The following is a 900549-nucleotide window of genomic DNA, read 5'->3' as shown; positions in this document are numbered from 1 at the left end:
GGTGCCCGGCCTGATGGCCGTGGGCGAGGCGGCCTGCGTCTCGGTGCACGGCGCCAACCGCCTGGGCTCCAACTCCCTGACCGACCTGGTGGTGTTCGGCCGCGCCGTCGGCCTGCGCTGCGGCGAGGTGGTGGACAAGGCGTCCGCCGTGCCGTCGGCCTCCAAGGCCCAGACCGACGCCCACCTGGCGCGCCTGGACCGCTTCCGGTTCGCCGACGGCTCGACCCCGACCGCCGAGCTGCGCCTGTCGATGCAGAAGGCCATGCAGGCCGATGCAGCGGTGTTCCGCACCGGCGAAACCCTGCAACAGGGCACCGACAAGCTGCGCGCCATCGAGGCGGCCGGCGCCGACATCAAGACCACCGATCGCGGCCTGATCTGGAATACGGACCTGATCGAGACGCTGGAGTACGACAACCTGATCGCCCAGGCGATGGTCACCATCGAGGGCGGCCTGAACCGCACGGAATCGCGCGGCGCCCACGCCCGCGAGGACTTCCCGGACCGCGACGACGTCAACTGGATGAAGCACACCCTGGCGTGGAAACGTCCGGGCGAGCAGGTCCAGATCGATTATCGTCCGGTCCACAACTACACCATGTCCGACGACATCGCGTATATCGAACCGAAGGCGCGGGTTTACTAAGATGGTCCAGCTTACTCTCCCCAGAGGCTCCAAGCCGACGACGGGCAAGGTCCACAAGGCCGCGCCGGGTTCCAAGGACGTCAAGACCTACAAGGTCTATCGCTACGATCCCGAGGTCGATGCGGACCCGCGCTGGGACAGCTATGAGGTGCCGACCGGCGACCACGGCCCGATGCTGCTGGACGCCCTGATCCACATCAAGAACACCATCGATCCGACCCTGTCGTTCCGGCGGTCCTGCCGCGAGGGCATCTGCGGTTCGTGCTCGATGAACGTGGACGGGCGCAACGCCCTGGCTTGCACCAAAGGCTGGGACGAGTGCGCCTCGCACAACATCACCATCGCCCCCCTGCCCCACCAGCCGGTGGTCAAGGACCTGGTGACGGACCTGAGCCTGTTCTACGCCCAGTACGACTCCATCCAGCCCTATCTGCAGTCGGACGAGCCCGACCCGGAGAAGGAACGCCTCCAGACCCCGGCCGAGCGCGAGAAGCTGGACGGCCTGTACGAGTGCATCCTGTGCGCCTGCTGCTCGACCTCCTGCCCCAGCTACTGGTGGAACCAGGAAGAATACCTCGGCCCGGCGGCGCTGCTGCAATCCTATCGCTGGATTTCCGACAGCCGCGACGACGCGACCGACAAGCGCCTGGACGACCTGGAAGACCCGTTCAAACTGTATCGCTGCCACACGATCATGAACTGCGCCCAGGTCTGCCCCAAGGGGCTGAATCCGGCCAAGGCCATCGCCGAGACCAAGAAGCTGATGGTCGCGCCGAGCCGCAAAAAACAAGCGGCCTGACTTAGAAACCCCCGAAGCGCCGCTTCGGGGGTTTTTTGTTGTCCTCTAGTCGGCCAGCTTGAGCCCGCAGTGGGCGGCGAAATGACGAAAGTCGGAATCGCCGGAGATCAACGGGATACCCGCATCGATGCAGGACTGGGCGATCAGGGCGTCGGCCAACCGCGCCTTGAGGCCGCGCATCGCAAGCGCGCGGCGATTGAGCGCCGCCCTCTCCCAATAGCCGTCGATCACCGGCACGAGGGGCGCCGCGCCCAGCAGGGCGTCGAGATCGCTTTCGGGCGACGGGGCCGACAGCAGTTCCGTCAGGACCAGGGGCGGCAGCACCAGTCTCTCGTCACGAAGGGCGCGGCGAACTGCGAGTCGCGCCGGTCCGTCGAAGCCGTGCAGGAAATGCAGGACCGCGTTGGTGTCGGCGGCGATCAAACCGTGCGATCCGATCCGTCCAATGTCCGATCCTGGCGCAGGTCGTCGAGATCGACGTCCAACGGCGCGCGCCCTTCCAAGGCCAGCATGCGACGGCTCCAGTCCGAATGCGCCAGGGTTTCGAGCGCCCGACGCAGGGTTTCCGTCACACCCTGGCCCGTCGCATCCTGAGCCGCCGCCAGGAGGCGGGCTGGCAGGATGGCGGTGATCTTTCGCATGTCGTTCATGGGTCGATAATGCCATACCGAGATGCTGGCGCCAACTTACGGTCTTGCGCGGGCGGCATGGCTTGATATGAGCGGCGCATGGCCAGCATCACCTATATCGAGCATGACGGAACCGAGCACGTCGTCGACGTGAAGCCGGGGCTTTCCGTGATGGAAGGCGCGATCCGCAACAATGTACCGGGCATCGACGCGGACTGCGGCGGGGCCTGCGCCTGCGCCACCTGCCATGTCTATGTCGATGAGGCCTGGCGCGAAGCGACAGGCAAGCCCAGCGCCATGGAGGAGTCGATGTTGGACTTCGCCGAAGAGGTCGAGCCGAACAGCCGGCTGTCATGCCAGATCCGCGTTTCGGACGCCTTGAGCGGCCTAGTGGTGCGGTTGCCGCAGAACCAGCACTGAGATGGGCGAGACGGGGCTGATCGACAGGATCGGCCTCTGGATCGGCCGCTGGATCAAAGAGGCCGACCCTGCCGGACCGCCGCCGATCCTGGGGATCGCGGGGTCGCAAGGGTCTGGAAAATCCACCTTGGCGCATGAGGTCGCCGAGCGGTTCGGCGGGGCGACGGTGTCGCTGGACGATGTCTATCTGACCAAGGCGGAACGGATGGACCTGGCGGTGCGTGTGCATCCGCTGTTCGCCACGCGTGGGCCGCCGGGGACGCATGACCTGGGTTTGCTGCATCGGCTGTTGTACCGGCTGGGGCGCGCCGGGCCGGACGACCTGACGCTGCTGCCCCGGTTCGACAAGCTGGCCGACGACCGCGCGCCCGAGGCGGACTGGATCGTCGTGAAGGGGCGGCCGAGGGTGATCGTGCTGGAGGGGTGGTGCCTGGGGGCGACGGCGCAGGTAGCGATGGCTTTGGTCGCGCCGATCAATGGGCTGGAAGCCGAGCAGGATGCCGACGGCCTGTGGCGGGGCGCGATCAACGCGGCCCTGGCGCGAGATTATGCGCAGTTGCGCGCGGGGCTGGACGCTTTGGTGTTTCTGAAGGCGCCGTCGTTCGATGTCGTTCTGGACTGGCGCTGCGAACAGGAGGCGGGGCTGATGAAGCGCGACGCCGTGCCGCCGGAGCGGCGCGCGGCCCTGGCGGTCTTCGTCCAGCACTATGAGCGGCTGACCCGGCATATGATCGAAGGCGGCGTGGCCGCCGACCTGATCGTCGATCTGGACCGGGATCGCCGGGTCGTGGGCCTGAAGGGCGGGGATTTCCTCGCGGCGACGGCGGCCGTGGCGCCGGAGGCGGCCTCGCGCGTTATCCAGCCATGAGCCTGTTTGGATCCAAACCCGCCGCCACGGAAGACAGACGGTCGGCGGCCCGTCGACCGGCCAATGCGCGCGGCGTCGTCTGTGCGCCCGGCTTGGAGACGGCGTGTCTGATCGTGGATCTGTCGGACGGCGGGATGAAGGTGCGGATGGACCGGGGCGCCGCCCTGCCGCGCGAGGTGGTGGTGGTCGATGTCGCGCAAGCCGTGGCCTATCCCGCGACCGTCGTGTGGCAGAGGACGAACGAGGCGGGGCTGAGACAGACCGGCGCCAAATCCCTACGCGGCCTGGCGCCCGCCCGTCTGGTCGGGGCGCGTGAGGCCTGGCTGAGAGCTGGGGGCCGCTAGAGCCCGGCGGGCATGGAGCCGGCGTTGATGGCGATCCGGCCCACCAGACCCTTGACGATCAGGTCGAGCGCCGAACCCTCGCGGTAGTCGGCGGCGGCGACGAAGTTGACCCGGTCTTCCGAGATCAGCGAATAGACCTTCTTCTGGTCCTTCTCGTTCGAGCGCGGATCATAGACGGCGATGGAGAAGCCGCCCTTGGTGTGCATCATCTTCATGGTCGGCACGTCGGTGTCGCCATCGCCGATGAAGATCATCCGGTCGAACGGCACTGCGCGCTCGTCGTCAGGGATGAAGTGGTTGATCCGCTCATGCTCCCAGTGGTTCTTCACCCCTTTGTTGATGCGGAACAGATATTGGGTCTTGGTGGTGTAGTTGACGCCGACCGCCGGCCAGGCCGCCTCGCCCTTGTCGTCATAGACATAGTGGGAGGCGAAGACGTGGTTCAGGGCGGGGCGGATCGGCGTGCCGTCGATCATCTCTTCCAGCCCGGCCGAGATGATGTAGTGCTCGATCTCCAGCCCGTATTTGGCGCCGAAGGCGTTCATCCGGTCGAACCAGCTGAGATCCTTCAGACCCTCGAACAGGGCCACGGCCTCGCCGTGCTGGCGCAGGGTCTCGCGCGTCACCGGGGCGCCGTTCTGGCGCGCGTGATGCAGCATCAGCTGCATGTACATCAGGATGCCGTCGCCATCGGCGTCCTTGGTCAGGCGCTCCGCCTCTTCCCAGAAGGCGCCGATGCCCATGCCGACGGAGGGAATGAACGACACCTCCTGCATGTTGCCGCGCGCCAGGGTGCCGTCGAAATCATAGATCAGGGCGGTCTTCAGCAGCGGGGTCTTGGGTTCGGACATGAGGGCGAGATCCTTGGTGGAACCCGCCCTCTATATCAGCCCGCCGCGCCCGTCGATTGGCGACGCTGGCCGAAGGTGGGGGCGGCGGCCTTCTGCTCGGCCCAATAGTCCGCGCCCGTCGTCGGCTTGAACATGGTGCGCGGCGCGCCGTTGCGGGCCACCACGGCGAAGGTGTTGGTCGAGGCCTGATAGATCAGGGTGTCGCCGTTGGGCCGTTTCACCGTTTCCGCGTCGCTGGGCGGCTTGGTGGTGAAGGCCGTGACCTTGTCCAGATAATCCTCGGCCGAGCCTGCGCCGAAGTCGGCGCCATTTCGGTCGTAGAGACGGGTGATCTTCGCATCGACGGTCTCGCGCCGGTTGGCGGTCAGGACCGGTTTCTCCTGCGGCGTCGCGGCGTCCTCCCCGCTCGTCGCCATGGACGTCAAGGCTACCGGCTCGGCCGCCGCCGTTCGGTCCCGCGTCTCCACCGCCGAACTGTTGTCGCAGGCGCTAAGCCCCAGCAGTCCGCACAGGACCAGCGCGGCCCCTCCCCTCGTCAGCGTTCTCATTCTTCCCTCCAGATACCCGCTGGGCGCGACGAAAGCACAACTTTATTGTTCGTGCAATGTTCTCGTCTCGACGGCGTCACGCGGGGCGGCTAGACGAGGATCATGGACAATCGCTCCCTCTCGAACCGCAAGATCTTGCTGATCGTCGGCGGCGGCATAGCGGCCTACAAGGCGCTGGAGCTGGTGCGGCTGATCGCCAAGGCGGGCGGACAGACGCGGGTGATCCTGACCGAATCCGGGGCCGAGTTCGTGACGCCCCTGTCGCTGGCGGCGCTGAGCGGCCATCCGGTGCGCTCGGGCCTGTTCCATCCCGACGACGAGACCAGCATGGGCCATATCGAGCTGTCGCGCTGGGCCGACCTGGTGGTCGTGGCGCCGGCGACGGCGGGGTTGATCGCCAAGGCGGCGAACGGCTTGGCCGACGACCTGGCCTCGACCACCCTGATCGCCACGGACAAGCGGGTGCTGCTGGCGCCGGCGATGAATGTGCGGATGTGGGAGCATCCGGCGGTCCAGACCAATATGGAACGGCTGAAGGCCTTTCCCGGCTTCCACGGCGTGGCGGTGGTCGGGCCGGACGAGGGCGAGATGGCCTGCGGTGAATATGGCTTTGGCCGGATGGCGGAACCGACGGCGATCCTGGAGGCCATCGAGGGCCTGCTGGCCGGGGCGGGCGGACGGCCGCTGGCAGGTCGCAGGGCCGTGGTCACCGCCGGGCCGACGTTCGAGCCCATCGACCCGGTGCGAGGCCTGACCAACCGCTCCAGCGGCAAACAGGGCTACGCCATCGCGGCGGCTCTGGCCGAACTGGGCGCAGAGGTGACGCTGGTGTCCGGGCCGACGGCGCTGGGGGCGCCGACGGGCGTGACGCGGATCGACGTGGAGAGCGCGCTGGAGATGCAGGCGGCGACGCGTGCGGCCCTGCCCGCCGACATCGCCGTGCTGTCGGCCGCCGTCGCCGACTGGCGCGTGGACACCATCGCCGGCGGCAAGATCAAGAAGGGACCGGGCGGCCCGCCGACCCTGGCCCTGATCGAGAACCCCGATATCCTGGCGGGCGTCGCCGCGCCGGGACCGAACCGGCCGGCCCTGGTCATCGGCTTCGCCGCCGAGACCACGAACCTGGAAGCCAATGCGCGGACCAAGCTGTCGAGGAAGGGTTGTGACTGGATCATCGGCAACGACGTGTCCGACGACGTGTTCGGCTCAGACGGCAACGCCGTGCTGCTGGTCACGGCCGACCGGACCGAGACCTGGCCGCGCCAGTCCAAGACCGCCATCGCCCGAGCCGTCGCCGCCCGTATCGCCGACCATTTCAAGAGTGCCCAATGACCGAGACCGCCATCCAGATCCTGCGCCTGCCGCATTCCGAGGGCCTGCCCCTGCCGGCCTATGAGACGGCCGGTTCGGCGGGCATGGACCTGCGCGCGGCCGTGCCGGAAGACCAGCCGATGACCCTGGCGCCGGGCCAGCGGGCGCTGGTGCCCACAGGGGTGAAGATCGCCTTGCCGCTGGGTTACGAGGCCCAGGTGCGGGCGCGCTCGGGTCTCGCTTTGAAGCACGGCATCATCTGCCCGAATGCGCCGGGCACCATCGACAGCGACTATCGCGGCGAGTGCGGGGTGATCCTGGCCAACATCGGCGCGGAACCCTTCGTTATCCGCCGGGGCGAACGTATCGCCCAGCTGGTGATCGCCAAGCACGAACGCGCGGACTGGGTCGAGGTCGAGACGCTGGACGACACCGCGCGGGGGACCGGCGGGTTCGGATCGACGGGGCGTTGAGACGCGGCCACGCATCAAGCAGGGTGGCGAAACAACCGACGGTCGCCTAGGCTCTGACCCTAGAGATGAGGGCATGATGGAAGAGGCGCTTCGGGTCCTGAACGAGCGGGAGAAGGAGGCGTTGCGCCTGCTGGCCAACGGCCATGACGCCAAGTCCGTCGCACGCCATCTGGGCTTGTCTGTCCACACAGTCAACGAGCGGCTGCGATCCGCCCGGCGCAAGTTGGGTCTGACCAGCAGCCGTGCGGCCGCCCGGAGACTGGCCGTCGCGGAGCGCTCGGACCGGCCCAAAATTCTTGGATACAAGGATTTCGGGGAGGACGCGCCGACGGAGAGCGTGACAGAGGTCGCGCCATCGCAAAGCCGCCGCGGCCCGGGTTCGGGACGGTGGATCATTGGAGGACTCCTCGTGATGCTGTCGCTCGCCGTCGCCGCCCTCATTTTCACCCAGGCCGCTGTCGCCCCTGCGCCCCCCATCGTGTCGCCGACAGGCCAGGCCGCAACCGTCCCGGCCGCGACGGTTGCGGCGGCCAGACCAGGCGAAGAAGCGGCCCTGATCTGGGTCGGCCTTGTGGACCGACAACAGTGGGCCGACAGCTGGAGCACGGCGGGGAGCTTTTTCAAGGCCCAAGTGACCGAGGCCGATTGGGCGTCCACGGTCCGATCGGTGCGTGAATCCGTCGGTCCCCTTGTCTCGCGCACCCAGAGCAGCACGACCCCGGCGACCATTCTGCCGGGGCTTCCTGTCGGCGACTATCAGATCATCCAGTACCGGACAGCCTTTCGTGACAAGCCCGCTTCCGTTGAAACCGTCACTCTGGCGCGTGAAGGCGAGACCTGGCGCGTGATCGGGTACTTCATTCGCTGAGGGCGGCCCCTCCCCGGATGCGGTCATCCTCGCCCTTGTGGCGAGGATCCAGACTCCCGGCGGATCTGCAAGACGCGCCACCGTTGGACACCGGGAGTTTGGATCCCAGGGACAGGCCTTGGGATGACGATTTGAGGGATGGGGAAGCGGCTCGCGATCAGATGAGGCGCCCCCCTACGCTCCCTCACCCCTCCAGCGGCAGGACCACCACCCGGTCGTAGCCGAAGGCGCCGTCGGTCACGGGCAGGGCGACATATTTGTCGGTCGAGGCGTCGATGACCTGGCGGACGAAGGCGTTGAAGGCGTCCCGATCAGCCGAGGTCGCGCGCACCACGACGAAACCGTGCGACATGGGCTCGATGACCCGGCCGCGGCCCCGTTCGCGAAGTTCGGACAGTTTGACAGGCATTTCGACCTCCCAAAGAAGGCCATTGATGGCGCGGCCGGGCAGGCGTGTCCTTCACATGTGTTAAAGACCGGCGATTCTCGAAGAAGCGGTCGGCCTCAGCCTTCGACGTGGGGCGGGCAGACCGGCGTCGCGTCGTCGGAGCGTTCCAGACCGCCGATGACGACCTGAACGACCGGCTCGGGCCAGTGTTCGAAGTTGGCCATGCCTGCGGGTACGGTGCAGACCGAGGTCGGTGCGGGCGGCTGGGCGCGGCCGCCGGCGTAGCGGACGACGAAGCCGGCGTATTTCAGCCCCTGGTCCTGGCTGTTCTCGACCTTGAGCAGCGACCCCACGTCCTGGCGGGCGTGCAGGGCGAAGCGGATCGTGCCCGGCTCGGCCGTGTTGAGCGGATCGCGCGAACCCTGGGCGGGCGGCAGGACGTCTGCGACCTGGATCCGGTCGACCCGCGTCAGATCATAGGTCCCGTCGGCGTTGCGGCGCAGGATGGCCCGCTCGCCCGCAGCGACGTTCAGCGTGCCCTGCACATAGCTGGATCGGCGGCCGGAGACCTGCTGAGGCGTGGCCGGATGGGGCGGTTGCGGGGCCGCCTGAACGACGAACCCCGCAATCAAGGCGGTCAACAGCATGATCAGCTCCGGTTGTTCGAAGCCTCAGTTCGTCCGCCTGGGGGACGTTTCGTCAAGCCGGAAACGTCCGGGGCAGTCCTTACGCCTGGCCGGTCTCGACCGGCTGTTGGGCGATCTGCTGCTGGCGGGCGATGTAGATGGCGGCGAAGTCGATGGGGTCGAGCTGGAACGGGGGATAGAAGCCGCCGTCGGCCGTGGCGCCCGAGATGATCTCGCGCGCGAACGGGAACAGGTAGCGCGGGCATTCGATCAGCAGCAGCGGCTCGATGTCCTGCTCCTGGACGTTGGCCAGCTGGAACAGGCCGCCATAGACCAGTTCGACGTGGAAGACGGGCTGGTTCTCGTGGGTGGCCTTGATCGACAGCTTCAGGTCCAGCTCGAACAGGCCGTCCGGGCGACCCTGGGCGGCCATTTCGACGCCGAGGTCGATGGCCGGCTTGCCGTCGATACGCAGGGATTCCGGGGCGCGCGGGTTCTCGAACGAGAAGTCGCGGACGTACTGGGCCAGGATGCGGAAGCCGGGGCCGGCAGGCTGGCCCTGTTGGGCCTCGCCTTGCTGGGGCTGTTCGGCGGGGGGGCGACGTCGGTCATGGAACGGTCTTTGGCGCAGTTTGAGGCCGATGAGGCCGGAATGAGGCGCCGCGACTACCATGCCGGGACGCTTGGCCGCAACGTCGCGCGCGCGATTGGGGGGCGCGCTTCGCCTTGCCTCGCCCTATATGACACCGTAATCACGCCAGACATACGTTTGACGCGTCCGTCGTTCGCTACAGGAATCTCCCCTTGAACATACCTGTCCAGTTCCAGGTCGTCGTCTTCGCCTTCATCGCCGCCTTCGTGCTGTTCCAGCTCTATAACGTCCTGGGCAAGCGGGTCGGCCGCCAGCCGCAGGAAGACGCCAAGGCCGTCCTGCCCGGCCCGGCGCCGGCCGAGACCGCCAAGATCCCGGCCATCGACCCCGCGACCCTGGCCTCCATCGCCACCCTGAAGGCGCGCGACCCGGCATTTGATCCGGCGCGGTTCCTGGACGGCGCGCGTCAGGCCTATGAGACCATCGTGCGCGGATACGCCGCCGGCGACCGCGCCGCGCTGAAGCCGCTGTTGAAGCCGAACGTCTTTGCGTCGTTCGAGGCCGGCATCGCGGCGCGCGAGACGCGCGGCGAGACCGAAACCGTCGAGTTCCTGTTCCCGCCTCGCGCCGATCTGGAAGGCGCCGTGGCCGAAGGCGACCGGGCCGTGGCCAAGGTGCGGTTCCTGGGCGAACTGCGCAGCCGCGTGACCAAGGCCTCGGGCGAAACCGCCGATTCCGAAACCGGCGAGCCGCTGGTGGAAGAGCGCCGCACGGCCGAGCATTGGACGTTCGAGCGCACCCTGGGCGCGGCCGATCCGAACTGGGTCCTGGCGCGCGTCGAGCCGGCCAACGCCTGATGTCGGTGCTAGGCCGGTCGGGCGGCTGGTCGCTGATGCTGGCGAGCCTGCTGGCCGTCGGCGCCTGCTCCACCGGGCCGATGACGCCGGGCGCGACGGGTTCAACCGGACCGCAGACGGGGCCCGTCCCCTATACGCCGTCACCGACGACCGTTCCCCAGCCCACGCCGTCCAACGCGCTCAGCCCCGCCGTCCTGCCGGGCTGGAGTGAAGAAGACCATCTGGCGGCCTTCCGCGCCTATCTGGACGGATGCGGCGCGGCGCGTGACACGGCGTCGCGCGCCGTGTGCGGGCGCGCCAAGGCGATGGCGACGACCACCACCGTCACCCCGTCCGACGCCCGCGCCTTCTTCGAGGCCAGTTTCAGCGCGGTTCCGGCGACCACGGCCGACGGTCGTCCCGGCCTGCTGACCTCCTATTTCGCACCCGAGTATCCCGCGCGACGTCGGCCGGACGCCGTGTTCACCGCCCCTGTCCTGCCCAAGCCCGCCAATCCGCGCGGCGCCGGCGACCGCGCCTATATCGAATCCAGCGCCCGCCCCGAACAGGCCCTGGCCTGGATGCGGGCCGAGGACCTGTTCTTCCTGCAGATCCAGGGTTCGGGCTATCTGACCTTCGAGGACGGGACGCGCGGCCGTGCCGCCTATGCCGCCGATAACGGCAAGCCCTTCGTCGGCATCGCCCGGCCGATGGCCCAGCAGGGTCTGCTGCCGCAGAACGGCACCTCGGGCGATGCGATCCGGGGCTGGCTGGCCGATCACCGGGGCTATGAGGCGCAGGCCGTCATGGCCTTGAACCCGCGCTACATCTTCTTCCGTCTGGATGGGGACGACGACGGTCATCCGGCGGGCGCAGCGGGGATTCCCCTGACCGAGCGGCGCGCCATCGCCGTCGATCCGGCGCACTGGCGCTATGGCGAGCTGGTCTGGCTGGAGGCCGACGGCGGTAATCTGCGCGGCGCCACGGCCAGCTATCGCGGCCTGGCCATGGCGCTGGACACGGGATCGGCCATTCGCGGGTCTGTGCGGGCCGACCTCTATATGGGGCGCGGCGACGCGGCCGGGGCCGAGGCCGGGACCGTGCGCCATCCTTTAAGGATGTGGCGGCTGGTCCCGAAGGGTTAGTCCCCGCCCCTCAGGCCAGGTCCTCGATCTCTTCCTCGGTCAGTTCGCCAGGAACGATGGTGACGGGCAGTTTTCGACCGCCCAGCTGAGCGCCTTGTTTGATGATGGCCGATACCAGCGGGCCGGGGCCGCGCGAGCCGGTTCCCGCCGCCAGGACCAGGATCTTGATGTCGGGATCCGCCGCGACGACCTTCTTGATCGCGGCCTGGGCCTCGCCGCGTTCGATCAAAAAGATCGCGGCGGCGCCAGAACGGGCCATGGCGTCTTCGCCTAGCCGGTTCAGCAGGATTTCCGCCTCCTCGCGCTGCTGGCGTTCGATCTCTTCGCGCACGCCCGACCAGTGAGCGTCGCTGTCGGTGGGTAGGACGCGCAGCATGACCACGCGCCCGCCCGTCGATTTCGCCCGGCGCGAGGCGAACCGCAGGGCGGCCTCGAACTCGGGGCTGTCGTCGACGACGACGAGGAATTTTCTCGGCATGGCGGCCTCCCCAGCCAGATTAACGAATGAAGAGGCCGTGAGACGCCCGCTTCGTCAAGCGCCGAAGACGTTCCCGCCCTATCCGTTCACCGCCGCCGTCGCCAGGTCGCGGATCGTGGCGTTGGCGATGGTCAGTTTGGCGAAGGTCCAGCCCGCGCCGGACTGTTCGATCTCGTCCACCGAGGCGCGCACGCCTTCGACCGCCGCCTGTTTGGAGCCGATCCACGCGTCCACGGCGCCCTCGGCCGCATCTTCGCTGACGCCCACCGACGGATCGGAGGCGCGGGCGACGGCGCGGGTCAGGGTCGCCTGCTCGTTCATCAGATCCTCAATCAGGCGACGGACGGCCAGGCGATCGAAATGATCCGCAGACGGAATGGAGCCGGCGGCGGCGCGCAAACGGTCGAAGTCGAAGGCGGCCCCGACCTGGTGATACAGGCGCGCCATGGCCGCGACAGGCCAGTTCGCTTCCTGCGCCAAATCCCCGATGTCGGAGGCGGCGACCAGCGGACGCATGATGGCGATGCTGCGGGTCAGGTCCTCGGGCGCGCCGTGATCGGCGAACTTCTTGACCCGCGCGTCCAGACGTTCCTGTTCGAAGCGCGACAGGACCAGCGAGCCCTCGGCCTGAAGGGCGTCGGCGATCGGGCGATAACGGTCGATCAGGGCCTGCACCGATACGCCGCCCTTGGCGCGACGGGCCAGCCAGAAGGTCTGGCGGCGCAGGACGACGGCGATCTCCTGATAGAGGGCCGTCTGGGCCTCGGCCGAAATCTTCAGGTCCAGGGCCGAGACGGCGTCCCAGGCCTGGTCCAGGCGGAAGACGCGGCGCGCGGCCTCGAAGGCGATGATCAGGGCGGTGGTGTCGCATTCCGCCGAACCGCGCAGGCGGTCGGGGAAGGTCGGGCCGCACATGTTGACGACTTCGTTGGCCATGACGGTGGCGATGATCTCGCGCCGCAGCCGGTGGCTCTTCATCTCCGGCTCGAACCGGGCGAGGGCGTCGGGGAAGTAGCGGACCAGGATCTGTTCGAAGAAGGGATCCTCTGGCGCCTGCGAGGCGACGATGTCGTCCGACAGCTCCAGCTTGGCATAGGCCATCAGGACCGCCAGCTCGGGCCGCGCCAGCGGAACGCCGGCGGCCATCAACTCCTTGACGCGGAGGTCGTTGGGCAAACCCTCGACCTTGCGGTCCAGCTTGCCGCGCGCCGACAGGGCCTGCATGAACCGCTGCTGGGCGTCCAGAGCGCCGACGCCTTCGGCCTGTTGCAGGGTCAGGGCCAGGGTCTGGTCGTAGTTGTGGGCCAGCACCTTGAGGCCCACCTCGTCGGTCATGGAGGCCAGCAGGGCCGGACGCTGCTCGACCGGCAGTTCGCCGTTGGTGACGGCCGAGCCGACCAGGATCTTGATGTTGACCTCGTGGTCGGACGTGTCGACCCCGGCGGAGTTGTCGATGGCGTCGGTGTTCATCCGGCCGCCGGCCTGTCCGAATCCGATGCGACCCGCTTGAGTGAAGCCCAGATTGGCGCCCTCGCCCACCACCTTGACCCGCAGTTCGTCGGCATTGATCCGCAGGGCGTCGGTGCCCTTGTCGCCGACCTGGGCGTCGGTCTCGGCGGCCGATTTCACATAGGTGCCGATGCCGCCCAGATACAGAAGCTCGGCCGGCGCCTTGAGGATGGCGCGAATCAGGCTGACAGGGTCCAGCACGTCGTCGGTCACGTCCAGCGCCGCCTTGATCTGGGGCGTCAGCTGGATCGACTTGGCCGAGCGCGAGAAGACGCCGCCGCCTTCCGAGATCAGGGCCTTGTCGTAGTCCTGCCAGGACGAGCGGGGCAGGTCGAACAGGCGCTTGCGTTCGGTCCAGCTCGTCACATGATCCGGGCTCGGATCAATGAAGATGTCGCGGTGATCGAAGGCGGCGACCAGACGCGTCGCCTTGGACAGAAGGGCGCCATTGCCGAAGACGTCGCCCGACATGTCGCCGACGCCGACCATGGTGAAAGGCTGGGTCTGGATGTCCTTGCCCATCTCGCGGAAGTGGCGTTTGACCGCCTCCCAGGCGCCGCGCGCCGTGATGCCCATGGCCTTGTGATCGTAGCCGATGGAGCCGCCGCTGGCGAAGGCGTCGCCCAGCCAGAAGCCGTAGGAGGCCGAAACGCCGTTGGCGATGTCGGAGAAGGTCGCCGTGCCCTTGTCAGCCGCCACGACCAGATAGGGGTCGTCACCCTCCCACGCGACCACATTGGCCGGATGGGTCACCGAACCGTCGGCGGCGATATTGTCGGTGATGTCCAGAAGGCCGGACAGGAAGGTGCGATAGGCGCGGATGGCCTCGCCCTGGATAGCCTCGCGGTCCGTCGTGCGGGGCAGTTGCTTGGGATAGAAGCCGCCCTTGGAGCCGACCGGCACGATGACGGCGTTCTTGACCTGCTGCGCCTTGACCAGGCCCAGCACCTCGGTGCGGAAGTCGTCGCGACGGTCCGACCATCGCAGACCGCCACGCGCGACCGGGCCGAAGCGCAGGTGAACGCCTTCGACGTGGGGCGCCCAGACGAAGATCTCGCGATAGGGTTTGGGCAGGGGCAGGTCTTCAAGCTCGCGCGAGGCGATCTTGATCGCGATATGCGGCTTGGGCTCGCCGTCGGCGTTCAGCTGGAAATAGTTGGTGCGCTTGATCGCGCCGATCAGGGCAGCGATACGGCGTAGCGCCCGGTCGTGATCCAGGCTCTTCACGTCCTGAAGCAGGGCGACGATCTTGGCGTCCAGCTCGGCGACGGCGGGGGCGCGGTCGTCGGCCGAGCCGCCGGTCGGCTCGAACTTGGCCTTGAACAGCGACAGCAGGGCGCGGGCCGCGTCGGGATATTCGCGCAGGGCCTCTTCCTGAACCGTCTGCGACGGATCCAGGCCGGTCTGCTGGCGATAGTGGGCCAGGGTGCGGATCAGGGCGGCCTCGCGCCATTCGACGCCCAGTTCGATCACCAGGCGGTTGAAGCCGTCGCTCTCGTTGCGGCCGGTCCAGACGGCGGCGAAGGCCTGTTCGAACGGCCCCTTCACGTCGTCGAAGATCAGCGCCTCGCCGCGCGGATCCTCCATCAGGAACTCGTGGACGTGTATCTCGGTCTCGCCTGTCGGCCGGATCGGATAGCCGTACTCTTCCAGCGTCTTCAGGCCCATGTCCGCCAGGATCGGCAGAACGTCGGACAGCGGCACGGCCGGACCGCGACGATAGAGTTTGAATCGGAACTGCAGGCGGCTGTCGTCGTCGGTGCGGAAGGCGCGCACGGCGACCGCCTTGCCTTCGCCGGGCAGACCGGTCTCGTTCAGCCGGTTCACATATTGCAGATCGATCGCGGCCTCATCGGCGTCATAGCGGTCGCGATAGGCGGTCCCGAAGGCGCGGGCCCATTGAGCGCTCAGCGGTCCGACAGCGACTTCCTCGACGCCCGAGCGACGCAGGGCGCCTTCGAAACGATCGATCCAGCCGCGACCGGCCTCGGCGACATCGGCCTCCAACTGAGCGGCGTCGGGGATGGGGTGGGCGCCGGGCTCGACACCGATGATATAGTGGATCCGCACCAGGGGCGCGTCCGACAGTTGCGGATACCAGGCCGAGATCCGGCCGCCCCAGGCCCGGGCGACGATCTGGCCGATACGTTCGCGCACGGCGGAATCAAACTTCTCGCGCGGGACGAAACACAGGACCGAAACGAAACGATCGAAGGGATCCTGGCGCGAGAACAGGCGGATGCGCGGACGGTCGTAGAGGTGAAGGATGCCCAGGGCGATGGACAGCAGCTCGTCCTCGCTGATCTGGAACAGTTCGTCGCGCGGGTAATTCTCGAGGATATTCTTGAGGCGTTTTTCGTTGTGGCTGCCCGGCGCCTTGTCGGCGCGCGCCAGGGCGTTCGCCACCTTGCGACGCAGCAGCGGCACTTCGGTCGCCAGCTGGTCATAGGCTTCCGATGTGAACAGGCCGACGAAACGGGTCTCGCCCGTCGCCTTGCCGTCCGGGCCGTAACGCTTGACCCCGACATAGTCCATGTAGGCGCGGCGATGCACGCGCGAGCGGGCGTTGGCCTTGGCCACTGTCACAGGCTCGCTGAGGTCCAGCTGGCGGCGCATCTGACGCGTCAGGACCGCCGGCTCGGACGCGCGGCGCAGCACGGTGCGTTCCGGGTCGGCCAGAATGCCCAGGCCGTCGGTGGACTGGCCCAGGGGCGCCTCGGCCTCATAGTCGCCGTCGGCGTTCAGCGGATAGTCGTAGTCGCGCGCGCCCAGAAAGACGAAATGGTCGCTCTTCAGCCATTTGAGGAAGGCGATGTTCTCGGCCAGCACGGCGGGATCGACCGACGGCGGGGTCGCCTCCAGCCGCTGCACGGCCTGGCGCATCAGGGCCGTCATGGCCTCGTGGTCGGCGACGGCGGCGTGGACGTCGGACAGGCTCTGGGCCAGGCCCTCGCCCAAGACGTCGCGACGCTCCTGCGGCACGCTGTCGATGACCAGCATGATGATCGACAGGCGACGGCCGTCCAGCTCCACCACCGGGTGGAACAGGGCGCGCACCGAGACCCCGGCCTCGGCCAGAGCGCCCATGACGCTGTCCACCAGGAAGGGGGCGTCCGCCTGGACGATGCGGACCAGATCGTAGTCGAGCGCCTTGCCGTCCGCGCCCTGCAGCGGGCCGACGGTGATGGCGGGCGCCGCGGCGTCGTTCGGATAGGTTTTGGCGGCGGTCCAGGAGGCGGCGAGCAGGGCGGCCAGATCCTCGCCGCTCAGCTCAGGCGTCTCGTCGGCGGCATAGTCTTCGTGCGCCTGGGTCAGATAGGCCTGCTCGACTGCACCGGGCCCGGTCCCAACGATCTTGGCGAAGGCCGCCTCCAGCGCGGCCTTGGTGATCGGCTGAACGGAGGTTTGGCGCAGATCGGGGGCGGTCATGGACGAGCAGTCTCGAACAACGCGGCAGGGCCGCAAGAAATGCGGCGCGACGCGGCGCCACCCCGCTGACTAGGCCAGGTCCGGTCGCTCGGGAAGCCCCTGGCGACCGATCCTTGTAATGATCAGTGATCAGGTTGGAATTATTGTGCACCGCCACAAAGCAGAAAGCCGCCGGACTGGGGGAGTCCGGCGGCCTGCGCGAGCTGCGCCTGGAGGGGAGGGAGGGCGCCGGCTTCGCTTCGCTGCGGTTCGGAGGGGGGTGTCCCGCAGCGTCGAGACAGAAATGGGAAGCCCGTTTCGCCGTTCAAGAGCGAACCTCGGCGATTCTTAGCGACATTTTGGCCTCTGTCCGGGGCCGACCACTGGCATGGACAACGGATTTCGATGCTATGCGTTGTGAGGGGTCAACGGTGAAGCTGGAGCACCCGATCATATGCGTCGCTTTCTTATAGGGTCCATCGTGGCGGCCGTTGTCGGCCTGTTGCTCGCGGGCGCGGGATACTGGGCTTATTGGAACTTCTATTCCCGGTTCCAGCCGGTCACGATCAGCCGCAACCAGGCCGAGGTGCAGCAGTTGCTGGACGAAGCGTCGTGGGTGTCGGACGGAAGCGGCGGGCAGCCCCTCTATATCGTCACCTATCGCGACAGCGCTTCGGCCCATCGCTACGAACGCGACGAGGTCGCCAAGCTGAAGGCGGCGGGGATCGAGACCCGCTTCATCCTGTTCGCCCGCCCCGATCTGGAGGGCGCGGCGCAATCGACGGCGGCGGAGCGCGCGACGGTCGCCGAACTGTGGCTGACGCGCGACTGGTCTTTGTACGAACGCTGGATGGCCACCCCGGCGAACAGCTGGACCGCAGCCGGCCTGCCCCAGGCCGACGGTAATTTGACGCGCACATTCATCGTCGAGGGGACACGCCAGTTCGACGAACGGCTGAGCCGGCTGCTGAAGGAGTCCGGGGTTAAGATCAGCTATCCGCTGATCCTGTGGCGCGATCAGAACGGCTTCCTGAAGGCGTGCGGCTGCACCGACCGCCGCGCCTGGGCCTTCATCCGTGACGATGTCGGGGCGCCGGATCGGCTGGGCGAGACGCAGGGCGACATTGCGCCGCCCGAGGACGAGACCGGGGTTCCAACGCCGCAAGGCGAGGCGCCCGCCATGCCCTATCCGGCGCTTCCGGCCATCCCGCCGGTCGATGCGCCGGATGCGAACACGACGCCGACGCCGGGATCGCCTCAGGCCCAGCCCGCCGCGCCGTCTCGACCGAACCGGCCGACCACTCCGCCGCGCGCAGCGCCGGCCCCGACCAAGCAGGACGACACGACCTTCTATTGATCAGAGGGTGCGGCAGGCGGCGATCAGGCGATCGACGTCCTCGGCGTCCTGATACAGGCCGAAGCCGAAGCGGATCACGTCGTCGCGCACATCGGTGACCACGTCCGCCTGGCGAAGACCGGCGCACCAGGCCTGCGCGTCGGGATGGCGCAGGGCCAGGAAACGGGCGCGCGGTGCGTCGCCGCCCACCGGATTGAGAATTTCGGCCTGGCCCAGAACCCCGGCGCGACCGTCCTGTACCGCCGCCTGGAAGCGGTCTGCCAGATCGCGAGCGTGGGCGGCGACGGCGGCGGTGGTCAGACCCTGCTCCTCAAGCATCCGCCGCGCGGCGTTAAATCGATAAAGCGCCGAACAGTCGAAGGTCGCCCCCCAGAAACGGCCGCCGTCGCTGCGATATTGAACCCCGCCGGGCGGTCCCGACAGATCGCCGAACTCCGCGAACCAGCCGGTCACCACGGGGCGCGGACAAAAGCCGGGCGGGGCGTGCAGGAAACAGGCCCCCTCGCCCGCCATGGCGTATTTGTAGCCGCCGGCGACATAGAAGACCCGGTCCGCCACCGCCGACAGGTCGGTCGGGGTCGCCATGAAGCCGTGATAGCCGTCGATCAGCACCCAGGGCCCTTCGGGCCGGGCCAGGGCGGCGAGATCCTGGATCCGGTCGAACAGCCCCCCGGTGCGGAAGAAGACCTGACTGACCACGATCCAGTCGTAACCGCCCTTGGCCGCCTCGGCGACGAAGCGGTCGGCGAAGGTGTCGAAGGGGGCGAGGGGAACGCGGGTGACCACCGCCTCACCGATTTCTTCCCACCGCTCGGCCTGGCGGCGGAAGGAATGGAACTCGCCGTCCGTCGCCAGGATGCGAACCGGCGTCGTCTCCACACCCGAGAACAGGCGCAGTAGGAAGTCGTGGGTGTTGGACGAGAAGACGATGCTGTCCGGCGAAGGCAGACCAAGCTCGGCCGCGACATGGGCCTGAGCCTCGGGGATCACCTGGCCGAAGACCAGATCCCACTTGTGGTCGGCGTGCAGATTGGCGTCCAGCCAAGCCTGCTGCTGCGCCTCGAAACTGGCTTCGGGCCACAGGTGATGGCTGTGCGCCGCGAAATGCAGCCGCTCCGGGGCTGCCGACAGGGCGCGGGAGAAGAGGGACTTGTAAGTCATCCCTTTTCTTACCGGCCTAACCGACGTCGCGCCAAGCGCTCAAGCAGCGAGCCGCCGCGCGGCGAGCGATAGCGCCGCGCGTAGCGTGCCTCTAAACGAGCGCCCCGTGGCAGTGTTTGAACTTGCGGCCCGAGCCGCAGGGGCAGGGGGAGTTGCGGCCGGTCATTTCCCAGCCGGGCGGCAGCATCTCGATCGGCAGTTTGGAGCGGTCGTCGCCGATCAGCGTGCCTTCCGGGTTCTGGGCCGACGGATTGGCCATCTCGTTCTCGCCGGTGCCGGGGTTCAGGTGGATTTCCTGGAACTCGGGAAGTTCGGGCGGGGCCTGGAAGCGGAACTCGACCGTCATCAACCACCGGGTGACGTTGTGGCGCAGATCGTAAAGCAGGCTCTCGAACAGGGAGAAGGCCTCGGTCTTGTATTCGTTCAGCGGGTCGCGCTGGCCATAGCCGCGCAGGCCGATGACGCCGCGCAGATGGTCCAGGTGGACCAGGTGCTCGCGCCACTGCATGTCGATCATCTGCAGCATGAACTGCTTTTCGAGGCCGCGCGTCTGGTCAGCGCCGATCTGCTCCAGGCGTTCGGCCGCACGGGCGTCGGCGGCCGCCAGCAGCCGGTCCTCGATCTCCTCGTTCGACACGCCTTCCTCGGCGGCCCAGTCGTGCAGCGGCAGCTCCAGACCCAGGGTCGAGCGGACCTTCTCGTCCAGACCGTCGATGTCCCACTGTTCGGCATAGGCCTTGGGCGGCATGTAGCGTTCGACCAGATCGGAGACCACGTCGCGGCGGAAATCGCCGACCAGTTCCGACAGGTCCTCGGAGTCCATGAACTCCTGGCGCTGCTCGAACACGGCCTTGCGCTGATCGTTCACGACGTCGTCGTATTTCAGCAGGTTCTTGCGGATGTCGTAGTTGCGGGTCTCGACGCGCTTCTGGGCGGTCTCGATGGCGCGGTTCAGCCAGGGGTGGGTGATGGCCTCGCCCTCGGCCACGCCGAAGGTCTTCATGATCGAGTCCAGCCGATCGCCAGCGAAGATGCGCAACAGGTCGTCCTCGCAGGACAGGTAGAACTTCGATGTGCCGGGGTCGCCCTGACGACCGGTGCGGCCGCGCAGCTGGTTGTCGATACGGCGGCTCTCGTGACGCTCGGTGCCCAGAACGAACAGGCCGCCGGCGTCCAGGGCAATCTTCTTCTGGACGGCGATCTCGGCCTTGAACTCGGCTTCCTTGGCGACCTCCATCTCGTGGGTGACCTCGACCGCCATGTTGCGCTGTTCGAGCATCCACTTCTGCATCTTCATCTCGAGGTTGCCCCCGAGTTGAATGTCGGTGCCGCGGCCAGCCATGTTGGTGGCGATGGTCACCACGCCCGGCAGACCGGCGTCAGCGACGATATAGGCTTCCTGCTCATGCTGTCGCGCGTTCAGGACGCTGTGCGGAATGCCGCGCAGCTTGGTCTCGTATTGAATGTCGTAGGCGGCGTCGCCGATCTTCTCGGCTTCCTTGGCCTTGCCTGCATATTCCGGCTTCAGCGCGCGCGAGACCTCGACCTTGTATTCGTAGCGGCTCAGCAGGTCCGACAACTGTTCCGAACGCTCGATCGACACGGTGCCGACCAGGATGGGTTGACCCGCCAGGTGGCATTCAGCGATCTGTTTGGCGATGGACTGGTTCTTCTCGTCGTGGGTCCGATAGACCTCGTCGTCGAAGTCCTTGCGCTGGATCGGGCGGTTGGTCGGCACCTCCAGCACGTCCATCTTGTAGATGTCGCCGAACTCCTGCGCCTCGGTCGCGGCCGTGCCAGTCATGCCCGACAGCTTTTCGTAGAGGCGGAAATAGTTCTGGATCGTCACCGAGGCCAGGGTCTGGTTCTCGGGCTGGATCTTGACGTCTTCCTTGGCCTCGATGGCCTGGTGCAGGCCTTCGGACAGGCGGCGTCCGGTCATCATGCGGCCGGTGAACTCGTCGATCAGAACGATCTCGCCGTCTTTGATGATATAGTCCTTGTCGCGCTGATACAGGGTGTTGGCGCGCAGGGCCTGGTTGGCGTGGTGGACCAGGCTGATATTGGCGGCGTCATAGAGGCCCGTGGTGTCGGCGGCGAAATGCCCGCCGCTTTCCAGCGCCTCTTCGATCCGCTCGGAGCCGAGCTCCGTCAGCAGAACCTGCTTCTGCTTCTCGTCGAGCTCGAACGCATCCTTGTCCTTGATCAGTTCCTTGATCAGGCCGTCGAGCACCTTGTAGAGGTCCGAACGATCTTCGGTCGGACCCGAGATGATCAGGGGCGTGCGCGCCTCGTCGATCAGGATGGAGTCGACTTCATCGACGATGGCGAAGTTGTGCGGACGCTGCACCATCTCGCGCCGGTCATAGACCAGGTTGTCGCGCAGATAGTCGAAGCCGAACTCGTTGTTGGTGCCGTAGGTGACGTCGGCGTTGTAGGCCTGCTGGCGCTGCCCCTGGCTGAGGCCGTTGACGATGACGCCGACCTCGAGGCCCAGGAAGCGATAGACCTTGCCCATCGTCTCGGCGTCGCGGCGGGCCAGGTAGTCGTTCACGGTGATGACGTGGACGCCCTTGCCGGGCAAGGCGTTCAGATAGACAGGGGCGACGGCGACCAGGGTCTTGCCCTCGCCGGTCCGCATCTCGGCGATGCCGCCTTCGTTCAGGATCATGCCGCCGGCCAGCTGGACGTCGTACTGACGTTGGCCCAGCACCCGCTTGGAGGCCTCGCGAACCACGGCGAAGGCCTCGGGCAGGATCTTCTCCAGCGTGTCGCCGTTGGCCAGACGATCCCGGAAGGCGTCGGTCATCATCCGTAGTTCGTCGTCGGACAGGGCGGCGAACTTGGGCTCCAGCGCATTGATGCGCTGGGCGTGGTCCTGGAAGGCCTTGACCTTGCGGTCGTTGGAAGAGCCGAAAAGTTTCTTGGCGAAGCCGAGCATGTCAGATCCGGTAAAGGTCGAGCGTCATTAGAGGAGCGGCTCTGAAATCCCGTGAGGGGCGGCGATACGGACGCCGCGAGAGAGGCCCGAACCGGTGACGGCCCCGGAGCGCCGCAACAGGCGCGCGCGAAGGGCCGCGCAGACGATCAAAACCCCTCGACTTGGGCGCAGGCGGGACTTAAGCACCGGCCTAACCCCTGTCAACGCGAGGGGCTTTCGGCCGCCTTCGACGGAGCGCCCTCTTGACCCCATTCCGGCGACCTTCCAGCATCCTGACGACGGCGCTTTTGACCGCAGTCCTTTCGACGGCCGCCTGTTCGCGATCCGGCGACGACCGGCCGCCCGAGCAGGGCGATCAGGCCGTGGCGACGGTGCAAGACGAGACCATATGGGCGTCGGACGTGAAGCGCGAGGCGGTGGCTCAGGGGTTGATCGGCGAGGGCGAGGCGCTGGATGCGACCTCGGATCTTTTCCGTCGCGTGCTGGACGAGGTGATCGACCAGAAACTGCTGGCCGGCGAGGCGCAACGCCGCCACCTGGATTCCTCGCCCCTGGCGCAACGGCGGCTGGAGGCGACCCGCGAGCGTATACTTGGCGACATGCTGGTCGAGAGCGTGGTCAACAAGGCCGTGTCCGATCAGGCGGTGCAGACCCTGTACAATGAGCAATTGCGGCTGGCGAAGACCTCTGAGGAGATCCGGGTGCGCCTGATCCTTTCGCGCACCAAGCCCGAGGCCGACGCCGTGATCGGCATCCTGGGCCAGGGCGCCGGGTTCGAGGCGGTGGCGGCGGAGCGGTCGGTGGACGAGGCGACGCGGTTCTCGGGCGGCGACCTGGGCTATTCGACGCTGGACGTCATGCCGCAAGCCTATGCCGACGCCCTGCGCGACAAGCCGGCCGGTTCGACCGTCGGGCCTTTCCAGACCGAGGGCGGCTGGGCCGTGCTGCGGGTCGAGGATCGGCGCAAGGAAAACCCGCCGACGCTGGAGCAGGCCCGGCCGCAGATCGTGCGCTATCTGACCTATGAAGGCGTGCGGCAGTTGCTGGAACAGTTGCGCGGCAAGGCTGAGGTCGATGTGCGCCTGCCGGCGCAGTCGCCGCCCGTCGCCTCCGCGCCGGCTCCGTCGTCCACCCCGTCTCCCGCACCGGCCGCCTGACATGACCAAGCCCCCCTCCACGACCGGCCAGAAGATCGAGCATGCGTTCGAAAAGGCGCTGGACCCGTTCGCCACGGCCCTGAAGCGCGCGACGCGCACCCCCGGCTCGGACACAGCCGCCACGACGCCAGCGCCAGCCGCCGGCAAGCCCGGCCTGGCCATCTCGCCGCTGGCCGTGCCTTTTCCGACCATTCCGCCCATCGGGGGCGTCGAGATCGCCACCGCGCGGGCCGGTTTCTACAAGCACGAGCGCGACGACCTGGTGGTGTTCCATTTCGCGCGGGGCACCAGCTGCGCCGGGGTCTTTACCCGCCACAAGATCGGCTCGGCGCCCGTAGACTGGTGCAAGAGGCATCTGGCCGGCCCCGACGGGGGCAAGGACGTGCGGGCCCTGGTCATCAACGCCGGCTGCGCCAACGCCTTTACAGGCAAGGCCGGCGCCGACGCCGCGCGCCGCACGGCCTCGGAGGTCGCCAAACGGTTCGGCTGTCGCCAGCGCGACGTCATGCTGGCCTCGACCGGGGTGATCGGCGTGGTGCTGGATGAAAAGAAGATCGTCGCCAAATTGCCCGAGATCGAACAGGGGCTGGACGCCGACGCCTGGGCCAAGGCCGGGCAGGGCATCATGACCACCGACACCTTCCCCAAAGGCTCCTACGCAGAGGCCGAGATCGAGGGCTACAAGGTGCGTATCGCCGGCATCGCCAAGGGGTCCGGCATGATCGCGCCGGACATGGCGACCATGCTGGCCTTCATCGTCACAGACGCCGACATCCATCCGGCGGTGCTGCAGGCCCTGCTGGGATTGCACGTGCGCACGACCTTCAACAGCGTGACGGTGGACGGCGACACCTCGACCAACGACACGGCGTTGCTATTCGCCACCGGAACCTCGGGCGCGCCGCGCATCGGTCGGCTCGGGGATCGCAGGCTGAAGAGCTTCTCGGCCGCCCTGGACAAGGTCATGTTGGACCTGGCGCATCAGTTAGTGCGCGACGGCGAGGGCGCGACCAAGTTCGTCAAGGTGACGGTGGACGGCGCGGCTTCGCCCGCATCGGCCCGCAAACTGGCCAAGTCCATCGCCGACAGCCCCCTGGTCAAGACCGCCATCGCCGGCGAGGACGCCAACTGGGGCCGGGTCGTCATGGCGGTCGGCAAGACCGAGGAGCCAGTGGATCGCGACCGCCTGGGCATCAAGTTCGGACCCAACGTCGCCGCCGTGGATGGCGCCCCGTCCGCGACCTACGACGAGGCGGCGATGAGCGCCTATATGAAGAAGCCGGAGATCGACATCACCGTGGACGTCGGCGCGGGCCGGGCTTCCGCCACCGTCTGGACCTGCGACCTGACCAAGGGCTACATAGAGATCAACGGCGATTATCGCAGCTGATGGTCAAACGGCCGGACAAGCTGCGTCGGCAGATGGCTGCGCGCGGCTGGACCGACGATCAGATCGCCGAGGCCGTGGCGGGCGGCGCCCGCGTCGCAGCGGCGAACCGCGAGACAGACCGCCCTGCGACGCGCTATATTCATCCCGAGACGGGACGCTCGGTGGTGATCGAGGACGAGTCCGGAGAGATTATACATGTCGGCGGCGATGGCTTCATCTACTGACTGGACCGATGTCCACGTCCGCATCGTGGACGACGCCGTCGATGTCTGGCGTCCGGTGAAGGCCCGCGCCGTTAGCGACCATGTCTTTCACCTCAGCGACGACCCCGCGCCCGAGGACGAACGCTGGGCCTTCGACCCCGGCGACGAGGTCGTGGTCGAACGGCGCGCCAACGGCGAGGCGGACGTGCTGGTCGCCGTCGCGCGAGCTTCGGACATGGACGAACGGTCAAACCTGTGGCTGCGGAAGGCCGGGTGAGCGGGGCGTCGCTTCCCACCGTCTTGGTCGTCGCCGTCGCCTTGATCGATGTGGACGGGCGAGTGCTGATCGCCAAGCGGCCGCAGGGCAAGAAACTGGCGGGCCTGTGGGAGTTTCCGGGCGGCAAGGTCGAGCCGGGAGAGCGGCCCGAGGCGGCCTTGATCCGCGAGTTGAAGGAAGAACTGGGCATCGACGTCAGCGAAAACTGTCTGTCGCCGTTCGTTTTCGCCAGCCACGCTTACGATTCGTTTCACCTGTTGATGCCATTGTATCTGTGCCGACGGTGGAACGGCGTGGTCACGCCGCATGAACACGACGGCCTGGCCTGGGTGAAGCCGAACAAGCTTTCGGACTATCCCATGCCGCCGGCCGACGAACCCCTGGTCGCCTGGCTGCGCGACCTGCTCTGATCACCGCCGACCAGGGAGGCGCGATCAGCGGCTAGTCCGGCTCCTCGCCCGTCATTTCCTTCACACCCAGGACATCGGCCAACCGCGTCTTGGCCGACCCGCGCGGCAAAGGCTTCTGCTGACTCTCGTGCGGTTTCCAGCCGGCCAGGTGAATGATCTCGAACGTCGCCGGGATCCGGCCGTCGGCCTGGGCATGACGTTCGGCATAGAGGGCGGCGGCGCGGGCGACGATGCGGCGGTTCAGCGGTCGGACCGATCCATGCAGCACATTGGTCTCGCCCATGGCGCGCAGGTCGCGGATCAGGGCGAAAAGATCGGCATAGCGGACGGTGAACCGGTCCACGTCGGAAACGGGCAGGGCGAATCCCGCCCGCTGAAGCAAGGCCGCGCCGTCATAGCCGTCGGCGAAGGGCGAGACGCGCGCCTGGGCGCCGCCGCGCTCCTCGAGTTCAGCCTGGGTCAGGACACCGCGCAACTCTTTCAGGGTGCCGGCGCCAAACAATGTGCCGATGAACAGGCCGTCCGGCTTCAGCGCGCGCCGGATCTGGGCCAGGGCGCCGGGCAGGTCGTTGGCCCAGTGCAGGGTCAGGAGCGAGACGATCAGATCGGCCGATCCATCCTCCAGCGGCAGGCCTTCCGCGCCCGGCGCCGCGCGTTGGGCCAGGGAGACGGGCGTCAGGATCGGACCGACACGGTCGGCGGCGTCGCTGGACGTGACCGCACGCTCGAACACCCCTGGATGGGCAGACAGATCGACCGCAACGGGAAAATCGCGCAAGATGGCTTCCAGGCTCTCGGCGGCGTTCGCGGCGGCGCGGGCGTGCAGGAAGTCGGCCTGGTCGAACCGTGCGGCGGACCGCACCAGACGCGCCTGACGCCGGGCGGCGTCGAAGATGCGCGGGGGGCCTTCGGACGAGGATGGGGGGACGGTCATGGACGCACAGGATGGGGGTTGGCGGCGCGCCTGGGAAGGGGCGGGGCGACAGTTGCGCGGCGCCGGACGCGGATTGGCGGATCTGATCCTGCCGCCGATGGCGCACGACAGTCGTGAGGCGACGGCCGCCGCCGGCCTGACGCCCGACGCCTGGAGCCGCATCCGGTTTCTGGAGGCGCCGGTGTGCGACGGATGCGGCGCGGCGTTCGAATATGACGGCGGCGTCTTCGCCGAGGACCGCTGCACCGCCTGTATCGCCCAGCCCTATGTTTTTCAGCGGGCGCGGGCAGCGTGTCTGTATGACGAGGCGTCGCGGGGGCTGATCCTGCGGTTCAAGCACGGGGACCAGCAGCAGTTCGCGCCCCTCTTCGCCCGCTGGATCGGCCGGTCCGCCGCCGATCTGGTCGAAGAGGCGGATGCGGTCGTGCCCGTCCCGCTGCATCCCTTTCGCCTGCTGTCGCGCCGCTTCAATCAGGCGGCCGAGATCGCCCGACCGCTGGCCCGCGACGCAGGCCGCGACTATCTGCCCGACGCCCTGGTCCGCACGACCCACACCACTAGCCAGGGCGGCAAGAGCCAGCGCGGGCGGCGTCTGAACGTCAAGAAAGCCTTCGCCGTAACCGAGACCGGGCGGCGTCGCATCCGAGGACGGCGCATCCTTCTGATCGACGATGTGTTGACCACGGGCGCGACCGGAGAGGCCTGCGCGCGCGCCCTGCTCGACGCCGGAGCGCGCGGCGTGGACCTGGCGGTCATCGCACGGGTGCGAAACGCCCGTGAACTGACTATGTAGAAAGCGCCCTATCGCTCGCCGCGCGGCGGCTCGCTGCTTGAGGGCGCTGAATTCTGATTGGAGAATACCCTTTGGCTGACGTCGTCATCTATACCAAGCCCGGCTGTCCCTATTGCTTCAGCGCCATGTCGCTGTTGAAGAAGAAGGGCGTGGACTACACCGAGATCGTCGCCTCGAACGATCCAGACAAGAAGGCCGAGATGGTCGAGAAGTCCGGCGGCCGCATGACCTTCCCGCAGGTCTTCATCGGCGGCCAGCACGTCGGCGGCTCCGACGACGTCCACGCCCTGGATCGCGACGGCAAGCTCGACGCGCTTCTGGCGGCCTGATCCCGTGAGCGGCGGGCTCGACATCGCCCTGATCCAGACCCGCACGCCGGCGACGGCTGAGGCGGCCCTGGCCCATGTCGAGCCCCTGATCCGCGAGGCGGCGGCGGGCGGAGCGAAGTTCATCCTGACGCCGGAAGGGACCAATGTCCTGGAACAGCGCCGGGAACGACGCGACGCCGCGATCACGACCGAGGACGCCGACGTCGTCGTTCTGGGCCTGCGTCGTCTGGCGGCGGAACTGGGCGTCTGGCTGCTGATCGGCTCAGCCATCGTGAGGTCCGGCCATGCCGGTGACGGCCGCGCCGCCAATCGCTCGCTGTTGATCGACGCGTCCGGCGGGATCGTCGCCCGCTATGACAAGCTGCATGTCTTCGACGTGAACCTGCCCAATGGCGAGACCTATCGCGAGAGCGCGACGGTGCGGCCCGGCGACGGGGCGGCGTTGGCGGATACGCCCTGGGGCCGGCTGGGCCTGACCATCTGCTACGACATCCGCTTTCCCCATCTGCATCGCCAGCTGGCCAAGGCGGGGGCGTCGATGATCGCGGTGCCGGCCGCCTTCACCGCCCCGACCGGCGAGGCGCATTGGGAGACCCTTCTGCGCGCCCGCGCCATCGAGACGGGGGTCTTTGTCCTGGCGCCGGCGCAAGGTGGCCTGCACGAGGATGGTCGCCGCACCTGGGGTCGGTCCACCGTCGTCGGACCCTGGGGCGAGATCATCGCCAAGGCGGATCACGACGAGCCTTGCATCGTGACGGCGAAGCTGGACATGGAGGCGGTGGCCAAGGCGCGTGCGGCGGTGCCCGCCCTGACCCACGATCGCGATTTCCTGCCCGCCGTTTGATTGTTCCATGATCCGCTACGCCCTGAAATGCGACTTGGCCCACGAGTTCGAGGCCTGGTTCGGCTCCTCGTCCGACTTTGACGACCAGGCGGGGCGTGGTCTGGTGGAATGCCCGTTCTGCGGCTCGCATTCGGTTCAAAAGGCGATCATGGCCCCGGCCGTCAGCGGGGCGCGCAAGGCCGATCCGGCGTCGGATGTCGCCGCCAAAATGCAGAGCGTGATGATGGCCGCCGCCCGCAAGGTGCGCGCCCATGTCGAGGCCAACTTCGACTATGTCGGCGACACGTTCGCCCGCGAGGCTCGCGACATTCACGAGGGCAGGTCCGAGAAGCGCGAAATCTATGGCGAGGCCACGCCTGCCGAGGTCAAGAAGCTGAAGGACGACGGGGTGCCGGTCTCGGCCCTGCCTGACGCCCCTCCGGACCCGTCCAAGGTCAACTGAGGTGGCCTCGGGAGAGGAGCGCTATCAGGAGTTCGCGCCGCCGCCGTCCTTGCGACCCTTCGTCCGCGTGATCTGGACCTATGCCGCACCCGATCCCTCGCCGACCATCCAACGCATTGCGCCCGATGGCTGTCCCGAACTGATCTTCGACCTGGGCGCGCCTTATGCGGAACAGGGCGACGACGGTGTGTTTCACCTGCAGCCCTCGGCCCTGTTCGCGGGGCAGATGACCCGGCCCCTGGTCATGCGACCGACCGGCCCGACCGAACTGGTCGCCGTGCGGTTCGAACCCGATGGCGCACGCGGCTTTCTGGAACGGCCGCTGAGCGAGGCGACCGACCGGCGTCTGGACATGGTCGAGCGGCTGGCCGGGCTCACCGCTCCGGTCGGGGATCCGTCAGGCCAGGTCGCGGCCATCGCCGCCTGGCTGGAGGCGCAGAGGCGGGACGCGGACTGGACGATCGACCCGGCAGTCCGCGGCGAGATCGAGGCCGCCGCAGCCGAACGCCCGGCGCCGGTCCGGTCGCCATCCGAACAACGCGCCGTTCAGCGCCGGTTCGCGGATCGGGTGGGGGTGTCGCCCCGCCTGCTGCGTTCGATCTTTCGCTTTCGTCGGGTGTTCGATCACGCGGCCCAGCCGGACAGCGAGACAGAGGGCTGGCTGGCGGCGGGGCTGGAGGCCGGCTATTTCGACCAGCCGCAGATGGCGCGCGACTTCCGACGCTTCCTGGGCTGCACCGCCACCGACTGGGCGCGCGAACAGCATGAGTTGGCCCGCGCCATCGCGTCGCAAACCTACAAGCCGCCGGGGCCGCATCCGGTCTAGCCTGCATGCCTCGACTGGAGAGGGATGACGACCATGCTGACCCCGCTGCTTCTCGCCGCTGCGCTTCACGCGGACTTGCGACCCGACCTGGGCTGGATGTCCGGGTATTGGCTGTCGTGCGAGGCGGAGCGTGAGGCGTCCGAGACCTGGACCGATCCGCGCCTGAACCTGATGCTGGGAACATCCCTGACGGTGCGCGGCGGCCGGGCGGGGTGGGAGCTGTCGCGCATCGCGCCTGCCGATCCGACCCCTGCCGCGCCTCTGGCCTATTTCGCCCATCCCGAGGGGCAGGCTCCGACCCTGTTTCCGGTCATCGCATCCGGTCCGAGCCGCGTCGTGTTCGAACAGGCGGCGGACGACGACTTTCCCAAACGCGTCGTTTATGAACGCGAGGGGGATGTCCTGAACGCCCGGATCGAAGGCGTGATGGACGGTCAGGAAAGGATGATCCGATGGCGCTTCCAGAAGGCGGAACTGAACTCCCGCTGCCCGACCTAGTAACGGGGCTGGATTGGCGGCCCATGCGGCCGACCGACATCGACGCCGTGGTCGAGGTCGCGCGCCTGTCCTTCCCGGATCATTTCGAAGGTCGGTCCTGTTTCGAAAATCGGCTGGCGCTGTATCCGCGCGGCTGTTTCGTGCTGGCGGATGGGGATGGCGCGGCCAGGGGCTATCTGATCGCCTATCCGTGGCGGGCCGAGAGCGCGCCACCGCTGAACACGGTGATCGAGGGCCTGCCGGCCGAACCGGCCCTGATCTATCTGCATGACCTGGCCCTGCATCCCGAAGCGCGGGGCGGGGGCGTCACGGGCGGGATCATAGAGCGGCTGGCCGAACAGGCGGCTGAGGACGACTGGCCCGCCATCGCCCTGGTCGCGGTCAACGACGCCGTCGGCTTCTGGTCCCGGCACGGTTTCGTCGAAAAGCCGGCCGAGGCCATGGCGGCGAAACTGGCCAGCTACGGTCCGGACGCCCGCTATATGCTCAGGCCGCTCTAGGAACGATTCAGCGCCGTCCGACCGCCCGCTCGCACGAAGTCCAGGCGATTGGACCGGGTCAGGGCATGCCGACGCCTCATCTCCCGCTCGCACATCAGGGAGTCGCCCACAGAATTCGGGGTGAGAAAGGCGCGGTGCGCGGCGCACCAGTCATGACTGGCGACCCGAATGCGTCCCGCCAACATCAGCGCATCTCTTGGTCGAGCCATCTGCAATCCTTGGGCATCGACATGCATGTCCGGCGCCTCGCCAGCGAGCAAAGCGCCAGCCACCATCAATTCCAGCATCAGGCCCATCGTCACAATCTCCCGCGTTAGAAGGGCCTGCCTTCAGGCCCTCGCTGGAGAGAGAAGACGTCCGACATCATCGGATGCGGCCGCGCGGATGAAATATCGGTAAGCTTGGAATAATCGCTGCGAACGCCCGCTATGGTGTTTCTGTCCACATGCCTGTAAGAGGCGCGCGCCTCCCGCATGCCTTTTCATGACCAGCGGCCGCCCGTATGCCGGCCGCGCCTTTTCGCGATTATCAAATGAACCTGCGCAACGTCGCCATCATCGCCCACGTCGACCACGGCAAGACGACCCTGGTGGACCAACTGCTCGCCCAGTCCGGCGTCTTCCGAGCCAACGAGGCGCAGACCGAGCGCGCGATGGACTCCAACGACCAGGAAAAAGAGCGCGGCATCACCATTCTGGCCAAGTGCACCTCGGTGCTCTGGAACGGCAAGGCCGGTGAAACCCGCATCAACATCATCGACACCCCCGGCCACGCCGACTTCGGGGGCGAGGTCGAACGCATCCTGGGCATGGTGGACGGTTGCGTCATCCTGGTCGACGCCGAAGAGGGCGTCATGCCCCAGACCAAGTTCGTGCTGACCAAGGCGCTGAAGATGGGCCTGCGCCCGATCCTGTGCATCAACAAGGTCGACCGCGCCCACGCCGATCCGGACCGCGTCCACAACGAGACCTTCGACCTGTTCGCCGCCATCGGCGCGACGGACGAGCAACTGGACTTCCCGCACATCTACGCCTCGGGCCGCAACGGCTGGGCGACGATGGATCTGAACCAGCCCAACGACAACCTAGCCCCGCTGTTCGACCTGATCGTCGATCACGTTCCGGCGCCCAAGGTTCAGGAAAACAAGGACAAGCCGTTCCGCATGCTGGACGTGCTGATCGAATCCGACCCCTTCCTGGGCCGCATCCTGACCGGCCGTATCGAGAGCGGCAAGGCGATCCCGGGCATGGCGATCCACGCCCTGGACCGCGACGGCAAGGAAATCGAGCGCGGCCGCATCACCAAGGTCCTGGCCTTCCGCGGCCTGAAGCGCACGGCTCTGGACGAGGGTTCGGAAGCGGGCGACATCGTCGCCATCGCCGGCATGTCCAAGGCCACCGTTGCCGACACCCTGTGCGCGATCGAGGTGACCGAGCCTCTGCCCGCCCAGCCGATCGATCCGCCGACCATCTCCATGACCGTCTCGGTCAACGACAGCCCTCTGGCCGGTCGCGAAGGCGACAAGGTCCAGTCGCGCGTCATCCGTGACCGTCTGCTGAAGGAAGCTGAAGCCAACGTCGCCATCCGCGTGACCACGACCGAAGGCGGCGACGCCTACGAAGTCGCCGGCCGTGGTGAACTACAGCTGGGCGTCCTGATCGAGAACATGCGTCGCGAAGGCTTCGAGGTCTCGATCTCGCGTCCGCGCGTGGTGTTCCAGGAAGGCGAGAACGGCGAGAAGCTGGAGCCGATCGAAGACGTCATGATCGACGTCGACGACGAGTTCTCGGGCATCGTCATCGAAAAGCTGTCGGCCCGTAAGGCCGAAATGACCGACATGGGCCCGTCGGGCGCCGGCAAGACCCGCATCAGCCTGAAATGCCCGTCGCGCTCGCTGATCGGTTATCAGGGCGAGTTCCTGACCGACACGCGCGGTTCGGGCGTGCTTAACCGCGTCTTCAGCCACTACGAAGGCTACAAGGGCGCGATCGCCGGTCGTCTGAAGGGCGTGCTGATCTCGAACTCGGACGGCGACACGGCGGCCTTCGCCCTGTGGAACCTGGAAGATCGCGGCGTCATGTTCGTCGGCGCCGGCGAGAAGACCTACCAGGGCATGATCATCGGCGAGAACGCACGCTGGGACGACCTGGACGTCAACCCGATCAAGGGCAAGCAACTGACCAACGTCCGCGCCTCCGGCAAGGACGAGGCCGTTCGCCTGACCCCGCCGCGCCAGATGTCGCTGGAACAGGCCATCGCCTATATCGACGACGACGAGCTGGTCGAGGTGACGCCGAAGTCCATCCGCCTGCGCAAGCAGACGCTGAACCCCTCGTTCCGCAAGAAGCGCGTTCGCCCCGAGTAATCCTCCACTGACGCGAAGGGGGATGCGGCCTATAGGTGGCTGACATGATCGCTTCGCCCAGTCTGGATGACCGCCTTGACGAGGCCGCCCGCGCGGGAGATCCGCGCGCGGCGGTCTCTGTCGTTCTGCGCGAGATCTATGACGCCGCCCGCGCCCGCGCCGAGCGCAAACTGGACGGCGGCATGAAGGGGCGCGAGGTCGCCCGCATTTACGCTGCGGCCGCCGACGACATGCTGGCGGGCCTGTGGCGGGTCGCAACCCAGATGCTGTTCCCCGTCTCCGCCGTCGAGAGCGAGCGGCTGTCCTTGGTGGCGGTCGGGGGTTACGGCCGGGGCGTCCTGGCGCCCTTTTCCGACCTGGACCTGCTGTTCCTGCGCCCGGCCAAGGCCACGCCGCGCGGCGAGAGCGTCATTCAGTTCATCCTCTATGTGCTGTGGGACCTGGGGGTGAAGGTCGGGCCGGCGGTGCGTTCGGTCGAGGAATGCCTCAGCCTGTCGCGCACCGACATGACGGTGCGGACCACATTGCTGGAGGCCCGGCATCTGGCGGGCGACGAACGGCTGTCGGACCTGATGATCGGCCGGTTCCGCGACATGGTCTCCAAGTCCGACCCCCGCCCCTTCATCGCCGCCAAGCTGGAAGAACGGGCCGTCCGGCACCAGAAGGCGGGCGTGACCCGCTACAAGGTCGAACCCAACGTCAAGGACGGCAAGGGCGGGCTTCGCGACCTGAACACCCTGTACTGGATCGCGCGGTCCCTGGCGCCCGACAGCCGGCTGGGCGCGACGGTGATGGACGAGATGTTCACCTCGCGCGAGCGGCGCGCCTCCGACGACGCCTTCGACTTCCTTTGGCGCGTGCGGATCCATCTGCACCTGATCGCGGGGCGGGCCGAAGAGAAGCTGACGTTCGACATGCAGCCCGAGGTGGCCCGGCGCATGGGCTGGCAGGGGCGCGGCGACGAGCCGGCGGTCGAGCGGTTCATGCGCCGATACTTCCTGGTCGCCCGCGACGTCGGCGCCTTGACCCGCGCCATGTCGGCCAAGCTGGAGGCGCGACACCAGAAGACGGCGCAGGGCCTGTCGCGTCTGATGACCTCTTTCCGGTCCACCCGACGCAAGCTGGAGGTCGAGGGGTTCTGGGTCGATCAGGGCCGGTTGTCGGTCGAGGGGCCGGAGGTGTTCGCCGCCGATCCGGTCAAGCTGCTGACCCTGTTCGTCTGCGCCGACAAGCACGACCTGGATCTGCACCCGGACGCCTTTTCCGCCGTGACCCGGTCGTTGTCGCTGGTGACGCCCCGGCTAAGGCGCGATCCGGCGGCGACGCGGGCGTTCCTGGATGTGCTGGCGCATGGGCAGCGGCCCTATCGCGTCCTGACCATCATGAACGAGACAGGGCTGCTGGGTCGGTTCCTGCCCGAATGGGGGCGAATTGTCGGCCAGACCCAGTTCAATATGTACCATGCCTATACGGTGGACGAGCACACGCTGCAGGCCATCGGCATCATCAACGACATCGCGCGCGGCAAGCTGAAGGGCGACCACCCGCTGGCCACCGAGATCGTCCAGCTGATCTCGGACATGGAAGCCCTGATGTTGGGGATGTTGCTGCACGACGTGGGCAAGGGTGGCGAGCGCGGACAGCTGGAGGACGGCGCCATCGCCGCGCGCCGGGCCTGCGAACGTCTGGGCGTCGATCCACGCCGCATCGAACTGGTCGTCTGGCTGGTGCGCAGCCATCTGGCGCTCAGCGACTATGCCCAGAAGCGCGACCTGTCCGATCCCGCCACCATCCGCGCTTTCGCCGAACTGGTGGGCGAGCCCGAGCGGCTGCGAATGCTGCTGGTCCTGACCGTCGCCGATATTCGCGCGGTTGGGCCGGGGGTTTGGAACGGATGGAAGGGTCAGCTGATGCGCACCCTCTACAACCAAGTCGCCGCCCTGTTCCGGGGCGAGGACATGGCGCGCGAGGATCCGCTGGCGGCCCATCCGGCCCTGGTCGAACGCGCGCGCCAGACGGGCGCCGCCGCCGAGGCCGCGCCGACCGCCCCGGTCGCGGGGCTGGCGGTCCAGACCACAGAAATCTCCATCGCCGCCGCCGACCGGCCGGGCCTGTTCGCGGACCTGGCCCAGACCATGGCCGCCCTGGGCGCCGACGTGACCGACGCCCGCGTGGCGACCACGTCCGAAGGTCTGGTGCTGGACGTCTTCCGCATCCAGGACGGAGCGGGTCTGCCCTATGGCCAGGCCGAGCCGCGTCGAATCAAGGCCCTGGTCGAGGCGCTGGAAAAGGCCGCGCGTGGCGACGGTCGCATCGGCAAGGCGCCCGACCCGACCGGCAACGCCCGAAAGGCCGCCTTCGAGGTTCGGCCCGTGGTCATGGTCGATCACCACGCCAGCGAACTGGCCACCGTGGTCGAGGTCTCCTGCGCCGACCGACCGGGCCTTTTGGCGGCCCTCTCGCGCGTGTTCAACGACGAGGGTCTGAACATCCGCTCGGCGCACGTCGCCTCCTATGGCGAGCGGGCGGTCGACAGCTTCTATGTGGTGGACCGCAAAGGGCGAAAGGTCACCTCGGAACAGAGCATCGCCGAACTGCGCACGGCCCTGGAGGGGGTGCTGGACAGCCGCGCGCCCGCGCCGGCCGGTCGCAAGGTCGCCTCGGCCCGCGCCAGCGCCCGCGACGTCTCCGACCTGGGTCGCCGCAGCCCACGCGCGAAGCCCGTATCGCCCGCCGGGGAAGCGCGCTAAGCGAAAGTCTTCTTTTCGCGCCCTGTCGAATGTCCGCATGAGCCTCGCCCGCAATACCCTGGTGCAGTCGACCCTGACGCTGGGCAGCCGCCTGCTGGGCTTCGGCCGCGATCTGGCCCTGTCGGCGAACTTCGGCCAGGGACCGATGATGGACGTCTGGTCCACGGCCCTGATGCTGCCCAACATGTTCCGTCGCCTGTTCGCCGAGGGCGCCTTCGCCCAGGCCTTCGTGCCGGTCTATGGCGGGGTCAAGACGCGCGAGGGCGACGAGGCCGCAGCCGTCACGGCGTCGGAGGCCATGTCCTTCATGTTTGCCGTGGTCGCGGCCTTCTGCATCCTGCTGCAGATCGCCATGCCGTGGATCGTGCCGCTGTTGCTGTCGGCCTGGAAGGACGACGCCGAGGTCATGCGCGTGGGGGTGATCGCCACCCAACTGGCCATGCCTTACCTGGCCTGCATGACCATCGCCTCCCTGTTGTCAGGAGTGCTGAACACCGGCGGCCGGTTCGCCCTGTCAGCGGCCGTGCCGGTCTTCCTGAATCTCTGCACCCTGGCGCCGCTGTTGGGCGGCTTTTTCCTGCCAGTCTCGCCCGCGATGGTGCTGTTGGCCACCAGCGCGGCGGTCACTGTTTCGGGCGTGATCCAGGCCGGTCTGTTGTGGTGGGGCGTGCGGCGTCTGGGCGTGAAGCTGAAGCTGGGCCTGCCGCGCCTGACCCCGAACGTGAAGCGCGCCCTGGCCCTGGCGGTGCCCGGCGCCATGGCGGGCGGGGCCATGCAGGTCAACTCGGTCGTGTCCCAGGTTCTGGCCGGGTCCGACGCCGGCGCCCGCTCGGTGCTGTACAACGCCGACCGCCTTTACCAACTGCCGCTGGGCCTGGTCGGGGTCGCCATCGGGCTGGCCCTGGTGCCGCGCCTGACCCGAGCCTTCGTTTCCGGCGATCACGAGGGCGGGCAGAAGACGCTGGATGACGGCATCAACCTGGCCATGGCCTTCACCCTGCCGGCCGCCATCGCCCTGTTCGTCATTCCCTTCTTCATCATCGACGCGACGGTGACGCGCGGCGCCTTCACAAGCGCCGACGCCGCCCGCACCGCCGACGTGCTGCGTCAGTTCGCCTGGGGCGTACCGGCCTTCGTCCTGGCCAAGGTTCTGACCCCGCCCTTCTTCGCGCGCGAGGACACCCGTCGGCCGATGTATTTCGCCGTCACCGCGGTGGTCATCACCGTGGTTCTCGGGTCTGGCCTGTTCTTCTGGTTCCGCTCCCAAGGCTGGGACGGGGTGCTGGGCCTGGCCATCGCCACCAGCGTCTCGGCCTGGGTCAATGTCGGCCTGCTGGCCGGCGTCCTGATTCACGAGAACGCCTGGAGACCGTCGCCGGCCTTCGTCTCGCGCATTGCACGCGTCCTGGCCGCCAGCGCGGTTATGGCCGGTCTGCTGCTGCTGGCCAGCATCAACTATGGGCTGCTGAGCCGGATCTTGCTGGCCAAGGAGATCGCCGTCCTCGTCGTCTGCGGCCTGGGCGCTGCGGCCTATGGCGTGTGCCTCTTCGCCTTCCGCGCCGTGACCTTGTCGGAACTGAAGGCGACCTTGCGCCGCGAGCCGGGCGGCGGCGCGGTCTCCGGTCTGGACTGACCGACGGGGAACCGATAAGCGCGAGGCCATGACGACCTCGGGCCTGATTTCCGACCGGCGATGGCGCGGCTGAACCGCCGCCGCCTTCACCACGCCTGCCTTTCGACCTTCCGAGACCCGACCCCATGACCGACCAGACCCCAGCCGTTACGACATACGACGGTCCGCGCCGCATCCTGTCCGGCATCCAGGCTTCCGGCGCCCTGCACCTGGGCAACTATCTCGGCGCCCTGAAGCGGTTCGTCGAACTGCAGGACCAGGGCGCGCCAGTCTTCGTCTTCGTCGCCGACATGCACGCCATCACCGTCTGGCAGGATCCGGCCAAGCTGGCCGCCCAGACGCGCGAGATCGCCGCCGCCTATCTGGCCTCGGGACTGGATCCGGCAAAGTCGATCATCTTCCCTCAGTCGGCCGTGCGCGCCCACGCCGATCTGGCCTGGATCTTCAACTGCGTCGCCCGCCTCGGCTGGCTGGATCGGATGACCCAGTTCAAGGAGAAGTCGGGCAAGCACAAGGAACGGGCCTCGGTCGGCCTCTATACCTATCCCGTGCTCCAGGCCGCCGACATTCTGCTCTACAAGGCGACCGAGGTGCCCGTCGGTGAGGACCAGAAACAGCATCTGGAACTGACCCGCGACATCGCCGCCAAGTTCAACAACGACTTCGGCGTCCCCGGCTATTTCCCCGTGCCCGAGCCGATCATCCAGGGCCCAGCGACGCGCGTCATGTCGCTGCGCGACGGGGCGGCCAAGATGTCCAAGTCGGATCCGTCCGACAATAGCCGCATCAACCTGACCGACGACGCCGACACGATCGCGTCCAAGATCAAGCGCGCCAAGACCGATCCCGAGCCGCTGCCGGAAACCCTGGACGGGCTGAATGAGCGGCCCGAGGCCAAGAACCTGGTCGCCATCTACGCCGCTCTGGCGGGCCTGACCCGCGAACAGGTGATCGAACAGTTCGGCGGCCAGGGCTTCGGCGCGTTCAAGCCGGCCCTGGCGGACCTGGCGGTGTCATCGCTGGCCCCGGTCACGGCCGAGATGCGCCGCCTGATGGACGACCCGGCCGAGATCGACCGCGTGCTGAAGGACGGCGCCGAACGCGCCGCCGCAGTCGCCGACCCGGTGGTGGACGAGGTCAAGAAGATCGTGGGCTTCTGGCGGGTCTAGGTCGGAGGCCATGAGCCATCCTCTCGACCGCGCCGTCTGGAACGCCATGAACACGCGGCTGTCAGCGTTCGCCACCGCCGATTCCGATGCCCGCGCCGTGCGGATCGATCCTCAGGTCGGGGTCTTCCTGTCCGCCGCCGACAGCACATCCGAAAGCCGCGCCCATCTTACCGACTTGGCCCGCCGGCATCCGGGCGCCGGCCTGGTCGAGCGTGCCGACGGGCCGATGGTCGACGTTCTGCCTGAGGGGATCGCGGTCGAGCGCCGCATTCGCCTGGTGCAGATGACCTCGACCGTTCCGACACCCGAAAAGTCTTCGGGCCGGGTGTCCGATCTCGTCTTCGAGACCCTGACCGAAGCCGACGCGTCCGCCATGCTGGCCCTGGCGACCCTGACCAAGCCCGGCCCCTTCCGGTCGAGAACGCGCGAACTGGGTCCCTTCGTCGGGGTGAAACAGGACGGTGAACTCGTCGCCATGGCCGGGCGACGCCTGCGGATCGACGGCTTCACCGAACTGAGCGGCGTCTGCACCCATCCGGATCATCGCGGCAAGGGTTATGCGGCGGCTTTGTCGCGGATGGTGGTCAGCGAAATCCATGCGGCGGGGGACGCGGCCTTCCTGCACGCCTTCGCCGACCACGACGCGACCATCGCCTTCTATCGCACGTTGGGCTTCGAAGTCCGTGCGCCGATGACCTATACGATCCTGGCTGACTGAGGAGAGACCGACATGGGCGTTTACGAGGCGAAGATCATCTGGAGCCGGGGCGACCAGCCCTTCCTCGACAAGCGCTACAGCCGCGCCCATTCGTGGACCTTCGACGGCGGCGCGGTCGTGCCGGGGTCGTCGGCCCCGTCCAGCGTCCCCTTGCCGATGTCCGACGCCTCAGCCGTCGATCCGGAAGAAGCGATGATCGCCTCCCTGTCCAGCTGCCACATGCTGTGGTTTCTGGCCTTCGCCGTCAACGCCGGACTGGTGGTCGACACCTATGTCGATGAAGCGTCCGGCAGGATGGGCAAAAATGAACAGGGCCGCGGCTATATCGCCGAGGTGACCCTACGCCCCTGCACCCGTTTCACCGGCCGCGTCCCCTCGCAGGAGGAGTTGGACGCCCTGCATCACCAGGCCCATGAGCATTGCGAAATGGCTCACTCGGTGCGCGCGACCATCACCACCGTGGCGACGATCGGTTAGGCAGCGCGCCCCGTCTCCTCCTCGACCAGCGACCGGAACAGGGCGTGGGCGGCCAGCATTCCGTCCGATGTGGCCAAGCCGGCGGCGAAGAAGCCCGGCTGGGTCGTCTGTTGCATTGCGTCCACCTTGATCACCCGGCACATCGGCGCGCCGGTCAGGGTCGGCGCCTCGTCCTCCAGCCTTCGATCGGTGTCGTCTCGATGGTCAGGATTGGTCGACAGGCAGCCAGCCAGTTGGTCCGAGTTCATGGGCGCGCCGGTCCACACCTCATGCTCGGGCATGTGAAGAAGAGCGCGGAGGATGTTGGAGAGGCGGGAATTTCTTCTCATGAAACGACGGCTGTCGCCGTTGTGTGCTCAAGCCCTCTCTTAATGAGGGTCAAGTCGACCTATTGCTGAGACTAACGGCCTCGATCTTTAATGACTTAACCGGCCGCAGCGTCCGCCTCCTGACGGCCCTTAAAACCGCGCGTATAATCGCCGCCAGCCACGGGAAGGACGCTCACCCACGACAAAAGTGCACCAATTGCACTCAACTTTTGGATCGGCGCTACACCGTCCAATCAGACAGGTAAGACACTTTAGGCGGTGTTTTTTCTTCGACCATCTCAACCCATCGGGTCGGGCGTCAGATCGATCCCCGCCAGCTTCCAGGTTAAGGGCGTTCGGCGTTCGAGGATCAGCACCAGCGCATCGTCCGGCCGGTCGTCGCGCGTCAGGGTCACGACGAAGGTGTTGATGCCGCGATAGGCCCAGGACTGGTGGATCTTGTCCTTGGGCACGGCGGGCGTGTCGTCGGCGGGGACGGGGCGTTCCGGCTCGGGCGTCTCGCCTGAGCGCACCATGGCGGCGATGCCCTGGGGCGTGACGAAGTTGTCGACTGCGCCTTCGACCAGCGACGGGGCCAACAGCATCCCCAGCGCCGCCAGACCGCGATCCCCCTTGGTTCGGCTGCGGATTTCCAGCGCCGCCCGCGCGTTCAGTTCGCTTTTCAGACTGGCGCGAAAAGTCGGGAAATCCACCTGCCGTTCAAGCCCCGCCGCATCCCCCGTCCGCGCCGCCCGCACCAGGGCCTGGGCGGCGATGAAGGGCGAGGCGAACAGGGCGACGACCACGCCCACGACGACGGCGATCAGGGCTCCGGTGACGATTTTGCGGTTCATTCAGTCTCCTTGAAATGCCAACGCGGCGCCCGACCGCCCGGTTGCTTACGGCCGGGGCGTCACCGTCACGGCGGACGCGGTTCCATCGGGCAGGCCGATATGGACCAGCTTCCATTCGAACGGCCCGCGCCGCTCGAAGGTGAACAGAGTGCGCGATCCGCCCTGGTCCGTCACCGCCATCCGCGCCCGGTTAACGCTCCAATAGGCCGGAGTGGGCCAGGGCTTGCGCGCCTGAGCCGACGCAGGCGCCACGCCCGCCGTCGTCCTCTGGCTGGCGTACCGGCCCTCGCCGCGCAGCAGGGCCGTCAGGGCCGACGGCGTCAGATAGGCGTCTACGTCCGGCTGGCGCAGGATGGGGTTCTGTTCAATCTGACGCCGGAAGGCGCCGATGGGGTCTTCCAGGAACGACGGCGCGGGCGCCATCGCCTCAGGCCGTCCTGCCAGCTGCGGCCGCAGCGACTGACGCACGGCGTTGAAGTCGATCAACCGCGCCAGCCCCGCCACGTCGTTAGCCTCGGCCGCCGACCGAATGGCGAAGAAGGCCACGGCGGGCGCGGCGAAAAACGACAGCACCGCCGCCACGACCGCCGCCAGCACCAGATTTCCGAACAGACGCTTCACGACCGCTTCCTCATTATCGCCGATCATGCACGCCCCGGCCGATCACACAACGAAAAGCCCCGCCGGATCGCTCCGACGGGACTCATTCTTGTTTGTCCTATCGCCCTTCGGGCTACTTGAGGACATTCCTCCCCCATTGGGGGAGGGGGACCGCGTAGCGGTGGAGGGGCCGGACGCCTCGCGACGTTTCCGGCTCCCCCTACCTTCAGCCCACGTCAGGCAGAGCGGTCTTCAGGTTCTCGGCGACCTTGTCGAGGAAGCCCTCGGTGGTCAGCCAGCCCTGTTGATCGCCGACCAGCAGCGCCAGATCCTTGGTCATGGCGCCGCTCTCGACGGTGTCCACGACCACCTTCTCCAGGGTCTCGGCGAAGGTCGCCAGGGCCGCGTTGTCGTCCAGCTTGGCCCGGTGCTTGAAGCCGCGCGTCCAGGCGAAGATCGAGGCGATCGAGTTGGTCGAGGTGGCCTCGCCCTTCTGATGCTGGCGATAGTGGCGGGTCACGGTGCCGTGGGCGGCTTCCGTCTCCAGCACCTTGCCGTCCGGCGTCATCAGGACCGAGGTCATCAGGCCCAGCGAGCCGAAGCCCTGCGCCACCACGTCCGACTGCACGTCGCCGTCATAGTTCTTGCACGCCCAGACGAAGCCGCCCGACCACTTCATGGCCGCCGCGACCATGTCGTCGATCAGACGGTGCTCGTAGGTCAGGCCCTTGGCCTTGAACTCGGCGGCGTAATGGGCGTCGAACACTTCCTGGAACAGGTCCTTGAAGCGGCCGTCATAGGCTTTCAGGATCGTGTTCTTGGTCGACAGATAGACCGGATAGTTGCGCTGCAGGCCATAGGCGAACGAGGCGTGGGCGAACTCGCGGATCGAGTCATCCTGGTTGTACATGGCCATGGCCACGCCGGCGCCGGGGGCCTTGTAGACCTCGTGCTCGATCACGGCGCCGTCTTCGCCGACGAACTTGATCGTCAGGACGCCCGGTCCGGGCATCAGGAAGTCGGTGGCCTTGTACTGGTCGCCGAAGGCGTGGCGGCCGACGACGATCGGCTGGGTCCAGCCGGGCACCAGGCGCGGCACGTTCGAGCAGATGATCGGCTCGCGGAAGACCACGCCGCCCAGGATGTTGCGGATGGTGCCGTTGGGCGACTTCCACATCTTCTTCAGGCCGAACTCGGCGACGCGCGCTTCGTCAGGCGTGATGGTGGCGCACTTGACGCCGACGCCGTGCTTCTGGATCGCGTGGGCCGCGTCGATCGTCACCTGGTCGTCGGTGGCGTCGCGGTGCTCCATGCCCAGGTCGTAGTAGTCCAGTTCGAGATCCAGGAACGGGAAGACCAGCTTGTCCTTGATCATCTGCCAGATGATGCGGGTCATTTCGTCGCCGTCGATGTCGACGATGGGGTTTTCGACCTTGATCTTGGCCATGCGTGCGGTCCGCCTGTGACTGTGGGGAAGGAATGTCGTGGCGGGGATATAGCGGGGCGGGCCGCTCACGCAAACCCCGTGGTCCGCTAAGCCTGCCGCGAAAAAACCTTCTGCGGCCACGCTGAACCCATCCGGGCCTTTCGGCTTGTTCCTGGCCCTGCAATGACGATGGACGGCCCAATGACGGATGAAGAGCGTGACATGGTCGAGCGGTGGGTCCGGACCTTCTGCGAGCCGCCGCCCGTGATCGATGCGGAACTGATGGGACGGCTGATCGCTGAACAGCAAGCCAGACCGCAAGGAGCCCAGCCATGCCAGACAAGACATTCAAGGCCGGCGACCGCGTAAAGTGGGACCACAGCCAAGGCACGACGACCGGCAAGGTGGTCAAGAAGGTCACCGCTGAAACCCACATAAAGGGTCACAAGGTGGCGGCGTCGCCCGACAATCCCGAGTATATCGTCGAGAGCGCCAAGACCGGCGCGCGCGCGGCGCACAAGCCGTCGGAGCTGAAAAAGGCATGAGAACTCCCGGCCTGTCTGGCGACGTCGCCCGCACTCCGCTTGTCATGGCGGCGCTCGCCGTCTCCGCCCTTGCGGTCGCCGGGTGCGGCGACAAGGATTCGGCCAAGAAGACCGTCGCGCCTCAGGCCGCCTCGCCCGCCGCCCTGGCGTCCGCTGCTGCTGCGCCGGTGCTGCAGATCACCAGCGAGACCAGACAGTTCCGCGACTGGAGCGCCACCTGCAGCAATGACGGGACGTGCTGGGCGTTTGGGTTCACATCGGGGAACAATGGAGGCTGGGTTCGTATCGCCTTGGCGCCCGGCCCGGACGTCCAGCCCGAGGTCATGTTCGGCTATTGGCCTGACGACGCCGTCAAGGCGTCAAACCAGATCGCACTGACGATCGACGGTCGCGCCTTTGCGGCGACGCTGGGCGACGCCAGCCAGGACGATGCGCCGATCGGCGAAATCCGCACGGACACGCGCCCTGTGATCGACGCTGTGGCGCAGGGCAAGGTCATGACCATTCGCGGCGCCTCGACCCAGGATGTATCCCTGCACGGCGCCGCCGCCGCCCTGCTGTGGATCGACGAGAAACAGGGCCGTCTGAGCACGACCACGGCCCTGATCCGGCGCGGCGACAAGCCCGCATCTATCGTGCCCGTCGCCCCGCCCCTGCCTGTCGTCACCGCCGCGCCGGCCGTCAGCCAGGCGGGCTTCGGCGATGTGAACCAGACCGTGCCCGCCGCCCTTCGCAGCCGCACCGAGGTCGGAAACTGCCTGAAGGAGTCGGCCATGCCGGCGGTCAGCGACATGGTCATGTCCGCCCGACTGGACGCGCGCACAGAACTGTGGGGCGTGCCTTGCGGCTCGGGCGCCTATAACCTCAGCCACAACTGGTATGTCACGGGGCCGGGCGGTCGCGATCCTCGGCCTGCGGTTCTAGCCGGAACCAGCGGACCCGGCGCCGATCCGGTGCGACCGGACAATGTGACCGTCAACGGCGAATACGACCCCACCAGCCGCACCCTGTCCGCCTTCGCCAAGGCGCGCGGCATCGGCGACTGCGGCACACACCAGACCTGGGCCTGGACGGGGGATCGCTTCACCTTGACCGAGGAAAGCTCGATGGGCGAATGCGCCGGCGTCCCCTCCGACTTCTGGCCGGTCGCCTGGCGCACGCGGTGAACGACCCCGAGGTCCTGATCGTCGGCGCCGGGCCGGCCGGCCTGACGGCGGCGACCTATCTGGGACGGTTTCGCAGGCGCACCCTGGTGATCGACGCCGGCGAACCGCGCGCCTGCTGGATCCCTGTCAGCCACAATATGCCGGGCTTTCCCGCGGGCATCGGCGGTTCGGACATTCTGAAACGGATGCGCGAGCAGGCCGAAGAATACGGCGCGCTCGTCACGCCGGGCCGGGTCGAGACCCTGGCCCATGACGGCGAGGGCTTCGTCGCCCAGGTCGAAGGCCGCACCATCCGCGCCCGCGCCGTCTTGCTGGCGACCGGCGTCGTCGATCATCATCCTGATCTGCCGGGCGTCGAGCGCGCCGTGCAGCGGTCGCTGGTCCGGGTCTGTCCCATTTGCGACGGCTATGAGGCGACCGGCAAGACCGTCGCCGTCATCGGCCACAGCGACAAGGGCGCGCGCGAAGCGGCTTTCATGCGCACCTATTCCGACCGGGTGACGCTGATCCATATCGGCCCGCCCGACGCGCTGAGCCGCCGCGACGAGCTGGAACGGCTGGACGTCGAACTGATCTTCGCGCCGCTGGAAGCGGTTGCAATCGAACAGGACCGGGTGACCGCCCTGACCTGGGGCGGCCAGACCCGGGCCTTCGACCTCGTCTATTCGGCGTTGGGAACCTCGCCCAATGCAGAGCTGGCGAAGGGGCTCGGCGCCGGTCTGTCAGACGACGGACGGCTTGAGGTCGATCTGCACCAGGCGACCAGCGTGCCGGGGCTCTACGCCGCCGGCGACGTGGTGCGCGGCCTCAACCAGATCGCCGTGGCGACGGCAGAGGCCGCCGTCGCCGCCACCGACATCCACAACCGCCTGCGCCGCATCGACGGCCTGACCGTCGCTGACTAGGCCTTCCCACTCACGATCCGTTCCAGCACCGCCAGCGGGAGCGAGCCGTTCTCCAGCACCTTGTCGTGGAAGGCGCGTAGATCGAAGCCGGGCTTGGCCTCCGCCTCCTTGCGCAGGCGGGCTATGACGGTGTGTCCGACCTTGTAGGAGCAGGCCTGACCGGGCCAGACGCAGTAGCGGTTGATTTCGCTGTTCGACGCGTCCAGCGGCTTGGCGCCCGAGGCCGCCATGTAGTCGACCGCCTGTTCGCGGCTCCAGCGCTCGGAATGCAGGCCGGTGTCCACCACCAGACGCACGGCCCGGAACAGATAGGACATCAGGAAGCCGACCCGGCCCAGCGGATTGGTCGCATAGACGTCCAGATCGTTGGCCGCCACCGCCTCGGCATACAGCGCCCAGCCCTCGTTGTAGGCCGAGAAGCCGCCCGCCCGCCGCCACTGAGGCAGCTCGCCGGACTCGCGCTGAAGCGCCACCTGAAGGTGATGTCCCGGCGACGCCTCGTGATAGGTCAGGGTTGGCAGGGCGAAACGCGGCCAGTTCCCACTGTCGCGCAGGTTGATGTAATAGGCGCCCGGTCGCGAGCCATCCAGCGGCGGTCCCTGGTAATAGCCGCCCGGCGCGCCCGACTGAATCGACACCGGCACGCGCCGGATCTCGACGTGCGACTTGGGCAGGCGGCCGAACACCTGCGGCAGCTTGGGCTCCAGATCGGCGACCAGCTGGTTCAGCCAGGCCAACAGCTCCGCCTTGCCCGCGTCGGTGTTGGCGAACAACTGGGCCGGCTCCTTGTTCAGGGCCTGGATGCGTTCGCCGACGGTGCCCTGGGTATAGCCCTGCGCCTTCAGTATGGCGTCGATCTCGGCGCTGATCTCGGCGACCTGTTCGCGGCCCAGGGCGTGGATCTCCTTGGCCGACAGGGTGGTGGTCGTATTGGCCTTCAGCCCGGCCGCATAGAAGGCCTCGCCGTCCGGCAAACGCCAGACCCCCGCGTCATGGGTCGCACGGGGGCGTAGGGCTTCCAGCGCCGCGATCTGGGCGGTCAGGGCCGGCTTGACCTTCTGGTCCACGATGGCGGCGGCGCGGGCGTCATAGCCGGTCAGGTTCAGCCCGCCCGTCTTGCGCGCCAGCGACTTCAGCATGGCCATGTCGGCGGCGGGCGTATCGCGCAGGGTGCGGATCTGCGGCAGCATCCGGTCGATGATGAAGTCGGGCGGGATGACGCCGAGCGCCGCGTCTTCCTGGACCTTGGCCGTCTCGCCCTCCAGCACGCCCGAGAAGGCCTCCAACCGCGACAGGAACGCGTCGCCGCCCGCCGCGTCCCCGATCCGGTGCTGGTTGTCCAGGAAGTCCGGCGTGCTGAAATAGGCGCCCGACAGCTGGGTCACGATATAGGGCGACGGCCGTCCCGGCCCCGCCCCATAGTCGAAGCGCGCCGTCTGGGCCGCCGTCTCCGCGCCAAAGGCGGCGATGGCGTAGTTCAGCGTCCCGGCCGGCGACAGGCCGGCCTGATCAAAGCCGCTCAGCTGGCCCCAGCGGGTCACGGCCTTCGCGCGATCCTTGCGAATGGCGTCCGGTCCCGCCTCGCTGAGTTTCGACGACAGGCCTGCCCGCGCGCCGCGGTCCAGGCCCAGGTTGGTGGCGCGTTCGGGGCTCTCGTCGATGTCCGCCTCGAACCAGCCGTCCAGCAGGCTGTTCAGCCGCCCATCCGCATCGGTCGAGGCGGTTTGGGCCTGGGCCAGAGAGGGCGCGACTGCGGCTGTAGCTGCGGCGGTCAGCAGAAGGCGGCGACGATCGATCATGCAACGGACTTTCTACGGAGGGGATCGCGCCGCGCCGACGCGTCCCTGCGGATCTTGGACTTCGGCCCGGCGCAGCCGGCGGCGTCTTCGTCAGGCCTGGGTCGTGACCCAGCCGTCCACGATCCGCTCCAGCACCGACAGCGGCACGCCGCCGGCGGCCAGGGCCGTGTCGTGGAAGCCCTTGATGTCGAACTTGGACCCCAGGCTCGTCTTGGCCTTTTCGCGCAGGCGGACCCATTCGTTGTGCCCGACCTTGTAGGCGCAGGCCTGGCCTGGCCAACCGCAATAGCGTTCGACCTCGGACGTCGCCGCGCCTTCCTGATCGCCATAGGCCTCCATCATGTAGCGGATGCCCTGTTCGCGGCTCCAGCCCTTGGAGTGGATGCCGGTGTCGACCACCAGGCGGGCGGCGCGGAACATCAGCGATTGCAGATAGCCGATCTGGCCCACCGGATCGTTCTCATAGGCGCCCAGCTCGTCGGCCAGCTGTTCGGCGTACAGGCCCCAGCCCTCGACATAGCTGGAGAAGCCCAACAGGTTCATCAGCAGGGGCGCGGACGGGCTCTCCTGTTGCAGGCTGATCTGCAGATGGTGGCCCGGCGTGGCCTCGTGGTAGGTCAGGGTCGGCAGGGTCCAGGACGGCCATTCCGCCGTGTCCTTCAGATTGATCCAGTAGATGCCGGGCCGCGTGCCATCCAGGCTGGGCGAGTTGTAATAGCCCATGGGCGCGCCGGCCTCGATTTCGGGCGGGACGCGCTTGATCTCGACCTTGGCCTTGGGCAGGCGGCCAAAGGCGTTCGGCAGCCGGCCCTGCATGTCGGCCATCTGGGCGTTCAGCTTGTCGATCAGCTCGGCCTTGCCGGCGTCGGTGTTGGCGTAGACATATTTGGGATCGTCCCCCAGGGCCTTGATCCGCTCGGCGACCGAGCCCTGCGTCAACCCTTGCGCCTTCAGCAGCACATCGGCGCGCGCCGTCAGATCGGCCATCTGCTCGACGCCGGTGCGGTGGATCTCGTCGGCCGTCAGCCGGGTCGTGGTGATATAGTGCAGGCTGTTGGCGTAATACTGCTCGCCCTGCGGCAGGCGGCGCACCGAGGCCTCGTGGACGGCGTTCGGCTGGGCGGCCTTCAGCACGGCGTTCTGGGCGGCCAGGGCCGGATAGACCCGCTCGGTCACCAGGCGCTCGACCTGAGCGCCCCAGTCGCCGGTCAGCCCCTTGGCGCGAGCCCGATCGACGACCGACTGCACCAGGGGCGAGGTCGCCGCCGGGGTCGCCAGGAAGCCCTCCTGCTGGCGGATCGCCTTGGCCAGGATGAAGTCGGGCGGGATGACGCCGAGCGCATATTCCTCCTTCACCCGGTCCGTCTCGGCCAGCAGCACGTCGGCGAAGGCGTTGACGCGCGCCACATAGGCATCGGCGTCGGCGGCCGTCTCTATGGTGTGCTGGTTGGCCAGAAAGTCCGGCGTGGACTGATAGGCGCCGCCCTGTTGGCTGACCCGATACGGATTGGGCCAGCCGCCCTGGCCATAGGGGATGTCGAAGGTGGCGATCACCCCGTCCAGGTTCTGCGCCAGGCTGTCGTAATAGTTGGCGTTGCGCGCATCCAGCTTGGTGCGGTCGATCCGGGCCAGTTCGGCGCGCTGGCGACGCATGAAGGCGCGTTGGTCGTCTTCCTCAGCGCGGGTGGGCGCGGTCAGTTTCGACTTGGCTGCGGCGCGGTCGCCCTTGTCCAGGCCGAACATGGTGACGACCTCGGGGCTCTTGTCCAGCGTCTGCTCGAACGTGGCGTCCATGAAGGTCTTGAGCTGGGCGGCGGCGTCACCCTGAGCAGCGGACGCCTGTCGGGCGAAGGCGGGACCGCCCACGGCGACGAGACCGGCGCCCAGCGCGGCGGACTGAAGAAGACGACGACGATCGAACATGGAAAGGCCCCTAGAAATTGGATGGGGCAATGGAGACCGCAGGCGCGGGCGCGGCAAGTGAAATTCCAGACAGGCCCCGATCTCTGCATGGTGTGGCCAAAGAAAAAGGCCCGGCGGAGCGATCCGCCGGGCCTCTTCAGTCTTGGTTGTGAGGTCGCTTAGTCGCGACGACGACGTCCGCGATCGCCACCGCGATCACCGCCGCCTTCGCGCTTGGGACGGCCGCCGGTGTCGTCCGACAGAGGCTCTTCGCCACGCTCGGCGCGTTCGGCGTTGATCTTGTCGGTCAGGTCTTCACCCGTGGTCTGATCGACGATCTTCATCGACAGCTTGGTCTTGCCGCGATCGTCGAAGCCCAGGAACTTGACCTTCACTTCTTGGCCTTCCGACAGGACGTCGGCCGGGTTGGCGACGCGTTCCAGAGCGATCTGGGACACGTGGACCAGGCCATCCTTGGCGCCGAAGAAGTTCACGAAGGCGCCGAAGTCGACGACCTTCACGACCTTGCCGGAGTAGATGGTGCCGACTTCCGGCTCCGAGGCGATGGACTGGATCCAGGCCTTGGCGGCGTCAATCTTCTCCTGGTCGTTGGCGGCGACCTTGATGGTGCCGTCATCGCCGATGTCGATCTTGGCGCCCGTCTTCTCGACGATCTCGCGGATGACCTTGCCGCCCGAACCGATCACTTCACGGATCTTGTCGACCGGGATCTTGACCGTTTCGATCTTGGGAGCGTGCTCGCCCAGTTCGGTGCGCGGCGCGTCCATGGCCTTGGACATCTCGTCCAGGATGTGGAGGCGACCAGCCGAAGCCTGCGTCAGAGCCTGTTCCATGATCTCCTTGGTGATGCCGGCGACCTTGATGTCCATCTGAAGGCTGGTGATGCCTTCCGACGTGCCGGCGACCTTGAAGTCCATGTCGCCCAGGTGATCTTCGTCACCCAGGATGTCGGACAGGATGGCGAACTCGCCCGACGGCTCCAGGATCAGGCCCATGGCGATGCCCGAGACCGGACGGATCAGCGGAACGCCCGCGTCCATCAGAGCCAGCGAAGCGCCGCAGACCGTGGCCATCGAGGACGAGCCGTTCGAACTCGGTGATCTCGGAGACCAGACGGATGGTGTAGGGGAAGTCTTCCTTGGTCGGCAGCATCGGACGAACCGCGCGCCAGGCCAGCTTGCCGTGACCGATCTCGCGACGGCCGGGCGAACCCATGCGGCCCGCTTCACCCACCGAATAGGGAGGGAAGTTGTAGTGCAGCAGGAAGCTCTCTTTGTACGTGCCCGACAGGCTGTCGATATACTGTTCGTCCTCGCCGGTGCCGAGCGTGGCGACGACCAGGGCTTGGGTTTCGCCACGCGTGAACAGGGCCGAACCGTGGGTGCGCGGCAGGACGCCGACTTCCGACACGATGGCGCGGACCTTGTCGAGGGCGCGGCCGTCGACGCGGTGTGCGTTCTCGATGATGTCGCGACGCAGGACCTCGGCTTCGCATTCCTTGAAGGCGGCCGAGAACTTGGAGCCGTCGACGCCGTCGGGGTTCTCGTCGGTCTTCACCAGCTTGGCGGCGGCGGTCTTCTTGGCCGCGTCGACGCCCGAGCGGCGGTCGTACTTGCCGGCATGGGTGTAGGCGGCCTTGATGTCTTCGCCGACCAGCGACTTGATCGAGGCGACGACGCCCGAGTGATCTTCGGCCTGGAAGTCGAAGGGCTCCTTGGCGGCGTGTTCGGCCAGTTCGATGATGGCGTCGATCACCGGCTGCATGCCCGCGTGCGCGAACATCAGGGCTTCCAGCATCTTCTCTTCCGACAGCTCCTTGGCTTCGGATTCGACCATCATCAGGGCGTCCTGGGTGCCGGCGACCACCAGGTCGAGGTCCGAGGTCGCGATCAGGTCGATGTGCGGGTTCAGCACCAGCTCGCCGTCGATCAGGCCGACGCGTGCGGCGCCGATGGGGCCCATGAAGGGCACGCCCGAGATGGTCAGGGCGGCCGAGGCGGCAACCAGGCCGACGATGTCCGGGTCGTTCTCCATGTCGTGCTGCAGCACGGTCACGACGACCTGGGTCTCGTTCTTGAAGCCCTTGACGAACAGCGGGCGGATCGGACGGTCGATCAGGCGGGAAACCAGGGTTTCCTTCTCGGTCGGACGGCCTTCACGCTTGAAGTAGCCACCCGGGATCTTGCCGGCGGCGAAGGTCTTTTCCTGATAGTTGACCGTCAGGGGGAAGAAATCCAGGCCGGGCTTAGGCGAGCGGCCATAGACGACGGTGGCCAGAACCACGGTCTCGCCGTAGGTCGCCAGCACGGCGCCGTCGGCCTGGCGGGCGATGCGGCCCGTTTCCAGGGTCAGCGGGCGGCCGGCCCAGTCGATCGTCTTGCGTTTGATGTCGAACATATTTCGTCTTTCGTATCCCGGACGGCGTATTCCGCGCGGGGTCCCATCATTGGGGGTGGATGCGTCGGGCGTTCAGTCCTCGGCTCCGGGGGTCGCCGCGCCATCGCGGAAGACCCGATTGAGAGCCGGCATGGCCCTCGCATCTGCGCCGGCAAATTCCGCGGCGCGCGGCAGTCTCTAGTCGCACAACGAGGCGCGGACGTGACCGTCCGCGCCTCGAAAGCGTATTCTACACTGATCCGACGCCTTAGCGGCGCAGGCCCAGCTTGGCGATGAGCGCCTGGTAGCGACCGGCGTCGACCTTGGTGAGGTGGTCGAGCAGGCGGCGACGTTGCGACACCATCTTCAGAAGGCCACGACGCGAGTGGTTGTCCTTCTTGTGGGTCTTGAAGTGTTCGGTGAGGTTGGCGATGCGTTCCGACAGGATCGCGACCTGAACCTCGGCCGAGCCGGTGTCGCCAGCGGTGCGGGCGTTATCGGCGATGATCTCGTGCTTGCGTTCAGCAGTAACCGACATCGAAGAGTCCTTTCTTGGCCTATCGCGCTTTGCGCTACTTGAGGCCGTGAGGTCTCGGCCCTTGCCGAATGGCGCGGGCCTAGAGGTTGAAAACGCGGTCGGGTTCTAACCGGCCGGCCCGCAACTGACAGAGGGCGACGAGGGTCTGGCCCTGAAAGGCTGAAACCGTGCGCGAACCGCCGATAAGGCGATCCTTGAGGGTTTCCACCTGACGGGGGAGCAGAACGATCGGGCGTCCCTGCCGAAGCGAGAAGGCGTCCTGTTCCGTCACGGCCAGCTCCGGGATGTCGTCCAGGGCGGTCGCAACGGCAAGCAAGCCTTCCGAGGCGGCGCCCCTATGCACCATTTCCTCCAGAGAATCCAGAGTGACGGCGTTTTGCGTGCTGAACGGCCCGACCAGTTCGCGCCGCAGGGCCGACACATGACCCTCGGCGCCCAGCACGACGGCCAGGTCGCGCGCCAGCGAGCGGACATAGACGCCCTTGCCCGTGCGGATGGTCAGTTCGACATGGTCGGCGTCCGGCGCATCCGAAATCTCGGCCGAATGGATGGTCACGCGCCGCGCCTGCAGCTCGAATTCCACCCCGTCGCGGGCCAGGTCATAGGCGCGGGCGCCGTCCACCTTGATTGCCGAGAAGCGCGGCGGCGTCTGATCGATTTCGCCCACGAACGCCGGCAGCGCCGCCTTCACCTGATCGACCGTGGGCCGCACGTCGGAACGGCCGATGATCTCGCCCTCGCGATCCACGCTGTCGGTCGAGACGCCCCAGTTGATGGTGAAGCGATAGACCTTCTGCGCCTCCATCATCATCGGCACGGTCTTGGTCGCCTCGCCTAGAGCGATGGGCAGGATGCCGCTGGCCAGTGGGTCAAGCGTTCCGGCATGACCGGCCTTCTGGGCGTTGAACAGGCGGCGGATGCGGCTGACCGCCTCGGTCGATCCCATCTCGAACGGTTTGTCCAGGCAGACCCAGCCGTCGACGATGTCGCCCTTCTTCTTGCGGGCCATCTAAATCCTCCACCGCGCAGCGGGGGAGGGGGACCGCGAAGCGGTGGAGGGGGCGGACGCAAGGCCGGTGTCTGGGGTCGCCCCCTCCACCACACTGCGCGCGGTCCCCCTCCCCCGTGAAGGACGGGGGAGGATCATTAGGCGTCGTCCCCTTCGTCGTCGCGGGCCGCCAGGTCGGCCTGGATGCGCGGATCGGCGAACAGCTTGTCCATGTGGTTGGCGGCGCCGAAGCTCTCGTCGTGGCGGAAGCGCAGGTCGGGCGTGAACTTCATGTCCAGCCGCCGGCCCAGCTGACCGCGGATGAACTTGGCGTGGACGTTCAGGGCCTTGATGATCTCGCTCTCATGGCCGTTGGTCGGCGCGGCCTCGACGCCGGCGCCCAGGGGTTCGACGAAACAGGTGGCGTGTTTCAGGTCCGGCGACAGGCGAACCTCGGTCACGGTGATGGACACGTCGGCCAGGGCATCGTCGCGGATGTCCTCCTCGCGCAGGATGTCGACCAGGGCGTGACGGATCAGTTCGCCGGCGCGCAGCTGGCGCTGGCTGGGCGCTTTTCCTGCCGGGCTGGCGCTGAAGGAACTGCGGGTAAATTGCTTGTGGGCCATCGGCCTCTCCTTCTTGTTCGCCCGCCGGGGCTCGGACCCGGCCGGATAAGCGAAAGTCGGGCGGTCTAGTCTCGTGGCGGCCTCATGTCCAGTTTTCGCTCCCGTTCGGCCGCCCGCACGGATCGCATCACCTCGGCCGAGGTGATCGACTGGACCGGGCGGACAGAAACCCCGCCGGCGTTCAGCACTCCGGCCGTCCAGTGGTTGCACAGATGCAGGATGGAAAAGGTCTCGCGACTGGCGAAGAAGCGGGCGTCGTCGCCCGGCCGGGCCGCCGCTACGCGCGGCGCGCCGTCCGACAGGTCGAGCGACGCCTCCACGCGGGCGGCCAGGCGGTCGAACTGAACCCGCGTCAGGGTCAGGGTGGCGCTGTCCTCGCCATAGCTGAGGCGTGGATCGGCAGCCACGGGATCCAGCATGACGACGGAAGGGTTGCCGGGGCGAAAGAAGGCGCGGACCCCGTCGGGCAGCCGATCTGCGATCGGGCTCTGGTCCACATAGAACCGAGCGTCGCCCCAGCCGATCAGAACCCAGTCGCCGGGCGCCAGCCCCGCAACCGTGCGCGCCAGAGGACCGCCGCGTCGCACCAGCGCCTCGCGCGGCACGGCCAGATCGGTATGAAATCCGTTGTCGAGCACCTGAACAACGACGGTCTCCGGCGCGTCGGAGGGCGTCGCATCGCCCGGTTTCGTCCAGGTCAGCAGCGCCGCCACTGCCCCGATCATTGCGGCCAGCACCAGCCCCCGCATCACCGGCTCAAGTCCATAACCGCGCAAAGCCGATCATCGGGCGTCAGTGCGCCCGGCGGCGGCCCCTGCCGGACAGGCATCATGACGACGCCGTCGCGCCGCACCGCCAGCGCAAGCCAGCCGACGGGATGACCCGCGCAAAGCCGGGTGTCGTCTTCGGCCGTCACGCGACGGATCTCGATCTGCGCCTGGGTCGGCACGATCATAACGTCGGCGAAGAGGGTGGAGACGCTGGCCCGCCGATCTGCCGCGACCAGTCGATGCGGCTCCGATGTCAGTGTCCCGCCCGTGCCGGTCGACAGCGCGCCGCCCTCGATCTCGATCACCAGCGTCGATCCGGCCGTGGCGTATCGGCCGGCCAGCACCGCGTCCCCGACCTCGACCCGGCCGGACGGGCGATGCGGCGTGGGGTCATCCGTCGGTTCGATCAGGCGATGCACCGCCGGCTCCACCACCAGCGCCCCCAGCATGAACAGGGCGAAGGCCCCGAAGCCGACCGCCACGATCCATTTCAGCGATGGCGGGGCGGTCACGCTCATGCGGCCAGTCTAGAGGAACAGGGGTTGAGGAATGGTCACCCGCTCCTCAGGGTCTTTAGTTGCGGCTTGGACGACGCGTCGGGTCGGTCAGCTGGAACAGTCGCGCCGACAGGTTCGACGCCGGCTGCAACGCCGTCAGCTGGGTGCGGGTGCGCGCCCCTTGCGGATCGGTGATGGTCCATTCCTGCAGGCGCATCGGATTGCCCGCAAAGGCCAGGATCACCTGTCCGTCGTTCGGACGATTGGCGTCGCGCGCGGTGATGGCGAAGGCGCCGGACGCCATCCGCGTCACGCGCTCGATGCGGACGCCCTGGTCCAGCCGGACGTTGCGCGCCAGGAAGGTGGACAGGGGCGTGCGGCCCAACGGCACTTGCTGGAAATTGTTCAGGCGTGGGTCGTAGCGTTTGACATTATAGCCGTCCGACACGACCAGGAGGCCGGCCGGGTTGGTGTATTCGAACCGCATCTTGCCCGGACGCTGCAGATAGAACCGCCCCTGGCGGGTCTGGCCGCCCGGACCTGTCTCGGTGAAAGTCCCCTGCGCCGAGGTCAGGGCCTGCAGATAGCCCTGCGCCTGCTGAACCGCCGCGCGGTCTTCGGCCGAAAGGTTTGATTGCGCCTGCGCGGCGTCGAACACGCCCAGGGCGGCGAACCCGGTCAGCAGGCCTGCGCCCAGCAGCAGGCTGCGGCGCTGAAGGTCGGTCGGAGCGATGGCGAGCGTCTTGGAGGTCATGAAGTCCGTCTCCCGTTCGGGATGGTTGTCGATCCTGCCGTCTTGCCCGGTCGGCTTGGCGTCGGAATGACGCGAGCCTGACCATATTCCGGCGCTGCGATGAAGCCTTGTTCATCGAAATGCTGAAGCTTGGGAGAGATAGCGGGGTGGAGAACGGACATTGGCGAGGACGGTTGCATGGCGTCTCCTCCCCATCTCGATGGGGAGGGGGACCGCGCGAAGCGGGGTGGAGGGGCTCTTGACGTCCCACAGGCGACTGTAATGCGGTGAAGAGCCCCTCCGTCACAGCGCGAAGCCGCGCCGCGCCACCTCCCCGCAAAGCATGGAGGAGACGGGTGTTCTCACACCATCGGCGGCGGGCCGGCCAGCACGTCGCGCTTGCCGGCGTGGTTGGCGGGGCTGACCACACCTTCCTGTTCCATCCGCTCGATCAGGGAGGCTGCGCGGTTGTAGCCGATCTGGAGGCGCCGCTGGACGTAGGAGGTCGAGGCCTTGCGGTCGCGGGTGACCACGGCGACCGCGCGGTCATAGAGGTCGTCGCCCGAGCCGCCCGCGCCGCCGTCATCCATGGCGCCGTCCGCGTCGCCGTCCGGCTCGTCGGTGATCAGGTCCAAATAGTCGGGCTCGGCCTGGGCCTTCAGATGCTTGCAGACGTCTTCGACCTCCTTGTCGTCGACGAACGGGCCGTGGAGGCGGGTGATGCGTCCGCCGCCGGCCATATAGAGCATGTCGCCCTGGCCCAGCAGTTGTTCGCCGCCCTGCTCGCCCAGGATGGTGCGGCTGTCGATCTTGGACGTGACCTGGAAGGAAATCCGGGTCGGGAAGTTGGCCTTGATGGTCCCGGTGATGACGTCTACCGACGGGCGTTGCGTCGCCATGATCAGGTGGATGCCCGCCGCCCGCGCCATCTGGGCCAGGCGCTGGACCGCGCCTTCTACGTCCTTGCCGGCGACGAGCATCAGGTCGGCCATTTCGTCCATGACCACGACCAGGAAGGGCAGGGGCTCGGGCCGGATCTTCTCGGACTCATAGACCGGGCGACCCTGACCGTCGAAGCCGGTCTGAACCGTGCGCTCGAAATGCTCGCCCTTCGCTTGAGCTTCGCGGGCGCGCTCGTTGTAGGAGGCGATGTTGCGCACGCCCAGCTTGGACATGCGGCGATAGCGATCCTCCATCTCGCGCACCGTCCATTTCAGGGCGACGACGGCCTTCTTCGGATCGGTGACGACGGGCGCCAGCAGGTGCGGAATGCCGTCATAGACCGACAGCTCCAGCATCTTGGGGTCGATCATGATGAAGCGGCATTCGGCCGGGCTGTGGCGATACAGGATCGACAGGATCATGGCGTTGACCCCGACCGACTTGCCCGAGCCGGTGGTGCCCGCGATCAGCAGGTGGGGCATCCGCGCCAGGTCGGCGACATAGGGTTCGCCGCCGATGGTCTCGCCCAGGGCCAGGGGCAGAAGATGGCCCTTCTTGTCGTATTCGGCGCTGGACAGCAGGTCGCGCAGATAGACGGTCTCGCGCTTGGCGTTGGGCAGTTCGATGCCGATGGCGTTGCGCCCCTGGACCACAGAAATTCGGCAGGCGCGGGCGGACATGGAACGGGCGATGTCGTCAGCCAGGGCCACCACGCGGCCGTGCTTCACGCCGGGCGCGGGGACCAGTTCATACAGAGTGACGACCGGGCCGGGGCGGATCTGATCGATCACGCCGCGCACGCCGAACTCCTGCAAGACGCCTTCCAGCATCTTGGCGTTCTGCTTCAGCGAATCCTCGTCGACCGCACCCACGCGCTGGGGGGGCTTGGTCAGTATGCCCAGCGGCGGCAGGTCGAAATCGCCCTCGGGCCGCACGAAGTCGAAGGCCTGCTGGTCCACGTCGTCCTTGCGAGCCTTGGGCGCCTTGACCGCAGCGACGCGCGGCTCGACAGGGCGGGCGGCCGACGGGCGCGGCGCGGGCTGGATGGCGTCGTCTTCCCAAGGCGGCAGGTCGTCATAGGCCGTCTGAGGTGTATCTGCGGGCGTGGCTTGCGAAGCCTCCTCGGGCGGGGGCGCAGCGCGGGGCGTGCGGGCCTTGGCCGGCGCCTTTTCGCGGGCAGGCTGGGCCGAAGCGCTGGGTGCGGCGGCCGGGCGCAGAGACTTGCCCCAATGCAGGGCGTCGATGAAGTCCATGGCGCGCAGGCCGATGGCGAACCCGACCAGCCAGAGGCCGACAATCAGAAAGATGACGCCGGCGATGACGCGTCCGCCGGGAATATGCAGGGCGCCGATCCCGCGCGCCGCCAGACCTGTGACCGCATCCCCCCACAGGCCGCCGAGGCCGGCCGCCAGGGGCCAGGCGGCCGGCGCGGCCAGAGCGGCCAAGGCGCTGGAGAGCAGAAGCACCCCGCCGGTCGCGGCCAGAGCCTTCAGCGGCGTGGGCTTGAGCCTTTGCTGGATCGCATCGCCGACCGCGCGGGCCAGGCCGAAGGCGACCAACAGCAGGGCGGCGGGCCAGGCGGCGAGGCCCAGCGACTGCATGAACAGATCGGCGAACAGGGCGCCGTTCGTTCCCAGCCAGTTGGTGGTCGGCAGGCTTGAGGCCGCATTCAGGCTGGCGTCCGCCGGATTCCACGACACCAGGGCGACCAGCAGCAGGGTCGCCAAAAGCGCCTGAAGCACCCCCCTGAACCGCACCACTAAGGGCGCGTCCCACAGGATGCGGGCGCTGATCCAGGCCTGACGGCCGATGACGAGGGCGGTGGACATGAAAGGCGTGACCTTCCGGGCGGCTGACGTTCAGCGGCCCTTGTCGCACCCTTAGGGTTAAGAGCGCATTTACCGGCTTGGCCTTGGACGTGCGGCTGCTGATATGACAGATTGCCGGACATGAAGCTTTGGATTGTTGTCGCCGTCATCGGCCTCGGCCTCGTTGGATGTTCGTCCCCAGTGGATCGCGTACCGCCACGCGAAGCGTTTCAGAAGGACGGGGCGACCTACGAGTGGGGGCTCGCGCATGGTGTGACGGGCAGCCTGTCCATACTCCGCATGGATTCCGCAGGCCGAGGAGTCCCGTACGTCATGATGACGTGCGACAATCGACGGCGCGGCGCGGTTCAGCTTCGTGGCGATCTGGCGCATGCCGGGCCGGTCCAGATCAAAGCGCGTGGCGTGACCTTTTCAGCGGAAACGGCTCTGGCGGACCCTTCGAACGGCGTTGAGCCGATCGCAAAGGGCGAGGGTTACTTCGATCCCGACTGGTTCCGGGCTTTGTCTGCAGCGGATGTCGTCACCGTCTCGTCGGGCGGCCGGGTTTTCGAGGCGCCTGGACCGGGCGCGGCGGCCGACCACTACAAGCGCTACTGCACGACGTTGGAAAAGCGTCAGAGGACCTGACGCGATTCGTCCTCTGGACCTTTCCGCCTCCTGGCGCGACAAGCCTCTTATGGCTGACACCGAACGCTACGACATCGTCATCGCCGGCGCGGGGCTGACCGGGGCGGCGTTCGCCTTGGCGGCGGCGCAGGGTGGGCTGAAGGTCGTCATGGTCGATCCGCAGCCGTTCAGCGCCCAACTGGCGCCGACCTTCGACGGGCGTTCGACGGCCGTCGCCTTCTCGACTTTCCGCATGCTGGACGCCTTGGGCCTGGGAGAGACCTTGCGTCCCCATGCCTGTCGGATGGACCATATTCTGGTGACGGATGGACGTCGGCCGGGCGCGGCCAGCCGCTCCGCCTCGCCGGCCTTCCTGCGCTTCGACGCCGACGAGATCGGCGGGCGCACCGGGGGCGAGCCGCTGGGATACATGGTCGAGAACCGCCGCATCCGCGTCGCCTTGGCCGAGGCTGTCACGCGCGCGGGGATCGAGGTGCGGGCGCCGGCCGCCGTCGCCAGGGTCGAGACCGATGCGGGCAAGGCGACCGTGACCCTGGCGGATGGATCGACGTTGATCGCGCCACTGGTCGTGGGCGCCGAGGGTCGGGGCTCGACCGTGCGCCGCGCCGCAGGGATCGAAACCGTCGGCTGGGGCTATGGCCAGAGCGGGGTGGTGGCCACGGTGCGTCTGGGTCGCGATCACGGCAATGTCGCCCACGAATATTTCCTGCCCAGCGGCCCCTTCGCCATCCTTCCCCTGACGGATCAGCGCGCTAGCCTGGTCTGGACCGAGACGACGCGGCGGGGCGAGGCCTTGCGCGACGCCTCCGATGAAGCATTCCACGCCCATCTGATGCGGCGGTTCGGCGAGTTTCTGGATGGGGCGACGGTCGAGGGACCGCGTTTCGTCTATCCGCTGTCGCTCAGCCTGGCCGAAAAACTCGTCGCACCGCGCATCGCCCTGATCGGAGACGCGGCGCACGGCGTCCACCCCGTCGCGGGCCAGGGGCTCAACATGGGCCTGAAGGACGCCGCCGCCCTGGCCGAGGTGCTGGCCGAGGCTGCGCGCCTGGGCGAGGACCTGGGCGCCGAGACAGTGCTGGAGCGCTACGCCCGTTGGCGTCGGTTCGACAATGCGGCCCTGGCGGCGGGCTTCGACGCCTTCGTGCGGTTGTTCTCCAACGACATCGCGCCGGTGCGTCTGGCGCGCGATCTGGGCATGGCGGCCGTCAACCGGATCGGGCCGTTGCGCCGGGCCTTCATGCAGGAGGCCGGCGGCGCGACGGGCGACCTGCCCCGCCTGCTGCGCGGCGAGGCCGTAGTCTAGTTCAACTGCATCCGCACGCGTTCAAACGTCGTGAACCGCCGCGCTTCTTCCGCCCCGTCCAGACCATGCGCGCGGGACAGGGCCTGTAGCGAGCCGGCCAACGCGCCCTGTTTCTCGCGCGCCGAGGCGACGTCGAGCCAGGGCCGGTGGTCCTCGGGATCCAGCAGGGCGCGGCGCAGGGCTGAGCGTTCTGCGGCCTCATAGTCCCGGCCCCGGATGGCGCGGCTGAACAGCACGTTCTGCAGCCGGATCAGGGACTGTCGATCGGTCACCGGCGCCATCAGGATGTCCAGCCGATCCGCGACGTGCGGCATCAGCCCGGCGCGCAGGGCGCGGCGGGTCAGTTCGCTGGGCAGGATCAGGCGCCCCTGGCTGAAAGGGTCCAGAGCCACCGGCCCTTCCGGCGTCTCGACGCGGATCATGAAATGGCCGGGGAAGTCCACGCCCGCCGCCGCGATCCCGGCCTCGCGCGCGGCATGCAGGTAGAAGACGGCCAGGGCGGCGGACAGGCCGCGCCGCCGCTCGGCCACCGCGATGATGTCGGTGTTGCCGGGATGATCGAAGTGGATCAGGTCGCCGTTCAGCCTCAGGTCGGCGCACAGGGTTTCGGACAGGGCGTCGTCGGGGCTTTCGCCGCCGATCCGTTCCTTCAAGCGCTCACAGGCGTTGCGGGCCAGGGCGCGCACGGGTTCGGGATCACGAAGAGGGTGGTCGTGGATCGCGCAGGCGATCGCGGCCTCCAGCAGGGGGAAGACGTCGTCTTCGGCCTGACCGGCCGCGGTCAGGATGGCCTCGGCCTCCTCGCGCGTCATGCGATCCCTTCGTCAGCGCCTTTCGACGTTGCGAAGATGACGTGGAACGCGCCACGGAGCCAGCGCCACCATATCAATTCTCAAATCAAGACGTTGCAGCCCCGGCCGATTGCGCCGGATCGCCTCGCCCGCCGCGATCAGCCGGTCGTGCTGGTCGGGTTTCAACGCCAGCATCGCCGCCTCCATCGTCGCGCGGCGCTTGACCTCGACCACGGCCAGCACCGGCCCGCGACAGACCAGCAGATCGATCTCGCCGGCCCGGCTCTTGAGGCGAAAGCCCAGCACCCGATAGCCGCGCATCATCAGCCAAAGCGCCGCGATCCATTCGGCGGCGTGCCCGGCCTTGAACGCCGCCCCGCCCTTCGCCTGACGCCACGCCGCCTTGGGGCGACGGACCGGCGCGGGCCGAGGTAGACGCGGGCTCACTTGCCCTTTAGCTCCAGGGCGCGGCGATAGAGGGTCTTGCGGTTCAGCCCCAGGGCCTTGGCGACCTCCGAGGCGGCGTCGCCGGTCGACAAGTTCTGCAAGGCGTCGATCAGGGCGGCGTCCGCATCGGCCTCGGTCGCCTGAACCTCTTCGCCGGGGCCGACGACCACGACGATCTCGCCCTTGGGGCCGTCCAGGCGCGGATCGACAGCCAGTTCGTCCAGCGTTCCGCGCACGCACTCTTCATAGAGTTTGGTCAGTTCGCGGGCGACGGCGGCAGGGCGCGGACCCAGCACGGCGGCCATGTCGGTCAGGCTGTCCTTCAGGCGCGGCCCGCTTTCGAAGAAGACCAGGGTCTGGCGCTGACCCTTCAAGGCCTCCAGCGCAGCGGTGCGACCGGCGGTCTTGGGAGGCAGGAAGCCGGAGAACAGCACCCGGTCGGCGGGCAGGCCGGCGATGCACAGGGCCGCCAGCAGGCTGGACGGACCGGGGATCGGATGGACGGGCAGGCCCTCGGCGATGACCGCACGGGCGACGACGAAGCCCGGGTCGCTGACCAGGGGCGTGCCCGCATCGGACACCAGGGCCACGACCTGGCCTTCGCGTAGGCGGGCGATGGCCTGTTCGGCGGCGCGGCCCGACGCGTGATCGTCGCAGCGTTCCAGCTTCGCCTTCAGCCCATAGGCCGCCAGCAGTTTGGCGGTGACGCGGGTGTCCTCTGCCAGCACCAGATCGGCAGCGGCCAGTACGTCCAGCGCCCGCAACGTCATGTCGCGCAGATTTCCGATCGGCGTGGCGACCAGATATAGGCCCGGCTCCACCCGCCGGGGCGGCGGGGCGGCGGGTGGAAAGGGCGAGGTTTTGCTCAACGCTCGACCACGGCCGCCGGCGGGCGCGGCGCCGAGGTCAGGCCCGACCCCTGGAAGGCGGGACCAGCGTCATAGGCGGCGAAGGTGGCGGCGGTGATGATCTCGCTGACCGAGGCGCCCAGCGAGACAATCTGCACCGGCTTCTCCAGACCGACCAGCAGCGGGCCGATCACGGTCGCGCCGCCCAGGGCCTGGACCAGTTTGGTCGAGATGGCGGCCGAATGGATGGCGGGCATGACCAGGATGTTGGCGGGCTTGGTCAGGCGGTTGAAGGCGTAGGCCGGGTGACCCTTGGGATCCAGGGCGACTTCCGGCGGCATTTCGCCCTCGTATTCGAAGTCGACGCCCTTCTTGTCCAGAATGCGGATCGCCTCGCGCACCTTTTCGGCGCGGTCGCCGGGCGGGTTGCCGAAGGTCGAATAGGACAGGAAGGCCACGCGTGGGTTACGGCCCAGCTTGCGCACCGTCTCGGCCGCCTTGACGGCGATGTCGGCCAGTTCTTCGGCGTTGGGCAGTTCGTGGATGGTGGTGTCGGCGACGAACAGGGTCCGGCCCTTGGCCAGAAGGATCGACAGGCCGATCAGCGTGTCCTCGACGTCCAGCACGCGCTGGACCTCCTTCAGCGCCATGTTGAAGTTGCGGGTCACGCCCGCGACCATGGCGTCGGCCCGGCCCTTGGCGACCAGGGTGGCGGCGAAATAGTTTCGGTCCTGATTGATCATCCGCTGTACGTCGCGGCGCAGATAACCCCGACGTTGCAGCTTTTCGTACAGCCAGTCGGTGTCCTCGACATTGTGGTCCGAGACGCGGGCGTTGATGATCTCGATTCCCAGTTCGTCGAAGTTCAGACCCGCCTCGGCGGCGTTCTGACGGATCAGGTCCTCACGCCCGACCAGGATCGGCGTGCCAAGATCGGCCTGTTTGAAGCCCCAGGCGGCGCGGATGACGGCGGGTTCTTCACCCTCGGCGAAGACGACGCGCTTGTTCGGCCCGCCGCGCACGGCCGAGCTGATCTTCTGCATCAGGGCGGCGGACGGATCGACGCGCGAGCGCAGGGCGTTGCGGTAGGCGTCCATGTCCTCGATCTGGACGCGGGCCACGCCGGTATCCATCGCCGCCTGGGCGATGAAGGGAGGGATGTACCAGATCAGGCGCGGGTCGAACGGGGTCGGGATGATATAGTCCGGCCCGAACTTCAGCTTGCGCCCGCGATAGGCGGCGGCGACCTCGTCCGGCACGTCTTCGCGCGCCAGAGCGGCCAGGGCCTGGGCGCAGGCGATCTTCATTTCGTGGTTCACGCGGCGCGCCCGCACGTCCAGCGCGCCCCGGAACAGATAGGGGAAGGCCAGGACGTTGTTGACCTGGTTCACATAGTCCGAGCGACCGGTGGCGATGATGGCGTCCGACCGCACCGACTGGACGTCCTCGGGCGTGATCTCGGGATCGGGGTTGGCCATGGCGAAGATGATCGGATTGGGGGCCATCGACGCCACCATCTCCTTGGTGATCGCGCCCTTGGCGGACAGGCCCAGCACCACGTCCGCGCCGACCATGGCCTCGGCCAGGGTGCGCAGCGGCGTGGCGGTCGCGTGGGCGGCCTTCCACTGGTCCATGCCGTGGTCGCGACCCTTGTAGACCACGCCGTCGCGGTCGCAGATCACGGTGTTCTCGGCCTTGACGCCCGCCGCCTTCATCAGCGCGATGGAGGACAGGCCCGCCGCGCCGGCGCCCGCCAGCACGACCTTGACCTCATCCAGTTTCTTGCCCGCCACATGGCAGGCGTTGATCAGGCCGGCGGTCGAGATGATGGCCGTCCCGTGCTGGTCGTCGTGGAAGACGGGGATGTCCAGCAGGTCCTGAAGTTCGCTCTCGATGACGAAACATTCCGGGGACTTGATGTCTTCCAGATTGATGCCGCCCCAGGTGTCGCCGATATTCTTGACGACGGTGATGAACTCGTCCGGGTCGGTGGTCTTGACCTCGACATCGAAGCTGTCGACGTCGGCGAACCGTTTGAACAGGACCGACTTGCCTTCCATTACCGGCTTGGAGGCCATGTGGCCCAGGTTGCCCAGGCCCAGGATGGCGGTGCCGTTCGAGATCACGGCGACCAGATTGCCCTTGGAGGTGTAGTCGTAAGCCTTGTCCGCATCAGCGGCGATGGCCAGCACCGGCACGGCCACGCCCGGGGAATAGGCCAGCGACAGGTCGCGTTGGGTCGCCATCGGCTTTGTCGGCGCCATGGAGATCTTGCCCGGCGTGGGAAGGCGGTGGAAATCCAGGGCCTCCTGGTCGGAGAAGGTCTGTTTTTCGGTCTGATCGGGCATGACTTTGGGCGTTTCCGGGCGCGTCGTTTCTGATTGGCTTGTCTGTTCCTAAAGCGGCGGGCGGTAAGGGACAACCGCCGACGCCCTATCCGGCCCTATCCCGCAGCATCAGGACGCGAGGGCTGTCACGGCCGCAGCAGTCTCAACGGCTGTGCGGAAAAGGTGACCCGACGGAATGGCTGGGTGCGGTTTTCCGCAAAACGGCCGGTGTTCAGATCGCCAACACGCCCGTGCGCTCGATCTCGACCGGCCCGGTCATCAGGACGTGATCGCTCTCAGCATCCCAGTCGATGACCAGTTCGCCGCCGTCCACGACCACGGTCGCCTTGCGATCGGTCAAGCCTCGCCGGGCCGTCGCGACCAGGGCGGCGCAGGCGCCGGTGCCGCAGGCCTTGGTCAGGCCGGCCCCGCGCTCCCAGACCCGCAGGCGAATGTGGTCGCGGCCCAGCACGTTTGCGAAACCGACATTGACCCCCTGCGGGAACAGCGGGTGATGCTCGACCAGCGAGCCTGATCCGGTGACGAATCCATCATCCTGGCGGTCGGTGAAGAAGACCACGTGCGGATTGCCCATGGAGACGGCGCCCGGCGTGTGCAGGATCGGCGCGTCGATGGGACCGACCTGAAGCTCGATCCCGCGCGTGTCCATCTCCTCGGCCAGCGGCACCTGGGTCCATTCCAGCCGAGGCTTGCCCATATCCACGGTCACGCGGTGGTCGCCGGCGCGGGTGGCGGTGGTCGGGCCGCCTGCCGTATCGATCACGACGCGGTCCGCGCCATTGGCCTGCATCAACAGCCAGCCGACGCAGCGCAGGGCGTTGCCGCAGGTCTCCACCATCGAGCCGTCGGCGTTCCAGACCCGCATGAAGGCGTCGGCCGTTTCTGACCGTTCGATGGCGATCAACTGGTCGAACCCCTCGCCGGTCTCGCGGTCGCCCAGCGCGCGAATCTGGTCCTCATTGGGAGCGAACGGCTGTTCCAGCGCATTCACGACGACGAAGTCATTGCCGGCGCCGTTCATCTTGACGAAAGGACGTGTCATGCAGGCCATATAGGCCGCGCGCGCGGTTCGCGAAATCTCCCGCTCGGTTCGCTGTGTTGGAACCGTTGGACATGCCGAGCCGTAAGCGGTTGAGTGCCCGGTGCACCAAGCTCGGCTTCGCCCGGGCGAGCGGAAGGTTGATTTGTCTCAGACCGACACCGAATCCCGGCAGGACGGCCTGCGCCTGCGGGCGCGGCTGCGCTATCTGTATCATGGCTCGCAGCCTCCGGCGGTGCGGTTCCGGCTGACGGTCATCGTGATCGACCTGGCCATCATCGCCTTCTTCCTGGCGGCGCCGATCCTGAAGAATATGGGTTGGGCCTTCTATGCGCTGGACTATCTGATCGCCACCGTTCTGGCGTTGGACCTCGCCGCGCGCGCCTATGCCTATGCCGACATCAAGGACTGGCTGAAGCGGCCCATCGTCTGGGTCGATCTGTTTGTGCTGGCGACCCTGCTGTTCCCGGCCTGGCTGTTCAACCTGGGCTTCCTGCGGATGTTGCGGCTGTGGACCTTGTTGAACTCGGATTTTTTCTGGCGAACCATCGGGGCTCGATTCGACGATACGCGGGTCGAGGGGATCGCGCGCGCCCTGGCCAACCTGATCACCTTCGTCTTCGTGGCGACCGGCTTCGTCTATGCGACGTTCAGAGGCCACGACGGCATTTCCGGCTACGTCGACGCCCTGTATTTCACCGTGGCGACTCTGACGACGACAGGCTTCGGCGACGTGACGCTGCCCGGCCCTTGGGGGCGGCTGTTGTCGATCGCCGTCATGCTGGTAGGGATCACGCTGTTCCTGCGTCTGGCCCAGGCCCTGATCAAGCCACACAAGGTGCGCTATCCGTGCGAGCGCTGCGGCCTGCAGACGCACGATCAGGACGCCGTCCACTGCAAGGCCTGCGGCAATCTGCTCTGCATCCCTGATGAAGGATCATGACAAAGCCGTAAGCTTCGGGCGGCGCGCTTGCCGCCCGAGGTCTTGCCGCTAAGGTGCCGGCGTCGTTTTCGGGGACTGTCCATGATCCGTTCTTCCGCCGTCGCGCTCGCGGCCCTTCTCGCCTCCACCAGCCTGACCTCGGTATCCATGGCCCAGACTCCTGCCTCTTCTTCCGCCCCCGTTTCTGGCGGCTTCGCGACCAGCGACGCGACCGATCCCTACCTGTGGCTGGAGGAGGTCGAAGGCGAGCGGGCGATGGAATGGGTCAAGGCCCACAACGACCGCACCTTCGCCGTGCTGCAGGGCGATGCGCGTTACGAGCCGCTGCATCAGCAGGCGCTGGAGATCGTCCAGGCCCAGGACCGCATCCCCTCGCCCGGCTTCACCCACGACGGCCATATCGACAACTTCTGGCAGGATGCCCAGCACGTGCGCGGCGTCTGGCGCCGGACCACGCTGGACAGCTATCGCACCGCGACGCCGGAATGGGAGACCATCCTGGACATCGACGCCCTGGCGGCGGCCGAGGGCCAGAACTGGGTCTATAAAGGCGCGACCTGCCTGGCGCCCGAAGAACGCTATTGTCTGCTCAGCCTGTCGAACGGCGGCAAGGATGCGGTGACGCTGCGCGAGTTCGACAGCGTCGAGCGCAAGTTCGTCGAGGGCGGCATCGTCCTGCCGGAATCCAAGGGCGGAGCCTCGTGGATCGACAAGGACACCCTGCTGATCTCGCGCGACTTCGGCCCCGGCACCCTGACGGACTCGGGCTATCCGATGGTGGTCAAGCGGATGAAACGCGGTCAGGGCCTGGATCAGGCAGAGACCCTGTTCACCGGCAAGTCAACCGATGTTGCCGTGTCCGGCTATACGCTGCGCGACGCCGACGGGGTGGTGAAGGCGACGCTGATCAACCGTTCGGTGGACTTCTATTCGTCCGAGACCTGGCGGCTGACCGACGACGGCGCCCTGACCCAGCTTCAGTTGCCGGCCAAGTCCGATATCACCGGCCTGGTGGACGGCCGACTGCTGGTGTCGCTGAAACAGGGCTGGACCGCGCCGTCGGGTCAGGATTTCAAGACCGGCGACCTGATCGCCTGGCCGCTGGAGGCCTGGCTGGCCGATCCGGCGACCCCGGCCCAACTGGTGCTGCGCCCGACCGAGCGTCAGGCGATCGAGGGCGTCAACGTCACGCGCAATCGTCTGGTCGTCGCCCTGTATGACAATGTGCGCGGGTCGGTGCGCGTTTACACTCCCGGTGAAGGCGAGTGGGCGCACACGACGCTGGACCTGCCACAGAACGTCTCGGTCGGCATCGGCTCGGCCTCCGAGAAGGACGACAAGGTCTTCGTCAGCGTCACCGGCTATCTGAACCCGTCCAGCCTGTGGCTGGCCGATGCGGCGACCGGCGCGGTCGATCAGGTCAAGTCCATGCCGGCCAAGTTCGACGCCGCCGGCATGACGGTGGACCAGCACGAGGCCCGCTCGGCCGACGGCACGATGATCCCCTATTTCGTGGTGCATAAGGCGGACATGCCGCTGGACGGCTCGAACCCGACCCTGCTGTACGGCTACGGCGGGTTCGAAAGCTCGCTGCTGCCCGGCTATTCGGCGACGGTCGGCAAGCTGTGGCTGGAGCGTGGCGGGGTCTATGTCATCGCCAATACGCGCGGCGGGGGCGAATTCGGCCCACGCTGGCACGAGGCGGCCCTGCAGCAGAACCGCCAGCGCGCGCATGAAGACTTCCAGGCCGTGGCCCTGGACCTGACCCAGCGCAACATCACCAGCCAGCCCAAGCTGGGCATCATGGGCGGCTCGCAAGGCGGCCTGTTCATGGGGGCGATGCTGACCCAGCGGCCGGATCTGATAAACGCCGCCGTCATCCAGGTGCCCCTGTTCGACATGTTGCGCTTCCACAAGCTGCTGGCCGGCGCCTCGTGGATCGGCGAATACGGCAACCCCGACATCCCCGAACAGCGCGCCTGGATCGAGCAATATTCGCCGTATCAGAACCTGCGCGCGGGCCAGCCCTACCCGGAAGTCTTCATCCACACCTCGACCAAGGACGACCGCGTCCATCCGGGCCATGCCCGCAAGGCGGCGGCGCGTCTGGAAGAGCTGGGCTATCCGGTGCTGTTCTACGAGAACGTCGATGGCGGCCATGCGGCCGGGGCGAACCTGCGCGAGACCGCGCGCCGCCTGGCGCTGGAATACACCTATCTGTCGCGCCGACTGATGGACACGCCGGCGCAGGAATAGCGTTCAATCCTCCCCCGTGAGCGCTTGCGAACGGGGGAGGGGGACCACGAAGTGGTGGAGGGGCGACCCCATGCACCCTGTCTGGTTCCGCCCCTTCCACCGCCTGCGGCGGTTCCCCTCCCCCGCGATGCGGAGGAGGATTAGTTTGCGGAGTTTTCGAATGCGTCACCTGATCCTGTCCGCCTCCATTCCGGCCCTTCTGATGGGGGCGACGCCCGTGCTCGCACAGACGTCGACTGCTGCGGCGAAAGACAAGCCGGTCTGTTATGACTGTTCTGGGCCAGATGGCGCAGCGTTGACGACGCAACTCCACCCTCCACACTTCCCGCACGACCTGACCCCTGCAGGCGTCGCAGCCGCCGACGATCATCTGGCGTTGGAACAGGTCGATGGGGCGCAGGCCATGGCCTTCGTCGCCGAGGAGAACCGAAAATCCCTCGCCGTCCTGACCGGCGACCCGCGCTACGAGACCTTCCGCGCCGAAGCCGAAGCCATCCTGACCGCAACCGATCGCATTCCCACGCCCAGCTTCCTGGGCGACGGCGTGGGCAACTTCTGGCAGGACGCGACCAACCCCAAGGGCGTCTGGCGCCGCACGACGCTGGACAGCTACCGCACCGCGACGCCCAAGTGGGAGACGCTGCTGGACATCGACGCCCTGTCCAAGGCCGAGGGCAAGGACTGGGTGTTCAAGGGCGCAGACTGCCTGGCGCCCGACGAGACGCGCTGCCTGATCAACCTGTCCGACGGCGGCAAGGATGCGGTGGTCGTGCGCGAGTTCGACCTGACCACCAAACGCTTCGTGGACGCCGGGTTCAACTTGCCCGAGGGCAAGCACCGCATCGAATGGCTGGACCGCGACACGCTTCTGGTCGCCACCGACTTCGGCGCCGGGACCATGACCGAGTCCGGCTATCCCTTCATCGTCAAGACATTGAAGCGCGGACAGGCCCTGGCCCAGGCGACCGAGGTCTATCGCGGCGAACAGGGCGATGGCGGCTACGGCGTCAGCCCGGCCGTCTATCGCGACAAGGACGGCAAGGTCACGGCGGTGATCATCACCCGCCCGCTGGACACCTTCCGGTCAGAGACGTGGCAGTTGGCGCCTGACGGCGGCACGGTTCGGCTCCAGTTGCCAGCGCGGGTATCGATCTATGGCGTGCTGGACGACGCTCTGATTTTCTCTCCTGAGGAAAACTGGAGTCTGCAAGATCGCGAGCCATTCAAGGGGGGTGACCTTCTCTCTGTTCATCTGGAGTTACTTCAACCGCTGCCCGAGGGCGAGATTGTTGTAAGTAACGCCGCGCCTTTAATATTCTCGCCCAACCCGCGGCAAGCGATAGGCGACGTGCGCGTAATGTCAGACAGGGTGATTGTTTCGTACACCGACAATGTTCGGGGGCGTGCGTCGGTCTTCTTGGATCGAGGCGAATGGGGATGGCCGCGCACGGACATCGCCGTGCCCGACAACCTCGCGGTCGGCTTGGGCGACTCGTCCAAGTCGCGGGGCGAGGTCTTCGTCTCGACCCAGGGCTTCCTCGTTCCGCCGACCCTCAGCCTGGCCGATGCGGATGCGGCGACCCTGACCACGCTGAAGTCGGCGCCGGCCAAGTTCGACGCCTCGCGCGACGTGACCGAGCAGTATGAGGCGACCTCGACCGACGGGACGAAAATTCCCTATTTCATCACCCGCCCGCGCGACATGAAGCTGGACGGGTCGAACCCGACCATCATGCTGGGCTACGGCGGTTTCCAGGTCAGTCTGAACCCGGCCTACAAGCCCGAGATGGGCAAGCTCTGGCTGGAGCGGGCCGGCGTCTTCGTTCAGGCCAACATCCGCGGCGGGGGCGAGTTCGGGCCGGATTGGCACCAGGCGGCGCTGGACGGAAATCGCCAGAAGGCCTTCGACGACTTCGCCGCCGTGGCGCGCGATCTGGAACAGCGGGGCGTCACCAGCCCGCGTCGCCTGGGCATCTATGGCCGCTCGAACGGCGGGGTTCTGACCAGCGTGTCGATCACCCAGCATCCCGAACTGTTCAACGCGGCGGTGATCGAGAGCCCGCTCGTGGACATGCTGCGCTATCACGAGCTGCCGGCCGGCGCCTCGTGGATTGGCGAATACGGCGACCCGCGCATCCCGGAAGAAGCAGCTTGGATCGCCCGATATTCGGCTTACCAGCAGCTCCGCCCCGACGTGGCCTATCCGCGCGTCTATCTGACCACCAACACTCGCGACGACCGGGTCCATCCCGGCCATGCACGCAAGTTCGCCGCCCGCCTGGGGGATCAGGGCCACGACCATCTCTACTACGAGGACACCGCCGGCGGTCACTCCAACGACGCCGACCCGGTGGCCAACGCCCGCCGCTGGGCGCGTCACTATGTCTATCTGTCGCAACAGCTGATGGATTGAAGCTGAGGAAAAGTAAGTCACGCGATTATGAGGCGTTCCGCATCGGGCCTGGGGTAAGAACGACGCCATGAACACCAAGGGCTGGATCATCGCGGGCACGGTCATGGCGGGCGCCCTTGTGTCCGTCGCCTCGGCGGCCCAACCGGCTGCCGGCCGTCCGCCGCTCGCGCCGCGTCACGCCGCGGCCAACGGCCCGCCGGTGGTGGTCGAACTGTTCACCGCCCAAGGCTGCGGCGGCTGCATCGAGGCCAATGCGGCGGTCGAGAAGGCGGCGGCCCAGCCGGGCGTCATCGCCCTGACCTATGGCGTCGATTACTGGGACTATCTGGGCTGGACCGACACCTTCGCCCGGCCCGAGTTCGTTCAGCGCCAGCGCGCTTATCGCGCCGCCCTGCATCAGCGCGGCGTCTCCACGCCCCAGGTGGTGATCGACGGCCGTCGTCAGGTGTCGGGCGCCCGCAGCTTTGAGCTTGAAACCGCCATCGGCCAGGAAGCCGTTCGCCAGGCCTGGCCGCCCCAGATCGAGTTCCGCGAGAACGGAAACGGCGTCGGCGTCGGCTCGGGCCGCGCCCCCGTCGGCGGCGCCGAGGTGGTGGCGGTGACCTATACGCCCGGCCCTCAGGTCGTCGAAGTCCGCCAGGGCGAGAACCGTGGCCAGGCCGTGCGGCACATGAACGTCGTACGCGGCGTGACCCGCCTGGGCGAATGGCGCGGCCGCCCCATGCTCTACGTCCTGCCCCCCGCCCGCTCCGGCGAGGCGGTGGTGGTGCTGGTCCAGGGCAAGACCGACAAACGCATTCTCGGCGCCGCCGTCAAAGATTAGGCGCCGGCCTTTTTCGCGAACCCCCAGGCCGCGTCGCTCAGCGGGCCGACCTGGGCGGCCATAGTCTTGGCGTGGGCGCTGGCGGCGGTGCCGTCGCGGACGCGGCCCGCGATGCCTTGGCAGATGGCCGCCAGACGGAACAGGTTGTAGGCGTAGAGCCATTCCAGATTGGCGGGCCGCATTCCCGTGGCGGCGGCGTAGCGTTCGACGGTCTCCTCGACGGACGGGATGCCCAAGGCCTCCAGATCGGCGCCGGCGAGGCCGTTACGCAAGGACGCCGGAATGGCCCAGGCGATCAGCAGATAGGAGAAGTCGGCCATCGGATCGCCCAGGGTCGACAGCTCCCAGTCCAGCACAGCGCGGACCTCGGCCCTGTCCGGGGTCAGGATCATGTTGTCGAGACGGAAGTCGCCGTGGACGATGCGGCTCGGTCCCTCCGGCGGCAGGCTGTCGGGCAGGAAGGCGATCAGTTGGTCCATGGCGGCGACAGGTTCGGTCTCAGAGGCGCGGTACTGTTTGGTCCAGCGGCCGACCTGGCGGGCGAAATAGTTGCCGGCCTTGCCGTAGTCGCCCAGGCCGATGGCGGCGGGATCGAAGGCGTGCAGCCGGGCCAGAGTATCCGTCTGGGCTTCATAGACGGCGCGGCGTTCGGCGGGTGACAGGCCGGGCAGTTTCAGGTCCCAGAAAATCCGCCCCTCGACCTTGTCCATCACATAGAAGATCGAGCCGATGACGGCTTCGTCCAGGCACAGGGCGTGGGGTTTCGCCACCGGGAAGCCTTGGGCGGCGAGGGCGGAGATGACCTGGAACTCGCGGTCCACGGCGTGGGCGCTGGGCAACAGGATGCCCGGCGGTTTGCGCCGCAGGACATAGGCGGCTGTGGGCGTGGTCAGCTCATAAGTCGGGTTCGACTGGCCGCCCTTGAACTGGCGCACCGCTAGCGGGCCTGCGTAGCCCGCGACATGGGCGGCCATCCAGGCGTCCAGCGCCGCCTCGTCCAGCCGGTAGCGGGGATCGACCTCGCGCGTGCCGGAAAACGCAGTCTGGGCGTCGAGGGAAGAGGCGTCGGTCATGGGCGGCCCAGTCAGTTCTTTGGTGTTTCCTTTGAGCCGCCCGGATCTTAGGCCCGGTCCGGCGCGGCGATGATGGCGGCCTTCACGGCGCGGCGCCAGCCGGAAAGCAGACGCTCGCGCTCGTCAGTCTTCATGCGCGGTTTCCAGCAGGCGGGCGCCTCCGCCGGGCGGGCCTCCAGATCGGGCAGCAGGCCGACGCCCAAGGCGGCCAGGCGCGCGGCGCCCAGGGCGGTCATCTCCTGGAAGGCCGGGCGTTCGACCTCGACCTCGCAGATGTCGGCGACGAACTGCATGGCGAAACTGTTGGCGGTGACGCCGCCGTCCACCTTCAGCGTCTTCAGCGGCGGGGCACCGTCCTGGGCCAAGGCGTCCAGCAGATCCCGCGTCTGATAGGCCAAAGCCTCCAGCGCCGCGCGGACGAAATGGGCAGGACCGGAATCCCGCGTTAGCCCGACCACGGTCCCGCGCGCCTCCGGCTCCCACCAGGGCGCGCCCAGGCCGGTGAAGCCGGGCACCATATAGACCCCGCCGTTGTCGGGCAGTTCCTGCGCCATCGCTTCGGACTGACGCGATTCCGAGATCAGCTTGACCCCGTCCCTCAGCCACTGGATCGCCGATCCGGCCGAGAAGATCGACCCCTCCAGCGCATAGGCGGTCTGGCCGTCGGCCCGGTATCCCAGCGTGCCCAGCAACCGGCGCGTCGAGGCGACGGGCTCTGCGCCGACATTGGCGACCAGGAAGGCGCCGGTGCCATAGGTGATCTTGGCGTCGCCGGCCTTCAGCGCGCCGTGGCCGACCAGGGCCGCCTGCTGATCGCCGGCCGATCCGGCGATGGGCAGAGGGCGTCCGAACAGCGCCGGATCGGTCTCGCCGATGACGCCGGCGCAAGGGACGATGACGGGCAGAGCCTCGCGTGGGACGTCGAACAGGGCGCACAGGTCGTCGCGCCATTCGACCGTCTTCAGATCCATCAGGGCTGTGCGAGCGGCATTGGTCGCATCGGTGGCGTGGACCCGGCTGCAGGTCAGTTTGCAGATCAGCCAGGCGTCGATCGTGCCCAGCTTGACCTCACCCTTCGCCGCCCGCTCGCGCGATCCCGGCACGGCGTCCAGCAGCCAGGCGAACTTTGTCGCCGAGAAATAGGGATCCAGGATCAGGCCGGTCGTGGCCTGGACCTTGGGTTCATGGCCCTCGGCGGTCAGGCGAGCGGTGACGTCGGCGGTGCGGCGGTCCTGCCAGACAATGGCGCGGTGCAAAGGCTCGCTGGTCGCGGCGTCCCAGATCACCGCCGTCTCGCGCTGATTGGTGATGCCGATGGCGGCGAAACGGGCGACGCCGCCCGCCTTGCGCACCACCTCGCGGCAGGTCTGGAGGGTCGCGGTCCAGATTTCGGCCGCATCATGCTCGACCCAGCCGGATTTGGGAAAGTGCTGCGCCAGTTCGATCTGGCTGACGGCGATGGGGCGCAAATCCTGGTCGCGGACTTCGAAAGCGATGGCCCGCGTCGAGGTCGTGCCCTGGTCGATGGCGAGTATGAGGCTCAAGACGTTTCTCCCTTGGACGCCTTACGCGGCGCTCGGACCTTGGGCTAAGGGGAGCATATGACGACGCACCTGCCCAGCTATGAAGGCGTCCTCGACGCCGCCCGCCAGATCGACGGCGTCGCCGTTCGTACGCCGCTGCTCGAAAGCCCCGCCTTGAACGCCGTGGTCGGCGGGCGGGTCCAGATGAAGGCGGAGAACCTGCAGCGGGCCGGCGCCTTCAAGTTCCGCGGCGCCTACAACCGCATCAGCCGGCTAACGGATGACGAGAAGGCGCGCGGCGTGGTCGCCTTCTCGTCCGGCAACCATGCGCAAGGGGTGGCTGCCGCCGCCGCCCTCCTGGCCACGCCCGCCATCATCGTCATGCCGTCGGACTCGCCCAAGGTGAAGGTCGAGGGGGTGATCGGTTTCGGCGGCGAGGTGCGCTTCTATGACCGCTGGACCGAAAGCCGCGAGGCGATCGGCGCCGCCATCGCCGCCGAGCGGGGATCCATCCTGGTCCCCCCGTTCGACGATCCCTTCATCATCGAGGGACAGGGGACGGTCGCGCTTGAAATTCTGGATCAGGCCGACGCGCCTTTCGACCAGATGCTGTGCGGCGCTTCGGGCGGCGGATTGATGGCCGGGGTCAATCTGGTCATGGCCGAACGCAGCGCAGCGACCCAGGTGTTCGTGGTCGAACCCGAAGCGTTCGACGACACGGCGCGGTCGTTGGCGGCGGGCGAGCGGGTCGGGCATCCACAGGGCGCGCCGTCGATCTGCGACGCCCTGATGTCGCCGATACCGGGCGTCCTGACCTGGCCGATCAACCGGCGGCTGGCGGGCGCCATCACCGTGTCCGACGCGGAGGTGGCCGAGGCCATGCGCTTCGCCTTCCGTCACCTGAAACTGGTCATCGAGCCTGGCGGCGCGGTTTCGCTGGCCGCCATGCTGGCCGGAAAAATCGGGACGCAAGGGCTGACGACGGCGATCATCCTGTCGGGCGGCAATGTCGATCCGACCTTGTATGCCGAGATCATCGAAGGTCGGTTCGGCGGCTGAGGGGCTTTCATTCGGCGCGCCGGTCGGCCAACCTCGCCTCAAAGCAAAAGAGGAAGGACGCGATGACCAAGGCCAGTGAACTTCAGGGACTGATCGGCCAAGAGCTCGGGGTGTCCAAATGGTTTGAGGTCACCCAAGCGCGTATCGACGCCTTCGCCGACTGCACCGAGGATCACCAGTTCATCCATGTCGATCCCGAGGCCGCCAAGGCGACGCCGTTCGGCGGAACCATCGCCCATGGTTTCCTGACACTGAGCCTGGCCTCGGCCATGAGTTATGACGCGGTCGCGCCGTTGGACGGGGTGGTGATGGGCGTCAACTACGGCTTCGACAAGTTGCGATTCCTGACGCCGGTCCCGGCCGGATCGCGCATTCGCGGAAGGTTCAAGTTGCTGGCGGCTGAGAACAGGGGCGACGGACGCTGGCTGTTGAAACATGAACTGACCGTCGAGATCGAAGGCGGCGACAAACCGGCCTTGATCGCTGAATGGTTAGGAATGCAGGTGACGCAGGCGCGACGCGCCGACATACCGCCGGCGTGATTGCTCGGATGGGTTATTGTCCGCACGTTCGTCGATTGTGACGAGCGAACGGCTGAATCTTAACAATTCGTAGCCACGACGCCAAAATTACCTGTATCATCAACGCCACGGTGTGCGATTGTGCAGCGTGTGTGGTCACGTTTCCGCCTCGACCTTCCACAGCAAGGCTGATAAGACCCGCTTAGGCGGTAGACCCGCCCCTACTATAACAAAGGCGGAGGGCCACCCCCTATGCGTATGAAGACTTTCGTGCTGGCCTCCAGCGCAGCGGCCGCCCTGGCCCTGTCGGCTGGTGCTGCGTCGGCAGAACCGAACGGCTGGTACGGCGCGATCGACGCCGGTTACCACATGATCGACGACATCAACGCCGAGTCGTCGACGACGGGCGCCAACTGGAACTATGAAGTGAACGACGGCTGGGCGGCGTTCGCCCGTCTCGGCTACCGCTTCAATCCCAACTGGCGCGTTGAACTCGAAGGCGGCTACCGCTCGGGCGACATCGGCACCGTCCGCGCCGTGTCGGGCACGCAGGGCCTCTGCAACTTCACCCCGGCGACGGGCGGTTGCTTCTCGCCTGAAGGTGACATCGAATCTTACACCCTGATGGCGAACGTCCTCTATGACTTCGGCTACGAAGCCTGGGGCATCCGTCCGTTCGTCGGCCTGGGCGCCGGTGTGAACCAAGTCCGCACCCAGACGATCGGCAACCTGCGCGGCAACCGCGGCGCCACTTTCGCCATCGACGACGACTCGACCAAGTTCGCCGCTCAGGCGATCGCCGGTCTGGCTTGGGCCATCGGCGACCGCGCCAATGTCGATCTGACCTACCGCTATCTGACGGGCGACGCTTCGTTCGCCTCATCGACGGTCGGCACGGGCGTCGGCGCGACGCCGTTCGGCGAATGGGACGGCGACTACGATCAGTCGCACACCGTGACCCTGGGTCTGCGCTACAGCTTCGGTGCGGAAGATGCGCCGCCGCCGCCGCCTCCCCCGCCGCCTCCGCCCCCGCCGCCTCCTCCGCCCCCGCCGCCCCCGCCGCCGGTCGCTCAGACCCCGGTCGCTCGCCAGTTCGTGGTCTACTTCGACTGGGATCGCTCGGACCTGACGGCGGAAGCCCGTTCGGTGGTGACGCAGGCCGCCAACTACGCCAAGTCGGGTCGTCCGACGCGCGTCGTGATCGTCGGTTACACCGACACCTCGGGTTCGGCCGCCTATAACCTGGGTCTGTCCAACCGCCGTTCGCGCACCGTCGCGGACTCGCTGGTTGCTGCAGGCGTCAACGGCGGCGTCATCGCCCTCGACGGCAAGGGCGAAACCAACCTGGCCAAGCCGACCGCCGACGGTGTGCGCGAACCGCTCAACCGCCGCGCGACCATCGACATCAACTTCTAAGACCTCTGAGGGGTCGGCCCGGACTTATCTCCGGGCCGACCTTCGGATGTCGAAGTCGTCGAAAGACAGAACGCCGCTTCCGAAAGGAGGCGGCGTTTTTCTTTGCCGGAGGTCTTCAGGATCAGGGTGGCAGCGTCAGTCGACAGATGCGTGCAAGCCGACGGTCGCTTCTGGAGCGACGATCGGTTCGGAGTTGCGCAGAAGCGCTTGGCCGGCGCCGATGACGAGGGTCGCCGTCAGGACGGCGCTGATCACCGCGATTGCGACCAGCTTCAGGCTCTGCCCGAACTCCCGATCCTCAGGCATCACTGCATCATTCCCTGATCAGATGAGGTCGAGAACCATGGTGTGCGACTGCGCGCAAATCACGAAGCCTGTGATTGAACAACAAAAAGGGCGACGCCTCGCGACGCCGCCCGTCTCTAGGACTTGAGAGAAAGCCGTCGATCAGCCGGTGAACGGGCGGATCAGGATTTCCACGCGGCGATTCTGCGCCTTGCCTTCCGCCGTAGCATTCGACGCAATCGGATTGCGCGCGCTGTTGCCGGCGACATAGAGGCGCTGGGCGATCACGCCACGACGCACCAGTTCGGAAGCGACGCTGCCGGCGCGGCGCTCCGACAGCGGCTGGTTGATCGCATCGCCGCCGGAGGAATCGGTATGGCCGATCACGTCCACGGTCGATTGGTCGTACTGCTGCAGCACACGCGCCACGTCGTCGAGGACGGGCAGGAAGCGGGGATCGATCGAGGACTGGTTGGTGGCGAAGGTCACGTCCGACGGCATCCGCAGAACCAGCACATCGCCCTGGCGCGCGACACCGACGCCGGAGCCGGACAGTTCAGCCTCCATCGCCCGTTGCTGGCGATCCATATACTGGCCCACGGCCGCGCCGCCCAAGGCGCCGACGCCGGCGCCGATCAGGGCGTTCTTGCGGCCCTGCTCGCCGTTCGAGGTGTTGGTCAGATAGCCCAGGAGCGCACCGCCCAAGGCGCCGGCGATGGCGCCGGTTCCAGTGTTGTTGCGGACGGGGCCGGAGCGATAGGGGTCGGTCGTGGTGCAGGCGGCAGCGCCCAGCAGGGCGGCGATCGAAACGCTGGCGACGATGATCTTGGCGCGCATGGAATGTTCTCCTCGTGAATGTGATCTGGCGCGGAAACGTATGCTTACTGTGAAGGTTCCAAGCTGTACGGCGCGTGAACGGCCTTGACGACCCATTCGACGATGAACTGACAAGGGCGTGGATTAGGCGTATGGGAACCGCCGCACATTCCCAGATCGAGGACGTCCGTGAGCACGACCCTGAACGACAGCCCCGCCGGCCGCGCCATCACACCGGTCTCGATGACCCAATACGACGCCGATTTTCAGGCGTTCAGCGACGCCCTGGGCGCATCGTTTTCCCGCTACGGGTTCGCCGTCCTCGCCGACCATGGTCTGGACGAGACCCGCATCGCCGCCGCCATCGACGACGCCAAGGCCTTCTTCGCCCTGCCGGAAGACGTGAAGCGCCAGTATCACCAGCCGGGCACGGGCGGCGCGCGCGGCCTGACGCCGTTCGGGGTCGAAGCCGCCAAGGACGCCAAGACGGTGGACCTGAAGGAGTTCTGGCACGTCGGCCGCGAACTGCCGCAGGATCACCCTTATCGCCGCTACATGCGCGACAACGTCTGGCCCATCGAGATCGAGGGCTTCAAGCCGCACCTCTATGGCATGTTCGAGGACCTGGACGCCCTGGGCGCCAAGATCCTGCGCGCCATCGCCCGCTATCTGAAGTTGGACGACGACTTCTTCGCGGACAAGGTCGAGATGGGCAACAGCGTCTTGCGGATGCTGCATTATCCGCCGGTGCCCGCCGATGCGCCGGGCGTGCGCGCCGGCGCGCACGAGGACATCAACGTCATCACCCTGCTGCTGGGCGCTGAAGAGGCCGGGCTTCAGCTAAGAGAAAAGGATGGCAGCTGGCTGGACATCGCACCCCCGCCCGGCGCCCTGGTCGTCAACATCGGCGACATGCTGCAGCGCCTGACCAACCACGTCCTGCCGTCAACGACCCACCGCGTGGTCAACCCGGCGGCTGAGCGTCGCGGCTTCGCCCGCTATTCGACGCCCTTCTTCCTGCACTTCAATCCCGACTTCCCCATCGAGACCCTGCCCAGCGCCATCACGCCCGACAATCCCGACCGCTATGCCGGCAAGACCATTCTGGCCGAGGATTATCTGACCGAACGCCTGCGCGAAATCCGACTGCTTTAAAGCGTCAGCGGGAAATACGTAGTCGGGTAATGTCGCGGCCGATGTCTGCGAAGGATTTTTCGAGGTCATCGCCGCTGGTGGGGAAGAACGCTTGGCTGGTGGAGCTGGCGCAGTTTTCAAGCAACTCTCTGGCTGTGTCGATACCGGCGCCGCCACGGTTTGTACTCACGCTGAAGCCGACCGTGTAGATGGTGATTGCAGGCGTGTCCCCCCCGACGGCCTTCATGGCATTGCACAATGCGAGGGCCTGAGCAAACGGCTTGCCATTGGGTGCGTCGCACGCGATGCGAGTGCTGCTGTTCGTGTCTGCATTGCGAGCCATGACCCCTGAACAATGAGACATGTTGAACTCGCCGTCGGTCATCAGGATCACGGCTTTCAAAGTCTTGCGAGGATTGTAGTCAGCGGGCGCCGTCGGCCAGAAACTTTTGAAGCTGGGGGAGACCGCGTACCAGCCCCACGCCAGGCCAATCTGGCCTGCGGTGAACCCTCCAGCCTGAAGTCCGCTTGAAACAATCGCTGACGTTCCGATCAGATCGTACATGTCTGCGCGATCGTGCGTCAAAGGCAGGATGGGAGATCGCGTGCACATGTCGTCGCCCGAACCGCTGGGATAGAGACGCCCTACGTGCGAATCTGCGGCGCTGACATCCTTGTACCTATCAGAACCGACACGTTCGGTTGCGCACTCGCTGAGGGGATAGGAGAGCAGGGCCCCATTTACATTTCGGTACACGCGATAGTCGCAACCGTCGGCACCGCAGTAGGATTTTCCGCCCGACGTGTAAGGGTCAACATCAAGCCCGATCAGATTGATGGAATATGTGTTCGCCGTGACGTTGGCGATCTCGAATCCCTTGTTGATCTGGGTCATGCCACGCACGTCCGCGATGTAGACGGTGCCTGGGAAGTTCGTCGCCGCGTCTGTAGCGCGAAGCCCGTGGCCATTGGCGGTGATCACGATTGTGCAATCCGACAGTTGGCAACGCTGAACCGACCCCCGCCGACCATATTGGTTGTAATTAGACGTGTTGACGCGCTGCCAGGTCGAACCGTTCCAGGCTTCAAGCGAGAACGTGTCGGTTGACGCATTGGCGACGCGATAGGCTTTGCCGTTCAACTGGGTCATGCCCTCAACGCCCTTGATCCCCACAAATTGTCCGTTTTGGAAGCCATGACCATTGGCGGTGACGTATCCAGTATTGGCGCGGGTCACAGCGGTGATTGTCTTGGCTGCGCCCAAGGCCCAAGAGGCGCCGGAAATCGTCTTAGGACCGACGGGCGCTCCCCGCCCGCTACTGCGGTAATCGCCAAGCCCGTCGGCGCTTGCGTTTAGATTTACCCCCGACGAATACGGAATAATCGCCATGCGGGAATAGTAGGGCGACTGCTTTTCCTGCACGACGATCTCGACCAGTTTACGCGCTGCATCCTTGAGGCTGGCGATCCGCGCGCCTCTCATCGACCCTGTGACGTCCAGCACCAAGGCGACTTCGACGTCCTTCGATGACCGATTGACCTCCGAGTGGACGTCGACTGGGAGAGTCTTGTCCAGAAGCTGGCCGTAGGGGGGCAGGATGATGTTGGCGACCAGGGTCTTCACCTGGATCCTCAGGTCGGCGATCACCACCTGATTGGGCGACAGTTCGATTTTCAGATCAGTGTCGGCGAACGGTTCCATTGAGGCGTTGCGAAGGTTGGCCCTCAACGTCACCAAGGCCACGTCCCTGAGGTCATCCGATGCCGTGTAGGATGACCGCGCGGCGGCCAGTGCAGCGGCATCCAGCGCGTCCTGCACGCGGGCCTTCTCGGTCGTGATGCGGCTGATGTCGATCCCGCCCAGGATGATCAGAACCAGAGCCGGCATGACCAAGGCGAAGATCAACGCGACATTGCCGCCGCGATGGGACGCTAGCCGCGCCGTCAATTGGCGTAGGCCCTGGACCGTTTTACCGATCAGAGTGGAAGTCTTCACGATGACCATTCCCCGAGGGCGCAGATCGCCCAGTACCGCCCGAATAGCGCTCAGTTTGCCATCCGGCGGTTAAGGGAAGCCTCAAAGGGAACGGTTAACCCGCCCCAAAGCCTTGTCGGGCTTAGGCCGCGCTCCAGCCGCACTGATGGCCGCGGTTCTGCTCTTCCAGCCACACGTTCAGCGGCGCGAAATAGTCGGCGATGGCCGAGGCGTCGTTGCCGTCGTCGCCGGTGAAGGCCTTCATCGCCTCCTGCCAGGGCTGGGACTGGCCCATCTGCAGCATGGCGTTGAAACGCTCGCCGACTTCCTTGTTCCCGTAGACCGAGCAGCGGTGCAGCGGCCCGGTCCAGCCCGCTTGTTTGCAGGCCGCCCGCTGGAACTGGAACTGATAAATCGCGGCCAGGAAGTAACGCGTATACGGCGTGTTGCCCGGCACATGGTATTTTGCGCCCGGATCGAAGGCATTGGCCGGACGCGGTCCGGGCGGGACCAGACCCTGGTATTGCAGCATGTCGGCGGTCCAGGCCGTGTTGTAGGCGGCCGTCGCCGTCTCGCCCGAGAAGACGTCCCAACGCCAGCGGTCGACCATCAGGCCGAAGGGCAGAAAGGCGATCTTGTCCAACGCCATCTTCAGCAGGAAGGGAATGTCCTCTTCCGCGCCCGGCGTGTTCTGCAACAGGCCGATCTGATTCAGATAGGTGGGCGTCAGCGCCGACAGGCCAACGAAGTCGCCGATGGCCTCGTGGAAGCCGTCGTTGGCCCCGTTGCGGAACAGCATCGGCTGGTTCTTGTAGGCGCGCTGATAGTAGTTGTGACCCAGCTCATGGTGGACGGTGTAGAAGTCGTCGCCGTTGACGTTGGTGCACATCTTGATGCGGATATCGTCGGCGTTGTCCAAGTCCCAGGCCGAGGCGTGGCAGACGACTTCGCGGTCGCGCGGACGGGTGATCTGGCTGCGTTCCCAGAAGGTCTGGGGCAGGGGATCGAGGCCCATCGAGACGTAGAAGCCCTCGCCCGTCTTGACCATCTTCGTGGCGTCGTAATCGGCGGTCTTCAGCAGTTCGGTCAGGTCGTAGCTGGAGGCGCCGCCGAGCGCCGGGGCGACCACGTCGTAGATATTGCCCCACTGCTGGGACCACATGTTGCCCAGTAGGTCGGCGCGGATCGGGCCATGGTCGGGCTGGACCGCATCGCCGTACTTGGCGTTCAGCCGAGCGCGCACATAGCAGTGCAGGTTCTCGTAGAAGGGCTTCACCTGGGCCCACAGCCGGTCGGTCTCGGCGGCGAAATCGTCGGCCGGCATGTCGTAGCCCGAACGCCACAGGGCGCCGGTGTCGGCGAAGCCGAGCTCGCGCGAGCCTTCGTTGGCGATCTCGACCATGCGGGCGTAGTCGTCTCGCATGACCGGCGAAATGGTGCGCCAGCCTTCGTACAGCGCCTTGGTTTCTTCTGGATCGCGGCTGTCGGCCAGGATCAGCGAGGCGTCGTCCAGCGTGATCTGACGGCCCTTAAAATCGAACTTGCCGGTCGAATAGGTCGAGTCCAGCCGCGTGGTGATTTGAGCCAGCTCGTCGGCCGCGCCGGGGCGGTTGGGTGCGGGCAGGACCAGGCTGAGCCGCAGCAGGTTCAGCTTGCGGCGCACGACGGGATCGACCTGGACGTCGTTGAACTTCGCCGCCTGATTGGCCAGCTGGACCTGAAGCTCGGTCGCCTCGGCGTTGGCCCTGGATTCCAGCCACATGGTGTCGAAGGTGATGTTGGTGGCGCGCGCCCACTGGATGCGGGCGACATATTCGCTGACCTCGGCCCATTTCGCCTCGGCGTCGGCGACGAAGGCGGTCGCGCCCTCGGCGGTGATCGGATAGTCGGCCCTGACGCCAGTCGCGGGCGGCGCAGGTGCGGTGGAGGCCGTCTGTTCGGCCCCTTGGGCGCCAGTGACGGGCTCGCTAGTGCTGGCGCAACCGGCGGCGAAGGCGAGGGCGCAGACCGCGACGGCGGTCATCATCTGACGCTTCATGGTGGATCTCCTGGAACAGCGCGGGCAGGAGAGATCAGGCGTCGCCGGCCGTCAAGCGAGACGGTTCAGCGCCCGACGACGCAGGCATTCAGACCCTCGTTGCGCACCGTGCCCATGGCCGCCTGGATGCGCGACGCGCGGCGCCGAACGTAGGGGCCGGGCGCGGCCGCCTCGTACCGGCGCGGGGCCGGCAGGATGGCGGCCAGGCGCGCGGCCTCGCGCGGGCTCAGGTCGCGGGCGTCCTTGCCGAACCAATGACGCGACGCGGCCTGAGCGCCATAGACGCCCGGCGCCCACTCCACCACGTTCAGATAGACCTCCATGATCCGGCGCTTGGACCAGACCGTTTCGATCAGGACGGTGTAGCCCGCCTCCAGCCCCTTGCGAATCCAGTCGCGGCCCGGCCACAGGAAGACGTTCTTGGCGGTCTGCTGGCTGATGGTCGATCCGCCCCGGATGCGGCCGCCTTCGGCGTTGTGGTCCAGCGCCTGCTGGATCGCCTCCATGTCGAAGCCGTGGTGGCTGCAGAAACGGGCGTCCTCGGCGGCGATGGCGGCGTTGACCAGATTGGGTGAAATCTGGTTCAGCCCGCGCCATTGGTAATCCATGCCCTCGCCGCGCGCGAGCTGGCGCAGCATCAGTATGGTGGGCGGCGGCGGCACGACGGCGACGATCAGCACCCCGGCGACCGGGATCAGGGCCAGAACCAGAAGGGCGGTCAGCACGACGCGACGCCAGCTCTTGCGGCCCTTCGCCATCAGAGGATGAACACCCCGGCGGCGCCGTCCTCGTCGGCCCAGGCGACCTTGTCGATGGCGGGGCTGAGCGACAGGGCGACGATGGCCGGCCCCTTCTCAGCCTTGACGAAGTTCAGCCCTTGGGCGGCGGGATGCGCCACCCAGACCCGGCCATCGGTCAGGCCGGCGGCCAGCAGGCCTTGATCGGCGCGGGCCGAGACCAGATTGACCAGGGTGGTGTCGTCATAACCGATTTCGGTCGCCTCGCGGCCCATCGGCCCGTTCGACCCGATGAAGGGCCACAGCACCGCGCCCTGCGCACCCGAGGTCGCCATCAACTGACCATTGGCCAGGAAGGCCATCGACCGCACCTTGCCCGGATAGCCGCCCATGCGCAGGTTCTTGGCGTCCTTGATGCGCCAGCCGTGCATCTGGTTGTCCTGCATGGTGGTGACGACGAAGGCGCCGTCCGGCGAGAAGGCGACGCCGGTGTGCGACCCGGCCCAGGCCAGTCTCACGGGTTGTTGTTTCTCGATCCGCGCATACCACAGGGCCGCCCCGCCATAGGTCGAGGTCGCGATGCGCCTGCCCTTGGGCTCGAAGGCCACGCCGGAGACGGTGCGCTCGTGCTGGAAGTCGCGGCGAAAACCGACCTCGTTGGGATCGATCACCGACAGGGTGCGGCCGAACGAGAAGGCGATCAGACCCGAGGCCGCTGAGGCGTCGATGGCGTCGATCCACTGGTTCTTGGCCGTGGCCAGGACGACCGGGTCCTCGTCGCGGCGCGTCCAGACGACCTTGCCGTCGTCGCCGCCGGTGACCACGCCGTCGCCGGACGGATGGACGCAGGCGCACAGCACGGCCCCGTCGTGGGCCTCGACCCGCGTCCGGTCCTCGAACCGGATCGAACCGTCGCCAAGGGCGAAGACGGCGCCGGAGTTGTCGAACAGGGCGGCGGTGACCTGGGCGTCGAAATCGAAGTTCATAGGCCGCATGTAGCGATCCGGCCTCGCCGCGTCACCTTCTGCGTGATGTGGTCGCCCTATACCGGGTCGGTCGGCTTGGGCTCGACCGGCGCCGGGGCGGCCTGAGCCTTGGTCGGCTCGTCGGGCAGGGGGATGAACTCCAGGTCGTCGGCGTGGGGCAGGGTCATGCGGCCGGCCTTCCAGTCCGCCTTGGCCTGGTCGATGCGGGCCTGGCTGGAGGCGACGAAGTTCCACCAGATCAGCCGTTCGCCCACCGGCTCGCCGCCCAGCACCATGACGGTCGATTGGACCAGGGCCTTGACGGTCGGTTCGGCCGTCGGCTCCAGCACGATCATCTGACCCTCGTGGAAGGTGCGGTCGCCAACCTCGATGGAGCCCTTGGCCACATAGAGGGCGCGCTCGCTCATGCCTCCCGTGCCCTTGCCGGACGGCGGCGCGGTGCGAACGCCGGGCTGAAGCTCCCAATGGATATAGAACAGCGGCGACGAGACAGGCACGGCGGCCTTGGCGCCGTAGGCCTCGCCTGCGACCAGACGCGCGAACAGGCCGCCGTTCTCATAGGCGGGTTGGGCGTCCTCGCCCAGGTGATGGAAAGCCGGATCGATCTCTTCGGCCTCGTCGGGCAGGGCGACCCAGGCCTGCATCCCGTGCATCGGCCCGCCGGTGCTCTTTCTCAGCGGATCGGTGCGTTCGGAATGGACGATGCCCTTGCCGGCCGTCATCCAGTTGACCTCGCCCGGCCGGATCGCCTGATCATAGCCGAGGTTGTCGTGGTGCATGATCTCGCCCTCGAACAGATAGGTCAGGGTCGACAGGCCGATATGCGGATGCGGCCGCACGTCGATGGCCGTGGCGCCGGCTGCGAACTCGGCCGGCCCCATCTGGTCCAGGAAGATGAAGGGCCCGACCATCCGGCGCGAATGGAAGGGCAGGACGCGCCCGACCTCGAACCCGCCCAGGTCCTTGCGCCGCGCGTCGATCACCAGTTCGATCATGACTTTGGTCCCTTGGCGAACGCAGTCGCCTGAGACCTCTTATCCGACGTGAGGCGTGATGATGCCAAGAGGCAGGGCGGTCACATTCTTTACGCCGCGGGTGACGATGTGGCTTTCACAGTCCGAGACGATGCCCAGAGCCAGCAGTTTCTCGCGCAGGAACAGGTCGAAGGCGTGCATGTCCGAGGTGATGATGCGCAGCACATAGTCCTCGCGCCCGGTGATGGTCGCGCACTGGACCACCTCTGGCCATTTGGCCACGGCGGCTTCGAACAGGTTCAGATTGTCGGCCGAGGGCAGCATCAGCTTGACGATGGCGTAGACCTCGAAATCCAGGCCCAGCAGCTGCGCGTTCAGCAGGGTGACCCGCTTGGTGATCAGGCCGGAATCTTCTAGCCGCTTGATCCGCCGCCAGCAGGGCGAGGCCGACAGTCCGACGCGATCCGCGACCTCCGCGACCGACAGCCCGGCGTCTTGCTGCAGGATATCCAGGATGCGGGCGTCGATGGGGTCGAGTTCGTCGGCCAATGCGTTTCTCCGATGGCGATTATCGCGAAATAAAATACCCGAAATCGGGATTTTGCAAGGTCAATTTGAGCGAGCACCTGCTTAGGGGCCGTGTTATCACACGTCCAGAGGAAACACGGACGGACCCCGAATGGATATGGACGCCCGCATGAACGACGAAAACGTGAAAAAGAACAGCCAGCCCCTGTCATTGCGTGTGCCGGAACCGTCCGGCCGACCCGGCGATGCGCCGGACTTCAGCCACCTGCTGATGGATCCCGCCGGCGTGGTCGAACGGCCCGAGGTCGGATCGACGCCCTATGAGATGCGCGATCTCGCCTTCCGCCTGATTCGGGTGCTGGACGACGATGGCGCCGCCGTCGGGCCGTGGAACCCGCGCCTGGACGCTGAGACCCTGCGTCGCGGCCTGAAGGCCATGATCCTGACCCGCGCCTTCGACGACCGGATGCACCGCGCCCACCGTCAGGGCAAGACCAGCTTCTATATGAAGTGCACCGGCGAAGAGGCCATCGCGGTCGCCCAGGGCATGATCCTGAGCCGCGAGGACATGGGTTTCCCGACCTATCGCCAGCAGGGGCTTCTGATCGCGCGCGGCTATCCGCTGGTCGAGATGATGAACCAGATCTATTCGAATGCGGCGGACCCGATCAAAGGCCGCCAGCTGCCGATTATGTATTCGGCCAAGGACTACGGCTTCTTCACCATCAGCGGCAATCTAGGCACCCAAGTGCCGCAGGCCGTCGGCTGGGCCATGGCCAGCGCCTACAAGGGGGACGACAAGATCGCCATCAGCTGGATCGGCGACGGCGCCACGGCTGAGGGGGATTTCCACAACGCCCTGACCTTCGCCTCCGTCTATCGCGCCCCGGTCATCCTGAACGTCGTCAATAACCAGTGGGCCATTTCGTCCTTCCAGGGCATCGCCGGCGGGCTGGAGACCACCTTCGCCTCCAAGGCCATCGGCTACGGCCTGCCGGCCCTGCGGGTGGACGGTAACGACTTCCTGGCGGTGTGGGCGGCGACCCAGTGGGCCGAGGAGCGCGCCCGCTCGAACCAGGGCGCGACGGTGATCGAACTGTTCACCTATCGCGGCGCCCCGCACTCGACCTCCGACGACCCCAGCCGCTATCGCCCCGGCGACGAGCACGAGAAATGGCCGCTGGGCGATCCGCTGGAACGGCTGCGCCAGCATCTGACCGTCATCGGCGAGTGGGACGACGAGCGTCACACGGCCGCGCTGAAGGATGCTGTGGAACAGGTCCGCGCCGCCGGCAAGGAATCCGAAGCCATCGGCACCCTGGGCCAGTCGCGCCCCAGCGTGAAGACGATGTTCGAAGAGGTCTATGCGACCGAAGACTGGCGGCTGATCGAACAGCGCCGCGAGGTGGGGGTCTGACCATGGCTGAGCAAACCACCTTCACCGACGCCGATCGCAACGACGGCGTCGAGCCGGACATGATCGACCAGAACGCAGCCCCTGCATCGCAGACGACCGGTTCCGGCGTCGTTCCGATGAACATGATCCAGGCCCTGAACTCCGCCATCGACGTCAAGATGGCCGAGGACGCCAATGTCCTGTCGTTCGGCGAGGACGCCGGCTATTTCGGCGGGGTCTTCCGCGTCACCGACAAGCTGCAGCAGAAGCACGGCCTGACCCGCAGCTTCGACGCCCCGATCTCGGAATGCGGCATCGTCGCCGCCGCCATCGGCATGGGCGCCTATGGCCTGCGCCCCGTCGTCGAGATCCAGTTCGCCGACTACATCTACCCGGCCTACGACCAGATCGTCTCGGAAGCGGCCAAGATGCGCTATCGCTCAGGCGGCCAGTTCACCTCGCCCATCGTGGTGCGCAGTCCCTATGGCGGCGGCATCTTCGGCGGCCAGACCCACAGCCAGTCGCCGGAAAGCCTGTTCACCCATATCGCGGGCCTGAAGGTCGTCATCCCGTCCAACCCCTATGACGCCAAGGGTCTGCTGACCGCCGCCATCGAGGACGACGACCCGGTCGTCTTCTTCGAGCCGAAACGCCTGTACAACGGCCCGTTCGACGGATGGCACGAGAAGCCGGTCAGCCCGTGGAAGGCCCAGGATCTGGCCCAGGTACCGACCGGCAAATACGTCGAGCCCATCGGCAAGGCGCGCGTGATGCGCGAAGGAAACGACGTCACCATCCTGGCCTATGGCACCATGGTCTGGGTCGCCCTGGCCGGCGCGGAACACGCAGGCGTGGACGCCGAGGTCATCGACCTGCGCAGCCTGGTGCCACTGGACATCGAGGCCATCGAGGCCAGCGTCAAGAAGACCGGCCGCTGCGTTATCGTGCACGAGGCGCCCAAGACCTCGGGCTTCGGCGGCGAGCTGTCGGCCCTGGTGCAGGAGCGCTGCTTCTATCACCTGGAGGCGCCGATCGCGCGCGTCACCGGCTGGGATACGCCTTATCCTCACGCCTTCGAATGGGAATATTTCCCTGGGCCGCAACGGGTCGCAGACGCCTTGAAGAGCGTCATGACGGGAGGTCGTTAAGATGGGTCGTTTCGTCTTCAAACTGCCCGACGTGGGCGAAGGCACCGCCGAGGCCGAACTGGTCGGCTGGCACGTCAAGGTCGGCGACATCGTCGCCGAGGACCAGATCGTCGCCGACATCATGACCGACAAGGCCACCGTCGAGATCACGGCGCCGGTGTCCGGCAAGGTCATCGCCCTGCACGGCGAACCCGGCGCCATGGTGCCGGTACGCGGACCCCTGGTGGAGTTCGAGGTCGAGGGTGGCGGGAATGCGGAAGAGAACCCCTCCGTCTCTCCGCTGCGCTCCGAGCCACCTCCCCCCGCCGCGCGCGGTGAGGAGACCGCCGTCGCCGCATCGTCTCCTCCCCACGTCAGTGGGGAGGGGGACCGCGCGAAGCGTGGTGGAGGGGCTCCTGAAGCCCCCCAGACCTCCACCGGCAACTATGTCTTCAAGCTGCCCGACGTGGGCGAAGGCACGGCCGAGGCCGAGCTTGTCGGCTGGCACGTCAAGGTCGGGGATGTGGTCGAGGAAGACCAGATCATCGCCGACATCATGACCGACAAGGCCACGGTCGAGATCACCTCGCCCGTCGCCGGAACGGTCGTCGCTCTTTACGGCGAGGCCGGCAAGTCCGTGCCCGTCGGCGGCCCGCTGGTGGCGTTCGATGTCGAGGGGCGCGGCAATGTCGCCAAGACCCCCTCCGTCTCTCCGCTTCGCTCCGAGCCACCTCCCCCCGCTTCGCGCAGGGAAGAGACGGTCGCCGCATCGTCTCCTCCCCGTGAAACGGGCAGGGGGACCGCGCCCGTCGGGCGTGGTGGAGTGGCTCTGTCCGCCGCCCCCGCCCTGACCGGCCGCGCGTCCGGCGAACGCCCGTCCGCCTCGCCGGCCGTTCGCAACCGCGCGCGCGATCTGGGCGTGGACCTGACCTTCGTGCCGGGTTCCGGCCCGGCCGGTCGGATCACGCACGAGGATCTGGACGGCTTCATCGCGCGCGGCGGTTCGCAGCCTGCGTCCGCTCCGTCCGGCGGCGGCTCGACCTATGCGAAGGCCGAAGGAACGACCGAGGTCCGCATCATCGGCCTGCGTCGCAAGATCGCGGAGAAGATGGCCGAGAGCGTGCGCCGCATTCCGCACATCACCTATGTGGAGGAGATCGACGTCACGGCGCTGGAAGAGCTTCGCGCCCACCTGAATGCGACGAAGCAAAAGGACCAGCCCAAGCTGAACCTGCTGCCCTTCATCGCGCGCGCCATCGTGGTCGCCCTGCGCGATCAGCCGCAGATCAACGCCACCTATGACGACGAGGCCGGCGTCCTGACCCAGCACGCCCCGGTGCACTTAGGGATCGCCGCCCAGACGCCGAACGGCCTGATGGTGCCGGTGGTCCGCCACGCGGAAGCACTCGATCCCTATGCTGCGGCGCTGGAGATCGCCCGCGTCACCGGAGCCGCCAAGGACGGCGTGGCCAAGCGCGAGGAACTGTCGGGCTCGACCATCACCATCACCTCGCTGGGCACGCTGGGCGGGGTGGTCCACACCCCGATCATCAACCACCCCGAGGTCGCCATCGTCGGCCCCAACAAGATCGCCGAACGGGTCGTCGTCCGCGACGGCCAGATGGTCGTGCGCAAGATGATGAACCTGTCATCGTCGTTCGATCACCGGATCGTCGACGGGCATGATGCGGCGGTCTTCGTCCAACGGATCAAGGGGCTGCTGGAACATCCCGCGACCTTGTGGATGAACTAGACGACACCCTTCTCCCGTTGGAGAAGGTGGCCCGAAGGGCCGGATGAGGGTTCTGCCGGTGGGCCAGTCCGCACCGTCCGACCCTCACCCTTTCGCGCAAGAACGACGCGGAGGCGTCGTGCGCTCAAGCCCTCTCCCCCTGGGAAAGGGTCGGCAGGATGAGACGGAAAAGACGATGCAGCAGCTCAAGACCAAAGTCCTCATCATCGGCGCGGGCACCGGCGGCTATGTCGCAGGCATCCGCTGCGGCCATCTCGGGCTGGACACCGCGCTGGTGGACGGCGGCGACGGGCTGGGCGGAACGTGCCTGAACGTCGGCTGTATTCCGTCCAAGGCCATCATCCATGCGGCAGGCAAGTTCGAGACGGTGGCCAAGGCGGCCGGTGGCGGGACGCTGGGGATCACGGCGGCGGCGCCCGCCATCGACCTGTCGCAGACGGTCGAATGGAAGGACGGCATCGTCCGTAAGCTGAACGCCGGGGTCGCGGCCCTGCTGAAGAAGGCTAAGGTCAAGGTCATCAAGGGCTGGGCGAAGTTCGAGGACGCCAAGACCTGCATCGTCCAGACGGACGACGGCGACATCCGCATCACCGCCGAACACGTCATCCTGGCCACGGGGTCCGAGCCGGTCGAACTGCCCTTCCTGCCGTTCGGCGGGGACGTCATCTCCTCCACCGAGGCGCTGAGCCTGTCGGAGGTCCCGAAGAAGCTGGTCGTGGTCGGCGGCGGCTATATCGGGTTGGAGCTGGGTATCGCCTTCAGGAAGCTGGGCGCCGAGGTGGCCATCGTCGAAATGGCCGAACGCATCCTGCCCCTCTACGACAAGGCCCTGACCGATCCCGTCGCGAAATGGCTGGAGAAGCATGGCGTCGAACTGCACCTGGGCGCGCGGGCCGGCGGGTTCGGGGACGGCAAACTGTCGATCACCACGCGCGACGGTGAGCCACTGCAACTGGACGCCGACAAGGTGCTGGTGACGGTCGGCCGTCGTCCGCGCACCTCGGGCTGGGGTCTGGAGAATATGGGCGTGGCCATGGCCGGCCCGTTCGTGAAGATCGACCAGCGTTGCGCCACTTCGATGAAGAACGTCTGGGCCGTCGGAGACCTGACCGGCGAACCGATGCTGGCGCACAAGGGTTCGGCCCAGGGCGAGGTGGTCGCCGAAATCATCGCCGGCCATGACCGGGTGTTCGACCCCGTCACCATCGCTGCCGTCTGTTTCACCGAGCCGGAGATCGTCTCGGCGGGTCTGGGTCCGAACGATGTCGCGGGCCGTGACGACGTGATCCAGTCCGTCTTCCCCTTCGCCGCCATCGGCCGCGCCCTGGCCATCGAGGCGGGCGATGACGGCGGCTTCGTGCGGGTTATCGCGTCTAAGGCCGACCATCGCATCCTGGGCATCCAGGCCGTGGGTCAACACGTGTCGGAACTGTCCAACAGCTTCGCCCAGATGATGGAAATGGGGGCGGTGCTGGAAGACGTGGCCGGGACCATCCACGTCCACCCGACCCTGGGCGAGGCCTTCCACGAGGCGTCGCTGCGCGCCCTGGGGCACGCGATCCATATTTGAGGCCGTTGCCCGAAGTTCGGCGCCTTCTCTCTAAAGTTCGTCATCCTAGGCCTTGTGCCTAGGATCCATACGCTCGCTATCGAAGACGTCGCATTCTGTCCCTAAGGCCTAGGATGACGGGGTGTGGGGTGGGAGGCTGCCCTTAAAGCCTCTCCAGCCGTTTGGCGTGGTTCGCCACCATGCGCAGCGCCAGGCCGTCCGGCAGAAACCGCGCCAGGCCGGCCATGACATTGTTCATGACCCCTGGCGTGACGCTGGGTCGATTGGCTTCGCAGGCGTCGTAGCCGATCTGCGCCACGCGAGCGGCGTCCATCCACATCCAGGCCGGATAAGCGCTGGACACCTGGTCTCGCGAGCCGTTGACGTCGTGGAACTCGGTCAGCGTATAGCCGGGGTTCAGCACCGTGACGTGGACGCCGGTCCCCTGCGTCTCCAAATACAGACCCTGAGACGCCTTGATCAGGAAGCTCTTGATCGGACCGTACAGGGTGTCGCCGCCGGTCGCCGGCATCTGGCCGGCGAGAGACGCCACATTCAGCACCCGGCCGAAGCCGCGCTGGATCATGCCGGGCAGCAGCAGGCGCGACAGCTCGACCGGCGCGGTCAGCATGACCTGGATCATGGCGCGGTGGGCGCCGAGGTCCGTGTCCAGAAAGCCGGTGACCCGGCTGAAACCCGCGTTGTTGACGAGGCCGTCGACGGTCAGGCCGCGCGCGGCGATGGTCGCGACCAGTCGTTCGGGCGCCACGGGATCGGACAGGTCTTCGGGGATGGCGGTTGCGGTGACGCCGTGGGCGGCGGCCAATTCGTCGGCCAGGGCTTGCAGCGGCCCTTCACGGCGCGCTGTCAGGATCAGGTTCCAGCCCTTGTCCGCATAGGTTCGAGCGAGCGCCGCGCCGATGCCGGCCGAGGCGCCGGTGATCAGAACGGTTCGTCTCATGGGACGATCAGGCTGCGACGGGGCAGGACGTGTGGGGCGCAAACGCCGCCAAGGACACCGGATTTTGCGCCAGCAGGTCCGCGATGGTGATCTTGGACAGGGCCTCGGTCGCGGCCTCGTCGGCGGCGGTCAGGGCCTTGGCGACCTGGCGCGGTATATGTTCGCTGATCGGGCAGCCCTTGGCGCCGGCGGGGGGCGAGCCGATGTGGGCGCAACCGTTCACCGCCTTCAGCACCTCGTCCAGCCGGATGTCCTCGGGCCGGCGCAGCAGCCACGACCCGCCGGTCGCGCCGGGACGGGTGGCGATCAGCCCGGCCTTGGCCAGCAGAGCCGTCACGCGCCGGACCACGACGGGGTTCGTCGGGATCGAGGACGCCAGCACGCCACTGGGCGCGGCCTGGGCAGGTCCATAGGCGCCCTTGTGGGCCATATAGGCCAGGGCGTGGGCGGCGACGGGGAAGCGCTGGCTGTCTGACATGGTTTTGTTCCTGATGTGAAAATAGGCGCTCATGGCCCGAATCACAAATCGGTCCGCAGAACGCCGAAACCGAATCCCCTTCGGCACGATTGAAGACCGCGCGGAATGAGCCTAAAGGCTCGCCGCTTTGAAGGGACCGACGCCGCGTCGGAGACCCGGAGGATACGCATGGCCGGGGATACTCCCCACGACGCGAGCGCTCCCTCGCCCGCGTCGAACACGCCGGACACGCCCACCCACGCCACGGGACCCGAGTCCCACGCTCCAGGAGGCCAAGTCGCCAAGCACGGCGGCATGTTCGCCTTGACTATTGGCGCGATCGGCGTGGTGTTCGGCGATATCGGCACCAGCCCGCTGTACGCCCTGCGTGAAGCGATCGGTCATGCCCAGCGCGGCGTGGGCGGGGACCTCGCCGTGGTCGGCGTGGTGTCCCTGGCTTTCTGGGCGCTGATGGTGGTGGTGACGTTCAAATACGTCTTCTTCCTGATGCGCGCCGACAACAAGGGCGAGGGCGGCACCCTGTCGCTGATGGCCCTGGCCCAGTTCGCGGTCGGTCGGCGCAGCGCGTGGATCTTCATCCTGGGCGTCTGCGGTGCGGCGCTGTTTTATGGCGACGGCATCATCACGCCCGCCATTTCGGTGCTGTCGGCGGTCGAGGGGCTGCAGGACGCGCCGGGCCTGTCGGGCAAGCTGGACGCCTTCATCGTGCCGATCTCGGCCGGCATCCTGATCGCCCTGTTCATGGTCCAGTCGCGCGGCACGGCCAGCCTGGCCAAATATTTCGGCCCGATCACGGCCGTCTGGTTCCTCAGCCTGGGCGCCCTGGGCCTGGTCCATATCTTCGACGACATCAGCATCCTGCGCGCCCTGTCGCCCTATTACGGCGTCAGCCTGCTGCTGCACGACGGCTTTTTGGGCTTCATCATCCTGGGCAGCGTCTTTTTGGCGGTGACGGGGGCCGAGGCCCTCTATGCCGACATGGGCCATTTCGGAAAGGCGCCGATCCGCATGGGCTGGCTGGCCTTCGTCCTGCCGTGCCTGACGCTGAACTATCTGGGTCAGGGCGCCTTGATCCTGGATAACCCCGCCGCGGCCGAGAATCCGTTCTGGAACATGGTGCCGCAGTTCGCCTACTGGCCCATGCTGATCCTGGCGACGATCTCGACGGTCGTGGCCTCGCAGGCCGTGATCACCGGCGCCTTCTCGGTGACCCAGCAGGCGGTGCAGCTGGGCCTTCTGCCCCGCATCGACATCAGGAACACATCCGAGACCCAGGCCGGTCAGATCTTCGTGCCGGCGGTGAACACCTTCCTGATGATCGGTGTTCTGGTGCTGCTGTTCGTGTTCCAGAGCTCGCACAACCTCACCGCCGCCTATGGCGTCGCGGTGACGGGGACCATGCTGGTCAATACGCTGATGGCCTATTCCGTCATCCGCAAGGGCTGGAAATGGCCGATGTGGGCGGTGGCCGGGACGCTCATTCCGTTCGCCTTCATCGACAGCGTCTTCCTGACCTCCAACCTGCTGAAGATCCCCGACGGGGCCTGGATGCCGCTGGTATTGGGCGCCTGTCTGGTCGTCATCATGTGGACCTGGGTGCGCGGCACCCAGATTCTGACGGCCAAGACCCGCAAGGACAGCCTGCCGCTCAGCGACCTGATCGAGATGCTGCAGGCCCGTCCGCCGCACCGGGCGCCGGGCATGGCCATCTTCCTGACCAGCGACCCGGACGTCGCCCCCGTCGCCCTGATGCACAATCTCAAGCACAACAAGGTGCTGCACGAGAAGAACGTCATCCTGACCGTGCGCACGTCAGAGCGGCCACGCGTCAAGGAGGCCGACCGGGTCAAGATGGAGCCGATCAACGACGACTTCAAAAAGGTCACGGTCACCTATGGCTTCATGGAGACGCCGAACGTGCCGCGCGCCTTGGGCCTGTGCCGCAAGCAGGGACTGAAGTTCGACATCATGTCGACCAGCTTCTTCCTGGGTCGGCGTTCGCTGATCCCGTCGGCGCGACAGGGCATGCCGCTGTGGCAGGACCGGCTGTTCATCTTCCTGATGCGCAACGCCGCCAATCCGACCGACTTCTTCCATATTCCCCCCGGCCGCGTGGTCGAGTTGGGCGCGCAGGTGGCCGTATGAGTGCTGAGGGACGAGGCGGACAAAGTTCGCAGGCGCGTGGACGCCGCATGGCTGTCAAGGGTCGCCCGCGCCCCGCTCCGGCCGTGGATACCGCCGCCGCCCCGTCGCAGGACGACATAGGCGTCGAGGCGCGCGTCGTCGCCGGCATTCTGCTGAATGCGGCTCTGGAAAAGCGCAACGGTCTGGACGAGGCCCTGTCCCAGCCCGCCGCCCGCGCGCTGGAGCCGGTGGACCGCGCCTTCGCCCGCGCCGTGGCCATGGCCGGCCTGCGCCGCCTCGGCGAGATCGACCAGATTCTAAATCGTCGTCTGAAGAAGTCGCCACCTGAGGCTGTCCGCACACTGATGCGTATCGCCCTGGCCCAGACCCTGGTGCTGGAAACGCCCGCCTTCGCCGCTGTTTCCACGGCGGTGAAGCTGGCCGAACGCGATCCCAAGACGCGCCCCTACAAGAATCTGGTCAACGCCGTGCTGCGCGGCGTCGGCCGCGAAGGCCCCGGCCTGACGACGGCCGAGAGCAATCTACCCGACTGGATCGCGGCCCGCTGGAAGGCGACCTATGGCGAGGCCGCCTTGGCCGGTTTGGCCCTGGCCGCCCGTGAGGAGCCGGCGACCGACCTCAGCCTGAAGCCCGGCGTCGATCCCGCCGCCGTGGCCGCCGCCGTCGAAGGTGAAGCGCTGGCGGGCGGCACGGTCCGCACCGGCCGTCGCGGCGATGTCGCCTCCTGGCCCGGTTTCGAGGATGGGAACTGGTGGGTGCAGGACGCCGCCGCCGCCGTCCCCGGCCGCCTTCTGGATGTCAAACCCGGCGAGACCGCCTTGGACATGTGCGCTGCGCCGGGCGGCAAGACCCTGCAACTGGCCGCCGCCGGCGCCTCTGTCGTCGCCCTGGACCGTTCGGCCTCACGCCTGAAACGCCTGACCCAGAACCTTGAGCGCACCGGCCTGACCGCCGAGGTGATCGCCGTTCCCGCCGAAGACTGGGAAGACGTCCGCAGCTTCGACGCCGTGCTTCTGGACGCGCCCTGCACCGCCACCGGCACCTTCCGCCGCAACCCGGAAGTTCTGCGCGCCACCAAGCCCGCCGAGGTCGCCAAACTGGCCGACGTCCAGCACCGTCTGCTCGACGTCGCCGCCGAACGGGTCAAGCCGGGCGGCCGGATGGTCTATTGCACCTGCTCGCTGGAGCGCGAGGAGGGCGAGACCCAGATCATCGCCTTCCTGCGCCGCAACCCCGCCTTCCGCACCGTCGCCGCCGACCCCGCCGCGCTGGGCGCCCCGCCAGAGGCCCTGACGCCCGAAGGCTGGCTGCGCATCCTGCCCTCCATGTGGGCCGAACACGGCGGCCTGGACGGCTTCTTCGCCGCTAGGCTGGAACGGGTCGCCTAGGTTTTCAAGGTGCGCGTCTCGACCCGGGCAGAGCGTCGGCGGCCTTTCGTAGGTCGGCGTACTCCTGCTCCACACGCGCCTTTTCAAGCGATCGTCGTTGGGCGTCGAAAGACTTGTAAGCCGCCTTCGCATGGCGGTCGGCGTCGTCCTTGGACACACGACCGCCGTGGGACAGAACCACGCGGCCCAACCCTTTCAACTGGGCGTCCAGAAGTTCGGAAGCTTGCGCCATCGTCGTCAGGCGGCCGGTTTCCAACTGGTCCTCGAAGATGGTCAGCAGCAGGTCGGTCAGACGGTTCAACTCGCGGACTTCCGCCCGCGCCAGGAAGTTCTTGGCCACGGTCACATCGGCCGCAGCGATCCGCTCACCCTTCCAGTTCTGAAGGCCCATGTCGGGTTCCGCCGCGTCGGCGCGCGTCATCAGCAGCTCGGCGGGCGTGTGACTGGTCACCGCGTAGCAGAGCTTGGCCTGGGTGTTGCGGTAGAAGGTGCGCCAGGCGTCCGACTTGGGATCGTAATCCTGGCACAGGCTGCAGATCTGACGGATTTCCGCATAGAGGTTGGCTTCCTCGCTGCGGATGTCGCGAATGATGTCGCGCAGTTCGCGGATGCGATCCTGCTCGCCGCCCGCCTTCATCCGCTCCACATCGACCACGAAGCCGCGCGTGGCGAACCGGATCAGCACGGCGGTGGCCCAGCGGCGGAACAGGGTCGCCTGCGCCGAACTGACCCGGTAGCCGACCGAGATCACCATATCGAGGCTGTAGAGGACGCTTGGCCGGCCCCGACCGTTTGTTTGCATTTTCTGCAAAGAAATCGACTCGTCGAGTTCGCCTTCTTCTAGAATGCTGCCGATGTGGCGTGAAATCACGGACAAGTCGCGGCCGAAAAGGCTCGCGATCTGCGCCTGGCTCATCCACAGCGCATCGCCATCGAAGCGGATTTCGACCCTGGCTCCGTCATGGGCGCCGTAGATCAGAAAGCGGTCGCCGGAGCCGTCCTCGAACACGCGAACGGGCTCGGCGACGGACGGGTCTTGCATCGACATCAGGACTTCCTGCGCAAGTTTGGCGTGAACAAGAGTAGAACATGTCGGGGCTTCCTCGCCAAGCCGGTTGCTCCCGTCGGCGCCGCGCCTTATCCGGAAGGCCATGGCCGTCACCCCTCTGATCTGTCCGTCGATCCTCGCCAGCGATTTTGCGCGGCTGGGTGAAGAAGTTCGCACGCTGGAGGCGGCGGGCGCCGACTGGATCCACGTCGATGTGATGGATGGGCATTTCGTGCCGAACATCACCCTGGGCCCCGACATCGTGAAGGCGATCCGGCCGCATACGAGCCTGCCGTTCGACGTGCACCTGATGGTCGCGCCGGTCGATCCGTGGCTGGAGGCGTTCCGAGAGGCGGGCGCCGACGTCCTGACCGTCCACCCGGAAAGCGGGCCGCACCTGCACCGCACCTTGGGCCGTATCCGGCAGCTAGGCGCCAAGGCGGGCGTCGTATTCAATCCGGCGACGCCGCTGTCGATCCTGGAAGAGGTCGTCGATCTGGTCGATCTGGTGCTGATCATGTCGGTCAATCCGGGCTTCGGCGGCCAGAAGTTCATCGACAGTTCGCTGCGCAAGATCGCCGGCGCGCGGGCCATTCTGGACCGGGCCGGCTCATCGGCGCACCTGCAGGTGGACGGCGGCGTGACCTCGGCCAACGCAGGCGCCTGCGTCGCCGCCGGCGCCGATGCGCTGGTCGCCGGGTCGTTTGTGTTCAAGGGCGACTACGCGACCAATATCGCTGCCCTGAAAGCTGCTCCGGCCGTATCGTGAGCCCGCTCGGCCCCTTCGCCCCGCGCGGGCAGGAAACGACGCTGGACGTCGCCTCGGGCCAGATTCCCGGCCTGCCCGGCGCGCCTGTGCGCACCCCGGTGCGCTCGGGCGACACGATCGCGGGGCCGGGCCTGTGGCCCGCCATCGCCGGACGGCTGGCGACGCGACAGCTGTGGATCGAGCTTTATGGCCTGCCCGGCTATGGACTGACGCTGGGATCGCCGCTGGGGGGCGGCAAGGTGACGGCCTTCGCCGCCACGCCGCGTGACTTCCGCCCCCATGATCCGGCGCCGGGCCGCAATGTCCTGGCCGGACGCTTCATGCTGGCGGGGGCTTCGATGGAAGTCGAACCGCCGTCCGATCCGTGGAATCGGCCCAGCCCCTCGCGGCCGTTCGCGGTCGAGCTTCACGCCTTCGCCTGGCTGCCGGGATTGATGGCCCAGGGGGATCGGGGCGCCCGTGAGGCGCTGCGTCTCACCCTGGCCTGGGCCGACGCCTTCGCGCGGTGGTCGCCCTTCGCCTGGGGACCGGAAATCCTGGCCCGACGGGTGGTCAATCTGGCATGCGGCGCGCGGCGGATGGGCGCTGTCGCGACCGAGGCCGAACGGCTGAGACTGGCCGACAGCCTGGCGCGCCAGACGCGTCAGCTGCTGCGTCCCCCCGGCGGTCTGGCCAGCCGGGCCGAACGGCTGACGGCGGCGGCCATCGGCGGATGCGTCCTGGCCGGGGCGCCGGGACAGGCCTTGCGTCGTCGCGCCCTGTCGCGGCTGGACGGCGCCCTGAAGACCACGGTCCAGAACGACGGCGGTCATGCCTCGCGCAGTCCCGAGGCGGGGCTGGAGCTTCTGCTCGACCTGCTGACGCTGGACGACGCCCTGTCGCAACTGTCCGAGCCGACGCCAGACGGCGTTTCGGCCGCCATCGCCCGATTGACGCAGGGCTTGCGCCTGCTGACCCTGCCTGACGGTCGCCTAGCCAGTTTCCAGGGCGGCGGACCCTCCAGCGCCGAACGGGTCGCTGCGGCCCGCGCCCATGACGATGAGGCCGCCCCGGCCAAGGGCGATTCCGCCCATTCGCCCACCGGCGCGGTCGCCGGCCTGACGCGCATCGCCAGCCCGCTGCTGACCATCATGGCGGACGCCGCACCGCCGGCGCGTGGGGCTTGGGGCGCGGCCTCCTGCGCCCAGCCGATGGCGCTGGAGATCGCCTGCGGCAAGGACCGGCTGGTGACCGGCTCGGGCTGGACCCCGGCCTCGACGGATCGTCAGGCCTTGCGGCTGACACCCGCCCATTCGACCCTGACCCTGGGCGAGCGGTCGCTGAACGAGCCGCTGGGCGGCTGGAAGGGTGACCTGCTGGGCCCGCGCCTGGTCGGGCCGCCGATCCATGTGACGACGGACCTGCGCGACGGCGACGGCGCCGTCTGGCTGGAGATGGAGCACGACGGCTGGAACGAGCTGTTCGGCCTGAACCATCAGCGGCGGCTGTATCTGGATCAGCGGCTGGACGAGCTGCGGGCCGAGGAGAAGCTGTTCCCGACGCCGGGCCGCAAGGAGATGGTGCGCCAGATCGCGGCCCCCTACGCCATCCGTTTCCATCTGGAGCCGGGGGTGCAGGCCTCGCTGGCGCGCGACCGCCGCTCCATCCTGCTGCGCGGCGCCTCGGGCCGGGGCTGGTGGTTCAGGACCGACGGTCCCGACGTCGCCATCGAACCCAGCGTCCACATCGACGCCGGCCTGACGCGCCGCAGCTTGCAGATTGTGGTGCGCGGCTCGGCCCGCACCGACAGCGAAAGCAAGATCCGCTGGAAGCTGAGTCCGGCGGGCGCGAGCGGCGAACCGACGTAGAAGGGTGACGTGACGCCGGTTTGGGTCTAGAGGGCGCGCCATCCTCCCCCAGCCTTCACGGACGCCGCCTCATGCCCGCCGCTCCCGACTTTCCGCCTGCGCCAGATCATGTGAAGCCGCAACGCGCCCTGATTTCCCTATCCGACAAGGCGGGGCTGGAAGATGCGGCTCGCACCCTGCATGACCTGGGCGTCGAACTGGTCTCGACCGGCGGCACCCGCGCAGCGATCGAGAAGCTGGGCTTGCCGGTCAAGGATGTGGCGGACCTGACCGGCTTCCCCGAGATGATGGACGGCCGGGTCAAGACCCTGCACCCCATTGTTCACGGCGGCCTGCTGGGCGTGCGCCACGCGGCCGACCATGCCAAGGCCATGACCGACCACGGCATCGGGCCCATCGATATCGTCTGGATCGACCTCTATCCATTCGAATCCACCGTCGCGGCAGGCGGCTCCTTTGAGGCCGCGGTCGAGAATATCGACATCGGCGGCCCGGCCATGATCCGTTCGGGCTCCAAGAACCACGGCTATGTCGCCGTCGCCGTGGACGGCCCGTCCATCGGCCTGATCCTTGAGGCGCTGAAGGCTGAGGGCTCGACCGATCTGGCGCTGCGCAAACGCCTGGCCGCCCGCGCCTTCGCCCGCACCGCCACTTATGACGCCGCCGTCTCCGGCTGGTTCGCGAGCCAAGTCGAGGACGTCGCCCCGGCCCGCAAGTCGATCGCCGGTTCCCTGGCCCAGACCCTGCGCTATGGCGAAAACCCGCATCAGACCGGCGCCTTCTATCGCACCGGCGAGCGCCGTCCGGGCGTCGCCTATGCGACCCAGGTCCAGGGCAAGGAGCTGGGCTACAACAATATCGCCGACGCCGACGCCGCCTATGAGCTGGTCGCCGAGTTCGAGGCCCCGGCCGTCGTCATCGTCAAACACGCCAACCCCTGCGGTGTGGCGGTCGGCAAGGACCTGTCCGAAGCCTACGCCCGCGCGTTGGAATGCGACGCCGTCTCGGCCTTCGGCGGGGTGATTGCGGTCAACCGCCCACTGAACGGTGACGACGCCCGCGCCATCACCGGCATCTTCACCGAAGTCGTCATCGCCCCCGGCGCGGACGACGAGGCCAAGGCCGTCTTCGCCGCCAAGAAGAACCTGCGCCTGCTGATCACCGACGGCCTGCCCGATCCGCACGGCGTGGGCGAGGTGTTCCGCTCGGTCGCCGGCGGCTTCCTGGTGCAGTCGCGCGATCGGTCGTTGATCAAGCCGGAAGACCTGAAGATCGTGACCAAGCGCCAGCCGACGCCGACCGAGATCCAGGACATGCTGTTCGCCTTCACCGTGGCCAAACACGTCAAGTCCAATGCCATCGTCTACGCCAAGGACGGCCAGACGGCCGGCATCGGCGCCGGCCAGATGAACCGCCGCGACAGCGCCCGCATCGCCGCCATCCGCGCCAAGGAGGCCGGTGAGGCGAAAGGCCTGGCCCATTCCCTGGCCGAGGGTTCGGCCTGCGCCTCGGAAGCCTTCTTCCCCTTCGCCGACGGCCTGTTGGAAGCGGTTGCGGCCGGCGCAACGGCGGTGATCCAGCCGGGCGGCTCGATGCGCGATGCCGAGGTCATCGCCGCCGCCGACGAGAAGGGCATCGCCATGGCCTTCACCGGCGTGCGGGTCTTCAGGCATTAATCTTGGAAGGAAGGGCGCTACCGCTCGCGACGCGGTCGCTCGCTGCTTGAGCGCCCTTCTTCTCGTTTGTGGAGGTCGTCGAGACTTCAACAGCGCGCCTTAACGTGACTGGACGCTCGGCGCCGGGCGTGATGCTCTGACCGCTTCCCGCGTTGGAGCGTCCCATGACCGTCCTGATCCGTCCCGAAGGCCAGACCGCCGACGATCTCAAGCTGAGCCGGCGAAGCCTGGGGGCGCTCGGGGGGTTGCTGTTCTCCGGCTATGCCGCCGCGGCCCTGGCGAAGGAGGCCAAGCCGATCACGACCGACGACGCGGGTTTGGCCACGGAGACCGTGACCTATGCCGCGCCGGACGGATTCCAGCTTCCGGCCTATGTGGCGCGGCCCGCGGGCGAGGGGCCCTTCCCGGTTGTCGTCGTGGTGTCCGAGATTTTCGGCGTCCATGAATACATCCGCGACATCTGCCGCCGCCTGGCCAAGCAGGGCTATGCCGCCATCGCGCCCGCCTTCTTCAATCGTGTCGAGGATCCCGCGCCGCTGTCGGACATGCAGCGGATCATGCAGATCGTCGGGGCGGCCAACTATGAGCAGGTGATGGGCGACCTGTCGGCGACGCTGGAATGGACCAGCCAGCAGGCGTGGGCCAAGGACGGCAAGGTCGGGATCACCGGCTACTGCTGGGGCGGCAAGGTGGTGTGGCAGGCGGCGGCGCGTTTCGCCGCCATCGGCGCGGGCGTGGCCTGGTATGGCCGTCTGGCCCCCGCCGCCGATGCCACGCCGGTGCAGGTCTCGTCTGGCCAGCCCTGGCCGGTCGATCTGGCCGCAGATCTCAAGGCGCCAGTGCTGGGCCTGTATGGCGGCAAGGACCAGGGCATTCCGCTGGCCAGCGTCGAGCGGATGCGGGAGGCCTTGGCCCGCGCCGGCCAGACCGGCAGCGAGATCGTCCTCTATCCCGACGCCCAGCACGGTTTCCACGCCGACTATCGCGCCAGCTATTCCGAGAGCGACGCCAGGGACGGTTGGTCCAAACTGCTGGCGACCTTCGATAAAGCGTTAAAGAATTAGGGCGTTACTGATGTGAAGGCTGCGGAGGGCGGCCTGGGTTTTGGAGGGTTTGGCGTGAACGGATTGCGGCGTCGCGGGGCGATCGTCCTGGGTCTGGGTCTGCTGTTTCTGCCGCTGGCCGGTTGCGGCGGCGGGGGAGGCGGCGGCGGGGGCGGCGCGATCACGCCTCCTGTCCCGCCCCCTCCGCCCCCTCCCCCTCCGCCTCCGCCCCCTCCGCCTCCGCCTCCGCCTCCCTCGGTGACATCGAGCGAGTATCTGCGGAACTATGGCCTGGCCAATATGAAGGCTGAGGTCGGCTGGCGGGCGGGTGCGACCGGGGCAGGCGTTACCGTCGCCGTCGTCGATTCCGGGGTCAGCAATAGCCAGGCCGATCTGGTCGGGCGGATATCCAGCGCGTCGACGGACGTGGTCGGATCGCGCAACACGCCCTATGTCGCGAACGACAGCCACGGCACCCTGGTCTCGGGCGTGATCGCCTCGAACTTCAACGGACTGGGCACCATCGGGGTGGCCTATGAATCGACGATCCTGTCGATCCGCGCCGACATTTCCGACTGCGAGGACGAAGACGACGACATCTGCTTCTCCAGCTCGGATCTGGTGCGTGCGCTCGACTATGCGGTGACGCATGGGGTCAAGATCATCAACATGTCGCTGGGCGGCGACGGCAGGCTGGGGTCGGGCTTCGAGGCCGCCTTGCTACGTGCGGTCAACGCCGGCGCCGTGATCGTGGCGTCGTCCGGCAATGACAGCGAGGCCAATCCCGGCTGGCCCGCCCGCTACGCCATCGATCCGCGTTTCGCCGGCGGGGTGATCGCCGTGGGCTCGCATGGCGCGAACAACCTGATGTCGGACTTTTCAAACCGGGCCGGCGACACGGCCGCGGCCTACATCTCCGGGCCCGGCGAGGACGTCATAACCGGCTGCGATGGGACGCAATGTTACCGGATCAACGGCACATCCTTCTCGGCCCCACATGTCTCCGGCGCCTTGGCCCTGCTGATGGACGCCTTCCCCAATCTCACCGCGCGGGCGGCCCTGGCCATCCTGGTCGATACGGCGCGGGACGCCGGAGATCCGGGCACGGACATCGTTTATGGGCGCGGCCTGCTGGACATGGCCGCCGCCTTCCGGCCGGTCGGCGCGACCTCCACCCCAATGGCGGACGGCGGCTACATCGTCAGTATCAGCGAGCCGGGCAGTTTCGTCGGCGCGGCCTTCGGCGACGCCTTCAACCGCCAGACCGCGCTGAACACGGTGTTGTATGACGCCTATGACCGGATGTTCGCGGTCCAGCTGGGCGCAGCCTATCCGACCGCGCCCAGCCGATCCTATCAGGCCGCGCCGTTCGAGCAGAACACCACCGCCACCACCACCCTGGCCCTGCCCGGGGGTGGGCGGCTGAACCTGATCGCGGCCCAGCCCAGCCCGACGCCCGAGCCGATCGCGCCGCGCCACGACCTCTATGATGCGCCGTGGATGGGTGACGAGCCACGCCAGGAGGCGATGCTGGACCTGGAGACCGGGCGGATGAACTTCTCGGTCTGGCAGGGCAAGGGCGGGGCGGCCTCACCGTTCGATGGCGCAGCGGGCGACGGTTTTGCGGCTCTGGCCCAGGCCGATCATGCGGTTCGCGGTGCGATGCGGTTCGGCGCCGTGACCGTTTCCGCCGAAAGCGGCGGCGGCGATCGTCGAATGCCGCTGCGCCAGGTCGAGCAGGACGCCTCGACCTATAGCCGGGCGGCGATCGGATGGCGGGGCGCCGAGGGCGGCCTATCGTTCAGCGTCGGCGCCCTGGACGAACGGCTTGGGCCCTTGGGCGCCTTCCTGCCCGGCGGGTCGGATTTCGCCCTGCCGTCACGGACCGCCTTCTATGCGCTTGGCGGGGACTGGACGCTGACGCCCGGTCTGCGCCTGATCGGCGAGGGGGGCATGGGATCGACCCGGATCGAGGGGCGGTTCTTGTCGATGGATCAGGCGGCGATCAGTTCGAACTGGCGGCTGGGCCTGCTGACCGGCTGTTCGATGATCTGCGATCGGATCAGCTTCACCCTGTCGCAGCCGCTGCGGATCGAGAGCGGAACCTTCTCGGCGCTGCTGGCCGATGTGCCGGTCGAATATTTCGATCCTCTGACCTATTCGCGCCGAAGCTTCTCGGCGACGCCCAGCGGTCGTCAGATCGATTTCATCCTGGGTGGTGAGCGTCGGTTGTGGGACGGCTCCAGCATGACGTTGCAGGCCGTCGCCAGCCGTGAGCCACGCCATGTGGCGGATGCGCCCCCGGAGTTCGCCCTGATCGGAGCATGGCGGCGTCAGTTCTGACCGACGCCGCCTCCTGAACCGGGATCAGGCCTTGCCGTCGAAGGCCTGACCTTCGGGCGCCTGTGCGGCCCCATAGGGGTTGGAGCCTTGCGCGCCAGAGCCCTTGGCCGCGACCACGACCATGGCGGGCCGAACGGTGCGGCCGAACAGTTCGAAGCCGGACTGCATGGTCTGGAGCACCGATCCGCCGGGCACGGTGTCTGACGGCTGTTCCATCATCGCCTGGTGCAGGTGCGGATTGAAGGCCTCGCCGGCTTCCGGCGCGACGCGCTTCAGGCCGTTGCTATCGAAGGCCTGAAGCAGGGCCTTCTGGGTCAGTTCCAAGCCGGTCACCAGGCCGGCGGTGGCGCCCTCGGCGTCCTTGGGCGCGGCCATCAGGGCGCGTTCCAGATTGTCGGCCACGCCCAGCAGGTCCTTGGCGAAGCGCTGGATGGCGAAGGCGCGGGCGTCGTTCTGCTGCGTCTCCGAACGGCGCTTCAGATTCTCCATCTCGGCGGCGACGCGCAGGGCGCGATCCTTCCACTCGTCGCGTTCGGCGATGGTGGCGTCCAGCGGCGCCAGATCATCGCTCCGAGTTTCAGAAGGATGGGCGTCCAGGCCGTGTTCGGCGTCGGTCTCGGCCGCGTCCAGGGCGTCGAAGTCGTCATTAAGGGGTTTGTCGCTCACTTGTCGTTCCCGTCCAGCATCCGGCCCAGCACTCGGGCGGTATAGTCCACCAACGGAATGACACGGGCGTAGTTCAGTCTTGCGGGGCCTATGACGCCGATGGCGCCCAGAACCCGTTGTCGGCCGCTCATATAGGGCGCCGCGATCACGGCGGAACCCGAAAGTGAAAACAACCGTGTTTCTGCGCCGATGAAAATGCGCACGCCCTGGGCCGCATCGACGCCGTCCAACAGGCCGATCAGCTGTTCTTTCTGCTCCAGGTCATCGAACAGGACGCGCACCCGCTCCAGGTCGGCCAGGCCTTCGGTGTCCTGAAGCAGGTTGGCGCGGCCGCGCACGATCAGGGCGCGCTCGCGGTCGGGTCCGCCCGACCAGGCGGCGAACCCGTCCTCGACCAGGCGGGCGGCGGTCTGATCCAGTTCGCGCCGAGCGATCTCCAGCTCGTGGGTCATCTCGCGCTTGGCGTCGGCGAAGGGGCGGCCGCGTAGGCGCGCGTTGAGGAAGTTGGAGGCCTCGACCAGGGTCGAGGGCGTGACCCCCGCCGACAGGGTCATGATCCGGTTCTCGACCGTGCCGTCGTCGGCGACGATGACGGCCAGGGCCTGATCCCCGCCCAGAGCCACGAACTCGACGTGTTTGACGCCGGAATCGCGCACCGGACTGGACACCACCCCTGCGCCGCCCGCCAGGCCGGACAAGAGGTTGGACGCCTCGTCCAGAGCGGATTCGAAGTTCCGGCCCCGCCCGGCCAGCCGCCCGTCGATCTCGCGCCGCTCCTCCTTCGTCAGGTCGCCAACTTCCAGCAGGCCATCGACGAACAGCCGCAGGCCTGCGTGGGTGGGGATACGCCCTGCCGAGGTGTGGGGCGCGGCCAGCAGACCCGCCAAGGTCAGGTCCTGCATGGTGTTGCGGATCGAGGCCGGCGACAGGGCGATGCCCCCCAGCGACAGGGTGCGCGACCCGACCGGCTCGCCTGTCTCCAGATAGCTCTCGACGATGCGGCGGAAGATGTCGCGGGCGCGAGCGTCCAGCCCCGCCAATCCTGCAAGGGACTGGACGCCATCGAACGGCGGGGTTTTGGGGGCATACAGGCTCACGGTTTCAGGATAAGCACCGCCGCCACGGCTTCCAAGGCCAGACTTCCAAGGAGTGCTCTCAATGCGCCATTCGCAACGCACCGACGACCAACTGCGTCCCGTGACCATCGAGACCGGCGTCAACCGCTATGCCGAGGGCTCGTGCCTGATCACCTTCGGCAACACCAAGGTTCTGGTGACGGCTTCGGTCGAGGAGAGCATTCCCGGCTGGATGCGCGGCAAGGGCCAGGGCTGGGTCACGGCCGAATACGGCATGCTGCCCCGCGCCACCCACACCCGCGGCCGCCGCGAGGCTGCGGCGGGCAAACAGTCGGGCCGGACGCAGGAGATCCAGCGGCTGATCGGCCGTAGCTTGCGCGCCGTCGTCGATCTGAAGGCCCTGGGCGAGCGTCAGGTCGTGCTGGACTGCGACGTGATCCAGGCCGACGGCGGCACGCGCACGGCCTCGATCACCGGCGCCTGGGTCGCCATGGCCTCGGCCCTGAACTATCTGCGCGACGAGGGCGTGCTGAAGGCTGACCCGATCCTGGACCAGGTGGCGGCCGTGTCGTGCGGCATCTGCAACGGCGTGCCGGTGCTGGATCTGGATTACGAAGAGGACTCAGAAGCCGAAGCGGATTCGAATTTCGTCCTGACCGGCTCTGGCCAGATCGTCGAGGTCCAGGCTACCGGCGAGAAACGCGGCTTCTCGCGCGCCGAGTTCGACCGGCTGTTTTCGCTGGCCGAGGTCGGCTGCACCGAACTGTTCGCCCTGCAGAAGGCGGCGCTGGCGGCGGTGAAGCGATAGGGGGTTTCGCCTCGGGTCGCCGGCGGGCATCCTCGCCGGGTTGGTCCTGATCGGAGACAAGTCGATGCGTCGATCCCAATGGCTTTCGCTGGCCGCCTGCGCCGTGCTGATGGCCGGATGTCAGCCCTCTGGCCCCGGAGCGCCCGCGTCCAGCGATTCGGCGTCGAACCCCGACGTGATCGATGCGGTTCCTCTACAGCCGGAAACCACGCCGGTCGCTTCGCCTGCCAAGGCGGATGCTCCGGCTAAGGCGCCGGCCAAGCCCGCCGAGGAGCCCCAGGCCAGCATCCCCGAGGGGCCGGACATGGCGCCTCAGCCGGTTCCGGTCAGCGAAGTTCCGTGTCGCGAAGCCATCGGGGCCGCCGCCTCGGCCCGGCTCGTCGAGCGCTGCATCCAGGTCAGCCCGGCGACGCGCCCGCCCTGCAACGCCGCCAACCCTTGCGACCTGATCCAGGGCGAGATCGACCGGTCCTGCAAGCTGTGGGAACGCGACGGCGATCCGCCGGCGGCGTGCAAGCCCTGAGGGCCGATCCTCAGCCGGCGGCGCGCACCGCGCCGGCGACATCGGCCACCACCCGCTTGACCAGCGCGTCGTCGTCGCCTTCGGCCATGACGCGGATCAGCTTTTCCGTGCCCGACGGCCGCACCAGCAGGCGCCCCTGACCGCTCAGCGCGGCCTCGGCGTCGGCGATGGCGGCCTTGACCGCAGTGGTCTCCAGCGGCTTTTCGGCGGTGAAGCGGACGTTCTCTAGCTTTTGCGGCACCGGATCGAACTGGCGGGCCAGTTCGCTCATCGGCTTGCCGGATTCGACCAGGACCGCCAGCACCTGCAGCGCCGCCATCAGGCCGTCGCCGGTCGTGGCGTGGTCGTGCAGGATGATGTGGCCCGACTGTTCGCCGCCGATGTTGAAGCCGCCCTCGCGCATCCGCTCCATGACGTAGCGGTCGCCGACCTTGGTCCGCTCCAGCGTCAGGCCCTCGGCGGTCAGCCGGCGCTCCAGGCCCAGGTTGGACATGACGGTGGCGACCACGCCGCCGCCGGTCAAGATGCCGCGCCTGGCCCAGTCCAGCCCGACCAGGGCCATGATCTGATCGCCGTCCACCACCCGCCCCGTCTCGTCGCAGATGATCAGCCGGTCGGCGTCGCCGTCCAGGGCGATGCCGATGTCGGCGCGGTAGCGTTTGACGGCATCGGCTAACGTCGCCGGATGGGTCGATCCGCACTCGGCATTGATATTGGTCCCGTTCGGGGTCACGCCGACCGGGAAGACCTCGGCCCCCAGCTCGAACAGGGTGGTGGGCGCGACCTTGTAGCCGGCGCCGTTGGCGCAATCGACGGCGATGCGCAGGCCTTGCAGCGTCAGCCGCTTGGGGAAGGCCTGTTTGGCGATCTCGATATAGCGGGCCTGGGCGTCGTCGATCCGCTTGACCCGACCCAGCTTGTTGGACGGCGCCAGGCCTTGGTCCAGGCCCTGGTCCATCATGGCCTCGATCTTCAGCTCGATCTCGTCCGACAGCTTGTAGCCGTCCGGTCCGAACAGCTTGATCCCGTTGTCGGCATAGTCGTTGTGCGAGGCCGAGATCATCACGCCCAGGTCGGCGCGCATCGACCGCGTCAGCATGGCCACGCCCGGCGTGGGGACGGGGCCGAAGGTGCGCACGTCCATGCCCACCGACGCAAACCCGGCCACCAGGGCCGGCTCGATCGTATAGCCGGACAGGCGGGTGTCCTTGCCGATCACCACCAGATGGCGGCGGTCGTCGTCGGTGCGGAACAGTTTCCCGGCGGCCAGACCCACACGCAGCGCGACCTCGGCCGTCATCGGATAGGTGTTGGCGCGCCCGCGAATCCCGTCGGTGCCGAAGTATTTTCTGTCGCCCAAGGCCTGGTCCTTTGTTTCGGGTAACGTTCCGAAACCCCTTTTTTGATGCGGCCCGCCTTAAGATTGCATAGACGGCCGGTGGGGCTTGATGTGTGGCTTAGCCCCGGATCGCCGCCAGTGCAAAGCGGCGTACATATTCACCACCATTCTGCGGAGTCTCTGCCATGTGCGGCATCATCGGCATCACCGGCAACGGACCTGTCGTTCCCCGGCTGATCGGCAGCCTGAAACGGCTGGAGTACCGCGGCTATGACTCGGCCGGCGTCGCCGCCGTGGTTGACGGCGCGGTCGAACGTCGCCGCGCCCAGGGCAAGATCCGCAATCTTGAGGCCGTTCTGGCCGAACAGCCGATGACGGCGACGGTCGGGATCGGCCATACCCGCTGGGCCACGCACGGCGCGCCGACGACGGCCAACGCCCACCCGCACAAGGCTGGGCGCGTCACCCTGGTCCACAACGGCATCATCGAGAATTTTGCCGAACTGAAGGCCGAGTTGGCCGCCGAGGGTCATGTCTTCGAAAGCCAGACCGACACCGAGGTTATCGCCCATCTGCTGGACGCCGAACTGAACACCGGCCGCAGTCCGCTGGAGGCGTTCAAGATCACCCTGGATCGCCTGACCGGCGCCTATGCTCTGGCGGTGCTGATCGATGGGACAGACGATCTGATCCTGGGCGCCCGGCGCGGCAGCCCGCTGGTGGTCGGCTGGGGCGAGGACGAGATGTATCTGGGCTCCGACGCGCTCGCGGTCGGTCCGTTCACACAGAAGATTTCCTATCTGGAAGAGGGTGATTACGTCGCCGTGACCAAGGCCAGCGCCCAGATGTTCGACGTGAACGGCAAGCCGGTCGATCGGGCGGTGGTCCAAGTCTCGGCCTCCTCGGCCATGGTCGAGAAGGGCGAATATCGCCACTTCATGGAAAAGGAGATCCATGAACAGCCCGACAGCGTCCAGCACACTCTGTCGGAATATCTCGATCTGGTGACCGGCAAGGCGAAGACGAACACCGTCGATTTCGCCGCCATAGACCGCATCCAGATCGTCGCCTGCGGCACCGCCTTCTACGCGGGCCAGATCGGTCGCTACGCGTTCGAGAGGCTGGCCGGCCTGCCCTGCGACGTCGAGATCGCCTCCGAATTCCGCTACCGCTCGCCGGCGGTGATGCAAAAGACCCTGGCGGTCGCTGTCAGCCAGTCGGGCGAGACCGCCGATACCCTGGCCAGCCTGACCTGGTGCAAGGCGCAAGGGTTACACACCGCCGCCGTCGTCAACGTCCATTCGTCGTCCATGGCGCGCGAAGCGGCCGTGCTGTGGCCCACCCACGCCGGCCCTGAAATCGGCGTCGCCTCGACCAAGGCCTTCACCGCCCAGGTCGCGGCCCTCCTAGCCTTGGCCGTCGCAGCGGGCGTGGCGCGCGGCCGGATCGATGCGGCCCAAGAGGCCGAACTGGTCAAGGCCCTGTTCGAAAGCCCCCGCTTGATCGCCGAGGCCCTGACGATGGGCGACAGCATCCGCGCCGTCGTTCAGGACCTGGCCAAGGCCGACGACGTCCTGTTCCTAGGCAGAGGCGCCATGTTCCCGCTGGCTATGGAAGGCGCGCTGAAGCTGAAGGAGATCAGCTATATCCATGCGGAAGGCTATGCCGCAGGCGAGTTGAAGCACGGTCCCATCGCCCTGATCGACGAAGAGACCCCGACCATCGCCCTGGCCCCGCTGGACGAGGTGTTCGAGAAGACGGCCTCCAACCTGCAGGAGGTCGCCGCGCGCGGAGGTCCGGTCATCATGATCGCGCCGGAAAAGGCCCCCGACCCGCACGGCGCCGGCATCCGCCGCATCCATGCGCCTGACTGTCATCCCCTGATCGCGCCCCTGGTCTATGCGGTGCCGGTCCAGCTGCTGTCCTATTACACCGCCGTCCAGAAGGGCACCGACGTGGATCAGCCCCGCAACCTGGCCAAGTCCGTCACGGTGGAATGAGGCGCGGCCGCCATCTCGCGCAGGGCCTCGACATCGGCGATCTGGATCGCGCCGCGTCGCAGGCGCAGCGCACCGGCCGCGCACAGTTCGGTGCAGGCGGTCGAGACGCTGGCGCGCCGCACCGCCATCAGGTCGGCCAGGTCGCTCTGACGCAATGACACCGTATCGCCGCCGCCCTGGTCGTGAACGTCAAGGATCAGGGCGGCCAGGCGCTGGCTGACCTTGAGGGCCGCGTGACGACCCAGTTCGGCCCGAAGCGCGGCGTTGCGGCGGCGCAGATCCGTCAAGGTCGCCTCAACCAGGGTGTCGCGATCGATCCGCTGGGCCAGCCGCCGCGCTGGCACGGTCAGGAACCGTCCCGCCGTCAGCCACAGGGCGACTTCTTTCTCACCGCATCCCAGCACGGCGTCGAAGTTGATCAGGTCGTCGCTGGAGGCCAGGCCGTGTGACAGGGTTTCGTCCGACCCAAGCCGCGCGGCCACGCCTTCGAGAATGAAGGTGACCAGGGGTTCACCATCGCGCGTCAGGGCGGTGCGTTCGCCGGGCGCCGCGTTGAAGGCGTCGCCGTCGTCCAGACCCTGTACCGCCAGCAGGGAGAGCAGGGACCGCGCGAGGTTCGACTTGGACATGCGCCGTGTAGACCGCCAAACGGCGTTCTGCGCGATAACATGCGTTAAGGGGTCAGACCGGGTCGCTCTGAAGCCTCAGATAGGTCGGGTCGAACTCGGCGATCGCCGCCAGACGGCGCCAGTCGAGGATGTCGATCCGACCGCCTGACCAGTTGACTACGTCCTCGCCGCGCAGTTCCGAGATCAGGCGGCTGACATGGACCGTAGACAGGCCCAGAGCGTCGCCCAGGACGGCCTGCGTCAGGGGCAGGTCGAAGCTTAGGTCGCCGGTTTGGCCGACGGCCTGAAGACGCAGATAGAGCTCGCAGACAAGATGCGCGAGATGACCCAGACCGCTGCGCCGACCCATGGCGACCAGCCATTGGCGGTGGATGGCGGCGTCGATGATCGTGTCCAGCCATAGCAGGCGTGTCAGGTGAGGATGGCGCTCGGTGATGTCGATCAGGCCGCTGTGGGGCGCCTCGGCGACGACGCACTCCGTCAGAGCGACGACCCCGTGATCCATCTGCTTCATCAACAGGCTGTGCAGGTCGATGAAGTCGCCGGGCACATTGATCTCGGTGATCTGGCGCGCGCCGTCTTCCAACGTGGAGTAGCGGGCCGAAAAGCCGGAAATCAGCAGCGTGCTGTGCAGCGGCCGGGTGTGTTCGCGCACGATATCGGAGCCAACGGCGACGGTTTTGGGCGGCTCCAATGCCTTCTGCAGAGCCTCGATCTCTTCGGGCGAGATGCGGTCGCGCAGGGACAGTTTCTCGACCAGTGTGGTGATCTTGGGCGCGGCGCGAGGTCTGCTCATGACGCTGTTTCCACCAGGCTCCATCCGTCAGGCGCGTCGTCCGAGGCGGCGGCCGTGATGCTGACGACCGTCTCCCCGTCTGCATCGGTGACGATGACGCTGAACGCTCCTGTGGTCCAGAAGGACGACCCGCGATAACGTAAAATCTCGCCCAGAACGGCGACGGCCTCCTCCTTGGCGGCGTCGATGCCCTTCAACTCTTCGCCCTGGTCGTCGCGGACGCAATCGCCGTTCTGGGTATGGAAAAAGTAGCGCGGCAATCATTCCTCCTGGCAGCAGGCAAGGGAGGAAGTGGTCGGCGGGCCGATTGGTTCAGCCCTCTGTGATCTTTCAGATTTCCTGGTTGAAGGCGCCGATTTCCGGATAGGCAGCCAGGCGCGGTTTGATCTCCTTGCGGAAGAGATCGCGCATGTCGTCTTCGGACCTCATACTTTCCACCACGACCACCAGTTCCGGCTTGTTCGATGAGGCGCGAACCAGAACCCAGGATCCGTCGTCAAGGTGAACCCGAACGCCGTTGACGGTGATGGCTTCAAGGATCTTGCGGCCCAGGATTTCGCCGCCTGCGTCGGCCAGATCGCAATACTCTTTCACGATCCGCTCCAGCACGCCGTACTTCAGCTCGTCGTCGCAGTGGGGCGACATGGTCAGGCTGGTCCAGGCGTCGGGCAGGGCGGCCTTCAGCTCGCTCAGCTTCTTGCCCGGATTGCGGTCCAGCATGGCCAGGACGGCGCCGGCCGCGACCAGGCCGTCGTCGTAGCCGTGGCCCAGGTCGCCGGCCATGAAGAAGTGGCCCGACTTCTCGAACCCGGCCAGGGCGCCCAGTTCGGCGGTCTTGCGCTTGATGTACGAGTGGCCTGTCTTCCAGTAGACGACCTCGGCGCCGTTGGCCTTGAGGATCTCGTCTGTCTTGTAGAGGCCGGTCGACTTCACATCGACGACGAAGGTGCTGTCCGGATAGACCTTGGACAGGTCGCGGGCCAGCATCAGGCCGATCTTGTCGGCGAAGATCTCCTCGCCCGTGTCGTCCACCACGCCGCAGCGGTCGCCGTCGCCGTCGAAGCCCAGGGCCAGGTCGGCGCCCGTCTCGCGCACACGCTGGGCCATCTGTACCAGCATGGCGTGGTCTTCCGGGTTCGGATTGTATTTGGGGAAGGTGTAGTCGAGGTCGGTGTCCATCTCGATCACCTCGACGCCCATGCGGCGCAGGGCATCGGGGGCGAAGGCGCCGGCCGTGCCGTTGCCGCAGGCGCAAACGACCTTCAGCGGCCGCTTGATCTGAACCTTTGAGGCCACGTCGGCGACATAGGTCTCGCGGAAGTCCTCGACCCGAACCAGCTTGCCGCCCGGTCGTGCCACGCCCTCGCCGTTCAGCACGATCTCTTTCAGCCGGCTCATCTCCTCGGGGCCGAAGGTCAGCGGCTTGTTGGCCCCCATCTTCACCCCGGTCCAGCCGTTCTCGTTATGGCTGGCGGTGACCATGGCGACGCAGGGGGCATCCAGTTCGAATTGGCCGAAATAGGCCATGGGCGACAGGGCCAGCCCCACGTCCAGAACCTCCATCCCGCCTTCCAGCAAGCCCAGGATCAAGGCCTGTTTGACGCTGAGGCTGTAGCCTCGGAAGTCATGGCCGGTGACGATCTTCGGCGGTACGCCGATCTCGTGGACATAGGTCGCCAATCCGAGGCCCAAGGCCTGGATGCCGAGAAGGTTGATCTCCTTTTCCAGGATCCAGCGCGCGTCGTACTCGCGAAAACCGGTCGGCTTGACCAGGGCCTGCGTCTCATAGGCGGCCGTGTTCGGCTTCAGGTCCTGGCGGGGCTTCAGCATGGATTGTCCTTGGTGTCGGCTCGACGGCCGGCCGATCATGCTGCGGCGCGCTTGCGAATACGGGCGATGCGGCGCAGGCGGCGCCAGAAGCGGCCGCGCTCCGGCTCGGGATAGGGCTGCAGGTTCTCGACAAACTGATCGGCCGAGGCGCGCCAGCTGAACTTCTCCGCATAGGCGCGCACGACCTTACGGTCGAGTTCAAGGCATTCTAGGCAGGCGGTCCTGAGGTCCTTGTCGATTGCCCCGGCGTTCGAGCCGGGAATGATGTCGATCGGGCCGTGCGCCGGATAAGCGGCGACCGGTGTGCCGGCAGCCATGGCTTCCAGGATCACCAGGCCGAAGGTGTCGGTCCAACTGGGGAAGACGAAGACATCGGCATCGCGGAAGCATCTGGCCAGATCGTCGCCGAACCGGGCGCCGAGAAACTTGGCCTCTGGATACTTCTCCTGCAGCTCCGCGCGGGCGGGGCCATCGCCAACGACGATCTTGGTGCCGGGCAGATCGAGCTGAAGGAAGGATTCGATGTTCTTCTCGACCGCCACACGGCCCACGTTCAGGAAGAAGGGCCGGGGCCAGTCCTTGCCCCCAAGCTCATCGTAAATCCGTTCCAGGTCGGGGTTAAATACGTCCGTATCCACGCCGCGCGACCAGGGGGAGACATTCTTGAAGCCATGCTCGACCAGTTCGTCGCGCAGGGTCGGGGTCGCCACCATCAGACGGCCCGACGGCTTGTGGAACCATTTCATATAGGCGTAGCCGACCTGGACCGGGATCGGGAAACGGGCCGAGACATATTCGGGGAATTTGGTGTGGTAGCTGGTCGTGAACGGCAGTTTCCATTCCACGCAGATGCGGCGCGTGGCGATGCCGATCGGACCCTCGGTGGCGATATGCACGGCCTCGGGCTCGAAGGCGCGCAGCATTTCACGGATCTCTTCCTCCGCCCCGAGCGCCAGCCGGATTTCCGGATAGGTCGGGCAGGGAATGGTCTTGAACAGGCTGGGCTCGATGACCTCGACCTCATGGCCCATGCCGCGGCATTCCGCGACCGTGCGGGTCAGGGTGCGGACGACGCCATTGACCTGAGGTTCCCAGGCGTCGGTGGCCAGAACGATGCGCATTGAGGCGGGCGGACCCTAAGCCGTTAAGTAAGGGCGGAACTTCTAGACGGTTCGAATGACGAAGGCGAGACGGCGATTATCATGTCGCCGGGCCGTGAATGCGGCTCAGGACAGTTGAAGGCCATTGTCCCCATCGTGAGCCAAGGCCCCAAGCGTTTCCCGAAGCTGGATATGAGCCGTCATGATCGAGTGGAGCGACAGCGCCGGTGCTGGCTCATCGATAAAGTCGCCGTTTTCGAGCAGAGCGTCGCGCCAGAGGCCTTGAGGCGTAAGGAAAAGCCACACGGCGCGCAACGCGTAGCCTGCCTGTTCCAGCGAAGCCGCGCAGGGACCGTCGTCGGCCATTGACGCGAGGATCAGGGAGGCCTTGAGCCATTGCGTCTGCGACCAGAGCCGGGCGCGACCACTCTGGATGAAGCCTTGATCGTTCACGGCCTCCACGACGACGCCACGTTTCAAGTCGATGCCTTGAAGCCCAGCCTTGAAGAGCTTGCGGGCGTTCACGAGCGCAGCGATATCGGACGTCAATCGGCTGTAGCGGGCCAGCAGCCAGGCCCGATGGAACAGGTCGCCAGGCGACGCCGGATGATCGATGTCCGATCCGTCTTGTATCAGGCTGACGATCTGATCTGCAGCCCGGCGCCAGCCTGGGTCGGCGCTTATGCCTGCCCAAGCAAGCGCGCCTTCCAGCAGGACGAGAGACTTCGCTTGGTCGGGTGGTTCGTTCTCGTCCCCTATAAGACGGTCGCGAAGGGTTGTGGCGTCGCGCTCCACCGAGGAGGCGCCTGTCGCTGCGAAAATAGCGGCCAAGGCGACAGGCAAGCAGCTATGATCGCCTTGTTCAGGTTGATCGCCGTCCAATGGTAGGTACGGCAGACCTTTTTCGATCACGGCCCGCCATGGCCCAGGCCAGTCCTGGCGACCGGCTTGGGCGTAGGCTTCTAGCTGGGCCGCCTGAACTTGAAGAAGGTGCGATGTCGCAATGCGACGCCCGCTCGTGCTCAGAAGTGTTTCGAAGGCTCCGGACGTCCCCTGTCCCAACGTGCACCAAACGGGAAGCGCGGACTGACGCAACCATGTCGCCAGCCGTTCAGCGCCGCTTTTCAGCGACTCCGGGGCGGGCGTCGGAAAATCGAGATGCGTCGGTGACAGTTTCCCGAGCCGCTCGACGACTTTTCTGACGTCCTGGCTGCGCCTCAGGTCTGTGACCAACACGGCATCGCGTTCCACGATGACGCCCACATCTCGCAGACCGATAACGGCGACCATGACGCCGTCGGATGACCGTACCAGACAGCCCTCGGAGTCTTCCAGAAGATGCAGCCCGACGCTGCCTTCGCCAGAGGCCTGTACGGCGTCCCAGGCCCCGAGGTCGGACCAGGAAAACCGCACGGGAAGGACCGACGCTCGGCTTGTCTTTTCCATCACCGCATAGTCGATCGAAATCTTGGGTGCGTTGGAGAACTGCGGCCCAAGCAACCGGTATCGCCCGTTGATTTCCGCATGCTCAAGGGCGTCCCTGGCGGCTGTCATGACTGCGGGCGCCTGTTGGGAAAGTTCCTCGATCAGCACATCTGCGCGCACGATGAAGTTGCCGCTGTTCCACAGATAGCCGTTGTGAATGTGGCGTTCGGCCGTAACCGCATCTGGCTTTTCGACGAAGGCCGCTACGTCCGAGAGGCCGGGGCCAGACGGTGCGATGTAGCCGTAGGCGGAGGACGGTTCTGTGGGCACGACTCCCAGGGTGACGATGCGGCCCTTGTCTGCTGCTGTGGCGGCTTCCTGCACTGCTGCGTGAAATGCGCCATGGTCGGGAATGTGGTGGTCGGAGGCGACGAAGAGATTGACGGCTTGCGGGTGCTGTTGGGCGGTCCACAGGGCTGCGACAGCCATTGCGGCGGCGGAATCGCGGCCCTCGGGCTCCAGGAAGATGGTGGCCGTAGCGCCGACCTCGTCCAGTTGGGCCAGAATCTCCAGGCGATGCTGCTCTCCTCCCACGACGATCAGTTCGCCGCCCTTCTCCATCAGCGGAAGGGCGCGCTCCACCGCGTCTTGGAACAGGGACCGATTGCCGGCCAGCGGAATGAACTGTTTGGGCCGCGAGGGCCGAGAGGCGGGCCAGAGCCGCGTGCCGGCCCCGCCGCACATGATAACCGGATAAATCATCGCCATGGTCAAAGCTGCTCCGATTGGATCGTGCAAGTCCAGTAGGACGCGTCTTTAGTTTGCCGAATGGTCCAAATCCATCGTTGTGAAAAGTAGCGCTGAGGTTGCTGCGGGCTCTGTCGATCGCGCTTACAGCGGCAGCACCGTCGTCGACTTCACCTCCTCCAGCACCGCATAGGTCCGCGTCTCCCGCACCCCCGGCATCCGCACCAGCACGTCGCCCAGGAAGGCGCGATAGGCGTCCATGTCGCCGACGCGGGCCTTGATCAGATAGTCGAAGCCGCCGGCGACCATGTGGCATTCCAGAACTTCGGGCTGGCTGCGGACGGCGGCAGCGAAGGCTTCGAATACGTCGCCGGTGGTGCGGTCCAGCAGCACCTCGACGAAGATCAACAGGTCGCGGCCGACTTGGGTCGGGTCGATCATGGCGGCGTAGCCGGTGATGATCTTCTTCTCGCGCAGCCGTTTGACCCGTTCGAAACAGGCGGCGGGCGACAGGTTGCAGCGCCGCGCCAGCTCTGCGTTGGAGATGCGGGCGTCGGTCTGAAGCACTCGAAGGATGCGGCGGTCGACGGTGTCGATGTCGATCATCGGTGATCATGACCTTGCGCCGAACGATCTTCGGCTCGGGTTCGTATCATACGAAGCACCTTCAATGAACTCCGGCATATAGGGCGTGAACCCACAGGATTTGTCGCCGATGACTACCCCCGCCTTAACGCCTTCGAGCCTGGCCGTCTGGGACGGCCTGGACGCGTACAAGTTCCGCGACGAGCGCGAGGCGGTCGCCGCCAACCTGGCCCGCATGCCTCTGGACGCCGCCGAGCGCGCCGCCGTGGTGGCGGAGGCGACGGCCCTGGTCGAACACGCCCGCCGCAGCCAGAAAAAACAGGGGGTGGTCGAAAGCTTCCTGCAACAGTTCTCGCTCGGCACCCGCGAGGGTCTGGCGCTGATGTGCCTGGCCGAGGCCCTGCTGCGTGTGCCGGATGAGGAGACGCGCGATCGACTGATTGCGGAAAAGATCGGATCCGCCGACTGGGCCAGCCATCTGGGTCAGTCCGACAGCCTGTTCGTCAACGCCTCGACCTGGGGCCTGATGCTGACCGGCAAGCTGGTCGACGTCGACGACGAGGCGCGGAGCGACCTGCCCGGCTTCCTGAAGCGGATCGCGGGTCGTCTGGGCGAGCCGGTCATCCGCCAGGCGGTGGCCACAGCGGTCAAGATCATGGGCGAACAGTTCGTGGTCGGCCGCACCATCCAAGGTGCGCTGAAGCGGTCGAACAAGGAAGGCTGGCTGTGCAGCTTCGATATGCTGGGCGAGGGCGCACGCACCGTCGCCGACGCCGACCGCTACGAGAAGATTTACGCTGACGCCATCGAGGCGGTCGGCAAGACGTCCAAGGGCCAGGGGCCGGAACGCGGTCACGGCGTGTCGGTAAAACTGTCGGCCCTGTCGCCCCGCTACGAGGCGACGCATGAGGACGACGTGTGGGCGACCCTGTATCCCCGCGTCCTTCGTCTGGCCCAGATCGCGGCCAAATACGACATCAACTACACGATGGATGCCGAGGAGGCGGACCGTCTGGCCCTGTCGCTGAAATTGCTAGACCGGCTGGCGCATGAGCCGTCACTGGGCGGCTGGACCGGCCTGGGTTTGGCTGTTCAGGCCTATCAGAAACGCGGTCTGGAGACGATAGAGCGGGTCGCCGACCTTGCAAGCCGCTCGGACCGGCGTCTGATGGTGCGCCTGGTCAAGGGCGCCTATTGGGACACCGAGATCAAGCGCGCCCAAGTGTTCGGCCGCACCGACTACCCCGTCTATACGACCAAGGCGGCGACTGACCTGAACTACCTCATCTGCGCCAAGGCCATGATCGAGGCGGCGCCGGCGATTTACAGCCAGTTCGCCAGCCACAACGCCCATACCCTGGCCGCCGTGCGCAGCATGGCGCGGGATCGCGGCGTCTCCGTCGAGCACCAGCGCCTGCACGGCATGGGCGAGGCCCTATACGATGCGGCGCACGAGGCCTGGGCCGATGAGACCGTCATCGTCCGCGCCTACGCCCCCGTCGGCGGGCACGAGGAACTGCTGCCCTATCTGGTGCGGCGTCTGCTGGAAAACGGCGCCAACTCCTCCTTCGTCCACGCCCTGCTGGACGAGCGCGTGCCCGCCTCGGCCGTCGCGGCCGATCCCATCTCCCTGGTCGAGCAAGCGCCCGACCGTCACCCCAAGATTCCGGTTCCGCAAGACATGTACGGCGATCGTCAGAACTCCCTCGGCCGCGATTACTCCCAGGCCGCCGACCGCGAAGCCCACGCCAAGGCGCTGGAGGGCGTCGATCGCGAGAAGCTGACCTCCGGCCCCATCGTCGGGGGCAAGCTGCGCGCCGGGATCGACGCCCAGGCCGTGACCAACCCCTTCGACCGGTCCCAGGTGCTGGGCCATGTCTCCGAGGCTCAGCCGGCCGACATCGACGCCGCCGTCGAGGCCGCCGGCAACGCTCAGGTCAAATGGGATCGCCAAGGCGGCGCTAAGCGCGCCATCGTCCTGCGGGCCATGGGCGATGCGCTGGAAGCGGACATGGACCGCCTGGTCGCCCTGCTCAGCCGCGAGGCTGGCAAGACCCTAAACGACGGCGTCGCCGAGGTGCGCGAGGCGGCCGACTTCTGCCGCTACTACGCCCTGCTGGCCGAACGCGACTTCACCGCGCCCGAAACCCTGAAGGGCCCGACGGGCGAAACCAACCAGCTGTTCCTGCACGGACGCGGCGTCTTTGCCTGCATCTCGCCATGGAACTTCCCCCTGGCCATCTTCACCGGCCAGATCGCCGCCGCCCTCGCCGCCGGCAACGCCGTGCTGGCCAAGCCCGCGGAGCAGACGCCGCTGATCGCCGCCGAGGCCGTGCGCCTGTATCACAAGGCCGGCCTGAACCCCGACCTGCTGGCCCTGGTCCCCGGGCGTGGCGAGACGGTTGGCGCGGCCCTGGTCACCCACCCAGGAATCGACGGCGTCGCCTTCACCGGCGGCACCGACACGGCCGCCGCCATCAACCGCTCCATAGCCGCCCGGGCCGGCGCCATTATCCCCTTCATCGCCGAGACCGGCGGCCTGAACGGCATGTTCATCGACACGACGGCGCTGAAGGAGCAGGTCATCGACGACGTGATCCAGTCGGCTTTCGGCTCGGCCGGGCAGCGCTGCTCGGCGCTGCGCGTCCTCTATGTGCCCAAGGATTCGGCCGACGCCCTGATTGACGGTCTCAAGGGGGCGCTCGCGGTCCAGACCGTCGCCGACCCCGCCGATCCCAAGACCGACATCGGCCCCGTCATCGACCCGGAATCGCGCCGCGCCCTGGAAGCCCACGTCGAACGCTTGTCGAAGGAGGCGAAGATCATCGCCCGCGCCGACCTGCCGCTCGGCGCCGAAAAAGGCGACCTGTTCGCCCCCACCATCGCCGAAATCCCCACGCCCGACTTCCTGGAGCGCGAGGTGTTCGGTCCCATCCTGCACATCTATCGCTATGCCCCGTCCGACCTGAAGTCGGTCGCCGGCAAGCTGGCCGCGCGCGGCTACGGCCTGACCCTGGGCGTCCACAGCCGCATCGAAGCCTTCGCCGCCGAGGTGGCCGAACTGGTCCCGGCCGGCAACGTCTATGTGAACCGCTCGATCACCGGCGCGGTGGTCGGGGTGCAGCCGTTCGGGGGCGAAGGATTATCCGGTACCGGTCCCAAGGCAGGCGGGCCGAACAGCCTGATCCGTTATGCTGCGGAAAAGGCGATCAGCGTGAACATCGCCGCGCAGGGCGGAGATCCTGCGCTATTGAACCTATAATACCCGATGTCCCGAACGTTGGGACAAAGTCTAGAAACGAACGCGGCCTAGATCATCATGGTCGACTAGCGCGCCCATTCTTAGGCTCTGAGCTAAGACGTGCATCAAAGACTGGTGGACGTCTTCTATAACGCCGTAGTTATTTGCAGTGACGTGCAGGGAAACGTCCGCCTCTGCAGCGGCGGGACCGCCGTCAAAGCCGGTTAATGATAGCACCTTCATGCCTTGGCTGCGTGCAGCCTTAATAGCTGCCACAATATTGGGTGACGTTCCGGACGAACTTATGGCCACTAGGACATCGCCGCGACGACCTAGTGAGCGCAGCGGCAATGAGAAAATCTCATCGAAACCGATGTCGTTAGCAATAGCACTCATCAACTCCGGAGTTGAAGACAAGCTTTGCACGCGCGGCTTAATGGATGTTCCAGCCTGCACGCCCTTCAGACAGTCGCACAGCAGATGGTTGGATATCGCCGCCGATCCACCATTCCCGCAAGAGAAGATCGTGCCTTCTTCTGAAACGGTTTTCCGGAGAAGGATTTCTGCTGCCAGTATGGCTTCCCGTGAGACCGATTCCCACGCGGTCGCGAGTTCCTTGAGATAGGCCTCGAGATAACTATCGGCGCCCGAAATCAAACGGCTAGGGAACAGCTCCATATTATTTCGGCTCATTGTATGTCTTGGAGGAAAGCAGAATTATTGATCCAGATGGCTCGAAATTGAAAACTACGCGCCGCAGGCCGACAGCTTTCTCGATAGCGTCGTGACGATCACGGGGTGCGAAAAAGGCTAAAAAGCCGCCCGATCCGGCGCCTAGCAACTTGCCGCCCTCGGCCCCCGCGGCGATTGCAGCGTCATGCCAGTCATCGATGTGACCGTTGCTGATGCCGCTCACTAGTCCCTTCTTCAAGGACCAGTTCTCCCGCAGAATTTCGCCGAACCCATCAAGCTGTCCTGCGCAGAGTTCATCGCGCAACACATAGGTTAGTTCGACCATTCGCCCTAGCTGCGCGCGCACTCTCGAGTTGTCTATGACCTGTTCGGATTGCCTGGCCAGTATGTCGGACGCGCTTCGCGTCACGCCGGTGTAGAAGACGATCAGTTTCGAAAAGAGTTCTGCCTTTGTCTCATTCCGAACGGCCAAAGGTTCTACTATTACGCTGTCGTCGGAGTTGAAAGCGATCAGGTTGAGGCCGCCATACGCAGCGGCATACTGATCCTGTTTACCTATCGGTGCGCCGCAACGCTCAATCTCGATCTCGCTGGCCTTTGCTCCCAGCCATTCGGCCGAGGAATGCTGGTTCTTATATGCATTGACAGCATTCAGGAGGCCCACGGTAAAGCTGCTCGACGAACCCAATCCCGTTCCACGTGAAGGGATGTCCGCCGTGGTCGTCACCTCCACACCGCCCGTGACATTCAGAGCTTCTAGAGCGGCGCGGAAAAGCGAGTGCTGGATTTGATCAAGTGAGGTGACTTCTTCGGTTTGAGAGTATGCTAGGCGAATACCACCATCAAACTTGGGATTGATACTCACGTAGACGTATTTATCGATAGTCGTGCTGAGAACAGCCCCAGGCGCTGTCTTATAGTATGCGGGTAGGTCGCTACCGCCGCCCACGAAACTCATCCGCAGCGGCGTCCTAGATATAATCATACTGCGGAAATTTCCGATGCTGTGGGCCGTTGTTTCATCGCGGGGGACGCCGCGATGGTTTTTTCGTGAGGCTCAGCCTCGCTGCTCCGGGTGTACGATTTCCTCGACGGCGCGGACGATGGTCTGGGCCGAAGAGCGAGAAGGTTTCCAGCCCGTGTCCATCAGGCGCTGGACCGAATACCGGAAGGAAGGCACATCGCCGACCCAGCCGCGCGGGCCTTCACCATAGGCGATGGCGGCCTTTGGAGAAACCCGATCACGCACCGTCTCGGCGATGAAGCGAACCGTCACGCCTTCGTCGCTGGGGCCGATGTTGAAGGTCAGGCGACGCCCGTCTAGGGTCGAAATATGCAGCATCGCCTCGATTAGGTCGTCGACGTGGAGGTAGGACTTGCGTTGGGTGCCGTCCCCCAGAACCTCGAGCCGCTCAGGCGTGGCGCGCAACTTGTTGACGAAGTCGAAGATGACCCCATGGGTCGCCGGCGCGCCGACGACATTAGGGAAACGATAGATTTCGGCCCGCGGAAGATAGGCTTCGACCGCCGCATTGATCTGGGCCTCCGAAGCCAACTTCATGGCGCCATAGTTCGAGATCGGCGCTAGCGGGCCGATGTCTTCAAAAATGGCGACCTCGCCGAAGGGCCCGTAGATAGCGGAACTTGAAGCAAACCTGAGGGTGTGAGCCCCGGTTCGTTTCATGAGGTCTAGCACGCCGAAGGTTGTCTGGAACGTCCGGTGCAGATCGATACGAGGATCTTCGACGCCTGCGGGAATGTCGGAGTTGGCGGCCAAATGCCAGACGTCGCTCAGCCGGCCGCCGACGGAGGCCAGGGCTTCGGCCATGGCGTCGGCGTCGGCGCAGTCGACCTGGCGAAACTGGATGCGGGGATCCTGAACGAGCGCGGCGACGCGATCTTGGCCGCCGCGTGACAGATCGTCCAAAATCAATACGCGACGGTCTGAGGCGGCGAGACGCTCGACAAGGTTTTTGCCAATGAAACCGGCGCCGCCGGTGATGATATCGATCTTGTCGGAATCCATGGTCGCTCCCTGCGGCTGGCCTTATCGACAAAAAATGACGATCACAACCGCTTGCTGTTCGGAGGTCGAGGACCGCTTTCAAGCCCTTGTCCTTTCCTCTATTCAACCGCTCTCGGGATCAATCCTGTCCGAATGGCGAGCAGTGAAGGCGTCGTGTCATCCAGACGGACCATATGTCAGCGGCTGCAACCATCGAGATTTCAGGCATGACCACACCGATTCGCCAGGCCGTCATCCTTTGCGGAGGGTTGGGCACGCGTCTGGGCGGACTGACGCGCGACACGCCAAAGCCTCTTCTGCCGGTGGACGGCACGCCGTTTCTGCAGATGCTGATGCAGGAGATCACGCGTTACGGCATTGATCGGTTCCTGCTTCTGGCGGCCTACAAGTCCGAACAGTTCCAGGATTTTGCGGACCAGGCGGCCCGGAGCCTCGGACGCCCCGTAACGGTCGAAGTCGCCGTCGAGCCCGATCAGGCGGGTACGGGCGGCGCCCTGTTTCACGCCCGCGAAAGACTGGACGACGCCTTTTACCTCTTCAACGGCGATACTCTGCTGGACGCGCCGCTCGACGCGCTCGCCCGGCAACTGGAGAATCCGCGCACTATCGGTTGCCTCGCCCTCAGATATGTGCCGGACGCTTCGCGATACGGCGTGGTGGACGTCGAGGGGGATCGGATCGTCCGCTTCGGCCGAGCGCCGCTGCCCGGAGAGGCGGCGTGGATCAACGGCGGCGTGGCGGCGTTTCGTCGTTCTTTCGTCGATCGACTGCAGCCTCAGGGTGCGTTCGAGACCCAGGCCCTGCCCGACCTCGCCGGCGAAGGGGCGCTTGCTGCGGTCAAGGTTCAGGGCTTCTTCATCGACATCGGAGTGCCGGCGGATTTTGAACGCGGGCAGATCGAGATTCCCGACTATCGGCGTCGGCCGGCGGTCTTTTTCGACAGGGACGGCGTGATCAACCGCGATCATGGCCACGTCGGTCAAGTCGAGCGATTCGAATGGACCTCCGGTGCGAGAGAAGCGGTCGCCATGGTCAATTCGAAGGGGTTCTACGCCTTCCTGGTGACCAACCAGGCAGGCATCGCCAAGGGGCTGTATTCAGAAGCGGATTATCTCGAATTGACCCGGTATATGCGCGCTGAATTGTCGCAGTCGGGCGCGCGGTTCGACGACGAGCGGTACTGTCCCTTTCATCCGGACGGCGTTGATCCCGCCTATCGGAAAACGTCGGACTGGCGCAAACCAGAGCCGGGCATGTTGTTGGATCTGATGCGCTTCTGGCCGGTTAATAAGGCCAGAAGCGTGATGATCGGAGACCGCGAAAGTGACATGAAGGCGGCCGCTGCAGCAGGAATCGTCGGCCGTCTCTTTAACGGTGAAGTTCGTCTGGACGACTTCGTTTCAGGAGTTCTGGACGATCTCTTGGATGGGGGCGGCGTGAACGCGTGAAGTTAAGTCGTCCGCAGTGATTGCGCTGCGAAGGCCATAAGCGCAAATGGCGTGAAAGACTGAAAATTGCCTCCGAGCCGATCTGTTTCATGAATAATAAGATGCTGATGATCGCAGACGGCGCCAATCTGCCTCGGCCCCTGCGGGTGTTGAGGAAGCGTCTTCGAGCGTTGGGTCTCTGGTCGAGCGCCAAGGGGCGTCCCAAGGCATCTCGGGGTTGGAATTCGCTAAGTGATATGGGCAGGGTCGCTCCTCGCGCCCTGCAGCCCTGGTTCGAGCCTATGGACCGCTATTCGGCGTGGCGGGCAGTCAATGTCCTGACGCCGGCCGCACTGGCGGATTTGCAGCACGCGATAAAGGCCACTAAGCCGAAAGTCCGATTTTCGATCATAACGCCAGTCTACAACACGGGTGCGGAGCATCTGCACGAAACCGTTCAGTCTGTGCTTGCCCAGGTGTACGGGGATTGGGAGCTTTGGTTGTCCGATGACGCCAGCACCGACCCCGACACGCGTCGCGCCCTGGTCGAGGTAGCGGGTCTCGACAAACGTATCCGTACCCTCACTACGTCGCAGAACGGGGGGATCAGCGTGGCGACGAACGCTGCGGCGGCCAAGGCAAAGGGCGAGGTGCTGGTCTTTCTCGACCATGATGACTTGCTGACGCCCGATTGCCTGGCGGAACTAGCGCTCTACTATACGGCGCATCCGGACGCGGATATCGTCTACAGCGATGACGACAAGGTCGACGACGAGGAGCGGTTCTATGCGCCTCAGTTCAAACCTGATTGGTCGCCCGCACTCCTGACCAGCTTCATGTACATGAGCCATGTCTTCACGGTCAGGCGTTCGCTGTTTGCGGAGCTCGGCGGTTTCCGTTCCGATTTCGACGGTTCCCAGGATTATGACTTCGCTCTGCGCGCCAGCGAGCGGGCCAGGCATGTCGGCCATATCCCCCGTGTCCTTTATCATTGGCGCGCCGTCCCCGGATCAACGGCTGTTTCAGGCGAGGCCAAGCCGCACAGCTTTGAGGCGGGACGGAAAGCGGTGCAGGAGCACCTAGACCGAACGGGTGTGGCCGGGCAGGTGGTCCACCCCGACTGGGCGCAGGCCGCCAAGGTGGGGATGTTTTCGATCCGGTTCCCGGACGAGGGGCCGTCGGTTACGATCATCGTACCAACATACAATGCGGCGGATCTGCTGTCCGTCTGCCTGAAGTCGCTCGAGGCGACGACCTATCGCAATTATCGGGTGATGGTCGTGGACAACGACAGCGATTGCCCGGACACTCTGGCCTACCTTGACGGTTTGTCTCGGGAGCCTCGTGTCTGGGTCGAGCGGATTCCGAAGATTGATGGCAGGTTCAACTACTCGGCTTTGATGAATGAGGCGGTGGCTCATGCGGACGGCGATCTGATCCTGTTCCTCAACAACGACACCAAGGTCATCGAGCCGTCCTGGCTCAGCCAGATGGTTGGACTGGCGGGGTTTGGAGGCGTCGGTTCCGTAGGCGCGCGGCTACGATTTGCTGACGACCATATTCAGCACGCTGGCATCGTGCAAGGCTACCGCGAAGGGTTGGTGGGGCACGCTTTCCGAGGGCTTCATGCCAGCCAATGGGGGTATCTCGGCCTGATGCGTGCGCCTCACGAGCGCATGGCTGTAACGGGCGCCTGTATGCTGACGCCTCGCGCCCTTTTTCAGGAAATGGGCGGGTTTGACGCAATCACCTTCGCCGTCGCCTATAATGATGCGGACTACGGGTTCCGGCTGCACCAGGCAGGCTACAGGAACTTGTATTGTCCCGACGCAGAACTTTATCACTTCGAAGGTCGCACCCGCGCAAAGACCGATGATCCCCGCGAGGTCGCCTCAATGCGCCGGATCTACGGCCGCGCTACAGATCCGTTCCATAATCCAAACCTGTCGCTGGATGATGAGAAGTTCAAGGTTGCCGCGCGACGACTTCCAATGCGAGCCAAGCGGCCAGTGAAAGTAGGTGTATTTAGCCATAATCTTCGGCACGAGGGAGCGCCCAAGACCCTGTGCGATCTCATAATCGGACTTAAGAGGACTGGAGTGATTGAGCCGGTTGTCTATGCACCAGCCAAAGGTCCTCTTGGGTCTGTCTACGCTGACGCAGGCATAGAAGTCCGTCTTGTCGCCGAGCCGTCACCAACATCCAACTTGGCCGACTACGTTGCCGCGCAGTCGGTTCTCGCAACCGAATTTCGGTCAGCAGCTCTTGAGGTGATTATTGCCAATACGCTGACCGCCCATCACGCAATCGGTGCGGCTAATCTCGCGGGACTGCCTTCCCTCTGGTGTCAGCACGAGAGCGAGCCTTGGTATAACTATTACGATTGCTATGATTCGACAATACAATTTCATGCTTATGCAGCTTTCGCGCAAGCATATGCCGTCACCTACGTTGCGGATGCTACGCGAGAAGCTTGGCATCCTGTCCAGACAAGGCACAATGCAGTCACAATCCGGCATGCCATCCCCGATGCTGTCTTGTCACAAGAAACATCGCGCTGGAGTCGTGAAGAGGCTAGACGACGTCTTGGTCTCCAAGATCGCGATGTAGTCGTAATGTTGCCGGGTACGGTTTGCGCTCGCAAAGGTCAGCAAGACATCGTAGATGCAGCATTGATTTTGGCTGCCGAGGAGCTCGAGCAGATTAAAATTCTGATTGTCGGCGCGCTAGTTGAGCCGGAATACGCCGTGCATCTAGCGAGTACGATCGAGTCTTGCACGCCAGAGGTATCTTCGCGTATCGAGCTGGTCGGTGCTGTAGACGACATGAGCCTTTACTATGCGGCTGCCGATATAATGGCATGTACGTCGCGGATCGAAAGCGCACCACGCGTTCTAGTCGAAGCCATGGCATTTGGCCTGCCAATTATAACCACTCCAGTCTTCGGCATTCCCGAAGTCGTGGAGGAAAACGTCAACGCTATGTTCTATCGTCCGGGAGATACAGCGGTGCTGGCTGAACACATTTCTATCTTGGCGAAAAACGTGGAGCGTCGAGCCGTAATGGCTGACGCGGGGCGGGCGGTATTGGAGGCGCGCGCCACCTATGACGACATGCTTCAAAAATACGCTTCGCTGATCCGTGAAGCGGCGCTCGCGGCCTCTTGGAAAGTAGCTGATGTTTGATGTTGAAACGACCGCGGCTCACTGGGATGCAAAATATGCCACCGCTACCCGATCAGCTTGGGTCCAGAACCCTCTGGTAGAGCAAGCCCTATATCAGCGGATGACTGGTCAGCGGGGCTACTGGTTGGACTGGGTTTTCACCCATCTGTTGTCGCCGGTTGGTAGCCTCCTATCCATTGGGTGTGGCGACGGTTTCCACGAACTCCTCATCGCCCGTCGCGGCTACGCTCGAAACATTTCAGCTTTTGACGCCGCGCCTGGCGCTGTCCAACGTGCTCAGGAAGTGGCCGCAGCGGAGGGTCTGGCAATAGATTTCCGCAATCGCCTATTTGAGGAGTTCGTTCTGAATCCCGGCGCTGAGGATCAGCACGACGTCGTGTTTTTCTCCGGCTCCCTGCATCACGTCACCGATCTCGAAGGCATGCTTTCGGCCGTCCAACGTGTCCTGAAGCCGGGCGGAAAAGTGATCGTGAACGAATATTGCGGCCCCTGTTATCAGCTGTATCCACCCAGCCAAGTAGCGATCGTCGATCGAACGATTGCTGCTTTACCAGAAGAATTTCGTGCTTCCGACCGGCTGGAGATGCCGAGCATGGAGATGATAAAGGCGTCTGATCCTACCGAAGGCGTACGGTCGGCATTGATACCGCAACTCGTGCCGATGTACTTCAAGCCGGAGTACGAGCGGTTTGTTGGGGGCGCGCTGCTTCATCCGCTCTTTGGCTGCCTCAATGCGAGCCGAGTGAATGACGGATCGCCTGAGAGCCGAGTTTTGGTCGAAATGTTGATTCATCTTGAAGATGAACTAACGCGCTCCGGCGCACTGCAGCACGACTTCATGCTGGGAATTTATGCCAACACCGTCAAGGGTTAGGTTTCCTTGAGGCTGAACCATCGAGGAGTGGCTTCTGCCCGATACCCTTCGGGTCCCGTTGACCCTCAATAGACCTTCCCTTATGCAGCCCTGAATCAGGCGTGGTGATATTTTGGCGCGCAGGCGCGCCTTAGACGCCTGATGTTGTAAAACAATGACGAAAACATAATGACGGACCACCCGGATATAAGGTCCATGTCAGAAAGCAAGATCGGCCCTCGGGGGCCATATAACCAAGCCGCTGCATTTGTATCATGGGGGTTCTCTTTGCCATCACTGCTGGATGCTGTGAAACACTTAGGGACTTCCCTTAAGCGCCGCCGACGTTGGCGATCGTCGATGGACATAGCCCGGACTTCCTACTTTCACTCGCAGTGGTACCGACGGATGCATGCAGGCTCCTTGGTGGCGCAGCTTGACCCGTGGGGTCATTACAAGCGCCACGCGCGAGTGCCCGGATACGATCCTAATCCGGCATTTGATAGCGCATGGTATGCAGAGCATTATCTGCCGAACAACACTCAGGAGACGCCCATAGGTCACTATGTGCGTCTCGGTGTGTCGTTGAACTTGCGCCCATCGCCGATTTTCGACCGCGGTTGGTATTTGACAAGCAATCCGGATGTCGCAAACGCTGGCGTAGAACCGCTCAAGCACTTCTTGGAACACGGCTCATCGGAAGGGCGCTCTCCTGGTCCCTACTTCGATGCCTCTTGGTATCGCGAGCAACACAAGTCATCCGGATTCGCCCGCTCAAATCCTCTGGGCCACTACTTCAGGAACGCGCGGCGGCTCGGGTTTGATCCCAATCCGGCTTTCGCGAGCGCGTGGTATGCGGGCAGGACGCCGGATCTGGGCGAGGGGAATCCGCTCGCCCACTATGTTGCCAGAGGGGCCGGAGCGGGGGCTAATCCCCACCCGCTCTTTGACGCCGCCTGGTACCGCGAGGAGTTGGGCCGAGATACGACCGAACCGTTGCTTCATTATCTGACGCAGGGCGGGAATGAGGGGCGCAATCCACACCCTCTGTTCGATTCCCGATTCTATGCAGAACAGGTGGGTCTCAAGGATCAACACCCGCTCACGCACTATATGAGCGCAGGCAGGACTTCTGCGGCATCGACCCATCCGCTGTTCGACGCCGACGAATACGCGGCGGCGATGCCGCCCAAATCCGGGTCTCGAACGCTCCTTGAGCATTTCCAGGAGCATCCCGTGGGGCAGGCGGGCATAAGTCCGCTCGTCGACGTTGACTGGTATCTCGATTCCCTGGGGCTTCCCGGGGGGACGAATGCGCTGGTCCACTACCTGACAACGGGCTCACGCAATAACCGCAACCCCAACCGGCTGTTCGACCTGAAGTCTTACACCGCACGTTACCCAGATATCCGACGCGCTGGCTTGGAGCCCCTCAGCCACTATGCGCGTTGGGGGTGGGCCGAAGGGCGTGAGCCTCATCCGCAATTCGATGGTCGGTTCTACAGCCTGACCCAAAAGCAATGGCCGGCCTTGGGCGATCCGCTGACCCGTTTCCTCATTGAAGCCGCAGACGAGTCCGCGAGCCATCCGTCCAGGGCGGACACGTTCGTCTCCCGTCACGTCAGGGGAGCCCTGCAGGCCCCTGGGGAAATCGCCGCCATGATCGGCGTCGTTGTTTACAACGAATCGAAGGAACAGATTTCGCGCATCGTCGAAACGTCGCTACTTGCGCTTACGAGAGCGGGGTCTCGGTCGCCCAAGGTCATCATCTTCGACAACGGCGGCACCATCCCGGACGCGCATATTCCGGCCAACGTTCAGTTCATCCGCCGCGGCCTGGACCAGGGATTCAGCGTTGGGCACAACACGCTGATGCGCACCGCCTTCGATCAAGGCGCGGAAGTCTACATCGGGGCCAATCCAGACGGCGCTTTCCACCCGGATGCAGTTACGGAATTGTTGAAAATGGCCGCCGCCCAAAACGCGGGCGCGATCATTGAAGCTATCCAGTTTCCGGACGAGCATCCCAAATTCTATGACCCATCCACGCTGGAAACAGACTGGATCTCTGGCGCGTGCTTCCTGATTCCGCGCAAGGCCTATGACCGCGGCGTCATGTTTGACGAGCAGTTCTATCTCTACTGCGAAGATGTGGACATCTCCTGGAACGCCCGGCGCCTCGGCTTCAAGACCCTTATTTGCCCAACGGCGCTCTTTTATCATGACGTGTCCGATCGAGCTCACGACCCGTATCGATACGGCCTTATGCTGACGGGTGCGCGGTACCTCGCCCACAAGTGGGGTAGTCCGGCTTTCGGCAAGTGGGCCGAGCTGCAACTTCTCGAAACGGGAATGGCCAGCGCTCTTCACGAGCTACCTGATCTGTCGCAACTTCCCTCGATAGACAATCCCGACGAGTTCACCGATTTCGATCACTACTTCCATTTCACGGGTGTCCGATGGGACTGAGCAGCGCTTCTGATCAAGAGAGGCCGACCGGTGACTCGAGACCCTCCGGTCTTGATGTCATCATCCGGGTCCACGATGCTAATCGGCTCTTTGAACTCGACCGTGCAATCTTCTCCCTAATCAATCAGGCCTTCACGCCCGTTCAACCGATCATCGTCATGCAACGCTTTGGGGCGGACGAGGCGGAGGCGGTCAGGCGGGTTGTAGAAAAATATGATTGGGCTCGCCATCAGACGCCCGTCATCCTTGCGGTTGATGGCGAAGGCGACCTTCGATCAAAACTTTTGAACGTCGGTCTGGCGGTCAACCGCAGCAGATACGTGGCCATCCTAGATAGCGACGATTACGTATACGAGAACGCATACTCGCGCCTTATCGACCAGTTGGAATCCAGCGGGGCCGCGGTAGCGTTTGGAAACATCAAGGTGAATCACGTCGTCGTCTACGACGGTGAGTGGATCTACAATGCATCGTCCAAGTCTGATGTTTATCAGGGGGAGAATTTCGACGATCTGGTCCGAGAAAACTTCTGCCCCATCCACAGCTTTGTTATAGACCGGTCCATCGTCATTGCATCGGACCTCTATGTAGACGAAGCGCTAACGCGACTGGAAGACTACGATCTTCTGCTTCGGCTAGGCCGAAAATACATCTTCGATTTTTCTCTCCGTGACCAGTACGTGGGTGTTTATAACTGGCATGTCGATGGAAGAAATAGCATTCAAGTCTTTGACCAGCCCGAAGATGTCGCCCTTCACAACCAGGGGCAATGGGCCAGTGCGAGACAGATCATTTGGAATCGAAAACTCTTGCTTCGTACAAAACCCAACGCAAACGATCGCACCGGATAACACGCAAATGTCAGACTACGATGAGACGGCTAAGTTGTTTGTACCCGCGGGACATTATTATAGCCCTATCCCAGAGCCTGCTGTAGCCGGTAATTATGCCGATTGGCTGAGGGATATTTATAAGCCGGGCGTCGATGTTCCGGGCATCAACATCGACCCAGAGCGTATGCGTACGTTCTGGACAGAAAAACTGGCTCCTCACGCGGCGGATCTGACTTTTCCAGACAGTAAACAAGAAGGAAAGCAGTACTACTACGAAAATGACTTCTTTTCGTACGGAGATGCTGCAACCTATTCACTGATGATCCGTCATCTGCGCCCAAACAAGGTGGTAGAGGTAGGGTCAGGATTCTCTTCGGCCTGCCTTCTCGACACACTGGCTGAGAGCGGTCAGTCTCCGGAGCTAGTCTTTATCGAGCCTTACGCCGACAGGCTTCGTCAGGTTATCGGTTCGGAACTTCAGTCCAAAACGACGCTGATGGAGCAGTCCGTTCAGTCTGTTGACATGGCGGTGTTCGAGGCACTTGAATCCGGCGACCTTTTGTTCATCGACTCGACGCATGCGTTCAAGGGCGGTAGCGATGTAACCCACGAACTTCTGGAAATACTTCCCCGCCTCAAGCGCGGCGTGATCGTTCATTTTCACGATATTTTCTATCCGTTCGAATATCCGAGAGAATGGATACGGGGAGACCAGCGCGCCTGGAACGAGTGCCACGCCATGCGTGCATTTCTGATGTATAACTCGAGATTTGAAATCGTTTTCTTTAATGACTACTTTGCACAAGTCGGTCGAGATCTTCTGGAAACCGATTGCCCTGTTATCCTGCGCAATGCAGGAGCCGGGCTCTATCTGCGCGTGACGGGCATCTAGTATGGATCCCGCTAAAACACCCGTTTTCATCCTGGCTGGCGGTCTTGGCACGCGGCTGAAGGAGCACACCGAGTTCCGTCCGAAACCGATGGTCGAGGTCGGTGGGCGACCGATTTTGTGGCACATCATGCGCTGGTACGGAAAGTTTGGCTTCCGCAAATTCGTGATCTGCGCCGGCTTCAAGTCGGAAGTGATCAAGGATTACTTCCTGAACTACGACGCCATGAATTCGGACTTCACCACCAATCTGGCGGACAGAAGTATCGAAGTTCACGGTGCTCACCACGACGAGGATTGGGAGGTCACGGTCGCCTACACGGGCGAACTGACGATGACGGGCGGCCGTATCGGCCGGGCGGTAAGCAAATATCTGGGTGACGCCGAGCATTTCGCCGTGACCTACGGCGACGGCGTCACCGACGCCGACCTGGAGGCCGAGTTCGCCTTCCACCTGAACCACGGCAAGGTGGGCACGGTGCTCGCCATCAACCCGCCGTCCCGCTTCGGCGAACTGCTGACGGATGATGACACCGTTACGACCTTCGCTGAAAAGCCGGAACTGTCGAACACATGGATCAACGGCGGCTACTTCTTCTTCCGTCGGGAGTTCGCCAAATATCTCAATGAGAATGAGGCGCTAGTTCTCGAGAAGGAGCCCCTGATCCAGCTGGCGGTTGACCGCGAGCTGAATATATTCCGCCACAAGTCGTTCTGGGCCTGCATGGATACGCAGCGTGACCGTGACGAACTGGACGAGCTATGGCGATCGCGCAAAGCGCCGTGGGATACCCGCGGCAACTGATCGCCGTCATACACTTAACGCTCTGAACCTCAAGGAAAGCCATGGCCAACCCTATCGTCCTCGAAGACCTCGAGCGCATGTATTCTATCGTTGGTCGTCGTGATCGCTTCGAAGGCTCGACGATCATCGTCACAGGCTGCGCGGGTTTCCTCGGCTTCTACTTCCTGCAGTTTCTCGTGCGTAAGGCGGACGATCTCGGCATCAAGAAGGTGGTCGGTCTCGACACCTTCCTGCTCGACAAGCCCAAGTGGCTGACCGATTTGGTTGACGAGTTTCCGTCAATCCTGGATTTGCGCGCGTTCGATATTTCCAGGGACGACATCGCCACGGTAGACGGCGCGGCCGATGCGCGCTTCGTGATCCACGGCGCCTCGATCGCCTCACCGACCTTCTATCGCCAGTATCCGGTGGAGACGATCGACGCCAACATCTGGGGGCTTCGCCACCTCCTCGATTTCTATCGCGGTCGTGACACCCTCAAGGGCTTCCTGTTCTTCTCATCGAGCGAAATCTACGGCGACCCCGACCCCCAGTTCATCCCCACGGACGAAGAATATCGTGGCAGCGTCTCCTGCCATGGACCGCGCGCCTGCTATGATGAGTCCAAACGTTTCGGCGAGACCATGTGCTGGGTCTACGCCAAGCAGTACGGCATGCCTGTGACGGTCGCGCGGCCGTTCAACAACTATGGTCCCGGGATGCGTCTGGGCGACAAGCGTCTGCCTGCCGACTTCGCGACCTGCGTGACCGAGAACCGGGACATCGTGATCCTGTCCGACGGCACGCCGACCCGGACTTTCTGCTACGTGTCAGATGCGGTCACCGGCTATTTGCTGTGTCTGCTGCACGGCGAGTACGACTATTTCAACATCGGCATCGAGAAGCCCGAAATCATGGTCAAGGATTTCGCCAAGCTCTACCAACAGGCTGGCGCCGAGGTTTACCGCTATAGCGGTCAGGTCTTCTACGAACAGAGCGACGATCCTGAGTACATGACGGACAACCCCAACCGTCGCAGCCCGATCATCACAAAGGCGCGTACGATTCTGGGCTATGATCCGCAGATCCTCGTCGAGGAAGGCATCGGTCGTTACCTCCGCTTCCTCAAGCACGAAGGTCAGTAAGCATGAAGCTCGCAGTCGTCGGCACCGGATACGTCGGTCTCGTTTCGGGCGTATGTCTGGCCGCCAAGGGTCACGACGTCACCTGTGTGGACATCAACCCCGCGATCGTGGATCGGCTCAACAGGGCTGAGCCGACTATCTATGAAGTGGGTCTGCCAGAGTTGCTCAGGGAGGTCCGCGACAGCGGGCGTTTCCGCGCGACCACCCATATCACCGAAGCGCTGGACGGATCTGATCTGGTCCTCATCGCGGTGGGGACGCCGTCCGAAAACGGCGTGATCGATCTCAAATATATCCGCCAAGTCGCCGGCGAGATCGGGGCCTATATCAAGACCGCCCGGCGACATATCTCGGTCGTGGTCAAATCGACCGTCGTGCCCGGAACGACGGATACTGTGGTGCGGGAGGAAATTGAAGCCGCGTCGGGCCTCAAGCATCCGGCTTTCGGTCTCGGCATGAACCCCGAGTTCCTGCGCGAGGGCGAAGCGATCGAAGACTTCGCCGAACCGGATCGCATCGTGCTCGGCAACGAGGATCCTGAGACGCTTACCCGGCTGGAAGAACTCTACGCCCCTTGGAACGTCGACAAGGTTCGGGTCAACACCCGCACTGCCGAGATGATCAAATACGCCAATAACGCCCTGCTCGCGACGCAGATTTCGGCCGTGAACGAAATCGCCAACCTCGCGGCGGCCTTGGGCGGGATCGACGTGCTGGACGTTATGGGCGGCGTGCACTTGGACAAACGCTGGAATCCGATCCTGGAGGGCGGCGCGCGCGCCCAGCCCCCGATCCTGACCTACCTCGTGCCGGGCTGCGGCTTCGGTGGATCCTGCTTTCCCAAGGACGTTCAGGCGCTCCGAAGCCAAGGAGAGCAGAAGGGGCTGCCCATGCGGATGATGAACGCCGTGCTGGACGTAAACGACGCCCAGCCGTCGCAGGTTCTGGATATCGTTGAACGCGACATGCCGGACCTGTCGGGGAAGCGCGTGCTGTTGCTGGGGCTGGCCTTCAAGCCCGGCACGGACGATGTCCGCGAGTCCGCCTCTTTGAAGATCGTCGATCAACTCGTGGCGAAGGGCGCGGACGTGGTCGTCCACGACCCCATTGCCGTCGACCACTTCAAGAAGGCAGTCGGACCGGCAGGCGAACAAATCCGCTATGTCGAGGACTGGGAAGCCGAAGTTGCGTCGGCCCAGGTCGTCATCGTCGCCACCAAATGGCCGGACTACGCCAGGCTGACATCTCAAGATCTCTCGGGCAAGCTGCTGTTCGACGCTCGTAGAATGTTCCCGCCGGCTCAGGTCGGGGGAGCCCAGTATCTTTCCATCGGCCGACGGATCGCTTGAGATGAAATATCAGTCCACGGCCGTCGAGGGTTGTTTCATCGTCTCGCTGGAGCCGCGCGGCGACGATCGCGGCTTCTTCGCCCGGATGTTCGACTCAGACGAGTTCGCCAGCATGGGGATGGACAGCGTCTATCCGCAGATCAACACTTCCTTTAGCGCGTTGGCTGGCACTTTACGGGGGTTGCATTACCAGGTCGCGCCCCACGGAGAGTCCAAGCTGGTAAAATGCTTAAAGGGCTCGGCGTTCGATGTCGTGGTCGATCTTAGGCCGGATTCCCCAACTTACGGTCGGTGGGCAGCCCAAACATTGACGGATGAAAACCGTCTGATGATGTACGTGCCGAAGGGCTGCGCTCATGGTTTCATGACCCTCATGGACGAAACCGAGATGCTTTATCCCGCCTCCGGCCCCTACAACGGTCCGGCAGAGCGGATATTGCGGTGGAATGATCCACTTTTCGCTATAACTTGGCCGCTACTTCCGGTCGTCCTGTCGGATAAGGATCACGACGCCCAAGACTATGATGCGGCTTGGCACAGACCGGGTTATTAAATCCGTGCGGCGTTAAACCAAAACTCGAAGGACGTTTGACGTCATGAGGTGGAACGTAGGCCGCAACATCTATGGATTCCGGAGGCTGATTAGATATGACTAGTGATGGTTGGCGTAAAGATCTTTGCTGGCGGGCGAGTAGATGAATATCCTTCTTACCGGCGCTAGCTCCTTCACAGGTTCTTGGTTTGCCTTGGCTCTAGCGCGAGCCGGCCATGTCGTGACCGCGACTTTCCGGGGGGGGCATGATTCTTACGCCGACACTCGTGGCAAGCGGGTTGCGAGTATTTTGGATAAAGTAGAACCGATCTGGGGGGTCAGTTTCGGCGACGAAGCCTTCTTCGATGCGTTGGGAGATCGGTCTTTTGATCTGGTTTGCCATCACGCTGCGGAAATGACCGAATATCGCAGTTGGGATTTCGACGCAATTGAAGCGACGGCTAACAACACTCGTGGCGCGCGCCGCTTGCTGACCTTGTTGGCCGAGAGGGGGGGGGGCAAGTTGATGCTTACCGGCAGTGTTTTTGAACCTTACGAGGGCGTTGGCGATCTTAGGCAGCGGTCATTCAACCCCTATGGTTTGTCGAAACACCTATCTTTCGAGGTGTTCCGTCTTGAGGCGGAGCGCTTAGGACTTTCTCTCGGAAAATTTGTTATCCCTAATCCGTTCGGTCCTCGAGAAGAGTACAGATTCACGTCGTACCTTGCAAAGGAGTGGTCGATGGGGAAGAGACCTATTGTGGGTACGCCAGCCTATGTTCGCGACAACATTCACGTCTCCTTACTTGCGGCCGCTTACCTAGAGGCGTGCACTACCCTTCCGCAGTCAGCCGGGCTGACTAGGGCGGCACCCAGCGGCTATATTGAACAGCAGGGCGCGTTCACGCATCGTTTTTCTCGAGAAATTGCCGCGAGGACCCCGTGGGAATGCGATTTCGGCAACGCTGACCAAAAAGAGTTTCCCGAACCGATGTTCCGTACAAACTCTAACCCAAATCCGGTTAACGGACACTGGTCGGAAGCGGAGGCGTGGGATGCACTTGCCGATTACTATCTTGAGATGTTCGCTGGTAAGTAAAAAAACGACCGGGGCTATAGCGGTCGCTAACAAAACTTTACCGTGTGTTTCGGATGTCCAGAAGGTTAGCCGCATCGTCTCCAGCGAGGCAGCTTTGAAGGTGTATTATGAGAATAAGGACGGCTTGGTCGCCATTAGGTACAGAACGAGGACGAGCAATTTAAGGTCTAGAATTTGACCTCCTACCGCAGCATCTCTCAGTTCGACTAAAGAGACTTCATAGACCTCAATCATTTCATTTTCATTAGGAAGTCCCCCGCCTGGTCCCTTCCGATCCGCCAGAGTGTAAGGGGCGACGTAAAGACACGATCGTTCCGTGGAGACGCCTGGCATCGTCCAACAATCTACGACGAGTTCAAGCGAAGCCAGCGCAATGCCCACTTCCTCGAAAGCCTCCCTTCGTGCAGCCTGTTCAGATGTTTCGCCGGGATCGATCAGTCCCGCGGGGCATTCGAAAATGCGTGTTTCCTCGCCGCGATGAAGGAGAGAACTCCTAGGCATTGAGATAACAGTCGCCACGCCTCGATCTGGGTCGAATGGCAACACGACGGCCGCATCTCCGTGATGCTCCACATGCCGCGTTCCCAAAGATTGACCCGCTTGGATCAACGTGACGCGATGTACTTCCAGCCAGCCCGTATAGACAGCTTCACCGTGCGCTATCCGGGCGGTTTCGATAACTGCCCTCATGGCTGGGGCCGAACTATGCAGGCGAATTGATAAGGCACAAACCCACTATAGCATTGCGTCGGAGCCAAGTTCAGCGCAAATGTCCGCACGCCGACCCTCTTTCGACCTCGGCTCAATCTCCTAAGATCAAGCTCGGGATTAAATGCGAGGGATCAAAAATCAGGCGCGGATCATCGGCGCGCTAACGATGCGTGAGTTGATCACGCGTTACGGTCGTGAGGGCCTGGGGTTTTTGTGGTTGGTTCTGGAGCCGCTGTTTTTCTGTTTCGGCGTCATGGGTTTGTGGACCCTGATCAAGCCTGAGTACGAACACGGTGTCCGCATCGCTCCCTTCGTTATGACAGGCTACATGGGCTTGTTGTTGTTCCGCCACATGGTGAGCGCTTCGATGGGGGCGATTCAGGCAAACATCGGACTTCTCCATCATCGACCGGTTAGGCCGCTCCATGTTTATCTTACGCGAGCCTTACTCGAGACCGCCGGCGGAGCCCTCGCGTTCGCGATTGTTTATGTGACGCTTTTGATCCTTGGTGTGGTTGAGTTGCCCTCAGACTATTTGACGCTCTACGCTGGCTATCTGTTGATGGCTTGGGTTGGCATGGGTTTCGGTATTACGCTTGCCTCGCTGGCGCTGAGATTCGAAGTGTTGGAACGGATCGTGCCTGTAACGATGTATCTGATGATACCGTTGTCTGGGGCCTTCATTATGGTGGATTGGGTACCCTCCGCCTATCGAGACCTATATCTCCTCGTGCCGCTCCCACATACGATCGAAATGATGCGGTCATCAGTGTTCGGTGAATTTGTACCCACCCATTATAATCCGTACTATCCGCTCTATTTTGGTGCCGTGATGAATACTATTGGCCTGCTCGCCTTGAGTGACGCTCAGAAGTTCATCGAAGTCGATTGAAGTCCAGGTTGCGAAACGATGTCTGAAGCCAATATACGCTTTTTGGGGCCGCTTTTACGCCCGCATTCACCCGGCGCTTCGGCCCCTAGACGGCGGCGCCTGCCATGGGTCTTCATTATCTTGGTGGTGATTCCAACCCTGATCTCAGCTGTTTATCTGCTATTTATCGCTTCTCCTCGCTACGTGTCGGAGGCACAGTTCATCGTTCGCTCCTCTGACGAGGGAACTGTGACTTCCCTTGGTTCGGCACTCGAGGGGGTCGGTATCGGCGGGAAGTCAGCCAACGCTCACGCGGTGCTAGAATACATTAAATCGCCCGATGGTCTTGATGAACTGTCTCGGACAGTAGACGTGAAGAAGGCCTACGGCCGTCCTGGGGTAGATGTCTTCTCGCGTCTGCCTCGACCATTTTCGGATTCGTCCAACGAAAGTTTCAGACAACAATTCAACTCCTACGTCACCGTCGGTTATGATTCACAAACGGGAATCAGCACGTTGCGGGTTCAGGCCTTCGACGCACGCGACGCGCAACGCATAGCCGACGGCCTCCTTCAAGGTGGTGAGGCGCTTGTCAATCGCTTGAGCGAACGGTCTTCGGCGGATGCAGTGGCTCAGGCCGAACGCAATGTTGTGGAAGCTCAAGTGCGCCTAGACCGATCGCTTAATGCGCTAACGGAATTCCGCAATCGGGAAGGCCTTATTGATCCGACAAGCAGCGCCAGGTCCGGAGGAGAGCTCGTAGGCCAGTTGAGCTTGAACCTCGCTACGATGCAAGCCGAACGCAGCCAAGTCGCCACGGACACTCCAAATAGCCCTCAGTTGCCCGTCATTGACAGCCGCATTCGCGCTTTAGAGCGCCAGATCGCCATAGAGCGCGGAAAAATTGTCGGTGGCGCTGCGTCCTTGGCTCCCCGGATTTCAAGTTACGAGAATCTTCAGACAGAACGCGAGTTTTCCGAACGATTGCTTGCGTCGTCGACGGCGGCTTTGAACGCCGCTCAACTCACTGCTCGCAGTAAACGGCTCTACATTGATAGGGTTGTGAACCCGAACCGGCCTGACCGTGCCGTCGAGCCCAAACGCTTCTTGTCTCTGCTAGCTGTCTTCGCCTCGTTGATGCTCGCTTATGGGCTCGGTTGGTTGGTGCTAGCCGGCGTGCGTGAGAGCCACGTCCACGGATGACTGCGGAGACCGGTATCGGCCTGCAGGTTAGGGGCTTGGGGATGACGTATCCGGTCCACGGTGCTCGCCCTGTTTTCAAGGATTTAGAGTTCAGCCTGGGCGCGCAGGGGCGCATGGGCATTCTGGGTCGAAACGGCCAAGGCAAGTCCACGCTTATCAAGATTCTAGGCGGTATTTTGCGTCCGACATCTGGTCGTGTGCAGTGGAACATGAAGGGGTCTTGGCCGATCGGGTTCGGCGGAGGTTTCCAAGGCAGCCTGACGGGTATTGATAATATCCGCTTCATTACCCGAATATACGGCAAAAGGTTCGACGCTGTGTTTGATCGCGTCGAGGGTTTCGCGGAACTGGGCGCTGCGTTGAACCGGCCTGTGAAACACTATTCGTCGGGCATGCGAGCGCGATTGGCCTTCGGCCTTTCTCTGGCAATTGAATTTGACTGCTATTTGATCGACGAACTTGTCGCCGTGGGTGACGCTCGATTCCAGCGACGCTGCAACGAGGAGTTATTCGAACGCAGAGCGGATCGCGCCTTTCTCATGGCGTCGCACGACACCCATATGATCGCCCAATATTGCGAACGAGCGCTCGTTATCGAAAGCGGTAGGGCGAGAATTTTTGATGACGTGGACGAGGCCATTGATGTCTACAAATGGCTGAGATCTGTCTGATGGACGCTGAAGAGCTCGTATGGCTTGTGCAAACGCCATCCTCGTCTGCGCACGTGTGGCGCGATATCTTGGCTCAGGCATGTTTGGCGCGCGGATGGGATTTTGCGGTCCATGATCAAGGTCATCCGCTCCCCGCGCCTGTGTCGGGTCGCTCTCTTTTGGTCGTGGCTGGGTTCGATGAGCCTGAAAGCCCGCATATTACGCACCGCGCTGTGCAATTATCACCCCCATTGGAGGCCGTTTCCGTCCTCAAGTCTCAATGGAAGTTAAATGATCACGACGCCTTTTACGCAGCATCTTCAAGGCTTGCAGCGGCGTGGGAGCTTGTTGAGCGGGGAGCGTCGGTCAGTTGGTCTGACGAACCAGAGCTTGAGATTGCTGGCTTGGGCAAGGTTGCTGGACAGGTAGCTCAATCGTCATCTTATGCTCCGCGCACCGACCACCCACTCTTTATGTTTGAAAGAGGTTCTGCGGCAGGCGTGGGGGCAACAAGATGGAATCCCGACCTTTTTCTTTATCCCGACGCGCGGCCCAGCGAAGGACCGGTCGGTTCATTTCCATTGGTCGGTCGGCGCCGGCTGCTTTTGAACGGACCGAATATCTTCCTTCCCGCGGGCTCTTGGAGCTTCGTGGCTGAAATCTCGATCGATCCGCCTGGCAGGACCGAGTTGCTGATAGAATGGGGGCACGGTCACGATGTCGCGTCTCTGCTCACGCCCATCGACGTCGCCGGACGATATGAGCTTTCGCTTGAGAAGCGGTGGACAGCATTTCAACCTGCCGACTTCAGGATCAGTCTCATGATCCCTGCGCTGGAAGGGGAGTTCTGCTTTCATGGAGGCATGCTGACACGCACATTTGGTTGAGAACTTAGCGTGTCGTCCTCAGTTGCGTTGTAAATCCCGCAGGCGAAGTTGAAGGTATTCGCCGTATCCGGATTTGCCCAAGGCGTTAGCAAGCCGCTCTAGCTGAGATGTATCGATGAACCCCCTGTCGAAGGCGACTTCTTCTGGGCAAGCGATCTTAAATCCCTGCCGCTTTTCTAGCACACGGACGAATTCCGCAGCCTCTAGCAGGCTATCTGGGGTGCCTGTATCGAGCCAGGCGTAACCGCGGCCCATTCTTTCGACCGATAACGTGCCGCGCTCGAGGTAGGTGCGGTTGACGTCGGTTATTTCGAGTTCGCCGCGGGGCGAAGGCTTAAGATCGTGAGCGATCCCGACCACATCTGCGTCGTAGAAATAGAGACCAGTGACTGCCCATTTGGACTTCGGAACCTTTGGCTTCTCCTCGATCGATAAGGCGCGCATGCTTTCGTTGAACTCGACCACGCCGTACCGTTCAGGATCGTTGACGTGATAGGCGAATACCGTCGCCCCCTCCGGTCGGCTCATGGCGGAGGTGAACAGGTCGGTGATGCCGTGGCCGTAATAGATGTTGTCGCCCAGGATCAACGCCGACGGATTGTCGCCGACGAAGTCCGCGCCGATGATATAGGCTTGGGCCAGCCCGTCCGGGCTGGGCTGGACCGCGTACTGGATATCCATTCCCCACTGCGAGCCGTCGCCGAGCAGGGCTTGGAAGCTGGGTACGTCGCGCGGGGTGGAGATGATCAGCACCTCACGGATGCCGGCCAGCATCAGGGTCGATAGCGGATAATAGATCATCGGCTTGTCGTACACCGGCATCAGCTGCTTCGACGTGACCAGGGTCATCGGATGCAGGCGTGTGCCCGATCCTCCTGCCAGGATGATGCCCTTCATGCCGCGTTTCCTCCGACCTTCAGTTGATGCGCTTCGCCGACGTATTTTTGCATCAACGATGTCTTGGGATGACGGCCTTGGAAAAAATCAACCATTGGCCACCCCCAGACGCTGGGTCGAATAGCGGGCGTCCAGAATGTCCTGCCACCAAGTCTGGTTCTTAAGATACCAGGTTACCGTCTGTTCGATGCCCTGTTCGAAGGTCACCGACGGGGTCCAGTTCAGGTCCGAACGAATCTTCGAGGCATCGATGGCGTAGCGCTGATCATGGCCGGGGCGGTCGGTCACATAGGTGATCTGGTTGGCGTATTTGCCGTCCGCCTTGGGCCGCAGCCGGTCCAGGATGGCGCAGATGGTCGTGACCACCTCGATGTTCTTCTTCTCGGCGTTGCCGCCGACATTATAGGTTTCGCCCGGCGTGCCGGTCTCGAACACGGCCTGCAGGGCGCGGGCGTGGTCGTCGACGAACAGCCAGTCGCGCACGTTCGAGCCGTCGCCATAGACCGGCAGGGGTTCGCCATTCAGGGCCCGGATGATGATCAGCGGGATCAGCTTCTCGGGGAAGTGATAGGGGCCGTAGTTGTTGGAGCAGTTGGTCACCAGAACCGGCAGGCCATAGGTGTGGCCCCAGGCGCGCACCAAATGGTCCGACCCCGCCTTGGACGCCGAGTAGGGCGAGCGGGGGTCATAGGGGGTTGTCTCGGTGAAGAAGCCGTCCTCGCCCAGCGAACCGAACACCTCGTCGGTCGAGATGTGGTGGAAGCGGAAGGCTTGCTTGGCCAAGTCGTCCAGTCCGCGCCAGTAGCCCAGGGTCTGGTTCAGCATCACAAAGGTGCCGACCATATTGGTCTGGATGAATGCGCCAGGGCCGTCGATCGAACGGTCCACGTGGCTTTCCGCCGCCAGGTGCGCGACCGCATCCGGTTTGAACTCTTGCAGGGCTTTGGACACCGCGTCGGCATCGCAGATGTCAGCCCGAATGAAGCTGTAGCGATTGCTGGTCGCCACAGGCTCCAGCGAACTGAGCATGCCCGCATAGGTCAGTTTGTCGAACACCAGGACCTCGTGATCCGTGTGTTCGATAAGGCGCCGCACCAGAGCCGAGCCGATGAAACCGGCTCCGCCAGTGATCAGGATGCGCATCTAGGCCCCTCCGTCAGAGCGCAGGCAACGGCGCGAGCGGCTCGCCGTCGTAGTCGAAGGGACTGTCGAACTCGCCCAGGGTCGGTAGGATTTTGTCCTTGTGAGACAAGGTCGCTCCCGAAGCTGGCAACGGCCACTCGATGCCGATGGTGGGATCGTTCCAGACGATGCCGCCGTCGCACTCTGGCGCATAGATGTCGGACACCTTGTAGGCGATCTCGACATCAGACTCGAGCGTGACGAAGCCATGTGCAAACCCGACCGGGACGAACAACTGCTCACCCCCGTCAGCGGTCAACCTGGCGGCGACATGCCGCCCGTAGGTATGTGAGCCGCGTCGCAAATCGACGGCGTAGTCCATGATAGACCCACGCACGCACCGCACGAGCTTGGCCTGGGCATGCGGCGGACGCTGAAAGTGCAACCCCCGAACCGTGCCTTCCGCCGCCGAAAACGACTGATTATCTTGGACGAACTGAACATCGACACCCATCGCCCGCGCTGCCGCCTCGGAATAGGTTTCCATGAACCAGCCGCGAGCGTCGCCAAAACGGCGAGGGCGCATTAGGGTTGGCAGCGAACAGCTTGTCATGAAATCCAACTGGGGCCGGGTGGCCGTCCACCGAACTAAAGATGATCTAGAACAATTAATCTGAGATAGGGAGGTTCTGGCGTGTTGGGCCACGACTTTCGCTTCGGATTTCTAGGTGAGACATCTTTTCAGAGCGCTCGTCGATTATCGAGTAAAAGCCAGGCGAAGGCGCTACGGCGCCGATGAAGGTGATCAAGCTCGACATCGTAACCAGTGGGACGCTGCCGTCAGTCACTACAAACGGTATCTATCCAAATATCCCAAGGACCTTGGGGTGCGGATACGCCTCGCCAACACCTTGAGAGAGTCGGGTGACTTTCCCGCCGCCATCATGGTCCTTCAGGAGGCCATGGCGTCGCGCCCGGAAAAGGCGAGCATACAGTTCACGCTTGCGGAGGTCTTCGATGAGGCTGGCTTTGCAGGTGAAGCGGATGAGATTCGCAAACGCGCGCTGCAGCTAACTGGCGCAGTGAATTCAACAAATCCCTCTGGGTTGGGCGCCGCCCGCCGACCCATGGCCCCCGCCAGCCCAGCCAAGCGGGTCGAAATCCTGATCGACGCCCGGGTCGGCCAAGACCGCTGCCTGACTGCGACCTTGGCATCGTTGCGAGGACTGGCGTCGGTGGATTGGCACGCCACGATATCAGGGGGTGCTGATGCGGCGCTCGGCGGGGACGCTGTCTCAACTGATGTGCGTATACGGCTTGCTCCTCTGGAAGGCGCGCTGGCGACCTCCTCAATTCCGGTCTTGCTGATCAGGGCAGGGACCGTGGTGACGCCGGATTGCCTTTGCTGGTTGTTCTGGGCGCTCACCGAGGAAGTGAGCGCTGTGTATTGCGATCATGAAGAGAGGGACGCGAGTGGAGCTGCTCGTCCGATCCTTCAGCCGGCCCCCCATCTGCTGGACCTTGCGACCAATCCTGCGCCGCCTGCCTTAGTCCTTTATCGCGATTTCAAATATCAGGACCGCGGTCATGACCCGCTGGCGACGCTGCTGGATGCGTTTGGCGGAGGCGTCGTCCGGCACGTCCCCTTAGTCCTGGGGTGTGTCCAGACTCGTCATGTCCAAACGAAAATCGATTCTCCGCCGGTTCGCCGATCGCAGCTCTGTGGCCGGATACTCGTGGTCATTCCCACGCGTGATGAGGGTGGGGCTCTGGACGTCATGCTGACGTCGCTGTCTGAGCGAGCGTCGGATATTGGGGAGGTGGATATTGTCGTCGTCGATAATGGAAGCCAGGATGTAAGCACCCTGGAGGTGCTAGATCGTTGGCTACATCGGGGCGTGGAAGTCCTGCGCCGTGACGAACCCTTCAACTGGTCAAATCTCAACAATGCCGCCTGCGAAGGGCGAACACAGCCTATCGTCGTGTTCGCCAACAACGACATGGAAATGCTGACCGAAGGCTGGGATCTGGAGGTTCGGCGACTGCTGGCTATGGAGGGCGTCGGGGTCGTCGGAGCGCGGCTTCTATACCCGAATGATCGTGTCCAACATGCGGGCATCGTGATGGGGGCGTTCAACGGCGAGCCTTTGCATGAAGGACTGCGGGCTGGGCCGGACGAACGCGGGCCGCTTGATCGTTGGGTCAGGCGCAGACCCGCGACGGCTGTGACTGGCGCCTTTATGGCCATGCGTCGCTCGGTCTTCGATCAGGTCGGCGGGTTTGACTCCGAAAACTTCGCTGTGTCTTGCAACGACGTCGATTTTTGTCTTCGTGCAGGCGCGGCGGGCTGGACCATCCTCTATGCGCCTGAGCTGGTTCTGCGACATCATGAGTCTCTGAGCCGCGGTCATTCCAATACCGAAGCCAAAAAAAAGCGTGTCGCAGAAGAAATGGGGCGGTTACTCGCGCGTTGGGGCGATCGCTCTCGTTTCGACCCCACTCGCAATCCTCAATGGGAAGGGCGCGGCATCCGTCTTTTCGCGGGGATGCGAAGCCTGACGGCAGAGGAAGTGATGGACTGGGCGATCAAGACCGAAAGCCGTCCTTCCGATCAGGCGGAAACACCGACCTTCCCATAAAGCGCTCGTAGCCGTGCATCATAGGCTTCATCGTTGAAGAGCGCCGCCTGCGTCTTGCCGCGAGCAGAAGCGTCAGAGCGCCAGTCCGCATCGGCGTCGATGGTGCGGATCGCCTGGGTTAAAGCGTCGACATCATAGGGATCGACTTGAAGAGCGGCGTCGCCCGCCACCTCGGGCAACGATCCCTGGTTCGAGGTGAGGACCGGCGTTCCCAAGCTCATGGCTTCCAGCACCGGCAGCCCAAACCCCTCATACAGAGAGGGGAACAGCACCGCTTTCGCGCCGCGGATCAGGCTGATCAATGCGGCGAAGGACATGTATTCGTAGACATGAATACGGTCCGAGCTCGGACCGCCGATGGCCTTCACATGATTAAGAAGCGCCGTCTCGGGTTCGCTGAGCCAACCTCGACCGCCGACGATCACGAGCGGTGTCTTCACGCCTGACGCCAGATAGGCTTCCACCACGCGCCCGAGGTTCTTTTTCGGCTCCACGGCACCGAAATGCAGGAAGTAGTCGCCCCACCCGAGTTGGAAGGTCGCTTCCAGTTCGATGACGACGTCTCGCTCCGGTTTTTCGATCAAAGCCTTTGGCAGGCTGACGGCCTGATAGGTGTTGGTGACTTTGTCTTCCGGAACGCCCAGCATGCGGATGACATCCTGACGCGTGGCCTCGGAGACGACGGCGATATGGTCGGCGTGACGCACGACTTCGCGGCACATGGCCATGAACACGGGCTTGTTGTGAAGCGTCGTATGCGGAAGTCGCAGCGGGATGAGGTCATGGATGGTGTAGATGTTGGGGACGTCGCGCACGCGTAGCGGCAACAGCGTCGTCCAGTGCATGACATCGGGTGCGGGCGCGTCTTGCGTATCAAACCTTACGGGTGTGCCGCGTCCGTGCTTCTTGAACGCCCGACTGGCATGGAAGTAGAGCTTGTCGCTGGCCCAAAATCGGTCCGCACGAGGGCGCGCGGCTTCCCCTCCCGGCCAGATGACATCCTGGGAGATGGCGACGGGATGCGCCGTTCGGCCTACCGGGCTCAGGCGTGTCCGAACATCCCGTTCGACCTTCTGCATGAAACGCAGCGGCATCGCTGGGCGCTCTGGGTCAAGGATAGCGACTTCCCCAAAGGGCTTTACGGACGCTGGCGAAAGTGTGGGGCCGAAAAGAGCTTCTGTTCTGAAGCCAAGGCGGCTGGCGGCTTCAAGCAGGTTTCGGCTGTAGGTCGCAATCCCAGTGCCCTGCGGCGCGGCAAGGTTGAAACCGTCGATGCAGATCGAAGGCCGATCCGATTTCTCGCGCGGCGTTGCGGACATTCAGACTCATCTCGCGAAGCGGAGGCTTGTTGTGTCTGACCGGCCTAACATGGGCTGCGACCGCCTAGCCAGCGGCTCATCGCAGGTTATCCCAAACCTATGGAAGGACCCTTCCCGCGTGACACCGCCCCCTTCCCCCGCTATCTCGCGCGCGTGATGAACGAAACAGAACGCCAGTCGGAAGAACGCAGCTGGGAGACGGCGAAGACGCTCGCCGAGGCCTTGCCGTATATTCAGGTCTATGACCGCGAGACCGTGGTCATCAAATACGGCGGCCACGCCATGGGCGAGAGCGCCGTGGCGCGGCAGTTCGCGGCCGACGTCGTGCTGTTGAAGCTGATGGGGGTGAACCCGGTCGTGGTGCACGGCGGCGGGCCGCAGATCAGCGCCATGCTGGAAAAGGCGGGGGTGAAGTCCAGCTTCGTCGATGGCTTGCGGGTCACCGATCCGGCGACGATGGAAGTCGCCGAAATGGTGCTGTCGGGCGCGGTGAACAAGGAAATCGCCCATTGGATCACCATGGCCGGCAAGGAGGCGGACGTGCGGGGCGTCGGTCTGTCGGGCAAGGACGCCGGTCTGCTGACGGTCGAGAAGACGCGCCGGACCAAGCGCGATCCCGACAGCATGATCGAGCACGAGGTGGACCTGGGCTATGTCGGGGAACCGACCAAGGTCGATCCCAAGCTGATCAAGGGCCTGATCGCGTCGGAGACCGAGGACTGGGTGCCGGTCATCGCCCCGATCGGGGTGGCCGAGGACGGCCAGACCTACAACGTCAACGCCGATACGGTGGCGGGCGCCATCGCCGGATCGCTGAACGCCAAGCGGATGCTGCTGCTGACCGACGTGCCGGGGGTCAAGGGCGCGGACGGCGACATCATTCGCCAGATGACGCTGGAGGAGGCGCAGGCCCTGATCGACAGCGGCGTCGCCCACGGCGGCATGATCCCCAAGCTGGAGACGGCGATGGCGGCCGTGCGTGCGGGCGTCGAGGCGGTGGTCATCCTGGACGGTCGTCGGCCGCACGCCATGCTGGTCGAGCTGTTCACAGAATTCGGCGCCGGCACTCTGGTGAAGGCGTCTTGAGCGATCCCCATTCTGCATCCCTTGGGCACGTGCGGGCCTGGGTGTTCGACATGGACGACACCCTGTATCCGCGCGAGCAGGGGCTGATGCGGTTGGTGCAGGCGCGGATCAACGCCTTTGTGGTCGAGGCCGTGGGGCTGGAGCCCGAGGCTGCTGCGGCGATGCAGCGCCAGTTCCTGGACGAGCACGGCACCACCTTGGCCGGTCTGATGGCCAACTATGCCGTCGATACCGAGCGGTTCCTGCATGAGGTGCACGACGTGCCGCTGGACGGGGTCGAACCCAATCCGCGCCTAGCGGAACGGTTGAAGATCCTGCCCGGCCGCTGCTACGTCTTCACCAATGGCGCGCGCGACTATGCGCACCGGGTGCTGGAGCGGATCGGGATCGCCGACTGTTTCGCCGACGTCTTCGCCATCGAGGACGGCGACCTGACGCCCAAGCCCAACCCCGCCACCTTCCGCCGGATGCTGGAACGGTTCGACATCGATCCGCACCAGGCCGCCTTTTTCGAGGACACGCCAAAGAACCTGGAGCCGGCCAAGGCGCTGGGCATGGCCACGGTCCTGATCGGCGACGGCCACGGCAAACCGCTGGGCGACCACATCGACCATGTGGCCCCCGACCTTCTCGACTTCCTCTCCGGCCTGACTTTCAAGGACGCCGCATGACCGATCTGTCGCATCTCGAATCCGTCGTCGAGGCCGCCTGGGAACAGCGCGCCGAGGTCTCCGCCGCCACCCACGGGGAGGTGCGCGACGCCGTCGAGACGGCGCTGGCCCTGCTGGATTCTGGCCAGGCGCGCGTCGCCTCGCGCGGCGACGACGGCGTCTGGACCACGCATCAATGGCTGAAGAAGGCGGTGCTGCTGTCCTTCCGCCTGAACGACAACCAGATCATGCGCGCCGGCCCTGCGTCCGTCATGCCGCTGTCGGCGGATCATCCGGCCGCCGTCGGACCCTTCTGGGACAAGGTGCCCAACAAGTTCGGCGACTGGACGGCGGCGGATTATCAGTCGGCGGGCTTCCGCTCGGTGCCCGGCGCCATCGTTCGTCACGGCGCCCATATCGCCAGGAATGTCGTCCTGATGCCGTCGTTCGTGAACATCGGCGCCTATGTGGACGAGGGTTCGATGGTCGACGCCTGGGCCACGGTCGGCTCGTGCGCCCAGATCGGCAAGAACGTGCACCTGTCGGGCGGCGCTGGCATCGGCGGCGTGCTGGAGCCGCTGCAGGCCAATCCGACCATCATTGAGGACGGCTGTTTCATCGGCGCGCGCGCCGAGGTCGCCGAGGGCGTGATCGTGCGCGAGGGCGCGGTCCTGGCCATGGGCGTCTATCTGTCCGGCTCGACCAAGATCGTGGACCGCGCGACGGGCGAAGTCTTCCGCGGCGAGGTGCCGGCCTATTCGGTGGTGGTGCCGGGCGCGCTGCCTGATCCCAACGGCGGGCCGTCGCTGTACTGCGCCGTCATCGTCAAGCGGGTGGACGCCCAGACGCGTGCCAAGACCGGCGTCAACGAACTGCTCCGCGACTAGGCGGAGAAAGAAAACGGAGGCGACCTCAGGGTCGCCTCCGTGTCCATTTGTCTCTCGCCGATATCAGGCGGCAGACTTCATCGCTTCGGCGTTGACGGCGGCGTCAGCGATGCCGGTCAGGTCTTCGTCGGTCTGTGACTCTTCCTGCAGGGTTTCGTCCAGCAGGGCGGCGGCGTCCTTCATGCCCAGCACGAGGGCCCAGCGCTTCAGCGTGCCGTAGCGGGTGATCTCATAGTGTTCCACAGCTTGGGCGGCGGCCAGGAGCCCGGCGTCGAGCGCGGGGTTGTCCTTGTATTCTTCCATGATCTCGTCGCCTTCGGCCAGAATGCCTTCGATGGCGTCACAGGTCTTGCCGCGCGGGGCCTTGCCGATGATTTCGAACACCTGCTGAAGGCGTTCGATCTGACCTTCGGTCTGATCCTTGTGCTTTTCGAAGGCGGCCTTCAGTTCAGGCGACTGAGCGGCGCGGGCCATCTTGGGAAGGGACTTCAGGATCTTGCGCTCGGCGTAATAAATGTCCTTGAGCGTGTCGTGGAACAGGGTGTCGAGGGTCTTCTCGGCCATGATCGTCTCTCGCAAATTATGATGGGGCGCGGGGGCGCACCCCACCAAAAGCGATCTGGCCGGTATATGTTCCTGTGAACGGTTTCGTGCGTAGGGCTTCAAAAAGGCTAAGCCTCTTGCACCTCCCGCTCGGCGGCATGCCAGCGCCAAGCCGTGCGAACGATGTCGTCCAGCGTCCGCCTCGGTCGCCAGCGCAGCACCTCGCGCGCCCGGCTGTTGTCAGCCACCAGACAGGGAGCATCGCCTGCGCGACGGGGCGCGGTCTCGACGGGGAAGGGGCGGTTTGTCGTGCGGCGGATGGTGTCGATCAGTTCCCTGACCGTCGTCCCCGTCCCGGTCCCTAGGTTGAAGACCGTCGTCTCGCCCCCGTCGAGCAGGTATTTCAGCGCCCGCACATGGGCGTCGGCGAGGTCCATGACGTGGACGTAATCGCGCACCGCTGTGCCGTCTCGCGTGTCATAGTCGTCGCCGAAAAGTTTGAAGCCCTGCCGTTGGCTGAGAGCCGTCTGTAAGGCTAGGGGAATGGCGTGGGTCTCGGGGTGGTGGCGCTCGCCGATCCGGCCCTCTTCGTCCGCTCCGGCGGCGTTGAAATAGCGCAGGCAGACCGAGCGGAAGCCCGCATAGGTCGAATAGTCGGCCAGGGCCTGTTCGACCATCAGCTTGGAGCGGCCATAGGGGTTCAGCGGCGCCTGGGGATGGACCTCGTCCATCGGCAGGTATGCGGGATCGCCATAGGTGGCGCAGGTCGAGGAGAAGACCATCGCACCGATCCCGCCCCGCCGCGCGGCCTCGATCAGGGTCAGGGCCCCGACGACATTGGTGTCGTAGAAGCGGCCCGGTTCCTTGACCGATTCCCCGACCTCTATCAGGGCGGCGAAATGCAGGATCGCGACGGGCCTGTGTCTGGCGATGACCGCATCCAGACGCGCGCCGTTGCGGATGTCGCCGATCTCAAGATCGCCCCACTGGACGAAGGCCGCATGACCGTTCGACAGATTGTCATAGACCACCGGCGTGAAGCCGGCTTGGGACAGGGCGAGACAGGCGTGCGACCCCACATAGCCGGCGCCGCCCGTGATCAGGATGGTGCTGGGCATGCCTGCTCTCCCCTTCGACCTTTGCCGGGACAGACCCGGGACGTGCTGAAGCCTGGCACCCTATCCTAGGCGACAATCACCGCGAAGGCGCGGTCTCAATCGCCGCCAGGTCTCGCTTCAAATCCGGCGGCGTCGCCTCGTCCGTCAGGATGCGGATGGCGTCGTCGATCGTGACCAGTGTCTGGGCTTGCGAGCCCAGGCGGCGGATGGCGACCATGCCTTCCTCGGCCTCCTTGCGGCCGACGACGGCGATGACCGGCACCTTCCCGACCGAGTGTTCGCGAACCTTGTAGCCGACCTTCTCGTTGCGCAGGTCGATCTCGGCGCGCAGACCGGCGGCCTTGAAGCGGGCCATCACGTCGCGGGCATAGTCGTCGGCGTCCGAGGTGATGGTGGCCACCACGGCCTGGGTCGGGGCCAGCCACAGGGGGAAGGCGCCGGCGTAGTTCTCGATCATGATGCCGATGAACCGTTCGAACGATCCGAGGATCGCCCTGTGCAGCATGACCGGCCGGTGCTTCTGGCCGTCCTCGGCGATGTAGGTGGCGTCCAGACGTTCCGGCAGAACATAGTCCAGCTGGATCGTGCCGCAGGTCCATTCGCGGCCGATGGCGTCCTTGACGATGAAGTCGAGCTTGGGCGCATAGAAGGCGCCGTCGCCCGGCGTAACCACCGGCTCGGTCCCGGCGGCGCGGGCGGCCTCGGCCATCAGGGCCTCGGCCTTGTCCCAGAATTCGTCGGAGCCGGCGCGGTTTTCGGGTCGGGTGCCCAGGCTGATGTAGGCGGTCTCCATGCCAAGGTCGGCGTGGACGCTGCGGGCCAGTTTGATGAACTCGGCCGTCTCCTCGACGATCTGGTCCTCGCGGCAGAAGATATGGGCGTCGTCCTGGGTGAAGCCGCGGACCCGCATCAGGCCGTGCAGCGAGCCGGACGGCTCATAGCGGTGACAGGCGCCGAACTCGGCCATGCGCAGCGGCAGCTCGCGGTACGACCGCTGACCCTGATCGAATATCTGCACGTGGCCCGGGCAGTTCATCGGCTTAAGGGAAAGTTCCTCGCCCTCGACCGTCTCACAGACGAACATATTGGGCCGGTACTTGTCCCAGTGGCCGCTCTGTTCCCAGAATTTGCGGTCCAGCACCTGGGGCGTCTTGACCTCGACATAGCCGGCGGCGTCCAGGCGGCGGCGCATATAGGCCTCCAGCACGCGCCACAGGACCCAGCCCTTGGGATGCCAGAAGACCATGCCCCGGCCCTCTTCCTGCATGTGGAAGAGCTCCATCGCCTTGCCGACCTTGCGGTGGTCGCGCTTCTCGGCCTCCTCCAGACGCAGCAGATGGGCGTCGAGATCCTCCTTGGTCGCCCAGGCGGTGCCGTAGATGCGCTGCAGCTGTTCGCGGTTCGAATCCCCGCGCCAGTAGGCGCCGGCCAGCTTGGTCAGTTTGAACGCCTTGCCGACATGGCGAGTCGAGGGGAAGTGCGGTCCCCGGCAGAGGTCGATCCAGTCGCCCTGTTTGTACAGGGTGATGGTGTCCGTGCCCGGCAGGTCGCGGATCAGCTCGGCCTTGAACTTCTCGCCGCGCGCTTCGAAGAAGGTGATCGCCTCGTCGCGGTCCCAGACCTCGCGTTCGAACTTGGCGTCGCGATCGACGATCCGGCCCATCTCCTTTTCGATGGCGGCGAAGTCGTCGGTCGAGAAGGGCGTCTCGCGATAGAAGTCGTAATAGAAGCCGTCCTCGATGGCCGGGCCGATCGTGACCTGGGTGCCGGGGAACAGCTTCTGCACCGCCTCGGCCAGGACGTGGGCCGTGTCGTGGCGGATCGTGTACAGCGCCGCCGGGTCGTCGCGCATGATCAGGCGAAAGTCGCCGCCCGTCTCCAGCACCCGGCCCATGTCGCGCTGTTCGCCGTTCAGCTCGGCCAGAACGGCCTTCTTGGCCAGCGACGGCGAGATCGAGGTCGCCACGTCGCGCGCCGTGGAGCCTTCGGGATATTGGCGAACCGCGCCGTCGGGAAATTTCAGATCGATCATGGCTTCGTCTTTGGCTTTTCTCTTGCGCGATCCGCCAAGGCGGCATCGCGTGACGGCACCGGGTCGTATCCCGACCCGCCGAAGGGATGGCATTTACAGAGCCTGCGCACGGTGAGCCATCCCCCCCGAACGGCGCCGTGCTGGATCAGGGCGTCGCGCCCATAGTCCGAACAGGTCGGCAGGAACCGGCATTGCTGGCCGATCAGGGGGGACAGCGTCAGCTTGTAGCCCCGATGGGCCGCGCGCACGCCGCGTTCATAGAGAGACATCACGTCCCTTCGCCGGGGTTGATGGGGCCGGGGGCTGGATGGGTTCGCCGCGCTTATCCCCTGTCATCGCAGGGGGATCAACCGGTCGTGCCCGTCAGGCCGCGCCGGCGAGACGCGTTCGGGCGGTCAGGGCGGCGTTGACGGCGTCCAGCGTCGCCTCGATTGAGACCAGGGTCGAGGCGTGACGGGCCGGATAGTCGGCGACCTGTCTCAGCAGGCGCAGGTCCTCGAACCGGCCGGTGGGGCCCTTGCCGCCAGACTTCAGCATGGCGGACATGGCGTCGCGGGCTTCGGCGATCTCTTCGACCGACGCGCCGATCACAGACTGGCCCAGCACCCCGGCGGCGGCCTGCCCCAGGGCGCAGGCCTTCACGTCCTGGGCGAAGCCGGCGACGCGGCCCTGATCGTCCAGCGTCACATCGACCGTCGCGCGTGACCCGCACAGTTTGGCCACCCGCTCGCCGGTGCCTTGCGGCGCGGGCAAGCGCCCCGCATGCGGCAGGTTGGCCGCGAGCGACAGGATGCGCGCGCTGTAGAGATCGTCGATCATGGGGCGAAGATAGGATGCGTAAGGGCTTGGGGGAAGTCGCAGGACACTTCTCCCCCGGGACGAGGAGGGAGTGTCAGATGTTCATCTTGAGCGTCCCGTCCGCACCGACCTCGAGCGCTACGTCCGCATAGTCCGCCAGCCTGAAATGATCCGTCTGCAGCGGATGGGTCCACGCGGCGGTGACGACCACCACGTCCGCGCCCGCAGCTTCGCCTGCCTTGATGCCGGCCTCGGCGTCCTCGAACACCAGGCAGTCGGCGATGTCGAAGCCCAGGGTCGCCGCAGCCTTCAGATAGCCGGCCGGGTCGGGCTTGCCGCGTTCGACGTCCTCGGCGGTGATCATGACGGCGGGCGGGGTCACACCGGCCGCCTTCAGCCGGGCGCGAGCCAGGGGGACGGAGGCGGACGTGACCACGGCCCAGCGGTCGGGCGGAAGGCGTTTGACGAAGTCGATGGCGCCGGGAATGGGTGCCACGTCGTCCACGTCCTCGATCTCGCCGCGCTCGACCCAGGCGACCTCGGCGTCCAGGTCGATGTCTGGCAGGTTCTGGTTGCGGATGGTGTCGATGGCGCGCACCCGTGCATGACCGACAGCAAGGCCGCCACATCGAGGCCGTGACGCTCGGCCCAGCGGGTCCAGACCCGTTCTGCCGCCAGGGTCGAGGTGATCAAGGTGCCGTCCATATCGAACAGGAAGGCCTGGTAGGCGCGGGAAGCGGGGAGGGAAGCCATGGCCTCATCCACCACGCGCGCCGGCCGACCGCAACGGGTCGATCAGCTGCCTTGCAGCGAATTCCAGGTGCGGGCCGTGTCGGTCGCCGGTGCGCCGCCGCTGGACGCGGCGTCGGTGCTGCGGGACCGCAGCCATTGCAGGTTTTGCTCGGCCTGCTCGGGCGGCAGTTCGCGGCGCAGGATCTGTTCGGCCTCGCCCATCTTGCCTTGCAGGCCCAGCACCATGGCCAGGTTCTGGCGCACCTTGGCCGAGGCGGTCGGCTGGGCGACGGCGCGGCGCAGCAGGGTCTCGGCGCCCGGCGCATCGCCGTGGGTCAGGGCGGCGGTGGCGGCGTTGGTCAGGACGTCGGGGTTGTCGGGCGACAGGGCCAGGGCCTGGTTCCAGGCGGCATGGGCGTCGTCTGTGCGGCGCACCTGCTCATAGGCCACACCCAGCAGGGAATAGGCGCGCCAGTCGCGCGGCGCCTGATTGCGGGCCTGTTCCAGCGGCGCCACGCCATAGAAGGCCTGACCCCGCGCGATATGGGCGCGCCCCAACTCCAGCAGGGCGTCGAGATTGTTCGGCTGGACGGTCAAGGTCGCCTGGGCGGCCTCGGCGGCCTGATCGTAGCGGCCCAGTTCGCGCAGGGCCTGGGCCAGTTTGACGCCGGCTGTCGCATCGGTCGGATCGGCCTGCTGCTCCGACGCCCAGAAGACCGAGCGCGACAGGGCGTCCATCCGGTCATAGGTGGCGCGCACCGCAGCCGAAGACGGCGCACGCGTCTGGGCCTGATTTTGGGCCTGATTTTGGGCCGTCGTGGCGGGCGTCGGGTCGGCCGCCAGGGCCGATCCTCCCGACAGGGCGATCAGGGCGACGGTTGCGAGAAGGGCGGGCATGCGCGACATGGGTCAGGTCCAGGCGGTCCTTGGGTCTTGCCCCTAGAATCGCCTGTTCGCGTCAACTGATGGTTAACTTCGTCCCGAGGGCCCCATGTCCGTCTCGCATCCCCTGCTGGTTTCCACCCAAGACGGCGACGGCGCGATCCCGATCCGCTTCGTTCAGCCGGGCGGCGCGCTGGACGCCGGGGCGCGTCGATGGGGCGAGTTGAACGGGTTCGAGGGCAAGGCGGGTCAGCTGCTGATCGTGCCGGGACCGGACGGCGAGGTCGCCCAGATCGTGGTCGGGGCGGGGGCGACGTTCGATCCGATGAGCGTGCGGGGCCTGTCGGCGCGGTTGCCGGGCGGCCTGTATCGTCTGGAGCTGGCGGCCGAGGACGCGGAGCTGGCGACCCTGGCCTTCCTGCTGGGGGCCTATGTGTTCGACCGCTACAAGGCCCGGCCGGATCGGGCGCCGGCAAGGCTGGTCGCGCCGGATAGGGTGGATGTCGCGGAGGTCTCGCGCATCGCCGCCGCCTGCGCCCTGGCGCGCGAGATGGTCGACACCCCCGCCGCCGACATGGGGCCGCTGCAGATCGAGACCATCGCCCGCGAGATCGCCGAGAGCGCCGGGGCCGCGATCACGGTCACGACCGGCGACGCCTTGCTGGAAGAGAACTATCCGGCCGTCCACGCCGTCGGCCGCGCGGCCGCCCCGCACCGGGCGCCGCGCCTGATCGAAATCGGCTGGAAGCTGGACCGGACCGACCTGCCGCTGGTGGCCCTGGTCGGCAAGGGGGTGGTGTTCGACACCGGCGGGCTGGACCTGAAGCCCGCCGCCGGGATGCGCAACATGAAGAAGGACATGGGCGGCTCGGCCCACGCCCTGGCCCTGGGGCGGTTGGTGATGCAGGCGGACCTGCCCGTGCGTCTGGTGGTCATCGTGGCGGCGGTTGAGAATGCGGTGTCCGCCGACGCCTTCCGGCCCGGCGACGTGCTGAACAGCCGCAAGGGCCTGACCATCGAGATCGGCAATACGGACGCGGAAGGCCGGTTGATTCTGGCCGACGCCCTGACGCGGGCGGGCGAGCACGAACCCGACCTGACGCTGGATTTCGCCACCCTGACCGGGGCGGCAAGGGTCGCGCTGGGGCCGGACCTGCCGCCTCTCTATACCGACGACGAGACGCTGGCGGCCGGCCTGCTGGCGGCGGCGGGGCAGGTGCGCGATCCGCTGTGGCGGATGCCGTTGTGGGCCGGATATCGCGCCGCGCTGGATACCGAGATCGCCGATCTGAAGAACGATTCCTCCGCCTGGGCCCAGGCCGGGTCTGTCACCGCCGCCCTGTTTCTTCAGAAGTTCGCCCCGACCACCGGCGCCTGGGCGCACATGGACATCTTCGCCTGGAACCCCCGCGCCCGGCCTGGGCACCCCGAAGGCGGCGAGGCCCAGGCGTTGAGGGCGTGCTTCCAATATCTGAGAACGCGGTTCTGTTGATTTCTTTCGCAAAAGCGACGGCCGTTAACGGCCCCTAAGCCATCGGGGGATAAGGCTGTGGGTTCAATCACGCGAGTTCACGTTGACCGACGTCCTCGATCTTCTTCCGCCCGGCGATCGCCTTGCTCGCCCCGACCTCGCCGAACAGGCGCTGGAAGGGCTGGTGCGTGCGGACGCCTATCGGGCGACAGAGGCCATGCATTGCCGCGCGGCCGTGGCGGACATCCTGTCCGACGACGACGGGCGGATCGACCAACTGCTGCACGGCGAAATCTTCGACGTTCTGGACCGTTCCAACGGTAGGGCCTGGGGGCGGGCGCGTCGTGACGGGGTGGTCGGCTGGGTCGTGCTGGACAGTCTGTCGAGCGGTGCGCCGCTGGCGACCTATTGCGTCGCCGCCGTGGACGCGGCCCTGCCGCTGAACGCCCTGGTGATCCACGTGAAGCCGGAGCTGAGCGAGGCCGACCTGCGTCCTGTGGGCGAGTTCGAGCCCGATCCGGTGGCGGTGGCCGAACGGTTGTTGGGCCGCCCGCATGAACTGGGCGCTCGATCCTCGATTTCCACCGACTGTTCCGGCCTGGTGCAACAGGCCCTGCTGGCGTGCGGCCTGCCCGGTCCGCGCCGGTCGGACGCCCAGGCCCAACTCGGACGGGCGGTTGCAATCACGGACATCCATCGCGGCGACATCGTCGTCTGGTTGGCGCCGGACGGCGATCAGGACTGGACCGGCCATTCGGCCCTGATGCTGGACAGCGAACGGATCATCCATGCGACGGGCGGCAAGGGGGTGGTCATCGAACCCCTGGTCGAGGTCGAGGCGCGCCTCGTCGCCGACGGTTTCGCCGTCGCCGTCTTCCGCCGCCTCTAGTCGCGCATCGTCCGCATCGCGCCCAACCGGGCGAAGGCCAGGGTCAGAGCCTTGCGACGCGCGGGCGCCAGCGGCATCGACGGCGCCTCGCGCACCACCGCCCCGCCGAACCCGTCGGCGACGATCAGGCCCGGTTCGTTCGGCAGGATGTCTTGCGGAAACTCGGGCGCTACAGCGAAATAGAAGGCGTCGCAGAACGGCCCATACTCATGCCATTTGCGGTCGACGCGGTAGTCGTCGACCCCCGACTTCACTTCGCAAATGACGATGTCGCCCTTGCGCCCGATCGCCATGACGTCGGCGCGGCGGCCATTGGGCAGGCAGACCTCCAGCAGCGGCGCATAGCCCATGTCCATCATCAGCCGCGCCACGCCGCGCGTGACCGACTGGGTGGTCTCGGGGCGGCTGAAGACCAGTTCGAGGTGGACGGCGGCGGACATGCCGACCGTTATGTTCCGGCTACGTTCCCATCGCAAGCGTCGCCTTTACAGGCCGGTGTGCACCAGGCGGCCGGTGTTGAAGCCCAGGGCGCGGACCCGGGTCAGGATGCGGTCGCGCTCAGCCTGGGACGCAGTCTGGTTGCGATGCCAAATCCACCAGTTCGACTTGTCCGGCAGGCCCATGATGGCCCAGCTGTAGTCCGGGGCGTGGTCGTAGACCCAGTAGTTCTGGCCCGCCAGACCGCCGAAGCTGAGCAGGCCGGTCAGGCTGAACCGAAACTTGGCGTTGGTCGTGGTGTCGGTGACGCGGGCGTTGGCGCGCAGCACCTCGGTCTGGCCGTCGTTGCGGCGGGTGCAGGTCACGGCGATGGCGTAGCGGTCGGCGGCGTCGCGTGGCGTGAAGTCGATCTGCGCGCGGCTGCAGTCCTTCTGGACATTGTTGTGATTGCGCTCGATCTCGAACCAGCGGCCGTCGAAGCGCGCCAGATCGACGCTTTGCGCCTGGGCGAAAGCCGTGGCGGGCAGGAAGGCCAGGGCGGCGGAGGCGGCGATCAGGCTGGCGCGAAACATGGGCGTATCCTCGTTCGATCTGGAGGGGATACGACGCATCGGCGCGATCGGTTGCCTTCAGGGTTTCAGGCGCAAACGATTGACCGCCCATTCGTCGCGCGTCTGGCCCCACAGATCGACGGCGTGGTCCTGTAGCGGTTCAGGCAGGACGCCCGGTCCGCGATTGTGCGATCCCAGCCGCGTCGCCACCCCGGCGGAGGCCAGATTTTCGGGGTCGATGCAGTGGATCACGTCGTCCCAGCCCAGCACGTCGAAGGCATAGTCCAGCGTCGCGGCGGCGGCCTCGACCGCATAGCCCTTGCCGGTGGCGTCGCGATGCAGGCTCCAGCCCACCTCGCGGCCGGGCCAGCCATAGGGGTGCAGCGGCCCGATCCGGCCGACCCACAGGCCGGTGGACTTCTCCAGGATCGAGAACATGCCCTCGCCGGTCAGGGCCCACATGCCGGCGACGGTGCAGATCATGCGCCAGACCTGGGGTGCGGGCTGGACGCCGCCGATGAAGCGGGCGGTCTCGGGATCGGCCAAGAACTCGGCCCAGCGCGGAAAGTCCTCGACCGCCGGGGGACGCAGGATCAACCGCTCGGTCTCCAGCGTCGGACCCAGGGTGACATGGGGCGGCACGGCGTAGGCGGCCCAGTCATGATTGGGGCTCACAGCAGATACTCCCGCTCCAGCTCATAATAACTGCCGCTGTCGGTCAGGACGCTGGAATACAGGCCGAAGCGGTCGATGCGGATCGGCGGCGAGTGCAACAGATTGTGTCCCGCCATCCAGGCGCCGATGCGGTCGGGATTGGTCTGGGTCTTCAGATAGGCCAGGGTCACGTGCGGCTTGTAGGTGCGCGCCTCCATTTTGATCCCCGCCCGTTCGCCGGCCGACTTGCAGCGCCCGGCCAGCACCGACAGCCGTTCGTTGGGCGTCTCGACCCCGGCCCATAAGGTATGGCTGCGGTGGTCGTCGCCGAAACAGCCGACGCCCTTCAGCGCGATCTCGAACGGACCACCCGCCACGCGCGCCAGCTCCGACGCCAGGTCGTCGGCGCGGCGTTCGTCGGTCTCGCCATAGAAGCCGAGCGTGACATGAAGGGCGTCCAGCGGCCGCCAGCGCGCGCCGGGCAGGCCGGATTGGCGCCGTTTCAGCGTGTCTCCGACATCGGGCGGCAGGGTCAGGGCGGTGAACAGGCGAAGCATGCGACCGAAGGTAGCGGCAGGAACAACGGCCTCCAAGTCCGGTTTTCCTTGCAGCGAGGGCCTCGGCTCACGATATTCAAACCCTGTGACCGGAGAAGCCTCTCCGGCCAATCGGAGAAAGTTCGTCGCCATGAGCGATTTCAACAACGGCTACGCCCGTCCTCTGCCGCAGACGGCCGACATGTCGGTCGACGCCGGCCTGCGCAGCTTCATGCTGGGCGTCTATAACAAGCTGGCCCTGGGCCTGGTGGTCGCCGCCGCCCTGGCCTACGTCACCGGCAACGTCCCGGCTGTGCAGCAGCTGCTGTTCGTCCAGACGGCTGACGGCCGGATCGGCCTGACCATGCTGGGCATGATCGTTCAGTTCTCGCCGCTGGTGATGCTGTTCGGTTCGATGTTCTTCATGAAGAACCCGTCGGCCAAGGGCGTGAACCTGCTCTACTGGGCCGTGGTCGCCACCATCGGCGCGGGTCTGGGCATCGTGTTCCTGCGCTACACCGGCGCCTCGCTGGCTTCGACCTTCCTGGTCACGGCGGCGGCGTTCGGCGGTCTCAGCCTGGTGGGTTACACCACCAAGAAGGACCTGACCGGCATGGGCACCTTCCTGATCTTCGGCGTGATCGGCCTTATCATCGCCTCGGTGGTGAACATGTTCCTGCAGTCGGGGACCTTCTACCTGATCATCTCAGGTCTGGGCGTGCTGATCTTCGCGGGCTTGATCGCCTACGACACCCAGCGTCTGAAGATGACCTATTATCAACTGGGCGGCGACCAGAATGCGATGGGCGTTGCCACGGGCTTCGGCGCGCTGAGCCTGTTCATCAACTTCGTGAACCTGTTCCAATTCCTGCTGGCCTTCATGGGCGGCAACCGGAACTAAGCTCTGTCGCATGACGGATATGGAAAGGGCCCTTCGCGGGGCCCTTTCTTTTTGCCTAGTCCACCACTTGGAACTTGCGGCCATCGAAGACCCGCAGCACCTAGGCCAGATCGCGACCGCGTTTCAGGATCTGGCCGCCTTCGCCGATGACGGCCCACTGGCCCTGACGGGTCTGAAGCGCCGGGCGTTTTTCGATGCGGTAGGCGGGGGCGTCGCCGGTGCGGCGGAAGACGGCGAACTCGGCGAAGTCCTTATGGCCGACGATGCCGTAGTCGCGCCATTCGCCTTGCGCGACCATGCGGCCATAGACGCGCAGGATGGGGTCCAGTTCGCGGCGGTCGAAGAAGACCGGGCCGGCGCTGGGCGTCGCCTCGTGAGGGTTCATGCTCATGCCCTCAACTTAAGGGGCGCGCGGCTCGGCGCCAGAGGCCGCATAGAAAACGACACAGACACCAAATGGCCCTCTTTCGGTCCTTCGCCCGCCCGGTTAGGCGACGAAATGTCGATCATCGGCTCGTCGGAGTTCGGAAGCGTCCCGGATCCTGAACAGCCCCCCCAGCCCCCCTGGATGTTTCCACGAAGGGCTCCGGCGGCCGATGCTTCCTCCAAGCGAGCGCCCGCCCTGCCTTTCCCCTCCCCCTCCCTGGCAAGGCGGGCGTTTCGCTGTCTGGACCTCTGCCAGACAGCGGCGAGGACGCGCTGACCCGGCCTGGAGCCCGCCGCTTAGAGCGACAGGGTCAGGTTCAGGGTCTCTCCATTCCTCAGCACGGTCGCCTCGACCGAACCCGTAGCGCCCTGAAGGGCCGTGGCGGCCGCTTGCGCGTCGGCGACGGCTGCGCCGCCGATGGTGGTGATCAGGTCGCCGGCCGTCAGTTCGGCCTGAGCGGCGGGCGATCCGGCCATGACGGACAGGACCTGGGCGCCGCCGTCCTGATTTCGCAAGGTCGCGCCATAGGCCAGCACCGACTGGGCGCCGACCACCACGGGCTGATCCACGGGCGTCTCGACCGACAGGCTGGTCGTGGCGTCGCGGCCGCCGCGCAGATATGAAACGCTGAGGTCCGAACCGGGCGCGGCGATGCCGATGGTGGCGTTGACTGAACCGGCGTTGGCGACGGGGCGGCCCTGGATGCGGGTGATGACGTCGTTGTGGCGCAGGCCCGCGCGCTCGGCTGGCGATCCCGGCACGACATCGGCGACGACCGCGCCGCGCACGATGCCCAGATGCAGCTCTCGCGCCCGCTCGGCGTTCAGCGAGCCGAAGATGGCCCCGGTCTCGCCGCGCTTGACCTCGCCGTTCTTCTTCAGCTGGTCGGCGACATACAGCATGATCCGCGTCGGCACGGCGAAGGCGATGCCGTCGTTGCCGCCGCCCAGGCCGCCCGACAGGATCGAGGTGTTGATGCCGATCAGCCGGCCCCGGCTGTCCAGCAAGGGTCCGCCCGAATTGCCCGAGTTCACGGCGGCGTCGGTCTGGATATAGTCCTCGACCGCATCGCCCAGGCCCGAGCGGTTCAGGCCCGAGATGACGCCCATGGTCAGGGTCTGGTCCAGGCCCAGCGGATAGCCGACGGCGAAGGCCAGGTCGCCGGTCCGCAGGGTGTCGGAATCCACCGTCTGGACCTGTTTCAGGTTCAGCGGCCGGCCGTCGGGCACGATGCGCAGCACGGCGATGTCGGTGGCCTTGTCCGCCCCGACCAGGACGGCGTCGAACAGGCGGCCGTCGGTCAGGTCGACGGTGAACTTTCGCCCGCCCTCGACCACGTGATTGTTGGTGATCAACAGGCCCTCGGCCGCATCGACGATGACGCCAGAACCGGAGGCATAGGGTTTGGGATCGGCGGCGTCGGAGCTGGGGCCCCGCGACTGGCCCAGGGTGGTCACCTGAACCACCGCCGGCAGCGACCCCTCCAGCCCCGACGAGAAGCTGAACACGCCGCGACGGGCGTCATAGGGCAGGCCGGCGGCGCTCGACTGGGCCAGCACCGGGCCGGCAGAGGCCAGCAAGGCCATTGCGACGGCCATGGAGGAGGCGGCCTTGAGGCGGATCGGCATGAGCAATTCCTTGATCGAACCGTGACCCTAGACGGAGTTTTCGCTCCTGACGATGGCCCTGATGCGCGATGGGCGGGCGGAATGAACAGATCGCGACAGGGGTTGCGTCCGGCGCCGTACGGCGTGACCATAGGGGCGACGAAACAGGGGAGGCCGCCGCCATGAGCCAGACGACGATCGACCGCAGCCGTTCGGGTTCGACGCCGTTCGACCGCCTGTTCCGCGACCACCCGCGCGAGGTCGAGGAAACCTATCTGCAGCATATGGCCGCCTCGGCCGGGTTCGGCTTCAAACTGCTGCGTCTGGCGGGCGCCGCCTTCGCCCATGCCGTCGTGCCGGGGGTGCACAAGACCACCGTCTCGACCGCGATCCGCAGCATGGCCTGCGACATGGGCGGCCGGGCCGAAGAGGCGCGAGAGACCCGGATGCGCGACGCCGGCGTCTGGGACGTGGGCCTCTAAAGCTGCCGAATCCGCCCTGGCCATGCAATCGCCGGGATCCGTGCTATATAGGCCGGCTCAACCTCACGCAGGATCGCCGCCTTGAGCATCACGCTCGACCTTTCGCGCGTCTCGAACGCGCCCGCCATGAAGGCCCCCGTCAACCTCAGCGGTCTGACGCGCGCGGGCCTGCGCCAGGCGCTGATCGACGCCGACGTCTGTCCGCCTGAAAAGGCCAAGATGCGCGCCAGCCAGGTGTGGGGCTGGATCCACCACTATGGCGTGACCGAGTTTTCGGCCATGAGCAACGTCGCCAAGGACATGCAGGCCAGGCTAGCCGAGCATTTCACCCTGGCCCGCCCCGAGATCGTCGAACGCCAGGTGTCCAAGGACGGCACCCGCAAATGGCTGATCCGCACCGCGCCGGGCATCGAGATCGAGACCGTCTATATCCCCGACGTGGGTCGGGCCGGCGCCCTGTGCGTGTCCAGCCAGGTCGGCTGCACCCTGAACTGCACCTTCTGCCACACCGGCACGCAGAAGTTGGTCCGCAACCTGACCGCCGCCGAGATCGTGGCCCAGGTCCAGGTCGCCCGCGACGACCTGGAGGAATGGCCGTCGCCCAAGGAAGACCGGCGCCTGTCGAACATCGTCTTCATGGGCATGGGCGAGCCGCTCTACAATCTGGACCACGTCGCCGACGCCATCGACATCATCTCGGACAACGAGGGCATCGCCCTGTCGCGTCGCCGCATCACCGTCTCGACCTCGGGCGTGGTGCCGCAACTGGATGCGCTTGGCACGCGCACGGCGGCCATGCTGGCCATCAGCCTGCACGCCACCAACGATGCGCTGCGCGACGTGCTGGTGCCGCTGAACAAGAAGTACAATCTCGACCAGCTGATGGCGGGCATCCGAGCCTATCCGGGCCTGTCGAACGCGCGCCGGGTGACGTTCGAATACGTCATGCTGAAGGGCGTCAACGACAGCCCCGAAGAGGCGCGCGCCTTGCTCAAGCTGATCGAGGGCATCCCGGCCAAGATCAACCTGATCCCGTTCAACCCCTGGCCGGGCGTCGAATACGAATGCTCCGACTGGAAGACGATCGAACGGTTCGCGGCCATCCTGAACAAGGCCGGCTATGCCTCGCCCATCCGCACCCCCCGCGGCCGCGACATCCTGGCCGCCTGCGGTCAGCTGAAGTCCGAGAGCGAAAAGGTCCGGGCTTCGACGCTGCGCAAGGCGGAACAGGCGGCGGCCTGATCCGTCGTCTCCTCCCCACTTGTGGGGAGGGGGACCGCGAAGCGGTGGAGGGGCTCTAAAGTCACGCTGCCGCTTGTGATGGACCAAAGAGCCCCTCCGTCACGGCGCGAAGATGCGCCGCGTCTCCTCCCCATCGCTACGCGATAGGGAGGAGACACAACCCTCGACACATAATGTCACGCACTGTGTCCCGGCCGCGCTTGCGGATTGGGGCGACAATCGGGCAAGCGTCTAGGTATGGATCCGTCCTTGTCGAACGTCCTTTCCAGCGCCGAGGTTCAGGCTTTCGCCTCGGGCTTCCCGGTCATGGTCATGCACCTGATCGTCACCCTGCTGCTGCTCGCGGCGGGCGCCACAGTCTATGCCCTGCTGACGCCGTGGAAGGAGGTCGCGCTGATCCGTCAGGGCAATACGGCCGCCGCCATCGCATTCGCGGGGATACTTGTGGGTCTGGCCGTGCCGTTGGCGGTGTCTCTTTCGGTGTCGACCTCGGTGCGCGACATCGCCATCTGGGGGGTGGCGACGGTGATGCTGCAACTGCTGGCGTTCCGGGTGGTGGACCTGCTGCTGACGGGCCTGCCGCAGCGGATCAAGGACGGCGAGATCGCCGCGGCGGTGGTGCTGCTGGGCGCAAAGCTGGCGACGGCCGTGATCCTGTCCGCCGCGCTGACCGGCTGATCGGCCGGGTTCATGCAATTTCCCCGCCTGCCGGACTGGGCCATCTACGGAGCGGTGGCGGCCGTCTTCCTGGCGGTGTCGCTGGGCCGGCGCGAGAATGCGGATGCGCCGCCCGCGTCGGCGCCCGCCTCCGAGGTCGAAGGGCCGCTCTTGGGACCGATCACCCCGTTCGACGCCGCCGTGACCGTCGATGCAGGCGAGGCGCCGTTCAAGCCGTCGTCGGGGACCGCCTTCTCCATCGCCGGGCAGGGGCGCTGGATCACTGCGCGCCATGTGGTGGAGGGCTGTCGCAGGCCGGCCCTGGTGGTGGGACAGGGCCGGGCGGTGGCGGCCGACGTGCGCCTGGCGCCGCGCGCGGACATCGCCCTGCTGATCACCGACGGGGGGCCGGCCGCCCTTCCGGTCGCGGCCGAGGCGCCGTTGAGGAAGGGGCAGAGAGCCTTCCATCCCGGGTTCCCGCAGGGGCGGCCGGGCGAGGTGACCTCGCGTCTCCTGGGTCGCGAGACGCTGAAGGTGTTCGGACGCGGGGCGCGCGACGAGCCGGTGCTGGCCTGGGCCGAGGTCGGGCGCACCAATGGGTTGGAGGGCACGCTGTCGGGCCTGTCTGGCGCGCCGGCCCTGGACGCGCAAGGCCGGGTCGTGGGCGTCACCATCGCCGAGGCGCCGCGCCGGGGCCGGATCTATACGACGGCGCCCGAGACCTTCGGCCCGGCGATCCGGGGCGAACAGACGGCGGGCGAGGACGCGCGGGGCCTGGCGGTCACGACCGAGGATTATGGGCGGGTGTCGAACCGGCTGAGGCGCGATTTGCGCGTGGCCCAGGTGGTGTGCCTGTCGGTCTAGGCGGCAAAGTTGCACTCGGGAAAAACAGTGCAACGAAGTGCAATCTTCTGTCAACCAACTGTAATCTTTGAAAGAAAAAGTCGAACTCGAACTGCACTGTGCAATTTGAAGGCGAGTTGGACTCGAAGTTGGACTCTGAAAAACAGTCCAAGTCGGCCAAGGAGTCCAAGTCGGCGGGATCGCGATGTCAAAGGCCGGGGGGTGGATCATAACCCCGGTCGGGACCGCGTATGGGTGAAAGACGCTGCGGGTCTTCAAGGTATTGAAAAGCTTGGGCGGCGCCGGCCGGATTAGGATGGTTGGCGAGTATGAGACGGCGTCTCTCCCTCCCCTAGCGGGGGAGGGAGAGGGTATTTGCGCGCCCTTACTTCAGCGACCCGTTGTTCAGGTTCAGGGCGCCGGCCTCGATAACTTCGAGGTTCGGGTGTTTGGCGCGCAGGGCGTCGAGGAACAGCGAGCCGTCGCCGACAATCACCAGGCTGGCGCGATTGACCGGCAGGTGTTCGGCGAAGGCGGCCTGGACCTGTTCGGGCGTCACGGCGCGGACCCGGCCGGCGTAGTCAGCGAGATCGCTCATCGGCAGATCATAGAGGGCCAGATTGGCGACAAGGGCGCCCAGGCCATCCACCGTCTCCAGCGAGCGTCCGAAACCGCCGATCAGGGTGGCGCGGCGCGGAGCCAGGTCCGCGTTGCTGGGGGTCTCGGTTCCCAGCTTGGCGATCTCGGCCAGGATCAGGTCGGCGACCTCGTCGGCGGTTTCGTTCTTGGTCTGGGTCGAGGCGGTGAACAGGCCCGCATCCGCCCGCGCGCCCAGCGACGACGAGGCTCCATAGGACAGGCCACGCTTGATGCGGATTTCCTGGTTCAGACGCGACGAGAAGCCGCCGCCCAGCAGGCTGTTGCCGACCGTCAGAGGGAAGAAGTCGGCGTCGGTGCGCGACACGCCACGAACGGCGGCGACGACAGCGGCCTGGCCTGCGCCGGGCTGGTTCACCACAACGATGCGGGGCGCCAGGGCCTGGCCGGCGGGGTTGGTGGTGGCGGCGGGAGCCGCGCCGGCCGGGTTCCAGTCGCCGAACGCCTGCTGCGCCAGAGCGCGGGCGGCGGCGGGGGTGATGTCGCCCGAGAAGACCAGGGTCGCGTCCGACGGGCGATAGCGGGCGGCGTGGAAGGCGGCGACGTCGGCCGGGGTGATGGTCGGCACCGTCTGTTGCGTGATGGTCGCGCCATAGGGAGCGTCGCCGTAGATAACGCGGCCCACGGTCATGCCGGCGATGGCGGCCGGCTGGCTGAGGGCGACGCGCAGGCCGTCCAGGGTCTGGGCCTGCTGACGCTCAAGCTCCTCGGCGGCGAAGGTCGGGTTCTTCACCAGATCGGCCATCAGGGCGACCGTCGCCGGGAAGGCGTTGGACGGGGCGTTGGCGTAGACGTTGGAGAAGTCCACGCCCGCGCCGGCGCCGACGGTGGCGCCCAGTTGTTCGATCTGGGTGGCGATCTCGGGCGCGGTCTTCGTTTTGGTGCCTTGCGTCAGCAGGGCGGCGGTCATGGCGGCGATGCCGGCCTTGCCCGCCGGATCGTCGGACGAGCCGGCGTCGAAGCTGAGGCGGGCCGAGACCAGCGGCACGCCGTCTGTCGGGGCGACCAGAACGCGCAGGCCGTTGTCGAGGCGGAAGTCCGCGACAGCCGGGGTCACGGGCGCGACCTCGGCGCCCGGCTGGGGCAGGGGCGTGCGATCGGCCTCGGGCAGAAGGACGGCGGGCACGCCGGCCGGGGCCAGGTCGGCGACGGCGACGGGGGCGCCGACGTTCATCTTCTGGATCGAGGCGGGGTTCGCGTCATCGGCGGCCAGGAAGGCGATCGTCGATTGGCGTTGCGGCGTCAGATATTTGCGAGCCACGCGCTGGACATCGGCAATGGTGACGGCCTGGATCTGCGCGACCTCGTCGTCGGCGGCGGCGGCCGAGCCGGTGTTGATGAGGGCGAAACCGAGGGCGGTGGCGCGGTCGTCCACCGTCTCGCGGCTGCGCAGGGCGTCGGCGACCAGCTCGTTCTTGGCCTCTGATAGTTCCTCGGCGGTGACGGGGGCGTCGCGCAGCTTGGCGATTTCTTCGTTCAGGGCGGCGACGCCTTCCTCGGCCGTGTGACCCTGGGCCATGATGGCCAGGGCCGACAGGTTTCCGGCCTGTTGCGAGAAGTCGGGGGTCGAGCCGATCTGGGCCGCGATCTGCTTGTCATACACCAGCGAGCGATAAAGTCGGCTCGATTCACCGGTGGACAGGATGCCGTCCAGCACCGTCAGAGCGGCGCGGTCGGCGTCGGCGTATTTGACCGTCGGCCAGGCGACGACGGCGGCGGGCAGGGGCACGTTCGGCGCGTAATAGGTGACGTTGCGGGGGCCCGTCGGCTCGGGCTCGACGACATTGTTGGTCGGGATCGGCGTCGTCGGATTTTTCAGCGGGCCGAAATACTGGTCGATCCAGCGGTCCAGCTGGGCCTGGTCGAAGTTGCCGGCCACGATCAGATAGGCGGCGTCCGGCCGATAATAGGTGGCGTGGAAGCGGCGCACGTCCTCCAGCGACGAGGCCTCAAGCTCCTCGATTGAACCGATGCCGGGGCGGCGATAGGGGCTGTCCTGATAGATGGTCTCGGGCACGAACAGGCCGAACAGGCGGCCATAGGGATTGGCCAGGATACGCTGACGGTATTCCTCTTTCACCACGTCGCGCTCGGCGACAAAGGTCGGCTCGTCCACGACCAGCGAGCCCATGCGGTCGGCCTCGGCGAACAGCATCCGCTCCAGATGGTTGGCTGGCACGGTCTCGAAATAGGCGGTGGTGTCGTCGGCGGTGAAGGCGTTGTTGGAGCCGCCCACGTCCTCGGTCAGCCGGTCGAACGTCTCGGGCGGCAAGTTCTTCGTGGACTTGAACATCAGGTGTTCGAACAGGTGGGCGAAGCCCGAACGACCGGCCGGATCGTCCTTGGAGCCGACCTTGTACCAGACCTGGACCGTGACGTTGGAGGCGGCGGCGTCGCGCGCCGTATAGACCTCCAGCCCGTTCGGCAGGACGCGCTTGGCGAAGCCCAGCGGCGGGACGGTGACGCCCTGGGGCGCCTGAACGGCGGCGGCAGAGGCGGCAGCGCCTTCTGCGAAGGCGGGGGCGGCGAGGCCCAGCATCAAGGCCGATGCGGCTACGGTGGCGGTCAGGCGGAATTTCATGAAGGGCTCCGAAGCCCGGAACAACGGGCGGAGCCGACCGTATCAGCGATTGGCCGACTTGCACCTTACCGAGATGTAATGAAGCTGGGGACCAAGCCGGTCGTTCATGGACAAGTTCATGGTGGCGATCTATTGCCGAAAGGTCGCATTCAGCGCCCACCCATGCCGAGGACGCGTGTCGAGAAGAGCGAAAGCGACCTCTGTCTCTGACGAAAAGATCGCAGTCTGGGCTTTCGTCCTGGAAAACATGGTTACTCCGCCGGCCGTTCTCTACGGCAGTTGGGCGGCGGCTGGGCTGATCCTGGCGGCCTTGGGGCAGCCTTGGCTGGGGCTGGGTTTCGCCGCCGTGGGCATGGCGTTTGACGCCTGGGCGCAGCGGCGGGTGAAGCGCTATCGGCGGGACGCGGCGCCGGCGTCCGGCTGGCCGCTCGTGCTGATGGTGATCGTGGCGGTTCGGTTCGGCCTGGGGGTGTCGGGGCCGTTGATCGCCTGGCTGATGAACCCCCGCCCCGACGTGATGCTGGTGGTGGTGCTGATCCAGGTCTGGTCGATCGGGGCGGCCTTCGTCCAGTTCAGCGCGGCGCCGAGGCTTCTGGGTCTGGCGGCGGCGCCGATCTGCGCGACCGTGCTTGTGGTGATCTATCCGTCCCTGACCGGGCCGCACGGGCTGGCGGTCATGGCCGCTTTTGTCATGCTGGTCGCCATTCTCTTCGTCATCGCGCGGGCGACGCACGCCCTCTGGTGCGACCTGTTCGCTGCCGACCAGCGCAACAAGGTGCTGCTTGTCGAGGTCCAGGCGGCGCACGAAGCGGCCGTGGGGGATCGGGACGCCGCGCTATGCGCGCGGCAAGAGGCGGACGAGGCCAATGCCGCCAAGTCCCGCTTCCTGGCCAATATGAGCCACGAAATCCGCACGCCTCTGAACGGTGTCATCGGGATGACGCAGATTATGGCCGCAGATGCGCTCGAGGATCGGCAGAAGACGCGGCTGGAGATCCTGGATCGGTCGGCTCATACCCTGCTGGATCTGATCAACCAGATCCTCGATCTGTCGCGGATCGAGGAGGGCAGGCTCGAGATCGTGCCCCAGACCATCGACGCCGACGCGCTGATCCACGAGGTGACCGAGACGCTGAGGCCGCTGGCGGACAGCAAGGGGCTGGCCTTGCATGTGCGTTCCGACGGGCTGGGATGGGTTAGCGCCGACCCGGTGCGGCTGCGGCAGATCCTGTTCAACCTGCTGTCCAATGCTATCAAGTTCACGGCCGAGGGCCAGGTGGCGTTGGATGTTGCGCGCACGGACGCCGGGGTGGTGTTGCGGGTCTCGGACACCGGGCGGGGCATACCGGCCGATCAGATCGGGCAGCTATTCACGCGCTTCGCCCAGATCGAGGCGGCGGCGGTGGACCGGCGCGACGGGGCGGGACTGGGGCTGTCGATCGTTGCGGCGCTGGTGGACCTGCTGGACGGCCGGATCGACGTCGAGAGCGAGGCGGGCGAGGGGGCGGCCTTCGTCGTCACCCTGCCGCTGATGTCGGCGCAGCCTGTGAAGGACAGCGGGGATGCACCGGACGCCGAGCCGCAGGCGGCGCTGCGGGTGCTGGTCGCCGAGGATCATCCGGTCAATCAGCAGGTGATACGCGGCCTGCTGGGCCAGGTCGGGATCGAGGTCGAGATCGTCGAGGACGGCCTGCAGGCGGTCGAGGCCACGCAGGCGCGCGCTTGGGACCTGATCCTGATGGACGTGCAAATGCCGAACATGGATGGCCCCACGGCGACGCAGACCATCCGAAAACGCGAGGCCGACGAGGGCCTGGCGCGGACGCCGATCATCGCCCTGACCGCCAATGCGATGGTGGAGCAGGTCGAGACCTATCTGGCGGCGGGCATGGATGCGGTGGTCGCCAAGCCCATCGATCTGAAGGTGCTGCTGACCACCATTTCCGACGTGATGTCGGCGAAAACCTAGTCCCTGAAGACCTCGACGCCGATCTCGCCGGCGGGGGTCAGCCAGGCGTGTTTCATGCCCTGGCTGTTGAAGGGGGCGGCGATGTTGCCTGCGGCGTCCAGGGCGATCATTCCGCCGTCGCCACCCATGGATCCGATCTCGTCGATCACGGCCTGGGTCGCCTCGGCCAGGGTCTGGCCCCCGGCGACGCGCCAGGCGACCTGGGCGGCGGCGGCGACACGGATGAAATATTCGCCTTGGCCCGTGCAGGAGGTGGCGGCCTTGGCGTCGGCCCAGGTGCCGGCGGCGGGGATGGGGGTGTCGCCGACGCGACCGGGCATTTTGCCGAACACCCCGGCGGTCGAGGTGGCGGCGGCGAGCCGTCCCTGGCTGTCCAGCACGCAGACGCCGACGGTGCCGTGGCTGAGGGTTCCGGGCGGGTGATTGTCTTCACCCTGGCCGGCGCCGGTGAACCAGGCGGTCTCGTCGGCGATGGGTTCCAGCCCCTGGTCATGGGCGAACAGGGCCGCGCCCTCGCCCACCAGCATGACGTGGGGCGTGCGGTCCATAACGGCGCGGGCGGCGACGACGGGGTTGCGGAACCCCTGCAGGGCGGCGACGGCGCCGGCGCGCTTTGTCGATCCATCCATGATGCTGGCGTCGAGTTCATAGGCGCCGGCCAGATTGGGCGAGGCGCCCTTGCCGGCGACATAGAGGCCGGAATCCTCGAGCATGACGACGGCGGCCGTGGCGACGTCCAGGGCGCTGTCGCCCGCGTCCAGCCGGACCTTCATGGCCTCGACCACCTGGCGCATATGCACGATCTCGGCGTCATAGTTGCGTTCGCGCCGGGCGCCGGCGCCGCCGTGGAGGATGAGGGCGGTCATGGGGTCTTCCTGAGCCTGGTTTTCGTCGCCTCTTTCAATCGGGCGTGGCGCTCTTTAGCGTCGCGATGAAGGCCGCGCCATGTCGGTCCAGGGAAAACGGCCTCAAGCAGCGAAGCGATAGGCCTAAGGAAATGCAAACGGCCTCAAGCAGCGCGAAGCGCGGTAGGCCAAGAAAGGAAACTTCTATGCGCGCTGTTCTGTCCAAGGCTCCTGGCGGTCCCGAAACTCTGGTGGTCGAGGACGTGCTTGATCCCACGCCCAAGGCGGGCGAGGTGATCATCGAGGTCAAGGCTGTGGGGATCAACTATCCCGACACGCTGATCATCGAGGATAAATACCAGTTCAGGCCCGAACGGCCCTTCTCGCCCGGCGCAGAGGTCGCGGGCGTGGTCGAGGCGGTGGGCGAGGGCGTCAAGGGCGTGCGCAAGGGCGACCGGGTCATCGCCGTGCCCGGCTGGGGCGGGCTGGTCGAACGGCTGGCGGTGCGGGCCGAGACGCTCATCCCCATCCCCGAGGCCATGAGCTTCGAGGAGGCGGCGGCCCTGATCATGACCTATGGCACCAGCTATTATGCGCTGAAGGACCGGGCGAAACTTCAGCCGGGCGAGACCCTGCTGGTGCTGGGCGCGGCCGGGGGCGTGGGCGCCGCCGCCGTCGAACTGGGCAAGGCCATGGGCGCGCGTGTGGTCGCCGCCGCCTCGACCAACGACAAGGTCCAGTTCGCCCTGGACCTCGGGGCCGACAACGGCCTGATCTATCCGTCCGGTCCGATGGATCGAGCGGCGCAGAAGGAGTTGTCGGGCGAGTTCAGGCTGGCCACCGGCCGCGACGGCGCCGACGTGGTCTATGACGCGGTGGGCGGGGATTATTGCGACCCGGCGCTGCGGGCCATGGACTGGAACGGGCGGTATCTGGTGGTCGGCTTCCCGGCCGGGATCCCGTCCCTACCGCTGAACCTGACGCTGTTGAAGTCGGTGTCGGTGATCGGGGTGTTCTGGGGTGCGGCCGTTGCGCGCGATCCCAAGGGCCACGCGGCCAATATGGCTGAGCTGATGCAGATGTACGCCGACGGCAAGATCAAGCCGCGCGTGTCGAAGACCTTCGCGTTGGAAAAGGCCGGCGAGGCGATCAAGGCGCTTGGCGACCGTCAGGCCCTGGGCAAGATCGTGGTGACGGTCGGGGACTGAAAGCGTCGCCATCCAAGGGCTTGTCCTGGGGTTTCGACGTCGAGCGCTTTGCTAGAACGCGGGCTGCGCAGGCCGCGTACAGATATAAGGGTTGGCGTTATTGGCGATGACAGCGCTCGACCTATTGCAACCTTTGAATTTATCGGCGCTACGTTCCAGCATGAACATCCGGTCGATTGTCCAAGCGCTTGTTGTTTTAGCTTCGGTCACATCTACGACCGCGATCGCCTGTACTCCTCCGCTTGGCTGGGTTCCAGCCAAGCAACGTGTAGATGAGGATCAGGCCTTGCGGCAAGTCGATGTTCTATATCGAGGCGTTATCGAGGATATGGACATCACGCAGTACGATGAATCCCCGGTGAATTTTGACCGGCCCATTGTCACTATACGTCGAACGAGAACACTCTGGGGGGAGGGTGGCCCGCAAAGTTTAGTGATCCCTTGGGGCTATCTTGCCTCCTGCCCGCGGCTGAACTTGATGGAATCCTATTGGGAAACGGTGGACGGTGGACAGCCCTTCATCCGGCAAGGATGGGGAGTAACCATAATCGGTCGCCGCGAGGATTTCGCAGACCGTCCTGATCGGCTGTTTATTCTCGTCGATGGCGCAACCGGAACTTCGGATATCGTGACCCGATTTCAAAAATTGCGATTGGGTTGGTGACGCCGCCAGTTGGTTATTAGACCCTACCTGTCCCGCGCAGACGCTGGGCAGGTCCGCTTTCAGGGGGAGCCGAGTTAACCGAATGGGCGCCGCGTAGAGTCGCAGCGAGGTGATCGTCACTTCGCCTTCAGCCGTTTGACCGCGTCCTCGGCCTGGTCGCGGTGGCGGCGTTTGATATTGGCGCCGACGGTGGCCAGCAGGGCGGTGATCACCGCCGCGTCGTCGGTGAAGCCGATGCCGGCGAAGATGTCGGGGATCGCGTCGATCGGCATGACGAAATAGGCCAGACCGGCGAAGATCATGCCCTTGGCCGCCAGGGGCGTCGCGGGATCCCGCGCGGCGTACCAGGCCGCCAGGGCCTGATCGGCGAAGGGGATACGCGCCGCCGTGCGGGTGATCTTGGGCCAGAAGCCGCGCGTTACCCGTGTCTCGTTGACCTTCACCACCGCAGGCACGAGCGCCTTCCTGGGATCCAGGGCGTCGTCGGGCGAGATGGGTTTGGCTTTGCCGGTCATGGCGGCTAAATCCTCAATCGAAACTCAGGTTCAAACAAACATAGGAACGAACGGGATGAAACTCGACAGCAGCATCGCCGCAGTGGTCACCGGAGGCGCCTCCGGTCTCGGTGAAGGCACGGCCCGGGCCATCGCGGCGACGGGCGCACGGGTCGCCCTGTTCGACCTGAACGCCGAACGCGGCGAGGAAATCGCCAAGGAAATCGGCGGCGTCTTCTGTCAGGTGGACGTGACGGACGACGCCTCGGTCGCCTCAGCCTTCGAAAAGGCCCGCGCTGCCCATGGCCAGGAGCGTCTGACCGTCAACTGCGCCGGCATCGCCACGGGCCAGAAGACCGTGTCGCGCAAAAAGGACACCGGCGAGATCCGCGCCCACGACATGGCGGCGTTCGAGCGCACCGTGCGCGTCAATCTGTTCGGCACCTTCCGGGTCCTGTCGCAATCGGCGGCCGGCATGATCACGCTGGAGCCGATGGCGGACGGCGAGCGCGGCCTGATCGTCAATACGGCCTCCGTGGCGGCCCAGGACGGCCAGATCGGCCAGGCGGCCTATTCGGCGTCCAAGGGCGGCGTCTACGCCATGACCCTGCCGATCGCCCGCGACTTGGCCCAGGAAGGGGTGCGCTGCAACACCATCCTGCCCGGCATCATGTGGACCCCGATGATGGCCGGCATGGACCAGAAGATTCAGGACGCCCTGGCCGCCGCCATCCCCTTCCCCAGCCGCCTGGGCACGCCCGCCGACTATGCGTCGCTGGTGCTGGAACTGGCGCGCAACGTCTACATCAACGGCGAATGCATCCGTCTGGACGGGGCCATCAGGCTGGCGCCGCGCTGACGCGCGGAAGGGCGCTACCCTCGCGACGCGTTCCCGCCTTCGCGGGAATGACGAGGCTCGCTGCTTGAGCGCGAAGGCGCTCTGGCGGCGAGCAGCGGGAGTGTTCCGGCGGCAATATTCCGGCTCAAGCAGCGCGAAGCGCGATAGCCGCAAAAAACCTCTTGCGGGACCGATCAACCCTCCGCTATACGCCCCCTCCTCGACGGGGAGCGCACCTAGCTCCTACGGAGTGCGGGCGTAGCTCAGTGGTAGAGCACAACCTTGCCAAGGTTGGGGTCGAGAGTTCGAATCTCTTCGCCCGCTCCAAGTCGAGATCAAGGTAGACAAGCAGTTAGCCTTCCCCTCCGGGGTCCCAAACTGCTTCCCAGTCACCCTAGCCACGCTCTGGGAAGCAAATGGGAAGCAGTGGGAAGCGAAAAATGTCGCAGCATATACGACCACGTCGTAGCTCCATTGAGTTCGGCTGATTTTGCGCGCGCCTCGAAAGAGCCTGTAATAGAAAACCTGACTGCCTAGGTGGTGCTTTGAGGATCTGACCGGGACATCATCGGGCGGATATTGATCTGCCCTCAAGGCCATACAGGCCGAGTGCAGAGGTTCATCTAGGGGCGCCTTTGCCGGAACCAGGCTGCGGCGCCCCAGAACACTATCAGCGCGGTCAGGGTCAAAAGTTCGGGTCCCACCTCGCTAAGGGTCGCGCCTGCGGCGTTCAGCTTGACGAAGGCCTGGATGGCCGAGGTCGAGGAAGACAGGCGAGCGAGCCAGGCCAGAGGCTCGGGCATCAGGAACAGCGGCCAGGCCGCGCCGCCGAGGAAGAAAAGCGGCGCCGAGGTTCCGACCAGAATCTGCCCCGCCCGCTCGTGTCGGTCGAACAGGCTACCGATGGCCAGGCCCAGGGCTGAGACGCTGGCGGCGAAGATGGGCACGGCGATGCTGAGGCCCAGCAGGTCGCCCATGCGCGGATAGTCCTGAAACCAGAAGACGAAGCCGAAGTAGAAGAGGCTGGCGAGGCTGCCGATCAGGGTCAGGGCGGCCCACAGGCCGAGGAAGCTGCGGGTCGAGAGCGGCTGCGCGCCCGTCTCCTCAGGGTCAGGGCGGCCCACAGGCCGAGGAAGCTGCGGGTCGAGAGCGGCTGCGCGCCCGTCTCCCGCCGCAGGCCGGCGAACAGGGCGGCGCCCAGCAGCAGGGTCTGTTGCAGGATGATGGCGCTGACCGCCGGGACCGCGTAGCTGCCGTAGCCGTCCGTGGTGTTGTAGAGCGGGCGCTGCACCACCGCTGGAGCACGCTCCAGCAGATGGGTGGCCTCGATCACGGGCGTCAGAACCTGTTCGGCGGCGGCGGCCGCAGCCCCGCCCAACGCCTTGCCCATGGCGGTGGCGCGAACCAGATAGGCCCCGTTCAGATAGAGGCCGACTCCCTTGGCGTCGCCGTGGATCAGCGACGACTCGAACCGTTCGGGGATGAGCATGACGGCGTCTACCTCGCCGTTGCGCAGCTTCCGTTCGGCCTCAGAAGGCGAGGCGGTGACGACCGAGGCGTCCAGCGCGCGGGTGGCGTTCATCTCCTGCACCAGCCGTCGACTGAGCGCCGAATGGTCCTGATCGACGACCGCGACGGGCAGTTTGACCGGCGTCTGACCGACATAGGCCATGGGGTAGTAGAAGGCGTAGGCGACCACGGCCAACAGGATGGTGCTGGACAGGAGGCGGTGCTTGAAGATGCCCGCAAAGGTCTCGACGAAGGCGCCGCCGAAGCTGCGTGTGGGCAGGGACAGGCTGAGGTCTTCCGGCTTGGGAATGCGCTTGGCGCGTCGATGGGCCAGCGGGACCGACAGGGCGTAGGTTCCGGCGGCGACGGCCAGCAGGATCAGCAGCGGTCCCAGCGAGGTGGCGAGGTCGGAGCCCAGAACCATCTGCTCGTCCTGCAGCCGCAGGTAGTGGGTAAAGGGCAGGATGGCGCTCCACACCTGGGCATCGCTGCTGGATTCAAACGAGCCATCGATCAAGCGCGGGGATCGCGATACAATCCTCAGTTGCAATCGCTCAGGCGACATGCTGTTTACGTCGAGTAAATGACTACCGTTCACTAAGCCTTCGAAGGCTGACGTTCGCGAACAGGCGTTTGCACCGGGGGACTACCTATGTCGAAGATCCAGCGGCCGTCAGGCCGCATGACGGCCGTTGTGCATTCGCTGATGGCGAAGGCCCGGCAGGCGGCGAGCGTGCTGCTGTTGGTCGTTCTGGCGGTCTTCGTCGCGCCCTCGCTGGCGATGGCCCAGACGCCGTCGCTGTCGATCGACAGCGTAGACAAGGTCGAAGGCGATTCGGGCGCCGCCAATTTCGTCTTCACCGTCAGCCTGTCGGTGGGCGCACTCAACACGGTCACGGTCAATTACGCCACTTCCGACATGACGGCGACGACGGGGGATGACTATGTCGCGATCAGCGGCACCCTGACCTTCGCCCCGATGATAACGACGCAGCATGTGATCGTCCCCGTCAACGGCGATCTCAAGGTCGAACCCGATGAACTCTTCATACTCACTCTAAGTGGTGCGACCAACGCCACGATTGATAGGCCTCAGGGCCTCGGGACGATCCGCAACGATGACATCCAGCCGTTGATTAGTGGGGTCATGCCGGCGGCGGGGCCGACGGCGGGCGGGAACAGTGTTGTGATTACCGGCTACGATTTCAACGGCGTCACGGGGGGGGGCGGCGTTCGCTTCGGCGGAACAAATGCGGTCAGCTACACGGTCGACAACAACAACCGGATCACAGCTGTGGCGCCCGCCAATACGGCAGGAAGCACCAATATCACCATCACCGCCAAGGGGGTCGTCAGCCCCGACAACCCGTCGAGCCAGTATACCTATCTCGCCGCGCCGACGGTGACATCGCTCTCGCCGACGGCAGGTCCGTCCACGGGCGGCACGACGGTGACCATCACCGGCACGGGCTTCTCTAGCGCGACGGCGGTGACCTTCGGCGCAACGGCGGCGACGGGCTTCACGGTAAATGCCGCCACGCAGATTACGGCGATAGCCCCGGCCGGAAGCGGGACGGTTGATGTTCGCGTGACCACGGCGGGCGGGACCAGCGCGACCTCGGCTGCCGATCAGTTCACCTATGTCGGTGCGCCGACGGTGACCTCGATCTCGCCAACGGCAGGTCCGTCCACGGGCGGCACGACGGTGACCATCACCGGCACGGGCTTCTCCGGTGCGACGGCGGTGACTTTCGGCGCTATGGCGGCGAGCGGCTTTACGGTCAACAGCGCGACGCAGATCACGGCGACCGCCCCGGCCGGTACGGGGACGGTGGATATCCGCGTGACCACGACGGGCGGAACCAGCGCGACCTCGGCCACCGATCAGTTCACCTATGTCGGTGCACCGACGGTGACCTCGATCTGGCCGACGGCAGGTCCGGCCACGGGCGGCACGACGGTGATCATCACCGGAACGGGCTTCTCTAGCGCGACGGCGGTGACCTTCGGCGCAACGGCGGCGACGGGCTTCACGGTAAATGCCGCCACGCAGATTACGGCGATAGCCCCGGCCGGAAGCGGGACGGTTGATGTTCGCGTGACCACGGCGGGCGGGACCAGCGCGACCTCGGCGGCGGACCAGTTCACCTATCTGGCGGGGCCGACGGTGACATCGATCTCGCCGACGGCAGGCCCGTCCACGGGCGGCACGACGGTGACGATCACCGGGACGAACTTCTCGGGGGTGACGGCGGTGACCTTCGGAGGGACGGCGGCTAGCGGCGTTACGGTCAACAGCGCGACGCAGATCACGGCGACCGCCCCGGCCGGTACGGGGACGGTGGATATCCGCGTGACCACGACGGGCGGAACCAGCGCGACCTCGGCCGCCGATCAGTTCACCTATGTCGGTGCGCCGACGGTGACCTCGATCTCGCCGACGGCAGGTCCGTCCACGGGCGGCACGACGGTGACCATCACCGGAACGGGCTTCTCTAGCGCGACGGCGGTGACCTTCGGCGCAACGGCGGCGACGGGCTTCACGGTAAATGCCGCCACGCAGATTACGGCGATAGCCCCGGCCGGAAGCGGGACGGTTGATGTTCGCGTGACCACGGCGGGCGGGACCAGCGCGACCTCGGCAGCTGATCAGTTCACCTATCTGGCCGCGCCGACTGCGGGAACGTTATCTGCAGCGGTGGCTTTCGGCTCGAGCGCCAACCCCATTTGGCTGAACCTCTCCGGTGGACTTACTACAAGTGTGGCAGTCTCGACGGCTGCAGTTTACGGGACGGCCACGGCCAGCGGGACGATTGTAAGTTATACTCCCACAGTCGGCTATTTCGGCCCGGACAGCTTCGAGTACACGGCGACCGGGCCAGGCGGGACCTCGGCACCGGCGAGGGTGAATGTGACGGTGGTGGCGCCGCCTGCGCCGACGGCGCAGAACCTGACGCAGAACGTGGCCTACGACACCACGACCAGCTTTGACGTGAGCAGCGGGGTCAGCGGCGAGTACACGAGCGTAGAATTGGTGACAGGGCCAGCCAAAGGTTCACTGACCTTGAACGCTGACGGGACGGGCGTTTATAGGCCTGCGGTCGACGCTATCGGCACGGACAGCTTCACCTACAGGGCGACAGGTCCGGGCGGGAACTCGGCCCCGGCGACGGTGACGTTTACGCTGGAAACGCCGCCTGCACCGACGGCAGCGGCGGCTTCAGCGGCTGTGGCCTACGACTCGACGGGTCAGGCGATCCCGCTGCCGGCGAGCGGCGTCTACACGACGCTGGCGGTCGCGACGCCCCCCGCCCATGGGACGGCGACGATCGCAGGGACCACGGCGACCTACGTCCCGGCCGCCGGCTACTTCGGCGCCGATAGCTTCACCTATTCGGCGACGGGTCCCGGCGGGACCTCGGCTGCGGCGACGGTGACGCTGACGGTGGCGACGCCGGGGGCGCCGACAGTTGCGGCGGTTTCGACAGCTGCGGCGTTCAACACCCCGACGACGATTGATCTGAGCGCCTCTATCACTGGAGTTCACACCAGCCTGGCGGTGGCGACTGCGCCGACGCACGGCGCGACCAGCGTGTCGGGCGACGTGGTCACCTATACGCCAGCGACTGGCTATTTCGGCCCGGACAGCTTCGCCTATACCGCCACAGGCCCCGGCGGGACCTCGGGTTCGGCGACGGTGACGGTGACGGTGGGGACGCCGGGGGCGCCGACAGTGGCGGCGGCTTCGGCAGCCGCGGCCTATAACACCCCGACGGCGATTGATCTGAGCGCCTCTATCACTGGAGTTCACACCAGCCTGGCGGTGGCGACTTCGCCGACGCACGGCACGACCAGCGTGTCGGGCGACGTGGTCACCTATACGCCGGCGACCGGCTATTTCGGCCCAGACAGCTTCGCCTATACCGCGACAGGTCCTGGCGGGACCTCGACTGTGGCGACGGTGAAGGTGACGGTGGCGGCGCCGCCAGCGCCGGTCGTTGAACAACCGACGGATCCGGTCGTCGTTCCTCCCTCTTCGGGCGGTGGATCGACCTCAGTCGCGCTCGACGCCGCTAGCCAGGGCATGATCGACGGCTATCGCATCACGGCTGTCAGCCGGTTCGGCACAGCGGAGATTGTCGACGGCGCGGCGGCGGCGCGCGCGCAAGCGACGGGATCAGTCAGCCCGAAGGCGGCGCCGACCTATCGCCTAGTCTACACGCCCGCAGCCAACTTCATGGGCGAGGACACCGTCACCCTGGTGGCCTATGGGCCGGGGGGCGAATCCGCCCCCGTGACCTTCACCTTCCAGGTGGCGGGCAAGGCGCCGGATCTGTCGGGCGCTGTGCTCGCGGGCGCTTCGGTGACGTTCAACCCGACCACGGGTCTGGTCGGCGGGCCGTTCCAGGCCCTTCGCGTCACCAGTCCGCCGGGCTTCGGCACGGCGACGGTGAACGGGCTGAGCCTGGTCTTCACGCCGGGCGCCAACGGCGGGACGACGACGTTCGACTATGTCGTCGATCTGCCCTTCGGCCCCTCGGCGGCGGGCCGGGTGTCGCTGACCGCCAACGCCATGCCCGGATCAGAGGCCCTGGTCGCCCAGACCCTGCAGGGCGTGCCGGTGACGGTCCGTCTCGGCGACGTCGCTGGCGGTCCCTTCACCGGCGCCGCCGTGGTCTCCATGGCCCCGGCGACGGCGGGTGAGGCGACCATCAACAAGGCCGGCGCTGACTATGATCTGACCTTCGTCTCGACCGGCGACTTCTCCGGCGAGGCGGTGGTGACCTACAGCTTGAGCAACGCGTCCGGCACGACCAACAGCACCCTGACCGTCACGGTCGAGGCGCGCCCGGATCCGTCGCTGGATCCCGAGGTGAGAGGTGTGGCGACCAGCCAGGTCACCTCGGCCCGTCGCTTCGCCGACGCCCAGATCAACAACTTCCAGCAGCGACTGCGCGATCTGCACGACGGGACCAATGGCTCGTCCAATGGGCTGAGCCTCAACCTGGGGCTGGGCGGCGCCGAGGCGGATCGCGATCCGCAGCAGGCCCTGCGCCGTCAACTGGGTCAGGACCGCAGCCTCGACCCCGGCGCTCTGGGCGGCGATCGCGACCGCGAGATGCTGGGCCTCGACCTCTGGGCCGGGCGGACCCAGGCCGCAGCTCCGGCGGCGGCAGGCGATGAGCGTCTGAACGCGGCGTCTGCTCAACCGACGGCCCGTGAAGGGGCTTCCATCGGCCTGTGGACCTCCGGCTCGGTCGACTGGGGTCGTCAGGATGCGACGGGCCAGCGCGACAGCCGCTTCACCACGCAGGGCGCGACCCTGGGTCTGGACGTCAAGGTCTCGGATCAGCTGATCGTCGGCGGCGGCGTCGGCTATGGCGAGGACAAGACCCGGATCGGCGACAACGGCTCGGTCACCAACGGCAAGGCGGTCACCGGCGCCCTCTACGCCAGCTGGCGCCCGGCCGAGGCCTTCTATGTCGACGGCGTGCTCGGCCTGGCCAACCTGGACTTCACGTCCCGGCGCTGGGTCGAGGGTCTGGCCGGTCAGGCCGACGGCTATGCCGACGGCGACCGGTCCGGCGACGTGCGCTTCGCCTCGGCCGCCTTTGGCCGGGTCCTGCGCGGCGAGCGAGTGACCAGCGACTTCTATGCGCGACTGGACGCCCGCGACATCACGCTGGACGGCTTCACCGAGACCGGCGGCGGCCTGTCCGCCCTGAACTGGGATGAGATCGAGCAGAAGAGCCTGTCGGCCAACCTCGGCGCCTCCTGGCGCTGGACGCTGGACAGCCGTCGCTACGGCCAGTTCCGGCCGACCGCGCGCGTGGAGTGGTCGCACGAGCTGGAGGACATCGGCGCCCAGGGCGTTCGCTACGCCGACTGGACGACCAGCCCGACCTATCTGGTCCCGCTGAACGCCTGGTCACGGAACGCGATCAACCTGGACCTGGGGACCGAGTGGTCGCTGAGCGACCGCCTGATGCTCAGCCTCGGTTATCGCGGCGCCCTCGGCGACGCCAGCACCAGCCACGGCGCCCAGATCGGCATGAAGTACGGCTGGTGATGCTATCGGGGCTGCGGCGATGTCGCGGCCCCGGACGGCATAGGACTATTGTCGCAAAGATGCGGCCCCTCGAAGCTCGCTCAATATCCGGTGCTGGCGCACCTCAGACATTTCGTGCGCATCTGTTGCCTTCTTGCCAGCGGACGAAAGTGTTTGCCTAGGTGCGCCTCTTGGCGCAGGACAAGGCGCACGGAGCCTATGCGTCGGGGGGTGGAACGATCACCCTTACCCGCACAGCGTCACGACCTACGGCGCGGGGGCCTCCGCCGTGTTCGCGGACGCCGGCGGCTCGATCACCCTCAACGACCTGAGTACGTACAGCAATGGCGATGACGCTGCCGGCGCGATCGCCTCGGGCGCTGAGAGCGGCCTGACCCTGAATAATACCTACGTTAACATTTACGGAAACGGCAGCGCCGGCCTGCTTGCGGCCGACGGCGGTCTGGCGTCCGTGGGCGGGGCGGCCGGGCGGTATGGGATGCAGTGAGCGCCTATGGCGGTCTGGCGGCTCAGTATGGCCTGCTGCTGCCCTATTCGCGTCGCGACGAGCTGGAGGCCGACCGGCTGGGCGTCGACTATATGGCGGGGGCGGGGTTCAAGCCGTCTGAGGCCGTCGCGCTGTGGCGGTTGATGGCGGCGCAGCGCCAGACCCAGACGCCGCAGTTCGCCTCGACCCGCCCGTCCGACGCGACGCGGATCGACATGCTGCAGCAATATATCGCCAGCCGCGGCTGGAAGTGATCAGACCCGGATGTCGAGGTAGGAGCCGGGGCGCATGATGCGGGGCTCTTCACGCTGAGGCGCCGCAGCGGGGGCTTCGGCGGGCCGGGCCGGGTTGGCGGTGCGGATCGTGGACATGACGGCGGCGGCGGGCGCGGAGGCCTTTGGGACGGCAGTCTGGTCCATCGCTGCACGGAAGAAGGCCGCCTGGGCGTTGCGCGCGCTCGGCAGGTCGAGGCCCGGTGCGGGCATGTTCAGCGGCAGGCCGGTGCGAATCGCGCTCATATCGGTATGGTTAATGGAAACCCTCGAAAAAGGGTTAACGCGCCGACAGGACTGTTACTGAGGACGCGGCGCCGGGCGTGGCGGGGCCTGCATGGAGGCGACCAGTCGCTCGATGTCGGCGTCGTCCAGCAGGGGGCCGGACTGTTTGGCGGTGATCCGACCCAGGGCGTCGACGGCGAAGGTCTCGGGCACGCCGGAGATGCCCAGGTCCAGGCCTGCGCGGCCCTCGCGATCCACCAGAACCATCGAATAGGGGTCGCCCAGCTCGTCCAGGAAGGCGCGGGTCGCGACCGGCTCGTCCTTGTAGGCGATGCCGACGACGGCGACGCCGCGCGCCTTCAGCGCCAGAAGCTTGGGGTGTTCGATGCGGCACGGCGCGCACCAGGAGGCGAAGACATTGACCAGCATGGGTCGACCGACGCCGGCGGTCTTGAGGTCCAGATTGCCCGGCCCCGCCTGGTCGCCGGACAGCAGGGGCAGGACGGTCTCGGGGATGGGCTGGCCGACCAGGGCGTCGGGCTTGAAGGCGGGATCGCGCTTCAGCGACCAGCCGACGAACAGCGCCGCCAGCGCCGCGAGGACGACCAGCGGGATCAGGGCCAGCCAGCGGTTCACGGGCGTTGCCCTGTGTTTTTTGGCGCTACCGCGCTTCGCGCTACTTGAGCGCCGTCTGTCTCGTTCTCGGCCGCCTCTAGTCTGGCCAGTTCCCGCTTCCATTTGCGCGAGGCGATGACGGCGCGGGCGGTCAGGGCGGTCAGGACCAGGGCGCTGACGCCCCAGGCGGGCCAGATGAAGGCGGCGTATGGGGTCATGTCGAGGTCGAGCATCTAGGCCTCTTGAGCCGAACGGGCGCGCAGGGTCATGACGCGGCGACGGCGGATCTCGGTGCGGATGGCGGTCAGCCACAGGGCGAGGAACAGCACGCCGTAGGCTGCCAGCATGGTCAGGAAGGGCGGCAGATAGACGGGGTCCAGCCCCGACGATCCGGGCGTCAGGAAGCTGGCGGGTTGATGCAGGGTGTTCCACCAATCGACCGAGAATTTGACGATCGGCAGGTTGATCAGGCCGACGAGGCCGAGGACGGCGGCGGCGCGCCCGGCCTTCTGCTCGTCGTCGATCGAGGCCCTGAGCGCCATATAGCCGAGGTAGAAGAGAAACAGCACCAGCACGCTGGTCAGGCGCGCGTCCCACACCCACCAGGTCCCCCACATCGGCTGGCCCCACAGCGAGCCGGTGAACAGGGCCAGGGCCGTGAAGGCAGCGCCCGGCAGGGCGGCGGCGCGGGCGGCGGCGTCGGCGAGGGCATGACGGAAGACCAGCGCGAAGAAGCTGGAGACGCCCAGCGCCGCATAGGCCCCCAGGCCCAGGGTGGCGGCGGGGACGTGGACGAACATGATCCGCACCGTGTCGCCCTGCTGATAATCGGCCGGGACAGAGAAGCTGAGCCAGGCGCCAACAACCAACAGCACGGCGGCGAGGCCCCACAGAACGGGCGTCAACGGGCCGGTGAAGGCCATGAAGCGTTGCGGATTGGACAGGCCGAACATCGGCTCAGCGCTTACGCAACGAATGGGCGGCGGGCAAGCTCACCCTTGCGCGTTCCGAACGGCGGCCGCGCCGGCGAAGGGGGCGATGACGGCGGCGAAGAGGACATAGGCGCACAGCAGGGCGAGGGCCGGGACGACGGGCTGCCCCGATCCGGCGCGTTCCAGGGCGCCGGCGCCGAAGACCACGGGCGGGATGAACAGAGGCAGGACGACCACGGCGATCAGCAGGCCGCCGCGTTTGGCGCCCAGCGCGAGGGCTGCGCCCAGCGCGCCGGTGAAGGCGAAGCCCGCGCCGCCGATCAGGGCGGTCACGGCGACGAGCGGCGTCAGCGACGCAGGCAGGCCCAGGGCCAGGGCGGCGATGGGGGCGGTCAGGGCCAGCGGCAGGCCGACGGCGATCCACTGGGCCAGGGCCTTGATCAGCACGACTTGCTCCAACGACAGATGGCCGAGCGCCAGCAGGTCCAGGCCGCCGTCCTCCATGTCGCGCTCGAACAGCCGCTCCAGCGACAACAGGGACGCCAGGGCCAGGGCCAGCCAGGCGACGCCGCCCGCGACGGGGCCGAGCGTGCGCGGGTCGCCGCCGGCCGCCAGCGGCAGGATGGCGGTCAGACAGGCGAAGAAGCCGCAGGCCAGCAGCGGCCCGCCGCCCCCGCCCCACGCCAAGTCCAGCTCGCGCTCCAGCAGAACGCGCGTGGCGCCGCGCAGGCCGGGCGGGCGCGGTTCCTGATCGGCGTCGCGGCGGCTCATTTCAGGCTCCCCAGATCAAGAGCGCGGGTCGGCAGGGGCAGGGGGTCGTGGACGGCGGCGACGATCAGGCCGTCCGCGTCGAGATGGCGCTGCATCTGTTCGGCGAAGGCCTCGCGCCAGCGGGCGTCCAGCGGCGCCATCGGTTCGTCCAGCAGCCACAGGGCGCGCGGCGATCCGACCAGCCGACCCATGGCCAGACGGCGGCGTTGGCCGGCGGACAGACGCCGGACCTCCAGGTCCAGCAGGGGTTTCAGGCCGAAGGCCTCGACGGCGTGGTCGACGCCGTACTGGGTGTGGCCCAGCCAGTCGCACTGAAAGCCCAACTCCTCGCGCGCCGTGCGGCCGCCCTTCAGCCCGTCCAGATGACCGAGAAAATGGACCTCGCGTCCGCGCGCCTGCCGTTCGTCCAACGGATTACCGTCGCCGTCGTTGAAGGCGACCGTTCCGGCGTCAGGGCGCAACAGGCCGGCGATGGTCCGCAACAGGCTGGTCTTGCCCGCGCCGTTCGCACCCGTCAGGGCCAGGACCTCGCCGGCGCGCAGGGTCAGGTCGAGGCCGTGGAACAGCCGCCGCTCGCCGCGCGAGACGGTCAGGTCCGAGAGGGTGAGGGTGTGGATCATCTAGGCCCCGCCAAGTTCGCGGAATCTGCGAACCCTTCTCAATGTCCCTGTCGAGGGTGTGGACACATGGACGGTGCGATCCCGTGGAGCTATAGGCACGGTCGCCGCAGCAGGCTTTCGCCGCGCGCGCAGGGGCCCTGTGAGCCGCTGCGTCTGTCGCGCGAAGGCGCAACCGGATTGTCGGGCGGCGCTGACCAGAGGAAGACTCCATGCCGTCGAACGACAGCTTCAAGACCCGCCAGGACCTTTCCGTCGGGCGTAAGAAATATGCCTATTACAGCCTTCCCGCCGCCGAGGAAGCCGGTCTGACCGGGATTTCCCGCCTGCCGCGCTCGATGAAGGTGCTGCTGGAGAACCTGCTGCGCAACGAGGACGGCGTGTCCGTCACCGAAGCCGACCTGCGCGCAGTCGCCGCCTGGGTCGAGAACAAGGGCTCGGTTGAGCACGAGATCGCCTTCCGTCCGGCCCGCGTCCTGATGCAGGACTTTACCGGCGTGCCCGCCGTGGTCGACCTGGCCGCCATGCGCGACGCCATGAGCGCCCTGGGCGCCGACGCCGCCAAGATCAACCCGCTGGTGCCCGTCGATCTGGTCATCGACCACTCGGTGATGGTCGACAACTTCGGCACGTCCAAGGCCTTTGGCCAGAACGTCGAGCGCGAATACGAGCGCAACATCGAGCGCTACAACTTCCTGCGCTGGGGTTCGTCGGCCTTCAACAACTTCCGCGTCGTGCCCCCCGGCACCGGCATCTGCCACCAGGTCAACCTGGAGAACCTGGCCCAGACCGTCTGGACCCTGGACGAAGGCAAGAAGACCGTCGCCTATCCCGACACCGTCGTCGGCACCGACAGCCACACCACCATGATCAACGGCCTGGCCGTCCTGGGCTGGGGCGTCGGCGGCATCGAGGCCGAGGCGGCCATGCTGGGTCAACCGATCCCGATGCTGATCCCGGAAGTCATCGGCTTCAAGCTGACCGGCGCCATGCCGGAAGGCACGACGGCGACCGACCTGGTGCTGACCGTCACCCAGATGCTGCGCAAGAAGGGCGTGGTCGGCAAGTTCGTGGAATTCTTCGGCGACGCCCTGCCGAACATGACCATTGAGGACCAGGCGACCATCGCCAACATGGCTCCGGAATACGGCGCCACCTGCGGCTTCTTCCCCGTCTCGGCCGCCACCATCGGCTATCTGACCGCCACGGGCCGCGACAAGGCGCGCGTCGCCCTGGTCGAAGCCTACGCCAAGGCCCAAGGCCTGTGGATCGACGAGACGAGCGAAGACCCGGTCTTCACCGACGTGCTGGAACTGGACATCTCGACCGTCGTGCCGTCGCTGGCCGGACCCAAGCGTCCGCAGGACCGCGTCGAACTGACCACCGCCGCCCCGGCGTTCGAAACCGCCCTGGCCGAGGTCTTCAGCCGCCCGACCGACGCCGAGCGCGTGTCCGTCGATGGCCAGAAGTTCACCGTCGGCGACGGCGACGTGGTCATCGCGGCCATCACCTCTTGCACCAACACCTCCAACCCGTCGGTCCTGATCGCCGCCGGTCTGGTTGCGCGCAAGGCCAATGCTCTGGGCCTGAAGGCCAAGCCGTGGGTCAAGACCTCGCTGGCGCCGGGATCTCAGGTCGTCACCGACTATCTGACCGACGCCGGCCTGCAGAAGGACCTGGACGCTCTGGGCTTCAACCTGGTCGGCTATGGCTGCACCACCTGCATCGGCAACTCGGGCCCGCTGGACCCGGCGATCTCCAAGGCGATCAACGACAACGCCCTAGTCGCCACCTCCGTCCTGTCCGGCAACCGCAACTTCGAAGGTCGGGTGAACCCGGACGTCCAGGCCAACTATCTGGCCTCGCCGCCGCTGGTCGTGGCCTACGCCATCGCCGGCTCGATGCGGATCGACATCACCAAGGATCCGATCGGCCAGGACAAGAAGGGCAAGGACGTCTTCCTGAAGGACGTCTGGCCGACCTCGCAAGAGATCGCCGACATCCAGAAGAAGTCGGTCACCCCGGCCATGTTCGCCAAACGCTACAAGGACGTGTTCAAGGGCGACAAGCACTGGCAGGCCATCAAGGTCACCGGCGGCCAGACCTATGAGTGGGACGACAGCTCCACCTATGTCGCCAACCCGCCCTATTTCGACGGCCTGTCGATGGACCTGACCCCGGTCACGGACATCGTGGAAGCGCGCGTCCTGGCCATCTTCGGCGACAGCATCACCACCGACCACATCAGCCCGGCCGGTTCGATCAAGAAGACCTCGCCCGCCGGCGTCTATCTGACCAACCACGGCGTCGAGGCGGCCGAGTTCAACAGCTACGGCGCCCGTCGCGGCAACCACGAAGTCATGATGCGCGGCACCTTCGCCAACATCCGCATCAAGAACCGCATCACGCCGGAAATCGAAGGCGGCGTGACCAAACACTTCCCGTCGAACGACACCATGTCGATCTATGACGCCGCCATGCGGTATCAGTCGGAAGGCCGGCCGCTGGTCGTCTTCGCCGGCAAGGAATACGGCACCGGCTCGTCGCGCGACTGGGCGGCCAAGGGCACGCGTCTGCTGGGCGTTCGCGCCGTCATCGCCGAAAGCTTCGAGCGCATCCACCGTTCGAACCTGGTCGGAATGGGCGTCGTGCCGCTGCAGTTCAAGCAAGACGGCTGGTTGAAGCTGGGTCTGACGGGCGAAGAGATCGTCACGATCCGCGGCCTGTCCGACGCCAACATTGGCAAGCTGAAGCCTCGCCAGGACCTGTGGGTCGAGCTGTTCCGTCCGTCGGACGGCAAGATGGCCCGCTTCCCGGTCCGCTGCCGCATCGATAACCAGACCGAGCTGGACTATCTGCTGGCCGGCGGCGTCATGCCCTACGTGCTGCGCAACCTGGCCCGCGGCCCGGAAACCGAAGCGCCGATCGCCGCCGAATAGGCAGCGGTCTGCTGAGATGAAAAGAGGGCCGGCGGAGCGATCCGCCGGCCCTTTTGCTTGTCCGAAAGCGGTGGATCAGCCGGCGCTGACGACCACCAGCTTGCGGTTCACGAACTCCTTGATGCCGACATCGCCCAGCTCGCGGCCGAAGCCCGAGCGTTTGACGCCGCCGAACGGCAGTTCGGGCATGGAGGTCGTGGTGGTGTTGATGAAGACCATGCCGGTCTCGATCCGCGAGGCCAGCTTGCGAGCGCGGGCCGTGTCGCTCGAGAAGATCGACCCGCCCAGGCCGAAGCGCGAATCATTGGCCAGGGCCACCACGGCGTCGTCGTCCTCGACCACGAAGACCTGGGCCACGGGGCCGAAGAATTCTTCGTAGAAGGCCGGGTTGTCGCGGGCGACCTCGGTCAGGACGGTGGGCTCGTAGAAGAAGCCGGTGCGGTCGGCGGGCTTGCCGCCGATGACGGCCTTGGCGCCGTGCTGAACCGCCTCGTCGACCTGTTTGGTCAGGGTCTTGAGCGCGTCCTCGGATGACAGCGGACCCAGGACGGTGGCCTCGTCCAGCGGGTCGCCCATGACGGCGCTCTTCATGCCCTCGACGAAGCCGGTGGTGAAGGCGTCGGCGACGGACTTCTGAACGATGAAGCGCTTGGAGCCGGTGCAGACCTGGCCGGCGTTGGACAGCCGCCCCTCGACGCCCGCCGCGATGGCCTTTTCGATATCGGCGTCGTCCAGCACCACGAAGACGTCGCTGCCGCCCAGTTCCAGCGTGGACTTCTTCAGCATTTCCGATGCGCGGGCCGAGACCTTGGCCCCGGCGCCCTCGGAACCCGTCAGGGCCACGCCCTGGATGCGGTCGTCGCCGATCAGTTCGGCGACCTTGTCCGAGGAGATGTAGAGGTTGGCGACGAAGCCCTCAGGGGCTCCGGCTTCCTGGACCAGTTCGGCGAAGCGGGCGGCGCAGCGCGGCACGATGCCGGCGTGCTTGTAGAGCACCGGATTGCCGACCGCGATGGCGGGGGCGACGACGCGGATCAGCTGATAGATGGGGAAGTTCCACGGCTCGACCGCCAGAAGCACGCCGACGGGATGGAATTCGACCCAGGCCTCGCCCAGCTCGCTGTCGATCTTCTGGGGTTTGAGGAAGTCGGCGGCCTTTTCGGCATAGTAGGCGGCGATGCCGGTGCACAGGTCGATCTCGCCCTGGCCCTGGGCCAGGGGCTTGCCCATTTCCTCGGCGATGGTGCGGGCCAGGCTGTCGCGGTTCTCGGTCAGCAGGGTCGATAGGGACTTCAGCACGGCGAGGCGCGGCTGGATGTCGCCCTGGGACCAGTCGGAGCGGAAGACGGCGTCGGCCTTGGCTAGGGCCGCCTCGACGGCGTCGTCCGAGTGTTCGGGGTATTCCTGAAGCGTCTGTTCGGTGAAGGGATTGAGGGTGCGATAGGCCATGAGGCGTCCTGAAGCTTCGGTCGGACGCCCGGGGCGGCGCCGATCCGTTGTCTAAGGAAACGAACGCCTGCTGGGCGGGGCGGTTGCCCTGCTTTTAATCCGCGTCGCTGAAGGGCGGCGGCAGCTGGCCGGACTTGAAGATGATGGTCGGCTCCTCGTCGTAGTCGCCCATTTCGGTGTCGGCCGAGACGGCGAAGGCGACGACGCCCAGACGCAACGGCGCCAGGCGTTCGGCCTTGCGGCGCGCCTCCTCGACGTCCTTGCAGCCGACCTGCTGTTCGGCGCGGAGGGCCTTGCCCCGGCCCTGGACATAGGCCTGGACGATATAGACGGTTTCAGTTGCCATGCGCTTCCCAAGCCGCCTGTTCGGCGCCGAGGTCAACAGGGTCGGTCCAGTTTCAGTCCAGCGTCAGGGCCTCGGCCAGCAGCCGGGCCTCGGCGGCGCGGCTGGAGCCGGCGCGCCAGGCGACGACGATCTCGCGGTGAGGGGGCGCGCCGTCGGCCTGGTTCTCGAAAGCGCGGATGGCGACGGAGGGGTTGTCAGCGAGGCCCGCCTGGACCGCCATCTTCGGCAGGAACGAGACGCCGAGCCCTGAGCCGACCATCTGGACCAGGGTGTGCAGACTGGTGGCGGCGAAGACGTCGTCGCCGCGCGGGGCCTCGATGTCCAGGGCGGCCAGGGCATGGTCGCGCAGGCAGTGGCCGTCTTCCAGCAGGATCAGGTCCTCGGCCCGCAGCGCGCCGGGGCGGATGGGTCCAGGCGCGGCCAGGGCGTGGTCATGGGGGGCGGCGGCCATGATCTCGTCGTCGCCGATGCGGGCGTGTTCGATGCCGGGCGCCTCATAGGGCAGGGCGATGACGGCGGCGTCGATCTGACCGGCCTTCAGGGCGGCGATCAGACGGGGCGTCAGGTCCTCGCGGATGAACAGCTTCAGGTTGGGATAGGCGGCCTTCACCGACGGCAGTTTGGCGGGCAGCAGGAAGGGGGCGACGGTGGGGATGACGCCCAGGCGGAAGCGACCCGACAGCAGGCGGCCGGCGTTCTTGGCCGCCTCGACCAGATCCTCGGTGCGGGCCAGCACGTCCTCGGCCCGGCGCACGGCCTCGGCGCCGACGGCGGTCATGATGACGGCGCCGCGTGCGCGCTCGACCACCGGGGCGCCCAGGATGCGCTCCAGTTCCTGCACCCCGGCGCTGAGGGCGGGCTGGCTGACGTGCGCGGCCTCGGCGGCGCGCGAGAAGCTGCCGTATTCGGCCAGAAGCTTGAGATACTGAAGCTGACGCAGGGTGGGAAGCATGGCCGTAAGATAGGCCTGGTCTATGGTGACGCCAAGGATAATCGATTGGCTTTATTTCTTATGGCCGTGTCGAATGACCCTGTGACCAAAAGGGCTATCGCGGACGCTGATGTCCGTGCGCTCATCCAGCAGGGAAACGCCACCATGACCGACGAAGCCAAATGCCCCTTCTCCGGCCGGACGACCGAATCCGTCGCGGGCGGCGGGGTGCAGAACCGCGACTGGTGGCCGGGCCAACTGCGCACCGACCTGCTGAACCAGCATTCGAACCGGTCCGACCCGCTGGGCGAGGGGTTCAGCTACCGCGAGGCCTTCGCCAAGCTGGATTATGAGGGACTGAAGGCCGACCTGCGCGCGCTAATGACGGATTCGCAGGACTGGTGGCCGGCCGACTTCGGTCATTATGGGCCGCAGTTCATCCGCATGGCCTGGCACAGCGCGGGAACCTATCGTGTCGGCGATGGACGTGGCGGCGGCGGGCGCGGTCAGCAGCGGTTCGCGCCGCTGAACTCCTGGCCCGACAACGTCAATATCGACAAGTCGCGGCGCCTGCTGTGGCCGATCAAGCAGAAATACGGCCAGGCCATCTCGTGGGCCGACCTGCTGATCCTGACCGGAAACGTTGCGTTGGAGACCATGGGCTTCCGCACCTTCGGCTTCGCCGGCGGTCGCGAGGATGTCTGGGAGCCGGATCAGGACGTCTATTGGGGTCGCGAGACGACCTGGCTGGGCGGCGACGAACGCTACGCCCACGGCTCGCACGGGGTGGTGAAGCCGGGCGACGAGGCCGTGCTGGTCAGCGATGACGACGCGGACGGCGACAGGCACACGCGCGATCTGGAGAACCCGCTGGCCGCCGTGCAGATGGGTCTGATCTACGTCAATCCGGAGGGGCCGGACGGCAATCCCGATCCGATCGCGGCGGCGCGCGACATCCGCGACACCTTCGCGCGGATGGCGATGAACGACGAGGAGACGGTCGCCCTGATCGCGGGGGGCCATACCTTCGGCAAGACCCACGGCGCCGGCCCAGCCGACCATGTCGGGGCCGAGCCCGAGGCGGACGGCCTGGAAGCGCAAGGCCTGGGCTGGGCCTCCAGCTTCCGTTCCGGCAAGGCCGGCGACGCCATCACCAGCGGCCTGGAAGTCACCTGGACCCAAACGCCGGCCCAGTGGAGCAACTTCTTCTTCGAGAACCTGTTCGGCTTCGAATGGGAGCTGGAGAAGTCCCCGGCAGGCGCGCACCAGTGGGTGGCCAAGGACGCCGGCGAGGTCATTCCCGACGCCCACGATCCGTCCAAGAAGAAGCGGCCGACCATGCTGACGACCGATCTGTCGCTGCGCTTCGACCCGGCATACGAGGCGATCTCGCGGCGCTTCCTGCACAATCCGCAGGCCTTCGCCGAGGCCTTTGCGCGGGCCTGGTTCAAGCTGACCCACCGCGACCTGGGGCCGCGTTCGCGCTACGTCGGGCCGGAAGTGCCGCGCGAAGTGCTGATCTGGCAGGATCCCGTGCCGGAGGTGGATCACCCGCTGATCGATGCGACGGATGCGGCGGTCCTGAAAGCCAAGGTGCTGGATTCGGGCCTGAGCGCGTCGGAACTGGTCGGCACGGCCTGGGCTTCGGCCTCGACCTTCCGGGGCGGGGACAAGCGGGGCGGGGCGAACGGCGCGCGTATCCGCCTGGCGCCGCAAAAGGACTGGGCCGCCAACCAGCCCGAGCAGTTGGACCGGGTGTTGAAGGCGCTGGAGCGTATCCAGTTCGAGTTCAATCAGGGCCAGACGGGCGGCAAGAAAGTCTCGCTGGCCGACCTGATCGTGCTGGCCGGCAATGCGGGCGTCGAGCAGGCGGCCAAGGCGGCGGGGCATGAGGCCAGCGTGCCGTTCACGCCGGGTCGGACGGACGCCAGCCAGGCGCAGACGGATGTCGAATCCTTCTCCTATCTGGAGCCGGTCGCCGACGGGTTCCGCAACTTCCAGAAGGCCCGCTATGCGGTTCCGGCCGAGGCCCTGCTGATCGATCAGGCGCAGCGGCTGACGCTGACGGCGCCCGAGATGACGGTGCTGATCGGCGGCCTGCGGGCCATCGACATCAATGTCGGCGGGGCGACCCACGGCGTGCTGACCGAGCGGCCCGGCGTGCTGTCCAACGATGTCTTCGTCAATCTGCTGGACATGGACGTGAAGTGGACGGCGACCTCGGACGCCCAGGATGTGTTCGAAGGGCGCGACCGTGGCACGGGCGAACCGAAATGGACCGGCACCCGCGTCGATCTGGTGTTCGGCTCCAACGCCGTGCTGCGCGCCCTGGCCGAGGTCTATGCCGGGGCGGATGCGCAAGGAAAGTTCGTGTCGGACTTCGTGGCGGCTTGGACCAAGGTGACCGAGCTGGACCGGTTCGACCTGCACGGCTGAGCCTGAGCGCAGGCTGAAAAGCAAAGGGCCGGACGCTGCAGCGTCCGGCCCTTTCGCCGTGTGGATCAGCGCAGCTTGATCTCGAACAGCTGCGGCCAGCGTTTGCCGGTGACGAACAGGCGCTTGCCGGCGGCGTCCCAGGCGATGCCGTTCAGGACGTCGTCGTTGGGGTCCAGGCCGATGTCCTTGGGGACAAGGGCGGTCAGATCAATGAAGGCCTTCACCACGCCGGTCTCGGGGTCGATGCGGGCGATGCGGTTGTCCTGCCAGATGTTGGCGAAGACCTCGCCATCGATCCATTCCAGCTCGTTGATCTGATCCAGCGGTTGGCCGTCGGCGGTGACGGAGATCCGGCCGGTCTCGGCCAGCGTTTCGGGGTCGAGGAAGCGCAGCTGGTCTGTGCCGTCGCTCATGATCAGGCGGCGGCCGTCGGTGGTGAGGGCCCAGCCTTCGCCCGGATAGGAGAAGCCGCCCAGCGGCGAGAAGTCGTCCAGCTTCCAGATGAAGCCGATGTGGTTGCGCCAGGTCAGGCTGTAGAGCTTGCCGTTCAGCGTGGTCATGCCCTCGCCGAAATAGACCGTGGGCAGGTCGCGCTGGCGCAGCACTTCGCCGGTCTCCAGGGCCACCTGGCGGATGAAGGACGGATAGAGGCCGGTGCTTTCGTAGAGGCCGCCGTCATGGAAGAAGAGGCCCTCGGTGAAGGCCCCCGTGTCGTGCGGATAGGCCCGCACGACCTCGTAGGACTGGACCGGAACCTCGGCCCGGACAGGCAGGGACGCGCCTGTCGCCAACAGCAGGCCGGCGACAAGACCGGCGAGACGGGACGACAGGCGGGTCATCAGCCTCAGCCCTGCTCTGCGGCGGCTTCGGCCTCGGCCTTCTGGGCGCGGACCTCGGCGGCGTTCGCCTCGCTGCGGGCCTGTTCGGCCTGTTCCTTCTTGGTGGCGCCGCGACGACCCATCATGTTCAACGCCTCCACGCCGGCCGAGAAGGCCATGGCCGCATAGATGTAGCCCTTGGGCACGTGATACCCAAAGCCGTCGGCGATCAACACCATGCCGATCATCAGCAGGAAGCCGAGCGCCAGCATGACCACGCTGGGGTTCTTGTTGATGAAGTTCGCCAGGGGGTCGGCGGCCAGCAGCATCACGGTCACGGCGACCAGGACGGCGACGACCATGATCGGCAGATGTTCGGTCATGCCGACGGCGGTCAGGATCGAGTCGATCGAGAAGACGATGTCGAGGATGATGATCTGGAAGATCGCGGCGCCCGCGTTCATGATCATCACGTCCTTCTTGTCGAGGACGGCGTCGCTGGGCGTGGGATCGACGGTGTGGTGGATTTCCTTGGTGGCCTTCCAGACCAGGAACAAGCCGCCCGCGATCAGGATCAGATCCTTCCACGAGAACTCGTTGCCCATGATGGTGAAGACGGGCTGAACCAGGCCGACCAGCCAGGCGATGATCGACAGCAGGGCCAGACGCATGATCAGGGCCAGGCCGATGCCGATGCGGCGGACCTTCTGGCGCTGGTGCTCGGGCAGCTTGTTCGAGAGGATGGAGATGAAGATCAGGTTGTCGATCCCGAGCACCACCTCCATCACGATGAGGGTCACCAATGCGGCCCAGGCGGCCGGATCGGAGAGAAGCGGGGTGATGCTGTCGAGCATTGGGGTTCCTGAGGGGGAGAAAAGCTTGAGCGGAAAGCGCTAGGGCCGCCGCGAGTTCCGATCAAGCCGGAGGGTGCGGCGTCATGGTCGCACCCCCTGTCACTCTGCGATGGAACATGGCGCGCAAAAGCGCCTTCGCGGCGTCTGGCCTGCGAAGTTTATGGAGGGCTGGGCAGAGCGCCGGGCCTTCGCCCGGAGTTTGGTTTTGTTGTTACCGTTTCGACGAAGGGTTGACGCTCCGCGCGGGTGGTTGGCCTGCTGATCCTCGGGTCAAGCCCGAGGACGGGGCGTCGAGCGGTGGCGGTCTTATCGCCTAACCCCATAAGCCTGCGACGGGTCGGCGGAGTTTGCGAACCCCGTCCCGAGTGCGATCGAGTATCCCCCTCGACCCTCCGCCGGCGCACCATGTGTCGCCGCCAGCGCGATGGAGTTTCACCATCGCCCCCGTTCCATCCGCTCCCGCCGCCGCAAGGTCGCAGGCCAAGCGAGCCCTCCGGGCGACGGGACGGGTGTATTATGCGGCCGTTTGACCCCGTGGGCAGGAGAAGGGGGACATAAATCGGCAAGCGATTGAAATCGCAGCGAATGGACCAGCGGCATTGTGATGGCTGGAGCGTGTTTCTCCCTCCCCTTTATGGGGAGGGGCGGCGAAGCGGCGCGAAGCCGGGGTGGGGGCGTGTGAAGCGCTGCGCCCGTCCTGACGGCCCCACCCTGATCGCTGCGCGATCGTCCCTCCCCATGAAGGGGAGGGAGAGGCGACTGTGGGACGTCAAAACCCCTCCACCCCGCTACGCGCGCTCCCCCTCCCCACGATGTGGGGAGGAGACACCTCCTTGCAGCCTGTCCCTTGCCCCCTGCGGCATCGACGCGCCTTCACGGAATGTTGCGAGCGGCGAAACCCCGTGCTATCAGGCGCCCGGCTTGGAGGGGGCGTATTTACGGATACGGCCTCCGTCGTGCTTTCCGTAAGCATTTCAAGCTTTTGACCGTTGCGAGCCTCGCAGTCGGTCGCGACCCTGACACAACGACCTCGGACCCTAATCAGTGGCTGATGATTTCAGAACGACGGAAGTCGGCGATCGCTACGCACAGGCGCTGTTTGACCTGGCGCTGGAAACCGGCCGCCTGGACGCCGTGCGCACCGATTTGAAGTCGCTGAAGGCGGCCTGGATCGAGAGCGCCGACCTGCGTCGTCTGGCCGCCTCGCCTGTCATCTCCGCCGACGATCAGGCCAAGGGTCTGGTCGCCATCGCCGCCAAGGCCAAGTTCGAACAGACCACGTCTAACTTCCTGGGTCTGCTGGCCCAGAACCATCGCGCCAAGGACCTGCCCGCCGTCATCGCCGGGTTCGAAGCCCGCTACGCCAAACATGCCGGCGTCGTCGCCGCCGAGGTCGTCTCGGCCCAGGCGCTGGACGCCAAGCAGGTCGCCGCCATCACCGCCGCCCTGTCAAAGAGCCTGGGCAAGGCGCCGGAACTGACTGCGCGCGTCGATCCGTCGATCCTGGGCGGCCTGAAGATCAAGGTCGGCTCGAAACTGTTCGACGCCTCGCTGAAGACCAAGCTCGACCAGATGAAGTTCGCCCTCAAGCGCGCATAAACGCGCTCCCGCCACCAAGAATGCGCGCCTGAACGGCGCACCCGCAGAAGACTGAAGAACAGAGAGCCCGTCATGGACATCCGCGCCGCTGAAATCTCGGCCATCCTCAAGTCGCAGATCGCCAACTTCGGCGTCGAAGCCGACGTTTCCGACGTCGGCAGCGTGCTGTCGGTCGGCGACGGCATTGCCCGCATCCACGGTCTGGACAATGTCCAGGCCGGCGAAATGGTCGAGTTCACCAAGGCCGGCGTCAAGGGCATGGCCCTGAACCTGGAACGCGACAACGTGGGCGCCGTGATCTTCGGCGCCGACGCCCAGATCGCCGAGGGCGACGACGTGCGCCGCCTGGGCGAGATCGTGGACGTGCCGGTCGGCCGTGGCCTGCTGGGCCGCGTCGTCAACCCGCTGGGCGAGCCGATCGACGGCAAGGGCCCGATCGAGTTCACCGAGCGCCGTCGCGTCGACGTCAAGGCGCCGGGCATCATCCCGCGCAAGTCGGTTCACGAGCCGATGCAGACCGGCCTGAAGGCCATCGACACCCTGATCCCCGTCGGCCGCGGCCAGCGCGAGCTGATCATCGGCGACCGTCAGGTCGGCAAGACCGCCGTCGCCGTCGACGCCATCCTGAACCAGAAGAACGTCAACAAGACCGACGACGAGAGCGCCAAGCTCTATTGCATCTACGTCGCCATCGGCCAGAAGCGCTCGACCGTCGCCCAGATCGTCAAGACGCTCGAAGAGGCCGGCGCGCTGGAATACACCATCGTCGTCGCCGCCACGGCGTCCGAGCCGGCCCCGCTGCAGTTCCTGGCGCCGTTCGCCGGCACCGCCATGGGCGAGTTCTTCCGCGACAACGGCATGCACGCCCTGATCGTCTATGACGATCTGTCGAAACAGGCTGTTGCGTATCGCCAGATGTCCCTGCTGCTGCGCCGCCCGCCGGGCCGTGAAGCCTATCCGGGCGACGTCTTCTACCTGCACTCGCGCCTGCTGGAGCGTTCGGCCAAGCTGAACGAAGACTACGGCTCGGGCTCGCTGACGGCCCTGCCGATCATCGAAACCCAGGCCAATGACGTCTCGGCCTACATCCCGACCAACGTGATCTCGATCACCGACGGCCAGATTTTCCTGGAATCCGATCTGTTCTACCAGGGCATCCGTCCGGCCGTGAACGTCGGCATCTCGGTGTCGCGCGTCGGCTCCTCGGCCCAGACCAAGGCGATGAAGAAGGTCGCCGGCACCATCAAGGGCGAGCTGGCCCAGTATCGCGAGATGGCCGCCTTCGCCAAGTTCGGCTCGGACCTGGACGCCTCGACCCAGAAGCTGCTGGCGCGCGGCGCCCGCCTGACCGAGCTGCTGAAGCAGCCGCAATACTCGCCGCTGGCGATGGAAGAGCAGGTCGTCTCGGTCTACGCCGGCACGCGTGGCTATATCGACGGCATCGCCGTGGGCGACGTGGGGCGTTTCGAGAGGGAATTGCTGGCGCGCATCCATGCGAACCACGCCTCGCTGCTCGAAGGCATCCGCACCAAGAAAGACCTGACCTCGGACCTCGAAGCCGAGCTGAAGGACATCCTGGGCGCCTTCGTCAAGACCTTCGCCTGAACCCCGCCGGATAAGCTGAGAGAGTAAGCGCCGGATGGCCAGCCTCAAGGAAATGCGCAATCGGATCGGAAGCGTCAAAGCGACGCAGAAGATCACGAAAGCCATGCAGATGGTCGCCGCGGCCAAGCTGAAACGCGCCCAGGATCAGGCCGAAAGCGCCCGACCCTATGCGCAGAAGATGGCCTCGGTCATCGCCAACCTGGCCGCCGGCGTCTCGGGCGCCGACGCGCCCAAGCTGCTGGCCGGCACGGGCGCCGACCAGCGTCACCTGATCGTGGTGGCGACGGCGGACAAGGGTCTGGCGGGCGGTTTCTCGACCAACGTCATCCGCGCCGCACGCGAACGGATCAACAGCCTGATCGCCAACGGCAAGGACGTGAAGATCATCGCCGTCGGCAAGAAGTCGCGCGATCAGCTGACGCGTCTGTATGGCGACAAGGTGATCCACACCTTCGAACTGAGCGAGCACAAGACCATCGGCCTGCCTTCGGCCCAGCCGGTCGCCGAAATGATCGCCACGGCGTTCGAGGACGGTCAGGCCGACGTGGTCACCCTGTTCTACAGCCAGTTCAAGTCGGTGATCCAACAGGTCCCGACCGGCAAGCAGCTGATCCCGGCCGTGGTCGAGGGCGACGCGGCCCCGATCGACCTGAACGGCGCGGTCTATGACTACGAGCCCTCGGAAGAGGAAATCCTGGAAACCCTGTTGCCGCGCAACCTGACGACCCAGATCCTGGCCGCTCTGTACGAGAACCAGGCGGGCTTCTTCGGGTCGCAGATGGCGGCGATGGACAACGCCACGCGCAACGCCGGCGACCTCATCAACGCCCTGACGCTGCAATACAACCGCAAGCGCCAAGCCCAGATCACCACCGAACTGATCGAGATCATCGCCGGCGCCGAAGCCCTCTGATCCCGACCGAACAGACATTCCGATACGGACCCCAGCCATGACCGACACCGTCGCCAAAAAAACCGCCGCCCCGAAGGCAGTCGCCAAGAAGCCCGCCGTCAAGAAGGCGCCCGCCGCCGCGACCGCGCCCGGCTCCATCGTCGCCACCGGCAAGATCGCCCAGGTCATCGGCGCCGTCGTCGACGTCGAGTTCACCGGCCACCTGCCGGCGATCCTGAACGCCTTGAACACCCAGAACGTCGACCAGAAGACGGGCGAGCCCTTCACCCTGGTTCTGGAAGTCGCCCAGCACCTCGGCGAGAACATGGTCCGCACCATCGCCATGGACACGACCGAAGGCCTGACGCGCGGTCAGCCCGTGATCGACACCGGCTCCTCGATCCAGACCCCGGTCGGACCGGGCGTGCTGGGCCGCATCATGAACGTCGTCGGCCAGCCGATCGACGAAGCCGGCCCGATCCAGACCACGCAATACCGTCCGATCCACCGCGAGGCCCCGACCTTCGAGGAGCAGACCAACTCGTCGGAAATCCTGGTCACGGGTATCAAGGTCATCGACCTGATCTGCCCCTACACCAAGGGCGGCAAGACCGGCCTGTTCGGCGGCGCCGGCGTCGGCAAGACCGTCACCATGCAGGAACTGATCAACAACATCGCCAAGGCGTACGGCGGCTATTCGGTCCTGGCCGGCGTGGGCGAGCGCACCCGCGAAGGCAACGACCTGTATCACGAGATGATCGAGTCCAACGTGAACGTGGACCCGGCCAAGAACGGCGGCTCGACCGAAGGCTCCAAATGCGCCCTGGTCTATGGCCAGATGAACGAGCCTCCCGGCGCCCGCGCCCGCGTCGCCCTGACCGGCCTGGCCCAGGCCGAGTATTTCCGCGACGAAGAAGGCAAGGACGTCCTGCTGTTCGTCGACAACATCTTCCGCTTCACCCAAGCAGGCTCGGAAGTGTCGGCTCTGCTGGGCCGTATCCCGTCGGCCGTGGGCTATCAGCCGACGCTGGCGACCGAGATGGGCAATCTGCAAGAGCGCATCACCTCGACCAAGAAGGGCTCGATCACCTCGGTCCAGGCCATCTACGTCCCCGCCGATGACCCCACCGACCCGGCGCCGGCCGCATCGTTCGCCCACTTGGACGCGACGACCATGCTGTCGCGCGACATCGCCGCCCAGGCCATCTTCCCCGCCGTCGATCCGCTGGACTCGACCTCGCGGATCATGGACCCGCTGGTCATCGGCGAAGAGCACTACCAGGTCGCCCGTTCGGTCCAGGAAGTGCTGCAGCAGTACAAGGGCCTGAAGGACATCATCGCCATCCTGGGCATGGACGAGCTGTCGGAAGAGGACAAGCTGGTCGTCTCGCGCGCCCGCAAGATCCAGCGCTTCCTGTCGCAGCCCTTCTTCGTGGCCGAGCAGTTCACCAACGCACCGGGCAAGTTCGTCGAACTGGCCGACACGATCCGCTCGTTCAAGGGCATCGTCGCCGGTGACTACGACCACCTGCCGGAAGCCGCCTTCTACATGGTCGGCGCCATCGAAGAGGCCGTCACCAAGGCCGAGAAGATGGCTTCGGAAGCCTGATCATGGCCGGCAAGCTGAACTTCTCCCTCGTCTCGCCGGAACGCGAGGTCTTTTCGGGCCTCGTGGACCAGGTGGACGCGCCGGGCGTCGAGGGCGACTTCGGCGTCCTGCCGGACCACGCCCCCTTCATGACCGCCCTGCGCGAGGGTCTGGTGACCGTCTATAACGGCGGGACCAAGATCCAGTACGATGTCCACGGCGGCTTTGCCGACGTCAACGGCGAAGGCCTGACCATCTTGGCCGAACAGGCGACCGAGGTCGTCGCGGTCTGAACCTGTTCAAGGGTCGAAACGATCAAAGGCCCCGCGCTCCGGTGCGGGGCCTTTTTCGTAATAGGCTATTCATTTGACCCAGCCGGGTGTTGCTGCAACCCTCAGGTATCGCAGGGGGCTGGTGATGTCGAAATTAGAACGGACGAGCGCTGGCGGCAGGATGCTGCGAGTTCTGACGTCTTTGGCCGGGGCGTGCCTGATCGGAGCCTTGCTCGGTGGTTTTGCCGCTCAGACACCCGAGGCGCGCCGCACCCAGCCCGCGCCCTATGCGGCGCTGACCTCGCCGACCGCAGCCATGGGCATCGTGTTTTCGGACATCTGCATGACGGCGGTGCGCGATGGGTCTTCGATCGAGGCGTTGGCGCTGGATCACTGGCTGCGGCCCGTTCCGCCGCGCTCGACCGGATCGCCCACGGCGACGACGGCGTGGCGGCTGGCCTCCTATTCCAAGGTCTTCGTCGTGGCCCTGCCGAACGGGGGATGCTCCGCTTCGGTGGAGGGCGGCGATCCCGAGGCGTTGCGAGAGGCGGCGGTCGTCCTGACGGCGCGTCATGGCGCCTTCGTCGAAGGCCAGACCATCCCGGGAGACAACAACAGCCGCACAGTCTGGTGTACGGGCGAGGCGCAACGGCCGATGATCGCGGTTCTGGTCAAGCGCACCGAGGGGCGACGTCCCGCCTTCGTCGCCAATGTCTTCCGGGCTGATAACGCCCGTCCTAGTTTCTGCACGCCCGCGCGCGGCTGACAGGCGGCCGGCGGGCGGCTAAGACCAGCCCATGACCGATCCGATCGACATCCAAGGCGTCTGCGCTCCCGGCTATGAGGGCGTGCGTGAGGCGTTCGCCGCCAACTTCACCGAGGCGCCCGAGGGGCTGAACGAGCAGGCGGCGCGGTTCAGCGTGCTGGTCGAGGGCGAGGCGGTCGTCGATCTGTGGGCGGGCCATGCGGATACGGCGAAGACGACGCCGTTCACCGATGCGACCCTGACCTCGGTCTTCTCGACCGGCAAGGCGGTGATGGCGATCCTGATGGCGACGGCGGTCGAGGCGGGGCAGGTCGACTATGACCAGACGGTCGCCTCGCTGTGGCCCGAGTTCGGGGCGGCGGGCAAGGCGGACGTGACCGTGGCCCAGTTGATGAGCCACCAGTCGGGCCTCCCCGGCTTCTCCGAGGCGGTCGATCCGACGATCTGGTTCGATGTGCCCGCCGTGCTGGCGCGGTTGGCGGCCCAGCCGCCGATGTGGGCGCCGGGCACGGCCTCGGGCTATCACCCCGTCACGGTCGGCTATCTGGCCAATGAGGTGTTTCGCCGCGCGACGGGACGGACCATGGGTCAGGCCCTGCGCCAGGACTTCCCCGAGCTGGATCTGTGGATCGGCCTGCCGGAGAGCGAGCACGGGCGGGTGGCGCAGATGAGGAAGCCGACCGCAGCGCCCAGCCTGGGAACCATTGATCCGATCAAACAGGCCGCCTTCCTGGATCGCGGTTCGGCGCCCGGCGGACGGGGCTCTGCCGCGTGGCGCGAGATGGAGATCCCGTCGGCCAACCTGCACGGCACGGCCCTGGGGCTGGCGCGGATGCTAGGCGTGGTCGCCAATGGCGGGACGCTGGATGGCCGGTCCGTGCTGTCGGCGGGGACGCTGGAGCAGTTGACGCGCGAACGCATCCACGGGCCGGACAAGGTGCTGCCGTTCGAGATCAGTTGGGCGGCGGGGCTGATGCGCAACGACGGGCTGAAGGTGTTCGGGCCGGATGAAGCGTTCGGCCACTACGGCTGGGGCGGGTCGATGGCCATGGCCGATCCGTCGCGCCGGTTGTCGGCGGCCTATGTGATGACGCGCCAGTCGCCGCACCTGATTGGCGATCCCCGGCCCAAGCGCCTGTTGGACGCCCTTTACGCCGCCTTCTGAACAGGGCCGGGCGCGGTCAGCAGGCCGATCAGCCCCGCCAGGCCCGCACAGGCCGCGCAAGCCAGGATCACCGTCCGGAAGGCGGCGTGGAAGGCGTCGCGGCCGAGGGGCGTCATCTCGGCGCCCGACATGACCTGGGCCAGCAGGGCGCGGCCGTCAGGCTGGTCCGCGACTGCGGCGAAGACCGCTGACAGCACCAGACCCAGCAGGGCCACGGCCAGCAGGCTTGCGACCCGCGCCACCGCGTTGTTGACGCCCGAGGCCACGCCGGTGTGGCCCGGCTGGACCGCCCCCATCACTGTCGCCGTCAGCGGTCCGACGGCCAGGGTCATGCCGATCGCCATCACCGTCATTCCCGCCAGCGGCCCGTCGACATAGCCCGCGCCGGGCGCAGGGACCGCCAGCAGGGCCAGGCCGATGCCCGCCAATGCCGGGCCGACGCTCAGCGAAAGGCGCGCGCCGAATCGGTCGGCGATCCGCCCGGCCAGCCCCGAGAACAGACCCATGACGGCGGCGAAGGGCAGCATGGCCGCCCCCGCCTCGGTGGCGCTCCAGCCATGGACCCGGATCAGGTCGAACGGCAGGAAGAACATGGCGCCGCCCAGGGCGAAATAGAGCAGCAGGGTCAGCAGATTGACGCCGCTGAACACCGAAGATCGAAACAGGGCCAGCGGCATCATCGGCCGCTGCTCGCGCGCCTCGGCCCAGACGAAGGCGGCCAGCAGCGCGACGCCGCCGACCAGTCCGCCGAGAATGAGCGGCGAGGCGAAGCCCAGATCGGGCGCCGCCGTCAGCGCCCAGGTCAGGGCGCCCAGTCCTGCGACCGCCAGCACGGCGCCCAGCCAGTCCAGGCCCTTGGCGTCGGGATCGCGGCTCTCGGGCGTGACCGCCAGGGTGACGACGGCGGTCAGGATCGCCAAGGGGACATTGATCCAGAAGATGGCGCGCCAGTCGGCGGCGTCGGCCAGCCATCCGCCGATCAGCGGCCCGATCATGCCGGTCAGGGCGCCGAAGCCGGCCCAGGTCCCAAAGGCCTTGCCGCGCTCCTCCGGCGGGAAGGTCGCGCCGGTCACCGCCAGGGCGCCGGGCGTCAGCAGGGCCGCGCCGATCCCCTGCACCGCCCGACCGGCGATCAGGGCCTGAACCGAGGGCGCCAGGGCGCAGCCGATAGAGGCCAGGGCGAAGATCGCCACGCCGATCAGGAAGACGCGGCGTCGCCCGAACCGGTCGCCCGCCGCCCCGCCGATCAAAACGAGGGCGCCCAGGGTCAGCAGATAGGCGTTCGACACCCACTGCACCGCCGCCGTGCCCGCCGCGAGGTCGCGCTGCACGGCGGGCAGGGCGACGCCTAGGGCCGAGCCGTCGATGAAGGTCAGGCTGGATCCCAGGACGGTCGCCGCCAGCACCCAGCGTTTGCGCGCCGCCGACAGGTCATGCTCGGGATGGGCGGCGGCGTGGACCTGTCCGCCTTCGCAGGGGCCGGGTTGGGCGGTCGTCATGGCCTCGCCTCCTTGAAGAGCGGAGGCTACGCCGGTTCCGCCGTGGTCTTCAACGCCTCGCGCGCCGCACGGCTGCGATTGGCGGCGCCCAGGGCGAAGACGCCGGCGCCGACCCAGATGAAGACGAAGGAGACGATGCGCAGCGGGGTCAGGGCCTCGCCTGTCAGGACGCCGCAGGCGAACTGGAGCGTGGGGGCCAGAAACTGGATGAAGCCGACGGTGGACAGGGGCAGGCGTCTCGCCGACCAGGCGAACAGCACCAGGGGGATCACCGTCGCCGGCCCGTTGATCAGGGCCCACATCAGGCCGGACGGCGAGGCGAAGCCGACCGCCTGGCCATGCGTGGTCAGCCAAACCAGGAAGACCGCGCCGATGGGCAGCAACACCAGACATTCGACGAACAGGCCGGTCTGAGCCGAGGCGGGGACACGCTTTCGGATCACCGCATAGCCGCAGAAGGTGACGGCCAGGGTCAGGCCGATGATCGGCACATGGCCCAGGGCGACGGTCTGGATCACCACCCCGACGGCGGCGAGGCCGATGGCGACGGCGCTCCAGCGGTCGATCTTCTCGCGGAACAGCACCGCGCCCGCCGCCATGTTGAGCAGGGGATTGATATAGTAGCCGAGGCTGGCCTCCAGCGTCGCATGGTGCGTCGTGGCGTAGACGTAGAGGCTCCAGTTGGTGGCGATCAGCAGGGCTGAAAGGGCCAGCCACGCCAGGGTGCGCGGCGTGGCCAGCACCTTGCGCGCCTCGCCCCACTGACCCGCCAGCAGCAGGACGAGGCCGGCGACGAAGACCGACCAGACGGCTCGGTGGGCCAGGATCTCGGGCGCGCCGAAGCCGTGGGCCGCCATCGCCATGAACAGCAGCGGCAAGAGGCCCCACAGGGTGTAGCAGGCGATGGCCGTGCCGACCGCGCGGGGGTCATTGGGGGTGGCGGAGGTCATTGGCGCATGTCCTTCCAAGCCTTCGACGTCATCCTCGGGCTTGACCCGAGGATCGAGTGATCGGCCGCTGGTGCGAACGGACGAGGCATGGGCGCTTTGTCAGGTCCGATCCTCGGGTCAAGCCCGAGGATGATGGGGCGGATGCTTACACCGTAATCGAACGGTATCCCGACGACGACGTGATGACGCCCGTCTCGTCCAGCAGCTGGGCGATCTGGATGGCGTTCAGGGCGGCGCCCTTACGCAGGTTGTCGGACACGACCCACAGGTTCAGGCCGTTTTCGACCGTCGGATCCTTGCGGATGCGCGACACATAGACGGCGTGTTCGCCGGCGGCGTCGACGGGGGTGATGTAGCCGTCGTGCTCCTGCTTATCGATCACCAGCACGCCCGGCGCCTCGCGCAGGATGGCGCGGGCCTCGTCGGGTTCCATGGCGCGGTCGAACTCGATGTTCACGGCCTCGGAGTGGCCCACGAAGACCGGCACCCGCACGCAGGTGACGGTGACCTTGATGTCGGGGTCCAGCATCTTGTGCGTCTCGTCCGACATCTTCTGCTCCTCGTCGGTCGAGCCGTCCTCGAGGAAGGCGCCGATGTAGGGGATGACGTTGAAGGCGATCTGTTTGGGGAACTTCTTGGGACGCGCGTCGCCCAGGCCGTAGATGGCCTTGGTCTGGTTCCACAGCTCGTCCATGCCTTCCTTGCCGGCGCCGGACACCGACTGATAGGTCGAGACCACCACTCGCTTGATCTTGGCCGCATCGTGCAGGGGCTTCAGCGCCGTCACCAGCTGGATGGTCGAGCAGTTGGGGTTGGCGATGATGTTCTTCTTGGTCGCCAGTTTGATGGCGTCCGGGTTCACTTCCGGCACGATCAGCGGCACGTCGGCGTCCTTGCGGAAGGCCGAGGAGTTGTCGATCACGATGGGACCGGCCTTGCCGATCTTTTCAGACCATTCGCGCGACACGTCGCCGCCGGCGGACATCAGGACGATGTCGACGGTCGAGAAGTCGAACTGTTCGATGTCCTGGCATTTGATGGTCTTGTCGCCGAATGAGACCTCGACCCCCTTGGACTTGCGCGAGGCGATGGCGTGGATGGCGTCGACGGGGAATTCGACCTCTTCCAGGATGTTCAGCATTTCGCGGCCCACATTGCCCGTGGCTCCGACGATGGCGACGCGATAACCCATGATGCTTGGTCCTTCGGACGCGCTACGCTCGGCTCAGCGGAGCCTCGCTGCTTGAGCGCCTTTTTTTGGTGGTGTTCGGCATTGCAAATAGGCGTTCGGGGCCGCGAAGCAATCGCTTTTCGGCGGAGGGGGCGTTAAGCAGCCGTCCCATGACCTCCCGCATCCGCAACGCCTACGATATCCGCGTGGAAGAGGGCGTGCTGACGCCAGATCCAGAGCAGGCCGGCGTGATCGCGGCGCTGGAGCGGCTGGAGGTCGATCTGGCCAAGCGCGGCCTGTTCGGCAAGGCGCCGGAGGTGCGGGGCGTCTACCTCTATGGGCCGCCAGGACGCGGCAAGTCGATGCTGATGGACCTGTTCTATTCGGCGACGCCTGAGCCGCGAAAGACGCGCGCCCACTTCCACGCCTTCATGGCCCGCATCCACGAGCTGGTGAAACAGTGGCGCGAGGGGGATGCGAAAACGCGTAAGGCCGTGTTCGGCGCCCATAAGGGCGACGACCCGATTCCGCCGATCGCCAAGCTGATCGCGTCGGAAGCCCGGTTGCTGTGTTTCGACGAACTGCAGGTGACGGACATCGCCGACGCCATGATCCTGGGACGGCTGTTCGAGGCCCTGTTCGAGGATCGGGTGGTGCTGGCCATCACCTCGAACCGCGCGCCGGAGGACCTGTACAAGAACGGCATCAACCGCCAGCTCTTCACGCCCTTCATCGACATCATCCGCGACCGTTGCGCGGTGGTGGAGATGGCCGGGGCGCGCGACTGGCGGCGGGACCGAATGACCTCGGCCCAGGTGTGGCACACGCCCGACGACCGGGCGGCGTTCGAGGATCTGTGGCGTGAGCTGAAGGGCGGGGAGCCGGAGGAGCCGGCGCATCTGACCGTGCTGGGTCGCGACGTGGTGGTGGAACGCACCGTCGGCTCGATGGCGCGAGCGACGTTCGCGGAACTGTGCAGCAAGCCGCTGGGGCCGCAGGACTATCTGGCCATCGCCCAGAGGTTCCACACCCTGTTCCTGGAAGACGTGCCGATCCTGAGTTCGGCCAACCACCACGAGGCGCGGCGTCTGGTGACGCTGGTGGACGCGCTGTACGAGGCCAAGACCAAGCTGATCGTGCTGGCGGCGGCCAAGCCGGAGGCCCTCTATACCGAGGGGATGGGGGCGTTCGAGTTCGAGCGGACCGTGTCGCGTTTCAACGAGATGCAGAGCAAGGACTGGCTGGCGCACGTCCGCGACTGACGGCTAGGGTGACGTCTGACCTTCGGAGAGTTTCCATGCGCCGCTGTGCGACACGGCCCGCACCGTAACCCCTCATCCGGCCCTTTGGGCCACCTTCTCCCTCAGGGAGAAGGGAAGAGTCACGGGAATTGAAAAGGGCCGCGGATCGCTCCGCAGCCCTTCGTTATTCGATTGACGCGTGGCTTACGCCAGCGAGGCGTCGATATCCTTGCAGGCCTGCAGCAGGCCCTGGACCGAGGCGACGGACTTTTCGAACATCGCCTTTTCGTCGTCGTTGGTGGTGAACTCGATCACCTTCTCGACGCCGTCGGCGCCGATCAGGGCGGGGACGCCGACATAGAGGTCCGACAGGCCGTATTCGCCGGACAGCCAGACGGCGCAGGGCAGGACGCGCTTCTGGTCCAGCAGGTAGGACTTGGCCATGGCGATGGCGCTTTCGGCCGGGGCGTAGAAGGCCGAGCCGGTCTTCAGCAGGGCCACGATCTCGCCGCCGCCCTTGCGGGTACGGTCGACGATGGCGTCCAGATCGGCTTGGCTCAGCAGGCCGGCGGCGACGGCGTCCGGCAGGGGCAGGCCGCCGACGGTCGAGTGGCGCACCATCGGCACCATGTCGTCGCCGTGGCCGCCCAGGGTCCAGGCGTGGATGTCCTGAACCGAGACGCCGGTCTTTTCCGCCAGGAAGTAGGCGAAGCGGGCCGAGTCCAGCACGCCGGCCATGCCGACGACCTTCTCCTTGGGCAGGCCCGAGAACTTCTGCAGGGCCCAGACCATGGCGTCGAGCGGGTTGGTGATGCAGATGACGAAGGCGTTGGGGGCGTGGGCCTTGATGCCTTCGCCGACGGCCTTCATGACCTTCAGGTTGATGCCGATCAGGTCGTCGCGGCTCATGCCCGGCTTGCGCGGCACGCCGGCGGTGACGATGCAGACGTCGGCGCCCGCGATGTCGGCATAGTCGTTGGCGCCCTTCAGGGCCACGTCCGAGCCGAAGACGGCGGTGGCCTCGGCGATGTCGAGGGCCTTGCCTTGCGGCGTGCCTTCGGCGATGTCGAACAGGATCACGTCGCCCAGGGCTTCGCGCGCGGCCACGTGGGCCAGGGTTCCGCCGATCATGCCGGCGCCGATAAGGGCGATCTTCGCGCGAGCCATGGATGTCTCCGTTTTATTGCGTGTGCGAAATGGGGATTAATCGTGCGGGCGGTCTAGACCCCTCAAGCGGCTGTCGCAAGAACCTCGCTTTACGGCCTTGGTCAGGCTTGCGAAGGTCCGGCCTAAACCGGAGGATTTCGATGCGCCGTTCATTGACCCTGGCCCTGCTGCTGGCCGCCGTTGCGACGCCTGCTCTCGCCCAGACCCCGCCCGCCACCATCGGCGACCGCTATATCCCCGCGCCCTGGTGGATGCGCGATCCGGTGATCGCCTCGGTCGGTCAGGTGCGGGTCGAAATCCAGGCTAACCGCGCCTTCGTCTCCGCCAGCTTCCAGTCGGTGGACCGCAGCGTCACGGAGGCCTCGCGCGCCGCCGCCGACCAGGTGCGAGCGTTGAGCCAGTCGCTGTCGGCATACGGTGCGGACAAGGTGCGGGTCGAGACCAGCGTCACCACTCGGCCTCTGTACGATCAGTACCGCGACGAGAACGGGGTGATGCGCGACAACACCCGCGCCGACCGCGTGGCGCGCTATCAGGCCGACGCCTCCGTCAGCGTGACGGTGCGCGACGTGCGCCTGATCGAGCGGGTCTATGCGACGATCGTGGCCTCGCGCCCGACGTCGATCGGCCAGGTGAACTTCAACCTGGAGCCGGAGAACAGCTGGAAGGCCAATCTGCAGGCCGAGGCGATGAAGGATGCGCGGCGGCGGGCCGAGGCGGCGGCGACGAATGCGGGCGCGACCCTGGGCCGGGTCAAGATCATCGATCCGTCGGGGCGGGTGTGCCAGACGGACGTGCTGGCGGGCTGGCCCTCCTATGCCGCCGGCGGACAGGCGACGACTGTGGACGACATCGTGGTGACCGGATCGCGGGTGAGCGCCGAGGCGGCCTTTGCACCGCCCCCGCCGCCGCCCGCGCCGATGGCGCGCGGGGCAGGGCCGAGCGAGTCGGACATCGAGGCGGCGCGGCTGGCGCTGCAACCGCCGTTGCAGACCCTGACCGACAGCGCCTGCGTCATCTACGGGCTGAACTGAGGATGGGGTTTGAGGTCGCCCCGGCCTTCGAGGCCGGATCGGTCGCCGCCGCCGAATGGCCGCTGTGCCATGTGCGGCTGCAGGACGATGCGCGGTTTCCCTGGCTGATCCTGATCCCGCACGTCGAGGGGGCGGTAGAGCTGGAGGATTTGAGCGTCGAGCAGCGGGCCATGCTGATCGAGGAGACTGTGCGGGCCGGGGCGTTGGTCCGGCGGCTGGGCGCTGTGGAAAAGCTGAACGTCGGCGCCATCGGCAATGTGACGGCGCAACTGCATGTTCATGTGGTGGGGCGGAGGCGCGACGACGGCCTGTGGCCCGATCCGGTGTGGGGGCGAGGGCCGGTTGTTCCGTATACGGACGATGAGCGGGCGCGACTGCTGGGAGTGATCGCGGAAGACTGCTTCTCTTAAGTTCGTCATCCCAGGGCTTGTCCCTGGGATCCAGAACTCCCGGTGTCCGACGCCAGCGCATGAATGCGGAAACACCGGGAGTCGGGATCCTCGCCACGAGGGCGAGGATGACGGCGTCGGAGTGGGGCGCGCTGGCGCCTCAGATAATATCCAGCGGCACCGCATGGTTCGGGGCGCGGAACGCCTCGTCCAGGCGTTCCAGGTCTTCCAGATCGAATTGGATTTCCAGGGCGTCGGCGTTGGCCTCGACGTGTTCGACGGAGCTGGCCTTGGGGATGGCGATGACGCCGTCGTGGCGCAGGACGGCGGCCAGGGCGACCTGGGCCGGGCTGGCCGAATGGCGATTGGCGATGTCGCGGATCAGGGGCTGTTCCAGCAGCTCGCTGCGTCCCAGGGGCGAATAGGCCATCATCGGCATGTCGCGCGCCTGCATCCACGGCAGGAGGTCGAACTCCACCCCGCGCGAGGCCAGATTATAGAGCAACTGATTGGCGGCGCAGTCCTCGCCCCCCTCGATCTCCATCAGCTGCTCCATGGCCCGCAGGTCCAGGTTGGATACGCCCCAGCGGGCGATCATCCCCTCGTCGACCAGGTCGCGGAAGGCCTCGACAGTCTCTTCCAGCGGGACATTGCCTTCCCAGTGCAGCAGGTAGAGATCCAGCCGTTCGACGCCCAGCCGTTCAAGCGACTTCTCGCAGGCCAGCATCATCTTCATCTCCGAGGCGTTCTCGGGCCGGACCTTGGAGACCAGGAAGACCTCGTCGCGGCGGTCGGCGATGACCTCGCCCACCAGCCGTTCGGAGCGGCCATCGCCATACAGTTCGGCCGTGTCGATCAGGGTCATGCCCAGGTCGATGCCGCGCGCCAGGGCCTGTTGCTCCTCGTCGCGCCAGGCGGGGTCGTCGCCCAGCTCCCAGGTGCCTTGGCCGAGGGCGGGAACGGTCGTACCGTCTGCGAATGTGACGAGGCGGGTCATGTCCGTCCTGACGAAGAATAAGCGGCGAAGACCGCAAAGGAGGGTGGAATGCGAACGCGGCTTATCAAGACCGACGGCCTGATCCAACAGGTTCTGGACGCCGGGTTCGAAGACCAGAACGCGCCGCTGGTCCTGCTGATCCACGGCTTTCCCGAACTGGGGGTCAGCTGGCGGGCCCAGGTCGAGGCCTTGTCCCAGGCAGGATACCACGTCGCAGCTCCCGACATGAGGGGTTATGGCGGGACCGAGAAGCCGGCGGGCGTGGACGCCTATTCCATCCTGCACCTGGTCGGGGACATGGTCGATCTGGTCCGGGCGCTGGGTAAGACGTCCTGCGTCGTCGTGGGTCACGACTGGGGCGCGCCGGTGGCCTGGCATTGCGCCCTGCTGAGGCCCGACGTGTTCACGGCCGTGGCGGGCCTGTCGGTGCCGTTCCAGCCGCGCCGGCCCAAGGGACCGCCCACCGCCGCCATGGCCGCGATCTCGAAACGGGCGGGGCTGGGCGACCTCTACATCAGCCGGTTCCAGGCTCCAGACGCCCATCTGGCGCTGGACGCCGATCCGGCGACGGCGTTGAGGAAGCTATTCTACGCTTATGACGGGGCGACGCCTGCGGATCGGCGCTCCACCGGCTTCATGCCCGAAGGCGTGGCCTTGCTGGACACCATCGACGACGCAGCGACCCTGCCGCCGTGGATGAGCGCGGATCATTTCGACGAATATGTGCAGGCGTTTTCTGCTGGCGGGTTCGATGCGCCGCTGAATTGGTATCGGGCGCTGGACCTGAATTGGTCGCTGACGGCCTTCGTGCAGGACCAGACGATCACGCCGCCGGCCTTGTTCGTCGTCGGTGAGGATGACCCGGTGCGCCACTACGCTGGAGGCCATGAGGCGGGGCTGAAGGATTGGGCTCCCGGGCTGACCCGGTCGGTTGTCGTGCCGGGGGGCGGGCACTGGATCCAGCAGGAGCGGTCGGACGAAGTGAACGCGCTGCTGCTGGAGTTTTTGAAAGGGATTTAGGCCGCTTCCGCCTTGTCCATCTGCTCGCGCACCTCGGCGACGATTTCCAGGCTGTGGATGCGGGCGGCGTTGTCGAACATCATTCCGGTGACCATCAGTTCGTCCACGCCGGTCAGGGCGATGAAGTCAGAGAGTTGGCGCTTGACCGTCTCGGGCCCGCCGACGGCGGAATAGATCAGCCGGCCCTTGGCACCCTCGATCTGTTGCGGCGTCAGGACGGTGGTGATGTCGTCGACGGGCGGGGGCAGTTTTCCGGGCTTGCCGGTCGAGAGGCGGGCGAAGCTCTGCTGCATCGAGGTGGACAGGCGCACGCCTTCCGCGTCCGTGTCGGCGGCGAAGACGTTGATCGCGCCCATGGCGTGGGGCTTGGCCAGGCGATCCGAGGGGGTGAAGCTGCGGCGATACAGCGCCAGGGCCTCAAGCAGCAGTTCGGGCGCGAAATGGCTGGCGAAGGCGTAGGGCAGGCCGAGCTGACCGGCCAACTGAGCGCTGAACAGGCTGGAGCCCAGCAGCCAGACCGGCACGCGCAGGCCGGCGCCGGGCACGGCGCGGACGGGCTGGTTCTCGGGCGCCGGTTCGAACCACTGGATCAGCTCGACCACGTCGCGCGGGAACTGGTCGGCGCCCTCGAAATAGCGACGGAGCGCACGGGCGGTCGCGCCGTCCGTGCCGGGCGCGCGACCCAGGCCGACATCGATCCGGCCGGGAAACAGGGTCTCCAGCGTGCCGAACTGTTCGGCGACCACCAGCGGCGCATGATTGGGCAGCATGACACCGCCGGAGCCAACGCGAATACGCTGCGTCCCCGCCGCCACATGGCCGATGACGATCGATGTCGCGGCGCTGGCGATGCCGGGCATGTTGTGGTGCTCGGCCAGCCAGAACCGCTCGTAGCCGAGGCGGTCGGCGGCCTGGGCCAGGGCCAGGGTTTCGTCCAGGCCGCGGCGGGCGTCGCCGCCTTCGACGATGGGGGAGAGGTCGAGAACTGAGAACGGGATCATGACGCCTAGATCGGGGCTGTCTGGCGGGGTTCAAGGGCGCGGGGGCGGAACCGCAACCGGGTCGGGCGCTTTAGACTCATCTCGACCATCGGAGACCTGCGCCATGACGGACATCGATCCCACCAAGCCCGAAGTGGATTGCGACGACGCAAGAGAAGCCGCGGACATGGGCGAGAAGCCGGACCTGGGTCATAAGGCGGATACGCTGATCGACGCGCTGGACGGCAGCGATTCCGGGTCGGATACGCGCGCGGGATCGCTGCGAGGCGGCTCGGCCTCGGGATCGGACGACGATCCCGATTCGCGCGCGATCAATGAGGAACTAGCCGAGGAAGGCCGGGCGGCCGCCGATCCGGACTCCCCCTCGGACGCCGATCGTGGCGGTGTCGAGGGCTCGGGCCGTCGTTTCGACGGTTCTGGCGGTGATCCGGCGGAAGGCGCGCGCGGCGACTGACGACGGCGCCTTGCTGCCGCCGCACGCATGCGCCACGGTGGCGCTTCGACCAAAACGGTCAGGGACGATCTCTCGATGACGCTTCGTTTGGCGGCCGCCGCCGCCGTGGTTCTGTTCTGTCTTGCGGGATGCGACCGCACGACCAAGCCTGCCGACGCGAAACAGGCACCCGATGCGGCGGCCCCGTCGGTGGTCGCCGATACGCCGACGCCGGATCGTGTCGCGCCGTCAGATGTCGCCCCTGTTGCGGCCGCGCCTGCGATCGACGGCGCGCCGGCTTTCGCTGCGATTTATCCAGGCTCTCAGGTCGATGGACAGCCGCTGCTGGCCGGCGGCAAAGCAGGGGCCGGTGGTCTGGTGACCTTCACCACCGACGCCTCGCCGGATCAGGTCGTGGCCTTCTATCGCGAGCGGGCGGAGGCGGCTGGGCTGAGGTCCGTCACCGGCATGAACCAGGGCGAGGCGCGGGCCTATGGCGCAGCCGGCGACCAGGCGAACGGGCCGTCGCTCCAGGTCGTGGCGGCGCCCACGGATGCGGGCGCGACCTCGGTTCAGCTAGGCTGGAGCGCAGGCCAGTGAGACCCGTCGCCGCCCTGGGTGCGGCGATGGCGATCCTGCTGGTCGTCGGTTGCGCCGGCGCCCCGAAACCGGTCGTGACGACGCCGACCGAAGGTTTTTTGGCGCCCGGCGTAATCGCGCGGCTGGCCGAGGCGGTTCTGCCGCCTCCGACGGTCGGGTCGGCCCAGGATCTGGCGGACAAGGCGGCGTCGGTCCGCTATGTCGCGCTGGAGGATGGCGACCGCTGGCTGCTGGCGACATCACACGCGGAACTGCGTCCGCCCTTGGCCCTGCAGCATTTCGATTGCGCCCTGGGCGTGCGGCTGGGGTCCGCCGAGACCCCGGCGCTGGATCGGCTGATGGCGCGGATATTCCATGACGCGAACGAGGTGGCGGAACGGGTGAAGGCGCGCCAGGCGCGGCCCCGGCCTGTCGGCGACGATCCCCAGCGGCGCGCCTGTCAGACCCTGACCGCCGCTGCACGAACCAGCGCCTCCTATCCCTCCGGCAGCGCCGCCGTGGGTGTGGCCTATGGGGAGGCCTTCGCGGCGCTGGAGCCGGATCGGGCCGAGGCGGTGCGGCGGATCGGTCATCAGATCGGCGTCAGCCGACTGATCTGCGCCATGCATTATCCGACCGACGTGGCCGTGGGCGAGGACATCGGCCGCGTGGTCGTCGCTGAGGCGGTGCGGACGCCCGCCTTCCAGGCGGATGTCGCGGCGGCGCGGGCGGAACTGGCGACCGCGCGTCGCAGCGGACTGACCAATCCCGGCTGCGCGGCTGAGCGGGCGGCGCTGGCGACCGTTCTGCCCTGACATGGCGCTGTGGCTCGCCCTGGTCGCCCTGGCGTTTCAGGAGTCGCCCGCCGACCGGCCCTGCACCGCGCAGGAACTGCGCGACCTGACGACGACGTCGGACCAGCCCTATCGCCTGAGGTGTCGCGCCGAGCTGTCGGGCGTCGACGTTCGCCGCCGCGTCCTGATCGAAGGCGCGGAAGCGTCGGGCGCGTCGCTCGACTGCGGCGGGGGCGCTGTCCGCGCACCCGGTCAGGCGACGACCGCGACCCCGACCGTAGGCGTCTGGTCCCGACGTGACGGAGAGGCTTGGTCGCGGCCGGTCGATGTCATGGTGCGCAACTGCACCGTCGTCGGCAATGTGCGCATCTGGGGCATGGGGGCGGGCGGGTCGATGCGAGACCTTCTGGCCTCGTCGCGCACCGCCGGTCATACGCAGGCGGCCCAGTCTGCGGCGCCGATCCGGGTCACCCTGGACCGGGTGCGGTTCGAGGGCGTCGGGACCATACCCCTCTATGTCGGGCCGGGGGTGACGCGAACGACGGTGACGCGTTCGACCTTTTCCGGCCGTTCGACCTCCACAGCCGTCTATCTGGACGCCGAGAGCGCGGGCGCCCTGATCCAGGACAACGATTTCGACATCCGCACCGGGCGCGAGCAGATCGCAGTGGACGGATCGGGCGCCAATCGCATCGTCGGCAACCGGCTGGCCCTGGGCGGAAAAGGCGGGGTCTTCCTTTATCGCAACTGCGGCGAGGACGGGGTGATCCGGCACCAGACGCCGTCCTATAATCAGATCACGGACAATGTCTTCACCGACGCCGGCTGGCTGCGGCCGCGCGCGGTGGTGATCGGCTCGCGCGAGGGCGGGCGGCGCTATTGCGGCGACGACCGGGGCTGGCCCTTCGGCTCCAGCGTGGAGAACGGCGATGGAGCCACCGGCAATGTGACGGCGCGCAACATCGTCCAGCGGTGAGGCCTTTGAGCCGCACTTGCGCAGGCTCGCGGTTCGAGGCTGACTGGGCGCCTGATCGATCGGGGGATTTGAGTATGCGGCTGGTTCTGTTTCTCGCGTCTCTGGCCGCCGCCCTGGGGCTGGCCGTGATCGCCAGCCAGACGCCCGCGCCCCTGCCGGCCTCGACGTCCGCTATCGGCTTTTCCGCTGAACGCGCCATGGTCGATGTGCGCCGCGTCGCTCGCGCGCCCCATCCTGTCGGATCAGCCGAACATCAGCAGGTCCAGACCTATCTGGTCGAGCGGCTGGCCGCCCTGGGGCTGCAACCCGGCCTGCAATCCGGCGCCGTGTCGCCTGCGGCGGTGGCGCGGATCGAGAAGGACGGCGGCGACGCCAGCGCGCTGAGAGCCGTCAATATCGTCGGGGTTCTGCCGGGGCGCAACCTTGGCCTGCCGGCCGTCGCCCTGATGGCGCATTATGACAGCGTGCCCAACTCGCCGGGCGCCGCCGACGATGCGAGCGGCGTGGCGGCGATCCTGGAAGCCGTGCGGGCGATCAAGGCGCGGGGCGGGGCCGAACGGACGCTGGTGGTCCTGCTGACCGACGCCGAGGAACTGAACCTCGATGGGGCGCGCGCCTTCTTCAGCGAACATCCGTTGCGCGACCGCATCGGGGCGGTGATCAATCTGGAGGCGCGGGGCGGCGGCGGGCGCGCCATGATGTTCGAGACCGGCCCCGGCAACGCCGAGACCATCGCCCGCTACGCCCAGGCGACGCAGAAGGCGACCGGCGGTCCGTCCAGCAACGCCCTGGCGATCTTCGTCTATCGGCTGATGCCGAACGGTACGGATTTCACGGTGGCGGCGGGGCGTGAGTTGGCGGGGATCAACCTGGCCTTCATCGGCCGCCCGGCCCAGTACCACTCGCCGGCCTCGACGCCCGAGGTGCTGGATCGGGGCAGTCTGCAGCATATCGGGTCGCAGGCCCTGGAGACTGCCGACGCCTTCCTGCGCGCGCCGACCCTGCCGCAGGCGACGCAGAATGCGGTCTATGCCGACGTGTTCGGCCTGTTTGTTCTGCGTCATCCGCCGGTCGTCGGCTGGGTCCTTCTGATCGTCGCAGGGCTTGCGACCGCCTTCGCCGCCTGGGGGGCGCGTCATGCCACAGGGCTGAGCGGGATGGCGGTGGTGCGGGGCGCGATGGGCGGCCTGTGGCTGCTGGCCAGCGCCGTAGTCGTGGGCCAGGCCGTGCGGGCGCTGGCCGGGCCGGTCGGCAGCCGGATCGATTCGTCAGAGACCTATTACGCCCTGCTGCGCCGACTGCCGGTGCTGGAGATCGGGGTGGCGCTGGCGGTCGCAGGGCTGGTCATGACGCTGGTCGTCGGGCGAGGACGAATCGACCGCAGGGTCGCGGCCGGGATCGTCGCCGTCGCGGCCGTGCTGGCCACGGCGCTTGGCGGTTTCAGCCTTCTGGTCGTCGGCGCGGCGGTGGTCGCTGTGGGGCTGAGCCTGTGGCCCTCCGGCGAGGACGAGACGCCTTGGGGCGGTTGGCTGGGCTTGATCGTGCTGGTGTTGATCCTGGGCGGGCTGGTCCAGGCCGTGGCGCCCGAGGCGGCCTTCCTCTTCCTCTGGCCCGGCCTGATCGCCGCGCTCGCCGCAGCGCTTGCGGCCGTGATCGGGGCCAGCCTGTCGTCCTGGCGCGCCTTGATCCCGGCAGCGGCCGCGACGGTGGTCGTGGGCGGATGGCTACTGGTCCAGGGCCACGGCGTGTTTCTCGGCGTCGGCATGGACCTGCCTGGGGCTTTGGGCCTGATCGCCCTGCTGGTGGTGCTGACGGCCCGGCCTCTGGCGCCGATATCAACAGGCGGGGCGAGGGGGCTGAGCGTGCTCGCGGCCGTCTGTCTGATCGCCGGATGCGGCGCCGCCTTGGCGGCGAGGGCCATCGCTTGACCGGACGGTCCTACGTCAGAAACGGTCGTGCCGGTTCGATGTTCTTGTTTTGATCAACGAGAACATCTTGTGAACCAGAACAAACCATGCACATAGTCGTCCTCACGAAACGGGGGCGGGTCCAGGCGGGTCTCTCCCAAGCTTAATGACGGGAATCATGGCAAGGGAGACGAAGGCAATGGCTTCACAGGCAGCACTCAAGTTGGTGGGCAAGGACGACGGCGACAAGCAACGCGCCCTGGAGGCGGCGATCGCGCAGATCGATCGCGCCTTCGGCAAGGGTTCGGTGATGAAACTGGGCAAGGGCGGGGTCGCCGACGTGATCCCCTCGGTGTCCACCGGATCGCTGGGTCTGGACATGGCGCTCGGCATCGGCGGCCTGCCGCGCGGTCGGGTGATCGAGGTGTTCGGGCCTGAATCCTCGGGCAAGACGACTTTGGCCCTGCATACGGTGGCCGAGGTGCAGAAGGCCGGCGGCGTCGCCGCCTTCGTGGACGCCGAACACGCTCTGGATCCCGGCTATGCCCAGAAGCTGGGCGTCAATCTGGACGACCTGCTGGTGTCGCAACCGGACACCGGCGAACAGGCGCTGGAGATCGTCGACACCCTGGTGCGGTCCGGCGCCGTGGACATCGTGGTGATCGACTCGGTCGCGGCGCTGACGCCGCGCGCCGAAATCGAGGGCGAGATGGGCGACAGCCTGCCGGGCCTTCAGGCGCGTCTGATGAGCCAGGCGCTGCGCAAGCTGACGGCCTCGATCTCCAAGTCGAACTGCATCGTCCTGTTCATCAACCAGATCCGTCACAAGATCGGCGTCATGTATGGCAGCCCTGAGACGACGACGGGCGGCAATGCGCTGAAGTTCTACGCCTCGGTGCGTCTGGACATCCGCCGCACCGGCGCGATCAAGAACCGCGACGAGGTGGTCGGCAACACCACTCGGGTCAAGGTGGTCAAGAACAAGGTCGCCCCGCCGTTCCGCGAGGTCATTTTCGACATCATGTACGGCGAGGGCATCTCCAAGCTGGGCGAGGTCATCGACCTGGGCGTCAAGGCCGGGATCATCGAGAAGTCGGGCAGCTGGTTCAGCTATGATTCGACCCGGATCGGTCAGGGCCGCGAGAATGTGCGCGAATTCCTGAAACAGAACCCTGACATCGCCGCCTCGATCGAAAAAAACGTGCGCGCCTCGACCAACAAGATCGCCGACGACCTGCTGGGCACGCCCGAGCCGGACGAAGGCCAGGATCTCGAAGGCTGACACCAAGACAAGAGGCTGGGCGGCCGGTGCGGACCCTGGCGGTTTGCTCCGGTCGCGGCCCGGTCTTTTCATCCCTACTCCGTCGCTCCTAGCGACCCGCCACCGACCCCGCGAAGGGCGGCGGAGCGACCCGCTCGACCTCGTGTCGGGCGGGTCTTTTTTGTTGGCCTATCGCGCGTTCGCGCTACTTGAGGCCGAATGGCCGCACATCCTCTAATCCTGGCGAAAGCCGGGATGAGCGGATTCCCAAACGAAAACGGGCGACCCGAAGGCCGCCCGTTCCGTGGTTTAACGATGTCCGCAGCCGATCAGGCGGCGGCCTTCTCCGGGGCGAACTTGCCGTAGAAGGTCTCGTTCTTGGCGGCCATGTCGCGCAGCAACTGCGGGACATTGAACCGGTCGCCGTAGGTCGCGGCCAGGCGATCCGCCGTCTCGACGAACTTGGCCAGGCCGATGCCGTCGATCATGCTGATCGGGCCACCGGTCCAGGGCGCGAAGCCCCAGCCCAGGATGGCGCCCAGGTCGGCTTCGCGGGGGTCGTCGATGACGCCCTCGGCCCAGCAACGGGCGACCTCGACGGCCTGGCGATACAGCAGGCGGGTCTTCAGTTCGTCGATCTGGGCGAAGGCGGTCGCTTCCTCGGGCTTGTCGATGCCCTTGGTGGTCGGCGCCAGTTGGGCCAGGCCCGCCCACAAGGTCTTGGGCTTGCTGTCATAGTCGTAGAAGCCCTTGCCGTTCTTGCGGCCGAACCGTCCACCCTCGACCATGGTGGCGACGATCTGCTCGCCCTCGTTGGCGACATACTTGTCGCCCAGGTCGGCTCGGGTCTGTTTGGCGATCTTGTAGGACAGGTCCAGGGCGACGTCGTCGTGCATCTCCAGCGGGCCGCGCGGCATGCCGGTCATGCGACCGACATTGTCGATCAGGGCCGGGCCGTAGCCTTCCTCCAGCATCGCCATGCCCTCCATCAGGAAGGTGGAGAAGCAGCGCGAGGTGTAGAAGCCGCGGCTGTCGTTGACGACGATCGGGGTCTTCCTGATTTTCAGCACATAGTCCAGCGCCTTGGCGATGGCGGCCTGACCCGTCTTCTCGCCCAGGATGATCTCGACCAGCATCATCTTGTCGACGGGCGAGAAGAAGTGGATGCCGATGAAGTCTTCGGGCCGGACGCTTGCCTCGGCCAGGCCGGTGATCGGCAGGGTCGAGGTGTTGGAGCCAAACACGGCGCCCTCGGCCAACTGGGCCTCGGCGCGCCTGGTGACGTCGGCCTTGATCTCGCGGCTTTCGAACACGGCCTCGACGACCAGGTCCGAACCCTTGATCAGCTCATAGTCGGTCGTCGCGGTGACCGAACCCAGCAGGGCGTCATACTTCTCCTGCGTCAGCTGACCGCGCGACAGGCGCTTCTTCAGCAGCTCCTCGACATGGGCCTTGCCCTTGTCGGCGGCTTCCTGGGTCTGGTCGATCAGGATGGTCTCGATGCCGGCGAGCGCCTGAACATAGGCGATGCCGGCGCCCATCATGCCGGCGCCGATGACCGTGACCTTCTTCGGATCGGACTTGGGCATGCCGGCCGGACGCACGGCGCCCTTGTCCAGTTCCTGTTTGGACAGGAACAGGCTGCGGATCATGGCCTGGGCCTGGGGCGTCATCAGGGTCTTGATGAAGTAGCGGGTCTCGATGCGCAGGGCTGCGTCCATCGGCACCTGGGCGCCTTCGTAGACAGCCTTCATCAGGTTCACCACGGCCGGATAGTTGCCGTAGGACTGTTTGCGCAGCATGGCGTTGCCGACCATGAAGTTCTGGATGCCGGCCGGGTGATAGGGGCCGCCGCCGGGCAGTTTGAACGACTTGTCGTCCCACGGCTGCACGGCTTTCCCGCCACCCTTGATCCAGGCCTTGGCGGCCTCGACCGACTGGCCCTTTTCGACCACCTCATGGACGATGCCGGCGCCCTTCGCGTCATTGGGGCGGAAGGACTTGCCCTCGCTCATGGCCATCATGGCGTTCTGAACGCCGACCAGGCGCGTCAGGCGCTGGGTTCCGCCGCCGCCGGGGAAGAGGCCGACCTTGATTTCGGGCAGGCCCAGCTGGATCTTGTTGTCGTTCTCGACCACGCGGTAGTGGGTCGCCAGGGTGAACTCCAGCCCGCCGCCCAGGGCCAGGCCGTTGATCGCGGCTGCGATCGGCTTGCCCGAGGTTTCCAGCGCGCGGAAGGCGCCGTTCAGCTTCCAGCCGGCGTCGAACGCCTTCTGCAGGTCACCGCCGCCCGACAGTACGCCGCCCCCGCCTTCAGAATTGGCCATGTCGCCCAGGTCCGCGCCGGCGCAGAAGCCCGAGGCCTTGCCCGAGGTGATGACGGCGCCCTTGATGGCGTCGTCGGTCTTGATGCGTTCGACCAGTTCGGGGATTTCCTTCATCACCGAAGAGGTCAGAGTGTTCATCGAACGACCCGGCACGTCGAAGGTGACCAGGGCGATGCCGTCGGCGTCGACGTCGATCTTGAAGTTTTCCATGGGTGTGATCCTCAGACGCGTTCGATGACGGTGGCGGTGCCCATGCCGCCGCCGATGCACAGGGTGATCAGGGCCGTCGACTTGTTCGAGCGTTCCAGCTCGTCCAGGGCGATGCCGGTGATCATGGCGCCGGTGGCGCCCAGAGGGTGACCCATCGAGATGCCGCCGCCGTTCACATTCATCTTGGCGTGGTCGATGTTCAGGGCCTGCATGTAGCGCAGGACGACGGCGGCGAAGGCCTCGTTCAGCTCCCACACGTCGATGTCGTCAGGCGTCATGCCCAGCTTGCCGAGCAGTTTGCGGGTCACATATTCCGGGCCGGTCAGCATGATCGACGGCTCCGAGCCGATCGAGGCGCCGCCCAGGATCTTGGCGCGCGGCTTCAGGCCCAGGGCCTGGCCGGCTTCCAGCGAGCCGATCAGTACGCCGGCCGAACCGTCGACGATGCCGGACGAGTTGCCCGGCGTGTGGACGTGGTTGACGCGCTCGACCTCGGGGTAGCGCTGGTTGATGACGCTGTCGAAGGCCAGTTCGCCCATCATGGCGAAGGAGGGGTTCAGGCCGCCCAGGGCCTGCATGTCCGTGTTCGGACGAATGGTCTCGTCATGGTCCAGGATGGTCAGGCCCAGCTGGTCCTTGACGCCGATGACCGAGTTCTTGAACCGGCCCTCGGCCCAGGCCTTGGCGGCGCGCTTGTGGCTTTCGACCGAATAGGCGTCCACGTCGTCGCGGCTGAAGCCGTATTTGGTGGCGATCATGTCCGCTGACACGCCTTGCGGCACGAAATAGGTCGGGAAGGCCGACGACGGATCGGTGGGCCAGGCGCCCATATCCGAACCCATGGGTACGCGGCTCATGACCTCGACGCCGCCGCCGACGGCGAAATCGGCCTCGCCGGACTTCACCTTGGCGGTGGCCATGTTCACGGCTTCCAGGCCCGAGGCGCAGAAGCGGTTGACCTGAACGCCCGCCGTATACTGTGACCAGCCGGCCGAGAGCACCGCCGTGCGGGCGATGTCGGCGCCGAGTTCGCCCACGGGGGTGACGCAGCCCAGGATGACGTCATCAACCTTGGAGGTGTCCAGGTCGTTGCGGTCGCGCAGGGCCTCCAGAACCTGGGTCGCCAGGCTCAGGCCGGTGATCTCGTGCAGCGAGCCGTCCTTCTTGCCCTTGCCGCGCGGCGTGCGGACGGCGTCGTAGATATAGGCGTCAGCCATGGGAGTGCGTCTCCAATAAGGACGGGTCAAAGCTCGCTCGCCAAGAACCCTACGTTTACGTCAACGTCAAGTAATAAGCCGCGTGATGCCGCGCCAGAGGGTCGAGCCTTTATCGATCGGAGAACGTGTTGGGCGGGCCGGCGCCGTGCGCCGGCCCGCGACGTGCCGCCGTCAGCGCGGCGGGATGCGGGTCGCGCCGCCCGTGATCTTGCAGGCGTATTCGGTTTCCGGGCGACCGGTCTGGATCCCCGTAGGCGTCAGAATGCCCTGCCGCTGAGTGCATTCAGCCTCCAGCGTGTCCATGTCTTTCTGATAGCTGTTGACGCCGCCCATGGTGCCGCAGGCCGCCAGCATCGGCAGACTAATCGTGGCGGCGAGGATGAGGATACGCATGGCTTGGTGCTCCCTTGGAGCGTCGGTGCGCTCCTCAACTGCCCCCCGGCCTGTGTAAGTTACTGCGTCAGGGACAGCCTGACCAGCTTGCCGTCGTCTTCGTCGGTGATGACCCAAACGGCGCCGTCCCCACCCACAGCGACGTCACGGATGCGCTCGCCCAGGTCGGTCAGCAGCCGCTCTTCGCCGACAACCCGGTCGTTCTGGAGCACCAGACGGGCGATGTGCTTTTCCTTGAGGCCCGCGACCAGCAGGTTTCCGTCCCAGCCGGGGAACATGGCGCCCTGATAGAAGGTCGCGCCACCGGGTGCGATGACCGGGTCCCAGTAGTAGACCGGCTGCTCGGTTTCGGCCTTCTGCGTCGCGCCGGTATTGATCTGGCCGCCGGCGTATTCGACGCCGTAAGCCGCGTCCGGCCAGCCGTAGTTGGCGCCGGCCTTGTCCAGATTGACTTCGTCGCCGCCGCGCGTGCCGTGTTCGATGGTCCAGATGGCGCCCGTTCCGGGCTGGACGGCGATGCCCTGAACGTTGCGGTGGCCCAGGCTCCAGATCTCGGGCAGTGCGCCGGCCTGGCCGACGAAGGGATTATCCTGCGGCACGGTGCCGTCGGCGTTGATGCGGATGGTCTTGCCCATGTGCGAACCCAGGTCCTGCGCCTGGGGCCGCATAGGCTTGTCGGAGCGCTCGCCCAGGGTGATGAACAGCTTGCCGTCAGGCGCAAAAGCCAGCGAGGAGCCGAAATGCTTGTCGCCGTCATAGATGGGCAGGGCGCGGAAGATGACCTGGACATTCTCCACCTGCGAGCCGTCGTCGGACAAGCGCGCCCGAGCGACCGAGGTCGCGTTTCCGCCCTGGCGAGGCTCGGAATAGCTCCAGTAGATCATCCGATCCTGGGCGAAGCTTGGCCCGACGATCACGTCCAGCAGGCCGCCCTGGCCGCGTGCATCGACGGCGGGCAGGCCCGTGATCGGCTCGCCGATCTGGCCCTCGGCGCTGATGATGCGCAGGCGGCCCGGCTTTTCCGTCACCAGCCATCGGCCGTCAGGCAAGGCCGCAAGACCCCAGGGGTGAACAAGGCCCGAGGCGATCACCGTGTGGGTCATGGCCTGTTCGGTCTTTACGCCCGGCGCGCGGGTCTGACCGGCGATGGCGGGTTGTTGGTCGGGGTTGTTGGCCGGTCGGGTTTCCAGCGGGGCGCCAACCTGAGGCGGAGTGTTGGCGCTTTCGCCGTTCGCGCCACAGGCGGCGGCGAGAACGAGCAGGGAGGTCGAGGCGGCGGCGACGATCAGGCGCATAGCAAGGGGGCTCCGGCGGAAATGGCGGTCGTTCAGGAACGGCGACGCCAGCGTTACCGTTCCGGGTTCTAGTCGTCTTGCGCTTTATCGCCGCACGTTCTGAACCGAGACGACTTGAACCGCGCGCGCGACGGCGATATAGGCACGCCTCTTTCGCGCTGGCCCCGGCCTCGCGAACGTCCCCGAACAGGGATGCGACTGGGTAGCTCAGATGGTTAGAGCGGTGGATTCATAACCCACAGGTCGGCGGTTCGATCCCGCCTCCAGTCACCACCTTTCGCCAACTGCAACCTGCGCCGTTGTGCTGCGTTTCGGTCGAGACCTTAACCTTGACCGGAGATCCGCCATGACGATCCGAACCAAAGCCTTGATGGCGGCCGTCGCCGCCCTGACCCTGGGCGCCGCCGCCTGCACCCAGGCCGAGCAGGAAAAGACCGAAGCCCATGCGGATGCCGCCGCCGACAAGACGGCGGATGTGGCGTCTCAGGCCGGCGAGGTGATCGAGGGCGGCGCGATGAAGGCGGCGCAGGCTGTCGAAACCGGCGCCGGCAAGGTCGCCGACAAGCTGGAAGGCGAGCAGGCCGAGGCCGCCGCCGAAGGCAAGCCGGGTGCGATCAATCCCGCCACGGACGAGCGGGTTCCCGACAAGAACTAATTTCGGGTCAGGCGAGAGGCGGCGTGCCGCCTTCCGCCAGCACCGCGTCGATCAGAGCGCGAGCCTGGGGGCTGGACCAGTCCGCCTCGCCGGCCATCGTGGCGCGGATACGGCCCTGGCGATCCAGTATGATCGTCTGCGGCATGGCGCCCTTGCCGGGAAACTCGAACGGCAGCTGGAAGCGGATGTCGCTGTAGAAGGGCAGGGGGGCGTGGTCGTCGAGGAAGCGTCTGGCCTCGGCCGCCGCCTCGGGCGTCGCATCGACGTTGATGGGCAACACGACCAGGTTCTCGTTCGCCTCATAGGCCTTGGCCAGGGCCTGAAGCGTCGGCATCTCCGCCTTGCACGGCGCGCACCACATGGCCCACAGGTTCACGACAACCACCTTGCCTTGGAAGGCCGAGAAGCGGACGGCCGTGCCGGTGCGGTCGCGGAAAGCGTATTCGGGCGCGAGTTTGGCCTCAGCCGGCGTCGAAAGCGCCGTCAGGGGACCGACGGCGAGCCGCGCCAGATCGCTTTTTGGCGTCGCGGCGGCGGTTGCGGCCTGATCGACTTGTGCCTTCTGGCGATGATTGGCGTATAGCGACATCGCCATTCCGCCGGCGCCGGCGATGGTGCTGACGACCACGACCGCGCCCACGACCGCCCAGATCGCCTTTCTAGAGCCGCTCATGACTGAATCCACCTCTTCCGACGCCAATCTGTCCGGCGGTTCGACTGCGCCGGTGAAGCCTGCGGGTCAAGACATGTGGGGCGGACGCTTTTCGTCGCGCCCCGCCGAAATCATGCAGGCGATCAACGTCTCCATCGGGGTGGACCAGCGTCTGTGGCGTCAGGATCTGGCCGGGTCGCGCGCCCACTGCCGGATGCTGGCTAAGCAGGGCATCATCCAGCAGGCCGACGCCGAAGCCATCCTGGGTGGGCTGGACGCCATCGAATCCGAGATCAAGGCCGGGACCTTCCCGTTCCGAGATCAGTTCGAAGACATCCACATGAATGTGGAGGCTCGGCTCAGCGAACTGATTGGCGAGCCGTCGGGCCGCCTGCACACGGCGCGCAGCCGCAACGACCAGGTCGCCGTCGATTTCCGCCTGTGGGTGCGCGACGCCTGCGATCGCTCGGTCGCCCAGTTGAAGGCGCTGCAGGCCGCCCTGCTGGCGCGCGCCGAACAGCATGCCGGCGACCTGATGCCCGGCTTCACCCATCTGCAGACCGCCCAGCCTGTGACCCTGGGTCATCACCTGATGGCCTATGTGGAGATGTTCGGCCGCGATGCGGGGCGCTTCAACGATGCGCGCGCCCGAATGAACGAGAGCCCGCTGGGCGCCGCGGCCCTGGCCGGTTCGCCCTTCCCCATCGACCGGCAGATGACGGCGGCGGAGCTGGGCTTTGACCGGCCCATGGCGAACTCGCTAGATGCGGTGTCGGACCGGGACTTTGCGCTGGAAAGCCTGGCCGCCGCCTCGATCACGGCCGGCCACCTGTCGCGGTTGGCCGAGGAGATCGTGATCTGGATGACGCCGATGTTCGGCTTCGCCTCGCTGCCCGACGACCTGACGACCGGGTCGTCGATCATGCCGCAGAAGCGCAATCCGGACGCCGCCGAACTGGTGCGGGCCAAGACCGGCCGGATCATGGGCTCGCTGGTCGCCCTGTCCACGGTGATGAAGGGTCTGCCGTTGGCCTATTCCAAGGACATGCAGGAGGACAAGCCGCCGGTGTTCGAGGCCTTCGACGCCCTGGACCTGGCCCTGGTCGCCATGACCGCGATGGTCTCGGCGCTGCAGCCCAATACGGAACGCATGGCCCAGGCGGCGGGCGCAGGCTTCTCGACCGCGACGGACCTGGCCGACTGGCTGGTGCGCGAGATGAACCTGCCGTTCCGCAAGGCGCACCATGTGACGGGCGCGGCGGTGAAGCGGGCAGAGGCGCTGGGCGTGGATCTGTCGCAACTGCCGCTTGAAGAAATGCAGAAACTGGAGCCGGGCGTCACCGAAGCGGTTTACAAGGTGCTGACCGCCCAGGCTTCCTGCGAAAGCCGTCAAAGCTATGGGGGAACCGCGCCGGAACAGGTCCGTGCGCGTATCGCCGACTGGAGAGCCCGCCTGTGAAAAAGACCCTCATCGTTGCGGGCGTCCTCGCCCTTCTGACCTCCGCTTGCGGTCGCATGGCGGACCTGGAGTCTCCGGTGCGCGAGACCGAGCGGGCGCCGCGCAGCAGCCGCGCGCCTGGCCTGCCTGAGCCGGCGACCATGAACCGCCCCTCCAGCAGCATCCCGATCGACGGCGGCCCCTCCAACCCCATCGGCGCCGGCGCCGCCCAGAACGACCCGCGCTAGCCTTGCACCATTTCGACCTGAAGGACGGCGCCCTGTATGCCGAGGGCGTGCCGCTGGAACTGATCGCCGACGAGGTGGGCACGCCTGCCTATGTTTATTCGACGGCGACGCTGAAGCGGCACTACGGCCTGCTGCGCGCCGCCGCCGATGCGCATCGCGACGCCCTGGGCGAGGCGCTGATCGCCTTTGCGGTCAAGGCCAACTCCAACCTGTCGGTGCTGGCGACGTTGGCCAAGTTGGGGTCGGGCGCCGACACCGTCTCCGAGGGTGAAATCCGCCGCGCCCTGGCGGCCGGCGTGCCGTCCGACCGGATCATCTTCTCCGGCGTGGGCAAGACCGACGTGGAAATGGCCTTCGCCATCAGCGTCGGCGTGCGCCAGATCAACGTCGAGTCCGGCGCGGAGCTGGATCGGCTGATCGCCATCGCCGCCATGATGGATACGTCGCCGGCCATCGCCGTGCGGGTCAATCCGAACGTCGGCGCGGGCGGTCACGCCAAGATCACCACGGGCGGCAAGGGCGACAAGTTCGGCGTGCCCGTCGAGGAGGCGATGGGGCTGTATGCGCGCGCCTCGGCCTCGCCCCACGTCACGCCGGTGGGGCTGGCCTGTCACATCGGCAGCCAGATCACCGACCTGGCCCCGCTGGAGGCCGCCTTTATGGTGCTGGCGCAGATGACCCGCGACCTGCGGGCCCAGGGGCATGCCGTGACGCGGCTGGACCTGGGCGGTGGGCTGGGCGTGCCCTACTCCGGCGGGACGGAACCGCCGTCGCCGGCCGAATATGTCGCCATGGCGGCGCGGGTCCTGGACGGGCTGGACGTCGAGGCGGCATTCGAGCCGGGGCGGCTGCTGGCCGCGAACGCCGGGGTGCTGCTCAGCCAGGTGATCCAGGTCAACGAACGCTCGGACGGGCGACGCTTCCTGGTGCTGGACGCGGCGATGAACGACCTGATGCGGCCGGCGCTGTACGACGCCTTCCACGACATCCAGCCGGTCAATCCGCGCAGCGGTGCGCGCCTGCCGCACGATGTGGTCGGGCCGGTATGCGAGACGGGCGACACCTTCGCGCGCGATCGCGACCTGCCTCCGCTGGAGGCCGAGGACCTGGTCGTCTTCACCGGGGCGGGGGCTTACGGCGCGGTGATGTCGAGCGAATACAACAGCCGGCCCCTGGTCCCCGAGGTTCTCGTGGACGGCGATCAGTGGGCCGTGATCCGGCCGCGCCCCACATATGAAGAGATGCTGGATCGAGAGCCATTCGCCGATTGGCTTTAGGCGCGAATTGTTCTCGACCGTTATAAAGTAACACGGTATAGGCCGCTTCATGTCGCCCGGCCCCGAACATTCCGTCATGCTTTCCCTGCTGGGGGGCGGCTTCGTTGCGGCCTTCCTGCATGCGGCCCTGCCGACCCATTGGCTGCCCTTTACGCTGGTCGGGCGTGCGCAAGGCTGGCGACCGTCGCGGATCCTGATGGCGGTGACGGCGGCGGGCCTGGCCCATATCGCCACGACGGCGGTGGTGGGCGGTCTGATCGTGGCGGCGGGTCTGGCGCTGGACCAGTGGATCGAGGGGGTGTTGCCCCATCTGGCGGCGGTGCTGCTGTTCCTGTTCGGCGCCTTCTATCTGGCCCGCGCGACCTTGCGCCGGCCGGCCGTGGCCGGTGGTCCCGCCCTGGAGACCGCAGAGCCCGCAGTGTCGGACAAGGCGGCCTTTCTGGGCCTGATCGCCATGATGGCGGTGTCGCCGGGCGAAGTGTTGTTGCCCATCTATCTGTCCTCGGCCTCGGCGGGCATCGGCGCTCTTGCGATGCTGACGGTGGTGTTCGCCCTCGGCACCATCGCCGGCATGGCGACATTCACGGCCCTGGCCAGCGCCGGCGCCTCGATCCTGCGGCTGGAGCGGTGGGCGAGGTATGAGGGGGCGGTGCTGGGCGTGGCCCTGATCGCGCTGGGCCTCGTCGTCGCCATGCACCAGCACTGAGGCGACATTACATGATAACATTCAACGCGTTATCATGTAGCAGCTTGGCTGTTTGCCCAAAAGGCGTATAGGCGAACCATGAACGCCGCGAACGACCACGCCGATCACGACCATGACCACGATCACTCGGATCACGGGCACGGTCACGACCATTCGCACAGCCATCATGGGCACAGTCACGGGCATGGCGGACACAGCCATGGGCCGGTGGATACCGGCGACTGGCGCTATGCCGTCGGTCTGGTGGTCAATCTGCTGTTCGTGGCGTGCGAGTTCGGCGCGGGTCTGATCGCGGATTCCACGGCGCTGCTGGCCGACGCCGGGCATAATCTGTCGGATGTGCTGGGCCTGGCCATGGCGGGGGGCGCGGCCTGGCTGGCGCGGCGCGGGGCGCATGGGGCGGCGGGCGGTCGGCGGACTTATGGGTTCGGCAAGGCGACGGTTCTGGCGGCCCTGGGCAATGCGCTGCTGCTGATCTTCGCCTGCGGGGCCATCGCCTTCGAGGCGGTGCGCCGCTTCAACGAGCCGGCGCCGGTCGGGTCGGGCGTCATCATGGCGGTGGCGGGCATCGGCTTCGTCATCAACCTGGGCACGGCGCTTCTGTTCATGAAGTCGCAGCACGACCTGAATGCGCGCGGCGCCTATCTGCACATGATGGCCGACGCCGGGGTGTCGCTGGGCGTGGTGCTGGCGGGCGGACTGATCATGGTGACCGGCTGGTCGGTGGTCGATCCGCTGGTCAGCCTGGCGATCGTGGTGGTGATCCTGTGGTCGACCTGGGGCCTGCTGAAGGATTCCGTCAATCTGGCCATGGACGGAGCCCCGACGGGCGTGGACGTGCCGGCGCTGGAAAAGGCGCTGGTCGGCCTGCCGGGCGTGCGGGCGGTGCATGACCTGCACGTCTGGGGTCTATCGACGACCGAGACGGCCTTGACGGCGCACCTGGTGCATGACCGCGAGGATGCGGCGGCCCTGATCGGCGAGGCTCAGGCCGTGGCGAAACGCTACGCCATCGGCCACACGACGTTGCAGCTGGAGAACGAGCCGCTGCCGGATTGTCCGGGCTGCTGACGCTCTACGCCTGGGCGAACGTCAGGGGTGAGCCCCAGAACTGGGACACCATTTCCGACTGCGGACCGGCCTGGCCGGTGGTCAGGAAATCGCGGCGGCCGCTGTCGCCCAGGTCATATTCGGGATGGGCCTTGAAATAGCGCTCAAGCGCGTCGGAGACGGCCGTGGGCTGCTCGATCAGCGCCGTGCCCGCCGGCAGGGCCTGGGCGAACAGTTGGGCGACGATCTCGTAGTGGGTGCAGCCCAGTATGGCCTTGTCGGGATGGCGGCCGATGCGGCGACGCAGGGCGTCGACATGGTCATCGATCACAACCTTCAACTCCTCAGGCGGCGCCCCCAGCTCGATCAGGCCCGCCAGACCAGGGCAGGGTTCGGAGAAAACGGCGATATCCTCGCGCCGCTTGTCGATCTCAATCTCATAGACCCGGCTGATGGCGGTGGCGGCGGTGCAGAAGACGCCGGTGATGTCGATGGAGGCGACCTTTTCGCCCTCCTGCGGGCGCTCGGCTTCAAAGCTCCAGGGTTTGCCGGTCGCGGCCTCGATGGTCGGGACGATGATGCCCAGGATGTTGACCGGGCGGGCCAGCCGTTCGCGCAAGCTAGGCAGCCAGGTCTGTTGCAGGCGTCGGAGCGCAATGGCGCTGGCGGTGTTGCAGGCCAGGACGACGACCGATGCGCCGGCGTCGAACAGACGCTCGCATCCGGCCTTGGTCAGTTCGACAATGTCCTCGCCGCCGCGCCCGCCATAGGGGGCGTGGGCCTGGTCGGCTAAATAGACGAAGTCGCGTGCGGGGAACCGCCGGGTCAGTTCGCGGTGAACGGTCAGACCGCCCACGCCGGAGTCGAAAACGCCAATAGCCATGGCGCGCTTTAGAACAGTGCGACGACGTATCCAACCGGGTTGGCGAGAAGATTACGTCTCCGTCAGGTGACGGGGCCGTTCCGTGCGCCTAAGTGTGTGGGCAATCATGATCTTCTTTCGGAGCATTCCATGCATAGACGCCAGCTTCTCATCGCGGGCGGCAGCCTGATGGCCCTGTCCGCCTGCGCCTCGACCGGAGCCGCCTCGGGCGGGTCCGCCGCCGCGCCGTCGGCCGCCAGCCTGGCCGAGGAAGCGCGCCTCGCCCGCGCCGTCCTGCCGACCCAGACGCCGCGCGCCGAGCTGCTGCAGGTCTGGACCGGCTCCTATGACGGCGTGCCGCCGTTCGACAAGGTGACGCCGGCCAAGCTGCGCGAAGCCATGCTGGAAGGCATCGAACTGCAACGCGCCGACATCGCCGCGATCGCGAACAATCCCGAGGCCCCAACGTTCGCCAACACCATGGCGGCGCTGGAACTGGCGGGCGAGCCGCTGGACCGGGCGTCCAACATCTATGGGGTGATGACCTCCAACATCGGCGGCGAAGCCTATGACGCCGTGGACACCGAACTGTCGCCGCTGCTGTCGGCCGCTTCGGACGAGATCACCTTCAACGAGAAGCTGTTCCAGCGGGTCAAGACCGTCGCCGACACCGCCGATGCGGCGGGTCTGAGCGCCCAGCAGAAGCGTCTGGCCGAGCGTCGCCGCGACGCCTTCATCCGTTCGGGCGCCAATCTGGACGCCGCCGGCAAGGCCGAGCTGGGCCGGATCAACACCGCCCTGTCCAACGCCTTCACCCGCTTTGGCCAGAAGGTAGTGGCCGACGAGAACGCCTGGACCCTGATCCCGAACGAAGCCGGTCTGGCGGGCCTGCCGGATTCGAACAAGGCCGCCGCCGCCGGCGCCGCACGCAGTCGTAACCTGCAGGGCTGGGCCATCCTGAACACGCGTTCGGCGGTCGATCCCTTCCTGACCTTCGCTGACGACCGGGCGCTGCGCGAGCAGGTCTGGAAGAAGTTCGTCAATCGCGGCGACAACGGCGACGCCAACGACACCAATGCGACCATCGCCGAGATCGTCAAGCTGCGGGACCAGCGCGCCAAGCTGCTGGGTTATGGCAACCATGCCGACCTGCGCATGCAGGACACCATGGCCAAGACCCCTGCGGCAGCCCAGGCCCTGATGGACCGCGTCTGGGCGCCGGCCAAGGCCCGCGTCGCCGAAGAGGTCGCCGACATGAAGGCGATCGCCGGTTTCGACATCGAGCCGTGGGACTACCTCTATTTCGCCGAGAAGGTGCGCAAAGCCAAGTACGACCTGGATCAGAACCAGCTGAAGCCGTATTTCGAGCTGAACGCGGTGCGCGCCGGCTCCTTCGCCATGGCCGAGCGTCTGTACGGCTTCCAGTTCAAGAAGCTGGCTAAGGGAACCGTCCCAACCTTCGAGCCGGACGTCGAGGTCTATGAGGTCTATGACAAGACCAAGGGCCGCCAGATCGGCCTCTACTACACCGACGACTACGCCCGTCCCGGCAAGCGTTCGGGCGCCTGGATGACCACCTATCGGTCGTTCTCGACGCTGGACGGATCCAAGATCATCCTGGGCTCGAACAACAACAACTTCACCAAGCCGGAGCCGGGCGAGCCGGTCCTGATCTCGCTGGACGACGCCGAGACCCTGTTCCACGAGTTCGGCCACACCCTGCACTACTACTCGTCGAACGTGACCTATCCGTCGTATGGCAACACGCCGCGCGACTTCGTGGAATATCCGTCGCAGGTGCACGAGCACTGGGTGCTGAGCCGTCCGATCCTGGACGGCTATCTGAAACATTATCAGACGGGCGCGGCCATGCCTCAGGAACTGGTCGCCAAGATCGAGGCCGCGTCCACCTTCAACCAGGGCTATGCGACGGTCAGCTATCTGTCCTCGGCCATCGTCGACATGGACCTGCACACCCAAGCCACGCCCCCGACCGACATCGACGCGTTCGAAAAGGCCAGCCTGGCGCGGATCGGCATGCCCAAGGAGATCGTGATGCGGCACCGCCTGCCGCAGTTCAATCACCTGTTCACGTCGGACGCCTATTCGGCGGGCTACTACAGCTATCTGTGGTCCGAGACGATGGACGCCGATACCTGGGCCTACTTCGAAGAGTCGGGCGACGTGTTCAACCCGGACATCGCCGGTCGTTTCAAGTCGATCATGCTGGCGCCGGGCAACACCACGGACCGTGCGGAAGCCTATCGCGCCTTCCGCGGTCGTGACCCGGACGTGGCGGCCCTGCTGAAGGTCCGGGGCTTCCCGGTATCTTGATCCTGGGCCTTCGGCCGACTTTGTGACTGAATGACTGGACGGCCGGCGGAGCGATCCGCCGGCCGTTTCGTTTGGGCCCGACCTGGCCTAGAGCAGGTCGAGACCCGCGCAGATCAGGATTCCTGCATGACCGTCGTCGCCTCCTACGTCTATCGCGACGGCCAGCGCGTTCGTGAGGCGCCGCTGACGCCTGAAGGGCTGGCGACGGAACCGGGCGAGTTCGTGTGGATCGGCCTCTACGACCCAACTGACGCCGAGATCGATGTGTTGGTGGACCGGTTCGCCCTGCACCCGCTGGCGGTCGAGGACGCCCTGGCGGCGCACCAGATGCCCAAGGTCGAGGTCTATGGCCGCGAGCTTTTCGTGGTGGCGCGCACGGCGCTGAAGATCGACGACCGGCTGGCCTATGGCGAGACCCATGTCTTCGTCGGCGACGACCATGTGGTCAGCATCCGCCACGGATCGGCGCGGTCTCACAATCTGCTGCGGGCGCAACTGGAGGCGTCGCCGCAACAGCTTAAGAAGGGGCCGGACTTCGTCCTGCACGGCATCCTGGACTTCATCGTTGATGCCTACGCCCCCATCGTCGATGACGTGGAGGACAGCGTGCTGGAGATGGAGCAACGCACGCTGGACGCCTTCCTGTCGCGGGGCGAGATCCGGCGCTTGTTCACCCTGCGGCGCGAATTGATGAAGTTCCGGCGGATTCTGGGGCCGATGGAGGAGGTGCTGGGGCGTCTGCAGTCGCTGGACCTGCCCTGCATCGATCCCGATGTGCGACCCTATTTCCGCGATGTCGGCGACCACGTGCGACGGGTCAACAGCCGGCTGGGCGGGCTGAACGACATCCTGTCGTCGGTGTTCGAGGTCGCCAATCTGCTGGAGCAGCAACGCCAGGGCCTGATCACGCGCAAGCTGGCCGCCTGGGCCGCCATCCTGGCCGTGCCCACCGCCGTCGCCGGCATCTATGGCATGAACTTCGAACACATGCCCGAGCTGCGCTGGGAATACGGATACTATGCGGTTCTGGGCGTCATCGCCGCCATCTGCGCGACGCTGTATGTGACGTTCAAGCGCACGAAATGGCTGTAATCACCCGCTGTTTCTCAATCCCGCCGCCACGCCGTTGATCGCCAGCAGGATGCCTTCGCGGACGCGGGGGTCGTCGTCGCCGGCGCGGCGGCGGCGGATCAGTTCGATCTGGACGTGGTTCAGCGGCTCGACATAGGGCATGCGCAGGCGGATCAGCCGGTCCAGCTCTGGTTGTCCGCCCAGCAGTTGGTCATGGCCGGTAATGGCCAGGATGGCGTCGTGGGTGCGCTGCCACTCCTCCCTGATCTCGCCATAGATGCGGGCGGCCAGAGAGGCGTCGGGGACCAGGGTGGCGTAGCGGCGGGCGATGGTCATGTCCGACTTGGCCATGACCATTTCCATGTTCTGGACCAGGGTCTTGAAGAAGGGCCAGGCCTCGGCCATCGCCTTCAGCTCGCCCATGTCCTGGCTTTGAACGGCCGAGCCGAAGCCGAACCAGCCGGGCAGCATGACCCGGCTCTGCGACCAGCTGAACACCCAGGGAATGGCGCGCAGATCCTCGATCCGGGTCGAGGCCGTCCGCGATGACGGGCGCGAGCCGATCTTCAGGTCGGCGATCTCGGCGATAGGGGTGGCGGCGCGGTAGTAGTCGACGAAGCCGTCGGTCTCGTAGACCAGCTGGCGATAGGCGGCCATCGAGCGGGCCGACAGGTCCGACAGGGTGGCGCCGTGTTCGGCGGTGAAGGCGTGATCCGTCCCCTTGCCCAGCGAGGCCAGCATGGCGCCGCAGGTCAGGGCGTCGAGATTGCGCAGGGCGATCTCGGGCTCGCCGTATTTGTTGGCTATGACCTCGCCCTGTTCGGTGGTGCGGATGCGGCCCTGGACCGTGCCTTCCGGCTGGGCCAGGACGCCGGCGAAGGACGAACCGCCGCCGCGCCCGACCGTGCCGCCGCGACCATGGAACAGCTGAAGCTTCAAGCCATGTTTCTGCGTCACCTCGACCAGGGCGCGCGAGGCTTCGTGCAGTTCCCAGCCGGAAGTCAGATACGAGCCGTCCTTGTTCGAGTCCGAATAGCCGATCATCACCTCCTGCACCCCGCGCGCCTTGGCGACGCCGAGGGCGGACGGCTCCTGAAGCAACCGCTCCAGGGTCGGGCGGGCGGCGCGCAGATCCTCGATGGTTTCGAACAAGGGGGCGGCCTGGATTGGGCAGGCGGCGGGGTCTTCGGGCCGATAGAGACCGACCTCCTTCAGCAGCAGATAGACTTCCAGAAGGTCCGACGCCGCGTCGGTCTTGGACACGATATGGGTTCGGATGGCCTGAGGTCCGAAGGCGGCGAGCGCGATCGCGGCCGCCTGAAGGATGGCGCGCTCCTTCAACGTCTCGGGCTCGTAGTCGGCATAGGGGCTGAACAGCAGGCGCGACGAGGCCAGTTCCTCGGCCAGCACCTTCAGCCGCCCTTCCTCGTCCAGCGCCAGATAGTCGGACTGGACGCCTGCGACCTTTAGCAGGTCGGCGACGACGCGTTCGTGGACGTCGGCGTTCTGGCGCATGTCCAGGGTCGCCATGTGGAAGCCGAACACCTCGACCGCCGTGATCAGGTCGCTGAGCCGGTCGTCGGCGAAGACGCCGCCGTGGTGCGAGACCAGGCTGTCGTGCAGGGTCTTCAGGTCGGCCTCGAAGGCGTCGGGACCGGGATAGGGCTGGGCCTCGACGGCGGGACGACGCGGGGCGGGGGCGTCGCCCAGCTTCTGGTGCGTGGCGGCGAGACGAGCATAGACCCCGGTCAGGGCGCGGCGATAGGGCTCGTCAGCGCGGTGGGGCGAGGGATCGTGGGCGGCGTCGGCCAGGGCCTGAAGTTCAGGAGAGACCTGGGCCAGTTCGGCGGCGAGGCTGAGCTCGGCGCCCAGGGCGTGGACCTCCTCCAGATAGAAGGTCAATACGGCCCGCGCCTGGGTGCGGAAGGCGGCCGTCATGACCGTGGCGTCCACGTTCGGATTGCCGTCGCGGTCGCCGCCGACCCAGGTGCCGACCCGCATGAAGGGCTTGAGGTCCGGCGCGTCCAGCAAACGCCGCCATGCCGACAGCTGCTTGGGCGCGACGTGCAGGAAGATGCGGTCGAGGAAGGAGACGACGGTGTCGATCTCGTCCTGCACCACCAGGCCCTGAGTGCGGACCAGGCGCGTGGCCCACAGGATGACGATCTGGCGGCGCAGCGGCTCGTTCAGGGCGTCGAGCGTGCAGGCGTCGCCGGCCTTGTCGCAGGCGTCCAGCAGGTCCGAGATGGCGGCGATGCGGTCGATCACGCTCTTTCGGCGCACCTCCGATGGGTGGGCGGTCAGGACGGGCGAGATCAGCGACTGATCCAGCAGGGCGCGCACGGCCTCGCGGTCCACACCCTGATCGGCCAGACGTTTCAGCGCGCCCTCTGGCGTGTCGGGACGGGCGCCGGCCTCGGCCTGGCTCTGGGCGCGCCTGCGGGTCGAGCGGTCTTCGGCGATATTGGCCAGCAGGGAGAACAGGGCGAAACCGTGGGCCAGCCCGGCCGCCTGATCGACAGACATGGCGGTCAGCAGCTTCTCCAGCCGCTTGGCCGGGTGCGAGGCCGGGTCGCGGTGATAGGCGATGGAGGCCTGGCGCACCGCCTCGACGTGGTCGAACAGGGCCTGTCCGCCCTCGTCGCGGATGATGTCGCCCAGAAGACCGCCCAGCAGTCGGACTTCGTCGCGCAGGGCGTCGTCGGCGGCGGGGCTGATCATGTGGAATATCCTTGGTCGGCACGGGGAGATCGGCATCTGGAAGTGCGAATGCGCCCGCGTCAACGCACGATCCGTGACAGCCGCGCGCAGAGATCCCCGCAGCGTTCATGGTGAACCCGCCGTTAGGGTTTCTTAACCGGCGCGGGGCGATGATGCCGGCGTAGGATTCCAGATCGGTTCCGCCCGTGCCCATGTTCGCCAAACGCCAGTCCGCCCTCGCCGCCGCCGCCGGAGCCGCTCCGCGCGCAAAGGACGGCCCGAGCCTGACGCCCGTCATCAATGCGCTGAAGAAGCCGCCGGTCGTGGCGGGACTGGCTGGCCTGTTCCTGCTGAGCACAAGCGCCCTATTCCTGACGGTGCTGGGCGATCCCAAGGCCGGAACGCCCTCGGCCCATGTCGCACTTGAGCGCGAGGCGCCTGCCCCACAGGCGCCCGCGCCGACCGGGTTCGAGGCCTTCTCCATGGGGGCGATGGGGCTTTATCAGAATCTCGCGGGCGGCGGCGATGCGGCGACTGGCGGCGACGCGGTCATCACCCTGCCGGACGGCGGCAGCGTGTCTGGCGCAGGGGCGGCCTACAGCGCCCCGATCCATGCCGCCTCGCCCCTGGCCAAGGCGCCGATCGCGGGCCTGTCGCAGCCGGGCCCGGATGGCGTTCTGCCCATGATCGCGCCCGACGGTCGCGTACCGGCCCAGGCCTACGCCCGTCCGTTCCGTCCGAACGGCAAGCCGCGCGTGTCGCTGATCGTCGGCGGCCTCGGCCTGAATGCGGTGACGACCCGCGCGGCCATCGAACGCTTGCCGCCGGAAGTGACGCTCAGCTTCGTGCCCTATGCCGACAACCTGCAATCCTGGATCGACCAGGCGCGGGCGCAGGGCCACGAGGTCATGCTGGAAATGCCGATGGAGCCGACCGGCTATCCCGACAACGATCCTGGCCCCTATACGCTGCTGGCCGACGGCGGCGCGGACGACGTGGGCGCCAAGATGGACTGGCTGCTGGGCCGGGCGACCGGCTATTTCGGCGTGACCAACTATCTGGGCGACCGCTTCTCAAGCTCGGACACGGGCATGAACGCCTTCCTGGGCATCCTGCGTCAGCGTGGCGTGGCCTTCCTGGACGACGGGTCGTTCCAGCGTCGGCCGGGGGCCTGGGCGCGGGCCAGCGCGGACCGCGTCATCGACCGGACCCAGTCGCCGGCCGCCATCATCGCCGCCCTGAACGGGCTGGAGGCTCAGGCTAAGCTGCGCGGCTCTGCCCTGGGGACCGGCTTCAGCTATCCGGTGACGGTCGAGGCCGCCGCGCGCTGGACCGCGGGTCTGGAACAGCGCGGCCTGCAACTGGCGCCCGCCTCGTCCATGTCGATGCGGCCGGGGCGCTAGTGTCCGATCTCGAGGCCTACCGCCCCAATGTCGGGGTCGTGCTGTTCAATCGCGACGGCCTGGTCTGGTACGGCCAGCGCCACGCCACGCCCGGTCCGCATCACTGGCAGTTCCCGCAAGGGGGCGTCGATGCGGGCGAGGATCTGGAAGCCGCCGCCCGGCGCGAACTGCGCGAGGAGACGGGCGTGGCCTCGGTCGAACTGCTGGCGCGGACGGACGACTGGATCCTGTACGACTTCCCGCCCGAGGCCATGAACAACGCCAAGGCCTGGCGCGGCTTCAAGGGTCAGAAGCAGCAGTGGTTCGCCTTTCGCTTCACCGGCGACGAAAGCGAAATCGATCTGGCGGCCGACGACGAGGTGGAGTTCGACGCCTGGCGGTGGGGACCGCTTTCGGACGCCTGCGACCTGATCGTGCCGTTCAAGCGACCGGCCTATGAGCAGGTCGTGGCCGCCTTCGCGCATCTCGCGACATAGAAAAAGGGCGGCGCGAACGCCGCCCTTTCATAGTCTGCCTGAAGACGACTTAGGCCGCCTTGGCCTTCTTGTCGGCCTTGGCTTCGATCAGAGGCTGGCCGGCGCCGATTTCGATGCGGCGGGGCTTCAGCGCCTCGGGCAGTTCGCGCTTCAGCGAGATCGACAGCAGGCCGTTGACAAAATCGGCGTCGGTCACGACGACATAGTCAGCCAACTGGAAGCGGCGCTCGAAGTCACGCTCGGCCAGGCCGCGATGCAGATAGGTCTTCTGCGTCGCCGTATCGTCGTTGGCGGTCTTGCGGCCGGTGACAGTGAGCAGGTTTTCCTTCACCTCGATATTCAGCTCGTCGGTGGTGAAACCGGCGACGGCGATCTCGATGCGATAGGCGTTCTCGCCCGTGGTCTCGATATTGTAGGGCGGATAGCCGCTTTCCGAACTGGTGCGCGACGCGCTTTCCAGCAGATTGGCCAGACGGTCGAAGCCGACGGCCGAACGGTACAGCGGGGTGAAATCATAGGTACGCATCAGCATCCTCCTGAGGATCAGCAAGGTTGAGCCGCCCGGCGGTTTGGCCCGGACGGTAGGGATGCAGTCCGACGACCCGAAACCGGCGCCGTCAGTCTGGAGAACCCGAAATCGGCGCTCTCGGGAAAAGAGATGGTGACCTGCAAAACCGCGTCAAGGGCGCGGCGGCGATGATTCTGCTTGCGTCAAATTGGCCTGCGTCTCGCGAACGTCATTTGCTCGGGCGCCGCGCCTGCCTATGGAGAAGAACCTGAACCCGGAGCCCCTGATCATGCGCCCTGCCGTCTTAGGCCTCGCCGCCATCCTGCTGTCCGCCGCCCCGGCACTGGCGCAGCAGTCGCCCCAGACCGAAGGCGCGTGGACGCCGCCGCGCTCGGCCTTGTCCAGCGCCCTGCCGACCTTCGCCGAGGACACGGCTTTGCAGACCGCCATCGCCGCCGAGACCCGGCCCGCCGCAGACCGGGCGCGCGACGTCTATCGGCACCCGTACGAATCCCTGACCTTCTGGGGCCTGACGCCGGGCATGACGGTGGTGGAGATCGAGCCGGGCGGCGCCAGCTGGTGGCGGCATATCCTTGAGCCCTATGCGGCGGCAACCGGAGGCCGCTACGTGCCGGTCAACCGCCCGCTGGAAGACATGGGCGTGGCTGAGGGGGGCGCGGACTTCATCCTGGTGGCGCGCGCCTTCCACAACTGGTCGCGCAACGACCGGACCCAGCCCTATCTCCAGGCCTTCTTCAAGGCGTTGAAGCCCGGCGGCGTCCTGGCCGTCGAACAGCACCGCAGCGCCGAGGGTCTGAACGTCGCAGACGTGGCTACGACCGGCTATGTGCCTGAAAGCTACGTGATCCACGAGGCGCGCAACGCCGGTTTCGTACTGGAGGCGCGCAGCGAGCTGAACGCCAATCCCAAGGACGATCACGACCATCCGTTCGGCGTATGGACCCTGCCGCCCATCCGCCAGTCGGCGGCGCGCAACGATCCGTCGGGCCGCACCCTGACGCCCGAGGAACGGGCCGCCTTCGACGCCATCGGCGAGAGTGACCGGATGACCCTGCGGTTCCGCAAGCCGGAATAAGCAGTCTTGCGTTTTGACCGGGCCTGCGAACCTGATTAAGCCCAATCCGCCAAGGTGTGTCGGACGCGGGTCCCGGCGTCCTGCGGGAGTTTTGAATGGCTGATTGTCTGGCGAGCGCGGGCGGATTGTCGCGTCGGTTCCTGCTGAGCGGCGCGACCGCGCTGGCGCTGACCGGCTTGGCGGCTTGCGGTCGCAAGGACGAGGCCGCCAAAACGCCCGAGGCGCCGCCCAAGCCCGCCGGTCCGCCGGAAGGGTCGCTGGAATGGGCGGTGCAGGGATCCTGGCGTTCGGCCCAGGACAAGGCGCGCGACGCTTTCCGTCATCCGATGGAGACGCTGCGTTTCTTCGGGCTTCAACCGCGCATGACGGTGGTGGAGTTCTGGCCCGGCAGCGGTTGGTACACCGAAATCCTGGCCCCTTATCTGGCCAAGGGGGCGGGGACCTGTGTCACCGCCCTGTTCCCGGAAGGACCTACCGCCGATCCGGCCCAGGCTGTACTGAACGCCGCCTTCCGCACACGGTTCTCCAGCGACAAGAAACTGTATGGCGAGCCGCAGTTCACGGTGTTCGGGTCCGGCTCCGGCCCGGTGACCACGGCGGGGACGGCGGAACTGTGCCTGTTCATGCGCACCCTGCACGGCTGGATGGCGGCGGGCATCGCCGAAAAGGCCTTCGCCGACGCCTTCGCCGCGCTTCGGCCCGGCGGCATCCTGGGCATCGAGCAGCACCGGCTGTCGCCGGCCGAGGACCAGGATCCGGTCGCGGCCAACGGCTATGTCCAGGAGGCGTTCGTGCGCCAGCTGGCGGCCGAGGCGGGCTTCGTCTTCGTCGCCGCCTCCGAGATCAACGCCAATCCCGAAGACACCAAGGACCACCCCTTCGGTGTCGATACGCTGGCGCCTGCGCGCTTGACCGCGCCGCGCGGCGAGCCCGCCGATCCCGCCTTCGACCGATCCAAATACGAGGCGATCGGCGAGAGCGATCGCATGACCTTGAAGTTCAGGAAGCCCGAGTGAACCGCGCCCAAGCCTTCGCCGCCAACGCCCCCCTGATGGGGGTTCCCGGCGCCGCCTCGCCTCCCGGCGGCAGGGGCGACTGGTTCCGCGGCGCGGGCGGGATGCGCCTGCGCGCCGGCCTGTGGAAGCCATCGCACCTGAGCGCGGACAAGGTGCGCGGCACGGTGGTGCTGAGCCCCGGCCGCACCGAGCCGATCGAGAAATACTACGAGGTCATCGGCAACTTCCTGGCGCGCGGCTGGTGCGTGCTGACCCACGACTGGCGGGGCCAGGGGCTGTCGGCGCGCCTGCTGCCCGACCGTTTGAAGGGACACGCCCGCGCGGTCGAGGAGTTCCTGGACGACTATAACCGCCTGCTGAACGCCTATGAGGACCAGTGTCCCAAGCCCTGGATCATGGTCGGCCATTCGATGGGCGCCTGCCTGAACCTGTTGACGCTGGAGAGCGGCGAGAGCCGGTTCGCGGGCGCGGTCCTGTCCAGCCCCATGCTGCGCATCAAGACCGGCAAGCGGTCGATGTGGTCGGTCAAGCTGGTGGTGCGCTGGAACATCCGCCACGGCCAGGCGGGCGATTATATCCTGGGCGATCCCGACGATCCGTTCGACCACAACTTCGCCGAGGACGCCCTGACCTCGGACGAGAGCCGATACGAGATGTGGCGTCAGCAGCTGTACGCCTGCCCGCACCTCGCTATCGGCGGCCCGACCTACGGCTGGCTGGCCTTTGCGCTGGACGCGGGCGAGCGAGCGCTGAAGCCCAAGGCGCTGAAGGCGGTCAAGGCGCCGGTCGTCATCGTCCAGGCCGACGCCGACGACGTGGTGTGGAAACAGACGAACCGCTGGGCCGCCAAACGCATCCCGCGCGGCCGCTACGTTGAGGTGACGGGCGCCAAGCACGAGGTGATTATGGAGGCCGACGACCTGCGCGCCGTCTTCCTGAACGAGTTCGACGCCATGGCAGACCTAGTCGCCCCGACGGCGGATGCGGTCACTGATCCGTCGGCGAGAACCGTCGACGTGACAGCGGTCTGAGCGCGCCTTCGCTTGTTCAGCCGAGTGCGGCCTGACCGCGCCAGCGTCGATCGATGGTCTGGGTGACGCCGCACAGTTGGAGGAAGGCGACCGCGACGCCGGCGCCCGTCTCGGACTTCACCAGCAGGGGCAGGACCAGCCATTCGCGCGGGAAACGCATCACCATCACGTCGTCGCTGGACCGCAGATGCGGACAGTATTTCATCGAACGGTCGACGCATCGCCGATGCAGGGGCGCGATCGAGCCGGCGTCGATCATGACCCGGTCATCCGCGATATCCGCTCGAACCTGACCCCCGCGCGCCCGAAGCTGTCCGGCGCAACGGCGCGTCGCGATCTGGGTCCAGCGATCCGCCTCGTCCGTCGGTTCGCCGCACATGGGGCACAGCATACGCATGACGGTCAGCCGCTGGCGGACCAGATGATTTTTCGAATACTGGGGCTTGCCGCTTCTGGGGTCGCTGGCCTGCATCAGGGCGAGACGGCCACCGACCGTCTGGCAAGGTGCGGCGCGGAGGATTTCCTCGCCGCTCCAGCTGGTGACCCAGGGCACGTCGCTGCCGACGACCAGCGTGGAATGCCCAGACATCGACCGTGTCCCCCAACCGCGATCACCTGACGCCGCTATTCATCGGGCGTCAATACGTGTTGGTTTTCGGGGGCTTGGAGCTCAGGTCGCCGCGCGTTTCAGGGTCACCAGGGCTTGGTCGATCAGGCGGGCGTCGCCGACGGCAAGGATCTGGCCGTTATCGTCGGGGGCCCCGCCGCGCCAGTTGACGACCTTGCCCCCGGCGGCCTCGATCACAGGGACTAGGGCAGACCAGTCCCAAGGCTTCAGGCTGGTTTCGGCGACCAGGTCCATCTTGCCCGCCGCCACCATCGCATAGGCATAGGCGTCGCAGCCCAGGCGGGCCAGGCGGGCGGTCGCGCGCACCTGGGTCCAGGCGCCCAGTTCGGCGCCGTTGAAGATGTCGGGATCGGTGGTCGAGATGACGGCGTCGGTCAGTTTCTCGCACGCCCGCACGGCCAGCGGCGTCTCGGTCTCGCCGCGCAGCATGCGCGCGCCGGACGGGCCGCCGATGAAGATTTCGTCCAGATAGGGCTGGGCGATGACGCCGACTGTGGGGCACGCCTCCTGGCGCAGGGCGATCAGGGTGGTCCACAGCGGCAGGCCCGAGATGAAGGCGCGGGTGCCGTCGATGGGGTCCAGCACCCAGACGTGCTCGGCGTCGGGCCGGTCCTGGCCGTATTCCTCGCCGATGACGCCGTGGTCGGGATAGCGGGCGGCGATCAGGCGGCGGATGGCGGCCTCGGCCTGTTTGTCGGCCTCCGTCACCGGGTCGAAGCCGGCGGCGCCCCCCTTGTCCTCATGCGCGATGTCCGAGCGGAAGAAGGGCAGGGTCACGCGCGCGGCTTCGTGCGCCAGTTCGATGGCGAAGGCTTCGTGTTCGGTCATGAGGCTCCCTTACCGCGCTTTCGCCGGCTTGGGCGCCCCTCAGCGTTTCAGGCGGGGGCCACATCCGTGTGCAGAGACTTGGCCAGGTCCAGCAGGCGACGGCGGGGCCGTTCGTCCAGCTGATAATAGGCCTGGATCAGGTCCAGGGTCTCCTTGCGCGAGAACATTTCGCCGCCCTTGAGTGGCGGCGCGTCGGCCTCCATCGCCTCGGCGAGACCGTCGTAGAAGTACGCGACCTGGGTTTCCAGCGCCTCGGCCAGCTGCCACAGGCGGGCGGCCGAGATGCGGTTGGCGCCGCACTCGTATTTCTGGATCTGCTGGAAGCGGATGCCGACCTGGACGGCCAACTGCTGTTGGGTCAGGCCCAACAGACGGCGGCGCCGACGCAGGCGGCGGCCCAGGTGCAGGTCGATGTCGGCGGCCATGCCGTGATCCTCATCTCAACGTCTGTCCCGAAGCGGGACGACACACGTCGATGGCGGCAATCGCCATGCCGGATCGCGTCCGAGGCGAGTCCGGCTTTATTGCGGCGAGCGTGAGGGACGACGCAACCGTATGGCCCTAGCCGCATTTACTGCAACAGCTTGGCTTTTACAGGAAGGAACCACAGCATGGGTTTGGGAATCATTGGTTGGCTCGTCATCGGCATCGTCGCCGGCTGGTTGGCTGAAAAGGTCATGGGTCGTAATCACGGCCTGCTCACCAATCTGATCGTCGGCGTCATCGGCGCCCTGATCGGCGGCTTTATCTCCGCAAACATTTTCGGCACACCAGTCGGCGGCTTCAACTTCGTGACGCTGATCGTGGCGTTCCTGGGCGCCTGCCTGCTGCTGTTCCTGTTGGGACTGGTCAAGCGTCGCGCTTGATTTCGGCAACAGGCTGAAGACGAAGAGGGCGGTTCGAAAGAACCGCCCTTTTTGCTGCGGGCTTTTCGCCACCCGCCTCCTGAACGGACAAACGAAAGGGCGGCCAGGGAACCTGGCCGCCCTTCTTCATTCAACGTGCAAGCTGCTTATTGCGGCTCGGTGGGAGCCGGCGCAGCGTCCGGAGCCGGGGTCGTCGGCTCGGTCGGCTCCGTGGTCGGTTCGCTCATCGTGTCCGGCGTAGGCGCTGCGCCCGGGGCCGGAGCTGCGGCAGGGGCGGCGGCCGGAGCAGGCGGTGCGCCTGCGATCGGAGCGGCAGCATCGAACTCAGCCTTGGTATAGGCGACGACCACGCCCGTTCCTTCTTGGCGGATGCCGCTCAGCGGCACGGCGCGAAGTTGGCCGTCGGCGCCGCGAACGGTAAGCTCTTGCTTGCCTTCGGCATTGGACTGGACGCCTTCCAACTTGCCGAGTTCGCCATCAGGACCGGCGACGCTAGAACCGGGGTTCAGCGAAAGCGATTGTTGGGCCGAGGCTTCGGCGGCGGGGGCCTGAGCAGGCGCGGCGGCCGGAGCGGGAGTGGTTTCTTGCGCCATAGCCGGCGCGGCGATCATGAAGGCGGCGGCGCCAGCCAGAAGAGCGGTCTTGATGTTCATGGGAGATCCCCGGTTACACGGGCCCGACGCCCGCACCAGACCAAACTCGCGATGTTACGGAATGTTTCGTCTGCCTCGAAATGACCTCAGGAGCGCCCCGGTTGGACAATTCTTGGTCTATGTTCGGGCAATCCACGATTCGAGAGGCAAAGTTTGTCTAGCCGCCCCAGGCGCACGCCCGGTCTGATCCGCCGCCTTCTGGGTCTGGCCTATGAACTGACGCCGCAGATCTTCGCGGTGCTGGCCTTCGGGGCGGGCGCCCTGATGCTGGTCTCGGCGGTGACGCCCGAATTCGACGGACGGCTGCGCCTGTTGACCGGGGTGGTGTCGCCGATCCTAGTCGACCTGTCTCACTTCGTCGGAAGCATCGCGGGCTTTCTGCTGCTGATGCTGTCGGCGGGGCTGTGGCGTCGCAGGCGGGGCGCCTATTGGGCGGCGCTGCTGGTGCTGGCGGCGGGGGCGGTGTTTTCGGTGCTCAAGGGCCTGGACTGGCAGCAGGCGACCGACCTTGTGATCGTCGCGGCCCTGCTCGCGCCGTGCCGCACGGCCTTCAATCGGCGTTCGAGGCTTAGCGAGCCGCTGCGGCCCAGCTGGCTGTTGCTGCTGACGGCGGTGGTGGCGGCCATGCTGTGGCTGGGCTTCTTCGCCTATCGCGACGTGGCTTATAATGACGAGCTGTGGTGGCGTTTCCTCAGCGACCGACAGGCCTCGGGCTTCCTGCGCGCGGGGCTGGTGCTGGCGATCCTGACGCTGGTGGTGGCGGGGCGTTCGCTGCTGAGTTCGCCGGGATCGCACAGTCACGGCCCGGCCAGCGCCGCCGACATCGAACGCGCGACGGTGGCGCTGAAGGCGGCGGATTCGGCCACGCCCGAGGCCTGGCTGGCCATGCTGGGTGACAAGGCGCTGATGTTCAGCCCCTCGGGGGCGAGTTTCTTGGCCTACCGCGTGCGGGGACGGCGCTGGATCGCCATGGGCGAGCCCGCAGGCCTGAAAAGCGAACGGCGCGAACTGCTGTGGTCCTTCGCCGAGATGGCGGACAGCTACGGCGGAGCGGGGGTTTTCTATTCCGTCAGCGAGGACGTGCTGGGCGATCTGGCGACCATGGGATTGGCGATGCGCAAGGTCGGAGAGACGGCGGTGATCGACGCCCACCAGTTCTCGCTGGAGGGCAAGAGCAAGCAGAACCTTCGCACGGCGATCAATCGCGCCGACCGGGAAGGGGCCTCGTTCGAAGTGCTGCCGCCCGGATCGGTCGGGCCGATCGCGGGCGAACTGAAGGCGATCTCGGACGCCTGGCTGGCCATGCATGAAGGCGCCGAGAAGTCGTTCTCGCTGGGGCGGTTCGACGCCGCCTATCTGGACCTGACGCCGCTGGCCGTCGTGCGCGAGGGCGGGAAGATCGTGGCCTTCGCCAATCTACTGACCGCGCCGGACGAGGCGGCGGTGGATCTGATGCGGCACCATCCCGACGCGCCGCACGGGGTGATGGACTATCTGTTCATCCGCTGCGCTCAATGGGCCAAGGCCGAGGGTCTGGCCAGTTTCGACCTGGGCATGGCGCCCTTGGCAGGACTGGAGGATCGACGCCTGGCGCCGGTGTTCGCACGGGTCGGCGCCCTGGTGTTCGACGAGGGCGGGGCGCTGTACGGCTTCCAGGGGCTGCGCAGTTACAAGGCCAAGTTCGCACCCGACTGGCGTTCGCGCTTCATCGCCGCGCCGGTCTCGACGCCCCTGCCGCTGGCGCTGCTGGACGTGGCGCTGCTGACCGGCGGCGGCTGGTTGGGAATGTTGGGCCTGAGGAAGGGCTAGGTCAGAAGCGCCTTCAGCACCCCGTCCAGTACCGGGCGGCCGCGTGCGGTGGCGATCAGCCGGTCGTCCTGAAGAATCAGGAAGCCATCGGCGATCAGGTCCGCGACCGGCGCATGATGCGACGACAGGCCCAGGGGCGAAAGCAGGGCGGCAGGCGCGCCCTCTGTGGTGCGAAGGGCCAGCAGGAACCGCTCCTCGGCCGCATCGGCTGGAGTCTGGGCGTCGCGGTCCGACCAAGGTGCAGCGGCCGAAACCCCCGCGACATAGTCTGCGATGCGGCGATGGGCGACGGTCGCGGTCCTGACGCCGTCCAGGGTCAGTCGTCCGTGGGCGCCGGGGCCGAGGCCCAGATAGTCGCCGCCGCGCCAGACATGCAGATTGTGTGACGATCGGGCAGCTGCGCCTCGCGCGTGGTTGGACACTTCATAGGCGTCGAAACCGGCGCCCGAGAGCACGGCCTGTGTGGTTTCATAAAGAGAGGCGGCGCGGTCCTCGTCCGGCGGCGTCAAGGCGCCTCGCGCAAACGCCCGACCGAAGGCGGTGGTCGGTTCGATGGTCAGCTGATAGGGCGAAACGTGCTCAAACCCGAGGTCGAGCGCGGCCGTCAGTTCGGCGGTCCATGCTTCGGGCGTCTGGTCCGGGCGGGCATAGATCAGGTCGATCGATAGGCGGTCGAAGGCGCGGCGGGCCAGATCGACCGCGCGCAGGGCCTCGGCGGCCGAATGGTCGCGCCCGAGAAAGCGCAGGGCGGCGTCGTCCAGCGCCTGAACCCCCATCGACAGGCGGTTGATCCCGGCGTCGGCCAGGGCGGCGAACCGGCCGGCCTCGGCGTCGGTGGGGTTGGCCTCCAGCGTGATCTCGATCTCGCCAGCGGGCGGGAACAGGTCATGCGCCGCCGCGACGATGCGGGCGACGGCCTCGGGCGCCATCAGCGATGGCGTGCCGCCGCCGAAGAAGATCGAGGCCAGCCGTCGCGGGCCGGTCAGAACCCTCTGCGCGCGCAGGTCGGCCAGGATCGCCTCCACCAGCCTGGCCTGCTCCTCACTGCGCCCCCGGTCGCGCACGACGTTGAAGTCGCAATAGGGGCAGATGCGCGCGCAATAGGGCCAGTGGACGTAGAGGCCGACATCGGTCCCTGGATCGCGGGGATCAGTCAATCAGGGCGGCCTTCAGCTTGGCGAAGGCGCGGGTGCGATGGCTGATCGCGTCCTTGGCCGCCGGCTCCATCTCACCGAAGGTCTGGTCGCCGCCGTCGGGAATGAACAAGGGATCATAGCCGAAGCCCCGGTCGCCGCGCGGCGGGAAGGTCAGTTGGCCGTGAACCTCGCCCTCGACCACCACGCAGGGGCCGTCGGGCCAGGCGACGGCCAGGGCCGAGGTGAACCAGGCCGCGCGGTCGGTCGCGCCGATCTCTTCCAACCGTTCCTCGACCTTCGTCATGGCCACGGCGAAATCCTTGCCCGGGCCGGCCCAGCGGGCGGAGAAGATGCCGGGCGCCCCGTCCAGGGCCGCGACCGACAGACCCGAGTCATCGGCCAGCGACACCTCGCCCGACAGCTGGGCGGCGTGGCGGGCTTTCAGCATGGCGTTGCCGGCGAAAGTGGTCTCGGTCTCATCCGGTTCGGGCAGATTTAACTGACCGGCGGTGACGATCTCGTAATTTCCGCCCAGCAAAGCCGAGATTTCCGGGACCTTGCCGGGGTTGTGGGTGGCGACGACGAGCCGCATCCCCTTGATAAGTTTGAGATTCATCGACGATCACGCCCCTGAAACAGTCTATTGCCAAAGTTTAATATCGTTAAACGATATGTAACGTGCCTTTTCCGTTCGCACGGCCTATCTATTGATCGTCAGGAACGAGGTCGCAGCGTTCATGACTTCCTCGAAAACGGAAATGATCATGCGATTAACAAATGCAAAGGGCGATAATCGCCCAAACAGGAAAGACGGAGAAATACCATGCACACGATGAACGCCTCGATGTGGCTCGACAAGGTTGGCGCTGCTTTTGTCGCCACCGTTCTGATCGCCGCCCTGCCGACCGCCCTGGTCGTCATTCTGTTCCAAGGCTTCTGATCTAGCCTTTTTCGATCAAGAGAGCTTTGACGACCAGCATGAAGACCGCGATGTATAGAGCCGCGCGCGGGTTCGCCGGACCCCGCGTGGCCATCGCCCCGCCTTCCCCGGCCTGAGATCAAAACGACCATGCGCCTGCCGACGCCGCCAAATCCGCTGAAGCGAGGCGAGGCAAGCGCCCTGAAGGGGCTGAACGCCCTGCGTGTCCCCTTTAAAGCGATGGGGCCAGGCTCGGTCTCCAGCATGCTGAAGGTGGTGCTGGATATCGCCTATATCCTTCTGTGGCTGATCACCGGCTTTCTGCTGCTGCTGGTCATCGCCGCGATCTTCATCCCTCTGGACAATGTGAACATCACCGTCAGCGGGGATTCCGGCGGCAAGCAACTGCCGCTGACGCGCACCCTGCTGCTGTTCGGCCTGGGCGCCGCGACGGCCTATTTCGGCGGCTTCATGCTGATCCTGCGCAGCCTGCGCCGCATCATTCGCACCCTGACCATGGGCGACCCGTTCCAGCCCGACAATGTGCGCCGTCTGCGCCAGATCGGTCTGACCCTGGCCGTCGTGACCGGCGGCGTCTGGGTGGCGCAGGGCTTCGTGGCAAAACGGCTGGCGCCCGGCGTCATGGACCCGCAGGGGTTGGGCGAACTGCTGACCCCGATTTTTTCCGTGCTGATCGTCTTCGTGCTGGCGGAGGTGTTCCGCGAGGGCGCGCGCCTGCGTCGCGAATCCGAACTGACGATCTGAGCCGTTTCGAATAGGATTCCCTGCATGGCCATTCGCGTCCAGCTCGACCGCGTCCTCGTGGAACGCCGCATGTCGTTGACCGAACTCGCCGACCGGGTCGGGGTGACGGTGGCGAACCTGTCGATCCTGAAGACGGGCAAGGCGCGCGCGGTGCGGTTCTCGACCCTGGACGCCCTGTGCCGCGAACTGGACTGCCAGCCCGGCGACCTCCTGGCGCACGAACCGGGTCCGGGCGATGTCATCGAGGACGACGGCGAGGCATGAGGCGAAAGGGTCCGAGCCGCGACGAGAACGGACTGACGCCCGAAGACCGTCGGATCTGGACCCGCGTCGCCGGCTCGGTGGCGACGCCCAAGACGCGCAAGGCCGCCCGCGTCACCCCCGGCGCCGAGACCCCGCCCGAGATCGTCGTCACACCGGTGGAACGCCCACGCCCGCTGGCCAAGTCCTCGCCCAAACGCGTCGCCGTCGCGCCGCCGGTCGAGAAACGGCCATCGCCCGCACGCCCCAAGCCTGCGCCCGAGGATCTGGAGCCGCGTCGCAAGCAGCGGCTGTCGCGAGAGCGCGATCCCATCGAGGCGCGTATCGACCTGCACGGTTTCGGCCGGTTCGAGGCCGAGGATCAGTTGCGCGGCTTTTTGACCTCGTGTCAGTCGCGCGGGCTACGGGCGGTGCTGGTCATCACGGGGCAGGGCCGGATGGGCGGCGGGGTCATCCGTTCGGCCTTTGGGGAATGGATGCAATCGCCCGCACTGCGCGGCGTGGTGTCGGGCTTCACCGTCGCCCATCAGCGGCACGGCGGAAACGGCGCCTTCTACGTCACTCTGAAAAAGCGGATCTGAGGACAAAGAAAAAGGCCGGACCCGCGCTGGCGGACCCGACCTTTTCGAAAGCGGCTTGTCGCCGACCTATTTGGCGGCGATGGCGCCGGCCAGGATCACGTCGATCTGCTTGCCCATATGGTCCGACAGGGCCTGCGCGTCCCATTCGTCATAGGCGGCGCGGCGGTAGTTGGACAGATAGGCGTCCCAGATCAGCTCGACCAGCAGGCGGCTGTCGGAGTCCTTGGACAGTTCGCCCTTGGCCACGGCGTCCTGCAGGATGCCGCCGATGGCGAGCAGCAGGTTCTTGGTCGCTGCGCGGGCGCGCATCTCGGCGGCAAGCGGCTGGAACCACGACCGGGCGACGATGGCCTGGAACAGGGGCAACTGATCCAATGACGAGTGGTAGCCGGCGCTGAGGGCGGTGACGAGGCGCTGGCGGACGGGCTCGCCCTTGGGGGCGGCGGCCTCGACCACTTCGGCCAGACGCGTCATGTCCTCGGTCAGGACAGCTTCGAACAGTTCGGCCTTGTCCTGGAAGTTGGCGAAGACGGCGCCGGTCGACATGCCCGCGCCCTTGGCGATGTCGCGGATAGTGGCGGGCTCATAGCCGCGCTCGGCGAAGAGCGAACGGGCGGCGTCGAGAACCTTTTGTCGCGTGCGGATCTTGGCGGCCTGGCGGCGGTTCAGGCGGGGTTCGACGGCGAGGGAGGCGACGGTATCTGTCATAAAATCAGGCTTTTACTCTACTTTAAGTCGCGGATGAGGGGGCGCATCCGACGGTGACTTGAGGTGAATATCTCGGCCCGAGGGCGGGACGGATGGGCGCTGCTGCTCCGAGGATGCAGGAATACGAAGCCGCGCTTGCATCACGGAACCATGACGAAAATGGGTCCGCGATGCGACCGTAGGTATGACCCCCTACTCTGGACTGGGGGCGGTTTTGGTCGGACGGACCGTGCGGCGTAGCGCCCGGCTTGGACGATTGCGGCGCTCGATCGGGATCGCCGCCTGGAAGGCCTTGCGGAACTGATCCCGTCGCTCGTGGATGGAGGCGAGCACCAGACCCATGGGCACGCCCAGATCGACCAGGGTGTTTTCGGCCAACTGCAGGCTGGCCTCGGTCGTTTCCGGCACGGCGTCGGTGACGCCCAGGCCATACAGTCGAATGGCGTGCTGGTCGTCGCGGGCGCGGGCGATCAGGATCAGATCCTCGCGCATCGACCGCGCGGCCGTGACCACCTCGTCCACCTTGGTCGGGGCGTCCATCGTCACGATCAGGGCGCGGGTGGATTGGACGCCGCAGTGCTGGAGCATCTCGCGGCGGCCGGCGTCGCCATAGAAGACGTCGAAGCCGTCCCGCCTGCCGGCTGAGACGATGCCGGGATCGGTGTCCAGGGCGATGAAGGCCTGGTCGTGCTCCTTCAGCATCTCGCCGATCAGCCGTCCGACGCGGCCGAAGCCGACGATGATGACGGCCCCGTCCGCCGCTTCGAGGGCGGGCAGATCGAGCTGCTGGCCGGCGGTCGCCGACTTGCGCGCCAGTCGCTGACCCAGCAGAGCGAGCAGCGGAATGGAGAAGATGCTGACCGTCGCCGACAGGGCCACGGTATTGGTCAGTTGCGGCGGCGCCAGACCCTCGACCAGGCCGGTCGCGAAGACGACGAAGGCGAACTCGCCCGCCGGGGCCAGGACCAGCGCCGTCTCCAGCGCCGGTCGCGCGCCCAGGCCCCAGAACCTCGCCAGGCCGAAAATGACGCCCGTCTTCACGACTGTCAGAGCCAGGGCCAGTCCGAAGACGCCGAGGGGATCGGCGGCGATGGCGTCCAGGTCGAGCCCCAGGCCGACCCCGACGAAGAAGACGCCCAGCAACAGGCCCTTGAACGGTTCGATGGAGACCTCGACCTCGCGCCGGAACTCCGTCTCGGCCAGCAGCACGCCGGCCAACAGGGCGCCGATGCTCATGGACAGGCCGCTGGCCTGGGCGGCGAGGCCGGCGCCGACCACCACCAACAGGGAGGCGGCGACGAACAGTTCGCCGCCCTGATCGACCTTTCGCGCCTTGGCCACCGAACGGAACATCGGGCGCAGCACGACACGGCCCAGCAAGACCATCAGCCCCAGGCCCAGGGCGGCAGGCACTAGGGTGAACAGGGCGCGCCCCAGCACGGCAGGATCCAATGCGCCACCCTGCTGGGCCAGGGCCGCCAGGACGGTGACGGTGATCAGGATGGGCGCGACCGACAGATCCTGGGCCAACAGGATGGCGAAGGTGGAGCGGCCGACGGTGCCCTTCAGCCGCCCGCGCTCGGCCAGGACCGGCATGACGACGGCGGTCGAGGATAGGGCCAGGCCCATGCCCAACACCACGGCGCTGGCGAGCGTCTGACCCATCAGCAGGAAGCCGCAGGCCAGAACGGCGGTGCAGACCACGACCTGCATCAGGCCCAGGCCGAACACCAGCCGACGCATGGCGCGCAGCCGTTCCCACGACAGCTCCAGCCCGATCATGAACAGAAGAAAGGCGACGCCCAGTTCGGACAGCTGGGCCAACTGGCCCGGATCGCCGATGGTCAGCCACGACAGCCAGGGCAGGGCGTGCGCGAACCGGCCCAGCCCGTCCGGTCCCAGCAGCACCCCCGCCGCCAGGAAACCTAGGACGGGACTGATCTTCAATCGGTTGACCAGAGGCACGATGACGCCGGCTGCGGCCAGAAAGACCACCAGATCCTTATAGTCCCCGCCCTGACCGTGCATCCGCCCTCCTGAAGTCCATGTATGTGACCCTGATCTCCACGCCGTGGCGAGAGGTCGCAGCGCTTTCATGAATTTTTTTTAAGGCGACAGCCCACCGTCCGGGTCTAGGGTCCGGCCCGACCCGCCCGTTTCGGGGGCGGCATCCAGGACACAGTGATGAAAAGACTGCTTATCGGCGCCGCTGTCGGCGCTCTTCTTCTGCCCGCCAGCGCTGCCTTTGCGCAGGACGTCGGCCACGACCACGCCTGCATCGACGAGACATGCTCGATCGTTTCGCTGTTCTCGGGCGAAGAGACGGCGGCGGGTTGGCAAGGCACCGAGGCGCCCCGCTACGGGACCTGGGGCTTTGACATGGCCGGTCGCGACACGGCGGTGAAGCCGGGCGACGACTTCTTCCAGTACGCCAACGGCAAGGCGCTGGAGAAACTGGTCATTCCGTCGGACCGCACCAGCTATGGCTCGTTCGCCCTGCTGCGCGAACTGTCGGACAACCGCATGAAGGAACTGGTGCTGGGTCTGGCGAACCGCACCGACCTGGCGCCTGGTTCGGACGAGGCCAAGGTCGCCGACGCCTATCGCTCCTACATCGACGAGGCGCGCATCGAGCAACTGGACGCCCAGCCGCTGCAACCCTATCTGGCTGCGATCCGCGCCGCCGACAGCCATGAAAAGATGGCCGTCTATATGGGCCAGACGGTCGGCCGCTTCGGTTCGTCCTTCTTCGGCACCGGCATCACCATCGACTCCAAACAGCCGACCCGCTACGTCGTATCGACGGGTCAGTCGGGTCTGGGCCTGCCGAACCGCGACTACTATCTGGACGCCCGTTTCGCCGACAAGAAGACCCTGTACGAGGCCTATGTCGCGCGCATGCTGGGCATGATCGGCTGGGCCAATCCGACCGAGACCGCCGCCCAGATCGTGACTCTGGAAAGCAAGATCGCCGAGGCCCACTGGTCGCCGGCCGAAAACCGCAACCGCGACAAGACTTACAACGAGTTCTCCATCGCCAAGCTGGCCGAGGACGCGCCCGGCTTCGCCTGGCAGGCATATTACGACGCCGCAGAGCTGGGCGGCGTGCCGCGCCTGATCGTGCGTCAGGACACGGCCATGCCCAAGATCGCGGCCATCTACGCCGAGACGCCGGTCGAACTGTTGCAGGCGTGGGAAGCCTTCCACACCGCCGACGACATGGCGCCGATGATGTCCAAGCGTTTCTCCGACGCCCAGTGGGAGTTCCGTTCGCGCGATCTGTCGGGCCAGCCCGAGCAGCGCACGCGTGAAAAGCGCGCCATCTCCTTCGCCGAAGGGTCGTTGGGCGAGGCTACGGGCCGGCTCTATGTCGCCCAGTATTTCCCGGCCGAATCCAAGGCCAAGATGGAAGAACTGGTCGCCAATCTGCGCACCGCCCTGTCGCACCGGATCGAGACCCTGACGTGGATGGGGACCGAGACCAAGGCGGCGGCGCAGGAGAAGCTGCGCAAGTTCACGGTCAAGATCGGCTATCCTGAGAAGTGGCGCGACTATTCCGGCCTGGACGTCCGTGCCGACGACCTGGTCGGCAACGCCGAACGCAAGGGTCTGTTCGAGTGGAACTACGACCTCGCGCGCCTGAACGAGCCGGTCGACAAGTCGGAGTGGGGCATGACCCCGCAGACAGTGAACGCCTATTACAACTCGGCCAACAACGAGATCGTCTTCCCGGCGGCCATCCTGCAGCCGCCCTTCTTCGATCCGAACGGCGATGCAGCGGTCAACTATGGCGGCATCGGCGGGGTGATCGGCCACGAGATCGGCCACGGCTTCGACGACCAGGGCTCCAAGTCCGACGGCGACGGGGTGCTGCGCAACTGGTGGACGCCTGAGGACAAGACCAACTTCGAGGCTCTGACCGCGCGTCTGGGTGCGCAATATGCGACCTATGAGCCGATCGCGGGCTACACCATCAATCCCGGCCTGACGATGGGCGAGAACATCGGCGACGCCTCGGGCGTGGCGGTGGGGCTTGAGGCCTATCACCTGTCGCTGAACGGCCAGCCGGCGCCGGTTCTGGACGGGGCGACGGGCGACCAGCGCTTCTTCTACGGCTGGGCCCAGGTTTGGCAGTCGAAATACCGCGACGAAGCCCTGAAGCAGCAGGTCGCCACCGACCCGCACTCGGCGGCCCAGTTCCGGGTCATCGGCCCGCTGCGCAACGTCGATGCCTGGTACGACGCTTTCGACGTTCAGCCAGGCACGAAATACTATCTGACGCCTGAGGAACGCGTTCGCCTCTGGTAAGGCGAAGCTTGTTCGAGAATGGAAAGGCCGGGGTTCGCCCCGGCCTTTTCATGTCGACAATCGCCTGTCGAAACCTCGACATCGCATCGACAATTTATCGAGGTTTTTCAAAGGTCGCGCTGGGCTCCAGACGCGAAAAAGCCCGCTGCGGGGGATACATCGCAGCGGGCTTTCGCGCTCTTTGAAGAGCGGACGTTTCCTCCCCGAAACGCCTTCGAGTGCTGCGCGCTTGAGCAACGCTTGCCCTCGAGTGAGTTCATTTGACGCATCGGCCCCGGCTGCGTCAACGGCTGGATCTGCCCGAGTCGAACTTTCTTCGACTTATCGCTGATAAGTCATCTTTGAGGCCCCTCATTATCGAAGTTTATTCGATAATGGATTTAATGGCGGCGACCAGGCCCTCGCGGGGGATCTTCATCTGGCCCGGACGTTCGGCCTTCCAGGCGTCGTTGTCGGTGATGGCGGCGGCGGCGGCACGGCCGGCGTCCAGATCCTTGATGGTGACCTCGCCCGCCGCGATCTCGTCTCCGCCCAGGATGACGACGGCAGGGGCGCCGCGCCGGTCGGCGTATTTCATCTGGGGCTTCATGCCCGCCCGCCCGAGGTAGAGCTCGGCGGAGACGCCCGCAGCGCGCAGTTCGGCGACGGCGGTCAGATAATGGGCCATGTCGTCCTCGGAGAAGAAGATGACGACTACGGGACCACGCACGGCGTCCTCTGCGCCGCGACCGGCCGCGCGCAGGGCCGAGGCCAGGCGCGAGACGCCGAAGGAGAAGCCGGTGGCCGGCGTGCTCTGGCCGGTGAAGCGGGCGACCAGGTCGTCATAGCGGCCGCCGCCGCCGATGGAGCCGAAGCGGACCGGGCGGCCCTTCTCGTCCACGGTGTCCAGCAGCAGTTCGGCCTCGAACACAGCGCCGGTGTAATATTCCAGGCCGCGCACGATGGTGGGGTCGAACTTGACCGCCTCCTGGCCGACCGACATGGCGGCCAGCGCCCGGTCGATGGCGGCCAGTTCGTTCAACGCCGCCTCGCCCGCTGCGCCCAGGTCGCCGGAACGCGCGACGGCGTCCAAGGTCTCGGCGCGCGACAGGCCGGGCGTGTTGGCGGAAGCCAGGAAGGCCTCGATGGCGGCCGTGACCTTGGTCGGCAGGCTGGCGCCCTTGGTATAGTCGCCGGACTCGTCCAGTCGGCCTTCGCCCAGCAGTTGGACGACGCCGTCCCAGCCCAGGCGGTCGAACTTGTCGATGGCGCGAAGAGCTGTCAGGCGCTGACCGGCCTCGGTCACGCCGCCGGCGTCGAACAGGCCGTCGAACAGCTTGCGGTTCGACACGCGGATCTGGGCTTGCCCTGCGTCCAGGCCTGCGCTGGCCAGACCTTCGCAAGCCATGGCGATGATCTCGGCGTCGGCCTCGGGCCGGTCGGAGCCGACGGTGTCGGCATCACACTGCCAGAACTCGCGGAAGCGGCCGGGGCCGGGCTTTTCATTGCGCCACACCGGGCCATAGGCGTAGCGCCGGAACGGCTTGGGCAGGGTTTCCCACGTCTGGGCTGCGAACCGGGCCAGGGGCGCGGTGTGATCGTAGCGCAGGGCCATCCATTCGCCCGGCTCGTCCGAACCGGCGTCGTCCTGAAGCGCGAAGACGCCTTCGTTGGGGCGGTCGGCGTCGGGCAGGAATTTGCCGAGCGCATCGGCATATTCGAAAGCCGGGGTCTCCAGCGGCTCGAAGCCCCAGCGCTCATAGACCTCGGATACGCGGGCGACGATGCGCCGCTCGGCGGTCAGATCGCGGCCGCGCTTGTCTGCGAAGCCGCGTGGGTTGCGGGCGAGGGGGCGAGGGAGGGCGGCGTCGGTCATGGCGCGCGCTTAAGCCAAGGGGCGGGTCATCGCAAATTCCACGAGATGGCGGCTGGCGGCTTTCGGATCGTCGAGTGTCGGGCGTCGGACACAGGCGCTTGTTACGCAAAGAGAAATCGCATTGGGGCGGAACCTGGGCGGCATGCTTTCCGTTGTTGAGCGCCATGACGCCACACGCCCTTCTCGTACCCCGCACCTGCAACACGTCGGACCGACGCACCATCCGCTGGTGGGAGTGCGAACTCGTCGATACGGATGGGTCTCGACGCATTCGGCATCAGGCCTTCTTCTCCATCGGCGAAGCGAAATCCTGGGCTTTGGCGCAGGGCTATCCCGTCAGCGACGACGCCGCGTCGTCCCCCGAAGCCTGATGTCCAGGGACGCGCCGACGGGAGTCCTCACCGCAGAGGCCTTCGACACCCCGCGCATCCTGCTGGCCGGGGAGGTCGATTACGCCATGTACGACCGGTTCCGAGATCAGTTCGCCAAAGCGCCCACGACGGGACTGACGGTGATCGAACTGTCGACCCTGGGGGGCGATCCCGAAGTGGCGCGGATGATGGGCGAGGATGTCCGGTTCCAGAGCGACATCAATCCGACGCGACGGCTGGTTTTCCTGGGCAAGGCGGCGATCTATTCGGCCGGCGCCACCTTCATGAGCTTCTTCGCAGTCGAGAACCGTTATCTTACCCGCGGAACGCGGGTGATGATCCACGAACGCAAGATGGACAAGGAACTGCACGTCACCGGCCCGTTGACGACCTGCGTGGCTTCGGTGAAGGCGATGCTGAACGAGCTGGAACACTCCATCGCCATCCAGAACGAAGGGTTCGAAAACCTGGTGCGGGGATCCTCCGTCACCATGGAAGACGTGCTGCAACGGGCGCCGGCCAACTGGTATATCGAGGCTCAGGAAGCCAAGGCGCTGGGCCTGATCGCCGAGGTGATCTGACCGCCGGGTCAGGCCTCCAGCGTCTCCACCGTCAGATTGCCGTTGGTGTAGACACAGATTTCGGCGGCGATCTTCATGGCCTTGCGGGCGACCTGTTCGGCGTCCAGCTCGGTCTCCTCGATCAGGGCGCGGGCCGCCGACAGGGCGTAGTTGCCGCCCGAACCGACGGCGGCGACGCCGTATTCCGGCTCCAGCACGTCGCCGACGCCGGTCACGGTGAAGATGGACGACTTGTCCGCCACCAGCAGCATGGCCTCCAGCCGCCGCAGATAGCGGTCGGTGCGCCAGTCCTTGGCCAGGTCCACGCAGGCGCGCGCCAGCTGATCCGGATACTGCTCCAGCTTGGCCTCCAGCCGTTCGATCAGGGTGAAGGCGTCGGCCGTAGCCCCGGCGAAGCCCGCCAGCACCTTGCCGCCGGCCAGAACTCGCACCTTGCGCGCCGCGCCCTTGACGATGGTCGGCCCCATCGAGACCTGGCCGTCGCCGACGATGACGGTGCGGCTGTTCTTGCGCACCGCCAGAATGGTGGTGCCGTGCCAGTCGGGAAAGGACGAGGAGGAGGCGTCGAAGGATCGGTTCATCCCGATCAGATGGACAGTCGGCGGCGCGGGATCAAGTCTTGTCCAACTGCTGACACCGGTGGCCATATTCTGACCGAACTTAGCCGTATAACGGCAATATGCAGGCGTGAATGCCGCGAAACTTGGAACGTACGTTGCTCTATCGGCTGGTTTTTGTGAGCGAAATGGTCGGCGGGATCGGCACGGACGTGCAGTCGGTCGCCGAAATCCTCGGCGCGTCCGAGCGCAACAACCGACGCGACGAAATCAGCAGCGCCATGATGTTCCATGAGGGCGAGGCGGCTCAACTGGCGGAGGGCGCGCGTGCGGATCTCGATCGCCTGCTGGCGCGACTGTCCAACGATCCGCGTCATCGCAACATCCAGGTGCTGGACGACCGGCCCGTGATCCAGCGCCGGGTGGGCGATGCTGCGCGTCTATGCGCGCTCAGCGCGACCCAGGCTCAGAACATGCTGCATGGTCGGCGGCTCAGCGAGCTGTCCAGCGCCGGGCTGGAAAAGTTGTTGTCCAGCGAACAGGTCAAGATGGCCGCCTGACCGGGCATCGAGCGGCGCCTTCTGTTAACCCCTGATCGCCTAGCTGTCCCCGTCGGGCCGTGGCCCTGAGTTGCGTAAGAGTTCTCATGGCGTTGTTTCGAATTGTCTATGTCAGCGAGGCGACGGGATCTGTCGGCTCTGGCCTGATGCCCCTGATCGACATCATCGGCGTATCCGAACAGAACAATCGCCGCGACCATCTGACCGGCGTGCTGATGCGCCACGACGGGCGATTCATTCAGATTCTCGAAGGGGCGCGCGCCGATCTGAACCGCGTCATGGCGCGGGTGAGCGCCGACTGCCGTCACGACAATCTGCGCATCCTGTCGGACCGGCCGATTCTGGAACGGCTGTTTCCCGCCTGGGCCATGGGACGGCTGGAAGCGACGCCTGAAGTCGAGGCCTTTCTGGCGACCGATCTGACGCAGTCGGACGTCCTTGCCGAGGTGGATCGCCTGCTGGCGGGTCTGGTTCAGACGACGGCTGACGCCGTCTAGCGCGGCGCCCCTCGCGGACCGCCGCGCGGATGGCTAGATGGGGCGATGATCTTTTCCGAAGACGAAGTCGAACGCTATGCGCGGCATCTGGTCCTGTCCGAAGTGGGCGGGCCGGGGCAGCAGGCGCTGAAACGCGCGCGTGTGCTGATCGTCGGCGCCGGCGGCGTGGGCGCGCCGGCGGCGCTTTATCTGGCGGCGGCGGGCGTGGGGACGCTGGGCCTGATCGACGACGATGTCGTGGGCCTGTCCAACCTGCAGCGCCAGATCGCCTTTTCCACGGCGGAGGTCGGGCGGCCCAAGGTCGAGGCGGCGCAGCAGAGGCTGGAGGGGCTCAATCCCCATGTCTCCATCGAGACCTTTGCCGAGCGGCTGACGGTCGATAATGCGGCGGCGCGGGTCGGGGCTTTCGACATCGTCCTGGACGGCACTGACGATTTTCAGACCCGGATGTGGGTCAATGCGGCCTGCGTGGCGGCGGGCAAGCCGCTGGTGTCGGGCGCGCTGGGCCGCTGGAACGGTCAGGTCGGGGTGTTCGCCGGTCGGCCCTGCTATCAATGCCTGACGCCCGAGGTTCCGCCGGACGCGGAGACCTGTTCGCGGGTCGGCGTCGTGGGGGCGCTGGCGGGCGTCATCGGGTCGATGGCGGCGCTGGAGGTCATCAAGCTGATCACGGGCGCGGGCGAGGCCCTGACGGGACGGCTGATGCTCTATGACGGCCTGGCGGGAACGGCGAGGACCGTGCGGATCGCCGCCGATCCCCATTGCCCGATCTGCGGCGGCTGAGCCTCAGGCGGCCGTGGCGAAGCGGATGTCGGCCAGGTCCAGCTCCGGCAAAGGCGCGGCGAAACCCAGGGCGGGGTTGCTCAGCACGGTCACCAGTCGTTCGCCGCAATACAGATAAAGGGTCTCAAACCCGACCCAGTTGCGGGCGATCCCTTCCAGCGCCTGATTGGCCGCCGTGTCGTTGGCGGCGTCGAGGACGCAGATGTCCCGTACCGGAACGCCGGGCAGGTTGACGATGCAATAGTAGGAGTCCAACGCAACACTTCCTCGAATACGCCGCCGGAAACGAAGCTCGCTCGTGGCGGTTCCTCCCCTGCCCGTGGTTTTCGACAGCCGTGTGAGTCCGGTCCGACAGACTTGTGAAAAAGGAGGCCCGATGGCCCGACGTCCCGCCTCGCCCAAACGCCTGAACGCCGCCAATCTGAGCGGGTTGGGAGCGGATCGCCTGGGCGAACTGCTGATGCAGGCGGCCGACGCGGACGCCATCCTGAAGCGCCGACTCCGTCTGGTGCTTGCAGCCGAGGCCGGACCGGACCTGCTGGCGCTCGAACTGGACAAGCGTCTGTCGACCATCGCCGCCAGCCGGGCGCGGGTGTCGTGGAGGAAACGGCCGGACCTGCTGAGGGATCTGGACATCCTGCGCGGGGCCATCGTGGGCGATCTGGCCGTGGCGGCGCCGGGAGCGGGGCTGGAGCGGCTGATCGCCTGGTTCGATCTGTTTCGCGGCCTGACGACGCGGGTCAAGGATCAGAAGGGCGAGGTGGCGGCCGCGTTCGAGACGGCGGCGCCGGACTTGTGGCGGATCGCCCAGGCTGCGGTTCAGGCGGACGAGAAGGCTGTCGCGCTACTGGCCCAGGCGGTGGAGCGTCAGCCGCTGGAATACGCCCGCTGGATCGGGGCGGGCGGCGATGAACTGACGGCGGACCTGGCCAAGCGGCTGCTGGACCCTCTGGACAAGGCGTCGAGCGCGCGCGGGATGCGGACAGTGATGCGGCGGCTGGCGGACCGGGCGGGCGATCTGGATCTGTGGCTGTCGCTGACGACGCCGGAGGAGCGGGGCTCGCCGGATTTCGCGGCGGTGATGGCCAAGCGGCTTCTGGTCGCGGACCGCATCCCAGAGGCGCGACAGGCGCTGGAGGCGGCGCTGGCGCCCTCGGCGGGCAATCGGCGCTGGACGTTCGGGCGTTCGCCTCAGGCCGGGCCGCCCATCCTGACGCCGGCCTGGGAAGCGACCTCGATCGACCTGCTGGAGGCCGAAGGCCGCAAGGACGAGGCGCAGGAACTGCGCTGGGCGATGTTCGAACGCGACCTGTCGGCGCCGGTGCTGAGGGCCTATCTGGCGCGCCTGCCGGACTTCGACGATGTCGAGGCGCTGGACCGCGCCCTGGCGTACGCCGCGACCCATGCCGATTTCGAGACGGCGCTGGGCTTCCTGATGGACTGGCCCGCCCACCGCGAGGCGGCGGCCCTGGTCGAGCGCCGCATCCGCGAGGTTCGCACGGCTCTGCCCTCGAAGGCGGACTGGGCGGCGCGGCTGGCGCAGAAATATCCGGACGCGGCCGAGCGGTTGCTGGCTTCGGCCTAAAGCATCGCAGGGATCACCCGGTCGGGCGGGCGGTGGCCGTTCTGGTAGGTCATGACGTTGGCGATGACGCGGTCGCCCATGTCCTGGCGCGCTTCCAGGGTGGCGGAGCCCAGGTGGGGCAGCAGGACGACATTGGGCTGGCCCAGCAGGCCGGGATGGATGTCCGGCTCGTTCTCGAACACGTCCAGGCCGACGCCGGACAGGGCGCGCATGGCGACGGCCTGGGCCAGGGCCGCCTCGTCGATCAGTTCGCCCCGCGCGGTGTTGATCAGGATGGCGTGGGGCTGAAGCCTGGCCAGGCGTTCGGCCGACAGCAGATGGTGGGTGTCCTTCGTCGCTGGACAGTTCAGCGAGACGATGTCCATCCGCGCCAGCATCTGGTCCAGGTCATCCCAATAGGTGGCGCCCAGCTCTTCCTCGATCAGGGCGGGGATGGGCTTTCGGTTATGGTAGTGGACCTGAAGCCCGAACGCCTTGGCGCGGCGGGCCAGGGCCTGACCGATCCGGCCCATGCCGACGATGCCCAGCCGCTTGCCCCACAGTTTGCGCCCGCACATCCAGGTCGGGGTCCAGCCCTCGAACCGGCCCTCGGCGACCACCTGGGCGCCCTCGACGATGCGGCGGCTGACGGCCAGAATCAGGCTCATGGCCAGGTCGGCGGTGTCCTCGGTCAGGACGCCGGGGGTGTTGGTGACGATGATGCCGCGCGCCACGGCCGCGTCGATGTCGATGTGATCCACGCCGGCGCCGAAGTTGGCGATCATCTTCAACTGATCGCCCGCGCCATTGATCAGGTCGGCGTCGATGACGTCGGTGATGGTGGGGACCAGAACCTCGGCGCGCTGGACGGCGGCCCGGAGTGCGGCGCGATCCATCGGCTGATCCTTCAGGTTCAGCTCGGCGTCGAACAGCTCGCGCATCCGCGTTTCCACCGCGTCGGGCAGGCGTCTGGTTAATACGACCTTAAGCTTGCGGGCGGACATTGCGGGCCTTGGTTTGCGGGCGGCGATTCAGACGGATCGAAAGCCCGCGCGACGGGTCGTTCCATTCAGTGTCTAGCAAAGCCGCCGCCATCTTCCAAAGCCTGCGACGCCGCATCGCCATCGTTCTCGCCGTTGTGGGCCTGGGCGTGATGGCCAGCGCGGGCGCGACCATGCCCGACGGGCGACCGACGCCCACGGGGCTTGAGGTGCCGCGCTGGATTTCGCTGAAGTCCTCGCACGTCCGCGCCCGTCAGGGGCCAGGGCTGGATTATCCGATTCTGTGGGAATATCGCGCCGCCGGCCTGCCGGTTCAGGTGATCGCCGAGACGACCGAATGGCGCAAGATCTGCGATCCGGACGGCGCCGTCGCCTGGATCCACCGCACCGTGTCGTCGGGCCGCCGCTATGTCTTCAACACGACCGCTCAGGAAGTGCCGATCCGGTCGGGCCGATCCGAAACGGCCTCGGTGCGGGCGCGCCTGTCGCCCCGCGCCCTGGTGTCGCTGGACGAATGCGAAGAGGGCTGGTGCAAGGTCCGCGCGCGACGGCTGGAAGGCTGGGTGGCGCAGCGGGCGGTGTTCGGGACCCAGGAACGCGCGCTGTGCAACGCCAATCGCCCGGCGGGCACGGGACGCAACTGACCGCACGCTGTTGAGCGAAGCGGCGGGGTCGTGTAACCCGCGCGCAACGCCTTAAGAAACGGAAACGCCTTGACCCAGTCCCAATATCCTTCGTCCTTCGATCACGAGGCCCTGCTGGCCTCGGGCCGCGGCGAGCTGTTCGGTCCCGGCAACGCTCAGCTGCCCGCCCCGCCGATGCTGATGTTCGACCGGATCACGACGATCAACTCTGACGGCGGCGAGCACGGCAAGGGCTATGTCGAGGCGGAACTCGACATCAATCCCGAGCTCTGGTTTTTCCAGTGCCACTTCATCGGGGACCCGGTCATGCCGGGCTGCCTGGGCCTGGACGCCATGTGGCAGCTGGTCGGTTTCTACCTGGGCTGGATCGGCGGACCCGGCAAGGGCCGCGCCCTGGGCGTCGGCGAGGTCAAGTTCACCGGCCAGGTGACGCCCGACATCAAGAAGGTGGTCTACAAGATCAACCTGAAGCGCGTCATCAACCGCAAGCTGGTCATGGGCATAGCCGACGGCGTGCTGGAGGCCGACGGCCAGGTCATCTACACCTGCAACGACATGCGGGTCGGCCTGTTCGGGGCCAAGGATGAGGCGGCGGGCGGTTAAGCCCCTATATAACCGCGAACAAGGCGGACGGTCCTCGGGCCAAGAAGCATCAAGAAGGAAACACCATGCGTCGTGTCGTAGTCACCGGCCTGGGCATCGTCTCCTCCATCGGCCACGGCGCCGAAGAGGTCACCCAGTCTCTGCGCGAAGCCCGTTCGGGCGTCGTCCATGCAGCGGATCACGCCAAATACGGCTTCCGCAGTCAGGTTTGGGCCCCGCCCAAGATTGGCCCATGGGAAGAGCTGGTCGATCGTCGCGCGGCCCGCTTCCTGGCCAACGGCACGGCGTGGGCGCACATCGCCTTCGAAGAGGCGCTGAAATCGTCGGGCATGACCGCCGACGAGATCAAGGACGACCGCATCGGCCTGATCGTCGGCGAGGGCGGCCCCTCGACCCAGGTGATCTTGCAGGCCGCCGCCACGACGGTGGAACGCGGCTCGCCCAAGCGCATCGGCCCGTTCGCGGTGCCCAAGGCCATGGCCAGCGGCCCGTCGGCGGTGCTGTCGACCTGGTTCCAGATGCGCGGCGTCAACTATTCGATCAGTTCGGCCTGCGCGACGTCGGCTCACTGCATCGGCGCCGGGGTCGAACAGATCCAGTGGGGCAAGCAGGACGTGGTCTTCGCCGGCGGTTGTGAGGACATCGACTGGTCCATGTCGAACATGTTCGATGCGATGGGCGCCATGTCCTCGGACTTCAACGACAATCCGTCGGTCGCCTCGCGCGCCTATGACGCCAACCGCGACGGCTTTGTCATCGCCGGCGGCGCGGGCATCGTCGTGCTGGAAGAATACGAGCGGGCCAAGGCGCGCGGCGCGACCATCTATGCCGAGGTCACCGGCTACGGCGCCAACGCCGACGGTCACGACATGGTCGCCCCTTCTGGCGAGGGCGCTCAGCGCTGCATGAAGATCGCGCTGGAACAGGCCGGCAATCCCCGGATCGATTACCTGAACCCGCACGGCACCTCGACCCCGGTCGGCGATTCCAAGGAGATGGAGGCCGTGCGCGCCGTCTTCGGCGACCAGATGCCAATGATCTCCTCGACCAAGTCGCTGACGGGCCACTCGCTGGGCGCTGCGGGCGCACAGGAAGCCATCTACTGCCTGCTGATGATGCAGAACGGCTTCGCCGCCGAAAGCGCCCACATCGAAAACCTCGATCCGGCGTTCGAGGGGATGCCGATCCTGCGCCAGCGGCACGAAGGCGAACTGACCCACGTCATGTCCAACAGCTTCGGCTTCGGCGGCACGAACGGCACGCTGATCCTGTCGAAGGTCTGACCCTCTACCGATGACCCGTCATCTCAGGGCTTGTCCCTGGGATCCCGACTCCCGGTGTTCGACTATGGCGCGGCGCGCCCTGCGGATGGACCGGGAGTTCGGATCCTCGCCACAAGGGCGAGGATGACGAAGTTTTTGCGTGAACTGTTCTTTTTAGAACCTCGAACGCCCGATCGTTCTCAACTTGGCTGTTTACACGACCGATTGTCGCCCTTAGAGAGCGTCGCCGTGACCCAGCGCCCGACCAAAGCGATGACCTCGAAAACCACCGGCTTCGGCGGGGCGGTTTCGGGTGTGCGCAAGGTCTGAAGCGCCGAACCCCGATCCCAAGCCCCGCCGATGCGCGGGGCGGTCGATCCGGCTCAACCCCGCGCCTCCATCCTGTAAGGAGACGCCTTCCATGTCCTTTTCCCCGTCCAATCCGCCGCATGTCGGCATCGTCGGCGCCACCGGCCTCGTCGGCGAGATGATGCGCGGCCTGCTGGCCGAGCGGAACTTCCCGCTGGCCTCGCTGCGCCTGTTCGCCTCGGCCCGGTCGGCGGGCAAGATGGTTCGCTTCGGCGAGACCGACATCGTGGTCGAGGACGCCGCCAGCGCCGACTACGCCGGGCTGGACATCGTCTTCTTCTCGGCCGGCGGGGACACGTCCAAGGCCCTGGCGCCAAAGGTGGCTGCCGCCGGGGCGGTGGTGATCGACAACTCCTCGGCCTGGCGCAGCGACCCCGACGTGCCGCTGGTGGTCGCCGAGGTGAACCCCCACGCCCTGCCGAACCTGCCCAAGGGGATCATCGCCAATCCCAACTGCACCACCATGGCCGCCATGCCAGTGCTGAAGCCTCTGCACGACGCGGCGGGCCTGAAGCGTCTGACCGTATCGACCTATCAGGCCGTCTCGGGCGGCGGGGTCGAGGGCATTCGCGTGCTGGAGGACCAGGCGCGCGCCGCCGTAGGACAGGGCGCGGCCCTGGCCCGCGACGGATCGGCCGTGGACTTCGGTGCGCCCGAGAAGTGGGTGGTGCCGATCGCCGCGAACGTCGTGGCCCTGAACTACACGCTGTGCGAGGACGGCTATACCGACGAGGAGCTGAAGCTGCGCGACGAGAGCCGCAAGATCCTGGAGATTCCCGGCCTGCCGGTGTCCGGCACCTGCGTGCGGGTGCCGGTCTTCACCGGCCATTCGCTGTCGATCAATGTCGAGTTCGAACAGCCGTTGTCGGCGGCCCAGGCGCTGGAGCTGCTGGGCCAGGCGCCGGGTGTGGTGGTGACGGCCGTGCCGAACCCGCTTGACGCCACGGGCAAGGATCCGGTCTTCGTGGGTCGCGTGCGTCCCGATCCGACGGTCGAGCACGGCCTGGCCCTTTTCGTGTCCAACGACAATCTGAGGAAGGGCGCGGCCCTGAACGCGGTCCAGATCGCCGAGGTCCTGGTTCAGCAGCGCGGCTGATCGGACCACAGGCGGGGTTCAGTCGTAGCGCACGCCGCTGAGATAGAGCCCTGCCGAGGGGGCGACGGGGCCGCACCGGGCGCGGTCCTTCGCCTCCAGTGCCGCCTTGACGTCATGAGCGCTCCAGCGGCCCAGCCCCACCTCGACCAGGGTTCCGGCCATCGACCGGACCTGGCGGTGCAGGAAGCTGCGCGCCTGGAAGACCAGATGCACCTCCTCGCCGAAGCGGGAGACGCGGGCCACGTCCAGCGTCCGAACCGGCGACTTGGACTGGCAGGCCACGTCGCGGAAGGTGGTGAAGTCGTGCAGCCCGACCAAGACCTGGGCCGCATGGTGCATGGCCTCGGCGTCCAGCGTCTTCTTGACGTGCCAGACGCGGTCGCGCTCCAGCACCGGCTGGGGGCGACGGTTGAGGATGCGATACAGATAGCCCCGTCCCGTCGCCGAGAACCGCGCGTGCCAGTCGAGATCGGGCGCATAGGCCGCCGACAGGACGCAGACGTCCTGTTTGATCAGATGGGCGTTCATGGCGTTCAGCACCGTATCGACGGGCCAGTCGCGCTCCAGATCGGCGTGGATGACTTGGGCGGTCGCATGGACGCCGGTGTCGGTGCGACCGGCGGCGGCGATGCGAATCCGCTCGCCGGAGAAGGCGTGAATGGCGGCCTCCAGCGCGCCCTGCACCGTCGGCTGGCCGTCCTGAGCCTGAAAGCCGTTATAGGCCGTGCCGTCGTATTCGATGGTCAGCTTGTAGCGCGGCATCAGCCGAGCACGGTCCCGACCGGCAACGCGAAGCCTCGCAGCATCTCGTCGGCCGACTGCGCCGCCTTGCCCTCGCGCTGGACGCGGATCAGGCGCACGGCGCCGGTTCCGCAGGCCACAGTCAGGGCGTCGTCCAGAATCTCGCCCGGCGCGCCCGAACCGTCCGCCAGGGCCGACAGCAGGGCCTTCACCCGCACAGGCCCGGTGTCGGAAGGCGCTTCGAACCAGGCGCCGGGGAAGGGGGACAGGCCGCGGATGTGGGCGTCCACCTCGGCGGCGGGGCGGGTCCAGTCGATGCGGGCCTCGGTGGGGGTGATCTTCCTGGCGTAGGTCGGCTCTCCGACCTGTCCCGACGGCGTGACGCTGCCGCGCTCAATGGCGGCGAGGGCGCGGGGCCACAGACCGGCGCCGACATGAGACATGCGCTCCGACAGCGTTGCGGCCGTGTCGTCGGTGCGGATGTCCATCAGTTCGGTCAGCAGGATGGGGCCTTCGTCCAGGCCGACGCCCATCTGCATGATCTGGACGCCGGTCTGGGCGTCGCCGGCCATGATGGCGCGCTGGATCGGCGCAGCGCCACGCCAACGGGGCAGCAGCGAACCATGAAGGTTGAAACAGCCCAGGCGGGGCGCATCCAGCACCTCGGCCTTGAGGATCTGGCCGTAGGCGACGACGCAGGCGGCATCGAGGTCCAGGCTCTGGAAAGCGGCGATGGCGTCCGGGCTCTTCATCGACTCGGGCGTGAAGACGGGCAGGCCCATGGTTTCGGCGAAGGCGTGGACCGGCGACGGCGTCAGCTTCTGGCCCCGGCCCTTGGGGCGCGGCGGCTGCGAATAGACGGCGACGATCTCGTGGCCCGAGGCGATCAGCTCGGCCAGAGACGGCACGGCGAAGTCGGGAGTTCCCATGAAGGCAAGGCGCATGGGCAGGGCTTTAGAGCATGATCGTTTCGGACGGAACCGCAATGCGGTTCAGGCCGGAGCGTGAATCATGCTCTCCAAGAAAGAGGTTTAGGCCTTCTACTGCCAGCGGGTGAAGACGCCGCCGCCTTCATCCCATTCGCCGCCCGCGTCCAGGGCGTCGTCGAAATCGAGCAGACGATCCAGCAGCAGGCCCGCCACCACGCCCAGCAGGGCCACGCCGGCCAGGGTCGCAACGCCGGCGACACCGATCTTCTGGCTGCGGGTCAGGCGACGCCGGCCCGAGGAATCGATGATCAGCGAACGGCCGCGCGGAATGGACGGCGCAATGCGGCGCGCGGCGCGTTCGATACGTTCGGGGCGGACGGTCTTGGTCATCAGGCGGCGATCCTGTCGCGGGCGGCCTTCTTGACCTTGGTCACGGCGCGATCCCGCTTCAGCCGCGACAGATGGTCGATGAAGAGCACGCCGTTAAGGTGGTCCATCTCGTGCTGGATGCAGACGGCGTAGAGGCCCTCGGCCTCCTCCTCCACCGACTGACCGTCACGGTTCAGATAGCGAATGCGGACGCGGGCCGGGCGTTCCACCTTGTCGAAATACTCGGGGATCGACAGGCAGCCTTCCTCGTAGGTGTAGAGCTCGTCCGAGGTCCACAGGATTTCCGGGTTGGCGAAGAAGCGCGGATTCTTGCGCGCCTCGGCATTCTCGGCCGCCTCTTCCTCGGTCTCGCAGACCACGCCGTCCTTGTCGCCCAGGTCCATGACGATGACCCGGTCCAGAGCGCCGATCTGCACGGCGGCCAAGCCGATGCCGGGCGCGTCGTACATGGTCTCCAGCATGTCGTCCATCAGGGCGCGGACGGCGTCGTCCACCGCCGCGACGGGCGTGGAGACCTGCTTTAGGATCGCCAGGTCGGCGGGGATGTCGATGGTGAGGATGCGTCGGATGGCCATGGCCGGGACGTAGGCGCGCCCCGGCGCAAGGTCAAGATTTCCGACCGCCGCAGTCGGACTTGGCGCTTCCTATTCCTTGCCAGGCAGAGCGCGGGGTTTGCGGTGTTCGTCGATGGCCACATAGGTGAAGACGCCTTGGGTCACGCGCACGGACGCGGCCTGGGGCTGGCCCCGCGCGCGTTTCCAGGCCTCGACGTGGATGCGGATCGAGGTGCGGCCCGAGCCGATGACATGGGCGTAGATGCTGACTTCGTCGCCGACGGAGACGGGTTGGTGGAAGACCATGCCGTCCAGGGCCACGGTGGCGCACCGTCCGCAGGCCAGTTCGAACGCCGGGGTCGCGCCCGCCACGTCCATCTGGGCCAGCAGCCAGCCGCCGAAGATATCGCCTTCGGGGTTGGTGTCCGCCGGCATGGCGATGATGCGACCGACGGGCTGGAATTCGGGCGGTTGTTCGGGGGCGTCGGACATGATGGAGCCTAGTGGTCGGGGAGGCGGGGTCTCTAGCGCGGCTTTTGCGGCTTGTCGCCTTTGAGCGGTCTTGTCCGCGCCGGCACGGACAGCGTCAGGCGGGAGGTTCGCACCGCCTGAGCGTCACGCAAGGCGCGCCAGGCGGCGCCAAGCTCCATCGCGGTGAGAAGATGATCTTGGGTCAGAACTTCGCGCCGGGAATTTCGCAACGCTGCGACATCGCCCAACAGACGGGCGGCGGCGCGGAGATCTTCGCGTTCCGAGCGTGCGCCCAGATCCTGAAGCCTGGCGAACCGCCAACCCTGTTCCGGTGGGTGTTCCAACGCCAGGGCGAACCGTTCGGACGGCCCAAGGTCGGCGGACAGAAAGGTCCAGTCCTCACTGTCGGGTTCGCGACGGTAGTGACCGGGCTGCGTCGGCAAGCCTGCGCTGGCGTAGATGTCGAGGGCGCCGGCTTCGATCTCGTCCAGCACCAGGCCGAGGGCGTCGGGTTCGGCGGGTTCGAGGTCGGCGGGGCGCTCGAATGGATCGGCGTGGTCGTCGGCAGGCGCGGCCGCGGACCTGCGTGAAAACAGACCCGAAAGCAGCGCCCGCCGTCTGGCCATGATCAGTTGTTCAGAGTGCTGGTCACCGACACATCATAGACGACGCGGGTCAGGCTCTGAACCACCTCGAAGAACTTCCGCATCTCGGCGGCGCCGGCCAGCGGCACATAGATCACGTCTTCCGGCATGACCTGCATGTTGGTGGCGGCGAAGACGTTGGCGGCGTCGCTGAAGTCCAGTTCATAGACCACCGGCACGCCGCGCGGCTGTGCAGGTTGGTTAATCCCCAGCGCCTGGGCTACCTCGGGACGTTCGAAGCGGAAGATCAGCACGCGGCGGGCGTTGGCCGTGTTGGTGTTCAGGCCGCCGACCTTGGACATTGCGCCGGTCAGGGTCATGGGGCCGGCCGGCATGTCGACCTGGGCGACAGCGTTCAGGCCGCCGAAGGTCGAGAAACGGCGCGGTTTGTACTGGACATTGACCACGTCGCCGCGTTGCAGGCGGACGTTCTCGCCGAACTCAGTCGTCACAGCCGACAGGGGCGCGGTGTAGGTCCGGCCCTCGCGCTGGATCGAGATGGTCAGGTCATCGGTGGTGCGGGCCGAGCCGCCGGCCGCCGCGATGACGTCCAGGATGCGATCGCTGTTGACGCCCAGAGGCGCGCGGCCCGGCTGGCGCACGTCGCCCAGGACGTTGACGGTGTTGGACGCATTGCCGGCGATGGACACCAGCACCTGCGGATTGGCGACTTTACCGACCAGAGAGCGTCGGATCGCCGACGCGGCCTGGGTCGAGGTGAGGCCCTGGACACGAACCTGACCGCCGAAGGGAATGGCGATCGAGCCCGAGCGATCGACGACGGCGCCCGGCAGGGCCTGGTTGCCGCCGGACAGGGTAGTGTTCGTGCGGCTGGACGACGAACCGGAACCCAGTGATCCGCCGAACAGCGAACCGGAAGGGTCGAAGATCGAAATGGCCAGGGTGTCGCCTTCGCCGATCACGTCGGCGGGCTGATCGCTGGACCCTGCGGCCAGGGTGCCGAAGAACTGCGGCGGGACCTGTTTCATCCGCTCGGTGACTTCATAGGTCAGCGGAACGAGTGCGTAGCTGCCCAAGGCGGATGCGGTCGTGGCGCCGGCGTTGACCGAGGCGCCCGACGGCCCGTCGCGCGGCAAGGTGGAGCAGCCGCCGAGGATGGCGACGATGGCAAGCGGCAGGATAGTACGCGTCATGAAGCTGGTTAGCCCTTGTTCGCGGATTGATTACAAGCCTTTGAGCGCGCTCGCCAGAGGCGAAGCGGGTTCAAGGCCGATGGCGTCGGCGACGATGCGGAAATGCCCCGTCCAGTCCGGCGCGACATAGGCTGGCGGCGGGGCTGGGGCCGTCTGTGTCGCGCGTTCAATGGCGTTCAGCCAGCCCAAGCCGTCCAGCGGATCGATCAGTTCGGCGTTGGGTGTCAGTTCGCGATGCGGCGGGATGTCGGAGGCGATCAGGGAGAGGCCCATGGCGCAGGCCTCGACCGCCGGCAGGTCGAATCCCTCTACTGAGGAGGGGGCCAGCACAGCGCGGGCGCCGCGCATCAGACGCGCAAGAACGGCGTCGGACAGGTTGGAGGCTTGGTGCACCACGCCCTGGAGATTGGGTGAGCGTTGCAGGTGGTCCAGCACCGCCTCGTTTTCCCAGCCATAGCGACCGACCAGCACCAGCGAGGGGGTCCTGTCGCCCAGCCGCTCTTCCAGCCGACGCCACAGGGTCAGAAGCAGGGCCAGGTTCTTGCGCGCCTCGATGGTGCCGACGTGGACGAAATAGGGGCGAGGCGCCGCGACCGCGTCGCCGGCGACGAAGGCCGGCTCCAACCCCAGGTGGGCGACGTGGACAGGCGGCAGGGGCAGGCCCTCCCGCCCCGCGAAGGCGCGCAGTTCCTCGCCCGTATAGGCCGAGTTGACGATGATCCGGCTGGCGTGACGCAGGGTGTTCGCGACGCGGGCGTGGTGTTTCTCGCCGTCGCCAGGGCGGCAGAACTCGGGATGGGTCACGGGGATCAGGTCGTGGATCAGGACGACCCGCTCAATTCCGACCGCCTTAAGGTCCTGAAGCGCGGCCGGATCGTGCAGGGTGGTATGCCCTACTGTCAAATAGAGGTCGGCCTCCGGCAGGGGCACGACGTGGCGCGAGCGGAAGAACTGCTTCAGCACGCGAGCCTTGTCGGCGGGTTTCTCTTGAACAAGAGCTGGAGGCACGCCCAGCACTGATGCGGCGGGTCTCGTCTCTGAGGTCAGGGCCGCCAGCAGTCGCTGTTCGTGCGCCAAGTCGGCGGGCGCGCTGGCGGCGCCATTCCATTTCGCGCGCAGCTCGGTGACGAACCGCCGGAACCAGCCGATCTCGACGGCGACGAGCCGGTTCTTGCGGCCACGCACCGGAATGGTCGTCACGTTCGGCGAAGCCAGCAGCCACTCGGCATAGGCCAGACAGACCCGGTCCACGCCGGTCGGGGCGGAGCGGTCGGCCCGGCTCATCAGCCGGCTGGCGTCATAGAGGATACGCATCTTAAGCGACGTAGCCGGCCTGCATCAGTTCGGCGATATGGACGATGGCGGTGGGGCGTCCGTCCTCGACCACGAACAGATTGGCGATCTTGTTGGCGGTCAGCAGATCGACGACATCGCTCATGCGCGCGTCGGGATCGACGGTGATCGGGTTGGCCCCCATGATGTCCGCCGCCGTCAGATTGGTGGTGTCGCGCTGGAATGCGCGGCGCAGGTCGCCGTCGGTGACGATTCCCACCAGCGCGCCCTTGTCATCCAGCACCGCGACGGCGCCCTTGCGGCCCTCCGTCACGGCCGACACGACATCGCTGAAGCCTGCTGTCAGCGGCACACTGGCCGGGGCCGCGGCGTTGTCGCCCATCCATTCGCGCACGCTTTGCAGGCTCATTCCTAGGGCGCCGCCGGGGTGATGAAGACCGAAATCGGTCGCCGTGAACTCTCGACGGTCCATCAGCACCATGGCGAGCGTATCGCCCAGGGCCAGGGTCATCAGTGTTGAGGTCGTGGGCGCCAGACCGTTGGGGCAGGCCTCGGCGACGCTGGGCATCGTCAGGCAGACGGCGGCGTTGCGCCCCAGGAAGCTGGCAGGGCGTTGGGTGATGGCGATCACGGGAATGCCGTTGCGCTGGCAATAGATCAGCGGATCGCGCAGCTCGCGGCTTTCGCCCGAGTTGGAGATGGCCAGCAGGGTCACGTCGGGGCGCAACATCCCCAAGTCGCCATGGCTCATTTCGGCCGGGTGGACGAAGAAGGCGTTGGTGCCGGTGGACGCCAGGGTCGCGGCGATCTTGCCGCCGATATGGCCGGACTTGCCCATGCCGGTGACGACAACATAGCCCGGTCGGCTCATGATCACATCGACCGCGCGGGCGATGGAGACATCAATGGAACGCTCCAGCGCCTCCAGCGCCTCGATGTTCAGCCGGACGACCTCGCGTGCGCGATCGGTCATGACGACGATGTCTTCGGGGGTCGAGTGAACGATCTCGGTCATGCTTTGACGGCCCGCAACCGGGCTCTCCTTCTTTGACAGGCGCGATCCACCGTGACTGCTTGGCGCGCGCCGCCCTCCTTTCAGACGACTTTGTCGGTTTCTGGTCAACCTTTGCCGCATTGGCGCGTTAGGATCGTCGGGGAAGTCAAACAAAGAGTCTGATCGTAAATGCCGTCTCATGCCGGAGCCGCTTCGCTATTGCTCCCGACACCGCCTGTCGTCGCTGACGGGATCGCCCTGTTTCTGGACATGGACGGCGTACTGGCGCCGATGGCCCCGACGCCCGACGCGGTTCTGCCCACTGCGCGACGCACGTCGGCGCTGAAGGCGGTCGAGGCGCGACTGTCAGGCCGTGTCGCCATCGTCAGCGGGCGCACCATCGCCGAGATCGACCGCATTTCCGATAACGCCCTGATGTCCGGTTCGGGCGTGCATGGTCTGGAGCGACGGCTGAAGGACGGCTCAATTGAGCGCAAGGTCGCCGACGCAGGGGTCGCCGAGGCGATGGAGGCCTTCGAGACCTTCGCCGCTGGCAGGCCCGGTGTGATCGTCGAGGACAAGGGCGTGTCGGTCGGCCTGCACTACCGCCAGGCGCCGAACGAAGCGGGCGCGGCCAAGGCGCTGGCCGCCGAACTTCAGTCCGAGACCGGCCTGACGCTTCAACCGGGCCATATGGTGCTGGAACTGAAGACGCCCGGCGCCGACAAGGGCACGGCCGTCACCGCCTTCATGCAGGAGGCGCCGTTCAAGGGCGCGGTCCCGGTCATGCTGGGCGACGACCTGACAGACGAATACGGGTTCGAGGCGGCGGCGGCGCTGGGCGGCTATGGCGTGCTGGTCGGACCGGAGCGCGAGACGGCGGCGCGTTACCGCCTGGACGATGTCGACGCCGTACTGACCTGGCTTGAAGCCGTAGCGAAGGCCTGAACCGATGAAGCCCAATCTGGACCTCTTTCCCATCGGCAACTGCGGCGTCAGCGCCCTGATCGATCGTCAGGGCCGCTTCGTCTGGGCCTGCGCGCCGCGCGTGGACGGCGACCCGGTCTTTTCCGCCCTGATGGACGGGGAGGAACCTGAGCACGGTTTCTGGGCCATCGAGATGGAGGGGATGACATCGATCGAGCAGGCCTATGTCCGCAACACCCCGGTGTTGCGCACGGTAATGACGGCCGAGGACGGTTCGAGCGCAGAGATCATCGATTTCGCACCGCGCCATCCCAAACATTCGCGCACCTATCGCCCGCTGGCTTTCGCTCGGATGGTGCGGCCGCTGTCGGGGACGCCGCGCATCCGCTTGCGGTTGCGGCCTTCGACGGACTGGGGCGCGCGGCCGGCGCCCTATACCTCCGGCTCCAACCACATCCGCTATATGTGCGCCGACGTGACCTTCCGCCTGACGACCGATTGTCCGGTGTCGCATGTGCTGGAAGAACGGGTGTTCCGGCTGGAACGGCCGCACGCCTTCTTCCTGGGGCCGGACGAGGGCTACGATCAGGACGTAGGTCACGGGGTGCAGGGCGCGCTGGACCGGACCGTCGCCTATTGGCAGGACTGGGTGCGCAAACTCTATCTGCCGCTGGACTATCAGGAGGCGGTGATCCGCGCAGCGATTACGCTGAAGCTGTGCGCCTATGAAGAGACCGGCGCCATCGTCGCCGCCATGACGACCTCGGTGCCCGAGTTCAAGGAGAGCGGGCGCAACTGGGACTATCGCTACTGCTGGATCCGCGACGCCTATTATACGGTGCGAGCGCTGAACCGGCTGGGCGCGGTGGACATCCTTGAGAACTACCTCGTCTATTTGAGGAACCTGGTCGACGATTCGGCGGGCGGCCACGTCCAGCCGGTCTATGGCGTGGGGCTAGAGCCTGGCATCGGCGAAAGCATCATCGACTCCGTCGAGGGCTATCGAGGCATGAAGCCGGTGCGGATCGGCAATCAGGCGCACGAACACCTGCAACATGACGTGTACGGACAAATTGTCCTGCCGCTGGTTCAGGCCTTCTACGACGCGCGCCTGCTGCGCCCCGGCACGCTCGACGACTTTCATGCGCTGGAGACCATCGGCGACCGGGCCTTCGCCATGCACGACAAGACCGACGCTGGTCTGTGGGAGTTTCGCACCATCGCGCGGGTCCACACCTATTCCTCCGTCATGTGTTGGGCGGCCTGCGATCGTCTGGCCAAGGCGGCGGATCATCTGGGCCTGCCGGATCGGGGCGAGTTCTGGCGTGAGCGGGCCCGCATCATCCGCGAGCGGATCGAGGCCGAGGCCTATCTGCCCGACGAAGGCCGGTTCGCAGCCAGCTTCGGCGGGCGCGAGCTGGACGCTTCGCTGCTTCAGATGACCGATCTCGGCTTCCTGGAGGCGCACGACCCGCGTCAGGTCGCCACCTTCGACGCCATCGAACGTGATCTGAAGAAGGGTCCGTTCCTGTTCCGCTATGTCGAGCCGGACGATTTCGGCGAGCCGGAAACCGCCTTCAACTTCTGCACCTTCTGGTTCATCGAGGCTCTTCACCAGAACGGTCGGATCGAGGAGGCGCGCACCATCTTCGAGGAGATGCTGAGCCGCCGCACCGCCGCGGGCCTGTTGAGCGAGGACATCTCGATCGACGACGGCGAGCTGTGGGGCAACTATCCGCAGACCTATTCCTTGGTCGGGATCATCAATTGCGCCGTGCTGTTGAGCCGTTCGTGGACCGATGTGCGTTAGTCTTTTGGACCCCGGGGCTGGGGTCGCCGTCTGAAGTGAAGTCATGAGCCGCCTTATCGTCGTTTCCAACCGGGTCTCCGCCCCGGCTGACCCCGCCGCCGGGTCCGCTGGCGGCTTGGCCATGGCCCTGTCCGCCGCATTGAGAAAATACGACGGCCTGTGGTTCGGCTGGTCCGGCGAGACGATCGAACACTATACCGGCGAGGTGAAGATCGAGGACCGGGCCGGCGTGACCGTGGGCCTGGTCGATCTGGAAGCCCAGGACGTCGACGAATACTACAACGGCTATGCCAACAAGACGCTGTGGCCGCTGTTCCACCACCGCATCGACCTGGCGCAGTACGAGCGGTCGTATGGCGAGGGCTACGAGCGGGTGAACCGCCGCTTCGCCGAGGTGCTGGCGCCCCTGATCCAGCCCGACGACATGATCTGGATCCACGACTATCACATGATCCCGATGGCGCGGGACCTGCGCCGCTTGGGCATCCGGAACCGGATCGGCTTCTTCCTGCATACGCCGTGGCCCGCACGTCAGTTGCTGGTGACCCTGCCGCACCACCGGCGGCTGGTGGAATCCATGTTCGACTTCGACCTGATCGGTTTCCACACCCAGGAATGGAGCGACCTGTTCACCGACTATGTGGTCTCGGAGGCCCAGGGCGAACTGGACGGAACCGGCGGGCTGGAGTGTTTCGGACGCAAGGTCCAGACCGGCGTCTTCCCCATCGGCATCGACGTGGACGGCTTCCTGGCGGCGCGGAACTCGACCCTGGGCGCACGGACCTATGACCGGATGGCGGCGTCCTCGGCCTTCCGGTCGATGATGGTGGGCGTGGACCGGCTGGACTATTCCAAGGGGCTGGAAGAGCGTCTGCTGGGCTATGAGCAGTTCCTGCAGGACAACGCCTCGATGCGGGGCGAGGTCTTCCTGTTGCAGGTCACGCCGATCTCGCGCGACGATGTCGATTCCTATCAGGATATCCGCGCGCGACTGGACGCCCTGGCGGGTCGGATCAACGGCGCCTTCGGCGACATGGACTGGCAGCCGATCCGCTATCTGAACCGCACCTATCGCCGGGATCAACTGGCCGGCATCTATCGCGCGGCACGGGTGGGCTTGGTCACGCCGCTGCGCGACGGCATGAACCTGGTGGCCAAGGAATATGTCTGCGCCCAGAACCCCGACGATCCGGGCGTGCTGATCCTGTCGCGGTTCGCCGGCGCCGCTGAACAGATGGGCGAGGCCCTGCTGGTCAATCCCTACAGCCGCGAGGAGCTGTCGGACGCGATCCAGAAGGCGCTGACCATGCCGCAGGCCGAACGCATTCGGAAATGGGAAGCCTTGATGGAGGTGGTGCGCGCCACCGACGTGGGCATCTGGCGCGACGACTTCGTGCGCGCCTTGCGAGCCGATGACACGACGGCCCAATCGAGGCAGTGGGCCGGGGCCGCCTGACGGTCAGTTCAGGTCGAAGGCCAGCATCAGGGTGCGCTGGGCAGGATTGAAGTTGTCGTCGGACAGGATGTAGAGGCGCGTCCTGCCGCGGCGCGTCTCGGCGGCGATCCCCTCGAAATTATCGGTTGTGCCGGGCAGTTTCAGTTCGATCAGGATCGGCCCCAGGGCTCCATCTGGAGCCATGCGGCGCACGCGTGCGCGCATGTCGATGGGCGCGCGATACAGGCGCTGAACCACGAACCATCCGGGACCCGATGGATCACGATCCAGGCCGGTGATGCGGTACTCGCTGTCGGGAATGGGCGTCGCGGGCGGAGCCGTCACGATGGTGCACCGGGCCGATGAGCAGTCCCAGACGCCGCCGGCCTCGCCCGAGACACGCCAGCCGTTGGGCGCCACGGCCAAGCCTTCCATGCCGTCGTTTTCGGTGAAGGCGAAGTCGGGCGACCGCATCGGCGTCGGCCGGGCCTTGAGAGCCGACAGCGGGCCGTAGTTCCAGATCCGGTGCCGCCGTTCGAAACTGACCAACAGCTCGCCGGAGGGTGTGACGACCAGGCCTTCGGCGTCGCCGTCCTGCTTGTCGGAGATCGGGCGCCCGTCTTCCAGCATCAGGCGGCGCGAACGGAAATGATCCAGGCCGATCAGCCGCCCGGCGGCGTCCAGACGGATGTCGCCCCGCACCAGATCGCCGGCATCCGACACGGTCACGAAGCCGCCGTCGCCGGTCAGCTTCAGGTCCGACAAGCTATGTAGGGGGGAGGTCGGGGCGGCGATGAGTTGCAGGCCCCCGGCGAAACTCACGCCGTCCGCCAACTGCGCCCCGCCGGGCAGGCCCAGGCTGACGCTTCTCAGTTCCGCGACCGCCGGCGTCCAACCATCGGACGATAGCGGATAGGGCTGCGGCGCGCCGAGCGAGGCGGCGCAGGCCGTCAGCGACAGCGCGATCCAGATCGAGGCCAGACGGCCGAAACGGCTCATGCCGCCAGCTTCTTTCGCGTCCGTCGCGTGGGACCGGCCGGGCCTTCGTTCTCGAACAGTTCGGCCAGCTTCTCGGTCATGGCGCCCGCCAGCTGTTCCACGTCCACGATGGTCAGGGCCTTGCGATACCAGCGGGTCACGTCGTGGCCGATGCCGATGGCCAGCAGTTCGACGGGCGACCGATCCTCGATCTCGGCGATGACTTGGCGCAGATGCTTGTCCAGATACAGGGCCGCATTGGCCGACTGGGTCGAGTCGTCCACCGGCGAGCCGTCGGAAATGACCATCAGGATACGCCGCTGCTCGGTGCGGGCCAGCAGGCGATTGTGCGCCCATTGCAGGGCCTCGCCGTCGATGTTTTCCTTCAGCAGACCCTCGCGCATCATCAGGCCCAGGTTCTTCTTGGCCCGGCGCCAGGGCGCGTCGGCGGCCTTGTAGATAATGTGGCGCAGGTCGTTCAGGCGACCGGGGCTGGCGGGCTTGCCGGCGCTGATCCAGGCCTCTCGGCTCTGCCCGCCCTTCCAGGCGCGGGTGGTGAAGCCCAGGATCTCGACCTTGACCCCGCAGCGTTCCAGCGTGCGCGCCAGGATGTCGGCGCAGACCGCCGCCACCATGATCGGCCGCCCGCGCATCGAGCCGGAGTTGTCCAGCAGCAGGGTCACGACCGTGTCGCGGAACGGGCTCTCGCTCTCGGCCTTGAACGAAAGGGGGGCGGTCGGATCGGTGACGATCCGGGTCAGGCGCGCCGTGTCCAGCATCCCCTCTTCCAGATCGAAGACCCAGGAGCGGTTCTGCTGGGCCAGCAGACGGCGTTGCAGCTTGTTGGCCAGTCGTGAGACGACGCTCGACAATATCGCCAGCTGGCCATCCAGTAGGGCGCGCAACCGGTCCAGCTCGACCGGGTCGCACAGGTCGGCGGCGTCCACCACCTCGTCGAAGGCGGTGGTGAAGACGCGGTAGAAATCGACCGCGCGGCCGTCGTCGGCGGTCTGCTGACGGTTCGGCTGCTGGCCTTCCTGCAGTTCGGGGCCGTCGTCGGAGCCTTCGCCGTCGGGATCGGCGGGCGCGCCCTCGGGGCGGCTTTCTCGCTCTTCGTCCGAGGACTGATCGTCGGCGTCGCCCTCCAGCGACTGGGAGCCCTCGCCGCCGTCCTCTTCTTCCTCCTCGTCCTGATCGTCGTCGGCGGCCGGATCCTGAGGATCGGGTTCCTCGTCGCCAGGATCGTCCGACGAATCCTCTCCGCGCCCGTCGCCGGGATCCAGATCAAGCGCGCGCAGCACCTCGCGCATCTTCAGCGCAAAGCCTTCCTGATCGCCCGCCGTGCCCGCCAGGGCGTCCAGCTTGGCGCCCGCCTTGGCCTCGATATTGGCGCGGACCAGGTCCAGCATGGCCTTGGCGCCGTCGGGCGCGGGACGCCCGGTCAGCCGCTCGCGCACCAACAGGGCCACGGCCTCTGACACCGGCACGCGGTCGGCGTCATTGATGCGCAGGGCGCCGGTCTTTTCCAGCCGGGTGATCAGGGCGGCGCCCAGATTGTCGCGCACCCCGGACAGGTGTTCAGAGCCGAACGCCTCGACCCGCGCCTGCTCGACCGCGTCGAACACCTCGGCCGCCTTGGTGTCTACGGGCCGCATCTTCGTGTTTACGGTGGCATCGTGATTGGCCAGCCGCAGCGCCAGCCGGTCGGCCTGGCCGCGCAGGGAGGCGCTCTCGGGACCCGACGGATCGCGCGGCGGATGGGGCAGGGTCAGGACGCCGTTCGACAGCTTTGGGCCGTCGGACCCGAACAGGACCTCCAGCTCGGGCTGTTCGGCCAGCGCCCGCGCGGCATGACCCAGCGCGCGTTTGAAGGATTCGGCGGGAGTATCCGGGGCGGCCATGGCCCTCAGTTAATCCCTTCGCGCCTGCGATAAAAGCGCCGTCAGCCGCCTTTTCGAATCGGTACCCGACGGCCGTAGGTCAGACAGCGCCAAACCCACTCCAGCGGCCCCATGCTGAACCGCGATAACCACAGCGGCGACCAGACCAGTTGCAGCGCCCAGACCCCCAGCACCAGGCCCCACATCTGCACATAGTCCACCTGTCCGAACAGGCGCGGGCCCCACGGCATGTAGAAGACCGTGGTCATAATCAGGGTCTGGGTCAGATAGTTCGTGAAGGCCATCTGGCCCACGGGCCGCAGCGCCGCCGTGATCCATCCCAGGCCGCGCGTCGTCGCCAGGACGATCAAACTGACATAGGCCAGGGTGACGAAGATCGGGAAGGAGGCGACCACGCCCGCCAGGCCGCGCGTCGGGTCTGTGTTGGGCGCCGCCATGGCCTCGGCCCATTCCAGCACGCCCAGCAGGGCCAGCATTGCCCCGCCCACGCCGATCAACGCCGCATAGACCCAGGTCGGCGCCCGGCCGCTGAACACACCCGCCTTGAACAGGCCCATGCCCAGCATCATCAGAGCCACGGTCGAGAAGACGAACATCGTCAGGCTGGCCCCTTGCAGGAACAGCCAGCTCTGCAGGTTCTGGCCCATGGCCCCGGCCCAGCCGCTGCGATAGGCGGCGATGGCCTCGGCGACCATGGCGGCGGTGTATTGCGGCTCGCCCTGGCCCATGGCCTCGGTGACCACGGGCGGGCCGGCGACCATCATCCAGGTGGCGAACGCCTGCATCGCGCCCAGCGCCAGGGTCACGCCCAGGCCGACGCCGATCAGTGTCTTTGCCCGCATCGACCGCATCAGCATCACGAACAGGCCGGACCAAGCGTAGAGCAGCAGGACGTCGCCGTACCAGAAGGCCAGGCCGTGGATCAGGGCGATGATCGCCAGCCAGAACAGCCGTCGCCGCAGCAACCGTCCGCGCGCCGGATCGCCTCGCTCGCCCCCGACCAGAAAGATCGAGGCGCCGAACAGCATGGAGAACAGGGTGATGAACTTCTGGTGGAAGAAGACGTCCACGGTCCAGCGCGCCACGGCGTTGGCGCCCGTCACCGCAAACGGGCTCAGGCTCGCATCGTCATAGACCATGAAGGGCAGGGCGAACGACACGACGTTGACCGCGAGGATGCCCAGCACCGCCAGGCCCCGCATCACGTCCAGGCTGGCGATGCGCGAGGTCGGGGCGACGGGCGACAGTACGGGCGGGTCAATAGCCATGTGCGGATCCCCCAATACCCTGAACTGGCCCGTGACGCAGATGTCAGCCTTTCGGCATCAGCCCCAGTCTATCCTTGACCACAGGCCGGGCCTCGAAGGCGATGAAGGCGGCGCACAGACCGGCCCACAGGGCGTAGCTGACGCCCACGATCATGGCGATGGGCAGGCCGCCGACGCCGTAGATCAGCAGGGTCGTCTCGGTGGCGCCCAAGGCCTGCATGAAGTCCCCGGCCTCGATCCAGCCCATGACGCTCATGCCCAGGGCGACGACGATCTGCACTAGGGCCGCCGCCAGGCCGCCGTACATCATGAAGCGCCACACGACGCCCAGCCGCGTGCCGGGCCTGCCGTCGCGTCTGCGCTCGTTCAGGATGCGATACAGGGCCAGCGGCACGGCGATCAGGCCGATCAGCATCACCACCAGCCGCCAGTCCATGTCGCGCCCCGGCATGAAGGCGTGGGGCCGCCAGAACAGCAAGGTCAGCCACAGCGGCGGCCAGGCGGCGCCCGCCAGACAGGCCAGCACCGGATACAGCGGCGCCGGACGCGCGGCGATGGTCGCCTGACCCGGCAGGTCGGAATAGCTCTCGAACCGACTCATCGTGTCGGCGCCGGCGTGTCGCCGGAATAGTCGTAGAAGCCGCGTCCGCTCTTGCGGCCCAGCCAGCCGGCCTCGACATATTTCACCAGCAGCGGGCAGGGGCGATATTTGCTGTCGGCCAGACCGTCGTACAGCACGTTCATGATGGCCAGGACGACGTCCAGCCCCATGAAGTCGGCCAACTCCAGCGGCCCCATCGGATGATTGGCGCCCAGGCGCAGCGCCTTGTCGATCGAGGCGACGTCGCCCACCCCCTCGTACAGGGTGAAGATCGCCTCGTTCATCATCGGCACCAGGATGCGATTGACGATGAAGGCGGGGAAGTCCTCGGCGTCCGTGGTCGTCTTGCCCAGGCTCTCGGCGAAGGCGACGGCGGCGGAATGGGTCTCGGCCGAGGTGGCGATGCCGCGCACGATCTCGACCAGTTTCATGATCGGCGCCGGCTTCATGAAGTGCAGGCCGACGAACCGATCCGGCCGGTCGGTCGAGGACGCCAGGCGGGTGATCGAGATGGAGGAGGTGTTGGACGCCAGCAGGGTCTGCGGCCCCAGGTGCGGCAGGACCTGCGCATAGATGGCCTTCTTGACCGCCTCGTCTTCCAGCGCGGCCTCGATGACCAGATCTGCGCCGGCGACGGCTTCGGCGATGATGTCGCTGATGCTGATGCGGGCAAGGGCCGCGTCGGCGGCGGCCTGATCGATCAGGCCGCGCGCCACATGGCGCGACAGGCTGGCCGCGATCTCGCCCTGCGCCAGCGGCAGCCGGTCGGCGACGACGTCATAGAGCCGGACCGAATAGCCCCCGAGCGCAACCGCCTGGGCGATGCCTGCGCCCATCTGTCCGGCGCCCAGAATGGCGACTGTGGTGATCGTGGTCATGAACCGTGGTCGAAAGTGGTCGGGCGGGCACCTTTAGAAAGGAAGGCGCGCGGCGCAAGAGCGGATCGGCCCCCCGACGTCAGATTTCCGCCCGCCGTGTCGGCTCAGCCCAGCAGTTGGTATAGCGCCGGCCCTGCCGTGCGGTTGAACAGCACGCTGATGAACTGAAGCAGCAGGATCACCACGATGGGTGAGATGTCGATGCCGCCCAGGTTCGGGATGATGCGGCGGAACGGCTCCAGCAGGGGCGCAGTGACCCGATCCAGGAAGGTCCCCACCGAATAGACGAAGCGGTTGCGATAGTTGACGACGTCGAACGCCACCAGCCAACTCAATATGGCCTGGGCGATGATGAACCAGATCATCAGACTGATAATGGCGTTGATCAACCAGACGATCGCGTAGCCCATGAACCGTAACTCCTGCTTGGATCGGCGCTTCTAGCGTGTTCGCACCCCGTCCGACAACGGCCGTCTCCGACCTGCGCCGATTGCGCGCACAAGCCCGTTGACACCGCGCCCGCCCGCCTTCTATGTCCGCCTCGCCTGTGAACCCGATCCCACGCTGGAAACGGGGCCGTAGCTCAGTTGGTAGAGCGCGTCGTTCGCAATGACGAGGTCAGGGGTTCGAACTCCCCTCGGCTCCACCAGGCGTCCTGAAATCCAGCCTAGTTGCCGCGGTAGGTGCTGTAGCCGTACGGGCTGACGACGACGGGGACGTGGTAGTGGATGCTGGGGTCGCGGACCTGGAACACCACGTCGATCTCGGGAAAGAACGGTTGGGCGTCAGTGTCGCCATAGTGCGACATGTCGAACGTCAGCTTGTAGGTGGCGGCCTGGGTCGTGACCTGATCGCCGAATGAGCGGACGCGGCCGTTCTCGTCGGTGCGCGCGGTGGCCAGTTGTCGCCAGCCGCCGTCGCCTTCCTTGATCGCCAGGGTCACGGGCACGTCGCGGCCGCCGACGCCACGCGCCAGATCGAGGACATGGGTCGAGATGGTCTCGGCGGAGGCCGATCCTGCGGAAATCAGAAGGGCGGACAGGGCGGCAAGCGCTGCGATGCGCATGGGGTGATCCTTAGAGGCTGGTCATTGCGGGTTCGGCGTGAGGCGGGCGTTCAATGCAGCGTCGGACGAACCAATGTCAGGTCGTAGCCCAGGTCCCTGGCGCGGGTCAGGATGGCGTCGCGGGTCTGGGGCGAGGGCTGGGCGGTGCGGCTGAGCAGCCAGAGGTAGCGGCCGGACGGTTCGCCGACGATGGACCACGAATAGTCGTCGGCGTGATCCAGCACCCAGTAGTCGCCGAGGTAGAAGGGGCCGAAGAAGGAGACCTTCAGCCTGGCGTTGTCGGTGCCCTCGACCACCTTGGCCTTGCCCTGCGAGGTCTTGACCGGGCCGGTGGCGGCGCCTTGGCGGCAGGTGTTCAGCACCCCGACCAGACCGTCGTCGCGCACCGTGTATTGGGCGGTCACGCCCTCGCAGCCGCGTTCGAACCCGTTCTCGTAGCGCCCGATCTCGTACCAGAGACCGGCGTAGCGGTTCAGATCGACCGCCTTCGCGGGTTGGGGCACGGCGGCGTTGCCGACCGGGCCGCGTTGCAGGGTGGCGCAGGCGCTCAGAGCCAGGGCGGCGCCGGCGATGAGGGCGATGGCGGCTGTGCGTGCGATCTTCATCGCCGCTGAACGGCCTAGCTGGAGCCAGGTTCCTGAAAGCGCTTCACCGCAGCGCGATATACCCGCGTTCAATGATGCGGCGCAGGGCCTCGTAGGCTTCGGCGAGTTCGTCGTAGGCGGTGCGGGCGGCGGTCAGGCGGGCGACCTGGTCGGCGGTGACGGCCGAGCCGGAGTGGGCCAGGCGCAGGGATTCGGCCACCCATTTGGCGCGGGCCGTGGCGGTCATGACCGCCAGCTTCTGCAGGGACGCGGCGTCGACGCCGGTCAGGGCCTGACCGATCACCTCCTTGTTGGCCACGTAGGCGGCGTAGTCGATCTGTTCCAGCTGGCCGCGCAGGCGGCGCTGTTCCTGGGGATCGGCGTCCTGCGGCTCGAAATGATCGCTGTGGCGGCGGATGCTCGACGTCATTTTGGTCGACATGGGCGAGCCCTCCCCGGCCTGTCCTGGCGGCTGATGGCGGCCGCTTCGACATGAAGGTGCGCCGCGTCGGTTAACGCCGCGTTGCGTCGGGCGAGCAGGCGTCCGATATGCGGGGTTGGAAATCGAAGCCGGAGATCGACCATGGACCTGAAACTGGACCGCAAGCGCGCCCTGATCTGTGGCGGATCATCCGGCCTGGGTCGCGCCGTGGCGACCGCCCTGGTCGCCGAGGGGGCGCATGTCGCCCTGTTGTCGCGCGATGCGGAAAAGCTTCAGGCCGTGGCGGATGCGTTGAATGCGGCCGGGCCGGGCAAGGCGGTCGTGGTCACGGCGGACCTGGCGGATCACGCGGCGCTGCTGAAGGCGGCGGACCTCGCTGAGGAGCTGCTGGGCGGTCATATCGAGATCCTGCTGAACAACACGGGCGGGCCGCCGCCGTCGGGGGTGTCGGGTCTGGAGCCGGCGGTGTGGCGCGATCATTTCGAATCGATGGTGCTGTCGATCTTTCGCCTGACGGACCGGGTGTTGCCACGCATGCGGGCCGCCGGCTGGGGGCGGATCCTGAACGTCGCCTCGATCACGGTGGTGGAGCCGTCGGCGGCGCTGGGCGTGTCCAACACCCTGCGGGCCTCGGTCGCGGCCTGGGCCAAGACGCTGGCCAACGAGGTCGGACCCGACGGGGTGACGGTCAACACCCTGTTGCCGGGGCGGATCGACACGCCGCGCATCGAACGGCTGGACCAGGCGGCGGCGGAACGCACCGGCGTCACGCCGCAGGAGGCGCGGGCCGAGTCCGTCAAGTCCATCCCCGTCGGCCGCATCGGCACGACCGAGGAGTTCGGCGCCACCGCCGCCTTCCTGGCCAGTCCGCTGGCGGCCTATGTCACTGGCTCGCTGATCCGGCTGGACGGCGGGGCGATCAAGGCGATCTGACCGCGCCGGCGGCTGAAGGGCGTCTGCGCAGCACGCCGCCGAAGGCCACGCGGCTGCGGCCGTAATCCAGGGTGATCCGGCTGAACCGGCTGAGGATGTCGGCGCCCAGCAACAGGGCCGGCTTGTCGATCAGGTCCATGACCTGAAACACATGCAGGTCGGCGAACAGCAGCGGGGTCGGTCCCAGCGACCGCCCCGCCACCTGTACGGCCAGCGCCGTCCCCGACTGCGCCGTCACTGCGCCGCCGACGATGCCGACCATGCGCACGGGCCGCGACGGGTCGGTGGTCTGGCCGATCCCGGCCGCCCGCATCAGCGCCAGATTGCCGATCGAGTATTGGGCGCCGCTGTCGATGAAGGCGGCGACCTCGACACCCGCCACGTCGATCCGGGTCAGGATCAGTTGGCCGAACCGACCGCGATGGCCGGCGACGAGGACGTCCTGCTGGCGAAGCCGCGTGCCGTCGACGCTGGTCGTCAGGGCGATGCTGGTCGAGCCCGAGGGCGAAAGGGCGACCTGGCGGGCGTTGACATCCAGCGTCAGGCGAAAGCGCGACAGCAGGTCCAGCCCCAACAGGCCGTCGGCGCCCAGGGCGGCGCGGGGGAAGACCGGCAGGGTCAGGTCGGCGAAACGCCGCCGTCCGATCTCGATCTGTGCGATTTCGACGGTCGGCGTGACCTCGGCCGCGGTGATGCCATGCACCACGACCGGGCGGCCGGGCGGCAGCGCCAGAGCCTGCGCCAGCTCGGCCGAAAGCGCGCTGCGTTCGGCGCCGGTATCGATGACGAACACCTGCTGGGCGCCGCCGTTCAGACGCACCCCAACGCCCATCCGCGTCAGCAGGTTTTGCAAAAGCCGGATCTGATCGGACGGCGGCTCGGACGGGGGAGCGGTCTGGGCGGAAAGAAACGGGACAGCCGCCAGCAGGCTCAGCGTCTCGCGCCGCGACGCGGTGGAGATCGTCCGTTCACCGACTGAAAGGCGCACCCGCACGTCCTCCTCATGCCTCCGCCAAGGTGATCCACGTTAGGCGCTTTCGGCGAAGGGCATGAGACGTTTTCTTGTCGTCCTGTCGCGGTCACAGGTTGCCTGAAGGACGCCCGACGCAAGACGATCTGGCCAATCCGAGGTTGCGGGAATATTGTCGGGCTCGATCCTTGGAGGGATGCGATGTTGATCTTGGTGCTGGCTCTTTCGAACAGTTCGGCCATGGTCCATCCGGCCCCGGCGGTCGATCACGCCATTGTGCGGATCGCGCCTGTGGTGGATCAGGCGATGGCGCGTTGCGCCGATCCTCTGCTCCAGGCGCGGCAAGGGCGCGGCAACCGGGCCGGTTTGTCGCTGGATCGCTCGCTGGATGACGGTCAGGTGCGGCGCTATCTGCTGCTGGATCGGCGCGATCAGAACAACTGCCCCCTGCCGATCAGCTACGCGGTTCCCGACCAAAGGGCGGTGGAGCGAAATCTGGCGGAGCCAGGCGCGGATGCGGCCTCGCGACAAGCCCTGCCGGCGCCCGGTAGATAAAGTTCATTCGGGAACAGGCGTAACCGGCGGCTTGTCCGCCAGGACGGCCTCCAGGTTGGCCATCATCAGCTCGGCCATGGCGTTGCGGGTCTCGACGGTGGCGGATGCTACGTGGGGCGTCAGGACGCAGCGGTCGCTGTCGATCAGGGCCTGGGGCACGTTTGGCTCGTCGGCGAACACATCCAGGCCCGCGCCGCCCAGCCGGCCCGAGATCAGTGCGGCGACCAGGGCGTCCTGATCCACCACCTCGCCGCGCGCGACATTGATCAGCACGCCGGTCGGACCCAGGGCCTCCATCACCTCGGCCGAGACAAGGCCGCGCGTCGCGGCGCCGCCCGGCACGATCACGATCAGCACATCGACCTGCGTCGCCAGATCGACCAGGTTCGGCACATGCCGCCACGGCGCATCCGCGACCGGATTGCGGGTGTGATAGGCGATGTTTGCGGCGAAGGGCTCCAGCCGGCGCGCGATGGCCTGACCGATCCGACCAAGGCCCAGCAGGCCGTAGCGCAGGCCCGTGGCGCTGCGCGACAACGGCGGCGGCCCGTCCGAGGTCCAGCGTCCGGCGCGGACATAGGCGTCCATGGCCGGCAGGCGGCGCAAGGTCCCCAAGGCCAGCAGCAGGGCCAGATCGGCGACATCTTCGTTCAGGACATCGGGCGTATGGGTCACGATCACGCCGTGCGATCGGGCATGGGCGATATCGGTCAGGTCATAGCCGACGGCGTGGACCGAGACGATCTTCAGCGCGGGCAGGGCGTCGATCAGCCGGGCGTCCACGGTCGCGGCGCCCGAGGCGGCGACGCCGACGATCCGCTCGGCGACCTCGGGCGGCGCCAGGCCGTCGGGGCCGGGGCGGTGCAGGCTCCAACCGAGGTCGGGCGCGCGCTGGGTCAGCATCTTGTCGGCGAGGGCGGGCAGGCCGATGGCCAGGATGTCGATGGTCATCCGGCCTTTTTAGGCGCGAGGATGGGCGGCCGCATAGGCATTCAAAAGTCTATCGGCATCGACGCCGGTGTATTTCTGGGTCGTCGACAGACTGGCGTGGCCCAGCAGTTCCTGGATCGAACGCAGGTCGGCGCCGGCGCCCAGCAGATGGGTCGCGAAACTGTGGCGCAGGGCATGGGGCGTGGTGCGTTCGGGCAGGCCCAGCCGGCCGCGCAGCCGCTGGACCGAGGCCTGCACGTGACGGGGGCTGAGGGGGCCGCCGCGTCGGGCGCGGAACAGGGCGTCGGTGGGCTGGAGCGGGAAGGGCAGCAGGGCCAGATAGGCGTCCACCGTCGCGCGCACGGCGGGCAGGATGGGGGCGATCCGGGTCTTGGACCCCTTGCCGACGATGCGCAGGGTCTCGCCCAGCGGCGCGTCGGAACGGGTCAGGGACATGGCCTCGGAGATCCGCAGGCCGCAGCCGTAGAGCAGGGTCAGGACCGCGCGATCACGCGCGGCCTCCCACGGTTCGGCGTCGGGATCGGCGTCCGGCTCGGCCAGCAGGCCGCGCGCCTGATCCTCGGTCACCGGGCGGGGCAGGGATGGCTTGACCTTGGGGCCGCGCACCAGGGCCAGTTGCGGGGCGGGCGTGTCCAGCCGCCGGTCGAGGAAGGCATGAAATCCGCGAATGGCCGACAGGCTCTGGCTCAGCGACCGCGCCGCCAGCGGATGGTCACCTGACCGGCGTTCGGCCATGTGGGCGCGGACCTCGGCGGCGGTGATCGTGCCCATGTCCTTCAGCGACAGGGTCTCGCCGCGATGGCGTTCGAGGAAGGCCACATAGAGCCGGCCGATATGGCCATAAGCCTCCAACGTGCGCGGCGACAGCCGACGCTCGTGCGCCAGATGGTCCAGCCAGGCGCGCAGAGCGTCGGGGGCGGTCATTGGCCCATTCCCCTTCCGTCATCCTCGGGCTTGACCCGACGATCGGGCGTCGTGCGTGACGAACGGCAGGGGCCGTGCGCAAACCCGCTCGCATTTGCGACGGCGCATCCGGCCCTCGGGTCGAACCCGAGGGTGACGGTGAACGATTGGGCGGCGGTCAGTTCAGAACGGGCCATCGCTCGGCCATCCGCTCCGTCACCCGCGCCAGGAAGGCGGCCAGCTCGCAGCCCATGTTAGGGGTGAAGCCTTCGGGCTCGGGCGAGCCGAAGGCGCAGATGCAGGGGCGCGGCGGTCCGCCGGGCGTCAGGTGCGGGGCCATGCGGACCAGGGCGATGGACTTCACCTGATCCTCGGTCGCGCCGAAGAAATTCAGCCCCGGGATCATAGAACCGAGCCAGGTCAAGCCATGTTCGCCCAGCAGGTTGTCGACGTCGCCCTCTTCCAGCGCGCGCCAGCCGAACGGCACGCCGCCGGGCTTTTCCAAGGCGATGGCGGCGCCGGCCAACCCGAACCGCCCCTGCGCCGCCGCATCCAGGCGTCGGGCCAGGTCGGAATGGTTCTTGGCCTCCATCAGGTCCAGGGTCGCGACGTGCGTCTGGGTCTGGGCGGCGAAGTTGGCGCGCGCGATCAGTTCGATCTCGCGCCGGGCGCCGGTCTCGCGCTCGACCACGGCCTCTAGCCGCGTCAGGGCGGCGGCGCCGAACTCGACCACGTTGCGGCCGTGCGGGCGCAAGCCGATCTCTTCCAGCAGGGACCGGTCGTCCAGCAGCGTCTGGGGATGGGTCTGAAGCCAGCCGCGCACGTCGGGCCAATGCAGGCCGTCGCCCACGTGAGGCGTTGCGTCCGATTCCGACGTTTCGAAAAGGTCCAATGAGCCGCTCAAACAGACCTCTCCGGGACGTGAATGCTACAGGATAGATTGACCGGTCTTGGCCCAGTCCGCCACGAAGGCATCAAGACCCTTGTCGGTTAACGGGTGGTTCACCAGCGCCTTGAAGGTGTCGGCGCCGAAGGTGGCGGCGTCCGATCCGGCGACGGCGGCGGCGGCCACATGGGCGACATTGCGCAACGACGCGGCCAGGATCTGGGTGTCGAAACCGTGGACGTCATACAGGACGCGGATTTCTTCCAGCAGGCCGATGCCGTCGGCGCCGTTGTCTTCCAGACGGCCGACGAAGGGCGAGACGAAGGTGGCGCCGGCCTTGGCGGCCAGCAGCGCCTGGGCTGCCGAGAAGCACAGGGTGACGTTGGTTTTGATCCCCTTGTCGGTGAAGACGCGGCAGGCGCGCAGGCCATCCCATGTCAGGGGCAGTTTCACGACCACGTTCGGGGCGATGGCGGCGAGCTTGTCGCCCTCCTTGACCATGGTCTCGAAATCGAGCGAGACGGCCTCGGCGGAAATCGGCCCCTCGACCAGGGCGCAGATTTCGGCGATGACCTCGGCGATGTTCCGACCCGACTTGGCGATCAGCGACGGATTGGTGGTGACGCCGTCCACCATTCCGGTGGGGACCATGTCCTTGATGACGGCGACGTCGGCGGTATCGAGAAAGAGTTTCATGGGCGGCTTCATAGCCGAGGGCGAAGTTCGGTGAAAGTCGCCTCGGTCCTCATTCCCCTGCCGGTGCCGGAAGCCTTCGATTACGAGGTTCCCGAGGCGCTTACCTTGGCGCGCGGCGATCAGGTCGCCGTGCCGCTGGGCCCGCGCCTGATGCGGGGCATCGTGTCCGAGGTGTTCGAGACGACCGGATCGAACCGGCGTCTGAAGGCGGTGGACAGTCTGCTGGACGATCCGGCCCTGCCGTCGCGCGTCGTGGATTTCGTCGAATGGGCCGGGCGCTGGACCCTGTCGCCTCCCGGCGAGATGGCGGCGACGGCGCTGAAGGGCCTTCGCGCGCCGCGTCCCCGACCGGAACGCCGGGTGCGGCGGGTCGGCGAGCGGGCGCCGTCGCGGGCTACGCCGGCGCGGACGGGCGTGCTGGAGGCCCTGGGCGAGCGGTCCATGGCGGGCGCCGATCTGGCGCGCGCGGCGGGCGTGTCGTCGGGCGTGGTCAAGGGACTGATCGACGAAGGCGTGCTGGAGATCATCGAGATCGCGGCCGAGGCGGCGTTCGACCGACCCGATCCCGACCATGCACCCGCATCGCTGAACGGGGATCAGGCGGCGGCGGCGACAGCCCTGGCGGACGGCGTCACCGGCGGCGGGTTTCGTCCCTTCCTGCTGGACGGGGTGACGGGCTCGGGCAAGACCGAGGCCTATCTGGAGGCTATCGCGCGAGTGCTGCGCGCCGATCCGGCGGCGCAGGTCCTGATCCTGCTGCCCGAGATCGCCCTGACCCAGGCCCTGATCGAGCGGATCACGACCCGGTTCGGCGCGGCCCCGGCGGAATGGCATTCCGGCGTCGCCCCGCCGCGCCGTCGTCAGGTGTGGGAGGCGGTGGTCGCCGGCCGCTGCAACATCGTGGTCGGGGCGCGGTCGGCCCTGTTCCTGCCTTTCGTCAATCTGCGCCTGATCGTGGTGGACGAGGAGCACGACGGCTCGTTCAAGCAGGAGGAGGGGCTGGTCTATCACGGCCGCGACCTGGCGGTGGCGCGGGCGCGGATCGAGGGGGCGGCGGTGGTCCTGGCCTCGGCGACGCCGTCGCTGGAAACGCTGTGGAACGCCCAGAGCGGGCGCTACGACTGGCTGAAGCTGGGCGCGCGGCACGGGACGGCGGTCATGCCGGACATCGCCTTGCTGGACCTGCGCCAGAACACGCCCGATCCCCAGACCTGGCTGTCGCAACCGCTGCGTCTGGCCATCGGCGAGACCTTGCTGCGGGGTGAGCAGACCCTGCTGTTCCTGAACCGACGCGGGTACGCCCCCGTCGTCCTGTGCCGCGCCTGCGGGCATCGGCTGACGGCGCCGGATACCGACAGCTGGCTGGTCGAGCATCGCTATACCGGCCGGCTGGTCTGTCACCTGACCGGTTTCTCCATGGCGCGCCCCAAGCTGTGTCCGTCGTGCGGGGCCGAGGACTCGCTGGTTTCGGTCGGGCCGGGGGTGGAGCGGGTCGAGGAGGAAGTGCGCCAGCTGTTCCCCGAGGCGCGGACGGCGGTGTTCAGCTCGGACACCGCGCCCGACGCCCGGTCGGCGCGCGCCCTGATCCAGCGGATGACCGACGGCGAGATCGACATTCTGGTCGCCACCCAGGCGGCGGCCAAAGGGCACAACTTCCCGCGCCTGACCCTGGTCGGGGTGGTGGATGCGGACCTGGGCTTGCGTGGCGGAGACCTGCGGGCGGCCGAGCGGACCTATCAGCTGCTGGCCCAGGCCACCGGTCGGGCGGGCCGGGCGGATCGGCCGGGGCGGGCGCTGCTACAGACCTGGACGCCCGAACATCCGGTGCTGATGGCGCTGGCGGCGGGCGACCGCGACGCCTTCGTCGAGGCGGAGATGGCGGAGCGCGAGGCGGCGTCCCTGCCGCCCTATGGGCGGCTGGCGGCGATCATCCTGTCCAGCGAGAATGCGGCCGCGGTGGAGAAGACGGCCAACGACCTGGCCCAGGCCATCCCCAACGCCGAGCGGCTGGAGGTCTATGGCCCCGCCGACGCGCCCCTGGCCCTGGTGCGGGGACGACGGCGCAAGCGGCTGCTGGTGCGGGCCGACAGGGACGTGAACATCCAGGCCTTTCTGCGGGCCTGGCTGGCGCGGGTGAAGGCGCCAAGCTCGGTCCGTGTGACAGTGGACGTGGACCCCTATTCTTTCTTGTAAGCCCTCAGGTCGCCATCACCGTGCCGAGCAGCACGCGGGCGCCGGGCCGGCCCAGAGTGGCGTTGGTCGCCGCCTGAAGCTCGGCCGACAGCTGGTCGATATTGGGCACGGAGCCAGGGCGCAGGCCATTGGCGAAGCGCTGGGCGGCGGTGTTGTAGGCGGCGCGCAGACGCGGCGCGGACTGCTGGGCGCGGGTGCGAAGGGCGGCGTCGGGCACATCGATCCCCGTCTCGATGGTCAGGACCCCGCGACGGCCGCTGGCCTGGATGATCGAGGCGGTGATGACCGGCAGGCGGAAATAGCTGTCGGCGGACGCAGCCCCGCCGCCGCTCGACGAGGCGCGAGCAGTGGATGAGGCGGCGGCCGTCGCGACGACGGCGAGACCGAGAAGGGCGCGGCGTTCCATGAGGGCGACCCTAACCCCGACCGCTTAAGAAAGCCTCACGCCGCACGACGGTGGGGGGAGTGGACGTCGTGCGCCGCGGGCTCGAAGCGGAAGTCGGCGATCTGACGCGCCAGGGTCTCGGCTTCGCCGGCCAACTGCCGGCTGGCGGCGGTGGCCTGTTCGGTCATGGCGGCGTTCTGCTGGGTGATCTCGTCCAGCTGTCCCAGCGCCTGGCGAACCTCTGACAGGCGATCGGCCTGATGCCGCGAGGCCGAGGCCATGTCGTTGGCGAGGTCGTCCACGGCCGCGACCCGTTCGCCGATCCGGTCCAGGGCTTGGCCGGCGCGTTCGACCAGGTCCACGCCTCGCGCGACCTGGGCGGCCGAGGTGGCGATCAGGGTGCGGATTTCGCCCGACGCCTCGGCTGAGCGCTGGGCCAGAGCGCGCACTTCGGACGCGACGACGGCGAAGCCGCGACCGGCCTCGCCCGCACGGGCCGCCTCGACCCCGGCGTTCAGGGCCAAGAGATTGGTCTGGAAGGCGATCTCGTCGATCAGGGAGGTGAAGCGGGCGATTTCGACCGACGACTCCTGGATGGCGGTCATGGCCTGGGTCGTTTCGCCGACGACGGCGCCGCCGTTCTCGACGTCGCGGCGGACGGCGGCGACGGCCTGGGCGGTGTTCTGGGCGCCCTTGGCGGTCTGTTCAACTCCGGCGGCGATTTCTTCGGTGGTGGCTGCGGTCCGCTCAAGTCCGGCGGCCTGGCGCTCGGTGCGGTTGGACAGGTCGTCCGAGGCGTTGGCCAGTTCGTCCGAGCCGGTCCGCACCGCCTCGGCGCTTTCGGCGACGGCGCCGAAGGCGCTGCGCAGGCTGGCGGCGGCGGTGTTGAAGTCGTCTTTCAGGGTCCGATATTCCTGGGGGAAGTCGCTTTCGATGGCGATGCTGAGGTCGCCGCCGGCCAGGGTCTTCAGGGCCTGTCCCAAGGCCGCCACCACCTCAGCCTGGCGTGCATCAGCCTCGGCCTTGGCGGCGGCGGCGCGATCCCGCTCGGCTTCCAGGGCTTCGAGATAGATGGAAATGGCCAGGTCCATGTCCAGCATGGCGCGCTGCGTCAGTTCGGCGAGGGCCTCGCCGGTCTGGCGCTCATGGGCGGCGCCGGCGAAGGTCTTGCGCGGCCGCAGCGCCACCGCCTTGACCAGCTCGGCCAGCAGCAGGCCGTAGCCGCCGATATACCAGCGCGGCTCCAAGCCGATGCGAGCGTGGGTCTGGCCGATGGTGGTCACGGCGCGGCCGTAGTCGGCGTCGATCCGGCCCTCGATGATGGCGTCCCAATGGCCGATCTGCGCGGACTTGGCGCGTCCGATGTGGGTCTCGTCGCGGAAGAAGCTGCGTGTTTCGGGCGTGGCGCGGATCCGGTCATAGAAGGCGTCCAGAGCGGCCGGCGTCGCGGTGCGAAGGATGTCCTGCATGGCGCGATAGGCCGGCGAAGGCGCCGATAGACCGGCGAAGGCCGTCCGTTGCTGGATCGACGTGTCGGACATGATTGGATCCTTGGTAAGCGCACTAGCCGGACGCCCCGTCTGGGCCATGTCCCCATACGGAGTGTGGGTTTTCGAGGCGTTAACGCCGCCGTGCAGCCTGATCGTATAAGGATATCTTTATGGGTTTCTTGCTCCTTTGATCCGCTCGGGCTATGAGGCCCCAAACCTTTTTGCGGCTCGGAGCCCTGACATGACCGACTACATCGTTCGCGACATCACCCTGGCCGATTGGGGCAACAAGGAAATCGAGATCGCCGAGACCGAAATGCCGGGCCTGATGGCTCTGCGCGAGGAGTTCGGCAAGGATCAGCCGCTGAAGGGCGCCCGCATCGCCGGCAGCCTGCACATGACCATCCAGACGGCAGTCCTGATCCAGACGCTGGAAGCCCTGGGCGCCGATGTGCGCTGGGCCTCGTGCAACATCTTCTCGACCCAGGATCACGCCGCCGCCGCCATCGCCGCGGCCGGCACGCCGGTGTTCGCCACCAAGGGCGAGACGCTGGAAGAATACTGGGACTACGCGCACAAGATCTTCGAATGGGCCGATGGCGGCTATCCGAACCTGATCCTGGACGACGGCGGCGACGCGACCCTGCTGACCGTGCTGGGCCCCAAGGCCGAGAAGGACATCTCGGTCCTGGCCAACCCGCAGAACGAGGAAGAAGAAGCCCTGTTCGCGGTGATGAAGCGCTACATCGCCGAGAAGCCCGGCTTCTATTCGGCCATCCGCGACGCCATCGGCGGCGTGTCGGAAGAGACGACCACGGGCGTTCACCGCCTGTATCAGATGGCCGAAAAGGGCGAGCTGCCCTTCCCCGCCATCAACGTCAACGACAGCGTCACCAAGTCCAAGTTCGACAACCTGTACGGCTGCCGTGAATCGCTGGTCGATGCGATCCGTCGCGGCACCGACGTCATGCTGTCGGGCAAGGTCGCCGTGGTCTGCGGCTATGGCGACGTGGGCAAGGGCTCGGCCGCTTCGCTGCGCCAGGGCGGCGCCCGCGTGATCGTGACCGAGATCGATCCGATCTGCGCCCTGCAGGCCGCGATGGAAGGCTATGAGGTCCAGACGCTGGACGACAGCGCCGGCCGCGCCGACATCTATGTGACCACGACCGGCAACAAGGACGTCATCACCGTCGAGCACATGCGGCAGATGAAGAACAACGCCATCGTCTGCAACATCGGTCACTTCGACTCGGAGATTCAGGTCGCCGGCCTGAAGAACTTCAAGTGGGACGAGATCAAGCCGCAGGTCCACCACATCGAGTTCCCGGACGGCAAGAAGATCATCCTGCTGTCGGAAGGCCGTCTGGTGAACCTGGGCAATGCGACGGGTCACCCCTCGTTCGTGATGTCGGCGTCCTTCACCAACCAGACCCTGGCCCAGATCGAGCTGTGGACCAACGCCAAGGCCTACGACAACAAGGTCTATACCCTGCCCAAGCACCTGGACGAGAAGGTCGCCATGCTGCACCTGGCCAAGCTGGGCGCCAAGCTGACTGTCCTGACCAAGGACCAGGCCGACTATATCAACGTGCCGGTCGAAGGCCCGTTCAAGACGGATCACTATCGTTACTAAGACCCTCGAACCGAGGGGCCTGTCATGACGAGGGCGTCGTTCGACGTCCTCGTCGTGGGGGCAGGCGCGGCCGGGATGATGGCTGCGATCGAGGCGGGGCGGCGCGGGCGCCGGGTGCTGGTCGTCGATCATGCCGACCGGCCGGGCGAGAAGATCCGCATCTCGGGCGGCGGGCGCTGCAACTTCACCAATCTGGGCTGCGGGCCGGCGAACTTCCTGGGCGAGAACCCCCGGTTCGCAACCTCGGCCCTGCGCCGTTACACCCAGCACGACTTCATCAAGCGGATCGACAAGGCCGGGATCGCCTGGCACGAGAAGACGCTGGGGCAGCTGTTCTGCGACGACAGCGCCAAGCAGATCGTCCGTATGCTGACGGACGACATGGCGGCGGCGGATGCGACCCTGAACATGAAGACCGGCGTCGAGCGGATCGCGCGCTCGGGCGACGGCTGGTCGGCGACCTTGTCGGACGGATCGCAGATCGCGGCGGCGTCGCTGATCGTGGCCACGGGCGGCAAGTCGATCCCCAAGATGGGGGCGACCGGCTGGGCTTATGATGTGGCGCGCCAGTTCGACATTCGCGTCACCGAGACGCGGCCGGCGCTGGCGCCGCTGACGTTCGAGGCGGGGCTGTTGGAGACCTTGGTCCCGCTGGCGGGCGTGGCGGTCGAGGCGCGCGTGGCCTCTGCGCCGACGGACAAGGCCCGCAAGGCCAGCTTCAACGAGGCCATGCTGTTCACCCACCGGGGCCTGAGCGGCCCGGCCATTCTGCAGATCAGCTCCTATTGGCGCGAGGGCGAGGCGGTGGTGGCCAGTATGGCGCCGGGCCGCGACGTGTTCGAGGAACTGAAGGCGGCCAAGGCGTCGAACGGGCGCCAAGCCGTGCATACGGCGCTGGGCCATATCGTGCCGCGTCGTCTGGCCGAAAGCCTGTGCGTTCGCGAGGGCGCGTCGGGCAATCTGGCGGACCTGTCGGACAAGGTGCTGCGGCGACTGGATCAGGCGGTCAACGCCTGGGCCGTCAAGCCGGTCGGGTCGGAGGGTTACCGGACCGCAGAGGTCACATTGGGCGGAGTCGATACGGCCGCGCTGGACCAGCAGACGATGCAGGCGAAGGCCGTGCCGGGGCTGTATTTCATCGGCGAGGCGGTGGACGTGACCGGCTGGTTGGGCGGCTATAATTTCCAATGGGCCTGGTCGTCGGGCTGGGCGGCCGGCCAGGTCTGCTAGGCGGGCAGGTTTCAGACTCCGGCGGCGACAAAACAGGGTGCAATCAGTGCATTTTCCAAACCAAAGCCTTGTTTCGATTGTAAATTCCTAGCTCGTCAATTCAGACGGTCTGAATCGTCGGATGTTGGACTCCGAAAAAAAACAGTCCAACGAGTCCAAGTTTCCAGCACGGATCAGCGATGTCAAAGACCGGGCGGGGACCATAACCCAACCCGACATCCTGGCTGGTCGATTGTCGCTGCTGGGGCTCAACGTCCTGAAAACGCGTCGGTTCGTCGCCGCAGATGCGATGGCTGGCCGCCAAACCCCATCAAAGGTCGTGCCTGCGGCCCCGCGACGCATGGCGGCGGGGCCGGGCGGCGCCTAGCTTTAGGGAGCGGAACGGGCCCCTCTGGCGTCGTTGCGGTCTGGCGTTCCCCCTTCCTTGCGCCGGGCTGTGCGACGCGATGTCGGACCGCACGGGTGCGTCGATGCGGTGGGACTTTCTCCCCTCCTGGCCTGTCGTATCGACCACCCGATCCTGATCCTTCGACCGGAGCCCGAAATGCCTCTTCTGATGTGCCCCAACGACAATGCCGCCATGCAGACGCTGGAGCGTAACGGCGTCCAGTTCGACATGTGTCCTGACTGCCGTGGCGTGTGGCTGGATCGCGGCGAGCTGGAAAAACTGATGGCCGCCGCCGTCGAGGAAGGCCGGGCCTCTGCGCCTGTCGCGCCCGCGCCCCAGGCCTATGCCCCGCCGCCGGTTCAGCCCCAGCCGTGGGGAGGCGCCGCGCCGCAGCCCTATCGCGACGACCGGGGCTACAAGCGCGACGACCGGCATCGCGATGACGACTATCGCTACAAGAAAAAGAAGCGCGACAGCATTTTCGACATCTTCGACTAAGCAGCCCCAATGCCGTCACCCTCGGGCTCACCATCGATCGCGCTTTGCATGAGGGTTCAAACGGGCGGTGGGTAACCCTGACCTTCCGTGTCCGAACTTGCCGTAGGCCCTCGGGACGAGCCCGAGGGTGACGGGTTGGGGGAGAGACTATGCGGCGAGACCTGCCGCCTGCATCAGGCCCTTCAGGGCGGCGACGCTTTCGGGCGCGGCGGACAGGGCGATGCGGACTTCCGGGGCTCGCAGCAGCTTGACAGCCTCGGACCGGGCGCGGTCGGCTGCGGGCCCCAAGGGGCCGGCTTCGCCCACGGCGAGTTTCAGCAGGGCCGCCAGCTTCTGGGGCGCGGAGACCTGGGCGCGGACGATCTGGGCGACCAGATTGGCGTCGGCCTCCAGATTGGCGCCGACCGCGCCGATGGTTTCGGCGATCTGGGCCTGGTCGTGTTCGCCCAGATGAGCGGCGCGGACCGAACGTTGCAACCGCGCCAGGGTCGCCAGTTTCTGCGACGCGCTGGGGCCGCCGGGCACGGCCTGACGCATCTCGGTCTCGAACCGCAGCGAACCGACACAGGCGCTGAGCCAGCGGGCGGCGGCGCGCTTGTTGGCGCCGCCTGTGACGTTCTCGCACAGCCGGGTCAGCTGCTCGGCCTCGGCTAAAACCGTGGGGCAGGGGTTGACGTAGGCGCCGACGAAATCGGCCGTGACCAGGCTCTTTGAGCGTTCGACGAAGGCGGTCTGAACCTCTTCCAGCGTCAGCAGGCGACCCGCCGAGGCGGTCAGGGCCATGGCCAGAAGCCGCAGGATGTCGATCTCGCCCACCGGGTCGGCGGGACGAAGCCGGCGCGGGCTGGTCAATTCGCGCGTCACCAGACGGGCCAGGGACGCCGCCAGCAGCGGGAAGTCGCCGGCCGCCAGATGCACGCCCAGGCGCGCCGCCGGACCGTCCACGTCGGGCATCATCAAGGCCAGGCGCGGGTCCATGCGCAACAGCCCGTCCATCTCGTCCGGCGCGACCATCCGCACGATGGCCGCCAGATTGGCGCCCTGATCCAGCGACGGGCCGAGGATCTCCGTCAGATTGGTGCGCACCGCCAGCATCTCGGCGACGATTTGTTCGACGGCGACGACGACCAATGCGCGGGGTGGTCCGTCGGCCGGGGCCGCGTCCATCAGATCCATCAGCGCGCCCAGCCGCTCTCGCGCGCCGCGTCTGTCCTTCAGGGCGCCGGCGATGACGCCGCCCATGCTGAAGGCGCGGTCGGAGGCGCCGGCCAGACGGTGCGCCAGGTCGGCGATGGAGCGGTCTTCAAGGGCGGGGAAACGCCCGTCGCGGCCGGCCTTGCGCAGGCGGGCCATGCCCTGTTCGACCAGCTTCTGATAATGGCGTACGACACCGTGGACGTCCTGGCTCGTGGCCTGGCTTTCGGGGACGGCGACCTTCTGGATGGCGTGCTGAAGCTCGACGCCTGAGGCCTCGAGCCGTTCGGCCACGTCCGGGCGGTGCAGCAGTTCGAAGGCGGTGACGCCCTCGCGCTTCAGCCAATCCTCCAGCACCCGGCCGATCAGGGCGCGGGCGTGGGGGGAATAGAACTCTGCCGGGCCGCTGCAGGCCGGGCGGAGGGTCGGGTCGGCGACCTTCTTCTTCTTCTCTTCCGGCGCGCCCAGGGTCAGGATGGTCAGGGAGCTGAACTCCATCGTGTCGGGGTCCAGCGTCTCCTTGGTGACGCGCGAGGCGACGGCGAGGCGGTCGTTCAACTGGTCTTCGGCGGTCTCGAGGGCGTGTTTGCGGTCTTCGGTGGCGATCAGCAGGGTCCACGCGGACGGCGCGCTCTTGCGGACATAGACTTCGTAGTGGATCGGACCGGCCATGGCGCCACCCTGGCGCGCAAGGCTTTAAGGCGAGGTTTGCAGAGGCGAATTCGGCGCCGCGTTGAAATGGGCGGGGCGACGAACCATCTTGGGCGTTCGCGCGCTGTTGGAGATTGTGGATCGAATTCCCTTCTGCCCGCCGGGCTCCAGCCCTAATGTGACCGCGATCGAACGGTTACGCTTGTTGCGCGTTCTCGTTCGCGGGAACGTAAGTTCAGGAGAAGACACACTTGGCCAACATCACCCTGATCGATGACGACGAGAACATCGTGGCGTCCGTATCGCTGGCGCTGGAAAGCCATGGCCACAAGATCACCGCCTATCACGACGGCGCGTCGGGCCTGGCCGCGCTGGAATCGTCGCCGCCCGATCTGGCCATTCTTGACGTGAAGATGCCGCGTATGGACGGGATGGAGGTGCTGCGTCGCTTGCGCCAGACCTCGCAGATCCCCGTCATCATGCTGACGTCCAAGGACGAGGAGATCGACGAGATCCTCGGCTTCAACCTGGGCGCCGACGACTATATCCACAAACCCTTCAGCCAGCGTCTGCTGATCGAACGGGTCAAGGCGCTGCTGCGCCGCACCGGCGCCGACGGCGGCGAGCCGGAGACGGCGGCCGAGGTGTCGGGTCGCGCCATCAAGCGCGGCAAGCTGTCGATGGACCCGGCGCGCCATGAATCCACCTGGGACGGCCGCGCGGTCAAGCTGACGGTGACCGAGTTCCTGCTGTTGCAGGCCCTGGCCCAGCGTCCCGGCTTCGTGAAGAGCCGCGACAACCTCATGGACGCCGCCTACGACGATCAGGTCTATGTCGATGACCGCACCATCGACAGCCACGTGAAGCGGATGCGCAAGAAGTTCCGCGCCGTGGACAACGAGTTCGACGCGATCGAGACCCTGTATGGCGTCGGCTACCGCTACCGCGAGAGCTGATCTTCCGGGCGGGCGCGAGCCCGACGAGGAGCCTGTGCGCCGGCCGTTGTTCCGCTTCGGCGGATCGCGGCTGGGCGGCTTCATCCTGGTGCTCAATCTGCTCAGCCTGCTGATCCTGTTCGGCGGGGCTTTGGCCCTTAACGAATGGCGTCAGGGCTTGATCGAGGCGCGCCAGGAATCGTTGAGCGTTCAGGCTGAACTGCTGGCCAACGTCCTGCGGGAGGAGGGGGTGACCCGCGGCGAACCGACGCCCGAGCTGGATCCGATCCGCGCCTCGCTGTGGCTGACCGACCGGTTCATTCCGGCGGGGCAGCGGGTGCGGCTGTACGACATCAACGGTCTGTTGCTGGTGGACAGCTATCAGGTGACCGAGGCCATCGGCGGACGGCCTTTGCCGGAAGCCAACCCGGCCGGCGCCCCGACGCCCGACAGCGCGGCGGCGAGCATCGTCTCCGAACGCCGCGTCGCTCGCGCCGACGGCGAACTGGCGGCCGAAGTCACGGCCGCGCTGGAAGGCGCGCCCCAGGCGACCCTGCGCCGCAACGAATCCGGCGACCGGGTGGTGTCCGTCTCCATTCCCGTGCGCCATGTGCGTCAGGTGTTGGGGGTGCTGACGGTCGAATCCGGCGACGTGGACGAGATCCTGAGCGCCCAGCGGCGCGCCCTGTTCCCGTTCGCCCTAGTCGCGTTGGGGGTCAATCTGCTGGCCTCGCTGCTGCTGCATCTGTTCGTGGCGCGGCCGATCATGCGGCTGTCGGCGGCGGCGGATCAGGTCAAGCTCCAACGCGCGCGCGCCATCTCCCTGCCCGATCTGGAGGACCGCAAGGACGAGATCGGCGACTTGGCGCGGTCGCTGGAATCCATGACCGACACCCTGTCGACGCGGATGGACGCCATCGAGCGGTTCGCGGCCGACGTGTCACACGAGATCAAGAACCCCCTGACCTCGATCCGTTCGGCGCTGGAGACCCTGCCGCTGGTCAAGACCGACGCGCACCGCGAGAAGCTGACGGCCCTGTTGCAGCAGGACGTGCGCCGGCTGGACCGGCTGATCACCGACATCTCGAATGCGTCGCGGCTGGATGCGGAACTGTCGCGGGATCGGCCGCGCCCGGTCGAGCTGAACCGGCTGCTGAGCGACATCGTCGGCATCTATGAGACGACGGCCAAGCCCGGCGATATCCCGGTGACCTTCACGGCGCCCGAGCAGCCGCTGCGGGTCATGGGGCGCGACGGGCCGCTGGGGCAGGTATTCCGCAACCTGATCGACAACGCCCGCTCGTTCAGTCCGGCCGGCGGCGTGGTCAAGGTGACGCTGGAAGAGACGACAGACGACCTGCCGATCCGCGTCCGGGTCGAGGACCAGGGGCCGGGCATTCCGGCCGAGAACCTGGAGACGGTGTTCGAGCGTTTCTACACCTCGCGGCCCAAGGGGGCGGTGTTCGGATCGAACTCGGGCCTGGGCCTGTCGATCGTGCGTCAGATCGCCGAGGCGCACGGGGGTCGGGTCCATGCCGAGAACCGCCCGGACGGCGGCGCCCGGTTCGAGATCGTCTTCCCGGCGGTCGGCCGCAGGGCATGAGCATCGAACCGCCCGTCCACGCCACCACGGTCGCCGTTCGCAGGCGCGGCGAGTGGCAGGGGGTGATGATCCTGGGGCCGTCGGGCGTCGGCAAGAGCGATCTGGCGCTGCGGCTGATCGGGCGCGGCTGGCGGCTGATCAGCGACGACTACACCCAGGTCTGGACGTCCGGCGGGGCGGTTCATGCCTCGTCGCCGGCTTCGATCGCGGGTCGTATCGAAGTTCGCGGGGTCGGAATCGTGTCCGCCGCGACACGCCCCCTGTCTAGAGTGGCGCTGGTGATCGCCTGTGTCCCAGAGGCCGTCGAAAGGCTTCCAGAGCCGCAGACACGGCGTTTCGCGGGGGTGGACCTGCCCCTCTTGGCGCTGGACCCCCGACCCGCCTCTGCCGTCGATGTGGTCGCAGTCGCGTTGGAGACGCTTTGAAACCCTGAGCGACGGGTCTATGACACGCCCCTTGCGGTCCAAAGAGGGCGGCGTCCGGCCTCCCTTGCCGGGCGGGGGAATGCCTGGGACGGTTCGGGGCGGGATGCGAGTGAAGTCCTCATGATCGGTCTGGTGATCGTCACCCACGGCGGGTTGGCGTCCGAATTTCTCTCCGCCATGGAGCATGTGGTCGGCCCGCAGCGCGGCGTCGCGGCCATCTGCATCGGGCCGGAAGACGACATGGAGCGTCGGCGTCGCGACATCGTGGACGCAGCGGCGGCCGTGGACGACGGCGACGGCGTCATCCTGCTGACCGACATGTTCGGCGGCACGCCCTCGAACCTGGCGATCTCGGTCATGGAACAGACCCACGCCGAGGTCATCGCCGGGCTGAACCTGCCCATGCTGATCAAGCTGGCCAGCGTGCGCGGGCGCGAGACGCTGGAATCCTGCGTCGCCCATGCGCAGGACGCCGGGCGCAAATACATTTCCGTCGCGTCCTGGGTGCTCGCAGGCGAAAAATGACCGTCACCGCGACCCTGAACATCTGCAACACCCGGGGTCTGCACGCCCGCGCCTCGGCCAAGTTCGTCAAACTGGCCTCCAGCTTCGAGAGCGAGATCCACGTCACCCGCGACGGCGTGACGGTGGACGCCCGCTCGATCATGGGCCTTTTGATGCTGGGCGCCGGCATCGGCTGCAGCATCGACGTCTCCGCCGAAGGGCCGGACGCCGAAGAGGCCGTCGAGGCCCTGACCGACCTGGTCGCGCGGAAGTTTGACGAGGATCAGTAGGGCTTCCCTGCGTCCACCAAAGCAAGCGGCCCGACCACAGCGACAAATGACGCGGTCTGCTGCCGTGATGATGATCGAGCGATCCGACCAGCATTATCGCCAGAGGTATCGCTTGAGGTTGGTGAATCGTCCGCCACCTGCGATAGAAATCGCATGAAGGCCCCCACGTTTTATTTCTCTCGCACCTGTCGTGGACGACGGCTACGGTTTGCCTTTCGACGGCGTAGCGGCGCTGCTCCGTCTAGGTCACCCAGTGGCGGTCGCACTTGGAATGGCTTTCAGCGAGACATGAGGGTTGCAGTCGAGCGGCTAACCATCGCCCGGGCAAATCTTCCGTTGCCAAAAATCGACGCAGGGCCTGTGAAAGTTCCGCGAGGCCCAGCCAAGCTCGGCACCATTTTACATGCTCCGGCTGTCCTTAGCCTGTCGCCTACTGAACGCGACCGTTTCCTTGGCCTCCTTTATGCATACAGGTGGGAAGCGTTCGTCGCTCCGACGTTGGAGAAGCACAATCGTACGAGCTCTCTCGTGGATCTCGCTCCAGTCACGGAACTGACGCTAGATGCTGCATTGGTGTTAGTCGCGGAATACTCGCGCAACTGCCGAAACATCGACTATCGGCCGTTGATTGATGACGCAAAATGGAGCCCGAAAATTAGACTGCTTCTCGAGCAGCTTGGGTTTTACGAGTTCGTGAAGGCGGTCGGGCGTTCAGGGGAAGACGCTCCTCCTGAACCTGGTGGTCGGCAGTTCGTGAAATTTGAGACGGGAAGCCAGGTTCGCGGGGCGCAGGCGACTGCGCTGATCAATAAGATTGCCGCTGTGGCAGGCAGCACGCCAAGGCGGGAAGACATCTACAGTGGCTTGGTCGAGGCTATGATGAACGTGAACAATCACGCGTACTTGGATCGCCCTCCAGAGGTGTACAGTCCCATCGATAGCTGGTGGATCGCGGGCGCCTTCGATGCCAGCACCGAAACACTAGAGTTTGTGGTTTATGATCAAGGCGTGGGCATTCCGGCACGCATCCCGTCAGATCAGACATATTTCGGCTTCCTGAGGCGCTTTCTAAAAGGGTCAGAAGACGCAGACCTCATCGAGGCAGCTATTGAGTTAGGCCGCACCAGCACCGATATGCCTGAGCGTGGTAATGGGTTGTGGACGATATGCCAGGTCGTGGCGGAACTTGACGGTTCGAACGTGCGTATTTTAAGCGGCTGTGGCGAGGTGACCTATTCGAGCGACGGGTCGATCACCAAGAAGAAGTATGGAAATCCATTCTGTGGTACGCTGGTCCAATGGACGTTGAGAATGCCGTCGGAGAGCGCCGCCTTAATGGGACCGATGATATGATCGAGTTTCGTGTAGCGGATATCTTCTCTAGCGACCTTGGTGGTCGCTACAAAAAGAATGGTCCCTACAGCGGTGAAGTTTTTAGACGGGCGCACCTCATTCCGCTTGTTGATCGCGCCATATCTTCCGGCCAGGTTGTGCGCATCAATTTTGACGGAGTGAGCGGCACACCGACGTCGTTCCTCGAAGAGGCCTTCGGGGGTCTGCTTCGTGAACGGCCTGAGTGGACCCTCGACCAGGTGAAAAATTCGATCCGTTTAGAGGCACCTAGCACCCCACTGCTGCGCCCATACATGACGCTCGCGATGCAATATCTCGAGCGCCAAGCTATTCGTCGCCTCCAGCATTAGCCGATCAGTTGAGCCTTCACTGTCAGGTGGCGTGCGCTGCGCCTTTGAGCGGATGGGGCTGGGCGCTAGATAAGTTGGCGCCGCCGCTGGTCGCGGGTTTGGCTGTCGCCCTTGTCGGCTCTTGGTTGCTCGCGCGCCTGAATGAGGGACACCGCGGTCGCCGCGATCATTTGGTCAAGTCGGTGGATCTCCTACTCGCAACGCTGGGAGACCTACAGAAGACGGCAGCAACGTATTGGGCAAAGGCGGGCCCGGTGCCGGAGGAAGAAGCCTCGATCGAATATCAAATCCAACTGCTGAACGTTTTGATGCAAACGTGCGGGCGTGAGATGATCGAAGTGAGCGATGACCTTGATGGGCTGTTCGTTCGCTACGCGAGCGAGGTCGTAACTGATCAGTTCGGATCCGAGTCCAGAGATAGCGAAGCTGACAGGGCGCGGCTTCTTGGCACCATCGCTGGTCAGATCGCCGACCGAGTTATCCGTGGACGACGCGATCTTGTCCACGATAGCACAGACAAAGCGATCACACGTTGGTTCGATCAGCCAGTCACTCCCCAGAGATAGCGGGGATGCTTACGCTCGAGAGCGGACATCGAGAATGTCCGGTTTGGGTCGATGTGGACTTCGCACCGACGCCGACTTGCGGACGTTGATATCTCAACGAGAAACTCGCACCACCCTCACAAATGCTTCGTCCAGGCTGACGTAGCCAAGTCTTACAGCCCCAGCGCGCGGCGGATGTCGCGCCAGTCGACGTATTTGAAGTTCTGGGTGCCGACGTCGTTGACGTCGTCCTGGATGACGACGACGCCGTCGGGGAAGGGGCCGACCGGGCCGCTGGCGGCGGCGAGGCCGTCCGTGCCGGTGATGCGGTCCACCGCGCCGTCCACGACCTTGAACCGGCCCTTATATTCCGGCGCCGCGCCGTCGATGCGCCAGACGGGGAAGGCGGAATCGCCCTGGCTGGAGGCGATCAGGTAACGGCCCGAGGCGTCGGTGATGGTCGTCAGGCCTTCGGCGTCGGCGACCAGAATATCCTTGGCGATGGGCTGGATCAGGGTGCGGGTCGCGCCCGACGCCGGGTTCAGGCCATAGCGCCACAGGCCGACGTTCTCCTCGGTGATATAGAGGGCGTCGGTCGCCTCGTCGGCGGCGCAGCCTTCGGAGATGGTGCCGATCTCGGCGCGGCGCACCTCGCGAGCGGCGGGCTTGCCGTCGGCGCCGACGCTCAGGATGAACTGACGCAGTTCGCCCTCATGGCCGACCAGGATGGCGTGGACCTCGGCGCCGCGACGCGCGAAGCAGAAGCCGTAGGGTTCGATCACGTCGGTGGCGACGGCGCCCCAATAGCGCACCCCGTTGTCGCCGGTCCCGGCCGGATCGAAGGTATAGAGCGAGATGCCGGTCTTGCCCGGCGTGCGGTCGCTGGCGCCCAGCACCACCTGCGGGCGGCCGCCGACCGACAGGCCCTCGACCACATCGACATTGTTCAGCAGGCCTTCGGGCAGGAACTGCAGGATCCGGCCGTCGAAGCCATAGATATAGAGGCCGGACTTCTTGTCCGTGCCGGCGACGAAGCCGGGGGTCTGTTCGCCCATCACCGTGACCGGCGTCGCGCTGGCCCAGACGGCGGGGTCGTCGGCGGCGTCCTGACCGGCGGTGCCGACCGACGGGGTTTCCAGCACGGCCTGCACCGGCGCGCCGGGACCGACGAACCCTTCGCCCTCGCCCTGGAAGTCGACCTCGGTCGTGGCGCAGGCGGCGAGGAGGGCGAGAAGGGAGGCCGTGGCCGCGAAACGGGCGGCGCGTCGGATCGGCGAAGTCATGGCAGGTTCCCGGATGTGATTTCGTCACGTGATTTCGTCGGGGCCCAGATCAAGGCCGACCGCCGACAGGTCAACGGACTTATGGTGACGGTTTGAATGCGGTTCGATGACGCATGGTCGGTGTCAGGACGGATCGTCGCGCAAATGTCCTGAAACCGCGAAATCGCCGTCGTCGAAACGTCGCTTTCGCGTCGCCAGTCCCCGCTATCGGGCCGCCCAACGGCAGAGGTGAAACGTCGCCCGCCGCTGGGGATCATCGAGATGAAAATCAAACTGCTCATGGGCGCCGCCTTGGCGCCCCTCGCCTTCGCCGCTCCAGTTCTCGCCGCCGACGAGGTCGCGCCGCAGCAGATCGCCCAGGCCCCGGTCACGTCGCTGGCGGAAGTTGTCGTCACCGGCGAGCCGGCGATGCGCAATCGCACCGACGACGTCGTGCCCACGCTGTCGTACGACCTGGACTATTTCCAGCGCTTCGAGCCCCTGACCGCCGGCGACGCCCTGAAGCGGGTGCCCTCGGTGACCTTCCTGTCGGACGTGCTGGAATCGGACGGCGTGCGCATGCGCGGTCTGGACTCGGCCTATACCCAGATCCTGATCAACGGCGAGCGCGTCCCCGGCGCCAACCTGGATCGCTCCTTCTTCGTGGACCGCATCCCCGCCGAACTGATCGAGCGGGTCGAGGTCGTCCGCTCCTCGTCGGCCAACCGCTCAGGCGACGCGGTCGCCGGCGCCATCAATATCGTGCTGCGTGACGCCATGTCGCTGGACGGCGGCTATGTGCGCCTCGGCGCGCTGCACTGGGAAGACAGCGAATACGGCCAATGGGGCGGCACCTACGGCGCCGTCTGGGGCGGCCAGGTCGGGCCGGGCCGTCTGCTGATCGGCGGCAACATCCAGGATCGTCGCAACCCCAAGCAGAAGTTCTCGGAACGCTACGACGAGCCGGGCGGCGAGCTGACCGACACCGAAGCCCAGACCGACACCCGCGACGGCACCGACTATTCGGCCAACCTGTCGTATGAAATGCCGGTCGCCGGCGGCAATCTTGAACTGAGCGGCGTTTTCGTCCGCACCGACCGCGTTCAGGACGAAAGCTCGATCGAATATGACGAAGGCGACGTCACCGACGTGGCCAAGGTCAACAGGAACCCGCTCGACATCCTGACGGACAACTGGTCGGTCAACAGCCGCTACGAGCGCGAGATGCTGGGCGGCGAGACGACCTTCAAGCTGGGCTACGCCAACATCGACGACGAGCAGTTCGAGCAGGAAGAGGAACTGGATGTCGGCGACGAGGTGATCGAGGGCGAACGCACCCGCACCAACGTCACCGACGAGGAAATCCAGGCCGCCATCGAGCACAAGCTCAAGCTGGGCGGCGGCATGGAGCTGGAGTTCGGCATCCAGTATTCGAAGAAGAACCGCGACACCTCGGTCCTGTCGGCCTCTGCCGAAGTCGAGGACGAGCCGGTGTTCCGCGCGCTGCTGGACAGCGAATATGGGGATTATGAAGTCGTCGACGGCGGCATTAATTCGATCGAAGAGACCCGGATCGACCCCTACATCATGCTGTCGGGCGAGAACGGCCCTGCGAAGTGGGAGGCTGGCCTGCGTTACGAGACGACCGACTTCTCGATCACGGACGAGACCGTCGGCGCCGCCGACCGCACCAACGACAAGGACTATGGCATCCTGCTGCCGTCCGCGAGCGTGCGCTTCAAGCTGTCGGACAGCGACCGGATCACGGCTTCGGTGGCCCGCACCGTGCGTCGCCCGAACTTCGACTTCCTGTCGCCGGCGCTGCTGGAAGGCGAATACGGCGACAACGACTTCCTCGGCAATCCCGACCTGGAGCCGGAAACGGCCTGGGGCGCGGACCTGGGCTTCGAGCGTCGTCTGGGCCGTCGCGGCGTGATCGGCGTCAACGCCTTCTATCGCGACATCAAGGACTTGATCGAAATCACGAACACGGGCGCCTTCTCCGAGCAGGCCCAAGACGATTATGACGACGCCATCGACGACGGCGCGACGCCGGACGAAGCGGCCGAGGAACTGGTGTCCTACGTCCTGACGGCCGAGAACGTCGGCGACGGCCAGGTCTGGGGCGTCGAGTTCGACCTGTCCACGCCGCTGGACTTCATCGGCATGGAGCATACGGGCGTGTTCCTGAACTATTCGTGGCTGGACAGTTCGGTCGACGACTTCCTGGGCGACCGTCGCTTCAACTCGCAGTCGGACTATGTCTTCAACGTCGGCTTCACCCAGGACATCCCGACCTGGGGCGCGGCCTTCGGCGCCACCTATCGCAAACAGGGCGACGCCAAAGGCCGGATCGTCGGCGAAGAGGTCGTCACTTCATACGGCGGCGATCTGGAGATCTTCATCGAGAAACAGGTCGCGTCGAACGTGGTGATCCGCTTCACCGGCTCGAACCTGCTCGACTCGTCCAAGGACGAGACGTTCGACAAGTTCAACACGATCGAAGATCAGATCGACCGCAGCTACGACGAGTTCGAGATCGAGTCCGAGAACGCGGGTCCGGTGTTCCAGTTGGTCGCGCGGATGGCCTTCTGAGGCTTCGCCTTTCCAGACGACGAAGGGCCGGGCGGCGACGTCCGGCCCTTTTCCGTTCCGCCTCCCCTCCAAAGGTCGCAATCGCGACCCCATATGCCAGCGGGGCGGTTGACCCCGACGGGGCGTCTGCCTACAGCCCCGAGAGCCTGTATTTGCGGGGCCTCTCCCTCCGCGCCGAACGATCAGAGGACACCATGGCCGAAGCTTCCTACGACGTCGTCATCATCGGCGGAGGCCCTGGCGGCTATAACGCCGCGATCCGTGCGGGCCAGCTGGGCCTGAAGGTCGCCTGCGTGGAGATGCGTTCGACGCTGGGCGGCACCTGCCTGAACGTCGGCTGTATGCCGTCCAAGGCCCTGCTGCATGCGTCGGAACTGTGGAACGCCGCCAATACCGAGTTCGCCAAGATCGGCATCGAGGTCCAGCCCAAGCTGAACCTAGGCCAGATGCACAAGGCCAAGGACGAGAGCGTCACGGCCCTGACCAAGGGGATCGAGTTCCTGTTCAAGAAGAACAAGGCCGACTGGATCAAGGGCCGGGGCAAGATCGTGGGCAAGGGCAAGGTCGAGGTGACCGCCGCCGACGGTTCGGTCCAGACGCTGGACGCCAAGAATATCGTCATCGCCACCGGCTCCGAGCCCACCCCGCTGCCGGGCGTCGCCTTCGAGGACGGCAAGGTGATCGATTCCACCGGCGCATTGTCGCTGCCGGCCGTGCCGAAAAAGCTGATCGTGGTCGGCGCCGGCATCATCGGCCTGGAGCTGGGCTCGGTCTGGCGCCGCCTGGGCGCCGAGGTCACCGTGGTCGAGTTCCTGGACCGGATCACGCCGGGCATGGACACCGAGGTCGCCACGGCCTTCCAGCGCACCCTGACCAAACAGGGCATGACGTTCAAACTGGGCGCCAAGGTCACGGCCGCCAAGTCGGTCAAGGACGGGGTGGAGCTGACGGTCGAACCGTCGGCCGGCGGCGCGGCGGAAACGGTCAAGGGCGACGTGGTTCTGGTCGCCATCGGCCGTCGTCCCTACACGGAAGGCCTGGGTCTGGAGAGCGTCGGCGTGACGCCGGACAAGCGCGGCTTCATCGACCATGACCACTTCAAGGTCGCTGGCCAAGTCAATGAGGGCGGCGTGTGGGTGATCGGCGACGTGACCCACGGCCCGATGCTGGCGCACAAGGCGGAAGAAGACGCCGTCGCCGTGATCGACACCATCGCCGGCAAATACGGCCACGTCGATTACGCCCTGGTGCCCAGCGTGGTCTACACCTTCCCCGAAGTGTCCTGGGTCGGTCAGACCGAGGACCAGCTGAAGGCCGCCGGCGTCGCCTACAAGAAGGGCAAGTTCCCCTTCGCCGCCAACAGCCGCGCCAAGATCAACCACGAGACCGACGGCTTCGTGAAGGTTCTGGCCGACGCGGCGACAGACAAGGTGCTGGGCGTCCACATCATGGGCCCGCAGGCCGGCGAGATGATCCACGAAGCCGCCATCACCATGAGCTTCGGCGGCGCGTCGGAAGACATCGCCCGCACCTGCCACGCCCACCCGACCCGTTCGGAAGCCGTGCGCCAGGCGGCCATGGATGTCGAAGGCTGGATGATGCAGGCCTGATCCGGCGCCGCGTCGCAAGGCGCGGTGGTTCAGGACGAGAAAAAGGCCCGGTCGCTTCGCAGCGGCCGGGCCTTTTGCTGTTCAGGGGTGCGTCAGGCGGCCCAAGCGGTCTCTCGCCCTTGAGATTGGTGGCCGGCCTCGATGCGGAAGCGCGACACCAGTTCGGCTAAAGTCTCGGCTTCGTGGCTGAGGGCCTGGTTGGCGGCGGTGGTCTGTTCGACCATCGCAGCATTTTGCTGAGTGGTTTGGTCCATCTGGTTCACGGCGACATTGACCTCGGCCAGACCCACAGCCTGTTCGCGAGCCGAGGCGGCGATTTCGGCGGCCAGAAGGTTGATGTCGGCGACCTGGCCGATCAGGGCGGTCAGGGCGCCGCCGGTCTGGGCCACCAGGCGGGCGCCGTCGCCGACGCTGGCGCTGGATGCGGCGATCAAGCCCTTGATCTCGCGCGCGGCGTCGGCGGAACGCTGAGCCAGGGCGCGGACCTCGGAGGCGACGACGGCGAAGCCGCGACCGGCCTCGCCCGCACGGGCGGCCTCGACCCCGGCGTTCAGGGCCAGAAGGTTGGTCTGGAAGGCGATCTCGTCGATGACGCCGATGATCTCGCCGATGCGGCCCGAGGTGCTCTCGATCTGACCCATGGCGGCGGTGGTGTCGGCGATGATCCGCTCGCGCTCCTCGGCGCCGCTGCGGGCCTTGGCGGTGATGCCGGCGGCGGACTGGGCGCCCTCTGCGGTCTTCTTCACCGTGACGGTGATCTGATCCAGGGCGGCGGCTGTCTCTTCCAGCGCGGCGGCCTGCTGCTCGGTGCGGCGCGACAGGTCGTTGGTGGCGGTGGTGACCTCGGCGGTGCCGGCGCGCATGGCCCCGACCAGTTCGATGATGTCGCCCATGGTCGCCGTCAGGGTGTCGGCGGCGGCGTTGTAGTCGTCCTTCAGCTTCCTGCTGCGCTCGGCGAAGGTGGTGGCGATGCGGTAGGTCAGGTCGCCGCGGGCCAGGGCCGCCAGGCCATCGCCCAGGGCCTCGACCATCACGGCGTCTTCGGCGGCCAGGCGTTCGCGTTCGGCCTCGCCGGCCAGACGCGTGGCGCGGGCGGTCTCGCGCATGGTCTCGGCCTCGGTCTCGGTCTCCTTCTGGCGCACGGCGGCGTCACGGAAGGCGATGACGGCGCGCGAGATCTGGCCGATGTCGTCGCCGCGCGAGACCCAGGGGGCGTCGAAGTCGGTGCGGCCCTGGCGCAGGGCCTCCATGCGCTCGCACAGGCCTTTCAGCGGCGAGAACATCCGGCGCGACACATAGAGGCAGGCGCCTAGCGTCAGCAGGGCCACGACCAAGCCACAGGCGAACAGGGCGATCATCATATGGTTCACCGAGGCCATGAAGTCGGCCTTGGGAATGCCGACATACAGTACGCCGATGGTCTGGCCCGCCGTGGTCTTGATCGGGTCGTAGGCGACGAAATAGGGCTTGCCCAGGATGTCGGCCTGGCCGCGATAGGGTTTGCCGTCCTTGAGCACGGCGTCGAAGACAGGGCCGGGCTTCAGCCGGGTGCCGACGGCGCGCGAGCCGTCGTCCTTGACCACATTGGTCGTGACGCGCAGGTCGCCCATGAAGACCGTCGCGGTGCCGCCGACCAGGGTCTTCACTCGATCCACGGGGGCGGTGAAATCGTTCATCGGGGTCGAGCCGACGTAGAGCTTGCCATCGCGCGCGGTGAAGCCGTCGCCATAGTCGGCCAGCACGTCCCAGGCGACCCGCATGTTTGTTTCCTGACGCTCGGCCGCCCTGGCCTCGGCGTCGCGGGTCAGAAGGACGGCGGCGACCGCCATCACGGCCAGGGTCAGGGCGCCGAGGGCGGCGATGACCATCAATGCCGTCTTGGCCGACAGGGAAAGGGCGCTGAGCTTCATCGTCTGGTCCGGGTGGAAAGGCCGGGGGAGGGGCCGAGCTTCAGACTTGCCGGAACGAGGTTAAAATTCTCAACCTATAAGGGTTCTTGCGTAGTCGACTCAGGCTAGTCCCTTCAGGCGATACAAGGCTTCCAGGGCCTCGCGGGGGCTCAAGGCGTCGGGATCGACGTCCTGCATGGCCCTTTCCAGAGGGGAGGGGCCGCGCATGGGTTCCGGCTCGGCGACAGCGAACAGGGGCAGGTCGTCCAGGCGGGATGCGGCGGCCTTTTCGCCCTCCAGCCGTGTCAGCACCGAGCGGGCGCGGGCGACGACGGCGGCGGGGACGCCGGCCAGTTTGGCGACCTGAACGCCATAGGATCGGTCGGCCGCGCCGGGCGCCGCCTCGTGCAGGAAGACCAGTTCGCCGTTCCATTCCTTGGCGACCATGGACAGGTTGCAGACGTGGTCCAGCCGCGTCTCCAGCTGGGCCAGCTCATGGTAATGGGTGGCGAACAGGGTGCGGGCGCGGTTGGTCTCGTGCAGGGCCTCGGCCGTGGCCCAGGCGATAGCCAAGCCGTCGTAGGTGGCGGTGCCGCGCCCGATCTCGTCCAAAACGACGAAGCTCTTGGGCGTCGCCTGGGTCAGGATGGCGGCGGTTTCGACCATCTCCATCATGAAGGTGGAGCGCCCGCGCGCCAGATCGTCGCCCGCCCCGACACGGCTGAACAGCCGATCGACCACGCCCAGCCGCATGGACCGCGCAGGCACGAAGGCGCCGGCCTGGGCCAGGATCACCAGCAGCGCGTTCTGGCGCAGGAAGGTGGACTTACCGGCCATGTTCGGGCCGGTGACGATGGCGAGGCGCGATCCGTCCTGGCCCGACCCGTCCAGCCGGGCGTTGTTGGGTGTGTAGGGCGACCCTTGCGCCTTGACCGCCGCCTCGACGACGGGGTGGCGGCCGGCTTCGACGCAGAAGACCAGGGTGTCGTCCACCACGGGCCGAACGGCGCCGACTTCCTGCGCCCATTCGGCCAGGGCGGCGTGGGCGTCCAGTTCGGCTAAAGCCTCGGCGACCGCCTGCAGCGGTTGGGCCAGGCGGGCGGCCTCGCGGCGCCAGCTCTCGAAGGTCTCGCCCTCGATGGCCAAGGCGCGGTGGCCGGCCTGGCTGATCTTGGCGTCCAGCTCCGACAGTTCGACGGTGGTGAAGCGGACTTGAGCCGCCAGGGTCTGGCGGTGGATGAAGGGGCTTTCCGGGCCGGCGCGGAACAGGGGTTCCGCCGCCTTGGCCGAGGTCTCCAGGAAATAGCCGAGGACGGCGTTGTGCTTGACCTTGAAGGGCACGCCGGATTCGGCGACGGCGCGGGCTTCCAGATCGGCGACGACGCGGCGGCTGTCGTCGCGCAGGGTGCGGGCGGCGTCCAGTTCGGGACGATAGTCGGGGCGTACATAGCCGCCGTCGCGCGCCAGGTGCGAGGGTTCGTCTACCAGGCCGTCGATCAGGTCGGCCTTCAGCCGCGACACGTCCGCAGACAGGGTCAGCCGATCCAGGGCCGAGGCGATGCGGCGCGGCTGGCCGGTCAGGGGATCGACCTGACCGACGAACAACCCGGCGACGCCCTCGGCGATCGACAGGCCGATGCGCACGGCCGCCAGGTCGCGCGGGCCGCCGCGGCCAAGCGCCAACCTGCCGACGGCGCGGGCGATGTCGGACGAGGCCTTCAGCGCCTCGCGCAAATCTCGCCGCAGATCGCGCCGCTCCAGCAGCCATTCGACGGCGTCGAGTTGTTCGTTGATCGCCAGCGGATCGCGCAAGGGCCGGGCGATGCGTTCGGCCAAAGCCCGCGCCCCGCCCGAGGTGAAGGTGCGGTCGATACAGGCGAGCAGCGATCCTTCGCGCTCGCCGCGCTGGGTGCGGTCGATCTCCAGACTGGCGCGGGTCGCCGGGTCGATGGCCAGAAAGCCGCTTTCACCGAGGCGGCGGGGCGGGGCCAGGGCGGGAACCTTGCCGGCCTGGGTCGTCTCCAGATAGGCGGCGATCAGGCCCAGCGCCGAGACCTCGGCCTCCTCGAAGGCGCCGAAACCGTCGAGGGCGGAGACGCCGTACAGCCGCTCGACCCGCACGCGCGCGGCTTGCGGTTCGGCGATGGCGCTGGCGAGCGCCTGGACCACGCCGCCGGAGCCGTCGAGCGCATCGCGCGTCGCCTCGTCCGAATACATCCGGTCGGTGACCAGAACCTCGGACGGGCGGAAGGCGGCGAGGGCCGCGCCCAGGTCTTCGAGCGAACAGGCGACGGAATCCACCGCGCCGGACGACAGTTCGACCACGGCCACCGCCGCCCTTCCTTTGCGCACCGCGACCGCCGCCAGGCGATTGGCGCCGCGCGCGTCCAACAGACTGTCCTCGGTCAGGGTGCCGGGCGTCACGACCCGCACTACGCCGCGATGGACCACGGACTTTCCGCCGCGCTTCTTGGCCTCGGCGGGGTCTTCCAGCTGTTCGCAGATGGCGACCTTGTGGCCCATGCGGATCAGGCGGGCGAGGTAGCCCTCCATGGCATGGACCGGCACGCCGGCCATCGGAATGTCCCCGCCCTGATGCTTGCCGCGCTTGGTCAGGGTGATGCCCAGGGCGGCCGATGCGACCTCGGCGTCCTTGAAGAACAACTCGTAGAAGTCGCCCATGCGGAAGAACAGGATGGCGTCCGGCTGACCCGCCTTGGCCGTCAGATATTGCGCCATGAACGGCGTCGCGCCCTCCAGCGAGGCGGCGATTTCGGGCGGATGAGTGACAGGCGCGTTCATGTCGCGACAGGGTGACGGATCGCGCCTTGGGTCTCAAGGGCGAACGACGGGCCTTGCACAGGCTTGTGGCCCGTTGGGCGACGATCAGGCGGCGCTGCTGATCCGGGCGCGGGCGCCGGCGGTGAAGGCCGCTGGCGCCTCTAGCGCCAGGGCCGCCCAGTCCAGGTTCGGGCAGGGGGCGTGGGCGGCGGCCAGGATGGCGCGCAGTTCGGCGGCCGAGGCGACGCTGGCCACCACCTTGTCCACGCCCTTCAGGGCCAGGGCGTAACCCAGGGCCGCCTGCATCGGGTCGCAGCGTTGCTCGGCTAAGCGCCGACGCGTGCGCGACAGGGCCTGGGCATGGCTGGCCAGTTCGACCGGCAGATCGTCGCCGCCCGCGAACAGCAGGCCGCCGGCGAAGACCGAAGACAGATGAACGGATGCGCCCGTATCGGCGATGGCTTCCAGCGTCCCGTCCTGGGCCGCGCGCTGGTCCAGCAGGCTGCACGGCACCTGGACCACGTCCGCTTCCAGACGTCGAGCCAAGAGGGCGGGTCCGTCCTCGATCGTGGCGCAGAAACCGATGCGGCGATAAAGGCCGCGATCCTTGAGGCTGCGGGCGCGATCCCACAGGGCGCGACCCTCGGCGCCGGCCAAGTCGGCGGCGTTGGAAATCAGCAGGACGTCGCCGCGCGGCAGGCCCATCCGCTCCAGCGAGCGCCGGGCGCGCGCCTCGACCCGGTCCACGCCTTCGCCGATCGGCACGGTCCGCACCGTCACCTGGAAGGGGGAGGGGAAGGGCCAGGCCTGACCCAGCAGGCGTTCGCCGTCGCCCTCGGGCCGGGTGGCGATCAGTTTGACGCCGGCGTCGGCCCCCGTTTGCAGCAGGAACCGCATGGCTTCTTCGCGGGCGCCGGACGGCGCGCTCATGAAAGCGCCAGGCGCGCGTTCGGGCTCTGTCACCACGGCGAGGGCCAGGCGATGGATGGGCGACGACGCCGAAGGTGTGGCGGGGGAATACGACACCCCGGCACAATGGCGGCTAATGCTTAAGGGACGCTGAGCGAGACCTTACGCGAACCTTACTTATCCACCGCTGATATGCGCGGTCCGGTGTTTTTCAGGCGTCGGCGTCGGGCTGGCGATCAGGATGAGCGGACGCAAAGGCAGGGTGGGCTTCGGCGGTCGCCTCGATAGCCCGAAGGCGGAGCCAAGGCGTCAGGTCCAGGTTGAACCGGCGGGCCGAATAGATCTGTGGAATCAGATAGCAGTCCGCCAGCGTCGGCGCGTCGCCAAAGCACCAGGCGCCGCCGTGGCGCGCAATCAGGGCTTCCAGCGCGTCGAATCCCGGCGCGATCCATTGGGCGGCCCAGGCGTCCACGGCGGCCTGATCGGCATTGAAGTCGCTTCGGATCGCCTTCAACACCCGCAAGTTGTTCAGCGGATGAATGTCGCAGCCGATCAGAGCGGCCATGGCGCGCACGGCCGCGCGATCATTCGCCGCCCGCGGCAACAGGGCCGGTTCGGGGTGGGTCTCCTCCAGCCATTCGAGGATGGCCGGGCTTTGGGTGACGATCAGGTCGCCGTCCTGAAGGGCGGGGACCATGCCCTGCGGGTTCAGCGCCAGATAGTCGGCCGTCTTCTGCTCGCCCTTGCGCAGGTCGTGGGCGGCGAGGTCATAGCCCAGTCCTTTCAGGTTCAGGGCGATGCGGACGCGGTAGCTGGCGCCCGAACGCCAGTAGCCGTGCAGGATCATGGCTGAATCTCGAAGCTGAGCGTCTCCAGACCCTCGACGGTCACGACCACGCGGTCGCCGGGGCTGACCGGGCCGACGCCGGAGGGGGTGCCGGTGAAGATCAGGTCGCCGGGTTGCAGGCTCCACAGGGCCTGCGCCGCCGCGACGATGCGGTCGGGGTTCAGGATCATGTCGTCCAGCGCGCCCGCCTGTTTGACCTCGCCGTTGACGCTGAGGCCGATGGCGCCGGCAGGATGGGGCAGGGCGCCCAGGGTGATGGGGCCGCACGGCGCCGACTGGTCGAAGCCCTTGGCGGCGTCCCATGGGCGGCCGGTTTTCTTGGCTTCGGCCTGGAGATCGCGTCGCGTCAGGTCGCAACCGACGCCCCAGCCGACGATGGCGACGCCGCCGTCCGCATCCGGCCCGATGGCCGCGACCAGTTCGGCCTCATAATGCAGGTTCGCCGTCGCCGACGGATAGGCCGGGTTCGCCCCATCCGACACGACGGCGTCGCCGGGTTTGGCGAAGAAGAAGGGCGTCTGCTTGTCAGGGTCCGACCCCATCTCGCGCGCATGGGCGGCGTAGTTCTGGCCCACACAAAGGATGCGGCGGACGGGAAACCGCTGGTCGGTTCCAACGATCGGCAACGAAGCGGTGGGGCGGGGCGGGAACAGCCATTGGGTCATGCAGCTGTTCTAGTGCGGCGAAAAGCCCGTGGCGAGAGCAGAGGCGGGCGCCCATCTGTTGGAACCTCGTTCGGAGTGTGGCGTTGCCAGACGGGGTTCTCTATTCTACCGCCAAGCTTTCAACGGAGCGCGCACCATGGCCACCACCAAGGCTCGAGAAGACATCAAGGCCGACCTGAAGACCCTCAAGGAGGATCTGAAGACCGGCGCCCGCGAGGAAACCCAACGCCTGCGCGAGAAGGCCGCCGAGGCCGAGGCCAAGCTGCGCGCCAAGAGCGACGAAGTACGTGAACAGGCCCGGGGCTATTACGACGAAGCCCGCGTGAAGGGCCGCGAATATTACGACGACGCCGCCGAACGCTTCGACGAGGCGCAACGCTATGTCGTCGAACGCGTGCAGGAGCGTCCGCTGCAATCGACCGCCGTTGCGCTCGGCGTCGGCGTCATTCTGGGCATGCTGCTGGCCGGCCGCCGCCGCTGATGTTCAAGGGCATCGTCAAAAAGCTGGTGGCGACGGCTGTCGTCGCCGCCAGCGTGTTTCTGGCCGTCGTCTTCCTGGGCCTGACCCTCTTCTATGCGCTCAGCCTCAAGCTGACGCCGCTGGGCGCGGCGGCCGTGACCTTCGGCCTGTTCGCTCTGGTCGCTCTGATCGTGGCGGTCGTCTTCCTGAAGAGCGACAAGCACGACGAGCACGACGAAGAGGACGAGCCTGAAGGCCTGTTGGGCAAGGTGATCCACATCGTGCGGGAGCGACCCATAGTGGGCGCCGTCGGCGGTCTGGGCGCGGCCTTCCTGCTGCTGCGCAATCCGGCGCTGGCTGCCATCGTCGCCAGCATGGTCGCCGACCGCAAAATGGACCAGGGCGGCTTCTCGCGCCGTCGTCGCCGCTGATAGAATCTGACAGAACGACGGAACGGCCAAGCCGCGACGACGTTGATGTATCGGACCGACGAACGGCTCTAGGGTCGCCGACGGCAACATCAACTCAGGAGAGCTAAACCCATGATGCGTTGGGCAATTATCTTCCTGGTCGTGGCCTTGGTCGCGGCCGTTCTCGGCTTCGGCGGCATCGCGAACTTCTCGTTTGAGATCGCCAAATTCGTCGCTGTCGTCGCCATCATCCTGTTCGTCATCGCCTTGGTGGCAGGCGGACTTCGCGGACGCGGCGGCTCGCCCCGACTATAGGCGACGGATCAAACAGATTGAGGGGCGGGACTTCGGTTCCGCCCCTTTTCTATGCGCGAAAACGATAGCAAAAAAGAACTTTACAACACAAAGTTATTAGGCGAGGCTTCCTCATCGGATTTGAGGAGGAGAGACCTATGACCCGCGAGACCCAGGCCATTCAGGACGACATCGCCTATATGCGCAGCCTCGCGCACGAGGGGCGTCATGCGCCGCTTCTGGCGGGGCCGATCCTGATCATGGCGTCCATCGTTTTCGGCGCCGCCAACATCGGCCAATGGGCCATTCAGGCGGGGATAATCCAGGTCAATTCATGGATGCAATTGGGGTTGTGGATCGCCTCTGGCGTCATCTTCGCCATCGGGTTGACGGTCCTGATCGGACGCATGAAGGGTAAGCCAGGCATCAACTCGGCCGGCAACAAGGCGGTCAGCGCGGCATGGTCGGGCGTCGGTTACGGCATCTTCGTCACCTGGCTGGCGCTGGTCGCCCTGTCGATTAAGACCGGGAACTGGTCGTGGATGGCGGTGATGCCGACGACGGTCCTGGTCGCCTATGGCTCGGCCTGGATGATCAGCGCAGCGATGACTGGGACGCGCTGGATGTCGGTGACGGCGCTTGCAGCCTATGCCGGCGCGGTCGCGGTGGCCTGGTTCATCGACAGTCCGATGATCTATTTAGTGTTCACGGTCGTCCTGATGGCCGTCGCCCTGGTTCCCGGGATCATCCTGATGCGTCAGGAACCGTCGGAGGTGATCTGAGCATGGCCGATGATTTCGACATCAGCCGGATCGACGACGTCATTCACGGACGCATCCGGCTGGGGATCATGGCCTATCTGTCAGGGGCCGGGACGGCGGACTTCACCAGTCTGAAAACCCGGTTGCAGACCACGGACGGCAATTTGTCGGTTCACCTGCGCAAGCTGGAAGAGGCCGGTTTCGTCGCCGTGACCAAGAGCTTCAAGGGCCGAAAGCCCCTGACCGAGGCCAGCCTGACCGATGTGGGACGCGACGCCTTTGTCGCCTATCTCGACGCGATGGCGGGCCTGCTGCCAGAGCGATGAAATCAAGCTAGAAGCGGGGCCATGACCACCCGCCTTCACGCCTTCGAGGCCATCGACAACTTCCGCGACTATGGCGATTACGCCACGACGGCCGGGCGGCGCGTGCAGCCCGGCCGTCTGCTGCGTTCGGCCCACCATGCGCGGGCCAGCGAGGCCGATCTGGAGCGGCTGAGGCTGCTGGATATCGGGGCGGTGGTCGATCTGCGCCGCCCGGGCGAGCGGCGCGACCAGCCCTCGCGTCGACCGGAGGGCTTCAACGGTCTGGTGATCGAAGGCGGCGTCGACGACGGGGCCGAGGCGCCGCACATCGCCTTCCTGAAAACTGCGGACCTGACGCCGGATTCGGGGCGGCGGTTCATGGAAGCCACCTATCGGACCCTGCCGTTCGATGCGTCGCACCAGGATGTGTTCGCTCGCTATTTTCGGGCCTTGGCCGAGCAGGATCGGCCGGTGGTGATCCACTGTGCGGCGGGCAAGGATCGGACGGGCTTCCTCGCCGCCCTGACCCACCACCTGCTGGGCGTGTCGCGTGACGACATGATCGAGGATTATCTGCTGACCAATACGGCCGTCGATCTGGCCGGACGCGCGCCTGGTATCGCCAGGAAACTGCACGAGATGACCGGACGCCTGGCGTCGGACGACGCTGTCGTCGCCTTCCTGGGAGTCGAGGCCGCCTATCTGCAGGCGGCGGTGACTGCGGTCGAGGCGCGGCATGGGTCGGTGGACGCCTATATGCGCGACGCCCTTGGTGTGGATACCGCCCGGCGCGACCGGATCGTGGAGCGGCTGTCGGCGTGAGCGAGGTTCTGAGCCACGTCGTCAAGCGCGATGCTCTGTGGGTCGAGCCGGTCGAGGTCGCGGCAGGACTAGGCGGCGGCGACGGAGCCTTGGCTCTGTTGTCGGATGGTGGACCGGGCGGGCGCTGGTCGCATGTCGCCACGGCGCCGGATATGGTCCAGGTCGGTCCGGTCAATGACGCGGCCCCTTTTGCGGCGTTGCGAGACCCGGCGTTCGCCGCGGGCGTGATAGGGCTGGCCGCCTATGACGCAGGGGCGCGGCCGGCGACGGGGAAGCGAGAGACCCCTTGGCCCGACCTGATGTTGGCCCGGTATCCGGCCATGCTGAGCTTCGATCATCACCAGCGCACGGTGCGCGCCGTCGGGCGGGGCGCGACCGCAGAGGCGGCAGGTGAGGCGGCGGACCTTGCGATGAGTTGGCTGGCGAAGGCCGTGGCGATCACGCCGCCATCGGCGCCGTCCGAGACCTTCGAGGCCGAAGCGCCGTCCGAAGCCTACCGCGCCGCCGTGTCAAATGTGGTGGAGCGGATCGCTGCAGGCGAGCTGTTCCAGGCCAATATCGCGCGGGCCTGGTCCGGTGGGTTGAAGCCGGACGCCGAGCCGTTCGATGTCTTCCTGCGCTTGCAACAGGGTCGCGCCTCGCCGTTCGGCGCCTATTGGCGGATCGGGGAGCGGGCTCTGGTGTCGAACTCGCCCGAGCTGTTCCTCGCTTTCGATCCCGCCAGTCGCCGCATCGAGGCCCGCCCGATCAAGGGCACCCGCCCGCGCGCCGCCAATGCCATCGAGGACGCCGCCCTGGCGAACGAGTTGCAGGCCAGCGCCAAGGACCGCGCCGAAAACCTGATGATCGTCGATCTGATGCGAAACGATCTGGCGCGCGTGTCACAGCCGGGTTCCGTGCGCGTCGAGACCTTGTTCGAGGTCGAGCATCACCCGACCGTGCATCATCTGGTCTCGACCGTGACTGCGGTGGCGGAGGCCGGCGTCGGTCCCGCCGACCTGCTGGAGGCGACCTTTCCGCCGGGGTCGATCACCGGCGCGCCCAAACATCAGGCCATGAAGGTCATAGCGGCGCACGAACCGCCACGCGGCCCCTGGTGCGGGTCATTGTTCCTGATCAAAGATGACGGCGCCCTGACGGCGTCTGTGCTGATCCGAACGGCCGGCTTCGAGCGGTCGGGGGGCGTCTGGCGCTTTCGCACCCTGGCGGGCGCCGGCATCGTCGCCGACAGTGATCCTGTGGCCGAAGAGGCCGAGACCGACGCCAAGATTTCAGCGATGCGGGACGCCTTGGCCGGGCGGTGAAGTCAGCAGCCCGTGCAGGCGATGAAGTCTACGATGCGCGGTTGCAGATAGGCCATGCGGCGGAACTTGGCGGGGACAGGCGACACCCGATCAAACGGCGACTTGTAGTCGTACTCGGCCTCGGCGACGATGACGGACTGGTCGACGGCCAGCAGGGCCGGCGGGATTTTGGCGTCCGCCGCGAGCAGCTTTGCGTCCATCCCGTCTCCGACCCCGACACTCCAGTCGACCCGATAGGTATCGGCATTGATCCGCGTGACGCTGCTGACCCGCTGTTTCAACCCTGACCCGGGATACGGCGCCATGATCAGATAGCCGATGTCGAGAACCTCCTCGACCTGTAGCTTGGTCATGGCGCCGCCGTTTCGAGACACGATATCCGCCACCATCGAGGCCGTGTGCCCGGTGCGTTTCAGCGCCATATAGCCCTGGCAGAATTCGACCATGCCGAAATAAAGCAGGATCACGATCGGGGCGATGAAGGCGAACTCGACCGCCGCGACGCCGCGCGTATCCCGCGTCCACAGCCTTATACACGAAATCATGAGGGCGATCCTGGCGGGGATGCGGGCGGAATTATTGCCGGGAATTCTTCATTGCGGAAGGCGGTTGCGGCGGTGAGAAGCACCTTGCCGTTTCCGATCCGCGAGACAGACTGGCTCAGAAACGGCGTCATCAGCGGATGCGCATACCAGACGCGCACCAGAACCAGACTGGTCGGGCCACCGCCGTCATAGGTGGTCTTGTTGGAATCCAGCGCGCCGTCGGTGATCGGCTCCTCGCGGTCCTCGTCGGTCAGGGCGAACTGCGGAATAACGCGCACGTCGACCGTCGCCCGATTGATGCAATCGTTCTCGAACAGCGCCATTCGGCTGCAAAGTTCGCTTTTGAAGCGCGCCTTGTCGAACGCCTGGGCTTGAGCTTGACCGGTGCGGAGCAGACGGCCCGTGTCCGTCGTCGCCGTTTCGAGAACCGAATTCAGAATGAAGACAATGCCCAGTTCCAGGATCGAGAAGATCATCAGGAAAAAGGGGATCGCGACCATGCCGAACTCGACGGCCGCGACCCCTTCACGTCCGCGCTGGCGTCGCAGACGTCGCATCAACGATCCCGGAAAAGCCATGTCGAAGATCAGGGGGCGGTCGAGGGGGCGGCGGACGACGCCCGGATGCTGGGGGTGCAGGAGGCGCCGCACGCCATCTCTGTCGCCTGGGCGCCGCGCCAGACGCGAACCGAGCCAGTCGATCCGCCCGTCACCACGATTTCGCGCTGGAACAGGGTGCGTCCTGTGCCGTCGACGGCGACGACTTCCGTGACGCCATAGCCCTTGCCGACGATGAACAGGGTGTTGGCGTCCACCATGGAGACGTCGGCGATCTGCGGATTGCCGACGATGATGGAAGCCGCGGCGCCGCGAAGCTGAACACGCGCAGAGCGATCAATCTCGACATTGAGCGCACCGTCCTGGGCGCTGGCGACGATGGGCGCGGCGATCAGGGCGATAGCGAGGAGGGCAGCAGGGATGCGGGACATCGGCGGCTCTGAATAACGGCGCGTGCAGACGCGGACGCACGCATGATGCAACGACGATCCTCAACAAAGGCTGAACCCGCTGACTGAGAAATTTGTTTGGTAAATCCGCGCGTAACCAAACCTCGTGACTCAGATTTAACGGGGGTCTGGCATTTTGATCCTGCGTTTGGGGGTCAAGCGGGCTACCGGCTCCCCCCGCCAAGTTGCTCGCTAGACCATTTGAAAAAGAGGACTACCCCATGACCAAGTTCATCTCGCGCTTCGCCAAAGACGAATCGGGCGCCACCGCCATCGAATACGGCCTGATCGCCGCCCTGATGGCCGTCGCCATCATCGCTTGCCTGAGCGCCTTCGGCCCGCAAATGAAGGCTGCCTTCACCGGCATCGGCGACTCCATGAGCGGCGCTCAGGGCAACGATATCACCAAAGGCGCGTAATCTCTGAAGTCGAGATTATCGTCTGGAGGGCCGGCCGGCATGGCCGGCCCTTTTGATTCAAAACTGCGTCGGGAGCGTTCAAGATGTATCAGTCGTCACGTCGGTTCCTCGATGATCGCTCAGGCGCGACATCCATCGAATACGGATTGATCGCCGCCTTGATGGCTGTGCTTATCATCACCGTTCTCTCGGCCTTCGGCCCGAGTATGAAATCGGGCTTTGTGAAAATGGGGTCCGATCTGGCCACCCCGGCGGACGTCACGAAGCGCTGAGGCGGACTTGGAAACCAGGATTTAAGGTCTCCGTGCCAGGGAAGGTCTCATGGACATCCTTCTGCTCATCGCGCTTGGCGTCTTTCCGGCTCTGGTCATCGTCGGCGGTCTGCACGACCTGATCACGATGAAGATCCCCAACTGGATTTCTCTTGCGCTCGTCGCCGCCTTCTTTCCCGTCGCGCTGCTGATCGGCGCTGCGCCGATGGACATCGCCGTACACGTCGGGGTCGGCGTAATCGCGCTGCTGATCGGCATGGGGATGTTCGCCGCCGGCTGGGTGGGGGGAGGCGATGCGAAACTGCTCGCCGCCAGCTGCCTCTGGATGGGCGTCAGCGGCGTCCTGCCCTTCCTGATCTGGACGGGTCTGGCCGGCGGGGCCTTTTGCCTCTTGCTGATGACTGCACGCCAGTATTTCCCGATGGTTGCGCCCACAGCGTCGCAAGGCTGGGTCGTCAATCTGATGCAGCCCAAGGGCGACATTCCTTACGGCGTCGCCATCGCCGTCGGCGCGCTGCTCGCCCTGCCCGAAAGCGGTCTGGTCGCGACTTTCGCATCCGGCCGCTGAGCCTTTGCTGACCGCCGTTCGCGCCGCTTAGGAAGCGTTAACCCGCAAGGCCCATGATCGTTAACGGTAGGCGTCGGGGGATGAGTCCGAAACATTGCGCCTGCTGGAGACATCCTGGATGAAGCCCGCCCGCATCGTCGTCATCTGCATCGCCGCCGTCTCGGCCATCGGTCTGGCCCTGGTGGTCCGGGCCATGGGATCGTCGTCGAACGAACCCGCCGCGCCCGCCGCCGCCGCCCAGGTCGAAGTCCGTCCGATGGCCAAGGTGCTGGTCGCCGCCAAGGATCTGGAGCCGGGCAAACGTCTGGTCGAGGGCGACCTGGCCTGGAAGGACTGGCCGGTGGACGAGGTCAATCCCGTCTTCATCACCGACGGCTCCACGCCCGTTCCCGCCAAGCCGGTTGCGGAAACCACGACAGAGAAGGCCTCCAACGCAGTTGAAAGTGTCGCCAAGGCGGCCAACGAACTGTCGGGGACCGGGGCCAAGGCCGACTATATCGGCTCGGTGGTGCGTGAACCCATTCTGGCCGGAGAGCCGATCGTAGCGCGCAAGATCGTGCGCGCCGGCGACAGCGGCTATCTGGCCGCCTATCTGGAACCCGGCATGCGGGCCATGGCCATCGCCGTCACCGTGGAATCCGCCGCTGGCGGCTTCATCCTGCCGGGCGACCGGGTCGATGTCGTGTTGACCGCTGAAACCAATCGCAATGGCGCCGTCGAAGGCGCGACCAGTTCCAAGTTCGCGTCGGGCGTCGTCCTTCAGAACATAAAAGTCCTGGCCATCGACCAGTCGACCCGCGCGGGCGACGACGAACAGGCCGTGGTGGGCGCGACCGCCACCCTGGAGGTCCGCCCGCAGGATTCCGTGTTGCTGGCTCAGGCCAAGTCCGAGGGCGAGTTGTCGCTGTCCCTGCGGTCCTATGCCGACACCGCCGGCCCGTCCGGCGCCACGCGTCGCCCGTCCGCCGCAGCCGCTCAATCGAAGGCCGTGCGCATCTATCGCGGCGGCGCGCCCGAAGTGGTGGCTGTGCCATGAAAGCTCTGTTGATGCGCAAGACCGCCTTTGCCGCCGCGTGCGCGCTACTGGCCAGCTTGACCGCCGCACCCGCCGGGGTGGCCCAGACGCGCGCCGCCGTGTCGATGGGCGCCGCGCCGCAACTGGTCAATCTGCCGCGTGGGACCTCCTTCGCGGTCGATCTGCCGGCCGATGCGCGCGACGTGATCGTCTCCAATCCGCAGGTGGCCGAGGCCATGCTGCACTCGCCGCGCCGCATTACCGTCATCGGCATCACGCCGGGCGAGACCGATGCGGTCTTCCTGGATGCCGCCGGTCGTACGATCCTGAGCCTGCGCGTCCGCGTCGACGCCGGCACCAGCGCCCTTCAGGACACGCTGAGCCGTGTCGCGCCGGGCGGACAGATCCATGCGGAAGCCGTCAATGACAGCGTCATCCTGACCGGTTTCGCCGATACGCCGGCCCAGGCCGCCCAGGCGGCCCGGGTCGCCGCCGCCTTCGTCTCGGCGCCGGAGAAGGTGATCAACATGATCAGCGTCGTCGGCTCGGACCAGGTGACGCTGAAGGTTCGCGTGGTCGAGGTGCAGCGCAGCACCCTGAAGCAACTCGGCTTCGGCTCCGACATTCTGAAGGCCTCGGGCGACCATTCGTATGGATTCAACCGGCCCAACACCTACGGCGTCAACGGCGCGCCGTTGGGAGGAAGCGGGCTCTGCTACGATCAGACAGGCGTCCAGACGACGAACGGCACGACTTCGAACTCGACCACCGGCACGACCGTGGACGGCGGGCTGACCAACACGATCTCCAACATCGCTTCGACCGCCTTCCGCGCGGTGACCGGCACGAATGCGAGCGCTTGCCTGGAAGCGTTCGAGCGCGTGGGCCTGGCCCGGACCCTTGCCGAGCCGAACCTGACATCGGTGAACGGCGAGGCCGCCAACTTCCTGGCGGGCGGCGAGTTTCCTCTGCCGACGGGTCGCGACCGCGACGGCAACATCACCGTGACCTACAAGCCGTATGGCGTGGGTCTTGCGTTCCGTCCTGTCGTGCTGTCAGGCGGCCGTATCTCCTTGCAGGTCAAGGTCGAGGTGTCGGAACTGACGTCCCAGGGCGGGTTTACCATCGGCGCGGGCACGCCTTCGTCCATCACCCTGCCGGGCCTGACCGTCCGTCGCAGCGAGAATACGGTCGAGTTGCCCTCGGGCGGATCGATGATGATCGCCGGCCTGCTTCAGGAAAGCACGCGCCAGACGGTGGACTCCCTGCCGGGCGTCACCAACCTTCCCGTGCTGGGATCGCTGTTCCGGTCGCGCGACTATCTGATGGGTGAGACCGAACTGGTGGTCATCGTCGAACCCTATATCGTCAGCCCCACCTCGCCCGATCGGATGCAGACGCCGGCCGATGGCTTGCGGATCGCCAGCGACAGCCAGACCATCCTCTTTGGCCAGTTGAACCAGGTCTATGGGTTGCCGAATGCGCCCCCGGCCGGCTCGGTCGGCTATGTGATCGAGTGAGCGACATGAACCGCACCCCGATTATTGTTCTTCTCGCCACGACCGCGCTGTCGCTGGGCGCCTGTGTCGGCGGCCCGGCCAGCCTGGGCGGTGAACCGCCGCTGACGCCGACCTCACGCTATCAGCTCCAGGTCGAACCCGATCTGGACCGCATCGCCTTGGCGGTTCACGACAGCGGCCTGTCTCCGGCGCAGGGCGACGCGCTTCAGGCCCTGGTCGGACGCTATCGCTACGTCGAGCCCGTGCCGATCGTGATCGAGGCGCCCGCCGGAAACGATCCGGTCGCGCTGAAGACCGCGTATGACATCAAGTCGGCCCTGGCGGCCTCGGGCGTCGCGCCGGACCGCATCATGTTGGTCAGCTATGCCGCGCCTGATCCGCGCGCGCCGGTCGTCGTCGGTTATCAGACCCTTCGCGCCGCCGTGCCGCAGTGTGGAACTGCATGGGGCAATCTGAGCCGTACTGGCGACAACCAGTCCGCTTCCAACTTCGGCTGCGCAGTCACAGCCAACCTCGCCGCCCAGATCGCCGACCCGCGCGACATCCAGACGCCGCGCGCAATGACGCCTGCCGATGCAGGCCGCCGCACGGTCGTGTTCGATCTGTATCGCGGCGGCAAGCAGACGGCGGCGGTGGCGGAAACCCTGGTTCAGGACACCGCCGTCTCCAGTGCGGTGAACTAGATCATGAGCACAGCCCCCGCCCCCCGCGAGTTCGACGCCTTCCAAGACGGCTTCGACGTGGATCTGGATTTTTCCGAACCGACGGCAGACTTTGAGGCGGCGCGTGCGCCGCTGCAGTTCACGGCCGCTGCGCCGGTTCAGCCCGCGCCGCCTGCGCCGGTCCCGGTCGCTCCCGCCTATGTCCCCGAACACGCTGGCTTCAACCCGGTCGGCGAAGTGGTGGCCCAGGCGCAGGCCAGCCTCATGGAAACGGGTCTGGATGTGACAGGCCTGGGCTCCACCGGCCTCGCCTCGTCCAGCAATATCGGCGAAGTGTCGGTGCCGCGTATCGCCATCCATGTCTTCGCCGAGCGCCAGGACACCTTGGCCGCCGCCGAGCGCGCGGCTCAGGATCGTCGTCTGTCGCGTGCGACCACCCAGATCCGCGTCGGGGGCGTGCCGGCCGCCGTCGAGACCTATCACCATGAACCGACGCCGCCGCTGATCATCGTCGAGTGCCTGAAAGACCCCCAGACCCTGCTCTGGGAAGTTGATCAGCTGGCCGAGGTCTGCGACGCGGGCACCAAGGTCGTGGTCATCGGCGCCACCAACGACATCATTCTGTTCCGCGAACTGATGCGGCGCGGGGTCAGCGAATATCTGGTCGCGCCGCTGCAGCCGCTGCAGCTGATCGCGGCCATCGGCGGCCTGTTCAACGACCCGGCCCAGCCCTTCGTCGGCCGCACCATCGCCTTTGTCGGCGCACGGGGCGGGGCGGGAGCCTCGGCCGTGGCGCACAACACAGCCTATGCGATCTCCGAGCGGATCGGCGCCAACACCGTCATCGTCGACTATGACCTGCCGTTCGGCACCGCGGGCCTGGACTTCAACCAAGATCCGCTGAGCGGCGTCGCCGACGCCCTGGGCCAGCCCGACCGGCTGGACGCGACCCTGCTGGACCGGATGATGGTCCGTTGCACCGACAAGCTGAGCCTGTTCGCCGCGCCCGCCAGCCTGGACACGGACTGGGACATCTCGACCGAGGCGTTCGAGGAGGTCACCAACCAGATCCGCGCCACGGCGCCGTTCGTCGTGCTGGACCTGCCGCACCTGTGGTCGCCGTGGATGCGCCGCACCCTGATCAGCGCCGACGAGGTGGTGGTGGTGGCCACGCCCGACCTGGCCTCGCTGCGCAACGCAAAGAACATGATCGACCTGATCCGTCAGGGTCGTCCCAATGATGCGCCGCCGCGCCTAGTGCTGAACCAGATCGGTGTGCCGGGTCGTCCTGAAATCCCTGCCAAGGACTTCGGCGCCGCCTTGGGCGTGCATCCCAGCCTACTGATCCCGTTCGACGCCAAGACCTTTGGCGCCGCCGCCAACAACGGCCAGATGATCCTGGACGCGGGGGCCAAGACCAAGGCGGCCGAGGCCTTCCAGACCCTGGCCCAGATCGTGTCGCGTCGCGAACTGCCCATGGTCGCGGGTCCGAAGGGCAAGCCGGGCAAGTCCGCCAAGTCGGAAAAGGCGTCCAAGCCTGCCGATGGTGCGTCCAAGTCCCTGTTCGCCAACATGTTCAAGAAGCGCTGACGCATGTTCGGCAAGCGCACAGGCCAGCCCGGCGTCACGACGGCGCCGATGCGTCCGGCGCCCGCGCCTGCCGGCGAGCCTGTGTCCGTCTTCAAGGTCGACGCCGCCGCGCCTCCGCCGGGAATGGCCGCCCAGGCCAGGGCTGAGGCCTATGCCTTCGCCGACGAGAATCTGGAGCCGGCGGCGGAAGCCTTCGAGCGGGCATCCGCGCCGACCCAACCCGCGCCCGCCGACCGTCTCGACGCCCTGGCCTCGCGCCCCAAACCTCAGCCGGAAGCCGCGCGTCCGACGGGCAATGTCGCAGGGGCCGGGCCGAAGGCCACTGCGGGTCTCGAGCAACTGAAGAAGGCGCAGGCGGTCGCCGAGATCGTCCGTGAACAGAGCGACTATTATCACGCCACGAAGACGACGATCTTCAACGCGTTGATGAACACCATCGACCTGGCCCAGCTGGCGCATCTGGACCAGAAGGCGGCGTCGGAGGAAATCCGCGACATCGTCGCCGAACTGGTGGCGATCAAGAACGTCTCCATGTCGGTCGCCGAGCAGGAGCATCTGGTTCAGGACATCGTTAACGACGTCTTGGGCTATGGGCCGCTGGAGCCGCTGCTGGCGCGCGACGACATCGCCGACATCATGGTCAATGGCGCCGGTCGGGTCTTCATCGAGGTCGCGGGCAAGGTCCAGCTGACCAACGTCCGTTTCCGCGACAACACCCAGTTGATGAACATCTGCCAGCGGATCGTGTCGCAGGTCGGCCGTCGTGTCGATGAATCCAGCCCCATCTGCGACGCCCGTCTGCCCGACGGTTCGCGCGTCAACGTCATCGCCCCGCCGTTGGCGATCGACGGCCCGACGCTGACGATCCGGAAGTTCAAGAAGGACAAGCTGACGATGAAGAATCTGGTGGAGTACGCCTCCATCAGTCCCGAGGGCGCGCGCGTCCTGGGCGTCATCGGCGCGTCGCGATGCAATCTGGTGATCTCGGGCGGCACGGGTTCGGGCAAGACGACCCTGCTCAACACCCTGACGGCCTTCATCGATCCGACCGAGCGGGTCATCACCTGCGAGGACGCCGCCGAACTGCAACTGCAGCAGCCGCATGTCGTGCGTCTGGAAACCCGCCCGCCCAACCTGGAAGGTCAGGGCACGATCACCATGCGGGATCTGGTCAAGAACTGCCTGCGGATGCGTCCCGAACGGATCATCGTCGGCGAGGTGCGCGGCCCCGAGGCGTTCGACCTGTTGCAGGCGATGAACACCGGTCACGACGGTTCCATGGGCACGCTGCACGCCAACTCGCCCCGCGAAGCCATCAGCCGAATGGAATCGATGATCACCATGGGCGGCTACGGCCTGCCGTCCAAGACGATCCGCGAGATGATCGTCGGCTCGGTCGACGTCATCATCCAGGCCGCCCGCCTGCGTGACGGCTCGCGTCGCATCACCCACATCACCGAGGTGGTGGGGCTGGAAGGCGACGTGATCGTGACCCAGGATCTGTTCGTCTACGACATCACCGGCGAGGACGAGCACGGCAAGATCGTCGGCCGCCACCGTTCGACCGGCATCGCCCGTCCCCGCTTCTGGGACCGCGCCCGTTATTATGGGCTGGAGCGTGAGCTGGCCGACGCCCTGGACGCGGCGGAGTAACAAACCATGCTGCCGATCCTCGCCGCCGTTCTGGCCTTCATCACCATCGGCGGCCTGGGCTGGGTCCTGGTCGGTGGCGACGATTCCTCGGCCCAGGCCGTCAAGCGCGCGCAGGGGCTGGCCGACGGCAAGAAGAACCCCTCCGTCGCCCGCAAGGCGGCGGCGACCAATACGCCCGAGGCGCGCCGCAAGCAGATTCTGGTTCAGCTACAGGAAGCGGATCGTCGCGAGCGCAAGGCCCGCACGACCCTGGCGGCGCGGCTGAAGCAGGCGGGGCTGAACCTCTCCGTTCGCACCTTCTACATCATCTCCGCCGTGGTCGGCGTGGCGGCGGCAGTCGTCGCCCTGGTGCTGGGCCTGCATATTCTCCTGGCGCTGGGCGTCGCCCTGATCTTCGGTCTGGGTCTGCCCCGCTGGGTCTTGGGCTTCCTCGCCAAGGGGCGGATGAAGAAGTTCTCGCTGGAGTTTCCCAACGCCGTCGATGTCATCGTGCGCGGCATCAAGTCGGGCCTGCCTGTCCATGAATGCTTCAAGATCATCGCCCGCGAAAGCCCTGCGCCGCTGGGGCCTGAGTTCCAGATGCTGGTCGAGGGCCTGGGCGTCGGCCTGACGCTGGAGCAGGCGCTGGAGCGGATGTACGGGCGGATGCCGACACCGGAACTGCGTTTCTTCACCATCGTCATCGCCATTCAGCAGAAGACGGGCGGCAACCTGGCCGAGGCGCTGGGCAATCTGTCCACCGTGCTGCGCGCGCGCCGGATGATGGGCGAGAAGATCAAGGCGCTGTCGTCCGAGGCCATGGCCTCCGCCGGCATCATCGCGTCCCTGCCGCCGGTGGTCATGACCATGGTGATGATCACGGCGCCGTCCTACATGATGCCCCTGTTTACGGACTTCCGCGGCAACTTCATGCTTCTCGTGGCGGCCTTGCTGATGGCCACCGGCGTCTTCGTGATGAAGCGCATGATCTCGTTCAAGTTCTGAGGCGGGATCATGGAAGGCTTGATGCGCTTCATCACCGACCCGCAGAACCTGCTCAGCATCGGCGTGGGCGTGCTGGTCTTCGTCACCGTCCTGACCCTGCTGTCGGCGATGGGCGGCGGGGTCCAGCTCGACAAGCGGATGAAGGCCGTCGCCGAACGCCGCGACGACCTGAAGCGCCGCTCGCGCGCCAATATCGCCAGCGGGCAGGGCGGCCTGCGTCACACGGACCAGGGGTTCAAGAAGCGGGTCGTCGACCGGCTGAACCTGACCAAGCTGCTGGAAGATCCCAAGGTCGCCGGCCAGATGGCCCAGGCCGGCTATCGCGGGCCAAAGCCGCTGACGACCTTCTACTTCTTCCGTTTCGCCACGCCCTTCGTCTTCCTGATCGTGGCGGCCTTCTACATGTTCGTCATCAAGGTCGTGGACTGGCCCACGATGAACAAGGTGACGGCGGTCATGGCGGCGGCCGTGGCGGGCTTCTATGCGCCCAACCTCTATCTGAAGAACCGCATCAACAAGCGCCGCACCTCGATCATGCAGGCGTTTCCCGATGCGCTGGATCTGTTGCTGATCTGCGTCGAGGCCGGCATGTCCATCGAGGCGGCGATCACCAAGGTCAGCCAGGAGATGGGGCCGTCGTCGATCGATCTGGCCGAGGAACTGTCGCTGCTGTCGGCCGAGCTCAGCTATCTGCCAGAGCGTCGCATGGCCTATGAGAACCTGGGCAAGCGCACCAACCATCCGGGCGTGAAGTCGGTGGCGACCGCCATGACCCAGGCCGAGACCTATGGCACGCCGCTGTCCACCGCCCTGCGGGTGATGGCCAAGGAAAACCGCGACCTGCGCCTGTCCGCCGCCGAGAAGAAGGCGTCGGCCCTGCCGGCTCAGTTGACCGTGCCGATGATCCTGTTTTTCCTGCCGGTGCTTTTCATCGTGATCCTTGCCCCGGCGATCCTGAACGTCATCGACATGATGAAGGGGGGCGGTTAGCCCGCTTCCGCCGCCGCCTTCAAGCCCTCGACGATGCTATCTTGTGCGTTGCGGATCGATGGGCGATGCTTGTCGTGGAACAGCTCGCCGCGCAGACCTGAGAAGCGGATGCCGGCCGTCAGGATGCAGTTGCCCGGCGCCAGCTCTTCGATCTGAATGTAGCGCAGGCTCTGGAACAGGAAGCCGCGCCGTTCCGCCCAGACCAGACGCACGCGCGGTTGCCATTCGACGACCTGGGCCAGGGCCTGGCGCGGCTCCATATCGGGCCAAACCTCGTTCATCGTCAGGCGGCCGCCATAGGCGATGGCGCCTTCGACATCGGTGTCGACCGGGTTCCAGGCGCTCCAGCCGGACAGGTCGGCGATCAGGTCCCAGATCCGGTCCGAGGTCGCCTGAACGCCGACGCGTTTTTCGATACGAGTGTCATCCATGGGTTCGCTCTGGCACGGCTTGTCGCCGCCGACAACGCGCTTAGTCCGGTTCGACCAACTTCAGCCGCCGCCCGTCGTCCAGCCCCAGCCGGGTCTTGACCTCGAACAGGTCGGCGCCGGCTGGAATGATCAGCAGCTTCTTGGGCTGGGCCGTGTTGACGGCGACGACCCCGCCCTTGGGGCAGATGTCGAAACAGTCGGCGCCGGTGACGGTCAGTTCGCCACTTCGGCCCCGCTTGCCTTTCTTGAGGTGCAGGTATTTGCGCAGCGCCTTCTTCAGCGTCAGGTCGCCGCCGGGACCGAAGCCGCCGTCCAGCTTCTTTGAGCATTTGCGGCACACCAGGACCACGTCCCGCCATTCCGTCTTCGCGCTCTTGAAGTCCTTCTCGCCCATGCCGACAGAAATCGCCGTTCGCGGCGGCTTGCACAAGCGGTCGCGGCGCCGTCACCTGCGATCAGGCTAAAAATTTCACGGGACCTTCACATGCGCCGACTGTTCGCCGCCTCCACCCTGGCGCTGCTGCTTGCGGCGGGGAGCGTTCACGCCCAAGCCGTCGATACGGCGAGCGTGGACGCCGCCGTCCAGCGCGTAATGCCCGAGGTGACCGCCTGGCGCCGCGACTTCCATCAGCATCCCGAACTGGGCTTCGCCGAGACTCGCTCGGCCGGGGTGATCGCTGAACATTTGCGCTCCCTGGGGCTGGAGGTCCGCACCGGGGTCGGCAAGACCGGCGTCATCGGCATCCTGCACGGCGCGCAGCCGGGCCGGGTCGTGGCCCTGCGCGCTGACATGGACGCCCTGCCGGTGCAGGAGGCGACGGGTCTCGACTTCGCCTCGACCGCCACCGGGACATACATGGGCAATACGGTGCCGGTGGCCCACGCCTGCGGCCACGACATGCATATGGCCATGCTGATGGGCGCGGCCGAGGTGCTGGCCGGGATGAAGGACCGGATCGCCGGGACAGTGGTCTTCGTCTTCCAGCCGGCCGAGGAAGGCGCCCCTCCGGGAGAGCCCAAGGGCGGCGCGGCTCTGATGATCGCCGAAGGCGCGCTGAACGATCCCAAGCCCGATGCCATCTTCGGTCTGCACGTCGTGCCCGGCCGCCCGGGCAGCGTCTTCTATCGGCCCGAAGGGTTCATGGCCGCCTCGGACCGCGTGGACATCAGCCTGAAGGGCAAGCAGACCCACGGCGCCTGGCCCTGGCGCGGCGTGGACGTGATCGCGGTGGCGGGCCAGGTGATCGAGACGGTCAACACCCTGACCGCCCGCACGGTCGATCCGACCACGACCCCGACGGTCTTCACCATCGCCACGATCAACGCCGGCGTCCGCTACAACATCATCCCCGACAGCGCGACCCTGTCCGGCACCCTGCGCACCTTCGACGTCGCTCAGCGCGACGCTCTGGTCGCCCGCGCCGAAACCGCCATCGACCATGTCGCCGCCGCCTACGGCGCCACCGCCGAGTTCGGCGTCAAACAGAACGCCGCCCTGGTCTTCAACGACCCCGGCCTGTCCACCTGGCTGGCCCCGGTCCTGACCGAGGCGGCGGGCGAAGGGAACGTCAACCCCGCCACGCCCCCGACCACGGTCGCCGAGGACTTCAGCTATTTCCAGCAGGTCATCCCCGGCGTCTTCTATCATCTCGGGGCCAGCCCCGACGGGGTGGACCCGTCACAGTCGGCGCCGAACCATTCGCCAGAGTTCTCGCCGAACGAGAAGGTCCTGCCGCTGGGGGTGAAGACGCATGTGCTGACGGCGTTGCGATTTTTGGAGCGTAGTTAGGTGGGGCGATTGCAGCGGAGGTCGATGTCGCGAACAGACCTGTTGCGGAGATTCATGGTGTCGGCTCCAGACGAGCCCGGATCATCTACGAGCCTGGATGCGTCACGCCGGAGCCACATCCTTCTCAGACCAAGCCCTGCATTCTCGGAGCAGAAGGTTCCTCTTTAAGCCAGACAACACCACCTCCCCCGACACGCACAACGCCAATACGATGACAGTCCAAAATCCGACTTCGACAGAAACTCCAGAGCGGATCGTTGAATAAACTCCCATCAACCCGCACACTGTGCAAAGAAGGCTCGCGATCGCATATGCGTATGTTGACCACTGAAAGCGATAGCCTGCTGGATGCAGCGTGTTAGTCTCCCAGTCTCGGAATGCTTTCAAATCGACCTCGGTAAAGCGAAACTCGAAAGATCCGAGATGATAAACGCTGTCGGTGTACACCCAGTGCATGTACGCGCCGATCATGAGCACGATGGCCGCTGTGTAGAGGGGCGCTCCAGGTGCCGAAGCTGCAGCATCATCACCAAAAACTAGGGCCGCCGCAGGCAGAGCCCCTATCGCCCCTAAGACAGACTGAATTCTCTGCCCCTCTAACGCTTTCCATTCCATACTCACTGTGTCCCCCCTCTGCTGGTTGGTGGACTAGTGATCGGCCGGTTCTTCATTCACGTCCAGCTTTGAGAGGGCGTGGGGGGCGCTGTTAGGCCGAACGCCAATTTCATTGATCGACCCGTTGCGGACGTCTGTCTATTCGCCCAGCGCGAGGGAAAGACGAGACCGCAATTCGGCCGGCAGAACGTCCCGAGACGCGCTGAGCAAAATCAGATCTGACTCTGACCACACTGTCTTTCGAGCAATCGAACTGGTGATCGAGACGTTTTCCAGCACCAACTTCGTGAGGCTTAGACCGAGCCGGTCTAGTTCTGAGGACAGGTGGCGGAGTTCGACTACGCTCATACCACGGACAGCTTCCTGTAAGTCCCCCAGCCCATATCTCGCATCGCGGTCGCTCAATGCGGCAAGCTCGCCGGGGGTAAACAGCGGCTGGTCATTATGGAACTCGACCAGCGTTGCCGATAGGGCCTCAAGCGCCAACTTTCGTTCCTGTGGTTCCATACTGACATCTTCGATCATCGAAGGTCGGCATTCTACCCTTTTCCGACTATCCGAAGGCTTGGTTTGGGGCGGATCATGCGGAGTCAGATCTAGCGAGATTTTACCACCGATAGGCAAACCCTACAGCCGCTCGAACACCGTCTCAATCACCCGGCGATAGACCGCCGTCAGCGTCTCCAACTCCGCCACCGGCACGCGTTCGTCGATCTGGTGCATGGTCTGGCCGACCAGGCCCAGTTCCAGCACCGGGCACAGGGCGCGGATGAAGCGGGCGTCGGAGGTGCCGCCGGTGGTGGAGGCCTCGGGGCGGCGGCCGACGGCGGCCTCGACGGCGTCCTGCACCGCTGCGACGAAGGCTCCCGGCTCGGTCAGGAAGGCTTCGCCCGAGCACAGATGCTCCAGGGTGATCTGCAGCCCCGTCTCGGCCTGGACGGCGCCGGCCTCGCGGTTCAGCCAGTCGATCAAAGCGTCGCCGGTGTGGCTGGGGTTGAAGCGGATGTTCAGCCGCGCCCTGGCCTCGGCCGGGATGATGTTGGTCGCCGGATTGCCGATGTCGATGGTGGTGATTTCCAGGTTCGACGGCGGAAAATTCTCGTAGCCGTCGTCCAGCACGTGGTCGTTGAGGCGGGCCATCAGGCGCGCGATCACAGGCGCGGGATTAGCCGCGCGCTCGGGATAGGCGACGTGGCCCTGTTTGCCGTGAACGGTGATCCAGGTGTTCAGCGAGCCGCGCCGGCCGACCTTGATCATGTCGCCCAGCTGTTGCGACGACGACGGTTCGCCGACCACGCAGGCGTCGATGACCTCGCCCTCGGCCGCCAGGGCCTCGACCACCCGCTTGGTGCCGTGCAGCGCCGGGCCTTCCTCGTCGCCGGTGATCAGGAAGGAGAGGGAGCCTTTAGGCTCGCCGTCCGCCAGCACCTGCGACACGGCGGCGACCCAGGCGGCGATCCCGCCCTTCATGTCCACCGCGCCGCGGCCATACAGAACGCCGTCCCGGACCTCGGCGTTGAAGGGTTGCGACGACCACTGGTCCGACGGGCCGGTCGGGACCACGTCCGTATGGCCGGCGAAACACAGGTTGGGCGAGGCGGTCCCGCGCCGCGCATACAGGTTCTCGATCCGCGCATGAACCCCTTCGCCCCCAGGCCCCTCGAAGGCCAGACGGCGGCAGGTAAAGCCCAGGGCCGTCAGATGCCGTTCCAGCACGTCCATCGCCCCCTCGTCCGCAGGGGTCACGGAGGGAATGCGGATCAGGTCGCGGGTCAGTTCGACAGGATCGATTACGGGAGTTGATGCGCGGCTCATGCGCCTATGCTTTAGGGAAATCGCGTCAAAGCGAGAAGGCCCATGCCCAAGATCGACATCGACAGCGCGCCGAGAGGCGACGGCACGACCTATCCCGAGGAATTCGCCGGCCCGTGCAAGCCGCGTCGCCGCTGGAAGCTGGGCGATGCGGCGGGGTTGAGCCAGTTCGGCGTCAACCTGCTGCGCCTGCCCGACGGCGCCTGGTCCAGCCAGCGGCACTGGCACGCGTCCGAGGACGAGTTCGTCATGGTGGTCGAGGGCGAGGTGGTGCTGGTGGACGACGACGGCGAGACCGTGCTGCGCGCCGGCGACTGCGCCGGGTTCAAGGCGGGCGTGCCGAATGGTCACAGAATAGAGAACCGATCCGGCCGCGAGGCGGTCCTGCTTGAGGTCGGAACGCGCAATCCTTCCGTGACGGCCTGCGACTATCCTGACATCGACATGGTGCTCAATGCGGGCGTCGACGGCTATTTCCACCGCGACGGCTCGCCCTATCCGAAACAGTCCCGAAGAACGTGACCACAGAATCCATAGACACCGGCCCCGCCGCCCCGCCCGTTCCGCCTGCTCCATCATCTGGGGGGCCTGAAGGGCCGTCCAGTCCGTGGGGGATCCGCGATTTCCGTCTGCTGTGGTTCGGGCGGGTGGTCGCGGTGCTGGCGATCCAGATCCAGTCCTCTGCCCTGTTGTGGCAGGTCTATGAGATCGCCAGGCGCGATCACCCGATCGAGGAGGCCAGCCTGTATCTGGGCCTGGTCGGCCTGTGTCAGTTCCTGCCGCTGCTGGCCTTTACACTGCCGGCCGGGGCCATGGCCGACCGGCGTGATCGCAAGCGCACGGTGTGGATCTCGATCCTGGTCGAGGCGGCCTGTGCGGGGTCGTTTCTGGCCATGGCGCTGCACGGAAACCCGCCCCTGTGGGGCTTGCTGGCGGTTGCGGCCCTGTTCGGCGCGGCGCGGGCGTTTCTGGCTCCGGCCAGCCAGGCCTTCCTGCCGATGGTGGTGGGGCGCAAGGCCTTGCCGCCCGCCATCGCGGCTCAGTCCATCGCCTTCCAGACCGGGGCCATCGCCGGCCCGGCCCTGGGCGGGGTGATCGTGGGGGTGAACGTGCCCCTGGCCTATGCGGTGTCGCTGGGCATGTTCCTGCTGGCGGTCGCGGCCTTCATCCTGATCCGCACCAGCGGCAAGCCCGCGCCCCAGGCCAATCCGCTGTCGCCCATCGAGTCCGTCAAGGAGGGGCTGGCCTATGTCTACAAGACCAAGATCGTTCTGGGCGCCATTTCGCTGGATCTGGTCGTGGTGCTGCTGGCCGGCGTGGCCCTGCTGACGCCGATCTTCGCGCGCGACATTCTGCATGTGGGACCGCAAGGGTTCGGCCTGCTGCGGGCGTCGTTCGGGGTCGGGGCGATGGCGGTGGCCATCTATCTGAGCCGTTACCCCATCGTGCGGCACGGCGGCCGATGGATGTTCGCGGCGGTGGCGGTGTTCGGGATCTGCACGGTGACGTTCGGCCTGTCCAAGATCGTCTGGATCAGCGCGCTGGCCCTGTTGATCGGGGGCGGGGCGGACATGATCAGCGTCAATATCCGCCAGACCCTGATCCAGCTGGCGACGCCCGATCACATGCGCGGACGGGTGTCGTCCGTGTCCATGCTGTTCATCGGCGCCTCGAACGAGCTGGGCGAGGCCTATTCGGGCGTCATGGTCCGGCTGCTGGGCGCGGTCGGGGCGGCGGTGTTCGGCGGCTTCGGCGCGCTGGCGGCCACCGGGGCCTGGGCGACGATGTTCCCGGGGCTGAGGAAGGCCGACAAGCTCACTTGAGTGGCGAGTATCGAGTGGCGAGGACGAAAGCGAACGGCTCGTCACTCGCCACTGACCACTCGCCACTCGGCTAGATCACCACACCCTGAAATGCTTCGACAGCTTCAGGCCCTGGCTCTGATAGTGGCTGCCGCTTTCGCCATACAGGCGGCTGGGGCGTTCGGTCAGGGGCTCGTAGACCAGGCGGGCGACGGTCTGGCCGTGTTCCAACAGGAAAGGCGTGTCGTGGGTGCGGACTTCCAGCACGCCTTTCGACCCCGCGCCGTGCGCCTCGTCGGTGCCGAAGCCGGGATCGAAGAAGCCGGCGTAGTGGACGCGGAATTCGCCGACCGACGGATCGATGGGGGTCATTTCGGCGGCCTGATCGACCGGAATCTCGACGTCGTCGGACGAGGCCAAAATGTAGAACTCGCCCGGATCCAGCAGCAGTTCGCCGCGACGCAAGGATAGCGGTTCCCAGAAGTCGCGCGGATCGTGGCCGGCGATATGGTCCAGGTCGACCACGCCTGCATGGCGACGGCCGCGGAAGCCGACGATGTCGCCGCCTTGCAGGTCCACGCCAACGCTGCGAGTCTCCAGCTTGGGCGGATCGCCGGCCTTGAGGCGCAACTGGTTCAACCGGGTGCCGGGACGGACCAGGATGGAGAAGGTCTGGGGCGCGACCTCCATATAAAGTGGGCCGTCATAGCCTTCGGCCACGTCGTCGAAACGGGCGCCCTGGTCGGTCAGCAGGCGCACGAAGACATCGACGCGGCCGGTCGAGCTTTTCGGGTTGGCGCGGGCGATCAGGCCCTTTGGCAGTTTCAGCCGCTCCTGCAGGCGCACGATGTAGACGCAGCCCTTTTCCAGCACCACACCGGCGTCGGTGATCTCGATGGCGTGCATGGCCACGTCGGCGATCCGCGCCTCGACCTTGCGTTGGCCGGGCAGGAAGGAGGCGCGGACACGCCAGGCCTGGTCGGACAGGCGCAGGTCCAGGCTGGCGGGCTGGACCTGGTCGTGATCGAATTCGGTGTCCGACGTGATGGCGCCCGTGGCGATCAGCGTCTCGATGGACTGGGCGGGCAGGATGCCGGGACGGGGCGCTTGGAAGGAGCTCATGGCGTCTGTCTCACACGGTTTTCACGACTTGTCTCCAAGTCGCGCTTGCAGCCCGCGCGCGGCGGGGCGAGCATATAGCCCATGCACGATGGTCCTGCCTATACCGCCGAAACGAACGGCATCCTGATCCGGGTCCGGCCCAGCTATCTGGCGGGCCAGTCCGATCCCGACGAAGGCCGCTGGGTCTGGGCCTATCAGATCGAGATCGTAAATCTGACGGGATCGACGGTGCAGCTGATGGCGCGTCGCTGGACCATCACCGACGGCCACGGCCATGTCGAAGAGGTGCGCGGACCCGGCGTGGTCGGCGAACAGCCGGTGATCGAGCCGGGCGGCAGCTATGCCTATGCGTCAGGCTGTCCACTGAGTACGGACAGCGGTTCGATGGTGGGGGCGTATTATATGACGGACGCGGACGGCCGTAGTTTCGAGGCGGAGATCCCGGCCTTCTCGCTGGACACGCCGGATGCGCGCAGGGTGTTGAACTAGGCATATCCTCCCCCGAGAAGCGTAGCGAAACGGGGGAGGGGGACCGCGAAGCGGTGGAGGGGGCGAACGCAGCCTCTGCACCAGACGCCGATAGTCGGTCTGCTTTGGCCTGATGCTGAACTGTGAAGATCGAGTCCGGTTTCGCCCCCTCCACCCCGCTTCGCGCGGTCCCCCTCCCCCGCTGCGCTGGGGAGGATCGAGAAAGGCGGATGGGGCTGCGTCAACCCGGATGAACCGCAGCCCCGCCCCTGAAGTCTCGCCGGCTTGCTTGCGCGAGCCGGCGAGGGGGAAGTCGGCTCCCTAGGGAGCATCTCTTTGTGGCGCTATGTTCGCGACGCGGTCGCTCACGGTTTGAGCGCATTCGTGCGCTCCTGCGCGAAGCGCCGCGCTCAAGTAGCGCGAAGCGCGGTAGCGCTCTTAAATATAGCGACGCAGGCTGCGGGCCAGGTCGGAACCGCTTTCCTTGGAGCCGCGACGGACTTGCGGTTGGTAGGCGACGCGGGCGTGTTCGACGCAATAGACGCCTTCTGAGGAGCGGCGGCCGCAGAAGCTGAACTCGCGCGACGACGGGTCGCCGATCGGCCATTTGCACATGTGGGCGCCCAGGGTCATCACCGTCGCGGTGCCCGGCAGGTCCGGGATCGGAGCGGGGACGGGGGCGGCGGGCTGGACCGGCTTGGGCTGAACGGCCTCAAGACGGCGCGGGGCCGAGGGCTGAGCCGGGGCGGCCGGCGCGGGACGCGGACGGGCGGTGCGGAAGGTCGCGGCGACGGTGCGCGCCGGTTGCGACGGGGCGGCCCGGCCCGACAGGCCCAGGCGGTGCACCTTGCCGATCACGGCGTTGCGGGTGACCCCGCCGCCCAGTTGTTTGGCGATCTGGCTCGCGGACTGGCCCTCAAGCCAGAGCTTCTTCAGCGCGCCTACGCGGTCGTCGGTCCAGCCTGCGGTCATGCCACCCTCCAGCGAGTTTGGATTCAATATCTAGGTCTAGGCTCCCCCTCCGGGGTCTCGACCTACAACTAATCGTAAACCAGCCGTTAAGAGACGCAAGATGTGCGAATCAATCGTCCACAGGAACCAGATATTGAATCATCGTTAAGGTTAAGGCGTTTCGAGTGGCGAGTGGCGAGTGGCGAGTGGCGAGGCCTGACGGCCACCCTAAGCGCTTCTTCCTCGTCACTCGCCACTAACCACTCGCCACTCCCTTGCGCAGCAAGGGCGCAAAGCGCATCTGGCGGCGCATGACCGATACGCCCGATCTGATCTCCACCCGTCCCGCCGGTTTGCCGCAGCCGCGTCGCTATCCGGGGATCAACTGGGTCGGGGTGCAGACGCTGTATCTGCGCGAGGTGCGGCGCTTCTGGAAGGTGGGCGCCCAGACGGTGGCGGCGCCGGTGGTGACGACGCTTCTCTATATGCTGGTGTTCGTGGTGGCGCTTCAGAACGCGCGGCCGCCGCTGCACGGGACGCCGTTTGCGTTGTTCGTCGCGCCCGGCCTGATCATGATGGCCATGCTGAACAACGCCTTCGCCAACGCCTCGTCCAGCCTGATCCAGGCCAAGATCATGGGCACGGCGACCGACTTTTTGACCCCGCCGCTCAGCCCGCTGGAGCTGACGCTGGGCTTCACCCTGGGCGCGGCGACGCGTGGCCTGGCGGTCGGTCTGGTGACGGCGATCTGCGTCCTGCCGTTCGCGCCTCTGGGCATCGCCAACATTTTCGCCGTCGTCTGGTTCGCCATGGCCGCCTGTTTCGTCATGGGAATGACGGGCGTGCTGGCCGGTCTGTGGAGCGAGAAGTTCGACCATCTGGCGGCGGTTCAGAACTTCATCGTCATGCCCATGACCTTCCTGTCGGGCACCTTCTATCTGGTCGACAACCTGCCCGAACCGTTCCGCTCGATCAGCCACTACAACCCCTTCTTCTATCTGATCGACGGCTTCCGCTACGGCTTCATCGGCCATGCCGAGAGCAATCTGACGGTCGGGGTCATCGGCTCAGCCGTCCTGATGGTCGCCATGGGCGCCGCCTGCTGGCTGGTGTTCCGCTCGGGCTGGCGCCTTAAGAGCTAGATCGCTACCTGTGACGGATCGCTCCCCCGAGAGGTCCGTCATGAAGTTTCGTTCGCTCGTCGCCGCCACGGCGCTGTTCGCCGCCGCCACGCCCGCATTCGCCCCGGCTTGGGCTCAGGAAGCGACGCCCCAGGCTGGTGACCGCCCCGACATCGCCGCCGGCGCCGCCCAGTTCGTCAAGCCCACCAACGCCGAACGGACCCAGGTCCTGGTCGGCTTCCTGACGACCCTGGGCTTCACGCCCGAGATCCAGGTCTTCGCTGGAGGCAACCAGGCCAGCGGACCGATGGAAGGGGCGAACGTCGTCGTCACGGTGGGGCAGGGCGACAAGGACATCGTCCTGACCGCCCACTATGACGCGGTCAAGCTGCGCGACGGAACCCTGTCACAGGGCATCGTCGACAACATCGGCTCGGTCATGGCGATGATGGAGGCGGCCAAGACGCTGGACATGGCGCTGGAGGGTCAGCCGGTCGCCCACCGCTTCGTCTTCGTCTTCACCGACCAGGAAGAGCTGGGCCTGCTGGGCGCCAAGGCCTTCCTCGAAAAACACGGCAAGGAGCGGATCGCCGCCGTCATCAACGCCGATGTCGCCGCCTATGGCCGGACGGTCATGTATGGCGAGAACAACGGCCCGCAATCCGGGTTCGTGCTGGAGACGCTGCGCTCCCTGTGCGCCGAACGAGGCTTCGACTGCATGCCCTATCCGGTCTATCCGCCCAGCGACGACCGTGCCTTCTCGGCGGCCGGCGTGCCGGTGGTGTCGATGGGCACCCAGGACGCCGTCGGCGCCCACCAGATGTGGCTGGCCTTCAACGGCGGCGAGAACAACGGCCTGAAGGAAGGCTTCGTGCCGCCGGTGTTCCAGCGCATCCATTCGGCCGAGGATCGGCTGTCCTATCTCAAGGGCGTGGACGTGGCCCGTTTCGGCCTGTTCATCGCCGATCTCGGCCTGGCCCTGGACAAGCGCCTGGTCGAGATCCAGACCAAGGACGCCGCCGTCGCCGCCGAGACCGCCCCTGCCGCTCCGGCGCCGGCGCCTAGCAACCCCTAGGCGTCGCCTCGGCGTCGGTGTTGACTAACACCGTCACTAATCCGACAACGCCTGTCCGTATCAATCCGGCTCCGTCGCGCTCGCGTCGGGGCCGTCTCGCTTTTGGAGGTCTTAGTCCCGTGTCCACGAACCATCTGATGGGTGTCTACAATCGCGCGCCGCTGGAAGTGGAACGCGGCCGAGGCGCACGCCTGTGGTCGACCGACGGGACCGAATATCTGGATTGCGTCGCCGGCATCTCGACCAACGGCCTGGGCCACGCCCACCCCGAGCTGGTCCAGGCGGTCAAGGATCAGGCCGAGAAGCTGTGGCACGTGTCCAACATCTTCCGCATCCCGGGCCAGGAAGCCCTGGCCGACGCCCTGTGCGACAGCAGTTTCGCCGACGTGGTCTTCTTCACCAACTCGGGCACCGAGGCCGTCGAGTGCGCGCTGAAGACGGCGCGCAAATACCACTCGGCCAACGGCGCGCCCGAGCGGATCGACATCTACGGCTTCGACGGCTCGTTCCACGGCCGGACCTATGGCGCGATCAACGCCGCCGCCAACCCCAGCTACACCGAGGGCTTCGGCCCGCCGATGCAGGGCTTCCACCAGCTGACCTGGGGCGACAAGCCCGCGCTGGAAGCCGCCTTCAAGAACCCGACCACGGCGGCGATTATCCTGGAGCCTGTCCAGGGCGAGGGCGGCTGCCGCGAGACGCCGGTCGAGGAACTGCGCTGGATGCGCCAGATGGCCGACGACAACGGCGTGCTGTTGATCTTCGACGAGGTCCAGTGCGGCATGGGCCGGACCGGCAAGCTGTGGGCCCACGAATGGGCCGGCATGGCGCCGGACATCATGGCGGTGGCCAAGGCCCTGGGCGGCGGCTTCCCAATCGGCGCCTGCCTGGCCTCGGCCAAGGCGGCGTCGGGCATGACGGTCGGCGTCCACGGCTCGACCTTCGGCGGCAACCCCTTGGCCATGGCCGTGGGCCAGAAGGCGCTGAGCCTGATCAACAGCCCCGAAACCCTGAACAACGTCGCCGAGATCGCCGGTTATCTGAAGCAGCAACTGGCCGGTCTTCAGGCGCGCTTTCCCGACGTGATCGTGGATGTGCGCGGCAAGGGCCTGCTGATCGGGGTCAAGCTGGTCCCGAACAATCGCGAGTTCATGGCCTTGGCGCGCGATACGCAACAGCTGCTGATCGCCGGGGGCGGCGACAACTGCGTGCGCCTGCTGCCGCCGCTGAACCTGACGCTGGACGAGGCCCGCGAGGCCATCGCCCGGTTCGAGGGCGCCTGCGAAGTCGCGCGCGAAAAGCTGGCTGCGTGATACGGGCGCTTGCCGTCGCATGTCTCCTTGCCCTTCTATCGGGAGGATATGCGACGGCGAGGCCTGCGCCGGACGTCAGGGACGGCTATCTGGCGAAATCTCTTCGAGGCGTGCTGCTCTATGAGACGCGCGCTCAGCGTGACGAAGGCGGGCATGAGGGCTGCATTCAGATCGTGCGTCGCGAGACGATTCAAAACCGGCCTCTTTCGAATGGCAGGGTGCGGGTGACAGGGCTTTACGGCGTCTTCAATGGGGACGACGTCGTTTTCCTAAGAACGGGCGGTGACGCCGCGCACTACGAGGTGTGCGACAGTCGCTACATCATCGGGGCGGAGATCACGCCTCTATCCGAGAACTGACACATGGTCCGGCACTTCCTCGACATCCACCGGCTCGAAGCCGCCGAACTGCGCGCCATTCTGGACGACGCTCATGCCCGCAAGGCCGCGCGCAAGGGCTGGCCCCAGGGTCGCGCCGATGCCGATGCGCCGGGCGAGGACCGCGTCCTGGCCATGATCTTCGAAAAGAACTCGACCCGCACCCGCTTCAGCTTCGACGCCGCCATTCGCCAGCTGGGCGGGTCGTCGATCATCGCCACCGCCGCCGACATGCAGTTGGGTCGCGGCGAGCCGGTGGAGGACACCGCCCGCGTCCTGTCGCGCATGGTGGATGCGGTGATGATCCGCGCCAACGACCACGAGGATGTCGAGCGTTTCGCCCGCGTCTCGACCGTGCCTGTGATCAATGGCCTGACCGACCGTTCGCACCCCTGCCAGATCCTGGCCGACCTGCAGACGATCGAGGAACATTCCGGCCCCATCGCCGGCAAGACGATCGCCTGGATCGGCGACGGCAACAACGTGTGCCACAGCTTCATGCACGCGGCGCCCAAGTTCGGCTTCCACCTGAACGTCGCCTGCCCGGCGGAATATCATCCCGACCTGCGCGACCTGGCCAAGGGCGCAAACGCCGTCACCCTGACCAGCGACCCGCGCGAGGCGGTCAAGGGCGCCGACGTCGTCGTCACCGACACCTGGGTCTCGATGGGCGATCAGGACTATGAGGCGCGTCTGGCGGCCTTCGAGTCCTATTCGGTGGACGAGGCCCTGATGGCCCTGGCCGACCCCGACGCCGTCTTCCTGCACTGCCTGCCCGCCCACCGCGGCGAGGAAGTCACCGACGCCGTCATCGACGGCCCGCGCTCGCTGGTCTGGGACGAGGCCGAAAACCGCATCCACGCCCAGAAGGCCGTCCTGGCCTGGTGCTTTGGCGGCTAAAGAAAAAGGGCGGTCGCCGCGCGACCGCCCTCTCCTCATTCCGACGACGTGATCGCTTACAGCTTCACGTCCGACACGCCGCCGACGTCGGGCGTGGACTTGGTCAGATTGGCTTTGAGGACCTCATAGCCGAAGCCCAGCGCACCCTTGTCGGACACCCAGACGCGGCCGTCGTCGGCGTCGAAACGGATCAGGGTCAGGTGCGGGTCATCCTTGCCGTCGGGGTACCAGGCGGCGACGACGGGGTTCCAGTATTTGTCGATCCGGGTGCGGTCCTGATCGACGGCGAGGCGGCCGTGGATGCAGGCCTGAACCTTGCCGTCTTTGGCTTGATAGCAGAACATGCCCTGCTGCCCGCCCCCCGCCACGTCGCGGGCGAAGTCGGTGTCGTCGCGGCTGAAGAACCAGATGGTTCCCGTTTCATCCTCGCCAAAGCCGGTCATCGGCTGGTGATGATAGCCAGCCCGGTCGATGCCCAGCATCCCCGTGTTGGACTCCTTCAGGCTTTTCCAGAACTCCTTCTCGGCCTCGGCGGGGGTCAGTTTGTCGGTCATGCCAAATCTCCTGTGGGGTTGCAGGATCAACAGACCGGCCGGGATCGGGTTCCCAAGGCTAAGCTCCGGGAATCCACGGCGCGCGTTCGGCGCCGAACAGGGTCGCCAGGTGGATCAGAAGCAGCATGGCGATCGCTGCGGACCCGACCATCAGAAAGCGCCAAGGCATCATGCGCGGTCCCTTGAGCGGATCGGGGGGCCTGGCGCCGCGCCACCCGCAAAAGACCATGACGGCGATGGCGACGCCCAACAGGACGAGGGTGAGGATCAGGCTCATGCGCCGCACGTGGCGAAAGCCGCGCCGCTTGGCAAGCGAACCCTTGCCGGGAGGTTAATCTTTACGGCGCGTTAACCGAGATGATTCACTAATCCCGCCGTCTGGCGGGATGTCCACAGGATTGGGAGACCGCCGCTAGATATTGCGGTTAACCATCAGTTTACACCCTCGATATTGACGGTATAGCCTCACTCGTATGGGCCGGGAGACGAATCAGTGAGCGCTGCAGCGCCGTGGAGCGTTAAGGGAATTGATCCCAAGGCCCGTGAGGTCGCCAAGGACCTTGCGCGCCGTTCCGGCATGACGCTGGGCGAATGGCTCAACTCCATGATCATGGAGGACGAGGACGAGGGTTACGCCACCCTGCCGCGCCGGTCCCAGATGTCCGAGTATGAGCGCCGCAATCGTAGCCGTCGGCTGGACGACGCCTATGACGTCGAGGACAGCGGTCCCCGGATCAGCGCCTCCATCGACGTGATCGCCGCGCGGTTGGAAGCCGCCGAGCGCCGCTCGACGGTCGCCATCCAGGGCGTGGACCAGGCCGTGTCGGGCCTGATGCGTCGCCTCGACGGCCAGGATGTCGAGGCCCAGGGCAATGCCCGCCGTATCGACGACATCGCCGAAGAACTGCGCGAGGGCCATCGCCGCCTGCGCGCCTTCGAACGCGACACCGGTCCCCTGACACAGGAAGCCTTCGGCAAGGTCGAGACCTCGCTGGGCGCGCTGAGCGGCCGTCTCTACGATATCGAAGAACGCCAGCGTCTGGGCGTCAACGATCTGCGCGAGCGCATGGAGGCGGTCGAAAAGGCCGCTGGTCCCGGCGTCGGCACGGAAATGCTGGCCCAGGTCGGCGCGCGTCTGGACGAGGCCCAGAACCGCACCACCGAAGCGCTGAAGACGTTGGAACGCTCGTTCGCCGAGCTGGATCAGCGGATGCGGTCGGCCGAAAGCCGGGTCGAGCCGGAAAGCGCGCGGGATCTCGCGCGGTTCGAAAAGCTGGCCGAAAGCCTGTCGCGCCAGATCGAGAACAATCGCGCCGAAATGATGCAGCGTCTCGACGCCGCCGAGACCGGCGCGCGCATCGACCGCATCGAACGCGCGGTCCAGGCCGTTGGCGACCAGATCAAGACGTCCGAGCAGAAGGGCGCCGTGGGCCTGGAGGCCATGGGCCGCGAAGTCCTGCGCATCGCCCGCAACCTGAACGCCCGCGTCCAGAAGGTCGAAACAGACAGCGACGGTCGCACCGACGCCGTCGCCCGCGCCGTCACCGAGGCCGTCGGCCAGACCATCGAGACCGAGGTCGCGCGCCGCGCCGGTCGCCTGGATCAGGAGTTCGCGCGTCACGTCGACCGCGTCGATCAGCGCCTGACCGCCAGCGACGACCGCCACGCCATCGCGCTGGAGAAGCTGGGCGGCGAGATTACCCGCATATCGGACCAGCTGAGCGACCGCATCGCCCAGTCGGAGCGCCGCTCTCAGCAGGCGCTGGAAGACATCGGCCGCCGCCTTTCGGAAAGCTCGGACAAGATCGAGCAGCGCTACGACCGCGCCTCGGGCGAACTGGCCGAGCGGATGCGGATGAGCGAGGAGCGCACCGTCCGCCTGCTGGCCGAGGCGCGCGAGAGCATCGATGCGCGCGGCCCGACGCCGATCCGCGACAAGCCCCTGGACAACGAATCGACGTGGACTCCGCCGCGCCCGATTCTGGAACGCGCCGCCTCTGCGCCGATCCAGTCCGCATCGGTCGATGGCGACTGGCGCGCCGCCGCCTTCCCCGACGAGACCTTCACCGACCAAGGCGCCTGGTCCAGCGATCCGGTCACGTCCGAGGTCGCCGCTGCTTCGCCCTTCCCGGCGACCGCCTTCGCCGAGCCTGAAGCCGACACGGTCACGGCCGAGGCGGACGATACGCCGGCGCGCCAGGTCGATCCCGATGGCGTCGAACCCATCATCCAGCCCTTCAGCGGCTTCGGCGGCGCCGATGTCGAGGACGCGCTGGAAGCGACCTCGCCCGGCTTCTCGACCGAGAAGCGTGAGGCTCCCGTTCTGGACGCCGACGACGAAGATTTCGGCGGCGAGACCGAGTTCGTCGATCCGCGCCGCCTGCGCGCCAGCATGGAAGCCGCCGCCGCCGCCGGTCGCGCCTCGGCGACCCGCAGCACCATCGACGCCGCGCGCGCCGCCATCACCACCCCGCCCGAGCCGGAACCGGCGGCGCGTTCGGGCTTCGGCCTCAAGCGCGGCGGCAAGTCCAAACTGCAGGAACGGCTGGACAGGCAGGCGGCCAAGGACGGCTCCACCGTCAAGAAGACCTTCCTGGCCTCGGTCACGGCGGTCGCTCTGACCGGCGGCGTCTATGGCTATCTGTCCCTGACCGATGGCGGCGCGCCCGACTTCGACCTGCCGTCCTTCGGCGGCGGCGCCCAGGCTGCTGGACCCGCCATGCCTCTGGCCGCCTCTGCCGTGACGCCGACGGGCGTGCGGCCGACCTTCGATCTCGCCGGTCCCGGCGCGGCCGACTACGAAACGGCTATCGGCAAGCTTGAGGCCGGCGACAGCACGGGCCTGGACGGCATGAAGCGCGCCGCCAACCTGGGTTACGCCCCGGCCCAGACCTATCTGGGTCAGCTCTATCTGGACGGCGCCAACGGCGTTCCCGCCGACCCGGCGCAAAGCCGTCAGTGGGGCCGTCGTGCGGCCGAGGGCGGCGATCCGCGCGGAATGCATCTCTACGGGATGCAACTCTATGAAGGCGACGGCGGCGCGACCAATCAGGCCGAGGCCCTGACCTGGCTGCTGAACGCGGCGGAGCGTGGTCTGCCGGACAGCCAGTACAATGTCGCGCGCATCTACGAGACCGGCGCCGACGGCGTGGCCAAGAATCCGACCGAGGCCCTGAAGTGGTACATGATCGCCGCGCGCGGCGGGGACACAGAGGCCCAGGCCGCCGTAACGCGCCTGCGTCCGACGGCTAGCGCCACCGCCCAGCGCGCCGCCCGCACCGCCGCTGACGCCTTCGTCGCCCAGTCCCAGCCCCAGTCCCAACCCGCTTCGCAGGCGACGGGCTAGATTCACGCGCGCCGGGCGGCTATCGGTCGCCCGTGTCGTCACGACCTCGTCCCCGCCTGACGGCGATCCTTTAACCGCTCCAGCCGAAGGCGCGTCCTTTGGACATCTATCTGCCGATCGCCGAGGTTTCGGTGAACTGGCCGACCCTGGTGATCCTGGGGGCGGTGGTCGGGTTCGTGTCCGGCCTGTTCGGCATCGGCGGCGGTTTTCTGATGGCGCCGATCCTGGTCTTCCTGGGCATTCCCCCGACCGTCGCCGTCGCCAGCCAGGCCAGCCACGTCGTCGCCTCCTCCACTTCCGGCGTCATCCGCTATGCGGGCGCCGGCGCGGTCGATTTCAAGATGGGTTCGGTCATGGCGGCCGGCGGCGCGGTCGGCGCCCTGGCGGGGGTCGAGCTGTTTCGATACCTGCGCCTGCTGGGTCAGGCCGACCTGGTCGTCGCCGTCTCCTACCTCGTCTTCCTTGGCGCCATCGGCGTGCTGATGCTGAACGAAAGCCTGACCGAGATCCTGCGCCGTCGTCGCGGCCTGCCTGCGCCGCACAAGCAGCGTCGGCGGCCGATGTGGCTGTATGGTCTGCCGCTGAAGATGAAGTTCCCCAAGTCGGGTCTGTACATCAGCGCCCTGCCGCCGTTCGGCCTGGGCGTCTTCGCCGGCGTCCTGTCGGCCATCATGGGGGTCGGCGGCGGCTTCATCCTGGTGCCGGCCATGCTTTATATCCTGCGGATGCGGGCGGGCGCGGTGGTGGGGACCAGCCTGTTCCAGATCATCATCACCACCGCCATCACCACCATTCTCCAGGCCGGGCGCAACCAGACGGTCGACATCGTCCTGTCGACAATCCTGCTGTTGGGCGGGGTGGTCGGGGCCCAAGTCGGTGCGCGGTTCGCCGGTCGGTTCCGCGCCGAGGAACTGAGAGCGGCGCTGGGGCTGATCGTGCTGCTGGTCGGGATTCAGATGGGGCTGGACCTGTTCGTGCGCCCCAATGACATCTTCATGATCGCGCCGGGGATCGCGGACTGATGCAGGCGCTTCCTCCTCCCCCGCCGGCGATCACAGCGCCGGCTCCGGCCCCAGATCGATCCGAGGCGACGACGGGCGACCTGCGCGTCGCCGCCGCCCTGACCGACGCCCAGGTTCGGGTCGATTCCAGCTTCACGGGCGCGTCCATCGTCCTCTATGGCGCGGTGTTCAATCCGACGTCCGAACCGGCCGATGTCGTCGTGGTGGTGCGGGGGCCGGACGCGCCGATCCGTCTGGTCAAGAAGACCCGCACCTCGGGTGTCTGGTTGAACAGCCGGCCCGTGCTGTTCGAGGGGGCGCCCGGCTTCTACATGACCGCATCCACCCGCCCGCTCAGCGACATCGCCGACTTCGGCCAGCTGCGGCGTCTCGGCGTCGGGGTCGATCACCTGCGCATCGACGCGCCGGAGGAAAGCCGCACCGTCACCCGCTATGGCGTGCGCGACGTGGTGGTCAGCCGGCTGGGCGACGACTATCTGGACTGGCGCCGCGCCGTGATCCGGCTGAAGGAGGCCGCCGCCCTCTACGACACCGATTCTCAAGGGGTCGAGTTCGTGGACCGGGGCCTGTTCCGCGCCGAGGTCGAACTGCCCACCGTCGCCCCGACCGGCAAATACTACGCCGAGGTCTGGCTGTTCCAGAACGGTGAGCCGCAGTCGGTGTCCAACCTGACGCTGACGGTCGAGAAGGTCGGGCTTGAGCGCGACATCTACGAGTTCGCCCATCGTCGTCCGTGGCTGTACGGCGTGCTGTGCGTCTTGCTGGCCGCCCTGACCGGCTACGGCGCCTCGCGTATCTTCAGCCGCCGGAGCTGAAGCCCAGTTCGGCGCGCAGGGCCTCGGGCGTCAATCCCCCCGCTCTCAGTTCAGCCAAGGTGACCGAGCGATCCCGCTTGGCGTAGCGTCGCCCGTCCGGTCCCGCCAGCAGCTGGTGATGGCGATAGGTCGGCGCCGGCCAGCCCATCAGCATCTGGATCAGCCGCTGCACATGGGTCGCCTCGAACAGGTCCTGACCGCGAACGACATGGCTCACGCCTTGCAGCGCGTCGTCGTGCGTCACCGCCAGATGATAGGCGACGCCCGTATCCTTGCGCGCCAGCACCACGTCGCCCGCCGCCTCGGGATCGACGGCGACCACGCCGGTCTCGCCGTTCGGACCCTCGCCCTCCTCGACAAAACTCAGACCTTTCCAGGCTGCGTCCCCCAGCGCCTCGCGCGCCCGGTCCAGCGACAGCCGCCAGGCGAACGGCGCGCCCAAGGCCCGCAGGCGCGCCTCTTCCTGTGCCGGATGCGGGCCGGGCCGCACCGCCTCCATCGCCCCGTGCGGCGCATCGCCGATGGCGTTCAGGATGCCCTTGCGCGTACGAAAACACCGATAGAGCAGCCCGCGCGCCCTCAGGCTTTCGATCACGACGGCGTAGTCGTCCAGATGATCGGACTGACGCCGCACCGGCGTCTCCCAATCCAGACCCAGCCAGGTCAGGTCTTCCAAAATGCCTGCTTCATACTCGGGCCGGCACCGCGTCGGATCGATATCCTCGATGCGCAGCACGAACCGCCCGCCCGCCGCCTTCGCCGCCGTCCAAGCGGTCAGCGCCGAAAAGGCGTGGCCCCTGTGCAGGCGGCCGGTGGGCGAGGGGGCGAAGCGGGTCGTGAACACGGCTCAGTCTTCGTCCGTCGCCAGCAGATGTGTCCAGTCACGCGCCGCGTGAAGGATGCGGACGACCTCGACATCGGCCGTCACCCTATAGAAGATCAGATAGCTGCCTTCGGGGCGCTTACGCAGGTCGGTGACGCCGGCTTCTGGGTAGCGTCGCGGATTTTGAGCGAGGGTTTCGCACCGTTCGAAAAGCGTCCTGACCAGTCGGCGCGCCGCGTTCGGGCTGTCCAGCGCCACATGGTCTTCGATCACAGCCAGATCCTGCAAGGCGGCGTCTGCGAGACGAACCCTCATTCGCCTTCGGCGGCCCAGCGGGCCTCAAACACTGCACGGGCGTCTTCGAGCGAGGTCAACCGTCCGGCGTCGGCGTCGGCGATTCCCTCTTCCAACTTGCCCAGCAGAGCCGCCAGTCGGGCCTCATGCTCCTGCACCAACCGCACGCCGGTGCGCAGCACCTCGCTCTTGGAGCCGTATCGGCCGTCGCGGACCAGACGGTCCACCACCTGTTCCAGCGCACCCAGTTCGACGGTCATGGTCATAAAGGCACCCTCAATCGACCAACCAATAATAGTTATTACCTCACGCTGTCGCCAGCCGAAATCCGCCAGCGCCTCCATTTCCTTGAGCGCCTGAGCAGGTCATAGGTAGGTATGCCGCTTCAGCCCACGCCCCAGGATATCGCCGCCGCGCGCGAGGCGCTGGTCGCCGCCGATCCGGCCATGGCGCGGGTGCATGCCCAGACGCCGGCCTTCGAATGGCGGCTGCGAGTCGGCGGGTTCGAGGGACTGTTCCGCATGATCGTGGAGCAGCAGGTATCGGTGGCCTCGGCCGCCTCGGTCTGGGCGCGGCTGCGTGAGGGGATGGGCGGGATCACGCCGGAACTGCTGCTGGCGTATGATCTGGATAAACTGCGCGGCATGGGCCTGTCGCGGCAGAAGGCGACCTATGGTCAGGGCATCGCGCGGGCCCAGATCGCCGGCGAAATCGATCTGGAGCATCTGGCCAGTCTCGACGACGAAGCCGCCATCGCCGCCCTGACGGCGCTGAAGGGCGTGGGGCTGTGGACGGCCGAGGCTTATCTGCTGATGTGCGAGGGGCGGCTGGACGTCTTCCCCGGCGGGGACGTGGCGCTGCAGGAGGCGATCCGCTGGGCTGACGGGGCGGAGGTGCGACCCGATCAGAAGGCCGCCTATGCCCGCGCCGAGATCTGGCGGCCCTATCGCGCGGTGGCGACCCATCTGCTGTGGGCCTGGTACACCGGCGTCAAGCGCGGAGAGATCGTGCTGGAGCCTGCGCAATGACCCCGCTCGATCCCGTCCTGACCGAACCGCTGCGCAATCCCCAGACCGTGCTGACGGCGCTGGATTTCGCGGGCGTCGCCGTCTTCGCCGCGACCGGCGCCCTGGCCGCCGCGCGCGAGAAGCACGACGTGGTCACCTTCGCCTTCTTCGGCGCCATCACCGGCGTTGGCGGGGGAACCCTGCGTGACCTGTTGCTGGGCCTGCCGGTCTTCTGGGTGCAGGACTGGCGTTATCTGGCGGTCTGCCTGTTCGCATCGACGGCCCTGTGGCTGGTGGGCCAGCGCGACTGGCGGTTCCGCGCCCTGCTGTGGCTGGATGCGGTAGGCCTGGCGGCCTATGGCGTCATGGGCGCGGCCAAGGCCGAGGCGGCGGGCGCGCCGGCCCTGATCTGCATCGTCATGGGCACGCTGACGGCCTGTTTCGGCGGGGTGGTGCGCGACACCCTGGCGGGTCAGCCGTCGATCCTGCTGCGACGAGAGATCAACGTCACGGCGGCCATATTGGCGGCGACCGTCTATATGGTGCTGAGGGCGCCCGGCACGCCGATCTGGCCCGCCGCCATCGTCGCGGCCCTGTCAGGCTTCCTGTTGCGCGCAGCAGCCCTGCGCTGGGGCTGGACCCTGCCGGGCTTCCCGACGCACGCCAGCCGGGCCTAGGTCATGAGCGAAATCCCCGCCGCCTATCGCGACGCCCCGCGCTGGCCGTTCGGCGACAGCCCGGAACTGGCCGACGAACTGCTGGCCCTGGTGCTGGCGGGCGACAAGCGGGCCACCTGTTCGTCCCTGGCGGCGTGCGAGGCCGACATCATGCCGACCGTCGGCGAGGTCAGCGTGATCCTGGACGGCGCGGGCGCGCCCCGCTGCGCCATCCGCACGACCCAAGTCGAGATCATGGCCTTCGAAGACGTCAGCGAAGATTTCGCTCGCGCCGAGGGGGAGGGCGATCTGAGCTACGCATGGTGGCGGGACGCGCACGAGGCCTATTACAGACGCGAAGGCAGCTGGGCGCCGGGCATGAAGGTCGTCTGCGAGCGTTTCGAACTGGTCCAGGTCTTCTGACGCCGCGTCACGAAAACGCTGCACACTGGTCATGGCGATGAGCGGGAATCACGCGTAGGCTGTCGCTGCAAGACTAGGGAAGGAGACGTGTCCTCACCTCTGTCGCCTCGATATCCCCCCGTCCGCGCGGGAGGGCCTGATGCAGGTTCTCCATCGACCGCCCTCCGGCTTTCCCGCCTTGGTGCTGAACGCCGACTTCAGGCCGTTGTCCTATTATCCACTGTCGCTCTGGCCGTGGGAGGAGGCGGTCAAGGCGGTCTATCAGGACCGCGTGGACGTGGTCTCCCTGTATGACAAGGTCGTCCGCTCCCCCTCGATGGAGATGCAGCTTCCCAGCGTGATCGCGCTGCGCAGCTATGTGGACCAAGACCGAAACCCCGCGTTCACCCGCTTCAACGTCTTCCTGCGCGACGGTTTCGCCTGTCAGTACTGCGGGGAATCCAAGGAGCTGACCTTCGACCATGTCATCCCCCGCTCGCACGGCGGCCGCACGACCTGGGAGAACATCGTCGCCGCCTGCAGCCCCTGCAACCTGACCAAGGGCGGTCGCACGCCGCGCCAGGCCATGATGCCGATCCGCCGCGAACCCTATCGCCCCAACGCCTGGCAGCTTCAGGACGCGGGCCGACGTTTCCCGCCGCATTATCTGCACCAGAGCTGGCTGGACTACCTGTACTGGGACATTGAGCTGGAGCCCTAGGGGCGCAGGACGACAACGCCCGGGCGGCCGGTCTCGACGCGGCGGCGACGCAGGCGGCGGTCCAGCCGGTCGATCTCCGACAGGGTCAGGTCTGGATGGCGCCGGAAGGCGTGGCGCACCTGTTCGATACGGCCGGGCGCCCACGCGGCCGCAACACCGGCGGCGCCGGCCAGGAAGTCCACGACCGACACACTGCGCCCGGTCAGGGCCTGAAGCAGTTCGATGCCGAATGCGGCGGCGATGACATACAGGGCCAGGTCGTCGCGTCTCTGTCGAGGCGCGATCAGGAAAAGGCCGCTGGCCAAGGCGTAGAAGGCGATGACGTGGGCGGCCTTGTCGTTCAGGCCGAAGACCTGTTCCAGCCCCTGGAACGGTCCCAACATCAGGACGGCCATGCCCAAGGCCGCCAGGGCGAAGCCGAGGCGGGCGGCCATGACGATGCGGCGGGGCGTGAGCATGAGGCGGCGTCCGTGACGTTGATCCGCCGTGATCCTGCATCGCCGTCCGCCAAGATGCGGTGAAGCGACGTGCTGAACGGTTTACGAACGGCCTATCGCAACACGTCCCAGACCAAGGCGTGGACCCGGTCCCGTCCCAGGGCGGCGGCGAGAGGCGGTGCGGCGAACAGATCGGCGATGGCGGGATCGCGCACGTTCAATCCGCCGGTGAAGGCGCCGAAGGCCGGAAGGACGATGCGCGACCCGTCCGTGACGAAACACGGCCGCCGCACGCCGCGTCCATAGGCGGCGACGCGCGCGGCGGGATGCAGGTGTCCCGCGACCTCGCCGCGCCGGTCGTCTTCGGCCGTCAATGGTTCCGGCTCATGCGTCAGACGAAGCCCGCCCAGGGCCATGTCGCCGACGATGCGGCCGGGCAGGCGGGTCGCGGCGTTCGCATCCCGAGCGAGCGCCTCCCGATCGTGATTGCCTTCCAGCCACAGCCAGTCGCGCCCCGCCGCCAGCCGGTCCAGCCGCGCGCGATCCTCGGCGGCCATGCGGGGGATCGCCTTCGTGTCATGGAAACTGTCGCCCAACAGCACGACCATGGCCGGGTCCAGTTCGGCGATTTCGGCCTCAAGCTTGTCCAGCGTGGCGCGGCTGTCATAGGGCGGCAGCAACTGTCCGCGCACGGCGAAGGCGGACCCCTTTTCCAGGTGCAGATCCGCGACGATCAGGGCGCCGTAGGCTGGAACCCACATGGCCCCGGAACAGCGCAGCACGCAGGCCTCGCCCGCGATCCGTACGCTTAGCGATCCGCAGGTCTTGCGGGCGGGAGACAGTGTCTGGCGCAGGGCGGCGTTCATGCGGCCCCCGACTGGGTTTGCGGTTCCGCGTCGTCCATGACCTCGGCGATCAGCAGCTCGGCGCTCTCGTCCAGGATCATTTCGGCGGCGTCCCCGCCCACCCGCTCGCGCCCGATCTGGACCAGCACCGGCACGCAAAAGGGCGATGGTCGCGTCAGGGGTTGGTGGCGAATTCGACCCTCGATCCGCGCCAGCATCTGGCCCAGGCGAGCAACGTCCAACAGGCCGGATGCGGCGTCGGCGCGGGCGGTCTTGAGCAGCAGATGGTCGGGTTGGTGGCGGCGCAGCACGTCGTAGATCAGGTCGGTGGAAAAGGTCACCTGGCGGCCGGTCTTCTCGGCGCCGGGCTGGCGACGTTCGATCAAGCCCGAGATCAGGGCGCAATTGCGGAAGGAGCGCTTCATCATGAAGCTTTCCTCCAGCCAGGCCTCCAGATCGTCGCCCAGCATGTCGGACTGGAACAGGGCGTCCAGGTCGATCCCGTCCATCGGCTTGATCGACCAGATGGCCAGCGAATAGTCCGTGACGACGAACCCCAGCGGCCCGACGCCCATCCGGTCCAGCCGCCGCGTCAGCAGCATGCACAGGGTGGTGTGGGCCAGATTGCCCTCGAACGGATAGGCGACCAGGAAATGCCGGCTGCCGCGCGGGAAGGTCTCGACCAGCATGGATTCGGCATTGGGAATGACCGAGCGGGTCTCCTGAAGCTCCAGCCATTCCTGCACGTCGGGCGGAAGGACGCGCCAGTGGTCGCGATCGTGAATCATCGTCCGCACCCGGTCGGCCAGCGACGTCGACAGCGGGAACTTCGACCCGCCCCAGGACGGGATCTTGGGATCCTTGTCGTTGGCGTGGGTGACCAGGGCGTCGGTGCCGGTAATGCCCTGGAACGCCCAGACCTGGCCGGCGAACAGGAAGGTGTCGCCGGGCGTCAGCTGTTCGAAATACCACTCCTCGGCCTCGCCCACCTTGCGGCCGCCGATCAGCTGGCGCGACGCTCCGCCCCGGCGGCTGGCGACCCGCACGTTCAATGTGCCAGCCGAGACAATGGCGCCGACGTTCATGCGGTGGCGCTGGGCGATGTGCTCGTTGCGCACTTTCCAGCGGCCGTCTTGCGTGCGCACGATGCGCGCGAACCGGTCATAGGTGCGCAGCGCGTATCCGCCGGTGGCGACGAAATCGACGACCTCCTCGAACTGCTCCCACGTCAGGTCGCGATAGGGCCCGCAGCCGACGATCTCGTCGTACAGGGCCTGCATGTCGAAGGCCTCCGAACAGGCCACGCCCATCACATGCTGGGCCAGGGTGTCGAGGGTGCCGATATGGACCGGCTCCCAGTCGAAGGCGTTGTCGGCGACCGCCTCGCGCGCGGCCTGGCATTCCAGCATCTCGAACCGGCTGGCGGGCACCAGCAGGGCGCGCGACGGCTCGTCCAGCCGGTGGTTGGCGCGACCGATGCGCTGGACCAGGCGGCTGGACCCCTTGGGCGCCGCCATCTGGATCACCAAGTCCACATCGCCCCAGTCGATGCCCAGATCCAGCGTCGAGGTGCAGACCACGGCCCGCAGGTCGCCCCGCGCCATCGCCGCCTCAATCTTGCGCCGCTGCTCCGCCGCCAGCGAGCCGTGGTGCAGGCCGATCGGCAGGTTCTCGTCGTTGACGGCCCAGAGCTGTTGGAACACGAACTCCGACTGCCAGCGGGTGTTGACGAAGATCAGCGCCAGGGTCGAACGCTGGATGGCGGCATAGACCTCCGGGATGGCGTGCTGGCCCGTGTGGCCCGCCCACGGCACCTTGCCCTCGGAGATCAGCACGTCGATGACGGCGGGCGCGCCGGGGTCGCCACGGACCAGTTGGACGGCGTCCAGAGCCCCTCCACCCCTGGCTTCGCCAGCGGTCCCCCTCCCCATTTCATGGGGAGGAGACGGCTCGGCCTGCGTCTCCTCCCCGCTGTGCGGGGAGGGGGACCGCGAAGCGGTGGAGGGGTTCTTTGTGTCCGTATCACCCGGCGCCAACCACCCCCGGATCAAATCGGGATCCTCGATGGTCGCGCTCAGGCCCACCCGCCGCATCCCCGGTGAAAAGCTCTGCAACCGCCCCAGCCCCAGCGACAGCAAATCCCCTCGCTTCCCGCTCCAGATCGCATGGACCTCGTCCAGCACCACGCATTTCAGGTCGGCGAAATAGGCCCTTGCCCCCTCCCAGGCGCAGAACAGGGCCAACTGTTCCGGCGTGGTCAGCAGGATGTCGGGCGGGAAATCCCGCTGCCGCTGGCGCTTGGATTGCTTTGTGTCGCCCGTTCGCGTCTCGACATGGATGTTCAGCCCGATCTCTCGGATCGGCGTCATCAGATTGCGTTCGACGTCGGTGGTTAGGGCCTTCAGCGGCGACAGATACAGGGTATGCACCCCCGACCCCGGCCCGATCGCCGGCCTGGGCCCACGCTCCGCCAGTTCGATCAGGCTGGGCAGAAACCCCGCCAGCGTCTTGCCCCCGCCGGTCGGCGCGACCAGCAGCGCATGCCGGCCCGCTTCACCCGCCGCGACCATCTCCAACTGATGCCGCCGAGGCGACCAGCCGCGCGACGCGAACCAGTCGGCGAAAAGCGGGGGAAGCGGCGTCATTCGCTCCACGGCGAGAGCAGACGACAACCGCTGTGTTCAAAGTGGCGAAGATTTCGGGTCACCACCGTCAGGCCGTGGACATGAGCCGTCGCCGCGATCAACTCGTCCGTCATCTCCGACGGACGGCCCAAGGCGCGAGCAGTTTCGGCCAAGGATGCCCAACGCTCGGTGACCTCCAGATCAACCGGCAAGATGCGGGCGTCATATCTCAGGATGAGATCAGTCAGCCAGTAATCCAGATCGTCGCGACGCCGACCGGGCTCCAATCTGACGATGCCGCGTCGCAGTTCGCCCACGGTGATGACGCTGAGATGCAGGTCCGACAGCAACTGGTCGGCGAGCCATGCCATCACCCCCGCATCAGGACGCGCGCGCTTGGGTTCGCTGATGACGTTGGTGTCGAGCAGGAACATCAGAAGGGGTCGATTTCCCTCGCCGGTCGGCGGTCGCGCTCCAGATCGACACCCTCCAGGGACGGGCCGTTCAGCAGCCAGTCCTTGAAGTCACGCGACGCGCGCGGATCTTTCAGGCGTCGGAAGTCCTCGGCGGATATCACCACGGCGGCGGCTTCGCCGTGCAGTGAAATTTCCTGCGGGCCTTCAGTTCGGGATTTTCGGATGACCTCGGAGAAGTTGTCCTTGGCCTTCGCCACGCTCCAGCTCATCGCCGGTTCTCCAATCTGGCTATCGTTTATGGCCATACCCTCGCTTAGCGTGGAGGTCAATGAAATGTTCCCGTTCCGTTTCAGCCCCGAGGTCGCTATCTATCGCTTGTGTCCGACGAATCCGTCATCGCTGAAACGCGCCTGACTGGCGCAGAGCCGTGGCTGGCGCTGCCGCCGGCGCTCGCCACGCCGCCGGGGGCGGGGGCGATGTGTGATGATGCGGGGGCGCGCAAGATCGGGCGGGGGGCGGCCGAGGGGGTGTTTACGATCGGGGCGGTGCTGGTGGCCCATGCGTCGCTTACGGCGCGGCGGCTGGGGCTGACGCCGCCGCCTAGGTCGCCCGAGTTGATGGATGTGCTGGAGCTTTACGCCTTCGTGCGGCCGGCGCGGTTCTGCGCGCCGTCGCCGACGGGGTTGGCCCTGTCGCTGGGCCTGGCCGAGCCGAAGTCGGCGGAGGAGCAGGCGTCGGCTCTGCGCGAGGCGGCGGGCCTGTTGCTGCGTGAACTGGCGGAACCGGCCTATCCCGAGCGCGAGGCGGCCTATGTCCTGGCCCTGACGATGCAGCGCGCCGGCTGGGCCTGGGGCGAGCGGGTGGTTCAGGCGCTGGAGGCCGGCGGCGTGCGCGCGCGCCAGCATCGCGGGTCGGGGATGGATGTCTGGTCGCGGTTGACCGAATGGGAGGACGAGGCGCCGCGCGGCGAGGCGGGATCGGCCCCGGTCGACAGCGAGAGCGCGCGCATCCGGCTGGAGAAACTGCTTCAGGCTTCTGGTCTGGACGAGACGCGGCCGACACAGTCCGACTACGCCGCCGAGGTCGCCTTCGCCTTTTCGCCTCGCAACGAAGAAGGGCGGCCGCGCGTCCTGCTGGCCGAGGCGGGGACCGGCACGGGCAAGACCTTGGGCTATCTGGCGCCCGCCTCCGTGTGGGCCGAGCGGAACCAGGGGGCGGCCTGGATCTCGACCTATACCCGCGCCTTGCAACGCCAGATCGACCGCGAGAGCCATTCGCTGTGGCCCGATCCGGCCGAGCGCAAGAAGAAGGCGGTGATCCGAAAGGGGCGCGAAAACTATCTGTGCGTCCTGAACCTGCAGGACATGGTCCAGGCGGCCCAGCTGGGGAACGGCGACCTGATCGGTCTGGCCTTGGCCGGGCGATGGGCGCTGCATACGCGCGACGGGGACATGACGGGCGGGGACTTCCCCGGCTGGCTGCCCGGCCTGTTCGCCATGCCGGCGGCCCATGCGGCGGGAGCGGCGAACCTGGTGGATCGGCGCGGCGAGTGCGTCCACGCCGCCTGTCCGCACTACCGCACCTGTTTCGTGGAGAAGACCATTCGCGCCAGCCGCCGCGCGGACCTGGTCATCGCCAACCATGCGCTGGTCCTGACCCAGGCGGCGTTCGACGGCGCGCGGTCGGCCCGGGGCCAGAAGCAGGACGGCGAGACGGCGGCCCTAAAGCGGATCGTCTTCGACGAGGGCCACCATCTGTTCGACGCCGCCGACAGCGCCTTTTCCGCCTGTCTGTCGGGTCAGGAGGCGGCCGAGCTGCGCCGCTGGATCCGCGGGCCGGAGGGGCGAGGCCGTCGCGGGCGTGGGCTGGAACAGCGGCTGGGCGACATGGTCGGCGACAATGACGCGGCGTTGAAGGCGCTTCAGGACGCGATCCGCGCCTCGGCTTCGCTGCCGGGCGAAGGTGTGTCGGGTCGCGTCGCGCCTGCGTCCGGCGAGGTCAATCCCATCGGCCCGATCGAGGCCTTCCTCGCCGCCGCGCTGGACCAACTTCGGGCGCGCACGGCGGAGACCAATACCTATGGCGGGCCCGAGTTCGGCATGGAGTGCGCGCTGAAGCCCGTGACCGATCCGGTGGCCGAGACCGCCCGCGCGGCGGCCCAGGCCCTGGCCGCCATCGAGGCGCCCCTGCTGGCGCTGTCGCGGCATCTGGAGGACATCCTCGATGACGAGGCGGCCGAGTTGGACGGCTCGCAACGGTCCCGCATCGAAGGGGCCTTGCGCGGTCTGGACCGTCGCGCGCGCATGACCCTGCCGGGCTGGCGGTCGATGCTGGCGGCGCTGGAGGACGGGGGGGATCAACCCGATCCCGACTTCGTCGACTGGCTGTCGGCCGAGACGGCGTTCGGCCGTATCCACGACGTGGCCCTGCGTCGCCACTGGATCGATCCGACCGTGCCGCTGGAGGCCGCCGTGATCGTGCCATCGCACGGGGTGCTGGTGACCTCGGCGACCCTGTCCGATCCGATGCAGGAGGATCCGTTCGATCTCGCGCGGATGCGGACAGGATCGGCCCGTCTGATCGATCCGCCGCGCACCCTGAAGGTCGAAAGCCCGTTCGATTACGCCGCCAACAGTCGGGTCATCGTCGTCAACGACTTGGTCAAGGACGACCCGCGCCAGACGGCGGCGGCGATGCGCGAACTGTTCCTGGCGGCGGGGGGCGGGGGGCTGGGCCTGTTCACCGCCATCCGCCGGCTGAAGGCGGTCTATGAGCGGCTGGGGCCGGATCTGGCGAAGTCAGGCGTGCCTCTGTATGCCCAGCACGTCGATCCGCTGGAGGTCGGGGCGCTGGTGGACATGTTCCGGGTCGAGGAAAACTCGTGCCTGCTGGGCACCGACGCCGTGCGCGACGGGGTGGACGTGCCGGGTCGGTCGCTACGGGTTCTGGCCTTCGACCGTGTGCCGTGGCCTCGCCCGGACCTGCTGCACAAGGCGCGTCGCGAACGGCTGGGCGGCAAGGGCTATGATGATGCGCTCGCCCGCGCCCGCATCGCCCAGGCCTTCGGTCGGCTGATCCGGCGCGGCGACGACAAGGGGGTCTTCCTGATGCTGGACGCCGCCACCCCGACCCGCCTGTTCGCCAGCCTGCCGCCGGGAACCGAGGTCCAGCGTATGGGCCTGGCCGATGCGGTGGAACTGACCCGCAGCTTCCTGAACCCCGAGACGACCTGAGATGTCCAAGACCACGCCCGCGACCGTCGCCTTGACCAAGGCCGGCGTCACCTTCGACCTGTTTCCCTACGACTACGATCCCGATGCGCCACGCGTGGGGTTGCAGGCCGCCGAGGCGCTGGGGATTGCGCCCGAGCAAGTGTTCAAGACGCTGATGGTGCTGGTCGACGGCGCGCCCGCCTGCGTCATCGTGCCGTCCGACTGTGAGGTCAGCATGAAGAAGTTGGCGGCGGTGCTTGGGGGCAAGTCGGCCCAGATGATGAAGCCCGCCGACGCCGAACGGCTGACGGGCTACAAGGTCGGCGGGGTCAGCCCTTTTGGTCAGCGCAAGTCCGTGCCGACTGCGATGGACGAGACGGCGATCCTGTTCAATCAGGTGCTGATCAATGCGGGCCAGCGGGGCCTGTTGCTGGGCGTCGCACCGGACGAGGCGCGGCGCGCGACGGGCGCCGTGCTGGCTGATCTGACGGCCTAGAACGCCTTATCCCCGCGCCGTTCGTTGCGCTATAGGACCGCCGAACACTGGAGTTTTCATGACCGACACCTCGACCAAGCGACCCAGCCGCAAGGGCCTCTATGCGCCCTTCATCCTCGTGCTGATCGCCTTGGCGGCCTGGACCGGCTGGTGGGTCTTTCTGACGCGCCAGATCGACACGCGCCTGGAGGCTCAGGTCCAGACCCTGCGTCAGGACGGCTGGGATGTGCGGTTCGCGGGCAAGACGATCACCGGCTGGCCCTTCCGCGCCCGTGTCGGCCTGACCCAGCTGGTGGTCGAGACGCCGTCGGGGCATGCGATCAATGCGGCCGAACTGAACGCCGAGGCCAACGCCTATCAGCCGACCAAATGGGTGGTGGTGGCGCCGCAGGGGCTGATGCTGACCCGCGCCGGCAAGGGCGAGGTCGCGGTCAAGGGCGACGCCATCCGCATGAGCGCCAGCGGCATCGATCAACGCTGGCCCAATCTGGCGCTGGAGATGGTCAATCCGGTCTTCACGACCCAGACCGGCGCCGAACCCTTCCCCATCGCGCGCGCCGCGCGGATCGAATTTTACGCCCGGCCGCATCTGGAAGGCTCCACCACGCCGACCGACGACGTCGATGTCATGTTCCGGCTGGTGGACGGGCAGGGGCGGGCGGACGGCCCCGTCGAAGGCTTCGCCCAGGACGGCCGCCTGACCACCCAGCTAGAGGCCGTGATCGGCCAGGCCAGCCTGTTGAAGACGGGCGGCGATGCGGCCGGGGTCTTCTCGGCCTGGACGAAGGCGGGCGGGACGTTCCGCAATGTGCGCGGCGACCTGCAGGCCGGCGACAGCCGCGCGACCCTCAGCAGCGACGTTTTGAGAGCCGACGCGAACGGACGGCTGACGGGACAGGTCGAACTGCAGGCGCAGAAACCTCTGCCTGCACTGGCCGGCCTGATGGCGACGCGGCAGGGGCCGGTCAACCGAATCGGCGCAGCCGGCGCCGCCGCTGCGGCGGGCGCCGCCGAAGCGACGGGTCAGGAGCAACTGCCGCTGACGCTGGTGTTCCGCGACGGCCGCACCTGGCTCGGCCCCTTCCCCCTGGCGCCGGCGCCCAAGCTGTTCTGATGACCCTGCTGGACGAACCCGAAACGAACGAGGCCCTGCTGGCGCTGGACCGCGCCCTGGTTGTGGCGGTGCGCGCGCGGGTGACGGCGGGGCCGCGCGACCGGGCTGACGCCTCGGCCATCGCCCTGCGCCAGTTGCTGGACGGCGCGTCGCCCGCCGAGGCCGCAGCGGTCAAGGCGGTGTGGGGCCGGCTGGAGGTCGCGACCGGCCCGGCCCTGGTCGTCTGCGGCGGCGTGGCCCAGACCCTGGCGACCGACCGCTATGGATTAGGCGCGCGGCCGATGTCGGCGGACGACGCCTTGAAGGCGGTCGAGGCCGGGTCGCGCGCGGTGATCGACCTGACGCCCGATCGGCCATGGTGGGGGCGGCTTCTGGCCCGGCCCGAGCTGAAGATCGTCGCCGCCCTGCCCGACGACCGACGCGGACGGCCCCAGGCCTTCGTGGTGTCCAGGGACATGTCCGGTCCGACCGGTGACGACCGCAGCTTCTGGGTCACCGACAGCGGCTGGTCCGAGACCAAGATCGTCGAGGCCCTGCGCGAGGCCGGACTGGTCGCCGATCCGTTGGCGGCGGCGGGCGGCTTGAAGCTGTTCATGCTGACGGGCTATGTGCAGGCCGAGGACGGGCGGCTGAAGACCGCGCCCGGCCGCCTGAACGGCGTCATCGGCGCCGCCCCCATCTATTAGTTCAAGGTTTCCCATGACCGACGCGCCTGCCCCCAAGCCCGGCATCCTCGACATCGCCCCCTATGTCGGCGGCAAGTCGTTCATCGCCGGCGTCGCCGAGCCGCTGAAGCTGTCCTCAAACGAGAACATGCTGGGCGCAGGCGAGAAGGCGCGCGCCGCCTATGAGGCCGCGATCAAGAACATCCACGTCTATCCCGACGGCCGCGCGACCAAGCTGCGCGACGCGGCGGCCGAGATCCACGGACTGGAGCCCGAGCGGCTGATCTTCGGCAATGGCTCCGACGAGGTCTTCGCCCTGCTGAACCAGACCTATCTGACGGCGGGCGACAACATCGTCTGCGGCCAGTACGGCTTTCTGGCCTACCGGATCAGCGCCCTGGGCTGCGAAGCCCAGGTCAAGTTGGCGCCCGAGCCGAACTTCAAGGCCGAGGTCGACGCCCTGCTGGCCCAGGTCGATGACCGGACGAAGATCGTCTATGTCTCCAACCCGTCGAACCCGACCGGCAGCTATAATACCGGCGACGAAATCCGCCGCCTGCACGCCGCGCTTCCGGCCCACGTGATCCTGGTCGTGGACGAGGCCTATGCGGAATATGTGACCGAGGCCGACTGGGAGACCGCATTTCCGCTGGCCCGCGACGCACAGAACATCGTCGTCACCCGCACCTTCTCCAAGATCCACGGCCTTGGGGGCTTACGCATAGGCTTCGGCTATGCGCCGCTGAAGGTCGCCGAGGCCATCGACCGCATCCGCCTGCCGTTCAACGTCTCGGTGCCGGGCGTCGACGCCGCCACCGCCGCCCTGTTCGATGAGGCGCACCAGACGGCGTCGCGCGACCTGGTGTCGAACTGGAAGCCGCGCCTGACCCAGGCCCTGCGCGGCTTTGGCCTTGAGGTGCTGCCCAGCGCCGGCAACTTCGTGCTGGTGATGTTCGACGCAGCCGAACGCGCCGCCGCCGCCAACGAGTATCTGAACACCAAGGGTATCATCGTGCGCCCGGTCGGCGGATACGGCCTGCCCCAGGCCCTGCGCATCACCCTCGGCACCGAAGACCAGAATCGCGCCGTGATCGATGCGCTGAGCGAGTTCGCGGCGGGCTGATCCGCGTCTCCTCCCCACATCGTGGGGAGGGGGATCGCGCGCAGCGTGGTGGAGGGGCTCTTGAAGTCCCACAGGCGCTGGTGTTGCGGCTCAGAACCCCTCCGTCACGGCGCGAAGACGCGCCGCGCCACCTCCCCATCGCTGCGCGATAGGGAGGAGACACTCCCACCGTCAGTCCACGCTTGAAAAACGTACCACGCCGATCAGGCCGGCGCGCCAGATGCCTTCGTCGTCGACCAGGGGGCTGTCCTTGGTGTCGCCCAGGCGCTGCTCGTAGTTGACGAAACCGCCGAGGCCGAACCGCTTGCCGACCGGAATGGCCAGGAAGGCGACGGCGCCCGCGCCCGACAGGCCGCCTGACGCTTCGTAGGGTTGATAGCCGCTGCCCGGCGCCTGTTCGGCGGTGACGCCGTAATAGCGTTGCAGGCGCTTGTCGTCGCCGCCGGTGACATAGCCGCTGACCCGGAGCAGGCCGACCGGCGTCACGCGTTGATGGCCGACCGAGGCGAAATACTGCATCCCGGCGTCGTCGCCCGAGACGTCCTGGGCGATGCGCCCGCCGACCACGATTCCGCCGAACCGCTTGTAGGCATACAGGGCGGCGTCAGCGCCCAGGCCCGGGCGTTCCAGGCTGGAACCCTCGATGTCGCCGGCCGAGAAGCGGGGGCGCAGCTGAGCGCCGGCGCGGAAGTCGTCGCTCTTGACCGCGTTCCAGCCCACACCGTCCAGACCGTTGGCATAGACCACGTCCTTGTAGTTGGCCGAACCCCAGGCGGTGTAGTTGATGTCGTCGCCGGTATTGCCCGTCGCGCTGAAGCCGTGGGTGATCCCGCCGCCGACCTCGACCCGCCAGGTCTTGGGGGTCTCGACCTGCTCATAGGGCTGCGACTGGGCCAGGGCCGAGCCGCCCACGGCGGCGAAGGCGACGGAGAGCAGAAGGGGGCGAAGCATCGGGCGTTTCCATGATTAGGCCCGAGCGGGGAGTTCAGGCCGGATCAGAATGCGCTAGCTGGGCCTTTGGCTCCAAAAGGGCGAGCGAAGCCGTCTCGATGCGACTTTCCAGCAACGCCATCATGGCGCCGCGCTTCAGCTGGCCCGGGATCGGCTCCAGGAATTCGAACACCACCGTGCCCGGATAGCGGCGGAAACCATGGGCCGGCCAGTGGACGCCGGAGTTGGTGGCGACGGGCCAGCAGGGGCCTTCCAGATCGCGATAAATGGCCGCGACGCCGGGCTTGTAGTCGCCGGGCACGCCGGGATCGTTGCGGGTGCCCTCGGGGAAGATGACGATCTGGCGGCCCTCGGACAGGCGCTCGCGCGCCTGGCGGGTCATGTCCTTCAGGGCCTTGGCGTGACCGGCGCGGTCCACCGCGATCATCTTGGCCTTCCAGGCGAACCAGCCGAAGAAGGGCAGGGGCATCAGTTCCTTCTTCATCACGAAACAGGCGTCGGGCAGGACGGCCAGCAGGGCGACGATGTCCAGCATCCCCTGGTGTTTCGACGCGATCAGGGCCGCGCCGGAAGGGGCGTGTTCCAGCCCGCGCACCTCCACCTTGACCCCGGCGATCCAGCGTAGGCCGAACAGGACGATCTTCGCCCACAGCCGGCACACGCCCTGGGCATAGCGGTGCGGACCCAGGAGGGCGGGCGACAGGCCGACGGCGATGACCGGCATCGACAGATAGAGCCAGGCGGTGAAGAGCAGGGAACGCAGGGTGTTCACTTAAGGCGCGGCCTTTTCGTCAGGAGACGTGTCGGTGGAGGGCGTTACGGCGGCGGGCCGGTCGCGGGTGATGCGACGCACGCCCTCGCGACCCAGCACGGCGAGGTATTTCATATATTCCAGCGTCATGCGCCGCGCCGTCACCGCCGCCCGCCACCAGCGCGCATTGTCCAGCGACGGTGTGGAGATGGCGTAGGGCGTCAGCTTCACCCCCGGCAACTGCCCCCGGATTTCGACCAGCGAACGCGGCATATGATAGTCGGAGGTCACCACAATCAGGCTGCGGTAACCCTTGGCGCGGGTCCAGGCGGCGATCTCCTGGGCGTTGCCGACGGTGTCCTCGGCCTCGAAGCCCAGATCGACGCAGCAGTTGAACAGGCGGCTGGAGCCGGGCGTCAGCTCACGCAGCTCCTGTCGGCGGACTTCGCGATTGACGCCCGAGATCAGCACCCGCTCGCCCTTGCCCTGTTCCAACAGGCGGATGGCGGTGTTGACCCGTTCGGACGACGGGCCGGTCAGGGCGACGATGGCGTCGGCGCGTGCGGGATCGTCGGCGGGCGTCAGCTCGCGCACCCGATGCGCAAAGGCGAACAGGCCGACCAGCCAGATCAGGGCCGCGATGGCGACGACGCTCAACAGTCTCATGCGCCTCCCCCTTCTGTCGGCCTGCCTGACGCCAGCACCCGCATGGCGGCGAATCTCGCCGCGAGAACCGCAACCGTAGCCGCGAGCAGAGGGCATGGCGAGAGCAGCGCAAGGTCGCTCCAGGTGATCGGCAACGCCGCCGACAGCCCGTCCGATCCGCCCAGGAACCTCAGGAAGGCCAGCAGGATCGCAGCCAGCCCGGCCCCAATCGCGCCCGCGCCCGCCGCCATCAGGCCGAATCGCCGCTGGAACAGCCAGGCGATGGCGCCGTCGGTCGCCCCGTTCAGGCTCAGGGTCTCGATCACGCCTTGCCCGGCCGCCAGACCGGCGCGGGTCGCATAGGCGATGGCGGCGGCGGCGGCGAAGGCGATGGCCAGGAAGGCGGCGCCGGCCAGGGCCGTGATCAGGGCGGCGGACCGCTCGACCTCGCCGCGCCACAGGCTGTGGTCGTCTACTGTCGCATCCAGCCCGGCCTCGGCCAAGGCTCGGCTCAGGGTGACGGCGCTGGCCGGCGCCTGGGCGTTCAGCCGCACCGTCACCAGATGTGGCACGGGCAGATCGGGCAGGACGGCGTCGCCCAGCCAGGGCCGCAGCAGATCCTCGGCCGCCTTGCGGCTCAGGGCGGCGGCCTCCTCGACCCCGTCGACGCCCGACAGGGTCTCGGCCGCGCGGGCCGCGGCGGTGTCGCCGGTCTCGCCGACGCTGGGCCGCACCTGCACCGTGGCCTCGGCGCCCAGTTGCCGGGCCCAGCCGTGGGCGGCGCGATCCGCAGCTGAAGCGGCGACGGCGGCTAAACACGCCAGGAAACACAGGACCGCGATGACGGTCATCAGCCAGGGCTCGCCGGCCGCGGCGGGCGGCAGCAGGCCGGGGCGGCGGCTGGACAGGCTGAAGTCAGACAGGCGGATCATGCGGCGGCCCGCGACGGTTCGCTCAGACGCCCCGCATCCAGCCTCAGGACGCGCGCGCCCGAACGCTGGGCCAGTACCTCGTCATGGCTGGCGATCAGCACCGTGGCCCCCAGCTTGTTCAGCGACTGGAACAGCCGCAGCAGCTTGTCGGCCATGACGGCGTCCACGCTGCCCGTCGGTTCGTCCGCCACGATCAGGCCGGGCCGGGTGATGACGGCGCGGGCGATGGCCAGCCTTTGTTTCTCGCCGCCGGATAGGGCCGGGGGACGGGCGTCCATCCGACGACCCAGACCGACCCATTTCAGCATCTCCTGCACATCGGCGGCGTAGTCGGTCTCCGACCCGCCGGCCAAGCGCAAAGGCAGGGCGACATTGTCGAAGGCGGACAGGTGGTCCAGCAGGCGGAAATCCTGGAACACCACCCCCATGCGCCTTCGAAAGGCGGGGATGTCGCGCCGGTCGATGTGGGTGACATCCGATCCGAACAGGCGGATGATTCCCGTCCTGGGCCGGTCCGCCAGCGTCAGCAGGCGCAGCAGCGAAGACTTTCCGGCCCCGGACGGCCCGGTAAGGAAGTGGAAAGAGCCACGCGGCAGAATGAGGTTAACGTCCTTCAGCACATCGGGCGCGCCCACATAGCCGAAACCGACGCCCGACAGGCGAACGGTCTCAGTCACGGGGGCGGGTTCGGCGGGCGAGGGCGGCATGGTATGTGTTTCAGGAACAGGGCGCGGCGTCGCGCCTTACGGGAGGGGGCGACAGCCTCGCAGTCAGCCACATGATACTGACCTGCCCGGCCTGCGCCACCAGCTATTTCATTCGTGACGACGCGGTTGGTCCAGAGGGCCGCAAGGTGCGGTGCCAGTCGTGCGGCGAAGTGTGGCGCGCCACGCCCGACGAGCCGCTGGAACTGACCCTGACGCCTGAGCCAGTCGGCGCAGCAACTGTATCGCCGGAGCCGGAACCCGCGCCGACCGCCAGCTTGGCCGAGACCCCGGCGCCGGAACTGCCCCGCGCCTTCCGCGCCCGCGCCGACCGCCAGAAGAAGCTGCGTCGCGCCGCCGCCCACGGCGTCGTCTGGGCGGGCCTGGCCAGCGTCTTCATCGGCCTGATCGTGGCGGCCTTCCTGTTCCGGGTCGAGATCGTCCAGGCCTTCCCCAAGGCGGCCTCGGCCTACAAATTCTTTGGCGCCACGGTGAACCCGGTCGGGCTGGACTTCGAAGCCCTGACCGCCAAGGCCGCGCCCGGCCATCCCGGCATGGTCGTGGTGTCCGGCGCCATTCGCAATGTACGCGACGTCGAGATCGTCTCGCCGCCCGTCCGCGTCGCCCTGGTGGACGCCAACGGCGCCGAGGTGGGCTTCAAGATCGTCCAGATCGACGCCGCACCCGTCCTGCCGGGCAAGGTCCAGGGCTTCGCCGCCCTGATCCCCGATCCGGGCGGTCACGGCGCGGGCATAGGCGTCGATTTCGCCCCCGCGAAACCCGCCACGGCCAAGCCGGCCGCCGGGCATGACGATCATAAGACGCAGGCGGCGCCTCATGACGCTCAGCCGACCGCCGACCATCCGCCCGCTGCATCAGAGGCGACGCGTGCCGCGACCGCGCACGGCCTGCGCTCGGCGACCGCGCCTGGCGCCGAGGCGCCGAACACAGCGGCGCCGATCGACGCGCGACCCGTGGGCGCGGTGGACAAGGGGCATGGTGAGGCGTTATCGCCCTCGCATCATGGCTGATCCCTCCCCGACGCCGACCGTTCTCTTGCCCGAGGCCGAGGTGGCGCGCATCGTCACCGACCTGGCCCGGCGCATCGCCCCCGTGATCGACGACGAGACCGTCGCCGCCGTGCTGCTGACGGGCGGCCTGTGGTTCGCCGCTGACCTGACCCGCGCCTTGTCGCGTGTCGGCCGCAACGTCCGCTTCGACGCCCTGTGGTTGGCCTCTTACGGTGACGAACAGACCAGCCGGGGCCGCATCGACGTCTATGCCCCGTTCCAACGCCCCATCGCCGGGCGTCGCGTCCTGATCCTGGACGACGTGTTCGACACCGGCCTGTCGCTGGCCGAGGCGGTCCGCATCGCCAGGGAGGCCGGCGCGTCCGAGGTCCTGACCTGCGTCTTCGCCAGGAAGCCCTGGCCCGCGCCGCGTGCGCCCGAGCCGGACTTCGTCGGTTGGGAGGCGCCGAACCGCTTCCTGGTCGGCTATGGCCTGGACCACGCCGGCGCCCTGCGCGGCCTGCCCGACATCTGCGCGCTGGATTGAGCTGCCTCCAGCGATATAGGCCCTCAGCGATAGAGACTGGCCCGATCCAGCGGCAGGCCCGACGGTCCGGCGCGTCGCTTCTGGGCCACAGTCTGATAGACCAGGGTGCCGCCGCGCTCGAAGCCTTTGGCGAACAGGGCGAAATAGATCATCCACAGCCGCGACCGCGCCTCGCCCGCCAAGGCATAGGCCTCTTCGCGTCGGGCATAGAGGCGGGCGGTCCATTCGCGGAGCGTCAGCTCAAAATGCTCGCGCATGTCCTCGACATCCAGGACCTCGAACCCCAGCCGGCCCAGGTTGGTGACCGTCATGCCGATGGTGTCCAATTCGCCGCCGGGGAAGATGAACCGGGTGATCACCTTGGTCGTCGGGGTCGGCTTGATCGCCCCCTTGCCGCCGCGCCGCACCGAGGCCTGGTGGAAATAGAGACCGCCGGGCTTCAGCACCCGCCGCATCTGATTGAAATGGCGTTCGTGGTTGGCGAAGCCGGCGTGTTCGAACATCTCGACCTGGGCGATGGCGTCATAGGCTTCGACCGCATCGACCTCGCGATAGTCCTTCAATTCCAGGGTGACGCGGTCCTGCAGGCCCAGCCGCTCGACCTTGGCGCGGGCGAAGTCGAGCTGGGCCTGGGACAGGGTCACGCCATGGACCCGCACGCCATAGTTGGCGGCGGCCCAGCAGGATAGCCCGCCCCAGCCGCAACCGACATCCAGCAGGCTCTGGCCGGGCTGAAGCCTCAGCTTGCGGCAAATCCGGTCCAGCTTCTCGCGCTGGGCGGTTTCCAGGCTGGCCTCGTGGTCGGGGAAATAGGCGCTGGAATAGACCATCTCCGGATCGAGGAAGAGGGCGTAGAAGTCGTTGCCGACATCATAGTGGAACTGGATGAAGTCCTGGTCGCGCCGTCCGGTCCGGTCGCGGCCCACCCCGTCGTCGCCGGTCGCGTCCCAGGCGGGCAGTTCGCCCGCGCCCCGGTCGTCGTTCTTCATCAGGAAGGGCAGGGCTGCGCGCAGGATACGTAACTTGTCCACCCGTTTGCCCAGATGGACGGCTCGGCCGTGGTCCCAGCGGTCGGCGGCCTCCAGCGGACTGCCGCCCTCAACCCGCAGGTCGCCGGACGCGAACAGTTCGAACAGGGTCATCAGGCCGGGCTTCAGGATCAGCCGCCGGATCGTGGAGGGGCGGGCGATCACGATCTGGATGTCGTCGCGCGCCGTCGGCCCCAGCGGCAGGACCTCGCCGTTCCACAGCCGCAGCGACAGGTCGGCCTGCAGATGGGTGGAGACTTCGGCGACGATCCGGCGTGCAGCGACGATGCGCGGATCCTGGTCGTTAGCGTCGGTCGTCATGCGGTCGTATCCCCCCGGCAGCGTGCAGAGCTTGACCATATCGGGTTGGTCGAACAACGACTAGATGGTCGGGGATAATCCGGCCGGGGCTGAATTTCCGCCGGGTTCGGCGTTGACTCTCAGACACCCTTCCGTATATGTCGCCGCTCTTCGCCGCCCGGGGTGCCCTCGGACGGCGTATCTTTTTTTGCGTTTGCGCTGAGGCTTCAACATGTACGCGGTGATCAAGACCGGCGGCAAGCAGTACCGGGTCCAACCGGGCGACACCATCGTCGTCGAAAAGCTCGACGGCGACGCCGGCTCGGAGCTGAAGTTCGACAGCGTCCTGATGCTGGGCGGCGACAAGGGCGTGACCCTGGGCGCCCCCCTGATCGACGGCGCCTTCGTCGGTGCGACCCTGGTCGAGACCCGCAAGGGTGAGAAGATCAAGATCTTCAAGAAGACCCGTCGCCAGGGCTATCGCCGTACGAACGGCCACCGCCAGATGGAATCGGTCCTGCGCATCACCGGCATCGACGGCGCCGGCGAGACCGCCAAGTGGGACGGCACGGTCGATCTGACCACCAAGGCCGAGATCAACCTGCGGGCCCGCAACCTGGCTTCGCGCGATGCGACTTCCTCGCTGGGTTCGACCGAGACGGTCGTGACCGACGTGGACGGCGCCGAGGTCAAGGGCGTCGTGGTCGAGAGCTCGGCTCCCGCCAAGAAGGCCCCGGCCAAGAAGAAGGCTGCGCCCAAGGCTGAAGCCGCCGGCGACGAAGCCTAAGACATTCACCGGCGCCTCGCGGCGCCAGACAGTTCAGAGTGACGTCCTCAAGTAGGCCGAAAGGCCGGTAGGACACTCAAGAAAGACGGAGCGGCAAGATGGCTCACAAGAAATCCGGTGGTTCGTCGCGTAACGGTCGCGACTCCGAGTCGAAGCGCCTTGGCGTGAAGAAGTATGGCGGCGAGCGCGTGCTGGCCGGCAACATCATCGTGCGCCAACGCGGCACCACCTTCCACCCGGGTGAGAACATCGGCATGGGCCGCGACCACACCCTGTTCGCCCTGACGCACGGCGCCGTGAAATTCACCAAGAAAGCGGGCGGCCGTTGTTACGTGTCGATCCTCGCGGCCAATGACGACGCCCAAGTGGCGATGGCCGCCGAGTAACGCGATCTGGACCTTCCCGGATCGGCGTTGCTTCTGAAAGCAGCCGATCTGGACCAGGGATTATATTCCGCGGGGAGTCTGGATCACCAGGCTCCCCGTTTGCGTTTCCCCGCCTCGAAGACCGTCCGAGCCCTTCAAGGAGACGGTTGAAGATCCGAGGCAACGCCCATGTGCGTCATCGAAACCTCTCCCGTCGTCGAGACCCGGCGTTTGGTGCTGCGCGCGCCCGCGCCCCAGGATGCGCCGCGCATCGCGGCCCTGGCCAACGACCTGGACATCGCGCGCATGACCAAGCGCATGCCCCACCCGTTCCACATCGGCCATGCCGACGACTTCGTGCTGCAGGTCGCCTCGCAGGATCCGAGGCGCGCCAACACCTTCGTCATCGACCATGAGGATGTCGGCCCGATCGGCGTGATCGGCCTGTTCGAGGGCGAGGATCTCGTGCCCGAGACGGGCTACTGGATCGGTCGGGAGTATTGGGGTCGGGGCTTCGCCACCGAGGCGCTGGACGCCGCCCTGGTCTGGGCCAGCCGCAAGTGGAAGCGGCGGGCGCTGGTCGCCGGGCATTTCGCCGACAACCCGGCGTCCGGTCGCGTGCTGGAGAAGGCGGGCTTCCTCTACACCGGCGAGACGCGCCGGGCGTGGAGCAAGGCGCGTCTCGCCGAGGCGGACACCCGCATGATGGTCTGGCTGGCCTAAAGGGCCAGCCAGAGGGCTCAGCCTGCTACGGCCGGGCCATAGACGGCGGCGACGGCGATCAGGCCGACCACCAGCATGGCGCCCGCGCCGGCGATGAAGGTGGCGATGGTCTTCGACCGTCGCCGCCGCATGCCGCCCGCCTTGTATTTGCGGATGATGACCGACGGCCCTCGCGTAAAGGCCTCGGACCCTATGATGTTGTGTTGGGACAAGAAAAGCGCTCCCCGAACTCTCGCACAGAAGCGGCGATCAGTCCGGGGCGCTCGCGGCCAGAAGATGGCGACCCGCGTTACCGGGGTCGCATCTTCGTGAGAACGGGCATGCGGGTCACAGGGTGACGGAGACGACCCGGCCGCCGCGCGTCTGCACCGACTGCATCAGCACCAGAGGCGCATCGCCCGAGGTCACCGGTACGATCAGGAACCAGCCGCCGTCGGGCAAACCGTCGAAGCGGAAGCGGCCGTTCTCGCAACGCTCGGAGCGGACATAGCTGCTGTAGTTGGCGTTGGCGTCGGCCACGGTGCGGGCGCGCACCACGGCGGCGGGCACGGCCGCACGCTGGGTCGAGCCGTACAGGGTGCGGAAGCGGGCGCGGGTATAGGGGGTGTCCGGCGTAAGGCCGACGCTGGCGACGCAGTCGAAGGCCTTGCCGTCCTGGGCGAAGGCGATCTGGCCCTGAATGCTGTTGCGGCCGGGCGCCTGGGACCAGTCGAAGTCGCTTTCATTGAAGGCGGCGGGGCCGCTGTTCGGCAGGCCGCCGCCGACGGTGGGGGCGCAGGCCGACAGGGCGGCGGCCGCCAGGGCGAGGGCGAGGCCGGGCGCGGCGAACGGGCGGATCGACATGGGGGCTTCCTCCGGGGGATTACACGGTCGCGGGGGACGACCGCGCCCACTATCGCACGACCCGCCGCCCGACTTCCACGGTCAAGATGTCCGGCTCTGGACCCGGACCCGACAACGCGCGAAACAGGCCCCGACAACGCGCCCATTCGTCGAGGCGCGACAGTTGGAAACGCCCGCATGACCGTCGCCTTCGCCGACATCCAAGCCGCCCGCGCCCGTATCGCCGGTCAGGTCGACCACACCCCGACCCGCTATTCCAGGAAGCTGTCGCAGCTGACCGGGGCTGAGGTCTGGGTCAAGTTCGACAACCTGCAATTCACCGGAAGCTTCAAGGAGCGCGGCGCGCTGAACCGGCTGCTGATGCTGAGCCCCGAGGAGCGCAAGCGCGGCGTGGTGGCGGCCAGCGCCGGCAACCACGCCCAGGCCCTGGCCTATCACGGCGGGCGGCTGGGGGTGCCGGTGACCATCGTGATGCCGGAGGGCACGCCCTTCGCCAAGATCAACGGCACCCGGTCGCACGGGGCGACGGTCGTGATCCACGGCCTGGACTTCACCGGCTCGACCGAGGAGGCCAAGCGGCTGGAGGTCGAGAAGGGCTATGTCTTCGTCTCGGCCTTCGACGACGAAGGGATCGTGGCGGGCCAGGGGGTCTGCGCCATCGAGTTCCTGGAGGATGCGCCCGACATCGAGGCCCTGATCATCCCCATTGGCGGCGGCGGCCTGATCGCCGGCTGCGCCATCGCGGCCAAGGCGATGAAGCCGGACATCAAGATCTTCGGGGTCGAGGCGGCGCGATACCCATCCTTCACCGCGCGGCGGGCGGGCCTGCCGCCGGTCTGCACCGGCCAGACCATCGCAGAAGGCATCGCCATCAAGGCGGTGGGCGACATCCCCTTCGCCCTGGCCGATCCGCTGGTGGACGAGGTCTTCGTCTGCGAGGAGGCCGACTTCGAACGGGCCGTGGCCCACTACGTCACCTATGAGAAGACGGTGTCCGAGGGCGCAGGCGCGGGCGGCCTGGCGGCGCTTCTGGCCTATCCCGAACGGTTCAAGGGGATGAAGGTCGGGCTGGAGCTGTGCGGCGGCAACATCGATGCGCGGATGCTGGCCGTGGTGCTGAATCGCGAGATGGTCCGTGAACGGAGGTTGCTGGTTTACCGGATCCTGGGCGACGACCGGCCGGGCATGTTGTCGGCCATGGCGGCGGTGATCGGCGGCCTGGGCGGCAACATCATCGACGTGGTCCACAACCGTCTGGCGCTGGACGTGCCGGCCAAGGGCGCCGAGTTCGACATCATGGTCGAAACGCGCGATAGCGCCCACGCCGACGAGATCGGCGAGGCCTTGAAGGAACGCGGCTATGAACTTCGGATGGGGTAAGGCGGCGCTGCTGAGCGCGGTGCTGTTGGCCGGTTGCGGCCAAGCCGAGCCGGTCGATCCGAACGCCGGCAAGACCGAGGCGGTCGCCTTCATGACCGAGAACGCCAAGGCCGACGGCGTCGTGACCCTGCCCAGCGGCCTGCAATACAAGGTGGTGCAGGCGGGACCGGCGAACGGCGTCAACCCGGACCGCAACGACCTGGTCAAGGTCGATTACGAGGGCAAGCTGGTCGATAACAGCGTGTTCGACAGCTCGTTCGCGCGCGGGGCGCCGGCGGTGTTCACGCCCGAGGAAGTGGTCAAGGGCTGGACCGAGGCGCTGCAGAAGATGCGGGTCGGCGACGAATGGCTGCTCTATGTGCCGCCCGAGCTGGGCTATGGCGAGCGCAGCAGCCCCAAGATCCCGGCGAACTCCGTGCTGATCTTCCGGCTGAAACTGCTGGACGTGGCCAAGGTGCCGGGCGGTGGATCGGGCGTCGGCACGGCGATGGGGTGATCCCAGCGACCCGTCTCCTCCCCACTTCGTGGGGAGGTGGCGCGGCGCGTCTTCGCGCCGTGACGGAGGGGTTCTGTGCCGACGCCCGATCCACCGCGTAGCCTGTCCTCGGGCTCGCCTTTGGCGAGACCCGGGGGCGGTCCCCCTCCCCGCGAAGCGGGGAGGAGACGGAAAAGTGCACTGCGGATTTTTTGAGTGCACTTTAGTGCAGATTTTTGCGAGCGGTTTGCAGTTCTGCGGCGAATGTCAAAGACCAGGCGAGCAGTATAGCCCAGCGTTCAGGGGCGGTAGGGTCGCGGTCGCTGGTCGTCTTCAGGGCTTTGAAATCGCTGTGATTCGTCGCGGCGACTATGCGGGTTGAGGCGTTTTCGCCTGTCGCCATTCGGCCAGGACCTGAGGGTCGGTCTCTGTCGTCGCCTCGGCCAGGGTCGCGAATTCACCGGGGGATGTCAGCCGCGACAGCGCCCAGACGGCGGCGCCGCGCACCAGGGGCGAGGGGTCGTCCAGCAGGGCCTGCGTCGGGGCGATCAGGGACGCGTCGTCGGAGTTGCTGACGGCGTAGAGGACGTTCCGCAGGAAGCGGTCGCGACCGATCCGCTTGACCGGGCTCTTGGTGAACAGGGCGCGGAAGGCGGCGTCGTCCAGCGCCAGCAGGTCGTGCAGCCGGGGGCTTTCGAAGGCCTCGCGCGGCAAGAGCCGGATTTCGCGGGCTTCCTGGGCGAACTTGTTCCACGGGCAGACCGCCAGACAGTCGTCGCAGCCATAGATGCGCGATCCGGTCAGGGTGCGGAACTCGACCGGCCAGGGATCGGCGAACTCGATGGTCAGGTAGGACAGGCAGCGCCGGGCGTCGAGCTGGAACGGGGCGGGGAAGGCGTTCGTGGGGCAGGCGTCCAGACAGGCGGTGCAGCGGCCGCAGTGTTCGGTCTCGGCCGCGTCCGGTTCGATCTCGGCGGCGGTCAGGATGGTCCCCAGGAACAGCCAGTTGCCGTGGGTGCGGCTGAGCAGATTGGTGTGCTTGCCCTGCCAGCCCAGGCCGGCGCGCTGGGCCAGGGGCTTTTCCATCAGGGGGGCGGTGTCGACGAAGACCTTGATGTCGGCGCCGTTGCGGGCGGCGATCTGGCCCGCCAGCTGTTTCAGCCGGCCCTTGATGACCTCGTGATAGTCGTCGCCGCGCGCATAGACCGAGATGTAGCCGGCCGAGCGGTCGGCCAGCTGGTCCAGCGGATTGTCGTCGGGGCCGTAGTTCATGCCCAGGACGATGGCGGTCCGCGCCTCGTCCCACATGGCGGTGGGGTGCTGGCGACGATCCAGCGTCGTCTGCATCCACTCCATGTCGCCATGCCGGCCCTTGTCCACGAAATGCCGCAGCCGCTCGCCCGCCGGCCAGGCGTCGGCGGCCGAGGCGAAGCGGCAGACATCGAAGCCGAGCTCGGCCGCGCGCTGGCGGATGAAGGTTTTCAGGCGGTCGGACACGAGCGGGGGATAGCATGAAGTCTCCTCCCTGCGGAGCGGGGAGGTGGCGCGGCGCGTCTTTGCGCCGTGACGGAGGGGTTCTTTACCGCATCACTGGCGCCTGGGGGACTTTGAAGAGCCCCTCCACCACGCTACGCAGGGTCCCCCTCCCCATTTCGTGGGGAGGAGACGGTCATTCGCCGTCGAACAGTTCAAGAACTTGGGCCTGAATGTCCGCAGGCCATGGGGCGATCAGGGCGGCCAGACGGTCGCGATCGGCGCCGAACAGGGCGCGGCTGGCCTCTTCGAAGTCGGGGGCGTCGCCGGCCATCTCGACCATGAAGCCATAGGCGGCGTCCGTGCGACGGCGGCGCGCATCGTCGTCGGCGCCGGTCTTGCGGGCTTGTTCAACCAGACGGCGCAGGGCGGCCGAGGCGCCGCCGGGCTGGGCCGCCAGCCAGTCCCAGTGACGGGGCAGGAGGGTGACCTCGCGGGCGGCGACGCCCAGGCGCGGCCGGCCACGCCGGGGCGGGGGCGCCGGTCGCAGATCGAGATCGACGGCGCGCCCGGTCTGGAGGTCGAAGACGCGAAGCGCGGCCTGGGGCGAGGCCGACAGGGCGGTCTTGAAGGCGGCGGACACGACGGCTTCGGGCCCCTTGGCGATCCGGGCGGGGCCGTCGAACAGGACCAGTTGGCGCATCTCGTCGTCCATATATTTACCCGGGTAAAATTAGCAGATAGGATAATACCCGGATAATAAGGAAAGCCGTCATGACCACAAGCCGCAAGACCCTGATCGCCGAATACAAGGAGCGGGTGACCATCGCCGGCGTCTATGCCGTGATCTGCAATGCGACGGGCCAGGCCTGGGTCGGCAAGAGCCGCCACATCGACACCGAACAGAACGGCCTGTGGTTCGCGCTGCGCCACGGCGGCAGTCCGTACCGGTCGCTTCAGGCGGCGTGGAAGGCGCACGCGCCCGAGGATTTCCGCTTCGAACAGCTGGACCGCCTGCCAGAGGACATCTCGGATCTGCGGCGCAAGGACGAGCTGGTCAGTCGCGCCAAGCTGTGGGCCGCGCGGCTGGGGGCGGAGGCGCTTTAGGGGCGCTTGTGCTTTGCCGGCCCCACCCGGTCGCTGCGCGACCACCCTCCCCCGCGGGGGGAGGGAGAGGCGGTCGGGACGCGCCTAGAAGTCCAGGTCGGCGTACCACACCGACGGCGGCACGCCGACGAAGCGGTCGGCGAGCAGGGGGCGGAAGCAGGGGCGGGATTTGAGCTTGGAGTACCAGGTCTTCAGACCGGGCCAGTTCTTCCACTGAATCTCGCCGAAATAGTCGAGCACCGACAGGTGGGCGGCGGCGATCAGGTCGGCCTGGCTGAGGCGGCGGCCGGCCAGCCAGTCGCGGGCGGCGACCAGATCCTCCAGCATGGCGAGGTGGGCTTTCAGGGCGTCGCGACCCTCGCGCAGGGCGCGGGCTTCGGGTGGGCCGAGCTTGAGCAGGGGTTTCTCCATCCGCTCGTGCAGCAGGACGGCGTCGACCTCGTCCATGAAGCGACGCTCGAACCAGCCGGTCAGGCGGCGCGCCTCGGCGCGTTCGGCGAGGTCGGCGGGCAGCAGCAGCGGCCCCTTCTGCTGATCCTCGATCCAGCCCAGGACGGCGGGCAGTTCGCACAGGACCAGCGGGCGGCCGCGATCCATCGTCTGGATCACCGGCGGCAGGCCGGACGGATTGAAGTCGTTGACCGGGCAGTCGGCCTCCCACGGACGGACCGGGGTGTCGGTCCATTCGATCCGCGCCTCGCCCAGGGCCAGACGCGCGGCGCGCGAGGCGGGCTGGAAGGCGAAGTGGAAGAGAACGCAAGGGTCGGCCATCAGGGGTTGATGCGCCCCGACCCGTTAATGCGCGTTTACTGCATTGAAATCGTGATCAGAGTTTAGGACCACGGCCCCTTGGGCGCAGAGCTGGTCGGGGCTTCGACGGCCTTGGGTTCGGCAGGCGCCGCCGCAGGGACGACGGACGTTTCCGCCTGCGGACGGGCATGGCCGCGCGGGTCGGCGTGGATCAGGATGTCGGCGGCGGGATATTGGCTCAGCACCCGGTTCTCGGCCGCGACGACGATGGCGTGGGCGGCGTCCAGGGTCTGGTGGGCGTCCAGGTCGACGTGCATCTGGATCATCATCACCTGGCCGGCCATGCGGGTGCGCAGCTGATGCACGCCGAAGACTTGAGGATCGGCCCGGACGGCCTGGGTGATGGCGGCGCGGTCGGCCTCGGGCACGGCGCGGTCCAGAAGGTGATCGGCGGCGACCTTCAGCATGCCGGTCGCGCCCCAGAACAGCCAGACGGCGACGACGATGCCGGCCGCCGCATCCAGTCCCGGCGCGCCCAGGAAGGCGCCCGAGATCACCCCGATCAGCACCACGACATTGGCGGCGAGATCGGCGGCGTAGTGGGCGCGGTCGCCGGCGACGGCCAGGGAGCCTGTCTTTTTCAGCGTCTGGGTCTGCATCCACACCAGCCAGGCGGTGATGGCGATGGCGACGACCATGATCCCGGTCGCCCAGAAGCCTGCGGTGACGGGGCGGGGATCGAAGATGCGCTGCACCCCCTCCCAGCCGATGAAGATGGCCGAGGCGAAGACCAGGCCGGCCTGGACCAGGGCGGACAGGGCCTCGCCCTTGCCGTGGCCATAGCGGTGGTCCTCGTCCGGCGGGGCGGCGGCCCAGCGCACGGCGAAGAAGGTTGTCAGGGACGCCGCCAGATCCAGCACCGAATCCGCCAGGGTCGCCAGGATGGAGACCGAGCCGGAGGCGCCGAGCGCAAAGGCCTTCATCGCGATCAGCACCACCGCGACCCCGACCGACAGGCGGGTGATGCGGCGCGCAGCCAAATGGGCATCTTCCAAGGGCGGGGGCGCAGGTGCGGGGGCGGGTGTCGTCATATGCGGCCTCTTCTCGCGCAATCATGGCGGAAAGCCAACCGCTCGCCATCCCTCGCCTAATCAGGGGCGATTGCGCTAAGGCAGGACCGAACCGGGCGCGTCGTGATCCCGGACCTGTTTCGGGGTTTTCATGTCGGACTGGCTGGCGGCCATCATCCTGGGTCTGGTCGAGGGGCTGACCGAGTTCATTCCGGTCTCGTCCACGGGCCATATGCTGCTGCTGGGCCATTTCATGGGCTTCGAGAGTTCGGGCAAGACGTTCGAGATCGTGATCCAGTTGGGCGCCCTCTTGGCCATCATCAGCGTCTATTTCAAACGGCTGTGGGCGCTGGCGACGCGCTGGCCCTTCGACCCCGAGGCGCGGCGGTTCCTGATCGGCCTGCTGGTCGCCTTCGCGCCCGCCGTGGTGATCGGCTTTCTGGCCTATGACTTCATCAAGACGGTGCTGTTCGAGACGCCGCAGGTGGTGTGCGTGGCCTTGATCGTCGGGGGGGTGATCCTGTTGCTGCTGGACCGAATGGACAAGCGGCCCAAATGGCTGGACGCCGAGGCCTATCCGATGCGGATCTATTTCCTGATCGGCCTGTTCCAATGCCTGGCCATGATCCCCGGCGTGTCGCGGTCCGGCGCCACCATCGCAGGGGGTCTGCTGCTGAAGACCGACAAGCGGTCGGCGGCCGAGTTCAGCTTCTTCCTGGCACTGCCTACCATGGGGGCGGCGGTGGCCTATGACCTGCTGAAGAACCACAAGACGCTGGATTTCAGCGACGTGGGCCTGATCGCCGTGGGCTTCGTGGTGGCCTTCATTTCGGCCCTGGCGGTGGTGCGGTTCCTGCTGGATTTCGTGTCGCGTCGCGGCTTCGGCGTCTTCGCCTGGTGGCGGATCGTGGTCGGGGTCGTGGGGCTGGTGCTGTTGCAGGCGGGGTTCTGAGGCTGGTCCCCGACGCCTTCTCCCTCTAAGGGCGGGGCATGACCACGCTTCTCTATGGCCGCCCGCCTGTCGTCTTCGATCCGCCGGGCACTGGCGAGGGTGGGGCGACCCAGACCTCGCCCCTGATCCCCGATTCCGCCGCGCTGGAGGCGCAGGACGCCGGCTCGGCCGATACGATCATGATCTACGCTCCGCCCGGGGTTCTGGAGCGGCGCTATGTCCTGGCCCTGGCGCTGAGGGCGCTGAAGGTCGGCGGGCGGCTGGACGTCATGGCGCTCAAGGACAAGGGTGGGTCGCGCCTGGGCAAGGAGCTGAAGGCGTTCGGCGTCGAGGTCGCGGAAACGGCCAAGGCGCACCACCGGCGCTGCATCGTCTTCAAGCCGCAGACGGCGCAGGGCCTGGACGAGGCTGTCGACGCCGCCATCGCCGCGGGCGGACCGCAGTTCGTGCCGGGGCTGGAAGCCTGGTCTCAACCGGGGATTTTCGCCTGGGACCGGATCGACGCGGGCTCGGCGCTGCTGGCCGAACACCTGCCGCCGATGAAGGGCGAGGGGGTCGATCTGGGCTGCGGCTATGGCGCGCTGTCGATCGTGGCGCTGCGTTCGCCGGCGGTGACCAAGCTGAAGCTGGTCGATCTGGACCGCCGCGCCATTCGGGCTGCGCGCGAGAACGTCACCGACGAACGCGCCAAGGTCTGGTGGTCGGACGCCCGGACGCTGGAGGCCAAGGGCGACAAGGATTTCGTGGTCAGCAATCCGCCCTTCCACGACGGCGGGGCCGAGGACCGGCGCCTGGGCCAGGCCTTCATTCGCAAGGCGGCCGAACTGCTGAAGAAGGGCGGCGTCGCCTGGGTCGTGGCGAACCGACACCTGCCCTATGAGGCGGAACTGAACGCAGCGTTCAAGCGGGTGCGGCTGGTCGCCGAGGCGGGCGGCTACAAGCTGTTCGAGGCGGTGAAGTGAGCCACTTCTCCTTAAGCCGTCATCCTCGCCCTTGTGGCGAGGATCCAGACTCCCGGTATTCGAGGGGAGCGTTGTCTGCCGACGCACCGGGAGTCTGGATCCTAGGGACAAGCCCTAGGATGTCGGGTGTGGGTCGGATGACGGATGTGGGTGTGGGTGTGAACGCATGACCAAGACCCCCACATCCCGCGTCGACCGTCTGCTGGGCTCGATGGGCTATGGCTCGCGGGCCGAGATGGCGCGGATGGCCAAGGCGGGCGGGATCGTGCTGGACGGGGCGGATCTGATGGACGTGTCCAAGCGGATTCCGGTGACGCGCGACCTGCCGACGCGGATGGAGATCGACGGCCAGCCGCTGGACCCCGTGCAGGGGCTGGTGATCATGCTGAACAAGCCGCTGGGCATGACCTGTTCGCACAAGGAAGAGGGGGCGCTGGTCTATGACATCCTGCCGGGCCGCTGGCGGGCGCGCGATCCGGCCATCTCGACCATCGGGCGGCTGGACAAGCAGACGACGGGCCTGCTGCTGCTGACCGACGACGGCGATCTGCTGCACCGGGTGATTTCGCCCAAGCGCCATGTGACCAAGGTCTATCGCGCGGGGCTGGCAAGGCCGCTGGTTGGGACCGAAGGCGATCTGTTCGCCGCCGGGGAGTTGGTGCTGGAGGGCGAGGACAAGCCGCTGGCGCCCGCGGTGCTGGAGGTGGTGACGCCGACCGAGGCCCTGCTGACGGTGACGGAGGGGCGCTATCACCAGGTGCGGCGCATGTTCGCCGCCGCCGGCAATCACGTCGAGACCCTGCACCGCGAGCGGATGGGCGGGCTGGTCCTGCCGGCCGATCTGGCGCCCGGACAGTGGCGGCTGCTGGGCCCTGACGAGATCGCCTCCATCTTCACGGAACCGACCGCCGCCTGACGATCTATGGCTCAGCTAGATTTTGAGAGCCTGACATGACCGGCGCGACCATCAAACGGGATCTGAGGACGGGACGGTCGCTGTGGGCGGACAGTCCGGGCCTGGGCGTCAAGACGCGTCTGCTGACCGAGGCGATCTCGGTCGATGTCGCCATCGTCGGCGCGGGGATCAGCGGCGCCTTCACCGCCCATGAACTGGCGCGCGATCATTCGGTGGCGGTGCTGGATCGGCGCCCGCCCCTGATGGGATCGACCCTGGCCTCCACCGCCATGCTGCAGTGGGAGATCGACCTGCCGCTGACGACGCTGAGCCGGCGGATCGGGACGGAGAAGGCCCGGCGGGCCTATCGCCGGTCGCGGTCGGCGGTGGATGCGCTGAAGCGGATCGTGGCGGACGAGGGCATTCGCTGCGGGCTGAAGCCCAAACAGTCGCTGTATCTGGCGGGTGACGAATACGGCCATCGCGCGCTGGAGGCCGAGGCCGAGGCGCGGGCGGCGATGGGGCTGGAGAGCCGCTATCTGGGGCCGGCCCAACTTCGCGAAACCTTCGGCATCGAGCGGACCGGGGCCATCGTCTCTGACGGGTCGGCCAGCGCCGACCCCGCAAGGCTGGCGGCGGGCCTGCTGCGGCGGGCCGGCGAGAAGGGCGCGAAAATCTATTCAAAGGTCGAGGTGCTGGAGGCGATCAGCGACCCGGACGGCGTCACCCTGCTGACCGATGCGGGCCATGCGGTGCGGGCCAGACAGGTCGTGTTCTGCTGCGGCTATGAGTTTCCCAAGGGCGTGCCGACACCGGGGGCCAAGGTGATCTCCAGCTGGGCGCTGGCGTCAAAGCCGCGGATGCGGTGCCCGGCCTGGCTGCGCGACATGCTGGTTTGGGAGGCGTCGGACCCCTACCTCTATTTTCGCATGGGCGGGGACGGGCGGTTGATCGTGGGCGGCGAAGACGAGACGTCCCCGACGGCTCACGACGACAAGGCCAAGCTGAAGCGTAAGTGCGAGACCATCGCTCAGAAGCTGCGTCGCCTTCTGCCCGAAATCGAGTTCGAGGTGGACTATGCGTGGGCTGGGGCGTTCGGCGAGAGCGCGACCGGCCTGCCGCAGATCGTGCCGGTGGAGGGGATGGACCGCGTCCACGCCGTCATGGGCTTCGGCGGCAACGGCATCACCTATTCGGTCATCGCCTCGCAGATCATCGGCCGCGCGGTGCGGGGAGAAACGGACCCGGATGGGGATCTGTATCGGTCCTGATTGGACATTTGGCGGCAGATAGCTATCTTGATAGCCATGTCCAGCTATTCCGTCGCAGAAGCCAAGAACAACCTGCCCAAGCTGCTGGATCGCATGCTGGCGGGAGAGGCCGTGACCATCACGCGGCGCGGCGTCCCCGTGGCGCGACTGGAGCCGGCGCAGATGCGTAAGCCGTCATCCCAACAGGTCGATATGGATTGGTTTCGCCGGGTGCGCGCCAAGCCTGACGATGGTGTGAACGCGGTCGATCTGATCCGTCAAATGCGCGACGAAGACTGACCTTGGCCCTCTATCTGGATACTAGCGTACTGGTTTCGGCCTTCGTTCAAGACGACCATTCGGAGTGGGCGGCGGCGCTGCTGATACGCAGGCATGACGTCGTGATCAGCCGCTGGGCCGAGGCCGAGTTCACTTCAGCCCTGGGATTGCGCGTGCGGTCTGGCGCCATGAAGACTGAGAAGCGGGATCAGATCGAGGCGGAGTTCGACGGTTGGCGGGTCGGGCGCGACGAATGCCGCCTGGACGACCTGGATTTCGTGCGATGCCGCACGCTGCTGCGCGATGAGGTTCGATTGAGAACCCCCGACGCCTTGCATCTTGCTGTGGTGCTTCGACACGCCTTCGATCTCGCGACCTTGGATAAGGAGCTTGCAGCGGCGGCGAGGTTGAAGGGCGTGGAGGTGGTTTCGCTATGACCGCCATCAAGATCTGCGGCCTGACCACGCTCGAGACGCTGGACGCCGCCCTCGACGGCGGGACGGACTTCGTGGGGGCTGTGGTGTTTGCGAAAAGCCCGCGGCACATCGCGCCCGAGGCAGCGGCGGTCCTGTTCGAACGGGCGCGGGGGCGGGCGAAGATCGTGGCGGTGACGGTCGATCCCGACGACGCGCTGCTGGACGAGATCGCGCGGGTGCTGCGGCCCGACTTCATCCAGTTGCATGGATCGGAGACCCCGGCGCGAGCTGAACAGGTGCGGACGCTGACGGGGGCGGGGGTGATCAAGGCCCTGCCGATCCGGCATGGGGACGACTTTGTCGCTGCGGACGAGTGGGATTATCACGCCGATCATCTGATGTTCGACGCCAAGCCGCCGGAGGGGACTGTACTGCCCGGCGGGGTGGGACACAGTTTCGACTGGACTCTGTTGGCGGACCGGGCGTTTCGCCATCCGTGGTTCCTGGCGGGGGGGCTGAACCCCGACAATGTGGCCGAGGCGCTGAGGATCACCGGCGCGCCGATGGTGGATGTGTCCTCTGGCGTGGAAAGCGCGCCGGGTGTTAAGGACCCCGACCGGATCGCGGCCTTCATCCAAAACGCGCGCCGGACGTAATTGCGACGCCTCTCCGCGTGAAAGTCGAAACCGTGAACGCCCAGACCCCCATCCAAGCCCCGTCCGCTGGTCAGCCGTTGTCGAACGCCTACGCCTGGCCGGATGCGCAGGGTCGGTTCGGGCCCTATGGCGGGCAGTTCGTCGCCGAGACCCTGATGCCGCTGATCCACGAGCTGGACGCGGCCTACAAGGCGGCGAAGGCGGATCCGAGCTTCCAGGCCGAGCTGGACAGCTTCCTGACCCACTATGTCGGCCGCGAGAGCCCGCTGTATTTCGCCGAGCGGCTGACCGAGCATTTCGGCGGGGCCAATATCTGGCTGAAGCGCGAGGACCTGAACCATACGGGCGCGCACAAGATCAACAACTGCATGGGCCAGATCCTGCTGGCGCGCCGCATGGGCAAGACGCGCATCATCGCCGAAACCGGCGCGGGCCAGCATGGCGTGGCGTCTGCGACCGTGTCGGCGCGGTTCGGTTTGCCCTGCACCGTCTATATGGGCGCGGTGGATGTGGAGCGGCAGCAGCCGAACGTGTTCCGCATGCGTCTGCTGGGTTCGGAAGTCTTCTCCGTCACGGCCGGGGCCGCGACCCTGAAAGACGCGATGAACGAGGCGATGCGCGACTGGGTCACCAATGTCTCGGACACCTATTACATCATCGGCACGGCGGCGGGCCCGCACCCCTATCCGGCCATGGTGCGCGATTTCCAGTCGGTGATCGGCAAGGAGATCAAGACCCAGTCGATGGCGCAGATGGGCAAGTTGCCCGAGGCGGTGGTGGCCTGTATCGGCGGCGGGTCGAACGCCATCGGCGCCTTCCACCCCTTCATCGAGGACGAGGCCGTGCGCCTGATCGGCGTCGAGGCGGCGGGCCACGGGCTGGATACGCCGGATCACGCGGCCTCGCTGAAGGGCGGGCGGTCGGGCGTGCTGCACGGCAACCGGACCTATCTGTTGCAGGACGAGGACGGCAATATCGTCGAGGGGCATTCGATCTCGGCCGGGTTGGACTATCCGGGCATCGGGCCGGAGCACGCCTGGCTGCACGACATCGGCCGTGCCGAATATCGCTCGGCGACCGACAACGAGGCGCTGGAGGCCTTCCAGCTGTGCTCGAAGCTGGAAGGCATCATTCCAGCACTGGAACCGGCCCACGCGCTTGCGCGGACCGGCGAAGTGGCGCGCGAAGTCGGCAAGGGCGGCGACGTCGTTTTGCTGATGTCAGGCCGGGGCGACAAGGACATCTTCCAGGTCGCCAAACATCTGGGAGTGGAACTGTGATCCGTAGCCTGCTGGCGGCGACCGCCGCGCTTGCCCTGTCCACCGCCGTTCAGGCCCAGACGCCGGCGCCCGCTCCGGCTGCACAGCAGGGCGGCCCGGCCGATGTCGGCCTGCTGCCCGGCGCCGAGCTGTCGGCCGATTGCGGCGGGCTGAACAATCTGATGGGCCGGGCATATTGCGTGACGGCGCAGCTGGGCCAGATCGGGGCCCTGGCCGACGCTTATATCGCCGATCTGGAAGCCAAGAACTGGCTGGCGGCGGGCGGCGACGAGAATCGCGTGGTCTTCATCAAGCGCCGCGAGGCCGGCGGCTGCGACGGCATGCAGATGGTCGCCTTCTACGACACCGCCAAGACCGCCGTCGCCGAACTGCCCGCCTATCTGGGCTTCGCCACTATCCCCGGCGACGTCTGCGCGGCTGCTGCTGCTGCGACGCCCGCCGCTCCCGCCGGATCGCCGCAGCAATGACCACCGCCCGTATCGATGCGCGCTTCAAGGCGCTGAAGGCCGAGGGCCGTGCGGCCTTCATTCCCTATGTGATGGGGGGCGATCCGTCGCGCGAGGAGGCGCTGGCGATCCTGAACGGCCTGCCTGCTGCGGGCGCGGACATCATCGAACTGGGCTTCCCGTTCAGCGATCCTATGGCCGAGGGGCCGCCGATCCAGCGGGCGGCGATCCGGGGGTTGGCGGCCGGGTTCGGGCTGCGTTCGACGATGGATCTGGCCAAGGAATTCCGCAAAGGCGACGACGCCACGCCGATCGTGCTGATGGGCTATCTTAACCCGATCGAGAGCCTGGGCTATGACGCCTTCGCCGCCTATGCGGCCGACTGCGGCATCGACGGGCTGATCGTGGTCGACTGTCCTCCGGAAGAGGCCGGGCCGCTGATCGAGGCGCTGGACAAGGTCTCGATTTCGCTGATCCGGCTGGCGACGCCGACCTCGGACGATGCGCGTCTGAAGATCGTAGTCCAGGGGACCTCGGGCTTCGTCTATTACGTCGCCGTGGCGGGCGTGACGGGCGTCAAGGAAGCCGAGGCCGATGTCGTGGCGCCGGCGGTGGAGCGGGTGCGCAAGGCGTCGGGCCTGCCGGTCGCGGTCGGGTTCGGGGTCAAGACGCCCGAACGCGCCGCCGAGATCGCGCGCGTGGCCGACGCCGTCGTGGTCGGCTCGGCCTTGGTGGACGAGGTGGCGGCGGCGCTGGCGGCGAACGAACCGGCCGCGCCGCGCGTTCTGGCCAGGGTCAAGGCGCTGGGCGATGCGGTTCGGTCCCTTCGCACTGGTGCATCCCAGCCAGAAACCGTCTAAGAGCGCGCCCATGGTCGACAAGAACAAGCCGCAGGAAAAACGCGGCGGATGGCTGAGCCGCTTTGCGCCGGGCGTCCGCAAGATCGTTTCGCGCCGGGACACGCCGGACAATCTCTGGGTCAAGGATCCCGATAGCGGCGAGATGCTGTATCGCTCGGATCTGGAGGCGTCGCTGTGGGTGACGCCGTCTGGCCGTCACATGCGGATCGACGCGCCGACGCGCCTGAAGGCCACCTTCGACGGCGGCGTGTTCCAGGCCATAGACACGCCGGACGTGCCGGAAGATCCGCTGAAATTCTCGGACGGCAAATCCTACAAGGATCGCCTGAGCGCGGCGCGCAAGGCGTCGGGCCGCAAGGACACCATGGCCATCGGCTATGGCGTGGTCGGCGGTCAGGACGCGGTCGTGATCGTCCAGGACTTCACCTTCATGGGCGGGTCGCTGGGCATGGCGGCGGGCGAGGCCTTCATCAAGGCTGCGCGCGAGGCCGTGTCGCGCAAGGTGCCGATGATCTGTTTCACCGCCGCCGGCGGCGCGCGGATGCAGGAAGGCGCCCTGTCGCTGATGCAGATGGCGCGCACCACCCTGGCCATCGAAGAGCTGAAGGACGCCAAACTGCCCTATGCCGTGGTGCTGACGGATCCGACGACGGGCGGGGTGACGGCCTCCTACGCCATGCTGGGCGATGTGCATCTGGCGGAACCGGGCGCCCTGATCGGGTTCGCCGGCCCGCGCGTGATCGAGGCCACCATCCGCGAGAAGCTGCCGCCGGGATTCCAGCGCGCCGAATATCTGCAGGAAAAAGGCATGGTGGACCGGGTCGTGGCCCGCGCCGACCTGTCGCGCACCTTGGGTCAGATCCTCTCCATGCTGATGGGCGGCACGCGCGTCGCCGCCTGAGGCCGTCTAAAGGGCCAATCGACCGCGGTCGAGGCCCACAGGCACCACCAGATGATGACCGGCTGAAACAGCAGGCGGGGGCCGTGATAGGCCCATCCAAGACCTGTACCTGACGTCAGGCCGTTGATCGCGTGCTGGACATTGGCCGGAAAGACGCAGACGGCGTAGGCGGCCAGCGCCCATCCGGCGACGACGCGCAGTCGCGGGATCATCAGGCCCGCCGCCCCCAGCAGTTCCGCCACTCCGGTCAGGGCCACGACCAGTTCCGGGTCGGCGACCCAGTTCGGCGTGATCCGCGCGAACGGACCCGGGACCAGCAGATGCAGCACGCCGGCGCCCAGGAAGACGGTCGCTAGGACGATGCGGGCCGTCGTTCTGATGTCCGGCCTGGAAGTCATGTCGCGGTTCTCGAAATCAGGGGCTAAAGGAGGCGGATGGATCCCGTCTCCGAACGTCTACGTGCGCGCCACCCCCAGCGGATCGACCTGTCGCTGGAAAGAATGCGCGTGCTGTGCGCCGCCCTGGGCGATCCGCAGCATCGGCTGCCGCCGGTGATCCATGTGGCGGGCACCAACGGCAAGGGCTCTACGGTCGCTATGATCCGCGCCATAGCCGAGGCGGCGGGGCTGAAGGTGCATGCCTATACCTCGCCCCATCTGGTGCGGTTCAATGAGCGGATCCGGCTGGCCGGCAAGCTGATCGAGGACGAGGTGCTGAACGCCATCCTGGACCGGATCGAGGCCGTGATGGCCGAGACCGACAGCGAGGCCACGGTGTTCGAAAGCACCACCGCCGCCGCCTTCCTGGCCATGGCCGAGACGCCGGCCGACCTGGCCATCATCGAGGTCGGCCTGGGCGGGGTGCTGGACGCGACAAACGTGATCGAACGGCCGCTGCTCAGCATCATCGCTCCGGTCGATTACGACCATGCGGAGTTCCTGGGCACGGACCTAGCCGCCATCGCCTCGGAAAAGGCGGGTGTGCTGAAGGCCGGGGCGCCGGCCGTGATCGCGCGCCAGCGCGAAGAGGCGATGGCCGCCATCGAACGCCGCGCCGCCGACGTCCATGCGCGGCTGACGGTGCTGGGGGTGGATTTCGACGCCTGGGCCGAGCGGGGCGGTCTGGCGTTCCAGACGGCCGAACTGTTCATGGACCTGCCGGCGCCGGCGTTGGCGGGGGCGCACCAGATCGACAATGCGGCCTTGGCCGTGGCGGCGGCGGTCGAGTTGGATCTGCCTGAAGCCGCGATCGCCGAGGGGCTGAAGGCCGTGCGCTGGCCCGCGCGGCTGCAACGGATTTCGGCTGGACCCTATGGTGAGGCGGCGCGGGCGGCGGAGGCCGAGCTGTGGCTGGACGGGGGGCACAATCCGCACGCTGCGCGGGCGCTGGCGGCGTTTCTGGCCGAGCGTCAGGCGAGGGCGCCGCGTCCCCTCGCCCTGATCTGCGGCATGCTGTCGAACAAGGATGCGGGCGGGTTCTTCGCCGCATTAAAGGACAGCCAGGCGACGGTCTTCACTGTGGGCTTCGACGGGGCGGCGGCCGATCCCGCGGCGCTTGCGGCCGTGGCGCGCGGGCATGGACTGGCGGCGACGCCGGCGGGGTCTGTGGGCGAGGCGCTGGACTTGGCGCTGCGGCTGGGCGCTGGGCGGGTCGCGATCTGCGGGTCGCTGTATCTGGCGGGCGAGGTGTTGGGGGCGAGCGAAGAGACCTGGCCGGACTAGGCGCCGGCTTCTCCCTCCCCCCTGCGGGGGAGGGTGGTCGAGCCGAAGGCGAGACCGGGTGGGGGCGGCAGGGCGACGCCCCACGGATTTTTCTCCTGCGGCCTTACCGGCCGCCCCCACCCCGTCGCTGCGCGACGACCCTCCCCCGCAGGGGGAGGGAAAGGCCTGCGCCTGCTTTTTACTTGCTCATCCAGGGGCGCGACTTGCCGGCCGCGATGCGGGCGTTCTGTTCGCGCTGGAACCGGCCGCCACGCGGGGCCTGGGGGCGGCCGTCGAGCTTGGCGTTCTTCAGGCGCAGGGCGCGCTGGACAGAGGTTTCGCCGGGAATCTCTTCGTCAGAAATCCGGGCGGGGATCGGGGTGTCTTCGTCGCTCATGGCGGCATCCTAACATGAAAAACGCCCGCCGGTCGGACCGGCGGGCGTTTGATCTTCACAGGCGGATAAGGATCAGGCGTCGGCCTTGACGCCGGCCTCGGCCAGCCATTCGACGATCTTGCCCTTGGGCATGGCGCCGACCTTCATCGAGGTCATTTGACCGTCCTTGAACAGCATCAGCGTCGGGATGCCCTTCACGCCCAGTTTGGACGGGGTCATGGGGCTGTCGTCGATGTTGATCTTGGCGACGGTGATCTTGCCGCCCAGTTCGTCGGCGATCTGTTCCAGCGCCGGGCCGATCTGTTTGCAGGGGCCGCACCATTCGGCCCAGAAATCCACCAGCACGGGTGTGGACGACTTCAGGACGTCGGCGTCGAAGCTTTCGTCGGTGACTTTTACCGTCGCCATAAATGGCTCCTTGGGGCACTATCGCTCGGCCCGCGGGGCCTCGCTGCTTGAGCGCATGTTGATGTTGGCCGGAGCGTCCGGGTTCGGATGCAGATGTGGGAGCGAATCGCGGGCAATTCAACTCCTGCCGTCACACCCTCTCTCCGTCCGTCATCCTCGGGCTCGACCCGAGGATCGGATGTTCCGCCGCTCGTGCGAAGACTGCGACGCATAGCCCGATCGACGCCCGGTCCTCGGGTCGAGCCCGAGGATGACGGAGGTTAGGACGTGAGCGCGGCGTCCAGCATCGCCTGCGGGATCGGCATCAGTTTCGGGCCGTCGGTCCAGACCAGGGCGGCCTCGACCGGGCGGTCGGGATAGAGGCGGTTCAGCACCGCGACATAGATGGCGGCTTGCAAGACATAGGCAGGATCGACCGCCGCGATGGCGTCGGGGGCGGGGCGGTTGGTCTTGTAATCGACGACCAGAACCCGCTCGGGCGTGATCACCAGCCGGTCGATGCGGCCGTTGATGGCGACGCCGGACGGAAGGCCAGGGGCGGACCCGGTGAGGGCGACCTCGGCGCGCGAGCCCAGGCCGAAAACGGGGGCGAAACGGGCGTCGTCCAGCACCGAGAAGGCGGCGGCGATCATCTCGGCGCGCTGGGCCTCGTCCAGATCGGTCTCGCGCGCCAGCAGGCGCCGGGCCGCGTCGGGACGGTCGGCGGGGGCGATCTCGGGCAGGCGTTCCAGCAGCCGGTGGATCAGGTCGCCGCGCCGGAACCGACCGAGCGACGCGCCCCCCGCCGCGCTGCGGGCCAGGGGCGAGGGGGCGGGGATGCGGATCGACCCCTCCATCCGCGACGGTGAGGCGAAGCGGGCGGCGGCGTCGGCGGGCGGGCGGGTGGCGGCCCAGGCGGGCAGAGCGGTCGCGGTCGGGGCGGCGAGGGTCTGGCGCGGCACGACCTCCGGATCGACGCCGAAGCGCAGGCGGCCGTCGTCCAGCATCTGCACTGCGTCTGGCCGGTCCTGGGCCAGGCGTTCGAAGGTTCCGGCGATCACGTCCCACCAGCTGCCTTCCTCATAGCCGGTCTCTTTCGGGCGGCTCATCTTTCGACCCATGACGACCAGCCGGTCGCGAGCGCGGGTCAAGGCGACGTAGAGCAGGCGCAGGGATTCGGCGTCGGTGCGCTCGGCCCGCGCCTGACGCACGTCGGCGGAGGCGGTGCAGTCGGCCTTGGCGCTGGACGGGCACATCAGCCAGGCCTCGGTCCCATCCGGCAGGGCGGCGGGCATCAGGGTGGGCCCCTGCGGCTTCGCCTTGCCCGTGGTGTCGGGCAGGATGACGATGGGCGCCTCAAGCCCCTTGGAGCCGTGGACGGTCATGACGCGAACCTCGTCGCGCGCGCCCTCCATCTCGCGCTTCACCACCACATCGGCCTGTTCGAGCAGGTGAAGACAGGTCTCCAGATCGCGGCCGCCGCGCTCCTCGGCCGCCAGGACCTGGGCCAGGGTCTCGTCGATGGCTTCTTCGGCCTCGCGGCCCAGCCGGTCCAGAATGCGGGCGCGGCCAGAACGGCCATCGGGGCCGACGCGGTTGAGGGCGGTGGAGAAGAAGCTGAACGGATCCCGGTCACGCGCGGCGATCAGGCCGTGCATCAGGTCGCGCGCGGCGGTCCAGGCCGGATGTTCATGGGCGCGCCGTTGTAGTTCGCGCCAAAGACCGCGACCGTCGCGTGCGACCTTGTCCGCCAACGGATAGAGGGCGTCGGCGGGGCCGAAGTCCGCGACATCGCACAAGGGGCTGCGCAGGATTTCCGCCAGCGACAGGTCGTCGTCGGGGAAGAGGGCGAACCGGGCCAGGGCCATCAGGTCATCGAAGACGATGTGCGCCTTCAGCTTCAGCCGGTCGGCGCCGGCGACGGGCACGCCCTCGGTCTTCAGGGCGCGGATGATCTCCTCGAAGGTGGCGTCGCGACGGCGGACCAGCACCAGGAAGTCGCCATAGCGGACGGGCCGCATGGCGCCGCGCTTTTTCGGATCGTGGATGGCGACGGCGTCGGCGACCTGCTGTTTGATGTCGCGGGCGAGGGCGAGTGCCAGCTTCTTGCGCGCGGTGTGTTCGCCCTCCTTGTCCACCGGGGCGTTCCAGGCCTCGCGGTCGGGGGCGGCGGGGTCTTCGAACAATGGCCACAGATCGACCGAGCCGTATTGACCCAGGCGTGCAGGACGGTGAACGGCGATGTCGCCGGTCTCTCCGACCAGGGCGCGGGTGCGTTCCGGCCCGGCGAAGGCGGCGTCCACGAAGGTCAGCACCTCCTCCGTCGAGCGGAAGGAGGTATCCAGCGGCACCTCGCGGAAGTCGGCGCCGGCCTCGCGCACCAGCGCGTCATAGGTCCGGGCCTCCTGACGCAACCGCTCCGGCCGGGCGCCTTGGAAGGAGTAGATCGACTGTTTCTCGTCGCCGACGGCGAAGACGGTGCGGGGAATGGCCTGGTCGCGGCGTTCGACGCCCGAGCCGGCGAAGAAGGGTTCCGTCAGGGCACGGACGATGTCCCACTGATCCAGCGCCGTATCCTGGGCCTCGTCGATGAGGACGTGCTCGATGCCGCCGTCCAGCTTGTACAGGACCCAGGCGGCGGTGGCGCGTTTGGTCAGCAGCTCGACCGTGCGGCCGACCAGGTCGGTGAAGTCCAGCGCGCCTTGCGCCCGCTTTGCTGTCTCGTAGAGGGCGGCGTGGACGCGGGCCAGGGTCAGCACCTTTTCCGTCTCGTCGGCCACGCGGGCGGCGCGCACCCGGTCCAGGGTCGAGAGGTATTTCAGCGACACGCCGGCGAGATAGGTCGCGGCGCCGGGCGGGGCCTTGGACGTGCCGAACTTGTCGCGGGGCTGGCCCTTGGAATCGATGAAGATCGACGTCATGGCGGCAAGCGTCGCGACGGGCGGGACGGCCTCGCGCATCTGAGCAGCGATCTTCTTGTCGTTGATCCCGCCCATGGCGAAACCTTCGGCGGCGGCCAGCCAGTCGGCGGGGTTCAGCCAGGCCATGAAGTCGGCCTCGATCTGCTCCGGCGTCTCGTCGCGCGTGACCCCGACCAGGGCGTGCGGATCCGGCGCGGTCCCGGCGTCGATGCGAGCCAGATAGTCCAGCAGGGGCTCGCGCCTGGCCTCCACCGTGTCGAGCAGGGCATGGAAGGCGTCCCAGGCCAGTTCGACGGCGAAATGGGCGTAGGCGCGGCCGACCGGACCGTCGCCGTCTTTCAGGGCGTAGCGGGCCAGATCCTCGCGCGCGGCATGCGACAGGTTCAGGGCGGCCTGATCCTCGAGCACGGTGAAGCCGGGCGCGACGCCGGCCTCCAGTGGAAAGCGGCGCAGCAGTTTTTCGCAGAAGGCGTGAATGGTCTGGATCTTCAGCCCGCCGGGCGTCTCCAGCGCGCGGGCGAACAGGATCCGGGCGTCCGACAGCTCGTCGCCGGTCAGGGTCGCGGGCTCGCGGCCGTCCAGTTCGGCCAGTTCCTTGGCCAGCGCGCGGTCGTCGGCGACCGCCCATTCGCCCAGTCGTTCGAACAGCCGTGCCTGCATTTCTGCGGCCGCCGCCTTGGTGTAGGTGACGCAAAGAATCTCGCCTGGGCGCACGCGTTTCAGCAACAGGCGAGCCACGCGGCTGACCAGGGTGGTGGTCTTGCCCGATCCGGCGTTGGCGGTGACGAAGACGGACAGGGCGGGATCGGCGGCGGTGGCCTGATGCGCGCGAGCCATGTCCACAGGGTTCGGGTCGACGGGGCTGAGTTCGGTCATTCGGGCGCCTCGTCCTCGCCGCCGACGACGTGCCATTCCCACACGCGCGCCAGATGGTCGTAGTTGCCGCCGAAGTTGCCCATGAACTGGGGCGCGACCCATGAGGTGTAGGGCGTGGCCTCGTCGTCGAAGGCGGCGACGCCCAGCTTCAGCCGGTCCAGTTCGCGCTGGGCCAACTGAGCGGCGGTCTGGGTGTTGCCCCGGCCCTGGCGCGAGACGTCCTCGACCTTGCCGGGATCGCGGCGGCCGGTGACCTTCACATACAGCAGTTCCGTCGCCTCGGTCGGCGGGGCGGGGAAACCGCCCTCGGCCAGGATAGCGGCGGTCAGGGTCAGCTGGGGCGCGAAACCCTGGACGACCTGTTTCTGGCTGGGGGTCTGGCCGGTCTTGAAGTCGAGGACGGCGGCGCCCTCTGCATCAAGTTCGATCCGGTCGGCGCGAGCGGTCAGGACGAAGGACCCGCCGGGGGCGGAAAAGGCGATGCGGCCCGACTGTTCGATCAGCAGGGTCGCGCCGCGCGCACGGCGGTCGCGCTCGAACCGCTCCAGCCAGCGGGCGCAGTTTTTGGCCAGGGGGCGTTCGCGGGCCAGGGCGGAATCCTCGAACCCGGCCTCGATCATGGCGTCGACGATGAAGTCCGAAATCTGGTCGGCGCAGTCGTCGGGCAGGACGTCGGGCCAGACGCGGACGATCTGTTCGATGGCGTCATGGACCGCATTGCCTCGCGCCATGGCCTCGGCCGAGGCGCCGGGCCGGTCCAGCACGCGCAGACCCAGGATGCGCTGGGCGTAGACGGCGTAAGGGTCGCGCACCCAGCGTTCGACCCCGGTGACGGGCAGCTCGCGCGGGCGGCGTGCGACCGGCGGGGTCGGCGCGGGGCGACGCGCATAGTCGGGCGTGGCGCGGGCGGGGGCGTCAAGGGCGCGGGTCCATGAGGCGACATGGGGGGGGGCGGCGACGGCGACCGGCGTGTCGTCGGTGTTGGCCCCGCGCGTCAGCATGTCCAATCGCCACAGCCAGCGCGAGCGCACGGCCGGCTGGCCGCCGCGCCGTTCGGTGTGGATCAATATGGCCTCGTCGGCGCAGGCGGCCTGTACGAAATCCTGGGCGCTCTGGCCGATGCGGCGCTCGGGCGGCGGCAGGCCCAGGGTCTTGCGCATGGGGCGCGACAGGAAGGGGTCGATGGGCGCGCCCTGGGGCCAGACGCCTTCCTCCAGTCCCGCCAGGATCATGCGGTCGGCGCGCACCAGACGCGCCTCGATGGCGCCCAGAATACGCAAGGAAGGATGGGTCGCCCCGCCGGTCCGAACCACGGCGTCGGCCAACAGGCCCTGTACCAGCTCGACCATATCGGCGGGCGTCACGGCGCCCAGCGAGGCCCCGCCGGCGATCAGGTCGGACAACAGTCCGGCGGCGCATTCCCCATCCGGCCCGCCCCAGGCGTTCTGGCCCGCCAAGGCCTCGATCAACATCGTCAGGGCGCGCGCGGCGGCGTCCAAAGGCGCGTTGGGCGCAAACGATGCGCGGGCGGTCGTGATCAGGCCTTCCAGATGATCCGACAGGGCGCGGGCCAGGGCTAGGCGTTTCAGCTTGCCGTCGGACGAGGGTTGTCCGTCGCGGTCAGTGCCGGCGGCCTTGTCCAGTTTCCTGCGCAGGCGCTCGAAGCTCGTCAGACGGGGGCCGCGCAGGGCCAGGCTTTCGAAGGCGACGATGGCGCGGTCGGCGTCGATCTCGCCCAGATCGACCCGGACAAACGGGTGTTTCAGCAAGCCGAGCAGCACCTGCGGATCGGTCGGCGCCGCCATCCAGCGCACGCACAGTTCGACCAGGACGCCTGCGGGCATCCGGTTCAGCGGCTGACCGGCCGAGGCGTCGGCGGTGATCCCCCATCGCTCCAGCCGCGCGGCGACGCGACGGCCCAGGCCCTGATCCGGGGTGACCAGGGCGCAGGTCTGGCCGGGGGTCTCCAGCGTCTCTCGCATCATCAGGGCGATGGCGGCGGCGGTCTCCTCGTCGTGGCGCAGGGTCAGGACCGACAGGCCTTCCAGCCCCTCGGCGATCGGGTCGGCGGCGCGACCGGCCTCGGCGGCGCGGGCGCGGATCAAGCCGATCTCGGCGCGCCAGTCGCCGGTGGCGTCGGCGGGCCGCAGGGCCTCGTTCAGCAGACGTTGACGGGCCAGACCGCGCTGTTCGACCCGGGGTTCGACAGCCGGGCGGAACCAGGGGCGCACGGCGTGGCGGTCGATGTCGTGGCGTTCCAGCAGGCGTTTGAGGGCGCGCTGGGGATGCTGTTCGTTCTCCGCGTCGATCTGGTCCCAGACCCGGTCGTCGAGGTCGAGATCGAGGCCCGGCAGGACGACGCAGCCGAGCGGCGCGCGGGCGACCGCGCCCAGCACGTCTGCGGCGGCGGGGACGGTGCCGGTCGAGCCGGCGGCGATGACGGCTTGGGTCGGGGGGTGGGCGTCCCACAGTTCGGCCAAGCGTCGCAGCAGGGTGGCGCGGCGCCAGGCCGGATCGACCAGGCCCAGTTCGGCGAGGCGTTTGGGCCAGGCGGTGACGGCGAGGCCCAGGAACTCGGCCGACCGTTCCCAGTGTTCGGCCATCTCGCCGTCGACCAGGGTCGCGATCCGTTCGGGGTTCGGGACCTCTTCCAGCTGGCAGGAATCGAGGAAGCCGCCGAGCGCGTCGGCTAAATTCAGCGCGCGCATCGGGGTCAGGCTGCTGTCGAACTGTTCGACGATCATCCGCGCCATCTCGAACCGGCGGGTCAGGGCGGGGATGGCGGGCGGTAGATCCAGGCCCAGGGCGCCGGGGGTGAAGGGCGGCTCGTCCTCCTCCAGATCGCCCAGCGGGCGGACCTGCGGCAGCAGGATGGGGCGGCCCTGCGAGAGCTTCGACAGGGCGCCGGTGAAGGCGCGCGCAGCCCGACGATTGGGCAGCAGTATGGTGGCGTCGGACAGGGTCTCGGGCGGCAGGTCGCCCAGCCAGGCCAGGACGCCGGCGGCCAGGTCTTCGAGGAAGGGCCGGTGCGCGGGGATGGCGTACCAGCGTGGGCTGGAGGCGGCGAAGGGGTCGAAGGGCAAGGGGGCGTTCATCGTCATATCCCTCCCTCACAATCCGTCATCCTAGGCCTTGTGCCTAGGATCCAGACACTCCGCCGAGGCCGGTGGGCCACGATCGACACCGGGAGTTCTGGATCCTCGGGACAAGCCCGAGGATGACGAGAAAAGAAGAGGCGTCGTCACCCCAATCCCGCCAGTTTCGCCTCGGCCTGATCCCGCGCCTGGGGATCGCCCACGTGCATCCAGTCGCCGTCGAGGACGCAGCCGAACAGGCGGCCCTGGGCGGCGGATTTGCGCCACAGGGGGCTGAGGGAGAAGGGGCCTTCGCAGCCGTTGTCGGCATAGCCGGGCCGGGTGATGTGGACGCCCATATACGCGTAGGGCGCGGAGGCGGCCGCGCCCCGGAAGGCCAGGCCGCCGTCATCGCGCAGGAAGAAGTCGCCGTCGCCCTCGAAGCCGATGGAGCCTTCGCGGCGGGCCAGCAGCAGGGCGGCGTCCATCGTTTCGGGATTCCACAGGCGCACGAGGTCACCCAATGCATCGCCCCGGTCGATCCAGACGCTGTCGATATTGGCGACGAAGACGGGATCCTCGCCCAGCAGGGGGTGGGCCTTCTTCAGCCCGCCGCCGGTCTCCAGCAGTTCGGCGCGTTCGTCGGAGATGACGATCTCAGGCCCGCGTTCGCGCGCGGCCAGATGGCTTTCCAGATGGTCGGCGAACCAGTGGACGTTGACCACCGCCTTTTCGACGCCGGCGTCCGCCAATCGGTCCAGCACATGGTCGATCAGGGCGCGGCCCTGGACCTCGACCAGGGCCTTGGGCCGGTCGTCGGTCAGAGGACGCATGCGGGTGCCAAGGCCGGCGGCCAGCACCATTGCGGTCTTGGGCGCGATCTTGTGGGTCATGCGCGAACCTCGACGGGGACATGGCGGTCGAACCAGCGGGCGACGGGCGCCAGGGCCGGCTGTTCCAGATTGGCGTTCAGATGCCGCCACATGCGGGGCAGGAACTGGCGGTAACGGGGCTTGCCGTCGCGGGCGATCAGCCGGGCGAAGATGCCGATGATCCGCGCCTCGTTCAGGGCGGCGAGGCCGGCGTAGTCGGCCATGAAGGCGGCGCGATCCACGCCGGGACGCAGGGCGAAATAACGGTCCAGGGCCTCGGCCTCCAGCGCCGGCGACACGTCGCGACGGGCGTCCTGAAGCAGGGAGTGCAGGTCCCAGGATGGGTGGGCGCGCACGGCGTCCTGGAAGTCGATCATGCCGACGCGCGCGGCGCCGTCGCGCTGGGGCAGCCAGATGAGGTTCTCGGCATGATAGTCGCGGTGGGCCATGACCGAGGCCCCAGCCGCCCCCGAGGCGACGATGGGCGCCCAGGCCGCGCGCCAGTCGGCGATCGCAGAGGCGTCAAAACTGACACGGTCGTCGAACTTCGGCAGCCAGTCGACGAACAGATCGGCCCCACCCTGAAGCGCGGTCTCGTCATAGGTCAGCAGGGGCCAGTCGCCGCCGGGGCCGTGCAGAGTCTGCGGCGGGTTTCCGGCCTCGTGCAGGACAGCCAGGGCCTCGATTGCGGCCAGATAGAGCGCCGTCTCGTCGGCGCCGTCTTCGATCACGCGGGCGAAAAGAGCGTCGCCGAAGTCCTCCAGAACGGCCAGGCCGTTGGCGGCGTCCAGCGACGGGATTTCGGGGGCGGACAGGCCCAGGGATTTCAGATGGGCGGCAACGGCGGCGAAGGCCTCGATCCGGCCGGCGGACAGGCGGGCGACCGCGTTCCAGCCGGCGGCGTGGCGCTGCTGAGGCGTCCAGGCCGGATCGGCGGGCGGGCTTTCGGCGGCGGGGGCCTGGTCCATCAGCATCAGGGTGGGGCCGGACGCGGGCGTCAGCCGCTCGTAGCGCCGCGTCGAGGCGTCGCCGGGCAGGGGGGCGCGCACGGCGTCGGCCAAGCCAGCGGCCTTCAGGAAGTCGAGACGGAGGCGTTCGCGATCAGACATGCAGTTCCTTCACCTTGGCCTCCCATGCCCCTACGCCGGAAACGGTCGCAAGGCGGCCCTCGCCGTCTTCGGCGAGGACGACGGTCAGGCGATCCGGCCCCAGGAACCGGCCGGGATCGTCGCCCAGCCGTTCGGGCCATTCGATGACGGCGCAACCCTCGTCCAGCGCCTCGTCCAGGCCGATCTCGAACGCCTCTTCGGGCCGGGTCAGGCGATAGAGGTCGAAATGGGCGACAGGCGGATCGGACTCGTAGAACTGGACAAGGGTGAAGGTCGGACTGGGCACGTCCTCGTCCGGCGTGGTCAGGGCGCGGATCAGGCCGCGCGCCAGAGTGGACTTGCCCATGCCCAGCGGCCCGTACAGCAGCAGGCTGTCGCCCTGCGCCAGCAGGGGGGCGATGGCCTGGCCCAGGGCGGTGGTGGCCTCGGCGTCGGGCAGTTCGATCTTCATGCGAACACCGCGTCATGATCGGCGGCCAGGGTGCATTCGGTGAAATGTTTCAGCGCCATGGTGGCCTTGACGGCGTCCACGTCCAGCCGGTCGGCGGGGATCGGCAGGCCGACATCGACGCCGAACGGCTTGCCCGCCTTGTTCAGAAGCTCATGGAACAGGGTCACGTCGCGCAGCTCCTGCGAGACCTTGTCGAACAGGTGGAACAGGCGGCTGTAGGGGCCGGTGACGTGCATGGGGACGACCGTCGCATCGTATTTGCGCGCCATCGAGGCGGCGGTCGGCGCCCATTCGGGATCGGTCAGGACGCCGTTCCTCTCGCGCGCCAGACGACCGGCCGGGAACATGACGACGCAGCGTTCGGCCTCGAACGCCTCCTTGGCGGCGGTCAGGGTGGCGCGGGTCTTTTCGCGGGTGCGTTTGTCGTGGACCCATTCGACCGGGATAATGGTCTCGTCCAGCCGGGGTGAGATGCGGATGGCGTCGGCGTTGGCGAAGAAGATCATGTCGCTGCGCCTCTGCTTGATCGCATCGAAGACGGCGACCCCGTCGGCGATGCCGGTCGGGTGGTTGCACACGACGATGCAGCGGCCGGTCGCGGGCAGGCGGTCGAGATTCGTCGTCGTCACCTTCAGCTTCAGCAGGTCGGACACGTAGTCGAAGGTCTGCGTCCCCGACAGGGGCTGGATGGCGTCAGCCATCCGCACCGCCGCCCCATAGCCCAGCACACCATACAGGGCCGGTCGCACCACGGGCCACAGGGGCGAGGCGGTCAGGCGCGGCGCCCGTTCGGCGATCAGCACATCGACGATGTGCGGTTGGCGTCGGGCCGGGGTCTGGGCAGGGAGCGGGGCTGAATTCATGGAAGTCCGCTTGTCGCCGGTTCGGGGGGGCGGGGCAAGATGCGCGGCGTCTTGAGGCGCGACGGCTTGGGCGCTTGGCGATGCGGCGGGCGGCCCCTATCAAGGTCGGCAAACCTGTGGGGATTGAGACATGACGCGTTCACGCTGGATGGCGGCCGCCGCCTTTGGAACCCTGATGCTGGCCGCCGCGCCTGCGTTCGCTCAGCAGGCGGCGCCTGCGCCGGTCGAAGCGACAGCGCCCGCTTCGCGTGGCTTGTCGCTGAAGGATCTGGCGATGATGGAGCGGGTCAGCGAGCCGCGCGTCTCGCCGGACGGACGCCAGATCGTCTACGCCGTGCGCACCACGGACTGGGACGGCAACAAGGGCGTCAACGGCCTGTGGCTGGCCGACGTCAACGGCGGCGAGCCGCGCAAACTGGCGATTTCCGAAGGCGGCGCCTCGGGCGCGCGCTGGGCGCCGGACGGCGGGGCGATCTATTTCCTGTCGTCGCGGGGCGGATCGAACCAGGTCTGGCGCACGGATGCGGCCGGGATGGCGGCGGCCCAGGTCACGACCCTGCCGTTCGACGTCTCGGGTTTCCGCATCGCGCCGGACGGCAAGTCGCTGGTGCTGGCGGTCTCGGTCTTCGTCGATTGTGACACCCTGGCCTGCACCAAGACGCGGCTGGACGCGCGTGGCAAGTCGACGATCCAGTCCTATGACCGGCTGCCGCTGCGCGACTTCGATCACTGGGTGGATACGCGCCGCACCCATCTGTTTGTCCAGCCGCTGAACGGATCGGGCCTGGGGGGCGGCGAACCGCGCGATCTGCTGGCGGGCCTGGACGCCGATGTGTCGGCGGGCAATTCCAGCTTCGACATTTCGCCGGACGGGCGGACGCTGGTCTACGGCACCCAGACGCAAGGCGCGGGTGAGCCCTTCACCAGCAACAGCGACGTTTTCCGTGTGGCGCTCGACGGCGGCGCGCCGGTCAACCTGACCGAGGCGAACAAGGGGCCGGACGGCAATCCCGTCTTTTCGCCGAACGGTCGCCAACTGGCCTGGCTGTCGGCCCCGCGCGAGAATGTCGGCGGCGATCAGGCGGCGGTCTGGCTCGCGAACGCCGATGGCTCGGGCGCGAAGAAGCTGACCGATTGGGATCGCGGGGCGGGCGGCCTGCAATGGCGCACCGACGGCCGATCGCTGCTGGTCTCGGCGGCGGACGAGGGCCAGAACCGGCTGTTCTCGGTCGATGCACGCAGCGGCCGGGTCACGCCCCTGACCGGGACCGGCACGGTCGGGTCTTATGAAGAGGTCGCAGGCGTCCTGGCCTATGCCCAAGAGAGCTTCGTCGCCCCGGCGCAGGTCTTCGTCCACGCCAATGGCGAGCCGCGCCAGATCAGCCGCCAGAACGCCGAGGTGCTGGCCCAACTGGACCTGCCCAAGGGCGAGGCCTTCACCTTCGCGGGCTGGAACGACGAGCCGGTGCAGGGGTGGGTGTTCAAGCCGGCCGGGGCGGTCGAGGGGCGGCGTTATCCGGCCGTCTATCTGATCCATGGCGGGCCCAAGTCGCCCTGGACCGAGAGCTTCTCCTACCGCTGGAACCCGCAAGTCTATACGGCCGCCGGCTATGCGGTGGTGATGATCAACTTCCACGGCTCGCCCGGCTATGGCCAGGCCTTCACCGACGCCATCAACGACCATTGGGGCGACCGGCCGCTGGAGGATCTGGAGAAGGGCTGGGCGGCGGCGCTGGCGAGCAATCCTTGGATCGACGGCGACCGGGCCTGCGCCCTGGGCGCCTCCTATGGCGGCTATATGGTCAATATGATCGCCGGAAAGTGGAACGGGCCGTGGCGCTGCCTGGTCAACCATGCGGGGGTGTTCGACGTGCCCCAGCTGATGAACGCCATGGATATCGGCAACTTCATCCACGAGTTCGGCGGGCCGAGCTGGGAGCGCAAGGAGGTCTACGACGCCTTCAACCCGGAGACCTTCGTCGGCGACTGGAAGAAGCCGATGCTGGTGTTGCACGGATCCAAGGATTTCCGCGTGCCGATGGAACAGGGTCTGGCGACCTTCTCGGCCCTGCAGCGCGAGGGGATCCCCAGCCGCTTCGTCCATGTGCCGGACGAGAATCACTGGGTGCTGAAGCCCCGCACCTGGGTCGACTGGCAGCAGGAAATCCTGACCTGGGTCGGTCGCTATACGGCGGAGCAGTAAGTCACCAGATTCGGGCCACCCCGAAACTGTCGAACAGGCGCTCGTTGGACACGAGCGTCAGTTCGTTCAGCAGGCCCTGGGCGATCAGCAGCCGGTCGAACGGATCGCGGTGGGCATTATCCATGCGGCCGGCTTGCGACGCCTCGCGGGCGGTTATGGGCAAGATCGCGAACCCTTCCAAATCGACCTCGGCTTCGAAGCGCTCGGCCAGCGGCGCGGCCTGGGGAAGGCGGCCCATGCCGTGTTTGAGCGCGATCTCATAGGCCGAGACCGCGCTGACGAAGACCGTATTGCCGCCGTCCTGTATCGCCGCCTGGGCGGTGTGGCTGAGGCCAGCCTCGCCGGACACCCACCAGATCAGGGCGTGGGTGTCGAGCAACAGCCTCATTCGCCGCGACCCTCCCAAAGGCGCAGTTCATCCTCGGGCAAGGGGTCGAAGAAACGCGCATCCATCGCCACGACGCCCCTGAGCCGCCCCGGCTTGCGATCAGGTTTGGCGGCCGGCTCGAATGGCACGATCCGCACGGCCGGTTTGTCGCCGCGGGCGATGACGACCTCTTCGCCGCGTTCGGCGGCGGCGATCAGTTTGGACAGGTGGGTCTTGGCGTGATGGACGGTGACGGTGGTCATGTCGTGCTCCCCGACTTCAAGTGGGTCCAACCATCTTAGCTAAGTCGGTCGTTCGCGACAACTTCCGCCCGGCGAACGGCGGTGCTACGCCTTGCCGCAGCAAGATTTCCGAGGAAGAGCTTGATGCGTCACCGTTCCCTTCTGTCCGCCGCCTGCGCGGCTGTCGCTCTGATGAGCGCCGTTCCGGCCCAGGCCCAGGTTCCGCCCGCGCCGGTTCCCGCAGCGCCCGCGACGCCCGACGCCTTCACCTATCAGGACATGATCACCGCCAACCGGCTGGGCGATCCGCAGGTTTCGCCGGACGGCCGCTATGTCGTCTATTCGGTCACCACCACGGACGTGGACGCCAACCGACGCGCAGGCAGCCTGTGGATCCTGGACCTGACCACGCCGGACACGGCGCCGCGTCGCCTGGCCATCTCGGACCAAGGCGCCAACACCGCGCGCTGGGGCGGGGACGGCAATCTGTATTTCCTGTCGGGCAAGTCGGGCGCGAGCCAGGTCTGGCGTGTGGCCTCGCCCACGTCGGCGCCGGTGCAGGTGACCAATCTGCCGACCGACGTGAACGCCTATCGGATCAGCCCGTCGGGCGACAAGGTGGCGGTGTCGCTGGCGGTCTATCCGAACGCGGCAGACCTGAACGCCTCGGTCGAACAGGGCAAGGCCATCGCCGAAGGCAAGACGACCGGCCAGGTCTATGACCGCATGTTCGTGCGTCATTGGGACACCTGGAACGACCACACCCAGAACCACCTGTTCGTCCAGTCCATCGGTCGCGACGGCAAGGCGACGGGAACGCCGGCCTGGATCACCAAGGGCTTCGACGGCGATACGCCCTCCAAGCCGTTCGGCGACGAGAGCGAGTTCGTCTTCACGCCTGCGGGCGACGCCGTGGTCTTCTCGGCGCGTCTGGCGGGCCAGACCGAGCCGTGGAGCACCAACTTCGACCTGTGGAAGACCAACGGCCTGTCGGGCGACGGGACCTTCACCAACCTGACCGACGACAACGACGCCTGGGACACCGGCCCGGTCTTCTCGCCGGACGGGCGGACCCTGGCCTATCGCGCCATGGCGCGGCCGGGCTTCGAGGCGGACCGCTATCAGATCGTGCTGATGGATGTCGAAACCGGCCAGAAGCGCGAGATCGCCTCGAACTGGGACCGGTCGGCGGATACGCTGCAATGGTCGCGCGACGGCCAGACGCTGTACACGACGGCGGGCGACGTCGGTTCGACCAGGCTGTTCTCGGTGGATACGCGCAACGGGGTGGTGACGCCGATCACGGGCGCGGGCCACGTCTCGGCCTTCCAGCAGACGCCCTCGGGCTTCGTCTTCGCCCAGGACAGCCTGCGCGAGCCGGGCGACCTCTATTTCAAGACCTATCTCGGCCGCGAGATGCCGCTTCGCCTGACCCAGGCCAACCCCGCCTTCGCCGCCAAATCGTTCGGCGAATACGAGCAGTTCAGCTTCCCCGGCTGGAACAACGAGACGGTCCACGGCTATGTCATCAAGCCGGTCGGCTATGTCGAAGGTCAGAAATATCCGGTCGCCTTCCTGATTCACGGCGGGCCGCAGGGTTCGTTCGGCGACGGCTGGTCCTATCGCTGGAACCCCGAGACCTATGCCGGCGCGGGCTATGCGGTGGTGATGATCGATTTCCACGGCTCGACCGGCTACGGCCAGGCCTTCACCGACGCGATCAGCCAGCACTGGGGCGACCGCCCGCTGGAAGACCTGCAGAAGGGCTGGGCGGCCGCGCAGCAGAAATACAGCTTCCTGGACGGCGACAACGCCTGCGCGCTGGGCGCGTCGTACGGCGGCTATATGATCAACTGGATCGCCGGCAACTGGTCCAATGAGTTCAAATGCCTGGTCAACCATGACGGCGTGTTCGACACCTTCGGCATGGGTTATTCCAGCGAGGAGCTGTGGTTTACCGAATGGGAATACGGCGGCACGCCGTGGGACAATCCCGAGGGCTATCAGAAGTTCAACCCGGCCAACCATGTCGAGAACTGGAAGACGCCAATGCTTGTCGTCCAGGGCGACCGCGATTTCCGCATTCCGACGGCCCAGGGCCTATCGACCTTCACGGCGCTGCAACGTCGCGGCATCGATAGCCGCCTGATCGTCTTCCCCAACGAGAACCACTGGGTGCTGAAGCCCGCCAACAGCCTGCAATGGCACAACGAAGTGTTCGGCTGGCTGAACAAATACCTGACGCCGGCCCGCTGAGGCGGCATCCAGGGCAGACGAAAGGGGGCGCGGTCGAAAGGCCGCGTCCCTTGTCTTATGAACTCGGTCTCTGGCTCAGAGCGACGCGCGTGTCTGGGTGGAGGCGACCAGCCGGTTGTACTGGTGTTCGGTCATGCAGCGCGGCGTAGCCCAGCGCTGGCCGTTCTGGCGGGCGGCGACGGCTTCCTGCGCGGTCACGAATACGGGCGCAGCGCCGAACTCGCGCTGATAAGCGCGACGCGTGGCTGTGTCGGTCTTGCACATCATGACTGCCTGAAGGCCGGGAGCACGAACGGCATCGTGGCGCTGCGTCTGCTGGGCCAGGCTGGGCGTCGCGGCGGCCGCCAGGGCGGCGATGATCAGGGCGGGCGTGAGAAAACGGGTCAACGGGGCATCCTCCATGGCCTGAATTAAGATCAGGACTCTGACGAAATATGCGCCGATATTCTCGTTTGTAAAGATTATGCGACAAGTCTGCGTCAAATAGACGACGATCAACGATAGGTTGACCCCGCGGCGCCAAACCGAAGCTGATGCGTTTCCTCTGGCTGACGGAGACGAGCGATTGTCGAACCCACGGAATTGGCGGACTTTTAGAGCTGACGTGCATCAGAGGGCCATGGTCCCCGCTGGTGCACGCCTGCGGTCCTGGCGCGACTGGATTCGCGATAACGACCCCGTCTATGCGGCGGCGCGGCGGCCCGGTTGGGCGGAAAAATGGGCGGCGGGGGTCGTGCTGGTCCTCGTGGCTGTCGTGGTGCTGTTCCTGGCCCTGTTCGACTGGAACATGCTGCGCGGTCCCATCGGCCGCTGGGCCTCGGTCAAATATGATCGCCAGATCGCCCTGACGGGGGATCTGGACGTCAACCTGTTCAGCTGGACCCCGTCCACCGTGGTGCGTGGTCTCAAGATCGGCGGGCCGGACTGGGCGCGGGAGCGCGATACGGCCGATGTCGATGAACTCCGCGCCTCGGTCAGGCTGAGAAAGCTGCTGGCCGGCCAGATCGAGATGCCGTTGCTCAGCTTCACCCGACCCAAGGTGGTGCTGATCGCGACCAAGGACGGTCGCAAGAGCTGGGAGCTGAACCCGAACAAGCCCGACAATGGCGAGGGACTGAAGCTGCCGGTCATTCAGCAACTGATCATCACCGACGGTCAGCTCTTCTTCGACGAGCAGCGGCGCGGGTTGACGCTGGAAGCGGCCGTCAATGCGCGCGAGGCGGCGGGCGGCGACGCCGGCTTCCTGCTGGACGGCCAGGGCACGGTCAACGGTTCGCCCCTGACGCTGAAGGTGCAGGGCGGTCCTTTCGTTAATATCCGGCGCAACCGACCCTATCAGTTCGAGGCCAACGTCAGCGGAGCAGGGTCGTCGCTGACCGCAAAGGGCGCGATCACGCGGCCGTTCGACCTCGGCCGTTTCGACGCGACCCTGACGATGCAGGGGCGCGACCTGTCCGATCTCTATCTGCTGACGGGGGTCACCCTGCCCAATACGCCGCCCTATCGGCTATCGGGTGCGCTGAACCGCAATGAGCGAATCTGGACCTTCAAGGACTTCGACGGACGCGTCGGCGCATCCGACCTGTCGGGCGAGGTGCGGGTCGATTCCGCCCAGCGCCTGCGCGTGGATGCGCAACTGACCTCGCGCCGGCTGGACATCGACGACCTGGCCGCCGTGCTGGGCGCACGGACGCAGACCAATGCGGCCGGTACGAACACCGAGGCCCCGGTCGCGGTCGGCGGCAAGCTGCTGCCCGACGCCAAGCTGCAGACGGAACGCCTGCGGACCATGGACGGGACTCTAACGTATCGCGCCGCCTCGGTGAAGGCGAACGAGATGGACATTCGCGCCGTCGATCTGGGCGCGGACCTGAAGGACGGTGTTCTCAAGCTCGACCCGATCAGCTTCAACTTCAACCGGGGCGAACTGAACGGCACGGCGCGGATCAATGCGACGCGGGAGACGCCCTACAGCACGGTGGATCTGCGGCTGGCCGGCTATCCGCTGGAATCGATCATTCCCGCCCGCAACGGTTCGGTCCCCTTGAGCGGGCGGGCCCTGGGCAGGGCGAAGTTGGAGGGACCCGGCGCCTCGATCCATGATTTCGCCGCGGCGTCCAAGGGCTCGCTCAGCCTAGTGGTGCCGAACGGTCAGATGCGGGCGGCCTTCGCCGAACTGCTGGGCATCAACGCCAGCGCCGGTCTGCTGAAACTGCTCAGCGGCGATCAGTCGACCAGCCAGATTCGCTGCGCCGTCGCCGATTTCAACGTCAGCGGCGGCACGGCGACCGCGCGCACCTTCGTCATCGATACCGATGTGGTCCTGGCGCAGGGCAAGGGCACGATCGACCTGGGCGCCGAGACCATGAACCTGCGCATCGAGGGCGAATCCAAGAAGCCGCGCCTGCTGCGTCTGTGGGCGCCCATCACCGTCTCCGGCCCGCTGACGGCGCCCAAGGTCGGCGTCGATGTCGGCGAGGTGGTGTCGCAGGGCGGGTTGGCGGGACTGCTGGGCGCGGTGGTGGCGCCGGTGACGGCCCTGTTCGCCTTCGTCGATCCGGGCCTGGCCGAAGACGCCGACTGTGGTCGACTGATCGCTAACGCCAGGTGATATGGAGCGCGGTAATCATCGGGACCAAGAAGACCGAATCGGCGGCGCGAACGTATTGAGCGCGATGGAACCTTGCACATGACCCGCCGTGGCCTGTTCGCGCCCGCCCTGGGGCTTCTCGCCGCCGCCTGCTCGCCGCTGGGCCTGCTCAACAGCCTGGGGCCGAGAGACGGGGGTGCGCGCCGCGTCGCACGCGACATCGCCTATGGCGACGATCCGCGCCAGCAGATGGATATCTACGCCCCGATTGCGCCGGGGCCGTATCCGACCCTGGTCTTCTTCTATGGCGGCGGCTGGGATTCAGGCGTGCGCAGCCAGTACGGCTGGGCGGCCCAGGCCCTGGCCGCGCGCGGGTTCGTCGTGGCCTTGCCGGACTATCGCGTCGTGCCCCAGGTGATCTTCCCGGCCTTCATCGAGGACGCCGCCGCCGCCACGGCCAAGTCGGCGGATGTGGCGGCTCAGTATGGCGGCGATCCCGCGCGCCTGGGCGTGCTGGGCCATTCGGCCGGCGCGCATCTGGCGATGATGATCGCGCTGGACCGGCGCTATATGGCCGCCGTCGGTCGGCCCGACCTGATCAAGGCGGCGGCGGGGCTGGCGGGGCCTTACGACTTCCTGCCGTTCGACGTGGCGGCGTCGCAAAACGCCTTCGGCCGCGCGCCCGATCCGACCCTGACCCAGCCCGTCACCTTCGTGCGCGCCGACGCCCCGCCGCTGTGGTTGGGCCACGGCACGGCCGACACGGTGGTCCACGACGAGGACACCATCATTCTGAACGATCGGATGCGCGCGGTCGGCGGCCGCTCGGAGGCCAAGCTCTATCCAGGCCTGGACCACGCCGACCTGATCGCGACCTTCTCGCCCCTGTTCCGCAAGAAGGCGACGGTCCTCGCCGACGTGGCGGGGTTCTTCCACCGTGAGCTGGGCTGATCAGATTTTAGAGAAGGTGGTGCGGGCGGCCGGGGTCGAACCGGCACTCCTTTCGGAACAGGATTTTGAATCCAGCGCGTCTACCAATTCCACCACGCCCGCAGAGGCCGCCTCATGCCACAGACCCACGACGCGGGTCCAGAGGGCTTGTTACTGCATGATGAAGTTGACGCGGAACGCCATCATGCGCGGCGCCGTCGGTTGGTCGCCGTCATAGGCGACGGTGGCGTTTCTGGCCGCATTCAGGACAGCCTCGCCGAATCGGCCATCGCCCGGATGTTCGGTCTCGATCACGCAGTCGCGCAGCTTGCCGTCCGGCTGGGCGACGCAGGTGGTTACGGCGAAGCCTTCCGCATAGCGGCTTCTGAAGGGATAGGTCGGACGAATGCGCCGGTCCCAGCGCATGCCCACCTGGAGGCCGTCTTCGCCGATGGCGTCCAGCTCCTGGTCCCGCGGATCCAACAGAGGGCGATCACAGGCGCTCAGCGTCTCATCGATCGCCGAGCCTGACGCCGGCAGTTCAAGATCGTAACGCAGGTTGCGACCCTCGCCGCCGCCATTGGGCACGACGATCTGAAGGCGGCCGCCCTGACGCAGCTCGCGCGCGAAGGGGGCGGGGAAATCCGCCACGACCGCCGTACGGTCCGTGGTCACGTTCCAGCGCCACTCCGACCCCTCCTCATCACGGAAGGTCAGCCCGAGGGCGCGGGTCTTGGTGCGACGAGGTGTTTCAGGAAGGCCGGCCAGAAGGGCCGAATAGCCGCCGTTCACGCAGCGTGTGGCGATGGACAGGCCGGCCGTGGTGGTGACGTAGGCGATGGTGGTCTTCTTGGCCTCGTCCTTGACCAGATCCCAATCGGCGTCAGCCGGAGCCTGCTGCGCCAGCGCGCTTCCGGCGCAAAGGAAGCCGGCCAGGGCCGCCGAGCTGATGCTGGCGCTCGGCTTCACGCCACGACCTCCACATGGCTGTCCGTGCCGCCGGCCTGGATGCGTTTGGCGCGGATGTACATTTCGACGCGTTGCATGACGATCAGGCCCATGGCGAAGACCAGGAAGGCGTCGGTCACGGCCATGGCGTTCAGGTGCCATTGGGCGGCGTGACTTTCGATCAGGTCGCGCAGCAGCGACCGGCCCGCGAAAAGCACGACCAGCAGGATCAGGCCCAGCGGCGAGGCCTGGGCCATTAGCGAGCCGTCCGGCTCCTTTTCGATGGTGACGGTCTTGCCGCGATACCAGCCGGCGATCCCGCCCAGAACGCCGCCGATGGCCAGCACGGCCCAGGCGTCGGGGCCGAACGGCGCGTGGGCCATGTGGGGGTTCTGAGCCGTGCCCCATAGCCCGAGGCCAATCAGCGGCAGGACGATGGCCGGCATGACCCACAGCAGATGCGGCTTCAGCACCCGCTTCCTGCGGTTCTTCAGCAGCACGACCACCAGCATGATCGGGATCATGAGCAGCGGGATCAGTTTTTCAGGCGGCACGTCGTCTCTCCCCAGGACTTTTCGGCCTCCCCCGAGGCCAGCGTGATCAACCTAATGCCGTCAAACGTCGCTGGAAAGCGGTCCGACCATCTGTTCGATGGCGCCGAAGATGGAGTGGTTGCGGTCGTCCAGCATCTCGATCCGCACCGTGTCGCCGTGCTTAAGGAAGGGGGTCTCGGCGGCGCCGCGCAGGATCGTCTCGACCGTGCGGACCTCGGCGATGCAGCTATAGCCCAGGCCGCCTTCGGACACCGGCTTGCCGGGGCCGCCGTCCGCGTCCTTGTTGGACACGGTGCCCGAGCCGATGATGGTGCCGGCGCCCAGCGACCGGGTCTTGGCCAGGTGGGCGATCAGGGTTCCGAAGTCGAAGGTCATGTCCATGCCGGCGTCGGCCTTGCCGAAATCGGCGCCGTTCAGTTGGACGTTCAGCGCGCCGTGCAGCTTGCCGTCCTGCCAGCGGTCGCCCAGGGCCTGCGGCGTAACCAGGACGGGCGACAGGGCGCTGGCGGGCTTGGACTGGACGAAGCCGAACCCCTTGGCCAGTTCGGCGGGGATCAGGTTGCGCAGGGACACGTCGTTGACCAGGCCGACCAGGCGGATGGCGGCCAGGGCCTGATCCCGCGTCGCGCCTTGTGGCACGTCGCCGACGACCACGACGATCTCGGCCTCAAGGTCGCAGCCCCAGGCTTCGTCTGCCAGGGGGATGGCGTCGCGCGGCGCCAGGAAGCCGTCGGAACCGCCCTGGTACATCAGGGGATCGGTCCAGAAGGTGGCCGGCATTTCGGCGCCGCGCGCCTTACGCACCAGTTCGACGTGGTTCACATAGGCTGATCCGTCCGCCCACTGATAGGCGCGGGGCAGGGGCGAAGCGGCCTCGTGCTCGCGGAAGCGGCCGCGCGGCACGCCCTCGTGCTCCAGGCTTTCGGCCAGGGCCTCCAGCCGGGGACCGCACTGGTCCCAGTCATCCAGCGCCGCCTGCAGCGTCGGGGCGATCAGGAAGGCGTCGGTGAACCAGTTCAGGTCCTGCGAGACGACGACGAGGCGGCCATCGCGGCCGTGCTTGAGCGAGGCGAGTTTCATCATCTAGGCCTAGACCGAAATCGGGGGATTGGAAACCGAGCGCCGATCACACGCCGCTTACCCGGTGGGCGTCAGCAGGGCGCGGGCCTCGGCGCCCCCCGCTGAGCCTGGGCGGGCCGCCGCGTCGCGCACCTCGACCTCGACGATGACGCCGCCCTCGGGATCGACGGCCCAGAGGTAGCGGCGCTCGACCTCGACCGTGCTGCCGGAGGGGGCGAAGCCTTCGTAGCTGTCGCCCCAGGGGGTGATCTTCTTCAGCTCGACGAAGGGCATGGCGCAGGCGGCGTCCAGCTCCTCCTGGGCCATCACGGTCAGTTCGTCATCGGATGCGGGCATGGGCTCGGTCTGGAAAAGAGAGTTCTGAAACATCTGAATAGTCTGAAATGGGCTTTCGTCATCCTCCGACAAGTCGCGCCAGCGGCGAAGATCGGGGGACCCAGCGGCGCGCGAGAGCGCGAACCTGTCGCGGCTTCGGTCGTCCGACAGAGTGCGTCGGATGGATTTCGCCTTTGGCGCCGCTGGGTCCCCCGGTTCCGCTGCGCGGCCCGGAGGATGACGAAAGAGAGGGCTCACGGCTCGTCGGCGTAGATGGCGACGCGGGCCGGGCCGGTCGAGGACACCGCGCCGCGATACATGCCCGAGGTGGACATGGCGAAGGCCGGGGCGCCGCCCGTGGTCATGACGATGACGCCGCCCAGCCCGCCCAGGGACTTCGCCTCGTCGATCTCGGCCTGGGCGGCTGCGGGCGCCGCCGTCGTGCCGCCGATTTGGGCGCCGATCCGGGCGCAGATGTCGCGCGCCACGGTGGCGCGGATGAAATATTCGCCGTCGCCGGTTGCCGACACCGCGCAGCCGTCGGCGTTGGAGGCATAGGTGCCCGCGCCGATGACCGGCACGTCGCCGACCCGGCCCCAGCGTTTGGCGGTCATGCCGCCGGTCGAGGTGGCGGCGGCGAGACGTCCCTGAGCGTCCAGGGCCACGGCGCCGACCGTGCCGAACTTCTTCTCGTTCAGGGGCGGGGCGATCTCGGCGCCTTGGTCGCCGGGCACGGGCGCACCGGCGGAGCGTTCGGGGACGGGCAGGCCGGCCTCGGTCAGGGCCTTGACCAGACCCTGCCATCGCCGTTCGGTGAAGAACCAGGACGGATCGACCTGTTCCAGCCCGACGGAGGCGGCGAAGGCGTCCGCGCCGGGGCCGATCAGCATGACGTGCGGCGACTTCTCCATCACCGCGCGCGCGGCGGCGATGGGGTGACGGGTGGTGGTCAATCCGGCGACGGCGCCGGCGGTCAGGTCCGAGCCATTCATGACGGCGGCGTCCAGTTCATTGCGGCCCGCCGCGGTGAAGACGGCGCCGCGCCCGGCGTTGAACAGGGGATCGTCCTCCATGACCTCGACGGCGGCCTGGACCGCGTCCAGCGCCGAGCCGTCACGCGCCAGCACGGCCGAGCCGGCGTCCAGCGCGCGCTGCAGCGACGCGCGATAGGCGGCGTCCTGCTCAGGCGTCAGGCTGGACCGCTCGATCACGCCTGCGCCGCCGTGGATGGCAAGGGACCAACGCGGGGCGGCGTCCTGGGCGTGGGCCGAGGAAAAACACAGTGCAAAGAGTGCAATCAGTCCGGAATAGGCGGCGCGCATCGTGAAATCCCTCCAGGCGCCAAAACAGGGTGCGGTTCGTGCACTTCCCTCAGGGACGCCGGTCAGTCGCAGTCTAACCCAGCGCGGGAGCGTGTCAGGTCGATTGGCTGAATAAAAGTGAAAATGCCGCGAAGTCAGAGTGTTGAAGATCAACGATGCGACGGCTCGCCTATTCGAAAGGGCGCCCGTCGTCCGAACGTGTCGCATGACGCCACGGCCGATCCAGCGTTGGAGTGCTGCCAGTCCCGCTCACTTCGGCACAGGCGGCTTTTCGTGATGTGCGATTTGGAAGTCTGAAGCGCAGGACCGCTTTCAGACTGACTGCTTACGCCGCAAACCGACTCATCGCAGACACTGGTCACTTCCGCTAAACGGGGAGTGGCCGGATAAGCGGGGAGCCCATGGGACGCCACTACAGGACTGCCATCTACTGGTTCGGCGGTATGGCAGCAGCGCTGGCGTCACTTGCCGTCTGGAGCACTAGCTACATTGCAGGGATGAGCTTGGCTCTGGTTGCCGTTGCTTTCTTGGGAGCGGCGTTAGGTATGCGCTGTCCTCGATGTGGGTTGGGCGTCGATAGCCGAGAGCGCGCTGGCTACGAGGTTGGTTATCTGCCCTCAGCCGATTGCCCCAAGTGCGGGCGTTCGCGGCGAGGCGTATGGCCCTTCCAGTTTCTGCTGAGACCCGAGCGGCCGTAGGTCCGCTATCCACCCTTAGACGAACTCGGGGAGGTCCGCTCTCCGGTGCTGGCAGCAACGTCCGCTCCAGGGCGGTTCGCAAATGACCGCCCTCGACCCATTGCGGACACTGATCGCAACTGGCGGCTCGTTTGTAGTTCAACGCTTCCTGTCATACCCCACCTGTGTTCACTTGCGGATGACCGAGGGAAGAGGTTTGCGGAATGGCGTGGTTTGATCTTGCTTGGCCGTGGATCGGTTTGGCGATTGCCGTAGCGGTCGGGGTCGCCCTGCTTGTTAGTCCGCGCACGCGGACGACCGGATCGGGTTCTCGCTGGCGCGATCCAGTTTGGCTCGCTTGGCTGGCCGTGCCGCTCTACCTCCTGCATCAGTTCGAGGAGTATCCGCTGCATATCGACCCGATGGACGGCGCCTACGTCATCATCAAAACCGTATGCGAGGCTCAAGGATACAGCTCCTACGCGACCTGTGGGCTTCCGATGGCCCACTTCTCTGTCGTCAATATCGCCCTTGTGTGGATGGCGGCTCCGATAGCTGCCTTGCTCTGCCGCCGAAATCCTGTGATCGGCCTCACCTATTACGGGTTCATTCTGGCGAATGGCCTGCTCCATGTCGTGACGGGCATCGCCGCAGGTGCGAACTTGCTTGCCAGTCCGGGCGTTGTCACCGGGGCTCTCCTGTTCTTGCCGATATCAGCATGGGTGATCTACGTCAGTTTGAAGGACCGGATCATGAGCGGCAAAGGGCTGGCCCTGTCCTTGGGGGCCGGTATCGCAGGGCATATCGGACTAGCGGGGGTCTACGCCTTCCACAGAGTCGGCGGTGACATCGGTATGCTGGTGGGAGATGTCGTCATCGCGTTCCTGCCCATCCTCCTGACCGCTTGGCTCTCGCGGGCCGTCAGCGGATCAAAGTGAGCTAGTCGTAACGTGCCCCTGCACCTATTGTCATCCCTCAGATGGCCTACCTTACAAGTGAGTCAGGACGGCGGTTGAAGGTTGTCGTCGTCCAAGCCGAGACCAACGATCAAGGCGCCGTGCTTGGAATGCGCGACGCTGCTGGCAAAGCATACGTGGCGACGGAAGCCGAAGTTCAGCTACTTGGCCCGGTGCCCCCGCGCTAACGTCCGCCTTTTGCCCGCGAGCGAACTGCCGCTCCCGACCGAGGCTGTGTGAAAACGCCTCCCGATCGAGCGAATTAGGTTAGCCTCTTGCGGTCAGCAGGAGGTGGGTATGAGCCGCTTCGTTCAGGGTGCAGATCGCCGGCAGCAGACGCTGCTTCCCGAGTGTCTCGACGACTATGTGGCCGAGGATAATCCGGTCCGGGTGGTCGATGTCTTCGTGGACGAGCTGGATCTGAAGGGTCTGGGCTTTGAGGGCATGACACCGGCGGCGACGGGCCGACCGGCCTATCACCCGGCCATGCTGCTGAAGCTCTACGTCTACGGCTATCTGAACAAAGTGCAGTCGAGCCGCCGTCTGGAGCGTGAGGCGCAGCGCAACGTCGAGCTGATGTGGCTGACGGGGCGGCTGGCGCCGGATCACAAGACCATCGCCGACTTCCGCCGCGAGAATGGTCCGGCGATCCAGGCGGCCTGTGCGCAGTTCGTGGTTCTGTGCCGCCAGCTTGGCCTGTTCGGCGCGGCCTTGGTCGCCATCGACGGCTCCAAGTTCAAGGCGGTGAACACCCGCGACAAGAACTTCACCGTCTACAAGGTGAAGCGGCGGATCGAGCAGGTTGCCGAGCACATCGCCAGCTACCTCGAGGACCTCGATACGGCCGATCGGCACGAGGGGGATGGCGTGGAGGCACGGTCGGTGAGGCTGGTCGAGAAGATCAATCGGCTCCGCGCCCAGATGGCGATGCTCAAGGCCATGGAAGCCGAGGTGGAGGCGTCGCCGGACGGCCAGGTCTCCCTGACCGATCCCGACGCTCGCGCCATGGCGACATCAGGCCGGGGCAGCGGCATCGTCGGTTACAACGTCCAGTCCGCCGTAGAAGGCGAGCATCACCTGATCGTCGCCCACGAGGTGGTGATGACCGGCTCGGACAAGCAACAGTTGGCGAACATGGCGGGTCAGGCCAAGGACGCCATGGGCGTGGAAAGGCTCGATGTGCTGGCGGACCGAGGCTACTTCTCCGGCGAGGAGATCCTGGCCTGTGAGGCCCTGGGCGCGACGCCCTTCGTGCCAAAGACGCTGACGTCGGGCGCAAAGGCGAATGGACGCTTCGGCAAGCAGGACTTCGTCTATCTGCCTGATCAAGACGTCTACCGTTGCCCGGCCGGCTCCCTGCTTCCGTACCACATGACCGTCGTCGAAAGAGGCATGACGCTGCATCGATACTGGGATCGGGCCAGTTGCACAGGCTGTGGCATCAAGGCTCAGTGCACGCCTGCGGTCGAGCGCAAGGTCACCCGCTGGGAGCATGAGGCGGTGATCGATGCCCTGCAAACCCGGATGGACCTGAGGCCCCGAGCCATGCGTGAACGGCGAAGCCTGGTCGAGCACCCGTTCGGCACGATCAAGGCCTGGATGGGTCACACCCACTTCCTGATGAAGCGCCTGCCCAACGTGAAGACCGAGATCGGACTCCATATCCTGGCCTACAACATGAAGCGGGTGATCGCGGTGCTGGGCGTCAAGCCTCTGATGGAAGCGATCAGAGCCTGAAAGAATGGCGCTGCGCGCCTCAATGCCTGCTCTGGTTCAAACCAGGTCCGCGCGTTTTTACACGGCCTCGACCCATTGCGGACATTGGTGAAAGTCGCCAACCTCAAGCTATGCCGAAGGCTCATCCTCCGCTGCCGCTCAAAGAACCCGCTCCTCTCACTGCCGAGGAAGAGCAATATGTTCTGAAGACCATCCGGGCATACTACGGAAAAGACGCCGTAGTTCGAAACTGGGGGCCAGATCCCCGTCGCCTGATGCTTCATGTCGAAAGCGACCGGGATATCGGCCTCGACCGTTACGAATGCCTCGGACTGCTCATGTGTGAGATTGTCCGCGATGAAATCCGTCTGGACGCCTCAGGGCCAAGTGGCAGGTGGAAACGAGACAAGACGGCCTACCGGCAGGGCGTGATCCTCCCGACAATTGTGAGCAGCTGATCGTAGGTCCTCTTTCCACCCCTAGCTGAAGTTCAGAGCGTCGGCTGATGGGCCGGGCCAGCCAACGTCCGGCTTCGGCGGCGGATGCCTATTTGCGAATCAGAGCAGCCCAGTCCAGAATCCTCACCCCCGGTGATGCAGCCGCTTCCACACCTGATAGCCGACGATGGGGGCGAAGCCGCAGATGAGGGCGGCGATCAGGACCATCCAGAAGCCGCCGCCCAGCCAGTATTCGCCGGCCAGGGCCCCGGCGCCGGCCGCCAGGACCGGGCCGAGCCAGGGCAGCCAAGACGGCGGCCGCATCTGCATTCAGGCGTCGACCTTGATGACGCCGCGACGGATCTGGTCCAGTTCGATGGAATCGAACAGGGCCTGGAAGTTACCGTTGCCGAAGCCCTCGTTGCCCTTGCGCTGAATGATCTCGAAGAAGATCGGGCCGAACGTGTCCTGGGTGAAGATCTGCAGCAGCAGGCCGTCCTCGTCCGAACCATCGATCAGGATGCGGTTCTTGCGCATCCGCTCCACGTCGTGCCCGTGGTTGGGCAGGCGTTTGTCGATCAGTTCGAAATAGGTCTCGATGGTGTCCTGGAAATCGACGCCGCGTTCGCGCATGGCCTCGACCGTCTCGAAGATGTTCTCGGTGGTCAGGGCGATGTGCTGGATGCCCTCGCCGTTGTAGCGACGCAGGAACTCCTCGATCTGGGAGTTGTCGTCCTGGCTTTCGTTCAGGGGGATGCGGATGGCGCGGTCGGGCGCGATCATGGCCTGCGAGAACAGGCCGGTCGCCTTGCCCTTGATGTCGAAATACTTCTGCTCTTCGAAGTTGAAGACCGAGCCGTAGAAGCCGGACCAGGTGCGCATCTCGCCGCGGCGGACGTTGTGGGTCAGGTGGTCCAGGATCTCCAGGCCCATCGAATTCTTGCGCTCGGATTCCTCCCAGCCCTTGATCTCGTCCCAGGCGTCATACAGCGAGCCGGCGTCGCCATACTGGTCGATGACGTAGAGCAGGCTGCCGCCGATGCCCTCCAGGATATAGGGATAGTCGCCGCCCAGAGCCCCGCCCGAGACACCTTGCGCCGGCTTGGCGCCGCGCTCGACCGCGCCCTCATAGGCGGCCTTGGCGTCGGTGGTGCGGAAGGCCATGCCGTTGGCGGACGGGCCGTGATCCTTGGCGAAGGTCTCGGCCTGTCCCTTGGGCGAGCGCTGGACCAGGAAGCTGATGTCGCCCTGCTTCAGGCGGACCACGTCGGTCCTGGGGTTCACGTGCGTCTGGGTGAAGCCCATCAGCTCCAGGCGCGAGATCATCGCCTTGGGCTCGGGGCCGGTGAATTCAACGAATTCGAAACCGTCGACGCCGAGGGGGTTTTCAAGGTCGAGCTTTTCGACCTGAGCCTGGGTCATGTCGTTCATGGCGCGTCTCCCGCACAGATTTTTGAGGCGGGCTTAACCGAAAGGGGCCGCCGATTGGCGCGGAACCTAGTCACAGAAGGCGACGGAGCCAAGACGAAGCCACGGGGACGTGATGAACAGCGCCCCGCAGCGCCTCATGCGATCAGCGCAGCACGGGCTCCGGATCGACCAACCGGACGTCGTGCATCATGTCCAGATAGGCCTCGTAGTAGCCCGTATGCGACGCGCCGACGATGGTGAGCATCCGCGCGCCCGGATAGCGGCCGAGCACATCGCGCATGTTCGCGACCATCCGCAGGTTTCGGGTTTCCCAGAAGCCAACGTAGCGGCGGCCATAGCCCTTGCCCGACGGCTCCGTCAGCGCGGCGCCGAAGTCGGACTGGTAGGTCAGCAAGGGCCCGTCGGGCGTATTGTAGGCGCGGTACATCTGAAGCAGGCCGTCGGGCTGGGCGAGGGCGGCGCCCAGCCGCTCGTCCGTCGCCCGCCGGGCGTGGCTGGCGGGATTGTCCCACGCCTTCATGATGGCGGCGCCATACGCCTCGGCTTCCGCAGGATCGGCGCCGTCGGGCGTATCGGCGGAATGATCGTCGACTGCCCAGAGACGTTCCAGCCCAAGCCGGGCCGCCAGCGGGGCCGCGATCAGATAGGTCTCGTTCCGCTGGTCCTTGATCCGGTCCAGCGTGGTGACCAGGGCGGCGTTCAGACCGTCCTGTGCGGTCCGGTCCTGAGGCGAAAGACGAAGCCATTGCACCAACGCCGAGCCATTCTCTCCCGCCGCCAGGAAAACCGCCGCCAGATGGCGTCGCTGGGCCGGCGAAGGCTGCGCAGGCCAGTCCGCCAGAAGGCGTTCGGCCTCCGCATTGGCGGCTGGCACGTCCAGGCTCACGGCTGCATTGGCGGCGGCGGTGTCCTGGCAATAGGTCTTGATGGTCTCTGCATAGCGCGACGGATAGCGACGCAGGCTGTCGCACTGCAGGCCCGACAGGTCTTCGGTCGCGATGACGGTGGGGCGCCACGCCGCCAGCCGATCCATCAGCGGCGTCAGCATGACCGGCCGGAAGGCGTCGTCCATGTTGGACAGATGCGGCGTGCCCAGCACCAGCACCTCGTTCAACGTCCCCGCAGGCGGCCCCTTCAACTGATCAGGATGGAAGTCGGGACGGTAGTCGTGGGCGACGGCAGGCAGGGCGGCCGTCGAAAGCAGCGCGATCAGGGCGAGGCAGGACGACAGAGAACGGCGAGACAGGAACATGGATTTGGGCCAGGAGCGACATCGCGCCGATCGCGACGCCCGAACATCCGACAGAACAGCCCCGCTTACCCGTTAAACTTTCGACAGACGGCCCTTCACCCCGGCAGCCACCGCGTCGCCCATTCGGCGCCCATCAGCAGGCCGGTCGCCAGGACGCCCAGGATCGACAGCCAGACGGTGGTGACCGCGCAGCCGGCGAGGACGAACAGGCCGTCGCGCTGGATCAGGCCGACCGACAGCAGGGCGAGCGCGACCGACGGGATGGTGTTGGTCAGGGGCATGACGATGGTCAGGGTCGCCAGGATCATGAAGACGGCGGCCAGTTTCTCGCCCGGTCCGTCGGCGAAGCGGCGCAGGCGGGGGCGTGACAGCCGGTCGATCCAGCCCAGTTTCGTTTCGGCGAAATCGGCCATGGCCTTCAGCCACTTGCCCTTGCATCTCAGGTTCAGGAACCAGCGCGGCAGCCACGGCTCCTCGCGCCCGACCAGCATCTGGCCCGCCAGCAGGATGACGATCAGGCCGACCACCTGCGGCACGCCATAGAGACCCGGAACCAGACAGGGGATGGAGAGCAGCAGGATCAGCAGCCCATAGGCGCGCTCGTCCAGCCGGTCGCGGATCTCGTGCAGGGTCAGGCCAGCCTCGCCGCCGTCCTCGGCCAGCCGCCGCAGCAGGCGGGTGATATTGTGGCTGACGTCATCCTGCTGCGAGGCGGGCGGGGAAGGGGCGATCATGGGATTTCGCTCTAGCAGTTGACGGCGACGGCTGAGGATGACGGAACGCCGCAGGGGTGGTAACGCGCCAGTCCGCCCTGCGGCCCCTCTAAGGATCACCATGCTTCGCCAGCTTTACGACCGCGTCTTCGATCTGGCGCGCAGCCGCCATGCGACGAAGGCCCTGGCCGTGGTCTCCTTCGCCGAGAGCTCGTTCTTTCCCATTCCGCCCGACGTGATGCTGGCGCCGATGATCCTGGCGCGGCCGGAGCGGGCCTATTTCTACGCCGCCGTCTGCACCGTCGCCTCGGTGCTGGGCGGGATACTGGGCTATGCGATCGGCTATTTCCTGACCGATCTGGGCCTGGCGATGATGCGGTTGCTGGGCCATTCGGACGGTCTGGCGCAGTTCCGCGCCTGGTTCGACCAGTGGGGGCTGTGGGTCATATTGATCAAGGGCCTGACCCCGATCCCGTACAAGCTGGTGACCATCGCCTCGGGCCTGGCGGCGTTCAGCTTTCCGGTCTTCATGGCCGCGTCGGTGGTGACGCGCGGGGGGCGGTTCTTCCTGGAGGCCTGGATCCTGAAACGCTGGGGGGCGGCCATGCTGGCCCAGGTGGAGAAGCGGCTGGCCCTGTGGAGCGGGATCGCCCTGGTCGTGCTGGTCGGACTGATCGTCGCCGTGAAGCTTCTGTAAGTCGACGGCGGCTTCGGCGCGCGGTAAGGCTTTTCGCGATGATCGATGCCTATCGCCTCCTGACCCGTTGGTGGACCGCCTTCGCCCTGGCCGCGTCGCTGGCCATGCTGGGCGCGGCCCATGCGTTCGAGCGGTTCGGCGGGCTTGAGCCCTGCAACCTGTGCCTCAAGCAGCGCGAGGCCTATTGGGGCGCGGCGGCGGTGGCGGCGGTCGCCACGGCCTGGACCTTGTTGAGCGGCAGCCGGCGCGGCACGCCACGGATCGCCGCCTTCCTGCTGGCCGCGATCTTTGCGACCGGCGCGGTTACGGCAGTGTTCCACATGGGCGGCGAGTACAAGTGGTGGGCCTTGCCCGCGACCTGTTCGTCGGTCGGCGGGTCGGTCGATCTGGACAGTCTGACGGCGCTGGCCATGGGCACCGGGCCGGTGGTCAAGGTGATCGGCTGCGGCGACGTGGCCTGGAGCTGGCTGGGCCTGTCGATGGCCGGATGGAACGCCCTCGTCGCCTCGGCGCTTGCGGTGTTCAGCCTGCTGGCCGCCAAACGCCCCAAGGACGCCCGCGCCCCCCGTATCGAGAAGGCCTGACCTGATGAGCGGCTCCATTCCTCTTCCCCGTCCTGGTCGCGGCGCTGACAAGGCGCGGATGGACGAGATCCTGCGGGTCGATCACGCCGGGGAATACGCCGCCGTCCTGATCTATCGCGCCCAGAAGGCGGTGTTCGAGGGACGCAAGGGCAAGGGCGAGATCGTCCATGACCTGGGCGAGATGCAGGACCAGGAGGCGGTGCATCTAGCGCGCTTCGACAGGCTGCTGAACGAGCGGCAGGTGCGGCCCACGGTGATGACGCCCCTGTGGCGGATTGCGGCGAGCGCCCTGGGCGCCGGCACGGCCCTGATGGGCGAAAAGGCGGCCCATGCCTGCACCGAAGCGGTCGAGAGCGTCATCGAGAAACACTATGCCGATCAGATCGCCGAGATCGGCGAGCGCGACCCGGCCCTGGCGGCCGAGCTGAAACAGTTTCGCGAAGAAGAACTGGCGCACCACGACCACGCCATCGAACACGGCAGCCGCGAGGCGCCGGCCTATCGGCTGCTGAGCGGGGTCATCAAGGCGGGGTGCCGGGTGGCGATCAAGGTCAGCGAGCGGGTGTAGGCCGTCTCCTCCCCACTTTGTGGGGAGGGGGACCGCGCGTAGCGTGGTGGAGGGGCTCTTGAAGCGCCACCGATCTCCGATACGTCGCAGACCCCTCCGTCACGGCGCTGAAGAAGCGCCGCGCCACCTCCCTATCGCTCCGCGACGGAGGAGACGGGAACCTCAATAAATCTCGAACAGCCCGGCCGCACCCATGCCGCCGCCGATGCACATGGTGACGACGCCGTATTTGGCGCCGCGACGCTTGCCCTCGATCAGGACGTGACCGGTCATCCGGGCGCCGGACATGCCGTAGGGATGGCCGATGGAGATGGCGCCGCCCGAGACGTTCAGCAGCTCGTTCGGAATGCCCAGGGCATCACGGCAATAGAGGACCTGGACCGCGAAGGCCTCGTTCAGCTCCCAGATGCCGATGTCGTCCACCGTCAGACCGTGGCGTTTCAGCAGTTTGGGCACCGCATAGACCGGGCCGATGCCCATTTCGTCCGGCTCGCAGCCGGCGACCGCCATGCCGCGATAGACGCCCAGCGGCTGAAGGTTGCGCTTCACCGCCTCGCCGGCCTCCATGATGACGCAGGCCGAGGCGCCGTCCGACAGCTGCGAGGCGTTGCCGGCGGTGATGAACTCGCCCTGCTGGATTTCCTCGCCGGCGCCGAACACAGGCTTAAGCGACTTCAGGCCTTCCAGTGTCGTCTCGGGCCGGTTGCCCTCATCCTTCGACAGGGTCACTTCTTTCGATGAGGTCTCGCCGGTCGCCTTGTCGGTGACCAGCATTGAGGTGGTCATCGGCACGATCTCGGCGTCGAGCCGACCCTCGGCCTGCGCCGCCGCCGTGCGCTGCTGGGACTGGAGCGCATATTCGTCCTGGCGGTCACGGTCGATATTGTAGCGCCGGGCCACGACCTCGGCCGTCTCCAGCATCGACATATACATATGAGGCGCCAGCTTCAGCAGGGCCTCGTCCTTGCTGCGGTACAGGTTCATGTGCTGGTTCTGGACCAGGGAGATGCTCTCCAGCCCGCCGCCGACCGCCATCTTCTGCTGGTCGAAGACCACCTGTTTGGCCGCCGTGGCGATGCCCATCAGGCCCGAGGCGCACTGGCGGTCCAGGCTCATGCCCGGCACGGAAGAGGGCAGGCCAGCGGCCAAAGCGATCTGGCGCGCCACGTTCGTGCCGGTCGAGCCCTGCTGCAGGGCCGCGCCCATGACGACGTCCTCGATCTCGGCCGGGTCGACGCCGGCGCGCTGGACCGCGTGTCTGACCGCATGGGCGCCGAGCTGCTGGGCCTGGGTGTCGTTGAAGGCCCCGCGATAGGCCCGGCCGATCGGGGTGCGGGCGGTGGAGACGATGACGGCTTCGCGCATGAGTTTCTCCTTGGGCTATCGCCCTTCGGGCTGCTTGAGCCCATTCCTGTTTGGCCTACCGCGCTTCGCGCTGCTTGAGGCCGGTTTCCTCTGGATGGAAGTTAGGCGCCTGCCGCCACGTCAACGCAAGACACGATCCCACACCCTCGTCATCCTCGGGCTTGACCCGAGGATCGGATGTTCCGCCGCAGGTGCGAACGGGCGAGGCATAGATCGATCGACGCCCGGTCCTCGGGTCAAGCCCGAGGATGACGCGGTTAGGCGTGCGCCTTCTGGGCCTTGGTCAGTTCGATCATGCCCTGGGCGGCGCCCATGTCCGGGACGATCTCGCCGGCGCGGTCCGAGATGGCGTCGAAGCGGACGGCGACCTGTTCGGGCGCATCCTCGCCGGTGATGAAATCGCCTTGCGTCAGGCTGACATAGGCGCGTTCGAACCCGCCGGCGCCGGCAGCCAGGATGGCGCGGCTGGGGGCGTCGCGGCTGACTAGATACAGCAGGCCCGGCGTGACCAGGGCAGGGGACAGGGCCTCCAGCGGCAGGGCGGCGCCCAGGTCCTCGGTCATGCGGGTGTGGGCGGTGGGGGCCAGGCAGTTGACGCGGATGTCGTTCTTGGCCCCCTCGATCGACAGGGTCTGCATCAGGCCGACCAGGGCCATCTTGGCCGCGCCATAGTTCGACTGGCCGAAGTTGCCATACAGGCCCGACGACGAGGTCGTCATCACGATCCGGCCGTAGTTCTGCCCCCGCATGATCTCCCATACCGCCTTGGTGCAGTTGACCGCCCCCATCAGGTGGACGTCGACGACGAAGCGGAAATCCTCGATCTCCATCTTGGCGAAGCTCTTGTCGCGAAGCACGCCGGCGTTGTTCACCAGGATGTCGATCCGACCCCATTTCGCCATCGCCTGATCGACCATTGTCTGAACAGCCGCATAGTCTGTAACGGAGGCGGCGTTGGCGATGGCCTCGCCGCCGGCCGCCTCGATCTCGGCGACCACCGCCTCGGCGGCGCCGGCCGATCCGCCCGAGCCGTCGCGCGCGCCGCCCAGGTCGTTGACCACCACCTTGGCCCCCCGCGCCGCCAGCGCCAGGGCGTGCTCGCGCCCCAGGCCGCCGCCCGCGCCCGTCACGATCGCCACCTGTCCGTCAAACCGCATCGCCATAATCTTTTCCTTTCGCAGGCGCCCAATGTGTTGAAACGGCGCCACAGTCGTCACAATCCTAATCCGAGAGCGGAACCGTGCGCCAGCCACGCCGTTCGGCTCGGGAACGCTGTGCCTATGTGCAGCTTCGCGCAATTCACACAGTGAGGAAGCTATGAAGCTCAAACTTCTCGCCTCTGTCGCCGCAGCCGGGCTGTTCGCAGCCGGAGCCGCATCGGCAGAACCCAATGGTTGGTACGGGGCGATCGACGCCGGTTACCACATGATCGACGACATCAACGCCGAGTTGTCGACGACCGGCGCCAACTGGAACTATGAAGTGAACGACGGCTGGGCGGCGTTCGCCCGTCTCGGCTATCGCTTCAATCCCAACTGGCGCGCCGAACTCGAAGGCGGCTACCGCTCGGGCGACGTCGGCACGGTTCGCGCCGTTTCCGGCACGCAGGGCGTCTGCAACTTCACCCCGGCGACGGGCGGTTGCTTCTCTCCTGAAGGTGACATCGAATCGATGACCCTGATGGCGAACGTCATCTATGACTTCGGCTTCGAAGCCTGGGGCATCCGTCCCTTCGTCGGCCTGGGCGCCGGCGTGAACCACGTCAAGACGGACATCACGGGCAACCTGCGCGCCAACCGCGGCGCCACCTTCACCGCCGATGACGACTCGACCAAGTTCGCCGCTCAGGCGATCGCCGGTCTGGCCTGGGCCGTCGGCGACCGCGCCAACATCGACCTGACCTACCGCTACCTGACGGGCGACGCTTCGTTCGCTTCGACGACGGTCGGCACGGGCGTCGGCGCAACCTCGTTCGGCGAATGGGACGGCGACTACGATCAGTCGCACACCGTGACCCTGGGTCTGCGCTACAGCTTCGGCGCGGAAGATGCGCCGCCGCCGCCGCCTCCCCCGCCGCCGCCGCCGCCGCCGCCTCCCCCGCCCCCGCCGCCCCCGCCGCCGGTCGCTCAGACCCCGGTCGCTCGCCAGTTCGTGGTCTACTTCGACTGGGATCGCTCGGACCTGACGGCGGAAGCCCGTTCGGTGGTGACGCAGGCCGCCAACTACGCCAAGTCGGGTCGTCCGACGCGCGTCGTGATCGTCGGCTACACCGACACCTCGGGTTCGGCCGCCTATAACCTGGGTCTGTCCAACCGCCGTTCGCGCACCGTCGCGGACTCGCTGGTTGCTGCAGGCGTCAACGGCGGCGTCATCGCCCTCGACGGCAAGGGCGAAACCAACCTGGCCAAGCCGACCGCCGACGGTGTGCGCGAACCGCTCAACCGCCGCGCGACCATCGACATCAACTTCTAAGACCTCTGAGGAAGCCGGTCTGGACCTCCAGACCGGCGACCGGCGGATTATGGAAGCTGTCGATTACAAGACATCGAGCCGTCGTCGCCCTCAGGGCGGCGGCGGTTTTGATGCTAGAAAACCACGTCGTGGAGGCGGCGCGCCGAAACCGGCTAGGCGCTTGCGATTTCGATTGATCGCGTCGGATCATCGCGACACAAGGGCCCGGATGACCCCCCTTCGCAAACGTCGTGATTGTATCTGCCTCGCCAGCGTTTGCGTCGCCAGTTCACCGCGGGGGTGGGCGTAATGGTGGATTTACGTTCGTCTTCCAGGCTTCTTTCGGCGCGACGTCGTCGACGCTATCGGTTGCGGGCGGACGGGATTCGTCCCGATGTCCAGTTGCGGCTTCGAGCGCCGCATATATCGCAGTCGGCAGTCATCTCCTCATTTCCGCCCTCCAGGCGGCCCGGATCACAATCATTGTCGGGGCGTCGGTTTCTGATCGTATCCGCGCCTTTCGGCGCGTTCGGGCCTGCGATGGCCTCGGTGCTTGAGGCGCGGGGCGCCGTCGTGAACCGGATGATCTTCAACGCCGGCGACGCCTTGAACTGGCGCCGGCCCGGCGGCCTGGTCTTCAAGGACACGGCCAAGGCCTGGGTCGATGGCCTGGCCAAGTTCGCCGCAGGGTTCAGCGACATCGTCGTCTTCGGCGAGGCCGGCCCCTACAACCGCGCCGTTCTGGCGGCGGCCGAGATGCTGGATGCTCGAATCTGGGTGCTGGAAAACGGCTATTTCCGCCCCGACTGGGTGACGGTCGAGCGGAATGGCGTCAACGGCTCCAGCGCCTTGCCCCGCTTTCGCGACGGCTATCCCGAACCCGCGCCGCACCTGCCCGAGCCGGTTGCGGTGGGCAAGATTCTGCCGCACCACGTCGCCAACATCAGCGCCTATCATACGGTCCAGGTGGTCGGAAAAGCGCTCTTCCCACATTACACCGCACCTTACGTCTTTTCGCCGCTGAAACAGTGCGTCGGACATATCCGGCGCTATGTCGGCCTGGCGTTCCGCAGGGTCGAAAACTGTGACGCCGAGGTGATCAAGGCGCGCGGCGACTTCTTCATCGCCTGTCTGCAGCGCGAGGGCGACGCACAGTTGCTGCGCTATTCGCGCTACGCCGACAACCGCGCCTTCCTGGCCGCCGTCATAACCAGCTTTGCCGCCAACGCGCCGCCCGGCGCACGGTTGGTGATCAAGAATCACCCGCTGGATCCCGGCCTGGTTAACCTTCGCGCCGTCACAATGCGCCTGGCCCAGGATCATGGGCTGGCCGGGCGGGTCGATTTCATCGACGGCGGCAATCTGGCGGCGCTGTGCCGCGCGTCGCTGGGCATGGTGGTCAACAATTCCAGCGCCGCACTGTCGGCGCTTGGCTTCCACACGCCGGTCAAGGTTCTGGGCGACGCCTTCTTCGACTTCGATGGCCTGACCGATCAACAGTCGATCGACGGCTTCTGGTCCGCGCCCCAAGCGCCCGACACGGCCCTGTTCACGCGGTTCCGCGCCCATGTGATCGCGCAGAGCCAGGTCAACGGCAACTTCCACGAGCCGCATGCTATTCAACCGACCGCACGCGGTATTGCGGATATGTTCGAGCGCGTAGCCGACTAACACCACGCTGAAGCGTGTTGCTCGTCATTAGGTGTGGCGCCAAGACCACGCCTCCATCGGTGTCATATTGCTGTTACATAACTGTCGTCCCAGGTTTCAACATGGGTCCTAGAGGGGGCTGGATTGCGACAGGCGATGGCCGCTTGCCGCCCTGGCCGTTCGCGCCGTCCATCTGGGGATAGATGTAATGATAACTCGCAAAAGCCTGATCTGGGCGACCACCGCCCTCGTCGGCTCCCTCGCCTTCGCAGGCGGGGCCTCCGCTCAATCGACCGGCACGGAAGCCGTCGAAGTCCAGGAAGTCGTCGTGACGGGCGCGCGTGGTCCGCGCACCATCGACGGCGCCATCGTCGCTGAAACCGTCGGCAAGAGCCGTTCGACGATCACGCAGGAGTTCATCTCGACCCAAGCCGCCGGTCAGACGATCAACGAGATCCTGAACCTGGTTCCGGGCATGAGCTTCACCAACAACGACGCCTACGGCTCGTCCGGCGGCAATATCCGTCTGCACGGCTTTGACGGCCCGCGCATTTCGCAGACCTTCGACGGAATGCCGTTGAACGACTCGGGCAACTATTCGCTCTATTCGAACCAGCAACTGGACAGCGAACTGATCGGTTCGGCCTCGGTCAACACCGGCACGACCGACGTCGACTTGCCCACCGCCTCGGCTTCGGGCGGCACCATCAATATGTCGTCGATCGCCGTCCCGTCCGAGTTCGGCGGCCGCATTATTGGTTCGCTCGGTGACGACGCTTTCCGTCGCGTTTTCGCCCAACTGAACACTGGCGAGGTCGGCCCCTTCGGCACCCGTGCATGGCTTGCCTATTCCGACCAGTCGTATGACAAGTACAAGGGGCAGGGCGACCTGAACAAGACCCAGTACAATTTCAAGATCTTCCAGCCGATCCGCGACAACGGCGACTTCGTTTCGCTGGCCGGTCACTGGAACCGCAACCGCAACAACAACTACGCTGACTTGCAACTTCAACGTAACGCTGACGGTTCGGCCAGCCTGGCCAACGGCGTGACCTGGAACAGCGACTTCGACAACAACTACACCGCCCCGACCTATCGTAACGGCGTGGCCGATGTCGACGGTAACAGCAACCGCTACTGGGCTCTGCGTCAAAACCCGTCGGACACTGGCAACCTCCGCGCCCAGTCGCGTTTCACCCTGCGCGACAACCTGATCTTCACCTTCGACCCTTCGTTCCAGTACACCCTGGCGACCGGTGGTTCGGGCCAGTTCACCCTGTCGGAAACGGATCGCTCGATCCGTGGATCCCAGACCACGGGCGGCGTCGATCTGAACGGCGACGGCGACATCCTGGACACCGTGCGCGTTCACTCGACGAACAATACGCACACCCAGCGTTACGGCATCAGCTCGTCGCTGATCTGGAAGCTGTCGGACACGCAGACCCTGCGCGCCGCCTACACCCTCGACGACGCTCGGCACCGCCAGACGGGCCTGAATAGCCAAATCGACTTCTCGAACCCGACCGCACCGCGTTTCTTCGACGCCTTCGCCGGTCTGCGTGACGAGGGCCGCCGCATCGTCAATCTGGACGGTTACGAAATTCGCTCGCGTGACCGCTTGTCGTTCGCCATTCTTAACCAGTTCGCCGTCGAATATGTCGGCCGCTTCCTGGACGACTCGCTTCGCGTGAACGTCGGCGTCCGCGCGCCCTTCTTCAAACGCGAGCTGAACCAGAACTGCTACTCGCAATCCAAGAGCAGCTCGGTTGTCTGCGGCACCGAGAATGCGGTTCTGCAAGCCGACGGCACCTACAAGCTCGGCACCCGTACCGCGAGCTACCTCGCTCCGTACTCGCGTGACGTGAAGTTCGACGACATCCTGCCGAACATCAATGTCAGCTGGAACTTCACCGGCGCTCACTCGGTCTATGGTTCGTTCGCTCAGTCGCTGACCTTGCCGCGCACCGACAACCTCTACACCGTCTTCTTCGACGCCGACGGCGACATCACCTCGCCGATCACCGAGCCGGAAAAGACCACGACCTACGACTTCGGCTACCGCTACCAAACGGGCGTCCTGATCGCTTCGGCCAACGTTTGGTACACCAAGTTCGACAACCGCATCGTGTCGCGCTTTGACCAGGATCTGGGCGTTTCGTTCGACTCGAACGTGGGCAACGTCGATCTGTACGGCTTCGACTCGCAAGTCGGCTGGTCGCCAGTCGAGGGTCTGTCGCTGTACGCCACGGCTTCGTACACGGACTCGGAAATCGCCAACGACTACCTGGACGGCACCACCGTCATCCGCACCGGCGGTAAGTCGCTGACGGAAACCCCGGATTGGACCTTCGGTGGTCGCGTCCAATACGAAACCGGCCCGCTGCAACTCGGCGCACAGGTCAAGTATACGGGCGAGCGTTTTGTCACCGATGAAAACGACCTGTACACCGATGCCTATACGGTCGTGAACGCCGACGCCAAGTTCGACCTGGGTTACTTCGGCTACAAGAGCTCGAGCCTGGCCGTGCGTGTAGTAAACCTGCTGGACGAAGAATACTTCGGTTCGATCACGGGTGCGACGAACGCTTCGCGCGCCACCTATGCCTACCGCGGCCCGCCGCGCACGGTGCAAGCGACCGTGACCTACGCCTTCTAAGGCTTAGCCGAGGCTGAAACGATCAGGGGCGGTCCGTTCGCGAGCCGCCCTTTTTCTTTGCTCCAATGGGATGATGACGCCCGGCGTTGAAGTCGGGGGCGGGAGGGGCCATATGGCGCGGCTCGCGTTTTGTGCCCGAGACAAGACAGGATCCGTTCGCCGATGACCGCTCCCATCTCCGCCGCCATCCCTGCCGAATGGGCTCCGCACCGCGCCATGTGGGTGGGGTGGCCCAGCCATGGCGAATATTGGTTCGAGGCGCTGGAGCAGGCTCAGGACGAGGTCGAGGGACTGGTGCGGGCGCTGGCGGGGCCGGGGCGCGAACAGGTCAAGCTGATGGTCGGCAAGGCCGAGGTTCTGGCGGACGCTCAGGCGCGCTTCGAAGGCGTGGAGAATGTCGAGGTCGTGGCCGGCGAGTTCGGCGACATCTGGCTGCGCGACACCGGGCCGATCTTCGGCGCGGGATCGAAGACGGCCGCCGCCTTCAAGTTCAACGGCTGGGGCGGGAAATACGACATGCCGGGCGACGATCTGGTCGCGGGTCAGATCGGCGAACGTTCGGGCGTGGCCCTGACCTGGAACGACTTCGTCATGGAAGGCGGGTCGCTGGATCATGACGGGGAGGGGACTGTGCTGACCACGCGCCAGTGCCTGCTGAACCCCAATCGCAACCCGGCCTGGAATCAGGACGAGGCGGTGGCGACCGCTGCGCTGCAGACCGCCATCGCGGCCAAGGCCGTGCTGTGGTTGGGCGATGGTTTGCTGAACGACCACACCGACGGCCACGTCGACAACCTGGCTCGCTTCGTCGCGCCGGGCGTCGTCGCCTGCCCGATCGCCTGGGGCAAGAAAGACCCGAACGCCGAGGTCTATGACGCCACGGCCCGCGATCTGTCGGGCATGACCGACGCCGAGGGCCGCAAGATCCGCGTACTGAGGATCCCGTCGCCGGGTCTGGTGCTGGACGAGGACGAACGGCCGATCCCGGCCAGCCACATGAACTTCCTGATCGCCAACGGCGCCGTCGTGGTGCCGACCTATGGCGACGATCGTGCAGCCGACATGGCCTGCCAGGCGTTGAAGGGAGCCTTCCCCGATCGCGAGATCATCCCCCTGCCGTCCAAGGCCATCCTGACCGGCGGCGGCTCGTTCCACTGCATCTCCCAGCAGGAGCCCGCATGACCCGCAACATCACCGTCGCCGGCATCCAGACCTCGTATGGCGAGGACATGCAGGCGAATATCAAGAAGACCATCGACTTCGTTCGCGAGGCGGCGAGCAAGGGCGCGCAGGTGATCCTGCCGTCGGAACTGTTCCAGGGGCCGTATTTCTGCGTCTCGCAGGAGGAGCACTGGTTCACCCAGGCCTATGAATGGCGCGAACATCCCTGCGTCACGGCCATGGCGCCGGTGGCGAAAGAACTGGGCGTGGCCATCCCCGTCTCGATCTTCGAGAAGGACGGGCCGCAGTATTACAACTCGCTGGTCATGCTGGACGCGGACGGCGAGGCGCTGGGGATTTATCGCAAGAGCCATATCCCCGATGGCCCCGGCTATCAGGAGAAGTATTATTTCCGGCCTGGCGACACCGGCTTCAAGGTCTGGAACACCCGGTTCGGCAAGGTCGGGGTCGGCATCTGCTGGGACCAGTGGTTCCCGGAGGCCGCGAGGGCGATGATGCTGATGGGCGCCGACGTGCTGATGTATCCGACCGCCATCGGCACCGAGCCGCATGACGCGGACCTGCACACGGCCGAGCCGTGGCGGCGCGCCATGCAGGGGCATGCCGTGTCCAACGCCGTGCCCGTGGTGGGCGCCAATCGCATCGGGCACGAGACGGTGACGGAGGTGGGCCAGACCTTCTACGGCCATTCCTTCATCGCCGATCAACGCGGCGAACTGGTCGAGAGCCTGGGCGCCGAGGAGGAGGGGGTGCTGGTGCACCGCTTCGACCTGGATGCGCTGGATAAGTATCGCGCGGCCTGGGGCTTCTTCCGGGATCGGCGGACGGATCTGTATGGGGCGCTGACGGGGGCGAAGTAGGTTTACTTTCGTCATCCTCCGGGCCGCGCAGCGGAACCGGGGGACCCAGCGGCGCGCGATAGCGCGACCCGAAGGGTGGCACGTAGCAGCCAACCTGTCGCGGACCAGGTTTTGCAGTCGTGCAACGGAGAGATTTCGCCTTCGCGGCGCCGCTGGGTCCCCCGGTCTGCGCCGCGAAGGCGCGGCTTGCCGGAGGATGACGAAAGGGTTGGTTGGTTAGGCGCGCATCGCCTCTAACGCCGCGACCAGCCGGTCGAGGTCGGTCGGGGTCGAAAGCCGGTGATCGCCGCCCTCGATCAGGTCCAGCCGCACGTCGTCGCCTTTCAGCCGTTCGACCAGTTCGATCTGATGACGCCACGGCACCACGTCGTCAGCCCGGCCCTGGAGCACATGGACCGGGGCGGCGATGGCGATCACGCCGTCCAGCAGCAGCCAGTCGCGCGCCTCTTCGAACATGCGACGGGTCAGGACGTATTCGCCTAGGCCTTCCTCGACGATCAGGGTCTCGCCCTCGCGCAGAATGGCCTGGCGTTCGTGGTCGGCTAAACCGGGCCACATCAGCCGTTCGGTGAAGTCCTGGGCCGGATTGACCAGGACCAGGCCCTTGATCCGGTCCGGCCGCGCCAGGCTCGCCAGCAGAGAGACCCAGCCACCCATCGACGACCCGACCGGGATCACCGGGCCCGACAGGCTGTCGATCAGGGCGATCGCGTCTTCGCGCCAGCGGCCGATGGTGGCCTGGCGCCAGTCGCCGGAGGATTGTCCGTGGGCGAAATGGTCGTAACGGACGTAGTTCCAGCCGCGTTCGCGCGCGGCCGCCTCCAAAGCAAGGGCCTTGGTCCCCTCCATGTCCGAGCGGAAGCCGCCGACCCAGATCACGGTCGGGCCGGCGCCCTCGATGCGTTTGAAGGCCAGAGTTTCGCCGTCGGGGCGGGACAGGTGCTGGATGTCGGTCATGAGGGGACTTGTGCCTCGACTTTTCTCTTCCGTCATCCTCGGGCTTGACCCGAGGATCGGGCGTGACGCACACGGACGACTGAAGGCGGTCCCGGCCGTAACCCTGCGTCCCGCAGGTGTCGCGCGGCGCCGCCGATCCTCGGGTCAAGCCCGAGGATGACGGAGGAATAAGTGTCCGCGCCTCAAGTTCTGTTCGTCACCTCCAACCGCATCGGCGACTGCGTCATCTCGTCGGGGGTGATCCGCGAGATCGCGCGCCAGGTTCCGGGGGCGCAGATCACCGTCGCCTGCGGCCGGCCGCCCGCGCCCTTCTTCCGCAATGCGCCGGGCGTGGTGCGGACCATCGTGCTCGACAAGAAGAAGATGTCCGGCCACTGGCTCGACCTGTGGAAACAGGCGGTCGGCATGCGCTGGGACTTGGTCATCGATATCCGGGGTTCGGCGCTCAGCTATATGATCCCGGCCAAGCGGCGCATCGTCTATAACCGGTCTTGGGAAACCGGCCTTCGCAAGGTCGAGATGGTGTCGCGCCTGATGGGGTCGCCCGCGCCGCTGGATCCCGAAATCTTCTTGGACGATCAGGCGCGGGCCGAAGCCGCCGCCGTCATCGATCCGCAGCTGGCGGGCGCGGCTGGCCCCGGCCGGATCATTGCGCTGGCGCCCATCGCGCACCAGCCGGGCAAGAGCTGGCCCGCCGACCGTTGGGGCGCCCTGGTCGAGAAGCTGAAAGCCGAACCGCGTTTCGACGGCTGGCGCTTCATGCCTGTGGGCGGGCCGGGCGACCGGCCGCCGGCGACGCCTGCGTTGGAGGCCTCCGGGCCGAGAGGGATCGATTTCGTCGGCAAGGGCGACATTCTCGCCTCGGCCGCCGCCATCGACCGGGCCGATCTGTTCGTTGGTAACGACAGCGGCCTGATGCACGTCTCGGCGGCGCTGGGGCGGCCGACGCTGGGCCTGTTCGGTCCGACCGAGTGGTGGCTGTATGGTCCGTGGGGTCCGAAGACGCGCACGGCGGCGTCCAACGAGACGCGCGGGCAGTTCGCGCCCATCGAGGACTTGAGCGTGGATCATGTCTTCGAGGCGGTCCTGGCGCTGCACGACGCCTATATCGGCGCGACGCCTGCGAAGCCTTGAAAAACCGGGCTTCCGGGCGCATATTGCGGCCTTGAGGGGAACGTGGCGCAAGCCGCGCCATTCCGCTTATCGAGACACACGCCGACTTTGACCACATAAGGAAACGACGCCCATTCGCCGTCCCATGCAAGCGCCACCCGTGAAAGACGGGCCGCGTATGAACCAGGATATCCGCGCCCCCCGCGTTCTGCTCATCGACCAGAACGGCGAGAAACAGGGCGTCATGCCCACCTCTTCCGCGCTCGAAGCCGCCGAGGAAGCCGGGATGGACCTGGTCGAGATCGTCTCCACCTCCGAACCGCCGGTGGCCAAGATCCTCGATTACGGCAAGCACCGTTTCCAGGAACAGAAGAAGAAGGCCGAACAGCGCAAGCGCCAGAAGGTCGTCGAGCTGAAGGAAATCAAGCTTCGCCCGAACATCGACACCCACGACTATGAGGTGAAGGCCAAGGCCATGCACCGCTTCTTCGACGAGGGCGACAAGGTCAAGGTGACCCTGCGCTTCCGCGGTCGCGAAATGGCGCACCCCGAACTGGGCATGAAGCTGCTGAACAAGGTCCAGGCCGATTTCGACGAAGTCGCCAAGGTCGAGTTCTCGCCCAAGATGGAAGGCCGCCAGATGATCATGATCCTGGCCCCGCGCTGATCGCGATCCATCGCTGAATACGAAACGCCCCGGTCGCAGGACCGGGGCGTTTTTCGTTTTTGGAACTTTGGCGTAACCGCTGTATGCACCCGCCTGGGATGAGGTCAGGACACGCGAGGCGTGGCTTTGAGACGGGGCGGTGCATGCGCAGGATGTGGCTCGGGTTGGCGTCGGTCGTGGTGTCGGGATTGATGGCGGATGCGGCGATGGCCTCTGACCCGCCGCCGCTGGACGCTTATGGCGCGCTTCCGGCGCTGGAGATGGTTCAGATTTCACCCAGCGGAGCGCGGCTGGTTTCCGTGACGGTCGCGGGCGAGCAGCGCGCCATGCTGGTCACCGATCTTTCGAGCGGCGAGATCCTGGGCGGCGTGGGCGCCGGTGCGGTCAAGGTGCGTGAACTTCAGTGGGTCGGCGAGGATCGCGTCCTGACGACCATGTCGACCACTCAGTCGATTCCGCAACTCAACGTGCCTCGCACGGAGCTGTTCTTCGGTCGGATCTACGAGGTGGGGTCGCGCAAGCTGGCGTCGGTGTTCGACCGCACGCCGGGTGTCCTGCCCATTCTGATCGGGCCGGTCGAGGTCCGCGATACATCGAATGGGCCGACGATTCTGGCGCGCGGTTTCGCGCCCGATGTCTGGCGTCGTCTGGATCTTTTCAGCATCGATCCGAGAACCGGACGGGGTCGCATCGCGCTCGAGACCAATGCCGATGTCGAAGAATTCGTGATCAATGCGGCGGGGATGCCGATCGCTCGCTCCCAGTATGACCCTCAGAGCCGGCGCTGGAGCCTGCACCTACAAAGATCAGGCACGATGTTCAGTGGCGCCTGGTATGTCGATGCACCCATTGATCAGCCGCGTCTCCTCGGAATGGGGCGTCGCGAGCGCACCGCCCTGATCAGCGCGAATTGTCCCGATATGGGAGAGAGTGAGTTCGGCGAAGCTGGTGGTGTATTCGAAGTCGATGTGGACACCGGTGAATGGATGCGTCTGCCCTTCGAGGGGCGCGTAGACGTTCTGGTTCACCACCCGCGCACCAAGCTGCTGCTCGGCGTTGGCCGAGTGACCGATGAAGGCGTCGAATACGCGTTCTCGGACGATGACGCCAAGAGGCGCTGGGCGAGTATCGAGCGGGCATTCTCTGGTCGGTCTCCGCGCCTGGTGTCCTGGACCAACGACCTGTCGGGCATCGTGATCTTCACCGAGGGCGCCGGAGATTCCGGCGTCTATCACTACGTCAACTTCGACCAGCGCCGTGCCGACATCGTCGGCGAAGCCTATCCGGCCATCACGCCCGATCAGGTCGGGCCGATACGCGCGGTAAGCTACAAGGCGGCGGACGGTCTGGAAATCCATGGCTATCTGACCACGCCGCCGGGCGTCGAAAACCCCGCAGGGCTTCCCCTGGTGGTTCTGGCCCACGGCGGACCGGCGGCGCGCGACACCATGGGATTCGACTGGTGGGCGCAGGCGCTGGCGTCGCGCGGCTATGCGGTGCTGCAAGCGAACTTCAGGGGATCGACGGGCTATGGCGTTGCGTTCATGGAAGCGGGCTACGGCGAGTGGGGCCGCAAGATGCAGACGGATCTCTCGGACGGCGTACGCCATTTGGCGGCCGAGGGCATGATCGACCCGAAGCGCGTCTGCATCGTGGGCGCCAGCTACGGGGGCTATGCCGCCATGGCGGGGCCGACCCTGGATCCGGGCGTCTACCGCTGCGCCGTCTCGGTCGCAGGGGTCTCCGACCTGCGCCGCATGGTGAACTGGGTCGCCGAAACGGGTGCGCGTCGTGACAGCACCGGCGTGCGCTATTGGAACCGGTTCATGGGGGCGGAGCGGACGGGGGACCGAACGCTGGACAGCCTGTCTCCGGCACGTCTGGCCAAGACGGCGGATGTGCCTCTGCTGCTGATCCACGGCCGAGACGACACGGTGGTCCCCATCGAACAGAGCCGCGTCATGGCCGACGCCCTGCGTCGAGAGGGCAAACCGGTCGAAATGATCGAGCTAGAGGGCGAAGATCACTGGCTGTCGCGCGCCGAAACCCGCCAGCGGATGCTGCGCGAGACCGTGCGGTTCCTGGAGGCGAACAATCCGGCTCGCTAGCGGCGAACGGCCGCGCTAAGCCTTGGCCATGACCGCGACCTCCACGACCCCGCCCCAGCTCAAGATCCCGGCGCTGGCCGTGTTGTTCGCGACGGTGTTCATCAATCTGGTCGGGTTCGGGCTGGTGGTGCCGCTGCTCCCTTTCTTCGCCCAGAGCCTGCAGGCCGAGGCGTGGCAGATCACGCTGATGTTCTCGGCCTATTCGCTGGGCCAGTTCTTCGCCGAGCCCTTCTGGGGGCGGCTGTCGGACCGGATCGGGCGCAAGCCGGTGCTGCTGATCACGCTGATCGCCAATGCGCTGGGCTATCTGATGCTGGCCTTCGTGCCCAACATCTGGCTGGCGATCGCGGTGCGGCTGTTCACCGGCCTGGGCGCGGGCAATATCTCGACGGTCCAAGGCTATGTCGCCGATGTGACGCCGCCGGAGCAGAGGGCGGGGCGGATGGGGCTGATCGGGGCCGCGTTCGGCCTGGGCTTCATCGTCGGGCCGGGCCTGGGCGGGCTTCTAACCCAGCCGCAGCTGGGGCGTCTGGGCTATCAGCTGCCGATCTTCCTGGCCGCGGCGCTGGCGGCCGTGGCGGCTGTGGGGGTGATCGTCTTCCTGCGCGAGAGCCGGGCCAAGGCCGATCCCGCCACGCCGCGCCCGGCCTTCCTGTCGGGGCTGAAGGACGCGCGGGACAATGACGTGGTGTCGCGCGTGCTGGTGGTGACCCTGATCTATATGGCCGGGTTTTCGGCGATGGAGAGCGTGTTCGGCCTGTGGGCCGAGAGCCGCTATCAATGGGGTGCGCGCGAGGTGGGGCTCAGCTTCATGATCGTGGGCATCGTCTCGACCCTGAACCAGGGGTTCTTCGCCGGAAAGCTGGCGCGACGGTTCGGCGAATCGCGCGTGCTGGCGGTCGGCATGCTGCTGTTCGGAAGCTCGCTGGTGCTGCAGGTGCTGGCGCCCGTCGCCTGGTTCCCGGCGACCCGGTTGGAGCTGGGCGCCTTGTCGATCCCGGTGGTGCAGGGATGGAGCATCCCGATCATCATGGCGCTGGGGGCGTGCGGCATGTCGATGGCCATGCCCAATATCTCGGCCATGATCAGCCGGGCGTCGCCGCCTGACCGCCAGGGGGCCATGCTGGGGCTGAACATGGCCTCCAGCTCGGTGGCGCGCATCTTCGGGCCGATGATCGCGGGCGCTTTGTTCTCAGGCCTGGGGCGCGACTGGCCCTTTGTGGTCGGCGCCCTGCTGACCATCCCTGCGGCGGTGATGGCAATCAACGCCGGGCGGGCGATCCGGCGAGGTCAGGTCGCGGCGGATACGCCCGCCAAGTCCTTGTCCTGACTCATCTTGCGTCGGCGGGCGTCTTCGCCTACAAGCCGCGCCTTCGCGTACCGAACCGCCGGGCGAACAGGCATGCCTGGGCGGTTCTTAAACTCTGGAAGACCACCTCCCCCACGGCTCAAGCAGCCCGAAGGGCGGTAGCCCTCCAAATAGGAGACTGAAATGCCGAAACTGAAGACGAAGTCGGGCGCCAAAAAGCGCTTCAAATTCACGGCCACTGGCAAGGTGAAGTCGGGCGTTGCAGGCAAGCGTCACCGCTTGATCAGCCACAACTCGAAATACATCCGCCAGAACCGCGGCACCAAGGTCATGGCCGACGCCGACGCCAAGAAGATCAAATCCTACATGCCGTACGCCTGATCGGCGCGCGCTGTACGACTGATCTCCATCCCAAAGAATTTGAAGGAATAGCGACATGGCTCGCGTAAAACGTGGCGTAACCTCGCACGCCAAGCACAAGAAGGTTCTGGAGCAGGCCAAGGGCTTCTCCGGCCGCCGCAAGAATACGATCCGTACGGCCAAGGCCGCCGTCGACCGCGCCGGGCAATACGCCTATCGCGACCGTCGCACCAAGAAGCGCAACTTCCGCGCCCTTTGGATCCAGCGCATCAACGCCGCTGCGCGTATTGAAGGCTTCACCTACAGCCAGTTCATCAACGGCCTGAACAAGGCCGGCATCGAACTGGACCGCAAGGTCCTGGCCTCGATCGCCGCCGACGCGACCGGCTTCAAGGCCGTCGCCGACAAGGTCCGCGCCGCTCTGGCTTAAGCCACAGTCGCACCGACCAAGATCAACGCCCGCTCCGGTTTTCCGGGGCGGGCGTTCTTCGTTTCAGGCGGCCTCGGCCATTCGGCTTTGCGCCAGCACCATGCGGATGGCGTTCAGCAGGGCGTCGGGCTGGATCGGCTTTTGCGCCACCCCGTTCATGCCTGCGGCGATATAGTCCAACTCGTCCCGCTCGTCGGCGTTGGCCGTCAGGGCCAGGATCGGCAGGGCGCCCGCCGGGCCGGGCAGGGCGCGGATGGCCCGCGTCGCGGCGACCCCGTCCATCACCGGCATCTTGATGTCCATCAGGGCCAGGTCGAACGGACGTGCGCCGACGGCGTCCAGCGCCTCCTGGCCGTTCTCGGCCATCTCGCAGGTGCAGCCGAACATCTCCAGCAGCTTGCCGGCGACAAAGCGGTTGGTCGCATTGTCGTCCACCACCAGCACATGGAGGGTGTCGTGCGGCGTCGGCGCGGCCAGTTCGGGCGTCGTCGTCCCTCGTTCGGTCGCGACGCGCAGCGGCAGCCGCACCTGGAACCGGGCGCCGCCCTGGGGCGAGGTCGCCAGGGAGATGACGCCGCCCATCCGCTCGGCGATCTGGCGGCAGATGGCCAGGCCCAGGCCCGCGCCCGCGCCCTCGCGCCCGGCCTTGCCGGTGTTGAAGGGGTCGAAGATGGTCGCGGCCGCCGCCTCGGGCACGCCGGGGCCGCTGTCGTCCACGGTGAAGATCACCTCGCCGTCGGGTCGGCTTTCGATCAGGGCCACGACCTCGCCCGTCAGGGTGAACTTCAGGGCGTTGCCGATCAAGTTGTTCAGCAACTGCTTCAACCGCATGCCGTCGGCCTGAACGTAAGGGACGGCCAAGTCGGTGCGGATGGTCAGGGCCAGGGCCTTCTCCTCGGCCCGCGCGCGCCACAGGGCGTCGATGTCGAAGGCGACGGCCGACAGGTCCAGCGGCTCTTCTTCCAGGGTCAGCATGCCCGCCGAGGCGCGCGACATGTCTAGCGCATCGGTCAGCAGCCGCAGCAGGCTCTGGCCTGAATCGATGACGGTGCGGACATAGGGGCGCAGTTCTTCCTGCTCCAGCTTCTTGTCCATCAGGGCGGCGACGCCCAGCACCCCGTTCAGCGGGGTGCGGATTTCGTGGCTCATCACCGCCAGGAATTCGGACTTGGCGCGGCTGGAGGCGACGGCCTCGGCCTCGGCGATGGCTAGGTCACGGGCCAGGGCGCCCATCTCTTCGGCGCGCTGGCGGTGCAGGGCGGCGCCGGCCTGAACGATCTGCAGCGCCGTGCCGACCCCGACGTAGCGACCGTCCGCCACCACGACGAAGCCGCCCAGCAGGGCGCCCAGCTCCGCCGCCCCATAGGCCTGAAAGAAGGCCTCCGCGCTGGTCGCCGCGTCCGCGACAGGCGCGTTGCGGTCCATCAGGCTTTCGGCGGGTTTCTTGGCATAGAGGGCGCGCCCGAACTCGGCCGCCATCCTCAGGGTGAAGGCGTTGCGCTCGATGATGCCGACCGGCCGGCCGTCGTCGTCCACGACGGCCAGGGCCAGGGTGTTGGGCTCGGTCTGGAATTGCTCGAACACCTCGGCGCCCGGCGTGGACGTGGCCACCGGCGCGATCAAATCAACGAAGTCACCGATCCGCGGCATCAAGGTCCTCACTCGTTCGGCCCTCGGCTTAGCGGCTGATATTTAACGCCAGCTTTGCCGTTCATGAACCTTTCGCGGCGGGTTTTCGACAATCGATCCGTGAGCGGACGGAAAGGGCCGGTCAATCTCAAGCCGAGGGACGTTCGCTGCAACGCCTTGAAGGGTGACGAAAGCCGTTCCACCCGTTAAGGCACGGGACAAATGACCGATCTCGCCACACTCGAACTCGACCTGATCAACGCCATCGGCGGCGCCGAAAGCGTCGTCGCCCTGGAAGAGGTGCGCATCGCCGCCCTGGGCAAGTCCGGCTCCGTCTCCGGCCTGCTGAAGGGGATGGGCGCGATGAGCCCTGATGAACGCCGTGAACAGGGGCCGATGATCAACGGCCTGCGCGACCGCGTCGCCGCCGCCATCACGGCCAAGAAGGCCGAGCTTGAGGCCGCCGAACTGGACGCCCGGCTCCAGGCAGAGCGCATCGACCTGACCCTGCCGGCTCGCCCGCGTCGCAAGGGCGGGGTCCACCCCACCATGCAGGTGATGGACGAGATGATCGCCCTGTTCGCCGAGATGGGTTTCGCGGTCGCCGAAGGCCCGGACATTGAGGACGACTTCCACAACTTCACCGCCCTTAACTTCCCGCCCAAACATCCGGCGCGGGAGATGCACGACACCTTCTTCCTGAAGCCGGATCCCGAGACGGGCGAGCGCAAGGTGCTGCGCACCCATACGTCGCCGGTGCAGGTCCGCACCATGATGTCGCAGAAACCGCCCATCCGCATCATCGCGCCGGGCCGCACCTTTCGTAAGGATTCGGACGCCACCCACACGCCGATGTTCCACCAGATCGAAGGCCTGGTGATCGACCGCGACATCCATATGGGCCACCTGAAGACCACTCTTCAGACCTTCATCGCCCGCTTCTTCGAGCTGGACGAGGTCCAGGCGCGGTTCCGGCCGCACCACTTCCCCTTCACCGAGCCCTCGGCCGAGATGGACATCCGCTGCGACCGCTCGGGCGGCAAGCTGGTGTTCAACACCGGCGACGACTGGCTGGAGATCCTGGGCTGCGGGATGGTGCATCCCAATGTGCTGCGCAACTGCGGCATCGACCCGGACGAGTATCAGGGCTTCGCCTTCGGCATGGGCGTGGATCGCCTGGCCATGCTGAAATACGGCGTGCCCGATCTGCGCCCCATGTTCGACGCCGACACCCGCTGGCTATCGCACTACGGCTTCTCCGCCTTCGCCGCCCCCAATCCGGCCTCGGGCCTGAGCTGAACAATGACCGACGCAAACGACACCATTACCTTCAAACGGATCGGCGAAGGTCCTGCCTATGACAAGGCCAACATCTGGCTGCCGCAACTGATCGCCGAGGCGATGGCGGCAGGAAAAAACCTGATCGAAAACAAAACCTTTACGGATTGCCGTGTCGAAGGGCCAGCCGTGCTGCTCGCCGCCGGCGGCTGTAAGTTCGACGATTGCGACATGGGCTACTCAGGCGGAGACATCCGTAATCTTCTGCTGGCGCCGGTCGGCCCCGAGAAGGTGATCGGCACGATCGCGTTTCAGAACTGCGCCTTCGTGCGCTGCAAATTCTACGCGGTCGGCTTTACCGGCGCGCCCGCCTTCCTAACGAACTTCGAAGCTGTTCTCAGCCAGGGAAAACAGTCGTCATGAAGTCCATCCTGCCGATCAATCGCCCGCTCGCGGACGTGTCGGATCTGAGCGCCACGACGTTCGAGAACGTCGACATCATTCTGTACGAACTCTATTCGGCCGCCTCGGCCAAGGGTGTTCCGCTGGTCGAAGGTCGCACCTTCATCGGCTGTCGCTTCCAAGGGCCGGCGGTCGTTCTGGTGTCCAATGGCGTGACCTTCACCGACACCAACTTCGGCGATGGGCGAGGCAGCATCCGCAACCTGCTGCTCAACCCTGTCGGCGACAAGGCCATCGGCACGATCCCGATGCGCGACTGTAAATTCATCGGCTGCGAGTTCTACGGCGTCGGCTTTACCGGCACACAAGAGTTCCTCGACCAGGTCAGCGCTCTGACCGACCAGCCCAAGGCCTGAGACGACCATGAAGTTCACCCTGTCCTGGCTGAAGGACCACCTCGAGACCGAGGCGGACGTCCATCAGATCGCCGAAGCCATGACCATGGCCGGGCTGGAGGTCGAGGAGGTTCTCGACCCCGCCGCCAAGCTGGCGCCCTTCACCGTGGCCAGGATCCTATCGGCCGAGCGTCACCCCAACGCCGATCGTTTGCAGGTCTGTCAGGTCGAGACGGTCGATGGGTTGAAGGAAATCGTCTGCGGCGCCCCGAACGCGCGCGCGGGCCTGACCACCATCTACGCCCCCATCGGCGCCTATGTGCCTGGCCTGGGCGTGACCCTGGTCGAGAAGCCTGTGCGCGGCGTGGTGTCGAACGGCATGCTGTGTTCCGCGTCCGAGCTTGAGCTGGCCGACGAGAGCGACGGCATCCAGGAACTGCCGCCCGAGATCCCGGTCGGCACGCCGGTCGCCGGCCTGTTCGGCGCGGAACCCGTCATCGACTTCGAAGTCACGCCGAACCGGCCCGACTGGCTGGGCGTCGCCGGCATCGCGCGGGATCTGGCGGCCGCCAGCGTCGGCAAGCTGAAGCATTTCGACATCGCCGTCGTGCGCGGGGCCTTCCCGTCGCCGATCACCGTGCGGCTGGAGGCGCCCGAGATGTGCCCGGTCTTCGCCGGCCGCGTGATCCGGGGCGTGAAGAACGGCCCGTCGCCGGCCTGGCTGCAGAAACGCCTGACCGCCATCGGCCTGCGCTCGATCAACCGGCTGGTCGATGTCACCAATCTGATCGCCTACGACCGCGCCCGGCCGCTGCACGTCTATGACGTGGCCAAGCTGGTCGGGACCGAGATCGTCGTGCGCGCGGGCCAAGTCTCAGCCGAGACGGCTCACATCGAGGGCGGCGAGCCGGAGCATCTGATCGCTTTGGACGGTAAGACCTATGCGGCCTCGGCCGCCGACTGCGTCATCGCCGACGCCGGGGGCGAGCGCCCCATCGGCCTGGGCGGCGTCATGGGCGGCGAAAGCACCGGCTGTGACGAGACCACCACCGACGTCTTCGTCGAAAGCGCCTGGTTCGACCCACTGGTGATCGCCCAGACGGGCCGTGCGCTCGGCATCCATTCCGACGCCCAGTACCGGTTCGCGCGCGGCGTCGATCCGGTCTCGGTCACGCCGGGCCTGGAACTGGCCACCCGTCTGATCCTGGACCTGTGCGGCGGCGAGCCGTCCGAGATCGTCTTCGTCGGCGAACCCCCGGCCAGCCCGGCGCCCTTCGCCTTCGACCCCGCCTATGTGAAGCGGCTCAGCGGCATGGACCTGGCCGACGACCGGATCGGCACCATCCTGGGCCAGCTCGGCTTCAAGGTCACCGCCGGCCCCGCCGATCAGGCCGAGCCCTGGACCGTGACCCCGCCGTCGTGGCGTCGCGACGTCGAGGGCCGAGCCGATCTGGTCGAGGAGGTGGCGCGGATCGAGGGCTTCGACAGCCTGCCCGACACGCCCCTGCCCGAAGTCGCCCGCCCCGCCGGCGGCGTGCTGAGCCCGCGCCAGGCCCGCGTCCGCGTGGCGCGCCGAGCCTTGGCAGCGCTGGGCTATGCTGAGGCCGTCACCTGGTCCTTCACCAAGCAATCCACGGCCGTTCTGTTCGGCGGCGGCGACGAGCGGCTGGTGCTGGAGAACCCCATCGCGGCCGATCTGGACTGCATGCGGCCCTCGGCCCTGCCGAACCTGATTCAGGCGGCGGCGCGCAACGCCGCGCGCGGTTTCGCCGACGCGGCCCTGTTCGAGATCGGCCCCATCTATCTGGGCGACGGTCCGGCGGATCAGCGTACGGTGATCACTGCTCTGGTCGCCCCCCATGCCGCGCGCCACTGGGCCGGCGCCGGAGAGGACGCCCTGTTCGCACTGAAGGCCGACCTGACGACCCTGCTGGAAGAGATCGGTGCGCCGGTCGCCTCCCTGCAACTGACGCAGGGCCAGAACCGCGACTGGTGGCATCCCGGCCGTTCGGCCCGGCTGCAGCTCGGGCCCAAGAACATCATGGTCGAGTTCGGCGAACTGCATCCGCGAGTGCTTAAAAGCCTGGACGCCGACGGTCCGATGCTGGCCTTCGAGATCGTGCTCGACAATGTCCCCGAACCGCGCGGCAAGGGCGGCAAGGCGCGCGGTTCCGCCGACCTGTCTGCCCTGATGCCCCTGACCCGCGACTTCGCCTTCGTGGTCGAGGACGCCAAGCCGGTCGGCGATCTGGTCCGGGCCGCCACCGGCGCCGACAAGGCCCTGATCGCCGAGGTCCGCGTCTTTGACGTCTATCGCGGCAAGGGCGTGGACGAGGGCTTCAAGTCCGTCGCCCTGGAAGTTGTCCTTCAACCCCGTGACGCCACCCTGACCGAAGCCGAGATCGAAGCCCTGACCGCCAAGGTCGTGGCGGCGGTGGAGAAGCAGGGAGCGAAGCTGCGGGGGTAAGGCTTACGAGTAGAGGCTCCTCCCCATTCATGGGGAGGTGGCTCGAAGCGAAGCGGAGAGACGGAGGGGTTCTTTGCCACCGCACGGACGACCGTGGGACTTCAAGAGCCCCTCCACCGCTTCGCGGTCCCCCTCCCCACAAGTGGGGAGGAGACGACTTCCCCACCGTCCGTAAGCCCCCGTTAACCTTGAAGCCGCAAGGCTGCCGCAAAGGTCGGGGACGGTGCAGCGAAGACCGGCGCGCCAGCCGGCCGTCCTCTCGCCGCCCTCGGAGCGTCCCATGCATCGTCGCCAAATGATCCTTTCCGGCCTGGCCACAGCCGCCGGCGCCTCGGCCGTCGGCGCCTGCGCCTCGGCGCCGGCGCGCGATCCCAACTATCCGATCCGTTCGGATCAGACCGCCCAGGCCTATAGCTTCGACGAACTGGTCTCGGCGGGATCTCGCGAGCTGGGCATCGCGGCCGAGGTGGTCGGCGGGGCCATCGAGCGGGTCTTCGCCGACCAGGGCGACCGTCCGACCGCCTATATCGCGGGCGAGGAGGGCTCCGGCGCCGTGGTGTTCGGCGCCCGCTACGGCCGCGGCGCCCTGCACATGAAGGACCTGTCGGCCTCGCAGGAGGTGTTCTGGCAGGGCGCGTCCGTGGGATGGGACTGGGGCGGCAACGCCAGCCGGGTCTTCACCCTGGTCTATGGCCTGTATCACCCCGACATGATCTATCGCCGCTATCCGGGCATCGAGGGATCGGCCTATCTGGTCGCCGGCCTGGGTGTGAACTATCAGCGCGCCGACGGCATCGTGCTGGCTCCCATCCGCACCGGCGTCGGCCTGCGCCTGGGCGCCAATGTCGGGACCATGAGCTACAGCCGCCAGCGGAATCTGCTGCCGTTCTGATCTTCTCTTTCGTCATCCTCCGACGAGCGTAGCGAGATCGGGGGACCCAGCGGCGCCGAAGGCGATGCGTCGGCCACGACGATGGCCGAAGACCGCATCCGCGACAGGTTCGCGCTCCCGCGCGCCGCTGGGTCCCCCGGTCGCTGCGCGCCGGAGGATGACGAAAGTCAGCTTACAAGTCTCAACGGCGGCGGCGCATCCAGCATCGCCTCCAGCCCCTCGCGCCAGGTCGGATAGGCGGGCCGCCAGTCCAGTTCAGCCTTGGCCAGGGCGTTCGAGACGCGTTTGGAATCCAGGTAGAAGCGCCGCATCGCCTCGCTGACGCTGTCGTCGGTCCAGTTGACCTGGGGCGGGCGGGGCAGGCCCATCCGCTGGGCCGCCCATTCCACCACCACGTCCGCCGGCGAGGGTTCGTCGTCGGTCAGATTATAGGCCGCCCCCGGACGCGGCTGCGCCATCGAGGCGAACAGACCCGAGACCACGTCGTCCACATGGATGCGGTTGAAGATTTGGCCCGGCTTGCGAACCAGCTTCGCCGTCCCGTCCCGCAGCCGCTCGACCACGCTGCGCCCCGGCCCATAGAAGCCCGGCAGGCGGAAGATCTGCACCGTCAGCCCCATCCCCTGCGCCCCGTCCAGCCAGTCGCGCTCGGCCCGCACGCGGCGCGCGCCCTCCAGGGTGGCGGCGTTCAGCGGCCCGTCCTCGAACACCCATCCGCCGGCCCGGTCGCCATAGACGGAGGTGGAGGAGATATAGCCGATCCAGTCGGGCCAGGCGTCGCCCGCCAGCGGTCCCAGGGCGCGCAGACCAGGACAGCCGTGGGCGTCGGGCGCGGCGGTGATCAGGACAGCGGTCGCGGCCTCCAGCGCGGTCTTCAGCGCGCTCGTATCGGTTGGGTCGATGGCGACGATCTCCTCGGCCGCCAGCGTGCGACGGCGTTCGGGATCGCGCGAGGTGGCGGTCGCCCGTCCGCCGCGCCGGATCGCCTCCAGCGCCGTCGCCCGTCCCAGATAGCCGCCGCCGAAGACCAGCAAGTTAAGGGCAGGGGAGGCGTCAGTGGGCATCGGGTTACTCAGGCCGTCAGAACTTTGGAAACCGGCGCGGCCACTGGCGGGCGCGCCTCATTTTTCAGCGCCTCCGCCCGGCGTTGGTTCCAGGCGGACACACAGGCGATCCGGCTGAGATCGGCCCGGCCGGCGTACCGGCGGGCGATGTCCGTCACCTCGTCCATCAGCCCCTGGGCGAGGGTGATAGGCTTCAGACCCAAGTCGCGGAACTGGTCGTTGGCGACGACCAGATCGTTCTCGTCCGCCTCCTGACGAGGGTTGGCGACATTGTGGATTTCGGCGCCGGTCTTGTCGGCGATCATGGCGGCCAGGTCGCGCACGCGCCGGCTCTCGGTCATCTGGTTCAGGATCTTGACCCGCTCGCCGCGTTTGGGCGGGTTCTTCAACGCCAGTTCGACGCAGCGCACCGTGTCCTGGATGTGGATGAAGGCCCGCGTCTGGCCGCCCGATCCATGAACGGTCAGCGGATAGCCCACCGCCGCCTGCATCAGGAACCGGTTCAGCACCGTGCCGTAGTCGCCGTCATAGTCGAACCGGTTGATCAGCCGTTCGTCCTGCTTGGTCTCGGTCGTCTGGGTGCCCCAGACGATGCCCTGGTGGAGGTCGGTGATGCGCAGATTGTCGTTGCGAGCATAGAACTGGAACAGCAGGGCGTCCTGCGTCTTGGTCATGTGATAGATGCTGCCCGGATTGGGCGGGAACAGAATTTCCTGTTCCTCCGGGCCGTGGTCGGTGTCCACCGTCACCTTCAGATAGCCCTCGGGGATGCGCAGGCCGGCGGTGCCGTAGCCATAGACCCCCATAGTCCCCAGGTGGGCCAGATGCACGTCCAGCCCGCTCTCGACGATGGCGGCCAGCAGGTGGTTGGTGGCGTTGATGTTGTTGTCGACGGTGTAGAGCTTGTGCCGCGCCGACTTCATCGAATAGGGGGCGGCCCGCTGCTCGGCGAAATGCACCACGCTGTCGGGGGCATAGTCGCGGATCAGGGCGACCAGACGGTCGAATTCCTTGCCCACCGTCATGTTGACGAAGCCGATGTCGCGGCCCGAGACTTCCTTCCACGCCTTGATCCGCTCGCCCATGGTGCGGATCGGCGTCAGGGACTGGACCTCCAGTTCGTTGTCGATGTTGCGGCGGCTCAGGTTGTCGATGATGGTCACGTCCCACCCGCTAGCCGATAGATGCAGGGCCGTGGGCCAGCCGCAGAAACCGTCGCCGCCCAGAACCAGAACACGCATGGGATAGCCTCGTCGTCGTCTCAAAGGTCATGCCTAACCCAGCAGGCAGGCATCGGCAAAGCGGGGCTGTTAACGACCCGGTGCGACGCTTTGACGAATACCTCTTGGAAAGGGGCGTCGCACGGGGTAAGTCTCGCTCGTCTCCCACTCAAACGCAGCTTTACGGGCCTACACCCGGCTGTTCGCGGCTTGAGCTGATCATGACGGTCGGTCCCGAAAGGACCGGCGCACCATGCGGGCGGCAAGGCATTCCGACAGTTCGACAATCGGGGATCGGCCCCGAGCGAGACGGAACCACGAAACGGACGGAACCGGCCTGAAGGCTTTGGTCCGCCCCTGCACACGGTAGCGCGAATGAGAGATTTCAAGGGCATGAAGCGTCAGCGCGGACGCAATCGGAACAAGGCGGGCGCGTCAAACGCCAACAGCGCCAATCCGAATCGTTCGTGGGACTCGCAAGGCCCCGAGAACATCAAGGTCCGGGGCAACGCCCAGACCGTGTATGAGCGCTATCAGCAGCTGGCCCGCGACGCCTCGTCCGGCGGCGACCGGGTGCTGGCCGAAAACTACCAGCAGCACGCCGAACACTATTACCGCGTCCTGCGCGCGCTGCAGCCGCAGCGGTCCTTCTCGGACATCGCCGCGCGCGAACAGTCGAACCAGGGCTTCGACATCGATTTCGAGGATGAATCCGGCGCCCAGGCCGCCGCCTTCGTCGCCGCCCAGCAGGCCGCCGACCGCCAGGTTCAGGAAGCCGCCGAGCGCAGTGAGCAGAACCAGAACCGCGACCGCGACTACAATCGCGACCGGGATCAGAATCAGAACCGTGATCGGGACCGCGATCAGAATCGTGATCGCGATCAAAACCGCGACCGGGATCAGAACCGGGATCAGAACCGCGAGGCTCAGCAGCCTCGCGAACCGCGTGAACCCCGCGAGCCGCGCGAGGGCGACGATGTCCGCGCCGATGGCGAGGGCGGTCGCCGCGAGAGCCGGCGCGAACGCTGGGAGCGTCGCCGCGAGGAACGCAATCGCCGCTTTGACGGCCAGGAAGGCGCGGAAGACGGCGCCCCCGTCCACGCCGACGCCGCTGATGTCGAGACTGTCAGCGAGACGCCGGTCGTCGAGACACCTGTCGAAACGTCCGTCGTCGAGGACCGTCCCGCGCGCCGTCCGCGTCGCACCGCCGCTGCCATCGCCGCGGACGAAGGCGACGCCCCGACGGCGCTGCCGGGCTTTCTGACCCGCGCCCCCGCCTCGGCGGCTGCTGCTCCGGCCCCGGAAGCGGAAGGCGAGGCGGCCCCGCGTCGTCGCGCCCCGCGTCGCAAGCCGGAAGCCGCCGCGACCAGCGAAGACTAAAAACAACTCAAACGAGCACGTTTACCTGAACGCAACTCCTGCGCGTCATTCTGACGCGTAGGAGGGCGTCATGGATATCGTCTTGCTTGTCTTGTCCCTGGCCCTGGCCGGGACCTGCGCGGGAATATGGCTCTGGCTTCAGGCGCACGCAGTCGCGGTGCGTCTGCGCCGTGAGAATGATCGGCTCGAAACCCGCATCGTCCAGCAGACCCAGGCGCTGCGCAGCGCCCTGATGGCCGCCCAGGCCGATGTCGAGCGTCTTACCGCCGAGGATCGCACCCGCGGCGAGGTCATGCAGGCCCTGGGGCGCGAACTGCGCACGCCGCTGACCACGGTCATGGGCTTTTCCCAACTGCTGAACGTCAACGCCGAGGCCGACCCGCTGACAGCGCGGCAGGCTCAGGCTATCCGCCACATCGAGGCGGCGGGCGGGGTGTTGCTGGCCCTGGTCGAGGAGGCGGACGCCTTCATGACCTCGGGCGACGCCGGCGCCTCGCCCTCCATCCACCGCGTCGACCTGCGCCTGGCCCTGCGTCAGGTCTGCGACGGGGTCGAGCCCCAGGCGCGCGAGGTGGGCGTGACCCTGGCCTGTCCGCCGCCGGCGTCGGGCCTGTGCGTCATGGCCGACCCCGGCCAGGTCCGCCGCATCCTGCGCCGCTTGGTCGAGAACGCCCTGCGTCATTCGCCGGGAGGCGGGACCGTCCGCATGGAGATGAGGCGCGACGACACTAACGTCATCATCGCCATCCATGACGCCGGCGCGACGCCGACGGGCGAGAGGTCCGACCGCCTGTTCCATCCTCTGGACGGACAGGACGCGCGCGGCGGCACCACCCTGGGCGTCGCCTCGATCCAGCGCCTGGCCGAGCGGATGGGCGGCGCCATCACCCAGCAGCGAGAACACTGGGGCGGGACGATCTTCTCGCTCAGCCTGCCGGCCGTCGGCGCCCTGTCTGTCTCGACTCCGAAACAGGCGGTGGTCCTCTATGTCGAGGACAACCCCGCCAACATCGCCCTGATGCGCCAGGCGGCTTCGGGCCTGGGCCTGACCCTGCATGCGGCGGCGACGGGGCCGGAGGGACTGGAGCTGGCCCGTGCCCTGAGGCCCGACGTGATCCTGCTGGATATCGGCCTGCCGGACATGGACGGCTATGAGGTCAAGGCGCGGCTGGACGCCGATCCGATGACGCGCCACGTGCCGGTCCTGGCCCTGACCGCCGCCGTCTCGCCGCAGGATCGCACGCGCGGGCGCGCCGCCGGTTTCGACGCCTGGCTGGCCAAGCCGCTGGACCTGACCGCCCTGGCTGCCGCGTTGAACGACGTGCTGGGCAGCGCGCCGGCGCCCGGCGGCCTTGACGCCGACCGGCGTCAGAGGGCCTAAGAGGGCCACTTCGCCCGCAAGGTCGCCCCCAAGGGAAGCGTTGATGCGTCAGTTCGCCCGGTTCGTTTCGTCCCGTCTGCTCGTTCGCCGGTTGGCGCCCCTGGTCGCCCTCTGCGCCGTCGCCGCCTGCGCCGCGACCCCCCCGCCCCCGCCGCCGCCGCCGTCGAGCGCAGGCACGGGCGCCGCCCTGATGGACTGGCGCGGCGTCATCACCTCGGGCGACCGCGACCGTTATCGCCGTGTCGACGCCGCCTGGACCCTCGCCCTGCAGCAGGCGAATCGTCAGCGCGGCTCCGGCGATCTGCGGACCCTCGGCGAGCTGATCGCGCCCAAGGCTGACCGGCCCGGCGTCGCGCCGCCGCCGGGCGACTATCGCTGCCGCACCGTCAAACTGGGCTCACAGGGCGGCGAGGACGGCTTGGGCTATGTCGTCTACGGCTGGTTCGCCTGCCGCATCGAACAGACGCCGGGTGGACTGAAGTTCTCCAAACTGACTGGCTCCCAGCGTCCCTCGGGCCTGCTCTTCCCAGAGGACGACCGCCACATGGTCCTGCTCGGCTCCATGGCCTTGGCCCAGGAACCGGCCGCCAACTCCTATGGCCGCAACGCCGACCGCGACCTGGTCGCCGTGCTGGAACGTATCGGCGAGGACCGCTGGCGCCTGGTCCTTCCCTGGCCCCAGTACGAGTCCAACCTCGACCTGATCGAACTGGTCCCGGCGCCGCGAAGCTGACCGCGCGCTGAACCGGGCGGCGGCTGGGCCGTTTGCATCTCCATCACCGATGGAGACGCCCATGCGCCGCACCCCTCTGGCCGTTCTGGCCCTGATGACCACCACGGCTTTGGCGGCCTGTGGCGATGACCGTCCGGCCAGCCCAGCCGAGACTTCGCCCGCCGTGACCGAAACGGCCGCTGGCGTCCCGGCTCAAGCGGCGCCCGAGGCCGCAGCCACCCCGCAGCAACAGGCGGCGCCCGTAGAGGGCATGCAGGGCGGAACCGATAGTTGGCGCCAAGTCGCCAATACGGCCGACGCCAGTCTGCTGGGCCGGCTGGACCAGGCGTGGCGCCTGGGCCGCGCCGAGGCGGAAGACGGCGGGTTCGCGCGTCAGGTCGAGGCGTTGGGGCCGCTCGCCGATCCGAACGCGGCGCAGACGGGCCGCATCCAGCCGGGGCCGGGGACCTATCGCTGCCGCACCATCAAGATGGGCCGCCGCGTCGAGGGCCAGGGGTTGGCCTATGTCGAATATCCCTGGTTCACCTGCTCGGTCGAACTGACGCCGGGCGGTGATCTGGTCCTGACCAAGACGACCGGCTCGCAGCGCACGCGCGGCCTGATCTATCCCGACACCGAGCGCCGCGCGGTTTATGTCGGCGCCCAGGCCTGGGGGGCGGACGAAAAGACCTTCCCCGAATATGGCGACAGGACGGAACGCGATCAGGTCGGCGTCATCGAGCGGATCGGCCAGAACCGCTGGCGCCTGGTCCTGCCCTGGCCCAAACAGGAGGCCAAGCTGGAGCTGCTGGAGATCGCTCGATAGGTCAGCGCGCCGTGCAGTCCAGCGGCTTTGCATACTCCACGGCGCTGGGGTCCAGCTGGCGCGCCTGGGCGATCTGCGTCTCGGCCTCGGCGCAGCGGCCGGTCGCGGCCAGAACCCGGGCATAGGAATGTCGGATCGGCGCGGCCTGCGGCAGGGTCGCCAGCGCGGCCTCGCAATAGGCCACGCCCTCGGCCGCGCGCCCGGCCTGGTACAGGATGAAGCAGTGGTTGTTCTGCACTCCGGCCTCGTTGGGCGACAGGGCCAGGGCGGCGCTGCTGTCGGCGACGGCGGCCGGATAGTCGCCCAGCTTGGCCAGCAGACCCGCCCGATTGGTCAGGGCGATCCCGTCAGTCGCGGGCAGGGACATCACCTGAGCCTTGGCCGCCGCAAAGGTCGTCGCATCGCCGTCCTTCAGGATCGGCAGGATGCGGATCAGCACCTCGAACCTGAGTTGGTCATCCACCGGCATGTCGTTGGCCGGATCGCCGGACGCGCTGACTTCGCCTTTCAGCATCCGCCACGCCAGGCTGGCGTCTTCCTGCGCCGCCTCATTGCGTCCGGCGTGGAAGTAGGTGTCGCCTCTGAAGGCGTGGAAGACGATGTCGGAGGTCACCGCCATGCCGGGCGGGACCGCTTCGTCATAAAGACCTAGGGCTTTGGCGTACTGGCCCGCCAGATAGGCCTGGGACGCCAGGTTGATCAGCGCCAGCGCCCGCACCGGCGACCCCTTCGGCGCCGCATCGGCGCAGGCCTGGACGTTCATCTGTCCCGCCGCGTTCGGTTGGCAGACGGCGGGAATGTCCTGAGGCGTCTGCGCGTCCTGCGGCGCCAGGGACAGGCCCAGGATCAGCGCGACGGTCGCGATCATCTCAGTCGGCCCTCGTCAATCTCAGGTCCTGATAGTCGTAGCTGAAGTCGATGTCGGGGCTGACCCCCTTCATCGTCGCCGTCGCGGGCTTGGCCGCCAGGATGGCGAAGGTGACGAAGGCGTCCTCCTCGCGCTTGTCCGGGACACGCGTGCGGAAGGTCTCGCCGTCATAGGGCTCCAACCAGCCTTGCAGGGCGGGCGTGTGGGTGAAGCTCAACCACAGGCCGCTCTTGCGATTGCGCCCCCGCCCTTCGGTCTTGGGCGCGATGACGATGTCGCCGTACCAGGGGTCGCGCCAGGTTCCGGCATAGGATTCAAGCGGCATGGACGGCGCCGCGCCGGCCGCCTGTTTGGCGTCGATCTCGACCGCGGCGGCGATGGATTTCGCATTGCCTTCGGTCTCCATCCGCTTGGAGTCCGCGATCCAGTCGACATCCACCTTGCCCATGCAGATGTCCGAAATCCCCGAGCGCAGCGCGCGCAGCAGGAAGCTCTCCTCGGCGTTGGAGAAGATGCAGAAGCCGGTCTTGCGGCCGGGGATCAACACCGTCGCCGAAATGCCGCCGGGCGAGCCGCCGCCGTGGCTGGCGATCCGCTCGCCACGATAGTCCTGGACCTGGAGCCCCATGGCGTAGGTCGAGGCGATGGACCGGTTGGGCAGTTCCGCCGTGGGTCCAGGCGAGGATCCTACGATGATGTTGGGGCGAACCATCTCGCGCGCCGCATCCTCGGAATAGAGCCGCGACCCGTCCGCCAGCTTGCCGTCGTTCAGGCGCACGGCGATCCATTTGGCCCAGTCGGTCGGCGTCGTACAGATGCCGCCCGCCGCCGCCGCCGAATCCCAGTTCCACACCTCAACGATGGACTTGGCGATGGGCGTCATCGCCCCCTGATAACGCAGCGGCGGCCCGACCCGGCCGTGGGGCAGGGCGGATTTCGCCGGGTCGGCCAGACGCGCCAGGGGCACGGTCTCGGTCATGCCGACCTTGTCCAGGATGCGGGTCTGGATGAAGGCCTCCCAGGTCAGGCCGGACACCGCCTCCAACACCGCGCCTGCGACCACGAACATCAGGTTGCAGTAGTGATAGCGCGCCCTGAACCCGTCCTCGATCGGCACGAAGGCGGCCTGGGCCAGCACCTCGGCGCGGGTGCGGTCCGAATTGGGCCAGAACAGCAGGTCGCCGGCGCCCAGGCCGAACCCGGCCCGGTGGCTCAGCGTATCGCGCACCGTGATGTGCTCGCCGATATAGGGGTCCGACAGGGTGAAGCCGGGCAGGTAGGTCCGAACCGGCGCGTCCCACTTCACCTTGCCCTCGTCGACCAGGATGGCCAGGGCTGCGGCGGTGACGTTCTTGGTGTTGGAGGCGATGGCGAACAGGGTGTGCTCGTCGGCCCGCGCCGGCTTGCCTTGAACCTTGACGCCGTAGCCGCGCGCCAGAACGGTCGTCCCATCCTTGACAACGGCGACGCCCAGCGCCGGCTGATCGGGCCACGCCGCCATGCATTTCGCCACATAGGCGTCCACCGCCTGGGACAGAGACGCATCGTCGTTCGCGGGCGCCTGAGCCGTTGTCTGGGCGAACGCCGGCTGGGCCGCCAGCGCCGCCGCGCCTCCGGAAGTGAACAGGGAACGGCGCGACAGACGAAGGGACATGGCGAACTCCAGCGAAGACGCCGGACGCTAGCGCCCCTTCGAACTCTAGGCCAGTCGCCACCGCTGAAGTTGCTCCAGCACGTCGGCGACGATCTGGTCGTGGGTGAAGCCGGTGATGTCGTGCGGGCGGGCGCCGTCGCCGGTCTGGGCCATCAGTCGCCACTCCAGCAGGCGGCGGCCCTGGGACGTTTCGCGTGCGGTCATGGTCGGCCGCGGGCGTGACCGCGCGCCGATGCGATAGACGAAGGTCCGTTCGCCGTGCCGCAAGGTCAGCCAGGCGGCGGCCTCGTCTGTGCTGATCTCGGCGTCCGGCTCTTCGGCCTCCAGGGCGGCGCGCACCGTCTCCAGCGCGGGCAGGCCGTGGCAGTCGATCTCCTTGACGATGTCGGCACGGGTCGCGGGGGACAGGATGCGCTTCAGCCGTTCGGCCAGAGGCGGCCCTTCCGTCTCGACGTTGCGCCCGGCCAGGTCGGCGTTCATCTGGCGCACCAGGCCGATCGACAGCAGGATCATGATCAGGACGAAGGGCAGGGCAGCGGCCAGGGTGGCGGCCTGAAGCGCGCCCAACCCGCCCGCCAGCAACAAGGCGGCGGCGATCAGGCCCAGCAGCAGGCACCAATAGACCCTCTGCCAGCGCGGCGTATCGTCAGCTCCTCCCGAGGCGATCGTGTCGATCACGAGGGCGCCGGAATCGGCCGAGGTGACGAAGAAGACCGCCACGAGCAGGATCGCCAGGCTTGAGGTGAAGGCCGCGCCCGGCAACTGTTCCAGGAAATAGAACAGGGCGGTCGACAGGTCGGTCGAGACGGCGTTGGAAATCGCCCCCGCCGCCTGTCCCATGTCCAGGCTGATGGCCGTATTGCCGAAGACGGTCATCCACAGGAAGGTGAATCCGGCCGGAACCAGCAGCACGTTCAGCAGGAACTCGCGCACCGTCCGCCCGCGCGAAATCCGGGCGATGAACATGCCCACGAACGGCGACCAGGCGATCCACCAGGCCCAGTAGAACAGGGTCCAGTCCGCCATCCAGGCGCGCGGCTCATAGGCGTAGAGGGTGAAGGTGCGTTCGAAGAAATGATCCAGATACAGGCCGAAGTTCTGGACCAGCGCCTTGAACAGGAAGTTGGTCGGCCCGACCACCAGCACGAACAGCATCAGCAGCACCGCCAGTGTCAGGTTCAGCTCGGACAGACGCCGCACCCCCTTGCCGACACCGCTCATCACCGAGGCGGTCGCCGCCGCCATGACCACGACGATCAGCCCGACCTGGACCCAGGCGGTGTTTGGAATGCCCAACAGATAGGTCAGGCCGCTGTTCATCTGCGACACGCCGAAGCCCAGCGAGGTGGCGATGCCGAAGGCTGTGCCCCAGATGGCGAAGATGTCGACGGCGTCGCCGATGGGGCCGTTGATCCGCTTGCCCAGCAGCGGAGACAACCCCGACCGCAGGGTCAGCGGCAGGCCCTTTCGGTGCGCGAAATAGGCCAGGCTCAACCCCACCAGGGCATAGATGGCCCAGGCGTGCGCGCCATAGTGGAAGAAGGTGATCCCCATCGCCTCGCGGGCGGCGGTGAAGGTGCCGCCTTCGCCGGAGGGCGGATTGATATAGTGCTGGATCGGCTCGGCGACCCCGAAATACATCAGGCCGATGCCCATGCCTGCGGCGAACAGCATGGCCAGCCAGGACAGATAGGGGAAGTCGGGCTCGGCGTCGTCCGGCCCCAGTTTCAGAGCACCCGTAGGCCCGATGGCCAGCACCAGCACCAGCCCCACGAACCCCGCCACCGAGGCGATATAAAGCCAGCCGAAGGTGTCGATCACCCAGGCCTGAACATTCTGGAAGACGCGGTCGGATTGCCCCGGCGCGACGATGGCGACAAGCAGCAGCATCGCGATGATGGCGCTTGCGCCCCAGAACACGCGCGGGTTCATTTTCGTGGTCAGCATCGGGTCAAAGCGTATGGCGAAGCTGGGGGTTCCCTGGCTTGGCCACAGCCCCGCCACGGGGATGAAAAAGATGTAACTGAGGGATGTGGCGGTCGCCTGATAGTGCGCGAAGCAGAAGGACGTTGAGGGACGTCCGCGGGGGACTGGCGCCATGTCGATTCGTAAGCTCGCACCGCTGGTCGGCGTCGTTCTGGCCCTGCCCGCCGGGGCGGCCATGGCCCAGACGCCCGCCCCCGCCCCCGCGACCCAACAGACCCAAACGCCCGCGCCTGCGCCTGACGCCGACAAGGACGCGGCCACGGTCGGGGATGTGGTCGTCAACGCCCGCGCCAGCGATGTGCGGACCTCCATCGATTCCATCAGCCACAGCTTAGCCGACGATCTTCAGGCCGCGACCGGCACCCTGGCTGAAGCCCTGCGCAACGTGCCGTCCGTGGATGTCGATCCTCAGGGAAATGTCTCGCTGCGCGGCGACGGCAACGTCACCATCCTGGTGGACGGCCGCCCGTCGGCGATCCTGTCGGGGCCCAACCGGGCCGACGCCATCCTGCAGCTTTCCGCCGACCGTTATGCCCGCATCGAGGTAATGACCAACCCCTCGGCCGCCTACAGCCCGGAAGGATCCGGCGGCGTCATCAATCTGATCACCAAGCCGACCCCTGTCGCCGTGGCCGGCGCGCCCGGCGCTCCGGCGGAGACCACGACGACCGGCTCGCTGCGGGTCAACCTAGGCGACAACGGCCGCTGGAATGTGGGCGCCAGCGGTTCGCGCCAGAGCGGAAAGCTGACCCTGACGGGCGACCTCAGCTATCGCTACGACGACCAGACCTTCTCCTTCGATCGCCTGCGCGAGCGACTGGATCCGGCCGGCGCCGTCACCTCGACGACGACCACAGCCCAGCAGAATGACTCGACGCAGAAGGGCGCCTTCGGCCGCCTCTCCGCCGAATATCGCCTGACGGAAAAGACGATGCTGACCGGCGAACTGCGGGGCAACCGTTTCGATGTCGATGGTGAAAACCAGGGCCTGTTCGAGACCCGCGACGCCTCGGGGCAGCTGGTCAACGCCTACACCCGCGACGGCGACGGCGCCTTCGTCCTGGACGGCTGGGGCGCCACCGCCCGATTGCTGCATCAGTTCGACACGTCGGGCCACGAATGGTCCAACGAGCTGCGCTACGACCGCAACGACAACGAAAACACCTCCCTGGTCGCCAACGCCTTTCTCACGCCGGTCGCGCCCGACCTTTACGAGCAGCAGCGCTGGCTCAGCGCCCAGGAGACGATCGGTTTCACCAGCGCCTATACCCGGCCGATGAGCGACGGGTCCAAGCTGCGCGCCGGCTATGAGCTGAGCATCAGCCGGCCGGATCAGGACAATGTGCTGCGGCGTGGAGCCTCCGAATCCGCGCTCGCCATAGTCCCGGCGCTGAGCAACCGGTTCGAGGCGGACCAGACCGTCCACGCCCTTTACACCACCTACGAGCGGCCGTTCGGCGAGAAGCTGTCGGCCCAGTTCGGCCTGCGTCTCGAACAGGCGGACATCGAGGTCGAGGACGTCACCAACGGCGTGCGTGCGTCCCAGGACTATTTCCGCGCCTATCCGACGGGCCACCTCCAGTACAAGCTGAACGACGAGCAGACCCTGCGGGCGAGCTACTCGCGTCGCATCCAGCGGCCCCAGCCGACCCAGCTCAATCCCTTTGTGACCTATGGCGATCCGCTGAACCTGCGCTCGGGCAATCCCGATCTGGAGCCGCAGGAGACGGACAGCTTCGAGGCCATGTGGCAGTTGCGGCGCGGCCAGAGCTTCTATCAGGCCACCGCCTATTACCGCGACACGACCAAGGCCTTCACCGACGTGGCGACCGACATCGGGGGCGGCGTCCTGTTGACGCGGCCGGAGAATCTGGGCGCGCGGCGTGACCTGGGCGTCGAACTGACCGCCAGCGGGCGACTGCATCCGACCCTGCGTTACAACGCCAGCCTCAACGCCTTCCGCCAGGAAATCGACACCGCCGGTATCCCCGGCGCCCGCAACCGCGAGGGCGACCTCGTGACGGGCCGCCTCAGCCTGAACTGGCAGCCCACGGCCAAGGACTTCGTCCAGGTGTCGGGCTTCTGGCAGGGCGATCAACTGCTGGCCCAGGGCACGCGCGAGAGCGGCGGCATGCTGAACCTAGGCTATCGCAGGAAGCTGAGCGACACCCTGTCGCTGCAGTTCACGGCCCGCGACCTGCTGAACTCCTTCGGCGGCGCCACCACCTATGACACGCCGCAGTTCCGCGAGCGGGTCGATCAGGACATTAACCTGCGCGCCTTCTATCTGGGCCTGAGCTGGTCGTTCGGCGGCCCCCGTCGTCAGCCGGAACAGTTCGACTTCTCGACCGGCCCGACCGGCGGCTGACCACTCTTGCAGAGCCTGTCTTGACGCCCGTCGCCCCTCCGGCGGCGGGCGTTTTTGCGCGGGGTCTTGCGTGTCCAACCGGCCACACCCACCTCGGATGCAACGGCTCATGGCGTCGCTTCCTGCAAGGGCGCATTGGGTTGAAATCCGCCTCCCGAGGGGACTGAAGACCATGAATCTCGAACTCTATTCCGACCGCGCCAAACAGGCCGTCCAGTCGGCCCAGTCGCTGGCGCTCGCCCGCCGTCACCAGCAGTTCGCGCCCGAGCATCTGCTCAAGGTGCTGCTGGAGGAGCGCGACGGCCTGGCCCGCAACCTGATCACGGCCGCCGGCGGCGACGCCCGCCGCGCCGAGGCTGATGTCGAGACCGCATTGAAGAAACGCGCCCAGGTCTCTGGCGGCTCGGGCCAGCTCTATCTGGACGGCGACACCGCCCGCGTCTTCGCCGCCGCCGAGGACGCGTCGAAAAAGGCCGGCGACGCCTTCGTCACCACCGAACGCCTGCTGGCGGCGCTCGCCAAGGAAGGCGGGGTCGCCGCCGAGGTGCTGAAATCCTCCGGCGCGACGGCCGAGAAACTGGACGCCGCCATCGCCGAGGTGCGCAAGGGCAAGACCGCCGACAGCGCCGGCGCCGAGGACGGCTATGACGCCCTGAAACGCTACGCCCGCGACCTGACACTGGCTGCCCGCGACGGCAAGATCGACCCGGTCATCGGCCGCGACGAGGAGATCCGCCGCACCATCCAGGTCCTGGCCCGGCGCACCAAGAACAACCCCGTCCTGATCGGCGAACCGGGCGTCGGCAAGACCGCCATCGTCGAGGGCCTGGCCCTGCGCATCGTCAACGGCGACGTGCCCGAGAGCTTGCGCGACAAGACCGTCATGGCGCTGGACATGGGCTCCCTGATCGCCGGCGCGAAATACCGCGGCGAGTTCGAGGAGCGGCTGAAGGCCGTCCTGTCCGAGGTCTCGGCGGCCGAGGGAGGCATCGTCCTGTTCATCGACGAGATGCACACCCTGGTCGGTGCCGGCAAGGGCGACGGCGCCATGGACGCCTCCAACCTACTGAAGCCGGCGCTGGCACGCGGCGAACTGCACTGCGTCGGCGCCACCACGCTGGATGAGTATCGCAAACACGTCGAGAAGGACGCGGCCCTGGCCCGTCGCTTCCAGCCGGTCTTCGTCGCCGAACCGACGGTCGAGGACACGGTGTCGATCCTGCGCGGCCTGAAGGAGAAGTACGAGGTCCACCACGGGGTGCGGATTTCGGACAGCGCCATCGTCGCCGCCGCCACCCTGTCGAACCGCTACATCACCGACCGCTTCCTGCCGGACAAGGCCATCGACCTGATCGACGAGGCCGCCAGCCGCGTGCGCATGGCGGTGGACTCCAAGCCCGAGGCCCTGGACGAGATCGACCGCCGCCTGGTCCAGCTGAAGATCGAACGCGAGGCCCTGAAGAAGGAGACGGACACGGCGTCCAAGGCCCGGCTGGAAAAGCTGGAGGACGAGATCGCCGATCTGGAAGGCCAGTCCGACGACCTGACCACCCAGTGGAAGGCCGAAAAGGACAAGGTCGGCCAGGGCGCGACGTTGCGTGAAACCTTGGACCGCCTGCGCCTCGAACTGGCCAACGCCCAGCGCGCCGGCGACCTGGGCCGCGCGTCCGAGATCGCCTACGGCCAGATCCCCCAGATCGAAAAACAGCTCGAAGAAGCCGAAGCCAACGAGACCAGCGGCAAGGGTCCGCTGACCCCCGAGGTCGTCGACGCCGAACAGATCGCCGCCGTCGTCAGCCGCTGGACCGGCGTCCCCGTCGACAAGATGCTGGAGGGCGAACGCGAGAAACTGCTCCAGATGGAGACCGCCCTGGGCGGCCGCGTCGTCGGTCAGGACGAGGCGCTCGCCGCCGTTTCCGACGCCGTGCGCCGCGCCCGCGCCGGCCTGAACGACCCCAACCGACCGCTGGGCAGCTTCCTGTTCCTGGGCCCGACCGGCGTGGGCAAGACCGAACTGACCAAGGCCCTGGCCGAGTTCCTGTTCACCGACGAGGCGGCCATCACCCGCCTGGATATGTCGGAATATATGGAGAAGCACAGCGTCTCCCGCCTGATCGGCGCCCCTCCCGGCTATGTCGGCTATGACGAGGGCGGCGCCCTGACCGAGGCCGTGCGCCGTCGCCCCTATCAGGTCGTCCTGTTCGACGAGGTCGAAAAGGCCCACCCCGATGTCTTCAACGTCCTGCTGCAGGTGCTGGACGACGGCCGCCTGACCGACGGCCAGGGCCGCACCATCGACTTCCGCAACACCCTGATCATCATGACCTCCAACCTGGGCAGCCAGTATTTAGCCGAACAGGGCGAGGGCGATGATGTGGAAGCCGTCCGCCCCTTCGTCATGGACGCCGTCCGCGCCCACTTCCGGCCCGAGTTCCTGAACCGGATCGACGAGATCATCCTGTTCCACCGCCTGGGCCGCGACCAGATGGGCGGCATCGTGCGGATCCAACTGTCACGGTTCGAGAAACTCCTCGCCGACCGCCGTCTGTCGCTGGACCTCGATGACAGAGCTTTGGCCTGGCTCGCCGACCGCGGCTACGACCCCGCCTATGGGGCGCGGCCGCTGAAGCGGGTGATCCAGAAGGACTTGGTCGATCCGATTGCAAGGAAACTACTGGCCGGCGAGATCGAGGACGGCGGGGTGATTGCTGTGACGGCGGGGGACGGCGGGCTAGAGATCGGGAAGGTGCGGGTGCATTAGGGCAAGGGTTTCAAGCTGCCTTTGCAGCTTTTATTGCGCGATCTGCAATTGATTCATGGAAACCGTTACTTGTTAGGTCTTCTTTCTTTATCGACTTCTTGTAGACGTCAATCAAAGCAAGAATTGCTAAAAATGCAGGCGATGCGCTCCATGAATCTCCATCATCATCATTGATTAAGCGCTCAAATATGCGGAAATCTGCAGATTTCAGAGCTATTTCTAGATCTGAAACGGATTTCAGGCCTAGCCGTTGAGAAATGCTTGAAAGGTGGGAAATTGAATCCTCATCAGTTTCATCCTCCGTAAAGTTATACGGATTTTCACCATCTTCATAAATATCAAATCCTGCTTCGGTCGCGTTATCCACAAGTAATTTTGTAACATCAGAAGCCGCAAGAAATTCTTTAACGCTATATGCTGATATTTTTATAGTTTTATCACCTGAAGCGATTGAATTCTTCGCCTGAAGTTGGTTGTCCAGCCGCTCGTTTCTTATTTCTACAAATTGCTCATCTACAAGTTCAAATAGACCGGCTAATCTATTCAGCTTTCTTTGAAGTGCTGACGGCACATCGGAATCTTGCTTGTAGTTTACAATATGAGAAACGGCTGACCAAGCGTGCTGGACTACTGTTCTTACCTGTATTTCTACGTTCATGTTTTTGAACTGCCGCCACTCCGGAAGTTCGTATCTTCGCTCACTAATTTGACATATTAGATGATAGCTCAAATAGCCAAACCGGAAAGATTCTAGACTTTCTCGGCTATTGCTAAATTGTTCTTCTTTAACAACAAATTCTGTCCTCATGATATCTATTACTTTTGCGATATCATCGTGAAAATTACATATCACACGTACGCCGCAAAGGTCAGTCATGTCGGAAAGAGGAGATTTATAACGCTTTCCCGGCCGCGAAATTTTTTCAGAGAAAGATTCAGTTGTCTTGGCGCGAGATTCTACAAGATGGAATCTTATCCCTTCAGATCGCAGAAGGCTTTCAATCAGATTTTGTAAACTCGCAGACAAAGCCACATATTGAGGTCGAACCTCTTCGTAGCTTCTTATTTGCTCAGCTTTCCGAGTGGCTGCCATTCTAACCGTTCCCGTGCTGCCATGCCAATTTTACGGCAGGGTCCGTCCATATGACAGCAGTATCCAGCAAATTTATGAGACGCTACTGCTGTTAGTTGTTCGTGTGCTCTCTAGGTTGGTAAAAAAGTCGGAGCGGCGCGTGCAGGTGTCTGTCATAGCCCAGCCGTTGTCGTCTCGGATCGTTATCTCCCGTTGAGAAAATTGCTGCGAAACGGATGATAAGGCCGGGATGTCGAGGTCGGCGTGAGCCGCCGCACCGGCTGAGTCGCAGCGGGTGTTTGGGCAGCGCGCGACCCTCACCCTTTCGCGCAAGAACGTCGGCTGCGCCGCCGTGCGCTCAAGCCCTCTCCCAATGGGAGAGGGATGCATGGGAACCAAACAGGAACATTAACGCTTTTGGTTTGTCTGATTAGGAGGCTGTCATGGCTAAGAATGAGCAGACCAGCGATAAAGCCGGTAAATCCGCATCCAAGGTGCTGCGCGACGATCGAACGGGCAAAGATTCCAAGAGCGCGGCGGGGTCAGCCCTGTCCCAACGTCCCGACAAGAAGAAGTAGGGTGCGGTCCTTCTCCCATTGGGAGAAGGTGGCCGCGAAGCGGACGGATGAGGGTCGGGTGTCGAAGTCGGCGGGAGCCGCCACACGGGTCGGGCCGCAGCGGGTGTCCGGGGGGTGCGACCCTCACCCTTTCGCGCAAGGACGGCGGCTGCGCCATCGTGCGCTCAAGCCCTCTCCCAATGGGAGAGGGGAGGGCAAAACTTGATCCTTCTCCCGGTGGGAGAAGGTGGCCGCGAAGCGGACGGATGAGGGTCGGGTGTCGAAGTCGGCGTGAGCCGTCGCGCCGGTCGGGCCGCAACGGGTGTCCGGGTGGCGCGCGACCCTCACCCTTTCGCGCAAGGACGACGGCTGCACCGCCGTGCGCTCAAGCCCTCTCCCAATGGGAGAGGGGAGGCCAACTTGATCCTTCTGCCATTGGGAGAAGGTGGCCGCGAAGCGGACGGATGAGGGTCGGGTGTTGAAGTCGGCGTGAGCCGTCGCACCGGTCGGGCCGCAGCGGGTGTCTGGGCGGCGCGCGACCCTCACCCTTTCGCCTTGCCGATCGCTGCGCTCTCGGAGGCTCAAGCCCTCTCCCAATGGGAGAGGGAAGCTTAGAGGCCCAGCGTCCTGGCGCGATCACGGATGGCGTCGTCGATGCGGGCGGGGTCGGTCAGGGCTTCGGTGTTGGTGAAGCGGACGACGGTCCAGCCTAGCGCCTCGATCTCCTGCTGGCGGTAGTGGTCGTTCAGCGCGACCTCATCGTGCTCATGCACCCCGCCGTCGATCTCGATGACCAGCCGCAGCGGGACGCAGGCGAAATCGACCACGAAGCGGCCGACCGGGTGCTGGCGTCGCACCTTCCAGCCGTCGACCGCGCCGCCCCGCAGTCGCGCCCAGATGCGGTCCTCGGCCAGGCCGCCGCTCTGGCGAAGCCCCCGCGAGCATGGCGTCAGGCGGCTGGTCGTCATGCGCGGGTCTCCGTTAGAACCCCATCCCACATCCGTCGCCGGCTTTCGGCAAGCGAAAGCCGCTAACCCGCGCATCTGCGGCCAAGGGAGCCAGAGATTTCAACTCTCTACCGCCCACCAGCGTCCTCTTCCTGCCCATCCTCCAAAACCGTGCGATCCTGTTTCCGCTCGTCCGCATCGGACGCGCGGCGCAGCCGGGGAGGGCGGATTTGAGACGAATTGCACTATTCAGACGGTGTTTTTCGCAGCCGACCGTCTGAAATCCCTCAGTCCTTGGGGATCGGGTTGGTCCTCGGGTCCGGGCCGTTGGTGATGACGCGGTCGCGTTCGCCCAGGTCCTTGATGATCTTGACGTCGGTGAAGCCGGCGGCCTCGAACAGGGCCTTGACCTGCGGGCCCTGATCAAAGCCGATCTCGACGGCGAAGACGCCCAGCGGTTTCAGGATGCGTTTCACCTCGGGCGCCAGGTCGCGATAGGCCTGCAGCCCGTCGGGGCCGCCGTCCAGGGCCAGGTGCGGGTCGTGGTCGCGGACCTCGGGGTCCAGGGTCGCGATATGGTCGGTGGGGATATAGGGCGGGTTGGACAAGACCAGGTCGAAGCTGGCGTCGCCAAAGCCCGCCGCCCATTCGGTGCGCAGGAAGACGGCGCGGTCGTTCAGGTCCAGGTTGGCCGCATTCTCCTTGGCCACGGCCAAAGCCTCCGACGAGATGTCGGTGCCGACGCCCTTGGCGGCCGGCCGCTCGGCCAGCAGGGCCAAGAGGATCGCGCCCGAGCCGGTGCCCAGGTCGATGGCCTCGAACGCCTCGTTCCTGGCGAAGGCCAGCATGGCCACGTCCATCAGGGTCTCGGTGTCGGGGCGGGGGCTGAGCACGTCGGGGGTGACGTTCAGCATGATCTTCCAGAAGCCCTTCTTGCCGATGATGCGCGACACCGGCTCGCGCCTCAGGCGGCGCTCGACCATGGCCTCATAGGCGCTCAGCTGGTCGTCGGTGATGACGCGATAGGGATCGGTCAGGATGTCCATGCGGCTGGCGCCCGATGCGGCCTCCAGCAGCAGGCGGGCGTCGATGGCGGGGCTGTCGATGCTGCCGGTCTTCAGCCTGGCCTGGGCGGCCTTCCACGCGGTCAGCAGGGTGTTGGATGCGGTCATGGTCGCTGATTGGCCCGCGCGGGCGCCGATTTCAAGCATTTGCGGAACGGGTGCGCAGCTATACCGTTCGCCAGCCATGTCCGACCGCAAGTCCGCCCAACGCCCGTCCGTCCTGTCACGCCTGTCGTCCTCGGCCCGCCCTGTGCGGCGGGGCGGCAAGGGCGGCGGCGGGATCTGGCGCTATGTCGCGGCGGCCGTCGGTGGGCTGACGGCCGGAGCGGGCGCCGCCCACCTGCTGTACAGCCAGGGCCACAAGGTCGGGGTCGAGCTGCGTCCCGAACGCCCAGAACCCCTACCGCCTAAGCCGCCGACGCCCGAGGACTACGACGCCAAGGAGCCGGGGCGCGGTCGCATGGCCAAACGGCCCGAGCACATCCCGCATAGGGGCTGGTCCGACATCGTCTGGCGCACCGGCGGCTCCTATTTCGGCGACCGGGTCGGGTTCGTGGCGGGGGGCGTGACCTTCTTCACCCTGCTGTCGCTGTTCCCCCTGCTGGGTACGTTCGTGACCCTGTACGGCCTGTTCGCCGATCCGGCGGACGCCTGGGGGCGGCTGAACTTCCTCTACGCCGTCCTGCCCGACAGCATCGCCGTCTTCCTGGGCGGAGAGATGCAGCGCCTGGCCCAGAACTCGAACAGCCAGCTGACCTTCACCCTGATCTGGACCCTGGCCCTGTCGCTGTGGACCGCCAACGGAGCGGTCAAGGTGCTGTTCTACGGCCTGAACGTCGCCTACCACGAGGTCGAGCGGCGCAACCTGATCCGTTATAACCTGCTGTGCATGGCCTTCACCGTGGGGGCCATCGTGGCGGTGCTGCTGACCTCCGTGCTGGTGGTCGGCGTGCCGGTGGTGGTGCGGCTGTTCGGGCTGGAGGAGGAGTGGGGCTATCTGGCGCCGTTGCGCTGGCCGCTGCTGCTGGCCGGCTATATCGCCGCCCTGACCGTCATCTATCGCTTCGGCCCCTGCCGTCAGCGCGCCCGCTGGCGCTGGGTGACGCCCGGCGCGATCTTTGCGGCCGTGCTCAGCCTGACGGTGTCCTTCCTGTTCAGCTGGTATCTGAACAACTTTGTGCGGACCGACAGCTATGGGCCGCTGGCGGCCATGATGGGTTTCCTGCTGTGGACCTGGCTGTCGGTGCAGGTGATCCTGATGGGGGCCGAGCTGAACGCCGAGATCGAGCACCAGACCGCCGTGGACACCACGACCGGCAAGCCGCTGCCGATCGGCGAGCGCGGCGCCAAGGTCGCCGACAGCATCGGCGCCCGGCGCGGCAACCCCGCCGCCCTGGCCTTCACCCAGCGCCAGGCCGAGCGGGTGGCGGACCGAATGCGCGGCCGCCAGAACCGCAAGGCCGTGGAGGTCGTCTCTAAAGAATGAAGCGGCTCAGATCGACGTCCTTGGTCAGGGCGTCCATCTTCTGGCGCACGGCGTCGCCGTCGAAGGCCACGGTCTGGCCCGACAGGTCCGAGGCCTTGAAGCTGGTCTCTTCCAGCACCCGCTCCATCACGGTCTGAAGCCGCCGCGCGCCGATGTTCTCGATGGCGCTGTTGGCCGCCACCGCCGCATCGGCCATCGCCTCGACCGCATCGTCGGTGAAGGTCAGGGTCACGTTCTCGGTCGCCAGCAGGGCCTGGTTCTGACGGATCAGATTGGCTTCGGGCTCGGTCAGGATGCGCTTGAAGTCGTCGCGCGTCAGGGCCTTCAGCTCGACCCGGATCGGCAGGCGTCCCTGAAGCTCGGGCAACAGGTCCGACGGCTTGGCGACGTGGAAGGCGCCCGAGGCGATGAACAGCACATGGTCGGTCTTCACCGGCCCGTATTTGGTCGAGACGGTGGTCCCCTCGATCAGCGGCAGCAGGTCGCGCTGGACCCCCTCGCGCGACACGTCGGCGCCGGATGCGCCCTGCCGCGCGGCGACCTTGTCGATCTCGTCCAGGAAGACGATGCCCTCGTTTTCGGCCAGCAGCAGCGCCTCCTGGGTCAGGCTGTCCTGATCCAGCAGCTTGTCGCCCTCCTCGGCGATCAGGGGCGTGGTCGCGTCGCGCACGGTCAGCTTGACGGTCTTGGTGCGCCCGCCGCCCATCTTGCCCAGCATCTCCGACAGGTTCAGCAGGCCGACGTTGCCGCCGCCCGGAATGTCCAGGCCCTGGATCGGCGAGGCGGTGTCGGCCAGCGAAATCTCGATCTCCTTGTCGTCCAGTTCTCCGGCCCGCAGCTTCTTGCGGAAGCTGTCGCGCGTCGCCGGCCCCGCGCCCGGTCCGACCAGGGCGTCCAGAATGCGGTCCTCGGCGGCGGCTTCCGCCTTGGCCCGCACGTCGCCGCGCCTGCGCTCGCGCACCATGATCAGGGCGCTCTCGACCAGGTCGCGCACGATCTGGTCCACGTCGCGGCCGACATAGCCGACCTCGGTGAACTTGGTGGCCTCGACCTTGAGGAAGGGCGAACCCGCCAGCTTGGCCAGGCGCCGGGCGATCTCGGTCTTGCCGACGCCGGTGGGGCCGATCATCAGGATGTTCTTGGGCGTCACCTCGTCACGCAGGTCCGCCGGCACGCGCTTCCTGCGCCAGCGGTTCCTCAACGCCACGGCCACGGCGCGCTTGGCGTCGTCCTGGCCGACGATATAGCGATCCAGTTCGGAGACGATCTCGCGGGGGGTCAATTCAGTCATGTGGTGCAGATAGGAGGTCGCAAAGCGGAGCGGGAGGGGGCGCGCGCAATGTCGCGCTGGGCGATCTGGAGTTGGGCCGAGGCGCCAAGTCTCCTCCCTGCGAAGCGGGGAGGGAGACCGCCCCCGGGTCTCGCCAAAGGCGAGCCCGAGGACAGGCTACGCGGTGGAGGGGCTCTTGAAGTCCCGCAGGCGACTGTGGTGCGGCGCAGAACCCCTCCGTCACGGCGCGAAGACGCGCCGCGCCACCTCCCCGCTTCGCAGGGAGGAGACGTGAGATTGGGCCGTCTCCCGCCCAGCAAAAAGGCGCCCTCCAGCCGGAGGGCGCCTTTGATGTCTCAGCCGTTGTCGCGCCCGATCAGGCCGCGTTGGCGGCCTTGCCCTTGGCCAGCTTGTCCAGGTGCGCCTGCATGCCCTTGGCGATCATGTCGGCGGCCTCGCCGGCGTCGCCCCAGCCCTCGACCGTGACCGACTTGCCCTTCTCCAGGTCCTTGTAGCGGGTGAAGAAGTGTTCGATCTGCTCGATCAGGATGGCCGGCAGCTGACGATAGCTGGCGATCTCGGTGTAGTAGGGGTTCAGCTTGTCGACCGGCACGGCGAGGATCTTCTCGTCGCCGCCGGCCTCGTCCGTCATCTTCAGCACGCCGATGGGGCGCGAGCGGATGACGCAGCCGGGCACGACCGGCGTCGGGTTCAGCACGATCACGTCGCAGGGATCGCCGTCGTCCGACAGGGTGTGCGGCACGAAGCCGTAGTTGCCCGGGTAGTACATGGCGGTGTGCAGGAACCGATCGACGAACAGGGCGCCGGAGGCCTTGTCCATCTCGTACTTCACCGGCAGACCGCCCTGCGGGATCTCGATGATGACGTTGATGTCCCAGGGAGCGTTCGGGCCGACCGGAATGGCGTCAAGGTTCATGGCGGATCTTTGCTGCGACTGCGAAATTCGAAAAGGCGAGGCGTGATAAGCCTACCAGCCCGTAACGGCAAGCGCGACATGCGGCGGACAGGCTTGCGTCCAGGCGCATCATCGCGGACATCTTGTCCATGACCTTGACCGACTGGGCCGCCCTGGCGCTCTTTTTCATCTGCTGGCTGGGATACAGCCCCATCCTGGCCTTCATCAGCCGTAAGGGCGGCTCGCTGAACAAGGACATGGAGCATGTCCGTGCGGTGTGGATGCAGTCCATGACCCACCGCGAGATGAAGCTGATCGACAGCCAACTGATGGGCCATTCGATCAACTCGGCCTCCTTCTTCGCCTCGACAAATTTGCTGCTGATCGCGGCGGTGGGCGGCATATTGTTCGGCGGCGAGAGCGCGCTCCAGGGGTTCGCCGCCGTCGGGGCCGAGAATGTGCCGATCAAGATCTTGGAGGCCAAGCTGGCCCTGGTGCTGATTTGTCTGGCGCGGGGCTTTCTCGACTTCATCTGGGCGCTGCGCCAGATGAACTACACCCTGGCCCTGATCGGCTCGGCCCCCGAACTGCATTCCAATACCGACCGCAAGGCGTTCAGCGAGGCGGCGGGTCAGCTTCTGAACCCCGCCCTCAGTTCATTCAGCCAGGGGGTTAGGGGATACTATTTCGCCCTGGCGGCGGCGGCCTGGCTGTTCGGGCCGCTGTGGCTGGCGCTCGGTGTGGCGTCGTCGTTCGGCCTGCTGATCTATCGCCAGGAAGCCTCGCCGGCCGCGCGGGCTATTCGCAATGCGCGGCGTTTGCTGGAGCATTGAGGGCCTATATCTCGCACATGCGAGATAAGGTCGATGTCAGACTTTGGTCTAATACGCGCCATGTTACCGGTTACATCGCCGTATTTGCGTAACAAGGCGTGACCACCAGGACGCGCATCGGCCTTGACCTATTGTGCATCGCAACCTAAGTTGACCTCTGACGCCTCCGGGCGTCTTGCCCTTCCTGGGCGTTTCCTCCCTATAGACTTTAATGCCGCACCTTCGGGTGCGGCTTTTTTTTTGATCTGATCAGCGATCAGTCAGGCGCACCCAAGGCTTTGCGCCTATGGCTCCGCGCTCACGGCTCCGCACACAGGGCGGCGATCACGCGCGACAGGGCCTTTTGCGTCGGGGCGTAGGTCGCGGCGGGTTGAAGCGTCGCCTCGTCCAGATACAGCCGCCGGCTCAGCTCGATCTGGATCGCCTCATAGCCGTCGTCGGGCCGACCCCAGCGCTGGGTGGACCAACCGCCGGCATAGGGGTGGTTCTGCGCCACCCGCCAACCGAGTCCCTCGAACAGGTCCCGCAGCCGTCGGCTGAGCCGCGCGCTGCACGCCGAGCCGTAACGGTCGCCCAGCACCACCTCGGCCCCCACCGCTCGTGCCGGCATCGAATGCCAGTCGATCAGCACCGCCCGCCCATGGCGCGCGCGCGTCGTCTCCATCAGTTCGCCCAGCGCCTGATGATAGGGGTGATGAACCGCAGCGATGCGGCCCCGCGCCTCGGCCAGGCTCAGCCGACGCGCATAGAGGGGCGTCCCGTCGCCCGCCAGGCGCGGCACGACGCCGTAGCCGGCGGCGGTCTTGGCCCCCACCGGCCCGTCCAGGCCGTCGATCAAGGCGGGATCCAACTCGCCGGGGTCGCGGTTCAGATCGACATAGGCCCGGCCGATCCGCCCCTCGATCAGGGCCGCGCCTTGGCAGGGACCGTCCGCGATCAACTGTCCGACCAAGGCGTCTTCGGCGCTTTTCAGGCTGGCCGGCGCCAGGTCGGGGGCGGCGCCCATGTCCGTCGGATAGCGGTCGCCCGAGTGCGGCGAGGCGAACACCAGCGCGGTCGCCTTGACGCCCGAGGCCGGCGCGGTGATCGAAAAGCTGTCGCCGCCGTCGGTCATGCCTCCGCATAGCGGGTTTCGCTGTGGAAGGAAGTCGGCTGATCGGTGAATTTCATCGGCGGTTTACCGTTGCGCCCCTAGTCTGGTCGCCTGTTTCAAAGGTGTTTCTCGAATGGCGCGTATCCTCCTGGCCGAAGACGACGGTTCGTTGCGCGGATTTCTGACGCGCGCGCTGGAGCGGGCGGGCCATCAGGTCATCGACTGCGAGAACGGTGACGACGCCATCGACGCCCTGGAGCACGGCCCCTACGACCTGTTGCTGACCGACATCGTCATGCCGGGCGCGGACGGCATCGAGGTGGCGCGCGTCGCCGCCGCCCGTCAGCCGGGCCTGCGCATCATGTTCATCACCGGTTTCGCCGCCGTGGCCCTGACCGCCGCCCAGGCCACGCCCGACGCCAAGGTCCTGTCCAAGCCCGTCCATCTGCGCGACCTGGTCAACGAGGTCGAGCGCATGGTCGCCGCCTGAGCGGCTGACCCGACGGCGGTTTTCGAGAAATCTCTTTCTTGCCGTGAAATCGGCTTGATGCCGACAGGCCGCGCCGCTATACGACCGCTCTTCCCGCTCCGAACCGCTTTTTCGGAGCCCTACGGCGGATGCGTAGCTCAGCGGGAGAGCACCTCGTTGACATCGAGGGGGTCACAGGTTCAATCCCTGTCGCGTCCACCATTTCTTTCAATAACTTAGCTTGCTGCAGTGTTGGCGCGCTGGCCAAAAACTGGCCGGAAATGCCGCGTGTTCAAATGCTGATCTGCGCATAGTTTCCGTCGGGGTGCGCCGAACAGTCGTCCCCGGCATACGATTCTGACTCAAACGCGGTCTTTGGCGATGTCCGCTTTCGAGCAAGCGTCGTTCAGTTGTCGAATGCACAGGTATGACTCATTTTTGACTTTGGGAACGTCCGCTTGTGCGTGTCCTGCTGTGTAGCAGACCATCAGAATTCGGCCGATGATCCTGGACGCCGCCGTCATGTCGGCGACGGCCAGATTCTAGATAGGATGCTAGCCCCGGCGCGCTGCCTCCGCCGACTTCAGAACCCGAAGGAAGTTGCCGCTCCAGATGGCGTCGATCTGTGCCTCGGTGTAGCCGCGCTTCAGCAGTTCGGCGGTGACGTTGGCGGCGTCGGCCTCGCTGTCGAAGCCGGTGATGCCCGCCCCGTGGTTGAAGTCGGTGCCGATGCCGACATGCTCCCAGCCGATCCGTTTGGCGATGTATTCGATGTGATCGACATAGTGGCTGACGGTCGCCCGGGGCAGCAGGGGCGCCAGATCGTCGAGGAAGGCCTGTTGGGGCGCGCCCGTCAGGGTTCCGTAGCCGTCGTTGGCGGCGGCGAAGGCGGCCGACAAGCCGTGCTGGACGCGGACGGCCGCGATCTTCTCGCGCGCGGCGGCGTCGGGAACGACAAGGTATGAGTTGAACGGCGTGACCTGGACCACGCCGCCATTGGCCTTGATCGCGTCCAGTTCGGCGTCGGACAGATTGCGGGTGTTGTCGATCAGGGCGCGCACATTGGAATGGGTCGCCGCCACCGGAACCCGGGTCAGCTGCAGGGTCTGGAGCAGGGCGTCGCTCGACAGCTGCGACACGTCGATCAGCACGCCCAGATCATTCAGCCGCGCGACCGCCTGACGACCGATCGGCGAAAGGCCGTTGTGTTCGGCGGGCGGCGCCTCCCCGGGTCGCGAGGAATCCGACCAGCTGTTGTGGCCGGCGTGGTTGAAGGCGAAGACCCGGACGCCGTCTCGATACAGGGCGTCGATCTGGCTCAGGTCGTCGCCCAGAGAACGGGCGTTCTGGAAGCCGATGATGACGGCCACCTTGCCCTCTCCGGCCAGACGGGTGACGTCGTCGGCGCTGAGGGCGATGCCGACCCGGGCGGGATTGTCGGCGGCGAACGCGCGGATCCTGGCCAGTTTTTCGTCCACCTCGGCGCGGGCGGCGGCGGCGCCGGCGGCGTCGCGCGGTCCGGGCCCGACGGCCAGGGACAGGACGATGGCGTCCACTCCGCCGCGAGTTAGGTGATTTAGATCGGCGCGGGAGCCGCCGCCCGGCAGGTGGTAGCGCTGCGGCGTGGAGGGCAGGAGGATGTCCGCATGGCCGTCGAGCACGAGGGCGCGGCGATGGACGGCGGCGGCGTCCGTGGCCTGGGCCGTCGCCGTCTGGGCTGCGGCCTGACCTGCGATCAGGAGGAGGGCGGCGGAGGCGACGCCGGCGAGGAAGCGATGGGTCACGGGAGGTGTCCTTGGGTTGGGAGGTCGGAAAAAGGTCAGGGAGCGGACGGTGGGGCGCGCAGGGCGGCGGCGTGGTCCTCTGCGAGCCGAAGCAGACGCAGGGCGTTGCCGGACCAGATGTCGGCGAGGTCGGCGGGCGAATAGCCTTCGGCCAGCAGGCGCTCGGTGACTCGGGGCAGGGCGGCGACATCGTTCAGCCCGACCACCCCGCCGCCGCCGTCCCAATCGGCGCCGATGCCGACGTGACGCGGGCCGATCACGGCCAGGGCGTGCAGGAGGTGGCCGATGAAGTCCTCGAACTCCGCCTGGGGTGGCGGGAGGCGACGGTTCAGTTCGCGCAGACGCTCGACATAGGCGGTCGCCTGGGCGGGTGAGCGCCGGGCCGAAGGGCCGAACTCGTCCCTCAGGGCGGTCAGCGCCGCCTGCCGTTCCGGGTTTTCCGGCAGCGCCTTCAGATAGGCGCCGAGGGCGTTGATCTGGATGACCCCGCCAGAGGCGGCCAGACGACGAAGCCGCTCGTCGCTGACGTTGCGGGGATGGTCGAAGACATCGCGCGGACCGGAGTGGGACAGGATGATCGGCGTGGCCGAATAGGCGATCAACTGGTCGAAGACATCGTCCGAGGCGTGGGAGGCGTCGACGACGACGCCCAGCCGGTTGGCCTCGGCCACAAGCCGACGGCCCTCGGGACTGATCCCATGCCATTTCGGTCCGGCGGCGTCTGTGGCTGAATCCGCCAGATCATTGTTGGCGAAATGAACCAGGCTGACCATCCGCAGGCCCTGGTCATGGAAGGTCTCAAGCTGTTCCGGATGCCCGGTCAGCGGGTAGGCGTTCTCGATCGAGACATAGACCACCCGGTTGCCCGCGGCCGCGATGCGGGCTGCATCCGCCGAGGTCAGGGCCAGTTCGAACTTGTCGGGATGATCGGTCGCTAGGGCCCGGATCAGCCGCAGCCGTTCCTGCGCGGTGCGGAGGGAGGCGGCCGTCGCCTCTGGCGTCAGCGGGCCCTGTGGCGAGTAGATGACCCACCAGCCGCCGTCGAGGCCGCCCTCCACCAGTCGGGGATAGTCGACCTGCGAGAAATCCTCCGTCGCGCTATGCCGGTCGAGGATGCTCCACCCCGGTCTGGCGAAGTTGGCCGGGGTGTCGAGGTGGGTGTCGAGCACCAGCAGACGTTCGTGAAGGCCTCGGACATCCGGTGCGACGGCGGCCGCTTCCTGGGCCTTCACCGGCAGGGCGACCGTCGACAGGGCGGCGGCCAGGGCCGCGCGTACGATCCGGCGCATCAGAAGCTCGCCGTCAGCGACACCTGCACCGTGCGCGGCGGACCCGGACGGAAGGTCGCGGCCGTGTTCACCGTCGTGGTGATGGTGCCGAGGTAGTCCTCGTCCAGCAGGTTGTCGACGTTGAGGCGGAGCTTCAAATCCTTCGCCGGCCCTACCGACCAGTCCTCGCCGCCGAAATCGATGTAGGCGTTGACGATCGTGTAGGCGCGCGTCCGCTCGGTGTTGGTGAAGTTGGAGAAGCGTTCGCCGATGTGGCGGGCCGAGACGTTGGCCACGATCCATGAGGTCGGCTCGACTGTCACCCCGCCTTGGATGATCCACTCGGGACTGTCAGGTACGGTGTTGCCGGAAATGACAAGCGGCGCTCCGGTGACGGGGGTGAAGCCGGGGATGTCGTCCTTGAATTCGACGACGTTGTAGCTGGCGTTGGCGTTGAAATAGGCCTTTCCGCCCGCCCATTCCGGCTTCCAGACCCCGCTGAACTCGGCCCCGTGCGCCTCGACCTCGCCGACGTTCTGGAAGAAGGTCTCGGTGGTCGCGCTGCCCGGCACGGTCAGGGCGAAGGACTGGAGCCGGTTGTCGAAGACGGTCTTGTAGAGGGCCAGGGCGGCGTTGAAGGTCGGGCGGTTGGTGCGCACCCCGATTTCCCAGTTTTTCGAGATTTCAGCCTCTGGCGTGACCGCCGTGGGGCTGGCCAGCGCATAGACGTCGTCGGCGCCGCGCGGCAGGGCTAGGTTCTCGGCGTAGGAGGCGAAGACCTGTTCCGTGCGGGTCGCGTTCCACACCAGACCGACATTGGGCAGGAAGCTGTCGGACCAGTTGTCGGAGATCGTCGGCTGGCGCCGATTGATGTAGTCGGCCGGGTTTCGGTAGCCGCTGATCTCGTAGTCGATGTCGAGCGCCTTGACGCCCAGTTCGACCTTCAGCCGGTCTTCCAGCAGGCTGATGACGTCCTGCACGAACAGCTGGCGCGTCTCGCGGGTGGAGACCAAGTCGCGCTGGCGGTGGACCGGCTCGTTGAACAGGGCCGCGCCGTCGGGGCTTCCGTCCACCTGATTGTAGCGCGCCTGGGTGCGGTGATAGTCGTCGGTCTCGAGCCAGACCCCGCCGGTGACGCGGTGCACGCCCAGGTCCCAGACGGCCCGCGCCACCAGGCCGGAGCGCTCGCCATCCACCGTCGAGAGACCGTATTGCAGGCCGCGCGGCGCGACCAGACCGGTCAGGATCAGTCGCTGGGCGTTGTAGCTGGCCAGGGAGGTTACATAGGCCTCGGGGGAGACGCCGTAGCCCTCCTTGTCCTCATAGTAGGCCGTGGCCTCCAGCCGGACATTCTCGCCGACGGGCAGGGCGCCCGACAGCCGGTACAGGGTGTCGGTCCGGCTGTTGATCGCCTGTTTGAAATACTGGTTGTAGAGCGGGTTCGAATAGACCACGCCGGGCGTGGTCTGGGCCAGGACGGGTACATAGCCGAGATAGGCGAAGTCCCGCCCGCTGCGGCCGAAGGCGTCGCCCGCCGATCCGCCATACTGGGCCTTGGTGATGGCCGGGGCGTCATAGTCGAAATAGTCGTTCCAGACGACGCCGAAGCCGATTTCGGCGCCGCTGTCGGCCCGGTAGCGCAGCTTGCCCTCGGCGTGCTGGCGGTTGATGTCGCCGGGCCCGCGCCACAGGTCGGCGGAAAAGTCGGAGTAGCTGGCGTAGGCGGAGACCCCGCCGTATTCGCCCGTGTCGACCCGCACGAAGCCGCGCTTCAGATTGTCGCTGCCGGCGGTCAAGGTGGTGGTGACGCCGAAGGTCCCGGCCGGGTCGATCGTCACATACTGGACGATGGGGCCGAGCGAGGCATAGCTGGGCTGGGTGACGTCGCCCGCGCCCTGTGACGCGGTGACCCGCGCCAGGTTCTCGTTCTCGACATAGCGGAAGATCGGGCTGCCGCCGAACTGATCGGACCGGCCCGTCGGCGCGCCGTCCAGCACGAAGCCGATCTGCTGGAAGTTGAAGGCGCGCACCGAGACGGAGTTGCCGAACTCGTACAGGCCGAGGGCGTCATTGGCTTGGACGTTAAAGCCCGGCAGTCCCTCCAGCATCTTCAGGCCCGAGACGCCGGCGGGCGCTGACAGCAGGGCGTCGCGGGTGATGGAGATGGTGTTCGACACCTGATCCGTGCCGATGGCGATGGTGGCGTCGGAGGTCCGCCGGCCGGTGACGACGATGTCCTCGACCTGATGGCTTTCCTGGGCGAGCGACGGCGCGGCCCCGGCCAGAACCGTCAGAGCGGCGCCGGACGCCAATGCGGCCCGCAGGCCCGTAATCTTCCCCATCGACTGTCCCCGAAGTCCCTGTTGCACCGGCGTCCCGACGCGCCGTTTCGCAGTTGCAAGATCAGAGATGGCCCGAAGATCACGGCTTTGGGCAAAGGAGAAATACACGCCATGCAAATAGGAAATCTATCTGAGCCTCACAACGATCTGCCCTGCTGTAATCGGATAAATCCGGACATTTTTGGAACTTCAAGTATGAGAAAAACTATTTCATAAACAAGAAAATCTTGGGTGCGAAGCCGCAGGCTTGGCGGTAGGAACGCCTTCCCGCATCGACCGACGCGGGGCGTTCTCCCAACTAAGGCCGCGTCGTATCCGCGGCGCGGCCTTTTTGCGGACCGCGCGAACCTGGCGCAGGATGAAAGGCGCGACCGATGCGTTTGAAAATTCATCTGTCGGACAGCGGCGTCTCCATCGCCACCCTGGCCTCGACCGACGCCGCCTCCGGGGCGGTTGCCGCCTGGGCGTTCCGGATCCGGCCACGGCCCGTGGGCAATCCCTTGGCTCGCAGACAGATCGTCGCTCCGATCGGGGCTCCCAGGTCGTCGCCCCGACCTAGTTTCCAGTTCATCGGCAGCTTCGTTCGCGAGAGCGATAGCGACACCTCAGGACTCCCGGATGCCCCATGATGTCGAACCCGATCAGGCCTGGGCTGATCTTGTCTCTCCCGGCCGACGCGGTCTGCTCACAGGAACGGGGGTGGCGGCCGGTTTAATGGCGCTCGGCGCCGGCAGCCCGGCACGCGCCGATTCAGGGACGTCCGCAAGCGTCTCGACCGTCCCCCGCACGGAAACGCTTGCGGTGATTACGCCGGCCCCGGCGAGCGGTCGAAGCCCGTGGGGCTACGAAACCGTGGGCGAGCCGACCCCAAGGCCGACGTCCGTGAGGCCCGACGAGCAGGTCCTGCCCGACCGGCCAAGACCGTATACGGCGATCAAGAGCTATCATGCCCATGTCTATTTCGACGAGGACACCTACGAGAAAGCCGCTCTGTTGCGCCGGTGGTCCGCCGAGCGATTCACCGTAGAACTGGGTAACTGGAACCTGGAGCCGCGCGGCCCTCACGTGACCCCGTCCTATTACTTCGGTTTCCTGCCGGAGCAGTTGCCGGTGATCGTCCCTTGGCTGCAGTTGAACAGCCTGGGCCTGACCATCCTTATCCACCCCAACACCGACGATCCGAAAGCGGATCACCTGCACTATGCTCTGTGGGTGAACCGCGCACAGCCGGTCAACGCCTACGGTATGCGCACGCCCGTCGATGCGGACGGGCGTGCTCTGATAGAGCCGATATTCCCCAATACGACGCCATCGGTTCGGATCGAGGTCTGATCGTCGGAGACGGCGAAGGGCGTGGCGGCAAAGGCTGAATGTCAGCTTATCGACGCAGTCCCGGAGTCCGCTGTTGACGCAATTCAGCCCTTTGCTGCTGCCGTCAACGTGGCTGCGCCCTCGCCCAGTTCACCGCTTGGCCCACATGCAACAGCCTCAAGCCGTCTTCGCCATCGGTAGCGGTGTCCTTCAACCCCTCTACGAGCTGCGTAGCAGTAAGCGTCGGGTTGACCGCCAGCATGGCAGCCGCCGCACGGGCGACGACGGGCGACGCAAAAGAGGTGCCTTGGCCCCTCATTGTCATTCCGCCCGGGGCTAAGATCGGGATGTTCTCACCCAGAGCATAGAGGTCGACGCTGTCTCCGAAGGTGGTGAAGGCCGTGGCCCTTCCGCTGCCTCCGGTCGCTCCAGCGACGATGACGTTCGGCAGGCGCAGCGTCTGCGGAACGGCGCTGAGGATTTCGTCGGACTGGTTGCTGTTGCCCGCACCGGTCACGAACAGGATGTTCGGGCTGGCTTCGATCACCGCGCGCAGCACCGGCGCGACCTGATCGTACATCGCTTGCCCGCGCACGCGCGCCCGGTCCGGATCGCTTTCGAGACCTGTCTCCAGCAAGGCGTCGGCGAACCCGGGGGCGTCCACCTCCCAGCTCATGTTGACAATCCGAACCCCCGCCCCGCGCATCCGCTCGGTGATGGCCGGCATCAGGGCGACCCAGCGCGCCACTTCCGGCTCGGAGTAGGGCATGCGCCGGGGTCTTTCGCCCCACGGTAGGGCGTAGACATTGTACAGTCTGACCCAGGGCGCATCCCGGGCCACGATGCTAGCGACCGCGGTGCCGTGACCCCGGCCGCCATTCTCCACAGAGCCATCAAAATCGTCGCCCTGATCGGCCGTGGATCCGTCGCGGGCTCGCTGCGCAAACAGGCGTGCCTCCTGCGTATCCAGACCGTAGCCGAGATCGCGTTCGCCCTTGTCGATCGCCAGCTGAAGTCCGAGGCGGGGAGCCAGGAAGTCGGACAAGGTTGGAAACGGGAAGGGCGTCGGCTCCAGCCGGTAGTCGAACGTCGGTCCATGGACATCGTCCACGACGCCGTTGCCGTCGTTATCTATGCCGTCCAGCGGCTCGGCGGGATCGATCGCCAGTCGATCGGCGAACAGGTTGGTGTCAAAGCCGCTGTCCCAGATGGCCACGGTCACCGGTGTGGCGCCTGCAAACGCGGCGGCTGCCGGTTCGCGCTCGCTCCAGACCTCCACGGGCTGATGCTCGGGCGCGTCTATCCAGGCGGACAGGACGTTGGCGACCGGCTCGCGGCACGGCGGCAGCGTCAGAGTTTCCATCCGCCAGGTCGCCAGGACCATCCCCTGGATGAGGTTGATGGATCCCCGGGCTTCGTAGATCGGGTCCAGCGCGCCCATCGCCGTTCCAGCGTAATAGCCCCGACTGGCGACCTGGATCCGGCCGTAACGGACCAGCACTTCCTCACGCACGACATCCGGACGAGCCTGGGCGAGCAATGTGGTGATGCGATCAACGGCGACCGTACAGCGGTCTGCTTCGGCCGCACGACGGCTCGCGGCGATCGCATCGCCCAGCAGAAAGCCAATGGCCTTGAGCTGAGGTTTTGTTTCGGCGGCCCTCTGGGCCGCTATCAATGCGGTCGCGTCCGCCGGCCGGTCCTGCAGAATCGCGATCGACGCCAGACCATACCGAAGGCGCTGAAGCACAGCCGGATCTTCAATCTCATAGGTTTCCAGCACGCGCTCGGCCTCTGCCCGTAACGCGGGAACAGTCTCGCTCATGAACGCCTCGTCGAGGAAGGCCGCGCTCGGCGAACTCTCCAGGCTGAATGTCGTCGGTGGCAGGTCGGCCGCCGACCTGACCACGGGTTTGTCATCCTGAGCTGGAGCCGCGATCAAAACGGCGCCGAAGGCCAAAGCAGCGATCATCGGTCGTCCTCTTTAGTTCGATGAACACTGTCCCGCAAAATTGAATGTTGGTCGAGGCGACATGTGGGAATTGCAGATCTCTAATGGGTGCGGATCTGAGGATCGGTAACGCCGATGCCCGGGGAAGCGGGCGCGCCTACGAAAGCACCGACGCGGAATGTCGTGTTCTTGGCCAACGGTGAATGGCCGCTATTGGCGCGAAGCCGCGGTAGCGAGCCCGTTTCCGGGCCCGCACATTCGCTAGAGGTCAATCTGCTCAGAAAGCTCGAGGGCGTCATCGACCTCGACGCCGAGGTAGCGGACTGTGCTCTCCAGCTTGCCGTGGCCGAGGAGAAGTTGGCACGCCCTGAGGTTTCCGGTCTTCTTGTAGATCATCGCGACCTTGGTCCGCCGCATACTGTGCGTTCCGTAAGACGACGCATCAAGGTCGATCATTGTGACACATTGGTCGACGAGCCGTGCATATTGCCACGTACCGATATGCTTGCCGGGACGGCTTCGGCTCGGAAAGAGCCAATCGCCAATAATACGACCTCGCCGATCCAGCCATGCCGACAACGCCTCGCGCGTCGGCTCGGTGATTTCGAGCGGTACAGGTCGTCCAGTCTTCTGCTGGACCATCGTCGATCAATGTCGGATCGTTCTTCCGTGGGCGACGTCACCGAGACGCAGCTTTACCAAGTCGCAACCGCGAAGCTTGGCGTCCAGTGCGTGCGCAGTTGAACATCGCCAAATCTCGAACTCGGCCTGCGGTTTTGAGCTGCTGTCGGATGAGCGGAGACTTCGGCCCGATCCTGCGGCCAGAGTTCCAAGGTTTAAGTGGCAGACGGAATAGGTCGGGCTGGCGCATAGCCACCTCCTACGATGAGCCTCCCTGAGCCGGGTATTGTCGCACGATGGCGGCTTCGCGCCAGGATGGGACTTCCTCGCGTCGACGGACACGAGACTCCAATCCGGCGGCGAGGTTCACCGAGATGGTTCCTGAGCGACCAGCTGAGGCTTGCTATCCCGGGAGCCACGGCCCTTCCCCGTGGACATGAACGACCGTGTCTTCGTCGGCCCAGGCGAAGTGAGGCACGCCGGGTGGAATCACGACCACCCCGCCAGGCGGCACGGCGACACCCTTGGACCGGTCGAAGGTCTCGCCGATCCCGACCCAGAGCGTGCCGGAGATCACGGTGTTTCGATCGACGAATGGGGCATTGTGAGCGTGGGGTACGGTGTCTGTCCCTCCCGGGAACCGCACGCGGGCGAGGAAGGGGCCCGCACTGGTGATGCTGCCCTCGACATCGACGTACTGGACGCCGGGCGCGTTCGGAAAATCCTTCCAGACAACGGATTCGAAGGTCTCGATGATGACGCCGTCGGGCAAGGGCTGTGACCTGTTCACGGTCAAACGCCCGCCATCACGGTGACGTCGCCCGAGCGCCAGATATTGTCGACCGTGTTGCGCGTGATGACCCAGCCGTCGCCCTGACGCGCCAGTTCGACGTCATAGCGATTCTTCATCAGATAGTGGCGCGACGGGTCGTTCCTGGGGACATGTTGCGCTTCGACCAGGGCATCGAGGCGAGCCGTGTCGCCGTTGATCGTCACCAGCGGATTGCTGACCGAATGGGAGGTGTCGAACGGGGCGAGTGAGCCCGAAAGAGCGGCGACAAGATTTTCACGCCCTTCGATCACCGGGTAGTGAAAGCCGGCCTTGGCCGACGCGGGGCCGAAATCGGAGACGACGGTCTCGGCGATGGCCGAGGCGAACATGTCCCAGTCACGACGATCCACGCCGGCGGCGAAACGATAGAGGGCCTCCACCACGGCGAGGCGGTCGGCGGCGGCGGCGATCTGGACGGGGTCGAGGTCGGTGGATGACATGAGCGGGTTCCTGAACTGAGACAGCCTTGCGTGAAGGCGATTTGGAAGTATGGGGTGGCGCCGGTTCAGGTAGGGCCGCCTTGGGAATACCGGCTATTCCAGCGAGGAATAGACGCCTCAGCCTCGGCGCAGACGAGGCTCGGCCGCGAAGGTGGCGGCGAGATGATCGACGAACACCCGCATCCTATGAGCCATCTTTCGACCGCCGGAACTGACGGCATGGATAGGGACGGCCGGTGGGGCGTAGCTCTCCAGAACCTGCACAATCTTGCCCTCCGTGAGGTCCGAGCCGAACAGGGCGGTTGGCCCATATCCGATTCCGATACCGGCCAGGACCGACGCTCTGAGATCCTCGCCGTCGTTGGAGCGCACCACGGCCGATGGCGTCAGGGAGACTGCCCCACCTTCACCGCTGAACGTCCATGGAAGGAGCGCGCCGTCGATCTGACCTGCGATGAGCCGGTGGTTCGCAAGGTCGCTGAGGTTGGACGGCGCGCCATGCCGGGCCAGATAGGCGGGCGTGGCGACGCTGATCATCTGGAGACTGCCGATGCGGCGGGCGGAAAGGTTCGAAGCCGGAAGATCTCCCACACGCAGCGCCACATCGGCGCCCTCCTTCACCAGATCGACGCGCCGATCTCCGACGGAGAATTCGACGACGATCTCCGGATACCGCGCCAGGAAGGGCGGCAGATTGGGAATGATATACATCCGGCCCAGAGCCGGCGGCGTCGCGACACGAACGACCCCGGAAGGCTGGTGGCCGTGACTGCGGACGCGGCTCTCCGTCTCTTCCAGTTCGCCGAGAAGGCGCACGGCGGACTCGTAGAGATCCTGGCCCGCAGCGGTCGCACGCAGCCCTTTGGAGCCTCGCTCCAAGAGTTGCGTGCCAAGCCTGGCTTCGAGCCCCGCTACCTGTTTGGAGACCGCGGACTGGCCGAGACCCAGTTCACCGGCCGTCCGGGTAAAGCTGCCGAGTTCGAGGACACGAACAAAGAGCTGCAGTGTCGAGAGCCGGTCCATGATCCACCCCGCCCGTCAGCGACCGATGACGTGGTGGATCGGGGACACGGTCCAATCGACGGTGCGCTGGTCGATCGCGGCGTGGACCGGCGAGTCCGCCAGTTCCGTCATAAGTCGTGCGGCGCCGTCTTCCCCGTCCCGGACACTTGCCCAGATCAGGGTGTCCATGATGACGCCGTCGTCGCGCTCGGCGATCCTGCGGGAGACGAAGCCGGTCTGTTTTAGCAGCCAGGCGTCGACGTCGGCGTTGGCGACGATGAAATCTCCGACCGTGAGGCCTGAGCGGAGCTTGAAGGTGGTCACTTCCAGCGCTTGCATGATGGCTCTCCTGTTCAGCCCGGATGACGGGGATCGTCGTGGATGTCAGTGATCGTGGTGTCGGCGATGGTCTCGGCGAAGCCGGCGCCGAACAGGCCGGCGGGTGTCTGGAAGCCGGGACGGACCTCGCCGCCCAACACCCGGCGCGAAGCCTCGGCCGCCGCAAGGGCCGTGAAGCTGTAACCGTTGACGGTGTCGAGGATCGACCGGGCGACGGTCCCGTCGGCCCCCGTCACCACGACCGCCGCCTGATAGCGGTTGGCGTCGCGCTGTTGGGCGTTCGGCCCCGCTGGCAGCGCCTTCAGGTCGCCTTCAGGGAAGGCGTCACCGGAGACATGGACGAAGGTCTCGACGTTGGGGGCACCGGTCGTCCGCCAGATCGTGATCAGGTCGGGCAGGGTCAGCGGGAAACAGTCCACCTCGCCCAGGCCGAAATCGAACGGACGGATGTCCGCGGCGCCGCGGTTGACCAGTCTTCCATCGACCCGGGCCAGGGTCTCGGTGGTCAGGTTCTCGGTGGCGCTGATCGCCGAGCCACGCGACATCGCGCCGGTGACGTGAAGTGCGATGCTGACCTTGAGGGGATCGGCGACGCGGGCGACGGCATGGCTTGCCAGCGATCCCAGCATGGCGACGCTGCCGCCGCTGCCCGGCAACAACATGACGCCGGCCGCTGTGGCCTCCGCGTCCAGCGCCTCCGCCAGCCGGTAGCTGTCGAGCTCGGCTGCGAAGTCGAGATAGTGGACGCCCGCAGCGATAGCGGCGCGCATCAGGGGCTCGGCCGTCCGCATGAACGGTCCGGCGCAGTTCAGAAGGACGTCTACGCCTTCAAGGTCGGCCGCTATGGCGGCGGGGTCATCGACGGAAAAGGTCCTGCCCGGCAGCCCGAGTTCTGCGGCCAGGTCAGCGACCGGATCCTGCGCCCGTCCGGCGACGATTATGTTCAGTCCAGCAGCCTTGGCGTGCTCGGTCGCCATGCGCCCGGTGTAGCCCGCCGCGCCATAGATCATCAGGGTCTTCATGGTCAGTGTTGCCAATTCTTGTAGACGAACTCGAGGCTGTACCCATCGGGGTCCAGGACGTTCGCGGCGTAGTATCGGGGGTCGTAGTAGAGACGGGCGGCGGGCGGTCCGTTGTCGGTCGCGCCGGCGGCGATCGCGGCGGCATAGGCGGCGTCCACCTCGGCCCGACTGTTGGCGACGAAGCCGACATGGGCTGCGCGGCCCTCGACCACGCCGGGCCTGAGCCAGAAGAAGATCTTGCCGCCATTGCCGAAGCCCTTGAGGTCGGGATGTCCGAGCGGGCCGTCGGCGCCGTCGTAGTCGACGCGGTCGTGGATGCCGAGCGGGGCCAGGGCGGCGGTATAAAAGGCGATGGATCGCGTCAGGTCGCTGACGGAGATGAAGACGTGGTCGAGCATGATTCAGGTCCGATCAGATGATGTAGCCGCCGCCGACTTCGACGTTCTGGGCGTTGATCCAGCCGCCATCCTCCGACAGCAAACTGGCGACGACGCGGCCGACGTCGTCAGGCTCGCCAACACGGCCGAGCGCGGTCTGGGCCGCCAGCATGGCCTCGAACTTATCGTTCAGCCCGCCGCCCAGATCGGTGCGAATGGCGCCGGGCGCGATGGAGTTTGCGCGGATGCCGCGCTCGCCGAACTCCTTGGCCATGTAGCGGGTCAGCACTTCTAGCCCGCCCTTGAAGGCGGCGTAGGGCGCCACCCCCGCCGTGGCGACGCGGGTGGTGGCGCTGGTCATGTTCACGATCGCCCCGCTGTTCTTGATCAACGGCAGCAGGGTCTGGGTCAGGAAGAAGGGGCCCTTCAGGTGGACGTTGAACAGGCCGTCGAACTGGTCCTCGGTGACCGTGGCGATCGGTTCAAACAGACCGTAGCCGGCGTTGTTGACGAGATAGTTGAAGTCGCCGCGGCCCCAGACTTGTTCGAGGGCTTTGGCGACCTGATCGCGGAAGGTTCCGAAGGTCGAGGTCTGGCCCACATCCAGCGCCAGGGCGACGGCCTTGCCGCCCGCCTGCTCGATCTCGGCCACAACGGCCTCGGCGCCGGACGGATGGCTGTTGTAGGTGAGGATGACCCCCATGCCGCGGCGGGCGCATTGCAGGGCGGCGCTGCGGCCGAGACCGCGGCTGCCCCCGGTGATGATGACGATGTCCATGGCCTCGCTCCGTGTCGTTGATGACCAGAGAGGTAGGCCCCGAGGAACCGGAGGGCTTTACGCGATCCTGCTCCAGTCTTGCCTGATCCTGCTTTTCGCTTGCGGGCCACGCCTCTCGCGCGCAGGACTGCGAGATGGAAACCGCCCTTGAGGAACTGCGCCGTCTGGCCGCCCACGCCGAGAACCGGCGGACCGAGACGGGCATTCCACGCCTCGCCATGGTTCAGGGGAAGATCCCCGAACACGACCTCGCTGCCCTGTACGATCCTATGATCAACCTCATCCTGCGGGGATCGAAGTCGATGACCGTCGGTGATCGGACTCTGCACTACGATCCGGCAACCTATTTCGTCATGTCCGTCGATCTTCCGGCGGTCGGCAGCGTCCATCCGTCCGGGAACGGCGAGCCCTATCTGGCTGTCAGCCTAACACTCGATCCCGGGATCATCGCCGGCATCCTCGGCTCCGCCCCGGTTTCCGCCGGGCGGTCCAATAGTCGGGGCTTCTCTGTCGCCGCAGTCACGCCGGAACTGCTCGATGGATGGGTTCGGTTGCTTCGCCTGATGAAGAACCCGGAGGACATCCCCGTGCTGGCGCCCGCCTATGAGCGCGAGATCCTGTACCGCGTCCTGCAGGGCCCGCAGGGCTGGATGCTGCGCGACATCGCCACGCCCGAGTCCGGCCTGTCGCGCATCCACGCCGCCATCCTGTGGATACGCGAGAACTTCACCGCGCCCTTGCGAATCGAGGTCTTGGCGGACCGGGTGGCGATGAGCGTCTCGGCCTTCCATCGCCAGTTCAAGGCGGTGACCAACATGAGCCCGCTGCAGTTCCAGAAGACCATCCGGCTGATGCACGCCCGCCGCCTGATGATCACCGAGGCCCTGAGCGCGTCGGCGGTCTCCGGCCGTGTCGGCTATGAAAGCCCGTCGCAGTTCAGCCGCGAATACAGTCGCTTCTTCGGCCGGTCGCCTGCGCGCGACACGGCGGAACTGGCCGCAACCTGGGGAAGCGCGACCTGATGGAAGCGCCGCATCGCGGCCCGAAGGTCGTCGTTCAGCGGTGAAGCCAAGTTCCGCTACTGGCGCATCCGGGCTGTCGGAGACGCAAGGCTGACCTGACGTTCGCCGACTGCGGGACTAAGAAATAATCTTCGTGCGGGATGTCACATCCGCCGACCCTGTCTCGTCTTCGCTTCGAAGGTCGACCGGGGCTTCGATGGCGAAGTCCGGTGCGATCCCGGAGACAGACATGAAAATCGTTGTGATCGGCGGCACCGGCCTGATCGGGGCCAAAGTCGTTTCGGGCCTCAAGGCCCTAGGGCACGAGGCGATCGCCGCCTCGCCCAACACCGGCGTCAACACCTTGACCGGCGAAGGCCTGGCCGAGGTCCTGACCGGCGCCCAGGCGGTCATCGACGTAGCCAACTCCCCCTCGTTCGAGGCCGATGCGGCGCTCGACTTCTTCCGCACGTCGGGGACCAACCTTCTGGCCGCCGAACAGGCCGCCGGGGTCGCGCACCACGTCGCCCTGTCGGTTGTCGGCACCAACCGGCTGCAATCCAGCGGCTATTTCCGCGCAAAGCTGGCGCAGGAAGACCTGATCAAGGCCTCGCCCGTGCCCTGGACCCTCCTGCGCTCGACCCAGTTCTTCCCGTTCGTAACCGGCATCATACAGTCGGGCAGTGTCGGCGACGAGGTCCATCTGTCCTCCGCCATGGTCCAGCCGGTGGCGGCCGAGGACGTGGTCGAGGCCCTGATCGAACTGGTCCTGGCCGCGCCGCTCAACGACACGGTCGAGATCGCCGGACCCGAAGCCATCCGCATGGACGCCTTCGCCCGGGAATACCTGGCGGCCCAGGAGGATCGCCGCACCATCGTGGCCGAACCCGACGGCCTGTACTTCGGTTCGGTGATCGATGACGCCTCCCTGACGCCCGGCCCCAACCCGCGCATTGGCAAGATCACGCTGGACGACTGGTTGCGCAACGCCATTAGCGCCGACTGACCCACCCCCAGCATCAGGATCGAAGCCATGAAACTCTACTACAGCCCGCTGGCGTGCAGCCTCGCCGATCACATAGCCCTGCGCGAAGCAGGGTTCACCTTCGACCTCGAACGGGTCGACCTGAAGACTCATCGCACCGAGACCGGCCGCGATTTCCACGAGGTCAGCGCCAAGGGCTATGTGCCGGTCCTGGTGCTCGACGACGACCAGATCGTCACCGAGAATGTCGCGGTCCTCGACTGGATCGCGACAGCGGCGCCCGACCTGTCCGCCGATGGACCGTTGGGCCGGACGCGCACGCTTGAAGTGCTGACCTACATCACCACCGAGATCCACCACGCCTTCAAGCCGATGTGGCACGGCGGCTCGGCGGACGAAAAAGCGAAGGCGGCGGCGAAGGTCACCGCCCTTCTGGCCCTGCCCGCCGCCGACATGCGCGGCGACTATCTGTTTGGGCATCGACCGAGCGTGGCGGACTTCTATCTGTTCGTCATGCTCCTCTGGGCCGAACGGTTCGGCATCGAGGCGCCTGCGGCCCTGATGGCGATGCGCGACCGGATGCGGACACGACCCGCCGTTCGCGCCGCGATGGTGTACGAAGGTCTCCTGTCGGAAAGAACAGCGGCTTGATGACACTGACTGATCCCTCGACCGAGGCCTTTGAACAGCACCGCCCCCGGCTGTTGCGGCTGGCCTATCGCATGCTGGGGTCGTCGTCCGAGTCCGAGGACATCGTCCAGGACGCTTGGCTGCGCTGGCGCCGGGTCGATGCCGACACGGTCGAGCAGCCCGCCGCCTTTCTGGCCCGTACCGTGACCCGTCTCTGCCTCGACAACCTCAAGTCAGCGCGGGCGCGGCGCGAGGCCTATGTCGGCAACTGGCTGCCCGAACCGATCTTCGAACCCGAGGAAACAGCTCCGGCCCTCGATGACCTGACCCTGTCCCTGATGATGGCGCTCGAGCGATTGTCGCCTCTAGAGCGTGCGGCCTTCCTGCTGCACGACGTGTTCGGCACGCCCTTGGGAGAGGTGGCCCGGACGCTGGATCGCGACGCCGCCGCCGTCCGCCAGTTGGCGGCCCGTGCGCGCAAACATGTCCGGGACGCTCGACCCCGCTATCCGGTCAGCCGCGAGGAGGGCGATCGCATCGCACGCGCCTTCTACGCCGCCACAAACCAAGGCGACCTTGCCGGCCTGCGCGTCCTGCTGGCCGATGCGGTGGTCCTGACCGCGGACGGCGGCGGCAAGTCCAATGCCTGGCTGCGCCCCATCGTCGGGCTGGACCATGTCGTTCGCCTATTCGGGGGCCTGTTCCGCAAGCTCACCCGCGAGCCGCCGGTGCTGGTCGAATGGGTTCGGATCGACGGCCTGCCCGGCTATGTCAGCTACGAACGCGACGGCGCGCTCCAGACTACGGCCCTGGAGATCGAGAACGGCCGCATAGTCTCGATCTTCATAACCCGCAATCCCGACAAACTGTCCGAAGCAACCAGCATGGCGGCCTTCCGCTATCCTCTGCAATAGGGTTACGCGGCCTCCGCTCCACGTCGCACATCGGAGGCAACACGCGTGTGGATCCAATGTCTGCTTTCAGCATCCGTGCCAGAGTCCGCTCCTGGCGGATCCTGTTGAAAAAGTCAGGTAGCGGCTCGAACGGCGCAGAATGCGAGCGGCGCGTGAAGTCCTGCCCCAACGAAATCAATCGCCTAGTTTTCGCGGCGTCGCCAGATTGGGCCAAATGGGCCGACCACGGCGGGCTCGCCGACTTTTCAGCAGTATCGGCGCGTTGCTGACCTACCTGGTCGGGCGAGGGAGGATGCTGCGTGATTAACAGGCAATCGTCACTTTAAGGGCGGAGCTTAACCAAACTCGCCCGCCATGCGAGCTCTCACGATCGCCCTTCGGCAAACTGACACGAAACTTCGGGGTTCTCGTAACGCAACGCTTCTAGAGGGGGGCCTTGTTTTCGGGGAAGACGCGCGTGGTCAGTCATGAGCAGGAGGTTGGGCGCGCGCTTGTCGCGCATAACCGCACGCTCCTCACATATGTTCGACGCCGCCTGCGCTCTGCCGTCGATGCGGAAGACGTCGTTCAGGAAGCGATGACCAGGGTGCTGTCGCGTGCGCGGGATTCGCTGATCGCGGATCCTCTTTCCTATGCAATGCGGGCGGCTAGAAACATCCTGATTGACAAGAGACGCGCGACACGGCCGCCCGTCTCGTTGGATGATCTCGACAGCGGAGACACGCCTATCGATGCGGCCGCGACGCCCCTGGAGGCGCTAGACATGACTGAGCGTCTTCACCTCTTTCAGGTAGCGCTGGAGGCCATGCCCAAGCTCCGTCGAGAGGTTTTCATCCGGCGAAGGGTCGAGGAACAGGCCTATGACGTCATTGCGCGAGATCTGAAGTTGTCGACCGAGGCCGTCCAGAAACACTACAGCCGAGCCGCGCGGATGCTGCGGCAAGCCGTGGAGGACCGGCATGTCGACTGAACGGAGCAATCGGACGGACGACCGCGCGGCGGCCTTATGGGCCGATGCGCGTCTTGCAGGGGGGCTGGCGCCGTCGCAACAGGAGGCGTTTGAGGCGTGGCTGTCCGGCCGGCCGGATCGTCAGGTACTGCTTGAGCGCCACGAGCGACTGCTTGCCGATCCCGCCATGCTGTTGGCGGCCAAGCGCGTGTCTAGACAAGGTGAGGCCGGGAGCCCGGTCAGGCGCGCTCCGCTTTTTCCCTGGGTCACCGCCTCGGGCCTTGTCGCGGCGAGTCTGGCGTGCCTAGTCCTTGTCGATGCGATGCCGCGGGGAGAACGGATTCGGGGCGAGCAGGGTCGGGTCGAGGCGATCACACTCGGCGACGGGTCAACCGTTCGCCTGAACGGGACCAGCGAGGTTCGTGCAGATCTGCGTCGGCGCGCGCGCGCGCTTCATCTCAAGGGAGAGGGATTCTTCGAGGTGGCGGCGGACAAGAACCGCCCGTTCACTGTCGATGCGGGCGATGTCCGCGTCACTGCAGTCGGCACCCGCTTCAACGTCGAGCAGCATGATACGCCTGACGGTCCCCTGGTCGAGGTGGCCGTGCTGGAAGGCGTGGTCGAAGTGGCCTCGAAAAGGGGATCGGTTACACGCGCCAAGGCCGGTGAGAGGGTGCGGGTTCTCAAGGGCGCCGTTCAGCACGTCGTTCTTGATTGGGCTGACGACGAAACGGCGCTGCCTGCCTGGACACAGGGGTGGCTGGAATTGGACGAAGCCAGCCTGCTTAGCGTGATCGACGACTTGAATCGCGCTACCGGCGTCAAGGTCGAACTGACCAAGAGCGGCATGGGGCAGGCTCTGGTCAGCGGGCGTTTCGCCTATGGCCAGCCTGAAAACGCCCTGGCCGCGATCGCGCGCCTGCATGGCTACAAGCTGACGCGACAAGGCCTCGATCGCTACGTCATGTCGGAAGATTAGACGACGATAAGAGCAAGTTTTTGCGACGGCTGTCAGGTTTGGCGACGGCGTCGTCTTCCTCTGTGACGGTCATTTTCGGCCTCGGGGGAATGTTTCAATGTTGTATCGCAAAACCGGGCTGCTCGCCGCAGCGGCGGTGGCCGTTCTCGCGTCTGCAGCAGCGCCGGCCCAGGCTTGGCAGGCCACGTCGGCGGCTGAGGCGCGCGTCGCCATCAATATGCCGGCACAGGATCTGGATCAGGCAGTCCGCGCCCTGTCGCGGCAGACTGGGCTGCAGATCGTGCACGATCCCAGTGTCACCCGCGGGCTGAACTCTCGGCCGGTTTCAGGTTCGATGACGCCGCGCGAGGCGTTGCGCCGCATGATCGCCGAATCCGGCGTCGAAGTCCGCGATATTCGAGGCGTTCTGACTTTAGTGCGCCAGTCGGCGGATCTCTCGACCGCAAGTCCGGACGCGGTGGTCGTCGATGACGTCGTCGTCGTCGGCTACGCCGCCGGCCTGCGCCGTTCGCTGGACGCCAAGCGCGACGCCGACTTCATCTCGGACGTGATCAGCGCCGACGATATGGGCAATCTACCGACCAATAACGTCGCGGAATCCCTGTCGCGCCTGCCGGGCGTCAACGCCGTACGCAACCACACGACCGGCGAGGGCGACCGGATCACCATTCGCGGCCTGTCGACCGAGCTGAACAACTATACGATGAACGGCGTCCGCATAGGCGGCACGGGCTCGCCCGGCGACAGCTTCTATCGCGGCGTCCGCCTCAGCTTCCTGCCGCCCGAAGGCATCGACTCCATCACGGTCATCAAGAGCCTGACGCCGGATCGCGACGGCGACGCCCTGGGCGGTTCGATCGACATCAAGACCCCGACCGCCTTCGACCACGATCCGACCTATGCCGTCCTGTCGGCCTCGGCCGGGATGCTGGACAAGTTCGACGACCGCAAGTCAGGCGAGTTGTCGGCCTCGTTCGGGCGCCAGTTCAACGACAACTGGGGCGTCTTCGTCACCGCCAGCTGGTCGCGCCGCAAGTCGCAGTTCGAACAGAACGGCGTGGACGGCGATAACCAGCCGCCGGTCTGGTACGACAACAGCGAAAGCCTGGGCTGGGACACCGAAAGCTTCGTCCTGCGCGGCATGGATCTGGGCTTCGGCGAGACCGAGGTGGAGCGCAAGGGGCTGAACGCCAGCCTGGACTATCGCGGCGCCGATCACGACTTTCACTTTCGCGGAAACTACAACGAGTACACCCAAGACGAGTTCGGCAACCGCCTGAATTTCCGGAACGACACGAGCCAGAACTCGACCCGCCTGACCCAGGTCGACACCAGTCAGACCGGCTTGGTCAGCCCCGACGCCGCCATCGTCGGCTCGGGCGCCAAGGGCAATATCTATTCCTATACGACGGCCCAGATCGTCGACCGCGATGGTGACGGCGTCATCACCGACGCCGACCGTTCGGCCCGGTCCTACTATACGCTGAACGGCGCCTCGGGGACCTGGGATCCGCAGGGCTTCCGCCTGCGTCGCTTCTGGGAAGGCTCGCGCGAGACCGGCACGGTCCTGTCGCTGAACCTGGGCGGCGTCAGCCGGTTCGGCGACTTCAAGACCGACTACGACCTGTCCTACGCCCAGTCCGAGGACAATACCGACGACAGCTACGAGATGGAGTTCCGCAGCGACAAATACGGCTGGCTGGGCAACGAGGGCGTCAATGTCACCAACTTCGGCGACAGCCGCTTCCCCAAATGGGTGCTGAACGACGCCGGCATGGCGGCGGTGCAGGACCCGGCGGAATACGACTACGCCGGCCTGTCCGGCGAGATCGGAGGCGCCAAGGAAGACCTGTGGCAGGGCCAGTTCAACGTCGAGTGGAAGCCCGCTTCGCCGTGGCTGGAATCGGTCAAGGCGGGGGCGAAATTCTATTCGTCCAAACGCTCGACCTATAATGGCGAGTTCCTGGACCTGGACGCCGACGGCACCCTGGCCGACTTCTCGTCCTTCTACGGCAAGGAAGTCACCGACCTTTTCGACGGCCAGTACACCGGCCTATACCGGCTGGGCGTGACCATCGACAACCAGGCCATGCTGGCCGAGCTGCAGCGCGCCATGGCGGGCGACAGCACCTTCTTCGAAGGCTTCGCCACCGACCCGTCGCAGGCGCTGCTGAGCGGCGAGGACAGCTTCACCTTCAAGGAAGACATCCTGGCCGCCTATCTGATGGGCACGGCCCGGTTCGGAAACGCCCAGGTCATCGGCGGCGTGCGGGTCGAGAGCACCCGCAACGACATCGCCGCCTATGCGCTGGATCCGGTTCAGGGCGAAGGCTACGCCAACGACAAGAGCGACTTTGTCAACGTCCTGCCGTCGATCCATCTGAACTATGCGCTGGATCGCAGCACCAAGGTGCGGGCCGCGATCTGGACCAGTTTCGCCCGTCCCGACATCGCCCGGATGTCGTCGTCGCGTGAGTACGGCTACGACGCCGATCCCGACGGCGACGGCGTCGAGAACCCGACCTCGGAATGGGTGCTGATCGCCATCGAACAGGGCAACCCCGACCTGAAGCCGATGCGGGCGGTCAACTACGACCTGTCGATCGAACGCTACAACGGCAATACCGGCGCCTATTCGATCGGGGTCTATTACAAGGACATCCGCAACTTCCTGTTCCGCTCCTCGTCCAGCAACATCCGCGACGGCACCTCGGGCGTGAACGAAAGCCCGGACGGCGTGACCATCTCGATGCCGAACAACGGCAAATGGGCCAAGGTCTATGGCGTCGAGATGAGCGCCCAACAGGTCTTCCACTGGCTGCCGGGCGCCCTGTCGGGCCTGGGCGCCAGCGTGAACCTGACGCTGCAGAAGTCGGAGGCCGAGACGGGGATTTCCTGGCACCCCGCCGGCTATACCCTGCCGCTGATGGAGACGCCGGAAGCCATCGCCAACGTCCAGCTGTTCTGGGAATATTCGGGCTGGGAATCCTATGTGGCCTACAGCTACCAGTCGGAATTCCTGGAGGGGATTCAAGACTTCGGCAACAACCCGTATGAGCAGGACTATGAGTTCGTCGACCTGAACGTGCGGCGCAAGCTGTGGGGCGGGGCCACCGCCTCGCTGCAGGTGCAGAACCTGTTCGACAACCACACCTATTGGTACACGGCCGGGTCCGGCACCAGTTCCAGCCGCGCCTATATCAAGAACGGCCGGTCGATCTCGCTGGGCCTGAACTATGTCTTCTAAGGCTGTGAAGACGCTGATGCTCGGGGCCGCGTTCGCGGCCCTGGGCGGAAACCTGGTTCTCGCTCAGGCTGAACAACGTCCCGAACCGGCGCCGGTCCAGGCGTCGGATCGGCCCATTCCGCCGGCGACGGTTCAGCCGGAACGGATCATCCTGAACCTGACCGCCGATCCGGCGCACCAGATGGCCGTCACCTGGCGCACCGCGCCGGGGATGGCTGGTCAGGTGCAGTTCGCCGAGGCGCTGGACGGACCGGACTTCATCGCCACGGCGACGCGCCTGGACGCCGTGACCGACGACGCCGTCCTGACCGTGCGCGAGGCGACCGAGTTCCGCGCTGCCTATCATTCGGCGGTGATGACCGGGCTGAAGCCGGCGACAACCTATGTCTATCGGGTCGGGTCGGGGCAGGACTGGTCGGAGTGGCTGCAGTTCCGCACGGCGGCGGACACGGCCCAGCCCTTCACCTTCCTCTATATGGGGGACATGCAGAACAATATCCTCAGCGAGGCTTCGCGCACGCTGAGAATGGGCTTCCGCAAGGCCGGAGACGCCGCCTTCGTCATCCATGCCGGCGACCTGATCAACCGGCACGACAGCGACAACGAATGGGGCGAATGGTTCGCCTCGGGCGGTTTCCTGTATGGGCAGACGCCGCAGATGCCGACGCCGGGCAATCACGAATACGGACGCGGCCCGGTGCTGAACCCGCAGTGGCGGCGCCAGTTCACCCTGCCGGAGACCGGACCGGCGGGCGTAGAGAAGCTGAAGGAGACGGCCTGGACCGTCGACTATCAGGGGATGCGCCTGATCTCGATCGACGCGCCCCTATTCCACGGCGACGAGGCGATGCGCGGCGAGATGGTGCGCTGGCTGGACGGCCTGCTGGCCGACAATCCCAATCGCTGGACGGTGATGTTCCTGCATTTCCCGCTGTTCTCGATTGACCCCGATCGCGACAACTCGCGGGTCCGCGACGCCCTAAAGCCGCTGATCGACAAATACGGCGTCGACCTGGTGCTGCAGGCGCACGACCACGGCTATGCGCGCGGGGCCATCGGCGCAGGCGCGATGGACAACAAGGGACCGGGCCATGTCTCGGATCACGGCTCGACCTATGTGGTCTCGGTCGCCGGTCCCAAGATGTATCCGATGGCCGAACTGAGCTGGGCCGACCGCACGGCCGAGCGGACCCAGACCTTCCAGACCCTGGACGTGTCGAGAGATGCGGTGGTCTATCGCGCCTTCACCGCCACGGGGCGTGAACTGGACGCCTTCCGTTTGACCAAGGGCGAGGACGGGGTAGCGCGACAGGAGTCCTTGCCGATCGGAACCGAATAGGTCGAACCGAAGCGTAGGCCCGGTTCTCCAATAGCCTTGCCGTAGTGTGGACCATTGTGCTCCAGACGACGGTCGAGCGACGACAGCCCGTTCCGAACTTTTCTAGCTACGGGGCGGGCTGTCGAATGCGGCTAGTCGTCTGCTTGCAAGAACCTCCAAATCCCATCGCCCAGTGTCGCATTGTTGGCGCAGCCGAGATGACCGGTTTTGGCGCATCGGCGACCTGGTGGCCGAGCGCGGGCAGGTGTGTTTGCGCCTATGCGCCACTCACTTAAGCTGGTGCCCTGGTAGGAACGGGCAGATATTCTCGTCACCTTTATGCGAACAAGGGCGTAGCGCCAATCGTGCCGCCAAGGCGCTGGATGAAAGTAGTCGCCGGAGCGCGTCGCTGTGGAGATTCTGGCAGTCTGATATGACGCCGCGCCCAGGATGCCTGCTGACGGCACTGACCAGAAACTAACCAGAAACACATGAAAACGGCATCATCCAGATACATCAGTCGCAAACGAAGTGAGGCCCCAGCTCAATCGTCGTCTGGTTTTCTATCAGAGCGCAGTTCGTTGACATCGAGGGGGTCACAGGTTCAATCCCTGTCGCGTCCACCATGTGCTTTCCTTCAGGCTTGCAGCGGCCAGCGCCGAGCGACGGCTTATGTCTGGTCGCTAAAGCAGTCGGCCCTGGTCAGGCGGCGTCACGATCTTGTCCGCCAGCACGCCACGTCGGCGCAGTTCGGTTGTGGCGGTGAAGGCGATGTCGATGTCGATGTCTCGGCCTGATCTGAAGGCTTCGAGCGTGTCGATGTCGAGCGTGCTCCAGGCCTTGCCGCGGGCGGGGCCGGTGGGGACGCGGGGCAGAAGGCCGGGTTCTCGGCTCCACGCCAGCAGTTGCTGGACCGACGTCTGGTTCAGCATGTCGCGCAGGTGATGCGCGGTGACATAGGCGTCGGGCAGGGCGCGGTGGGCCGGAAGGCCCAACTCGTGAACCAAGCCTTCAGGACGGCGCAGGTAGCGCAGCATCTGGTTGGAAAACCGGGGCAGGTCGGGCCAGAGCCGCAGTGCGCATTTCCAGGTGCAGATCCAGTCCGCGCCGCCCGTCAGGCTGGGGGTGCAGTACCGCTGTTCGAAGGCGGCGCGGTGGGCGGCCAGGGCGATCACGCCGGGCTCAGGGCGAAGGATGGGCGGGGCGACGGTCCGCCAGTAGCCGGCGCCCTGGACCCAGGCATCCAGAATGTGATGAATGGCCATCGTGTCGGGTGAAATGGGTCGGCCCGGATCGACGAAGACCGCGCCGCGCGTCTCGTCCACGCGCCAGAGACCGGATTCGTTCGCCGCCACGTCTTGCCAGCCGATCTCGCACACGTCCTGGGGCCCATTGCCGGCGGTTTCCAGATCGATGACGCGGATGCGTTGCGGCGAAGGCGCGTTCGTGTCGGTCAGGGCGTCCTCCGCGCGAGCAGCATCGGCGTAGAAAGCGCGCCGGCCGATGGGGATCAACGCGTGACGCTCGATCTTGGTCCGTCCTCGACCGGCGAGGGTTGTCCGGATCGCTGACTTACCCATGCAGATGGACCGCCCGTGGACGTTCGAAAGCCTCAACAAGACCAGTTTCCGCCCATCGGAACGACGTTTGCTGGACCTGGGCCGTGGAATGGGCGATCTCGGAGGTATGGGGTTTGTCGCGCGCCTGTTCCGTTTACATTTCTCGCTCTGGCTCGGACTGGCGGTGCTGGCGGTCGTGGCGGCCTTGACGCCGACGAGCGAGGGATGGCCGCTTCGGCTCGCTGCGGGTTGGGACGCGGGCGTCGCGGCGTTTCTGGTCGTCACCTTCGCGCGTATTTTTCGGGCGCGTTCGCAGGTCGATATCCGGCGTCGCGCCGCCGAACTCGATCAGGCGGGCATTTTGGTTTTGCCGCTCAGCATGGCGGCGGCCGTGGCCAGCGTCGTGGTGCTGGTCCTGGCCATGATGGCTAGCGACGGTAAGCCGACCCTGGGCCAGGCGGCGTTCTCGGTCTTCACCGTGGGGCTGTCATGGCTGTATGTGCACGTCATCTTCGCCCTGCACTACGCCCATGGCTTCTACGCCCCGCGCGAACGCGGGAAGGGTGATCGCGGGGGGCTGATCTTTCCGGGCGAGGAGGATGCGGACTATTGGGACTTCCTGCATTTCGCGCTGATCATCGGCGTCGCCAACCAGACGGCGGACGTGCAGATTTCCAGCCGCAAGCTGCGCGGCCTGGCCACGCTTCACTGCCTGATCGCGTGGTTCTTCAACGCCGTCATCCTGGCGCTGACGGTCAATCTGGCGGCGACACTGTTCTAAAGCGCCGCCGCCGTCTTGATCAGAAATCGACCGGGCGGCCAGACTCTTCTTCCTCAAGGGTGACGGCGACGTCGGCGTTGGCCGACAGGCGCACCTTGTCGCCCTCGACGCCCGCGACGAAGCCGTTTTCGATATAGTGGTGGTGGTCTGCGTGGGGGCCGGTGTTTTCGCGGCGGGTCAGCTTGATCCGGTCGCTCTCGACCCGGTCCACGACGCCGACGTGGACGCCGTCGGCCCCGATGACTTCCATGCCTTCCTTGATCTCGCTCATCGCTGTCTCTCCTGGTTGAATGGATATCGAGGGATCAGCGCAGCCGGGCGGGATTCCGTTCCCGTTACGGTTGGAGACAGCGGCGCTTGTTCGCGGCGTCCCTGACTGGCAAGGCTGTGCGACGTCATTCAGCACATGCCGGCTGAGGACTCGCGGGTGACAGGATGCCATTAGTTTGATCGCACAGTATGGATGGTCCGACGCCTGGGCGATCGCTTTTGCGCCTCATGCTGGGGCCGGTCACACGCCAGGGCGTGTCGTCCTCCAGCACAGGGACGGCTATGTGGTCGCCACGGACGAGGGCGAACTGCGGGCCAAGGCGTCCGGTCGATTGCGTCACGAGGCGAAGGAGGTCGGGCATCCCGCCGTCGGCGACTGGGTCGCGCTGTCGATAGACCCCAAGGGCCGAACCGCCACCATCCACGCCATTCTGCCGCGCCGCACGGCCTTCGTTCGCCGGGCGGCGGACAGCGTGCGGCGGATGCAGATACTGGCCGCCAATATCGACGTGGCCTTCGTCGTCACCTCAATGAATGCGGATCTCAACCCGCGCCGGATTCAGCGGTTTTTGGCCGCCGCGTGGGAGAGCGGGGCGCGGCCTGTGCTCGTGCTGACGAAATCGGATCTCAGCACCGAACCGCAAGCCGAGGCCGCTCAGGTCGCCGCGCTGGAGACGGGGTGTCCCGTCCTGATGGTTTCGGCCCGCGAAGGCGTCGGCCTGGAGGCGTTGCGCCTTCAGGTGAAGCCGGGCGAGACCTGCGTGCTGATCGGCTCGTCCGGCGTGGGCAAATCCACCCTGGTCAACGCCTTCCTGAACGAGGATCGGATGGCGACCCAGGCGATCCGCGCGTCCGACGACCAGGGGCGTCACACCACCAGCCATCGCCAACTGATCCCGTTGCCCGGCGGCGGTCTGATCATCGATACGCCGGGGATTCGCGAAGTGGGCCTGATCGATGCCGAAGAGGGGGTGGGCGCGGTGTTCGACGATATCGAACGCCTGATGCAGGCGTGCCGCTTCACCAACTGTAGCCATGCGAACGAGCCGGGATGCGCCGTGCAGGCGGCCCTGGCGGACGGGGCGCTGGAGGCCTCGCGGTGGGCGCATTTCCAGAAGCTGACGCTGGAACTGTCGGAGGCCGGGGACAAGGCGGAACGGGTCGCCAAGGCCGCCGAACGGCGCCGGCTGGGCGGGCTTCAGAAGGTCTATCGCGCGACGAAGCGGAACGACCGGGGCGGCGCCGATTGATCGGGGCTTTCCCGTTCGCTTTCGACCTCTTCGACTACTAAGAATTTAGGCCTGTCGCGCCGCCAAACAGGCTAGGTGAGCGACTTAGACTTTAAGAAAGATCATCATGTCCGCATTCACCATCGTCACCACCAGCGCCGTCCAAGGCAGCGACGCCGCAGAGGTCAATACGCTGACGGACGACTTTTCCGACGCCAGCGAGGCCGTCGGCTATGCGCGCCGCATGGCCGACGAGATGATCGACATGGCCGCTCAGCTGCTGCTGGATTTCGATTACAGCAATGTCGGCATCTATGAAGGCGACCTGCTGGACGAGGACGTCACCCCGGACCATCCCGCCCTGATCGGCGTGTGGGTGCTGGACGAAGAAGGCTCCGCCTTCGTGCCCGCCGAAGAGTTCCGGCAGGGATCGACCGAAGTCGAGAACTGATCAGCGACTGTCGCGGCGGGAGGTTCGGATCGAGCCGCCTGCCGCGTCCGTCATTGGACGAACCACGAGGGGCTTCATCGCGCGCCGAACGGCCGCTGCGGTGCATCGAGGATGTGAGGGAAGGTGGCCGTCCCTCCGAACACCTTGCGGTGCTCGGAGGTGACGATGGTGGAGCTTAGCGGAGTCGAACCGCTGACCTCTTGCATGCCATGCAAGCGCTCTACCAACTGAGCTAAAGCCCCGGACCTGTCGGTCTGGATCGCCCGGTTCATCTTGCGATGGCCCCCGGCGAGGCGGCGGAAACTATGTCAGGGCTTTTCTGTGATCAAGCCCGTTTCGAGATTTATTTTCACCGCGTTCCCGACGGTGAAAATACGCAGATTTTTCAAACCGAAGAGGCTCGAAAAGGCTGCTGTCCCGCCGCGCTTCCCTAACGGGAAATGCGGCGGGTGCAACAAGAATCTGAGCCAAATCGCGAGAAGCGCATCAGAGGCAGGAAAGCCGGCCTCAAGTAGCGCGAAGCGCGGTAGGCGAAGAATTTAGTCGTCGTCGCGCGACGGCTTGGCGATTTCGTCGTCGATCGAGTCATCGTCGTCGTCTTCGATGAACGGCACGGAGTCGTCATCGTCGTCGGCCAGATCGTCGTCGCCGTCGGTCGAGCCCATGCCCGCTTCTTCCGAAGCATCGGCGGGCGTGTCTTCGTCTTCGTCGTCCGGCGTCAGGATCGGCTCATGGCCTTCCTCGTCGATCTCGGGCGTCTTGACGTCTTCTTCCTCGTCCTCGTCGCCGTCGACCTTCTTGTCCTTGACCTGGTCTTCAGCCTCGTCGTCGGCCGGATAACCGGGGCGAGCGCGGCGGCTGCGCAGCTTCAGCGCTTCTTCCGGATCGAATTCCGTCGCGCATTTGGGGCAGTGGGCGGGTCTACGGTTCAGGTCGTAGAATTTCGCCTGGCAGTTGGGGCAGACCTGCTTGGCGCCCAGTTCTGGATTGGCCACGTGAGGACACTTTCAACGGGTTGAATTCGGGGCGGTCCCTTGCCACCCCTTTGACCCGCTGTCAAAAGCCATCTTTCGCGCCGCCCGCGCGGCCGTTTCGACAATACAGCCTGAAGCGGGTGCATATGCCTTCCCAACTGACCGCCCAACTGACCGCGAGCCGTTCGTCCGCCCTGGCCGGAAAGGTTCGCGCGCCCGGCGATAAATCCATGTCGCACCGGTCGATGATCCTGGGTGGAATGGCGTCGGGCGTGACCGAGGTCGAGGGTCTGCTGGAAGGCGACGACGTTCTGGCCACCGGCCGCGCGGTCGAGGCGTTCGGCGCCAAGGTCGAGCGGACGGGCGACGGCAAATGGCGGATCGAGGGCGCGGGCGGCTTCAAAACGCCTTCGTCGGTAATCGACTGCGGCAACGCGGGGACCGGGGTTCGCCTGCTGATGGGGGCGGCGGCGGGCTATCCGCTGACGGCGACCTTCGATGGCGACGGCTCGCTGAGGAAGCGGCCGATGAAACGCGTGACCGGGCCGTTGGCCGAGATGGGCGCGCGGTTCGGCTGGCTGTCGGCCGAGGATCGGCTGCCGGTGACGCTGACGGGCGGGACGTTGAAGGCCATCGACTATGTGCAGACGGTGGCCTCTGCCCAGGTCAAGTCGGCCATCCTGCTGGCCGGGCTGAACGCCGAGGGCGTGACCTCTGTGGTCGAGCCGGAAAAGAGCCGCGACCACACCGAACGGATGCTGCGCGCCTTTGGCGCCGAGGTCGGCGTGGAGGAGATGGGCGAGGGCTGGAAGGTGACGCTGAAGGGCGGGCAGCCGCTGACCGGAACCTTCGTCGCTGTGCCGGGCGATCCGTCCTCGGCGGCCTTCCCCCTGGCGGCGGGGCTGATCGTGCCGGGGTCGGAGGTCACGGTCGAGGGGGTGATGCTGAACAGTCTGCGCACCGGCCTGTTCGACACCTGGGTCGAGATGGGCGCGGACTTGACCATCACCAACCGGCGCGAGGCCGGCGGCGAGGATGTCGGCGACATCACCGCCCGCCATTCCGCGCTGAAGGGCGTGGTGGTGCCCGAGGCGCGCGCCGCCTCGATGATCGACGAATATCCGATCCTGGCGGCGACGGCGGCATTCGCCGACGGCGTCACGGTCATGCGCGGCGTGGGTGAGATGCGGGTCAAGGAAAGCGATCGGATCTCGCTGATGGTCGAGGGCCTGCGCGCCTGCGGCGTTCAGGTCGAGGAGGAGCCGGAGGGCTTCATCGTCACGGGTGGAGGGGTTCGCGGCGGCGCGACCGTCCACACCGCCCACGACCACCGCATCGCCATGAGCCACTTGGTCCTGGGCCTTGCCGCCGAACAGCCGGTCTCGGTCGACGAGCCCGGCATGATCGCCACCAGCTTCCCTGGCTTCGTCGAAATGATGAACGGGTTGGGCGGGCATATTGCGTGAAGCCGGCGCGCGACGTCCCCTATCGCGGCGTCGCGGTCCTCGGGCTTCTGACCTGTCTGGGCGGGGCTGGCTGGACGGCCTGGACCGTCTGGCAGGGGATGCTGACCGGCAGCGTCAGGGGCAAGCACGGCGCCGTCCACATGAGGGCGGAGGGCGATTTCTTCTTCTATTCGACGGTGGCGCTGAACGGTGTCGCCTGTCTGGTGTGGCTGGGCCTGGCGGCGTTCGCGGTCGTTGTTCTGGTTCGTTGGAGGGACTGGACGTGAGCGGGCCGGGGCGGTTGCGTCAAGCCGACGCCCTGAGGCCTGACGGTCGCCCCACGAATGGCGTAGCTCTTGCGAGATCTTGGCCATGTCGCTCGTCGCTAACCTAAAACGATACATCGGCCTCTATGTGCCCGCTGTCGCTGTCGGCGGCCTTTGCGCCTTCATTGGTCTGGAGGGACTTGTCCCTGCTCTGGAGGGCGAAACCCCAAAGCTGAGAGGCGTGGAGCGGATCATCTCGTTGGCCGACAGTCCGGTCGCCTTCTGGTGGGAAGTGTTCCAGCGCGCTTTCATGATGCTGATGGCGCCTGTCTTCGGTATCGGCCTCGCCTGGGCGCGGCGGTCCGACGAAGAGAGCGACTGGTTGATCCGGCGACGCAGCAAAGCCAACGGGGCGTTGGACAAGGGCGTGCGTCGACCGCTAAGGCCTGACTAGACTTGAATGCACGCGTCCGGAACCTTCGCTTGACCCTGATCATCGCCGTCGATGGACCGGCCGCCTCTGGCAAGGGGACCATCGCCGCGCGCCTGGCCCAGACCTATGGACTGCCGCATCTGGATACGGGGCTGCTGTATCGGGCCGTGGGGGTGAAGGTGCTGGAGGCCGGCGGCTCGCTGGACGACGAGACGGCGGCGACCGACGCGGCGAGGGGGCTGGATGCGTCGGCCCTGTCGGAAGACGAGCGTCTGACCACAGGCGAGGCGGGCGAGGCGGCCAGCCGCGTGGCGGGCCATCCCGGCGTTCGCGCGGCCCTGCTGGAACTGCAACAGGCCTTTGCGGCCCAGGCGGGCGGGGCTGTGCTGGACGGGCGCGACATCGGCACGGTGATCGCGCCGGACGCCAAGGCCAAACTGTTCATCACCGCGACGCCTGAGGTCCGTGCGACCCGCCGCTGGAAGCAGCTGACGGCGCGCGGATCGGACATCGCCTTCGAGGCGATGCTGGCCGATATCCAGCGCCGGGACGAACGCGACGCCGGGCGGGGCGCGGCCCCCATGGTCCAGGCCGACGACGCGGTCTTGCTGGATACGACCGACATGGGTATAGAGGCCGCCTTCGATGCGGCCCGCCGTATCGTCGAGGCGGCGCGCGCGAAACACGGTCTCTGAGACCGTTCATCGCAAATCCAACGCTCCCACCCTCGGCTTCCGCGGGCGTTTTGATCGTTCTGAACGGCCTCGCATCCCGACGACCTGATTCCATCTTTTCCCATCGCCTCGCGCGCGGCCCTTAGCTGCGTGAGGGGTTTCACCTCGCGCGGGACCGCCCTGCAGTCGCGCGCCACAGCCCTACCGGAAACACCAGAGCTTCATGTCTGATACTCTCAATCCCACGCGCGACGACTTCTCGGCGCTGCTCGACGAACAACTTCAGGGTCGCGACTTCGGCGAAGGCCAAGTCGTCCACGGCCGCGTCGTCGGCATCGAAAAAGACATCGTCATCATCGACGTCGGTCTGAAGACCGAAGGCCGCATCGCAATGCGCGAGTTCGGTCAAGGCGACGAGGGCGCACTGCCCAAGGTCGGCGACAACGTCGAGGTTTACCTGGAGCGCGTCGAGAACGCCCTGGGCGAAGCCGTCATCAGCCGCGACAAGGCCCGTCGCGAAGAAGCCTGGACCCGTCTGGAAGTCGTGTTCGCCGAAGGCCAGCCGGTCAACGGCGCCATCGTCGGTCGCGTCAAGGGCGGCTTCACCGTCGACCTGGGCGGCGCCTCGGCCTTCCTGCCCGGTTCGCAAGTCGACATCCGCCCGGTTCGCGACGTCGGTCCGCTGATGGGCAAGGAACAGCCCTTCGCCATCCTGAAGATGGACCGTCCGCGCGGCAACATCGTCGTCTCGCGTCGCGCCATCCTGGAAGAAGCCCGCGCCGAACAGCGCACGGAACTGGTCGGTCAGCTGGCCGAGGGTGAAGTCCGCGAAGGCGTCGTCAAGAACATCACCGACTACGGCGCCTTCGTCGACCTGGGCGGCATCGACGGCCTGTTGCACGTCACCGACATGTCGTGGAAGCGCGTCTCGCACCCGTCGCAGGTTCTCGCCGTCGGCGACACCGTCAAGGTCCAGATCGTCAAGATCAACCCGGACACCCAGCGTATCTCGCTGGGCATGAAGCAACTGCAGTCGGACCCCTGGGACGGCGTGGAAGCCAAGTATCCGGTCGGCGCCAAATACACGGGCCGCATCACCAACATCACCGACTACGGCGCCTTCGTGGAGCTGGAAGCCGGTGTCGAGGGTCTGGTGCACGTCTCGGAAATGTCCTGGACCAAGAAGAACGTCCACCCCGGCAAGATCGTCTCGACCTCGCAGGAAGTCGACGTCGTGGTTCTGGATGTCGACGCCTCCAAGCGCCGCATCTCGCTGGGCCTGAAGCAGGCTCAGGACAATCCGTGGGATGCGTTCGTCGCCAACAACCCGATCGGCTCGACCGTCGAGGGCGAAGTCAAGAACGCCACCGAGTTCGGCCTGTTCATCGGCCTGGACAACGACATTGACGGCATGGTGCACCTGTCCGACCTCGACTGGTCGGTGTCGGGTGAAGAAGCCATCCAGCGCTATCGCAAGGGCGAGATGGTCAAGGCCAAGGTCCTGGACGTCGACGTCGAGAAGGAACGCGTTTCGCTGGGCATCAAGCAGCTCGGCGGCGATCCGATCGGCGAGGGCGACACCTATCGCCGTGGCCAGCAGATCACCGTCACCGTCTCGTCGATCGAGTCGGGCGGCATCGAGGTCAAGTTCGGTGAAGACGACGCGCCGGTGACGGCCTTCGTCCGCAAGTCGGACCTGTCGCGCGACCGTAACGAGCAACGTCCGGAGCGCTTCGCCGTCGGCGATCGCATCGACGCCATGATCACCGCCGTCGACAAGGCCTCGCGCCGCGTCTCGGTGTCGATCAAGGCGCTGGAAATGAAGGACGAGGCCGAGGCCATCGAACAGTTCGGATCGTCCGATTCGGGCGCTTCGCTGGGCGACATCCTGGGCGCTGCGCTGAAGAACGCCGGCACCAAGGACTAAACGCTCATCCGAAGAGCGTCAGGCGCCTCGCTCAAGCCGCGAGGCGCCGCGCGCTCTGCGGTGGCGGAACAAGTCCCCGCTTAAGCAGTGGAGCGCCGCGCGCTCTGCGTTAGCGGGAAAAAGAATGAAGGGCGGCGGGAGCGATCCCGTCGCCCTTTTCTCTGTCTGGCACACCCTTGTGTTCGCTAGCGGACACATTTCTTGCGAATGGCGCGCATCGTTGGCGGATAAGGGCTTTTTCGAGAGGCAGTCGAAGGTTAGGGTGTCTGCTCTGGATGACGCCGGGCTAAGCGGCCCGTCAGTCCGAGCTCTCGGGGGCGCCGATGATCAAGTCCGAACTGATCGAAAAGCTTGCGACGGAAAACACCCACCTGACCCACGCGGAGGTAGAGCGGCTGGTCAACGTCATCCTGGGCACCATGACCACGGCCCTGTCCGAGGGCGGGCGGGTCGAGCTGCGTGGTTTCGGCGCCCTGTCGGTTCGCTCGCGACCGGCGCGGGCCGGACGTAACCCCCGCACCGGCGAGGCCGTCGAAGTGCCGGCCAAGGCCGTGCCCTTCTTCAAGAGCGGCAAGGAACTGCGCGAGCGGCTGAACGCTTCCGGCGACGCGTGAGCCTGCGTTTCGTCTTCTGACGATCATCCAAGGAAAATCCCATGAGCCTGCTGTCTGAGTTTCGTGAGTTCGCGGTCAAGGGCAATGTCGTCGATCTGGCGGTCGGCGTGATCATCGGCGCAGCGTTCAACGGCATCGTCAAAAGCCTGGTCGATCAGGTGGTGATGCCGCCGATCGGCCTTGTGACCGGCGGGATCGATTTCTCCAAGCTGGAGTGGGTGCTGCGCGCCGAAAATCCCGCGACGGAGGCCATCGAGAAGGTATCGATCCAGTATGGCGCCTTCCTGAACACTGTTATCCAGTTCCTGATCGTGGCCTGGGTCGTGTTCATGGTGGTCAAGGGGATCAATGCCCTGCGTCGTCAGCAGGCGGCCCAGCCGGATCCGGCGCCTGCCGCGCCGACGGCGACGGAATCCCTGCTGATCGAAATCCGCGACGAACTGAAGGCCCGCCCCAAGGTCTGATCAGGCCTTGGAGACGCGGCCGCGTGAGGTCGCGCGCGCCGCGGACGGCCGGCTGCGACGCGCTGGCGTCGGGGGACTGCGCGAACAGATGCCGTAGTCGCCGTCGAACGGGGTCGGCGCCCAGGCCGAGGCCAGCGCCGGATCGTCGATGATCGCATGGCAATGGCCCCAGCCGCCTTCGCGTCGGGCCGTTCGCGTCAGTTCGCCCAGGGCCGCCAGCATCTGCGGCGTCACCATCTGCAACCGCACCTTGGCGGCGCCCATGGCGCGCGCGTTGTCGATCAGGGCCTGCGTCAGCAGTTCGATCGCATCCTGCGCCGTCTCCAGCGCGACCAAGTCGATGATGTCCAGGCAGGGCGGTTCGATCAGGCTGGTCTTGGTCATTTGCGCCATGGCGGTCGCGACGATCCGGTCATCGCGCACACAGGCCAGCAGCAGCGGCTTCAGCGTCAGGTCGGGGTCCGCCATGCGCCAGCGCAGGGTGTCGGGACCGCGATCCGCCAGCAACCGATCCTCCGACGATAACCGCCGCCAGAAGTCGGCGTAGGGCGAGCCGTCCGACAGGTCGCGCAACACCTCCACGTGAGGCGGCAGAGACAGGGTGTTCTGGCGAAATACGCGCCCGTTCATCAACTGGTCGCCCAGCCGCGCAGCGGTCGAGGCCGAGGTTCGCCCGAGGAGCGCGCGCAGTGCCCGGCCCTTGGCGCAGGCCAGTCTGTCCGTCACCCATGACAGTTTCAGCGCATGCGTGTCGGTCGGCCAGGGCGACATTCCGAACAGACCGTAAAGCGGCGCGGACCGGGCGTTGGCGTTGAAGGTGTAGCGGGCGAACAGGCCCGGCTGTTTCAGGAAGGTACGGATCAACGGACGGCTGGCGCCCTTCTGGCTGGGCGGCACGATGATCGAAAAGCCGGTCGCTCCATAGAGACTGCGCGACCCGTGCCGAAACCGCTGCACGAAGTTGCCCAGCATGGCCACGGCCTCGTCCTGGTCATCGGCGACCACCCAGCCTGTCGGAGCCGCGATGTCCTGGCGCGCCGGATTGGCCTCCAACCAGCGCCAGCCGGCCGGCGACCGTTCGGGCCAGCCCACGTCGCGGTGAAGCCGGTTCAGGGCCTCATGGTCGGATCCGACGATGGGTCGCACGGACATCGGGCGCTCCTTCCCATTATGAAACCGGAGGTCTCTCCTAGGCCCGAGGATTGCAGAATGGGGGCCAACTTATATCACCTAAGGTTGCATCTGGCGACAGGTCTTCGCGGCACGCTGTCCCACAATGGCCTTAACACTTGTTCGGATTCGCCCGCTGTGCTGGGTATGCGCCTTTCGCGCGCCCGATAAGCGGCGCGGCAGTTGGGAGTGAGCCGTTGACAGCGACGGATGGGGGGGCGCTCGAGCCTCGCAAGACTTTCCTGGGGCACCCGCGGGGGCTGGTGATCCTGTTCTTCACCGAGATGTGGGAGCGGTTCTCCTACTACGGCATGCGCGCGCTGCTGGTGTTGTACCTGACGCAGCACTTCCTGTTCGGCCCGGCCGAAGCTCAAGGCATCTACGCCGCCTATGCCGCGCTGGTGTATTTGATGCCGGTCATCGGCGGCATGATCGCTGACCGCTATCTGGGATCGCGCAAGGCGGTCATCATCGGCGCCGTCCTGTTGGTCTTGGGCCACTTCACCATGGCCTTCGAAGGCACGGGCGGACGTGAAAGCCTGACCATCGGCGAGACGACCTATCAGATTCAGGTCGAAGGCCGCGACCAGAACCGCAAGATGTTTGCCGTCAACGGCGACGAGCGGGTCCATATCGCCATCACGCCCGAAGGCGTCTCGACCGTTGGCGCTGAGCCCTCGGCCGCCAACGCCGCAGACGCGGCGGCCGCCGCCGTCGGGACGGGCCTGGGCACGCCGCCGACCGGCGCGCTGGATCCCGCGACCCAGGCCGCCCCGCAGGCCGCCGCCGCCGCTGGCTTCCCCGCCTTCACCGCGACCGGCGCCTATACGCTGGAGACCGAGCGCGACCAGAAGCTGGGCGAGCCCGTCCTGTTCCTGGCCCTGGCCCTGATCATCGTCGGCGTGGGCTTCCTGAAAGCCAATATCTCGACCGTCGTCGGCTCACTTTATGAGCAGAACGATCCGCGTCGCGACGGGGGTTTCACCATCTTCTATGTCGGCATCAACCTGGGCTCGTTCCTGGCCACGGCCGCCTGTTCCTATCTGGGCTTCAACTACGGCTGGGCCTACGGCTTCGGCCTGGCGGGCATCGGCATGTTGGCGGGTTTGCTGACCTTCGTGCTGGGCCAGTCGTGGCTGGAAGGTCGCGGCGGACCGCCGGTTCCGATCCAGGGGCGTTCGATCCTGGGCGTGCCGCTGGTGCCCTTCTTCTGGATCGCCGGCATCATCGCCGTCATCCCGACCTGGCTCCTGATGCAGCGCCACGAGATCATCGAGACGGGCCTGCCCTGGATCGCCGGCGTGATCTTCGCCTCCGTCGTCGGTTTCACCGTCTTCCGCCTGAAGGGCGCCGAGCGCAGCCGCATGCTGGTCGCCCAGGTGCTGATCTTCTTCTCGGTGCTGTTCTGGGCCCTGTTCGAACAGGCCGGCTCGTCGCTGACCCTGTTCGCGGACCAGTCGACCCAGATGCCGTCGTGGTTCAACGCCGGCTATACGCAGATGTTCAACCCCGGCATCATCGTCATCGGCGGCCCCATCATGGCCGCCCTGTGGCTCTGGCTGGCCAAGCGCAAGCTGGAGCCGTCCACGCCGGTGAAGTTCTCGTTCGGTCTGGTCTTCGTGGGCATCGGCTTCCTGGTCCTGACCTGGGCGGCGGGAAACCAGGCCAATGAGGCCTTCCGCGTCCCGTTGCTGTTCCTGTTCCTGACCTACTTCTTCCACACGGTCGGCGAGCTGTGCCTGTCGCCGGTGGGCCTGTCGATGATCACTAAGTTGTCGGTGGCGCGCGTGGTCGGTCTGATGATGGGCGTCTGGTTCCTGTCCAGCTCGGTGGCGCATATCGTCGCCGGCCTGATCGCCAAGGCGACGGCGACCGATACGGTCGCGGGCGTCGTGACCAGCCCGGCCCTGGCGCTGGAAACCTATGGGTCGATCTTCGGCACCATCGGCTGGACAGGTGTCGGCGTCGGCGTCTTCCTGCTGCTGATCTCGCCGCTGCTCAAGAAGGGCATGGCCGGGGTTCACTGATCCCGACCGCCTGACGAAGAAAAGCCCCGGCGGAGCGATCCGCCGGGGCTTTTTGCTGGGCGCCGTCTCCCCTCAGAACGTCTTGCGGACGCGCAGCGACAGGAAGGTGCGCGGGTCGATGTCGCGGTCCTCGACGAAGGCGACGGTGCGGGGGTCGCGCGAGGCATAGACCGTGCGGCGGATGGTGAAGTCGTCCCACAGGTTCAACTGGGCGCGGATGGCCAGGGTGGGGGTGGGCTTGTACTCGACGAAGCTCTCGACATAGCCCGAGCCGCGCCAGATGCTGACCTGATCGGGACCATAGGTGGGCTGACCCAAGCGGGGAAGCCAGTTGATACCCCACTGGGTCTTCCAACTCGTGATGTCTTGCTGGAACCCGATGTTGGCCTGGCTGGCGCGCACGCCCGAGATCGGCCGTTCCTCGCCCGTGGTGGGGTCGGTGACGCTGGTCTTGTTCCAGTCGTTCTTGAAGGTGAAGCGCCCGCCCGAGATGCCGAACTTGTCCAGCGGAACGGTGACGTTCAGCGACAGTTGGTCCAGCGTGCCGTCGCCGATATTGCCCACCGCCGACAGGCCTTCCGGCAGCGGCAGGCGGTCGATGACGTCGATGATTTCATCGTGGCGATAGCTGATGGCGACGATGCCTTCGCCCCAGAAGCGGCGTTCATAGGACAGTTCGGAAATCCAGCGCTGCTCCGGCTCCAGATCGACGTTGCCGCCGAACACATTGTTCTCGTCCAGATCAGCCGATGCGGCGAAGTCGCCGAAGTCGAGCTGGCCCAGCTCGCGCTCGAAGCGGAACCGCAGTTGGTTGTTCGCCATCGGCGTCCAGGTGGCCAGCAGGCGGGGCTTGGCGAAGAAGAAGCTCTTTTCCTGGTTCGCATCGCCGGATTGTTTGATGGTCGAGGCCTCCAGGCGCACGCCGCCTTCCAGCGTCAGCTTGGGGTTTACGCGCCAGGTCGCCTTGCCGAAGGCCTCGCCGCGCGTCTCCTCGACCTTGACCGAGGCGCTGGGCAGATCGATCACGGTCCCGCCGATGGTGAAGCCCTGCTGCACGTCCAGCATGTTGTAGGCCACCTCGCCCCCGGCCTCGAAGGTCAGGGCCGGCGAGCGCTCGTTGCGGACCAGGGCGCGCAGGATGGTTTCCGACGAATCGCCGTTGGACTTGAACTGCTGTTCCGGGTCGACTGCGCCGTTCAGTGTCTCGTTGCTGTTGGAGACATTGTCGAAGCTGCTGAACTCATGAATGAAACGCGTCTCGAACTGCCAGCGGGGATTGATCGGCCGTGTCCAGGTGACGCCCACCTCGCCGAACTTCTCGTCCTCGGCATAGTCGCTGCGGCGGAATGAGTTGTCCGACGTCAGCTCGGCCCAGTCCTGATAGTCGCTGATGCCATAGCGAGCCGTGCTCTCGACCTTGCCGCCGAACAGGGGTCCGGAATAGTTGCCGCGGATCGAGTTGCTGCCGCCCCAGCCGTCGTTCTCATACCGCTCGTCACGGATGACCTCGCCTGCCGCATTGGTGCGGATCGAACGACCGACGCCGTTGGAATCGCTGGACCCGATGCCGTCCGACAGGATGACACCCCAGCTGCGGTCGCCATTCTGCGCCGTGAACTGATAGGAGCCGCCATAGATGTCATGGCCGCCTTCGAAGAGCATGGCGTTCCAGGTCAGGATCGACTGGCGGCTGCTGATGGATTTCAGGACCACGTTCACGACAACGGAATAGCCTTGCATATCGATGCCGGACGCGCCGCCGCGGATCAGTTCGATGCGCTCGACCTGGCTGGCCAGTGTGCGGCCCAGGACATTGGATCCAACATCGTTCTTGGATGCCGGGCGGTTGTTGTTGATCAGAACGTTGCCGACCGCGCCCTCGAAACCGCGAGCGCCGGAGCCGTCGTCGATGGAGAAGCCGGGCACCCGGTTGACCATGTCCAGCGCGGTGTTGGGGCGTTGGGCGGCGAAGAAGTCAGGGGTGAAGACCAGCACGCCGCGCTGGCTGGCGTCGGCCAGCGGCGCTTCGCTTGTGGGGCCGGTCGGGACCGGGGCTTCCGCGACTTGCGGCCCATCCCCGGTGGAGACGTCTCCCGCGAAGGCGGCGCCGGCGGAGATCAGCAGGGCGGTGCTGGCCAGCAGCAGGGTCTTGGTCATCGGTTTCCCCTCGGGTTGTTGACGAGAGGTGTGCCGATCCGACGCGTTCATCTCCAGTTACAAGGCTGAAAGGTGGATTAAATCGACGACATCATTACAGAGATTTCATTACGCCCAGGACAGTAAAGCATCTTACAGCGATGTAATGATCCAACGCTCATCTTCTCTATTGTTGTCTCTGCTGGCGATGGCCGTCCTCGCTGGCCCGGCGGCGGCTCAGGAGGCGCCTGATGATACGCCCTCCGACGCGGTCGAGGACATCGTCGTCACGGCGCGCCGGATCGAAGGGCCGATGTGGGAGGTGCGGCGCGGCGACAGCGTGCTGATCCTGGTCGGATCGATCGACGGCCTGCCGCGCGACATGGAGTGGCGCACCGACGCCCTGACCTCGGCGGTCGAACGCGCGGATCGGGTGTTGTTCCCGGTGCAGGGCCAGGCGTCGCTGGCGGATGTCGGGCGTCTGCTGTGGCGGATGCGGACCCTGACGCGCCTGCCGGGCGACCGCACCAGCGCGGACTATCTGTCCCCCGAGCTTGAGGCGCGGGTGGAACAGGCGACAGGCGAGGGCCCCAGCCGCAAGAGCATGTTGATGCTGTCGGCGGACCTGATGGAGCACGGCGGCTATGCGCGTCGGGCGCGGCCGGTGTCGGAGGTGGTGCGTCGCGCCGCCCGGACCAACCGCACCCCGGCCGAGCCGGTGGGTGTCTTTCGCGGCGACGAGATGGTCGACAAGATTCTGACCACGCCGCCTGAGGCCTATGTGGACTGCATCACGGCGGCGGTGACGGCAGCCGAGGCCGATCCGGAAGAGGCCGCGCAGCGCGCCGAGGCCTGGCGTCTGCGGCGTGTGCCCGCCGTATTGGCATCGTCGTTGGATCAGGCGACCAACGCCTGTTCCTACTGGGCGGTGATGGGACAGGGAGAGACGCTGCGGGGCATCTGGAACACGGCGGTGGACGAGGCGCTGGCCGAGACTGGCGTCACGGTCGCCATCGCGCCGTTGCGGCTGTTGGCCGAGCCGGGCGGCGTCCTGGATCGTCTGGAGGCGGATGGGCTGGAACTGCTGGGTCCCGACTGGCGCCCATCCGTCCCCTGACGAGGTCTTAGTTGGCCGGAGCCGGCGCGCGTTCCGGCACGGCGTCGCGGGCCGCGTCGCCGATGTTGTCGGCGGCGTTGCCGACGCTCTCGGCCGCACCGGCGACGGCGTTGGACTCGATCGCGTCGTTGCGGTTCATGTTCATCAGGAAATAGCCGATCACCAGAACGGCCAGCAGGCCAATAATCAGGGCGACGATGGCGCCCATGCCGCTGCCGCTGCGGCGCTCCACGACGGTCGTGGGGGCGGCGGTGGTTTCGGTGATGCGTTCAACCCGACCATCGGGATGTTGGACTTCGCGTTCGGTCGGCATGGTGTTTCCTCTCCAGTGGTGGCGGGGGAACACCTAGCGCTACGATACGGTTCCGCTCGCTCAGACCGCCGTGCCGCCGACGGTCAGGCCACCGATCTTCAGCGAGGGCTGGCCGATGCCCACGGGCACGCCCTGTCCGGCCTTGCCGCAGACGCCGACGCCGGGATCGAAGGCGAAGTCGTCGCCGACCATCTGAATCTTGGTCAGGGCGGTGGCTCCGTCGCCGATCAAGGTGGCGCCGCGGACGGGGGCGGTGATCACCCCATCCTCGATCAGATAGGCCTCGTTGCACTGGAACACGAACTTGCCGTTGGTGATGTCCACCTGGCCGCCCGAGAAGTTGGCGGCGTAGAGGCCGCGCTTGGTATTGGCGATCATGTCGGCCTTGGAGTCCTTGCCGCCCTCCATGAAGGTGTTGGTCATGCGCGGCATCGGCATGTGGGCGAAGGACTGGCGACGGCCGTTGCCGGTGGCGGCGACGCCCATCTGACGCGCCGACAGCCGATCATGCATCAGCCCGACCATGATCCCATCCTCGATCAGGACGGTGCGCGAGGTCGGGGTGCCCTCGTCGTCGATGGACAGGGAGCCGCGACGCCCGGCGATGGAGCCGTCGTCCACCACGGTCACGCCCGGCGCGGCGACCCGCTTGCCCATCATGCCGTTGAAGACGGACGAGCCCTTCCTGTGGAAGTCGCCTTCGAAGCCGTGGCCGATGGCTTCATGCAGCAGGACGCCAGGCCAGCCGGCGCCCAGGACCACGTCCATCTCGCCCGCCGGACAGTCGATGGCGTCCAGATTGACCAGGGCCTGGCGCAGGGCTTCGTCCACCTGGGCCTGCCAGCGGTCGGGGGCGACCCAGGTCTCGAACCCGGCCCGACCGCCGGCGCCGGACGAGGCGCTCTCGCGCTTGCCGTGCTGTTCGACGGTGACCGAGACGTTCAGGCGCACCAGGGGACGGACGTCGCGCACAGCCCGCTCATCGGCGCGCAGGATCTCGATGGCGCGGCGCTCGCCCACCAGCGAGGCCGAGACCTGGACGACGCGCGGATCGCGGGCGCGGGCCCAGGCGTCGATCTCGGCCAGAAGCGCGATCTTGTCCGAGAAGGCGGGCGAGGCGAGGGGATCGACCTCGCCATACAGTTTCTGATTGGTGGCGCGTGGGCCGTCGGCGACCAGGGCGGCGTGGCCCTGTTTGGCCAGGGCGGCGCTGTCGGCGGCGCGTCGCAAGGCGGCGGCCGAAATCTCGTTGGCGTGGGCGTATCCGGCGGTCTCGCCCGCCACGACCCGCAGGCCGAAGCCCTCGGTGGCGTCATAGGCGGCGGACTTCAGCCGGCCGTCGTCGAACACCAGGCTCTCGCTCTCGGACCGCTCCAGAAACAGCTCGCCGTCGTCGGCGCCGGCCAAGGCCGTCTTCAGGATCGACAGGGCTTCGTCGGTATCGACGCCGGCGGCGTCGAGGATGGGCGGCGGGGAGGCGTGAACGGTCATGGCCTGTAGGTAGGGGCTGAAGGCCGCTTCGTCACCTGCCGAGGCGCGCGATCTTTCGGATCAGTCCAGCGGTTGCGGCCGGGTCACGACCGGGGCGTCGGGATCGCTGGCCGCAGGACGTGCGGCGGTCGGGGCCGGCGTCGGGGGCACGACGACCAGCGGCTCGGTCTGGACTGTCGGGGCAGGCGTCGGGGCCGGGGCGGATGCGGCGGTCTGAGCCGTCGTGGCAGCTGGCGTCTGAGGGCGTGGCGCGACGGTCGTCGGTCGAGGCTGGGCTGTCCGCGTTGCAGGCGTCGTCGTGCGGGCGGCCGGGGGGGTCGCGGTCGGCGCCTGGACAGGGGCCGGGGCGGGTGCGGCTGTCGCGGGCGTCGGCGTTTCAGCCTGAACGACAGGGGCTGCGCCCGTCGGGACCGTCTCGGCCGGCGGCGTTGTCAGCGGCGCCTCGGGGACCACGGCGGCGGCCGGGGCCGGCGTGGAGGCGGGACGCATGGCGAACCAAACGCCGCCGCTGATCACCAGCAGGGCGGCGACGCCCGCGCCGACATAAAGCGGCAGGCGCGAGGGCTTGGCCGGCGCGCGAGCGAAGCTGGGCGTCACTTGAGGCGCAGGCGTTTCAACGGCAGGTTTGGACGCGACCGGCGGCGCGACGACGGGTTTGGCCGCGACCGGCGCCGTCTCGGCCGGCTTCGGCGTGGGTGCAGGCGCGGCCCGCGACGTCGGCAGAGGACGCACGGTCAGGTCGGCGTCGGGCAAGGGCGCGGCTTGCGGAGCGGGCTGGGGCGTTTCGGGCTGGGGCGTCGGCGCTTGGGCCGGACGCGCGGTCGGGATCAGCGATCCGCCCAGGATGCTTCCGGTCTGCGGACGCGGCGGCCTGGGCTGCGCGGGCGCTCGGCTCGGGGCCGCCGCCTGACCCTTGGCGGGCGCCACGCCGGAGGCCAGGCTCTGGGTCTGGATCGAGGCTTGCTGCTGTTGCGGCGAGGGCTTGCGCGGCGGCGGATTGGGGATGCGGTCCAGCGGATTGGGCGCGATCGGCACCGGTCCGACGTGGAAGGTCGTCGCGGGCATGCGTCCCCACGTCACCGGCTTGCGGGCGAAGGGCTCGGGCGGGGTCTTCTGGTCGTCGGACATTCTATTCCATTCGCTGGCGATCTGGCCCGTTTCGTGACGGATCAGTTCTTGAGCCGATAGCCGGTCTTGAACATCCACATGACGATGGCAAGGCAGACGGCGAAGAAGCCCAGGGTCGCCGCCACGCTGACGCCGATCGCGACATCGCCCTGACCATAGAAGGCCCAGCGGAAGCCCGAGATCAGATAGACCACCGGATTGAACAGGGTCACCGTGCGCCAGCCGTCGGGCAGCATGTCGATGGAATAGAAGGCGCCGCCCAGGAAGGTCAGGGGCGTGACGATCAGCATCGGGATCATCTGAAGCTGTTCGAACCCGTTGGCCCAGACCCCGATGATGAAGCCGAACAGGCTGAAGGTCACCGAGATCAGGATCAAAAAGGCCATCATCCAGATCGGATGCAGAATTTGCAGCGGCACGAAGAAGGCCGCCGTCGCCAGGATGATCAGGCCCAGCACCGCCGACTTGGTCGCCGCCGCCCCGACGTAGGCCAACACGATCTCAAGCGACGACACCGGCGCAGACAGGATCTCGTAGATAGTGCCCGTGAACTTGGGGAAGTAGATGCCGAATGACGCATTAAAAATAGACTGGGTGAACAGGCTGAGCATGATCAGGCCGGGCACGATGAAGGCGCCGTAGGGCACGCCGTCCACCTCCTGCATCCGACTGCCGATGGCGCCGCCGAAGACGACAAAATACAGGGCGGTGGTAATGACGGGCGTAACCACGCTCTGCCACAGGGTGCGCAGGGCGCGCGCCATTTCGAAGCGATAGATGGCCCAGACGCCGAAAGCATTGAAGGTCATGCGGCGGCTCCGTTCTGGTGGACCAGGCTGACGAAGATGTCTTCCAGCGAGCTCTGGCGGGTGTTCAGGTCCTTGAAGCCGATGTTCAGCGCCTCAAGCCGCCGGATCAGCGACGGCACGCCCGTGTAGTCGGCGTTCGCGTCGAAGCTGTATTCCAGCTCACCCCCGTCGTTCTTCAACGTCAGGTCCCAATCGGACAGGTCGGCGGGCAGGGCGGTCAGCGGCTCGATCAGGTTCAGCGTCAGGGTCTTCTTGCCCAGCTTCTTCATCAGGGCCGACTTTTCCTCGACCAGGATCAGTTCGCCCTTCAGGATCACGCCCACCCGGTCGGCCATCTCCTCGGCCTCCTCGATATAGTGGGTGGTCAGGATGATGGTGACGCCGCGCTCGCGCAGCTTCCTGACCATCGCCCACATGTCGCGACGCAGCTCGACATCGACCCCGGCGGTCGGCTCATCCAGGAACAGGATGTCCGGCTCGTGGCTGAGGGCCTTGGCGATCATCACCCGGCGCTTCATGCCGCCCGACAGGGTCATGATCTTGGCGTCGCGCTTGTCCCACAATGACAGGTCCCTCAGCACGCTTTCGATGAAGGCGGGGTTCGGCGCCTTGCCGAACAGGCCCCGGCTGAAGGTGACGGTGGCCAGCACCGTCTCGAAGGCGTCGGTGGTCAGTTCCTGCGGCACCAGGCCGATCTTGGTGCGGGCGGCGCGGAAATCTTTCTGGATATCATGACCGTCGGCGACCACCGTCCCCGTCGTCGGCGTGACGATGCCGCAGACGATGGAGATCAGGGTGGTCTTGCCGGCGCCGTTCGGACCCAGGAGGGCGAAAATCTCGCCCTTCTCGATGGTCAGGTCGATACGCTTCAGCGCCTGAAGCCCCGACTTGTACGTCTTGGTCAGGCCGTCGATCTCGATTACGGGCATGGGCGTTCCTTTCCGGCGAGCGCGGCGACGCCGACCGGGTGTGGCGGCAATATGGCGTGCCTTGCGCACGACTCAAGGGGGTGCCCGACGCAAGGGCCGCGCGGCTCAAGGGGCGCCAAGTCGTTGTTAACCGGATTGCCGCACGGTGCAGGCTGTCCCTTCGTTGGCGGGAGCTTTCGTGTCGTCCCTGTCCGCCGTCCACCGCGCCGCCCTGACGGCGGTCGTTCAGGCCTGTCCCGACAAGTCGCTGGCGACGCTGGGGGCGGCCGTGGCGGCCTTGAACGGCGACAAGGCGACGGAACTGGCGATCATCGTGGCGGATGAGGCGCGCGACCGGGCGCGTCGCGGCACCGCTTTCGGCCCCCTTCTGCCCCTGTTTCATCCCCGTGCGGACGGGGCGCCAGCCCTGACCTTTCCCCCTCGGGTTCTGGCGCGCGTATGGCGTCATGCAGTTCAGGGTGAAGAGGCTTTCCTGCCCTTGCTGGACGGCGCCGTCACCATCGACGGCGAATGGACCCTGGCCGCCGACCGGCTGTGCGCCAAGGCGGCCGCAGTGCTGCGCGACCGGCCGCGCGAGGTCTGGCCCGAGTTCCAGCGCCCGCCGGAGGGCGAGCCGCCCGCGACGCCAGTCGAACTTGCCGGCTGTTTCGATCTGACACCCCTGGCGCGCGGCGCCCTGCCGCGCCTGCCGGTCTGGCTGGAAAGGCCCGACGACAATCAACTGGCGGGGCTACGGCTGCTGATCCAGGACTGTCTGGTCATGTCGCCAGACGGCGGGCGGCGGATGATCGACATCCTGTTCGCCCATGTGGCCGACGCCGAGCGGATGTTGCGGGTCGTGACGCGCACCAGCCGTCTGGCCGACCGCGAGGCGACCCTCAGCCATTCGGAAATGGGCGTCTTCGTCGAACGGCTGCTGACCTCGGTCCAGGCGCGGGTTCGGCGCATCGCCGCGGTGCGGTCGTCGCTGGGCGAGGCGACCATGCTGGGCGTCGTGGACGACGTGACCTGGTGCGCCGGGGTTCTGGCCGAGATGGACATGAGCCTGCAGATCCGGCCAGATTCCAGCTGGGGCAAGACCGCTCGGATGGCGCGGGTCCAGGTCTCGGGTCAGTTGTCGGGCCTGATGAAATCCACTTCGGCGGCGGTCCATGCGGCCCTGCCGATGAAGCGGCGAACGATCACCGGACGCATGACCCGGCTGTGTCCGTGGCTGGAGGCGCCCAGCGACGGCGAACCGATCGAGGCGGCGGCGGCTCTGCTGGCGGCGGTCGCGGCCTTGCGTGGGGCGGCCAACACCTTCGGCTGCGAGGCCGATCGTTCGGCATTAAAGACCGAACTGACCGACTACCTCACCACCTGGGCCAATGAAGCGCTGGACAGCGCGGCGGACGGCGAGGTCGAGGATCCCGACCATGTCCTGCGCCTGGTTGGGGTGGCGGCGCGGTTCCTGACCCTGATCGAGGCGCTAGAGGCGGCGCGGGCCGTGCGGCGGCGCGCAGCGTCGGCGGAAATGGCGCGCTTGGGCTGAAACGACGCCTCGCCCGGCGTTCGCGGATGGGTTAGAGGGCTAGCATGATCGCCTTCTGGATGATGACGGGACCGGCGGCGGCTCTGGCCGCCCTGCTGGTGCTGACCGGCGCACGGCGCGGCGCCGATCCGGCCGCGGGGGCCGAGACCCAGGCCGGCTCGCGCGAGATCGAGGAGCTGGATCGGCTGAAGGCGCGCGGCCTGCTGGACGACGCGGCCTATGCGGGCGCGCGGGCCGAGGCGGGGCGACGGCTTTTGGCCATGACGACGACCGCGACCCCCGTGGTTGGGCCTAAGGATCGGTTCTGGGTGCTGGGGGGGATCGCCGTGACGGTCGCCGGCGCGCTGGGCCTCTATGTCTTCACCGGATCGCCCGGACTGCCCGATCAGGCCTATGAGCGGCGCGTCGACGACTGGGCGGCGAACCTGGAGGGGCTGGAGCCGGCGCAACTCGCCGCCGTGACGGCGCGGGTCGTGCGCGAACGGCCCCAGGATCGCCAGGCGCTGGCCATGCTGGGGGCAGCGCGTTATGCGGCCGGCGATCCTCTGGGCGCGGCGTCGGCCTTCCGTAGGCTGATCGCCCTCGACCCCAAGGACGCCCAGGCCTGGGCGCGACTGGGCGAAAGCCTGGTGGTGGCCAATGACGACCAGATCGGCGGCGACGCCGAGGCCGCCTTCCGCGAGGCGCTGAAACTGGATCCGGATCAGCTGGGCGCGCGCTTCTTCCTGGGCGAGGCGGCCCTGCGGCGGGGCGACGGCGCATCGGCGCGCACCCTGTGGACGCCGCTGATCGCCGCGCTCCACCCGGCCGACCCGCGTCGTCTGGACCTGGGGCGGCGACTGCCGAAGGACGGCGCGCAATGACGCGTTGGTCGCGCGCCACGACGGCGGTATATGCCGCCAATCCGCCCTCCGAACCCGGAACGTCCGTCGCATGAGCTGGCTGCCCAAATCGCCGAAGGCGCGTCGTCGCCTGTGGGTCGTCGCCGCCGTCGCGCCGATCCTGGCGCTGGCGGTCGGCCTGTCGTTGTGGGCGATGCAGGACAGCGTGACCTTCTTCTATTCCCCGTCCGAGGCCACCGCCGACAAGGCGCCCGAGGGACGCAACATCCGTCTGGGCGGTCTGGTCGAGGTCGGCAGTGTTCAGAAATCCGGCGACGGCGTGGTGGCCTTCTCCGTCACCGACAATGTGGGCGTGACGCGCGTCGTCTATCACGGCGACCTGCCCGACCTGTTCCGCGAAGGGCAGGGGATCGTGGCGCAAGGGGCCTTCGGCGCCGACCGCACCTTCCATGCCAGCCAGGTCCTGGCCAAGCACGACGAGAACTATATGCCGCGCGAGGTCTCCGACCGGCTGAAGGAAAAGGGCGAGTGGCGGCCGGATGCGGCGCCGACGACGGCCGCCGCAGCCAGCAAGACCGTTCCCCTATGATCGCTGAGCTTGGGGCCTTCGCCCTGGCGCTGGCTCTGGCGCTGTCGATGCTGCAGACGGGCCTGTCGGCTGCCGGGCGCGCGAGACGCAGTCCGGTGTTGGCTGGCGCGGCGCAAGGCGCGGCGCTGGCGGCGGCGGGCGCGGTGGCGCTCAGTTTCGCGGCGCTGATCTACGCCTTCGTCGTGTCCGACTTCTCGGTCTCCAACGTCGCGGCCAACAGCCATACCGACAAGCCTATGCTCTACAAGGTCGCCGGCGCTTGGGGCAGTCACGAGGGGTCGCTGCTGTTGTGGTGCCTGGTGTTGACGGTCTTCGGCGGGGCGCTGGCCCGCGCGCGCGGCCTGCCGTTCGGGTTGAAGGCTTCAGCCGTAGCGGTGCAGGGCGCGCTGGGATCGCTGTTCCTGGCCTTCGCCGTCTTCACCTCCAGCCCCTTCACACGCCTGGATCCCGCGCCGTTCCAGGGGGCGTCGCTGAACCCGCTGTTGCAGGATCCGGCCCTGGCCGTGCATCCGCCGCTGCTCTACGCAGGTTACGTCGGCTTTTCCGTCTGCTTCTCCCTGGCGGTCGCAGCTCTGATCGAAGGGCGGGCGCAGACGGCCTTCTGGCCGGCCTGGGGACGTTGGGTGCGGCCCTGGGCGCTGGCCAGCTGGGCCTTTCTGACCGTCGGCATCACGCTCGGGTCGTTCTGGGCCTATTACGAGCTGGGCTGGGGCGGCTGGTGGTTCTGGGATCCGGTCGAGAATGCCAGCTTCATGCCTTGGCTGGCGGGCGCGGCCCTGTTGCACAGCGCGGTCGTAACCGAGCGGCGCGGGGCGCTAGCGGGCTGGACGGTGTTCCTGGCCCTGCTGGCCTTCACCTTCTCCATGCTGGGCGCCTTCCTGGTGCGCTCGGGCGTGCTGACCTCCGTTCACGCCTTCGCCGTCGATCCGCAGCGGGGCTTGATGCTGTTGGCGATTTTGGGCGTCACGGCCGGCGCCGCCTTCGCCCTGTTCGCCTGGCGCGCGCCCCAGCTCAAGGGCGGCGGCCTGTTCGCACCGGTCAGCCGCGAGGGCGCGCTGGTGCTGAACAATCTGTTCCTGACAGCGGCGGCCGCGACCGTGCTGTTGGGCACCTTGTATCCGCTGATCCTGGAGGCCGCGTCCGGCGCGACCATCTCGGTCGGCCCGCCCTATTTCGCCGCGACCTTCACGCCGCTGATGATGGTCGCCTTCATCATCCTGCCGGCTGGGCCGCTTTTGGCGTGGAAGCGCGGCGACCTGCCAGGCGCGATGCAGCGGCTGGCCGTAGCGGCGGGCCTGGCCATCGTCTCGGCTCTTGCGGCCTATGCCCTTTGGGAGCCGAAGAAGGCGTTCGCCGCCGCAGGGATCGGCCTGGGCGCCTGGCTGATCCTGGGATCGCTAGCCGAGGTGGCGGAACGCGCGCGGTTGTTCCGAGCCTCGGCGGCCGAGACGCTGCGTCGTCTGAAAGGCCTGCCGCTGGGCGCCTGCGGCATGACCTTCGCCCACTTAGGCCTGGGCGTCTTCATCCTGGGGGCGGTGGTCGAGACCGGCTTCAAGGCCGAGACGGCGCGCGCCCTTTCGCTGGGCCAGAGCGTGTCCGCAGGCCCTTGGACCGTCACCCTGGACGACGTCCGCGTGGTCGAGGGCCCGAATTATCTGGCCGAACAGGGCCGGCTGACGGTGCGGCCGACCGATGATCGCGGCCGGGCCAGCACGGTCACGGCCGAGCGCCGCTTCTTCCCCGCCGGCGGCCAGACCACCACCGAGGTCGGGCTGGATTTCCGGGGGCTGGACGACGTCTATGTCGTGATCGGCGAACGGGCGGGCAGTCCACAGCAGCCGGCCTGGGTGGTGCGTCTGTACTGGAACCCGTGGGCGCGACTGATCTTCCTGGGGCCCATGATCATGGCGCTGGGCGGCGTCCTGTCCCTGCTGGATCGGCGATTGAGGATCGGGGTCGGCGCACGCCGTCGCAAGACCGCATGAGACGCCTGGCGATCCTGCTGGCTGCGCCCGTCCTGGCGCTGATGCTGACGGCGGCCGAGCCGCCTGCCGCGCCAGACCGGCCCTTGCCCGATGCGGCCCAGGAAGCCCGCGCCCAGGCCCTGTTCAAGGACGTCCGCTGCGTCGTCTGCCAGCACGAGGCCATCGCCGACAGTCCGGCCGGCGTCGCCGGCGATATGCGCCGCCTGATCCGCGAGGAGATCGCCGCCGGCGCCTCGGACCAGGCGGTGCGCGACGACCTGGTGCGGCGGTTCGGCGACTATGTGCTGTTCACCCCGCCGGTGCGGGCGGGGACCTGGCTCTTGTGGTTCGGGCCGTTCGTCTTGGTGCTGTCGGCGGTCGCCGTCCTGATGTTGCGCGCGCGCCGCCGTCCGGTCGAGGCCGCGCCCCTGACGGCCGAAGAGGAAGGCCGGCTGGACGAAGTTCTACGAAATGAGAAGCTTCGCCGCGATCCTGACGCAACCTCGCCTCACGACGGGCGCTAGTCGAGATCAACGATCGGCGGCTGGGATTGGCGTAAGCGCCGTCCGGCCTGTATCAATCGCGAAACCGGCGCCCGCATGGCGCTGGACAGAGGATCGCAAGGACCACGATGCTGAAGCGCAAGGAGTTCATTCTCGGGGCCGCGGCCGGCCTGACCCTGGCGGCGGCGGCGACCGCCGGCGGCGTCATCAACTGGCCCGGCGCGCATGCGGAGCCGCAGGCGGTCAACCGCATCACCCCGGTCCCGGCCAACGGCGACGCCTTCACGCCCCCGCCGGGCGCGCCCAGCAGTTTCGCGACAATTTTCGATCAGGTTTCGCCCGCGGTCGTCCAGATCGACGTGACGGTCAAGGTCGATCAGCCCCAGGGCGGCGCCTTCACCATTCCCGGCCTGCCGTTCCAGTTCGTGCCTCCGCAAGGTCGTGGCGGTCAGGGCGGAGATGAGCCGCAGACGACCCAGGGCGCCGGCTCTGGCTTCTTCATCTCGCAGGACGGCTTCATCGTCACCAACAACCACGTTGTCGCCGACGCGACCGAGATCAAGGTCAAGATGTCGGACGGCCGCGAACTGCCGGCCCGCCTGATCGGCCGCGATCCCGGCACGGACCTGGCCGTGATCAAGGTCGAGGGTAACGACTTCAAATACGTCAGCTTCGAAGAGACGGCCGAGCCGCGTGTCGGCGACTGGGTCATCGCCATCGGCAACCCGTTCGGCCTGGGCGGCACCGCCACGGCCGGCATCGTCTCGGCCAAGGCGCGCGACATCGATCCGTCGGGCTACAACGACTACATCCAGATCGACGCCGCCATCAACCGGGGCAACTCGGGCGGCCCGACCTTCGACATCCACGGCCGCGTCATCGGCGTGAACTCGGCCATCTATTCGCCCACCGGCGGATCGGTCGGCATCGGCTTCGCCATTCCTGCGGATACGGCCAAGACGATCACCGAACGCCTGATGCGCGGCGAATCTATCGAGCGTGGGTATCTGGGCGTCCAGATCGGCAATCTGACCGACGAGTATAAGGAAAGCCTTGGCCTTCCTGCGACCACCAAAGGCGCATTTGTCGTCGAGGTCACGCCGGATGCTCCCGCTGCGCGTGCGGGTCTCCAGCCGGGCGATGTCGTCGTGAACCTGAATGGTCGCGCCATCGAAGGCTCCAGCGAACTGACCCGCGCCGTAGGCTCAGCGAAGCCTGGTGACACCCTGCGGCTCGAACTGCTGCGCGAAGGTCGTCGTCAAACTGTGAATGTGCGCGCGGGCACGCGCCCGGCCAATCTTGAAACCGCCGCGACGGATGACGGCGAAGGATCCGCTACGCCCAACAATCCCAGCGCCCCAGCAGGCGAAGTGGTCGAAGGCCTGACGATTGCGCCGGTCAGCGCGGCTCTGCGTAGTCGTTTCGATATTCCCGAGGGCGTTCAAGGAGTGGTCGTCACCGGTGTAAGCCAAGAGTCTCGCGCCGGTCGTCTCGGCTTCCAGCCGGGCATGGTCATCATCCAGGCCAATGGGCGCAGCGTCGGCTCCACCGCTGACTTCAAGGGTGCGGTGGAAGCGGTCAAGAGCGCCGGGCGACCGGGCGTTCTGCTTCTGGTGCGGACGCCTCGGGGCAACAGTCCGATCGTTCTTCCGCTGCAGGACAAGAACTGATCGGTATTCTGACCAAGCCTTAACTCACTCTATCGCCGCCGATGCGCTACCATCGGCGGCGATTTTGATTCCGGGAGGGGTTTTGATGCGGATTCTTGTGGTCGAGGATGACGCCGAGGCGGCGACCGCCATGGTGAGGGGCCTGTCCGAAGCCGGACATGAGGTGACCCACGCCGTGGACGGCGCCTTTGGGCTGCTGGAGTCGCAAAAGGGCGGCTACGACGTTTATGTGGTGGACCGGATGATGCCGCGTCTGGACGGCGTCGGCATGGTCGAGACCGTCCGCAAGGGCGGCGATCAGACGCCGGTCCTGTTCCTGTCGGCCCTGGGCGAGGTCGAGGACCGGGTCACAGGCCTGAAGGCCGGCGCCGACGACTATCTGGTCAAGCCCTACGCCTTCGCCGAACTGATCGCGCGGGTCGAGGCTCTGGCCCGGCGGCGCGAGACCGGCGGGGTCCAGACCGTGCTCAAGGTCGGCGATCTGGAGATGAACCTGATCGCCCGCACCGTCCATCGCGGGACGGCCGAGATCGACCTTCAGCCGCGCGAGTTCCAGCTGCTGGAGTTCCTGATGCGCCACGCCGGCCAGTCGGTGACGCGCACCATGCTGCTGGAGAAGGTCTGGGAATACCATTTCGACCCTCAGACCAACGTCATCGACGTCCACATCAGCCGCCTGCGCTCCAAGATCGACAAGGGCTTCGACCGCGCGATGCTGCAGACCGTGCGCGGGGCGGGGTATCGGTTGGAGGCGTGACTTGAGATCCTCCCCCGCAACGCGGGGGAGGGGGACCGCCGGCACGGCGGTGGAGGGGGCGACCCCAGACACCGGCGCTGATGCCGCCCCCTCCACCACTTCGTGGTCCCCCTCCCCCGTGAACGGGGGAGGATTTTAGTGCGCCTTCCCTCCCTCCTTCGTCGCACGCCCTTCCGGCTGACGCTGCTGTTCCTGGCGCTGTTCGTGGCGGCGGCGGGGGCGATCCTGGCCTATGTCTATTTCGCCTCGGCGTCCGAGGCTCAGGGCCGGGCCAAGGCGGACGTGGAGATCGAACTGGGCGCCCTGACGGCGATCCACCGCACGCGCGGCGTCGATGCCCTGAACCAGGCGCTGGTGGAGCGGTCGATCCGGGGCGGGCCGTATCTGTATCTGCTGACCGACGCGGCCGGAAAGACGATCACCGGCAACATCACCGAATCGCCGATCGACATCGACCTCAGCCTGCCCGCCGGCGCCAGCGATTGGGAGACCTTCCGCCTGACCGACACGGATGCGCAGGGCAAGGTCCAGCGTCGGCGCTCCATCGGGGTGATCACCACCCTGTCGGGGGGCGAGCATCTGTTCGTCGGTCAGGATATCGGCGACATTGAGGAATACCTCGCGCGGCTGACCCAGGCCCTGTGGGGCGCCATGGCGCTGGTGATGCTACTGGGCCTGGCGGGCGGTCTCTACATCAGCCGGCGGGTGGAGAAGTCCATGGCCGGGCTGAACCAGGTCGTGCAGGCGGTGCAGGAGGGCGACCTCAAGGTCCGCGCCCCCGTCCGCCACACCGGCGACGAACTGGACGAACTGGGCCAGGGGCTCAACACCATGCTGGACCGGCTGGAGGCGTCGATGTCCTCCATCCGCCACGCGGGCGACGCCATCGCCCATGACCTGCGTTCGCCCCTGACGCGGATGCGGGCCAAGCTGGAGGTGGCGCTGATCGACGCGGAAGCCGGCAAGATCGACGGCGTCGACGCCCTGGGCATCGCCCTGGACGAGGCCGACCATCTGCTGAAGACCTTCAATACCGTCCTGGCCATCGCGCGGCTGCAAGCGGGCGGCGCGCCGGATCCCAGGCTGATGGACGCCGCCGACCTCGCCGCCGACATGGCCGAACTGTACGAGCCGGCGGCCGAGGACAAGGAGATCGACTTCTCGTCCGAGGTCGAGCGCGGCCTGATGATCGAGGGCAACCAACCCTTCCTGGCCCAGGCCCTGGCCAACCTGATCGACAACGCCATCAAATATACCCCCGCGGGTGGGGCGGTGAAGCTGCGCGCGCGCAGGCGATCGTCGGGCGAGATCGAATATTCGGTCACCGACACAGGACCGGGCGTGCCCGAGGAGGACCGCGAGCGGGTGGTCCAGCGCTTCGTCCGCCTGGACAACAGCCGTACCGAGCCCGGCTCGGGCCTGGGCCTGTCGCTGGTCACGGCGGTGGCCGAGGCCCACGGCGGGCGGGTGGTGCTGGACGAGGGGCCGGGAGCCTATGGTGATTTCGGGCCGGGGTTGCGGGTGGCCTTAGTTCTTCCCCCTGCGGTCCAGAACTAACAATTTCCGCTCATCCCCGCGAAAGCGGGGACCCAGTTCTTTGGGTGGTCAGGCTTGTGGCGTGTGTCAGGATCGTGGTCCAACGCTTTGCCGAGCGAAAGCACTGGGTCCCCGCTTTCGCGGGGATGAGCGGATGATTTAATGGCCGATACTGCAACCTCCGCACCGATCCCATTGGGCCAGGGGATCAAGCCCGCAGGACCTGTCGCCAACACGGCAGCAGCCGACCGCCTGCTGGAAACCCTGATCGAGGCCGCCGATACCGATGGCTGGCGCGACGCCCTCGACGCCGCCTGGCCCGCTCTGGCCCCGGTCGTGGGAGGCTCCCCCTATCTCGCCGGACTGATGCGTCGTCGCCCCGCCGATCTGCGCCGCCTGCTGGAACAGGATCCCGCCGCCAGCCTCGCCGAAATCATCCGCGACACCGATGCGCTGGACGCCGAGCCGGACGAGGTCCGCGCCCCGCTGCGAGTGCTGAAGGCCGATCTGCACCTGCTGACCGCCCTGGCCGATCTGGGCGGCGTCTGGGATCTGGATCAGGTCACCGACGCCTTGTCGAAGTTCGCCGATGCATCATGCCGCGCCGCCCTGCGCGCCGTCGCCGCCGAACAGAGGGCGCGCGGTCGGCTGGTCTCGCCCCCCGGAGATCCGCGCGGTCCGATCCCCGGCCTGTTCGGCCTGGCCATGGGCAAGCACGGCGCAAACGAGTTGAACTATTCCTCCGACATCGACATCTCCCTCTTCTTCGAGCCGCGCCTGCTGGTCCTGGCACTGCGCGAGGGCGAGGAGATGCAGGATTTCGCCAATCGCGTCGGCAAGGGGATCGCCACTCTGCTGACCGAGCGGACGGCCGACGGCTACGTCTTCCGCGTCGATCTGCGGCTGCGGCCCGACCCCTCCTCGACCCCGCCGGTAGTCGCCGGGCCGATGGCCCTGGCCTACTATGAGAGCGTCGGTCAGAACTGGGAGCGGGCGGCCTTCATCAAGGCGCGGCCGGTGCTGGGCGACATGCGGGCGGCGGGCCGGTTCCTGAAGGCGATGATCCCCTTCATCTGGCGGCGCAGCCTGGACTACGCCGCCGTGCTCGACATCCAGTCGATCAAGAAGCAGATCCACGTCCACAAGACCGGCGAGGGGCTGCGCGCCGCCGGCGCCAATCTGAAACTGGGGCGGGGCGGCATCCGCGAGATCGAATTCTACGCCCAGACCCAGCAGTTGATCCTGGGCGGGCGCGATCCGGGCTTGCGCAAACAGCGCACGCTGGAGGCGCTGAAGGCGCTGGCTGACGCCGACCATATCCCCCAGGCGGTCTGCGAGGAGCTGTCGGCCGCCTATGTCGAGCTGCGCGGGCTGGAACACCGGGTGCAGATGCTCGACGACGAGCAGACTCACCGTCTGCCCGAGGACCGCGAACGCCGCGCCGCCGTCGCCGCGCTGGCCGGTTCCGGCGATCTGGCGGCCTTCGACGCCCATGTCGAGGCCCTGCTGGTCCGGGTCAACACCCGCTACGGCGAGCTGTTCGAGGGCGGCGAGGATCTGGATTCCAGCTACGGCAGCCTGGTCTTCACCGGCGTCGAGAACGATCCCGAGACGCTGGAGACCCTGCGCCGCATGGGCTTCTCCGAGGCCCCGTCCGTCGCCGACACCATCCGCAGCTGGCACCACGGCCGCATCCCGGCGACGCGGACGGCGAGGGGGCGCGAACTGTTCACCCGCCTTGCCCCGCGCCTGCTGGAGGCCCTGGCGCGCTCCGGCGCGCCAGACGATGCGTTTCGGCGTTTCGCGACCTTCTTCTCGGGCCTGGCTGCCGGGGTTCAGGTCCAGGCCCTGTTCCTGAACCAGCCCAAACTGTTCGAGATGGTGCTGGGGGTCATGGCCTTTGCGCCGCGCCTGGCCCGGACCCTGGGGCGGCAACCGGCGGCGTTGGACGGGGTGCTGGACGCCCGCTTTCTGGCCGACCTGTCCGCCGAGACCGGCCTGACGGAACAGATCCTGCGCGAAGCCGGCGAGACCGAGGATTTCGAAGGCGCCATGAACGCCGTGCGCCGCCTGCACCGCGAACAGATGTTCCGCATCGGCATCCACGCCCTGACCGGCCGTGCAGGGCCTGAGGCGGCGGGCCGCGCCTATGCCGCCTTGGCCGATGCGGCCATGCGGACACTGTCGCCGGCGGCCCTGGCCGAGACGGAACGGCTGGGCGGCGCCTTGCCCGGCGCGGTGGCGGTGGTGGCCCTGGGCAAGGCCGGATCGCGCGAGATGACGGCCGGATCCGACCTGGACCTGATGACCCTTTACGAGGCGCCGCCGGAGGCCGCGTCCGCGATCAAGGGCTGGACCGCCGATGTCTTCTACGCCCGTTTCACCCAGCGGCTGATCGCGGCCTTGTCGGCCCACACGGCCGAGGGCGGCCTGTACGAGGTCGATATGCGGCTGCGGCCTACCGGCTCCAAGGGGCCGGTGTCGGTGCGCCTGAAAGCCTTCGACGACTATTACGCCCGCGAGGCCGAGACCTGGGAGTTCATGGTCCTGACCCGCGCCCGCGTCGTGTGGGCCAGCGACGCCAAGTTCGGCGCCCAGGTGTCCGCCGCCATCGAGGCCGCCCTGCGCCGCCCGCGCTCCGGCGTCGATATCGCCGCCGATGTGCGCAAGATGCGCGGCCTCATGGATCGCGAACGTCGGCCCCATGGCTTCTGGGATCTGAAACTGTCGCCCGGCGGCCAGGTGGATGCTGAGTTCGCAGCCCAGTTCCGTCAGCTGCAGGCCGCCGCCATCGGTGAACCTCTGACGTTATCGACGCTGGAGGCCCTGCACGACGATCCGGTCCTGGCCGAGGCCTGGCGGGTGCAGCAGCGTCTGGCGCACCTGCTGGCCGCCGCCTTCGAGGGGCGGGTCGATCCCGAGGCCGAGCCGTCCGTCGTCCAGCTGCGTCTGGCCGAGGCGGCGGGCGCTCAAGATTTCGAGAGCCTGAAGACCGAACTGACCGATCTGAGGGCGAGGGCGCGCAAGGCCTTCGAGCGCGCCGTTCCTGCGGGCCGCGACGGAGATTTGGAGGCGCCGCGTTCAATCTCCTGACAGGGCAATGTCAAAGGGTCGCGCCACGCGGTCCATGGAGATGATCGAGATGAGAAAGACCTTTCTGACCGGCTTGAGCGTCATCGCGCTGGCCGCCGTCGCCGGGGCCGCGACCGCACAGGTTCCGCCTGCTCCGCATCAAGCGCGCGGCGAACCGAACCGCCAGATCACGCGCGCCGAGTTCGTCGATACACGCGTCGCCCGCCTGACCGCGCTGGATGCGAACCGCGACGGCACGGTCAGCGTCGAGGAACGTCAGGCCGGCATGCAGGCCCGCCGGGCCGAACTCGCCGACGCCCGCTTCGCCAAGCTGGACGCCAACGCCGACGGCTCCATCAGCCGCGCCGAGTTCGACGCCGGCCATGCCGCTCGCCCCGATCGCGGCCCGCGCGCAGAACGCGCCGGCAATCGTGAAGGCCCTCGCGGCGGTTCGCGTCACGCCCTGCGCGGTCCCGGTCGTCCGGGCGCCGAAGGGCGTGGTCCCGGCCGCGTACGCGGTCCGGTGGTGATCTCCGACGTCGCCGCCAAGCTGGGCGAGCGCTTCGACAAGATGGACGCCAACCGCGACGGCGTCATCTCGGCCGACGAGCGCCGCACCGCCATGACCGCCCATCGTGCGGAGCGTCAGGCCCAGCGTGCGGAACGCCGCGCAGCCCGTCCGGCGCAACAACTGGCTTCCCCCGCCCCGGCTTCGGAGTAAGAACGGTGTCGGGGTCGGCCGTCATGAACGAACCGGTCCCTTTCGTCAGCAACGGAAGAGGCAGGCTTGGTCGCGATCGTCGACCCCGACGAGGATTTGGTGCGCCGGGTGGGTCAAGGCGACCCGGCGGCCGCGCAGACGCTCGTCGCGCGCAAGCTGCCGCGCATCCTGGCCCTGGCTCAGCGAATGCTGGGCGACGCGGCCGAGGCCGAGGACGTGGCCCAGGAAGCCATGCTCAAGGCCTGGAGGCAGGCGCCGAAATGGACGCCCGGCAAGGCCAAGTTCGACACCTGGCTGCATCGGGTATCGCTGAACCTCTGCTACGACCGGCTGAGGCGACGCCGCGAAATCCCGACGGACACGCCGCCGGATCGCCCCGACGAGGGACCGGCGCCGGATCGGGGCCTGCTGGCCGCCGAGACGGGCGTGCGGGTCGAGGCGGCGCTGAAACGGCTGCCGGATCGCCAGCGCGAGGCCATCGTCCTGTGCCATTATCAGGAGCTGTCCAATATCGAGGCGGCAGCCCTGATGGAGATCAGCGTCGAGGCGCTGGAAAGTTTGTTGTCGCGCGGTCGTCGCGCATTGCGTCAGGCCCTTTCGGACATGGCCCCAGCCGGGTCGCCGAGGGCGGGTAGAGGAGACGGACGATGAAGGCGGAACGGTTGCACGCACTGGCGGACGCCTACGGCGCCGACCTGCGTCGGTGGCCCGCGTCCGAGCGTGCCTTCGCCGAAAGCCTGATCGCGGCCGATCCGTCGCTGAAAGCGGTGCTGGCCGAGGCGGCGACGCTGGACGCCTTGCTGAACGCCGCGTCGGCCCCGGTTCCGTCCGCCGCCCTGGCCGCGCGCATTCTGGCTGCCGCGCCTCAGCGCAAGGCACGTGGACGGCTGGGCAAGGCCGTCTGGTATCTGGGAGCGGGCTGGGCCGCCGCCGCCTGCGCGGGCGTGGTCGCCGGGGTCGGCCTGACGACCCATCTGACCGCCGACGCGCGGGCCGATGCGGTGCTCTATCAATCCTCGCTGACCGGCGTGGACGACACTGAGGTTCTGGGATGACGCCGAAGACCCTGAAGATCGCCCTGGCCGTCTCGGTGGCGCTGAACGTCTTCGCCGTCGCGGGCGCCGTGACCTATGGCGTCAATCGCGATCGGATCGAACGCAAGATCGAGGACCAGAGGCGCCCCGGTCGCGAAGGACCGCTGGCCGAAGTGCTGGCCGATCTGGATCCCGCCGTCCGCCAACGCGTGCGCGCGGCTCTGCGAGAATCGGCGCTGGCGGCGCGTCCCGATTTCGAGGCGGCGCGGGCGGCGCGGCGTGAGGCCATCGACGTCGCGGGCCAGCCTTCGCTGGACGCGGCCCGTGTTCAGACGCTGCTCGAACAATCCAGGGTCGCCGAGATGCGCGGCCGTACACGGCTGGAAAACGGCGCCGTCGCCGTTCTCGGCACGCTGACACCCGAGGAGCGCAAGGCCCTGACGCCGATTCTGCAGCGCAAGGGCGAGGCCCGTCGCGCCATCGTGCATGACGAACGGAAGGGCCGTCAGCCGGACGACCGTGCGCCCCGCTGACGGCCGAGCCGATCAGCCCTTCCTAGACGCCCGGAACGTCGCGACGGCGTCCACCGTCGCGCGGACCTTGGCCTCGATGGCGGCCCAGTCGCCCGACTTGACGGCCTCGTCGGTCACCAGTTTGGAGCCCATGCCCGCCGCCACGATGCCGGCGCCGAACCATTTGGCGATCGAAGCCTCATCGGGATCGACGCCGCCCGTCGGCATGATCTTGACCCATGGCATCGGCCCCTTGACCGCCTTGACGAAGTCCGGGCCGCCGACCGACGAACCGGGGAACAGTTTGACGATGTCGCAGCCCAGTTCGTGCGCCTCGCCGATGTCCGTCACCGAGCCGCAGCCGGGGAAATAGGCGACCATGCGACGGTTGCAGACCTTGGCCACGTCGGGGATCAGGCAGGGGCTGACCACGAACCGCGCGCCCCGGTTCAGATACAGCGACGCCGTGCCTGCATCGACCACCGAGCCGATGCCCAGCACCACGTCCGGATCGGTCTTGATCAGTTCGCGATTGATCTCGCCGAACAGGTCGCAGGCGAAGTCGCCGCGATTGGTGAACTCGACCACCGGCGCCCCGCCGCGCGCGCAGGCGCGAATGACGTTCAGGCTGACCTCGGCGTCGGGGTGATAGAAGACCGGGCACACGCCCTGGGTCTCCAGCGCCTGAAGCACGCTGACGCGATCATGGGCCATGGTCTGTCTCCGCCTGTCCCGGCGCGGGCCGGGATCTTGTGTTGCAACGACCGGTCGTCCCGGCCCTGAACCCCTGCTTATCCCAGCCGACGCGAAATGCGAAAGCGCCGCGCGGCGCTTTCGCTGGGCAGGGCGGAACTTATTGTTTCACCGGTGTCAGGCGGCGACGGCTCAACCGCCGTCCGGTCCGCATCCCTTGGCCAGCAGGGCGGCGTCGATCACCGATAGACGGGCCTGAGCGGCGTGCTCGGCGTCGGGCCTAGCCGTCGAATAGAGGACGGGCCGCTGCGAGAACCTCGGCGGTCCGCCTTGCGCGATCTGGGCGATCTGCTGCGTCGTGTCCTCGGCGACCAGACGCTGGCCGTGTAGTTGGCTGCAGGTCATCGCGCCCGCATCGACGGCACTCAACGTCGTCAGCATCGGATATTTCGTCCCCATGCACCCCGCCAGGGCGAGGCCGAAAACGAGCATCGGGATCGGCGCGTGTCTGATCATGGCGATATTGTGGAGCGCGGGAGCGTTTTCGTCCACGCGTTCGCCGTCAACTTACGACGCGCGCCTGCGCCAAGGCGGCCAGCCGTTCGACCATGCGGCTGTCCGGATTGAACAGCGGGTCCAACACCGTGAAATGGTTCAGGCCCGGCAGGGGCTTGAACAGTGTCTTCGCGTCGTGGGCGCCCCACCGCGCGGCCATGGCCTCGCTTTGGCGTCGGAAGGCGTCGCTTTCGGCCCCGCCGACGATGCAGTCCAGAACGGCGCCGGCGGGTGCGGGCCAGTGGATCGGCGACAGCGCGCGCGCTTCGGCCGGGCCCAGGTCCAGGGCGGCGTTCAGCGAGGTCGGGATCAGCGGCTCCAGGTCGAACACGCCCGAGATGGAGACGGCGGCCGAGGCGCGACCGTCCGCCAACAGACAGGCCGCCATATGGCCCCCAGCCGAATGGCCGCTGACGACGGGGCGGGCGCCGGTGCGGTCTTGGATCAGATCGACGGCGGCGCGCATCTGATCGACGATCCGGCCCAGCCGCACGGTCGGCGCCAAGTCATAGGTCGGGATGGCGACGCTGACGCCGTGGGCCAGCAGGGGCGGGGCGACGAAGCTGAACCAGTTCGCATCCAGCGCCTGCCAGTAGCCGCCATGGATGAAGACCACGACGGGCGCGCCTTTCCCTGCGTCGAACCAGTCGATCCGCTCGCGCGCGCCGGGGCCGTATTGCAGGACTTGTGGAGGATGGGCGGCGCGAGCGGCCGCCGATCCCGCCTTCCAGCGCGCCATGACGGCGGGGTGGTCGGGGACCAGGGCGCGGTTGTTGTATTGCCCCTCAAGAACGGCGTCTGTGTCTTGCGGCTTACCCAGCACGTGTTCATCCGCCCCAAATTTAAGCGAGAGCATGATTCACGTTTCTGGTGGAACCGCGTAGCGGTTCCACCAGAAACGATCATGCTCTACGAACGCCCTCGAACCAGAGGACTGATCCGCCATGATGACCGCCATCTTCGTCTTCATCAAATGCGAGCTGGGCTACGCCAATGAGGTGGCGGCCGACATCGTGGACAATGTCGAGAACGTCTCGGAGGTCTATTCGACCTCGGGTCAGCACGACCTGCTGGCCAAGTTCAACCTGCCGCGCGACGCCGACATCGGCACCTTCGTGACGAAACAGGTGCAGACGCGGCCGCATGTGCGAGACACCTTCACCGTCATCACCTTCTCGCCGTTCCTCCCGAAGGCGAGCTGACCTCGGCGGATCGCCGATCCGCAAAGGGTGACGTTGGCCCGAGGGGCGGCTAAACCGGCGTCATAGGGAGACACGACATGACGCGATCCAGCGCGCCCGCCTATCTGACCGGCTTTGGCAATCATTTCGCGACCGAGGCTGCGCCCGGCGCCCTGCCGGTTGGCCGGAACTCGCCGCAGAAGACGCCGATGGGCCTGTATGCCGAACAGTTGTCTGGCACGGCTTTCACCGCCCCGCGGGCCGAGAACCGCCGAAGCTGGCTGTATCGCCTGCGTCCCTCGGCCCAGCACGGGCCGTACACGCCCTTCGGCCAAGGTCTGGTGCGTTCCGGTCCGTTCGACGAGGCACCGCCCAATCCTAACCGGATGCGGTGGGATCCCCTGCCGATCCCCGAAGCGCCGACCGACTGGGTCGAGGGGCTGACCACCTATGGCGGCAACGGCGAGCCGGACGCCGGGGCGGGGGCGGGCATCCACCTGTATGTCGCCAACCGTTCGATGACCGACCGGGTCTTCTACGACGCCGATGGCGAGCTGCTGATCGTGCCCCAGGAGGGCGCGCATCGCTTCGTCACCGAGATGGGCGTAATCGAGGCCGAGCCGGGGCATGTGGTCCTGATCCCGCGCGGAGTGCGGTTCCGGGTCGAGGTCGAGGGGCCTGTTCGAGGTTATGTCTGCGAAAACTACGGCAGTCCGTTCCGCCTTCCGGATCTGGGCCCCATCGGCTCGAACGGCCTGGCCAATCCGCGCGACTTCGAGAGCCCGGTTGCGGCGTTCGAGGACGTGGATCGCCCGACCGAGTGCGTCCAGAAATACGGCGGCCGTCTGTGGGCCACCACCTTCGATCACAGCCCGGTGGACGTGGTCGCCTGGCATGGCAACCTGGCGCCCTGCCGCTATGACACGGCGCGGTTCAACACGATCAACACCGTCAGCTACGACCATCCCGATCCGTCGATCTTCACCGTCCTGACCAGCCCATCGGAGACGCCGGGCACGGCCAACATCGATTTTGTCATCTTCCCGCCGCGCTGGATGGTGGCCGAACAGACCTTCCGCCCGCCTTGGTTCCACAGGAATGTCATGAGCGAGTTCATGGGGCTGGTGACCGGCGCCTATGACGCGAAGGCGGGCGGGTTCGCACCAGGCGGCGCCTCCCTGCACAACCGGATGAGCGGGCACGGCCCGGATCAGGCCAGCTATGAGGGGGCGATCAAGGCGGAGCTGAAGCCGCACAAGATCACCGACACCCTGGCCTTCATGTTCGAAACGCGCGCGCCGATCCGCGTCACGAAATGGGCGTCCGAATCACCGCAGATGCAGCTCGACTACGACGACTGCTGGTCAGGCTTCACCAAAGGACAGATCTCATGATCCGTATTTCGCTCATCGCCGCCGCCGCTCTGCTGGCTGCCGCCTGCTCGCCCCAGACGACGACCAGCGCCGGGGCGAATGCGCCGATGCAGAGCGCCGAGGCCTCGTCCTGCGCCACGCGCGGCGGCACGATGCAACAGGTGGGCCGGATGCAGTCCTGGCAGTGCGTCGTCCGCTATGCCGACGCCGGCAAGCGCTGCACCGACGGCGACCAATGCCAGGCTGACTGCCTGATCGAGGGCAACAGTGGCGTCGCGCCGGGGGCGGCCGCGGCGGGCGTCTGTCAGGCCACCAGCAACCGCTTCGGCTGCAACACTCCGGTCGAAGACGGCAAGGCCGGCCCGACGCTCTGCATCGACTGATCCTTCGGGCAAGGAAAAGCCCCCGTCGCGAACGACGGGGGCTGATCCATCCGTAAACGGATTTAGTGGGTCGCCCGACCTTAGTGCGTCGAAGGCGTGTTGGCCGTCGTGGCGCCGCCGTCGGCGTTGCCGGCTTGCTGTTCGACCATGTCAGCCTTGCGGTCGGCGTTCTTCTCGACCTGATCGGCTTGGTCGTTCAGCGCCTTCTCCTGCGCTTCGTTCGGAGTGGCGGCGGCCTGGGCTTCCAACTGATCAGCGCGGGCCTCGCCCGTGGCTTCGATGGCGTCGGCCTGCTTTTCTGCGGCCTTGTCGGCAGCGCTTTCACCGCAGGCGGCGACGCCGGCGAGCATGAACAGCGATGCGGCGGCGATGGCGAATTTCTTCATTTTTGTTTCCTCTCCTTGGTGGAGATCAGGAAACGTTATGGCGACGTTTCGGTTCACGCCGCCGTGAGATTTTCGTGATCGCCCACCATCGTCAGTCGTCGGATTGGGCGAAGGCGACGCGTGCGGCGCCCAGCAGCGCGGCGTGTTTGTGCATGATCACCTTGGTCGGAATCTCGGACATATAGTCCTTGAACCGCCCTTTGCGCTCGAACCGCTGGCGGAAGGGGCTGGCCTTGATGAAGGGCAGGATGCGCGGGACGATGCCGCCGGCGATATAGACGCCGCCGCGCGCCCCGGTGGTCAGGGCGATGTCGCCGGCGACCGCGCCCAGGATGGCGCAGAAGCGGGCCAGGGTCGCGCCGCACGGGCTGTTGGGATCCTTCATCGCCGTCTCGGTGATCTCGGCCGGGTCGTCGATGTGGGTCTCGCGGCCGTCGATCTCGGCCAGGGCGCGGTGCATGTTCAGCAGGCCGGGACCGCAGATCAGGCGTTCGATGGAGACGCGGTCATAGCGACGGCGCAGGATGCGCAGGATTTCGTCCTCGATCGGATCGCCGGGGGGGAAGCAGGCGTGGCCGCCCTCGGACGGCATGGCCATTTCCTTGCCGTGGGAGTCGCGCACCAGGGCGGCGACGCCGAAGCCGGTGCCGGGACCCAGCACGGCCACGGTGGAGTGGGGATCGCCGTCCACCGGTCCGCCCAGGCTTTCCAGCTGGTCTTCCGGCACGATGGGCGCGCCCCAGGCCAGGGCCTCGAAATCGTTGATCAGCTTGACCGGCTTCAGGCCCAGGGTCTGAAGCTCGGTCTCGGACACCGCCCAAGGCGAGTTGGTCAGGTCGATGGCGCCGTCCGTCACCGGGCCGGCCACGGCGATCACGCCGCCGGTCGGCTTGACCTCGCAGCCGTCCACAAAGGCGGCGACGCCTTCCAGGAAGGTCGGATAGGTCTCGGCCGGGAAGCTTTCGTGGTGGTCCAGGACGGGCTTTCCGTCCACCATGCGCGCCACGGCGAAGCGGGCGTTGGTGCCGCCGACGTCACCGACGAGAAGGGTCTTGTCATTCATTGAGGCGTTTCCTGCGCTCGGTTCGGTGGATCAGGCGTCCACGGTCCGATCGACGAAGTTGGGGTTGGGCGGTGTGTCGTCATGACCGCGTGAGCCGGTCGGGACGGCGAAACAGACGGTCGCCCCCTGTTCGGCCGTGGTGACCACATGGCGGAAGGCGCCGAACAGTTCGCGGCCATAGCCCCAGGACGAGCCCTCGGCGTTGGCGGCGGATCGGGAGGCGAGAGGACGGGCGGTCAGGTCGGCGATCCCGACCGTGGTCAGCACCCCGGCCTCGGCGTCCAGACGGATGATGTCGCCGTCCTGCACATGGGCCAGGGGCCCGCCCGCCAAGGCTTCGGGCGAGACGTGGATGGCGGCGGGCGTCTTGCCGCTGGCGCCCGACATGCGGCCGTCGGTGACGAAGGCGACCTTGAACCCCTTGTCCTGAATGACCGACAGGGCCGGCGACAGGCTGTGCAACTCGGGCATGCCGTTGGCCTTGGGTCCTTGGAAGCGCAGGACCACGACCACGTCGCGGAACAGCTTGCCGTCCCGGAAGGCTTGCAGCGCGTCTTCCTGGGTTTCGAACACGGCGGCGGGGGCTTCGACGATGCGGTTCTCGGGCTTGACCGCCGAGATCTTGATCACCGCGCGGCCCAGGTCGCCCTTGACGAGTCGCAGGCCGCCCTCCTTGTCGAACGGGTTCGAGGCGGGGCGCAGGATGTCCAGGTCCAGGCTTTCCGCGACGCCGTCGCGCCAGACCAGTTCGCCGTCCACCATCGACGGCTCCTGGAAATAGGCCTCGATACCCTGACCCATGATGGTCGTGACGTCGGTGTGGATATTACCGGCCTTGGCCAGTTCACGGGCGATAAAGGCGACGCCACCGGCGGCCTGGAAGGCGTTCACGTCGGCCGAGCCGTTCGGATAGACCCGCGCCAGCAGCGGCGTGACCGACGACAGCTCGTCCATGTCGGTCCAGTCGATCAGCACGCCCGCCGCCCGCGCCATGGCGACCAGGTGGATGGCGTGGTTGGTCGAACCGCCCGTAGCGAGCAGGGCCACGATCATGTTGACGATGGACTTCTCACTGATGACATCGGCCATGCGGCATTCGCCACTGCGGGCCAGTTCGACCGCCCGCTTGGCCGCCGCCGCCGTCAGCGCGTCGCGCAGGCCGGTGTCGGGATGGACGAAGGCGGTGGACGGCATGTGCAGGCCGCCCAGCTCCATCATCATCTGGTTGGAGTTGGCCGTGCCGTAGAAGGTGCAGGTGCCGGGCGAGTGGTAGCTGCCGATCTCGCTTTCCAGCAGGGTGTGGCGATCGACCTTGTTCTGGGCGTACTCGGCGCGGACGCGCGCTTTTTCCGCATTCGGAATGCCCGACGGCATCGGGCCTGCGGGTGCGAAGACGACCGGCAGATGGCCGAACGCCAGGGCGCCCATGAACAGGCCGGGCACGATCTTGTCGCAGACGCCCAGCATCAGGGCGGAATCGAAGGCGTCGTGCGTCAGGGCGACGCCGGTGGACATGGCGATCACGTCGCGGCTGAACAGCGACAGCTCCATGCCGGGGCGGCCTTGGGTGACGCCATCGCACATGGCGGGGGTGCCACCGGCGACCTGGGCCGTGGCGCCGACCTCGCGCACGGCCTTCCTGACTACATCGGGGAAGCGTTCGAACGGCTGGTGGGCCGACAGCATGTCGTTATAGGCGGTGACGATGCCCAGGTTGGGCTTGGACCCATCCATGGCCGTCAGCTTGTCGGCGATGGTCTGGCCGGCGAAGGCGTGGGCCCAATTGGCGCAGCTCAGCTTGGCGCGGCCGACGCCGCTGTCGCGGGCGGCGTCCATACGGCGGATGTAGTCGGCGCGGGTCTCGCGGCTTTTTTCGACGATGCGGGCGGTGACCGCCGCAACGGTTGGGTGAAGCGCCATATCAGCCTTCCTCCGTCCACAGAACTTCAAGGGGAACGCCGGCGGCGATCAGGGCGGCGATGGGCTGGATCTTTGGGTCGCCCTGGGCCTGCTCTTCGAAGACCCGACGCTTGGTCTCGCCCTTCAGGCCCAGGATCACCCGACCGGCCGACATCAGATAGGGCAGGTTGATCGACAGCCGCTCCAGGGTAGGCGCGGCGCCGTCGCGGCCGTGGGGCACGCCCAGGACCGTCGGCTTCAGCGTCGGCGTCAGCAGGGTCTTCAGCGTCGGGCTGTCAGGGAACATGGAGCAGATATGGCCATCCTCGCCCATGCCGAGAAGGACCGCGTCGAAACGCCCGCCCGCATCGGCCAGGGCATGGGCCGCCACGATGCCCGCACGGTCCACCGTGACCTCGGGCGTATAAAGCGGGATGAAACGCGCCACCGCCGCCTCGTCCTGCAACAGCACGTCACGGATCAGGCGGGCATTCGATTCCGGCGAGGTCTCTGGCACATAACGCTCGTCCACCAGGGTCACGGCGATCTTGGACCAGTCCAGATCGGTTGCGGCGAGACGGCGATAAACTGGGGCCGGCGTCGACCCGCCCGGCCCTGCGAACAGGGCGCGGCCATTGTCGCGCACGGCGGCGCCCAGGGTCTCGGCCAGGCGCGCGGCGATAGCCTCGGCCCAGGTCTCGACGGTGGCGAAGGTTTCGATGGGGCGGGCCTCAGACATCGGTCGTGTTCCAGTCGCGGCCGGTCCGCATCATCAGCATGTCGGCGCTGTCGGGACCCCAGGTGCCGGCGACGTATTCGTCGGGCTTCAGGCCGGATTCGGCCCAGGCCTCGGACACCTCGTCCACCCATTTCCAGGCCTGTTCCGCCTCGTCGCGGCGCACGAACAGGGTGGAGTCGCCCGCCATCGCATCCAGCAGCAGCCGCTCATAGGCGACCCGGCGGCGCGGCGGGGCGGCGGACTTGCCGTCCCCCGAATTGGGCACGCCCCACGACAGGCTCATCTTGATCGGCTGAAGCTGCATCCGGCGATCCAGGCCCGGACGCTTGTTCATCACCGTCAGCGAGATGTCTTCCTCGGGCTGCAACTCGATGATCATGCGGTTGGCCTGAACCTCTCCCCGATCATCGCGGTCGAAGATCGAATGGGGCACCGGCTTGAACTGGATGACGATCTCGGTGCGCTTTTCGGGCAGGCGCTTGCCGGTCCGCATGAAGAAGGGCACGCCGGCCCAGCGCCAGTTGTCGATGTCGGCGCGCACGGCGACGAAGGTCTCGGTGTCGGACTCGGCTCCGCGTTCCTCATCATAGCCCTTGGCCGGCTTGCCCTCGCTGACGCCCGCCACATACTGGCCGCGCACGGTGACGCGCTCGACCTCGTCTACCGTGACGGGCCGCAGGGACCGCAGCACCTTGACCTTCTCGTTGCGCACCGAGTCCGGGTCCAGGTCGCTGGGCGGCTCCATCGCCACCAGGCAGAGCAGCTGCAGCATGTGGTTCTGCAGCATGTCGCGCAGGGCGCCGTATTCGTCATAGTAGGGCCAGCGGTCGCCGACCCCCACCGTCTCGCCGACCGTGATCTGGACGTGGTCTATGGTCAGATTGTTCCACAGCGGCTCGAAGATGGTGTTGCCGAAGCGTAGGGCGATCAGGTTCTGGACCGTCTCCTTGCCCAGATAGTGGTCGATGCGGAACACCTGGCTCTCGCTGAAGGCGTGGGCCACGGCGTCGTCGATTTCCCGGAAGGACTTCAGGTCACGCCCGACCGGCTTCTCCAGCACAATGCGGGCGTTCTTGTCCGCCAGACCCGCCGCCTTCATCGCCGTGACGATGCGGGCGTAAAGCGAGGGGGAGACGGCCAGGAAGGATGTGACCTCGCCGTCGCCGACCTTGTCCTTCAGCGGCTTGAGGCTGGCGGGCGAGGTGGCGTCTACCGCCAGATAATCCAGGCGGGCCTTCATCTTGGTCCAGCTTGTTTCGTCCCAGGCTTGGTCGGCCTCGGCGCGGGCCTTCACGGCCTCATGAACCTTGGCGATATAGTCGTCGGCGCTCTCTTCCGAGCGGGCGGCGCCGATGATCTTCAGCCCTTCAGGCAGAAGACCGTCGTGTTCGAGGAAATAGAGCGACGGCAGCAGCATGCGCATCGCCAGATCGCCGCCGCCGCCGAACAGAATGAGAGCCGCCATAGAATTTCCCTCGACTGTCCCATTTGTCGGGACGAACGCCTTTACGGCCTAGCCGCTGTCTTTGGCCGCTTCCGCACGCGAGGCCAACACGTCCAGCACGTCCTGAAACACCATGTTACGGGCATGGAGAAGAACGAGCAGGTGATAGATCAAATCCGCAGCCTCGCTGGCGAGTTCCTCGTCCGGACCCGCGACGCCGGCCAGGGCGGTCTCGACACCCTCCTCGCCGACCTTCTGAGCGATGCGTTTGGGCCCCTGGGCAATCAGTTTGGCGGTCCAGCTTTCGGACGGATCGGCGGCGGCGCGCACGGCGATGGTCTGTTCCAGCCGGGCGATACGGCCCACGCCCGGCGCATCGGCGTCGCCGAAACAACTGGTCCGGTTCAGGTGACAGGCGTTGCCGACGGGCCGGACCGATAGGACCAGGGCGTCGTTGTCGCAATCGGGCGTGACGCCCACGACATGCAGCCGGTCGCCCGAGGTCTCGCCCTTCCTCCACCGCCCGCTTCGCGAACGCGAGAAGAAGGTAGCCTCGCCGGAGGCGATGGTCTCGTCCAGCGCGGCGCGGTCCATATAGGCCAGGGTCAGGACCTGAAGCGTGGCGGCGTCCTGCACCACCACGGGAACCAGGCCGTCGCCCTTGGCGAAGTCGATGGTGTTTGGATCGAGGGTCATATCCGCATCTCCAGGCCTTGGTCGGCCAGGTATCGCTTGAGGTCGGGAATGGCGATGGCGCCGGTGTGGAAGACGCTGGCGGCGAGGGCGCCGGAGACGTCGGCCTGTTCGAACACGTTCCTGAAATGTTCGGGCGCGCCCGCGCCGCCCGAGGCGATCAGGGGAATGGTGAGGCGCGCGCGGGCGGCGGACAGTTGGTCGATGTCGTAGCCGCGTCGGACCCCGTCCTGGTCGATGCAGTTCAGCACGATCTCGCCTGCGCCCAAGCCTTGCGCCTCGTCCAGCCAGTCCAGGGTGCGTTTGCCCGCGTGGCGGCGGGCGTCGGGGTCGCCGGTGTATTTGTGGACCACCCATTCGCCATCCTCCAGACGGCTGTCGACGCCGACGACGACGCACTGGCTGCCCAGCCTTGCGGCCATTTCGGCGATCAGCTCGGGACGTTCCAGCGCGGGGGAGTTGATCGACACCTTGTCCGCGCCGTGATCCAGGCAGCGGGCCGCCTGGTCCACGCTGCGAATCCCGCCGGCGACGCAGAAGGGGATGTCCAGCAGCCGGGCGATATCCTTGATCCAGCCATAGTCCAGCGTCCGGCCCTCGGGACTGGCGGTGATGTCGTAGAAGACCAGTTCGTCGGCGCCCGCGTCGCGATAACGGGCGGCCAGTTCCGCCGCGTCGCCCATGTCGGTATGGCCGACGAACTTCACGCCCTTGACCACCCGGCCGTCCTTGACGTCCAGGCAGGGGATGATCCGCCGGGCGGTCATTCCGCCGCTGCGATGGCTTCGGGCAGGGTAAACCGGCCTTCGTAGAGGGCGCGGCCGACGATGACCCCGTGACAGCCCAGAGCCTTGACCTCCGCGATGTCGTCCAACGACGAGACCCCGCCCGAGGCTTGGAGCACCAGGTCGGGGCGGCGCTGACGGATTTCGGCCAGCAGGTCCAGGTTCGGCCCGGTCAGGGCGCCGTCGCGGCCGACGTCGGTGACCAACAGGTGTTTGGCCGTCCCCTTGGGATAGCGATCCAGCGCCTCCCACAGGGTCACGCCCGACGACTGGGTCCAGCCCTTTAGGGCGGGGACGGGCACGCCGTCCTCGATCTTGACGTCCAGGGCCAGGGTGATGTGTTCGACGCCGAAGCCCTTGAGCCAGGCGGCCACATCGTTGGGCTGGGTCACCGCCAGGGAGCCCACGACGACGCGGGATACGCCCGCGTCCAGTAACTTAGCCACGTCATTGGCGCCGCGGACGCCGCCGCCCGACTGGATCTTGACGTCGATGGCCTGGGTCATTTCGCCGATCAGGCCGTGCTGACGCGCTTCGCCCGCCTCGGCGCCGTCCAGATCGACGATGTGGATCCACTGAGCCCCCTCGGCCGCGAAGGCGGTCAGCCGGGCGGCCGGCTGTTCGTCATATTGGGTCACCTGGTCGAACTTGCCGTGCATCAGGCGCACGCAGACGCCGTCCTTCAGGTCGATGGCGGGATAGATCAGCATGTCAGGCCCAGGAAGTTCTTGAGGATGGTCGCCCCGGCCTCGGCCGAGCGTTCGGGGTGAAACTGGCAGCCCCAGCGGTTGGCGGATCGCACCATGGCCGGAACGGCGCCGCCATAGTCGGCGCGGGCTAGTGTCGCCGGGCCGTCGGGACAGACATAGCCGTGGACGAAATAGGCGTAGGCGCCGTCGGCGACGCCTTCCAGCAGCGGGTCGTCGCGGTCCCGCGTCAGGCGGCTCCAGCCCATGTGCGGCACGGGCAGGGCCCCTGCCGGCTCCAGCCGCGTCACTGTGCCGGGGATCAGGTCCAGCAGATCAACGCCCTCACCCTCCTCGCTGGCGCCGAACAGCAGTTGCTGACCCAGGCAGACGCCCAGCAGGGGGCGGGGGAAGGCGCGGATCGGTTCGACCAGACCCAGTTCGGTCAGGCGGCTCATGGCGTAGCCGGCTGCGCCGACGCCGGGCAGAATGACTCGTTCGGCGTCCGCGATCACGGCGGGATCGTCGGTCAAGCGCACGGTCGCGCCCAGCCGCTCCAGCGCGAACTGGACCGAGGCGACATTGCCGGCGCCATAGGCGATGACGGCGACTTCCATCAGCAATCCTCCACGGCGACGCGGGGGAGGGGGACCGCCCGTAGGGTGGTGGAGGGGGCGGATACGGGCCGGGTGTTAACCGTCAGATGACGGAGTGCGGGTTCGCCCCCTCCACCACTTCGTGGTCCCCCTCCCCCGTTGCGCTGCGCTTCTCGGGGGAGGATTTGGCGCATGTGCATCACAGCACCCCCTTGGTGGATGGCACCGTATCCCCCTCGACCCGGATGGCCTGGCGCAGGGCGCGGCCGAAGGCCTTATAGACGGCCTCCGTCTTGTGGTGGTCGTCCTGGCCCGTGACCTTGATGTGGACGGCGGCGCCCATGGCCTCGGCCAGGGAGCGGAACACGTGGGCCGTCAGGTCGGTCCGGTAGTCGCCGATGAAGGGGGTCTCGAACGTCCCTTCGAACAGCGGATAGGGGCGGCCGGACAGGTCGATGGACACGGTCGCATTGGCCTCGTCCATCGGCAGGACAAAGCCGTAGCGGGCGATGCCCTTCCTTTCGCCCAGCGCCTGTTTCAGCGCCTGCCCCAGAGCGATGGCGCTGTCCTCGATCGTGTGGTGCGGGTCGGTGTGCAGGTCGCCCTCGCACTGAAGCCGCAGGGAAAAGCCGCCGTGGGCCGCGATCTGCTCCAGCATGTGGTCGAAGAAGCCGACGCCGGTTTCGATCTTCACCGGGCCGGGCGCGTCCAGATCGACGGCGCAGACGATGCGGGTCTCTTTGGTGTCACGCACGGCCTGGCCGACGCGGGCCGGGCGGCGCTTGGCGGGCGTCAGGCCGAAGGCGGCCAGCAGCCGGTCGTTGACCTCGGGTTTGATGGAGACGGGCAGACGCAGGCGGTCGCCGGACAGGTCGGCCTCGACGCCGTAGGCCTTAAGACCGGCCAGGGCGGCGGCGGGGTCTTCGGGTCGGGCCATGATGATGGGGCCGACGCCGGCCTCGACGTTCATCTGGCGACCCAGCTCGCGGGCCACCCGCTCGCGCTCGCGCCGGACCGACGCGATCCGTTCGGCGGTCTCGATCATGCGGGAAGGGTCGAGCGCCTGCTGCGCCAGCCGCACCAGGGGTTCGGGCAGGGCGTAGGGCTCCAGCACCGAGGCGAGGCGGGCCAGGGTCGGGGCCTGTGCGATCGCGGCGCCGACGCGGGCGCCGGCCAGGCCGTAGGCCAGGGACAGGCTGCGCAGCACGACCAGGTTGGGCTGGTCGGCGACGACCGTGACGGCCGAGACGCTGTCGGAGAACTCGATCAGGCCCTCGTCCACCACCAGCAGGGCAGGGGCGACGCGGGCGGCCATTTCGGCGACGGCCTCCGGCGAGCCCAGCGCGCGGATGACCACGACTGCGGGTTCGCCCTGGGCCGGATAGATGGCGGCCAGACTGTCATAGGGCTCGGCCTTGGGCGCCTCGACCGAACCGCCGTCGCGGGCGGCGAGGCGCCAGGCCAGTTCCAGCCCGTGCGTCAGGCCGCGCACGGGCAGAACCTGTTCGGTGGGCACGGCGTAGACGGCGGCCATGCGGGCGCCGAGGGCCGAGGCGTCGCCGGGATAGCGGTCCAGGCCCTCGCCGCCGGAGACCAGCGGGGGATAGGGGGCGGGCAGGGTCATGAGCGTTCTCCTTCTCCCCTTGGGGGAGAAGGTGGCTCGCGGAGCGAGACGGATGAGGGGGCTGTCAGATACAGGCCTGTTCTTGCCGTCAGCGAGGCGGACAGAGCCCCCTCATCCGAGCCCTCCGGGCCCACCTTCTCCCCCAAGGGGAGAAGGACGTTTGCTATAAGGTTCATCCCTCGCTCCTCAAATCGGCGGCGCGGGCGTGAGCGTCGAGGCCTTCCATCCGGGCCAGGCGGGCGGCGATGGGAGCAAGCGCGCGGGCGCCGGCCTCGGTAACCAGCTGGACCGACATAGTGGTCATGAAGCTGGCGGTGGTGACGCCGCCCAGGGTGCGGGCGCCGCCGTCGGTGGGCAGGACGTGGCTGGGGCCGGCCGCATAGTCGCCCAGGGTCTCGGCCGCGAACCGGCCGACGAAGACGGCGCCGGCGGCCTTGATCGAATCCACCAGAGGCTCTGGATCGTCGATCTGGATCGCCAAATGTTCGGGACCATAGAGGTTGGCGACCTCTGCGGCGTCGTCGAGGTCGCGGACCAGGATGGCGCGGGCCTCGTTCAGCGAGGCGCGAGCGATGGCTTCGCGCGGCAGGGTGGCGATCTGAACCTCAACCTCCGACAGGATGTAGTCGATGGTGGCGCGGCTGGTGGAGACCAGGATGACTTGGGCGTCCGCATCGTGCTCGGCCTGGCTGAGCAGGTCGGCGGCGGCGATCTCGGGGGCTGCGTCGCGGTCGACGATGATCATCAGTTCGGACGGGCCGGCGGGCATGTCGACGGCGGGTCCGCCGGGCAAGGCGGTCGCCTGTTTCTTGGCCTCGGCGACAAACGCGTTGCCGGGGCCGAACAGCTTGTCGCAGGCGGGGATGGTTCCGTCCTCCAGCTCGACGCCGAAGGTCAGGGCGGCGATGGCCTGGGCGCCGCCCATCAGCCAGATCGCGTCCAAGCCCGCCTCGGCGGCGGCCAGGATCATGGCGGGGTGGACGCCGCCGTCTTTTGAAGGCGGGGTGACGGCGACGCGCTGGCCCACGCCCGCGACGCCGGCCGGGATGGCCAGCATCAACAGGGACGAGAACAGGGGCGCGGTGCCGCCGGGGATGTAGAGACCGGCCGAGGCGATGGGACGCCAGGCCAGTTTGGAGCGCACGCCGGGCGTGGTCTCGATGAAGGGGGTGTCTTCCGGCTTGGTCGCCTGGTGGAAGACGCGGACATTCTCGGCCGCCATGCGCAGGGCGCGGACGTCGCCGGGGGGCAGGGCGTTGCGGGCCTCGGCTACGGCCTGCGGCGTTATGGCGATGCGGCGGGGCGGGGCCTTGTCCAGCTTCATGCACCAGTCGGTGACGGCCGCGCCGCCACGTTCGCGCACATCGTCCAGAATGGTGCGGACCACCTCGGTCACGTCGCCGGCGGTGCGCTGGGCGGGGCGGGCCAAGGCCGCCTTTTTCCCGGCGGCGTCGAGGGAAGACCAGTCGATGCGTTTGAAGGCGGAGGTCATTACATCATCTTCTCGATGGGCAGGACCAGGATGGCCGAGGCGCCGGCGGCCTTCAGCTTCTCCAGCGTCTCCCAAAAGACGGCCTCCTGACAGACGGCGTGGACGGCGACCGCGTCGTCACGACCCATCAGGGGCATGACGGTCGGCGACCCTGCGCCGGGCAGGATGGCCGTGATCTGGTCCAGCGAGGCGCGCGGCGCGTTCAGCATCACGTATTTGGCGCCCTGCGAGGACACCACGCCGGACATGCGTTCGATAACGCTGTCCAACAGATGTTGCAGGCCGGGCTCGGGCGCGACGGGGGACTGGATCAGGACCGCCTGGCTTTCCAGCACCGTGTCCTTGGCGCCCAGGCCGTTTGCCTCCAGCGTCGCGCCGGTCGAGACCAGGTCGCAGATGGCGGCGGCCAGCTTCAGCCGGGGGGCGACCTCGACGGCGCCGCGCATGACGACGATCTCGGCCTTGACCCCGCGTTCGTCGAGGAAGCGGCGCAGGATCTTCGGATAGGACGTGGCGATGCGCAGACCGTCCAGCGAGGCCGCGCCGTCATAGGCCAGGGTCGGAGGTGTAGCGATCTTCAGCGTGCAGCGGCCGAAGCCCAGCGGCATGACGATGGAGGCGTTGGCCCCGCCGTTCTTGCCTTCCTCCAACACGTTCTCGCCAACGATCCCCAGGTCGCACACGCCGTCGGCCACGAAGGTGGGGATGTCGTCGTCGCGCACGCGCAGCAGGTCGATCGGATAGTTCTCGACCCGATAGAGCAGGTCGTTGTGACCCTTGACCCATTTCAGGCCCGCGTCGCGGATCAGGTCGAGGCTGCGGTCGGCCAGACGGCCTGATTTCTGGACGGCGATGCGAAGCCGGCCCTGGACGGTGCTCATGTTCGGATACTCAGTTCGTGTTCTTCAGGCGATCCAGGGCGAGGCGATAGCCCTGGTGCGGCATGTCTTTCAGATAACGGGCGACGCGGACGACGGTGGTGGGGCTGGCGTGGGCCTCGGCCGCGATCTCGCGATAGGATTTGCCGCCCGCGTCGAGCAGGCGCGCCACCTGCCAGCGCTCGGAGAAGGCGCGTAGTTCCGCCGGGGTGCAGAGGTCTGCCAGAAAGGCGTCGATCTCCGTGCGCGTCTGCATCGACAGCAGGGCGTCATGGAGGGCGTCACGGGCGGGCGGGGTCGTCATGCGCGTTCCACTATGCTGTAACGGTGGAACGGTCAAGGGGTGTTCAGTGGCGAGTGGCGAGTGATGAGTGGCGAGAAAATCTGAGCATCCGTCTCGTGCTCGCCACTCGCCACTCGCCACTCGCCACTCTACATCCCTCCCATGACCAAGGTTCTCATCATCGGCGCCGGGCACGCCGGCGGCTCCGTCGCGGCCTTTCTGCGGCAGTACGGCCATGAGGGGCCGATCGTGTTGGCGGGCGAGGAGGATGCGCCGCCGTATCAGCGGCCGCCCCTGTCCAAGGCCTGGCTGAAGGGCGAGGCGGATCTGGAGGCGCTGCTGCTGCGGCCGCTGAGCTTCTATGAGGAACAGGGGATCGACTTCCGGCCTTCGACCGTCGCCGTGTCGGTGGACCCAGAGGCGAAGACGGTCACCTTCCATGACGGTTCGTCCGAGACCTATGACTTCCTGGTGCTGGCGACGGGATCGACGGCGCGCAAGCTGCCGGTTCCGGGCGGGGATCACCCCGACCTGCTGGAACTGCGCACGCTCAAGGACGCAGAGCGGCTGAAGGCCGTGCTGGGGCCGGGCAAGCGGCTGGCGGTGGTCGGCGGCGGCTATGTGGGGCTGGAGGCGGCGGCTTCGGCCCGCGCCCTGGGCGCAGAGGCGGTGGTGATCGAGCGGGCGCAGCGCGTGCTGGCGCGGGTGGCGTCGGAGACGCTGTCGGCCTTCTTCACGGCCCAGCACCGGGCGCACGGGGTCGAGATCCTGACCGACGCAGAGGTGGTCGCCGTCGCCCATGACGGTGTCAGCCTGGCGGACGGATCGGTGGTGCGGGCGGATGCGGTGCTGGTCGGCGTCGGGGCGCTGGCGTGCGACAGCCTGGCGCGGTCGGCGGGTCTGACCTGTGATGACGGGGTGGTGGTGGACGGCGAAGCGCGCACCAGCGATCCGGCCATCTTCGCCGTCGGCGACATGACGCGGCGGCCGGTTCCGGTGCACGGCGTACATCACCGTCTGGAAAGCGTGCCCAATGCGCTGGAGCAGGCGAAACAGGCCGCCGCCGCCATCGTCGGGCGCGCCGGACCGACGCCCGAGGTTCCGTGGTTCTGGTCGGATCAGTATGACTTCAAGCTGCAGATCGCGGGCCTGCCGTTCGACGCCGACCGCCAGGTGGTGCGCGGCGATTCGTCGGTGGGGGGCTTTGCGGTCTTTCACCTGAATGGCGACCGTGTGGTCTGCGTCGAGGCCGTCAACGCCCCGCCCGAGTTCATGGCCGGAAAGCAGCTGATCGGCAAGGCGACGCCGGTGGACGTAGCCAAGCTGGCCGATCCGGCGATTTCGATGAAAGCCGTGGCGGCCGGTTAGTTGTCTCCTCCCCACTTGTGGGGAGGGGGACCGCGAAGCGGTGGAGGGGCTCTCGACGTCCCACGGCGCTGGTGGATGCGGTGAAGAGCCCCTCCGTCACGGCGCGAAGAGCGCCGCGCCACCTCCCCATCGCTTTGCGATAGGGAGGAGACAGGTCCCTCGTCGCCGCAGTGCAACAAAACTGTTGCGCTTTTCGTTTGGGGACGATCAAGCTGCGACTTCAACGCGGCGGGGGCGAATGACGAGAGCTTTCGACGAAATGAACGGCGGCGGGTCGGGTGCGATCCGTGACAGCTACAAAACCCTGGCGGCGTGGCTGGAAAACGCGCCGGCAGATCTGTTGCAGGCGCGCTCGCGCCAGGCGGAGCTGTTCTTCCGCCGCATGGGCGTGACCTTCGCCGTGTATGGCGACGAGGAATCCAACGAACGCCTGATCCCCTTCGACGTGGTGCCGCGCATCATCGGCGCGGACGAATGGAGCGGACTGGAAAAAGGGTTGAAGCAGCGGGTCACCGCCATCAACGCCTTTCTGAAAGACATCTATGGCGCGCAGGAATGCATCAAGGCGGGCATCGTCCCTGCCGATCTGATCCTGACCAATCCGCACTATCGACCCGAGATGCAGGGCCGTCGGCCGCCGGGCGATGTCTGGTGTCATATCTCGGGCGTGGATCTGGTGCGCACCGGTGAAGACGGCTTCTACGTGCTGGAAGACAACTGCCGCACGCCGTCGGGGGTCTCCTACATGCTGGAGAACCGCGAAATGATGATGCGGCTATTCCCCGACCTGTTCGCGGAACATGCGGTTCGGCCGGTCGAAATCTATACCGACATGCTGCTGCGTTCGCTCCAGGCCTCGGCGCCGGCAGGGGCAGGGGCGGATCCGACCATCGTCGTGCTGACGCCGGGACCGTTCAACTCGGCCTACTATGAGCACAGCTTCCTGGCCGACAAGCTGGGGGTCGAACTGGTTCAGGGCACTGACCTGTTCGTCAACGACGACACGGTCTTCATGCGCACGACCGAGGGGCCGAAACGGGTCGATGTCATCTATCGCCGCATCGACGACGACTTCATCGATCCGCTGACCTTCATGCCGAACTCGACGGTTGGGGTGCCAGGGCTGATGTCGGCCTATTTCGCCGGACGGGTGACCTTGGCCAATGCGATCGGTACGGGCGTGGCCGACGACAAGGCCGTCTATACCTATATGCCCGAGATCATCCGCTTCTTCACGGGCGAGGATGCGATCCTGCAGAACGTGCCGACCTGGCGCTGTCGCGAGTCGGACGCCTTGAAAGAGGTGCTGGAGAAACTGCCGGAACTGGTGGTCAAGGAAGTGGGTGGATCGGGCGGGTACGGCATGCTGGTAGGGCCGACCTCGACCAAGGCCGAGATCGAGGCCTTCCGCGCCAAGCTGATCGCCGACCCCGACGACTTCATCGCCCAGCCGACGCTGAGCCTGTCGACCGCGCCGACGCTGAACGGCGGCGACCTGTCGCCGCGCCACGTCGATCTGCGGCCGTTCGTCCTGTCCAGCCCGGCCGGGGTGCGTGTTGCGCCCGGCGGCCTGACGCGGGTCGCGCTGAAAGAGGGGTCGCTGGTTGTGAACTCCAGCCAGGGCGGCGGAACCAAGGACACTTGGGTGCTGGACAACTGATGCTTTCACGCACTGCAGACAGCCTCTACTGGACAGGCCGCTACATGGAGCGGGCGGACTTCCTCGCGCGCATTCTGGAGGCCGCCATTCGCCTGGCCGCCCTGCCGGCCAAGGACCAGGCCACGGTCACGGCCTGGGCGGGCGCCATCGCCTCGTCGGGGGTCAAGAGCGGGTTCGACGCCTCGGGCCGGACGATCTCGGAGAAGTCGGTCCGCGAATATCTGGCCTTCGGCTACGACAACTCGACCTCGATCAAGGCCTGCATCACCAAGGCGCGGACCAACGCCCGTTCGGTGCGGACGGCCCTGACGATCGAACTGTGGGAAGCGATCAACGGCGCCTGGAACGGGCTGAACGAGTTGGGCGAGCCGACCAAGCGCGACGACTTCACCAACTTCCTCGACTTCGTGAAATCGACGTCCCTGGCGGTCGAGGGCGCCTCGTCGCGGACGATGTTGCGCAACGACGCCTACTGGTTCCTGCGGCTGGGGATGGCGATCGAGCGGGCCGACAACACCGCACGTCTGCTGGACGTGAAATATCACCTGCTGCTGCCGCCCGGCGAACGGGTGGGGGGACAGCTGGACTATTTCCAGTGGACGACCCTGCTGCGCGAGGTCTCGGCCCTGACCGCCTATCGCTGGGTTTACCGCGAGAGCGTGCGGCCCTGGCTGGTCGCGGATCTGCTGGTGCTGAACCGCCAGATGCCGCGTTCTCTGGCGTCGTGCCAGGGGATGATCGTCAGCTATCTGGAGCGGCTGGCGACCGACTATGGACGGCGCGGCCCGGCCCAGCGACTGGCCTCCAACCGCCTGACCCAGTTCAACGAAGCCAAGATCGAGGACATCTTCCAGTCCGGCCTGCACGAGTACATTCAGGGCTTCCTGAACCAGAACAACGCCCTGGCTGCGGCCGTCCAAGAACAGTATCTGGTCTGACATGCGGATCCGGATCGACCACTCCACCCGCTATGCCTACGCCCGCCCGGCGCGGTTCATCGTGCAGATGCTGCGGCTGACGCCGCGCTCGTGCGAAGGCCAGCAGGTGCGCGACTGGCGCATCGAGACCGATGTGGACGCCCGCCTGCGTCGCAGCGAGGACGCCTTCGGCAATGTGGTCCACAGCCTCTATACCGAGCGGCCGACCGACGCCCTGACCATCCGCGTCACTGGCGAGGTGGCGACCGTCAACACCGGCGGCGTGGTGCGGGGCCAGGCCGAACGGCTGTCGCCCATCGTCTTCCTGCGCGAGACGCCGATGACCAAGCCGGATGCGGCCATCGACGACTTCGCCCGCTCGATCCCCGAAGGCGCGACCTTGGGCCGGATGCATGCCCTGATGGGGGCGTTGAAGCAGGACGTGGTTTTCGAGGTCGGTTCGACCTCGGCCAGCCACACCGCCGCCGAGGCCTTCGCCCAGAGGCGCGGCGTCTGCCAGGACCACGCCCAGATCTTCATCGCGGCCGCGCGCCGGATGGGGGTTCCCGCCCGCTATGTCTCGGGCCACCTCAGCCGCCAGGACGGTCAGCACGACCAGGACGCCGCCCACGCCTGGGCCGAGGCCTGGGTCGAGAACCTGGGCTGGGTCGGGTTCGATCCGGCCAACGGCATCAGCCCGACCGAACACTATGTGCGCGTCGCTGTCGGCCTTGACGCGCGCGGGGCCACGCCGATCCGGGGGACCAGCTATGGCGGCGGTCAGGAGACCCTGACGGTCGCCCTGAACGTGCGGCCCGTGCAACAGACCCAGCAACAACTGCAGTCACGCGGATGGCCCTGATAGGCATGTCGCGCGAATCTGTTAGCTTCATCGAATTCGCAACGCGGGGAGCGGATAGAGCGAAGTGACCTATTGCGTAGGCATGCTGGTGGACGAAGGGTTGGCGATGATCGCCGACACGCGCACCAATGCGGGCGTGGACAACATCTCGTCCTACCGAAAGCTGCACATCTACAAGTCGCCCGGCGAGCGGATGCTGGCGGTGGCGACGGCGGGCAATCTGTCGGTGACCCAGACGGCGCTGGCCATGGCGTCGGCGGGCGTGAAACTACCCGATTCCATCGATGTCGAGACGCTGGAGACCGCGCCGACCCTGTTTCGCGCGGCTCAGATCCTGGGCCATGCGATGGCCAGCGTGCGCGCCAGCATCAATACGCCGCCGACCCCCACCGCCGACGGCCTGAACGTCACGGCCTCCATGCTGCTGGGCGGTCAGATCTCGGGCGGCAAGATGGGCCTGTATCTGATCTATGGTCAGGGCAATTTCATCGAGTGCGGGCCGGACACCCCCTATCTTCAGATCGGTGAGTTGAAATACGGCAAGCCGATCCTTGATCGGGCCCTGCACAGTTCGACGACCCTGTCCGAGGCGGTGAAGCTGGGGCTGATCTCGTTCGACTCGACCATTCGTTCGAACATCGCCGTCGGGCCGCCGCTGGATCTGATCGTCATGACGCGTGACCAGTTGAGCGGCACCGCGCGGCGCATCGAAGCCGACGATCCCTATTTCCGCGACCTGGGCCGTCGCTGGTCTGAAGCCTTGGCGGCCGCCCATCGCGCCATGCCTGATCCGACCTGGCTGGATCTGAACGCGGAGCCCGCCCCAAGGACGATGACCGTCGTCGGCTGATTAAGATTGCGATTTGTTCGCAATTCACTTGTGCGACAAAGTGAAGCTGGTTATTGCGACCGCATCGCAAAATCAGACCAAAAGGTCGCAACATTATGTCCGACTCCCGCGCCGCCTCCCTCCGTGCGCTTCTGTTCGCTTCCAGCGCCGCCGGCATGCTGATCGCCGCCCCCGCTCTCGCCGCTGACGCAGCCGCAGCCGCAGCCGCCGAAGACGGCGTGGTTGTCACTGCGGATCAGCAGCAGCCCGCCAACCTGGGCACGATCGACGTCAATGGTCAGCGCGTCCGTCGCGAACCGGAATCCTCCAAATACGTCGCGCCCCTGGTCGACACGCCGCGCAATGTCACCATCATTCCCCAGCAGGTCATCGAGCAGATCGGCGCGACCTCGCTGCAGGACCTGCTGCGCACCTCGCCGGGCATCACCTTCGGCGCGGGCGAAGGCGGCCAGCCCCTGGCCGACCGTCCGTTCATTCGGGGCCAGTCCTCGGGCAACAACATCTTCGTCGACGGCATCCGCGATTCGGGCGGCCAGCAGCGCGAGGTGTTCAACCTCGAGCAGGTCGAGGTCATCAAGGGCCCGGATTCGGCCTATTCCGGCCGGGGTTCGGGCGGCGGTTCGATCAACCTGTCGTCCAAGTCGCCTAAGCTGGTGGACTTCACCAATGTCTCGCTGGGCGGAGGCACGGACAACTACTGGCGCGGCACGATCGACCAGAACTGGGCCATCAGCGACAGCGCGGCCTTCCGCATCAACGTTCTGTCGGCCTCGGGTGATGTGGCGCGCCGCAACGCCGTCGATTACGACAAGCTTGGCGTCGCCGCCTCGTTCGCCGTGGGGATCGACACCGATACGTCCGCGACGCTTAGCTTCAACTACCTCGACAGCAACCAGATGCCTGACTACGGCATCCCGCTCTACACCAAGCGGGGCGGAGCTGCGGCTCCGCGGGAGAATGCCGAGGGCATCCTGGATGTCCCGTACGACACCTTCTACGGCCTGACTGCGCGCGACTATCTGAACAATACGGTCAAGAGCGTGACCCTGAAGCTGGAGCATCAGCTGACGCCGAACCTGACGCTGCGCAACAGCACACGCTACGCCGAAACCCTGAACGACTATGTGGTCACCAATCCTGGCGACGGCGGCAGCGCTGTCCTGATCGGCGACACCTGGTGGATGAAGCGGGGCCTCAAGTCGCGCTGGAACCCGGTCGATACGACCGCCAACGTCACCGAACTGTTCGGCACGTTCAACACAGGCGGCATCAAGCACAGCTTCAGCCTGGGCGCCGAGTTCACCCATGAGGTCAACGACAACGCCTCCTGGACCGTGACCTCCCTGACGGGAACCGCCTGTCCCGCGCCGCTGACCGGCGTGGACTGCGCGCCGCTCTACAACCCCAATCCGAGCGATCCCTGGACCGGGACCAAGGTCCTGGGCGCCGTTACCCGCAACACCACCGACACCAAGGCCATCTATGGCTTCGACTCGATCGAGATCGGCGACAAATGGTTGGTGAACCTCGGCCTGCGCTGGGACGACTATTCGGTGGACGGCGTCGCTTCGACGGGCGCGTCGGTCGCCGAAGCGTCATGGGATTTCGTCAACTATCAGGTCGGCGTCGTGTACAAGCCGACCCGCAACACAAGCGTCTACGGCTCGGTGTCTACGTCCTCGACACCGCCGCCCGTCAATGGAGGCGACGGCAACTCCAGCGCCACGCCGGCGCAATCGATCCTCGATCCGGAAGATACCACAAGCTACGAGATCGGGGCCAAGGCCAGCCTGTTCCGCGAGCAGCTCCAGCTCAGCATCGCGGCCTTCAGCCTGAGCCGAGAGAACGCTTCGGTCGTGGTCGACGGGTTCGCCCAGCCAATCGGTGAAGTCGAAGTCAAGGGCATTGAGATTGGGGTTTCTGGCAATATTACGCCGGCCTGGCAGGTGTTCGGGGGCTATACCTACCAGGACAGCGAACTCGTTCAGGGGGCCGACACTAACGTCAACGAGGGCGATCCGCTGGCCAACACGCCGCAGAACAGCGCCAGCTTGTTCACCACCTATCGCCTGCTGCCGAAGCTGGTTCTAGGCGGCGGCGTCTACTACGTTTCGAAGTCGAACGGCGGCAATCAGGGCGGCGCCGGCGGCGGCGCGAATGCGATCTACGCCCCGGCCTACACGCGTCTGGACGCCTTCGCCTCCTATGACCTGACGGATCGCGCCACCCTGCAACTGAACGTGCAGAATGCCGCGGATGAGGATTACATCATCCGCACCAACGGCGTTCACCACGCCGACCCGGCGCCGGGTCGTTCGGCCACCCTGGCCCTGAACCTGCGCTTCTAAAGGCCGCTCCCGCAGCCTATCCTGACGGCCCCGCGATCCCCCGCGGGGCCGTTTCTTCTTTCCGCGAGGCTCACGTGCTGCTGCAGATTCCGGAAGTCTTCTCCAAGGCCGAGGTGAAGGCCTTGCGCGCGCGGCTAGACGCCGGTCCCTGGAGCGACGGCAACGCCACCTCGGGCCATCAGTCGGCGACGGCGAAGAAGAACCTGCAACTGCCCGAGGATTCGGAGGTCGCCAAAGAGGTCTCGGCCCTGGTCGTTCAGGCGCTGAACGCCAATCCGATGTTCGTGGCGGCGGCCTTGCCGCACACGATCTTTCCGCCCCTGTTCAACCGCTACGAAGGCGGGGGCGAGTTCGGCCTGCATGTGGACAACGCCATTCGCCAGGCGCGGGGCGGGGGCGCTTTACGCATCCGCAGCGACCTGTCGGCGACCCTGTTCCTGTCCGAGCCGGAGGAATACGACGGCGGCGAACTGATCATCGAGGAGATGTACGGGTCGCAGTCGATCAAGTTGCCGGCCGGCGATCTGGTCCTGTATCCGTCCAAGAGCCTGCACAGCGTCACGCCGGTGACGCGCGGGGCGCGGGTGTCGTCCTTCATGTGGATGCAAAGCCTGGTGCGCGACGATGCGGATCGCGAGATGCTGTTCCGCCTCGACATCGCCACCCAGCGGGTCGCGGTGGACAGGGGGCCGAAGGATCAGGCTGTGATCGAACTGACCGGCGTCTATCACAATCTGCTGCGCCGCTGGGCCGAGGTCTGAGGCGCAAGGTGTCGCGGCGCTGTTGAATGCTATTGCAACCCGTTCGCAACAATGGCACAGCGACCCCGTGACCGAACTCGCCACACAGCGTCAGGCCGAAACCGCAGCCAAGGGCCCCAAACCCAAGGCGGCGCTGAACGGCGCGCGGTCGTTCTGGCTGAAGCAGCTTCATAGCTGGCACTGGATTTCGGCGGCGGTCAGCCTGGTGGGCATGATCCTTTTCGCCGTCACCGGCATCACCCTGAACCACGCGGCCTCGATCCCCGGAAATCCGGTGACGGTCGAACAGACCGAGACCCTGCCGGCGCCCCTGCTGGAGCGGCTGGCGGCCTTCCCGCAGGAGACGACCGATCCCGTCCCCGACGCCGTGGCGCGCTGGGCGTCCGAGGCGCTGAAGGTCGAGATCGCCGGCAAGCCGACGGAAACGACGCCGGAAGAGGTCTATGTCGCCCTGGCCATGCCGGGCGGCGACGGATGGGTGACGATCGACCGTTCAAACGGCGACACCCTGCATGAGAAGACCACCCGTGGCTGGATCGCCTACCTCAACGACCTGCACAAGGGCCGCAACGCCGGCTCGGTCTGGTTCTGGTTCATCGACGTCTTCGCCGTCGCCTGCACCATTTTCGCCCTGACGGGGCTGGGCCTGATGTTCCTGCACGCCAAGGGTCGGCCCTCGACCTGGCCGCTGGCGGCGCTGGGCCTGCTGATCCCCGTCGTCATCGCCCTGATCTTCATTCACTGACGAGTATTCCGATGCGCCTGCTCCCCATCGTCATCACCACAGTCGGTCTCGCCGCCGCCGCCGCGCCCGCCATGGCCGCCGACCTGACGGTGTCGGTCGAGATTCCGCGCCTGAACACCGCCTCCTATCACCGCCCCTATGTCGCCGTGTGGATCGAAAAGCCGGACCAGTCGGCCGAGCGGACCCTGGCCGTGTGGTATCAGCAGACCCGCAACAACGAAGGCGACGGCAAGGACTGGCTAAAGGACCTGCGCACCTGGTGGCGCAAGGGCGGCCGGGCCATGAGCCTGCCGGCCGACGGCGTGTCGGGCGCCACGCGCGCGCCGGGTCGTCAGACCGTCACCGTGCCGGCCGCGCGCCTGGCTGGCCTGCAACCTGGCCAGTACAACATCGTCGTCGAGGCGGCCCGTGAGTTGGGCGGCCGCGAGGTCGTGCGCGTGCCCTTCCGCTGGGGCGCCGCCAACACCGGCGCCGGAACCGGCTCCACCGAACTGGGCGCCGTGCGCGTCGCCGTCTCTCGCTAAGGATCATGACCATGAAGAAGACGATCGCTCTCCTCACGCTGGCCGCAGCCTTGGCCGCCCCCATGGCCGCTCAGGCGCACCGCGCCTGGCTGGCGCCGACCGCCACGACCCTGTCGGGCACGGACGCCTGGGTCGGTTTCGACGCCGGCATGTCGAACCAGGTGTTCAACCCCGACCACGCCGCCATGCGCCTGACCGGTCTGGCCATCACCGCGCCGGACGGTTCGGCGATTCAGCCCGAGCACGCCATGCAGGGCCAGTATCGCTCGACCTTCGACGCGCACCTGACGCAGAACGGCACCTACAAGATCGCCAATGTCATGGGCGGCGTCATGGCCAGCTACAAGCTGAACGGCGAACAGAAGCGCTGGCGCGGCGCGGCGGCCGAATATCCGGCGGGACTGCCTGAGGGCGCGACCGACGTGCAGGCGACCCGCACCGCCAGCCGCATCGAGACCTTCGTCACCTTGAACAATCCGACCGACACCGTCTTCAAGACGACCGGCGAAGGGCTTGAGCTGGTCCCCGTGACCCACCCCAACGACCTGGTCGTCGGTGAGCCCGCCACCTTCAAACTGCTGAACAACGGCCAGCCGGCGTCGGGCCTTGAGGTCACCGTGGCGCGCGGCGCCATCCGCTATCGCGACAATCCCGAGGAATCGACTGTCACGACCGGCGCCGACGGCGCCTTCACCGTGACCTGGCCGGAGGCGGGCATGTACTGGCTGAACGCCTCTGTCCGCACCGAAGGGCAGGGCGAAACCCTCGGTTCCAACGCCAGCTATGTGGCGGCGATGGAAGTCCTGCCCTAAGCGAAGGGCCATGTCAGACACGCCTCCCTCGCGCGGTTCCCGCGCCGCCCCGCCCACGGTCAATCTCGGCGACGCCAGCCCGCTGGCGGACCGTATCGACAACCGCGTGCTGGTGCCCGTCATCGAGGGCGCGCCGCCCCGTCCGCCCAGCGACCTGATCCGTTCTCTGGGCGGTCAGACCATGGGCACGACTTGGAGCGCGCGCGTGATCGCGCCGCCGAGCGTGGACGAGGCCGCGATCCAGGACGCGATCGAACAAGAACTGGCGGCCGTCGTCGGTCTGTTCAGCCCGTGGGAGCCATCCAGCGAGATCAGCCGGTTCAACAATGCGCCGGCCGGTTTCTGGGCGGTGTCGCCAGCGTTTTGGGACCTGCTGGATGCGGCGATGACCCTGGGCGACGAGACCAACGGGGCGGTCGATCCGACGCTTGGAGCGCTGGTCGATCTGTGGGGTTTCGGCCCGCCTGGACCGCGCTCGGCCCTGCTGCCGGTGCCGTCCGACGAAGAGATAACGGCGGCCATGGCCGTGTCCGGCTGGCAGAAGCTGCGGCTGAATCCCGAGGCGCGCGGCGTGATGCAGATGGGCGGAATGAAGCTGGATTTCTCCGGCATCGCCAAGGGGCATGCGGTGGACCGGGTGTCCGACCGGCTGATGGCGATGGGCGCGACCTCGCACCTGATCGAGATCGGCGGCGAGTTGAAGGGACGCGGCGTCAAGCCGGACGCCCAACCCTGGTGGGTCGAGATCGAGCGGGTCGAGGGTTCGCCTGCACCTCACACCGTGGCGGCCCTGTTCGATTTAGCCGTGGCGACCAGCGGCGATTATCGCCGGGCGTTCCGCCACGACGGCCGGCTGTATCCCCACACCCTCGACGGTTCGACGGGCCGTCCGGTCGGCAACAATCTGAGCTCGGTCACGGTGCTGCACGCCTCAGCCATGATGGCCGACGCCTACGCCACGGCGCTGACGGTCATGGGGCCGTTCGACGGGCCTGAGTATGCCGAGGCGCTGGGCCTGATCGCTCACTTCGTCGAACGCACCGAACGCGGGCCCGTCGAGCGGATGACGCCGGCCTTCGCCGCGATGATGGACGATCCCGACGGAGTTGGGCCGGGGTGACAGCCGATCCGCAGCGCTGGCTGTGGGCGGTCGGGGCGTTGGTGCTTTGGCTGGCCCTGATCGCCGTCATCGTCTGGCGCGAACGTCGGGCCAGGGCGGCGGCGCGTGCGAGGTCCGACGCCTTTGCGGGCGCTGGGGCCGGGGGGGGCGAGGGGCAGGCGGTGTTGATCGCCTACGCCAGCCAGACGGGTTTCGCCGAGGAACTGGCTTGGATGACGGCATGCGCCTTGAGCGACGGCGGCGTGGGCGCGCGCGTCCTGTCCTTCGCCGATCTGAACGCCGACATGCTGAGGGCGACGGACCGCGCGCTGCTGATCGTCTCCACGACAGGCGAAGGTGATCCGCCCGACAGCGCGGCTCGGTTTGTGCGAAAGACCATGGGCGAGGCGGCGGACCTGTCCGGTCTTCGCTTCGGCCTGCTCGCGCTGGGCGACCGCAGCTACGATCAGTTCTGCGGCTTCGGCCATGCGGTGGATGGCTGGCTGAGACGCTCGGGCGCGCAGGCCCTGTTCGACACGGTCGAGGTCGACAACGGCGAGGCCGGCGCCATCCGCCACTGGCAGCACCAACTGAACCAGATCACAGGCAGCGTCACCGCCCCCGATTGGACCCCGCCCGCCTACGACCCCTGGCGGTTGGTCGAACGGACCCTGGTCAACCCCGGCAGTCCGGGCGGCGAGGCGTATCATCTGGCGTTCGAAGCCGTGGGCGCGGCGCCCGACTGGTCGGCCGGCGACATCGCCGAGGTCGGCCTGCCCGAGCGGGACGGCGTCACGCCGGGCTCGCGCGAATATTCCATCGCCTCCCTTCCGTCGGACGGCCGGGTCGAGTTCCTGATCCGCCTGATGCGCCATCCCGACGGCGCGCCGGGCCTGGCTTCAGGCTGGCTGACCCAAGACCTGGCCCTCGGCGGTGAGATCGGGATGCGGCTGCGCACCAACCGCAGCTTCCACGGCCCGGCGGACGAGACGCCGATGATCCTGATCGGCAACGGCACGGGGATCGCCGGGCTGCGCGCCCATCTGAAGGCGCGCACGGCGGCGGGCGGGGCCTGGCTGTTGTTCGGCGAACGGACGCAGGCGCACGACGCCTTCTTCGATGCGGAACTGCAGGCCTGGCGGGCGTCGGGCGTGCTGCGTCGGCTGGACCGGTCGTTCTCGCGCGATGCGGGCGACGGTCGGTATGTGCAGGATCTGGTCGCTGCGGCGTCTGACGACCTGCGCGACTGGGTGGCGCGCGGGGCGGCGATCTATGTTTGCGGCAGCCTGGAAGGCATGTCCCAAGGCGTCCATGCGGCGCTGGAAAATGCGCTGAGTGCGGATGGGATGCTGACGATGCTGGAAGACGGTCGCTATCGGCGGGATGTGTACTGAAACTTCAAAAGGCCCGTCATCCTAGGCCTTGTGCCTAGGATCCATACGCTCCGTCGATGACGGTGAGCCACGGCCGTCACCGGGAATCTGGATCCTCGCCACAAGGGCGAGGATGACGGTGTTTAAATTAGCTAAGACGCCCCAGCAGCTCCGCCGCGAAGGTGGACAGGGTGTCGTCCCGCGCGCCCATGACGATGATGCGATCTCCCGGCTGAGCGATTTCCACGATGCGGTCGCCGCAATCCGCCCGCGTCGCCAGCGCCTCGGCTTGGCGCTCAGCGGCGCGGACGCCGGAGGCGATGTCCTCGGACCCGACGCTGCGGTCGGTGGTGCCGCCGTAATAGACCGGCTCGGGCATCAGCAGCACGTCGTCCTCGCGCATCAGGCCGGCGAAACCGTCGATGAACTCCGACTTCATCAGCTTCAGCGGGCCGAAACCATGCGGCTGGAACAGGATCAGCAGGCGGCCGTCGAAGGCGTGCAGGGTCTTCAGCGTGGCGGCGATCTTGTCGGGGTTATGGGCGAAGTCGTCGATGACGGTGATGTCGTTCGCGGTTCCGACCACCTCCATGCGGCGACGGATGCCGGCGAAGCTTTCCAGCGCCTTGACCGCCTCGCTCGTCGGCACGCCCAACGCCCTGGTCGCACCCAGCGCCGCCAGGGCATTGGCGACGTTGTGGGCGCCGGGCACGTTCAGGATCACGTCGTGCTCGCTCCAGCCCTCGATCAGGCGGAACTTCATGCCCGTCGGCAGGGGCTGGAGGTCATGGCCGGACAGATCGGCCTTCTCCTCGCCGAGGCCGAAGGTGATCGCCTTGCCGGCCGGCAGCGTCTGGGCCAGGGCCGCCGTCTCGACGTTGTCGAGGTTCAGCACCGCTGTCGTCGCCCGCGCGGTGAAGCCGCCGAACAGGTCGCGCAGTTCCTCCATCGACTTGTGGTCCAGCGAGATGTTGGACACCACGGCCACCGTCGGATCATAGCCGGCGATGGAGCCGTCGCTCTCGTCCACCTCCGACACGAACAGGTCCGGGCCGCCGATCAGGGCGCTGGCGAACGGATGGTCGGCGTCGGCGAAGTTCTTCATCACCGCCCCGTTCATGACCGTGGGGTCGCGGCCCGTCTGGTGCAGAATCCAGGCGATCATGCCGGTGATGGTGGACTTGCCGCTGGTGCCTGCTACGCCGATCGAGGTGGGGGCGGCGTTGAAGATTTCGCTGAGCAGCTGGGGCCGGGTCTTTATGATCGCGCCGGCGCGTTTCGCCGCCCCGATGTCTGGCACGGTGTCCTCGATGGCGCCGGTGGCGATCACGGTCTGATCGGCGCGGGTGACGCCCGACCCGTCCTGGGGGTGCAGGGTGACGCCGTGGGCGCGCAGCCAGTCGAACTTCTCGGGCGTGCGGCCCTGATCCAGCGCGCGGTCGGAGCCCTCGATGGTCGCGCCGCGCGCCTGAACGATCATGGCCAGGGGCAGCATGCCCGACCCGCCGATGCCGCAGAAGAAATAGGAGGCGTCTTGGTTCATGCCCCCTTAGAACAGGGGATCGGGCCGGTCCGCCAGTGGGGATCGCAAAAACGACGAAGAAGGCGCGCGTGGCGACCAATAGCTTCAAGATCGGCGTCGTCTGCGCCAGTTCGCGGTTTTCGAAAGAGCGCGCCGAGGCCGTCGAGGCCTGGATGACGCAGAACCATCCCGACCGCGACGTGGCGGTCGTCTTTCACCCCGCCAGCTTCCTTAAACACGGCCATTTCGCCGGCGACGACCGGGCGCGGGCCGATGCCTTCGTCGAGTTCGCCAACGACCCGCGCATCGACGCCATCTGGTTCGCGCGCGGAGGATACGGTTCATGCCGCATCGCCGACGCCGTGATCCCGCGCCTGGGCGCTGTGGCGCGCAAGAAGCGCTACATGGGCTATTCCGATGCGGGCAGCCTGCTGGCCGGGATGTACAAGGCCGGGTTCGAACATCTGGCGCACGGGCCGATGGCCTCGGATTCGGTGCGCGACGACGCGACGGCGCGCGGGGCCTTGTCCTGGCTGACCACCGGCCGGACCGACTGGATCGAGCCGTCGCTGGCGACCGATCCGCGACCGGCCGTGGCGTTCAATCTCACCATCCTGAATGAGCTGACCGGCACGGCTCTAGAGCCGGATCTGTCCGGTCACGTCCTGATGCTGGAGGAGGTTTCGGAGGCCGCCTACCGGATCGACCGGATGATGTTTCATTTGACGAGCCAGGCGAGCATTCGGCGTGTGGCCGGAATTCGCCTGGGGCGTGTTTCGGATGTCACGCCAAACGATCCCGATTTCGGACAGACTCCCGAGGAGATCGTTCGATACTGGTGCCTGAGATCGGGCATAGGTTTCCTCGGAAACGCCGATATCGGGCACGACGGCGCCAACAAGGTCGTGCCCTTCGGTCGCCCGTGAGGCGAAGTGCACGCGGCGCAAAAGACACAGTCTCGCCACGATCCGCCGACGGAAACCGGTAGCCCTCTCGACAGAACGCCGGTCCTGACTTCAGATGCCGGTCCGCGAGGCGTTAGGACTTCGTTAGCCAAGGCGTTGGGGGACGCGGCGGTTTACGCCTTCTGCGATGCGGCGGTTCGTTCGGATATCGGGGGATACCCGGACGAGCCGCCTGATCGTCCTCCATCCATCGACGTAGAGGCCGCTTGGCCCTAAGGATCGCGGGTGCGTTTCGACGAAAAATTCATCGATGAACTGAAGGCCCGCCTTCGGCCGTCCGACGTGATCGGGCGGACGGTGAAGCTGAAACGTCAGGGGCGCGAATACGTCGGCCTGTCGCCCTTCTCGAAAGAGAAGTCGCCGTCGTTCTTCGTCAACGACGACAAGGGGTTTTTCCACGACTTCTCGTCCGGGAAACACGGCGATATCATCTCCTTTTTGCAAGAGACGGAGCGGCTGAGTTTCGTCGAGGCGGTGCAGCGTCTGGCCGGTGAGGCCGGGATGCAGCTTCCCGCCGAGGACCCCAAGGAGGCCGAGCGCGAGCAGAAGCGGGCGGGCCTGTCGGACTGGATGGACCTGGCCCAGAAATGGTTCGCCGCCAATCTGCGCCGCACGCCGGGCAAGGCGGCGCGCGAATATCTCGAGAAACGCGGTCTGCCCGAAGATCAGTGGGAACGGTTCGGCCTGGGCTATGCGCCCAACGACCGCGAGGGGCTGAAACAGGCCCTGGTTCAGCGGGGCGCCAAGCCCGCCGAACTGGTCGAGGCCGGGATGCTGATCTCGCCCGAAAGCGGCGGCCAACCCTATGACCGGTTCCGCGACCGGCTGATGTTCCCGATCCTGGACGCGCGCGGGCGGATCGTCAGCTTCGGCGGCCGGGCCATGAACCCCGACGACCGGGCCAAATATCTGAACGGACCGGAGAGCCCGCTTTTCCACAAGGGCGCCACGCTTTACGGCCTGCCCGAGGCGCGCCGGATCCTGGGGGCGGAAAGCAAGAACGACCAGGCCATCATCGTCGTCGAAGGCTATATGGACGTCATCGCGTGTCAGCGCGCGGGCCTGCCGGCCGTGGCGCCAATGGGCACGGCCCTGACCGAAGAACAGATGGAGCGGCTGTGGCGGGTGTCGTCCGAGCCGGTGTTGTGTTTCGACGGGGATGCGGCGGGCCTGCGCGCCGCCTATCGCGCCATCGAGCGGTCATTGCCGCTGCTGAAGGCTGGGCGGTCGTTCCGGTTCTCGCTGCTGGGCGCAGGACAGGACCCCGACGATATCCTTCGCGAAAAAGGCGCGCCTGCCCTGCGTCAGGCCCTGGCCGACACCCATGGATTCGCCGAGGTGCTGTTCCGTCGCGAACAGGATCTGGAGCCGCTGGACACGCCGGAGCGCAAGGCGGGCTTCAAGGCGCGGCTGCGCAACACCGCCTCGGCCATCCAGGACAAGGATTTAGCCGAGCAATACCGCCGCGACTTGTTCGACCGCTTCGACGCCCTTTTCCCCCGCAGTCCTCCTCGCGCGCCCTGGTCGCCGGGGCAGGGCAAGGGGCGGTTCGGCGGCCCGCCGCCCAAACTGGGCCAGACGGCGGAGGGCGCGCAGGCGATGCAGTCGCTATTCCGAGCCATCGAGCCGGTGCCGGCCGCCCTGGCCCACGGCGCCATCGACGACCCCGAACGAATGGACGACCATCTGGAGGAGATCGCGGCCCATGGTTTCGGCGACAAGGGGCTGGATGGACTGGCCCAGGAACTGGTTCGCCTGCGTCTGTCGGGACATAGCCTTGACTCTGCCGCCCTGCGACGCCATCTGGCGCAATCGGGTCATGATGCCTTAGTGCGCGAGGTCGAGAAGGCGGCGGCAAAGTCCGGCGCGCCTTTCCTGGCCGCAAATGCGCCCCTCGCCGAGGCAAGGGTCCGATGGTCGCAGGCGTTCGACGCTTCGACGCGGGTCGCCGCGTTGGAGGACGCCTTGGCTCATGCACGTGATGTGCCTGGGCAGGATGAGGCGTTTCGCCGGCTTAAGGCCGAGCGGGATGCGCTTCGCCGTGCGATCAAAGCCGGGACGATTTGGGAAGACAGCGCGGGCACGTAACCTTACGGCCCGCCAGGCATTGTATTTTTCGCCGGGGCGGATTGATCACCCCCTCCGGCTGGAGACAGACTGACTATGAACGCACAGACCGAGACGCAGGACACCGAGGTTTCGACCGATGGACCCCTGCTCGATCTGACCGACGCCGGCGTCAAGAAGTTCATCAAACAGGCCAAGGCCCGTGGCTATGTGACGATGGAGGAGCTGAACAAGGTCCTGCCGTCCGAAGAAGTCACGCCCGACGCCATTGAAGACACCCTGGCCATGTTGTCCGAGATGGGCGTCAACGTCGTCGAGGCCGAGGAGGACGCGCAGGAGCAGCAGTCCACCGACGTCGCAGCCGCCGCCGGCACCGCCGTCGCCGAGGCGCCCGCCAAGGCCGCCTATGACCGTACCGACGATCCGGTTCGGATGTATCTGCGCGAGATGGGTTCGGTCGAACTGCTGAGCCGCGAGGGCGAAATCGCCATCGCCAAGCGGATCGAGGCCGGTCGCGACGCCATGATCTCGGGTCTGTGCGAAAGCGCCCTGACCTTCGAGGCCATCATGGTCTGGCGCGACGAGCTGGAGAACAACCGCATCCTGCTGCGCGAGGTCATCGACCTCGACGCCACCTATGGCGTGCTGAACCCCTCCTCCCTGCCGGGCGCCGCTCAGCCCGAGGCTGAGGCGGAAGAAGAAACCGAGGAAAAACCGGCGGCTGAAGCCAAGCCCGAATCCGACGACGACGATGACGACGATGACTTCGACGACGGCGGCGGCATGTCGATCTCGGCGCTGGAAGCCGAGCTGCGCGATGGGGTGATGGAGGTCCTGAACCTGATCGCCGCCGACTTCGGCGCGTTCCGGGGGCTGCAGGACAAGCTGGTCCAGACCCGTCTGAAGGGCGAGGTGCTGAGCGCCAAGGACGAGAAAGCTTATCGCGCCCTGACGCTGTCCATCTCGGACCGTCTGAAGACGATGAAGCTGAACAACAACCGTATCGAGGCGCTGGTCGAGCAACTGTATGCGATCAACAAACGCCTGATCGGTCTGGAAGGCCGCCTGCTGCGTCTGGCCGACAGCTACGGCATTTCGCGTCCTGAGTTCCTGAAGGCCTATTTCGGCGCCGAACTGGACCCGACCTGGACCGACCGTATCAAGGAACAGGGCGTGCGCTGGACCAAGTTCAGCGACAATGAAGCGGCGCAGATCGCGACCATCCGCGGCGACGTCGCCGCCGTGGCGCTGGAAGCCGGCCTGCCGATCGACGACTATCGCCGCATCGTCCAGACCGTGCAGAAGGGCGAGCGCGAAGCCCGGCAAGCCAAGAAGGAAATGGTCGAGGCCAACCTGCGCCTCGTCATTTCCATCGCCAAGAAATACACCAACCGCGGCCTGCAGTTCCTGGACCTGATCCAGGAAGGCAACATCGGCCTGATGAAGGCGGTCGACAAGTTCGAGTACCGTCGCGGCTACAAGTTCTCGACCTACGCCACCTGGTGGATCCGCCAGGCGATCACCCGATCGATCGCCGACCAGGCGCGGACCATCCGTATCCCGGTGCACATGATCGAGACGATCAACAAGATCGTCCGCACCAGCCGCCAGATGCTGCACGAGATCGGCCGCGAGCCGACCCCGGAAGAGCTGGCCGAAAAGCTGGCCATGCCGCTGGAAAAGGTGCGCAAGGTTCTGAAGATCGCCAAGGAGCCGATCAGCCTCGAAACGCCGATCGGCGACGAGGAAGACAGCCACCTGGGCGACTTCATCGAGGACAAGAACGCCGTCCTGCCCATCGACGCCGCCATCCAGTCGAACCTGCGCGAGACCACCACCCGCGTGCTGGCCTCGCTGACGCCGCGTGAGGAACGGGTCCTGCGGATGCGTTTCGGCATCGGCATGAACACCGACCACACGCTGGAAGAAGTCGGCCAGCAGTTCAGCGTCACGCGCGAACGGATTCGTCAGATCGAGGCCAAGGCGCTTCGCAAGCTGAAGCACCCGAGCCGGTCGCGCAAACTGCGGTCCTTCCTGGACAGCTGATACGATCAGGGGCGGCTCCGACGGGGCCGCCCTTTTTCATGGCGGACGACATGGGCCGAAAGCACGTCAACCCGGTATGGCGTCCGCCAAAGCCGACCTTCCGCAAAAGGTCTGCGCCGCCTGCGGCCTGCCGTTCGCGTGGCGCAAGAAGTGGGCGCGGGACTGGGAATATGTGCGGTTCTGCTCGGATCGCTGTCGGGCGAAGGGCGCGACCAAAGACCGGCGATAGACGGCTCTCCGCGTCGTGACCACGGGCGGGGCGGGAATCAGATAGCGTCCCGGCGATGTCATCTGTATCCCGCGTTTCGCCCTTTCTTATCTGCCTCAGCGTCGTGCTGATCCTGAGCGCCTGCGTGCGGCGGCCGCCCGAGCCGTTGCGGCCGTCACCCTATCCGTCGCGCACCGAGGCGCCCCTGGTCGGGGGGCTGGTGGATCGGTTGATCGATGGGGGCACGCAAGGCGCGGTGGTGCGCGAGGGGCGGGACCTGGGGCGGTGCCTAGCCGAGCTGAACGCCGCGCGGGTGCGGTTCAGCCCCGTGCCGGATCGCCAGAACACCGCGACCTGCGGCCTGAGCCAGGGCGGGGTGCTGGGCGCCGACCTGGGGACGGTGGCGCGCATGGCGCCGGGCGAGGTGGAGATGACCTGCCAGACGGCGCTGGCGCTGAGCATCTGGCGTCGGCAATCGCTGGAGCCGGCGGCGCGCGAGATCCTGGGCTCGGACGTGGTCCAGATCGATCACATGGGCGCCTACGCCTGTCGCAACGTGAACAACGGCGTGGGATCGAACCGCATCAGCGCCCATTCCCAGGCGGCGGCGCTGGACTTCGCCGGGGTGCGGCTGAGGGACGGGCGGCGGATCACGGTGGCTAGGGACTGGAACGGCGACACGGCCGAGGCGCGCTTCCTGCGCCGCATCCGCGATGACGCCTGCCGTATCTTCGGCACGACGCTGAGCCCCGACTACAACGCCGTCCACCACGACCACCTGCACCTGGAGGCGACGGACACGCGCTTCTGTCGATAGACCGAAACCGGACAAGCGCAACGGTTTGGGCCGAGGCGGATTACCGCTTCATGCGCGGTGAACTGAAGACCTATCAGGCCAAGCGGCGGTTCGGCGAGACGCCAGAGCCGAAAGGGGCCAAGGGCGGGCGGTCCAAGGCCGGTTTCCGCTATCTGATCCAGCGCCATGCGGCGACGCGGCTGCATTACGATTTCCGTATCGAGGCGGACGGGGTGCTGAAATCCTGGGCCGTGACCAAGGCGCCGTCACGCGACACGGCGGTCAAGCGATTGGCGGTCGAGGTCGAGGATCATCCGCTGGATTACGGTTCGTTCGAGGGGACCATCCCCGACGGCAACTATGGCGCCGGGACGGTGCAGATGTGGGACGTCGGGACCTGGGAACCGCAGGAACCGGACCTGGAGGCGGCCTGGGCCAAGGGCCAGATCAAGATGATCCTTCACGGCGAGCGGCTGAAGGGCAAATGGGCGCTGATCCGGTTGAAGAGCGACCGGGGCAAGCCGTCCAAGCGGAACAACTGGCTGCTGTTGAAGGAGAAGGATGAGTTTGCGGTGGCGGGCGAAGGCGACGCCCTGGCCGAGATCGACGCCTCGGTGACGACGGGGCGGTCGCTGGCCGAGATTGCGGACGGGACGAAGGAATGGACCTCGTCCAAGCCGACGGGGCGCAAGGGACCGGCCAAGCCCAAGCCGTCAAAGGCGGCGGCGAAGGCGACCAAGCCGCCGACCTTTGCGCCGATCCAACTGTGCAAGGTCACCGATCATCCGCCGGGGGGGCGGGGTGGGCGCACGAGATCAAGTTCGACGGCTATCGCATCCAGATCGGCGTCGGCGGCGGCAAGGCGGTGCTGAGGACGCGCAAGGGGCTGGATTGGAGTGACAAGTTTTCGGACCTGGCGGCGGACGCGGCGACCTGGCCCGATGCGGTGATCGACGGGGAGCTGTGCGCGCTGGACGACGATCACATGCCGGACTTCAGCGCGTTGCAGGCCGCGATCTCGGACAAAAAAACGGGGGGGCTCGTCTATTTCGCCTTCGACATGCTGTTCGAGGGGGCGGAGGATTTGCGCAAGCTGCCGCTGTCGCATCGCAAGGCGCGGCTGCAGGCCTATGTGGACCGGATCGGCAAGGCGGGCGCAACGCGGCTGCGCTACGTCGAGCATTTCGCCTCGACCGGGCAGGCGGTGCTGGAGAGCGCCTGCAAGATGGATCTGGAAGGCGTGATCTCCAAGAAACTGGACGCGCCCTATCACGCGGGGCGATCTTCGACCTGGCTGAAGTCCAAATGCCGGGGACGCGACGAGGTGGTGATCGGCGGTTGGTCGTCGGAGGGTGGGACGCGGTTCCGGTCTCTGTTGGTCGGCGTCCGTGACAAGGGCGGTCTGCGCTATCTCGGCCGGGTTGGGACCGGCTATGGCGAGGCTGTGACCAAGACCCTGGTCCCGGCGCTGAAGGGCGTGGCGGCGGAGAAGTCGCCCTTCTCCGGGGCGGGCGCGCCGAAATCGGCCAAGGACATCCATTGGGTCAAGCCGGTGCTGGTCGCCGAGGTCGAGCATGGCGGATACACCGAGTCCGGCTCGCTGAGGCAGGCGGCGTTCAAGGGCCTGCGCGAAGACAAGACGGCCGCCGAGGTGACCGAGGCGCCGCAGCCGCCGACGGAGATGGGCGAGACGAAGAAGCCGACGGTGCGATCGGCGTCAAAGCCGGGCAAGGTCGTGGTGGCGGGGGTGACGATCTCCAGCCCCGACAAGGTGCTGTGGCCCGCCGTCGGCGGCCGGCCGGCGATCACCAAGGCCGACCTGGCGCGCTATTACGAGGCGGCGGCCGAGCGGATACTGGCCCATGTGGCGAACCGGCCGACCTCGATCATTCGCGCGCCCGAGGGGATCGGCGGCGAGACCTTCTTCCAGCGGCACGCCATGGCGGGGTCGAACCCCCGTTTGAAGCTGATCGACGTCAAGGCGCGCACGCCCTATGTCGCCGCCGTCGATGTCGGCGGCCTGGTCGCCATCGCCCAGTCGGGCGGGTTGGAGTTGCACCCGTGGGGCTGCGCGCCGGGCGAGCCGGAAATCCCCGATCAGATCACCTTCGACCTCGATCCCGACGAGGGGCTGGATTTCGGTGACGTGATCGCGGCGTCCAAGGTGGTGAAGGCCAAGCTGGAGTCGCTGGGCCTGGCGGCCTTCGTCAAGACCACCGGCGGCAAGGGGCTGCACGTCGTCGTGCCGATCAAGACGGACGCCCGGTCCCGCGTGACCTGGGATCAGAACAAGGCCTTAGCCAAGGCGGTGTCCGAGGCCATTCGCGCCGAAGCGCCCGACCGATTCACCACGACCCTGGCCAAGAAGGCGCGGGGCGGGAAGATCTTCCTCGACTATCTGCGAAACGGCCGGATGGCGACGGCGGTGGCCCCCTGGTCGCCGCGCGCACGGCCCGGGGCGGGCGTCGCCTTCCCGCTGTCATGGGGGCAGGTGAAGGCGGGGCTGGACCCGGCGGCCTTCAACCTGTGGACCTATGAGAGCCTGTTGAAGAAGCCCGATCCCTGGACCGATTTCCGCGCCTCGGCGGTCAGTCTGAAACCGGCGCTGAAGGCGATGGGGGTCTAACCTTACTCTTCAGTTGCGCCCATTATCCCGCTCATCCCGGCGAAAGCCGGGACCCAGTGCTTTGGGCGAAAGGTCCATGAGATCGACGGCCGGTGTTCATCCAAGGCACTGGTGATGCGAAAGAACTGGGTCCCGGCTTTCGCCGGGATGAGCGGAAAAAAAGAGGTGGCGCCTCATAGCCGCCGCCTGATCTACGCGGCGGCCTTCTTCTTGGGCGCTGGCTTCTTCTTAGCAGCAGTTTTTGAGGCAGCCGCCTTCTTGGCGGGCTTTTTCGCTCCCGAGGCCGAACCCTTGAGACTGTTTCGCAGGGCCGCCATCAGGTCGATGACGTTGGTGTCGTCCGGTTCGGCGACATCGACCACGCCCTTGCCGCCCTTGGCCTTCGATTTGATCATGGCGCGCAGAGCGTCGTCGTAGCGGTCCTTAAACTCCTCGGGGTCGAAATCCGCCTCCTTCTGGCCGATGATCCGGGCGGCGATCTCGACCATGTCGGGGTCGGCCTTCACCGTGGGAATGTCATCGAAATAGTCGTCGGATGAGCGCACCTCGTCATGGGCGCGCAGGGTGTAGGCGACCAGGCCCTTGCCCCGGACCTCCAGCGCCAGTTGACGTTCCTTGCCGCGCAAAACGAGCTGGCCCAGGGCGACCTTGCCCTGTTTCTTCATGGCGTCGCGGATCACGGCGAAGGCCTCGACGCCCGCGCCCTTTTCGGGGACCACAAAGAAGGGATCGTCCCAATAAAGGCGATCGATCTCATCCTCGTCTACAAACTTGTCGATGGAGATGGTCTTGGTGCTTTCCAGCTTCACCTTGTCGAAGTCGGCGTCGTCGAACAGGACGTACTCGTCCTTGGACACCTCATAGCCGCGCACCAGATCGCTGCGCTCCACCGGCCCGGTGTCGGGGTCGGTCGGCACCATGCGGATTCGGTTGTTGGTGTCGGGATTGATCAGGTGGAAGCGCACGTCGTTCGTGCTGGTCGTCGCCGTGTAGAGCGCCACCGGACAGGTGACCAGCGACAGCTTCAGATGTCCTTGCCAGGTGGGGCGAGCGGCCATGTCGTTTCTCCTCGCCCTGCACAATGCATCAAGGCGACTTGCGTTCGACAGGGCCGCCGCCCATCACTCTAGGAAGCCGTCAGCCCTGGAAGATAGTCTCGAACCCGCCCCACATCATGCGCTTGCCGTCGAAGGGCATGTCCATGTTGGCGAAGTCGGGGTCCTTCTCCATCTGCGACCAGCAGGCGTCGGCTGTGGCGCGGTCGGGCCAGGTTAGCCAGGAGAATACGACCGCCTCGCCCTCTTCCAGCTTCACGGCCAAGGGGAAGCTGGTCAGCTTGCCGTCGGGGACATCCTCGCCCCAGGTCTCGACGTGGGACACGGCGCCGTATTTCTTGAACAGGGGCCAGGCCTTTTCGGCGGACTTGACGTAGCGGTCTTTATCCTCGGTTTTCACGGGGGTCAGGAAGCCGGTCACATAGGTCATCGGGTGTCTCCTCGGGTTGAACGGGTTAGGCGTCGGCTGTGTCGAAGGCGGCTTTTTGGGCATCGAACGCGCGTTTGAACGCGGGCCTCTGCTCCGCACGGGTGAGATAGGCGCGCAGATTGGGTCGTTCGTCCAGCAGGGGCTTGTCCTTCAGCCGAAGCAGGACGGACGCCATCAGCAGATCGCCCACGCTGAAATCTCCCTCCAGCCAGTCCGCCTCGCCAAGGTGGTCCGACAGTTGAGCCAGACGAACACGGATGCGTTGCTCCAACGTCTGGATACGCTCGTCAAACCAGGGGCGATCACGCTCCAGCACCTGGGTCAGGCTGTGGTCGAACACCGCCGGCTCGACGGTGTTCAGCGCGGCGAACATCCAAGAGATCGCCCGTGACCGCGCGTCGGGATCGGTCGGCAGAAGCCGGCTGTGGCATTCGGCCAGATGCAGGACGATGGCCCCGGATTCGAACAACGTCAGATTACCGTCCTCATAGGTGGGGATCTGACCGAACGGATTGCGCGACAGATGCGCCGGCTGCTTCAAGGCCTCGAACGACACGGAGCGGACGTCGTAGTGCTGGCCGATTTCTTCCAGCATCCAGCGCACCCGCATGTCGCGCGCCAGCCCGCGACCGCGATCCGGCGACCGTTCGAACGCCGTGATGGTGGGTGACACCGGCCCTAGTCCCTCAGGCGACCGCAGCGACGGCGCGGTCCAGCGCCGCGATGTCGATCTTACGCATGGTCATCATGGACTGCATGGCGGCCTTTGCACGGGCGGGATTAGGGTCGGTGGTCAGGTCCATCAGCCGGTGCGGCGTGATCTGCCACGACAGGCCCCAGCGGTCTTTCAGCCAGCCGCACTCGCTCTCGCGGCCGCCGTCGGCGGTCAGGGCGTTCCACAGCCGGTCGGTTTCGGCCTGATCCTCTGTCATGACCATGAAGGAGACGGCTTCGTCGAACTTGAAGGCCGAGCCGCCGTTCAGGGCCAGATAGGCCCGGCCCGCCAGCACGAATTGAACGGTCAACACCGTGCCGGCCTTGCCTGATGGCGTATCGACCGGCGAGCGGTTGACAGCGGTGATGCGACTGTCGGGCAGCAGCGAAACATAGAAGGCGGTGGCGGCTTCAGCATCGCCGTCGAACCACAGGCAGGGGATGATCTTATCGGTCATGACGCGCGCTCCTCAGGGGTGGGTTTGCGGAAAGGTATTGACCATCCAGTCCTTGCCGAAACGGTCGCGCACCATGCCGAAACCGGGCGACCAGGACGTGGCGGCGAAAGGGAGCTGGATCAGGCCGCCGTCGCCGAGGCGGTCGAAGACCTGACGCGCCTGATCGGCATCGTCGTAGTGCAGGGCGATCGAGTTGGCAGATGGGGGCGTCCGTGACGCGACCCCGCGGTCAGCCGCGTCGTCAGCACACACGCCGGGCGGGCTGTCGGAGCCCATGATCGCCTGCTCGCCGACCTGCATCCAGGCGTGGGCGATCTTGTCCTTCCACTCGGGGCCGACCGGGGCGTCGGGCATGTCGGCGAAGGTGATCAGGTTCAGTTGGTCGGCGTCCAGCACCTCGGCGTAGAAGCCAAACGCCTCGCGCGCCTGGTCCACGAACATCAGATTGGGGGTGATCTTCATGCCTGTTCTTCCTCAGCCAGGGCGGCGAGTTGATCGGCGACGGCGCCCCAGCCCTGTTCGAAGCCCATCGTCCGGTGCTTCTCTGCGGTCTTTTCGTCCCAGTGACGGGCGATGGAGGTGTAACGCGTGCCGCCGGCCTCGGGTTCGAAGGTGTCCATGCGCACGAAGTCCAGGTCCCCGGACTGGGGAACCCAGCCCTCGGTGAAGGCGCCGGTCGAGACCAGCTTGCGGCCCGGAACGACCTCCAGGAAGACGCCGGAATGGGGATGGCTTTCGCCCTCGGGCGAGGCCAGTTCGATATTGGCCCGTCCGCCGACACGCAGGTCCCAATCGACGACGGGCGTGGTCCAGGGGCGCGGGCAGAACCACTCGGTGGTGCGTTCGACGTAGATTTTCCAAACGGTTTCCGGCGACGCCTGGATCAGGCGGCTGATGCTAAGCTCGCGAGGGTCGGCCATCACGAGGCCATTTCGTTGGCGGCGAAGGCCTCGGGGCCGGCCGCGACGGCGGCTTGGTCCATCCACATGACCTCCCAGATGTGACCGTCCGGGTCGGCATAGCTGCGGCCATACATGAAGCCGTAGTCCTGCGTCGCGGTGGGGTCGACCAGACCGCCCGCGCCGCCTGCCTGATCGACAATGTCGTCCACCGCCTGGCGGCTGTCGCGCGACAGGCACAGCAGGACCTGGGCCGAGGCGTGGGCGTCGGGGATCTGGCGGTCGGTGAAGGTGCGCCATTTGTCGTGGGTGAGCAGCATGACGTGGATCACGTCCGACACGACCATGCAGGCGGCCGTGTCGTCGCTGAACATGGGGTTCTTGGTTGCGCCGACGGCCTCGTAGAAGGCGATGGACTTGGGCAGGTCGGTGACGGGCAGGTTGATGAAAATCAGCTGGGGCACGGCGTTTCCTCTTCCTTGTTTGTTTGCGAAACCTGACTCGGATGATTATGATAGTCAACCATGAAGTTAGAAAAAGTAACTGACAAGGCCGGGCGCAAGTATCACGACGCCTGCGGTGCGGCCCATGGGCTGGATCTGATCGGCGAACGCTGGGCCCTGCTGGTCATCCGCGAACTGATGATGGGGCCGCGCCGGTTCGGAGATCTGAGGAAGGATCTGCACGGCATTTCGGCCAATGTGCTGACCCAGCGGCTGGAGGGGCTGGAGGCGTCGGGCATCCTGCGGCGCAGGAAGCTGCCGCCGCCCGCCTCGGTCCAGGTCTATGAGTTGACGCCTTGGGGGTACGAGATCAAGCCGGTCTTCATGGTGCTGGGCGGCTGGGCGGCGCGTTCGCCCGTGCATGACCCGACCCTGCCGATCAGTGCGATATCGATCATGATGTCGTTCGAGACGATGTTCGACCCGGCCCTGGCCGGCGATGCGGCGATGACCTTGGGCGTCGTCTTCGGCGACGAGGCTTTCGTGGTCCGCGTGGAAGGCGGAATCATCACGACGCGCCGCGACGCGACGGACCCCGCCGAGGTGGTGATCGCCACCCAGCCGCCGCTGGTCGCCGCCTGCGTCTATGGCAAGGTTCCGCCCGCGGCATTCGAGGCCGACGGGCTGATGACCCTGACCGGCGACCGGGCCGTGTTCGAGCGTTTCGTGGGCTTCTTCAACCTGCCGGAGAAGGCTGCGGCCTGACGGCCAACCTCAGGCCAGGATGTCCAGCAATGTCCCGATCATGTCGTCGGCGGTGCGGATCACGGCGGCGTTGGCGCTGAAGGCTGTCTTGGCCTGGAGGCGTTCGACGGTTTCCTCGGCGAGGTTATCCAGCGGCGCGGTCGCGGTGCGGCGCGCGCTGTTGTCGAAACGGGTCTGGGCGCCGAGCATTCCGGCGGCGCCGATGGATAGGGCCTGCATCTCAAGCCTCCCGAAAGGAAATCCCTCGGCGGCCAGATGAGGCCTGATCCGTCAACGTGGCGCGAACAAACAGGGTGAACGGTGAAATGTGCCCGCAAGGGTTACATATCGCCAACGCCGATCCATATCGGGTGGACGCCAATGCATCAAAGGAGACCGGCGCCATGACACTCAAGGATCAGGCCATCATCGTTACGGGCGGGGCCAGCGGCATCGGCCATTCGTCGGCGCTGGAGCTGGCGCGACAGGGCGCGAATCTGATCATCGCCGACTTCGACATCGACGGCGCCGAACGGGTCGCCGCCGAGGTCCAGGCGCTGGGCGTCAAGGCGTTCGCCTTCAAGGTCGATGTGTCAGATCCCGCCGCCGTCGAGGCCCTGGTCGATTTCGCGGTCGAGACGCTGGGAACCCTGACCGGCGTGTTCAACAACGCCGGCATCTCCAAGGTCCAGTCCCTGCTGGAGATGGACCCTGCGTCGTATCGCCGGGTTATCGAGGTCGATCAGTTCAGCGTCTATTACGGCCTCCATTACGGGGCCAGGAAGATGGTCGAGCGGGGCGTAAAGGGCGTGTTCGTAAACACGGCGTCGATCTATGGCTCGGTCGCCGCCAAGGGCAGCTTCAACTACAACGCCGCCAAGGCCGCCGTCATCGCCATGACCCGGTCGGGCGCGCTGGAATTAGCCGAGCACGGCATCCGCGTCACGGCCGTCGCGCCCGGTTTCATCGACACGCCGATGATGGGGCAGCTGGATCAGGCCGCCCGCGCGGCCCTGGCCGCCCAGCACGTCACCAACAAACTGATCTCGCCCGAGAAGGTGGCCAGCGTCGTGGCCTTCCTGTTCAGCGACGCCGCCTCGGCTGTCAACGGATCGACGGTGGCGGCCGACGACGGCTTCCTGGCTTTTAAAGTCTAACCCGGCAAAACCGAGCGGGCGAAGGTCCGATCCGAGGTCGGTCTTTCGCAGAGTGATCGCGGTAACGATGTTTTCCGCCCCGCTTGCGCCCTTATTCGTGTATAGAGCGCCATCATTCGCCCGGCCTGAGGTCTGACCTCGGCCGGGCGCGGTCGTTTCAACGACCGCCCTTGTCCGTTTGCCCAGGTTTCCTATGCCCTTTCCCGCCGTCCATCCCGCGCTCGACCGCGCCCTGATCAACAAGGGCTATGCCGAACCCACCCCGGTTCAGGCTGCGGTCCTGGAAGCTGAATATGCGGGACGCGACCTGCTGGTCTCGGCCCAGACGGGTTCGGGCAAGACCGTCGCCTTCGGCCTGGCCGCCGCCCCGACCCTGTTGGGCGACAAGCCGATCTTCGGTCCCGGCGGCGCGCCGCTTTGCCTGGCCATCGCCCCCACGCGCGAACTGGCCATGCAGGTCGCGGCCGAGCTGACGTGGCTGTACGCCGACTCCGGCGCCAAGATCGCCACCTGCGTCGGCGGCATGGATGCGCGTCGTGAAGCGCGCGCCCTGAGCTTCGGCGTCCACATCGTCGTCGGCACGCCCGGTCGCCTGAAGGACCACATCGACCGGGGCAACCTGGACCTGTCCGAGCTGAAGGTCGCCGTCCTGGACGAGGCCGACGAGATGCTGGACATGGGCTTCCGCGAGGATCTGGAGCACATCCTGGACCAGGCGCCGGCCGAACGCCGCACCCTGCTGTTCTCGGCGACCATCGCACGCGAGATCGCGACCCTGGCCAAACGCTACCAGAAGGACGCGGTGCGCATCGACGCCACCGACAAGACGCGCCAGCACGCCGACATCGAATACCGCGCCTATCGCATCGCGCCCAACGAGATCGAGCATGCGGTGGTCAACACCCTGCGCTGGTTCGAGGCGCCGCGCGCCATGGTCTTCTGCTCGACGCGCGACAGCGTGCGTCACCTGCAGTCGTCGCTGCTGGAACGCGGCTTCTCGACCGTCAGCCTGTCGGGCGAGATGGGTCAGCGCGAGCGCACCGACGCGCTTCAGTCGCTGCGTGACGGCCGCGCCCGCGTCTGCGTCGCCACCGACGTGGCCGCGCGCGGTCTGGACCTGCCCGACCTGGGTCTGGTCATCCACGCCGAACTGCCGATGAACCGCGCGGGGCTGCTGCACCGTTCGGGCCGGACGGGCCGGGCGGGCAAGAAGGGCGTCTCCGTGATGCTGGTGCCGCACTCGCGCCGTCGCAAGGCTGAGCGTCTGATGGACGAGGCCGGCGTCGACGCCGTCTGGACCGGCGCGCCGACCTTCGATGAAATCCGCAAGGCCGACGAAGGTCGTCTGCTATCGCCCGAATTCTTCGAAGCCGAGGTCTCCGACGAGGACATGATCGTCGCCAAGCGTATGATCGCCGAGCGCACGCCGGACGAGATCGCCGCCGCCCTGGTGCGCCTGTTGCGCAAGGAACAACCGGCGCCTGAAGAACTGTCCGATCCCGGTTCGGATCGCGGCCCCGCCAAGCGCGAACGCACCGTGCGCAACGACGACGGCACGGCGGCCCAGCCCTGGCCCGGCGACCGCCTGGGCTCAGACGACGTGGTCTGGTTCCGCCTGGACGTTGGCCGCAACAAGAACGCCGATCCCAAGTGGCTGATCCCGCTGATCTGCCGCATCGGCGGCATCACCAAGCCCCAGATCGGCGCCATCCGCACCTTCCCCGACGAGACCCGGTTCGAGGTCGCCAAGACCCACGAGAAGGCCTTCCGCGAAGCCGTCGCCGCCTCCAAGGACGAGGTGAAGATCACGCCGTCGGAAGCCCCGACGCCGGGTTCGATGAAGTCCAGCCGCTTCGCCGGCAAGCCGAACCGCGATGAGGGTGATCGTCCGTTCAAGAAGACGCCGTACAAACGCGCTGACGGCGGCGCAGGCGACGCCCGTCCGGCCTTCAAGAAGCCGTGGGCGCCCAAGGCGGACGGCGGCGGCAATCCGCGCTCGAACGCAGCGGCCGACAAGCCGTTCGTCAAGAAGGCCTTCCAGGGCAAGCCGAACTTCAAGAAGGACGGCTTCAAGGGCAAGCCCAAGGGCTGAGACTTGCCTGATCGTGGGCGGAGGCGCACCCTTCGTCCATGAGCACGCCGACCGCCCCCGACGGACGATACGCCTCGTTCGAGGCCTTCTATCCCTATTACATCCACGAGCATTCCAACCGCACGTGTCGGCGTATCCATGTCGTCGGCACCGGCCTGGTGATCCTGGCGTTCGGGGTTTTTGTGGCGACGCAGAATCCCTGGTGGCTGCTGGCCATGCCGCTGATCGGCTACGGCTTCGCCTGGGTGGGGCATTTCTTCTTCGAGAAGAACCGGCCCGCCACGTTCAAATATCCGCTTTGGAGCCTGATGGGGGACTTCCGCCTGTTCTTCGAGACGGCATCCGGCAAACGCCGCTTTTGATCCGTATTTGAAGCTGCGCGGTTATTTGAAACCGACTAGTCTCCCCCTGCGGCATCGCGCCGCTGCTGGAGGGAGCATCATGAAATCTATCGCCATCGTCGCAGCCGCTTCGGTTCTGCTCGCTCCGGGCGTCAGCCTGGCGCAGAAGGGCGGGGCCAAACCCGACTTCACGCTCGATCCCAACTATGGCTCGGTCGAGCTGGAGACGGGCTTCACGCCTGACCCCTGGACCAAGTCGATCTTGGCCGGCGGTTCGATCGCCGCCTCGGCCGCCCAGTCGGGTTGCGAAGGCAAGGTCAGCGCCGCGCCCGACCTGCAACTGAACTTCACAGCCGGTGATCTGGACCTGACCATCAAGGCGGTGGCGTCGGAGGACACCACTGTCCTGGTCAACACCCCCAGCGGCCGGTGGTATTGCGACGACGACAGCGGCGGCGACCTGGACCCGCTGGTCACCATCTCAGATCCCCAGAGCGGCCGCTACGACATCTGGGTCGGCACCTATAACGACAGCATGGTCCAGTCGACGCTGCAGATCAGCGAACTGGGCGGCACGGACACGACGGCGGGCGGCGCGCCCGATATGGAGCTGACGCCCAACTACGGCACGGCCAATCTGCGCGGCGGCTTCACGCCCGATCCCTGGACCAAGTCGATCCTGGCGGGCGGTTCGTCGCCCGCCTCGGCCGCCAAGTCGGGCTGCGAAGGCTCGGTCAGCGCGGCGCCGGATATGCAGATCTTCTTCGAACCGGGCGAGGGCGACCTGACGTTCCGCGTGCGGGCGGACGAGGACACCACCCTGCTGATCAACACGCCGAACGGCCGCTTCTATTGCGACGACGACAGCGGCGGAAACCTGGACCCCAAGGTCACGATCACCAATCCGCAGAGCGGCCGCTACGACATCTGGGTCGGCACCTATAACGGCTCAATGGTGCAATCGACGCTGGAAGTGTCCGAACTGGACTGATCTCGGCCAGAGCCAGACACGACACCGCCGGCTGACCATCGCGGTCAGCCGGCGTTTTCAATTCTGCATCGGATCAGTTGGAGGCGGTGGTCCAGGCCGGCGGACAGCCGTCGAAATCACCGGCATCGACGATGGTTAGGGTGCGCATGTTCAGACGCTGCGCCTGGTTCATCGAGCCGCGGCCGTTGCCGGTGTAGAGGTCGATCTTCTGGCCCTTGATCGCGCCGCCGGTGTCGGAGGCGTACCAGTAGCCGTCGTGGATCGAGCCGTCGGCCATACGCAGGCCGACCGTCTCGCGAATGAAAAGCTTGGTGCGGCGCGGGATCACACGGGGATCGACCGCGACGGTGCGCATGGCGATCGGACGGCAACCCAGGGAATCGTTGCCCGTCGCGCCGCCGCCGCCTGCGTGATAGAGGCGCGCCGAGGCGCGCCAGTCGGGATCGCCGGCCATCAGCTCGGTCTGTTCGGCGTTCAGAGCGGTTTCGATTTCGGCGGAACCGACGGTGGCGGCAGGGGTTTCAACCCTGACTTCATCCGCCGCTACGACATCATTGTAGGGGACAGGACCGCTCGTCACAGACGACACGGCAGCCCAAAGCATGGCGATAGCAGCGGAAGCGCCGATCATGAGTTTCGCTCAGGAGACACCGGCTCCCAACGCCGCCGGCGCCCGCCTTGTCGCGTTAACTTGTGGCGAGAAAGCGACCAAATCGTCCAGCGCGCTGTGCGTTACGATTTGTTTCTAAGTTAACTCGCTGAGAAAAAAGAGTTATTCGTCCCCAGCTTGCTGACGTGGCCGGGTGAGTTACGCCGCTTCGTCGCGACGCGCCTCGGCCTCGCGCACGGCCTCGACAGCGCGGTCCAGCACCTCCAACCCGGCGCCGGGCGCGATGGCCTCGACCGTCAGGATGCGCCGGAAAGCGCGCGCGCCGGGGCGACCGTGCATCAGGCCCAGCATGTGCCGGGCCATGGCGGGCAGGGCGACCCCCTCGGCCAGGCGCGCCGCCATATAGGGACGATAGCGATCCAGCGCCGCGAAGGCGTCGGTGTCGGCGACGGCTTCGCCATACAGGCGACGGTCCGCCTGACCCAGGATGGCCGGCTCGTGATAGGCGGCGCGGCCCAGCATGACGCCGTCCAGCCGCACGCCGTCGACCTCGGCCAGATGCGCCTCGGCCTCGTCCAACGAGGCGATGCCGCCGTTGATCGAGATGTTCAGATGCGGCCGCTCGCGCTTCAGCCGGCGCACCAGGGCATAATCCAGCGGCGGCACGTCGCGGTTTTCCTTGGGCGACAGACCCTTCAGCCAGGCCTTGCGCGCATGGACGATGAAGACCTCGATCCCGACGGCGGCGCAGGCGTCCACGGTGGCGAACAGGCTGATGGCCGGATCCTGATCGTCCACGCCGATGCGGCATTTGACGGTGGCGGGCACGGTCACGGCCTCGGCGATCGCCGCCATACAGTCGGCCACCAACTCCGGCTCGCGCATCAGACAGGCCCCGAACTTGCCCGACTGGACTCGATCGGACGGGCAGCCGACGTTCAGATTGATCTCGTCATAGCCGAACGCCTCGCCGATCTTCGCGGCCTCAGCCAACTGCACCGGGTCCGACCCGCCCAGCTGCAGCGCCACCGGATGCTCCAGCGCGTCGAACCCCAGCAGCCGCTCGCGATCCCCATACAAGACCGCCGGCGCCGTCACCATTTCGGTATAGAGCAAGGCCCGCGTCGTCAGCGCACGGTGAAACGCCCGGCAATGCCGGTCGGTCCAGTCCATCATCGGGGCGATAGAGAGTTCTACGCGCTTGGGTGAGAGTCATTATTCAGCAATATGAAAGCGACGCGCGAGGTCAAATCTACGATGTTCTTAAGGGCTTTTCGACAAGTAAGTGCACACAGAGCGCGCACGAAAATGGCGACGTATTCCAACTTCTCCTCCGGAACATGGAGCGTCCGGTCAGGAGCAAGGGCCGCTATATAGGCGAAACCTTCCCCAAACGCGATGTACGCCGCTGGGCCGCCGCAGCCGAGAGCGGCATCGGTGGCGGCCAGGCCCCAAAGCCAGGCCGGGTTTCAGCGGCTAGGCCCGGGCCGGGATTGTTCATTCATTCAGGCCTCGCGACGAGAAGTCTGCTCGATGCATCTTCGTTTCGTAATTCCATGAAGCCTTCACAGGCGGGCCGCGTTGAGGGATGAGCGCAAGCTAGGCGATGCCGGGGAGCAGGCTTCTGAACTTCGGTTCCATCCACCCAGACGATGACGCAGCACGCGAAACCGGCCGGACCTCAGGGTCCTGTTCATCACCAGTTCGACGTAATCACCACATTGGCCGCGTTGAATGCCGACGCGTGAACGAGTGCAAGGGGGCGGCATAGGCGCCTGTGGTTGACTCGTCTTCTCGGGCCGGTATGGCTTAGCTGTACAGTAAGGGTGCGTTCGCAAGATGCAGGATAGGGCTTCGCCCACAGATGAGGCCTTGGTCCAGGCGCACGCCCGTCTCCTGAGGGACGATTCCCTCCAGTTCGACCGCATTGGCTTCGACCGTCCCGACATAAAGACGCCCGGCTGGCTGCACTGGATCGGCGATGTTCTTCAGTTCATTGCGCCGGTGCTGCAGTGGGTGTTCTGGATCGGCCTGGCCCTGGTCGCGGCTCTGATCCTGTATGCTATCGTCCGCGAAATCCTGCGGATGCGCGCGCCGCCCGCCAAGCCGACGAAGCCGAAGATCGTCGCCGATGCGCAATGGCGGCCCGATCCGCGCGTCGCGCGTGATCTGCTGGCCGACGCCGACGCCCTGGCGGCGCGAGGCCTCTATGCCGATGCCGCTCACCTGCTGCTGCTGCGCAGCGTTCAGGACATCGAACAGCGCCAGCCGCGCGCCGTGCGCGTTTCGCTGACCACGCGCGAGATCGCTCGGCTGAAAGCCCTGCCCGACGCCGCCCGTCCGGCCTTCGACCTGATCGGCCGGATGGTGGAGCGTAGCCTGTTCGGCGGCGCCCCCGTCGGCGCCCAGGACTTCGCCGACTGTCGCCAGGCCTATGAGGCCTTCGCCCTGCCCGAGGGCTGGCGCGCATGAGCCGATCCAGCAAGGCCGGCGACGGCGGCTTCTCGCCCGTCACCATGATCGCCGTCCTGCTGGTCGGGGTGGTGGCGCTGGCGGGGCTGGGCGTCCTGTCCGCCTATGCGCCGGAGTTGAGGTCGGGCGACGACGGCGGCGGCCATGCCCTGTCGCGGTCGTCCACCGGCTTCGGCGGCCTGCCTTCGCTGTTGCGTGGGCTGGGCGTGCCGGTGGTTCTGAACCGGGGCGCGCTGACCGAGGCGTCGGACGAGAGCCTGCTGATCCTGACACCGTCGGCCCAGACGAAGCCCGAACAGATCGACGACATCGAACATTACGGCGCCACGCTGGTCGTCCTGCCGAAATGGACGTCCGTGCCCGACGCGGATCACCCCGGCTGGGTGCGCACCCTGGGCGTCCTGCCGTCGTCGCTGGTGCTGGCGTCCCTGCCGGACGACCTGCGCAAGGACCTGAAACTGATGGAGCGCAAGGGTCGCGCCACCGTGACACTGCGCCGTCCCAGCGGCGCGCCGTTCGGCAAGCCGATTCAGGTCGAAGAGCTGCGCACGCTCGAAGGGCCGGCCTGGATTCCCGTCGTGGTCGACGATCAGGGGCGTGCGGTCCTGGCGATGCATCGCGAACTGCGGACCTATGTTCTGGCCGATCCCGACCTGGTCAGCACGGCTGCGCTCAAGACCCTGAACGGGGCGACCACCGCCGTCGGCCTTATCGACCTGGTGCGCGCCGACGATGCGCCGGTGATGTTCGACCTGACGCTGCATGGCTTCCAGCGCACGCGCAACATGCTGCGGCTGATGCTGGAGCCGCCGCTGGCCGGTATGACCCTGGTGCTGGTCGCACTGGCGGCCTTCGCCGGTTTCCAGGCCGCCGTCCGCTTCGGGCCTGCGCGCGAAAAGGGTCGGATCATCGCCCTGGGAAAGCGCGGACTGGCGGACAATACCGCCGGCCTGGTCCGTCTGGCGCGGCGCGAGCATCGCATGGCCGCCCCCTATGCCCTTTTGGTGCGCGCCGCCGTGGCCCGCGCCATCGGGGCGCCGCGCAATCTGGACGAGGCGGCGCTGGACGCCTTCCTCGACCGCGTCGGCCGCACCGGCGGCGCGACCGAATCCTACACCGCCCTGGCCGAACAGGCCCGGGCCGCCAAGTCGCCGGCTGACCTGATGCAGGTCGCCAGCGCCCTTCATCGCTGGAACCAGGAGCTGACCCGTGCACGTCAATGAGGTGAAGACGATCGCCGAGCGCATCCGCGCCGAGATCGCCAAGGCCGTGGTCGGCCAGGAGGACGCCGTCGACATGCTGCTGACGGCCCTGTTCGCCGGCGGGCACGTCCTGCTGGAAGGTCCGCCCGGCACGGCCAAGACCCTGCTGGCCCAGACATTCGCGCGCACGGTGGGGCTCGACTACGGCCGCATCCAGTTCACGCCCGACCTGATGCCCGGCGACATCATCGGCGCCAATCTGTTCAACTTCCAGACCTCCAGCTTTACGCTCACGCGCGGGCCGATCTTCTGCGAACTGCTGCTGGCGGACGAGATCAACCGCACCCCGCCCAAGACCCAGGCCGCCCTGCTGGAGGCCATGCAGGAACGCCAGATCACCATCGACGGCGAGGCCCACGCCCTCAGCGCGCGCTTCACCGTCGTCGCCACCCAGAACCCTATCGAGCAGCAGGGCACCTATCCTCTGCCCGAGGCCCAGCTGGACCGTTTCCTGTTCAAACAGGTGCTTGACTATCCCAGCCTGGAGCAGGAGCGCGCCATCGTCGCCGCCCACGGCTCGCGCACCGGCCTGATGGACCCCATCGCCCTGGGGGTCGAGGTCGTCGCCGACGCCGCCGTCATCGATGCGGCGGTGAACACCGTCGCGGACGTGCGCCTGACGGACGAGGTGATCGGCTATATCACCGGTCTGGTGCGCGCCACCCGGACCTCGGCCGACGTCGAGACCGGCGCCTCTCCCCGCGCCGGGGCCATGCTGGCCGTCGCAGCGCGGGCGCGGGCGGCGCTGGACGGTCGCGACTATGTCATTCCCGACGACGTGAAGGCTCTGGCCATCCCGGCCCTGCGTCACCGCCTGGTCCTGTCGCCGGCGGCCGAGATCGAGGGACGCCGCGTCGAACAGGTGCTGGCCGGCCTGGTGGATCAGGTGGCGGCGCCCCGGTGATCTATCCCACCCGACGTGCGGTGACGGCGATGGCGGCGGGCGTTCCCGTGGCCCTGCTGGCCGGCGTCCTGACGCCTTTGGGCTGGATCGCGGGCCCGGTCTGGATCGCGAGCTTGATGCTGCTTGTCGCCGTCGACGCCCTGTCGGGCGGATCGAGACGCGGGCTGGAGCTGGACGAGCCTAAACCCATGCGCGCAGCCGTCGGTCGGTCGGACATGGCCGGGCTGAGAGTGCGATTTGGCGCGAAAGGCCCTGTTCCGAGGACCGTCGAGGCCGCTTTGTCGGGCGAGGCCCGGCTGGGGCTGGACGATGCGACGCGCCAGGCGACGGTGTCGGATCGCGGCGCGGCCCTGGCCTTTCCCTTCACCCCCAACCGCCGGGGCGCCGCCAGCCTGGACGCTCTGTGGGTGCGTTGGCGCGGGCCGATGGGGCTGGTGTGGAAGCAGAAGACCTTCGCCCTGGACATCGCCGCCCCTGTCCTGACCGACCTGAAATGGGTGCGCGACCAGGCGGTGCGTCTGTTCGCCCGCGACGCCCTTTTCGGCGCCAAGACCCAGTTGGAGATCGGCGAAGGGTCGGAGTTTCAGGCTCTGCGCGACTTTCAGGCCGGGATGGACCGCCGCTCGATCGACTGGAAACAGTCGGCCCGCCACGCCGCCCTGTTGGCCAAGGAGTTCCGCACCGAGCGCAACCACAACGTCATCATGGCGCTGGATTGTGGTCGAGCGGCCTGCGAGCCGGTCGGCGGCATGCCGCGCATCGACCGCTTCATCCATGCGGCCCTGCTGCTGTCCTACGCCTGCCTGCGCTCGGGGGACCGGACGGGGATCTTCGCCTTCGATTCCCAGCCGCGCGTGACCACCGGCGCGGTGGGCGGGCTGGACGCCTTTCGCACCCTCCAGGCCGTGGTGGGGCGTATCGACTATTCGACGCACGAGACCAACTACACCCTGGCTCTTGCGACCCTGTCGGGCCAGCTCCAGCGCCGCTCGCTGATCGTGGTCTTTACCGACTTCACCGATTCCACGGCCGCCGAGCTGATGATCGAGTCGCTGGGCCGGCTGCTGCGCCGCCACCTTGTCCTGTTCGTCGTCCTGCGCGACGACGAGCTGGAGGGGCTGACCGCCGCCGATCCCCAGACGCCCGAGGATGTGTCCCGCGCCGTGGTCGCCGGAACCCTGCTGCGCGAACGCGAGACGGTGATCGGGCGATTGCGGCGCATGGGGGCGCACATCGTGGACGCCCCGGCCGAGCGGGTGGGGATCGAGGTGGTGAACGCCTATCTGGACCTGAAGCGGAGGGACCTGCTGTGACCGACGTGCGCCCCTCCGGCCTGCTCAAGAGCCAGCGTTTCCGCCAGGCGCGCGAGGACGACTGGCGTCGTCTGGAACGGCTGATGGACAAGGCCGAGAAAGGCTCGGCGTCCAGGCTGACCGACGCAGAAATCCTCGCCGTGCCGGTGCTGTATCGTTCGACCTTGTCGGCCCTGTCGGTGGCGCGCGAGACCTCGCTGGACCAAGGCCTGATCGACTATCTGGAGACCCTATCGGCGCGGGCCTATTTCTTCGTCTATGGCTCGCGGGCGACGATCCAGGACCGGCTGGTCGCCTTCTTCCGCACCGACTGGCCCGCTGCGGTGCGCGGCCTGTGGCGCGAGACCCTGATCTCTACGGCTCTGATGCTGCTGGGCGCCCTGGTCGGCGCCTGGCTGGTTATGCACGAGCCGGAGTGGTTCTACGCCTTCGTCCCCGCCGACCTCAGCGGCGGACGCGATCCCGCCGCCTCGACCGAGACCCTTCGCGCCACGCTGAACGGCGCGGACGACGCCCAGGGCCTGTCGGTCTTCGCCGCGTATCTGTTCACTCACAACGCCCAGGTCGCCTTGTTGGCCTTCGCCCTGGGGTTCGCACTGTGCCTGCCGACCGGGCTTCTGATCCTCTACAACGGCGCGACCCTGGGGGCCTTCTTCGCCCTGTTCGCCAGTCGCGGACTGGGGTTCGAGCTGGGCGGCTGGCTGCTGATCCACGGCGTGACCGAGCTATTCGCCGTCGTCTTGGCGGGGGCAGCGGGATTGCGGATCGGCTGGGCCGTCGCCTTCCCCGGCCAGAGACGACGGATGGACGCAGCAGTCGAGGCAGGACGCACCGCAGCCATCGCCATGGGCGGGGTGGTGGTGATGCTGATGTTTGCCGGCCTGCTGGAAGGTTTTGGCCGCCAGCTGATCGTCGATACCGGCCTTCGCTACACCGTGGCGGCGGCGACCGCGGTGCTCTGGGGCCTCTACTTCTACGCGCCGAGACCAGGGGTCGCCCATGTCCGCTGAACCCGTCGCGCCCCGCACTGAACGCGCCTTCGTCACGCCCGAGGGCGTGGACCTGCGCCTGAACATCGGCGATGCGGGCCAGAGGGCGGGCGCCTTTCTGCTGGACGCCGCCATCATCATCGGCGTGCTGATCGCTTTCACCATCGCTTCGATTTTCGCGTTCAGCGCAGGGGCGTCCATGGTCGGCGGTCCGACAGGCGCCGAGATGATCGCCGTCATCTGGCTGATCGTCTTCTTCCTGCTGCGAAACTTTTACTTCACCGCCTTCGAGCTGTCGGCCTCAGCCGCCACACCGGGCAAGCGGATCATGGGGCTGCGGGTCGCATCGCGCGACGGCGGACGGCTGAAGGCCGAAGCCGTCTTCGCCCGCAACGCCATGCGCGAGCTGGAAGTCTTCCTGCCCCTGTCCATCCTGGTCGCTCGCAGTCAGGAGGGTGGCGTCGAGGGCTGGATGTATCTGCTGGCCTTCGTCTGGGCGGCGATCTTCGTCTTCTTCCCCCTGTTCAACAAGGACCGGCTGCGTGTCGGCGACCTGATCGGGGGGACATGGGTGGTGCGCACGCCGCGTCGCAAGCTGATCCGCGACATGGCCGACGACGGCGCGGGACGGATGGCCGCCTACGACTTCACGCCGGCCCAGGTGGACGCCTATGGCGCCAAGGAACTGCACGTCCTGGAAACCGTCCTGCGCCAGGGTGATCGCAAGACCCAGCGCGACGTCGCCGACCGCATCGCCAAGAAGATCGGCTGGACGCGCGCTCCCCATGAGGCGGACCGCGACTTCCTCAGCGCCTATTACGCCGCCCTGCGCGGCCGACTGGAACAGAAGCTGCTGATGGGCGTCAGGCGTCGCGACAAGCACGACGTCTGACATCGCAAGCGATCAGTCGAAGATCGAGGCCAGTTCCTCCGACCCGACGCCTTCCTTGGCCGAGCGCAGTTCGTAATACAGCGACGCCACGCCTGCCGACGCGACGACGCCGGACAGGATGCTGACCAGGGGTTCGGTGATCAGATTGACCGTCAGATTGGGCGTGCCGCCCGTGAAGGTGCCGCCGGTCGCCAGGCTGAGACCGCCGATCGCGGCGCCGATGATCCACGACAGGATCACATAGATGACCAACAGGCCGAACACCGACCAGCGATAACCCTTGGTGAGTTCGCGGCTACGCTGCAGGCCGGCGAACACGCCGCGCTTTTCCACCACGACGGCGGGGGAGCCGACCGACCACATGACCGCCAGAATCACGCCCGGCACGATCAGCAGAACGAAGCCCAGCATCATCCCCAGGCTGGCGATAATCGCCAGACCCAGTAGCGGCAGGAAGTTCTGCACCCCGACATTGAAGGCGTCGCCAAAAGCGGTCTTCTTGCCATTGAATCCATTGACCGCCGCCTTCACCACCATCCCCTGCAGCAGATACAGGCCGACAAAGTTAAGCACCGCGCCGGCCATCATCATCAGTACGCCCGGGCCATAGTCCTCGCTCAGCATGGTGCTCTGACCCACAGCCGCGAGGATGCTGGGCAAGCCGACCAGAATGACGGCCGCACCAAAGAAAATGGCGGCGTTCTGCTGGATCGCGCCGAAAGTGCGCTGGATCACGCGCCCCAGGTCGAACACGCCGCTGCCGCGCCCGCCGCCGGGCGTCGCGCTCGTGACCAGCGGCGGCCGCATGGCGATGATCTGCTGGGCGCGCCAGTCCTTCTCCGCGATGAAATCGACTCTCTGGCTGCGTTCCAGAACCGAAGGCGGCTGAACGTCCTCCTTTGTGAACGAATACCGCGCGCCGTCGTCGCCGAGGATGAACCCCAATCCGGTCGCCCCGTCGAACGTCAGAACCTCACCCCGCAAACCCGCCTCCCAGCATGATGTAGGACGATTGTAGAAGCTGAGGCGCAGCCTCGCCAGCCCATTCCCGCAACTGCGGCGAGATCGGCGCCGACCGGATGGGCATCCGCCGGTCGGCGTTCATCACCCAGCGCGCGTCGAAGCTGTTTCGGTCAATCCGGTCGACACCAAGGTCGCGCGCCCAAGGACAAGATCGAACCGCAGCCCAGGGTGCTGGGCTATGCTGCGGCCGGGGCCGTGGAGGCCGTCGGCGACGGCGTCACGCTGTTCCTGCCCTGCGATCACCCGGCCCGAATCGAACAGCCAGTTGATCGATGAACGGATCGTCTCGTGACGCTGGTGATTTCAAACACTCTGGCGTTCGCCCTTCACGTGCCTCCGCCGGAAGCGTTGTCACAAGGCGCCCGCGCAGTTACTGCCAACGCCCAGACCACGGCGGCGATGATAGCGACTTGAAGCCTTGGTCCCCCTCTTTTTCCTGATGGTTATTCTTGTGCCGATCGCCCTCGTGTAAAGATGGGTCGAGTCAGAACGGGTTGATCGCGTGCACATTGCCCGAGCTGTTGACGACGCGCCGTGAGCGATAGCTTACGGTGGCCATGGTCTTTAAGACGTTGAGGTACATCCCGAGCGATTGAACGGAAGGTCTCGCTGACGGCCGTCGCATCCGGGTCGTTGCGGCGCTGCCGGACCTCGACTTCCATCACCAGGTTTGAGAGGGTGAGGAAACGGAGAATCCCATGAGAACCCTTGCCTTGATCGCATTCGCGGCCGCCGGACTTGCCGCGTGTGCGACATCGTCCAACGACCGGGCGGAAACCTTCGTCTTCCCCGAGGGCCTCAGGGTGATGGATGGGGGATACCCCTATGCTGGCGGACCTTGCCGACTGCTGGGCGAGACCTTCGCGACCTCGGAGTTGCTGGACGATAGCGCCAACCTTTTGGGCTGCCCCAGCGACGCCATGAACAATCCCCGGATCAAGGCGGCCGGGCGGATCGTCGGTGAGTACGAAGGCGTCGTCCTGATCTCCGTTCCCAAGGCGAACATGCGGTGACGATCGGCTGATGGCGCCCAGGCTCAAGGTCTTCACCTGGTCCGACGGGTTTCACGCCTTCACCGTCGCGGTCAGTTCGCGACCCAAGGCGCTGGAGGCCTGGGGGTCGAAACAGGATCTGTTCGCCACAGGCCTGGCCAGCGAACTGAGCGGCGGGCCGGATTATGATGCCGCGATGGCCGCGCCGGGCGAGGTCATCCAGCGCGGTCTGGCCATCGATGTGGGCAAGATCGCCAAGGCGCCGCGACCTCCAAAGGCGTCGGCCCAGACCAAGGCCAAGCGCGCCCGGATCGCGGCGCTTGAGCAGGAGGTCGAGGCGCTGGACGCCGACCACGCCACTGCGATGAGCGAGTTGGACGAAGAAGCGGCCCGGCTGGAAGCGCGTCGAGCGGAAGTCGCGGATCAGCACGAAAAACGTCGCAAGGCGCTGCTGTCCAGGCTCAAGACCGCGCGGGGGAAGTAGCGTCCCGCTCGACGGAGCAGGACGCTTCTCGGTTCGGCCTAGCGGCGGGCGCGCGTTTCCAGTTCGCCGATGCGCCGGCTGAGATAGGCCGTGTCGTCCGACGACGGGCTGGTGCGGGTGTAGGCGGCGTCCAGACGCGCGAGATCGCCGGCCTCGACACGGATATCGGCCGCGTCGGCGCGGGTGACGGCGCCCGCGCGTTCGGCGGCGGTCAGGGCCGTCTCGAGGTTCGCCAGGCGGGTGCGCGCGGGCAGGTTCGTCGCCGGGGGCGTCGTGCCGGTTGGGCCGTCGCCGACACGCAGGTCCAACGCGTCCAGGCGAGCGTCCAGATCGGCGCGTTCGGTGGCGTCGATCACGCCGTCCGCATTGTAGCGGGTCTCGACCTGGATCAGGGCCTGATAGTCGGTCTTCAGCCGGGTGGCCTCGGTGCGGGTCAGGCGGCGAGCGGTCACGGCGGCGTCCACGCGCGCATCGAAGGCGGCCCGCCCCTGGGCGACCGTGCTGGCGTCGTCATAGCCCGAGGCGCCGGATTGCAACGTCTGGGTCAGGGTGGTGTAGCGGGCATTCAGGTCAGCGCGCTCCTGAGTATTGATGCCGTCGGCGGCGTAACGGGTCTCCAGATCGACCAGGGCCGTATAGTCCGACCTCAACCGCGTCGCGGCCGAGCTGGACACCGAACCAGCCCTCAGGCTGGCGTCCACCTGGGTCGAGAACTGGCTCTGGCCGTCACGCAGGGGACGCCCGCCGCGCAGCCAGGCCTGGTCCATGGCCGACAGGCCGAGCCGATCCCCGAACAGCGCACCGACCACGGCGCCGAGCCGGTCCTGGGTCGTCGATGGGGCTTGCGTCTGGGCGCTGGCGGCGCCGGCGCCGGCGGCGAGGGTCAGGGCGGTCGTGGCGACCAGAGCGAGGCGGATGTTGGGCATGGGTACGGCTTTCGGGCGTCTGTGAGGGACCCCAAGAACGACCCGCGCCCAGGTTGGTTGCTGCGTTCGCCAACCGGCGTGACGTCGTTTCAGCCCCGAATGAAGTGCGGCACGAAGCGCGAGGTGTTGCGGGTGATGCGGCCCACATCCTCGCGCAGGCTGATGCCGGCGGGCTCCGTCCCGACCACCCACGACCCGACGATCACATGGTTGCCGTCGAACAGGGGCGGATCGCACAGCGCCTGGCGGATATAGCGCCCCTCGCCATAGCCGCCGTCCACCACCTCGGCCGCGCTATGCCCCTGGTCGATCAGTTCGACATTGTCGCCCTCGCGCGAAAACAGCGGCTTGCGCACATAGGACGATCCCAGCGCGCTCTCGGCCGGATCGCCCTCGAAATAGGATTCCAGCAGGTTGGGGTGGCCCGCATGCCGTTCCCACAACAGGGGCAGGATGGCCTTGTTGGACAGGATGCCCTTCCACGCCGGTTCCAGCACCGTCACGTCGGCGGTGGGCAGGGGGGCGGCGTATTCGTCGCGTAGCATCTGCTCCCACGGATACAGCTTGAACATCGCCTGGATGATCCAGTTGTCGTGGTCCACGAACCGGCCGTCGGCATTCAGGCCGATCTGGTCGATGGCGACGAACTGCGGGTCCAGTCCTGCCTGGCGCGCCAGGTCTTCGAGGAAGCGCACCGTCTGGCGGTCCTCGACGAACTCGGCGTCCGAGGCGAAATGGACGAAGCCGCCATTCGGGAAGATGGCCCGGAACCGGTCGACCAGCTTCTCATGCAGGCTGTTGAACTGGTCGGCGTCGGCGGGCAGGGCGCCGGCCGCGATCTGATCCTCCAGCCACAACCACTGGAACACCGCCGTCTCATAGATGCTGGTCGGGGTGTCGGCGTTGTATTCGTAAAGCTTGGCCGGACCCGTGCCATCATAGGCGAAGTCAAACCGGCCATAGAGGGACGGATCGCCCCGCTTCCAGCTGTCGGCCACATAGTCCCGCATGGTCTCGGGAATATCGAGCTGTTCCATCAGCCGCTCGGACTGAACGGCCTCGTTCACCAGTGCCAGGCACAGGCCGTGCAGTTCCTCGGTCGGCGCCTCGATCCCGTCCTCGATCTCGGCCAGCGAGAAAGCGTAGGCCGCCGTCTCGTCCCAATAGGGTTTGCCGTCGGTATGGCGCCAGGTGAAGCCCAGTTCCTCGGCCTTGGCGTCCCAGTCGGTGCGGGGATCGAAGCGCAGACGCTCCATGGATCAGGCCGGGTCTTTGTCGGGCGTAGACTGGCCGATGCGCGGGGTGACGACCGTCACCTCCGGCTGGCTCAGGCGGGCCAGGACGTCGTCGGCCGACGAATGGCCGGGCAGGATGCCGGCCTCGCGCAGCTTGGCGTCCAGGTCGGCGCCGGTGCGGCGATCCTCCAGCGCTTGATTGGCGTTCAGCTTCTCTTCCTGAATCGCCTGGCGCTGCTTGATGCGTTGCAGGCTGTCGGCCGCCGAGCCGATGCGCGACTGGGCGCCGGCCGAGTTCAGGGCGACCGAGGTCTGGGCGCGTTGGACGGAATCGTTGACCTTGACGATGTCGATCTCGCGACGAAGCGTCTCGATCTTTTGGTCGGTCGAGGCGATGGCCGTGCGCAGGCGCGTCTCGGCCGTCTTCATGTCCTCGATCAGCGGGCCGCGGCTCGTGATCTCGACTTCCAGCTCGGCGATGCGGCCGGCGACTTCGCGCGCCAGGTCGGTCTTGCCCTGGCCCAGGGCGGTGCGGGCCGAGCTTTCGTATTTCCCGATCTGGTCGCGGAAGCTGGCCATCTCGTTTTCGGCCATGCGGCGGCGCGCCACCAGGCCGGCCAGGTCGTCGCGCGCCTTGCCTTGAGCATTGTCGGCGTCGCGGATTTCCTGATCGAGGATCTTCAGCGCGTTGGCGTCGACGACGCCCTGGGCCGCGTCATGGGCCGAGCCCCGAAACAGGGCGGACAGTTTTCTGAGCATGGACATGGTCGGTCTTCCGGATCAGGCGGCGTCGGCGCCGAAGGTTTCACGCAGTTCGGTGGCGTCGATCGCATTCTCGGCCAGGGTGCGCAGTTCGATGAGGATGGTCTGAAGTGTCGTCTTGCAAGAGAGTTCGCCCATCAGCTCATACACGTCTTCGCCGCCGACGTTGGTGATGGCGAAGTTGGACAGGGGCACCACGCGCTGGGCCTTCAGCAGGAACTCGTTGAAGGCGTGGCGGTCGGCCTGTTCGGCGACGGGCCACAGCAGGACAGAACAGACGATCTGGGCGCCGCCGACGCTCAGATAGACCGGCAGGTCGCCGTATTCGTGCATGGTCGCCAGCAGAACGGGCTCGGCGCCCTCGACCACGCGCAGGGTCATTTCCCCGTCACGCAGCAAGGCGGAACCGTCCAGCGCCGACTTGATGGCGGGCACGGTCCAGGGGGTTTCGATCACGGCGTCCATTTGATGGTCGTCTCCAGAGGTGATGGGATCAGAAGTGGGGCGGCGCGGTCGGCTCGCAAGCTGCGGGCCGCGTGTAGAATCGGTGATGATGGCGCGCACGGCGGCCTTCACGTCGTCACGGGCGGCTTCGGGCACCCAGAGCTCCAGCTTGACCAGACCCGCCTCGCGACGCGCCTGTCGCCACGCACGGATGCGGTCGTTGGCGGCGGAAGAGGGTAAGGCGTCGTTGGGCATATCGTTACATGAAACGCGTAACATGAACGCTTGACTTGACGCAAGTTCGGACGGAAGTTGACGCCATGAACCGCATCATTCGGTCGCATCGTCTCTGTTCGCTCGCCGTCGGCGCGCATCGGGCCTAGATAGTCGCCCATGTTCAAGAAGCTTTTCGGATCGTCGGAGAAGGCCGTACCCGCCAATCGGCTGGCGACGGTGCGCAACATCACCGTGGGCCGCACCGTATCGCTGGACCCGCTGGCCTGGCGCCGGCTGGGCGACGAAACCCATTTCACCCTGGATCGCGACGTACTGGACATCTCGGCGCAGGGGCTGGTCAGCCTGGACAGCGGTCAGTTCGTGCATCGCTTCTACACCGACGACCACGTCATGCTTCAGGCCATGAGCGACGACGAGGCGGGGCTGGAAAGCTACGACTTCAGCCTGTTCGTGCCGTGGACCTCGGCCTATCCGCCGGGCGAGCGGGAACGCCGCATCTGGCGCGACCGCCTGTCGGCGCCGGTCTTCCACGGCGCGGCCGAAGAGCTGCCCGACTATCCGCGCTTCTGGTTCGCCGAGAGCGACGCCATCCAGCCGCCCGTCACCCTGTGGGAGACGATCTGGGACGACCGGGCCGCGACCATCCCCTATGCCAAGATCTTCCAGACCTGCATGCTGTATGCCCGCGAGCTGGGCGGCGGGCGCGAACTGATGATCGCCCTGGAGCAGCAGCCCGAGGGCGGCGAGACGACGCACGAAATCATGATCGGCATTCCGCTGGAAATGGCCGAGTTCCGCGCCTGAGCGCGCAATCCGAGGGGCAAGACAGATGTTCGACTGGTTCGTATTTCAGCAAGGGGCGATCGCCTTCCTGATCGCCTTCGCCATGGCGGGCGCCTTCACCGTGGCGTTCAAACTGGTCTATCAGTGGGTCACGCCGTATCACGAGCATACGCTGATCCGTCAGGGCAACACCGCCGCCGCCATCGCGCTGGGCGGCGCCTTGATCGGCTATGTCCTGCCGCTCGCCTCGGCCCTGTCGCACACCGTCAGCCTGATGGAGTTCGCGGCCTGGGCCCTGCTGGCCGGCGTGATCCAAATCGTCGTCTTCGTCACCATCAGCCGCATGGCTTTCCGCAACCTGGTCGTCCGCATCGAGGCGGGCGAGATCGCCGCGGCCGTCTATCTGGCTTCCATCTCCATCTGCGTCGGCCTGCTCAACGCCGCCTGCATGACGTCGTGACCGCCATGACCGATCCGAAAGACCTTCCCAAAACAGACACGATGCGCCGGCTGAAGCGCTCGCGCGTGCTGCACGTCAGCAGCCTGATGGCGACCGCCAGTTTCTCGCTGGCCGCCTGCGGCTCGCCCCAGCGCGTCCCGGCGCCCGATCCCGAACCGACCCTGGCCTATCAGTCTCTGGACGAGTGCAAGGCGGCCAACGACATCCCGGCCGACCAATGCGACGCCGCCCTGGCCAAGGCCCAAGAAGAGGCCGCCAAGACCGCGCCCCGCTATGCCTCGCGTGAGGAGTGCGAGGGCCAGTGGGGACCGTCCCAGTGCCAGCCCAACAACCAGGGTGGCAACGGCTCCTTCTTCACCCCGCTTCTGACCGGCTTCATCGTCGGCCAGATGTTGAGCGGCGGCGGCTATCGCGGCGGCGGTCCTCTGTATCGCGACCGCGAGGGCCGGCTGTCGAACGGCTACGGCGGCGGCTACACCTACCGCGACTACCGCACCGGCAAGACCCTGACGAACGGGCGCGAGCACGGCGACGTGGCGCGTCAGGCGCCGAGCCGCGTCCAGAGCCGTACTGCGGTGGTCTCGCGCGGCGGCTTCGGCGGCGGCGGCCGGTCTTACGGCGGTTGATACGTCTCTGGCGTCCGCAGCGGGACTTCCCTTATTAGGGTTCGCTCCCTGCCTCGCCACTGACTGGACCGCCCCGCCCCATGACCGCATCGCCGCCCCGGATCGGAGGCCTGGACGTCGAAAGCTGGGGCGACCCGGAGGATCCCATCGTCTTGCTGATCGGCGCCCCCGAGCGTCTGTCGGGCGACTGGCGACGGTCGGTGCGCGCCCTGGTCGAGGCCGGGCGTCATGTCGTGCTCGCCGCCGCCTTGGACGGAGAGGAGGAGGCGTCCGTCGCGCTCAGGCGCCTGCTAACCGAAGTTCCCTCGCGCCCGGCCATCGTCTGTTCGGACGAGACCTTGCCGATCGTGGCGCCTGCGCTCGCTGTCACCGGCCCGGCGCTGGCCAGTTGCCTGGTGATCGTCGCCGGCGAAGAGCAGGGCGCGATCTCGCCCGAGGTCGAGTCCATGCTGGCCGGCTTGCCGATGCAGGTGATCTCGCGCGCCGGCACGCTCGATGACGCCGAGGCCGAGAACGCCGTCCTGCTGGGCTTTCTGGAACGCCAGGCCCCGCGCGAGGCCATGGTCTATCAGGCCGGGTCCGACCCGCGCACCCTGCGTGACGCCCTGGGCTGTTTCGCGACCGGGGTGACGGTGGTGACCACGCTGGACGAGGCCGGACAGCCCGTCGGCCTGACCGCCAACTCCTTCTCCTCGGTGTCGCTGGACCCGCCGCTGATCCTGTTCTGCCTGGCGCGCTCGTCCACCAACGTCGAACGCTTCCGCCAGGCCGAGCATTTCGCCATCAACGTCCTGCACATCGGCCAGCAGCCGACCTCCGGCGTCTTCGCCCGGTCCCAGGCCGACCGGTTCCAGGACGTGGCGTGGGAGACCTGGGACACCGGCGCGCCCATCCTGTCGGGCGCCCTGGCCAGTTTCGAATGCGGGACCGAACAGATCGTCGAGGCCGGCGATCACCTGGTCATCATCGGCCGGGTGACGCGGGCGCGGTTCGAGCCGCGACGCGATCCGCTGCTCTATTTCCGGGGCAAGTATCGGCGGCTGCACTTTTCCTGACGCTTTGAATTGATCGGGCGGATCGCTATCTGTCCGCGAAAGAAGAGGAAGCCACTCCATGTCCGATCCCGTCGTCATCGTCTCCTACGCCAGAACCCCGATGGGCGGTTTCCAGGGCGCGCTGTCGGACGCCAAGTCCACCGACCTGGGCGCCGTGGCGGTCAAGGCGGCGCTGGAGCGCGCCGGGCTGGACCCGAACAAGGTCGAGCAGATCATCATGGGGTGCGTCCTGCCCGCCGGCCTGGGCCAGGCGCCGGCGCGTCAGGCGGGGATGGGCGCGGGCCTGCCCGTCTCGACCGAGGCGACCACCATCAACAAGATGTGCGGCTCGGGCATGCAGGCGGCGATGATGGCGCACGACGCCCTGGCGGCCGGATCCGCCGACGTGATCGTGGCGGGCGGCATGGAGTCCATGACCAACGCTCCGTATCTGATGCAAAAGCACCGGGGCGGCGCGCGCATCGGCCACGACGTCATTTCCGACAGCATGTATCTGGACGGGCTTGAGGACGCCTACACCCCCGGCAAGCTGATGGGGCAGTTCGCCGAGGACACGGCCAAGGTCTATCAGTTCACCCGCGAGCAGCAGGACGCCTACGCCATCGAAAGCGCCGGCCGGGCCAAGCGCGCCCAGGACTCAGGCGCCTTCGACGCCGAGATCGCCTCGGTCGAGGTCAAGACGCGCAAGGGACCCGTCACCGTCGACCGCGACGAACAACCGACCAAATCCGATCCCTCCAAGATCCCCAACCTGAAACCCGCCTTCGGCAAGGACGGCACCATCACCGCCGCCTCGGCCGCCTCGATCTCGGACGGCGCCGCCGCCTTGGTCATGATGCGCCAGTCGACGGCCGAGGCCCTGGGCCTGACGCCGGTCGCCCGCGTCGTCAGCCAGGCCGCCCACGCCCAAGAGCCCAGCCTGTTCACCACCGCCCCGGTCTTCGCCCTGCAAAAGGCATTGAAGAAGGCCGGCTGGAGCGCCGACGACGTCGATCTTTGGGAGGTCAACGAGGCCTTCGCCATCGTGCCGATGATCGCCATGCAGGAACTCGGCATCCCTCACGACAAGATCAACGTCAACGGCGGCGCCTGCGCCCTGGGCCACCCGCTCGGCGCCTCCGGCGCCCGCGTCCTGACCACCCTCCTGTCCGCCCTGAAAGCCCACGGCAAGACCAAGGGCATGGCCGCCCTGTGCATCGGCGGCGGCGAAGCCACGGCGATGGGCGTGGAGTTGGTTTAAAGAGGGCTAAGCAGACCTTGAGACCTCCGTCTGCGCCAAAAGCCCCTCGAGGCGCCGTCGGCTTTCACCAAGCTGCTCAATGTATTGCCGGGCCTGAAACTCTGAGATTCCAACATCACCGTTCTGTGCGATCATGTTGCGTAAGTTCGTTTGGGAGGCAAGTAGAGATCCATAGCTGCCGGAAATCACTCCCATCCCGGTGAGCGCGAGAAGCGTATCTTCGATCGAGATGTCATCCGGCACGCCATGGTGATTGGCCAATGTTCGAATAAGATCTTCTACAGGTTTAAACGCTTGTATCATCCTCGGCGCTATGGGAGTGCTTATCTCAGAACGAGCCTTATTCAACCACTCTTCATAGGACTTTATTGAATCTTCACGGCGTGAGGTTCTAGCTTGAGATTCTATACGTCGCTGCGGCGATGGCATTACGGCCCTAGTCTCCTCGGGCGGGGATTTAGAGCCGTCAAGTTTCTCTGAAACGTTCTCGGATGTGGGTGTGGACACAGCAGCTTGGTCTGCACTCAACTCATCCCCTCCAGCTCCTTCCAAAGCTGTCGCCGCAGACAAAACCTCAGTTGCACGAAGGCTCTGGTCAACTTGGGCAGTCACACTTCCGATCCCAATCGAGGTCACTCGAGATAGGATTGCTCTTATTTCTACTCGGAAGAGTACGAGACAGGTTACAATGACCGCCGGCCACGCCATCGCTCCTACCATTGAGGCAATGGAGCTGAGCCAGTCCGGCCCTTCTCCTACGAGCTTAACTGTCATGTCAGGAACGGGGAGCTTGGCCATAGCAAAAAGCTACTCTGATTCCCTCTGAAGTTTTACGGTCCTCAAGCCCCGCGAGCAGACAATCCCATTGTGCAAGATGGGTCAAAAAGCGGCATCGCTCGCCGAGCTAGAATAGTGTCAAGCGAACGCCCTAAGCCGCGAACGCCGCCCGGATCGGCTGCACCGTCTGGTCCGGCCGCTTCACCGGCAGGTCGAAGCTGACCACCGTGCCGATGCCCGGTTCGCTTTCCATCGTCAGCTTGCCGCCGTGCATCTCGATCAGGGCCTTGGTCAAAGCGAGGCCCAGGCCGGTGCCTTGCGTGGTCTTGGAATGCTGGCCCTCGACCTGTTCGAACGGGCGGGCCAGGCGCACCAGATCGTCGGGGGCGATGCCGATGCCGGTGTCGGCGCAGGCGACGCGGATGCGGTCCTCGCCCGCCGGGCCTGCGAACCGGTCCAGGGACACGACGATGGAGCCGCCGTCGGGCGTGAACTTCACGGCGTTGGAGATCAGATTCAGCAACACCTGTTTGACGCCCCGGTGGTCGGCCTCGATGTCGGGCAGGTCGCCGCCCTCGACGGAAATCTTCAGCCCCGCTTCCTGAACCTTGCCGCGCATCAGGCGCACCGCGTCCTCGCACACCTCCTGCAAGGACACCGGCTCATAGTGCAGGGTCATCTTCCCGGCCTCGATCTTGGCCATGTCCAGCACGTCGTTGATCAGGCTGAGCAAATGCTGGCCCGACTTCAGGATGTCGCCGGCATAGCCCTTGTATTTCTCGTTCAGCGGCCCGAACAGCTCGCTGGCCATGATCTCCGAGAAGCCGTTGATGGCGTTCAGCGGCGTGCGCAGCTCGTGGCTCATATTGGCCAGGAACTCGGACTTGGCCTGGTTGGCGGCCTCGGCGCGGGTCATGGCGACCTCGTATTTTCGGGCCAGCAGCGCCAGCGTCTCACGACTGGCTTCCAGTTGATCGACGGTGACGCGCAGGTCGTCGGCGGCGCGGCGGCGCTCGGCCTCCTGGCGTTTGATGGCGGTGATGTCGGCGGCGGTGACGACCGACCCGCCCTCGGAGGTGAACCGCTCGGACAGCTGCAGCCAGCGCCCGTCGTGCAGCTCGACCTCGCGCAGGCCCGCGCGGCCCCCTGCGGGTTTATGCTCGGCCTTGATGGCCAGGGCGGCGATCCGGTTCAACTCGTCCTTCAGCGCGCCGCGACGCACCACCCCGTGCTCGAAGCCGAAGGCGTCCTCGAACGCCTGGTTCCACAGGATCAGCCGCCCCTGACGGTCGAACAGGACGAAGGCGTCGGAAATGCTCTCCACCCCATCGCGCAGTCGGCTCTCGGCCGCCTGGGCGGCGGCCTTGGCGCGGCGGGCCTCGGTGATGTCCAGCGCCACGCCCAGAATGGCCGAAAAACCCGTGTCGCTGCGCGGACCGCGCGCCTGTCCACGCGCGTCGATCCAGCGCGCGCGTCCATCGGGGCCCTGCACAGGGAAGGTGATCTCGAAGGCGCCATAGGCGGCGGCCTGGCGCAGGGCGTGGCGGAAGTCGTCCTGGAAGCGCGGATGGATGCGAGCGATCACGTCCTCGGCCGGCGCCACGCCGCCGCGCTGGAAGCCCAACAGGGTTGCCATGAAGTCGGACAGGGAGACCTCGTCCTTCTTCAGGTCCCACTCCCACACGCCGCAACGCGCAGCCTCGACCGCGATGCGGAAGCGTTTCTCGGTCGCGACCCGCTCGCGGTGCTGACGCGTCCGACGATAGCCGTAAAAGACGAACAGACCCACGACGCCGAGGCCCAGAAGCAACGGCGCCGCCACCAGCCAGGCGTCATCCAGGACCGACGCCGCCGCCCCCTTGGACAGGGTCACCACATAGGGACCGTTCGGCGTCGTTCGCGCGGCGGTCGCGATCCGGCCCTCGCCGTCGACGGTCACGTTTCGTGGCGCGGACTGATCGGCCAGAGCGGGGGCGTCCACGCCGATCAGCGCCCGGATCGGCTGGCCGACTTCGGCCGCACGCGGGGAGGCCAGGACCACGCCCGCCGTCGACACGATCCGCGCCTCGCCCGACGCCGGCAGCGGCGGGTCCATCCGCGCCTCCAGCCTCAAACCATTGACGTTGGCGCTGGCCGCCACGACGGCGCCTTCGCCCTCGGCCGCCTGAACGGTTTCGCCGGGACCGATCAGCGAAAACCCGATTCGGGGCGCGACGCCACGCGCGGCCTCGACCACGGCAATGGGCGCGCCACCCGCACGGATTTCGGCTTGACCGGCGGCGAGGCCGGCATTTGCGGACTGGATCAGGACGGCGGTCTGGCTGGCGACCAGCTGCGCGTTCAGGGTCAGGTTTTCGGCTTCAAGCCGGCTGACCTCCCGCGTCGGTCGGGTGATTTCGCGAGACGCCAGAAGCACATAGCCCGTCGCGAGGAGCGCGAGGACCAGCACGGAAACGCGCAGCCAGGCGGGCGCGCCGGCGGCGCGGTCGGAGGCGCGACGCCCCGACCGATTTTCCCGCCGCTCCTCGTCCCGCAAGCCCCGACCCTCCGGCAAATCTGCTGTGAGGGGAATCTAGGCTGCGTCGCGGATTCCTGTCGAGGCTTGGGGCGCGCTTTTAACCGTATTTTAAGCGGCTGCGACCGGCGAAGCGACGCGATCCGGCGCCGCCTCCAGAACCCGCGTCACGCCCTGCAGCGTGTCACGCGCCTGACGGGCCAGCGTCAGCACGACGGGCGGCGCGTCGTCGGGCGCCTCCGACACCAGGTCCGCCAACCCTTGAGCGATCTGCATCAGCTGGGGTGCGGCCGCAATCAGCCGGGCCTGCAGCTCGATCTGCTGCGGGTCGCGGTCGTATTCGGCGCCCGGTACACGCCAGCCGCCCCAGTCGGCGCGGTCGGTCACGACGACGGGGTAGGTGCCGGGGTGCGGATGGTGCAGGCAGTCCTCGGGCAACTGCCACTTGTTGCGCGCGCGCAGCAGCCGCCATTCGCCGACGCCGTCGCTCGCCGACGGATCATCCATCGCCAGCATCAGTTCGTTGGCGGTGAACTCACGCCCCAGGCCTACGTCGTATGTGACGCGCACGGGCTCTTCGAAGCCCTTGGCCCAGACGGGCTGGACCTGTTCGACGAAGGCCCAGGCGCCGACACATTCGACCCAGACCTTCTGACCCTTCTGGAACTGCGCGCGCGCCATTCTTCTCTCCGAATTCTGACGGACAGGATGAACGACGATCCTTGACGCCCGGTGTCAGGGCGCGGTTACGCAGGTCTTAACGCGAGATGCTTTCCAGCGTTTCGCCGGCGTATTTCTCCTTCACCCGCGTGGACAGATCGCCCAGCGAGACCACGCCGACGACGCGGCCATGCTTATCCACCACCGGCGCGCGGCGGATCTGTTTGGACCCCATCAGGTCCAGCACGACCTTCAGGTCGTCGGTGTCCAGCACCGTGTGCGGATCGCGGGTGATGAACTCCACCACCGCCGCGCTGGAGGCAGCGCCCGTGGCGAGGGCGCGCACCACGATGTCGCGGTCGGTGATCGTGCCGATCAACTGGTCGCCGTCCGCCACGGGCACGAAGCCGAAACCGCCCTTGGCCATGCGGCTGGCCACGTCCTGGATGGTGTCAGCGGGGCGGGCCAGATGCACGTCCTTGGTCATCACGTCGCGGATCTTCATGGCGGGTTTCCTTGGTTGAAGCGTTGCGCTGGAAACCCGCCGCGAGCGTAGCGGTTCCGATCAGGGCGTCTGCGGTGTAGGCAAACTCTCGGCCGCCCGCACCATTTGGACGAACTCGGCTCGGTCGCCATAGGGATCCTCGCCCCTGGCCCCCTGCGCCTGATCGACGATCTGGTCCCAGCCATAGTCGGCCGCCATCCATGGGTCGCCCCGCAGCTTCTGGCCGAACCCGGCGACGGCGATGGCCCAGCGGGTCGCCTCCGGCGGCTGGGCGCCGACGGGACCGGACGCCCGGTTGGTCAGCGGCTGCTGGATCAACTCCGACCGGCTCTGGCCCGGCTGTTTGTAGCGCACCTGGACGAAGCCGATCTCGCCGTTCGCATCACCGCCGCCCACCCCGATGCGGTTGTCGGGATAGCGCCGCTCGGGAACCTGGGTCGGGCCGCCGACAGGGGTGATCTCGTACAGGGCCGTGACGCTGGCGCCCGATCCGACCTCGCCTGCGTCGATGCGGTCGTTGGCGAAATCTTCCTCGTTCAGCAGCCGGGTCTCGTATCCGATCAGCCGCCATTCGGCGACGCGCGCGGGATTGAACTCGACCTGGATCTTGACGTCGTCGGCGATGGGGAAGGCGCCCTTGTCGAAGGCCGGGCCGAACAGCCTGCGTGCGTCCCTCAGATCCCCGACGTAGGCCGCCACCCCATTGCCCGCCTGGGCGATGGTCTGCATCCGCGCGTCCTGATAGTTGCCGCGCCCGAAGCCATAGACCGACAGATAGATGCCGGTCCCGCGCTTGTCGGCGACATAGTCTTCCAGCCGCTTGTCGTCGGTGACGCCGACGTTGAAGTCGCCGTCGGTGAACATCAGGATGCGGTTGACCTTGTCGCGGGCGAAACTGGCCTGGGCCTGGTCATAGGCGTTGGTCATGCCGGTGGCCCCGGCTGTGCCGCCCGAGGCGCGCAGACTGGCCACGGCGCAGCGCATCTTCAGCTTCTCGTCGCCGCGCGTTGGTTGCAGTTTCGTGCCGGCGCCCTCGGCATAATAGGTGACAGCCAATGTGTCCTGCGGCCTCAGCCGGTCGATGGCCAGGTTCATCGCCTTCTTGGCCAGGTCCAGCTTGTCCGCCGACCCCATCGATCCCGACACATCGACCAGGAAGGTCAGGTTCAACGGCCGCTGCTCCCCGGCCGGCAGCGCATAGCCTTGCAGACCGATATGCACGATCTGCCGATCCGGCGCCCAAGGGGAGGCCGCCACCGCCGTGGTGATGGCGAATGGCCGACTCTGGCTGGTCGGCCGGGCGTAGTCATAGTCGAAGGCGTTGATCAGTTCCTCCACCCGCACGGCGTCCCTCGGAGGGGCGCGGCCCTCGTCGATAAAGCGCCGAACGTTCGAATAGGCGGCGGTGTCAACGTCGATGGAGAAGGTCGAGACCGGCTGATCGCTGGTCCGCTTCACCGGATTGGGCGTCGCATCGGGATAGCGTTCGGTATCGGCAGGTGGCGTCGTTATGTCTGAGCCTCGTACGACCCTGCCTCCCGTAACGACGATCTCGTTAAGCGGAGCGCGTGTGGATGCAATGGGAGGCGGTGGCGGCGAAGGCGGTGGTGGTGGCGGAGGAGGAGGAGGAGGAGGAGGAGGAGGCGCGCCGTATGGAACGCGGTCCTCCTTGCGGGTGGGCGTAATGTTCACGGGCGGCGTAGGCGGTCTGACGCGCCGCACCGGAGGTGCAGCAACCGGTGCAGGCTGGCCCAGGTCGAAGCCCAGAGGCCCACAGGCCGCAGGCGTCGCCTCGCCGTCCAGCGGCTTGGCCAGGGCGATGGACGGCAGCGCCGCCGGCGGCGCGGCGATCGACAGGCTCAACACCGACATGGCGGCGATCCGGGCGAGACGTGACATGGCTTCCTCCGGTTGTTTTCTTGACGCCAGTCGCGGGTCGTCCTGGGGCGAAACTGTGGCGTCCGCGCCGCTCGCCGCACGGCGATCTTCGACCGTGTCTTCGGCGCCATCTCGCAATCGTGCGCAACGCGCCCCACTATAGAGGCCAAGCTTGAGGGGATACGATGGCCGAGGCGACGACGGGACTGGATCTGGGCGCGGCTGCGGCTCTGTTGGCGGCGGGCGTGCTCGCGGTGCCGGTGTTCAAGCGGATCGGCCTGGGGTCGGTGCTGGGCTATCTGGCGGCGGGTCTGGCCATCGGTCCCTTCGGTCTGAAGCTGTTTCGCGAACCCGAGACCATCCTGCACGTCGCCGAGTTCGGCGTGGTCATCTTCCTGTTCATCATCGGGCTGGAGATGCGGCCCAAGCGGCTGTGGGGCTTACGCAAGGAAATCTTCGGCCTGGGCGCGGCCCAGGTCCTGTTCTGCGGCCTGATCCTGACCCTGACGGCCATGCTGGCCGGCTTCTCCGCCCCGGTCGCCTTCGTCGGCGCCATGGGCTTCGTCCTGTCGTCCACCGCCGTCATCATGCAGATGCTGGAGGAGCGCGGCGAGATCGCGGGCGGGCCGGGCCAGCGCGCGGTCTCCATCCTGCTGCTGGAAGACCTGGCCATCGTGCCGCTGCTGGCCATCGTCGCCGTCCTGGCCACTGTGCTGGGTGTGGCGAACGAGCAGGCCCCGCCCCTGTGGCAGACCATCGGCTTTGCGGTCACGGCGGTCGGCGGCGTGCTGCTGGCCGGCAAATATCTGGTCGATCCGATCTTCCGCCTGCTGGCCCGTTATGGCGGGCGCGAGGTGATGACGGCTGCGGCCCTGCTGGTCGTGGTCGGTGCGGCCTGGGCCATGTCGCTGGGCGGCCTGTCCATGGCCATGGGCGCCTTCCTGGCCGGCGTCCTGCTGTCGGAATCGACCTTCCGCCACCAGCTGGAATCGGACGTCGAGCCGTTCCGCGCCATCCTGCTGGGCCTGTTCTTCCTCAGCGTCGGCATGTCGCTGGACCTGTCGGTCGTGATCACCGACTGGCGTCTGGTCATCGGCGGCGTGGTCGCCTTCATGGTGGTCAAGGCGCTGGGCATCTATGGCGTCGCCCGCCTGTTCAAGGCCTCGCACCACGAGGCGGTCGAGCGCGCGGCCCTGTTCGCGCAAGGGGGCGAGTTCGCCTTCGTCCTGTATGGCGCGGCCGTCACGGCGGGCCTGTTCGACGCCCAGGTCGGCGCCATGCTGTCGGCCATCGTCATCCTGTCCATGGCCCTGACGCCCCTGACCAGCCTGCTGACCGAACGCCTGCTGCCCAAGCCGGTGCTGTCGGCCGAAGACGCCGACGGCGTGGACTTCGCCAAGGATCTGCGCGGCCAGGTGCTGATCATCGGCTTCGGCCGCTTCGCCCAGGTCGTGTCACAGCCGCTGCTGGCGCGCGACGTGGACGTGTCGATCATCGAGAACGACGTCGAGATGATCCAGGCCGCCTCCCAGTTCGGGTTCAAGGTCTATTACGGCGACGGCGCCCAGCTCGCCACACTTCGCGCGTCGGGCGCGGAGCAGGCGGAGATCGTCCTGGTCTGTGTGGACAAGCCCGAGGCCGCCGACCGTATCGTCGAACTGGTCAAGTCCGAGTTCCCGACCACCAAGATCATGGTTCGCGCCTTCGACCGGGGCCATTCGATGCGCCTGATCCAGGCCGGGGTCGACTATCAGATCCGCGAGACCTTCGAATCGGCGCTGAAGTTCGGCGAGCGCGCCTTGGTCGAATTGGGCCTGGACGAGACCCAGGCGGCCGAGACCATCGGCGACGTGCGCCGTCGCGACGAGGCCCGTCTGGACCTGCAACTGACGGGCGGCCTCAAGGCCGGCCGCCAGCTGATGCGCGGCAATCTGCCGACGCCGCAACCCGCCCCCTACATCAAGCCCAAGCGCGAAGGCCGTCTGCTGAACGAGGACGAGGCGGGCCCGGCCGCCCCGGACATCCGGCGCGAGCCTGCAGACGTCTGATCCCTACTGGCCGACGCCCTTCTCCAGACGCGCGCTGGCCAGTTCGGCTTTGGCCTGCAGATAGGGCGCCTCCGACACCAGGCGGGAGATCGTGTTGAAACGCTCCGTCGTCAGGCCCGACGCCTCGACAGCCGCGGTCAGCTGAGCGCTCTGCGCCGGGGTGGCCTGGTTGTTCTGGACCTCGGCCGTGATGGCGCGGATCTGGGTCATGGCGGTCACGAAGCGGGTCAGCTCGTCGTCGGTCACGGCGGCGGCGGGCGTGCCGGGCGCCGGCGGCGTGGCGTTCACCACCCGAATGCGCGCCGCCAGGGCCGGATCGGCGGCGACGGCGTTCGACAGGGTGTTGAAGCGCGTCACTTCCAGGCCGGAATCCTGAACGGCGGCGGCCATCTGCGCCTGTTGTTCCGGCGTGGGCTGGGCGCCGTTCAGCGTGTCGCTGACGGCTCTCACCTTGACCATGGCGTCGTCGAACTTCTTCAGCTCGTCATCCGTGAAGGTCGCAACGCCGGTCGAGGCCGCAGGCGTGGCGGCAGAAGTCGGAGCAGAGGCGTCCTGGGCCTGGGCGGTCGCGGCGGTCGCCAGAACGGCGACGGAGGCGAAAAGGGCGAGGCGGGGCGTGCGCATGGGCATGTCCTTTCGATCTGGCGTCCACTTGGAGGCGCCGTCGAACGACGGCGACGACGCAATCACGTCGTCGCTCCCCGAGAAGTGTGGAGCCTGGATAAGACGAAGGGGGAGCCTTCAATAACCTAGGCGTTGACGCTCGGATCGCCAGTCTTCGACGCTGGAGACGCGATCAAGGATACGTTAGACGGACGTGATCGCTCCAAAGGTTCGTCTTCATGAAACGTCTCGCCATCGCCGCCCTGGCCCTGATCGCGGTCGCCGCGCCGGCCGTCACCGTCACCGCCTGGGGCAATACCGGTCACCGCCTGATCGGCGTGGCGGCGATGCGAGCCCTGCCTGACGATCTGCCCGCCTTCCTGCGCACCCCGGCCGCGATCGCCGACGTGGGCGAGCTGGCGCGCGAGCCGGACCGCTGGAAGGGCGCCGGCCAGCCGCACGACCGCGAACGTGACACCGCCCACTTCCTCGACATGGACGACCAGGGCCGGGTCTTCGACCAGCGCGGCATGAGCCTCGCCGACCTGCCGCGCCTGAAATCCGAATATGACGCCGCCCTGACCAAGGCCGGTCTGGACGTCAACGACGCCGGCTATCTGCCCTACGCCATGATCGACGGCTGGCAGCAGCTGGGCCGCGACTTCGCCTATTGGCGCGTGCTGAACGCCGCCGAAAAGCGCGAGACCAACATGGAGCGCCAGGCCTGGTACCGCGCAGACCGCATCCGTCGTGAGGCCCTGATCCTGCGCGACATCGGCGTGATGGGCCACTATGTCGGCGACGGCTCCCAGCCGCATCACACCAGCATTCACTACAACGGCTGGGGCGACTTCCCCAATCCGGAGGGCTTCACCAACTCGCGTCAGACCCACGCCCTGTTCGAGGGCGAATTCACCAACCGCGTCGCCCGTCTGGACGCTGTCGAGGCCGCCATGCCGGCCGCTGATCTGGACGGTTTCGACGTCAAGGCGCGCACCGTCTCCTACCTGACCACGACGCTCGGCACGGTCATCCCCTTCTATCGGCTGGAAAGGGCGGGCGGCTTCCGCGACGCCGATCCGCGCGGCGCGGCCTTCGTCAACGAACGTCTGGCTGCGGGCGCCGGCGAGCTGCGCGACTTCATCGTCACCGCCTGGACCGCCTCGGGCAGCGCCTCCATCGGCTGGCCCGCCGTCAAGGTCGCCGAGGTCGAGGCCGGAACCACCGACCCCTGGATCGCCATGGTGGGCGAGGACTGATTTCCTTGTCCGACCTCACACCCCCCGCCGTCATCCTCGACAAGTCGCAGATGGCCGAGAACATCGGCGCCGTGGCGCGGGTGATGGCCAATTTCGGCCTGACGGACCTGCGCCTGGTCACGCCCCGCGACGGCTGGCCCCAGGAACGGGCCTGGGCCATGGCCTCTGGCGCCGACTGGGTGCTGGAGGGCGTGCGGGTGTTCGACAGCGTCGCGGACGCCGTTGCCGATCTGAACACCGTCTTCGCCACCACCGCCCGCCCGCGCGAGACGCGCCAGCCGGTCCGCACCCCGCGCGAGGCGAGCCGCGTCCTCTATGACGACACCGCCTCGGGCCTGAAGACCGGCCTGCTCTTCGGCGGCGAGCGCGCGGGGCTCGAGACGACCGACATCGCCCTGTGCGCCGGCATTGTCACCATCCCCATCGATCCCCGGCACCATTCGCTGAACCTGGCCCAGGCCGTGGCGATCAACGCCTATGAGTGGCGCACCCTGATCCTGGACGCCCCGCCGCCGCGCTTCCGCGAAAGCGAGCCGCCGGCGCCCAACGACCTGCTGGTCGGGATGTACGAACATCTGGAGGAAGAGCTGGAGAACGGCGGCTTCTTCTATCCGCCCGAGAAGAAGCGTTCGATGAGCCAGAACCTGCGCGTCATGCTGGGCCGCGCCGCCTTCTCCGAACAGGAGGTCGCCACCATGCGCGGCGCCATCCACGCCCTGTCGCGCGGTCGCGGCCGGGTGCTCGCCAAGCTGGCGGCCGAGCGGGCGGCGAAGGCGAAGACGGGCGAATAGGAGTTTTGTCCCTCCTTCTCCGTCATCCTCGGGCTTGACCCGAGGATCGGGCGCAACGTGCGTCGGTTCTCCCCGTCGATTGCAGGCGGACAATCCGATCCTCGGGTCAAGCCCGAGGATGACGGAGCGGGAAAAGACGGCGTAGGTAACCCTCATGAAGCTAGCCCTCATATACCCCCTCGCGGCGCTGGCGGAGATCGGCGGCTGTTTCGCCTTCTGGGCGTGGCTGAAGCTGGATCGTTCGCCGTTGTGGCTGGCGCCGGGCGTCGTCTGCCTGATCGCCTTCGCCGGACTGCTGACCCTGGTCCCCAGCGACGCGGCGGGCCGGGCCTTCGCGGCCTATGGCGGGGTCTATATCTGCGCCTCATTGGTCTGGATGGCCGTGGTCGAGAAGACGACGCCGGATCACTGGGACGTGCTGGGCGGCCTGGTCTGCCTGGTCGGTGCGGGGATCATTCTGTTCGGCCCGAGGGCCGCTTAACCCGCCCCCAGCAGGTCCGACCACCGCCAGCTGCCCTTGCCCAGCGCCAGCTGCGCGCCGCCGGGACGGTCTTCCAGCTTCAGCACCGCCAGCCCGGTCATCCGCTGGTTCTTGCACTCGGCGGGGGCGAAGGCGACTTCCAGGGCGATGGCCTGGCGCACGCCGGCCAGGCCCTTGCCCGACTGATTGCGGCTCTGAAGCCAGTCGCCGTTCCAGACCAGGATGGCGCGCCCATTGGCGTCCATGTCCTGAGAGGCGGCGATGACCGCGCGGCGCACCGCCTGGTCGTCGCGCACCGCGTCCTGAACCCAGCGCACCATGTCGCACGATCCGCCGCCCGAGCCTGAGCCCGCGCCGGTCCCGCCCGATCCGCCGCCGCCGCCGACGCCCGTTCCGCCTCCGCCGCCCGGTCCTGCGCCCACTGTCATGGCGCCGGCGATCTGGGCCGCGCCCAGCAAGGGCAGGGGCGGCCCCGGCGGCGCAGGCGCGGCGGGCAGGGGTTCGACGTCGGGCGGGCGTTTGGCGACGACCAGACGCGGGCGCGCCGCCGCAACGGCAGGCGGGCGACGCTGCGGCGCGGGCTTGGGCGGCGCGGCCGCCTGGGCCGCGGCGGCCGGCGCATCCGGCTTGGGGGACGGATCGGGCGCGATCACCCGCGCGGGCGGCGGCGGGGGAGGGGGCGGCTGAACCAGTTCAACCATCATCAGCGGCGGCTCGACGATCTCCGGCGCGGGCGTCGTGCGCCCCGTCATCAGCAGCGCCAGACCCAGGTGCGCCGCCAGGATGGGCGTCGCCGCCAGCGCCCATCGCCGCGTGCGGCCGGGGCTCAATCGCCTATCCGTGATGACAGTTGAACACCGCGTCGCATGGTCATCACAACAAAACGCCTGTAAAAATCACGAGGCCCTGTTGAAAACATTCGGTCGCGTCAGGAAAGTGGCGTCGCGTGGAATACAACCGTTCGGTGTTTCAGATCAGCGATAGATGAACGCGTCCGCCCTCCGGCCTCGACCGTCGGCGGCGCAACGCATTCATTTCGGCGATGGTTCCGCTGTCGCGCAATAATAACGCGAAATACCCCATATATTTATGGTCAAGCTGACACGATCCTGCCCCAAGCGCGTCATTACTCCGCCTTGTGGCCTACGCCATTTTCATCTTGCGCATGAACTGGGCGTGGCGCCCCCGGCTAGAAGGAGACAGAACTTGAGCAGATCGAAACTCAGGACGGCGGTCGTCGGCGGCGCCCTCATCGCCCTCGGCTTTGCGGCCAGCGGCTGCGCCAGCCATCGTTTCGTGCGCGATCAGGTGGAAGTCGTCGATACCCGCGTGACCGGCGTCGAAGGGACGGCGGGTCAGGCGCTGCAACGCGCCAACGACGCGCACAAACTGGCCGAGGGCAAGTTCCTCTATCAGGTCGTGCTGTCGGACGATTCCGTGAAATTCCCCACTGACGCCGCGGCCCTGTCGCCCGAAGCCGAACAGCGCCTGGCCCAGTTCGCCCAGCGTCTGCAAGGCGAGAACAAGAACGTCTATCTGGAAATCCAGGGCTATACGGATGCGACCGGCACGCCCGACCATAACGACCAGCTGGGCGAGCAACGCGCCGAGGCCGTGCGTCGTTTCCTGAACCGTCAGGGCGTCGCCCTGAACCGCATGGCGACCATCTCCTATGGTCAGGAACAACCGGTGGCCTCGAACGACACGCCCGAAGGCCGTTCGCAGAACCGCCGCGTGACCATCGTCGTCCTGGCCTAATCCGCTTCGACTTCGAAAGACCCGAACGGCGGCCGCTTCGCAGCGGTCGCCGTTTTCGTATTTTACAGGCTGTCGAAGAAGCCCGGCACGGCCTGCGTCGCCGGCCCATAGACGCCGTCATCGAACAGGCGCGCCCCTTGCGTCGGCTCCAGATTGATCTCCACCGTCCGCGCCCCGGCGTACCGCGCAGCCTGGACGAAGCCCGCCGCCGGATAGACCGCCCCCGACGTGCCGATCGACACGAACAGGTCGCACGCCTCCAGCGCCCGCTCGATCCGCTCCATCTCCAGCGGCATCTCCCCGAACCAGACGATGTGCGGCCGCATGAGGCCCTGCGGATGATGCGGCGAGGTCTGATCCGCCGCCATGTCCTTCGTCCAGTCCATCACCACGCCCGACCGGGTGCAGCGCGCCTTCAATAGCTCGCCATGCATGTGGATCAGTTCGAACCCTGCGGCCGGCGGCGTCTGCGCGTGCGCCCGATCATGCAGATCGTCGACGTTCTGCGTCACCAGCAGAAAGTCGCCCTCCCATCGCGCCGCCAACTCCGCCAGCGCCCGATGCGCCGCATTGGGCTGAACTTCGGCCAACTGCCGCCGCCGCTGATTGTAGAAGTCCTGAACCAGCGCCGGATCGGCCGCATACCCCTCCGGCGTCGCCACATCCTCAACCCGATGCCCACACCACAGCCCATCGTCGGCCCGAAACGTCGGCACGCCGCTTTCGGCCGATATGCCGGCGCCGGTCAGCACGACGAGGTTGCGGTGGATCATGACCCTGATTAGCGCGTCTCGCCTGTTTGGTCAGCCTACGTCCGCCTGTGACGTAGATGCAGCCTATGGCTGGTCATATCGAAGGGGGTCTGCGAACAAGTCTCAAAAATATGCACGAAAGTGCACTCAAAAAAATTCAGCGGCCTTCATTGGCGGACGGGCTGGCCTTCCCGGCGTCGCTCGTGAGAAACAGGCGCAAACCAAGGAGCCCTCGTCATGAAAACCCGCGCCGCCGTCGCCTTCGAGGCCAAACGTCCGTTGGAGATCGTCGAGGTCGATCTGGAGGGGCCGCGCGCTGGCGAGGTGCTGATCGAGATCAAGGCGACCGGCATCTGTCACACCGACGCCTATACGCTGGACGGCCTGGACTCCGAGGGCATCTTCCCGAGCATCCTGGGGCACGAAGGCGCAGGCGTGGTGGTCGAAGTCGGGCCGGGCGTGACCTCGGTCGCGGTCGGCGATCACGTCATCCCGCTCTACACGCCCGAATGCCGCCAGTGTAAGTCGTGCCTGTCGCGCAAGACCAACCTGTGCACCTCGATCCGCTCGACCCAGGGCAAGGGCGTCATGCCCGACGGCACGTCGCGCTTTTCCTACAAGGGTCAGGCCATCGCCCACTACATGGGCTGCTCGACCTTCTCGAACTTCACGGTCCTGCCTGAGATCGCGCTGGCCAAGATCCGCAAGGACGCGCCGTTCGACAAGGCCTGCTACGTCGGCTGCGGCGTGACGACGGGCGTCGGCGCGGTGGTCAACACGGCCAAGGTCGAACCGGGCGCCAACGCCGTGGTCTTTGGTTTGGGCGGCATTGGCCTGAACGTCATCCAGGGTCTGAAGATGGTCGGCGCCGACATGATCGTCGGCGTGGATATCAATGGCGACAAGGAGGAGTGGGGCCGTCGCTTCGGCATGACCCATTTCGTCAATCCGAAGGAAGTCTCCGACGTGGTGGCCCATCTGGTCGAACTGACCGGCGGCGGCGCGGACTACACCTTCGACTGTACCGGCAATACGGTCGTCATGCGCCAGGCGCTCGAGGCCTGCCACCGCGGCTGGGGCGAGAGCGTCGTCATCGGCGTCGCCGAATCCGGCAAGGAGATCGCGACCCGCCCGTTCCAGCTGGTCACCGGCAGGGTCTGGCGTGGTTCGGCCTTCGGCGGCGCGCGCGGCCGCACCGACACGCCCAAGATCGTCGACTGGTACATGGACGGCAAGATCGAGATCGACCCGATGATCACCCACACCTTCGGCCTGGAAGACATCAACAAGGCCTTCGACCTGATGCACGAAGGCAAGAGCATCCGCAGCGTCGTGGTGTTCTGATCGACTTGCGCGCCACGTAGTTAGTTGTCTAAAGAAACGGACTGCAAGAGGGAGGTTTGACCATGTTCACCCACGTCACCGTCGGCGCCAACGACATCGAGGCGTCGCGCCAATTCTATGATGCGGCGCTGGGCGCCCTGGGTGTCGAGCGGGGGCAGGGGCCGGACCCCAAGGGCCGCTACTGGTGGCGCACCCGCATGGGCGCCTTTGCGGTCGGCGCGCCGATCGACGGCGATCCGGCCTGCCACGCCAACGGCGGCACCATCGGCTTTCACGCCAAGACGCCCGAGATGGTCCAGGCGTTCCATGACGCCGGCACCGCCGCCGGCGGTCGCGCCATCGAGGATCCTCCGGGCGAGCGTAACGGCCCCTTCGGCCCGATGATCCTGGCCTATCTGCGCGATCCGTCGGGCAACAAGATCGTGGCGATGCACCGGGTCGGCTGACCTAGCGGTCTCGCAGGTGTCTCGCCCCGACGATGGCGCGTCGCACGAACCAGAAGGCGAGCAGGCCAGGCAGCAAGGCCAGGCCGATCGCCATCGGCCATGACGCCTGACCCGTCGCGCCCAAACTGATCAAGGCGGCGGCCAGCAATCCGGCGAGGGCGGCCCGCACGCCGTTGAAGATCAGGACGTTGGCGGCATCCGGATTGGTCCCCTTCGCCACGGCGCGAATGCTCAGGGCGATCAGCGCGCCGACGGGCAGGGCAAGCGCGGCAACAAGGATCGTTCGCGTCATGCGGTCAGCCTATCATCCTTGAATCGTTTGGCGAACGACGCCTGGGCGACGGTCAACCGGCCGCCTGAGCCTCGCGGTATCGCATATCGCGTGGCCCGTGGGCGGCGATGGTGGCGCACTGATCGGCGACCGCCTTCTTGTAGGCCGGGCGCTCCAGGCAGCGGTCGTAGTAGGCGTGTAGCGCGGGAAACCCATCCAGCAGATTCAGCGACGCGGCGATCTTCAGCACCGAACTCATCATCAGGTCCGCGACCGTGAAGTCTTCGCCGACCAGCCAGTCCCGGTCGCCCAGCGCCGTCTGAAGTTCCCCCAGGCGCTGCTCCGCAAAGGGCAGGACCTGCGGCCGGCGCACCGTCTTGGCGGCTTCGTCGGGCATGAAGAACTCGGCCTCCGCGACATTGGCCAGCGCCCCTTCGACACTGTTCAGGGCGGCGAAGTACCAGCCCAGAACCTGCGCCCGCATCACCGGAACGGCGGGAATCAGCACGCCAGCGCGTTCGGCGATGTCCCAGACGATGGCCCCGCTCTCGAACATCGGCGGGCGACCGTCCTCCTCCAACGTCGGCACCTGGCCGAACGGCTGGCGCGCCCTGTGGTCGGCCGACTTCTGATCGACCGCATCCAACAGCCGGATTTCATAGGGCCAGCCCGCCTCGTTCAAGATCCATCGCACCCGGTGGTCGCGCACCTGACCGGCGGCGAAGGGCGGAACCCATTTGAAGGCGGTGACGGTGATCATGCGACCCTCCTGTCCGATCAGGCGCCCAAGGTGTCAGGCTTGCGCGTTGCGGGCAACGGCGAGGTGGACTAGCCAGTCGTCATGACCTTCGAAACCACCAAGACCCACATCGTCCACGACGGAACCCTCCGCTATCTGAAGCACGACAGCACAACGACCGGCACGCCCATGACCCTGTCGGTCTTCACGCCGGCGGGCGAGGGGCCGTTCCCGGTCCTGATCTGGCTGTCGGGTTTGACTTGCACCGAGGACAATTTCACCACCAAGGCTGGCGCCTACGAGGCCGCCGCCGAGCACGGCGTCATCATCGTCGCCCCCGACACCAGCCCGCGCGGGGACGGCGTCGCCGACGATCCGGCCTATGACCTGGGCCAGGGCGCTGGGTTCTATCTGGACGCCACGCAGGCCCCCTGGACGCCGCATTTCCGCATGGAAACCTATGTCATCGAGGAACTGATCGCCCTGATCGACGCGGAGTTTCCAACCACGGGCGCCCGCGCCATCAGCGGCCATTCGATGGGCGGTCACGGCGCCCTGACCCTTGCGCTGAACCACCCCGACCTGTTCCGGTCCGTCTCCGCCTTCGCCCCCATCTGCTCCCCCACCCAATGCGCCTGGGGCGAAAAGGCCTTCACCGCTTATCTGGGTGATGACCGCGCCGCCTGGGATCGCCACGACGCCGCCAAGCTGATCGCGGCCGGCGCCGCACGCGGCGTCTACGACGACATCCTGATCGACCAGGGCGACGCCGACAGCTTCCTGACCGACCAGCTGAAACCGGAACTGCTCCAGGCCGCCGCCGACGCCGCCGGCCAGAACATCACCCTGCGCATGCAGCCCGGCTACGACCACTCCTACTTCTTCATGACCAGCTTCATCGCCGACCATGTCGCCTTCCACGCCAAGCGGTTGAAGGGCTGACCGACTGTCGCTGATCGCCCAGCGGTGATAGAGGGGCGCCATGAGCGCTCCCGATCCCTACGAACCGATGTTTTCCGCCCTGTGCCGCGAGGTGGGCTATTGCCTGCACGCCAAGGGCCAGAAGCGTGTGGTCGAGGCCCTGCCCAAGGGCTTGGACGCCGCCGTCCGCGCCGTCTTCGCCGCCGAGGGCGTGGACGAACCCAATGCGCCGGGCGACGTGAAGCGCGCCGTGCGCGAATGCCTGAAGGCGAACTTGCCGGCCGCCTGACCTGATGTCGTCAGGGCGTCGGCACGATCTCGGTCGTGGTACCCGACGGCATCGTGACTGTGCGGCTCGTGACGGGCGCCTTGCCCGTCTCCTCGACCGTAGTCGTCGTCGAAGACCAGACCGTATGACTAACGCGGCAGGTCTTGCCGCCATAGTTATCCGCGCCGATCGCGGGGTCTTGGGTGCAGGTCGGCGTTTGGCTCGCCATATCCGCCGCCGCCTTGTCCAGCGCTTGGAAACCGGCGCAACCGCTTCCTGAAACGGCGAGCGCCAGCAGGACGACGAATCTTATACGCGACATGACAGCCTCCGATTGACGGGTGGACAATCGCGCGCCTTGTGGGTCAATGCAAATGGCCAAGCTGAACAAAAACCCGACGAAATCGCTTGGGTCAGACGCCACAGCCCCTAAATGGGGTTCAGGAACAAACCGTCTTCAGGAGACTGACATGGCCTTCACCCTGCCCCCGCTGCCCTACGCCTATGACGCGCTGGAGCCGGCCATCGACAAGGAGACGATGACCTTCCACCACGACAAGCACCACCAGACCTATGTCGACAACCTGAACAAGGCCGTCGACGCCGACGCCGGTCTGCAGGGCAAGTCGCTGGAAGAGATCTTCACCAGCATTTCCACCGCGCCCAAGGCCGTCCGCAACAACGGCGGCGGTCACTGGAACCACAGCCTGTTCTGGGAACTGCTGGCCCCGGTCGATCAAGCCGGCGAACCGTCAGCTGAACTCGCCGCCGCCATCGAGAGCGATCTCGGCGGGATGGACAAGTTCAAGGAAGACTTCAACGCCGCCGGCGCCGCGCAATTCGGTTCGGGCTGGGCCTGGCTGATCGTGCAGAACGGCAAGCTGAAGATCACCTCGACCCCCAATCAGGACAATCCGCTGATGGATGTCGTGGACGAGCGCGGCGAGGTCATCCTGGGCGCTGACGTCTGGGAACACGCCTACTATCTGAAATACCAGAACCGCCGTGCCGACTATCTGAAGTCGTTCTGGTCGGTCGTGAACTGGAACAAGGTCAACGAACTGTACGAAGCCGCCAAGTAAGGCAGGCCCCAAGATCGAGACATGACGACGCCCGCCGGAACCTCCGGCGGGCGTTTTCGATTCAGGTCTTACAGATGGAGACGAATGCGATGCGGATGATGATGACGGGGGCGGCCCTGGCCTGCCTGACCCTGGCGGCGTGCCAGCAGCCGGCGAGCGAGCAGAAGCCCGGCGACCACGCCCCGCCCACGCCGCAGCAGACGGTCGCCGCGCCGGCGGAAAAGCCGGTCTATCGCTTCAAGATCGGCGCGCTGGACGCCATCGCTCTGTTCGACGGCGAGAACCCGGTGCCGAACGACAACAAGGTGTTCGGCGTCGGTCTGAATCCTCAGGCGGTCGCAGCACCCCTGACCGCCGCCGGTCAGCCGGCCGATCCGATCATGCTGGAAATCCACCCGCTGCTGGTCAGGAACGGCGACCGCACCATGCTGTTCGACACGGGCCTGGGCGAGGGCAAGGGTCAGTTGATGGACAGCCTGCAAAAGGCTGGCGTCGATCCAGCCTCGATCACCGACGTGCTGATCTCGCACGGCCACCCCGACCATGTCGGCGGTCTGATCCGTAGCGGCGGCCTGGCCTTCCCCAATGCGGCGATCCGACTGTCGCAGGCGGAGTGGGCGTCAATGCGCGCCAATCCCGAACTCGCCGATCTGGTGCGGATCATCACGCCCAAGGTCCAGGTCTTTGCGCCGGGCGGAGAGGTCGCGCCTGGCGTCACGTCTCAGGATACGGCGGGCCACACACCGGGCCACGTCGCCTATCTGATCGCCGATGGCCAGAACCAACTGCTCTACACAGGCGACCTGATGCACCACTGGATCCTGTCTGTGGAGCACCCGGATTGGAAGGTCGGCTATGATGACGACCAAACGGCGGGCGAGAAGGCGCGGCTGGACGAGGTGACGGCGCTGCGCAACTCTGGCGCCCACATCTACGCCTATCACTTCCCCTTCCCGGGCCTGGGCAAGATCGCCACCCGCGAGGGCCGGGCGATGTTCATCTCCGAGGCGCAGCCTTCAAAATAAGGGAAGGCCGCCAGATAGGGGTCAGACCCTCAGGTCCACGCCCTGCCGAACGCGCTCGTTCATGCGTTCGGCATGGTGCTGCCTGACCGCGCGGCGCTGGCGCAGCATCTCGTGGATGCCGTCGGCGAGGTCCAGCAGTTGATGATCGGTCAGGGGTTCGACCAGATCGACCAGTTGTTTTTTCAGGGTTTCCACCGCCTGATCGGACAGGCCAGTTTGAAAGCTTTTGGATTCAGTCTGCATTCCACTCCTCCTTGTCCTCGCGCAGTGTTCGGTTGCGTCAGATGAAGGGTGGAATCGGGTGATCGTTCCATTCCATCGTGCTTAACGGCCCGTCCGGCTTGACTCGCTGCGCGTCGGTGGCCATAAGCGCCGCCTTCCACGGATCCGTTTCGACGGAGCCGGGGATTGATGACGGAAGATGCGTGGACCGCCGTTGAGATCGCATTCCCAATCGAGGGGATGCCGGGCCGTATCGTTGAAAAGAGAATAGAATGTCCAAGCGCCACAGCGCCAAATACAAGATCGACCGCGCCATGGGTGAGAACCTGTGGGGCCGCGCCAAGTCGCCGGTCAACAAGCGTTCTTACGGTCCCGGTCAGCACGGTCAGCGTCGCAAGTCGAAGGTCTCGGACTTCGGTCTGCAACTGAAGGCCAAGCAGAAGCTGAAGGGCTACTACGGCAACATCACCGAGAAGCAGTTCGCCAAGACCTACGACGAAGCCACGCGTCGCAAGGGCAACACCTCGGAAAACCTGATCGGCCTGCTGGAATCGCGTCTGGACGCCATCGTCTACCGCGCCAAGTTCGTCCCGACCGTCTGGGCCGCCCGTCAGTTCGTCAACCACGGCCACGTCCTGGTCAACGGCAAGAAGGTCGACATCGCCTCCTACCGCGTGAAGCCGGACGACGTCGTTACGGTGAAGGAAAAGTCGCGCAGCATGGCTCTGGTGATCGAAGCCCAGACATCGTCGGAACGCGACGTGCCGGATTACCTGGAACTGTCGGACCGTTCGTTCTCGGCCCGCTACGTCCGCGTGCCGGAACTGTCGGACGTGCCCTACGCCGTGAAGATGGAACCGAACCTGGTCGTCGAATACTACGCTTCGTAAGCAGAGCTTACGAAGCTTTCTCCAGGGGGCTATCGCCCTTCGGGCTACTTGAGCCCCGCAGGTGATGGTCTTGGAGACTTGAGTTTGAGGGGCCTCGGATTCGTCCGGGGCCTTTCGTTTTTTTTACCCTGTTCCCTCAACGGGCGAACAGGCGCATTCTCGGCCCGTTCAGGCTTTGAGAGACAGGGGAGGTCGTCGGTGCGCGACTCCATCATGGGACGCTTGGCTTTGATCGCCGCCGCATCGGCGAGCCTTGCCGCCTGCGTCACCGCCGGCGAACCGACCGTCTCGACCCAAGGCATGCCCGGCGCGCTGGAGCCGATCCACGCCGCCGCCTTCACCAAGAACGAGGCCGTCTTCTGGGTCAGCTCCAACGGCTGCACCGACAAGGAAGACCTGATCCCCATCGTCAGCCTGCAGGGCGGCGCCGCAGTCATCACCCTGCGCCGCATCGACGAGGACAAGTGCCGTCAGGACTTGGTCGAGGGTGTGGAACTGAAGTGGTCGTTCGAGGAACTTGGCCTGCCGCCCGGCTCGCCCATCAGCGTCAACAACCCCTATCAGATGCCGCGTTCCTGATCCCGGATAGGATTGGTTAAGCCTGTTCAGGCGCGTCTGATTAAATTCTCTGCTGCTAGGAAGCCCGGCTGTCACTCCACGGTCTGTAGCTTTTCATGCGCTTTTTCACCTGCCTGACCGACGATCATAACCTCTGGCTGGTCGGGCTCGCCGCCGGCCTGTGCCTGATCGGCTCGATCATCACCTTCCGGCTCTATCGCCGGCTGCGCGTCGCCGAAAAGGGCACGCGCCTGGCCTGGACCTTCATGGGCGCCGTGGCGACCGGGGCGACGATCTGGTGCACCCATTTCGTGGCCATGATCGCCTATGAGCCCGGAACCGACATCAGCTATGAACCGGTTCTGACAGGCGTGTCCCTGGGTGTGGCCATCGGCGGCAGCGCGCTGGCGCTGTGGGTCGCTTCGCGGGCCCTGCGCCTTTCGGCCGAGATCGGCGGCGTGCTGTTCGGCCTGACGGTGGTGGCGATGCACTACACCGGCATGGCGGCCTTCGCCACCGATGCCGTCATCCACTGGTCCGCCGCCTATGTCGCCGCTTCAGTCGTGGGCGCGGTCGTCTTCGGCGCCCTGGCGTTCAACCGGGCGCGGCGTTCGGGACAGGTGCTTCCGGTCGCCCTGATGGTCCTGGGCATCGTCGCGCTGCACTTCACCGGCATGGCGGCCATGACGGTCATTCCGCTCGCGCCCATGTCGGCGGGCCACGTAGGCGATCCAGCCAATGTCGTGATGGCCTTCGCCGTCGCCGCCGTTGGCCTGATGATGCTGGGCACGGGCGTCGCCAGCCACGCTCTGGACATGCAATCCCGCCTTCAGGCCAAGGCCCGCCTCGATCACCTGATCGAAGGCAGCGTCGATGGCATGGTGGTCGAGCAGGACGGCCTCATCCTGGCTGCCAACGCCGCCTTCGCTGAACTGGCGGGCGTCGAGCATGACGCCCTGGTCGGCGAGCCGCTGTCGCGCTGGCTGGTTCATACCGCCGACCTGGCGGTGGGCGGCCTGACCCAGTCCAGACTGATCGCGGCAGGCGGGGCCGAAATCCCGGTCGAGATCGCCGTGCGTCGCGACGGAGAACACGCCGTCGAAACCGATCTGATGATGATCTACGCCGTGCGTGACCTGCGCATGCGCCTGGCCCAGGAACGTCGCATCGCCCACCTGGCGCGCAACGACGGCCTGACCGGCCTGCCGAACCGCTCGTCCTTCCTCGAATGGCTGACACGCCAGACCTCGGACCTCAACGCCCCGACCAAGGTCGCCCTGCTGGCCATGGACCTGGACCGGTTCAAGGAGGTCAACGACGTTCACGGCCACGCCGCCGGCGACCAACTGCTGATCCAGATCGCCGAACGGATGCGGGCCTGCCTGCGCCACGACGAGTTTGTGGCCCGCCTGGGCGGAGACGAGTTCGTCGCCGTCATGCCGATCCGCCACCGCGACGACGCCCTGGACCTGGTGGCGCGCCTGCGCGACGCCGTCACCGAACCCGTCATTCTTGACCATGCCGAGGTCGCCTGCGGCCTCAGCACCGGCATCGCGATCTGGCCCGACGACGCCCACGATCCGTCCGCCCTGATCAACGACGCGGACCTGGCCATGTACCGGGCCAAGGCCTCGCTGGGGACCGACGTCTGCTTCTACGAGGAGGAGATGGACGAGGCGGTGCGCACGCGCCGTCGTATGGCCCAGCAGATGCGCGAGGCCCTGGACCAGGGTCAGTTCAGCCTGAACTGGCAGCTTCAGGCCGCCGTCGATACCGGCGACATCACCGGCTACGAAGTTCTGTTGCGCTGGATCCAGCCGGACGGGACCTTCATCTCGCCGGCCGACTTCATCCCCCTGGCCGAAGAGAACGGCCTGATCCTGCCGATCGGGGAATGGGTGCTGCGCACCGCCTGCGCCGAGGCCGCCAAATGGGCCGAGCCGCACAAGATCGCCGTCAATCTGTCGCCGGTCCAACTGGGTCACGTCGATCTGCCGCGCCTGGTGCATCAGGTCCTGATCGAGACCGGCCTGTCGCCGGCCCGGCTGGAGCTGGAGATCACCGAGACGGCCATGATCACCGACATGGAGCGCACGACCCACGTGCTGCGCCAGCTCAAGCTGCTGGGGGTCTCCATCGCCATGGACGACTTCGGCACCGGCTATTCGTCGCTGTCGACCTTGCGCGCCTTCCCGTTCGACAAGATCAAGCTGGACCGTTCCTTCATGTCCGAGCTGGACGGCGGGCCGCAATCCGCCGCCATCATCCGCGCCGTCCTGGCCCTGGGCGAAAGCCTGGAGATCCCGGTTCTGGCCGAAGGCGTCGAGACGCTGGAACAGTTGACCTTCCTGCGCGATCAGGGCTGTGACGAGGTCCAGGGCTATCTGCTCGGACGGCCGCAAAAGACGGCCGAGGGCGAGGTCCAGGCGGCGGCGCGGGTGCTCTGGGCTCCCGACCCAGCGTTGGAAGAGGCGGCCTGATCAGGCCGCCCGCCTAGCCGGCCTTGCCGTAACCCGGCCAGTATGTGTTGCCCGCCCGCTCGTACTGCGGGGGCAGGCCCTCCTTTTCACCCAGCGTCACGGCTGCATGGTGCGCCCAGTTCGGATCGTCCAGCGCCGCACGCGCGATGGCGATCAGGTCGGCCTGACCCGAGGCCACGATGTCCTCAGCCTGTTGCGGATCGAAGATCATGCCCACGGCCATGACGCTGGCGTCCGGCGTCGCGGCCTTCACGGCCTGTGCGAACTGCAGCTGATAGCCCGGCTCGGCGCCCGGAATGTCGGCGCGCGCGACATTGCCGCCCGAGGTCAGGTGCAGATAGTCATAGCCCATGTCGTGAAGGGCCTGACCGAAGGCCGTGACCTCGTCCAGCGCAATGCCGCCCTCGACCCAATCCGACCCGTTGAACCGCACGCCCAGCGCCTTGGTTCGGGGCCAGGCGTCGCGCAGGGCTTGCGCCACCCGCAGGGGGAAGCGCGCCCGGTTCTCGTATTCGCCGCCAAACTCGTCTGTGCGGTGATTGGACAGGGGCGACAGGAACTGGGTCAGCAGATAGCCGTGGGCGGCGTGCAGCTCGACCAGATCGAATCCGGCGCGGTCCGCCCGGCGCGCGGCGTCCTCGAAAGCGGCGACCACGCGGTCCATGTCGGCCTCGCTCATCGCCGTCGGAGTGTGCCAGTCGTCCTTGAACGCTTCGGCCGAGGCGCTGAACGTCTCCCATGCGCCCTCGTCGGCGCCCAGGGCGCGACCGCCCTTCCACGGCGCGCTGGTCGAGGCCTTGCGCCCGGCATGGCCCAGCTGAACCCCGATCGGCGTGTCGCTGTAGGTGCGGATGTCGGTGATGATCCGGGCGAAGGCTGCTTCCTGGGCGTCGTTCCACAGGCCTGTGTCGTCCGGCGTGATCCGCCCCGCCGCCTCGACCCCCGTGGCCTCGACGATCACCAGACCTGCGCCCGAGATCGCCAGCTTGCCCAGGTGCTGCACGTGCCAGGGTTGGGGCACGCCATCGACGGCCGAATACTGGCACATCGGGGCGATGACGACGCGGTTCTTCAGCGTCAGGGGCCCAACGGCGCGGGGCGAGAACAGCAGGCTCATGAGAGGCGATCCGAAGGAAAGGGGAGGGACTGTAGCTATGGCGGTTGCGGTCACGTTCAACCCCGACCCTTTCCAATTGTTCATCCAGCTTGCCGATTATTCACGTGTGCACAGCCGGCCCTCGCGGCACATAGGGTCAAGCTTTCAAAGGGGAACCCAAATGCTTCGTCTCGCTCTCGCCATCGCCATCGCCGCCCCGCTGCTGTCGGGCTGCATCATCGTCTCGACCGAAAAGCCGACCACGCGGGTCATCACCGCCCCGGCTTCGGGCCAGTGATGCGCGGCCTCGTAAAGGGTCTGGCGGTCGCGGCGCTGGTCGCGCCGCTGCTGTCGGCCTGCGTCATCTATGACAGCGATGCGGGCGAGAACGTCTCGGTCAATGTCACCCGAAACGACGCCCCGCCGGCCGAGGCCATTCGCGAGGCCCGCTTCGCGGACGGCGCCCTGGTCGCGCGGGTTGATTCCAACGGCTGCACCCAGGCGTCCGATTTCGAAGTGTCGGTTTCGGACAACAGCCCGACCGAGATCACGCTGCGGCGCACCAAGGAAGACCTGTGCAAGGCCTTGGTCCCCAACGGCGTCGAACTGCGCTGGACCTACGCCGACCTGGGTCTGGAGCCCGGAACCCCGGCGCGGATCCTCAATCCGCTGAAGTAAGACGCCCACGACCCACGTTTAAATCTCGTCATCCTAGGCACAAGGCCTAGGATGACGGAGGGAAGGTAAGGCTCAGCCCGCCGTCGTCTCGAACACGCTCAGCATCGTGGGTGGAATACGCTGCGGCCTCAGGGTCCGGGCGTCGACCAGCACCCATTCGGTGACGCCCTGGGCGCAGACGCGGCCCTGGGCGTCCTCGATGCGGACATAGCGGGTGAAGCGCGGCCCCTGCGGATCGCCGACCCAGGTGCGCGCGACCACGTCCTGCGCGCCCGGCTCGATGCCGCGCAGATAGTCGATCTCGTGCCGGGTCGCGACCCACGACCATTTCGCCCGCGTCGCCTCGTCGAAGCGCACGTTCCAGTGGGACGTGCCGGCGTCCTGCAGCCAGCCGACATAGACGACATTGTTGACGTGGCCGTTGGCGTCGATGTGCTCGGGCCGCACGTCCAGCGGCACGACGAAGACCTCGCGGTCCTCGCGCGGCGTCAGGGTCTTGCGCGCCATCAGGCCTCGCCGAGCGGCACGCCCTTCTCGACCATCAGGGCCTGAAGTTCGCCGGCCTGGAACATCTCGCGGATGATGTCCGATCCGCCGACGAATTCGCCCTTCACATAGAGCTGGGGAATGGTCGGCCAGTCGGTGAAGGCCTTGATGCCTTCGCGCAAAGCTTCGTCCTGCAGCACATCGACGCCGACGAAGCCCGCACCGATCTGATCCAGGATTTGAACCGACAGGGAAGAGAAGCCACAGCGTGGCTGGTCCGGCGTGCCTTTCATGAACAGCACGACGTCGTGCTGGGCGACGGTTTCGCCGATGAAGGCGTGGACGGGATCGGCGGTCTGAGCAGTATCGGTCACGGGAAGGGCCTTTCGTGAAGCCCGTCAGCTAGGGAGCCGAGAGGGTTCGGTCAAGGCGTCCGCGACGATCTGTATGGCGCGGGTTGCTCTGCGTCAGGCGGCCTGGCTGGCGACAACGCGCGCCATCTCGATCTGCGCGGCCAGGCCCGGCGGCATGTCGCGCTCGGGCGCCACCGCCAGCGTCGCCAGCCGGTCGGTGTCGGTGGCGTTGACGATCACGCTGGACACCGTCGGGTCGGTCAGGACGTAGGCCAGGCAGATCGCCTCGGCCGTCCAGTTCTGCGTGCGGTACAGGAAGCCGAAGGCGTCCCTCTGCGGCGTATCCGGCGGGCGCTTCTGGGCGCCGATGCCGAACAGACCCTTCTTGAAGATCGGTGCGATACGGGGGCCGGAGCGACGGTCGGTGTAGAAGTCATAGGCGAAGACCGACATGTCCTGCTCGCGCGCCGACCGGATGCGGTTGCGGACCCGCCAATCGGCGTTGATGCCCAACGGCGTCAGCAGGGCGTCGAACGCCCCGGTCGAGACATAGGCGTCCATCACATCGCCGCCGCCGGCGATGCCCAGCAGCTTGATGCGTCCGGTGGCCCGCAGGGCCTTCAGGGCGTTCAGCGACGTCTGCGGCAGTTCGGTCTCGCCGGGTTCATGCAGCACCGCAATGTCGATCCAGGCCAGACCCGAGAAGTGCAGCACCCGGTCGATGGCGGCGGTCATGCCCTCGGCGGAGAAGTCGCGGCTTCCGTCACGCCCGTCTCCGGCTCCCAGCGTCAAACCGACATAGACCAGCTTGCGGTCCACATGCGACAGCGCTTCGCCCAGCACCTCGGCCGCCACGGGGTCGGCGCTGTCCAGGCGGTAGCTGTTCACCCCGGCTTCCAGCGCCGAATACAGCAGGTCCAGACCCGCTTCACGCCCACGCTTCAGCGCATCGGCGCCGAAGTTCAGCGTCAGGTTTGAAATCGCTGCGCCCGAAGCGCCGAATGGGCGATAGCGCATTGCGTCAGGCCTCCTTCGCCGGCGCCGAGGTCTCCAGCGCCAGCGCATGCAGTTCGCCGCCCATCTGCCCCTTCAGGGCCGCATAGACCAGCTGATGCTGACGCACGCGCGCCAGGCCGGCGAAGGCGTCGGACACGATCCGCGCGCGATAGTGGTCGCCGTCGCCCGCCAGATCCTCGATGTCGATCTCGGCGTCGGGAAAGGCCTCGACCAGATGCTGGCGCAGCGTTTCGACGGACATGGGCATGGCAAAAAACTCGCGGCTCGTTCGACGCGATTTTGACGGATAAACCTTAATGGCGGCCTACACGGAACGGCGGGGTCGCTCAAACAGCTGAACCGTATGATCCTTGTAGGTCGCGGTCGCATACAGGCGATAACCGACCCGCGCCGCCAGCTTCAACGAGGCCAGGTTCTCGGGCGCAATCATGCAGACGGTGCGCGCCCCCAGCGTCCAATCGGTCCAGTCCAGCGCCGCCGACAAAGCCTCCGCCGCATAACCCTTGCCCTGAAACGCCGGCGCGACGCCCCAGCCCAGCTCCGGCGCATCGAACGGCGGCTCCAACTCGCGGCGATAGTCGAACACCCCCACGCTGCCCAGATAGGCGCCGCCCTCGCGCAGCCGGATCGTCCAGTTGCCGTGCCCCATCGCGACCCAATGGCCGATGTCGCGCAACAGCCGGAACCAGACCTCTTCGCGTCCCAGCGCGCGGCCCATGATGTAGCGCGTGAAATCCTCATTCGACCAGAGCGTCAGCAGGTCGTCGAAATCGTCCGTCGAGACCGGGCTCAGCACCAGCCGCTCGGTCGTCAGAATGGCGTCGGTCACATCAGGCCCAGTTGCTTGAAGCTGGCCACCCCGTCGCGGCCGACGACCAGATGGTCGTGCACCTCGACGTTAAGCGCGCGCCCGGCCTGCACAACCTGTTTCGTGATCTCGATATCGGCGCGGCTGGGTGTCGGATCACCCGACGGATGGTTGTGGACCAGGATCAGGGCGCTGGCCGACAGCTCCAGCGCGCGCCGCACGACCTCGCGCGGATAAACCGGGGCATGATCGACCGTGCCCCGGTTCTGCACCTCGTCCAGGATCAGCTGGTTCTTCTTGTCCAGATACAGGACCCGAAACTGCTCGCGCGGCTCGTGTTGCAAGGCGATCCGCACATAGGCCAGCAGCGCCGTCCATGACGAGATCACCGGCCGTTTCGCGGTCGGCTCGCGTGCGATCCGCCGCGTCACGTCGAAGATCAGCTGCAGGTCCAGCGCCGCCGCCCGCGTCGCCTTGCCGGGCACATAGCCCAGCGACCGCGCCACCTGATCCTCGATCGCCTCATGGCTGGCCGCCCCGATCCCCTCCAGCCCCCCAAACCGCGCCAGCAGATCCTTGGCCAGCGGCTTGGTGTCCTTGTAGGGCACGCTGCGGAACAGCAGCAGTTCCAGCAGCTCGTAGTCGGGCAGGGCGCCCAAGCCGCCCTTGGCCGCCCGCTCGCGCAGCCGGTCGCGATGGCCGCTGTGGCGCGGGATCGGCTTGGTCGAAATCTCGTCGGTCATACGCCGTCAGGCTCGCAGATGCGCAACCTTCACAGGATCGGTCGATCCGTGTGCGCGCGCAAGTTCGACGTGTGCCTGCACACCTTCTTTCGTCATCCTCCGGCGAAGCGCAGCGAAGACCGGGGGGCCAGCGGCGCCGAAGGCGATGCGTCCATCGGCATGATGTCGAATGAAGGCGTCTGCGGCAGGTTCGCGCTCGCGCGCGCCGCTGGGTCCCCCGGTCAGCGCCGCAAGCGGCTTGCCGGAGGATGACGAAAGAATGCCGTCAGTTCGGCCGGAACAGCCCCGCCGGAGACGCCGTGAAGATTTCCAATCCGTCTTCCGTCACCCCGATGGTGTGCTCGCACTGGGCCGACAGGGACTTGTCGCGGGTCACGGCGGTCCAGCCGTCGGACAGCACCTTCACGTGCGGCTTGCCCAGGTTCACCATCGGCTCGACGGTGAAGAACATGCCGGGCTTCAATACTGCGCCCTCGCCGCGACGGCCGTAGTGCAGGACATTGGGGCTGTCGTGGAAGACGCGGCCGATGCCGTGGCCGCAGAAGTCGCGCACCACGCTCATGCGCTGGGCCTCGACGAACTTCTGGATGGCGAAACCGATGTCGCCGAAGGTATTGCCCGGTTTGACCTGTTCCAGGCCCAGATCCAGCGACTGATAGGTCACGTCGATCAGCTTCTTGGCCCGCGCGTTGATCTCGCCGACCGCATACATGCGGCTGCTGTCGCCGTGCCAGCCGTCGACGATGACGGTGTGGTCGATGTTGACGATGTCGCCGTCCTTCAGCACCCGGTCGCCGGGAATGCCGTGGCAGACGACGTGGTTGATCGAGGTGCAGACAGTCTTCTCATAGCCCTTGTAGCCCAGGCAGGCGGGCAGGCCGCCGTTGTCCAGGGTGAACTCGCGCACCAGATCGTCGATCGTGCTGGTCAGGACGCCCGGCTTCACATGGGCGGCGATCATGTCCAGCGCCTCGGCGACCAGACGGCCGGCCTTGCGCATCCCTTCGAAGTCTTCGGCTTCGTGGACGCGAATGGCGCTGGAGCGGACCAGGACGTCGGTTTCGATTTCGGGCGTTTCGTACATGATCGATCGGTCTGCAAAAGGCGGGATGCGGCGAAATCCGTTGGCCGCAGATGGTCGTTATAGCATGAAACCTCAACCCCGAGTTTGGATTCCCGCATGACCGACCCCGATCCCACTACTACCGGGCCCACCGCCGCAGTCTTGGTCATCGGCGACGAAGTTCTTTCGGGCCGCACCCAGGACACCAACACCAACGCCATCGCCCGCTTTCTGGCCGCGCTGGGCATCGACCTGATGGAGGCGCGGGTGGTCGGCGATGACCACGACCGGATCATCGAGGCGCTGAATGCGCTGCGGACGCGCTGGGACTATGTCTTCACGACCGGCGGCATCGGTCCGACGCATGACGACATCACCGCCGATGCGGTCGCTGCGGCCTTCGACGTGGCCTTGGCTGAACATCCCGAGGCTCTGGCCATTCTGGCGCGGCGTTATGGCGACGATTTCAATGCGCCGCGCCGCCGCATGGCCTGCATCCCCGACGGCGGCGTCCTGATCGCCAATCCCGTCACCGATGCGCCGGGCTTCCAGATCGGCAATGTCTTCGTCATGGCCGGCGTGCCCAGGATCATGCAGGCGATGCTTGAGGATGTGGCCCCGCGCCTGCGCACCGGCGCCATTGTTCATGCCCAAACGCTGAAGGTCACCGGAGTGGGCGAGGGGGCTGTGGCCGATGTGCTGCGGACGGCCGCGAATATGCGCCGTGACCTGTCGTTCGGCAGCTACCCCTTTGGTCACGGCAGCGTCGGCGAGATCGGAACACAGCTGGTCATCCGTGGCCGAGACGCGGGGATTGTCGGGGCAGCGGCGCAAGATTTGATCGCCGAACTGCGAAATACGGGCATCGACGTTGCCGTAACGTAACCTCTCGAAGCCGTGATCATGTGCGGCTTCGGCGCCACGGTTTCGCCCGTTTCCGGTCCGATGGGGGCCTTGCCCGCAACGCTTTCGCGCCGCGAACGCTGAGAGGGCTCCTCCCCGGATCGACCGCGCGTAATGCGATCGGCGTTTATTAGGTGTTTGAAATGACCTCCAGGAACTTCGCCCGCGTGGGCGGGCTCGCCCTTACGACCGCCCTGCTGGCCGGCGTCGCCGCTCCGGCCATGGCCGGCTCCTTCTATGTCCAAGAACAATCGACGCGCGCCCAGGGCCGCGCCAACGCCGGCGTCGGCGCCGACAAGGGCGTCCAGTCCCTGTGGTGGAACCCCGCCGCCATCGCCGGCACCCAGCGCGAAGTCTATGTCGGCATGCACGGCCTGATCCTAAACTCCGACGTCGATGACCGCGGCTCAACCCTCGGCTACAATCTGCCTGCCCCGACACCACCGTTCCCGGCCGGCACCATCCTCAGCGGCTCGACCGTCGTCGCCGGTGATCCGCACGTCCATAACGTGGTCGAAAGCGGCATCGTGCCGAACTTCGCCATCTCCATGCCCATCGGCGACCGCTTCAACGTCGGCCTGGCCGTCCAGGCCCCCTACAACTTCACCACCAAATACGAACAACCCGACTTCGCGCGCTACGACGCCCTGACGTCCGAGCTGCGCTCGGCCAACGTCAGCCTGGTCGCCGCCATGACGGTCACCGACTGGCTGGACATCGGCGCCGGCTTCGACGCCCAGTACGCCAAGGCGACCCTGTCGTCGGCCCTGCCGAACCTGCCGACCGTCGCCGGCGTGGCCCCGCTGGTGCTGATCCCTGCAGCGACCGACGGCCGCAACGACCTGGAAGGCGACGGCTGGGATTACGGATGGAACGCCGGCGCCCAGATGCATTTCGGCAAGCTGGACTTGGGCGTGTCCTACCGCTCCAAGATCGAGCACGAGCTTGAGGGCACGGTGAACATCTCAGGTCTGACCGGCGCCCTGGCCGCCGCCAACGTCTCGGCTGACGGCGTGGCGAGCTTCAACACTCCCTGGTACGCCACCGTCTCGGCCCGTTACGCCGTCAACGACCGCCTGACCCTGAACGCCCAGGTCAATCAGATCGGCTGGAGCGAGTTCGACGCCATCCGCGTCGCCTACGGAGCCACCGGCTCGTCGACCATCGTTCAGGACTATGATGACGTCACCACCGGCGCGATCGGCATCGACTACAAGATCGATCCGACCATGACGGTCCGAGCCGGCCTGGGCTACGACCCGACCCCGACCTCGGACGATCACCGCACCGCCCGTATCCCGGACGGCGACCGCTGGCTCTACGCCGCCGGTCTGTCCAAGACGATCGGTTCGATGACCTTCGACGGCGCCGTCACCTACATCGACATCGACACCGCCACGATCAACGACACGCGCGACGTCTATGGCAACGGCCTGGTCATCTCGAACCTGCGAGGCGAGGCCAAGGGCTCGGGCGTCGGCTTCTCGATGGGCGCCACCTGGGCCTTCTAAGGTCCGCACACGCCTGACATGAGAACGGCGGCTCCTGCGAAGGAGCCGCCGTTTTTTATTCCTCCACCGCGTAGCGGGGGAGGGGGACCGCGCGTAGCGGGGTGGAGGGGCGGAAACGGGCGCGATATCCGACGTTTCACGCCGTGCGGCGTTCGCCCCCTCCACCGCTTCGCGGTCCCCCTCCCCCGTTTCGCTACGCTTGACGGGGGAGGATTTAGATCAGGCCTTGGCGCCGCCGACATAGCCCTTGCCGCCGTTGGACGGGCGGCGACGGGGACGGCGCTTCATTTCGCCTTCAGCCGGCTTGACGTTGTCGTTGATCGACGGGACGCGCTCGCCGGCCAGGGGGTTGTAGGCGCGTTCGGGACGCGGGGCCGCCGGGGTCTCGCCGGGACGGGCGCGACGCTGGCGATGAGGCTGGCCGCCGCCTTCCGGGCGCACGCCGTCGCGATGCGGGACGCGGCTGCGTCCACGACCGCCCCGGCCGCCTTCGTTGCGGTCGCCGCCTTCGCGTTCCGGCATGGTCGCCTTCTTGCCGACGCCGGTGGCCATGATGGTGGCGTCCAGCTGGCCAAGGGCCTTGTCGTTGCGACGGTCGATGGCCGGGATCTTCTGGCGCGTGACCTTTTCGATATCCTTCAGCAGCTTCATCTCGTCGCCGGCGACGAAGCTGACGGCGGTGCCGTCCTTGCCCGCCCGCGCGGTGCGGCCGATGCGGTGGACGTAGCTTTCCGGCACGTGGGGCAGTTCGAAGTTCACGACGTGCGAGACGCCGTCCACGTCGATGCCGCGCGCGGCGATGTCGGTGGCGACCAGCACCCGCAGCTTGCCGGCCTTGAAGGCGGCCAGGGTGCGCTCACGCTGGGGCTGGCTCTTGTTGCCGTGGATGGCGCCCGCTTCGACGCCGCCGGCTTCCAGATAGGCCGCGACCTTGTCGGCGCCGTGCTTGGTCTTGGTGAAGACCAGGCAGCGCGTATATTCGGGATCCGAGAACATCTCGGTCAGCAGGGCGCGCTTCTTGCCCTGTTCGACCCAGACGATCGATTGGCTGATACGTTCGACGGTAGTGGCCTGCGGCGTGACCTGGACCTTGACCGGGTCCTTCAGCAACTCGCCCGCCAGCTTGCCGATCTCGCCCGGCATGGTCGCCGAGAAGAACAGGTTCTGACGCTTGGCCGGGATCTTGGAGACGATCTGGCGGATCGGCTTGATGAAGCCCAGGTCCAGCATCTGGTCGGCCTCGTCCAGCACGAAGATCTCGGTCTGCGACAGGTCCAGGTTCTTCTGCTGGATGTGGTCCAGCAGGCGGCCGGGCGCGGCGACCAGGATGTCCAGACCCTGTTGCAGGGCGCGTTCCTGACCGCCGTATTTCACGCCGCCGAAGATGACCGCGACCCGGAAGCCCAGGTGGGCGCCGTAGGCCTTGAAGCTGTCGCCGATCTGGGTGGCCAGTTCACGCGTGGGCGACAGGACCAGCACGCGGGTCGTGCGCGGTTTGGGGGCGATGCGGTTCTCGGCCAGGCGATGCAAGATCGGCAGGGCGAAGGCGGCGGTCTTGCCGGTGCCCGTCTGGGCGATGCCCAACAGGTCCTTGCCGGCCATGACGTCGGGGATGGCCTTTTCCTGGATCGGGGTCGGCTTGGTGTAGCCGGTCGAGGCCAGCGCCTGGAGGAGGGCCTTGTTCAGGCCCATGGATTCGAAGGTGGTGCTCACAGCAGTATCTTTCGCGTGCGGCGACGCGCATCGGCCATGGCATGACGCCGTCGGGCCGCGCACCGCCAGTCCCGACGGGGCCTCAAGGAATGAGGCCTGCGGGGTGGATCGGGCGCCGCCCCGCGTGTCCGGGCAGCGAATGGATATGAGGGGCCGGCGGCTTCTACAGACAGGTCTGAATCAGACCCACACGCGCTGGAGACGCCGGAGATCGCGATTGTGCGACGCAGCGCAAATGGGCGCTTATCGCCGATAAGTCAACTGCCGCACACATCAGGGCGCGTATCGCGTCGCCGCCTCGGGCAGGCCGTCGGGCAGCCCGATGGCCGCGCGCCACTCCTCAGGATGCAACCGCGCCATCTCCAGATCCAGCCAGGCCAGCGGCTTCAGCCTCCCGTCCTCATCCCAGAATCGCTCCGCCCACGGCTGTCCCATCTCGCGCGCCCGCGCCCGATCCCGCGCCGTCGCCTCCGGCCCCAGATGCGTCGCCCGCCAGTGATACAGCCACGGAATATGCCAGTGCGGCGCGCTGGTCAGCCGCTCGTCCCGCATCGCCGCCGCCAGACATTCCGCCAGCGCCCGCGCATCCTCCAACTGGGCGGAAAAGGCGTCGCGCCGCGCCTGGATATGCCGGTCCCAGCCTTCCGCCGGCTCGATCGGCCCCGCCTGCGCCGGATCGGGCCGTTTCCACCCCTCCGCCTCGCGCCGCTTCCACAGGGCGTGCACCCCCACGTCATAGCGCGCGGCGACCGAGCGCGCGGTCTCGCCGTCCTCCCACGCCTTGCGAACCTCGGCCCAGACGGCGTCCGGCCGGATCTTGCGATGTATGCCCTGGCTCATGGGGATAGGGTCGTCGCACGCCCCTGCGTCATCATCGGACGCAGGCCTCGCCGCGCGCCGATTTAGGATGGCTGGCGCGCCTTACCTGACATGTCGCGATGTGGAAAATCAGGTCTCTAGCCTCGAAAATCGCCCGTCTTCCGGCCTGAGGTAGAGACCGCCCCATACTGTCCGCATGGAAAAACGCCGATACAAGATCAAACCGCCCGAGGTCTGGACCCAGGTCCGACAGGACTATCTCTCCGGCCTCGACGCCAGGACCACAGCCGCCCGCCACGGCGTCACCGAGGCCGCCCTGCGCGCCCGCGCCACCAAGGAGGGCTGGTCCCGCCACCCGCGCACCGAGGCCCCGCCGCCCGCGCCGCCGCCGCTGTCGGCTCAGGACGCCGCCGACCTGTCGCCCGACGACCCCAACGATCCGTTGGCCCTGGCCCGCGCCGCCGCCCAGGCCTCGGGCCGCGCCCTCCACGCCCAGGACTTCGCCCAGGCCCGCGCCCTGGCGGCTTTAGCCGAGACCTATCGCAAACTGGCCGACCGCGACGGCCCCGGCCGCGCCTCCCGCCTGACGCTCAAGACCGCGCCCCTGCAACTGGTCTTCGACATCCTGACCAATCAGGCGGAGGCCCAGCGCCGCTTCGCCATGAACACCAGCGACAAGAGCGACTGGGAACTGAGAGGCCAGTACTGGCAGGTTAACGAGAAGCTGGAGCGCGCCAACGACGAGTGGAGCGAGGCCCAACTGGCCCGCCGCGTCCAGCTGGACCGCCGCATCGCCGCCCTGGAGACTCAACTGCGTGAGGCCGGCCTCGACCCCGTCATAGAGCGCGAACAGGACCGCCGCATCTCCAAAGGCATCGACCTCTACCTCGGCACTTGGCGTGGGATCGTGTCGATGGAGGAATGGGAGAAGACGCTGGATGAGCTCTAATCCGCCCTTCTCCCCTTGCGGGAGAAGGCGCCCCGCAGGGGCGGATGAGGGGTCGGTTCGACCCAAACCGCCATGGCCGCCGAAATGGAGACCAGCCGCACCCAGCTGAACCGCGTCCTCGACCCGGAGGCTTCAAACGTGACGCTGGACACGCTCAGCCGCGCGGCACGTGTGCTGGGTCGCGCGTTGTAAGGTGGAGTTAATCTAGCCCCTCAATCTCCGCGCTCGAACACGTGAGGTTGTCAGTTCTTCGGTTGCGACATCCACATACGCGATTTCAAGAATATGGTTGTCTTCGAGGGACCATCGGCAAACGGCGGGCTGACTGGGATCAATCTCAAGCCCATCCTGAATCCGCACCTTAAAAGGACCGCCCTCGACCAAGCCAGCTACGCTAACCACCTGCCCGTGGCCTCGACCGCGCACGACGCTAAGGGCCGCCGGATACCAGTCTCGTCGCCAATGAGCCTTCTTCAACCTTAACGGCCGGTCAGGCACCGCTTTGGGGCAATTGTGCCGTAGAAACGAACCGTCTCCTGCCGTGATGAAGCTCCCGCCCTTTGGGCCTGGTACATAGTGTATGGGCATCCCGCACTTTCGGCAGTGTGAAACACGCCGCCATTTCAAAAGTGATCTCTCAAAAGGCGGGGCCAGACTTCCAAGCAGTGGCGCTTCTGGAAAGGGGCGAGGTGGCTGGGAGTTGGGATGGCCGCCCTTGAAATTGCAAACGCAATCTGGCGGATGATTATAGCCGTTGCACGCCATTGCAGTCTCCGTGGTTGATCGGCGACCTGACCATACGCACGCGTCATTTACGGTCGTGGGCACAATATATGGCGTAAGAACGAATTGGCAACACTCGATCTGGCGTGTGCTACTGTGCTACGGCTTGTTGCTGCATCTACGGATGGTCTTGTTCAGCGTTCGCACTAACGTCATGTCTTGCTGGCGAGGAGCAGGATCCCGTCCGCTGCCGCCAGGACCGCGAAATGGAGACCAGCCGCGCCCAATTGAACCGCGTCCTCGACCCGAAGCCGTCGAATGCGACGCTGGACACACTCGCCCCGCCGCTGGGGCATTCGCTGAAGGTGGAGTTGGTTTAGGCGAGCCGATCATGCCCGAACGCCAAATCGTCCGCGCGCTTAGTGACGAAGATGCTATGGGGTGGCTGGCTGATTTGTGATGACGCCTTACGGTGATCGACGGCGTGAAAACAGCTTCACTTGAGAACGAAATCGGAACATTCTTGGATTTATGAGCCAGGATCACATGAACTCCATTGAACTGTTCGCGGGCGCAGGCGGGCTTGGCATAGGCCTCCACCGGGCGGGATTTCATCCCTTGAAGGTGGTCGAGCGTGACGCCTACTGCTGCGACACCATTCGCGAGAACCAGAGACGCGTCGGTTCAATGGTTGCGGACTGGGCCTTGGAGCAGTGCGATGTTCGGTCAGTCAATTTCAGCGCCTACTCCAGCAAGCTCGACTTAATCTCCGGCGGACCGCCCTGCCAGCCCTTTTCCATGGGCGGCAAGCACAAGGCCTATGACGACGCGCGTGACATGTTCCCCGAGGCCATTCGAGCGGTCCGCGAGGCGCGGCCGAAGGCCTTCGTATTCGAGAACGTCAAAGGCCTGACGCGGGCCAGCTTTCAGAACTACTTCGAATATATCCAGCTCCAGATGCGGCATCCCGAGATCACGGCGCGGCCGGATGAGGACTGGAGCGAGCATCATGCGCGATTGGAACAGCATCATATGTCAGGGTCTCGCGAAGGCCTGAACTATCGGCTGGTGACCCGTCTGCTGAATGCCGCGAACCACGGTGTTCCGCAGAAGCGCGAACGCGTCCTGTTCGTGGGGTTCCGCGAAGACCTCGATCTTGAATGGTCCTTCCCGGTCGAAACCCATTCTGCGGATGCCTTGCTTTGGGAACAGCACCGTGACGGGGTCTACTGGGATCGTCACAAGGTGGCTCGCAAAGATCGGCCCGAGAATGAGGTATTGGCCCAGCGCGCCTTGCGCATGGACGCCAAGCCGACGACCGCGCCATGGAAGACGGTGCGAGACGCTATCGCGGACCTGCCCGATCCCGAATATTCAAAGGACAAGGCAACGGCGGTTTCGAACCATCGCTTCCAGTCTGGTGCGCGCAGCTATACGGGGCACACCGGCAGTCCTCTCGACGAACCGGCGAAGACCCTGAAGGCAGGGGTCCACGGCGTGCCGGGCGGTGAGAACATGCTGCTGAAGCCAACGGGTGAAGTTCGCTATTTCACCGTTCGTGAAAGCGCGCGCTTGCAGACCTTCCCCGATGACTATGTATTCCACGGCTCGTGGAGCGAGACGATGCGACAACTGGGGAATGCCGTGCCGGTGCGGTTGGCGGAAATGGTGGGCAAGGATGTGGCGCGACGGCTGAGGTTCGCCGCGTGACAGGTGTAGCTGGATATACCGAGTTCGAATTCGATCTACCCGATGCGCTTCTGAATCATCTGATCAAGGTGCTAGACGCCTTAGCTCCCGCGCCATTGCGAGCAAATGCTGTCTCCGAGGTGCCAGAGGCTCAGGGTGTCTATCAGCTCTTCTTGGACGGCAAACTCGTCTACATCGGCAAGACGGATGCGGAAGCCGGTCTTCGAAAGCGTCTGGACCGGCATGCATTCAAGATCCAGCATCGGACTGGATTGGATCCCAGGCGAGTGAGTTTCCGCGCGGTTCGGATATTCGTCTTCACCGCTATTGATCTAGAAACCCAACTCATCAAGCACTACGCAAAAGACGGAACTGCGTGGAATAATCGAGGTTTCGGGGCCAACGATCCGGGACGCCGCCGAGATCGCACCCGAATTCGTGCCGTGAACTTTGACGCCCTGTACCCTGTCGATATCGACCGACCGCTGGATGTCGATTTTTCCACGGCTTCAACAGTGGGCGAGGTCGTTGCCCGTCTGAAGCAGGCCTTGCCTTATACTTTCCGATACGAGACTGAGGGCAGGAAGCCTGCAACCGATCTGATGGTGACACCAATTTCTTTGCCGGCTGCTCCAATGTCGGCTCGCCAGGTGTTGGAAGCAGCTACCGAGCTTTTGCCGAAGGGCTGGCAGGCCACAAGCTTCTTGCACCAACTGATCCTATACCCGGAGACGGTGGACGATTATCCAGATGCGACGGTGATCGCGAGATCGTAATACAGAGCGCCTGAGAGCATAGCCCCTACAGCCGCCCCTTCCTGAACCGCTCCTGCGCTTCCGCCGCCGCGTCCGCCCGCCAACGCTTCGGCGCCGACTTGTCCACCTCTTCCCCCGCGCCGGTCAGGGCTTCGTTGGCGAACTCCAGGTCCATCAGCTTCATGCGCTTGATCTCGTCGCGCAGGCGGCCGGCTTCCTCGAACTCCAGGTTGGAGGCGGCCTCGCGCATGCGGCCTTCCAGGTCGCGCAGGGCGGCCTGGAAGTTGGAGCCGACGAAGGGTTTGGAGGCCTCGGCCACGCCGGGCCGGGTGATCCGGTCCATCTCGCGCGACTCATAGGGGCTGGCCATGATCTCCTTGATGTCGCGCTTGACGCTCTCGGGGGTGATGCCGTGTTCGGTGTTGTAGGCGACCTGGCGTTCGCGGCGGCGGTCGGTCTCGGCGATGGCGCGCTCCATACTGCCGGTCATGCGGTCGGCGTACAGGATGACGCGGCCGTCCACGTTGCGCGCGGCCCGGCCGATGGTCTGGATCAATGAGGTCTCGGAGCGCAGGAAGCCCTCCTTGTCCGCATCCAGGATGGCGACCAGGCCGCACTCGGGGATGTCCAGCCCCTCGCGCAGCAGGTTGATGCCGATCAGGCAGTCGAACGATCCCAGTCGCAGGTCGCGCAGGATTTCGATCCGCTCCAGCGTATCGACGTCGGAGTGCATGTAGCGGACGCGCACCCCCTGTTCGTGCATATATTCGGTCAGGTCCTCGGCCATCTTCTTGGTCAGGGTGGTGACCAGGCTGCGATAGCCCTTGGCGGTCGTCGCCTTGACCTCGTCGATGACGTCGTCGACCTGGTTGCGGGTCTTGCCCGACACGGGGCGGATCTCGACCGGCGGGTCGATCAGGCCGGTGGGTCGGATGACCTGCTCGACGAAGACGCCGCCCGCCTGTTCCATCTCCCACGGGCCGGGGGTGGCTGACACGTGCACCGTCTGGGGGCGCATGGCCTCCCATTCCTCGAACTTCAGCGGGCGGTTGTCGATGCAGGAGGGCAGGCGGAAACCGTATTCCGCCAGCGTGGATTTGCGGCGGTAGTCGCCGCGGAACATGCCGTTGATCTGGCCGATGGTGACGTGGCTCTCGTCCACGAACAGCAGGGCGTTGTCGGGGATGTATTCGAAGAAGGTGGGCGGGGGCTCGCCCGGCGCGCGGCCGGTCAGCCAGCGGGAGTAGTTCTCGATGCCGGCGCAGCTGCCGGTGGCCTCCATCATCTCCAGGTCGAACCGGGTGCGTTGCTCCAGCCGCTGGGCCTCCAGCAGCTTGCCGTTCTCGACCATCCAGTCCAGCGTCTCCTTCAGCTCGGCCTTGATGCCGCTGGTGGCCTGGTTCAGCGTCGGGCGCGGGGTCACATAGTGGCTGGCGGCGTAGACGGTGATCTCGGTCAGGTCGGCGGTCTTCTTGCCGGTCAGGGGATCGAACTCCTGGATCGCCTCCAACTCGTCCCCGAACAGGCTGATGCGCCAGGCGCGGTCCTCAAGGTGGACCGGGAATATCTCGATCACATCGCCGCGCTTCCTGAACATGCCGCGGTCGAAGTTCAGGTCGTTGCGCTTGTACTGCAGCGCGATCAGATCCGCCCGCAGCTTCGCCTCATCGATCTGGTCCCCGACCTTCAGCGTGAACGTCATCGCCGTATAGGTCTCCACCGACCCGATGCCGTAGATGCAGCTGACGCTGGCGACGACGATCACATCCTCCCGCTCCAGTATCGCCCGAGTAGCCGAGTGCCGCATCCGGTCGATCTGCTCGTTGATGGACGAATCCTTCTCAATGTAGGTGTCGGTTCTCGGAACATAGGCTTCCGGCTGATAGTAGTCGTAGTAGCTTACGAAGTATTCGACGGCGTTGTCCGGAAAGAAACTCTTGAACTCGGAATAGAGCTGGGCCGCCAGCGTCTTGTTCGGGGCCAGGATCAGGGCCGGGCGCTGAGTTTCCTCGATCACCTTGGCCATGGTGAAGGTCTTGCCCGAGCCGGTGACGCCCAGCAGCACCTGGTCGCGGTCGCCCGCATCCGCCTGGGCCACCAGTTCTGCGATGGCGGCAGGCTGGTCGCCAGCGGGAGTGTATTTGGTCTCCAGTCGGAAACGACCGCCCTTCTTCTTGCCCTCGTGCGAGGGGCGGTGCGGCACCCAGTCGGCGGGGGCCGCGATGGGCTCCTCCGGCGTCAGGCGCGGGCCGGTGACCGGCGCGAACATCGGCATCTTGCCCGTATCGCGGATGAAGGCAGTGGACGCCTCCTGCACCCCCGGATTTGGCACGTGAACGGGCTTGGCCGGCTTGGCGGCGGCGGGCTTCGGCGTCGAAGAACGGTTCATGAACAGAACTTAGTGAGCACTTGCGGGTCACGCCATAGCGCGCGAGGCGTCAAGCCGTTGCATCTCGGATGTTGGAACAAAAACCGTCAGAAAACGCCGTAATGTAACAACATAATGCTCACTTTCAGGCCTGACTGCGGCATTCCGCGCGTATTTTGACCGCGATGTGAACGTTTGTGTGACTTTTTCAGTTGTGGTTGGTTCGCGTTGCGCCTAGGGCTGACACACAATCGATATATTACGTATATCGGTGATACATACCTGCGATATGCGGGGTGCGTTAAGTATCGTATCAATACAGCTTGTGAATGAGGCGTATGCGTAACCGTAAGAACCATCTCCTTGCGTCGACTATGGTCGGCGGAATTGTTACAGCATCGCTCGCGATGTTTGCTCCATCCATCGCTGCAGCCCAAGATGCTGCCGTTGCTCAGGCCGGTGAAGCGTCGACCGTCGATGAGATCGTCGTCATCGGATCGCGTATTCGTCGCGACAACTACAACGCACCGTCGCCGACCCAGGTCGTGACGCGTGAGGAGGCGACCCTTCAGGGCTTCGCCTCGACGACCGAGGCGCTGCAAAGCACGGCCGTCACCGGCGGCACGTCGCAGATCAACAACTCCTATGGCGGTTACGTCACGGACGGCGGTCCCGGCGCGAACACCATCGGCCTGCGCGGCATGTCGCCGAGCCGCACCCTGGTGCTGCTGAATGGTCGCCGGGTTTCGCCGGCTGGTTCGCGTGGTTCGGTCGGCGCGGCTGACCTGAACGTGCTGCCGACCGCGATGATCGATCGCGTCGAAATCCTGCGGGATGGCGCCTCTTCGGTCTACGGCTCCGATGCCGTCGCCGGCGTGGTCAACATCCAGACCCGCAAGAATATCGATGGCGTGACGATCGAAGGCCAGCGCAATGAGCCGCTGGAAGCCAATGGCGCCGGCGGTTCGACCCGTCTGTCGCTGACGGCCGGAACCAGCGGCGATCGCTGGCGCGCGGCCGGCTCGATCGAGCGCTACGAGCGTGACGAACTGACCCTGCGCGACCGTGAGTTCACGCGTTGCCAGACGGATGGTTTCCGCAACGGTCAGGACTTCATCGATCCGGTGACCGGCCTGTCGAAATGCTATCCGATCACCACGACCGGCTCGAACGGCGTGTCGATCAACACGGTCTCCCTGGGCGTCGAAGGCGCACCGACGGCCAGCGGCGCGCGCACCTTCGTCGGCACGGCCGGCATTGGCGCGCCGGGATCGGTCGGAACCGTCTTCAACCGCTTTCGTCCGAACGCGGGCGTCGGCGGCGGCGTGCCCGGCTTTGAAGGCGTCGGCGGCGGCGCCAACGACCTGAACGTCCGTGACACCTTCGAAGACCGCATGCTGAACGAGTCGCTGATCTCGCCCGTCGAGATCACGACCCTGTATGGCGAGGCCGGCTATCAGTTGCAGGCTCTCGGGGATGCTGAAATCTACGGCGAGGCGCTGTTCAATCGCCGCAAGTCTTCGCAGACGGGCTATCGCCAGCTGTCTCTCGACTACGCCAAGGGCAGCCCGCTGATCCCGGACAGCCTGGATTTCAGCACGGTCATGGCCGACCAGGGCCTGAACAAGGGGCAGGACGTCGGCGTTCGCGCCTTCATCGGCTTCGGTAACGACTACTCCGAGCAAGAGGTCGATTTCGGCCGCTACGTCGCCGGCATCAAGGGCAACTTCTTCATTCCGGAATGGCGCTATGACGCGTCGGTCAGCTACTCGCGGTCCAAGTCGACCTACACGAGCCAGCAGTTCCTTACGGACCGTCTGATCGAAACCCTGGACGTCGTCGAAACTGCTCCAGGTCAGTTCCAATGCGCTCAACTCGGCGCCAACCCCGGCTGCGTCGCTGCGCCCGCATTGAACGCCCAGACCATCGGCGGCGTCCTACCGCAGAACTGGGTCGATTACGTCTTCCGCCCGGTGACCGGCACGACCGAGTTCACCGAGAAGGTCGTCAGCTTCGGCATCGACGGTCCTCTGTTCAGCCTGCCGGCTGGCCGCGTCATGGGCTTCTTCGGCGCCGAATGGCGTGAATCGGAAATCGACGACACTCCGGGTCTCGATAGCCAACTGGGCAACACCTACAACTTCTCGACCTCGGCCATCACGCGCGGCTCGGACTCGGTGAAGGAAGTCTTCGGCGAGATCGAAGCACCGATCCTGGCGGACATGCCCTTCGCCAAGGAACTGACGCTGAACGGTTCGTTCCGCTACACCGACTATGACTCCTACGGCGACGACACGACCTACAAGATCGGTCTGGTCTATCGCCCGATCGACTGGGTCACGGTTCGCGGCACCTACGGCACCTCGTACCGCGCACCGGCGCTGTTCGAACAGTTCGTGGGCGCAACGACGGGCTTCCAGTCGAACACGCTGGACCGCTGCAACAACTACGGCGCGCCGAACGTGAACCCGAACCGGGTCGCCAACTGCACCGCCGAAGGCCTGCCGGGCGATTTCCAGTCGGTCAGCAGCGTTCGCGTCGTCACCTCGGGCGGCGCAGACGCCGGCCTGTCCGCTGAAACCTCGACCAACATGACCGTCGGTCTGGTGCTTCAGCCGCCGTTGCCGTCCAACTGGGGCGATCTGTCCTTCGCCGTCGATTACTACGAAATCGAAGTCGAAAACGGCGTGTCGCGGACGGGTGCGAGCGAAATCCTGACCCGCTGCTACGACTCCAACCCGTCCGAGTTCTCGGCCGACAACGGCTTCTGCCGTCTGGTCACGCGTAGCGCCGTCGACAACAGCCTGACGGTGCAGGACAGCTACATCAACCTGGCCACCGACAATGTGAAGGGCCTCGACTACACCGTGCGCTATCGCAAGGACGTCGGCCCCGGCACGGCGTTGTTCAACCTGGCTGTGACGCAGTACACGGAAATCTCGAGCAAGCTGTTCGCCGAAGATCCGCTGGAAGATTTCACCGGCATGGTCAACAACCCGGAGTTCACCGGGACGGCTGACGTGTCCTACGCGTGGGACAAGTGGCGCGTGCGTTACGGCGTCGAATGGATCCAGGGCACGGACAGCTACGACTACTATGGCGAGGATCCGGCGACTTCGGACTACGACCTGGAAGTCGGCGACTACTGGCTGCACAATGCATCGGTTCAATATTCGGCCAATGGCTGGACGGCGACCGCTGGCGTGCGCAACCTGTTCAACGAAGATCCGCCGGTTATCTCGTCGGGCGTCTACAACCGGGTCGGCAACGCCCCGCTGTACTCGGGCTACGACTACCTGGGCCGCACGGCCTTCGTGAACCTGACCAAGTCGTTCTAAGCGCGACTTCAGGACGACTGATCAGGGCGGCGGACTTCGGTCCGCCGCCCTTTTTTTTGGCCCCCGCAGAACACCGTCGCTTGACTCGCTCGCACAGTATGTCCCATACACTGTGTATCACACACTATGTGACGCACGGAGATAGCGCGTGAGCCAGAACGAGGAGGCGCTTCTGTTCGAGAGTTTGCGGCTGGAGCTGCGGCGGGGGTCGTTGATCCTGGCCGTGCTGGCGAGCTTGCGGCGCGAACAATACGGCTATTCGCTACGGGTGGCCCTGGGCGAGGTCGGGGTCGAGATGGAAGAGAGCACCCTCTACCCGCTGCTGCGCCGGCTGGAGAGCCAGGGCCTGCTCGACAGCGAGTGGCGCGAGGAGGAGCGGCGCAAGAAGCGGTTCTATCGCCTGTCGCCGCGCGGCGAGGCGATGCTGGCGCGGCTGGCGATCGAATGGCGCGGCCTGTCGGCCTCGCTGGAAAAGATGCTGTGAACACCGGGAAAGAGGGAGAGACCGGCATGGACCTGGTCGAACGTTATCTGAAGAGCTTGGCGGCCCAACTGCCCAAGGCTGATCGCGACGACATCGTCGCCGAACTGCGTGACGAAATCATGGGGCGGATCGATGCGCTGGAGGCGCGTCTGGGGCGTGCCCCCAGCGACGACGAAGTCGAGGCCCTGCTGCGCGAGGTGGGCCATCCACTGACCGTGGCGGCGCGCTATCGTTCGGGGGCGCAGGCGCTGATGGGACCGGAGCTCTATCCCTGGTGGATGTTCGGGGTGAAGGTCGGCCTGACGGTCATGGCCTGCGTGACCCTGGCCGGGTTGGCGGTGCGCGTGCTGATTGGCGACGTCTATGTCGGTCAGGCGATCGGGCAGGGGATATCCAGCCTGTTCAATGGGACGGTGACCATCGTCGGCCTGTTGACCGTCGCCGGCTTCGTGCTGGAACGGCAGGAGAAGAAGCCGGACTTCATCTCCAAATGGCGGGTCAAGGATTTGAGCGTGTTCGATCTGGGCGGCGATTTCGACGCCGACCAGTGGGGGCAACGGCTGGCGCGCGGCGACTGGTCCTCGACCCAAGGCAAGCCAAAGGCCAAGCCCGGTCAGGAGGTGCGCAAGAGCGCCGAGATGTCGCCGGTCGCCCGCGCGGTGGCCAGCGCCATCGGCTGGGCCGTGGTGCTGCTGTGGTGGACGGGCCTGCTGCAGGTCGCGCCGACCCGGCCTGAATATCTGGCGGGCGTCGTCGACGGCGTCGATTACGGGCAAATCCTGAGCGAGATGGTGCGCGCAGCCTATTGGCCGGTCGCCTTGTTCGCAGCATGCCGGGTCGGGTTCGACCTGATGCGGGCGGCGTCGGGCGGGAATGTGCGTCTGACGGCGCTGGGCGATCTGGCGTTCGGGATCGCGGCCGCGGGGGGTGTGCTGTGGGTCTGGTTCTGGTCGGCGCTGTCGCCGCTGATCTGGGTCGGCAGCGTCACCGACTTCGTGGACCGAGTGCGGGTGCTAATCGGCCGCTCCGGCGAGGATGTGGGCGGGGTGGCGACGATCCTGATGGTCGTCGTGGTCTGGGCCTTCGCCGCCGAGGTGGTGCGGGTGGTTCGGGCGGCGGCGCGGCTGGTCGTCGGGCGGTGAGGCGGCAACCCTCTTGACGGCGTGTAACCTATAGGTGATATGTCACCCCAAGGTTACTTCAGGAGAGTGTCATGGACAATGAGGAACGCGTCGCCGCGCTGCGGGGGAAGTCGGGTCGCGGCCGATACTGGTGGGGCGGGATCGCCATGATCGTCGTCGGCGTCGCAGCCTTGGTTGGGGGATCGGGCTTCGCCCTTCTCGTCGGTACCGACGGCGATCAGGCGACGACGGCCGGCGTAGCAGCGGGCTTCGGCTTCGGCCTTGTGATAGTCGGGGCGCTCATGGCCTGGTGCGGCCGGCCCGGCCAGCCGATCGACGTGGCGGGGAGCGGAGAGGGAGTGCGTCGCGAAAAACTCCAGCAGGCGCGCACCCGGCAGTTGGTCCTCTATCCTCTGGTGCTACTGCTCTTCATGGCTCAGGCCCATATGGCCATGCATCGGGTCTTGGGCGGAGACCACAACCTCGGCGCCTTTGTGCAGATTTTGCTGCCGGTCCTGTACGGCTGGTTGATCCCGGTGCTGGTCATGGGCTGGGACTGGCATGCGCAGAAGAACCGTCGCCTCCTGGAAGACGAGCTGACCCAGGTGATGCGGGCGCGGTCGATGATCCTGGCCTTCGTGGTGCTGATGAGCGGCGTCACGGTCGCCTTGGGGTTGGGCCTGTGGCGCGCGGACTATGGGGTGATGGCTCTACCCTATGTGCTGGCCCTGGGCGGCGCGTCGGCGGGCCTGCGGTTCGCCTGGCTGGACCGGGAGGCCGGCCGCGATGGGTGATCCGCGACTGGGGTCACGGCTCAAGGAACTGCGTACCGCCGCGGGCCTGACCCAGCAGGGCCTGGCCGACAAGGCCAGCGTCTCGCGCAAGACCATCAATACGGTCGAGAACGGCGTCTTCGTGCCCTCCACCGTCCTGGCGCTGGAACTGGCGCGGGCGCTGGAGACGACGGTGGAGGGACTGTTCTTCCTCAAGGACTGATGTGATCCATGTCCGAAAACCGCGAGACATCGCGGGCCAGCGGGGGCATCCTGTCCTCATGGAACAGCCCCTGGATCAGGACGCCTGCTGGCGCGCCATCGTGGCGCGGGACGCCCGTTTCGACGGGCGTTTCTTCACAGGCGTGACCTCCACCGGGATCTATTGCCGCCCGGTCTGTCCGGCGCGAACGCCGAAGCGGGAGAATGTCGTCTTTCATCCGACGGCGGCTGCGGCCGAGGAGGCGGGGCTTCGGGCCTGCCTGCGCTGCCGACCGGAGACCGCGCCGGAAATGGGCGCCTGGCGCGGCACGTCGAACACGGTCAGCCGCGCGCTGGCCCTGATCGAGGCGGGGGCGCTGGACACGGGCAATGCGGAGGCTTTGGCCACACGGCTGGGCATGGGCGAGCGGCAACTGCGCCGCCTGTTCCGCCAGCACCTGGGCGCCGCGCCGGTCAGCGTGGCCCAGACGCGGCGCGTGCTGCTGGCCAAACAGCTGATCCACGAAAGCGACCTGTCGATGGCCGAGGTGGCGATGGCCTCCGGCTTCGGCAGCGTGCGGAGGTTCAACGAGACCTTCCAGGCCCTGTATGGACGGCCGCCGTCCGACCTGCGGCGCCGCAGGATCGAGAGCGAACCGGGCGGGGTGGTCAAGATCGGCCTGTCCTATCGCCCGCCGTATGACTGGACCGCCATGATGACGACGTTGGCGATGCGCGGCGTCGCGGACGAGGCGGTAGGCGACGGCGTCTGGACCCGGCGGCTGCGCGCCGCCTTGGACGGCACAGACGGATTGGTGACGGTGCGCCCTGCCGCCACCGGAAAGGCGGCGGTTGAGACGCGGATCGCTGAGCTCAAGGCCTTGCCCGGCGTGCTGGCGCGGGTGCGGCGCGTGTTCGATCTCGCCGCCGATCCCGAGGCGATCACGCGCGACCTGTCGGCAGATCCCGTCCTGCGGGCGGCGCTTGAGGCGCGGCCGGGGCTGCGGCCTCCGGGCGACTGGATCGACGCGGGCGAAGATGCGCCCAGCGACCGTCTGGCGACGACGGACATGGGATTGCTGGCGCGCGCGGAGCGGTGGCGGCCGTGGCGCGCCTATGGCGCCCTGTACTGGAATCTGATCGAGGAGCGGCGAGATGAAGAAGCAGCCTGAAATGCATTTGACCCTGGACCGTATCGCGTCGCCCCTGGGCGAGGTGCTGGTCGTCACCGACGCGGACGGTGCGGTGCGGGCGCTGGATTTCCACGACTACGAGGCGCGGCTTCGTTTGCTGCTACGCAGGCACTACGGCGAGGTCGTGCTGACCGAAGGCCGTGCGCCGCAGCCGGTGCGCCAGGCGGTCGAGGCCTGGTTCGGCGGCGACCTGACCGCCTTCGACGCGATCGCGGTCCGCACCGGCGGCACCGAATTTCAGCGTGCGGTCTGGAAGGCCTTGCGCGACATCCCCGCCGGCGAGACGCGTAGCTATGCCCAACTCGCCACCGCAATGGGCGCGCCCAAGGCGGTGCGGGCCGTTGGCCTGGCCAACGGCGCCAACCCCGTCGGCGTCATCGTGCCCTGCCACCGCGTGATAGGAGCGAACGGGACGCTGACCGGCTATGCGGGCGGGCTGGAACGCAAGCGCTGGCTGCTGGCGCACGAGGCCGGCGGCCGACTGCTTTAGTTGGTCGGCGGTGGAGGCGTAGGCGAGAGGGGAGAGATCACCTGGGGCGCGGTGGGCGGGGCCCCGGCCTTCAGTTGTGCGATATAGTCCAGTTCGCGCTTGGCGTTTGCGTCCTCTGGATCGATCTCGAGCGCGGCGTCATAGGCGGCCTTGGCCTCTTCCAGACGGCCCAGTTCGATCAGGCTGAAGCCGCGCCGGCGATGGAACGGGCCGCGATGCAGAACCATCAGCATGTCGTCGTCCGTCAGGGCCGCGTCAGCCAGGACCAGAGCGTCGTTCCAACGCGCCAGCCCCTGCAGTGCGGCGGCCTTTTCAACGAGCAACAGCCAGTTCTTCGGCTGCACTTTCAGCGCGCGATCCAGATAGGCGATGCCCTCGTCATAGCGCCGCCCCTCGACCGCTTCCGAGGCGAGCATCAGGGCGATGTCGCCATAGACGTTCGGCAGGGCCGTCGCGCCCTTGGCGTTGCCGCCGTCCTTGGCGGCGGCTGCGGACAGACCGATCATCATCAACAGCACGTCGCCCGGATCGGTGACCCTGACCACATGCTGACCGGACTGTTCGACCAACTGGCCATAGTCCGCGGGCATCCGGTCCAGCGCCTGGCGAAGCGCCGGAAGGCGGCGGGCGAGGGCGGGATAGCCCCGGCGTTGAAACTCGGCGTTGGCCTGAACGAACAGGTCGTGGTCCCGGCGTTCCTGACGCGACATTTGTGGTGCTTCGGCGGCGGCCGGCGCAAGGGCGAGCGCGGGAGCCGTCGTCATGGCGGCCGTCGATAGCGCCAGCGCCGCAGCCAGAATCCTCAGCATCATTGTCCGCTCTCCCCTTCTGCACTCGACCATAGACGCAACCTGAGGGAATTGGCGAGGCTTGGTCTGGCGCCGGTTACTCTAGCGCCGCGTGAACCGTTCGGGGGGCAGGGCGGCGTGGGTGAAGCGAGCCTGACGCACCGCGCCCTTGAAATAGTTCAGGCGGTTGATGCGACAACCGACCGAGGCGCGGCCTGGTCCCTGCGGCTTGAACGGCACGGCATGTTCGCCCTGCAGCACGCCATCGACATAGGCCCGGTACATGACGCCATCGAAGGTCTGGGCTACGTGGTGCCACTGGCCGCAAGGGTGGAGGCGCTCGGGGAAGATCAGGGTGTGGTTGTAGCCGGGCCCGCGCGTGAAGGCGTCCAGGTACCAGCGGTCTTGCACCACGCGTATCTCGAACAGGAAGCGCGTCTGGGACGGCGGCTGGCCGGCGGGCGCCTCTTCGGCGAGATGGAACCAACGCTGCTCGAAAGCGCCGCCGTCGGGGCGGAACAGGGCCTCGAACGTGAAGGTCTCGGCGCCGGCCAACGGGTGGTCCTTGATGAACAGGGCGTCGTCCACGCCGTCGAACAGCACCGCCTGGCCATAGGGACTGTCGATCAGGGTCGGGTCTCCCTCGACGCTGGTCTCGACACCGCCGATATCGGCCAGCCGATCAAAGGTCCACACCGTCTGGCGCGGCGCGGCGGCCCCCATCGTCACACAGCCAGGCAGCAGCGCGCCCGTCACGCCCGCCGCGCCCAAGGCCAACATGCGGCGGCGATCCAGAGGGGGAGTGTCGGTCATCGGCGATCTTTCGGCGGTTTTGTCGCGCGACACTATGGGAATGGTCGTCGGAGGCAACGGCCTGTGCGCCGGTTCGTTATCTACAGCCTTAAGAACTGGAGTATCGACGATGAAACTTTCCAATGGCGCACTGGTGGCGGTGGTCGACGGCGAAAAGCTGGCCCTGTTCAAGAACACGAACGCCTCGGACATCAAGCTGACTCCGCTGGAAAATCCTCCCATCGCGGATCGCCTCTCCGGCTCGGCCGGTCGTCGCTCGAACGAAGCCAATCCCGACAATGACACCCAGGCCGAGGACGGTTTCGCCATGGGCGTCGCCGAGGTGCTGAACAAATGGTCGGTCACCAACAAGATCGACGAACTGCTGGTGATCGCGGCGCCCAAGACGCTCGGTGAGCTGCGCAAGCACTGGCACAAGGATCTTCAGGGCAAGCTGGTCGGCGAGATCGCCAAAGACCTGACAGGCCACAACAGCGACCAGATCGCCGCAGCGATCGACAAGGCCTGAATGATCAAAGGGGGCGCCGCAAGCGCCCCCTTTTTGCCGTCAATCCTTGATCTCAGCGGTGCAGGGGCGGTCGTCGGGGCCGGCGGCGCCGTCGCAGCGGCGGGCGGCGGGCAGGATGGTTTCGCTCTCGACCAGACGGTTGCGGCCGTCGCCGCCGCGCACCAGGGCGAAGGCGTCATAGAGGCCGCCCTCGGCGGTGAAGGCCTTGAAGTCGATGCGCTCGTCGGCGACGTCGATCACCTGATAAAGCTCGGTGTTCTCAGCGGCGCGCAAAGGCTGAGTATCGGCGCGGTCGTTGAGACCGTACATCTTCGAACCCACAACCGAGACCAGATAGACGGGGCCGACCGGCTGGCCTGCGTCCGACGCCGTGCGCGAAGCGGCGGCGCCGGCCTCGTTGGAGACGCGGGCATAGCAGTGGTCGTGGCCCTGCAGGACCAGATCGACCTTGTGACGTTCGAAGATCGGCTTCCATACGGTCTTTAGCGGCTCGGTGTCGTTGGGGCGAGCGCAGGTGAAGATCGGTTGGTGCATCAGGACGATGTTCCAGCGGGCGGTGCTTTCCGACAGGACGCGATCCAGCCAGGCCGTCTGGCTGTCCAGCGTGCCCAGGTCGATGGCCGAGGTGCCGTCCAGCACCACGAATCGCGCGCCCTGATAATCGAAGACGTAAGACGTCGCCTCGGCGCCCGGCGCGCCATTGGCAGGCAGGGCGTGGTGGGGCTTCCAGCCTGGACCCAGTTCGCGGGTCTCGGAGCCATCGGCGGCGACGGCGTCGCGGTATTCATGGTTTCCAGCGGCGACCGCCTGGGGGATCATGGCGAAGGCGTATCCGCCGGCGGCGGTCCACTCGCCATATTCGTCATCGACGACCTTGGTCTCGCGCTGGGCGATCTGGTCGCCGGCGTGGACGGCCAAATCCACGGGGCCGGATGAGAGGAAGGCCTGGCGGATGACGCGCGACCCGACCTCAAGGATGTCGTTCTGCGTGTCGCCGAAATAGAGAAAGCGGAACGGGGCGGGTTCGGCCTCGGCGGTGGTGAACGGCAGCCACTCGGACCAGCCGTCGGCGGCCTTGACCCGATAGACATAGCGGGCGCCCGGCATCAGGTCGGTGAAGCGGACATGGTGGTGATGAGCCGGACCGTTCTCGGCCGTGGAGGCGATCGTTTCCCCCGTGACGGTGCGGGCCGCGTGACCCAGCAGGGGGCCGGCGATGTCCAGGGCGATCTGGGCCTCGGCCGTGGTCTGGGCGGTCGAGGTACGCCAGGCGACGCCCATCTGTCGCGCGGCGTCGGCGCCGGGCGACAAAACGATCCGGTCGGCCCAACCCTTGGCGGCATAGCGGCCGTTCGGCGCGTGGGCGGGCGGCGGCAGGGGATCGGGATCGGCGGAAGCGACCACCTGGGCCTGGACGGCGCCGGCGGCCAGCAGAGCGCACAGCGCCGAGGTCAGAAGCAATCGCATGGTGTTCCCCCGTGATCAGTCGGGGCGGGGCTAACCAGACCCCATGACGCTCGAACGACGGGGATGCGACGGTTTCGTCATGATCGCTTCGTTCGCGCGCGACCAAGCGTCGCTGGTCAGCTTCCGTCCAGGAAAAGCCGGCACGCGGGATTGGCGGTCTCGTCGACGTAGGGATAGCCCAGGTCGGCGAGGGCGGCGGTCAGTTGGGCCTGTTCCTGCGGCGGCACGCTGATGCCCGCCAGCACCCTGCCCACGTCGTCGCCATGGTTGCGATAGTGGAACAGGGTCAGGGCCCAGGCGGGCTGCAGGCTGTTGAGGAAACGCAGGAAGGCGCCGGGCCGTTCGGGGAACTGGAAGCGCAGGATGCGTTCGTGCGGCAGGCCGACGGTGCGGCCTCCGACCATGTAGCGGACGTGCAGTTTGGCCGTCTCGTTGTCGCTCATGTCCTCGACGGCGTAGCCGCCAGATCGCAGCGCGGCGATCAGGTCGTCACGCTCATGCGGGCCATTTCTCAGCGCGACCCCGACGAAGATCTGGGCGTCGCCGTCGCCGGACCAGCGATAGTTGAACTCGGTCACCGACCGGCCGTCCAGCGTGTCCAGGAAGCGGCGATAGTCGTCGCGGTCGTCCTTCATCGCCACGGCCAGCAGGGCCTCGGCGCCCTCGCCGATCTCGGCGCGTTCGGCGACGTGACGCAGCCGGTCGAAGTTCAGATTGGCGCCCGAGTTGATGGCGATCAGGCTGCCGTTTCCGGGATGGGTGGCGGCCCACGCCTTCAATCCCGCGAGCGCGACAGCGCCCGACGGCTCCGCGATGGCGCGGCTGTCGTCGAAGATGTCCTTGATGGCGGCGCAGATGGCGTCGGTGTCCACCAGCACGATCTCGTCCAGCAGGTCCTTGCACAGGCGGAAGGTTTCGGTCCCCGCACGACGCACAGCCACGCCGTCGGCGAACAGGCCGACCTCGTTCAGGGTCACGACCTCGCCCGCGTCGATGGCGGACTTCATGGTCGGGGCGTCCACCGGCTCGACGCCGATGACACGGGTCTCGGGACGCAGGAATTTGACGATGGCGGCGACGCCGGCGGCCAGGCCGCCGCCGCCGATGGGTACGAAGATCGCTTCGATGGGATCGGCGTGCTGACGCGCGATCTCAAGCCCCACGGTGCCCTGGCCGGCGATGACGTCGGGATCGTCGAACGGGTGGATGAAGGCCGCGCCGGTCTGGCTTTCCAGATGGCGGGCGTGGGCATAGGCCTCGTCGAAGCTTTCGCCGTGCAGCACCACCTCCCCGCCCAGTGCGCGGACGGCGGCGACCTTGATGCCCGGGGTGGTGGTCGGCATGACGATGGTCGCAGGCGTGTTGCGGCGGGCGGCGGCTAAGGCCACGCCTTGCGCATGATTGCCGGCCGAGGCGCAGATGACGCCCTTGGACAGCTCGTCCTCCGACAGGGCGGCGATCTTGTTGTAGGCGCCGCGAATCTTGAACGAAAAGACCGGCTGCAGGTCCTCGCGCTTCAGCAGGACGGGCCGGTCGAGCCGCGCCGACAGGCGACGCAGCGGATCGAGAGGCGTTTCCTCCGCCACGTCATAGACGCGGGCGGTAAGAATGCGGCGGATGGTGTCCTGCACGTTTGTATCATCTTTTCAGCCTAAGAAAGATCGAATGTGTCGATACGAGCGCAAGAAGGCGAGGTCGAGCACAAATGATGCGGATGGCGCTGAGGGCATAGGAGATCAATCTGCCCGCAATATTTCTGCCTTGTCGGATGTAACCCTAAGGTTATATGTAACCCTTAGGTGTCAGGGAAAATGGAGACTGTTGGATGGGGCGGGCGACAGCTGAATAGATGAAATCTCGAGCACGAGCGCGATTGAGCCGCCAGAGGCTGGAATGGGGGCTGCTGGCCTGTTTGGTATTGGCGGCGGTCATCCTGATGGTGGTGGCGGCGCACGCGCCGGAGGCGGCGCTGCTGTCGATGGCGGCCGTCTTCTTCGCTTTGGTGGTGCTGGGGCTGGCGGTCGTCATGGCGTTCGACCTCTGGGGCAAGCGCCAGGCCGATCTGGAAGTCTTGGCGGGAGGACCGGACAGGGATCAGGTCCAGAGCAGCGAGGCCTTCGGCCTCGTCTTCCTGGCGGCGCTGGGGTTGCTCTACATGGTGATCGGCGTCGAGGCGGGGTGGCGGATCGCGTCGGGAACGGGAGATCTGGACGACTGGTGGAGCGCGATATTTTCGCTGGCGATGCCTGGGTTGGTGGTGAGCACCGTCCTGAGCGACAAGATTCGGACGCAGCAAGCGGGCGCCCTGCCAAAGCCGGCGGATGAACTTGTGATCCACTTCAGGCGAAACGCACTTATCTGGTCGTTTCGAACTACACTGGTCGCGGCGGCGGCCGTCTATGTCGCCGGTCTTTACGACGGCCGTCTGGCCGTGGTCGGCGCGCCAGTCATGTTCGAGGCAGCGGCCCTGACTGCCGCTCTTCGGTACTGGTGGCTGGATCGCGTAGCTTCAAATGGCTGAGCCCAGGCTGGTCGTGCGGCTGAAGGAGGTACGCACGGCCGCCGGCCTGACGCAGCAGGAACTGGCGGATCGCGCCCGAGTGTCGCGTAAGACCGTGAACACCATCGAGAACCGGATTTCACTCCATCGGTCGTGGTGGCCCTGACGTTGGCCAAGGCGTTGGGCGTGCCGCTGGACGCCCTGTTCGAGCTGGCCGACTAACAATCCCTCTTGCACCGCGTCCGCATCGGCCTACATTGTTCCTGCTTATGCTAACATTGAGCATAAGGGTATGGGAGATGATCATGGCTGACGGCGCCTTTGGTCTGACGAAGGAATTGGAGCGGGAAACCGCCGGCGTGTGGGCAAAGGTCAAGGACCACGTCACGCCGCTCGAGTGGCCCGAACAGGCGCGGCTGATCAGCGAGATCAACCGGCTGAAGCGCGAGCGCGACGCCGTCATCCTGGCGCACAACTATATGACGCCCGAGATCTTCCACGGGGTCGGCGACTATGTCGGCGACAGCCTGGGCCTGGCCAAGCAAGCATCGATTTCGACAGCCAAGGTGATCGTCCAGGCGGGCGTTCACTTCATGGCCGAGACGTCCAAAATCCTGAGCCCTGAGAAGACCGTGCTGATCCCCGACCTGCGGGCGGGATGCTCGCTGGCGTCGTCGATCACGGGGGCGGATGTGCGGCTGATCAAGCAGCGCTATCCGGGCCTGCCGGTCGTGACCTATGTGAACACCACGGCCGATGTGAAGGCCGAGACCGACATCTGCTGCACCAGCGCCAACGCCGTTCAGGTGGTCGAATGGGCGGCCAAGGAATGGGGCGTGGACCGGGTCATCCTGATCCCCGACGAATATCTGGCGCGCAATGTCGCGGCCCAGACGACGGTCGGGATTACCGCCTGGAAGGGCCGCTGCGAGGTGCATGAGCGGTTCACGGTGGATGACATCGCCGAGATGCGCGCCGCCTATCCGGGGGCCGAAATCCTGGCCCACCCGGAATGCCCCGAAGACGTGCTGGCGGCGGCGGACTTCGCCGGATCGACGGCGGCGATGACCGACTATGTCGAGACGCGCCGGCCCAAACAGGTGGTCCTGATCACCGAATGTTCGATGGCTTCGAACGTCGCCGGAGACGTGCCGGGGGTGCAGTTCATCGGCCCGTGCAACCTTTGTCCGCACATGAAGCGGATCACGCTTCAGAATATCCACGAGTGCCTGCTGCACATGCAGTTCGAGGTCACGGTGCCCGCCGATATGATCGAGCGCGGACGCCTGGCGGTGCAGCGGATGATCGACCTGCCGCCGCCCGCCGTTCCCGCGCGCTACGACCTGGTCAAGGCGCGCCACCACGTCGATGTGGAGCTGATCTGAGCGTGACGCGGCGATCGGTCCCGGCGACGGGAAGGACGCCCGCGCCCATCTGGACGCCATGAGCAACACCGACACCCCAAACCCGACGCCCGCCCCCGGTCCCTGGGATACTCGGCCCGAAACCGCCGCCATGCGCGAGGCGCCGGTCGAGCGCGCCGCTGTCGAGACCCCCGTCGAGAAGGACCAGAGTCTGGTCTGGGCGCTGCTGTCCACGGCCCTGATGGGCGGCTTTCTCTGGGCGATTACCCACAGCGTTATTGCGGCCGGGGCGGTTTTGATCGGCCTGTTCGTCCACGAAGCGGGACACGCCTTGGCGATGAACAAGCTCGGCATGGGGCCGGCGCGCATCTACATCATTCCGTTTTTGGGCGGACTGGCCCAAGCGCGGCGCGAACCCGACAGCGAATGGCACGGAGTGCTGGTGTCTCTCGCCGGCCCAGTGTTTGGGCTGTTGGCTATGATCCCCTTCGTCGGCGTTTGGATGGCGACAGGGCAGGGGGAGTGGTTGAGAGGCGCCTTCTTCATCGCCATGCTGAATCTGGTCAACCTGGTCCCAGCCCCGCCGTTGGACGGCTCCAAGGCGTTGGGACCGGTGCTGACCCAGGTGCATCCCCGGCTGGAACAGACCGTCTTGTTTGCAATTGGAGCGCTGGTGCTGTGGTGGAGCGTAACGACGGGGCGGCCATTTCTGGCGGTCTTTCTGGCTTTGTCGCTATTTCAGCATTACCGGCGCGGCGTCTGGCGCGCGGCTTGGGGCACGCTGAGCTGGTCCGAGGCGGGCAAGAGCCTGGGGCTTTATCTGCTGACCCTGGCGGTGTGCGCGGCGGCGGCCGTCGGCGCCCTGATGCCGATGACCGGCGGTGATCCAGCCGAGGCGGTGCGGCTGGGCCTGAACTATCTGGGAGTGCGCGGATGAACCGAACGCGGCATGACGGACCGTTGATCGTCGGCGCAGGCCTGGCGGGGCTGTCGGCCGCGCTGGAGGCGGCCAAAGCAGGGGCCAAGGTCTTGGTCGCGACGCCCGAGCCGTTGCTGAACGCTTGTTCGTCCGCCTGGGCGCAGGGGGGGATGGCGGCGGCCCTGACGGCGCAGGATTCAGCCGAACGCCATGCACGGGACACCGAGGCGGCGGGCGCAGGCCTGGTCGAGCCGGTCGCGGCGCGCGCCCTGACTGACGCCGGGCGCGAGACGGTGGAATGGCTGGCGGCTCTGGGCGCGCCGTTCGACCGGGATGCGGACGGCGGTTTTGTCGTCAGCCTGGAGGCGGCCCATTCCGTTCCCCGCGTTGCGCGGGTCGGCGGCGACGGCGCGGGACGGGCCATCCTGTCGGCCGTGGTCGCGGCCGTGCGGGCTGAGAAGCGGATTGAGGTGTGGGACGACGCGCGGCTGAAGGGTTTGGTACAGGAGGCCGACGGCCGTGTGGTCGGGGCAGTGGTCGTGCGCGGCGGGCGTCTGGTCGAGATCACGGCGACGGCGGTCGTGCTGGCCACCGGCGGTGCGGGCGGCCTCTTCGCGGCCACCACGACCCCGGCGGCGCTGAAGGGCGAGGGGATGGCCTTGGCCGCGCGAGCCGGCGCGGAAATCCTCGATCCCGAGTTCGTCCAGTTTCACCCCACCGCCATCGACGTGGGCCTGGACCCCGCGCCCTTGGCGACAGAGGCCTTGCGCGGCGAGGGCGCGCGGCTGATCGATGGGCAGGGCCGGTTCTTGCTGGGGGCCGACGACGACGCCGATTTGAAGCCGCGCGACGTGGTGGCGCGGGCGGTCCATGCCGCACGGGCCGAGGGGAGGGGCGCCTTCCTGGATGCGCGCACGGCCATCGGCGAGACCTTCCCGCACGAGTTTCCGGCCGTCTTCGCCGCCTGTATGCGCAGCGGTCTGGACCCGCGCATCAGCCCCATTCCGGTGATGGCGGCCTGCCACTATCACATGGGCGGGATCGCCGCCGACGCGGACGGACGCACCACGGTTCCGGGCCTCTATGCGGTCGGAGAATGCGCGGCGACGGGCGTGCACGGCGCCAACCGGCTGGCCTCCAACTCCCTGCTCGAAGCGGCGGCCTTTGGTCGGGGCGCAGGCGTGGCGGCGGCCCTGGAGACAGGGGGCTGCCGTCCTGCGCCGGTCGAGATAACGCCCGACCTGCCAGAGGCGGCGGTGGCCGAACTGCGGACCGCGATGACGGCTCATGCGGGCGTGGTGCGCGATGCGGCAGGGCTGTCGGCTCTGATCGCCCTAATCGACCGGCTGGAGGTCCAGCACGGACCGGCGGCCGTCCTGCTGGCGGCGCGGCTGATCGCCCAGGCGGCGCTTGATCGGCGCGAGAGCCGAGGCGGTCATTATCGTTCCGACTATCCTCAGACGGCGGCGCGCGCCGACCATACGCGGGTGCGGATCACGTGCCCGGCGGCGCTGGAGGCGGCGGAATGAGACGTAATCATCAATCCTCCCTCGCAGTGCGGGGGAGGATTTAATGCCTGTGATGCGCGCTCTTTCCGATGTCCTGATCGACCCCGTCGTGCGCATGGCTCTGGCCGAGGATCTGGGCCGGGCGGGCGACGTGACCGCCATGGCCTGCATCCCCGAGGGCGCGCGCATGAAAGCAGCGTTCGCAGCGCGCAAGCCGGGCGTGCTGGCGGGGATCGACTGTGTGCGGCTGGCGGTGCTGACCATGGACCCGAAGGCCTCGGTCGATCTGCGGCTGAGGGACGGCTACGCCTTTGACGCCGGCGCATTGCTGGCGGTGGTCGAGGCCGACGCCCGCGCCTTCCTCTCGGCCGAGCGGACGGCGCTGAACCTGGTCGGGCGGCTCAGCGGCGTGGCGACCCTGACGCGGACCTATGTCGATGCGGTCGCGGGAACGCGGGCGCGGATCGCGGATACGAGGAAGACCACGCCGGGCCTGCGCGCGCTGGAGAAGCACGCTGTGGCCTGTGGCGGCGGGATGAACCATCGCTTCGGTCTGGATGACGCCATCCTGATCAAGGACAACCACGTAGCGGTCTGCGGCGGGGTCGCCGAGGCCGTACGGCGGGCCAAGGCCTTCGCCCCGCACCTGATGAAGGTCGAGGTCGAGGTGGATGGGTTGGATCAGTTGGACGCCGTCCTGGCCCTGATCGACGACGGCGCGGCGCCCGACGTGATCATGCTGGACAACTTCAGCCTCGACGACCTCAGGGCCGCCGTGTCCCGCGTCGCCGGGCGGATCGTGCTGGAGGCCTCGGGTGGTGTCGATCTGACAACCGTTCGCGGCATCGCCGAGACCGGCGTCGACGTGATCTCGGTCGGCGCCCTGACCCATTCGGCGCCGGTGCTCGACATCGGCCTGGACGCGCTCTAGGCGCCAGACCCTCCAGACCTGGGCCGATCAGGCGGGGCTGGAGGCTGTTTCGACGATGTCGGTCTTGGCGGGGGCTTCGGCAGAACGCATGGGACGCGACGCCGGCTGGGCGTTGGCGGCGCGGGCGGCGGTCGGCGCCGGGGTCGTCGCGGCGGCCGGGCGTGGCGGCGTCGCCGGTTGGGCGGCCGGAGCCGGCAGGGATCGGCCTTCCTGCGCCAGCACCATCGTATAGGCCACGGCCTGTCCGGCCTGACGCGCGGTCTCGACCGGGTTGAGGCCGGCCTGGATCAGGCGCGGCTGTTCCGTCGGGGCCGAAGGCCGCGCCGCATAGGTGAAGGCGCCGCTGGAGCCCGAACGCCCGCCGAAGCGATAGAACAGATGGCTGCCGACCTGGCTGACCTGGATCAGCGACGACCGCCAGCCCGGCGCGACGGCGGTGGTGTGGAAGTGGGTGGCGTTGCCGACGCGGGCGAAGACCGCGCCGGACATGGCGTCCGACGCGACGGTGCGCGCGCGGTTCCAGGCGGCCTGGTTGACGCGACCGCGCATCACGCCCGAGCAGGTGAAGGAGAATTGGCAGCCGGTGCTGCGGGCCGCGCCCTGGAAGACGACGCCGCAGACGGTCTTGGGGAAGGCGGGGTGACGCACGCGGTTTAGGACCACCTGGGCGACGGCCTTCATGCCGTCGCCGCCTTCGCCGCGGGCTTCATAATAGACGGCCTGGGTCAGGCAATCGAGATCGCGGCTGGCGTCCAGGGCGTTGGCCATCTGGAAGGGGCGGGCGGCGGTCGGGGCGGTCAGGCTGGCGCGGCGCAGATTGGCGTCGCCGGGCGTACGCAGTTGTTCGAGACGGGCGGCCAGCAGTTCGGCCTGGCGGTCGCGCTGGGCCGAGCCGGCGCTGGTATAGGGATCGTGGCGACGCGCTATGGTCAGGGCGCTGGCGTCCAGACCGCCGGCGGCGGCGGCGAGCGCCTCTTCGGTGAAACCAGCAGCGGTCGCGCCCTGAATCCGCTCAGCCTGGGCGCGCAGCGTCGTCGCGCGCGCAGCCGTGCCGCCCAGATAGGCGCATCCGATCGCCAGTCCCACCAGACCGCCGAATGCTGCGGCGGCCGTCATGGGCTTGATCTTGGCCACACGATCGGCGCGCAGAAGGGCGCGCGTCTGCGAGGAATGCGACAACGAGGTAGTCCTGTTCAGCAGGGCGAGAAACGCGGCCCCCGGGGGTAGTCTTGCCGGCGAGGCGACTCTGCGGTCGCATTCCAGCCTGCAATTTCCGGCGCTCGGCTCAGTGGCCCGGGCGTCGAGGACGGGCCTTTAGCCAGCCTTTTATGGCCTCATTGTGTTCGATTCGCAATCCGATGGTTAAGGCGGCGAAACGACTAGATATTTTTCAGATGGTTGGCGGCTTGTGGCCGAAATCCGGCGCATCGGGCATAATCGAACTATCGAATACTGTATTCGGTTACACAGAATCTGCACGCAGATCGGCGTGTTGCGGTGCAGCGGACTAAAGGCGTTGTCTTGGTCTGTTCAAGATTGTGACAGCGCGCGAAATAGCTACTAAAGCGAAAGGCCGGAACCGCGATGGGGCGTTCGCGTTCAAGCTTGGCCTTTTGGAGAGAAGCACCATGACCCGAACCCTCATCCTGGCCGCCGCCGTGGCCTCTGCCCTGACCCTGGCCGCATGCGGCGCCACCGTCGAACAGAAAGCCGCCAGCGGCGCCATCGCCGGCGCCGTCGTGGGCGGCCCTGTGGGCGCCGCCGTCGGCGGCGCCGCTGGAACCGCCGTGGGTCAGGCGCAAAAGCCGAACTGACCCAAAGCCAGTCGCGCCGTTCGGATGGCGGCCCTTGCCATCGGGCGGGCGCGACCTACTTAGACAAGGCGTGTCGATGGCGACCCCGTCGCACGCCAAATGACGCGCAGGATCGATTTCCAGGGGGCGAACCTTGATTTTCGCCCGGTTATCGGCTTTGTGCGCCCCGCTTCGGGATGCGCGTTTTTCGCCGCCTGACCCCCGACGGCCGCCCCTGGCCGCTCACAAGGAACCCTGACGCTTTCGCATGAAAGATCTGAAGACCGGATTTTCCGACCGCATTACCGCCCAGCAGGACGCCAAGAAGGCGCTGCTCGCCAAATTCAAGCCGAAGGCCGCTGCGCCCGACCCCGAGTTCGATCGGCTGGCCGAGAAGCGCGCCGCCGAGAAGGAAGCCCTGCGTCAACAACACGAGCTGGCCAAGGCTGAACAGCGCCGTGAGAAGGCCGAGAAGGACGCCGCCCGCATGGCTGCCGACCTCGCCGCTCAGGAAGCGATCGACGCCGAGAAGCGCGCCGACCGCAAGGCGCGCAAGCAGTTGACGAAGGAAGAGCAGAAGGAAAAGCGCGACGCCCGTTACGCCGCGCGCAAGGCCCGCCGCTAGGCCACGGCTCCTGCTGAAAAGATCGACGCGTCGCAGCTCTGCGGCGCGTTTTTCTTTGGGCGTCAGGTCATCGGCGCGGCGCTCAGTCGCTCCAGCAGGGCGCGCAACTGGTCGGACGAATAGGGTTTGCGCAGCAGCGGCCAGGTCGTGTCGGCCAGCACCGCATCCACATCCTCGCCGACATAACCCGAGGTCAGGGCGATCCGCAGCTCCGGCCATTGGACCCCCGCTACGCGGGCCAGCTCCACCCCGCTCATGCCACCGGGCATGACCACATCGGTTAGCATGACGTCGAAGCCGTCCGCGTGCAGGAACTTCAGCGCGTCGTCGCCATTTTCGGCCCAATCGACCTCAAGCCCGAAGCCTTCCAGGATTTCCAGCGCCACGGCCGCCACGCCGGGATCATCCTCGACCAGTAACAACCGTCCGCCCTCGACCAGAGGGGCCTCGCCCCCTGACGCCGCGACCGGCGCCGCCACCGCATCCTCGACGGACAGGGGCGGCAGATAAAGGCAGATCTCGGCCCCCTGTCCCGCCTCCGATTCGATATGGACGCCGCCGCCCGACTGGCGCGCGAAGCCATAGACCTGGCTCAGGCCCAGGCCTGTGCCCTTGCCGACGCCCTTGGTGGTGAAGAAGGGTTCGAAGACCCGGTCCCGGATCTCGGGCGACATGCCCTCGCCATTGTCGGACACGGCGACGCAGACATAGTCGCCGGGCGGCAGTTCTGCGACATGGCCAGCCTCGACCGAGCAGGCCCGTGTCTGGACAGTGATCCGCGCGTGGCGGCTCTTTGCGCCCATCACGTCGCCCAGGGCGTCGCGGGCGTTGACGATCAGGTTCAGCAGCGCCGCCTCGAACTGGGCCGGGTCCACATTGGCGCGCGCGCCGCCGCGCTTCAGCTTCACCTTGAAGTCCACGGCCTCTCCCACGGCGCGACGCAGCAGGGGTTCGCTCTCGCGGATCAGAGCGTTCAGGTCGATCGGCTCGGGCCTCAGGGCCTGGCGCCGCGAGAAGGCCAGCAACTGGTGTGTCAGGCTCTCGCCACGCCGCGCCGCCGCCAGGGCCGCCTCGCCCAGCTTCTTGCGCTTGGCCGGATCCTCGCTGCGCAGGATGATGTCCAAGGCGCCGATCACCACGGTCAGCAGGTTGTTGAAATCGTGCGCCACCCCGCCCGTCAGGCGTCCGACCGCTTCCATCCGCTGGGCGTGAACCAGCTGGGCCTCGGCCTCGGCCTTTTCGATCAGGGCCTCGTCGACCCGCTCCGCCAGCAGTTCGTTGATGCGCTTCAGGTCGTCCTCGGCGCGTTTGGCGTCGGTCACATCCAGGCAGGCGCCGACATAGCCCTGGAACAGACCCGAGGCGTCGAAGCGCGGCACCCCTTCGGTGCGCAGCCAGCGGGGTCCCAGCGTGGGGTGGTTGACCCGCGTTAACGCCTCGAAGCGATCACGGGCCTCGAAGGCGCGCATGAAGGCGCCGACGAAGACGCCCTCGTCGTCGGGGTGGATCAGGCCGCGCCAGCTATCCGGCAGATGGCCGTCGGCCTCGACCCCGAAGAAAGTGCGATAGCGCCTGTTGGCGAACACCATCTGGGCGGCGTCGTCGCTCATCCAGATCAGGGCCGGCGCGCTGTCGGCGACGGTGCGGAAGCGGTTTTCGGACTCTTCCAGCCTGGCCTGGGCCGCGCGCATATCGGTCACGTCGAAGGCCACGCCGACGAAGCCGACGACTTCGGATCCGTTCAGCCGGGGCCGCGAGAAGGACTTCAGCCAGCGCCATTCGCCGTCATGCCGGCGATAGCGGGCTTCCAGGGAGAAGGGCTCCCGGGTCTCTTCGCCCGACATGGACTCCGCCAGGATACGGGCGTGATCGTCGGGATGCAGGACATCCCGCCAGTCCAGGGTGCGCACCGTCTCATAGTCAGAGCCGTAGAAATCGACATAGGCCTGGTTGACGAAGGCGCGGGCGCGATCCTGCTGCGTGACCCAGATCAGGACCGGCGCCGTATCGGCGATGGCGCGGAAACGCTGCTCGCTCTCGCGGGTCTCGGTCTCGGCGCGGGCGCGCTCGACCTCGGCCCAGGTGCGAGCCGCGACCTCCTCGACCAGATCGACCTGGGCCTCGGTCCACAGGCGCGGCGTCGAGGAATGGACATAGAGAAAGGCGCGCAGACGCCCGCCACGGATCAACGGAGCGCGAATCAGGGCGCGGGTCTGGATGGCGTCGAAGGCGTCCGCGACGGCGGCGGTGCGCGAGTCCTCGCGGACATCTTCGATCTGGATCGTGCGGCCTTCCGCCAAATCCGTGATCAGGCCCTCGCCAAAGGCGTTCAGGCTGAACTGGCCCTGGGCGCTGGCGACGCCGGCGGTCCAGTCTCGGCTCATGGAGACCAAGCCGGCCGCCTGATCGACCTCGCCATAGCCGACCCGGTCGGCGTCCAGCAGGGCCCCCAGGGCGCCCTCGACCTCGGCCATGATCTCTTCGGGATCGGTCAGGTCGCGCAGGCGGTCGCTGAGATCCAGCAGAAACGCCTGGCGACGTTCGGCGCGCGCGGCGGCGTCCAGCGCCTCGCGTGCCTCGGTGACATCGAACGAGATGCCCGCATAGCCCAGGAAGACGCCCTGGCCGTCGAAGCGCGGTCGCACGATCGCTCGCATCCAGCGCCAGACGCCGTCCTGCCCCTTGATCCGCGCCTCTATCTGATAGGGTTGGCGATCGGCCAGCGCCGCTTCTTCGGTCGCCTTGACCTTCTCCAGGTCATCCGGGTGCACCGCGGCCTTCCAGCCGCCGTCGCGCAAGTTCTTCACGGTCAGGCCGTGCAGGGCGAAGACCGCCGCATTGACGAACTCGAACTCGCCGTTCGCATCCAGCAGCCAGATCGGCGACGGCGCGGTGTCGGCCAGCAGGCGAAACCGCGTCTCGCTCTCACTCAGCCGAGACAGCGTGTTGCGCAACGAGGCGCCGATGAAGGCAATGAATAGACCCACCACGACGAAGTTCGCGGTGGCGACCCAGCCGATGGCGCTGAGGATTCCGTCCTTGCCGGTCGTCGTCAGCCCGACGACGGCCCATCCGCCTGCGGTGCAGAAGACCAGGGCGGTCAGGGCGCCGGTCCACCCGCCCGCCAGCGCCGCCAAACTGACCGCCGGCAACAGAATGGCGAAGCCCGTCACCTCGCCGTAAAGAGTGGAGGCGGCGGCGCGAACGATCAGACCCGCAAGCGCGAATCCCACGCCGATCATCACGCGCGTCAGCGGCGATCGGGCTGACAAACGCGCAAGCTGGAGCAGCCATCGATCCCTGCTTGCGATGCGCCGTGCGGCCGCGCCTTCGCTCATCCTGTTCCGCTTCCCCGGCCGAGTTGTGATCTCGCGACGTTGGAACGCAGCATTACATCTTGCGTTTCGAGCGACCACCCCTGTCGCGCAGCCGGGGTCGCGATACCGACGGTCGGATTGCCGGAAAATGGCCTATAAGTCCGAATAGATGCGCGGTCTCAGCGAGAGGCGATTGCGCTGATCGCGGCTGTGGACGGTGAATGACCCTGTTGCCATGGAAGACGATGTGGAAGGCGCTGCGGCGTTCGGCGGCGGCTCTGCCTGCGGCCGGCGCGGTGCTGGGTGTCGCCATGGCGGCGGGGTCCAGCGTGCGTCCGGACGTCAACCGAACCGCCGAGGCGGTGTCGCGCATCACCGGCGGCGATCTGGGCGAGGGCGGACTGGCGGCGATCAAGGGTCGCCTGACTCCCTCGCAACTGGCCACGGCCAGGCGTCATGACCCCAATCTGTTGCAGCCGGCCCTCTATGGGCTGACGCCGGGCTGGGAAAGCCTGACCTTGGCGGGCAAGCCCGGCCTGGAACCGGGCAAGAGCGGGCTGGAAGCTCAGCGGTTGAATGCGGCCATGGCCCCGGCGTCCGGCGCGCTGCGTCCTGCAATGCCTTTCGTGTTCAAGGGCAGCGCCGACGACCGTCGTCGCGCCCTGCGCTGCCTGACCCAGGCCGTCTATTTCGAGGCGGCGCTGGAGCCGGATAACGGCCAAGCCGGCGTGGCCCAGGTGGTGCTGAACCGGGTGCGCGATCCCAACTACGCCAACACCGTCTGCGGCGTGGTGTTCGAGGGCGCCGAGCGGACCACGGGCTGCCAGTTCAGCTTCACCTGCGACGGCTCGCTGGCCCAGGCGCCGGTTGGCTGGGCTTGGGAACGCGCGCGCAAGGTCGCGGAAAAGGCGCTGAACGGCGAGGTCGCCCAGCAAGTCGGCACCGCCACCCACTATCACGCCGACTATGTGCATCCCTGGTGGGCGCCGACGGTGGCCAAGGTGACGCAGATCGGCGCGCACATCTTCTATCGGTGGAAGGGCGTCTATGGCGAGACCGCCGCCTTCCGCAAAGTCTACAACGGCCGCGAGCCGGTCATCGACGAGGCGCGCTTCTCGCGGCCCCGCATCGCCATCGCCGCCGGCGCCGCGACCGGCGGCCCCGACCCCGACGCCTTGGCCAAGGACGCGCCCCTGCGCACCGTCGAGGTCGATGGTCAGCAGCGTGTCGTGGGGGTAGTCAGCCTGGGTGGACGCCGCCTGCCGACGCGTGACGAGGTCGCCGCCATCAACGCCCGCCTGACCGCGCTGGAACGTCCGTCGCCGCCGAAGGCCCCGACGCCCGCACCCGCTGGCGTCACCACGATGGATGTGGAAGAAGTCGGCCGCCCGGCGAACTGACGTCGCCATGCAACGCGCCGACAGGCTGTGCATTGATGTCGGCCCGAACATAACCGGTTCTAAGAGGACGCCTGCTTGACCCACCCCGAAGTCGATTGTCCTAGGTGGGACGAAGCCCAACGTATTCAGGCTCTGCGCAGCTACGGCATCCTCGATACGGACCGAGAGGCGGCTTTCGACGACGTGGTCGCTCTGATTGCGCGAATCTGCGAGGCGCCGATCGCGGTCGTCAACCTGATCGACAATGATCGCCAATGGTTCAAGGCCGAGACGGGCCTCGGCGTGCGCGAGACGCCGCTGGCGACCTCCTTCTGCGCTAAAGCCTTGTTGCAGCAGGACGGAATGGTCGTGCCGGACGCGACCCTGGACGACCGGTTCAACTGCAATCCCCTGGTCACCGCGGCGCCGCATCTGCAATTCTATGCCGGTCGACTGCTGAAGACGAAGGACGGCCTGCCGCTGGGCACCCTGTGCGTCCTTGATACCGAGCCGCGTCCCGAGGGGCTGACCGAGTTGCAGGAGATGGCGCTGAACACTCTGGCGGGCCAGGTGATGAGCCAGCTCGAACTGCGTCGCGCCCTGTTGCAGCGCGATCGCAGCGACCAGACGGCGCGTTTGGCGGTTGAGGCGTCGGCCTATGTCGGCGCCTGGGACTGGGACATCCTGCTGGACCGCGTGGTCTCCGACGACCACTTCGCCCAGATGTACGGGGTCGATCCCGAGGTTGCGCGTCTCGGCGCGCCGATCGCGACCTTCACCGCCCACGTCCATCCCGACGACGCCGAGGCGTTGGGCGTCGAAATCGAGCGCGCCATGTCGAGCGACGGCGCCTTCGTCAGCGAATATCGCGTGCTCGGCGACGAGGACATCCGTTGGGTTCTGGCGCGCGGCCAGGTCTATTTCGATGCGGACGGGACGCCGGTGCGGCTGCCCGGCATCGCGGTGGACATCACCGAGCGCAAGAGGATCGAAACCCATCTGGCCGAAACGGCGCGTGCGCTGAGCGAGAGCGAGAGCCGCTTCCGCGTTCTGGCCGACGCCATGCCGCAGATGGTCTGGTCGACCCTGCCCGACGGGTTCCACGATTACTACAACGCGCGCTGGTACGAGTTCACGGGCGTCCCCGCAGGCTCGACCGACGGCGAGGGCTGGAACGACATGTTCCATGCCGACGACCAGGACCGCGCCTGGAAAGTCTGGCGACATTCGCTGGAAACCGGCGAGCCCTATGAGATCGAATACCGGCTGAAGCACCATTCCGGCGCATATCGCTGGACGCTGGGGCGGGCGTTGGCGATCCGTGACGACCGGGGTGACATTACCCGCTGGTTCGGCACCCTGACCGACATCGACGAGCTGAAGAAGCTGGAGCAGGGCCGCGAGCTGGTCAGCCAGGAGCTGAGCCACCGGATCAAGAACATCTTCGCGGTGATCACGGCCCTGGTCGCCCTGTCGGCGCGCCAGTACCCCGAGGCCAAGGCGTTTTCCGCCTCCTTGCGCACCCGGATCGCCGCACTGGCCCGCGCGCACGAGTTCGTGCGGCCGCACACCGAGACATCCAAGACCACCATCGGCGCGACGACCCTGCATTCCTTCCTGTCGGATCTGTTCAGGGCCTATGCCGACGAAACGGGTAGGCCGCGCGTCCGGATCGAGGGCGACGACGCCGTGTTCGACGATCAGGCGGCGACCTCTGTGGCGCTGCTGTTCCACGAACTGGCGACCAATGCGGCCAAGTACGGCGCCCTGTCGGAGAAGGGCGGCATGATCGCCCTCCTCACCGCACGTGACGAGGACCGTTTCGTCCTGACCTGGACCGAAACCGGTGGACCTGCCGTGCCGGGCGAGCCTGAGCGAACTGGCTTTGGTTCCTCCCTGGCCACCTTGTCGGTGCAAGGCCAACTGGGCGGACGGCTGGACCGTGAATGGCGGCCTGAGGGTTTGAAGATCGTCGTCGATCTGCCGGCAACAGCCCTTTCGCGGCGGCGAGCCGCAAATGATCTTAGAAATTAGAGATATGTTGAAACCTATTGGGTCAACTCGCGTTCTGTACGCTCCCGAGCACAAGCCTTAACCCATGACCGCGCGTATCCTCATCATCGAAGACGAAGCCCTGGTTGCGATGGAGCTACGTTTCGTACTGGAAGATCTGGGATATGACGTCCTGGGCGTCGCCGCGACCGCAAAGGCCGCGCGCGATCTGGTGCGCGAGAATGACGTGGACCTGGCGCTGGTCGATATCCACCTGTCCGATGGCCCCACGGGCATCAACCTGGGTCGCGAGCTGGGCCAGGATATGGGTGTGTCGGTGCTGTTCATGACGGCCAACCCCGGGATGGTGCGCGACGGCGTCGCCGGCACAATCGGCGTGCTGTCAAAGCCCACCGACGAGCATGCGGTCCAGACGGCCGTGGACTACGCCCTGCGCCGTCGCCAGGGCGAGCCGGTCGAATACGCGCCGCCAGGTCTTCAACTCTTCGCTTAACCGCTTGCGACGCGGTTGCGGTCGCTGCGATGCGGCATATGTCGAGGGCTCCCCACGAGGAGACCTCCCATGACCATCCTGACTAAACGCAAGCTCGGCTCCAGCGGCCTCGAGATTGCGCCGCTCGTATTCGGCGGCAACGTATTCGGCTGGACGGCCGACGAGGCGACGTCGTTCGCCCTGCTGGACGCTTTCGTCGAAGCCGGGTTCGACGCCATCGACACCGCCGACGCCTATTCCCGCTGGCTTCCCGGCCATTCGGGCGGCGAGAGCGAGGTCATCATCGGCAAATGGCTGAAGGCGCGCGGTCGGCGCGACGACGTCAAGATCCTGACCAAGGTCGGGTCGGACATGGGCCAGGGCCACAACGACCTGTCGCCGGGATGGATCGAGACGGCGGTCGAGGCGTCGCTGCGCCGGCTCCTGACCGACTATATCGACCTGTATCAGACCCACTGGCCCGATCCCAAGACGCCGCAGGAAGAGACGCTTCGCACGCTCGACAAGCTGGTGAAGGCCGGCAAGGTGCGCGCCATCGGCACGTCGAACCATTCGGCCGAACAGGTGAGCGAGGCGCTGGCGATCTCGGACCGCGAAGGCCTGGCCGCCTATGCGACGATCCAGCCGCACTACAACCTCTACAGCCGCGACACCTTCGAGGGTGGGTTGCAGGAGCTGGCGGTCGAACGGGGCCTGGGCGTCATCACCTATTTCAGTCTGGAAAGCGGCTTCCTGACCGGCAAATACAAGACCGTCGATCAGATCGCCGGGACCAAGCGCGAGGGGATGCTGAAGGACAAGTTCGACGAGCGGGGCGTGCGCATCCTGGCCGTCCTGGACGCCGTGGCCCAGAAGAACGAAGCCACCTCGGCCCAGGTCGCCCTGGCCTGGCTGCTGGCCCAGCCCGGCGTGACCGCACCCATCGTCAGCGCGACCTCCACCGAACAGCTGGCCGACACGCTGAAGGCGGCGACCCTGACGCTCTCGGAGGAGGATGTGGCGGAATTGACGGAGGCGTCGGCCTATTAATCAGGCTCCTGCTCCATTCGATCCCGTCATCCTCGGGCTTGTCCCGAGGATCCATACGCCCGGTGTCGAAAGCGTGCGCACCGTCTTCAACGGAGTCTATGGATCCTAGGCACAAGGCCTAAGATGACGGGCTTATAGGGTCGGGGTCACCAGACCCCGATCTTCTCCGCCTCGGCGTGGCTGATGGGGTGGTGGGCCTTGGCGTGGTCTTCCTCGGCGAGGAAGCGGCTGACTTCGAGGGCGGCCATGCAGCCCATGCCGGCGGCGGTGACAGCCTGGCGATAGACGTCGTCGGTGACGTCGCCGGCGGCCCAGACGCCCTCGATCTCGGTCGAGGCGGCGCCGGGCTTGACCCGCAGATAGCCGCCGGAGTTGGTCTCCAGCTGGCCCTTGAACAGTTCGGACGACGGGGCGTGGCCGATGGCGATGAAGACGCCGTCGGCGGGGATTTCCCGGGTCGAGCCGTCCTGGACGTTCTTGAGCCGGACGCCGGTGACGTTCCTGGCGATGCCGTCCACCACGCCGACGACCTCCTCGACCGCCACGTTCCAGATTACCTCGATCTTGGGGTGGGCGAACAGGCGGTCCTGAAGGATCTTCTCGGCGCGGAACTCGTCCTTGCGGTGGATGACCGTGACCTTGGAGGCGAAGTTGGTCAGGAACAGCGCCTCTTCGACGGCCGTGTTGCCGCCGCCGACGACCACGACCTCCTTGCCGCGATAGAAGAAGCCGTCGCAGGTGGCGCAGGCCGAGACGCCGAAGCCCTGATAGGCGGCCTCGCTCTCCAGCCCCAGCCACTTGGCCTGGGCGCCGGTGGAGATGATGATGGTCTCGGCCAGGATCTCGTCGCCGCCGTCCAGCTTGAGCTTGAACGGGCGTTGCGACAGGTCGGCGGAGACGACGATGTCGTGGATAACCTCGGTCCCGACGTGCAGGGCCTGGGCCTGCATCTGCTCCATCAGCCACGGGCCCTGGATGGTGTCGGCGAAGCCGGGATAGTTCTCGACGTCGGTGGTGATGGTCAGCTGGCCGCCGGGCTGGATGCCGGCGATGACGACGGGGTTCAGCGAGGCGCGGGCGGCGTAGATGGCGGCGGTCCAGCCAGCGGGGCCGGAACCGATGATGGCGACGCGAACGGTACGAGCTTGGGTCATGGCCCCTATTTAGGCAGTGATTCCCGTTTGCGCGATGCTAGTCTCGCCTGACGAGAAGGGGGAGATGGGGATGACGAACAAGGGCGCGGCCTTTTTGCCGATCGGAATCGGCATGGGCGTATCGATGGGGGTGGCGCTCGGCGTCGCGCTGGACAACATCGGCCTGGGTCTCGCCCTGGGCACGGCCATCGGCTCGGGCCTTGGCGTGGCGCTGATGGGGGCGGTGAATGCCAACACCAAGACGAAGAAGGGCGATGGGTCGGACGGTAGCGGCGGCACGGTCATTCCGCCCTCAGACACGCATCACCAGGGCGGCCATGACGGGGGCTCGGACGGGGGCGGCGATGGCGGCGGTGGGGGCGACTGAACGCCACTCTAATTTTTTGAGTGCACTTTAGTGCAGATTTCTGCGAATCATTCTTAGGGCGTCTCCCATTCTAGGAATGCACGCTAGGTCACGCTTGCGTCAGGATCGGACGTGGGTGAGGGCGCCGATGTCCTCTTTCGTCATCCTCCGGCAAGCCGATTGCGGCGCAGGCCGGGGGAGCCAGCGGCGCCGAAGGCGATGCGTCCGCTGCGAACTGTTGGACGTTTGCTTCGCGACAGGTTCGCGCTTACGCGCGCCGCCGTATCCCCCGGTCGCTGCGCGCCGGAGGATGACGAAAAACGAGATTATCGCGCCCGCATAGCCTCCAGCACCGCACGCGCCGCGCGGTCGGTTTCGGCCAGAGGGTCGTAGGTCCAACTCTCCAGCGTGCCATCGAACGGGCGGGTCGCGCCGCGTGACTGAAGGTCGTCGTGCAGGCGGGCGAACTTGTCGCCGGACTTCAGCGGGATCATCGGCAGAACGTGGACCGGCTTGCCGGTCGAGGCGGCCTCGGCAGCCATGTTGGCGCTGTCCTCGGTGACCAGCACGTGGTCGGCGAAATGCAGGAAGCCGAACAGGGGGTTGTCGCCAGCGCCGTCCCAGATCCAGCCGGGCAGGTCCGACAGGCGAGCGGTCATGATCGCCTTGGCCTCGTCCGGCGTGCGGCGCGAGAAGGTCAGCATCAGCGAGCCGCCCGACGCCCGCACGGCGTCCGCGATCTGATCCGCCAGGTCCGCCGCGTGCGCCTCGGGCAGGTCGAAGGCCCTGGACTTGCCGCCGATCAGCACGGCGACGCGCGGATGGGGCAGGGGGGCGATGCGGTCGGCGAAGGCGGGCGCGGCCTCGGCGATCCGCTGCGGCGTGATGCGGTGAGGCGAGCCGGTGATCTCGAAGACATTGTCGCCCGACAAGTCGTCATGGGCGGGGGACACGATCAGGTCGTAGCGATCGTTGGCCCAGCGCGGATCCTGGGTCTGGACGACAAAGGTCTTCCCGCCGCTCCAGGCCTTGGCGCGGGTCGAGAGGGGTAAGGTGGAGCGGCCGGTGGCGATCCACAGGTCGGGCCATGGGGCGGTCAACGGCGCGGACGCCAGCATGGCCGGGGTCTTCAACGCCGAAGGCAGGCGGTCGAACAGCGTCCGCCAGCGGATGTGTTTTATCGCGATCTCGGCCGGGGTCAGGCGCTGAACGGCCTCGGCGAGGCCCAGCGCCTGGTTCTCGATGCCGGCGCGGCCGTCGGAGACGACCCAGAGGGAGAGGGGGCGCGCTGACGCAGCCCCCGCCGCCATCGTTACTTCCACTCGACCTTGAGGATTTCGTAGGCCTTCACGCCGCCGGGGGTGTTGACCTCGACGACGTCGCCGACCTCCTTGGAGATCATGGCGCGGGCGATGGGCGAGGCGATGGAGACCTTGCCCTTCTTCACGTCGGCTTCGTGTTCGCCGACAATCTGATAGCGCGCCTCGTCCTCGGTGTCCTCGTCGACCACGGTGACCGTGGCGCCGAACTTGACCTGGCTGCCCGACAGTTTCGACACGTCGATAACCTGGGCGCGACTGATCTTGTCCTCGATGTCGGCGATCTGGCCTTCGATCCAGCCCTGCCGCTCCTTGGCGGCATGGTATTCAGCGTTTTCGGACAGGTCGCCATGTTCGCGGGCCTCGGAGATGGCCGCGATGACGCTTGGCCTTTCGACCGACTTCAATTGCTTCAGTTGATCGTCGAGGACACGGTAGCCCTCGCCCGTCATCGGCACTTTTTCCATTGGTGTCGTGATTTTTCTGGTTCGCCCGGAAACTGGAATGACGCGAGATAGGCACACAAAAGGCCGCGGGGCGGGCGCGGCCGGGCATCAATACTAGGGTTTCCCGCTCAGGTTTTCAAGAGCAGGTCGCCCGACCGATGAAATATCAGGCTCGGGCGGGCGGCTCCGACTTGGGATCGCGACGCAGGACGCCCTTGATCAGGCTGTAGGCCAGCCAGCCGACGGCGGCGAGGCCGGCCAGCATGAACAGGCCCGACACGAGGGCGGCTCCTGCAGCCATGAAGGCCAGGATGAAGGCGACGGCCGCTGCAAGTCCGGCCACGATCTGAATGGTTTGAAGACGCATGGTCCATTAACGTCCTGGGTGACGCCGGGTTGCGTCGCCCCGATCACGATCCGATCACGCGTAACTGTAGGGGCCGCCGCGTTCCAACGCGCGCTGATAGGCGGGTCGTGCGTGGATGCGGGCCAGGAAGGCCTTCAGGCGCGGCTCGGTGGTGGCGTCGAACGCCCGGTCGGCGCCGGCCTCGACGGGGAAGCTCATCATGATGTCGGCGGCGCTGAACTGATCGCCCGCGAACCATTCCGACCGGCCCAGTTCGTCTTCCCAAAAGCCGACGTGGGTCTTGAGCTGGGGGTCGACGAAACTGGTCAGGGCCTTGTTGGCGATGCTCTTCACCAGCGGCTTCAGCAGGGCGGGCGCACGGCGGGGCAGCATGCCGAACACCAGTTTCAGCAGCAGGGGCGGCATGGCCGACCCCTCGGCGTAATGCAGCCAATAGGTGAAACGGCGATCGTCCTCTGTCCCTGCCGCAGGCCGCAGTCGGCCCTGGCCGTAGGTGTCGAGCAGATATTCGACGATAGCCCCTGTCTCGGCGACCTTGACCCCGCCGTCCTCGATCACCGGGGACTTGCCCAGCGGGTGGATGGCCAGCAGTTCGGGCGGGGCGAGCCGATTGCCCGCGTTGCGCTCATACCGTACCACCTCATAGTCCAGGCCAAGCTCTTCGAGCAGCCACAGGACGCGTTGCGAGCGGCTGTCGTTCAGGTGGTGGACTTTGATCATCGGGCGGCTCCAGGCGTCGAGGCGCGACTATTCGCATCGCCGCCCAAGAAGTCGAGGGGGAAGTCGAGCCCTATCGCGGGCGACGACCGCTCCACCGCGCGCGCGGCTCGGGCGAAGGCTTGGGCGTGACCTGAGGCTTGGCGCCTTCGCGACGGTTGCGCCAGACTTCATAGGCCAGGGTGGCCAGGGCCAGTTTGCCGGCGTGGCGACCGGCGACGCGGCGACCGCCCTTGGACAGCAGCAGGCCGCCGAGGATGGGGACGAGTTTGTGCAGACGAGACATTGGCGAAGCTCCTTTCGCCGTCTAACGCGCCGTCTGGCGTCGGGGTCCGCCCTGCGGCGACATGAACTGAAGAGGGCCGACAGAAGGTTTGGCGCGCGCGCCGCGAAAAGCGGTGCTAGCCCTAGAGCATGAGCCAATCTCGCCTTGCCGCCTTCTTCACATCGTTGAGCTTTTTTGTCATCGCGGCCCTGGTCGCGGGCGTGGTCGTTGGGGCGCTGGCGCAGGGCGCGCAGGCGGCCTGGCTGACCGGGGCGCTGGGGGTGGTCGAGAGCCTGGGGCAGGTCTGGCTGAATGCGCTGCGGATGACCGTCATTCCCCTGGTGTTCAGCCTGCTGGTGACCGGCATCGTCTCCATCGCCGATGCGGCCGCGACGGGGCGGATCGCCGTGCGGTCGCTGGTGGTGTTCGGCGTGCTGCTGGTCGGGGCGACGGTCTATGCGATCCTGGCCGGGTTGGGCCTGCTGGCGATCTGGCCCATCGACCCGGAGGCGGGGCGGGGGCTGCTTGCGGGGGTGACGACCGAGTCTCTCGCGACTGTGGGCGAGGCGGCGCGAACGGATGGCCTGCGCGCCTTCCTGGCCAGTTTGGCGCCCGCCAATGTGGTCAAGGCGGCGGCCGACGACGGGGTGCTGGCGGTCGTGGTCTTCGCCGTCGCCTTCGGTTTCGCGGCGACCCGGATCAAGACGGAGTTGCGCCGGCCGCTGGCCGGCTTCTTCGAGGCGGTGGCCGAGACCATGGTGGTGATCGTCCATTGGGTGCTGCTGGCCGCGCCGTTCGGCGTCTTCGCCCTGGCGCTGGGCGTCGGTTTGCGGGCCGGGCTGGGGGTGGCGGGGACGCTCGCCCACTATGTCGCCATCGTCTGCCTCAGCCAGATCGGCCTGATCCTGATCACCTATTTCGTGGCGGTCATTTGGGGGCGGATTTCGCTGGCCCGGTTCGCCCGCGCCGTGGCCCCGGCCCAGGTCGTCGCCGTCTCGACCCAGTCGTCGCTGGCCAGCCTGCCGGTGATGATCGAGCGGGCGCGCGACTGGCTGGGCGTGCCCCAGACCTCGGCGGGCCTGGTCCTGCCGCTGGCGGTGGCGGTGTTCCGCATCACCAGTCCGGTCGCCAACCTGGCGGTCTGCCTCTATGTGGCGCAGTTGCATGGGGTCGAACTGAGCCTCGGCGTGCTGATCGCCGGAGGGCTGACGGCCATCGCCGTGTCCATCGCCTCGGTCGGCCTGCCGGGTCAGGTCAGCTTCTTCGCCGCCATCGGCCCCATCTGCCTGGCCATGGGCCTGCCGCTGGGCGTGCTGCCCCTGCTGCTGGCGGTCGAGGTCATCCCCGACATCTTCCGCACCGTCGGCAACGTCACCGCCGACCTGGCCGCGACCCGGATCGTGGCGGGTGAGGACGATCCCGCTACAGACTGACCAAGGCCGCGCCGGCCGCCAGCAGGATCAGGTGCAGGACGACGACCAGGCCGAACTGCGTCCTGAACGGTTCCTTGCGCGTCTTGTGACGGAGCAGATGCTGAGCCATCCAGGCGCCCAGGCCGCCGATCAGGCCGAACAGCAACAGGGTCGCCTCCGGCGTGCGCCACAGGCCGGCTTTCGCCTTTTGCTTGTCCCTGGCGAAGGCGACGAACCCCAGGACTTCGGCGCACAGGATGGCGATCAGGGCGAGGTCGAGATTGGAGATCGGCATGTCCCTGGTTTCCGGCCGCTACGCGTTCGCAGCGTGCGGCCGGAAATCGGAGATTTCGTAAACGTCAGGCGTAGTCCTGGATCGGGCGGACATCCAGGTCGCCGGCCTTGATGGCGCCGATGGCCTGGGCGGCGGCGAGGGCGCCGGCGGTGGTAGTGTAGTAGGGGATCTTCATCATCAGGGCGGTGCGGCGCAGGGAGAAGCTGTCCTGCAGCGACTGTTTGCCCGAGGTGGTGTTGAAGACCAGGTGGACCTCGCCGTTCTTCATGGCATCCACGATGTGCGGGCGGCCTTCCAGCACCTTCTTGACCAGCTTCACCTCCAGCCCCTGTTCGACCAGGTAGCTGTGGGTGCCGCCGGTGGCGATCAGGCTGAAGCCCTCGGCCAGAAGCGTCCTGGCTGCATCGACGATGAAGGCCTTGTCCTCGTCCTTGACCGAGATGAAGGCGCAGCCCGAGGTCGGCAGGGTGGTGCCGCCGCCGATCTGGGCCTTGGCGAAGGCGCGGGCGAAGGCGGGGGCCATGTCGGCCTCGCCGTCACGCTTCCAGTCCAGGCCCATGACCTCGCCGGTCGAGCGCATTTCCGGGCCCAAGATGGTGTCGACCCCGGCGAAGCGGGCGAACGGGAAGACCGCCTCCTTGACCGCGATATGGTCGTAGGGCTTGTCGGCCAGGCCGAAGGATTTCAGCGGCACGCCGGCCATGACCTTGGCGGCGATGGAGGCGATCGGCTGGCCGATGGTCTTGGCCACGAAGGGCGCGGTGCGCGAGGCGCGCGGGTTCACTTCCAGCACGAAGATGCGGGGCTCGGCGCTGTGCGGCTCCTCGATGGCGAACTGCACGTTCATCAGGCCGCGCACCTTCAGGGCCTTGGCCATTTCGGTGGTCTGGCGCTTCAGCTCGGCCACCGTCTCGGCCGACAGGGACCAGGGCGGCATGGAACAGGCGCTGTCGCCCGAGTGGACGCCGGCTTCCTCGATATGTTCCAGCACGCCGGCGACGAAGACCGTCTCGTCGTCGCACAGGGCGTCCACGTCCACCTCGGTGGCGCGGTTCAGATAGTGGTCGATCAGGACGGGGTCCGAACCCGAGACGCGCATGGCCTCATGGACGTAGCGGTCCAGTTGCTCGCGGTCATGGACGATCATCATGCCGCGTCCACCCAGGACATAGGAGGGGCGCAGGACGACGGGATAGCCGACCTCTTCCGCCTTCTGCGCGGCTTCCTCGGCCGAACGGGCCAGGCCGTTGGGCGGCTGGCGCAGGCCGATGCCTTCCAGCATCTGCTGGAAGCGCTCGCGGTCCTCGGCCAGGTCGATGGAATCGACCGATGTGCCCAGCACCGGGATGCCGTCTTCTTGCAGCGCATGGGCCAGCTTCAGCGGGGTCTGGCCGCCGAACTGAACGACGCAGCCGATCAGCGTGCCATTTGATCTTTCGACCTCGATAAGCTCCAGCACGTCCTCGGCCGTCAGCGGCTCGAAATACAGGCGGTCGGAGGTGTCGTAGTCGGTCGAGACGGTCTCGGGGTTGCAGTTGACCATGATCGACTCGACGCCGATGTCGTCGAAGGCGAAGGCCGCGTGGCAGCAGCAGTAGTCGAACTCGATTCCCTGGCCGATCCGGTTCGGACCGCCGCCCAGGATGATGGCCTTCTTCTTGTTGGTCGGCTCGGACTCGCACTCGGGGATCTGGCCAAGGGCGCCGGTCTCATAGGTCGAATACATATAGGCGGTGGCCGAGGCGAACTCGGCGGCGCAGGTGTCGATCCGCTTGAACACCGGGCGGACGTTCAGGCCGCGACGGGCCAGACGCACGTTCTTTTCTGTCGCGCCGGTCAGTTGCGCCAGGCGGGCGTCGGAGAAGCCCTTGGACTTCAGGCGGCGGAACTCGGTTGGATCGGCCGGCAGGCCCTTGACCCGCACATGGCCTTCCTCGCGCACGATGTCGGCGATCTGGCGCAGGAACCACGGCTCGTAAGAACAGGCGGCGTTGACCTCCTCGACCGTCAGCCCGTGGCGGAAGGCCTGGGCGATGACGCGGATGCGGTCGGGGGTGGGGATGCCCAGGGCGCGGACGACGGCGGCGCGAGCGGTCGCGTCATCCTCGGATCCGGCGACGCCGTCGATCTCGATCTCGTCGAAGCCCGACAGGCCGGTCTCAAGCCCGCGAAGGGCCTTCTGCATCGATTCCTGGAAGGTGCGGCCGATGGCCATGACCTCGCCCACCGACTTCATCGAGGTGCCCAGCAGGGGCTCCGAACCCGGATATTTCTCGAAGGCGAAGCGCGGGATCTTGGTGACGACATAATCGATGCTCGGCTCGAACGAGGCCGGCGTGACCTGGGTGATGTCGTTGGTCAGTTCGTCCAGGGTGTAGCCGACGGCCAGACGCGCGGCGACCTTGGCGATGGGGAAACCGGTGGCCTTGGACGCCAGGGCGGACGAGCGCGACACGCGCGGATTCATCTCGATCACCAGCATGCGGCCGTCGGCCGGGTTGATGGCCCACTGGACGTTCGACCCGCCGGTCTCGACGCCGATCTCGCGCAGGACGTTGATCGAGCCGGTCCGCATCCGCTGATATTCCTTGTCGGTCAGCGTGAGGGCGGGGGCGACGGTGATGCTGTCGCCCGTGTGGACGCCCATCGGGTCGATGTTCTCGATGGAGCAGATGATGATGCAGTTGTCCGCCGTGTCGCGGACGACCTCCATCTCGTATTCCTTCCAGCCCAGCACCGATTCCTCGATCAGGACCTCGGTCGTCGGCGACAGGTCGAGGCCGCGCAGCACGATCTCCTCGAACTCCTCGCGGTTGAAGGCGATGCCGCCGCCGGTGCCGGCCAGGGTGAAGGACGGACGGACGACGGCGGGCAGGCCGACGAACTCCAGCCCGTCCAGCGCCTCTTGCATCGAGTGGGCGGCCTTGGAGCGGGGGCTTTCCAGACCCAGCTTGTCCATGGCGTCGCGGAATTTCTGGCGATCCTCGGCCTTGTCGATGACGTCGGCTTTCGCCCCGATCATCTCCACGCCGTATTTGGTCAGGGCGCCGGAGGCGTCCAGGGCCAGGGCCGTGTTCAGCGCCGTCTGGCCGCCCATGGTGGGGAGCAGGGCGTCGGGGCGTTCCTTGGCGATGATCTTCTCGACCATCTCGGGCGTGATCGGCTCGATATAGGTGGCGTCGGCCACCTCGGGGTCCGTCATGATGGTGGCGGGGTTCGAGTTGACCAGGATGACCCGGTAGCCTTCCGCCTTCAGCGCCTTGCACGCCTGAACGCCGGAATAGTCGAACTCGCACGCCTGGCCGATGACGATCGGGCCGGCGCCGATGATGAGGATGGACTTGATGTCTGTGCGCTTGGGCATCGCCAGCTCTTCTTCTTATTGAACGCTAATGGGTCACGACCGCGCAGTCCCAGCCGTCGTAGTCCAGCTGAAACGCTGCGGCCCAGGTCTGCATCATGGCGGAGGTCGCGGCGAACGACGCCTCGTCCACCGCCATGGTGGTCTCAAGTGTTGTGGAATCGTCGGCGCCGCCGGTCAGGAAGCCGGCGCGACGCGCGACCTCGTTCAGGTCGCCGTGGTCGCCTTCGCCATAGAAGTAGAATCGCGTGTGACGCGGGGTCACGCCGCTGTCGCCTTGTTCGGCCAGCGCCGCGCGCACCATGGCGTCGCGTTCGTCATGACTGATGTCCGAGGCGTCCAAGGGGCTGCGTCGTCCTTCGTTCTCTACGCGCGCGAGAAGTCCCCGCAGAGCCTGGCCCTGCGACGCTCACGTCTGCTTGTCGGTTAAGCGGCCCGTTTAGAGAGGGAGGGGCGAGGGGGCAAGACTTTATGCGTCGGCGATCGCCGCGATCCAGTCGGGAAGTTCGGCGATGCGGGACAGCGAGACGTAGCGGGGCTCGTTGACCGGGGCGTCGGCCAGTTCGTGGGCCCAGGTGACGGCGTAGGGGATGTGAACGCCGAAGGCGCCGGCGGCGATGGCGGGAAGGACGTCGGACTTCATGGAATTGCCGGCCATGACGGCCTCGGCCGCGCCCGTGCCGTGGCGGGTGAAGACGCGGTCATAGGTGGCGCGGTCCTTTTCGGATACGATCTCGACGGCGGTGAACCGTTCGCCCAGGCCCGAGGCGGCCAGCTTGCGTTCCTGGTCCAGCAGGTCGCCCTTGGTGATCAAAACCAGGCGGTATTTCTCGGACAGTTCGGCGATGACCTCGTCCACGCCGGGCAGGGTCTCGACGGGATGGGCCAGCATCTCGCGGCCCGCCGCCAGGATTTCGCGCACGACATGGGGCGGGGCCTCGCCGTTGGTCAGCTCCATCGCCGTCTCGATCATCGACAGGGTGAAGCCCTTCACGCCATAGCCATAGAGGCGCAGGTTGCGTTGTTCGGTCTCGGCCAAACGCGCCTCGATGGTCGGTTCGTCGCCGTGTTCGGCCAGCAGATCGACGAACCGCGCATGGGTCAGGCGGAAGATCGTCTCGTTGTGCCAGAGGGTGTCGTCGGCATCGAGGCCGACCGTGGTGATGCTCATGCCGCGCCCCTATCATGGGACGAACGAGGAGGGGAGACGCGATCAGTGCCCAGTCGTGACTTGAGCGGAGGGGGCGTATGGCGTCAGATGCCGTCCATGCGCGTCAGAGTTTCAGTTCGGCTTGTCAGCCTCTTGTTGCTTGGCCTGCCGTTGAGCGGCCCGGCCATGGCCCAACCGGCCGGTTCGACCCTGTCTATCCAGTCCTTAGCCGCGCCCCAGACGCGAGACCGCGTGCGCCTGAATCAGCGGGTGTTCGACCGGGTGTGGAGCGAGGTCCGTCGCGGCTATTACGATCCGACCCTGCACGGCGTGGACTGGAATGCGGCGCGGGCGCAGTTCCGGCCGCAGGCCTTGGCGGCGACCGACGAACGGGGACTGTACCGGGTCATCAACGAAATGCTGGACCTGCTTGACGACGGCCACGCCGCCGCCAGCCCGCCGGCCGCCGTGCGCCGTCAGGAGGCCCAGTTCGCCCGCCGCGCCGTGATGGGCCTGACCCTGATGCGGGGCGAGACACCCGACGACTGGACCGTCGAACGCATCCGGCCCGGTTCGCCGGCCGAGGAGGCGGGGCTGCAACTGGGCTGGGCGCTGAACAGCGTGGACGGCCAGGCCTGGGGACCGGACGTGGAGACGTTCGACGGCCGGCCGGTGAACCTGGTCCTTACCGATGAGACGGGCCGGCGCCGTGAGACGACCCTGACCCCGCGCGTCATGGACGCGGTCGAGCCGTTCACCGCCGACACGTCGCGGCCCGGCGTTCTGGTGCTGCGGGTCGAGCAGTTCGACAAGGGGCTGGGGCCCTGGATGGGCAGTGCGCTGGAAGGCCTGCCCGCCGATGTCGATGTGGTGCTGGACCTGCGCGGCAATCCGGGCGGTCGGCTAGGGGAGGCGGAATCGGTGCTGACCTGTTTCCTGCCCCGCAACCAGGCCTGGGCCACGCGAACGGGACGCAGCGGCCGGGCGGTGATTTTGCGGGCCGCCGGCGACTGCGGCGACCGGCCTGACCCGCTGGCGAACGGTGTCGCGGTCCTGGTGGACCAGGGCAGCCGCAGCGCGGCGGAACTGACGCCTGCGGCCCTGCAGGAGGCGCGGCGCGGCATCGTGGTGGGCGAGAAGACGGGGGGATCGGTCCTGATCGCCCAGGAGACCAACCTGCCGGACGGAGGCAAGCTGACGCTGAGCCGGGCGGACTTCGTGACCTCGGGCGGCACACGGCTGGAAAAGCGGGGCGTGACGCCCGACATCGCCGCGCCGCGCACCGTGGCCCAGCGCCGCGCCGGCGACGACCCCACGCTGGAGGCGGCCATCGCCGCGCTTCAGGCGGAGGACCGGGCTAGCGCTGCTGACCGACCCGGCCCGCTCTAAATCAGTTTCTTCTATCCGCTCATCCCGGCGAAAGCCGGGACCCAGTTCTTTCGCAAGATAGGTGCGTTGGATTGGCGGCTGGCGCTCTGGCTTAGGGGTGAGCGCCCAAAACGCTGGGTCCCGGCTTTCGCCGGGATGAGCGGAATATCAAAGAGCGATCAGCAGCATTTGAACGATCCAGAACCGCCGAAGCGGCGCTGTTCGTGCAGGCGGAAGAAGGCCGTCTTGTCCAGCGGCGGCTGGTCGGGATGGGTCGCCGTCGCGTGGGCGATGTAGGCGTCATAGTCCGGCTGGCCGATCATCAGACCGGCCGTTCGCCTGACGCCGCGACCCCACCGCAGGGCGGTGTCGCGGCACAGGCAGAGCAGGTCCTCGTTCGAGGGGTTAAGCACGAGCGATATCCGCGGCTTCGTCGGCCGGCGTCAGGTCGTGCGCTTCGGGATATTCGCGCACGGTCGGCCGGTTGTTCAGATAGGCCTTGCGGCACGCCAGGACGCCGTAGACGACCATGGTGATGACCACGAACAGGAAGCCCGCCGTCAGGGTCGAGTTGACGTAGTCGTTGACGATGATGCGGTGCATGTCGCCGACGCTCTTGGCCGGGGCGATCAGCTCGCCGGCGCCCAGGGCCTCCTGATACTTGCGGGCATGAGACAGGAAGCCGATGCGGACGTCCGGGTGGAACAGCTTCTGGAAGCCGGCCGTCAGGGTGCAGATCAGCAGCCAGGTCGCTGGGACGATCATAACCCAGGCGAACTTCTCGCGCTTCATCTTGAACAGGACGACGGTGCCCAGGATCAGGGCCACGGCGGCCAGCATCTGGTTGGCGATGCCGAACAGCGGCCAAAGGCTATTGATGCCGCCCAGCGGATCGACCACGCCGGTGTAGAGGAAATACCCCCACAGGGCGACGGTGAGCGCCGTGGCGACGACGTTGGCGCCCCACGACTTGGTCTCGCGCATCCTGGGCACGGCGACGCCCAGCAGATCCTGGATCATGAAGCGGCAAACGCGGGTGCCGGCGTCGACCGTGGTCAGGATGAACAGAGCCTCGAACAGGATGGCGAAGTGATACCAGAAGGCCATCATGGCCTTGCCGCCGATGACGCCCGACAGGATGTGGGCCATGCCGACGGCCAGGGTCGGGGCGCCGCCTGCGCGCGACAGGATGGAATGCTCGCCCACGTCGCGGGCCAGCTGTTCCAGTTCGCCGGGGGTGATGTGGAAGCCCCATTGCGCCACGGCGGCGGCGGCCGAGACTGCATCGTTCCCGATGATGGCGGCCGGGCTGTTCATGGCGAAATAGACCGCCGGGTCCAGAACCGTGGCGGCGATCAGGGCCATGACGGCGACGAAGCTTTCGCACAGCATGGCGCCATAGCCGATCAGCGGGATCTGATTTTCGTTCTCAAGCAGCTTGGGCGTCGTGCCCGACGAGATCAGGGCGTGGAAACCCGAGACGGCGCCACAGGCGATGGTGATGAACAGGAAGGGGAACAGGGCGCCGGCGAAGACCGGGCCGGTGCCGTCGATGAAGGGGGTAATGGCCGGCATCTGCAGATGTGGACGCACGATCAGGATGCCGATGGCCAGGGCCACGATCGCGCCGATCTTCAGGAAGGTCGACAGATAGTCGCGCGGCGCCAGCAGCAGCCAGACCGGAATGACCGAGGCGATGAAGCCATAGATCATCATCAGGATGGCCAGGGTCGGGCCGGTCAGGGTGAAGGCTGGACCCCAGAACGGGTCGGCCGCGACATGGCCACCGCCGATGATGGCCAGGATCAGCAGGACGACGCCGATGACCGAAATCTCGCCCACGCGGCCGGGCCGCAGATAGCGGGTGTAAAGACCCATGAAGATGGCGATCGGAATGGTGGCGGCGACCGTGAACGTGCCCCACGGGCTCTCGGCCAGGGCCTTGACCACGACCAGGGCCAGAACGGCCAGGATGATGACCATGATCATCAGCACGCCGATCTGGGCGATGATGCCGGGGATATTGCCCATCTCGGTGCGGATCATGTCGCCCAGCGACTTGCCGTCACGGCGCGTGGACATGAACAGGACCATCATGTCCTGCACCGCGCCCGCTAGCACCGCGCCGACCAGGATCCACAGCACGCCGGGCAGATAGCCCATCTGGGCGGCCAGCACCGGCCCGACCAGCGGGCCCGCGCCGGCGATGGCGGCGAAGTGGTGGCCGAACAGGACGTTGCGGGGCGTCGGCACATAGTCCAGCCCGTCGTTGCGGCGCATGGCCGGCGTCAGACGCGCGGGGTTCAGCTGCATGACCTTGTTGGCCAGGTAGCGGGCGTAGAAGCGGTAGGCGATGGCGTAGGTGCAGACGGCGGCGATCACCATCCAGACCGCGCTGATGCTCTCACCCAGATGCAGGGCGATGATGCCGAGGGACACCGCCCCCAGGATGGCGATGGCGCCGAAAATTATGGGTGTGCTGAGTTTGCCCACGACAGATCCCTCCCGGCCGGCTGACTGCGGCCCTCACCCTTGGTTTGCACCACAATGCGGGACAAGGCCAATCGACTAAGGTCGTAGAAATGGGGGAGAGCAGACATCTCCTCCCTGCGGAGCGGGGAGGTGGCGCGGCGCGCCTTCGCGCCGTGACGGAGGGGTTCTGCGCCGCATCACTGGCGCCTATGGGACTTCAAGAGCCCCTCCACCGCTACGCGGTCCCCCTCCCCGCAAAGCGGGGAGGAGACGGTCGCTACGCCCGCACCACCTTCACCCGCCCGGCCGCTTCGCGCGCCCGTTCGCGAGCTTGTTCTACATCGGCGCCGCGCGCGGTCGCCACGCCCATGCGGCGACGCTCATAGGCTTCCGGCTTGCCGAACAGGCGCAGGTCGGCGGTGGGGACGGACAGGGCCTCGGCGACGCCTTCGAACGCCACGCCTTGGGCTTCCATGCCGCCGTAGATGACGGCGCTGGCGGCGGGTTCGCGCTGGGTCACGTCGACCGGCAGGCCCAGGATGGCGCGGGCGTGAAGGGCGAACTCGCTCATGGTCTGGCTGGCCAGGGTGACCAGGCCTGTGTCGTGGGGGCGGGGCGAGACCTCGGAGAACCAGACCTGGTCGCCCTTGACGAACAACTCCACGCCGAAGACGCCGAGACCGCCTAGCGCGTCGGTGACCTTGCCGGCGATCTCCTGCGATGCGGCCAACGCGGCGGGGGTCATGGCCTGGGGCTGCCAGCTCTCGACATAGTCTCCCTTGACCTGGCGGTGGCCGATGGGGGCGCAGAAGTCCGTGCGGGTTTCGCCGTCGGCGCCGCGCGAGCGGACGGTCAGCAGGGTGATCTCGAAGTCGAAATCGATCCGGCCCTCGACGATGACGCGGGCGCCGGCGACGCGGCCGCTCTCCTGGGCGTAGGTCCAGGCGTCGGCGATCTCGTCGGCGCTTTCGACGAAGGATTGCCCCTTGCCGGACGAGGACATGACCGGCTTGACGAAGTTGGGATAGCCGACGGTCTCGGCGCCGGCGGCCAGTTCCTCGGCCGAACCGGCGAAGGCGTAGGGGCTGGCAGGCAGACCCAGGTCTTCGGCGGCGAGACGGCGGATGCCCTCGCGGTTCATGGTCAGCTGGACGGCGCGGGCGGTGGGAATGACCACGGCCATGCCGGCGGCCTCGATGTCGGCCAGAACCTCGGTGGCGATGGCCTCGATCTCGGGCACGATGAAGTGTGGGGCCTCGGCCATGATCAGGCCGTTCAGAACCTGGGGGTCGGTCATGGGGATGACGTGGCTGCGGTGCGCCACCTGCATGGCCGGGGCGTTGGGATAGCGGTCCACGGCGACGACCTCGACGCCAAGCCGCTGAAGCTCGATGGCGACCTCCTTGCCCAGTTCGCCAGCGCCCAGCAGCATGACGCGGACGGCGGTGTCGGAAAGCGGGGTGCCGAGTTTCATCGCGGTCAGGCTCCGGTAGCGGGTTCGATCAGGTCCCAGGCGTTGCCGTAGAGGTCTTCGAAGACCACCACCTTGCCATAGGTCTCATGTCGCGGGGTTTCGCGGAAGTGGACGCCGGCGGCAAGCCAGGCGGCGTGGTCGCGCATCAGGTCGTCGGTTTCGAGGAACAGCCAGACGCGGCCGCCGGCCTGGTTGCCGACCTGGGCCTTCTGGTCGTCGGTCGTGGCGCGGGCGAGCAGCAGGCTAGTCTCGCCGCCTTTGGGCGTGACCCGCACCCAGCGTTTGCCGCCGCCCATGTCGGTGTCTTCGCTGAGGTCGAAGCCCAGCTTGCCGACATAGAAGGCGATGGCGGCGTCATAGTCGTGGACCAGCAGGCTGATCGCGCCGATGCGGCTCATGTGGCGACGAAGGTTTCGACAACGGGATTCATCATCTGTTCCAATGATCCTCCCCCGTGAAGCGAAGCGCAACGGGGAAGGGGGACCGCGAAGCGGTGGAGGGGGCGGACCTCGCACCGGCGGTGGTCATTGTTGTCCGAGCGCCAACGGATACATCTCGCCTGTATCCGCCCCCTCCACCACGCTGCGCGCGGTCCCCCTCCCCCGCAAGCGGGGAAGGATTTCAGGCTTACAGCCGCGCCTTGACCGCCGCGACGACGGCGTCGGCGGTGATGCCGAACTTCTCGTACAGGACTTCGGCCGGGGCCGAGGCGCCGAAGCCGGTCATGCCGATGAAGGCGCCGTCTTCGCCGATGAACCGTTCCCAGCCCTGCTTGATCGCGGCTTCCACCGCGACGCGCACGGTGCCGCGGCCGATGACCGAGGCCTGGTAGGCGGCGTCCTGCTGTTCGAACAGTTCGAAACAGGGGACGGAGACGACGCGGGTCGGGACGCCGGTGGCTTCGAGGGTTTCGGCGGCCTTCAGGGCCAAGGCCAGTTCCGTGCCGGTGCCGAACAGGGTGACCTTGGCTGCGGCCGAAGCGGCCTTGATCTCGTAGGCGCCCTTGGCCGACAGGTTCTCGGTCGAGGCGACGGTGCGGACGGCCGGGGTCTTCTGGCGCGACAGGGCCATGGCCGACGGCGAGGTCCTGGTCTCCAGCGCGATCTTCCAGCATTCCATGGCCTCGACCGTGTCGGCGGGGCGGAAGACCAGCAGGTTCGGGATGGCGCGCAGGGCCGCCAGGTGTTCGACCGGCTGGTGCGTCGGGCCGTCTTCGCCCAGGCCGATCGAGTCATGGGTCAGGACGTGGATGGCGCGCACGCCCATCAGGGCGCCCAGGCGGATGGCCGGGCGGCTGTAGTCCGAGAAGACCATAAAGGTGCCGGCGTAGGGGATGACGCCGCCGTGCAGGGCCAGACCGTTCATGGCCGCGGCCATGCCGAACTCGCGGATGCCCCAGTTGACGTAGCGGCCTTCATACGACGGCGCGTCCAGGATCGGCGTGCCGGCGACGAAGGTGTTGTTCGAGCCGGTCAGGTCGGCCGAGCCGCCGACCAGTTCGGGGATGGCGGCGAAGACCTGGTCCAGGGCGGCGCCCGAGGACTGGCGCGTGGCCTGGGCCGGTTGGGTCTCGATCAGTTCGGCGATCTTGGCGTTCAGGGCGTCGAAGGCGGCCTCGGGCAAGTCGCCCTTCATGGCGCGGGTGAAGTCGGCGGCCTGGCCGGATGCGGCGAGGCGGGCTTCCCACTTCTTGCGGTCCTTGGAGCCGCGACGGCCGACCTTGTGCCAGGCGTCGGCGATGGTCTGAGGCATTTCGAAGGGTTCGTGATCCCAGGCCAGACCCAGGCGGGTGGCGGCGATCTCGGCGGCGCCCAGGGCGGCGCCGTGGGTCTTGTGGCTGCCCTCCATGGTGGCGGCGCCCTTGCCGATCTTGGTCTTGCAGGCGATCAGGGTGGGCTTGTCCTGACGCGTGGCCCACTTCATGGCGGCCTTGATGGCGTTCATGTCGTGGCCGTCGATGGCCTTGACCGCCCAGCCGGCGGCCTTGAAGCGAGCCTTCTGGTCGGTGGTGTCCGACAGGGAGACCTTGCCGTCGATGGTGATCTCGTTGTCGTCCCACAGGACGTGCAGCTTGTTCAGCTTGTAGCGGCCGGCCAGGGCGATGGCTTCCTGCGACACGCCCTCCATCAGGCAGCCGTCGCCGGCGATGACCCAGGTGCGGTGATCGATCAGGTCGTCGCCGTATTTGGCGGCCAGGTGGCGCTCGGCCATGGCAAAGCCGACGGAGGTGGCCAGGCCCTGGCCCAGCGGGCCGGTGGTGACCTCGACGCCGGGCATGTGGCCGTATTCCGGGTGACCGGCGGTCTTGGAGCCCCACTGGCGGAAGTTGGACAGTTCTTCCTTGGTCGCGGCCTTGTAGCCCGTCAGGTGCAGCAGGGCGTAGATCAGCATCGAGCCGTGGCCGGCCGACAGGATGAAGCGGTCGCGGTCGGCCCAGTCGGGGCGGCTGGCGTCAAACTTCAGGAACTTCGAAAACAACACCGTGGCGACGTCGGCCATGCCCATGGGCATGCCGGGGTGGCCGGACTTGGCCTTCTCGACGCCGTCCATGGCGAGGACGCGAATGGCGTTCGCCATCTGCTCGGGCGTGGCCTTTGGTGCGGTTTTGGCGTCGGTCACGGTGGAGACCTCTGTTGGGAAGGCGGAAAAAGGGGGCGCGCCGCTTTACCCCGACGCGTCCTCGGGTTCTATACGCAATTTGAAGGAGCGACCGATGGCAGACGCCACCACGGCCGCAAGGACGCGTATCGACCGCGCCCTGGCCGAACTGGAACGCAAGATCCTGGAGCTGAAGGCGCGCCCCGCCTCGGCGCCCGCGATCGCGGACGACGACCTGTTCGCGCCGCGTGTCAGCGATCAGCGCGTCGCCGAGCTGGAGGCCGCAGGGCGCGAGGCGTCGCAGGCCCTGGCCCGGGCGGCGGCGGCGGTGCGCGAGGTCCTGAGCCAGGACAACCTGGCCCAGGACGATGAGACCGAAAGCGAGGCCGGCTGATGGCGACGGTGACGGTCGAGGTCAACGGGCGGCCCTATGCGGTGGGTTGCGCCGACGGTCAGGAAGAGCGGGTTCGGATCTTGGCCAAACAGTTCGACAACCAGGTGCGCCAGGTGGCCCAGGACGTCGGCCATGTCGGGGACCTGCGGCTGTTCCTGATGTCAGCCCTGATCCTGGCCGACGAACTTCACGAGGCGCGCCTGAACGGCGGCAAGGCGGGACCGTCCACCCTGGCCCCGGCTCCGGCCTCGACGGACGGCGTCGCCGAGGCGCTGAACGCCGTTGCGGCCCGGATCGAGAAGATCGCGCAGGGCCTGTAGGCGAATATTCGTCGGCGGGCGCTGGCGCAGCGGCCGGCAAAGGCCTATCTTGATCGACGGCGGGTCTTGCTGCGGCCCACGTCGAAGGCATACATTTCCTCGCGACCTTAATTCACTCAAAGGGATCTGTCCCTGTCCGGGCTCGAGGGCCTGGGCATATGGAGCCCACCTGGCTACCCAGGTTCGAGAGGATTTAAACGCCCTTCACGGTTCTTGCGGCGCCGCCAACCTCTCTCTCTCTTTTTGCGCTATCGCTCGCGACGCGGTCGCTCGCTGCTTGAGCGCGCTGTGTGCTATCGCTCGCCGCGCGGCGGCTCGCTGCATGAGCACGTTTGTGCGCTATCGCTCGCGACGTGGTCGCTCCCTGCTTTAGCGCGCGCGCTGACCGGCGGGAGTCGCTCGGCTGCATGAGTGCGTTTTGCTATTGCATGGGTGTCGCTTTGGTTCGCTAGGCTGGGGCGTTGGTAGGGGTAGCCGAATGATCCAGGACAAGCATGAGCTGCGGTCCGCCGCGCGGGCGCGTCGCAAGCGCCTGGCCGAGATCGATCCCTCGGCGGCGTCGCGCGCGGCGGATCATGCGGACGCCCTGCCGCCCGCCGAGATCGTGGCCCTCTATCGCGCCATGGGGTCCGAACTGGATGCGGACGCGTTGGCCGTGACGCTGGAGGCCGCCGGCCGTCGGTTGTGCCTGCCGGTCGTGGTCCAGCGCGACGCCCCCATGGAGTTTCGCGCCTGGTCGCCGGGAGAACCGCTGGAACTGGACGCCGCCGGATGCCCCGCGCCCCTGCCGCTGGCGCAGGTCGTCACGCCGGACCTGATCCTGACGCCCCTGCTGGCCTTTGACGATCAGGGCGGGCGCCTGGGCCAGGGCGGCGGCTATTACGACCGCACCTTCGCCGCCCGCCCCGACGCGCTTCGCATCGGTTTCGCCTACGTCGGCCAGAAGGTCGAGCGGCTGGAGTTGGAAGCGCACGATGTCCGGCTGCATGGGGTTCTGACCGAGGCGGGCTATGCGGACTTTGGCATATCCCATTGACATATACGCGCGTTGGGGCGATATCCATGCCATGAGCGCCCCGCTGAAAGCCACGGTCTTCAAGTCCAATCGCTCGCAGGCCGTGCGACTGCCCAAGGCCGTCGCCTTTCCCGACGACGTGAAGGAGCTTCGCGTCATCAAGGAAGGCAAGAGCCTGCGCCTCGTGCCGCTGAATGCCCTGTGGGACGACTTCTTTGATCGGCCGGGCATCCCCGATTGGCCGGATCGCGAGCCCCAAGGCGAATGGCCGGAACGCGAGCCGTTCTGAGGTGACGGATTACCTGCTTGATGCAGATATCTGCATCCATGTTCTGCGTCGGCGCGGGCCGGATTTGCGCGATAAGTTCGCCGAGGCGGTGGGTCGGATATCGATGTCCACCGTCACACTGACCGAACTGCTTGTCGGTGTGGCCAAATCGCAAAACCCTGTCTTGAGGCATGAGGAGTTGCTGAGGTTCCGGGCGCGTCTGGACCTTCTGGACTTCGACGAACAAGCCGCAGCCCACGCATCGGATATCCGCGCGAGCTTGGAACGGAGCGGGCAGAAAATCGGGCCGCTCGATACTTTACTGGCTGGCCAGGCGCGCAGCCTTGGCCTCACGGTCGTAACAGCGAACATCCGGGAGTTCTCGCGTGTCGAGGGCCTGCTGGTCGAAAACTGGCTTGGCCAGGGACAAGGCTTTCACGAATGAGACTGGCATTTTTCGGGGACGTCATCGGCAAGTCCGGCCGTGACGGGATCAGCGACCATCTTCCGGGCCTGAAGCGTGATCTGAAGCTCGACTTCGTGGTGATCAACGCCGAGAACGCGGCGGGCGGGTTCGGCATCACCGAGAACACGGCGCGCGAGCTGTTCATGGCGGGCGCAGACTGCCTGACGCTGGGCAACCACTCGTGGGACCAGCGCGAGGCCCTGACCTATATCGTGCGCGAGCCGCGCCTGATCCGGCCGGCCAACTATCCGCGCCTGATGGATGCGCCGGGCGCCGGGGCCAATCTGTTCGAAACCCATTCGGGGCGCACGGTCCTGGTGATGAACGTGCTGGGCCGGGTGCATATGGACCCGATGGACGATCCGTTCGGCGCGGTCGAGCGCGAGCTGGCGGCCGCCCCCCTGGGCGCCGTGGCCGACGCCGTCATCGTCGACATGCATGCCGAGGTCACGTCCGAGAAGATGGCCATGGGGCATTTCTGCGACGGGCGCGCCTCGCTGGTCGTCGGCACCCACACCCACGTCCCGACCGCCGACTGTCAGATACTGCCCGGCGGCACGGCGTATCAGACCGACGCCGGGGGGTGCTGCGACTATGACAGCGTGATCGGCAACGAGAAGGAAGAGCCGCTGCGGCGCTTCACCACCCGCATCTCGGGCGGTCGCTACATGCCCGCCTCTGGTCCGGCGACGGTGTGCGGCGTCTTCGTCGAGACGGACGACAGGACAGGCTTGGCGACGCGCGTCGAGCCCATCCGCGTCGGCGGACGATTGTCCCAGACGGTGCCAGTCCTCTGACTTGACATGAAATATTACGTATGTAGATTGTCTGAACTACATATGTAGTTCAGGAGAGACTCATGCCTCGCACCTATCTGCTAATGTTGATTTCCCTCGCAGTCGCTGGGTTGTCGTCTCCAGCGCTGGCGGCTGAGGGTCTTACGCCGACGTCCATCTTTGCTGACGCGGCCGTGCCGATAAAGTTGATGATCTTGGTGTTGGCGGTCTCCCTGATCGCCGCAGTCATCGTCACCATTCGCAAGACCGTCGCGCGCGATGTGTCCGGAGGCTCGGCCTATCTTTCGGCTCTGCGGCTGGGCGGGCCGTTGCTGGGGCTTCTGGGCGCCACGCTCAATGCGCTCTGGTCCTTCATCGGCATCGCCTCGGTCGGAAAGTCATTGCCGCTGGCGGTGTTTGCGCCGGGATTGGCCGAGGCGACCCTGGTGCTGTCTCTGGGACTTCTGGTCGGCGTGGTAGCGGTCATCTGCAACTGGGTCGTGGAGGCGCGCATCGACCGCGTGGTGCTGCGGGCGTGAGTCAACCTGCCGTCACGGAGGCCGAGAGCGCGGTGCTGACCGCCCTGTGGCGGCGCGGCCCCCTGCCGTCGAAACAGTTGTTGGAAGAGGTGCGCCGTCATCAGGACTGGGGCGACGCCACCATCAAGACCTTGCTGAACCGCCTGATGCACAAGGGCGCCGTCAGGTCCGACCGCGCGGAGGGGTTCTTGCGGTATGTGCCGATGATCACGCGGCGTGACTATGTGGAGACTGAGGTGCAGGCGTTGGCTAACAGGCTGTTTGACGGCCGCCGCGACGCTCTGATCGCCTATTTGACGGGCGACGCGCCAGTCTGACGCCGCGCCCGTAGACGCAGCCGCATGGGTTCGCGGCTGCGCAGGGTGATCTGATGCACCGGGCGGGGTTCGACCGTTGTCAGGGCCTCGACGTCGGCGACGCGCAGGATGGCGGCGAGGGCGATCATCGCCTCCTGCAGGGCGAAGGCGGCGCCGATGCAGACGCGCGGGCCGGCGCTGAAAGGGATGTAGGCGTAACGGTCGATGCTCTTGCGGTTTTGCGGCAGGAAGCGTTCCGGCCGGAAGGCGTCGGGGTCGTCCCACAGCAGCTTGTGGCGTTGCAGAATCCACGGCGAGATGATGACGGTGGCGCCGGCCTTGATCGTCTGGCCGCCGATCTCGTCGTCGGCCAGGGCCTTGCGGGCCATGGTCGGGGCCGGCGGAAACAGGCGCATGGTCTCCTCCAGCACGGCGCGGGTCCAGGGCAGGCCGTCGGCCCATTTCGGATCTGAGACGTCGAAACCTTCCGCCTCAGCCTGGAGGTGGGCCAGATATTCCGGCTGGCGCGACAGCAGGTGCAGGGTCCAGCCCAGGGCGCGGGCCGTGGTCTCGTGCCCCGCCAGGATGAAGGTCAGGATGTTGGCGGCGACCTCTTCATCCGACAAGCCGGGACCGCCGTTCTCGTCCCTGGCCAGCAGAAGCGCGCTGAGCAAATCGGCCGGCGGAGTGTCGCCGGTTTCGATCCCACTTCCGATTTGGCGGCGGCGCGCCTCGACCAGCGTGGTGACGCGCTGCTCGAAGAAGCGGGCCGAGCGGAAGCTGGCCAGGCGGCCCAGGCGCGGCGCCCAGTCCGGGGCGCCCAGCACGTCCAGCGGATCGATGCGCGCGCCATTGGCCAGGAACTGGTTCAGCGCTCGCTCGAACCCGCGCGCCTCGCCGCCCAACTCGTCCGAGAACATGGTCGCCGACAGGATGTCGAAGGTCAGGCCGGACATCTCGCTGTCGATATCCAGCACCCGCCCGCGCGCCGACAGCGACCAGGCGGCGACCCGCGCGTGACAGACCTCGGCCATGCGGGCGTTCAGCGTGGCCATCTTCGCGGGTGTGAACAGGGGCGCCAGGATGCGCCGGGCGCGACGCCAGACCTCGCCCTCGGTCAGCAACAGGCCCTCGGCCAGCATCGGCCCCAGCACACGACGTTGCAGGTCGCCCTTCTCGTAGTTCGCGGCGTTCTCGGTCAGGACGTGCCGCACGCCCTCGGGATGGCTGACCACCAGGATTTCGCCAAATGCGGAGTCGCCATGCAGTTGCGGCTCGGTGAAATGCCGCTCGGACCACATCTGGATCGGATCGCGCCAGCTGATCCACAGGAAGGGCAGCAGCGACAGCGGCTTGCCCGTCCGGCGCGGCGGTATCGCAGGACGGAAGGTCGTGTCGGCGGTCGTCGCGTCCATAAGACGCTCCCTGTGCAAATCGCCGGTTCAAACCGGGCGCATCGCTCTTCAACGCTTGATGTGGTGCATGCGTTCATGACGGTCGCCACGATCCCGACCGTTCCGTAATCAACGAGACGGCGACGACCTGCCGATCGCATGGAGCAGCCGCGCCATATCTTCTGCGGACAAGTCCTTCGAGCCTTGGCTTGAGGCCGCCGGCTTCGAAACGGGGGCGCCGGCGCCGCTGGACCGGTTTGAGAGGCCCTGCGCTTTTCGCGCCGCTCGAACAGAAAGCGTTGAAGGAACCAGACAAGATGAGGCGTCCACGGTTGGCCGCAGGCGGTGGTCTTGCCCGCCTTGTTCAGGAGGCTGGCGATCTGGTTGGGCTTGGTGAAGCCGTTTTTGAAACAGGCTCGGAGCCACGGTTCGAACTCATCCAAAAACGCCTCTTTGGATCGATGGCGAAAGCTGAAGTGCTTCAACTCCTCCTTCGTGATTTGTGACGATTGCGTCCGTCCGACAGGTTGCTCCGGTTTCCGACCTCGAACGCGTCCAGTCGGCGTCGCTTTGGCGCGGGGAGAACCTACCCGCGTTCCGCCGCCGAGATATGATCCTTTACCCATAACGCCCTCCATCTCTTCGCCCGTGCGCCATGTCAGACAGCGACGCGCGCCTTCCGTGCCTGGATCAGACGATGGCGCAGAGCGTCCAACTGCGCCGCGCGACGTTGGGGCGTGTGCTCGGTCTGGACGTGGGCCTGGCCGCTACGGGCCATGGCGAGACGCTTTTCCGGATCGACGATCAGCCCTTCGATTTCGCGAGCCAGCGTAGGGGCGTCGAGGGGGTCGACATAGGTGGCGTGGGGTCCGCTGCCCTCCCTCAGACCGCCGCGACCCGAGGACACGACGGCCGCGCCCGCCGCATGGGCTTCCAGCGCGGCCAGCGGAAAGGGGTCGGCGAACACCGAGGGCGTCAAGGCGATCGAGGCGGTTTGCAGGGTGTCGCGCACCACGGCCCACGGCTGCTGTTTGCGGATGGAGGCGCGGGCGCCAAAGCGGCTGAGACGATCAGCGTGTTTCTGGGCCCACTCCGCATGGGCGTGCCAATCGATGACCAGCAGGTCGGCGCGCCAGTCCGGATGCCGGTCCAGCACGGTTTCCAACGCCTCGCAGATCAGGTCGAATCCCTTCTCGGGCGCCGCCCGTCCGGTGAAGGCGATGACGGGACCGCGGCCATCGACCGGCGCGGACCACAGGTCGGCGTCGATCGGGTTGTGGATGGTGAACCCCCGGTCGGCCATGCGGGGAAAAGAACTGGCGAAGGCTTCTCGCAGATAGTCGCTGACGAACACATGGGCGTCGAACGCGCGGAACCGCCGGGCGTACCGCAGGCGATCCAAGGCGTTGGTCCCGCCGCTGGCTTGATTGTGGCGATACAGGCTGTTGGGAATGTCGGGGAAGGCGCGGGCGATGCGGGCCGAGCTAGGTCCGTGCTGATGAAGCTCGATGAAGTCCGGGCGGTCGCGACGCAACGCCCGGATGATCCGCCCCGTTCGGCCAAGGCCAGGCGCGACCGCCTGGGTTTTCAGCTCGCCACGATCGGCGGCGCCCGCGTCGCAATAGATCGTCAGATCGTCCCGGTCGGCGCTGTAGCGCGCGAGAGTGCGAACCACGGTCTCGATCGAGTTCGGCTTCTCGACGCAGAAGATCGCGCCTGGCCCTAGGACGACGGCGATCTTCAACCGGCGTCGCCCAGCCAGCCCGGCATCCAGCCTTCGTGCCATTCGCGCAGATGGGCGACGGGGATGCTGAACAGGTCGCCCTTATCACCAGAAGAGCCGAAGGCGTCGCCGCCCGCGCGGCCGACGACCGAGGCGTGCAGGCCGGCCTCGCGCGCCTTGGCGATGATGGCGTCGGCGTCCGGCACCGCGACCAGGTAACGGGCCTGGTCCTCTCCGAACAGGAAGATGTGGGCGTGGGTCGCGCTGGAAGCATCCAGGGTCACGCCGACGTCGGAGGCCAGCACCAAGTCGGCGGCCGCGCCGATCAGGCCGCCGTCGGAAAGGTCGTGGACCACGGTCAGGTCGCCGGCCTCGATCAGGTCGCGCACGAAGTCGCCGGTCTTCTTTTCCAGCTTCAGATCGACGGGCGGAGGGGCGCCGTCCTCGCGGCCCAGGACCTCGCGCAGATAGATGGAAGCGCCCAGTTCGCCGTGCGTCTGGCCGATCAGGACCAGAGTGTCGCCCTCGGCCATGGTCGAGAAGTTGGTCACCACGTCATAGTTGGGCAGCAGGCCCACGGCGCCGACGGTCGGGGTCGGCGGGATGGCGACGCCGTTGGTCTCGTTATACAGCGACACGTTTCCGCTCACGACCGGGAAGACCAGTTCGCGGCAGGCCTCGGCCATGCCGTCGATGGCGCGGACGATCTGGCCCATGATCTCAGGGCGTTGCGGATTGCCAAAGTTGAGGTTGTCGGTGATGGCGATGGGGCGCGAGCCGACGGCGGTCAGGTTGCGCCAGGCCTCGGCCACGGCCTGTTTGCCGCCCTCATAGGGGTCGTTCTGGACGTAGCGGGGGGTGCAGTCGGACGTGACGGCCAGACCCTTGTCCGTGCCGTGGACGCGCACCACGCCGGCGTCGGCGCCGGTGGCCGAATCCTGCAGCGTGTCGGCCATGACGTGGCGGTCGTACTGTTCCCAGATCCAGCGTTTGGAGGCCATGTCGGGGCAGGCGATCACCTTCATCACCGCATCGGCCCAGTTCTCGGGCGCGGGGATCTCGGCGTGGTTCAGCTTGGGCTGCAGCACCGGCTGGACCCACGGGCGGTCGTACAGGGGGGCGTCGTCGAACAGGGGCGCCAGGGGCACGTCGCAGACGGTCTCGCCGTGATGCTTCAGCACCAGACGGCCGGTGTCGGTGGTGACGCCGATGGTGGCGGCGTCCAGGCCCCATTTCTTGAAGATGCGTTCGCCGTCGGCCTCGCGGCCCGGCTTCAGGACCGCCAGCATCCGCTCCTGGCTTTCCGACAGCATCATCTCATAGGCGCTCATGCCCTCTTCGCGCTGGGGCACGGCGTCCATGTTCAGCTCGATGCCGACACCGCCCTTGCCGGCCATCTCGACCGAGGAGGAGGTCAGACCCGCCGCGCCCATGTCCTGAATGGCGGCGACGGCGCCCGAGGCCATCAGTTCGAGGGTGGCCTCGATCAGCAGCTTCTCGGCGAAGGGGTCGCCGACCTGAACGGTGGGGCGTTTGGATTCCGACTCGTCGTCGAACTCGGCTGAGGACATGGTCGCGCCATGGATGCCGTCGCGGCCGGTCTTGGAGCCGAAATAGACCACCGACAGGCCGGCCGAAGGCGCGGCCGAATAGAAGATGCTGTCCGACTTGGCGATGCCCACGCACATGGCGTTGACCAGGATGTTGCCGTTGTAGCCCGAATGGAAGTTGGTCTCGCCCGCCACGGTCGGCACGCCGACGCAGTTGCCGTAACCGCCGATGCCGGACACCACGCCCTTGACCAGGCGTTTGGTCTTCTCGTGGCTGGGGTCGCCGAAGCGCAGGGCGTTCAACAGGGCCACCGGGCGCGCGCCCATGGTGAAGACGTCGCGCATGATGCCGCCCACGCCCGTCGCCGCACCCTGATAGGGTTCGATGTAGGAGGGGTGGTTGTGGCTCTCCATCTTGAAGATGCAGGCGTCGCCGTCGTCGATGTCGATCACGCCGGCGTTCTCGCCCGGACCGCAGATGACGCGGTCGCCGGTGGTCGGGAACTTGCCCAGGTGGATCTTGGACGATTTGTAGGAGCAGTGCTCGGACCACATGACCGAAAAGACGCCCAGTTCGACATGGTTGGGCTCGCGGCCCAGCCGGTCGAGGACGACCTGATATTCGTTCGGGGCCAGGCCGTATTCGGCGGCCAATTCAGCCATCGACTTTTCGGGGGTCTTTTGCGGAGCGCTCATGGGCGGCGCTTCTAGCCGCAGATGGGCCAAATGTCAGCCCGCACGGCGCAAGTTCGGGGAACATCGACCATCGCAGGCGGTTGATTCCGACGACAGCCACAGGAGCCGCCATGACCGACACCCCTATCGACCCCGCCGCGACGCCCGAAGATGATGATCTGCCCGAGATCGCCGCCGATGACGCCGGCGCCTCAGCCCTGGCCGAAAAGGCCCAGAAACAGGCCGAAGACACCGAGGAGGATGCGGCATGAGCAAGCCCCACACGGACCGCATCACGCCTGCCTCAGGCCAGCAAATGGATCGCTCGAACGACCCCGAAACGACCGCCGAGATGGATGCCGCAGCGCCGGAGGCCGCGCTGGCCAGCCGGCGTCAGCGATTGACCGGCTCGGCGGTCGGGGTTGGCAGCGTCGGCTTCGATGAAAACGGCGCCTTCGACGTTGGGGCCGACGATCACGACCCTCAGGACGACGCCGTCACCGACACGCCGAAACCCTGAGCCTTACCGGGCGCGTTCGACGCCCGGCCGCAGGCGGAAGGTCAGCAGCAGCCCGCCGACCAGCAGGACGATGGCGCCGGCCAGGGCGGTGAAGGCGACGGCGGGATTGTCCGCCTGTTCGGCGACGAAGGCGCCCAGCAGGCCCCAGGCCGTCGGCAGCGGATAGGCCATCGTCCGCAGAACCGCCGTCACCGCCAGGGCGACGACCACGACCGCCAAGATGGCGACGATGGCCCACAGGCTGGGCGACAGGGCGGCGGGCAGGGCGTCGAACGCCGTCACCGTCGTGATCAGGTTCAGCGGCGCGGCCACCGTCAGCCAGCCGGCCAGGGCCGCCAGAGGCCAGACAAGCAGGATGCGCTCACGATCCATCAGCCGCAGCGCGCGAATATGGCCCGACACCGCCAGCAGCGGCAGCAGCAGGGCGATCAACGAGGCGAAGATCACCCCCACGCTGGCGGCCTTCAGGTTCATGGCCGCCACGATGATCCAGAAGCCGATGCCGAAGAAGGCGACGGCGGACGGCAAGCCCATACGGCCCAGCAGCGGGCTCTCGCCCGTCTGAGGCAGGGCCTGACGGATCGCATAGGCCAGGATGCCGATGTAGATCAGGCCCCAGATCGAGAAGGCGTAGCCGGCGACCCGCAGGGTGCTGTTGCCGTCCGCCGCGAACTCGGCCTGCGTCAGGCCCAGGCCGGCCAGGTTCTGGACCAGGGGCACGACGATGGCGAACAGGGCGGCGGCCAGGACCACCAGTCGTCGGGTGCGCTGGCGGGGCGTGGGGCGGATGATGGAGGACATTCGGGTTCCAGTGCGACGCTTATCGGCCCTTTACGCGCCGGACCGACAGAAGGTTCACCCCGAACGCCAGAAAAGTGAAGCTTGCATTGGCGACCGGCGGCCTCATGCTGTGGGACATGACGCTCCGGGTTCGCCTTTTTTGTCTGTGCCTCGCCGCGTTCGCCGCCGTTGCGATAGCGGGCGAGGGACGGGCGCAAACCGCCTCGACCCTGACGGCGCCGGTCCAGGCGGCATGGACGCGCGTCCGCGCCGCCCTGACGTCCGAGCAACAGGCCAATGAGGTGCGCGGCTTTCTGTCGGCCCTGGCCTCGGCTGAGGGTCGGTTGACCCTGCCGCCGCTGGATGCGCGCGACATCGCCTCGGGTCGTGCGGTGTCTCTGGACGATCCCGCCCTGATGCAACGCCCCCAGGCGCACGAGATCACCGTGACGGTCGGCGGCCAGTTCCTTATCTTCCGCCCCCTGTCGCGCGCCAGCCTGGAGCCGTTTTTCGGTCGGTAGGAACAATCGCCAGGACCGAACGGTTGTCAGGATGATCCCTCAACACAGGAAACTCCCATGGCCGACATCGACAACGACCAACCCTCGCTCGAAGAAGAAGTCGAGGCCAACCGGGCCATCGAACAAGGCCTTGGCGTCGGCGCCCGCGAACTGGCCGCTCAGCGGGAAGCCGGCGAAAAGGCGTTCGACGACGAAGACGACGAGGCCGCAGACCTTTCGGACGGACGCGCCCAGATCAAGGACATCTGAGACCGCGTTCAGGGCTCCATCTTGAAGTTGACGGCGAAGCGGATCATGCGCCCGGCGAGCGGACGTCCTATCGCCGCCGCCTCGTCCGTCAGTCTGATGCAGGCGAGAGGCAGTGAGGCACGGACGTCAACGTCTGATGCTCGCCGTCTCGCGATTGCCGTCAAGCCGCCGCGTAGATGCTTTGGAACAGCGTGGCGCCGTCGGCGGAGCCGAGTTCAGCCTCGAAGGCGCGGTCGGGGTGGGGCATCATGCCCAGGACGTTGCCGCGCGCGTTCTGGATGCCCGCAATGTCGTTGACCGAGCCGTTGGGGTTGTCGACGTAGCGGAACACGACCTGGCCCTCGCCCTCGATCCGGGCCAGGGTCTCGGCGTCGGCGAAGAAGTTTCCGTCGCCGTTGCCCTGGGTCATGGTCACTTCTGCCTGGCCCTGATAGCCGGCGGTGAAGCGGGTCTGGCCGTTGGCGACGGTCAGGGCGATGGGCTTGCAGACGTATTTCAGACCCTTGTTGCGCAGCAGGGCGCCGGGCAGCATGCCGGCCTCGCACAGGATTTGGAAGCCGTTGCAGATGCCGACCACGGCGACGCCTTCGTCCGCCGCCTTCTTGACGGCCTGCATCACCGGCGACTGGGCCGCCATGGCGCCGCAGCGCAGATAGTCGCCATAGGAAAAGCCGCCGGGAATGACGATCAAGTCCAGACCCTTGGGCAGTTCGGTTTCCGCATGCCACACCATGGAGACGGGCTCGCCGGTGGAGCGTTCGACGGCGACCTTGCAGTCGCGATCACAGTTGGAACCGGGGAAGACGATGACGGCTGCGCTCATGGCGCGGCCCTTTAGCAGGGTTCGATCGGCTTGTCAGGCGTCACGTCTCGCGCGCGTCAAGGTTGGCGAATGCGATCCAGATATTGGGTGATCCGGCCCAGATCGATCTGGCTGAATCCGGCCCCGTCCAGCGTACGGCGTTTCCCATCGGCATATCTGAGATGGATGACGCCCTGCATGAGGCCGGCGATGGAATAGACCGTCTGGCTGCTGACCAACCCCTTACCAAGGTAATGGCGGGTCGTCCCGAACCGCCCTTGCAAGGTGACGCCGTCCGGCTCGGCGATGACGCGCCGTCGCATCAGCAATATTCCTGCGCCGACGGCGGCCGCGAGCGCCGCAAGCCAGACGCCGATACAGATCAGCCAGACCCGAAGGCCTTCGCCCTGGAAGGTCCGGGTGACCTCCTCGCCCTTCTCCAGATAGATCAGGAACAGCATGACAGGTGCGAAGCCGAGCATGCCCCAAAGCCCCAGCGACAGGATGCCGAACGGAATCCAGCGATAGGCAGGCCAGGGCGAGACGATATCGCCCGTCTTCAGCTTAAGGCTCGGCTTGGGCATCGACGGATCCTCAGCGGGAGCCGCACTCTAGCGGATTTTCAGACAGCCGCCATCGGACGTCGCCGCCCTGTCAGCCAGGCGACCAGGAAGATGGCGAACCCACCGAGCGACAGGCCGACGCCGACCCAGGCGGTCGAGGTCCAGCCGTAACCGGCCGCGATCGCCATGCCGCCCAGCAGGGGGCCGATGGCGTTGGCGGTGTTGAAGGCCGAGTGATTCAGCGCCGCCGCCAGGGTCTGGGCGTCGCCGGCGACATCCATCAGCCGCGTCTGCAACACCGAGCCCAGGCCGCCGCCGCCGCCGATCAGGAAGACCACCCCCATCACCGCCCACAGGTTCGACGCCGCCATGGGATACAGCGCCAGAGCCGCCGCGCTCCACAGCAGCAGGCCGCCGGCCGCCTTGAACCCCACATGGTCCGCCGCCCAGGCGCCCAGGATATTGCCGAGGAACATGCCGACGCCGAACACGGCGAAAACCCAGGGCAGGACCTCGGCCCCCACGCCCGTCACCGCCTGCAGCGTCGAGGCCAGATAGGCATAGACCGCGAACATGCCGCCGAAACCCACGGCGCCGACGCCCAAGGTCAGCCAGACCTGCCCCCGCTTCAGTGCGCCCAGCTCTCGCCAGGGGCTGGCGTCGGGATGGGCCGGATCGCGCGGGGCGAACAGGGCGACCAGAGCCATGGTGATCACGGCCAGCACGCCTACGATGGCGAAGGTCCAGCGCCATCCATAAGCATGGCTGATGATGTTGACGACAGGCACGCCCAGCACCGTTCCAACGGTCAGCCCCATCAGGATCGTCGAGACCGCCCGGGTGCGAAAATGCAGCGGCACGATGGAGGCCGCGACCAGGGCCGCCACTCCGAAATAGGCGCCGTGCGGCAGGCCGCTGAGGAAACGGAACACCAGCATCCAGCCATAGGTAGGCGCCAGCGCGCTGAGCACATTGCCGACGGCGAACAGGGCCATGAAGCCGATCAGCAGATGCCAGCGCGGCAGCCGCGCCCCCAGCACCGCCAGGATCGGCGCCCCCACCACGACGCCGGCGGCATAGGCGCTGATGACATGACCGGCGGTGGGCGCATCGACGCCCAGGCCGGCGGCGAAGTCGGGCAGTATGCTCATGGCCGCGAACTCGGTCACGCCGATGGCGAACCCGCCCATGGCCAAGGCGATCAGCACGAGGGCGACCGCCCCGCGCGAGCGGACGGGAAGAGCGGTGTCGAGGGCGGCGTCTGTCATGTTGCGTTGCAACCTAATCAGCGTTCATGACACGACAAGGGCGGCGACCCTGATCAGCCCTTGTTTTCGTAGGTCGCCGTGATCGAGGCCTTGGCCAGGGTATGGAAATGCAGGTTGAACCCGAACACGGCGCCGGAGTTGTCGGCCGTGACGTCCAGACTTTCCACATCGACGGCGAAGACGGTGAAGATGTAGCGGTGCGGACCATGGCCCGCAGGCGGGGCGGCGCCGCCGAAACCGGCCTGGCCAAAGTCGGTGCGGCCCTGGATCGCGCTGTGCGGTAGATGACCGCCGGATGACCCCGCCCCGGCCGCCAGTTCGGTCACATCGGCGGGAATATTCGCCACCGTCCAGTGCCAGAAGCCCGAGCCGGTCGGCGCATCGGGGTCATAGCAGGTGATCGCATAGCTCTTCGTCCCCTCCGGCGCGCCGGACCAGGCCAGCTGCGGCGATTGGTTGCCCTTGGCATGAACCTGGGCGTCCGGCAGCACGCCGCCGTCCTGAATGTCGGTGGAGGTGAGGGTGAAAGTCATCTGAAGGGGCTTCCTCGGGATGCAGAAATCAGGCGGCGGACAGGAGGCGCGCTTTCACGCCGCTGCGATCCAACAGCCGCACCGCCTGAACGTCGAAAGAGACGAAGGTTTCCCCGCCCAGCCATTGGCCGTCATGGGCGATGACGCCGTCCGCGAAATCACCGCCCGCTTCCAGAACGGCGAGACCGGCCTCTGCGGCGGGGCGATCCACCGATATGTTGTGCATGTCCAGAAGGCGACGAATGGCGGTGGCGATGTCCTCGCGAGAAGCGCGATAGCCCCGCGCCAGAACCCAGGCGAACTCGCACAGGGATTGGGTGCTGACCGCGACCCGATCTGCGGTCTCCAGGGCGTCGATCGCCAGACGCTGCTGATCTTCGTCGTCGCCGACGACGGCCCGCAAGAGGACGTTGGTGTCGGCGGTGATGTTCACGACCGCTCGGGTTCCGATCCGGCCTGCGCGGTCAGGGCGCCGATCTCCTCGATAGAGAGGCGCGCGCCGTTCGTCCGCCCCTTCAGGTACCCCGATAGGTCGGACCATGAGCCGGTCAGCTGTTCGGCGCTCAGCTCCGCGCGGCCGTCAGGCAGCAGATCCAGACGGATCTTCTGCCCTGGCTGTATGCCGAGGTGCTGTAACACCTCCTTGCGGAAGGTGACCTGGCCTCGGCTCGTGACGGTCAGCGTGGTCATTCCGTCAATGTAATGCGATCATGCATTACATTCAACGGGCGATATCAGGTCGCCTCGATGCGGTAGCCTTCGATCACCGTATTGGCGAGCAGTTGCTCGCACATCTTTTTGGCCTCGCCTTGCGGATCTTCGGCGCCGGCGAGGTCGAACTCGATCAGCTTGCCGACGCGGGCGTTGGAGACGCCCGACCATCCCAGACCCTGCAGGGCGCCTTCGACGGCCTTGCCCTGGACGTCCAGGACGCCGGGCTTGAGGAAGACGTGAACCTTGACCTTGGCCATTAGTGCAGCCCTCCCTGGATCACCGTCGGCATGCCCTTCATGATGCCCAGGCGACGCGCGACTTCGGTATAGCTTTCGATGACATTGCCCAGGTCGCGGCGGAAGCGATCCTTGTCCAGCTTCTCGCCGGTGGTGGTGTCCCACAGGCGGCAGCTGTCGGGGCTGATCTCGTCGGCCAGAAGCACGCGGCTGAAGTCGTTTTCCCAGACGCGGCCGAACTCGATCTTGAAGTCGACCAGGGTGATGCCGACGGCGCCGAACATGCCCGACAGGTAGTCGTTCACGCGCACCGTCATGGCCAGCATGTCGTCCAGCTCCTGGGTCGAGGCCCAGTTGAAGGCGGTGATGTGCTCTTCGGTGACCATCGGGTCGTTGAGCTCATCCTTCTTGTAGTAGAATTCGATGATCGAGCGGGGCAGGGGCGTGCCTTCCTCGATGCCCAGGCGCTGGCTCATCGAGCCGGCGACAATGTTGCGGCAGACGACTTCCAGCGGAATGATCTCGACTTCGCGGATCAGTTGCTCACGCAGGTTCAGGCGTTTGATGAAGTGGTTGGTCACGCCGATGCCGTTCAGGCGCGACATGATGAATTCGCTGATCTGGTTGTTGACCACGCCCTTGCCTTCGAGGACGGCCTTCTTCTGCGCGTTGAACGCAGTGGCGTCGTCCTTGAAATACTGGATCAGGGTGCCGGGCTCGGGTCCTTCGTACAGGATCTTGGCCTTGCCTTCGTAGATCTTCTTGCGCTTGCTGTTCATGGTCCGGTCCCGGCTTACGGGCGCCCTCCAGAAACAAAAATCGCGCGGCCATTTATGGATGGGGAAGACCCGGTCCTGGCGGCGCGTTTCGGAATCGTTCGGGCAGTCAATCTCGTTCGGCGTCTCCTTAGCCGAAGGCGGCCCCCGATACAAATGAGGATGGCGGCCGTGCAATGGATGGGGACAGGATGTCCACCCGACTGAAGTCAGGTTGCGTTCATGGACGGGCGGTCTATAGACGGCCGTTGCCCCGACGTTAGCGGGGCGTACGGAGCTATGCTGAGCGAAATGACGACCTTCGACGATCGGGAAAAGGCCTTCGAGGCCAAGTTCGCCCTCGATCAGGAGCAGGAGTTCAAGGCCATCGCCCGGCGCAACCGGATGCTGGGCCTGTGGGCTGCCGAAAAGATGGGCCTGTCGAGCGAGAGCGCGGATCAGTACGCCGCCGCCGTCGTGCGCGCCGACTTCGAACAGCCGGGCGACGAGGACGTCTTCCGCAAGGTCGCCGGCGACTTCAAGGCCTCGGGCCTGTCGGTGTCGGAAGGCGAGATTCGCTCCAAGATCGACGAACTGGCCTCCATCGCGCGCGAAGGCATCCGCGCGGGCGAGTAATCGTCTGGCCTTCAGGCTGATCCGAGAATTCGAAAGGGCCGCACCCGGGGGAAAGTGCGGCCCTTTCTTTTTTGCCGGGGACGTTGGGGGATGTCTCACCCGGCGTACTGTGCGTCTCGCGCCCCTCAATAACACGGGCGCTGGAAAATGGTTTCAGCCCGAAATGGGTGAGACCGCATTTTATTTTTACGGCATCAGAACCGTGTCCACGACGTGAACCACGCCGTTGGATTGGCCCACGTCCGCCTGGGTGATGGTGGACTTGCCGCCCTTGGCGTCGGTGATGACCCAGGTGTTGTTCGGGCCGGCCGAGACCTTCAGTTCCTCGCCTTGAACCGTCTTCAGCGTGGCGGTTCCGCCGTTGGCCTGGGCCTGGGCGGCGATGTCGGCGGCCGTCAGGCGACCGGCGACGACGTGATAGGTCAGGATCTTGGTCAGGTCAGCCTTCATCGCCGGCTGCATCAGGCTGGTGCGGGTCGCTTCAGGGATTTTCTCGAAGGCGGCGTTGTCAGGTGCGAAGACGGTGAAGGGACCCGCGCCCTGCAGGGTCTCGACCAGGCCCGCGGCCTGAACAGCCGACACCAGCGTGGTCAGGTTGGAAGCTTTGGAGGCGTTGGCGACGATGGTCTCGTTGGGGCTCATCGCAGCGCCGCCCACCATCGGATCGGTCGCGGGGGCCATGGCGGCGCCCTCGGCCGGGGCCATGGCCGTCGATTCAGCCGGGGTCGTGGCGGCCGGTTCGTTGTTGCCGCAGGCGCCGAGCGCCATCAGCGCGCCGCCGGATACGGCGACGAGCATGAGATTGCGAAGCTTGGTCATTGTGTTTCGTTCCCTTTGGGCCGCTCTCAAGGCGGTAACGGGAACGTTACGTTTGGAACCGCGAAGTGGATGCATTGCCCGCGTCAAGACATCGCAGCTTCACCATTCAATCTTCGAACACCACCGTCTTTGTGCCGTGCAGCAAAACGCGGTCTTCCAGATGGCGACGAACAGCCCGCGCCAATACGCGGCGCTCTATATCTCTCCCCTTGCGGATCAGATCTTCGGGCGTGTCGCGGTGACTGATCCGCTCCACGTCCTGTTCGATTATGGGGCCTTCGTCCAGGTCGGGCGTGACATAGTGGGCGGTGGCGCCGATCACCTTCACCCCGCGCGCATGGGCCTGATGATAGGGGCGCGCGCCCTTGAAGCCCGGCAGGAAGGAGTGATGGATGTTGATGCAGCGTCCTTCCAATCTGCGACTGAGATCGTCGGACAGAACCTGCATGTAGCGCGCCAGCACGACCAGCTCCGTGCCCGTTTCCTCGATCAGCCGCAGAAGCTCGGCCTCCTGCGCCGGCTTGTCGCAGGCGCTGACCGGCAGGTGATGAAAGGGCAAGTCGCCCAGATCGACATGGCCGATCTGGGCGCGCGGATGGTTCGACACGACCGCTGTCACCTGCATCGGCAGTTCGTCGATCCGCCAGCGGTACAGGAGGTCCGCCAGACAGTGATCGAACCTTGACGACAGGATCATCACCTTGCGCGGTGCAGGACCTCGCAGGGTCCAATCCATGGCGAACCGGTCGGCCAGGGGCGCAAAGGCGTCGCGGATTGCGGTCTCGGCGTCGCCGTCCGCCGGCTCGAACACCACCCGCATGAAGAAGGTGGCGCTGGAGGCGTCGCCGAACTGTTGCGCGTCGGAGATGTTGGCGTCCCGCTCCAGCAGGAAGGCGGAAACGGCCGCGACGATGCCGTGGCGGTCGGGGCAAGAAAGGGTCAGGATCATCAGGCGGCAGGCTTATCCGGGAGAAACTTCCCCAGTATGGCCCAGCTGTACGCCTTTGCCGACAAAGATATTGCATGGGCGGGGCTGGATGACGGCAGATCGACCAGTTCCACACCCTCGACATCAGCCAGAATACGCCGCCCCAGCTTCGCCGCCAGCCCGCCGTTGAAGGCGACGGCCCGCAGGTTCGACAAACTTTCGACCAAGCCCCGCAGATCGGCCGCCTCCGGCGACCGGATCGCCGCATCCAAACTACCCGACCGTTCCGCCGAGGCGATCACATCCCACAGGCCGACGCGGTGCGCCTTCAACCGTTCGAGCCGTTGCTCATAGGCCAAGGCGACCAGGTCTTCGCCCAGCACCCCGCCGATCAGGGGCCAGAAACCGTTGCGCGGATGGGCGTAATACTGAGCCGCCTTCAGCGAGGCGTCGCCGGGCAAGGATCCCAAGATCAGCAGCCGGGTCTCCACATCGACCACGGGGGCGAAGCCTCGCCTGCGCGCTCCGGTCGAGCGGTCCGTCACTTGACCGGCGGGTCGTCGCGCAGCCAGCCGGTGATCGAGCGGCGCTTGCCGCCAGCATAGGCGGCGACCGGCGCGACGGAGTGCATGCGCGGCGTCTTGAACACGGTCCAGACGTTGAAGCCGGGCTTGAAACCGCGCTCGATGTCGCCGTTCGCGTCGTGGAACATCAGCTGACCGCCCCAGTCGGAGCGCCAGTCGCGCGACAGGCCCAGGGTGTAGGCCGCTCGCCGCTGACCCTGGTCGGTGTCGTCGTGCAGGGTCAGGAAGTCGCCTGGACGGAACCAGGTCGCCTGGGCGTCGATCTTGGTCAGTTCGGCTTCGCCGGTCACGGCCTTCGCGAATTCGATGAATGGCGTGTCGTTGAAGAACTGGATCAAGACGTGGGTTGCATGACCCTGGTCCTCGCCGGTCAGGAAGGCCTTGATGACGGGATAGGCCAGATAGATGAAGGAGAAGCCGTCGCGGCCTTTCCTCAACGCGTCCTGCACACGGGCGTTCAGCGCGTCCCGCCCCAGCGCGGCGATCTCCGGGGGGGATATCAACTCACCGCCCCTCGCCGTCGGCAAGGCCAGGCTCCAGGCCGTGTCGTGTTCCAGCGCCAGCGCCAGCCATTCGGCGCTCTCCTCGTCCAGCAGGTCGGGCACCTGCACCATGCCGTCGCGCGCATAGGCCGCCGCATAGTCGCGGGGGTCGAGCCGGGGATTGAGCCGGATCGTGCGCTCGCTCATGGCCTTCAGTCTCCGAACACCCGCTTGAACACCACGTCCACGTTCTTGGTGTGATAGTCGAGGTCGAACAGGGCTTCCAACTGTTCGGCGGGCAGGGTGACGCGGTCGTCCGCCTTCAGGAAGTCGATGAAGACCCCTTCGCCGCGCCAGACCTTCATGGCGTTCTCCTGCACCGCGGCATAGGCGTCTTCGCGCGAAATTCCGGCCTGGGTCAGGGCCAGCATGACCCGTTGCGAGTGAACCAGACCGCCAAGGCGGTCAATGTTCTTCTGCATGTTCTCGGGATAGACATTCAGCCGTTCGACCACGTTCGCCAGACGCTGCAGGGCGAAGTCCAGGTGGATGGTGGCGTCGGGGCCGATGCCGCGCTCGACCGACGAGTGGCTGATGTCCCGCTCGTGCCACAGGGCGACGTTCTCCATCGCGGGCGTCACGGCCGAGCGGACCAGACGGGCAAGGCCGGTCAGGTTCTCGGTCAGGATAGGGTTGCGCTTGTGCGGCATGGCCGACGAGCCCTTCTGGCCCTTGTCGAAGAACTCTTCCGCTTCCAGCACCTCGGTGCGCTGCAGATGGCGGATCTCGACCGCCAGCCGCTCGACCGACGAGGCGACGACGCCCAGTGCGGCGAAGAAGGCGGCGTGACGGTCGCGCGGGATGACCTGGGTCGAGACCGGCTCGACCTGAAGGCCCATCTTGTCGGCGACATATTGTTCGACGGCGGGATCGACGTTGGCGAAGGTGCCGACGGCGCCGGAGATGGCGCAGGTGGCGATCTCTTCCTTGGCCGTGATCAGGCGGCGTTTGGCGCGCTGGAACTCCGCATGATAGCCGGCCAGCTTCAGGCCGAAGGTCACGGGTTCGGCGTGAATGCCGTGGCTGCGGCCGACGGTCGGGGTGTATTTATGCTCCTTGGCGCGGGTCTCCAGCGCGGCCAGAACCCGGTCGACGCCGTCGATCAGCAAGTCCGACGAGCGCGCCAACTGCACCGCGAAACAGGTGTCCAGCACGTCCGACGAGGTCATGCCCTGATGCAGGAAGCGGGCTTCCTCGCCGACGATTTCCGACACATGGGTCAGGAAGGCGATGACGTCGTGTTTGGTGGTGCGTTCGATCTCGTCGATGCGGTCGGCGTCGAAGGTCGCGTCCTTGCCCTTGGCCCAGATGGCGTCCGCCGCCTCCTGCGGGATCACGCCCAGCTCGGCCATCTTGGTGGCGGCATGGGCCTCGATCTCGAACCAGATCTTGTACTTGATCTCTTGCGACCAGAGGGCGGCGGCGACGGGGCGGGAATAGCGCGTGATCATGGGCGGGTCGTGTCGGTCTCAAGGGCTTCAGAGTCAAGGTTCGTCGCTTGACTTCCCGCCAGCCTGTCCCAGATATCGGCTCAGAGGACGACCTCTCCCTTCATCGGGCATGACCGCCGGGACGACCCGGCTCGCCATGCAAGGGAGCACGTCATGGCCTGGATTTTTCTTCTTCTCGCCGGTCTTCTTGAAATCGTCTGGGCCGTTTTGATGAAGGCGTCGGCGGGTTTCACCAAGCCGTGGCCGACCGTGGGCATGGTTGTCTTCATGATCGGCTCGTTCGGTTTGCTGTCGGTGGCGATGAAGACCCTTCCATTGGGCACGGCCTACGCCATCTGGACCGGCATCGGGGCGGTCGGCGCTTTTGTGGTCGGAGCCTTGTTCCTGGGCGAGCCGCTGACACCACTACGGATCGCGGGCGTCACCCTCGTGGTGTCGGGCCTGGTTGTGCTGAAGCTGGCGTCCAGCCATTGATGGTCGCCACGTTTCCAAGGTGAGGACGACATGGAACTGGTGATCGGAGACAAGGCCTATTCGACATGGTCGCTGCGGCCTTGGCTGGTGCTGAAACACTGCGGCGCGCAGTTCGACGAGATCGTCGTGCCGCTGAACCAGCCGGACACCGATCGCCGCCTTCGTGAGCATTCGCCATCCGGCCTCGTGCCGGTGTTGAAGGTCGACGGCGAGGTCATCTGGGACTCGATGGCCATCGCCGTCTGGGCGGCGGAACGTTATCCCGAGGCGCAGCTTTGGCCCGCCGACGCCCATGCGCGCTGGCTGGCGCGGTCTGCGGCCTGCGAGATGCACGGCGGATTCACTGCCTTGCGGACCGCCTGTTCGACGGGCCCCGATCATTGGATGGTCGGCCCCAGCCGGGCCCCCACGCCGCACCATCCGGGATTGGACAAGGACCTGCGCCGCATCGTCGAACTGTGGCGGGGGATGCGCGACCGGTTCGGGGGCGGCGGGCCGTATCTGTTCGGAGAATGGTCCGTGCCGGACGCCTTCTTCACGCCGGTCGCTGCACGCATTCGCCATTTCCAGCTGAACCTGGCGCCCCACGGCGACGACGGGACGGCCCAGGCCTATGCCGACGCCCTGTTGGCGCATCCTGACTTTCGCCAGTGGGAGGCCGACGCCTTGGCTTTGACGGGGCCTTAACAGGCGACAACCATCCCGGCTGACGCTGCGTTAAGCGGACGCCGTTATCTGTGGAGGCATGAAGAGCCCGACCCTGCGGACCGAACCGGCCGAAACCGCCTCGCGCGGTATTCATCCGGTGATGGGTTATGGTCTGGCGGCCCTGATCGGCGCGGCCTTCTGGGCCAGCCTGCTGTTTACGGTCTTCTAGCGCGCGCCGGCGACGGTGGTCGCTTCGGCGATCAGGACCGGCTCGGCCTGGGGCGGCGGGGCGACATAGTCCAGAGCCATGGGCACGGCCTTGGCGCCTGACGCCAGGGCGTCCAGCGTCTTCAGCGGGCCGCCGAACAGGCGCTGATAGATCCAGTAGCTGGCCATGACCTTTTCGACATAATCGCGCGCCTGAGGCACGTCGATGGTCTCGATCAGCAGCAGGGGATCGGCGTCCGGCCCCAGCTTGCGCACCGCCGCCAGCATCGGTCCCGGCCCGGCGTTATAGGAGGCCACGGCCCGCAGCAGGTCGCCCTGGAAGGCCGGCAGGGCCAGCATCCGGTTGATGTAGGTCTGGCCCAGACGCATGTTCACCGCCGGGACCAGCAGCTTGGACGGGTCGGAAACGAAGCTGCGATCCCCCGTCATCTCGGCCGCCGTCGTCGGCATCACCTGCATCAGCCCATAGGCGCCGACGCTGGAGCGGGCGTTGGGATTGAAGTCGGTTTCCTTCAGCGCCAGCGCATAGACCAGCGACTTCTCGATGACGAAGCCGCCTTCGGGCGCAAGGTCCGGCATCGGATAGCGGGTGGCGTCGATGCGCGTCGCGTCCGCATTGCCGACGGGCATGATGGCGCGCGCCAGGGCCGTCCACATCTTGGCCGCGTCGCCGACGGCGGTGCGCAGGCCGGAACGCAGCTCGGTCTCGGCGTCGGCGCGGCGGCCGACCTCATAGAAGGCGACGGTGCGCTTGGCGCGGGCGTCGGCCTGGACGAAGGCTTCCAGCGCGGTCGGCTCGACGGCGGCGCTTTGGGGCACATAGGCGGCGCGACGCAGGCGCGGCTCGGCCTCATAGGCGCGCGGCCCCATGTTCTCGATGGTCGGCTCCTCGCCCAGCTGACGCAGGGCGATCTGACCATAGAAGGTGGCGGGCCATTGGGCCGAAAGGCGCAGATAGTCGGTCACACGATCCTGACGTCCCGACTGACCGGCCGCGCGCGCGGTCCAGTAGGCGGCGCCGGCGCGGACCCAGGGGTCTTCGGTGGGATCGTTGGCGACGCGTTCGAAGGCGGCGAAGGATTCGTGGAATTGACCCAGCCGCCATTCCGCCAGGCCGACCGTCCACCAATCGCCGATCTGACGGCCCATGGCCGAGGCGCCGGTCAGGTCGTCGTTGTTATAGGCGACGCGCGCCGCCTTCGCCGGATCGTCGACCCCGCCGCCGCCCGAGACAGCCGTCACCAGACTGTTCCAGGTGCGGCCGATCACGCCGCCGGGCCGAACCGGCTCGGGCGCGCCGTCGGGGCGACGACGCAGGGCCAGCGTATAGACGCGATCCGCGCAGGGCAGGTCGGAATAGGTCTCCAGCCAGGCCGTCAGCTCTTCATATGTGGCGACATGGTCGGGGTGGAACAGGCTTTCGAACTCGACCTGACCCAGCAGGACCCGGTCCTGCGCCTGACGCGCCGAGGCGCGAGCCGTCTCGATGTCGCCGCGCCGCAGGGCGTCGAAGGCGGTGGTGTAGGAGATGCGGTCCGCAGAGCTGAGCGCCGTGGGGCGTGTGGAACTGGTGCTCGATCCGGCCGTTGATGCGTAAGGCGTCTCGGCGATGGCCGCGCCCGCCAGGGCGCTGATCGCGACAGCAAGCGTCGGCGCGAGGATCGCGCGGCGGAACAGAATCATAAGCGGCGGCCCCCTCGTTGGCGACGCGCGTAAGCTACTAAGCGCGTGTATGGCGATCGGTCGTCAGCATGCGAGCATGCAGCGATTAGCCTTGTTCTTCAACCGAGTCCGTTTCAAGGCGAACGGCCAGCGAGAGCAGGTCGCTCCACACCTGACGCTTGGCCTGGGGCTGACGCAGCAGGAAGGCCGGATGCAGGGTCGGCATGACGGGGGCGGACACTGCGCCCTCGGCCAGACGCCATTCCTTCCAATTGCCGCGCAGCTTCATGATTCCCTCTTCGGCCTGAAGTACGGACTTGGCCGAGGCCGCGCCCAGCAGCAGGACGGCCTTGGGCTGCAACAGGGCGAAGGCGCGTTCGACGAACGGGGCGCAGACCGCCTGCTCCTGCGGGCTGGGGGTGCGATTGCCGGGCGGGCGCCAGAAGACGGTGTTGGTGATGAAGACCTTGTCGGTCAGGCCCGCCGCCGCCAGCATCCGGTCCAGCAACTGACCTGCCTGGCCCACGAAGGGCTGGCCCATCCGGTCCTCGTCCCCGCCGGGGCCTTCGCCGATGATCAGGACCGAGGCGTTGGGATTGCCGCGCCCGAACACCGACTGGGTGGCGCCCATGCCGCGCAGGGGGCAGCCCTCGAACGCCGCAACAGCCGCCGCCAGATCCTGAAGCGTCGCCGCGCCCGCCGCCAGTCGCCGCGCCTCGGCGATGGCGTCCTCGGCGTTGACGCCGACCAGAGGCGTGACGACCGAGGCGGTCGCCTTCTGCACGGCTTTTACCGCCGGCGGCGGGGCCACATGGGTGTGATCGACGGGCGCGGCGCCATAGCAGGCGTCCACCCCCGCATCCCGCCAGAAGGCGAGCAGGCTTTCGACTGCAGCGATGTCGTGGGGTTGCGCGTTCATGTCTCGGGCTACCGATAAGCCTTGACCGCCCTCGCGTCACCTTCCGATAAGCGGCATAACCACACGGACAACCGGGATTCAGGGGAAATCATGGCCGAAGAAGCCATCGAAGGCGGCGCGGAGAACGCCCGTCAGGAAGCCATCATCGACAATCTGCCGCCGCTGGAGGCGCTGGACGGCGTCGAGCGCGAGGTCATGGAATATGATGTCGTGATCGTCGGCGGCGGCCCGGCCGGCCTGTCGGCCGCTATCCGCCTGAAGCAGCGCGCGGAAAAGGACGGCAAGGACATCACCGTCGCCGTGCTGGAAAAGGCGGCCGAGGTCGGCGGTCATATCCTGTCGGGCGCGGTCATCGATCCCAAGGCGCTGAACGAGCTGTTCCCCGACTGGAAGGCACGCGGCGCGCCGCTGGAGACGCCGGTCACCAAGGACAAATTCCTGCTGCTGGGTCCGCAGGGCGAGGCGTCCCTGCCCATGCCCCTGCTGCCGCCCTTCATGCACAACCACGGCTGCTACATCGCCTCGCTGGGCAATCTCAGCCGTTGGTTAGGCGAACAGGCCGAGGCGTTGGGCGTCGAGGTCTATCCCGGCATGGCCGCCAGCCACGTCGTCTGGGAAGAGGAAACGGGTCGGGTCAAGGGCGTCGTCGCCGGCGTGTTCGGCATCGACCGCGAGGGCAAGCCGACCGGCGACTTCCAGCCGGGCATCGAACTGCACGGCAAGTATGTCTTCATCGCCGAGGGCGTGCGCGGTTCCCTGGCCAAGACCATCATCGCGAAGCACAGGCTTCAGGACGGCAAGTCGCCCCAGAAATACGGCATCGGCCTGAAGGAGCTGTGGCAGGTGCCCGCCGAACAGCACCAGCCCGGCCTGGCCCAGCACACGACCGGCTGGCCGCTGGACGAGCACACCGGCGGCGGCAGCTTCCTGTATCACTTCGGCGACCGCTACGTGGCCGTCGGCTATGTGGTCCACCTGAACTACAAGAACCCGTTTTTGTCGCCGTTCGACGAGTTCCAGCGGTTCAAGCACCACCCGTCCATCGCCCCGCACCTGGAAGGCGGCGCGCGCATCTCGTACGGCGCCCGCGCCATCACCGAGGGCGGGTTGCAGTCGATTCCGAAGCTGTCGTTCCCCGGCGGCGCCTTGATCGGCTGTTCGGCCGGCTTCGTGAACGTGCCCCGCATCAAGGGCAGCCACAACGCGATGAAGACCGGCATGCTGGCCGCCGACGCCGCCTATGATGCGGTTCAGGCCGGGCGTTCGGGCGACGAACTGGTCGAATACCAGACCGCCTTCGAAAAGAGCTGGGTTTTCAAGGAACTGTCGGTCGTCAAGAACGCCAAGCCCCTGCTGTCCAAGTTCGGCACGACCCTGGGCGGGGCGTTCGGCATGTTCGACATGTGGTGCCGCACCCTGCTGGGCGGCTGGTCGCCGATCCCGACGCTGAAGCACGAGAAGACCGACGCCGCATCGACCGAGTTGGCCGGCAAGCACAAGGAAATCCGCTATCCCAAGCCGGACGGGAAGCTGTCGTTCGACAAGCTGTCGTCGGTCTTCATCTCCAACACCAACCATGCCGAGGACCAGCCCGCGCACCTGAAGCTGCTGGACCCGTCCAAGCCGATCCAGGTCAACCTGCCCAAATACGGCGAACCGGCCCGGCTCTACTGCCCGGCGGGCGTGTACGAGGTCGTCTATGCGGACGAGGTCGCCAAGACCGATCCGCGCTTCGTCATTAACGCCCAGAACTGCGTCCACTGCAAAACCTGCGACATCAAGGACCCGTCGCAGAACATCGTCTGGACCACGCCCGAGGGCGGCGGCGGTCCCAACTATCCGAACATGTGACGGAATAACCCCTTTAACCCGCTCATCCCGGCGAAAGCCGGGACCCAGCGCTTTCGCATCGTCCGTGCGTCGGATGACCACCGGCCTCCGACATCAGGCGCCTTTCGCCCATAGATCTGGGTCCCGGCTTTCGCCGGGATGAGCGGAGTGGGGGAGCAATCATCTGTCCTCTTGCGGGGGCGTGTGAAAGCGTGAAGGGTCGAGGCATGATCGCCTCCCGTTCGCGCCCCCCTCATTCGCGCCTGTTCGCCGCCTCCCTGACCGTTCTCGCCCTGGCCATGGCCGGACAGGCTGTGGCGCAGGATACCACGCCCCCCGCGCCGACGCCGCAGACCCATCCGCCGGCGATCATCCTTGCACCCGGCGAGCCCACGCCGGGCCAGGCGCCTTTGGATCAGGCGCCGTCCAGTCAGGACGCCGCGCCCGATCCCCACATCATCATCACCGACACCCCGGTCGCTCCGGCCATCCCTGCGGTCTGGGCGCCGATCCCGACGAACGCCGAGGGCCGCAGCGCCTATGGCCTGTATCTGGCGGGCAAGCTGGCCCTGATGCAGGGCGAGGGCGCCATCGGCTCGAACTATCTGGCCCAGGCCGAGCAACTCGCGCCGGAACAGCCGCGCGTGCGCGAACAGGCCTTCACCTCCGCCCTGCTGACCGGCGATCTGGACGTGGCGGCCGCGCTGGCGCCCACCGATGCGACCGCCTCGCCCGCCTTCGTCGAGGGTGGACGCCTGGTTCGGTTGGTCCAGGACTTCGTGCGCGGCGACGCAAAAACGCCCAACGCCGCCCTGGCCCAGCAGCCCATCGGCTCTCCCCATGCCCGCGCCGGCCTTCTGGTCGCGCCGTGGATCGCGGCGGCGGCCGGGGACTGGAACCGCGCGCTTCAGCCCGCGCCGATCAGCGGCGATCCCCTGACCCTGGCCTTCGCCCGCATGAACCGCGCCGCCCTGCTGGAAAAACGCCGCGACTATGCCGAGGCCGAGGTCGAGCTGAAGGCCGCTGCGGACGTGGCCGGTGTCGGCGCCCTGTTCAAACGCCCCTATGGCGAGTTCATGGAACGGCGCGGCCGTCGCGACGACGCCATCGCCCTGTATGAGGCCGCGATCGCCGTCCAGCCCGTCGATCCCGGCGTCGTACGCGCGTTGCAGCGGGTGCGCGACGGCGGTCGGCCCCCAGTCCTGCCCGACTTCCGCGAAGGCGCGGCGCAGGGCCTGATCACCGCCGCCGCCCAGGCCTCGGCCGAACGCGGCAACGAATTCGCCGCCGTCTATCTGCGTCTAGCGCAGAACCTGCACGATGACGACGAGACCGAGTTCCAACTGGCCCAGGTCCTGTCGCGCGCCGGGCTGAAGTCGGCCGCCCGCAGCGCCCTGTCGCGCGTCGGGACCGACGATCCCCAGCTCTACGCCGCCGCCCGCGCCCAACTGGCCATCGCGCTGGAAGAGGACGGCCAGTCGGACAACGCCCTGGCCGAACTGCGCCGCGCCGCCGCCGCCAGCCCAGACGACGGCCGCATCGCCCTGGTCCTGGCGGGTCAGTTGATGCAGCTGAAACAGCATGACGAGGCGCTGACCCTGTTGGACGGCCCGGTGCTGAACACCGCTGATCAGGGCGCCAGCGTCCACTTCCTGCGGGGCGCCGCCTATGAGGCCCTGGGTCGCACGCCCGAGGCCGAGGCCGAACTGTGGGCCGCGTTGCAAACCGCGCCCAATGACGCCGACATGTTGAACTACCTGGGCTATCTGTGGGTGGACAAGGGCCTGCGGGTCCAGGAAGGCGCCGAAATGATCGCCCGCGCCCACGCGCTGGAGCCCGACAACGGCAACATCCAGGACTCGCTGGGCTGGGCGCAGTTCAAACAGGGCCAGTTCGAAACCGCCGTCGACACCCTGGAACAGGCCGTCGACAAGGAACCCGCCAACGCCGAGATCAACGACCACCTCGGCGACGCCTATTGGCGGGTGGGCCGCGAACGCGAGGCGGTCTGGCTGTGGAACCGCGTCCTGGTGCTGGAGCCCGAACCCGAACGCCGCGCCGATGTCGAGCGCAAGATCGCCAATGGGCTGGATGCGGCGCCGGCCTCGGGTGTTTCCAACTGAAACAACCGCTCATCCCGGCGAAAGCCGGGACCCAGTTCTTTGGGCGAAAACCTGGTCCGGTTGACGCGACTTCTATCCAACGCACTGCCGAGCGAAAGGACTGGGTCCCGGCTTTCGCCGGGATGAGCGGATGAAAAAAACGGGCCGACCGGCTAAGCATCAGTGATGCCGATTTTCACTGCCCTGGCTCCGGCCAAGATCAATCTGTTCCTGCACGTCGGGGCGGTGGACGCCGACGGCTATCACCCGCTGACCAGTCTGGTCGCCTTCGCCAACGTGGGCGACCGTGTGTCGGTCGAATCGGCCGACCATCTGTCCCTGAGCGTCACCGGCCCGTTCGGCGGCGCGCTAAGTGACACGCGCGACAATCTGATCCTGCGTGCGCTTCGCCGCCTGGGCGAGGTGTCAGGGATCGGAGAGCCGAAGCTGAGGGTCGTGCTGGACAAACGCCTTCCCATCGCGGCCGGGTTGGGCGGCGGGTCGTCCGACGCGGGCGCAGCGCTGAAGCTGGCGCGTCAGGCCCTGTCGCTGGATATCGACGATGCGGCGCTGGAAGCGGTCGCTGGCGTCGTCGGCGCGGACGGCCCCATGTGCCTGCGCATGCGCACCGCCTGGGCCGAGGGCAGGGGAGACGTGCTGACCGACGAACCGCGTCTGCCGCCGTTGCCGGCCGTCCTGTTCAACCCCGGCGTTCCGTCGCCGACTGGCGGCGTCTATCGGGCCTATGACACCGGGCCGGTGCGCACAGCCGACCGCCCCGAGGCGTCGCACGACTGGTCCGTCGCCGCCGTCATCGACTGGCTGTCGGTTCAGCGCAACGACCTCCAGCCCCCGGCGCTGGCCCTGACGCCCGCTATCGCGCACGCCCTCGCCGCAGTGGCCGCCACGCCGCAGGTCGCCCTGACCCGCATGTCCGGCTCGGGCGCGACGGTGTTCGGCCTATATCCCACCGCGGCGGCGGCCCAGGCAGCGGCGCAGAATCTGGCTCTCGCTCACCCCGGCTCCTGGGTCACAGCAACAACCTTGGCCGTTCAGTAGCGTTCGAGGTTTATGGCCGAATACTGGCGATCGTTCCTGTGGAACGCCGATATCGCCAAGGTCTCGCCTTGATCATCACAATCGTTACGCATTGTTTCAGAATCTCGGAACCAGATCACTGGTTTCTGATTTGAGTCCGCAGTTCCGATGACTGGAACGGATCGTCGCCTCCCCGGAAGCGATCCTCAAACAGAAAAAGGATATCGCCATGCTTCGTGCAAAACTGCTTGCCGCAACCGCCGTGGTCACCCTGATGGCCGCTCCCGCCTTCGCTCAGGAAATGACGCCCCCGGCGACGACCCAGACGTCGCCCGCGCCGGCCCAGGCCCCCGTGCCGCAGACTGACCCGTCCATGCCCGCCGCGCCCGCATCGGCGCCGGCCGCTGAAGCCGCTGCGCCGGCTGCGACGACCACAGCCCAAGCCGCTACGCCCGCCGCCGGCGAGACCGTCGTCGACAAGCTCAAGGCGAGCGGCCAGTTCACCACGCTCCTCGCCGCCCTCGACGCGGCCCAGTTGACAGAAACCCTGGCGACCCGTCCGGCCATCTCGATCTTCGCCCCGACCGACGCGGCCTTCGCGGCCTTGCCTGAGGCCGACCGCACGCGTCTGATGGATCCGGCCAACGCCGCCGAGCTGCGTCAGCTGCTGCTCTATCACGTCATCGTCGCCGATGTGACGCCCGACCAGATCATGGGCAAGAAGGGCGGCGTCCCGACCGCCGCCGACAGCCAGATTCTGCTGGACGGCACCGGCTCGGCCATCAAGGCTGACGCCGCCACCGTGGTCAGCGCCGAGCTGGACGCCTCGAACGGCGCGATCTTCCCGATCGACAAGGTCCTGAACCCGGCGAACTCGATGGCGGCCATGGGCGATGAGGAAGCCGCCGCCGCCCCTGCCGACGCCGCCGCTCCGGCTGAGGAAGCTGCTCCGGCCGCCCCGACTGCTCCGGCGACCGCGCCGAGCGGCGAACCGGCTGCGACAACGACCACCACGGCCTCGCCCCCGGTCGCCAATCCGACTGATGGTCAGGTCGATCCGTCGGCCACGCCCCCGGTCGATGCGGCTGATCCCGCCGCCGACGGCGGCGACGAAGCCAACCCGACTCCCCAGTAAGCTGGGCCAAATAATACGGGTCACCCACGCGCTCGCTTGGTTAGCGTGTTGAAGCGGAAGGCGGCGGGCCCTATGGTCCGCCGTCTTTTTTGCAGCCCCTCCCCACGAGCCCGATTTGACCACCTCGACCGAGCCGCTCGCGTTTCAGGACCTGATCCTGACGCTCCACCGCTATTGGGGCGAGCAGGGCTGCGCCATTCTTCAGCCCTATGACATCGAGGTCGGGGCCGGCACGCTCCACCCCGCCACCGTCCTGCGCGCGCTGGGGCCCAAGCCGTGGAAAGCCGCCTATGTCCAGCCCAGCCGCCGCCCCGGCGACGGCCGCTATGGCGAGAACCCCAACCGCCTCCAACACTATTACCAATACCAGGTCATCCTGAAGCCGAACCCGGACAACCTTCAGGAACTGTATCTCGGCTCGCTGGCCGCCATCGGCATCGATCCGAAACTGCACGACATCCGCTTCGTCGAGGACGACTGGGAGAACCCCACCGTCGGGGCCTGGGGCCTGGGCTGGGAGGTCTGGTGCGACGGGATGGAGGTGACGCAGTTCACCTATTTCCAGGGCGTCGGCGGCATCGAGGTGGACGTGGTCTCGGGCGAACTGACCTACGGGCTGGAGCGTCTGGCCATGTATGTTCAGGGCGTGGACAACGTCTATGACCTGAAGTTCACCAAGGAGGGCCTGACCTATGGCGAGGTCTTCCTGGAGAACGAGCGCCAGCAGTCGGAGGCCAACTTTCACGGCTATGACGTGGACGGGCTGAAACGCCGGTTCGAGGACATGGTGTCGGAGGTCTCGCGCCTGCTCGACATGCGCGGGCCTCAGGATCAGCCGCTGGTCCTGCCCGCCTATGACCAGGTGTTGAAGGCCAGCCACCTGTTCAACCTGATGGACGCCCGCGGCGCCATCGCCGTTGCGGAACGCCAGAGCTACATCGGCCGCATCCGCGAACTCTGCAAAGCCTGCGCCCTCGCTTACGTCGAACAAGAGCGGAAAACCGCCTGATGCCCCAACTCCTCCTCGAAATCTTCTCCGAAGAAATCCCCGCCCGCATGCAGCAGGGCGCCGCGCGCGACCTCGACCGCATGGTCTCCGACCGTCTGAAGGCCGCCGGCCTGACCTGGGACGCTCTGACCGCCTATGCCGGTCCGCGCCGCCTGACCCTGGTCATCGACGGCCTGCCCGTCGCCACGCCCGACCGTGAGGAAGAGGTCAAGGGACCGCGCGCCTCGGCCCCGGAACAGGCGCTGGAAGGCTTCCTGCGCAAGACCGGCCTGACCCGCGATCAACTGACCGAGCGCGACGGCGTCCTGTTCGCCGTCCTGTCGTCCAAGGGCCGCGCCACGACCGATCTGGTCGCCGAGACGGTGGACCAGGTGATCCGGACCTTCCCCTGGCCCAAGTCGATGCGCTGGGGCTCCGGAACCCTGCGTTGGGTGCGTCCGATCAAGCGCATCCTGTGCATCTTCGACGGCAAGGTCGTGCCGTTCGAGATCGACGGCATCCCATCCGACGCGATCACCGAGGGCCATCGGTTCATGGGCTCGGGCCAGCCGCTGAAGGTCAGCGACTTCGTCGACTACCGCGCCCAGCTGGAGAAGAACTTCGTCCTGATCGACGTGGCCGACCGCAAGCTGCGCATTCTGGAACAGGCCAAGGCCGCCTGCGCCGCGCGCGGTCTGGCCTTGGTCGATGACGACGGCCTGCTGGACGAGGTGGCGGGTCTCGCCGAATGGCCGACGCCGATCCTGGGCGACATGGACCCCCAGTTCCTGGCCCTGCCGCCCGAGGTCGTGCGCCTGTCGATGAAGGTGCACCAGAAATATTTCGCGGTCCGCGATCCGTCGAAAGACGGCCTGGCCCCCAACTTCCTGGTCGTCGCCAATGTCGAGGCCACCGACGGCGGCAAGGCCCTGGCCGCCGGCAACAGCCGCGTCCTGTCCGCCCGCCTGAACGACGCCCGCTTCTTCTGGGACGAGGACCAGAAGGTCGGCTTCGACGCCTGGAACGCCAAACTGTCCGGCGTCACCTTCCACGCCAAACTGGGCACCCTGGCCGAGCGGGTCGAGCGCATCGCGGCGCTCGCCCGCGAGATCGCGCCCCTGGTTGGCGCCGACCCCGACGAAGCCGAGATGGCGGCGCGCCTGTCCAAGGCCGATCTGCTGTCGGGCATGGTCAGCGAATTCCCTGAACTGCAGGGCGTCATGGGCGGCTATTACGCCCGGCTGGCCGGCCATTCCGACGCCATCGCCGACGCCGTCCGCGACCACTACAAGCCGCAAGGCCCCGCCGACACGGTCCCGACCGCGCCCGTCACGGTCGCTGTCGCCCTGGCCGACAAGCTGGACACCCTGGTCGGCTTCTTCGCCATCGACGAGAAGCCCACGGGCTCGAAGGACCCGTTCGCGCTGCGGAGAGCGGCGCTGGGGGTGATCCGGCTGGTGCATGAGACCGGAAGGCCGCTCAGCCTCATTGAGAGGATCAAATCCGCACACTACGAACTGGCGTTGCAGCTTTCTCGCAAGCGCCTGGACGCTGATCGCTTGGAGCGTTTTGAGGCTACCCGAAAGCATGACCTTGTAGATCCAGGGACAGACCCTGAATACATTACCGTTCGTCCTGGCGTTGACCCAACCGATGAGTTCTTCGCTGATTTGAAGGCGCTCCTCGCCTTCTTCGCCGACCGCCTGACTGTCCTCCTGCGCGACCGGGGCCAGCGCCACGACCTCGTCGCCGCCGTCTTCGCCCCCATTGCTGGGAAGGCCGACGACGACCTCGTCCGCATCGTGCGTCGGGTGGAGGCGCTGGCCGCCTTCCTCGCCACCGACGATGGGGCCAATCTGCTGGCCGGCTACAAGCGCGCCTCCAACATCCTCCGCGCCGAGGAGAAGAAGGGACCCGTCCCGACCGGCATGGTCCAGACCGGCCTGCCGAACCAGCCCGAGCCCGAAACGGTCCTGGCCTTCGCCGTCGGCGCCGCCCGCACCGCCGTTGAGGCCGCGCTGGAGACCGAGGACTTCGCCGCCGCCATGACGGCTCTCGCCGCCTTGCGCGCCCCGGTGGACCGGTTCTTCGAGGACGTTCTGGTCAACTCCGACGTTGCCGCCGAACGCGAAAACCGCCTGAAGCTGCTGGGCCAGGTGCGCGACGTGATGGGCCAGGTCGCGGACTTCGGTCAGATCGCGGGGTAGGGGCCACATCGTCTCCTCCCCACTTGTGGGGAGGGGGACCACGAAGTGGTGGAGGGGCTCTTGAAGTCCCACGGCTGTGATGGGGTGAAGAACCCCTCCGTCACGGCGCAAGTGCGCCGCGCCACCTCCCCATGGAATGGGGAGGAGACAGTCAGGTCAGCGGCGGATTCGGTCTCTTGCAATCGAGGCGATGACATCCAGGACCGCGCCCAGGTTCACCCGCACCGATTCCGCCGAGAAGCGGACGACGGCGATGCCCTGTCGTTCCAGCCAACGCGTGCGACGGTCATCATGCTCGGCGCGGTCGGCGTGGCTTTCGCCATCCACCTCGACCGCCAGCATCGCCTCGGCGCAATAGAAGTCGAGCACATAGACGCCAATCGGATGCTGGCGGCGGAACTTCAATCCGTCGAGGCTGCGGCGGCGCAGGTGGACCCACAGTCGGGCTTCGGGCGGCGTCAGGGCGCGGCGCAGGATGCGGGCGCGCGATACGGAGCCTTCGTGCGTCAAAGAACCCCTCCGTCTCCCCGCTGCGCTGCGGTCCCCCTCCCCATGAAATGGGGAGGGGAATGTGACGTCAAGGTTGTGCGAATGCGCCACCGGGAAACCGGTTACCCGCTCACGCATTGTTACATCCGCCATGGCCAAGCCGGTTCCTCCGCGCTAGATCGTGCTGCATGTGCGAGCGGGGCCAACCCGCCGGACGATCCGAAAAGCTCAGGGACTGCAATATGACCAAGTGGGTGTACGGCTTCGGCGGAGGCTCCGCCGACGGCGACGCGTCGATGAAGAACCTTCTGGGGGGCAAGGGCGCCAATCTGGCGGAAATGTCTTCGCTGGGTCTGCCGGTGCCTCCCGGTTTCACCGTCACCACCGAGGTCTGCACCCACTATTACGCCAACGGCGAGACCTATCCCGCCGATCTGGAAGCCCAGGTGAAGGCCGCTTTGGATGCCGTCGAGGCCATCGTCGGCAAGACGTTCGGCGACGTGAACAACCCGCTGCTGGTCTCGGTCCGCTCGGGCGCGCGGGCGTCGATGCCGGGCATGATGGACACCGTCCTGAACCTGGGTCTGAACGACCAGACGGTCGAGGGCCTGGCCAAGCTGGCGGGCGACCGGCGCTTCGCCTTCGACAGCTATCGCCGCTTCATCACCATGTATTCGAACGTCGTGCTGGGCCTCAGCCACGACGATTTCGAAGAGGTGCTGGACCAGCACAAGGACCGGCTGGGCGTCACGGTCGATACTGATCTGAAGGCCGAGGACTGGCAGAAGGTGGTCGCCGACTACAAGGCCGTAGTCGAGCGCGAACTGGGCCATCCCTTCCCGCAGGATCCCAAGGACCAGCTGTGGGGCGCCGTGGGCGCCGTCTTCGCCAGCTGGATGAACGACCGGGCCAAATTCTATCGCCGCATGCACGACATCCCCGAAAGCTGGGGCACGGCGGTCAGCGTCCAGTCGATGGTGTTCGGCAATATGGGCGAGACCTCGGCGACGGGCGTGGCCTTCACCCGCAACCCGTCGACCGGCGAGGCGCGGCTCTACGGCGAGTTCCTGATCAACGCCCAGGGCGAGGACGTGGTCGCCGGCATCCGCACGCCGCAAAGCCTGACCAGGATCGGCCGCGAGGAGATGGGCGAGACCGCCCCCTCGATGGAAGAGGCCATGCCCGAGGTGTTCGGCCAATTCGTCACCGTGGTGAACACGCTGGAGAGCCACTATCGCGACATGCAGGACATCGAGTTCACGGTCGAGCAGGGCCGGCTGTGGATGCTGCAGACCCGCAACGGCAAGCGCACGGCCAAGTCGGCGCTGAAGATCGCCGTGGACCTGGCCGCCGAGGGCGTCATCACACAGGAAGAGGCCATCAGCCGCGTCGAGCCGTCGGCTCTGGACCAACTGCTGCACCCGACGCTGGACCCGGATGCGGCCCGCACCGTGGTCGCAGCCGGCCTGCCGGCCTCGCCCGGCGCCGCCACCGGCAAGATCGTCTTCGACGCCGACGAGGCCGAGCGCATGTCCGGCCTGGGCGAGGCGGTCATCCTGGTGCGCGAAGAGACCTCGCCTGAGGACATCCACGGCATGCATGCGGCGCGCGGCATCGTCACGGCGCGCGGCGGCATGACCAGCCACGCCGCCGTCGTGGCGCGCGGCATGGGGCGGGCCTGCGTCTCCGGCGCCGGCGAGATCCACATCGACGAGGCCAAGGGCACATTCACCGCGCGCGGCCGCACCTTCAAGACCGGCGAGATCATCACCATCGACGGCTCGAAAGGCGAGGTGCTGGACGGCGCCGTGCCGATGATCGAGCCCGAGCTGACCGGCGACTTCCAGACCCTGATGGCCTGGGCCGACAAGGTGCGTCGCCTGAAGGTTCGCGCCAACGCCGAGACCCCGCTGGACGCCAAGACCGCACGCGGCTTCGGCGCCGAGGGCATCGGCCTGTGCCGCACCGAGCACATGTTCTTCGACGACACCCGGATCGCCGCCGTGCGCGAGATGATCCTGGCCGACGACGAGGCCGGGCGCCGCACGGCCCTGGCCAAGATCGCGCCGTTCCAGAAGTCGGACTTCGTCGAACTGTTCGAGATCATGGCCGGCCTGCCGGTGACGGTGCGCCTGCTGGACCCGCCGCTGCACGAGTTCATTCCCCACACCGAGGAAGACATCGACGCCCTGGCCGCCTCGTCGGGCATCGACGCCGACAAGCTGAAGCGGCGCGCCAAGGAGTTGCACGAGACCAACCCCATGCTGGGCCACCGCGGCTGTCGCCTGGGGGTGGCCTATCCCGAGATCTACGAGATGCAGGTCCGCGCCATCATCGAGGCGGCGCTGGAGGTCAAGCAGAAGTCGGGCGCCGCGCCCCTGCCGGAGATCATGCACCCGCTGGTCGCCCTGGGTCTGGAGATGAAATATCTGCGCGAACTGACCGACCGCACCGCCAAGGCCGTGTTCGAGGAAACGGGCCAGAGCATCGACTATCTGGTCGGCACCATGATCGAACTGCCTCGCGCCGCCATCCGCGCCGGGGACCTGGCCGAATACGCCCAGTTCTTCAGCTTCGGCACCAACGACCTGACCCAGACAACGTTCGGCATCAGCCGCGATGACTCGGGCCGGTTCCTGCAGGCCTATCTGGACAAGGGCATCTTCGAGACCGACCCCTTCGTGCGTCTGGACCAGGACGGCGTCGGCGGCCTGATCGAGATCGCCGCCGAGCGGGGCCGTGCGGTCCGTCCCGAAGTCAAGCTGGGCATCTGCGGCGAACACGGCGGCGACCCGTCATCGATCGCCTTCTGCGAGAAGACCGGTCTGGATTACGTTTCCTGCTCGCCCTACCGCGTGCCTATCGCGCGGTTGGCGGCGGCGCAGGCGGCGCTGAATGTGGAGCGTGAGAAGGATCGCTGAAGCCTCACACACCTCGTCATCCTCGGGCTTGACCCGAGGATCAGATGCGGGGCCTTCTGTGCGACGACATTGGCGCACGGCCCGACCAACGCCCGGTCCTCGGGTCGAGCCCGAGGATGACGGGTGAGAAGTATCGAAGGGCGGTCTCTGCCGAGGCCGCCCTTTTTCCTTGTCACAAAACCGACAATCTTGGCGGAACGCCGTATGTGTCCCGGCGTCCACAGGCATTCGGAGTGTTGCTCGGCCTCTGGAACAGATGAAGCCCTGACCTATTTAAGCACTCGCTGGATGGGGCTGATGATCGGTTCGGTCATCACATCTAGGAGTTAATAAGAAACAATGCGTAACATTCTTCTCGCCGCCGTCGCCGTTTCCGCAATCGCCGCTCCGGCCTTTGCTCAAACCAATCCTGAGCCGCGCGGTTACGGTTCGTTGGGTTACACTCATCTTGAAGGCGACAATGCAACGACGGGCGCCGTCACCGGTCGTCTGGGCGTAAACCTCAACCGTTACCTCGCTGTCGAGACCGAAGCCTCGGTCGGCGTCAAGGATGACGACTTCACCGTCGCCGGCGTCGACGGCTCGACCAAGCACGAGTGGGACGCCGCCGGTTATGTGGTCGGCAAATATCCGGTCGGCGACAAGCTGGAACTGTTCGCGCGCGGGGGCTACGGCCACACCGAGCTGAAGCAGGAGTTCCCCGGCGCCAACACCGATGTGGGCGGCGACAGCTGGAACTACGGCGCCGGCGCCAACTACTATCTGGACGGCGTGAACGGCGTGCGGGCGGACTGGACGCGTCGCGACTATCGCGAGGACGGCGGCGAGGCCGACGCCTATTCGGTCAGCTATATCCGTCGCTTCTGATCTGATCGATCAGGCATAAAACGAAGGCGCGCTCCGTAAGGGGCGCGCCTTTCGCGTTCAGAACAATGATGTCAGGCGAAGTCGCCCGCGAGCGCCCAGCGCTGCGAGCCTTCGCCGAACGGACGCACGAACCAGTCGCGGTACTGTTCGAAGGTCTCGATGATCTTCTGGCGTAGATCGGGCGGATTGACCGCCTCGCCGCGCTGACGTTTCATCGCCGCGACGCAATCGACCACCATATTCTGATGCGCCGAACCGCCCATGCTTTTCAGCACGGCGGCGATATCCTGGGCCAAGCTTTCCAGCACCTGCTTCGGTGTCTTGTGAGCCATCTGGGAAATCCCCTGTTCTCGACAACCGAATGCGTGACAAAAACTGATGACAGTTTCAAGCGTCGCCGGGCAAGAATCATCATGGATGGGAATTAACCTGACATAACGCGGGTCGCGCGCTTTGGTTCTCTCAAGGGAGACCATCATGCAAAATTTCGATCCGGCGGCCGCCACGGCCCAGTGGCTTGCGACCCTGTCGCCCCAGGAAACGGCGCGCGCCGTCGCCTATACCCACGGATCGCACTGGCTGATCCTGTGGAGTTTCCTGGTTTCGGCTCTGGTGACCTGGATCATCGTGCGCACCGGCCTGCTGGTCGCGATCCGCAGCCGGATCGAGCGGCGCCGTAACCGGCCGCTGATGGCCAGTTTCGCCGTCGCTCTGGTCTATTCGATTATGAGCTGGGTGCTGACCCTGCCTTGGTCGATCTACGAAAGCTGGTATCGCGAGAAACAGTATGGCCTGACCAGCCAGGCCCTGGGCGGCTGGCTAGGCGAGGCGGCCATCGGCGCGGCCATCTCGGTCGTCGTCACTGCGCTGCTGCTGGTCGCCATCTACGCCCTGATCCGGCGCGCGCGGCGGTTCTGGTGGGCCTGGGCGTCCGGGGTGACGGCGGCCTTCATCGTCATCGGACTGGTGCTCTCCCCGCTAGTGATCGAGCCGATCTTCAACACCTATACGCCCGCGCCGAACGGCCCGGTGCGCGACGCCGTCGTGACGCTGGCCGAACAGACCGGCACGCCGTCGGACAAGATTTTCATCTACGACGGCTCCAAACAGTCCGACCGCTACACCGCCAACGTCTCGGGCCTGTTCGGCACGGCGCGCGTGGCCATGAGCGACACCATGTTCAAACAGAACGCGGACTTGGCCGAGGTCCGCGGCGTCGTCGGCCATGAGATGGGCCACTACGCCCACGCCCACATCCTCTGGACCGTGGGCATCCTGGTCATCCTGTCCGCCCTGGCCTTCTGGCTGACCGACCGGCTCTATCCGCTGGCCCACCGACTGCTGAGGGCGGACCGGGTCGGCGACATCTCAGATCCGGCCGGCCTGCCGATCCTGGCCCTGGTTCTGGCCATCCTGGGGGTGCTCGCCACCCCGGTCTTCGCCACCATGACGCGGACGATGGAGGAGGACGCCGATCATTTCTCGCTGGTCCACGCCAATGAGCCGGACGGCCTGTCAAAGGCCCTGATCAAGACCGCCGAATACCGCGCCCCGTCGCCCTCGGCTGTCGAGGAGTTCCTGTTCTACGACCACCCCAGCGTCGAGAACCGCATCCGTCGGGCGATGGAATGGAAGGCGACGCATCCACCCCACGACATGCCGGGGCAACCGACGCGTCCGTAAGGCATTGAAGGCTCCGCCATCCAGCGGAGCCCTTGTCTGATGATCGACCTCTATCGCGGCTTCGGCCTGGGCGTTCCGGCGCTGATGGACATCGCGCCCTTGATCGCGCGGGTCGTGGTCGGGGGAATGTTCTTCCTGTCCGGCTTTTACAAGCTGTTCACCCCGGCCCAGGCCGAGAAGATGCAGAAGACGATGGTCGAGGCCGGTGTCGCCGCCCCGCGCCAGACCGCCCGGTTCGTGTCGGTGTGCGAGTTCGCCTTCGGCGCCCTGCTGATCATGGGCCTGTTCACCAGCCTGGCGGCGCTGGTGCTGCTGGTCATCAGTCTCGTCGCCCTGGTGACGGTGACGGCCAAGTCAGTCGAGGGGACCAGTCTCGGCTATCGCCTCTCCAGCTATTTCGACCTGCCCGAGACCCTGCTTATGGTGATCCTGATCTGGCTGATCGCCAACGGGCCGGGGCTGTGGAGCCTGGACTTCGTCCTGTTCCTGCCCCGGCTCTAGGGCACATTAAGGTGAGAGCCTGATTCACGCTTCAGCCGGAACCGCGAAGCGGTTCCTCCGAAACGATCAGGCTCTACGCGCGCTTCCTGACGAAGACCGTCCCGGCGGAATAGCCGGCGCCGAAACTGCAGATCAGGCCCGTGTCGCCCGGCGCGAACCCGTCGTTGTGCAGGTGGAAGGCGATGATCGACCCGGCCGAGGAGGTGTTGGCGTAGTCGTCCAGGATGATGACGTTCTCGTCCGCCGAGGGCTCGCGACCCAGCACCTTCTTGCCGATCATCGTGTTCATGTTGATGTTGGCCTGGTGCAGCCACAGCCGCTTCAGTTCGTGCGGATCAAGACCCAGTTCGCCGGCGTGATCCACGATCATGTCCGACACCATCGGAACCACGTCGCGGAAGACCTTGCGGCCCTGCTGGATGAACAGCTTGTCGTTTTGGACGCTGTCGTTGGCGGCCGGCGTATCCAGATGCGCGGTGTCGCGCGCGTTGCGGTTCAGGAAGCCGAAGTTGTTCCTGATATTGTTCGAGAAGGTCGTCTTCAGCCGCGTGCCCAGCACGTCCCAGCCGCCCGGTCCCGCCGTCTCGGCCGATTCCACGATCACCGCCGTCGCCACGTCGCCGAAGATGAAATGGCTGTCGCGGTCGGTGAAGTTCAGGTGGGCCGAACAGACTTCCGGATTGACCATCAGCACGGCCTTGACCGAGCCGCCGGCGATGAAGTCCGTCGCCGTCTTGATGCCGAAGGTCGCCGAGCTGCACGCCACATTCATGTCGAAGGCGAAGCCTTCGATGCCCAGGGCCTGCTGCACCTCGATGGCCATGGCGGGATAGGCGCGCTGCATGTTCGAGGCGGCGCACAGGACGGCGCCGATCTCGCTGACCGGCTTGCCCCAGGCCTCGATCGCCTGACGCGCGGCCTTGACCGCCATCTCGGCCAGGATCGAGATTTCGTCGTTGGAGCGTTCGGCCAGGTTCGGGGCCATCCGCTCGGGATCGATGATCCCGGCCTTGTCCAGCACGAACCGGCTCTTGATGCCTGACGCCTTCTCGATGAACTCGGGCGAGGAATGCGATTTCGCCTCCAACTCGCCGGCCTCGATCTGTGCGGCGTGGCGGGCGTTCCAGCCGTCGGCCCAGGCGTTGTAGCTGTCGACCAGTTCGGCGTTGGAGACCGACTGTTCGGGGGTGAAGAGGCCGGTGGCGGCGATGACGGCTTTGGACACGGGAAGCGGGTTTCCTTTACGAACCCCCTTAATAGGACGGCGGCGGCCTGCGGTCGAGACTGGCGATGACGCCCGCAGCCCAGCGCTGGATCTGACCGCGCGGCGCCTTGGGCGTGGGCTGGTCGCGCGCCGCGATTAGGGCCTGGACCAGGTCTTCCGCTTCGCAGGGCCATCCCGAGGGCGTGACATAGATCGGATAGTGGATCAGGGCCGCCAGGATCAGATGATCGACGCTCGCGCGGCGGGTGCGACGCGCAAACGTCAGCCGGTCGTCGGTCAGCCCCCATCCCGCATAGAAGGGCCGGCCAAAGACCGACACGGCCTTACCCCGCATCAGGGCCTCGAACCCGGTCAGCGAGGTCAGGGTCGCCACCCGGCGACAGGCGTTCAGGCAGTCGATGATGTCCAGCCCGTCCGCGCTGGCGTCCACCGAGGCCATGGCCGAGGCGTCCAGCCGACCCGGCCGATTGCCCGCCAGCACGTCGGGGTGATTGCGATAGATCAGGAAGGCGTCGGGATGATCGGCCCGCGCAGCCTCGACCAGGGCGGAATTGGTGGCGAGGTCCGGCTCGCACCCCAGCAGGATCGACTTGTCGTTCTCGACCTGGCCGACGACCAGCAGGATTTCGCGATCTGCAGGCCAGTTCGACGGCGCCTGACCTTTCAGATTGTATTTCGACAGGCCGGCCTGGACGATGCGGGCGCCCAGGGCTGCGGCGCGCGCCAGCTGCTGCGGCGTGGCGTCCGTCGTCTCGATCAGGGTTTCCAGCCGCGACGGACGCGACGGGTCGTAATAGACGCCTTGGTCGTCCAGGGCGACCGACAGGGCGCCGACGAAGTCGGACCCCAGGCCGCGCGACCGAATGAAGCCGTCCTCCATCCGCACGGTCGGGCCGTCGAATGACGCCGCCGCCTGACGCGTCGCCTCGCTCTCCTTGCCCGCCCACCAGATCAGCCGGCCGTTGGTGGCGGTCGCATGGGCGGCGGCGCGCGACGGCGACATGAAATACCGCATCGCCGCCTTGGGCGAGTTCAGTAGACGGCGCACCGACGGACGTTTGGCCGGCGCAAACCCGACCGCCGACCACGACCCCGCCAGCCGGTCGGACCGGTCGCGCAGGGCGATCAACCGTTCCAGCGCCTGTTCGGCCTCGCACCTGTCGCCCGTCACCGGATCGACATAGCGGCTGTAGGCGATCAGGGCGGCGGCGGCGACCTGTTCGATGGACCGCGCCACGCCGCGCCGTCCGGTCTGGACCGCATCGGTCGTCAGGCCCCAGCCGGAATAGAAGGGCGCCCCGAAACACCGCACCGGCAGGCCGCGCAACAGGGCCTCGAACCCCAGGGCCGAGGTCACGCAATAGACCGCGTCCACCGCCGCCAGCAGGTCGGCTGGCCGCACGTCCGTATCGACCAGGGTGATCCCGGCCAGATCGGTGACGCAGCCGCGCTTTTTCCCCGCCGCCACCGCCGGATGACGTTTGACGATCAACTGGGCGTCCGGTTCGTCGCGCCGGGCGGCGGCGATCATGTCGTCGAAGCTCTGGGCCGTCGCCAGACCATGGGCGATGGAGGCGTCCCCGAACGTCTGGTCCACGATCAGGACGCGACGGCCGGGCTTCAGCAGGCCCGGATCCAGCGGTCCGCCCATATTGGTCTTGGACACGCCGGACGCAACGATCCGGTCGATCAGCCCCCGCGCTCGGGCGGTCATGGCGGCCTCGCACCAGTCGTCTGCGCTGGCGATCAGATGCTCCAGCCGGCTGGGCCGCGTCGCATCGTAATAGACGCCCAGATCATCGACGATCAGGCTCAGGCTGGTCGCCCCCGCCTCGCCGATCCCGACCGAGCGCAGAAAGCCATCCTCCAGCGCCACATAGGGCCGGCCGTTCTTTTCGGCCCACCGCCGCCCCGCCGCAGCCGTCGGCTTCATCCCCCAGCCCAGCACGGCCCGAACATCGTCCCCCGGCAAGCGACGCAGGTCGTAGTCGCTCATAAAGACGTCGAGAAACGGGACCTTCAGCACGCCGGGCGCGCAGACCCAGGCCGGGATTTTCGCAGGTGTGTCTGTCGGTGAGGTCAAGGCGCGTCCGCTGAGTTTCGACGCGAGGTTTAGGGCGGTTGCCTCACACCCGCTAGGCCCGATCCCACTGTCTCCTCCCCATTTCATGGGGAGACGAATGGCTGGGCGTCGTCCTCCATGTCGCGTAGCGACGGGGAGGTGGCGCGGCGCGCCTTCGCGCCGTGACGGAGGGGTTCTGCGACGCATCGCAGGCGCCTGTGGGATTTCAAGAGCCCCTCCACCACGCTACGCGCGGTCCCCCTCCCCACGATGTGGGGAGGGGGCGGGCGGTCAGCCTTCCGCCCGCGCCAACAGCGCCTGCGCCTGATCCAGATGCAGCCGCTCGACCATCGCCCCGTCCACGCGGATGGCGCCCTGGCCTTCGGCGTCCGGCTGCGCAAAGGCCGCGACCACCGCGCGGGCCTGGGCGATCTCGGCGTCCGACGGCGAAAAGGCGGCGTTGGCCCCGGCGATCTGGGACGGGTGGATCAAGCTCTTGCCGTCGAACCCATACAGCCGCCCCTGCGCCGCCTCGGCCGCGAGGCCTTCCGCGTCGTCGATCCGGTTGAACACCCCGTCGATGGCCAGCAAACCATTGGCCCGCGCGGCGGCGACCAGCATGGCCAGCCACGGCTTGAACGGCTCGCGATCCGGAGACGCTCCCGTCCCCAGCGCCTTGGCTAGGTCGTTGACCCCCAGCATCAGCCCATCCAGCGCCCCATCCGCCGTGGCGATATCGGCCAGCGCCATCAGCGCACGCGGCGTCTCGATCATGGCCCACAGGGCGGCCCCTTTGGGCAGCCAGGCGGAAATGGCGTGGACCGCCTCGGGCGTCTCCACCTTGGGCGCGACCACCAGCGTGGCGCCCGCCGCCTTCATCGCCGCCAGATCGTCCAGCCCCCAGGCCGTGTCCAGCCCATTGATCCGCACGCCCAGGCGCGGCCCGAAACCGCCGCCCCGAACCGCCGCGACGGCGGCGGCGCGCGCATCGGCCTTGGCCTGGGGCGCCACCGCGTCCTCCAGGTCCAGCACGGCGACATCGCAGTCCAGCGTCCGCGCCTTCTCGATCGCCCGCGCATTGGAGGCGGGCAGATAAAGGACGCTGCGGACCCGGTCGCTTCGCATCAGACGCGGCCCGTCACGGGGACCAGGGCGCCGGTCATGGCGCGGCTCTCGGACGAGGCGAGGAACAGGATCACCGCCGCCAGATCGGCCGGCGCGACCCAGGTCGCCGGATCGGCGTCGGGCATATCCTTGCGGTTGGCGGGCGTGTCGATGATGGAGGGCAGGACGGCGTTGACGGTGACCTTGGTGGTCTTCAATTCTTCGGCCAGCGCCTGGGTCAGGGCGTGGACCCCGGCCTTGGCCGCGCCATAGGGCCCCATGCCGGCCCCGGCCTTCAGGGCGGCGGCCGATCCGACATTGACGATCCGTCCCTCGGGCGAGGCCTTCAGCGCCGACAGCGCGGCGCGGCTTGCGTTGACGGCCGTCGTGACGTTCAGGGCGTGCATCCGGTCCCAGGCCGGTTCCGCGTCGTCGGTCGTCTGCCAGACGAAGCCGCCGGCGATGTTCAACAGGGCGTCCAGCCGCCCGAACCGGGCGATGACCGCATCGACGGCGCCTTGCGCCTGGCCCGCGTCGGTCAGATCCACCCCGCCGACCTCCAGCACGCCCTGCGGCGCGGGATGGCCCGCCGCATGATCGATGACCGCGACCTGCCAGCCGGCCTTCAGCGCCGCCTCCAGCACCGCGCGGCCCAGGACGCCATGCCCGCCCGTGATTGCGACTGTCCGCTGTGTCATCCGATCCTCCATGTCGCCGGGGACCATAGAGCCGGGGGCGGCGGGATCAACCGGCCGCGAAAACCTTCGCCATCAACCGCTCCAGCGCGACCTGATCCTCAGTATCGAAGGCGGAGGGCGTCGTCGCATCCACGTCCAGCACCGCGATCAGTGCGCCCGAGGCGTCCAGCACCGGAACCACGATCTCGCTGGCCGAGCGGCTGTCGCAGGCGATGTGGCCGGGGAAGGCATGAACATCCTCGACCAACTGCGTCTGGCGCGTCGCCGCCGCCGTCCCGCACACCCCGCGCCCGAACGCGATCCGCAAACACCCCAGCGTCCCCTGATACGGCCCGACCACCAGCTCGTCGGTCTTGTCCGGCGCCACCACATAGAAGCCGGTCCAGAAATAGTGCGCGAACGCATCCGCCAGCATCGACGCTGCGGTCGCCATCCGCGCCGTCACATTCGGCTCCCCCTCCAGCACGGCCAGGATCTCCTCCTCGACCTCCAGATACCGCGCGGCCTTGTCCGAGGGACGATCGGTGCGAGCGACATAGGCCATGGGGAAACTCCGAGAGGAACAGGCTGGCGATATAGGAGGGGCTTGGCGCGAAGGGGAGGGGGCAGTCGCGACGTGCTGTCCAACCTTCGGGAAAATCACTAGAGGATCGCTTCAGTTGTCCTCAGCCCGCTGCAGCTCCTTAGGCAGCGAGGCCTCAAAGGCGGCAATAGCCGCAGCTTTATCCGACCGGCTTTCGGCAGCATCGCTTCGCAACGTTTCGCAGAATGCGGCGTCAGGAGCTTGCCGTTCAGCATCGACCAAGCCGCGACCGACCGCGCCATAATAGACCTGATCGAGCAAGGGTCTCGTGGTTCCCGAGGGGCGTTGGTCAAACTTGCGTTGTCCGGCTTCGATCCGCGCCCGTTCTGCGTCAGGTAGCAACGCCAAACATTTCCCGGCGCTGAAGCCGTCGAGATCAACAGCCTGAATCAATCTTTCCGTTTCCGGTGGAAATCTCTCAAACGACGCGCTCGGCGCGGACGTCACTGTTAAGGCGAATGCTGCCAAAGCGAGCGCCGCTGTCATTGCCGAACTCAACACGTTTCCTCCAGCTCAGTTTAGCTATTCGTCAGCGGTCAAAGCTGAAGTCAAGAAACGACGTTACGATGGTGGATATCAGTTTAAGGCGTCGGACGACCAACCGGCCATAAGTTGGAACGCTTCGCTTCGGCTTTGAGTTGGCGTCTGGACCAAACTGAGCGGAGCAAGGCTGTGAGATCGACCTCTTCCCAAGCGCTGAGTCTGATCGCGGCTTGTATCTTGTCGACCAGCATAACCGCCTGCGGGCAGGGGGCGAACGAGCCGCAATCATCGCCTGATCCTTCGTCTCGCCAAACGCCGTCGCCTGCATCGACGCCGTCCCCTTCACCGAGCCCTGCTGCATCCGACACCAGAGCAGGAGACCCCGTAGCGCCCACGCCAGCCTCCTCGCGGCGCAAATGCTACCTCGCCGTCGTTGCCAAGGTCCTCGTCGATGAGCCGTGCCTGGTCTTTCCGTTCGGAGACGGCGGCTACACCCTGAACGCCTGGTCGGAGGGCAAGCCGAAGAACTCGCATTTCGCCGTCGTCGTCCTCAACGCCGACGGATCAGGCGACGCGACCTGGAATGCCGATCCCGACGACGACAAGGCAGGAGACCCCCTGGGAACCGTCCGACTACGCGGCGATTGCTGGGTGAACGACCGCGCGCGCATCTGCGTCAGCTGATCAACTTTTGACGGGAGGTTGTGTTGGACCGTCTAAGACCGTCTCAGTCGACCATGGGGAGAGGAACATGCGGATGATCAGCAGATGGGGTCTGGTGACATTGGCGCTGGCGTTGAGCGCGCCGACATTGGCCGATGCGCAGGATCAGGAGTGCGGGGACGTCGCCAGGATCGTGGACCGAGCCTACCCTAACGCCGTCGCGCAAGGCGAGCGCGCTGTGCGCGTCGGCGACCGCACCCTGACGCTTCCCTCCGCGTCGTCCATCGATCCTCACGCCATGGTTTGTCGGCGCTGGCGTGGCCAGCCGGGGCTGCTGCTGGTGGCCGTTCCGCTCATCGCCGAGGTCGGATCAGACTCGACCTCGGGCGATCTGGATATCCTAGTCGTCGATGAAGCCACCGGAACGCCGCGCCAACGTCTTCGTCTTGCCCATGCCATGGATGACGACGCCGTTCGGATATCCAGCGTCGCTTTCGACACCGCCGCCTATCGCCTTGAGCCGGATCGACTGGCGTTCGGCGTGAGACGCGACTGGGAGGGGAGTTCACGTCCCAATCCCTTACGCGAGACGACGCTGTCCCTGTATGAGGTGCGAGGCGGCAGGCTTGCGCCCGTCCTCGAAGATCTGGTGGTCTTCCGCAGCGTCAGGGAATGGGATTTGTACTGCGCCGGCGAAACCGTCTTGACCGAGCGCATCCTGCGAATGATTCCCGGCCCGCACGGGCAGGACATTTCTGTGCTGGAGCGCCGGACACACAGCACTTCGAGCGAAACCAAGAGCGGAGAGTGCCGCACGGCAGACCGACCCGAGGCGCCCCGCACGATCCGCTTGCCATTCGACGGTGAGCGGTACGTCGTGCCTCGCACTCTCTAGAGAGACTGAACTAGTCGGCGTAACCGAAGTGGTCCCAACACAGGGATGGTAGGCCCGGAGGGACTCGAACCCCCAACCAGACCGTTATGAGCGGTCGGCTCTAACCATTGAGCTACAGGCCCCCAAGGCGCGCCTCAGCGGAGGGCTTCGCCTAGCAGGCGCGGGCGCGGCTTGCCAAGCGGGGGCGGGCAAGAAGGCGATCTTTCACCGATTTCACGAAGATGAACGGAAACTGCCAAGCCTCACGGGCGTTCGTTCAGGCGAGAACGGCCAAGGTCGTTGCAACGGATCGGCGAACGCGCCGTCCTGGATCGCTTACGGAGAAGACCGCATGACCCGCACCCTGGCCGCCGTCCCCCTGAAGACCGTGTCGCTGAAGACCATCGCCCTGGGTGGAGCCGTCGCCGCCGCCGCCTTCCTGGCCGCCGCCACGCCCCGCGCCATGGCCCAAACAGCCGAACCCTCGATGGGAGCCATGCACATGATGCAACCCGCGCCGTCCCTGAACCTGTCGGCCTATGGCGAGGTCAAGGCCGCGCCCGACATGGCCACCATCACCTTCGGCGTCCAGACCGAGGCCGTCACCGCTCAAGAGGCCATGCGCGACAACGCAACGCAGATGACCCGCGTCGTCGCCGCCCTGCGCCGCGCCGGCATCGCCGAGCGCGACATCCAGACCTCGGGCCTGAACCTGTCGGCGCAATATGACTATGTGCAGAACGAGCCGCCCAAACTGCGCGGCTATCAGGCGGTCAACCGCGTCACCGTGGTCATCAACGACCTGACCAAGGTCGGCACGACGGCCGACGCCGTGGTCGCCGCCGGCGTCAACCAGATCGACGGCATCAGCTTCGGCCTGAAGGATCCGACCGCCGCCGAGAACCAGGCGCGTCAGTTGGCCGTGCGCAACCTGCAGGCCAAGGCCCAGCTGTACGCCCAGTCGCTGAACGTCCAACTGTCGGGCATCCGCAACCTGACCGAGGGCGGCGGCTATACGCCCCAGCCTCAGCCGATGTTCGCCGCGCGCGCCATGTCGATGGATCGCGCCGAGAGCACCCCGGTCGCCGCCGGCGAGCTGACGGTGCGGATCGACATCACGGGCGTCTACGACATCGCCCGCTGATCCCATCGGCCCAAAACGAAGAAAGGCCCGCCGGCGACGGCGGGCCTTTTGCATTCTGTGGGGCGTTGAGAGCCCCTCCACCACGCTACGCGCGGTCCCCCTCCCCACGATGTGGGGAGGAGACGGTGGTTAGCCGGCGTGTTTGATCTCGTTGGCGTCGTCCAGCAGGACAACGTTGGGGTTCCACTGACGGGCTTCTTCCTGGGGCATCTGGCCATAGGTGACCACGATGACCTTGTCGTTCTTCTGAACCAGGCGGGCGGCGGCGCCGTTGACGCCGATCACGCGCGAGCCGCGCGGCGCCTCGATGGCGTAGGTGGTGAAGCGCGCGCCGTTGGTGATGTTCAGCACATCGACCTGTTCGTGCGGATAGATGCCGGCGGCGTCCAGCAGATCCATGTCGATGGCGATCGATCCTTCGTAATCGAGATCGGCCTGGGTCACCGTCGCACGGTGCAGCTTGGACTTCATCAGGGTGACCAGCATGGCGCGGTCTCCAAAATAGACGCGGGGCGCAGGCCCTCGCTCACAGGCGGCTCATATAGGGATTTCCGAGCCCCGCATCAATCGGGGCGCTGCGCCGCAGCAAACGGGTTGCAGGTGCGAACGCAAGGCCGCCGGAATATTGCGCGAGCTTCATTTGACGGCGGCCCGCGTCCCCCTATGCTGGCGTGGCCATTTTCGGCTTGCGAGCGCGCGTTTCCCCACCGATGAAGCAATTCTTCCTGACGGTCCTTGGTGTCTTCACCGGGTTGATCCTGTTCGTCGTCGTCATTCCCGTGGTGCTGCTGACCGTCGCCATCGCCTCGTCGTCCAAGCCGACGACGCCGGCGAACACGGTGCTGGAACTGGACCTGCGCGGCGGGATCAGCGACCAGCCGTCGTCCAATCCGTTCGCCGCTTTCGGCGGTTCAGGCCTGGCCCTGACCCAGGTCGTCGACGGCCTGCATCAGGCCCAGGGCGACAACAGCGTCAAGGCCCTGCTGATCCGCCTGCCGGAAAGCGGCATGACCCCGGCGACCGCCGACGAATTGCGCCAGGCCATCCACCGCTTCCGCAACTCGGGCAAGCCTGTCATCGCCCACAGCCAGGGCTTCGCGCCGTCGGGCGCGGTGATGTCCACCTATATGGTCGGGGCCTCGGCGTCCGAACTGTGGATGCAGAACACCGCAGGCTTCCAGGCCACGGGCTTCTCGGCCGACAGTCTGTTCCTGGGCCGCGCCTTCGAGAAATACGGCGTCAAACCAAACTTCGAGCAGCGCTACGAGTACAAGAACGCCGTCAACGAATACACCCAGAGCGACTATACCGGCCCGCACCGCGAGGCGATGACCGCCTGGATGACGTCCATCTATGACAGCGCCTTGGCCAACGCCGCCAGGGATCGCAAGACCACGGCGCCGGCGCTGAAGACGATCATCGAGGCCGGTCCCTATTCGGCGCCCCAGGCTCTGGCCAATCGTCTGATCGACAAGGTCGGCCAGGTCGAAGAGGCCGAGATCGCCGTCAAGGCGCGCGCCGGCAAGGGCGCCGAGATCGTCGAGTTCGGCAAATACGCCAGCCAGCAGGGTGAGCGCACCGGCTCCGGCAAGAACGCCATCGCCATCGTCGGCGGGGAGGGGGCCATCGTCACCGGCCGCGGCGGCGGGGGAAGCTTCGGCGGCGGGTCGTCCATCCATTCCGACGACACGGCCGAGGCCATCTACGACGCCATCGAGGACAAGAGCGTCAAGGCCATCGTCTTCCGCGTCTCCTCGCCGGGCGGCTCGCCCGAGGCCTCGGAACAGATCCTGGCCGCCGTGCGCGCGGCGCGGGCGGCGGGCAAGCCGGTGGTGGTGTCCATGGGCGCCTACGCCGCCTCGGGCGGTTACTGGGTCAGTTCGGAAGCCGACTGGATCGTGGCCCAGCCCTCGACCCTGACCGGCTCGATCGGCGTGTTCGGCGGCAAGTTCGTGCTGGCCGATGCGCTGGGTCGGTTCGGCGTCGACATGCGTGAGCTGACGGTGGGCGGGCAATACGCCGACGCCTTCTCGCCGACGCAGGAGTTCACCCCGGAACAGCGCGCGGCCTTCGCCGGCTCGATGGACCGGATCTACGACGACTTCATCGCCCGCGTGGCGACGGGCCGCAAACTGTCGCCCGACCGCGTGCGCGAAATCGCCAAGGGCCGCGTCTGGACCGGGGCCCAGGCCCTGCCTCTGGGCCTGGTCGATCAGCTGGGCGGCGTGACCGAGGCGGTGAATAAGGCCCGCGAACTGGCGAAAATTCCGTCCAGCGAGCCCGTCCGCTTCAAGCATTTCCCCAAGCAGCAGTCGCCGTTCGAGGCCCTGTCGGAAATGTTCGGCGTCCAGACCGAGGCGGCCAAGGCCCTGGTCATGCTGGGCGGCGTCATGGCCGATCCCCAGGCCCAGGCCGTGATGCGCCGCGTCGAAAGCGACCGGATGCGGGGCGAGGGCGCGGTGGTCTTGGCCGACCAGCCCATATTCTGAGGGACCGCGACACACGCGACCGTGCGTCGCGGTCCATTGACCGCAGGCCCCGATGGACCGACATTGCATGTCAGGCGTTCCCCGGATCGCCCGAAAGGATGATCCATGTTCCAGACTGAACGTCTCGCCACCATCGGTTTCACCGCGCGCCGCCGTCCCAACGGCCTCGTGGCCTCCGTCATGTGGGTCGCCGGCATGATCGCCGCCGTCTGCGCCATGGCCGTCGGCGCGGTGCTGGCCGTCGTCACTGCCGCAGCGGTGGCCGTGATCGCCTTGATAGCAGGCGTGCTGGTCTTCCTGGTCGGACTGGTCATGCGGACCCGCCGCAACATGGCGCCGCGTCGCCGCAACGGCGATCCGGACCTGATCGAGGCGCACAAGGTGGACGGCGCCTGGGTCGCCTATGGCTGGGAACGCAACGGCCGCTGACCGGGCGCCTGCCATGACCGCCTATATCGACGCGCCTTCGCCCAACTTCGACGCGCGTCGTGCGCCGCCCGACATGCTGGTGCTGCACTATACGGGCATGCAGACGGGCGAGGCCGCCTTGGCGCGTCTGCGCGACCCCGACGCCAAGGTCTCGGCCCACTATCTGGTCGAGGAAGACGGCCGCATCTTCCAACTGGTCCCCGAAGAACGTCGCGCCTGGCACGCAGGTCGCGGCGTCTGGCAGGGCGAGGACGACTGCAACGCCGCCTCCATCGGCATAGAGATAGTCAATCCGGGCCACGAGTTCGGCTATCGCGCCTTTCCCGAGGTCCAGGTCGCGGCGCTCATCGCCCTGATCGGCGACATCCGCAGTCGCTGGTCCATCCCCGACAACCGCATCATCGCCCATTCGGACCTGGCGCCGGACCGCAAGGAAGACCCCGGCGAACTCTTCCCCTGGAAGCAACTGGCCGAGGCTGGCCATGGCCTGTGGTTCGAACCGGCCCCCGAACGCATCCAGGCCCTGGGCGGCCTGCTGCAAAAGGGCGATCAGGGCGTCGGCGCCATGGTCCTGCGCGCGGGCCTGCACCGTCTGGGCTATGGGCTGAAACCCGGCGGCGACTATGACGCCGAGACCGAAACCGCCGTCCGCGCCTTCCAGCGCCACTGGCGCCCGGCCCGCGTCGACGGCGTTGCCGACGGCGAAACCCGCGCCCGCCTGGTCGGCCTGCTCCAACTCGCCAGCGCCGAGAGCGTCACGGGCGTGCTGAACTAGAGGTCCGCGCGGTCCTGGAAGGGGCCGAAGACGCGGATAATCGAAATGGTGCGGTCCTCGTCGTCGATCCGATACAGGATGCGATGGCCCTCGACCGGGCGCTCTCGGACGCCTGAGACGTCGCCCTCGGGCCACCGAAACGGCGTGAACTGTAGTTCGACGATGGCGCGCGTGATGCGGGCGGATCGCAAGCGTGCCTTCAGGCCGCTGCCGGGCTGATACTGCCAACGCCGCACCGCGAGCAGATCAACGCGCGCCCGAGCGGTGAAAATGACCTGATAATGGCCGCTCATTCAGCTGAGGCTGGGTTCTTCGAGGTCTTCTCCGGCCGCCCAGCGATCCAGCCACTCCAGGGCTTCATCGCCGGAAATGACGCGCCCGGCGGTGATGTCCGCGTCGGCTTCGGCGATCCGCGCGCGCTCCCAAGTCAAGCGGCTCTCACGCTGCTCCGGGCTTTCGTGATTGACGATGTTGGAGGCGGGTTCGGCCATGCGTGGATCATAGCCCATTTCCCGTGCCGACGCATCCGTTGGTTGACCTCAGCGGCGCGGCGGCGCATCTAGCGCGCGCCAGACGGCTGGGCGGTCGCGGCGGACTTTGCGTCCGTCGAGGAAAGTCCGGGCTCCACGGTGAAAAGGCGGCGGATAACTTCCGCCCGGGGCGACCCGAGGGATAGCGCCACAGAAAGCAAACCTCCGGCCTTGCGAGGCCGGTAAGGGTGAAAGGGTGGGGTAAGAGCCCACCGCGTGCCTGGCAACAGGGACGGCATGGCAAGCCCCGCCTGGAGCAAGACCAAATAGGGACATCGCGCGGGGTTCGCCTCGCGGGGCTCACCGCCTCAGATGTCCGGGTAGGTCGCGAGAACCGTTCAGCAATGGACGGTCCAGAGGAATGATCGTCGCCGATCCAGGCTTCGGCCTCGGAGCGGAACAAAACCCGGCTTACAGGCCGTCTGGCATATTTTTCTTTGGCCTATCGCGCTTCTCGCTGCTTGAGGCCGTTGGGTGGGGTTTCCCGCCCGACGATGCTGCGGTGGTTCGCGCGTCGCCTTGGTCCGAGCTCGGATTATCCCCGCATTTCAGCGTTCTGGCAGCGGTCCCGCAGGTTTGCGGCCGTTAACCTATTGTCTGTTCAAGGAAGGTTAGAACGCTTCACAGCCTGTGAATACTTCTTCTGTTCCGTGTATGTTCCGACTGTTCGACCGTGCTTAAGTCGTCACACGTCAAAACATGGTTAAATCTTGGCTTCGATCCCATTGAGGCCCATCTGATCCCATGCTATCCCAGTTTCATGATTTGGGGCTGAGAGGCGGGCGCGGCGGGCGTTCGTCAGGGCATCTAGGGACGGGCCGAAAGGCTCGATTGGACAGGGCGTGTTTCTCTCGACCTACGAGAAGCAGCTGGACGGCAAGCGCCGTCTCCTCATCCCCAACGATTTCCGCACGACCGAAAACGGCGCGGCGGGCGGCGTCTTCATCTTTCCCTCCATCGAAGCGGACTGCCTCGAAGCGGGAGGGGACCGCCTGTTCGCCGTCTATGCCGAAATGATCGAGGCCCTGCCGTTCGGCTCTGAGGAACGTTCGGCGCTGGAGTGGCAGGTGATGGGCGAGCAGGTGCGCCTGGCCTATGATTCCGGCGGCCGCATCACCCTGCCCGAAGCCCTGTGCAACGAAGCGGGCCTGGACGACACGGTCGTCATCGTCGGCCTGAACGACCGTTTCCAGATCTGGTCGCGCGAGAAGTGGGCGGCCCGCCGCGCCGAGCAGCGCGCCTTGGCCAAGGCCGGCATGGCCCAGATCGGCGCCCTGAAACTGGCGGCCCAGATGAAGCTGGCGGGGGGCGGGTCGTGACCGGCGCCTCCACCAATGCCCCCCATGCCCCCGTCCTGCTGGCCGAGGTGATCGAGGCCCTGGCGCCCGCGCCCGGCGATGTCGTGATCGACGCCACCTTCGGCGCCGGCGGCTATACCCGCGCCATCCTTAAGACGGGCGCCCAGGTCATCGGCCTGGATCGCGACCCGACGGTCCAGCCCCACGCCGACGCCGTCGCCAACGACTTCCCCGGTCAGTTCCAGCTGATCCGCACCCCCTTCTCGGGTCTGGCCAGCGCTTTCGCCGACAGCGGCAAGGCGAAGCTGGACGGCGCCGTTTTCGACATCGGCGTCTCGTCCATGCAACTGGACCAGGCCGAGCGCGGCTTCTCCTTCATGCGCGACGGGCCGCTGGACATGCGGATGTCAGACGATGGGGCCACCGCCGCCGACATCGTCAACACCTGGGACCACGGCCCACTGGCCCATATCTTCAAACTGTATGGCGAAGAGCGTCAGTCGGGCCGCGTCGCCACCGCCATCCTGCGCCGCCGCGTCGAGCAGCCCTTCACCCGCACCCTGGATCTGGCCGAAATCGTCGAAAAGGCCCTGGGCGGCCGTCGTGGCGCGCCGATCCATCCGGCGACGCGGGTCTTCCAGGCCCTGCGGATCGCGGTGAACGACGAACTGGGCGAGCTGGAGCGCGGTCTCGAAGCCGCCGAGGCGACCCTGGCGCCCGGCGGGCGTCTCGCCGTCGTCACCTTCCATTCGCTGGAGGACCGGATCGTCAAGGCCTTCATGACCGAGCGCACGGGCAACAGCCCCGCCGGCTCGCGTCACGCCCCCATGGCCGTCGATCCGCGCAAGCCCAGCTTCACGCTTCAGTTCAAGGGCGCGCGCGAGGCGGGCGACGAAGAGCGGTCGACCAATCCTCGCGCCCGTTCGGCCAAGCTGCGCGCCGCCGTTCGCACCGACGCCCCGGCCTGGGGCAAGATCGGCGGGGGAGCAGCGGCATGACCACGGCGCCCTTCTTCACCTATTCCCGCACCGCCCTTCAGCGCCTGTTCGACTGGAAGGTGCGCGGCGTGCGCTGGATCGAGATCATCGGCGTGGCCCTGGTCGCGATCATGATCGTGTCGGTCTATGCGGCCAAGGCGGCGGCGGCGCGCGAGAGCAGCCGCATCGCCCAGCTGGAGCAGGACATCCGCGAGAACGGCCAGCGGGTCCGCCTGCTGCGCGCCGAGGTCGCCCGCCTGGAACAACCTGCACGGCTGGAAAGCCTGTCGCGCCAGATCGGCATGGCCCCGGTGGACGTGCATCGTCAGGCCAAGGAAGCCCAGCTGACTGAGCTGAAGCCCTCCCCGGCTGCCGCCAAACCTGCGACTGCAGCCGCGGCCCCCACCGTCGCCGCCGCCGTCGCTGACGACGCCGCCACCGCGCCGGAGGCGGTGCGATGAGCGTTCAGGACCACCGCTATCACCGCCCCGCGCCTGGCGTCGATCTTCAGGGTCGGCTGTCGCCCTTCTGGCGTTGGCTGTCGGAAACCGTCTGGCGTCTGGAGCATGGCTTCGAACGCGCCCGCGCTGACGCCCGGCCGGAAGAAGATACGCGGGTTCGCATCTTCCTGATCCTGATCGTCTTTTCCTGCGTCTTCGGCGCCCTGGCCGTCGGCGCCTCGTACAAGGCCTTGTTCGCAGAGGCGAACGGGCGCGGCTCGGGCGTCAATCCGAACGCTCTGGTGCGCGGCGACCTGACGGATCGCAACGGCGAACTGCTGGCCACCAACATCGTCCACTACGGCCTCTATATCGACCCGGCCCAGATCTGGGACCGCGACCTGGCCTATCGCCAGCTTCGCCGCGCCCTGCCGCGCATTTCCGCCGAACGGCTGAAGCGCGTGCTGGGCGGCGAGCGCCGGCTGATCGCCCTGACCGGCCTGACGCCCCAGGAAAAGGCCGCCGTCCACGACCTGGCCCTAGGCGGAGTGACGTTCGAACCCGAGGACCGCCGCGCCTATCCGCTGGGAACCTCGGCGGTTCACCTGATCGGCGACGCCGACACGGGCGGGCGGGGCGTGTCCGGCGCCGAGCTGGCCTTCAACGACGAAATCCGCGCAGCGGGCCAGCGGGGCGAGAGCTTCCCCCTGTCCATCGACCTGCGCGTCCAGGGCGTGCTGGAAAACGAACTGGCCGCCGCCGCCATCAAGGCCCAGGCCAAGGGCGCTGTCGGCATCGTCACCGATGTTCAGACCGGCGAAGTTTTGGGCATGGCCAGCTGGCCGACCTTCAACTCGTCAAACCGTAATGCCGCGCCCGACGGCGCGACGTTGAACCGCGCCGTCTCGGGTCACTACGAGATGGGTTCGGTGTTCAAGACCTTCACCGTCGCCGCCGGTCTCGATACCGGCCGCGCCGACATGAACACCCTGTTCGACGCGTCCCAGGCCTTCCAGATCGGCGACCGCAAGATCAAGGACTTCCACGCCCAGAACCGCGTGATGACGTTGGAGGAGGTCTATCTGCACTCGTCCAACATCGGCACCTCGCAACTGGCGGTGCAGATGGGGCCGGACACGATGCGGGATTATTTCCGCCGCCTGGGCCTGCTGGACGCTTCGACCATCGAGCTGAAGGAATCGGCCAAGCCCGTCGTGCCGCGTCGCTGGGACAACTCGACCCTGGCGTCCCTGTCCTTCGGTTACGGCATCATGATCACCCCGGCCCAGATGGTTCAGGCCATGGGCGCCCTGACCAATGGCGGGCGCATGATCCCGCTGTCCCTGCGCAAAGGCGGTGCGCGCGGCGCCCAGCCCCAGCAGGTCGTCACCGAGGAAACCTCGCGCACCATCCTGGATCTGCTGCGTCGCAATGTGGTAAAGGGTTCGGGCGGGTTCGCCGATGCGCCGGGCCTGCGGGTCGGGGGCAAGACAGGTTCCGCCAACAAGCTGGTCAACGGTCGCTACGACCCCAGCCACGCCCTGGGCTCCTTCGCGGCGGTCTTCCCCGTCGATGGCCCGCTGAACGGCAAACGCTACGCCATCCTGATCGTGATGGATGAGCCGGGCGCCTATCCCAAGACCGGCGCCTATGTCGCCGCGCCGGCCGTGAAGAACATCGCCGACCGCATCGCCGGCTTCCTGGGCGTCGAACGCCGCGAGGATCGCTGGCGCACGGCCTTGGGCGAAAAAGTCCCGGAATATCAGGACGTGGCGGGGGACGGCCTGTGAGCGCCCTTCACCTGTCCGACCTGCTGCGCCGCGACGTGTCCTCGGACCCCATCATCACCGGCGTGACCGCCGACAGCCGCAAGGTCGCCCCCGGCGCCCTGTTCGTCGCTCTGCCGGGCACAGCCGCCGACGGCCGCGCCTTCATCCCGCAAGCCTTGGCCCAGGGCGCGGCGGCGGTCCTGGCCCCGACCGATACGCCGGACGGCGCAGCGCCGGTCCTGGTCACCTCAGGCGACGTGCGCCGGGCCTACGCCATCGCCGCGCGCGGCTTCTACGGCGTCCAACCCAAGACCTGCGTCGCCGTCACCGGCACCAACGGCAAGACCTCGGTCGCCACCTTCTGCCGCCAGATCTGGGCCGGCGTGGGCCACAAGTCCGCCAGCATGGGCACCCTGGGCGTCATCGGCCAGAAGGGCGACAAGACCTACGCCCTGACCGGCCCCGGCCTGACCAGCCCCGACGCCGCCGAGGCCGCGCGTCTGATGGCCGAGCTGGCCGCCAAGGACGTGACCCACGTCGCGCTGGAGGCTTCGTCGCACGGCATCGACCAACGCCGGCTGGACGGGGTGGCGCTGAAGGCCGCCGCCTTCACCAACCTGACCCAGGACCACCTCGATTATCACGGCACGATGGAGGACTATCGCGCCGCCAAGATGCGCCTGTTCGAGACCTTGCTGCCGCGCGGCCGCACCGCCGTTCTGAACGCCGATTCCGACGCCTATTCCGCCTTCGCCTCGGCCTCGATCATGGCGGGCCTGGGCGTGATGGGCGTGGGCGAGCGTGGCCGCGACCTGGCTCTGATCGGTCGTCGCGCGACGCCTGAGGGTCAGCGCCTGACCCTGGACGTGCGTGGCCAGGTGCATGAGATTCTGCTGCCGCTCGCCGGCGCCTTCCAGGCCTCCAACGCCCTGGTGGCGGCGGGCCTCTGCATCGCGGCCGGCGATCCCGCCGACGCCGTGATCGGCGCTCTGGAAGGCCTGACGGGCGCTCAGGGCCGCCTGCAACGCATCGGCGCCAATGACACCGGACGCGGCGGCGAGGTCTATGTCGACTACGCCCACACCCCCGACGGGCTGGAGACGGTGCTGAACGCGCTGCGCCCCCATGCCACCGGCCGTCTGATCGTCGTCTTCGGCGCCGGCGGCGACCGGGATCGCGGCAAGCGGCCCCTGATGGGCGCCATCGCCGAGCGGTTAGCCGACGTCGCCATCGTCACCGACGACAATCCGCGTTCGGAAGACCCTGCCGCCATCCGCGCCCAGGTCCGCGCCGGCTGCGCCGAAGCCATCGAGATCGGCGACCGTCGCGCCGCCATCGAGGCGGCCGTCGAAATGATGCGCGACGGGGATGTGGTGGTCATCGCCGGAAAAGGGCATGAACAGGGTCAGATCGTCGCGGGCGTGACCCACCCTTTCGACGACGCCACCGTCGCGTCCGAGGCCCTGTCTTTGAATGCCTGATACATCCGCCCGCCCGCTCTGGACGGCCGCCGAAGTCGCCGCCGCCACGGGCGGCGTGCTGCATGGCGACGACCGCCCCATCAGGGGCGTCACCTACAACAGCCGCGAGATCGTCCCCGGCGACCTGTTCCTGGCGCTGAAAGGCGCGCGCGACGGGCATGAGTTCGCAGGCGACGCCTTCGCCGCCGGCGCCGCGACCGCCCTGGTCGAACATCCGGTCGAGGGCGGCCCCTTCGTCGTCGTCCCCGACACATTGCACGGCCTGGAAGCCCTGGGCGTCGCCGCTCGCGAACGCGCGCCCCATGTGAAGCGCGGCGCCGTCACCGGCAGCGTCGGCAAGACCAGCGTCACCCAGGCCATCAAGGCCGGCCTCGATCTCGCCGGTCCCGCCCACGGCTCGATCAAGAGCTACAACAACCACATCGGCGTGCCGCTGACCCTGGCCCGGATGCCGGTCGAGAGCCAGCGTGCGGTGTTCGAGATCGGCATGAATGCGCCGGGCGAGATCGCGCCCCTGTCGCGCTTCGTCGCCCCCCACGCCGCCTGCGTCACCACCGTCGGCACGGTCCATATCGAGGCTTTCGCCGATGGCGAGGCCGGGGTCGCGCGCGAAAAAGCCTCCATCTTCCAGGGCCTGGTTCCCGGCGGCGCGGCCGTGGCGAACGGCGACGTGGCCTTCTCCGACGTGCTGCGCGACGCGGCCCAGGCCGTCGGCGCGCGCCTGCTGACCTTCGGCTCGGACGCCGGTCATGACGCCCGCCTGCTGGACTTCCGTTCGGACGCGGAGGGCGCCTCCGTCGCCGCCGAACTGTTCGGGCAGCGGATCGACTATCGCCTGGCCCAGTCCGGCGCCCACTGGGGCCTGAACAGTCTGTGCGTCCTGTTGATGCTCGACGCGCTGGATGTGACGCTGGACACGGGGCTGGAAGCCCTCGCCGGGTTCCAGCCTCTGGCGGGACGGGGCCAGACCCGCACGGTCACCACGCCGGGCGGCGACTTCACCCTGATCGACGAAAGCTACAACGCCAATCCGCTGTCGATGGCCGCCGGGTTCAAGACCCTCGGCGCGCGGACCACGTCGCGCCGCCGCGTCGTGGTGCTGACCGACATGCTGGAACTGGGCGACCAGAGCCGCGATCTGCATGAAGGCCTGGCCGGCCCCATCGACGCCGCCGGGCTGGACCTGGTCCACGCCGCCGGTCCCGAGATGCGCTGGCTGTATGACGCCCTGCCGGCCTCGCGACGCGGCGTCTGGCGCTCGACGGCGGCCGAATTGGCGGCCGAGGCGGCGCTTTTGGTCGCGCCCGGTGACGTCGTCATGGTCAAGGGCTCGAACGGGTCCAAGGCCTCGCTGGTGGCCAAGGCGCTGGCCGATCTTCAAGGCCGCGACACGCCGCCCGCGACGCGATAGGGAACGAGAATGTTCTATCTGCTGTATCTCTATTACGCCGACGTGGCGCACCAGTATCCGCTGCTGAACCTGGTCCAGTACCAGACGGTGCGCGTCGCCCTGGCCATGGCCACGGCCATGATCGTCGCCGTCGCCATGGGCAGCCGCTTCATCAACTGGATCCGCACCAAACAGGGCCGGGGCCAGCCGATCCGCGACGACGGTCCCGTTTCGCACCTGTCCAAGGTCGGCACCCCCACCATGGGCGGGCTGATGATCCTGGCCGGCATCGGCGTGGCGGTCTTCCTGTGGGGCGACCTGACCAATCCCTACATCTGGATCGTCAGCTTCGTGACGGCGGCCTTCGGCGTGCTGGGCTTCATCGACGACTACGCCAAGGTGACCAAACAGACCTCGGCCGGCCTGACCTCCAAACAGAAACTGCTGGCCCAGACGGTCGTCGCCGTGGTCGCGGGCGTCCTGACGGTGCTGTGGATGACGGTGTCGCCGACCTCGCCGGGGCTTGAGACCTCGATCGCGTTTCCGTTCTTCAAGGCCGTGCTGCTGAACATCGGCTGGTTCTATGTGGCGTTCGCGGCCTTCACCATCGTCGGCTTCTCCAATGCGGTGAACCTGACCGACGGGCTGGACGGCCTGGCCACCGTGCCGGTGATGATGGCGGCGGGCGCGTTCGGCGTGATCTCCTACCTCGCCGGCAACTTCGTCTTCGCCCAGTATCTTCAAGTCCACCACGTCCCCGGCGCGGGCGAACTGGCCATCTTCTGCGCGGCCATGATCGGCGGGGGCGCGGGCTTCCTCTGGTACAACGCCCCTCCGGCCAAGATCTTCATGGGCGACACCGGCTCGCTGGCCCTGGGCGGCGCGCTTGGCGCCATCGCCGTCACCACCAAGCACGAGCTGGTGCTGGGCATCGTCGGCGGCCTGTTCGTCGCCGAGGCCGCCTCGGTCATGATCCAGGTCGGCTATTACAAGCTGACCAAGAAACGCATCTTCCTGATGGCGCCGGTCCACCACCATTTCGAGAAGATGGGCTGGCCGGAGTCCACCGTCGTCATCCGCTTCTGGATCATCGCCGGCGCCCTGGCCCTGCTGGGCCTGTCCACGCTGAAGCTGCGTTGAGCAGCCCCCACAGATCGTCATCCTCGGGCTCGACCCGAGGATCGGGCGCTGGTTGGGCTGTGCGCCTGATCGTTCGTCTGTGCGGCGGACCATCCGATCCTCGGGTCAAGCCCGAGGATGACGGAGTTCAGGGATGATCCCCGTTCCCGGCTTTGAGGGCAGGCGGGTCGCGGTCTTCGGCCTGGGTCGGTCGGGGATCACCGCCGCGCGCGCGCTCCAGGCCGGGGGGGCGATCCCCATCCTGTGGGACGACGGCGTCTCGGGCCGAACGCAGGCCGAAGGCGAAGGGTTCGCGGTCGAAGATCTGACCACGGCCGACTGGTCGGGCTTCGCAGCCCTCGTCCTGTCGCCCGGCGCGCCCCTGACCCATCCGCGTCCGCACTGGAGCGTCGACAAGGCGCGCGAGGCCGGCGTGCCCGTCATCGGCGACGTCGAACTGTTCGCCCGCGCCCTGGCCGCCTTGCCGCAGGGGCAGCGGCCGAAAGTCGTCGCCATCACCGGCACCAACGGCAAGTCCACGACCACCGCCCTGATCGGCTGGGTGCTGAAGTCGGCAGGCCTGACGGTCCATGTCGGCGGCAACATCGGCATCGGCGTCCTGGCGCTGCCGGCCCCGACGCCCGAAGCCGTCTATGTGATCGAGGTCTCCAGCTATCAGCTGGACCTGACCACGACCTTCGCTCCCGATGTCGCCATTCTGACCAACGTCTCGCCCGACCATCTGGACCGGCACGGCGGGATGCAGGGCTATGTCGCGGCCAAGGCGCGGATCTTCGCGGCCCAGGGACCGGACTCGGTGGCCCTGGTCGGCGTGGATGAAAGCTGGGGGCAGGGGATCGCGCGTGGTCTGACGTCGCGCGTTCTGACCATTTCTTCTTCCGCTCATCCCGGCGAAAGCCGGGACCCAGTGCTTTCGTCAGGACACGTTGCGGGGGATCAACGTCCTGCTGCATCTCCACCGCTGGAAATCCCAAAGGACTGGGTCCCGGCTTTCGCCGGGATGAGCGGAATTGAAGTCCGATCAGGTCTCATAGAGTCACAAGGGGCGACCCTCGCCGACCTCTCCGCCGCTCGCTCGCTGCCGGGCCGTCACAACGCCCAGAACGCCGCCTTCGCCTATGCGACCGCCCGCGCCCTGGGCGTCGCCCACGACGCCGCCGTCGCCGGACTGCTGTCCTTCCCCGGCCTGGCGCACCGCATGGAGGCCGTCGGCCATATCGGCCCGGTCCGCTTCATCAACGATTCCAAGGCCACCAACGCTGACGCCGCGCGTCAGGCCCTGTCCTCCTATCCCTCCGTCTTCTGGATCGCGGGCGGCATGCCCAAGGCCGGCGGCATCGACGACCTGGCCGACCTCTTTCCCCATGTGGCCAAGGCCTATCTGATCGGCGACGCGGCCGCCGCCTTCGCCGCCACCCTGGCCGACACGCCCCACGTCATCGCAAAAACACTGGACGCCGCCGTGGCCACAGCCGCCGCCGATGCGGCCGCAGCCGGCGGAGAACAGATCGTCCTCCTGTCCCCGGCCTGCGCCAGTTTCGACCAGTATCCCGACTTCGAGGCGCGGGGCGAAGCCTTCCGCGCCGCCGTCCTGGCCCTCGGGGCCGTCCCGGAAACCGCGTCATGAGCGCCCCCTACACCCCCGCCTTCTCGCGCAACGACCAGAGCCACGTCGCCCAGTGGTTCTGGACCGTGGATCGCGGCCTTCTGGGCGCGGCGCTGGCGCTCATGGGGCTTGGCGTGGCGCTCAGCTTCGCCTCCAGCCCGGCCGCCATTTTAGCCGATGAATCGATCACCGACCCCTTCCACTATTCCTGGCGCATGATGGTCTTCTCGGGCGTCGGCCTCAGCCTGATGCTGACCAGCTCCCTGCTGTCGCCGCGCGGGGTGCGCCGCATCGCGGTCATGGCCCTGTTCGGCGCCATCCTGGTGATGATGGCCCTGCCGTTCATCGGCGACACGGTGAAGGGGGCCGCCCGCTGGGTGAATTTCGGCCCGTTCAGCCTGCAACCGTCCGAGTTCGCCAAGCCTGGCCTGATCGTCTTCGCCGCCTGGATGTTCGCCGAGGCGCAGAAGGGGCAGGGGGTTCCCGGCGTCACCATCGCCTTCGGTTTCTACGCCCTGACCGTCTCGCTGCTGTTGATCCAGCCCGACATCGGCCAGACCCTGCTGATCACCACCACCTTCATGGCTGTCTTCTTCATGGCGGGCGTGCCGTTCAAATGGATGGCGGTCCTGGCCAGCGCGGGCATGGCGGGGCTGGTGTCGTTGTATTTCGTCTTCGGTCACATGCGCGACCGCCTCAGCCGCTTCTTCTCGCCCGAGACCACCGACACCCACCAGATCGACAGCGCGTCCGAAGCCATCCGCGCCGGCGGCCTGCTCGGCCGTGGCATCGGCGAGGGCGTGATGAAACGCCGCGTGCCCGACCTGCACACCGACTTCATCTATTCCGTCGGTGCCGAGGAGTTCGGCCTGATCCTCAGCCTGATCATGATCGGCCTCTACGCCTTCATCGTTATCCGGGGCATGCGCCGGGCGATGAAACTGACCGACCCGTTCGAACAGACGGCGGCGGCGGGCCTGTTCATGCTGATCGGGCTTCAGGCCTGCATCAATGTGGCGGTGAACCTGAACCTTATCCCGACCAAGGGCATGACCCTGCCCTTCATCAGCTACGGCGGCTCGTCCATGCTGGCCATGGGCCTGACCATGGGCTTCGCCCTGGCCCTGACGCGGCGCCGCCCCGGCGCCTATGAACCGGGCGCCAGCCTGCCGGGAAGACGGCGGCGGTTGCTCTAATTTTCTTTCGTCATCCTCCGGCGCGAAGCGACCGGGGGACCCAGAGGCGCGCGTGAGCGCGAACCTGTCGCGGACACCACTTTCTGCAAAAACGCGGCGGACGCATCGCCTTCGGCGCCGCTGGGTCCCCCGGTCTGCGCCGCGAAGGCGCGGCTTGCCGGAGGATGACGAAAGAAGGGGACATATGACCTTCTCTCAAACAAACACCCGAACGATCCCAACCCCTTACCACCGACCAGCCGCTTTCTCCTGCCCACACCCCAAAACCGTGCGATCCTGTCGCCGGCCCATCCTCGACCCCACTCGCCCACCGTCGATTTCAGACGAATTGCACTATTCAGACGGTGTTTTTCACGCCTCCACCGTCTGAACTTCAGACGTTTCAGACTATTCAGACCCTCTTTTTTCGGAGCCCGCCCCATGACCAAGCTCTGCGTCGTCGCCGCCGGCGGCACCGGCGGCCATATGTTCCCGGCCGAGGCCCTGGCGCGCGAGATGGCGGCGCGGGGCTGGCGGGTGGTGCTGGCGACCGATCATAGGGGCGAGCAATACGCCCACGCCTTCCCGGCCGAGGAACGGGTGGCTCTGGACGCGGCCACCGGCTCGGGGCCGCTGGGCCTGATCAAGGCGGGGGTCGCCATCTTCAAGGGCGTGGTCCAGGCGCGCACGGCCTTCGACCGGCTGGGCGCCGACGTGGTCGTGGGCTTCGGCGGCTACCCGTCCGCCCCGGCCCTGGTCGCCGCCGTCACGTCGCAACGGCCGACCGTCATCCATGAGCAGAACGCGGTCCTTGGCCGCACCAACCGCATTCTGGCCCCCTATGTCGGTCAGGTCGCCTCGTCCTTCCCGACGCTGGAGCGGGCGCCGGCCAAGGTTCAGGGCCGCTCGCACGTCGTAGGCTCGCCGGTGCGGGCCGAGATTCGCGGCCTGTTCGACCGCCCCTATGTCGCCCCCGCCGACGACGCACCCGTCCATGTCCTGGTGACCGGCGGCAGCCAGGGCGCCCGCATCCTGTCCGAGACCACGCCCCGCGCTCTGGCCGCATTGCCCGAGGCCCTGCGTCGTCGCCTGAAGGTGCAGCAGCAGTCGCGGCCCGAGACGCTGGAGGCCGCGCGCCAGATCTATCTGGAGGCCGGGATCGAGGCCGAGGTCGCCCCCTTCTTCCGCGACATGGCCGAGCGGCTGTCCAGGGCGCATCTGGTGGTGGGGCGCTCGGGCGCCTCGACCTGCGCCGAACTGGCGGTGGCGGCCCTGCCGTCCGTCCTGATCCCACTGAAGATCGCCACCGACGACCACCAGCGCCTGAACGCCAAGGCCCTGACCGATGCGGGCGCGGCCGAGGTCATTCTGGAAGACGACCTGACCGTCGAACGCCTCACCGCTGTCCTGACCGCCGTCCTGTCAGACCCCGCCCGCCTGTCCGCCATGTCCGCCGCCGCCCGCTCCGTCGCCATCCCTGACGCCGCCCAACGTCTCGCCGACCTGGTCGAGGCCACGGCGGGGCGACCATAATGTCTCCTCCCCACATCGTGGGGAGGGGGACCGCGTAGCGGTGGAGGGCTCTTGAAGTCCCACAGGCGCCTGCGATGCGGTCCGAACCCCTCCGTCATGTCGCAAGATGCGCCGCGCCATCTCCCCATCGCTTCGCGATAGGGAGGAGACCTCAACCCTCTCGGCCCTGACGCGTTAGGAAGCCCATGCCTCCCGAAATCATCGCCGTCACCCGCCAGATCCGCGCCCTGTGGCGCCAGTTCGACTGGCTGCCCGAGTGGGCGGTCGTCGTCCTGGTCCTGCTGGTCTTCGTCGGCGGCGGCTGGCTGACGCACAAGATCGTCTTCGCCATCCTCCGCCGGGTGGTCAGGAACAAGGACGTCTTCTGGCGCGGCGTGGTCGAGCGCGCCCGGACCAAGCTGCGCGTCCTGATCATCATCGTTGGCGTCGGCATCGGCGTGACCGTCTCGCCCATGGACCCCGGCCCGTCCCAGGACATCCGCAACATCCTTCAGTTCCTGTTCGTCCTGACCCTGGGCTGGCTGGCCTCGGGCGTGCTGGACATGTGGTCGGTGATGCACCTCAAGCGGTACAATATCGCCGTCGAGGACAATCTGCTGGCCAGGAAACACCTGACCCAGACCCGCATCCTGCAGCGGGTGGCCAAGGTCGTCCTGTTCATCGTCACCGTGGGCCTGGCCCTAATGACCATCGCCGGCTTCCGCCAGTGGGGCGTCAGCCTGCTGGCCTCGGCCGGCGTCGTCGGCATCATCGCCGGTCTGGCGCTTCAGCCCATCCTGACGAACATGGTCGCCGGCATCCAGATCGCCCTGACCCAGCCGATCCGCCTGGACGACGCTGTCATCGTCGAGAACGAGTGGGGCAATGTCGAGGAGATCACGGCGACCTATGTGGTGGTCAAGCTGTGGGACTGGCGCCGGATGGTCCTGCCCCTGTCCTATTTCATCACCACGCCGTTCCAGAACTGGACGCGCGAGAACGCCCGCCTGATCGGCGTGGCCTTCTTCTACGTCGACTACGAGGCGCCGATCGATCGGCTGCGGACCGCCTACGAAGGCATCGTCAAGGCGTCCAAACACTGGGACGGCGACGTCCAGGTGATGCAGGTGACCGACATCACCGAACGCGTGCTTCAGGTCCGCTGCCTGGCCAGCGCCCGCTCGGCCCCGGTCGCCTTCGACCTGCGCTGCGAGATCCGCGAGAAGCTGATGGCCTTCATGCGCGACGACTGCCGCGAGGCCCTGCCGCGCGACCGCATCGAATGGCCGCAAGGGTCCGACAGAGCCGCCGACGCTGCGATCAGTCCGCCAGCGCCGTTTGCCCCCGGCTGATGGCCTGATCCAGCGTCAGGATGTCCGCGGGCCGCCCGTCAGCACAAGCGATGGCCAGCAGCTCCGCTGCATCTCCGCCCGGCGCCGCAGCATACGCCGGAGCCGGATCAGTCGTCGCCGGCCCCTCGGTCCCGTCTGCTCTCAAGGAGGCGAAGTCCACCCGATCCGCGGTCTTGGCCTCACAGTCGAACGCCCACCGCGACCAACCCCCGACATAGACCACGTCCCCAACCTTGAACCCTGTCTCCGTCACCTGCAGCTCCCGCATCTGCGCCACATCGCCCTCGCGTTCGATGGAGGCCACATCGGCATAGATGGCGAACCGGCCGACGCCGGTCTCGACCAGTTGGGGATCGGCCAGGGTGGGGGAGGCGAACAGGGCGATCGCAAGTCCGATCCTCCACCGCGCAGCGGGGGAGGGGGACCGCGAAGCGGTGGAGGGGGCGGACGTCCCACCGGCGGCTGATGTCGAAGAAGAAGCGGAGTCCAACTGGCCAAGACTGCGCGCGATCCGCCCCCTCCACCACGCTGCGCGCGGTCCCCCTCCCCCCTTACGCTTCGCTTCTTGCGGGAGGATCGTCTTCATGCGACCAGGGTCTCCGCCTGGTTCAGGTCGACACTGACCAGTTGGCTCATGCCGCGTTCGGGCATGGTGACGCCGTACAGGCGGTCCATTCGGCTCATGGTCACGGGGTTGTGGGTGATGACGATGAAGCGGGTGTCGGTGCGGCTGCGCATCTCGTGCAGCATGCGGCAGAAGCGGTCCACATTGGCGTCGTCCAGCGGGGCGTCCACCTCGTCCAGCACGCAGACCGGCGCGGGGTTGGCCAGGAAGACGCCGAAGATCAGGGCCGCCGCCGTCAGGGCCTGCTCGCCCCCGCTCATCAGGCTCATGACCGACAGCCGCTTGCCGGGCGGGCAGGCGTAGATCTCTAGCCCGGCCTCCAGCGGATCGTCGCTCTCTACCAGTTTAAGCTCGGCCTGACCGCCCCCGAACAGGGCCTCGAACAGGCTCTTGAAGTTGGCGTTGATGACGTCGAACGCCGCCACCAGTCGCTCGCGGCCTTCGGCGTTCAGCTCGTCTATGCCGTCGCGCAGCTTGGCGATCGCCTGGGTCAGGTCGATCCGCTCCGACCTCATGCTGTTCAGCCGGTCGCCATATTCGACCGCTTCGTCTTCGGCCCGCAGATTGACGGCGCCCAGGGCCTCGCGTTCGCGCTCCAGTCCGTACAGCAGGCTCTCGGCCCCCGCCGCGTCGGGCGGGCGGGCGATGGCGTCGTCGGTCAGTTTGCGGCCCAGCTCGTCGGGCGACATCTGGGCCGTCTCGCGCAGGGTGGTCTCGGCCTCGGTCAGCTTCTCGGCGGCGGCCTCGGCCCGGGCGGACATGCCGGCTCGGGCCTCGCGGGCCTGGGACGCGGCGGTCTCGGCGGCGCGCGACGCGCGGTCGGCTTCGGTCGCCGCCGTCTCGGCCGAAGCCATGGCGTCCGATGACGCCTGTTTGCGCTGTTCGGCGGCGGTCAGCGTGTCCAGCAGTTTGCCGCGCTGTTCGGCGAAGCCCTGGGGCGCGACCTCGGCCTGTAACAGCTGCGCGGCGGTCCTGTCGGCGTCCTTGGCAAGGGCGGCGATGCGGGCGCTGCTGTCTTTGGATCGAGCGATCCAGCCCTCGCGGGCGCGGGTCAGGCTGCCCAGCCGCTGTTCACGGCCCTGGCGGTCGCGGGCCTCGGCGTCGCGGTCCGAGCGGGCGGTCTGGGCGGCGAGGCGGGCGACATCAGCGGCGGCGCGGGCGGCGGTCAGTTCGTCGCGCAGGCCCGACAGGGTCTCGGACGGGGCGTCCGTGGTCTGGGCGGCGTCCAGCGCGGCTTGAGCCTCGGCCACCTCAGCCGCCAGCCGGGTCACGGTGTCGTCCAGAGCCTGGGCGCGGGCTTCGCGACGGGCCTGGTCGCGGGCCAGGGTCTCGACGCGGTCGCGGGCGCCGGTCACGGCCTTGTCGGCGGCGAAGGGCTTGAGGCGGGCGGTCTTCACCGCCTCCTCGGCGGCGCGGAAGGCGTCGGTGGCGGCCTTCTGGGCGGCTTGGGCCTGATCCAAGGCGGGTCTGCCCTTGTCGATGTCGGCCTCCAGCTCGGCCAGCCGCGTGCGCTGGGCCAGGCGGACGGCGGCGGGACGGGGCGCCTCGGCGCGGCTGACGAACCCGTCCCAGCGATAGAGGTCGCCCTCGACCGTGACCAGGCGGGCGCCGGGAGGCAGGGCCTGGGCGACGCGGGCCGCCTGCGCGTGGGACGCGACGCCGCACAGGGCGAGGCGCGCGGTAAGTTGGTCCGGGGCCTGAACATGGTCGGACAAGGGCGTGACCCCGGCGGGCCAGATCGGTGCAGGCGCCTCGGCTCCGCCCCAATAGGCGGCGGCGCGGGCGTCCAGCGCCGCGTCCAGATCGTCGCCCAGGGCGGCGGCGAGGGCGGCCTCGTAACCCTTGTCGGCGCGCACCTTGTCCAGAGCCGGGGGATGGTCGCGTTTGCCGGTGACCAGCAGCTGGGCCAGGCCGCGCGCCTCGGTCTGCAACCGGCCCAGCCGGTCCTCGGCGGCGCGGGCGGCGGTGCGGGCCTCCTGTTCGGTGCGGGCCAGGTCGCCGCGTTTCGCCTCGGCCGCCTCAACGGCCTCGCGCGCGGCGGTCAGCTCGGCCTGGGCGGTCTCCAGCGCCTGGCGAGCGGTCTCCAGCTCGGGTGTTTCCAGCGGACCCAGGGCCTCGCGTTCGCGCCTGGCCTGATCGTGCTGGCCGGTAACGCGGGCCAGCCGGGTCTCGGCGTCGCGCTTGCGCGCCGTCTCGGCGTTGGCGCGGGCCTCGACGGCGGCGAGCGTCCCGGCCAGGCGCTCGACCTCGCCGTCGGCGGCCTTGCGAGCGTCCTCGGCGGCGGTCAGGGCCTTGTCCAGTTCGGGGCCGCGTTCGGGGGCGGCGGCGATCTCGGCCTTCAGCCGGGTCAGTTCGTGGTCCAGCCGGTCCAGTTCACGCTGGGCGTCGGCGGACATGTTCCCTTCACGCTCGACATCGGCGGCGATGCGGGCGGCTTCGGCCTTGAGCCGGTCCACCTCGGCGCGGGCGGCCTGTTCGGCCATGTCCAGCCGGTCGCGCTCCAGGCTGGCGCGGTGCAACAGGGCCGAGGCGACGGCGTCCTCCTCCCGCGCGGGCTTCAGGGCTTCCTGAGCGACGAGGGCGGCGGTCTGGGCGGCCGCGGCGGCGGTCGTGGTGTCGGCGACGGCGCGGTCGGCGTCGCGCAGTTCCTCGGCTGAGGCCTCGGCGGCCAGCTTGGCGTCGTTCCAGCGGACGAACAGCAGCGCGGCCTGAAGGGCGCGGATCTCGGCGGAAATCTTCTTGTATTTCTCGGCTTGGCGGGCCTCGCGTTTGAGGCGGTTCAGCGCCGTCTCCAGCTCGCGGCCGATGTCGTCCAGCCGGTCCAGATTGGTCTCGGCCGCCTTGAGGCGCAGCTCGGCCTCATGCCGGCGGGTATGCAGGCCGGCGACGCCGCCCGCCTCTTCCAGGATGCGGCGGCGGTTTTGCGGCTTGGCGGCGATCAGCTCGCTGATCTGGCCCTGACGCACCAGGGCGGGCGAGTTGGCGCCGGTCGAGGCGTCGGCGAACAACAACTGGACGTCGCGCGCGCGCACCTCCTTGCCGTTGATCCGATAGGTCGAGCCCTGGCCCCGGTCGATGCGGCGCGACACCTCCAGCATCGGGCTGTCGGTAAACGGCTGGGGCGCGCGACGTTGCGCGTTGTCGATGGTCAGGCTGACTTCGGCATGGCTGCGGGGAGGACGGCCCGCCGCACCGGCGAAGATGACGTCGTCCATACCCTGGCCGCGCATGGCCTTGGCCGAGTTGGCCCCCATGACCCAGCGCAGGCCTTCCAGCACGTTCGACTTGCCACAGCCGTTGGGGCCGACGACGCCGGTCAGGCCGGATTCGATATGCACCTCCGCCGGGTCGACGAACGACTTGAAGCCGACGAGCCGGAGGCGCTGGAACTGCATCGTCCTGGCGGACTACCGGCGCAGCAACGGGTCGATGGCGGCCGACAGGGCGTCCAGCGAATGATCGGCGACGGCGGTCCCGTTGACGAAGAAGCTGGGCGTGCCGGTGACGCCGGCCGCGCGTGCGCCCTCGATCTGGGCATCCAGTTCTGTGCGGATGGTCGGGCCTTCCAGGCAGGTTTCGATCTGGTCGCGCGTCTTGCCGCTGGCGGCGATGCCGGCCGCGAACCAGGGCTGAGGCCCCGTGGTCTGCAGATTGGCCTGATCGCGCATGAAGACGGCCGCGACGTCGAAATAGCGCTCTGGCGCGGCGCACAGGGCCACCGCTGCGGCTGCTGCGGCGACATTGGCCGGCTGGGTCGGCAGGTTGCGGTGAACCAGCCGGACCTTGCCCGTGTCGATATATTTGGCCTTGAACGCCGGCAGCACGGTGTTGTGGAAGTCCGCGCAGTGCGAGCAGGTGAAGGACGCGTATTCGATCACCGTCACCGGCGCATCCGCGCGACCCAGGACATGGTCCTGGGCCGTGACGGGCGGGGGCGCATCGGCGGCGAACGCCGGCGCGGCCAAACCTGTGGTCATGGCGGCGATGGCGAACGAAACGGCGAGGAGGGCGCGTCGCATCGGCTTACTTCGCCAACGCGGCGTCGACAGCGGTGGACAGGTCGGCCAGGCTGGCGCCCTCGCCGCCGGGCGAGATGACCTGGGTGTCGTTGACGTAGAAGGCCGGAGTGCCGGTCACGCCCTGGGTGCGGGCGGCCTGGACGCGTTTCTCCATGGCGGCGACGGCGTCCTTGTCGGTGACGCAGTCGTTGAACTGCTGCTCGGACATGCCGGCCGCCTGGGCGGTGCGCAGCAGCCACTCGCGCGGCGAGGACGTCAGCATCTCCTGCTGGGTCGCCATGAGTTGGTGGACGACGTCGAAATACTTGTCCGGGCCGGCGCAGCGGGCGATCAGGAAGCCGGCGGTGGCGGCGTCGACCGGCGGGGTCGGCAGCTCTCGGAAGATGTAGCGGACCTTGTTGGTGTCCACATATTTGGCCTTGAACGCCGGCCAGGTGTTCTTCTGCCACAGGGCGCAGTGGGGGCAGGTGACCGAGGCGTATTCGACCACGGTGACCTTGGCGCCTTCCGGCGCGCCCAGGCCCATGTCGCCCTCGGCCGCGCCCTTGGATCCGCCGCCGCACGCGGCCAGAGCCATGGTCGCCAGGGCGGCGCCGGTGATGGCCGCACGACGGCTCATGCGGGCGAAGCGGGTTTCAATGTCGGCCATGGGACTTCCTTGATCGGATCGTTGGCGAATGGTGGCGCGATTCCCCCGGAACGGCGCCACCCCAGACTAGTCGAGAACAGGTGCGGCGAAGTTTTGTCAATCTTGACTGTTGGGACGCGACAGGGCGACGCGGCCCAAACGCGCGAGCGCGGCGCGCAAATCGTCGGGGGCGGAGGCGATGGAGGCGGCGAGATCGGCCTCGGCCTGGGCGGGCAGGGGTGGCGGCTTGGCGCTGCGTCTGGGGCGCGAGGCGGCCTCTTTCAGGGGAGCGACCGGCCCCTGGGCGATGCGCAGGCGATCGACCGTTCCGGCGCCCAGGAACAGATTGACGCGGGCCAGGATGTCTTCCGACTGATGCTGGATCAGCAGGGCGGCGGCGCCCGCGACGCGCAGCTCCAGCACGCCGGGCTGGCCGCCCTTGCCCTTGGTCAGCTTCTGCGGTCGGGTGACGCGGGCCAGTCGGTCGCCGACGATCTCGCGCCAGCGGGGCTCCAGCGCCCCGGCGCCGCGTCCGAACTGCTCGTCCAGCTTCTTGATCAGGGGCGTCAGCGCCTTGCCCGCGCGCGGCGCCGGCCGGGGGACCGGACGGGTGCGGCGGCGAGACAGGATCTCGCGGACCTCGGCGTCTGTGGGCAGCGTGCGGCGCATGGGTCTATATAGCCCGGTCCATGCCTGACGTCTCTCCCGACATCGCCGTGATCCGGTCCGCCCTGCTCGCCTGGTACGACACCCATGCGCGCAGCTTGCCGTGGCGGGCGGCCGTGGGTGCGGCGCGGACCGAGCCCTACCGGGTCTGGCTGTCGGAGGTCATGCTGCAGCAGACGACCGTGCCGCATGCGACGCCCTATTTCCACACCTTCACCACGCGGTGGCCCACGGTCAGCGACCTCGCGGCGGCCGAAGATGCGGAGGTGATGGGGGCCTGGGCGGGGCTGGGATATTACGCCCGCGCGCGCAACCTGCTGGCCTGTGCGCGAGCGGTGGCGGGCGAGCATGGCGGGGTGTTCCCGGACACTGAAGCTGCGCTGCTCGCCCTGCCGGGGGTGGGCGCCTATACGGCCGCGGCCGTCGCCTCCATCGCCTTCGACCGGGCGGCCAATGTGGTGGACGGCAATGTCGAACGGGTCATGGCGCGGCTGTTCGCGGTCGAGACGCCTGGCCCGGCCGCTCGACCCGAGCTGAGGCGGCTGGCGGGGCTGTTCATCACCGACGAGCGGCCTGGAGACTGGGCGCAGGCGCTCATGGATCTGGGGGCGACGGTGTGCCGGCCCAAGTCGCCGTCGTGCGGGGCCTGTCCCGTGGCGGACGAATGCCTGGGCCTGGCGAGCGGACAACCGGCCCGGTTTCCGCTCAAGACCAACAAGGCGGATCGGCCGCACCGGCGGGGCACAGCCTATGTCTTGGTTGACGACCAGGGACGGGTCGCGGTGGAGACGCGGCCGGACAAGGGGCTGCTGGGCGGAATGCTGGGTCTGCCGACCAGCGACTGGACGGCGGGCGAGCCTTCAGGGGTAGCGCCGATCCCGGGCGACTGGCGCGACGCCGGTGCGGTCGAACATGTCTTCACCCACTTCAGCCTGACCCTGACGGTGATGACAGCGCGGGCCGAGGCGGAGGGGTCCTGGCGCTGGATGCCGGTCGAAGCGGCGCGGGCGGCCCTGCCCACCGTGTTCGCCAAGGCGCTGGATCGGGCGAGCGCGCCAGACCTGTTCACATAGGCTTACCGCAGGGTGCGGATCGCGACCTTGCCCTGTTTGTGATTGGGGATGACGACGGCGCGGCCGCCGGCGTGCTGGATGTTCAGATCGACGACGGAGCCGCCGACCTCGAGGCCGCTGATCTTCAGGCGATCCAGACCGGCGGGCAGTACGGGGTCGGCCAGATCCACGGTTTCGGTCCAGGCGTCGATGGACAGACCCAGCGTCGCCTGCAGCATCAGGAAGACCGAACCCGCCGCCCAGGCCTGGGGCAGGCAGGCGACCGGATAGGCGATGGGCGGTTCGCCCGGCTCGCGAGGGAAGCCGCAGAACAGTTCGGGCAGGCGCAGGTGGAAGTGGGCGGCGGCGGCGTAGATCTCGGCCAGGATTTCCGAGACGGCCTCGCGCTCTCCATAGTTGGCCATGCCGGCGGCGGCCATGGCGGTGTCGTGGGGCCAGACCGACCCGTTGTGATAGCTCATCGGGTTGAAGCGGGCCTGCCCCAGTTCCAGCGTGCGGATGCCCCAGCCGGTGCGGAACTCCGCCGTCAGCAGGCGTTTGGTGACGCGGCGTGCGCGCTCCAGCGACGGCAGGCCGGTGAACAGCAGATGGCCGGCGTTGGAGGCGATGGCGCGGCATTGCTCGCCGTCGCCGTCCAGGGCCACGGCGTAGAACCCTTCGTCCTCCATCCAGAACTTGTTTTCGACCAGGGCGCGGACCTGTTCGGCGCGCATCCGCCAATCGGTCGCGCGATCGTCGTGCAGACGCTCGCCCATATCGCCCAGCGCCTTCCAGGCGGCGAAGGCGTAGCCCTGAACTTCCAGCAAGGCGATGGGCCCCTTGGGGAAGCGGCCGTCGGCGTGGAAGATGGAATCCTCGGAGTCCTTCCAGCCCTGGTTGGACAGGCCGGTATCGGCGCCGCGCTGATAGTCGATCAGGCCGTCGTTGTTGCTGTCGCCATAATCGCGCATCCAGTTGGCGGCCGCGATCAGATTGGGCCACAGCGTGCGGATCAGGTCCAGATCGCCGGTGCGGTTGGCGTAGGCGCCGGCCAGGGCGACGAACAGGCAGGTCGTATCCACCCCGCCGTAATAGAGGCCAAACGGCACCTCGTGCAGGGCGCTCATCTCGCCGCCGCGCGTCTCGTGCATGATCTTGCCGGGCTGACTGTCCTGGAACAGCGAGGTCTCGGTCGCCTGGCGCGAGGCCAGATAGGTCAGGACGCCCTTGGCCAGCGACGGGTCCAGCCACAGCATCTGCCAGGCGGCGATGATGCCGTCACGGCCGAACGGGGTCGAGAACCAAGGCGTGCCGGCATAGGGATAGGGGCCGGTCGGCAGGTCGGTGGTCAGCAGCGCCATGTCGGCCCGCGACTGATCCAGCCAGTCGTTGAACCGGGGGCTGCGTGGGCCGCGCACCGAGGCGCCCCGACGGCGTTTGGCGCGCATGGCCAGCCGCGCCTGAATGGCGTTCTCGCGCCAGCGTCGGGCGTCGGGCGTCTCGCAGGCGTCGACTCCGCATTCGATGAACAGGTCCATCGAGCGCGCCTTGGGCAGGCTGAACATGAACTCGGCGCGCTGGTGCGTCAGGCGGGCAGGCGGTTCGGAGAAGGCGATGCAGCTGGAGCGTTCGACATCGTCCAGTCCGGTATAGCGGAAGGTGACGCGGCGACCGTCGGTGGTCGGGGTGTGGATCGTGCCGCGCTTGGCCCGAGGCGTGCCCCGTACCTGAAAGATGTCGGCGAAGTCGGCGCTGAAGTCGAAGGCCAGCGGCAGAAGGATGTCCTCCACGCCATGGTTGACCATCCGGACGCGCTCGAACATCCGCCGACCCCACAGGAAACGACGCCGCTCAATATGCAGAACGCCAGCCGGGGCTGATCGGCCGCCCATCGGCGGCAGGGGGCGGTTGGTGGTGTGGCAGGAGAAGAAGACGTTGTCCTGGCTGACGCCCGACGAGAGGCGTGACGGCTTCAGCAGGCCGACCGTCATGGCCCAACGCGACAGGACGCGGGTGTCGTCGGCGAACAGGCCGTCGGCGCCGCCCTTCATGTCGCCCCAGCCGTCCGCGACCAGGAAGGTGTTTCCGTCTTTCAGCGCCATCAGTTGTTCGAGGCCGGAGGCCTCAACCGTATCGCCGGCGGTCAACTGGGTCGTGTAGGCGTCGTCCATGCGGTCTTTCCCCGTTGTTTTGAGGCCTCGGCCGAACGTGCCACCCGAATGCGGCGCTCAGGGGCCGCTTGGAAGATGAAATGAAACAGGCGGCGGAGAGTTCATCTCCGCCACCTGTTTTTCTTGCAGGAATAAGAAAGCTTCGCCTTAAGCGATGGCGGCGAAGCTGCGATCTTCCTTCAAGGGACGCAGAGGCCTCACGACATCGTCGAGCGCGGTTTCGGCAAATGGACGGCGCGCCAGCATGTCGCCGTAGACGTCCAGATAACGCCGGGCCATGGCGGTCGCCGAGAACCGCAGGTCGAAGCGGGCGCGAACAGCCTCGCGGTCCAGCAGGTGGGCGCGGCCGGCGGCGGCGATGGCCTGTTCCATGGTGTCGACCAGGAAGCCGGTTGCGCCGTCCTCGATGATCTCGGGCGTCGAGCCGCACCGGAAGGCGACGACGGGCGTGCCGCAGGCCATGGCCTCGATCATCACCAGGCCGAAGGGCTCGGGCCAGTCGATGGGAAAGAGCAAGGCGTCGGCGCCGCCCAGGAAGGCCGATTTCTGATGGTCGCCGATCTCGCCGATGAACTCGATCAGGGGATTGCCCTCGACCATTGGGCGGATCGTCTCTTCCCAATAACGTTTGTCGGCGGCGTCCACCTTGGCGGCCATCTTCAGGCGCTTGCCTAGCTTGGTCGCGATCTCGATGGCGCGGTCAGGGCGTTTCTCGGGCGAGATGCGGCCCAGGAAGGCGAGGTAGCCCTCGGACTTGGGCGAGAACAGATACTGTTCACCCGGCATGCCGTGATGGACGGTCGCCTTCCAATTGGCGAAATGCAGCGGCTTGCGCTGATCGTCGGAAATCGACACCAGGCCGAACTCGCTCCAGCGTGCATAGACGCCGGGCAGGTCCTTCATGTCCAGGCGGCCGTGCAGGGTGGTCAGGGTCTTGTCCGCATATTTCTGGAACAGCGGGAAATGGATCATGTCTGTGTGGAAGTGGATCACGTCGAAGTCGTCGGCGCGGTCCAGCACTTCGCCCAGCATGGACATGTGAGCGGCTAAGTCCGACTTCAGCGGGGCGGGGTCCAGGCGGATGGCCTGGTCGCGAACGGGAACCAGGCGCGCCCTGGTCTGGGCGTCGGCGCTGGCGAACAAGGTGACGTCGTGGCCCAGGTCGACCAGGGCGTCCGTAAGGTGTGCGACGACACGTTCCGTGCCGCCGTAGAGCTTGGGAGGAACAGCCTCGTAAAGCGGGGTGACCTGCGCAATCTTCATGATGTTGTGCTCCGAACCCGCACGCGCGGGACCACGAACAACAATGATCTCGCAACTGCGAAGTTCCGTCGCCCACTGCGATTTTCGCATAGGTTTCGGTGGGTTACAGCGAAGCTAACCCTGCGTCAGTGTGCGAAATCGTACCAATCCGGAAAAAATAACCTGCTAAGTGCTTGATGTGGCTGATGCGACGCGGCGTCGCACCGGCCTACATCGCGGCGCGAACCTCGGAGCGCAGGGCGTCGATGGATTTAAGGCCTTGGTCGGTCTTGAAGCGCCAATAGGTCCAACCGTTGCAGGCGGGCGCGTTTTCCAAGAGGGCGCCCAACTTGTGGATCGAGCCGCTCAAGGAGCCGGACACCAGCGACCCATCGGCGCGCACACGAGCCTCGCGCTCGCCCTTGGGGCAATACAGGCGGTCCCCGGGATGCAGCAGACCGGCCTCGACCAGGGCGCCGAAGGGCACCTTGGGTTCGGCGCGTTTGGAGCCGGTCACCATCAGGTCTTCGGGGCGGGCGGGGATGACCGAGGCGATGCGGGTCGCGGCGACGTCGGCATAGGTCTCGTCACGCTCGATGCCGATGTAATGACGGCCCAGGCGTTTGGCGGCGGCGCCGGTGGTGCCGGTGCCGAAGAACGGGTCCAGGATCACGTCGCCGGGGCGGGTCGCCGACAGCAGGACACGGTGAAGCAGGGCCTCCGGCTTCTGGGTCGGGTGGGCCTTCTTGCCATCGGCGTCCTTGATCCGCTCCTCGCCCGTGCACAGAGCGAAGGTCCAGTCGGACCGCATCTGGGTGTCTTCGTTGAAGGCCTTCAGGGCGTCGTAGTTGAAGGTGTAGCGCTTCTGCTCGCGCGACTTCGCCGCCCAGATCAGGGTTTCGTGGGCGTTGGTGAACCGCGTGCCCTTGAAGTTCGGCATCGGGTTGGACTTGCGCCAGATGATGTCGTTCAGCACCCAGAAGCCCAGGTCCTGGATCGCCGATCCCAGGCGGAAGACGTTGTGATAGCTGCCGATCACCCAGATCGAACCCTCGGGCTTCAGCACGCGGCGGCATTCCGCCAGCCAGGCGCGAGTAAAGGCGTCGTAGTCGGCGAAACTGGCGAACTTATCCCAGTCGTCGTCGACCGCGTCGACCTTGGAGTTGTCGGGACGCAGAAGGTCGCCGCCTAGCTGCAGATTATAGGGGGGGTCGGCGAAGACCATGTCCACCGAGGCGTCGGGCAGGCTTTTCAGCACCTCAATGCAGTCGCCGCGGTGAATGACGTCCTTGGTCAGGACAGGGGTCTTCAGATCGGACATGGAACGCGGCCCCGCAACAATGAGACCGCAATGGTGAATCCTTGTGGTTAAGGTCGGGTAACCGACGCGAAGAGATCGCGCCGGCCGGCGTCGATTTAGGCCTAAGCCGCCATCACGGCTGCCGTTTGAAGGTGTCGCCCACTTCTGTCGCGTCCGGGCCATCGGGGCCCGCGCTTTGGCGCTCGGCGTGCCCGACCTTCTTCGTGTCCTTGCTGGACGTCAGGGCGTCCGGCTTGCCCGCAGGGTCGGCCCCGTTCTTTTCTCGGCCTTCGGTCTGTTCGCAATCCATAAGTCTGTCTCCTTGCTAAGGGAGATAGTGCGAGGATCGGCGAGGCGTTCCGACGGTTGACGCCTAGCCCGCCGTGTTGACCTTCGCCACCACCGACATTCCCGGCGCCAGGCGTCCGGCGGCTTCCTGACCCGGATCGATGCGGATGCGGACGGGGATGCGCTGGGCGACCTTGGTGAAGTTGCCGGTGGCGTTGTCGGGGCGGATGACGCTGAACTCCGAGCCGGCGGCGGGGGCGATGCGTTCGACGTGCCCACGCAGGGTCTGGCCACCCAGGGCGTCCACCGTGATCTCGACCGGCTGGCCGACGCGGATGTTCTTCATCTGCGTCTCCTTCATATTGGCCGTGACCCAGACGACGTCGGGGACCAGACCCATCAGCTGAGTTCCGGCGGTGACATACTGGCCCTGGCGCACGCCGATCTCACCCAGGCGGCCCGGACGCGGGGCGGTGATGCGGGTGTTGGCCAGATCGATCTGAGCCAGGCGCACGGCGGCCTGGGCGTTCTCGACGGCGGCGGCCAGGCTGTCGCGGCCGACCACGGCCGAGGTGACGCCGGTCTGGGCGATGCCCTCGGCGGCGCGGGCCTGAGCGACCTGGGCCTGGGCGCTGCGCAGGGCGGCCTCGGCGATGTCGACATTCGCCTGGGCCACCCAGCCGCCGGCCTTCAGGGTGCGCGCGCGGTTGGCGTCGGCCTGGGCGCGGGTCAGGGTCGCCTGGGCGGCGGCGATGGTGGCGCGCTGCTGGGCCACCGAACCCCGAGCCGAGGCCTGGGTCTGGGTCGAGTTGGACAAAGCCGCTTGGGCGGAGTGCAGGCTGGCCTCAGCCTGCTCCAGCCGCTGGCGATAGATGCGGTCATCGACCTGGGCCAGCACCGTGCCCTGCTGCACCATCTGGAAATCCTGGACCGGCACCTGGACCACATAGCCGTTCACCTGCGGGCTGATGATGGTCACCTGGCCGCGAACATAGGCGTTGTCGGTGCGCTGGACCGCGCCCCTGAACGGCGGAAGCTGCCAGGCGTAGAGCACCAGAAGCACCCCCAGCAGGGCGACCCCGGCGGCGATGACGGTCCACAGCACATTCTTCTTGGGCGCGGGCGCAGGGGCTGGCGCGGCCGGGGCGGGTTGAGGTGCGGGAGCGGGCGGGGCGGCGTCAGTCATGGCGGGGTCTCGGTTCAATCTGCGGCGGCGACGGCGGCGGCCTGGGATACGGCGTCGCTGGTGGCGGTCTTGGCGTCGCGGCGCGCCTTCCAGCGCGGGCGAAGATGGGTGACGGTCACCCAGGCGCAGCCCAGGGTCGCGATCACGGCGATGACCAGGAAGACATCGTTATAGGCCAGGACATTGGCCTGTTGCGTCACCTGTCGGCCCAGCAGGGCCGCGCCCTCGGCGTTCAGCATAGCCGGGTCGGTGATGGTGGACGAATAGGCGCCTGAGAGCTGGCGCAGGCGCAGCGCCACCTGCGGGTCGAGGGCCGATATGCCGGCCGCCAACTGATTGGAATGGTATTTCTCGCGGACGATCTGCAGCGTGCCGGTCAGGGCGCCGCCGGCTAAACCGCCCACGTTCTGCAGCACGCTGAACATGACGATGAAGCTGATCAGGTTCTGCTTGCCCTGGGTCAGCACCTTGGCGATGCCGATCATCAGGGCCGGGCCGATGAACATGGCCGAGGCGAAGGCGATCAGGGCCTGGCTGAAATAGAGCTGGGCCGGGCGGGTCAGGACGGTCGAATGGCTGTCGATCCAGGCGCCGAGGGCGATCAGGGCCAAGGCGATGGCGATCGGCTTGTTCAGCTTTTCCATGTTCAGGGTGAAGGCGCTGACCAGGGTGCCGGCGATCATCGACAGCAGGATGACGACGAACAGCCCATGCAGCTGGTCCGGCCCCAGGCCGACGACCGTCAGGAACCCAACCGCGCCCGAGGTCTGTTCGGTCAGCACCATGCGGATCAGCAGGATGGCCCCGAACAGGCGCAGCAGGTCCGGCCCCGTCAGCCAGCGGGTGTTGATCAACGGATTTGTGCGGTTGTGCTCGACCAGGAAGGCGGCGGTCAGCAGGACGATGGAGCCGATCAGGGACCAGCCGATCCAGGCCGCTTGCGTCCACCAGACGATCCGCCCCAAGCCCAGGGAGGCGCACAGCAGGGCCACCCCCGGCGCGAACAGGGCGAAGGTCAGGAAGTCCAGCCGGTCGAACACCCGCAGCCGCTCTGACGGCGGCAGCTTGACGACTTGCACGGCGCCCCAGGCGACCAGACACATGCCCAGTTCGTACAGATAGAAGGCGCGCCAGTCGCCGAGCTGAAGCAGGCTGGGCATGATCAGGCGGGCGATGGGCACGGCGAAGCTGGCCAGGCCGATGCCGATGATCAGCCCCTTCAGCCGGTGCGCCGCCGGGAAGGCCTGGATGATATAGAGAAAGCCCAGGCTGCTCAGACCCGCGCCCGCCATGCCGGCGATGGCCCGCACCAGCAGGGTCGACTGATAGTTGTCGACGAACAGGTGGGCCGCGCAGACCAGCACGAAGGCGCCCAGGAAGATCTGGGTGAACAGGCGCAGGCCGTACTGCATCCTGAACTTGACCAGGATCAGGTTCATGCAGGCGTTGGTCATGACGAAGACGACCGGCAGCCAGGCGGCCTCGGTCACCGTTATCCCCAGCGAGCCCTGCAGGTTCTGGATGTTGGCGGTGACGGCGGCGTTGCCCAGCGACCCGACCATGGCGACCAGCAGGCCGGTCAGGGCGTACTGGATCCGCATCGGCCAGGAATGGTCGGGCGTGGCGGGCGAGCCGGGCATCATCGGCCGCTCGTGCGGCTTCAGCGTCTCGACATACTGTTCCCAGGGCAGGTGCCAGTTGTTGCGGGCCATCAGCGGGGGGCCCTGCGAGGCTTCAATCCGTCGAGAATAATCGCGCGGGTGCGCAACGACACGGCCTGACGCTCGGCCGCGTCGGCGCCCTGAAAGCCGGCGCCCAACAGGGTGGCGATCAGTCGGATGTCCATCGGCCGCAGATCCTCCCTCACCAGACCGGCGGCCTGGGCCCGCTCCAGCGGTGCGGCCCCCGCCTCCATCAAGCTCTGCCGCAAGGAGGTAAGCGCATCCGGCGACCGCACGTTCCGCACGACCCCCGCAAGCCCCGCATTGCGCACCATGTCCTCGGCCAGCCGGTCCAGAAACCAGAAGAAGACCGATGGATCGTCGCCCTGTTCGGCGGTGCGCCGGCCCAGGTCCGCGACATCGGCCTCCAGCACCGCCAGAGCCAGTTCGGTGCGGTCGGCGAAGTGGCGATACAGGGTGCCGCGCCCGACCCCGGCCTTCTCGGCGATCAGGTCCAGCGGCGCGTCCAGCCCCTGGTCGGCGAAGACTGCGCGCGCGGCTTCGAGCACGGCGGCGCGGTTGTGAACGGCGTCCTTGCGGACAGGTTTGGGGGCGGGGCGCGACATGGTGACGCGCTTAAATGGACAATGGTGTCCGTTTTTCAAGGGGCGCGAAATGCTTTCTCCCTCGCCCATTGGGAGAGGGCTTGAGCGTCCGAGAGCGTCAGCGATCGGTCTACGCGAAAGGGTGAGGGGCGTGACGCGCGACCTGGCCCACCGCCCGACCCTCATCCGGCCCTTCGGGCCACCTTCTCCCACAGGGAGAAGGACGGGATTAGAGCCTCTTCTCCAGCACAACGAACGCCAGTTCCGGCCGGGGCGGATCGACGGGGAAGGGGCGGGTCTCGCCGGTGGGGGCATAGCCGCGTCGCTCATACCAGGCGATCAGTTCGGCCCGGCGGCGGATGACCGTCATCTCCATGCGACGCGCGCCGAACCGGTCTACGGCTTCTGTCTCTGCGGCGGTCAGCAGACGGCGGCCCAGGCCGGACGCCTGCAGGGTCGGCTCGACCGTCAGCATGCCCAGATAGGCTAGGTCCTCGCCGGCGCAAGCGACTTGGACGCAGCCGTTCAGGACGCCATCGCGATGCGCCAGCAAGAGCACGCGGTCAGGGTCGGCGACCAGGGCCGTCAGCTCGTCCGCACTGGTCCGGTCGTCGAACAGCAGGTCGGCCTCATGCGTCCAGCCGGCCTTGGCCGTCTCACCGCGATAGGCGCGTTCGATCAGCGGGTGCAGTGCGGTGACATCGTCGGGCGTCGCGGCGCGGAAGACGATTTCGCTCACCGGGTGACACCCAGCTCCTCGACCAGATGGTCCATTCCATAGACGTCGCGCAGGGCCACGGTCACGGCCTGGGTGGTGACGATCACGCTGCGGTTCACGGCGCGGTCGTAGCCATAGGCGTTACGCTGGGTCAGGACGGTGGAATCGAAGTTGGCCCCGATGATCTCGCCCTTGGCGTTGATGGCGGGCGAGCCTGACGAGCCGCCGATGGTGTCGGTCGAGACCGCCATGTCCATCACGGCGGTCGGGTCGATCCGGTCCTTGGCCGCCAGCAGTTTGGGCGCTACGGCGAAGGGCTCGGCGCCGGTGGCCCGGTCCCACAGGCCGGCGAAGGTGGTGAAGGCGGCGAACCTCTGGCCCGGAACGTCCGAACCTTCGACCTTGCCATAGGTCAGGCGCAGGGTGCCGGTGGCGTCGGGATAGATGGCGTCGCCATAGGCGGCGAACCGCGCGGTCGCCAACTGTTCCGAGGCGCGGTCGGTCGGGGCCTTGACCTTGTTCTCCCACTCGGCGCGAACCGCGCGAGCGTCGGCGTCGATCGACAGCACATACTGGATCAGCGGATCGTCCGACGCCTGAACCGCCGCCAGGCCGCCGGTCCATAGGGCGCGGCGCACGGCCGGGTCGGCCAGCTTGGTGCCGGCGACGACGCGGGCCGACAGACCCTCGGGGCTTTCCTTGGCCAACAGGGTGCGGACATGGGGGCTGTCGGCCGTCAGCCATTCCCGCGTCTTGGACAGCCACCATTCCAGCCGGATCTGCTCGAGTTCGGGATAGACAGGGCGTTCGGCGAACAGGCCGGATTCGACGCCAGGCAGGCGGCTGTCAGCGTATTCGGCCAGACGCTGGTCCGATGGCTTGGCCCGCTCCTGCGCGCCGCGCACGATGGCCCGCGCCCATTGGAACAGTTGCGATCCGCCCGCGACCGAGGTCGTGCCCATGGCCGTACCGCCCTCAAGCAGGGCGGTGGGGGCGTAGAGTTCGCGGGCCAGGGGCTGGACGGTCTCCAGTGCGCCCCACGGATCGGGGCCGGTTCCATTCGTGGCGGCGTAGCGCTGCATGAAGTCGCCTTCGGCAGCGGTCTTGGTCGTCATGAAGTCAGCGTCGATCAGGGCCGCCATCCGGCCGCGCCCGCGCTTGTAGGTGTTCTCCAGCCCGACGATCGGATCCATAGCAATGAAGGCCTGATCCTCGCCTTCCTCGGCATATCGGATCAGGCGACCGCGTAGCTCGGACGCGATCAGTTGGTCCAGCGGCAGGACCACGTCGCGGATGGTGGCCAGTTGGTCCATCGTCAGCAGGCGCTGCGTCGCGCCGGGATTGCCAGAGACGAAGACGGCTGCGCCCTCGGTCGGCTTGTCGGCGTTCCAGACGAAGTGGATCGGGGTCTCGACCGGCTTGTCATCCTCGTACAGGCGGATGAAGGCCGCATCGATGGCGAAGCGCGGGAAGGAGAAGTTGTCCAGGTCGCCGCCGAAGGTCGCGGCCCGATCCTCGGGCGCCCAGGCCAGGCGGACGTCTGAGTATTTGCGGAACTTGTAGAGCTTGAACTGACCGCCCCGGTACAGGCTGACGACCTGGCAGCGGATCTTGGGATCACTGCCGCAGGCTTCGGTTTCGATCCGGCCGGCCTCGGCCTCGCGCGCCTGGGTGAAGGCCTGGCCGTCCAGACCCTCGCCTGCCTTGTGCATCCGCTCGGTCACGTCGGAGATGTCGGTCAGGATCTCGGCCGTGGCGCCGGGGCATTTGCGCTCTTCCTCACGCGTCTTCGGCGTGAAGCCGGTCTCGCCGTACTGCTGCTGCGGCGTGGACAGGTTGGCGACGCAGGTGGCGACGCAGTGGTTGTTGGTCATCACCAGACCCTGGCCCGACACCACGCCCGCAGAGCAGCCGCCGAACTTCACCGACGACAGCCGCACCCGGTCCAGAAAGGCCTGGTCGATGTTGGTGCCCAACGTCTGGTTGGCTCGGGCGATGGGGAAGTTGTCGTAGGTCCACATGCCTTCTTCGGCGCGCGCTGAGGTAGCTGCGAGAGCGAGGACGGCGGCGGAGGTGAGAAGGGCGAGACGCATGGGATAATCCTATGTCTCCTCCCCATCGCGGAGCGATGGGGAGGTGGCGCGGCGCGTCTTCGCGCCGTGACGGAGGGGCTCTGCGATACATGACAGGCGTCGGTGCGGTGGTGAAGAGCCCCTCCACCCCCGGCTTCGCCGGCGGTCCCCCTCCCCATCGCAAGCGATGGGGAGGAGACGTGGGTGTTACCGAACGCCCAGTTCGCGCAGCAGGCGCGGTTGGTTGTAGACGTTGCGCAGGGCCTCGGTGATGGCGGCGGTCGAGACGGTCACCGTGCGGTTCAGCTCGGGGTCGTAGCCGAAGCTGCCGCCCAGCGAGTGGATGTTGCCGTCGAAGGCCGCGCCGATGACTTCACCCTTGGCGTTGATCACGGGCGAGCCCGAGTTGCCGCCGATGATGTCGTTGGTCGAGACGAAGTCATAGACGGTCGACTTGTTGACCTTGTCCTCGGCCGCCATCCAGTCCTCGGCCGCGTTGAAGGGCTCTGCGCCGGTATTGCGCTCGTACAGGCCGCCGATCTCGGTGAATGGCGTCACGGTCACGCCGCGATAGGTCCAGCCCTTCACCTGCCCATAGGACAGGCGCAGGCTGAAGGTCGCGTCGGGATACAGGTTGGTGCCGTAAACCGCGAACCGGGCCTGGGCGATCTTTTCGCCGGCGCGGCTGGTCGGGCCGGACACGGCCGATTCCCACTGGGTGCGGATCGCTTGGGCCGCGTCGTCATTGGCGAGGACGAAGGCGATCAGCGGATCGCCCGAGGCGGCGAGCTGTTCCGGAGTCATGGCCAGGGCCTGGGCGCGGAAGGCCGGATCGGCCAGACGCGTGCCGTCGATCAGGCGCGCGGCCACCTGTTCAGGGCTTTCCTTGCCCAGCAGCGCCTTCACGTTGGCGTTGTCCACCGTCAGGTATTCGCGGGTCTTGGACAGCCAGAAGTCGACGAAGACCTTCTCCAGGTCGGTCGAGATCGGCGTCTCGGTCGCCAGGCGACGGCCCAGCGAGGCGATGTCGGCGTCCGAATAGCCGGCGCGACGCTCAGCCACCGGCTTGGCGCGTTCCTTGGAGGCGCGGACGATGGCCTTGGCGTAGCTGTAGAGCGACGACCGCTGGCCAGCCGCCGACTCCAGCTGGCGGTAGGGCAGGTAGAGGTCGCGCTGGGCGGTCGAGACGCGCTCCAGGTCGGCCCACGGATCGCCGATACGCTGGGCCAGGGCCGGGTCGGCGGAGACGCGCTGGCGCAGTTCCTGCTCTTCCGAACGCTTGGTGGCCATGAAGGCCGGATCGGTCAGGGCGCCCTGCTGGCCGTAAAAGACCTTGAAGCTGTTCTCCAGGCCGAACAGCGGATCGACGGTGACGCGCTTGGCCTCTTCGCCGGTGGTCGAATATTCGAGCAGGCGACCGCGCAGTTCAGACGACTGGATCAGGGTCAGCGGCATCTGCTGATCACGCAGGACCTCCAACTGGGCCATGGTCATCAGACGCGAGGTCGAGCCGGGGTTGCCGGCGACGAAGGTGACGTCGCCGTCCTTGGGCGCATTTGCGTTCCAGGTCAGGTGGTTCGGCGTGGCGACCGGCTTGCCGTCCTCGTAGATGCGCAGGAAACCGGCATCGAGGGCGTAGCGCGGGAAGTTGAAGTTGTCCGGGTCGCCGCCGAAGAAGGCCGCCTGGAACTCGGGCGCGAAGACCAGACGCACGTCGTCGTATTTGCGGAACTTGTAGAGCTTGTACTGGCCGCCGCGATAGAAGCTGATGACCTGGCAGGTCAGCTTCTGGTCGTCGCCGCAGGTTTCCTTCTGAATCTTGTCGATCTCGGCGGCGCGGGCCTGGACGAAGGCGGCGCCTTCAAGCCCGGCGCCGGCGCCGACGACGCGGTCGGTGACGTCAGTGATGTCGGTCAGGATTTCGGCCGTCTGACCGGGGCATTTCTTCTCTTCTTCACGGGTGGCGGGCATCCAGCCGTTCTTGACGTAGTCGTTGTCGGCCGTGGACAGGTCCTGGACGCAGGAGACGACGCAGTGGTGGTTGGTCAGCACCAGGCCTTCGTTCGACACCAGCGAGGCCGAGCAGCCTTGAAGGCGAACAGCGGCGTTGCGCACGCGGTCCAGCCAGGCCTGGTCGATGTTGGTGCCGTATTTCTCGTTCACCGTCGCGATGGGGAAGTTGTCGAAGGTCCACATGCCTTCGTCGGCCCTGGCGGACGTAGCGGGAGCCGACAGGACGGCGGTCGCGGCGCCGAGGGCGGCCAGCGAGGCGGTGAGACGAAGCGAGGGCAATGACATGGCGGCGTGTTTCCCGGAGCGTGGGACGGCCTGTCCCATCTGTTATGTTGTAACTAGCCCCGACCAAGGGCCGGCGCCAAGAGGCTGCCTCGCCCTTAGTCCTCTGATTTCAAGGCTGCAATGTCCGCTCGGTCGAAGCCTTACCCCGATTTAACTTGGCGGTGAGGCGGCTCACGCTCAGATAGGCAAACGTACCGGGGGTTTATCGACGACGATGTCGCTTGCGCTTTCAACACTGCTGTTCGAGTGGCGCCGCTATATGGCGGCGGTCATGGCTCTGGCCCTGTCGGGGCTGCTGGTCCTAGCGATGACGGGTGTCTTCATCGGCATCGGCAAGGGGTTCACCGCCGCGATCGAGCGCTCGCGCGCGGATGTCATCATCATGCAGCCGGGCGCGACCCAGTTGTTCGGCGGGTCAATGAGCGTGCCAAGCCGATTTGTCCCTCTGGTCTATAACCATCCCGACGTGATCGAGGTGAAGGCCATGGAGATCAATGGCGGCAACCTTCAGAACGTGCGCGAAATCGATCCGACCATGAGCCAGGCGGAGCGCGCAAGCCAGAAGGCGCCCCGCTCCAAGCAGGTGATGGTCAACGTCATCGACACCCAGCTCGGATCCGTCACGATCCCGGTCGATTATTCTGACGAATTGGTCGCCGCGCTGCGCCAACCCTTCACAATTGCGGTCGATGAGTCTGCGCTCGGCACACTGGGCGTCAAACTCGGCGACCGCGCCATCTACGATGGCCAGACCGTGACAGTGGTCGGTGTTTTGCGCGGCTATCCCAACATGATGCAGCCGACCATCGTCATGTCGCGCGACTCCCTGCGGATGCTGGGGCAGTCGTGGGGCAATACGAACGGCGGTCCGCTGATGATCAAGCTGCGCGATCCAAGCAAGGCTTCGGTCGTAGCGGCCCAGTTGAACACCATGGGCAAGGGTCAGTGGAAGGCGTGGACTCGGCAGGAGCTAGCCGACGCCAACGCCAAGTCGATGTTCGAAGAAGGCATTCTGGTCATCATCATCGGTGGCTGCGTCGTGCTGGGCGTCATCATCGGCGTGGCCATCACCTGGCAGACCCTGCGCGGCGCCATCATGGCCAACATCAAGGAGTTCGCGTCGTTGCGAGCGCTGGGCGTCAGCATGGGATCGCTGCGGCGTATCGTGGTCGAACTCAGCTTCTGGGTCGGTCTCGTCGGGGTCGCGGCGGCGATCTTCCTGACGTGGCTGGTGTCGTTGCTGGCGATGATGGGGGCGGTGATCATCGCCTTGCCGCTGTCGCTGCTGATCGTGGTGGGGATCGGCCTGATCCTGATCGCCATGGTGTCGGGCCTGCTGTCGCTGGGCATCCTCAAGAACAGCCAACCGGCGGACCTGCTGCGATGAACATTCATACAAAGGTTCACGGAAAGCACGGCGACTTCGCGATCGAGGCCAACGGCCTGGTCAAGCGGTTCAAGTCGGGCAAGGCCTGGGTCGAGGTCCTGAAGGGCGTCGATTTCGACGCCAAGCATGGCGACCTGACCATGGTCATGGGGCCGTCCGGTTCGGGCAAGTCCACCCTGATCGCGGCCCTGTCGGGCCTGCTGAAACCCGAAGAGGGCCGGGTGGACGTGCTGGATGTCGACGACCTGTGGAAACTGTCCTCGGGCCGGATCGACAAGTTCCGGCTGGATAACTGCGGCTTCATCTTCCAGGGCTTCAACCTGTTCCCCGCCCTGACGGCGCTGCAGCAGGTCGAGACCGTACTGAAGTTCCAGGGGCTGACGACGGGGCAGGCCAGGAAGCGCGCCACCATCGCCCTGGAAGAGGTCGGCCTGGGCCATCGCCTGCACCAGCGGCCGGCGGCTCTGTCCGGCGGCGAGAAGCAGCGCGTCGCCATCGCCCGCGCCCTGGCCAAGGATCCCAAGATACTGTTCGCCGACGAACCGACCTCGGCGCTGGACGGCGAGAACGGCCAGGTGGTGATTAAGCTGCTGCGTCGCGCCGCCACTGAACACGGCGCGGCCGTGATCTGCGTGACCCACGATCCGCGTCTGGAGGCCTGGGCCGACCGGGTCATCCATATCGAGGACGGCAAAATCCTGGACGACCAGCGCCGCATTCCCGATCCGAACGCCATCCTGGCGTCCCACTAACCGACACGACGATTTCCTCTTAGGACGACACGCCAATGCCCGGCTTTCTGAAGAAAAAACGCACCTGGATCGGCCTGCTGCTGGTGATCGTGCTGGTGGTCGGCTTCATGCTGTTCCAGTCCGCCGCCAAGACCAAGAAGGTCGAGCAGGAGAAAGCCGCGGCCACCAAGGTCGAGAGCCCCTATGCGGCCATCGCCAACGGCAAGGTCGATGTCGAGGGCGGCATCATCCAGATCGCGGCCCGTCGCGGCGGCATCGTTCGCGAAGTGCTGGTTCAGGAAGGCGACCGCGTCGTCGCCGGTCAGATCCTGGCCCGTCAGGAAGACGACGAAGCGCGCCTGTCCGTTCAGAGCGCACAGGCCGCCGTCAGCCAGGCCGAAAGCCAACTGGCCCAGATCCGCGTCGATATCCGCACCGCCCAGCGCGAGCAGGAGCGTCTGCAACGCCTGGTCGCCACCAACTTCGTCGCCGCCCAGCGCATGGATCAGGCCCAGGACGCCATCGCCACGGCCCAGGCCCGTCTCGGTTCTCAGACCGCCGCCGTCCAGACCGCCCGCGCCCAGCTGGATCAGGCCCGCTACAATCAGGAACTGACGATCATCCGTGCGCCCAGCAACGGCCGGATCGTGCGCCGCTACGCCAACCCCGGCGCCGGCGCCTCGACCCTGAACGTCTCCAACATGTTCGACCTGGAACCCGAGGCCCCGCGCATCGTCCGCGCCGAGGTGGTCGAGAGCGACCTGCCCAACCTCACCGACGGTCAGGCCGTCGAGATCAGCCCCGAGGGCGACGCGACCAAGGTCTATATCGGCGCGGTGATGCGTCGGGCCGCCGTGTTCGGCGCCCGCAAACTGGCCTCCGACGATCCGTCGCAGCGCACCGACGAGCGGGTGGTCGAGGTGGTCGCCTCGGCCGGCGACGCCCCCCTGCTGATCGGCCAACGGGTGCTGGTTAAGTTCATGAAGCCGGGCGAAACGGCCGGCGCCAAGCGTGTCGCCACGACCGGCGTCGGTCCCAACCAGGCGATGCGCGCTCAGTAGAACGCGAGTGGATCAGCGGCCGGTGAATACGCCCGGCCGCTTTTCCAGCACGGCGGCGACGCCTTCCTGATGGTCCTCGGTCAGGTGGGCGATCGCCTGCATCGCCGCCGACATCTCCAGCATCTGGTCGAAGTTCATGTCGCGCCCCTGGCGCAGCAGGGTCTTGGCCATACGCAGGGCCTGCGGCGGCTGGGCCGCGACCTGGGCGGCGGTGGTCAGGGCCTCGTCCATCAGGCTGTCATGGGCGACCACGCGATTGACCAGCCCCCATTCGGCGGCCGTCGCGGCGTCGATGGAGCGGGCAGTGAACAGCATCTCGGCGGCGCGGGCGTAGCCGATGTTGCGCGGCAGCAGCCAGGACCCGCCGTCGCCGGGAATGATGCCCAGCTTCAGGAACGGCACGCCGAAGCTGGCGCGATCCGAGGCGATGCGGATATCCGCCAGGCCCGCGATGTCGCAGCCCAGCCCCATCGCCGGCCCGTTGACGGCGGCGATCAACGGCACTTCCAGCCCATACAGCGACCGCACGATCCGATGGACCACCCGGCGATAGCGTTCGCGGATGGCGGCGCCCGACCCCTCGAACAGGTCACGCTTGTCCCGCATCGCCGTCAGGTCGCCGCCCGCCGAGAACGCCCGCCCGGCGCCGGTCAGGACCACGCAGCGGATCGACGCATCGGCGTTGACCCGCTCGCACGCCGCCGCCACCTCGTCCCCGTCGGTCAGGTCGGGCAGGGCGTTCAGCCGCGCCTCGCGGTCCAGCGTCCAGATCAGGATCGCGCCCTGTTTCTCTTCGGCGATCAAGCCCATGCGTCGTCTCCCTGTGTGCGCCCGTCATCGGCCGCGAACGCCGCGTCAGGCAAGTCCGGAATTGCAAAAGCCCCGGCCGAGACCGGGGCTTTTTCAGGCTGGGGCCGAAAAGGGCCGTCAGCGTTTCTTGATCGTATAGGGTACGAAGTTCGACGGATGGCTGACCACCCGGCTCGAGTTCGACGGCATATGCCGACTGTTGACCAGCATCCCGCCCCAAAGGGCGAAGGACATCATGGCGTGTTGGAGGTTACGCTCCTTATCGTTCATCTTGGCGTCTCCTTTCGCAGAACGATGAAAAGAGACGCGTCGTACCAATGGGGATTCCACCCTCAGTCGTTTCGCGTCAGAGGCCAATATAAGACGGTTTGATGAATTTGCAAATTTATTCGTCAGGAGTCGGAGTGTATTTTACTTCGGTGTCACAATGAGCGTCCCGGCTCCGAGCAAGCCGGGACCGCCCAAGGCCATCGCCACCCCTTGCGTCATGGTCTGCGCCGTCGATGGCGAGAGCGGCCTGTGTCTGGGCTGTTTTCGCACCTTGAAGGAGATCGCCGGCTGGCGCGCCCTCAGCGACGCCGAACGCGCGGCGGTCATGGCCGACCTGCCGACGCGGCGGTCCCAGGTTGATCCGGCCAAGCTGGGCTAGCGCGGTTCGAGGTTTAAGCTTTCGTCAGCCACGTCGTTTCACGGCATCCAAACGCCCCCCCCTTAGACAGGGGACATGGTTCGTATCGATTTTCAGTCCGTCATCGTGCTCGGCGTCGCCCTTATGGCCTCGTTCGGCACGGCGCTGACGATCCGGCATCTGGAGGGCGACGGGGCCGCCCAGGCGGCGACGCCAGTGGTCGCCGCGGCGGTCGCCCCGGCCTCAGGCACGGCGGCCCAGGTGGTCAAGGGTGCGGACGGTCACTATTGGGCCCAGGCCAGGATCGAGGGTCGCGCGGTGCGCGTGCTGGTGGACACCGGCGCCAGCGTCGTGGCCCTGACGCGGGCGGACGCCCTGCGCCTGGGCGTCGATCCTGAACCGGCGGATTTCACCGGCCGCGTCCAGACTGCCTCGGGCGTCGTGCGCGCCGCACCGGTTCAGCTGAAATCGGTCTCGGTCGCAGGCGCGCATGTTGACGCGGTCGAGGCCCTGGTCGTCGAGCAAGGCCTCGAATATTCCCTGCTCGGCATGAGCTATCTGGGCCGACTGTCGGCCTTCGAGGCCACGCCGACGGGACTGACGCTCAGACCCTAGAGGTCCCGCATCTGGCGACGGGCTTCGCTGAAATACTGCCAGCCCGTCCACAGGGTGATGATGGCGGCGAACCAGATCAGGAAGATGGCGAAGGATTCGAACGCCGGCTGCCAGGCTAGCGGCGAGCCATCAGGATTTTGCAGACCCAAGGCGCTCCACAACAGAGTCAGCTGAAGCGCGGCCAGAGCGACCATCTGCACCGTCGTCTTCCACTTGGCCGCCAGGGTGACGGGCAGTTCGATCCGCCCGGCCATGGTCTCGCGAAGCGCGGAAACGGCGAACTCACGGAACAGGATCAGGCCGCAAGGCAGGGCGATACCCGGCAGCGAACCCGAGGCCAGAACGCCCAGAATCGCGCCCGTCACCAGCACCTTGTCGGCGATCGGATCGAGGATGGCGCCCCAACGCGTGGTGGAGTTCCAGCGTCTGGCCAAAAAGCCGTCGACCCAGTCGGTGGACGCGGCGATGACGAAGATCCAGAAGGCCCAGACGCTGAACCGACCTTGCGTCTCCGGCGAAAGCCAAGCTTCCAGCGCCCCCGGCGCCGCGCCGGCCATCATGGCGAACATCACCACCCCGGCGGCCAGACGCAGACCGGTCAGGATGTTGGGGAGAGGATTGGCGCGGTGGGCGGTCATGACGGGGTCTCCAGCAGGGACGCGAGCAGGGGATGCAGCGTCTGCGCGAACGGATTGGCGACGGTGACGCCTCGATAGACGAAGCCGTCCTGCATGTCTTCGGAAAGCAGAAGGCCGCAGCCGGCTTCCGCGGCGGCGGCGAGGATGATGGCGTCGAAGATCCTGAGCCGGTGACGCTCGGCCAGCTCCATGGCGTCCGACAGCAGGCGGTCCGTTGTCGGAACCGTCTCGTAAAAGCTCGCCAACTGGCTGGCCAAGCCGCGGGCCTCGGGGGCCGGGATACGCGCCTTGACCGTCAGGACGTTGAAGAATTCGGCCAGAACTTGAATGGGCACGACAGCCTCTGTCTTCACGCGATCCATCAGGGCGCGTGCCGTTTCGCCCTTCTGAAACCCGCTGACGCCCTCGGCATAGACGAGGACATTGGTGTCGATGGCGACCTTCACCGTTCGTAGAGTTCGTCGCGGGTCCAGGGACCGATATCGATGACCGGGCGCTGGGCCGCGCGGGCGAGGTAGGCCTTCAATGCCGCCTCGCGGGCCTTGCGAGCATCGCCTTCTTGGTCGGCGGGCACAATGCGAGCCACGACCTTGCCATGACGCGTCACCGAGACGGTTTCGCCGCTTTCCACCTGCCGGAGCAGTTCGGAAAAGTTCCGATTGGCGGTCGATGCGGTGATCGCGTGGTCCATGAAGATAAAGTAGTGATTTTCACTACTTTACGCAACTCAAGCCAAGGGTTCGAACCTCGGCTTGTCGGTCATGACGGTCAGGGCGCCTTCGGCGATGCCGAAGTGCAGACCGCTGAGTTCCAGTTCGCCCTTGGCCTCGCGTTCGGCGATCCAGGGGAAGGTGCGCAAGTTTCGGATCGACAGGCGGACGATGGCTTCTTCCGCCGCGCGCTCCAGCTGGTCCGGCGCGACGGTCTCGGCGACGTGCTGGACGACGGGCGTGCCTTGCGCGACCCAGGGGGCGACGAAGTCGACGCAGCTGTCGGGCGCCCCGTGCAGCATGGCGTTGACCCCGCCGCAGTGGGCATGGCCCATGACCACGATCCGCTTGACGTTCAGCACCTTGACCCCGAACTCCAGCGCCGCCGACACCCCGTGCAGCCGCCCATCGGGCTCATACGGCGGCACCAGATTGGCGACGTTGCGGACCACGAACAACTGTCCCGGCGCAGCGTCGAAGATCAGGGCCGGATCGGCCCGGCTGTCCGAACAGGCCACGATCAGGGTGTGCGGCTTCTGCCCCTGGGCCAGCGCCTCATATTCCGCATGGGCCGTCGGCCAATGCTCGGCCCGGAAGCGGCGGTAGCCGGCGGTCAGTTCGTCTTCTGCTTGGCTCATGCTGCGCCTGTAGCGCTTTGAGCAGCGGCGATAAATCGTGTATACGCGTATACACAAAGGAGCTCGTCATGTCCGTCACCAGTCGAACATTCCGCAGCGGCAATAGCGACGCAGTGCGCCTGCCCAAGGAAATCTCGTTCGGACCCGGCGTCGAGGTCGAGATCGAGCGAAAGGGCGACGTCGTGACGATTTCGCCCAAGCAGAAGTCCGTCAAGGAGATGCTGGCCAAGCTGCGCAGCCTGCCCAAACCATCTAGCATCGGCGTGCGCCACGAGGTCGAAATACCTGAACGGCCGGGTCTTTAGGCATGGCCTATATGCTCGACACCAATGTCGCCATCCACCTGCGGGATGGCGATGCGCTGATCGATGCCAAGGTGGATGCCTTGGATCCGCCGCTTCTGCTGTCGGTCATCACCCGCGTGGAGCTTGAAACCGATCTTGGCCGCCCGGACGTGAACGCCGATGACAGGCGTGCGAGGCTCGACGCGTTGCTGCACGCCGTGCCGGTGCTGCCGTTCGGATCAGCCGAGGCGCAGGCTTATCGCGCGATCGTCGAGACCTGCGGCTTCTCTCGACGTAAGGTTCTGGATCGGATGATTGCGGCGCAGGCGATCACTTCGGGCGCGACTCTGGTGACCTGCAATGGCGACGACTTTCGCGACATCCCCGGACTGACGCTGCTGGAATGGTGAGGCGGGTTAGCTCTTCCTGAAGAAGGCGTGGATGCGTTCGGCCAGGGGTTGGTTGATGCCGGCGACCTTGACCAGGTCCGACACCGAGGCGCGGCCGACGCCCTTGGCGGAGCCGAAGGCGTGCAGCAGGGCCTTCTTGCGGCCGGGGCCGACGCCTTCGATCTCGTCGAGGGGATTTTTCTTGATGTCCATCGAGCGGCGCTTTGCGTGGGCGCCGTTGGCGAAACGGTGAGCCTCGTCGCGCAGCCGTTGCAGGTAATAGAGGGCCGGCGACTTCAGCGGCAGCATGAAGGGCGGCTTGCCGGGCATGAAGAACTTCTCCATCCCCGCATCGCGATCCGGCCCCTTGGCGACGCCGACCACGGCGATGTCGTCCAGGCCCAGGTCGGCCAGGACCGCCAGCACCTCGGCCAACTGACCCGCGCCGCCGTCGATCAACAAGAGGTCGGGACGTATGGCCTCCTCGCCCTCTTCCTCGTCCTTGACCAAGCGGGCGAAGCGGCGGCGCATCACCTCGCGCATCATGCCGTAGTCGTCGCCGGGGGTCAGGTCCTCGCCCCTGATGTTGAACTTGCGATACTGCGACTTCTGGAAGCCGTCGGGGCCGGCGACGACCATGCCGCCGACCGCGTTCGTGCCCTGGATATGGGCGTTGTCGTAGATCTCGATCCGCTCTGGCCGGCTCTCCAGACCGAAGGCCTCGCAGACCTCGTCCAGGATCTTCCCCTGGGCCGAGCTTTCGGCCAGGCGTCGGCCCAGGGCCTCGCGGGCGTTGGTCAGGGCGTGGTCGACCAGGGCCAGTTTCTCGCCGCGCATGGGGCGGACGATCTCGATCTTGCGGTCCGCCTTCATCGAGAAGGCCTCTTCCAGCAGCTCCAGCTCGTGCGGGCGGACGTTGGACAGGATCAGGCGCGGGATCGGCTTGTCCTCGTAGAACTGGCCCAGGAAGGCGGCCAGGATCTCGGGATCGGTGTCGGTCTTGTCCACGCGGGGGAAGTAGGCGCGGCCGCCCCAGTTCTGGCCGGCGCGGTAGAAGAAGACCTGGACGCAGGCCTGGCCGCCGTCGGAATGCAGGGCGAAGACGTCGCCTTCGGGGACGCTGTCGGCGCTGACGGAGTTCTCCATCGAGATGGCCGACAGGGCGCGGATGCGGTCGCGGACGCGGGCGGCCTGTTCGAAGTCCATCTCGTCCGACGCGGCCTGCATCTCCTGCGACAGGCGGCCGATGACGGCGCGCGATTTGCCGCGCAGGAACTGCTCGGCCTCGGTGACCAGTTCGCCGTAATCCTCAAGGCTGATCAGGCCGGTGCAGGGGGCCGAGCAGCGCTTGATCTGGTGCAGCATGCAGGGGCGGGTGCGGGTCTCGTAGACGCTGTCGGAACAGGACCGCAGCAGGAAGGCCTTCTGCAGCGTGTTCAGCGTCCGGTTGACCGCCCAGGTCGAGGCGAAGGGGCCGAAGTAGTGGCCGGGGGTGGTGTGGGCGCCGCGATGCTTCTTCACCTGGGGGGCGCGGTGGTCGCTGCGGATCATCAGTTCGGCGAAGGACTTGTCGTCGCGCAGCAGGACGTTGAAGCGCGGTTTCAGTTTCTTGATGAAGTTGGATTCCAGCAGCAGGGCCTCGGTTTCCGACGCTGTGACCACCAACTCCATCGACCGGGTCTGGGCCACCATCAGGCCGATGCGCTGGGTGTGGAAACGGCCCTGGGCGTACTGGACGATGCGCTTCTTCAGCGACTTGGCCTTGCCAACATAGAGGCATGAGCCGTCCTCGCCGTACATGCGATAGACGCCCGGCTTGTCCGGCGCCCGACGCGCCTCGTCGGCGATCAGGGCGGCGGCCGTCAGGTTCGAATCGAGCGTCTCCTCGGTCATCCGGGGGGATATAGGCTCACGACCGCCGAACCAGAAGGACACCCGCCAGAACAAGCCCGACGCCGGCGATGCGGCCGATGTTCAGCGGCTGGCGCGGCACGCCCAGGGCGCCGAAATGGTCCAGCGCCAGGCTGAGCAACAGCTGGCCGCCCACCATCAGGGTGATGGTCATGGCCACGCCCAGGCGCGGCACGCCCCAGGCGGCGGCGACCACGAAACAGGCGCCGTAGACCCCGCCCAGCCAGGCGTACCAGGGCAGGGCGCGCGTGGCCGCGAAGTCCGGCCGCGTGTGCATCAGGGCCGCCACGATCCCCAGCACCGTCGTGCCGACGGCGAAGGAGATGAAGGCGGCGTTGACCGGCGAGGCGACGGCCGTGGCCAGTTTGGCGTTGGTCGGCGCCTGGAGCGCGGTGGCGCCGCCGGCCAGGATGACGACGAGGATGGCGAGCAGGGACGGGTTCATGGTCCCTGGCTAGCACGGCTTTCGCCGGATGCGGAGGGCGGCTTGAGGCGGCCGGCGCGACGCAGGCGGCGGCGTTCGGCGCGGTTCAGGGGTTGAGGGTCGGGCGGCGTGAAAACAGGGTGCAATCCGTGCACTTCGTCCGGTTCGGACCCGGCGCCGTCGAAAACAGGGTGCAAACTGTGCACTTCGTCCAGATCGGGCGCGGCGGGCGCAAAATCAGGGTGCAATCTGTGCACATTCCGGGTTTCGGCGGGCGGGGTTCCGGCGGGCGTTTCGGGCGCCATGGACGACAGGGTCTCGAAGATCTTGAGCCAGCGCAGGGCCTCGGTCGCCTCGCCGTCCATCAGCGACAGTTGCAGGCGACGCCGCGCCGACAGGGCCATGTCCGACAGGTCGATGTCCTCGATGTCCTCAAGCTCGACGGCGGGATCGTACATATCGGGATCGTCCTGATCCTGTAGGCGCCAGCCCGCCTTGCGGGCGCGAACGCGAAAGGCCGAAAGGCCCAGGTCGTAACGGCGGCAGACGACGCGCGCCGGCTCGCCCGCCAGATAGTCGTCACGGGCCAGGTCCCAGACTTGCTGCGAACGGACGCGATAGACGGGGGCGGCTTGGGTCATGGGCGGACGCTGGCACGCGCCTGCGTCAGATGCGGACGCACAACGTCTCCTCCCCACAGCGTGGGGAGGGGGACCGCCCCCGGGTCTCGCCGAAGGCGAGCCCGAGGACAGGCTACGCGGTGGAGGGGCTCTTGAAGTCCCACAGGCGCCTGTGATGCGGTGAAGAGCCCCTCCGTCACGGCGCGAAGACGCGCCGCGCCTCCTCCCCATCGCGGCGCGATGGGGAGGAGGCGGTAGCGGGCCTCACCAGTCGGGATCGACCGGGGCGCCGTCGAAGATTTCGGCCAAGCGCGCGCGACAGCCTCGGTTGGTGTCGGCGGGCAGGTCGGAGGGCGAAAACCAGCCGACCTCGGCGATCTCGCCATGGCTGGTTCGCGCGCCCCCGTCGAAGTCCTCCAGACGGAAGACGACGACATGGTCGCCGGGAAAGAAGCGGTCGTTGGAATGGATCGAGACCAGGCGCGGCGGCGCCCGCGCGATCAGCCCGGCCTCTTCGTGCAGTTCACGCACCACGGCGGCCTGCGTCGTCTCGCCCCGATCCACCCCGCCGCCCGGCAACCACCATCCGGCCAGATAGGTGTGCCGGACCATCAGCACCCGCCCCTGCGCATCCACCGCCACCGCCCGCACGCCCAGCGTCTTGCCGCGCGTCAGGCGCGACCAGGCGAAGAAGAGCGGACGTGTGAAGGGTTCGACGTGGATGCGCCAGGTCATGAATACGGCAGTTCCTGGCCGCGGTGAGTGGAGAGATGTTCGATAATGTTTAGAGATTTGAGGGCCGTGCAGGGATGAAAACGGCAGCATGGGATGTGCTGCTTGCGCCGCACCTCATCCAGAAACCACTATACCGTGACGTTTCCTCCGAGTTCTTCAATGAGGAATTTAAGCGCGCGCTCGTTGTAGTTTGACGGAGTGCCCCTTTTCACCAAGCCTTTCGTCTCATAGCGCAGCCGGTCAGCGTTGGTGCGAAATGCGTAGTGCGCGAGCGCTTTGTTTCCCTTCATCTTCTTTCCTTTGATGATCGCATCTATTGCGCCCTGTTTTGCCCCGGTAGCCGTCTTCACCCGCTGGACAAGCTCGGCATATGTAAGTGGATATTCCTCCAGCACTTCCTTGGTGTTCACAACCGCTGCAATTGTTGGGGCAACCTCTCCAATTAACTTCAGCGCGGGTGCTCCGGACCGCTCTACAAACTCGCCGTCCTTCACAAAACTTATCTTCGGCAGTAGCGCCTCATCAATCAGGAATGACCCTGCCTTCCCGTCGATCTCGCCAGTAGCAAGATTCATGACCGCAGCATTTTCGATGCCGAACCGCATGATATTCGACAAATGTTTGGAGAGGATGGTTTGAGAAAGTTGCTGCAGACGTTGTTCGATTAGCCACTGTAGGTCGGTAGGACTTATGAGCCGATCTTCTCCGGGGTAGCGGAAGTAGATGTGACCCTGAGCCACGTCGTTGGCGTTGTGGATGAAAATAACTGGCTTAGTGTGGGCTTGCCCGACGTAGACGATGCCAACTTTCTTCCCATCGATTTGATGCGTCGCGGTCTGAATTTCTAATCCAATGCCGAGCTGATCCCGGATGTTCTGATTGAGCTTGTTGAGATCAAATTTTTCCAGTTTGTCGTCTGGAAGGCCTAGGACATTGAAGCTGCCGTTCTCCACTCCGAACACAAAATAGCCGCCCTTGTTGTTCGCGAAGGCGGCGATTGTCTTCATGACAAAGTTGACCGACTTCTTGCATTCGATCTGGTCGGTTTCTGTGATCGCGAGAGAGCCCGGCGCGCCGGGTTTGGGCGGCAGCAGCTTTGTCAGGCGCGCCGAGCTTAGCGGGCCGTCATCCCTTGGTGGCAACGGATCGGTTTTGATCATGAACAGATCAACTTCCGTCGTCGAGGCAGCCGGGATCGCGACGTATTTCTTGATCTGGCCGTTCTTAATGTTGGAGATTCGGCCTGTGCTGATGTCATTGGCGGCGTCTCCCCGGGCACGATTAATCAGTCCGGCGATCTGCTGGTTCGAATGCATCCCTCCCGCGATTAGCGCCTTGATTACGGCTACCTCGGCGTCATTCAGCGAGTTTCCTCGTGAGTTGGCCGTTTTAGGGGCTTTAAGCGGGACCTTAGTCATAGTGTCTCCGCCCTATGCGCGTGATCGTTATCAACTGCCCGCGCGCCTCGGAAAATTGGCGACAGGTCAACCTAAGCAACTTCATAAACTGGATGCCATCTTCGTTTGCAACCTCTCGGCGAAACCGATCAGTCTGAGTGGCGCAAACACCCGGAGGTCGCAGCGATCACTTCCGTGTCTTCAATTGCCGCCAACCAGCTTCTCAATACCCCTCCCCGCTTGAACCCCGCCCCGGTCCGCTCTAATCGGGGACGGACAACAGGAGCATCCCATGCTGGCTCTCGGCATCATCTTCGGCTTCATCGCCGTCATCGCGGCTTTCAATGCGTTCGAGTTCGGTCGGGTTGACTGAGACACCTCGCGGCGTCGCCCTGGTCACGGGCGGGGCGCGGCGGATTGGGCGGGCCATCTGTCTGAAGCTGGCCCAGGCCGGGTTCGACGTGGCGATCCATCATCATGCGTCGGGCGAGGACGCCCGGACCCTGGCCGACGAGATCGCGGGCCTGGGGCGGCGGGCGTGCCTGTTGCAGGCGGACCTGACGGACGAGGCCAAGGTGCGGGCGCTGGTGCCGGCGGCGGCGGAGGCGCTGGGGCCGGTCGGCGTGCTGGTCAACAACGCCTCGGTATTCGAGGACGACCGGGTCGGCGGTCTGACGCGCGACAGCTGGGACCTGCATATCGAGACCAATCTGAGGGCGCCCATCGTGCTGGCTGAGGCGTTCGCCGCCCAGGCCGTCGAGGGGGCCATCGTCAACCTGCTGGACCAGAAGGTGCTGAAGCCGGATCCGCGCTTCTTCTCCTACAGCCTGTCGCGCAATGGGCTGTGGTGGGCGACGCAGACCCTGGCCCAGGCGCTGGCGCCGGGCATCCGGGTCAATGGGGTGGGGCCGGGGCCGACCCTGCCGTCCATCCATCAGACGGCCGAGGATTTCGCCGCCGAGGCGCGCGCCACCTTGCTGGAAACCCCCGGCAGCCCCGAGGCGGTGGCGCAGGCCGTGCTATGGCTGATTGACGCCCGCATGGTGACGGGCCAGATGATCGCCGTCGACGGGGGCCAGCACCTGGCCTGGCGCACCCCCGACATCCAGGAGTAGCGCGTGGTTTCCTCCTCTCACGTGACGCCGTTTCCGGCGGAAGAACCGCTGCGTTTCGAGCGGCTGAGCGTGTTCGTGCGCGGGCTGGAGGTCGAGGCCGGGATCGGGGTCTATGACCACGAGCAGGGGCGGCTGCAGCGGCTGGTGATCGACGTGACGCTGGAGCTGGAGCCCAAGCCCATCGAGCGGCTGGGCGACACCATCAACTATGAGACCGTGGCCAATGCGGCGCGGGCCATCGCGGCCGAGGGGCATGTGGGGCTGGTCGAGACCTTCGCCGAGCGGCTTGCGCGGGCGTGCCTGGAGGACGGCTGCGTGCAGCGGGCCACGGTGCGGATCGAAAAGCCGGGGGCGTTGCAGGGTGTGATCGCGCCGGGGTGCGAGATCGTGCTGGGGCGGTAAGGGCGGTTGCGTCGAAACTGACGGACGGCCATTGTCGCGACCTTGAGTCCAGCCGGGCGTCCGGCGTGTGAGAAGCGATGTTCATGGCCGAACCCGGCGATCCGAAAGACCCTGCGGTCCCCAACGACGATCACGATCACGACGCCCAGGTCGGCTTCGTCTCGCCGGCGTCGCTGGCCGGGCGCGCGCGGGCGCCGGAGCCGGTCGCTGAGGACGAGCGCGAGCCGGACCTGTTCGATCCGCCGGAGCCTCGCCCGTTCGACCTGTCGGGACAGATGACGCGTCCGACGGCGCCGTTTGCGCAGAAGCCTGAGCCGAGGCCGGAGCCGCAACCTGAGACGCCCGTGACCCGCGCCATGCGCGAGCGGATGACCACCGACGCCGCGCCGCGACGCGAAGGGCCGGTCGTGCCGATGCGGCTGTATGCCGTCTATGTGCTGATCCTGCTGGCGGTGCCGACGCTGGGGGTGTCGTGCCTGGTGGCCCTGCTTGCGGTGATGAAGCGCGACGGCGCGACGGATGCGCTGGAGCACAGCCATGCCGTCTATCAGCAGCGGACCCTGTTCGGGACGGTCGCCGCGGCCGTGGTCGGGGCGATCCTGGTGGTGGTCAATATCGGGGTGCTGGTGCTGTTCGCCCTGGCGATCTGGGTGCTGGCGCGCGGCGCGTTCGGGGTGCTGAAACTGAAGAGCGGCCAGGCCGTTCCCAATCCTCGCAGCTGGCTGTTCTGAAGGACCGACGATGACGAACGAACCCAATTTCATCGCCGGACGCGAGTCCGAGGGCAAGGTCGGGGCGCTGATCGCCTGGGCGCTGTTCATCCTGTCGATCCCCAGCGCCAATGTGCTGGTGCTGGTCGGGCTGGTGGTGGCCTATGTGACGCGCGGGACGGCGACGGGCGTGGCGCGCCAGCATATCGACGCGCAGATCGCACTGTTCTGGTCGGTGTTCTGGTGGACCATCGCGGCCTGGGTGGGAATCGCGGTCAGCGCCGTGGCCTCGGTCGTGCTGATCGGCATTCCCTTCCTGCTGCTGTTCCTGCTGGTGTGGTTCCTGCTGAGCGTCTGGTTCACGGTCAAGAGCGTGATTGGGCTGCTGAACCTGCTGAACGACAAGCCTATCTGAGCCTTACGGAACGTCCTCGCAGCCTTGGCGGTTGATCGTCAAAAGGAGAGACGCATGGGAGAGTTCAAGGACAGCACGAGCGACAACCGGTTCGAGCAGGCGTTCGACGACGACAAGGGGTCGGGCCTGGTCTGGGCCGACTATGCCGTGAAGGGCGACGCGCGGATGATCCTGCACGTCGAGGCGGAGCCGTCGCTGCGCGGATCGGGCGCGGCGGGGCGGTTCATGCAGGCGATGGCCGAACACGCGCGCGAGAGGGGGCTGAAGCTGTTTCCGCGCTGCAGCTACGCCGTCGCCTGGCACAAGCGCCATCCCGATTACGACGACGTCCTGGCGTAGAAGCGCGCGTTTTCCAAAGTTCGTCATCCTCGCCCTCGTGGCGAGGATCCCTACTCCCGGTGTTTCGCGTGGCGCTCTATCGCATGGACCGGGAGTTTGGATCCTAGGCACAAGGCCTAGGATGACGGAGGTTGGGGTGAGGATTGCGCTAGGCGCGCCCTAGCCGCCCGAATAGCCGCCGATGATGGGCAGGATTTCGCCGGTGATGAAGCTCGACATCTGAGGCGAGGCCAGGAAGACGTAGGCGGGGGCGATCTCCTCGGGCTGGGCCGGGCGTTTCATCACCGTCTGGGCGCCGAACTGGGAGGTATCCTCGGCGTCCTTGTCGGCCGGGTTCAACGGGGTCCAGACCGGGCCGGGGGCGACGACGTTCACGCGGATGCCGCGCGGGGCCAGATGGGTGCCCAGCGAGCGGGCGTAGGCGTGGATGCCGCCCTTGGTCAGCGAATAGTCCAGCAGGTCCTTGTTGCCCTGAAGCCCGGTGACCGAGCCGGTCATGACGATGGCGCCGCCGGTCTTCATGTGCGGGACGGCCGCCTTGGTCATGTTGAAATAGCCGTAGAGGTTGGTCTTCAGCGTGCGGTCGAAATGCTCGTAGGTCAGGTCCTCGAAGGCGTTGACGTGCTCCTGGAAGGCGGCGTTGGGCACCAGGACGTCCAGGCGGCCGAAGGCGTCCAGCGTGGCCTTGACGGCGGCCTCGGCGAAGGCGGGGTCGGACACGTCGCCCTTCAGCACGACGGCGCGGCGGCCCTCGGCCTCGACGGCGGCCTTGGTGGTTTCGGCGTCGGCGTCCTCGTCCAGGTGGCAGATGACGACGTCGCAGCCTTCGCGCGCGAACAGGACGGCGACCGAGCGGCCGATGCCGGAATCGGCGCCGGTGATCAGGGCGGCGAACCCGTCCAGCTTGCCCGAGCCTTTCCAGAAGGGGGCGTCATACATGGGTGCGGGATCGAGCGCGGCCTCGTCGCCGGGCTTGGTCTGATGCTGTTTGGGGAAGGGCGGCACGGGATAGGGGCGGGCGCCGGCCTGGACCGCGCCGGACGGTTTGTCGTCGCCGGCCGTCTTGTCCTTGGCGTCGATGTCGCGCTGGATGGCGCGTTCGTGGTCGGCGACATCGTCAGCGCGCGCGTGGGTTCGGTCGTCCATGGAAGGCTCCTGAAGATGGGGTCTTCAGGAAGCGGACGAGCGCGCGGGTCGTTCCGACGGCTCAGGTTCGGTTTTTAGCCGACGCGGTGGACGATGGTCTTGATGGTCTCGGCCTTGGTCGGCAGGTCGGCGGCGAGGCGCGAGGCGATCTCGCGGGCGCCGACGGGATAGGCGTCGCCACCGTCGGCGATGGCCTTGGCCTTGGCGGCGGCGTCGAGCAGCAGTTTCTCCAGCGCCTCGATCTCTTCCAGCGCCAGGGAGTGGGCCTCCATCTGGAGGCGTTTGACGCGGTCGGCGGTGGTCTCGGGCGCACGCATCAGGTCATAGACGGCGGACTCGGTTTCCACGATCCGCAGGTCAGGCTTGGCGTCGGTGTTGGTCTTGTTGGTCATGGAATCGGGTCCACAGCAGGGCTGAACATCAAGGGTGGACGCGATCCCGTCGCACGTCGAGCGTGGCTGTAACGGTTGTGGCGGCGCTGTGGCCGCCACGCATCGCTTTTGGATCGATCAGAGCTCGGGTGCGCGGGCCGGGACCATGGCCGGGGCGGCGACGGGGGCCAGGACGCCGCCGGCGACCGCACGCAGCGGCGAGCGCGGCGTGTGCAGGACGGCCGGCGAAACGCTGACGCCGTCCTGGGCCGGGGTGACCAGATAGCCCTTGGCGGCCAGGGCGTCGCCCGAACGGACGCGCGAGGTCCAGACGACGATGGGCGCGGCCAGCAGAAGCGGCAGGACGATCGGGGCGAACCAGGTGGCCAGGTCGGGGCGGACGCACAGCGGGATCATGAAGCCGACGCCGACGATCATCTGCCAGCGCATGGCGCGGAAGGCGTCGGACCAGGCCAGGCCGTCGGCCTCGCGCTGCTGGGTCGACCAGCCGGTGTCGTGGCCCGAGACGATCTGGATGAAGGCCTTGGTGTTGGCGACCATCAGGATGGGGGCCAGGATGGCCGACAGGGCGATCTCGGCCGCCATGCCCTTGGCGATGGCGCGGCGGCCGCCGAAGGCGCGCAGCTCGGCCGGACGGCTGAGGACCAGGGCGGCGCCCATGAACTTGGGTCCGATCAGCAGCACGCCCGACAGGAAGGAGGCCAGCATGAACGGCGTGAACTGGGGGTTCAGGATGTAGAAGAAGCTGGACCAGTCGACCGGATAAAACATCTGGATGAACAGGCCGACCATCAGCGACGCCAGCCACAGGGGCGACGACAGATAGGCCATGCAGCCCATGGCCAGTTGGAGGCGGCTCATGGGCGACAGGCCCTTGGCGCCGATCAGGCCCAGGTGCTGCAGGTTGCCCTGGAACCAGCGGTGGTCGCGGCGGATGAAGTCGGTGATCGACGGCGGGGTCTCTTCCCACGAACCGTCCAGCGAGGCGGTGACGTGGACGGCCCAGCCGGCGCGGCGCATCAGGGCGGCCTCGACGACGTCATGGCTCATGACATGACCGCCGAAGGGCTTGCGGCCCTTCAGGTGCGGCAGGCCGCAGCAGGCGGCGAAGGCGCGGGTGCGCAGGATGGCGTTGTGGCCCCAGTAGCTGGATTCCGAACCGGTCCAGTACGCGAGACCCGCAGCGGCGACGCGGCCGTACAGGCGCACCGAATACTGAGACACGCGCGCGAAGATGGTGCGGGCCTTGATGATGACCGGGGCGGTCTGGATCAGGCCGACGCCCGGATTGCGTTCCATGGCGTCGACCATGCGCAGCAGGGTCTCGCCGGCCATGGTGCTGTCGGCGTCCAGGACGATCATGTTCTCGTAGGCGCCGCCGAAACGACGGACCCATTCGGCGAGATTGCCGGCCTTGCGCTCGGCATTGTCCGTGCGGCGGCGATAGAAGGCCTTGGAGTTGGCGGTCAGGCGGAACGACTGGAACACCGAACGCTCGGACGCGGCGGCGTCTTCCTTGGTCGAGTCGCTGAGCACGAAGATGTCGAAGGCCGAGGACGCGCCCAGGCGGGCCAGCGAGCCGTCGATCATCGCCAGGCGCGCGAAGGAGGCGCGGGCGTCTTCGTTATACAGCGGCATCAGCAGGGCCGTGCGGGTGCGCGGCAGGGGCGGGTGCGGCGAGAAGGCCAGGTCCGCCTGGTCCTTGCCGCGCAGCATGACGAACAGACCCATCAGGCCGCTGATGAACCAGCAGGAGATGGCGGTGATCAGGACCATGAAGATGCCGAAGGCCAGGATCTCGGTCCCGTCCCAGCCCTTGCGGGCATACAGGTAGAAGGGCGTGATGGCCGACAGGCTGGTCAGGGCGATGGTGCCGGCCAGCAGCATCATGCGGCGCATGGCGACGGTGCGCGGCGAGGTCGCGGGCGTCACGTCGGCGACGGCGTCGGGTGCGCTCAGAGACTGAACCGGCATGGCCAGCGGCGCCTCGTCGGGCAGCCACGACCAGCTTGGCGTGTGAGCGCCGTGGTTCGTCGTCTCGATATCAGCCTGTTCGACAGGCCGGATCGCCAGCTTGTTCATGCCGCTCTGGACGCCCCCGTGTGAACCGGATGTCTTCCCGAGGGCTGGGAAGACGCGGAGTGCTGCACTGCAACACGACCCCCATACTCGATCACATTCGCGCGATTTTCAATCACGCAATGTTGATATGGGCAAAAAAAGAGGGGGAAAATTTACAGCGAAGCTTCGATCGCGGCGGAAGACGGGCGAGGGGCCGGCAATTCCGTGGCGACCGACAGCAGTTTACGGTCCAGAACCCAGGCCGCAACCCCCACCCAGCACACAAGGACGATGGCGTAGAGCCGTTCCCACCAGCCGACATTGGCGTCGTTGACCGTGCCGGGCAGGACCAGGTGCTTGGTCAGGACCGTCAAGATGGCCATGGCGACGAAGGTGACGGCCAGGAAGATCTTTAGGCGCGGCAGGTCGCGGCGCCTGGCCAGGCCCCACAGCAGAAGAACCGGGGCTAGCTGGATGCCCAGCGCCAGATTGATGACCATATGGCGCGGATCGGGCCAGGGCCACAGGGTCGAGGCCGACATGCCCGCACCGGCCAGGACGAAGACCACGGCGATGACCGCCCCGGCGACGCGCGCCCCCGTCAGGGCGTAGACAGCCAGGCCGAAACCGATGCCCGCCAGCGCCGCCATGACCCCGGCGACGAAGACCCCGCCGTTGAAGATCATCGGCGCGCGCGCGGTCGCCCCGCCCAGTTCGCTGAGATACTGGGTCGCGTTGTTGAAGCCGGGATAGGCCAGGATGGCGGCGGCCACGACCGTCAGGGCGAGCAGGGGGGCGGCCACGCCCACGCCCAGCAGACGACGACGGCGGTGATAGCGCAGGCGGGGTTTCAGCAGGGCCTGGAGGTCCAGCGGCCAGGGCCGGTCGTCCAGCGGTTTCAGCCCCCATAGCGGCCGGATGACCGGAATGCGCCGCACGACCTCATAGACCGCCAGGCTGCCGACGAAGGTGATGGCGATCAGGGACAGCAGCTCGACCGGCGCCGGCAGCTCAGCCGGGCGGATGATCCAGACAGCGGCCACCAGCACCGTCTGGTGCGCCAGATAGAAGGGGAAGGTCGCCTGGGTCAGATAGTTCAACACCGGCCCGCCGCAGTCGCGCAGATGTCTTGAGCCGAAGCCCAGGATGGTGACGATCACCGCCCACTGATCGATGCCGTAGACGACGGCCTTGGGCACGCCCCAGAAGGCGCGGCCCCCCGGATGCCAGACCTGGATCATCATGATCGGCAGGGCGACCGCCGCCAGGGCCAGGGCGACCCAGCGATAATGCTCCATCGTGCGCCACAGGCCCTCGCGCCTGACGACGCTGAAGCCGAACAGGAAGGCGACCAGCGACAGGGCGTGATTGTACCAGTCGTTGTGCAGGGTGTTGGTCAGGCCGAACCAGGGGAACAGGCCGATGCGGATGGCGATCAGATAGAGGATCGGCAGGATCAGCAGCCCCGGCCCCTGAAGCGCCTTTTCCAGCCCGTCGCCCAGCCGCTTGATCAGGCCCGGCACGCGCCACAGCAGGACGGCGACGAGGCTGTAGACCGCGATATAGACGATGAACCACAGGTGGTTGACGGGGACGCCGTCGGCGAGGCCGCTCCAACTGAACTCATGCACCAGCCAGGCAGCATAGCCCGACACGTCGTTCGGCCAGCCGCCTTTGTCCATCGCCTCGATCCACGACTGGATCGGCACCAGGACCAGCGCCCCGAAGATCAGCGGCGGGACCAGGCGGGCGAACCGGGCGCGGGCGACCTGACGCGGGGTGCGCCTGAAGGTCATGAACCGCAGCGCCGCCCCCGACACCAGGAACAGCAGGGTCAACCGCCAGGGATTGGTGATCAGGATGGCTTCGCGCATCCACTCGAAGGTGTGGGCGCTGTGGATGTGCCAGTCGTAGACCCCGTAGACCAGGCCCACATGATACAGGATCAGCAGGCCGAACGCGCCGACCCGGATCCAGTCGAGATCATAACGGCGCACGGACGGGGAGACGGACGGGTTCACGGCCGCGTCTATGATCCGGGGACGCGGATCAGGCAAGACGCCGGATGGACGCGGGGCGGTGGGATGCAGGCTTGGGGATCAGGCGGCGGCCAGCGGCCGGACCCTGATGTCCTGTTCGTGGGCGCGGGCCTTGGACAGATCGTGCCTGGCCTGCATCCGCATCAGGGTGTCGGCGCTGACGCCGAACAGCTTTTCGAACCGGATGGCCATTTCGGCCGACACGCCTGCCTTGCCGTTCAACAGATTGCTGGCGGCCTGACGCGTCACGCCCAGCGCCTCGGCCAGGGCGGTGACGCTGAGATCTCTGGGCGTGACCAGTTCGTCACGGAGCCAGGCGCCCGGATGAACCGCGAAGGTGGAATGAAGTTGGATCGCCATGATCGAATGGATGACGGGTCTGCATAGCGACCGTCAAGTGATGCGTGTCGTTGTGTAACTCCGCTCATCCCGGCGAAAGCCGGGACCCAGTGCTTTCGCGAGAAGGCTGCGTGGGATCATGGCGCGTCATCACGTGATCAAGGCTGGAGCGCCCAAAGATCTGGGTCCCGGCTTTCGCCGGGATGAGCGGTGAAAACTATGCCGGAACGGCCAAGCCCAGCGCCTTCAGCGTCGCGGCGATGGAGGCGTCCTGTTCGGCGCGATACAGGGCCATTTCGTCCCGCACCGGGCGGCCCAGCGCCTGCTCGAAATCGGCCCTGGCCGGGTCGACGGCATAGGCGGCGGCGCGCGCCTCGGCGCCCAGGTTGGACTGGAAGATGCCGGCGGCGCTGACGGGCAGGAAGTCCTCGTAGGTGATCGGTTCGGCGACGACGTGGCCCAGGGCGATCAGGTCTTCCAGGTCGGCGATCTTCGCCCGCGCAGCCAGCCCCTGCGGCGTCGCGCGATAGCGGAACCAGGCCAGGTCGCCGCGACGCAGGGCATCCCAGTCGTCGGGCAGGGCGGAGAAATCCTTGGACGCCAGGGCGGCGTCATAGAGGGCACGCCCGGCGGGGGTCAGGGCGCAGCCGCGCTGTTCTATTTCGCCGAAGCGGGCGGTGTGGGTTCCGGCTGTGGTCCCCTCGGCGCTTGGAAAGGCGATGGCTTCCTCCAGCGCCTTGAAGCTGGTCTGGCGCAGCAGGATGGGACAGGCGCGGGTGGGCGGACCCTCGATGGTTTCCTTGGGCGTGATGCCGCGTTCGGGCATGGCCGCCTGGGCCGCGTCGATATCCAGCGTGCGCGGCGTCAGGTGGTTGATGTGCGGTCCCTTGAAGCTGACCACGTCGGCGATCAGCCGGTGGGCGGCGACCAGGCGTTCGTAGGTCTCTGCGCTGACCGTCGCCTGGGCGTGCCAGCGGAAGGTCTCCAGCAGTTCGGACACGAACCGGTCGGCCTGGTTCTCGTCCAGTCCGCCGGCGGACTCGGCCGTCTGAATCAACTCACGTGCGCCGGGGGTGAAGATGTCGCGGCGGGCCAAGGTCGAAGCGGCCTCCTCGCGCAGGGCTTCGTCTTCGATCAGCTCCAGCCGCAGCAGGGAGGTGAAGACCCGGAACGGATTTCGCGCCAATGCGGCCGGATCGACCGGACGGAAGGCGGTCGAATGGACCGGCACTCCGGCCGGCGCCAGGTTGTAATAGCTGACCGGCGCCATCCCCATGACTGCAAAAGCGCGGGCGATGGTGGCCAGTTCGGCCGCCGTGCCGACGCGGATGGCGCCGTGGCGCTCCTCCGACAATCGCGCCAGTTCGCCCGACGCCGCCAGCCGGTCCGCCCCGTTTGTGTCGGCCTTCAGCGCCTGAGCGTTGATGTCCGCCACCAGCGTCAGCAGGTCGCCGTATTGCGGCACCTCGGCCCGGTAGAGGGCGGACAGGGCGGCCGAGAACCGGCTGCGGATCTCGTCAGGATGGACGAAGGCGGACATGATCGCTCCCACTTTTCGCCGATCCATAGGCCGGTCGGCCGCCGGTTGGAACCCGGCGGCCGTTTCAGGTCAGGCCGCGACGCCGACGCCGATCGGGCAGACCACGCCGGTCCCACCGATGCCGCAGTATCCGGCCGGGTTCTTGGCCAGATAGCCTTGGTGATAGCCCTCGGCGTAGAAATACTCGCCCGCAGGTTCAATCTCGGTGGTGATCGTTCCGCGACCCGAGGCCGTGAGGGCGCCTTGATAGGCGTCGCGCGAGGCCTCGGCTTCGGCCTGCTGCTCGGCGTTCAGGGTGTAGATGGCCGAGCGATAGGTGGTGCCGACATCATTGCCCTGACGCATGCCCTGCGTCGGATCGTGGTTTTCCCAGAAGGCCTTGAGCAGTTCGGCATATCTGATCACATTTGGGTCGAACACCACCTTGACCACCTCGGTATGACCGGTGCGGCCGGTGCAGGTCTCTTCATAGGTCGGGTTCGGCGTGATCCCGCCAGCATAGCCGGCCGAGGTCACCCACACGCCCGGCAGTTGCCAGAAGATGCGCTCCACGCCCCAGAAACAGCCCATACCGAAGATGGCGGTCTGGAACCCCTCGGGATAGGGGCCCTTCAGCGGATTGCCGCTGACATAGTGGTTGGCGTCGGTGGCCAGGGGCTCGGCGCGGCCGGGCAGGGCGGTGTCGGCGGTGGGCATTTCGGGGCTTTTCTTGAACAGCATCTGCGGCTCCCTCATCGGAAAATGGCGTTGAAGTCCATATGGGGATGCGAGAGGCGCTTGCCGAGGGGGCGAGGGTGTTCTATCAGGCCCGCCTCCCGCCGGATCGACCTCCGGCGGCGCGCAAGACGTGGCGTGAAACGGACAGGTGGCGGAGTGGTCGATCGCGCACGCTTGGAAAGCGTGTGTAGGTGAAAGCCTACCGAGGGTTCGAATCCCTCTCTGTCCGCCACCCCGCCAAAAATATCTATATATGTCATGGTTTTACCTTCCGGTTTGTCTAACCGCTTGACGGAAGTTAGACAGATTTGTTCTGGCTTCGTGCCTTAGGCGATGCGCGTCATGGCACCATCGGCAAGTCCGCGACGGTTTGCGTCGCGCGTGTAGCGCTCGACTTCCTTGAGGCTTTGGTGGCCGGTGATCGCCATGATTTCATGAGGGGAGCAGCCTGCTTCCGCCAAGCGACGGGCCGCCGCCTTTCGTAATCCGTGAGCCGAGCAGTGCGGCAGGCCAGCGGCCACAGCTGCCTTTTTGATCCAGTTGCCGAAGCCCTTCTCGGAATAGGGCTTTCCATGCTGCGTGGTCAGAATGACTAGGTGCCCTAGCTTGGTCGCTGCGAGGGACGTCTGGAGACGGGGATGCTGCGGAATATCGACCGGTTGCCCGGTCTTGTCCTGTTTCACGATGACCCTGTCGCCTGCGACCTGGTGAATGGTCATCTGTCGCACGTCACCGGACCGCTGCGCGGTGTAGAGCAAAAGATCGAAGCCCAATCGCTGGTTAGACCCCACGGGCCATCGCGCCTCGAACTTTGCGATTTCCTCATCCGTCCAGGTGTGAAAGCCGTTTGTCTGGTGCTTGAGCATACGCACGCCCATGGTCGGGTCCACAGCGATGAGGCCACGATCCACGGCGAACCGCATCACAGACCGGAGGACTTTCAGCATGGTGTTCGCGGGGGTCACCGTGTTCCCCTGCTCTATCATTTCTCGCGCGAGTTCATCCATCTGTTGGCGGATATGGCGGGCCTCAAGTCGGTTGAATGGCTTGTCGCCGTGCACGTCGCGGTACCGGTCCAGAACGCCTTTATATGTGCGTTTCGTACGCGGTTTCAGTTGGAGGAATCTTGCGGAGCTATAATACGCGACGGCCAGTGCGTGGATCGATCCTGGCTTTGTGCGGTCTTGTCCGATCGCCTTCGGTTGCGATTCACAAGCCGCTGCGTACCAAGCCCACCAGTCTTCCGTACCGAAGATCGCCCGTGTCTGGCTTTGTGGTGAGCCGGTGCGCCTGAACCGCCAGCGAAGTATGCCGTGACGGTCACGATACCCAGAAACGAACTTCGGCTTTGTCTTCACGCCACGGCGTCCCAGGGATTATCGAACGGGTCCGGTCCATCGTCAGGCAGTGCCGAAAAAGCGCGATCGATCGCATCACGATCCCAAATCTTACGGCCATCGATCCGCTTTGCAGATGGCATTCGACCGTCGTCTACTAGCTGATCGAACTTGGAGACGCTGATCCCGATGTATTGGCTGGCCCAGATGCGGCAAAGTCCGCGCGGGGCCAGGCTCACGGGTAGGTCTGGTCGGTTGCGAGCCATCGTCAAGCTCCTTGGCCAGGTGTTGCCGCTGGTGCAGGGCCATCGGACTGGCCTGCCTCAATGCGTCTGAGCAATGCGTCATGACGGCGGATAAAGGGGTGATCGATGCCGCGCACGCAGTTCATGGCGAGGTGAGCGGCGATGGCCGCCAGTCGTATTGACGTAACCTTGGCCCTTGTGGCGTTGTCGAACGGGCCGACCGATTTCAGGCGTTCCAAAATAGGGGCGGGCTGCGGCAATCCGTCTTGCGTAAAGCGCAGATACACGTCCTCGCCGCTCCGGACGTAGACGTTGATATCGCCCGACCAACCGAAGCGGTCGTGGCGAACAATGAATGAGATTTCAGACGGCCTTCGGTCCCCGCCCCCTACCGTGTCCGCAGGCGAGCATTCGCCATTGGCGTACTGCTCCAAAAGGAGCGTCAAGCATTCCAGCATCGTCGCGCCGGGCTCCAGGCCGATCCCAACCGGTCGTTGACTGAGTGGGAATTTCTCGTGAACGCCGTCGTACGTACGGCCCTCCGATCCTTCGAGGAGGCGCAAGTTCCCGACATGCCGAAGGGTATCGGCGGCGCGAGTGTTGTCACCTCCCGAGGCCACAGCAAGCAGCATGGCGGCGGCATCGCGCTCGGTCATGTGGGCCGCGCTACGGCCGCGCCCTCCGGTCGTGATGTAACCGGCTTCCCTAAGCGAGCGAGCGAGGACGACCATTCCGGGTTCCGGATCGCCGGTAACCTCCGCCAAGACGCCGACAAGTTGGGAAAGCAATGCCATGCATCATTCGTAGCTTGCGCAGATCGAAAGATCAACCATCATGTGCGGGTCCCGCAGATGCCTGACTTTGGACGGATCTGCCTCAGCCGGACACATGGAAAGAGATGGAAATCTATGGAAAGACTTGGATCCGCTCCTCGCCCTGCATGGCTCAAAGCCCCGTCGTTTGAGGCGGTTTCCATGCCTTTCCATCCTTTGCCTGGCGTTAGATGGCAGGATATGCATTCCGATATCAGTTCGCGGTGCTCCCTCCCCCGGAATGCGGCTTACTTGCCTGCGGCTCGACGCTCCGCTGGCGCGGGGTTTTGGAGGGCGGCGGTATGAGGGCCGCTCGGGAGCGCGCACTTCATGTCGTGCTGAGCGAAGAGGAACACGCGCACATCAAGGCCACCGCCGCATCGGCCGGGATGTCGATGGCGGAGGTGGTCCGCCGGCTCACAAAGGGGGCCGAACTCAAGTCCCGATTGGACGGAGAGCGGGTCGAGGAGATTATCCGCACTAGGGGCGATCTGAACCGCCTGGGTAACCTTTTGAAGCTGTGGCTCGATCAACGCCCGGGCGAGGGCGCGAGCGCTCAGGAGGTCGCGGCCCTCGCCGAGCAGATCGCCGCGACATCGGAGGAAATCCGTCAAAAGGTGCGCGCTCTTTGATCGCGCATCACATCGCCCGCAAAGCGGGAGCCGGCGCCTATGCGCGCCTCGGCTGCTACATCCTCGACATCAAACATCCCACCGACGAACAGGCGTTTGACCGGCTCGCTGGCTATGTCGTTGATCGCGTCGGTGGCGGGCATCGGGTGGTCGCCGCGCGGGTTACCAACTGCGCCGACGACGATCTCGAGATGGCCATCACCGAGATTGAACTGGTGCAGGCCCGGAATACGCGGTCGCAGTCGGACAAGTCCTATCACCTGGTCATCAGCTTTCCCGAAGGCGAACGGCCAACCCTGGAGCAGCTCCGCGACATCGAGGATCACCTCGTCGCGGCCATCGGCTTTTCGGAGCACCAACGGATCTCCGCCGTCCACGACGACACGGACAATCTTCACGTCCATGTGGCGATCAACAAGGTGCATCCGAAGACCCTGAGGAATGTCGCCCCCCATCACGACTATCCCAAGCTGATGGCGGCGTGTCGCGAGCTGGAGCTGCGCCATGATCTCCTTCAGGATAATCACGGACTGGTCAGTGATCAGATCCACGCTCTTGGCCAAGAGGCTGAGCCGACGCGGACGCCGGAACGGGCCAAGACGATGGAGGCGCATTCCGGGCGCCAATCGCTTTCGGGCTGGATCGCGACCCATGCGCGCGATGACATTCTGACGGTCGCCGCTACGGCCTCGTCTTGGGAGGTCGTTCATGAGGTCTTCGCCCGATACGGCTTGGAGCTTCGGCCAAAGGGGGCAGGGCTGGTCGCCGGCGTGCCGGGCACAAAAACCTGGGTGAAGGCCAGCAGCATCGACCGGAGCCTATCCGCCAAGGCGCTGACCGACCGTCTGGGCTCCTATAAGGCGCAGTTCTACGACTATGGGCGACCGCAACAGACCTATGACGGCGCCGTCCGGCGCAGCGCCCAGGCCCGCCGTCTGCACGCCGACTATCGGGCGGCCCGCACGGCGGCCGAACGAGGGCGAGCCGCCGCAATGGCAGAGGTCAATACGCGGCACGGCGACTACGCCCAACGTCTCCGCGAGCATTATCGCAAGGAGAAGGCGGTCATTCGCATAAGACACGACTTGCGAGGGCCGCTGCGCCGCGAAGCCCTCAGTCGCGTCGAAGCGTCCAGAAAGTCGGCCTATGCCGAGCGAGACCGGCTCCTGGCCGAGGACAGGGCGGCGGTGAAGGCCGCGCATCCGCTTCCGACCTGGCAGGGGTTTCTCCAAGAGCAAGCATCGCGTGGAGATGAGGCGGCGCTGTCGGCTCTTCGCTCGCGCACGGTTCGCCGGGCTGGTTCTTTCGGCGACATCATCACCGCCCAGGATCTCAGAGTCGTGCAGGACGTCCTGTATCAGCCGCGCATGCCGACGGTCATGCGGAACGGCGATGTGGTCTATCAGACCCGCGACGGCGGCCGCGTCACGGATCGAGCCGCCGACGTGCGGACCGACACCCTGTCGCGGGACGCCGCGTTTCTAGCCTTGGCGCTGGCGTCAGATCGCTTTCCCGGCCAGCCGCTTGTTGTGGACGGCAGTGACGCCTTCCGCGCGACGGTCCTCGAAATGTCGCTTGACCCCATCTTCCAGGTGACGTTCGCAGACCCTGACTTGGAGAAGGCGCGCAGAAGCGTCGCGCACGAGGAAGAGCGGAAACATCCGGCGCCGGAGCTGGTCCGAAGGGCGACCCCGCCTCTCGCTGAACTGCGAGGTGATGACCGGTTGATCCAGATCGAGAGTGAGCGCGATCACTCACGGGGTCGAAGCGGCCCAGAGCTCAGCCTTTAGGGACCCAAATGGCTAAATCACGCCGCGCGAAGAAGGCGGCCAAGTACACACTCGAACGGGTGCTGTCCCACCTCGACAACAAACATCCTGGGCTCCCGCCCGAACTGCGTCAGCGCTTTGGCAGCGAGATCGCCGACCGGCTCTGGAGCCCGCCGGTTAGCCTTGGACAGGCCGTGGGCATCGTGATGTCCACCTACGTCCGGCACGAACAAACCGACTACGATACCCTTATGCGCAAGCATAAGCTGACCCGCGACGAGGCGCGTCAGGTGGTGAAGGCGGAGCATGATGAGCTGCTGAAAGCTTGGTCGAAGTGCGAGATCGCGCCACCGGTGTCTCCCGATGTCAAATCGCCAGAAGGACTAGGCTAGAACTTGGCGCTAGCTAGGCGGGGCTGAGCTGCGTTCTGTCGAGCCAACTACGTTGGCTTCAGGTCTGCTGATCCCATCGCCCTTTGCAGCATCAAGATCGCTGCATGGACCTGTGCCATGTCGTTGCCGCAGCCCTTTTTAGCCCCGGAAGTTTGATGTCGCGGCTGCGGAATCCTCGCAGCCTTTCTCGCTTTTCGCTCATCCTGCTTTCGTACACGAAGCTGTCGCGCGATATCCGCGAGTTCGTGTCGACCTAACCGGTAGTTCACCTCGATGACGGGCGGAAAATCAATGCCGTGGCTTCGGAGCATGCCGCTCAAGCGGTTGTATTCACGAAGCTGTAAGTAGCCCATCCAAACATCGAAGAGTTCAGCCAGAGCATTCATCTCCCAATCCTCTAAGTCACAACCCTTGAGAGCCTGAAGTCCTTCGGAAACGCTCATCGTGAGTCCGTCCGTTCGCTTGCGACGCTCCTGACTGATCTCCAGCAGTTTTGCAGTTTGCGCGACCGTTGGCGTACGACGAGGCCAACTCGGGATGTTTTTGGCAAATTCGACCTCCCAATCATTGGGAAGCGCGCCGGCGAGATAGAGGTCGTGGACGAGGTCCATCAACCTCTTGGCTAGGCGTCGATCCATCAGGACATCACAGATCCGATCCACCGGCATTGGCCCCCCTCAAGAGCGCTCCCGTTAGGTAACAACGTTATCGATTCTGCTAGATTTTCAACTCCGGCCTTCGGCGGCATACATGCCCGGCGCTTCTCAACGAGATGTATGTATCCCTATCAGATCGATTAGCGCCCAGCCCTCGCGGCCCGGCGCGGCGCATCAGCCGCTCCACGCGGGAACGACCGATCCGACGTCCATGCCGGCGCAGGCTGGCATGGAGGTGGCGTCAATGACCCATTCGCTGAGGGACCTTCTCCGCCGGGACTTCAGCGGCGAAGAGACATGCGAACGAAGCCTTTGGCGGCTTACAGGGGGTCGGGACCGTCGGCTCCATGAATGCTTGGAGGTCCGATTCTGATTCAAGTCGGCGGTCCGAACGGCCGGCAATCGGCAGATCGACCTGAGCTCGCTACATAGCGGCGCTCTGGCAATAGCTCCCTAACCTACGGACCCGCAATGAAGACGACCTAAATGTCGGCCGTACGGGGGCGGCGGAAGCTCTTTAACAATCAATCTGAACTCATCCGGAGGCTTAGTTCATGTACCCATGCGTTCTAAGTAGTCGCGAGCCTAGTGCTCGGAACTACTCGCTCGCTAACATAGTCCATCGCCAGCAAAGATTCTATCGGTCTGACGGACGCTGAGCTCACGCTGGCGTTTTGGTTTAGAACACGCGTACGATATGAGGGCATATTGGCTAGTGGCGGCAACCGGAGGCGGTGGACCGTCTAGGCGACTGGGGGGCGAGTGAACGACACGACAGAAAGCTTGGCTTTCCGGCCTCGGGCAAGACTGCTCCAGCTTCTTGGAGACGAGTTGATCGGAAGCGCCCGGCTGGCCGTCTTCGAACTGGTCAAGAACGCCTATGACGCGGACGCCACGGACGTATCCGTCAGTCTGAACCGCATTCTCGAGAAGGATGCGAACATTGTTGTGACCGACAATGGCGAGGGTATGTCGCCAAACACGATCCGCAACATCTGGCTTGTGCCGGGTCACAACCACCGCGGCGTCGCCCGACGGAAGCTACAACGGACTACCGGCGGCAGGCTGCCGCTGGGCGAGAAGGGTCTTGGCCGGTTTGCGGTTCACAAGCTGGGCGACCGCATCGAGCTCGTGACGAAAGCCAGCGGACAGCCCGAATGCGTCGTCCAGATCGACTGGGAGCAACTTTCAAAAGCGGAGTTCCTGTCTGATGCGGCGGTTGAGGTCCGGACCCGCCCGCCAGAAGTGTTTCTCGATCAGGAAACGGGCACCCGTATTACGATCACCCGGCTTCGCGAGAACTGGACCCGGGGTGAAGTGCGACGCCTTTATCGCCAGATCACATCCATTGCGTCGCCGTTTAAAAGTCGCTCGGACGATTTTCGGGTGACGCTTGAAGTACCCACCCATCCAGACTGGATCTCCACTATACCGGATCTGCAGCGTCTTCTGGACCGTGCGCCGTGGCGATACACGTTTGAGATCGAAAACGGGATTTTTAGCTGGGACTATGAGTTCAGGGGTGTTCCGGGCTTGCGACTTGAAACTCGCCAGGAAACACAAACGGGCGAAAGACTCGAGGTTCCGGGTGGCCGGGAAGACGGCGAGGATGATCTCTTCAGCCGCCGCCGCCGGGTGCCGGTGCGGGTCGCAGATGCAGGCTTTTTCGACGGCATCGGCCCGATTCGCGGCGAGTTCTATGCATTCGACCGCTCCACCGAGATTTTGGCGCGCCTCGGTGAGAGTCAGTTCATCGAGAACTTTCTTGACCAGAACGGAGGGGTCCGCGTCTACCGCGACGGGATCCGCGTCTACAACTACGGGGAACCGGGGGACGACTGGCTGGGGCTTGACCTGAGACGGGTGAACTCGCCTGTCCAGAGCCTCAGCCGGAACCTTGTGGTGGGCGCGATCGACCTCGAGCTTGAGTTTAGCGGGGGGCTGGTCGAGAAGACGAACCGGGAAGGGTTTGTCGAGAGCCTTCAGTATTCGAGACTGCAACAAGCCGTCGTGGCGGCTCTCGCTCCGCTGCAGATTGAACGGGCCGAGGACAAGGAACGTATTCGGGCGGTGACTGGCAAGGCCATCACACAGGAGGAGCGGCGGATCGCTGCCCCTCTCGACCGGTTGCGCAGCGAGATCGAGAAAAGGAAACTGACGGGCGAGTTGGGGCCTCTCGTCAACAGGATCGAGAGCGATTATGGCGAGATGCGGGATACGCTTCTGCGGGCCGGTTTGTCGCAGCTAAGCTTGGCTCTCGTCTTTCACGAGATCGAACGCGGCGTCCGCGTCCTGGCGGAAGCCATATCGCGAAACGGGAACGCGGAGAGACTGCAGCTGGAGGCTCATGAGCTCGTCCGTCTCCTAGACGGAGCTTCCGACATGCTCAGACGCGGCGACCGGAAGAGCCACGATCTCAAGCAACTCCTCAAACGGGCGCGGGATGTTAATCGGGTCAGGTTTCGGGCTCACGCGATCAAGCTTCAATGCCCCCCGCTCGAGGACTCCGTTCCCCAGCCCGCGACGTTCGCGTTCGGCCTGACGCTGGGCGCCCTCAACAACCTCATCGACAACGCGATCCACTGGAATGAGATACGGCATCCCGAGGATCACGGTCAGCGCCGGATTTACGTCGGGATTCACGAGCTATCCGGCGGACCTGCAATCGTAGTCGCGGATAATGGTCCCGGGTTCAATGACGAACCGGAACGGCTCAAGCAACCCTTCTTCACGCGGCGCCCGACGGGAATGGGCTTGGGACTTTATTACGCCAATCTGGTCATGGAGCTCAACGAGGGTCGATTGCTTTTCCCATCTGCCGACGAGGCGGACATCCCCGAAGGTTACGACGGCGCAGTCGTGGCGCTCGCATTCCGGGCGGAGGGCTAGATGTTCACGCCACCGCGATTTGTTGTTGTCGATGACAAGCCCGAACATCTTCAGGCGATCGTGACCACATTCCGGTCCCTGGGGACGACCTGCAGCCCCATCCTCTATCGTCCTGAGGAAGATTTCGAGGGCGAACAGCTCCGGGGAGTCCGCGCCCTGTTCATGGACTTGAACCTGAACGCGGGTCCGGTCTCCAATGACCACAGCCAGCATTTTGCGACGATTGTCGGCCTACTTGAGGATCATATCACCGAGGCCGGCGGCCCGTTTGTTCTCGTGCTCTGGACTGAGAACGCGAAAGAGGCTCCCAATCTCATCAAATATATTGATGACAATCTCAGCCCGGAGACGCCTTGGGCTCGCCCCGTTGCGACTATGGGATTGTCCAAGACCGACTATCTTGTCGGCGACAAGTTGACTGCCGAAAAAGCCGAGGAGCTGAAGGATGCGATCCTGAAAAAGCTGGAAGACAGTCCCCAGATCGCCGCGCTCTTGACTTGGGAGGGCGAGGTTGTCGTCGCAGCGTCTGAAACTCTTCGGGCGCTCGTCGGCCAAGTCCCCCTCAACAAACGAAAACACGTCGATTTCGGTCCGGCCTTGGACGTCGTCCTCAGCCGACTGGCCCGCGCGGCCGTCGGGAAGCCCAATGCCGTCATCGACCCCCGTGCTGCTGTCAACGCCGTCCTCGGTCCGATCCTCTCGGACCGGCTCAGCCACGCTGTCGGCAACGGCACACTTTGGAAGAAGGCGTTGACCAGGGTTTCGAGGAGCAAACTGCCTGACATGCCCCTCGCTGATCAGGGTACCATGAACCGGATGCTGCATCTCGCCGAAGCGGGGTCAGAGCCGCAGATGCGAAGCAGCGACTGGGGCGTCGTCAGCGCCCCCAACTGGATAGCCGCGACCTATCTTTCACGGCTTGGCATTTCCAAAGAAAGTTTTCTCACCAAGGTCCTAAAGGTTCCGGTTGGTTCCCAAGCTGACGTCACCTTGGTAGTGGTTCGGGCTGGAGCGACGTGTGACCACGCCCAGGGGCGGGACGGTCCGGTGCCCTATTATGTCGGTGCCATCGTACCCGAGGAGATCATCCAGCAAAGGGAGGACGTCCCAGCTTCAGAGTGGATGTCGCCGGTGCTGAGTGTGCCCGGTACTGCCGGAAGCGTGAGGATCGCCGTCAATGCCCGGTTCCCCCTGACCCTGGTGCGGGATGTAGCCAATCGCATGACCCCGTCCTTCCGCATCAGAGAACAACTGCTGATGCAGATGATCACAGCGGCTGGTGACTATCAGAGCCGGCCGGGTATCGTTCAGTTGCCCGGGTAGTCCCCGCGATTGTACTTCTCCCGCGACCGCCGGGCGTCGAAGTCTCAAATCGCTGCCCGGTGTGAGGGATGCCCATGGCACAGACCGGCTTGGCGGTTTGCGCCGAATGACCGGGGGAGCGATACTGTCGTCTCAGGGTTGGTGAGGGCAGGTTGGCTTATAAGATCGTCAGCAACGGCGTGGCGTTGGACGCCCGGATCGAGATCGAGGGAACCGATATCCGGCTCTACAGCCGGAGTGGTCGCACCGGCTCTGCGGCAGCCAGGAACGTGGATTATTCGCCCGGGCTTCGCGCGCTGCTAACCCAGCTCAGGGCCGCGCAGATCGCCGTCACGGAGGGTTTTGTCGATAGCGGGCGGGTACAAATACTTCCTCTAGAAGACCGCCGTATCCTGTCGCCGAAGGATATAGGGGCTAGCCCAGACGAGCAGTTTCGGTTGCTCAGCCAGCGCATGCGACGGGTCGGACGAACGGATGACAGTCCCGGCGGAAACAATAACAAGCTGATCAGGCTCCGGACCTCTGCGAATACCCGGGAGCTCCTGCTGGCGCTCGATCTGGCGCCCACATCCACGGACGCCCGGAGTCTGAACCGGATTCCGGATATCCAGCTTGCGGCGGTGAGGCCTCACCACATCTGGACGGCTATCGAGGCGCTCCGGACACTCACAAGCTGGTCGCCCTATTACCCCTCGATCGACTACGATGTGCTGCTGGACGACGGTGTCCGACTTCCCCCGAAAGCCGTTTTCGGGCGCGCCGCGTCGCTCGCTCTGGGCCTCGAGGTCCTTCCGCGACATTTCTCAGGCGGGCTCGGAACCGTCTGCTTCGCGGCGCTCGAAGAGGCCGGATTCGTCATAGTGGCAAAGAACGGCTCGACGCCGGCTTCGAACCCCGCCGCTTCGGAAGAGGACGCTTGGGCGGAAGGAGCGCCTAAGCTGGGAAGCCACATGCGGCGAGAACGGGCGCGGGGCCTTTCAAGGGCGAAAAAGAGTGCGTTCATGGCGGCGAACGACGGCAGACTGTTTTGCGAGCAGTGCCTGCTGGAACCCGCTGTCGCGTTCAACGATCCCCTCGCCGATGCTTGTATCGAAGCGCATCACCGGGAAGTGGTTGTAGCGTCGATGGCGGAAGGTCATGTGACGAAGCTTGAGGATTTGGAGTGCCTCTGCGCGAATTGCCATCGTCTGGTCCATGCGCGCCTCAGGGCTGCCGAAAAGGCAGCCTTGGTCACGACCGCACCGGCTTGAGAACTTGGCAATGCGCTGGCTCAGCCTGCAGCCCCGGCGATCCCGCGCTGGAGGCGGCTCTTTTCCATCTTCGTGCTCTTCTTGAAAGGTCAGGCCATGTCCGGTCAGTCCGGACGTCGGCAGAAGCCTCGAACAGATCTGCCCGGACCCGCTTCAGCGACCAGCATCACGAGCGCGCCTAACAGGAAAAGGCGCGCCCCCCGTGCTCGGTGGCTACAACGGCCTGAACCAAGCTGGCCGGATATGGTCGGCGAGGCCGCCAGCGTGACGGGGGAAGCGAGTAAACACTCCGATATCGCGGCTTCCATTCGTAGACGCGAACACCGGCCAAAGGCGGGTTACGACCGAATCTGTCGTGCCTTAGATCGACACCCTCTTGAACTTGACGAACCCGGTTCGCGCGAATCTTGGATCTAAGGAAGAACAAAAAGAGAACAGGTGATTGTGCGGCGGGAATCTTTCTGCCATCCTGACGAAAATCGACACAGGGTCAGGGCGAATCAATGCAGAAGCCGCGCGACAGGCATAACGAATTCCGGACGCTGAGAATGCGGGCCGGTCTGAGTCGGGAGGAAGCGCGCGATCTTTTGAAGGTTTCAGACCACACCGCTTATCGCTATGACAATGGAACGAGCGTGCCCAATGCTCTGGCCCTTCAGGTTCTCAGTCAGGCTGCGGAACAGTCGCAGTCTTCGGGAAATGTTCCTTCCGCATTCCGGTTTATTGACCTGTTCGCCGGAATCGGGGGGCTGCGCTTAGGCTTTGAGAGTATTGGCGGCCATTGTGCGTTTACGTCCGAATGGGATTTGAATGCCCAGAAGACATATAATCTGAACTTCCGCGACAACCATGAGCTTGCCGGGGACATTCGTGAGTACGCGGCCGATCCGGCGCGGATTCCGGAACATGACCTGTTGCTGGCCGGCTTCCCCTGCCAGCCCTTTTCCATCGCCGGTGTGTCGAAAAAGAACGCCCTCGGGCGTCCGCACGGCTTTCTGTGCGACACCCAAGGGACGCTATTCTTCGATACCGCCCAAATCATCGCCCACCATCGGCCAGCGGCGTTCGTTCTTGAGAACGTCAAGAATCTGGAGCGACACGACGGCGGCAACACCTTCCGAACAATCATGCACGTGCTTCGCAATGAGCTGGGCTATCACGTCACTGCGCGAGTGATAAGCTCAGAGCCTTGGGTGCCGCAGAAGCGGGAACGAATCTTCATCGTCGGCTTCCGCGAGAAGAATGACTTCGATCTCGACGCCCTGAAACTTCCCGATAAGAAGGACGGCCCGAAGCTGGGCTCGATTCTCCAGCCGCATGAAGAGGTCGACCCCAAATACACGCTGACGCCGCGCCTGTGGGAGTATCTTAAGGCTTATCGGGCCAAGCACGCCGCTGCCGGCAACGGCTTCGGTTACAGCCTGTTCGGACCTAATGACGTCGCCCGGACCTTGTCAGCCCGCTACTACAAGGACGGGTCGGAGATCCTGATCGACCAGAACGGAGAGCGGCCGAGACGCCTGACGCCTCTTGAATGCGCCCGGTTGATGGGTTTTGAACGTGGCGAGCGACATTTCAAACTGTCGGGCTCCGACACCCAATCCTATAGGCAGTTCGGAAACTCGGTCGTCGTGCCGGTTGTCGAGTTCCTTGCCGCCGCCATGCGCCCGTATCTAGAAGAGGCGATCGCTCGCGGCCCCGCAGACGAAAGGCAGCCCGTGGCAACGGTGACGCGTCCTGATCGCGAGCCGGAGCTGGCCTTTGGCTGATATCGTCACGGCTGCAGTGCGCAGCCGGATGATGTCGGGCATCCGGAGCAAGGACACCAAACCCGAACTTGTACTTCGCAAGGCGCTGCACGCTCGAGGCTTTCGCTATCGTCTTCACGACCGATCCCTGCCTGGAAAACCGGACATCGTCTTCCCGGTTCGGCGGGCGGTCATCCAGGCGCACGGCTGTTTCTGGCACGGGCATGATTGCCATCTGTTCAAGTGGCCCTCCAGCCGGCCGGAGTTCTGGCGCGTTAAGATCGCCCGCAACCGGGAGGTCGATGTCCGCAACGAGGCGGCCCTCGCGACGCTCGGTTGGCGACAGGCCACAGTGTGGGAATGTGCGCTGAAGGGGCGAGAGCGCCTTCCGCTCGAGACAGTTGTGAGTGATTGTGTATCTTGGTTGCGCGACGGCGCAGGGCCGTTGGAGATTCGGGGAAGCTGAGCGTGAGGCACGGAAGCCTGTCCGCCTATTTCCAAGGGGTCGCCGCTAAGAGGCTGGCGGCGGTTGACGCCAGTTCCGCCAGCTCTAACCAGCACGAAGTTACGGGCTCGGAGCCGCTTCTGCGCATCCTTGGCGATCAGGACCGCAAATTTCCACGCGGCGGCTCCGACTGCCGCTTTCCCAGCACCTATATCTGGCTTGGCGGCGAGGGCGAGGCGCTGACGGAGGAGGGCCAGCTTTCGTGGTACGACGCCCGCCGGAACGTGGCCACCCGCCGTGCGGAATGGCGCCTCTACTATCAGGATAATCCCATTACCGAGCTGATGCGCCCGGGTGACACCCTGTTCATCGCGCTCAGACCCGACGGCCAGCTGATGTTCATCGTCACGCCGGAAAACAGCACCGGCGAAAGCCAGTTGCTCTGGCTGTTCGGTCTTAACCCGCAGCCTCAGCTTGAGTTTGAGCCACGCAATTTCGGTCCGGACACCGATAGCGAAATCGACTTTTCCGCCCGCTTTATTCTGGATGAACTGGGAATCGAGGCCGAGGAACCAGAGTCCGATCGCCTCGACGCACTGCTCGAGCCATATGGTATGGCCTTTCCTAAGACGGCGGTCTTTTCCGACCTGGCGCGTCAGTCGCTTCCGGATCTGTCGCCCCGGGACGAACCCGACAGGACCCTGATGGCCTGGATGGAACGTGAGGAACTGCTGTTCCGGCGCCTTGAACGGCGCATCGTGGCTGACCGGATCGCGAACGGGTTCCGGTCATCCGATGGCGAGGATGTCGACGGCTTCCTAGCCTTTTCGCTCAGCGTCCAGAACCGGCGCAAGTCGCGAGTTGGATACGCCCTCGAGCACCATTTGTCGGCGATCTTTTCAGCCAACGAGGTGCGATTCCAGCAAGGGGCAGAGACCGAAAACCGAAACAAGCCCGACTTCCTATTTCCCGGCGAGGCCGCCTATCGTGACCCGAATTTCCCCGTTGAGGCCCTGACCATGCTTGGCGCGAAATCAACCGTGAAAGACCGCTGGCGACAGGTTCTGTCGGAGGCGGTCCGGCTTCCGAACAAACATCTTTTGACCTTGGAGCCAGGGATCTCGGTCAACCAGACTGAGGAGATGGGGGCGAAGGGTCTGCAACTCGTCGTTCCAAGGGCCGTCCACACAACGTATCGGCCCGCCCAGCAACCGCTACTTATGGATCTTGCCGGTTTCCTCACGCTGGTTCGGGGCCGCCAGCAAATGCTCGATGTAGTCATTTGAACCATCACCCAAAGCCGATCTTCTCTCTGCTTGAGGGCCCTAACAGGTGCCCGGCCGCGGCGGGACTGATGCAGGCGCTCCTCTGCGGTCGGGCTTTCAGCCGCGTCGCTGAGTGCCCGGCCGCCGGCCGCCGCGCATGAAGCTTGGAGATCCAATGCCAGAAGATTCCGGCGGTGCAGGGCAGACGTCTACGGACGCGATATTCGATCTCTCTGCTATATCCCCGGAGCAGGCTGCGGTCTTACGCATCCCGACTAGACATGAGACAATCATCTTCATACCTCTGGACAGTATTGGCGTCACTAACTCGCCGCGGGATATCGTCGATGATCTCGGCATGGCCTCATGGTGCTGTGAGCAGCTTGCGGCGTGCGGCGACAGTGTCGCTGCCGAACACGACTATCCGGTAGGCACGCACAAAACCCGGATCAAACTCACGATTGCCGGCGCGAATGGAAAGCTCGCCGAGACCTTAGGCCGTTGTTCTGTTGTCTACACTGCCGTCGATGATGACGATGAAGCGGGACAGCGCCGGTTTCAGGATGCCTACGAAACGGTACTGGCCTACCGGGGACAGCTTGAGAGTGGCATCTACCACGCTCGGGTTCCTGAGGTTATCGACTGGTATATGGCAAACCTGATCGGGGGTGCGTTGTGGGAGATTCTCGCCGATGCGCCTGACCTGTACGATACGCTTGTCAGCCAGTTTCCGGAGCGAAGGACCGGCTTCTGGAAGAGCGCTTTCAGCAGCCGCTTCGCGACCACCTGCTACGCCTCGCCCGACAGCTGGATTCTTCCCCGTGACATCGAACCCGACGTATTTTTTCAGGCGACCCGGCAGCAGTACCGGATGTCAAACTTCATCAGGGCCAGCGTTCTGACCATAGACAACGCCTCCTATGTGACCGGCGAGGGTGTGTTCGCTTTCTTTCCGATGGCGCAATACTTCCGCTCTCGCGCCTGCGTGAGCCTGACCCGGGAATTCGATGAAGACGAATACCCGGTCCTGTTTGACTGGTCGAAGGCGGCGTTCAGCCACTCCCCGTGGCTCGATGCGTTCGGCCCGACCTCCGAACGATCAGATGCCGAACCCGTCTCCGGCCGGATGGAGTGTCTTGTCGATCCGGACAGTACACTCGTCATTGTTGGCGATGGGGAGTTCAGGTACCTGATGTACGATACGCGCCCGGTTTCCATGGACCGGATCAAGCATGTCCACCATCAGCTGGGCCTCACCAGTGAGGCGCTGGCCGGCAACATCGGCCTTTCCTTCCATCCGAAATACGACTGGGCCGCGCTTGATGATGAGCGTTTTGAAGAACTTTGCTACGACCTGATCTTCGCTCACCCTAGATTCAATTCGGAAACCATACGCAAGCACGGAAAATCACGCTCGCGCGATGGAGGTCGTGATATCGAGGTGTACGAGACCGTCCGCTACGGCGCTTCGCCGCGGAAATGGATTTTCCAGTGCAAACTGGTCACCTCGTCCGCCTCTCTATCGGCGACAAAGCTTCAGGACATTGGCGACCTGATCGACCACTACGGAGTCGGAGGGTTTGGCGTCATGACGTCTGCGCCGATTGACGCCACGCTGTATGACAAGCTCGACGGCGTGTGCAGCCGCCGTGGAGTTGAGCAGCTCAATTACTCGGGACTGGAGATCGAGCGATCGCTAGTGCGAAACCAGACCATTTCTCGCCGCTATTTCCCTAGGCCTTGAGCATTGCGAAGTCCCGGAAGTGCCGGTGAAGCGGCGGGCTCCGAAGAGACACCGCGATCGGCCGAACGCGGACATTCCCTTCAATGGCAATTTGGCGTCTGGTGTCCGTCTCAATCCCGATGTCCCCCGTTGGCGCCTTGGTAGGCGTCCTACCGTGGCTACCCGAGACATCGTTGAACTGGCCACGCGTCTAGCCGTCGCCTCGTGCTTTCTCTGCTGAATCATTAGAAGCTGTCGTCTTCTCAACGTTCGTTCTCTCCCCGCTAGCAAGCGAGTAGCTCGTGCTTCGCCCGCCGGCTCCATCTCTCATCAGCACTCCCCGCTGTACCAAATCGCTCATGTCGCGCAGCGCCGTGTCCGGCGACGTCTTCGCCAGTGCCGCCCATTTGGCGTTGGTCAGCTTGCCTTCGAAGCCGTCGAGCAGGCGATTGAGCACCTTTTTCTGGCGTTCGTTAAGCGGCTGGTCGGCCAGGGCGTCCCAGAAGCGCGCCTTACGTATGACGCTGGCCAGGATGGTCTCGGCGCCGTCGAAGGCGCGGTCGAGACAGGCGATAAACCACAGCAGCCAGGCGGTGATGTTCAAGCCGCCCTTCTGCGTAACCTCCAGCATCTCGTAGTAGGCTTTCCGCTCGGCGCGGATCTGGGCGGACATGCTGTAGAAGCGCTGCGGCGTGCCCTCGGCGCGGGCCAGGGCGAGGTCGGCGATGGCGCGGGCGATGCGGCCGTTGCCGTCGTCGAAGGGGTGGTTGGTGACGAACCAAAGGTGGGCGACGCCGGCTTTCAGCACCGGATCAGGTGAGGCGGCTTCGAACCAATGCAGGAAGGCGGCCATTTCGGCGTTTAGTCGGCCGGCAGCCGGGGCTTCGTAATGGATGCGTTCGCGGCCGACCGGGCCTGAGACGACCTGCATCGGGTCGCCGTCTGGTTGGCGCCAAGCCCCGACGGTGATCCGGCTCATGCCGCTTCGGCCCGTCGGGAAAAGGGCGGCGTGCCAAGCGAACAGGCGGTCGGACGTGAGCTGCTGGGGGTAGTTCTGAGTTGCGTCGAGCATCATTTCGACGACGCCCTCGACGTTGCGATCAGCCGGGACCAGGCCGACGACGTCCATGCCCAGGCGGCGGGCGATGGAGGAGCGGACCTGGTCTCGGTCCAGGACTTCACCCTCGATCTCGCTGGACTTCAGCACGTCCTCGGTCAGGGTGCGAAGGACGGCTTCCTCGCGCAGCGGAAAGCCCAAGGCCTCCATCCGTCCGATCAGCCGGCCCTGGCGATGGCGGACGGCGGCGAGCGGTTGCGCGAGGGCGCTGTCGTCCCAAGTCAGGTTGGGCCAATCGGCCAGTTCGTGGATGTAGGTCATATTTGCCGCGCTTTCTGCGGTGAATGTGGAGGCTATTCGCCGCAAGGGCAAGATCTAATCCACGCAAAGTGTGCGGTGAATGTCGGGTGTATTCGCCGCCTGCGTCTTGATCAGGCCGCGAGTTGCCGGGCGCCACAGGGCTGCAGCGCGATGGATACGCCTCTCGCCGCCAGCGGCTCGCCCACGAGATCCGTCAGTCGGGTGAAGGCAATGGGGCTAGTGCAGAGGATGCGCCGTTCGTCGGGCTCCCATCTGGCGCGATCTAGGTAGCTCACCGCCGCACCTTCCCCGGCGATTTGCACGACCGTCTGGCGGATTTCAGCTTGAGCGAACGGGATGACCCGCGCCAGCGTCGCAGCGCCGCTGTCCGGTCGTCGGCTTTCGGCGGCGCGAAATCTTTTAATGGGTTCATAAAGGTATTGTCGGTCACCGGTGACCGGTTTTCGTGTAGATGATGTCCGCTTTTCTGGCGTTTGAGCGGTCGCCTGCGTCCGCTTTTCGCGGGTTTGATCGGTCGCGGATGTCCGGTTTTGCGGCGCCTCGGCCGCTTCGTCGGGAACGGTTGCGCGGCAGATGTTGGTGCGGCCGCGTCCCCGGCGGACCTCGACCTCCAGATAGTCGGCGGTCTGAAGCTCTTCGAGCAGGCGTCGCAGTTGGCGGGGGCTGACGCCCAGGCTGGTGGCCATGCTCTCTTGGCCGCGCCAGGCGCCGCCTTCGCAGGGGTTCAGGTCGTGGAGGATGAAGCCGGCGACGGCCTTGGCCTGGAGGCTGATCTTGGGATCGCTGGCGATGCGCTGATGCCAGGCCAGTTTTTCGGCGACGAAGTTTTCCGGATCGAGGCGGCGGGTCATCGGCGCGCCTCCGACGTTGCGGCCGGGCAGGGCAGGGGGTAGAATGCCTTCGGCCTTGAGTGTTGTGCCAAGCCCATTCGAACCCCGTCGAGCGCTGCAACGCTGGCGGGGTTTTTCGTGACCGGGAGGCGTCCCGAGGGGTTAGCCAAACGAGAAAAATCCCTAGGGATTTCAATATACGCCTTACACCCCGTTAGACGAAGCAAGATGTTGAATTCACGAGAAGAAACGACTTCCTCTCTGTCCGCCACCCGCGTTCAGAACTGTGAACTCCGGCAAAGTCTGAATCAGGATTTGTTGCTGCGGATGCAACGACGTGGGTCGAGCCCTGAATATTGATTTCCCCAGGCCCGACATCCACACGCGTGACAAGCGCACGGACATATCGCCGGCTGATCTGAGGTGGTGCCGAAAGGAGATTCTGGCGCAGTCGTGATGACAGTCGTTCAGCGTCTTCCAAGCCAATTGGCTTCAGTTCCTCGCGCATCTTGGCGGTCCGTAGTCGGACAAGCGTACGCAAACGGTCTTGCTCGGTCTCCATTTGCATCTGCTTCTGACGCACCGTGTCGGTCTCGGCCAACTTGCCTTCCAGCAGCATGTCCACCAACTTGGCCTGCTTCTTCTCCAAGGCGGCCAGCACCCCGGGCGAGAGCCGGCAGGTTCGTTTCACTCTGACTTCGAACGAACTGCGCTACTGGAGTGCGGCTGAGCGGGAATGGTCCTCGATCCCGCGACATTCGATGTCTGGGTGGGGAGATTCCCGCGCTGAACTGAAGACCGGCTTCACGGTGGCCCCATGAGCTACGCCGGACGTTTCGCAGGCCGCACCGCCCTCGTCACGGGCGGCGCCTCGGGGCTGGGCAAGGCTACGGCCGGATCGTCAATGTCGCCTCGGTCGCCGGCAAGGAAGGCAATCCCAGCGCCAGCGCCTATTCGGCGTCCAAGGCGGGGGTGATCGGCTTCACCAAGTCGCTGGGCAAGGAACTGGACGGCAAGGGCGTCATCGCCAACAGCCTGACCCCCGCCACCTTCGAAAGCCCGATCCTGGAGCAACTGCCCCAAAGCCAGGTCACTACATGCGCTCCAAGATCCCGATGGGTCGCCTGGGCGAGGTCGACGAAAGCGCCGCCATGGTCTGTTTCATGGCCTCGGAAGAATGCAGCTTCACCACCGCCTCGACGTTCGACACGTCCGGCGGACGCACCACCTATTGAGCCGAAATCAGACCCGTCGGTCTGGCCGTGAGACTAGGGTTCGACCATCAGCCTCGCACCGCCGTCAGCGTCCAGATCCATCATGGCCCGATGCATCGCGGTCGCGGTCGGCCATTGCGGCAGGCCTTGACCGTTCGGATCGCCGGTCTTGACGAAGTTCAGCAGATAGCCGCCCGCGACGGCGCTGGCCGACCGATCCCGGGCCGTGGTCCGGTCGCCATACTTGGCTTCGACAGTGCGGAAGAAGAACGGGACCTCGGTCGCGTGCGCGGCACCGCGCGTTTCGGGCGTGCGGTCGCTGTCGGCCACATAAGAGAAGCGGTAGTAGTGGACGGGTGCCCCCTGGGCGCTGATCCGGTCCGTCATCTGGCGAGCTCCGGCGATCATGAAACCGCTCGGACCGCCAATGTCGTCGCTGGTGGCGCCGATCATGATCGGGATGCGGGGAAAGCGACCGGTCTCATAGGCTCGGACAGGATCGACGGCGATCCGGCCGTCGACGACGGGACTGCTAAAGGTGCGCAGGCCTTCGGCGGGCGCGAAGAGGGCCATCATGTTCAGCCCGTCCGTCACCTGTTCGGCGGAGAGAACGCGCAGCTTCTCCATGGCGTCGGGATCGTCGGCGGCGATGTCGTGGCGGGCGGCGAAGGCCAAGCCAGTCGCCTCCGCCGTCGCCACTGTGGCCGGTCCCATGCCGCCGGCTCCGCCCGACTGAATGACAGCCTTTTGGAACAGGCCCTGGGACAGGGAAGAGGTCAACAGGGTGTGGACCGACATGCCGCCAGCGCTTTCGCCGATGACGGTCACGTCGTTCGGATTTCCGCCGAAAGCCGCGATGTTGCGCCGGACCCAGTTCAGGGCGGCGATCTGGTCCAGAAATCCGTAGTTGGCCAAGAGGCCGGCGTCTGGGTTTGCGCGGGTCAGGGCCGGATGGGCGAAGGTTCCGAAACGGCCGACCCGATAGTTGAAACTGACCACGATAACGCCGTCCTTGGCCAGTTCGGCGCCGGAATAGGTGGGGGAGAGGCGCCGCCGTTGACGAAACCGCCGCCGTAGATCCAGACCATGACCGGCAGGCCTGTGGTCGCCCCCGCAGGTTTCCACACGTTCAGATACAGACAGTCCTCGGCCGGGGGCGTCCCCAATGGCGCGGCGTCGCTGGGGAAGGGCGTCTGCATGCAATCATGGCCATAGGCATTCGCCTCGCGCACGCCGGTCCACGTCTCGACGGCCTGAGGCGCACGCCAGCGCAAGGGGCCGACCGGCGGGGCGGCGAAAGGCACGCCCTTGAAGGCGTCGACACCGCTGTGGGCGATGCCGCTCAGGACGCCTGATTCGACGGCGACCCTTGGTGTGGCAGTCGTTTCGCGGGCCATGACGGCCTGTGGCATGAGCAAGGACAAGACGGACAGACCGCCTGCTATCATCGAAGGAAAATGGGTCACGTCGGTCTCCGTCATCCAGTGTGCGGCATGGAGGCTTGGCGCCGTCCTGTCGATTGGTATAGCGCTAAACTCAATCCGTGAAGTACGGGATCGAGAAAGGGAAACCCCATGAGAGCTCCGATCTGTCTGTTCCTGACCGCCGTATTGGCCGCGCCGACGGCCGCCGCGGCGAATCCGACCTGGCGCGACTTGAATCACAACGGCCAGCTTGACGTTTACGAGGACGCTCGCCAACCGGTCGACGCCCGTGTCGAGGATCTGGTGGGGCAGATGACGGTCGAGGAAAAGGCCGGGGCCATGATGCACGGCAGCCTGCCGGCGGGCGACTCTCTGGGGCATGGCGGCGAGGCCTACGATCTGGAGGCCGTGGGCGAGATGATCGCAAAAGGTCATCTCAACAGCTTCATCACCCGTCTGGTCGTGCCGCCCGCCCAACTGGCCGAGCAGAACAACGCCATCCAGAAGCTGGCTGAGGACGCGCGGTTGGGGATTCCGGTCACCATCTCGACCGATCCACGCAATCACTTCCAGGCCGTGTTGGGCGCCAGCACTGCAGGCGGCGGTTTTTCGCTGTGGCCGGAAACGCTGGGTCTCGCCGCGATCGACGATCCCGAATTGGTGCGCCGGTTCGGCGATACGGCGCGCCGCGAGTACCGCGCGGTCGGCATTCACATGGCGCTGTCGCCCCAAGCCGATTTGGCCACGGAACCGCGATGGTCGCGCGTGACGGCGACCTTCGGTTCGGATCCCGCCTTGGTCTCGCGGATGGTCCAGGCCTATGTCGATGGGTTCCAGGGCGGGCCGGACGGCGTCAGGTCGGACGGCGTAGCCACGGTCGTCAAACACTGGGTAGGTTACGGCGCTCAGCCTGAAGGCTTCGACGGTCATAACCAGTACGGTCGTGTCGCGCGGCTGAACGACGACAGTTTCGCCCAGCACGTCGCCGCCTTCGACGGAGCCTTCGCTGCTCACGCCGCCGGCGTCATGCCAACCTATCCGCTGCTGGAGGGCGTGACCTATCGCGGTGCGCCGCTTGAGACCGTGGGGGCGGGGTTCAACGCGCAACTGCTGAACGGCTTGCTTCGAACGGAAAAGCGGTTCGAGGGAATTGTCCTGTCCGATTGGGCCATCACCAACGATTGCCCCGAAACCTGTTTTGCTCCAACCGCCGAGCGTCCGCAGGAGCCCCAGGCCATCGGCATGCCCTGGGGCGTGGAGGCGTTGAGCCAGCCGCAGCGGTTCGCCAAGGCGACCATGGCGGGCGTCGACCAGTTCGGCGGAGTGAACAGCCCGGGCCAGCTTCTGGCAGCGATCCGGGCCAGTGAAATTCCGGCTGAACGGCTGGATCAGTCAGTGCGGCGCATCTTGCGCCTGAAGTTCGAACTGGGCCTGTTTGACAATCCTTACGTCGATCCAACAGTCGCAGGTCAGGTCGTGGGCGACGCCTCGTCCCAGTCTCTGGCCGACGCGGCGCAGAGGCGAGCCCAAGTGATCCTGGAGGATCGGCCTGGCGACAAGCGCGCGGTTCGCACCGTCTGGCTGTATGGCATCGACTCGGCCGAGGCGGCGCGGCGTGGCTGGACCTTGGTCGAGGATCCGGCCCAGGCTGATCTGGCGGTTCTTCGTATCGACGCGCCGTTCGAACGTCTGCATCCGAACCATTTCTTCGGCTCCCGCCAGAATGAGGGACGTCTGGATTTCCGTGAAGACGACGCCGCATATCAGGCTGTGGTCAAGGCGCGTGCGGCGCGTCGCAGCGTGGTCGCGGTCAATCTGGATCGTCCGGCGGTGCTGACCGACATTCGCGACAAGGTCGACATGCTGATCGCCACCTTCGGTGCCAGCGATGCGGCTGTGCTGGACGTCGTCACTGGGCAGGCGAAGGCCGAGGGTCGTCTGCCGTTCGAACTGCCGTCCAACATGGCGACCGTCGAGGCACAGGACTCGGCGTCGCCGGACGACAGCGCGGCGCCTCTGTATCCGCGCGGTTACGGCCTGGGCGCAGAGACCGAATAGACGGCGGAAGGAGCGGGGCCGGTCGAGCCGCGTGCGATCAGCGTATGAGGCGTCACCCGATCCTGCAGGATGACGGGAGGCGCAGCGGATGCTCGGGCCGATGTGATCAGGGCGCCGACCAGGGTCGCGATCGCCTCGTCGGCCATCTGCGAGACGGGCTGAAACAGGGTGGTCAGCTTCGGCTGAACCCGCAACGCCAGAGGGCTGTCGTCGAAGCCGGCGATGGAAACGTCGTCGGGGACGCGCAGGCCACCCGCCTGGGCGACGGCGACGGCCGCTGCAGCCATGTCGTCGTTGGCGGCGAAGACAGCCGTGGGTTTGCCGCCCGAGCCCAGCAGGGCGGTCATGGCGATCAAGCCGCCATCGAAGGTGAAGTCGCCTTGGAAGATCAGGTCGGGATCGGCGGCCAGTCCAGCGTGAGACAGGGCCTCCTCGAAGCCGGCCCGACGGGATGCGCTGCTGGAATGGGACGGCGGACCTTGAATGTGAGCGATGCGGCGATGTCCGAGATCCAGCAGGTGACGCGTCATGTCGAAGGCCGCCTGCCTGTCGTCGATGCGAACGCTGGGAATATGAAGTTGGGGTCGTCCCGAGGAGAGCGTCATCAGCTTCAGCGGCGCCAGCGCGGCGATGTCGGCCTCGGTCAGGGTTTCGCCAAAGGGCGGCGCCATCAGCACGGCCTGAGCCCCGCTGCTTTTTAGCCGCTGCAGGGCGTCGCGCCCGCCGCACGGGTCCGACGGTCTCCATTTTTCGACGATGAGTTGCGCCCCCAGGCGGGACGTGGCGTCGATTACACCCAGGACCATGCTGCTCAGATAGCCGTGGTCGAAGTCCGGAAGGTGCAGGCCGATCCGCAGTGGCATGCCGCTGGCCAGGCTGCGAGCGGCGAGATTGGGAACATACCCCAGGGCGCTGATCGCGTTCTCGATGGCGGCGCGCGCTTCTTCACCGACAGGCTTTCGACCAGATAGCAGGTTGGACACCGTCATGGTCGAGAGGCGGGCGCGCCGGGCGACATCCTGCATGGTGACGGTCTGCGTCATTCGCCTTGGAGTTCTGGCCACCGGTCGCCTAGCCCTTCATCAGACGCCCTTCTTCTCGACGGCGTTCGCGACGGCGTCAATGTCGGACTACGAGGATGTCGGGCCGGCGCACCGGTTACTTTTGCTCAGATCCCAGGCCTGTCAGGACGAACTGCTTGGATCAGGGTGTGTCATTCGCTCTTTCGATTCAGTCCCAGACCGGCGCCCTTCCAGCCGTACCAGGCGACGACGGCGAAATAGACGGCGGGCAGAAGGAAGGCGATGTTGGCGCCGTAGGTGTCGGCGATCTTGCCCATCGGCCAGGGCAGCAGCACCCCGCCGCCGATAGCCATGACCATTAGCGAGGACGCCTTCTTGGTTCCGGCGCCCAAACCGGTCGTCCCCAGGGCGAAGATGGTCGCAAACATGGTCGACATGAAGAAGAAGACGGCGATCACGGCAACCGGCGAAACGATGTCGATCCTGCGGCGACGACTAGGGTCAGGACCACATTGATGACGCCGTAGGCGGTCAGCAGGGCGCGTGGCTTGATCTTCAGCAGCAGGACGGTGGCGAAGAAGCGGCCGACCAGATAGCCGATTGCGGCCAGCGACAGCATGAAGGCAGTACTGTCAGGTTAACGGCCGCAGGACATAACTTGGTCAGCCGCACATGATCTCAGGCGGTAGCCACTGCCCAGGCCTCACCAGCCCCCGCCGAAAGCGACGGAGGTTCATACGGCTGATGAGATGTCGTTGGGCGTAGAAGGTGTTATAAATCGCGACGTGGGTGGTGAGGAAGCGCTGGGCTGAAACCTGGGATTTGAAAAGCTGCTGCTGCCGCTCTCGTCGGCGGATCGGGAGGTGGGAGTTTCCGCTCGATTGTTTTCTCGAAGCCGGCTGGGAAAATGTCGGCGCCGCAGGCCCAGCTGGCCCAAGGCCGCTTGGTAAGACGCGAGCCCATCCGTCACGATCTTCTTCGGCTCAATGGGCTGGTTTCGCAGCAGGCGCCGGAGCAGCTTCAAGGCCGCTTCGGTGTCTCGCCGTCTCTGAACGACGACGTCCAACACCTCGCCTTCATCATCCACGGCGCGCCATAGAAACATGCGCTTTCCGCCGATGGAGCAAACGACCTCGTCGAGGTGCCCGCCTGGAGACGGGCGAAGCTTCTTCAGCCGTCGTGCGATCTGCGGCCCGAACTTGATGGTCCAGCAGCGGATGGTCTTATGGCTGACGTCGATCCCGCGCGCGGCCATCAGCTCTTCGACATCGCGAAGGCTGAGGCTGAAGCGAAAGTAGAGCCGCACGGCCTGCCGGATCACCGCCGCTGGAAAGCGATGGCGCTCGAACGATAGTGGCTTCACGAAATGCGATCTCCGATCAGACCCTTAAGCGGCCCTGAAGTGGGACAAGTTAGCGTTACACTGACAGCACCGTTCGTCCTGCTGACCCTTGCGCTGGCGGCGACGGCGGCGGCGCCCGGTGCGGCCCTGGTCATCGTCGCCTCGCTGGTGGTGGGGGTGACGGCGACCGTCGCACAGCAGATCGTGCCGTTTGCGGCCCACCTTTCGTCGCCGGCAAAGCGGGGCGCGACGGTCGGAACGGTCATGTCAGGCGTCCTGTGCGGCATCCTTCTCAGCCGGACATTGGTGGGCTTCGTCGGCGCGCACTTTGGCTGGCGTGAGATGTTCTGGCTGGCGCGCCGCTGGCCCTGATGGCCGGCGGATTGATGTTTGTAGCCCTGCCCACAAGCCGGCCCGATAGCCGACTGTCCTATCCCGCCTTGCTTCGCACACTGATCGACCTGTGGCGCGAGTTCCCGGCCCTGCGGCTTGCCGCCCTTACCCAGGCGCTGCTGTTCGGCGCCTTCGCCGCATTCTGGACCATACTGGCGTTGCGGTTGCAGGAGCCGCGCTTTGGCTTGGGCTCCGATGTGGCGGGCCTGTTCGGCGTGGTCGGGGCGGTCGGCATCATCGCCGCACCGATCGCGGGCCGGGTGGCGGACCGGCGCGGGCCGCATGACGTGATCGCGCTGGGGGCGCTGCTGACCCTGGCGTCTTGGATACTCTTCGGCGCCTGGACCTCGATCGCCGGTCTGGTCGTCGGGGTCATACTGCTCGATTTCGCCGTGCAGAGCGCCCTCGTGTCGAACCAGCACGTCGTCTACGCCCTGCGGCCTGAGGCGCGCAGCCGAATCAACACCATGTTCATGGGCTCCATGTTCCTGGGCGGCGCGGCGGGTTCGGCGATCGCCACGGTCGCCTGGTCGCGGTTCGGCTGGACTGGCGTGGTCGTGCTGGGGGCCGTTGCGGCGGCGATTGCTGTCGCGCTTCAGGTTCACAGCCTGATGGCCTGGAATCGAACCGTCGGCCTGTCCTAGCCCTTGGTCGAGCTTGCACTGGATTGATCTGACGGCTCAGCTTCCGTAGGCAGGTGGGACGTGGATCATCCGGGAGGGGCGATTGGCCGGAACTGAACAGGATGCGCCGGTCGTGATCGTGATCGACGACGATCCGATGGTGCGACGCGCCCTGGATTCTCTGTTTCGATCCATCGGTTTGGCGACCACTCTTTATGAGTCCGCGACAGCCTTTCTGGCGGCTCAGGCCCCCAACCGGGTCAGTTGCATCATCACCGACGTCCGAATGCCGGGTGTTAGCGGACTGGACTTCCAGAAAGCGCTGGCGGCGCAGGGCGTCACGACGCCGGTCATTGTGATCACCGGACATGGCGATGTGCCCATGTCCGTGGGTGCGATGAAAGCCGGGGCTGTGGACTTCCTGACCAAGCCCTTTCGTGATCAGGACTTGATAGACGCTGTCAACGAAGCCCTGGAGCGCGACCGTCGAGCGCGAGAACGCGCCGGGGACGTGGCCGGCGTCGAGGCGCGCTATGCCCAACTGACGCCGCGCGAGCGGCAGGTGATGGACCTGGTCGTCGGCGGGCTGATGAACAAGCAGGCGGCGGCCGAACTGGGTCTGAGCGAGGTCACCGTCAAACTGCACCGATCAAGCCTGATGCGGAAGATGCAGGTCCACACGGTCGCGGATCTCGTGCGGCTGTCTCAAGACCTGACGCCCAAGGCCCGCGCCTGACTGTCAATCGACAAGGACTGGCAAGGAAATCGACAGCCGGGCGCCGGCGCCCGGTTCGGAGATGATGGCGATGGTTCCGTCGTGCGCCTCGACGGTCGAACGGCAGATCGCCAGGCCCAGGCCCATCCCCTCGGCCTTGGTAGTGTAGAAGGCGTCGAATGCGCGCAGGGCGCTGTCGGCGTCGAACCCCGGGCCATTGTCGATGATGTCGATGACGGCCTGGCCGTCGTGCAGGCGGGTTCGCACAGCGACGGTCGGACCGGGCGTTTCTGCGGCAGTCATGGCCTGGGCCGCATTCATCACCAGATTGACCACCACCTGTTGCAACAGGACGCGATCCGCCTGGATGACGGCGTCGGCGGCGGCCAGTTGCGCGCTGATCGTAATGCTCATGCGGCCGAGATCGTGATGGACCAGACTCAACGCCTCAGTCGTCAGCACGTCAATGGCCACCCGTTCGGTCTCTGGCCTGTTGCGGCTGACCAGTTTGCGCACCCGCTTCACCACGCCGGTGGCGTGGCGGGTGGCATGCAGGACGTCGGCCAGGGCTTCACGCGTCTCGTCCAGATTGGGTGGGGACCGGTCCATCCAGCGCAGGGCCGCTTCGGAAGAGGTCATGATGGCGGCGAGCGGCTGGTTCACCTCGTGCGCGATGGAGGCCGACAGCTCGCCCATGGCGGCGGCGCGCAGGGCTTGGTCGGCCTCCTGTTTGGCCAGGTCGAAGGCGAGCTGAAGGCGACGACGCTCAGCGATGTTCAGGATGACCGCCTGGATCCGATCGGTTTCGCCGCCGGGCGGCGGGAAGGTGATGGCGACGATGATCGGTATGGTGCGACCGTGCCGGTCCAGCACATCGGTCTCGGCCTGATAGTAGCTGTGTCCCTCTTCGAACGCGACCAGGAAGTCGATGAAGCTGCCGCCCGTCGGCGGCAGGATTTCCGCCAGCGTCTGGAAGAAGTCTTCCTTGCGTTCGACGCCCAGCAGCTTCAGCGCCGTGTCGTTGGCATCGGTGATCGGAATCATCTGCTGGATTTCGCGAACGAACTCGGGGCGCTGCATCAGATAGCCGCGTAGATCCTCAACCCCCGTCTCGCGCAGCCGCCGCAGGGCTATCGTAAGCGGGGCGAGATCGTGCTCCCATATGCCGACGGCCAGGGTATCGAAGATGTTGCGATAGCGCGCCTCGCTGACCCGCAAGGCCGCTGCCTGGCTCAGCAGCGTCTGGCGGTCCCGCAAGGTCCTGACGACCAGAAGGCCGGTGATGCTGATGGCGGCGATGCTGACGCAAAACCGCAGCAGGGTGGCGAATTCCGGGTTGGGTCCGTGGTCGTACAGGAGGCTGAAGGTCGCCAGCCCGATCATTCCCGCAAACAGGAACTGGATCTTTCGCACGGACAGGAACTCGCCCAGCATCAGCAGCGGCACGACGTAGAAGACGGCGACGGCGCTGATCAGAGGCGTAAAGGTGTCCAGCAGGAAGATGGCCAGGATCAGCGGAGGGCTGATCCAAAGCCGCAGGCGGCGCAGCGCCTTGGAGGCAGGCCAGGGTCGCGCCTGATCCGTTCGGACTGACATCACGCCTGCTTCTCCCCTGCTTGCCGCCCACGCTTACGGCAGGGAGCGACGCGGCGGCAACGAAAGGATGGGGCGGGCGATCCGATGTCCGCATTTGCGTCCAAATTTCAGAGGGCGCGAGCAATAGGTTTCCGACACGCCGGCCTAGGGTGCAATCAACGGACAAGCCCCGAAAGGACCGCGACATGGATGATCAAGCCCTCAAGACCCGCCGCCTGGCGCCGCTTCGGACCCCGACGGGTCTGACGACCGAAGCGACGCAGGACATCGGCGGCGCGTTGAACGCCCTGCTGGCCGATGTCTTCGCCCTCTATCTGAAGACCAAGAACTTTCACTGGCACATGTCCGGTCCGCACTTCCGCGACTATCACCTGATGCTGGACGATCAGGGCGACCAGATCATCGCCATGACCGATCCGATCGCCGAACGCGTGCGCAAGATCGGCGGAACGACCCTGCGCTCCATTGGCCAGATCAGGACGCTGCAGCGCGTGCTGGACAACGACACCGACTATGTCAGCCCCGAGGACATGCTGGCCGAGCTGCGCGACGACAACGCCGACTTGGCCCAGCGCATGCGCGCCGTCCACACCATCACCAGCGATCTGGGCGACGTGGCGACCACCAGCCTGCTGGAAAACTGGATCGACGAGACCGAACGCCGCGTCTGGTTTCTGTTCGAGACCAGCCGTCGCGGAAACGTCTGATCACCCTGACTGGCTCGCCTTTGGCGGTCGCCGAGTATCGTAAAATGCAGTCGCCCCCTCTGGTCGCAGTCGTCGATGACGACAGCATGGTTCGTTCCAGTCTGACAGGACTGCTGCGGTCCATGGGGCTTCAGGTGCGCGCGTTCGACTCCGCCGAGGACTTTCTGGCAGTGTCGAACGAGGTGGTCGATTGCGTGATCTCCGACATGCAGATGCCCGGCTTGAGCGGCCTGGCCCTGCAGCGGGTGATACGCGCCAGTCGACCCGCGCTGCCGGTGATCTTCATGAGCGCCTTTCCCGACGCGATGACCCGCACGCGGGCCTTGGCGGAGGGGGCGTGCTGTTATCTGGAAAAGCCGTGTTCCGCCGATGATCTGTCGCGCTGTCTCGACCGCGCGCTCAACCTGTGACCGAGGCCGCCATGACCTGCTCCCATCTGAACACCATCGCGCATGTGACGCCCAGCGCGGCGGGATGCGAGGAATGCCTGAAGATCGGCAGCTGGTGGGTGCATCTGCGGCTGTGTCGCGAGTGCGGGCACGTCGGCTGCTGCGACGACTCGCCGAACCGCCACGCCCGTGCGCATTTCGAGGCGACCCGGCACCCCATCATCGAGGGTTACGATCCACCCGAGGGCTGGGGCTGGTGCTACATCGACCAGCAGGAGGTGGATATCGGCGCGCCGACGGCTCATCCGGGACCGATCCCGCGCTTCTTCTGAACGCCGTATCGAACGGCCGCCTCGTTCGAGAGGCGGCCGTTGTCGTTCGCTTCAATCCTGATCGACGCTCGCCAGATAGGCATGGATGGCCTGGACCACGACCGAGCCTTCGCCCACCCCCGCCGCCACGCGCTTGACCGAGCCGGATCTCACGTCGCCGACGGCGTAGATTCCCGGCCGGCTGGTCTCGTAAGGTGAGGCGCCGGGCGCTGTCTCGGACGGTATGCCTGTGATCACGAACCCGCTGTCGTCCAGCGGCAGGCAGTCCTTGACCCAGTCCGTATTGGGGCGTGCACCGATCATGATGAAGAGAGCGTGCGCCGGCACCTGCGTCTGGGCGCCCGTCGATCGGTCGGTCCAGATCACGCCGGACAACAGATGAGCGCCCTCAAGCTTCGTCACCTCGCTGTGGGCATACAGGGTGATGCGCGGCGAGCGGTGTATACGTTGGACCAGATAGTCCGACATAGTCGCCGCCAACCCCGGCCCCCGCACCAGCAGATGTACATGGCCGACGTGCTGCGACAGGTACATGGCTGCCTGTCCGGCCGAGTTTCCGCCCCCGACCACGACCACGTCCAGACCGCTGCAGAGTTTCGCCTCCATCGCGGTAGCGGCGTAGTGGATGCCGTGCCCCTCGAACCGGGCATACTCCGGGACATCCAGCTTGCGATAGTGGGCGCCGGTCGCCACCACCACGGCGCGGGCCTGAACGACCTGATCGTCTTCCAGCCGGATCGTGAAGGGATGGGCCGCGCAGTCCAGCGCCACGGCGGCGCGAGAGATGGACATGCGGGTCCCGAACTTCTGCGCCTGAACCAGGGCGCGCCCTGCCAGGGCCTGGCCTGAGATGCCGGTGGGAAAGCCCAGATAGTTCTCGATCTTTGAGCTGGTGCCTGCCTGACCGCCGGGGGCCAGGGTCTCGATCACCGCCGTCGAGAGCCCCTCCGACGCGGCATAGGTCGCCGCCGCCAGACCTGCAGGCCCGGCGCCGACCACCACCACGTCCCAGACTTCGGCCGGGTCGAACCGCTCGGTCAGGCCCAGGTGGTCGGCCAGGTCCGGCAGGCTGGGGTTGGACAGCACCGCACGGTCGGGCGAGATCACCACGGGCAGATCGCCCTCGCCGACGGAGAAGATCTCCATCAGATTGGCGGCGGCCGGGTCCGTCTTGGGGTCGACGGTGCGCAGCGGGTAGGAGTTGCGGATGATGAACCGCTCCAGTCGCTGGGTGTCGCCGTCATTGGGCTCTCCGATCAGAACCACGCCCGCCTGGCCGTGATAGAGGAAGCCCATCCGACGCAGGATGAAGGCGCGCATGATCAGCTCGCCGATGTCCGGTTCGGACGACATCAACCGCGAAAGGTCGCTGTGATGCACGCGGATCACCCGGCCGTCTGCCGTCGAGCGCCCCTCGACCAGCAGCGCGCGTTCCGACACCTGGTCCAGTTCGCCAGTGAACTGATGCGGTTGGTGGGTGATCAAGATCTCGTCGCCGCCAGTGTCGCTTTGGCGAACGATGGCGATCTCGCCCGTCACCACAACGAAGAAGTCCGCCCGTCGATCGCCGCGCCGGAACAGCACCTGACCTGCGGCGACGGCTTCCTCCTCGCCGTAGTTTCGCACGCGCGCCATCATCTCATCGCTCAGCCGGGGATAGACCTGGGCCGTGCGGGCATAGGGGTCGTCCGTGATCATGGGGTCGGCGGATGACATGGCGATCCTTCAAGCTGGCGATGACGACATCATCGCTGAAGCGGCGTTTGCAAGCTTGGATGAAACCCGCGCGGCCCAAACCCCTACCAAAGGATAGGGGGGCAAGACCAAGTCGGTATTCCACCACCCCTTCGTGCGATGGCGGACCAGGGCGGGGTCGATCAGTTTGGGTGCAGGACAAATCCCTGGAGGCCGCCATGACCGACGCACTCGTTACCTTCCCGCAAGCCCGCATCGGCGCGCCGACGGTGGAAAACCTGGGACCGACCGCGTTCCGCATTCTGGCTGAAGTCGAAGGCGCGCTGGATCGCAACGCCGCCGCCGCGCGCCACGGCGTGGGTCAGCTCCAGGCACTGCTGCGCGCCCTGCCGGTGTGGTCGGGCGAGGCCTATGATCGGTCGCGTGAACCGGTCCGCGCCGGCGGACCGACGCGCGGGGGGCTGGCGCCCTGGCAGATGAAGCAGGTGGCGGCCTTCGTCGACGCCAGCCTGGACGGGCGGATTTATGTCGAGGACCTCGCCACGCGTGTTCGCCTCAGCCCCAGCCATTTCTGCCGCGCCTTCAAGGTCACGACCGGCGAGACACCGCACGCCTATGTCATGCGTCGCCGCCTGGATAAGGCCAAGACCCTGATGCTTCAGACCGACGAGAGCCTGTGTCAGATCGCCGATGCCTGTGGCCTGGCCGATCAGGCCCACCTGACCCGCCTGTTCCGCCGCCACCTGGACACCACACCGTTCCAATGGCGTCGCGAGAGTCGCATGGCCGCCTGACACGCTCGCCGATGCAACGGCGCCAAGTGCAGCGGTTCGGTCCAAGACCGCGCCGGACCCCAGGGTCAATCTGCTGGAGTCGCTTACGGGCGCGGCCGCACCGCGTGACCCACTGGGACCTGTGCAAATGACGGCATTCGTATCCGACTTCCCCCAGGCGTCTCGTCGCGGCCTTCTGGCCGGGGGCGCCGCGCTCGGACTTTCCTCCCTTCTTCCTTCCCTCGCCTCGGCGGCCTCGACCGCCTCGGCATTTTCAAACGGAGACGACACCATGGCCTACGTCACCACATCGGACGGCGTTGAAATCTTCTACAAGGACTGGGGCCCCAAGGACGCCCAGCCCATCGTCTTCCACCACGGCTGGCCGCTGAGCTCGGACGATTGGGACGCCCAGATGATGTATTTCGTCTTGAAGGGCTTCCGCGTCGTGGCGCACGACCGGCGCGGCCATGGTCGCTCGACCCAGGTCTCAGACGGCCACGACATGGATCACTACGCCGCCGACGCCGCTGCGGTTTATGAGCATCTTGGACTGACCAACGCGGTCCACATCGGTCACTCGACCGGCGGCGGCGAGGTCGTTCGCTATGTCGTCAAACACGGCGCAGGCAAGGTCGCCAAGGCCGTGCTGGTCAGCGCCGTCCCGCCGCTGATGCTGAAGACCGCCGCCAACCCGGAAGGCACGCCGATCGAGGTGTTCGACGGCTTCCGCGCCAGCCTGGCGGCCAACCGCGCCGAATTCTACAAGGCCGTCGCCTCCGGCCCCTTCTACGGCTTCAACCGTCCGGGCGCGACGCAGATGCCGGCGGTGGTCGACAACTGGTGGCGTCAAGGCATGACCGGCGGCGCCAAGGCCCACTACGACGGCATCAAGGCCTTCTCGGAAACCGATTTCACCGAAGAGCTGAAGGTTATGACCGTGCCGACCCTGGTCCTTCAGGGCGACGACGATCAGATCGTCCCCTACAAGGATGCGTCCGTCAAAGCCGCCGCCCTGCTGCCGAATGGCACGCTCAAGATTTATCCAGGCTTCCCGCATGGCATGCTGACGACGCACGGCGACGTCATCAACCCGGACCTACTGGCCTTCATCCAGTCCTGATCAGCCGAGCTGGAAAAGTCGCCCGGCAGAGATGCTGGGCGGCGTCTCACAAATGGGAACAGTCGCATAGATGAGGACATCGCCTATAAGTTCGTCGGGCAGAGGTGGTGATGAACCACAAGCGAAGCCAAGGCATATCCGCTTTGGCGACGGAGGGACGCAAATGTCTTTGACAGTGGCAACCTTTCGCCAACACCTTCCTTCACGGAACTTCCACTTTTGGGCGAAGTGACAATGTCCGCATCTGGCGGATACTGTTGAAAAAGTCAGGTAGCGGCTGGAACGGCGGAAAATGCGAGCGGCGCGTGAATGGGCCGCCCACGGCGGGCTCGCCGACTCTTTCAGCAGTATCGGTGGGAAGCGGTCATTGTCCCGAACAGGCAGAAAGCCGAGAAGCATCCTTGATGCGGATGGCAGCTTTGCCTCTAAGCGAATCGTTCGGCTTTCATGAGGGCGGCGGCCGATGACGTCTTGACCGTCGGCCCCGTCACTTCTTCGAAGCTGAGGTCGGTCGTTCCGAAATATTCCTGCTGGTTAGTCGCGCACCAGTCCGTGGTGACGATGCGGACCGGCCTGAATGTTGTTGAAATGGCCGGGGCATAGAGGAAGTCGCCGCTGCGGTCGGCCAGGGGCATGGCGCGGTCCTGGTTGGCGCGGGCGATGAAGCCGTCGAACTGGGCGCGCGAGACGGTGGCGACCATCAGTTTTCCGTCGAAACGGACAATGGAATCGAAGACGTAGCGGCTGATCGGCCCGGCCGGAACGCCGGTGCCTAGAGTAGTGTGGCCGATGAAGCCGGCGTCGGCGCCGGCCGCGTCGGCAAGGCCGGCGGCGACAAGTCGACCTGTATCGCCCAGTGAAAGGGCACGAGGGCTGATCCCCAGGATGGCCCGCTCATCGTCGGTCAGGTTGGCGGTCAGGGTCGCGGCGATCAGGTCCGCTAGGGCGGGAGACGCGGGGTCGTCCAGCGCGACCGGCCGGGACATGGCCGTGACCGAGCCGTCGGACAGGAACTCGGCCACCGTATAGGCGGCGGTCCAGGAGCCGGTGTGGACATAGGCGCTGCGGCCCTGGCGATGCTGGAACAGCAGGTGGTTGTGACCGCCGATCATCAGACTGCCGTCCGGCAATAACGGCAGGATGTCCCGGTCGGCCGCCACCCCGGCGTGGCTCATGACCAGGACCAGATCGGCTCCGGACAGGTTGTCGGGGAGATTGGCCGTCGCCCAGTCGGCGGCGGCCGGGATCGACAGCTGCTCGCGCGAGGCCTTTGGGTAGGTGCCCAGCGAGTCGGTCGCCATGCCCACGACCCGCAGCGAACGGCGACCGAACGGCATCGTCGTGGACGGGTCTGCATAGCCGGCGCCCGTGCGCGTATCACCGATGGTGCTGACGACATGAACGCCCAGGCTCTTCATCCGGGCGACGACCTGGGCCAGGTCGGGGGTCAGGTCGTTGTCGTGATTGCCCAGGTTGAACACCGTCGGCGCGATCGCCGGCAAGGCCGCCAGGAAGGCCCAGTCCACCACGCCACCCGACCGCACGGCGACGACATTGCCGTGCTCGAAGATGTCGCCGTCGATGGCGATGACATGGGGGACGGGGTTGGAGCGGACTTCGCTCTCGAAGGCGGCCAGCAACTGGGCGGTCCGCTCATAGGCCGAATGCATGTCGGATACGGCCAGCACGCGGCCGATCACATCCGTCCGTTTCATGCCGATCAGCCCGGGCGCGAACGCCGTCGCCCCGGCGAGTTGCAGGAGCCGGCGACGGGAGGGCGTGACGAGGGGCATACGCGATCCAAACGATGTCTGGGAGGGCGTGCGGAGCGGACTCACGCACGCTTTCAACATCGCATTTCGCCCCTCTCGGCACAATGCCGGCATCCGCTGCCCAAGCCTACGCATGACAGATTGTCACACGAGTGTGGCTGCGTCTTCAAAGGTTCAAGAAACAGGCGCGCTCTGCACTAGCGGCCGTCGCTGCGAAGCTCTACGGCGTCGCGCGACAAGTCCTCCTCCCTGTCGCCAAGGAAATCTCGCCCATGCTTCGCCAAGCCCTTCTGGCCGCCACCGTCAGCGGCATCGCCCTGCTGAGCGCCGGCTCGGTTCTCGCCCAGACGACGGACACCGTCGCCGGCGTCGACGACATCGTCGTCACCGCCCAGCGTCGCAGCGAGAACATCCGCGAGGTGCCGTTCGCCGTCACCGCCCTGAACACCCAGACCCTGCAGGACGTTTCGGCCGGCGGCGCCGACATCCTGTCGCTGTCGGCGCGCGTGCCCAGCCTTCAGGTCGAAAGCTCGAACGGCCGCTACGCGCCGCGCTTCTACATCCGTGGCCTGGGCAATGTGGACTTCGACTTCACCGCTTCCCAGCCGGTTTCGGTCGTGCTGGACAATGTCGTGCTGGAGAGCGTTTATCTGAAGGGCTTCCCCCTCTTCGACGTGCAGCAGCTGGAAGTTCTGCGCGGTCCGCAGGGCACCCTGTTCGGCCGCAACACGCCGGCCGGCGTGGTCAAGATCGACACCGTCAAACCCTCGGACGACTTCACCGGCTTCGGCTCGCTGACCTACGGCAACCTGGGTTCGACCCGGGCCGAGGCCGCCGTCACCCTGCCGGCGTCGGACACACTCCAAGTGCGCGGCGCCATCCTGTGGAATCATCGCGACGACTGGGTGAACAACGCCTTCAACCCGTCCTTCGCCAACGCGGACAAGGACGATCTGGGCGGCTTCAACGATCTGGCCGCGCGCGTCCACGTCGCCTGGACCCCGACCGATCGTCTCTCGACCCTGCTGACCTTGCAGGCCCGCGACTATGACGGCACGGGCACGATGAACCGCGCCAACGCCCTGACCAAGGGTTCGAACGAACTGAACGGAAACTTCGATCGCGACACCGTCTATTACGACGGCGGCCGCAACAACTTCCAGAAACAGAAGACGACCTCGCAGTCGCTGCAGGTCGCCTATGATTTCGGCCCCGCCACCCTGACCGGCATCGTCGGCTCTTACCAGGGCTGGTCTCAGGGCGACGGCGACATCGACGGCGGCGTGGCCACGGCTCCGGCGACCGCCCCTTACAAGACTCCGTTCAACTCCGAGACCGGCACCCTCTCCAGCGACCTGTTGCAGAACACCTATGAGCTGCGCCTGGCGTCAAACGGCGACAGCCGGATCGGCTGGCAGGTCGGCGCCTTCTATTGGGACGAGCGGATCAACCTGGTCTCCGGCACCTTCAACGGCACGGGAAACCCCGCACCAACGCGGGTGACCGACATCGTGCAGAAGTCGGATTCGTGGTCGGTGTTCGGTCAGGGCAGCTACAAGCTGACGGAAGCCCTGAAGGTGACGGCGGGCGTCCGCTACACCGACGACAACCGCGACTACAACGGGCGCATCGTGTTGGGGACGGGCGCCGGCGGCACGGGCGCCGTTTCCGTCGGCGATGAACAGGTCAGCTGGGACGTCAGCGCCCTCTATGAGGTCAACGACAGCCTCAACCTGTTCGCCCGCGCGGCAAAGGGTTACCGCGGTCCGTCGATCCAGGGCCGCAACCTGCCGGTCCTGACCACGGCCGACTCCGAGACGGTCATGTCCTACGAGACCGGACTGAAGGCCCGCCTGCTGGATGGCCGCGCGCGTTTCAACGCGACGGCCTATGTCTATGAGGTCAGCGACATGCAGTTCACCGCCATCGGCGGCGCGGACAACTCCAACCGTCTGATCAACGCCGACAAGGGCGAGGGTTACGGCCTGGAACTGGACGGCGACATCGATCTGGGCGCGGGCTTCAGCCTGTCGGCCGGCGCCGCCTGGAACCACACCGAGATCAAGGACAGCGACCTGCTGGTGGCCATCTGCGGCGCCAACTGCACCGTCACTGATCCGATCGTCACTGTGGGCACGACCCGTCGCGCCAACATCGACGGCAACCCCTTCCCGCAGGCGCCGGAGTACACCGCCAACCTGACGCTGAACTATGTCCGGTCGCTGGGTAACGACACCGAGCTGTTCGCCTCGACCGACTGGGTCATGCAGAAGGACTTCAACCTGTTCCTCTATGAATTGGTCGAGTTCATGCAGGACACGGCGTTCGAAGGCGGCCTGCGCGCGGGCTGGCGCGACCTGAACCGCGGCATCGAAGCGGCCGCTTACGTTCGCAACATCACCGACGAAGAGAACGTGATCGGCGGCATCGACTTCAACAACCTGACCGCCTTCGTCAATGAACCGCGCACCTACGGCGTGCAGCTGACGAAGCGGTTCTGAACATAAGTCTTCCGGTGGGGCGCGTTAGCTCCACCGGAAAATCCGAAAGCGATATGGCGATCTAGGCTTTTCGAACTGACGACGTTTCAAACTCGCGGTCGAAATCCCGCCGACTGGAACCGCGGCTCAGTGGATGTCGCGACGCGGCGTAGTCCTGAAGGTGAGAGCTCGAACCCAAGGGTATATCTACATCATCCTGCCGGTGACGTACTTATCAGCTGGGGAGCGAGCGTTGCGCCATCCGGAAATGTCTGCTTTTCGCGGAGAGGTGAATGTCCGCTTCTCTAACCGGGCATGGGGGTCAAGCTCGTTTGTGATCCTTGTCGGCCTGATCGATCACGCGGGTCACGCTTCTCTTCGCAGTCTGTATGGCCCCTTGCGAGCGGAGCCGCTGCACGTATGCATGGGATCAGAGTTCTGGAGAGCCTCGCTTTTGGACGCGCTCGAAGCGCAGCAGTCATTTTCGGCTTCATCCATCCCGTCATCCGCATGGGACGATCCGGCCAGGATCGGTCTGAGGCTTTGGTCAGGTCATGTCGTAGCCTCCGATCCGAGCCGGAACTCAGTACCATCGACCCACATGCGATGCAGGACGACAGCGATCTTTCGGGCGACCGCCACGATGGCACGCCGGCGGCCCTTGGTTTTCATGAGGCGCATGCCCCAGGCCTTTCAGGCTCGACCACTTGATTGAGCGCATCAGCATGGCGTTGGCGGCAGCATAGAGGGTTGCGCGCGCATCGGAGTCGCCGGCGTGGGAGATGCGCCCGGGATTGTCCTTCTCGCCGGACTGGTAACGGCGAGGTGTCAGGCCGAAGTGGGCACCGACGGTGCGCGAGCTCTTGAAGCGGGCAGGATCATCGATGGCGGCCTTGAAGCTGAGAGCGGTGATCTCGCCCACACCGGGCACGCCCATGAACCGGGTGCATACCTCGTCTTCATGAGCAGCTTTCTCACGCGTCGGTCCAACTCCATGAAGGTGTCGAACAGCACTTGTCGGGCTTGCAGCATCGGCAGGAGAGCATGGCTGAGGGCAGGGTCGCTCTCAATGGTGTCTCGTACGGCGAGGTCGAAGACTCCACGCGACAACCGCATGGGCAGTTTCACGCCAAACACCTTCAGCAGTCCACGGATCTCGTTCTCCAGATCGATGCACTTGGGCTGCATGACCTTTCGGCTGGCCAACAGGGCTCGGAGGTGATGGCTCTCAACGCTCTTAACATGCACGCGGTTGTACCAGCCCGCCCGAAAGATTTGGCGATGCCGCGGGCGTCATGCTTGTCCGTCTTGTTGCGCATCGCTGAGAGCGTTGCCGCGACCTGTCGCGCCTCCATGCACACGACGTCGAAGCCGGCCTCCCGAAGGCCATAGGTCAGGTGCTGGGTAAGTGTGCCAGCCTCCGGCCAACCTGATGGATCGGTTCTCCGAATTCCTTCAGGCAACGCGCCAGGTCCGGCACATCCGACGGCACGGATCGCTCGAAGCGAACCTTTCCGTCGTCATCAATGATGCAGACCTCCACCGGGCGCAGCGACACATCCAATGCAGCATAGAACATCGTCGTCTCCCTTTATCTCGGACTGAGCCGAGAATATTATGGGAGCTTGCCCCTTAGCAGGACCGCCCGATTATGCATGCTTCTGGCGCATAGAAGACCTCTGGGAATGAGGCAGGGCAGGGCGTTCTGCGTCTGAGCGCCATTCACGGAAAGTGGGCTGCGAGCAGATGTCCGCCTCGCTCCGACGCGGCGCTGTCGCCGTTCGCGGCAATAATGCATTGCGACCGCGCCATTCTTGAGCGGCTTGGCCGAGACAAGCGCCAGACGTCGCGCGGCCGACAGCCCGCTCTGATAGAGAGTGAGGCCATGGCCGGCGATCCGAGGATGGACGAGGAACTCGTACTCATCGATCAGATCCAATCTGTCCAACGCCGTCGCGAGCAGGCCGCTGCCGAGGAGGACGCCGACCGGGTTCGCGTCTTTGAGCTGCTGTACGCCCCCGCGTAGGTCGCCGACAATGTGCTGGCTGTTGGTCCAGGGGAAGTCCGTTCGCGTGGACGAAAGGACATACTTCGGCTTGGCCTCCAGCTTGACAGCCCATTCGCGGGTCGCCGGCGGCGCTGCCTAGTCGCCGCAGGCGATGTCCGGCCAGTAGCTCTCCATCTCGTAGGTGACGCGGCCCCATAGCAGTAGACTGACAGTGCCCGGAGAATGGCATGGGCTTCCGCGACTTCATGACGGTGGCGGCCCGTCATCATACTGTAGCGCTAGCTTGCTACGCACCACTCTGCAGCTTACCGGCAACTTTCGCCGCTCCCGCCAGCGTCATGCTGAGCGACGTCTCGCAGCTCTAGATGAGCGGGGCGTCCGATGGGGGGACGGACCAGGGCTTAGAGGCTGCGTTCCATCATTTTCTCCGTCCGCCCGGGCGGATTGCAAGGCGTCTCCGGTGCCCGGGGGCGTGGGGATTGCTCATGTCTGGAAGTTTGATTGCGCTTGCCGGAGTCGCGGGGCTACGCTCGGTTCTTCTCCTGTCCGCAGCGACAGTGCCTCTGGCGCTCGCCACGCCCGTAGTGGCCCAGTCTGCGGCCGGCGCCGTCTCCGGCGAGGTTCGCAGCGGGCATGACGGTTCGCCGGTGGCCGGGGCCCAGGTCCGGGTGGAAGAGACGGGTGCCGTCGCTGTCACGGACTCGCAAGGTCGCTACCGGTTCGGCGCGCTTGCGTCCGGTCCCAAGACGCTCAAGATCGACTATGTCGGCTTCGCCACGGCGGTGGTCTCGGTCGTCGTGGGCGAAGCGCCGGTCTCCGCGGATGTGACCCTGGGCGATGTCAGCGTCGACGGCCAGCCGGGAACGGTCGCCGACATCGTCGTCACCGGTCGTCGCGCCGGCCAGGCGCGCGCCCTCAGCGCCCAGCGCTCGGCGGACAACACCCGCAACGTCGTTTCGGCTGACCAGGCCGGTCGTTTCCCCGATCTGAACGCGGCCGAGTCGCTGCGTCGCCTGCCCGGCGTCACGGTGCAGCGCGAGGTCGTAGGCGGCGACGGTCGTTACGTCTCGATCCGTGGTCTCGACAGCGGGCTGAACAACACTCAGGTCAACGGCATGAACGCGGCCCAGCCTGAGAAGGAAAACCGTCGCGTCCCGCTCGACATGATCCAGACCAGCGCCTTGGCCTCCATCACCGTCCACAAGACCCTGACACCTGAGCAGGACTCGGACGGCATCGGCGGAGCGGTCGAGCTGGAGACGGCGACGGCGTTCGACTTCGCCGGACCGGTCGCCGAGTTCACCGCGCGCGGCTTCCATCAGGAGCTGCGTGGCAAGACCGGCGTCATCGGGGAAATGACTCTGGCGAACCGCTTCGGCGATCAGGACCAGTTCGGCGTTCTGCTGTCGGTCGCGCGCGCCGAGCGTCAGACCCAGGGCTATGTCTTCTACAACGACGAGGACCAGCTGGCCTTCGTCGAGGACGATCCCTCGTCGGGCATCACGCCGATCCAGTACCATCAGACGGAATACCAGAACGAGCGCGAGACCCTGTCGGCCAATCTGGCGCTGAGCTGGCGCGTGTCCGACAACACCGATCTGGATTTCAAGGCCAGCTACAATCGCCTCTATGACAAGGAGCAGAGCCGCGCCTTCTACCTGCAAGCCGGCACTGACGAGTATGACGACGACGGCGCGCTTATCCTGACCGAGCCGGGCACCGCCAATATCTTCAACCAATATGAAGAGACCGAGCTGACCCAGCAGGCCTATGTGCTTCGGGGCCAGACCCGCGCCGGCGCGCTGACCTTTGACTACAGCCTGGGCTTCTCCGAAGCGCTGCGTGAAGAGCCCTTCGACAACGAGGTCGCGTTCCCGGCCGAGCTGGAGAGCAATCTGCTGGGCTATGCGCAGCAGAACGGCTTCCCCATTCCCAACCTGACGGCGAACGATCGAGCTACCATCGCCAATCCCGACAGCTACACGCTGGGCTACAACGACATCGACATCGACACGTCGCGCAATCGGCGCACGGCGGGGACGTTCGACGTCACCTATGATCTGGCCGGATCCTGGCTGAGCCGGGTCAAGGCGGGCGTGAAGTTCGAACGGTCCGAGCGGACGTTGTTCGAGGGCAATGTCCTGGAACTGACCGGCCCGCTGACGCTGAGGCAGTTCGGCATCGGGGACCTGGTGGACGTGTCGAAGTCGGGCGCGCCCTATCCTGCCTTCCTGTCGCTGAATTGGGATCGCGTTCGGAACTGGCGCGAATACGGCCTGAACTTGGCCGCCACCAATCCCGACTTCACCAACGAATATGTCGAGGACGGCGACGTTCCGGTAGACGAGGACAGTTATACCAGTCGTGAGGACATCTTCGGCGCCTATGTCATGGGCAAAGTCGAGCGCGATGCGTGGGACCTGACGGGCGGGCTTCGCATCGACTACACCCGCGTCGAATCCGACAACTACGAACTGATCGAGTTGGAGGACGAGGATCCGGTCTATGGACAGACCACGGGCAAGGGCGACTACCTCTCGATCCTGCCGCGCGTACAGTTCAACTATCGCCCCGGCACGGACAGCGTCTTCCGCGCCGCCTACTACACCTCGATCGCGCGACCCGAGCCGCTCTACATGTCCGGCGCAATCGAGATCGAGGAGGAGGATGGAGAGGTCGACGTCACCGTCGGCAATCCTGGCCTAAAGCCTGCCTACGCCCACAATCTGGACTTCAGCTTCGAACGGTATTTCGACACCGTCGGCCTGATCTCGGTCGGCGCCTATGCGAAATACATCGACAAGTTCATCTTCAGCGGCGTGGCGCCGGAAACCGAGGCGGACCGCGCGCGGTTCGAGAACGATCCGCGTCTGGCGGGCAAGGAGATCGACGACGTCATCACCTATGCCAACGGCGAGGATGCGACGATCTATGGCCTGGAGCTGAAGCTGGTGCGCAACTTCCCCGACCTGCCGGGGGCTTGGGGCGGACTGGGCGTCTACGCCAACATGACGGTCCAGCGCAGCGAGGCCGATCCGGGCGTCGAGGGGGCGGGCAAGGGTGATTTCTTCTATGCGCCCGAACTCTTTTACACGACCGCTGTGACCTATCAGAAATATGGGATCGAAGGCGCGCTGGCTTATTCTTGGCGTGACGATCAGGCCGTGCGGTTCTCGACCTACAACACACGGATCGTCGAGGAGGCCTATGGGTCGCTGGACGTCCAGCTGTCGTATCGCCTGAACAACCGCGTCAAACTGTCCCTGGACGCCGTCGATGTGCTGAACGACGGCAGCGACCCGGTGGTGGACGAGCGCTTCGGCTCGACCGGCCTGCTGGAAGGCGCGACCTACGTCGGTCGTTCGGTCACCGCGGGGATCAATGTCCGCTTCTGACAGCGGCGGGCGCCTGCTGCGCGTTCGGGACGACAAGGGCCGCACCAGCCTGCGTCGTCTCGAGGCCGGGCAGGAAACCCTGGGCGCCCTGATCGACCGGCGGCGGCTTCTGATCGGGACCGCCGGTCTGGCCGTCCTCGCCGGCGGGATCAGGCCGGCGCTCGCCGGTCAGCCCAAGGCGTTCGACCCCTTGCCCGGACCAACGGACGCCTGGATTTCGGACTACGACCGCCAGGTGGTGATCCGCTGGGGCGACCCGCTGTGGACCGAGGCTGGGGCGCCGAATCCCGTGGAGATGACGGCGGACGAGGCGGCGCGTCGGTTCGGTTTCAATAACGACTATCTGGCCTATTTCCCCTTGCCGGAGACGGCCGAGGCGGAAGAGGCCGGGCTCTTGGTCGTGAACCACGAATATCCGACGCTGCACATGATGTTTCCCGGCGTCTCAATAGATCAGGGGCACGCCGCCCTGTCGGATGCGCAGGTGGAGGCTACCCTGTCGGCCATCGGCGTCAGCGTCGTCGAGGTCCGTCGCCAGGGCGAGACCTGGACGACGCGGATCGACAGCCCCTACGCGCGACGCGTTACGGCGCGCACGCCGATCCGCCTGTCCGGACCGGCTGCCGGGCATCCACGGCTTAGAACCGACGCCGACCCCAGCGGCGAATGGGTGTTCGGCACCCACGACAATTGCAATGGCGGGATGACGCCGTGGGGGACCTTCCTGTCTGGAGAGGAGGGGTCTCGCGACTTCTTCGGCGGGGACATTCGCGGTCTGGCCGACGAGGCGCTCCTGGCGCGCTATCACTACGATGAAAGCACCGAGCAGGGCGCCTTCGGCTGGCCGCGCATCGACCGTCGTTTCGATCTGCGTCACGCCCCGAACGAGCCTAACCGCTTCGAGTGGGTGGTTGAGGTGGACCCGTTCGACCCCGAGGCAGCGCCGGTCAAGCGAACCTCCCTGGGCCGGTTCGCGCACGAGGGCGCCCATTGTTCCGTCGCGCCAAACGGCCGGGTGGTCGTCTATCTGGGCGACGACTGGGAGTTCGAATACCTGTACCGCTTCGTCACGCGCGATCAGTTCGATCCGGAAGATCGAGCCGCCAACCGCGACCTGCTGGACCACGGCGTGCTGTCCGTCGCCAGGTTTGATGCGTCGGGGGTGCTGGAATGGCTGCCGCTCGTCTTCGGCCAGGGGCCGCTGACGCCCCAGAACGGCTTCACCGACCAGGGCGACCTGTTGATCCAGACCCGCCGCGCCGCCGATCTTTTGGGGGCAACGCCGATGGACTGTCCCGAGGGCTACCAGGCTGACCCGAGGACCGGGCGCGTCTATGTCGCCCTGACCGGCAACGACGAGCGGACGGCAGGCCAGCAGGATGACGCCAATCCCCGCGCGAACAACGCCTACGGCCATGTGTTGGAGTTGACGCCGCCGGACGCCGCAGACGGCCCCGACCCGACGGCGGACCGCTTTGAATGGCGGGTGATGCTGCTGTGCGGCCCTCATGACGGAAGCGACGACACCTTTGATCCATCGGTCGCGGCGCAGGACCGGTTCTTCGCCCCTGACAATTTGAACTTCGACCCGCAGGGACGGATGTGGATCTGCAGCGACGGCCCGGGCGATCGAGGTGAGGACGGCCTATGGGTCATGCCGATGGAGGGGGAGGGCGCCGGCCGGCCTCGCCTGGTCTATCGCCCTCCGATCGGAGCCGAATGCTGCGGACCGGCCTTCACCCCGGATGGAACCACGCTGTTCATGTCGATCCAGCATCCCGGTGAGGCGTCCCGCTCTCTGGATGAGGTGCTGAGCCGCTGGCCAGATGGCGACGGTCCCCCGAGGCCCGCTGTCGTCGCCCTGCGCCGGAAGCTACAAGCCTCGCTCGATTAAAGACATTGTTACTGAGACAAGTTCAGACTTTGAGCGAGGCGGCCTGGAGCGGACACTTCTTTCGTCCGCGAAGCGTTGAAGAAGTCTCAGCCGATCGGCCGAAAAGTAGACGTTCCTGCGGCAGCTGGATGTCGTGTTTCCGGCGCTGACTGAATGACCAGTTTTGGCGCTTCTAAGACCCTACCCGCCACGCCGTTCGTGACTCAAGGCGGAAGTTGGCAATGTCCGCCTTCGGCTACGCATGCACAGCACCTCGCCCTCGTCATCTACGGCGCGCCAGAGAAACATGCGCTTCCCCCCTATCGAGCAAACGACCTCGTCGAGATGCCAGCGTGGAGAAGGGGAGGGGCGTTGGGCGTGCGGCAGCGGCGGTATTCGCGCTCTTCGGTCCGGATAGGGTCGTTTGGGGAAGCGACTGGCCGGTGGTGACGCTCCGCGCAAAATACGACGAATGGCTGAGTCTTTCGCGGGATATCTGCGCAAGGTTGGCGCCTGGGTGCGAAGATGGGGTGTTCCAACAGAACGCTATGCGATTCTACGGCTTGAGCTGAGGCCGGCCTTTCGACGGTGAAACGTTGGCCTTTAAGAGACGCATCGACCGGGCATAAGAAAATCGAAGGCCTTCTCCGCCCTCGTCGCCATCTGGACCACTGCGGCCACTTGTGATGTTTTCTGATGCGTGAACTCCAAGATCGTACAAAGCCGCCACTACACCATGGGCGACATCGCGCGCCTGGCCGGCGTTTCGCCGATGACCGTGTCGCGCGTGGTCAATGGGGATGCGCGGGTGCGCGAAGCGACACGCGAGAAGGTCGAGGCGATCATTCGCGACACCGGCTATGTGCCCGACCCCGCCGCGCGGATCCTGGCGCGGGCCGGGGGCGGACGGATCGGCCTGCTCTACGCCAATCCGTCCAACGCCTATCTGGCCGAGGTTCTCTCGGGCGCGCTCGAAGGGGCGCGGTCGGTGGGCCTTCTGCTGCTGATCGAGCCGTCGCGACCTGGGGCGCCGGACGAGGAGCGCGAGGCGGTTCAGCGGCTGGCGGCGGGCGGGGCGCAGGGGGTGATCGTGCCGCCGCCTCTGGGCGAGTCGGCCGCGACCCTGGACGCCATCGCCAGGAGCGGCATGAAGGCCGTGGTCCTGGCCGCGCCTGTTGATCGGGACGGCCTGATCTCTCTGCGGGTGGACGATGAAGGCGCGGCGCGGGAGATGACGCGCCATCTGCTGGACCTGGGCCACCGCCTCATCGGCTTCGTGGAAGGTCATCAGGACCAGAGCGCCAGCGCGGATCGCCGCACGGGCGCCCAGGCCGCCGTCGATGCGGTCGAGGGCGGGGCGCTGCTGGTCGAGGCAGGCGACTTCACCTATCGATCCGGCTTCGAGGCCGGGCGGCGGCTGCTGGCTCGACCCCAGCGTCCGAGCGCCGTCTTCGCCAGCAACGACGACATGGCCGCCGGCGTCCTGGCCGCCGTACACGCCGCCGGCCTGTCGACCCCGGGCGACATTTCCGTTGCGGGTTTCGACGACACCTACCTGGCCGCCAGCGTCTGGCCGACTCTGACCACCATCCGCCAGCCGGTCGCCGAAATGGCCCGTTCGGCCGCCGTCATCCTGGGGCGGGGCGGGGAGGCGGACGGTCCGGTCCCCCATCAATTCATCGCCCGCGAAAGCACCGCCTCACCGCGCGATTGACATCCGCCTTCCGCTAAAAGATGTTAGCGCTACCACGTCGGAGAACGTGGAGAGGAGACGACTGTGGATCTAGTTTCATGCCTGCCAGCGGACTGGCGCGACGCGCGCCTGCTTGGACGGGTGATGACGGAAGCGGGGCCATCGCCGGTGCTGGCGCGCGGCGGGCGGCTGTATGATCTTTCGACCCATGTCGCCACGACGGCCCAGGCGGCCGCGCTGGACGATCTGGATGCGGCCGGCGTGGATATGGGGCCGCTGGACGCGCTGACGGTCGCCTCGGCCTGGTCGTCGCAAGGGCTGCAGTTGCTGTCTCCGCTGGACCTGCAATGTATCAAAGCCTCTGGCGTCACCTTTGCGGTTTCGGCTTTGGAGCGGGTGATCGAGGAACGCGCGCGCGGCGACGCCGACGCGGCCAACGCGGTGCGTCAGTCCATCCTCGAACGGATCGGCGGTGATCTGAAGGACCTGCGTCCAGGCTCGGATCAGGCGGAAGCCGTCAAGGCTCAACTGATCGCCGAGGGCCTGTGGTCGCAATATCTCGAAGTCGCCATCGGGCCCTACGCCGAAATCTTCACCAAGGCGCCGGTGCTGGCCTCGGTCGGCTGGGGCGCCGAGGTCGGGGTGCGTTCGGACTCGGCCTGGAACAACCCGGAGCCCGAGGTGGTGGTCATTTGCGATCCCGCCGGCCGTCCGGTCGGCGCCAGCCTGGGCAACGACGTCAACCTGCGCGACATCGAGGGCCGCTCAGCCCTGCTGCTGGGCAAGGCCAAGGACAACAACGCCTCGGCCTCGGTCGGCCCATTCATCCGCCTGTTCGACGACGGTTTCGGCATGGACGACGTGCGCGCCGCCACGGTCCGGCTGGAGGTCGAAGGGACGGACGGCTTCGTCATGACGGGTGAAAGCTCGATGAGCCTGATCAGTCGCGATCCCGAGGAACTGGTGCGCCAGACCCTGAGCGCGCATCAGTATCCCGACGGTTTCGCCCTGTATCTCGGCACCATGTTCGCGCCGATCGACGACCGCGATGCGCCGGGCAAGGGCTTCACCCACAAGATCGGCGACCGCGTGCGCGTCTCGTCTGAGAAGCTAGGCGTGCTGGAAAACATCGTTGCGACCTGCGACCAAGCCCCGCCCTGGAAGTTCGGGGTGCTGGAGCTGATGCGTAATCTGGCCGGTCGTGGCCTCTTGGGAGCCACCGCATGAGCGGCGCAATCTATCCGTCGCTGAAGGGCCGTCTGGTCGTCGTCACCGGCGGAGGTTCGGGCATAGGCGCCGGCTTCACCGAGGCCTTTTCGCGCCAGGGCGCCCGCGTCGTCTTCTTCGACATCTCCGAGGCGGATTCCAGGGCGCTGGAGGCGTCGCTGGCCGAGCTGTCGCCGGCCCCGACCTTCCGCCCCTGCGACCTGACCGACATCGCCGCCCTGCAAGGGCGTCTGGCGGAGGTCGTCGCCGAACATGGTCCCATCGACGTCCTGATCAACAACGCCGCCAACGACGATCGCCACACCCTGGCCGAGGTCACGACCGACTACTGGGACGACCGGATCAATGTGAACCTGCGTCACCTCTATTTCGCGGCCCAGTCGGTCGCGCCGGGAATGCGCGCGCAAGGCCGGGGGGTGATCATCAACCTCGGCTCGATCAGCTGGCACCTGGGCCTGCCCGACCTGTCGCTTTACGAGACGGCCAAGGCGGGGATCGAGGGCATGACGCGGGCCCTGGCGCGAGAACTGGGCGGCGACGGCGTGCGCGTCGTCTGCATCGTGCCGGGCAACGTCCAGACCCCGCGTCAGATGAAATGGTACACGCCCGAAGGGGAGGCCGAGATCCTCGCGGCCCAGTGTCTGCCCGGCCGAATCCAACCCCACGACGTCGCGGCCCTGGGCCTGTTCCTGGCCTCGGACGACGCACGTTTGATTACAGGCCACGAGTATTTCGTGGACGCAGGCTGGCGATAGGCTTTCCTGCGACGTTCAACGCCCGCGTCAGACGGGCTCTTTGGGAGGTTACATCGAGATGGCAGGACCGACGGGGGGCTCAGGCCCCGACATCGCGGGCGACGACCGTGTCAACATGGCCTTCATCGCCCTGATCGTGGCGGTCGCCACCATCGGCGGCTTCATGTTCGGCTATGATTCCGGCGTCATCAACGGCACCCAGGACGGGCTGGAGGCGGCCTTCAACCTGTCGGCGCTCGGCACCGGGTTCAACGTCGGCGCCATCCTGCTGGGCTGCGCCGTCGGCGCCTTCATCGCAGGTCGTCTGGCAGACGCCATCGGCCGTCGCACGGTGATGCAGATCGCCGCCGTCCTGTTTATCATCTCGGCTGTCTGGGCCGGTGCGGCAGACACCTCGGCCCACTTCATTATCGCCCGCTTCATCGGCGGCCTGGGCGTCGGCGCGGCCTCGGTCCTGTCGCCGGCCTATATCTCCGAAGTGACCCCGGCCTCGATCCGCGGCCGACTGTCGTCGGTGCAGCAGATCATGATCATCACCGGCCTGACCGGCGCGTTCGTCGCCAACTATGTGCTGGCGGCGACTGCGGGCGGTTCGACCGCCGACTTCTGGCTGGGCTTCCCCGCCTGGCGCTGGATGTTCTGGCTGCAGGTCATCCCCGCCGCCATCTATCTGCTTGCCCTGCTGGTCATCCCGGAAAGCCCGCGCTTCCTGGTCGCCAAGAAGAAGGAGGCCCAGGCCGAGGCCGTGCTGTCCAAACTGTTCGGACCCGGGGCCGGCGCCCGCAAGGTGCAGGAAATCCGCGCCTCGCTGAGCGCCGACCACAAGCCTAGGTTCGTCGACCTGCTGGACCCGGCGACGAAGAAGGTGCGCCCCATCGCCTGGGCCGGCCTGATCCTGGCCGTGTTCCAGCAACTGGTCGGCATCAACATCGTCTTCTACTATGGCGCAGTGCTGTGGCAGTCGGTCGGCTTCTCCGAGAACGACGCGCTTCAAATCAACATCCTGTCCGGCGTCCTGTCGATCGCGGCTTGCCTTGCGGCCATTTCGGTGATCGACAAGATCGGCCGCAAGCCGCTGCTGCTGATCGGTTCGGCGGGCATGTTCGTGACCCTGGGCACGGTCGCCTGGTGCTTCTCGCGCGCCGCCCTGATCGACGGGTCGCTGCATCTGGACGACAACACCGGCCTGATCGCCCTGATCGCCGCCAACGCCTATGTGGTCTTCTTCAACTTCAGCTGGGGCCCGGTCATGTGGGTCATGCTGGGCGAGATGTTCCCCAACCAGATGCGCGGCTCGGCCCTGGCCGTCGCCGGCTTCGCCCAGTGGATCGCCAACTTCGCCATCTCGGTCAGCTTCCCGTGGATGGCCGCAACGTTGGGCCTGGTGATCACCTACGGCTTCTATGCGGTCAGCGCATTGATCTCCTTCTTCCTGGTCCAGGCCTGGGTGAAGGAAACGCGCGGTCGCGAACTGGAAGACATGACGGGCTGATTTTTCGCCCGTCCATACCCATCTCCCCGAAACGGGCGGCGCTCCCCCCGCCGCCCGTCAGCCTTATGAAAAGGACTTCCCCATGACCGACACGCTTGACCTCACGCACTGGATTGGCGGCGAGAAGGTCGCGGGCGCGTTTGCGGGCGAGAGCCTGAACCCGTCGGACACGCGCGACGTGGTGGCGCGCACGCCCAAGGGCGGGGCCGCCGAGGTGGATCAGGCCGTTCAGGCGGCGCGCGCCGCCTTCCCCGGCTGGTCCGACGCCTCGCCGGAAGTGCGCTTCGACGTGCTGGACAAGGCCGGGTCGCTGATCATGGAGCGCGCAGCCCAGATCGGTCGCCTGCTGGCCCGTGAGGAGGGCAAGACCCTGCCTGAGGGCATCGGCGAGACCATGCGCGCCGCCCGCATCCTGAAGTATTTCGCCGGCGAGGCCCTGCGCGTCCACGGCCAGAACCTGGCCTCGACCCGCCCCGGCGTGGAGATCCAGACCTATCGTCAGGCGGTCGGCGTCTTCGGACTGATCACGCCCTGGAACTTCCCCATCGCCATTCCGGCGTGGAAGATCGCGCCGGCCATCGCCTTCGGCAACACCGTCGTCATCAAGCCCGCCGGCCCGACCCCGGCCACGGCCGAGGCCCTGATCGCCGTCCTGCATGAGGCCGGCCTGCCCAAGGGCGTGGTCAATATGGTCATCGGCGACGGCGACGTCGGCCGCGCCATCGTCGCCCATCCGGGCATCGACGGCATTTCGTTCACCGGCTCGCAAGCCGTGGGCGCGGGCGTCGCCGAGGGCGCGGTCCGGCGCCAGGCGCGGGTCCAGCTGGAAATGGGCGGCAAGAACCCGCTGATCGTGCTGGACGACGCCGACCTGGACCGGGCCGTGAACATCGCCCTGGACGGCAGCTTCTTCGCCACCGGCCAGCGCTGCACCGCCTCCAGCCGCCTGATCGTTCAGGACGGCATCCACGACCGCTTCGTCAAGGCCCTGGGCGAGAAGGTCGCGGCCCTGCGCGTCGGCGATGCGCTGGATCCCAACACCCAGATGGGCCCGGCGGTGACCGAGGCCCAGCGCGAGACCTCCTACAAATACATCGACATCGCCCGCGAAGCCGGCGGCCGCATCGTCACGGGCGGCGAGCGCCTGACGTTCGACGCGCCCGGCTGGTACGTCCAGCCGACCCTGATCGCCGATACCGCCGCCGACGCCCGCATCAACAATGAAGAGGTCTTCGGCCCCGTCGCCTCGACCATCCGCGTCGCCAGCTACGAGGAGGCGCTCGCCGTCGCCAACGGCGTGGAGTTCGGCCTGTCGGCCGGCATCGTCACCCAGTCGCTGAAACACGCCCGCGAATTCCAGAGGAACGCCCGCGCCGGCATGACCATGGTCAACCTGGCCACCGCCGGGGTCGACTATCACGTCCCCTTCGGCGGATCGAAGAAGTCCTCCTACGGCGCGCGGGAACAGGGCTTCGCCGCCGTCGAATTCTACACCCAGATCAAGACCAGCTATTCGGCGAGCTGAGCGATGAGCGAGGTCGAACTCGTCTGGGATGTTCAGGCGGAGCTGGGCGAAGGCCCCGTCTGGGATGCAGGCCGCGGCTCGGTGTGGTTCGTCGATATCAAGGGTCTAAAACTGTATCGCTACACCCCCGCGACCGGCGAAAAACGGTCGTGGGACACCCCCGATCAGACCGGCTTTGCTCTGCCCGCCGAAGACGGTTCGCTGATCTGCGGCGTGCGCGGCGGGCTGTATCGCTTCGACCCTGATCAGGGCGACTTCTCGCGCTTCCAGCCGGTCGAGAAAGACCGGCCGCAGAACCGGTTGAACGACGGTTTCGTCGCCCCGGACGGGTCGCTGTGGTTCGGCTCGATGGACGATAGCGAACAGGTCGAGACCGGTGCCCTCTATCGCTGGTTCCGGGGCGAGCTGACGCGGCACGACGACGGCTATGGCGTCACCAACGGCCCCTGCCTCAGCCCCGACGGCCGTACCCTCTATCACCACGACACTCTGAAGAAGACCGTCCTGGCCTTCGACCACGACGACGGCGTGATCTCCAACCGGCGCGTCTTCGCCGTGACCGAGGACGGCTATGCCGACGGCCCCAGCATGGATGCGGCGGGGGTGCTTCACGTCGGCCTGTTCAACGGCTGGGGCGTGGCCCGTTACGCCCCGGACGGCACGCGTATCGGCAAGATCGACATGCCGGTCCAGACCGTGACCAAGGCGGCCTTCGGCGGCGCCGACCTGCGCGACCTCTATATGACCACGGCCTGGCTGGGGAACGCCGACAAACGGGCGGATCAGCCGACGCTGGGCGGGCTTTATCGCACCCGTGTGGAGACGCCGGGCCTGCCGCAGAGCCGGATCCGCCTGTGATCGTTCTGACGGCCGGCGACTGGCGCGCGACCCTGGCGCCGGAGCAGGGCGGGGCGTTGCTCAGCCTGGATTGGCAGGGTCAGCCCGTGTTACGCCCGACGCCGGACGGCGCGACCGACATTCTGGACACCGCCTGTTTCCCGCTGGTCCCCTTCGCCAACCGGATCGCCGGCGGGCGCTTCGTCTTCGACGGCCGCACGGTGCAACTGACCGCCCTAGACCGGTTCGCCCCCCACGCCCTGCACGGTGACGGCTGGCTGATGCCCTGGACCGTCGAAAGCCTGACAGAGAACCGCGTCGAGATGGCCCTTGACTGGCCGGGCGACGACGCCGGCTGGCCCTGGTCGTGGCGCGCGCATCAAACCGTCGAACTGACGGATGATGGCTTGTTGATCGCCCTGTCCGTGACCAACACCGGTGATGCGACCATGCCCGCCGGCCTTGGTCTGCACCCCTATTTCCGCCGCTATGCCGACAGCCGACTGACCCTGTCTGCCGCGGGCGTCTGGATCACCGACGCCCGCGAAACCCCCGAACGCCTGGCGGCCCCCGCCGAGATCGCAGACTGGTCGAACGGCCTCGCCCTGGCCGACGCCCCCTTTGTCGATCACGCCTATGCCGGCTGGAGCGGCGAGGCGGTGCTGGAGGGCGGCGGTCGTCAGGTGACATTGACGGCGGATGCACCCGCGCGCTGGACCCAGGTTTATGCGCCGGTGGGCGCCGACTTCTTCTGCGTCGAGCCGGTCACCCACCGCCCCGACGCCCACAACGCCCCGGCCGGCGAGGAAAGCGGCCTGGTCCACCTGGGGCCCGGCGAGACCCTATCGCTCGCCATGCAGATCGGCGCCGCACTCTGATCGCTCAGCCTGCCGTCGTGACCGACCGTTTCCAGGCCGGGTAGTCCTTGTCCAGCACTTCTTCGGCCCACACGCCGACGTAGCGATAGCCGTTGCGGCGCTCGTATTCGATCTCCATCAGGTCGTGGCGGATGACGGCATCGCGGCCGATGTAGATGGGCTGACCCGTTTCCAGATCGTAGAAGCGCGCCCAGATGCGCGCGCCGGGCTTGGGCGCCAGAACGCGGTCGCGGCGCCCTTGCGCGTCCGTGACGAAGACCTCGGTGGTGTCGCGAAGGGCGGCGGCTTCCAGCCAGGCGGCGGCGCCGTCCACGGCGGCGACCACCTCGGGGTTGGGGTCCGGCAGGCTCATCAGGAAACGGGCGATGCCCACGCTTTCCTGACCGGACAGCGACGCCGGCTCGAACCGGCGCGCTGCGGCGGGGGCCAGGGTCTGTGCGTCATGCTGAGCGCACCAGCCGGTCGGGATGCCGTTCTTTCGGACCTGGGTGCGCAGGATAGTGTCCACGCCCCGCGCCACGGCCTGACGCGCGCGTTCGCGCCGCCCGCCATCGACGAAGCCATAGGGCGCGGTCTCGTCGCCCACGTCGCGCAACAGTTCCAGCACATGGACCATGGCGTCGTCGTTGAAGGTGATCTGGTCGTGATAGCCGCCGCGCAGGGGGAAGAACTGCGCCCAGCCGCCGTTCGGCAGCTGGGCCGCCAGCAGATAGTCCAGGCCCCGGTCGAAGGCGGCGCGACTATTCGTGTCGCCCGCCGCGATCGTCCTGGCCAGGAAGGCCAGCGGCAGGGTGGTGCCGCCGTTGTCGATCGTATTGGCCAGGCCCGGATCGGCGTCGGAACGAGGCGCAGCGAACAGGTCGGTGTTCTTGGGCCAGCCGCCCTCGGACGACTGGTGCAGAATGACCGTCGCGGCCAGACGCCGGGCCTGATCCGTGGCGTACCAGTCGGCGGGGCGGCGCACGACGGCTGTGTTCCAGACGACGGCTCCGGCGGTTTGAGGGGCCGCCCAGCCCGGGCCGGCGCTCAACCCCGTCGTGGAAAGGGCGAGGCCCAGGATCAGAGCGACCTTTTTCATCGAGAGCCTTTCCCATTCGGGCAAAAAAGAAGGGGCGCCGATGTTTCGCGGCGCCCCGAGGGACAGCATCCTGGGAGAGATTAGCTGTCGAACGTCAGGGTCAGAATACGAAGCGTGCGCCGATGAAGTACTGACGGCCGGTCGAGCCGTAGCTGGCGACGACAGGGTCCGCCTGATAGGCCCAGCGCTCGTCCGCCTGGTCCGTCAGGTTCAAAGCCTCCAGCGTCAGGGTGACATTGTCCGTCAGCTTGTAGGTCGCGGACGCATCCACGTTCAGCGTTTCGGACGAACCCAGGAAGTCGTTGATCAGCGGCGAGTCGCAGGCGCCGGGATCGCAACCGCCCGAGGCCAGCGGATAGGTGGTCTGATATTCGGCGCGATAGGCGGTGGAGACGCGCGCGCTCCACTTGGGCACTTCATAGAAGATGGTCGCATTGAACGCTTCGGGCGAAGCGCCCAGGAAGGGCGCCGTGCCGGTCAGGTTACGCGCCGGATCCAGAATGTATTCCAGTTCGGAATCGATCTTGGTGTAGTTGGCCTGGACGCCGAAGTTCTTCAGGAAGCCCGGCAGGAAAGTGAAGTTCTGCTGATAGGCGATCTCGAAGCCGCTCAGGGTGCCCCCCGGCGCATCGTTGAACTGGCGCACCTGGAAGGGCAGGTCCGCATCGATGTAGGCGCGACGGCTGTCGGAGGCCACGTCAGTCAGACCGTCGAAGGCCAGACGCAGATTGGCGACCTGATCGGCGTTGAAGATTTCGCTCAGCTTGCCTTCGCGCAGGACGATCTGCGGGAAGCTTTCGATCTCCTTGTGGAAGACGGCGACCGACAGGATGGCGTCGCTGGCGAAATACCATTCGACGTTGAAGTCCAGATTGGTGGCGCGGAACGGCTTCAGCTTGGTGTTGCCCAGGGTGATCCGGGCGTTGGAGCCGTCGAACGCCGCCGCGGCGCCCTGATCGCCGACAGGCACCGCAAAATCGGTGACGCCGGGTTGCAGCGCCGTCATCTGCGGACGCGCCATCACCTTGGCGGCGGCGAAGCGCACGATCAGCTTGTCGTTCAGTTCCCAGACCAGGTTCAGCGACGGTAGGGTATCGTTGTATTCGTTCTCGTTCTGAACGGGTCGTCCGCTGGGCGAGCGACCGCGTGAATCGACCTTGGTCTCGGCGCGACGCAGGCCTGCGTTGCCACGCAGTTCGCCGATGAACAGCGGCACGCGGAAGTCGGCCTGAGCATAGTAGGACAGGCTGTCCTCATCGACCCAGAAGGTGTTGGTGCCGCCGTTGCGAAGGTCCGACAGGCGCCAGTCGCCGAAGGCGTTGATACAGTCGCAGTCGAAGCCGAAGCGTTGCTTGAAGGCGTCGAGGTTGGGCGTGAAGAAGCTGGTCGGCGTGCCTTCCGGCACGTTCAGGCCCTCGCCCCAGCTGGTCAGCTGACCCATTTCGGCGACGCTCGTCGCCTGGACCAGACCGGAACGCACGCCTTCCAGCAGGCTGGGGTTCATCGTGTCGCCGATCAGGCGTTCAAAGCGGGTGTAGTAGAAGTCGAACTTGCGCTTGCTGATGCCGAAGCTGAAGCTCAGGTCCTCGCTGGCGTCCCACTCGAAATCGATCTTGGCGGTCTGGTAGCCGTTCTCGGTGACGGTGCGGAAGTGACGCAGCGCCGAATAGCCCTTTACGACATCCCAGCTGTTGGGGTTGGCCACGTCGAAGCCGAAGTTCATGATCGGCATGTCGCCGCCCTGACGATCGTCGAAGACGAAATAGTCGTTTCCGGCGACGCCCTGGCCCGAGTCCAGGCGGATGAAGTCAGCCAGCAGGCCCTGGTTGGTATTCGAGGACTTGGAGTCCCCGACCAGCAGCGACATGCGGAAGGTGTCGCTGAAGTCGTGTTCGATGTTGATCGAGTTCTGACGGAACTCGGTGGTATAGCCGCCCTGGTCGACGCCCGAACGCATGTCGACATTGCCCAGCACAAGATAGTTGGCGTTGGCGCCCGTCTCGCTGAGACCGGCGTCGATCAGTCGAACCGACGGCCGGCCGATAAAGGCCCCGCGCTGGGCCAGGAACTGCGGATGGGCGATGTAACCGACCGATCCCGGCTGGTTGTAGTAGTCGTAGACTTCCAGGTTGTTGGGATTGAAGCTGCCCGTGCCGGCGGCGAGATTCTGGTTGGTGGCGCCCGGCGCCGTGCCGAAGATCGGCGTACTTCCGTACATCGACTGGCCGCAGTCGATGGCGTCGCGGAAATCGGTTGCGGCCTGACTGGCGCAGTTGGCGTAGGTGGCCCGGCGGTTGGCGTAGGAATTGTTGGTCGCGCTGGCCGTCGTCGCGGTTTGATAGCTGAAGGCCGTTCCTGTGCGGTTGCCGTTGGTGTTGTTGCGGTTCAGCCCGACCGGACCGATCTGGTAGTTGGTCGAGACCTGGTCCTGCTTGGAATACAGGTTGTCGAAGTTGACGATGGTGCGGTCGGTCGGACGCCATTGTCCCGACAGCGTCACGCCGAGACGTTCTTGCTCGACCTCGCGATGGTTCAGCGAGGCCAGTGACGGAATATGCACCAGCGATCCACGGTTCGACGCGCCGTTCAACAGGGCGTAGGCGGCGGGGTTCGACCCGATCAGCAGGTTGCGGGCTTCGGGATTGGTGACGCGCGGAAGGGCGGTGGCGGGGTTGGTGCCGATCGGTAGGGCGAAGCCTTGCGGATCCGTGGTCGCGCCCGAGCCGGCGTTGTTGAAGGTGGCGCCGCGATAGAGATATTCGTTCGAACCGATGCCGCGCGAATAGCTGTCGATGTTCTGCTTGCGCTCGTTGTAGGCGACCGAGCCCATCAGACCGAACTCGCCGATCTTGCTGGTCCAGCGATCCGACGCCAGCAGGGCGACGCGAGGATTGTGGGTGCCGCCGTTCTCGTAATAGGCGTCCTGAAGCGTCAGGGCGAGGCGGCGTTCGCTGAAGTCGAACGGACGGCCCGAGATCAGATCGACGGTCGCGCCCAGCGAGCCTTCGTCGGTCTTGGCGTCGGCGGATTTCTGAACCTTCAGCGAGTTGAACAGTTCGGAGGCGAAGGTGTTGAACTGGAAACCTCGGTCGCGACGCAGGGCGCCGTCGGCATTGTTCGCGCCGGACGTGGACAGGGTTTCCAGGCCATTTAGGCGGACGCGCGTGAAGTCGCCGCCCAGGCCACGCACCGAGATGGAGTTGCCTTCGCCGTTCTCACGGTCGATCGAGACGCCGGGGATCCGCTGCAGGGATTCCGCCAGGTTGGCGTCCGGGAAGTCGGCGATGTCTTCGGCGTTAATGACGTCGACGATGGTGTTGGACCGGCGCTTTTCGCTCAGCGCGCTGGCCAGCGAGGCGCGAATGCCGGTGACGACGATCTCGCCGACCTCGGTGGCCTCGGGGTCGGCCTCCTGCGCCTGGACGGGGGCGGCGAATAGCATCGCACCCATCAAAAGGGCGGCCGGTGAGGCAGCCGCACGCAAATATCCCGTGTGTTGGTTCCGCATTGTTCCCTCCGTTGCAGTCGCGCTCCTAGCCTCTTGGCGGGCTGGATGCCGACTTCCCCTAATCCCGGTGCGCCGGGTCACAATCAAAAAGTAGTATGATACGATTTGGACATCAAGCAGAAATGTCACCGGTGTCATGACGCGCGCAGACGCGGCGTGCAACCTAAAATAACAACGTTTGGAGAAACGCGATGATCTTAGGCAGACGAGGGTTTCTGGCCGGCGCCGCCGGGGTGGCGAGCGTCGGCGCGGCGCGGGGCGCCTGGGCGGATCAGGCGCTGGACGACTCAGGGCGCATCATCCCGACGCCGGAGCGCAATCCCTATCCCTATTCCGGCGTCAGCGGACCGGGCCTGCCGGCGCAGGCGGAGGACGCGCGCGGCGGGTGGATGTCGGGCCTGCCCGGCGTTCGCTACAGCGGCCGACGACCGATGCCTTATCCAGTTCTGCCCTGGGGCGAGGCGGCGACGGGGGGCGCCGTAGACAAGGGGCTGCTGCCGCCAATCCATCCGCTGATCCAAGTGCAACTGCGCGATACCCAGATCTGCATCGGCGGCGACGGGGCCTATTACATGACCGGCTCGACCGGCGGAAACATCTGGGCCTTCAACGACGGGGTCGAGCTGTGGCGCTCCGAGAACCTGTCCGACTGGGCCTATCTGGGGCTGGTCTGGAGCTTGGATCGTGAAGGCGGCTGGGCCAGGGCCTGGCGCGCCCGACAGGGCAAGCCGTTCCGCGCGATCTGGGCGCCGGAAATCCATTATTTGGCCGGCAACTACTTCATCTGTTTCAGCGTCAGCCGCGCGGGGTTGGGCGTCCTGCGCAGCACGAGCGGCAAGCCGGAGGGGCCGTATGAATACGCCTTTTCGCCCGACGCCCATTTGCGGCGCGGCATCGACGCCACCCTGTTCCAGGACGACGACGGCGCGGTCTATCTGACCTATGGCTCGGGCGACGAAATGGTCCGGCTGAAGGACGATATGTCCGGCTATGCCGGGGAGTGGCGCAAGACCGAGTTCGTCGGGACCGAGTGTCTGGTCGCGCGCGACCGCGACCGTTGCCTGCGCGGCGAGAACATCCTGGGCTACGAAGGCGCGACCCTCTTCAAGAAGGACGACCTCTATTATCTGGGGGCGGTCGGGAATGTTGAGGGGCGATATTCGTTCGTCTTCGCTGTGTCTGAAAACATCCACGGCCCCTATCGGATGCGGCACGAGGCGGCGCCCTGCGCCGGCGGCGGCAATGTCTTCAAGGACAGGGAAGGGAAGTGGTGGTCCACCTTCTTCGGCAATGACGAACAGAGCCATTTCCGCGAGAAACCCGGCCTGATCCGGGTTGAGTTCGACGACGCCGGGCGGATCGTCACCGCCAAGGACCAGCCCTTCGCCCGTTCCTTGCCGCCACTGCCTGCGCCCAAGCCGGAGATGATGTCGTGATGGATCGCCGAACCCTGTTGCTGACGGGAGCCGCTCTTGCTGCCCTGCCGACCTCCAGTCTCGCCAAAGACGGGCAGTCGGCTTTTCCTGGCGCCATGGGCTGGGCCGCATCGACGCCTGGCGGGCGTGGCGGGCGGATCGTGCGGGTCACGACCCTGGCCGCCGAAGGCCCGGGATCCCTGCGCGCGGCCTTGGAGGCCGAGGGGCCGCGCATCGTCGTCTTCGAGGTCGGCGGCGTGATCGATCTGAATGGCCACGACATCCGGGTGCAGACCCCCTTCCTGACGATCGCGGGCCAGACGGCGCCGGAACCTGGGATCACCCTGATCAAAGGCGGCGTCAGCATCCGCACCCATGACGTCATCGTGCGCCATATCCGCGTGCGGCCCGGCGCGAACGGCGCGGCGCCCAAAAGCGGGTGGGAGGTGGACGGCCTGACCACCTCGGGCGGCTGGAATGTGATCGTGGACCAGTGTTCCTTCTCCTGGGCCACGGATGAAAATCTGTCGGCGTCCGGCCCGCGCTTCAGCGGTGGAGACACCGTCGAACAGTGGCGTCAGAACACGTCGCGCCGCATCACTTTCAGCCGCAACATCGTCGCCGAGGGCCTGTCCCACTCCAGCCACGCCAAGGGCGAGCATTCCAAGGGCACACTGATCCACGACAATGCGACCGAGGTGCTGATCGTCGGCAATCTGTACGCCCACGACTACGAGCGGAACCAGTTGTTCAAGGGCGGCGCCCATGCGGTGACGGCCAACAACCTGATCTACGACCCCGGCAATCGCTGCATGCACTATGCGCTGAACGCCGAGGAATGGGTCGGCCATCCGTGGGAGGCAGGCCAGCTGTCCATCGTCGGAAACGTGACGCGCGGCGGCCCTTCGACCCACGCCGACCTGCCGTTCCTGATCGTGGAGGGGCAGGGGGATCTGGACCTCTACGCCATCGACAACCCCGCCCGTCATGCCGACGGCCGGCCGATGCAGGAGATCGGGATCATCTCCGACCGCGACCCGAAGATCACATGGCTGGAACGGTCGCCGCACTGGCCCGCCGGTTTCCACGCCCGACCGTCGGGCGAGGTCGAGGCCTGGGTCTTCGCCGAGGCCGGGGCGCGGCCCTGGGCGCGCGACGCCATCGACCGACGCATTTTGCAGGAGGTCCGCGACGGAACCGGCCGGATTATCGACGACGAAAAGGCGGTCGGCGGCTATCCGACCTTGACCCCGACGCAACGCGCCTTCGTCGAGGCCGACTGGGACCTGGCGACGATGACGCGGCGGGACGGCAGGCCGAGCTGACGCCCGGCCTACCTGCGGGTTTCAAAGGGCCTTGAACTTGAAGTTCTTGAACCGGACCTCGCCTTCGCCGGCGGCGTAGATGCCGGGGCGCAGCATCATGAAGCCGCCCCTGACGTTCTGGTTATAGCCCGAGACCTCCATGCCCCGGTCGAACCGGTTCCAGGTCACGCCGTCGCCGGAGGTGTCGAAATAGACGTTCTGGTAGGCGTTGGTCAGGCGGATGAACATGCGACGGCCGTGCGGATTGGCCGGACGTCCGCGCTCGATTCCGTACTGGTGGGTGACGTATCGGGTCGCGTCGAAACCGAGGCCGGCATACAGGGCGCGGTCGTAGAACAGAATCAGGCCGGCGACCGCGCCCGGATCGATCTCGACCTCGCATTCGATTTGATAGGCCTGTTCGCCCTGGACGAAGGTCAGGGGCGAACAGTCCACCGGCGCCTTGCCCTTGGCCTTCATGTGCAGGACGCCGTCCTCGCGACGCAGGCGATCCTTCTCGTTCGGCTGCGGATCGTAGAAGCTCCACTGGATGCCGAACTTGTCGGTAGAGAAGTCGTCCGACAGGGCCATGCCGTGCTGCACGGCCTCGCCGCCCTGGGGCTTGGCGATGGGCTGGGACAGGTCGCCGCCCTTGGCGCGGAACCAACCGTCGTCGGTCCATTCGATCGGATCCAGCAGGGTCTGGCGGCCCAGGCTCCAATAGGCGTTCTCATAGCCGTGATAGACCATCCACCAGTCGCCGTCGGTGGGGCCCTCGACCAGGGTGGCGTGGCCGCGCGACCACCATTTCTCGGCGCCCGAGGCGGTGCGGACGATGGGGTTGTGCGGGCAGTCCTCCCACGGGCCGTTGATCGATTTCGACCGCGCGGCGATGACCATATGGCCGGTGGGCGGGCCAGCCGTGCCGCCGATGGCGGTGATCATGTAAAAATAGTCTCCATATTTCAGCAGTTTGGGCCCTTCTTGGGCGCGTCCTTCGACGATCCAGTCCTCGGGATAGCGCCAGGCGTCATAGACCCGCTCTTCCAACGGCCCGTCGGTGGCCAGGCCGTCGTCGGTCAGCTTCACCCGGTCGCCGCCGTTCAGGAACAGATAGCGTTTGCCGTCCTCGCCGACGATATGGCCAGGGTCGATGTTGGCCGGGATCTTCAGGTCGATGGGCTCGCTCCACGGCCCTTCGATCTTGTCCGCCCAGATGACGTAGTTGGAGCGGTATTCGGGGAAGCGGGCCGGGATGTAGCAGTAGAATTTGCCCTCATGTTTGATCAGCTCGGGCGCCCAGACCGAGCCGATGTTGGTGGTCAGGGCGGCGATCACCGGCTGCCAGTTCACCAGGTCGCGCGAGTGCCAGATGTGGATGCCCGGCACGGATTCGAACGACGAGAAGGTCATGTAGTAGTCGTCGCCGTCCTTCAGGATCGACGGATCGGGGTGGTCGCCCGACATGATGGGATTGAGGAAGGTCCCGTTCCCCAGATCGGCCATCCGCTGGCCCTCGATCCCGCGACGCCATTTCATGCCGGCCCATTCGCGACCCAGGGGCGCGGCTTCCTCGTTGGTCTGGGCGAAAGCGGCGCGGACGGGCAGGGCCGCGGCGGCGACGCCTCCCAAGAGGCCGGTCAGGGCGGCGCGGCGGTCGATGAATCTCATGCGTGTTTCCTTTGTCTTTGTGCCGGACGGAAATCAGGACGGTGTGTGGGCGACGGCGGCGATCAGCCGGCTCATGGCGTTGATGTAGGTTCCGGTCGAGATGCCCATCGGCCCGCTGGCCTCTGTGAAGGGCGAGGTGTCCCAGTCGTCGCCGACCTGACCGCGATCGACGAAACCAGCGGGCGGTTCGGTCGGGCCGGGACCGCGATAGGGATGGCTGGTGGTCTTCAGCTCGACGGGCCAGTAGCCCTCGGCATTCAGGTCCGAGACCAGCGCCGCGATAGAGGCCGGTCCTTGGACGGCGGCGTTCAGATCCGAGCCTGCCTGGGGGCGGGTAATGACATAGTCCGGCATCAGAGACGGGCCGCGCGCGAGCAGAGGCGAGTTCTGCGTCGCTCGCTCAGGCGACAGGGCCGAGAGACGGGCCACGCGACGGCGCAGGGCGGCCACGTCGATATGTTTCTCGCCCCGCGCGCCGGTCATGTCGAAGTCGGCGTAATAGTCGCCGTTCTGGGCGTTGGAGCCGCGCCGATGCACGGCGATGAACCGGTTCGTGCCCGGCTCGACATAGCGGAAGAAGTTGCGGCCCTCATGGTGGGCCCGGGCCGGCGCTTCCATCCGCTCCAGCCAGTCCAGCGCCTGCGGCAGGCGAGCCAGGAAGCTACGGTCGCCGGTCAGTCGATAGAAGTCCAGCATCTTGTCGATGGCCGCAGCGGTGGTGTGGGGCGACACGGCGGCGGGTTCATAGGTCCGGCCCCACGCCGGCTTGAAGTCGGGTGTATATTGCAGCGCCCAGCCCGGCGTCGGGTCCGGCTGTTGCAGGTCGCGGTAGCAGGCCATGGCGCGCTGGATCGGTTCGCGCACCCGCTCGTCCTTCAGCTGCTGCAAAACCAGCAACAGGAGGTCGATGTTCTCGTCCGCCACCTCGTCGTTCAGGGTGATCAGGCCGGTGTAGTCGGGCTTGCCGTGGTTCTCGAACGCGCCCGCGCGGGGCCAACGCTGGGGCCATCCGCCCGACGGCAACTGGCTGTTCAGGACGAAGTCGATGGCCTTGTCCACGGCGGGCCGGAACTGCGCCTCGCCCTTGACCAGATGCAGCCGCAACAGGAAGCGGGCGCATTCGACCGTGGCGTGGTCGTCGAAGGTGGCGTTGCCGTAGTAGTGCTGAAACTCCTCCAGCCGCCAGCCATTGGCGCCGATGGTGTCGTACCAGCGGCGGATCGAATCTTCGCCCGCCGTGTCGATGACATAGTTCCAGCCGCCGGCTGGATGCTGACCTTGGATCAGGGCGTCCGCCGCTTGGGTCGCCGCCGTGTAATAGAGGTCGTCGCCCGTCGCCCGCCAGGCGTCCAGAAAGATTTGGCCCATCTCCGGCGTGCCCGGCGCCTGGGTCCAGACCATGGTCGGATAGGCCTCCATCTCGCCCCAGCGGCGCGACAGATCCGGCAGGTAGGACCAGACATAACCGCCGTTCACCGCCACCTTGTCCGTCATGAAACGGGTGGCGCGGGCCATGGTCGCCAGCACCTGGGCGCGCGTCGGCTCGGCTGCGCGCCAGCCGGCCAGAGGCGCAGCCAGAGCGGCGCCGGCCGCAGTCGCCAGACAGGTGCGTCGGCTGAGCATCAATGACCCTTTCGTTTCCAGGATGTCCGACGCTCTGACGGCGACTTGCGGAATGACACCGCTGGACATGTCTGGAAATATAATAATACTTTTCGGCAAATGGCTAGGGAGGAAAGGCCATGAAATGGCGGATGGGCGGCTTGGCCGCAGTGGCCTTGGTCGCGATGTCGAGCATGGCGGGCGCACAGGACGTTGATCCGCGCGCCGTCTGGCGGATCCCGCCCATCGACTTTTCACATGCCGGCTATCGCGGCGGCGGCGTGGCCCCGGCCGTGCATCCGGCGACCCTGATCGTGGAGCCCGTCGAGGGCGATGACGGCGTACGGATTCAGGCGGCGATCGACCTTGTCGCGGCCCGGCCCGCCGACCGGCGCGGCCATCGCGGCGTGGTTCAGTTGACGGCCGGAACCTATGAGGTCGAGGGTCAGATTCGCATCGCGGCCGACGGGGTGGTGCTGCGCGGCGCGGCCGATGGCGTCACGACCGTGGTGGCGACCGGCGTGGACCGTCGCGCCCTGATCGCCGTCGCCGGCCAAGGGGGCGCTGCGCCGTCAGGCGATCCCGTGTCGGTCGTCAGTGTCGTGCCGGTGGGGGCCATGCGTCTGCCGCTGGCCTCGACCGCAGGTCTGGCGGTCGGTGATCGGATCATGATCCGGCGGCCGAGCACCCAGGCCTGGATCGCCGCCTTGGGCATGGACGACTTCGTCGGTTGGCGGCCCGAGGGGCGGTTGAACTGGAAGCCAGGCACGCGCGACATCGTCTGGGATCGCACGGTGACAGCGGTGGAGGCGGACGCCGTCGTGATCGACGCCCCCCTGACCACGGCGCTGGACCCCGCCATGGGCGGCGGTCTTGTCACGCGCGGGCCATCGACGCCGCGCATCCGCGAGGTGGGGATCGAAGGTCTGACCCTGGTCTCCGCCCATGATCCCGAACGGCCTATGGATGAGGATCACAGCTGGTACGCCGTCGCCTTCGACGGGGTCGAGGACGGCTGGATCCGCAATCTGTCCGCGCGCGGCTTCGTCGGTTCGGTGGTCGACCTGGGCGAGACGACGCGGCGCATCACGGTTCAGGATGTCTCGGCCTCCGACCCCGTGTCCGAGATCGGCGGCTGGCGCCGGCGGGTCTTCTACACGGCCGGCCAGCAGAGCCTGTTCGTCCGCTGCGACAGCCGCGACGGCATCCACGATTTCGGCCTTGGCCATGCCGCGGCCGGCCCCAACGTCTTCCTCGACTGCACCGCCACGGATGCCAAGGGCGACAGCGGCGCGCTGGAAAGCTGGGCCTCGGGCGCCCTGTTCGACGGAGTCAAGGTGCGCGGCGGCGCCCTCACCCTGACCCACCGGGGACGCGAGGCTCAAGGGTCGGGCTGGGCCGCTGCCAACTCCATGCTTTGGAACTGCGAGGCGACGGTGGTCGAGGTGCGCAATCCGCCTGAGGCGCCGAACGCCGCCGTCGGCTGTCGCGGCGAACGGATCGGCGACGGGGTGCTGGAGGACCCGCGCGCCCAGCCCGGCCGCGACTTCCACCGCGCCCAGCCGCAGGAACCGGCCAGCCTGTATCGCTATCAGCTGGAAGCGCGGCTGGGCCACGCGGCCCTGAGCGCACTCGACCCCGTCGTCCTGCCGTCGCCCGCGCGCGGAACCCGCGTCCTGACCGATGCCGAGGTCGCCGCCTGGCGCGACGCCCATCGTGTGTCCAATGACCGCCGTCCGCTGACCCTCGCCGACGGCCGGTTCCAGATCGACGGCCGCCCGGCCTACGTGCGCAAGGTCGGCTTCGCCTTCTTCCAGGCCCAGATGCCCAACGCCGCCGCCGCGGGGTCCGGCCCCTTCCTGACCCGGTTCGCGCCGGGCAAGATCGGACCGGGTCTGACCGACGACCTGGACGCCCTGGTCGCGGGGCTGAACACCGGCGACGTGGTTCAGCATAACTACGGCCTCTGGTACGACCGCCGCCGCGTCGACCACGACTTCTACGGCTCGCCGGATCAGAAGGACGGCGAGGTCTGGGCGCCCTTCATCGAACTGCCCTGGGCCCGCAGCGGCCAGGGGCGGGCCTGGGACGGCCTGAGCAAATACGACCTGACCCGCTTCAATCCCTGGTTCTTCGACCGGCTGGACGGGTTCGCCGAACGGGCCGAGCAGCGCGGCGTCGTGCTGCATCACCGCATGTATCTGCAGCACTGGCTGCTGGAGAGCCGCGCCCATTACGTCGACTTCCCCTGGCGGCCAATGAACGCGATCCAGGCGACGGGAATGCCGATGGAGGTCCCGGCCGCCGAGGTCTTCTGGGACGTGTCCGACCCGGTTCGGCGCGACCTGCATCGGCTCTATATCCGTCATACGCTCGACGCTCTGAAGGACCGGTCCAACGTCATCTTCGGCCTGGATCCGGAATACACCGGCCCGATCGCCTTCGTCCGCTTCTGGCTGGAGACCATTGCCGAATGGGAGGCCGAGAGGGGCCGTTCGGTCTGGGTCGTGCTGGAGGCGCCCAAGGCCGTGACGGACGCCGTGCTGGACGATCCTGTCCTGTCGCGCACGATCGACGGGGTCGAGTTCCACCACTGGACCTATCGCCCGGACGGGACCCTGTTTGCGATTGAGGGCGGCATCGACAAGGCGCCGCGCGAACAGGTGGACGCCATCGCCCGACCGCAGGATTTGGACTACGGCGCGGACCCCGTCCAGGTGCGCCGCGACCTGTGGAAGTCCACGCCCGCGATGCGGTATCGCGCCTATCGCGAATACCGCGATCGCCGCGCCGACCTGGCCTTGCTGGACGGCGACGACGCCTATCCCGACCTGAGCCGGGCCGTCGAGGCGGCCTTTCCGGCGGCGGCGCGGGCGGGGGTGCGACCATCCGACAGCATCATCGCCGGCCCGTCGTCCTGGGGCGGCGCGGACGCCGAAGGGCGGCTGCTGGTCTATGCGATCGAAGGCCCCGCGACGCTGCGCCGACTGACCAGGCCGATGAGCGTGCGCTGGGCCAGCGGCCAGGGCGTCGCCTGCCTGCCCGCCGGGGCGGCCCGTCTGGAAAGCATGACCCAGACCCCCTGGTCCGCCTGGCTCGAACCGACCGCCGCCTGTGCGAACTGAACCGAAGGAAATCCCATGACGCTCGCCGCCATCTTCTCGTCCGTCGCGCTGCTCGCCGCCCCTCAGGCCGCACCCGCGCCGCCGCCTGGGGGCACGCCCATCACGCCGATCCAGGCGTCCAAAATCATCCTGGTCGGCGACTCGACCACGGCGGTGATCGGCGGCTGGGGCCCCAGCTTCTGCGCCGACCACGTGACGTCCTTCGTCGCCTGCGTGAACCTGGCGCGCGGCGGGCGCAGTTCGGGCAGCTATTTCGCCGAAGGCTCCTGGGATCTGGCGCTGGCGGAAATGTCCACGCCCGGCTTCGTCCAGACCTATGTGCTGATCCAGTTCGGCCACAACGACCAGCCGGGCAAGCCGGGCCGCTCTACCGATCTTGCGACCCAGTTTCCCGTCAATCTGAAACGCTATGTGGAAGAGACCCGCGCGCGCGGCGCCATCCCCATCCTGCTGACGCCTCTGACCCGGCGTCAATTCGTCGACGGTCGGCTGCAGAACGACCTTGGGCCCTGGGCCGATGCGGTGCGCAAGGTCGCCGAGGACACGGGCGCGCCCATAGTCGATCTGAACGCCGCCAGCGCCGCCGCAGTCCAGGCCTTGGGGCCAATGATGTCGGCCCGCTTCGCCCAGTCGCCGCCGTCGCCCGAGGTCGCAGCCGCCCTGCTGACCGGCACGACCATCCCTGGCTCGACCGGCGTGACGCCAGCGGCCGCCACGCCTGCGGTCCAGGCCCAGAACAACGCCGCCGTCGAGCCGCTGGGCCAGGCGCGGGTGTCGTTCGACTACACTCACCTGGGGCATGAGGGCGCGGACTTCTTTGCCGCCATGGTGACGCGTGACCTGATCCTGGCCGTGCCGGCCTTGCGTCGCGTGCTTGTTCCTTGACCGGCCTCAGTGGTTGTCGCGCGGCAGGCCGAACTGGTCGATGATGCGGTGGTATTTGATGGCCGGTTCCAGCACGGCGCCGGTCTCCAGCTGGCCGACGACCGCACGCTGCATCTCCTGCCACGGGGTCTGGGAGGCGGGGTATTTGTAGCCGCCCGCCGTCTCGAACGCCTTGCGGCGCTCGGCCAGTTCCTCGTCCGGAATCAGGATGTCCGCTCGGCCGGTGTTCAGGTCGATGCGCACCCGGTCGCCGGTCTTCAGCAGGGCGATATCGCCGCCCGCCGCCGCTTCCGGCGAGGCGTTCAGGATGGATGGCGAGCCGGAGGTGCCGGACTGACGCCCGTCCCCGATACAGGCCAAGGCGCTGACGCCCTTCTTGATGAGGTAGGACGGCGGCCGCATGTTCACGACCTCGGCCGCGCCGGGATAGCCGATGGGACCGGCGCCGCGCATGAACAGTAGGGTCTGTTCGGTGATGCCCAGGCTCTCGTCGTCGATGCGGTGGTGATAATCCTCGGGACCGTCGAACACGACGGCCGGGCCTTCGAAGGCGTTCAGGTCGTCAGGGTTGGACAGATAGCGTTCACGGAACTCAGGGCTGATCACACTCAGCTTCATGATGGCCGAGTTGAATAGATTGCCGGTGAAGACGACGAAGCCGGCGTCGGTCTTCATCGGGGCGTCGAAGGTCTTGATGACGTCGGGCAGGACGATCTCGGCGCCCTTGCAGTTCTCACCGATGGACTTGCCGGTGACGGTCAGGGCGCCCTCGTTGATCAGCCCCTGTTTCATCAGTTCGGCCATGACGGCGGGCACGCCGCCGGCGTGGAAATAGTCCTCGCCCAGATAGTCGCCAGCGGGCTGGAGGTTGACCAGCAGCGGCACGTGCAGGCCTTGGGTCTGCCAGTCCTGCAGCGGCACATCGACGTGGGCGTGGCGGGCAAGCGCGGTCAGATGGATCGGGGCGTTGGTCGAGCCGCCGATGGCCGAGTTGACGACGATGGCGTTGTGGAAGGCTTCCTTGGTCAGGATGTCCGACGGCTTCAGATCCTCGCGCACCATCTCCACGATGCGCAGGCCGGTTTCGTAGGCGACCTGGGCGCGCTCGCGATACGGGGCCGGGATGGCGGCCGAGCCGGGCAGCGACATACCCAACGCCTCGGCCAGCGAGTTCATCGTCGTGGCTGTACCCATGGTGTTGCAATAGCCGACCGACGGGGCGGACGACGCCACCAGTTCGATGAAGCCGTCATAGTCGATCTCTCCGGCCGCCATCATCTGGCGCGCCTTCCAGATTATCGTGCCCGAGCCCGTGCGCTCGCCCTTGTGCCAGCCGTTCAGCATCGGTCCGACCGAAAGGGCGATAGCGGGGATGTCCACGGTCGCGGCGGCCATCAGACAGGCGGGCGTGGTCTTGTCGCAGCCAATGGTCAGCACCACGCCGTCCAGGGGATAGCCGTAGAGACTTTCGACCAGACCCAGATAGGCCAGGTTGCGGTCCAGGCCTGCGGTCGGGCGCTTGCCGGTTTCCTGGATCGGATGGACCGGGAACTCCATGGCGATGCCGCCGGCCTCGCGGATGCCTTCGCGGACGCGTTCGGCTAGCACCAGATGGTGGCGGTTGCACGGCGACAGGTCAGAGCCGGTCTGGGCGATGCCGATGATCGGCTTGTCCGACTGAAGCTCTTTGCGCGTCAGGCCATAGTTCAGATACCGCTCAAGATAGAGCGCGGTCATGTCCGGGTTTTCCGGGTTGTCGAACCAGGCGCGGCTGCGGAGCTTGGGCGGCATCATTATGCGAACCATATTCAGCACTAATCGAATAAACTATTTGTTGCGATCCCCAATATCATAATATTAATCGACAGGAAGACATTTCAAACATTGTCAAATATGACCACCGCATGAGCGTCATCAGCGGCCACATCAACTCCTCACCCAGAGTGACGCAGGTCCTATCCGCCCATGAGCAGATCGTGCGTGCCCTGGCGCAAGATATCCTCACCGGGCGGTTGGCGCCGGGTGACAAGCTGCCTTTAGAAGCTGACTTGCTGGACCGCTTCGGCGTGTCGCGGACAGCGCTTCGGGAAGGCTTGAAGACCCTGGCCGCGAAAGGCTTTCTCAGCGTTAAGACACGGGTAGGCACGCGGATCACCGACCCCGTCCATTGGAATTACTTTGATAGAGAAGTTCTGACTTGGCAGGTCTCGGGCGGGATGGATGCAGCCTTCAGGCGGCAGCTGGCAGAGGTGCGCCGGGCCGTCGAACCGGCCGCTGCGGCGCTTGCTGCGGAGCGTCGCACTAACGACGATCTGGCGGCCATGAGAGAGGCCATCCATGGGATGAAGGCCACGGATTTGACCGAGCAGGAGTTCGCCCTCGCGGACCTGTCACTGCATCTTGCAATCGGCGCCGCGTCAAAGAATGCGATGATGCGATCCTTGGCAAGCGTTATCGAGACGGCCTTGCTAGAGGTCTTCACTCTGAGTCCCCCTACCCAGGACGCCGCTCTTCAATCCGAAACCGCCATAGCCCACGAACGCATTGTGGATCGCATTGAGGAAAAGGATGGTTTGGGCGCTGCTGAGGCGATGCTGTTGGTAATCGACGCGGGCTATGAACGCGTGGAGGCCGAGCGAAGAGCGTTGTCAGGTTAAGTTGGCTGACCACAGCTCGGGCGTGAGTGGTGAGGAAACGCTGGGCTGATGCTTGGGAATTGAACAGCTGTTGTCGCCGCTCTCGTCGCCGGATCGAGAGGTGGGAGTTTTCCGCTCGATTGTTTTCTCGAAGCCGGCCGGGAAAATGTAGGCGCCGCAGGCCAAGCTGGGCCAAGGCCGCCTGGCATGATGCGAGCCCGTCGGTCACGATCTTCTCCGGCTCAATGGGCTGGTTTCGCAGCAGACGCCGGAGCAGCCTCAAGGCCGCGTCGGTATCCCTTCGTCACTGACGACAACGTCCAGCACTTCGCCTTCATCATTGACCGCGCGCCAGAGGAACATGCGCCTGCCTCCGATCGAGCAAACAACCTCGTCGAGATGCCAGCGTGGAGAAGGGGAAGGGGAAGGGCGAAGCTTCTTCAGCCGTCGTGCGATCTGAGGTCCAAACTTGATCGTCCAGCAACGGATCGTCTCGTAGCTGACATCGATCCCCCGCGCGGCCATCAGCTCTTCGATCTCGTGAAGGCTGAGGCTGAAGCGAAAGTAGAGCCACACGGCCTGCCGGATCACCGCCGCTGGAAAGCGATGGCGCTCAAACCAGAGTGGCTTCACCAAATGCGATCTGTGTCCCTACGAGTCCAAAATCACCAACGACGGCGTCCGTGTGTGGTTGAGCAGTCTCTCATACCGCGCGCGATAGCTAAGGCGGGATAGCGCGCGATGTTGGCTTGATTCGACGGCCGTGATCGATTCATTCGCGAAATAGACGGGATGCGGATGAAGTAGGTCGGGCAAGAACAGTTACGTGTATAGACTTTAACAAGTCACAAATTTACAAAAACAACTCTGTGCAAAGAGCATAACACAATGTGGCGCTCCGATGTCATGAGTCTATTACAATAAAGGCATAGACCCGGCGAAAGGGGTGCTGGACTGCGTCAGACTGATGCGCGGTGGCCCATGCATATTTTCAGGGGATCTCCATGCTTCGTTTGAACAACATTCTTTTGGCGGGAACCTGCGTTCTCGCTCTTGCTGCTTGCGGCTCGGCTGAGGTCGCTTCGCCTGGCGAAGGCGATTTTGGCGGCGGCGGTGGCGGTGGCGGTGGCGGCAACGTCCCGCCTCCGGCCGGCACCCCGGCAGCGGATTGCCCCACGGGCTTCGCCAACGTCGGTCTGATAGCGAACGGCACCCTGCGCGTCTGCCAGCTTCCCCAGCAAATCCTCGGCGCGTTGACCGTGCCGTTGCGCGCGGGCACCATCTATTCGATCTCCGGCCGGACTGAAGTCGGCACCGATCGGGGGCCTGACGCCGCCGCTCCGACTGCCGGTTCGACCCAAGGCATCCTGACCGTAGAAGCGGGCGTCAAGGTCTTCGCCTCGGGCGGCACCGACTATCTGCTGGTCAATCGCGGGTCGCAAATCTTCGCCGAAGGCACGGCGACCAGCCCGATCATCTTCACGAGCCGGCAGAATGTCGAAGGCACCACGACCTCGTCCTCGCAGGGACAATGGGGCGGTCTGGTCATCGCCGGTCGCGCGCCGACCGCCGTGTGCCCGGTGGGCGTCACGGCGCCGAACGCGGCCTGCGTCGGTCAGATCGAAGGCACCAGCGCCAACTACGGCGGCAACAGCCCTGCGGATAACTCGGGCCGCCTGCGCTATGTTCAGGTCAACTATTCCGGCTTTGAAATCTCGCCGAACAACGAGTTGCAGGCTCTGACCCTGGCCGGCGTCGGCTCGGCCACCACGGTCGATCACTTCCAGTCCTACAACTCGTCGGACGACGGCATTGAAATCTTCGGTGGCAACGTCAACCTCAGCTATCTGGTGATCAACGGCGCCGACGACGACGGACTGGACACCGACACCGGCTGGCGTGGTGGTGCGCAGTTCGGCATCATCACCCAGAAGCCGACAGCCGTGACCAACGGCAGCCGTGGCTTCGAATGGTCGGCCGCGCCGTCGGGCACGACCTACTTCGCCCAGCCCAAGATCTCGAACTTCACGATCGTGGGCCGCAACGCCGCAGTGGCCGCCGATGCGATCATCACTCTGAACACCGGCACCTCGCCGTCGATCATCAACTCGGTCTTCACCAACCCGACGACCTCGGCGGCGGCCTGCCTCGACATCGACGACGCGCAGACGGTGACCAACGCGCCGATCTTCCGCTCGGTCTACTTCGCCTGCTCGCGTCCTTATGAAGATGACAGCAACGTGAACGCGGCTGCAACGGCAGCGGTGTTCATCAACGCGACCAACGTCAACAACACCGCAGCCGGCACGTCGACAATGACGGCTCCGGCGGGCGCAACCATGACGAACAACGGTCTTACCTTCATCAACGGCGCCAACGAGACCGCAGTGACGGCGGCCAATGCGCCGGCGCTGTATCCCTTCTTCACTTCGGTCACCTACATCGGCGCGGTCAGGAATGCGGCCGACACCTGGTACCTCGGCTGGACCTGCGGCCTGGCGGCCGGTTCGACCTGCTGATGACGAAAAGGCGGACGGGGACCCAGTCGGGTCCTCGTCCCATTTCGCCTGCTTTCGTCACACCCCCTTCAAGGCGCAGATCATGAAGACTGTTACTCTGACCCTGACAGGGGTCTTGCTAGCCACAAGCGCAATGGTCGCGCCTGGCTACGCATCCGCTCAATCCGTTAACCCTCCCGCTCCCGTCGAGCAAACCCCGGCGGCGCAGGCCCAACCGGACGTCGATGCGACGCCGGACAACGTCGACGAAATCGTGGTTCTGGGCCGGTTCATCCCCGAGCCCAACCGCGCCAGCCCTGAGGTGGCGGCCTTCCTTACGGCCGAGGACCTACAGCGTACGGGCGACTCCACCGCCGCCGCAGCCCTGACCCGCGTCACCGGCCTTTCGGTCGTCGAAGGCCGGTTTGTCTATGTTCGCGGTCTGGGCGAGCGCTACTCCTCTGCGCTGTTGAACGGTTCCCCGCTTCCCAGCCCCGAGCCGCTGCAACGCGTGATCCCGCTGGACCTGTTCCCGTCCGACATTCTGAAGGGCGTCACCGTTCAGAAGACCTATTCCGCCAGCTTCCCGGGTGAATTCGGCGGCGGCGTCATCGACCTGCAGACCCTGTCGACGCCGACGCGGCCTTTCTTCACGATGAAGGCTTCGGTGGGTGCGGACACGGAGTTCACCGGCCGCAACAATCTGATCTACTACGGATCGCGCACGGACTTCACGGGCTTTGACGACGACACGCGCAGCGTTCCCGACGGTATCGAACTGGCGTTCAGATCCGGCAACCGGATCCAGGCCGGCCCCGCCTATACGGCGGCCCAGCTCAGAACCCTCGGCCAGTCGCTGGAGAACGCTCCGCTGCGTCTTCTTCAGAAGGAGCAGACGCCTGCGAACCTCGGTTTCAGCCTGACGGGCGGAAACTCGATGCAAACCCCGCTGGGCACGCTCGGCGCAGTCTTCGTCGCGGGCTATGACAACAGCTGGAAGGGTCGCCAAGGCGTGAGGCAATCTGGTCGTATCGACAGCGGCGAACTCGTCCTGGCTGACGACTATGTCTTCCGGTCCAACGAGAACAATATCGGTCTCAATCTGTTTGGCTCGCTAAGCCTCGCGAACGACGACAACGAGATCAAGTGGACCAATTTCTACGTCCGAAATGTCACCAAGGAAGCCCGCTCGGTCGCTGGTTTCGACGATCTCGGCGGCGGCGCCTATCGCCGTACCGACTACACGGAATGGTTCGCCCGTCAGCTCTTCACGACCCAGCTGTCCGGCGATCACACGGCGGGCGCGTGGGATTTCACCTGGCGTGCGGCTTACGCCAAGACATCGCGCGACGCGCCGTATGAGACCCAGTTCGGCTACGGCAAGAACGCGGCCGGCGACATCATCCACAATATCCAGACCAACCGGATCTCGTTCAGCAATCTGGACGACACCATTGTCTCGGGCGGCGCGGACATCAGCTACACCCTGCCGCTCTCGGAAGCGCGCGAAGCCAAGTTCACCCTGGGCGTGGCGAGCAGCGACAACGATCGTTCGTCGCAGCAGCGCCTTCTTCACTTCATCGCCCTCAATGGCCTGACCCCCGAACAGCAGCTTTCGCGCGTCGATTATCTGTTCTCGGATTTCAACATCGGCTCCACGCTGCAGCTGGAAGAAATCACGGGCTCGAACGGCGCCTCGGCCTATGATGGGAACCTGAGGATCAATGCGGTCTACGGTCAGGTCGAGGCCGAGGTCATCCCCTTGGTGAACCTGAACCTCGGTGTCCGCTTTGAGGACGGCAAGCAAAGCGTCAATCCGTTCGACCTGTTCGGCGCCACGATCGGCTTCCTTCCGACCGAAATCGACGAAAGCTATGTGCTGCCGGCGGCGACGGTGACCTGGAATTTCGCCGAGGACATGCAACTGCGGTTCGGCGCGTCCAAAACCATCGGACGCCCTCAGTTCCGCGAACTGGCGCCGCAGCAATATACGGATGTCGAAAGCGACCGCACCTTCATCGGAAACCCCTATCTGGTGAACACGGAGTTCTTGAACCTTGACGCGCGCTACGAGTGGTATTTCGCCCGCAACCAGTATGTGACGTTCGGCGTCTTCTACAAGGATCTGGACAAGCCGGTTGAATCCAGCGTCGTCGATCAGGGCGCCAGCATTTCCCAGACCTTCATCAACGCTCCCAAGGCCATCGTCAAAGGGGTCGAACTGGAGGCCAAGAAGTTCTGGGAGTTCCCGGACAATGGCCTGCCGTTCATCGCCAGCAAGCGTTGGCTGGTCTCGGGCAACTACACCTACTCCAACTCCGAGGTTAAGGTCGAAGACGGCGACACCGTCACGACCCAGTCCAGCCTCGGCGTCGCTCAGCCGGCCTCCTTCTACGTCATTGATGGAAGCCGCCTGCAGGGTCAGTCGGACCACGTCGCCAATCTTCAGTTGGGTTGGGAAGACGACGCGGCCAAGTCGCAAGCGACCATCATCGTGAACTACGTCTCCGAGCGCACCTCGGCGCGTGGCCGTCCCGGCGAGCCGGATCTGATTCAGGATCCGGGTGTGTTTCTCGACTTGGTGTATCGCAAGGACTTCAGCGTGATCGGGCAGGACCTGGGTCTCGCCATCGAGCTGCGAAACCTCCTCGGCACCGACTACGACGAATATCAGGAGCAGGGTCGCAAGATCCGGATCAACAACTACGATCTCGGATCTAGCGCCACCGTCAGCCTGACCGCACGCTTCTAAAACAGTCTGTCAGGGGTCGATCCAGTATCGACCCCTGACGTTTTTAAGACATTTGATCCGCGGCCCTCGCAAGTGTCACGCGAGGTTCTTGCGGTTGTCGCATACCAGTGAAGCCGCCTTACGCCGATTGGTCTAGGAGCGTGGCCTTGCCGCGCGCATTGGACGCGACGGCGAATGTCGGGCGCGCGAACGTGATCTCTAAACTCCGTCAATGGGCATCCGCGACTGCGCAGTCAGCGCGCGGTCCCGGTCGCGCCACGCGGTTGCCGTTGGTGATTGAAGCGATCCTGATATGCCTGCTGCTGTTTCAAGCCGGACGCCTGGTCTGGATCGTGATCGATCCCAACGCGCCGTCCATGGCGCCGCTCGCGCAGGCGCCGATAAAGCCGACAGACTCAAGTGTTTTCCAGCGTTTCGACGCCTTCTTCCGCACGGGCGGCCTTAGCAGCCTGGCGGATGTGACGAATGCGGATACGGCCCAGCTTCGCCTGTTCGGCGTGCGTAGCGGCGGTGTTGGCGACGGGGCGGCGATCATCGGCTTGGCCGACGGGCGTCAGGTTTCCATCGGCGTCGGCGAGGAGGTCGAGCCGGGCCTGGTGCTTAAGGAAGTCGGACAGGACTATGTCACCCTTGCGCGGGGTCTGTCCGTCAGCCGGCTGGTCTTCTCTGAAGTCCCGGTCGGGGCTCCGCCTCCTCCTCCTCCGCCGCCGGGCGAGCAGGTTGTCGGGCCGGCGGCGCCCGCGTCCGCACCCTCCGCCCCGGTGGCCGCCGTTGATCCGTCCAGACTGATGGCCCAGGCCTCTTTGCGTCCCCGGATGCAAGGAATGGCCATCAAGGGTTTCACCGTTTCAGGCTCTGGAGACCAGCTGGCCGCAGCAGGCCTTCAGGCCGGCGACGTGATCCTGTCCGTCAACGGCAATGAACTCACCGGCCTCGACCGGATCGCCGCCCTTCGGGGCCAACTCGCCAACAGCGCCAATGCCGAGGTCCGTTTCGAACGGGCCGGACAAGTGCAGACGACCACCATAAGGACAACTCGGTGAACCGACGCAGTTCCACCTTCCTCGCGGGCGTTCTCTCGGCGATCTTACTGGCGCAAGGTCCGCTGACGGCGGCGCCCGCCGTGGCCCAGTCCGCTGGTCGGCAAACCCTGAACGTCCAAGGCGCCGACATCCGCGCCTTCATTCAGGATGTCGCCCGTATGACGGGGCGGACCTTCATTGTGGATCCTGCGGTGACGGGAACCGTCACGGTGACCAGCGACAGACCGCTGGGTCGGGCCGAGTTGTTCGAGGTGTTCCTGTCGACCCTGCGCGCCAACGGCCTGGTCGTCACGCCCACAGGCTCCGGCGCCTATCGCATCAGTCCCGCGACCGGTGCGGCCCAGGGGCCATCGACCGTAGGGACCGAGCGGTTCTCGACCGAAGTCTTCCAGCTTCGCAATATCGATGCGGCCTCGGCGGCGGAAACCATTCGACCGCTGGTCGGGGCCCAAGGTCAGGTCCTGCCCAATCCTGCCGGCAACAGCGTGGTGGTCGCGGACTTTGCCGACAACCTGACCCGTATCCGCGCTCTGATCACGCGTATCGACGTGGACCGCGCCAGTTTCGACGTCCTGACGCTGGAAAACTCCTCAGCCCGTGAGATCGCGGCCGTTCTTCAGACGGTTCTCACACCCCCTGGCGGGCAGCCCGGGCAGGGCATGGTGTCCGTGACGCCCGTGGAGAGCTCGAACTCCGTCATCTTGCGTGGCGATCCTGCCGCCGTGGCGCGCATTCGCCCGCTGATCGAAGACCTCGACCGGCGCGCCCAATCGGCCGACGACGTCAAGGTCGTCTTCCTCGAACACGCCAACGCGGAACAACTGCTGCCTGTCCTTCAGCAGATCGTTGGCCAGCAGGTGACGGCGGCCAGCGCCAACGCCACGCCTGCAAGCCAAAGAGATTCTGGCGGAATCGGCCAAACCGCATCCGTCGAGGCTCCGGCTTCGGCGCCGACGACCGTCTTGCCTGGCCAGAAGGCGACGATCGCGCGCTTTCCCGGCGCCAACGCCCTGGTGATTTCGGCATCTTCGGATACGCAACGAATGCTTGCCGAGGTGATCCGGCAGCTCGACGCCCGTCGTCAGCAGGTGCTGATCGAGGCCATTGTCGTCGAGCTCAGCGACACGGCGGTCCGCGAGCTTGGCGTCCAATGGATTCTGGCGGGAGAAGACGGCAATCCAGCGGGCCTGACCAACTATCGCAACCGATCGACACCGCTGGTCCCGATCGCAGGCGGGGCGGCCGCCGGTCAGCTTGACGATCCAAAGGATGCGACCATCCGCGATCAGCTGCAGAGGCTTGCGCTCAACAGCCTGCTCGGGGCGAACGGCTTCGTCGGCGGCGGCGGCGGCCGTATCGGCGACGGCCTGTTCGGCTTCATCATCAATGCGGCGAAGACCGACGAAGGGTCCAACTTGCTCCAGACCCCGTCACTCATGACGCTGGACAATGAAGAAGCCACGATCCTGGTGGGTCAGGAGGTGCCGATCACGACCGGCGAGACCTTGCTGGACGGCAACTCCAACCCCTTCCGCACCACCCAGCGCCAGGACATCGGCGTCAAGCTGACGGTCCGACCGCAGATCAATGCTGGCGGCTCGATCACCCTGCATGTTCGTCAGGAGGTGTCGAGCATCAACGGAGTCCTGACCAACTCGTCATCGGATCTCGTGCTCAACAAGCGTGAGCTGGAGAACACCATGGTCGTCGACGACGGCGCCATTGCGGTGGCGGGCGGGCTGCTCGACCAAAATGACCGGCTGTCGGTCGATAAGGTTCCAGGACTGGGCGACTTGCCAGGGGTTGGAGCCCTCTTCCGATCGACCAGCCGTCAGCGGGGCCGCACCAATCTGATGATCTTCATCCGACCGACGATCGTGAGGTCGGAGGGCGACGCCCAGAGGCTGGCCGCTGACCGCTGGGGTTATATGCGCCAGCAACAGCTAACCGCCACGCCAGGCGCCGAGCCGAGCCTGGACGAAATGTTGCGCGATTACATGCGCGCGACCCCGCCCGAACATGCCCCTGTCGGGGCCGCTCCTTTTGCGTCGGTCGCAGGGGCGCCTCTGCAGCCTGTCGCCGATGGCGCTCAACCGCCCGGCGGGCGACCATGATCACTCGGGTCAATCCGACGCTGCCTTATGGGTTCGCCAAGCGCAACGGCGTGGTCCTGCTCGACGCCGGCGAGGTCGCTCTGGTCGGTTTCAGGCAGGGCGCCGACCCGGCAGGTCTCATCGAGGCCCGGCGCGCGCTGGGGTGTCCGCTCAAGATTGAGCAAATGGATCAGGTGACGTTCGATCGCCATCTGTCGCAGGTCTATGCCGGCGACTCACTGGTGACCGGCGACGGCGATGATCTGGGTCTGCCGGGCAGGGGTATGCCGGGCGGACTGGATAGTCTGATCGACGACATGCCGGCCGCCGCCGACCTTCTGGACACCGCCGACGATGCGCCTGTGATCCGGTTGATCAATGGCGTGATCGCCGAGGCGGTGCGTGCCGGCGCCTCGGACATCCACCTGGAGCCGTTCGAGACCGCTCTGACGATCCGCATGAGGGTGGACGGCGTGCTGCGCGAGGCCCTGAGTCTGAACCCCCGGATCACGCCGCTTCTGGTGTCGCGCATCAAGGTCATGGCGCGGCTGGACATCGCCGAAAAACGTGTGCCCCAGGACGGCAGAATTCCGCTCACGCTCGGCGGCAAGACTTTGGACGTCCGGGTCTCGACCCTGCCTTCACGGGGGGGGGAGCGGGTGGTGCTGCGGATCCTCGACAAGGCGCAGGCCGATCTGGACCTGAACCGGCTGGGCATGAATCCACTGGTGCTTGAGGCTTTTCGCGCGGCGCTGACGGAGCCCAACGGCATCATACTGGTGACCGGACCTACCGGGTCGGGCAAGACGACCAGTCTCTATGCTGGTCTTACCCTGCTCAACGACACGACCCGCAACATCCTGACGGTCGAAGATCCGGTCGAGTATGCGATCGACGGCGTCGGCCAGACCCAGGTCAACACCAAGGTGGGTATGACCTTCGCCGCCGGGCTTCGCGCCATTTTGCGCCAGGATCCCGATGTCGTCATGGTGGGTGAAATCCGCGACGCCGAGACCGCCAGCATCGCCGTTCAGGCCGCTCTGACGGGCCATCTGGTCCTGACCACGGTCCACACCAATGATGCGGCGGGCGCCATCACCCGCCTGCGCGACATGGGCGTGGAGCCCTTCTTGTTGGCCTCGACCCTGCGATTGATCGTCGCCCAGCGGCTGGTGCGAAGGCTATGCGAGGACTGCCGATGTCCGGAGCCGGCGGATGTCGCAACAGCGAATCTGGCGGGGCTTGCGATCGGTCAGACGGTCTGGCGTCCGCGCGGCTGCGCGCGATGCAGTCAAACGGGTTATGTCGGACGGACGGGTCTTTACGAGTTGATCCGCGTGGATGACCGCGTCCGCCGCTTGATCGCCTCCGAGGCCGGAGAAGAAGCGATCGCCGCCGTCGCCTTCGCGGCGCCGGAACGGGGAGGGCGTACCCTGAGCCAGAGCGCCCGGGAACTTGTCGTCGCAGGCATCACCTCCGTCGAGGAGGCCGTT

General features: G+C 66.7%; 862 protein-coding genes, 8 tRNA genes, 2 other RNA genes and 7 pseudogenes (2 of these 879 cut by a window edge). 472 read left to right on the top strand and 407 right to left on the bottom strand.

The features are described from left to right. Positions 1–646, top strand: the end of a protein-coding gene (sdhA, locus tag ACZZZD_RS10510; RefSeq protein WP_463434850.1) for a succinate dehydrogenase flavoprotein subunit. Its footprint begins 1139 nt before the window's first position; 646 of the gene's 1785 nt are visible here — the last part of the coding sequence; the start codon falls outside the window, past its left edge; its stop codon occupies positions 644–646. A gap of 1 nt (position 647) precedes the next feature. Continuing rightward, positions 648–1445, top strand: coding sequence for a succinate dehydrogenase iron-sulfur subunit (locus tag ACZZZD_RS10505; RefSeq protein WP_463434849.1), 798 nt, complete (start codon positions 648–650; stop codon positions 1443–1445). A 45-nt stretch (positions 1446–1490) separates the two neighbouring features. Here the strand turns inward: ACZZZD_RS10505 and ACZZZD_RS10500 are convergent, their stop codons facing one another. Further along, positions 1491–1868 (bottom strand): PIN domain-containing protein, encoded by a 378-nt coding sequence (locus ACZZZD_RS10500; protein WP_463434848.1) that lies wholly within the window; start codon positions 1866–1868, stop codon positions 1491–1493. Beyond that, positions 1865–2086 carry a hypothetical protein gene (locus ACZZZD_RS10495; protein WP_463434846.1) on the bottom strand — a complete coding sequence of 74 codons (222 nt, stop codon included), beginning with the start codon at positions 2084–2086 and terminating at the stop codon, positions 1865–1867. Before ACZZZD_RS10495 ends, ACZZZD_RS10500 begins: the two co-directional genes overlap by 4 nt. Positions 2087–2173: 87 nt before the next feature. On the opposite strand from ACZZZD_RS10495, the gene ACZZZD_RS10490 reads away from it, so the two are divergent. Genes ACZZZD_RS10490 through ACZZZD_RS10480 form a run of 3 tightly spaced genes read left to right on the top strand, consistent with a single transcriptional unit; the run spans position 2174 to position 3706 of the window. Then, positions 2174–2494 carry a 2Fe-2S iron-sulfur cluster-binding protein gene (locus ACZZZD_RS10490; RefSeq protein WP_135194274.1) on the top strand — a complete coding sequence of 107 codons (321 nt, stop codon included), beginning with the start codon at positions 2174–2176 and terminating at the stop codon, positions 2492–2494. Position 2495: 1 nt separating this feature from the next. Beyond that, complete coding sequence (locus ACZZZD_RS10485) at positions 2496–3362, top strand: kinase (RefSeq protein ID WP_463434845.1); 867 nt, start codon at positions 2496–2498, stop codon at positions 3360–3362. Further along, positions 3359–3706 (top strand): PilZ domain-containing protein, encoded by a 348-nt coding sequence (locus ACZZZD_RS10480; protein ID WP_463434844.1) that lies wholly within the window; start codon positions 3359–3361, stop codon positions 3704–3706. The genes ACZZZD_RS10485 and ACZZZD_RS10480 overlap by 4 nt, the downstream gene beginning before the upstream one ends. On the opposite strand, the gene ACZZZD_RS10475 is transcribed toward ACZZZD_RS10480, so the two are convergent. Both ACZZZD_RS10475 and ACZZZD_RS10470 read right to left on the bottom strand, forming a co-directional pair. Then, positions 3703–4557, bottom strand: a complete 855-nt coding sequence (locus tag ACZZZD_RS10475; protein WP_463434843.1) for a haloacid dehalogenase-like hydrolase — start codon at positions 4555–4557, stop codon at positions 3703–3705. The two genes, ACZZZD_RS10480 and ACZZZD_RS10475, sit on opposite strands and share 4 nt — an antisense overlap. A 35-nt stretch (positions 4558–4592) precedes the next feature. Further along, positions 4593–5105 carry an S-type pyocin family protein gene (locus ACZZZD_RS10470; protein WP_463434842.1) on the bottom strand — a complete coding sequence of 171 codons (513 nt, stop codon included), beginning with the start codon at positions 5103–5105 and terminating at the stop codon, positions 4593–4595. A 102-nt stretch (positions 5106–5207) separates the two neighbouring features. Between ACZZZD_RS10470 and coaBC the strand changes: the two genes are divergently transcribed. The 3 genes from coaBC (at position 5208) to ACZZZD_RS10455 (ending at position 7757) form a co-directional block, all read left to right on the top strand. Continuing rightward, positions 5208–6437 (top strand): bifunctional phosphopantothenoylcysteine decarboxylase/phosphopantothenate--cysteine ligase CoaBC, encoded by a 1230-nt coding sequence (gene coaBC / locus ACZZZD_RS10465; RefSeq protein ID WP_463434841.1) that lies wholly within the window; start codon positions 5208–5210, stop codon positions 6435–6437. Beyond that, the gene (gene dut / locus ACZZZD_RS10460) at positions 6434–6889 is read left to right on the top strand and encodes a dUTP diphosphatase (RefSeq protein WP_463434840.1); all 456 of its coding nucleotides are present in this window, start codon (positions 6434–6436) and stop codon (positions 6887–6889) included. The genes coaBC and dut overlap by 4 nt, the downstream gene beginning before the upstream one ends. A gap of 73 nt (positions 6890–6962) precedes the next feature. Further along, positions 6963–7757, top strand: a complete 795-nt coding sequence (locus ACZZZD_RS10455) for a DUF4019 domain-containing protein (RefSeq protein ID WP_463434838.1) — start codon at positions 6963–6965, stop codon at positions 7755–7757. 184 nt (positions 7758–7941) lie between these two features. On the opposite strand, the gene ACZZZD_RS10450 is transcribed toward ACZZZD_RS10455, so the two are convergent. The 3 genes from ACZZZD_RS10450 to secB all read right to left on the bottom strand — a co-directional run bounded on the left by ACZZZD_RS10450 (position 7942) and on the right by secB (position 9444). Further along, a complete protein-coding gene (locus ACZZZD_RS10450) occupies positions 7942–8166 on the bottom strand; it encodes a hypothetical protein (RefSeq protein ID WP_463434836.1) in 225 nt (74 codons plus the stop codon). A gap of 95 nt (positions 8167–8261) precedes the next feature. Continuing rightward, positions 8262–8792, bottom strand: coding sequence for a hypothetical protein (locus tag ACZZZD_RS10445; protein WP_463434834.1), 531 nt, complete (start codon positions 8790–8792; stop codon positions 8262–8264). A 79-nt stretch (positions 8793–8871) separates the two neighbouring features. Next, complete coding sequence (gene secB, locus ACZZZD_RS10440; protein WP_463434832.1) at positions 8872–9444, bottom strand: protein-export chaperone SecB; 573 nt, start codon at positions 9442–9444, stop codon at positions 8872–8874. Positions 9445–9581: 137 nt separating this feature from the next. Here secB and timA point away from each other — a divergent pair, with 137 nt between their 5' ends. Further along, positions 9582–10220, top strand: a complete 639-nt coding sequence (gene timA / locus ACZZZD_RS10435; protein WP_463436120.1) for a TIM44-related membrane protein TimA — start codon at positions 9582–9584, stop codon at positions 10218–10220. After that, entirely contained in the window at positions 10220–11344 is a 1125-nt protein-coding gene (locus tag ACZZZD_RS10430) for an MltA domain-containing protein (RefSeq protein WP_463434831.1), read from the top strand. The genes timA and ACZZZD_RS10430 overlap by 1 nt, the downstream gene beginning before the upstream one ends. A 10-nt stretch (positions 11345–11354) precedes the next feature. Here the strand turns inward: ACZZZD_RS10430 and ACZZZD_RS10425 are convergent, their stop codons facing one another. Both ACZZZD_RS10425 and ACZZZD_RS10420 read right to left on the bottom strand, forming a co-directional pair. Further along, the gene (locus ACZZZD_RS10425) at positions 11355–11822 is read right to left on the bottom strand and encodes a universal stress protein (protein ID WP_463434829.1); all 468 of its coding nucleotides are present in this window, start codon (positions 11820–11822) and stop codon (positions 11355–11357) included. Between the two features lie 78 nt (positions 11823–11900). Further along, complete coding sequence (locus ACZZZD_RS10420) at positions 11901–16760, bottom strand: NAD-glutamate dehydrogenase (protein ID WP_463434828.1); 4860 nt, start codon at positions 16758–16760, stop codon at positions 11901–11903. A 433-nt stretch (positions 16761–17193) separates the two neighbouring features. Here ACZZZD_RS10420 and ACZZZD_RS10415 point away from each other — a divergent pair, with 433 nt between their 5' ends. Next, positions 17194–18096, top strand: a complete 903-nt coding sequence (locus ACZZZD_RS10415) for a hypothetical protein (RefSeq protein WP_463434827.1) — start codon at positions 17194–17196, stop codon at positions 18094–18096. On the opposite strand, the gene ACZZZD_RS10410 is transcribed toward ACZZZD_RS10415, so the two are convergent. Further along, on the bottom strand, positions 18097–19257 hold the full coding sequence (locus ACZZZD_RS10410; protein WP_463434825.1) for an aminotransferase class V-fold PLP-dependent enzyme: 1161 nt from the start codon (positions 19255–19257) through the stop codon (positions 18097–18099). A 91-nt stretch (positions 19258–19348) separates the two neighbouring features. Beyond that, positions 19349–22198 (bottom strand): preprotein translocase subunit SecA, encoded by a 2850-nt coding sequence (secA, locus tag ACZZZD_RS10405; RefSeq protein ID WP_463434824.1) that lies wholly within the window; start codon positions 22196–22198, stop codon positions 19349–19351. Between the two features lie 287 nt (positions 22199–22485). Between secA and ACZZZD_RS10400 the strand changes: the two genes are divergently transcribed. From ACZZZD_RS10400 to ACZZZD_RS10380, 5 genes are read left to right on the top strand one after another with little or no spacing between them, the layout of a single operon-like run. Further along, a complete protein-coding gene (locus ACZZZD_RS10400; protein WP_463434823.1) occupies positions 22486–23355 on the top strand; it encodes a foldase protein PrsA in 870 nt (289 codons plus the stop codon). A 1-nt stretch (position 23356) separates the two neighbouring features. Then, positions 23357–24745 carry a bifunctional glutamate N-acetyltransferase/amino-acid acetyltransferase ArgJ gene (gene argJ, locus ACZZZD_RS10395; RefSeq protein WP_463434822.1) on the top strand — a complete coding sequence of 463 codons (1389 nt, stop codon included), beginning with the start codon at positions 23357–23359 and terminating at the stop codon, positions 24743–24745. Then, positions 24745–24969: a colicin E5-related ribonuclease gene (locus ACZZZD_RS10390; RefSeq protein WP_463434820.1), complete on the top strand. Its 225-nt coding sequence runs from the start codon at positions 24745–24747 to the stop codon at positions 24967–24969. The genes argJ and ACZZZD_RS10390 overlap by 1 nt, the downstream gene beginning before the upstream one ends. Then, on the top strand, positions 24953–25225 hold the full coding sequence (locus tag ACZZZD_RS10385; RefSeq protein ID WP_463434818.1) for a hypothetical protein: 273 nt from the start codon (positions 24953–24955) through the stop codon (positions 25223–25225). Before ACZZZD_RS10390 ends, ACZZZD_RS10385 begins: the two co-directional genes overlap by 17 nt. Beyond that, complete coding sequence (locus ACZZZD_RS10380; RefSeq protein WP_463434817.1) at positions 25222–25635, top strand: (deoxy)nucleoside triphosphate pyrophosphohydrolase; 414 nt, start codon at positions 25222–25224, stop codon at positions 25633–25635. Before ACZZZD_RS10385 ends, ACZZZD_RS10380 begins: the two co-directional genes overlap by 4 nt. A 31-nt stretch (positions 25636–25666) precedes the next feature. Here the strand turns inward: ACZZZD_RS10380 and ACZZZD_RS10375 are convergent, their stop codons facing one another. Beyond that, positions 25667–26569, bottom strand: coding sequence for a methyltransferase domain-containing protein (locus ACZZZD_RS10375; protein ID WP_463434816.1), 903 nt, complete (start codon positions 26567–26569; stop codon positions 25667–25669). On the opposite strand from ACZZZD_RS10375, the gene ACZZZD_RS10370 reads away from it, so the two are divergent. From ACZZZD_RS10370 to ACZZZD_RS10340, 7 genes are all read left to right on the top strand, one after another. After that, positions 26568–27362 carry a phosphoribosyltransferase family protein gene (locus ACZZZD_RS10370; protein WP_463434815.1) on the top strand — a complete coding sequence of 265 codons (795 nt, stop codon included), beginning with the start codon at positions 26568–26570 and terminating at the stop codon, positions 27360–27362. The genes ACZZZD_RS10375 and ACZZZD_RS10370 overlap by 2 nt on opposite strands. A gap of 71 nt (positions 27363–27433) precedes the next feature. Continuing rightward, positions 27434–27691, top strand: coding sequence for a glutaredoxin 3 (gene grxC / locus ACZZZD_RS10365; RefSeq protein WP_463434814.1), 258 nt, complete (start codon positions 27434–27436; stop codon positions 27689–27691). Positions 27692–27695: 4 nt separating this feature from the next. Then, on the top strand, positions 27696–28535 hold the full coding sequence (locus tag ACZZZD_RS10360) for a carbon-nitrogen hydrolase family protein (RefSeq protein WP_463434812.1): 840 nt from the start codon (positions 27696–27698) through the stop codon (positions 28533–28535). Between the two features lie 7 nt (positions 28536–28542). Beyond that, a complete protein-coding gene (locus ACZZZD_RS10355; protein WP_463434811.1) occupies positions 28543–28977 on the top strand; it encodes a DUF1178 family protein in 435 nt (144 codons plus the stop codon). Between the two features lies 1 nt (position 28978). After that, positions 28979–29803: a DUF6597 domain-containing transcriptional factor gene (locus ACZZZD_RS10350; protein WP_463434810.1), complete on the top strand. Its 825-nt coding sequence runs from the start codon at positions 28979–28981 to the stop codon at positions 29801–29803. A 33-nt stretch (positions 29804–29836) separates the two neighbouring features. Then, the gene (locus ACZZZD_RS10345; RefSeq protein ID WP_463434809.1) at positions 29837–30301 is read left to right on the top strand and encodes a DUF6265 family protein; all 465 of its coding nucleotides are present in this window, start codon (positions 29837–29839) and stop codon (positions 30299–30301) included. 23 nt (positions 30302–30324) lie between these two features. Further along, entirely contained in the window at positions 30325–30801 is a 477-nt protein-coding gene (locus ACZZZD_RS10340; protein ID WP_463434808.1) for a GNAT family N-acetyltransferase, read from the top strand. Here ACZZZD_RS10340 and ACZZZD_RS10335 read toward each other — a convergent pair. Further along, entirely contained in the window at positions 30798–31097 is a 300-nt protein-coding gene (locus ACZZZD_RS10335) for a hypothetical protein (RefSeq protein WP_463434807.1), read from the bottom strand. The genes ACZZZD_RS10340 and ACZZZD_RS10335 overlap by 4 nt on opposite strands. 236 nt (positions 31098–31333) lie before the next feature. Here ACZZZD_RS10335 and typA point away from each other — a divergent pair, with 236 nt between their 5' ends. The 6 genes from typA (at position 31334) to ACZZZD_RS10305 (ending at position 39913) form a co-directional block, all read left to right on the top strand. Then, entirely contained in the window at positions 31334–33166 is a 1833-nt protein-coding gene (gene typA, locus ACZZZD_RS10330) for a translational GTPase TypA (RefSeq protein WP_159847105.1), read from the top strand. Between the two features lie 44 nt (positions 33167–33210). Continuing rightward, positions 33211–35916: a [protein-PII] uridylyltransferase gene (gene glnD / locus ACZZZD_RS10325; protein ID WP_463434806.1), complete on the top strand. Its 2706-nt coding sequence runs from the start codon at positions 33211–33213 to the stop codon at positions 35914–35916. Positions 35917–35953: 37 nt separating this feature from the next. Beyond that, entirely contained in the window at positions 35954–37549 is a 1596-nt protein-coding gene (gene murJ / locus ACZZZD_RS10320) for a murein biosynthesis integral membrane protein MurJ (RefSeq protein ID WP_463434805.1), read from the top strand. A 125-nt stretch (positions 37550–37674) separates the two neighbouring features. Beyond that, complete coding sequence (trpS, locus tag ACZZZD_RS10315) at positions 37675–38718, top strand: tryptophan--tRNA ligase (protein ID WP_463434804.1); 1044 nt, start codon at positions 37675–37677, stop codon at positions 38716–38718. A gap of 10 nt (positions 38719–38728) precedes the next feature. Then, the gene (locus tag ACZZZD_RS10310) at positions 38729–39436 is read left to right on the top strand and encodes a GNAT family N-acetyltransferase (RefSeq protein WP_463434803.1); all 708 of its coding nucleotides are present in this window, start codon (positions 38729–38731) and stop codon (positions 39434–39436) included. A gap of 12 nt (positions 39437–39448) precedes the next feature. Further along, complete coding sequence (locus ACZZZD_RS10305) at positions 39449–39913, top strand: OsmC family protein (protein ID WP_463434802.1); 465 nt, start codon at positions 39449–39451, stop codon at positions 39911–39913. Here ACZZZD_RS10305 and ACZZZD_RS10300 read toward each other — a convergent pair. The 4 genes from ACZZZD_RS10300 to ACZZZD_RS10285 form a co-directional block, all read right to left on the bottom strand. Next, complete coding sequence (locus ACZZZD_RS10300; protein ID WP_463434801.1) at positions 39910–40161, bottom strand: hypothetical protein; 252 nt, start codon at positions 40159–40161, stop codon at positions 39910–39912. The two genes, ACZZZD_RS10305 and ACZZZD_RS10300, sit on opposite strands and share 4 nt — an antisense overlap. Before the next feature lie 359 nt (positions 40162–40520). Then, positions 40521–41075 (bottom strand): DUF2939 domain-containing protein, encoded by a 555-nt coding sequence (locus tag ACZZZD_RS10295; RefSeq protein WP_463434800.1) that lies wholly within the window; start codon positions 41073–41075, stop codon positions 40521–40523. A gap of 45 nt (positions 41076–41120) precedes the next feature. Next, a complete protein-coding gene (locus ACZZZD_RS10290) occupies positions 41121–41696 on the bottom strand; it encodes a DUF2939 domain-containing protein (RefSeq protein WP_463434799.1) in 576 nt (191 codons plus the stop codon). Positions 41697–41901: 205 nt separating this feature from the next. Further along, entirely contained in the window at positions 41902–43122 is a 1221-nt protein-coding gene (locus ACZZZD_RS10285; RefSeq protein ID WP_463434798.1) for an NADP-dependent isocitrate dehydrogenase, read from the bottom strand. 311 nt (positions 43123–43433) lie between these two features. Between ACZZZD_RS10285 and ACZZZD_RS10280 the strand changes: the two genes are divergently transcribed. From ACZZZD_RS10280 to ACZZZD_RS10270, 3 genes are read left to right on the top strand one after another with little or no spacing between them, the layout of a single operon-like run. Continuing rightward, a complete protein-coding gene (locus ACZZZD_RS10280) occupies positions 43434–43646 on the top strand; it encodes a hypervirulence associated TUDOR domain-containing protein (protein WP_463434797.1) in 213 nt (70 codons plus the stop codon). Then, positions 43643–44812, top strand: a complete 1170-nt coding sequence (locus ACZZZD_RS10275; protein ID WP_463434796.1) for a DUF1176 domain-containing protein — start codon at positions 43643–43645, stop codon at positions 44810–44812. Before ACZZZD_RS10280 ends, ACZZZD_RS10275 begins: the two co-directional genes overlap by 4 nt. Beyond that, positions 44761–45717, top strand: coding sequence for an NAD(P)/FAD-dependent oxidoreductase (locus ACZZZD_RS10270; protein ID WP_463434795.1), 957 nt, complete (start codon positions 44761–44763; stop codon positions 45715–45717). The genes ACZZZD_RS10275 and ACZZZD_RS10270 overlap by 52 nt, the downstream gene beginning before the upstream one ends. On the opposite strand, the gene ACZZZD_RS10265 is transcribed toward ACZZZD_RS10270, so the two are convergent. The 10 genes and pseudogenes from ACZZZD_RS10265 to ACZZZD_RS10220 all read right to left on the bottom strand — a co-directional run bounded on the left by ACZZZD_RS10265 (position 45714) and on the right by ACZZZD_RS10220 (position 58738). After that, entirely contained in the window at positions 45714–47516 is a 1803-nt protein-coding gene (locus tag ACZZZD_RS10265) for a DUF885 domain-containing protein (RefSeq protein WP_463434794.1), read from the bottom strand. The two genes, ACZZZD_RS10270 and ACZZZD_RS10265, sit on opposite strands and share 4 nt — an antisense overlap. Before the next feature lie 90 nt (positions 47517–47606). Next, a complete protein-coding gene (locus tag ACZZZD_RS10260) occupies positions 47607–49439 on the bottom strand; it encodes a DUF885 domain-containing protein (RefSeq protein WP_463434793.1) in 1833 nt (610 codons plus the stop codon). A gap of 158 nt (positions 49440–49597) precedes the next feature. Continuing rightward, positions 49598–51836 (bottom strand): annotated as a pseudogene (gene pnp / locus ACZZZD_RS10255) (polyribonucleotide nucleotidyltransferase). A 247-nt stretch (positions 51837–52083) separates the two neighbouring features. Continuing rightward, positions 52084–52353: a 30S ribosomal protein S15 gene (gene rpsO / locus ACZZZD_RS10250; protein WP_159847248.1), complete on the bottom strand. Its 270-nt coding sequence runs from the start codon at positions 52351–52353 to the stop codon at positions 52084–52086. 79 nt (positions 52354–52432) lie between these two features. After that, the gene (gene truB / locus ACZZZD_RS10245; RefSeq protein WP_463434792.1) at positions 52433–53362 is read right to left on the bottom strand and encodes a tRNA pseudouridine(55) synthase TruB; all 930 of its coding nucleotides are present in this window, start codon (positions 53360–53362) and stop codon (positions 52433–52435) included. Between the two features lie 137 nt (positions 53363–53499). Beyond that, positions 53500–53967: a 30S ribosome-binding factor RbfA gene (gene rbfA / locus ACZZZD_RS10240; RefSeq protein WP_463434791.1), complete on the bottom strand. Its 468-nt coding sequence runs from the start codon at positions 53965–53967 to the stop codon at positions 53500–53502. Positions 53968–54032: 65 nt separating this feature from the next. Then, positions 54033–54743 carry a DUF2459 domain-containing protein gene (locus tag ACZZZD_RS10235; RefSeq protein ID WP_463434790.1) on the bottom strand — a complete coding sequence of 237 codons (711 nt, stop codon included), beginning with the start codon at positions 54741–54743 and terminating at the stop codon, positions 54033–54035. Next, positions 54716–55255 carry a hypothetical protein gene (locus ACZZZD_RS10230; protein ID WP_463434789.1) on the bottom strand — a complete coding sequence of 180 codons (540 nt, stop codon included), beginning with the start codon at positions 55253–55255 and terminating at the stop codon, positions 54716–54718. The genes ACZZZD_RS10235 and ACZZZD_RS10230 overlap by 28 nt, the downstream gene beginning before the upstream one ends. Before the next feature lie 55 nt (positions 55256–55310). Then, a complete protein-coding gene (locus ACZZZD_RS10225) occupies positions 55311–55988 on the bottom strand; it encodes a LolA family protein (RefSeq protein ID WP_463434788.1) in 678 nt (225 codons plus the stop codon). Between the two features lie 341 nt (positions 55989–56329). Next, positions 56330–58738, bottom strand: coding sequence for an FtsK/SpoIIIE family DNA translocase (locus ACZZZD_RS10220; protein WP_463434787.1), 2409 nt, complete (start codon positions 58736–58738; stop codon positions 56330–56332). Between the two features lie 111 nt (positions 58739–58849). Here ACZZZD_RS10220 and ACZZZD_RS10215 point away from each other — a divergent pair, with 111 nt between their 5' ends. Together ACZZZD_RS10215 and ACZZZD_RS10210 are read left to right on the top strand one after the other, a co-directional pair. Continuing rightward, positions 58850–59365: a hypothetical protein gene (locus ACZZZD_RS10215; RefSeq protein WP_463434786.1), complete on the top strand. Its 516-nt coding sequence runs from the start codon at positions 58850–58852 to the stop codon at positions 59363–59365. Positions 59366–59414: 49 nt separating this feature from the next. After that, positions 59415–60671, top strand: a complete 1257-nt coding sequence (locus tag ACZZZD_RS10210) for a UbiH/UbiF/VisC/COQ6 family ubiquinone biosynthesis hydroxylase (RefSeq protein ID WP_463434785.1) — start codon at positions 59415–59417, stop codon at positions 60669–60671. Here the strand turns inward: ACZZZD_RS10210 and ACZZZD_RS10205 are convergent. The 5 genes from ACZZZD_RS10205 to dapF all read right to left on the bottom strand — a co-directional run bounded on the left by ACZZZD_RS10205 (position 60668) and on the right by dapF (position 66147). After that, positions 60668–61483 carry a transglutaminase family protein gene (locus tag ACZZZD_RS10205; RefSeq protein ID WP_463434784.1) on the bottom strand — a complete coding sequence of 272 codons (816 nt, stop codon included), beginning with the start codon at positions 61481–61483 and terminating at the stop codon, positions 60668–60670. The two genes, ACZZZD_RS10210 and ACZZZD_RS10205, sit on opposite strands and share 4 nt — an antisense overlap. Positions 61484–61495: 12 nt before the next feature. Further along, complete coding sequence (locus tag ACZZZD_RS10200) at positions 61496–61909, bottom strand: YraN family protein (RefSeq protein WP_463434782.1); 414 nt, start codon at positions 61907–61909, stop codon at positions 61496–61498. Further along, positions 61906–62778, bottom strand: coding sequence for a 16S rRNA (cytidine(1402)-2'-O)-methyltransferase (gene rsmI, locus ACZZZD_RS10195; RefSeq protein ID WP_463434780.1), 873 nt, complete (start codon positions 62776–62778; stop codon positions 61906–61908). Before rsmI ends, ACZZZD_RS10200 begins: the two co-directional genes overlap by 4 nt. Next, positions 62775–65105 carry an NADP-dependent malic enzyme gene (locus ACZZZD_RS10190; protein ID WP_463434779.1) on the bottom strand — a complete coding sequence of 777 codons (2331 nt, stop codon included), beginning with the start codon at positions 65103–65105 and terminating at the stop codon, positions 62775–62777. Before ACZZZD_RS10190 ends, rsmI begins: the two co-directional genes overlap by 4 nt. A gap of 211 nt (positions 65106–65316) precedes the next feature. Beyond that, positions 65317–66147 carry a diaminopimelate epimerase gene (gene dapF / locus ACZZZD_RS10185; protein WP_463434777.1) on the bottom strand — a complete coding sequence of 277 codons (831 nt, stop codon included), beginning with the start codon at positions 66145–66147 and terminating at the stop codon, positions 65317–65319. A 142-nt stretch (positions 66148–66289) separates the two neighbouring features. Here dapF and ACZZZD_RS10180 point away from each other — a divergent pair, with 142 nt between their 5' ends. The 4 genes from ACZZZD_RS10180 (at position 66290) to ACZZZD_RS10165 (ending at position 72579) form a co-directional block, all read left to right on the top strand. Then, positions 66290–67087 carry a potassium channel family protein gene (locus ACZZZD_RS10180; protein WP_135194245.1) on the top strand — a complete coding sequence of 266 codons (798 nt, stop codon included), beginning with the start codon at positions 66290–66292 and terminating at the stop codon, positions 67085–67087. A gap of 81 nt (positions 67088–67168) precedes the next feature. Further along, a complete protein-coding gene (locus ACZZZD_RS10175) occupies positions 67169–69343 on the top strand; it encodes a prolyl oligopeptidase family serine peptidase (RefSeq protein ID WP_463434774.1) in 2175 nt (724 codons plus the stop codon). Between the two features lie 160 nt (positions 69344–69503). Then, on the top strand, positions 69504–71756 hold the full coding sequence (locus ACZZZD_RS10170; RefSeq protein ID WP_463434772.1) for a prolyl oligopeptidase family serine peptidase: 2253 nt from the start codon (positions 69504–69506) through the stop codon (positions 71754–71756). A 67-nt stretch (positions 71757–71823) separates the two neighbouring features. Continuing rightward, on the top strand, positions 71824–72579 hold the full coding sequence (locus tag ACZZZD_RS10165) for a DUF1223 domain-containing protein (RefSeq protein WP_463434770.1): 756 nt from the start codon (positions 71824–71826) through the stop codon (positions 72577–72579). Here ACZZZD_RS10165 and ACZZZD_RS10160 read toward each other — a convergent pair. Together ACZZZD_RS10160 and glpK are read right to left on the bottom strand one after the other, a co-directional pair. Continuing rightward, positions 72576–73652 carry a phosphotransferase family protein gene (locus tag ACZZZD_RS10160; protein ID WP_463434768.1) on the bottom strand — a complete coding sequence of 359 codons (1077 nt, stop codon included), beginning with the start codon at positions 73650–73652 and terminating at the stop codon, positions 72576–72578. The two genes, ACZZZD_RS10165 and ACZZZD_RS10160, sit on opposite strands and share 4 nt — an antisense overlap. Before the next feature lie 47 nt (positions 73653–73699). Beyond that, positions 73700–75196, bottom strand: coding sequence for a glycerol kinase GlpK (gene glpK, locus ACZZZD_RS10155; RefSeq protein WP_463434767.1), 1497 nt, complete (start codon positions 75194–75196; stop codon positions 73700–73702). 57 nt (positions 75197–75253) lie between these two features. Here glpK and ACZZZD_RS10150 point away from each other — a divergent pair, with 57 nt between their 5' ends. From ACZZZD_RS10150 to ACZZZD_RS10140, 3 genes are all read left to right on the top strand, one after another. Then, entirely contained in the window at positions 75254–76234 is a 981-nt protein-coding gene (locus ACZZZD_RS10150; RefSeq protein ID WP_463434766.1) for a threonine ammonia-lyase, read from the top strand. A gap of 62 nt (positions 76235–76296) precedes the next feature. Next, on the top strand, positions 76297–76776 hold the full coding sequence (locus ACZZZD_RS10145; RefSeq protein ID WP_463434765.1) for a MaoC family dehydratase: 480 nt from the start codon (positions 76297–76299) through the stop codon (positions 76774–76776). A 237-nt stretch (positions 76777–77013) separates the two neighbouring features. Continuing rightward, complete coding sequence (locus ACZZZD_RS10140; protein WP_463436118.1) at positions 77014–78171, top strand: outer membrane beta-barrel protein; 1158 nt, start codon at positions 77014–77016, stop codon at positions 78169–78171. Between the two features lie 135 nt (positions 78172–78306). On the opposite strand, the gene ACZZZD_RS10135 is transcribed toward ACZZZD_RS10140, so the two are convergent. Beyond that, positions 78307–78477 (bottom strand): hypothetical protein, encoded by a 171-nt coding sequence (locus ACZZZD_RS10135; RefSeq protein WP_463434763.1) that lies wholly within the window; start codon positions 78475–78477, stop codon positions 78307–78309. A gap of 141 nt (positions 78478–78618) precedes the next feature. Further along, positions 78619–79293, bottom strand: coding sequence for an OmpA family protein (locus ACZZZD_RS10130; RefSeq protein WP_463434761.1), 675 nt, complete (start codon positions 79291–79293; stop codon positions 78619–78621). Positions 79294–79515: 222 nt separating this feature from the next. Between ACZZZD_RS10130 and ACZZZD_RS10125 the strand changes: the two genes are divergently transcribed. Beyond that, complete coding sequence (locus ACZZZD_RS10125) at positions 79516–80427, top strand: isopenicillin N synthase family dioxygenase (protein ID WP_463436116.1); 912 nt, start codon at positions 79516–79518, stop codon at positions 80425–80427. 4 nt (positions 80428–80431) lie between these two features. On the opposite strand, the gene ACZZZD_RS10120 is transcribed toward ACZZZD_RS10125, so the two are convergent. The 6 genes from ACZZZD_RS10120 to ACZZZD_RS10095 all read right to left on the bottom strand — a co-directional run bounded on the left by ACZZZD_RS10120 (position 80432) and on the right by ACZZZD_RS10095 (position 87665). Beyond that, positions 80432–82402 carry a ubiquitin-activating E1 FCCH domain-containing protein gene (locus ACZZZD_RS10120; RefSeq protein ID WP_463434759.1) on the bottom strand — a complete coding sequence of 657 codons (1971 nt, stop codon included), beginning with the start codon at positions 82400–82402 and terminating at the stop codon, positions 80432–80434. A 121-nt stretch (positions 82403–82523) separates the two neighbouring features. Further along, positions 82524–84419, bottom strand: a complete 1896-nt coding sequence (locus ACZZZD_RS10115) for a M2 family metallopeptidase (RefSeq protein WP_463434757.1) — start codon at positions 84417–84419, stop codon at positions 82524–82526. 65 nt (positions 84420–84484) lie between these two features. Continuing rightward, entirely contained in the window at positions 84485–85177 is a 693-nt protein-coding gene (gene mtgA, locus ACZZZD_RS10110; protein ID WP_463434756.1) for a monofunctional biosynthetic peptidoglycan transglycosylase, read from the bottom strand. Further along, positions 85177–86142: a WD40 repeat domain-containing protein gene (locus ACZZZD_RS10105; RefSeq protein ID WP_463436114.1), complete on the bottom strand. Its 966-nt coding sequence runs from the start codon at positions 86140–86142 to the stop codon at positions 85177–85179. Before ACZZZD_RS10105 ends, mtgA begins: the two co-directional genes overlap by 1 nt. Positions 86143–86198: 56 nt before the next feature. Beyond that, complete coding sequence (locus ACZZZD_RS10100) at positions 86199–87137, bottom strand: pirin family protein (protein ID WP_463434754.1); 939 nt, start codon at positions 87135–87137, stop codon at positions 86199–86201. 39 nt (positions 87138–87176) lie between these two features. Next, a complete protein-coding gene (locus tag ACZZZD_RS10095) occupies positions 87177–87665 on the bottom strand; it encodes an Lrp/AsnC family transcriptional regulator (RefSeq protein WP_135194232.1) in 489 nt (162 codons plus the stop codon). Positions 87666–87813: 148 nt separating this feature from the next. On the opposite strand from ACZZZD_RS10095, the gene ACZZZD_RS10090 reads away from it, so the two are divergent. The 4 genes from ACZZZD_RS10090 to lpdA (ACZZZD_RS10075) all read left to right on the top strand — a co-directional run bounded on the left by ACZZZD_RS10090 (position 87814) and on the right by lpdA (ACZZZD_RS10075) (position 93490). Then, positions 87814–89061, top strand: coding sequence for a thiamine pyrophosphate-dependent enzyme (locus tag ACZZZD_RS10090; protein WP_463434752.1), 1248 nt, complete (start codon positions 87814–87816; stop codon positions 89059–89061). Positions 89062–89063: 2 nt separating this feature from the next. Beyond that, the gene (locus ACZZZD_RS10085; RefSeq protein WP_463434750.1) at positions 89064–90188 is read left to right on the top strand and encodes an alpha-ketoacid dehydrogenase subunit beta; all 1125 of its coding nucleotides are present in this window, start codon (positions 89064–89066) and stop codon (positions 90186–90188) included. 1 nt (position 90189) lies between these two features. After that, on the top strand, positions 90190–91920 hold the full coding sequence (locus ACZZZD_RS10080; RefSeq protein WP_463434749.1) for a 2-oxo acid dehydrogenase subunit E2: 1731 nt from the start codon (positions 90190–90192) through the stop codon (positions 91918–91920). Between the two features lie 175 nt (positions 91921–92095). Beyond that, positions 92096–93490 carry a dihydrolipoyl dehydrogenase gene (gene lpdA / locus ACZZZD_RS10075; protein ID WP_463434748.1) on the top strand — a complete coding sequence of 465 codons (1395 nt, stop codon included), beginning with the start codon at positions 92096–92098 and terminating at the stop codon, positions 93488–93490. Between the two features lie 142 nt (positions 93491–93632). Here lpdA (ACZZZD_RS10075) and ACZZZD_RS10070 read toward each other — a convergent pair whose 3' ends face one another. After that, positions 93633–94430, bottom strand: coding sequence for an SDR family NAD(P)-dependent oxidoreductase (locus tag ACZZZD_RS10070; RefSeq protein WP_463434746.1), 798 nt, complete (start codon positions 94428–94430; stop codon positions 93633–93635). A gap of 7 nt (positions 94431–94437) precedes the next feature. Beyond that, the gene (locus ACZZZD_RS10065) at positions 94438–94908 is read right to left on the bottom strand and encodes an Rrf2 family transcriptional regulator (RefSeq protein ID WP_463434745.1); all 471 of its coding nucleotides are present in this window, start codon (positions 94906–94908) and stop codon (positions 94438–94440) included. 168 nt (positions 94909–95076) lie between these two features. On the opposite strand from ACZZZD_RS10065, the gene ACZZZD_RS10060 reads away from it, so the two are divergent. Further along, positions 95077–97053 carry a potassium transporter Kup gene (locus ACZZZD_RS10060; protein WP_463434743.1) on the top strand — a complete coding sequence of 659 codons (1977 nt, stop codon included), beginning with the start codon at positions 95077–95079 and terminating at the stop codon, positions 97051–97053. A 47-nt stretch (positions 97054–97100) separates the two neighbouring features. Continuing rightward, positions 97101–98441 carry an RsmB/NOP family class I SAM-dependent RNA methyltransferase gene (locus ACZZZD_RS10055; RefSeq protein WP_463434741.1) on the top strand — a complete coding sequence of 447 codons (1341 nt, stop codon included), beginning with the start codon at positions 97101–97103 and terminating at the stop codon, positions 98439–98441. Positions 98442–98445: 4 nt separating this feature from the next. Here the strand turns inward: ACZZZD_RS10055 and rhuM are convergent, their stop codons facing one another. Beyond that, complete coding sequence (gene rhuM, locus ACZZZD_RS10050; RefSeq protein ID WP_463434739.1) at positions 98446–99489, bottom strand: RhuM family protein; 1044 nt, start codon at positions 99487–99489, stop codon at positions 98446–98448. Positions 99490–99592: 103 nt separating this feature from the next. Between rhuM and rpe the strand changes: the two genes are divergently transcribed. The 5 genes from rpe to ACZZZD_RS10025 all read left to right on the top strand — a co-directional run bounded on the left by rpe (position 99593) and on the right by ACZZZD_RS10025 (position 107167). After that, positions 99593–100258, top strand: coding sequence for a ribulose-phosphate 3-epimerase (gene rpe, locus ACZZZD_RS10045; RefSeq protein ID WP_463434737.1), 666 nt, complete (start codon positions 99593–99595; stop codon positions 100256–100258). Then, positions 100255–102105 (top strand): heparinase II/III family protein, encoded by a 1851-nt coding sequence (locus ACZZZD_RS10040; protein WP_463434735.1) that lies wholly within the window; start codon positions 100255–100257, stop codon positions 102103–102105. The genes rpe and ACZZZD_RS10040 overlap by 4 nt, the downstream gene beginning before the upstream one ends. A gap of 71 nt (positions 102106–102176) precedes the next feature. Then, positions 102177–103781, top strand: a complete 1605-nt coding sequence (purH, locus tag ACZZZD_RS10035) for a bifunctional phosphoribosylaminoimidazolecarboxamide formyltransferase/IMP cyclohydrolase (protein ID WP_463434733.1) — start codon at positions 102177–102179, stop codon at positions 103779–103781. A 164-nt stretch (positions 103782–103945) separates the two neighbouring features. Beyond that, positions 103946–104845: a dienelactone hydrolase family protein gene (locus tag ACZZZD_RS10030; RefSeq protein ID WP_463434731.1), complete on the top strand. Its 900-nt coding sequence runs from the start codon at positions 103946–103948 to the stop codon at positions 104843–104845. Positions 104846–105124: 279 nt separating this feature from the next. Continuing rightward, positions 105125–107167: a S8 family peptidase gene (locus ACZZZD_RS10025; RefSeq protein WP_463434729.1), complete on the top strand. Its 2043-nt coding sequence runs from the start codon at positions 105125–105127 to the stop codon at positions 107165–107167. Between the two features lie 24 nt (positions 107168–107191). On the opposite strand, the gene grpE is transcribed toward ACZZZD_RS10025, so the two are convergent. Beyond that, positions 107192–107833: a nucleotide exchange factor GrpE gene (gene grpE, locus ACZZZD_RS10020; protein ID WP_463434728.1), complete on the bottom strand. Its 642-nt coding sequence runs from the start codon at positions 107831–107833 to the stop codon at positions 107192–107194. Next, positions 107830–108924 (bottom strand): heat-inducible transcriptional repressor HrcA, encoded by a 1095-nt coding sequence (hrcA, locus tag ACZZZD_RS10015; RefSeq protein WP_463436112.1) that lies wholly within the window; start codon positions 108922–108924, stop codon positions 107830–107832. The genes grpE and hrcA overlap by 4 nt, the downstream gene beginning before the upstream one ends. Positions 108925–108991: 67 nt before the next feature. Here hrcA and rph point away from each other — a divergent pair, with 67 nt between their 5' ends. Next, positions 108992–109717, top strand: a complete 726-nt coding sequence (rph, locus tag ACZZZD_RS10010) for a ribonuclease PH (RefSeq protein WP_463434726.1) — start codon at positions 108992–108994, stop codon at positions 109715–109717. Between the two features lie 64 nt (positions 109718–109781). Continuing rightward, positions 109782–110240 (top strand): hypothetical protein, encoded by a 459-nt coding sequence (locus ACZZZD_RS10005; RefSeq protein ID WP_463434724.1) that lies wholly within the window; start codon positions 109782–109784, stop codon positions 110238–110240. A gap of 10 nt (positions 110241–110250) precedes the next feature. On the opposite strand, the gene glmM is transcribed toward ACZZZD_RS10005, so the two are convergent. Further along, a complete protein-coding gene (glmM, locus tag ACZZZD_RS10000) occupies positions 110251–111600 on the bottom strand; it encodes a phosphoglucosamine mutase (RefSeq protein ID WP_463434722.1) in 1350 nt (449 codons plus the stop codon). 164 nt (positions 111601–111764) lie between these two features. On the opposite strand from glmM, the gene glmS reads away from it, so the two are divergent. Then, on the top strand, positions 111765–113579 hold the full coding sequence (glmS, locus tag ACZZZD_RS09995) for a glutamine--fructose-6-phosphate transaminase (isomerizing) (RefSeq protein WP_463434721.1): 1815 nt from the start codon (positions 111765–111767) through the stop codon (positions 113577–113579). Here glmS and ACZZZD_RS09990 read toward each other — a convergent pair. From ACZZZD_RS09990 to ACZZZD_RS09960, 7 genes are all read right to left on the bottom strand, one after another. Then, entirely contained in the window at positions 113540–114208 is a 669-nt protein-coding gene (locus ACZZZD_RS09990; RefSeq protein ID WP_463434719.1) for a Crp/Fnr family transcriptional regulator, read from the bottom strand. The two genes, glmS and ACZZZD_RS09990, sit on opposite strands and share 40 nt — an antisense overlap. Before the next feature lie 52 nt (positions 114209–114260). After that, positions 114261–115004: a Crp/Fnr family transcriptional regulator gene (locus tag ACZZZD_RS09985; protein WP_463434718.1), complete on the bottom strand. Its 744-nt coding sequence runs from the start codon at positions 115002–115004 to the stop codon at positions 114261–114263. Further along, positions 115001–115264 (bottom strand): DUF6894 family protein, encoded by a 264-nt coding sequence (locus ACZZZD_RS09980; protein ID WP_463434717.1) that lies wholly within the window; start codon positions 115262–115264, stop codon positions 115001–115003. The genes ACZZZD_RS09985 and ACZZZD_RS09980 overlap by 4 nt, the downstream gene beginning before the upstream one ends. A gap of 70 nt (positions 115265–115334) precedes the next feature. Then, complete coding sequence (locus ACZZZD_RS09975; RefSeq protein WP_463434715.1) at positions 115335–116834, bottom strand: phosphomannomutase/phosphoglucomutase; 1500 nt, start codon at positions 116832–116834, stop codon at positions 115335–115337. 35 nt (positions 116835–116869) lie between these two features. Next, entirely contained in the window at positions 116870–117955 is a 1086-nt protein-coding gene (locus ACZZZD_RS09970) for a glycosyltransferase family 4 protein (RefSeq protein ID WP_463434713.1), read from the bottom strand. 105 nt (positions 117956–118060) lie between these two features. Continuing rightward, positions 118061–120127 (bottom strand): sugar phosphate nucleotidyltransferase, encoded by a 2067-nt coding sequence (locus ACZZZD_RS09965; protein ID WP_463434711.1) that lies wholly within the window; start codon positions 120125–120127, stop codon positions 118061–118063. 123 nt (positions 120128–120250) lie between these two features. Continuing rightward, entirely contained in the window at positions 120251–120712 is a 462-nt protein-coding gene (locus tag ACZZZD_RS09960) for an Lrp/AsnC ligand binding domain-containing protein (protein WP_463434709.1), read from the bottom strand. A 109-nt stretch (positions 120713–120821) separates the two neighbouring features. Here ACZZZD_RS09960 and putA point away from each other — a divergent pair, with 109 nt between their 5' ends. Then, complete coding sequence (putA, locus tag ACZZZD_RS09955) at positions 120822–123953, top strand: bifunctional proline dehydrogenase/L-glutamate gamma-semialdehyde dehydrogenase PutA (RefSeq protein ID WP_463434708.1); 3132 nt, start codon at positions 120822–120824, stop codon at positions 123951–123953. A 30-nt stretch (positions 123954–123983) separates the two neighbouring features. On the opposite strand, the gene ACZZZD_RS09950 is transcribed toward putA, so the two are convergent. The 3 genes from ACZZZD_RS09950 to ACZZZD_RS09940 form a co-directional block, all read right to left on the bottom strand. Further along, entirely contained in the window at positions 123984–124610 is a 627-nt protein-coding gene (locus ACZZZD_RS09950) for a D-sedoheptulose-7-phosphate isomerase (protein WP_463434707.1), read from the bottom strand. Position 124611: 1 nt separating this feature from the next. Further along, positions 124612–125490: a GHMP family kinase ATP-binding protein gene (locus ACZZZD_RS09945; protein ID WP_463434705.1), complete on the bottom strand. Its 879-nt coding sequence runs from the start codon at positions 125488–125490 to the stop codon at positions 124612–124614. 192 nt (positions 125491–125682) lie between these two features. Then, a complete protein-coding gene (locus ACZZZD_RS09940; RefSeq protein WP_463434703.1) occupies positions 125683–126651 on the bottom strand; it encodes an SDR family NAD(P)-dependent oxidoreductase in 969 nt (322 codons plus the stop codon). 206 nt (positions 126652–126857) lie between these two features. On the opposite strand from ACZZZD_RS09940, the gene ACZZZD_RS09935 reads away from it, so the two are divergent. The 11 genes from ACZZZD_RS09935 (at position 126858) to ACZZZD_RS09885 (ending at position 141216) form a co-directional block, all read left to right on the top strand. Beyond that, positions 126858–128099 carry an HAD-IIIA family hydrolase gene (locus ACZZZD_RS09935; protein ID WP_463434701.1) on the top strand — a complete coding sequence of 414 codons (1242 nt, stop codon included), beginning with the start codon at positions 126858–126860 and terminating at the stop codon, positions 128097–128099. Positions 128100–128380: 281 nt separating this feature from the next. After that, positions 128381–131263, top strand: a complete 2883-nt coding sequence (locus tag ACZZZD_RS09930) for a glycosyltransferase (RefSeq protein ID WP_463434700.1) — start codon at positions 128381–128383, stop codon at positions 131261–131263. Beyond that, positions 131256–132137: a class I SAM-dependent methyltransferase gene (locus ACZZZD_RS09925; protein WP_463434699.1), complete on the top strand. Its 882-nt coding sequence runs from the start codon at positions 131256–131258 to the stop codon at positions 132135–132137. The genes ACZZZD_RS09930 and ACZZZD_RS09925 overlap by 8 nt, the downstream gene beginning before the upstream one ends. A gap of 405 nt (positions 132138–132542) precedes the next feature. Further along, positions 132543–134585: a glycosyltransferase family 2 protein gene (locus ACZZZD_RS09920; RefSeq protein WP_463434697.1), complete on the top strand. Its 2043-nt coding sequence runs from the start codon at positions 132543–132545 to the stop codon at positions 134583–134585. Beyond that, on the top strand, positions 134576–135436 hold the full coding sequence (locus ACZZZD_RS09915; protein WP_463434696.1) for a glycosyltransferase family 2 protein: 861 nt from the start codon (positions 134576–134578) through the stop codon (positions 135434–135436). The genes ACZZZD_RS09920 and ACZZZD_RS09915 overlap by 10 nt, the downstream gene beginning before the upstream one ends. A 7-nt stretch (positions 135437–135443) precedes the next feature. Continuing rightward, on the top strand, positions 135444–136310 hold the full coding sequence (locus ACZZZD_RS09910; protein ID WP_463434695.1) for a class I SAM-dependent methyltransferase: 867 nt from the start codon (positions 135444–135446) through the stop codon (positions 136308–136310). 1 nt (position 136311) lies between these two features. Beyond that, positions 136312–137112, top strand: coding sequence for a glucose-1-phosphate cytidylyltransferase (rfbF, locus tag ACZZZD_RS09905; protein ID WP_463434694.1), 801 nt, complete (start codon positions 136312–136314; stop codon positions 137110–137112). Positions 137113–137153: 41 nt separating this feature from the next. Next, positions 137154–138236, top strand: a complete 1083-nt coding sequence (locus ACZZZD_RS09900; protein ID WP_463434692.1) for an NAD-dependent epimerase/dehydratase family protein — start codon at positions 137154–137156, stop codon at positions 138234–138236. Between the two features lie 2 nt (positions 138237–138238). After that, positions 138239–139585, top strand: coding sequence for a UDP-glucose dehydrogenase family protein (locus ACZZZD_RS09895; protein WP_463434690.1), 1347 nt, complete (start codon positions 138239–138241; stop codon positions 139583–139585). A 1-nt stretch (position 139586) separates the two neighbouring features. Beyond that, positions 139587–140138 (top strand): dTDP-4-dehydrorhamnose 3,5-epimerase, encoded by a 552-nt coding sequence (rfbC, locus tag ACZZZD_RS09890; protein WP_463434689.1) that lies wholly within the window; start codon positions 139587–139589, stop codon positions 140136–140138. A 142-nt stretch (positions 140139–140280) separates the two neighbouring features. Beyond that, the gene (locus tag ACZZZD_RS09885) at positions 140281–141216 is read left to right on the top strand and encodes an NAD-dependent epimerase/dehydratase family protein (RefSeq protein WP_463434687.1); all 936 of its coding nucleotides are present in this window, start codon (positions 140281–140283) and stop codon (positions 141214–141216) included. A 105-nt stretch (positions 141217–141321) separates the two neighbouring features. Here ACZZZD_RS09885 and ACZZZD_RS09880 read toward each other — a convergent pair whose 3' ends face one another. Beyond that, a complete protein-coding gene (locus ACZZZD_RS09880) occupies positions 141322–141906 on the bottom strand; it encodes an NUDIX domain-containing protein (RefSeq protein WP_463434686.1) in 585 nt (194 codons plus the stop codon). Between the two features lie 142 nt (positions 141907–142048). On the opposite strand from ACZZZD_RS09880, the gene ACZZZD_RS09875 reads away from it, so the two are divergent. Genes ACZZZD_RS09875 through ACZZZD_RS09860 form a run of 4 tightly spaced genes read left to right on the top strand, consistent with a single transcriptional unit; the run spans position 142049 to position 145538 of the window. Next, complete coding sequence (locus ACZZZD_RS09875; protein ID WP_463434684.1) at positions 142049–142819, top strand: ABC transporter permease; 771 nt, start codon at positions 142049–142051, stop codon at positions 142817–142819. Between the two features lie 18 nt (positions 142820–142837). Next, the gene (locus ACZZZD_RS09870) at positions 142838–144001 is read left to right on the top strand and encodes a Wzz/FepE/Etk N-terminal domain-containing protein (protein ID WP_463434682.1); all 1164 of its coding nucleotides are present in this window, start codon (positions 142838–142840) and stop codon (positions 143999–144001) included. Beyond that, positions 143998–144672: an ABC transporter ATP-binding protein gene (locus ACZZZD_RS09865; protein ID WP_463434681.1), complete on the top strand. Its 675-nt coding sequence runs from the start codon at positions 143998–144000 to the stop codon at positions 144670–144672. The genes ACZZZD_RS09870 and ACZZZD_RS09865 overlap by 4 nt, the downstream gene beginning before the upstream one ends. Next, a complete protein-coding gene (locus tag ACZZZD_RS09860; protein ID WP_463434679.1) occupies positions 144672–145538 on the top strand; it encodes a hypothetical protein in 867 nt (288 codons plus the stop codon). The genes ACZZZD_RS09865 and ACZZZD_RS09860 overlap by 1 nt, the downstream gene beginning before the upstream one ends. Before the next feature lie 18 nt (positions 145539–145556). Here ACZZZD_RS09860 and rfbA read toward each other — a convergent pair whose 3' ends face one another. The 3 genes from rfbA to rfbC (ACZZZD_RS09845) form a co-directional block, all read right to left on the bottom strand. Next, positions 145557–146435: a glucose-1-phosphate thymidylyltransferase RfbA gene (rfbA, locus tag ACZZZD_RS09855; RefSeq protein WP_463434677.1), complete on the bottom strand. Its 879-nt coding sequence runs from the start codon at positions 146433–146435 to the stop codon at positions 145557–145559. Positions 146436–146522: 87 nt separating this feature from the next. Further along, complete coding sequence (gene rfbB / locus ACZZZD_RS09850) at positions 146523–147578, bottom strand: dTDP-glucose 4,6-dehydratase (protein WP_463434675.1); 1056 nt, start codon at positions 147576–147578, stop codon at positions 146523–146525. Positions 147579–147591: 13 nt separating this feature from the next. After that, complete coding sequence (rfbC, locus tag ACZZZD_RS09845; RefSeq protein WP_463436111.1) at positions 147592–148143, bottom strand: dTDP-4-dehydrorhamnose 3,5-epimerase; 552 nt, start codon at positions 148141–148143, stop codon at positions 147592–147594. 142 nt (positions 148144–148285) lie between these two features. On the opposite strand from rfbC (ACZZZD_RS09845), the gene ACZZZD_RS09840 reads away from it, so the two are divergent. Further along, on the top strand, positions 148286–150196 hold the full coding sequence (locus tag ACZZZD_RS09840) for a glycosyltransferase (RefSeq protein WP_463434673.1): 1911 nt from the start codon (positions 148286–148288) through the stop codon (positions 150194–150196). Here the strand turns inward: ACZZZD_RS09840 and ACZZZD_RS09835 are convergent. Further along, the gene (locus ACZZZD_RS09835) at positions 150169–151515 is read right to left on the bottom strand and encodes a glycosyltransferase family 4 protein (RefSeq protein ID WP_463434671.1); all 1347 of its coding nucleotides are present in this window, start codon (positions 151513–151515) and stop codon (positions 150169–150171) included. The genes ACZZZD_RS09840 and ACZZZD_RS09835 overlap by 28 nt on opposite strands. A 156-nt stretch (positions 151516–151671) precedes the next feature. On the opposite strand from ACZZZD_RS09835, the gene argB reads away from it, so the two are divergent. From argB to dapD, 3 genes are read left to right on the top strand one after another with little or no spacing between them, the layout of a single operon-like run. Beyond that, entirely contained in the window at positions 151672–152601 is a 930-nt protein-coding gene (gene argB / locus ACZZZD_RS09830) for an acetylglutamate kinase (RefSeq protein WP_135194182.1), read from the top strand. Further along, positions 152598–153272 carry a pyrimidine 5'-nucleotidase gene (locus tag ACZZZD_RS09825; RefSeq protein ID WP_463434669.1) on the top strand — a complete coding sequence of 225 codons (675 nt, stop codon included), beginning with the start codon at positions 152598–152600 and terminating at the stop codon, positions 153270–153272. Before argB ends, ACZZZD_RS09825 begins: the two co-directional genes overlap by 4 nt. Beyond that, on the top strand, positions 153269–154138 hold the full coding sequence (gene dapD / locus ACZZZD_RS09820) for a 2,3,4,5-tetrahydropyridine-2,6-dicarboxylate N-succinyltransferase (protein ID WP_463434667.1): 870 nt from the start codon (positions 153269–153271) through the stop codon (positions 154136–154138). Before ACZZZD_RS09825 ends, dapD begins: the two co-directional genes overlap by 4 nt. A 63-nt stretch (positions 154139–154201) precedes the next feature. Here dapD and ACZZZD_RS09815 read toward each other — a convergent pair whose 3' ends face one another. The 7 genes from ACZZZD_RS09815 to ACZZZD_RS09785 all read right to left on the bottom strand — a co-directional run bounded on the left by ACZZZD_RS09815 (position 154202) and on the right by ACZZZD_RS09785 (position 160267). Next, the gene (locus tag ACZZZD_RS09815) at positions 154202–154702 is read right to left on the bottom strand and encodes a YciE/YciF ferroxidase family protein (RefSeq protein ID WP_463434665.1); all 501 of its coding nucleotides are present in this window, start codon (positions 154700–154702) and stop codon (positions 154202–154204) included. Positions 154703–154809: 107 nt separating this feature from the next. After that, positions 154810–155799, bottom strand: coding sequence for a UDP-glucose 4-epimerase GalE (gene galE / locus ACZZZD_RS09810; RefSeq protein WP_463434663.1), 990 nt, complete (start codon positions 155797–155799; stop codon positions 154810–154812). Positions 155800–155875: 76 nt separating this feature from the next. Further along, positions 155876–157831 carry a threonine--tRNA ligase gene (gene thrS, locus ACZZZD_RS09805; RefSeq protein ID WP_463434661.1) on the bottom strand — a complete coding sequence of 652 codons (1956 nt, stop codon included), beginning with the start codon at positions 157829–157831 and terminating at the stop codon, positions 155876–155878. After that, the gene (gene yidD, locus ACZZZD_RS09800) at positions 157828–158100 is read right to left on the bottom strand and encodes a membrane protein insertion efficiency factor YidD (RefSeq protein WP_313552745.1); all 273 of its coding nucleotides are present in this window, start codon (positions 158098–158100) and stop codon (positions 157828–157830) included. Before yidD ends, thrS begins: the two co-directional genes overlap by 4 nt. Positions 158101–158194: 94 nt before the next feature. Beyond that, the gene (locus ACZZZD_RS09795) at positions 158195–158650 is read right to left on the bottom strand and encodes an iron-sulfur cluster assembly scaffold protein (protein WP_463434659.1); all 456 of its coding nucleotides are present in this window, start codon (positions 158648–158650) and stop codon (positions 158195–158197) included. Positions 158651–158723: 73 nt separating this feature from the next. Continuing rightward, entirely contained in the window at positions 158724–159227 is a 504-nt protein-coding gene (locus ACZZZD_RS09790) for an HAD-IA family hydrolase (protein ID WP_463434657.1), read from the bottom strand. Between the two features lie 197 nt (positions 159228–159424). Then, positions 159425–160267 carry a tetratricopeptide repeat protein gene (locus ACZZZD_RS09785; RefSeq protein WP_463434655.1) on the bottom strand — a complete coding sequence of 281 codons (843 nt, stop codon included), beginning with the start codon at positions 160265–160267 and terminating at the stop codon, positions 159425–159427. An 85-nt stretch (positions 160268–160352) separates the two neighbouring features. On the opposite strand from ACZZZD_RS09785, the gene ACZZZD_RS09780 reads away from it, so the two are divergent. Both ACZZZD_RS09780 and ACZZZD_RS09775 read left to right on the top strand, forming a co-directional pair. Beyond that, positions 160353–161735, top strand: a complete 1383-nt coding sequence (locus ACZZZD_RS09780) for a leucyl aminopeptidase family protein (protein ID WP_463434653.1) — start codon at positions 160353–160355, stop codon at positions 161733–161735. Between the two features lie 82 nt (positions 161736–161817). Next, positions 161818–162603: a C40 family peptidase gene (locus ACZZZD_RS09775; RefSeq protein WP_463434651.1), complete on the top strand. Its 786-nt coding sequence runs from the start codon at positions 161818–161820 to the stop codon at positions 162601–162603. Here the strand turns inward: ACZZZD_RS09775 and mmcB are convergent. The 4 genes from mmcB to thpR are packed head-to-tail and all read right to left on the bottom strand — an operon-like array spanning position 162600 to position 164803. Continuing rightward, positions 162600–163043: a DNA repair putative endonuclease MmcB gene (gene mmcB, locus ACZZZD_RS09770; RefSeq protein WP_463434649.1), complete on the bottom strand. Its 444-nt coding sequence runs from the start codon at positions 163041–163043 to the stop codon at positions 162600–162602. The two genes, ACZZZD_RS09775 and mmcB, sit on opposite strands and share 4 nt — an antisense overlap. 45 nt (positions 163044–163088) lie before the next feature. Beyond that, positions 163089–163613, bottom strand: a complete 525-nt coding sequence (locus tag ACZZZD_RS09765) for a lipocalin family protein (RefSeq protein ID WP_463434648.1) — start codon at positions 163611–163613, stop codon at positions 163089–163091. A 57-nt stretch (positions 163614–163670) separates the two neighbouring features. Further along, positions 163671–164267 (bottom strand): GNAT family N-acetyltransferase, encoded by a 597-nt coding sequence (locus ACZZZD_RS09760; RefSeq protein WP_463434647.1) that lies wholly within the window; start codon positions 164265–164267, stop codon positions 163671–163673. Further along, positions 164264–164803 carry an RNA 2',3'-cyclic phosphodiesterase gene (gene thpR, locus ACZZZD_RS09755; RefSeq protein ID WP_463434645.1) on the bottom strand — a complete coding sequence of 180 codons (540 nt, stop codon included), beginning with the start codon at positions 164801–164803 and terminating at the stop codon, positions 164264–164266. Before thpR ends, ACZZZD_RS09760 begins: the two co-directional genes overlap by 4 nt. Positions 164804–164933: 130 nt before the next feature. Here thpR and ACZZZD_RS09750 point away from each other — a divergent pair, with 130 nt between their 5' ends. Continuing rightward, positions 164934–165683 carry a Bax inhibitor-1/YccA family protein gene (locus tag ACZZZD_RS09750; RefSeq protein WP_374321986.1) on the top strand — a complete coding sequence of 250 codons (750 nt, stop codon included), beginning with the start codon at positions 164934–164936 and terminating at the stop codon, positions 165681–165683. A 100-nt stretch (positions 165684–165783) separates the two neighbouring features. Here ACZZZD_RS09750 and ACZZZD_RS09745 read toward each other — a convergent pair whose 3' ends face one another. Both ACZZZD_RS09745 and ACZZZD_RS09740 read right to left on the bottom strand, forming a co-directional pair. Continuing rightward, a complete protein-coding gene (locus ACZZZD_RS09745) occupies positions 165784–166074 on the bottom strand; it encodes a DUF2794 domain-containing protein (RefSeq protein ID WP_463434643.1) in 291 nt (96 codons plus the stop codon). A 332-nt stretch (positions 166075–166406) separates the two neighbouring features. Continuing rightward, the gene (locus tag ACZZZD_RS09740; RefSeq protein ID WP_463434641.1) at positions 166407–167738 is read right to left on the bottom strand and encodes a trypsin-like peptidase domain-containing protein; all 1332 of its coding nucleotides are present in this window, start codon (positions 167736–167738) and stop codon (positions 166407–166409) included. 161 nt (positions 167739–167899) lie between these two features. On the opposite strand from ACZZZD_RS09740, the gene ACZZZD_RS09735 reads away from it, so the two are divergent. The 4 genes from ACZZZD_RS09735 (at position 167900) to ACZZZD_RS09720 (ending at position 170962) form a co-directional block, all read left to right on the top strand. Beyond that, the gene (locus tag ACZZZD_RS09735) at positions 167900–168199 is read left to right on the top strand and encodes a DUF6356 family protein (protein ID WP_463434639.1); all 300 of its coding nucleotides are present in this window, start codon (positions 167900–167902) and stop codon (positions 168197–168199) included. Between the two features lie 81 nt (positions 168200–168280). Beyond that, a complete protein-coding gene (rlmN, locus tag ACZZZD_RS09730) occupies positions 168281–169441 on the top strand; it encodes a dual-specificity RNA methyltransferase RlmN (protein WP_463434637.1) in 1161 nt (386 codons plus the stop codon). A 237-nt stretch (positions 169442–169678) separates the two neighbouring features. Then, positions 169679–170119 carry a DUF350 domain-containing protein gene (locus ACZZZD_RS09725; protein ID WP_463434635.1) on the top strand — a complete coding sequence of 147 codons (441 nt, stop codon included), beginning with the start codon at positions 169679–169681 and terminating at the stop codon, positions 170117–170119. A gap of 12 nt (positions 170120–170131) precedes the next feature. Next, complete coding sequence (locus ACZZZD_RS09720) at positions 170132–170962, top strand: S1 family peptidase (RefSeq protein ID WP_463434634.1); 831 nt, start codon at positions 170132–170134, stop codon at positions 170960–170962. 364 nt (positions 170963–171326) lie between these two features. Here the strand turns inward: ACZZZD_RS09720 and ACZZZD_RS09715 are convergent, their stop codons facing one another. After that, complete coding sequence (locus ACZZZD_RS09715; protein WP_463434632.1) at positions 171327–174179, bottom strand: M16 family metallopeptidase; 2853 nt, start codon at positions 174177–174179, stop codon at positions 171327–171329. 247 nt (positions 174180–174426) lie between these two features. Between ACZZZD_RS09715 and ACZZZD_RS09710 the strand changes: the two genes are divergently transcribed. Continuing rightward, positions 174427–176148: an ATP-binding protein gene (locus ACZZZD_RS09710; protein ID WP_463434630.1), complete on the top strand. Its 1722-nt coding sequence runs from the start codon at positions 174427–174429 to the stop codon at positions 176146–176148. Here ACZZZD_RS09710 and ACZZZD_RS09705 read toward each other — a convergent pair. Beyond that, the gene (locus ACZZZD_RS09705; protein WP_463434628.1) at positions 176145–177014 is read right to left on the bottom strand and encodes an isoaspartyl peptidase/L-asparaginase family protein; all 870 of its coding nucleotides are present in this window, start codon (positions 177012–177014) and stop codon (positions 176145–176147) included. The two genes, ACZZZD_RS09710 and ACZZZD_RS09705, sit on opposite strands and share 4 nt — an antisense overlap. 185 nt (positions 177015–177199) lie before the next feature. Between ACZZZD_RS09705 and ACZZZD_RS09700 the strand changes: the two genes are divergently transcribed. Together ACZZZD_RS09700 and ACZZZD_RS09695 are read left to right on the top strand one after the other, a co-directional pair. Next, entirely contained in the window at positions 177200–178201 is a 1002-nt protein-coding gene (locus ACZZZD_RS09700) for an NADPH:quinone oxidoreductase family protein (protein ID WP_463434626.1), read from the top strand. Between the two features lie 106 nt (positions 178202–178307). Further along, positions 178308–178865: a hypothetical protein gene (locus ACZZZD_RS09695; RefSeq protein WP_463434624.1), complete on the top strand. Its 558-nt coding sequence runs from the start codon at positions 178308–178310 to the stop codon at positions 178863–178865. Positions 178866–178981: 116 nt separating this feature from the next. Here ACZZZD_RS09695 and ACZZZD_RS09690 read toward each other — a convergent pair whose 3' ends face one another. Continuing rightward, on the bottom strand, positions 178982–179380 hold the full coding sequence (locus ACZZZD_RS09690) for a YkvA family protein (RefSeq protein ID WP_463434622.1): 399 nt from the start codon (positions 179378–179380) through the stop codon (positions 178982–178984). 55 nt (positions 179381–179435) lie between these two features. Here ACZZZD_RS09690 and ACZZZD_RS09685 point away from each other — a divergent pair, with 55 nt between their 5' ends. Beyond that, complete coding sequence (locus tag ACZZZD_RS09685; RefSeq protein ID WP_463434620.1) at positions 179436–180218, top strand: SDR family NAD(P)-dependent oxidoreductase; 783 nt, start codon at positions 179436–179438, stop codon at positions 180216–180218. Between the two features lie 231 nt (positions 180219–180449). Further along, positions 180450–180524 (top strand) — tRNA-Gly (locus ACZZZD_RS09680). Between the two features lie 296 nt (positions 180525–180820). Here the strand turns inward: ACZZZD_RS09680 and ACZZZD_RS09675 are convergent. Together ACZZZD_RS09675 and ACZZZD_RS09670 are read right to left on the bottom strand one after the other, a co-directional pair. Continuing rightward, positions 180821–181321, bottom strand: coding sequence for an ABC transporter permease (locus ACZZZD_RS09675; protein WP_463434618.1), 501 nt, complete (start codon positions 181319–181321; stop codon positions 180821–180823). Continuing rightward, complete coding sequence (locus ACZZZD_RS09670; RefSeq protein ID WP_463434616.1) at positions 181243–182223, bottom strand: ABC transporter permease; 981 nt, start codon at positions 182221–182223, stop codon at positions 181243–181245. The genes ACZZZD_RS09675 and ACZZZD_RS09670 overlap by 79 nt, the downstream gene beginning before the upstream one ends. A 135-nt stretch (positions 182224–182358) precedes the next feature. Between ACZZZD_RS09670 and ACZZZD_RS09665 the strand changes: the two genes are divergently transcribed. From ACZZZD_RS09665 to ACZZZD_RS09655, 3 genes are all read left to right on the top strand, one after another. Further along, the gene (locus ACZZZD_RS09665; protein ID WP_463434614.1) at positions 182359–187776 is read left to right on the top strand and encodes an IPT/TIG domain-containing protein; all 5418 of its coding nucleotides are present in this window, start codon (positions 182359–182361) and stop codon (positions 187774–187776) included. A gap of 268 nt (positions 187777–188044) precedes the next feature. Beyond that, complete coding sequence (locus ACZZZD_RS09660) at positions 188045–188263, top strand: hypothetical protein (protein WP_463434612.1); 219 nt, start codon at positions 188045–188047, stop codon at positions 188261–188263. Further along, positions 188260–188517, top strand: a complete 258-nt coding sequence (locus ACZZZD_RS09655; protein WP_463434610.1) for a M48 family metalloprotease — start codon at positions 188260–188262, stop codon at positions 188515–188517. The genes ACZZZD_RS09660 and ACZZZD_RS09655 overlap by 4 nt, the downstream gene beginning before the upstream one ends. On the opposite strand, the gene ACZZZD_RS09650 is transcribed toward ACZZZD_RS09655, so the two are convergent. Genes ACZZZD_RS09650 through ccmA form a run of 6 tightly spaced genes read right to left on the bottom strand, consistent with a single transcriptional unit; the run spans position 188518 to position 191698 of the window. Continuing rightward, positions 188518–188781, bottom strand: coding sequence for a hypothetical protein (locus ACZZZD_RS09650; RefSeq protein ID WP_463434608.1), 264 nt, complete (start codon positions 188779–188781; stop codon positions 188518–188520). 54 nt (positions 188782–188835) lie between these two features. Further along, positions 188836–189396 carry a DsbE family thiol:disulfide interchange protein gene (locus ACZZZD_RS09645; protein ID WP_463434606.1) on the bottom strand — a complete coding sequence of 187 codons (561 nt, stop codon included), beginning with the start codon at positions 189394–189396 and terminating at the stop codon, positions 188836–188838. Beyond that, entirely contained in the window at positions 189393–189608 is a 216-nt protein-coding gene (ccmD, locus tag ACZZZD_RS09640) for a heme exporter protein CcmD (protein ID WP_463434604.1), read from the bottom strand. Before ccmD ends, ACZZZD_RS09645 begins: the two co-directional genes overlap by 4 nt. Further along, positions 189609–190328 (bottom strand): heme ABC transporter permease, encoded by a 720-nt coding sequence (locus tag ACZZZD_RS09635; protein WP_463434602.1) that lies wholly within the window; start codon positions 190326–190328, stop codon positions 189609–189611. A 39-nt stretch (positions 190329–190367) separates the two neighbouring features. Beyond that, complete coding sequence (ccmB, locus tag ACZZZD_RS09630) at positions 190368–191078, bottom strand: heme exporter protein CcmB (protein WP_463434600.1); 711 nt, start codon at positions 191076–191078, stop codon at positions 190368–190370. Beyond that, complete coding sequence (gene ccmA, locus ACZZZD_RS09625) at positions 191075–191698, bottom strand: heme ABC exporter ATP-binding protein CcmA (RefSeq protein ID WP_463434598.1); 624 nt, start codon at positions 191696–191698, stop codon at positions 191075–191077. Before ccmA ends, ccmB begins: the two co-directional genes overlap by 4 nt. Positions 191699–191907: 209 nt before the next feature. On the opposite strand from ccmA, the gene acnA reads away from it, so the two are divergent. Continuing rightward, complete coding sequence (gene acnA, locus ACZZZD_RS09620; RefSeq protein ID WP_463434596.1) at positions 191908–194634, top strand: aconitate hydratase AcnA; 2727 nt, start codon at positions 191908–191910, stop codon at positions 194632–194634. A gap of 75 nt (positions 194635–194709) precedes the next feature. Here acnA and ACZZZD_RS09615 read toward each other — a convergent pair whose 3' ends face one another. The 3 genes from ACZZZD_RS09615 to ACZZZD_RS09605 form a co-directional block, all read right to left on the bottom strand. Next, positions 194710–196083, bottom strand: coding sequence for an NAD-dependent succinate-semialdehyde dehydrogenase (locus ACZZZD_RS09615; protein ID WP_463434594.1), 1374 nt, complete (start codon positions 196081–196083; stop codon positions 194710–194712). A 94-nt stretch (positions 196084–196177) separates the two neighbouring features. Then, positions 196178–196429, bottom strand: a complete 252-nt coding sequence (locus tag ACZZZD_RS09610; RefSeq protein ID WP_463434592.1) for a hypothetical protein — start codon at positions 196427–196429, stop codon at positions 196178–196180. Positions 196430–196481: 52 nt separating this feature from the next. Further along, entirely contained in the window at positions 196482–197381 is a 900-nt protein-coding gene (locus ACZZZD_RS09605; RefSeq protein WP_463434590.1) for a hydrogen peroxide-inducible genes activator, read from the bottom strand. Positions 197382–197525: 144 nt separating this feature from the next. Between ACZZZD_RS09605 and katG the strand changes: the two genes are divergently transcribed. After that, positions 197526–199796: a catalase/peroxidase HPI gene (gene katG / locus ACZZZD_RS09600; protein ID WP_463434588.1), complete on the top strand. Its 2271-nt coding sequence runs from the start codon at positions 197526–197528 to the stop codon at positions 199794–199796. Positions 199797–199861: 65 nt separating this feature from the next. Here katG and ACZZZD_RS09595 read toward each other — a convergent pair whose 3' ends face one another. Together ACZZZD_RS09595 and ACZZZD_RS09590 are read right to left on the bottom strand one after the other, a co-directional pair. Continuing rightward, complete coding sequence (locus tag ACZZZD_RS09595) at positions 199862–200635, bottom strand: glutaminyl-peptide cyclotransferase (RefSeq protein WP_463434586.1); 774 nt, start codon at positions 200633–200635, stop codon at positions 199862–199864. A 5-nt stretch (positions 200636–200640) separates the two neighbouring features. Beyond that, complete coding sequence (locus ACZZZD_RS09590; protein WP_463434585.1) at positions 200641–201468, bottom strand: TerC family protein; 828 nt, start codon at positions 201466–201468, stop codon at positions 200641–200643. A 1044-nt stretch (positions 201469–202512) separates the two neighbouring features. Between ACZZZD_RS09590 and ACZZZD_RS09585 the strand changes: the two genes are divergently transcribed. From ACZZZD_RS09585 to ACZZZD_RS09555, 7 genes are all read left to right on the top strand, one after another. Then, positions 202513–203067 (top strand): F0F1 ATP synthase subunit delta, encoded by a 555-nt coding sequence (locus ACZZZD_RS09585; RefSeq protein ID WP_463434583.1) that lies wholly within the window; start codon positions 202513–202515, stop codon positions 203065–203067. 72 nt (positions 203068–203139) lie between these two features. Further along, positions 203140–204672 (top strand): F0F1 ATP synthase subunit alpha, encoded by a 1533-nt coding sequence (gene atpA, locus ACZZZD_RS09580; protein WP_463434581.1) that lies wholly within the window; start codon positions 203140–203142, stop codon positions 204670–204672. Between the two features lie 34 nt (positions 204673–204706). Then, positions 204707–205585: a F0F1 ATP synthase subunit gamma gene (locus ACZZZD_RS09575; RefSeq protein ID WP_463434579.1), complete on the top strand. Its 879-nt coding sequence runs from the start codon at positions 204707–204709 to the stop codon at positions 205583–205585. A gap of 37 nt (positions 205586–205622) precedes the next feature. After that, positions 205623–207173, top strand: coding sequence for a F0F1 ATP synthase subunit beta (gene atpD / locus ACZZZD_RS09570; RefSeq protein WP_463434577.1), 1551 nt, complete (start codon positions 205623–205625; stop codon positions 207171–207173). A 2-nt stretch (positions 207174–207175) separates the two neighbouring features. Further along, positions 207176–207445, top strand: coding sequence for an ATP synthase F1 subunit epsilon (locus ACZZZD_RS09565; protein ID WP_463434575.1), 270 nt, complete (start codon positions 207176–207178; stop codon positions 207443–207445). 160 nt (positions 207446–207605) lie between these two features. Then, positions 207606–208190 carry a hypothetical protein gene (locus ACZZZD_RS09560; RefSeq protein WP_463434573.1) on the top strand — a complete coding sequence of 195 codons (585 nt, stop codon included), beginning with the start codon at positions 207606–207608 and terminating at the stop codon, positions 208188–208190. A 31-nt stretch (positions 208191–208221) separates the two neighbouring features. Continuing rightward, positions 208222–209355, top strand: a complete 1134-nt coding sequence (locus ACZZZD_RS09555; protein WP_463434571.1) for a serine hydrolase domain-containing protein — start codon at positions 208222–208224, stop codon at positions 209353–209355. Here the strand turns inward: ACZZZD_RS09555 and ACZZZD_RS09550 are convergent. The 3 genes from ACZZZD_RS09550 to ACZZZD_RS09540 form a co-directional block, all read right to left on the bottom strand. Continuing rightward, positions 209340–210854, bottom strand: coding sequence for a DHA2 family efflux MFS transporter permease subunit (locus ACZZZD_RS09550; RefSeq protein ID WP_463434569.1), 1515 nt, complete (start codon positions 210852–210854; stop codon positions 209340–209342). The two genes, ACZZZD_RS09555 and ACZZZD_RS09550, sit on opposite strands and share 16 nt — an antisense overlap. Before the next feature lie 26 nt (positions 210855–210880). Next, positions 210881–211804 carry an EamA family transporter RarD gene (gene rarD / locus ACZZZD_RS09545; RefSeq protein ID WP_463434567.1) on the bottom strand — a complete coding sequence of 308 codons (924 nt, stop codon included), beginning with the start codon at positions 211802–211804 and terminating at the stop codon, positions 210881–210883. 145 nt (positions 211805–211949) lie between these two features. Further along, positions 211950–212996 (bottom strand): aspartate-semialdehyde dehydrogenase, encoded by a 1047-nt coding sequence (locus ACZZZD_RS09540; RefSeq protein WP_463434565.1) that lies wholly within the window; start codon positions 212994–212996, stop codon positions 211950–211952. Between the two features lie 149 nt (positions 212997–213145). Between ACZZZD_RS09540 and zapE the strand changes: the two genes are divergently transcribed. Then, entirely contained in the window at positions 213146–214237 is a 1092-nt protein-coding gene (gene zapE / locus ACZZZD_RS09535) for a cell division protein ZapE (protein WP_463434563.1), read from the top strand. A gap of 183 nt (positions 214238–214420) precedes the next feature. Here zapE and mdh read toward each other — a convergent pair whose 3' ends face one another. Further along, a complete protein-coding gene (gene mdh, locus ACZZZD_RS09530; protein WP_463434561.1) occupies positions 214421–215383 on the bottom strand; it encodes a malate dehydrogenase in 963 nt (320 codons plus the stop codon). Between the two features lie 140 nt (positions 215384–215523). On the opposite strand from mdh, the gene ACZZZD_RS09525 reads away from it, so the two are divergent. Further along, positions 215524–216417: an SIMPL domain-containing protein gene (locus ACZZZD_RS09525; protein ID WP_463434559.1), complete on the top strand. Its 894-nt coding sequence runs from the start codon at positions 215524–215526 to the stop codon at positions 216415–216417. Positions 216418–216419: 2 nt separating this feature from the next. Then, complete coding sequence (locus ACZZZD_RS09520) at positions 216420–216827, top strand: HIT domain-containing protein (protein WP_463434557.1); 408 nt, start codon at positions 216420–216422, stop codon at positions 216825–216827. Between the two features lie 139 nt (positions 216828–216966). Here ACZZZD_RS09520 and ACZZZD_RS09515 read toward each other — a convergent pair whose 3' ends face one another. Continuing rightward, on the bottom strand, positions 216967–217803 hold the full coding sequence (locus tag ACZZZD_RS09515) for an aldo/keto reductase (RefSeq protein ID WP_463434555.1): 837 nt from the start codon (positions 217801–217803) through the stop codon (positions 216967–216969). 48 nt (positions 217804–217851) lie between these two features. On the opposite strand from ACZZZD_RS09515, the gene ACZZZD_RS09510 reads away from it, so the two are divergent. Then, entirely contained in the window at positions 217852–218823 is a 972-nt protein-coding gene (locus tag ACZZZD_RS09510) for an alpha/beta fold hydrolase (protein ID WP_463434554.1), read from the top strand. Here ACZZZD_RS09510 and ACZZZD_RS09505 read toward each other — a convergent pair. Continuing rightward, positions 218820–219824 carry an LLM class flavin-dependent oxidoreductase gene (locus ACZZZD_RS09505; RefSeq protein WP_463434552.1) on the bottom strand — a complete coding sequence of 335 codons (1005 nt, stop codon included), beginning with the start codon at positions 219822–219824 and terminating at the stop codon, positions 218820–218822. The two genes, ACZZZD_RS09510 and ACZZZD_RS09505, sit on opposite strands and share 4 nt — an antisense overlap. Positions 219825–219927: 103 nt before the next feature. On the opposite strand from ACZZZD_RS09505, the gene ACZZZD_RS09500 reads away from it, so the two are divergent. The 6 genes from ACZZZD_RS09500 (at position 219928) to recA (ending at position 225795) form a co-directional block, all read left to right on the top strand. Continuing rightward, positions 219928–220278 (top strand): ribonuclease, encoded by a 351-nt coding sequence (locus tag ACZZZD_RS09500; protein WP_463434550.1) that lies wholly within the window; start codon positions 219928–219930, stop codon positions 220276–220278. 75 nt (positions 220279–220353) lie between these two features. Next, the gene (locus tag ACZZZD_RS09495) at positions 220354–220857 is read left to right on the top strand and encodes a hypothetical protein (RefSeq protein WP_463434548.1); all 504 of its coding nucleotides are present in this window, start codon (positions 220354–220356) and stop codon (positions 220855–220857) included. After that, positions 220854–221651: a phosphatase PAP2 family protein gene (locus ACZZZD_RS09490; RefSeq protein ID WP_463434546.1), complete on the top strand. Its 798-nt coding sequence runs from the start codon at positions 220854–220856 to the stop codon at positions 221649–221651. Before ACZZZD_RS09495 ends, ACZZZD_RS09490 begins: the two co-directional genes overlap by 4 nt. Before the next feature lies 1 nt (position 221652). Then, a complete protein-coding gene (locus ACZZZD_RS09485; RefSeq protein ID WP_463434545.1) occupies positions 221653–222606 on the top strand; it encodes a right-handed parallel beta-helix repeat-containing protein in 954 nt (317 codons plus the stop codon). 74 nt (positions 222607–222680) lie between these two features. Then, on the top strand, positions 222681–224534 hold the full coding sequence (locus tag ACZZZD_RS09480; RefSeq protein ID WP_463434543.1) for a M20/M25/M40 family metallo-hydrolase: 1854 nt from the start codon (positions 222681–222683) through the stop codon (positions 224532–224534). A gap of 178 nt (positions 224535–224712) precedes the next feature. After that, positions 224713–225795 carry a recombinase RecA gene (gene recA, locus ACZZZD_RS09475; RefSeq protein ID WP_463434542.1) on the top strand — a complete coding sequence of 361 codons (1083 nt, stop codon included), beginning with the start codon at positions 224713–224715 and terminating at the stop codon, positions 225793–225795. Positions 225796–226103: 308 nt separating this feature from the next. Here the strand turns inward: recA and ACZZZD_RS09470 are convergent, their stop codons facing one another. From ACZZZD_RS09470 to ACZZZD_RS09455, 4 genes are all read right to left on the bottom strand, one after another. Continuing rightward, complete coding sequence (locus ACZZZD_RS09470; protein ID WP_463434540.1) at positions 226104–228311, bottom strand: 3-hydroxyacyl-CoA dehydrogenase NAD-binding domain-containing protein; 2208 nt, start codon at positions 228309–228311, stop codon at positions 226104–226106. 11 nt (positions 228312–228322) lie between these two features. Then, positions 228323–229528 carry an acetyl-CoA C-acetyltransferase gene (locus tag ACZZZD_RS09465; RefSeq protein WP_463434538.1) on the bottom strand — a complete coding sequence of 402 codons (1206 nt, stop codon included), beginning with the start codon at positions 229526–229528 and terminating at the stop codon, positions 228323–228325. Positions 229529–229699: 171 nt separating this feature from the next. Then, positions 229700–229921 (bottom strand): hypothetical protein, encoded by a 222-nt coding sequence (locus ACZZZD_RS09460; RefSeq protein ID WP_463434536.1) that lies wholly within the window; start codon positions 229919–229921, stop codon positions 229700–229702. A 59-nt stretch (positions 229922–229980) separates the two neighbouring features. Continuing rightward, positions 229981–231216, bottom strand: a complete 1236-nt coding sequence (locus ACZZZD_RS09455) for a PQQ-dependent sugar dehydrogenase (RefSeq protein ID WP_463434534.1) — start codon at positions 231214–231216, stop codon at positions 229981–229983. A gap of 196 nt (positions 231217–231412) precedes the next feature. Here ACZZZD_RS09455 and ACZZZD_RS09450 point away from each other — a divergent pair. After that, positions 231413–231489: transfer RNA gene (locus ACZZZD_RS09450), tRNA-Met, on the top strand. Positions 231490–231562: 73 nt separating this feature from the next. Continuing rightward, positions 231563–231871: a hypothetical protein gene (locus ACZZZD_RS09445; RefSeq protein ID WP_463434532.1), complete on the top strand. Its 309-nt coding sequence runs from the start codon at positions 231563–231565 to the stop codon at positions 231869–231871. A 7-nt stretch (positions 231872–231878) separates the two neighbouring features. Here ACZZZD_RS09445 and ACZZZD_RS09440 read toward each other — a convergent pair whose 3' ends face one another. Beyond that, positions 231879–232544 carry a TlpA family protein disulfide reductase gene (locus ACZZZD_RS09440; protein WP_463434530.1) on the bottom strand — a complete coding sequence of 222 codons (666 nt, stop codon included), beginning with the start codon at positions 232542–232544 and terminating at the stop codon, positions 231879–231881. Between ACZZZD_RS09440 and argH the strand changes: the two genes are divergently transcribed. The 5 genes from argH (at position 232543) to ACZZZD_RS09415 (ending at position 237263) form a co-directional block, all read left to right on the top strand. After that, on the top strand, positions 232543–233982 hold the full coding sequence (gene argH, locus ACZZZD_RS09435) for an argininosuccinate lyase (protein ID WP_463434528.1): 1440 nt from the start codon (positions 232543–232545) through the stop codon (positions 233980–233982). The two genes, ACZZZD_RS09440 and argH, sit on opposite strands and share 2 nt — an antisense overlap. After that, positions 233979–234209, top strand: coding sequence for a hypothetical protein (locus tag ACZZZD_RS09430; protein ID WP_463434526.1), 231 nt, complete (start codon positions 233979–233981; stop codon positions 234207–234209). The genes argH and ACZZZD_RS09430 overlap by 4 nt, the downstream gene beginning before the upstream one ends. A gap of 2 nt (positions 234210–234211) precedes the next feature. Continuing rightward, complete coding sequence (gene lysA, locus ACZZZD_RS09425; RefSeq protein WP_463434525.1) at positions 234212–235486, top strand: diaminopimelate decarboxylase; 1275 nt, start codon at positions 234212–234214, stop codon at positions 235484–235486. 49 nt (positions 235487–235535) lie between these two features. Further along, on the top strand, positions 235536–236192 hold the full coding sequence (locus tag ACZZZD_RS09420; RefSeq protein ID WP_463434524.1) for a hypothetical protein: 657 nt from the start codon (positions 235536–235538) through the stop codon (positions 236190–236192). 78 nt (positions 236193–236270) lie between these two features. After that, the gene (locus ACZZZD_RS09415; RefSeq protein WP_463434523.1) at positions 236271–237263 is read left to right on the top strand and encodes a cation diffusion facilitator family transporter; all 993 of its coding nucleotides are present in this window, start codon (positions 236271–236273) and stop codon (positions 237261–237263) included. Positions 237264–237267: 4 nt separating this feature from the next. Here the strand turns inward: ACZZZD_RS09415 and ACZZZD_RS09410 are convergent, their stop codons facing one another. Then, positions 237268–238125: a glutamate racemase gene (locus ACZZZD_RS09410; RefSeq protein WP_463434521.1), complete on the bottom strand. Its 858-nt coding sequence runs from the start codon at positions 238123–238125 to the stop codon at positions 237268–237270. A 129-nt stretch (positions 238126–238254) separates the two neighbouring features. On the opposite strand from ACZZZD_RS09410, the gene ACZZZD_RS09405 reads away from it, so the two are divergent. Beyond that, positions 238255–240438: a M3 family metallopeptidase gene (locus ACZZZD_RS09405; RefSeq protein WP_463434519.1), complete on the top strand. Its 2184-nt coding sequence runs from the start codon at positions 238255–238257 to the stop codon at positions 240436–240438. 126 nt (positions 240439–240564) lie between these two features. Continuing rightward, positions 240565–241530, top strand: a complete 966-nt coding sequence (locus tag ACZZZD_RS09400; RefSeq protein ID WP_463434516.1) for a magnesium and cobalt transport protein CorA — start codon at positions 240565–240567, stop codon at positions 241528–241530. On the opposite strand, the gene ppc is transcribed toward ACZZZD_RS09400, so the two are convergent. Continuing rightward, the gene (gene ppc, locus ACZZZD_RS09395) at positions 241531–244230 is read right to left on the bottom strand and encodes a phosphoenolpyruvate carboxylase (protein WP_463434514.1); all 2700 of its coding nucleotides are present in this window, start codon (positions 244228–244230) and stop codon (positions 241531–241533) included. 191 nt (positions 244231–244421) lie between these two features. Between ppc and ACZZZD_RS09390 the strand changes: the two genes are divergently transcribed. Next, the gene (locus ACZZZD_RS09390; protein WP_463436110.1) at positions 244422–245612 is read left to right on the top strand and encodes a divergent polysaccharide deacetylase family protein; all 1191 of its coding nucleotides are present in this window, start codon (positions 244422–244424) and stop codon (positions 245610–245612) included. Next, complete coding sequence (locus tag ACZZZD_RS09385) at positions 245612–246088, top strand: RNA pyrophosphohydrolase (RefSeq protein ID WP_463434512.1); 477 nt, start codon at positions 245612–245614, stop codon at positions 246086–246088. Before ACZZZD_RS09390 ends, ACZZZD_RS09385 begins: the two co-directional genes overlap by 1 nt. A 49-nt stretch (positions 246089–246137) precedes the next feature. Here ACZZZD_RS09385 and ACZZZD_RS09380 read toward each other — a convergent pair whose 3' ends face one another. Further along, a complete protein-coding gene (locus tag ACZZZD_RS09380) occupies positions 246138–246614 on the bottom strand; it encodes an Hsp20 family protein (protein WP_463434510.1) in 477 nt (158 codons plus the stop codon). Positions 246615–246885: 271 nt separating this feature from the next. On the opposite strand from ACZZZD_RS09380, the gene ACZZZD_RS09375 reads away from it, so the two are divergent. The 3 genes from ACZZZD_RS09375 to ACZZZD_RS09365 all read left to right on the top strand — a co-directional run bounded on the left by ACZZZD_RS09375 (position 246886) and on the right by ACZZZD_RS09365 (position 249739). Then, on the top strand, positions 246886–247692 hold the full coding sequence (locus ACZZZD_RS09375) for a class I SAM-dependent methyltransferase (RefSeq protein WP_463434508.1): 807 nt from the start codon (positions 246886–246888) through the stop codon (positions 247690–247692). A gap of 95 nt (positions 247693–247787) precedes the next feature. Further along, positions 247788–248708: a class I SAM-dependent methyltransferase gene (locus tag ACZZZD_RS09370; RefSeq protein ID WP_463434506.1), complete on the top strand. Its 921-nt coding sequence runs from the start codon at positions 247788–247790 to the stop codon at positions 248706–248708. Further along, the gene (locus tag ACZZZD_RS09365) at positions 248705–249739 is read left to right on the top strand and encodes an alpha/beta fold hydrolase (RefSeq protein ID WP_463434504.1); all 1035 of its coding nucleotides are present in this window, start codon (positions 248705–248707) and stop codon (positions 249737–249739) included. Before ACZZZD_RS09370 ends, ACZZZD_RS09365 begins: the two co-directional genes overlap by 4 nt. A 16-nt stretch (positions 249740–249755) precedes the next feature. Here ACZZZD_RS09365 and ACZZZD_RS09360 read toward each other — a convergent pair whose 3' ends face one another. From ACZZZD_RS09360 to ACZZZD_RS09350, 3 genes are all read right to left on the bottom strand, one after another. After that, positions 249756–250328, bottom strand: a complete 573-nt coding sequence (locus ACZZZD_RS09360) for a hypothetical protein (RefSeq protein WP_463434502.1) — start codon at positions 250326–250328, stop codon at positions 249756–249758. Between the two features lie 81 nt (positions 250329–250409). Beyond that, a complete protein-coding gene (hisN, locus tag ACZZZD_RS09355) occupies positions 250410–251195 on the bottom strand; it encodes a histidinol-phosphatase (protein ID WP_463434501.1) in 786 nt (261 codons plus the stop codon). A 47-nt stretch (positions 251196–251242) separates the two neighbouring features. After that, the gene (locus ACZZZD_RS09350; RefSeq protein WP_463434500.1) at positions 251243–251620 is read right to left on the bottom strand and encodes a helix-turn-helix domain-containing protein; all 378 of its coding nucleotides are present in this window, start codon (positions 251618–251620) and stop codon (positions 251243–251245) included. Between the two features lie 186 nt (positions 251621–251806). Here ACZZZD_RS09350 and ACZZZD_RS09345 point away from each other — a divergent pair, with 186 nt between their 5' ends. Further along, the gene (locus ACZZZD_RS09345; protein WP_463434499.1) at positions 251807–252061 is read left to right on the top strand and encodes a GlsB/YeaQ/YmgE family stress response membrane protein; all 255 of its coding nucleotides are present in this window, start codon (positions 251807–251809) and stop codon (positions 252059–252061) included. A gap of 146 nt (positions 252062–252207) precedes the next feature. Here the strand turns inward: ACZZZD_RS09345 and ACZZZD_RS09340 are convergent, their stop codons facing one another. Next, positions 252208–252714, bottom strand: a complete 507-nt coding sequence (locus ACZZZD_RS09340) for a hypothetical protein (protein ID WP_463434498.1) — start codon at positions 252712–252714, stop codon at positions 252208–252210. Positions 252715–252867: 153 nt separating this feature from the next. Here ACZZZD_RS09340 and ACZZZD_RS09335 point away from each other — a divergent pair, with 153 nt between their 5' ends. Then, positions 252868–254523, top strand: a complete 1656-nt coding sequence (locus tag ACZZZD_RS09335) for a GNAT family N-acetyltransferase (protein WP_463434497.1) — start codon at positions 252868–252870, stop codon at positions 254521–254523. Here the strand turns inward: ACZZZD_RS09335 and hemW are convergent. Further along, complete coding sequence (gene hemW, locus ACZZZD_RS09330; protein WP_463434496.1) at positions 254520–255680, bottom strand: radical SAM family heme chaperone HemW; 1161 nt, start codon at positions 255678–255680, stop codon at positions 254520–254522. The two genes, ACZZZD_RS09335 and hemW, sit on opposite strands and share 4 nt — an antisense overlap. Further along, complete coding sequence (rdgB, locus tag ACZZZD_RS09325; protein WP_463434495.1) at positions 255673–256275, bottom strand: RdgB/HAM1 family non-canonical purine NTP pyrophosphatase; 603 nt, start codon at positions 256273–256275, stop codon at positions 255673–255675. Before rdgB ends, hemW begins: the two co-directional genes overlap by 8 nt. Before the next feature lie 453 nt (positions 256276–256728). On the opposite strand from rdgB, the gene ACZZZD_RS09320 reads away from it, so the two are divergent. The 3 genes from ACZZZD_RS09320 to ACZZZD_RS09310 are packed head-to-tail and all read left to right on the top strand — an operon-like array spanning position 256729 to position 258185. After that, on the top strand, positions 256729–257343 hold the full coding sequence (locus tag ACZZZD_RS09320) for a DUF2975 domain-containing protein (protein WP_463434494.1): 615 nt from the start codon (positions 256729–256731) through the stop codon (positions 257341–257343). Positions 257344–257367: 24 nt separating this feature from the next. Continuing rightward, positions 257368–257607, top strand: a complete 240-nt coding sequence (locus tag ACZZZD_RS09315) for a helix-turn-helix domain-containing protein (RefSeq protein WP_135193999.1) — start codon at positions 257368–257370, stop codon at positions 257605–257607. Then, a complete protein-coding gene (locus tag ACZZZD_RS09310) occupies positions 257604–258185 on the top strand; it encodes a Smr/MutS family protein (RefSeq protein WP_463434492.1) in 582 nt (193 codons plus the stop codon). Before ACZZZD_RS09315 ends, ACZZZD_RS09310 begins: the two co-directional genes overlap by 4 nt. 66 nt (positions 258186–258251) lie before the next feature. Here ACZZZD_RS09310 and ACZZZD_RS09305 read toward each other — a convergent pair whose 3' ends face one another. Beyond that, on the bottom strand, positions 258252–258893 hold the full coding sequence (locus ACZZZD_RS09305) for a TetR/AcrR family transcriptional regulator (protein ID WP_463434490.1): 642 nt from the start codon (positions 258891–258893) through the stop codon (positions 258252–258254). 192 nt (positions 258894–259085) lie between these two features. Further along, on the bottom strand, positions 259086–260921 hold the full coding sequence (locus tag ACZZZD_RS09300) for a cation:proton antiporter domain-containing protein (protein ID WP_463434489.1): 1836 nt from the start codon (positions 260919–260921) through the stop codon (positions 259086–259088). Positions 260922–261077: 156 nt separating this feature from the next. Between ACZZZD_RS09300 and ACZZZD_RS09295 the strand changes: the two genes are divergently transcribed. Next, positions 261078–263201 carry a M13 family metallopeptidase gene (locus ACZZZD_RS09295; protein WP_463434488.1) on the top strand — a complete coding sequence of 708 codons (2124 nt, stop codon included), beginning with the start codon at positions 261078–261080 and terminating at the stop codon, positions 263199–263201. 364 nt (positions 263202–263565) lie between these two features. On the opposite strand, the gene hisS is transcribed toward ACZZZD_RS09295, so the two are convergent. Beyond that, positions 263566–265056 carry a histidine--tRNA ligase gene (gene hisS / locus ACZZZD_RS09290; protein WP_463434487.1) on the bottom strand — a complete coding sequence of 497 codons (1491 nt, stop codon included), beginning with the start codon at positions 265054–265056 and terminating at the stop codon, positions 263566–263568. Positions 265057–265220: 164 nt separating this feature from the next. Here hisS and ACZZZD_RS09285 point away from each other — a divergent pair, with 164 nt between their 5' ends. Together ACZZZD_RS09285 and ACZZZD_RS09280 are read left to right on the top strand one after the other, a co-directional pair. Next, the gene (locus ACZZZD_RS09285) at positions 265221–265427 is read left to right on the top strand and encodes a hypothetical protein (RefSeq protein ID WP_463434486.1); all 207 of its coding nucleotides are present in this window, start codon (positions 265221–265223) and stop codon (positions 265425–265427) included. Continuing rightward, on the top strand, positions 265427–266008 hold the full coding sequence (locus tag ACZZZD_RS09280; RefSeq protein ID WP_463434484.1) for a ClpP family protease: 582 nt from the start codon (positions 265427–265429) through the stop codon (positions 266006–266008). The genes ACZZZD_RS09285 and ACZZZD_RS09280 overlap by 1 nt, the downstream gene beginning before the upstream one ends. 8 nt (positions 266009–266016) lie before the next feature. Here ACZZZD_RS09280 and hslV read toward each other — a convergent pair whose 3' ends face one another. Then, entirely contained in the window at positions 266017–266589 is a 573-nt protein-coding gene (hslV, locus tag ACZZZD_RS09275) for an ATP-dependent protease subunit HslV (RefSeq protein ID WP_463434482.1), read from the bottom strand. A 110-nt stretch (positions 266590–266699) separates the two neighbouring features. Between hslV and ACZZZD_RS09270 the strand changes: the two genes are divergently transcribed. The 3 genes from ACZZZD_RS09270 to ACZZZD_RS09260 all read left to right on the top strand — a co-directional run bounded on the left by ACZZZD_RS09270 (position 266700) and on the right by ACZZZD_RS09260 (position 268405). After that, positions 266700–267125: a BLUF domain-containing protein gene (locus tag ACZZZD_RS09270; RefSeq protein ID WP_463434480.1), complete on the top strand. Its 426-nt coding sequence runs from the start codon at positions 266700–266702 to the stop codon at positions 267123–267125. 86 nt (positions 267126–267211) lie between these two features. Further along, a complete protein-coding gene (locus tag ACZZZD_RS09265; RefSeq protein ID WP_463434478.1) occupies positions 267212–267622 on the top strand; it encodes a BLUF domain-containing protein in 411 nt (136 codons plus the stop codon). 45 nt (positions 267623–267667) lie between these two features. After that, the gene (locus ACZZZD_RS09260) at positions 267668–268405 is read left to right on the top strand and encodes a HesA/MoeB/ThiF family protein (protein ID WP_463434477.1); all 738 of its coding nucleotides are present in this window, start codon (positions 267668–267670) and stop codon (positions 268403–268405) included. Between the two features lie 3 nt (positions 268406–268408). Here the strand turns inward: ACZZZD_RS09260 and ACZZZD_RS09255 are convergent, their stop codons facing one another. After that, on the bottom strand, positions 268409–268660 hold the full coding sequence (locus ACZZZD_RS09255) for a hypothetical protein (protein WP_463434476.1): 252 nt from the start codon (positions 268658–268660) through the stop codon (positions 268409–268411). A gap of 121 nt (positions 268661–268781) precedes the next feature. On the opposite strand from ACZZZD_RS09255, the gene ACZZZD_RS09250 reads away from it, so the two are divergent. Then, a complete protein-coding gene (locus ACZZZD_RS09250) occupies positions 268782–269990 on the top strand; it encodes a DUF6880 family protein (protein WP_463434475.1) in 1209 nt (402 codons plus the stop codon). On the opposite strand, the gene ACZZZD_RS09245 is transcribed toward ACZZZD_RS09250, so the two are convergent. Next, positions 269987–270973 (bottom strand): 2-hydroxyacid dehydrogenase, encoded by a 987-nt coding sequence (locus ACZZZD_RS09245; RefSeq protein WP_463434473.1) that lies wholly within the window; start codon positions 270971–270973, stop codon positions 269987–269989. The two genes, ACZZZD_RS09250 and ACZZZD_RS09245, sit on opposite strands and share 4 nt — an antisense overlap. 68 nt (positions 270974–271041) lie before the next feature. Here ACZZZD_RS09245 and ACZZZD_RS09240 point away from each other — a divergent pair, with 68 nt between their 5' ends. From ACZZZD_RS09240 to ACZZZD_RS09225, 4 genes are all read left to right on the top strand, one after another. Then, positions 271042–271614: an SH3 domain-containing protein gene (locus tag ACZZZD_RS09240; protein ID WP_463434471.1), complete on the top strand. Its 573-nt coding sequence runs from the start codon at positions 271042–271044 to the stop codon at positions 271612–271614. Between the two features lie 69 nt (positions 271615–271683). After that, positions 271684–272217, top strand: coding sequence for a 3-hydroxyacyl-[acyl-carrier-protein] dehydratase FabA (fabA, locus tag ACZZZD_RS09235; RefSeq protein WP_463434469.1), 534 nt, complete (start codon positions 271684–271686; stop codon positions 272215–272217). 65 nt (positions 272218–272282) lie between these two features. Next, on the top strand, positions 272283–273500 hold the full coding sequence (fabB, locus tag ACZZZD_RS09230; protein ID WP_463434467.1) for a beta-ketoacyl-ACP synthase I: 1218 nt from the start codon (positions 272283–272285) through the stop codon (positions 273498–273500). 400 nt (positions 273501–273900) lie between these two features. Then, positions 273901–274944, top strand: a complete 1044-nt coding sequence (locus ACZZZD_RS09225) for an aspartate-semialdehyde dehydrogenase (RefSeq protein WP_463434466.1) — start codon at positions 273901–273903, stop codon at positions 274942–274944. An 18-nt stretch (positions 274945–274962) separates the two neighbouring features. Here the strand turns inward: ACZZZD_RS09225 and truA are convergent, their stop codons facing one another. The 9 genes from truA to ACZZZD_RS09180 form a co-directional block, all read right to left on the bottom strand. Then, on the bottom strand, positions 274963–275706 hold the full coding sequence (truA, locus tag ACZZZD_RS09220) for a tRNA pseudouridine(38-40) synthase TruA (protein WP_463434465.1): 744 nt from the start codon (positions 275704–275706) through the stop codon (positions 274963–274965). Beyond that, positions 275706–276629 carry a methionyl-tRNA formyltransferase gene (fmt, locus tag ACZZZD_RS09215; RefSeq protein ID WP_463434463.1) on the bottom strand — a complete coding sequence of 308 codons (924 nt, stop codon included), beginning with the start codon at positions 276627–276629 and terminating at the stop codon, positions 275706–275708. The genes truA and fmt overlap by 1 nt, the downstream gene beginning before the upstream one ends. Before the next feature lie 96 nt (positions 276630–276725). Beyond that, positions 276726–277004, bottom strand: a complete 279-nt coding sequence (locus tag ACZZZD_RS09210) for a hypothetical protein (RefSeq protein WP_463434461.1) — start codon at positions 277002–277004, stop codon at positions 276726–276728. Continuing rightward, positions 277004–277579 carry a peptide deformylase gene (gene def, locus ACZZZD_RS09205; protein WP_463434459.1) on the bottom strand — a complete coding sequence of 192 codons (576 nt, stop codon included), beginning with the start codon at positions 277577–277579 and terminating at the stop codon, positions 277004–277006. Before def ends, ACZZZD_RS09210 begins: the two co-directional genes overlap by 1 nt. A 69-nt stretch (positions 277580–277648) precedes the next feature. Further along, positions 277649–278050 (bottom strand): acyl-CoA thioesterase, encoded by a 402-nt coding sequence (locus ACZZZD_RS09200; protein ID WP_463434457.1) that lies wholly within the window; start codon positions 278048–278050, stop codon positions 277649–277651. 32 nt (positions 278051–278082) lie between these two features. Continuing rightward, on the bottom strand, positions 278083–278655 hold the full coding sequence (locus tag ACZZZD_RS09195) for a hypothetical protein (protein WP_463434456.1): 573 nt from the start codon (positions 278653–278655) through the stop codon (positions 278083–278085). Between the two features lie 2 nt (positions 278656–278657). Then, on the bottom strand, positions 278658–279827 hold the full coding sequence (locus tag ACZZZD_RS09190; protein ID WP_463434455.1) for a polysaccharide biosynthesis/export family protein: 1170 nt from the start codon (positions 279825–279827) through the stop codon (positions 278658–278660). Positions 279828–279857: 30 nt separating this feature from the next. Next, complete coding sequence (locus tag ACZZZD_RS09185) at positions 279858–281141, bottom strand: glycosyltransferase family 4 protein (protein ID WP_463434454.1); 1284 nt, start codon at positions 281139–281141, stop codon at positions 279858–279860. 1 nt (position 281142) lies between these two features. Then, positions 281143–282135 (bottom strand): KpsF/GutQ family sugar-phosphate isomerase, encoded by a 993-nt coding sequence (locus ACZZZD_RS09180; protein WP_463434453.1) that lies wholly within the window; start codon positions 282133–282135, stop codon positions 281143–281145. Between the two features lie 168 nt (positions 282136–282303). Between ACZZZD_RS09180 and otsB the strand changes: the two genes are divergently transcribed. Genes otsB through ACZZZD_RS09165 form a run of 3 tightly spaced genes read left to right on the top strand, consistent with a single transcriptional unit; the run spans position 282304 to position 286307 of the window. Beyond that, positions 282304–283062: a trehalose-phosphatase gene (gene otsB / locus ACZZZD_RS09175; RefSeq protein ID WP_463434451.1), complete on the top strand. Its 759-nt coding sequence runs from the start codon at positions 282304–282306 to the stop codon at positions 283060–283062. 4 nt (positions 283063–283066) lie between these two features. Beyond that, positions 283067–284851, top strand: a complete 1785-nt coding sequence (locus ACZZZD_RS09170) for a glycoside hydrolase family 15 protein (RefSeq protein WP_463434449.1) — start codon at positions 283067–283069, stop codon at positions 284849–284851. Between the two features lie 43 nt (positions 284852–284894). Next, positions 284895–286307 (top strand): alpha,alpha-trehalose-phosphate synthase (UDP-forming), encoded by a 1413-nt coding sequence (locus tag ACZZZD_RS09165; protein WP_463434447.1) that lies wholly within the window; start codon positions 284895–284897, stop codon positions 286305–286307. Positions 286308–286310: 3 nt separating this feature from the next. On the opposite strand, the gene ACZZZD_RS09160 is transcribed toward ACZZZD_RS09165, so the two are convergent. The 6 genes from ACZZZD_RS09160 to ACZZZD_RS09135 all read right to left on the bottom strand — a co-directional run bounded on the left by ACZZZD_RS09160 (position 286311) and on the right by ACZZZD_RS09135 (position 292322). Beyond that, a complete protein-coding gene (locus tag ACZZZD_RS09160; RefSeq protein WP_463434446.1) occupies positions 286311–287285 on the bottom strand; it encodes an esterase-like activity of phytase family protein in 975 nt (324 codons plus the stop codon). Continuing rightward, complete coding sequence (cobT, locus tag ACZZZD_RS09155; RefSeq protein ID WP_463434445.1) at positions 287282–289165, bottom strand: cobaltochelatase subunit CobT; 1884 nt, start codon at positions 289163–289165, stop codon at positions 287282–287284. Before cobT ends, ACZZZD_RS09160 begins: the two co-directional genes overlap by 4 nt. A gap of 41 nt (positions 289166–289206) precedes the next feature. Continuing rightward, positions 289207–290433 (bottom strand): DUF418 domain-containing protein, encoded by a 1227-nt coding sequence (locus ACZZZD_RS09150; RefSeq protein WP_463434443.1) that lies wholly within the window; start codon positions 290431–290433, stop codon positions 289207–289209. Between the two features lie 43 nt (positions 290434–290476). Beyond that, a complete protein-coding gene (locus ACZZZD_RS09145; RefSeq protein ID WP_463434441.1) occupies positions 290477–291034 on the bottom strand; it encodes a phthalate transporter in 558 nt (185 codons plus the stop codon). After that, positions 291031–291912 carry a 3-hydroxybutyryl-CoA dehydrogenase gene (locus ACZZZD_RS09140; protein ID WP_463434440.1) on the bottom strand — a complete coding sequence of 294 codons (882 nt, stop codon included), beginning with the start codon at positions 291910–291912 and terminating at the stop codon, positions 291031–291033. Before ACZZZD_RS09140 ends, ACZZZD_RS09145 begins: the two co-directional genes overlap by 4 nt. 104 nt (positions 291913–292016) lie before the next feature. Then, positions 292017–292322 (bottom strand): YggT family protein, encoded by a 306-nt coding sequence (locus tag ACZZZD_RS09135; RefSeq protein ID WP_463434438.1) that lies wholly within the window; start codon positions 292320–292322, stop codon positions 292017–292019. Between the two features lie 162 nt (positions 292323–292484). On the opposite strand from ACZZZD_RS09135, the gene ACZZZD_RS09130 reads away from it, so the two are divergent. Next, positions 292485–292561, top strand: a tRNA-Ala gene (locus ACZZZD_RS09130). Between the two features lie 18 nt (positions 292562–292579). Here the strand turns inward: ACZZZD_RS09130 and uraH are convergent. Genes uraH through ACZZZD_RS09115 form a run of 3 tightly spaced genes read right to left on the bottom strand, consistent with a single transcriptional unit; the run spans position 292580 to position 294004 of the window. Next, the gene (uraH, locus tag ACZZZD_RS09125) at positions 292580–292978 is read right to left on the bottom strand and encodes a hydroxyisourate hydrolase (RefSeq protein WP_463434436.1); all 399 of its coding nucleotides are present in this window, start codon (positions 292976–292978) and stop codon (positions 292580–292582) included. 50 nt (positions 292979–293028) lie between these two features. Further along, the gene (locus ACZZZD_RS09120) at positions 293029–293583 is read right to left on the bottom strand and encodes a lipocalin family protein (RefSeq protein ID WP_463434434.1); all 555 of its coding nucleotides are present in this window, start codon (positions 293581–293583) and stop codon (positions 293029–293031) included. 43 nt (positions 293584–293626) lie between these two features. Then, positions 293627–294004, bottom strand: coding sequence for a hypothetical protein (locus ACZZZD_RS09115; RefSeq protein ID WP_463434432.1), 378 nt, complete (start codon positions 294002–294004; stop codon positions 293627–293629). Positions 294005–294145: 141 nt separating this feature from the next. Between ACZZZD_RS09115 and ACZZZD_RS09110 the strand changes: the two genes are divergently transcribed. Beyond that, positions 294146–294937 carry an SDR family oxidoreductase gene (locus tag ACZZZD_RS09110; protein ID WP_463434430.1) on the top strand — a complete coding sequence of 264 codons (792 nt, stop codon included), beginning with the start codon at positions 294146–294148 and terminating at the stop codon, positions 294935–294937. Here ACZZZD_RS09110 and ACZZZD_RS09105 read toward each other — a convergent pair. Beyond that, positions 294924–295925: a retroviral-like aspartic protease family protein gene (locus tag ACZZZD_RS09105; RefSeq protein ID WP_463434428.1), complete on the bottom strand. Its 1002-nt coding sequence runs from the start codon at positions 295923–295925 to the stop codon at positions 294924–294926. The genes ACZZZD_RS09110 and ACZZZD_RS09105 overlap by 14 nt on opposite strands. Before the next feature lie 183 nt (positions 295926–296108). Between ACZZZD_RS09105 and ACZZZD_RS09100 the strand changes: the two genes are divergently transcribed. Further along, entirely contained in the window at positions 296109–296462 is a 354-nt protein-coding gene (locus ACZZZD_RS09100) for a hypothetical protein (RefSeq protein ID WP_463434426.1), read from the top strand. 3 nt (positions 296463–296465) lie between these two features. Here ACZZZD_RS09100 and ACZZZD_RS09095 read toward each other — a convergent pair whose 3' ends face one another. From ACZZZD_RS09095 to fsa, 4 genes are all read right to left on the bottom strand, one after another. Next, entirely contained in the window at positions 296466–297413 is a 948-nt protein-coding gene (locus tag ACZZZD_RS09095; RefSeq protein WP_463434425.1) for an NAD(P)-dependent oxidoreductase, read from the bottom strand. A 9-nt stretch (positions 297414–297422) separates the two neighbouring features. After that, positions 297423–298337: a tyrosine recombinase XerC gene (locus tag ACZZZD_RS09090; protein WP_463434423.1), complete on the bottom strand. Its 915-nt coding sequence runs from the start codon at positions 298335–298337 to the stop codon at positions 297423–297425. 157 nt (positions 298338–298494) lie between these two features. Further along, positions 298495–299208, bottom strand: coding sequence for a DUF484 family protein (locus ACZZZD_RS09085; RefSeq protein ID WP_463434421.1), 714 nt, complete (start codon positions 299206–299208; stop codon positions 298495–298497). Between the two features lie 36 nt (positions 299209–299244). Beyond that, positions 299245–299898, bottom strand: coding sequence for a fructose-6-phosphate aldolase (fsa, locus tag ACZZZD_RS09080; RefSeq protein WP_284876490.1), 654 nt, complete (start codon positions 299896–299898; stop codon positions 299245–299247). Between the two features lie 30 nt (positions 299899–299928). On the opposite strand from fsa, the gene ACZZZD_RS09075 reads away from it, so the two are divergent. Then, entirely contained in the window at positions 299929–302091 is a 2163-nt protein-coding gene (locus ACZZZD_RS09075; RefSeq protein ID WP_463434418.1) for a primosomal protein N', read from the top strand. 4 nt (positions 302092–302095) lie between these two features. Here ACZZZD_RS09075 and ACZZZD_RS09070 read toward each other — a convergent pair whose 3' ends face one another. Together ACZZZD_RS09070 and ACZZZD_RS09065 are read right to left on the bottom strand one after the other, a co-directional pair. After that, positions 302096–302497: a Tat pathway signal protein gene (locus ACZZZD_RS09070; protein WP_463434416.1), complete on the bottom strand. Its 402-nt coding sequence runs from the start codon at positions 302495–302497 to the stop codon at positions 302096–302098. A 35-nt stretch (positions 302498–302532) separates the two neighbouring features. Further along, positions 302533–304017: a methyl-accepting chemotaxis protein gene (locus tag ACZZZD_RS09065; protein WP_463434414.1), complete on the bottom strand. Its 1485-nt coding sequence runs from the start codon at positions 304015–304017 to the stop codon at positions 302533–302535. Positions 304018–304207: 190 nt separating this feature from the next. On the opposite strand from ACZZZD_RS09065, the gene ahcY reads away from it, so the two are divergent. From ahcY to ACZZZD_RS09050, 3 genes are all read left to right on the top strand, one after another. Then, a complete protein-coding gene (ahcY, locus tag ACZZZD_RS09060) occupies positions 304208–305599 on the top strand; it encodes an adenosylhomocysteinase (protein WP_159848563.1) in 1392 nt (463 codons plus the stop codon). 24 nt (positions 305600–305623) lie between these two features. Further along, positions 305624–306829: a BaiN/RdsA family NAD(P)/FAD-dependent oxidoreductase gene (locus ACZZZD_RS09055; RefSeq protein WP_463434412.1), complete on the top strand. Its 1206-nt coding sequence runs from the start codon at positions 305624–305626 to the stop codon at positions 306827–306829. A gap of 544 nt (positions 306830–307373) precedes the next feature. Continuing rightward, on the top strand, positions 307374–307715 hold the full coding sequence (locus ACZZZD_RS09050) for a TFIIB-type zinc ribbon-containing protein (RefSeq protein ID WP_463434410.1): 342 nt from the start codon (positions 307374–307376) through the stop codon (positions 307713–307715). Between the two features lie 147 nt (positions 307716–307862). Here ACZZZD_RS09050 and ACZZZD_RS09045 read toward each other — a convergent pair whose 3' ends face one another. After that, positions 307863–309581: a hypothetical protein gene (locus ACZZZD_RS09045; RefSeq protein ID WP_463434408.1), complete on the bottom strand. Its 1719-nt coding sequence runs from the start codon at positions 309579–309581 to the stop codon at positions 307863–307865. Positions 309582–309811: 230 nt separating this feature from the next. Between ACZZZD_RS09045 and ACZZZD_RS09040 the strand changes: the two genes are divergently transcribed. The 8 genes from ACZZZD_RS09040 (at position 309812) to ACZZZD_RS09005 (ending at position 315586) form a co-directional block, all read left to right on the top strand. After that, a complete protein-coding gene (locus ACZZZD_RS09040; RefSeq protein ID WP_463434407.1) occupies positions 309812–310516 on the top strand; it encodes a response regulator transcription factor in 705 nt (234 codons plus the stop codon). Beyond that, entirely contained in the window at positions 310485–312098 is a 1614-nt protein-coding gene (locus ACZZZD_RS09035; protein WP_463434405.1) for an ATP-binding protein, read from the top strand. The genes ACZZZD_RS09040 and ACZZZD_RS09035 overlap by 32 nt, the downstream gene beginning before the upstream one ends. After that, positions 312095–312523, top strand: a complete 429-nt coding sequence (locus ACZZZD_RS09030; protein ID WP_463434403.1) for an HPr kinase/phosphorylase — start codon at positions 312095–312097, stop codon at positions 312521–312523. The genes ACZZZD_RS09035 and ACZZZD_RS09030 overlap by 4 nt, the downstream gene beginning before the upstream one ends. A gap of 120 nt (positions 312524–312643) precedes the next feature. Continuing rightward, positions 312644–313048 (top strand): PTS sugar transporter subunit IIA, encoded by a 405-nt coding sequence (locus ACZZZD_RS09025; protein WP_135193946.1) that lies wholly within the window; start codon positions 312644–312646, stop codon positions 313046–313048. Next, positions 313045–313317: an HPr family phosphocarrier protein gene (locus ACZZZD_RS09020; protein ID WP_463434401.1), complete on the top strand. Its 273-nt coding sequence runs from the start codon at positions 313045–313047 to the stop codon at positions 313315–313317. The genes ACZZZD_RS09025 and ACZZZD_RS09020 overlap by 4 nt, the downstream gene beginning before the upstream one ends. 528 nt (positions 313318–313845) lie before the next feature. Continuing rightward, a complete protein-coding gene (locus ACZZZD_RS09015; RefSeq protein ID WP_463434399.1) occupies positions 313846–314670 on the top strand; it encodes a hypothetical protein in 825 nt (274 codons plus the stop codon). Then, positions 314667–315020, top strand: a complete 354-nt coding sequence (locus tag ACZZZD_RS09010) for an STAS-like domain-containing protein (RefSeq protein ID WP_463434397.1) — start codon at positions 314667–314669, stop codon at positions 315018–315020. Before ACZZZD_RS09015 ends, ACZZZD_RS09010 begins: the two co-directional genes overlap by 4 nt. 74 nt (positions 315021–315094) lie before the next feature. Beyond that, positions 315095–315586: a hypothetical protein gene (locus ACZZZD_RS09005; RefSeq protein ID WP_463434395.1), complete on the top strand. Its 492-nt coding sequence runs from the start codon at positions 315095–315097 to the stop codon at positions 315584–315586. A gap of 152 nt (positions 315587–315738) precedes the next feature. Here ACZZZD_RS09005 and ACZZZD_RS09000 read toward each other — a convergent pair whose 3' ends face one another. Beyond that, the gene (locus tag ACZZZD_RS09000) at positions 315739–316848 is read right to left on the bottom strand and encodes a phytase (protein ID WP_463434394.1); all 1110 of its coding nucleotides are present in this window, start codon (positions 316846–316848) and stop codon (positions 315739–315741) included. Between the two features lie 261 nt (positions 316849–317109). Here ACZZZD_RS09000 and ACZZZD_RS08995 point away from each other — a divergent pair, with 261 nt between their 5' ends. Beyond that, on the top strand, positions 317110–319422 hold the full coding sequence (locus ACZZZD_RS08995; RefSeq protein WP_463434392.1) for a TonB-dependent receptor plug domain-containing protein: 2313 nt from the start codon (positions 317110–317112) through the stop codon (positions 319420–319422). A gap of 194 nt (positions 319423–319616) precedes the next feature. After that, positions 319617–321032, top strand: a complete 1416-nt coding sequence (gene lpdA / locus ACZZZD_RS08990; protein ID WP_463434391.1) for a dihydrolipoyl dehydrogenase — start codon at positions 319617–319619, stop codon at positions 321030–321032. Positions 321033–321124: 92 nt separating this feature from the next. Here lpdA (ACZZZD_RS08990) and ACZZZD_RS08985 read toward each other — a convergent pair whose 3' ends face one another. The 5 genes from ACZZZD_RS08985 to ACZZZD_RS08965 form a co-directional block, all read right to left on the bottom strand. Next, positions 321125–322942, bottom strand: a complete 1818-nt coding sequence (locus ACZZZD_RS08985; RefSeq protein WP_463434389.1) for a methyl-accepting chemotaxis protein — start codon at positions 322940–322942, stop codon at positions 321125–321127. Between the two features lie 99 nt (positions 322943–323041). Next, positions 323042–325723, bottom strand: coding sequence for a DNA mismatch repair protein MutS (gene mutS / locus ACZZZD_RS08980; RefSeq protein WP_463434387.1), 2682 nt, complete (start codon positions 325721–325723; stop codon positions 323042–323044). 84 nt (positions 325724–325807) lie between these two features. After that, the gene (locus ACZZZD_RS08975; RefSeq protein ID WP_463434385.1) at positions 325808–326728 is read right to left on the bottom strand and encodes an aldo/keto reductase; all 921 of its coding nucleotides are present in this window, start codon (positions 326726–326728) and stop codon (positions 325808–325810) included. Positions 326729–326822: 94 nt separating this feature from the next. Continuing rightward, positions 326823–327458: a maleylacetoacetate isomerase gene (gene maiA / locus ACZZZD_RS08970; protein ID WP_463434384.1), complete on the bottom strand. Its 636-nt coding sequence runs from the start codon at positions 327456–327458 to the stop codon at positions 326823–326825. Further along, positions 327455–328123 carry a fumarylacetoacetate hydrolase family protein gene (locus ACZZZD_RS08965; RefSeq protein WP_463434382.1) on the bottom strand — a complete coding sequence of 223 codons (669 nt, stop codon included), beginning with the start codon at positions 328121–328123 and terminating at the stop codon, positions 327455–327457. The genes maiA and ACZZZD_RS08965 overlap by 4 nt, the downstream gene beginning before the upstream one ends. A gap of 136 nt (positions 328124–328259) precedes the next feature. Here ACZZZD_RS08965 and ACZZZD_RS08960 point away from each other — a divergent pair, with 136 nt between their 5' ends. The 7 genes from ACZZZD_RS08960 to ACZZZD_RS08930 all read left to right on the top strand — a co-directional run bounded on the left by ACZZZD_RS08960 (position 328260) and on the right by ACZZZD_RS08930 (position 332479). Continuing rightward, positions 328260–328604, top strand: coding sequence for an ElaB/YgaM/YqjD family protein (locus tag ACZZZD_RS08960; protein ID WP_463434380.1), 345 nt, complete (start codon positions 328260–328262; stop codon positions 328602–328604). Beyond that, positions 328604–329014: a hypothetical protein gene (locus ACZZZD_RS08955; RefSeq protein WP_463434378.1), complete on the top strand. Its 411-nt coding sequence runs from the start codon at positions 328604–328606 to the stop codon at positions 329012–329014. The genes ACZZZD_RS08960 and ACZZZD_RS08955 overlap by 1 nt, the downstream gene beginning before the upstream one ends. Positions 329015–329125: 111 nt before the next feature. Then, a complete protein-coding gene (locus ACZZZD_RS08950) occupies positions 329126–329308 on the top strand; it encodes a DUF1328 domain-containing protein (protein WP_463434376.1) in 183 nt (60 codons plus the stop codon). Between the two features lie 137 nt (positions 329309–329445). Continuing rightward, on the top strand, positions 329446–330069 hold the full coding sequence (locus tag ACZZZD_RS08945; protein ID WP_463434374.1) for a hypothetical protein: 624 nt from the start codon (positions 329446–329448) through the stop codon (positions 330067–330069). A 2-nt stretch (positions 330070–330071) separates the two neighbouring features. Further along, positions 330072–330374 (top strand): winged helix-turn-helix domain-containing protein, encoded by a 303-nt coding sequence (locus ACZZZD_RS08940; protein ID WP_463434372.1) that lies wholly within the window; start codon positions 330072–330074, stop codon positions 330372–330374. A 21-nt stretch (positions 330375–330395) separates the two neighbouring features. Beyond that, complete coding sequence (locus tag ACZZZD_RS08935; protein ID WP_463434370.1) at positions 330396–331175, top strand: tyrosine-protein phosphatase; 780 nt, start codon at positions 330396–330398, stop codon at positions 331173–331175. Further along, positions 331172–332479, top strand: a complete 1308-nt coding sequence (locus ACZZZD_RS08930; protein ID WP_463434368.1) for an anthranilate synthase component I family protein — start codon at positions 331172–331174, stop codon at positions 332477–332479. Before ACZZZD_RS08935 ends, ACZZZD_RS08930 begins: the two co-directional genes overlap by 4 nt. Positions 332480–332481: 2 nt before the next feature. Here the strand turns inward: ACZZZD_RS08930 and ACZZZD_RS08925 are convergent, their stop codons facing one another. Genes ACZZZD_RS08925 through ACZZZD_RS08915 form a run of 3 tightly spaced genes read right to left on the bottom strand, consistent with a single transcriptional unit; the run spans position 332482 to position 334012 of the window. After that, complete coding sequence (locus ACZZZD_RS08925) at positions 332482–333024, bottom strand: TadE/TadG family type IV pilus assembly protein (RefSeq protein WP_463434367.1); 543 nt, start codon at positions 333022–333024, stop codon at positions 332482–332484. Then, on the bottom strand, positions 333021–333581 hold the full coding sequence (locus ACZZZD_RS08920; protein WP_463434365.1) for a TadE/TadG family type IV pilus assembly protein: 561 nt from the start codon (positions 333579–333581) through the stop codon (positions 333021–333023). Before ACZZZD_RS08920 ends, ACZZZD_RS08925 begins: the two co-directional genes overlap by 4 nt. A gap of 29 nt (positions 333582–333610) precedes the next feature. Beyond that, positions 333611–334012 carry a pilus assembly protein N-terminal domain-containing protein gene (locus ACZZZD_RS08915; RefSeq protein ID WP_463434363.1) on the bottom strand — a complete coding sequence of 134 codons (402 nt, stop codon included), beginning with the start codon at positions 334010–334012 and terminating at the stop codon, positions 333611–333613. Between the two features lie 239 nt (positions 334013–334251). Between ACZZZD_RS08915 and ACZZZD_RS08910 the strand changes: the two genes are divergently transcribed. The 10 genes and pseudogenes from ACZZZD_RS08910 (at position 334252) to ACZZZD_RS08865 (ending at position 343703) form a co-directional block, all read left to right on the top strand. Further along, complete coding sequence (locus ACZZZD_RS08910) at positions 334252–334449, top strand: Flp family type IVb pilin (RefSeq protein ID WP_463434361.1); 198 nt, start codon at positions 334252–334254, stop codon at positions 334447–334449. A gap of 83 nt (positions 334450–334532) precedes the next feature. Next, positions 334533–334721, top strand: coding sequence for a Flp family type IVb pilin (locus ACZZZD_RS08905; protein WP_463434359.1), 189 nt, complete (start codon positions 334533–334535; stop codon positions 334719–334721). A 49-nt stretch (positions 334722–334770) separates the two neighbouring features. After that, positions 334771–335289, top strand: coding sequence for an A24 family peptidase (locus ACZZZD_RS08900; protein WP_463434358.1), 519 nt, complete (start codon positions 334771–334773; stop codon positions 335287–335289). A 118-nt stretch (positions 335290–335407) separates the two neighbouring features. Further along, positions 335408–336325: a Flp pilus assembly protein CpaB gene (cpaB, locus tag ACZZZD_RS08895; RefSeq protein ID WP_463434357.1), complete on the top strand. Its 918-nt coding sequence runs from the start codon at positions 335408–335410 to the stop codon at positions 336323–336325. Further along, positions 336322–337824, top strand: a complete 1503-nt coding sequence (locus tag ACZZZD_RS08890; RefSeq protein WP_463434355.1) for a type II and III secretion system protein family protein — start codon at positions 336322–336324, stop codon at positions 337822–337824. The genes cpaB and ACZZZD_RS08890 overlap by 4 nt, the downstream gene beginning before the upstream one ends. A 5-nt stretch (positions 337825–337829) precedes the next feature. Beyond that, on the top strand, positions 337830–338507 hold the full coding sequence (locus tag ACZZZD_RS08885) for a CpaD family pilus assembly protein (RefSeq protein ID WP_463434353.1): 678 nt from the start codon (positions 337830–337832) through the stop codon (positions 338505–338507). Between the two features lie 3 nt (positions 338508–338510). Continuing rightward, the gene (locus ACZZZD_RS08880) at positions 338511–340076 is read left to right on the top strand and encodes an AAA family ATPase (RefSeq protein ID WP_463434351.1); all 1566 of its coding nucleotides are present in this window, start codon (positions 338511–338513) and stop codon (positions 340074–340076) included. 151 nt (positions 340077–340227) lie between these two features. After that, positions 340228–341729 (top strand): annotated as a pseudogene (locus tag ACZZZD_RS08875) (CpaF family protein). 6 nt (positions 341730–341735) lie between these two features. Next, the gene (locus tag ACZZZD_RS08870) at positions 341736–342713 is read left to right on the top strand and encodes a type II secretion system F family protein (RefSeq protein ID WP_463434349.1); all 978 of its coding nucleotides are present in this window, start codon (positions 341736–341738) and stop codon (positions 342711–342713) included. Positions 342714–342722: 9 nt separating this feature from the next. Next, on the top strand, positions 342723–343703 hold the full coding sequence (locus ACZZZD_RS08865; RefSeq protein WP_463434348.1) for a type II secretion system F family protein: 981 nt from the start codon (positions 342723–342725) through the stop codon (positions 343701–343703). On the opposite strand, the gene ACZZZD_RS08860 is transcribed toward ACZZZD_RS08865, so the two are convergent. After that, complete coding sequence (locus ACZZZD_RS08860) at positions 343700–344134, bottom strand: SRPBCC family protein (RefSeq protein WP_463434346.1); 435 nt, start codon at positions 344132–344134, stop codon at positions 343700–343702. The two genes, ACZZZD_RS08865 and ACZZZD_RS08860, sit on opposite strands and share 4 nt — an antisense overlap. 40 nt (positions 344135–344174) lie before the next feature. Further along, the gene (locus ACZZZD_RS08855; RefSeq protein WP_463434344.1) at positions 344175–344528 is read right to left on the bottom strand and encodes a hypothetical protein; all 354 of its coding nucleotides are present in this window, start codon (positions 344526–344528) and stop codon (positions 344175–344177) included. 90 nt (positions 344529–344618) lie between these two features. Here ACZZZD_RS08855 and ACZZZD_RS08850 point away from each other — a divergent pair, with 90 nt between their 5' ends. Then, entirely contained in the window at positions 344619–345923 is a 1305-nt protein-coding gene (locus tag ACZZZD_RS08850) for an amidohydrolase (RefSeq protein WP_463434342.1), read from the top strand. A 102-nt stretch (positions 345924–346025) separates the two neighbouring features. On the opposite strand, the gene ACZZZD_RS08845 is transcribed toward ACZZZD_RS08850, so the two are convergent. The 3 genes from ACZZZD_RS08845 to dapE form a co-directional block, all read right to left on the bottom strand. Beyond that, complete coding sequence (locus tag ACZZZD_RS08845) at positions 346026–346538, bottom strand: hypothetical protein (RefSeq protein WP_463434340.1); 513 nt, start codon at positions 346536–346538, stop codon at positions 346026–346028. Positions 346539–346676: 138 nt separating this feature from the next. After that, on the bottom strand, positions 346677–347063 hold the full coding sequence (locus ACZZZD_RS08840) for a hypothetical protein (protein WP_463434338.1): 387 nt from the start codon (positions 347061–347063) through the stop codon (positions 346677–346679). A gap of 102 nt (positions 347064–347165) precedes the next feature. Next, positions 347166–348353, bottom strand: coding sequence for a succinyl-diaminopimelate desuccinylase (dapE, locus tag ACZZZD_RS08835; protein ID WP_463434336.1), 1188 nt, complete (start codon positions 348351–348353; stop codon positions 347166–347168). A gap of 42 nt (positions 348354–348395) precedes the next feature. Between dapE and ACZZZD_RS08830 the strand changes: the two genes are divergently transcribed. Continuing rightward, complete coding sequence (locus ACZZZD_RS08830) at positions 348396–348872, top strand: cupin domain-containing protein (protein WP_463434334.1); 477 nt, start codon at positions 348396–348398, stop codon at positions 348870–348872. Next, complete coding sequence (locus ACZZZD_RS08825) at positions 348869–350173, top strand: MFS transporter (protein WP_463434332.1); 1305 nt, start codon at positions 348869–348871, stop codon at positions 350171–350173. The genes ACZZZD_RS08830 and ACZZZD_RS08825 overlap by 4 nt, the downstream gene beginning before the upstream one ends. Positions 350174–350248: 75 nt before the next feature. Here the strand turns inward: ACZZZD_RS08825 and ACZZZD_RS08820 are convergent, their stop codons facing one another. Continuing rightward, positions 350249–351274, bottom strand: coding sequence for a 2'-deoxycytidine 5'-triphosphate deaminase (locus ACZZZD_RS08820; protein ID WP_463434330.1), 1026 nt, complete (start codon positions 351272–351274; stop codon positions 350249–350251). 81 nt (positions 351275–351355) lie between these two features. Here ACZZZD_RS08820 and apaG point away from each other — a divergent pair, with 81 nt between their 5' ends. Further along, the gene (gene apaG, locus ACZZZD_RS08815; RefSeq protein WP_463434328.1) at positions 351356–351763 is read left to right on the top strand and encodes a Co2+/Mg2+ efflux protein ApaG; all 408 of its coding nucleotides are present in this window, start codon (positions 351356–351358) and stop codon (positions 351761–351763) included. A 417-nt stretch (positions 351764–352180) separates the two neighbouring features. Here apaG and gcrA read toward each other — a convergent pair whose 3' ends face one another. After that, entirely contained in the window at positions 352181–352714 is a 534-nt protein-coding gene (gene gcrA / locus ACZZZD_RS08810; RefSeq protein WP_135193912.1) for a cell cycle sigma 70 cofactor GcrA, read from the bottom strand. Positions 352715–353004: 290 nt separating this feature from the next. Between gcrA and ACZZZD_RS08805 the strand changes: the two genes are divergently transcribed. From ACZZZD_RS08805 to argF, 4 genes are all read left to right on the top strand, one after another. Next, the gene (locus tag ACZZZD_RS08805; protein WP_463434326.1) at positions 353005–353835 is read left to right on the top strand and encodes an ABC transporter permease; all 831 of its coding nucleotides are present in this window, start codon (positions 353005–353007) and stop codon (positions 353833–353835) included. A gap of 40 nt (positions 353836–353875) precedes the next feature. Beyond that, positions 353876–354889 carry a M28 family metallopeptidase gene (locus ACZZZD_RS08800; protein WP_463434324.1) on the top strand — a complete coding sequence of 338 codons (1014 nt, stop codon included), beginning with the start codon at positions 353876–353878 and terminating at the stop codon, positions 354887–354889. 59 nt (positions 354890–354948) lie between these two features. Further along, positions 354949–356202 carry an acetylornithine transaminase gene (locus ACZZZD_RS08795; RefSeq protein ID WP_463436109.1) on the top strand — a complete coding sequence of 418 codons (1254 nt, stop codon included), beginning with the start codon at positions 354949–354951 and terminating at the stop codon, positions 356200–356202. 362 nt (positions 356203–356564) lie between these two features. Continuing rightward, complete coding sequence (gene argF, locus ACZZZD_RS08790) at positions 356565–357479, top strand: ornithine carbamoyltransferase (RefSeq protein WP_463434322.1); 915 nt, start codon at positions 356565–356567, stop codon at positions 357477–357479. A gap of 56 nt (positions 357480–357535) precedes the next feature. On the opposite strand, the gene ACZZZD_RS08785 is transcribed toward argF, so the two are convergent. Both ACZZZD_RS08785 and ACZZZD_RS08780 read right to left on the bottom strand, forming a co-directional pair. Continuing rightward, positions 357536–358033, bottom strand: a complete 498-nt coding sequence (locus ACZZZD_RS08785) for a pyridoxamine 5'-phosphate oxidase family protein (protein ID WP_463434320.1) — start codon at positions 358031–358033, stop codon at positions 357536–357538. A gap of 58 nt (positions 358034–358091) precedes the next feature. Further along, positions 358092–358310 carry a hypothetical protein gene (locus ACZZZD_RS08780; protein WP_463434319.1) on the bottom strand — a complete coding sequence of 73 codons (219 nt, stop codon included), beginning with the start codon at positions 358308–358310 and terminating at the stop codon, positions 358092–358094. A 216-nt stretch (positions 358311–358526) separates the two neighbouring features. Between ACZZZD_RS08780 and ACZZZD_RS08775 the strand changes: the two genes are divergently transcribed. The 3 genes from ACZZZD_RS08775 (at position 358527) to ACZZZD_RS08765 (ending at position 363216) form a co-directional block, all read left to right on the top strand. Then, a complete protein-coding gene (locus tag ACZZZD_RS08775; RefSeq protein ID WP_463434317.1) occupies positions 358527–361379 on the top strand; it encodes an SEL1-like repeat protein in 2853 nt (950 codons plus the stop codon). Between the two features lie 98 nt (positions 361380–361477). Next, positions 361478–362401, top strand: a complete 924-nt coding sequence (locus ACZZZD_RS08770) for a sulfite exporter TauE/SafE family protein (RefSeq protein ID WP_135193904.1) — start codon at positions 361478–361480, stop codon at positions 362399–362401. Further along, positions 362401–363216, top strand: coding sequence for a TIGR02186 family protein (locus ACZZZD_RS08765; RefSeq protein WP_463434316.1), 816 nt, complete (start codon positions 362401–362403; stop codon positions 363214–363216). Before ACZZZD_RS08770 ends, ACZZZD_RS08765 begins: the two co-directional genes overlap by 1 nt. Here the strand turns inward: ACZZZD_RS08765 and gluQRS are convergent. The 3 genes from gluQRS to ACZZZD_RS08750 are packed head-to-tail and all read right to left on the bottom strand — an operon-like array spanning position 363200 to position 364599. Beyond that, positions 363200–364060, bottom strand: coding sequence for a tRNA glutamyl-Q(34) synthetase GluQRS (gene gluQRS, locus ACZZZD_RS08760; protein WP_463434314.1), 861 nt, complete (start codon positions 364058–364060; stop codon positions 363200–363202). The two genes, ACZZZD_RS08765 and gluQRS, sit on opposite strands and share 17 nt — an antisense overlap. Positions 364061–364063: 3 nt before the next feature. Then, positions 364064–364354 (bottom strand): type II toxin-antitoxin system RelE/ParE family toxin, encoded by a 291-nt coding sequence (locus ACZZZD_RS08755; RefSeq protein WP_463434313.1) that lies wholly within the window; start codon positions 364352–364354, stop codon positions 364064–364066. Continuing rightward, positions 364351–364599, bottom strand: coding sequence for a type II toxin-antitoxin system ParD family antitoxin (locus ACZZZD_RS08750; RefSeq protein WP_463434311.1), 249 nt, complete (start codon positions 364597–364599; stop codon positions 364351–364353). The genes ACZZZD_RS08755 and ACZZZD_RS08750 overlap by 4 nt, the downstream gene beginning before the upstream one ends. Before the next feature lie 111 nt (positions 364600–364710). Between ACZZZD_RS08750 and ACZZZD_RS08745 the strand changes: the two genes are divergently transcribed. The 4 genes from ACZZZD_RS08745 to ACZZZD_RS08730 all read left to right on the top strand — a co-directional run bounded on the left by ACZZZD_RS08745 (position 364711) and on the right by ACZZZD_RS08730 (position 367119). Further along, entirely contained in the window at positions 364711–365361 is a 651-nt protein-coding gene (locus ACZZZD_RS08745) for a DNA-3-methyladenine glycosylase family protein (protein WP_463434309.1), read from the top strand. Then, on the top strand, positions 365358–366017 hold the full coding sequence (locus tag ACZZZD_RS08740) for a trimeric intracellular cation channel family protein (protein ID WP_463434307.1): 660 nt from the start codon (positions 365358–365360) through the stop codon (positions 366015–366017). The genes ACZZZD_RS08745 and ACZZZD_RS08740 overlap by 4 nt, the downstream gene beginning before the upstream one ends. A gap of 3 nt (positions 366018–366020) precedes the next feature. Continuing rightward, positions 366021–366419 carry an ASCH domain-containing protein gene (locus tag ACZZZD_RS08735; RefSeq protein ID WP_463434306.1) on the top strand — a complete coding sequence of 133 codons (399 nt, stop codon included), beginning with the start codon at positions 366021–366023 and terminating at the stop codon, positions 366417–366419. Positions 366420–366558: 139 nt separating this feature from the next. Further along, positions 366559–367119: an HNH endonuclease gene (locus tag ACZZZD_RS08730; protein WP_463434304.1), complete on the top strand. Its 561-nt coding sequence runs from the start codon at positions 366559–366561 to the stop codon at positions 367117–367119. Here the strand turns inward: ACZZZD_RS08730 and ACZZZD_RS08725 are convergent. The 5 genes from ACZZZD_RS08725 to ACZZZD_RS08705 all read right to left on the bottom strand — a co-directional run bounded on the left by ACZZZD_RS08725 (position 367116) and on the right by ACZZZD_RS08705 (position 371746). Next, a complete protein-coding gene (locus ACZZZD_RS08725) occupies positions 367116–367577 on the bottom strand; it encodes a VanZ family protein (RefSeq protein ID WP_463434302.1) in 462 nt (153 codons plus the stop codon). The two genes, ACZZZD_RS08730 and ACZZZD_RS08725, sit on opposite strands and share 4 nt — an antisense overlap. Before the next feature lie 92 nt (positions 367578–367669). After that, positions 367670–368422, bottom strand: a complete 753-nt coding sequence (pdeM, locus tag ACZZZD_RS08720; RefSeq protein WP_463434300.1) for a ligase-associated DNA damage response endonuclease PdeM — start codon at positions 368420–368422, stop codon at positions 367670–367672. Then, positions 368419–371046 (bottom strand): ligase-associated DNA damage response DEXH box helicase, encoded by a 2628-nt coding sequence (locus ACZZZD_RS08715; protein ID WP_463434299.1) that lies wholly within the window; start codon positions 371044–371046, stop codon positions 368419–368421. Before ACZZZD_RS08715 ends, pdeM begins: the two co-directional genes overlap by 4 nt. Next, on the bottom strand, positions 371043–371459 hold the full coding sequence (locus ACZZZD_RS08710) for a PIN domain-containing protein (protein WP_463434297.1): 417 nt from the start codon (positions 371457–371459) through the stop codon (positions 371043–371045). Before ACZZZD_RS08710 ends, ACZZZD_RS08715 begins: the two co-directional genes overlap by 4 nt. Next, positions 371459–371746: a type II toxin-antitoxin system Phd/YefM family antitoxin gene (locus tag ACZZZD_RS08705; RefSeq protein ID WP_463434295.1), complete on the bottom strand. Its 288-nt coding sequence runs from the start codon at positions 371744–371746 to the stop codon at positions 371459–371461. Before ACZZZD_RS08705 ends, ACZZZD_RS08710 begins: the two co-directional genes overlap by 1 nt. 171 nt (positions 371747–371917) lie before the next feature. On the opposite strand from ACZZZD_RS08705, the gene ACZZZD_RS08700 reads away from it, so the two are divergent. Genes ACZZZD_RS08700 through hisC form a run of 5 tightly spaced genes read left to right on the top strand, consistent with a single transcriptional unit; the run spans position 371918 to position 378051 of the window. Continuing rightward, entirely contained in the window at positions 371918–374674 is a 2757-nt protein-coding gene (locus ACZZZD_RS08700; RefSeq protein ID WP_463436108.1) for an ATP-dependent DNA helicase, read from the top strand. A 1-nt stretch (position 374675) separates the two neighbouring features. Next, positions 374676–375149: a Cys-tRNA(Pro) deacylase gene (gene ybaK / locus ACZZZD_RS08695; RefSeq protein ID WP_463434293.1), complete on the top strand. Its 474-nt coding sequence runs from the start codon at positions 374676–374678 to the stop codon at positions 375147–375149. A gap of 58 nt (positions 375150–375207) precedes the next feature. Beyond that, positions 375208–376263 carry a DUF2125 domain-containing protein gene (locus tag ACZZZD_RS08690; protein ID WP_463434291.1) on the top strand — a complete coding sequence of 352 codons (1056 nt, stop codon included), beginning with the start codon at positions 375208–375210 and terminating at the stop codon, positions 376261–376263. Then, positions 376263–376949 (top strand): hypothetical protein, encoded by a 687-nt coding sequence (locus tag ACZZZD_RS08685; protein ID WP_463434289.1) that lies wholly within the window; start codon positions 376263–376265, stop codon positions 376947–376949. Before ACZZZD_RS08690 ends, ACZZZD_RS08685 begins: the two co-directional genes overlap by 1 nt. 13 nt (positions 376950–376962) lie before the next feature. Next, the gene (hisC, locus tag ACZZZD_RS08680) at positions 376963–378051 is read left to right on the top strand and encodes a histidinol-phosphate transaminase (protein ID WP_463434287.1); all 1089 of its coding nucleotides are present in this window, start codon (positions 376963–376965) and stop codon (positions 378049–378051) included. A 171-nt stretch (positions 378052–378222) separates the two neighbouring features. On the opposite strand, the gene ACZZZD_RS08675 is transcribed toward hisC, so the two are convergent. Genes ACZZZD_RS08675 through ACZZZD_RS08655 form a run of 5 tightly spaced genes read right to left on the bottom strand, consistent with a single transcriptional unit; the run spans position 378223 to position 382037 of the window. Next, positions 378223–379002: a MipA/OmpV family protein gene (locus ACZZZD_RS08675; protein ID WP_463434286.1), complete on the bottom strand. Its 780-nt coding sequence runs from the start codon at positions 379000–379002 to the stop codon at positions 378223–378225. Positions 379003–379036: 34 nt separating this feature from the next. Next, on the bottom strand, positions 379037–379774 hold the full coding sequence (locus ACZZZD_RS08670) for a lysophospholipid acyltransferase family protein (protein ID WP_463434284.1): 738 nt from the start codon (positions 379772–379774) through the stop codon (positions 379037–379039). After that, positions 379775–380419, bottom strand: a complete 645-nt coding sequence (locus ACZZZD_RS08665; RefSeq protein WP_463434282.1) for a YdcF family protein — start codon at positions 380417–380419, stop codon at positions 379775–379777. Continuing rightward, the gene (locus ACZZZD_RS08660) at positions 380416–381330 is read right to left on the bottom strand and encodes a cell division protein FtsX (protein WP_463434281.1); all 915 of its coding nucleotides are present in this window, start codon (positions 381328–381330) and stop codon (positions 380416–380418) included. Before ACZZZD_RS08660 ends, ACZZZD_RS08665 begins: the two co-directional genes overlap by 4 nt. Further along, on the bottom strand, positions 381327–382037 hold the full coding sequence (locus ACZZZD_RS08655; protein ID WP_463434280.1) for a cell division ATP-binding protein FtsE: 711 nt from the start codon (positions 382035–382037) through the stop codon (positions 381327–381329). Before ACZZZD_RS08655 ends, ACZZZD_RS08660 begins: the two co-directional genes overlap by 4 nt. 71 nt (positions 382038–382108) lie before the next feature. Here ACZZZD_RS08655 and ACZZZD_RS08650 point away from each other — a divergent pair, with 71 nt between their 5' ends. Both ACZZZD_RS08650 and ACZZZD_RS08645 read left to right on the top strand, forming a co-directional pair. Next, complete coding sequence (locus ACZZZD_RS08650; RefSeq protein ID WP_463434279.1) at positions 382109–383065, top strand: MJ0042-type zinc finger domain-containing protein; 957 nt, start codon at positions 382109–382111, stop codon at positions 383063–383065. Beyond that, positions 383058–383591, top strand: coding sequence for a phosphoribosyltransferase (locus ACZZZD_RS08645; protein ID WP_463434278.1), 534 nt, complete (start codon positions 383058–383060; stop codon positions 383589–383591). Before ACZZZD_RS08650 ends, ACZZZD_RS08645 begins: the two co-directional genes overlap by 8 nt. A 23-nt stretch (positions 383592–383614) precedes the next feature. Here the strand turns inward: ACZZZD_RS08645 and ACZZZD_RS08640 are convergent, their stop codons facing one another. Then, on the bottom strand, positions 383615–384940 hold the full coding sequence (locus tag ACZZZD_RS08640) for a class I SAM-dependent methyltransferase (RefSeq protein ID WP_463434277.1): 1326 nt from the start codon (positions 384938–384940) through the stop codon (positions 383615–383617). 211 nt (positions 384941–385151) lie between these two features. Here ACZZZD_RS08640 and rplU point away from each other — a divergent pair, with 211 nt between their 5' ends. From rplU to ACZZZD_RS08625, 3 genes are all read left to right on the top strand, one after another. After that, positions 385152–385706, top strand: a complete 555-nt coding sequence (rplU, locus tag ACZZZD_RS08635) for a 50S ribosomal protein L21 (protein ID WP_463434276.1) — start codon at positions 385152–385154, stop codon at positions 385704–385706. A 98-nt stretch (positions 385707–385804) separates the two neighbouring features. Then, positions 385805–386092 (top strand): 50S ribosomal protein L27, encoded by a 288-nt coding sequence (gene rpmA / locus ACZZZD_RS08630; protein WP_159848772.1) that lies wholly within the window; start codon positions 385805–385807, stop codon positions 386090–386092. Positions 386093–386260: 168 nt separating this feature from the next. Beyond that, the gene (locus ACZZZD_RS08625; protein WP_463434275.1) at positions 386261–386794 is read left to right on the top strand and encodes a GNAT family N-acetyltransferase; all 534 of its coding nucleotides are present in this window, start codon (positions 386261–386263) and stop codon (positions 386792–386794) included. Between the two features lie 17 nt (positions 386795–386811). Here ACZZZD_RS08625 and ACZZZD_RS08620 read toward each other — a convergent pair whose 3' ends face one another. Both ACZZZD_RS08620 and ACZZZD_RS08615 read right to left on the bottom strand, forming a co-directional pair. Beyond that, on the bottom strand, positions 386812–387006 hold the full coding sequence (locus tag ACZZZD_RS08620; protein ID WP_463434274.1) for a hypothetical protein: 195 nt from the start codon (positions 387004–387006) through the stop codon (positions 386812–386814). A gap of 115 nt (positions 387007–387121) precedes the next feature. Next, positions 387122–387637 (bottom strand): hypothetical protein, encoded by a 516-nt coding sequence (locus ACZZZD_RS08615; RefSeq protein ID WP_463434273.1) that lies wholly within the window; start codon positions 387635–387637, stop codon positions 387122–387124. Positions 387638–387814: 177 nt separating this feature from the next. Between ACZZZD_RS08615 and ACZZZD_RS08610 the strand changes: the two genes are divergently transcribed. Beyond that, complete coding sequence (locus tag ACZZZD_RS08610) at positions 387815–389017, top strand: threonine ammonia-lyase (protein ID WP_463434272.1); 1203 nt, start codon at positions 387815–387817, stop codon at positions 389015–389017. Beyond that, the gene (locus tag ACZZZD_RS08605) at positions 388998–389513 is read left to right on the top strand and encodes an FKBP-type peptidyl-prolyl cis-trans isomerase (RefSeq protein WP_463434271.1); all 516 of its coding nucleotides are present in this window, start codon (positions 388998–389000) and stop codon (positions 389511–389513) included. The genes ACZZZD_RS08610 and ACZZZD_RS08605 overlap by 20 nt, the downstream gene beginning before the upstream one ends. A gap of 348 nt (positions 389514–389861) precedes the next feature. Here the strand turns inward: ACZZZD_RS08605 and queG are convergent, their stop codons facing one another. After that, complete coding sequence (gene queG / locus ACZZZD_RS08600; RefSeq protein WP_463434270.1) at positions 389862–390989, bottom strand: tRNA epoxyqueuosine(34) reductase QueG; 1128 nt, start codon at positions 390987–390989, stop codon at positions 389862–389864. 172 nt (positions 390990–391161) lie between these two features. Further along, positions 391162–391668, bottom strand: a complete 507-nt coding sequence (locus ACZZZD_RS08595; protein WP_463434269.1) for a DUF2239 family protein — start codon at positions 391666–391668, stop codon at positions 391162–391164. Between the two features lie 71 nt (positions 391669–391739). On the opposite strand from ACZZZD_RS08595, the gene ACZZZD_RS08590 reads away from it, so the two are divergent. After that, on the top strand, positions 391740–392072 hold the full coding sequence (locus ACZZZD_RS08590; RefSeq protein WP_463434268.1) for a GIY-YIG nuclease family protein: 333 nt from the start codon (positions 391740–391742) through the stop codon (positions 392070–392072). A gap of 84 nt (positions 392073–392156) precedes the next feature. Here ACZZZD_RS08590 and fzlA read toward each other — a convergent pair whose 3' ends face one another. Together fzlA and ACZZZD_RS08580 are read right to left on the bottom strand one after the other, a co-directional pair. Continuing rightward, positions 392157–392843: an FtsZ-binding protein FzlA gene (gene fzlA / locus ACZZZD_RS08585; protein WP_463434267.1), complete on the bottom strand. Its 687-nt coding sequence runs from the start codon at positions 392841–392843 to the stop codon at positions 392157–392159. Positions 392844–392905: 62 nt separating this feature from the next. After that, positions 392906–393913, bottom strand: a complete 1008-nt coding sequence (locus ACZZZD_RS08580; protein WP_463434266.1) for a cation diffusion facilitator family transporter — start codon at positions 393911–393913, stop codon at positions 392906–392908. Positions 393914–394043: 130 nt separating this feature from the next. On the opposite strand from ACZZZD_RS08580, the gene ACZZZD_RS08575 reads away from it, so the two are divergent. The 11 genes from ACZZZD_RS08575 to accD all read left to right on the top strand — a co-directional run bounded on the left by ACZZZD_RS08575 (position 394044) and on the right by accD (position 402789). Continuing rightward, positions 394044–394844 (top strand): undecaprenyl-diphosphate phosphatase, encoded by an 801-nt coding sequence (locus tag ACZZZD_RS08575; RefSeq protein ID WP_159848805.1) that lies wholly within the window; start codon positions 394044–394046, stop codon positions 394842–394844. 38 nt (positions 394845–394882) lie between these two features. Continuing rightward, the gene (locus ACZZZD_RS08570; protein WP_463434265.1) at positions 394883–395806 is read left to right on the top strand and encodes a class I SAM-dependent methyltransferase; all 924 of its coding nucleotides are present in this window, start codon (positions 394883–394885) and stop codon (positions 395804–395806) included. Positions 395807–395972: 166 nt separating this feature from the next. Next, the gene (locus tag ACZZZD_RS08565) at positions 395973–396722 is read left to right on the top strand and encodes a pseudouridine synthase (protein WP_463434264.1); all 750 of its coding nucleotides are present in this window, start codon (positions 395973–395975) and stop codon (positions 396720–396722) included. A 35-nt stretch (positions 396723–396757) separates the two neighbouring features. Further along, a complete protein-coding gene (locus ACZZZD_RS08560) occupies positions 396758–397972 on the top strand; it encodes an NAD(P)/FAD-dependent oxidoreductase (protein WP_463434263.1) in 1215 nt (404 codons plus the stop codon). 36 nt (positions 397973–398008) lie between these two features. Beyond that, positions 398009–398251, top strand: a complete 243-nt coding sequence (locus ACZZZD_RS08555) for a type II toxin-antitoxin system Phd/YefM family antitoxin (protein ID WP_463434262.1) — start codon at positions 398009–398011, stop codon at positions 398249–398251. Positions 398252–398253: 2 nt separating this feature from the next. Further along, positions 398254–398667, top strand: a complete 414-nt coding sequence (locus ACZZZD_RS08550; RefSeq protein WP_463434261.1) for a type II toxin-antitoxin system VapC family toxin — start codon at positions 398254–398256, stop codon at positions 398665–398667. Next, complete coding sequence (locus tag ACZZZD_RS08545) at positions 398664–399302, top strand: phosphoribosylanthranilate isomerase (protein WP_463434260.1); 639 nt, start codon at positions 398664–398666, stop codon at positions 399300–399302. The genes ACZZZD_RS08550 and ACZZZD_RS08545 overlap by 4 nt, the downstream gene beginning before the upstream one ends. A gap of 77 nt (positions 399303–399379) precedes the next feature. After that, entirely contained in the window at positions 399380–400582 is a 1203-nt protein-coding gene (trpB, locus tag ACZZZD_RS08540) for a tryptophan synthase subunit beta (RefSeq protein ID WP_463436106.1), read from the top strand. Beyond that, a complete protein-coding gene (locus ACZZZD_RS08535) occupies positions 400579–401049 on the top strand; it encodes a hypothetical protein (RefSeq protein WP_463434259.1) in 471 nt (156 codons plus the stop codon). Before trpB ends, ACZZZD_RS08535 begins: the two co-directional genes overlap by 4 nt. Beyond that, the gene (gene trpA, locus ACZZZD_RS08530) at positions 401046–401888 is read left to right on the top strand and encodes a tryptophan synthase subunit alpha (RefSeq protein ID WP_463434258.1); all 843 of its coding nucleotides are present in this window, start codon (positions 401046–401048) and stop codon (positions 401886–401888) included. The genes ACZZZD_RS08535 and trpA overlap by 4 nt, the downstream gene beginning before the upstream one ends. 10 nt (positions 401889–401898) lie before the next feature. Continuing rightward, positions 401899–402789, top strand: a complete 891-nt coding sequence (gene accD, locus ACZZZD_RS08525) for an acetyl-CoA carboxylase, carboxyltransferase subunit beta (RefSeq protein WP_463434257.1) — start codon at positions 401899–401901, stop codon at positions 402787–402789. On the opposite strand, the gene ACZZZD_RS08520 is transcribed toward accD, so the two are convergent. Continuing rightward, a complete protein-coding gene (locus ACZZZD_RS08520) occupies positions 402744–403187 on the bottom strand; it encodes a DoxX family protein (protein WP_463434256.1) in 444 nt (147 codons plus the stop codon). The genes accD and ACZZZD_RS08520 overlap by 46 nt on opposite strands. 36 nt (positions 403188–403223) lie before the next feature. On the opposite strand from ACZZZD_RS08520, the gene ACZZZD_RS08515 reads away from it, so the two are divergent. Next, positions 403224–404510 (top strand): bifunctional folylpolyglutamate synthase/dihydrofolate synthase, encoded by a 1287-nt coding sequence (locus ACZZZD_RS08515; RefSeq protein ID WP_463434255.1) that lies wholly within the window; start codon positions 403224–403226, stop codon positions 404508–404510. Positions 404511–404688: 178 nt separating this feature from the next. Here the strand turns inward: ACZZZD_RS08515 and ACZZZD_RS08510 are convergent, their stop codons facing one another. The 8 genes from ACZZZD_RS08510 to ACZZZD_RS08475 all read right to left on the bottom strand — a co-directional run bounded on the left by ACZZZD_RS08510 (position 404689) and on the right by ACZZZD_RS08475 (position 415439). Then, entirely contained in the window at positions 404689–404886 is a 198-nt protein-coding gene (locus tag ACZZZD_RS08510; RefSeq protein WP_463434254.1) for a hypothetical protein, read from the bottom strand. A 72-nt stretch (positions 404887–404958) separates the two neighbouring features. Further along, complete coding sequence (gene trxA / locus ACZZZD_RS08505) at positions 404959–405294, bottom strand: thioredoxin (RefSeq protein ID WP_463434253.1); 336 nt, start codon at positions 405292–405294, stop codon at positions 404959–404961. 260 nt (positions 405295–405554) lie between these two features. Next, positions 405555–409070: a double-strand break repair helicase AddA gene (addA, locus tag ACZZZD_RS08500; protein WP_463434251.1), complete on the bottom strand. Its 3516-nt coding sequence runs from the start codon at positions 409068–409070 to the stop codon at positions 405555–405557. Then, positions 409067–412165 carry a double-strand break repair protein AddB gene (addB, locus tag ACZZZD_RS08495; protein WP_463434249.1) on the bottom strand — a complete coding sequence of 1033 codons (3099 nt, stop codon included), beginning with the start codon at positions 412163–412165 and terminating at the stop codon, positions 409067–409069. The genes addA and addB overlap by 4 nt, the downstream gene beginning before the upstream one ends. 146 nt (positions 412166–412311) lie before the next feature. After that, complete coding sequence (gene murU / locus ACZZZD_RS08490; protein WP_463436104.1) at positions 412312–413007, bottom strand: N-acetylmuramate alpha-1-phosphate uridylyltransferase MurU; 696 nt, start codon at positions 413005–413007, stop codon at positions 412312–412314. Between the two features lie 26 nt (positions 413008–413033). After that, on the bottom strand, positions 413034–414125 hold the full coding sequence (amgK, locus tag ACZZZD_RS08485) for an N-acetylmuramate/N-acetylglucosamine kinase AmgK (RefSeq protein WP_463434248.1): 1092 nt from the start codon (positions 414123–414125) through the stop codon (positions 413034–413036). Then, positions 414118–414576 carry a tRNA (adenosine(37)-N6)-threonylcarbamoyltransferase complex ATPase subunit type 1 TsaE gene (tsaE, locus tag ACZZZD_RS08480; protein WP_463434246.1) on the bottom strand — a complete coding sequence of 153 codons (459 nt, stop codon included), beginning with the start codon at positions 414574–414576 and terminating at the stop codon, positions 414118–414120. Before tsaE ends, amgK begins: the two co-directional genes overlap by 8 nt. Beyond that, positions 414573–415439, bottom strand: a complete 867-nt coding sequence (locus ACZZZD_RS08475; protein WP_463434245.1) for a GNAT family N-acetyltransferase — start codon at positions 415437–415439, stop codon at positions 414573–414575. The genes tsaE and ACZZZD_RS08475 overlap by 4 nt, the downstream gene beginning before the upstream one ends. Before the next feature lie 130 nt (positions 415440–415569). On the opposite strand from ACZZZD_RS08475, the gene ACZZZD_RS08470 reads away from it, so the two are divergent. Beyond that, positions 415570–417642, top strand: a complete 2073-nt coding sequence (locus tag ACZZZD_RS08470) for an alpha/beta hydrolase family protein (protein ID WP_463434244.1) — start codon at positions 415570–415572, stop codon at positions 417640–417642. Between the two features lies 1 nt (position 417643). On the opposite strand, the gene ACZZZD_RS08465 is transcribed toward ACZZZD_RS08470, so the two are convergent. Together ACZZZD_RS08465 and ACZZZD_RS08460 are read right to left on the bottom strand one after the other, a co-directional pair. Then, positions 417644–418030, bottom strand: a complete 387-nt coding sequence (locus tag ACZZZD_RS08465) for a type II toxin-antitoxin system VapC family toxin (protein WP_463434243.1) — start codon at positions 418028–418030, stop codon at positions 417644–417646. Further along, complete coding sequence (locus ACZZZD_RS08460; protein ID WP_463434241.1) at positions 418027–418272, bottom strand: type II toxin-antitoxin system Phd/YefM family antitoxin; 246 nt, start codon at positions 418270–418272, stop codon at positions 418027–418029. Before ACZZZD_RS08460 ends, ACZZZD_RS08465 begins: the two co-directional genes overlap by 4 nt. A gap of 123 nt (positions 418273–418395) precedes the next feature. On the opposite strand from ACZZZD_RS08460, the gene ACZZZD_RS08455 reads away from it, so the two are divergent. Next, complete coding sequence (locus ACZZZD_RS08455; RefSeq protein WP_463434239.1) at positions 418396–420507, top strand: S9 family peptidase; 2112 nt, start codon at positions 418396–418398, stop codon at positions 420505–420507. A gap of 75 nt (positions 420508–420582) precedes the next feature. Here ACZZZD_RS08455 and ACZZZD_RS08450 read toward each other — a convergent pair whose 3' ends face one another. Then, on the bottom strand, positions 420583–420894 hold the full coding sequence (locus tag ACZZZD_RS08450) for a hypothetical protein (protein ID WP_463434237.1): 312 nt from the start codon (positions 420892–420894) through the stop codon (positions 420583–420585). Between the two features lie 232 nt (positions 420895–421126). On the opposite strand from ACZZZD_RS08450, the gene ACZZZD_RS08445 reads away from it, so the two are divergent. Both ACZZZD_RS08445 and ACZZZD_RS08440 read left to right on the top strand, forming a co-directional pair. Next, the gene (locus ACZZZD_RS08445) at positions 421127–423118 is read left to right on the top strand and encodes an AsmA family protein (RefSeq protein WP_463434235.1); all 1992 of its coding nucleotides are present in this window, start codon (positions 421127–421129) and stop codon (positions 423116–423118) included. A 78-nt stretch (positions 423119–423196) separates the two neighbouring features. Beyond that, the gene (locus tag ACZZZD_RS08440) at positions 423197–424048 is read left to right on the top strand and encodes an alpha/beta hydrolase (RefSeq protein WP_463434234.1); all 852 of its coding nucleotides are present in this window, start codon (positions 423197–423199) and stop codon (positions 424046–424048) included. 17 nt (positions 424049–424065) lie between these two features. On the opposite strand, the gene ACZZZD_RS08435 is transcribed toward ACZZZD_RS08440, so the two are convergent. The 6 genes from ACZZZD_RS08435 to ACZZZD_RS08410 form a co-directional block, all read right to left on the bottom strand. Then, a tRNA-Leu gene (locus ACZZZD_RS08435) sits at positions 424066–424150 on the bottom strand. A gap of 48 nt (positions 424151–424198) precedes the next feature. Then, a complete protein-coding gene (locus ACZZZD_RS08430; protein ID WP_463434232.1) occupies positions 424199–424996 on the bottom strand; it encodes a hypothetical protein in 798 nt (265 codons plus the stop codon). Next, a complete protein-coding gene (locus ACZZZD_RS08425; protein ID WP_463434230.1) occupies positions 424993–425529 on the bottom strand; it encodes a CcdC protein domain-containing protein in 537 nt (178 codons plus the stop codon). The genes ACZZZD_RS08430 and ACZZZD_RS08425 overlap by 4 nt, the downstream gene beginning before the upstream one ends. A 60-nt stretch (positions 425530–425589) precedes the next feature. Beyond that, positions 425590–426609: a fumarylacetoacetate hydrolase family protein gene (locus ACZZZD_RS08420; protein ID WP_463436102.1), complete on the bottom strand. Its 1020-nt coding sequence runs from the start codon at positions 426607–426609 to the stop codon at positions 425590–425592. 57 nt (positions 426610–426666) lie between these two features. After that, positions 426667–426945, bottom strand: a complete 279-nt coding sequence (locus tag ACZZZD_RS08415; protein WP_463434228.1) for a hypothetical protein — start codon at positions 426943–426945, stop codon at positions 426667–426669. 233 nt (positions 426946–427178) lie between these two features. After that, positions 427179–428246 (bottom strand): isoaspartyl peptidase/L-asparaginase family protein, encoded by a 1068-nt coding sequence (locus tag ACZZZD_RS08410; RefSeq protein WP_463434227.1) that lies wholly within the window; start codon positions 428244–428246, stop codon positions 427179–427181. Between the two features lie 901 nt (positions 428247–429147). Between ACZZZD_RS08410 and ACZZZD_RS08405 the strand changes: the two genes are divergently transcribed. Further along, the gene (locus ACZZZD_RS08405) at positions 429148–429861 is read left to right on the top strand and encodes an HXXEE domain-containing protein (RefSeq protein ID WP_463434226.1); all 714 of its coding nucleotides are present in this window, start codon (positions 429148–429150) and stop codon (positions 429859–429861) included. A 315-nt stretch (positions 429862–430176) separates the two neighbouring features. Then, complete coding sequence (locus ACZZZD_RS08400) at positions 430177–431616, top strand: IS1182 family transposase (protein WP_463432959.1); 1440 nt, start codon at positions 430177–430179, stop codon at positions 431614–431616. 560 nt (positions 431617–432176) lie between these two features. On the opposite strand, the gene ACZZZD_RS08395 is transcribed toward ACZZZD_RS08400, so the two are convergent. The 4 genes from ACZZZD_RS08395 to ACZZZD_RS08380 all read right to left on the bottom strand — a co-directional run bounded on the left by ACZZZD_RS08395 (position 432177) and on the right by ACZZZD_RS08380 (position 435449). Continuing rightward, entirely contained in the window at positions 432177–432362 is a 186-nt protein-coding gene (locus ACZZZD_RS08395) for a hypothetical protein (protein ID WP_426022211.1), read from the bottom strand. Next, positions 432363–433463, bottom strand: a complete 1101-nt coding sequence (hppD, locus tag ACZZZD_RS08390; protein WP_463434224.1) for a 4-hydroxyphenylpyruvate dioxygenase — start codon at positions 433461–433463, stop codon at positions 432363–432365. 142 nt (positions 433464–433605) lie between these two features. Beyond that, positions 433606–434715, bottom strand: a complete 1110-nt coding sequence (locus ACZZZD_RS08385; RefSeq protein WP_463434223.1) for a DUF5694 domain-containing protein — start codon at positions 434713–434715, stop codon at positions 433606–433608. A 95-nt stretch (positions 434716–434810) separates the two neighbouring features. Then, entirely contained in the window at positions 434811–435449 is a 639-nt protein-coding gene (locus ACZZZD_RS08380) for an exopolysaccharide biosynthesis protein (RefSeq protein WP_463434221.1), read from the bottom strand. A 100-nt stretch (positions 435450–435549) separates the two neighbouring features. Here ACZZZD_RS08380 and ACZZZD_RS08375 point away from each other — a divergent pair, with 100 nt between their 5' ends. The 3 genes from ACZZZD_RS08375 to ACZZZD_RS08365 are packed head-to-tail and all read left to right on the top strand — an operon-like array spanning position 435550 to position 437277. Then, the gene (locus tag ACZZZD_RS08375) at positions 435550–436125 is read left to right on the top strand and encodes a YqaA family protein (RefSeq protein ID WP_463434219.1); all 576 of its coding nucleotides are present in this window, start codon (positions 435550–435552) and stop codon (positions 436123–436125) included. A 38-nt stretch (positions 436126–436163) separates the two neighbouring features. Beyond that, the gene (locus tag ACZZZD_RS08370; protein WP_463434218.1) at positions 436164–436709 is read left to right on the top strand and encodes a disulfide bond formation protein B; all 546 of its coding nucleotides are present in this window, start codon (positions 436164–436166) and stop codon (positions 436707–436709) included. A 4-nt stretch (positions 436710–436713) separates the two neighbouring features. After that, a complete protein-coding gene (locus tag ACZZZD_RS08365) occupies positions 436714–437277 on the top strand; it encodes a demethoxyubiquinone hydroxylase family protein (protein WP_463434216.1) in 564 nt (187 codons plus the stop codon). A gap of 162 nt (positions 437278–437439) precedes the next feature. Here the strand turns inward: ACZZZD_RS08365 and ACZZZD_RS08360 are convergent, their stop codons facing one another. Then, entirely contained in the window at positions 437440–438642 is a 1203-nt protein-coding gene (locus ACZZZD_RS08360) for an acetyl-CoA C-acyltransferase (RefSeq protein WP_463434215.1), read from the bottom strand. Positions 438643–438899: 257 nt separating this feature from the next. Further along, positions 438900–439805 carry an SDR family NAD(P)-dependent oxidoreductase gene (locus tag ACZZZD_RS08355; RefSeq protein ID WP_463434214.1) on the bottom strand — a complete coding sequence of 302 codons (906 nt, stop codon included), beginning with the start codon at positions 439803–439805 and terminating at the stop codon, positions 438900–438902. Positions 439806–439959: 154 nt separating this feature from the next. Between ACZZZD_RS08355 and ACZZZD_RS08350 the strand changes: the two genes are divergently transcribed. From ACZZZD_RS08350 to aguB, 5 genes are all read left to right on the top strand, one after another. Then, positions 439960–441114: an OmpA family protein gene (locus ACZZZD_RS08350; RefSeq protein ID WP_463434212.1), complete on the top strand. Its 1155-nt coding sequence runs from the start codon at positions 439960–439962 to the stop codon at positions 441112–441114. A 519-nt stretch (positions 441115–441633) separates the two neighbouring features. Next, positions 441634–442764, top strand: coding sequence for a capsular polysaccharide export protein, LipB/KpsS family (locus ACZZZD_RS08345; protein ID WP_463434210.1), 1131 nt, complete (start codon positions 441634–441636; stop codon positions 442762–442764). Between the two features lie 187 nt (positions 442765–442951). Further along, a complete protein-coding gene (locus tag ACZZZD_RS08340; RefSeq protein WP_463434208.1) occupies positions 442952–445402 on the top strand; it encodes a TonB-dependent receptor domain-containing protein in 2451 nt (816 codons plus the stop codon). 162 nt (positions 445403–445564) lie between these two features. Next, on the top strand, positions 445565–446584 hold the full coding sequence (locus ACZZZD_RS08335) for an agmatine deiminase family protein (RefSeq protein ID WP_463434206.1): 1020 nt from the start codon (positions 445565–445567) through the stop codon (positions 446582–446584). Continuing rightward, positions 446581–447444, top strand: coding sequence for an N-carbamoylputrescine amidase (aguB, locus tag ACZZZD_RS08330; protein WP_463434204.1), 864 nt, complete (start codon positions 446581–446583; stop codon positions 447442–447444). Before ACZZZD_RS08335 ends, aguB begins: the two co-directional genes overlap by 4 nt. A 216-nt stretch (positions 447445–447660) precedes the next feature. Here aguB and ACZZZD_RS08325 read toward each other — a convergent pair whose 3' ends face one another. Further along, positions 447661–448401, bottom strand: a complete 741-nt coding sequence (locus ACZZZD_RS08325; RefSeq protein ID WP_463434202.1) for an alpha/beta fold hydrolase — start codon at positions 448399–448401, stop codon at positions 447661–447663. Between the two features lie 171 nt (positions 448402–448572). Here ACZZZD_RS08325 and ACZZZD_RS08320 point away from each other — a divergent pair, with 171 nt between their 5' ends. From ACZZZD_RS08320 to rplT, 6 genes are all read left to right on the top strand, one after another. Continuing rightward, positions 448573–449535 carry a glycosyltransferase family 9 protein gene (locus ACZZZD_RS08320; RefSeq protein WP_463434200.1) on the top strand — a complete coding sequence of 321 codons (963 nt, stop codon included), beginning with the start codon at positions 448573–448575 and terminating at the stop codon, positions 449533–449535. A 124-nt stretch (positions 449536–449659) separates the two neighbouring features. Beyond that, positions 449660–450181: a translation initiation factor IF-3 gene (gene infC / locus ACZZZD_RS08315; protein ID WP_463434198.1), complete on the top strand. Its 522-nt coding sequence runs from the start codon at positions 449660–449662 to the stop codon at positions 450179–450181. Between the two features lie 143 nt (positions 450182–450324). Next, the gene (locus tag ACZZZD_RS08310; RefSeq protein WP_463434197.1) at positions 450325–452289 is read left to right on the top strand and encodes an alpha/beta hydrolase family protein; all 1965 of its coding nucleotides are present in this window, start codon (positions 450325–450327) and stop codon (positions 452287–452289) included. Positions 452290–452317: 28 nt separating this feature from the next. Continuing rightward, the gene (locus ACZZZD_RS08305; RefSeq protein WP_463434195.1) at positions 452318–453619 is read left to right on the top strand and encodes an MFS transporter; all 1302 of its coding nucleotides are present in this window, start codon (positions 452318–452320) and stop codon (positions 453617–453619) included. Between the two features lie 162 nt (positions 453620–453781). Beyond that, positions 453782–453979, top strand: a complete 198-nt coding sequence (gene rpmI, locus ACZZZD_RS08300) for a 50S ribosomal protein L35 (RefSeq protein ID WP_135193772.1) — start codon at positions 453782–453784, stop codon at positions 453977–453979. A 55-nt stretch (positions 453980–454034) separates the two neighbouring features. Then, a complete protein-coding gene (rplT, locus tag ACZZZD_RS08295) occupies positions 454035–454388 on the top strand; it encodes a 50S ribosomal protein L20 (RefSeq protein WP_463434192.1) in 354 nt (117 codons plus the stop codon). 63 nt (positions 454389–454451) lie between these two features. On the opposite strand, the gene ACZZZD_RS08290 is transcribed toward rplT, so the two are convergent. Continuing rightward, a complete protein-coding gene (locus ACZZZD_RS08290) occupies positions 454452–456038 on the bottom strand; it encodes an ATP-binding protein (protein ID WP_463434190.1) in 1587 nt (528 codons plus the stop codon). Positions 456039–456239: 201 nt separating this feature from the next. Here ACZZZD_RS08290 and pheS point away from each other — a divergent pair, with 201 nt between their 5' ends. The 5 genes from pheS (at position 456240) to ACZZZD_RS08265 (ending at position 461451) form a co-directional block, all read left to right on the top strand. Beyond that, entirely contained in the window at positions 456240–457316 is a 1077-nt protein-coding gene (gene pheS, locus ACZZZD_RS08285) for a phenylalanine--tRNA ligase subunit alpha (RefSeq protein WP_463434189.1), read from the top strand. Positions 457317–457319: 3 nt separating this feature from the next. Then, positions 457320–457718, top strand: a complete 399-nt coding sequence (locus ACZZZD_RS08280; protein ID WP_463434187.1) for a hypothetical protein — start codon at positions 457320–457322, stop codon at positions 457716–457718. After that, on the top strand, positions 457715–458113 hold the full coding sequence (locus ACZZZD_RS08275; protein WP_463434185.1) for a hypothetical protein: 399 nt from the start codon (positions 457715–457717) through the stop codon (positions 458111–458113). The genes ACZZZD_RS08280 and ACZZZD_RS08275 overlap by 4 nt, the downstream gene beginning before the upstream one ends. A gap of 7 nt (positions 458114–458120) precedes the next feature. Then, the gene (gene pheT / locus ACZZZD_RS08270; protein WP_463434184.1) at positions 458121–460559 is read left to right on the top strand and encodes a phenylalanine--tRNA ligase subunit beta; all 2439 of its coding nucleotides are present in this window, start codon (positions 458121–458123) and stop codon (positions 460557–460559) included. Between the two features lie 280 nt (positions 460560–460839). Beyond that, positions 460840–461451: a DUF1134 domain-containing protein gene (locus tag ACZZZD_RS08265; protein WP_463434183.1), complete on the top strand. Its 612-nt coding sequence runs from the start codon at positions 460840–460842 to the stop codon at positions 461449–461451. 167 nt (positions 461452–461618) lie between these two features. On the opposite strand, the gene ACZZZD_RS08260 is transcribed toward ACZZZD_RS08265, so the two are convergent. Both ACZZZD_RS08260 and ACZZZD_RS08255 read right to left on the bottom strand, forming a co-directional pair. Further along, positions 461619–462515 carry a Rossmann-fold NAD(P)-binding domain-containing protein gene (locus ACZZZD_RS08260; protein WP_463434182.1) on the bottom strand — a complete coding sequence of 299 codons (897 nt, stop codon included), beginning with the start codon at positions 462513–462515 and terminating at the stop codon, positions 461619–461621. Between the two features lie 8 nt (positions 462516–462523). Then, on the bottom strand, positions 462524–463756 hold the full coding sequence (locus tag ACZZZD_RS08255) for an NAD-dependent epimerase/dehydratase family protein (protein ID WP_463434181.1): 1233 nt from the start codon (positions 463754–463756) through the stop codon (positions 462524–462526). A 354-nt stretch (positions 463757–464110) separates the two neighbouring features. Here ACZZZD_RS08255 and ACZZZD_RS08250 point away from each other — a divergent pair, with 354 nt between their 5' ends. From ACZZZD_RS08250 to ACZZZD_RS08235, 4 genes are all read left to right on the top strand, one after another. Further along, on the top strand, positions 464111–465115 hold the full coding sequence (locus tag ACZZZD_RS08250; protein ID WP_463434180.1) for a DUF4167 domain-containing protein: 1005 nt from the start codon (positions 464111–464113) through the stop codon (positions 465113–465115). A gap of 70 nt (positions 465116–465185) precedes the next feature. Then, positions 465186–466496, top strand: coding sequence for a hybrid sensor histidine kinase/response regulator (locus ACZZZD_RS08245; protein ID WP_463434179.1), 1311 nt, complete (start codon positions 465186–465188; stop codon positions 466494–466496). A 43-nt stretch (positions 466497–466539) separates the two neighbouring features. Next, entirely contained in the window at positions 466540–467229 is a 690-nt protein-coding gene (locus tag ACZZZD_RS08240; protein WP_463434178.1) for a DUF4893 domain-containing protein, read from the top strand. A gap of 61 nt (positions 467230–467290) precedes the next feature. Then, complete coding sequence (locus ACZZZD_RS08235; protein WP_463434176.1) at positions 467291–468034, top strand: DUF4893 domain-containing protein; 744 nt, start codon at positions 467291–467293, stop codon at positions 468032–468034. A 1-nt stretch (position 468035) separates the two neighbouring features. Here ACZZZD_RS08235 and ACZZZD_RS08230 read toward each other — a convergent pair whose 3' ends face one another. The 3 genes from ACZZZD_RS08230 to ACZZZD_RS08220 are packed head-to-tail and all read right to left on the bottom strand — an operon-like array spanning position 468036 to position 472503. Continuing rightward, positions 468036–468902 carry a tetratricopeptide repeat protein gene (locus ACZZZD_RS08230; protein ID WP_463434174.1) on the bottom strand — a complete coding sequence of 289 codons (867 nt, stop codon included), beginning with the start codon at positions 468900–468902 and terminating at the stop codon, positions 468036–468038. 1 nt (position 468903) lies between these two features. After that, the gene (locus tag ACZZZD_RS08225) at positions 468904–470556 is read right to left on the bottom strand and encodes a serine hydrolase (protein WP_463434173.1); all 1653 of its coding nucleotides are present in this window, start codon (positions 470554–470556) and stop codon (positions 468904–468906) included. Positions 470557–470601: 45 nt separating this feature from the next. After that, a complete protein-coding gene (locus tag ACZZZD_RS08220; protein ID WP_463434171.1) occupies positions 470602–472503 on the bottom strand; it encodes a BCCT family transporter in 1902 nt (633 codons plus the stop codon). A 151-nt stretch (positions 472504–472654) separates the two neighbouring features. Here ACZZZD_RS08220 and ACZZZD_RS08215 point away from each other — a divergent pair, with 151 nt between their 5' ends. Together ACZZZD_RS08215 and clpB are read left to right on the top strand one after the other, a co-directional pair. Then, positions 472655–474910: a TonB-dependent receptor domain-containing protein gene (locus tag ACZZZD_RS08215; protein ID WP_463434170.1), complete on the top strand. Its 2256-nt coding sequence runs from the start codon at positions 472655–472657 to the stop codon at positions 474908–474910. 172 nt (positions 474911–475082) lie between these two features. After that, positions 475083–477671, top strand: coding sequence for an ATP-dependent chaperone ClpB (gene clpB, locus ACZZZD_RS08210; RefSeq protein WP_463434168.1), 2589 nt, complete (start codon positions 475083–475085; stop codon positions 477669–477671). A 10-nt stretch (positions 477672–477681) separates the two neighbouring features. Here clpB and ACZZZD_RS08205 read toward each other — a convergent pair whose 3' ends face one another. Further along, complete coding sequence (locus ACZZZD_RS08205) at positions 477682–478764, bottom strand: GTP pyrophosphokinase (protein WP_463434166.1); 1083 nt, start codon at positions 478762–478764, stop codon at positions 477682–477684. Positions 478765–479186: 422 nt separating this feature from the next. Between ACZZZD_RS08205 and ACZZZD_RS08200 the strand changes: the two genes are divergently transcribed. Further along, on the top strand, positions 479187–479321 hold the full coding sequence (locus tag ACZZZD_RS08200) for a hypothetical protein (RefSeq protein ID WP_463434164.1): 135 nt from the start codon (positions 479187–479189) through the stop codon (positions 479319–479321). Positions 479322–479911: 590 nt separating this feature from the next. Here ACZZZD_RS08200 and ACZZZD_RS08195 read toward each other — a convergent pair. Together ACZZZD_RS08195 and prmC are read right to left on the bottom strand one after the other, a co-directional pair. Next, positions 479912–480268, bottom strand: coding sequence for an endonuclease domain-containing protein (locus ACZZZD_RS08195; protein WP_463434162.1), 357 nt, complete (start codon positions 480266–480268; stop codon positions 479912–479914). A gap of 266 nt (positions 480269–480534) precedes the next feature. Beyond that, on the bottom strand, positions 480535–481419 hold the full coding sequence (gene prmC / locus ACZZZD_RS08190) for a peptide chain release factor N(5)-glutamine methyltransferase (RefSeq protein ID WP_463434160.1): 885 nt from the start codon (positions 481417–481419) through the stop codon (positions 480535–480537). A gap of 76 nt (positions 481420–481495) precedes the next feature. Here prmC and ACZZZD_RS08185 point away from each other — a divergent pair, with 76 nt between their 5' ends. Further along, positions 481496–482797: a YihY/virulence factor BrkB family protein gene (locus tag ACZZZD_RS08185; protein ID WP_463434159.1), complete on the top strand. Its 1302-nt coding sequence runs from the start codon at positions 481496–481498 to the stop codon at positions 482795–482797. On the opposite strand, the gene hslU is transcribed toward ACZZZD_RS08185, so the two are convergent. Both hslU and ppa read right to left on the bottom strand, forming a co-directional pair. Continuing rightward, positions 482787–484088 carry an ATP-dependent protease ATPase subunit HslU gene (gene hslU / locus ACZZZD_RS08180; RefSeq protein WP_463434158.1) on the bottom strand — a complete coding sequence of 434 codons (1302 nt, stop codon included), beginning with the start codon at positions 484086–484088 and terminating at the stop codon, positions 482787–482789. The two genes, ACZZZD_RS08185 and hslU, sit on opposite strands and share 11 nt — an antisense overlap. 355 nt (positions 484089–484443) lie before the next feature. After that, on the bottom strand, positions 484444–485004 hold the full coding sequence (gene ppa / locus ACZZZD_RS08175) for an inorganic diphosphatase (RefSeq protein ID WP_463434157.1): 561 nt from the start codon (positions 485002–485004) through the stop codon (positions 484444–484446). Between the two features lie 128 nt (positions 485005–485132). Here ppa and ACZZZD_RS08170 point away from each other — a divergent pair, with 128 nt between their 5' ends. After that, a complete protein-coding gene (locus tag ACZZZD_RS08170; RefSeq protein WP_463434156.1) occupies positions 485133–485816 on the top strand; it encodes a DUF599 domain-containing protein in 684 nt (227 codons plus the stop codon). Positions 485817–486114: 298 nt separating this feature from the next. On the opposite strand, the gene ACZZZD_RS08165 is transcribed toward ACZZZD_RS08170, so the two are convergent. After that, positions 486115–486930 carry an N-formylglutamate amidohydrolase gene (locus tag ACZZZD_RS08165; protein WP_463434154.1) on the bottom strand — a complete coding sequence of 272 codons (816 nt, stop codon included), beginning with the start codon at positions 486928–486930 and terminating at the stop codon, positions 486115–486117. Between the two features lie 112 nt (positions 486931–487042). On the opposite strand from ACZZZD_RS08165, the gene cpdR reads away from it, so the two are divergent. Together cpdR and ACZZZD_RS08155 are read left to right on the top strand one after the other, a co-directional pair. After that, entirely contained in the window at positions 487043–487399 is a 357-nt protein-coding gene (gene cpdR / locus ACZZZD_RS08160; protein ID WP_017506825.1) for a cell cycle two-component system response regulator CpdR, read from the top strand. A gap of 126 nt (positions 487400–487525) precedes the next feature. Continuing rightward, positions 487526–487600: transfer RNA gene (locus ACZZZD_RS08155), tRNA-Val, on the top strand. A gap of 332 nt (positions 487601–487932) precedes the next feature. On the opposite strand, the gene ACZZZD_RS08150 is transcribed toward ACZZZD_RS08155, so the two are convergent. From ACZZZD_RS08150 to ACZZZD_RS08140, 3 genes are read right to left on the bottom strand one after another with little or no spacing between them, the layout of a single operon-like run. Next, the gene (locus ACZZZD_RS08150) at positions 487933–489162 is read right to left on the bottom strand and encodes a dipeptidase (RefSeq protein ID WP_463434152.1); all 1230 of its coding nucleotides are present in this window, start codon (positions 489160–489162) and stop codon (positions 487933–487935) included. Between the two features lie 35 nt (positions 489163–489197). After that, entirely contained in the window at positions 489198–490451 is a 1254-nt protein-coding gene (locus ACZZZD_RS08145) for a dipeptidase (RefSeq protein ID WP_463434150.1), read from the bottom strand. Then, the gene (locus ACZZZD_RS08140; RefSeq protein WP_463434149.1) at positions 490451–492772 is read right to left on the bottom strand and encodes a TonB-dependent receptor; all 2322 of its coding nucleotides are present in this window, start codon (positions 492770–492772) and stop codon (positions 490451–490453) included. Before ACZZZD_RS08140 ends, ACZZZD_RS08145 begins: the two co-directional genes overlap by 1 nt. A gap of 882 nt (positions 492773–493654) precedes the next feature. On the opposite strand from ACZZZD_RS08140, the gene ACZZZD_RS08135 reads away from it, so the two are divergent. Continuing rightward, positions 493655–494104, top strand: a complete 450-nt coding sequence (locus ACZZZD_RS08135) for a DOPA 4,5-dioxygenase family protein (RefSeq protein WP_463434147.1) — start codon at positions 493655–493657, stop codon at positions 494102–494104. Positions 494105–494207: 103 nt separating this feature from the next. Here ACZZZD_RS08135 and ACZZZD_RS08130 read toward each other — a convergent pair whose 3' ends face one another. The 9 genes from ACZZZD_RS08130 to ACZZZD_RS08090 form a co-directional block, all read right to left on the bottom strand. Then, the gene (locus ACZZZD_RS08130) at positions 494208–496055 is read right to left on the bottom strand and encodes a S8 family serine peptidase (RefSeq protein WP_463434145.1); all 1848 of its coding nucleotides are present in this window, start codon (positions 496053–496055) and stop codon (positions 494208–494210) included. A 240-nt stretch (positions 496056–496295) separates the two neighbouring features. Beyond that, complete coding sequence (locus ACZZZD_RS08125) at positions 496296–496676, bottom strand: tyrosine-type recombinase/integrase (protein WP_463434144.1); 381 nt, start codon at positions 496674–496676, stop codon at positions 496296–496298. A 382-nt stretch (positions 496677–497058) separates the two neighbouring features. Beyond that, complete coding sequence (locus ACZZZD_RS08120) at positions 497059–497427, bottom strand: cupin domain-containing protein (RefSeq protein ID WP_463434143.1); 369 nt, start codon at positions 497425–497427, stop codon at positions 497059–497061. A 20-nt stretch (positions 497428–497447) separates the two neighbouring features. Further along, the gene (locus ACZZZD_RS08115; protein WP_463434142.1) at positions 497448–497927 is read right to left on the bottom strand and encodes a nuclear transport factor 2 family protein; all 480 of its coding nucleotides are present in this window, start codon (positions 497925–497927) and stop codon (positions 497448–497450) included. A 117-nt stretch (positions 497928–498044) separates the two neighbouring features. Beyond that, complete coding sequence (locus tag ACZZZD_RS08110; protein WP_463434141.1) at positions 498045–498950, bottom strand: LysR family transcriptional regulator; 906 nt, start codon at positions 498948–498950, stop codon at positions 498045–498047. Positions 498951–498965: 15 nt separating this feature from the next. Further along, positions 498966–499268, bottom strand: a complete 303-nt coding sequence (locus tag ACZZZD_RS08105; RefSeq protein ID WP_463434140.1) for a hypothetical protein — start codon at positions 499266–499268, stop codon at positions 498966–498968. Between the two features lie 14 nt (positions 499269–499282). Beyond that, a complete protein-coding gene (locus ACZZZD_RS08100) occupies positions 499283–500290 on the bottom strand; it encodes a saccharopine dehydrogenase family protein (RefSeq protein WP_463434138.1) in 1008 nt (335 codons plus the stop codon). A 2-nt stretch (positions 500291–500292) separates the two neighbouring features. Then, positions 500293–500688 carry a VOC family protein gene (locus ACZZZD_RS08095; RefSeq protein ID WP_463434137.1) on the bottom strand — a complete coding sequence of 132 codons (396 nt, stop codon included), beginning with the start codon at positions 500686–500688 and terminating at the stop codon, positions 500293–500295. Positions 500689–500701: 13 nt separating this feature from the next. Then, positions 500702–501445 carry an SDR family NAD(P)-dependent oxidoreductase gene (locus tag ACZZZD_RS08090; protein ID WP_463434136.1) on the bottom strand — a complete coding sequence of 248 codons (744 nt, stop codon included), beginning with the start codon at positions 501443–501445 and terminating at the stop codon, positions 500702–500704. 134 nt (positions 501446–501579) lie between these two features. Between ACZZZD_RS08090 and ACZZZD_RS08085 the strand changes: the two genes are divergently transcribed. From ACZZZD_RS08085 to ACZZZD_RS08050, 8 genes are all read left to right on the top strand, one after another. Continuing rightward, complete coding sequence (locus ACZZZD_RS08085) at positions 501580–502467, top strand: AraC family transcriptional regulator (RefSeq protein WP_463434134.1); 888 nt, start codon at positions 501580–501582, stop codon at positions 502465–502467. A gap of 229 nt (positions 502468–502696) precedes the next feature. Beyond that, positions 502697–503452: an SDR family oxidoreductase gene (locus ACZZZD_RS08080; protein ID WP_463434133.1), complete on the top strand. Its 756-nt coding sequence runs from the start codon at positions 502697–502699 to the stop codon at positions 503450–503452. Between the two features lie 27 nt (positions 503453–503479). Further along, complete coding sequence (locus tag ACZZZD_RS08075; RefSeq protein ID WP_463434132.1) at positions 503480–504082, top strand: glutathione binding-like protein; 603 nt, start codon at positions 503480–503482, stop codon at positions 504080–504082. Beyond that, positions 504082–504975: a sigma-70 family RNA polymerase sigma factor gene (locus ACZZZD_RS08070; protein WP_463434131.1), complete on the top strand. Its 894-nt coding sequence runs from the start codon at positions 504082–504084 to the stop codon at positions 504973–504975. The genes ACZZZD_RS08075 and ACZZZD_RS08070 overlap by 1 nt, the downstream gene beginning before the upstream one ends. A 436-nt stretch (positions 504976–505411) precedes the next feature. Next, on the top strand, positions 505412–505945 hold the full coding sequence (locus ACZZZD_RS08065) for an RNA polymerase sigma factor (protein WP_463434129.1): 534 nt from the start codon (positions 505412–505414) through the stop codon (positions 505943–505945). Continuing rightward, the gene (locus tag ACZZZD_RS08060; RefSeq protein WP_463434127.1) at positions 505935–506903 is read left to right on the top strand and encodes a FecR family protein; all 969 of its coding nucleotides are present in this window, start codon (positions 505935–505937) and stop codon (positions 506901–506903) included. The genes ACZZZD_RS08065 and ACZZZD_RS08060 overlap by 11 nt, the downstream gene beginning before the upstream one ends. 97 nt (positions 506904–507000) lie before the next feature. After that, positions 507001–510150 carry a TonB-dependent receptor gene (locus ACZZZD_RS08055; RefSeq protein WP_463434126.1) on the top strand — a complete coding sequence of 1050 codons (3150 nt, stop codon included), beginning with the start codon at positions 507001–507003 and terminating at the stop codon, positions 510148–510150. A 16-nt stretch (positions 510151–510166) separates the two neighbouring features. After that, on the top strand, positions 510167–511489 hold the full coding sequence (locus tag ACZZZD_RS08050; RefSeq protein WP_463434124.1) for a purple acid phosphatase family protein: 1323 nt from the start codon (positions 510167–510169) through the stop codon (positions 511487–511489). A 662-nt stretch (positions 511490–512151) separates the two neighbouring features. Here ACZZZD_RS08050 and ACZZZD_RS08045 read toward each other — a convergent pair. Next, positions 512152–512982 carry a DNA polymerase III subunit epsilon gene (locus ACZZZD_RS08045; RefSeq protein ID WP_463434122.1) on the bottom strand — a complete coding sequence of 277 codons (831 nt, stop codon included), beginning with the start codon at positions 512980–512982 and terminating at the stop codon, positions 512152–512154. A 64-nt stretch (positions 512983–513046) separates the two neighbouring features. On the opposite strand from ACZZZD_RS08045, the gene ACZZZD_RS08040 reads away from it, so the two are divergent. Beyond that, positions 513047–513808, top strand: coding sequence for a DUF1345 domain-containing protein (locus tag ACZZZD_RS08040; RefSeq protein ID WP_463434120.1), 762 nt, complete (start codon positions 513047–513049; stop codon positions 513806–513808). A 19-nt stretch (positions 513809–513827) separates the two neighbouring features. Here ACZZZD_RS08040 and ACZZZD_RS08035 read toward each other — a convergent pair whose 3' ends face one another. Next, positions 513828–514079, bottom strand: a complete 252-nt coding sequence (locus ACZZZD_RS08035) for a DUF2171 domain-containing protein (protein WP_463434118.1) — start codon at positions 514077–514079, stop codon at positions 513828–513830. Positions 514080–514254: 175 nt separating this feature from the next. Between ACZZZD_RS08035 and rsgA the strand changes: the two genes are divergently transcribed. Both rsgA and ACZZZD_RS08025 read left to right on the top strand, forming a co-directional pair. After that, entirely contained in the window at positions 514255–515328 is a 1074-nt protein-coding gene (gene rsgA / locus ACZZZD_RS08030) for a ribosome small subunit-dependent GTPase A (protein ID WP_463434116.1), read from the top strand. Between the two features lie 106 nt (positions 515329–515434). Next, positions 515435–515758, top strand: coding sequence for a hypothetical protein (locus ACZZZD_RS08025; RefSeq protein WP_463434114.1), 324 nt, complete (start codon positions 515435–515437; stop codon positions 515756–515758). Between the two features lie 166 nt (positions 515759–515924). Here the strand turns inward: ACZZZD_RS08025 and ACZZZD_RS08020 are convergent. After that, positions 515925–516000: transfer RNA gene (locus tag ACZZZD_RS08020), tRNA-Ala, on the bottom strand. Between the two features lie 297 nt (positions 516001–516297). Next, positions 516298–516753, bottom strand: a complete 456-nt coding sequence (locus tag ACZZZD_RS08015; RefSeq protein ID WP_463434112.1) for a TIGR02300 family protein — start codon at positions 516751–516753, stop codon at positions 516298–516300. Between the two features lie 125 nt (positions 516754–516878). Here ACZZZD_RS08015 and aroA point away from each other — a divergent pair, with 125 nt between their 5' ends. The 7 genes from aroA (at position 516879) to mscL (ending at position 522555) form a co-directional block, all read left to right on the top strand. After that, complete coding sequence (gene aroA, locus ACZZZD_RS08010) at positions 516879–518198, top strand: 3-phosphoshikimate 1-carboxyvinyltransferase (RefSeq protein ID WP_463434110.1); 1320 nt, start codon at positions 516879–516881, stop codon at positions 518196–518198. Then, the gene (locus ACZZZD_RS08005; protein ID WP_463434109.1) at positions 518195–518464 is read left to right on the top strand and encodes a hypothetical protein; all 270 of its coding nucleotides are present in this window, start codon (positions 518195–518197) and stop codon (positions 518462–518464) included. Before aroA ends, ACZZZD_RS08005 begins: the two co-directional genes overlap by 4 nt. Positions 518465–518549: 85 nt before the next feature. Next, positions 518550–518897, top strand: a complete 348-nt coding sequence (locus ACZZZD_RS08000) for a hypothetical protein (protein ID WP_463434108.1) — start codon at positions 518550–518552, stop codon at positions 518895–518897. Between the two features lie 29 nt (positions 518898–518926). Continuing rightward, positions 518927–519571, top strand: a complete 645-nt coding sequence (gene cmk, locus ACZZZD_RS07995) for a (d)CMP kinase (RefSeq protein ID WP_463434107.1) — start codon at positions 518927–518929, stop codon at positions 519569–519571. 202 nt (positions 519572–519773) lie between these two features. Then, positions 519774–521477, top strand: a complete 1704-nt coding sequence (gene rpsA, locus ACZZZD_RS07990; RefSeq protein ID WP_463434105.1) for a 30S ribosomal protein S1 — start codon at positions 519774–519776, stop codon at positions 521475–521477. Positions 521478–521800: 323 nt separating this feature from the next. Continuing rightward, on the top strand, positions 521801–522091 hold the full coding sequence (locus tag ACZZZD_RS07985) for an integration host factor subunit beta (protein WP_463434104.1): 291 nt from the start codon (positions 521801–521803) through the stop codon (positions 522089–522091). A gap of 41 nt (positions 522092–522132) precedes the next feature. Then, positions 522133–522555: a large-conductance mechanosensitive channel protein MscL gene (gene mscL, locus ACZZZD_RS07980; protein WP_463434103.1), complete on the top strand. Its 423-nt coding sequence runs from the start codon at positions 522133–522135 to the stop codon at positions 522553–522555. Here the strand turns inward: mscL and ACZZZD_RS07975 are convergent, their stop codons facing one another. Then, complete coding sequence (locus ACZZZD_RS07975) at positions 522556–523707, bottom strand: N-acetyltransferase (RefSeq protein WP_463434101.1); 1152 nt, start codon at positions 523705–523707, stop codon at positions 522556–522558. A gap of 281 nt (positions 523708–523988) precedes the next feature. On the opposite strand from ACZZZD_RS07975, the gene ACZZZD_RS07970 reads away from it, so the two are divergent. Continuing rightward, positions 523989–525752, top strand: coding sequence for a peptide MFS transporter (locus ACZZZD_RS07970; RefSeq protein WP_463434100.1), 1764 nt, complete (start codon positions 523989–523991; stop codon positions 525750–525752). A 72-nt stretch (positions 525753–525824) separates the two neighbouring features. On the opposite strand, the gene ACZZZD_RS07965 is transcribed toward ACZZZD_RS07970, so the two are convergent. Then, the gene (locus ACZZZD_RS07965; RefSeq protein ID WP_463434099.1) at positions 525825–527909 is read right to left on the bottom strand and encodes a TonB-dependent receptor plug domain-containing protein; all 2085 of its coding nucleotides are present in this window, start codon (positions 527907–527909) and stop codon (positions 525825–525827) included. 145 nt (positions 527910–528054) lie between these two features. Here ACZZZD_RS07965 and ACZZZD_RS07960 point away from each other — a divergent pair, with 145 nt between their 5' ends. Continuing rightward, positions 528055–529005 (top strand): TraB/GumN family protein, encoded by a 951-nt coding sequence (locus ACZZZD_RS07960; RefSeq protein ID WP_463434097.1) that lies wholly within the window; start codon positions 528055–528057, stop codon positions 529003–529005. Between the two features lie 7 nt (positions 529006–529012). Here the strand turns inward: ACZZZD_RS07960 and ACZZZD_RS07955 are convergent, their stop codons facing one another. From ACZZZD_RS07955 to ACZZZD_RS07935, 5 genes are read right to left on the bottom strand one after another with little or no spacing between them, the layout of a single operon-like run. Further along, positions 529013–529318: a hypothetical protein gene (locus ACZZZD_RS07955; protein ID WP_463434096.1), complete on the bottom strand. Its 306-nt coding sequence runs from the start codon at positions 529316–529318 to the stop codon at positions 529013–529015. 60 nt (positions 529319–529378) lie between these two features. Next, positions 529379–530809: a metalloprotease TldD gene (tldD, locus tag ACZZZD_RS07950; RefSeq protein ID WP_463434095.1), complete on the bottom strand. Its 1431-nt coding sequence runs from the start codon at positions 530807–530809 to the stop codon at positions 529379–529381. 60 nt (positions 530810–530869) lie between these two features. Beyond that, positions 530870–531937 (bottom strand): hypothetical protein, encoded by a 1068-nt coding sequence (locus ACZZZD_RS07945; RefSeq protein WP_463434093.1) that lies wholly within the window; start codon positions 531935–531937, stop codon positions 530870–530872. Between the two features lie 41 nt (positions 531938–531978). Next, a complete protein-coding gene (locus ACZZZD_RS07940; protein ID WP_463434091.1) occupies positions 531979–532746 on the bottom strand; it encodes an ABC transporter permease in 768 nt (255 codons plus the stop codon). Next, the gene (locus ACZZZD_RS07935; RefSeq protein WP_463434089.1) at positions 532743–533675 is read right to left on the bottom strand and encodes an ABC transporter ATP-binding protein; all 933 of its coding nucleotides are present in this window, start codon (positions 533673–533675) and stop codon (positions 532743–532745) included. The genes ACZZZD_RS07940 and ACZZZD_RS07935 overlap by 4 nt, the downstream gene beginning before the upstream one ends. 178 nt (positions 533676–533853) lie before the next feature. Here ACZZZD_RS07935 and ACZZZD_RS07930 point away from each other — a divergent pair, with 178 nt between their 5' ends. From ACZZZD_RS07930 to ACZZZD_RS07870, 13 genes are all read left to right on the top strand, one after another. Continuing rightward, entirely contained in the window at positions 533854–535206 is a 1353-nt protein-coding gene (locus tag ACZZZD_RS07930; protein ID WP_463434087.1) for a hypothetical protein, read from the top strand. Positions 535207–535250: 44 nt separating this feature from the next. Beyond that, a complete protein-coding gene (gene ccmI / locus ACZZZD_RS07925) occupies positions 535251–536069 on the top strand; it encodes a c-type cytochrome biogenesis protein CcmI (protein ID WP_463434085.1) in 819 nt (272 codons plus the stop codon). A 70-nt stretch (positions 536070–536139) separates the two neighbouring features. Continuing rightward, entirely contained in the window at positions 536140–536637 is a 498-nt protein-coding gene (ccmE, locus tag ACZZZD_RS07920) for a cytochrome c maturation protein CcmE (protein ID WP_463434083.1), read from the top strand. Beyond that, the gene (locus ACZZZD_RS07915) at positions 536634–538622 is read left to right on the top strand and encodes a heme lyase CcmF/NrfE family subunit (protein ID WP_463434082.1); all 1989 of its coding nucleotides are present in this window, start codon (positions 536634–536636) and stop codon (positions 538620–538622) included. The genes ccmE and ACZZZD_RS07915 overlap by 4 nt, the downstream gene beginning before the upstream one ends. Then, entirely contained in the window at positions 538619–539125 is a 507-nt protein-coding gene (locus ACZZZD_RS07910) for a cytochrome c-type biogenesis protein (protein ID WP_463434080.1), read from the top strand. Before ACZZZD_RS07915 ends, ACZZZD_RS07910 begins: the two co-directional genes overlap by 4 nt. 107 nt (positions 539126–539232) lie before the next feature. Then, on the top strand, positions 539233–540774 hold the full coding sequence (locus ACZZZD_RS07905) for a Do family serine endopeptidase (protein ID WP_463434078.1): 1542 nt from the start codon (positions 539233–539235) through the stop codon (positions 540772–540774). A gap of 85 nt (positions 540775–540859) precedes the next feature. Next, complete coding sequence (locus tag ACZZZD_RS07900) at positions 540860–541531, top strand: response regulator transcription factor (protein ID WP_425985433.1); 672 nt, start codon at positions 540860–540862, stop codon at positions 541529–541531. A 138-nt stretch (positions 541532–541669) separates the two neighbouring features. Next, positions 541670–543088 (top strand): sensor histidine kinase, encoded by a 1419-nt coding sequence (locus tag ACZZZD_RS07895; RefSeq protein WP_463434074.1) that lies wholly within the window; start codon positions 541670–541672, stop codon positions 543086–543088. Between the two features lie 141 nt (positions 543089–543229). After that, positions 543230–546160, top strand: a complete 2931-nt coding sequence (locus ACZZZD_RS07890) for a bifunctional [glutamine synthetase] adenylyltransferase/[glutamine synthetase]-adenylyl-L-tyrosine phosphorylase (RefSeq protein ID WP_463434072.1) — start codon at positions 543230–543232, stop codon at positions 546158–546160. Between the two features lie 49 nt (positions 546161–546209). Next, the gene (locus tag ACZZZD_RS07885) at positions 546210–546860 is read left to right on the top strand and encodes an EF-hand domain-containing protein (RefSeq protein ID WP_463434071.1); all 651 of its coding nucleotides are present in this window, start codon (positions 546210–546212) and stop codon (positions 546858–546860) included. Between the two features lie 66 nt (positions 546861–546926). Continuing rightward, complete coding sequence (locus ACZZZD_RS07880) at positions 546927–547511, top strand: RNA polymerase sigma factor (protein WP_463434069.1); 585 nt, start codon at positions 546927–546929, stop codon at positions 547509–547511. Next, positions 547508–547915 (top strand): hypothetical protein, encoded by a 408-nt coding sequence (locus tag ACZZZD_RS07875; RefSeq protein ID WP_463434068.1) that lies wholly within the window; start codon positions 547508–547510, stop codon positions 547913–547915. The genes ACZZZD_RS07880 and ACZZZD_RS07875 overlap by 4 nt, the downstream gene beginning before the upstream one ends. Beyond that, positions 547912–548427, top strand: a complete 516-nt coding sequence (locus ACZZZD_RS07870) for a periplasmic heavy metal sensor (protein ID WP_463434066.1) — start codon at positions 547912–547914, stop codon at positions 548425–548427. Before ACZZZD_RS07875 ends, ACZZZD_RS07870 begins: the two co-directional genes overlap by 4 nt. Positions 548428–548439: 12 nt before the next feature. Here the strand turns inward: ACZZZD_RS07870 and ACZZZD_RS07865 are convergent, their stop codons facing one another. The 3 genes from ACZZZD_RS07865 to ACZZZD_RS07855 all read right to left on the bottom strand — a co-directional run bounded on the left by ACZZZD_RS07865 (position 548440) and on the right by ACZZZD_RS07855 (position 550510). Then, positions 548440–549120, bottom strand: coding sequence for a bifunctional 4-hydroxy-2-oxoglutarate aldolase/2-dehydro-3-deoxy-phosphogluconate aldolase (locus ACZZZD_RS07865; protein ID WP_463434064.1), 681 nt, complete (start codon positions 549118–549120; stop codon positions 548440–548442). A 171-nt stretch (positions 549121–549291) separates the two neighbouring features. After that, positions 549292–549615 (bottom strand): hypothetical protein, encoded by a 324-nt coding sequence (locus ACZZZD_RS07860; protein WP_463434063.1) that lies wholly within the window; start codon positions 549613–549615, stop codon positions 549292–549294. A gap of 46 nt (positions 549616–549661) precedes the next feature. Beyond that, positions 549662–550510 carry an alpha/beta hydrolase gene (locus ACZZZD_RS07855; protein ID WP_463434062.1) on the bottom strand — a complete coding sequence of 283 codons (849 nt, stop codon included), beginning with the start codon at positions 550508–550510 and terminating at the stop codon, positions 549662–549664. 88 nt (positions 550511–550598) lie between these two features. Between ACZZZD_RS07855 and ACZZZD_RS07850 the strand changes: the two genes are divergently transcribed. From ACZZZD_RS07850 to ACZZZD_RS07840, 3 genes are all read left to right on the top strand, one after another. Further along, a complete protein-coding gene (locus tag ACZZZD_RS07850) occupies positions 550599–550856 on the top strand; it encodes an Lrp/AsnC ligand binding domain-containing protein (RefSeq protein WP_463434061.1) in 258 nt (85 codons plus the stop codon). 77 nt (positions 550857–550933) lie between these two features. Further along, entirely contained in the window at positions 550934–552229 is a 1296-nt protein-coding gene (gene hmgA / locus ACZZZD_RS07845) for a homogentisate 1,2-dioxygenase (protein ID WP_463434059.1), read from the top strand. After that, entirely contained in the window at positions 552226–552591 is a 366-nt protein-coding gene (locus ACZZZD_RS07840; protein WP_463434057.1) for a hypothetical protein, read from the top strand. The genes hmgA and ACZZZD_RS07840 overlap by 4 nt, the downstream gene beginning before the upstream one ends. A gap of 80 nt (positions 552592–552671) precedes the next feature. Here the strand turns inward: ACZZZD_RS07840 and ACZZZD_RS07835 are convergent, their stop codons facing one another. From ACZZZD_RS07835 to ACZZZD_RS07775, 13 genes and pseudogenes are all read right to left on the bottom strand, one after another. After that, positions 552672–552977 (bottom strand): hypothetical protein, encoded by a 306-nt coding sequence (locus tag ACZZZD_RS07835; protein ID WP_463434056.1) that lies wholly within the window; start codon positions 552975–552977, stop codon positions 552672–552674. A 91-nt stretch (positions 552978–553068) separates the two neighbouring features. Further along, positions 553069–554049 (bottom strand): annotated as a pseudogene (gene glk / locus ACZZZD_RS07830) (glucokinase); the annotation flags it as partial. 21 nt (positions 554050–554070) lie between these two features. Continuing rightward, on the bottom strand, positions 554071–555960 hold the full coding sequence (gene edd / locus ACZZZD_RS07825) for a phosphogluconate dehydratase (protein ID WP_463434055.1): 1890 nt from the start codon (positions 555958–555960) through the stop codon (positions 554071–554073). A 1-nt stretch (position 555961) separates the two neighbouring features. Then, positions 555962–556678, bottom strand: coding sequence for a 6-phosphogluconolactonase (gene pgl, locus ACZZZD_RS07820; RefSeq protein ID WP_463434054.1), 717 nt, complete (start codon positions 556676–556678; stop codon positions 555962–555964). After that, on the bottom strand, positions 556671–558143 hold the full coding sequence (zwf, locus tag ACZZZD_RS07815; protein WP_463434053.1) for a glucose-6-phosphate dehydrogenase: 1473 nt from the start codon (positions 558141–558143) through the stop codon (positions 556671–556673). Before zwf ends, pgl begins: the two co-directional genes overlap by 8 nt. 48 nt (positions 558144–558191) lie before the next feature. Beyond that, positions 558192–558818 carry a bifunctional phosphoribosyl-AMP cyclohydrolase/phosphoribosyl-ATP diphosphatase HisIE gene (hisIE, locus tag ACZZZD_RS07810; protein ID WP_463434052.1) on the bottom strand — a complete coding sequence of 209 codons (627 nt, stop codon included), beginning with the start codon at positions 558816–558818 and terminating at the stop codon, positions 558192–558194. Next, positions 558815–559582, bottom strand: coding sequence for an imidazole glycerol phosphate synthase subunit HisF (hisF, locus tag ACZZZD_RS07805; RefSeq protein ID WP_463434050.1), 768 nt, complete (start codon positions 559580–559582; stop codon positions 558815–558817). Before hisF ends, hisIE begins: the two co-directional genes overlap by 4 nt. Further along, the gene (gene hisA / locus ACZZZD_RS07800) at positions 559579–560310 is read right to left on the bottom strand and encodes a 1-(5-phosphoribosyl)-5-[(5-phosphoribosylamino)methylideneamino]imidazole-4-carboxamide isomerase (RefSeq protein WP_463434049.1); all 732 of its coding nucleotides are present in this window, start codon (positions 560308–560310) and stop codon (positions 559579–559581) included. The genes hisF and hisA overlap by 4 nt, the downstream gene beginning before the upstream one ends. Continuing rightward, positions 560304–560903 carry an imidazole glycerol phosphate synthase subunit HisH gene (hisH, locus tag ACZZZD_RS07795; RefSeq protein WP_463434048.1) on the bottom strand — a complete coding sequence of 200 codons (600 nt, stop codon included), beginning with the start codon at positions 560901–560903 and terminating at the stop codon, positions 560304–560306. Before hisH ends, hisA begins: the two co-directional genes overlap by 7 nt. Before the next feature lie 178 nt (positions 560904–561081). After that, positions 561082–562506, bottom strand: coding sequence for an imidazoleglycerol-phosphate dehydratase HisB (gene hisB / locus ACZZZD_RS07790; protein ID WP_463434047.1), 1425 nt, complete (start codon positions 562504–562506; stop codon positions 561082–561084). A gap of 172 nt (positions 562507–562678) precedes the next feature. Further along, entirely contained in the window at positions 562679–563998 is a 1320-nt protein-coding gene (gene hisD / locus ACZZZD_RS07785; RefSeq protein WP_463434046.1) for a histidinol dehydrogenase, read from the bottom strand. Beyond that, positions 563998–564879, bottom strand: coding sequence for an ATP phosphoribosyltransferase (gene hisG, locus ACZZZD_RS07780; RefSeq protein ID WP_463434045.1), 882 nt, complete (start codon positions 564877–564879; stop codon positions 563998–564000). Before hisG ends, hisD begins: the two co-directional genes overlap by 1 nt. Positions 564880–564889: 10 nt before the next feature. Beyond that, positions 564890–565180: a YerC/YecD family TrpR-related protein gene (locus ACZZZD_RS07775; protein ID WP_463434044.1), complete on the bottom strand. Its 291-nt coding sequence runs from the start codon at positions 565178–565180 to the stop codon at positions 564890–564892. A gap of 141 nt (positions 565181–565321) precedes the next feature. On the opposite strand from ACZZZD_RS07775, the gene ACZZZD_RS07770 reads away from it, so the two are divergent. The 12 genes from ACZZZD_RS07770 (at position 565322) to ACZZZD_RS07715 (ending at position 578499) form a co-directional block, all read left to right on the top strand. Beyond that, on the top strand, positions 565322–566527 hold the full coding sequence (locus ACZZZD_RS07770) for an NAD(P)/FAD-dependent oxidoreductase (protein WP_463434042.1): 1206 nt from the start codon (positions 565322–565324) through the stop codon (positions 566525–566527). Positions 566528–566765: 238 nt separating this feature from the next. Then, the gene (locus ACZZZD_RS07765) at positions 566766–568187 is read left to right on the top strand and encodes a circularly permuted type 2 ATP-grasp protein (RefSeq protein ID WP_463434041.1); all 1422 of its coding nucleotides are present in this window, start codon (positions 566766–566768) and stop codon (positions 568185–568187) included. Beyond that, entirely contained in the window at positions 568187–569125 is a 939-nt protein-coding gene (locus ACZZZD_RS07760; RefSeq protein WP_135193667.1) for an alpha-E domain-containing protein, read from the top strand. Before ACZZZD_RS07765 ends, ACZZZD_RS07760 begins: the two co-directional genes overlap by 1 nt. Position 569126: 1 nt before the next feature. Continuing rightward, positions 569127–569966 (top strand): transglutaminase family protein, encoded by an 840-nt coding sequence (locus ACZZZD_RS07755; protein ID WP_463434037.1) that lies wholly within the window; start codon positions 569127–569129, stop codon positions 569964–569966. A 64-nt stretch (positions 569967–570030) separates the two neighbouring features. After that, a complete protein-coding gene (locus ACZZZD_RS07750; RefSeq protein ID WP_463434035.1) occupies positions 570031–570816 on the top strand; it encodes a peptidase in 786 nt (261 codons plus the stop codon). Positions 570817–570911: 95 nt separating this feature from the next. Next, positions 570912–573164, top strand: a complete 2253-nt coding sequence (locus tag ACZZZD_RS07745; RefSeq protein WP_463434033.1) for a TonB-dependent receptor — start codon at positions 570912–570914, stop codon at positions 573162–573164. A 74-nt stretch (positions 573165–573238) separates the two neighbouring features. Next, positions 573239–573925 (top strand): Fe2+-dependent dioxygenase, encoded by a 687-nt coding sequence (locus tag ACZZZD_RS07740; protein WP_463434031.1) that lies wholly within the window; start codon positions 573239–573241, stop codon positions 573923–573925. 67 nt (positions 573926–573992) lie between these two features. Then, positions 573993–574670, top strand: a complete 678-nt coding sequence (locus ACZZZD_RS07735; RefSeq protein WP_463434029.1) for a PepSY-associated TM helix domain-containing protein — start codon at positions 573993–573995, stop codon at positions 574668–574670. 11 nt (positions 574671–574681) lie between these two features. Beyond that, complete coding sequence (locus ACZZZD_RS07730) at positions 574682–575194, top strand: DUF2271 domain-containing protein (protein ID WP_463434027.1); 513 nt, start codon at positions 574682–574684, stop codon at positions 575192–575194. 11 nt (positions 575195–575205) lie between these two features. After that, the gene (locus ACZZZD_RS07725) at positions 575206–576006 is read left to right on the top strand and encodes a DUF4198 domain-containing protein (protein WP_463434025.1); all 801 of its coding nucleotides are present in this window, start codon (positions 575206–575208) and stop codon (positions 576004–576006) included. A gap of 10 nt (positions 576007–576016) precedes the next feature. Then, positions 576017–577126 carry an FAD:protein FMN transferase gene (locus ACZZZD_RS07720; protein WP_463434023.1) on the top strand — a complete coding sequence of 370 codons (1110 nt, stop codon included), beginning with the start codon at positions 576017–576019 and terminating at the stop codon, positions 577124–577126. Beyond that, a complete protein-coding gene (locus ACZZZD_RS07715) occupies positions 577123–578499 on the top strand; it encodes a sulfite reductase subunit alpha (protein WP_463434021.1) in 1377 nt (458 codons plus the stop codon). The genes ACZZZD_RS07720 and ACZZZD_RS07715 overlap by 4 nt, the downstream gene beginning before the upstream one ends. A 127-nt stretch (positions 578500–578626) precedes the next feature. Here the strand turns inward: ACZZZD_RS07715 and ACZZZD_RS07710 are convergent, their stop codons facing one another. Beyond that, positions 578627–580021, bottom strand: a complete 1395-nt coding sequence (locus ACZZZD_RS07710; RefSeq protein ID WP_463434019.1) for a UDP-N-acetylmuramate--L-alanine ligase — start codon at positions 580019–580021, stop codon at positions 578627–578629. Between the two features lie 68 nt (positions 580022–580089). Here ACZZZD_RS07710 and ACZZZD_RS07705 point away from each other — a divergent pair, with 68 nt between their 5' ends. The 7 genes from ACZZZD_RS07705 to ligD all read left to right on the top strand — a co-directional run bounded on the left by ACZZZD_RS07705 (position 580090) and on the right by ligD (position 588708). Beyond that, positions 580090–580926, top strand: a complete 837-nt coding sequence (locus ACZZZD_RS07705; RefSeq protein ID WP_463434018.1) for an LD-carboxypeptidase — start codon at positions 580090–580092, stop codon at positions 580924–580926. A gap of 264 nt (positions 580927–581190) precedes the next feature. Further along, on the top strand, positions 581191–583053 hold the full coding sequence (gene dnaG, locus ACZZZD_RS07700; RefSeq protein WP_463434016.1) for a DNA primase: 1863 nt from the start codon (positions 581191–581193) through the stop codon (positions 583051–583053). 75 nt (positions 583054–583128) lie between these two features. Then, positions 583129–585078 carry an RNA polymerase sigma factor RpoD gene (gene rpoD / locus ACZZZD_RS07695; protein ID WP_463434014.1) on the top strand — a complete coding sequence of 650 codons (1950 nt, stop codon included), beginning with the start codon at positions 583129–583131 and terminating at the stop codon, positions 585076–585078. A gap of 76 nt (positions 585079–585154) precedes the next feature. After that, positions 585155–585307, top strand: coding sequence for a DUF2256 domain-containing protein (locus ACZZZD_RS07690; RefSeq protein ID WP_463434012.1), 153 nt, complete (start codon positions 585155–585157; stop codon positions 585305–585307). 55 nt (positions 585308–585362) lie between these two features. Continuing rightward, positions 585363–586103 (top strand): extensin-like domain-containing protein, encoded by a 741-nt coding sequence (locus tag ACZZZD_RS07685; protein ID WP_463434010.1) that lies wholly within the window; start codon positions 585363–585365, stop codon positions 586101–586103. Positions 586104–586153: 50 nt separating this feature from the next. Next, positions 586154–586954 (top strand): DNA polymerase ligase N-terminal domain-containing protein, encoded by an 801-nt coding sequence (locus ACZZZD_RS07680; protein WP_463434008.1) that lies wholly within the window; start codon positions 586154–586156, stop codon positions 586952–586954. After that, positions 586849–588708, top strand: coding sequence for a DNA ligase D (gene ligD, locus ACZZZD_RS07675; protein WP_463436101.1), 1860 nt, complete (start codon positions 586849–586851; stop codon positions 588706–588708). Before ACZZZD_RS07680 ends, ligD begins: the two co-directional genes overlap by 106 nt. Positions 588709–588899: 191 nt before the next feature. On the opposite strand, the gene ku is transcribed toward ligD, so the two are convergent. The 7 genes from ku to ACZZZD_RS07640 form a co-directional block, all read right to left on the bottom strand. After that, positions 588900–589766, bottom strand: a complete 867-nt coding sequence (gene ku, locus ACZZZD_RS07670) for a non-homologous end joining protein Ku (protein WP_463434006.1) — start codon at positions 589764–589766, stop codon at positions 588900–588902. A 79-nt stretch (positions 589767–589845) separates the two neighbouring features. Continuing rightward, on the bottom strand, positions 589846–590193 hold the full coding sequence (locus tag ACZZZD_RS07665; protein ID WP_463434004.1) for a DUF1428 domain-containing protein: 348 nt from the start codon (positions 590191–590193) through the stop codon (positions 589846–589848). A gap of 25 nt (positions 590194–590218) precedes the next feature. Beyond that, entirely contained in the window at positions 590219–590866 is a 648-nt protein-coding gene (locus ACZZZD_RS07660; protein WP_463434002.1) for a glutathione S-transferase family protein, read from the bottom strand. 13 nt (positions 590867–590879) lie between these two features. Continuing rightward, on the bottom strand, positions 590880–591365 hold the full coding sequence (locus ACZZZD_RS07655; protein WP_463434000.1) for a VOC family protein: 486 nt from the start codon (positions 591363–591365) through the stop codon (positions 590880–590882). Positions 591366–591377: 12 nt separating this feature from the next. Then, complete coding sequence (locus tag ACZZZD_RS07650; RefSeq protein WP_463433998.1) at positions 591378–591827, bottom strand: VOC family protein; 450 nt, start codon at positions 591825–591827, stop codon at positions 591378–591380. Then, positions 591824–592285, bottom strand: a complete 462-nt coding sequence (locus ACZZZD_RS07645; RefSeq protein ID WP_463433996.1) for an SRPBCC family protein — start codon at positions 592283–592285, stop codon at positions 591824–591826. Before ACZZZD_RS07645 ends, ACZZZD_RS07650 begins: the two co-directional genes overlap by 4 nt. Further along, the gene (locus ACZZZD_RS07640) at positions 592285–592728 is read right to left on the bottom strand and encodes a VOC family protein (RefSeq protein WP_463433994.1); all 444 of its coding nucleotides are present in this window, start codon (positions 592726–592728) and stop codon (positions 592285–592287) included. Before ACZZZD_RS07640 ends, ACZZZD_RS07645 begins: the two co-directional genes overlap by 1 nt. A 60-nt stretch (positions 592729–592788) precedes the next feature. Between ACZZZD_RS07640 and ACZZZD_RS07635 the strand changes: the two genes are divergently transcribed. Next, the gene (locus ACZZZD_RS07635; protein WP_463433992.1) at positions 592789–593472 is read left to right on the top strand and encodes a winged helix-turn-helix transcriptional regulator; all 684 of its coding nucleotides are present in this window, start codon (positions 592789–592791) and stop codon (positions 593470–593472) included. A gap of 9 nt (positions 593473–593481) precedes the next feature. Here ACZZZD_RS07635 and ACZZZD_RS07630 read toward each other — a convergent pair whose 3' ends face one another. Further along, entirely contained in the window at positions 593482–593691 is a 210-nt protein-coding gene (locus tag ACZZZD_RS07630; RefSeq protein WP_463433990.1) for a flagellar basal body rod C-terminal domain-containing protein, read from the bottom strand. 164 nt (positions 593692–593855) lie between these two features. Here ACZZZD_RS07630 and ACZZZD_RS07625 point away from each other — a divergent pair, with 164 nt between their 5' ends. From ACZZZD_RS07625 to ACZZZD_RS07610, 4 genes are all read left to right on the top strand, one after another. Further along, positions 593856–594608 (top strand): SDR family NAD(P)-dependent oxidoreductase, encoded by a 753-nt coding sequence (locus ACZZZD_RS07625; RefSeq protein WP_463433988.1) that lies wholly within the window; start codon positions 593856–593858, stop codon positions 594606–594608. A gap of 193 nt (positions 594609–594801) precedes the next feature. Further along, a complete protein-coding gene (locus ACZZZD_RS07620; RefSeq protein ID WP_463433986.1) occupies positions 594802–596700 on the top strand; it encodes a DEAD/DEAH box helicase in 1899 nt (632 codons plus the stop codon). Positions 596701–596738: 38 nt separating this feature from the next. Continuing rightward, positions 596739–597062: an Mpo1-like protein gene (locus ACZZZD_RS07615; protein ID WP_463433984.1), complete on the top strand. Its 324-nt coding sequence runs from the start codon at positions 596739–596741 to the stop codon at positions 597060–597062. A 79-nt stretch (positions 597063–597141) separates the two neighbouring features. Then, positions 597142–598032 carry a hypothetical protein gene (locus tag ACZZZD_RS07610; protein ID WP_463433982.1) on the top strand — a complete coding sequence of 297 codons (891 nt, stop codon included), beginning with the start codon at positions 597142–597144 and terminating at the stop codon, positions 598030–598032. 73 nt (positions 598033–598105) lie between these two features. On the opposite strand, the gene ACZZZD_RS07605 is transcribed toward ACZZZD_RS07610, so the two are convergent. Next, positions 598106–598663, bottom strand: coding sequence for a 3D domain-containing protein (locus tag ACZZZD_RS07605; protein ID WP_463433980.1), 558 nt, complete (start codon positions 598661–598663; stop codon positions 598106–598108). Between the two features lie 177 nt (positions 598664–598840). Beyond that, positions 598841–599818 carry a tRNA dihydrouridine(20/20a) synthase DusA gene (gene dusA / locus ACZZZD_RS07600; RefSeq protein ID WP_463433978.1) on the bottom strand — a complete coding sequence of 326 codons (978 nt, stop codon included), beginning with the start codon at positions 599816–599818 and terminating at the stop codon, positions 598841–598843. Between the two features lie 696 nt (positions 599819–600514). On the opposite strand from dusA, the gene ACZZZD_RS07595 reads away from it, so the two are divergent. The 6 genes from ACZZZD_RS07595 to ACZZZD_RS07570 are packed head-to-tail and all read left to right on the top strand — an operon-like array spanning position 600515 to position 606474. Then, a complete protein-coding gene (locus ACZZZD_RS07595; protein ID WP_463433976.1) occupies positions 600515–601114 on the top strand; it encodes a DUF4129 domain-containing protein in 600 nt (199 codons plus the stop codon). Then, positions 601111–602337 (top strand): DUF4350 domain-containing protein, encoded by a 1227-nt coding sequence (locus tag ACZZZD_RS07590; RefSeq protein WP_463433974.1) that lies wholly within the window; start codon positions 601111–601113, stop codon positions 602335–602337. Before ACZZZD_RS07595 ends, ACZZZD_RS07590 begins: the two co-directional genes overlap by 4 nt. Continuing rightward, positions 602324–603280, top strand: a complete 957-nt coding sequence (locus ACZZZD_RS07585; RefSeq protein WP_463433972.1) for an AAA family ATPase — start codon at positions 602324–602326, stop codon at positions 603278–603280. The genes ACZZZD_RS07590 and ACZZZD_RS07585 overlap by 14 nt, the downstream gene beginning before the upstream one ends. Further along, positions 603277–604593, top strand: a complete 1317-nt coding sequence (locus tag ACZZZD_RS07580) for a DUF58 domain-containing protein (RefSeq protein ID WP_463433970.1) — start codon at positions 603277–603279, stop codon at positions 604591–604593. The genes ACZZZD_RS07585 and ACZZZD_RS07580 overlap by 4 nt, the downstream gene beginning before the upstream one ends. Further along, entirely contained in the window at positions 604590–605603 is a 1014-nt protein-coding gene (locus ACZZZD_RS07575) for a stage II sporulation protein M (RefSeq protein WP_463433968.1), read from the top strand. Before ACZZZD_RS07580 ends, ACZZZD_RS07575 begins: the two co-directional genes overlap by 4 nt. After that, on the top strand, positions 605593–606474 hold the full coding sequence (locus tag ACZZZD_RS07570) for an RDD family protein (RefSeq protein WP_463433966.1): 882 nt from the start codon (positions 605593–605595) through the stop codon (positions 606472–606474). The genes ACZZZD_RS07575 and ACZZZD_RS07570 overlap by 11 nt, the downstream gene beginning before the upstream one ends. Before the next feature lie 12 nt (positions 606475–606486). Here the strand turns inward: ACZZZD_RS07570 and ACZZZD_RS07565 are convergent, their stop codons facing one another. After that, complete coding sequence (locus ACZZZD_RS07565) at positions 606487–607458, bottom strand: hypothetical protein (RefSeq protein ID WP_463433964.1); 972 nt, start codon at positions 607456–607458, stop codon at positions 606487–606489. Between the two features lie 737 nt (positions 607459–608195). On the opposite strand from ACZZZD_RS07565, the gene ACZZZD_RS07560 reads away from it, so the two are divergent. After that, on the top strand, positions 608196–608510 hold the full coding sequence (locus ACZZZD_RS07560) for a hypothetical protein (RefSeq protein WP_463433962.1): 315 nt from the start codon (positions 608196–608198) through the stop codon (positions 608508–608510). 10 nt (positions 608511–608520) lie between these two features. Next, on the top strand, positions 608521–608973 hold the full coding sequence (locus ACZZZD_RS07555) for a hypothetical protein (protein WP_463433960.1): 453 nt from the start codon (positions 608521–608523) through the stop codon (positions 608971–608973). A 38-nt stretch (positions 608974–609011) separates the two neighbouring features. On the opposite strand, the gene ACZZZD_RS07550 is transcribed toward ACZZZD_RS07555, so the two are convergent. From ACZZZD_RS07550 to ACZZZD_RS07535, 4 genes are all read right to left on the bottom strand, one after another. Next, entirely contained in the window at positions 609012–609899 is an 888-nt protein-coding gene (locus ACZZZD_RS07550; protein ID WP_463433958.1) for a hypothetical protein, read from the bottom strand. A gap of 89 nt (positions 609900–609988) precedes the next feature. After that, positions 609989–611155, bottom strand: a complete 1167-nt coding sequence (locus ACZZZD_RS07545; protein WP_463433955.1) for a glutathionylspermidine synthase family protein — start codon at positions 611153–611155, stop codon at positions 609989–609991. Between the two features lie 3 nt (positions 611156–611158). Then, complete coding sequence (locus ACZZZD_RS07540) at positions 611159–611899, bottom strand: PspA/IM30 family protein (protein ID WP_463433953.1); 741 nt, start codon at positions 611897–611899, stop codon at positions 611159–611161. A gap of 15 nt (positions 611900–611914) precedes the next feature. Then, on the bottom strand, positions 611915–612595 hold the full coding sequence (locus ACZZZD_RS07535) for a YjfI family protein (RefSeq protein WP_463433951.1): 681 nt from the start codon (positions 612593–612595) through the stop codon (positions 611915–611917). Between the two features lie 138 nt (positions 612596–612733). Here ACZZZD_RS07535 and ACZZZD_RS07530 point away from each other — a divergent pair, with 138 nt between their 5' ends. The 5 genes from ACZZZD_RS07530 (at position 612734) to ACZZZD_RS07510 (ending at position 616741) form a co-directional block, all read left to right on the top strand. Continuing rightward, positions 612734–613381, top strand: coding sequence for a DUF2491 family protein (locus tag ACZZZD_RS07530; RefSeq protein WP_463433950.1), 648 nt, complete (start codon positions 612734–612736; stop codon positions 613379–613381). 25 nt (positions 613382–613406) lie between these two features. Then, positions 613407–613820 (top strand): DUF350 domain-containing protein, encoded by a 414-nt coding sequence (locus tag ACZZZD_RS07525; protein WP_463433949.1) that lies wholly within the window; start codon positions 613407–613409, stop codon positions 613818–613820. A gap of 5 nt (positions 613821–613825) precedes the next feature. Next, on the top strand, positions 613826–614446 hold the full coding sequence (locus ACZZZD_RS07520; protein ID WP_463433948.1) for a DUF1190 domain-containing protein: 621 nt from the start codon (positions 613826–613828) through the stop codon (positions 614444–614446). A gap of 80 nt (positions 614447–614526) precedes the next feature. Further along, positions 614527–615501 (top strand): flavin reductase family protein, encoded by a 975-nt coding sequence (locus ACZZZD_RS07515; RefSeq protein WP_463433947.1) that lies wholly within the window; start codon positions 614527–614529, stop codon positions 615499–615501. A 58-nt stretch (positions 615502–615559) separates the two neighbouring features. Further along, the gene (locus ACZZZD_RS07510) at positions 615560–616741 is read left to right on the top strand and encodes an acetyl-CoA C-acyltransferase (protein WP_463433946.1); all 1182 of its coding nucleotides are present in this window, start codon (positions 615560–615562) and stop codon (positions 616739–616741) included. Between the two features lie 6 nt (positions 616742–616747). Here ACZZZD_RS07510 and ACZZZD_RS07505 read toward each other — a convergent pair whose 3' ends face one another. The 5 genes from ACZZZD_RS07505 to ACZZZD_RS07485 all read right to left on the bottom strand — a co-directional run bounded on the left by ACZZZD_RS07505 (position 616748) and on the right by ACZZZD_RS07485 (position 623097). Beyond that, positions 616748–617539, bottom strand: coding sequence for a hypothetical protein (locus tag ACZZZD_RS07505; RefSeq protein ID WP_463433945.1), 792 nt, complete (start codon positions 617537–617539; stop codon positions 616748–616750). Between the two features lie 130 nt (positions 617540–617669). After that, positions 617670–620054, bottom strand: a complete 2385-nt coding sequence (locus ACZZZD_RS07500) for a sensor histidine kinase (RefSeq protein ID WP_463433944.1) — start codon at positions 620052–620054, stop codon at positions 617670–617672. Positions 620055–620144: 90 nt separating this feature from the next. Continuing rightward, the gene (locus ACZZZD_RS07495) at positions 620145–620714 is read right to left on the bottom strand and encodes a hypothetical protein (protein ID WP_463433942.1); all 570 of its coding nucleotides are present in this window, start codon (positions 620712–620714) and stop codon (positions 620145–620147) included. Positions 620715–620790: 76 nt separating this feature from the next. Next, positions 620791–621198, bottom strand: coding sequence for a CBS domain-containing protein (locus ACZZZD_RS07490; RefSeq protein ID WP_463433940.1), 408 nt, complete (start codon positions 621196–621198; stop codon positions 620791–620793). Between the two features lie 60 nt (positions 621199–621258). After that, entirely contained in the window at positions 621259–623097 is a 1839-nt protein-coding gene (locus ACZZZD_RS07485) for a vWA domain-containing protein (RefSeq protein ID WP_463433938.1), read from the bottom strand. Positions 623098–623261: 164 nt separating this feature from the next. Between ACZZZD_RS07485 and ACZZZD_RS07480 the strand changes: the two genes are divergently transcribed. Then, complete coding sequence (locus ACZZZD_RS07480; protein WP_463433936.1) at positions 623262–625124, top strand: monovalent cation:proton antiporter-2 (CPA2) family protein; 1863 nt, start codon at positions 623262–623264, stop codon at positions 625122–625124. Between the two features lie 3 nt (positions 625125–625127). On the opposite strand, the gene ACZZZD_RS07475 is transcribed toward ACZZZD_RS07480, so the two are convergent. Then, positions 625128–625748, bottom strand: a complete 621-nt coding sequence (locus tag ACZZZD_RS07475; RefSeq protein ID WP_463433934.1) for a DUF4168 domain-containing protein — start codon at positions 625746–625748, stop codon at positions 625128–625130. Between the two features lie 218 nt (positions 625749–625966). On the opposite strand from ACZZZD_RS07475, the gene ACZZZD_RS07470 reads away from it, so the two are divergent. The 3 genes from ACZZZD_RS07470 to ACZZZD_RS07460 all read left to right on the top strand — a co-directional run bounded on the left by ACZZZD_RS07470 (position 625967) and on the right by ACZZZD_RS07460 (position 628258). Beyond that, entirely contained in the window at positions 625967–626986 is a 1020-nt protein-coding gene (locus ACZZZD_RS07470; RefSeq protein ID WP_463433933.1) for a phospholipase C/P1 nuclease family protein, read from the top strand. 5 nt (positions 626987–626991) lie between these two features. Further along, positions 626992–627777 carry an RNA methyltransferase gene (locus tag ACZZZD_RS07465; protein WP_463433932.1) on the top strand — a complete coding sequence of 262 codons (786 nt, stop codon included), beginning with the start codon at positions 626992–626994 and terminating at the stop codon, positions 627775–627777. 154 nt (positions 627778–627931) lie between these two features. Next, positions 627932–628258, top strand: coding sequence for a YnfA family protein (locus ACZZZD_RS07460; RefSeq protein ID WP_463433931.1), 327 nt, complete (start codon positions 627932–627934; stop codon positions 628256–628258). On the opposite strand, the gene ACZZZD_RS07455 is transcribed toward ACZZZD_RS07460, so the two are convergent. Further along, on the bottom strand, positions 628255–629088 hold the full coding sequence (locus ACZZZD_RS07455) for a hypothetical protein (protein ID WP_463433930.1): 834 nt from the start codon (positions 629086–629088) through the stop codon (positions 628255–628257). The genes ACZZZD_RS07460 and ACZZZD_RS07455 overlap by 4 nt on opposite strands. 376 nt (positions 629089–629464) lie before the next feature. Here ACZZZD_RS07455 and ACZZZD_RS07450 point away from each other — a divergent pair, with 376 nt between their 5' ends. Next, positions 629465–630016, top strand: coding sequence for an OmpA family protein (locus tag ACZZZD_RS07450; protein WP_463433929.1), 552 nt, complete (start codon positions 629465–629467; stop codon positions 630014–630016). A gap of 62 nt (positions 630017–630078) precedes the next feature. Here the strand turns inward: ACZZZD_RS07450 and cobB are convergent, their stop codons facing one another. Continuing rightward, the gene (cobB, locus tag ACZZZD_RS07445; protein ID WP_463433928.1) at positions 630079–630789 is read right to left on the bottom strand and encodes a Sir2 family NAD+-dependent deacetylase; all 711 of its coding nucleotides are present in this window, start codon (positions 630787–630789) and stop codon (positions 630079–630081) included. Between the two features lie 216 nt (positions 630790–631005). On the opposite strand from cobB, the gene ACZZZD_RS07440 reads away from it, so the two are divergent. Both ACZZZD_RS07440 and ACZZZD_RS07435 read left to right on the top strand, forming a co-directional pair. After that, positions 631006–632112 carry an S-(hydroxymethyl)glutathione dehydrogenase/class III alcohol dehydrogenase gene (locus ACZZZD_RS07440; protein ID WP_463433927.1) on the top strand — a complete coding sequence of 369 codons (1107 nt, stop codon included), beginning with the start codon at positions 631006–631008 and terminating at the stop codon, positions 632110–632112. 62 nt (positions 632113–632174) lie between these two features. Then, a complete protein-coding gene (locus ACZZZD_RS07435; protein WP_463436099.1) occupies positions 632175–632558 on the top strand; it encodes a VOC family protein in 384 nt (127 codons plus the stop codon). Position 632559: 1 nt separating this feature from the next. On the opposite strand, the gene ACZZZD_RS07430 is transcribed toward ACZZZD_RS07435, so the two are convergent. Beyond that, complete coding sequence (locus ACZZZD_RS07430) at positions 632560–632850, bottom strand: hypothetical protein (RefSeq protein WP_463433926.1); 291 nt, start codon at positions 632848–632850, stop codon at positions 632560–632562. Positions 632851–632902: 52 nt separating this feature from the next. Continuing rightward, complete coding sequence (locus ACZZZD_RS07425) at positions 632903–633589, bottom strand: glutathione S-transferase family protein (protein ID WP_463433925.1); 687 nt, start codon at positions 633587–633589, stop codon at positions 632903–632905. A gap of 81 nt (positions 633590–633670) precedes the next feature. On the opposite strand from ACZZZD_RS07425, the gene fghA reads away from it, so the two are divergent. Both fghA and ACZZZD_RS07415 read left to right on the top strand, forming a co-directional pair. Next, positions 633671–634510, top strand: coding sequence for an S-formylglutathione hydrolase (gene fghA / locus ACZZZD_RS07420; protein WP_463433924.1), 840 nt, complete (start codon positions 633671–633673; stop codon positions 634508–634510). Between the two features lie 40 nt (positions 634511–634550). Then, the gene (locus ACZZZD_RS07415) at positions 634551–634778 is read left to right on the top strand and encodes a hypothetical protein (RefSeq protein WP_463433923.1); all 228 of its coding nucleotides are present in this window, start codon (positions 634551–634553) and stop codon (positions 634776–634778) included. A 10-nt stretch (positions 634779–634788) separates the two neighbouring features. Here the strand turns inward: ACZZZD_RS07415 and ACZZZD_RS07410 are convergent, their stop codons facing one another. Next, the gene (locus tag ACZZZD_RS07410; RefSeq protein WP_463433922.1) at positions 634789–635079 is read right to left on the bottom strand and encodes a hypothetical protein; all 291 of its coding nucleotides are present in this window, start codon (positions 635077–635079) and stop codon (positions 634789–634791) included. A 148-nt stretch (positions 635080–635227) separates the two neighbouring features. Here ACZZZD_RS07410 and ACZZZD_RS07405 point away from each other — a divergent pair, with 148 nt between their 5' ends. Then, on the top strand, positions 635228–635839 hold the full coding sequence (locus tag ACZZZD_RS07405) for a superoxide dismutase (protein WP_346494790.1): 612 nt from the start codon (positions 635228–635230) through the stop codon (positions 635837–635839). 74 nt (positions 635840–635913) lie between these two features. Beyond that, positions 635914–636864, top strand: coding sequence for an MBL fold metallo-hydrolase (locus ACZZZD_RS07400; RefSeq protein WP_463433921.1), 951 nt, complete (start codon positions 635914–635916; stop codon positions 636862–636864). Between the two features lie 21 nt (positions 636865–636885). On the opposite strand, the gene ACZZZD_RS07395 is transcribed toward ACZZZD_RS07400, so the two are convergent. Beyond that, positions 636886–637107: a hypothetical protein gene (locus ACZZZD_RS07395; RefSeq protein WP_159849368.1), complete on the bottom strand. Its 222-nt coding sequence runs from the start codon at positions 637105–637107 to the stop codon at positions 636886–636888. A gap of 251 nt (positions 637108–637358) precedes the next feature. Between ACZZZD_RS07395 and rpsD the strand changes: the two genes are divergently transcribed. The 3 genes from rpsD (at position 637359) to ACZZZD_RS07380 (ending at position 641014) form a co-directional block, all read left to right on the top strand. Continuing rightward, entirely contained in the window at positions 637359–637976 is a 618-nt protein-coding gene (gene rpsD, locus ACZZZD_RS07390; RefSeq protein ID WP_159849378.1) for a 30S ribosomal protein S4, read from the top strand. A 198-nt stretch (positions 637977–638174) separates the two neighbouring features. Next, a complete protein-coding gene (locus tag ACZZZD_RS07385; protein ID WP_463433920.1) occupies positions 638175–638555 on the top strand; it encodes a hypothetical protein in 381 nt (126 codons plus the stop codon). A 95-nt stretch (positions 638556–638650) separates the two neighbouring features. Continuing rightward, on the top strand, positions 638651–641014 hold the full coding sequence (locus tag ACZZZD_RS07380) for a bifunctional diguanylate cyclase/phosphodiesterase (protein ID WP_463433919.1): 2364 nt from the start codon (positions 638651–638653) through the stop codon (positions 641012–641014). A 13-nt stretch (positions 641015–641027) separates the two neighbouring features. On the opposite strand, the gene ACZZZD_RS07375 is transcribed toward ACZZZD_RS07380, so the two are convergent. Then, entirely contained in the window at positions 641028–642131 is a 1104-nt protein-coding gene (locus ACZZZD_RS07375; RefSeq protein ID WP_463433918.1) for an NADH:flavin oxidoreductase/NADH oxidase, read from the bottom strand. Between the two features lie 276 nt (positions 642132–642407). Here ACZZZD_RS07375 and ACZZZD_RS07370 point away from each other — a divergent pair, with 276 nt between their 5' ends. Beyond that, positions 642408–642788 (top strand): hypothetical protein, encoded by a 381-nt coding sequence (locus ACZZZD_RS07370; protein ID WP_463433917.1) that lies wholly within the window; start codon positions 642408–642410, stop codon positions 642786–642788. Between the two features lie 72 nt (positions 642789–642860). On the opposite strand, the gene ACZZZD_RS07365 is transcribed toward ACZZZD_RS07370, so the two are convergent. The 6 genes from ACZZZD_RS07365 to radC form a co-directional block, all read right to left on the bottom strand. Then, positions 642861–643295, bottom strand: coding sequence for an acyl-CoA thioesterase (locus tag ACZZZD_RS07365; RefSeq protein WP_463433916.1), 435 nt, complete (start codon positions 643293–643295; stop codon positions 642861–642863). After that, positions 643295–643648 (bottom strand): Grx4 family monothiol glutaredoxin, encoded by a 354-nt coding sequence (grxD, locus tag ACZZZD_RS07360; protein ID WP_463433915.1) that lies wholly within the window; start codon positions 643646–643648, stop codon positions 643295–643297. The genes ACZZZD_RS07365 and grxD overlap by 1 nt, the downstream gene beginning before the upstream one ends. A 93-nt stretch (positions 643649–643741) precedes the next feature. Further along, positions 643742–644644, bottom strand: a complete 903-nt coding sequence (locus ACZZZD_RS07355) for an aldo/keto reductase (RefSeq protein WP_463433914.1) — start codon at positions 644642–644644, stop codon at positions 643742–643744. A 4-nt stretch (positions 644645–644648) separates the two neighbouring features. After that, positions 644649–644891 carry a BolA family protein gene (locus tag ACZZZD_RS07350; RefSeq protein WP_159849394.1) on the bottom strand — a complete coding sequence of 81 codons (243 nt, stop codon included), beginning with the start codon at positions 644889–644891 and terminating at the stop codon, positions 644649–644651. A gap of 57 nt (positions 644892–644948) precedes the next feature. Further along, positions 644949–645473, bottom strand: a complete 525-nt coding sequence (locus ACZZZD_RS07345) for a GNAT family N-acetyltransferase (protein ID WP_463433913.1) — start codon at positions 645471–645473, stop codon at positions 644949–644951. Then, positions 645470–646195: a RadC family protein gene (radC, locus tag ACZZZD_RS07340; protein WP_463433912.1), complete on the bottom strand. Its 726-nt coding sequence runs from the start codon at positions 646193–646195 to the stop codon at positions 645470–645472. Before radC ends, ACZZZD_RS07345 begins: the two co-directional genes overlap by 4 nt. An 18-nt stretch (positions 646196–646213) precedes the next feature. Here radC and ACZZZD_RS07335 point away from each other — a divergent pair, with 18 nt between their 5' ends. Next, positions 646214–646447: a hypothetical protein gene (locus ACZZZD_RS07335; protein ID WP_463433911.1), complete on the top strand. Its 234-nt coding sequence runs from the start codon at positions 646214–646216 to the stop codon at positions 646445–646447. 13 nt (positions 646448–646460) lie between these two features. On the opposite strand, the gene map is transcribed toward ACZZZD_RS07335, so the two are convergent. After that, positions 646461–647279, bottom strand: a complete 819-nt coding sequence (gene map / locus ACZZZD_RS07330) for a type I methionyl aminopeptidase (protein WP_372693036.1) — start codon at positions 647277–647279, stop codon at positions 646461–646463. A gap of 96 nt (positions 647280–647375) precedes the next feature. Here map and ACZZZD_RS07325 point away from each other — a divergent pair, with 96 nt between their 5' ends. Both ACZZZD_RS07325 and ACZZZD_RS07320 read left to right on the top strand, forming a co-directional pair. Then, complete coding sequence (locus tag ACZZZD_RS07325) at positions 647376–648143, top strand: competence/damage-inducible protein A (RefSeq protein WP_463433910.1); 768 nt, start codon at positions 647376–647378, stop codon at positions 648141–648143. Between the two features lie 161 nt (positions 648144–648304). Then, on the top strand, positions 648305–649672 hold the full coding sequence (locus ACZZZD_RS07320; protein WP_463433909.1) for an OmpP1/FadL family transporter: 1368 nt from the start codon (positions 648305–648307) through the stop codon (positions 649670–649672). 219 nt (positions 649673–649891) lie between these two features. Here the strand turns inward: ACZZZD_RS07320 and ACZZZD_RS07315 are convergent, their stop codons facing one another. Then, positions 649892–651385: a DEAD/DEAH box helicase gene (locus ACZZZD_RS07315; protein WP_463433908.1), complete on the bottom strand. Its 1494-nt coding sequence runs from the start codon at positions 651383–651385 to the stop codon at positions 649892–649894. A gap of 273 nt (positions 651386–651658) precedes the next feature. Then, positions 651659–652225, bottom strand: coding sequence for a hypothetical protein (locus tag ACZZZD_RS07310; RefSeq protein ID WP_463433907.1), 567 nt, complete (start codon positions 652223–652225; stop codon positions 651659–651661). 175 nt (positions 652226–652400) lie between these two features. Between ACZZZD_RS07310 and ACZZZD_RS07305 the strand changes: the two genes are divergently transcribed. The 3 genes from ACZZZD_RS07305 to ACZZZD_RS07295 all read left to right on the top strand — a co-directional run bounded on the left by ACZZZD_RS07305 (position 652401) and on the right by ACZZZD_RS07295 (position 656341). After that, a complete protein-coding gene (locus tag ACZZZD_RS07305; protein ID WP_463433906.1) occupies positions 652401–653153 on the top strand; it encodes a hypothetical protein in 753 nt (250 codons plus the stop codon). A 1269-nt stretch (positions 653154–654422) separates the two neighbouring features. Next, positions 654423–655586: a DNA cytosine methyltransferase gene (locus ACZZZD_RS07300; RefSeq protein ID WP_463433905.1), complete on the top strand. Its 1164-nt coding sequence runs from the start codon at positions 654423–654425 to the stop codon at positions 655584–655586. Then, positions 655583–656341: a GIY-YIG nuclease family protein gene (locus tag ACZZZD_RS07295; protein WP_463433904.1), complete on the top strand. Its 759-nt coding sequence runs from the start codon at positions 655583–655585 to the stop codon at positions 656339–656341. The genes ACZZZD_RS07300 and ACZZZD_RS07295 overlap by 4 nt, the downstream gene beginning before the upstream one ends. A 25-nt stretch (positions 656342–656366) precedes the next feature. Here the strand turns inward: ACZZZD_RS07295 and uvrB are convergent, their stop codons facing one another. Then, positions 656367–658709 carry an excinuclease ABC subunit UvrB gene (gene uvrB / locus ACZZZD_RS07290; RefSeq protein WP_463433903.1) on the bottom strand — a complete coding sequence of 781 codons (2343 nt, stop codon included), beginning with the start codon at positions 658707–658709 and terminating at the stop codon, positions 656367–656369. A gap of 386 nt (positions 658710–659095) precedes the next feature. Here uvrB and ACZZZD_RS07285 point away from each other — a divergent pair, with 386 nt between their 5' ends. From ACZZZD_RS07285 to ACZZZD_RS07255, 7 genes are all read left to right on the top strand, one after another. Then, entirely contained in the window at positions 659096–662026 is a 2931-nt protein-coding gene (locus ACZZZD_RS07285) for a TonB-dependent receptor domain-containing protein (RefSeq protein ID WP_463433902.1), read from the top strand. A gap of 148 nt (positions 662027–662174) precedes the next feature. Next, positions 662175–662510 (top strand): PadR family transcriptional regulator, encoded by a 336-nt coding sequence (locus ACZZZD_RS07280; protein ID WP_463433901.1) that lies wholly within the window; start codon positions 662175–662177, stop codon positions 662508–662510. Positions 662511–662536: 26 nt separating this feature from the next. Next, positions 662537–663652 carry an HAAS signaling domain-containing protein gene (locus ACZZZD_RS07275; RefSeq protein WP_463433900.1) on the top strand — a complete coding sequence of 372 codons (1116 nt, stop codon included), beginning with the start codon at positions 662537–662539 and terminating at the stop codon, positions 663650–663652. A gap of 71 nt (positions 663653–663723) precedes the next feature. Beyond that, positions 663724–664425, top strand: a complete 702-nt coding sequence (locus tag ACZZZD_RS07270; protein ID WP_463433899.1) for a hypothetical protein — start codon at positions 663724–663726, stop codon at positions 664423–664425. Beyond that, positions 664418–664627 (top strand): helix-turn-helix transcriptional regulator, encoded by a 210-nt coding sequence (locus ACZZZD_RS07265; RefSeq protein WP_463433898.1) that lies wholly within the window; start codon positions 664418–664420, stop codon positions 664625–664627. The genes ACZZZD_RS07270 and ACZZZD_RS07265 overlap by 8 nt, the downstream gene beginning before the upstream one ends. Positions 664628–664685: 58 nt before the next feature. Continuing rightward, positions 664686–665777 (top strand): bifunctional transcriptional activator/DNA repair enzyme AdaA, encoded by a 1092-nt coding sequence (locus ACZZZD_RS07260; RefSeq protein WP_463433897.1) that lies wholly within the window; start codon positions 664686–664688, stop codon positions 665775–665777. Then, positions 665761–666288 carry a methylated-DNA--[protein]-cysteine S-methyltransferase gene (locus ACZZZD_RS07255; RefSeq protein WP_463433896.1) on the top strand — a complete coding sequence of 176 codons (528 nt, stop codon included), beginning with the start codon at positions 665761–665763 and terminating at the stop codon, positions 666286–666288. Before ACZZZD_RS07260 ends, ACZZZD_RS07255 begins: the two co-directional genes overlap by 17 nt. On the opposite strand, the gene ACZZZD_RS07250 is transcribed toward ACZZZD_RS07255, so the two are convergent. Further along, entirely contained in the window at positions 666285–667100 is an 816-nt protein-coding gene (locus tag ACZZZD_RS07250) for a tetratricopeptide repeat protein (protein ID WP_463433895.1), read from the bottom strand. The genes ACZZZD_RS07255 and ACZZZD_RS07250 overlap by 4 nt on opposite strands. A gap of 78 nt (positions 667101–667178) precedes the next feature. Then, positions 667179–667889, bottom strand: a complete 711-nt coding sequence (locus ACZZZD_RS07245; RefSeq protein ID WP_463433894.1) for a LamG-like jellyroll fold domain-containing protein — start codon at positions 667887–667889, stop codon at positions 667179–667181. A gap of 109 nt (positions 667890–667998) precedes the next feature. Between ACZZZD_RS07245 and ACZZZD_RS07240 the strand changes: the two genes are divergently transcribed. Beyond that, positions 667999–668397, top strand: coding sequence for a host attachment family protein (locus tag ACZZZD_RS07240; protein WP_463433893.1), 399 nt, complete (start codon positions 667999–668001; stop codon positions 668395–668397). A 39-nt stretch (positions 668398–668436) separates the two neighbouring features. Here ACZZZD_RS07240 and ACZZZD_RS07235 read toward each other — a convergent pair whose 3' ends face one another. Beyond that, the gene (locus ACZZZD_RS07235) at positions 668437–669864 is read right to left on the bottom strand and encodes a purple acid phosphatase family protein (RefSeq protein WP_463433892.1); all 1428 of its coding nucleotides are present in this window, start codon (positions 669862–669864) and stop codon (positions 668437–668439) included. 116 nt (positions 669865–669980) lie between these two features. Then, entirely contained in the window at positions 669981–671495 is a 1515-nt protein-coding gene (ilvA, locus tag ACZZZD_RS07230; protein ID WP_463433891.1) for a threonine ammonia-lyase, biosynthetic, read from the bottom strand. Positions 671496–671737: 242 nt separating this feature from the next. Between ilvA and ACZZZD_RS07225 the strand changes: the two genes are divergently transcribed. The 6 genes from ACZZZD_RS07225 to nadC all read left to right on the top strand — a co-directional run bounded on the left by ACZZZD_RS07225 (position 671738) and on the right by nadC (position 677086). Then, a complete protein-coding gene (locus ACZZZD_RS07225) occupies positions 671738–672385 on the top strand; it encodes a hypothetical protein (protein ID WP_463433890.1) in 648 nt (215 codons plus the stop codon). Beyond that, a complete protein-coding gene (locus ACZZZD_RS07220; RefSeq protein ID WP_463433889.1) occupies positions 672378–672530 on the top strand; it encodes a helix-turn-helix transcriptional regulator in 153 nt (50 codons plus the stop codon). The genes ACZZZD_RS07225 and ACZZZD_RS07220 overlap by 8 nt, the downstream gene beginning before the upstream one ends. Positions 672531–672633: 103 nt before the next feature. Further along, on the top strand, positions 672634–673749 hold the full coding sequence (gene nadA / locus ACZZZD_RS07215; protein ID WP_463436097.1) for a quinolinate synthase NadA: 1116 nt from the start codon (positions 672634–672636) through the stop codon (positions 673747–673749). Positions 673750–673807: 58 nt separating this feature from the next. Beyond that, positions 673808–674665: a metalloprotease gene (locus tag ACZZZD_RS07210; RefSeq protein WP_463433888.1), complete on the top strand. Its 858-nt coding sequence runs from the start codon at positions 673808–673810 to the stop codon at positions 674663–674665. Beyond that, complete coding sequence (locus tag ACZZZD_RS07205) at positions 674662–676176, top strand: L-aspartate oxidase (RefSeq protein ID WP_463433887.1); 1515 nt, start codon at positions 674662–674664, stop codon at positions 676174–676176. Before ACZZZD_RS07210 ends, ACZZZD_RS07205 begins: the two co-directional genes overlap by 4 nt. A 43-nt stretch (positions 676177–676219) precedes the next feature. Further along, the gene (gene nadC / locus ACZZZD_RS07200; protein WP_463433886.1) at positions 676220–677086 is read left to right on the top strand and encodes a carboxylating nicotinate-nucleotide diphosphorylase; all 867 of its coding nucleotides are present in this window, start codon (positions 676220–676222) and stop codon (positions 677084–677086) included. A 27-nt stretch (positions 677087–677113) separates the two neighbouring features. On the opposite strand, the gene ACZZZD_RS07195 is transcribed toward nadC, so the two are convergent. Beyond that, positions 677114–678265: a cell wall hydrolase gene (locus tag ACZZZD_RS07195; protein WP_463433885.1), complete on the bottom strand. Its 1152-nt coding sequence runs from the start codon at positions 678263–678265 to the stop codon at positions 677114–677116. A gap of 449 nt (positions 678266–678714) precedes the next feature. Between ACZZZD_RS07195 and ACZZZD_RS07190 the strand changes: the two genes are divergently transcribed. Both ACZZZD_RS07190 and ACZZZD_RS07185 read left to right on the top strand, forming a co-directional pair. Next, on the top strand, positions 678715–678900 hold the full coding sequence (locus ACZZZD_RS07190) for a hypothetical protein (RefSeq protein ID WP_463433884.1): 186 nt from the start codon (positions 678715–678717) through the stop codon (positions 678898–678900). Between the two features lie 247 nt (positions 678901–679147). Next, on the top strand, positions 679148–679504 hold the full coding sequence (locus ACZZZD_RS07185; protein ID WP_463433883.1) for a DUF6481 family protein: 357 nt from the start codon (positions 679148–679150) through the stop codon (positions 679502–679504). Between the two features lie 62 nt (positions 679505–679566). On the opposite strand, the gene ACZZZD_RS07180 is transcribed toward ACZZZD_RS07185, so the two are convergent. Continuing rightward, positions 679567–682746 (bottom strand): PAS domain S-box protein, encoded by a 3180-nt coding sequence (locus ACZZZD_RS07180; protein ID WP_463433882.1) that lies wholly within the window; start codon positions 682744–682746, stop codon positions 679567–679569. Positions 682747–683042: 296 nt separating this feature from the next. Between ACZZZD_RS07180 and ACZZZD_RS07175 the strand changes: the two genes are divergently transcribed. From ACZZZD_RS07175 to ACZZZD_RS07160, 4 genes are all read left to right on the top strand, one after another. Next, a complete protein-coding gene (locus tag ACZZZD_RS07175; RefSeq protein ID WP_463433881.1) occupies positions 683043–684221 on the top strand; it encodes a cell wall hydrolase in 1179 nt (392 codons plus the stop codon). 75 nt (positions 684222–684296) lie between these two features. Continuing rightward, the gene (locus ACZZZD_RS07170; protein ID WP_463433880.1) at positions 684297–686234 is read left to right on the top strand and encodes a PAS domain-containing protein; all 1938 of its coding nucleotides are present in this window, start codon (positions 684297–684299) and stop codon (positions 686232–686234) included. Between the two features lie 64 nt (positions 686235–686298). Beyond that, entirely contained in the window at positions 686299–686706 is a 408-nt protein-coding gene (locus tag ACZZZD_RS07165) for a response regulator (RefSeq protein WP_463433879.1), read from the top strand. 69 nt (positions 686707–686775) lie between these two features. Further along, complete coding sequence (locus tag ACZZZD_RS07160; RefSeq protein ID WP_463433878.1) at positions 686776–687735, top strand: aldo/keto reductase; 960 nt, start codon at positions 686776–686778, stop codon at positions 687733–687735. 146 nt (positions 687736–687881) lie between these two features. Here the strand turns inward: ACZZZD_RS07160 and trxB are convergent, their stop codons facing one another. Beyond that, on the bottom strand, positions 687882–688889 hold the full coding sequence (gene trxB, locus ACZZZD_RS07155; RefSeq protein ID WP_463433877.1) for a thioredoxin-disulfide reductase: 1008 nt from the start codon (positions 688887–688889) through the stop codon (positions 687882–687884). A 70-nt stretch (positions 688890–688959) separates the two neighbouring features. Here trxB and ACZZZD_RS07150 point away from each other — a divergent pair, with 70 nt between their 5' ends. Continuing rightward, positions 688960–689256, top strand: a complete 297-nt coding sequence (locus ACZZZD_RS07150) for a hypothetical protein (RefSeq protein WP_463433876.1) — start codon at positions 688960–688962, stop codon at positions 689254–689256. 305 nt (positions 689257–689561) lie between these two features. Here the strand turns inward: ACZZZD_RS07150 and ACZZZD_RS07145 are convergent, their stop codons facing one another. From ACZZZD_RS07145 to ACZZZD_RS07125, 5 genes are all read right to left on the bottom strand, one after another. Further along, a complete protein-coding gene (locus ACZZZD_RS07145; RefSeq protein WP_463433875.1) occupies positions 689562–690545 on the bottom strand; it encodes a mitochondrial fission ELM1 family protein in 984 nt (327 codons plus the stop codon). A gap of 2 nt (positions 690546–690547) precedes the next feature. Then, entirely contained in the window at positions 690548–691021 is a 474-nt protein-coding gene (gene greA, locus ACZZZD_RS07140) for a transcription elongation factor GreA (protein ID WP_346494833.1), read from the bottom strand. 145 nt (positions 691022–691166) lie between these two features. Next, on the bottom strand, positions 691167–691367 hold the full coding sequence (locus ACZZZD_RS07135) for a hypothetical protein (RefSeq protein WP_159849469.1): 201 nt from the start codon (positions 691365–691367) through the stop codon (positions 691167–691169). Between the two features lie 54 nt (positions 691368–691421). Further along, complete coding sequence (locus tag ACZZZD_RS07130) at positions 691422–692087, bottom strand: glutathione S-transferase family protein (protein ID WP_463433874.1); 666 nt, start codon at positions 692085–692087, stop codon at positions 691422–691424. A 70-nt stretch (positions 692088–692157) separates the two neighbouring features. Beyond that, positions 692158–692370 (bottom strand): cysteine protease, encoded by a 213-nt coding sequence (locus tag ACZZZD_RS07125; protein ID WP_463433873.1) that lies wholly within the window; start codon positions 692368–692370, stop codon positions 692158–692160. Between the two features lie 128 nt (positions 692371–692498). On the opposite strand from ACZZZD_RS07125, the gene ACZZZD_RS07120 reads away from it, so the two are divergent. Next, positions 692499–693782, top strand: a complete 1284-nt coding sequence (locus ACZZZD_RS07120; RefSeq protein ID WP_463433872.1) for a dicarboxylate/amino acid:cation symporter — start codon at positions 692499–692501, stop codon at positions 693780–693782. On the opposite strand, the gene ACZZZD_RS07115 is transcribed toward ACZZZD_RS07120, so the two are convergent. From ACZZZD_RS07115 to ACZZZD_RS07100, 4 genes are all read right to left on the bottom strand, one after another. Continuing rightward, on the bottom strand, positions 693772–694056 hold the full coding sequence (locus tag ACZZZD_RS07115; protein WP_463433871.1) for a DUF1294 domain-containing protein: 285 nt from the start codon (positions 694054–694056) through the stop codon (positions 693772–693774). The two genes, ACZZZD_RS07120 and ACZZZD_RS07115, sit on opposite strands and share 11 nt — an antisense overlap. Positions 694057–694120: 64 nt before the next feature. Continuing rightward, positions 694121–697420: a carbamoyl-phosphate synthase large subunit gene (gene carB, locus ACZZZD_RS07110; protein ID WP_463433870.1), complete on the bottom strand. Its 3300-nt coding sequence runs from the start codon at positions 697418–697420 to the stop codon at positions 694121–694123. Between the two features lie 25 nt (positions 697421–697445). Then, positions 697446–697760 carry a hypothetical protein gene (locus tag ACZZZD_RS07105; protein ID WP_236547491.1) on the bottom strand — a complete coding sequence of 105 codons (315 nt, stop codon included), beginning with the start codon at positions 697758–697760 and terminating at the stop codon, positions 697446–697448. Between the two features lie 126 nt (positions 697761–697886). After that, on the bottom strand, positions 697887–698588 hold the full coding sequence (locus tag ACZZZD_RS07100) for an HAD family hydrolase (protein WP_463433869.1): 702 nt from the start codon (positions 698586–698588) through the stop codon (positions 697887–697889). A gap of 165 nt (positions 698589–698753) precedes the next feature. Between ACZZZD_RS07100 and ACZZZD_RS07095 the strand changes: the two genes are divergently transcribed. Next, the gene (locus tag ACZZZD_RS07095) at positions 698754–699956 is read left to right on the top strand and encodes a S41 family peptidase (RefSeq protein ID WP_463433868.1); all 1203 of its coding nucleotides are present in this window, start codon (positions 698754–698756) and stop codon (positions 699954–699956) included. 158 nt (positions 699957–700114) lie between these two features. Here ACZZZD_RS07095 and ACZZZD_RS07090 read toward each other — a convergent pair whose 3' ends face one another. From ACZZZD_RS07090 to tkt, 5 genes are all read right to left on the bottom strand, one after another. Continuing rightward, complete coding sequence (locus tag ACZZZD_RS07090; RefSeq protein ID WP_463433867.1) at positions 700115–700348, bottom strand: YbdD/YjiX family protein; 234 nt, start codon at positions 700346–700348, stop codon at positions 700115–700117. Beyond that, positions 700341–702428 (bottom strand): carbon starvation CstA family protein, encoded by a 2088-nt coding sequence (locus ACZZZD_RS07085; RefSeq protein ID WP_463433866.1) that lies wholly within the window; start codon positions 702426–702428, stop codon positions 700341–700343. Before ACZZZD_RS07085 ends, ACZZZD_RS07090 begins: the two co-directional genes overlap by 8 nt. A gap of 256 nt (positions 702429–702684) precedes the next feature. Continuing rightward, complete coding sequence (purT, locus tag ACZZZD_RS07080) at positions 702685–703881, bottom strand: formate-dependent phosphoribosylglycinamide formyltransferase (protein WP_463433865.1); 1197 nt, start codon at positions 703879–703881, stop codon at positions 702685–702687. A gap of 5 nt (positions 703882–703886) precedes the next feature. Then, the gene (locus ACZZZD_RS07075; protein ID WP_463433864.1) at positions 703887–704279 is read right to left on the bottom strand and encodes a VOC family protein; all 393 of its coding nucleotides are present in this window, start codon (positions 704277–704279) and stop codon (positions 703887–703889) included. A 229-nt stretch (positions 704280–704508) separates the two neighbouring features. After that, positions 704509–706500 carry a transketolase gene (gene tkt / locus ACZZZD_RS07070; RefSeq protein WP_463433863.1) on the bottom strand — a complete coding sequence of 664 codons (1992 nt, stop codon included), beginning with the start codon at positions 706498–706500 and terminating at the stop codon, positions 704509–704511. A gap of 94 nt (positions 706501–706594) precedes the next feature. Here tkt and ACZZZD_RS07065 point away from each other — a divergent pair, with 94 nt between their 5' ends. The 9 genes from ACZZZD_RS07065 (at position 706595) to ACZZZD_RS07025 (ending at position 710574) form a co-directional block, all read left to right on the top strand. Beyond that, entirely contained in the window at positions 706595–706873 is a 279-nt protein-coding gene (locus tag ACZZZD_RS07065; protein WP_463433862.1) for a hypothetical protein, read from the top strand. Next, positions 706873–707193 carry a cell division protein ZapA gene (locus ACZZZD_RS07060; protein ID WP_463433861.1) on the top strand — a complete coding sequence of 107 codons (321 nt, stop codon included), beginning with the start codon at positions 706873–706875 and terminating at the stop codon, positions 707191–707193. Before ACZZZD_RS07065 ends, ACZZZD_RS07060 begins: the two co-directional genes overlap by 1 nt. A 63-nt stretch (positions 707194–707256) precedes the next feature. Beyond that, a non-coding RNA gene (gene ssrS / locus ACZZZD_RS07055) (6S RNA) lies at positions 707257–707419 on the top strand. Positions 707420–707671: 252 nt separating this feature from the next. Then, a complete protein-coding gene (locus tag ACZZZD_RS07050) occupies positions 707672–708229 on the top strand; it encodes a 5-formyltetrahydrofolate cyclo-ligase (protein ID WP_463433860.1) in 558 nt (185 codons plus the stop codon). Between the two features lie 31 nt (positions 708230–708260). After that, positions 708261–708497 carry an AbrB/MazE/SpoVT family DNA-binding domain-containing protein gene (gene vapB / locus ACZZZD_RS07045; protein ID WP_463433859.1) on the top strand — a complete coding sequence of 79 codons (237 nt, stop codon included), beginning with the start codon at positions 708261–708263 and terminating at the stop codon, positions 708495–708497. Position 708498: 1 nt separating this feature from the next. Beyond that, positions 708499–708921, top strand: coding sequence for a type II toxin-antitoxin system VapC family toxin (locus tag ACZZZD_RS07040; protein ID WP_426024225.1), 423 nt, complete (start codon positions 708499–708501; stop codon positions 708919–708921). Beyond that, entirely contained in the window at positions 708918–709739 is an 822-nt protein-coding gene (locus tag ACZZZD_RS07035) for a TIGR00282 family metallophosphoesterase (protein ID WP_463433858.1), read from the top strand. The genes ACZZZD_RS07040 and ACZZZD_RS07035 overlap by 4 nt, the downstream gene beginning before the upstream one ends. Before the next feature lie 200 nt (positions 709740–709939). Further along, entirely contained in the window at positions 709940–710257 is a 318-nt protein-coding gene (locus ACZZZD_RS07030; RefSeq protein WP_463433857.1) for a MotA/TolQ/ExbB proton channel family protein, read from the top strand. After that, positions 710254–710574 (top strand): BlaI/MecI/CopY family transcriptional regulator, encoded by a 321-nt coding sequence (locus ACZZZD_RS07025; RefSeq protein WP_463433856.1) that lies wholly within the window; start codon positions 710254–710256, stop codon positions 710572–710574. Before ACZZZD_RS07030 ends, ACZZZD_RS07025 begins: the two co-directional genes overlap by 4 nt. On the opposite strand, the gene ACZZZD_RS07020 is transcribed toward ACZZZD_RS07025, so the two are convergent. The 3 genes from ACZZZD_RS07020 to purL all read right to left on the bottom strand — a co-directional run bounded on the left by ACZZZD_RS07020 (position 710547) and on the right by purL (position 715916). Next, on the bottom strand, positions 710547–711968 hold the full coding sequence (locus tag ACZZZD_RS07020) for a cytochrome P450 (protein WP_463433855.1): 1422 nt from the start codon (positions 711966–711968) through the stop codon (positions 710547–710549). The two genes, ACZZZD_RS07025 and ACZZZD_RS07020, sit on opposite strands and share 28 nt — an antisense overlap. A gap of 637 nt (positions 711969–712605) precedes the next feature. Continuing rightward, positions 712606–713691, bottom strand: coding sequence for a glycosyltransferase family 4 protein (locus tag ACZZZD_RS07015; RefSeq protein ID WP_463433854.1), 1086 nt, complete (start codon positions 713689–713691; stop codon positions 712606–712608). After that, entirely contained in the window at positions 713688–715916 is a 2229-nt protein-coding gene (gene purL, locus ACZZZD_RS07010; RefSeq protein ID WP_463433853.1) for a phosphoribosylformylglycinamidine synthase subunit PurL, read from the bottom strand. The genes ACZZZD_RS07015 and purL overlap by 4 nt, the downstream gene beginning before the upstream one ends. Positions 715917–716026: 110 nt before the next feature. Between purL and ACZZZD_RS07005 the strand changes: the two genes are divergently transcribed. Together ACZZZD_RS07005 and ACZZZD_RS07000 are read left to right on the top strand one after the other, a co-directional pair. Further along, positions 716027–716167: a hypothetical protein gene (locus ACZZZD_RS07005; protein ID WP_463433852.1), complete on the top strand. Its 141-nt coding sequence runs from the start codon at positions 716027–716029 to the stop codon at positions 716165–716167. Beyond that, positions 716164–716415, top strand: coding sequence for a Tat pathway signal protein (locus tag ACZZZD_RS07000; RefSeq protein ID WP_463433851.1), 252 nt, complete (start codon positions 716164–716166; stop codon positions 716413–716415). The genes ACZZZD_RS07005 and ACZZZD_RS07000 overlap by 4 nt, the downstream gene beginning before the upstream one ends. Positions 716416–716418: 3 nt before the next feature. Here the strand turns inward: ACZZZD_RS07000 and ACZZZD_RS06995 are convergent, their stop codons facing one another. Further along, a complete protein-coding gene (locus ACZZZD_RS06995; protein WP_463433850.1) occupies positions 716419–717216 on the bottom strand; it encodes a hypothetical protein in 798 nt (265 codons plus the stop codon). 74 nt (positions 717217–717290) lie between these two features. On the opposite strand from ACZZZD_RS06995, the gene ACZZZD_RS06990 reads away from it, so the two are divergent. Further along, positions 717291–717716: a hypothetical protein gene (locus ACZZZD_RS06990; protein WP_463433849.1), complete on the top strand. Its 426-nt coding sequence runs from the start codon at positions 717291–717293 to the stop codon at positions 717714–717716. Between the two features lie 57 nt (positions 717717–717773). Beyond that, a complete protein-coding gene (locus ACZZZD_RS06985; RefSeq protein WP_463433848.1) occupies positions 717774–717965 on the top strand; it encodes a hypothetical protein in 192 nt (63 codons plus the stop codon). 160 nt (positions 717966–718125) lie between these two features. On the opposite strand, the gene purQ is transcribed toward ACZZZD_RS06985, so the two are convergent. From purQ to purC, 8 genes are read right to left on the bottom strand one after another with little or no spacing between them, the layout of a single operon-like run. After that, positions 718126–718788, bottom strand: coding sequence for a phosphoribosylformylglycinamidine synthase subunit PurQ (purQ, locus tag ACZZZD_RS06980; RefSeq protein WP_463433847.1), 663 nt, complete (start codon positions 718786–718788; stop codon positions 718126–718128). A 56-nt stretch (positions 718789–718844) separates the two neighbouring features. After that, entirely contained in the window at positions 718845–719351 is a 507-nt protein-coding gene (locus ACZZZD_RS06975) for a hypothetical protein (RefSeq protein ID WP_463433846.1), read from the bottom strand. Between the two features lie 38 nt (positions 719352–719389). Beyond that, a complete protein-coding gene (locus ACZZZD_RS06970; protein ID WP_463433845.1) occupies positions 719390–720598 on the bottom strand; it encodes an MFS transporter in 1209 nt (402 codons plus the stop codon). 53 nt (positions 720599–720651) lie between these two features. Then, positions 720652–721131: a YbhB/YbcL family Raf kinase inhibitor-like protein gene (locus ACZZZD_RS06965; protein ID WP_463433844.1), complete on the bottom strand. Its 480-nt coding sequence runs from the start codon at positions 721129–721131 to the stop codon at positions 720652–720654. 28 nt (positions 721132–721159) lie between these two features. Then, positions 721160–721564 (bottom strand): type II toxin-antitoxin system VapC family toxin, encoded by a 405-nt coding sequence (locus ACZZZD_RS06960; protein WP_463433843.1) that lies wholly within the window; start codon positions 721562–721564, stop codon positions 721160–721162. Next, positions 721561–721821 (bottom strand): AbrB/MazE/SpoVT family DNA-binding domain-containing protein, encoded by a 261-nt coding sequence (locus tag ACZZZD_RS06955; RefSeq protein ID WP_463433842.1) that lies wholly within the window; start codon positions 721819–721821, stop codon positions 721561–721563. Before ACZZZD_RS06955 ends, ACZZZD_RS06960 begins: the two co-directional genes overlap by 4 nt. A 44-nt stretch (positions 721822–721865) precedes the next feature. Further along, positions 721866–722102 (bottom strand): phosphoribosylformylglycinamidine synthase subunit PurS, encoded by a 237-nt coding sequence (purS, locus tag ACZZZD_RS06950; protein ID WP_463433841.1) that lies wholly within the window; start codon positions 722100–722102, stop codon positions 721866–721868. After that, entirely contained in the window at positions 722102–722860 is a 759-nt protein-coding gene (gene purC / locus ACZZZD_RS06945) for a phosphoribosylaminoimidazolesuccinocarboxamide synthase (RefSeq protein WP_159849540.1), read from the bottom strand. Before purC ends, purS begins: the two co-directional genes overlap by 1 nt. A gap of 288 nt (positions 722861–723148) precedes the next feature. Here purC and ACZZZD_RS06940 point away from each other — a divergent pair, with 288 nt between their 5' ends. Continuing rightward, complete coding sequence (locus ACZZZD_RS06940) at positions 723149–723472, top strand: DUF1476 domain-containing protein (RefSeq protein ID WP_426019842.1); 324 nt, start codon at positions 723149–723151, stop codon at positions 723470–723472. Positions 723473–723658: 186 nt separating this feature from the next. On the opposite strand, the gene ACZZZD_RS06935 is transcribed toward ACZZZD_RS06940, so the two are convergent. The 5 genes from ACZZZD_RS06935 to purB all read right to left on the bottom strand — a co-directional run bounded on the left by ACZZZD_RS06935 (position 723659) and on the right by purB (position 727796). Continuing rightward, positions 723659–724291, bottom strand: coding sequence for a fasciclin domain-containing protein (locus ACZZZD_RS06935; RefSeq protein ID WP_463433840.1), 633 nt, complete (start codon positions 724289–724291; stop codon positions 723659–723661). A gap of 106 nt (positions 724292–724397) precedes the next feature. Continuing rightward, positions 724398–725240, bottom strand: a complete 843-nt coding sequence (gene purU / locus ACZZZD_RS06930; RefSeq protein ID WP_463433839.1) for a formyltetrahydrofolate deformylase — start codon at positions 725238–725240, stop codon at positions 724398–724400. After that, a complete protein-coding gene (locus ACZZZD_RS06925; protein WP_463433838.1) occupies positions 725240–725764 on the bottom strand; it encodes a DNA-deoxyinosine glycosylase in 525 nt (174 codons plus the stop codon). The genes purU and ACZZZD_RS06925 overlap by 1 nt, the downstream gene beginning before the upstream one ends. Next, complete coding sequence (locus ACZZZD_RS06920; RefSeq protein WP_463433837.1) at positions 725761–726492, bottom strand: 2OG-Fe(II) oxygenase; 732 nt, start codon at positions 726490–726492, stop codon at positions 725761–725763. The genes ACZZZD_RS06925 and ACZZZD_RS06920 overlap by 4 nt, the downstream gene beginning before the upstream one ends. Before the next feature lie 5 nt (positions 726493–726497). Beyond that, the gene (purB, locus tag ACZZZD_RS06915) at positions 726498–727796 is read right to left on the bottom strand and encodes an adenylosuccinate lyase (RefSeq protein ID WP_463433836.1); all 1299 of its coding nucleotides are present in this window, start codon (positions 727794–727796) and stop codon (positions 726498–726500) included. A 153-nt stretch (positions 727797–727949) separates the two neighbouring features. Between purB and ACZZZD_RS06910 the strand changes: the two genes are divergently transcribed. From ACZZZD_RS06910 to ACZZZD_RS06900, 3 genes are read left to right on the top strand one after another with little or no spacing between them, the layout of a single operon-like run. Beyond that, positions 727950–728270, top strand: a complete 321-nt coding sequence (locus ACZZZD_RS06910) for a DMT family transporter (protein WP_463433835.1) — start codon at positions 727950–727952, stop codon at positions 728268–728270. 30 nt (positions 728271–728300) lie between these two features. Beyond that, complete coding sequence (locus ACZZZD_RS06905) at positions 728301–728957, top strand: glutathione S-transferase family protein (protein WP_463433834.1); 657 nt, start codon at positions 728301–728303, stop codon at positions 728955–728957. A gap of 58 nt (positions 728958–729015) precedes the next feature. Continuing rightward, positions 729016–729147 (top strand): hypothetical protein, encoded by a 132-nt coding sequence (locus tag ACZZZD_RS06900; RefSeq protein ID WP_463433833.1) that lies wholly within the window; start codon positions 729016–729018, stop codon positions 729145–729147. Here ACZZZD_RS06900 and ACZZZD_RS06895 read toward each other — a convergent pair. Both ACZZZD_RS06895 and ACZZZD_RS06890 read right to left on the bottom strand, forming a co-directional pair. Beyond that, on the bottom strand, positions 729144–730829 hold the full coding sequence (locus ACZZZD_RS06895; RefSeq protein ID WP_463433832.1) for a lytic transglycosylase domain-containing protein: 1686 nt from the start codon (positions 730827–730829) through the stop codon (positions 729144–729146). The genes ACZZZD_RS06900 and ACZZZD_RS06895 overlap by 4 nt on opposite strands. An 85-nt stretch (positions 730830–730914) precedes the next feature. Further along, positions 730915–731727 (bottom strand): uracil-DNA glycosylase, encoded by an 813-nt coding sequence (locus ACZZZD_RS06890; protein ID WP_463433831.1) that lies wholly within the window; start codon positions 731725–731727, stop codon positions 730915–730917. Positions 731728–731922: 195 nt separating this feature from the next. Between ACZZZD_RS06890 and ACZZZD_RS06885 the strand changes: the two genes are divergently transcribed. The 6 genes from ACZZZD_RS06885 (at position 731923) to glyS (ending at position 741027) form a co-directional block, all read left to right on the top strand. After that, complete coding sequence (locus ACZZZD_RS06885) at positions 731923–733578, top strand: electron transfer flavoprotein-ubiquinone oxidoreductase (RefSeq protein ID WP_463436095.1); 1656 nt, start codon at positions 731923–731925, stop codon at positions 733576–733578. Between the two features lie 206 nt (positions 733579–733784). Further along, positions 733785–735680 carry a tetratricopeptide repeat protein gene (locus tag ACZZZD_RS06880; protein ID WP_463433830.1) on the top strand — a complete coding sequence of 632 codons (1896 nt, stop codon included), beginning with the start codon at positions 733785–733787 and terminating at the stop codon, positions 735678–735680. Positions 735681–735845: 165 nt separating this feature from the next. Beyond that, the gene (locus ACZZZD_RS06875) at positions 735846–736718 is read left to right on the top strand and encodes a 4-(cytidine 5'-diphospho)-2-C-methyl-D-erythritol kinase (protein ID WP_463433829.1); all 873 of its coding nucleotides are present in this window, start codon (positions 735846–735848) and stop codon (positions 736716–736718) included. Positions 736719–736926: 208 nt separating this feature from the next. Further along, the gene (locus tag ACZZZD_RS06870) at positions 736927–737832 is read left to right on the top strand and encodes a fasciclin domain-containing protein (RefSeq protein WP_463433828.1); all 906 of its coding nucleotides are present in this window, start codon (positions 736927–736929) and stop codon (positions 737830–737832) included. A gap of 115 nt (positions 737833–737947) precedes the next feature. After that, positions 737948–738841 (top strand): glycine--tRNA ligase subunit alpha, encoded by an 894-nt coding sequence (locus tag ACZZZD_RS06865; RefSeq protein WP_463433827.1) that lies wholly within the window; start codon positions 737948–737950, stop codon positions 738839–738841. Further along, positions 738841–741027: a glycine--tRNA ligase subunit beta gene (gene glyS, locus ACZZZD_RS06860; protein ID WP_463433826.1), complete on the top strand. Its 2187-nt coding sequence runs from the start codon at positions 738841–738843 to the stop codon at positions 741025–741027. The genes ACZZZD_RS06865 and glyS overlap by 1 nt, the downstream gene beginning before the upstream one ends. 156 nt (positions 741028–741183) lie before the next feature. Here the strand turns inward: glyS and ACZZZD_RS06855 are convergent, their stop codons facing one another. Then, positions 741184–741537, bottom strand: coding sequence for an endonuclease domain-containing protein (locus ACZZZD_RS06855; protein WP_463433825.1), 354 nt, complete (start codon positions 741535–741537; stop codon positions 741184–741186). A 221-nt stretch (positions 741538–741758) separates the two neighbouring features. Between ACZZZD_RS06855 and ppdK the strand changes: the two genes are divergently transcribed. After that, positions 741759–744437, top strand: a complete 2679-nt coding sequence (ppdK, locus tag ACZZZD_RS06850; RefSeq protein WP_463433824.1) for a pyruvate, phosphate dikinase — start codon at positions 741759–741761, stop codon at positions 744435–744437. A 339-nt stretch (positions 744438–744776) separates the two neighbouring features. Beyond that, a complete protein-coding gene (locus ACZZZD_RS06845) occupies positions 744777–745304 on the top strand; it encodes a porin family protein (RefSeq protein ID WP_463433823.1) in 528 nt (175 codons plus the stop codon). A 71-nt stretch (positions 745305–745375) separates the two neighbouring features. Here the strand turns inward: ACZZZD_RS06845 and ACZZZD_RS06840 are convergent, their stop codons facing one another. Beyond that, entirely contained in the window at positions 745376–745636 is a 261-nt protein-coding gene (locus tag ACZZZD_RS06840) for a hypothetical protein (RefSeq protein WP_314122466.1), read from the bottom strand. 145 nt (positions 745637–745781) lie between these two features. Between ACZZZD_RS06840 and ACZZZD_RS06835 the strand changes: the two genes are divergently transcribed. Both ACZZZD_RS06835 and ACZZZD_RS06830 read left to right on the top strand, forming a co-directional pair. Then, the gene (locus ACZZZD_RS06835) at positions 745782–746987 is read left to right on the top strand and encodes a M48 family metallopeptidase (protein ID WP_463433822.1); all 1206 of its coding nucleotides are present in this window, start codon (positions 745782–745784) and stop codon (positions 746985–746987) included. A 39-nt stretch (positions 746988–747026) separates the two neighbouring features. After that, entirely contained in the window at positions 747027–747488 is a 462-nt protein-coding gene (locus ACZZZD_RS06830) for a DoxX family protein (protein WP_463433821.1), read from the top strand. Between the two features lie 73 nt (positions 747489–747561). On the opposite strand, the gene ACZZZD_RS06825 is transcribed toward ACZZZD_RS06830, so the two are convergent. The 6 genes from ACZZZD_RS06825 to ACZZZD_RS06800 all read right to left on the bottom strand — a co-directional run bounded on the left by ACZZZD_RS06825 (position 747562) and on the right by ACZZZD_RS06800 (position 753658). Further along, complete coding sequence (locus ACZZZD_RS06825) at positions 747562–748713, bottom strand: beta-ketoacyl-ACP synthase III (protein WP_463433820.1); 1152 nt, start codon at positions 748711–748713, stop codon at positions 747562–747564. Between the two features lie 28 nt (positions 748714–748741). Beyond that, positions 748742–750796 (bottom strand): capsular polysaccharide biosynthesis protein, encoded by a 2055-nt coding sequence (locus ACZZZD_RS06820; protein WP_463433819.1) that lies wholly within the window; start codon positions 750794–750796, stop codon positions 748742–748744. Positions 750797–751066: 270 nt separating this feature from the next. Further along, complete coding sequence (locus ACZZZD_RS06815) at positions 751067–751900, bottom strand: HpcH/HpaI aldolase/citrate lyase family protein (RefSeq protein ID WP_463433818.1); 834 nt, start codon at positions 751898–751900, stop codon at positions 751067–751069. Next, entirely contained in the window at positions 751900–752577 is a 678-nt protein-coding gene (locus tag ACZZZD_RS06810; protein WP_463433817.1) for an SDR family NAD(P)-dependent oxidoreductase, read from the bottom strand. The genes ACZZZD_RS06815 and ACZZZD_RS06810 overlap by 1 nt, the downstream gene beginning before the upstream one ends. Positions 752578–752623: 46 nt before the next feature. Continuing rightward, positions 752624–753121: a GAF domain-containing protein gene (locus ACZZZD_RS06805; RefSeq protein WP_463433816.1), complete on the bottom strand. Its 498-nt coding sequence runs from the start codon at positions 753119–753121 to the stop codon at positions 752624–752626. A gap of 111 nt (positions 753122–753232) precedes the next feature. Next, positions 753233–753658, bottom strand: coding sequence for a hypothetical protein (locus ACZZZD_RS06800; RefSeq protein ID WP_463433815.1), 426 nt, complete (start codon positions 753656–753658; stop codon positions 753233–753235). A 114-nt stretch (positions 753659–753772) separates the two neighbouring features. On the opposite strand from ACZZZD_RS06800, the gene ACZZZD_RS06795 reads away from it, so the two are divergent. Beyond that, positions 753773–754327, top strand: coding sequence for a hypothetical protein (locus tag ACZZZD_RS06795; RefSeq protein ID WP_463433814.1), 555 nt, complete (start codon positions 753773–753775; stop codon positions 754325–754327). 67 nt (positions 754328–754394) lie between these two features. Continuing rightward, a complete protein-coding gene (locus ACZZZD_RS06790) occupies positions 754395–755201 on the top strand; it encodes a PA3715 family protein (protein WP_463433813.1) in 807 nt (268 codons plus the stop codon). A 46-nt stretch (positions 755202–755247) separates the two neighbouring features. Here the strand turns inward: ACZZZD_RS06790 and ACZZZD_RS06785 are convergent. Next, positions 755248–755323 (bottom strand) — tRNA-Ile (locus tag ACZZZD_RS06785). Between the two features lie 209 nt (positions 755324–755532). On the opposite strand from ACZZZD_RS06785, the gene ACZZZD_RS06780 reads away from it, so the two are divergent. Beyond that, positions 755533–756324 carry an SIMPL domain-containing protein gene (locus tag ACZZZD_RS06780; RefSeq protein ID WP_463433812.1) on the top strand — a complete coding sequence of 264 codons (792 nt, stop codon included), beginning with the start codon at positions 755533–755535 and terminating at the stop codon, positions 756322–756324. A 129-nt stretch (positions 756325–756453) separates the two neighbouring features. Here ACZZZD_RS06780 and panD read toward each other — a convergent pair whose 3' ends face one another. Then, positions 756454–756810 carry an aspartate 1-decarboxylase gene (gene panD / locus ACZZZD_RS06775; RefSeq protein ID WP_135194957.1) on the bottom strand — a complete coding sequence of 119 codons (357 nt, stop codon included), beginning with the start codon at positions 756808–756810 and terminating at the stop codon, positions 756454–756456. Between the two features lie 224 nt (positions 756811–757034). On the opposite strand from panD, the gene sppA reads away from it, so the two are divergent. From sppA to ACZZZD_RS06760, 3 genes are all read left to right on the top strand, one after another. Beyond that, positions 757035–758813: a signal peptide peptidase SppA gene (sppA, locus tag ACZZZD_RS06770; protein WP_463433811.1), complete on the top strand. Its 1779-nt coding sequence runs from the start codon at positions 757035–757037 to the stop codon at positions 758811–758813. 105 nt (positions 758814–758918) lie between these two features. Continuing rightward, positions 758919–759242, top strand: a complete 324-nt coding sequence (locus ACZZZD_RS06765) for a hypothetical protein (protein ID WP_463433810.1) — start codon at positions 758919–758921, stop codon at positions 759240–759242. Positions 759243–759255: 13 nt separating this feature from the next. Beyond that, the gene (locus tag ACZZZD_RS06760; protein WP_463433809.1) at positions 759256–760017 is read left to right on the top strand and encodes an N-acetylmuramoyl-L-alanine amidase; all 762 of its coding nucleotides are present in this window, start codon (positions 759256–759258) and stop codon (positions 760015–760017) included. Here the strand turns inward: ACZZZD_RS06760 and ACZZZD_RS06755 are convergent. Continuing rightward, entirely contained in the window at positions 760014–760310 is a 297-nt protein-coding gene (locus ACZZZD_RS06755) for a type II toxin-antitoxin system RelE/ParE family toxin (RefSeq protein ID WP_463433808.1), read from the bottom strand. The two genes, ACZZZD_RS06760 and ACZZZD_RS06755, sit on opposite strands and share 4 nt — an antisense overlap. Further along, a complete protein-coding gene (locus tag ACZZZD_RS06750) occupies positions 760311–760508 on the bottom strand; it encodes a hypothetical protein (RefSeq protein ID WP_463433807.1) in 198 nt (65 codons plus the stop codon). Between the two features lie 78 nt (positions 760509–760586). On the opposite strand from ACZZZD_RS06750, the gene rnpB reads away from it, so the two are divergent. The 12 genes from rnpB to ACZZZD_RS06690 all read left to right on the top strand — a co-directional run bounded on the left by rnpB (position 760587) and on the right by ACZZZD_RS06690 (position 774687). After that, an RNA gene (gene rnpB, locus ACZZZD_RS06745) (RNase P RNA component class A) lies at positions 760587–760977 on the top strand. A gap of 412 nt (positions 760978–761389) precedes the next feature. Continuing rightward, positions 761390–761866 (top strand): division/cell wall cluster transcriptional repressor MraZ, encoded by a 477-nt coding sequence (locus ACZZZD_RS06740; protein ID WP_159849624.1) that lies wholly within the window; start codon positions 761390–761392, stop codon positions 761864–761866. Beyond that, positions 761863–762843, top strand: coding sequence for a 16S rRNA (cytosine(1402)-N(4))-methyltransferase RsmH (rsmH, locus tag ACZZZD_RS06735; RefSeq protein ID WP_463433804.1), 981 nt, complete (start codon positions 761863–761865; stop codon positions 762841–762843). Before ACZZZD_RS06740 ends, rsmH begins: the two co-directional genes overlap by 4 nt. After that, entirely contained in the window at positions 762840–763283 is a 444-nt protein-coding gene (ftsL, locus tag ACZZZD_RS06730) for a cell division protein FtsL (protein WP_463433802.1), read from the top strand. The genes rsmH and ftsL overlap by 4 nt, the downstream gene beginning before the upstream one ends. Next, positions 763280–765052: a peptidoglycan D,D-transpeptidase FtsI family protein gene (locus ACZZZD_RS06725; protein WP_463433800.1), complete on the top strand. Its 1773-nt coding sequence runs from the start codon at positions 763280–763282 to the stop codon at positions 765050–765052. The genes ftsL and ACZZZD_RS06725 overlap by 4 nt, the downstream gene beginning before the upstream one ends. Next, positions 765049–766512, top strand: a complete 1464-nt coding sequence (locus ACZZZD_RS06720; RefSeq protein ID WP_463433798.1) for a UDP-N-acetylmuramoyl-L-alanyl-D-glutamate--2,6-diaminopimelate ligase — start codon at positions 765049–765051, stop codon at positions 766510–766512. Before ACZZZD_RS06725 ends, ACZZZD_RS06720 begins: the two co-directional genes overlap by 4 nt. Next, positions 766505–767923 carry a UDP-N-acetylmuramoyl-tripeptide--D-alanyl-D-alanine ligase gene (locus tag ACZZZD_RS06715; RefSeq protein WP_463433796.1) on the top strand — a complete coding sequence of 473 codons (1419 nt, stop codon included), beginning with the start codon at positions 766505–766507 and terminating at the stop codon, positions 767921–767923. Before ACZZZD_RS06720 ends, ACZZZD_RS06715 begins: the two co-directional genes overlap by 8 nt. Positions 767924–767932: 9 nt before the next feature. Further along, entirely contained in the window at positions 767933–769042 is a 1110-nt protein-coding gene (mraY, locus tag ACZZZD_RS06710) for a phospho-N-acetylmuramoyl-pentapeptide-transferase (protein ID WP_159849636.1), read from the top strand. 133 nt (positions 769043–769175) lie between these two features. Continuing rightward, a complete protein-coding gene (gene murD, locus ACZZZD_RS06705; RefSeq protein ID WP_463433793.1) occupies positions 769176–770669 on the top strand; it encodes a UDP-N-acetylmuramoyl-L-alanine--D-glutamate ligase in 1494 nt (497 codons plus the stop codon). Beyond that, positions 770666–771844: an FtsW/RodA/SpoVE family cell cycle protein gene (locus ACZZZD_RS06700; protein ID WP_463433791.1), complete on the top strand. Its 1179-nt coding sequence runs from the start codon at positions 770666–770668 to the stop codon at positions 771842–771844. The genes murD and ACZZZD_RS06700 overlap by 4 nt, the downstream gene beginning before the upstream one ends. 420 nt (positions 771845–772264) lie before the next feature. After that, positions 772265–773356 (top strand): undecaprenyldiphospho-muramoylpentapeptide beta-N-acetylglucosaminyltransferase, encoded by a 1092-nt coding sequence (gene murG, locus ACZZZD_RS06695; RefSeq protein ID WP_463433789.1) that lies wholly within the window; start codon positions 772265–772267, stop codon positions 773354–773356. A gap of 185 nt (positions 773357–773541) precedes the next feature. Further along, positions 773542–774687 carry a mechanosensitive ion channel family protein gene (locus tag ACZZZD_RS06690; protein ID WP_463433787.1) on the top strand — a complete coding sequence of 382 codons (1146 nt, stop codon included), beginning with the start codon at positions 773542–773544 and terminating at the stop codon, positions 774685–774687. Here ACZZZD_RS06690 and ACZZZD_RS06685 read toward each other — a convergent pair. From ACZZZD_RS06685 to ACZZZD_RS06665, 5 genes are all read right to left on the bottom strand, one after another. Further along, on the bottom strand, positions 774656–775177 hold the full coding sequence (locus ACZZZD_RS06685; RefSeq protein WP_463433785.1) for a surface-adhesin E family protein: 522 nt from the start codon (positions 775175–775177) through the stop codon (positions 774656–774658). The genes ACZZZD_RS06690 and ACZZZD_RS06685 overlap by 32 nt on opposite strands. A 92-nt stretch (positions 775178–775269) precedes the next feature. Next, a complete protein-coding gene (gene smc, locus ACZZZD_RS06680; protein WP_463433784.1) occupies positions 775270–778707 on the bottom strand; it encodes a chromosome segregation protein SMC in 3438 nt (1145 codons plus the stop codon). Positions 778708–778719: 12 nt separating this feature from the next. After that, positions 778720–779331 carry a thioredoxin domain-containing protein gene (locus ACZZZD_RS06675; RefSeq protein ID WP_463433783.1) on the bottom strand — a complete coding sequence of 204 codons (612 nt, stop codon included), beginning with the start codon at positions 779329–779331 and terminating at the stop codon, positions 778720–778722. Positions 779332–779335: 4 nt separating this feature from the next. Beyond that, complete coding sequence (locus ACZZZD_RS06670; protein WP_463433781.1) at positions 779336–779980, bottom strand: DsbA family protein; 645 nt, start codon at positions 779978–779980, stop codon at positions 779336–779338. Between the two features lie 96 nt (positions 779981–780076). Beyond that, positions 780077–780628 carry a DUF721 domain-containing protein gene (locus tag ACZZZD_RS06665; protein ID WP_463433779.1) on the bottom strand — a complete coding sequence of 184 codons (552 nt, stop codon included), beginning with the start codon at positions 780626–780628 and terminating at the stop codon, positions 780077–780079. A gap of 20 nt (positions 780629–780648) precedes the next feature. Here ACZZZD_RS06665 and mutY point away from each other — a divergent pair, with 20 nt between their 5' ends. Next, positions 780649–781698 carry an A/G-specific adenine glycosylase gene (gene mutY, locus ACZZZD_RS06660; protein ID WP_463433777.1) on the top strand — a complete coding sequence of 350 codons (1050 nt, stop codon included), beginning with the start codon at positions 780649–780651 and terminating at the stop codon, positions 781696–781698. Positions 781699–781700: 2 nt separating this feature from the next. Here mutY and ACZZZD_RS06655 read toward each other — a convergent pair whose 3' ends face one another. From ACZZZD_RS06655 to ACZZZD_RS06610, 10 genes are all read right to left on the bottom strand, one after another. Further along, positions 781701–783848 (bottom strand): amylo-alpha-1,6-glucosidase, encoded by a 2148-nt coding sequence (locus tag ACZZZD_RS06655; RefSeq protein ID WP_463433775.1) that lies wholly within the window; start codon positions 783846–783848, stop codon positions 781701–781703. A 147-nt stretch (positions 783849–783995) separates the two neighbouring features. Beyond that, the gene (locus ACZZZD_RS06650) at positions 783996–785111 is read right to left on the bottom strand and encodes a glycosyltransferase family 4 protein (RefSeq protein ID WP_463433773.1); all 1116 of its coding nucleotides are present in this window, start codon (positions 785109–785111) and stop codon (positions 783996–783998) included. A gap of 208 nt (positions 785112–785319) precedes the next feature. Beyond that, a complete protein-coding gene (locus ACZZZD_RS06645) occupies positions 785320–786411 on the bottom strand; it encodes a DNA methyltransferase (protein WP_463433771.1) in 1092 nt (363 codons plus the stop codon). A gap of 112 nt (positions 786412–786523) precedes the next feature. After that, on the bottom strand, positions 786524–786700 hold the full coding sequence (locus tag ACZZZD_RS06640; protein ID WP_463433769.1) for a hypothetical protein: 177 nt from the start codon (positions 786698–786700) through the stop codon (positions 786524–786526). Positions 786701–786763: 63 nt separating this feature from the next. Next, positions 786764–787864: an HlyD family secretion protein gene (locus ACZZZD_RS06635; protein WP_463433767.1), complete on the bottom strand. Its 1101-nt coding sequence runs from the start codon at positions 787862–787864 to the stop codon at positions 786764–786766. A gap of 14 nt (positions 787865–787878) precedes the next feature. Then, complete coding sequence (locus ACZZZD_RS06630) at positions 787879–789576, bottom strand: MFS transporter (RefSeq protein ID WP_463433765.1); 1698 nt, start codon at positions 789574–789576, stop codon at positions 787879–787881. Next, a complete protein-coding gene (locus ACZZZD_RS06625; protein ID WP_463433763.1) occupies positions 789576–790151 on the bottom strand; it encodes a TetR family transcriptional regulator in 576 nt (191 codons plus the stop codon). Before ACZZZD_RS06625 ends, ACZZZD_RS06630 begins: the two co-directional genes overlap by 1 nt. 208 nt (positions 790152–790359) lie before the next feature. Continuing rightward, positions 790360–790869 carry a GNAT family N-acetyltransferase gene (locus ACZZZD_RS06620; protein WP_463433761.1) on the bottom strand — a complete coding sequence of 170 codons (510 nt, stop codon included), beginning with the start codon at positions 790867–790869 and terminating at the stop codon, positions 790360–790362. Further along, entirely contained in the window at positions 790866–792941 is a 2076-nt protein-coding gene (locus tag ACZZZD_RS06615; protein WP_463433759.1) for a S46 family peptidase, read from the bottom strand. The genes ACZZZD_RS06620 and ACZZZD_RS06615 overlap by 4 nt, the downstream gene beginning before the upstream one ends. Positions 792942–793127: 186 nt before the next feature. Beyond that, positions 793128–795218: a S46 family peptidase gene (locus ACZZZD_RS06610; protein ID WP_463433757.1), complete on the bottom strand. Its 2091-nt coding sequence runs from the start codon at positions 795216–795218 to the stop codon at positions 793128–793130. A gap of 214 nt (positions 795219–795432) precedes the next feature. Between ACZZZD_RS06610 and ACZZZD_RS06605 the strand changes: the two genes are divergently transcribed. Genes ACZZZD_RS06605 through ACZZZD_RS06595 form a run of 3 tightly spaced genes read left to right on the top strand, consistent with a single transcriptional unit; the run spans position 795433 to position 798397 of the window. After that, the gene (locus ACZZZD_RS06605) at positions 795433–796605 is read left to right on the top strand and encodes an ABC transporter permease (protein ID WP_463433755.1); all 1173 of its coding nucleotides are present in this window, start codon (positions 795433–795435) and stop codon (positions 796603–796605) included. Then, complete coding sequence (locus tag ACZZZD_RS06600) at positions 796602–797357, top strand: ABC transporter ATP-binding protein (protein WP_463433753.1); 756 nt, start codon at positions 796602–796604, stop codon at positions 797355–797357. Before ACZZZD_RS06605 ends, ACZZZD_RS06600 begins: the two co-directional genes overlap by 4 nt. A 35-nt stretch (positions 797358–797392) precedes the next feature. Continuing rightward, complete coding sequence (locus ACZZZD_RS06595; protein ID WP_463433751.1) at positions 797393–798397, top strand: HlyD family secretion protein; 1005 nt, start codon at positions 797393–797395, stop codon at positions 798395–798397. A 12-nt stretch (positions 798398–798409) separates the two neighbouring features. Here the strand turns inward: ACZZZD_RS06595 and ACZZZD_RS06590 are convergent, their stop codons facing one another. Both ACZZZD_RS06590 and ACZZZD_RS06585 read right to left on the bottom strand, forming a co-directional pair. After that, entirely contained in the window at positions 798410–799207 is a 798-nt protein-coding gene (locus ACZZZD_RS06590; RefSeq protein WP_463433749.1) for a crotonase/enoyl-CoA hydratase family protein, read from the bottom strand. A 117-nt stretch (positions 799208–799324) separates the two neighbouring features. Continuing rightward, entirely contained in the window at positions 799325–799477 is a 153-nt protein-coding gene (locus ACZZZD_RS06585) for a hypothetical protein (RefSeq protein ID WP_167762455.1), read from the bottom strand. A 157-nt stretch (positions 799478–799634) separates the two neighbouring features. On the opposite strand from ACZZZD_RS06585, the gene ACZZZD_RS06580 reads away from it, so the two are divergent. Then, on the top strand, positions 799635–799856 hold the full coding sequence (locus ACZZZD_RS06580; RefSeq protein ID WP_463433747.1) for a DUF1289 domain-containing protein: 222 nt from the start codon (positions 799635–799637) through the stop codon (positions 799854–799856). A gap of 75 nt (positions 799857–799931) precedes the next feature. Beyond that, on the top strand, positions 799932–800450 hold the full coding sequence (locus ACZZZD_RS06575; RefSeq protein WP_463433745.1) for a retropepsin-like aspartic protease family protein: 519 nt from the start codon (positions 799932–799934) through the stop codon (positions 800448–800450). On the opposite strand, the gene pgsA is transcribed toward ACZZZD_RS06575, so the two are convergent. Genes pgsA through ACZZZD_RS06555 form a run of 4 tightly spaced genes read right to left on the bottom strand, consistent with a single transcriptional unit; the run spans position 800447 to position 802436 of the window. After that, positions 800447–801088, bottom strand: a complete 642-nt coding sequence (pgsA, locus tag ACZZZD_RS06570) for a CDP-diacylglycerol--glycerol-3-phosphate 3-phosphatidyltransferase (RefSeq protein WP_463433743.1) — start codon at positions 801086–801088, stop codon at positions 800447–800449. The two genes, ACZZZD_RS06575 and pgsA, sit on opposite strands and share 4 nt — an antisense overlap. Beyond that, a complete protein-coding gene (locus ACZZZD_RS06565; RefSeq protein ID WP_463433741.1) occupies positions 801085–801534 on the bottom strand; it encodes a PIN domain-containing protein in 450 nt (149 codons plus the stop codon). Before ACZZZD_RS06565 ends, pgsA begins: the two co-directional genes overlap by 4 nt. Continuing rightward, the gene (locus ACZZZD_RS06560) at positions 801531–801779 is read right to left on the bottom strand and encodes a type II toxin-antitoxin system Phd/YefM family antitoxin (RefSeq protein ID WP_463433739.1); all 249 of its coding nucleotides are present in this window, start codon (positions 801777–801779) and stop codon (positions 801531–801533) included. Before ACZZZD_RS06560 ends, ACZZZD_RS06565 begins: the two co-directional genes overlap by 4 nt. 36 nt (positions 801780–801815) lie before the next feature. Then, the gene (locus ACZZZD_RS06555; RefSeq protein ID WP_463433737.1) at positions 801816–802436 is read right to left on the bottom strand and encodes a carbonic anhydrase; all 621 of its coding nucleotides are present in this window, start codon (positions 802434–802436) and stop codon (positions 801816–801818) included. A gap of 68 nt (positions 802437–802504) precedes the next feature. Here ACZZZD_RS06555 and ACZZZD_RS06550 point away from each other — a divergent pair, with 68 nt between their 5' ends. Next, positions 802505–802741, top strand: a complete 237-nt coding sequence (locus ACZZZD_RS06550) for an antitoxin (protein WP_463433735.1) — start codon at positions 802505–802507, stop codon at positions 802739–802741. A gap of 2 nt (positions 802742–802743) precedes the next feature. Next, positions 802744–803130 (top strand): PIN domain-containing protein, encoded by a 387-nt coding sequence (locus ACZZZD_RS06545; RefSeq protein WP_463433733.1) that lies wholly within the window; start codon positions 802744–802746, stop codon positions 803128–803130. Positions 803131–803136: 6 nt separating this feature from the next. Here ACZZZD_RS06545 and uvrC read toward each other — a convergent pair whose 3' ends face one another. From uvrC to ACZZZD_RS06520, 5 genes are all read right to left on the bottom strand, one after another. After that, positions 803137–805002 carry an excinuclease ABC subunit UvrC gene (gene uvrC / locus ACZZZD_RS06540; protein ID WP_463433731.1) on the bottom strand — a complete coding sequence of 622 codons (1866 nt, stop codon included), beginning with the start codon at positions 805000–805002 and terminating at the stop codon, positions 803137–803139. A 16-nt stretch (positions 805003–805018) separates the two neighbouring features. Next, a complete protein-coding gene (locus ACZZZD_RS06535; protein ID WP_463433729.1) occupies positions 805019–805465 on the bottom strand; it encodes a DMT family transporter in 447 nt (148 codons plus the stop codon). After that, positions 805462–806085: a hypothetical protein gene (locus ACZZZD_RS06530; protein WP_463433727.1), complete on the bottom strand. Its 624-nt coding sequence runs from the start codon at positions 806083–806085 to the stop codon at positions 805462–805464. The genes ACZZZD_RS06535 and ACZZZD_RS06530 overlap by 4 nt, the downstream gene beginning before the upstream one ends. Positions 806086–806328: 243 nt before the next feature. Continuing rightward, positions 806329–806799: an NUDIX domain-containing protein gene (locus ACZZZD_RS06525; RefSeq protein WP_463433725.1), complete on the bottom strand. Its 471-nt coding sequence runs from the start codon at positions 806797–806799 to the stop codon at positions 806329–806331. Between the two features lie 128 nt (positions 806800–806927). Then, complete coding sequence (locus ACZZZD_RS06520) at positions 806928–808217, bottom strand: AlbA family DNA-binding domain-containing protein (protein ID WP_463433723.1); 1290 nt, start codon at positions 808215–808217, stop codon at positions 806928–806930. A 344-nt stretch (positions 808218–808561) separates the two neighbouring features. On the opposite strand from ACZZZD_RS06520, the gene ACZZZD_RS06515 reads away from it, so the two are divergent. The 5 genes from ACZZZD_RS06515 to ACZZZD_RS06495 all read left to right on the top strand — a co-directional run bounded on the left by ACZZZD_RS06515 (position 808562) and on the right by ACZZZD_RS06495 (position 811177). Then, the gene (locus tag ACZZZD_RS06515) at positions 808562–809311 is read left to right on the top strand and encodes an SDR family oxidoreductase (protein WP_463433722.1); all 750 of its coding nucleotides are present in this window, start codon (positions 808562–808564) and stop codon (positions 809309–809311) included. Positions 809312–809314: 3 nt separating this feature from the next. Beyond that, positions 809315–809713: a dihydroneopterin aldolase gene (gene folB, locus ACZZZD_RS06510; RefSeq protein WP_463433720.1), complete on the top strand. Its 399-nt coding sequence runs from the start codon at positions 809315–809317 to the stop codon at positions 809711–809713. Between the two features lie 83 nt (positions 809714–809796). Next, positions 809797–810444, top strand: a complete 648-nt coding sequence (locus ACZZZD_RS06505) for a hypothetical protein (protein ID WP_463433718.1) — start codon at positions 809797–809799, stop codon at positions 810442–810444. Positions 810445–810454: 10 nt separating this feature from the next. Beyond that, positions 810455–810838 (top strand): hypothetical protein, encoded by a 384-nt coding sequence (locus ACZZZD_RS06500; RefSeq protein WP_463433716.1) that lies wholly within the window; start codon positions 810455–810457, stop codon positions 810836–810838. Between the two features lie 54 nt (positions 810839–810892). Then, a complete protein-coding gene (locus tag ACZZZD_RS06495; RefSeq protein ID WP_463433714.1) occupies positions 810893–811177 on the top strand; it encodes a GNAT family N-acetyltransferase in 285 nt (94 codons plus the stop codon). A 159-nt stretch (positions 811178–811336) separates the two neighbouring features. Here the strand turns inward: ACZZZD_RS06495 and ACZZZD_RS06490 are convergent, their stop codons facing one another. The 7 genes from ACZZZD_RS06490 to msrA form a co-directional block, all read right to left on the bottom strand. Next, entirely contained in the window at positions 811337–812323 is a 987-nt protein-coding gene (locus ACZZZD_RS06490; RefSeq protein WP_463433712.1) for an SDR family oxidoreductase, read from the bottom strand. 74 nt (positions 812324–812397) lie between these two features. Continuing rightward, positions 812398–812715 (bottom strand): hypothetical protein, encoded by a 318-nt coding sequence (locus ACZZZD_RS06485; protein ID WP_159845823.1) that lies wholly within the window; start codon positions 812713–812715, stop codon positions 812398–812400. A 117-nt stretch (positions 812716–812832) separates the two neighbouring features. Further along, entirely contained in the window at positions 812833–814797 is a 1965-nt protein-coding gene (gene mdoH / locus ACZZZD_RS06480; protein ID WP_463433709.1) for a glucans biosynthesis glucosyltransferase MdoH, read from the bottom strand. A gap of 152 nt (positions 814798–814949) precedes the next feature. Further along, positions 814950–816797 carry an acyltransferase family protein gene (locus tag ACZZZD_RS06475; RefSeq protein WP_463433707.1) on the bottom strand — a complete coding sequence of 616 codons (1848 nt, stop codon included), beginning with the start codon at positions 816795–816797 and terminating at the stop codon, positions 814950–814952. 78 nt (positions 816798–816875) lie between these two features. Then, positions 816876–817175, bottom strand: coding sequence for a HigA family addiction module antitoxin (locus ACZZZD_RS06470; protein ID WP_463433705.1), 300 nt, complete (start codon positions 817173–817175; stop codon positions 816876–816878). A gap of 196 nt (positions 817176–817371) precedes the next feature. Further along, positions 817372–818694: a 2-oxoadipate dioxygenase/decarboxylase family protein gene (locus tag ACZZZD_RS06465; protein ID WP_463433703.1), complete on the bottom strand. Its 1323-nt coding sequence runs from the start codon at positions 818692–818694 to the stop codon at positions 817372–817374. A 69-nt stretch (positions 818695–818763) separates the two neighbouring features. Next, entirely contained in the window at positions 818764–819414 is a 651-nt protein-coding gene (gene msrA / locus ACZZZD_RS06460) for a peptide-methionine (S)-S-oxide reductase MsrA (RefSeq protein ID WP_463433701.1), read from the bottom strand. 139 nt (positions 819415–819553) lie between these two features. Between msrA and ACZZZD_RS06455 the strand changes: the two genes are divergently transcribed. Beyond that, a tRNA-Ser gene (locus tag ACZZZD_RS06455) sits at positions 819554–819643 on the top strand. Between the two features lie 94 nt (positions 819644–819737). On the opposite strand, the gene ACZZZD_RS06450 is transcribed toward ACZZZD_RS06455, so the two are convergent. Genes ACZZZD_RS06450 through ACZZZD_RS06440 form a run of 3 tightly spaced genes read right to left on the bottom strand, consistent with a single transcriptional unit; the run spans position 819738 to position 821787 of the window. Next, positions 819738–820769 carry a tyrosine-type recombinase/integrase gene (locus ACZZZD_RS06450; RefSeq protein WP_463433699.1) on the bottom strand — a complete coding sequence of 344 codons (1032 nt, stop codon included), beginning with the start codon at positions 820767–820769 and terminating at the stop codon, positions 819738–819740. Further along, positions 820766–820987, bottom strand: a complete 222-nt coding sequence (locus ACZZZD_RS06445) for a MerR family transcriptional regulator (protein WP_463433697.1) — start codon at positions 820985–820987, stop codon at positions 820766–820768. The genes ACZZZD_RS06450 and ACZZZD_RS06445 overlap by 4 nt, the downstream gene beginning before the upstream one ends. Before the next feature lie 29 nt (positions 820988–821016). Further along, positions 821017–821787, bottom strand: a complete 771-nt coding sequence (locus ACZZZD_RS06440) for a hypothetical protein (protein WP_463433695.1) — start codon at positions 821785–821787, stop codon at positions 821017–821019. A 320-nt stretch (positions 821788–822107) separates the two neighbouring features. Here ACZZZD_RS06440 and ACZZZD_RS06435 point away from each other — a divergent pair, with 320 nt between their 5' ends. From ACZZZD_RS06435 to ACZZZD_RS06425, 3 genes are read left to right on the top strand one after another with little or no spacing between them, the layout of a single operon-like run. Continuing rightward, entirely contained in the window at positions 822108–822437 is a 330-nt protein-coding gene (locus tag ACZZZD_RS06435) for a plasmid mobilization protein (protein ID WP_463433693.1), read from the top strand. Beyond that, on the top strand, positions 822434–824227 hold the full coding sequence (gene traI, locus ACZZZD_RS06430) for a TraI/MobA(P) family conjugative relaxase (RefSeq protein ID WP_463433691.1): 1794 nt from the start codon (positions 822434–822436) through the stop codon (positions 824225–824227). The genes ACZZZD_RS06435 and traI overlap by 4 nt, the downstream gene beginning before the upstream one ends. Positions 824228–824235: 8 nt before the next feature. After that, positions 824236–824598, top strand: a complete 363-nt coding sequence (locus ACZZZD_RS06425) for a DUF2293 domain-containing protein (RefSeq protein WP_463433689.1) — start codon at positions 824236–824238, stop codon at positions 824596–824598. Positions 824599–824645: 47 nt separating this feature from the next. Here ACZZZD_RS06425 and ACZZZD_RS06420 read toward each other — a convergent pair whose 3' ends face one another. Beyond that, on the bottom strand, positions 824646–825209 hold the full coding sequence (locus ACZZZD_RS06420; RefSeq protein ID WP_463433687.1) for a hypothetical protein: 564 nt from the start codon (positions 825207–825209) through the stop codon (positions 824646–824648). 807 nt (positions 825210–826016) lie between these two features. On the opposite strand from ACZZZD_RS06420, the gene ACZZZD_RS06415 reads away from it, so the two are divergent. From ACZZZD_RS06415 to ACZZZD_RS06385, 7 genes are all read left to right on the top strand, one after another. Continuing rightward, positions 826017–828143: a sensor histidine kinase gene (locus ACZZZD_RS06415; RefSeq protein WP_463433685.1), complete on the top strand. Its 2127-nt coding sequence runs from the start codon at positions 826017–826019 to the stop codon at positions 828141–828143. Next, positions 828144–829466 (top strand): hypothetical protein, encoded by a 1323-nt coding sequence (locus tag ACZZZD_RS06410; protein ID WP_428156299.1) that lies wholly within the window; start codon positions 828144–828146, stop codon positions 829464–829466. 152 nt (positions 829467–829618) lie between these two features. Further along, positions 829619–830716: a hypothetical protein gene (locus ACZZZD_RS06405; RefSeq protein WP_463433683.1), complete on the top strand. Its 1098-nt coding sequence runs from the start codon at positions 829619–829621 to the stop codon at positions 830714–830716. Positions 830717–831219: 503 nt separating this feature from the next. Beyond that, on the top strand, positions 831220–832485 hold the full coding sequence (dcm, locus tag ACZZZD_RS06400) for a DNA (cytosine-5-)-methyltransferase (RefSeq protein ID WP_463433681.1): 1266 nt from the start codon (positions 831220–831222) through the stop codon (positions 832483–832485). Continuing rightward, entirely contained in the window at positions 832478–832930 is a 453-nt protein-coding gene (locus tag ACZZZD_RS06395; protein ID WP_428156296.1) for a very short patch repair endonuclease, read from the top strand. The genes dcm and ACZZZD_RS06395 overlap by 8 nt, the downstream gene beginning before the upstream one ends. Before the next feature lie 2 nt (positions 832931–832932). Further along, positions 832933–834195: a type II restriction endonuclease gene (locus tag ACZZZD_RS06390; protein WP_428156295.1), complete on the top strand. Its 1263-nt coding sequence runs from the start codon at positions 832933–832935 to the stop codon at positions 834193–834195. A 154-nt stretch (positions 834196–834349) separates the two neighbouring features. Then, positions 834350–835918 carry a hypothetical protein gene (locus tag ACZZZD_RS06385; protein ID WP_463433676.1) on the top strand — a complete coding sequence of 523 codons (1569 nt, stop codon included), beginning with the start codon at positions 834350–834352 and terminating at the stop codon, positions 835916–835918. Between the two features lie 190 nt (positions 835919–836108). Here ACZZZD_RS06385 and ACZZZD_RS06380 read toward each other — a convergent pair whose 3' ends face one another. The 3 genes from ACZZZD_RS06380 to ACZZZD_RS06370 form a co-directional block, all read right to left on the bottom strand. After that, a complete protein-coding gene (locus ACZZZD_RS06380; protein ID WP_463433674.1) occupies positions 836109–837275 on the bottom strand; it encodes a Fic family protein in 1167 nt (388 codons plus the stop codon). A 110-nt stretch (positions 837276–837385) separates the two neighbouring features. Further along, complete coding sequence (locus ACZZZD_RS06375; RefSeq protein ID WP_463433672.1) at positions 837386–838126, bottom strand: hypothetical protein; 741 nt, start codon at positions 838124–838126, stop codon at positions 837386–837388. 193 nt (positions 838127–838319) lie between these two features. Then, a complete protein-coding gene (locus tag ACZZZD_RS06370; protein WP_463433670.1) occupies positions 838320–838796 on the bottom strand; it encodes a hypothetical protein in 477 nt (158 codons plus the stop codon). Between the two features lie 194 nt (positions 838797–838990). Here ACZZZD_RS06370 and ACZZZD_RS06365 point away from each other — a divergent pair. Beyond that, positions 838991–839340 (top strand): annotated as a pseudogene (locus tag ACZZZD_RS06365) (SDR family oxidoreductase); the annotation flags it as partial. A 33-nt stretch (positions 839341–839373) separates the two neighbouring features. Here the strand turns inward: ACZZZD_RS06365 and ACZZZD_RS06360 are convergent. After that, on the bottom strand, positions 839374–840318 hold the full coding sequence (locus tag ACZZZD_RS06360; protein ID WP_463433668.1) for a carboxylesterase family protein: 945 nt from the start codon (positions 840316–840318) through the stop codon (positions 839374–839376). After that, positions 840261–840716: a carboxylesterase family protein gene (locus ACZZZD_RS06355; protein WP_463433666.1), complete on the bottom strand. Its 456-nt coding sequence runs from the start codon at positions 840714–840716 to the stop codon at positions 840261–840263. Before ACZZZD_RS06355 ends, ACZZZD_RS06360 begins: the two co-directional genes overlap by 58 nt. A gap of 177 nt (positions 840717–840893) precedes the next feature. On the opposite strand from ACZZZD_RS06355, the gene ACZZZD_RS06350 reads away from it, so the two are divergent. Next, positions 840894–842801: a glycoside hydrolase family 3 protein gene (locus tag ACZZZD_RS06350; protein WP_463433664.1), complete on the top strand. Its 1908-nt coding sequence runs from the start codon at positions 840894–840896 to the stop codon at positions 842799–842801. On the opposite strand, the gene ACZZZD_RS06345 is transcribed toward ACZZZD_RS06350, so the two are convergent. The 4 genes and pseudogenes from ACZZZD_RS06345 to ACZZZD_RS06330 form a co-directional block, all read right to left on the bottom strand. Then, positions 842774–843844: a LacI family DNA-binding transcriptional regulator gene (locus ACZZZD_RS06345; protein WP_463433662.1), complete on the bottom strand. Its 1071-nt coding sequence runs from the start codon at positions 843842–843844 to the stop codon at positions 842774–842776. The genes ACZZZD_RS06350 and ACZZZD_RS06345 overlap by 28 nt on opposite strands. Before the next feature lie 170 nt (positions 843845–844014). After that, positions 844015–844281, bottom strand: a complete 267-nt coding sequence (locus ACZZZD_RS06340) for a hypothetical protein (RefSeq protein ID WP_463433660.1) — start codon at positions 844279–844281, stop codon at positions 844015–844017. Continuing rightward, the gene (locus tag ACZZZD_RS06335) at positions 844278–844442 is read right to left on the bottom strand and encodes a hypothetical protein (protein WP_463433658.1); all 165 of its coding nucleotides are present in this window, start codon (positions 844440–844442) and stop codon (positions 844278–844280) included. Before ACZZZD_RS06335 ends, ACZZZD_RS06340 begins: the two co-directional genes overlap by 4 nt. 43 nt (positions 844443–844485) lie before the next feature. Next, a pseudogene (locus ACZZZD_RS06330) lies at positions 844486–845186 on the bottom strand (IS6 family transposase). Between the two features lie 39 nt (positions 845187–845225). Between ACZZZD_RS06330 and ACZZZD_RS06325 the strand changes: the two are divergent. The 3 genes from ACZZZD_RS06325 (at position 845226) to ACZZZD_RS06315 (ending at position 846917) form a co-directional block, all read left to right on the top strand. Further along, positions 845226–845537 (top strand): hypothetical protein, encoded by a 312-nt coding sequence (locus tag ACZZZD_RS06325; RefSeq protein WP_463433656.1) that lies wholly within the window; start codon positions 845226–845228, stop codon positions 845535–845537. 68 nt (positions 845538–845605) lie between these two features. Continuing rightward, positions 845606–846202 carry an MFS transporter gene (locus ACZZZD_RS06320; protein ID WP_463433654.1) on the top strand — a complete coding sequence of 199 codons (597 nt, stop codon included), beginning with the start codon at positions 845606–845608 and terminating at the stop codon, positions 846200–846202. 82 nt (positions 846203–846284) lie between these two features. After that, positions 846285–846917, top strand: coding sequence for a response regulator transcription factor (locus ACZZZD_RS06315; RefSeq protein WP_463433652.1), 633 nt, complete (start codon positions 846285–846287; stop codon positions 846915–846917). Between the two features lie 3 nt (positions 846918–846920). Here ACZZZD_RS06315 and ACZZZD_RS06310 read toward each other — a convergent pair whose 3' ends face one another. After that, complete coding sequence (locus ACZZZD_RS06310; RefSeq protein ID WP_463433650.1) at positions 846921–848492, bottom strand: sensor histidine kinase; 1572 nt, start codon at positions 848490–848492, stop codon at positions 846921–846923. A 185-nt stretch (positions 848493–848677) separates the two neighbouring features. Here ACZZZD_RS06310 and ACZZZD_RS06305 point away from each other — a divergent pair, with 185 nt between their 5' ends. From ACZZZD_RS06305 to ACZZZD_RS06295, 3 genes are read left to right on the top strand one after another with little or no spacing between them, the layout of a single operon-like run. Further along, positions 848678–849199, top strand: a complete 522-nt coding sequence (locus tag ACZZZD_RS06305; RefSeq protein WP_463433648.1) for a Dps family protein — start codon at positions 848678–848680, stop codon at positions 849197–849199. Between the two features lie 20 nt (positions 849200–849219). Then, on the top strand, positions 849220–849609 hold the full coding sequence (locus tag ACZZZD_RS06300; RefSeq protein WP_463433646.1) for a response regulator transcription factor: 390 nt from the start codon (positions 849220–849222) through the stop codon (positions 849607–849609). An 11-nt stretch (positions 849610–849620) separates the two neighbouring features. Continuing rightward, positions 849621–849920 (top strand): UBP-type zinc finger domain-containing protein, encoded by a 300-nt coding sequence (locus ACZZZD_RS06295; RefSeq protein WP_463433644.1) that lies wholly within the window; start codon positions 849621–849623, stop codon positions 849918–849920. A gap of 51 nt (positions 849921–849971) precedes the next feature. On the opposite strand, the gene ACZZZD_RS06290 is transcribed toward ACZZZD_RS06295, so the two are convergent. Next, entirely contained in the window at positions 849972–851636 is a 1665-nt protein-coding gene (locus tag ACZZZD_RS06290) for an FAD-dependent oxidoreductase (RefSeq protein WP_463433642.1), read from the bottom strand. 197 nt (positions 851637–851833) lie between these two features. On the opposite strand from ACZZZD_RS06290, the gene ACZZZD_RS06285 reads away from it, so the two are divergent. Next, on the top strand, positions 851834–852409 hold the full coding sequence (locus tag ACZZZD_RS06285) for a helix-turn-helix transcriptional regulator (protein WP_463433640.1): 576 nt from the start codon (positions 851834–851836) through the stop codon (positions 852407–852409). A gap of 271 nt (positions 852410–852680) precedes the next feature. Further along, positions 852681–853511, top strand: coding sequence for an alpha/beta fold hydrolase (locus ACZZZD_RS06280; RefSeq protein ID WP_463433638.1), 831 nt, complete (start codon positions 852681–852683; stop codon positions 853509–853511). Between the two features lie 425 nt (positions 853512–853936). Here the strand turns inward: ACZZZD_RS06280 and ACZZZD_RS06275 are convergent, their stop codons facing one another. After that, positions 853937–855226 (bottom strand): metallophosphoesterase, encoded by a 1290-nt coding sequence (locus tag ACZZZD_RS06275; protein ID WP_463433636.1) that lies wholly within the window; start codon positions 855224–855226, stop codon positions 853937–853939. A 329-nt stretch (positions 855227–855555) separates the two neighbouring features. On the opposite strand from ACZZZD_RS06275, the gene ACZZZD_RS06270 reads away from it, so the two are divergent. Beyond that, positions 855556–857784: a TonB-dependent receptor gene (locus ACZZZD_RS06270; RefSeq protein ID WP_463433634.1), complete on the top strand. Its 2229-nt coding sequence runs from the start codon at positions 855556–855558 to the stop codon at positions 857782–857784. A gap of 562 nt (positions 857785–858346) precedes the next feature. Here ACZZZD_RS06270 and ACZZZD_RS06265 read toward each other — a convergent pair. Then, the gene (locus tag ACZZZD_RS06265) at positions 858347–858685 is read right to left on the bottom strand and encodes a transposase (protein WP_463433632.1); all 339 of its coding nucleotides are present in this window, start codon (positions 858683–858685) and stop codon (positions 858347–858349) included. A 471-nt stretch (positions 858686–859156) separates the two neighbouring features. After that, positions 859157–859342 (bottom strand): hypothetical protein, encoded by a 186-nt coding sequence (locus tag ACZZZD_RS06260; RefSeq protein WP_463433630.1) that lies wholly within the window; start codon positions 859340–859342, stop codon positions 859157–859159. A 306-nt stretch (positions 859343–859648) separates the two neighbouring features. Between ACZZZD_RS06260 and ACZZZD_RS06255 the strand changes: the two genes are divergently transcribed. The 3 genes from ACZZZD_RS06255 (at position 859649) to ACZZZD_RS06245 (ending at position 865060) form a co-directional block, all read left to right on the top strand. Beyond that, positions 859649–859789, top strand: coding sequence for a hypothetical protein (locus ACZZZD_RS06255; RefSeq protein WP_463433628.1), 141 nt, complete (start codon positions 859649–859651; stop codon positions 859787–859789). Between the two features lie 566 nt (positions 859790–860355). After that, positions 860356–863166 (top strand): TonB-dependent receptor, encoded by a 2811-nt coding sequence (locus tag ACZZZD_RS06250; protein ID WP_463433626.1) that lies wholly within the window; start codon positions 860356–860358, stop codon positions 863164–863166. Further along, positions 863153–865060 carry a PhoX family protein gene (locus ACZZZD_RS06245; RefSeq protein WP_463433624.1) on the top strand — a complete coding sequence of 636 codons (1908 nt, stop codon included), beginning with the start codon at positions 863153–863155 and terminating at the stop codon, positions 865058–865060. The genes ACZZZD_RS06250 and ACZZZD_RS06245 overlap by 14 nt, the downstream gene beginning before the upstream one ends. A gap of 189 nt (positions 865061–865249) precedes the next feature. Here the strand turns inward: ACZZZD_RS06245 and ACZZZD_RS06240 are convergent. Beyond that, a pseudogene (locus tag ACZZZD_RS06240) lies at positions 865250–865417 on the bottom strand (DDE-type integrase/transposase/recombinase); the annotation flags it as partial. Here ACZZZD_RS06240 and ACZZZD_RS06235 point away from each other — a divergent pair. The 8 genes from ACZZZD_RS06235 (at position 865393) to ACZZZD_RS06200 (ending at position 873446) form a co-directional block, all read left to right on the top strand. Beyond that, positions 865393–865611 carry an amidohydrolase family protein gene (locus ACZZZD_RS06235; protein ID WP_463433622.1) on the top strand — a complete coding sequence of 73 codons (219 nt, stop codon included), beginning with the start codon at positions 865393–865395 and terminating at the stop codon, positions 865609–865611. The pseudogene ACZZZD_RS06240 and the gene ACZZZD_RS06235 sit on opposite strands and share 25 nt — an antisense overlap. Positions 865612–865739: 128 nt before the next feature. Next, on the top strand, positions 865740–866753 hold the full coding sequence (locus ACZZZD_RS06230; RefSeq protein ID WP_463433620.1) for a LacI family DNA-binding transcriptional regulator: 1014 nt from the start codon (positions 865740–865742) through the stop codon (positions 866751–866753). Between the two features lie 63 nt (positions 866754–866816). Continuing rightward, complete coding sequence (locus ACZZZD_RS06225) at positions 866817–867959, top strand: fumarylacetoacetate hydrolase family protein (protein WP_463433618.1); 1143 nt, start codon at positions 866817–866819, stop codon at positions 867957–867959. Further along, on the top strand, positions 867956–868714 hold the full coding sequence (locus ACZZZD_RS06220; protein WP_463433616.1) for an SDR family NAD(P)-dependent oxidoreductase: 759 nt from the start codon (positions 867956–867958) through the stop codon (positions 868712–868714). Before ACZZZD_RS06225 ends, ACZZZD_RS06220 begins: the two co-directional genes overlap by 4 nt. Before the next feature lie 58 nt (positions 868715–868772). Then, positions 868773–870206 carry a sugar porter family MFS transporter gene (locus ACZZZD_RS06215; protein WP_463433614.1) on the top strand — a complete coding sequence of 478 codons (1434 nt, stop codon included), beginning with the start codon at positions 868773–868775 and terminating at the stop codon, positions 870204–870206. 82 nt (positions 870207–870288) lie between these two features. Continuing rightward, positions 870289–871731, top strand: coding sequence for an aldehyde dehydrogenase family protein (locus ACZZZD_RS06210; RefSeq protein WP_463433613.1), 1443 nt, complete (start codon positions 870289–870291; stop codon positions 871729–871731). Positions 871732–871734: 3 nt separating this feature from the next. Beyond that, positions 871735–872589: an SMP-30/gluconolactonase/LRE family protein gene (locus ACZZZD_RS06205; protein WP_463433612.1), complete on the top strand. Its 855-nt coding sequence runs from the start codon at positions 871735–871737 to the stop codon at positions 872587–872589. Beyond that, complete coding sequence (locus ACZZZD_RS06200) at positions 872586–873446, top strand: aldose 1-epimerase (RefSeq protein WP_463433610.1); 861 nt, start codon at positions 872586–872588, stop codon at positions 873444–873446. The genes ACZZZD_RS06205 and ACZZZD_RS06200 overlap by 4 nt, the downstream gene beginning before the upstream one ends. Positions 873447–873450: 4 nt before the next feature. Here ACZZZD_RS06200 and pelA read toward each other — a convergent pair whose 3' ends face one another. Together pelA and ACZZZD_RS06190 are read right to left on the bottom strand one after the other, a co-directional pair. After that, complete coding sequence (gene pelA, locus ACZZZD_RS06195; protein WP_463433608.1) at positions 873451–874524, bottom strand: pectate lyase; 1074 nt, start codon at positions 874522–874524, stop codon at positions 873451–873453. A gap of 100 nt (positions 874525–874624) precedes the next feature. Further along, positions 874625–877966: a TonB-dependent receptor gene (locus tag ACZZZD_RS06190; RefSeq protein ID WP_463433606.1), complete on the bottom strand. Its 3342-nt coding sequence runs from the start codon at positions 877964–877966 to the stop codon at positions 874625–874627. A gap of 257 nt (positions 877967–878223) precedes the next feature. Between ACZZZD_RS06190 and ACZZZD_RS06185 the strand changes: the two genes are divergently transcribed. Beyond that, positions 878224–879468, top strand: a complete 1245-nt coding sequence (locus ACZZZD_RS06185; protein ID WP_463433604.1) for a family 43 glycosylhydrolase — start codon at positions 878224–878226, stop codon at positions 879466–879468. Continuing rightward, positions 879468–880772, top strand: a complete 1305-nt coding sequence (locus ACZZZD_RS06180) for a pectate lyase family protein (protein WP_463433602.1) — start codon at positions 879468–879470, stop codon at positions 880770–880772. The genes ACZZZD_RS06185 and ACZZZD_RS06180 overlap by 1 nt, the downstream gene beginning before the upstream one ends. Positions 880773–880793: 21 nt before the next feature. On the opposite strand, the gene ACZZZD_RS06175 is transcribed toward ACZZZD_RS06180, so the two are convergent. After that, the gene (locus ACZZZD_RS06175) at positions 880794–882422 is read right to left on the bottom strand and encodes a family 43 glycosylhydrolase (RefSeq protein WP_463433600.1); all 1629 of its coding nucleotides are present in this window, start codon (positions 882420–882422) and stop codon (positions 880794–880796) included. Between the two features lie 33 nt (positions 882423–882455). After that, positions 882456–884045, bottom strand: coding sequence for a pectate lyase (locus ACZZZD_RS06170; protein ID WP_463433598.1), 1590 nt, complete (start codon positions 884043–884045; stop codon positions 882456–882458). Between the two features lie 119 nt (positions 884046–884164). Here ACZZZD_RS06170 and ACZZZD_RS06165 point away from each other — a divergent pair, with 119 nt between their 5' ends. Then, positions 884165–887149 (top strand): DUF6298 domain-containing protein, encoded by a 2985-nt coding sequence (locus ACZZZD_RS06165; RefSeq protein WP_463433596.1) that lies wholly within the window; start codon positions 884165–884167, stop codon positions 887147–887149. 15 nt (positions 887150–887164) lie between these two features. Continuing rightward, a complete protein-coding gene (locus tag ACZZZD_RS06160; RefSeq protein WP_463433594.1) occupies positions 887165–888034 on the top strand; it encodes a rhamnogalacturonan acetylesterase in 870 nt (289 codons plus the stop codon). Between the two features lie 6 nt (positions 888035–888040). Here ACZZZD_RS06160 and ACZZZD_RS06155 read toward each other — a convergent pair whose 3' ends face one another. After that, positions 888041–889828, bottom strand: a complete 1788-nt coding sequence (locus ACZZZD_RS06155; RefSeq protein WP_463433592.1) for an IlvD/Edd family dehydratase — start codon at positions 889826–889828, stop codon at positions 888041–888043. Positions 889829–889938: 110 nt separating this feature from the next. On the opposite strand from ACZZZD_RS06155, the gene ACZZZD_RS06150 reads away from it, so the two are divergent. Next, positions 889939–890691 carry a FadR/GntR family transcriptional regulator gene (locus ACZZZD_RS06150; RefSeq protein ID WP_463433590.1) on the top strand — a complete coding sequence of 251 codons (753 nt, stop codon included), beginning with the start codon at positions 889939–889941 and terminating at the stop codon, positions 890689–890691. Positions 890692–890710: 19 nt separating this feature from the next. Here the strand turns inward: ACZZZD_RS06150 and ACZZZD_RS06145 are convergent. Further along, a pseudogene (locus tag ACZZZD_RS06145) lies at positions 890711–891303 on the bottom strand (IS6 family transposase); the annotation flags it as partial. Between the two features lie 371 nt (positions 891304–891674). Between ACZZZD_RS06145 and ACZZZD_RS06140 the strand changes: the two are divergent. The 5 genes from ACZZZD_RS06140 to gspE all read left to right on the top strand — a co-directional run. Beyond that, on the top strand, positions 891675–893189 hold the full coding sequence (locus ACZZZD_RS06140; RefSeq protein ID WP_463433588.1) for a hypothetical protein: 1515 nt from the start codon (positions 891675–891677) through the stop codon (positions 893187–893189). A gap of 82 nt (positions 893190–893271) precedes the next feature. Next, entirely contained in the window at positions 893272–895920 is a 2649-nt protein-coding gene (locus ACZZZD_RS06135) for a TonB-dependent receptor domain-containing protein (RefSeq protein WP_463433586.1), read from the top strand. Between the two features lie 272 nt (positions 895921–896192). After that, positions 896193–896963, top strand: coding sequence for a type II secretion system protein N (locus ACZZZD_RS06130; protein WP_463433584.1), 771 nt, complete (start codon positions 896193–896195; stop codon positions 896961–896963). Beyond that, complete coding sequence (gene gspD / locus ACZZZD_RS06125; RefSeq protein WP_463433582.1) at positions 896960–899077, top strand: type II secretion system secretin GspD; 2118 nt, start codon at positions 896960–896962, stop codon at positions 899075–899077. The genes ACZZZD_RS06130 and gspD overlap by 4 nt, the downstream gene beginning before the upstream one ends. Continuing rightward, positions 899074–900549 carry the 5' portion of a type II secretion system ATPase GspE gene (gspE, locus tag ACZZZD_RS06120; RefSeq protein WP_463433580.1) on the top strand. Its footprint extends 78 nt past the window's final position, so the window shows 1476 of its 1554 coding nt (coding positions 1–1476); it begins with the start codon at positions 899074–899076; its stop codon lies off the right edge, out of view. Before gspD ends, gspE begins: the two co-directional genes overlap by 4 nt.

Source organism: Brevundimonas sp. AC546, assembly GCF_979258305.1.
Note: the sequence above shows the minus strand (reverse complement) of the source record. Positions and strands in the feature narration are given on the sequence as shown.

Bases quoted from the DNA above. Each gene is read 5' to 3' on its own strand.
- ACZZZD_RS10505 (WP_463434849.1), top strand. From the start codon at position 648: ATGGTCCAGCTTACTCTCCCCAGAGGCTCCAAGCCGACGACGGGCAAG.
- ACZZZD_RS10495 (WP_463434846.1), bottom strand. From the start codon at position 2,086: ATGCGAAAGATCACCGCCATCCTGCCAGCCCGCCTCCTGGCGGCGGCT.
- ACZZZD_RS10490 (WP_135194274.1), top strand. From the start codon at position 2,174: ATGGCCAGCATCACCTATATCGAGCATGACGGAACCGAGCACGTCGTC.
- ACZZZD_RS10485 (WP_463434845.1), top strand. From the start codon at position 2,496: ATGGGCGAGACGGGGCTGATCGACAGGATCGGCCTCTGGATCGGCCGC.
- ACZZZD_RS10480 (WP_463434844.1), top strand. From the start codon at position 3,359: ATGAGCCTGTTTGGATCCAAACCCGCCGCCACGGAAGACAGACGGTCG.
- ACZZZD_RS10475 (WP_463434843.1), bottom strand. From the start codon at position 4,557: ATGTCCGAACCCAAGACCCCGCTGCTGAAGACCGCCCTGATCTATGAT.
- ACZZZD_RS10470 (WP_463434842.1), bottom strand. From the start codon at position 5,105: ATGAGAACGCTGACGAGGGGAGGGGCCGCGCTGGTCCTGTGCGGACTG.
- coaBC (WP_463434841.1), top strand. From the start codon at position 5,208: ATGGACAATCGCTCCCTCTCGAACCGCAAGATCTTGCTGATCGTCGGC.
- dut (WP_463434840.1), top strand. From the start codon at position 6,434: ATGACCGAGACCGCCATCCAGATCCTGCGCCTGCCGCATTCCGAGGGC.
- ACZZZD_RS10455 (WP_463434838.1), top strand. From the start codon at position 6,963: ATGATGGAAGAGGCGCTTCGGGTCCTGAACGAGCGGGAGAAGGAGGCG.
- ACZZZD_RS10450 (WP_463434836.1), bottom strand. From the start codon at position 8,166: ATGCCTGTCAAACTGTCCGAACTTCGCGAACGGGGCCGCGGCCGGGTC.
- ACZZZD_RS10445 (WP_463434834.1), bottom strand. From the start codon at position 8,792: ATGCTGTTGACCGCCTTGATTGCGGGGTTCGTCGTTCAGGCGGCCCCG.
- secB (WP_463434832.1), bottom strand. From the start codon at position 9,444: ATGGTAGTCGCGGCGCCTCATTCCGGCCTCATCGGCCTCAAACTGCGC.
- ACZZZD_RS10430 (WP_463434831.1), top strand. From the start codon at position 10,220: ATGTCGGTGCTAGGCCGGTCGGGCGGCTGGTCGCTGATGCTGGCGAGC.
- ACZZZD_RS10425 (WP_463434829.1), bottom strand. From the start codon at position 11,822: ATGCCGAGAAAATTCCTCGTCGTCGTCGACGACAGCCCCGAGTTCGAG.
- ACZZZD_RS10420 (WP_463434828.1), bottom strand. From the start codon at position 16,760: ATGACCGCCCCCGATCTGCGCCAAACCTCCGTTCAGCCGATCACCAAG.
- ACZZZD_RS10415 (WP_463434827.1), top strand. From the start codon at position 17,194: ATGCGTCGCTTTCTTATAGGGTCCATCGTGGCGGCCGTTGTCGGCCTG.
- ACZZZD_RS10410 (WP_463434825.1), bottom strand. From the start codon at position 19,257: ATGACTTACAAGTCCCTCTTCTCCCGCGCCCTGTCGGCAGCCCCGGAG.
- secA (WP_463434824.1), bottom strand. From the start codon at position 22,198: ATGCTCGGCTTCGCCAAGAAACTTTTCGGCTCTTCCAACGACCGCAAG.
- argJ (WP_463434822.1), top strand. From the start codon at position 23,357: ATGACCAAGCCCCCCTCCACGACCGGCCAGAAGATCGAGCATGCGTTC.
- ACZZZD_RS10390 (WP_463434820.1), top strand. From the start codon at position 24,745: ATGGTCAAACGGCCGGACAAGCTGCGTCGGCAGATGGCTGCGCGCGGC.
- ACZZZD_RS10385 (WP_463434818.1), top strand. From the start codon at position 24,953: ATGGCTTCATCTACTGACTGGACCGATGTCCACGTCCGCATCGTGGAC.
- ACZZZD_RS10370 (WP_463434815.1), top strand. From the start codon at position 26,568: ATGGACGCACAGGATGGGGGTTGGCGGCGCGCCTGGGAAGGGGCGGGG.
- ACZZZD_RS10375 (WP_463434816.1), bottom strand. From the start codon at position 26,569: ATGACCGTCCCCCCATCCTCGTCCGAAGGCCCCCCGCGCATCTTCGAC.
- ACZZZD_RS10355 (WP_463434811.1), top strand. From the start codon at position 28,543: ATGATCCGCTACGCCCTGAAATGCGACTTGGCCCACGAGTTCGAGGCC.
- ACZZZD_RS10345 (WP_463434809.1), top strand. From the start codon at position 29,837: ATGCTGACCCCGCTGCTTCTCGCCGCTGCGCTTCACGCGGACTTGCGA.
- ACZZZD_RS10340 (WP_463434808.1), top strand. From the start codon at position 30,325: ATGCGGCCGACCGACATCGACGCCGTGGTCGAGGTCGCGCGCCTGTCC.
- ACZZZD_RS10335 (WP_463434807.1), bottom strand. From the start codon at position 31,097: ATGGGCCTGATGCTGGAATTGATGGTGGCTGGCGCTTTGCTCGCTGGC.
- typA (WP_159847105.1), top strand. From the start codon at position 31,334: ATGAACCTGCGCAACGTCGCCATCATCGCCCACGTCGACCACGGCAAG.
- glnD (WP_463434806.1), top strand. From the start codon at position 33,211: ATGATCGCTTCGCCCAGTCTGGATGACCGCCTTGACGAGGCCGCCCGC.
- murJ (WP_463434805.1), top strand. From the start codon at position 35,954: ATGAGCCTCGCCCGCAATACCCTGGTGCAGTCGACCCTGACGCTGGGC.
- trpS (WP_463434804.1), top strand. From the start codon at position 37,675: ATGACCGACCAGACCCCAGCCGTTACGACATACGACGGTCCGCGCCGC.
- ACZZZD_RS10310 (WP_463434803.1), top strand. From the start codon at position 38,729: ATGAGCCATCCTCTCGACCGCGCCGTCTGGAACGCCATGAACACGCGG.
- ACZZZD_RS10305 (WP_463434802.1), top strand. From the start codon at position 39,449: ATGGGCGTTTACGAGGCGAAGATCATCTGGAGCCGGGGCGACCAGCCC.
- ACZZZD_RS10300 (WP_463434801.1), bottom strand. From the start codon at position 40,161: ATGAACTCGGACCAACTGGCTGGCTGCCTGTCGACCAATCCTGACCAT.
- ACZZZD_RS10295 (WP_463434800.1), bottom strand. From the start codon at position 41,075: ATGAACCGCAAAATCGTCACCGGAGCCCTGATCGCCGTCGTCGTGGGC.
- ACZZZD_RS10285 (WP_463434798.1), bottom strand. From the start codon at position 43,122: ATGGCCAAGATCAAGGTCGAAAACCCCATCGTCGACATCGACGGCGAC.
- ACZZZD_RS10280 (WP_463434797.1), top strand. From the start codon at position 43,434: ATGCCAGACAAGACATTCAAGGCCGGCGACCGCGTAAAGTGGGACCAC.
- ACZZZD_RS10275 (WP_463434796.1), top strand. From the start codon at position 43,643: ATGAGAACTCCCGGCCTGTCTGGCGACGTCGCCCGCACTCCGCTTGTC.
- ACZZZD_RS10270 (WP_463434795.1), top strand. From the start codon at position 44,761: ATGCGCCGGCGTCCCCTCCGACTTCTGGCCGGTCGCCTGGCGCACGCG.
- ACZZZD_RS10265 (WP_463434794.1), bottom strand. From the start codon at position 47,516: ATGATCGATCGTCGCCGCCTTCTGCTGACCGCCGCAGCTACAGCCGCA.
- ACZZZD_RS10260 (WP_463434793.1), bottom strand. From the start codon at position 49,439: ATGTTCGATCGTCGTCGTCTTCTTCAGTCCGCCGCGCTGGGCGCCGGT.
- rpsO (WP_159847248.1), bottom strand. From the start codon at position 52,353: ATGTCGGTTACTGCTGAACGCAAGCACGAGATCATCGCCGATAACGCC.
- truB (WP_463434792.1), bottom strand. From the start codon at position 53,362: ATGGCCCGCAAGAAGAAGGGCGACATCGTCGACGGCTGGGTCTGCCTG.
- rbfA (WP_463434791.1), bottom strand. From the start codon at position 53,967: ATGGCCCACAAGCAATTTACCCGCAGTTCCTTCAGCGCCAGCCCGGCA.
- ACZZZD_RS10230 (WP_463434789.1), bottom strand. From the start codon at position 55,255: ATGAGCGTGACCGCCCCGCCATCGCTGAAATGGATCGTGGCGGTCGGC.
- ACZZZD_RS10225 (WP_463434788.1), bottom strand. From the start codon at position 55,988: ATGACCTCCAAGACGCTCGCCATCGCTCCGACCGACCTTCAGCGCCGC.
- ACZZZD_RS10220 (WP_463434787.1), bottom strand. From the start codon at position 58,738: ATGTCCACCGCCCTCGTCATCGGCCGTCAGGCCTGGATCAGCGCCCGC.
- ACZZZD_RS10210 (WP_463434785.1), top strand. From the start codon at position 59,415: ATGGCTGACACCGAACGCTACGACATCGTCATCGCCGGCGCGGGGCTG.
- ACZZZD_RS10205 (WP_463434784.1), bottom strand. From the start codon at position 61,483: ATGACGCGCGAGGAGGCCGAGGCCATCCTGACCGCGGCCGGTCAGGCC.
- ACZZZD_RS10190 (WP_463434779.1), bottom strand. From the start codon at position 65,105: ATGCCCGATCAGACCGAAAAACAGACCTTCTCCGACCAGGAGGCCCTG.
- dapF (WP_463434777.1), bottom strand. From the start codon at position 66,147: ATGACACGTCCTTTCGTCAAGATGAACGGCGCCGGCAATGACTTCGTC.
- ACZZZD_RS10175 (WP_463434774.1), top strand. From the start codon at position 67,169: ATGATCCGTTCTTCCGCCGTCGCGCTCGCGGCCCTTCTCGCCTCCACC.
- ACZZZD_RS10170 (WP_463434772.1), top strand. From the start codon at position 69,504: ATGCGTCACCTGATCCTGTCCGCCTCCATTCCGGCCCTTCTGATGGGG.
- ACZZZD_RS10165 (WP_463434770.1), top strand. From the start codon at position 71,824: ATGAACACCAAGGGCTGGATCATCGCGGGCACGGTCATGGCGGGCGCC.
- ACZZZD_RS10160 (WP_463434768.1), bottom strand. From the start codon at position 73,652: ATGACCGACGCCTCTTCCCTCGACGCCCAGACTGCGTTTTCCGGCACG.
- ACZZZD_RS10150 (WP_463434766.1), top strand. From the start codon at position 75,254: ATGACGACGCACCTGCCCAGCTATGAAGGCGTCCTCGACGCCGCCCGC.
- ACZZZD_RS10145 (WP_463434765.1), top strand. From the start codon at position 76,297: ATGACCAAGGCCAGTGAACTTCAGGGACTGATCGGCCAAGAGCTCGGG.
- ACZZZD_RS10140 (WP_463436118.1), top strand. From the start codon at position 77,014: ATGAAGACTTTCGTGCTGGCCTCCAGCGCAGCGGCCGCCCTGGCCCTG.
- ACZZZD_RS10135 (WP_463434763.1), bottom strand. From the start codon at position 78,477: ATGCCTGAGGATCGGGAGTTCGGGCAGAGCCTGAAGCTGGTCGCAATC.
- ACZZZD_RS10130 (WP_463434761.1), bottom strand. From the start codon at position 79,293: ATGCGCGCCAAGATCATCGTCGCCAGCGTTTCGATCGCCGCCCTGCTG.
- ACZZZD_RS10125 (WP_463436116.1), top strand. From the start codon at position 79,516: ATGACCCAATACGACGCCGATTTTCAGGCGTTCAGCGACGCCCTGGGC.
- ACZZZD_RS10115 (WP_463434757.1), bottom strand. From the start codon at position 84,419: ATGAAGCGTCAGATGATGACCGCCGTCGCGGTCTGCGCCCTCGCCTTC.
- mtgA (WP_463434756.1), bottom strand. From the start codon at position 85,177: ATGGCGAAGGGCCGCAAGAGCTGGCGTCGCGTCGTGCTGACCGCCCTT.
- ACZZZD_RS10105 (WP_463436114.1), bottom strand. From the start codon at position 86,142: ATGAACTTCGATTTCGACGCCCAGGTCACCGCCGCCCTGTTCGACAAC.
- ACZZZD_RS10100 (WP_463434754.1), bottom strand. From the start codon at position 87,137: ATGATCGAACTGGTGATCGACGCGCGGCGCAAGGACCTGGGCGGGTTC.
- ACZZZD_RS10090 (WP_463434752.1), top strand. From the start codon at position 87,814: ATGAACGACGAAAACGTGAAAAAGAACAGCCAGCCCCTGTCATTGCGT.
- ACZZZD_RS10085 (WP_463434750.1), top strand. From the start codon at position 89,064: ATGGCTGAGCAAACCACCTTCACCGACGCCGATCGCAACGACGGCGTC.
- ACZZZD_RS10080 (WP_463434749.1), top strand. From the start codon at position 90,190: ATGGGTCGTTTCGTCTTCAAACTGCCCGACGTGGGCGAAGGCACCGCC.
- lpdA (WP_463434748.1), top strand. From the start codon at position 92,096: ATGCAGCAGCTCAAGACCAAAGTCCTCATCATCGGCGCGGGCACCGGC.
- ACZZZD_RS10070 (WP_463434746.1), bottom strand. From the start codon at position 94,430: ATGAGACGAACCGTTCTGATCACCGGCGCCTCGGCCGGCATCGGCGCG.
- ACZZZD_RS10065 (WP_463434745.1), bottom strand. From the start codon at position 94,908: ATGTCAGACAGCCAGCGCTTCCCCGTCGCCGCCCACGCCCTGGCCTAT.
- ACZZZD_RS10060 (WP_463434743.1), top strand. From the start codon at position 95,077: ATGGCCGGGGATACTCCCCACGACGCGAGCGCTCCCTCGCCCGCGTCG.
- ACZZZD_RS10055 (WP_463434741.1), top strand. From the start codon at position 97,101: ATGGCTGTCAAGGGTCGCCCGCGCCCCGCTCCGGCCGTGGATACCGCC.
- rhuM (WP_463434739.1), bottom strand. From the start codon at position 99,489: ATGTCGATGCAAGACCCGTCCGTCGCCGAGCCCGTTCGCGTGTTCGAG.
- rpe (WP_463434737.1), top strand. From the start codon at position 99,593: ATGGCCGTCACCCCTCTGATCTGTCCGTCGATCCTCGCCAGCGATTTT.
- purH (WP_463434733.1), top strand. From the start codon at position 102,177: ATGCCCGCCGCTCCCGACTTTCCGCCTGCGCCAGATCATGTGAAGCCG.
- ACZZZD_RS10030 (WP_463434731.1), top strand. From the start codon at position 103,946: ATGACCGTCCTGATCCGTCCCGAAGGCCAGACCGCCGACGATCTCAAG.
- ACZZZD_RS10025 (WP_463434729.1), top strand. From the start codon at position 105,125: ATGAAGGCTGAGGTCGGCTGGCGGGCGGGTGCGACCGGGGCAGGCGTT.
- rph (WP_463434726.1), top strand. From the start codon at position 108,992: ATGCGCCATTCGCAACGCACCGACGACCAACTGCGTCCCGTGACCATC.
- ACZZZD_RS10005 (WP_463434724.1), top strand. From the start codon at position 109,782: ATGCGTCGATCCCAATGGCTTTCGCTGGCCGCCTGCGCCGTGCTGATG.
- glmS (WP_463434721.1), top strand. From the start codon at position 111,765: ATGTGCGGCATCATCGGCATCACCGGCAACGGACCTGTCGTTCCCCGG.
- ACZZZD_RS09990 (WP_463434719.1), bottom strand. From the start codon at position 114,208: ATGTCCAAGTCGAACCTCGCGCGGTCCCTGCTCTCCCTGCTGGCGGTA.
- ACZZZD_RS09985 (WP_463434718.1), bottom strand. From the start codon at position 115,004: ATGAGCAGACCTCGCGCCGCGCCCAAGATCACCACACTGGTCGAGAAA.
- ACZZZD_RS09975 (WP_463434715.1), bottom strand. From the start codon at position 116,834: ATGCTGAAGCCCCGCCAGGACCTGAAGCCGAACACGGCCGCCTATGAG.
- ACZZZD_RS09970 (WP_463434713.1), bottom strand. From the start codon at position 117,955: ATGCGCATCGTTCTGGCCACCGACGCCTGGGAACCTCAGGTCAATGGC.
- ACZZZD_RS09965 (WP_463434711.1), bottom strand. From the start codon at position 120,127: ATGGCGATGATTTATCCGGTTATCATGTGCGGCGGGGCCGGCACGCGG.
- ACZZZD_RS09960 (WP_463434709.1), bottom strand. From the start codon at position 120,712: ATGATCGACATCGACACCGTCGACCGCCGCATCCTTCGAGTGCTTCAG.
- putA (WP_463434708.1), top strand. From the start codon at position 120,822: ATGACTACCCCCGCCTTAACGCCTTCGAGCCTGGCCGTCTGGGACGGC.
- ACZZZD_RS09950 (WP_463434707.1), bottom strand. From the start codon at position 124,610: ATGGAGCTGTTCCCTAGCCGTTTGATTTCGGGCGCCGATAGTTATCTC.
- ACZZZD_RS09940 (WP_463434703.1), bottom strand. From the start codon at position 126,651: ATGGATTCCGACAAGATCGATATCATCACCGGCGGCGCCGGTTTCATT.
- ACZZZD_RS09935 (WP_463434701.1), top strand. From the start codon at position 126,858: ATGACCACACCGATTCGCCAGGCCGTCATCCTTTGCGGAGGGTTGGGC.
- ACZZZD_RS09930 (WP_463434700.1), top strand. From the start codon at position 128,381: ATGGACCGCTATTCGGCGTGGCGGGCAGTCAATGTCCTGACGCCGGCC.
- ACZZZD_RS09925 (WP_463434699.1), top strand. From the start codon at position 131,256: ATGTTTGATGTTGAAACGACCGCGGCTCACTGGGATGCAAAATATGCC.
- ACZZZD_RS09915 (WP_463434696.1), top strand. From the start codon at position 134,576: ATGGGACTGAGCAGCGCTTCTGATCAAGAGAGGCCGACCGGTGACTCG.
- ACZZZD_RS09910 (WP_463434695.1), top strand. From the start codon at position 135,444: ATGTCAGACTACGATGAGACGGCTAAGTTGTTTGTACCCGCGGGACAT.
- rfbF (WP_463434694.1), top strand. From the start codon at position 136,312: ATGGATCCCGCTAAAACACCCGTTTTCATCCTGGCTGGCGGTCTTGGC.
- ACZZZD_RS09900 (WP_463434692.1), top strand. From the start codon at position 137,154: ATGGCCAACCCTATCGTCCTCGAAGACCTCGAGCGCATGTATTCTATC.
- ACZZZD_RS09895 (WP_463434690.1), top strand. From the start codon at position 138,239: ATGAAGCTCGCAGTCGTCGGCACCGGATACGTCGGTCTCGTTTCGGGC.
- rfbC (WP_463434689.1), top strand. From the start codon at position 139,587: ATGAAATATCAGTCCACGGCCGTCGAGGGTTGTTTCATCGTCTCGCTG.
- ACZZZD_RS09885 (WP_463434687.1), top strand. From the start codon at position 140,281: ATGAATATCCTTCTTACCGGCGCTAGCTCCTTCACAGGTTCTTGGTTT.
- ACZZZD_RS09880 (WP_463434686.1), bottom strand. From the start codon at position 141,906: ATGAGGGCAGTTATCGAAACCGCCCGGATAGCGCACGGTGAAGCTGTC.
- ACZZZD_RS09875 (WP_463434684.1), top strand. From the start codon at position 142,049: ATGCGAGGGATCAAAAATCAGGCGCGGATCATCGGCGCGCTAACGATG.
- ACZZZD_RS09870 (WP_463434682.1), top strand. From the start codon at position 142,838: ATGTCTGAAGCCAATATACGCTTTTTGGGGCCGCTTTTACGCCCGCAT.
- ACZZZD_RS09865 (WP_463434681.1), top strand. From the start codon at position 143,998: ATGACTGCGGAGACCGGTATCGGCCTGCAGGTTAGGGGCTTGGGGATG.
- ACZZZD_RS09860 (WP_463434679.1), top strand. From the start codon at position 144,672: ATGGACGCTGAAGAGCTCGTATGGCTTGTGCAAACGCCATCCTCGTCT.
- rfbA (WP_463434677.1), bottom strand. From the start codon at position 146,435: ATGAAGGGCATCATCCTGGCAGGAGGATCGGGCACACGCCTGCATCCG.
- rfbB (WP_463434675.1), bottom strand. From the start codon at position 147,578: ATGCGCATCCTGATCACTGGCGGAGCCGGTTTCATCGGCTCGGCTCTG.
- rfbC (WP_463436111.1), bottom strand. From the start codon at position 148,143: ATGCGCCCTCGCCGTTTTGGCGACGCTCGCGGCTGGTTCATGGAAACC.
- ACZZZD_RS09835 (WP_463434671.1), bottom strand. From the start codon at position 151,515: ATGTCCGCAACGCCGCGCGAGAAATCGGATCGGCCTTCGATCTGCATC.
- argB (WP_135194182.1), top strand. From the start codon at position 151,672: ATGAACGAAACAGAACGCCAGTCGGAAGAACGCAGCTGGGAGACGGCG.
- dapD (WP_463434667.1), top strand. From the start codon at position 153,269: ATGACCGATCTGTCGCATCTCGAATCCGTCGTCGAGGCCGCCTGGGAA.
- ACZZZD_RS09815 (WP_463434665.1), bottom strand. From the start codon at position 154,702: ATGGCCGAGAAGACCCTCGACACCCTGTTCCACGACACGCTCAAGGAC.
- galE (WP_463434663.1), bottom strand. From the start codon at position 155,799: ATGCCCAGCACCATCCTGATCACGGGCGGCGCCGGCTATGTGGGGTCG.
- thrS (WP_463434661.1), bottom strand. From the start codon at position 157,831: ATGATCGATCTGAAATTTCCCGACGGCGCGGTTCGCCAATATCCCGAA.
- yidD (WP_313552745.1), bottom strand. From the start codon at position 158,100: ATGTCTCTCTATGAACGCGGCGTGCGCGCGGCCCATCGGGGCTACAAG.
- ACZZZD_RS09795 (WP_463434659.1), bottom strand. From the start codon at position 158,650: ATGATCGACGATCTCTACAGCGCGCGCATCCTGTCGCTCGCGGCCAAC.
- ACZZZD_RS09785 (WP_463434655.1), bottom strand. From the start codon at position 160,267: ATGTCGCGCATGCCCGCCCTTCTCGCAACCGTCGCCCTGATCGCCCTG.
- ACZZZD_RS09780 (WP_463434653.1), top strand. From the start codon at position 160,353: ATGTCCGTCTCGCATCCCCTGCTGGTTTCCACCCAAGACGGCGACGGC.
- mmcB (WP_463434649.1), bottom strand. From the start codon at position 163,043: ATGTCCGCCGCCGTCCACCTCGAACTGGTCTTCAGCCGCCCCGAGACC.
- ACZZZD_RS09765 (WP_463434648.1), bottom strand. From the start codon at position 163,613: ATGTTTCGCGCCAGCCTGATCGCCGCCTCCGCCGCCCTGGCCTTCCTG.
- thpR (WP_463434645.1), bottom strand. From the start codon at position 164,803: ATGCTTCGCCTGTTCACCGCCCTGACCCTGCCGCCCGATGTCGGAGAC.
- ACZZZD_RS09750 (WP_374321986.1), top strand. From the start codon at position 164,934: ATGAGCGATTTCAACAACGGCTACGCCCGTCCTCTGCCGCAGACGGCC.
- ACZZZD_RS09745 (WP_463434643.1), bottom strand. From the start codon at position 166,074: ATGAGCATGAACCCTCACGAGGCGACGCCCAGCGCCGGCCCGGTCTTC.
- ACZZZD_RS09740 (WP_463434641.1), bottom strand. From the start codon at position 167,738: ATGCCGATCCGCCTCAAGGCCGCCTCCTCCATGGCCGTCGCAATGGCC.
- ACZZZD_RS09735 (WP_463434639.1), top strand. From the start codon at position 167,900: ATGAGCCAGACGACGATCGACCGCAGCCGTTCGGGTTCGACGCCGTTC.
- ACZZZD_RS09725 (WP_463434635.1), top strand. From the start codon at position 169,679: ATGGATCCGTCCTTGTCGAACGTCCTTTCCAGCGCCGAGGTTCAGGCT.
- ACZZZD_RS09720 (WP_463434634.1), top strand. From the start codon at position 170,132: ATGCAATTTCCCCGCCTGCCGGACTGGGCCATCTACGGAGCGGTGGCG.
- ACZZZD_RS09715 (WP_463434632.1), bottom strand. From the start codon at position 174,179: ATGAAATTCCGCCTGACCGCCACCGTAGCCGCATCGGCCTTGATGCTG.
- ACZZZD_RS09710 (WP_463434630.1), top strand. From the start codon at position 174,427: ATGGTTACTCCGCCGGCCGTTCTCTACGGCAGTTGGGCGGCGGCTGGG.
- ACZZZD_RS09705 (WP_463434628.1), bottom strand. From the start codon at position 177,014: ATGACCGCCCTCATCCTCCACGGCGGCGCCGGCGCCCGGCGCGAACGC.
- ACZZZD_RS09700 (WP_463434626.1), top strand. From the start codon at position 177,200: ATGCGCGCTGTTCTGTCCAAGGCTCCTGGCGGTCCCGAAACTCTGGTG.
- ACZZZD_RS09695 (WP_463434624.1), top strand. From the start codon at position 178,308: ATGACAGCGCTCGACCTATTGCAACCTTTGAATTTATCGGCGCTACGT.
- ACZZZD_RS09690 (WP_463434622.1), bottom strand. From the start codon at position 179,380: ATGACCGGCAAAGCCAAACCCATCTCGCCCGACGACGCCCTGGATCCC.
- ACZZZD_RS09685 (WP_463434620.1), top strand. From the start codon at position 179,436: ATGAAACTCGACAGCAGCATCGCCGCAGTGGTCACCGGAGGCGCCTCC.
- ACZZZD_RS09665 (WP_463434614.1), top strand. From the start codon at position 182,359: ATGTCGAAGATCCAGCGGCCGTCAGGCCGCATGACGGCCGTTGTGCAT.
- ACZZZD_RS09650 (WP_463434608.1), bottom strand. From the start codon at position 188,781: ATGAGCGCGATTCGCACCGGCCTGCCGCTGAACATGCCCGCACCGGGC.
- ccmD (WP_463434604.1), bottom strand. From the start codon at position 189,608: ATGCTCGACCTCGACATGACCCCATACGCCGCCTTCATCTGGCCCGCC.
- ACZZZD_RS09635 (WP_463434602.1), bottom strand. From the start codon at position 190,328: ATGTTCGGCCTGTCCAATCCGCAACGCTTCATGGCCTTCACCGGCCCG.
- ccmB (WP_463434600.1), bottom strand. From the start codon at position 191,078: ATGAGCCGCCGCGACGCCGATCAGGAACCGCGCCCGCCCGGCCTGCGC.
- ccmA (WP_463434598.1), bottom strand. From the start codon at position 191,698: ATGATCCACACCCTCACCCTCTCGGACCTGACCGTCTCGCGCGGCGAG.
- acnA (WP_463434596.1), top strand. From the start codon at position 191,908: ATGCCGTCGAACGACAGCTTCAAGACCCGCCAGGACCTTTCCGTCGGG.
- ACZZZD_RS09615 (WP_463434594.1), bottom strand. From the start codon at position 196,083: ATGGCCTATCGCACCCTCAATCCCTTCACCGAACAGACGCTTCAGGAA.
- ACZZZD_RS09610 (WP_463434592.1), bottom strand. From the start codon at position 196,429: ATGGCAACTGAAACCGTCTATATCGTCCAGGCCTATGTCCAGGGCCGG.
- ACZZZD_RS09605 (WP_463434590.1), bottom strand. From the start codon at position 197,381: ATGCTTCCCACCCTGCGTCAGCTTCAGTATCTCAAGCTTCTGGCCGAA.
- katG (WP_463434588.1), top strand. From the start codon at position 197,526: ATGACCGACGAAGCCAAATGCCCCTTCTCCGGCCGGACGACCGAATCC.
- ACZZZD_RS09595 (WP_463434586.1), bottom strand. From the start codon at position 200,635: ATGACCCGCCTGTCGTCCCGTCTCGCCGGTCTTGTCGCCGGCCTGCTG.
- ACZZZD_RS09590 (WP_463434585.1), bottom strand. From the start codon at position 201,468: ATGCTCGACAGCATCACCCCGCTTCTCTCCGATCCGGCCGCCTGGGCC.
- atpA (WP_463434581.1), top strand. From the start codon at position 203,140: ATGGACATCCGCGCCGCTGAAATCTCGGCCATCCTCAAGTCGCAGATC.
- ACZZZD_RS09575 (WP_463434579.1), top strand. From the start codon at position 204,707: ATGGCCAGCCTCAAGGAAATGCGCAATCGGATCGGAAGCGTCAAAGCG.
- atpD (WP_463434577.1), top strand. From the start codon at position 205,623: ATGACCGACACCGTCGCCAAAAAAACCGCCGCCCCGAAGGCAGTCGCC.
- ACZZZD_RS09565 (WP_463434575.1), top strand. From the start codon at position 207,176: ATGGCCGGCAAGCTGAACTTCTCCCTCGTCTCGCCGGAACGCGAGGTC.
- ACZZZD_RS09560 (WP_463434573.1), top strand. From the start codon at position 207,606: ATGCTGCGAGTTCTGACGTCTTTGGCCGGGGCGTGCCTGATCGGAGCC.
- ACZZZD_RS09555 (WP_463434571.1), top strand. From the start codon at position 208,222: ATGACCGATCCGATCGACATCCAAGGCGTCTGCGCTCCCGGCTATGAG.
- ACZZZD_RS09550 (WP_463434569.1), bottom strand. From the start codon at position 210,854: ATGACGACCGCCCAACCCGGCCCCTGCGAAGGCGGACAGGTCCACGCC.
- rarD (WP_463434567.1), bottom strand. From the start codon at position 211,804: ATGACCTCCGCCACCCCCAATGACCCCCGCGCGGTCGGCACGGCCATC.
- ACZZZD_RS09540 (WP_463434565.1), bottom strand. From the start codon at position 212,996: ATGGGTTATCGCGTCGCCATCGTCGGAGCCACGGGCAATGTGGGCCGC.
- zapE (WP_463434563.1), top strand. From the start codon at position 213,146: ATGACCTCCCGCATCCGCAACGCCTACGATATCCGCGTGGAAGAGGGC.
- mdh (WP_463434561.1), bottom strand. From the start codon at position 215,383: ATGGCTCGCGCGAAGATCGCCCTTATCGGCGCCGGCATGATCGGCGGA.
- ACZZZD_RS09525 (WP_463434559.1), top strand. From the start codon at position 215,524: ATGCGCCGTTCATTGACCCTGGCCCTGCTGCTGGCCGCCGTTGCGACG.
- ACZZZD_RS09520 (WP_463434557.1), top strand. From the start codon at position 216,420: ATGGGGTTTGAGGTCGCCCCGGCCTTCGAGGCCGGATCGGTCGCCGCC.
- ACZZZD_RS09515 (WP_463434555.1), bottom strand. From the start codon at position 217,803: ATGACCCGCCTCGTCACATTCGCAGACGGTACGACCGTTCCCGCCCTC.
- ACZZZD_RS09510 (WP_463434554.1), top strand. From the start codon at position 217,852: ATGCGAACGCGGCTTATCAAGACCGACGGCCTGATCCAACAGGTTCTG.
- ACZZZD_RS09505 (WP_463434552.1), bottom strand. From the start codon at position 219,824: ATGATCCCGTTCTCAGTTCTCGACCTCTCCCCCATCGTCGAAGGCGGC.
- ACZZZD_RS09500 (WP_463434550.1), top strand. From the start codon at position 219,928: ATGACGGACATCGATCCCACCAAGCCCGAAGTGGATTGCGACGACGCA.
- ACZZZD_RS09495 (WP_463434548.1), top strand. From the start codon at position 220,354: ATGACGCTTCGTTTGGCGGCCGCCGCCGCCGTGGTTCTGTTCTGTCTT.
- ACZZZD_RS09485 (WP_463434545.1), top strand. From the start codon at position 221,653: ATGGCGCTGTGGCTCGCCCTGGTCGCCCTGGCGTTTCAGGAGTCGCCC.
- ACZZZD_RS09480 (WP_463434543.1), top strand. From the start codon at position 222,681: ATGCGGCTGGTTCTGTTTCTCGCGTCTCTGGCCGCCGCCCTGGGGCTG.
- recA (WP_463434542.1), top strand. From the start codon at position 224,713: ATGGCTTCACAGGCAGCACTCAAGTTGGTGGGCAAGGACGACGGCGAC.
- ACZZZD_RS09470 (WP_463434540.1), bottom strand. From the start codon at position 228,311: ATGGAAAACTTCAAGATCGACGTCGACGCCGACGGCATCGCCCTGGTC.
- ACZZZD_RS09465 (WP_463434538.1), bottom strand. From the start codon at position 229,528: ATGGCTGACGCCTATATCTACGACGCCGTCCGCACGCCGCGCGGCAAG.
- ACZZZD_RS09460 (WP_463434536.1), bottom strand. From the start codon at position 229,921: ATGCGTATCCTCATCCTCGCCGCCACGATTAGTCTGCCGATGCTGGCG.
- ACZZZD_RS09455 (WP_463434534.1), bottom strand. From the start codon at position 231,216: ATGCGCCTGATCGTCGCCGCCGCCTCGACCTCCCTGCTCGTTCTCGCC.
- ACZZZD_RS09445 (WP_463434532.1), top strand. From the start codon at position 231,563: ATGACGATCCGAACCAAAGCCTTGATGGCGGCCGTCGCCGCCCTGACC.
- argH (WP_463434528.1), top strand. From the start codon at position 232,543: ATGACTGAATCCACCTCTTCCGACGCCAATCTGTCCGGCGGTTCGACT.
- ACZZZD_RS09440 (WP_463434530.1), bottom strand. From the start codon at position 232,544: ATGAGCGGCTCTAGAAAGGCGATCTGGGCGGTCGTGGGCGCGGTCGTG.
- ACZZZD_RS09420 (WP_463434524.1), top strand. From the start codon at position 235,536: ATGTCGCCCGGCCCCGAACATTCCGTCATGCTTTCCCTGCTGGGGGGC.
- ACZZZD_RS09415 (WP_463434523.1), top strand. From the start codon at position 236,271: ATGAACGCCGCGAACGACCACGCCGATCACGACCATGACCACGATCAC.
- ACZZZD_RS09410 (WP_463434521.1), bottom strand. From the start codon at position 238,125: ATGGCTATTGGCGTTTTCGACTCCGGCGTGGGCGGTCTGACCGTTCAC.
- ACZZZD_RS09405 (WP_463434519.1), top strand. From the start codon at position 238,255: ATGCATAGACGCCAGCTTCTCATCGCGGGCGGCAGCCTGATGGCCCTG.
- ACZZZD_RS09400 (WP_463434516.1), top strand. From the start codon at position 240,565: ATGACCGTCGTCGCCTCCTACGTCTATCGCGACGGCCAGCGCGTTCGT.
- ppc (WP_463434514.1), bottom strand. From the start codon at position 244,230: ATGATCAGCCCCGCCGCCGACGACGCCCTGCGCGACGAAGTCCGACTG.
- ACZZZD_RS09390 (WP_463436110.1), top strand. From the start codon at position 244,422: ATGTTCGCCAAACGCCAGTCCGCCCTCGCCGCCGCCGCCGGAGCCGCT.
- ACZZZD_RS09380 (WP_463434510.1), bottom strand. From the start codon at position 246,614: ATGCGTACCTATGATTTCACCCCGCTGTACCGTTCGGCCGTCGGCTTC.
- ACZZZD_RS09375 (WP_463434508.1), top strand. From the start codon at position 246,886: ATGCGCCCTGCCGTCTTAGGCCTCGCCGCCATCCTGCTGTCCGCCGCC.
- ACZZZD_RS09370 (WP_463434506.1), top strand. From the start codon at position 247,788: ATGGCTGATTGTCTGGCGAGCGCGGGCGGATTGTCGCGTCGGTTCCTG.
- ACZZZD_RS09360 (WP_463434502.1), bottom strand. From the start codon at position 250,328: ATGTCTGGGCATTCCACGCTGGTCGTCGGCAGCGACGTGCCCTGGGTC.
- hisN (WP_463434501.1), bottom strand. From the start codon at position 251,195: ATGACCGAACACGAAGCCTTCGCCATCGAACTGGCGCACGAAGCCGCG.
- ACZZZD_RS09350 (WP_463434500.1), bottom strand. From the start codon at position 251,620: ATGGCCGCCGACATCGACCTGCACCTGGGCCGCCGCCTGCGTCGGCGC.
- ACZZZD_RS09345 (WP_463434499.1), top strand. From the start codon at position 251,807: ATGGGTTTGGGAATCATTGGTTGGCTCGTCATCGGCATCGTCGCCGGC.
- ACZZZD_RS09340 (WP_463434498.1), bottom strand. From the start codon at position 252,714: ATGAACATCAAGACCGCTCTTCTGGCTGGCGCCGCCGCCTTCATGATC.
- rdgB (WP_463434495.1), bottom strand. From the start codon at position 256,275: ATGAATCTCAAACTTATCAAGGGGATGCGGCTCGTCGTCGCCACCCAC.
- ACZZZD_RS09320 (WP_463434494.1), top strand. From the start codon at position 256,729: ATGCGCCTGCCGACGCCGCCAAATCCGCTGAAGCGAGGCGAGGCAAGC.
- ACZZZD_RS09315 (WP_135193999.1), top strand. From the start codon at position 257,368: ATGGCCATTCGCGTCCAGCTCGACCGCGTCCTCGTGGAACGCCGCATG.
- ACZZZD_RS09310 (WP_463434492.1), top strand. From the start codon at position 257,604: ATGAGGCGAAAGGGTCCGAGCCGCGACGAGAACGGACTGACGCCCGAA.
- ACZZZD_RS09305 (WP_463434490.1), bottom strand. From the start codon at position 258,893: ATGACAGATACCGTCGCCTCCCTCGCCGTCGAACCCCGCCTGAACCGC.
- ACZZZD_RS09300 (WP_463434489.1), bottom strand. From the start codon at position 260,921: ATGCACGGTCAGGGCGGGGACTATAAGGATCTGGTGGTCTTTCTGGCC.
- ACZZZD_RS09295 (WP_463434488.1), top strand. From the start codon at position 261,078: ATGAAAAGACTGCTTATCGGCGCCGCTGTCGGCGCTCTTCTTCTGCCC.
- hisS (WP_463434487.1), bottom strand. From the start codon at position 265,056: ATGACCGACGCCGCCCTCCCTCGCCCCCTCGCCCGCAACCCACGCGGC.
- ACZZZD_RS09285 (WP_463434486.1), top strand. From the start codon at position 265,221: ATGACGCCACACGCCCTTCTCGTACCCCGCACCTGCAACACGTCGGAC.
- ACZZZD_RS09280 (WP_463434484.1), top strand. From the start codon at position 265,427: ATGTCCAGGGACGCGCCGACGGGAGTCCTCACCGCAGAGGCCTTCGAC.
- hslV (WP_463434482.1), bottom strand. From the start codon at position 266,589: ATGAACCGATCCTTCGACGCCTCCTCCTCGTCCTTTCCCGACTGGCAC.
- ACZZZD_RS09270 (WP_463434480.1), top strand. From the start codon at position 266,700: ATGCCGCGAAACTTGGAACGTACGTTGCTCTATCGGCTGGTTTTTGTG.
- ACZZZD_RS09265 (WP_463434478.1), top strand. From the start codon at position 267,212: ATGGCGTTGTTTCGAATTGTCTATGTCAGCGAGGCGACGGGATCTGTC.
- ACZZZD_RS09260 (WP_463434477.1), top strand. From the start codon at position 267,668: ATGATCTTTTCCGAAGACGAAGTCGAACGCTATGCGCGGCATCTGGTC.
- ACZZZD_RS09250 (WP_463434475.1), top strand. From the start codon at position 268,782: ATGGCCCGACGTCCCGCCTCGCCCAAACGCCTGAACGCCGCCAATCTG.
- ACZZZD_RS09245 (WP_463434473.1), bottom strand. From the start codon at position 270,973: ATGTCCGCCCGCAAGCTTAAGGTCGTATTAACCAGACGCCTGCCCGAC.
- fabB (WP_463434467.1), top strand. From the start codon at position 272,283: ATGCGTCGTGTCGTAGTCACCGGCCTGGGCATCGTCTCCTCCATCGGC.
- ACZZZD_RS09225 (WP_463434466.1), top strand. From the start codon at position 273,901: ATGTCCTTTTCCCCGTCCAATCCGCCGCATGTCGGCATCGTCGGCGCC.
- truA (WP_463434465.1), bottom strand. From the start codon at position 275,706: ATGCCGCGCTACAAGCTGACCATCGAATACGACGGCACGGCCTATAAC.
- fmt (WP_463434463.1), bottom strand. From the start codon at position 276,629: ATGCGCCTTGCCTTCATGGGAACTCCCGACTTCGCCGTGCCGTCTCTG.
- ACZZZD_RS09210 (WP_463434461.1), bottom strand. From the start codon at position 277,004: ATGACCAAGACCGTCCGCCCCGAACGTATCGAACGCGCCGCGCGCCGC.
- def (WP_463434459.1), bottom strand. From the start codon at position 277,579: ATGGCCATCCGACGCATCCTCACCATCGACATCCCCGCCGACCTGGCG.
- ACZZZD_RS09200 (WP_463434457.1), bottom strand. From the start codon at position 278,050: ATGTCCGACGCCCCCGAACAACCGCCCGAATTCCAGCCCGTCGGTCGC.
- ACZZZD_RS09195 (WP_463434456.1), bottom strand. From the start codon at position 278,655: ATGGCCAGACGGCGGGCGCTGCTTTCGGGTCTGTTTTCACGCAGGTCC.
- ACZZZD_RS09190 (WP_463434455.1), bottom strand. From the start codon at position 279,827: ATGACGCGTACTATCCTGCCGCTTGCCATCGTCGCCATCCTCGGCGGC.
- ACZZZD_RS09185 (WP_463434454.1), bottom strand. From the start codon at position 281,141: ATGCGTATCCTCTATGACGCCAGCCGGCTGATGAGCCGGGCCGACCGC.
- ACZZZD_RS09180 (WP_463434453.1), bottom strand. From the start codon at position 282,135: ATGACCGAGATCGTTCACTCGACCCCCGAAGACATCGTCGTCATGACC.
- otsB (WP_463434451.1), top strand. From the start codon at position 282,304: ATGCCGTCTCATGCCGGAGCCGCTTCGCTATTGCTCCCGACACCGCCT.
- ACZZZD_RS09170 (WP_463434449.1), top strand. From the start codon at position 283,067: ATGAAGCCCAATCTGGACCTCTTTCCCATCGGCAACTGCGGCGTCAGC.
- ACZZZD_RS09165 (WP_463434447.1), top strand. From the start codon at position 284,895: ATGAGCCGCCTTATCGTCGTTTCCAACCGGGTCTCCGCCCCGGCTGAC.
- ACZZZD_RS09160 (WP_463434446.1), bottom strand. From the start codon at position 287,285: ATGAGCCGTTTCGGCCGTCTGGCCTCGATCTGGATCGCGCTGTCGCTG.
- cobT (WP_463434445.1), bottom strand. From the start codon at position 289,165: ATGGCCGCCCCGGATACTCCCGCCGAATCCTTCAAACGCGCGCTGGGT.
- ACZZZD_RS09150 (WP_463434443.1), bottom strand. From the start codon at position 290,433: ATGGCTATTGACCCGCCCGTACTGTCGCCCGTCGCCCCGACCTCGCGC.
- ACZZZD_RS09145 (WP_463434441.1), bottom strand. From the start codon at position 291,034: ATGAGTCGGTTCGAGAGCTATTCCGACCTGCCGGGTCAGGCGACCATC.
- ACZZZD_RS09140 (WP_463434440.1), bottom strand. From the start codon at position 291,912: ATGACCACGATCACCACAGTCGCCATTCTGGGCGCCGGACAGATGGGC.
- ACZZZD_RS09135 (WP_463434438.1), bottom strand. From the start codon at position 292,322: ATGGGCTACGCGATCGTCTGGTTGATCAACGCCATTATCAGTCTGATG.
- uraH (WP_463434436.1), bottom strand. From the start codon at position 292,978: ATGCGCATCGCAGCGCTTGCCGCCCTGTCCGCCCTTCTGATTTCCGCA.
- ACZZZD_RS09120 (WP_463434434.1), bottom strand. From the start codon at position 293,583: ATGAAGATCGCACGCACAGCCGCCATCGCCCTCATCGCCGGCGCCGCC.
- ACZZZD_RS09115 (WP_463434432.1), bottom strand. From the start codon at position 294,004: ATGTCGACCAAAATGACGTCGAGCATCCGCCGCCACAGCGATCATTTC.
- ACZZZD_RS09110 (WP_463434430.1), top strand. From the start codon at position 294,146: ATGGACCTGAAACTGGACCGCAAGCGCGCCCTGATCTGTGGCGGATCA.
- ACZZZD_RS09100 (WP_463434426.1), top strand. From the start codon at position 296,109: ATGTTGATCTTGGTGCTGGCTCTTTCGAACAGTTCGGCCATGGTCCAT.
- ACZZZD_RS09095 (WP_463434425.1), bottom strand. From the start codon at position 297,413: ATGACCATCGACATCCTGGCCATCGGCCTGCCCGCCCTCGCCGACAAG.
- ACZZZD_RS09090 (WP_463434423.1), bottom strand. From the start codon at position 298,337: ATGACCGCCCCCGACGCTCTGCGCGCCTGGCTGGACCATCTGGCGCAC.
- fsa (WP_284876490.1), bottom strand. From the start codon at position 299,898: ATGAAACTCTTTCTCGATACCGCCGACGTCGCCGTCATCAAGGACATG.
- ACZZZD_RS09070 (WP_463434416.1), bottom strand. From the start codon at position 302,497: ATGGAACGCCGCGCCCTTCTCGGTCTCGCCGTCGTCGCGACGGCCGCC.
- ACZZZD_RS09065 (WP_463434414.1), bottom strand. From the start codon at position 304,017: ATGTCCGACACGTCGATCCAGCAACGGACGGCCTTCGCCGGTCTATCG.
- ahcY (WP_159848563.1), top strand. From the start codon at position 304,208: ATGACCGACTACATCGTTCGCGACATCACCCTGGCCGATTGGGGCAAC.
- ACZZZD_RS09055 (WP_463434412.1), top strand. From the start codon at position 305,624: ATGACGAGGGCGTCGTTCGACGTCCTCGTCGTGGGGGCAGGCGCGGCC.
- ACZZZD_RS09050 (WP_463434410.1), top strand. From the start codon at position 307,374: ATGCCTCTTCTGATGTGCCCCAACGACAATGCCGCCATGCAGACGCTG.
- ACZZZD_RS09045 (WP_463434408.1), bottom strand. From the start codon at position 309,581: ATGGCCGGTCCGATCCACTACGAAGTCTATGTCCGCAAGAGCGCGCCG.
- ACZZZD_RS09035 (WP_463434405.1), top strand. From the start codon at position 310,485: ATGGCGTCGGCTACCGCTACCGCGAGAGCTGATCTTCCGGGCGGGCGC.
- ACZZZD_RS09030 (WP_463434403.1), top strand. From the start codon at position 312,095: ATGAGCATCGAACCGCCCGTCCACGCCACCACGGTCGCCGTTCGCAGG.
- ACZZZD_RS09025 (WP_135193946.1), top strand. From the start codon at position 312,644: ATGATCGGTCTGGTGATCGTCACCCACGGCGGGTTGGCGTCCGAATTT.
- ACZZZD_RS09020 (WP_463434401.1), top strand. From the start codon at position 313,045: ATGACCGTCACCGCGACCCTGAACATCTGCAACACCCGGGGTCTGCAC.
- ACZZZD_RS09010 (WP_463434397.1), top strand. From the start codon at position 314,667: ATGATCGAGTTTCGTGTAGCGGATATCTTCTCTAGCGACCTTGGTGGT.
- ACZZZD_RS09000 (WP_463434394.1), bottom strand. From the start codon at position 316,848: ATGACTTCGCCGATCCGACGCGCCGCCCGTTTCGCGGCCACGGCCTCC.
- ACZZZD_RS08995 (WP_463434392.1), top strand. From the start codon at position 317,110: ATGAAAATCAAACTGCTCATGGGCGCCGCCTTGGCGCCCCTCGCCTTC.
- lpdA (WP_463434391.1), top strand. From the start codon at position 319,617: ATGGCCGAAGCTTCCTACGACGTCGTCATCATCGGCGGAGGCCCTGGC.
- ACZZZD_RS08985 (WP_463434389.1), bottom strand. From the start codon at position 322,942: ATGAAGCTCAGCGCCCTTTCCCTGTCGGCCAAGACGGCATTGATGGTC.
- mutS (WP_463434387.1), bottom strand. From the start codon at position 325,723: ATGAACGCGCCTGTCACTCATCCGCCCGAAATCGCCGCCTCGCTGGAG.
- maiA (WP_463434384.1), bottom strand. From the start codon at position 327,458: ATGATCCTGCACGGCTACTGGCGTTCGGGCGCCAGCTACCGCGTCCGC.
- ACZZZD_RS08965 (WP_463434382.1), bottom strand. From the start codon at position 328,123: ATGACCCAATGGCTGTTCCCGCCCCGCCCCACCGCTTCGTTGCCGATC.
- ACZZZD_RS08960 (WP_463434380.1), top strand. From the start codon at position 328,260: ATGGCCACCACCAAGGCTCGAGAAGACATCAAGGCCGACCTGAAGACC.
- ACZZZD_RS08955 (WP_463434378.1), top strand. From the start codon at position 328,604: ATGTTCAAGGGCATCGTCAAAAAGCTGGTGGCGACGGCTGTCGTCGCC.
- ACZZZD_RS08950 (WP_463434376.1), top strand. From the start codon at position 329,126: ATGATGCGTTGGGCAATTATCTTCCTGGTCGTGGCCTTGGTCGCGGCC.
- ACZZZD_RS08945 (WP_463434374.1), top strand. From the start codon at position 329,446: ATGACCCGCGAGACCCAGGCCATTCAGGACGACATCGCCTATATGCGC.
- ACZZZD_RS08940 (WP_463434372.1), top strand. From the start codon at position 330,072: ATGGCCGATGATTTCGACATCAGCCGGATCGACGACGTCATTCACGGA.
- ACZZZD_RS08935 (WP_463434370.1), top strand. From the start codon at position 330,396: ATGACCACCCGCCTTCACGCCTTCGAGGCCATCGACAACTTCCGCGAC.
- ACZZZD_RS08925 (WP_463434367.1), bottom strand. From the start codon at position 333,024: ATGATTTCGTGTATAAGGCTGTGGACGCGGGATACGCGCGGCGTCGCG.
- ACZZZD_RS08920 (WP_463434365.1), bottom strand. From the start codon at position 333,581: ATGCGACGTCTGCGACGCCAGCGCGGACGTGAAGGGGTCGCGGCCGTC.
- ACZZZD_RS08915 (WP_463434363.1), bottom strand. From the start codon at position 334,012: ATGTCCCGCATCCCTGCTGCCCTCCTCGCTATCGCCCTGATCGCCGCG.
- ACZZZD_RS08910 (WP_463434361.1), top strand. From the start codon at position 334,252: ATGACCAAGTTCATCTCGCGCTTCGCCAAAGACGAATCGGGCGCCACC.
- ACZZZD_RS08905 (WP_463434359.1), top strand. From the start codon at position 334,533: ATGTATCAGTCGTCACGTCGGTTCCTCGATGATCGCTCAGGCGCGACA.
- ACZZZD_RS08900 (WP_463434358.1), top strand. From the start codon at position 334,771: ATGGACATCCTTCTGCTCATCGCGCTTGGCGTCTTTCCGGCTCTGGTC.
- cpaB (WP_463434357.1), top strand. From the start codon at position 335,408: ATGAAGCCCGCCCGCATCGTCGTCATCTGCATCGCCGCCGTCTCGGCC.
- ACZZZD_RS08890 (WP_463434355.1), top strand. From the start codon at position 336,322: ATGAAAGCTCTGTTGATGCGCAAGACCGCCTTTGCCGCCGCGTGCGCG.
- ACZZZD_RS08885 (WP_463434353.1), top strand. From the start codon at position 337,830: ATGAACCGCACCCCGATTATTGTTCTTCTCGCCACGACCGCGCTGTCG.
- ACZZZD_RS08880 (WP_463434351.1), top strand. From the start codon at position 338,511: ATGAGCACAGCCCCCGCCCCCCGCGAGTTCGACGCCTTCCAAGACGGC.
- ACZZZD_RS08870 (WP_463434349.1), top strand. From the start codon at position 341,736: ATGCTGCCGATCCTCGCCGCCGTTCTGGCCTTCATCACCATCGGCGGC.
- ACZZZD_RS08865 (WP_463434348.1), top strand. From the start codon at position 342,723: ATGGAAGGCTTGATGCGCTTCATCACCGACCCGCAGAACCTGCTCAGC.
- ACZZZD_RS08860 (WP_463434346.1), bottom strand. From the start codon at position 344,134: ATGGATGACACTCGTATCGAAAAACGCGTCGGCGTTCAGGCGACCTCG.
- ACZZZD_RS08855 (WP_463434344.1), bottom strand. From the start codon at position 344,528: ATGGGCGAGAAGGACTTCAAGAGCGCGAAGACGGAATGGCGGGACGTG.
- ACZZZD_RS08850 (WP_463434342.1), top strand. From the start codon at position 344,619: ATGCGCCGACTGTTCGCCGCCTCCACCCTGGCGCTGCTGCTTGCGGCG.
- ACZZZD_RS08845 (WP_463434340.1), bottom strand. From the start codon at position 346,538: ATGGAATGGAAAGCGTTAGAGGGGCAGAGAATTCAGTCTGTCTTAGGG.
- ACZZZD_RS08840 (WP_463434338.1), bottom strand. From the start codon at position 347,063: ATGATCGAAGATGTCAGTATGGAACCACAGGAACGAAAGTTGGCGCTT.
- dapE (WP_463434336.1), bottom strand. From the start codon at position 348,353: ATGAGCCGCGCATCAACTCCCGTAATCGATCCTGTCGAACTGACCCGC.
- ACZZZD_RS08830 (WP_463434334.1), top strand. From the start codon at position 348,396: ATGCCCAAGATCGACATCGACAGCGCGCCGAGAGGCGACGGCACGACC.
- ACZZZD_RS08820 (WP_463434330.1), bottom strand. From the start codon at position 351,274: ATGAGCTCCTTCCAAGCGCCCCGTCCCGGCATCCTGCCCGCCCAGTCC.
- apaG (WP_463434328.1), top strand. From the start codon at position 351,356: ATGCACGATGGTCCTGCCTATACCGCCGAAACGAACGGCATCCTGATC.
- gcrA (WP_135193912.1), bottom strand. From the start codon at position 352,714: ATGACCGCAGGCTGGACCGACGACCGCGTAGGCGCGCTGAAGAAGCTC.
- ACZZZD_RS08805 (WP_463434326.1), top strand. From the start codon at position 353,005: ATGACCGATACGCCCGATCTGATCTCCACCCGTCCCGCCGGTTTGCCG.
- ACZZZD_RS08800 (WP_463434324.1), top strand. From the start codon at position 353,876: ATGAAGTTTCGTTCGCTCGTCGCCGCCACGGCGCTGTTCGCCGCCGCC.
- argF (WP_463434322.1), top strand. From the start codon at position 356,565: ATGGTCCGGCACTTCCTCGACATCCACCGGCTCGAAGCCGCCGAACTG.
- ACZZZD_RS08785 (WP_463434320.1), bottom strand. From the start codon at position 358,033: ATGACCGACAAACTGACCCCCGCCGAGGCCGAGAAGGAGTTCTGGAAA.
- ACZZZD_RS08780 (WP_463434319.1), bottom strand. From the start codon at position 358,310: ATGAGCCTGATCCTCACCCTCGTCCTGTTGGGCGTCGCCATCGCCGTC.
- ACZZZD_RS08765 (WP_463434316.1), top strand. From the start codon at position 362,401: ATGCAGGCGCTTCCTCCTCCCCCGCCGGCGATCACAGCGCCGGCTCCG.
- ACZZZD_RS08755 (WP_463434313.1), bottom strand. From the start codon at position 364,354: ATGAGGGTTCGTCTCGCAGACGCCGCCTTGCAGGATCTGGCTGTGATC.
- ACZZZD_RS08750 (WP_463434311.1), bottom strand. From the start codon at position 364,599: ATGACCATGACCGTCGAACTGGGTGCGCTGGAACAGGTGGTGGACCGT.
- ACZZZD_RS08745 (WP_463434309.1), top strand. From the start codon at position 364,711: ATGCCGCTTCAGCCCACGCCCCAGGATATCGCCGCCGCGCGCGAGGCG.
- ACZZZD_RS08740 (WP_463434307.1), top strand. From the start codon at position 365,358: ATGACCCCGCTCGATCCCGTCCTGACCGAACCGCTGCGCAATCCCCAG.
- ACZZZD_RS08735 (WP_463434306.1), top strand. From the start codon at position 366,021: ATGAGCGAAATCCCCGCCGCCTATCGCGACGCCCCGCGCTGGCCGTTC.
- ACZZZD_RS08730 (WP_463434304.1), top strand. From the start codon at position 366,559: ATGCAGGTTCTCCATCGACCGCCCTCCGGCTTTCCCGCCTTGGTGCTG.
- ACZZZD_RS08725 (WP_463434302.1), bottom strand. From the start codon at position 367,577: ATGCTCACGCCCCGCCGCATCGTCATGGCCGCCCGCCTCGGCTTCGCC.
- pdeM (WP_463434300.1), bottom strand. From the start codon at position 368,422: ATGAACGCCGCCCTGCGCCAGACACTGTCTCCCGCCCGCAAGACCTGC.
- ACZZZD_RS08715 (WP_463434299.1), bottom strand. From the start codon at position 371,046: ATGACGCCGCTTCCCCCGCTTTTCGCCGACTGGTTCGCGTCGCGCGGC.
- ACZZZD_RS08710 (WP_463434297.1), bottom strand. From the start codon at position 371,459: ATGTTCCTGCTCGACACCAACGTCATCAGCGAACCCAAGCGCGCGCGT.
- ACZZZD_RS08705 (WP_463434295.1), bottom strand. From the start codon at position 371,746: ATGGCCATAAACGATAGCCAGATTGGAGAACCGGCGATGAGCTGGAGC.
- ACZZZD_RS08700 (WP_463436108.1), top strand. From the start codon at position 371,918: ATGTGTGATGATGCGGGGGCGCGCAAGATCGGGCGGGGGGCGGCCGAG.
- ybaK (WP_463434293.1), top strand. From the start codon at position 374,676: ATGTCCAAGACCACGCCCGCGACCGTCGCCTTGACCAAGGCCGGCGTC.
- ACZZZD_RS08690 (WP_463434291.1), top strand. From the start codon at position 375,208: ATGACCGACACCTCGACCAAGCGACCCAGCCGCAAGGGCCTCTATGCG.
- ACZZZD_RS08685 (WP_463434289.1), top strand. From the start codon at position 376,263: ATGACCCTGCTGGACGAACCCGAAACGAACGAGGCCCTGCTGGCGCTG.
- hisC (WP_463434287.1), top strand. From the start codon at position 376,963: ATGACCGACGCGCCTGCCCCCAAGCCCGGCATCCTCGACATCGCCCCC.
- ACZZZD_RS08675 (WP_463434286.1), bottom strand. From the start codon at position 379,002: ATGCTTCGCCCCCTTCTGCTCTCCGTCGCCTTCGCCGCCGTGGGCGGC.
- ACZZZD_RS08665 (WP_463434282.1), bottom strand. From the start codon at position 380,419: ATGAGACTGTTGAGCGTCGTCGCCATCGCGGCCCTGATCTGGCTGGTC.
- ACZZZD_RS08660 (WP_463434281.1), bottom strand. From the start codon at position 381,330: ATGATCCGCCTGTCTGACTTCAGCCTGTCCAGCCGCCGCCCCGGCCTG.
- ACZZZD_RS08655 (WP_463434280.1), bottom strand. From the start codon at position 382,037: ATGCCGCCCTCGCCCGCCGAACCCGCCCCCGTGACTGAGACCGTTCGC.
- ACZZZD_RS08650 (WP_463434279.1), top strand. From the start codon at position 382,109: ATGATACTGACCTGCCCGGCCTGCGCCACCAGCTATTTCATTCGTGAC.
- ACZZZD_RS08645 (WP_463434278.1), top strand. From the start codon at position 383,058: ATGGCTGATCCCTCCCCGACGCCGACCGTTCTCTTGCCCGAGGCCGAG.
- ACZZZD_RS08640 (WP_463434277.1), bottom strand. From the start codon at position 384,940: ATGACGACCGACGCTAACGACCAGGATCCGCGCATCGTCGCTGCACGC.
- rplU (WP_463434276.1), top strand. From the start codon at position 385,152: ATGTACGCGGTGATCAAGACCGGCGGCAAGCAGTACCGGGTCCAACCG.
- rpmA (WP_159848772.1), top strand. From the start codon at position 385,805: ATGGCTCACAAGAAATCCGGTGGTTCGTCGCGTAACGGTCGCGACTCC.
- ACZZZD_RS08625 (WP_463434275.1), top strand. From the start codon at position 386,261: ATGTGCGTCATCGAAACCTCTCCCGTCGTCGAGACCCGGCGTTTGGTG.
- ACZZZD_RS08615 (WP_463434273.1), bottom strand. From the start codon at position 387,637: ATGTCGATCCGCCCGTTCGCCGCGCCCGGCCTCGCCCTCGCCCTGGCG.
- ACZZZD_RS08610 (WP_463434272.1), top strand. From the start codon at position 387,815: ATGACCGTCGCCTTCGCCGACATCCAAGCCGCCCGCGCCCGTATCGCC.
- ACZZZD_RS08605 (WP_463434271.1), top strand. From the start codon at position 388,998: ATGAACTTCGGATGGGGTAAGGCGGCGCTGCTGAGCGCGGTGCTGTTG.
- ACZZZD_RS08595 (WP_463434269.1), bottom strand. From the start codon at position 391,668: ATGCGCCAACTGGTCCTGTTCGACGGCCCCGCCCGGATCGCCAAGGGG.
- ACZZZD_RS08590 (WP_463434268.1), top strand. From the start codon at position 391,740: ATGACCACAAGCCGCAAGACCCTGATCGCCGAATACAAGGAGCGGGTG.
- fzlA (WP_463434267.1), bottom strand. From the start codon at position 392,843: ATGGCCGACCCTTGCGTTCTCTTCCACTTCGCCTTCCAGCCCGCCTCG.
- ACZZZD_RS08580 (WP_463434266.1), bottom strand. From the start codon at position 393,913: ATGACGACACCCGCCCCCGCACCTGCGCCCCCGCCCTTGGAAGATGCC.
- ACZZZD_RS08575 (WP_159848805.1), top strand. From the start codon at position 394,044: ATGTCGGACTGGCTGGCGGCCATCATCCTGGGTCTGGTCGAGGGGCTG.
- ACZZZD_RS08570 (WP_463434265.1), top strand. From the start codon at position 394,883: ATGACCACGCTTCTCTATGGCCGCCCGCCTGTCGTCTTCGATCCGCCG.
- ACZZZD_RS08565 (WP_463434264.1), top strand. From the start codon at position 395,973: ATGACCAAGACCCCCACATCCCGCGTCGACCGTCTGCTGGGCTCGATG.
- ACZZZD_RS08560 (WP_463434263.1), top strand. From the start codon at position 396,758: ATGACCGGCGCGACCATCAAACGGGATCTGAGGACGGGACGGTCGCTG.
- ACZZZD_RS08555 (WP_463434262.1), top strand. From the start codon at position 398,009: ATGTCCAGCTATTCCGTCGCAGAAGCCAAGAACAACCTGCCCAAGCTG.
- ACZZZD_RS08545 (WP_463434260.1), top strand. From the start codon at position 398,664: ATGACCGCCATCAAGATCTGCGGCCTGACCACGCTCGAGACGCTGGAC.
- trpA (WP_463434258.1), top strand. From the start codon at position 401,046: ATGACCACCGCCCGTATCGATGCGCGCTTCAAGGCGCTGAAGGCCGAG.
- accD (WP_463434257.1), top strand. From the start codon at position 401,899: ATGGTCGACAAGAACAAGCCGCAGGAAAAACGCGGCGGATGGCTGAGC.
- ACZZZD_RS08520 (WP_463434256.1), bottom strand. From the start codon at position 403,187: ATGACTTCCAGGCCGGACATCAGAACGACGGCCCGCATCGTCCTAGCG.
- ACZZZD_RS08515 (WP_463434255.1), top strand. From the start codon at position 403,224: ATGGATCCCGTCTCCGAACGTCTACGTGCGCGCCACCCCCAGCGGATC.
- ACZZZD_RS08510 (WP_463434254.1), bottom strand. From the start codon at position 404,886: ATGAGCGACGAAGACACCCCGATCCCCGCCCGGATTTCTGACGAAGAG.
- trxA (WP_463434253.1), bottom strand. From the start codon at position 405,294: ATGGCGACGGTAAAAGTCACCGACGAAAGCTTCGACGCCGACGTCCTG.
- addA (WP_463434251.1), bottom strand. From the start codon at position 409,070: ATGACCGAACTCAGCCCCGTCGACCCGAACCCTGTGGACATGGCTCGC.
- addB (WP_463434249.1), bottom strand. From the start codon at position 412,165: ATGAACGCCCCCTTGCCCTTCGACCCCTTCGCCGCCTCCAGCCCACGC.
- murU (WP_463436104.1), bottom strand. From the start codon at position 413,007: ATGGTGCTGGCCGCCGGCCTTGGCACCCGCATGCGTCCTCTGACCGAC.
- amgK (WP_463434248.1), bottom strand. From the start codon at position 414,125: ATGTCTGATCGCGAACGCCTCCGTCTCGACTTCCTGAAGGCCGCTGGC.
- tsaE (WP_463434246.1), bottom strand. From the start codon at position 414,576: ATGAAGATCGAACTGCCCGACGCCGAGGCCACCACCGCCCTGGGCCAG.
- ACZZZD_RS08475 (WP_463434245.1), bottom strand. From the start codon at position 415,439: ATGAATTCAGCCCCGCTCCCTGCCCAGACCCCGGCCCGACGCCAACCG.
- ACZZZD_RS08470 (WP_463434244.1), top strand. From the start codon at position 415,570: ATGACGCGTTCACGCTGGATGGCGGCCGCCGCCTTTGGAACCCTGATG.
- ACZZZD_RS08465 (WP_463434243.1), bottom strand. From the start codon at position 418,030: ATGAGGCTGTTGCTCGACACCCACGCCCTGATCTGGTGGGTGTCCGGC.
- ACZZZD_RS08460 (WP_463434241.1), bottom strand. From the start codon at position 418,272: ATGACCACCGTCACCGTCCATCACGCCAAGACCCACCTGTCCAAACTG.
- ACZZZD_RS08455 (WP_463434239.1), top strand. From the start codon at position 418,396: ATGCGTCACCGTTCCCTTCTGTCCGCCGCCTGCGCGGCTGTCGCTCTG.
- ACZZZD_RS08445 (WP_463434235.1), top strand. From the start codon at position 421,127: ATGGTCCCCGCTGGTGCACGCCTGCGGTCCTGGCGCGACTGGATTCGC.
- ACZZZD_RS08440 (WP_463434234.1), top strand. From the start codon at position 423,197: ATGACCCGCCGTGGCCTGTTCGCGCCCGCCCTGGGGCTTCTCGCCGCC.
- ACZZZD_RS08420 (WP_463436102.1), bottom strand. From the start codon at position 426,609: ATGAAACTCGCCTCGCTCAAGCACGGCCGCGATGGCCGCCTCGTCGTC.
- ACZZZD_RS08415 (WP_463434228.1), bottom strand. From the start codon at position 426,945: ATGCCCGCATCCGATGACGAACTGACCGTGATGGCCCAGGAGGAGCTG.
- ACZZZD_RS08410 (WP_463434227.1), bottom strand. From the start codon at position 428,246: ATGCGCGCCGCCTATTCCGGACTGATTGCACTCTTTGCACTGTGTTTT.
- ACZZZD_RS08405 (WP_463434226.1), top strand. From the start codon at position 429,148: ATGGCGTGGTTTGATCTTGCTTGGCCGTGGATCGGTTTGGCGATTGCC.
- ACZZZD_RS08400 (WP_463432959.1), top strand. From the start codon at position 430,177: ATGAGCCGCTTCGTTCAGGGTGCAGATCGCCGGCAGCAGACGCTGCTT.
- ACZZZD_RS08395 (WP_426022211.1), bottom strand. From the start codon at position 432,362: ATGCAGATGCGGCCGCCGTCTTGGCTGCCCTGGCTCGGCCCGGTCCTG.
- hppD (WP_463434224.1), bottom strand. From the start codon at position 433,463: ATGAACGACATGACCCAGGCTCAGGTCGAAAAGCTCGACCTTGAAAAC.
- ACZZZD_RS08385 (WP_463434223.1), bottom strand. From the start codon at position 434,715: ATGTTCCTGTCTCGCCGTTCTCTGTCGTCCTGCCTCGCCCTGATCGCG.
- ACZZZD_RS08380 (WP_463434221.1), bottom strand. From the start codon at position 435,449: ATGATCGCCCCTTCCCCGCCCGCCTCGCAGCAGGATGACGTCAGCCAC.
- ACZZZD_RS08375 (WP_463434219.1), top strand. From the start codon at position 435,550: ATGCTTCGCCAGCTTTACGACCGCGTCTTCGATCTGGCGCGCAGCCGC.
- ACZZZD_RS08370 (WP_463434218.1), top strand. From the start codon at position 436,164: ATGATCGATGCCTATCGCCTCCTGACCCGTTGGTGGACCGCCTTCGCC.
- ACZZZD_RS08365 (WP_463434216.1), top strand. From the start codon at position 436,714: ATGAGCGGCTCCATTCCTCTTCCCCGTCCTGGTCGCGGCGCTGACAAG.
- ACZZZD_RS08360 (WP_463434215.1), bottom strand. From the start codon at position 438,642: ATGCGCGAAGCCGTCATCGTCTCCACCGCCCGCACCCCGATCGGCCGG.
- ACZZZD_RS08355 (WP_463434214.1), bottom strand. From the start codon at position 439,805: ATGGCGATGCGGTTTGACGGACAGGTGGCGATCGTGACGGGCGCGGGC.
- ACZZZD_RS08350 (WP_463434212.1), top strand. From the start codon at position 439,960: ATGAAGCTCAAACTTCTCGCCTCTGTCGCCGCAGCCGGGCTGTTCGCA.
- ACZZZD_RS08345 (WP_463434210.1), top strand. From the start codon at position 441,634: ATGGCCTCGGTGCTTGAGGCGCGGGGCGCCGTCGTGAACCGGATGATC.
- ACZZZD_RS08340 (WP_463434208.1), top strand. From the start codon at position 442,952: ATGATAACTCGCAAAAGCCTGATCTGGGCGACCACCGCCCTCGTCGGC.
- ACZZZD_RS08335 (WP_463434206.1), top strand. From the start codon at position 445,565: ATGACCGCTCCCATCTCCGCCGCCATCCCTGCCGAATGGGCTCCGCAC.
- aguB (WP_463434204.1), top strand. From the start codon at position 446,581: ATGACCCGCAACATCACCGTCGCCGGCATCCAGACCTCGTATGGCGAG.
- ACZZZD_RS08325 (WP_463434202.1), bottom strand. From the start codon at position 448,401: ATGACCGACATCCAGCACCTGTCCCGCCCCGACGGCGAAACTCTGGCC.
- infC (WP_463434198.1), top strand. From the start codon at position 449,660: ATGCAAGCGCCACCCGTGAAAGACGGGCCGCGTATGAACCAGGATATC.
- ACZZZD_RS08310 (WP_463434197.1), top strand. From the start codon at position 450,325: ATGCGCAGGATGTGGCTCGGGTTGGCGTCGGTCGTGGTGTCGGGATTG.
- ACZZZD_RS08305 (WP_463434195.1), top strand. From the start codon at position 452,318: ATGACCGCGACCTCCACGACCCCGCCCCAGCTCAAGATCCCGGCGCTG.
- rpmI (WP_135193772.1), top strand. From the start codon at position 453,782: ATGCCGAAACTGAAGACGAAGTCGGGCGCCAAAAAGCGCTTCAAATTC.
- rplT (WP_463434192.1), top strand. From the start codon at position 454,035: ATGGCTCGCGTAAAACGTGGCGTAACCTCGCACGCCAAGCACAAGAAG.
- ACZZZD_RS08290 (WP_463434190.1), bottom strand. From the start codon at position 456,038: ATGCCGCGGATCGGTGACTTCGTTGATTTGATCGCGCCGGTGGCCACG.
- pheS (WP_463434189.1), top strand. From the start codon at position 456,240: ATGACCGATCTCGCCACACTCGAACTCGACCTGATCAACGCCATCGGC.
- ACZZZD_RS08280 (WP_463434187.1), top strand. From the start codon at position 457,320: ATGACCGACGCAAACGACACCATTACCTTCAAACGGATCGGCGAAGGT.
- ACZZZD_RS08275 (WP_463434185.1), top strand. From the start codon at position 457,715: ATGAAGTCCATCCTGCCGATCAATCGCCCGCTCGCGGACGTGTCGGAT.
- pheT (WP_463434184.1), top strand. From the start codon at position 458,121: ATGAAGTTCACCCTGTCCTGGCTGAAGGACCACCTCGAGACCGAGGCG.
- ACZZZD_RS08265 (WP_463434183.1), top strand. From the start codon at position 460,840: ATGCATCGTCGCCAAATGATCCTTTCCGGCCTGGCCACAGCCGCCGGC.
- ACZZZD_RS08260 (WP_463434182.1), bottom strand. From the start codon at position 462,515: ATGCCCACTGACGCCTCCCCTGCCCTTAACTTGCTGGTCTTCGGCGGC.
- ACZZZD_RS08255 (WP_463434181.1), bottom strand. From the start codon at position 463,756: ATGCGTGTTCTGGTTCTGGGCGGCGACGGTTTCTGCGGCTGGCCCACG.
- ACZZZD_RS08250 (WP_463434180.1), top strand. From the start codon at position 464,111: ATGAGAGATTTCAAGGGCATGAAGCGTCAGCGCGGACGCAATCGGAAC.
- ACZZZD_RS08245 (WP_463434179.1), top strand. From the start codon at position 465,186: ATGGATATCGTCTTGCTTGTCTTGTCCCTGGCCCTGGCCGGGACCTGC.
- ACZZZD_RS08240 (WP_463434178.1), top strand. From the start codon at position 466,540: ATGCGTCAGTTCGCCCGGTTCGTTTCGTCCCGTCTGCTCGTTCGCCGG.
- ACZZZD_RS08235 (WP_463434176.1), top strand. From the start codon at position 467,291: ATGCGCCGCACCCCTCTGGCCGTTCTGGCCCTGATGACCACCACGGCT.
- ACZZZD_RS08230 (WP_463434174.1), bottom strand. From the start codon at position 468,902: ATGATCGCGACCGTCGCGCTGATCCTGGGCCTGTCCCTGGCGCCGCAG.
- ACZZZD_RS08225 (WP_463434173.1), bottom strand. From the start codon at position 470,556: ATGTCCCTTCGTCTGTCGCGCCGTTCCCTGTTCACTTCCGGAGGCGCG.
- ACZZZD_RS08220 (WP_463434171.1), bottom strand. From the start codon at position 472,503: ATGCTGACCACGAAAATGAACCCGCGCGTGTTCTGGGGCGCAAGCGCC.
- ACZZZD_RS08215 (WP_463434170.1), top strand. From the start codon at position 472,655: ATGTCGATTCGTAAGCTCGCACCGCTGGTCGGCGTCGTTCTGGCCCTG.
- clpB (WP_463434168.1), top strand. From the start codon at position 475,083: ATGAATCTCGAACTCTATTCCGACCGCGCCAAACAGGCCGTCCAGTCG.
- ACZZZD_RS08205 (WP_463434166.1), bottom strand. From the start codon at position 478,764: ATGGCAGCCACTCGGAAAGCTGAGCAAATAAGAAGCTACGAAGAGGTT.
- ACZZZD_RS08200 (WP_463434164.1), top strand. From the start codon at position 479,187: ATGGCTAAGAATGAGCAGACCAGCGATAAAGCCGGTAAATCCGCATCC.
- ACZZZD_RS08195 (WP_463434162.1), bottom strand. From the start codon at position 480,268: ATGACGACCAGCCGCCTGACGCCATGCTCGCGGGGGCTTCGCCAGAGC.
- prmC (WP_463434160.1), bottom strand. From the start codon at position 481,419: ATGACCGCATCCAACACCCTGCTGACCGCGTGGAAGGCCGCCCAGGCC.
- ACZZZD_RS08185 (WP_463434159.1), top strand. From the start codon at position 481,496: ATGTCCGACCGCAAGTCCGCCCAACGCCCGTCCGTCCTGTCACGCCTG.
- hslU (WP_463434158.1), bottom strand. From the start codon at position 484,088: ATGACTGAATTGACCCCCCGCGAGATCGTCTCCGAACTGGATCGCTAT.
- ppa (WP_463434157.1), bottom strand. From the start codon at position 485,004: ATGAACCTTGACGCCATTCCGGTCGGCCCGAACGCTCCCTGGGACATC.
- ACZZZD_RS08170 (WP_463434156.1), top strand. From the start codon at position 485,133: ATGACCTTGACCGACTGGGCCGCCCTGGCGCTCTTTTTCATCTGCTGG.
- ACZZZD_RS08165 (WP_463434154.1), bottom strand. From the start codon at position 486,930: ATGACCGACGGCGGCGACAGCTTTTCGATCACCGCGCCGGCCTCGGGC.
- cpdR (WP_017506825.1), top strand. From the start codon at position 487,043: ATGGCGCGTATCCTCCTGGCCGAAGACGACGGTTCGTTGCGCGGATTT.
- ACZZZD_RS08145 (WP_463434150.1), bottom strand. From the start codon at position 490,451: ATGCGCCGGATCGTACGCGCGGCCCTGGCCGCCGCCCTGTCGACGGTC.
- ACZZZD_RS08140 (WP_463434149.1), bottom strand. From the start codon at position 492,772: ATGGGGAAGATTACGGGCCTGCGGGCCGCATTGGCGTCCGGCGCCGCT.
- ACZZZD_RS08130 (WP_463434145.1), bottom strand. From the start codon at position 496,055: ATGATCGCTGCTTTGGCCTTCGGCGCCGTTTTGATCGCGGCTCCAGCT.
- ACZZZD_RS08125 (WP_463434144.1), bottom strand. From the start codon at position 496,676: ATGGTCCAGCAGAAGACTGGACGACCTGTACCGCTCGAAATCACCGAG.
- ACZZZD_RS08115 (WP_463434142.1), bottom strand. From the start codon at position 497,927: ATGTCATCCACCGACCTCGACCCCGTCCAGATCGCCGCCGCCGCCGAC.
- ACZZZD_RS08110 (WP_463434141.1), bottom strand. From the start codon at position 498,950: ATGGACCGGCTCTCGACACTGCAGCTCTTTGTTCGTGTCCTCGAACTC.
- ACZZZD_RS08105 (WP_463434140.1), bottom strand. From the start codon at position 499,268: ATGCAAGCGCTGGAAGTGACCACCTTCAAGCTCCGCTCAGGCCTCACG.
- ACZZZD_RS08100 (WP_463434138.1), bottom strand. From the start codon at position 500,290: ATGAAGACCCTGATGATCTATGGCGCGGCGGGCTACACCGGGCGCATG.
- ACZZZD_RS08095 (WP_463434137.1), bottom strand. From the start codon at position 500,688: ATGCTCGACCACGTCTTCATCTCCGTCAGCGACCTGACGCGATCCATC.
- ACZZZD_RS08090 (WP_463434136.1), bottom strand. From the start codon at position 501,445: ATGGACATCGTCATCATCACCGGGGGCAGCCGCGGTCTCGGCCGCAGC.
- ACZZZD_RS08085 (WP_463434134.1), top strand. From the start codon at position 501,580: ATGGAAACCGCCCTTGAGGAACTGCGCCGTCTGGCCGCCCACGCCGAG.
- ACZZZD_RS08080 (WP_463434133.1), top strand. From the start codon at position 502,697: ATGAAAATCGTTGTGATCGGCGGCACCGGCCTGATCGGGGCCAAAGTC.
- ACZZZD_RS08075 (WP_463434132.1), top strand. From the start codon at position 503,480: ATGAAACTCTACTACAGCCCGCTGGCGTGCAGCCTCGCCGATCACATA.
- ACZZZD_RS08070 (WP_463434131.1), top strand. From the start codon at position 504,082: ATGACACTGACTGATCCCTCGACCGAGGCCTTTGAACAGCACCGCCCC.
- ACZZZD_RS08060 (WP_463434127.1), top strand. From the start codon at position 505,935: ATGTCGACTGAACGGAGCAATCGGACGGACGACCGCGCGGCGGCCTTA.
- ACZZZD_RS08055 (WP_463434126.1), top strand. From the start codon at position 507,001: ATGTTGTATCGCAAAACCGGGCTGCTCGCCGCAGCGGCGGTGGCCGTT.
- ACZZZD_RS08050 (WP_463434124.1), top strand. From the start codon at position 510,167: ATGCTCGGGGCCGCGTTCGCGGCCCTGGGCGGAAACCTGGTTCTCGCT.
- ACZZZD_RS08040 (WP_463434120.1), top strand. From the start codon at position 513,047: ATGCAGATGGACCGCCCGTGGACGTTCGAAAGCCTCAACAAGACCAGT.
- ACZZZD_RS08035 (WP_463434118.1), bottom strand. From the start codon at position 514,079: ATGAGCGAGATCAAGGAAGGCATGGAAGTCATCGGGGCCGACGGCGTC.
- ACZZZD_RS08025 (WP_463434114.1), top strand. From the start codon at position 515,435: ATGTCCGCATTCACCATCGTCACCACCAGCGCCGTCCAAGGCAGCGAC.
- aroA (WP_463434110.1), top strand. From the start codon at position 516,879: ATGCCTTCCCAACTGACCGCCCAACTGACCGCGAGCCGTTCGTCCGCC.
- ACZZZD_RS08000 (WP_463434108.1), top strand. From the start codon at position 518,550: ATGTCGCTCGTCGCTAACCTAAAACGATACATCGGCCTCTATGTGCCC.
- rpsA (WP_463434105.1), top strand. From the start codon at position 519,774: ATGTCTGATACTCTCAATCCCACGCGCGACGACTTCTCGGCGCTGCTC.
- ACZZZD_RS07985 (WP_463434104.1), top strand. From the start codon at position 521,801: ATGATCAAGTCCGAACTGATCGAAAAGCTTGCGACGGAAAACACCCAC.
- mscL (WP_463434103.1), top strand. From the start codon at position 522,133: ATGAGCCTGCTGTCTGAGTTTCGTGAGTTCGCGGTCAAGGGCAATGTC.
- ACZZZD_RS07975 (WP_463434101.1), bottom strand. From the start codon at position 523,707: ATGTCCGTGCGACCCATCGTCGGATCCGACCATGAGGCCCTGAACCGG.
- ACZZZD_RS07965 (WP_463434099.1), bottom strand. From the start codon at position 527,909: ATGACCAAGACCCTGCTGCTGGCCAGCACCGCCCTGCTGATCTCCGCC.
- ACZZZD_RS07960 (WP_463434097.1), top strand. From the start codon at position 528,055: ATGATCCAACGCTCATCTTCTCTATTGTTGTCTCTGCTGGCGATGGCC.
- ACZZZD_RS07955 (WP_463434096.1), bottom strand. From the start codon at position 529,318: ATGCCGACCGAACGCGAAGTCCAACATCCCGATGGTCGGGTTGAACGC.
- tldD (WP_463434095.1), bottom strand. From the start codon at position 530,809: ATGACCGTTCACGCCTCCCCGCCGCCCATCCTCGACGCCGCCGGCGTC.
- ACZZZD_RS07945 (WP_463434093.1), bottom strand. From the start codon at position 531,937: ATGTCCGACGACCAGAAGACCCCGCCCGAGCCCTTCGCCCGCAAGCCG.
- ACZZZD_RS07940 (WP_463434091.1), bottom strand. From the start codon at position 532,746: ATGACCTTCAATGCTTTCGGCGTCTGGGCCATCTATCGCTTCGAAATG.
- ACZZZD_RS07935 (WP_463434089.1), bottom strand. From the start codon at position 533,675: ATGCCCGTAATCGAGATCGACGGCCTGACCAAGACGTACAAGTCGGGG.
- ccmI (WP_463434085.1), top strand. From the start codon at position 535,251: ATGATCGCCTTCTGGATGATGACGGGACCGGCGGCGGCTCTGGCCGCC.
- ccmE (WP_463434083.1), top strand. From the start codon at position 536,140: ATGAGCTGGCTGCCCAAATCGCCGAAGGCGCGTCGTCGCCTGTGGGTC.
- ACZZZD_RS07915 (WP_463434082.1), top strand. From the start codon at position 536,634: ATGATCGCTGAGCTTGGGGCCTTCGCCCTGGCGCTGGCTCTGGCGCTG.
- ACZZZD_RS07910 (WP_463434080.1), top strand. From the start codon at position 538,619: ATGAGACGCCTGGCGATCCTGCTGGCTGCGCCCGTCCTGGCGCTGATG.
- ACZZZD_RS07905 (WP_463434078.1), top strand. From the start codon at position 539,233: ATGCTGAAGCGCAAGGAGTTCATTCTCGGGGCCGCGGCCGGCCTGACC.
- ACZZZD_RS07900 (WP_425985433.1), top strand. From the start codon at position 540,860: ATGCGGATTCTTGTGGTCGAGGATGACGCCGAGGCGGCGACCGCCATG.
- ACZZZD_RS07890 (WP_463434072.1), top strand. From the start codon at position 543,230: ATGGCCGATACTGCAACCTCCGCACCGATCCCATTGGGCCAGGGGATC.
- ACZZZD_RS07885 (WP_463434071.1), top strand. From the start codon at position 546,210: ATGAGAAAGACCTTTCTGACCGGCTTGAGCGTCATCGCGCTGGCCGCC.
- ACZZZD_RS07875 (WP_463434068.1), top strand. From the start codon at position 547,508: ATGAAGGCGGAACGGTTGCACGCACTGGCGGACGCCTACGGCGCCGAC.
- ACZZZD_RS07870 (WP_463434066.1), top strand. From the start codon at position 547,912: ATGACGCCGAAGACCCTGAAGATCGCCCTGGCCGTCTCGGTGGCGCTG.
- ACZZZD_RS07865 (WP_463434064.1), bottom strand. From the start codon at position 549,120: ATGGCCCATGATCGCGTCAGCGTGCTTCAGGCGCTGGAGACCCAGGGC.
- ACZZZD_RS07860 (WP_463434063.1), bottom strand. From the start codon at position 549,615: ATGATCAGACACGCGCCGATCCCGATGCTCGTTTTCGGCCTCGCCCTG.
- ACZZZD_RS07855 (WP_463434062.1), bottom strand. From the start codon at position 550,510: ATGCTCTCGCTTAAATTTGGGGCGGATGAACACGTGCTGGGTAAGCCG.
- ACZZZD_RS07850 (WP_463434061.1), top strand. From the start codon at position 550,599: ATGATGACCGCCATCTTCGTCTTCATCAAATGCGAGCTGGGCTACGCC.
- hmgA (WP_463434059.1), top strand. From the start codon at position 550,934: ATGACGCGATCCAGCGCGCCCGCCTATCTGACCGGCTTTGGCAATCAT.
- ACZZZD_RS07840 (WP_463434057.1), top strand. From the start codon at position 552,226: ATGATCCGTATTTCGCTCATCGCCGCCGCCGCTCTGCTGGCTGCCGCC.
- ACZZZD_RS07835 (WP_463434056.1), bottom strand. From the start codon at position 552,977: ATGAAGAAATTCGCCATCGCCGCCGCATCGCTGTTCATGCTCGCCGGC.
- edd (WP_463434055.1), bottom strand. From the start codon at position 555,960: ATGGCGCTTCACCCAACCGTTGCGGCGGTCACCGCCCGCATCGTCGAA.
- pgl (WP_463434054.1), bottom strand. From the start codon at position 556,678: ATGTCTGAGGCCCGCCCCATCGAAACCTTCGCCACCGTCGAGACCTGG.
- zwf (WP_463434053.1), bottom strand. From the start codon at position 558,143: ATGGCGGCTCTCATTCTGTTCGGCGGCGGCGGCGATCTGGCGATGCGC.
- hisIE (WP_463434052.1), bottom strand. From the start codon at position 558,818: ATGACCCTCGATCCAAACACCATCGACTTCGCCAAGGGCGACGGCCTG.
- hisF (WP_463434050.1), bottom strand. From the start codon at position 559,582: ATGACCGCCCGGCGGATCATCCCCTGCCTGGACGTCAAGGACGGCCGG.
- hisA (WP_463434049.1), bottom strand. From the start codon at position 560,310: ATGCTGATCTATCCCGCCATCGACCTGAAGGACGGCGTCTGCGTGCGC.
- hisH (WP_463434048.1), bottom strand. From the start codon at position 560,903: ATGGAAGTCGCCGTCATCGCCTATGGCGCCGGCAATGTCGCCTCGGTC.
- hisB (WP_463434047.1), bottom strand. From the start codon at position 562,506: ATGACCCTGCCCGCCCCCTATCCCCCGCTGGTCTCCGGCGGCGAGGGC.
- hisD (WP_463434046.1), bottom strand. From the start codon at position 563,998: ATGACCTCCGCCTTCAAACGCATCGACTGGTCTTCCCTCGACGCCGCC.
- hisG (WP_463434045.1), bottom strand. From the start codon at position 564,879: ATGAGCACCGTCCAGGGCCGGCTTCGCATCGCCGTCCAGAAATCAGGC.
- ACZZZD_RS07775 (WP_463434044.1), bottom strand. From the start codon at position 565,180: ATGACGACCCCGCCCGCCCGTGACGCCCTCCATGACGCCCTGCTGTCG.
- ACZZZD_RS07770 (WP_463434042.1), top strand. From the start codon at position 565,322: ATGACCAAGGTTCTCATCATCGGCGCCGGGCACGCCGGCGGCTCCGTC.
- ACZZZD_RS07765 (WP_463434041.1), top strand. From the start codon at position 566,766: ATGACGAGAGCTTTCGACGAAATGAACGGCGGCGGGTCGGGTGCGATC.
- ACZZZD_RS07760 (WP_135193667.1), top strand. From the start codon at position 568,187: ATGCTTTCACGCACTGCAGACAGCCTCTACTGGACAGGCCGCTACATG.
- ACZZZD_RS07755 (WP_463434037.1), top strand. From the start codon at position 569,127: ATGCGGATCCGGATCGACCACTCCACCCGCTATGCCTACGCCCGCCCG.
- ACZZZD_RS07745 (WP_463434033.1), top strand. From the start codon at position 570,912: ATGTCCGACTCCCGCGCCGCCTCCCTCCGTGCGCTTCTGTTCGCTTCC.
- ACZZZD_RS07730 (WP_463434027.1), top strand. From the start codon at position 574,682: ATGCGCCTGCTCCCCATCGTCATCACCACAGTCGGTCTCGCCGCCGCC.
- ACZZZD_RS07725 (WP_463434025.1), top strand. From the start codon at position 575,206: ATGAAGAAGACGATCGCTCTCCTCACGCTGGCCGCAGCCTTGGCCGCC.
- ACZZZD_RS07720 (WP_463434023.1), top strand. From the start codon at position 576,017: ATGTCAGACACGCCTCCCTCGCGCGGTTCCCGCGCCGCCCCGCCCACG.
- ACZZZD_RS07710 (WP_463434019.1), bottom strand. From the start codon at position 580,021: ATGAACCAAGACGCCTCCTATTTCTTCTGCGGCATCGGCGGGTCGGGC.
- rpoD (WP_463434014.1), top strand. From the start codon at position 583,129: ATGAACGCACAGACCGAGACGCAGGACACCGAGGTTTCGACCGATGGA.
- ACZZZD_RS07690 (WP_463434012.1), top strand. From the start codon at position 585,155: ATGGCGTCCGCCAAAGCCGACCTTCCGCAAAAGGTCTGCGCCGCCTGC.
- ACZZZD_RS07685 (WP_463434010.1), top strand. From the start codon at position 585,363: ATGTCATCTGTATCCCGCGTTTCGCCCTTTCTTATCTGCCTCAGCGTC.
- ACZZZD_RS07680 (WP_463434008.1), top strand. From the start codon at position 586,154: ATGCGCGGTGAACTGAAGACCTATCAGGCCAAGCGGCGGTTCGGCGAG.
- ku (WP_463434006.1), bottom strand. From the start codon at position 589,766: ATGGCCGCTCGCCCCACCTGGCAAGGACATCTGAAGCTGTCGCTGGTC.
- ACZZZD_RS07665 (WP_463434004.1), bottom strand. From the start codon at position 590,193: ATGACCTATGTGACCGGCTTCCTGACCCCCGTGAAAACCGAGGATAAA.
- ACZZZD_RS07655 (WP_463434000.1), bottom strand. From the start codon at position 591,365: ATGACCGATAAGATCATCCCCTGCCTGTGGTTCGACGGCGATGCTGAA.
- ACZZZD_RS07650 (WP_463433998.1), bottom strand. From the start codon at position 591,827: ATGAAGATCACCCCCAATCTGATGTTCGTGGACCAGGCGCGCGAGGCG.
- ACZZZD_RS07645 (WP_463433996.1), bottom strand. From the start codon at position 592,285: ATGGCCGACCCTCGCGAGCTTAGCATCAGCCGCCTGATCCAGGCGTCG.
- ACZZZD_RS07635 (WP_463433992.1), top strand. From the start codon at position 592,789: ATGAAGTTAGAAAAAGTAACTGACAAGGCCGGGCGCAAGTATCACGAC.
- ACZZZD_RS07630 (WP_463433990.1), bottom strand. From the start codon at position 593,691: ATGCAGGCCCTATCCATCGGCGCCGCCGGAATGCTCGGCGCCCAGACC.
- ACZZZD_RS07625 (WP_463433988.1), top strand. From the start codon at position 593,856: ATGACACTCAAGGATCAGGCCATCATCGTTACGGGCGGGGCCAGCGGC.
- ACZZZD_RS07620 (WP_463433986.1), top strand. From the start codon at position 594,802: ATGCCCTTTCCCGCCGTCCATCCCGCGCTCGACCGCGCCCTGATCAAC.
- ACZZZD_RS07615 (WP_463433984.1), top strand. From the start codon at position 596,739: ATGAGCACGCCGACCGCCCCCGACGGACGATACGCCTCGTTCGAGGCC.
- ACZZZD_RS07610 (WP_463433982.1), top strand. From the start codon at position 597,142: ATGAAATCTATCGCCATCGTCGCAGCCGCTTCGGTTCTGCTCGCTCCG.
- ACZZZD_RS07605 (WP_463433980.1), bottom strand. From the start codon at position 598,663: ATGATCGGCGCTTCCGCTGCTATCGCCATGCTTTGGGCTGCCGTGTCG.
- dusA (WP_463433978.1), bottom strand. From the start codon at position 599,818: ATGATGGACTGGACCGACCGGCATTGCCGGGCGTTTCACCGTGCGCTG.
- ACZZZD_RS07590 (WP_463433974.1), top strand. From the start codon at position 601,111: ATGAGCCGATCCAGCAAGGCCGGCGACGGCGGCTTCTCGCCCGTCACC.
- ACZZZD_RS07570 (WP_463433966.1), top strand. From the start codon at position 605,593: ATGTCCGCTGAACCCGTCGCGCCCCGCACTGAACGCGCCTTCGTCACG.
- ACZZZD_RS07560 (WP_463433962.1), top strand. From the start codon at position 608,196: ATGAGAACCCTTGCCTTGATCGCATTCGCGGCCGCCGGACTTGCCGCG.
- ACZZZD_RS07555 (WP_463433960.1), top strand. From the start codon at position 608,521: ATGGCGCCCAGGCTCAAGGTCTTCACCTGGTCCGACGGGTTTCACGCC.
- ACZZZD_RS07550 (WP_463433958.1), bottom strand. From the start codon at position 609,899: ATGCCCAACATCCGCCTCGCTCTGGTCGCCACGACCGCCCTGACCCTC.
- ACZZZD_RS07545 (WP_463433955.1), bottom strand. From the start codon at position 611,155: ATGGAGCGTCTGCGCTTCGATCCCCGCACCGACTGGGACGCCAAGGCC.
- ACZZZD_RS07540 (WP_463433953.1), bottom strand. From the start codon at position 611,899: ATGTCCATGCTCAGAAAACTGTCCGCCCTGTTTCGGGGCTCGGCCCAT.
- ACZZZD_RS07535 (WP_463433951.1), bottom strand. From the start codon at position 612,595: ATGCCCAACGACGCCTTACCCTCTTCCGCCGCCAACGACCGCATCCGT.
- ACZZZD_RS07530 (WP_463433950.1), top strand. From the start codon at position 612,734: ATGTTCAAGAAGCTTTTCGGATCGTCGGAGAAGGCCGTACCCGCCAAT.
- ACZZZD_RS07525 (WP_463433949.1), top strand. From the start codon at position 613,407: ATGTTCGACTGGTTCGTATTTCAGCAAGGGGCGATCGCCTTCCTGATC.
- ACZZZD_RS07520 (WP_463433948.1), top strand. From the start codon at position 613,826: ATGACCGATCCGAAAGACCTTCCCAAAACAGACACGATGCGCCGGCTG.
- ACZZZD_RS07515 (WP_463433947.1), top strand. From the start codon at position 614,527: ATGACCGCATCGCCGCCCCGGATCGGAGGCCTGGACGTCGAAAGCTGG.
- ACZZZD_RS07510 (WP_463433946.1), top strand. From the start codon at position 615,560: ATGTCCGATCCCGTCGTCATCGTCTCCTACGCCAGAACCCCGATGGGC.
- ACZZZD_RS07505 (WP_463433945.1), bottom strand. From the start codon at position 617,539: ATGGCCAAGCTCCCCGTTCCTGACATGACAGTTAAGCTCGTAGGAGAA.
- ACZZZD_RS07495 (WP_463433942.1), bottom strand. From the start codon at position 620,714: ATGGCGCGCGCGCAGTTCCAGAAGGGTCAGAAGGTCTGGGTCGAATGT.
- ACZZZD_RS07490 (WP_463433940.1), bottom strand. From the start codon at position 621,198: ATGAAGATCCGCGACGTGATGACCAAGGACGTGCATCTGGCCCGCCCC.
- ACZZZD_RS07485 (WP_463433938.1), bottom strand. From the start codon at position 623,097: ATGTCACGTCTCGCCCGGATCGCCGCCATGTCGGTGTTGAGCCTGTCG.
- ACZZZD_RS07480 (WP_463433936.1), top strand. From the start codon at position 623,262: ATGGCCGAGGCGACGACGGGACTGGATCTGGGCGCGGCTGCGGCTCTG.
- ACZZZD_RS07475 (WP_463433934.1), bottom strand. From the start codon at position 625,748: ATGCGCACGCCCCGCCTCGCCCTTTTCGCCTCCGTCGCCGTTCTGGCG.
- ACZZZD_RS07470 (WP_463433933.1), top strand. From the start codon at position 625,967: ATGAAACGTCTCGCCATCGCCGCCCTGGCCCTGATCGCGGTCGCCGCG.
- ACZZZD_RS07460 (WP_463433931.1), top strand. From the start codon at position 627,932: ATGAAGCTAGCCCTCATATACCCCCTCGCGGCGCTGGCGGAGATCGGC.
- cobB (WP_463433928.1), bottom strand. From the start codon at position 630,789: ATGATCCACCGCAACCTCGTCGTGCTGACCGGCGCCGGCATATCGGCC.
- ACZZZD_RS07440 (WP_463433927.1), top strand. From the start codon at position 631,006: ATGAAAACCCGCGCCGCCGTCGCCTTCGAGGCCAAACGTCCGTTGGAG.
- ACZZZD_RS07435 (WP_463436099.1), top strand. From the start codon at position 632,175: ATGTTCACCCACGTCACCGTCGGCGCCAACGACATCGAGGCGTCGCGC.
- ACZZZD_RS07430 (WP_463433926.1), bottom strand. From the start codon at position 632,850: ATGACGCGAACGATCCTTGTTGCCGCGCTTGCCCTGCCCGTCGGCGCG.
- ACZZZD_RS07425 (WP_463433925.1), bottom strand. From the start codon at position 633,589: ATGATCACCGTCACCGCCTTCAAATGGGTTCCGCCCTTCGCCGCCGGT.
- fghA (WP_463433924.1), top strand. From the start codon at position 633,671: ATGACCTTCGAAACCACCAAGACCCACATCGTCCACGACGGAACCCTC.
- ACZZZD_RS07415 (WP_463433923.1), top strand. From the start codon at position 634,551: ATGAGCGCTCCCGATCCCTACGAACCGATGTTTTCCGCCCTGTGCCGC.
- ACZZZD_RS07410 (WP_463433922.1), bottom strand. From the start codon at position 635,079: ATGTCGCGTATAAGATTCGTCGTCCTGCTGGCGCTCGCCGTTTCAGGA.
- ACZZZD_RS07405 (WP_346494790.1), top strand. From the start codon at position 635,228: ATGGCCTTCACCCTGCCCCCGCTGCCCTACGCCTATGACGCGCTGGAG.
- ACZZZD_RS07400 (WP_463433921.1), top strand. From the start codon at position 635,914: ATGGAGACGAATGCGATGCGGATGATGATGACGGGGGCGGCCCTGGCC.
- ACZZZD_RS07395 (WP_159849368.1), bottom strand. From the start codon at position 637,107: ATGCAGACTGAATCCAAAAGCTTTCAAACTGGCCTGTCCGATCAGGCG.
- rpsD (WP_159849378.1), top strand. From the start codon at position 637,359: ATGTCCAAGCGCCACAGCGCCAAATACAAGATCGACCGCGCCATGGGT.
- ACZZZD_RS07380 (WP_463433919.1), top strand. From the start codon at position 638,651: ATGCGCTTTTTCACCTGCCTGACCGACGATCATAACCTCTGGCTGGTC.
- ACZZZD_RS07375 (WP_463433918.1), bottom strand. From the start codon at position 642,131: ATGAGCCTGCTGTTCTCGCCCCGCGCCGTTGGGCCCCTGACGCTGAAG.
- ACZZZD_RS07370 (WP_463433917.1), top strand. From the start codon at position 642,408: ATGCGCGGCCTCGTAAAGGGTCTGGCGGTCGCGGCGCTGGTCGCGCCG.
- ACZZZD_RS07365 (WP_463433916.1), bottom strand. From the start codon at position 643,295: ATGGCGCGCAAGACCCTGACGCCGCGCGAGGACCGCGAGGTCTTCGTC.
- ACZZZD_RS07355 (WP_463433914.1), bottom strand. From the start codon at position 644,644: ATGCGCTATCGCCCATTCGGCGCTTCGGGCGCAGCGATTTCAAACCTG.
- ACZZZD_RS07350 (WP_159849394.1), bottom strand. From the start codon at position 644,891: ATGCCCATGTCCGTCGAAACGCTGCGCCAGCATCTGGTCGAGGCCTTT.
- radC (WP_463433912.1), bottom strand. From the start codon at position 646,195: ATGACCGACGAGATTTCGACCAAGCCGATCCCGCGCCACAGCGGCCAT.
- ACZZZD_RS07335 (WP_463433911.1), top strand. From the start codon at position 646,214: ATGCGCAACCTTCACAGGATCGGTCGATCCGTGTGCGCGCGCAAGTTC.
- map (WP_372693036.1), bottom strand. From the start codon at position 647,279: ATGTACGAAACGCCCGAAATCGAAACCGACGTCCTGGTCCGCTCCAGC.
- ACZZZD_RS07325 (WP_463433910.1), top strand. From the start codon at position 647,376: ATGACCGACCCCGATCCCACTACTACCGGGCCCACCGCCGCAGTCTTG.
- ACZZZD_RS07320 (WP_463433909.1), top strand. From the start codon at position 648,305: ATGACCTCCAGGAACTTCGCCCGCGTGGGCGGGCTCGCCCTTACGACC.
- ACZZZD_RS07310 (WP_463433907.1), bottom strand. From the start codon at position 652,225: ATGAGCCAGGGCATACATCGCAAGATCCGGCCGGACGCCGTCTGGGCC.
- ACZZZD_RS07305 (WP_463433906.1), top strand. From the start codon at position 652,401: ATGGAAAAACGCCGATACAAGATCAAACCGCCCGAGGTCTGGACCCAG.
- ACZZZD_RS07300 (WP_463433905.1), top strand. From the start codon at position 654,423: ATGAACTCCATTGAACTGTTCGCGGGCGCAGGCGGGCTTGGCATAGGC.
- uvrB (WP_463433903.1), bottom strand. From the start codon at position 658,709: ATGAACCGTTCTTCGACGCCGAAGCCCGCCGCCGCCAAGCCGGCCAAG.
- ACZZZD_RS07285 (WP_463433902.1), top strand. From the start codon at position 659,096: ATGTTTGCTCCATCCATCGCTGCAGCCCAAGATGCTGCCGTTGCTCAG.
- ACZZZD_RS07275 (WP_463433900.1), top strand. From the start codon at position 662,537: ATGGACCTGGTCGAACGTTATCTGAAGAGCTTGGCGGCCCAACTGCCC.
- ACZZZD_RS07270 (WP_463433899.1), top strand. From the start codon at position 663,724: ATGGACAATGAGGAACGCGTCGCCGCGCTGCGGGGGAAGTCGGGTCGC.
- ACZZZD_RS07265 (WP_463433898.1), top strand. From the start codon at position 664,418: ATGGGTGATCCGCGACTGGGGTCACGGCTCAAGGAACTGCGTACCGCC.
- ACZZZD_RS07260 (WP_463433897.1), top strand. From the start codon at position 664,686: ATGGAACAGCCCCTGGATCAGGACGCCTGCTGGCGCGCCATCGTGGCG.
- ACZZZD_RS07255 (WP_463433896.1), top strand. From the start codon at position 665,761: ATGAAGAAGCAGCCTGAAATGCATTTGACCCTGGACCGTATCGCGTCG.
- ACZZZD_RS07250 (WP_463433895.1), bottom strand. From the start codon at position 667,100: ATGATGCTGAGGATTCTGGCTGCGGCGCTGGCGCTATCGACGGCCGCC.
- ACZZZD_RS07245 (WP_463433894.1), bottom strand. From the start codon at position 667,889: ATGACCGACACTCCCCCTCTGGATCGCCGCCGCATGTTGGCCTTGGGC.
- ACZZZD_RS07240 (WP_463433893.1), top strand. From the start codon at position 667,999: ATGAAACTTTCCAATGGCGCACTGGTGGCGGTGGTCGACGGCGAAAAG.
- ACZZZD_RS07235 (WP_463433892.1), bottom strand. From the start codon at position 669,864: ATGCGATTGCTTCTGACCTCGGCGCTGTGCGCTCTGCTGGCCGCCGGC.
- ACZZZD_RS07220 (WP_463433889.1), top strand. From the start codon at position 672,378: ATGGCTGAGCCCAGGCTGGTCGTGCGGCTGAAGGAGGTACGCACGGCC.
- nadA (WP_463436097.1), top strand. From the start codon at position 672,634: ATGCTAACATTGAGCATAAGGGTATGGGAGATGATCATGGCTGACGGC.
- ACZZZD_RS07210 (WP_463433888.1), top strand. From the start codon at position 673,808: ATGAGCAACACCGACACCCCAAACCCGACGCCCGCCCCCGGTCCCTGG.
- ACZZZD_RS07205 (WP_463433887.1), top strand. From the start codon at position 674,662: ATGAACCGAACGCGGCATGACGGACCGTTGATCGTCGGCGCAGGCCTG.
- nadC (WP_463433886.1), top strand. From the start codon at position 676,220: ATGCCTGTGATGCGCGCTCTTTCCGATGTCCTGATCGACCCCGTCGTG.
- ACZZZD_RS07190 (WP_463433884.1), top strand. From the start codon at position 678,715: ATGACCCGAACCCTCATCCTGGCCGCCGCCGTGGCCTCTGCCCTGACC.
- ACZZZD_RS07185 (WP_463433883.1), top strand. From the start codon at position 679,148: ATGAAAGATCTGAAGACCGGATTTTCCGACCGCATTACCGCCCAGCAG.
- ACZZZD_RS07180 (WP_463433882.1), bottom strand. From the start codon at position 682,746: ATGATCGGCGTGGGATTCGCGCTTGCGGGTCTGATCGTTCGCGCCGCC.
- ACZZZD_RS07175 (WP_463433881.1), top strand. From the start codon at position 683,043: ATGACCCTGTTGCCATGGAAGACGATGTGGAAGGCGCTGCGGCGTTCG.
- ACZZZD_RS07165 (WP_463433879.1), top strand. From the start codon at position 686,299: ATGACCGCGCGTATCCTCATCATCGAAGACGAAGCCCTGGTTGCGATG.
- ACZZZD_RS07160 (WP_463433878.1), top strand. From the start codon at position 686,776: ATGACCATCCTGACTAAACGCAAGCTCGGCTCCAGCGGCCTCGAGATT.
- trxB (WP_463433877.1), bottom strand. From the start codon at position 688,889: ATGACCCAAGCTCGTACCGTTCGCGTCGCCATCATCGGTTCCGGCCCC.
- ACZZZD_RS07150 (WP_463433876.1), top strand. From the start codon at position 688,960: ATGACGAACAAGGGCGCGGCCTTTTTGCCGATCGGAATCGGCATGGGC.
- ACZZZD_RS07145 (WP_463433875.1), bottom strand. From the start codon at position 690,545: ATGGCGGCGGGGGCTGCGTCAGCGCGCCCCCTCTCCCTCTGGGTCGTC.
- greA (WP_346494833.1), bottom strand. From the start codon at position 691,021: ATGGAAAAAGTGCCGATGACGGGCGAGGGCTACCGTGTCCTCGACGAT.
- ACZZZD_RS07135 (WP_159849469.1), bottom strand. From the start codon at position 691,367: ATGCGTCTTCAAACCATTCAGATCGTGGCCGGACTTGCAGCGGCCGTC.
- ACZZZD_RS07130 (WP_463433874.1), bottom strand. From the start codon at position 692,087: ATGATCAAAGTCCACCACCTGAACGACAGCCGCTCGCAACGCGTCCTG.
- ACZZZD_RS07125 (WP_463433873.1), bottom strand. From the start codon at position 692,370: ATGTCTCGTCTGCACAAACTCGTCCCCATCCTCGGCGGCCTGCTGCTG.
- ACZZZD_RS07120 (WP_463433872.1), top strand. From the start codon at position 692,499: ATGAGCCAATCTCGCCTTGCCGCCTTCTTCACATCGTTGAGCTTTTTT.
- ACZZZD_RS07115 (WP_463433871.1), bottom strand. From the start codon at position 694,056: ATGCCGATCTCCAATCTCGACCTCGCCCTGATCGCCATCCTGTGCGCC.
- carB (WP_463433870.1), bottom strand. From the start codon at position 697,420: ATGCCCAAGCGCACAGACATCAAGTCCATCCTCATCATCGGCGCCGGC.
- ACZZZD_RS07100 (WP_463433869.1), bottom strand. From the start codon at position 698,588: ATGAGCATCACCACGGTCGGCCTCGATGCCGACGACACCCTCTGGCAC.
- ACZZZD_RS07095 (WP_463433868.1), top strand. From the start codon at position 698,754: ATGGCCCAACCGGCCGGTTCGACCCTGTCTATCCAGTCCTTAGCCGCG.
- purT (WP_463433865.1), bottom strand. From the start codon at position 703,881: ATGAAACTCGGCACCCCGCTTTCCGACACCGCCGTCCGCGTCATGCTG.
- ACZZZD_RS07075 (WP_463433864.1), bottom strand. From the start codon at position 704,279: ATGAGCCGCATCGGCGCGATCAGCCTGCTGGTCCACGACTATGACGCC.
- ACZZZD_RS07065 (WP_463433862.1), top strand. From the start codon at position 706,595: ATGGCAGACGCCACCACGGCCGCAAGGACGCGTATCGACCGCGCCCTG.
- ACZZZD_RS07060 (WP_463433861.1), top strand. From the start codon at position 706,873: ATGGCGACGGTGACGGTCGAGGTCAACGGGCGGCCCTATGCGGTGGGT.
- ACZZZD_RS07050 (WP_463433860.1), top strand. From the start codon at position 707,672: ATGATCCAGGACAAGCATGAGCTGCGGTCCGCCGCGCGGGCGCGTCGC.
- vapB (WP_463433859.1), top strand. From the start codon at position 708,261: ATGAGCGCCCCGCTGAAAGCCACGGTCTTCAAGTCCAATCGCTCGCAG.
- ACZZZD_RS07035 (WP_463433858.1), top strand. From the start codon at position 708,918: ATGAGACTGGCATTTTTCGGGGACGTCATCGGCAAGTCCGGCCGTGAC.
- ACZZZD_RS07020 (WP_463433855.1), bottom strand. From the start codon at position 711,968: ATGGACGCGACGACCGCCGACACGACCTTCCGTCCTGCGATACCGCCG.
- purL (WP_463433853.1), bottom strand. From the start codon at position 715,916: ATGAGCGCTCCGCAAAAGACCCCCGAAAAGTCGATGGCTGAATTGGCC.
- ACZZZD_RS07005 (WP_463433852.1), top strand. From the start codon at position 716,027: ATGACCGACACCCCTATCGACCCCGCCGCGACGCCCGAAGATGATGAT.
- ACZZZD_RS07000 (WP_463433851.1), top strand. From the start codon at position 716,164: ATGAGCAAGCCCCACACGGACCGCATCACGCCTGCCTCAGGCCAGCAA.
- ACZZZD_RS06995 (WP_463433850.1), bottom strand. From the start codon at position 717,216: ATGTCCTCCATCATCCGCCCCACGCCCCGCCAGCGCACCCGACGACTG.
- ACZZZD_RS06985 (WP_463433848.1), top strand. From the start codon at position 717,774: ATGGCCGACATCGACAACGACCAACCCTCGCTCGAAGAAGAAGTCGAG.
- purQ (WP_463433847.1), bottom strand. From the start codon at position 718,788: ATGAGCGCAGCCGTCATCGTCTTCCCCGGTTCCAACTGTGATCGCGAC.
- ACZZZD_RS06975 (WP_463433846.1), bottom strand. From the start codon at position 719,351: ATGCCCAAGCCGAGCCTTAAGCTGAAGACGGGCGATATCGTCTCGCCC.
- ACZZZD_RS06970 (WP_463433845.1), bottom strand. From the start codon at position 720,598: ATGACAGACGCCGCCCTCGACACCGCTCTTCCCGTCCGCTCGCGCGGG.
- ACZZZD_RS06965 (WP_463433844.1), bottom strand. From the start codon at position 721,131: ATGACTTTCACCCTCACCTCCACCGACATTCAGGACGGCGGCGTGCTG.
- ACZZZD_RS06955 (WP_463433842.1), bottom strand. From the start codon at position 721,821: ATGACCACGCTGACCGTCACGAGCCGAGGCCAGGTCACCTTCCGCAAG.
- purS (WP_463433841.1), bottom strand. From the start codon at position 722,102: ATGGCCAAGGTCAAGGTTCACGTCTTCCTCAAGCCCGGCGTCCTGGAC.
- purC (WP_159849540.1), bottom strand. From the start codon at position 722,860: ATGAACAGCAAGCGCAAGAAGATCTACGAAGGCAAGGCCAAGATCCTG.
- ACZZZD_RS06940 (WP_426019842.1), top strand. From the start codon at position 723,149: ATGACGACCTTCGACGATCGGGAAAAGGCCTTCGAGGCCAAGTTCGCC.
- ACZZZD_RS06935 (WP_463433840.1), bottom strand. From the start codon at position 724,291: ATGACCAAGCTTCGCAATCTCATGCTCGTCGCCGTATCCGGCGGCGCG.
- purU (WP_463433839.1), bottom strand. From the start codon at position 725,240: ATGATCCTGACCCTTTCTTGCCCCGACCGCCACGGCATCGTCGCGGCC.
- ACZZZD_RS06920 (WP_463433837.1), bottom strand. From the start codon at position 726,492: ATGAGCGAGCGCACGATCCGGCTCAATCCCCGGCTCGACCCCCGCGAC.
- purB (WP_463433836.1), bottom strand. From the start codon at position 727,796: ATGATCACGCGCTATTCCCGCCCCGTCGCCGCCGCCCTCTGGTCGCAA.
- ACZZZD_RS06910 (WP_463433835.1), top strand. From the start codon at position 727,950: ATGGCCTGGATTTTTCTTCTTCTCGCCGGTCTTCTTGAAATCGTCTGG.
- ACZZZD_RS06905 (WP_463433834.1), top strand. From the start codon at position 728,301: ATGGAACTGGTGATCGGAGACAAGGCCTATTCGACATGGTCGCTGCGG.
- ACZZZD_RS06900 (WP_463433833.1), top strand. From the start codon at position 729,016: ATGAAGAGCCCGACCCTGCGGACCGAACCGGCCGAAACCGCCTCGCGC.
- ACZZZD_RS06895 (WP_463433832.1), bottom strand. From the start codon at position 730,829: ATGATTCTGTTCCGCCGCGCGATCCTCGCGCCGACGCTTGCTGTCGCG.
- ACZZZD_RS06890 (WP_463433831.1), bottom strand. From the start codon at position 731,727: ATGAACGCGCAACCCCACGACATCGCTGCAGTCGAAAGCCTGCTCGCC.
- ACZZZD_RS06885 (WP_463436095.1), top strand. From the start codon at position 731,923: ATGGAATATGATGTCGTGATCGTCGGCGGCGGCCCGGCCGGCCTGTCG.
- ACZZZD_RS06880 (WP_463433830.1), top strand. From the start codon at position 733,785: ATGATCGCCTCCCGTTCGCGCCCCCCTCATTCGCGCCTGTTCGCCGCC.
- ACZZZD_RS06875 (WP_463433829.1), top strand. From the start codon at position 735,846: ATGCCGATTTTCACTGCCCTGGCTCCGGCCAAGATCAATCTGTTCCTG.
- ACZZZD_RS06870 (WP_463433828.1), top strand. From the start codon at position 736,927: ATGCTTCGTGCAAAACTGCTTGCCGCAACCGCCGTGGTCACCCTGATG.
- glyS (WP_463433826.1), top strand. From the start codon at position 738,841: ATGCCCCAACTCCTCCTCGAAATCTTCTCCGAAGAAATCCCCGCCCGC.
- ppdK (WP_463433824.1), top strand. From the start codon at position 741,759: ATGACCAAGTGGGTGTACGGCTTCGGCGGAGGCTCCGCCGACGGCGAC.
- ACZZZD_RS06845 (WP_463433823.1), top strand. From the start codon at position 744,777: ATGCGTAACATTCTTCTCGCCGCCGTCGCCGTTTCCGCAATCGCCGCT.
- ACZZZD_RS06840 (WP_314122466.1), bottom strand. From the start codon at position 745,636: ATGGCTCACAAGACACCGAAGCAGGTGCTGGAAAGCTTGGCCCAGGAT.
- ACZZZD_RS06835 (WP_463433822.1), top strand. From the start codon at position 745,782: ATGCAAAATTTCGATCCGGCGGCCGCCACGGCCCAGTGGCTTGCGACC.
- ACZZZD_RS06830 (WP_463433821.1), top strand. From the start codon at position 747,027: ATGATCGACCTCTATCGCGGCTTCGGCCTGGGCGTTCCGGCGCTGATG.
- ACZZZD_RS06815 (WP_463433818.1), bottom strand. From the start codon at position 751,900: ATGCGAAGCGACCGGGTCCGCAGCGTCCTTTATCTGCCCGCCTCCAAT.
- ACZZZD_RS06810 (WP_463433817.1), bottom strand. From the start codon at position 752,577: ATGACACAGCGGACAGTCGCAATCACGGGCGGGCATGGCGTCCTGGGC.
- ACZZZD_RS06805 (WP_463433816.1), bottom strand. From the start codon at position 753,121: ATGGCCTATGTCGCTCGCACCGATCGTCCCTCGGACAAGGCCGCGCGG.
- ACZZZD_RS06790 (WP_463433813.1), top strand. From the start codon at position 754,395: ATGCGGATGATCAGCAGATGGGGTCTGGTGACATTGGCGCTGGCGTTG.
- ACZZZD_RS06780 (WP_463433812.1), top strand. From the start codon at position 755,533: ATGACCCGCACCCTGGCCGCCGTCCCCCTGAAGACCGTGTCGCTGAAG.
- panD (WP_135194957.1), bottom strand. From the start codon at position 756,810: ATGCTGGTCACCCTGATGAAGTCCAAGCTGCACCGTGCGACGGTGACC.
- sppA (WP_463433811.1), top strand. From the start codon at position 757,035: ATGAAGCAATTCTTCCTGACGGTCCTTGGTGTCTTCACCGGGTTGATC.
- ACZZZD_RS06765 (WP_463433810.1), top strand. From the start codon at position 758,919: ATGTTCCAGACTGAACGTCTCGCCACCATCGGTTTCACCGCGCGCCGC.
- ACZZZD_RS06760 (WP_463433809.1), top strand. From the start codon at position 759,256: ATGACCGCCTATATCGACGCGCCTTCGCCCAACTTCGACGCGCGTCGT.
- ACZZZD_RS06755 (WP_463433808.1), bottom strand. From the start codon at position 760,310: ATGAGCGGCCATTATCAGGTCATTTTCACCGCTCGGGCGCGCGTTGAT.
- ACZZZD_RS06750 (WP_463433807.1), bottom strand. From the start codon at position 760,508: ATGGCCGAACCCGCCTCCAACATCGTCAATCACGAAAGCCCGGAGCAG.
- ftsL (WP_463433802.1), top strand. From the start codon at position 762,840: ATGACCACGGCGCCCTTCTTCACCTATTCCCGCACCGCCCTTCAGCGC.
- ACZZZD_RS06725 (WP_463433800.1), top strand. From the start codon at position 763,280: ATGAGCGTTCAGGACCACCGCTATCACCGCCCCGCGCCTGGCGTCGAT.
- ACZZZD_RS06715 (WP_463433796.1), top strand. From the start codon at position 766,505: ATGCCTGATACATCCGCCCGCCCGCTCTGGACGGCCGCCGAAGTCGCC.
- mraY (WP_159849636.1), top strand. From the start codon at position 767,933: ATGTTCTATCTGCTGTATCTCTATTACGCCGACGTGGCGCACCAGTAT.
- murD (WP_463433793.1), top strand. From the start codon at position 769,176: ATGATCCCCGTTCCCGGCTTTGAGGGCAGGCGGGTCGCGGTCTTCGGC.
- ACZZZD_RS06700 (WP_463433791.1), top strand. From the start codon at position 770,666: ATGAGCGCCCCCTACACCCCCGCCTTCTCGCGCAACGACCAGAGCCAC.
- murG (WP_463433789.1), top strand. From the start codon at position 772,265: ATGACCAAGCTCTGCGTCGTCGCCGCCGGCGGCACCGGCGGCCATATG.
- ACZZZD_RS06690 (WP_463433787.1), top strand. From the start codon at position 773,542: ATGCCTCCCGAAATCATCGCCGTCACCCGCCAGATCCGCGCCCTGTGG.
- smc (WP_463433784.1), bottom strand. From the start codon at position 778,707: ATGCAGTTCCAGCGCCTCCGGCTCGTCGGCTTCAAGTCGTTCGTCGAC.
- ACZZZD_RS06675 (WP_463433783.1), bottom strand. From the start codon at position 779,331: ATGCGACGCGCCCTCCTCGCCGTTTCGTTCGCCATCGCCGCCATGACC.
- ACZZZD_RS06670 (WP_463433781.1), bottom strand. From the start codon at position 779,980: ATGGCCGACATTGAAACCCGCTTCGCCCGCATGAGCCGTCGTGCGGCC.
- ACZZZD_RS06665 (WP_463433779.1), bottom strand. From the start codon at position 780,628: ATGCGCCGCACGCTGCCCACAGACGCCGAGGTCCGCGAGATCCTGTCT.
- mutY (WP_463433777.1), top strand. From the start codon at position 780,649: ATGCCTGACGTCTCTCCCGACATCGCCGTGATCCGGTCCGCCCTGCTC.
- ACZZZD_RS06655 (WP_463433775.1), bottom strand. From the start codon at position 783,848: ATGGACGACGCCTACACGACCCAGTTGACCGCCGGCGATACGGTTGAG.
- ACZZZD_RS06650 (WP_463433773.1), bottom strand. From the start codon at position 785,111: ATGAAGATTGCGCAGGTCACCCCGCTTTACGAGGCTGTTCCTCCCAAG.
- ACZZZD_RS06645 (WP_463433771.1), bottom strand. From the start codon at position 786,411: ATGTCCGATCTGAAGACCCCTGTCCTGACCAAGGACGTCATTCACCGC.
- ACZZZD_RS06640 (WP_463433769.1), bottom strand. From the start codon at position 786,700: ATGGATTGCGAACAGACCGAAGGCCGAGAAAAGAACGGGGCCGACCCT.
- ACZZZD_RS06635 (WP_463433767.1), bottom strand. From the start codon at position 787,864: ATGACTGACGCCGCCCCGCCCGCTCCCGCACCTCAACCCGCCCCGGCC.
- ACZZZD_RS06630 (WP_463433765.1), bottom strand. From the start codon at position 789,576: ATGGCCCGCAACAACTGGCACCTGCCCTGGGAACAGTATGTCGAGACG.
- ACZZZD_RS06625 (WP_463433763.1), bottom strand. From the start codon at position 790,151: ATGTCGCGCCCCGCCCCCAAACCTGTCCGCAAGGACGCCGTTCACAAC.
- ACZZZD_RS06615 (WP_463433759.1), bottom strand. From the start codon at position 792,941: ATGCGTCTCGCCCTTCTCACCTCCGCCGCCGTCCTCGCTCTCGCAGCT.
- ACZZZD_RS06610 (WP_463433757.1), bottom strand. From the start codon at position 795,218: ATGTCATTGCCCTCGCTTCGTCTCACCGCCTCGCTGGCCGCCCTCGGC.
- ACZZZD_RS06605 (WP_463433755.1), top strand. From the start codon at position 795,433: ATGTCGCTTGCGCTTTCAACACTGCTGTTCGAGTGGCGCCGCTATATG.
- ACZZZD_RS06600 (WP_463433753.1), top strand. From the start codon at position 796,602: ATGAACATTCATACAAAGGTTCACGGAAAGCACGGCGACTTCGCGATC.
- ACZZZD_RS06595 (WP_463433751.1), top strand. From the start codon at position 797,393: ATGCCCGGCTTTCTGAAGAAAAAACGCACCTGGATCGGCCTGCTGCTG.
- ACZZZD_RS06590 (WP_463433749.1), bottom strand. From the start codon at position 799,207: ATGGGCTTGATCGCCGAAGAGAAACAGGGCGCGATCCTGATCTGGACG.
- ACZZZD_RS06585 (WP_167762455.1), bottom strand. From the start codon at position 799,477: ATGAACGATAAGGAGCGTAACCTCCAACACGCCATGATGTCCTTCGCC.
- ACZZZD_RS06580 (WP_463433747.1), top strand. From the start codon at position 799,635: ATGAGCGTCCCGGCTCCGAGCAAGCCGGGACCGCCCAAGGCCATCGCC.
- ACZZZD_RS06575 (WP_463433745.1), top strand. From the start codon at position 799,932: ATGGTTCGTATCGATTTTCAGTCCGTCATCGTGCTCGGCGTCGCCCTT.
- pgsA (WP_463433743.1), bottom strand. From the start codon at position 801,088: ATGACCGCCCACCGCGCCAATCCTCTCCCCAACATCCTGACCGGTCTG.
- ACZZZD_RS06560 (WP_463433739.1), bottom strand. From the start codon at position 801,779: ATGGACCACGCGATCACCGCATCGACCGCCAATCGGAACTTTTCCGAA.
- ACZZZD_RS06555 (WP_463433737.1), bottom strand. From the start codon at position 802,436: ATGAGCCAAGCAGAAGACGAACTGACCGCCGGCTACCGCCGCTTCCGG.
- ACZZZD_RS06550 (WP_463433735.1), top strand. From the start codon at position 802,505: ATGTCCGTCACCAGTCGAACATTCCGCAGCGGCAATAGCGACGCAGTG.
- ACZZZD_RS06545 (WP_463433733.1), top strand. From the start codon at position 802,744: ATGGCCTATATGCTCGACACCAATGTCGCCATCCACCTGCGGGATGGC.
- uvrC (WP_463433731.1), bottom strand. From the start codon at position 805,002: ATGACCGAGGAGACGCTCGATTCGAACCTGACGGCCGCCGCCCTGATC.
- ACZZZD_RS06535 (WP_463433729.1), bottom strand. From the start codon at position 805,465: ATGAACCCGTCCCTGCTCGCCATCCTCGTCGTCATCCTGGCCGGCGGC.
- ACZZZD_RS06530 (WP_463433727.1), bottom strand. From the start codon at position 806,085: ATGACCCAAGCCGCCCCCGTCTATCGCGTCCGTTCGCAGCAAGTCTGG.
- ACZZZD_RS06525 (WP_463433725.1), bottom strand. From the start codon at position 806,799: ATGACCTGGCGCATCCACGTCGAACCCTTCACACGTCCGCTCTTCTTC.
- ACZZZD_RS06520 (WP_463433723.1), bottom strand. From the start codon at position 808,217: ATGACTAAGGTCCCGCTTAAAGCCCCTAAAACGGCCAACTCACGAGGA.
- ACZZZD_RS06505 (WP_463433718.1), top strand. From the start codon at position 809,797: ATGGCCGAACCCGGCGATCCGAAAGACCCTGCGGTCCCCAACGACGAT.
- ACZZZD_RS06500 (WP_463433716.1), top strand. From the start codon at position 810,455: ATGACGAACGAACCCAATTTCATCGCCGGACGCGAGTCCGAGGGCAAG.
- ACZZZD_RS06495 (WP_463433714.1), top strand. From the start codon at position 810,893: ATGGGAGAGTTCAAGGACAGCACGAGCGACAACCGGTTCGAGCAGGCG.
- ACZZZD_RS06490 (WP_463433712.1), bottom strand. From the start codon at position 812,323: ATGGACGACCGAACCCACGCGCGCGCTGACGATGTCGCCGACCACGAA.
- ACZZZD_RS06485 (WP_159845823.1), bottom strand. From the start codon at position 812,715: ATGACCAACAAGACCAACACCGACGCCAAGCCTGACCTGCGGATCGTG.
- mdoH (WP_463433709.1), bottom strand. From the start codon at position 814,797: ATGAACAAGCTGGCGATCCGGCCTGTCGAACAGGCTGATATCGAGACG.
- ACZZZD_RS06470 (WP_463433705.1), bottom strand. From the start codon at position 817,175: ATGGCGATCCAACTTCATTCCACCTTCGCGGTTCATCCGGGCGCCTGG.
- ACZZZD_RS06465 (WP_463433703.1), bottom strand. From the start codon at position 818,694: ATGTCCGCCTTCGTCCATCCTGACGAGATCCGCAGCCGGTTCTCGGCC.
- msrA (WP_463433701.1), bottom strand. From the start codon at position 819,414: ATGCTGTTCAAGAAAAGCCCCGAAATGCCCACCGCCGACACCGCCCTG.
- ACZZZD_RS06440 (WP_463433695.1), bottom strand. From the start codon at position 821,787: ATGGCATTGCTTTCCCAACTTGTCGGCGTCTTGGCGGAGGTTACCGGC.
- ACZZZD_RS06435 (WP_463433693.1), top strand. From the start codon at position 822,108: ATGAGGGCCGCTCGGGAGCGCGCACTTCATGTCGTGCTGAGCGAAGAG.
- ACZZZD_RS06425 (WP_463433689.1), top strand. From the start codon at position 824,236: ATGGCTAAATCACGCCGCGCGAAGAAGGCGGCCAAGTACACACTCGAA.
- ACZZZD_RS06420 (WP_463433687.1), bottom strand. From the start codon at position 825,209: ATGGACCTCGTCCACGACCTCTATCTCGCCGGCGCGCTTCCCAATGAT.
- ACZZZD_RS06410 (WP_428156299.1), top strand. From the start codon at position 828,144: ATGTTCACGCCACCGCGATTTGTTGTTGTCGATGACAAGCCCGAACAT.
- dcm (WP_463433681.1), top strand. From the start codon at position 831,220: ATGCAGAAGCCGCGCGACAGGCATAACGAATTCCGGACGCTGAGAATG.
- ACZZZD_RS06385 (WP_463433676.1), top strand. From the start codon at position 834,350: ATGCCAGAAGATTCCGGCGGTGCAGGGCAGACGTCTACGGACGCGATA.
- ACZZZD_RS06380 (WP_463433674.1), bottom strand. From the start codon at position 837,275: ATGACCTACATCCACGAACTGGCCGATTGGCCCAACCTGACTTGGGAC.
- ACZZZD_RS06375 (WP_463433672.1), bottom strand. From the start codon at position 838,126: ATGACCCGCCGCCTCGATCCGGAAAACTTCGTCGCCGAAAAACTGGCC.
- ACZZZD_RS06355 (WP_463433666.1), bottom strand. From the start codon at position 840,716: ATGGCCCGCGAAACGACTGCCACACCAAGGGTCGCCGTCGAATCAGGC.
- ACZZZD_RS06350 (WP_463433664.1), top strand. From the start codon at position 840,894: ATGAGAGCTCCGATCTGTCTGTTCCTGACCGCCGTATTGGCCGCGCCG.
- ACZZZD_RS06345 (WP_463433662.1), bottom strand. From the start codon at position 843,844: ATGACGCAGACCGTCACCATGCAGGATGTCGCCCGGCGCGCCCGCCTC.
- ACZZZD_RS06335 (WP_463433658.1), bottom strand. From the start codon at position 844,442: ATGCTGTCGCTGGCCGCAATCGGCTATCTGGTCGGCCGCTTCTTCGCC.
- ACZZZD_RS06310 (WP_463433650.1), bottom strand. From the start codon at position 848,492: ATGTCAGTCCGAACGGATCAGGCGCGACCCTGGCCTGCCTCCAAGGCG.
- ACZZZD_RS06305 (WP_463433648.1), top strand. From the start codon at position 848,678: ATGGATGATCAAGCCCTCAAGACCCGCCGCCTGGCGCCGCTTCGGACC.
- ACZZZD_RS06295 (WP_463433644.1), top strand. From the start codon at position 849,621: ATGACCTGCTCCCATCTGAACACCATCGCGCATGTGACGCCCAGCGCG.
- ACZZZD_RS06290 (WP_463433642.1), bottom strand. From the start codon at position 851,636: ATGTCATCCGCCGACCCCATGATCACGGACGACCCCTATGCCCGCACG.
- ACZZZD_RS06285 (WP_463433640.1), top strand. From the start codon at position 851,834: ATGACCGACGCACTCGTTACCTTCCCGCAAGCCCGCATCGGCGCGCCG.
- ACZZZD_RS06280 (WP_463433638.1), top strand. From the start codon at position 852,681: ATGGCCTACGTCACCACATCGGACGGCGTTGAAATCTTCTACAAGGAC.
- ACZZZD_RS06275 (WP_463433636.1), bottom strand. From the start codon at position 855,226: ATGAAACGGACGGATGTGATCGGCCGCGTGCTGGCCGTATCCGACATG.
- ACZZZD_RS06270 (WP_463433634.1), top strand. From the start codon at position 855,556: ATGCTTCGCCAAGCCCTTCTGGCCGCCACCGTCAGCGGCATCGCCCTG.
- ACZZZD_RS06260 (WP_463433630.1), bottom strand. From the start codon at position 859,342: ATGTTCTATGCTGCATTGGATGTGTCGCTGCGCCCGGTGGAGGTCTGC.
- ACZZZD_RS06255 (WP_463433628.1), top strand. From the start codon at position 859,649: ATGGCCGGCGATCCGAGGATGGACGAGGAACTCGTACTCATCGATCAG.
- ACZZZD_RS06245 (WP_463433624.1), top strand. From the start codon at position 863,153: ATGTCCGCTTCTGACAGCGGCGGGCGCCTGCTGCGCGTTCGGGACGAC.
- ACZZZD_RS06220 (WP_463433616.1), top strand. From the start codon at position 867,956: ATGAGCGGCGCAATCTATCCGTCGCTGAAGGGCCGTCTGGTCGTCGTC.
- ACZZZD_RS06215 (WP_463433614.1), top strand. From the start codon at position 868,773: ATGGCAGGACCGACGGGGGGCTCAGGCCCCGACATCGCGGGCGACGAC.
- ACZZZD_RS06210 (WP_463433613.1), top strand. From the start codon at position 870,289: ATGACCGACACGCTTGACCTCACGCACTGGATTGGCGGCGAGAAGGTC.
- ACZZZD_RS06205 (WP_463433612.1), top strand. From the start codon at position 871,735: ATGAGCGAGGTCGAACTCGTCTGGGATGTTCAGGCGGAGCTGGGCGAA.
- pelA (WP_463433608.1), bottom strand. From the start codon at position 874,524: ATGAAAAAGGTCGCTCTGATCCTGGGCCTCGCCCTTTCCACGACGGGG.
- ACZZZD_RS06190 (WP_463433606.1), bottom strand. From the start codon at position 877,966: ATGCTATTCGCCGCCCCCGTCCAGGCGCAGGAGGCCGACCCCGAGGCC.
- ACZZZD_RS06185 (WP_463433604.1), top strand. From the start codon at position 878,224: ATGATCTTAGGCAGACGAGGGTTTCTGGCCGGCGCCGCCGGGGTGGCG.
- ACZZZD_RS06180 (WP_463433602.1), top strand. From the start codon at position 879,468: ATGGATCGCCGAACCCTGTTGCTGACGGGAGCCGCTCTTGCTGCCCTG.
- ACZZZD_RS06175 (WP_463433600.1), bottom strand. From the start codon at position 882,422: ATGAGATTCATCGACCGCCGCGCCGCCCTGACCGGCCTCTTGGGAGGC.
- ACZZZD_RS06170 (WP_463433598.1), bottom strand. From the start codon at position 884,045: ATGCTCAGCCGACGCACCTGTCTGGCGACTGCGGCCGGCGCCGCTCTG.
- ACZZZD_RS06165 (WP_463433596.1), top strand. From the start codon at position 884,165: ATGAAATGGCGGATGGGCGGCTTGGCCGCAGTGGCCTTGGTCGCGATG.
- ACZZZD_RS06160 (WP_463433594.1), top strand. From the start codon at position 887,165: ATGACGCTCGCCGCCATCTTCTCGTCCGTCGCGCTGCTCGCCGCCCCT.
- ACZZZD_RS06155 (WP_463433592.1), bottom strand. From the start codon at position 889,828: ATGATGCCGCCCAAGCTCCGCAGCCGCGCCTGGTTCGACAACCCGGAA.
- ACZZZD_RS06150 (WP_463433590.1), top strand. From the start codon at position 889,939: ATGAGCGTCATCAGCGGCCACATCAACTCCTCACCCAGAGTGACGCAG.
- ACZZZD_RS06140 (WP_463433588.1), top strand. From the start codon at position 891,675: ATGCTTCGTTTGAACAACATTCTTTTGGCGGGAACCTGCGTTCTCGCT.
- ACZZZD_RS06135 (WP_463433586.1), top strand. From the start codon at position 893,272: ATGAAGACTGTTACTCTGACCCTGACAGGGGTCTTGCTAGCCACAAGC.